The organism is Zobellia roscoffensis, assembly GCF_015330165.1.
Taxonomy (GTDB): Bacteria; Bacteroidota; Bacteroidia; order Flavobacteriales; family Flavobacteriaceae; genus Zobellia; species Zobellia roscoffensis.
Genome location: NZ_JADDXT010000002.1, coordinates 2,595,221 through 3,517,966, shown reverse-complemented (window position 1 = coordinate 3,517,966; position 922,746 = coordinate 2,595,221). Strand labels below are relative to the sequence as shown.

Genomic DNA, 922,746 nt, shown 5'->3' with positions numbered 1-922,746 from the left:
AAAAAAATATTATGAAAACAAATTTGAATTCAAAAAAGATGGCCGTGCTTATGGTCTCACTACTCACCTTAAGTGTGTCCTGTAGTGATGAGTTTTTGGAAATAGCCCCAACAGGCTCCTTAGCTGATGCCCAAGTTAGCACAAGCGAAGGTATTGATGGCCTTTTAATTGGTGCCTATTCCATGATTAATGGAAACCTAGGTGGTAATCGTGGCTCTACTCCTAATCACTGGCTTGTAGGGTCCGTACTTGGAGGGGATGCCAATAAAGGAACTGACCCAGGAGATGGAGCTTCGCTAGCCACTTTCCAGAGGTTCCAAGCAGATGCTACTTTTTCAGAAGTTAATGGTTTGTGGACTGCACGTTATGAAGGTGTCAGCAGATGTAACACGGTTTTAAGTACAGTTGCTAAAAGTAGTGAATCTCTCCCTGCGGAAAAAATAACCGAAATTAGTGCTCAAGCTAGAATGTTACGAGGTCATTTCTATTTTGACTTAAAGAAAAACTTCAATAACATTGTTGTTTTTGACGAAACCGTACTCCCTACTGATATTGTTTTAATAGCCAATGACGGAGATGCTTGGGCTATGATTGAATCTGATTTTCAATATGCCTATGACAACCTTCCAGAAACTACTGATGCAGGAAGAGTAAACAAATGGGCTGCAGCATCTTATATGGCTAAAGCAAAGCTGTATCAAAAGAAGTATGCTGAAGCCAAAACATGGTTTGATGATGTTATTGATAATGGTGTTGCATGGAATGGCGAAAAGTATGCTTTGCTAGATGATTATGCGAAGGTATTCAACGCAGCTTTTGACAATCATGTAGAAGCGATTATGGATGTTGAATCTTCAAATCAAACAGGTGATGTAAAAAACTCTAACTGGTTTGATGATTTAAATTACCCTTACCTTACAGGTAACGCAGGACCTGGTGATTGTTGTGGCTTTTTTCAGCCTAGCTTTGAATTAGCGAATTCGTTTAGAACTGGAGCTGATGGACTTCCTCTATTAGATAAGTCCTACAACGACCCCGCTAATGCAGTAAAAAATGATATGGATATTGCTTCTACGGAACCATTTACTCCAGATGCAGGCCCTCTTGACCCTAGAATTGACTTTTCAATTGGAAGAAGAGATATACCTTATTTAGGTTGGAGGCCTCACCCAGGTCAAGCATGGATAAGAGTGCAGGCCTATGGAGGGCCATATTCGCCTAAAAAGTTTGTATACTATGCTGATCAGGAAGGTACACTTACTGACGCTAGTTCATGGACACGTGGATACGCTACTATGAACTATCCAATTATACGCTTTGCAGATGTATTACTGATGGCTGCTGAAGCAGAAATAGAAGCAGGAACACTTGAAAAAGCAAGGACTTATGTAAATATGGTCCGTGCCAGAGCGGCCAAATCTGAATTCTGGATTAAAAATGAAGATGGTACCGATGCAGCCAACTATAATATTTCAGAATACTCAGCTGCTCAGTTTGCCAACAAAGAATCAGCCACAGAAGCAGTACGTTTTGAAAGAAAACTAGAGCTGTCGGGTGAAGGGCATCGTTTCTTTGACTTGGTAAGATGGGGAATTGCAGCAGAAGAAATCAATTACTATCTTGATTATGAAGTGCAATTTTTACAATCTGCCTACTCCGGAGCGAACTTTACTGCTGGCAAAGATGAATATAGAGCTATTCCTCAAACCCAACTTGATTTACAACCAGGCGTTTTATCTCAGAATCCTGGATACTAATAATTTAATGTTACACTTAGAAAGCTGCTCAATTGAGCAGCTTTCTTTGTTTATATCTTAACCTTCTCGCATATTTGTAGACCTGTATATCTCTAGAATCAAATGAAAATAAATACCATTTCCAAAATATTATATTCCTGTTCCATTGTTATACTCTTGCTTTTTACTAGTTGCAAAGAGCAATTACCTTCAACTAGGTTTGTAATTGTAAACCAAAAAGTTTCTAATCTCGTATTCAATAATCAACTTATTGAAAATGATTCTATTAATATAATGGATAATGAATTCGTATATAATGGTGCGGGAGTTGCTCTAGGAGATATAAACGGTGATGGGTTCGATGACATTTTTTTTGCAGGGAACCAAGTTGAAAATAAACTCTTTTTAAACCTAAAAGGTCTGAATTTTAAAGATATTACTGAGACCTCCCTTATAAAAAAAAGAGATTCGTTACAATGGTCTTCTGGTGTATCCATTATTGATATTAATGCGGATGGATTGATGGATATCTATGTTTGTAATACTTTTAGGAAAAAGGAAAACAGAAGAGAAAACTTGCTATATATTAATCAAGGCAATAATTCCCAAGGAATACCTAGCTTCAAGGAAATGGCCAAGGAATATGGTATTGCAGATAATACATACTCGTCGCATGCTCAATTTTTTGATTTTGATAACGATGGTGATCTAGATTTGTTTATTGGTGTGAACCGAATTGAGGGTATTGACCCTAGTGATTTTAGACCTATTGAAGATGATGGCTCTTCCATGAGTAAAGACCGTCTCTATGAAAACGTTTTTGACACTATACTTAATAAACAGAAGTTTGTAGATATTTCTGAAAAAGCGGGTATTAAATTCCATGGTTATAGCCATAGCACTTTAATCAACGATTTTAATAGTGATGGCTGGCCAGATATTTATGTTGCTAATGATTTCTTAAGTAGTGATTTAATTTATATTAACAACCAGAACGGTACTTTTACTAATGAGGCGCGTAAAATATTTAAACACTTCTCTCTATCTTCAATGGGCAGTGATGCGGCAGACATTAATAATAATGGAAACCTAGAATTGTTTACTACTGAAATGCTTCCATATTATAACAAAAGAAAAAAACTGTTTCAAGGTCCTAGTAATTATCAGAAAGAAATATTCATTAAAAAATACGATTACGAAAAACAGTATGCACGTAATACACTTCAAACACAACTAGGAACCAATCCAGAAACAGAATTGCCTGTATATGCGGAAATAGCTATGTTAACAGATACAAAAGAGACGGACTGGAGCTGGGCCCCACTTTTTGCTGATTATAATAATGATGGGCTACAAGACCTTTTTATTACAAATGGCTTTCCTAAAGACGTAACAGATAGAGATTTTGGGGATTTCAGGGCTAGTTCAAGTAGGTTACTATCCAAAGAGAAATTACTTGCGGCAATACCCGAAATAAAGATTCCCAACTTTATGTTCAACAATCAAGGTAATTTAAAATTTAAAGATAGTACTAAAGATTGGGGGTTAAATCTGCCCACCTACTCAACCGGTGCCGCTTACGGAGACCTTGATCAAGATGGAGATTTGGATTTAGTTGTAAATAATATTAATGATAATGCACTGTTATTGGAAAACAAATCCAATGAACATGAAAAACATCAGCACTACCTCCGAATAAAATTGAATGGAAAGGAAAATAACCCCAATGCTATTGGGTCGTATATCGAAATTTTTTCGGATACCTTACATCAGAAAAAGTCCCTATTATCTGGGCGAGGATACCTTTCTCAACCAGAGCTCACTTTCCATTTTGGATTGGGAAAGAAGAAAAGTATAGATAGCCTGTTAATCACTTGGCCAAATAGGGAGTGTCAAATGGTTAAAACTACCGCAATAGACTCTCTCTTAGAGATTACATATAGCGCTCAGGCAATTCAGACCTATTCTCCTAAAAAACCAGAATCAAATACAATTTTTCAAAATGTTACCCATAAATATAATCTAGAACATCTTTCTTTAGATCATGATTTTATTGATTTTAATTTTCAAAGCACCTTACCTCATAAATTTTCGCAATACGGCCCTTCTCTTTCTGTAGGCGATATAAATAATGATGGCTTAGAAGATATGTTTGTTGCCGCAAGCAGGAATTTTAAAGAAAAATGGTTTATTCAAAACCCTGACCAAACTTTTAATCAAATTGAAGTTGCCTATAAAAAATCCGATGAACTAGAGGAAGAAGATGCAGGAACTCTACTCTTTGATGCAGATAAAGATGGTGACTTGGATTTATTCATAGCTCGTGGTTGCGCACAATATCCTATTGGCCATAATTATTATCAAGATATTTTAATGATAAATGATGGAAATGGTCATTTTTCTAAATTAGAAAATGGCCTCCCAGAAATGAAAACAAATTCATCTACAGTTAAAGCCGCTGACTTTGACCATGATGGAGACTTAGATTTATTTATTGGAAGTAGAGTATTACCCTTTTCATACCCTATGTCCGATCGTTCTTACATTTTACGAAACGATAGTACTAAGGATAAAATCAAATTTACAGATGTAACTAAAACAATTAATCCAAATCTTGAATACCCTGGTTTGATTAGCGATGCCCTTTGGACCGATTTTAATGGTGACTCTTGGCCTGACCTTATTTTAGCTTCAGAATGGGCTCCCTTACGTTTTTTTAGAAATGAGAATGGTAAATTATTTGAAATAACAGCCAGCACAGGAATTCAAAAACATTTTGGCTGGTGGAATAGTCTAGCTGCTTCCGATTTGGATAATGATGGAGACATAGACTATATTGCTGGAAATGTTGGGAATAATATAAACTTCAAAGGTTCTAAAAAAGAACCTGTACGTATTTACGCAAAAGATTTAGATCAGAACGGCTCTATTGACCCACTAATTTCTTTTTATCTTAGAGATAGCATTGGCACAAGAAAAGAATATCTCTACCACCCTTGGCAAGATGTCACCAAACAATATGTGGGAATACGAAAGATTTTCAATTCATACGGTGCATTTGGAGAATCTACACTTCCTGAAATGTTTACGGATGGTCTTCTAGATGACGCTCAGGTAGACTCCTTAACTTATATGAAAAGCTCATGGATAGAGAACTTAGGAAATAATCAATTTAAAATACATCCATTACCTATCCAAGCGCAGTTTGCACCGGTCTACGGAATTCTGCCGTTGGATTTCAATACGGACAACCTAACTGATATTCTTCTAGTAGGTAACGATTATGGTATGGAAGTACAGCAAGGGCCTGCAGATGCTTTTATAGGAATCTTGCTTAAAAATAATGGCAATGGTCGTTTTGTTCCTGTCTCCTTAGACAATAGTGGTTTCTTTATACCTGGAGACGCAAAAGCACTGGTAAAGTTAAGAGGTGGTGCCGAAAAAACACTTATAACTGCCTCTCAAAACAATGACTCTTTAAAAGTATTTTCTAAATCTAAGATATCCAATACAAAAACCTTTACATTAAAACCAAATGAAGTGAAGGTTTATTTAGACTTATCTAACGGCAAAAAACAGATGCATGAATTCTACTGGGGAAGCACTTTTCAATCTCAGTCAGGAAGGTTTATTGACATAAACTCTGATTATAAAAAAATTCGTTTCTATAATAACAATGGTAATCTAACAAGGCAATTTCAGCCTTAAATTAATTTATAAGTAGATTTTCCAATATCAACATATCCCAAGGATTATCTTCATAAACCTGTGCCAATTTACTGGGCACAGCCGTGAAATTAAAAGTTGCACAACTTAAAGCTATATCTATGTCTCCGTCTTGATCAAAATCTCCTGAATCTATCAAAAACCATCGCCCAGAAAAATCACTTCCTAAAATTTTAGTTTCAAACCTAAACTTGTCCTGATCTACATTTTCCAAATAAACAAATGACATTTCTGGATGGTTTTTATAATCAGGAAAAGTTGAAATTAGACCAAAATCTATATCCCCATCTTGGTCAAAATCCGCACTAACAGAACGTGTGGCTCCATTTAAAGGAAAGAAAAAAATCTCTTCAAAATTATTAGCTCCATCATTCAAATGAATACGCATCCCATGGTATGGTTTTAATACTGGGGTTTTATCTGCATTGTCCCCATGAACAGTAATTATATCTTGATCTCCGTCGTTGTCGTAATCAACCATTTCAAACCAACTACTGCCATATACCGGACTAAAATGAATTACTTGTTCAGATTTAAAATTCAAACTATCAGTTTGATAGAGAATTGAAACCCCCTCATTTCCCTGAGCAGTCATAACAACAATATCACTTTTTCCATCCCCATTCATATCTCTTACAATTGTCCTTATAGTTCCAGGTTGCCCCAATAATATTTTCTTTTTAAAAATATTACTTGGTGACTTAGATATTAACGATAAGCTACCCGTTAAATTTCCATATTCGCAGACCAAAATTTCATCTATACCATCTTCGTCAAAATCATATACGCTAGTATGAACAGGCCTATGAAAATCAATTGGTAAAGATTGAACCGTATTATCGTTAATTTCAAATATTCTTCCATTAACAATTTCCGTAGGACTTAACGACCCAATAGATGTAACGTACTGTATGCTATCATTTTCAATAAAGCTAGAAATAGGCCCACTTCCATTAAGGAGTTTCTTTAAGCTTTTATCCTCTTTATCGTATTCAAATACCCGTCCTCTAGTGTCTGCAATGTTCAATTTATTTTTTACTGTGTCGAACTTTGCAAACATAATCGAACTACCATCTGAACTATCTACATCAACAGGTGAGAATTCAAAATTACTAAGTTCGGCCACCTGAATTTGATACTGGTTATTTTTCAAACTATCTGGAGCAACGGAAATTATATATTCATTAAGTAACTTCCAATCTTCTAGCGAAGTTTGAGGCTTCACACTATATATACCCGAATTTAGAATAGCATGTTGCTCTTGAAATGAAAAGCCACCGAGTAGATTATAGTCAGAAACACTAATACCCATTCTGGCTCCCATTTCTGGCAGTACTTGATCTCTCCATAAATTCTTTGGCAAATCTTTAATCCTTGGTAAAGCATGACAACTAGAACATTGGGTCACAAATAATTCACCCCCTTTTTTAGACATATTCTCTGAACAACTCACAAAGAATAATATCGGAATTATCAATTGTACAAAACCTTTCATTAAAATATCGCTAATAAAAAAGAGATTAAATTTTGAAACAAATAAAAACAGACAGGGTACTTTTTCCTAATTTAGACCTAATCAATCATTTACTCACTCCTGTCGTTCCTGTTCCATAAACCATTCATATAGCTCATCATCTTCATAAGCTTTAATCCAAGAATCGTGGCCAACGCCAGGATATTTGGTAAAACGAATGTCATGGCCCATACTTTTTAATTTAGAAACCATGGTTTCCGATTCTGAAATTGGAATGGATTGGTCTTCCTCGCCATGGAAAACCCAAATGGGCATTTTCTTATCTATCCAAGAAGCATAGGGCAAAGGTGTCATTCCACAAACAACGGCCATGGCAGCAAACTTTGTAGGGTACTGAACGGCCATTTCCCAAGCCGCCCCTCCTCCTCTACTGAGTCCGGTTAGATAAATTCTATTTTTGTCCACGCGATTGTTCGCTACTATAGTATCTAGTAATTGCATTACGGAACGTGTGTTCCACCACATTTTCTTTTGCGGATTCTGGGGCGCTAAAATCATGAAAGGAAACTTCTTCCCTCTTTTAATTAATTTAGGCGGTCCATTTCTTTTTACATATACCAAGCTATCTCCTGACTCTCCCCCGCCATGAAGGAATAACAGTAAAGGATACTCCTCTTCCGGCTTTTCATCATATCCTTCTGGGAAGTATAAATAATAGCTATAGTTCTCTTTTATGACTGTTTCTTGTTCAGCATCAACCAATTTATATTTTGATTGGGCAGCACAACTCTGTAACACAAAGCAGAGTAAAATGAAATATAATCTTTGCAGCATTTATAAATTCTTATCCGCAAATAGATATAACGGAATTCATCGGTTAAAATACGATATTAAAAAGAGCGCTAATAAGAAACGGATGCCTAAATAGGCATCCGTTTTTTAATTTAGTATTTAATTAACTTTTATCGATACAGGGTAAAGTGGCCGACATATCGAATATCTCGTTCATCGTTTTGATTTACAACATACCAATAGTCACCAGTTGGCAGTTCTTTACCTTCATAAAGACCGTCCCATTTACTTACATCGTCTAGTTCCGCAACTACCCTACCATAACGGTCATAGATAATAACTTCAATATCTGGGAAGAACTCACGGTTACCCGGTGCCCAGAAATCATTTTCATTATCACCGTTAGGCGTAAAGAAATTAGGTATTTCTAACATTCCAGTAAATTCAAACGGTATAACAGCAACTGCCACACAACCATTTTGGTCTACTACTCTAATTTCAACCTCACCACTCTCTGTGGTAGTATATATACCTTCACTACCGTAAGACTGTCCGTCAAAGAAGAACTCATAGCCTCCAAAACCGCCTTCTGCTGTTGCGGTAATCTCATTTGGACCGGTTTTTTCCGCTATCAACGTTAATGGATCATACCCTTCAATGGTAAACTCAACAAAGTTGGTACATCCGTTTTCATGATAAATGTAAACGGTATGGTCGCCTGCAGGTAAATCACCCCACGAACGCTCGGTTGTCGCCAATGCTGTAATAGCATCAGATGGATCAATAGGGTTCAATGCGAATAACAATTCCGGAATCAAACTCTCTTCTTGCATCTGAACCGAAGCCGTACTATTAGGGAATATACCTTCACAACCGTATTGAACTAGAGGTTCTGCTGTTAAATCTACGCCTATTTCTATAGGAATAAACACATTTGTACTACAGCCATTGGCATCTTGTACAAAAACAATATACCCTTCGCCTCCTATTAAGTTATCAAAGTATAGATTATCATTTCTTAAGAACACTTCTGTTCCATCAGAATTAGGACCAACTAAACGGGTCTCATAATACTCATCTAATGTTGTTGGGTCTACAAATGGCGTACCACCGGTTACCGTGATTTGTGCGGTACCATCTTCAAAACCGATACACGTTTCAGGCGTTGTACTGAAATCTGCTACTTCTAATTCTTCAGGTTCATTAACCGTAATTTCAAAAGTCTGCGGACAACCTTCTGCATCTTGTGCCAATACCGTATACGTAGGATTACTAGGCGTGTTAGCTGGTAAATCTGTAAATGTATATACCGTTGGGTTATCTGGATCACTAAAGAACTCACTTAAATTAGGCTCTATAGCAAACTGTACCAAACCTGCCGTAGCACTTGTAACCTCCATGGTAATGGTACCATCGCTTTCTCCATAACAGGTTGTTGGCGTACTTGATTCGACAATATTTACCGGTATGGCAGGGTCTATGGTAAACGGTAATGATACAACCCCACAATTTAGACGGCTTATTACCGAGATATAGTACGTACCTGGCTCCAAGTTTTCGAATGTTCCAAAATCTTGCATTGGTCGATTACCATAAGTAGGTTGTAATTCTGCAACAAACGCATCCTTTGAACCATCTGGATTGGATGGGTCTGGATCAGTATCATAAATACGGAATTCGTATATACCCGTACCTCCATTCGCAATTGCTTCTATTCTACCATCTACTTGATCAGAACAAGAAACATCAAATGTAGGCGAAGCTGGATCTAAAGTTAATGCCTCTGCATCAGTAATAGTAATACCATTGGTCTTAATAGCCAAACAAGAGCTTAAGCTACCTTGCTTACGAACCTCATAACGATATGCCTCATTAATATTCCCAGGTATTCCCGTTTCAACAGGCAAACCGTTGGAGTCTGTTCCACTTATATTTGACCAAACGATACTTGGATCTCCCGGTGGCACATATAATGGATGAGTATCAGGATAAATTCTACGGAATTCATATGATCCACCCTGGGGATTATTTACTCTAATCATCATAGTAGCAATATTACCACAAGCAGGAACTGAAGTTTGAATTAAGGCCGGATTAATTGGTGGTGGCGGAATTACCTGAATAGGTGCAGACACAACACCACAACCTAAAGTAGACGCTACTTCAACCGCGTACCATCCGCCAGGAATAACTCCTGATGTACCAGAGAACTCTGGATTAGTTTGATAACCTGTCTCAGTCACAATATCAGTATTATTATCACTTCCTAAATGCAACAATCTATATTGGTACCCCGCTCCTGGCACGCCACCAATTGCGCCTGGTGTTGAACTATCCGTTGGATCAACGGCTAATATAATGGCATCATTACCAGTCGGGCATTCCAATTCTCTGGTGATTATAGCCTCTACCTCTATTGCAGGCACAGCTTCCAATTCTATTTCCATAGAATCGGTACAGCCTTCAATATCCCTGACCGTAACACGGTAGTTTCCACTAGAAAGTCCTGTAAACGTATTGTTGTCTCCGTTTGCTGCGAAAGTAGCATATGAAGCATTGGAGTGTGGCGCAAAACCACTACCAACGGTAGCTTCATATTCCAACATATATTCATATGGAGAAGAATCCCATCCTCCTTGAGGCGTAGCTACAATTTCACCTAAATCATCACTACAACCAACACGACCAATTTCCTCTAAAGTAGCTATAACTAAAGCTTCGCTAGGCGTTGTTAAAGTAGTTGCATTACTGTATACATCACATCCCGCAACTGTCTTATTGCTCTCACGTATAACCACACGGTGGTTTCCTCCTTCTAACCCCGTAATTATAAAAGGATTTCCGTCTGTAGCTATATCAACAATTCCATTTGAGTTTCCGTTAACAGGAGTACCAAAAGCACCTCCAGTAAATCCTGGATCACTAGAATCGTATACCCAATATTCATATTCTCCTGTAAAGCCGCTTACGTCAATACTTAATTCACCCGTTGTAGTTCCAAAGCAACTTACAGCTTGTGATTCTGTAATTGTCACCGTTGGTAACACAGGTTCATCTACCACATAAGCAGCTATAGGATACGTACAACCTCCTATATCGTTTACTTGTAAATTGTACTCACCAGCAACCATAGGTAAATCAAATTCTACAAAACTACCGCTTGGTTGGGTCTGATCAGCTACTGGAGCTACAGAAAAACCTTGATCTTCAATAATAAAGTTGGTACTCCCCGTTACAGTTACACGAACTCGCTCCGGATTTTCACAATCCATTGGAGACACTTGAGTAATTGTCGCTGTTACATTATTAGGAGGGTCAATGACCACATCTGCACTAATATACTCACAACCATTACTATCAATTGCATAAACATTAAACGTTTGCGTTGTGCCATCATCAACAATCACAAAATCCATCGTATTGCTACTTGTTGTTTGGTAGCTATCCGTTGCGTTTATCTTAAATCCATAATCTGCGCCATTCCCTACTTCAACACCATCAACAGTTGCTGTAAGTATTGTGGTACTAAATCTGTTAGCACCAACTTCACATTGCAATGTACCAGCGGTAGCAGTTATGCTGAAAGCCGGTGGTTCGTTAATAACAACCTCTTCCCTATCATAGCAATTTCTATCCGTCACTACCTCTAGTACATAGGTGCCTGGAGTTAAATTTATAAAGGAACCTGAATTATTGGTTTGATTACGAGAACTAACGTCATAATCAGATGGCATGGAAGCTAAATTAGTATTGTACAAGTTGTATTCCTTAATACCATCTACATCCGTACCCGCTACAATCGAAGCAGAAATACTTCCATCATCTAAACCATTACAACTTACGTCCGTTGCTCCAGTATCAGCAATAACCGGAGTTGTTGGTGCTGATCTAATTATATCATCAACGGTAACCGTACAATTGGTACCTGAGCCATCAACAACCTGATTGTCTGTAACCTCAACCTGATAGTCTCCAGGGGGAATATCTGGGAAAATACCATCATTGTTGGAATCGGTGATATCAAGGGCTGGACCGGAAATCGGAGTACCCGTCAATCGATACGTAAAATCACCACTACCACCATCGGCCGTAATTGTTACAATACCATCGTCATTCTCACAATTCGGTTCTGTACTAAAGTTACCAGATGCAGAAAGTACTTGAAATACCTCTGCAATGCCATCTACACTACATCCATTTGCATCAATAATTTCGAAAGGATAGTTACCCACACTATTGACCGTAAAGGTCGCGATGGTGGGTGTGCCTGCAGACCCTGAGTTAGCCACGGTCTGACTTACACCATTTAAGGTAAACGTAGGCGTATCAAAATCTCCGGGCAAACTAAGTTCTATATTAAATCCAGTGGCAGCCGTAGTAACTACATCACATGCGTTGTTCACAACAGGTGGAGTCAATGGTAAGTCAGGGTTTAACTGTACAATTGCCGCCGATGTACTTGCTGGGCACCCCCCTGCATCCATAACCCAAATATCATAGGTAATACCACCTATAGAACCTGCCAATTCTTTGGTTGGTGAACTGTCAAATTCTGAAGTCGCTGGTGGAACACCAGGAGCTAACATACCTTGTTCCACAAAAGCAAACTCATAAGGTGCGGCTCCTCCATTTGCTCTCACCGTTATTTGACCTAAAGCATTACAATTTGCATTTTGATTATCAATAACATCAACTCGGGGTAAATTTAAAATAGCTTCTGCTTCATCTCCATATGAACAATCACCAGCATCTTCAACCGCTATGCCGTAACGACCTGCTGGAACAGATAAATCAGTAGCTAAAGTTGTCAACGGTGATCCTGTTACATCATACACAACTTCGCCTGTATCTAGATTAGTAATAACAACATCAAAAGGAGCAATTCCTGTGGTTATAGTATAGTTTACCCCTACGTCACCATTTCTACAGGTAGCGTTATCAACTGCAAGAACTACGTCTCCGCCAGGCCCTTCAGGTAAAGTTATAACCTCTTGATATTCACAATTCGTTGCTGTATCTCGAACTTCTACCGTATAAGAAGTTCCCCATAGTAGGTTATTAAAGCAATGTTCGTCTGGTGAGCCAGGTGCTTGATTTGGCGTTTCCCAAGGTAAAGCTGGATCTTCTAATAAACGAATCTCATAGCTTCCAGAAGTACCACCTGTAATATCAACACATACCGTTGTACCGCCAGGGGTACAAGTAGCAGGTGGCGTTGGATAGTCAGGAATTATATCCAAACTAGCCGAATCAATCGTAAAAGGCTCTATATCATTACAGCCTCTTGAGTCTAAGATAATTACTTGGTAATTTCCTGGAACAAGGCTTGAGTCGTTTATCGTTAGTGAAAAATCAGTATCTGCTACATCGTTTTGAGTGTAAATAGCGTTACCAAAATTATCCTCAATGACTACAGTATAGTTCTCTACTCCTACTGTTGGTAGGTCTATTATTACTCCACCAGACAAATCTCCTGTAGTACAAGTAGCATCAATTGGTGTTACCGTTGCGTCTGGTGCACCTATAGGATCTGTCACTACCGAAACTACAGTTACTGCCGTGACACAATTTCTTGAATCTTTCACAACATACTCATAATCTCCTGCCGCCAAACCTGAATAAACAGTCTGATCAGAGAAAGCATAATCAATAGCATCACCTGTTGCACTATTCGGATCCAATGGATTAGACTGTAACTCACCTACAGGTGCAAATACAACCTCAAACGGCGGTACGCCTGAAGACACTGTTGGTGTTATCTCAACAAAACCGCTATTGGCATCACCACAGCTAGGGCCTACTATTCTAGGTGTTGCGGCAATATTGGTAGGTTCTACAAAGGTTAAAGGTTCAGAGATATTACTACAACCATTATTGTCCGATACCTCAACCGTATAATCTCCAAATTGAGTAAAATCCATAGTATACGTAAACGTATTGGATGGAAGTTGATTTCCAGTATGAGCTGCAACCGCAACACCATCTCTAAATATGGTGTACGAGGTAGAGGTTAAATCAGAAATATCTCCACCAGAGACTGTAATTTGCATTTCTCCATCACCACCACAGTCAATTTCCCTGTTCAAATCTAAGCTTACCTGAATCTGTGGCGGTATTCTAATAGATACTGTAGAATCAGTACAGTTATTACCATCTACCACATCAATTGTGTAATTACCCGGAACTAATCCTGTAAAGGTATGTGTGCCGGCAGTACCAGGCGACACTAATGTTCCTCCATTAATACGATACTGATGTGTTGATATATCCGCAGTACCCGCAGTAGAAGTAACCGTTATTTCTCCGTCACTAGTAGGGGAATAACAATAATCTATTGCTCCCTCTGAAATTGTAGGTGCATCAACCCTTGTTAGCGTAAACGTTGTTGACTCCGAACATCCTTCGATATCGGTTACGGTTAAAGTATATGTTCCTTCTTCAGTTAAACCATTAAAATTACGTCCTGTTTTTGGGCCTTGTACGGTTCCACCAGGCCATTCCAATTCATAATTATATCCGCTGAAACCGCCAGTCGCTGTTCCTGTTACCCTTCCAATATTATTATTTTGGCAAGTCATGGCAGTCTCTGCTACAGTAATACCTAATGGTGTTGATGCTTCTTCTACATCAAAGGATATAGTTGATGTACAATTGGTTTCATTATCGGTTACTGTAATTTCATAGGTCCCAGCACCTAAGCCTGTAATAGGAATTTCTCGATCACTACTTGTACCACTTATAACTGATGTACCTGGCAATTGAACAACTGCATAGTTGTAATCTGTAGCAAAACCGTCTATTATAAATGCGCCATTACCATCGGTTGCACTAGGGCAAACACGTCTATCCCCACCAGATTTAACTTGAGCCCTAATAGAACTAAAGCCGCCTGTGGTGAAACTTGCTGTATGGGTACAACCACTATCATCTGTAATTTCAAATTGATAAGAGGTGTCTAAATCCAAACCAGGAAAAACGTTACTTGCTTGTGCTGGAGGTAGTGTCGTTGCAGGGTTAGATGAAATAATTTCATATTGTGTAACTGTATAAGTTGCAGGTAATACATTTACAGTGACCCTACTTGTTCCCGAAGCACAATCTAGATTGTCTTGAGCAAAAGTTATAGAGTCCGGAGGAGTTGGCTCCGTTACATCTATTGGTGTTAATGCTTGAAAACATCCCGCGTCATCTTTTACATAAGGTATATAATTTCCCGGTGTTAAACCCGTAAAAGTTGTTCCTGCCTGGTAGGTAACGTTATCTATACTGTACTCATATCCTGTACCCGAACCTCCACTTGCTGGTGTAAAATCAATGATACCACCTCCATTTACGCACGTATAATCTTGGGTTAAAGAAGCAGAACTGCTCAGTCCACCCGCCGAAGTAACGGTTACTGCAGGTAAAGATAAAATACAGGTAAAAGCACCTTGAGAATATTGAACTTCAACTATATTATAAGTGCCATCTGCAACAGGAATGGTAGAAGAACTAGTAAACGGATCACCCGCATTATTCGTTGCTCTAAATTCTAAATTAAAACCTTTTGGATCGGTAACGTTAAAGTCAACTTTTCCTCCACCATTGGTACACGTACCAACAATATCTGTTGCGGTAACATCTGGTGGATCTAACTCTGCTACATATTCAGACTTTTCGGCTGTACAGCCTTGATCATCGGTAATAAAAAAAGTGTAGGTACCAGGGCCGGTAACCGTATATGAACTTGTACCCGTGAAATTACCTCCAGAATCACCACCATCACTTACAGTATAGCTATAAGTACCCGAACCTCCTGATGGGGTTACATCTATATCTATACTAGATATGGTAGAACATCCAAAACTCATACCATTGGTATCTGTTGCTACTGTAATAGGGCTTAAACCCGTACCTACTGTAATTGGGTTACCACTAGTATCTGCATATTCTATAGGAGCTGCAATACCATTAGGAATGTCTTCTTTGCAATCATTGGTTTCTACCTTTACGGCATACGTACCTTCACTTACTGCTCCAAAAGTATAGGTATTACTAGAAATGGTAGAGGTAAACTCTATTTCCGCACCACTATCATCTAATAAGGTATATACATACGGACCAGGAACTTCAGGGTTAATAGAAACATCAATAGTACCTGTCTCTCCACTACAAACAGGGTTTGTAAAGGTTACGTCAATGTCAATATCTACTTGCTCAATTTCAATAGGGCCAATTAAATATTCACACACCTGCCCAGAAATATTCAATCTTGCTTTAACAGTATAGGTACCTGGGTCTAAATTTGAAAAAATAGAAGAAGATTGGTAAGGCCTTACAACCGTTCCACCTTCACTAAGGTTAAACTGATAACTATTAGGAAGACCCGTAATTTCTATTCTACCCGGATTATTACAAACAAAATCTTTTGATGAAACCCCGTATGATATGGTACTTTTCTTAACTTTAAAATAGTACCAAGTACCGCCATTAACTCGCACCCTATACTGAGCACCTGTAGATTGATTAACCGAACTTGCATCAAGTGTATAACTAGTTGGAGAACCTAAGCCAGTCCAACAACTTGGAGTTCCTGTAGAGCTAGGACAATCTTCATCAACATTAAATGGACAGCTTCCTGAAGGGTTAAGAACCTGCCACTCCCTACTACCACTAGTACTTAATGAAATAACTCTGTCATCAGAGTCACCACAAAGGTTAAATCGTGCAACCGTAGAACCATCAGCAGCACAACCTACTTCTTCATCGGCATTCTGAATAATGGTCGAAAACATAGGAGCAGCAGCGGCTTCTTTAGCCGTGCCACTTTTCAGAGCCTTAGTTGAAATGGTCTTTGCATTGTCGGCAGCTTCGCTTTTAACTGAAACCACCTCTTTAACGGCAGAGGCTACTTCAGCATAAATGTTGAAAGCCTTCTTGCCGGCTATAGCAGAAGTACAAACCACTGAAAAGGTCATTAACAGTAGCGCGTACAGAATACGCTGTGTTTTTTTTGGGAGCATAGGTTAAGTCATTTTAAAAAGAAAATGAGCGATTTGGGGTGCATCACTTTCTCTCTGGTAATTCTTTTAAACTTATAAATTCTCGTTATCTTTAACCATAACGGGATACCTTAATAATATCATTTAACGTCAAATTATGCGAAATAGTGTATTAACCATAGCTTTAGCCGCTATAACTCTTAGTTATTCTTGCGCACAAGACACTGAAAACAAAGTAGATACCCCAAAAAACACCCCATACACCGCTCAACTACTGATCGATGAACTGCAGACGCCTTGGGGTTTCGTGTTTTTAAACGAGAATGAGCTACTGATTACCGAAAAATCTGGAGAACTTATCCATTACAAAAACGAAAAAAAAACGAATGTAAAAAACGTTCCTGAAGTTTACGAAAGAGGCCAAGGTGGACTATTAGACATTGAATTACATCCAGATTATGAAAATACGGGTTGGATTTATATTTCTTATGCATCAGAAGAAGGGATAGAAAAAGGAGGACATACGGCCCTTATGCGATGTAAACTGAATGATAATACTCTGACTGACAAAGAAATACTTTATAAAGCATCACCAAATACAACCAAGGGCCAACATTTTGGTTCGCGTATTGAATTTGACAATGATGGTTACTTATATCTATCTATAGGCGAACGTGGTGCCCGAGATGAAAACCCCCAAGATATAACGCGTGATGGTGGTAAAATATATCGATTTTATGACGATGGAAGAATTCCAGAGGATAATCCTTTCGTAGGAAAAGAAGGTGCCAAACCTGCCATTTACAGTTACGGACACCGTAACCCTCAAGGCTTGATTAAACATCCTGAAACCGGTGAAATATGGGATAACGAGCATGGTCCAAAAGGTGGAGATGAAATAAATATTATTAAAGCAGGTGCCAATTACGGATGGCCTCTGGTTACTTATGGTGTAAATTATAGTGGTACTTCTATCACGGATAAAACCGAGATGGAAGGCATGACACAACCTATTCACTATTGGGTACCTAGTATAGCGCCAAGCGGCATGGCGTTCGTAACTACAGATAATTACGAAGGTTGGAAAGGAAGTATTTTAGTTGGTTCATTAAAATTCCAATATATGGAACGCCTAGAAATGGACGGCACCAAAGTTGTAAAACGAGAAAAATTATTGACGGATTTAGGTAGGGTACGCGATATCAAGCAAGGTCCAGATGGGTTAATCTATGTGGCCGTTGAAGGAAAGGGAATCTATAAGCTAGTTCCTAAATCATAAACAAAACACCATTTACCAGTTATTTAAAAATACCGTTGAAACAACAAAAATGAAAAATCGTTTTAGTTCCTTAGTTTTTTTGATTTTGATGGGGTACTTCGCACAAGCACAAGAACCTGAGTTAGCAGAAAGTATGCTACGAGGCAGTGAAATCTATGCCGATTTCTGTGTTACTTGTCATTTAGAAGAAGGTGAAGGTATAGCAAGCACCTTTCCTCCCTTGGCAAAATCCGATTATCTCGCTCAAAACCGACAGGCAAGTATTCATGGCGTAAAATACGGTCAGCAAGGACAAATGATTGTAAACGGAGTCACCTATAACAACATCATGCCTTCCATGGGGCTTGAAGATGAAGAAATAGCAGACGTCATGAACTACATAATGAATTCATGGGGGAATTCTTCAGACAAAATAGTAACACCTGAAGAGGTAGAAGCTATTAAGAAATAAGCCTATGCGCCAGCATCAATAGCCGCTTTTACAGACCCATGCTTTTTAAGTAATTTCTCTGCTTTATCATAATCAATACCCAAACCTTCAGAAACATAGCGTGCTCCCCTATCTACCAATTTGCTGTTGCTCAACTGCATATTGACCATCTTGTTGCCTTTTACCCTACCTATCTTTATCATTAAGGCTGTAGAAATCATGTTTAAGGCCAATTTCTGAGAGGTTCCACTTTTCATTCTTGTACTTCCTGTCAAGAATTCAGGACCTACATTTAATTCTATGGGAATATCTACAGCAACCGCCAGAGGGGCCCCTGGATTATTTGTTATTCCAGCTGTAAGAAGTCCATTTTTCTTTGCTTCGGCAATACCTCCCAAAACATAAGGGGTGGTTCCGGAAGCAGCAATACCAACTACCACATCAATATCTGTAATATTATGCTCCATCATATCTTTCCATGCTTGCACACCGTCATCCTCTGCATTTTCAACTGCTTTTCGTATGGCACCATCGCCACCGGCAATCAGACCAATGACCCTAGTGTGTGGCATACCAAATGTTGGTGGAATTTCAGACGCATCCAAAATTCCCAATCTGCCACTTGTACCAGCTCCAATATAAAATAAACGCCCCCCTTTTTCAAATCGTTCCGCTAGCCCATCTACCAATTTTGTAATCTGGGGAATGACTGCTGCAACGGCATCAGCCACCTTTTGATCTTCTTCGTTCATTTTTTGAAGAAGAGTTGTGGTATCCATCTGTTCTAAATGGTTGTGGTTAGATGGTGTTTCGGTTATTTTGGTATACTGCATACTATTTAAAGGATTCTAATATCGTGGTTTCTAAATGAGTTTAAAAGGTCGTTCTCTGGTTCTAACTCGGTTATTAAGGTATTAATTGCATTAATATCGCATGTTTTATAGCGATGCTGCGAATTGAGTTTTTCTGAGATAGACAAAAGTACCGTTTTTTTTGAGCATTTTATTACGGCTTTCTTTACTTGCACTATATCCCAATCAAATTCCGTTAATCCAAAATAAGAGTCGACATAACCTGTTCCAATAAAGCTATAATCCACTTTTATTTCCGCTAAATTGTGAATTGCATTGGCTCCAATTGCTGTCTGTGATTCACCTGAAACTTGCCCACCCACCATTATAACGGTCACGTTAGGTTTTGTAAGCAACTCCATAGCTACGGGTAGACTGTGTGTAAAACAAGTTACTTCTATATGTTCGGGTATCAACTGCGCCAACTCTAGACAGGTAGTTCCTCCATCAACAAAAATTACACTTCCATCTTTTATAAGGGCCAGAGCTTTCTCGGCTATTCTGATCTTATCCTTCTGCTTATATATATTACTGTTGCGTGTGCTATTAGTGGTAAAACCTAAAGATATGGCTCCGCCGTGTACACGCCGCAACTTTTTTTCGGCATCTAGTTCCTTAACATCTCGCCTAATCGTATCAATAGAAACATCTAAAGTATCGGCTATATCGGTCAAGAGAATCCTGTTATGCAGCTCCACTTCGTTTAGAATAGTCTGCTGCCGCTCTTCTTTTAGCATTATCGTTTAAATTAGATTCATCAGCAAAGATAGCAAAATATGAGAATTGCAGTTTTATTCTAGCCTAAAGTTAAATAATCATTAAAAATTGCAAAAAACAGCATCTTAAAAACGCAAAAAACAGCAAAATGGATTTCGTTTGCATATATTTGCCATATTGAAACAAACACAACGCACACAAAATAGCAGCTAACATGAAAACAATTCTAGAAAAAAACGGGGCCAATATTAGGTACAGACCTGTAGGTCAATTTGAAGAAACGCGTTTTGAGAAGATTCACAATGTAATTTTCTCAGACTCCAATCAAGCATCTATTAAGGTAGCTGAGGAGATTGCGGCTCTTATTAGAAAAAAGCAAGAGGCTAACAAAAATTGTGTTCTAGGTCTTGCTACTGGTTCCTCGCCTATTAAGGTTTATGAAGAACTTGTAAGAATGCATAATGAAGACAGTCTTAGCTTTCATAACGTAATCACCTTTAACTTAGACGAATACCTTCCTATGGAAAAGGATAATCGTCAGAGTTATTGGTATTTTATGCACGAGCACCTTTTTAATCATGTAAATATTGCCCCAGAAAACATTCATATTCCTGATGGTACAGTTTCAAGCGAAAAAGTAATTGACTACTGTATTGCTTATGATGATAAAATCAAGAAAAATGGCGGTCTAGACTTTCAGCTGCTAGGTATTGGTCGTACGGGTCACGTGGGATTCAATGAACCCGGGTCACATTACAACTCTGGCACACGTGTCATTACCCTAGACCATATTACAATTGTAGATGCCGCACCTGCCTTTTTGGGAATAGACAATGTGCCTAGAAAAGCCATAACTATGGGTATTGCAACGGTTATGAGTGCTAAGCGAATTGTTCTTTTAGGATGGGGTGAAAACAAAGCTAGTATTATTAAAAAAACAGTTGAAGGAGAGATTTCCCCTCAAGTTCCGGCTACGTATTTACAGAACCATAAAAACTGTACGTTTGTTTTGGATACCGGAGCGGGAAGCCAGTTAACACGAAACAAAACTCCTTGGTTAGTAGATGAATCTTTAGAATGGACAGAGAACTTAACCTCCAAAGCAATTGTTTGGCTTTGTAATGAAACGAACAAATCTATCCTAAGCCTAACAGATAAGGACTATAATGATAATGGCATGTCCGGCTTGCTTGCCATGGAAGATTCCTATGACCTGAACATTAAAATGTTCAATAAGCTACAACACACAATTACAGGTTGGCCCGGAGGAAAACCTAATGCCGATGATTCTAGCCGTCCCGAGCGTGCAGAACCTGCAAAAAAACGAGTAATTATATTTAGCCCTCACCCAGACGATGATGTCATTTCAATGGGTGGAACCTTTGATAGACTCATAGAACAAGGGCATGATGTTCATGTGGTGTATCAAACATCTGGTAACATTGCCGTTTCAGACACAGATGCTATGCGATATGCCGAAATATCAAAAAGAATAGCTCCTTCCGAAGCAGCACAAAGTATAATTGACACTATAAAAGAGAAGAAAGATAGTAGTTTTGACTCCTTGGAAGTGCGGAAATTAAAAGGTAATATAAGACGAGGGGAATCTTATGCAGCCGTTCGCTATTTAGGATTGGACGACTCAAATGTTCATTTTCTAGACCTGCCTTTCTACGAAACAGGAACCATCAAGAAAAACAACCTTTCAGAAGAAGATGTACAAATCATGATGAACATTATTTCCGAGATTAAACCGCAGCAAATTTTTGCCGCAGGCGACTTAGCGGACCCTCACGGAACGCATAAAGTATGTCTTGATGCTGTTTTTGAAGCTATGAGAAGACTAAAACCGGAGCCATTTATGGAAGATTGTTGGTTATGGCTTTACAGAGGTGCTTGGCACGAATGGGATGTAGATGAAATTGAAATGGCAGTGCCTATGAGTCCTAGTCAAGTTCTCAAAAAGCGATATGCCATTTTTTGTCACCAGTCGCAAAAAGACGGAGTTATGTTTCAAGGTGATGATTCTAGAGAGTTTTGGATGCGCGCCGAAGAAAGAAACAAGAATACTGCAGAAAGGTACCGTGCCCTTGGGCTTTCGCACTACGCCGCCATGGAAGCTTTTGTACGTTACAAGTTCTAAATAGTTTTATAAAAAAGGCCCGTTGTGCAGTACTAACGGGCCTTTCGCATTTCTAGAAAACAAAAATCATCCTTCCCAGAAATGTTAAAAAAATCTGGAACAAGAGTTGATTTCTACACAAGATACCCTTAAAAATAGTAGCTTTAAACCACTTTTGAATTTCAAGCTACACATTTAACTTCATGATAGAAAAAGACAAAGGAGCATGGGTTTGGGTACCCATTTTATATTTTACCCAAGGTCTACCCTACGTTTTGGTTGTAAGCGTATCCGTTATAATGTATAAACAACTAGGTGTCAGCAATGAAGACATAGGGTTATATACCAGTCTATTGTACCTGCCATGGGTTTTAAAACCATTATGGAGTCCTTTTGTTGACCTTAAAAGCACCAAACGGAAATGGTTTTTATCCATGCAGTTATTAATTGCAATAGCCCTGTTTGGGGTTGCACTTACTATTCCCACAAGTCTTTTTTTAACCACTACCCTGGCCTGCTTTTGGATGGCGGCTTTTGCCTCGGCTACCAATGATATTGCTTCGGATGGTTACTATATGCTAGGTTTGACCGAGAAGAAGCAATCATTTTTTGTGGGTATGCGTAGTACGTTCTATAGACTTGCTATGGTTACAGGCGAAGGACTAATTGTAGTGATGGCCGGATTCCTAGAGAATAAATATGGAGATAATTCAAAAGCTTGGAGTCTTACCATGACCGCAGCAGCCTTTCTTATGCTTATTTTAACGGTTTCAAACTTTTTTGCGGCTCCCAAGTACGAATCTTCAACAGACATTACAAAAGACACCCCAAAAGGCTTTTTTGAAGTATTCGCTTCTTTTTTCAAAAAACCCGGAATTGGCATTGCCTTAGCCTTTATTTTAACGTACCGTCTTGGAGAATCTCAACTAGTTAAAATGGCAGCTCCGTTTCTCCTAGACGCTCCTGACAAAGGTGGTTTAGGGTATTCCACTGAACAATTAGGAACCATTTTTGGCACCGCTGGCGTCATATTCCTTTCTATTGGAGGGATTCTTGGAGGTATTTTAATATCTCGTGATGGACTTAAAAAATGGATGTTACCTATGGTGATATCCTTAAACCTACCCAATGTACTCTACGCTGTTTTAGCCATGACCAAAACTACAAGCGTCTATGCCATTACAGGAACCGTAATACTTGAGAAATTTGGTTACGGATTTGGCTTCGCCGCCTTTTTAATGTACCTCATTTACATCTCCGAAGGGAAGTCCAAAACCTCTCACTACGCCATTGCAACCGGGTTTATGGCACTGGGGATGATGCTCCCGGGAATGATCAGTGGCTTTATGCAACAATGGTTAGGATACGGAGGGTTCTTTGTTTGGGTAGTTATTGCTGCACTACCCGCTCTATTTCTAGTGAAATTTATAAAATACCCCGCAGATTTCGGGAAAAAAGCTACCAAATTAGATGCCTAAGATAGTACCATATACCCAAGCCGAGCAAACATTAAGCTTAGCCGAAAAAGTAGGGCAACTCTTCATGCCTGCCGCGTTCATCAATGACACTGAAGAAGAAATTCAGCAATTGGAAAAACTGATCAAAGAACACCATATTGGCTCTTTGTGCTTTTTTCATAGTAGGGCCAGTGCGGCGACTAATTTTGAAGGAAAGAAAAAAGTGGTTTCCAACGAACAGAGCTTTGATACATTACAAAATCTAATGGCCCGTTATCAAAAAGCAGCTAAATATCCATTACTCATTGCGATTGATGCCGAATGGGGACTGGCCATGCGTATTGAAAAAACACCTCAATATCCGTATGCTATTACTTTGGGAGCACTCCCTGATGAACATGATGATTTGATTTATGAAGTGGGAAAAAATATTGCAAAAGATTGCAGAGCTGCCGGAATACACTGGAACCTTTCACCTTGTGTAGACATCAATAATAATCCAAATAACCCCGTTATTGGCTATCGTTCTTTTGGAGAGGACAAAGTAAAAGTCACTCAAAAAGCCATGGCCTACATCAATGGCACCCGATCTGAAGGTATATTAACAAGTATTAAGCACTTTCCCGGTCATGGAGATACGGCAACAGATTCACATTTGGGACTACCGTTAATAAACAAGACCAAAGAAGAGTTGACCAAAAATGAACTATATCCATTTCAGCAGCTTATTTTAGAAGAGGTAGATTCAGTTATGGCGGGACATTTATCCGTTCCTGCCCTAGCAAACGGAACGGATACACCTTCGAGCATATCAAAAGATATTATAAAAGGAGTTCTTAGAACGGAGATGGGATATAAGGGAGTGGTTATTTCCGATGCACTGAACATGCATGCGGTTTCAAAAAAATTTCCAACAAAAGGAGAGTTGGAATGGCTTGCTTTTGATGCTGGAAATGATGTGCTTTGTTTTGCTGAACATGTTAAAGAAGGAATAGATACCATCTTGAAAAATAGTTCCGAAACACAAATAGAAGAGAGTTTTAATCGTTTTTGGAGATTAAAAGAAAAAGCGATTGCTCCCACAAAAATTTCAAGTACCACTTTAACAAATCCTGATGTATTAAACACAGAAATAGCCCAGCAAAGTATTACGCTATACCAAGGAACAAATGAGGTAATCACCGAATTTAATACAGGAGGATTTACAGGTTTACAACTACCGTTGAATATTGAAAATCAGTTTTTTAACTCGATTCAGAAACACAAAAAATTCACCATAGCAGCAGATAAAACTCCTACTAAGGAAAGTGAAAAAAATATTCTTTTAGCGATTTTTCCGCCTCAAATAAAACCTACTAATAACTTCGGTTTTACTCAAGACGAACTGGCTTTCATCAATGAAATTATAGCTAAAAAAAATGTGATTCTTTACCTATTTGGAAATCCCTATGTGCTAAACCATATCAATGTAGAAAATGCTAAGGCGGTGGTTATCGCATATCAAAATTTAATATCGTTTCAAGAAGTCGCAGCAAATCATTTTTTAGGTAATTTAGAAGTACAAGGAAAACTACCCGTAACCATTTAAACTATGACAACATATAAAATTTTAGGGCTTATGTCCGGCACCTCGTTAGATGGGTTGGACCTGGCCTATTGCACTATTTGGCAGGAAGGGCATACCTGGCAATTTGGTATTAAAAAAACCAAAAGTGTTTCATACTCCGCTGAAATGCAAAGCCAATTAAAAGACGCCATTCTTTTGCCCGCAGACTCACTATTAAAACTAAATAATACATACGGCACCTGGCTAGGTGAGCAATGTAACTTATTTATTGAAGATAATGGGCTAGAGGTAGACTACATAGCTAGTCACGGTCATACAACGCACCACCAGCCAAAAAACGGACTTACCTATCAGATTGGTAGTGGGCAACATTTAGCCAATGCCAGCAAGCAAAAAGTAGTATCTGATTTTCGTACGAATGATGTTGCCCTGGGTGGTCAAGGAGCACCTCTTGTCCCCATTGGAGACCGACTGTTTTTCAGCAAATATGATTTCTGTTTAAATTTAGGAGGCATAAGTAATATCTCCTTTGAGCATAACGGGAGTCGGGTTGCGTATGACATTGGTCTCGCCAACATGATTTTAAATTACATTACCCGCAAAAACGACTTGGATTATGATGCGGGCGGAAATCTAGCAAAAAACGGCAAAATAAACACCGTAATGCTCCAAAAGCTAAATGCACTTGAGTTTTATAAGCTTCCTTTTCCAAAATCCATAGGATATGAATGGTTTATAGAAGAGGTTGTTCCCATAGTTGAAAGTACAGAAGACAGCATGGAAAACCTATTGTGTACGGGAGTACATCACATCTGTGAGCAAGTGGCCATTCAAATAAAAGCAAATAAGAAAAAAGCCGGAAGTACACTGTTCGTTACCGGCGGAGGTGCATTAAATGACTTTCTTATAGAAACACTTCAGCAAAAATTAGGTGATTCGGCAAAAGTGGTCGTCCCCTCAAAACAGTTGATCGAGTTCAAAGAAGCCTTAGTTTTTGCTTTGATGGGCGTTCTAAGAATAGAGAAAAAGACTAACGTTTTATGTTCTGTTACCGGAGCAAAAAGGGACTCTTCCAGTGGTGTTCTCTTTTTACCTAGCTAAAAACCCTCGCTTTATTTGAGTAAACTATCTCATGGCGAGACTATGAGGCATTAAAAGGAATACACTTTGAATTCGAGGCAAGCCTCGGAGAATTTAATCTCTATTATCGAGTAAAAATCATTATTTTCAACATCACAATCTAAATTCCTAAAAATGTCTGAAAAACAAGAACACGCATCTGCCTACTGGAAAGAAAATATAAAGTATCTATTTATTTTACTAGCCATTTGGTTTGCGGTTTCTTACGGTGCGGGCATCTTGTTCAAAGAATCTTTAAATGAAATAAAAATTGGCGGATTTGAACTAGGATTCTGGTTTGCTCAACAAGGTTCTATCTATGTTTTTGTCATCCTCATTTTTGTCTATGTACGGCTCATGAACAAATTGGATAAAAAATATGGCTTCAACGAATAAATAGCACCCAAAACCAACCCAATTATGACAGTTCAAACCTGGACGTATCTTTTAGTAGGAATCACATTCACCTTATATATAGGCATTGCCATTTGGTCTCGCGCCGGATCAACAAAAGATTTTTACGTTGCAGGTGGTGGTGTATCCCCTCTAGCCAATGGAATGGCTACAGCAGCAGATTGGATGTCCGCCGCGTCATTTATCTCTATGGCCGGCATTATTTCCTTTGCGGGTTATGATGGGTCCGTATATTTAATGGGGTGGACCGGTGGTTATGTACTGCTCGCCCTACTCCTAGCGCCTTATCTTAGAAAATTTGGGAAATTTACCGTACCCGATTTTATTGGTGACCGCTATTATTCAAAAACTGCAAGAATCGTTGCGGTTATCTGTGCCTTGATTGTTTCGTTTACCTACGTAGCCGGACAAATGCGTGGTGTTGGAGTTGTATTTTCTAGGTTTCTTGAAGTAGACATAAACACAGGAGTGATTATAGGAATGGTCATTGTACTGTTTTATGCTGTTTTGGGAGGAATGAAAGGTATTACCTATACTCAGGTAGCTCAATTTTGTGTTTTGATTTTCGCCTTTATGGTTCCGGCTATTTTTATATCCATTCAAATGACCGGAAACCCTATTCCTCAATTGGGCATGGGCTCTAAATTGAATGACGGCTCTGGTATGTTTTTATTAGACAAACTAAATGGTCTTTCCACCGAACTAGGTTTTGCTGCTTACACCGAAGGTAAAAAGTCTACCATAGATATTTTCATGATCACGTTGGCACTTATGGTAGGCACAGCAGGATTGCCACATGTAATTGTTCGTTTTTTTACCGTAAAACGTGTTAAAGATGCTCGAAAATCTGCCGGACTTGCTCTTTTACTAATTGCTATTCTTTATACCGCAGCACCTGCCGTTGCCGTATTTGCGCGTACCAATATGATTAACACGGTTAGCAATCAAGAATATATAAAAATGCCCGAATGGTTTAAAAATTGGGAGATCACGGGGCTTTTAAATTTTAACGATAAGAATGGAGACGGTAAAATTCAATATGTAGCCGATCAGACTAAAAATGAACTTATTGTTGACCCAGACATCATGGTTTTAGCCAATCCAGAGATTGCAGACCTTCCTGCCTGGGTTATAGCCCTTGTAGCTGCTGGTGGTTTGGCAGCTGCACTTTCTACTGCAGCCGGACTACTTTTAGTTATTTCGGCTTCCGTATCTCATGATTTAATCAAAAAAATATTCGTGCCAAATATTTCTGAAAAAGGTGAACTTTGGGCTGCAAGAGGAGCCGCTACTGTGGCTGTAATTATTGCTGGATATTTTGGTATCAACCCTCCTGGGTTTGTAGCAGCAGTGGTTGCCCTTGCTTTTGGTCTTGCTGCCGCTTCTTTCTTCCCTGCTATTATACTGGGTATTTTCTATAAAAAAATGAACAAAGAAGGAGCAATTGCAGGTATGGTCATTGGTATATCGCTTATGTTATTCTATATGCTGAAGTTCAAATTTGGAATTTTTGATGGTGGAAAAGAGGCCGTAGTCGGTTTAGAAAAAGATTGGTGGTTTGGCATATCGCCAGAAGGCTTTGGGAGCGTAGCTATGTTCGTGAATTTTATTGTCTCCATAGTCATTATGAAATTCACCCCAGAACCTCCAAATGAGGTTCAAGAGATTGTTGAAAATATACGCATCCCCAGTGGTGCAGGAGAAGCTACAAACCACTAAATTTTATGTAATTTTAAAATCCCGATACATTTTTTACCCATTAATTAAGAACAGCCATACTTAAGGGTTTCTGTATCTAATTCAATATCAATTAAAACAATTAAGGCAAAATGAGTAATTACCACATTAAACATCTAGAAGAATACTACCAAGTATATAGAAAATCCGTTAGAAATCCAGAGGCCTTTTGGGAAGAGATTGCGGAAGAACATTTTGTTTGGCGTAAAAAATGGGACAGTGTTTTAAGTTGGGATTTTACTAAGCCTGAAATTAAATGGTTTGAAGGAGCACAACTCAATATTACCGAGAATTGCATTGATAGACATTTGCCCACACGAGGAGAAAAGACAGCCTTGCTTTTTGAACCGAACGACCCTAATGAGGAAGCGCAACATATTACGTACAGAGACTTACATGAGAGAGTTTGTCGCATGGCAAACGTATTAAAAGACCATGGTGTTCAGAAAGGAGACCGAGTTTGTATTTACTTACCCATGATTCCCGAACTTGCTGTTTCCCTTTTGGCCTGTGCAAGAATTGGAGCCATTCATTCCGTTGTTTTTGCAGGGTTTTCATCCAATGCACTTTCCACGCGAATCAACGACTCCGATTGTAAAATAGTACTGACATCAGACGGTTCATATCGTGGTTCAAAAACAATTGACCTTAAAAGCATTGTAGACAAAGCTTTAGAAGATTGCCCTGGAGTTAAAGATGTATTAGTAGCTAAACGCATTAATAGCGACATACACATGGAAGAAGGACGTGATAAATGGCTTCAACCCCTTCTTGACGAAGCCTATGCCGATTGTGTTGCTGAAATTATGAATGCGGAAGACCCCTTATTCATTCTATACACCTCTGGGTCTACAGGTAAACCAAAAGGAATGGTGCACACTACAGCTGGTTACATGGTCTATTCTGCATATACCTTTAAAAATGTATTTCAATACAGAGAAGAAGATGTGTATTGGTGTACCGCGGATATTGGATGGATAACAGGACACTCGTATATTGTATATGGTCCGTTAGCTAATGGTGCTACTACCGTTATGTTTGAAGGTGTTCCCTCCTACCCTGATTACGGACGTTTTTGGGAAGTTGTAGAAAAACACAAGGTGAACCAATTTTACACGGCTCCGACCGCCATTAGAGCGTTAGCCAAAGAAAACCTTGAATTTATAGACAAACATGATCTTTCCTCATTAAAGGTATTAGGCTCCGTAGGTGAACCTATCAACGAAGAGGCATGGCACTGGTACAACAACAACGTTGGAAAAACCAATAGCCCAATTGTAGATACTTGGTGGCAAACCGAGACAGGCGGTATTATGATCACCCCTATTCCTTATGTTACACCCACTACGCCAACCTATGCCACTTTACCGTTTATTGGTATACAGCCCGCATTAATGGATGAAGAAGGGAAAGAAATAAAAGGCAATCAGGTATCCGGAAGGTTATGTATTAAATTCCCATGGCCTTCTATCGCGAGAACTATTTGGGGAAATCATGACAGGTACAGAGACACTTATTTTTCCGCCTATAAAGACATGTATTTTACAGGAGATGGTGCGTTACGCGACGCTGTTGGCTACTACAGAATCACAGGGCGAGTTGACGATGTTATTATTGTTTCGGGACACAACCTAGGAACTGCACCAATTGAAGATGCAATTAATGAACATCCAGCGGTAGCGGAAAGTGCTATTGTTGGCTTCCCTCATGATGTAAAAGGTAATGCATTATACGGTTATGTTATTCTGAAAGAATTTGGAGAAACAAGAGATCGTGATAATGTGCGTAGAGAAATTAATCAGCAAATTACAGAACATATTGGGCCAATTGCCAAGTTGGATAAAATTCAGTTCGTATCAGGTTTACCAAAAACCCGTAGCGGAAAGATTATGCGGCGTATTCTTAGAAAAATAGCATCCAATGACACTTCTAACCTAGGAGATACAAGTACACTATTGAATCCAGAAGTAGTTGAGGAAATCATTGAAAATGCACTTTAAATTGATAAAAAAGGGCAAAAGGAAATCGTGATTACTTCCTTTTGCCCGTTCTATTGTACTCTTCTATTTTTAAAGTCTACTGTGCTCAGCAGTAGCAAGCACCTTTCCTTTGGTTCCCATTAGTATTGCAATTAAAGAAAGTAACCCACAAACAGTTAAACCCGCAAACATGGGCCAAACCGTGTCTTGTACGTATCCACCTATATAATTTGCAATAGGCACAGAAAGAAGGGTTGAGATAAAACCATTTATAGCAGCTCCAATTCCTGCAATATGACCAATAGGTTCCATAGCAATAGACCTGAAATTTCCCCATAAAAAGCCCAAACATAAAAATTGCACGAACAAAAACGCAACTAAAACAGGTACACTTGGGTTTGGTTTTCCCCAGAACCACACCACATAGGATAAGGCTATAACACAAAATGCACTCATAGCAGTAAGAGCCAAACGTCGCATACCAAAACGAAGTACCAAAGTGCCATTTAAAAAAGTAGAAAGCCCAACAGAACAGGCTAATCCAGCAAATATATACGGGAAATTTTCTACCATACCATACTGGTCCTCAAACACATGCTGAGACGAACTTAAGTACACCAAAAAAGCACCCGTTACAAAGCCAGATGCAAATGTAAAGGCAACCGTTTCACGATATCTAAAAAATTCCTTAGAACCACTTACAAAGACGGACATTGAAAATGGTATTTTAAATTGAGGTTTTAAAGTTTCCGGTTGCCGCTTCCAAAACCAAATACTCACTATAAATCCAAAAAACAATTGGATGTAAAATATATATTCCCATCCAAAAGCATCCATAATCCATTTGCCAATAGCTGGAGCCACCACAGGAACCAAAATAAAGAAGGCTGTAACGAACGACATAATTTTCGCCATATAATCGCCTTTATAGGTATCCCTAATGATGGAAATAGCAATGGTACGCGGTGCTGAAAGACCAATACCTTGCAAAATACGGCCTACAATCATTATTTCTAAAGTAGGTGCCAATACACAAATTACACTTGCCACAGCAAAAAGAGCGAAACCAATATACACCACGGGCTTCCTGCCATAACTATCTGATAGCGGCCCAAAAAACAACTGTCCAACACCTAGGCCTAAAAAAATCATGGTTATTAACAGCTGATTTTTTATAGGGTCTAAACTGTTTATAGTTATCCCAATATGTGACAGAGCAGGCAATAACGCATCTATAGCCAAGGCCACAATAGACATAAGAGAAGCCATTAAGGCTATGAATTCAAAATTGGGTTTTACATTGTCATTTTGCATGGTGCAAAAGTACATATTCACATAAGAAAAGGCATTGTTAAAAGTTCCTTTTAGGTATACGTCTAATAATGCTTTACAAATATGTATTTTTGACAAAAAATTAAATAGCATGCTGATAATTGGAATAGCGGGAGGCACAGGTTGTGGCAAAACAACAGTTGTAAACCAAATTATAGACTCGCTACCAGAAGGTGAAGTTGGAGTTATTTCACAAGACTCGTATTACAATGACCTCTCCGAAATGCCTTTGGAGGAAAGAAGAAAAACTAATTTTGACCACCCAAAATCCATTGATTTTGATTTGCTTGAAGAACATTTGAAGTTATTAAAAGCTGGGCATTCTATTAAACAACCGGTCTATTCTTTTTTAGAATGCAACCGTACGGACAAAACCGTTCCCGTACACCCAACTAAAGTACTTATTGTAGAAGGTATTCTTATTCTGACCAATTCCTTGCTTCGAAAAATGATGGACATTAAAATATTTGTTCATGCGGATTCTGATGAAAGATTGATTAGAAGGTTAAAGAGAGACGTAAACGAAAGAGGCTGGAATCTAGATGAAACCCTAGACAAATACCAATCTAATATTAAACCTATGCATCTTCAGTTCATAGAACCCACTAAAGAATATGCAGATATTATCATTCCTAACAATAAATACAATACGGTTGCAGTTGATATTGTAAGAACAATCATCAACGAGAAACTTGTATAGTAAAATGGGATTCAAAGATTTAAAAAAGAAAAAATGGTTTAGCATACTTACCAATATGTACGTATTGGTGCTGACTGTATTTGTAATATGGATGTTATTTTTTGACACCAATTCCCTATTGATTCATTTAGAACTCAAAAAAGAAATCCAAAAACTAGAGAAACAACAAGAGTTCCTAAAGGATGAAATTGCTAACGACAAAAAGATTCTAAAGAAACTATCAGACCCTGAAGAGTTAGAAAAGTTTGCCAGAGAACAGTATTTCCTCAAAAAAAAGGATGAAGAAATTTACCTAATCGAGTATGAGGATAGCTTGAAAATCAAAGAAAAAAAGTGAAACGAGATGTGGTTTCACACAACCTATAATTAGATTGTTAATAAAAGAATAATCTTCAAACAAACATCATTCCACATATCCCTTCTTTTTAATTGTTAAAACCGCTCACTTTTTACGGAGCAAACAGAAAGTTTACATTATAATGTTTAAACAGCTGTTTTTCATTTATTTATGAAATAAATTCCATTAAAAATCCACATGAAAATCCATTTGATTTTCAAAGCTGAAATTAGTATTAACATACTATTTCCAATAGCAACTCTGGTCTTTAAAACTTTATATTCAATAAAAAGTAACGCTCAGTTAACGAACTTTAACGCAAAAGGCCACACTTATTCACTTTGTGTTAACAAAATGGTTTCAATAGCATTGTAAATAATCGTATTTTTACCCCCTAACTCAGACTGATAATGGGCAAGATTATTGCTATTGCGAATCAAAAGGGAGGAGTGGGTAAAACCACTACAACAGTTAATTTGGCAGCTTCTCTAGGTGTTCTAGAAAAGAAGGTATTGCTAATAGATGCAGACCCACAGGCTAATGCCACATCGGGTTTGGGCATTGATGTAGAAAGTGTTGAATATGGCACATATCAACTTCTTGAGCATACTAAAAGTGCCAAAGAAGCTATCATAAGTACGGACTCTCCTAACTTAGATCTAATTCCTGCACATATTGACCTGGTCGCCATTGAAATTGAATTGGTGGACAAAGACCAACGGGAATATATGATGAAGAAAGCAATATCTGACCTTAGGGACACCTATGATTATATTTTAATTGATTGTGCTCCTTCTTTGGGGCTACTTACTTTAAACGCCCTTACGGCCGCAGACTCTGTAATTATTCCTATTCAATGTGAATATTTTGCTTTGGAAGGCCTTGGAAAATTGTTGAATACAATTAAAAGTGTACAAAAAATACACAATGCCAATCTAGATATTGAAGGCATGTTATTGACTATGTACGATTCTCGTTTAAGACTTTCTAACCAAGTAGTAGAAGAAGTACGTAAGCATTTTGCAGATATGGTTTTTGATACTATAATTCAGCGTAACGTAAGGTTAAGCGAAGCTCCTAGTTACGGGGAAAGTATTATAAAATATGACGCAAGCAGCAAAGGCGCTTCCAATTACTTGAACCTGGCCCATGAAGTCGTCAAGAAAAACAAAGAGATAGCTTAATGGCGAAAGCAACAAAAAAACAAGCACTAGGCCGCGGACTCTCCGCTCTATTAAAAGACCCTGAAAACGATATTCAATCTGCTGCAGATAAGAATGCAGACAAAGTGGTGGGTAATATTGTAGAGCTGGATATTGAGTCTATTGAAATGAACCCTTTTCAGCCACGTTCAAATTTCAATGATGAAGCGCTTAAGGAATTGGCTACTTCAATTAGCCAGTTAGGTGTAATACAACCCATTACGGTCCGCAAATTAGATTTTAACAAATATCAACTGGTTTCTGGTGAACGAAGATGCCGTGCTTCAAAACTGGCAGGACTTACCACTATACCAGCATATATACGTATTGCCGATGATCAAGAATCATTGGAAATGGCCTTGGTTGAAAATATTCAACGCCAGGATTTAGATCCAATCGAAATAGCACTTTCTTACCAAAGGTTACTTGATGAAATTCAACTTACCCAAGAAAAATTAAGTGATCGTGTAGGCAAAAAACGCTCTACCATTACTAATTACTTACGTCTTTTACGCCTTGACCCAATTATCCAAACAGGTATTAGAGATGGCTTTTTGAGTATGGGGCACGGTCGCGCACTGGTTAATATTGAAAAGAAGAGTGACCAGATTGATCTTTACGAGAAAATTATAGGTCAGAATCTTTCTGTACGCGACACGGAACGTGCCGTAAAAGCCTATCATGAAGGTAGTTCTCCTGAAAAACCTGCAAAAAAGGCTCCAAAAACTCCTGAATTTGCAAAGGGAAATATTAAACCCTTTACTGACCATCTTTCGGTAAAAGTAGATATTTCAGCTACAGAAAAAGGGAATGGAAAAATAACTATTCCGTTTCATTCTCAGGAAGAGTTTAAACGAATCAAAAAATTAATTCTAGGTGAGTAAGTCACTCCTAACCCTTATTTTTATTGCCTTATTTACGTTAACCATCACTGCTCAAGAAGAAGTGACTAAAGACAAAGAGGTAGATTCTCTTCAGACCAGTTTGGCCGAGGAGGGAATTGTTGTAGTGGATACACTCAAAAAGAAAAAGGTTAGGATCAACCCGCTTGCCCCTAGCAAAGCAGCTTTTTATTCTGCTGTTTTTCCTGGTTTAGGTCAGATTTACAATAAACGGTATTGGAAAGTACCAATTGTTTATGGAGCCATAGGAGCTGCAGTTTATGGGTATACTTGGAACAATAATAATTATCAACGTGTACGTACAGCCTTTAAAAGAAGAAGGGCTGGGTTTACTGATGATGAATTTTATGCAAATCCAACCAATCCAAGCAACGTTCCTCTGTTAGGTTTAGACGATTTACAGAGTCAACAAGAACGCTTTCAAAATGATCGAGATTTATTGTTACTTGTATCCATTGCATTATACGCATTGAATATTGTAGATGCCAATGTAGATGCGCATTTAAAACAGTTCAATATTGATGACGATCTAAGTTTTGATATGGAGCCATTTCTAGATTTGGACCCCATAACCAACAACCCTAGTTACGGCATGGCCGTGATTATAAAATTCTAAATACAAACAACTGTTTTTAAGTGGATTAAAATCAGTTATCAAAATAATTACATACATTGAAAATAGCACTATTCGGATACGGTAAAATGGGTAAAATGATTGAGAAAATTGCCCTAAGTAGAAATCACACTATTGTAGCAAAAATTGATGTTGATACGGTTGATATTGATTTCTCAGAAATGGATGTCGCTATTGATTTCAGTATGCCAAGTGCCGCTTTTGGTAATCTTACCAAATGTTTTGAAAATGGCGTACCCGTCATCTCAGGAACTACCGGCTGGTTAGATAAGTACGATGAAGCCTCTGCCCTATGTAAGGAAAACAAAGGTGCTTTTATCTACGCCTCTAATTTTAGCTTAGGCGTAAATGTATTTTTTGAGCTTAATGAATATTTAGCCAAGATGATGAAGAATTTAGACCAATATAAGGTGTCTATGGAAGAAATTCATCACACCCAGAAGTTAGACGAACCCAGCGGTACGGCTATTACTTTAGCGGAAGGCATAATCAAAAACACGGATTATAAAGCTTGGAAACTTGAAAATGCGCCTGCGGGGGAAATTCCGATCGTATCAAAAAGAATTGGTACAACACCGGGCACGCATAGCATAGATTACAGTAGCGAGGTAGATTCCATAGAAATTAAGCATACCGCCCATAACAGGGAAGGTTTTGCTCTTGGCGCCGTTATAGCAGCCGAATGGATTGTAGGTAAAACCGGAATTTTCACCATGAAAGATGTGTTAAACCTTGGTTAACAGATATAATAATTGAACAAGAATTAGGCTTATTTGCAATAGAGTCATTAGATTTCAATGCTTTAAGAATTCAAACAAGAGCATTTTTACAATATAAAATACACAAATGGACGCAACACAGTGGTTACTTTTTATTCTGATTATTCAGATAATCCATTTTGCAGGAACCTGGAAACTTTACGTAAAAGCAGGTAGAAAAGCTTGGGAAGCAGCTATTCCTGTATACAATGCAATTGTTTTAATGCAAATTATCAATCGCCCAAAATGGTGGACGGTACTTTTATTCATTCCGATCATCAATCTATTGATGTTTCCTATTATTTGGATTGAGACCATTCGTAGTTTTGGACGCAATAGCACGGCTGACACTTGGTTGGTGATACTTACATTAGGTTTTTATATCTACTACGTAAACTACGCTTTGGATGTCAAATACATTGAAGACCGAAGTCTTCAGCCCCAAACCGCTACTGGTGAATGGGTAAGCTCCATTGCTTTTGCAGTTATTGCAGCAACGCTGGTGCACACGTATTTTATTCAACCATATGTAATACCTACCCCATCGTTAGAACGTACCCTCCGCGTTGGGGATTTGTTGTTTGTTAGTAAATTTCATTATGGGGCAAGAACACCAATGACTACCGTTGCAGCTCCAATGGTTCACGATACTTTACCTCTTGTTCACACAAAATCATATTTAACAAAACCTCAGCTTCCATATTTCAGGCTTCCAGGTTTTACCAAAGTAGACCGGAATGATATTGTTGTTTTTAGTTGGCCTGCAGATACGGTTCGCCAGTTTTTTAAAAAAGAAAAAGGCGTTATAAAACCAATTGACAAGAAATCTAATTACGTAAAACGTTGTGTGGGTATTCCAGGCGATTCATTAGCTGTTATTGATGGTTACGTATACATCAACGGAAAGCAATTACAACTGTCCGATAGAGCTAAACCTCAATATGATTATGCATTGTATTCTAACAAAGGAGTATCTTCTACTATATTAGAGAAAGTAGACGCTACAGGCTGGAACCGGAAGTACATCATTAACTCCTTGAACCAACAACAACTAAACAGCATTCAGAAATACGTAAAAGGCTACAGACAACGTAATGATGGTAAATTAGAAGTTTACACCAATGAAGGCGGTATCCCTATTTCAGTAGCCAGAAAGAATTCAATTTCTTTAGCAGAAGAAACAGGCCTTGAGCGTATTGCTCCGTTAACGGATGAAATGGTAGCGGAACTTAAAAAGGAAACTTCATTAGATTCTATTGTACGAATAGTAGAGAAAAAAGGAGTGCCAGGCGGAAATATATTCCCTCAAAGCCCTGACTACCCTTGGAATTATGACCAAATGGGCACCATTTATATTCCACAAAAAGGCGCTACAGTGCCTTTAAATTTAAAAGTTTTACCACTCTATAAAAAAATTATAAGAGAATACGAAGGCAACACTATCAGCGTATCTGGTAACCAAATAAAACTGAATGGAGAAGTAGCGGATTCATATACTTTTAAGCAAGATTACTATTGGATGATGGGAGATAACCGTGACCACTCCGAAGATAGCAGAGCTTGGGGCTACGTACCGGAAAACCATATTGTAGGTACACCTATATTTATCTGGCTAAGTGTTGATAATTTTAATGATGGTATCCTAAACTGGAGACCTAGATGGGACCGTATCTTTACAACTGTAAATGGCTCAGGAGAGCCGGTTTCCTATTTTAAATATTTTTTGATAGCCTTAGTTGTTTATTTTGTGGGAAGTTGGTTATGGGATAAAAAGAAAGCTAAAAAATAGTAGTTAGCTTATCATTTCCCTTTCTTAAATAAAATTATAGAATGATACCCTTTGAAAATGCTTTTGACCAAGTGTTGCAAAATACACTAGATCTTGGAGATGAAACGGTAACCCTTTTAAATAGTACCGGAAGAATTCTAAGTGAAGACATCAAAGCAGATCGGGATTTTCCACCTTTTAACCGTTCTACCAAAGACGGGATTGTCATAGCTTTTTCTGCTATTGAAAAAGGGATTTCCAGTTTTAAAATAGAAGGTGTCCTTAGTGCAGGTATGCCTCAAAAATCACTATCAACAGATATCAATTGCTTTGAAATCATGACTGGAGCCGTACTTCCTAAAAAAGCGGATACCATTATCATGTATGAACAAACCGAAATTCAAGACGGTTGTGCAACCATTACAAGTATTCCTAAGAAAGGACAGAATATTCATAGCCAAGGTACTGACGAGCAAAAAGGCGCGATTCTCTTAAAAAAAGGAACAGAAATCACAGCTGCCGTTATAGGCGTACTGGCTTCAGTCGGAAAAAAAGAGGTACTGGTAAAAAAGCTTCCTAAAATCTGTGTCGTCTCTACCGGAAACGAACTTGTAGAAATACACGAAACTCCGCTACCCCATCAGATTAGAAAATCCAATTCTCTTTCATTAGCAGCTGCACTGGAAAAAGTAAAAATAACACCTACACTCTTACATATAGCCGATGATAAAAATGCTATAGAAAAAGAGCTTGAAAAAGCTTTTTTAACACACGACATAATGATGCTAAGCGGCGGCGTATCTAAAGGAAAGTTTGATTTTATTCCCGGAGCCCTAACCAACCTTGAGATAAAAAAGATATTTCACCGTGTTGCCCAACGTCCTGGTAAACCTTTCTGGTTCGGTATTCAGAAGGAAAAGAAGAAAGTAGTATTCTCTTTTCCTGGAAATCCTGTTTCTACCTTTGCCAATTATCATGTTTACTTTTTACCCTGGTTAAAAAGATCGCTAGGCTTAAAAGTGGAAAAACAATCGGCTATTTTAGAAGAAACTATACAACCTCATCCTTCTTTAACCCTTTTCGTACAGGTTACCACGCAATGGAAAGACGGCAAACTCATTGCCAAAACCATCAAAGGTAATGGGTCGGGAGATTTGGTAAGCTTGGCTCTTGCCGATGGATTTATCCGAGTTCCTCAAGGAGGTGAAGAAATAGCTCAGAATACGGTTTTTGATTTTATTGCAGCCTCTTAATTGTTTGTTTCAAATTATTCCTATCTATATCTTAAAGTGGATATTTTTCGTGATACCCAACCATTAATTCTACAATCTTGCTATAACTTTTAATACCATCTTTCTGCTGATTTGCTTTTAAAAAGGTATTAAAGATAGATTTAAAAATAGGCTCAAAAGGATTTATGTACTCCATATTATGCTCATAAAGTTCTCGGTAATTCTCCTGCACTCCAAGATTAACCTTCGCATACAACTCATCAAATTTAGTCTTGTCCGAACGTCGTATAGCACTTAAACAATGACTTAGCGCATAGGCTGAAGCTGAATATTGAAAATAACGGTCCTTATTTTTTACGGTCACCAAATACCCAATAAAATTGGTTTCATTCTCTTTAGCATACCCTACTTGATGCCCGGCTTCGTGCCCACTTACCACAGGAAACCGAAATACTGGAGTTAGCGCATTTACCTGCGCTTCGTTCGTAAACGGATTTAAATACCCTCCAATACCCATATAACTAGATAATGCACTGAACATTGATTTTTTTAAACTTTGATGTTCATATTTTAAAAACGGCACCTCTCCCTCTAATTGCTGGTACCCTTGCATAGTTTTATCAAAAATTTCGCTGCCGGTATAGGGTATTTGCACTCTCTTTGTACTATCCGAGGTCAATTCAAATTGAAGTCTATTCGTTTTGATAATCAATTTTTCTGCTAAGTCTATCACCTCTTGTGTAGTAACACTATCCCGGATAGCAAAGTTTTTGGCAATTGGCTTTCTGTAATAATTCAATCCCCAAACCAGATTGAAGGTGAAATAAAATACGGAAAGGACAACCACTACATTTCGTAAAAACTGAAGAGGTCGTTTTTTAATTTTCAATCGGTTCACGTACACATACCTAATACCGAGAACAATGAGTAGTACGTAAATAATTTCACCAACCGAAAAAGGAACCCATCCAAAGAGAATTCTAAAAAACTGACTGATTACCGGGTAGATACCATTACTATAATATGTTTCTACAATTTCCGGGTTACCACCAAGCCAAGCCACTATTAGAATTTGTGGAAGTAAACTTAATGCAATACCATTTCTTAATTTGTTTTTCAATACGCAGTTTTTACTTGAAACAGGCCTACCCAATTAAATGATTTCTCAATTATATAAGGTTATAAAGCCAAAATTAACCAAATATCGTCCATACCAATTTTTGACTCCGTATTTTTGCAAAAATATAACATCACATGAACGAAGCTATAAGAGAATTACAACCCAAGGAGGTCTGGAATAAATTTGCAGATTTGAATGCCGTACCACGTCCGTCCAAAAAAGAGGAACGTGTTATAGAATTCATGTTAAACTTTGGGAAGTCACTCAATCTTGAAACTTTTAAAGACCATGTGGGCAATGTCATCATAAGAAAGCCCGCAAGTAAAGGTATGGAAGATAGAATTACCGTAACCTTACAGTCGCATTTAGATATGGTACATCAAAAAAACAATGACACTGTTTTTGATTTTGAGAACCAGGGGATTGAGATGTTCATACAAGAAGATTGGGTAAAGGCAAAAGGCACCACCCTTGGTGCGGATAATGGTATGGGAGTGGCGGCTATTATGGCCTTGCTACAAAGTTCTGAGATTACGCATCCGGCTATAGAGGCTCTTTTTACTATTGATGAAGAAACAGGTATGACCGGTGCTATGGGACTAGAAGGAGGCGTTCTTAAAGGCGATATCCTATTAAATCTGGATACCGAAGAAGATGACGAACTAGATATTGGTTGTGCCGGTGGTATAGATGTTACCGCCACCAGAAGTTACAATGAAAAAACAGTGCCTCGTGCAACTACAGCCTACTCAATTACAGTAAACGGATTGAAAGGAGGCCACAGTGGTATTGAGATACATAAAGGTCTTGGTAATGCGAACAAAATAATGAATAGGATTCTATACACGGTATCTAACTCATTTATGCTTCGTATTTCAGAAATAGATGGTGGAAGTCTAAGAAATGCCATACCAAGGGAGAGCATAGGTAAGATTGTAATTCTTAAAACTCAAAGTGAAGCATTTGAAAATACCATTAAAGAGCTAACACAGACCATTCAAAAAGAATTGAATGTTATTGAGCCTAACCTAAAAGTAACACTTGATGCGATAAAATTGCCTAAAGCGGTAATGGGTCTTGGTGCTCAAGAACGTTTACTACAAGGTATTTACGCTGCTCACAATGGAGTGTATGCAATGAGTGCAGCTATACCGGATTTGGTAGAAACTTCTAATAATGTAGCTAGAGTTTTAGTGAAAAATGGAAAAGCAAAAGTTGGATGCCTTACAAGGTCTTCTGTAGATTCTGCCAAAACGGATTTATCCAATGCCTTAAAGTCTACATTTGAACTGGCCCGTTTTGATGTTGAATTCAGTGGTACATACCCTGGCTGGACGCCTAATGCCAATTCTAAAATTCTTAAAGTGGCAGAAGAAAAATACATAGCTCTATTTGGAGAGAAACCAAAAGTAGCCGCTTGTCATGCAGGATTGGAATGTGGTATTTTAGGTCAAAATTACCCTGAGATGGATATGATTAGTTTTGGACCTACAATTCTGGGAGCACACTCGCCAGATGAACGTGTGAGTATTTCCTCCGTACAGAAATTCTGGAAATTCCTTCTCAACATCTTAGAGGATATTCCTAAAAAATAAGCACAAAAAAAAGGGTTTGCTATTATGGCAAACCCTTTTTTATATGATATAAGACTATACTTTTTGCAAGCTAGCTTGTTCTTCACTTTTTGGGTTTGGACCATATTGGTTATCGCCCTGCTCGCTATCCGTACAAGCTAAAATAAGGTTATAAATTGGTACAAGTAAGAACCATCCACTTTTACCAACATCATGCATTCTACGAACACCTACTGCAATACCAGGTATCAATACACCTAACGAGTATATAAGCGATAAAAATAGAAGAGCAGGTACATCTATTACTACGGCTACAATTTGTAAACCATAAGAAATTAAGATGTTGAACAAAAAGAACATCCAATATTCTTTTCTTCTGGCGCGGCCTTCAAACCCGGCATAGTTTTGCAATACTTTTAAGTACCAATTCATAGTTTAATATTTAGGGGTTAACTATTAATGAATGATATAAACGGACATCGTTACGTTGTATTATGAATTATTAGATGAACTGCACAAAATGAAGTAAAAACCCTGTAAATGCTTAAAATTAATCTGGTTAAGAGCATAAAAAAACCCGCAAATTGCGGGTTTTTAATCTTATTTCAATCCTATTTTTACTCAATAATAGAGATTAAATACTCCAAGGCCTGCCTCGAAATCTAAGTGTATTCCTTTTAAAACCTCGTGGATCTACCCACAAGGTAGTTTACTCGGCTTCACCAGTAATTTCAAGATCAAATACTAAATCTGCACTTGGCGGTATTGGACCTGTTCCTTGTGGTCCATATCCCAAATGCGAAGGAATAAAGATTCTCACCTTATCTCCAACTTTCATATTTAAAAGACCTTCTTTAAAACCAGCTATCAAACTAGCATCAGGACTATACTCCATTGGTATTGGCTCATAGCCTCCACCTTGTTTTCTTCGAGCATCAAATTTGTTATATTTTGTAGCGACATCTTCATAGTTACTATCGAACAAAGTTCCGTCCTCCAAAAAACCTGCATAGTATACAAGTACTTGGCTACCTACAGTAGGTTTTGCTCCTTCACCTTCTTTCAGTGTTAATATTTTCAATCCGCTTGGTAATTCCGTTGCCTCTTGTTTTTGAGTCTCAAGACCGGCTTTAAAGTCGGCTTTCATTTTCTCAAAGGCAGCAATCTTCGCTTCTTCTTCCGCAAAATAATCGCTCATAACCTGTACAGCATCAAACTTCTTAGCTGCTTTACCATTACGAACAATCTCTACGGTATTCATAATCACATCTACTACCGGTTTATCTTTGGTCATCGGGTCTTGAGAAACCTCGGTAGTGGCTATAGAATCAACTACATCCAAACCTTCAACTACATGACCGAAAACTGTGTGTCTACCATTTAAAAAAGGAGTCTCTTTATGTGTAATAAAAAATTGACTACCATTGGTTTTAGCACCTGAATTTGCCATAGACAAAATTCCCTTTTTATCATGCACCAAAGAATCATTAAACTCATCTTTAAACTTGTAGCCTGGGTTTCCACGTCCTGTACCAGTAGGATCCCCTCCCTGAATCATAAAGTCTTTAATAACTCTGTGAAAAATAAGTCCGTCAAAATACTTCTTTCCTTTTAAGCTATCCGTAACAAATGGGTTATCGCCTTCCGCTAGAGAAACAAAGTTAGCTACCGTAACGGGTGTCTTCTCATATTCCAATTTGATTATAATATCACCTTTACTGGTATGGATATCGGCAAAAACGCCATCACCCAATTCGGCATATTGACTTTTACAACTAGACAACAAAACCACTAGGGTCAATAAGTAATAGATTTTTTTCATCTTTAAATCCTTTGTTTTTATTTTACTTTTATTGTTTACTGGTAAGCACTATTCAATTAACTCTTTTTCTTTTTCGATTTTAAAAATAGATAATGTAACCTTAAACGGTACATTAATACCTATTTTATCATTATCCCCATGATATCCATATCCTAAAGATGAAGGAAACAGAAAAGTAGCTGTTTCTCCTTCTTTTAACATCTTTACACTATTTCTTAAACCCGGGAATAGATCTTGCTTATCCACTTTATAGGTTAGCGTACCTATATCATCCGTACTGTAAATAGTATCGTTCTTTAAGCTGATAATATTGTAGGTCATCACCACTAAATCATCTGGTTGAGGCGTATAATTTACCTCTTCATTCTTTACATCATAATAAAACCATGACCCACTGGCCGAATGGATATACTCATGCAAAGTATCATTAGCCATTACATCTTGCATTAGCTTTTCTTCTTTGGCTAAAAGTTCCTTACTGCGTTTAACAGATTGCTTAAAGAAACTGCCAGATTTAACTTCAACAGGTCTTCTAGCCTCAGGGCCTCCACAGCCAACAAGTGCAATTAAAAAAATAATACTTAAGATTCTCATGCCTGTAATTGATCTTTATGATTTTCTAAAAGTGATTCAAAATAAACAGCTGTTTCATTAAGGGACCTATCGCTTTTTCCACCTGCAGCATTATTATGTCCACCTCCCTCAAAATAGGTTCTAGCAAATTCGTTTACGTTGAAATCCCCTATAGACCTAAAAGAAATTTTTATAATACCTTCTTCTTTATTTTCTATAAAAATAACAGCAAAGATAATACCTTCAAGAGTAAGTCCATAATTCACAAAACCTTCCGTATCTCCTTTTTGATACTTATACGTATCTAGTTCATCTTGACTTAATGTAATATATGCCGTTCTATACATATCATGAATAACCATATTCTTAAGGGCACATCCTAAAAGGTGTAACCTTCCTGGGGTATTCGTATCATAAACACGGTGATGTATCTGGGTATTCTCCGCTCCCTTATCTATTAGACCAGCTATAATACGATGCGTTCTACCTGTAGTTGACCTGAATTTAAATGAACCTGTATCTGTCATAATCCCAGTGTATAGGCAATTTGCCATATCCACTGTTATTTTGTCCACATCACCCAAAAACTCAATGAAGTTATACACCATTTCACAAGTAGAACTCATAGAAACATCTGAATACATAACCTCTGCATAATCAGACGGGGCCTGATGATGATCTATCATAACAAAAGGAACCGTTAAGTCTTCCAAAACGGATTGCATCTGTCCTATCCTCCCCAAATGATTAAAATCTAACGTAAAAACCACCGTTGCCTCTGCTATTTTTTCCTTAGCTTGACTATTATGCTTCTCAAAATTCAGAATATTCTCATTACCTGGTATCCATTTTAAAAACTTAGGATAATCGTTTGGAGCTACAACAACAGCCTCCTGACCTCTATTAACAAGATAATGACACAGCGCCAATGTTGAGCCAATGGCATCACCATCTGGATTTTTATGCGGTACGATTACGATTTTTTGCGGTTGGGAAAGTAGTTGCTGAACCGCTTTTATAGACTCCAAATTCATGCGTGCAAAGATACAATTTAATAACGTAGTGTTTTAAGGCAAAGTCTTATTTTTGCGGTAAGATTTTAAAACTAACATATGTTGAATAAGTACATCGCCATCTGCTTATTGGGTCTTACCATTTCCTGTAAAACCCAAAAACAGCCTGAACTAACGGCAAAAACGACGGTTGTAACCACTTCCCCTAAAGCTGATTTTACACTGGCTTTCGGTTCTTGCAATAAGCAAGATGAAGTCAACTTACTTTGGGATGATATTCTTAAAACCAATCCTGATGTTTGGGTATGGGGAGGCGATAATATTTATGCGGATACCGATAATATGAGGCGATTACGCGCCATGTATGCCCAACAGAACGCTGTAAAAGGATACCAAAATCTTAAAGCCAAGGTGCCAGTAATAGGTACTTGGGACGACCATGATTATGGATTAAATGATGGCGGTGTTGATTTTGATAAAAAGAAGGAAAGTCAGCAAGAGTTTTTAGATTTTATGGATGTAGGCAAAAATGACCCGCGAAGAACTCAAGAAGGGGTTTATACAACACATACCTACAACACGCCACAAGGAAGTATAAAAATATTGGTATTGGACACCCGTTATTTTAGAACTGACCTTACTCTAGATACGGAAACAAAAAAACGTACCATTCCTAACGACTATGGTGTGGGTACTATTCTTGGCACAACGCAATGGAATTGGCTAACCGAAGAACTCAAAAATTCAACAGCGGATTTTAATATCCTGGTAAGCAGTATTCAAATATTATCTAATGAACATGGGTTTGAGACCTGGGGTAACTTCCCGCATGAAGTAGATAAACTAGAAAAACTAATTGTTGATTCTAAAGCAAAAGGTGTTATAATACTCTCTGGAGACCGTCATATCTCTGAGTTCTCTAAAACCGAAATAGCCGGAGTAGATTACCCTTTAGTAGATTTTACCAGCAGCGGCCTTACACATACTTATACAAAATTTAATGGCGAGCCTAATCCGTTTAGGGTGGGCGACGTTGTTTTTACTAAAAGTTTCGGACTAATTAAATTCAATTTTAAAACTAAAGAAGCGCAAATGCAAATGATTGGGAACGACTTAAAAGTGATGGGTGAACTACATCAAACCTATTAAAACTTGCCGATTGTTGAATAAAGCGTATTTTTGCAAAAAATTTTTACAATGACAACGAACAGAACATTTACGATGATTAAGCCGGATGCGGTTGAAAACGGTCACATTGGTGCCATTCTGGAAAAAATAACTTCCGCAGGTTTCAAAATCGTAGCCATGAAGTATACACAATTGAGCACAAGAGATGCACAAGAGTTCTACGCCGTTCACAGTGAGCGTCCGTTTTACGGAGAATTGGTAGAGTTTATGAGCCGTGGTCCTATTGTTGCTGCTATTTTAGAAAAAGACAATGCAGTTGAAGATTTTCGCGCATTGATCGGTGCAACAAACCCAGCTGAAGCAGCTGAAGGTACTATCAGAAAATTATTTGCTTCCAATATTGCTGAAAATGCGGTTCATGGATCAGATAGTGATGAAAACGCATCTATAGAAGGTTCTTTCCATTTTGCTGGAAGAGAAATTTTCTAAGACTATTATAACATTTTTTAAAGCCTTTAGTCTTGAAGTCTAAAGGCTTTTATCTTAATACCAGTTTTGCAACCAGCTCCTTCTCTAAGTCTTCATTGAGCATTCGTATAATTTTTGATTTGCCAAGACTCAGCTCTTCTCGTAACACGGAAGACGATAACGCTACAAAAAGTGTATCTCCTTTGAGCTCTATATCTGTTGTATAATTATTTACTCCATTCCCCATTAGATTACGCCACGCTTCCCGCGCATCTACTTTATCCATTCCTTTTTGAAGCCTATTCTCCTTTATGAATTCATTTAAGGCTTGGCTCATATTAAGGTTCTCATTTCTTCTCTTTGCCATTTTATTGAATTGAAATAGGTTCAAATCTTTTATAATCATACCGGATACCCTCTTCATTCTCTACTGAAAACGTGGTGTCATCTAGTTCTATAAGTTGTTCTGACCACTCACTGAGTTCTGTTTTATAGTCGATAGAAAAACTTTGCTCTTTTTTAGTAATAATGAATGCCTCAGCATCATCTGAAGTTTCATAGGTACCATCTAGTTTTGGTTGCATTTTTTTCCGAAAACCTTCTTCTCCTTCTATTGAAATGTAATCAACACTTGTATTTACGGTGTACTCTTTTACATTACCATCTGGTAAAGTCACCTTAGTAATTTCCCAATAGCCACTTAGCTTACTTAAATCTTCTTTTGAAATGCCCGAAGAACATCCAAAAAACACACCTATAAATCCTATTAAAATAAATTTATTCATCCTTTTCAAAAATCTATTCTTTATAATTTAAACAACTTATACGTTTGGTGTATCTGTTTTACAACCTCCTCCGTACGTTCTGCATGCGTATCACTAATAAAAATCTGTCCAAAATTTTCATTGTTCACCAAAGCTACAATATGTGACACCCGATGTTCATCTAATTTATCAAAAATATCATCTAGTAATAAAATTGGTGTTGTTTTAGATCGAGCTTTTATAAACTGAAACTGGGCAAATTTCAATGCAATCAAGAATGATTTTTGTTGCCCCTGACTCCCAAATTTCTTAATGGGATGCCCTGAAATCTCAAACCCTAAATCGTCTTTATGAACCCCAACCGATGTATACTGCAAGGCTCTATCTTTTTCAACGGCTTTTTCTAAAAGGTTCAACAAATTCTCATTGAGCAACTTACTGTCATAGCCTAAAGATACATTTTCTCGCCCGCCAGAAATAGCAATGTACTGTTCTTTAAAAATAGGAATGAAAGCTTCTAAAAAAGCAACTCGCTTATCAAAAATCTTGGTGCCATAATCACTCAATTGCTCATTGTAAACCGCAAGAGTATCTTTATTAAAGGTATGATTGGCTGCAAAATATTTTAAAAGTGAATTTCTTTGCGCTAACACCTTATTATACTTTATTAAGTCTTGGAGGTACCCTTTATCAGATTGAGAAATTACGCCATCTATAAATTTTCGTCTTGTATCACTACCCTCTATAATAAGGTCACGATCTGCCGGAGAAATTATAACCAAAGGCAACAAACCTATATGGTCGGATAAACGATCATATGCCTTACCATTACGTTTAATAATTTTTTTAGCCCCTCTTTTTAAACTACAGACCACCTTTTCGTCACGTTCATCTTTCTCGAACTCACCTTCAATGACAAAAAAGTCTTCCTCGTGCTTTATATTTTGAGTAGAAACGGGGTTAAAATAGCTCTTCCCAAAGGAAAGATGATATACCGCATCTAACACATTGGTCTTCCCTACTCCGTTCGGTCCCACCATACAATTGATTTTTTTATCGAGTTCTAAATCCTTCGAATCAAAATTTTTGTAGTTAATAAGGGATAATTTCTTTAAAAACATGCGCTATAATTCCAGTTTTGACGGTGCTTGGTTCACAAACCTCAAAAATAACGAATAAATACCTGTTCGGTTTTGGATAAAACCTTTATTTTTGCGCCACCAATAAAATTAGAAAATGGCAACATACAAGAAACGGGGATTTAAACCAAAAGATAAGGTTGAAGAACAAGAGTTTACAGAACAAGACAGCGCAACTGCGGAAGTCTTTAGTACGTTAGATGAAAGTGCCTCAAAAACCGAAGCTTGGGTAGCCAGCAACCAAAACTATATTCTAGGTATCATTGGCGTTATAGCCGTTGGTGTTCTTGGATATTTAGCATACGCTCAATTTGTAGAGAAGCCTAAAGAGGCGAACGCTGCAAACGAGATGTATTACCCACAACAATATTTTGACCAAGCCCTTAACAGCCCTACTGCAAAAGATTCTTTATACAATCTTGCTTTAAACGGTGCTGAAGGAAAATATGGTTTTCTTGATATTATAGAAGAATACAATGGCACAAAGGCGGCTAACCTAGCGAATTATTCTGCTGGTATGGCATTTTTGAACATGCAAAAATACCAAGAAGCTATTTCTCATCTTGAAAACTTCAGTTCAGAAGATGATATCCTTGGCGCTTTAGCTAAAGGCGGTCTTGGCGATGCTTTTATGCAATTAGGCCAGCCAGAAGATGCTTTAGGATACTATGATAAAGCTATTGCTCATAGTAGCAATAACTACACAGCTCCTAAGTTTTTATACAAAGCTGGTGTTACAGCTCTAGAATTGAACCAGAACGATAAGGCTCTATCTTATTTTCAAAAAATTAAAGAGGAGTATTCATCTTCTGATGAAGCACGTACTGTAGATGCTTTTATAGGAATGGCTAAAACCTCCAATTAATGGCTACGGCAAATAAAAATTTATCAATTTATGATAAGGCAAAAATCCCAAATGCGAAGAACCTTCGGTTTGGGATTGTTGTTTCTGAATGGAATACTGAAATTACGGAAGGTCTATACTCAGGAGCCATTGAAGCGCTTCTAGATTGTGGTGCATTAGAGTCCAATATTCTTCGTTGGGATGTACCTGGTAGTTTTGAATTAACTTTTGGCTGCAAAAAAATGGCAACTACACAAAATGTTGATGCTGTTATAGCCATTGGAAATGTTATTCAAGGGGAGACCAAGCATTTTGATTTTGTTTGTAGCGCTACAGCTCAAGGCATCAAAGACCTGAATGTACAATTAGATACACCCGTAATTTTTTGCGTATTGACAGATAATAACATAGAGCAATCAAGAGAACGTAGTGGCGGTAAACATGGTAACAAAGGTACCGAAGCTGCAATCGCTGCTATTCAAATGGCTATTTTAGGCAAATAATCACCTTAAAACTGCTTCCAAAATCTTGCTATGCAGGTAAGGTGTGCTTCAGAATGAACATGCCAAACACGTGCCTTCCCTCCTATTAAATAGAAATAATGCGCTTATCCAGTACAGAACCCCCTCATCTTGGTGTCTGTTAACAAATTTTGGCAGCGGTAGCACAGCATATTTTTCGATTTTAAGTAACTTTGACGTTCATGGGAATGCTAAGTAAATTTACACGCTTAAAGCGGAGCAAGAAGTTTGAATACAATCCTCGTTATTATGACGATAAGGGCAAAGGCAGTCCGTTTAAAATTGAACCAAAATTCGACCAATACAGAACTACGCTTAACCCTTCAAGAGGTCTGAAGAATAAGTTTGGTAGCGCCATGTCTGATGTAAAACGACAGGGCGATACCAATTTAAAAATACGAATGGCAATCATTTTAGCCATTTTAGTATTGATTGTGCTTTTTATCATAGACTTTGACCTCTCTATATTTTTACCAAAATAATGGCAGATATTATAAAACTTTTACCGGACCATGTTGCCAATCAAATTGCAGCTGGTGAAGTGGTACAACGTCCTGCCTCAGTAGTTAAGGAATTGCTTGAGAATGCCATAGATGCTGGTGCCAACACTATAAAACTAATTATTAAGGATGGAGGTAAGATTCTTATTCAGGTTGTAGATGATGGTCTGGGTATGAGCGCCACAGATGCCCGGTTGAGTTTTGAGCGTCACGCCACCTCTAAAATACAGAAGGCAGAAGACCTTTTTAATTTGAACACCAAAGGTTTTAGAGGTGAAGCTTTAGCTTCTATAGCGGCAATTGCCCATGTAGAAATGCAAACCAAACCCGAAAACGAAGAACTGGGCACCCATCTAAAAATAGAAGGTAGTAAAATCATATTTCAGGAAGCAAGTGTAACGCCAAAAGGAACTTCCATGGCGGTTAAAAACCTATTTTTTAATATTCCTGCAAGGCGTAATTTTCTAAAAAGTAATCAGGTTGAGCTTCGCCATATTACAGATGAATTTCATCGTGTAGCCTTAGCGCACCCAACCATAGCATTTCATTTCTACAATAACGGAAACGAGCTTTTTAACCTTCCTTCTGATAATTACCGAAAACGTATTGTCAATATTTTTGGAACCCGAACCAATCAAAAACTGGTTCCCGTAGAAGAAGAGACTCCAATAGTTAAAATAAGCGGCTTTATTACCAAGCCCGAATTTGCAAAGAAGAGTCGCGGTGAGCAGTTTTTCTTTATTAATAATAGGTTTATAAAAAGCCCCTATCTACATCATGCCGTAGTCGCAGCTTTTGAAGGGCTCATAAAATCAGATAGCTACCCTGGCTATTTCCTTTATCTGGAAGTGGACCCTGGTTCTATAGACATCAATATACACCCAACTAAAACCGAGGTGAAATTTGATGACGAGCATAGTTTGTACGCCATTTTAAGGTCTACGGTAAAGCACAGCTTAGGACAGTTTAACGTTGCCCCTGCTTTAGATTTTGAGCATGACCCAAATTTACAGACACCTTATGATTTTAAAAATAAGTCAGTCATACAACCCAAGGTTTCGGTAGATGCCGCGTTTAATCCTTTTCAGGAAGCTAAAAGCACACCTTCCACACCTCGTAATCCTGGCTATAAAAAACAGGAAACGAAAAGCTGGGAAAGTTTGTATGTTGGTTTGGAGTCAAAAATGGGCGCCGAAGATGATTTGGGCAGTATAAGCTTTGAATCTGACACAATTACAGGTTCTATTTTTGAAGGTGAAAAAGAAACTACGGAACCTGTTACGACTACTTTTCAAATTAGAAGAAAGTACATTGTTACAACTATAAAATCGGGCATGGTGGTTATAGACCAAAGCCGTGCTCACCAAAGAGTTCTTTATGAAAAATTCTTAAATAATAGCACTGTAAAACAAGCAGTTAGCCAACAATTACTATTCCCATTGCATCTCACATTTTCAAAGTCAGAAATTAATGCACTTCAGGAAATTGAAGATATTCTAGTTTCCATTGGTTTTATATTCGACAAGATTGAAGGAGAATCTATTACGGTAACCGGAGTACCTTTATTGGTGGCAGAAAGCGAAGTTGGCATGATATTAGACCAATTGATTTCTGATTACCAACAAGAACTAACGGACGAAAGTTTTTCTCATACAGATATCCTTTCTAAAACTTTAGCAAAAACATTGGCGGTCAAAACTGGAGAAACACTGGACAATGCTTCTCAAATTGCCCTTGTAAACGACTTGTTCGCTTGTAAGGAATCTATGGTGAGTCCGTTTAATAAACCGGTATACATCACCATTACCGAAAATGACATTGACAAAAAATTTATTTAGATGGGAAGATTGACCGACGCCATAAAGCACTTGCTCATAATAAACATTCTGTTTTTTGTGGCCACTTCTTTATATGGCGACCAAATGTACCAATGGTTTTCACTTTGGTTTCCAAAGAATGAAAATTTTGCATTTTACCAGATTGTAACCCATATGTTTATGCATGGTGGCTTTATGCATATAGCCTTTAACATGTATGCCTTATGGGCCTTTGGCACACCTCTTGAGCAAATTTGGGGTCGTAACAAATTTTTATTTTTCTATTTTTCAGCAGGTCTTGGCTCAGCATTAATTCATACCGGAGTAAATTACTTTTATTTTAACGAAGGTATGCAAGCACTCGTTAGCAGTGGTATGACCGAAAGTAACGTACTAGAAATTATATCTGCCGGTCAATACAGCCCAGATTGGTATAATATTGCTTCGAAAAGTACAATCGACAATTTTTTATCAGCATATAACACTCCTGCCGTAGGAGCATCAGGAGCAATTTATGGGGTTTTAGTTGCTTTTGGAATGATGTTCCCTAACAGCGAATTGTTCTTAATGTTCATTCCCGTTCCTGTAAAAGCAAAATATTTTATTCCTGTTTTAATAGGATTGGATTTATTTTCAGGAGTAACAGGATACAGTCTTTTTGGTCAAGGTATTGCGCATTTTGCCCATATTGGAGGCGCTCTTTTCGGCTTCTTGATGATGTGGTATTGGAAAAAAAATCAGTTTAACAATAACCGCTGGGATTAGTATGACAAACGGAGACTTAAAATATCAATATGCACGATTGAGCGTTTCTGAAAAGCTCATAGCCATTAACGTTCTTGTTTTTATCGTTATGGGTCTTATTACAGCGCTTATAAGCCCAAGCGTTGAAAATTGGTTCGCCCTACCCAAGGATTTTTTCGACTTTCTAATGCAACCTTGGTCTATTGTGACCTATTCGTTCTTGCACGGAGGTATTTTTCATATTCTCTGGAACATGTACGTACTCTACGTAGCAGGACGTATTTTACTCAACCTTTTTGATGGCAGACGATTCTTGAACATTTACTTTTTAGGAGTCATTCTAGGCGGACTTTTATTCCTTTTAAGCTACAATATTTTCCCCTCGCTTATTGGTGTTAATGCCTCGCTCATAGGAGCGTCGGCAGGAGTTATGGCCGTACTTATTTTTGTGTGCACCTATATTCCCAATCAAGAAGTACGTCTTTTTGTTTTTAACGTAAAACTTTGGCAAATAGGTCTTTTTGTGGTACTAATGGATTTAGTTCAAATTCCTATGGGCGGTAATGTTGGTGGGCGGATAGCCCATTTAGGAGGTGCACTTTTAGGCTATATGTATGCAAGACAATTATTCAATGGAAGGGATATAGGAGAAGGATTTTCAAACTTTATCGATGCCATAGCCAACCTTTTTAAAAAGAGCGAAAAGAAAGCGCCCATGAAAACGGTTTACAAAAACAAACAAGCTACGGCACGCAAACAAGCCAACCACGATAAAGAAACTCACCAGAAAAAAATTGACGCTATTTTAGATAAAATCAGCAAATCTGGATATGAAAGTCTTTCTAAAGCTGAAAAGGACTTTCTATTCAAGGCTGGCAAGGAAGACTAATACATGAGGGGACTTTCGTTTTTTAATAAAATTCTCTTTTTTATAAATATCATTGTCGCAGTTACACTTCTAGTTGCGTGCGCAGTACCCTACCTTTCTTTAGAAATTTTTCCTTTTCTTTCCATATTAAGCTTAGGTGTACCCGCTCTAGTTGTTGCCAACACTGTCTTTTTTCTATATTGGCTTTTAGGCCTTAAAAAGCAAACCTTTACCTCATTGTTTGTTCTAGTCTTTGGATATTTTATTCTGGGTACATTTATCAAGTTTTCTCCCAAAGCCGTTGATTTTAATGAGGATGAACTAAAAGTAATGACGTTTAATGTACGAGGTTTCAATAAGTACAATTTTTTAGATAACGATAGCATTCCCCAAGAAATAAAGAACTTGGTACGGCAGGAAAGTCCTGATATTATTTCCTTTCAAGAGGTGGGTTATGATATGGAGGAAAATTATTTAGATTATCCGTATCATCATCTAGAGCGTATATATTCTGGCGAAAAGGTACACATGGGTATCTTTTCAAAATATCCGATTGTTAAGGCAGAAATCATAAATTTTCCCAACAGCATCAATAACGGGTCTTATGTGGATATTCTTTATAAAGGCGATACACTACGCCTCTACAACTTACACATGCAATCCCTTGGCATTACTCCCGGAACCGGAGTTTTGCGCTCACAGTCCTCAGAGAGACTTTTGAGGCGTATGACCAGTAAATTTAAAAAACAACAGCAACAAGCCCAGATTATAGCCGAGCATAAGGCAAAAAGCCCATACAAAACTTTAGTTTGCGGCGATTTTAACAACACTCAATTTTCATCTGTATATCATACCATTAAGGGCGATATGCAAGATACTTTTATTGAAAAAGGTTCTGGCTACGGACGTACTTACAACTTCTTAAAAATTCCTATCCGTATTGATTTCATTTTGGCCGATGATAATTTTGAAGTAATGGCCCACAAGAATTATGACCAAAAATTATCGGACCATTTTCCGGTCATGGCCTCATTTCGACTGAAACATTAGCCAGCAATCGGTAATATCCGCCACAATATGAATCATTAAGGCCAACCCGTAAATTCTCGTTTTCTTAAAAAACAACAATCCAACATAAATGGCAATGGCCCAATAGCTATGTAAGGGATGAAAACCGACACTACAGCGGTCTGGAGCAAAAATAGGGGTAGCCAACAGATGGTCTACATCAATTAAAATACCAGCCAAAAGTATCACAATTGCTTTCACTCGATACTCTTTATAGAAATACCAACCAACAACTATGGGCACTATAAAATGTATACCGTAGTGAACCAGAAATCTAAACATCTAAAAAACTAAGTTTTTGATTTTTTAAATAACCCACTGCATTGGTTCCCTCGTTAAAAAGCACGTCTAGAATACTAGCATTGGGGACAAAGTCATTCCTGTCAGAAAAAACCTGAGTATATTCTTCCTGATTAAAGTTCAATTTGGTTTTTGCATCAACTAGAAAGCGACCATCAAAAAGATGTTCAGGTTTTGTTTCGTAAACCGTTGTTCTATCCTTTGGCATATCCATCTGAAGACAATCACAAATAGTTTCTATGGTCAGCAGGTTAAAATCCATCAGAAATTTATACTCCTTTTCATAAAGTGGTGCAATTTCATCCTCATAAAACTCAAAAAAAGGAGACGTTCTATACGCTGTTTGCATAGACCGCCAATGTTGACGTTGCCAATGATAGGCATTCTCCAATTTAACATCCCTATATTTTTGTTTGCCTTGCCCCTTGCCAATATGCTGAATAGGGATACTCAACATTTGTTTACCCAAATCATTACAGACATATGCTCTATTACGGTATGTTTGTTTCTGAAAATTATCTTGAACCTCCCAGCAAACGTCATGTTGAGCTATGGTAGAAAATGTGGCAACATCCGGAATATACGCTGGGCTTAAAAGAATCGTCAATGCTATTGTCTTTTTAAATCTGTTATTTTAAAATACCTGAGGAATATATTTCAGCAAAATACGAACCCCCACCACAAAAACCAATAGGGCCGTAACCCTTTTAATTCCTTTAGGCGTCAATCTTTTTAAACTAATCCGTATTCCCAATTGCCCTCCTACCAAAACGGAGACCACAAGCGCCAATGTTTCTTTCCAAGGTAACTCTAACATACCTCCTTGAACCAGTCCCGCTAGGCCCGAAATAGAATTCACCAATATAAAAAAACTAGCTAATGCGGCAATTTTAATCGATTTATCCCATTTAAGGTGATTTAAAATAGGTGCCAAAAAAATACCTCCTCCAATACCGACAAGTCCCGACAAAAGCCCTATTCCACCTCCTAAAACATAGGTCAAAAACTTAGGGTAATTGGCTGTCTTTTCAGAAGTTTCCCTCTTAGAAAAAGTCTGTGATGCCAAAAAAATGGCAGAAGTAACCAGTGAAAAGCCCAGTAAAAGAAAGAAAACATGCTCTTCTAACCGAAAAGAAGCACCAATGAATGCCAACGGAATACTGGTTAGCACAAAAGGCAAAAAATCTTTTAGTTTGGCGTGACCATTTTTAAAATATAGATACGTACTACCTGATACCACCACCAAATTACAAATTAAGGCAATAGATCTAATGGCAAAAAAACCTCCTAAGAAAAGTGTTAATAAAGCTAAATAACTAGATCCGCCACCAAATCCAACCGAAGAATACAAAGTAGCTACAATAAAAAAACCCACGCACAGGAGCACTAGGTTTTCAGTACTTAACAACATATTTAGAAATTTCGTTCATTCCTCCTTCAACATTGATCAAATTGGCATTAGCATAAACACCTTCCAAAAATTCAACGCCCTTACGACTCCTCACTCCTGACTGGCAAACCACATAAACCGGTACTTTAAATGAAATTTCATTGTGTCTTTCATTCAGTTCGGATAATGGAATATTCTTTGCAAACGACAAGTGGTTTCTCTCAAACTCCGTTGGCGTACGGACGTCTATAAGTTGCACCTCGTCTTTTTCAATAATCTTATGAAAAGTTTCCGAAGAAATAGAACTTACTGGTACTTCGCAATCAAAATCGTAACTATCTTGAAGTGTTTTTATATTCAAGTTATCTGGATTCACCGCAAAGCGGATTTTCTGAAAATTATTTGATAACCCATCACAAAGTAGCAATTTACCTGATAAGGTCTCCCCTATTCCCGTAATCATTTTCACCACCTCTAAAGCTTGAAAGTTACCAATGATTCCGGGTACAATACCCAAAACGCCATTTTCGTTGCAATTAGGCACCTCATCCGCTTTTGGCATCTCAGGAAAAAGACAACGATAGGTAGGTCCTCCTTCAAAATTAAAAACGCTAACTTGCCCCTCAAAACTATGCAATGCCCCATAAACAAAGGGCTTATTTAAAATCACACAGGCGTCGTTCACTAAATATCTTGTAGGGAAATTATCGGAAGCATCAACCACTAGGTCGTAATGGGCAATAATTTCGAGTGCATTTTCACGTGTTAAAAACGTTTCGTGGGCAATGATTTCCGTCTCCGAGTTCTGCTCTTTCAATTTTTGGACCGCAACCGCAACTTTTGGATTATCGACATCCTTTTCAGCATACAAAACCTGGCGGTGCAAGTTGGATAACGAAACCACATCATTATCTACAATACCCAAAGTTCCCACACCCATGGCGTTCAAATAGGTCAACACAGGAACTCCAAGTCCGCCGGCCCCAACAACCAAAACCTTGGCCGCTTGCAGCTTCAATTGGGCTTCCATCCCAAACTCTTTTAAAATGGTTTGTCGGTCGTAGCGTTCAGTGTTCATTCCACTGCTAATTTCACGATGGCTTCCTTATATTCCTCCTCTGAATTGGCATTTAGAAGTACATTAGGGTTATCAGGAAAAACCAATTTTACATCACTATTAATTAAATATTTTCTTGGACAAGTTCCATTACCACTTGCTAAGTAAGAAATGCTTTCTTCAAAAGCCTTAGGCTCCCAAATAGCACAAAGCGGCTCCGGTAACGGGTCTTCTTTTTGAGCAAAAGAAGTAGCTATTTTATTGGGGTCGCGTGCCGCAATCAACTCTTGTAATGCCAAGAGATCCATTAACGGAAGGTCACAAGCCAATACCAACCACGCAGCATCAGGATGCTGCAGGTGTGCGGACAAAAGCCCGTTGTACGGCCCTTTATAGGTATTCTCGTCTACCACAGTTTCCATATCATCCGAAAATTCACCCTGTTGTTCCGGCCTGATACTCATAAAAGTTTTTTCACAAACCCTACCCAACAAATTATATAGATAGTCACGCTGTGGCATTCCGTGATACGGTATCAGCCCTTTATCTTTTCCCATTCGGGTGCTTTTTCCACCAGCAAGCACCAAACCGTATATTTTAGGACCTATAATCATTCTTTCCTCCTGTTTTTTGTTTCAATTGAACATCAGTGATCTTAACATCATGAGAAAGTGCTTTGCACATATCGTAGATTGTTAATGCACTTACAGAAACCCCGGTTAAAGCCTCCATTTCAACCCCTGTTTTTTCCGTACATTTTACTGTACAGTTAATTTCTAAAGATTGCCCGCTTGGAACAATATCTATCTGAACTTTTGATAAGTTAATTTGATGACAAAGCGGAATTAACTCAGATGTTTTTTTGACCGCCTGAATACCTGCAATAACCGCTGTCTGGATTATGCTTCCCTTCTTTCCTAAAAAATCCTGTCCTGCCAGAGTATCAAAAACCTCTTTAGGGAATTCTACCCTACCTGAAGCCATGGCCATTCTAGCCGTTTCTTTTTTCTCGGATACGTCTACCATTGCCGCGTTACCCGAAGCATCAATATGTGAGAGTTTTTTTTCCATAAACCTATCCTCCTATTGAAGTCATTGAATTGGCGAAAACGCCTTTGTATTTCTCCTGTGCCTCAAAACCTGTTTTAGAACGGCTTCCTATCGCTTTTAAAATACTCTCCTTAATTTTTTCTTCCGAACCTTCACTTCTGAAAATATCACGAATATTCATACTAGGTTGGGCATAGAGACAAGTAATAACATCTCCCGTAGCAGAAACCCGTAAACGATTACAGGAACCACAAAACGTTCTACTAAATGAAGGAATTACACCAAAAGAACCTTTATAACCAGGTATTTTATAATTAATGGAGGTAGACGTTTTAGGGGACGGCAACTCATAATAATCAGGATGCGCCTCTTTTACATAACTTAATATACGCTTATAGTCCCACGCAATGCTTTCAAACTTCTTACTGCCTCCATTAAATGGCATTTCTTCCAAAAAGCGGACAGATACCTCATAGTGTTTGGTAAGTTCCAGCATAGGTAGAATATCTTCCGTATTCTGACCTTCCAATGCGATAAAATTGATACGCACATTAAAACCTTCGGTAATTAGCCTAATGATATTGTTATGTACTGTATCATACTGGTTACGACGGGTAATTTTCTCAAAAGTTTCCTTATTAATGGCATCCATACTCACATTGATGTTCTTAATACCCAACTCTTTGAGTTCATCAATATATGGCCCAATCAGCGTAGCATTTGTAGTAACGGAAATATCGTTCAATCCTTTCATTTGAGACAGATTGCGCATAAGCACCATCAAATCTTTACGAACAAAAGGTTCTCCTCCCGTAATACGTATTTTGTCCACACCCTGCGATACTAAAATTTCGCTTAAACGAGAGAGTTCCTCTATTTTAAAAAGCTTATCGTTTTTAGCAAAGTTTATTCCCTCTGCAGGCATACAATAATTACAACGTAGGTTGCAACGATCGGTAACCGCTAAGCGAACGTAATTAATAGTTCTATTGTGATTATCTATCAGCATATATTGTTCCTTCTCATTTCATTTTCGGTAACTGCAATGCGTTACATCTATTACTTTTAATATCAAAAGTATAAACTACCCGCCACTTACGGGAGGGATTACAGCAACTTCGTCTCCTCTATTTAAATCCATGCCATCTTCTGCATACTCACTATTTACCGCTATCGCTAAAGAAGAAAGCTTCCCGAAATCCGGAAAGCTATTTTTTAATTTCTGCTTCAACTCTAAAACAGATTTAGGCACTTCATCCCCCTCCTCAAAACGAAAGGATGACCTACCTACTATATCTTTGGCAATACCAAATAACAAGACCTCCATATTCAAATAAAATTTTGAAGATACAAGGTACTATAAAAAATAGGAAATCTTAAGGTTTTAAGATGACTTTTGCATTTCCCGGGACGGCATAAAACGCATCAGGTTTTGAGCCTTCATGAAGAGAACTATTTTCAAAAACAACGGTTTTTCTAGGCTCTTTTATTGTTTTTCCATCATTTACATGCCAAGTGATGGATTTAGGTAATTTAACCCCATCAACACCTTCCCAATCATTATAACGAATAAAGCTCAATTTGTCTGATTTTTCATCTGTTCCAAAGGTAAAGGTATATGCCAACCAAGCCATTTCGTGCGATTCTGAATCATAGTACAAATAATAATCATCTTTAGAGGAAGCCCCTACCCCATCATTATAGGATATATGAATTCCCGGGTAGTTTTTACCCTCATACTCCAGGTCTTCTGCAACTTCATATTTTATACCGGGATCTGCCAAAACAAAAGGCATGGCATAAAAATAAAACATAAGATTATGATACAGCGCCGCATTCCCTTTATAGGCTTTTTGCTCATCCAACAACCAAGCATCTTTACCGTTAAAACCTAATGTAACCGGAGGAATCTCAATTTTATCCTTTCTGCTATACAAGTCTACCGTATGCGTTTCGTTTCCGCTAGGCTTAACGATTTCAAAAGTTAAAGTACGTTTGCTCTTGAAGTTTTTAAGGCCTCCGTGAGCATCAAAAACTTCAATCAATGCCTCCGGATAATTATTTTCCTGTGCTCTCGTAATTTCAGTTTCCGCTTCAACCGGTTCAACATTATCTTTCTTAGTCGCCTCTTTACAGCTTAGTAAAGTTAGAATGACAAGTGTACTAACAATAATCTTCATGTCTTTATTTTTAGTTTTAGGGAAATAGGTCGCACAATTCCACTTTTATTTACATTTGCGGTATGCACAAAACTAAGCAAATCTCTAGCGTTCAAAATTCCCTGGTAAAGAAAATACTGCTTTTAAAGGAAAAGTCTAGAGAGCGAAAAAAATCGGGTTTATTTATTATTGAAGGCCACCGAGAAATACAACTAGCACTCAAAGGAGGTTATGAATTTGAAACGGTACTATTTCATCCGGAATTAATGAGCGAAGCGGAAACCTCCACACTTTTTGCGAACGGTTCATCCGCAGTAGATTTTATTGAAATAACAAAAGAAGTTTATCAAAAGCTCGCCTATAGACAAACTACGGAAGGTATTTTAGCCATTGTCAAAAGTCAATCTTCCCTATTGACCGACTTACAACTACCCAATAAAAATCCATTAATTCTCGTTGCCGAAGCTCCAGAAAAACCGGGAAACATAGGCGCTTTATTACGTACTGCAGATGCTGCAAATCTTGACGCCGTAATCATTGCCAATCCAAGAACAGACCTTTACAATCCTAATATTATACGTTCTAGTGTAGGTTGCGTTTTTACGAACAACATAGTCACAGGAAGCACTTCCGAAGTTATTGAGTTCCTCAAAAACAAAAATATCAATATTTATTGTGCAGCACTATCAGCATCCGAAAATTATGTTGAAACCAATTTTAAATCCGCATCGGCAATCGTTGTTGGCACCGAAGCAGACGGACTCTCCAAAGAGTGGCTCAATAGCTCAAAACAAAACGTTATCATTCCCATGCAAGGAGAGATAGATTCCATGAACGTATCGGTCTCGGCCGCTATTCTTATCTTTGAAGCAAAAAGGCAGCGGGATTTTAAATAGCCCCTGCAGTATTTTTTATCCAGACCAACCCCAATTCACCTAAAAACAAAAAGTAAATGAGCACATTGTTCTATATCATCATTACTATTCTCGTGCTACAGTTTATTCTAGAGACCGTTCTTGATCGCCTGAACGCCCAACGCTACAATGACCCTGTTCCAGAAGAACTAAACGATGTTTTTGACCAAGCTGAATACAAGAAATCTCAGGAGTACAAAAAGACCAATTACAATTTTGGACTTATAACTTCTAGCTTTTCATTTATATTGACTTTAGGTTTCCTGATTTTTGGAGGTTTTGAGTGGGTAGACCAAATGGTGCGCAGTGTTACTACAGAACCCATTCCCACGGCTCTAATGTTTTTTGGGATTATTATGATAGGAAACGATATTGTTACCGTTCCCTTATCTTACTACTCTACTTTTGTAATAGAGGAAAAATTTGGTTTTAATAAAACTACCAAAAGCACCTTCTTTTTGGACAAAATAAAAGGGTGGCTCATGATGGCCGTTGTTGGCGGAGCTATATTGTCTTTGATTATTTGGTTCTTTCAGTTGACAGGCTCATATTTTTGGATTTACGCTTGGGGGCTAGTAGCCGTATTCTCCATCTTCATGAACCTATTCTACAGTAAAATTATTGTTCCATTATTCAATAAGCAAACCCCATTAGAAGAGGGAAGTTTAAAAACCAAAATAGAGACTTTTGCTAAAAATGTTGGCTTTGAGCTTAACAACATATTTGTTATTGACGGCTCCAAACGATCCACAAAAGCCAATGCCTATTTCTCAGGGTTTGGCAAAGAAAAAAGAGTTACGCTATACGACACCCTAATCAACGATTTAGAGGAAGAGGAAATTGTTGCTGTTCTAGCTCATGAAGTAGGGCATTACAAGAAAAAACATATCATTTTTAACCTAATTGCCTCAGTAGTATTAACAGGTGTTACACTGTTTGTATTATCCTTATTTATTAACAATCCAGCTGTATCCGCAGCCATAGGAGTGTCCCAACCCAGTTTTCATGCGGCACTAATCGGTTTTGCAATTCTATATAGTCCTATTTCAGAAATCACCGGTTTGATTATGAACCATTTTTCAAGAAAATTTGAATATCAGGCAGATGATTATGCCAAAGACACCTATGCGGCGCTACCGTTAATCACCTCGCTCAAAAAACTATCAAAAAATAGCTTGAGCAATCTTACGCCTCATCCTGCATTTGTATTTATGCACTATTCCCACCCTACACTTCTTGACCGAATTCAGAATCTAAAGCGTTAAAACTGACATCGACATTTAAAATTATTACCACTTTAGTCAGAGGCTTAAAAGAGGAATAATTTTTGTTGTACGACTGCTAAGATTGTGCTATTTTTATTTGAATATGACGCAGGAAGCTATAGAAAAGGAAAACAAAGAGATTGCCAAGCAATATAAAGAATTGCTACGCATTAGCTATCAACATCTATCCGATGATGACAAAACGCTGATACGCTCTGCATTTGAGATTGCGGTAGACGCCCATAAAAACCAACGTAGAAAATCTGGTGAAGCCTACATTTTTCACCCCATAGCGGTAGCTAAAATTGTAGCTTCGGAAATTGGGTTAGATGCCACCTCCATTGCCTCTGCCCTACTTCACGATGTTGTAGAAGATACCGAGTATACTCTGGATGATATTGAGCGCATGTTTGGCGAAACCGTAGCCCGTATTGTTGATGGACTTACGAAAATAGCGCACCTTAAAAAGGACATGAGCACTTCGCAACAGGCGGAGAATTTTAGAAAAATGCTACTTACCTTGCATGATGACGTTAGGGTTATCATTATTAAGATTGCAGACAGGTACCATAATATGCTTACGATGGATGCCATGCCAGAGCATAAGCAAGTACAAATGGCTTCCGAAACGCTTTATATTTATGCTCCATTAGCACATCGTATAGGGCTTTACAATATAAAAACAGAGCTAGAAGACCTTAGTTTAAAATATACAGAACCTAATGTTTACAATGGCATTAAGGGTAAAATTGAAGAATCAAAAGAAGAACAGCAAGCTTATATTGATGCCTTTTCTGGTGTAATAGATAAATCTCTAAAAGAAGAGGGATTAAACTATTACATTAAAGGTCGGATGAAATCAATTTTTTCCATCCGAAAAAAGATGAATACGCAGAATGTGACTTTTGACGAAATCTATGACAAATTTGCCATTCGTATCATTTACAAATCTGACCGGCAGAATGAAAAATTCTTAGCTTGGAAGATTTACTCTATTGTAACGGATAACTTTACCCCTAACCCTGTACGACTTAGAGATTGGATATCATCTCCAAAATCTACGGGTTACGAAGCCTTACACATAACGGTTATGGGTCCCAAAGGTAGATGGGTAGAAGTACAAATACGTAGTGAACGTATGCATGAAATTGCAGAAAAAGGATACGCAGCTCACTTTAAATACAAACATGGAGACCAAAAAGAGCAAGGTATAGAAGTATGGCTCAATCGCTTACAAGAAGCACTTGAAAATGCCAATACCAATGCGGTAGATTTTGTTGAAGAATTTAAACTGAATTTATACGCCAAAGAAATTTTTGTTTTCACACCAAAAGGAGAGCTCAAATCTTTACCAAAAGGAGCCACACCGTTAGATTTTGCCTTTAACATACATACAGAAGTAGGTATGCGTACCCGTGGCTCTAAAGTAAATGGAAAGCTCGTACCTCTCAATACAACCCTGCACAGTGGTGATCAAGTAGAAATCATAACTTCTGACCAAGCAAAGCCAAATCAAAACTGGTTGGATTACGCCACAACGGCAAGGGCCAGAGCAAAAATAAAATCTTCGTTAAGAGAAGAGAAAAAATCGGTTGCGGAAGAAGGCAAAGAAATTTTACGTAGAAAATTAAAATCTCAGAAAGTTGCGCTTAATGAGGATTCCATCAATAAAATGGTGACCTTCTTTAAACTAAAGACCAGTCTGGACCTTTTTTACAGGGTAGGTATCGGGTCCATAGACAACCAAATGCTAAAGGAGTTTTCTTCGTCTTATTCTAATGCGTTTATCAGTTTCTTTAAAAATAAGATTCGAAGAAACCCTACCCCCTCAGATGTTCAAAAAGATGAGATTACAACCAAATATGATGTGCTTGTATTTGGTAAGGAAGAGGAGAAACTTGAGTATAAACTTTCTCAATGTTGCAACCCTATTCCTGGAGACCAAGTTTTTGGTTTTGTTAGTGTAAATGAAGGTATCAAGGTTCACAAGAAAAACTGTCCTAACGCTATACAACTACAATCTAACTATGCGTACCGAATTATTAGCGCTAAATGGATTGACTCCAGTCAGGAAGAATTCTTATCCGAAATTCGATTAACCGGAATAGACAACTTAGGTTTGGTAAGTGAGATTACTGAAGTCATATCTGATGATATGCACGTTAACATCAGAAATCTTAATTTTAGTACTGATGGCGGAACTTTTAAAGGCTCCATTACCGTAGTAGTCAAAAATAATGGCATTCTAAAAAAGCTGATGGTGAATCTCAAGAAAATTAACGGAATAGATAAAGTCTCAAGAATTTAGAATTGTAATTAAAATATAACCGTACCTTTGCGGATTGACGAATATAACCCTAGTTATGGCAGCCAACAAAAATCAAGAAATCGTAAAAAACGTTTTCACCACCTTTTTAGAAGAGAACGGGCATAGAAAAACACCCGAACGCTATGCCATACTTCAAGAAATTTATGACAGCGAGGAGCATTTTGACATTGAATCGCTGTACATAAACATGAAGAATAAAAACTACAGGGTAAGTCGCGCTACGCTCTACAATACCATTGAACTTTTATTAGAGTGTAAATTGGTTCGTAAACATCAATTTGGCAAGAACCAAGCACAATACGAGAAATCTTATTTTGATCGCCAACATGATCACGTTATCTTAACGGATACCGGTGAAGTTGTAGAATTTTGCGATCCTCGTATTCAATCAATTAAGAAAACCATTGAGGAAGTTTTTGATATAAAAATCAATACACACTCCCTTTACTTTTATGGTACTCGAAATAAAAAAGAAAACACGAACAGCTAACCAAAATTTTAGATGGCAGTAGATTTATTGTTAGGATTACAGTGGGGAGACGAAGGAAAAGGAAAAATCGTTGACGTACTTACTACAGATTACGACATTATCGCAAGATTCCAAGGAGGTCCAAACGCAGGACACACATTAGAGTTTGATGGTATTAAACACGTTTTACACACAATTCCTTCAGGCATTTTCCACAAAAACGCTTTAAATATTGTAGGTAACGGAGTAGTAATAGACCCGGTAATCTTCAAAAAAGAATTAGACGCATTAAAAAAATTCAATTTAGACATTAAGTCAAAATTGTTCATTTCAAGAAAAGCACACCTAATATTGCCAACGCACCGCTTATTGGATGCTGCTTCTGAAGCATCTAAAGGGAAAGCTAAAATTGGCTCTACCCTAAAGGGAATAGGTCCAACATACATGGACAAAACAGGTCGTAACGGTATGCGTATCGGAGATCTTGAATTGGCTGATTGGAAAGAAAAATACCGCAACTTGGCAAACAAGCACGAAGCCATGATTGCTTATTACAATGTTGACATTCAGTATGATTTGGCTGAATTAGAAAAAGATTTCTTTGAATCTATTGAAGAGTTGAAACAGTTAAGCTTTATTGATAGCGAAGAGTATCTTTACCAAGCACAAAAAAGTGGAAAGAAGATATTGGCAGAAGGCGCACAAGGTTCTTTATTAGATATTGATTTTGGAACGTATCCATTTGTAACTTCTAGTAACACTACTGCTGCAGGTGCCTGTACAGGTCTTGGGGTTGCCCCAAACCAAATAGGCGATGTAAAAGGTATCTTTAAAGCATACACTACAAGAGTGGGTAGTGGTCCTTTTCCAACAGAACTTTTTGATGAAGATGGAGAAACCATGGCTCGTATTGGTAATGAGTTTGGTGCTACTACCGGTCGCCCTAGAAGATGTGGTTGGTTAGACCTGGTTGCCTTAAAGTATGCAGTTATCATTAACGGTGTTACTGAATTAATGATGATGAAAGCCGATGTTTTAAGTGGATTTGATACTTTAAAAATCTGTACCGCTTACAATTATAAAGGCGATAAAATAGAACACCTTCCATTTAATATTGAAGCAGAAAACGTAACACCTATTTACTCAGAAATGAAAGGTTGGAAAGAAGACCTTACTAAAATGAGTAGCGCAGACCAGTTACCGCAATCACTTCAGGCTTACATTGATTTCTTGGAAAAAGAACTAGAAGTGCCTATTAAAATAGTTTCTGTAGGGCCTGACCGTACACAGACTATACACAGATAACCACAGGTTAAAAAGAACTTCGGAATATAAATTTCGATATGTAGTTTAGGATAGTGAGGAAAAATACAAATTTCAGTGCGGTTTGTAATCGTCCTAAATCTATCCTAAACTATATTGCTTCCTTTAAAAAAAACCTATTTTTGGTCAAAATTCAAATAGCATTGAATCTACTCCGTATTTTTTTGTTTTTCCTTGGCATGACTCTTATTGGCCATGCTCAAGAAGAAAAGACTTCCCCAAACGATACTACGCAGAGTAAACAGATTAACATTGTTTACGGGGCCAACTTTACTAAAAATGAAGAACAATTTCCCGGAGCTTCAATTTTTAGCAAGGATGATAAACAAGTGCAATTTGAACACCAAGGCGCAGATCTTTGGTGCGATATTGCCATTTACTACCAAAAAGAAAATAGGCTACGTGCTTTAGGGAATGTTCGTTTGCAGCAAGGTGATTCTATAGAAATGACCAGTGGTAAAATCAATTATGATGGAGAAACAAGGCTGGCCAAGGCTTTTGAAGACGTACTTTTAGAAACCGATCAGCAGAGTGGTAAAATGACGCTAAGAACAGACACTCTCTATTTTGATCGTGAAAAACAAGAATCATATTACAATAGTTCGGGTACCATCATAGACTCTACCAATACACTTACCAGCGAAATTGGTCGGTATTTTATGGAATTGGACAAGTATCAATTTCTAGACAGTGTTCATATAGATAATCCACAATACATACTAGACTCCCAGCAACTTGACTACTATACAACATCTAAGAACGCATATATGTACGGACCTTCAACTATTACTGGAGATGCCTATAAAATATATTGTGAACGTGGTTTCTACGATACTAAAGTTGAAAGCGGGTACGGCATAAAAAACACCCGTATTGACTACAACAATCGTATTATTGAAGGTGATAGTGTCTATTTCAATAAGGCTTCAGAATTTGCTTCTGCCACTAATAACATCACGGTTACAGATACCGTAAATAATGGAATTATCCGTGCTCATTATGCCGAAGTGTTTAAAGCGAAAGATTCTGTATTTGCAACTAAGCGAGCAGTTTCCATCAGCCTTGTAGAACAAGATTCACTATATATGCATGGTGATACTTTGATGATTACAGGAAAACCAGAAAACAGGGTATTACGCGCTTTTAAAAATGCTAAATTCTATAAAACCGATTTAAGTGGAAAATGTGATTCCATTCATACATCAGAAAAAACAGGAATTACCCAATTAATTCGCAACCCAGTACTTTGGAACGGAGATAACCAAATGACAGGTGATAGCATACATTTAATCTCTAATCTAGAAACAGAAAAGCTTGATTCGCTCAAAGTATTGGAAAATGCTTTTATTATTTCTTTGGATAGTATTAGCATGACGGGCTACAACCAAGCAAAAGGTAAAGACCTTTTTGGAAAATTCGTTGAAAATGAGTTAAAGTATATTGACCTAGTTAAAAATACTGAGGTTATTTATTATATGTACAATGATGATGAAGAGCTTATAGGCATTGATAAAACCATTTGCAGTAAAATAAATATTGTAATGGCTAATAATGATGTTGAAGACCTTTCTTTTTTTATTGAGCCAGATGGTGATATTTTTCCTGAAACAGAACTTCCTGTAGAAAGCAGGAAGCTAAAAGGATTCATATGGCGGGGCGATGAACGTATTGTCTCCAAAGAAGATATATTTGACGATGACGACAACAATATTGTACTACCCATCATTAGAGGTATAGAAAACCCCATTGATATTGACGCTGAGGAAGCAGAACGATCAGGAAATTCAAATGACCCTGTCAATAAGATTCCTCCTACCAATGATAATGCTTCCAAGCCTATACTAAGGCCTAAGCTTAAAAAAGTGACTTCAAGTCCTGTTCAATGAAACAAGATTTCTTAAAATATCAAGCGCAAACTTCACCACACCCGTTGGCATTAGAAGTTTCGCATGCCAAAGGCAGCTATATATATGATGCCAAAGGTAATGCCCATTTAGATTTTGTTGCAGGTGTCTCCGCTTGCAGCTTGGGACATTGTCACCCAAAAATAGTTGCGGCTATTCAAAAACAAACGGAAACCTATATGCATGTTATGGTATATGGAGAATACGTGCAAGAGCCAGCCGTTGCGTATACAAAACTTCTTGCCTCTCTTTTACCCAAATCCTTAGAAACCACTTACATGGTTAATAGCGGTACCGAAGCCGTAGAAGGCGCACTAAAACTCGCAAGAAGAGCTACAGGAAGAAGTCAACTACTAGCTGCTCGTCATGGGTATCACGGTAATACAATGGGTAGTTTAAGCGTAATGGGCTATGAAGAAAGAAAAAGTGCTTTTAGGCCCCTTTTACCCGATATAGGATTTATTAGTTTTAATAACGAAGCTGATTTAGACAAAATAACAAAGAAAACAGCTGGAGTCATTTTGGAAACCATTCAAGGTGGAGCAGGTTTTATTGAACCTAAAAATGACTATTTAAAAAAAGTTCGCCAACGTTGTAATGAAACTGGCACTTTACTGATTTTAGATGAAATTCAACCGGGTTTTGGGCGCACCGGAAAATTGTTCGCTTTTGAGCACTATGACTGTATTCCTGATATTTTAGTGACAGGAAAGGGCATGGCCTCTGGCCTACCGGTAGGTGCATTTACGGCCTCTAATAAATTGATGTCAACCTTGCAAGATAGTCCTAAACTAGGCCATATTACTACATTTGGTGGCAATCCTGTTATTGCAGCAGCCTGCCTTGCCACTTTAGAAGAAGTTACCCAGACACAACTCATTAACGAAACACTAAAAAAAGAGGCTCTTGTTAGAAAACTCCTCAAACACCGACTAATTAAGGAAATTAGGGGGAAAGGTCTCATGCTAGCTTTAATCCTAGAAAATGCCGAAATAGTAAATCACTTAATACTTACCTGTGCTAAGAAAGGGTTGATTTTATTTTGGTTACTTTTTGAACCAAAAGCTGTTCGGATTTCTCCGCCTTTAACCATTTCTACAGATGAAATTGAAAGCGGTTGTAGTATAATACTTGAAGTTTTAGAAGGTTACAAGCAATAACCTGTTAACTAATTTGTTAATAATATAGGTGTAATCAAGTTTAAAAGAGTACTTCAAAAGGTTACTTTTAATAACATAGTTTAACCAAAACGTTCCTATGGCGTTAGAATCCAACGAAAGGCCGAACAGGCCGATTGCCAAGTTTGAATCGATGCTTAAAACCGACGACATCTATTTCTTTGATGCCGAGGATTTTGAAGACATCATACATCATTATTTGAACAATGGTAAAATAGCGCTAGCGAAAAAAGCAATTAAAATTGGTCTACAGCAACATCCAGATTCCACGGAATTGAAGTTGTTGAATATTGAAGTGCTGGTTTTTGAAAACCAGTTAGATATTGCCGAGCAACATCTAGATGAGCTTCAGATATTAGATGCCACCAATGAGGAAATTTTTATTCAGCGGGCAAATATTTATTCAAAAAAAGACAATCACGAAGCGGCCGTAGCCCTGTTAAACCAAGCTTTGGATTTAGCGGAAAACAGCTTTGACATTCATTCTTTATTAGGAATGGAATATCTTTTTATGGACGATTTTAAATTGGCCAAAGAAAGTTTTATGCGTTGTGTTTCTTTTGATGAACACGACTATTCATCATTGTACAATGTTATTTATTGTTTTGAATTCTTAGAAGATCACGAAGGAGCCATTGTATATCTAAATGATTATCTAGAACGAAATCCGTATTGCGAAGTGGCATGGCACCAGCTGGGTAAGCAGTACATGTACAAGAAAATGCATACTGAAGCACTTGCCGCATACGATTTTGCCATTATATCAGATGACACCTTTATCGGGGCCTATTTTGAAAAAGGAAAAGTTCTTGAAAAAATGGGCAAATACAATGAAGCTATAGAGAATTATGAGGCTACCATAAAAATGGAAGACCCTACTTCTCACGCTTATTTGAGAATTGGCAAATGCCATGAAAAGCTACAGAATGACGATATGGCCAAGTATTACTACTACCATACCGTTCATGAAGACCCTTTATTGGATAAAGGATGGTTAGCAATTACCGATTTTTATTACCGTAGAGAAAATTACACAAAGGCACTTTACTACGTAAACAAAGCTCTTAATATAGACGGCGAAAACCCTTTGTACTGGAAAAAATGTGCGTATATAAATGCGGCACTTAAAAAGTATGATCAAGCCGACTTTGCCTTTAAACAGGCCGTAGACCTTGGTAATTATGAATTAAAGACTTGGCTTAATTGGGCAGATGTTGTCCTAAACAATGAAGATGCCACAAGTGCTTTACAAATTTTAGCACAAGGCCAGGAGTTTTATCCAGAAAATGCCGAACTTAAATACAAAACCGCTGGTTTTCATTTAGCCAACAATGATATTATAAACGGGCGTATTAGTTTAATGGATGCGCTAAAACTAGATTTACAAAAATTACCGCTTTTCTTTGAAGAGTTTCCGCAATACACCAAATCTGACTGGGTATTGAAGGCCGTAGAAAAAGCTGAAAAATCATCAAAATAAACAACTAATTAACAAGCCCTTATAATTTTATACTATAAAAATTATAAGGGCTTGTTCCATTTTTTCCTACGTTCAAATTTTAAAAGCTATTTTTGCTTTTCAACGAACGAACCACATGGAAAAAAGAAACTTTTTAGACTATACCTTTATTACCCTAAAAGGAATGGCTATGGGAGCCGCCGATGTTGTACCAGGAGTCTCAGGAGGAACAATCGCTTTTATTTCAGGAATTTACGAAGAGCTTATCACCTCAATTAACAATGTAGACCTTTCTCTCTTTAAAGAACTTAAAGAAAATGGGATAAAAGCTGCATGGACTAAACTGAACGGTAATTTTCTTATGGCCTTGTTTTTAGGCATAGGAATAAGTGTACTCTCTTTAGCTAAGTTAGTGAGTTGGCTGCTAGAAAATAAACCTATTCTAATATGGTCCTTCTTTTTTGGTCTGGTTATAGCAAGTATTCTGCTTGTAGGTAAAGAGGTTCAAAAATGGAATGCTAAAACTATAATCGCTTTAATTGTAGGTGCAGCCGTGGCATATTACATTACTATTTTGCCGCCTTCGGAAAGTGCAGATAGCCTACCCTATCTATTCCTATCAGGCGCATTAGCCATCTGCGCTATGATTCTTCCTGGAATTTCGGGAGCGTTTATTTTAGTTTTGCTAGGATCTTATAAAACTATAATAGATGCGGTACACAACCTTGACTTTAAGGTTATTGGTGCAGTAGGTGTTGGTGCTATTTTTGGCCTTTTGAGTTTTGCTAAACTTTTAAAGTGGATGTTCAATAACCAAAAAAATCTAACCTTGGCCATACTTACCGGTTTTATCGTGGGCTCCTTGAACAAAATATGGCCTTGGAAAAGAATATTGGAGACTAAGACCATAGGCAAAAAAGTTGTTACTTTAGACGAAAATGTGAGCCCTTTTAATTTTGAGGGAGACAGTCAAATAATAATTGCCTTGGCAGCAGCTTTAACTGGTTTTTTAGTGATTTTTATATTGGAAAGAACTGCTTCAAAAAAATAAGTCCCCTAGTTCATGTATAACACCAGAACATTTACTGACAAATTCTTTTTGGTCATAAAAGGTCTGTGCATGGGTGCTGCAAACAAAGTACCTGGTGTTTCAGGAGGTATAGTTGCGTTTGTTGGTGGATTTTATGAAGAATTTATCTACTCGCTTCAAAAAGTAAATGGCAAAGCTCTTAAACTTTTATTAAACGGAAGGTTCAAGAGTTTTTACAGGTATATAAACGGTACATTTCTATCGCTTCTTATTTTTGGAATGCTAGTAAGTTATTTCAGCGTTTCTAAATTGCTTGATTATTTCTTGGCCCAAAAAGAACTCTTTGTCTGGTCTGCTTTTTTTGGGATGATATTAGGTTCCATTTATTACATTTCAAAAGACTTTGAACACTGGAATAGAAAAACAATAACAGCGGGTATCATTGGGCTCATTGTAGGTATTTCTATAAGTTTCTTAAATCCGGCAAAAGAAAACGATAATCTATTTTTTATTTTCGCCTGTGGCATTATTAGTGTTTCCGGTATGACTTTACCTGGGCTTTCCGGTTCCTTTATTCTTATCCTTCTTGGCAACTATGTGCTGCTCTTGGTAGATTCTGTAAATGCCCTTTATGATACTTTTTCAGAAGTCCTTATAGGAGATTATAGTTTTGCAAGTAATCCCGAACGCTTGGACACTTTAACCATTCTAGCTGTTTTCACAGCAGGTTCTGCCACGGGTTTGGTAAGCCTTTCGCATGTATTGACCTATGTCCTGAAACACTTTAAACACATTACTACAGCTGTAATTATCGGTTTTATAACTGGTTCTTTAGGTGTAGTTTGGCCATGGAAACGTACTATTTTTAAAACGGATATATCTGGAGAATTGATTCTTGATAGTAATGGAAAACAAATCATTAGCAACTATGAACGTTTTTTTCCTGATTTAGGAAGCTCAGAGACTTGGTGGGCCTTCTTTTTTGTTCTAGTAGGTATTGCCATTTTATTAGTATTAGACTGGTATGGAAAGGTTAGAAAAGATGCTGAGCTAACAATGTAAATGGCTTTGCTTTTATCTCAAAAATAAAATATGAAAAAAGTAAGATTCGGATTAATAGGAAAAGATATTTCATATTCATTCTCCCGAGGGTATTTCACGGAGAAATTTTCTAATATGGGACTAGAGGACCATTCGTATGAAAACTTCGATTTTCAAGCTATTGAGGAAATTAAAGATGTTCTAAAAAACAACGACGATATCTATGGTATGAACGTTACCATACCTTACAAACAACAAGTAATGCCCTTTTTAGATGAACTTGATAAAGAAGCTGAAAAAATAGGGGCCGTGAACACCATCCAATTCACGGAAAACGGCTTAAAAGGCTTTAATACGGATGCTTACGGATTTAAGAATGCCATGATGCCTTTTCTAAAACCCCACCATGACAAGGCATTAATATTGGGTACTGGTGGCGCTTCAAAAGCCGTAGCTTATGTTTTAGGGGAGCTCGGTATTTCCTATACTTTCGTCTCTAGAAGTCCTGGAAATAATAAAATAAGCTATGATCAAGTTACTAAAAACGTATTAAAAGATCATACAATTTTAGTGAACTGTACCCCTCTTGGTACTCACCCAAATATTGAGGAACGACCTTCCCTACCCTACGAATTTCTTAGTGACCAACATTTTCTATTCGACCTTATCTACAATCCTGAAAAAACTGCCTTTTTAACAGCCGGTGAAGCTAAAGGAGCCCAAATCTGTAACGGTTTACGAATGTTGGAACTTCAAGCAGACCGTTCATGGCAGATTTGGCAAGAAAGTTAATCCGGTCTTCCTTCTTTCGTTTCACATCTAATCAACTTATTAAAAGACAGTTACAATTTCATTGGCTTTTACAAGGTCTGCGGAGAAATCCACATTTTTGCTGAAAGCTAAAATACCCCTATACCTTTTGTTGTTAGAGTGGTTGTTAGTATCTTACCCTTGCATTTTGCAAAATCAATATCTTAGAAATGATGGAAGATAAGGAACGGGAACTACAACATAACGTAGGGGAAGAAAACAAAGAAGAAATCATCGAAAATACGGAGAATTCCACTAGTACGGAGGTTTCTCAAACGGTGGCTACTCCTAAAAAAGAACTATCCGGAACACCCGAGGATGAAGGCTCTGACAACGAAGCACAAACTACGGTAACTCCCGAAATTGAGCAACCTTCTGCTTTCGAAAAAGAAACTCCGTCCGAATCTATTAAAGAAGAAACTACTACTGCTGCTCCTAAAAAAGAAGAGAAAACGGAGGAAAAAGAAGATGTTCTTGAAGAAATAGACGAGAACAATGCTGAAGATGCAGAAGATACGGACAATAAAGAACGCCATACTATTCCACTTTTGGATTACCATTCCATGTCTATGGAAAATTTGGTAGGTGAACTTCAAAAATTGGTTCGTAATGAAAAAGTGCAAGCCATAAAGAAACATGTAGATGGCATTAAATCTGAATTTGACCAAAAGTTTCAAGAGTTTATAGAGGGTAAAAAAGAAGATTTTATCGCTGGTGGCGGAAATGAAATAGATTTCAGGTACAATTCAGTTACTAAAAGACAGTTTAACGAGGTATATGGTGATTACCGTGAGAAACGCAATCAATACTATAAATCCCTTGAAAAAAATCTAAAAGAAAATTTAAGCAGACGCCTTGAGATCATTGAAGAACTAAAAGGTCTTGTCAATGTTGATGAGGACATGAACACCACTTACAAAGCGTTCAAGGAACTTCAGGAAAACTGGCGTAATGCGGGGCCCATACCAAGGACCGAGTACAACAATGTATGGCGTACCTACCAACATCACATTGAAATCTTTTATGATTTTCTACACCTGAACCGAGAGTTACGGGACCTTGATTTTAAACATAATTTAGAAGAAAAGGAGAAATTAGTGATACAGGCGGAAACCCTAGCCAAAGAGCCAGACCTTACTATTGCTTTTAGAGATTTACAGACCTTGCATAAAATCTGGAAAGAGGATATTGGTCCTGTAGGTCAAGAACATCGTGAGGAAATATGGGAGCGTTTTAGTAATGCCACAAAGGTTTTACACCAGAGAAGGCAAGACCATTACAAAGAGCTTGATGCACAATACGAGCAGAATCTGGTTAAAAAGAATGAAATAATAGCAACTATTGAGGCCATGTCCCAAAATGTTGCTACCAGCCACAAAGCGCTACAGCAACAAATAAAAAAACTGGAAGAACGTAGAAATGCTTTTTTTGAAGCAGGTAAAGTACCTAGAAACCAGAATGAAAAAACATGGGGTGCTTTCAAAACTGCCGTTCGTAATTTTAATAGGAGTAAGAATGCCTATTACAAGAATCTAAAAAAAGAACAACAGGATAATCTGGACAAAAAAAGAGCATTACTTGACCGTGCCGTTGCGTTAAAAGATAGCGAAGAGTATGACAGGGTTACCCCAGAAATGAAACGCATTCAGAATGAATGGAAGCAAATTGGTCATGTACCCAGGAAATACTCAGATAAGATATGGAAAGAGTTCAAAACTGCTTGCAACCATTATTTTGACCGTCTACATGCCCTAAAAAATGAAGGCCTTAAAGAAGAACAAGAAAACTTTGAAAAGAAAAATGCTTGTCTTGAAAAGTTATCTGCTTTTAAATTATCCGGCAAGCGCGAAGACGACCTTAAAACAATAAAAGCATTTATTGCGGAGTGGAAATCATACGGTAGAGTTCCTTTTAAGAAAAAGAACATTGACCAGAAGTTCAATAAAATTTTAGATGGCATTTTCAAGAAATTGGATATTGACCGTCAAGAGTCGGAATTGTTGAAATATGGAAATAAAATTCAGGAATTGGCAAATGCCGATAACGAACGAGCTATACAAAACGAGCGTAGTTTCATCCGTAAGAAAATAGAGGAAAGTAAAGGAGAGATTCGTCAATTAGAAACAAACCTTCAGTTCTTTTCCAACGCTTCAGAAGATAACCCTTTAGTTCGTGATGTAATTAAACGCGTAGACGCGCATAAAGAAACTTTAGAGACCTGGAAAGCGAAGTTAAAGAAACTCAACATCTTAAAAAATGATTTAAACAGGGCTAACGATGCTGAGGAAGAAGCGGCAAATAGCGAAGCCGGAGAAGAAGAGTAATTCCCTTATAAAAACACCCGCAGAAAACTAAACACATCATTTGAAAAAATGATAAGAACAACTCGCTCATTAGTAAAGTAAAATATATGAAAATTATAGGCATCGGAAAGAATTATGTTAACGATAAATCTGAAATAAGCGGACTAAAAAATGACACGCAGTTAATATTCACAAAGCCAGATTCATCTTTAGTTACAGATAATAAAGATGTTGTTTTTCCTTCCATAACCAACCAACTTATTTATGAAGTAGAATTGGTTGTGAAAATTGGTAAAAAAGGAAAAGACATTGCACTAGACGACGCAAACTCATATATATCCGAAATAGCTATTGGTATTGACTATACGGCAAAAGATGTTCTTACTGCGAGCAGAGAGAAAAAACAACCTTGGGCACTTGCCAAAGGGTTTGACGGAGCTTCTCCAATTTCTAATTTCAAACCTATTTCTGACTTTTCGGATTTAAACAATATCAACTTTGATTTAGTAATAAACGGAGAACAAAAACAGGTAGGAAATACAGATTTCATTATCTATAACTTTGCAGAAATCATAAGCTTTGTATCCACTTTTATGACCCTAAACCCTGGAGATATGATATTTACGGGTACACCTGCATCAGGAGCAGGACAAACTTTTAAAGGTGACCATCTACAAGCTTCAATTGAAGGTGAGTTATTGTTGGATTTTAAAATGATTTAAACCAGCCATAAAATTTCCTTTAAATAGGACTATCACCTCATGCCAAATAAGCCCGAAGCAAAATATACTATGAGGTAAATCAGTATATTAGCTAAGTATTTGGCCTGCTTTTCTCTGCAAACAAAAACGGAAGTACAAGGATATCATCACTTTAAAAAACACCAGTTATGAAGCATTACTTTATACTTTTAGTTATAGTACTATTTACAAGTTGTGGAACCAAAGAAAAGACAATCGCAGCTTTAATTGAAGTTGACCAAGCCACTATTGGCAAACACATTCAGAGTCTAGCTTCAGATGAGTTTCTAGGAAGAAAGCCATTTACAGAAGGGGAAGTAAAAACAGTGACTTATTTAAAAGATGAGTTCGAAAAACTAGGTCTGTCCCCTGGAAACGGAGATAGTTTTTTTCAAGAAGTTCCCATGGTAGAGATTACCGGAACTCCTACCGAAAAAATGGTAATTTCAGGAAAAGGTGGAAGCTTCAATTTAGATCTTCTAAAAGATTTTGTTGCTACAACCAATAAAGCCGTAACAAATGTGAGTCTTGATAATTCTGAGCTCGTTTTTGCTGGCTATGGCATTGTTGCTCCTGAGTATGACTGGAATGATTATGAAGGTATTGATTGGAAAGGTAAAACTGCTGTTGTCTTAATCAATGACCCAGGGTTTCAATCTGGGGATTCAACCTTGTTTAAAGGAAATGAAATGACTTACTATGGTCGTTGGACCTACAAATATGAAGAGGCAGCAAGACAAGGTGCAGATGGTCTTATTATTATTCATGATACGGAGCCCGCTTCTTATGGGTGGAATGTGATTGAATCTGGTTGGAGCGGAGCCAAATTAATTATTGAAAGTGATTTACCTCTTTTAGATGTTGAGTCTTGGATTAGTGGTGAGAGTGCCCAAAGCATATTTGATGCTTCAATTATGAAAGGTGAGGATTATAAAACCCTTGCTAGAAGTAAAGAGTTTAAGCCTATTTCTCTAGATTTAAACGTTTCTGTTGCAATTCAAAATAAGATTAAAAAAGATGTTTCTAAAAATGTAATTGCACTTATTCCCGGGACGGATAAAAAGAATGAAGTTATCATTTACTCCGCACATTGGGATCACTTCGGTATAGGCAAAGCTATAAACGGGGACTCCATCTATAATGGTGCCGTAGATAATGCTTCGGGTACCGCAGGTCTTTTGGCAATTGCCGAAGCTTTAAAAAATAGTAAGCCAACAAAACGTTCTATCGCATTTATAGCCGTAACTGGAGAAGAACAAGGCCTATTAGGCTCAGCTTATTATGCCGAAAATCCCATTTTTAACCCGAAGAAAACCGTGGCAAATATTAATATTGATGCGCTATCCAGCCCCGGAAAAATGAAAGACCTGACCATAACTGGTTTTGGACAGTCCGAAATGGATGAATATGCCGAAGCAGCCGCCTTAGAACAGGACCGTTATATTATTCCAGACCCGGATGCCGAAAAAGGATATTTCTTTAGATCGGACCATTTCAATTTTGCCAAGATTGGTATTCCCGCCCTATATGCCAGTGGTTCACATGAAGGTTTTGACATGAGTATTGAGGAGATAAAGAAAATGAAAGCGGACTATTTAACCCATATCTACCACCAACCTTCGGACGAGTACGATCCCGAAACCACGGAACTGAGCGGCGTTCAATTTGATCTGCAGTTATTTTATAATGTAGGATTGCGATTGGCCAATGAAGATTATTTCCCCAAATGGTACGATGGAAGCGAATTTAAAGCGGCCCGTAAATAGTATCAAAAAGAAGTCAACTAAAAATTAAAACACGGTTTAAGGTATACTTTCATATACATCTTAAACCGTGTTTTTTTAAATGAAATTTATGATTTTACATACGTAAACTCAATTGTAGCTTCTTCATTATCCGCATTCAAGTACGTATAAATAAGCGTAAGTGTAGTATCGTTTTCCAATACCAATTTAGCGCTTGTAGATTTTTTCAATTCAACTGTTTTCTCATCCGTTACCTCATATTCCACCAGACTCGTTTTTATAAAACTACAATCGGCATTGGTATCAAAATCCACCGTTTCGTTCCCTTTAGTAACGCTAGCAGCAAATTCAGCCGGCATTGGGTAGCTCACCCCAATATTATACTTTAATAGATCGCTTCTTCCAAACGTAGTTTTGTGTTGTAAAAATTCAAACACACTGTCTGACTGAAAGTCGATTGTATTCTTCATTAAACAAGGGTCCGTTGCTCCTGTCAATTCCCATTTTCCGAGCAATTTGGCAATCACAGCAGTTCCATCATAGGTGTTAGTATCGGCAGGAGTTTCCGTTTTTTCCTCTACTTCTACCTCATCCGTATTGGCCCCTTCCGGTTGATTCAAGGCTTCGTTATCGTTTCTTACAAAAATATCTAACCTTGTCTGTTCCGTACCACTGGCATCGGTAATTACTGAAGTTACCTTAAGCGTATCGTCTATAAGTTCAATTTCCGAAGAAGAATCAAAAAAAGTAACCTTGTTAAGTCCTTCTATCATGTACGTCCCTTCCTGTGTGTTTGTAGAAATACTAGAACCCGCAGCGCTGTTAGTTCCTGTTTTGTATACCAGGCTATAGGTATCATCATCATTAAAATTGGCTCGGGAATCCTTTAAAACTTCAAATTCTGAACTGGCAATAATTTCATTGTTAATGCTACTGCTTATCAATACCCACTCCCCTAGTAAATTGGTCTTGGTTTCCGTAACATACTCCGCAACCGCTTCTTTTTCAGTTTCGGTGCTAGAATCATCGTCACTACAATTGATCATCAGTAAGGAAAACATAATGACCGTAAGCATTGAAACTCCTAATCTAAGTTTTGAATTTTTCATAAATTACTATAATTGAATTGTTTTGGTTTTACAGTTGCAAAAGTGGATTCGCTCTTTGCCGCCATCCCCATTTTTATCTATTTTTTTGGATTGAAAGTGGCCAAAGTCTATACCAAAACTAGCCTATATGAACCATTTTTTATTGAGCTACTTTTGATGTAAAATCATAAGAATCTAAAAATCAGCATGAAGCTTATAGAAAATTAATAGAATATTAACGTAGTCTATTCTATGCTACTTTATTTTATGACATGAAATAAGGTTTCGACACGCTTACTTGGAGAGAGGATAAACCAGAAAATTTATAGAACAAAACACGAAGCGGCTGCCATAAAATAGATTAAATGGTCTGGATACGCTTGAACAAGAATTCTTTCTGGGATTTACTCAATGGAATAACCTTTCTATTGATAACTAAATGGTCATCTGCAATTGTATTAAGCTTAGAGATGTTCACTATAAACGATCGGTGTACGCGAACAAAATTGGCTTTCGGCAGTCGTCCTTGCATTATTTTCAGGGTTTGGCTCAATACAAAACGTTTCGTTTTGGTCACCACAGTGCAGTAATTCCGGTTCGCTTCAATATAAAGCATATCATCTAGCAGCAGTTTTTCCATTTTACCATTATAGCGAATAAATACGCGATCCTCAAGAACTTCTAGATCAGGTAGCGATGCTGTTTGGACATTCTCCTTCACTAGCTGGTCAGCTACCAATTCTATAGTCCGCTCTAGATTTAATTTATTGAAGGGCTTTGTTATAAAGGCCTTGGGTTTGGTTTTCTTTGCCGCAGAAAATGTGGCTTCATCTGTATTGGCCGTAAGATAGATAACGGGAATATCTCTATGCTTATGAATTTCCATTGCCGTTTGAATACCGTTCAAAGCTCCTTTTAAATTAATATCGAGCAATAAAATATCAGGTGCATTCTCTTTGGTTTGCAATAAGGCTTCCTCTCCCCTTGTTACGATGCCAGTAACTTCATATCCCAAACTCTCTAATTGCAATGAGATATTGGCAGCTATAATCATGTCATCTTCCACTATAAGTATTCGGGTCTTGTTCTTCATATTCACGCCGCTTTGCCAGGTTCAAATTGAATGGATACTGTTGTTCCCTGATTTATTTTAAGTATCATTTTGCCATCCAATTGTTTTGTAAGCAACTCTACCAATTGTGTACCGAAGCCTGTGCCTTGGGTATTTGTGTCTAGTTGTTTCCCTATACCGTTATCCATAACCTCTAACTTTAGTTTCCCTTTTTCTTCTACCAGGCTTATTCTAATCTTCCCCTTTCTTCCTTTTGGAAAAGCATATTTTAGTGAATTCGTAAACAGTTCGTTTACTATAAGTCCAATGGGAATAGCCAAATCAACATCTAACTCAAGATTTTGCATTTCTACCTTTAAATGCACTTGTTCATTAGCGGCAAAAGCATCAATAATATATTCGCCCAACTGTTCAAAATAGCTTTTCATTTCAACCGCAGCCAAATTCTTTCCTATATACAATTTTTGATGAATCATACCCATACTCTGAACCCTATGTTGGCTTTCCTGAATAGTAGAAAGCATATAGACATCATCTATTCGAGCAGCTTGAAGCGATAATAAACTAGATACAATTTCCAAGTTGTTCTTAACCCTATGATGTATCTCCTTTAGTAAAAATTCCTTCTCCTTATTTTGCTTTTCGAGCATTTTGTTTGCCTTTAATTTATTCTGAATTGCCTTGTAGGAAATTAACAGAAGTAAAAGTAACAGTCCGGCAATAACAATAATCAGGTTTTGTGTGGTACGCTGTTTTGAAATGAGGGCTTCTTGTGAGCGAATCTTTACCTCTTTACCGGCTACGTCAAATTCTGTTCTTAACAATGATGTTCTATTGTCTGCCTCGGCCGTAAAAACAGCAGCCTTATATGCATCGTACTTAGCAAGTGCGGTATAAGCTTCTTTATATTGATGGTTTCCCGCATGGGCCTTGCCCAAAGCCTCATACGCCTGACTCAAAAAGAATGCATCGCCAAAATCATCTGTAGCTATGGTAATGGATTTTTCAAGACAGTCAATGGCAGAGGTATACTTCCCCTGCAGGTTCTTCACATTACCAATGGAGAGCCAACTTCGCATTGTTAGAAAATTATTATCCAGCAACTCCGCATATTTCAAGGCATTGGAACCAGCTTCTTCAGCTTTTTCAAATTCGTTGAGATAAGCATATGTATCCAACATAACCATATAGGCATCGCTCAGGTTATTGTAAAAACCATAACGCTCGCCAATAGCAATAGAATGCCGAAGGTAGTTTAAGGCCTCTTCATGCCTGCCCAATGACAAGTAGTTACTTCCAACGACAAAAAGTGTAAAATCATAATCTAAATCATTAATACGGCGCTCTTCATATAGCAACAACGATTTGAGTCCGTATTCTAGACCCGTTTCAAACTTTGACTGTTTCCAAAAGAGATTACTTAAATCGCTATATGCCATTGCAATTGCCCGATTATCGTTCAATTTTTCACCTAACCGCAAAGCTTCAAGGGCATAGTCTGCGGCTTTACCTAGTTTCCCCCTACGCTCGTATACATACCCTAATTGGGTATTTAAATGCGCTAAATCCTTTTCCATAACCTTACACTTTGCACTTTCCAGCACTTTTTCGGCTTGGTCAAGCTTTTCCTTTCGGAGTAAAATTGCGGCTTCGGTTATCTGAAAACGGCCTTCCCACAGCGTGTCATTACTTGTTTTGGTCAATGCCAAGCCTGTTTTAGTAAACTCCATCGCTTTGGTCAAGTTTCTAGTGTGCCAATAATAAGCAAGATCATTAAGGATGGAAAACTTAACGGAATCCGGTTTGGCCAAAGGGAAAGATTCTTCTAAAATATCTAGGTAAGAAGCACCAAAATTATCCGTTTCTACAAATATTTTTTTATAGGATTTGCCATCGTACAACTCCGTAATTTGAGCAAAGAGCGGGGTGCAATTCAGGATAAAAAAAGAAAACAAAAAAACGGAGTAGAATATTTTTTTTTCCATGGTTGGTTGCGTTTCTCACCAGGGGAAAAAAATGAGGATGTTTAAATATACAACAATCCTACAATATTTACTTCGGTAAAAATATTTGGCTATTCGGACAGTAATTAGAGTACTTCGTCCTTTTTCACAAACCTTGCGTATTAGAAATCAATAGCTTCATTCAAAATTATATGCAAAGTTCCTCCGGCTAAATTAATAACCTTCATATGTAGGGTAGCTATGAAAGCTTTAGGACTTTTATTCTCATTTCTTATCACTATACCGCTGTCTTGCAAAGACAATGGCGGCACTCATGGTCCTACCGCACAAGAGCAACAACTCACTGCTAATTTCAAAAACTTCATAGAAATAGCATGGAACGAAAAAAGCATGGATACGCTAAAATCCACCATTGCAAATAATTATACCTGTAATCACAACGGTATCCGAATAGCCAATAACCAAAGTGAAATGCAGGCCTTTATGACCCTCTATTTTACAGGCTTTCCGGATGCCAAAATCATCACTGAAACCATTACGATCAAGGATAGACAACTATTCACCCAATGGACATTCACCGGCACAAATACCGGAACATTTAGTGAAATACCTGCTACGGGCAAAAAAATTAAAATAAACGGCTACGCTACTATCCTATTTAATAACCAGGGTAAAATAGCACAAGAAGACATCTATTATAATGAGCTGGAGTTTCTTCAGCAGTTAGGCTACACCTTAAATCAACCTATACTTGAATGACAACTAAAATTATACCCAATAAACACTAAACCACATTACTAATCAAACCTTTATAAAAATGAAAAAAACAATTGTAATTCTCGTAATGATGACTTCGCTCATCACACTGGCCCAAAAGAAAAATGGAACCGTTTATTCTGAACACCCATCTATTGATGTCCTTGCCAGTTTTACAGAGGCCTTTGCCAGTGGAGACACTATTAAATTAGCCAGTTTATTGACCGATGATTTTAAATCCTATAATGGGGTATCTACAGATTCTAAGATAAAAGGAACTGAAAAAGCTCGCTATTTAAAAAACTCTTACCGTTGGTTCGATGAGCTTGAATACTTCTCTATAACCAATTTTCCTGGTGCCTACCCTGATGCTATTGAGTATAAAAAAGACAACGAAAATGATGAAATATGGGTGCAAACTTGGGAACTGATAAAAGGAGTTCATAAAAAAACCGGGGTGAAATTTACTTCACCCATTCATGGTCTATACCTACTCACAAAAGACCTCAAAATAAAAACAGAAATCATCTATATGAACGAAGGTATTTTTGAGGAAATGTATCAAAGTTTATCAGATCGTACCAATGGTACCATCTACAACCACCATGATAATATCAATACCGTCCGAAAGGCTGTGTATGCCTTTGAAAATGGGGATTTGGACAAGGCTATCGACTATTATAGTGAAGATGCCAGGTTCTTCAATATCAACGATGACTTGAACGCTCCAATCACGAGAGATGCCGTAAAGGCAGTACGTCAGGAATTTTTGGACAATTTTGAAATAAAAAGTATTGATATGATCGGTTACCCAGACTATCTGGAATATGAAATGGACAATGGCCGATCGGTGCTATCTTGGTGGAAATTTCACTTAATCAGAAAGTCGGATAAAAAAGAAATAGAGCTTGCCATGCACATTAACGATGATTTTGATGAAGAAGGAAAAATCATATCAGAAATAATTTATTTCAACCGCACTTTATTAGAAAACTAACACTGTTGAGTTTATTACAAACCACTGTAAACACAGAAACGTTGTGTCTCGTCATTAATGGTTTGAATTAGCTACATACCAAAACTGACCGACTTTAGAAAGGCCCGGAATTCATTTCTGGGTCTTTTTTTATACCGAAAAAGTCCGATTTCCAAATAATTGATAACATCTGATTTTAGGATGGAAGTTGAGTTAAAAGCTTATAACTTAAGTTGAAAACAAAGTAAATCAGCCAGATATAGGCGTGCTGGGTTGTGTAAAAGTATAGCCCAAATTTAATATTGACTTTTATGCTTGTTCACAGAGTCTGTGTATCTTTAAGTTTATACAACCTATTAACTGTTTTAGCCACACTACAATTAAACTGGAAGGTTCGATAAAATAAAAACTATAAAAAATGGCGGAATTTTGGGAAGAAAATTTCAGCGAAAAACAAGAAATGTGGGGCCTTGAACCGGCAAAATCTGCTGAATTGACCAAAAATCTCTTTGTTGAGAAAAATTTAAGGAATATACTTATTCCGGGTATTGGATACGGCCGTAATGCAAAAGTTTTTAGAGAAAATAGGATTGAGGTTACGGGAATTGAAATCTCTAAAACCGCTATTGATTTAGCCCAAAAACATTATGGGACCGAAATGACCTTTTATCACGGTTCCGTTACCGAAATGCCATTTGACAATAAAAAATATGACGGAATTTTTTGTTACGCACTTATACACCTATTTGATAAAAACGAAAGAACAAAATTAATACATAACTGCTATAACCAACTGGCTGATAATGGCCAAATGGTTTTTACCGCAATAACAAAAGGTGCCCCTAATTTTGGTAAAGGAAAGCGAATTGAAAAAGACCGATACGAGTTTCACAAAGGGGTGAAAATATTCTATTATGACAAAGAATCAATTGCATCTGAATTTGGTGATTATGGCCTCTATGAAATTGTTGAAGTAGATGAAAACCAGCCCATGTTTTTAATTAAATGCAGCAAAAAATAGGTTAATTATTGGACACTATCACATTAATTGAACCTAGTTACTTTTTTAAAATAGTAAAGTAAAAGGTACTTCCTAAGCCTTCTTGGCTTTCCACCCATATCTTACCATTATAGTGCTCCACAATTTTCTTTACGATAGACAAGCCTATTCCTGAGGAGGAACTGGTACTTTCTAATTTTGTAAATACCTTAAATATCCTTTCAAAATAACCTGGATTGATTCCAATTCCATTATCCTTTACAAAAAACTCATAAAACTTATTGTTTTCAGTAACCCCAATTTCAATAACTCCTTGCTCTTTATCGCTATACTTTATACTATTGGTAATTAAGTTTTGAAAGACCTTCTCAAACATCCAGGCACTGCCAATCAGTTTTGGTATATTTTCTTGTACAGAAATTTTTATGTTATCGGGTACCGTGATGGTTTTTAGAGCCTCATCTATCAATCCGTTAATATCAATTTGCCTGTCATCAGACTCTAATTTATCAATTGTTGAATAATCTAAAATACCTTTAATAATTTGATCCATTTTCTCCACATTAAAGAGAACTTTATGTAATGGCTCAAATGAATCTTCGGTCAGCGCCTCTTTATTATCATCTATAAACCAACTAATTAAGGTGTTTATATTTACTAACGGGGCCTTTAAATCATGGGAAACGGCATGAGCGTACTCATTTAACTGCTCATTCTGAAGTGATAAACTTTTTAGCAATTCTTCTTTTTTCCGTTCTTGTTCTTTAATAAGTTCTTCGTGCTCTTTTCTTTGGATAACATTTACCAGCATATTTGCGAACACAAAAAGAATCTCCTTCTCATTTTCGGAAAACTTGTTAATTTTTCTAACCGAATCAAAACCAATAAACCCAATTAATTCATTGTTTTTAATCTTGGGTATGGCAATTAGACTTTTAATGCCTTGAGGCTCTAAAATTCCACGCACACTATTTTCCCCATCATCAGGTAACTGGCTTACATCTTCTATATACAAGGCTTCACCTTTTTTATGGGCGTCCAGCCATTGGGTAAGAAACTCAATAGGAATATTTTGCAAATTATCAATCTCCGCCTCTATTCCTGTATTACACCATTCATAGGTATTAGAAGTAGTCTGATTGACCAAGTCATAAGAAAAAATATAGCTTCTATCCGCTTCTACAAATTGACCAATTTGTTTTAAGGATTTGTTTAGAACTTCATCTATATTTGATAAATCCGTATTAATATATGTGGTAGAAATACTGATTAATAACTCTTGAAAACGTAATTGGCGCTCTATAATTTTATCTTTCTCAACCTGTCCAAAATCATCTGTATTTCTATCAATTAGATTCTTTTCGCCCATAACAATTTTGCTTTTTCCTTAAAGTTGATTTACCTAAGATTCTTTTAGTTTTCTGTTATCCTATAGTGAAACGTTGCTATCAAACACTTTATTGGAGATTTACATGTATTTTTATAATATTTAGTAGTAAGGTTACGGACTATCTTGAAAGATATAATCCTACATAATACCTGAATATTATTCTTACAAGCAATATAAGATATAAAGTTATCAAAATTCATAAATCATAAAAAATAAAAGCCTAAAAATGAACAGTGTAACAACTACAAAACCGAATTAAAACATTCTACTACCTACAATGGGTCTTCTAAACCATATTTCTTTACTCTTTGTGGTATCTTGCACCTTTATCTAATGCTGTTACCATCGCTTGCACAACTTTCCATATTGTACCCGAACAGACCACGCCTATACGACTACAAGAGTACGGGGTGGGTATTTTTGATTCCGTACCAACAAAATCCGCATGGAAAAAAGTCTTAAATAAAAATCTTGTTACGGTAGACGATACCATTGCCAGCACAGCAACTTTTATAAAGGGCGGGGAAACCATTTCTCTCTTGAAACCACTAGAACCGAAAACTCGAAAAAAACTGATTTTTGAGCTCAAAGTTATTTTTGAAGATGAACATCTGGCAATAATTCACAAACCTGCTGGTATTCTAGTAAGCGGTAACAGTTTCAAAACTATTACTAATGCACTACCTCAAAATCTTAAACCTAGTAGCGTTGCAGATGCTACAAAACCACAACCGGTACATCGGCTAGACTATGCAACAACCGGACTTCTATTAACCGGAAAAACGGGTAGCAGCATTCGTAAACTTAATCAGCTTTTTGAGGATAAAAAAGTACAAAAGGTCTATTATGCGGTAACTATTGGAGTAATGTCCCTTTCGGGAAAAATCACCTCTAAAATAGATGATAAAATCTCAGAGAGCCATTACGAAGTTATCCGTTCCGTTTCTTCGGAAAAATATGGCACCCTTAATTTAGTGAAGTTAGACCCCAAAACCGGAAGACGTCATCAGTTACGTAAACATTTGTCTAGTAGTGGAAACCCTATATTGGGTGATAAAGACTATGGTAAGGAAGGTTTTATCTTAATGAAAAAAGGCCTTTATCTTCATGCATATTCATTAGAATTTATTCATCCTTTGACAAAAGAACATCTATTGATTACCGATGAATTACCTGAAAGGTTTACCAAGATTTTTGGCGAAATTAAATAGAAAATAATGCCGACTATTCTGCGAAAACCGCCCAGTCTTTAAAAACAGGTTCATACCCTTGTTTCTTTATCATTTCTTTAATTTCTGCTGTAGAGCGTTCATCAGAAATCTCAAACTGCTCTAAAGATTCCGGTTCTGCAGTATACCCGCCAGGATTGGTTTTAGACTCAGCGCTTATTGACGTGATTCCCAATTTAATGATATTGTTCCGGAATGTTTCACTTTCCCGTGTAGACATGGAGAGTTCTACATCTTCATCTAAAAGACGATAAGCACAAATCAGCTGAACCAAATCAGCATCCGTCATTTCTACTTTTGGTTGTACATCACCTTGATGTGGTCTTAATCTAGGAAACGAAATGCTATACTTTGTTTTCCAATAGGTCTTTTGCAAGTACTTTAAATGTAAAGCTGTGTAAAAACTGTCCACTCGCCAATCTTCCAATCCGAACAAAGCTCCTAAACCTATTTTATGAATTCCGGCTTTTCCTAATCGGTCCGGGGTATCTAATCGGTATTGAAAATTAGATTTTTTACCTTTCGGGTGATGCACTTTATAAGTCGCTTCGTGATACGTTTCTTGATATACCAAAACAGCGTAAAGTCCTGCCTCGGCCAACTCTTCATATTCCTCCTGATCCATCGGTTGCACCTCCATGCTAATATTGGAGAAATGCTCTTTTATCAACTCAATGGCATGTTTGATATACGCCACACCTACTTTTCTATTGGCTTCACCGGTAACCAATAAAATATGGTCGTATCCTAATTTTTTGATGTGTTCCACCTCTTTTAAAATCTCCGCATCGCTCAAAGTTTTACGTGGAATTTTATTGGTCATACTAAATCCGCAATAGGTACAAATGTTCTGACATTCGTTGGATAGATACATGGGCAGATACATCTGGATGGTATTCCCAAAACGCTTCTTGGTCAGCTCATGGCTGCGTTGCGCCATTTCTTCTAGGAAAGGTTTTGCTGCGGGAGAAATCAATGTTTTAAAATCATCCAAAGAAATACGGTCCTTTTTTAAAACCGATATGACATCAGCCTCCGTCACGGCATAAATTTCCCGCTCTAGCGTATTCCAATCGTATGTATCAAATGTTTCTCTAAAGGACATACTGTGCTAGTTTAAAAATGAAGTCAACGGACTACTCGCTTCTGCCACTTCTTTAATCGGTGCTAATTTTGCTCGGTATGCCACTCGCCCTGCTTTAACTGCCATTTTAAAAGCAATTGCCATTTCAACCGGGTTTTGAGCTACGGCAATTGCAGTATTTACCAAAACTGCATCGGCTCCCAATTCCATGGCATAAGCTGCGTGCGACGGCGCTCCAATACCTGCATCAACTATGACAGGTACATTACTCTGTTCAATAATTATTTTGAGAAAATCATCGGTTTTCAATCCCTTGTTACTACCAATAGGCGCTCCCAAAGGCATAACGCACTGCACACCCACATCTTCTAATCGTTTACATAAAACTGGGTCTGCATGAATATAAGGCATCACTACAAAACCTAATTTCACCAACTCTTCGGCTGCTTTTAGGGTTTCGATAGGGTCTGGTAACAAATATCTTGGATCAGGATGAATTTCTAATTTCATCCAATTCGTTTCTAAAGCCTCACGTGCCAATTGTGCCGCAAAAACAGCTTCTTTAGCTGTTCGTACTCCAGATGTATTGGGTAATAAGTTGATATGTTCCGCATTTAAGCTTTGTAGCATATCATCTGACTTGTTCTCTACCTCTACCCTTTTAAGCGCAACGGTAACCAATTCACTTTCCGAAGCCAAGATAGCTTCTCGCATTTTTTGTGAACTAGAGAACTTGCCCGTACCCGTAAATAGTCTTGAAGTAAAGGTTTTATCCGCTATTTGAAGTGCATCTGCCATATCTAAAAGTTTGTTTCTCTATTCCACAACTGTTCGTTGGTAGAAGGTGCTTTTAAAAGTTTATGAAAAGCATTTATTCTATTAAAATCTTTAGTGATTTCACCTGATGCTGCAATTCCGTAAACTCCGGTTTTTAAAATATCAGGAACATCATTTAAAGTAATTCCACCAATGGCGATAATGGGCATATCACTTTTCAATTCTTCTACAATACTTTGATAACCGATAAGTGGAATAATGGGACTCAAATTTTCCTTTGTTGTCGTAAAACGGAAAGGCCCCAAACCAATATAATTAACACCCTTTTTCACCAAAGCCATGCAATCGTCTAGCGTATTTGCCGTACCTCCGATTATATAGTAATCACCAAGATGTTTTCGAGCAACCGAAGGGTCAGCATCGGTTTTACCAAGATGCACTCCGTCAGCCTTTACTTCTTTTGCGATTTGATAATGATCATTGATAATCAATCGTGTCTGAAAATGTGCCGTTATTTCACGGGCTTTTTCTGCAGTTTTAAGTACCACACTTTTCTTTACGTTCTTTAAACGTAATTGCACGAGTTCAGCACCCGAAGTACAGGCTTTCTGAATATTTTCCAGATGCTCTTCAGGTGTCTTTCCTTGAGATATGTAATGTAGTTTAGGTATATTCATCTTCACTTATTTCTATAAAATTCTTGCATCGCCCTAAAATCTTCAATAGGCGTCTTACTGTTCCAGATTCCTCCTAAAACGCCCACTCCTTGAAATCCTAACTTTTGGATTTCAGACAAGTTGTTTTTGGTTACCCCACCCATACCGATTATTTTTTTATCGATATGATTTACATCAAAGCCCCTACCTTCATATCCTTTTTTTGAGATGGATGAAAAAACAGGACTCAACAAATGATAATCAAATTCAAAATCACAAGCTTCTAACTCTTCTGGTTCATGAAAAGAAGAGCTAATGGTTTTTCCATACATACTAAGGTTTAAAAAATATTGACCTGGATTATCAATATTATCTCGCCTTTTCTGTTCCTGAAAATGAATCCCCTTTAACTTAAAGGTATTTACCAGTTCATGATGATCATGCACCACTATCTTATTATGATATTTCTCTTCTATTAAATGCAAATAGTCACAATATTGTTGCTGATCTTTATTAGGTTTTCTTAAATGATAATATTCCAACCCTTCTTCAAACAAGCGATTAAGTATGTCTATTTCATTTGATATATCTTCTTCTGGTGCAATCAATATAATCATACTATAAAACTATGAACTACAAATATACTTCTGATCCTTTATCCTTGAATTCTTGCGATTTTTCATCCATCCCTTTTTGAATGACTTCGTTATCTACAATATCATTTGCAGCAGCAAAATCACGAACCTCCTGAGATATTTTCATCGAACAGAATTTTGGTCCGCACATAGAGCAGAAATGTGCAATCTTAGCACCATCTGCAGGTAAGGTTTCATCATGATATTCTCGTGCCAGTTCCGGATCTAGACCTAGGTTGAACTGGTCCTCCCAGCGGAATTCGAATCGGGCTTTGCTCAAAGCATTGTCTCGATGCTGCGCACCAGGATGCCCTTTTGCCAAATCTGCGGCATGGGCAGCTAATTTATATGTTACAACACCTGTACGCACATCATCTTTATTTGGCAAACCTAAGTGCTCTTTTGGAGTTACATAACACAACATGGCACAACCGAACCAACCGATCATAGCCGCTCCGATACCTGAAGTAATGTGATCATAACCTGGCGCAATATCTGTAGTCAAAGGACCTAAAGTGTAAAATGGCGCTTCATCACAAACCTCAATTTGCTTTTCCATATTCTCTTTGATCATATGCATAGGAACATGTCCAGGTCCTTCTATAAAACATTGAACCTCATGCTTTCTAGCAATTTGCGTCAATTCACCCAAAGTTTCCAATTCAGCAAACTGAGCTTCGTCGTTCGCATCGGCAACGGAACCAGGTCTAAGCCCATCACCCAATGAAAATGCCACATCGTATTGTTTTAGAATCTCGCATATATCTTCAAAATGGGTGTACAAGAAGCTTTCTTTATGATGTGCCAAACACCATTTAGCCATGATAGAACCGCCGCGGGAAACAATACCTGTTACCCTTTTTGCGGTCATTGGTACATAACGTAACAAAACCCCTGCGTGAATAGTGAAATAGTCTACACCTTGTTCTGCTTGTTCAATTAAAGTATCCCTAAAAATCTCCCACGTAAGGTCTTCTGCAACCCCATTAACCTTTTCCAATGCTTGGTAGATAGGTACGGTACCCACGGGAACCGGTGAATTACGAATAATCCATTCTCGTGTTTCGTGAATGTTTTGTCCAGTTGACAAATCCATGATATTATCAGCTCCCCAACGGCAAGCCCAAACAGCCTTTTCTACTTCTTCCTCTATTGAAGACGTAGTAGCCGAGTTGCCAATATTCGCATTAATTTTTACTAAGAAATTACGACCCAATATCATAGGTTCCGCCTCTGGATGATTGATATTGGATGGAATTACCGCGCGTCCACGAGCCACTTCCTCACGGACAAATTCTGGTGTAATTTTATCTGGAATAGCAGCACCAAAATGCTCTCCTTTGTGCTGCTTTGTAATCTCTATCATTTCATCTATGCGCTGATTTTCACGAATGGCGATGTATTCCATTTCAGGGGTAATTATACCCTGCTTGGCATAGTGTAGTTGTGTTACATTCTTTCCTTTTTTAGCACGTAATGGCTTTTTCAGAAGTGAAAAACGCATATGATCTAGGCTACTATCATTTAAGCGTTCATTACAATACTTAGAAGAAAAAGTATCTAGTTGCTCTACATCAGCTCTGTCTAAAACCCATGACTCTCGGATTCTCTCAATTCCTTTGTGTACGTTGATTTCCTTCTCTGGATCCGTGTAAGGCCCCGATGTGTCATATACCGTAACGGACTCGTTGGATGTTAACTTACCCGTTAAAGAATCTTTTGTATCGCTTAAAGCAATTTCACGCATAGCCACTTTAAGCTCTGGGTGAATTTTTCCGCTTACATAGATTTTTTTTGAATTTGGAAATGGCTGTCTTGTAATTTGACCTTCTTTTGGGGCTGTGTCTTTGCTTTTCATTTTTCTGTGGCTAAGAGTTTCAAGCTGGTTGCTAGTTACTCGTTTATATAGTTTTCTAAATTCAATTGTTTTTCGCTTTGCGCTATAACTGTATTACAATCATCCGCCTTGAGCGGCCTGAATAACCAACACTTGATCCTGGTCTTTCAATTCTTGGGTTTGCCAATTATTTTTGGAGACGACTTGTTCGTTTATAGCCACCGCAACACCATTTAATGAAGAATCAATTTGTTGCAAAAATTGATGAATGGTCGTTTTTGGATTGACTTCTAACCGTTTTTGGTTCATGTGAATCGTTATCATACAGAATAGTTTTATGCTGTAACGATAGAGGCCCGTATGTCTTTGAAAAGAAAGTGCTCCGTGAGAAAACCTCGGACACTTTATTGAAAAGTGTTGTAAACATCTATTTCAAAATGTTTTTCAACTTTTCCCTTCGTCGGTACTAACCGCATCAGGTTCAAAGGGTATGTCTCAGTCCCAAAAAATAGGAACACCCCTAAAGTTTACATTTACAAATGTATAGAATGAAGATTAAAAAAAAGAATTTAGTTGCACCAAATTAGTTAAAACAAAAAAAAGGGAAGAAGCAATGCTCCTCCCCTTTTCTATTTATATTATTTATAAAGTTCCTATTTCACGACAATGAACTCCGAACGCCTGTTCATCTGATGTTGCTCCTTGGTACATGGCACCCCGTTGCTACAATCGTTCGTTAGCTGTGTCTCACCAAAACCTTCATAAGAGATACGGCCTTCATCTATGCCTTGTTCCACCAAGTAAGCTGCCGTGGACTTCGCCCTGTTGGCAGACAAGCGTAGGTTATAGTTATCGTTCGCACGGGAATCCGTGTGGGAACCTACCTCTATCTTCACGTTCGGATATTCTTTAAGATACGCCAGTACCTTGTTCAGACTGATGCGCGCATCCTCTCTGATGAAGTACTTGTCGAAATCAAAGTATATCGGTTCGATGTTCAAATACTTCGCTAGGTCCGTCCCGATAGGTGCCGATTTGTCCGTCTGTGCCAGTACCACTTCTATACCCGTGGCATCCTTGGCGTTTACCGTGGCGAATATCTTGTCGCCCTCGTCGTAATCCGTTTTCGTGGCCACCACTTTGTAGTTGCCGTCCGTACAGTCGCCTTCCATAGCGAACGCGCCGTTGGCGTCCGTCCGGGATTCCGATATAAGATTGTCTTTGCTATCATAGACCTTGACGGCCGCATCTACCAAAAATGCTCCGGTCTTCTCATCTTTGACCACTCCCGCAATATTGGTATGACAGCTAAAGTCTAAAGGTTCGGTCTCGATTAAGCTGTAAATATCGTCATTACCTTGCCCGCCTTTACGATTAGAGGCAAAAAAGCCTTTCTTGGTCTCCTCGTTTATGATATATGAAAAATCGTCCTCCTCACCGTTCAAGGGTCTACCTACGTTAATGACTTTGCCACTATCGTTCTTTAGATCTGTAGCGAATACATCAAGACCGCCCAAACCGGGATGTCCGTCCGAAGAAAAATATAGAATATCTGAATCCGTCACGAAGGGAAAAGTTTCCCTAGCCTCCGTATTAATCTGTGGCCCTAGGTTCTGTGGCGCTCCGAAAGTACCATCTTTATTAATTTCTACTGAAAAAATATCCGACTCCCCTGCCGTTCCCAACATATCCGAGGCAAAATATAGTTTAGTCTCGTCTTTGTTTAAGGTAGGATGTGCTACCGAATAGTTATCTCCATTAAAGGGTAGCTCTATAATGTTCTTCCATTCATTATCTACTAAATTAGCACTGAATATTTTTAATCTGCTTATTCCTTCCTCATCCCTAGAAAATTTTCCGTTCACGGAATTGTTACGTGTAAAGTACATGGTCTGTCCATCTTTAGTAAAGGCCGTAGAGGATTCATGGGTTTTTCTGTTCAACTTCCTATCCAATTTATCAAGTTCCGTGAAGTTTCCTTCTCCGTCGCCTGTTGCCTTGTATAGGTTCAAGAACGCGCCGTTGTTCCATCTGTGGATGTTCTTTGATATCAACCCACTATCCCTAGCAGTAGAAAAAACCAAATCTTTTCCATAAAAAGAAGGTGCAAAATCCGATACCTTTGAATTTAGTCCAAGGTTCTTTAATTTATATCTACCCGAACGTTCCTCAATCTGTTCCAGATAATCTTGATTATCACTAAACGCCAATGCCCGCTGATCGTTGGACTGAGCCTTTCTGAATTTGTTCATCCAACTATCTGATGCTTCATACTTTTCTAATGATTTTAGCGTCTGCGCGTAGCGGTACATATACTCCGGATCAACATCTGTAACGCCCAACTGAAAGAGTTGTCCGTACCAATTGGCCGCTTCCTTATAGTTCGCATTCAGGTAATTTGCATTACCAAGGTTCTTGAAAATTTCTTCTTCAGTGTACCCGTCCTTAACTAAATCTTCATAAGAACTGATTGCCGAGGCGTACGAATAATTCGTAAACTTGGTCTCCGCCTTTTTTATCTTTTTCTCCTGCGCTTGAGAGACCATTGTCATTACGGCCAGACCATAAAAAATATATTTTGCTTTTGTCATATCTTATATATTAAAAGAATCTTGGTGTAATTACTCGTTTGTACCTGTTCAAGAACTCATATCTGAGAAAAATCTCAAAAGAGCCATCATTGAACCTTGTAGCTCCTAGATCTGTAATTTCTCTATCATAAGCCAAGCCAACCATAAACTGATCACTTAACTGAAACCCGAAAAGGGCACTCACAGCAGCATCCCAACGGTAAGCAGCTCCTAAAGAAAACTTATCGTTCAATAGAAAGTTCGCGCTTAGATCTATTTGTAAGGGCGCTCCCTTTACCGCCTTTATCAGGCCCGCTGGCTTGAACTTCAACCTATCGTTCACATCAAACACATAACCTGTTATAAAATAGAAGTTCATACGTTCCTCCGCTAGAAGCGATGTACTATTAACATCCGAACCATCAAAATGTTCTGTTTGTAAAAAATTGGGAACCGACAAACCTGCATAAAAATGATTTGTATGATAGTAAACCCCAGCCCCAATGTTAGGTGAAAATTTATTATCAATATTAGGAAGGTTACTCTCTGCCCCATAATTTCTCAATTTTGAAAAATCGACGTTCAAAAGGTGCCCTCCCGCTTTTAGTCCGAAAGAAATTTTGCCTTCTCGCGAGGTCTTTATAGTATATGAAAAAGCGGCATCTATATATGTATCCTGATTGGTACCGTTACCTATCTCATCATTTACCACGGACAAACCCAAACCTACTTTGTCCGAAACAGGGGTGTGAAAATTTAAGGTCTGTGTGGTAGGTGCGCCATCTAGACCGACCCATTGAGACCGGTGCAACGCAGTAACACTGAATACGCCCCTTGAACCCGCATACGCAGGATTCACGGATATAGTATTGTACATATACTGTGTGTATTGCGCATCTTGCTGAGAAAAGACCATTGCCATGCCCGAAAAGACAAGTAAGAATGTTAAAAATAATTTTTTCATGGTTGTTTATTTATTGGAAAATACTTTATCTGTTGATATATAAATAGCCTGCCTTGTTTAGGTTATCTCCTTTGTTCTCATATTTGATTACATAGAAGTATACACCAACCGGTAGTTTCGAATCTGTTTGAATAGTAACTCTTCCGTTAGAAACTCCTCTAAAGGTGTTCGTAACATTATCGTAACCGTCCATTTCATAAACTATGATACCCCATCGGTTATAAATCTGAACCGTGTTATTAGGGTAAGACTCAATATTATCTATTAAGAACTCATCGTTTGTACCGTCTCCATCTGGAGTAATGACTTCGTTGATAACAGAGATTCCTGTCTCAACCAATTCCGGATCACAACCAGCTTCTAACGTAGGTACACCATTCAATGAATCACAAGGATTAAGAGGGTCCGTTCCGTCTTCTATTTCCTGTCCGTCCAAGATAGTATCACCATCCGTATCCGCAACATCCGGATCGGTACCTATGGCCTCTTCTTGAGAAGTTGTCAAACCATCTTCATCACAATCAGATATAAGATAATCCCCTCCTTGTTGTAAGGTAATACTATTTTTTTTGTAATCACAAGGATCTTCAGGATTGGTATCATCTTCTAGCTCCTGACTATTTATTACACCATCGCCATCACAATCTGCAATAAGGTAGTCACCTCTGAATTCTAAAGTAACGTTCTCTATTACATAATCACATGGGTCGTTCTTATCCGTGCCGTCTGCTTCCTCCTGAGTGTCAAGGACTCCGTCTCCATCGCTATCCCCTATTTCCCTGAAGTTCACTTCGGGAGTTGTAGCGTCATCATCATTATCCGTACCATCAGCACCAGTATCCAAATCATTGTTTACATCCAAACCTGGAGTATCATCAAAGCCATCATCCAACCCATCAGAATCAGAATCAACACCTGTAAAGGTACCTTGGCCCGCTTCATCAATATCCAGAACACCGTCATCTTCAGAATCAAGGTCCAAGTAATCCGGAGTTCCGTCTCCGTCGGTATCTTCTGGAACCAATCCAACTGGATAGTTCGTATCCAACCCTTGTTCATCAAAAGCATCGGCAGGAACAACATACGCCAAGGTAGGCTGTGCTTCTACGTTATCTGGAATACCATCGTCATCCGCATCAATATCCAAGTAGTTGGCTTCACCTCTACCATCTGTATTTGGAGGAACCGTTCCTTCTGAACTGTCCGCTTGACCATCAGTATTCGCATCTGCAAAACCAGTATCGTTATCATCGATAACACCGTCATTGTTTGTGTCAAGTGCACCATTACCTGATTCCACTACATCTGTAATACCATCATTATCGGCATCAATATCAAAGTGGTTAGGAATTCCGTCACCATCAAAATCGAACGCTGGCTCTGTTGTTCCGTTGACATCTCCGATTGCAGGGTTGTTTGGATCATCATCAGAATGGTTAGGAACACCATCATTGTCATCATCTGCACTTGGGTCGATTCCGTTGGCTTCATCCAAATCCGAAATGCCATCGTTATCATCATCAAGATCGAATGTATCAGGAATACCATCACGATCAAAGTCTAGAATATCCCTAAAATCTACTTGCGTTAAATCAGCATCATCTTCGTTATCCGTGCCAATAGCACCTGTATCCAAATCATTGTTTACATCTAAACCAGGAGTATCATCATAGGCATCGTTAAGACCATCTCCATCAGCATCGGCTAAAGGATCAGTCATTGTACCTTGACCCGCTTCCAGAGCATCAGAAACACCATCTGCATCTGAATCCGAATCGATATAATCAGGAGTACCATCCATATCTGTATCTACTGGCTCTATGCCACTTGGATAATTGGTATCCAATCCGGCTGCATCAAAAGCATCTGCTGGAGCTATGTAAGCATCTGTTGGTTGTGCTTCTACGTTGTCCGGAATACCGTCATCATCCGCATCAATATCCAAGAAGTTAGCTTCACCTGTACCATCTGTATTTGGTGGCGTTGTTCCTTCCGAGCTATCGGCTTGACCGTTATCGTCCGCATCGGCAAAGCCGGTATCATTACTGTCGATTACACCGTCATTGTTCGTATCAAGGTCGTGGTTACCAGCTTCCACTACATCTACGATACCATCATTATCTGCATCAATATCAAAGTGGTTCGGGATTCCGTCACCGTCAAAATCAAACGCTGGTTCCGTTGTTCCGTTTACATCTCCGATTGCAGGATCGTTTGGATCATCATCCGAATGGTTAGGAACACCATCGTTATCATCATCCGCACTTGGGTCGATTCCATTGGCCTCATCTACATCTGAGATACCATCGTTATCATCATCCAAATCTACCGTATCTGGAATACCATCTTGATCAGTATCTAGCATTGACCTAAAGTCAACTTCAGTAACATCTGCATCATCTTCGTTATCCGTAGCGATTGCTCCTGTAACTAAGTCGTTGTTTACAATAATACCAGGGGTATCATCAAAAGCATCGTTAAGACCATCTGCATCAGCATCGGCTAAAGGATCTACAAGAGTACCTTGACCAGCTTCCAACATATCTGAAATACCATCTGCATCTGAGTCTGTATCGATATAATCGGGAATACCATCCATATCCGTATCTTCTGGCTCAATTCCACCTGGATAATTGGTATCCAACCCTGTTAAGTCAAAAGCATCTGCTGGTACGGTATACGCATCAGTAGGTTGTGCTTCTACATTATCTGGAATACCATCATCATCAGCATCTATATCCAAGAAGTTAGCTTCACCTGAACCATCTGTATTTGGTGGAACTGTTCCTTCTGAACTATCTGCTTGACCGTTACCGGTCGCATCGGCAAATCCGTCATCATTACTATCAATAACACCGTCATTGTTTGTATCAAGATCTCCGTTACCAGCTTCCACTACATCTACGATACCATCATTATCGGCATCAATATCAAAGTGGTTAGGGATTCCGTCACCGTCAAAATCGAATGCTGGTTCCGTTGTTCCGTTTACATCACCAACCAATGGATCGTTTGGATCGTCATCGGAATGGTTTGGAACACCATCATTGTCATCATCCGCACTTGGATCGATTCCGTTGGCCTCATCTAAATCTGAGATACCATCGTTATCGTCATCCAAATCTACCGTATCTGGAATACCATCTTGGTCATGATCAAGTACAGATCTAAAATCTACTTCAGCCATATCTGTATCATCTACATTATCTGTATCAGTAGCACCTGCATCTAAATCATTGTTTACATCATTACCCGGTGTATCATCATAAGCATCGTTCAATCCGTCTCCATCAGCATCCGCTAAAGGATCTACTAAAGTACCTTGACCAGCTTCTAACATATCCGATATACCATCATCCTCGGAATCCAAGTCTAAATAATCCGGAGTTAAATCACCATCTGTATCTTCAGGAACTAAGCCTGTTGGATAGTTGGTATCTACACCGTCTCTGTTGAAAGCATCCGCAGGAACTATATAACCTGTTGTAGGTTGTGCTTCTACATTATCTGGAATACCATCATCATCTGCATCAATATCCAAGAAGTTTGGATTACCTGCAGTGTCTGTATTTGGTAACGGTAATGGGTCTGCTGCTGTATCGTCATCTAGACCATCATCATTAGCATCTGTAAAGCCATCAACACGACCGTCATTATCCGTATCGGTTCCACCTGCTTCTACAATATCAAGAATACCATCATTGTCAGAATCAAGGTCGAATGGATTTGGTATGCCATCACCATCAAAATCGCATGATTGCGTTAAAGAAATACCGTCAATTCCAAAATCGTTTCCGATACCACCGCCAGTATTATTATCAATAGCGAAAGTCATACTTGTATCCGTAGCCGTGAAGACCAAAGAAACTTCTTTCCACTCTCCATCGTTAGGAATATCTCCTGAATCAAACTGATCCATAACAGTACCTCCACTATTCAGCACTATCATTGAAACATTTGGTGCTATAGGCGTGTTACCTAAGAATACTTCCGTACCGTTATCTGCATATCCAGGGTTGAACAAGTTGATAATTGCCGTTTTAAACTCATAAGTTTCTCCTACCGTTAAACCTGTTATAGTTTGTTCGTAGAAACGACCTGCCGTACCATCTGCATTGAACAATGCAAAATATCCTAATTCTCCCGGAGCATCTGTGGTGTAGTCTTCTATATCTAACCAGAAGTTAGGAATAGGCTCACCTGCAACATACGAAAGACCCATTGAGTTCGTAACCAATGCATAGCTACCATCTGCTGGTCTTGGCTCACCATTAGTATATGTTGTCATAATACTGGCAGGCATTGGTTTGGTATACGTATTATAATTATCCGGGTTACCAGCGCCATTTCCAGCACCGTTATAATAGGTATCGGCAGCAATATCCCCTACTCCAAAGTCACCATCAGGAATCAATGATACACTTCCCATACCGCTACACTCTTCTACATCTGGAATACCATCATTATCATCATCCAAATCAACAATATCCATAATACCATCTTGGTCGCGATCTAGTATAGATCTAAAATCAACCTCAGCAGTATCTAAATCATCTTCGTTATCCGTTGTAATCGCACCTGTGTCCAAATCATTGTTCACATCGTTACCCGGAGTATCATCAAAGGCATCGTTCAACCCATCTCCATCAGCATCAGCTAAAGGATTTGTAATTGCACCTTGACCGGCTTCCACTACATCCGTAGTACCATCACCGTCAGAATCTAAATCTATATAATCAGGAACTAAATCGCCATCCGTATCTTCCGGTCTGAGACCATTAGGGTAATTTGTATCTACGCCATCTCTACTGAAAGCATCTGCTGGTTCGATATACCCATCTGTTGGTTGTGCTTCTACATTATCTGGAATACCATCATCATCTGCATCTATATCCAAGAAATCTGCATTGCCCGTTGTATCTGTAGTTAAAGGAATAGTACCTTCTGAATTATCTGCTTGACCATCATTATTGGCATCTAGAAAACCAGCATCAACACTATCGATAACACCGTCATTATTCGTATCTAAAGCATCATTACCAGCTTCGTATACATCAAAGATTCCGTCATTATCCGCATCGATATCAAAATGGTTTGGAACACCGTCACCGTCAAAATCGAATGCTGGCTCTACAATTCCGTTCACGTCACCAACTAGTGGATCAGCAGGATCGTCATCTAAGTAGTTTACAATACCATCGCCATCATCATCGGCACTTGGATCAACTCCGTTGGACTCATCTAAATCCGAAATACCATCATTGTCATCATCTAAATCAACGATATCCATAATACCATCTTGGTCACGATCTAATATAGATCTGAAATCAACCTCAGCAGTATCTAGATCATCTTCGTTATCCGTAGTGATTGCACCTGTATCCAAATCATTGTTTACATCTGTACCCGGTGTATCATCAAAGGCATCGTTCAATCCGTCATTATCAGCATCGGCTAAAGGATCAGTCATAGTTCCTTGACCAGCTTCAATAATATCTGGCGTACCATCATCGTCAGAATCAGGATCCAAGTAATCAGGAATTAAATCACCGTCTGTATCTTCTGGTGTAATACCATTTGGATATTGGGTATCTAAACCTTCAGCGTCAAAAGCATCATCTGGCTCAACATAAGCAGCAGTTGTTTGTGCTTCTACATTATCTGGAATACCATCATCATCTGCATCTATATCAATATAGTTTGCACCACCTGTAGTATCAGTATTTAATGGGGCCGTACCTTCTGTAGCATCGGCTTGACCATTATCATTTGCATCTAAGAATACATCATCAGTACTGTCAATAGCTCCATCATTATTGGTATCTAAAGCACCCGTACCATTTTCAACTACATCTAGAATACCATCATTATCGGCATCTATATCTAAGTGGTTAGGATTGGCATCACCATCAAAATTATCTATTGGTAAAGCTGTACCAGGACCATCTGTAGCCGTAGGCGTTGTATTATCATCTGTATCTACGATATCTGAAAGTCCGTCACCATCTGCATCAGCAATAGTTCCTGTTCCGATAACACCATCGTTATCCGGGTCAGAACCACCTGCTTCCGTTACATCTGGAATACCATCATTATCAGAATCTGTATCTATTCTATCATCAAATCCGTCACCATCAGTATCAGGATTCTCTAAAGGCGTACCAGGAGTTGTTGCATCCGCAGGATCTACACTATCAGCCAAACCGTCACGGTCTGTATCTGTAGCGAATGTGTCTATAACACCATCGTTATCCGTATCTGGACCACCAGCTTCAGTTACATCTGGAATACCATCGTTATCAGAATCTAAATCTATTCTATCTTCAATACTATCACCATCAGAATCTTCATCTGGTAAAGGAGTCGCTGAAATTTCATCTGCAAGACCATCATTATTAGTATCGACCATAGAAGTTGGGTCACCTGCAATTGGGTAGTCTATATGACCGTCACCATCAACATCGGTTCCACCAGCTTCTATTGAATCTGGAATACCATCGTTATCAGAATCTAAGTCAATACTATCTGGAATACCGTCTCCGTCTGTATCGCCTGTTTCATCAACATCTAAGATTCCGTCATTATCATCATCAATATCCACGGTATCCATAATACCATCGTTGTCAGAATCTAAAATTGACCTAAAATCAACCTCTGCTGTGTCTAAATCATCTACATTATCCGTAGCGATTGCACCAGTATCCAAATCATTGTTTGCATCATATGCAGGGGTAGTATCATCAAAAGCATCATTTAAGCCATCTCCATCAGCATCAGCTAAAGGATCTGTTATTGTTCCTTGACCTGCTTCCTCTACATCACTAACACCATCGGCATCAGAATCTGCATCTAAGTAATCTGGAATTAAATCACCATCTGTATCTTCTGGAGTTAATCCAACAGGATAACTTGTATCTAATCCGTTAGCAGCTTCAGCATCTGCAGGCGGAATATACCCAGCAGTTGTTTGTGCTTCTACATTATCTGGAATTCCATCATCATCTGCATCTATATCTAAGTAATCTGGACCACCTGTGGTATCTGAGTTAGGAATTGGAAGCGGAGAAGCAGCTGTAGCATCATCCCAACCGTCTGTTGTAGCGGTATCATCAAAACCATCTACTATACCATCTCCATTAACATCAAGACCACCAGCTTCTGTAGTATCTGTAATACCATCATTATCTGAATCTATGTCTAAGTGATTAGGCACGCTATCTCCGTCAAAATTATCAATTGGTAAAGGTGTACCTGGGCCATCGTCTAGCGTACCTGTCGTATTATCATTTGGATCGACGATATCTGAAAGTCCGTCACCGTCATCATCTGCAATTGGACCAGTACCGATTCTTCCATCGTTATCCGGGTCAGAACCACCAGCTTCAATTACATCTGGAATACCATCGTTATCAGAATCTAAATCCAATCTATCATCTAAGCCATCGTTATCCGTATCTGGATTTGGAATTGGCGTACCAGGACTAGCAGGACCAACTGGATCTACACTATCGGCAAGTCCGTCATTGTCGGTATCGGTCATGAAGGTGTCTATGATACCGTCACCGTCACCATCCATACCACCAGCTTCTGTTACATCTGGAATACCATCGTTATCAGAATCTAAATCTAATCGGTCTAAAATTCCATCGTTATCAGAATCTTCATCTGGTAAAGGCGTCGCATCTACACTATCGGCAACACCGTTACCATCAGCATCAACAAAACTATCTACAGCACCATCACCATCCACATCTTCGCCACCGGCTTCTAGAGTATCTGTAATACCATCATTGTCTGCATCTAGGTCTAAGTAATCTGGATTACCGTCTCCATCTGTATCAATTGGGTCTATACCATTGGTATCTGTACCAACCGCAGGAATACCGGTTAATGGGTCTATAGCACCTGGTGCATTAAAGCCACTAGTAGTTTGTGCTTCAACCGTATCTAAAATACCGTCATTATCACTATCTAAATCGTAAGCATTAATTATTCCGTCGCCATCAAAATCTCCACTGTCATCCGTAGTGCCGTCTCCATCCGTATCAAAAACATTTGAAGTGGAATTTACTTGTACACAACCATTTTGTGGTGTACAGGGCGTACTACCTTCTGGTCCGTCTGTAGTATCGTTATCTATTACATCTGCAAGACCATCATTATCTACATCGGTAAGAATATCTATAACACCATCTCCATCCGCATCTATATTACCAGAACCGGTCTCAACAAGGTCAGTAATACCATCGTTATCAGAATCTAGGTCTAACTGATTTGGAACACCGTCTCCATCAGTATCAAAATTGATACATACACCATTGGCATTTAATCCACCGCACGTTGGGAAATCTGTATCATAGTAATTTGGAGAACCATCGCCGTCTAAATCATCATCTGGATCAGGTAAGCCCATTGTTGCACAATCCCATCCGTTTACACCATCAAAATTGGCTGCACAGAAATCAGGATCTTCGTAATCTAAAGTTCCGTCACCATCTGCATCTCCATTATAAACTTCAATAACATCAGGGATACCATCATTATCATCATCTAAATCTAAAGGCGCACCTGAAGCAACAGAAACCTCAACCAAGATAGCTTCACATTGACAGTTGGTGCTAGAAGGTAAAAACTCTACTATATAATTAGTACCGGTACAAGCGGCACCAGAAGTAATAAACACAATTTCATCTGTAATTGTAGATGTACTTGGGATTGCTTCGGCTACCGTACCTGTAGCTATAGCGACACCGTCAATATCACCATTTACATCTGCACAGTATACACTATACGCATAACCGGCGTCCGCATCTACAAGAGCCGTATTTTCAATATCCAGAGATAAATGATATTCGTAATTATTACTAGTATCTACCGAAAAGAAACTATCATTAGCCGTACCAACCAAAATTGGTTTTTCTAAAGGCATAATCTCATAGGATGAACCTGTAGCTACTTGAAAATCCGCACAGTTAGTAGTAGAACAAGTTATACCGCTTACCGTAACATAGTTTACTATCTGAACTTCTGCCGAATCATCACAAATACCCTCACTGGTAGTTATGAAATCAAAGTCGAAATTTATTGTAGACCCAGCAGTTACACCGGCCGGATATTGTAATATAAGTTCTTCATGGTCTCCTACAGTTGCTACACTTACAAATGAAGCACCGTCTGCACTTGTAAAAGATAATGGTACGTATTCAATGCCTGACCTTAAGGTTACTTTTCCAAAATCAGAACTCCCCGTTGTACCACCTGTTATTGTAGTTACTACACTGATTTCATCAGTAATACCACAACCTTGAATTGGTGCTCCAAAACCAGGTAGGTTAATATTACTTATGGCATTATAAGGAGCTACAGCTCCTAGTGCCTGTATAGAATTTGAAACAACTCTTGAACCGTTACCAGCGGCGAGATCACCACATGGTTCTTCCCCATAAACTTTAAAAGTAAATTCGGAATTTGAAATAAAATCACACTCCAATTGAATTTCAAGATCAACATGCGCCGTTCTTTCATCTATTGAATTTTCCGCTGGATTACCCGCAATACCATTTAAGGCAAGAATACCGGTATGTTCCAATAAATTTACTTTGGCAATACCATTTTCTATAGTAACCGTTACCGATTGAGTATCAGCAGGATCAAGTGAACCCTTGGGGTAAGTAACATCTGTACTAACAATAGTTATACCACCGTCCCCACCAGGAATAGCAAACTGCAACGACGGATTTATTAAATCCCCTAATTGTGCGCTAATGACATCAACCCCTATATTAAAAGGCGTACACAAAGCTTGTGCCGCGCTAGGCTGGTTAGTAATGGCCACTTGAACCTGTGAACCTTTAGGTTCTAAAGTTATAGAAGTAGAGTTCTGGTAACAAGTTGCACCAATTGCCTGGAAATCCGAAACGGTGACACTAGTATCGGGGTACCCAGGATAACCCGAACAATCCCATCCATGTTCCACTAAGACAGTTTGATCTTGACAGTCATCAAAGTCTGCCTTAAACCTTAAAGATTTTGTAGCACCCGAAGCAACAGTACCAGCTTCAATCCAAGTTTTATCTCCTGATTGATAATAATTAACTGGTGTTTCAACACCGGCAGCAACAGAAAATGCGCCTGTTATATTAATACCTACTGGTGAAGTAACCTGTAACCAATTATAGTCTACATCTTCTGGACTGGTATTACTAATGTTAGTATCAAAATCTACTGTATATGCATCTCCATTGACCGTTGGCAATGGCGATTGAATTTGAAACGTAGGTTGTGTGTAACTAAATGTATTCGTATAAGTATAACTTGAAGGTACTGGGGTTGCATAAGCAAAATCGTCATAATTAACCGTAAAATCATACTGCGCAACCGCAGGTGATTCACAAGTACCCATAAATTCTACATATAGTCGAGGAATTACTAGAGCACCTTGATCCCTATTCTTAAAGTTAGGACCAGGGGTAATAATTATTTGATCACCACTTTCTGTCGCTATGAATTCTCCTGTAGTGGTAGAATATGCACCTTGAAACTGTATAGAGGTTATATTTCCTGTAAATCTTGCTCCTTCAGGAATATCTACTACAGTTGATGTCCATAACGTCAAAGGTCTGTATTCATCAGCATGCATATCAGCCGGTGCCATATTTTTTACCATATTATATATGATCCCATTGGAAGGCGTACATCCATTAGTAGCATGAGATAAGTTTGCACCATAAATTCTAGGTCTAGAATAATATGCTCTATCTCCCCAGGTATCACACCCTACTCTATTAGGTGCAGTGTTTGCTGGGTAATCAGTAAAAGCAAAGAATTCACCTCTTAAATTGGTAAGTTCAAAATAGGCTATATCTTGAAAATCTTTACTGAACTCAAAAGTCAATTCAAGTTCTATAATATCCCTATCTGTAGCATCGCCTTCGAATAAATAAGCAGCGTTTATCAAATCTTTCTCATCACTCAAATCGAAACTTAGCATATGCTCTGTAGTGCCGTTGGTTGTTAAAACCGGTGCATTTGTAATTGCACGTGAATCTGAAGTTCCAGCACTATTATCATTGATGGTAATCTTAGTATCTATCAATGTAATGATATCCGAACCGCCAGCAGCTAAACTAGCTGTATCATATGTTAAATCGAAATAAAGGTTATCCAAAGAAATATTGTTAATAGAAGCCGTTGTAGTGATTTTCATTTGATCGCCAGCTAGGTATTTTTTAATACCATCTGTATTATCATCTAAAACAACTTTAGTGGTCATAGTATCATCTGTCCAACCAGCAGTAAGTCTTCTCGCTTTAAAGCCTTCAATTGCAGGACCTACACAACCACCAGGGCAATGTGTGTATATATTTACTGTACCACAATGAATATCTTGAGACCAACAGACACCAGCACCGCTTGTTGCCGTGTAATTAGTTGTATACGGTATAGACTGAACACCATTTGGACCACATGTAAAGGTCATCGGAAAATCTACCCATTCTTTAAATTTTCCTGCATACATGTCTGTTGTTGAATACGTTACTTCGTTCCCACTTTGAGTAAAACCAGCCGGTAATGGTGTTTGCAACGCCATACCTGTAGGTACTGTAAGTGTTATACTCCATACTGAAGAGGCATCATTAGAAAACATAGCCGTACCGTCTATAGTAGGTAAACCTGCTCCACCCGCATAGAATGCCGGGGCGATACTCACAACAAAATCTTCATTATTTACGATATCTGTTGGTGCTTCAACTTCTGTAACATCTTGGTAATCTCTAATAATATTGAAATACCCAATATCGATACGTTCTGGAATCCGGTCGCTCTTACATTGATCCTTAAAATAGGTATCTATATAGTTATGTTCCCAACCCAAATAATCCAATCTACTTACACCACAATCATCTTTTGGTGTTAATGTGAAGTCAAAAGATAGTTCTATAGCATCCCCTGGCGCCAAATCATCGTAATATCCGTCATTATCCAAATCATCAAAACCTCCTGGTCCATCAGGATCAGAATTGAAAAAATCTGGCGGTATTGTATTCGTTGTCGTAGTTACATAAGTATCACTTGCTAAATTATTAGGTGTGAAAGTAGGGTTTGTTCCAAATCTAAAATTTGAAAATTGTCGAGTTTCAAAGCGCTCATAGCCCCATAAAGGATTAGAATCTGCTGTTGAAACTGGAGTTGCATTTGCACCTCTACCAATATTAATACCTAAGTCCAAAGCCATAGAACCTACAGCAGTATTTGTGTTTTCTATTCTAATAGTATAGGTTACTGCACCACATAAATCTGGTGTGGTAGAACCTACTTTTGAAATTGCTATATCTGGTACATTGGCACCAAAATTTAAAGAACCCGTTTGTGGTTCGGCAGCCTGGCAAGTTTCGCCAGCATTACAACCCCAATAGGCATTATGGACAATAGCAGTATCTACACAATCATCTACTCTAAATTCTTCTTGAAATACAATAACCTCACCATTATCAAAGCAATTATCATTATTGCCGACAACTCCTGCAAAAGGAGCTGCGTTTAAATCAATTAAATAGGTTAAAACCTGCCCATTAATTGATGCAGGGGTTAACTCCGTACCTGCATAAGATAATGTATACTCATCATCTACATCTACTCCCAAATCAACATAGTAGGTAAATGTTTCCGTACATCCGTTACCACCTTGGGCGAGTGTAATATTCCTAGTATATGATTCACCAACGTTGGCATTAACCGTTGTAATTGAAGAAATATTTAATGATGCTGCCAATAAGGAATAAGAAGATACAGTCTCGATGGTATCCGAATCCGAATTAGCACCACCAGCATCTTGAAAGTTAATCGTATGAGCATCTTTAAACAGCCCGCCAGAATTTAAGAATTGTACCGCATCACAGTTCGCACTACGTTCAAAAGTGAAAGTTACCTCATCACCATTTAGCCAATTGGCATCACTCGGACGCTGAATCGTAAAAATAGGGTCCGAAGGCGTTCCACCTTCAGTAAGAACATAATCACTAGAACCTAATTGAGCAGTTATTACAGCAGTGTTTGCTACATACTCTACACCAGCAGGAAGATCAAATGTTATACTAAAATCATGACAATCTGGATTTTTACCTCTTATAAAAACCTCTTCTAAGGAATTATTAGCACCTCCGCATGTAGCTAGTGGTTCTGGGTTTAATGTAACTGTGTATCGATTACTATCTATTTGAGCATTTATACAAGTAGCATAGAATAATATAAGAAACAGAGTAAGCAGAAGGGTTTTAAGTGAAGAATACATAATGTCTGGTGGTTAGTTCAACGTAGATTACTATTAAAGTAAGTAAAATACTACATAAATATAGTTAATGTTATCAAATATATTATTAGGGATAATGAAATTCGAGTAATTGTTGTCTACTCAGGCAGGATTGTATGTAAAACTTCGACTTTTGTATATAAGACATCATCCATTTTATGCATTTCGTCGACAAACCCCCTGAAAACAATAAACATGAACCTATCCAAATTTAAAAACGAGAATACTAAACTCTAACGTTGTAGTAAATCGATAAAAATATCTGTAGCTAAACCCTAAAAATACGTCACTATTTTACAGTTTTAAAATCGGGGAGCAAGTGTAGTTATCAGGCTCAGCCCTGTATGTGCATTTTTAAAAATTGTAGGAAATTTTGATATTGTTAGCTCGTCATTTGCCCTACTCATTTTAAATTAATTCTATACATTTGAAACCTTTAATTAGTTTGAACTCCTTCACTACTCATGAACTCAACTTATAATAGCGTACTTACTATCGCCGGAAGTGACTCAGGAGGCTGCGCAGGTATCCAAGCGGATATAAAAAGTATAAGTGCCAATGGTGCTTTTGCCGCCTCGGTCATTACAGCTACTACCGCACAAAACACACAAGGCGTTTTTGATATTCACCCTATTCCTGTATCACATATTCGTAAGCAATTAATAGCCGTTCTTGAGGATATTGATTTTGGAGCAATAAAAATTGGTATGCTCCACTCTGCTGAGGTCATTGAAACCGTAAAAAAAACACTAAAAGAATATTCTGTAAAGAATATTGTTTTAGACCCTGTAATGATAGCTACTTCTGGAGATAGACTTTTGAATAAAACCGCAGTGGCCAGCCTTAAGTCCTTTCTCAGTGATGCTCGCCTTATTACACCTAATATTCCCGAAGCTGAGATTTTAATTGATAAAAAAATAGATTCTGAGAAGCTTGGTGAGGCCGCACAAGAAATTGGTGAAACATTTAAAACATCAGTTTTACTAAAAGGAGGTCATTTAGAGGATTCCGAACAAATGACCGATACCCTATTTTTATATGACACCCAGCAAGTTATTTTTATTCATAACCCACGCATAAAAACAAAAAATACGCATGGTACGGGTTGTACACTGTCTTCCGCTATCGCCGCACAATTAAGTTTAGAACTCACCTTAGAAGAAGCAGTAATTAATGCTTGCTCTTATTTAAATGAAGCCATTACACAGGGTAAAGACAAAACCTTGGGTAAAGGCAACGGTCCGGTACAGCATTTTCCTAAATAAAAAAATGTTAAAATTTCCACTACATATCGATAAATACCGATATTTGTATCTATGGATGTAAAAGAGGCAGTTGAAATTAGTAAATGTTTATCTAATCAGACTCGAATGCAGATAATGGAATGGCTGAGAGAACCTGAAAATAATTTTCCTCCTCATATTAGTATAGACCATTTTAACGATGGAGTATGTGCTACATACATCCATGAGAAATCTAGACTATCGCAATCTACGATTTCAAACTACTTGACCAATATGGAAAAATGCGGATTATTGGTCATGACACGACACGGAAAATGGTCCTATTTTAAAAGAAATGAAGCTTTAATTACTGAATTTGCAAAGTATTTATTATAAAAATTTAACCTAACAAATCGACATATATAGATATTACTATTTAAGATGAAACTCCTTATTGATATTTTTGGATGGGTGGGCTCGGGGCTCATTATCCTGGCCTACGCCATCACAATGATGGAAAACAAAAAGTATTTAGGCTACAGTAAGTACTTAAACCTGCTTGGTGGATTATTAATCGCGACAAATTGTTATTACTACAGCGCCATTCCCCCATTTGTATCTAATATGTTGTGGAGTATTATTGCTACCCTAACTATTTACAAAACTAGAAGAAAAGGACCAAAACAGAACAATAGAAAACGGTTGACCTAAAATAAAAAAACTATGAAAATCTTAATCATTGGAGGACACGGAACTATAGGAACAAAAGTAGCTGCTCATTTTTCTCAAGAAAATGAAGTACTAATTGCAGGGAGAACAACTGGTGATTTTCTTGTGGATATTAAAGACAGTTCCTCTATATCTAAAATGTTTGAGCAAGCAGGGCTATTTGATGCTATAATATGTATTGCCGGTGAAGCCAAGTGGGATAATTTTGATGACCTTACTGAAGACGATTTTCATATAGGACTGAACAGTAAATTAATGGGTCAGGTCAACTTGGTTGGCATAGGCCAAAAGTTTCTTGCACCACAAGGTTCTATAACCCTTTCCACAGGTATTTTGGCAGATGACCCCGTGGCCATGACCACTAGTGCCGCGATGGTAAACGGAGCTATCCATAGCTTTGTACAAGCTGTAGCATTAGAAATAGAAAACGGTGTAAGGGTAAATGCCGTTTCTTCCGGTATGGTAGAAGATGCCTATGAAAAATATAAGGATTATTTCCCAGGGCACAACCCTATTCCCATGAAAAAAGTGATTAACGGATACGTTCGTAGTGTGAACGGAAAAGGCCATGGCGAGGTCATACGTATCTACAATTAAAACCGTTCTTTTTACAGAATTTTCATCATTTGGTCAGTACTGAGGCATAATTATGCCGAAATTGGTCTAGAATGAACATATGTGGTAGTTTAAAAAATGTTCGTTGCCTATCAACGGACATTAATTTAAGAATTTGGCCCCTGTGTTACTATACTAAACCAAATGAAAATCAAAATCACTTCAATTATAACATTGGCGCTCTTTTTAAGTGCCCTGTTATCTCTTTCTGCTCAGGAATCAAAAGTAGAATGGGCCAACCCATTTCCAAAAGGGGAACTTGGTACCAGTTACACCATCACTCCAAATGAGCTGACCGATAATCAGAAATTATTTGAAATTAAAAAGAATAAAATAGAGGTCCTCTATACTTGGAAAGGAGACGAAGCTCCTTTTGGCATGATTACCACTAATAAAGAATACAGTCATTTTAATCTAGAACTTGAATATAAGTGGGGAGAACGCAAATTTGCTCCTCGCCTGGAAGCCAAACGGGATGCTGGTATCGTTTTTCATATTAAAGGAGAAAAAGTAGTCTGGCCCACGTGTCTAGAATGTCAAATTCAGGAAGGTGACACGGGTGACCTATGGGTCATAAAAGGCCCAAAAGTGAGCTGGTTTCAAAAAGATGGTTCTGAAAAATTACTGGATTCTAGTGGCAAAAAAACATATATAGAAGGCGACAAATACGGCAATCATGAAGTTGATGGCTGGAACAAAGTTCGCGTAGAAGTAAGAGGTTCAAAAAGTGCCAAGTTCTTTGAAAACGGCCAACTGGTAAACGAACTGAAAGACTTCTTAAATGCCGATGATACTCCTTTAGAAAAAGGGAACATTGCCTTACAGGCAGAAGGCTCTGAAATTATCTACAGGAATATTAAAATTCAAGAATTAAAATAAAAACAAGCATACTCTATTTAAATGAAAAACAAGATTGCCCTTCTTTTACTATTGGGCCTTATGGCTGTAACCAACGCTCAAGAAAAATTTGAGCCAGAATGGGAAAACCTCAAACAACATAAAGCAACCCCTGAATGGTTTGCAGATGCCAAGTTAGGCGTATATTTTCACTGGGGCGTATACAATGTTCCTGCTAATGGAAATGAATGGTACGGGCGTTTTATGTATGAAAGTGATCGTCAAAAAAGTTGGGGCAAAGATGTCTATGACTACCATACCAAAACTTACGGAAGAGATGTAGATTATCACGATTTTATCCCGCAATGGAAAGCAGAAAAATTTTCTGCGGAGCGTTGGGTTGATATGTTCGAGAATATGGGTGCTAAATTCATTGGAACCATTGCTGAACACCATGACGGATTTTCGCTTTGGGAAAGTGACGTAAATCCGTGGAACTCCTTTGATAAAGGCCCTAAAATTGATGTAGTTAAACAAATTGGTGACGAAGTAAAAAAGCGCAATTTAAAATTCATGACCACTTTTCACCATGGTTTTCACATGCATTTTTATCCCAAAAAAGAAAACAGTTTTCTGCGCCCCGTAAGCATGCATGCAGTAACCTATGCTAACCCGGAAGTTCCTCAAGAAGATGAGTACCGTATTCTTTACGGAAATACCACTTATAAGGAAGAATGTGATATCTGGCTAGGAAAATTGAATGAAGTAATCAACTCCTATTCTCCGGATTATATTTGGATGGATTTTGCCCAAGGGTATATTCAAGAGGATTACCGCAAACAATTTCTGGCCAACTATTTCAACAAAGCAAAAGAGCAGAATAAAGAGGTAGTGGTTAACACCAAAGGGTCATTTTTTCCAACGGATTTAGCTGTTGTAAATTTAGAAAGAGCTACGGTTATAGATATCGCCCCAGAAGTCTGGGTAACCGATTTTCAGTTGGGTAGTTCTTGGGGTTATAACAAAGATAAACGTACTGCTTTAGACCCTAAAAAAGCCATTCGGATTTTGGCCGAAGTAGTGAGTAAAAACGGCGTAATGATTTTAGCTGCAGCTCCCATGGCAAAAGGTATTATTCCAGAAGAACAAGCTATAGCTATGGAAGGGATCGGCGCTTGGTTAAAATTATATGGCGAAGCAATTTATTATACACGTCCTTTTGTAGCATATGGTCAAGGACCAACGGAAATGAAGCGTAACCCTGAGGATGAATGGAATGCTTACGGCGCTATAAAAGCCGGCTTATACGACTTAAATTCAAAAGATATTCGGTATACCAAAAACAACAAAACGGTGTACGCTATACAATTAGGTTGGCCAGGAGAAAACAAACAAACGGTACTAACAGCTTTTGCCAACAAAGCCAAGGATATGAACGTTAAATCTGTTTCTGTTTTAGGAAGTAAACAAAAAATAAAATGGGAGAAAACAGAAGAAGGTCTTACGGTTACTTCTCCAAGAAAAATGCCTGCTGAAGCTGAAGCTGCTCTGGTTTACAAAATCACTTTAAAATAATTAGAACTTATATAATGAAGAACACTAAACTTTTATTCACTTTTGCGTTAGGTTTCCTAACGGCCCTACCCAGTGTAGCACAAGAAAAAAAGCCAAATATTATCGTTGTCCTAACGGATGACCAAGGTTGGGCAGATGTTGGCTTTAACGGAGCAACGGATATTCCCACCCCAAATTTGGACAAATTAGCCTCCCAAGGGGTGATTTTCGATAACGGGTATGTTTCACATCCGTACTGCAGTCCTTCACGTGCGGGACTTTTAACCGGTCGTTATCAGGCTCGTTTTGGTCACGATTGTAATATGCCATACAAGGCGGAAAATGATGATACGGTTGGGACTCCACTTTCTGAAAAAATGATTCCTGAAGCCTTAAAAGAACGTGGATATCGCACAAGCGCTATTGGAAAATGGCACTTGGGCGATCATTCTAGCCTTCATCCTACTCAACAAGGTTTTGACCATTGGTTCGGTTTTGCCGGTGGTGGAATGAACTATTGGGGCGTACCCGATGGTCCTATTAAAACCATTGTTAGAAATGGTAAACCGGTTCCTCAAAATGAATTACGGTACCTAACCGATGATTTCACAAATGAGGCCATCGATTTTATTACCAAGAAAGATGATAAACCATTTTTCATGTACTTGGCATACAACGCACCACACGCTCCTGACCATGCTACCCAACAATATTTAGAAAACACAAAACATATTGAATATGGTGGGCGCAGTATCTATGCCGCCATGGTAAATGCTGTTGATGCAAACGTAGGTAGAATAGACTCTACACTAGTTGCAAATGGTATGAAAGAAAACACAATTTTAGTATTTTTAAGTGATAACGGAGGACGTACGGAACATGCTGACAACCGACCGTACAGAGGGCACAAAGGCATGTTGTTTGAAGGTGGAATAAAAGTTCCCTTTTTTATCACTTGGCCAGAGAAATTGAAAGCGGGTCAACATTATGAGAAACCTATTAGCTCATTGGACCTTTTCCCAACTTTTCTAGAAGCCGCTGGCGGTGATGTTACAAAAGAAACACAATTAGACGGCACCACTCTCCTACCCTATATTTTAGATGGAAAAACCGGCACTCCCCATGAAAAATTGTTCTGGCGTTCCGTTGGCGGATTTGAGTATGCCGTTAGAATAGGTGATTACAAACTTTATAAGAGTTCATACAAGAACAAAACGTTGCTTTTCAATCTAAAAAGCGACCCTTGGGAACGAACGGATATAGCAGATAAGCATCCTGAAAAAATTGCTGAACTAGAAAAAGCATACACGGCTTGGGATGCTAAAAACCTAGTTCCTGGTTGGTTAGACCCGCACCGTGAAAATGTTCTTAAAGAAGAAAAAGCTTTACAGGGCATGCGCAAAAAAGCCCAAGGTCCAACAGGAAAATAAGAAGAGAATTATAATTTAGGAAATATAATATGAAACAGGACTTTCAATTAAAATTGGTGAAAAATTTGGTCATTATGCTCTGCATTTACGCCGCAGCAACCGTATCCGGTTGGGCACAAGAGCAGCCAAATTTCATCTTTATATTAACGGATGACCAGCAGTACGGCCTCATGGGCTGTACGGGCAATACCATTGTAAAAACGCCAAACCTAGATAAATTGGCTAGTGATGGGGTTTTGTTCACCAATGCCCATATAACTACTGCTATTTGCACACCAAGTAGAGCCAGTATTCTAACAAGTCAGTTTGAGAGAAAACACGGTATAAACTTTAATTCCGGCACCAGTATGTCCAAAGAAGGTTGGAACAATACCTATCCTATGGTTATGCGTGAAAATGGGTATTACACCGGTTGGGTAGGGAAAAACCATGTTCCTGTTGGAGAGGGTGGTTATGATAGCGGACTCATGGAAAAGAGCTTTGATTACTGGTACGCAGGCCATGGTCATCTGGGCTTCTATCCAAAAGACCGTCACAGTATTTTTAAAGATGCTAAAAACGACACCCAAGTAGAAGTGGTTGGTGAAGGAATTCAAGATTTTTTATCCAATGAGCAGAAATTAGGTGGGGCCATAAAATTCATAGACAACAGACCTACGGATAAGCCTTTTATGCTTTCCGTATGTTTTAACCTTCCTCACGGAGCGGGAACAGGTTCTATGCAAATGCGTGATTCTGACGATGAGATTTACAAAACGCTTTATCGCGACCAGAATATTCCGTTACCAGAAAATTATGTCGCTAGAAAAGATATAAAAGCACCAAAATTACCTGCAGAAATACATCACGCGGAAGATCGTCAGGTGGGTTATGATTATGTAGATACGCCAGAAGGTTTTAGAGAGCGTTACATAAGGCAAATGGAAGCTATGACAGGTATTGACCGTCTACTAGGAGAGCTTAGACAAACTTTGAAGGACCAAAAAATAGACAAGAATACCGTTATTGTTTTTACTTCTGACCACGGACTTTTCATGGGCCAGTTCGGACTTGGTGGAAAGGCTTTGTGTTACGAAGAAACTACGCATGTACCTATGATAATCTTTAATCCAAACACAAAGAAATCAAAAAGGGGGAAAACTTCTGATGCTTTGGTACAAAGTATAGATATTGCACCAACCATGATGACTATGGCAGGCGTGGCTATTCCAGATACGTACCAAGGTAAAAACCTAACGCACCTTTTAGCCGGAGAGGAAGAAGAAGTTCGCCCTTTTCTATATACCGAGAATTTATGGTCTACCCAGTTTGGTAACCCTAGATGCGAGTCTGTTCAAGACCACGAATGGAAATACATTCGGTATTATAAGAACGAGAATTTTTCGGCCTTAAAAAAGATAGCGACAGCTAAAGCCATGGGTATAAATACCAGTGCAATGCTTTATAAGGTTCACGATCCGGACATTGCCGTATATCGTGATTATGCAGACGGACCTTTAAACGGTGAACCAGCGGTTTATGAAGAATTGTTCAACCTGAAAAAAGACCCAAAAGAAACCACTAATTTAGCTTCTGATGCTTCTAACAAGAGTAAATTAGAAGAGTTGAGAAAAGTCTGGAAAACAGAAATCACCAATGCTAGAGGTACCGGATTTCCTAAAGTTCTTAGGTATACTTCGGATAGCGAAGGAGAGCGCGGTGTTATAATAGAACCGAAATAATAACTCATTGTAAAAAATTACCATCAGTTTAAAAAATCATAAAATCATGAAAGGAATTAAAGGAATAAAAGGTTCTTTTTTACTGATTTGTTTTTGTGTATTTGCACAAACAAATGCTCAAAAGCATGCAGGTGTAACCAGTAAAGACTGGGGGACCGCAAATGGTAGAAACGTAATTTTATACACTTTGGTAAATGCGAATGGCATGGTAGTAAAACTCACCAATTTTGGAGGTACTATTACCTCTATTATGGTACCTGACAAAAATGGTGTATTTGAGGATGTAGTACTCGGTTTTGACACTTTAGAACAGTACACTGCGGAGCACCCTTGCTTTGGAGCTACCATAGGAAGGGTTGCTAACCGTATTAGAAACGGTAAATTTACGATTGATGGAACTACCTACGAACTCTCAAAAAATAGCGATGTACACTGTCTACACGGTGGTAACGAATTTGACCGTGTGGTCTGGGATTCAAAAATTGTAGCTAACAAACTGGGGCCTTCTATTAGATTGCAACATATCTCAGCAGATAATACCATGGGGTTTCCTGGTAATTTAGAGAGTTACGTCACGTATACTCTGACTGATGACAATGCTATTGAAGTGCATTATGAAGCCACAACGGATAAAGCTACGCATGTGAATATGACCCAGCACAGCTATTTTAACCTTAATGGCATGAAAGACAAAATCTATGACCATATCCTAAAAATAGATGCTGACAAATACACTGAAATCGATGAAGAAATTATTCCTACAGGAAAATTAGGTACTGTAAAAGGCACAGATTGGGATTTAACCACTCCAACTCCAATAGGCAATAACATTCACAAGCTGAACTTTAACGGGTATCATTACAATTATATTTTTAATAAACCTGTTGGGGAATTAAAAGAAGTAATAGAAGTAGTAGAACTTAAATCGGGTCGGACAATGACTATTTCAACTACGCAACCAGGGGTTCAATTTTATTCCGGCAATGCCATAGGAGATGCCTTAACAGGGAAAAACAATATAAAATATGCCAACCATATGGCATTTTGTTTGGAGACTCAACATTTCCCGGATACTCCCAATCACGAGAACTTCCCTTCTACGCTATTGCTTCCTGGTGAAAAGTACGATGAAACTGCTATTTTTCATTTTGGGGTAACTGAATGAGCATTGATTATTCAATAGTGGGAAAAACTAAAAATATGAGATAATTATAATAGCTAAGGTTATAAATGTTAGTCCCATAGTTAGTATAGTTTATTCAATTTTAGGTCGCATACTGAGTGCATACATGCGCAAATTCCTTTTTTTATCCATTCATTGGCTGTGCTATTCATTCAATTCTATTAAAGATTAAATTGTACACTATACCAGACAGATTTATTAAGGACAGATGTTCTCGATAACAATTCTCATTAAAATAAAAAACCGCTTCAATTTTACCAAGTTGAAGCGGTTTTACCTAAACAATCAAAACACTACTAACAGTCTTAATTAAGGCCGATTATCATCTACTTGAATTGTATAATCGTCATAATAAACATCACTTATTCCTGCTGGTACAGGTTGAATACGTACCGTTCCGTTAGAGGTTGCTGCGGCTATAAAAGTAAATTCTACCAATTGCCATGTACCCAACTCATCATCTACATCGTTCCATTGATCATTAACTTGCTGATCGCCAAAATAATGTTTTGCGAACGCGGTATTTGTAGTGCTGCCCAAATACCTTTTGAACTTTACCCTATAAACCACCCCAGCTTCAAAGGCAAAAGTTCCGCTGGTTACCGTGTTGGGTTTATTACCATCGGGAGCCGACAAACGCAAAACATTTCCAGAAGGCACTACTCCTGAAACTACATCAGGTGTTGGTGCAGCAACAATTTCAGCAGCTCCGGTTCCATTAGAACCCGTATTCATCCAATCTGTATCTATTGCATTTTCGAACATACCAACCTCACCTAAAATATTATCTTCATTTGCCACAACCGCATCTGGACCAAAATCTACAAGCTCGCCGGCACCAACAGAAACAATATCCCCTGGACCTGCATATGAAATCGTAATCTCATCATCTCTGTATAGTTCTTCTCCAAGCATTATTCTTAAGGTAGACGCATCAACAGCATCAGCTTCAACCGAACTCACTATTGCATCAACACCGTTTACCATGGCCGAAAAGCCCATTGTAGCATCTGCAGAAGCCGTTATGGATGCAGGATCCAACTCTTGATCAAAAGACACCAAAATAGCATCGTCTTCCGTTACTTTTTGAATTGTACCTACCCTATTGACCGGAATAGGTACATATACCTCAACAGGCACGCTGCTAAAAGCTTCAAGTACACGTTCATCTACGGACTGTAATGTAGAACTACCACCATCATAAGATACAGTAACCGTATTGGTCGCATCCGTACCTTCCAATTGGGTATCCAACGTTAGTACAAGTACATCCAAATTATCAGGGTTTTGAGCTACTGATGCAACTGACCTAGCCACACCATTAACCTCTACCATAAAGTTGGTAGATACATCTTCCGTTAGCGCTATCAATTTTGAGCTTAAAGGAATTTCAATGGTATTGTCCGCCAATTCAAACACATCTCCCGATTGTTCCAAGGCTTCGTCCAAAGCGGTAATATTAAATACTACGGGAATATCATACCTCTCTTCGTCTGCTTGGACGGTTTCGGTTCTATCTCTCTTGGAAATCAGACGACCTTCAAACTTCCCAATTCGCTTATTGAAATTAAGCGTATCAATCGTTTTTTCCTCGTTAACATTTATGATGTTTTCCTCATCCTCTTCATTTTCTTCAATCGTATGAATTGTCCATACCGTAGTGGTTGGTCTAGAGGTATTGTTGGACCGACTTAAATCTTCAAAAATCAGTTCATCACCAAACTTTACATCGATTACTTCCTGAGTTTTAAAGTCGATTTTATTCCCTCCTAAAGTCCTAATCTCCATATCTGCCACAATAGTATCATAGACATCAACCATAATAGTATAATCTAAAACCCAAGCCGCACCTTTTTGTACGGTTCTTAACGTGTCAAAGATTGATGAGTTAGTTTCAACATCCCACCCAGTAGGTAAAACAAACTCCGTATACTCCTCATATTCATTATGCAGTTTTATGGGAGTAAGTGAATCGCCTTTGGTAAACAGTACATGTACCGTTCGTTCATCTGATACCATACCTGCACCTTCAATTATGCTCGACTCAAAACTATCTGCTTTAGTAGGTAGAGGTCCCTTTAGAAAAAATGTTCCTTCCGGTATGGTCCACTCATGTTTAGTGGTACCATTGGACAGGTCCATAAAGGACCCATAATTGTTTATATCTAAATCCTTAACAACCGCTGTACCCCATGTTGTTGTAAATGCGGCATCTACAAAGGTATTTGGTGCTATGTACTCGTCATCATCTTCACAGCCAACTATAATCAGCAGTAAAAAAAGAAACCTAATACTATATTTTATATCTCTCATTTTCTTTTGTTTAGATTTGATTTATTGAACAAACTCGTCCCAATTAAGGTTAGAATCAATTTCACTTTGTGGCATTGGCAAGTATGCATGTAAGTTTTCATTAAACTTCTGCGCTCCCACAACAGCATCTTGAACTTCTGGAGGTTGATTAAAGACTTTTTTACCCTCATAAGTGGTAGGCTCTTCTCCCGAAACAGTTAAAAAACACTTAAATCTAGTACCATGTTTACCATTAAGGTTTTTCTCATAATGCCAGTAATCGTACTTTATTGAAGCTAAATGTTCCAGTTGCTCTTTAAACTTTCCCCAACGTCTTAAATCTGTAGCACGGTCTCCTTCTAAAGACAACTCTAAAGGTCTTTCCGTAAAACGTAAATGCTCCATCAAGTTCTGGACAGTAACTGGCTGTTGCCCGTTGGAAGAATCAAAATCTATGTCATCCATGTAAGTAGTTTCCAAGTTATTGAACTCCGCCCCAGCTTCGGAAGCCTTTCCTAGCAAAACTAAGTGTGAACGCTTTCTAACCCTGTTGATATACTTTAATCCTTCGGGTAGATTTCCCGATTCTAGCATACATTCCGCATACATTAAGTACACATCCGCCAAACGAATGACCGGAATGTTTATTCCAGAACGGTTATTCATCAATGTAGACCTATCTTCTCCTGCACCACCACCTATAGTGTTCCAATGCAAGAATTTCTTGAACATATTAACACGGTTCCTAGCAAAAGGAGCAACCCCCGTTGCATTACCGTACTCACCGTTTATTGCACCATACATTGGCGAATCCGGGTCATCTACTTGCCCCATACAATCCCCCATTCTTTTGCTGTACAAACGCATACGGTCTTCAGTACCTATAATTTCCCCGTTTTCATTATATACATCTGCTCCCACATTAATATTTGCAGGGTCTGCAGGATCAATCTTATCTGCTCGGTACTTCATGGCCAACCATGAACTTGGTTGAATATTAGCGTTAAAAACAATATAGGTAATGTTTTGAGCCAATGACTCTTCACCCGTAGTTTCAAGATTAACATTGGTGGTATAATTAATTTCAAAAATAGATTCCGAGTTAAACTCCGCTATTCCCGTTACCGTAGTTGCAATATCTTCTGCTAATGCATAATTATAATTCTCTATTACATTTTTAAAGTAACCTTCGGCATTTTGAAAATCATTCTCTGCCAAGTAACTTTTACCCATTAATGCTTCACATGCTCCCGCAGTAATACGTCCTAAATTATTGCTGCCATAAGACTCCCAATCTGCATATGTAGTTGGCAAATTGTCCATCCCATATTGTAAATCATCACGGTAAAAAGCTTGCACGGCTTCAGAAGAAGACAATGCCTTCTGAAATTCCTCAAAATCTTTTGGAACCGAACTTACCAATGGCACATTACCTTCATTAAAGCTGGCGTTCAATACATAATAGAAATACCCTCTTAAAGCTCTTGCTTGTGCATATACCCGTAACCCTTCTTCCTCAGCTGCCTCTGTGGTATAATCTACAGCCAAGCGCTCATAATTTTCTATGACTTGGTTGGCTCTAAACACACCTAAGTAAAGTGCATTCCATTTGTTCTCTACGTACTTGGTATTTGCCGTAAAATCCTGAAAATACATCTCATCTGGTCTAGTTGCCTGTCTGTAACCACTTGGTACCGCTAAATCTGTACGTACAGATTCATTTTGAATACCCAATACATCATTATTTTTTAATGCGCTATAGACCGAGTTCAACCCTTGATTAAGTTGTGAATTATTCTTCCAGAAACTTTTAGTGGTCAAGGAATTTGGATTTGTCTGATCCAAAAAATCATCGCTACATGCCTGAGAAACTAATACTAGCATGCACAACGCCATAGCTCTCCTACAGAGGCTATTCGCTGTTCTCATTTTTATTTTATGTGTTTTTTTCATCTTTCGTTGTGTTAGAATTGTAATTGTAGGCCCACTTTATATTGTGATGTTACAGGATATGTACCTTGGTCAATACCTCTACTACTAAACCCATTGTTACCTACCTCTGGATCAAAACCTGAATAGTTGGTAATGGTTAATAAATTTTGAGCTTGAACATAAATCCTAAGCTTTCCTATCTTCATTTTATCCGTAAGTTTTGACGGTAACGAATACCCTAGGCTAATATTCCTGAGTCTAATAAAAGAACCATCTTCCAGGAAATAATCCGAAGCATCTCTATACGAATTAGTATTGGGAGAACCATCATAATATGGAATATCCGATAGTGGATTAACAACCGTCCATGAGTAATAAATATCTGCATGGGTACCCGATTGGTAGGCATATGCCTTACTACCGTTCATTACTTCTGCTCCTTGAGAACCGTACCAGTTCATAGAAAAATCCACTCCTTTATAATTGGCTCCAAAATTGAAGCCCATATTAAAGTCTTCTGAACCACTACCCTTGTATACTTTATCATCCTGATCAATCTTACCATCACCGGCATCTGGAACACCATCATCATCTGTATCTACGGTAAGTTGGTCTACATATCTTAATTGTCCCAAAGAAGCTGCAGGATCAATTTCTTTGTAAGCTTCAAGTTCCTCTTCTGTTTTGATAATTCCATCCGTCTCACGCAAGAAAAAGGCAGCCGCCTCATAACCTTCTCGTATTACACTTACCAATTCTCTAGGACCTCTTTGCGAGATATAACTGTTATCTAAGAATATAACAGGATTATTAGGACTTGTTTTGGTTACCAAGTTCACGTTTTTTGCATAGGTTAAACCCATGTTCCAATTGAATCCTTTTTTACCGTAGTGATTGAATTTAAGAGCCATTTCATGACCGGTATTTCTCATATCACCAATATTTAGGATACTACTTCTGTTTGATCCAAAAACACCTGTCGAAGGAGGGTTTACAACTCCGAATAACAAATCTTTCTTTTCACTTACGTACACATCATTAGAGAAAGTAAGCTTGCCGTTAAAGAAGGCTAGATCAACCCCTAGGTTTCGCTCTTTGGAAGTTTCCCATTTTACATTTTCGTTCGCATACCTTTCTTGGGTTGTTCCCAAGGCCGGTGTTTCTGTGGTAGAGTTTAAACTGGGGTCTACATCGGCACTTCCAAATACATAATCTTGCCCTAGATCAACAACTGCCTGGTTACTATAAGAAGCAAATCTATCATTACCTGTAGTTCCGTAACCCACTCTAATTTTAAATGAATTGACGGTTTCTTTAATAGGCTCCCAAAAAGCTTCATCGGAAACATTCCAACCTAAAGAGGCACTAGGAAACCAACCCCATCTGTTTTGTGGGCTAAATTGAGATGAACCATCTCTTCTTATGCTCCCACTAAAAATGTACTTCCCATCATAGTTGTATTGAATTCTACCAAGATAACCGATAAGGGTTCGCGTATAATCCCTTCCATCCGATGTAATCAAATCACCTGTGGTATAACCATCAAAAACCGTAACCGCCGCATCTGCATTATCTCTCTTCTCTGCTCTGAAATATTCATTTTCAGTCTTCTCTAAGGAATTTACCAATAATACGTTTAGGTCATGCTTTCCAAATCGCTTATGGTAGTTCATCATGCCTTCAAACGTCAATTTATTATTGTCCGTAACTGAGGTCTGAATCAAAGAAATATCCCATGGGTTTGGTGGTATCAAATCTCCAGCGGTATTATAAACATCTAATCTTGGTATGATACGCACGCCTTTGTCATGGGAAAAGTTGGCACCTCCCCTAGCCGTAAATTTTAAGGATGGCGTTGCATCAAAATCAATTTGGATATTGGCACCGTTACTGGTACCATCTCTCACCTCTTTGGTATTCAAGTTTCTAGCTACACCTCCCAGGTTTCTAATAGGTCCTATTCCACCTGGCTCGTCAACATCATCTTCTGTAACATCTGTAAGCTCCGTTTGTCCTAATTCTATATCTGGTTGAAAAGGCTTGTATTCCAATATTTTATTGAAAACTCCGTAATTTGGCAGTGTTTTCTCATCTCTTTTAAAGGTTAGTCCTGTCGCTATTTTCCAATTTCCTTTTGTAAACTGTGTGTTGGACCTAATATTAAATCGACTATAATCCGAATTGATCATAATACCTGACTGATCATAAAAACTGGCGTTGAAGTTATACGTCAACCCATCTTTACCACCTGATACATTAATAGAATGGTTTTGAATAGGTGCCAAATCATTCAGAATTAAATCTTCTAGTGACGTATCATTCGTGAACCAAGATCTATTTCTGTGAATTTCCGCATTTACACCACCTTGCACTTTACCGCTGGACTGCGCTCCACGTAGCATATCCATATACGTAAGTTGGTACGAAGACATAAGCGGCGTTCCCGATGTAATATCCTGCACCCCATACTCAGAGTTTACGCGAATATCCATCTTACCAACTTTACCTTGTTTGGTAGTAATTAGGATTACACCGCCAGCACCACGTGTACCATAAATAGAAGCAGAAGCGGCATCTTTCAATACATCTATAGATTCAATTTCACTGATGCTTAATTGTGGATCACTATTATAAGGAATACCATCAACCACATAAAGTGGACCATTTTGCCCGTCTAAAAGGGAACTGAAACCACGAATAAGAATGTTAGCCTCCTCGCCTGGTTGCCCAGAACTGGCGGTAATATTTACACCCGCAATCTGGCCCTGCAATGCAGTACCAATATCTGACGTGGTGGTCTTGGCCAATTCTTCAGATTTTACTTGCACTACAGCACCCGTAAGTTCCTTTTTGCGCTGGGTACCATACCCTACTACAATAACCTCATCTAGTTCAGAGGCATCTTCCTCCAAACTAATATTTAAACTTGTTTTACCTTTAATGGCAATTTCTTTGGTTGCAAAACCAATGTAACTAAAGATAAGTACATCTGTAGACTTGGCATTAATTGTATACAGACCGTCAAAATCCGTAACGGCACCCGTTTGTGTTCCTTTCACTACCACGCTTACTCCTGGTAATGGCGCGCCGTCCGCAGAGACCGTTCCCGAAACGGAAAGCTCCTGCGCACTAGCAAAACCAAAGCACAGCCCCAACATGAGCGTCATGAGCTTCAGCCTAGATTTTCTGATTAATAGCAGTTTGTTTTTCATACATTCTCGTTGTTAAAGTTTAGTTAAACAAATGTTCGTTTTTTATTTCAATCAGGTAATGACATATGATTTGATCCTTAGGCCAAATGATTAATAAGGAAAACTGGATGTGCCGTATATGGTTAACCAACAAGTTTTTAAGAAGGAGGCATTTCAATAAAAAAAGATGCAATCCAATATCTGGTAGTGAGGCATACATGTAAGTTGACAGAAAAGCTAAGCTAAACAAACGTTAATATTATGTTAGCAAAGGCATGCGGGCCGTATGACCCATAAAATGACATTGTAAAAAGAAGAGCTATTCTTATTTTAAAAAGTACAAAAAACGCGAGTTTATACTAACCCCCCTCTAACAGGGCTTTATCAATTCAAAAACACACCTTATTAATCATATGTTTTATTATCAAAACCATTTACTCTGCTTCAAATCTTAGTTTTATCTTACATTGTTATCTTAAATGAGCTAGACTATTTCAGTATACGCTTTATATAGAATAAATGTAACCCCCAAACCAAATCGCAATCACTAATTCATTTTACTTAATGATCGTAGTACCAAAAAAAATAAAATCAATTTATTTCTTCTCTCTCATATGCTTGGGTATTCTAACCAATGTATTTGGGCAAAATCAAATTTCGTTTCAACATATCTCTACAAAAGATGGTCTATCACAAAGTGATGTAAATACTATTTATCAGGACAAATTAGGGTTCATGTGGTTTGGAACCCATGATGGAATCAACAAATATGACGGTTATGAATTCACGGTATACAATCTTGATGATAATGATCCTGACAGTATAAGTAGCAACCTTATTTTTGACATTGCAGCAGATGACGAAGGCAATCTGTGGATTGGAACCACCGGAAACGGACTAAACTTTTTTAATGTAACTACAGGTAAATTTACCCAATACATACACGATAAAGATGATCCAACAACCATTTCAAGTAATCATATTACCAAGGTATTTATTGATAGTAAGAAAAGGCTATGGGTAGGAAATAAAAATGGTCTTGACAGATTAGATCTTAATACTATATCTGAGGGAATTGAATTTGAACATTTCAACTCTGAAATTAGTTCTCCTATTCCTAAATATGACGGTTCTTTTATAAGTTCTATATATGAAGATAAAAAAGGCGGGCTTTATGTGGGAGGTAAAGCCGGACTCTATAAACTAAGGAAAGATGGTAAGGGCAAAGACTTTTTTGCCAATGTTACCGAAGAAATAGGCTTACCCAAAACAACTATTAGAAGTATTGCCGAAGATGCAACAGGGCGTCTTTTTATTGCCACTAGTAGAGGGCTTTATTATCAAACTTTAGGGGCAGAAACAGGTTTTGAACAGTTTCATAAAGGTACATTTGGCAATATTCTTCTTGATAAGGACAATCATATTTGGGCAGGATCAGATCGTGGTCTTTTCTACTTTGAAAATTTTACGGATAACAAACCACCGGTATTTTTAAGGCAGTTCCAGTATGATTCAAAAGACCCTTCAAGTTTAAGTAAAAACATTGTAAGGTCTTTGTTTATGGATGATACGGGTATCATCTGGATAGGGACAAATGGAGGTGGTATAAATATATTTGACCCAAAAAGAAAACAGTTTAAAAACGTTAGAAATACTTCTGACCCAAATAGTTTGAGCTATGACAAAATCAGGTCTATTTATGAAGACAGTAATAGTACATTATGGATCGGCACCGAAGGTGGCGGGCTAAATATGCTCACAAAAGACAATGACAATGGCTCATACAAACACTTTGAACATTTTAACTCGCTTTCAAAGATTTTTGCCATAGAAGAAACTAAGATTGGAAAAAAACCAATTTTAATGATTGGTACCGAAGGGTTTCCCGGACTCTACTTTTTAGATATCTCTAATCCAAAAAAGATTACAGAAGCCACCTTAACAAAAACAGATTTAAACAATGGCGTTTTCAGCCTTTTGTCGGACTCAAATGAAAATTTGTGGGTGGGCACCTATAATACCGGTATACACCGCTGGATAAAAACCGATACTGTAGGTCATTTTAAAAAACAATCTTTTGGTCATTACCCCGGAAAAACGAATTCCGTTTCCAGTAATATTATCAGAAACATACTGGAAGACCACAATGGAAACATATGGTTGGCTACCGGTGACGGACTTTGTGTACTTACCTCCAAGGAGAAGTATAAGAAAAGACCAAAATTCAAGGTGTACAAACATGACCCTACTAATCCAAAATCCATTAGTCACAATTATATTCTTTCATTGTACGAAAGCCTATCCGGGGTCATATGGGCAGGAACATTTGGTGGTGGCTTAAATAAATACATACCTGGCACAGATGAAAATCCAGCAACTTTTGAGCACTACTCCACATTAAATGGCTTACCTAACAATGTTATAAAAGGTATTCTTGAAGATAGTAATCAAAACCTTTGGTTATCAACTAACAAAGGGCTTTCCAGTTTTGACCCTGAAAAGGAAATATTCAAAAACTACAATTCAAGTGACGGTCTACAAGACAATGAATTCCAAGAGCTTGCCTGTCTAAAAAGAGCAGATGGAGAAATGTTGTTTGGAGGTATCAATGGTTTCAATGCTTTCTATCCAGATGAAATTCAAGAAAACAAATATCCGGCTAAAACTGTAATCACAGATTTGCTAATTTCTAATAAATCCGTTGAAATAGGTGAGGAAATAAATGGCAAAGTTGTTTTAGAAAAGAACATCAGCAAAAGCAAGAAAATTGAATTAAAGTACGGTAACAACAACTTTTCTTTTGAATTTGCGGCACTACACTACGCTGCACCTGCTAAAAATCAATATGCCTACAAACTAGAAGGTTTTGATACCGATTGGACAGAGACAACCTCCAAGAAAAGATATGCCACTTATACCAATTTAAAACCCGGCGACTATGTTTTTAAAGTAAAGGCAAGCAATAATGATGGCATATGGAATTCGAAACCTACTACCTTGAACATACATATTATTCCGCCATGGTACCTTACCTATATTGCATACGTTTGCTATGGTTTGTTGTTTTTAGGGCTACTATGGTTGTTCTGGAGGTATACTTTTATTAGAACTTCGGAAAAGCACCAATTGGAACTGGAATCTGTTGAACGTGAAAGGTCTGAAGAATTACAGCGCATGAAATTGGAGTTTTTTACCAATATTTCACATGAATTCAGAACACCTTTAACCCTCATAAAAGGGCCTCTAGAATATGTGCAAAAAAATGTATCTACTCTTGATCAGAAATCGCTTAAAGAGCAATTAGGGTTAATGCAAAAAAATACCAATTATTTATTGCGCTTAGTGACCCAGCTATTAGATTTCAGAAAGATTACCCAAGGAAAGATGAGGCTCGTTATGAGAAATAGCGATATAACAGCGTTTATACGTGAAGTTGCTGAACCCTTCCAATTTATGGCGCACAAACAGTCAATTAATTTTGAAGTTGATTCCTCTACGGACTCTATAATAACTTGGTTTGACCATGAAGCCTTAGAAAAAATAATGAACAACCTGCTTTCCAACGCTTTCAAATTCACCGAAGCCGGTGGTCATATCAAAGTAAAAATATCAGAAGATATTGTTGACGGAAAGAGCGAAGTGGTCATTAAAGTAAAAGATTCGGGAATTGGCATGCCGAAAGCAAAAATGTCTAAAATATTTGAACGTTTCAATTCGGCTAAAGAAGGCGAAAAGAACCATAAAATAAACCCTGAAGGCATTGGTATTGGGCTTTCGTTTACCAAAAACCTGGTAGAGCTCCACCAGGGGCGTATTCAAGTTTTTAGTAAACCGGACAAGGGTACCAAGTTCATAGTGCGTTTACCACAAGACAAAGAAGCATACACCAATATAGATGAAATTAGTTGTAAGGACGTTTCAGATAATGATTTTCTAGTGCGTTCTTCTGAAACAGAGTCATTTGCTATTGGTCTAAATGACGACCTCATTGATGAAGGCATGTCCAAAACAAGACCTAAACTACCTGTTTTATTAGTGGTAGATGATAATCCAGATATTCGTACATTCATAAGTAAAATTTTAGGGAACACCTATACTATTTACCAAGCTGAAAACGGTAAGAAAGGGCTAGAAATAGCTAAAAAGGTTATACCCAACATTGTTATTTGTGATATAGTAATGCCTATAATGGATGGTATTGAGTTTTCCCGCAACTTAAAGAGTCAGCCAGAAACAAGCCATATTCCCATAATAATTCTAACTGCAAAATCTTCTCAAGAAATTGAGTTAAAAAGCCTTGAATTGGGTGTTGATGAATATTTACGAAAGCCTTTTGATTTTGAACTTTTAAAACTTAAGCTTTCAAATATAATTAAGCGAAGAGAGCACCTAAGAAAACGTTTCAATCGAAAAATCACAGTTCAGCCCAGCGAAATTGCAGTGACCTCTATGGACGAAAAATTCCTGAGCCAAGCCATAGAAATCGTTGAGAAACATATGATGAACACCGATTTTAATGTAGAAATGCTCGTAAAAGAAATGGGGCTTAGCCGAAGTACACTTTACCTAAAATTTAAAGAACTTACAGGTCTGTCCTCAAGTGAGTTTATTAGGAGTATTCGTCTAAAACGAGCAGTGCAGTTCTTTAATAAAAGTAATTATTCCGTAAAAGAAATCATGTACAAAACAGGTTTTAGCACAGCTTCTTACTTCTCTAAATGCTTTAAAAAACAATTTGGGATGGTACCTAGCGAATACGTAAAACAAATTAGCAAGAAGAAAGAATCTGCTGACTCCTAAAAAAATGTTGAAAGGTTCAATGAACACTATTCTGTTAATACACCATTTTTTATGTACACGAGATCAATAAGTATCCAAAATACACTTTAAGTCATGATTTAGTATATTTACAATGACATTATTCACCACAAATAATTTAACTCCAAAAATTAATCCTTTGAAAAATTTAACGCTTGCCCTTATTACGGTATTGCTATTCTCTTGCAAGGCCGAAAAGAAAGAAATACCGCTTTCTAAACCCAATGTAGTTTTCATTTTTGCCGATGATATGACCTACTCGGCCATAAATGCCCTGGGAAACAAAGAAATTAAAACTCCTAATCTAGATAAGTTGGTTCATAACGGAACCACTTTTACACATGCCTTTAACATGGGAGGATGGAACGGTGCTATTTGTGCGGCTTCCCGTGCCATGATTATTTCTGGTCGTAAGCTATGGGAAGTAAATGAATTTCGTGAAAACTGGAGTAATGGTAAAGAGTTTGACAAAACTTGGGGTAAACTCATGGAAGGTGCCGGATACGACACTTATATGACCGGAAAATGGCATGTTGATGCCAAAGCCCAGAATGTTTTTCAAAACGTGGTTCATACACGACCTGGAATGCCTGGTGATGCATGGGCAAAAGAGCTAACTGGCTCTAAATTCTCAAAATTGAAAGAAAACGGACTTAAACCTGCTGATATTATGCCTATTGGCTATAACAGGCCGCAGAACGAAAATGACACTACGTGGACGCCAACCAATATGAAGCACGGTGGATTCTGGCAAGGTGGCAAACACTGGAGCGAAGTTTTAAGAGACGATGCCCTTGGGTTTATAGACCAAACCAAAACAAGTAAAAACCCTTTCTTTATGTACCTAGCTTTTAATGCTCCCCATGACCCAAGGCAGGCGCCAAAAGAGTTTGTAGATATGTATTCTTTAGATGATATAACCATTCCTGAAAGCTTCCTTCCCCTCTACCCTTACAAAGATGGCATGGGCAACGGACCTAGTCTTAGAGATGAGGCACTGGCGCCCTTTCCTAGAACAGAATTTGCCGTTAAAGTACATACCAAAGAATACTATGCCCTTATAACTCACTTAGATTTCCAGATTGGAAAAATTATAGAGGGATTGGAAAAAACAGGCAAGATGGATAATACCTATATCATCTTCACGGCCGATCACGGTTTAGCGGTTGGGAAACATGGTCTAATTGGGAAACAAAGTCAATTTGACCATAGTATACGGGCTCCTTGGATGATTGTGGGACCAAAAATCCCTAAAGACAAAAAAATTGATGCCGACATCTATCTACAAGATGCCATGGCCACAAGTTTAGAATTAGCTGACATCAAGAAACCTGAATATGTCTTTTTTAATAGCGTCTTAGACCTTGTAAACGGTGATAGGAAAGAAAGCCACTATGATGTTATCTACAACGGTTATATAGATTTACAACGTATGATTCGTAAGGATGGTTATAAGTTGATTCTATATCCAAAAATGGATGTAGTTTTACTTTATGATTTGAAAGCAGATCCAAAAGAAATGAATGATTTAGCTGCAAACCCAGAATACCAGGAAAAAGTAGATACTATGTTCGCAGAGTTGATGAAACTCCAAAAAGATATGGAAGACACTCTAGATATTAGCAGCGTACTCAAAAACTACAGAGCAAAGAAATAAAATACCTTTACTGAGTACACCTACTAAAACAGCCCTGTTCATATTCATATAAACAGGGCTGTTTCTTTGCTTAGAATGCAAGGAAGAAAGTCTCCGACCATACCCTAACTTAAGGCATGAACATAAAAAAAGTGCACCAACTATGAACGATTGATGCACTTAAACTAACACAAAAAAACAATCTTATATAGAGCTTTACATTAAATTGAAATCTCTAACACATGGGCATACTCACCGGATTTTTTACCTAATTTCTTAATCGATAGTGCTTCTTCTGTCTGCTCAAAATCTATTTTAGCATCACTACCCAATAATTTCACGGCTTTGATATCCAATCCTTCGGCATAGGCATTTGCACTTCCTAAAGACTCTATATCAATCTTACCATTCTTTGGCCAAGCCAACATAATGGCGTACAGCTTATCCCCTTTTTGGGTAAACCTGATATCTTGTCCGGTAAACTCCTTGTTTTTTCCTTCGGAATGGTGTCCCTTTTTAACCTCTGTAGGGCCTTCTCCAAAAGTTTTCCAATATCTTGTATCGTATATAGCATCTCCATTTGTAGCAAGCCAATCTCCTATTTGCAATAGAATCTCTTTTTGGTCATCAGGAATAGTTCCATCGGCTTTTGGGCCTACGTTTAGTAGTAAATTTCCGTTTTTAGAGACGATATCTACTAAATCATCAATCAGTTGATTGGCAGTTTTAGAATCCCAGTTGGTAACATGAGACCAAGAATTCTTACCTATAGAAGTATCCGTTTGCCAAGGCAATTTTCTAATACCTGGAAGTTTTCCTCTTTCAAGATCATATATCACAGTTCCTTCAGGAAATGCCTCATGACCAAAATTCTTATCATTTATTAAAACCTCTTTACCCCATTCACGACCTTTGTTATAGTAGTATGCTGCCAATTTTGGTCTTAAGTCCGCAAAATCTTCAATATCTACATAGAAATCGAAATAAAGAATGTCTGGCTGATACGTGTCTACCAAATCAATAGTTCGCTTCCACCATCGTTCTTTAAATTCCTCCGAAACAGGCTGCGTTAAATCCTTTCCTTTACTGGAATACAAATCGGCATACTCAGGATCAACAGTGTCAAACTTATCCTTTTTATTATAAAAAGACCAGTTAAAAGCAAAGTGAGAAGAAGCTCCCATTTTTAGGCCCTGAGCCTTACCTTCCTTAAAAAGTTCGCCCAATACATCTCTCTTTGGACCCATATCAAATGAATTCCAACGCGTGGTATTTGATTTGTACATCGCAAAACCATCATGGTGATCCGCTACAGGAACTACATATTTAGCTCCAGATTTTTTAAATAGGTCAATCCATTCCTTAGCATCAAATTTTTCAGCCTTGAACATGGGTATAAAATCTTTGTATCCAAATTCCTTTTGGTCCCCCCAAGTCTTTTTGTGGTGGGTATAGGTTGCATTTGGTCCCTTCTTTCCCTTCTTTAAAGTAGCTGAAAAGGTTGCAGTATCCATATACATCTGGCGAGGATACCATTCCGAACCAAAAGCAGGCACTGAATATGCGCCCCAGTGAATAAATATTCCGAATTTATCGTCACTAAACCATTTAGGGTCTTTATAGTTTTTTTTGATAGATTCCCAATTAGGCTGAAAGACCTTAGTCGTATCGGCAGCACTTAATTGTGCTGTATCTTTTTGATTTTTCTTATCTGAACTGCCGCAAGAAGCTATACAGATAATGGCGACTGAGAGTGCCGCTAAATGTTTAAAATTCATAGTGTGGTTGTTATTGACGATACCATTTTATTTCGCCCTATTAGAAGTTGCTAAATTCTAATTTTATGCCCGATCTGCGAGCCACGAATGTGCTAAAGGTTATAACAAATGAACATTTACTCGTGCTTTTTCAAGCAACCTACATGCTGCTATTGGTTTATGACAAACCTAAAAACTAGACAATACATTGACAAACCTTAATCTCTCATAAATCTCAATGTTTACTCTGTGACGCCCTAAATTTTAGATTCACTTATTCAAGCTTCTCTAAAAAAACCATCTGTTCTATTCTTTCAACCGTTCGTGGTCTTTTGCCAGAAAATTATTTTAGACTTTCACCACTATAATTATTAACGCAAATATGATGTTGAGAAAAAGCTTTCTATTTATCCTTTTACTACAATTCAGTTTTTCTTTTGCACAACTGAATTCTGAAGCTACACATGGTGATGTATCCTTTAATAGCGGTTGGCTCTTTCAAAAGGGCGACCCTTCTGGAGCTGAAAAATCTACTTTTAAAGATGCAACTTGGCACAAACTGAATTTACCGCACGATTGGGCCATTGAAGGTCCTTTTGATAAAAAATACAACGCTCGTACAGGTGGTTTACCGGTACACGGAACTGCTTGGTACCGTAAACATTTTACCATAGATAAAAAATATACAGAACAACAAATAGCTGTATTGTTTGATGGTGTCATGAACAATAGTCGTGTGTACATAAATGGCGAGTACATTGGCGAACGTCCTTTTGGTTATATGGGTTTTGAACTGGATTTAACACCATTCATTAAATTTGGAGAGGATAACGTAATTGCTGTTAGGGTTGCTCCAGAAGATTTAGCTTCCAGGTGGTACTCTGGTGCTGGTATCTATAGAAATACCTATCTAAAAATAAATAACCCTGTCCACATTCCGCTTTGGGGAACCTATATTACAACACCCGAGGTATCAGATGAAAAGGCTACCGTAAAAATTGAGACTACCGTAAAAAATTCTCTAGAAAAGGAAGCTAAAATTACTCTGGAAACAAAAATAATTGATGGACTTAATAACATAGTAGCCTCTATCAGTCAAGAAGTTAAACTAGAAAAAACAGCAGATAAAATTGTTATAGATGAATTAGTGGTGAATAACCCTAATCGTTGGGGCATTGAAAACCCATATTTATATGATGTTGTCACCCAAGTGAAAAAAGGGAACATAGTTATAGATGAGTACAAAAGTACTTTAGGAATTAGAAGTATTTCTTTCGATGCTAAAAAAGGTTTTCTACTGAATGAAAAACCGGTAGAATTTAATGGTGTATGTATGCACCATGACCTCGGACCTTTAGGAGGGGCTGTAAATTACAGGGCTACCGAACGCCAAATGCAGATTATGCAAAGTATGGGCGTGAATGCCTTGCGTACAAGTCATAACCCACCATCGCCCGAAATGCTTCAAATCTGTGATAAATTAGGTATTGTAGTATTGGACGAAGCTTTTGATGAATGGAAAATACCAAAGGTCATAAATGGGTATAACAAGTTTTTTGACGAATGGCATGAGCGCGATTTAAGGGATATGATAAAAAGAGACCGTAACCATCCTTCCGTTATCATGTGGAGTATCGGAAACGAAATCATAGAGCAACGCGAAAAAGACGGCTGGAAAGTGGCCAAAATGCTGAATGACATCTGCCACGATGAAGATCATACTAGACCCACCACTGCCGGGTTTAACAACTACGGTGGTGCTTTTAAAAACAAGCTGGCCTATCAGATAGATATTGTCGGTTTAAATTATAAGCCTTTTGACTATGCCGCAACGGTTAAAGAAAATCCAGATATGATTCTTTATGGTTCCGAGACCTCATCGCAAACCAGTAGCCGTGGTACCTACGCTCTACCTATTACACATGACCATAAGAAGGAAACCTTAGAAGTTTCTAGTTATGATGTTACTGTTGGCCCACCATGGGCATATCCTCCTGATGTTGAGTTTGATGTGCAGGCAGAAAACCCTACATTTTTAGGTGAATTCATGTGGACGGGCTTCGATTATCTTGGTGAACCCACCCCTTACGGTGGTCGCGATAATTCTACGGATGGATATTGGAATGCTGACTGGCCAGTACACGCCTCTTATTTTGCTCCAGTAGATTTATGTGGCTTTCCAAAAGATAGATACTACCTCTACCAAAGTCAATGGACTACAGAACCTATGGTTCACGTATTGCCACATTGGAACTGGGAAGGAAAAGAAGGTGAAGAAATTCCAGTTTATGCCTATACGAATTGCGATGAAGTAGAATTGATCGTGAACGGAAAGTCATTGGGCAAAAAAGTAAAAGGAGTTGATACTACAGATATCCCAGCGGAATTTCGTGGATTTGAAAAAGGAATGTATACTTCAAAATACAGGTTGAGTTGGAATGTTCCTTACCAACCGGGAAGCTTAAAAGTAATTGGTTATAAAGATGGAAAAGCAGTTGCTGAAAAAGTTATTAAAACAGCTAAAAAAGCATCAAAAATACGCTTAACAGCAGACCGTACGGAAATAACCGCAGACGGAAAAGACCTTTCTTTTATTGAAGTCGATATAACAGATGAGGAAGGAAACCTTATTCCTAATGCTGATAACCAAGTACAATTCACCATAAAAGGAGCAGGAAGTCTTGCCGCTGTAGGTAATGGAAACCCAGCTTCTTTAGAGTCGTTTCAAGATACTAAGATCAAAGCATTTAACGGAAAATGTTTACTCGTATTGAAATCTACCGAGGCTGCCGGAAACATCAAAATTTCCGCTACTTCTAACGGATTAAAAACCCATACAATAACCATTAGTTCAAAATAAAACTTAAATGAAAATCAAAATCCTAATCCCTTTTATAATCGGCTTACTTTTTCATTTACAGTCATATGCCACAGACTTTAACGTGTTAGATTACGGCGCAAAGGCCGATGGCACCACCATAGACACCAAAGCGGTTCAGAAAGCCATTGATGCCTGTACAAAAAACGGCGGAGGAAAGGTGATTATTCCCTCAGGAAAAACGGTTGTAATCGGCACTATCTACCTTAAGGATTTTGTTACCCTTCATATTGAGAATGGAGCAACGCTTCTTGGGAGTCCTAATTATGAGGATTATGCCACGGACACCCATAAGAATATGTACAAAAACGAACCTCACATGGACCGTTGCTTGATTTTTGCCAAAGACGCACGTTCCATCGCCATTGAAGGGTATGGAACTATAGACGGAAATGGACACAAAGAAAACTTCACCAAGAAAAAAGGAGGCAGACCAATGATGATTCGGTTTGTAAACGTGAAAGACATCCACCTTAATGATATTACCCTAATCAATCCTGCGGCATGGACCTCAGCTTGGCTCTACTGTGATAATATTTCGGTGAGCGGAATCAACATCATAAGTCGCGTAAACAATAACGGAGACGGGCTGGATTTTGATGGATGTACAAACGTGCGGGTGAACAATAGTAATTTTGATAATAGTGATGATAGTATTTGTCTGCAAGCTTCAAGACCGGACAAACCTTGTAAGAATATCACAGTCAGCAATTGCCATTTCAGCACCAAATGGGGCGGAATGCGCATAGGACTCCTATCTCGCGGAAATATAGAATCGGTTACCGTTACGAACTGTACTTTTAAGGACATACAGGATTCGGGACTTAAGATTCAACAATGCGAAGGGGGCGAAATGAAAAATATGGTCTTCAGTAATTTGGTGATGGAAAACGTACCACGCCCAATTTTCATGACTTTCGCCAAACAAATTGCATCGGTAGATACGCCTGAGGGTCAATTTGAGCCACTAAAAAGCATGCACAACTTTAGCTTTAGCAATATTGTGGTAGACAATTCCAACCTTGATAAAAACTCTGCTTTCTTTTTAACCGGTTTTCCAGAGCATCAAATTGAAGATATCACTATTAAGGATGTTCAATTTGTAGTTTCTGGTGGAGGTTCTGCTGCAGATGCACAAAAAACGAACATCAAAGAATACACCCAAGAAGTACTTAATGGCTGGTGGCCAGAATTCAGTTTAGTGGGTACCCTACCCGCTTCTGGACTTTATGCTCGGCATATAGATGGTTTGGTGGTTGAAAATTTCAGCATAAAGACGGTAAACGAAGATAAAAGAGCCCCAATTGTTCTAAAAAACGTTACAAATAGCGAAATAAATAGAGTTTTCCTAAACAAAAAAATCATCTCAAAGAACCAAATCCTGAGCAACTAAAATGAAAATCAAACTACGTTATACAAGCCTCCTAATTACCTTTATTCTATTGGTAAGCTGTAATTCAAAGTCAGACAGTTACAACGTTGTCGATCATGGTGCCATAGGCGATGGCAAGACAATAAATACCAAAAGCATTCAGAAGGCCATAGATGCCTGTAATCTTGCTGGTGGTGGCACTGTTACTATTGAAGACGGCGATTACATTTCAGGTACACTTCTCCTAAAAGACAATGTAACCCTACATATAGCTAAAGATGCAAAATTGATTGGAAGTTCAAATCCGTTGGATTACCAGAGTATAGATACTTTTGAAGATGCTACTGGGCAACAACGTGGCAATTGCCTTATTGGTGCAAAAAATGCCACAAATATTGCCGTAACCGGTAAGGGAACTATTGATGGAAACGGAGAAGCTTTTCTATCCAAAAATATAAAGGTGAAAATTAAGGAGCTGAACATTACAGAAACCGAAGGTTTTGGCACAAACAGGCCTTTTCTTTTACGATTTGTAAATTCTTCTCAAATTAAAGTACAAGATGTTCATTTACGCCAACCAGCTGCATGGACCTGCCATTTTTATCAATCCAATACTATTTTGGTGGACAACGTTTCCATTTACAGCCACGCCCATAAGAATAACGATGGCATTGATTTAGATTCCAGTTACGACGCTGTTATTAAAAATTGCGATATCAATACGGGCGATGATGCTATCTGCATTAAAACTACGAGTCCAAAACCCACCTATAACGTAAAAGTTAGCGATTGTAAGCTCAGAAGCGATTGGGGTTCTATCAAGTTCGGAACCGAGTCTATGGGAGATATGTACAACATAGACATTAAAAACTGCCAAATTTATGATACCAAAGGTGGCGGAATAAAAATCTTAAGTGTAGATGGTGCCAACATTCACGATGTGACTATAGACGGCATCCAAATGGACAGAGTAGATATGCCTATTTTCATTCGTCTTGGAGAACGCCTACGCACCTACCGCGATGCCGAAAAACAAAAAGTAGGTTCTATTACCAATGTAGTCATCAGAAATGTTAAAGGTAATGCCCGGGTTTTGGATAGCTCAAGGGTAAAACCACCATCTGGAATATTAATTACGGGAACTCCAGACCATAAAGTTGGTAAAATAACTTTAGAAAATATTGAATTGGAACTACCGGGCGGAGGCACGGCAGAACATTCAATGGCCAAGGTTGAAGAAGATATTACCAGATATCCTGAGTTCAGCTTTTTTAATGTGCTTCCTGCCTACGGGATGTATGGTAGGCATGTAGATAGCCTTCAAACAAATAATATCGTGTTTTCCTTAAACAGTGTGGATGAAAGAGAAGCCCAAGTTTTTGTTGACACAAATACAATTCAATCTGAGTAACCTTATGAATTACAAAAATCGATTTTCACTTTGCATTTTAGTTGTTTTTAGTACGCTATTGGTACTTCCTGTTAGCGCTCAAAAACGTAAAGCGAAAAAGAAGGACCAGCCCAATGTACTCGTAATCTATACGGATGACCATCGCTTTTCAGGTGTACATGCTTTGGGTAACATGCAAGTAAAAACACCAAATATGGATGCCTTGATTGCCGATGGAGTTTCATTTTCCAACGGTTATCTAATGGGTGCTTTTTCTGGTGCTACCTGCGTTCCCAGTAGAGCTATGTTGTTAACCGGAAGAAACGTATTTGAATTACAAGGTCAGGGGCACACTATTCCGCCCGAGCATACAACCATAGGAGAAGCCTTTCAGGCCCAAAGCTACAACACCCATATTGTTGGAAAATGGCATCAAGATAACGCTTCCTTAGCCCGCTCTTTTGATTCAGGAGATCGTATAATGTCCAGAGGTATTTACTTGGTCGATCACTTTCGTATGCCTTCTTGGGACTGGAAAAAAGATGGTGATTACAAAAAAGAAGAAGGATACCTACTAGTTTATGATACCGATGGAAAAGTGGTCCGTAGACCGGTAACCAAAGAGGATAAAAGAGGCCCTACTGGCACAGAAAAAAACGGTCCACATACCTCTGAAATCTATGCAGAAAGTGCTTCCGAGTTTATTATGGATTATAAAAAGAAAGATCCCTTCTTCATGTATTTGGCATTTCACGCGCCTCATGATCCAAGACAGGCACCACAGAAATACAAAGACATGTACCCAATTGAGGATATCATCCTCTCCCCTTCCTATCTTGAACAACACCCTTTTGATAATGGGCATATGTTTTTAAGAGACGAAGAATTGGCCGTGTGGCCCAGAACGCCCGATGTAGCGAAAGAACAACTTTCCGATTACTATGCGATTATTACGCATCTAGATGACCAAATAGGTAAAGTCATTGCGTCATTGAAAGAAAGCGGTGCCTATGAAAATACGTTAATTGTTTTTGCTGGTGATAGTGGTCTGGCTGTTGGAAACCACGGCTTAATGGGAAAACAGAATATTTATGATGAAGATGGAGTTCATATTCCCCTTGTCTTTTCGGGGAACCTTATAAAGGACAAAGGCAGTAAAAGAGAGGCCTTCGCTTACAATTTTGATATTTTCCCAACCATTTTAGATTTCATTGGGGCAGATGCACCAAGTTCAGTAACGGGAACAAGCTTGCTTCCCGTCATCAACAAAGAAAAATCTATTGTCCGTGATTACACTTATCACGCGTACAAACAATTTCAAAGAGCCTACAGAAAAGGTGATTATAAATTAATTGAATATGTACGTGCCAAGGATTATACTAAAAAGGATGGTGAAACCACAAGAGGCTCACGGGTTACCCAACTGTTCAATATTAAAAATGACCCTTGGGAGGTATATGACCTTTCCTTTTTTCCAAAATATGCAGAACAGGTGAAAACCATGCAAAAGGAAATGAAAGAGAAAGCCAAGGAATTAGGAGATACCAAAGCAAACATTGAAGGAGAGAATTTTGGTTTTTGGGAGTTTTATTGAATCCTGAAATTTAGACAAGTTGAAAATCTATTTGAACCAGACACATGAAAAACATAAACTATAAAATTGTATTTACCTTTCTTGGGTGCCTTCTCATTTCCACGCTAAGCAGGGCCCAAGAAAAGCCAAATATTATTCTCTTATATGCCGATGATATCAGTGCCCGTGAACTGCCCATTTACGGCTCTACGGTTTGGAGCCCTCCAAAGGGAGGTAATACCTCAAATATGCAATACCGTGCAGAAACACCGATATTGAACGAACTTGCTGAAGAAGGTTGTTATATTAAAACAGCCTGGGCAGCTACGGTTTGCGGACCAAGTAGGGCTATGATGATGACAGGCAGGTATGCGCATTTACACAAATGGTGGCATAATAAAGACAAAGGTAAAGCTCCCAACGGCAAAGGCGTTTGGAACTTATATGACAGTTCACCACATTCCATCGCCAATGTGGCCAAAGCAGGTGGCTATGCTACATTTTGGGCCGGAAAAACACAAATGGAGATTGAAGGATTTCAGTTTGATGAAGGATGTTTTACTCCTGGTGAAGGCTCTTACAATACAGCTATCCACACCACAGATTTTAGACTTGAAACCCGAAAAGTAGATGGACAAAAGAAAATCTTTAATGCAGATACGAATAAGGAAATCTATAAGAAAAGCTACGTGCAATCTGGTTGGTACTGGAAACCACATGTACAGCTCATGAACCATCCTGGAACCAACAAAAAATTAGTTTGGTGGCCAAATACAAAAGAAGCCGAGAACGATTTTGGGCTAAACACTTTTGGTCCTGATGTAGAATTGGATTACATCTTTGAGTTCATGGAAAGGAAACAAAAAGAAAAGGAACCTTTCTTTATATACCATACCAGTCACTTAGGTCACGACGCATGGGATTTTCTCAATCCCAATTCCGGAAACAAATGGCCAGGCACTCCAAAAATTAGTTGGGATGGTAATAAATATACTCGTGTTACACCCAATGTTACGGGAGATAATGGCGTATATGACACACACGAAACTGTAACAGAAAGTGGTATTCATAACCACGTTAATTATCTAGATTATCAGGTTTGGCAGTACATGAACAAACTTAAAGAGCTAGGTATTGAGAACAACACCATTTTCATTTTCTGTGCGGACAATGGTACTAGTGGTTACGGAAAATCAAGTCCCGTTTCTCAGAAAGGAACCCATGTTCCACTTATAATCTATGCTCCCAGTATGAACCTAACCAAAAAAGGAATGCAAGATGTGCTCGCAAATATGTCGGATATGCTTCCTACCATTGCTGATGTTGCCCATGTAGAAATACCTGATAGCTATGAAATCAATGGTGAAAGTTTAATCCCTTTTTTAACTACGGATAAAACAACTCATCGGGAGTGGATTTACGGCTATCATAAAGAAACCCAAATTATAAGGGGGAACCTCGTCCTTAAAGATGGAAACAATGTTTGGTATGATGTGAGCGAAACTCCTTATGACCTTATTAGCTTTCCTAAAATAAAGGATTGGAGCCAAGTTTCTGTAGCACATAGAAAAGAACGCGATAAGCTATTAAAAACTATTCCTACTTTTAATCTTCATGAAACCCAACATGATGCTCCTACAAATGGTATAGTAAAAATTAACCCACTTAAAAAAATAAAATAAGCGGTTGAGACTAAACTATTGAAAGATGAAAACCATTTTAAAATCATTTATTTTAAGCTCTGCTATATGTTTAACAATTAGTGTACAGGCGCAGAAAAAGGTATCAAAATCTACCTCAAAAACTCCGTCTCCGAAAGACAAAATATGCTTTGCCTTATATACCGTTCATGAGAATACCTTAAAACTTACCGCTCAGTTCTATCCTATAAAGGATTATGAACCATTTTCCGCAGAGCTACAGATTAAAGAGAATAATGAATGGAAGACCGTTCAAGAATCACGGATTAACTATCCTGGCTACACAGCTCTTTTCCGAATAGATGACTGGGACGACACCCTAAAGAAAGAATACCGGGTGGCGTATAATAAAAAATCGTTTTATACAGGCACCATTCAACAGAATCCTGTGAACAAGGAAGAAGTAATTATGGCAGCCTTTTCCTGTTGGTCCATTTACAAAAGACATGGCGGTCAAGGCCCAGCAGACGACATCATAAATAATTTAAACAAATTAAAACCGGATGTGCTTTTCTTTGCGGGAGACCAAGTGTATGACCATAGTCAGCATTACAGCTATTGGTTAAAATTCGGGGAGGTTTTTGGAGATATCATCAGGAATACGCCAACTATTACCATTCCCGATGACCACGATATAGGTCAAGGTAATTTTTGGGGCGATGGCGGAATAAAATCCGAAAACAGAGACGGTACAAAGGGCGGGTATTATATGCCTGTTTCGTATATACAGGAAGTAGAGCGAGCTCAGACCAGCCACCTACCGGACCCCTATGACCCTACTCCTATTGAACAGGGCATAGGTGTCTATTATACCGATTTAAAATGGGGCGGAATCAGTTTTGCAATCATAGAAGACAGAAAATTTAAATCGGGGCCGGACCGCGTATTGAAGAAAAGAGGTTTTACAGATACACGCGAAATGAACGTGCCCGAGGCCACTTTACTTGGTGAACGCCAACTGGACTTTCTAGAAGATTGGACCACAGATTGGGAAAATGCGGAAATGAAAGCGGTACTCTCCCAAACCATTTTTGCCAGTGTTTCCACCCATTCCCCTACCCTCCAAAAAAGACAACGCTATAGTGTAGATTCCAACGGCTGGCCGCAATCGGGAAGAAACAAAGCACTCGGTATCATTAGAAAAAGTTTTTCCTGTATGATTGCGGGAGACCAACATCTAGGTTCTGTGGTTCATCATGGAATTGAAGATTGGAACAATGCCGGCTATTCATTTGCAGTACCTGCTTCATCTAACTTTTGGTTACGTTATTGGAAACCTGAAAAACCCGGAAAAAACAGAAAACCCGGTTCAGCGGATTATACAGGTGAATATTTGGACGGATTTAAAAATAAAATTACAGTTCATGCCATTGCCAACCCTACCCATGAAGACAATACTCCCACAGAAAATCTATTGAACGGAAGAGCTTCAGGCTATGGCATTATTCGTTTTAACAAACCTAAAAGGGAAATCACTTACGAATGCTGGCCAAGAAATACGGATATGTTCGCAGACGAAGCAAAACCGTATACCGATTGGCCGATCACTTTTAAACAAACGGATAATTTTAAGATTAAAAATGGTTATGAATTACCCGGTTTAAAGATTTCAAAACCCAATCAAGTAGTCACCGTAAAGGACTTTTATACAGGTGAAGTAATAACCTCTCTCCGAATAAAAGGTGTTGAATATAAACCTAAGGTACTCCAACAAGGTGCTTACACCATTGAAGTTGGGGAAGGAGAAAAACTTCAGCGCTTTTATGAAGTTGAAGCGCAAAAGAAAAATAACAAGAAAATAAGCGTGAGCATCTAACTTTTGCTCTCCAAAAAATAATAACCTAAACGAAATAAAATGATTTTTAAACACGCCATTATATTTTTTGCATTTGTAAGCGGTAGCCTATTTGCTCAAGAAATACCTAATACCAATGAAGAAACTCGCCAGGGACCCCCAAAACCGCCTATGGGCAAGCGATGGGTTTTAAATCCTGACTTTTCAGATGAATTTAACGGAACAGAATTGGACACTATCAAATGGTATGACCACCACCCCACTTGGATTGGACGTCCACCGGGACTTTTTATGGCATCACAGGTTTCCGTGGGTGATGGTTTTCTGAAAATGACAAGTAAAAAACTTGAGAAGGATACCATAGTTCATGCCTACGGTAGAGATATAACTTTTAACGTTGGAGGGGCCGCCGTGGTTTCGAAAAAATCGACTCAATTTGGTTATTACGAATGTCGGGTTAAAGCTGCCGCTACAACCATGTCCACAACATTTTGGTTCTCGAGCAGCAACAATTTTAAAGGACCGAACGATTGTGACAAATACGGTTTAGAGTGGGATATTCATGAATCTATTGGGCGTGAAGGGGATTTTAATGGAAGTTACTTTGCCAGTGGAATGCACTCCAATTCACATTTCTGGTATACGGACTGCGATGGCGAAAAACATGATTACCGAGCCCCACAAGTAAAGTTTGAAGATAGTAAACTTACCTCCGAAGATTTTAATATATATGGAGGTTGGTGGCAAAACGAAAATACGGCCAGCTACTACTATAACAATCGGGCACCCAAACACCAAAAGTTTTATGACAAGGTAAAAGATAAGCCTTTTGACCAACCTATGTATATGCGTTTAGTGAGTGAAACCTATCCTTTTCCATGGATAGAAATTCCTACTACCGAAGAATTAAACGACCCAAGCAGAAATACGGTGTACTACGATTGGGTCAGAGCCTACAAGTTAGTAGATGCCAATGATAAAAATCCCGAAGAAAATACCACACCAAAACTCTACACCGAAAATGTTGTTTTTCAAAGTGCGGTGATTTCACAGAAAAAATCCAATGCAATCCAAGTCCCTCTCGCTTATAAAGCAAATCAAGACCGAGAAATACACTTAAAATTATTTGATGATGAAGGTGAAAAAATTGCCGATTCAAAGTTTATCGCTTACGCGGGATACGCCAACATCACATCTGTTATTAAAACCGAAATTGATTTATCTGTGAATACACCATACAAAGTATCAGCTGTAATTCGCCCTACAAATGGTGACAACAAAAGTACCTTAGATGAGAGTACGCTGTACATCAATTTTACCGAATAAAAAGTTTTAGATTTTTTTTAAACCAGAAACAACAGCATGAGCCCAAAAAGCATCGTTCATAATATAGTTCCTTTAGCCCTTTTTCTAATGGTAATGGCTGCAAGCGGGCAAACAGCACAAGAAAACAAAGCTTTTTTCAAACGTTTAAAGACTGAAAAAGTAGCTTCTGATTCTACCGTAGTTTGGAAACAATTTGGCCCTGGAATGAGCGGCAACAATAAATGCGCTTTTTGGCATCCTACAGACCCCAATGCCCTTTATATCAGCCCTAATATGGGGAATTCGTACGTCTCTTTTGACAAAGGTAAAACGTATAATACTATGTTAGATGAAGATGCTTCGGGATATAAGCAAGGGGAACGAGGGCCCATGCAACTTTTTAGTATTGATTTCTCTCACCAAAATCCAGATTTCGGCTTTTCTAGTGACGACAAAAACAAGGGTATTTTCATTACCCATGACCGTGGGGAATCTTGGCAAAATCTAAACCACCCTATTTTTGACGGCAAATACGTTTCCTGTGTTACCGTAGACCCCAAAGACGATAATATTTGGTATGCCGGCGGGGGCGAAATGAGACATTTAGGCAGAATGTTGTTTCCCAACACTAAACCCCATGGCTCTAAAGAGCATGAGCCAAGTTTGAACAAACTTTGGAAAAGTATGGACAAGGGTAAAAACTGGGTACTACTAAACAAAGGACTGCATCCAAAAACCCAATTTGAAACATTAATTGTAGACCCAAAAGATTCTAATACCATCTACGCCAGTACAAATTATGGTTTTTACAAAAGCACGAATGGAGGGAAAAATTGGTCCCAAAAAACAAAAGGATTTGATTACGATGTAATGCGCGCTATGACACATCATTACAACAAAAAAACAGATGTTCTTACGCTCTACGTTATCAGCAATCCTATGTGGAAAGCAGTTGGCAATACACTGACAGATGATAAAGGCGGTATTTTCAAAAGTACGGATCGTGGCGAAAGTTGGGAGAAATTAAAAGGCAATTTGCCTTTAGACATGAGACAGTTTCAGAAAAACGCTGATATCAAAAAGAGCTACATGCACTGTGCTGCGTATGTTTTTGATATGAAAGACAATGATTTCAGGAAAGAGTTCTCTGAAATGCCTTCTGCTATTACCATTCGCTTCAATACTATTGCGGTAGACCCTAATGATCCAGATAATATTTACCTCAACAATGAATACTCTAACGCGTCGCGGAACAATTTTAAACCCGGTCAAATATGGCGTAGTAAAGACGGTGGCAAAAATTGGCATATCGCCTTGCGAAATGGAAAAGCATGGAAAACGGGTTCCAAAGATTATAAGTATTGGGAAGAAAGGGGCAATCCTATGGAAACCAACATATCACTTCGCTATTTAAAAGATTGGGTAGATAGGGATTTCTACGAACGAAAAGGCTCCAATTTTGTAAGATGGAATGCAGATGGTAGTGCACTTCATACCCAAATGGCGAAAATATCCCTTATGAGCTACGACAAAGGCGAAACTTGGGTAGATATTGATGATGAGTACACCACTCCCGGTACGGAAAGTTATGTAGGTGCCGGAAATAGCAATCTACCGGGTCATGGTTTTTACCAACACCCTAACATAAAGAACAAGGTATTCTGTATGGCCGGAGAAAACAGTTTGTGGATAACTAACGAAGAAGGGTCTCAGGTTCGTTTCGGAGCTCAAGGTGCAGAATCCCATAATTTTCTGGACCATGAAACATCACTCAGTTGGTATGCCATACATCCAAAAGATACCTTGGTTCATTATGCTCTGTTCTTTAGACAGGCTGCAAAAGGTAAATTGTTAAAATCCGTTGATAATGGAAAAACATGGAAAGAACACGGTATTGCCATTCCTAAATGGGAGATAAAGGCGCATAGTGGAGACCAAAGCGTACATCAAAATCACCTTATAATAGACCCTAAAAATCCGGATAATATGTATTTTGTGGTTCCTAAAAATTCTATTGATATGGAATGGGTGGGCAATTCCGTAACCGGATTTGGGGTTCATAAAAGCCATGATGGCGGCAAAACCTGGCAAGAAGCCAATACAGGTCTGCCCGATTCACGAGATGCCACCAAAATAGCTTTCGACCCTCAAGACCCCAACATCCTTTACGCCACCATACAGAATAAAAACGGAGGTCTTTTTAAATCCTTTAATAATGGTACTTCCTGGGTAAAGGTTACATCTTCCGAGAACATATCGGGCAATCAAGGTATAAATGACATTCATTTTTCCAGAGACGGAAAAGCCTATATTACCGCCGGAACCAAAAGAGGAAAAACAAATGACGGAGGGGTTTGGGTGAGCGATGATAACCTACGTACCTGGAAACGTATTTTTGATTACCCTTGGACCAACCGTATTGAAACGGCGTATTACAACCCCAACACAATTCTTGTATCCACTTTGAGTAACGTCTCCATAGACTCAAAAAATGCCGGCACTTATCTTTCACAAGACGGTGGCACAACTTGGACTAAAATCAACAAAGGAAACGGGCAGAGTGACCGTATTAATGATATTGCCATAGACAACTATAATCCCGGTAAATTTTATACCTCTACCCGAGGAAGCGGATGGTATGTTACACAACACCCAAAACCCAACAAACCCATTAAACTATAAATACGGAGTAACAACCAGCACAATATTACAGGGGCATATTGAACACCCCTTTGAACGAAAGAACAACCTTATGAAACGAATTATTTTTACACTATTGACCCTGAGCGGCTTTTTTACTTCCTACAGTCAGGAGAAAGCATTCCCTTTTGAACTCCCTGAAGAAAAACCGGATAGACCCTTAAGTGCCGCATTAAACCGTAATTATGATAACTATTTAGGCCCTCGTCAGGAAAGCAATGAGTTGTACACCCAGTTTAAATATACAGAGCTTAAAGGCTTTGATTATAATGGGAACGATGGTACTATAACCCGGCGTGACCCTTCCAAAGTAATTTTTGAAAATGGCCAATATTATATATGGTACACTCACCGTGAAACCCCTGTAGCTCCAGTAGGCATTCCAAGGGTTGAAGAATCTAATGATACTATTCCCTCTGCAGATTGGGATTTAGCCGATATTTTCTACGCAACATCAAAAGACGGATTTACTTGGGAAGAGCAAGGTGTTGCGGTTCCTAGGCCTCCAAAACCACAAGTAGGTTGGCGTTCGGTTACCACGACCGATATTTTAAAGTGGAAAGGGAAATACTATTTGTACTACCAAGCTTTTTCCGAAGCACCCGGAAAAAGTGGCGGAGACAATTGTCCCGTTGCCGTTTCTTATGCCGATTCTCCAAACGGTCCCTGGACACCTTTTAAGAAAGAAGTAATACCTAACGGCGCACCTGGTTCTTGGGACCAGTTTTCAATTCATGACCCCTACCCTATAGTGCACAACGGTAAGATATACCTATACTACAAATCAGATTTTGGTAAAGTTAACGGTAAGAACAATGTACGTATGCACGGTCTTGCCATTGCAGATGATCCGTTAGGTCCGTTTACAAAACATCCTTTGAACCCTATAATGAATTCAGGTCATGAGACTACTTTATTTCCTTTCAAAAAAGGGGTTGCTGCTTTTGCCATTAGAGATGGTAATGAGGCCAATACCATACAATATGCCGAAGATTGGGTGAATTTTGAAATCGCTTCTATGGTAGAAATGATGCCAGATGCCGGAGGACCTTTCGTTGCCGATGCTTTTACAGATACCAAAGACGGCCGTGGTATTACTTGGGGAATTTCACATTTTGCCAACCCTACGCGCGACTGGAAAAAAAACCATGTGGTATTAGTCCGTTTTGATTGTGACCTGAGCTTAGATGTTGATGATCAACAAATGAAACGCCACCATAACACTCCTAAGTTCGAGTATTTGTTAGAGCATGGTCTGAATGCTAAACAACGAGAACGTGTAAATAATGAAACAAAACAATTAAATGAAAACTAGCATATCTATATTCCTTTCAATTTTTCTTTCTTATATGGGAACCTATGCTCAAGAAAAGCCATTAATTCCACAACAAGCCAATGAATATGTACGAATCTACAAGCCTGATGGCGATTATTTTTTCGCCCCTGACACGCCTAACCTAAAAGAAGGCAAATGGTATGATGAATGGGTACCGAACGACCATACTTTTGTAAAGGGCGATGATGGCAAGTGGCATATCTTTGGAATAACCCACCCATTGGTAGAAACAAAACCGCTCAATAAAGGCATACACGAGGGCGAGCATGGTTCTTTTCATGCCGTATCAGAAGCAACGGATTTTAAAGAAACAGTAAAGGAGCATCACTATAATGATCTCCCAAAAATATTAACTCCAAAAGACCGGCCGGGAGAAATAGCTGCGAACCACGCACCTTATATTGTTAGAAAAGACGGACTCTTTCAGATGGTTTACGGCCATAGCCCAATGCGCTTGGCTGTTTCCGATAATCTATATGATTGGGAACCAAAAGGAGAACTCTTCTCTGACCCAGATGGTGCCCGTGACCCTAATTTACTACTATACAAAGGCACATATTATCTGACGTATTGTTCTATAAAAAGTGTTCGGATGGTAACCTCTAAAGATTTGGTTAACTGGAGCGAACCTAAAATCATTCTTAAGACGAACAAATTTGATCCTGAATCGCCCACCCTACTATTCCACAACAATACCTTTTACCTCTTTGTTTGCGCATGGAAAGGTGGCTGGGATGGCAAAGATATAAAAGGTGCTTATACCCATAAAGCCCATGTCTACAACTCCAATGACCTAAATGATTTTGGCGCGGACCAAGAAAAAGAAGTTGCGGTTTTAAATGCTCATGCCCCAGAGATTTTTCAAGGCGAAGATGGACAATGGTATATCTCTAGTGTAGAGTGGCCGTACCGAGGGGTTAGTATAGATAAATTGAAGTGGATGGAAGCAAAGTAATCTATCGATTTAATTGAAGATAAAATGAAAAAATATCTGAGAACTTTTTATATTTTTTGCTGTGTACTTTTGGTTCCAACCATAGCTATCTCACAGTCCAAAACTTTTAAAAATCCAAAGGCTAATACTAAAATTATAGGTCAGCAATGGGAGGTCATAGATTTAGTTTTTTCCGCAAAAACCAAATCTAAATCACCTTTTGACATCAAAGCCACCGCACACGTTACGGGTAAAAAAGAATCACAACAAATACCACTGTTCTATAATGGAAATGATACTTGGGTCTTACGCTATTCTAGCGCTAATACGGAAGAACAATCGTTTGTTATCTCATCAGAGTTAAAAGCTCTGGATGGAAAAAGGGGAAAGATTACGATCACTAAAAATCAAAAAACAGACCGTCACGGGGGAATTGTTCTCAATGAAAACAATCCACAGCATCTATTTTATGAAGATGGTTCGCACTATTTCAATTTAGCTTTTGAATGCGATTGGTTGTTTGCTTTAGATTATGGACAGGATGATATCAACAAGACAAAACATCTGTTATCGCTCTTAAACGAGTATCGCTTCAATCAAGTAGTAATGAATGTGTATTCTTATGACGTTTCTTGGCCAAAAGACAAACGCCTTGCCGAACATCCTGAACATGAATATGGCGGTCGTGAAGATATTTTCCCTTTTCTAGGTTCGAATTCTAATCCAGATTTTAGTTCTTTAAACATTAACTTTTTTAAACATTTTGACAAGGTTATTTCTGAAATGCATAATCAGGAAATCGTTAGTCACCTTATGATTTATGTTTGGAACAAACTCGTTTCATGGCCAGAAATGGAATCTGAAGCGGACAACAGATATTACAATTATGTCATTAAGCGATACCAGGCATTCCCGAATATAATTTGGGATGTTTCAAAAGAAGCGCTTCACAAAACTAGGGCGACTGCCGGCTATATTTCGGAACGTATTGAACGAACTAGAAAGTTAGATTCTTATGGTAGATTGGTCTCCGTTCACGATTATGGATTCTGTAGAAACCATGCGGATGAAGTAGATTTTATTTCGATGCAAAACTGGCAGCATACCCTATACCAAAATATGCTAAATGCTAGAAACGACTTCCCCAACAAACCTATTTTTAATATTGAACACGGGGGTTACGAAGCTTCTCCTTATGTAGTTTTCCCTGGAGCATATACGGATGCGGAAGTTTGTTTACGAAGAAATTATATGTGTCTTTTTGCCGGTGGGTATACTACCTATTATTGGCAAGGTGCTTCATGGAATGCACTTATCCATAATCCATTTGAACAACCCAAAGATTTCCAAAAACCTCACTTTGAGTATTTCACCCATATGCGTAAACTTTTTGACAGTGCTCCGTTTGAGAACTTTGAAGCCAATTCTCGTTACAATGGTAGCGGTTATAATTTGACCAACAAAAAAGACGGTATTATACTGCTATACACGCCAAAAGAAAATCATTATACCTCGGCCAAAGTCCAGGTTTCAAGAGAATTTAACTTTGAAAATGCCACTCAACAGTGGTTCAACACACTTACAGGAGAGTTCACTCTCGAAGAAAAATACGAAATGAAAGAGCTTGGTTTTTGGGATTATCGGCCATGGCGTTATGAAGCGGATGCCGTTCTTATCATTCGGAATTTAAAACCAAAAAACAAATGAAAAACCTAACTAAGATCAACCGGCTTAAACTACCAATATTCCTGATTTTCTTTGTGATGACCACAATAAATTATGCTCAAAATTCGAGCCATAAAAATGAAATACCGGCTGTGCCGTATGCAGCAGATTGGTCGTCTTTACAAAAACACAATACGCCAGATTGGCTTTATGGATTGAAATTAGGGATTTACTGTCATTGGGGGCCGCAAACTGTACAAGTAGCTTCCAAAAACACCCAAATGACCATCCTTGAAGCAATTGATAAATGGAAAGGAGAAAAATTCGATGCCAAAAAATGGGTCGATTTGATGCAAGATGCAGGCGCCCAGTTCGGCGGGCCCGTAGCATGGCACGGTAGCGGGGTCGTAAATTGGGATAGTAATATAACAGATTGGAATTCAGCAAAAAAAGGACCAAAAGTAGATATATACGGAAGCTTGGCAAAAGAACTACGTAAACGAAATATGCCCTTGATATCCTCTTTCCACACGGGTGATTTTTGGAGCCGTATGTGGGGTCAACTATCCAAAGAAGACTCAACTTACCTCAACCCCTATGAAGACAATTCAAAGTACGCTAGTGCCAATGAAGGCCGATTGGCGGAGGTTATTTTCAAAGCTTGGTTTGACCGCATTTCTGAAGCTATAGATACGTACGAACCAGATATGATCTGGTTCGATACCGGCTTTGGGGGAACCGTAAAAGGCGAATTAAAAAAGTACACAGATCGAGGCCGACTTTTACCGGCCGGGGATAACGAATTGATCAGTGTACCGGAAAGCTATCAACAAAAATTAATCAGTGATTATTTCAACAAGGGACTTGAATTAGGCAAAGAAGTAGAAGTCTTTTATAAAACCCATGATATTCCACCAGGAATAGGAATTCGCGATATAGAAGATGGGAACCTGCAGGGGATGCAATATGACCCATGGATGGCAGATATCAATATGCAACGCCACTTTGAGTGGCCCAGTCCTTGGTTCTATAATCCTGCAAACAAGGTAAAAGAGGCCGGCACATTGATTGATATGCTCATTGACATGACCAGCAAAAATGGTAGAATGCTTTTAAATGTGCCTCCCAAGGCCGATGGTAGCTTTGCCGATGAAACTAAAAAGGAACTTTATGCCATGGGGCAATGGCTAAAAATTAATGGAGAAGCCATTTATAACACCATGCCATGGATATTTTACGGAGAAGGCCCCACGGAAGTAACCAATCCCGGCCATCACGGACAAGGTAAAAACCATGGGGAATTGATACCAAAATACACTTCGGAAGATATTCGGTTTACCCAAAACGGAAAAAACTTGTACGCCATATGTATGGAATGGCCAGGGGAACAAATTACCATTAGAACATTAGGCAGTAAGGGAAAGCTCTATCCTGGAGACATTCAAAGTATTTCAATGTTGGGAAGTAAAGACCGTGTCAGATGGGAACAAAAACCCGAAGGTCTCGTTGTTCAATTTCCAAAAGAAAAACCGTGCGATTTCGCTTATGTTTTAAAAATCGAGCGCCGTTAAAATTTCTCTATTAAGTCATATAACAATACTGTAGTTACTCAGAAAATGATACATCTAAATTACCATCTAAAAAAAGAAAAACTAGCAATTACATTTAAGTTATATTCTATTATTTTCTTTATTTTTTGGAATCTGGGTGTGTCGGCCCAAACCGTTCTTCTTGGGGATAACGCCCCCTACCCTAATGTAAACGACGGTAACTTTAATTTGACAAATGCCGGTTCTTGGCGTCTTGGGTTTCAGTCTCCTTTCTGGACGCCCTCTAACCAACCTCAAAAAGAAGGACATTCCATGGGCTTGGTACAAGGAAAGTATTTTAGTTCTTTCGACTATGCTTATATCGATTCAAAACCATTAAACACCAGCTCGAATTACCGAAACTTAAAGGAAGGTGATGTATTGAATTGGAGTATGGGTGCCGATCTAGAATATATCAGCAACGGTACGGTTTCATTGCATCTCTTCTTTGGTGAACAAGAGCGACTTTTAGTCGAAAAAGTAAAGCTCATTGGTTCAGACAAAACGGTTGAACACTTCTCAGGAAATTATACCATAACAAAAGAAGATGCCCTAGCGGGCGCCCCAAGTGTACGAGTTTCATTTTACTCAAGTGAAGACGTTAAGGTTTATCTGGATTATGTAAACCTGAGCCTGCAAACTCCCGAGAAAAGAGGTCCTACGCTGTCAGGAAAAACCGTTGAAAAAGGTATTCAATTGGATTGGAAAGATGATAAAGCGAATTCAGACACTCAATTTTCAATCTACCGAAGTAAGGGAGAAAATGGAGCGTATCAAAAACTCACGACTACCCAAAATTTTAGTTTTACCGACACTAACCTCATCAACGGTATTGCTTATAATTACGTAGTTACTCGCCTTGATACTTCTGAGTCTACAGGCTCTAACAAAGTATATCTCAAGAAAATTGATAATGCATCACCTGCTCCTCCAACCGCCCTAAAAATTGAAGCCCTTAATACTGAAATTAAGTTGGAGTGGAACAAAAGTGTTGATATTGACGTGGCCAACTATTCAATCTATAGAAGTGATGCAGAAGGCAAGAATCTAAGACAAATAGCACATGACATAAATGACACTGAATATATAGACTTTACACCAAAAAAGGACGTAACTAATTCATATATAGTTTTCGCTCACGATTATTCCGGCAATAAGAGTAGGGCCTCAAAAATGATAAAAGCCAAGGTAAGAACCGTTTTGGGAACTTCTTTTAGCGACCTAATTCTTCCGATGCCCATTCATAATAAACTTAGGTCAGACCTATGGGGTACGGATGCTGTTTTACCGCGTGATGCAGATAACGGAATTGAAGACCCAGAATGGAGCTATTGGGGAGGAAGACCCGTTAAAGGCATGGACAACAAATACCATATGTTGGTAACTAGGTGGCCAGCAAACGCAACCAAAGGTCATTGGGAGTGGCCCAATTCAACAGTAGCGCATGTGGTCTCTGAAGCTCCAACGGGACCCTATAAAGTGAAAGAAGAAACAGCATATGACTTTCACAATGGGCTGGGCCATAATCCCGATATAATTTTATTGAACGACGGTACATATATGCTCTACTCCCTCGTGGACTGGGAAGCTACCTTGTTCACCTCTAAAACCATGAACGGCCCATGGAAGCGTCTAGGGATTATGACGGTAGATTGGAAAAGCACCAATGAAGATGAAAAACTATCATATCGGTATTATCGTAACCTATCAGGAGTTCAGTTAGAAGATGGTCGATTTCTATTTGTGACAAAGGCCGGAGAGATGATGCGCAGTGAAACAGCCGATCCTCTGGGGCCGTATACCGTTCTAACCGATCAGATTAGATACAACCAAATTATTCCAGAAAAATATAGAAACTCCAATTACGAAGACCCGGTTCTTTGGAAGGATGAAGTACAGTATCATATGATGATTAACGCATTCTGGGACTATCGTGCAATTTACCTACGTTCACCTGATGGCATCCATTGGAAATTCAACCCCGGTACGGCTTACACACCAGACAATACTTCCTATGAAGATGGTTCTAGAACCCATTGGTACAAATTAGAGCGGCCCCATGTATTACAGGACCAGTATGGAAGAGCTACACATCTTTCATTGGCTGTTATAGATGTACCAAAAGCAGACGATTTAGCGCGAGATAAGCACAGCTCAAAAAACATCATTGTTCCCCTTACCGTACACAAGCGCATTCAGCTCTTGAACAAACAGAAGATAGGCCCATCAACAAAGAAGATAAGGGTCTTGATACATTCAGAAGCGGATTTTGACGCCCAAAACGATATCGACCTTGCCTCTTTACGATTCGGCGCTTCAGAGGAAGTCGATTTTGGAAGAGGATCAAAAGTAACCAAGACCAAGAAAAAAGGTAAAGACCTGATTATTGAATTTAACGGCAGGGGAAACGGATTGACCGAAAACAATTTTGCAGGAAAACTACTTGGAAAAACAAAGGAAGGTAAGCTGATTATAGCCTTTTCGAAACTTTCATCAAACAACGATTAAGTTTTATAAACTTTTAAAAAAAATGCACTCATTTGGTTTGTATGAATGATACCCACTGGAAAGGAAAAGCACTGAAGAGTCTAAGTAAGTTGATATGAAATAATCAAAGATTAATGTAAAAAAATAAATTCATGAGATTAAATAAAATGATTTTTTGCTTTGCTATAGTGCTTACTTTTTGCCAATGCCAACAGCTAAAAAACCAAAAAACGGATAAGGAAAATTGGCAAGTTCTTTTCAATGGAGAAAATTTGGACGGATGGGTCGTTAAGTTTAACCATCATGAATTAGGAGATAATTACGCAAATACTTTTAGAGTGGTTGACAGTGTAATCCAAGTAAATTATGATGGCTATACTGAATTTGGGGAACGCTTTGGACATTTGTTTTATCATAAACCATTTTCAGCTTATCATCTTAAATTTGAATATCGTTTTACAGAACAGTGGATGGACGAGGCTCCTATACATGCCTACCGTAACAGTGGTATTATGTTTCATTCACAAGACCCAAAAATCATTTTAAAAGATCAGAAATGGCCGGTAGCTGTAGAGTTTCAATTTTTAGCTGAAGAAACAGAGGGCGAACCAAGGTCTACTGGAAATTCATGCAGCCCGGGAACACACATTCATAAAGATGGTGAATTACTTAAGCAGCATGTTGTAGAATCCAGCTCCAAAACTTACAAATGGAATCAATGGGTGAAGGGTGAGTTAATTGTAGATAAGCAATCTAATATAACGCATATCGTGGAAGGAGATACTGTTTTGCAATACTCAAACCCTATCATTGGAGGTCGTGCTATAGTAGGCTCCAATCCAGATATGCTAGTAGATGGCACAGCAATATCAAGCGGCTTTATTGGTCTACAGGCCGAAGGCCAAGGAGTAGAATTTAAGTCCATTAAGATTAAGACATTGGATTAAAAATCATAAGAAAAGGAAATTAATTACACCATAAATAGAGAAAAAAAAGCATGATGACTTTTTTTAATAAACAGACAACATTAGTAATTCTTCTACTATTGATAAGTGGATGCTTTGCAAAAGCAGCTGCCCAGCAAAAACCGAACATCCTTTTTTGTATTGCTGATGATCAATCTTTTGCACATACTTCCACTCAAGGTGCGGCAGAGTTAAACACACCTAATTTTGACCGTGTTGCCAAGAGTGGGGTTATATTCAATAATGCCTATACAAACGTATCTTCTTGCGCTCCATCAAGAGCTTCCATTTTAACCGGGCGTAATATTTGGGACCTTGAAGAAGGCGGACTATTGTTTGGAGGATTGCCTAAAAAGTATACCACTTTTTCAACACTATTATCCCAAAATGGATATACCACAGGGTATTCTGGTAAAGGGTATATGCCGGCCAATCAAAAAGACCCCTACCAGACACGACCATTAGCTCCAGAGTTCAACGATATTAAAATGGATGCCCCAAAAAAGATGTCCAATAAAGATTATGCAGAAAACTTCAATACCTTTCTTTCTAGTAAAAAAGAGGACAAACCTTTCTTTTTTTGGTTCGGGTCACATGAAGCCCACCGAGGATACGATGCTGGAAGCGGCGCCAGGGCTGGCAAAGATATTTCAAAAATAGAAGTACCCGGTTTTTTACCCGATAATGAATTAATACGCAATGACATTGCCGATTATTACAGTGAAATAGAGTGGTTCGATTCACACTTAGGGCGGATGATCAACGCCTTGGAAGATGCCGGAGAGTTAGAGAACACTATCATAATTGTAACGGCAGATAATGGAATGCCTTTTCCCCGTGCAAAAGGCACATGCTATGATTATGGCACGCATATGCCTTTAGCTATATGTTGGGGCAATAAAATTAAAGGGGGCAACCGCGTAGATGATTTTATAAGCTTCACTGATTTTGTTCCCACTTTACTAGAAGCCGTTGATATTGCTACTCCCGAAGATGTTACGGGAAATAGTTTTTTAGACGTTTTGCTGTCCAATAAAAGTGGACAAATAGACCCTAAAAGAGATCGGGTATTTACGGCTTTGGAACGCCACACCTATTGCCGTCCCGGTGGAGCTCCCTATCCCATAAGAACCATTCGCAAAGGCGATTGGTTGTATATGATAAACTTTGAATCTGACAGATGGCCTTCCGGTAATCCTGATTTTGCCTCTCCGCACCAAGGTTTTTACGGAGATATAGATGCCGGGCCTTCCCGTGAATATTTAATTAAAAATAAAGATCAAGACTCTGTGAAATTTTATGCAGACCTATCACTTAAAAAACGTCCTGAAGTAGAGCTGTACAATGTAAAGGAAGACCCTTATCAACTACATAACCTCGCTTATGACGATACTTATGCAAGCCTGTGCGTCGAATTAAAAACAGACTTATTTGCCTATTTAAAAAGGACAAACGACCCAAGAATGCAAGGAAAATCGCCTTGGGATAATTATCCCTATTTCTTTGAAGGTTTTGAAAAGGAACATTTGAAACCTGTTGAGCAAAGACAATAAACAACTTTTAAAGAAAAATTTATGTTAGACCAATTTGACTTAAAAAATGAGAGGCAACTTTTGGCCGTTGTACAAATAGCAACGTTTCCAAATAGCAAGTGCATCATCACTTGGGGGATTGTTTTTCTACAATTAATTGCCATTTCTCAAACCATTTATGCTCAGGTCCAACCAACTCAATCATCTCAAAATTGGCATATGCCGGATTTATCCAACGTGCCACTCAAAAGCGATTCTCAAAGTGATTACACAGAGATTAAGGATAGTATTCCTATCAGAGGAACAGAATACCTAATACGTGTTCCTAATAACTGGAACGGAACACTTCTTAACGATTTGGATTATAGAAAGTCCGCAGATTCATCTAGAAACTTGTTATTACTTAAACAAGGGTATGCCTTGTCCGGAACTGCCCGTAGGCCAGAAAGACTTGACAATTACGACCCTGCCCATGAGATTCATGATCTTATATCGGTTTTGGATATTTTTGAATCCATCTTTGGAAAACCCAAGCAGGTCATACAATTAGGGTGTTCCGGTGGGGGTACTGTTACATTGGCTATGGCGGAAATACATCCAGACCGGATAGATGGCGCTATTGCCGGATGTGCCTCTACCAGTCCGTGGATGGCCAATACACATTTGGATGGATTGTTTGTTTTAAAAGCACTTATTGCCCCGGACCTTCCCATCGTAAACCTTCCACTTACTGAACCTGAAATATCTATTATTGGCACTAAGTGGCAAAAGGCTATAAAAAATGCCCAAAAGACACCTGAAGGCCGTGCCCGTATTGCGCTTGCAATAACTATTGGGCAGTGGCCCGCTTGGGGTGGTCCGGGAAAAGCACCGATTCCAGAACCAGATGCCAACAATGCAAATGACTTGCAAGAAAGTATGTATCAAAGTCTCTTGAAACTACTTCCTTCAAAACAAACTTTTGGCACCAGTATGCTAGAGCAATCTGCTCCCGGTCAACTACGATGGAATACCGGAGTAGATTATCAAGTTTCATTCTCAAATGGCGACACATTGTATAAAGCAGCTGTTCAAAAATTATATAAAGAAGCGAAAATTGACCTTAAAAAGGAATTAAAAAAAATCAATTCGTTTGAGCGTGTTAAGGCCAACCCTAAAGCCGTAAAATGGTGGAGTGCTCCTGGTCGTACTCATTTAGGAAAACCTAAAGTTCCCCTTTTGAGAATAAATACTAGCGGAGATGCCTTGGTGTACCCAACTATGGGCCAAGGTTATAAGGAATTAGTAAAGGAAAACGGCTACTCGGACTTTTTCCGCATGGCATATGTCAACAGATGGGGACATTGCAGTTTTAGTTTATCTGAATGGCTATCCGCTATTGAAATTATGGTACAACGGATAGAAAATGGTGTATGGCCTAAAACCGATTCGGATACTCTGAACAAATTGGCCAATTCCCTATACTCTAATAGTGAGGCACGCTTCTATAACCATAGAGAAGTAAAGGCCTATAACCGTATCTGGACACCCACTGTACAAGATTACTTAGGACAATAAAAATAATAACACAACAACCCCAAAAACTATTAAAAATATAGCACTTATGAATCCATCTACATTGATAAACAAAATATGCTTCCTAATTTTATTTGCAGGACTTGGCAGTTTGCTGAGTGCTCAGGAACAACCAAATGTTGTAATCGTAATGGCCGATGATATCGGTCTTGGCGATATCGGTTTTTATCACAAAGAAAGAACGGGTAAAGCACCCGTGGTTCCCACACCTAATATAGATGAACTCATAGCAAATGGTATGCGATTTTCCGATGCCCACTCCCCTGCTTCTTTATGTGCTCCTACCCGATATTCAATGATGACCGGTAATTATCCGTATAGAAATACTAATAGCCCTTGGGGTGTTTGGTCTCCGTTAACCAATGACGGTATTGATGATGACTCCACTACCCTATCCCGGATTGCAAAAAAGGCAGGATATAACACGTCATTTTTTGGCAAATGGGGATTGGGCGGTGTTTGGAACGGTGCTCCAGAAGATTATTCAAAAACAGAGGGAGGTGCTCAAAAATTCGACTTTGATTACTCTATAGAACTACCTCAAGGCATTCAAAACAAACCTTATGTCTATTATGAAAATGGCACGTGGATGAAACTCAAAACTGATTCGGAATTAGTTCATATTCCTTTTGAACAAACCGAATATGACGAAGGAAACAGAAATCGCGGAAGAGATGGTATAGGCGATTCTAATTGGAACCCTTCCTTAGCTGGGCCAATTTTAGCAAACAAAGCTGTAAACTATATTGAACAGCAAGGCAAAAACAGTGCTAAAAATCCATTTTTTATGTACTACTGCAGCCAGGCTGTTCATGTGCCCCATAGTCCATCAGAAAGTTTAGACGGAAAAAAAATAAAAGGTTCTACTCCTGGAAATCATGGGGATATGATTGCCGAACTAGATGCCCAAGTGGGTATGATGATAAAAGCTCTTAAAAAAACCGGGGCGTATAAAAATACCCTTTTTGTATTTACTTCTGATAATGGAGGCCTTAATCATGACAAAGCGTTAAAAGACGCAGGGCATGATTCCAGTAATGGGCTTTCTGGCAAAAAAGCTTCAATCTATGAAGGTGGGCATCGTGTTCCTTTTATCGCCGTTTGGCCGGAAAAAATTGCTAAAAACTCAGAATCCCATGTTCCTATTGTAGGTCAGGATATGGTTTCCACCTTATCAGCAATTGTAAACGTTCCGATTGATGATAGTAAAGTGTTAGATTCCGCTAATCTTCTTCCCATCTTTCAACAAAAATCCACAGAACCGCTGCACAAATACCTCATGCACAGGTCCCAAGATGTTAAGGGTCCTTTTCATGCCATTCGTGAAGGTAATTTTAAACTGATCATGATAGCGGATAGTAAGAAAAACCTAAAAGGACTAAAAGCAATTGAACTGTATGATTTAAAGGACAATGTACAAGAGAAGAAAAATAAAAATCTAATTAATGAGCCCGGGCAAGCAGAGCGTATACAAAAAATGCAAGAGACCTATCTGGATTTAAACACCAATGGAGGAACTACACTTTTTTAAAAGCTAATTAATGGGCTTTAATCCAGCTTAAAATATTCTTATACGTATCAGAACCACTTACCAAAATAAAACAACGATTATGAAAAAAACAGTCTTCATTTTAATGACCATTTTGTTTTCTCTGCCCTCTTGTTTACAAGCTCAGGAAAAGAATTATGAACCAGCTTGGAACTCCTTAAGAAACCACCACGCCCCAGAATGGCTGGTTGACGCTAAATTTGGAATATACTGCCACTGGGGAATTCAGACTATCAGTTATGAAAAAGGAAAAGAAGATTGGACGGATGAACAATTGCTCAAACAATTTAAAGGCGAAAATTTTAATGCGGATGAATGGGCTAAACTGTTTGAAACCGCTGGTGCCAAATTTGGTGGGGTCATCGGTTGGCATGGTAGTGATTTAAAACACTGGAACAGCGATATCTCAGATTACAACACGGCTAAAGTTGGACCTAAAATAGATATCGTTGGCGAAGTTTTTAAAGCTGTCCGCAAACGAAATATGAAAACCTTGGTTTCCTATCATTCTATTGAAGGTGATGAATGGATTGATTTTGCCAAAGAAGGAGTAGATAAGTATGATCCCGATATTTTTTGGGTGGATGCCAGTTTTGGTGGTACCAAAGGCTCTCACAATAAAAAAGTGACTCGCAAAAGCAAGTTTATTGGTGAAGGAACTTTACCATCTCCCGTATTTGAAGATAAATATCAAAGGGAGTTTATTTCTTACTTTTTCAATAAGTCTTTAAAGCGAAAAAAAGAAGTTGAATTTGTTTATAAATCCAATGACATTCCACCTTCCGTAGGCATGCGAGATTTAGAAAATGGTATTCTTACCGAAACCGCTTATGACGTTTGGATGACCGATATGGATATGACCGTGCCACCAGATTTTCCAACACATGGTTGGTTTTATAGAGAAGGTATTCCTTTACGTTCCACCAATGAATTGGTAGATATGTTAATGGATGTTATTAGTAAAAATGGAATCCTTTTATTAAACATCCCTCCAAAGTCTGATGGTACTTTTCCTGCCGAAGTAGTCAAAAACCTAACACAGATGGGCAAATGGTTAGAAAAGAACGGTGAAGCTGTTTATAACACAGCTCCTTGGTTTATTTATGGTGAAGGCCCTACTGATATTGATGAAGGTAACTATACGTACCATCACAACAATCATTTTGCACAAGTTCAATACACAAAAGAAGACATCCGGTTTACTGTAAACGGAAATAATCTTTATGCCTCTTGCTTGGGTAAACCTGATGGTGACCTTTTGATTAAATCCTTAAATTCAAGTTTTAAACTTCGTGAAAGTGATATTCAAAAAATCGTTCATTTGGGTACGGGTAAACCTGTTCAATTTGACCATAATGAAAACGGACTTCTTTTAAAATTGAATGGCGTTATGCTTGAGGAATCGGCCAACGTTTTTAAAATAACACTTAACTAAAGTTGTTCATGAGAATCATTCGTACCACTTTATTAGCACTGCTCTGTTGTTTGCAAGTCACCGCCCAAACACCTGAAACATCATCAAAACAATATGGCCAACTATTGCAAGATTTTGTTGATATGCGCTTTGGTATGTTCATATGTTACAACATCATGTCTTACGGGGCAAGTTGGGGCGAAGAAAACTATGATATTTCTACTTTCAATCCAAAGAACCTGAATACGGACCAGTGGGCAGATGCTGCCGTTTCAGCGAAAATGAAATTTGGCCTGCTGACGACAAAACACCACGAGGGCTTTTGTTTATGGGATAGTGAGGTTACCGATTATGATGTTGCTTCTACTCCATACAAAAAGGACATCGTAAAGCAATATGTTGAGTCTTTCAGGAAAAAAGGACTGAAAGTAGGCCTCTATTATTCCATTTGGGACAGCACACATAGTATCGATAAAGATAAAATCGGACCTCCGGAAATGGACTTTATAAAAACCCAGATTACCGAACTGCTGACCAACTATGGTAAAATAGATTATTTAGTTATAGATGGCTGGTTTTGGCGGATGGGCCATCATGAAGTACCCTTCACTGAAATTCGTGAATTGATTAGAAAGATACAGCCCGATTGTTTATTGACGGACCATACCCATTTACAGGCCCCTTATCAATTGGATATTCCTTATTTTGAAGGTCCCTTTGGAGCTTTTCCCGATGAGAACAACCAAATGGCTTCGGCATTAGGGCATTGCAACTTTAAAGGAAACGGATGGTTCTGGGGTCCTGAAACCCCAAACGGTATGTTAAAAGAAGAAAGTGCCGAAAAGCTAGTTTCAAAATTGGAAACGCTAGAAAGCAGGTATTGTAATTTTATGCTTAATTGCATGCCCAACAGAGAGGGTCTTTTAGATTCTGCGTTTATCTCGCTTTTAAGCGACATTGGTAAAAAATGGTCTCCCAATGAATCCAGAATAGACCTCCCATCAAAAAAACATCTCATTTTCTCGGCGCCTATTGTAACGGCCACTGCATCCAGTGGCAAGGCTTCCCATTTAATAGATGCTACCCAATACAAAACCGATTTTAAACACTGGGTTTCCGATGCTTCTTCAATTCAGACCCTAACTTTTGATTTGGGCCGTCCCAAAAATATAAACATCATCACCTTAGTGCCCAACCACAAGAGCAAACCAGCTCCGGAAACGGCCCTTTCGGAAGGAAATATTTTAGAATGCAAGACCTACATCAGCAATGATAATAAAGAATTCCTGCTGGTATCTACGGATTCATGGCCAACGAATTCAAAATATAGAAGCATTGATTTTAAGGCCTCCAAAGCCCGATATATCAAAATTGAAATTTTAAAATGGAACGGTATAAATGCCATTATTGCCGAAGTAGAAATCGGAAATTCCACTCATCAAATGAATTAAAAATCATCAAAAAGCACATATGATATAGGCATATGATCATTTGTAACAATTTCAATAAGGTGCTATGATTATTTTTACGAAAAATCACTCTTACAAAATAACACTACAGTTTAACCAAAAACGAACAACAAACAAACGCCAAAAAACCGAATATGAACCAATTATTTTACCAGTTAACAAATCGTTCTACAATACAAAAAAGTCTCTTCTTTACTTCTGCCCTTGTACTATTCACTCTTGGCAGTTGTAAAAAAGAAAAACCGGTTTACGCAGATGTTATTTACTCTAAACCTACACTAGTAAAAGACCCGCCGGTCACTTTTATGTCGCCCGAGGAAAGTATGAAAACTATGCACCTGCCTGAAGGCTATAGAATGGAGCTGGTTGCCAGTGAACCCATGATCAATGAACCCGTAACTATTGCATGGGCTCCCGATGGCAAACTGTATGTTGCCGAAATGCTGACCTATATGCAAGATATAGATGGTACGGACGAAAATGAACCGTGGAGCCGAGTTTCTGTGCTTGAGGATTTGGACGGAGACGGCAAAATGGATAAGAGTACTGTTTTTGTTGATAGTTTGATTCTGCCGAGAATTCTACTTCCGTTAGACGACAGGGTGATCATTGGCGAGACATACAACCGCAGCCTTTACACGTACAGGGATACGGACGGCGACAATGTTGCCGATGAAAAGAAGCTCATCCTAGAAAATAATAAACGTGATAATGCAAACCTAGAGCACCAATCCGCCACAATGATTTGGGGGCTGGATAATTACCTTTATCAATCCAATGGCTCTTTGCGCTATAGATTTACAAAGGGTGAAATGGAGGTTGATACCTTAATGGACGCACCTTCGGGTCAATGGGGCATGACGCAAGACGAAGTAGGTCAGATTTATTATTCCAGCGCAGGTGGCGAAACCCCTGCATTGGGCTATCAACAACATCCCTATTATGGCAATCTAGAAATGGAAGGCAAATGGGAAGAAGGTTTTGAAAAAGTGTGGCCCATAATTGGAACACCAGATGTGCAGGGCGGTCTCCATAGGCTTCGAGAAGACGGTACACTCAACCATTTTACGGCAAGTTGTGGGCAGTCGGTATTTTTAGGCGATAAATTGCCCATGTATGGCGACCTTTTCATTCCCGAACCAGTTGGGCGCTTGATTCGTAGAGCGAAAGTGAACCTAGTGAACGGAAAAAAAGTACTTTCCAATCCGTATGGTGAAACAGAGTTTCTGGCATCCACAGATACCAACTTTAGACCAGTTGACACTCAAACCGGCCCTGACGGTTGTTTGTACGTTGTAGACATGTACCGCGGAATTATTCAAGAGGGCAACTGGGTTAGAAAAGGTAGTTTTCTTCGCCCTGTGGTAGAACGAAAAGGATTTGACAAGAATATTGGAAAAGGTAGAATTTACAGAATAGTTCATGAAGAAATTGCACCTGCCAAACAGGAAAACCTCTTGAACAAATCAAATGCCCAATTATTGGATTATCTGCATCACCCTAACGGTTGGTACCGTCTTACCGCTCAAAAACTTTTGGTACTCAAGGAAGACAAATCCATAGTCCCGGATTTAAAAGATATTGTAACTGGCGGTGACCCTTTTATGGGTTCAATGCTAGGTGATACGGATTATGCATTGGGTAGACTACATGCTATCTGGGCTTTAGATGGTCTTGATGCCATTGACAAATCTCTTATTCTATCAGCTCTGCAAGATGATGATGCCCGGGTACGTATGGCAGCGCTTCGGGTAGCCGAACCTTTGCTAAAATCCGGTAATCAAGAAGTTATTGAAGCGGTCCAGACGTTAAAAAATGATACAAACCCAGAAGTTTTGCAACAACTGTTGCTTTCTCTACGGTCTGCAAAAGACAAAGCAGGAAACGAAACCATTGCCCAGGTCATTTCCTCAAATCCATCAAACGAAGCTATTGCGGTCATTGGGGAAGAGAGTCTAAAAGAAGTACCTCTAGAAATAGAGCAAATCAAGAAGAAACACGTGCTTCAGAATACTCATACCCGCAGCAGAATTGTAAAGGGATACACGCATTTTAAAAATTTATGTGCGTCCTGTCATGGTAAAAATGGTAATGGTATTGAAGGCATGGCTCCTTCATTGATCGGTTCTCCCAGGGTGACCGCCAAAAAATGGGATATTCCCGTGAAAATTCTTCTAAATGGCCTTACGGGACCTGTTGACGGCAAAGAGTACTCTGGTGTTATGGCGGGCATGAAACAACAGGACGATGAATACATTGCTAGCGTCGTCACCTACATAAGAATGCACCTAAACAACGAAAGTGGCGTTCCTGCTTGGAAGGTTGGTAATGTGAGAAGAAGTATAAAAGACCGTGAAGACTATTGGACGATAGAAGAACTGGAAAACGAAAAATAAATTCAATAAAATTATAGTTAATGCGTACTTTACAAGTAGTAAAAACAATGCTTTTTATACTGCTATTTCATCTAGCAGCTCATGCACAACAAAAAACTTTACCAGAAGGCTTTGAAAAAACAGATCGTTCCAAACTAAATATCAACCAAGGATGGAAATTCCATTTGGGTGATCCAGATGCTGATTTTTTTAAATTGGATACGGATGATTCCAAGTGGGAAACAGTTAACGTGCCTCACGGATTGGAACTTACTACTATGGACCTCAACGGGGTTCAAGATGATAAATACCAAGATACTTTTATGCGAAAAGTAGGGTGGTACCGAAAACAAATTGAGGTTTCGGACAACTCCCAAAGCAAAGTGTTTCTTGAATTTGAAGGCGTTCACCAAGTAACGGATGTATGGGTAAATGGCAAACACATAGGTCAGCATGCCGTTGGTGGGTACACCCCTTTCCATTTTGATATTACCGATTTTGTAAATCGAGGTGCAAAAAATTTAGTTACCGTTTTAGCCGATAACCGCAAGCGCGAAGACGTGCCACCGGACCCAGGCCCTATGGACTATATTAAGTTCGCCGGTCTGTATCGTGATGTGTATTTGGTTGAAACCAATCCGTTACATATCACCTTTAATTGGGAAGCTGAAAACGCAGGCCAATACATTACCACCCCCACCGTAGATCCGGTGAATATGAATGCAACGATTAATATTAAAACTACGGTTCGGAACGAAAATAATCAACCTAAAATAACTACGGTTATAAATAGGGTTGTTGATGATAAAGGTTTGGTCGTTTTAAAATTGGAGCAGACAAAAACCATTGCTTCCGGTGCAGATGTTCAATTTAATGTAATAGGAAGTATTGAAGACAACTTGAAGCTTTGGTCTATAGATGAACCTAACCAATACCGTGTAAATACTTTGGTTTTAGAAGCCGATAAAGTAGTAGATCAGATAGAGGTAAAAACCGGATTCCGTAAGATTGAAATGAACAATCATGACGGTATTGTTCTCAACGGAAAACCTCTAAAACTTATTGGAACCAATTTACACCAGCACTATGGTTTTATTGGGGATGCCATGCCCAATTCACTGCATTACAAAGATATTCTTCAATTAAAAAAATTGGGAATGAACGTCATTCGTACGGCACATTATCCGCATGACAATTCGTTGTTGGAAGCCTGTGACGAGTTAGGAATGCTGGTGTATGAAGAAGCCCCTACGTGGATGTCAATAGGTAACGAAGCTTGGTTCGATAATTTTGAAAAGTCCGCCAGAGCAATGGTGCGCAACCACAGAAACCATACGTCCATTTTTATTTGGGGGGCTGGTATAAACCATAGAGGTTATGTTCCAAGGGCTCATAATGTTATCAAACAGGAAGATCCAGTTAGGTATACCGCATCACAAAGTAGTAGATGGACAGGCTGGCAGACTTCCGGCTTGACCGATATTTATGGTCAAATGGTGTACGGCCCTTATTATTGGAGCGGAGATGAGCCTATGGTTGCCATGGAAGGCCGTCGCGGTCCGGAAGCCGTTAATGAATACATGAACGACCCGATGAAACTGGGACTTATTTCGTGGACGGCCCATGCCTACTATACTTTTCACCCTACTAAAACACCTAAAAATAGAAGTAGAGGTGGTTTCATGACGGCTTTTCGCTATCCTAGACCTGAGGAAAACTTGGCTTGGTACCCAGCTGAACTAACGGATTACCCCTACTTACATATTGCGTCCGATTGGAATGAAGACACAAAAGAAGTGGTGATTTTTAGTAATTCGGAAAAAGTACAGCTCAAAGTAAACGGTAAAACAATTGCCGAGGAACATCCTTCGCGAGCGGATAAGTACAAATATTTAAAACACGCACCATTTGTATTTTCCATTTCAAAATATGAAAAAGGAACACTGACCGCCAACGGATTGTTAGATGGTAAAATTGTCGTTTCCAAAACTACAAAAACTCCGGAAGAAGCTTATAGAATCATCCTAGAGCCAGATATGGAAGGACGTAAGTTCGTTGCCGATGGTTCTGATATTCTGGTGGCATATGCCAAAATAGTGGACAAAAATGGCATCTTGCTTGGTGATGCAGATGTAGCTGTAGAATTCTCAGTAAAGGGTGATGCCGAAATAATTGGAGACAAGGAAGGTATTGGCTCCAACCCTATGCAAACGGAATATGGAGTAGCTCCTGTTTTGATTCGTGCAGGAAACTCTCCTGGGCAGATAACCATCACAGCAAAGGCAAAGGGACTTAAATCAGTAACTGAAACAGTTACCACCGAAAAAGCGAATTTTGACATGATTGCTTCTACTGCCGAACCTATTCATGATTTTGAGAGCATTCGGGTAGATTTAGGTGGAGAAGAACAATTGGTGCAGTTTGATTGGATTCCGTGGAATGGAAAAGATAATGCTGCCTCTACCAAACAATTTGAAGAACTTGGTGGTTTTTCCGCTACTGTTCAAAGTAATGGCGATGCCAGCTCTACACGCTGGTTGGGCGAAATCAACGTCATAGGTAAATATGGCTTTGCCCATGGCGAAGGGGTTTTAGGGGTTTCAAAAGAGGGGCTGACCTTAAGATTTTCTGGTTTGAAAAAAGGAAAATATAAATTGAATACGGTTCATCATGCACCAAGAACCAATACAGATAGTATGGACCCCAATCAAGAAAAAATGGCTACTTATAGAATTTACAAAATTCCGTATACCAAAGAGCTAGATGTGACTATTTCAGATGCCAATGGAACCTCTACCCTATCGAACGTTACCGTTACCGAGGGCGAGACCATGCAAACTTCGCCGTTTCAACCCACCGAGATATATTTTGAATCCGATGGAAAAAATAACATTCAATTCATTTTTAAAGGAACAGACCAAAAAGCAGTTTGGCTTAACAGTTTTGTGCTAAGTGAGTGGCATTAGATAATCTAATTTCATCCATTAAGAAATCCTCGGAGCATGACTTCGGGGATTTTTTTATATCTATTTATTTGTGCTTTACTATATAAATTGAAAATCTCCATTATATCAAATCTTCATATTTACCCTACAAATAATATTAACATCACTTATTTCACGCTAGATTATTAGATTAAAAATAATTTTATATATTTACCAAAACCATACTAGACCATACTAGTTTTATTTTCACTATTTCTATTCCATGCCACTTATGAAAAAGTTACTGATTGTTACCCTACTCCTCTTTAGTTCAATTTCTTTGTTCGCTCAAGACGTACTCGTTGAAGCCGAAAGCTTTGATAATCCGGGTGGTTGGCTTGTAGACCCACAATTCGTTGAGCAAATGGGTTCTCCTTATCTGAATGCACATGGTATGGGAAAACCGGTAAAAAATGCTTCTACAAAAGTTAATTTCAATAAATCCGGTTCGTACCATATTTGGGTGCGCACTATGAACTGGGTTCCAGGTGAATGGGAAGCTCCTGGAAAATTTCAGTTAAAAGTGAACGAGGCCGTATTAGATACGGTATTGGGTACACGTTCCGGTTGGGGCTGGCAATATGCAGGCGAAACAAAAATCAATAAGAAAAACGAAACACATATAGAGTTAGTTGACCTTACAGGTTTTAACGGCCGCTGTGATGCCGTTTATTTTTCTACCAACAAAACAACACCTCCATCATCTCCAAAAAAGTTAGCGGCTTGGCGTCAAGAACTAGCTGCGGAACCAAATGCACCAGAGGAATTAAAAACCTATGATTTAGTGGTTGTAGGCGGAGGATTGGCAGGCTGCGCTGCAGCAATAGCCGGTGCAGAACAAGGTTTAAAGGTGGCATTGATTCATGATCGCCCAGTTTTAGGGGGTAACGCCAGTGAAGAGATACGTGTTCATACCGAAGGTATTTATGGCAATTTTGAGCGTATCCTTAAAAAAATAGACACCAAGCACTACCCTAACGGTTCGGCAGAATCTAAACTGGACCAGCAAAAAAGGGACGAAAATGTTAAGAGCTATGATAATATAGATTTATTCCTAAACTGGCGTGCTTATGATGCTATTTCGGAAGAAAACAGTGTAAAATATGTAGATGCCAGACAAACGTTTACAGGGGAAAGAAAACGGTTTACAGCGACCTATTTTGTAGACTCTACAGGTGATGGCTGGATAGGTTTTTGGGCTGGTGCGGAATTCTCATATGGACGTGAAAGCGTAGATACCTACGGAGAATATTGGGAAGAGCACGGTGAATTATGGAGTCCAAAAGAAGCGGATAATGCCGTTATGGGTTCTTCAGTTCTTTGGGGATCTAAAGACACGGATAGTCCGCAGAGTTTTCCAGAGGTACCTTGGGCCATGCCGGTATCAAAGGATTATGCAGAAGTTAATGGCGAATGGCAATGGGAGTTCAGTAGAAACGACCTGAGCCAAATTGACGATGCCGAAGAAATACGCGACCACATGCTACGTGCCATTTATGGTTCATTTTCCAATGCCAAAAAAGACGAGGTAAACAAGAACCGAAAATTGGAGTGGGTTTCGTACTTGGTTGGAAAACGGGAATCGAGAAGATTGGTAGGAGACCATATTTTTACCTTTAACGATGCTAAAGAAGGACGTAAATTTCCCGATGGCGTCGTTATCGAGAAAAGAGCGGTAGACGTTCATTACCAAACGGTATTAGAGGACGAGAAAAATCCAGATTTCATTTCGGAAGCTTTATTTTATAGAGGTCCGCAATATTACATTCCGTACAGAAGCCTGTATTCTAAAAACATTAGCAACCTTTTTATGGCCGGTCGTAATTTCAGCTGCTCCCACGCGGGACTCGGTGGGCCACGTGTTATGCTTACTACCGGGCAAATGGGTGCTGCCGTTGGTTATGCGGCTTCCCTTTGTAAAAAATACGAGGTTATGCCACGTGAAATTTACACAGGTTATTTACAGGAATATCTAGATTTAATAGAAGAACAGAAATACGAAAAGATTCCTACGTCTAAAAAATGAGAAGACTTGCATTAGGCATCCTTTTACTTCTAACCCATCTTTGTGAAGCTCAGTTTGGGTCGGCTGTTGCTTTTCCTAATAGTTCGAAAAAAACAGTTTTAGATAAAAGTCCGGAGTTTTTTGTATTGAATTGGAAACAAGGCACTATTCTAAATAGATCAGAAACCCCAATGGAAATTATTGTGGATTCCGTAGGTGCTCAAAAAGTAAATATTTTCCGAGATAATTCGGATGCACCAGTGCTGTATTCCTCAAATATTATTACGCCAGTTTGTGCCGATGGCGATTGTAGACTGATGCATATTACTTTGTATTGGACGCTTTTGGGCGATTACGCCGGTTTTGACCGATCTAGCGAAGAACCGTTGACCAAACATGACCATGACGAATTTTTGTTCTCGGACTACTGGAAGCTGCATGAACTGCTGAAAGACCACAATTCCATTTTAAAAAGAAGGGCTATAGATGAGCTGGTCACAAAACCGAAGCCTTCAACAATAGAAGGCGTAGATGCTTTGTCCGGTGCCACTATAAAAGAGGTAAAAGAATCTGTTGTTTCCGGTGCCCTTTACTCCTGTTATGTAGCCTGGCACCTGGTGCATGGTGATATTAAAGACCAAATAAAAGCATTTACCGTTGCACAACAGACCGAGCAAATGTGGATTCGTATGTTGAATAGTGAGCATACCAATTATCAAATGTACGCTCTTGAAAATCTGACCAAAAATCAATATGACACCAATTTTTCAAGAATATCAACGCTTTTTAAATCGGGTATTCCACTGGTGCGCTCGTATATCATCAAAAATTTAGCGGACTCCTTTTCCAAAGAACCGAACAAAATGCAACCCTTTTGGGATGCTTTACCCTATATTGATATTAACACTCGAAGCCTGTTATTGCAACATATAGATACTGCATCGGAAGCTACGGTGACCTCCATTTCCGGACAGTTAAGTGTACTCACTAAAAATCAGATACGAGATTTTTTATCACACTTAGAAAATGAAACGAAAATTTCTTCCGAAATTCTCAAGAATCTACGTGCCTTTGCCGACTCTAGCAAAGAGAAGAATTCTTATCTTGTAGTTCAATTTTTAGAGGATAATAGCTAATCTGCCGTTTAAAATCTACTCCTTATGATTTCCTTCATTATTTCTGTTCTTGTACTTATACTGGGTTATTATACCTATGGCAAACTGGTAGAACGTATTTTCGGAATCGACACGGAAAAGGAAACCCCTGCAATTCGTTTACGGGATGATATTGATTTTATGCCCCTACCCGCTTGGCGAATATTTCTTATCCAATTTTTAAATATTGCCGGACTAGGGCCCATCTTTGGTGCTATTGCGGGAGCCATGTTCGGACCTGCAGCTTTTCTGTGGATTGTCCTGGGAAGTATCTTTGCCGGAGCCGTTCATGATTACTTTTCCGGTATGCTCTCCGTTCGGCATGATGGACTGAGTATTAGCGAAATAGTGGGCATCTATCTGGGGCCTCAGATGAAACATATTATGCGTTTTTTCACGGTGATATTATTAATTTTTGTGGGGACCGTTTTCCTAATGGGACCGGCAAAAATTATAGATGGCATGACCGGAAACATGTGGAATCTTTGGATTTGGGTAGGTATAATTTTAGCATATTACATTCTATCCACCCTACTCCCAATAGACAAAATGATAGGAAAATTGTATCCTATTTTTGGGATTGCCATGCTATTAATGGCATTGGGGTTGGTCATTGCCCTCTTTTTTGGAGATTATCACATTCCGGAATTGGTACCGGCAAATTTAGTGAATATGACGTCTGACCCGGAAGCTACACCACTCTTTCCCATTCTTTTCGTGACGATTGCCTGTGGTGCTATTTCAGGTTTTCATGCTACGCAATCTCCTTTAATGGCCCGATGTATGCAAAATGAAAAGTTAGGGCGAAAAATTTTCTTTGGAACCATGATTACCGAAGGTGTTGTAGCTCTAATATGGGCCGCTGCAGCCATGACGTTTTTTGGTAATGTGGGAGGTCTTAACGATGCCATGTTGGCCAATGGGAATAACGCAGCATGGGCTGCGAATGAAATATCGTTGAACATGCTCGGTAAAATAGGAGGTGTTTTAGCATTATTGGGAATTGTTGCTGCCCCAATTACATCAGGAGATACCGCATTTCGTTCGGCACGATTAATTTTGTCCGATATTTTTAAGACCGACCAAAAGAAAATAAAAAACCGACTTTATATCAGCATTCCTTTGTTTATAGTCGCTTTTGCACTTACCCAGATGGATTTTGGAATAATCTGGAGGTATTTCGCCTGGAGTAATCAAACCCTAGCAACAGTAGTTCTATGGACGATTACCGCATATCTTATTTATGAAAACAAATTGTATTGGATAACTCTCCTTCCAGCAATTTTCATGACTATGGTATGCTCTACATACATTCTCATAGCACCAGAAGGCTTTGAATTAGAAAATAACGTGGCCTATATAGGGGGAGCCATTCTTACTATATTGATTTCGTTGCTATTTTGGTATTATGCTGTACAGCGAAAGAAGGTTTTTGTACAGGTGATGTAATTGATATTTTAGAGCGAATTTCTTAGAATCAATTTGGTTTCATTGCTTTTATGTTCTCGTCTGCCTTCCAAAATCATTTTGGCAGCCTCCTCTCCCATTTTCTTAAAATCGGTACTGATTACTGATATACCTCCGGCTAAAATCTCTTTAGTACTGGTATCATTGTAACTAATTAGCCCAATCTCTATACCCAGTTCCCATTCAGATTTACGAGCCAATTTTATAATCTCCACCATATCTCTATCATAAGCATCAATAGTGATGTAAAGCGTTCCTTTTTCAAAGTAGTCCGGAGAAAAGTTATAATACACCTCGCTCTTAAAATTGTATTGCGCACTAAATCGTTCAAAACCTTTTTGAACAAAATCGCCGTGTGGCGCATTTTTACGATTGAAAAGTACCAACCTATCGTATTTATTGACTAAATCAATATTTTCCTTTAGTAGATTAAGAATGTCATTCTCAAAATCTTGAAAAACCATACCACAACCATCATTGACATTAGGCTCATATTTATCCAGAATAATCAATTTTTCAGGTGGTATTTTATTGAGCACTTTCTGTACCGATTTTGAATCCTCTATGTATGTTGTAACTACAAAATGTGTGTAATTTTTGAGATTATCTAAAATCAGAGACGCAAAAAGTTCAATGTTTTGGTGATGAAAATATAAGCGGACCTTTACATTTTCACCTAAGCTTGAAATAAGTGAATTATATAAATCTTCCTTAAAGGGTGTAAACTTATCCAACAAGAAAAACACCTTAAACTCCGTTTCTACAGAAAGGTCGTTCACAAAATAACCAATCTTGTCCACTGCCCTAACAATTCCCTTTTCGCTTAGGTAGTTTAATGCTTTAAAAACTGTTTCACGACTAAAGTTAAAATGAGCGGAGAGCTTGTTTACTGATGGTAACCTTTCATCAAGAACTAATTGCTTTTGTTCAATTTGCGAAGTAATACTATCTGCAAGCAGAAGATATTTAGGCTTCTTTGAGTTCTTTTCAATACTAAGTTTTACCATTTATTCTTTCTTAACCATTTGGGACGAACGCAAAAATACTAAAACCAAATTTACCTGCTTTACAGTTGTAATCAAGTAGCCGATTTATAAAAATAAATCTAGACACTTAAAATTATAATTGATTTTACAGATTCTAATTTAGGTAAAATCAGCTTAAAAGTATTGTGTTCAAATATTTCAGGAAAGAAAAATCCTATGAAACACCACGATATTTAAGGGAATACCAATTGTTACCCCCTCAAATTCAACATTTAGCAAAAAATATTTGGCAAATATGTAATAATGTTATTTATTTGTTAAACAGACTAGACCAGACTAGACTTGTAATTTGGAACAGTCAAACCTTAAATAACTCACTATTCACCTCTCAACTTAAACTAGAGCTTATGAAAAAAGCAGTCTTATTTTTTCTTTTATCGATATTCGCGCTTTGCGAAGTATCGGCACAAATTACGGTATCAGGTACCGTAAGCGACGAACAGGGTATTCCCATACCAGCTGCCAACATTGTTGAAAAAGGAACAACCAATGGAGTTGTAGCAGATTTTGATGGAAATTTTAGTATTGAAATTCCAGAAGGGGCTACCTTAATCTTCAGTTCTATTGGTTACGGAACTGTTGAAAAGGCCGTAAACGGTCAAACCTCATTAAATGTTACCATGGCTGAAGAGGCATCGCAACTAGATGAAGTAGTTGTGGTTGGGTACGGAACCCAAAAAGCAGTTAATTTAACTGGATCTGTAGAAACCGTTAAAGCGGAGGAAATAGCAAAGCAACCAGTTGCTCAAGCTTCACAGGCATTAGCAGGGCTAGTTCCTGGTCTTACCGCAACACAATCCAGTGGCCAGCCAGGCTCAGATGGTGCGGCCATACGTATTCGTGGGGTAGGTACTTTAGGCAGCGGAGCCAAAAATAACCCACTTATTTTGGTTGACGGTATCCCTGATGACATTAATAGCTTAGACCCTAGTGATATTGAATCTATTTCCGTACTTAAAGATGCTTCGGCTTCAGCTATATATGGCTCTCGTGCGGCAAACGGTGTAATTCTTATTACTACAAAAAGGGGTAAGGAAGGGAAAATATCAACCTCTTACAATACTTACGTTGGGGTACAGAGCATTGCTCAAAATCTACAATTCGCAGATGCGTTAGGGTATATGGAAGCATTTAACTCTGCTGAGCCTGGTGCATTTTCTGACGACGTACTTAACCAATACCGTTCGGGTAACGGAGTAGGTTCAGAGGCCTTACCAGATACGGATTGGGTTGGTCTTCTATTCAATTCAGCTGCTATTCAGCAATACCATAGTCTTTCTGTACGTGGTGGTTCTGAAAAATTGAAAGTAGCCAGCTCTATATCGTTCACCGATCAAGACGGTAACATTCCAAACTTTAAATTTCAAAGATATAATGGCAGGTTTAATCTAGATTATGCACTTAGCAAAAAATTAGACTTAGCATTTGACCTTAACTTCAGAAGAGAAGTTAAAAGTCAGCCCGCACGTTTAAATAATCTTACTCGTTCGGCATATCGTCTACAGCCACTCTTTGTAGCTTTTAATGATGATGGTACCTATGGTTCCGGTTTTGGTGGTAGCAACCCCGTTGCACTAGCTAATTCTACTGCGAAAGATGAAACCGTTTCAAATTACTTTAGAGCCTTGGCCAAAGTAACTTATAGACCGTTCAACAATTTCTCTATTGCCGCAACGTATGCACCACAATTTTTTGATAGAGACCAAGATGATTTTAGAGCACGATACACCTATTACGAAGGTTCGGGTGGACCAGCGCAAAGTACTGTAGGCGGTGGAATTTCTGAAAGCTCGCTCTTCAAGGAAACATTTACCACATTCCAAGACAACTTTAATGCGGTTGCTAACTGGGGAAAAGAATTTGGCGATCACAATGTTTCGGTTTTAGGAGGCTATGAATTTCTTAAATTCAATTCGGAAATATGGTCCGCTAGTAGAAGAGGGTTTGTTCTAGACGAATTTAGAGGTCTAGATAATGGTTTACCAGATACGCAACTAAACTCTGGTAATTCAACCTTAAACGGATTAGAGTCTTTATTCGGAAGAATAAATTACACTTACAAAAACAAATATCTTTTTGAAGCAAATGTTAGAAAAGATGCTTCTTCGCGCTTTGCCGAAGGCTATCGTTCTGCAACCTTTCCATCTTTTTCCGTTGGTTGGGTAGTATCCGAAGAGAAGTTTCTTCAGGATAATGAAACCATCAACTTTCTAAAATTTAGAGCCTCTTGGGGACAATTAGGAAACCAGTTCATTTTTGCCGCCAACAGAACCGATAATAACGGAGATGTTATTCAAGGTTCAGATGGTTCAGCCGTGGCTCAAGAGGTAAACTTCCCTTATACTTCCCTTTTTGGTCTTGGTAATGCCAATGCTGTTATTGGCGGTACTCCAGTAGTAGGTGGAGCCCAGTCAGTTTTAGCCAATTCACAATTACAATGGGAAACCGGCGAAACCCAGAATGTTGCTATGGATGCTAAATTTTTTAACAGTAAGCTATCTTTCACTGGAGAATATTACGTGCGTAAAACAAAAGATATTCTTTTAGGGGTTACTATACCAACATCAGTAGGTTTGGAAGCTCCAGTTCAGAATGCTGGTGAAGTTTGGAACACAGGATACGATTTTAGTATTGGTTGGAACGATATGATCGGTGAAGATTTCCGTTACGGAATCAACCTTAACTACTCTGGTTTTGACAACGAAATCAAAGACTTGGGCGGTCTAGACCAGTTACCTCCAGGTAACACAATTAATCGCGTTGGTGAAGAAATTGGTTCTATCTACGGTCTAAAAGTAGATGGACTTTATCAAGAAAGCGATTTTGATGTAGATGGTAATCTTAATAGTTCATTACCATCACCAGGGTTTGGAGCAATCCAAGCGGGTGATTTAAAATATGCTGATATCTCTGGTCCTGATGGAGTACCAGACGGAGCAATAACAAATGACGACCGTACCATTATTGGTAGTGACATTACTACTCAAAATTGGGGACTAGAGCTTTTCTCTGCCTATAAAGGTTTTGACCTTTCAGTATCATTACTCGGAGCTGGAGGACGTGATGTGGTATTGCAAGGTGATGCTGGTTGGGCCTTTTTTAACGCTGGTAAAATTCAGGAATGGCAAACGGATTACTGGACTCCTACTAATACAGGTGCAGCATATCCGCGTTTAACTCCAGGAAGTTCACACTCTAACTGGCGTGTGAATGAAACTTGGATGCATGATGCCTCTTATGTAAGACTAAGAAATATAACTCTTGGCTATAAGATACCTAGAGATGTATTGGATAAATTCAGTATTTCAGCTGCACGTATCTACTTGTCCGGGCAAAACTTAGCTACTTGGGATAACATGCCTGAAGGTATAGACCCTTTGACCCCACAATTTTCTAGTGGTGCTTTTTACCCTGTTACCAAAGTTTTCACAATGGGCCTTAACGTAACATTCTAATCGTATAATTTCTTTACAATGAAAAACATAAAATATATCATCTTAATAAGTCTTAGCCTGCTGGTATTTCCTGCCTGTGAAGACAACGTATTGAACTTAGAAGACCCTGGGAGCCCAACGGATGCCACTTTCTTCAGAACGGAAGCACAATTGGAAGTTGCTCTTACAGGAGTTTATGAATCCTTGAATTACGTAAGTAGCGTTCCTTTCCCTCAGTTACTAGATCACACCACTGATTACGCGTATAATAGAGGTAATGTTGGTGGAACCGTAGCGGTAACAACTGGAGGTATTACTTCCACCGAAAGTATCGTAAACGGTTTTTGGAATAGCTTTTATACCGGTATTCAAAGAGCGAACAACTTATTGACCAATATGCCCAAGGCCGAGGAAGCTTCTGATCCAGGCCGTTATGAGCAAATAAAAGCCGAGGCACTGTTCTTAAGAGCTATGTTTTACAGTTACCTGACCGAACTTTACGGTGATGTTCCTTTTAGAACCGAAGTAACTTCCTTGGAAGAGTTGGAGATTGTATCCAGAACGCCTAAAGCTGAAATCGTTGCAAGTATTATTGCTGACTTGGAAGAGGCTGCTAGTATTTTACCTCCTACACAATCGGCAAATGAACGTGGGCGAGCTTCTGCTAATGCCGCTAATGCTCTGATTTCTCGTATTGCATTGTATAATGAAGATTATGTATTGGCTGAAAGCGCCGCTCTCAAAGTGATAAATTCTCCCGAAACTCCAAGTTTGTTTCCCGATTATGAAGCTTTATTTACGGATGCTGGTGTAGGTTCATCAGAAGTATTATTAGATTTATCATACATCAATGGAACAAAGACTCATGGTCTATCTCAAAGACAAGGTAGTAGATTTGGTGGTTGGTGCCAATTGGTTCCTGCTCAACAAATAGTTGATAGTTATGAAACCATAAACGGATTACCTATTGATGAGGATCCAGCATTTGATCCCGCAAATCCGTTCGAAAATCGCGATCCACGTTTGGCTGCTACTATTGCTTTACCAAACAACATATGGACAGGGCATATAATTCAGCAACACAGTGATAGTATAGCAACATGGCGTATTGAAGATGGCGCTAAAGTTGAACGTGTTTTCAATCCTAATGCGGCCAACCCTGCAGGCAGAAAAATAATTGACCCTGTAGATGGCACGGAATATGTAACCGGAGGCGCAAATCGTTTTACTGCATTTACCGGATATTTCTGGAAAAAATTCTCAGATGCACCTAGATTATTGGGGTCATTAACAGGAGGTCCTAGTCCTTTACAGTCTGAGCAGACCATTTATTTAATGAGATATGCCGAAGTACTTCTAAATTATGCCGAAGCTAAAATTGAAGCTGGTACCGTAGACGCTAGTGTTCTAAATGCATTGAACGATGTACGTGAACGTGCTTATAACAATAGTGGTTTCGCTTTTCCTGCAGTTACTACAACGGATCAAGCAGAGTTGAGAAAAATTATTAGAAGAGAGCGTAAAGTAGAGTTCGCAGATGAAGGACTTCGCCTGTTTGATATTAGAAGATGGGGTGTTGCCGAAAAGGTTATGAATACTACTGTTTTTGGTGGTCCTGCCAATGGCTTTAGTAAAATAGGAAGTTTAAATTATGTTCCTAATATTGATGATGACGGCTACATAGATTACACTGGCGCGCCTTCTCAACCAAGAGTTGAAATGGGCAACTTAGATTACAGAGAGTTGGAAGAAAGAACCTTTGACGCCGGAAAACACTATTTATGGCCTATACCACAGGCAGAAATTGACGCTACGGAAAATGTAGTAACTCAAAACCCCGGGTATTAAAAATGTTTGTTAGTTTTTGTTAGTTTTTTCAAATAGGGGGTGCTAGTTTACCCCCTATTTCTAAATTACAGAAAATTAGAGTTAATAGTATATTCATCATAAGAATGGGCACAATAGACATTACGGTTATACTGATTTTTACTTTGCTTGTCTTCGTATGCGGACTTAGCTTTTCAAAGTCGGGTAGAAATATGAAATCATTCTTTGCAGCGGGTGGAGCACTACCCTGGTGGATGAGTGGCCTTTCTCTCTTTATGAGTTTCTTTTCTGCAGGTACCTTTGTAGTATGGGGTTCCATAGCATATTCCAGTGGTTGGGTTGCCATTACCATTCAAACTACAATGTGCATTGCCGGTGTTCTAATCGGTTTTTTCATTGCTCCTAAATGGCAAAAAACAAAAGCGCTTACCGCGGCCGAATTTATAACGGACCGATTAGGGTACAGCACTCAAAAAATTTACACCTATTTATTTTTGTTGATATCCATCTTTACCACGGGTGCTTTTTTATATCCCGTAGCTAAAATTGTTGAAGTATCAACAGGTTTCCCTATAAGTACCAGTATTATCGTACTGGGTATATTAATTTTAATCTATACCGCAGTTGGTGGTCTTTGGGCAGTAATTGTTACAGATGTTCTTCAATTTGTGGTACTTACTGCAGCCGTTTTAATAGTTGTTCCGCTTTCGCTGGATAAAATTGGCGGTATCGAGAATTTTGTATCACAGGCTCCTGAGAATTTTTTCAATTTGGTAAATGAAGAATATACTTGGGGTTTTATGGTTGCCTTCGGGTTATACAATCTTTTCTTTATTGCCGGTAATTGGGCTTATGTACAACGCTATACCAGTGTTGCCACTCCAAAAGATGCAAAAAAAGTAGGATGGCTTTTTGGCGGACTCTATCTCGTTAGTCCGTTAATCTGGATGTTACCTCCTATGATCTATAGAGTTCTTAATCCTGAATTGGGTGGTTTGGCAGATGAAGGTGCCTATCTTTTAATGTGTAAAGAAGTGCTTCCTGTTGGAATGTTGGGGCTAATGTTAGGCGGAATGATTTTCGCTACATCAAGCTCTGTAAATACCACTCTAAATATCTCCGCTGGTGTATTGGCCAATGACGTTTACAAACATTTTAGACCTAACGCGGATGGAGACAAATTGGTAAAAGTAGGTAGGACAGCTACTATATTACTCGGTGTACTAACCATACTCATTGCACTATTGGTTCCTTATATGGGTGGTATCGTGGAGGTAGTTATGAGCTTAGCGGCTATAACTGGTGGAGCTATGTTTTTACCACCTATGTGGGCTTTGTTCAGTAAATATCAAACTGGCAAGAGTGCTTTAATTGTTACAGTTATCACTTTAGTTATCAATGCCTTTTTTAAATTTTTATCTCCTACTCTTCTCAACTTTTCATTTGATAGAGCCGAAGAAATGGGGTTTGGCATGGGTATTCCCGTAGTGCTATTAGCAGCATTTGAGGTATACGCGCGTTCCCAACAAAAGGCCACTTTAGAATACGACAACTATCAACTTAAAGTAGCTGAAAAAGTTTCCGAGACGGAGGAAGAAGCTGCTGCCGGAAATAAAAAAGGTACACGGGTTATAGGTATTGGCGTAGCACTAACCGGCCTAATGATTTTAATATTATCCTTTATTGCCAAAACCGGGGCACTCTTAGTGGGAGGCATGGGAACGTTGGTCTTATTACTTGGGGGCTATATCGTCTTTAAAACCATTAATAAGAATTAAGATCAAACAGTTCTCACTTATAACGTTTCAAAAAACACCAAGTCTAAATACTAAAGTACAAATTGCATTATATGATTTCAGAAGCCTATAGTTCCAAAAAAAGAATCACGAAAACCGTACCACTACAAAGTGACCTTGTTGTAGTTGGAGGTGGTCTTTCAGGTGTCTGCGCCGCAATTACGGCAGCCCGTTCGGGCCTAAAAGTTACACTCCTACAAGATCGTCCGGTACTTGGTGGTAATGCCTCTTCTGAAGTTCGTCTTTGGAGTTTGGGTGCAACCTCACACATGGGTAATAATAACCGTTGGAGCCGTGAAGGCGGATTGATCAATGAAATTCTTTTAGAGAACCTTAAAAGAAATAAAGAAGGGAATCCGCTAATTTTTGACACCGTACTGCTCGAAAAAGTATACGAAGAAAAAAATATAACCCTACTCCTTAATACAGCTGTTTATGATGTTGAAAAAGGAGACGATAATAAAGTTAAAACAGCAACTGCTTTTTGCAGTCAGAATTCCACGACATACGTAGCTAGTGCCCCTCTTTTCTGTGATGCTTCGGGTGATGGAATTATTGCTTTTATGTCCGGAGCGTCGTTCCGGATGGGTGCGGAAACCAAAGAAGAATTTGATGAAGGCTTTGCTCCTAATATTAAAGATTACGGTAATCTTTTAGGGCACTCTCTTTACTTTTACACTAAAGACGTGGGAAAGCCTATTTCTTATACAGCACCATCTTTTGCCATAAAAAATGCAGAAGAACTTCCGCGTATTAAAAACTTTCAATTGGGAGATCACGGTTGTAAGCTTTGGTGGGTAGAACACGGTGGACGCTTAGATACGATACATCAATCAGAAGACATAAAATTTGAACTTTGGAAAGTAGTTTATGGCATTTGGGATTACGTAAAGAATAGTGGTAAATATCCCGAAGCCGCAAACCTTACCTTAGAATGGGTCGGGACTATTCCCGGCAAACGGGAAAGCCGACGTTTTGAAGGTGACTTCATGCTTACCCAAAAAGATATTGTTGAGCAACGCGATTATTATGATGCGGTTTCTTTTGGCGGTTGGGCTATGGATTTACATCCTGCAGACGGTATTTACAGCAAACACAATTCATGTACGCAATGGCATGGTAAAGGGGTGTATTCCATTCCATATCGTTGTTATTATTCTAAAAACATAGATAATCTTTTTCTTGCAGGCAGAATCATAAGCGCAAGTCATGTCGCCTTTGGCTCTTCCCGCGTTATGCTTACCTGTGCTCACGGAGCGCAAGCAGTAGGTGAAGCAGCTGTTATTTGTAAAGAGGAAGGTTTATTACCCCGAGATATTGCGTCCAAAGGAAACATAGGAAAACTACAACTGGCCCTTAACAGAAACGGACAAAGTATTCCAAGGCTATCACTTCAAGATATAGATGACTTGGCGGTTAAAGCAAATATTGAAGCTAGTTCTACTTTAGCATTTTCCGGTTTTGCAGCGACAGACGATTGGCAAATACTAAAGTTCGGGTTGGCTCAAATGGTGCCTCTTAAAGCGAACGAAACGTATAGTTTTGAATTTGTAGTAGATGCTTTGGAAGCTACTAATTTAGAGCTTCAACTTAAAAGCAGTTCGGCATGTACCCATTTTACGCCAGACGTAATTATTGATAAAAAGGAAATCGATTTACAGAAAGGGAAACAAAAAATCACTTTTACAACTACTAAAACACAGGCGCAAGACCACTACTCGTTCTTCTGTCTAATGAAAAATGAGAAGGTAAAAGTTCGTCTTTCGGATGAGCGTATAACGGGATTGATGACCGTTGAGAACAAAGTAAACAAAGCGGTATCCAATTTTGGAAGACAAGACCCACCTGCAGAAATAAACGTTGACAGCTTTGAATTTTGGACTCCAGAAAGACGCCCAAAAGGCAAAAACATAGCCCTCAAAATGTCAACTCCCATACCTATTTTTAAAGTCGATAATCTTAAAAACGGAGAAGTTAGGCCCAATTCAAACGGAAGTACCAATGCTTGGGTAGCCAACATTGCCGATAAAACCCCAACGCTTGATTTGAAATGGCATGATAAAGTCGGCATTAAAACCATAAAACTCTTTTTTGATTGCGATTATGACCATGCTTTAGAAACTACGCTTATGGGACATCCAGAAGATATAATTCCTTTTGTGGTTGCCGATTACAAAATAAAAGATAGTTCTGGAAATATTATCAAAGAAGTAACAGGTAATTATCAAGCTATAAACACTATTGAGCTGGATCAGGCTATTTCAACAGACAAGCTAACGTTTGAGTTCGTCAAAAAAGAAGAGCATATACCTGTTTCTGTTTTTAAAATATCAGTTTATAACCAAACCCTATAAAATGATTAAGAACGTAATTGGACTTTCTATATTTCTTATTCTGGGCACTACACAAGTAGTAGCCCAGAAAGAAGATAGTACCCAATTACCTGATATCAGCTCTTTTCATCAAGACCTTTTTGTTCCTGAAATAACGGAAGGAACACCTGTAGCCGGTAAACGACTTAGACAAACTTTGGCTTCGTACCTAAACACAGATGTCTATCACTTAGTCTACCTGCCTACGAATTATAAAGAAGGCAAAAAATATCCAGTTATTGTAGAATATCCGGGTAACGGGCCATATACAAGTGCTTCTGGAGATGTTTCAACAGGCCAAGTAGACGGTTGTAATTTGGGATATGGTCTTAGCGAAGGCAAAGGTTTTATATGGATAAGTATGCCTTTTATAAGTGCTGATGGCAACGAAAACCAAAAATGGTGGTGGGGAGATATAGAAGCAACCAAAAGGTACTGCATAGACACGGTTAAAGAAGTCTGTACTAAATTTGGGGGTGATACTTCCAACATTATTTTAGTTGGATTCTCAAGAGGAGCCATCGCTGTAAATTATATAGGGCTTCATGATGATGAAATCTCCCATCTTTGGAAGGCCTTTATCGTTAATTCACATTATGACGGTTTAAAAACATGGGACTACCCAAATTCCGATAAAACATCGGCCCTTGAACGATTAAAGCGCCTGAACGGAAGACCTCAATTTATTTGCTCCGAAGGCCATGGAACGGCAAAAAGTAAAAATTACCTGGACCAATCAGGTATTCAAGGAAACTTTACTTTTATGAACATCCCAGTTAGAAATCATACCAATACTTGGACTTTATATGATTTAAAAGAACGAGAAAATATTAGAACATGGCTAGCGGAAACAATCAAAAAAAACTAAGAAAACATCAGTATAAAATGAAAAACGTATTCTACAGATCCACTTTGCTTTTTGGTTTCTTGTTCGTGATTTTCTCCTGTAAGACTAGCTCAGGAGATGATAAGCTAAATCAAACCTTAAATTATGGCACTACTAAAGTGTCTTTGTTTACGGCTACGAACGGTCAGTTAGCATTTCAAATTACCAGAAATCAAAAAATAGTTCTAGACACTTCCCTCCTGGGCCTTAAAGTAAATGACAAACATTTAGGGAAGAACGTGGAAATAGCACTTCTGGAGCAAAAAGAAATACAGGTACAATATCCGCTTAACGGAATTAAAAGTGAAGCCTCCTATACAGGAGATTTACACACTTACAAAGTTTCAGAAGCCGATGGAACCGACTGGAAATTAGAATTTCGACTTTCCAATGAAGGTGTGGCCTACCGTTATGTAGTTTCTGGCCAAGGCACACAGCACGTTCAGGGCGAAGAAAGCAGTTTTAAAATACCGAGCCAAACCAAAGTTTGGTACTTTGAGCGCGATAGCGACTGGAAATTAAAATCCCACGCTGGTGAATGGCTTTCTGCCGATATTTCCCAAATGCCTAGGGTTTCACAAATGGGTCCTATTCAAGGCTTGACCCTTACTTGCGAACTCCCACAAGGAGGTTATGCATTATTGGCCGAAGCTGCACTTTATAATTATAGCGGTATGCGTTTGGAAGCTGTTGGTAACAACACCTTTAAGGCCAATTTTGAAGAAGGTGATACCGGTTTTGATGTTTCGGGCAATGTAACCACACCATGGCGCTGTATTTTATTGGCAGACACTTTAAACGATTTGGCCAACAATACCATGGTAGCATCGTTAAACCCTGCTCCCGACCCCAAGTTATTTACGGACACCGACTGGATTAAACCCGGAAAATCCGTTTGGCACTGGTGGTCCGGGAAATATGTGGATTATAGAGAAGAGCATGATATGGTAGATGATGCCGTAGAACTGAACTTTTTATATAATATGGTTGATGATGGTTGGGAAAGGTGGCCTGACAAATGGACTAAGGTGACGGAACTATCCAACTACGCCAAGGAAAAAGGAATCGGCATTTTTGTATGGAAGCATTCCAAGGAAATCAATTTTCCTGAAGATGATTATGCCATCATGGGCCAATTTCTAGATAGCGTAAAACAGACCGGCGCCGTTGGGGTAAAAGTCGATTTTATGAACGGCCAGAGCAAAAGTATCATATCTTTTGATGAAGCATTATTAAGAAAAGCAGCGGAAAGACAATTGATGGTCAATTTTCATGGTTGCCAACAAAGCTCCGGAGAATATCGCACCTACCCGAACGAGGTTACGCGTGAAGGCATACGAGGTTTAGAGGTAAACCATATGAAAGAAGGTCCTTTAACCGCTTCTCACAATGCTGCATTGCCGTTTACGAGATACGTAACCGGTCATGGCGACTATACACCGCTTGGGTTTACCGAGCCAGGAGAAACTACTTGGGCGCATCAATTAGCTACTTTGGTAACTTTTTATTCTCCTTTTAATTGTATTGCAGAAAACACCCAATTCCTTTTAAAAACCAAAAGTATTCAGCCCGCTTTGGATTTTATTAAGACCATACCTTCTGTCTGGGATGAAACCTTTGTATTACCTCAAAGTAAAATTGGAGAATTGGCAGCTATTGCTAGACGCACGGACAATGATTGGTATTTAGGCGTTCTACGAAGTGGAGCTGCCCAAGAAATGATTATCGATTGTAGTTTTTTAGGCGATGGCGAGTACACCGCGGAAATCTTTACTGACGATACCGAAGCCGAACGCATTAATTTAGAAGGTCTCAATAAAGAAACCAACCTACGCCAATGGAATACGGCGGTACCCTTTAAAAAACGTACCGAAACAATTTCCAAAGATAAAACGATAATTATTCACCTTGCCGAACACGGTGGTGCTACCATTAAGTTTATCAAAAAATAAAGAGTATCCATGAAAAATTTTGCTTCTATAGCGCTTTTTACAATCGTTTTTCTAGGCTCATGTTCAACCAAAAAAACGGAAACGGCTCAAGAAAACGAAACCTTATCCCTTAACGGGGAATGGCACTTTTTAGCTTCTAGCAAAGAAAGTGAAGAGCAAATTTTGGCCACAGATTACACAAAGTGGGATACCCTTACCGTTCCCGGAAATTGGGATGTTGAAAACAGATACGCCCATTTTAAGGGCAAAGGGTATTACCAACGTAATTTCACCATTCCTGAAAACTGGCAAAAAAAACAGATTCGCATAAAGTTTGATGCCGTTTACGAAACCTCTAAAGTTTGGTTGAACGGAAAATTATTGGGAGAACATGAAGGCGGCTACACTCCTTTTGAATTCAATATTACTGACCAAATACAGCCCAGAAAACCAAATACACTTTTGGTAATGGCCGACAATACGTTTAGACGAGGTGCTTGGTGGGCCTGGGGCGGTATAAGTCGTGATGTATCCTTACTAGCAAATAACGATGTTCGTTTGGTTTGGCAACATATTTCCGCTGTGCCAAATTTTGATAAGGGTCTGGTAGACTTTACCATTTCTTATACAATAGAAAACAATTCTGCTGAGACTCAAAATCTTACTATCAACGCTCAAGTTATTGGGCCTGACAATAAATCATGGCAACCTAAAACTCTTGAAACGATTGTTGCACCAAACGAGACCACCGAAAAAGTCTTGACTTTTCAAAAGGAATTGAAGGATGTAGAATTATGGCATTTTGACCGTCCTAACCTTTACACATTAAACAGTACTATTGCTTCTAATTCCCAAGGGCTGGATTCGGTTTCCGATAAATTTGGCATACGGAAAATGGAGGCTATTGGAGAAGAATTATACCTCAATAACGAAGCTGTACGCTTAAATGGTTTTAATCGTGTACACGACCATCGTCTATATGGAAATACCGAACCCTTGGAACTCATTCAAAACGATATTTTAGACATTAAAGCCCTAGGCGGAAACTTCTCTAGGATTATGCACGCGCCTGCATCCAAGAATCTTTTACAGTTTTGCGACAGTATTGGCTATATGCTCATTGAAGAAATTCCGGTTTGGGGCCGTGGCGCTCCAAATGCTATCCCAGATAACCCAAGAACAAAAAAATGGTTGAAAGAAATGATTACTCGCGATTTTAACCACGCCAGTGTGGTTGGTTGGAGTATGGGTAACGAAATTGGCAACCCTGACGGCGAATGGCAAGATATGACCATGACACCCGGTCAGTACGAATATGTGAATGATATGGTAGACCATGTGGCAACTCTAGACTCCACACGTTTAAAAACTGTGGTGAGTTTCACATCTCACCTCCCTCTAGCAAAACGCGGAAATGAACCCTACGAAAAACTAGATTTTCTATGTATGAATTCTTATGGGGAGACTTATGAAAAAGTGGGTAGAGCTCATGCAAAATTTCCGGGAAAACCCATTTTCATTTCAGAGATGGGTGACAAGCAGATAGGTCTTACTCCTGATGCGGAGTTTAGTGATAGGCTCATTGACCAACTGAATAAGTTGAGAACACTGCCATATGTAGTAGGTTCTTCATTATGGACGTATAATGATTATCGCAGCGATTATAAAGCTACTCCTCCTTCTGAAAATAGAGCTTGGGGCGTGGTTGATGTATGGCGCAATAAGAAAAAGGCGTACAAGCAAATTCAGGATATTTATGCACCCGTTCAAAGTTTAGATGCTACCATGGACAAAAATGGAATAACAATCACTTTGCGTCCTAGAAACAAACAAGATATTCCCGCTTATATTATGGAGGGGTATGCGCTAGTGTACGAACTTTTTAACGACCAAGACCAATCGATCAGTAAAAAACGGATTGAGCTACCAATCATAAAACCTGGAGATGATGCGCTGAAACTCAACTTGAAAAATGAATACAACGCCACTCGGATTGACATTGGCCTATGGTCGCTCATGCAAATAGAAGTTAAAACAGCTTCATCTGAAGAACTAAAAAAACTACCCGTAGAAACATCTAACTCTCCTATTATAGAGTTTTTGGGTAGAACAAATGAAAGTGTTGGCATAGGATACACCGTGAGTGAAAAAGATTCCATTTTTACTTTTAAATATGGTAACAGCAAAGAAAATCTTACAAAAGAAACAACCTCCAATTTAAAAGGAGCCATCAAAATTAAATGGCCCGCAACCGAGCCTTTTTTCGTGAAATTAAAATCTGATGTTACAGATTGGTCTACGACAAAACAACTCCAGGAATAGCGTAAAAATTCAAAACTAGAACCTTTGCATATGAAACTCATTAAAACCTTTTGTTTAGCAGTACTCCTAATTCCGTTCTACTCTATGGCGCAGAGTACCACTTCGGACCGCCCCAACATTGTTTGGATCATGTTAGAAGATTGGGGTCTTGACTTAGGCTGCTACGATACTCCGGGAATAGAAACGCCCGTGACGGACAAATTAGCTTCAGAAGGCATACGCTATACTAACGCTTTTTGCACCTCGCCCGTATGTTCAACTTCTCGTTCGGCAATGCTTACAGGCTACCACCAAAATTACATTGGCGCCCAACAGCATAGAACGGCCAAAGAAGACAAAAAACCTTTACCTTACGATATTGAACCGATGCCGGTTCTATTAAAAGAAGCTGGGTATTTCACTGCTTTAATGATCTATAACAAAACTGACGCCAATTTTAGTGGCGATTTAGGGTTTATGGGTAAGGATTGGAAAGAACGTAAAAAAGGGCAACCTTTTTTCGCTCAGATAACATTAGGAGGAACCCACAGAGCTTGGAACAGAGACCCTAAAAACCCTATTGACCCTGCTAAAGTAGAGCTTCCACCCTACTATGCAGATACACCTTTTGCCAGACGGGATTGGGCCAATGGTCTAGAACAAATGCAAGTCTGCGATCGCGAAATAGGAGATATCCTAAAACGATTAGACAAAGAAGGTCTCACCGAAAACACATTAATTTTTCTAATTGGAGATAACGGCCGATGTCATATCCGTGGAAAACAATTTTTATATGACCCGGGTCTTCAAGTGCCATTGATTATAAAATGGCCTGGCAAAGTTGCACCTGCTCAAGTAAATACAGATATGGTCCAGACTATTGATATTACCGCTACTATTCTAGACGTTGCAGGAGCCAAACCAAAACATGAGTTACAAGGGAAAAACCTCTTTGAAGAAGAATCCAAGAACCGAGAATACATTTTTGCTGCAAGAGGTAGAATGGGCGGAACACATGATGCCATGCGTACCATTCGCTCCAACAAATATAAATTAATCCATAATTTAATGCCAGAGCGTGCATGGTTGCAATACAGCGGTTATAAAGAGGATATGTACCCTATGTTGGCCGAGATGAACATCATGTATATGGAAGGAAAACTTAATGAAGACCAAGCCAAATTCTTTGCTCCAACAAAGCCTGAGTTTGAGCTTTTCGATATTGAAAAAGACCCTTACGAATTGAATAATCTTGCCAACGACTTACACTACGGAGACGTTAAAGATAAACTTTTGGAAGAATTATATGTTTGGAGAAAATCTATAAAAGACGAAGGTGTTTCCCAAGAATTTAGGGAAGGCGGACTCTCCTCTAAATATCCCACCCGAACATTGGAAGAATGGAAAGAACGCTACGAAGCATGGAAACCATGGGTATTTCGCGAAACTAAATCAAAAGTGAAACATCCGTTCATTAAGAAAAACTATTAGAAGTTTATGAATTTAAAGTATTTGGCATTCTGTATACTCTCTCTTGTCTTTGGAATTTGTTATACCCAAACGGAAAAAGGGAACTCCTCTGGTGAGGAACAACTTTTGCTTAGTGGTAATTGGAAATTTCATACCATTTATGGTGAAGGTTCAAATTATATTGATATTTCTGAAACACCGGAAGATATTGTAATAGATAATACCAATACCGAACGGGTAGAGATACTAGGCGATTGGCTAACGAAGACAGAGGGAGACCGCGGGTCTGGTTTCTATGGGACCAATTATTTACAACGAAATTTTAAAGCGGGTGAGTCTGACCAAAATTATGTCCGTTATCGTCCCGAATTGCCCGAATCAGGGTTCTACGAAGCTTTTGTTCGCTTTCCTTTCGCATCACATTTAACGGCAGAAGTGAACGTAAACCATGTCAATGGGATTACGGCTTCTTATTTTAACCAAAGAAATCGCTGCGACCAATGGCTCAGTTTAGGTATTTTCAGCTTTGACAAAACCTTAGATAGCTATATTGAAGTAACCGCAATTACGGGTAATTCTGTGGTGGCGGATGCCGTGATGTTCAGACCTGTATCCAAAGAAAAAATGGAGACATCGGTTGCGGAAAAGGCAAACATTTTTCAATCGGATTTTGATGATTCTAACTGGAATGACTTGAGCGTTCCAGGACATTGGGGTATGCTTAATGAATTTTCCAATTATACAGGAAAAGGGTGGTACCGCAAAGATTTCAATCTTCCGCAAAACTGGAAAGCGAACTCCAAAGAAAGCGTACGACTTAAATTTGATGCCGTCTATCACATTGCTAAAGTTTTTTTAAACGGAGAACTGGTAGGCAATCATCAAGGTGGTTTTACCCCCTTTGAATTTGATGTGACGGATAAACTAAATTTTAGCGGGCACAATGTCTTGGCCGTAGAAGTGGACAATAGCGCATTAGTTGGTGCTACATGGAATTGGGGTGGAATTATCCGAGATGTTCATCTGGTCAAAAACAATGATGTTCGCCTCAGTTATCAATATGTTCATGCAGACCCAGACCTGAAAAAGGGTACGGCGAACTTGAAACTCAAAATCCGAGTTAAAAATTTATCGGCACAAAAGAGAACCGTATTGTTATCCGCACAAATTGATGAAGCTTCCACTCCCGTTAATTTACAGCACATGGTCTCCATACCTCCTAACAGTACGCAAGAGGTACAACTGGCCACTACATTACCTGCGCATGATGTGCGACTTTGGCATTTTGACACTCCTCACCTGTATCATATTACCACATCCATAACCGAAGAAGACCATATTCTAGATACAAGAAAAGACCGGTTCGGTATCCGAAAAATAGAATTGTCGGATTCTCAATTAATTCTAAATGGAGAACCCGTTCGTTTAGCTGGTTTTAACCGAGTGAGCGACCACAGATATTGGGGGTCTTCTGAACCACAATATTTAATAAATAAAGATGTGGACCTTATGAAAAATGCTGGTGCCAATTTTATGCGAATCATGCACGGCACACAGAATAAAAAGTTGATTGAACGCTGTGATGAAAAAGGTATTTTAATCTTTGAGGAAGTCAATGTGCGTGAACTTACCAATCCTGAGTTTACACCTCCGCACTACCCTTTGGCCAAACAGTGGTTGAAAGAGATGATTGAAAGGGATATTAACCACCCCAGTATTATTGGGTGGAGTGTTGGCAACGAACTTAAAGACCATTTTGATTATGCTAAATTAACGATAGACTATGTCAAAAATGAACTGGACCCTTATCGTTTGGTTACCTGCGTGAGTAATAGCGGGTGGCGAGATACGGCAACTCCCCAGAACGACCCCAATACGCTAGTGGATATTATTATGCACAATTTGTATCCGTTTCAAGGCAAGCCAGATGAAGTATTTAGAACCCTACGTTCTAAATGGCCCAACAAACCTGTATTCATCTCAGAATATGGAATAAAACCTATGGCCACTACTTCTTTGGATGGTGATATTCCTGAAATATCGGAGTGGAACAACAGCTTACGAGGCAAGAATCCTTTTGTAATCGGAGCATCCTTATGGACATTCAACGACTACCGAAGTGGCTACGCAGCAACCTCTCCAGAGGAAAACCGAGTTTGGGGACTTGTAAACACATGGCGCCAAAAGCGAAAATTATACAATCGAATAGAAAACGAACATAGCCCTATTCAACAAATTGAAGTATCAGATTTAGATGCAAGAAAAGGAAATGCAAAGATATCAATTACTCCTAAAAACTCAGGAGACTACCCTAGCTATACTTTAAAAAATCACCGTTTGTTATGGTCTGTCCATGATTCAAAAGGAGACACACTGGCCCAAAATAGTATAGAAATGCCGGTATTAAAACCGGGAGCTGGTCCAACAGAAAATAATATTAACTGGAAACCCTACTTAAGTGACATATCTAGTTTAAACATCAACCTACTTTCACCTAATGGTTATAAACGGTTTCATAAAAGTGTTACCATTACGGTTCCTGAACAGCCATCTATTTCTCAAATAGAGTCCGGAAATACATCGGTTCGGATTCATTTTAATCCTGTTTTTGGTGCGGACACTTATCATGTCATCCATCAAAATACCAATGGTGAACTGGTAAAATCCGAAAAGACTACAACTAATTTCCTAGAAATTGAAAACTTAAAAAACGGAAAGGAATATATTTTTCAACTTATTGCTACAAATGAGAAAGGGATAAGTAAACCTTCCGAAACACGAACCGGAAGCCCCAGTGGTAAAGAGCTTCCACCTGTAATTTGGGATGCTTTTATAGTTGGTGATAAGCTTGTAGTTGGTTATTCTGGTAAGACAGATGACACGAGTTATGTGGTACGATATGGTACGCGTTCAAATTATCTTCCTTTCAAGAATGCGACCAGAACACGAGGTATGACGGTAATTGATTTTGAAGGTGACGACCCACATTTTGTTAGCATCATGAAAAAAACCAAAAAAGGAGAAAGCGAATGGTCTAAACCCAGGTATGTATACACATTGAGAAATATTAATAGAAAACAACTCTGAAAATTCAAATTAACTGTAAAACAAATAGCGAGTTAAGAGCTTCTTTTTCATAACTCGGTTCAACAAAAAGAATACAATTATGAAAAAACTGAATATAATCGCGGCCTTAGCAACTGCCTGCTTGTTCTTTTCTTGCAAAAGCGAAAAAAAATCGAGTTCAGAAAATACTATGCCAAATAATGAAGTGTCCGCTACCAAGGCAGTTCCTGACTACAAAATAGAATTCGGAAAAGTTTCACCTGAGTCCATATTCAGGAATGACAGTCTCAGTATTTGGGGCGGTTCCATGGTAAAAGGCGAAGACGGTCTTTACCATATGTTCTATTCCAGATGGCCAAAAAATATTGGTTGGGAATGGGTAAACTATTCCGAAATTGCTCATGCAGTATCAGAATCGCCCTTTGGTCCGTTTGAACACAAAGACGTTACCCTACCGGACCGTGGTGCAGAATTTTGGGATGGTTCTACGACCCATAACCCAACTGTTCATAAATTTAATGGTAAATTCTATCTGTATTACATGGGCAATACTGGAGACAAAAAAATTGTTAGTGTTCCCGGAAAACCAAAAATAAATTGGGTACACCGTAACAATCAACGTATTGGTGTTGCCGTTGCCGACTCCCCTAACGGACCTTGGAAACGTTTTGACAAACCCGTTTTAGATGTTTCCTCTAATGACGATGCTTATGACGCTCTAATGACCTCAAACCCATCCGTTTGTCAAATGCCCGATGGAAAAATATTAATGGTCTATAAGGCTGTTGGTAAAAAGGACCCATTACCAGGCGGTGGTCCTGTAGTACATATGGTAGCTATTGCAGATTCGCCCACAGGTCCCTTCAAAAAATATCCTGACCCTGTCTTTACATTCGAAGGTGAACGTTTCCCTGCGGAAGACCCTTATATCTGGTACCAAGATAGTAAATTTAGAGCCATTGTAAAACGTATAAAACACGAAGGTAAAACTCGTGAATTCTCTTTGGTACATTATGATTCTGAAGATGGTATTAAGTGGAAAAAGGCCAAGCACTTTGAAATCTCTAAGCGCATCATAACCTGGGAAAATGGTCGTGAACAACAATTTACCCATCTAGAACGGCCTCAAGTTTTCAGAGAAAATGGAGAACCGGTTGCACTACTATGCGCTGCCGATACTCTTGATGCCAATGGGGTTCGCGAATCGTTCAATATTCAGATTCCTTTAAAAATCGAAAAAACAAATAACTAAACACTTACAAACTACAAACTCATTTTCAAACTCTAAAACACATATTATGCAGCTCAAACCTCTGTACAAACACTATTTTTTGAGTTTTTTACTGGCGGGGTCTTTCATTGCCTGTTCAGATTCTAAATCAGTGAAAACTTCCGCCGCTTCCGAAGAAACCGCTTCAAAGGAACATCAAGTATTTCCACATAAACTACCTGCGGAAAAACCCAATTTTCCTCTCAGTGCCTCGGCCGAGCGCATGTTCGATTATCCAGCTCCACGTGTACAGGACAACGAGCTGTATTCGCTCTTTAAATACACCGAATTAAAAGGATTTGATTATAATGGTGGAGATGGAACCGTATCGCGTCGTGACCCTTCAAGACCCATTTTGGTAGATGGCAAATACTACATGTACTACACCAAAAGGGACACAAAAGTGCCACCTATTGGTTGGAACCGCGCTAAAGAGGCTACAGATAAAATTCCTTCTACGGATTGGGACCTTTGCGATATTTGGTATGCTACCAGCGAAGACGGAACCACATGGAAAGAAGAAGGTATCGCTATTAAAAGACCTGAAAAACCAAATCCCGGTTGGCGCTCGGTTGCTACTCCCGATATTTTAATTTGGAAAGGAAAATACTACCTCTACTACCAAGCATTTGACGAACCTAGCGGTTTAAGAGGCGACTGGTGTCCGGTATCCGTATCCTATGCAGATTCACCTGCAGGGCCATGGACACATGGTGGAGATGCCGTGATACCATTCGGAGAAAAAGGGGAATGGGACCAAGATGCCACCCATGACCCACAGCCCATTGTTTACAACGGTAAAATTTACCTCTACTACAAAGCCGCCTATAACAAGTGGACGGATATCAGGGACAAGTATGCCGTGGGCCACGGATTGGCCATTGCCGAAGATCCACTTGGGCCGTTTGAAAAACACCCCCTAAACCCTGTAATGACTTCGGGTCATGAAACCACCTATTTTCCCTTTAAGGATGGCATTGCCAATATCACCATAAAAGATGGGAATGAAAGGGAAACGGTACAATACTCCAAAGACGGGGTCAATTTTGAAATTGCTTCGGTTATTTCTTTACCTCCAATTGCCGGCGGGCCTTATGCACCGGATATGTTTACAGATAGTGGAAACGGGCGAGGTTTCACCTGGGGAATGTCTCATTTTATCAATGCCGGGGAGCCCAAAAAACAATATTCCATTATCGCCAGGTTTGATTGTGACCTTAGTCTGGACCACGATATTCAGGAATACAAAAAAACCGGGGTTTGGCATAAGCCCGAGGTATATTTTGCCCAAGCACCCAATAAGAGCGGTCATCCAGAAAGACGATAAAACGCTTGATTATAACAGTCTAACATGCAGTTGTTAAACCGTGGTAAATACGTAATAATTATCTTAAATTTAGCAAGGGACTATTTTAAAGGACAGGGCTTCATTAGACGCTTCATTCCTTTAGAATAGTCTCTGTTAAAGAACACAAACTACCAAACCACCGTTTACATGTACAACAAATTTATTTTTCTCGCTTTTGCCGCTTTAATTTCTTTTAATTTTTCCATTGCCCAAAATCAAAATAAAGAACGCCCCAACGTTGTTCTTGTTTTTATTGATGATGAAGGTTACGGAGATATAGGTGTATATGGAGCCACCGGTTTTGAAACACCTAATATAGACCAACTGGCCGCCAAAGGAACACGTTTTACTAATTATTACTCCGCACAGCCTGTATGCAGTGCTTCAAGAGCGGGAATACTAACAGGGTGTTATCCCAATAGAATCGGGTTTTCCGGTGCACTATTTCCACGACATGAAATCGGCTTGAACAAAGATGAACTTACTATTGCAGAAATGTTCAAAGAACAGAATTATAAAACGGCTTGTTTTGGAAAATGGCACTTGGGATGGCAGAAAGAGTTTTTACCGTTACAACATGGTTTTGATGAGTTTGTTGGCCTACCCTACTCTAACGATATGTGGCCTCACGACAGTGCTACGGGAGAACATCTTTCTGCTGAGAAAAATAGAGCTAAGTTTCCTGATCTACCAATTATAGAAGGTAACAAAGCTATAGCATATGTCAAAAGTTTAAAAGACCAAGATAAATTAACCACCCTTTACACAGAAAAAGCGGTAGATTTTATAGACCGGAACGCCAGCGAACCCTTTTTCCTTTATGTGCCGCATACCATGGCCCATATACCCTTGGGAGTTTCGGACAAATTTAGAGGCAAGAGCGAACAAGGTCTTTATGGAGATGTAATGATGGAAATTGATTGGTCTGTTGGAGAAATAGATAAAGCCTTAAAACGAAATGGTGTTGCGGATAACACTATTTTTATTTTTACAACAGACAACGGGCCATGGTTAAATTTTGGTAACCACGCAGGTTCTTCGGGCGGATTAAGAGAAGGAAAAACCACAAGCTGGGAAGGCGGGCAACGGGTACCTTTTATCATTCGGTGGCCTGGAAATACTCCAGAAGGGACTGTTTCTAATAAATTGGCCTGTGCTGTTGATTTGCTTCCCACTTTTGCGGCGATAACCAACGGAAAACTATCGAACAATAAAATAGACGGCGTAGATATATCATCTCTTTGGAAAGGACAATTTTCAGAAACGCCTCGTAACACCATATTATATTATTACGGAAAGAACAACCTAAACGGAGTTAGAAAAGGCAATTGGAAACTCGTGCTTCCCCATACCTATAGCAGCTATAACACAGAAAGTGGCAACGATGGACATGGCGGAAAGAGAATAAAGACTGTTGTAGAACAGCCAGAACTTTACAATATGATGCGTGATCCAGGAGAACGGTATAATGTAATCGCCTATCACCCGGAAAAAGTAAAAGAACTGATGGTTGTTGTAGAAAAAGCTCGCAAAGAATTGGGCGACTTAAATGTTAATATTGAATATGGAACCGAAAATAGGAAGATAGGCAAATTGTAAAGAACACCTTGCTACTCTTTACCTTGTAAAATTAATAAATACCACTATATGAAACTGAATAAACTGATTTGTTTAGCAGCATACCTGCTACCCTTACTCACCATTGCTCAAGAAAAGAAACCTAATATTGTCTGGATTTTTTCTGATGATCATTCTTACCAAACTATTGGAGCTTATGGTGGCAGACTACAAAGCTTAAACCCAACTCCCAATATAGATAAACTGGCCGCAGAAGGAATGCGTTTTGATAAGGCCTATGTTGAAAACTCAATCTGCGCACCAAGTAGAGCTACCCTATTAACAGGTAAAATGAGCCACCTTCATAAGAAACTGGACAATACCAAGAAAACAATCTTTGACCATGACCAGCAACAGTTTCAAAAAATACTACGTACCAACGGTTACCAAACGGCTATGATCGGGAAAATTCATCTTCCCGGAAAAATGCAAGGTTTTGATTATTGGGAAGTACTCCCCGGACAAGGAAAATATTATAATCCTGATTTTATAACCGAGGAAGGCGATACAAACTACAAGGGCGAATATGTAACCGATGTAATTACGGACCGTGCCCTAAACTGGTTAGAAAACGAACGTGATCAGGACAAACCGTTTATGATGATGGTTCACCATAAGGCCCCACACCGCAACTGGGATCCGGCAGAGCGCTATATGAGCAAATATGAAGATGTAGAAATTCCTGAGCCGGACAATTTTTTTGACGATTATGTCACACGCACTACAGCTGCCCACAAACAAGAAATGGATATTGCCACAAGCATGAACACCCATATTGATTTAAAGGCCGAAGGTAACCGCTACGCGAACGACCCAAGGTATAAGGGACGTTTTGCAAAGTTTGCCCAAGATAATTTAAAAGGTGAAGCGCTTGTTAAATGGAAATACCAGACCTACATGAAAGATTATTTACGTTGTATCTGGTCTGTTGATGAAAGTGTAGGACAGATAATGAAATCGCTTAAAGAGCAAGGGTTGGATGAAAATACTATAGTAATCTACTCTTCTGACCAAGGTTTTTACATGGGTGAACATGGTTGGTTCGATAAGCGTTTTATGTATGAAGAATCGTTTCGTACACCGCTTATTGTAAAATGGCCCGGCACCGTTAAACCGGGAAGCGTAAATACCGATTTGGTACAGAACATAGACTTTGCCGAAACCTTTCTTGACCTTGCCGATGCTCCTATTCCAGATGATATGCAGGGTAAAAGTGTCGTACCCCTTTTGAAAGGGAAAGCACCTAAAAACTGGCGCAAATCTATGTACTATCACTATTATGAATATCCTGGAGCACATGCAGTTCGCCGCCATGAAGGTGTCGCCAATAAGCGTTATAAGCTTATCCGTTTTTACGGAGAAGATGTTCCAAACGGTGAGGAATGGGAATTTTATGATTTGGAAAAAGACCCTTCGGAAATGAATAACATATACAACTCATCTGCCATGACAAACCAAATTTCGGAAATGAAAAAAGAGCTCGGTAAACTAAGAGTTCAATACGCGGTAAACGAGTAAAAGTTCCTAATATAAGTAATTAAAGACTGATGAAAAGAATACTGTTCGCTGCCTTATTATGTACCTCTACCTATTGTACCGCACAAGAAACGACCTCTGATTCAAAAAAGTATGAACCTTATGTCAACCAATTGGGTTATAATTTAGGGGAGTCCAAACGTTTTGTATGTTATGGTGCTGAAAATGATACACCCTTCCATATTATAAATACCACTACATCCAAAGTGGTGTTTGAAGGAAAAATGCTGAATAATGAAGGATGGTTTTCAGAATTTGAGCCAAAAGAAGCTCAAGACGAATTTGTAATTAAAGTTGATGGGCACGGCAGTTCGGTACCATTTTTAGTAGCCGACCACCTTATGGAAACGGCATCCTCAAAACTAGCTTATGATTTTTTTGTTGATGCACGGGGGTTTGATGATTTGAGCACCTACGATATGGCTGCCGTATACGGTGGTGGCCCAACGCGTGATGGTGGGGCTTACGGATTAGAGACTATTTTTGAAATTCTACAATATGCTAGTAACCCAGCGCTTTTTGACAACTGGAAATCTGAATTGGGCGATAAAAAAGTAGCCGACCTCATTGAACTGATTCTTTGGCATGCTGAATTTGCGTACAAGTATGTAGATTATAACGGTCCCGTAAAAAAACGCCATGGTACTTTAGGCTACCAAGGACAACCCAGAATGACCTATGATTATTGGAATACTTTAGATCAACTGGCAGCAGTTTGCGCTGCGTACCATTCTTTTCTAAAACCGTATCTAGACGAAGAAACCTATCAGAAATACCGAAAAGTCTGCTTGGACAACTGGGAGGCCTATGACCGCCATAAAGTAGTTCGGTTCTGGACCTATAGTACCAAATGGGTAGATGAAGGCTTTCAGGAATTTAATGAAATGGGCAATGCTTACGGGCAATCGGTTTTTCGAAATCTCTTTATGTACGAATCCGAAAGACATGAAAAAGATGGCTCTCCGGAGAAGTACTTAAAATGGGCACAATCAGGTGCTTCAGACATCATAAAGAACTGGGACTTTAACAACCCAAGACACATGTGGTGGATAAGAAATGCCGAACATATCACTCCACAAGCCCTAGCATATTTTCTTCTTTTAGCTCCAGAAAAAGCACCTGAAGGAACAAAAGAAAAACTAGAAGGCTGGGCCCTTCATATAAAACAAAAGAGCAATAATTTTTGGAAATACCGTAAGCATAGTGAAACAGAATGGGCGCATTCAAAAACTAAAGAATTAGGAGGGGCTCCTGCTCTTGGCGGTTCTATGTTCGCTATAGCCCATCTTTTGAATGACCCTGATCTTAGGGCGTTGGGTTGGGCTCAGACGGATTTTGTTTTTGGAGTTAATCCCGTAGGCACGCACCTTAGCAATAAAAGCGATGCACGTGTAAAAATTGGCGGGTACTGGAAAGGTGTTGAAAAAGGCTGGCCACAATCCCACCCACATGGTTATGGAGAATTAGGTAGCGTTAGGGGTACATTAGATGGTTCTCCATTAGACAGTCAATTCCCGATTGCTGAAAAAATTGATGCCATTGAAGGAAAAAATGAAGGTCGGGTTTTTGGCAAAAATGCCTACGCAACAGAGGGTTGGGGAGTTTCTAACCGCGGCTGGCAAGCCACCTTAACCTTTTCTACATTAGGTAGCCACAACCTTAAAGTTTTTGATGGAGATTTTAAAGATGAAATCTCATCTGTAAAATCTGGTCAAAACATTACCGTGCAACTAAATGCCGCTTTAAATATTGATAGAAATGCCATAGATAAAGGTTGGGTGATGTTGCAATCTGGTCAGAAAAGTGAAAAAATCCCGCTTGCGGAAACTGGTATAAACACAGGAGTATTTACTTCTAAATTCAAAATACCAAAAAATTTGGACGTAAACTATTTAGAGCTATCTTACGGTTTCTTAGGTTTTGAAAAGAAACTTAAGTTAGACGTTCAACACTAAATTAACCTCAGTTTTAACATGAAACATTTTTCCAATTATCTGGTATTTTTTATTCTCGTAATAGTATTGGTATCATGCAAGAACGAACCTAAAAAAATGGTTATGAAAGATGTTGAACAGAAGATTGAAAATTCAAATTTAAAACTACTGGTCGGTACACATGCAAGTGGAGATGAACAAGGTATTTATCAATTAGACTTTAATTCTGAGACAGGAGAACTAGCCAACTCAGAACACTTGGTAAAAGAAGACAATTCCGGTTACCTCTATCTTTCAAAAGATGGCAAAAGAGTGTACTCTTCAAACGGAACAAAACCGGGAAGTGTGTCTGCATTTGAGTGGGATAATGAGGGAGTTAAATTGAGTAAAGTATCTAATTTTTCTAGTGAAGGTGATGGTGCCTGCTATATAGAACTAAGTCCAGATGAAAACCTTCTTGCCGCTGCCAATTATGGTTCTGGTGGCATTGTAATGTACAAAGTAGATGCACACGGAAAGGTAATTGGTGAGCCGGATGCCAAGCAACACGTTGGTACAGGCCCACATAAAAATCAAAAATCGGCCCATGCGCACTGTGTGAAATTCAGTAAAGCAGGAGATTTTCTTTATGCTGTTGATTTAGGAATAGATAAAATATTAGCCTACCCCATTGGTAGTGATGGTAAGTTAGGAAAAGAACATACAGCCTTGCAATTAGACCCAGGCGATGGTCCCCGTCATTTAATTTTTCACCCTACAAAAAACAGAGTTTTTATTATTAATGAATTGTATAGCTCCGTAGTATCTGCCAATGTAGATACTAAAACAGGAATATTTACTAGAATTGACAAGAAAAGTACATTACCCGAAGACTACAATGGAAATAATGCCTGTGCCGATATTCATTTAAGCAATGACGGTAAGTTCCTGTACGCCAGCAACAGAGGCCATAACAGCATTGCTACCTTTTCCGTATCAGATGAAGGACAGTTAAATTTGTTGGGGACGGAGTCCGTTCAAGGCGATTGGCCAAGGAACTTCACATTATCACCAGATAATAAATTTCTACTTGTTGCGAATAGAAAAACGGGGAACATTACCGTATTCAACAGAGATGAAACTTCTGGAATGCTATCCTATACAGGAAATGAGGTAAAATTGCCCCAACCTGTGTGTTTAAAATTTAGATAGCTCGCTCCCTTATTGGACTTCTAAAGTGTAAAAAAATTGCCATGAATCTACAGTGCCAATAAGAGAGCTCGGAATTAGCTATCTTCAAAACTATATGCTATCTATATCTATGTATTTATGTTCTTGTTCTACAAGTTCTATGAGCATACATTGCTCACCAGCAGGAAAATCCCAAATTAAAGTATCGCCTTTCGCATAACCAATAACAGCTGCCCCCATTGGCGTTAAGATGGATATTTTACTACTATTAACATCACTCTCAGTGGGAAGCACTAATTTGAACTTCTTTTTCCATCCATTTTCTGAAGTAATGCTAATGGTAGAATTAAACCGAATTACATCTTCGGGCATATCTGCCTCGTCATGTATTTGAGCCGATTCTAACTCACCCACCAACTTCTCTACTGATTTACGCAAAGTTTTATCCTTGTAATAGCCCGAAAGATTCATGAACCTTTTCAACAAAACATATTCTTTCTTTTCTATAACCAAGCCACCGTATTTCATTTTACTTGTATTTATGGAAAAATTCCTCTTTGTACATACGTTTCTTCAAGTCTTTCAATAGCTATTATAAACGCAGCAGTTCTCATATCAATCTCTCGTTTAACAGAAGTCTCCATTACCTTAGTGAAAGATTCTCTAAGCTTTTTCTCCAACTTTTCTAAAACTTCGTCTAGCTGCCAAATTTCACCATTACGGTTCTGAAGCCATTCAAAATAACTTCCTATTACCCCTCCGGAATTGCACAGAATATCCGGTAAAATAGTAACTCCTCTTTTTAACAAAATTGCTTCTGCTTCAACATCTGTTGGTCCATTTGCACCTTCTGCAATTAAATATGCTTTTATCTTGGAAGCATTAGCTGCCGTAATTACATTACCCAAAGCAGCTGGAATACATATATCACAATCCAATCCAAAAAAACCAGAACTGTCTAACGTTTCTGCTCCGGCAAAGCCCATGATACTGCCCTTATTTGCTTTAGTATAAGCGAGTAAATCATCTACAGAAATACCTTCTTCATTTATGATACTACCATAAGCATCTTGAACAGCAACCATTGATGCGCCTTCTTTCTCTAGAAAATAAGCAGCCCAAAACCCCACATTACCAAAACCTTGAACAATGAAGCGTTTATCTTTTAAGTTTATATTCTTGTGTTCTGCCCAAAATTTAATATTTAAAAAAACACCATAACCAGTTGCCCTGTCGCGACCTTGAGAACCGCCAGCGCCAATTGGCTTACCTGTTACTACGTGCATATTGGTAGACCTTTCTGCAGGAGATTTGGTAGACATATACGTATCTAAAATCCATGCCATGGTCTGCGGATTGGTATTTACATCTGGAGCGGGAATATCTAACTCAGGACCAATATTATCGCCCAAGGCATAGGTGAACCTTCTGGTAATACGTTGCAGTTCCTCATCGGAGTATTTGGTGGGATCAAGTTGTATTCCACCTTTAGCACCTCCATAAGGCAAACCTGCCAGAGAAGTTTTCCAAGTCATCCACATGGCCAAAGCTCTTGCAGCATCTATATCTACTGTTGGATGATAGCGTAAACCACCTTTGTATGGCCCAAGTGAATTGTTGTGCTGTACTCTATAGCCCGTAAATATTTCAACCTCACCATCATCCATTCTCACAGGAAAATGAACAACCAATTCATTATTGGTAACTTCTAGTATCTTTCTGATATTAGAGTTTAAACCAATGATGTCCGCGGCATTATCAAATTGTCGCATGACGTTTGAGAGCATACCTTGCTTTACAGCTTTTTTCTGCTCAGGAGTTTTTACAATCATAGATTTACACTTAAAATAAGACCTTTGTGGTCTTTCGTTTTTTAATTATGCATTTTGATACTTGTTTTTTTTGTGCCAAAAATGCATTCGCCATTCGCCGATCATCAAAAAGATGAACATACTCACTACATGAGCTAATAGTGTTTTTATTTGTTGTAATTACACAATGCGCAACGTACCTACATGTACTGCAAATACTTCTGTTAAACCCATTCATTTTACAATTTGATTGAAAATTTTATGTATAAAATCTACCCGATATTCCTGAGAATTCAACAAAAAAACTCAGGTGCGGACAATCGGGTAGATATAAATAACCAACTATCAAACTAATTCATTAGCAACTCACCTGAAGCCAGTGCATTGCTTATATCTGCGGCAACAACGGTGTGGGTTCGAAAAAACCGACTCCCATCCTTACGCTTTATTTTTATCTCGGTGGAACCGTTTTTCTTGTTTTCTACAGAGGTTACAACTACATTATTACCTTGCAAAGCTTTGTAATTTGCCAAACCCCCTCTTTTTATAATAAAATTGGCTCTTGGGAATTTTATATGTTTATAATTCATAGTTACGGGTGCACCTATCTCCAGGACATCTCCTACTTCTACGTTATTCGCGTTGATCTTAGTTTCATCCTGAGCATATAAAAAACTCCCTGAAAGCATTAAGGCTAATACAAATTTCTTCATCATCTATTCTATTTTAAATTAAACATATTACACTTCTACTCTATCTGCTTCTACACCGCCTACCTTTCTTATTCTTAAAGAAATACTATCTGCAGGAGGCCCATAATTTATGACGTCATCTTCTGAGCGGCCTATTACAGATGCACCCATGGTGCTAGTAACCGATATTTTTTGATTCGGAGAATCTTCATCCTGTAACGAAACCAATTGAAAAGTATAATCAACATTAGATATGCTAGAAACCGTTACTGTAGAGTTAATTCTGACAATATCATTTGGCATATCTTCTGAACTTAAGACCAATGCCGTTTCCAAATTTTTATCTAACATTTCAAGCGCATCTTGATGTGTATAGTCTACTAGGTACAAATTAGAATTTAGGTACTTTTTTAATACCGTATAATCATTCTTTTCTATAACTAGACTCCCATACTTCATCTCATTCACTTTTCAATTAAGCCACCTATTACGGATGACTTCATCAAAGAGCAAAACGTATGCCTACTGGAAGAAAAAAAATATCAAACAACCACAACAAACTGATTATCAGATATAAAAAATAAATTTAATTTAATTGGAAAGAAATGAACTGAGGAAAATTTACCCGTTTGAGTAAATTACCCCCATTTAATTATTTTAATTTTTCGCGTAAGGTTTTACGGTCTATTTGAAGAATTTCTGCCGCTTTTGTTTTGTTCCCTTGCGTGTGAAGAAGCACGCGCTGTACATATTCCTTTTCCATTTCCCGTAATGGCTTATAATCTCCCTCTGGGAAATCTATTTGGAATTTTAAGGCTTCGGGGAAATCTTTAACTCCTATGGTGCCATCACACATAATTACGGCTCGTTGCACCACATTTTCCAATTCCCTAATATTACCTGGCCAGTTATATCTTTTTAGTACCTCTATAGCATCTGGGGAAATCTTTAACAACCTGTCTTTATACTCTACTCCATATTTCAACAAAAACTTATCTACTAATAGTGGAATATCTGTTTTACGTTTTCGCAGAGGAGGCACGTCTATTTCTACTACCGTAAGTCTATAATAGAGGTCTTCTCTAAATCTTTTCTCCTGAATATCATTCTGTAAATCTGCATTTGTAGCTGCTATAATTCGTATATCTACTTTTTCACTTTTTCTGGCGCCAACCTTTGTAATTTCCTTTTCCTGTAAGGCCCGTAATAATTTGGTCTGTACGGTTAAGGGTGCTGTTCCTATTTCATCTAAGAAAAGGGTACCGCCTTGAGCGGCTTGAAAAAAACCGGTTCGGTTATCGTTTGCTCCCGTAAATGCCCCTTTTACATAACCAAACAATTCAGATTCGAGCAAATTTTCAGGAATTGCCCCGCAATTAACCGCTATAAAAGGTGCTCGAGAAAACTTTCCTGAATAATGTATGGCACGCGCCACAAGTTCCTTTCCTGTTCCGCTTTCACCTTGTATCAATACGGTGGCCTTATTATCCTTTACTCTATCTATTACATCCGTTATCTCTTGAAAAGCTGCGGACTCCCCTATCATTTCACTATGAAGTGTCCTATTCCCATTAGTCTTTTTAGGCCGTATGTTTTTGCGGCTCTCGCCATGCGCAAAAGCTTTTTCAACCGCCAGTCTAAGTTCTTCTTTTGTAAAAGGTTTGGTTAAATAGTCTATTGCGCCAGATTTAATTACTTCTAAGGCCCCATCAACAGATGGGTAACCGGTAATAACCAGTTTTGGGATTTCAGGATAATGCTCATCCGAGAATTTTAACAACTGTAAGCCATCTACCTCGGGCATTTGAATGTCCGTTATCAACAAATCAATAAAAGTATCTTTCAATATATACAACGCTTCTTTTACCGAAACAGCCTTGTACGTATGGTAATTCATTGATTGAAGATGACGCTGTAAAAGCTCCAAAATATTAATATCATCATCTACCAGTAAAATATTCTCTCTTTTAAGCATACTTACAATTTAGGAAAATCTAGAACGAAAACCGTTCCTTTTGGTTTGTTGGGTTTATGTTGAATCGTGCCTTTATGACTACTAATTATACCGTGAACAACACTTAGACCTAGTCCAGAACCTTCTCCCAAAGGTTTGGTAGTAAAAAACGGTTCAAAAATCTTATCCTCAATCTTTGGGTCTATCCCATCACCTTCATCAGAAATACAAATTTGAATTTTCTTACCTTTTTCTATGATAGATACTCCAACGGTTCCTTTAACCGGAGAATAATAAATGGCATTCATAACCAAATTAAAAAGTACTTGTGTAAACTGAACTTTATCTGCCCGCAACCAAATATCATCTGATTCAAACTTTTTGGTAAGCTTTATATTTTTGGCACGTAATGAAGGTGTCAATAGTTTTAATGTACTTTCTATAATAGGGTTAAGCTCTACCGGTTGCATTTCCTGTGGCATCTCGCATGCAAAGAACATTAGCTTTTTTACTATCTCACGGCTAAATATGGCATTCTCAACAATTTTATCAAGGTCACGTATGGCACCTGAATCATCTACTCTTTCTTTTAGTAGTTCCGTAAAACCTAAAATATTAGCTAATGGTGTGTTGAGCTCGTGTGCGATGCCCGCTGTAATTTCACCTAAAATATGAAGCCTGTCCGTACGTTCCATTTGACGCTTTACTTTGGCTTCACTCTCCCGTATTTGTTTCCTTTCCAACAGGTTACCAATAGCTATGGTAACATTATTTAGAAGGTCTTTTTCCTCTTCTAAAAAATCTGCATAAAAATATCTGTCCTCTGGATATCCTACTTTAATAGTACCACTTACCTGATTAAAAACTTTAATATCGGAATGCATTAAAGTCATAGTATCACTAAAACCTTCTGTTTCAATAGTAAATTTGTCCAAACTTAAATGTACTTGGGTAACTTGATCAAACTGCCACGCATTTTTAAGACAATATACAATGGCCTCTAAGGAATTTTCCAGTTGATCAAAGTCGGAATTTGCAATTATGGAAGTTACCTCATACAGACAGGTCAACTCCTTTATACGCTCTTTTAATTTGTCTTTAACAGTAGTCATACACAAAAATAGTTCTTATTACAAAGATCATATTTAAAGTGGACTTCAAACAAATTATTTGAGATTCTTACAGTTTACACGCTAGAACTCCGAGAACATAAAACAGAAAAAGTTGAGATTTAAAAATGTTATCAACCTCAACTTCTAATTTTATTGGTACTTATATACTATTTAATTTTCAAGAGTGAAATCCGGTAGTTTTATAAGCTCACCTCCTTTTAATGCCGATTCATGTGCCAAAATACCAACACAAGTAATATTTGCCGATTGCCTTGCATTTGGGTAGGGTGCTTTTTTCTCTATTAGGGCATTTACAAATTCATGCACCAAATGTGGATGTGAGCCTCCATGGCCCGCTCCCTGTGTAAAACTAAGGTGTTGATGTTCTTCGGAATCATAAACCCCTTGGGTGGTGAAATGCTGAATTTCTTTTGGTAACAATTTTGCGAAATCAGGACTTTCTATCTCCTCAGGAATTTCCGGTTCCGGTTTTTTTGCGGTGTGCACTACTAGGGGTTCACCTTCAATAAGTGGCCATTCTACGGATTTTTTAGAACCGTACACTTCAAAACTTTCCCTGTACTGACGTGCTACATCAAAAAGTGAACGGTATACCTGAGCACTCAAATCCGAGTTTCTAAATTTGATATGAGTGGTTTCCACGGCAAAAGGTGAGCTGTAATGGGGTATCAAATCCTCACGAATAGTACCAGAACCAAAACAGGACACATATTCTGCCTCGGCCCTATTTAAGGCTAAAACCGGACCAACGCAGTGAGTAGCGTAGTGCATAGGCGGAAGCCCCGGCCAGTAGTTGGGCCAACCATCCATATCTTGCTGGTGACTAGCTTTTAGAAATTGAATTTTACCTAGTTCACCACTTTCATATAACTCTTTCATGAATAAAAACTCCCTGGCATATACCACGGTTTCCATCATCATATAGGTTAGACCGCTTTCTTCCGTTAAACGAACTATTTGCTCACACTCCTCTAAAGTTGTAGCCATAGGTACAGTACATGCCACATGTTTACCCGCTTTTAAAGCCTGAATAGATTGCCTGCCGTGATCAGGTATGGGTGTGTTGATATGAACCGCATCTATATCCGGGTCCTTCAGTAGTTCTTCATACGAAGTAAAGCGTTTTTCAATTCCAAAAGTATCTGCAAGCTGAATTAACTTTTCTTCGTTACGCTGACATACCGCTACCAAATTTGCATACGGATGCTTTTTATAAATAGGAATGAACTCAGCTCCAAAACCAAGCCCGACAATGGCTATATTTAATTTTTCTCTACTCATAGTTCTCTTTTATTATGCGAATGTTTTCTTCAAAAAATCGATGCCTTTAACAGCAAACTGGTCTTGGCTATCTGCCAAATTTTTCCAGATACAAACGGCACCTGCCAGTTCCTTAATTTCCGGCGTAAAGCTTTCAATCACCAGTGCCCCTTTATAATTTATGTCATCAAGGCCCTTCTTAAAATCGCCCCACGCTGTAAGCCCCGTTCCGGGAATGCCCCGATGATTTTCCGATACCTGTACGTGAATTAATTTATCTCCTACTAAGTTAATGGCTTCCCTAATATTCTTCTCCTCAATAGTCATGTGAAACCCATCAAGTAAAACCTTTGCATTTGATTGATTAATATCATTGACCAACCGCATTACATCTTTTGCCGTATTGACCAAATCCGACTCAAAACGATTTAAGGGCTCCAAAGCAATGGATAGACCATAATCCTCCGCCATTTTACACACCTTACCTAAATTGTTTACTGCACGGTTCCATTCTATTTTGCGCTGTTCTTCAGAAACCATGCGTGCTTTCCCCACCGCCGAATACATTGGCCCTGCAAAAAAATTGGTTCCTAAAACTGCACACAGCTCAAAACAATTGGCTATATAATTGAAACTGTTGCTATGCAAAGCGGCATCGTCTGCAGTAAAATCTTTTGTTGGACCGAACGCACCGCAGACAGTAGCACAAAGGCCATTATCGTCCAAAGCTTTTTTAACTAGCTTACCATCTATCCTTGCAGGGTCTTCCACTGGTATTTCGACCGTATCAAAACCCATTTCTTTTATCTTTGGAAACAGGGAAATAGAATCTGAGGTAAAGGGTGATTGCCATAACCAAGTACTTACCCCAAAAGATATAGTATTACTCATTTATCCGTTGTTAGAGATAATTAATTAGCTACAACCTTCATTACACCTTTCATTATGCGCCAGTGCCCCGGAAACGTACAAATAAACGGATATTCCCCTGGCTCAATGGGTGCTGTAAATTTTAAGGTTACCGTTTGCTCTGGATCAACCAATGCTGTGGCAAAAAGAACCTCATCCATTTCAGGAACATAATTTTGTTTAGCTCCATTAGGGTCCGCTGCCAGTTTATCTGAAGCCTCACCTACCTTATCCATCGTTCCTTGTTTTACAATGACCAAATTGTGCTGCATAAAGTCTACATTCTCCAGAATTAATTCTACAGGTTCGCCCGCTGGCACAACAAATTCTGAGAGATCGTATTTCATTTCGTTCTTAACCGTACGCATTCTAATTACAAGTCGCTCATCAACATCATCGTTTTTTTCTTCATCATCAATTTTATGCATATGGGCTTTGGCAAAAACTTCGGCAATGCTGGATTTAGAAAAAAGGTCATCTGTCTTCTGTAAAAGGTTTTTTTCCACTTCATATTTCCAATCTCCGGCCAATGCTATTTTCTCGTTTCCTAAGGCTAAAAACATTAGATTTTCCTTACCATATATTCCACCACCTCCACCAGTGTCCTCTACACGAATGGCAATGTGGTTTTCTCCTTTCTTTAAAATCCCTGAAGCTATATTATATACACGTTCATCCGCATAGCTCTGCTCGGTCCCTCCAATCTTAACGCCGTTTATATAGACAACATCAGAGTCATCAATCGGCCCCATGGAAATGGTTGCTTTACGATTTAAAAGCTCTTCTGAAATGGCAACCGATTTGCGGAACCAAATGATTCCGTCCATATCCAGCCCGGCATCTTCTATATATTGAGGTAATTTCATTGTTTTCCAATGACTATCTTCATGGTTCATTTTATGCCTGTCTCCACTTTCGTCTTTTTCGGTTGTAATACTAGTATCAACTTTAATATGCTGCATAAACCCCTTTCTATGCGAACTAACTGCAGCATACACAGCCTGGGACAGCCATGGGTCTTCCACAATTTCCTTTTCAGTACTCATTTCGTAAAGTAGGTTCCCCACCTGTAATGAAGGGGGGCGCTCCGTAAAATAAAGCAAGGCAGCCAAACGAACTTTTGGGTCTTTATCGAATAACAGTTTTCCGTTTAATATGGCCTCATCGGTTTTATCCGTTTTCGGTAATATTTGTATAGCTGCTTTGCGCACCGCTGCAGAAGGGTGATACAATGAATTGGTTACCACCTCATATATTTCAGGGTCTGTTTCAATAGCTCCCAACCCTTCTAAAGTCCATAAAGTGTGTAGCACGGACGGATTCATACCCATTTCATCAACTTCGGTATTAGAAATTAATTTGGCTAACTTTTTCAATACAGTTGCATCGCCACTTTCAACCAACAAGCGTTGGGCGGTCATACGCCAGAACAAATTACTATGAGAAAGTGTATTTATCAATTCCTCAGGTTTTTCTTTATGTAAAACTATCCTTTCATTTGATTTGCTGGCCTTGGAAACAACTCTATAAATACGTCCTCTAGATTTATCCCTAAGAGGATTTTCATACGCATTTCCCTTTCCGTTAACTGCATTATAGCCACCTCGGTCTACGTTTGGCGTAGGATTATGTTGAATGATAAAATTATACCAATCCAACACCCATACGGCACCGTCCGGACCTACTTTAGCTTCAACTGGTGATACCCACTCATCCGAACTAGCAAAAAGATTACCTCCATCCGTTTCTTTATACCCTGCTCCTGTTTCATTAATTTTTGCCATATGAACAATACCTCCAGTGGGTTCACAAACAAAAGCAACTTTATTAAAATAAGCACTAGGAAACTCTCTAGCGGTGTAAAAGTGGTGACCTGCAGCAGCAGTGAATCCACCAAAAACATCTACTTGCCTAATATTTCCTGTTATCGGTTGCATATCATAATGCCCGTCTATTTTTAAACTTCCATTTATAGGTATACCCTCTACGCCCTTTAAATTTTTGTCCGGAATACCTAAATAAACACTGTGTGTATTATTTGCTGTAGAGGCAAAAAGTGAATTATCTTCGGTTATGCCCAATCCCCATGTATTATTACTGGTTCTCGTTAAGAAATCGAAGGTTTTCTTTTTGGGGTCAAAATGATACATTCCTTGAGAAAACTGCTCATCTTTACCAAAAATACGTCCCGAAAACCCGGAATAACCAACTACCCCATAAATAGTATTATCAATTCCGTTCTGAAGGTTAGAAGGTCCTGCATGAGTATCAAAAACTCCCCACCCATCTATAAGGGTCTCTTTAATATCAGCTTTATCATCACCATCCGTATCCTTCAAAAATAAGAATTGGGGCGCTTGGGCAACTATAATTCCGCCATCATAGAATACGAAACTTGTGGGTATATTAAGTTTATCAGCAAAAACGGTTACCTTATCCGCACGACCATCACCATTAGTATCTTCTAATATTTTAATCTTATCGTCACCTACCCCTTTGTCATCACGAACCGTATTTGGATAATCTACGGTTTCTATAACCCACAGTCTACCTTTTTCATCCCAATTTGCGGCAATAGGGTTTATTATATCCGGTTCAGCAGCAAATAACTGCAACTCAAAACCGGCTGGTACTTGAATTAGTTTTGCCGACTCATCAGGTGCTAACGGCAACTGATATTTTAAAGGAGGATTCCGTTTCTCATAATTGGGTATATTCGGCCTTTCTTCATATTTCAATTGAGGCATATCCTTAACAAAAACTTCCCAATTTTGTTTTACATTATCGTTTACCGACCAGAGAATCCCCTCTTTAATCAAGTTAAGAAACTCCAGATTCTCCCACGTCCGCTCATCATGCCCTAGGGCGGTGTAGAAAACTTTTCCCTTTCCGTATTTTTTTACCCAGGTATAGGGTTCACGATAGTTACCTTCAACACGCTCCATCAGTACCGTAATATCATCTGCTATCTTATCATGTACATAGGTCTCGTCCCAAGTCTTGAATTCCTTGACATTTCGCATAGCGGCATGTGTACTATCGATTATTTCTGCCGTGAAAGTTCCAGTTTCATGCGTTGCGAATTGAGCTCCGACCAAATCAATATATTTCTCTGAATTCTTAAAACAAAAACTGGCCGAATGAATGGGAATGAACCCATTGCCTTGTTCTACAAAATTGAGCAATGCTTTTTCCTGTTCACTATTGATCTCTTCGTGATTAGCATATATGATTAGCCCATCATATAGGTCTAGGTTTTCAGAATTTATATCCGATAGGCTCTCTGAATAAGTAATATTTATTCCTTCCTTGGCTAAAGCTGAAGCCAAAATTGGCATATAGGCCCTAGAATTATGGTGCTCTAAATCGTGGCCCAAAAACAATAGTTCCATTCTCCGCGGACGATTGTCCAAAGCCTTGTTTTCTCTTGTTTCCCCTTTACAGGACAGGAATAAGACACCCATTACCAAAAAGCTAAAAAACACCTTCTTTATATTTCCCATAATCATGTATTCTTGATACACCCCAATTTTATAACTATTTCAAAGACGGTATAGACTTTCTAATATCAGGTTTTGACTCTTTTATATCATCATATATTATTATATGTATTTTTAAAGATAAATTAGTATCGTTCTGTCAAAACATATTGAAAAAATCATTTATGAAAACCGCCCTCAGAAAATCGCCTATCCCCAAGACTCACGCATTTGTGGTGCAAAAGTTAAAACAACCCATTTTTGACCCTAATTGGCATTTTCACCCTGAATACCAATTATTTATGGTATTAAATGGAAAAGGGACTCGGTTTATTGGTGACCATGTAGAACAATTTCAAGAAGGAGATATCACCTTCACCGGACCAAATCTGCCCCATTTATGGAAAAGTGACATGGACCAACCAGACCAAAAAATAAAAGCGGAGGGCATTGTAGTTTACTTTGATCATGATTTTATAAGTGCGCCATTGTTACACAAAGAAGAATACATTAGATTAAGGCAACTATTTAAAAAAAGCTTACGCGGATTTAAAGTAGTGGGAGCAACAGCAAAATCACTTCGAAAAAAAATAGCCGATCTACCCACTTTAGAAGGGTTCGATTCTGTATTGGGCCTATTACAAATTCTAAATATTCTAGCTAAGACCGAAGACCTTAACCTACTTGCAAGTTCTGGCTATACAAATACTTTGCGAGAAGGAGATACGGAACGTATGAACCGGGTATACGCTCATGTAATGAAGCATTTTAAACGAAAACTACCCATATCTGAAATGGCGCAATTGACCAATATGACACCTACCTCGTTCAGTAGGTATTTTAAAACACATGCAAATAAAACATTTTCTGAATTTGTAAGTGAAATAAGAATAGGGCATGCCTGCAAATTACTTATAGATAAAAAGATGAATCCTTCGCAGGCCTGTTACCAGAGTGGGTTTAGAACATTATCAAACTTTAATAGACAATTTAAAATAGCTACGAGCATTACCCCAAGTGCCTATAAACAGAGGTATAGGATGAATTAATATATCAATTCTATACCGTAACCCCTGTTACCTCTTTGCAAAAATCATGAAACTACCATGACTACTACAATTGTACTTCCTAATGAAGCTATCCTCACAAATAACGCAGATTTGTCTCTTCAAAAATTACAGAATCACTTATACTTATAGGTAAATTATGACTATATTGAAGGTTTATTCCTATAAATTATATAGATTTTGGAAAGAATCTCTAAAAAATCGAAGTCAAAAATACCATACCACGAAATATTTATTGAACAGGCCCCTTCCGCAATTGCTATGTTCGATAGGGATATGTGTTATTTAGCTACATCTAACCGTTGGGTAGAAGACTATGGCCTACAGAGCATGGAACTTGTTGGTATTTGTCATTATGATATATTCCCAGAAATAGGCGAAGATTCAAAACAGCTTCATAAAGAATGTATTGATAAGGCTATTGATGTATTTGATGAAATTCCTTTTAAATTTAAAGATGGTACCGTAAAATGGCTTTCTTTTAATATTCATCCTTGGTATATTTCCAAAGGTAAAGTTGGAGGCCTTTTCATTCATACTGTAGACATTACTCCTAACAAGGAAGATGAATTAAAAAAGGTTAGAACTGAAGATATTTTTTCAAAAACAAAACAAATTGCCAAAATAGGCACTTGGGAAGTAAACCTTGCTACGAACAAAGTCTTTTGGAGCAAAATGACGCGAAAAATTCATGAGGTCGAGGAAAGCTACAAGCCTAACCTAGAGGACGGCATCAACTTTTACGAGGAAAAACATAGCCGACAAAAACTACAGAGCTGCGTACAAGACGCTATTGAAAAAGGTACTTCATTTGATCTTGAACTTGAATTCTTTACGGCAAAACAAAATCATAGATGGGTTCGTGTTATTGGAAAACCTGAGATGAGTGACGATGGATATAGTAGCCGCATATTTGGAATTATGCAGGATATTAGCGATGCTAAATCATCAAAATTTGAACTAGACCAAGCCCACGCCCAATTAAGAGCCATATATAACTCAGAATCTACTGCCATTTTTTCTACTGATAGTACTGGAACCATAAATCATTTTAACAAAGGTGCAGAAATACTTTTAGGGTATTCCGCATCAGAAATGGAAGGTAAACAAAACCCCATGGGGTTTCTTCTTATAGATGAAGTAAATAAATTTAGAAGAGATCTTGCCCTTTTATACGGAAAAAATCCCGAGAATTTTAGTCATTATAAAAACTTAACCAATGAAGATGTTAATGACACCAGGGAATGGACCTATGTTCGTAAAGACGGCTCCACACTATCTGTTATGGGTACGGTCTCTGCCGTTAAAAATAAGTTAGGAAATAACATTGGCTATATTGCTGTATCAACAGATATTTCTGAAATAAAGCAATATCAAAATGAACTTCTGGCTAAAAACCAACTACTGACATTCGCTGAACAAATGACCATGATGGGGCATTGGCAGTGGAGTTTATCAGATAACACCTGTAAGTGGTCCAAAAGTCTGTATACTATTGCTGAAATGGACGAAGATATAGATCCGTTATTCAGCACGTTTTTCAACATGGTACACCCAGAAGATCAACCACTAATCTCGGAACGCGTTTCAGATGCATTGCGTGACAAGGAATTTGATAGCTGTACCGTACGTTTAATCACTACTACAGGAAAAGTGCGTTCTGTTCATATAGCTGGCGTTGTTATTACCAATACCAAAGGCGAACCTGTAGAGCTAATTGGAACCACGCAAGACGTCACAGATATTAAAATGGCCGAAAAGAAATTTAGAGGTCTTTTAGAATCTGCTCCGGACGCCATGGTTATCATAAATGAAGAAGGTACTATTCAACTTATAAACAAACAGACAGAAACCTTATTTAAATACACTCCTGATGAAGTAATAAAGGAATCTGTAGAAACTCTTATCCCCAATATATTACCTTCTATAAAAGCTGCCAAGTTTTCTAACCATACAAGACAAATTGGTATCATAGATAAACTTTTTGCTGTTAGAAAAAATGGTCAAAAAATAGCCGTGCAAATAAGTATGGCCCCTGTGCAATGGGAAGAAGGACTAATCATATCTCTTGCCATACGTGATATTACAAAACAAAGGTCTGCAGAAAGAAAAATTTTAAAGGCAAAAGAAAATCTTGAAACCCTAGCGCACAAACTAACAAACCAGAATAGGCAGCTTGCAGATTTTACACATATAACTTCGCATAATTTGCGTTCTCCGGTAAGTAATCTTAACTCACTCTTAGATATCTATAGAACAACAGACGATGAGTTGCTCCGGGCAAGTTTGTTCGAAAAATTTGAAACCGTAATAAATCATCTCACCTTAACACTAAATACATTAGTTGAAGCGTTAAAAACAAAGAATCCACATTCTGAGGAAGATATTAAAGAAATTCAATTTGAAAAAGTATTGAGTAAAACCAAAGATGTTTTAGCTGGTGAAATATTGAAAACAGGGGCTATCATTAAGGCTGATTTCTCTAAATGCTCAAAAATTGAGTATCACAAAATATATTTGGATAGCATTTTTTTAAACCTGGTTAGTAATGCTATAAAATACAAATCTAAAAATCGCAAACCAGTAATAGAAATAGAATCTATCATTCAAGATGGTAAAATAATGTTAGAATTTAAGGACAATGGTTTAGGCATAGATTTAGAGCAACACGGCCATAAATTGTTTGGATTAAATAAAGTTTTCCATAGACATCCAGATGCCAAAGGTGTTGGTTTGTTTCTAACCAAATCTCAAATAGAGGCTATGGACGGAACCATTTACGCAACCAGTAAAGTAAATGTAGGTACTACGTTTACAATAAATTTTAATTGACCCAATGAAAAACATTCCTAAAATATGTATTATAGATGATGATTACATCTATCGTTATACAGTTGTAAAAAAAATGGAAACCATGCATTTACCTGTTAAAACGTTGGCTTTTGAGGATGGTGAAATGGCCTTAGACTTTATATTAAAGAATCTTAATATTGATTCTGAATTACCTGATGTTATCTTTCTAGATGTTGATATGCCTATTATGGATGGCTTTCAATTTATAAAAGAGTTCTCAAAAATTGAAAATCAATTAAATAAGAAAATACGTATTTATATGATATCCTCTTCTTTGGACCCCGTAGATATTGAAAGAGCTGAACGAACACACTTTATTGCAGACTACTTTGTAAAGCCCATAAAAACAGAACAAATAGAATCTGTTTTTCTAAATCTCTAATTTACAGGTTTTAACATTTTAAAACCACCCCTTATTAAACTCAAATAGCAGCTGTTGGTTACTTCCAATAGCTCCGTCGTGGTAAACGTAGAACTAACGAACGTCTATTCCGCTTCATCTATCTATTCTTATCAATATAATTTTATAAGAATGCCTAGTGAAAATTCTACCTCTTATCCTCTCCTCTTTTCTCTTGCTTATTTATTTAATTTCTACACTAAAGCTAAGTTATAATTAGCATACACTTAATTATTGCGCAATTTTCACAAGAAAACCTTAAAAATGGTAAAATAGTGCAATAGCCAGTTAAATTTCGCAAATACACCCCTTCGTTTTTATGGTTCTTTTGTAGAAATAAATTAAATCTTATCAATATCGCATACGCCATAAACAAATATGACTCACTCATTTAATACTTTAAAAACCAAAAAATAACCGACCAAAAAAGGAGAGTGCGCTAACACTCCCCTATAGAAATTCATGCAATGCATGAAGTAAAGTAATACCCCATTGACACTGGGGCATGTTTAACTCTAACTAATTCAAATTTATGAAAATTAAATGGTTTACTGATGCGGGTTGCCCAGGCAGCTCCATCAAAAGATTACTCGTACTAAAGTTCGTGATAATCTTAGCTGTAGCGACTCCAATTCAATCACATGCATTTACGACAGATAAGGAATCGTCTTTAAAAAATGACCTTGAAACCCAACCCGTTCAACGCACCGTAACAGGTACCGTATCGGACGCAATGGGACCACTTGCTGGTGTTACTATTCTTGTTAAAGGAACTACCAATGGTACTTCCACAGACTTTGATGGTAATTATAGTATTGAAGTAGATGATAATCAAACTACACTTGTCTACTCCTATATAGGATATTCATCAAAGGAAATTCAAGTAGGGAGTCAAACGGAGATTAATGTAACCTTAGAAGAGGATGCAGCAAAACTAGATGAAGTAGTTGTTCTGGGGTATACTACCCGTAAAAAAGGGGAACTTACAGGGTCTGTAAGTACCGTTAGTTCTGAGCAAATTGAAAAAGCAGGTAATAAAGATTTAGCAAAATCACTTGCCGGTACAGTTCCCGGTCTAATTATATCAGATAGAGGTGGTGTTCCTGGATCTACAAATGATGATGATTTAACTCTCCTTATTAGAGGTAAATCTACTTTAGGTAACAATTCGCCTTTAATATTGATTGATGGAATCACAGCCAGTACATTTTCTCATCTGGCTCCACAGGATATAGAGTCCTTAACCGTACTAAAGGATGGTGCCGCTGCTATTTATGGAGCTAGAGCTGCTAACGGAGTTATTTTAATTACCACAAAAAGAGGTAAGTCCGGAAAGCCAAAAATTGTATTGAGTTCTTCTTATAATGTATCCCGGTTTTCAGTCGCTCCAACCTTAATGTCTTCTGAGCAGTATGCTACTTATAACAATGAAATTGCAGAACGCAACGGAACACCGTTACCGTATACTCAAGAACAGATTAATGGATATGCAGCAGGAAACGATCCAATAAACTTTCCTGATACGGATTGGGCCGATCTTACTTTTGCCAAATCGTCACCTGAGTCTCGTAATTCCGTTTCTATTTCTGGGGGTAGTGATAACGTGAAGTATTTTGTAAGCGGAGATTTTATTAGCCAAACCGGTATGTACAAATCTGGCGATTTAAATTTCAAACAAAAGCAAGTACGTTCTAATATTGACATTAATCTTACCAATAATTTTAAAATTGGTGTAGACCTTTCCGGTAGGTTTGGAGATAGGAATGAACCTGGAGCTAGTGTTGGCGAAATTTATAGTCGTATCAACACAAACGAGCCCACAGAAGTAGGTATTTATCCAAACGGATTACCTGGTTGGGGTGGCGAAAATGGGGCAAACCCTTATGTTATGTCCTCCCAACAGTCTGGTTTTTCAAAACAAACGGATAACGAATTGCGCGGTAGGTTTTCTTATGACTGGAACCTAGATAACACCATACCCGGATTAAGTTTAAAAGGTTTTGCCGGTGTTAGAAGAATGAATAATGATGTAAAAGCTTGGTACACTCCCTGGACGGTTTATACGTATCAAGAAAGCACCAATGACTATACACCATCTCAAGGTTTTGCACAAGGGCAAGGTTCTCAACGCACACTACGTGAGAGTTTCTGGAAATTTGATGAATTGCTTTTAAATTCCACACTTCACTACTCAAAAACTTTAGGTGACAATCATTCCATAAGCAGTTTTGTAGGTGTTGAGCAGGCTACTTCCAATCAACGTTCTTTTTGGGCTGAAAGAAGAGGTTTTCCAACTTCGGAACACAGTGAACTTTTTGCGGGAAGCGATGAGGGTCAACAATCTTACGGAGAATCACAGGAATGGGCTCGTGTTAATTATTTTGGCTCTTTTTCATATGACTTTAAGAAGAAATACTTTTTGGACCTTACCGTACGTCATGATGGTTCCAGCAACTTTGGTCCCGGAAAAAGGTTTGGTACATTCCCGGGCATAGCAGCATCATGGGCACTTCACCAAGAATCATTTTTAGAAAATATAGACTGGCTTAATGCTTTAAAAATTAGAGCTTCATGGGCTAAAATGGGTAATGACCGTATAGCTCCTTTCCAGTATTTAACGCGTTACAATTACGGTGGTCCTACCAATAATGCACAACCTAATTATTCCATTTTTGGTACTCCAGGCGTAAGTTATAACGGCTATACCAGTGATAATGTTCCCAATGAAAATATTACCTGGGAAACAGCCTACATGAAAAATATTGGATTGAATTTTACATTGTTCGACAATAAACTGTCTGGTGACATCAACTACTTCTATCAAAACAGGGAAGACATTTTGGTTACCCGTGCCGCAGCCATCCCAGATGCCGCCGGTATTACCCTACCCGCAGAAAACATAGGAAAGGTAGATAACTTTGGATGGGAAGTAGAACTAGGATGGAGAGATAAAATTGGTGAAAACTTTGGTTACAATCTTGGTGCTAATTTTACTCAAGCTAAAAACGAAGTTGTATTCTTAGCTGAAGCTGCAGATGTTCCTGAATGGAGAAAAAGAGAAGGGCATTCTTTAGACTCGTACATTACTTACCCTACTGCCGGCATCTTTAAGGACCAAGCGCAAGTAGATGCAACGGAAGTAAAACTAGACGGTACCGTTCCCGGGGAACCTATTTATCTAGATACGGATGGTAATGGTGAAATAAATGCGAATGATAGAGTTAGAGCCTATTCATCCAATGTGCCAGAAATTCAGTTTGGTTTCTTTGGCGGTTTTAATTATAAAGATTTTGACTTTAGCTTCCTTTTTCAAGGACAAGCCGAAGCAGAAATGCTGATATTCTTTGAACGTCCAGGGGCACGTCCAGATTTTCTTTTTGACCAAAGATGGACACCTCAAAATCAAAACGCAAGATATCCAAGAGCATATGCAACAGGAGATAAATTCAGCACAAATCAAAGTGGTAACTCCGCAAATTTTGAAGGTGCGGACCTATGGCTTCATGATGCTTCATTTGTTCGCTTAAAGCAATTGGAAATGGGCTATACCTTCCATAAGGAGGATATTAAGTTTGGTGACCTAAAAATATTCGTAAGAGGCTATAACATGTTGACCTTGTTCTCTGATGTAGCTGATTTAGGTTTAGATCCAGAGGCTAATGGCTACTATGATTTTAGAGAGAGTACCTACCCATCATTACAGACCTATACTTTAGGGCTTAACTTAAGTTTCTAATCTGTCATGAAGTATAACCAAGCTCTATTGAGTTCTAGGCGTAAATGAACGATAACAAAAAATAAAAACTGAAATGAAATATATTAATATAAAGCAATTTGGGGTCTTGATTGCCCTTTTTGCGACAATAGGTTGTGAAGATGTATTGGATACAGAAGCTTCGGATGCTTTTACTGAAGACATTATTTACAGTGAACCTGATCAGGTAGAAAGATTGGTTTACCCGGTTTACAACAGTACAGAAAGTTGGGGTTTGAACAAAGCTCAATGGTGGTCCAGAAGATTTAATATTGAAGTGGGTTCTTTTGAAGCAAAGTTCAACTTTAATGATTTAGATCAACTTAGATTAAGAGCAGGTTGGTCCCCAAGTAATGTTGGGGTTCTAGCTGAAAAATGGAGTACCTATTGGGATTATATCCGTCTTGCCAACGAGTTTTTAGATCGCATAGATGATAGTGAAGCTATGAAAACGGCTCCGGACGAAGTCGCTATTCTTAAGGCCGAAATGAAATTCCTTCGTGCCAATATCTACAGTAAGCTAATTAAATATTATGGAGGCGTACCTATATTAGAAAATGCTTTAGGGTTGGATGCTGATTTTGCTTTAGTGAGAAACAGTTATGAAGAATGTGTAGATTTTGTTGTTAAAGAACTAGATGAAGCTGCCGCTATTCTTCCCGAAACCCGTCCGGACAATGAATTTGGACGTGCTACAAAATTAGCAGCATTGTCAGTAAAATCGCGAACTTTGCTCTATGCCGCCAGCACATTGCATGATCCCGCAACTGAGCCAAGTGGACCTTTGTATGATTATACGAAAGCTAGCAAATGGCAAGATGCTTCAGATGCCGCCAAAGAGATTATAGATTTAGTTGGCGCACGAGACCTTATTGCTGTTGCCGATGTGAAGGAATATCAAGATTTATTTTTATCTCCTAATCAAGATATCTTATTTGCTAGAGCTTATAGTGCATTGTATTATGATTTTGGTACGGATGCAAATTCTTTATGGAACCAGACCCAAGCCCCAAGTGGCTTTGGAAGTTGGGCTTTATCCTCTCCTACTCACAATTTTGCGCTATTATTCAATATGGCTGATGGAAGCAGTACCTCAGATGGTAGTTATGACCCCGCCAATCCAAATGCTAATCGTGAAATGCGTTTTTATGCCGATTTATTTTACCAAGGTTCTGAATTTAGGGGGAGACAGGTTGATTATGCCCTAGCTGACAACCCAAGTGAAGCTACACCACACGGGTTAGATTCACCTGAAGGATTAGGAAATACTGCGCATTCCTCAAAAACAGGATATAACATTAGAAAGTTTCAAGATGAAAGTGTTGGCTTAACGGAGGTCTCTCCAAACCGCCCGTTTATTTTGTATCGCTTAGCTGAGATTTATTTGAATTATGCAGAGGCTCAGTATGAACTGGGGCAAGAAGGAACTGCACGTGAGTTTGCAAGTAAAGTAGCTACGAGAGGTTTACAACCTGCAATTACTGCCTCTGGTACAGATTTACTTGAAGCTATTAAAAGAGAAAGAAGAGTAGAGTTGGCTTTTGAAGGACACAATTTCTTTGACGAGAGAAGATGGATGAACGAAGCCCATTTAGGTTTTGACGTAAAAGGTCTTTCTTGGAAAAAAGCCACAGATGGTACTTTATCAAATGAAGAATACACTGTAGTTGAAAGACCATGGTTCGAAAGACAATATTATCTACCCATACCACAGTCTGAAGTTGAAAAAGCACCTTCAATGGTTCAGAATGTGGGATACTAAAGCCATTGGTGAAATAATGAATAGTACATACTGAGTTGTTTGTTGAGTTAGTTTGTAACCAGAGGGTCTTTTAGGCTCTCTGGTTTTTTATTCCCTATCCAGTAGGTAATAAAAAACAAAAAAGGAACAACCATTTTAACTGTTGTTCCTTTTACCTACTCCAAACTCAAAATCTATCTTACAATTACTTGGTTCTTTTTTGCAAGGGCGTAGCATTCACCTTCCTCATGTACACATAAAAAGCGCCAAAACGAACATCATCCTCTCCAATAAAATCCGCATACAGTCGTTTACGACCTTTTACCAAATACGTTTTAAAAGTTGCGTTATCCGCTTTCATATCTACAGGCATATCTAAATGCAATGCATCTATATCTATACTTGCTTGTTTAATAGGAAGTACTACCCCTTCAGGCTGGGCAACATACCATTTTTCACGCTTGCCTAATTGGGGAACTGTAGCATCAAAACCTAGATTAGATTCTTTAGGCCATCTTCTCAATTCAACTTCATAATAACCATCTTGCTGAACATCGATCATATAAAACCCTTCTGCAAAAGCAGGCTTCTTACCGGAATTAGGGTCTCGTATATAAGCTTGGTTCCAGGCCAGAGGATCATCACTATGTAAATCATGCACCGTAATCGTGGTTTCCTTAATACCCGGCTCCCCCACTTTGTATGCCTCGAAACGAGAAAAATCACGAGAAATATATGCCCACCAATTTTCATAGGCATCACGCATTTCCGCAACCTTTTCTATATTCTTTTTGGCAATATCCTTTTCTTGACCCGGGTCTTTTTTAATGTTGTATAATTCTTTGCCGTCTATAAGTCTCCAATCATCATCCATAACTGCGCTCATACGCCATTTTACCGGTTGCTGTAAACGATTATTATCTACCACGGTATAACGATGTGGTAACTTTTCTGTTTCATTTTTTAATATAGGAGCAAGGCTCGTACCATCATATCCCGGGCTTGGTACTTTTCCTAAATCACATAAATCTATTAGAGTTGGTAGGATATCAAAATTCATGGCCAATTGGTCTATAGAGCGACCTCCTGAAAGCTGGCCATCTTTCCATCTCATAAAGAAAGGTACGCGGTGGCCTCCTTCGTATTGCGACCCTTTATGTCCGCGCATACCCGCATTAAAACCTTGTACTTTACCCTTAGCTTCTCTATGACCGGTAGAGGTTCCATTATCCGTCATAAAAATTAAGATGGTATTGTCTTTCAAGCCTAAATGATCTAGCTTTTTATCCAAAAGCGCCATGTTATCATCTATATTGGTAATCATACCATAATAGGCCTTTTGGTCCTCGTTGATAGCGTTTTCATTTTTATACATCTCATAGTACTTCTCAGGTACATTTAAAGGACCATGTGGTGCATTCAAAGAAATATAAACAAAGAAAGGATTGTCTTTTTTTCTTTCCATGAAGGCCATGGCTTCAGAGAAAAAGACATCCGTACAATACCCATCAAATTTCTCTGGGGTTCCATTTCGCCAGTAGGTATCGTCAAAATAATCATTCTGCCAATAATCTGGAGTCTGACCTACACCTCCACCACCGTGTACAACGGTTTCCGAAAATCCTCTATCCTCAGGCCTATATGGGTAAGCGTCTCCTAAATGCCATTTGCCGTACATTCCGGTAGCGTATCCATTTTCCACGAAAATTTCTGGCATCAATACAAACTTTTCGCGGAGAAAATTTCCACCACTAATCGTATGCCACACCCCTGCCCGGTTACCGTCCGCACCGGTCAGTAATCCTGAGCGACTTGGAGCACAGGTAGTACCACTATGAAAATTGGTAAAATGCACACCCTCATTGTACATTTTGTCCATTGACGGTGTTTTTATGACCTTATTTCCATGAGCAGCTATGTCTCCATACCCTTGATCATCCGTTAAAATTATAATGACGTTTGGCTTGGCATCACTTTGAGCTACAGCTATAGTGCTCAAAAGAGCACAGCCCAGTATCCATGCATATGATACCTTTTTTAGTATTCCCATTTTCTACTTTTTATGAATGTTTTTATTTTTTCTATCCTCCGCTTCTTGCTTTAGTAGTTGCTCATAATTGAGCGTGCGATACTGTTTCTTTAAACTCTCTGGTGCTTTTCGGTCAAATAAGACGGCGTACTTGGCATAGTCATTGGCTTTCATTCCGTCTTTCACCATGCTTTTATAGCGTGCGTCATAAAGTTTTCGCATCTTCGTTAGCGTTGTTTTATATGCACCATCTTGTGCTAGATTATGCATTTCAAGTTTATCTTTTGAAATATGAAATAGCTCTTCCGTTGGCTGCATACGGTCATCCGTATATTGCCAATAGATGTATTTATAATCTTCCGTAACTACGGTTAAAGCCTGAATTTCATCATTACCCCACATGTTGGTCAATGCAATATGGTCCCGCTTAATACCTTTTTCTTTCTCTACCAAAGGCACTAAATTTTCTCCATCCATATTTTTAGGAATAGCAATACCTGCATAGGTTAGAATAGTTGGGGCCATATCTATATTGGCTGTTACCATCTTACGCTGTACGCCTCTTTGACTTTCCGGTGTGCGTGGATCGTAGATAATAAATGGAGACCGAGAAGCTTCCTCATAAGGAAGTACTTTGCCGCCAAGGTTATGAGCTCCACAGCTATACCCATTATCACTTGTGAAAATGATAATGGTATTTTTATCAACCCCCTGTTCTGCCAATGATTTACGAATCATACCAATGGCATAATCAACCCCATGAATAAGCTGGTTATATTTTCGTATCGCTTCTTGATACGACTCCTCGGACGCTCTCCAAAAATCGTACGAATTATATTGCCTACCCGATTTTGCCTGTGGTGCCAAGTGCGTTGCATTTTCGACACCGTAGTTATCCGGTTTTTTATAGGTCTGTCCCTCATACACCTCATCAAAGAAAGGGTCTGGTGTAAAAGGTAAATGAGGTGCCTTAAAACTGATAGACATACAGAAAGGTTTTCCTGAACTTTTTGCTTCTTTTATAAAATCTCCAGCCCAAGCACCATATGCCCTGGTACTATGTGGGTACTCTTTTGCATACTCTTTTATAGTTGGATTTTTAGCCGTCTCATAAATGGTTTGTCCAGGTCCTCCACCCCATTTATCAAAATAGCCTACTGGTAATCCATCTTCAATTTTTTCCGTTTCTGTCTCTTCTAAAACAAATCCTACCTTACCTGCAAAACCCGTAAAATAGCCAGCGTCTTTTAACAATACCGGATACGAATTTTCAAACTTATCTACGGCAAGATCACCGTGCATAAAGTTACATCCTGTCTTATATTCATACATACCCGTCAAAATGTTGGCCCTACTGGCCATACAGATAGAAGTGGTGTTATAATGATTAAGAAAAAGAACCCCATCTTTAGCCAGTTGATCCATATTTGGCGTTTTCACCTGGTCGTTTCCATAACAACCTGTTGCCACACTGGTCTGGTCATCGGAAAGCAGAAATATGATATTTGGCCTTTCATCATTTTGCCCCAAGGCACTTTTACTAACCACAAACAAGACCAGAAACATTAAAAGAAACGTACCTCTATTTTTCATACTTAGACTAATTTTAGACTTATGCTCTTTGCATAAGTTATATTCAATAAAAACCTCTCGCTATTTTAAAGATTTAAATGCACTACGCACCTGCCGTAGCAAGTGCGAAGCACATAAAAATAAGTATACCATTAATATCCAGGATTCTGAACTAGGACACCCTGTGACAAATCTATTTGCGATAAAGGTATAGGCATGATTTCGTGTAACCCTTTTTTGAAACCCAATGGTCCCAATAAAGCCTCTGCCCTATCCGTTCTAATTAAATCATGATAACGGAAACCTTCACCTGCCAATTCTACTCTTCGTTCGTGATAAATAGCCTCTAACAATGCTTGTCCGCTTAAATTGCCATCTAAATCCGGAACCACAGAAGCATCATTTTCGCCTCTTGCTCTCTGCCTTACCATATTCACATAGCTAATTGCCGTTGTGGGGTCTGTATCATAAACAGCTTCGGCATACATTAAATACGCATCAGACAAACGAATGATTCTAATATTATTACCGCTATTCCCAGTTCCACCCACTGAAGGTTTTGGGTTTTCACTAAACGGAGCTATCGAATATTTTTTAATGTACCATTCTGTACCATATCCTCCAGGAACATTATAAAAAGAGGCATCAAATCTAGGGTCGTTAGCTTCAAACTCATTTCTTAAGTCCTCTTTTATCTGAGAAAAGCCAACACCACCCTTTGTACGAGCACCGATCATCCGCGGTATTAAAGTACCTAATTTATCAGCATTAGAAGAAAAATTCACTTCAAAAACAGAACCTGAATTCCACTCTCCAGAAGGCTCAAAAATTGTAGTATAATCTGCCAAAACATAAGATTGTTCAAACAACTGTTCTCCGTACGTCTTAACTACATCCATTTTATTCTGATATAAAGCTACACGCATCATTAGCCCAAGAGCTGCACCTTTGTCTGCATGACCCAAATAATCAGCTCCTTTATCAAACCTAGAAGGCAAAGTAGCGATTGCTTTTTTTAAATCTTCTTCAATAAAAGCATAAGTTTCCGTTACTGAAGCCCTTGCTACATTATATTCTCCCGGCTCTAACGGTGAATCTATTAAAGATACACCACCAAACGTATTTGCTAAATCAAAATAGTAATAGGCACGTAAAAAATATGCTTCCGCAATAATACCTGCTTTTCTTTCTTCATCTTCAAATTCTATCCCAGGTACATTGGCAAGAACCAAATTGGCATAAAGTACCCCTTTATAATTTACTTGCCATAACTTTTCTACTGCCGAATTAGAAGTTGTTAAACTGTAAATTTCCTTTTCATAGAGATGCGGACCATCATTTACCCTTGCCCCTCCTTTTAAAAGGTCATCAGTACCCACGTCACCAAAAACCAAATCATTAGCATTGGCTGCTCCAAAATTTTCACGAGCATACATTTCGCGCATTGGAGCATAGGCTGCAGTTAAGGCTTGTTCTGCATCTACCGGAGTCTTATAAAAATTCTCAATCGTGGGTTCACCTGAAGGTTCTACCTCTAGATAATCTTTACTACAAGAGGTCATTGCAAAGATCAAGGCTACGGAACAAAATTTCAATCCGTTTTTAATCATTCTATATCGTATCATAATTAATGTCTTTTTTAAAATTTAATGTTCAAGCCCAAAGTGAATGTTCTTGCGGAAGGATATAGTCCATTATCAATACCAATATCTAAAGGACTAGTTCCATTATCAGAAGTATCCACACCCACTTCCGGGTCCATACCTTCGTAATTAGTAAAAGTCAGTACATTCTGTGCCGCTAAATAAATACGAAGACTAGAAATTGGCGTTTTATCCAACATATCTTGAGGCAAAGAATACCCCAACTGTACATTTTTCAATCTTAGATATGAACCATCTTTTACATACCTGCTAGAAGATTTTGGCATGTTTACACCGTTATTGGCAAAAGTTACTCTTGGTAGCGTATTGGACGTTCCTTCGCCCGTCCAACGATTTAGCATATTGGTAGACATATTGGTTCCTAAATCTGCCTCTAACCAGTAAATAGTGTGATTTAAGATATCGTTACCCTGACTCCCTTGAAAGAACATTGAAAAATCGAACTGCTTGTAGTTCATATCCAAATTCATCCCGTAGGTGTAATCAGGAAACGGTGAGCCAATATACTTTCTATCATCATCATTGATAATTCCGTCGTCATTAAGGTCTCTATATTTTACATCCCCAGGTTGTGTCTTTGGAAGTATTGCACTGTTATCTACCTCTTCTTGATTCTGGAAAATACCTATCATTTCATATCCGTAAAAAGAAGCTATAGGATGACCCGCTTCTGTACGGCTATAGTCTTTTGACCGATTACTACCAATTAGAATTCCATCATCTGCCAATGAAATAACCTTGTTCTTCACAAATGAAATATTACCACCTACGTTGAATGAAAAATCACCGAAGCTCTTTCCGTAATTTGCGGTAAGTTCAAAACCCTTATTCTCAATATCCCCTGCATTACCGTAAGGACTTGTTTTATATCCGGCTGTATTTAAAACAGGAATAGCTAAAAGTAAATCTGTAGTATTCTTAATGAAATAGTCTGCTGTAAGAGTTAGTGAATTATTAAAAAGACCTAAGTCAATACCCACATTTTTGGTTACCGTAGTTTCCCATTTTAAATCTTGATTTCCTGGTCTTAAAGGAGCTGCTCCAACCGTTGTAGTCTGGTCTGCCCCATAGATATAATTGGTGTTCAGGTTAAGCGTGTTGAACGTAGCAGAATTGGGTATATTCTGATTACCGGTTTGCCCCCAACCTGCACGAAACTTCAGCTGGTTTAAAAATCCAATATTATAAAAGTGCTCATTGTGAACATTCCACCCTACAGCAACCGATGGAAATTTACCCCAACGTTCGTTTTCCCCAAAACGCGAAGACCCATCAAATCTATAGGTAGCCGTTATCAGGTAGCGCTCATCATAGTTATAGTTTAATCTACCAAAGAACGATAACAGTTTAGATTCTGATATACCTCCGTTGTTGGTAGATGTTGATACGTTACCCGAACCTAAAGTAGGATTAGCAACACTAGATGGAATTTCACTACGTTCTGCCTGTACATTATTAGAATTTAAGTTTTGAATCTCCTGCCCCAGTAACGCATTGAAATTATGCTTCTCTTTAAAAACCTTAAGGTAATTTAAAGTATTAGAAAGTACCATTACTCTATTTTCGGACCTACTTAAAGTATATTTACTAACAGGACTATTATAGGTTGGCCCAACAAAATATTCAGGCACGTAGTTATCATTTTTCACATTTGTGATTTCAAGTCCGTAGTTAGACTTGAACTTTAAACCCTTGGCTAAATCCAACTCTACAAATAAGTTCCCAAAGAAACTCTCTTTCTTGCGATTTCTATTACCATATTCAATAAGTCCTAATGAGTTGATAGCACTAGAATACCCGGGAATACCCAAACTACCATCTGGAGCATAAATTGGAGAAACTGGATCTGTAACGTACCCTACAAAAGCAGCACGTTGCCATGGGTTACCCCCTACCTCAGGAACTGATGTTCTATCTGAGTTAGAGTATTGAATGTTATGACCTACTTTAACTTTTTTTGCTACTTGATACGTGTTGTTCACTCTAAAGTTATGACGGCTATATCCTGACTCTTTAAGGATACCATCTTGAGAAATGTAACCGTAAGAGATATAATACGTAGATTTCTCACTACCACCAGACACAGATAATTGGTGATCTTGAATAAAACCTGAACGGTATGCGGCGTCTTTCCAATTGTACGTAGGCAATGATCCTGGATTAGCCAATTCTGGATCTAGTGCAGCTCCATCATTTGTATTGGCCTCATTAACTAATGTAGCCCATTGCGGACCGGTTAAAACATCTAAATTATCTATTCGGTTTTGTACCCCTGTATATACGTTATAGGATACTGTAGTTTTTCTTTTAGAACCTTTCTTGGTTTCTATAAGAATAACCCCGTTCGCCCCTCTGGAACCATAAATTGCAGTGGCCGAAGCATCTTTTAAAACATCTATGGATGCTGCATCTGCCATATTGAAATTAGCAATATCATTAATAGGCACTCCATCAATAACATATAACGGGTCTGAATTATTAACTGTTCCCGTACCTCTAATTCTTACGGTTGGGCTAGCGCCAGGAGCTCCTGATGTACCCGATACAGTGACACCTGCAGCCCTACCCTGTATGGCCTGGTCTAACGAAACCGTTGTTGTTTTTTGAATATCATCTGTACTAATAGATGAGATGGACCCCGTTACATCTTTCTTCTTTTGTACACCGTACCCGACTACCACAACTTCTTCCAAAGCCTCAGCGTCTTCTTCCATGAGTACAGAAAGGTCTGCATTTGTAGTTGTCACTTCTTGCGACTTATAACCAATGTACGAAAAGACTAAAGTAGCTCCGTTAGGAACGTCTTGAAGTACAAAATTACCATCAAAATCAGTAGTTGTACCTTTTGATGATTCCTTTAAATATACGTTGACACCCGGTAATGGTCCTTGGGTATCGGATACGGTCCCTTTTACTGTTTGTGCCTGTGCAAACGCACCAAAAAAGCATACCATTAAAAGGCACCAAAATTGACGGGAAAAACTAATGTTCTTCACAATAAATTTAGTGATTTTCATAAGAGTTGTTGTTTGTTTATTTTTTTGACCCGACCAAATTGACAATATTACTCTTGAGAAAATGCAACAATTGTTTTTATCCATAGAACAATTTGCTAATCTGTTAATTTTTATTAAAATACAGGCATTTATAGAGGAATGACCATGAAGATTTTTTGAGGTAAAGAGCCGTAATTTTATCTTTTTATGAAAATCTACCAGAGAAACCTCTCTTCAGAAAGTTACTCGGCAATATCATTTGGAAACAAAAAAGAGCTTTAACCAAAATGGTCAAAGCTCTTTTACTATTGAATTAGGAATAACGTCTTTATTCGCCTTCTATGATAGGTAAACCAATAACATCTGGCGATGGTATATCCAAAGGTCTAAGAAAGGGGTTTCGCAAAGCAGGCATTTCATTTCTAAAGTTAATGTATGCTTCAAAAATAGTTTGCATTACTACTGGGTTCTCTTTACTTACGTTTGTAGTTTCGGCTATATCATTTTCTAAATCGAATAAATAATGTTTGTTGTCTTCCACTAAAAATTTCCATTTACCCATACGCGCAGCACCCATTCTATTGGCATACCAGAATAACGTCTCGTGAGGGTCATCGTTATAATTACCCCTTAAAAATGGTAATAGATTCTGCCCATCTAGTGTAGTTTGTTTAGGTATTTTTACATCTGCCGCTGCACACAGAGTAGGATATAAATCTAATGTACTTACTGCCTTTTTGAATTCTACATTCTGTTCTAATTGCGCTGGCCAGCTTATAATATATGGGACACGTATACCAGCTTCCCACATATTACCCTTAAAACCTGAAAGCGGACCTCTTTGCCCCAATAAATGATATGGAGTATCTTCTGGCCACCAACTAGGCAATGAAAGATGGATAGGATTAGCTGGACCGTTGTCACTTACGAACACAACAATGGTATTGTCCCGTAATTTTTCCTTCTCTAAATAATCTAAAATACGCCCCACATTATCATCAATAGCCAATACCATAGCTGCGTACAACTTCATTGGTTCTGATTTGATATGACTTACCCTTGGCAAATCTGATTTCTTTGCCTGAAGTGGTGTATGTGGTGCATTAAACGCCAAATAAAAGAAAAAAGGGTCTTCTTTGTGTTCTTCTATGAACTCAATACATTGCCGTCCGCATCGATCAGTTAAGTATTCTTCTCCCGCTCTCTCAGGGCCCCATAACGTAGGTGTCCAACCTCCTTTTGGTTTTGAATTTTCACCGGGTTTATCATCTACTCCAAAGTACTTCCCATTAGGTTCAGGAAAATAATTAGATCCGGATGAGGTAAGGGAGTAATTATAATTGAACGTAGTTTTAGGGTAGCCCTGAAGGTTTATTTTTCCCGCCATAGCAGTTACATAACCCGCATCAGAAAAAGCCTGATTTATAAATTTGTGGTTGCTGGGAATTATCTCTTCCTCTTGGCGATGTTTCATTTTCCAAGTGTCATGGTTCCATTGCACCCCAAACCGCTGCTGATAGGCTCCCGATAGAAGCCCATGTCTACTTGGCGAACACACGGGTGCGGATACATACCCATCTGTAAAACGGACTCCCTCTTTTACCAAGCGGTCTATGTTAGGGGTTTGAAAAAGGTCATTTCCGTAAGACGATAAATCTCCATATCCTAAATCATCCACATTGATTAAGATAACATTAGGCCGCTGGATCTTCTCCGTTGACTTTTTCTTTTTCTGTGCTATTCCTACCGTTCCCGTTATTAGCAAAAACAACAGAAGAAAAGTGGCTAATTTCTGGCCATGAGCAACTTGTGTATACTCCATCTTAAAAATGTTTTATCCGTACTGAAATCATCTAGTGTACCTGCGTATTCAAAAATTCAAGCCGACGAGTAACTTCTGACTTCTCTGTTCTAAAATCAGGGTTGATTTTATTCTCTTCTATAGAAAATTTATACCCATAATTGCTAGAATTCAGAAGTACTATAGAATTTAAAATTAATAATGCTTCCGTTTCATACTGTGCAGTGTACAGGGCTTCAAGCATAGCAGGTGCAGGATTTGCCGCTTTGGTCAATCCTAAAAATTCAGCTGCTTTTACCCTATTAATACCTTCTTTATCATTTTTAGCAATTTCCTTAATAACCGGCGTCAACGCATTTACCTTGTCGCCAAAACTGCTACACACAATTAATGCCCAGTAGCGCTGCCATGGGTCCGTAGACCGTAGCTGTTTTTTTAATTCCGTCTGGGCTATTGCTGTGTCTTGCAACATTAAATTGGCGGTTTTTATATAGTTTTTAATATCCTTTTTATGAGCTCTTCCAAATTCTACAGGGTTATCAAAAGCATTTTGCACTAAATAAAACTCAGGATAAAAAGAAAGGTCTGGCATTCCTGAAACCCATTCGTTCAAAAGACCACGCATCTCTTTAAGAGTGGTTCCAAAATTGGAATCATTTGCCAAGTTTATAGTTTCGTATGGGTCATTTTCTACATCAAATAGCATTTCTGGAGCACGTGATTTGAAGAATGCCGATTGCAGCTCGTTCAGCTTCCCGTCTTCGTACATTTCTTTCCACTCCCTATAGGCAGCTTGTTGGTAACGATAGTTGTTCATTAACCCATCAAAATTATACGGGTTATAACTTCTTATGTATTTGTACTTCCCTTTGCGAACAGAACGCACCATATCATACTTTTCATCAAAACGGTCTGCGTAACCATAAGCCACGTTTTCTTTATCTAATTTTTTGACATCTACACCATTTCCAAAAACGGGTTTACCATCTATCTGCCCGGGTACTTGCACACCTGCTAAATTCAATACGGTTGGTGCCAAATCTATAAAACTCACAAAACGGTCTGTCTGACTTCCTATTTTTAAGTCAATTATATCTTTATAATTCTCAGGAATCCTAACAACCATAGGTACATGAAGTCCAGTTTCATACAAATACCCCTTACTACCAGGGAGTACTCCACCGTGATCACCGTAATAAAAAATAAATGTATTTTCCAATTGACCATCAGCTTCAAGAGCTTTAACTACTTCACCTAACTGGTTATCCATTTCAACCATTTTATCACGATAACGGGCATTTGTATAGCGAAAAAGTTCTGTGTCCGGGTGATTAGGCTGAACTGTATATTCATCAATATTTGCTGTAGTAGGTGCATCCTTCATATCACTTTCGGGAAAGTGAAGTCGAGATTCATGCGTAGTTCCTATATTATGCACATAGAAAAAAGGTTGATCTTGTTGACGGTTTTTCCAAGTGCCTTTTGAAGAAGATTCATTCCAAACCTTATCACTTTTTTCAAAATTATAATCTTCTTTACTATTGTTTACGGTGTAATACCCAGCATCACGCAAATATGCCGGAAACATACGCAAGGAGTCTGGCATAGGCACTAATTCTGTACGTCTGTGAAATTGTGCTCCCGTGCGTGGCGCATAACAACCGGAGATAATAGTTGATCGCGCTACACTACAAACCGGAGCATTAGAAAATACCCGATTAAATTGAACACCGTGTTTTGCCAGAGCCTCTATATTGGGCGTTTCAATTCCGTTTTTATCAAATAATTTTAGATAATGCTTTGAGTTATCCTCTGAAACAATCCAAACAATGTTAGGTGGTTTTTGATTTGTTTGCTCTTGCCCTTTGCACGCCACGTTGATTATTAAAACTAAGGCGGGTAGTATATACTTAATTTTCATTTCTTAATGTATCAATGTTTGGTTATGAATACAGATTGGTACTATTCTTCAAAAATGTCATTTATCTTTCTAATAGCCTGAAACTATCTGCCTTAATTGTAGAACAAAAGTCTTTTGTATAGAATTAGTTATGTTTTATAAGCCACATTTTAAAAATAATGCATGTGTAATTAATAAAAAGTTCTTTTGATGAAAATAACAATCAGATTTGACTACAGACTCCTTGTATAGTGGAACAAATGTTTAAAAGAATAAAACTTTTGATTTAAAACGGCAAAAACCAGTCAAAAATAATGCCTTCAATTAATTTTATTTGTTTCTTATAACTTCAATTCTTTTTCATAGTCTGTCTTGTCTATAAAATTTTAGATTATGTTTAAATCTATATCCACTTAAAACAAATAATTATTCGTACCAAACGTACATTCTCAAAATCCATGTTGCTTTCCAACGATATCTCACTAACCATAGGTCGTATATCGGCTATTGAAAGTTACGGACAAACCAATTTCAACCAAATTGGCCTTACTATATTGACCCTATTCTTCTCTTTGTTTGCTACTTCCCAAACAGAGACCTATTTTCAACATTTAGATAGTAATGACGGACTTTCACAAAATGACGTTCTTACTATTCACCAAGATACTTATGGCTACATTTGGATAGGTACCGATGATGGTCTAAACCGTTATGATGGACGTAACTTTAAAAAGTTCAAACCTTCTCCTAAAAACCCGTATTCTTTAAGTGGCAATTTAATAAGTACCATAGCGGAAGACTCTTTGGGCAACCTTTGGATTGGCACCTCTGGCTACGGCATTAATTTTTACAAAAGAAATACTGGTAAATTCTACTCCTTTATGACGGGGGAAACCAATACTAGCGGACTTGGTTCTGATTTTATAAAAGAGATAATTGTTGACTCCAAAAACAGGCTATGGATTAGGACCGATAAAAGCTTACAGGTCGCACAGAATGCATCTGATTTTGAAAATCTTAGCTTTAATTCCGTTTTTACTGAAAATCATCATATCCTTAAAGTAAAACCCACTGCATTGCTTGAAGATCAAGAAGGTGCCCTGTGGATCGGCACTCCTTCTGGAATTTTTAAAACTGACTCAAAAGACAATGGTGAGATTCCACAGTTCATGCAAGTATATAGAGACACAAATATGATACGGGCCATTACTCAAAGTCCATCTGGTCAAATTGTATTTGCTACCTCTAGTAGTACTTATTCCAGTATAGAGTCAAAAAATGGTCATGATTTACAATTCAAGAAAATAGGTGATCAATCCTTTATAAAAATGGTTGTTGACTCCAAAAATAGGCTTTGGGGCGGAACCAAAAACGGATTGGACAAATACCTCATAAAAGCAGACACTCTACTATTTAAAAAGCATCACGATAACAGTTTTGAAAATAAAGCAAGCCTGAGCTCCAACTACGTCCGGTCTTTACTCATAGATAAAACCGGGGTACTTTGGGTTGGAACTTTTGGAACAGGTATTAATAAATTAGACCTAAACGGCAAGCAGTTTAACCATTACTTGGGAGATTTACGTTCAGGAACATTAGGGCATAACATTGTAAAATCTATTTATGAAGACAGTAATGGCACGCTATGGTTTGGTTCTAGAGGTGGGTTAAGTATGCTGTTAAAAAGCGAAAGTGATAGTACTTTTACCCATTTTAGACAAATAAAGGAAATTAACTCTGCCTTTTTCATGAATGAAATTCAAATAGGTAGTCAAAAAATATTAGAGCTAGGTAACTCTGGTTCTCAAGGTGTCTACCAAATAGATATTACTACTCCTTCTGAAAATCCAAAAATAAAATTCAGTAATAAAACTGAATCTACGGTTTTTACTATGTGCACAGACAGGTTTGGGCAAGTTTGGTATGGCACTTATACCAAAGGCCTCTTTCGTGCAAAAGAAGCACCATATGAAACATTGGAAAATTTTGATAGTACTTATAATTTTTCAAGCAAAATCATCCGAAACATAATTGAAGACAGTAAGGGCAATCTTTGGGTAGGAACAGGAAAGGGTCTAAATAAACTCCCCGCAGATCAACTACAAGACGAAAATCCACAATTTAAATATTACTCCGTAATTGAAAATGACTCAACTAGCATAAGTAATAATTACATCCTACCTATTTTTGAAAGTTCAAAAGGTACCATCTGGATTGGAACATTGGGAGGCGGACTAAACAAACTCATTAATGATGAGACCACTGGTAAAGAATATTTTAAATCTTATACTGAAGCAGATGGCTTACCCAACAACGTAATAAAAAGTATTGAAGAGGATAATGAGGGTAATCTCTGGATATCAACCAACAATGGCATTTCAAAATTTAACCCTTTAAATGAAACGTTTAAAAATTATGATGTTGAAGACGGTCTACAGAGCAATGAATTTGAAGAATTAACCTCCTTAAAAAAATCTGATGGCGAACTTATTTTTGGTGGTGTAAACGGTTTTAATGCCTTTTACCCAAGGACTATAAAGCAAAACACCATTCCTCCAGAGATTCATATAGACCGTTTTTTATTGAATAACAAATTAGTGTCTCCCAACAAAAAAACAGACGGTAAAGAAATTTTAGACCATACTATTTTAACTTCAAATAAAATAAACCTTAACTATAACGAGAATAATATTTCATTGGGGTTCTCCGCGCTTCATTTTTCATCACCTAATAAAAACGAATATCAGTATCGGTTAAAAGGTTTTCAGGACGATTGGATAGAAGCTCCAAGTAATAGAAATTTGGTTACATACACCAATTTAGAACCAGGCACTTACAGCTTTGAAGTAAAAGCGGCCAATAGCGATGGATTTTGGAACTTAAAACCAGACGTGTTACAAATAATTATTGCTCCTCCTTTCTGGAAAACAACTTGGGCGTATGCCCTCTATACGTTCCTCGCCATTTTGCTCCTCTACGCTTTTGGTAAATTTACTTTGATTAGAATTGAGGAGAAACATCAACTTACGATGAACCACCTTACCAAACAAAAAGCAGATGAACTCAATAAAATGAAAATGGAGTTTTTTACCAATGTTTCACACGAGTTCAGAACCCCACTTTCCTTGATAAACGGACCTTTACAGTTCTTAGAAAAGAACAATGATATTATAGAGTCTAAAGAACGCTTAAACCAATATAGGCTCATGCAGAAGAACTCTTCTTTACTGTTACGCCTTGTAAACCAATTGCTAGATTTTCAGAAAATTGAACAAAAGAAAATGGTTCTTGAGGTGGGATATTTCAATATTCTGAAGAACATAAATGAGATTAAAGAATCTTTTGATTTCCTAGCCACTAACCGATCTATTCATTTTTCCTTTATTTCTGACCAAGACGAACTAATTACCTGGTTTAGCCCAGATGCATTAGAAAAAGTCATGAACAACTTACTTTCCAATGCCTTTAAATTCACACCAGATGGCGGTGAAATATCTATTGTATTAAGCAACGTATCCAAAGACATTGATAATCAAAAAGAAGAGTTTATTAAAATTGAAGTCAGAGATAATGGCAACGGTATTTCATCCTCAAGTCTAGAAAAAATATTTGACCGATTCTTTAATGACGACAGTGCCGAAAATAGAAACACCTATGGTATGGGCATTGGTCTTGCCCTAACTAAAAGTCTCGTGCAACGCCATCATGGGGAAATCATAGTAGAAAAAGGAACCAGAAAAGGAGCCAATTTTATTTTCTTCTTTCCAAAGAAATTTGATTTTTACAAAGACGATAAAATTATTGGGGCTGAATCTACAAAGGCAATGGTACACCCTAATTTAGACCACCTAAAAGAAGTGAATTTTGAAACGAAAGAAGGTGATGAGATGACTTCAGCTAATGAAAAACCCCTTCTTTTAGTAGTTGAAGATAATGCTGACCTGAGAACCTTCATTAAAAGCGGACTTTATAAAAAATATGAAATACTTGAAGCCGAAAATGGTCAACAAGGACTTGAGATATTAAAAGCACAAACACCTAATATTATCATTAGCGATATCATGATGCCTACTATGGATGGAATATCTTTCGCTAGAGAGATAAAAAAACAAGTAGAATACAATCATATTCCCATTGTTTTTCTAACTGCCAAAACGGACGACGACAGTCAACTGGAGGGTCTTAAAATAGGTGTTGACGATTACCTCACTAAACCTTTCAACTTGGAGCACTTAGAAGTGAAATTGAATAACATTATGAAGTACCGCAAAGACTTAAGAAGCTATATGCAGCGGGAAGTTTCACTTTCTCCTAGTGAAATTGAAGTTACTTCTCCTGATCAGGAATTTTTGAATCAGGTTATTGAACTGTTGGAAATGAATATTATGGATGCCGAGTTCAATGCAGAATCACTTACAGCTGCCCTTGCCATGAGCCGTAGTGCCGTTTACAATAAATTTAAAGAGTTTACCGGTCTTTCTACTGGCGAATTTATTAGACGTTTTAGATTAAAAAGAGCGAAGCAGTTATTGGAAACTACAGATCTTACTGTTAAAGAGATTCTCTATATGTCAGGTTTTAATACAGCCTCCTATTTTACCAAATGCTTCAAAAAAGTCTATGGAGAATTACCAAAAGAATACCAAGCATCAAGAAGGCAAGAGGTCAAACCTACAAACGAATCAATATCGTAGTTTTACAAATCCCATCCATCTTAATATCAATAGAAAAAATAAAATTCAGATTTAGTAAGCCTACTCATATAAACTGAGTTTATTCTTAAGCTTTATCATTTCTTCATTAGTTTGTTCTATCCGTTCCAAAAGCCGTGTAACGACCTCTACACCTTCAAGGTTTATATTTAAATCTGTGTGCAATCTCAGCATTTTTTCAGTCTTTGGAAGTTCTTCCAATGGTATATACAAACTATCACTACGTTCAATAATGCTAACAAGGCCATATTCGTTCAATTGAGTTATAACCGCTGTGGAAATACTATGGCCATTACAAAATTCGGTTATCGACACATATTCTTGTTGTTGCATAATCTTAGTTTTTAAGGGATGCTAATTGTGTGAATAGTACTTTCTCTTTATCAGATAAATTGGTAGGGGTTTGAATGTTATAAGTGATATAAAGGTCTCCGAACTGGCCTTCCTTTTTATAAATAGGAAATCCTTTACCTTTTAATTTCACCTTGGTGCCACTTTGGGTTTCTGGTTTAATTTTAAGTTTTGCTTTTCCATCAAAAGTATCAACTGTAATTTCACCCCCTAAAATTGCAGTATACAAATCAACGTCAACATCCTTATACAAGTTGTTTCCGTCTCTTTTAAATGACGTATTATTATCAATAATAAACTTTAAAAACAGGTCGCCTTTGGGGCCATTATTTCGACCCGGCCCACCATGACCTGGTATTTTTATGGTCTGTCCATTTTCGATTCCTGCCGGTATGGTAAGTCTAATATTCTTGCCATTAACAGTTAAGGTTTGTTTTTGGGTTGTAAAGGCATCACGAAGGTTTAAGCGCAACTGGGCATTGAGGTCTTGCCCTCTAAACCTAGTCTGCTGCCCACCTCTTTGCGAAAAACCACCTCCGCCACCAAACATAGATTCAAAGAAATCGGAAAAATCGCCACCTCCAAAATCTTGACCGTACTGCTGGCCACCACCTCGTGAACCGTGTTGCGCTTTTGCTTTCTCGAACTGTTCCGCATGCATCCAGTCTTTTCCATACTGGTCGTATTTTTTTCGGTTTTCAACATTACCTAAAACCTCATTGGCTTCATTTATCTCTTTAAATTTTTTCTCGGCCGCACTATCATTAGGATTTACATCTGGATGATACTTTCGTGCCATTTTCCTATATGCCTTTTTAATATCCTTTTCAGTAGCACTTTTAGTTACGCCTAATACTTTGTAATAATCTATATAATCCATCTTAAGCTCTATTTAAAGAATGACGCTAATTACACTATGAAATTAACCAAAAATCACCTCGAGGTCAACCCCTTAAAAGAATGTTTTTGATCCAAAAAAAAGATAAATAGGAATGAATGATAAAAGTCAGGTAAAAGGACCTTAAGTACAAAAAAACCATAGGTTCATAGTTTAAATTATGAGGGAACTACCTATGGTTAATTACAAAATTTAAAAAAAAACTTCTGATTACAGCTTTCTATACAATGCAACGCAAGAGTTGAAAATACCTATTGCTTTAAAGGTTTATAGATTCTTATCCAATCTACTTTAAATGTATTATTTTCTATATTAGAAAGCTCATTATCCGTAGGCGTACGCGTTTCAGACTGAAGTCCAGATGCTGGGGATGATCTCCACGTTTGATCTTCCGTATTGATAATGATATCCATTTCTTTACTGAGGCCTGTACGGGTATCTACTTCTGTATTTCCGGGGTCTGTTGTATTGGTAAAGTGTTTTGGGTCTATGATATCTTTTCCAGAAACGGTGCGCACTAATACTCCGTCTATATAATATTCTAAGTACCACGGGTTTTTCCAATACACGCCGTACGTATGAAAGTCTTGATTCCATACTGTGCCATCCTCAAACCAAGTTCCCGCATCTTTGGGTTGATAGTCCTGAAAAGGTTCCCTGATGAATACATGGTGACTAATGTGTATCTTTTTAGAAAAATAGGATTGTTCCTTTTGTGCACTTTCTGAATAATCCGCCCCGTAGGCCTCTAGAATATCTATTTCTTGAGTATCATCCGGGCTCAAAAGCCAAACGTCCGAGGCTAAAGTAGAGTTCATAACTTTTGCCCTTGCTTCTATATAAACAGGGTAAACTACCCTGGTCTTTGATGTAATACACCCCATGTTAATTTTATTGGAACTGGGTTTTCTTGTTGCCCACATCTGTAAATGACCATTTGCAACATAAGAAAGCTCCCTTTTCCATTCTGTTAGTCCGGGGCCCGCCCACCCATTATGATAAAAGTCATCCCATTTATCAAAAAATTCATCTCCCTTATTATCGCCTGGAGCATTGTACTCAAAGTCATCGGAGATTTCTTGAAATTCCCAAATCATACCAACACCGGCATCTGCAGGCACGGGAATATCTTTCCAGTCCACTACTTCTTTGACCACTTCTTCTGCGGCTTCAGACTCTATTTCCTGTTCTTCTTTTTTTTCGCCATCAACGGGCAACTCTGCTGAATTGTCAAATTTTGAACTAGTGCCACAACTATACAACAAGGCACAACATAAGAACAACTTAAGGTGGTTTAAGTACATGTTTTTAATGTTTCGTATTTATAAATGAATATTAAAATATGAATTGTATAAAAAGGGAGAATCTTTCAATTCTCCCTTTAACTCAAGCAAACAACTGTGTGGGGTTACGGTCGTACTTCTTTCTCTAGTATTGTGAAATTATCATAGTATACAGTCATATCAGTAGTTTTTTCTGCATTAGGTAAAATTCTCAGATAGAATTGTGATAAAGGTGTAGTACTTTGATAATCTACGGTATGCGTTTTCCATTCTCCTACTGGATGAGCAAAATTATTCCAAAATTGGAAACCCCAATTTTGCAATAAAAATAGACCTGTGCTTGATGTGCCATCTGCGCCTACAGCTCCTGGAGCAATATACATATCATAGGAAACGACATACGTTTTCTCGGCCTCAAAAATAATAGGATTTTCAAATGTTGCACCAGCCTCGGCATTATCTTGACCTGCAGCAATTTGTAACTTTAAACTATATGCCCCGGTTGCAGCTTGCTCCGTGGAGTATTCCGCAATTCCTTTATTACTCCAGAAAGGTACCCAACTATCTGCTCCTGTTTCTAATCCTGCAATAGCTTCAGGAATAAGATTTACGGTACTCATTAGTACAGGCTCATCTGTAAATGGTAATGCTTCCCTAGTATCCGTAGATTCTATAGTTCCACCTGCGTATGAAACTGTAATTACATCTGGCCTATAAATTGGAGCCGCTAATTTAATATCAAGCTTTGTGGCATCATTTACATTTACTCCTACAGAAGCTATTTCAAAAGCTTCACCATTTACCATGACCGTAAAGAACTCTTCTTGGCCACCAAAGGTTGTAAACTCTCCATTGTAAGGCACTTGAATAGTCTCATCTTCCTGTTCCCTTATATCTCCTGTTAATTCAAAAGGTTTAGAAGATGGTATAACTCTTATAGGGGCATTAACAACATAATTGGCAAAATCTCCCGGGATGTTCTGACCCGAACGGGAAAGGTTCATAGATGCTCTAAAACTACCCAATTTGTTGAAAGCTATATTGGCTGGAGAATCACCACTACTACTTACAATAGGATTTTCAGTAACTTCTTCTCCGGGTTTTAAAGCCTTAACTATATTCCATGAACGCCCAGTTGGCTCACCAATAGTAGATAAATCCGTAAATTCTAAAGTATTTCCAGCTTCAATATAAATAGTATCATTTGCTTCATGGTTTACCGTTACCTCTCCATTTCTTACTTTTATTACAGGTACCAATTTCGGATATACTTTAACCATGAATGTAGTATCAATGACATAGAGGTCTCCTTTTTTGACCGCCGCCATTTCATAATCTTCGCCTGCCCGATTTCCTTTAAAAGTCACCATTTCATTAAAAGTATTATACAGCCTAACTTTTTTCATTCCTGAGCTCTGAAAAAGTACATGCACCGTTTTCTCAAAAGAAGAAGTAACTCTCGGTTCAATAATAAATTGATCTAATATAGAATCTGTTCTATCAATTGGTCCTTCAAGAAAGACATCTGTACTCTCTATTTTCCATGAATGAGACTCCTCACCTTGAGAAAGATCCGTGAAAGACAAATAATCGTCTAAATTAATCTGAAGATCATCTGCTGTACCCTTGCTCGTATAAAACCCTACGTCCGAAAAAGGAAAAGGAGCCTCATATTCATTATCGTCACACCCTACGAACAGGATGGCCAAGACGGCTAATATTCTTATTGCGTTTTTCATTTTATACTTTTTAAATTTCTTGTTTTTGCATTTTATTTGTGAACTTTAATCAGAATTATACATTAATTACCCAACTGCGGGTTAGATATAATTTCTGTATTAGGCAAAGGCCAATAGGCATGCAATGCTGGATTATAGTTCGCCGCTGCTTCTTGAAATTCATTCCAATTCTCATCAATATCTGGGTCTCCAGCAGGAAGTTCTTTTACTATTGAAGCCCATCTGGTTACTTTTTCACCCTTTTCATCTAATAGTTCATAATGATCAGCAGTATATCTCTTTTGAGCAAGCTCTTGAAAGCGTTGTGCTTTTACGCCCCACCTTCTAAGGTCAATATTACGGTTACCATCTCCTTCTGCCGAAAGCTCCAATGGCAACTCTGTATACATTAAATGTTCCATTAACGTTTGTTCATCGTACATCTTATTGTCATGGTCATTGGCCGGAAATTCACCCGTACCGTTCAGGCCTAACAACTGAACACCCGATCTTCTTCGTACTCTATTAATGTAGACCAAAGCTTCGTCTACATTACCTAATTTTATTTGGCATTCTGCATACTGCAGATAAATTTCAGCCAAACGAATTAAACGCTCGTTCACACCTGATCTAACTTTTCCTGGAGATAATTCTTCTTCTGATCGTGTAATGTCCCAATTGGTGTGTTTTCTCCAAAAAGCAGTCATACGAACATTAAAGTTTGAAGCCTGCCCAGTTTCATCTCTTAAGTAGTATCCCATATCCTTATCATCAACTAAGGCTACGGACCATGATGTTCTTAGACTGAATTTTCTAAAACTTTCATTACCCTCTTCATCTATAATCTTGTTTCTTGAATCAGAAAAATCTAAGGGCTCATTTCTATATTTTAAAATCAACCAGTTAGCAACTACTGCTCCAAACCATGTACCAGCTCCACCAGTGAATTGTCTAACGTATGCTGTATTTGCAACGTCTCTACCATCCCAAGGACCTAATTCATTTTTAAATTCTAAAGAATAACCTACTTCTAGAATAGATTCTTCATTGAACTCGTCCATGGTGGTGAAATTACTCCCGATGTTCGGGGTTAAAGAATATCCAAAATTATCTATCAAACTTTTAAAAAGCACAGAGGCTCCTTCATAATCACCTTCATATAAGAAGGACTGTCCCAAGACTGCAATAGCAGCACCTGCCGTTACTCTCCCTTGGTCATTACCTTCCCATTTTATAGGTAAATTATCTGCGGCGAATAATAAATCTTCTATATAAAAATTCTTAACATCTTCAGCAGATGATACCGATTGATAAAACTCACTTTCTTCTATAGGTACAAAATCATAAATGGGCACTGCACCCCCATTATAAGAATTGTAAAGATTAAAATACATGTACCCCCTTAAGAACCGCGCTTGTGCTAGAATAATCAGCCCATCTTCTTTCTCTTTTTCCGTGGTGTAGGTTTCTTCTAAAGCAGCTGCTGCTTCAATAACTTGATTAGCTCTAAAAATTGCAGTGTAGTTTGCGCTCCACTTATTATTAGGCACAGAAGATGCATCATTAAAAACCTGTAAGTAATACTCATTTGTATTATTAGGGCGTTGGTATCCACTGGACCATGCTAAATCCGTTCTTGCAAGTTCGCCTACTAAATTTATTGTATTGGCATTGGCAAAACCTTTGTACGTAGCAATAAGCCCTTGCTCTAAATCTTTATTATCCTTCCAAAAAGTTTCTGTAGAAATTTGATTTGGATTGGTCTGTTCCAGAAAATCATCTGAACAGCCCAAAATTGCCAACATAGGTGCCAGTATAAAAAGTAGCCGTTTTGTTATCGTTGTTTTCATAACTCTTATTTTTTCATTTTTTTTATCGGAATTGTTCATCTTCATTTTAAATTTCATTAAAATTCAATTTGAAGTCCGGTTCGTATCTGTGAACTTACCGGATACGTACCCTGATCAATACCACGGGTACTAAGACCGTTGTTACCAACTTCTGGATCATAACCATCATACTTGGTTATGGTAAGTGGATTTTGAGCTGCCACATAAATTCTAAATTTTGTGACCCCCAATTTTTCTGTATAATCTCTTGGAACCGTATACCCTAAGGAAATATTACGTAACCTTACGAAAGTGCCATCGTCCAACCAATAATCCGTCTGTCCTCTATAATTGTTATGGGTTGCATTTCTGTTTACGGGAATGTCTGACGTGTTGTTTTGTGGTGTCCATTGGTATACCAAGTCTTGGTGGTTACCCACCTTATAAGCCAAGGCTTTATTACCGTTAATGATTTCAGCACCGAAGGATCCGTACCATTGCATAGAGAAATCAAGTGCTTTGTAATAGGCGGAAAAGTTGAAACCCATTTCAAAATCGGGAGTACCACTACCCATGTACTGACGGTCTCCAATATCTATAGTTCCATTTTTATCAAAATCAACATACTTTAAATCGCCAATTTTCGCATCAGGAACAATGGCTTGGTACGTAACCAACTCTTCCTCTGTTTTTATGGTTCCATCTGTCTTTACAAGAAAGAAAGCTCCACCTTCATAGCCTTCTGCTAAGGCCGAAACATAATCGTTGTCATTATCATGCCCAGAAATACTACTATCATCAAAATATATAATTTTGTTACTACCGCTCATTTTGGTAATAATGTTATCATTTCGAGTATAGGTGAAACCGGCGTTCCACGATAATTTACCTGAGTGGCGATAGTTCATTGCAAACTCTACCCCCTTATTGGTCATATCACCTACATTTAAAACTACTTCTGCGTTATTCCCACCCCCAGCAGTTGGAGGTAATAAAACAGGAAATAACATATCTTCTTTCTTGGTTTCGTATATATCTCCCGAAAGTGTCAACTTATTATCGAAGAAGCCCATATCAAAACCGGCATTCAAGGATACCGAAGTTTCCCAACGTACTTTTGGATTTGCAAAACCTGTCTGGCTAGCTCCTAAAAGCAAGGTTTGATTAGTTCCCGTCCCCAACACGTAATCATTATCCAATGTAATAGTTGGCGTGTATGAATAATCAGCAATACCTTGGTTACCGGTAGTTCCCCTACTTGCTCTTAACTTAAATGAAGAAACCGTATTCTTTAATGGGTCCCAGAAGTTTTCGTCAGATACATTCCATCCTGCGGAAACAGAAGGAAACACCCCCCAAGGCTCTTCTTTAAAACGAGAAGACCCATCTCTTCTAACCGCTCCGCTTAACAAATATTTTCCTTTGTAATTGTATTGCAGTCGTGCCAACATACCAATTAACGTGCTCTCGCGATTTTGAGTCCATTGATTGTTTCCTGATCCCACATTTGGATCTGATGTTGCCCCATTTAACACCGTTACATCATTAGAAGCCAAATCACTTTTCTCCGCAAAAAATTCTGAATAATTATACTTTTCCGAAGAATATACCCCTGTGAAATTGATATTGTGATCACCAAAGCTTTTCTGATAATTCAATATATTCTCCCAAGTAAACTTCTTGGCAAGAGAACTTAGGTTCCTAACTTTTGAACGTTGTGAAGTTACTTCGGTTCCATCATCCCTGTATGCCGTAAATTTAGGGTTGATTGTAATTCTAGTTCCATTATCATAACTCGTTGCTATTCTTGAAGTAAATTTCAAGTTATTGGTAAAACTGTAGGTCAGACTTAAATTTCCATCAAAATAATTGTTCTCTTGGTTATCCTCTTGTAAAAACCTATATCCCAAGTAAGATATATTGGTGGCTCCATTACCTCCTGCCCCTGCATTGTCTAAAATACTAGAACCAGGATCTATATTTGGACTGTAAGAAGTATATTTTATAGCGTCTCTCAATAAGCCCCATGGTGCATGCTCTCTATTTTCTACTCTAAAAGACAGACCTGTTGTTATATTCCATTTTCCTTTTACAAATTGCGTATTAGCCCTAACATTAAAACGATCATAACCAGAATTAATAATGACACCTTCTTGGTCAAAATAGTTACCCGTTACGTTATAGGTAAGGCCATCTTTACCACCTGAGAGCGTTAGGCTATGGTTTTGAACAGGCGCCATATCATTTTGAATAACGTTTACCAAATCTGTATTATTGGTAAGGAAATGTGGACTTTGCTCAATAGTTGTCCAAGTGTTACCATAGCTACTATTGTTCAACGCTGCACCCTGTAAAAACTGAACGTATAATTTATCCTCAACATTAAGTAGTGGCGTTGCCGAAGTAATATGTTGCAAACCATAATAACTATCTATAGCTATTTTCATCTGGCCTTCTTTACCTTTCTTGGTAGTAATTAAAATTACACCTGCGGCACCTCTAGTACCATAGATAGCAGCCGAAGCCCCATCTTTTAAAACATCTATGGTTTCTATTTCATTGATACTCAATTTTGGGTCGCCATCAAAAGGAATCCCGTCTACTACATAAAGAGGTCTATTAGCTCCATTAATAGAAGTAAGTCCACGAATCATTACATTCGCTTCCGCTCCCGGAGCCCCAGAACTTGAGGTTACGTTTACACCCGCAATCTGCCCCTGTAACGCGGCACCAATATCTGATGTTGCTGTTTTTAATAATTCTTCTGATTTCACCTGAGCTACCGCTCCTGTCAACTCCTTCTTTTTTTGTGCCCCATATCCTATGACCACTACTTCTTCTAATGCAGATACATCTTCTTGCATTATAACGTTAACGGTTTGCTTACCGCTAACCGCTATTTCCCGTTCCTTAAAACCAATATAACTGAATACTAAAATTGCATTAGATTCTGCGTTTATGGTGTACAGACCGTCAAAATCTGTAACTGTTCCGTTGTTGGTTCCTTTGACCACGACACTTACTCCTGGTAACGGCGCATCATCGGCCGATACCGTTCCACTTACTGTTTGAGATTGTGCTGCCACTGTACTAAGACAAAAGACCATGAACAACCCCAAGTGGAAAGCGTGGGATTTAAAATGAAAAATGTGTTTGAAATTCATATAATTTTCTTGTTAAATATTAAAATGACCTAATGAAAACAGCTAGTAGGACAAACCTTATTTAATACGATAGTCTTTACTTTTTTCCTACCATTAATTTCTTGCTTCATTAAATCTTAGACCTAAAATTCTACTCCTCTCGATTGGAGGCTTACACCTCCGAACTGATGAATTGATTTTTATAAAAGTTTTTTATCTGTTCAAAAGGAAATGAACACTAGGTCTTCATTGTTTTTTTTAGAAATACATCTTGAGAAATACCTTATAAGAAATAGGTGGTGCATTCTTGAGGGGCGAGTGAATTTTTCTTTTCATAAAATGAGTTGGTTTAAAATGAGTAAAGTTTGTTTATTAGATTACCAATTAAGTGTGCTATAAATTTCCATATACACTGTAATTGGTGTCCAAAATAGAGATATTGTTAATTTACTCCTAAAAAAGGCGCTTGACAAAAACTTGACAAAATCAAAATAATTGTCAACTTGACACCTTTAACCCCCTATACATATTGATTATATTAAAAGACGAAAGAAATTACAACACTACAACAAGCATCATTTTTGAAATGTTAAAATTTTATGAGTTCACCGCCTTAAAAAGCCAGATTTAGACTCCTGAAACCTAACGAACATGGTATAAAGTCCTTTTTTACGCAATCAAATGCAACGTCTACAATAACTTGAAATAATCGTATTGAAATAGAAATATGCATCTCTAATTTGAGTATAACAAATGGTTTTTCGCGGAACAAATGGTTTTTTACTCCGTGAATAGATTAATCTCTAACCTGATTTAGTGTAGCTTAGGTTTTAGTCTATCAAAAACACAATTAGAGAAAAATGTTCATAATATTCTATTCAAAGACTGTTTACTTCTATACTTAAAAATTGATTTTAAATACAAAAGCATGTTCGCCAACCGGTGTTTTTGGTAAACTTATGTGTAGACCATTTAATTTTCTTACGAACTCTAATTTTTGTGAAGTTCCAAGTAGTTCAATAGACTTAATTTTCTTTTGAAGTAATTTATTTTCCTTGCCCAAGGTTTTAATAACTGTTTCTCCAGACTTTGGCCAATCTAACTGTATGGCGTACAAAGTTTCTCCTTTTTTCGTAAACCTGATGTCCTCTGCCGTATTATCAGAGTTTTTACGTTCACTTAAATGTCCTTCAACTACCTTTGCCGGCCCTTCTCCATATACCTCCCATGGCCGTGTACCATAAATAGCCTCGCCGTTTTGATCTAGCCACTTCCCTATTTCTAAAAGACGGTCTTGCACCTCTTGCGGTATTTCTCCGTTAGCCTTAGGTGTAATATTCAATAACAAGCAACCATTTTTGCTAACAACATCTACTAAAAAATCTATAATACGATTGGCGCTTTTATAGTCAGGATTGCTAATATCGCTCCAGGCTTTCCAATCAATAGAATCATCCGTAAGCCATGGAAAATCTTTCATTTCGCTCATTCTAGCTCGCTCCACATCTAAAACCGCGGTGCCTTTTACAAAATCATAGAATTTATAAGTAGCCACTACTTCTTGATTGTTCTTTACACCATGGTTATAGTAATAGGAAAGAAACTCTTTTCTATAAGCTTCATCAATAACATCCATCTTATTATCAAACCAGACTAAATCCGGATTATAATTATCTATTACCTCCTTTAACCTAGCCAACCAATCTTCATTAAATTTTTTATCACCCACTGGGTAATAACGGTCGGAACCTTCATCAATTTCTTTGGTGCTCAATGGATACTGAAAATCTCCTTTCTTTAATTTTGGCCCATATAAATCTGCATATTGTGGATCCGCCGCATCAGTAGATTCATCCCATGTAGGAAACCATCCAAAAAGCCATTGACGGTGATATGTGGCTATAAATTTCATGTCCCGCTTTCTTATTTCTTTTGCCAATTCCCCCATTATATCCCGTTTGGGCCCCATATTTTTAGCATTCCAACGGGTGAGTTTACTATCCCACATGGCAAAACCATCTGCATGTTCGGACACTGGTCCTGCAAATTTTGCTCCGGCTTTTTCAAATAGGTCTGCCCATTCTGTTGCATCAAATTTTTCAGCCTTGAACATGGGAATAAAATCTTTGTACCCAAACTCGTTTAAGGGGCCATAGGTTTGTGTATGGTGCTCATAAAAACGTTTTCCTTGTTTATATTCCGGATTATCTGGCGAAGTATACATCCAATGAGAATACCATTCATTTTCATAGGCGGGAACGGAATAAGGCCCCCAGTGGCAATAAATACCAAATTTTGCATCACGAAACCATTCGGGTGTTTTATGGTTTTTTAAGGATTGCCAATCTGCTTCATAACTTCTCTCTTGAGCAGTACCTACACTTACTATCATCCAAACAAATACCAAAAACAACGTTCTCATAATTCTGAAATTTTCATCAACAATTAATACCTCCTAATAGAAGGTTCTCAACTTCTAAAATTAAAATTTATCGGGTATTTTTAATACAACAAATGTCTTCATTACGCAGTGTTGAGTTTATGTAAAGTTCAATTTAACGGTGAAAACTGGCCTTATTCAACATTTCTTATCCAATTATAAATGAATTATGCATCAAATAAACATTTTAAGATTATTCCTACTATCTACTATTCTTAAGCCTTCCAAGGCAGTATTTTATATGGCTTTATAATTCTAAATGTTGCCTTTTCAATAAACTTCATACAAGATAGGATACCTAGATTATTTTGATAAATAGAAGAAATTGGTTACACTTGGTGTCACCCTATCTTTCTATTTTAAATAGAATATGATTTTAAAACAAAGTTTCATTTATTATTGTGGTAAAAAATTTGGGTAGAATATTTAAAACAAAAAGGCTAATGCATCATTACTTCCTCATCGGTTTTCTGATATTTCTTGGGATTAAACTCCATTCCCAAGATTCTTCCATTCCTTTAAATATTCCTATTACAAACACAGACACGCTTACCGCCCAGCATAACGGCTACAATATAGATTCCTTAAAATTGGCGGTTTCAAAAAACCTAATCAAAGGCGATACATTAAAATCTGCATGGACGCTCTTGAGACTTATGGATGCCTATAGCCACAAGGCTCAATATGCTAAGGCCTATGAAACCGTATGGTCTGCCCTTACATTAGTTGACAATTCTGAAAATATGCTAATGAAATCTCACATTTACCGAAGATTAGGAGCCATGTACAGTTACAACAAAAGAAAAAAGGAAGCTCTTAAATATCTACAGTTGTCTCTTGATATCATGAAGCAACTAATAGAAAAAGGCAGGATGCCTAAAGCTTCATTAGCCCATAATTATTATACTTTTAGCTATACCTATAGAGGCTTAGATGATCCTGAACTAGCAAAAAAATATCTGGACAGCGCCCTTATTTATTATGGAGACGTGCCGGACAAAATTGCCCTGCCATTTATAAAGTTTGAAGAAGCTTATGTGCTAAGGGAAGAGAAAAAATATGACGAGGCCATGCAGACCCTCCAAGAAATAGAACCATGGTTCCAACAAAACTCACCATCTTATTTAGTACTTGTGTATGCGTATTGGGCCGTTATTCACCAGAAGCAAGGTAATATAGACAAGACGATTGAATATTATAAAAAGGCAATCTCAATTTCTGACAAATACCAGAGCCATATAGATTTTACTCCGTTCATCTACGAGAAAATGGCGGAAAACTATAATTTAAAAGAAGATTATGAAGAAGCGTTCCGATACTTGAACAAGGCCAGAACCTTAAATGCAAAGTTTTTTGATGGAAGAAGCCAAGATAACGTTTCCCTTATGGAAATTAAAAATGAATACCGGCTAGAAAAACAACGGCAACAGGAGGTTATTCGTCAGCAGCACTTGGAAAAATTGGAGCAACAAGATAAAATCTTATTACTACAACGCATTATTTTGGGTACTTCGCTCATATTTGTAATTATTATTGGTTTTGTTTATGTAAAACACATTCGTTCCAAACACAGAGTTGAAAAACGATTAATGCAAAAAAACAAAGCTCTGGAAATGGAGCAAGCACACCAACTACTGGAAACCAAAAATAAAGAATTGGCTGCTTCCACCCTACAATTAGTTGAAAAAGACGAGTTTTTAAAAAAGCTGAAAACAGAATTACGAGGAGAGAATGGAAATATAAAAGTTTCTGAAATTAATAGGGTATTGAAGTCTATTTCTGTGGGCAGTGCTAACAATTGGGAAGAGTTTAAATTACGGTTTACGGACGTAAATAAGCATTTCTATGAAAAACTAAATACCACCTACCCTAACCTAAGCCAAACCGATCAAAAAATTTGTGCTTTGATCAAGTTAAATCTTAGCAGTAAGGATATGGCTCGCCTTTTGGGCATTTCAACAAAATCCGTACATACTACACGACACCGTCTGCGTAAAAAAATGGGGTTACAGCGCAGCGATAATCTAGAAGAGTTAATTGCCTCATTATAAACCATTCCGTAAGTCTTAAGATACTTTAAACAAGGGTATTTCCTTCTTTCCCTAATTAAAACAAAATTTTACCCTATCTCGTTAAAAATAGCCGTTCTGAATGGCTATTTTTGCGCTTTCTTATTATTCAACCTAAAGTAGACAATCATATGAATCTTAAAATCTCTTTGTGGATTTTAATAGGGCTGCAATTTGTTATTTCTGACCTCAACGCACAAGGTCTTACGCGAGAAGAAATGCGAGATACCATGCAACGTATTCCATCGTTCACTATTCACAAGGACAATTATTTTATAACGGGCGTTCCCACGAACAACCCTATAAATAGTTCTACTGCAAATGCTAAGTACCAAATTAGCTTTAAGCAAATAATTACCCGTTCTATTTTACCTTGGGAAACCTATCTGTATTTAACCTACAGTCAAAAGGCTTTTTGGGATATTTATAAAGATTCATATCCTTTTAGGGAAATTAACTTTAACCCAACCATTGGTGTGGGTAAAGCTTTTTATGGTTCAGATGATAGGGTTAATGGCATGGCTACCCTTGTTTTTGAACACGAATCTAATGGACGAGACAGTATTTATTCTAGAAGCTGGAACCGTCTTAGCCTACAGTATTCTACTCTAGTGGGAAAGAAAACCATGTTGCATGTAAAAGGATGGTTGCCCTTTGGCTATAAAGAAGGAAATCCTAATTTATTGGATTATGTGGGACTAGGGGAAGTAAGTGTATCGCATGATTTTATTCCCGATGAACTCATATTGGAGGTCAAAGTAAGAAAAGGTCTGAACTTTGATACAAGAGGATCAATCCAAACCCGTTTGAGTTACCGCCCTTTCAAACATAACTCCAACCAATATATTATGTTTGAATGGTTTGCCGGTCATGCCGAAAACCTAATCGATTACGAACAGTATTCAAGTATGGTTCGTATTGGGTATGTAATTAAAAGTAATGAATTTGGCTTCTTGAAAGCGAAAAAATAAAAGCTGTAGCCCCATCTTTTAAAACATAAAAAAAGCCCCATTTAGGGACTTTATAACCTTAATAGTTGATAATGATTATCTAACATCTTCCAATGTTTTAATGGTTTTTAAATCTGTCATTAACCACTCTCTCTGCTTTCTAATTACTTCTGCTGCTTTAATTGGCAAATGTGTGTCTGCCAAAACTTCATTATACTCTTCTATTGCGGCTTTGTCACCACGTATGGCTTCTTCCAACATAGCTTCATCGTTGTCTCCCGAGAAGAAAGTCTTTACATCCATCCAAGCTCTGTGCATAGCTCCTGTTGCGCTCCCGTCAATATCATCTCTGGTTTTAAGGGCCGGCGCCGCTGCTTTCAATTCAACAAGAAAATTTCTTCTTTCTATGGATTTATTCTGAAAATAACTCTTAAGACCTATTCCTTCAGCATTTTCCGTCGCTTTATCATATCCTTTAATTGCATCTTCGTTTTTCTGAATTATATCGTTCAGACTATCTTCAATTTCTTTTATATCGCTATTCATATCATTTTTATTTTGCGGTAACTTTAATGCCTACCGTTTAGCATATATTCAAATTTAACGGGAAACTCTTTTCTAGATCGATCCCAAAAAATTTCATTTGAACGTTTTTAAAACTTACCTATTTCAGACTACTCTTCTACTATTACCTAGCCGAACTATACAGATATAATCTTCATTTGCCAATTTACATTCGCCCAAACGCTGCATCTCTGCCTCAGTTGCTATATATTGAAAAAAATCATTGTTACGCAAAATACCTATCTTACTCAAATCGTTAATGTTCGAAAAAAGTGTTTCACCTGTAATTTTGTCTTTGACCGTGTACTTATAGTTATAATTTTGCATAACTTAAAAATTTAATTAAAAACTAACCTGAACTTACACAGGCTCTCTCATTGCTCTTTTTAATATACAGACTGTCATGCCCCATTGAAAAGGACACCCTGCCTATTGTATAAAAAGAAATACCAAATTTCAGTTGTACTTTCGGTTTGAAGTCGCAAAAGCGTGAATATCCATATAATTGGAAATCCTACAAAACTTCTGAAATTTCTTATGAAATTATTTAATCTTATCTAGTTAATTGGACATTTTTAATAGAAAAATGAGCGCTATCAATTACAAAAAAGCTACTTCCATGAAAATGGAAGTAGCTTTTATCATAGTAATCTGTATTTTTTATGAACGGGTAACGTCTTCCATTAGAAAATCTTCAATAGGGCGGTCATGTTGCTTGTGTAGTACGGAAATATCTCCAGTGGTTTCAAAAACTACTGCTTTTACCTCAGAAAGCTCCGTTATGTTAGCCTCCCGCAATTTGGCCTGTAAATCCGATTTTGTAACTCTTCCCTTGCGTAGGTTATTTTCTAAAATAATTTCCCCGTCCATGAGTAGTAAAGGTGTATTGTCCATTACTTTTTTAACCATATCATGGCGTCTTACATAAGCTGCACCCATTTGTAAAAGATAAATTGTGATAATGCCAATGATACCATCATATAAACTCACCGTTTTGGATAGTACCGTTGTTGCAATAATAGACCCAACTGCCACGGTCATGGCAAAATCAAAACTAGACATTTTTGAGAAACTCCGTTTACCACAAATACGTGTCATTAGTATTACGGTAATATAGATACCCAAAGCTGTAATAATGATGGCACCAAAGGCATCCCAGGAAAATTTAAACCACCCACTCATAACATGTTTCTACTTTATCTATATTGTTCTTAAATACATTTTGCTTAAAAACAAAAGGTTAATTTAAATCACAGTTAATCATCCAGTTTATGCCATAGCGGTCTGTAAAACGACCAAAAAGGGCATTCCATTCCCGTTCTCTGAGTTCATGATGCACACGGCCACCTGCAGAAAGTTTATCATATAAATCTTGTGCCTCTTTTTTATCATTAAGATCTACACTTAAATGTATTTTAGTTCCTTCCGTTAGCGGTGTGTCCGGTGCAGCATCATAGGCCATAAAATTCACACCTTTACCTTTAAGCTCGGCATGCTGAAGTCTATCCCTATATGCTGAAGGAACATCTATTTTCTTATCGGCATAGGTCTGTCTGTTCTTTATTTCTGCACCAAGTACATCGGAATAGAAGTTAAGTGCTTCTTGACAATTACCATCAAATGCTAAATATGCTTGTGTTTTCATTTTACGATTCTTTTAAGTTCAATAGCAAGTTACAATCAGATAAGCAGCACTATTGATTTCATCACATTTAACCTTGACACAAATGATCAGTTTGATTAAAAAATGATTTTGACAGTCCATTCAAGCCGTTTTGAAGATGATAACGAATAAAAAAAAGGGCATCCGCTAAAAAGCAAATACCCTAGGAATCAAAAAAGCGTCTTTAAATTTTAACCTCCTATAATCTCTCCTCCATTAATATGCATGACTTGCCCTGTCATATAACTACTGTCCTCGGATGCCAAGTAAACGTATGCTGGTGCAACTTCTGAGGGTTGACCACATCTACCAAGAGGAGTATCTTCTCCAAAATCTTCAATATCATCCATAGTAGCGGGAATTAACGGTGTCCATATGGGACCGGGGGCTACTCCGTTTACCAAAATATTCTTCTCTGCTAGTTGCGAAGACAAAGCCCTTGTAAACGAGGTAATTGCCCCTTTGGTGCTTGAATAATCTACTAATACTTTATTACCTCTGTAGCTCGTTATGGACGTTGTATTAATGATTCGCGAACCTTTCTTTAAGTGAGGATATACTTGTTGGGTAAGGTATATCATGGCAACAATATTGGTGTCAAAAGTTTCTTTTAAATGGTCTAATGAAATCTCACTAAAATCTTCTTGGGTATATTGAGTGGCTGCATTATTTACCAAAATGTCTATGCCGCCATACGTATCTACAACTTTCTTAACCAAGTCATTACTAAAATCATGATTTCTAAGGTCTCCAGAAAAGGTCAAACATTTTACCCCTTCCTCCTCTACCATCTTTTTTGTGGTTTCCGCATCTTCGTTTTCGTTTAGGTACGTAATGGCAATATGGGCTCCTTCTCGTGCGTAATGAACTGCAACGGCACGACCAATACCACTATCTCCACCCGTAATCAATGCTATTTTTCCTTTTAATTTATCACTCCCTCTGTAACTAGATTTTATAGTTTCAGGTTTAGTTATCATGTTCGCTTCAAGGCCCGGTCTACCCAAGTCCTCTTTTCCTTTTTCAATCGTTGCTGTATCTGACATAATTTATCTTTTAAGATTAATTTTTATGATTGCTTATTAAAGATTCTCACTTCCTTATAACATGAAAATTCCTTCAAAAACTAAGTCGAATTTAATTATGAGATTCCACAAGAAATAGCTCAGTTACAATAAAAATTGATTCAAATACTTTTCGTTTTTCCGCTTATCACCTGATATACAATATTTATCATTTGCACTAACAATCATTTTTTTACAGCTCAAGTCTTCAGATTCCCATGAATAATTTTATGTATTGTAGAATCTTAATCAACACTATGGAATGCCTTGAACAACTTCTTAAAGTATATGTAATAAGTGAAATTCGCTATGTAGAAAGCGCTTTAAAAGAGAAAAATCCAATGATGCGTATGCTCATGGAACAATGTGCCATTGAGCGTTCAAACTTTTTGCTGGATATATGGCACGTAGCTATAAAAGAATCGGATGAAATTGAATTTTCAGAATTGTACGCGTGGCACAATCAACTGTACGGTAGAAACTACCTTAACATGATGGTCGGCACCAGTCTAAATATTGACTTGTTAGATAGAAAAGCTCTAGAAATTTGTCATGTTATGATACAATTGGATCTCCACCAAAAGTTAAACTGCCTATTAATAGAACAGGCTACAAAAATAGAAGCAAGTATTCTGGCCAAAGCTCATTTCAGGACAATGGATTAATGTTAAAAATTACTCCCCAACAATTTTCAATTAAATGCACTAAAAAAATGGAATCCAAAAAAACATCCAAAAAACTAACTACAAGCAAAGACGAACAACTTGAGAAGTTTTCTGTAGACTACACCGGTAAACCGTTAACTACCAGACAAGGATTAAAAGTCAATGACACCAACAACTCTTTAAAAGCAGGTGCACGAGGCGCTACGTTACTTGAGGATTTCATGTTGCGTGAAAAAATTCACAATTTTGACCACGAAAGAATCCCAGAGCGTATCGTTCATGCCAGAGGAAGTGGAGCTCACGGTTATTTTGAACTTTACGATAGCATTGAAGAATACTCAAAAGCAGGTATTTTTACGGATACATCTAGAAAAACACCAGTGTTTGTTCGCTTTTCTACAGTGGCAGGGTCTAAAGGTTCTACGGATTTAGCGCGAGATGTTCGTGGCTTTGCCGTAAAATTTTACACAGATGAAGGTACATGGGATCTAGTGGGAAACAACATGCCTATCTTCTTTATTCAAGATGCGATGAAATTTCCAGATTTGATTCACTCGGTAAAGCCAGAACCTCATCAAGAAATTCCGCAAGCAGCATCTGCTCATGACACATTTTATGATTTTGTATCGTTAACTCCAGAAACGCTTCACAACCAAATATGGTTAATGAGTGACCGTGCCATACCACGTAGCTTTCGTATGATGGAAGGGTTTAGTATCCACACTTTCCGTTTGATCAATAAAGAAGGAAAAGCCCATTTCGTAAAATTCCACTGGAAACCTAAACTGGGTGTACATTCCGTAACATGGGATGAAGCCGTAAAAATTAGCGGAGCGGATTCTGATTTTCATAGGAGAGATTTATGGGATGCCATTGAAGCGGGGCAGTACCCGGAATGGGAACTGGGACTTCAAATTGTACCTGAAGAAGACGAGCATAAATATGACTTTGACCTTCTTGATCCTACAAAACTGATTCCCGAAGAGATGGTGCCTGTAAAAGTCGTGGGTAAAATGGTTCTGAACAGAAACCCTGAAAATTTCTTCGCAGAAACGGAACAGGTTGCCTTTATGCCCGGAAGTATCGTACCTGGTATAGATTTTACGAATGATCCTTTGTTACAAGGCAGGCTGTTCTCATACCGAGACACCCAACTTTCAAGACTGGGCTCTCATAATTTTCATCAAATTCCAATAAATAGACCTGTGGCCGAAGCACAGAACAATCAGCGTGACGGTCATATGCAAACCGAGATACCAAAGGGCAGAACGGCATATTTTCCTAATTCAATCAGTGGAGGATGCCCATACCTTTCTACGGTTGCCGAGGGCGGTTTTGAGTCGTATCAAGAGCGAATAGACGCTAAAAAAATTAGGGCTCGTAGTGAGAGTTTTAATGATCATTTCTCTCAGCCAGCACTATTCTATAGAAGTCTTGCCGATTGGGAAAAAGAACATGTTGCCGGAGCCTATACCTTTGAATTGGGCAAATGCGAATTCAAGCATATAAAAGAACGTATGCTCTACCTCATTGACCAGATTGATTCTGATTTGGCTAAAAAGGTAGCTACAAACTTGGGTATTGAAGTTCCTTCTTCGGTTGATATGCCATTAAACCAAGCTATAGGAGCGGATGCGAATGTGGAAGAACAACAACCAGGCGAGAAAAAAATATATCTGGACGAGTCCCCAAAATTGAGTCAGGCCAACACTAATTTTAACTCCATCGCCACGCGACAAATAGCTGTTCTTGTTGCGGATGGATTCCATATGGGTATTTTCAAGAAAGTGAAAGAAGAACTTGAAAAAGAAGGCGCTATGGTAAAATTGGTTGCTGCACATGGAGGAACGGTGAAATGTGATAAGGATAAGGACCATAAAGTAGATGCAGCTATAGCAACTACGGAAAGTGTCCTTTTTGATGCGGTCTACATTCCTGGAGGAAAAAAATCTATTGAAACCCTAATGGCACAGGCCAAATTTACCAAATTCGTTAACGAAGCCTATAAACATTGTAAGGCCATTGCTGTAGATGGAGAAGCAGAAGAGTTTTTAAAAAGTACAGCGGTTATGGATATTTCAGATGACGACGCTCTATTTGTGAACGGTAAGCCAGAAGCTTTTATCAAAGCAATAGCGCAGCACCGTAACTGGAAAAGAAGAGAGAAAGCGGAGAATATACCCGCTTAATTATAAAACTTAAACGATACTATTATGAGCAATGAATATGCAAAACATGAGTCGAATTATATTAAAGAATATGAAAAACTAGGATATACAGACTCCTACCGCTTTGTTGACGGAAAACTAAAGAGCACCAAGACGAATAAAGCCTTTGAGGCTAGCGATATTACCATAGTCAAAGAACATAGATATGAAGGTATGAGCAACCCTTCGGACATGTCTTTACTCTACGTGATGGAAACAAGTGACGGTAGCAAAGGAACATTGTTGGCCGGTTACGGCCCAAGTGCCAATGCAGACCTGTATGAGTTTTTAGAAAACGTTCCAGAAGAGCAGGTAAAAGATAAAGATTTACTTCCCCCGAATGCAGTATAATTTTTGAGTTATACTACTAAAAAACCAGAAGCTAAGCTTCTGGTTTTTTTTATGATTTTTAAATAGTTAATCTAATTTTGAAAACTGAAATGTTTTTATTTCAATGGAAGCTTCATCCAGTTTCTGGTTGAAATGCTTTTCATTTTTAAATTTAAGTTCCTTTAATACACGAGTATCTACGGATAAACTAAAATGGTTTTCCCTAAAGGGCCAAGGTTTTACCGTAAAAGTGTTGTCCTTTGCCTTGTGAATAAAGTACCGTTCGTCATGAATCGATTTATTTATTTCCAGCTTTCTGCCTAAAGTTGGTGTTTCATCCTGACACAGAATAAGCGAGAGTCTATCTGAAAAAAGCATAATTTTGTAGAGTTCCTCTGTTCCCGTTACATTAACACCGTGCAATGCAATAGCATTTTTACGATAACGTCTTAGTTCCGTCAAAAACACCTTAAAGTCGCCGATTTCTTCTAGTTTATCCGAGTATAAAAATTCAAGATGGTAGATAAGCAACATAGCCGACCAGCTAGATTTTTTCAAGACTTTTTGAAAAACGGATTTAGCATGAATCAACATCTTTTCCAGGGGCACTTTGTGAGTTACAAAATCCATCGCCATGCCAAAATCAGAAATATTGTTTTTAGTTTCATTGGTCAATTGCTCATCATCGTGCTCAATGATAGCGGTGAGTGTCTCCATCCAATGATTTTGATACGGACGGTTCTTTAGTTGATTCGCAATTTTAGCCGAAAGTAAGCCGTGCGCAGGATGCGATATAACCTCCATACCCTTTTCTAAAAAATTGATAATCATATGGTTTAAATGTTAAGTCTTTTAAAATCCTATTAAAATTAAAGGGCTGTAAGCAATTCAGTTGATTTTAAAATAATTAGGATTAATGCAATCGCTTAAAGCGTATTTAGATTCTGTAATTGGGGTAAAATTTAGAGCAATTACGTTCCTTGCAAAACCATCACCTCTTTAAATTTGATGAAAATTAAGATTTATGAGGTCTCCCAAAATATCAAAAAAGAGAAAAGTGATTAGAAAAATCGCTAAAGAAAATACATTGAATTTACGAGCCAAGAAGCTAAGTAGACAAATTCGAGAATTAAAGAGAACGTTTGAAAACAATTTTGAACAGTACCCCTCGGAAAAATTTGAGATGGTACGTGATTTTAATATCAAATTAGTTCGTGCTAAATCTAGTTTAAAACGTATTTCAAAAATAATCGTGAAGAATAGAAGACACGCCCGTCAGATGTTGATTCGTGTTGCTAAAGAAATTCAAACATTAAAAGATACTAGTAAACAACTTTCTAAATCCTAAAAGAGTAGTACTCCTCTTTTAGGATTTTATACATGCATAGGCACACTTATCAAAGGTAATTTCAATAGAAAAAACTCTAAGACAGAAGCACTTATGAAAATGGTTTAGATATTAATGCAAACCGTGTGCGGACACAAAAACAGTTGTTTTTGTTTCTAAATACTAGATTTATCCCTATATTTGACATGCAAATATTTCAACCCCAATAAATTATATTTAGAGGAAATTGAGGTTGACTACTACACTATAAACTAATTTATTGAAAACGATTAAAGATATTGCCGAAGAAGCCAAGGTTTCAACAGGCACGGTAGACAGGGTTATTCACAAGCGCCCTGGAGTATCTCCAAAGACCAGGGAAAAAGTTCAGAAATTACTTGATAAGTATGATTTTGAAAGGAACATACTTGCGAGCACTTTAGCTTTTAAAAAGAAATATAGGATTGCCACTCTTATACCTTCTGTCGTTTCTAAAAATCAGTTTTGGTACGGCCCACATTTAGGCATGAAATCTGCCGCAAAGGAGATTCAAAAATATGGCGTAGAGACACATCGTTTTTTCTTTGATCAATATAATTTAAAATCCTACAAACAGGCCCTTGATAAAATTCTTGCCTTAAAGCCAAACGGCATTGTCTTTGCTCCATTCTTTTACAACACCTCATTAGCTTTTGTAGATAAATTAAAAGAAGAGGAAATTCCTTGTGTGTTCATAAATATTGATTTAGACACCCCTAATAAACTTACGTATATAGGTCAAAATGCACTTCAAAGCGGAAATTTATGTGGTAAGATGATGAACCTTATAACCAAACCTGAAGAACCTATTGCTATACTAACTTCTCAAAAAAATGTGGGTAGGCATTTGGCTATTGAAACCAGAATAAAAGGTTTTCTTAATTACTTTTCCGATAACGTAAAGGATAAGCAAATTAAAAAAATAATCATTGATGACTTTGACACGGATATGATTGAAAAAGCACTTTCTAAAGAATTGAAAAGCGATAAACAAATTGCCGGTATATTCGTTCCCTCCAGTGCTATTTTTATGATTGCAAATTTTCTTGAAAGTAGAGGTTTAAATAATATACGTACTATTGGCTACGATACTCATTTAGATAATCTTGAATATATTAGAAAAGGAAGTATTGACTTTGCCATAGACCAAAACCCTTTTGAACAAGGTTATATGGGACTAAAAATACTCACTGAGTATTTATTATTGAATAAAACACCAAAACCTAAGTACAGCTCCGCCATTAATATGGTCACGAAAGAAAATGTAGACTATTTTGACGTAGCTGATACTATTGAATACGCCGTATAGATTAACCTATTGCGTTGCATTTTACGCACAGACCAACCATGAAAAAACTACTTCTATTAACGCTGTTCTGTGTAGTTTGCATAGGCAATGCCCAGCACTCGGTTGCCAGGCAATGGAATGAGGTTTTACTGGATGCCATTAGAGTAGATTATGCTAGGCCAACGGTGCATGCGCGTAATCTATACCACAGTTCCGTGGTCATGTATGATGCCTGGGCTTTATTTGATAGCTCTGCCCAATCCGTTTTTTTAGGTCAAACCTATGGCGGTTATGAGTGTACGTACAACGGAATTCTACAACCCGATAATGTTGATGCCGCTCGACGAGAAATCATTAGCTATGCTTTGTTCAGGTTGTTAACACATCGATTTTCTACTTCTCCAGGAGCCTTTACCACTTTAAAAAACATAGAAGATCTATTCTTGTCTTTTGGATACGATCCAGAATTTACATCTACAGATTACAGTAGTGGCTCATACGCCGCACTAGGAAATTATTTAGGCAATGAAATGATTGCTTTTGGCAGACAGGATGGTTCCAATGAAGATTTTGAATATGGAAACCAGCTTTACAACCCTACTAATCCTGCTTTGGTTCTTGCCGAATATCAAGATATAACGGATATAGACCCAAATCACTGGCAGCCCTTATCTTTTGACCTCTTTATAGATCAATCCGGAAATTCCGTTCCTGTTTCCATACCCGACTTTCTAGGGCCAGAATGGGGTGCCGTGGTGCCTTTTGCCCTAGAGGAAGCTGACCTGCAAATAAAGAATAATGGTTTTGACTCACACCTTTATTTTGAAACTGAAGATCCACCACAAATAGAGGATTCAAGAGCAGATGGCATTAATGATCCTTACAAATGGAACTTCACATTGGTAGCTGCATGGTCTGCGCATTTAGACCCGGAAGACGATACTGAAATAGACATCTCTCCAGCAAGTTTAGGAAATGTAGATATTGACACCTACCCTACTACGTTTGAGAAGTTCCAAAATTTCTATAATCTTATGGAGGGCGGAGATACTAGTCAGGGTTGGGACCTCAACCCTTATACAGACCAACCTTACGAACCTCAACTGGTAAAACGCTCCGATTATACACGGGTTCTAGCTGAATTCTGGGCAGATGGTCCCGATTCGGAAACACCACCAGGACATTGGTTCACTATTTTAAACTATGTAAGCGACCATCCTATGGTTTCTAAAAAATTCAAAGGAGAAGGTGCAACCATGACAAATATGGAATGGGATGTAAAATGCTATTTAGCCCTTGGTGGAGCCATGCACGATTCTGCCATTGCTACATGGGCCATAAAAGGTTATTATGACTATGTAAGACCTATCTCGGCCATTAGATATATGTGCGGTAAAGGACAAAGTAGCGATTCTTCGTTACCTAGTTTTGACCCACACGGCATTCCGTTAATCCCGGGGTTAATTGAACTTATTGAAGAAGGTGATGCACTTGCTGGTGCGATGGGCGAGTCCGTAGGAGAAGTTAAGATTAAAGCATGGCGCGGACCAGACTTCATAAACGACCCAGAAACCGATGTTGCCGGTGTTGGATGGATTTTAGGAACCCACTGGTGGCCTTACCAGAGAGGAACTTTTGTTACACCTCCGTTTGCCGGATATGTTTCCGGACATTCCACTTTTTCCAGAGCTGCAGCAGAAGTTATGACGTTATTAACAGGAGATGCTTTTTTTCCCGGAGGCATGGGAACTTTTGATATTACTGCCAACGAATTTCTAGTTTTTGAAAATGGCCCATCCGAAGACATTACGTTGCAATGGGCAACCTATAGAGATGCATCTGATCAAACCAGCCTATCAAGAATTTGGGGTGGCATTCACCCTCCCATAGATGATATACCAGGACGTATAATAGGTGATGAAATTGGCAAACAAGCATTCACTAAAGCGGAAAGTCTTTTTGGTGACCCCATATCTTCCCAACAAACCAATGACAATTCGGTGCTTTACCCTATTCCATTTCAACAAGAAATGAATCTAGTAACAGACCTACAGGGTTCATGTACAGTTCAAATCTATAGTATAAACGGAGAACTAACCCATACAGAAACCGTTGATCTAAACGAAAAATCGAAAATAGATACTTCAGCAATTTCCTCTGGGGTTTATATTTTGGTTATCAAAAATGCGGAAGGAACTACAGTTCACCGTCAAAAGGTAATTAGACGATAGTTCTTCTCCTATTCACCAAATTAAATACTATAAAAAAGGTCCGCATGACATTGTCATACGGACCAATTAACTAACAAAAAAACAAAATGTATTTAGCTTGCCCTTTACTGGGTATAGCACTTATAATTTAGGCTCCCAACCTTGGGCATATTCCCGTTTCCAATTGGCCATAGCCTTTTCATTATTCAAGATTTTACCGGTAGCCTGATCAATCTTTAAGGTTTCTCCTGCATCCTGAGCCATATTGCCCAAGTGGCACAACATAGTTGAAATACTAGCGTCTTGTATATCCGAATGAAGTGATTTATCCGTTCTTATCGCATCAAAGAAGTTCCCTACATGATTTACATCTAACTGCCCCTGCCCCATGGTATTGGTTGTTGCACTGGCCGCTCCTTCTTTTTCTTCCTTTAAAAGGTTTCCGTCTAAATCAAACAACTTATAAAAGTTTCGGTCTAACTGAATAATACCTTTACTACCGTAAATGGTAGCACCACGACCGGGTTGGCTAGGTAATATTTTTCCGCGGCTATGCCCCGTCCATGTAATGAATTTATCATCTTTATATTTATACGTAACCTGCTGGTTATCTACAAACTCCCAGTCGTCATCATATGCATATTTACCACCAAAAGAAGTTACACTTTCCGGCAGGTCCACACCCAATGCCCAACGGCATATATCAATTTCATGCGTACCATTATTATGTACCTCTCCTGTACCCCAAGTTTTGAACCAATGCCAATTGTAAGGGTGCACATTATCTCTATACTTCTCCCGTGGTGCTGGCCCTTGCCACATATCCCAGTCTAATGTACCCGGAACGGCAATTTCAGTGCCTTTGCCAATGGACCCACGATTATTACTGTAGTACGCCTCTCCTTTGTACACCTCACCTATAACTCCGTCCCTAATATCTTTTACCCCCATTATAGAGGTCTGTGCCGAACGTTGTTGGTTACCCATCTGTACTTTTTTACCGTACTTCTTATGCGCTGCAACCAGCAAATCGTTCTCATAAGGGTTGTGGCTACACGGTTTTTCTACATATACATGTTTTCCTGCCTGCAAAGCCATAATAGCCATAGGTGCATGCCAATGTTCTGGCGTAGCAATGAAAACAGCATCCACATCTTTATCTTCTAGAACTTTTCTAAAATCCTTTTCGTTCTTTGGTATGTAACCAATATTTTCTTGACACCATAAATTGTGCTCCTCTAAAATAGTATCATCTACATCACAACTATAAATGATTTTAGCATTTTGCTGCTCATGAATAGCCATTACATGTGCCTTAGCTCTACTACGAACACCAATAATAGCACAGTTTATATGATCATTTGCACCCAAAATATTAGCATGCGCCATAGAAGGTAAAATAAGACCGCTAAACGATAGAGCCATTGAACCTGTTGCTGTTTTCTTTATGAAATTTCTTCTACTCGTCATTACTTATCTTCTTTTGGTGTTTTTATCTGAATGTTTTTGAAGCTAACTCTATCTCCGTGGTCCTGTAATAAAATCTGACCTCTCTCTAGCTCTCCAAAACTTGGCCATTTGGCATATTTACTTTCGGAAACTAATTTTTTGTAGTCATCGCTCTTACGTTCATACTCCAATACTTTAGCTCCGTTCAAATAATGCTCTACATGATTTCCTTTAGAAACAATGTGTGCTGTGTTCCATTCGCCAATTGCTTTGATTGGTTTTTTAGGGTCTGCTTTGATTAAATCATAAAGTGAAGAAACGGTACGGCTACCTTCGTGATTACCTTTTTTAGCATCTGGGTGTTTGGCATCATCCAAAATTTGATATTCTAAACCAATTGAAGACCCTTCTCCTTTATTAATTTCTGTGTCTACATAGTACTTAATTCCACTATTTGCACCTTCCGTTAATTTAAAATCTAACTTCAGTTCAAAATCACTATAGTTTTCTGTGGTAACGATATCGCCCCCTGCAGCAGATTCTGCTCCACCAGAAGACAAAACCGTAAGAATACCATCCTTTATTTCCCAACCTTTATCTGGGAAACTTTCCAACTTGGCACCTTTCCAACCTTCTGTAGTAGCTCCATCCCAAAGTAATTCCCAACCTTGGTCCTTTTCATTTCTCGTTAACTGATTAGCCATATTAATTGCTGGCAACGGGCTCTTCTGAGAATATTTTGGTAAATCGTCTGTTATAATTTTAATATTCTTCCAAACAATTTCGGTTCCTGGTGTTTTATCTTTTCCTATTGAATGTACCTGCAAACCAATAAAACCACTGTCTGTTTGAGTATCTATTAAATGTGATGCCGGCAATCCATTAATCCAGGTTTTTAGTGTGTCGCCAATAGCTTCTATACGATAATGATTCCAATCGTTTTGCTTGAAAGCTTCTTTGGCTTTTGTGTTATCATCAGCAAGAGGGTGCAACCAACCTCTACGTGCCTCATCATAAATACCGGCACTCCACGCACGGTCAGATGGGTCTATTTCTACTTGGTAACCATGAATTCTTCCGTTCATGTAATATGGAAAACTATTGCTACGAATCTGAATACCGGAATTCATGGACGGATCCACCTTATAATCTAATTCCAAGATAAAATCACCATACATTTTATCTGATGTCATAAAAGAATTAGGCGTATTGCTAACCGTTGTTCCCACAATGGTATTATCCCTAACTTCATAAATGGCCTCTCCTCCTTTTTGAGTCCAGCCCGTTAAAGTTTCTCCGTCAAAAAGTTCGGTCCAGGGTAAGGTTTCCTTTTTCTGAGCCTCACAGCCTATAAAAAGACTTGATGCCATTAACAACAGTGCACTATTATATCCAAAGGTCTTTAGTTTGTTCAGTTTTAAGTACTTCATTTTAATAATTTAAATTGTTTTGATATTGATGATTTTAGAAAAATGCGTGACTTATTTAGCCAAACACATTTCTTATATTCCTGCCTAACTCTAAACGAGTTCCATTGTAATTTCTCTATTAGTACCAATAAATCGTGTGTATAAAGTCAAAATTAGCTGGATATTCATTTTTACAGTTAGATAAACTTTTACGAATGTAATTTTCTGTCCCCAAATAACCTAGTAAAAACCCAAAAATGTGTGCGCACACAAATTATAATCGTGTCCGAACACGGTTAAAATTATGAGATTATGAAAAAAATAAGAGTACCTATTGCCAAAAACGTACTCTAATATGAGGCTAAACAGAACCTTTTATAATGCTCCATAGACTTACGAAAATCTATTATTCTTAAATCTTGCGTTACCATTTGAGTTAACATCTATTCCAATCCGAGCCTTCGCTTAAATACCAGTGCTGTAATTTAGCTGTAAGATCAATTTAGGAGTATTTAAATAGGAAGCTAAACTCCAAATGAGCCTTTTTCAACGTATATGAAAGAAATACTTTCAAAATTCAACAAAATGTAAACACACTATTTGTTAGACAAATGAAAGTGTCCATACTATATCACGACCAAAAAAAACATAAAACTTTGATATGACCCTAGACCTTTTTTTAGCAGATGACGATAATGAAGACCGTGAATTGTTTGTTGAAGCGCTTAGTGAGATTGATATCCCAACCAACGTAACTGAATTTGATAATGGTGTAGACTTAATGGATAACCTGTTCTCAAAAACAGAATTGCCCGATGCTATTTTTCTAGATTTAAATATGCCGCTCATGAACGGTTTTGAATGTTTAACAGACATCAGGAACTTTGCCCGTTTTGACGGTATTAAGGTCATTGTCTACTCTACCTCCTATCGTCAAAGAGAAGTAAACCAATTGCAAACAGATGGTGCCAACCAATACATCCAGAAACCATCCTCTTTTGAAGACCTTAAAATAATGCTCACGAAAAGTTTAAAATCTATGGTTCAAAAAGAGGACAAAGAAATAAGCCCAAGTGAGTTTGTAATTCTGGTCTAACTCCTTTAAATGAACAGTTATTTAGGTATTTTAGCTTAACCGAAACACTTTTTGTAGTACCTCAAAAACTCGATTTTTTTTGAATCAGGATTTCAATTTATAGCGATAATCAAGACTATAACTGCCCTGTATTTTTGTATCAGAATTAAAGTTTAATCTAAAAAACTAGAGATATGAAAATGACAAAATCAATTTTAGTAACAGTTATGCTACTTTTCTCCTTAGGAATGTATGCCCAAGATCAAGATGATCAGCGGGTCATAGCAGATGCCGAAAAGGCAAAAACTAAATTACAAAAGACAAATTACGGTCTTGATCAGTTCTTTGAGAACGCTTCAGGTTATGTGGTTTTTCCAAATGTTGGTGAAGGCGGACTCATTGTAGGTGGTGCATCTGGTAATGGTGTCCTTTACGAAAAAGGAAAAGCCATGGGTATGGCAGATTTAAAGAAATTAGATGTTGGACTGCAAGCAGGTGGACAATCATCTACCGAAATTATATTCTTTGAAACCGAAGAGGCTTTAAATGAATTTAAGCAAGGAGATTTTGAACTTTCAGCAGAAGCTACTGCTGTAGCCCTAGAAAAAGGGGTTGCTGCCAAGGCCAATTATGATGACGGTGTAGTTGTGTTTGCCAAACCTAAAAAAGGACTAATGGCAGACCTATCTGTAGGTGGTCAAAAGTTTAAGTATACAGACATGGAGCTTATTGAGAAGAAATAACACGTAATTTCCTCCGAATTAAAGCCGGTCCTAGACCGGTTTTTTTTATACCCCAAACACGCACTACTTAATCGTTAACTCAAAAAAATAAACCAGAAAACCTCTTTTTGGAGCGTTGAACACCATAAAACAATCACGAATTATGAAATATCTCATATATACTCTAATAATAGTATTGATTATTGGATGGATTTTAGGATTTTTGATCTTTAAGGTTTTAGGAGGTCTCATTCACCTGTTATTGGTGGTGGCAGTACTCTTACTAATCTATAATTGGTTTACCGTACAAAAGAACAAACACTAACTAAAAGTACTTTTTCCTATGGCCTCTGGATTTTTTGCGTTACTAGATGATATTGCCGCCCTTATGGATGATGTGGCCGCTATGAGTAAAATTACCGCTAAGAAAACGGCTGGTATTCTGGGCGATGATTTGGCCGTGAATGCAGAAAAAGCTTCTGGCTTTATGTCTGATCGGGAGATTCCTGTGCTTTGGGCCATCTCCAAAGGCTCCATGATCAACAAACTCATTATACTGCCCGTCGCCTTTCTGCTCAGTTACCTATTGCCCTCCGCTATTATTGTAGCCTTGGTCTTAGGCGGACTCTATTTAGCGTATGAAGGTGCCGAAAAAATATACGAAGTTTTTGTACCCCACCATGATGCCACACACCAAACACTGAACACAGAAATGACCGAAGCAGATATTCTTGCTTTGGAAAAAGAACGTGTTAAGGCCGCTATTGTAACGGACTTTATTCTCTCCGTAGAAATTATAATCATTGCTTTGGGTGCCGTTGCAGATGAACCGCTTTCTATACAAATACCTGTGGTTTCGTTAATTGCCTTAATTGCTACCGTTGGTGTGTACGGTATAGTTGCCATGATCGTTAGGATGGATGAATTTGGTCTTAAACTCATTAACCTTAATGAGCAGGAGAATAGTTTTTCTGATTACGTTGGTAGATTCTTGGTAGGCGCACTACCGTGGGTCATTAAGAGTCTTTCCGTTATTGGTACCATTGCATTGTTGTTGGTTGCCGGCGGAATATTTGTTCATAACATTCATTTCTTCCATGACTTTTTACACCAACTTCCGGATATCGTAAAAGAATTTTTAGTGGGGCTTGGTGTTGGTTTTGTGGTTTTATTGGTCGTTAAATTAGTGATGAAAATTGTAAGTCTATTTAAAAAGAAAAAATAGGTTTACTACATCAAAACGTGTGGGATTCTATGTCATACCGGTATCATTTGTCTGCTTTTTGTATGACATCCATTTCCTGTTGAAAAAAGGTACTCAGACGGTGACACCCGTAACGTGGTGCAATGGCATCATCACCCATAAAGGTTAGGAAAAACTCTATTGGCCCGTAGGTTTTTGAACTGGTAAAAGTTCGGAAACACCATAGGACGAACTTTCGAATGGCATGCGGAAACCGGACAATGTTTATAGGTTTTCCATTCGCCAGCAAGGCCATTTGCGCCACTTCATTATGTGTTAAAATATCCGGACCGCCAATACCTATCTCCGTCTTTACAGACCCAATGGCATCAATACAGGCCGCTGCCAAATCTTGTCCATGAATGGGGTTGAACTTCTGCTCACCACTTCCGAATAAATATACCCTCCCTTTTTTCGCCATATCCAAAAAATCTTTCATATCGGAAAAAAAGCCGTTGGGCCTGACAACCGTAAAGTCCAAACCGGATTGAAGCAACTCATCTACAAAAGCCTCTTTGGCTTCTACCATTTTTAAATTGCGGTGCAACCTACCGTTCAGCACGGAAACATAAATAAATTTCCTAACTCCTGCCCTTTTGGCTTCATCCAAAAGATTTTTATTGGCTTGGTAATCTACCTGCATGTAGGTAAGACCATCTTTCTGTCTGGTAATACCCACGGTAGAGATTACTGTATTTACCCCTTTAAACAATCCTTTTAAGCTTTCTGCTTGAGTGACTTCCACCTGAAATATAGTACTGTGCTCAGATTTTAAATGAGCTGTCTTTTCCAGATTCCTCACGAGTATCTTAGTCTCAATTTTACGGATTTGTAATTCCTTAGCAATATAGCCCCCCAAATAGCCTGTAGCGCCTGCCAGTAATACGGAAGTATTTGTTGTATTTGTATTCATTTTTAATATTTTGTGTTCGCTTCTCTTTTATTGAAATAAAAGGCCCTCTCCCAATCGGACCAAAGTGGACCAATAGTTACCACGGCGAAACGCCTTTGTTTGAAATTGAGTCAAAGTTTTCGTATCCAAAGGGTGTCCCTTTATAAAAACCGCTTCGGGAGTTTCTAGGGTCTCCAGGTTTTCAAGTGGATTATCCTTAACCAGAATCATGTTCGCCAATTTCCCATTTTCCAACGTACCGGTTTCCGCTAGCTCCTTGTAGACTTTTGAAGGATTTACCGTTGCCGTGCGCAAGGCCTCATAGTTACTTAAACCGGCATCTATGTAAAAACCCAATTCCTCATGAATTCCAAAACCGGGTATGGCATACGATATACCGGAATCAGTACCCGCTATCAAGGTGACGCCTGCGTCGTTCATTTGTTTTACAATCTGCAAATGATGTTGGTGCTGTTTTTTAATACGATTACCAACTTCAGGTTCGTACAACTTGGTACTTGTCCACCGGTTATAATCATCCTTTGCTCCAAATTCCAAAAAAGCGGGATTCATATAGCCTATACCATGTTGTTTAAGCAATAGGGAATCTTTTTTTATGATTTCAACTATTTTATGAAAGACCGTTAACGTTGGTGTATGTGCCATTTTGTTCAACACATAGGCATCAATAGTAGATTGTAGCAAAATACTATCCTGTTTAAAGTCTAGAACTTGTTGAACAATATCCTCGGTATGTTCCAAGCTTTTTATGGGTTTTGAAAAGTGATAATCGTAAGGCACTTCAAAACTGGGGTGTGAGGCCAACGTAATGTGCTGGGCCGTGGCTTCATCCTTTATTGCATCAAAAATAGCTTGCGGCAAGCCCGCATAGGTCTTAATATAATCATAGCCTTGCTCCTTATAACGGACTACCAAACTTCTGGCGTCCTGCGCATCCTTTACCTGTTTCTTATCAATTCCACCATCGTCAGGACCCGTAAGTTTTGGGCTAGCAGTGAAAAATAGAGGGGCATAGATATCATTGTTACTTATCCGTTCTTTCATTCTTAAATGAAAAGGCATGCCCCACATATTCCGCACCGTAGTAACTCCTTTGGAAAGATAAAGCCCTAACTCATAATCATCCCAAATATGAACGTGCATATCGGCCAGTCCGGGAGTTACAAAGCGCCCCTTACCATCAATTCTTTTATATGGCCCCCCATCAATAGTGGGGGCTATTTCCATAATCTCACCATTTTTTACTAAAATTCGTTGTCCGTACAATACCGTATCTGCGGTCATGGGAACAATATTTACATTGGTTAGTACAAAACTGTTGTTTGTGTCCCTAATCCTCAGGTATGAGGTGTGTCTACTATCCAACCATAAAATCAAAACTATTGCAATTGCCACGAGCAGTATAAGCCCTCCCATGACCGTACCTATTCTTCTTAACCACTTTTTGACTACCATTTTGCTAGTATTTAAATTAGATGGATTTAACCGCTACTTAATTGGCCTCTATAAATTGGTCCACAGCCTTCTCTACCCGAGATATTACGCTATTATATTTCTCATAATTTCCACTAAAGGAAGCATCCATATTGGATAGAAAAAGATAACCCGAATTACCGTTTTCCGCAATTTCCAAATGGGTAGAGATACCAAAACTATTACCTCCATGCATTACTTTTCCATCCTTTCTGTACCAAAATAATCCGTGGTTCTCAGCAAAATCCGCAGGTACGATTCCGGCTTGTAATTGGGGAGCAAACAGGAGATTGTACATCTCCGTGGAAAACAATTGGGTAGATTGTCCTTTTATACCGTTGGCCATATCCAAAAGGTATTTGCCCATGTCCCTGTTGGTACTATACAGCCCCCCTTCTGGGTAGGAATCATTGCTGTAAAAGGGAAACGGAGTTTGCGTATCTAAATAGCGTACGGCCATTAGGTCCGTATCTATATCTGAAATGGCGTACGAAGAAGCATTCATTTGCAAAGGCTCCAGGACTTGGGTCATTACATACTCATCAAATGATTCTTGGGTTACGCTTTCAATAATAAAACCCATAAGACCTGTAGCTAAATTGGAATAGGACCATGTTGTTCCGGGGGCCGTGTTCGCAAAATTATTTAAACTGTACATAGCACCATCCTCTAGAAAATATTCAGCTAAAAATTCATCCAAATCAAAAGCTTCCCGTTGTTCAATTCCAATTTCGTTCATCAATAAACTTGCCCCTGGTGTACTAGTATTTTCTCCCTCTAAAATGTAATAATTGTTGGCCAAGTATACTTCTGGGGCGTCTAACAATCCCGAAGTATGTGTTACCAAATCCCGTATTCTAATAGGAATGTTCGGTTGTTTTGGATTGATAATGGTAACGGGAAGTAAGGTGCTAATATCCGTCTCCAGGGTAAAGTAACCTTGCTCAATGGCCTTGGCAACGGCCGCTCCTACAAAAGTTTTACTCACAGAGGCAATAGAGTTTACGGTCTCATTGGTATAGGGTACTTTATTTTCAACGTCCGCATAACCAAACGCTTCTTGGTACTTAAGTTTCCCGTCCTTTACAATGCTGATAGCAAAACCGGGGAGGTTAGGGTCTTGGGCAAGTTCTTCCAAATAGGTGGTTAAATTAGCCGGGGTCATTGCCTTTACCGGTTCTAAAGCAGGGCTATTGTCATCACTGGAACATGAAGTCAGGAAAAAAAATAGAATAACTAATAGGAATCCGATGAATCTTGAAATTGTTGTCATAATTATTTTTTTAAAGTTGTTAGATATTTTGTTCGATACAAATTTGCGAGGTATACCAAAGCTGGTCGTTCGTATTTATCATTTGGTACGTGTTGAAAAAGTTCTGGATTTCACGCCTTTAAAAAGTAAGTACAGACAGAGCCAAAACTCACCCAAGTCCGCAGAAAGGGTCAACATCCCGGAAATCGAAAGATTTTCTACTGGCATAATAAAATACAGCGCCACATCTGCCCAGTAGCCAAAACAGCCCACCATTAGCAATACGCCAATAAAGCGAGGAAAAAGCCCCGACCTAAGAACCAGATAGCCCAAAGGCCATAACCATAAACCAAAGAAGATTTGTGCTATATGGTACCCTTTACTGTGCATATCCAAATAGAAAAGTACCGTAGAGGACATTTGTACATCTCCGTAATTCATATGTTCCAAAAGAAGAAGTGGGGCATAGTGATTGAGCATATTGGTGCACATAATAGCAACCGCCACTGTTACTCCTAGCACCATAACATAGGAGGCCCATTCATGGACCTCCCTTAAGAAGCGATACAGGACCAAAGGCAACATAAAGTAGGATAGTTGCATGAAAAGGTCACTTAAAAAACCTAGTCGGAACAACAGCGGATGCTCCCTAATATTTTGGACCGTAGCAGTACCATCTGTAAAATCGATTAATGTAGTGCGAACATATTTTTCGGCAAAAATGCCAAATATGATAACCAAGAGGTAGAGCAGTCCCGCACCTCTTGCCGTTTTTTGTATGGATTGCATGATGAATAAACTCTGGTGTAATTAGTATTGTTCCAATTGGTGTTGGTCTACGTCTTGCCATAACACCATATCCCTTTTTTTGGCCCTTATCATGGGGGTGCTCTTCCACTTTTTGGCCAATAGTAGATTCATGTTAAAGTAGTGGTTGTACATATCCGAGCCGTTTCCCATATCTACCATACCATAGTGATAGCGTAGGTCCAGTAGCAATCTTGATTTCTTCAATTGAAATTCGTAACCTAAACCAAATTGAACTCCGGCGTCCCAACGGCTATAGGTGCCGTTACCTGAACCAAAGTTCATTTTGGTCTTTTGGCCTATCATACTATCGTTTGCTTCGGTTTTAATCCTTCCCCCAATATTGTAGCTCACCACCGGTCCGGCGTTGGCATAGAAATTACAGAAATGCACACGTGCCAAAACGGGAAGGTCCAGGGCATTCATCCTAATTCGGGTCTCTTGTTCCGTTAGGGGGTTTTTGTTCTCCAAACGCACTCCCTTCATTACAAAGTACAACTCGGGAACCAAGGAGAAATACTCCGTTACCCCCATCTGAAAGGAAGCGCCCGCTTGCAGCCCCCAATACCCCTTTTTAAAATCTTTAAGTTCACTATTGCGATCCCCAAAATTCATGGTCGTGGGCGTGTAGTTAATAACCACGTCCAAATAGGTTTCCTGTGCCCTACCCATGAGTACAACTAAGAATAGGGCAATACCTAAAAATACTTGCTTTTTCATCTTTTAATGGTTTTGAGATTAATGAGCCATAAAGATGAAAATGGGGTACGTGCAAAACGCCCGTACTTATGAATCGGAACTACTTCTATGAGATTTGGAACTTTTCGGGGTGTAGTCTAGCGCTGGGAATTCACCCACTGTTTTGGGGTCATTCCCGTTTCCTTTTTAAAAAAGGTATTAAAGACCGTTTTGGAATTGAACCCACTATCATACGCAAGTCCTAGCAGGGTAATATGACTGTTTGCTGGGTGCAAGGCTATATCTTTAAAATGCTCCACACGGTGAGAGTTGATGAAGTCATTAAAGTTTTGCCCTAGTTTTTCATTCAATAACCATGAAAGTTTGTTGGGGTGTAAGTTGATTTCCCCTGCAAGGTTCCGAAGTGAAATATCCGCTTTTAGAAAGGGCATTTCTTCCGTCATATAATTTTTTAATTGGGTCATAAAGGTATCGGCATCCGTAGGACTTAAAAGATGGATAACCGTTTTTTCCGGTTCCTTTCTTTCATTGGCATTGGATAAAGCAAATATTTTGCCCAAGGCATTTTTAAAGCGCTCCTCTGAATGCAAAGGCTTTAGCAAAGGGTCTACTTTTAGCAAGGTCATTAATGGTTCTTTTCGCGAAATACCTTCATCAATTAAATCCAGTGCCTTTTCATACTGGTGGATTTTGGTGTACACAAAAATCAAAAAGAAGCGTACCCGTTCCTTACTATCGGTTTTTATAAGCTGCGTGAGTTCACTTAATTCGGTACGGCACTCCTCCTCTACCCCTTTGGCACTTAAGGCCAAGGTTCTCATAATACGCCTTTCGGTTTGAGCGCCTTCCATATCAGGAATGGTTTTGGCAACCTCTAAAATAGTATTCGGACGGTTTTGGTCCAATAAAGCCAGCGCATAAATACCGTAGCCTACCAAAAATTTGGGATTGAGCTCAAAACATTTTTTAAAATAGGTCCGTACCTTCTCATGGTCCCTTTTTATATAACTATTGTACCCCATAAAATAATTGTTTAAATCGTACAAGGGGTCTAGTTTATATGCTTCTTTAATATGGTGGTCCGCCTGTGTAAGGTTACCTTCTAGAATAAGGGTAATGAACAGTTTTTGGTGGGCATCTGCATAATTAGGTTTTAAGGCAATGGCTTTTTTAAGATAGGCTACTGCATTTTTAAAATCCCAATCGCGGTTAAGCACGTGCCACCCCAAAGAATGATACACTTCGGGAAACTCCATATTTAACTGTTGTGCTTTTTCCAAATACTTCTCCCCAATTTCAAAAGCCTCCTTTACCGGCATTAAACCTCCTGCTGCCATACTGTTATATGCATAATGCATGTGCACATATCCCAAGGCGAAATTAGGATACTGTTCTGTTATCTTTTTAAGGAGGTTTATTCCTTTTCTAATATCATCCTTATTGAAACCACCTACCAAAGATTTTGCCCTAAGGTATTGCCCATAGGCTTCCGGTGAAATATTGGGGTGGTCCACCAAAGAATCCTGCACCTCTAAATGCCCAAAATTCTCGCGTATCTTATCGGCAATTAAAAGGCTTATCTCGTCTTGAAGCGCAAAAATATCAGTAAGGTTACGGTCAAAATTTTCGCACCAAATATGAAAACCGTTATCCGTTCGTATGAGCTGTGCCGTAATCCTTACCCGTTCCTTAATGCAACGTACACTGCCCTCCAACAGGGTTTCCACTCCTAGTTCGTTTCCAATATGGCGGGCATCCAAGGGTTTGTTCTTATAGAAAAAAGAAGAAGTACGTGCGGTTACTTTTAGCCCTTCAATCTTGGTAAGAGCATTTATGATTTCTTCGGTAATGCCATCTGAAAAATATTCGTTCTCCTTGTCCCCAATGGTAAGAAACGGAAGCACGGCAATGGACTTGTTATTGAAAGAGGTATGCACGGTCGGTTATGTTTGTTTTCATCTTCGGGGGAAAAAACATGTCTAAAATACCAAAATTTGCCCATACTGAGAGTATCTTATGAAATTTAGAACCTCTGAATGAATATCGGAACTTTGTGGCTCCATAACTGCCCTAACTTGTAATCTATTAGCATTGCCAAATAAAAAAATTGCCTGTGAGTGTGATTTTTTTCAAAGTGATGCGAATAATATAGTAAACAATCATAAAACGAAACCATCATGAAACATGTAGTATCCAAAAGCACAAAACCCATTTTTTGTAGTAGCTATTTACTTATGAATGCGGAAAGCACAAGACAATCATTTAAGAACCAAGATGCAGACGACTAAAAAAGAGCGATTCATAGGTTTAATAGATGAGCACAAAAAAATCATCTATAAAATTGTGAACTCGTATTGTGCCAACCCGGCGGACCGAAAAGACCTTGAACAAGAAATTATTATTCAATTGTGGGACGCCTTTGACCAATACAATCCGGAATTTAAATATAGCACCTGGATGTATCGCATTGCACTGAACACGGCCATCTCCTACTATAGAAAAGAGAAGAAATGGCACACTAAAACGGACTCTTTTGACAACGCCACTATTTTTCATCTTAGGACAGAAGAAACGGAGCACCGGGAGCAAATGAACAAAAAGGTTGAAATGTTACAGCATTTTATTCAATCGTTGAATGAGCTGAACAAAGCCTTAATGCTGCTATACCTAGAAGAGAAAAGCCATAGTGAAATTGCCGAAATACTAGGGATTAGCAAAACAAACGTAGCGACAAAAATAGGTCGCATAAAACTTAAATTAAAAAACGAATTTTTAAAAAATCTGAATTATGAAACCGAATGAACTCAATGAAATCCTATCTGCTTACGACGCAAAACTAGACCGTATATTAAGCTTGAATAGCGCCTCAATTCAAAAAATAAACTTGCAAAAAACAAAGAAAAAGACCCAAACCGTATTAATTTTTAGAAGCATAGAAGTAGTCTCATTTTCTGCCCTGTTACTGTTTTTAGGCTCGTACATTGCAAACCATTGGTCCAGCACTCATTTGGCCGTTAGCGGTGGTATTCTTTTTGTATTTACCCTTATAGCCCTTATTGGCAGTATAGGCCAAGTAACGCTTTTAAATCAAATAGATTACTCAAAACCTGTTGTTGAGATTCGGAAAAAAATAGAAAGGGTCAATACTCATGTGCTCTTGTTCGTAAAGCTACTTTTTCTTTCGGGGCCGGTCTGGTGGGCGTATTCCCTAGTGGCTATTGATGTTTTTCTAGATACGGACCTCTATGTACATTTAGACCCGGACTTTGTACAGCGGTATCTTATTATTAACGGAGTATTGATTTTTCCTTTACTATGGTTTTTGAACAAACTAAGTTTTAAAAACCTACACCTAAAATGGGTGAGAACCATCATCTCTTGGGTTACAGGAACCAAAACGCAACAGGCCCTAACATCATTAAAACAAATTGAGGAATTTGAGAACTAGACACGGGCAATCGTCACCAGTTCTACGGTTTCTTCTTTACCCCGTAATTGGGTCGTGCCCAAAGCCGTAGTTACAAAGTCGTTTTTTAGGTTTAGTTGGCTGACCAGCTCTTGAGAAATAATAAAATCTACCTGGTAACTATTGCACAACCCTTGAATACGAGCTGTAGTATTAAGCACATCTCCGGTAAAAATAATCTCTTTTTTGAGTGCCCCAATTTCTCCGGTAGTTACCTTTCCATAATGCAGACCTGCTTTAAAAGTGGGAGCCACTCCAAATTTAGTTTGGTAGGCTTTCGCTTTTTTTGCTAGGCTGTCTTTCATGGCAAAAAAGCAGTTGATGCAATGGTTGTTCTTTATTCCGTTTTCGTAGGTCCAAGAAATTACAATCTCATCGCCAATGTATTGGTAGACCTCTCCGTAGTTATTTATAATGGCATCCGAGAAATCCGAATAGTAGGTTTTAAGCAATTCAAAATAAGAAATGTGTCCCAGATTTTCTGCTATGGTGGTTGAAGATTTCATATCCAAAAACATAAAAATGCGTTTTTCCTCCACCGGAATATGGTATTTTCCGGTGAAAAAATTGGTCAGAACACCATAACCAAGGTTCTCACTGATCTCCGAATAGAAGAGCGAAAGGAACAAGCTGAACCCCAAAGTAACCAAGGTGCTTATAAAATCCATTCCCGTAAGCCATTCGGTAAACTTTTCCCAAACCTTTGCATCCAATGGGGAAACGTCCAACTCAATACTGGCCGCAATAGGATAGAGCACTATCATTACCCCCAGAAAAAAGAGGATATAGAATCCCATTTTAGAAGCAATTTCCTTGGCCAAACTCCGATTGCTAAAAACATTTTCCAACCAGAAAATTTCTATAAACCCCACCAACAAACCCAATAATAGTACAGAAATACTGGCAAACACAAACACCTCCAAAGTAAGGTGAATGGTACCATTGGGGTTAGATGTCTGACTACCGCTTGCTACTTCTTGGGTAAACAGAATTATCCAGCCCACAAGGAGCCAAATGACACCAAAAGGAATGATGCGGCTAATATTCCGTCTTGTTTTAGGAGATAGGCCCGTTTTCATGGCAGGTACGTTAGATCATAAGTCTCAACTACTAAAGTAAAGTTCTTTTTTTAAAACTATATAAACCTACTACTTAGAAAGATAAAAACCTGGTTTGCATCTTCTTTTAAATTCCTACCACCCCAATGCGGTGGTGGTGAGCCACTTTTAACACCTCTCTTCGCAACCATTTTATCTATTTTACATCTACCTATTGAACCTATAATCTAAATATTGAAATGAGAAAAAACCTTGTGTATGTATTGACCGCTGTTCTTTGCAACGGATTGTTTTTAGCCTGTGATTCTACGGATAATAGTATTGACTGCCCTGAGGATTTTACCGGCGCTTTGGCCACAAATGAAGAAAAACTACCTGGTGATTGGGTGCTGACCGCTATGACGGCCGATACCGAAGTAGACCTGACCGATGACCAAACGGACAACCCCTCCACAGACCTTTTTGCACAGTACGAAGATTGCCAAAAGGATGCCCGGTATTCCTTTGGCGCCAACCGTACCTATCTATATCTACAAAGCCAAAATGCCGAAAATTGCGATAACGAGGTTACCCTTGGCGGTACCTGGCAACTTACGGAAGACCTATTGTCTTTAACCGGCTCTTGTAACGTGAGCAATATTCCGTTGAACTTTAAAGATGATGCTACCGCTTTCTCTTTTACGGAAACTTTTAATATTGCGGATGCCGAAGGTAAAACCATACAGGCCAACGTAACCTTTACCTATACGCTTACCGAGTTATAACCGGTTATATTGCTATATGCGCCTCCTAATCTCTGGTAAGGAGGCCCATTTTTGCCGCTTTGGAGCCTAATGGGTTCTAAAGCGGCATTTTTTGTTTAACCAACTTTATAAATACCTACACAACATAGAGTTAGAAACGAAAAACCTCTTTTTTAAATTAACCTCCCACCAACCTTTTACCGATTAATTTTAGCATTTTAACGAATAGTGTATTTCTTACACGCTACTTACGGTTTTCTGTAATGGTGTTATGATTAGTATTGCGATATTTAGTGGATTAATTAGAATAACGCAGTTAGTTGTCTTATAACTCGCAAATCAAAATATACAGCAACTACTTGATTTATAAAATTGTAAGCACACATTTTAAAATAAACATTAACCAAACAAGAACTAACCAAGCATGAACGGATTTTTAGGATTTTTAACACTTGCGCTTTTTATCGCTCTAATCGTAGGACTTATTAAACCCTCAATAATTTTAAGATGGTCAAAAAAACCAACAAGACTTAAAGTTATCGGATTTTGGTTCATTGGATTTATTGGGTTGGGAGTTATAGCAATTGCAACCGCAAATAAAGAAGAAATGGCGAAATCCAATATCGAATCCGCAAATAAATATATTAAGGAGGGCAAGTATGAAAATGCCATATCCGACCTTAAAAATATAGAAGAAGACAATCCACTATATCAAGAAGCACAAGAACTTCTTCAAAAAACGGATAGTTTAAGTAAACTAACAGAAGAAGAAAAACTACTCGCTGAACAAGCGGAATTGGCAAAAGCGAAAGAAGAAGAAAAACTAAAACAAAAGGAACAACTTGAACGGGAATTGAAAGCTGTGAACAATGGAGTAGATTTTTCAAACTATCGTGAAACAATTGAATCATTGCAAATAGAATTAGTCTTGTTTAGCACTTGGGGTAACATAATAAATGATGGAGAGAAATCAGAAGACCCCGAAATTCAAAAACTTGCCAAACAGTTAAAACCAAAAGTTGTAAAAATGCAAGTCAAGGAATTTCCAATCTTAAGAAAAGAATATGCTAAAATAGTTGCTAAAAAAATGTGGGAAAATGATATTGAAGTTTCGACGAGTAGTAGAGGGAATAGACACATAAACTTTTCAGGTGGAGTTTTTGCTGCAAATAAAAACAAGCAGGAGTTTCAAGAGCAAGTAAATGAAGTTTTGACAATGTTCAGATTTAACCAATCGAGATACAGATGGTACAAAGGAGAAGATGAATATACCTCTTACACAATGTACGAGGGAAAGGATTCTGAATTAATGATTTTTGACAAATAGTACGAAAAAAAACGTGTGCTAACATTGGTAACCGTTGCACAACTCCTTTTATAAAGTTAATTGATGATATTAAGATGGTTCTAGAAAACAAATTACTCACAACCAAGTTGTTATAATTTTAACAAACTAAAAAACTAGGTTTTTTAATTAATTTTATGGTTGTGCAACAGCCACAATGTATAAAAATAATTGCTCAATTTTGAGCTTAACCAATGGTAGTTGCAAACTTACTACAACTGATTTTTCTACGGAAAACCCTCGAGAGTAAAACCATAACTATTCTTATAACGGACCGTTGGCATTCATTTCAAAAAATAAGCTAGTTGAAAAAAGTTCTCATTTCTATTTCGATAATTTTTCTTTTCGGTATTTTTATTTACATCATAAAAACGTATGTATCCATACCAAGTGGAGTTCAATTGAAAATAGACGAAATTACAACCGGATATGAAGGCACTATTTCTGAGAAGTTCTCGGTTCGGAATACAAAACCAACTCATTTGAAAATAAAAACGGCAACAGGATTTATCGAAATTTCTCCTTATCAAAAAATAGTAGATTCAGCCCAAATTGGAGATAGCTTAATAAAGCCTGAATATCAAAATTTTGTGTACTTAAAGAAAGGTAATGGACAAGTTCATAAAATATTTTACACAAAGTTGTCTTTGGAAACAAGGAATCACAAATCATTTCCAAAAGAGTGGAAAGAAAAATGGATGGAATCAAGTGAGTGGGACCAATAAATCCCCGCTAGCGCTCGTTTGTAACGAGTGTTCCACATGAGTATACAAGTAGAACCTAATCTGCGTTAGGCTAGTAGCTCAACCCAAAAACACCCAGTTACATTAGCACAATGAATACTTCATTTACGCTATCTTTGTTTTTCATAACTAATCTGTCCCTAATTGAAAACTCAACCGCTACCTACCCACTTTTACAATGTATTATTGATAGTTTTTCTAATAGTCTACAACCCTATTTTTGCACAGGAGAATTTAGAAAACAACAAGATTGTAACCACTGTATTCAAAGCCTTTAAAAAGAACAACGAAAAGAAAATTTTAAAATGCCTGCCTACCAAAAAAGATATTGAACACCTTGTTCCGCTAATTAAGGAAGCACAACCGCAAGAAACCATTCCTGCAACAGATTCCGTATTAGCTAATTTTAAAGTGGAGCTAATTAAAAATTTTAGACAATTAATTAAAAAAGGAAATTCTTTTGGTGTGGAATGGGAAAATATAGCTTTAACGGGAGTCCGTTATAATGTTAATCCATACCGGAACGTACTTGTTGAGCGAGGAGATATTACGCTAGAATGTTCTAGTGGTTCTATAGAATTTCTTTTAATCATAAAAAAGTCCATGAATATCCGTGGAAATTGGAGAATAATGAATGAAATTTAATCTACTGTAAACTCCCCTGTTGGCGCAAGCGGCACGCTAGTCACACCCCGCTAGCGCTCCTTTGTAACGCGTGCTCTACAACGTTTTTGCAAGTACCAATAAGGCCTTTGATGGATAAGAATAGGTTAATGATCAGTGCAGATAAAGCTTTTTACAAGTATATTCAGCCTTATAACGAGAACTTAGATTGTGCGCCAAATAAAAACGGGGTCAGAACAGACTTAAGATGAATAAACCCCTCCTCATTAGTATTTTAATTTCCTACTTGCTAGGTTTACCTATTGGTCTTCTTACCATCGTGGGAACGCTCTGGACACCTATTTTATTTACCGGAGAAGGGCTATTATCAATTGCAATTATAGCCGGGTATGGATGGCCGACGTTAGGATTGGCCCTATCGTTCTTGGTAGCTTTAGGAATTGGAGCAAAAGTAGCATACGACCATTTGGGTCATGGAAAATCATTACTATTCAGTTCGTTTGTCTATTCTACGGTAGTAAATTTCATTATCTGGGCAACATTCTGTCTGGTACTTCTATTCACGGTAGAAGATAGTTTCCTTTTGTTGTTTCCCGCCATACTTGCATTATTGTTTTGTACAATTGTAACTACTTTTACTATAGGCTTACTCATTACCTATCTTATAGAACGAACGGTAGCTAAGCTCAACTAGCCGCCCCGCTAGCGCAAGCGTCACGCTTGTGCCCACAAGAGTAACGAACAACATTGTATAGGATCTCTTTAATTATCCCCAACCCTATAATCTTAATTTTATGTAGTGGGGTAAAAAACATCAATCTAACCAGAATATGTAACTAACCTAGGTTGAAATGGTTTGTTTACCTTTATAAGGTTGTTGAATCTTTAAATTTGACAAATTCCCTAAATAAAATAATTAGTAAACTACCTCGGGGCAAGCCCGCGAGGCATTAAAAAGAATATACCTAGATTTCGAGGCAAGCCTCGGAGCATTAAATCTCGATTATCGAGTAAAATTTAAAAATTGGGCTTGTGTATTATCCAAAAAATTAGTGTCTTTTTACACGCTACTTTTCATATACGAGACATTGTAACCCATTAGTTCAAAACATAATATAATGACTGAAAATCGAAATAATTCAATAGAAATTAACAAAGAAGAGTTTCGGAAAATCGGACATCAATTAATAGATGATATTTCTGACTTCCTTTCTAACATTGATAAAAAACCTGTTACTGTAAAAGAAAGTCCAAGTCAATTGCAAAATATATTGGGACGCACTTCCTTACCAGAAATGGGAATACCCGCAACCGAACTGATTTCTAGAACAACGGACTTATTACTTAACCATTCATTACTTAATGGGCACCCTAAATTCTTGGGCTATATTACTTCATCTGCAGCACCAATAGGAGCCTTGGCCGATTTATTAGCGGCCTCTATAAATCCAAATGTTGGAGCGCATATTTTAAGCCCTATGGCTACTGAAATTGAGAAACAAACCATTCAATGGTTAGCTGAATTCATTGGTGTTTCACCTAACTACGGAGGAATTTTGGTAAGCGGAGGAAATATGGCAAATTTTACGGCATTTTTAGCAGCTAGAACAGCTAAAGCACCAAAAAACATAAAAGAAGAAGGCCTTTCAGACACATCTCACAAGCTAACTGTTTATTGTTCAAAAACCACACATACGTGGATAGACAAAGCAGCAATCTTATTTGGTTTAGGTACAAAATCCATTCGCTGGATTCAAACTGATTCTTCAAATAGAATGAACAATAAAGTACTAGCAGAAACAATTGAAGAAGATGTAAAAAATGGTTTTAAGCCAATTATGGTTATAGGTACTGCTGGTGATGTTAGTACTGGAGTCGTTGATGATTTAAAAGGTATTTCAACTATTTGTAAAGATTATGATGTATGGTTTCACATAGACGGAGCTTATGGCGTTCCAGCTGCGGTTATTCCAAAATACAAAGACCTATTTAACGGACTTTCAGAAGCTGATTCTATTGCCCTTGACCCACATAAGTGGCTATATAGTCCACTTGAAGCCGGTTGTACGCTGGTTAAAAATCCTCAACACTTAATAGATACCTATAGTTCACATCCGGAATACTATAATTTTAGCAAAGATGAAAACGAAATTGCTCAAAATTTTTATGAATATGGACTTCAAAACTCACGTGGCTTTAGAGCTTTAAAGGTTTGGTTATCATTACAACAAATAGGTCGAAGTGGTTATGAAAAGCTAATTAGCGAAGATATTGAACTCTCAAAATTATTATTTGAATTAGCTAAAAAAAATACTGAATTAGAAGCTGTTTCTCAAAATTTAAGTATTACTACATTTAGATATATTCCATACGATTGCAATGCAAGTAACGATTATCTAAATAAACTAAATGAAGAATTATTAAACGAATTACAAACTGGTGGAGAGTTGTTTTTATCAAATGCCATAGTAAATAAAATGTATTGTTTAAGAGCTTGTGTTGTTAATTTCAGGACTTCAAAAAAAGACATTGAAGAAATTATTGAAATACTAGTTAGAGAAGGAAGAAAGACACATTCGAAATTACAAGAACCAAAAGTGAGTTAATAACATGTTACAGTCCAGTAGACGGGTTACGACCTAAAAGCCGCCACTATGCCTCTCACACCACTAAACGTACGGGTCTTGTACTTAGCGGTTGAGTAAACTACCTCGGGGCAAGCCCGCGAGGCATTAAAAAGAATACACCTTGATTTCGAGGCAAGCCTAGGAGCATTTAATCTTGATTATCGAGTAATGATGCAGTTTTAATATTTGACTAAACTTATATAACCTCCGCTAGCGCAAGCGTAACGCTTGTGCACACAAGAATAACCAGCAACATTTTATAAGGTCTCTTTATTATCCCCTACCTTATAATTTTATGTAGTGGGATAAAAACATAAATCTAACCAGAATATATAACTAACCTAGGTTGAAATGGTTTGTTTACTTTTTTAAGGTTCTTGAATCTTTAAATTTGACGCCTTTCCAATAAAAAAGATAAATAGTAAAATTTAAAAATCTGGCTTGTACTCAATCCGAAAATAATTTGCTAATTTCCACGCTACAAGCCACATACAAAACCGTTATAAAAAATCCAACCAACCATGAAAAATATAATATTTGCAATCTTTATTTTCACATCAATGCTATGTAATGCTCAAAACTACTCGTTTGTTCCAGATAGTTTGCGACTAATTTCATATGAGGAATTAATGAAAAATCCACCATCGAATGTGGAATCGGTGTATTATGAAAATGGAACACTCACTACATTAGAAGAGGTTATTCCATTAGTCATGCAGAAAAAATTGACACCTCAGATGTTTATTGATAAAGACGGAAATCATAAGATACTTGTAGTTGTTAAAGCTGAAGTAAAAACAGAGAATACAACCATAGTCTATGAAGGCATCCCAGAAACATTAAAGAAATTAGGATATTCGTTTGGAAACTCAAAAAGCGATACAATACTATTAATTTCTCAAGGAGGCCCTTTCCCTAGATTGTTTACGGATGAAGTCAAAGCTATTTTTAAGGATAATGGAGGAATTGATGAGAACAAATACTTCATCATAAACAGTCATCAAGCCCAGACTATAGAACCTCAAATGATGTTAGAGAAAGAAATTTCGTTTGAACAAGCCAAAATGGTGGGCATAAAAACCTCAGAAATGTTAAATGAGCTTGTTAGTTATTTTAAGTCTGAAAATAAAAAGGTATTTGTTGTAGGTATTTCGTACGGTTGTTTTGCAGGGCAAGACTTTATTTCCAAGTTTGGAAATATTGCAGACGGATATCTACTGATGGCAGGTAGATTAGATATAAATGAAGAAGTTTGGAGGGCATATTCCGAAGGAATTGACGCTGGTTTCAAAGAAGATGCCATTAGTCCAAAGGTAGAACAAAAAGGTGAGGATTTAATGTATATTAATTCACACAAGATTGCTGCTGCCTATGGGTATAAGCGCTATTCCGAATTGCTAAAAAATACAGACCTATCCAATCTGATTTATTATCATGCCTTAAAGGATTTGAATGTAGGGAAACTAACTGCAAATGAAATTGAATTTCTTAATACCAAAGGTGCTAAAGTTATTGGATTTGATGATGTTCACACAGCGTGGAGAAAAAATTTGAAGGAAGCTTTGGAATTGTTATTAGCAAAATAACTATAATAAATGTTACCCCCCGATGGCGCAAGCGTCACGCTGGTGCACATGCGAGTAAACTCGCAACACAAATCAAAAAGGGAGATTGAAGCTGAGCAGAAAAATGATTTTTGCGTATGTACAGGTGAAAAAATTAGGTTCAACCCAAAACAATCACTGTGCAGGAAAGCATATAGAACTCGGCAATACACTTTGGCCTAAACCGTTATTGTATCTAAAATTAACTCTTGCAAAAACTAAAAGATAAAGGAGGCCTAATTATTTTTATACTCATTTGTAGTGCTGTACTCATTGGTTCATATAATAAATGTCAAAATAATATATCCTTAAAAGCCAATAAGGAAATGACAATCGGTAGAGTGACCGGGTTTAAGCATGGTTCTAGAAATGAACGTATTCAATACCAATTTTACGTGAATAGCAAGCTTTATAGAACAAGTGACTTATACAGACCTCGCTTACAACATAAACGAAATACAAAACCTAGAAAAAAACAGTTCTATTATGTTGAATATGATGCAACCGACCCAAGTAATTCCAAAATATTAATACAACAACAAAAATCTATTGGACCAAACGCTTTATTCCAAGACGGGATTGATATAAAGGCTAATGTAGACAAGATTAGTGCAATATCTGACTCTTATGTAGATTTATACATTAGCTATGCCTACCTCAAAAACAAGTATAAATTCAGAACTAGAATTCATAAGGACAGTTTACCCTGTGGAACGATAGATAACTGTGAACAAGGAGAGGTTGATTTGACAATATCTAAGTACTTTCCAGATGCAAACAACCTTTATTTTAAGAGTTATGATAGAATGGCAATGAAGAAAGCTAAAGAGGAGAGAAGATAAGGCTATTAAACTAGCATAGCATAAAGGTGCAATTGCTTTAAAAAATAAAAATTGAGAATATTCACTAAAAATAGATTTTATATCAGGCTATACGTAAATCTAATTGATATCAACGATTTGACTAATAAACAATCTATTTCAGAAAAATCCGAAACGAAATTTAACAATCAACGCCTTCTGATTGCAGACTTTAATAAAGCTGAACATTTTATAAGTAATGTATTTAAAAAACATGGTTTTTCTTCTAAAAATTCCATCGGGATCATACAACAAATGGAAATGGCAGAAGGCGGACTTTCGGATGTAGAAAAAAGGGTTTTACTTGAACTGTTCTCGAAAATTGGAATAAGAGAGATATACGTTGACGAAAGTTTATCCGATTTAACCGAAAAACAATTGTTGAACTATAAAAAATAGTTTCGCTTAACTTGAATTGAAATAAAATTCAATGCATTTCAATTAGATGATATTCTCCCTGCTTTTTCAACATACCATTTAAGTGTTGTTTTATGGTTTGCATAGGTTCTGAATCAACCACAAAATCCGTAGAAAATATGAGGAATAATTTATTGTGTTGTTGTACCCAAATCCAACTAATGAATTTAGAGTGTATTTCTCGTTCCCTATAATTTTGTAGGCTCTACAAACAAGATTTAGCGGTGTTCTCATCTTTAAAAAACCCTTCTTCTACCTTAATCTGAGATAATATTATTCTTGGCTTTCAGAAATGCTATGTCCAAACACCGCTGATTTAAAAATAGGGAGAAGGTTTCTCTTATGGATTAGCATTAACTTTTCTTTATATAAAAAGACTCTTTAATTTATCTATTTTTATAATACACGATTTTAATCTTTTTATTATGGGAAAAGATATTAAACCACCAACTTCTTTCTGGCTCATATCCATTTTTGCTATTTTGTGGAATATAATTGAAATTTACTTTAGTGCTTACGAAATTGATTTTCTGCAAGAGCATCTAACTACCGAAGAATTCGAGAAAATGCAGTCAGCTCCTTTTTGGTATATTGTTATATTTTTAATTGCTTTATTCTCTGAGATGCTGGGTAGTTTTATGCTATTTATGAGAAAAAAAATTGCTTCTACGTTTTTTGCAATCGCATTAATCACTTTGCTCTTTATAGAATTTTATTGGCTATTCGTTTTTGACATTAAAAAAACCTCTATTGTATTTTATGCTATTATTCCTATTGTAGTCATTGCGATAGCTACATTTCTTTATGTCTATAGTAAAAGAGCCATTAAAAAAGGCTGGCTACAATAGACTAGATTAATTGAATTTATCCTAGATAAGAAAGAGTTTTATAAGGTCTGTTTTCAAGTAGTGGAATTACAGAAATATACGTAGCCAAAAGTTTATCCGATTTAACTGAAAAGCAATTGTTTGAGCACAAAATATAGTTCCGTAAAACTTAAAATAAAATTTAATCCATTTCTATTAGATTATATTCCCCCTGCTTTTTCAACATACCAATTAAGTGTTGTTTTATGGTTTGCATAGGTTTAGAATCCACCACAAAGTCCGTAGAAAATATGAGGAATAATTTATTCTTTTGCTGTACCCATATCCAACTAATGAATTTAAAATGTATTTCTCGTTTCCTATAATTTTGTAGACTCTGAAAACAAGAATTAGCGGTGTTCTCATCTTTAAAGAACCATTCTTCCACCTTAATATTTCCCTTTGGATTTTCTTCGTTTTTGGTTAAAAAAGAAACGTTTAATCGGGTTGCCTTTGTAAAATCACTATTATCAAAATCTTGGGCTAAGGTTCCCGCAAATCTTTTGGCTTTGTAATTGTTTAATCTTCGTGTTACATATTCTTCATCCGCTACAGCTTCAGCATCTTTGTACAAACTGCTTAAGCTTTCATTAAGCAGTGTTAATTGTTCTACAGCGTCTGTCTGAACGCTATCAAATAGCACATTGAACACCTTAATGGGTGTTTCTGAAACACTATCACTTTGTACAGCTAATTGCTCAGGAATCAATTTGTTTTTGTTGTTAGCGCTCTTACAACTACAAAACGTGAGAATGCTAAATAAAGTAATATATATCTGTTTCATCTTTACACAAGTATTAAAGGAGGGCGTGTGGCGCTTTCATACTCAGCCGTCAACAATTGACTATTGCTTATCTGAGTTAAGCTATTCTGTCCTGTCAGATTCTTAATTGTATCATTAAATCGGTCCCATTCACCACCACCACAAATTTCTATGCACCCAATTGAACCATAACCACCGGAAATAGGATTACTGGGGCCTTGATGAATAAAAAACCCATCATATACTCTCCATGCATCATCGTCCATTGTACTTATATAATCCCATGTTAGGTTATGTGTTTGAGCGTCGGCTAATCCCACAATACTAGGTCCTTCTGTAGTTGTCCTATGCACTCCAAAACGTATAGCTTCAAAATCTTCGATTACCGAATTATTTCCCGAGGTCTTACCCTCAATGCTAACACGGTATAGCGGGACTCTATATAAAATAGAAGGTCTGTTTGGTCTATAAGGATAACTTGTTATGTGTGCATTTCCTAATGTTAGATTGGTAACTCGAACGGTAACGGCTCTCATGTTTATATAGTTTAAAAAGTCCTTGAATTCTAAGCTTGCTTGCAATAGTGGAGCAAATACCTGAATAGCGGTTAGTCTTGACCAATATACTTATTTCAGTTTACTAAAATGTGTTTAGAAGACTAAAAGAGGTAGATTTCGTATCATATATACAAAATTAATTTAAACTGTTTTAAAGAAAAGAGCTACTTATTTGGAGATTAAAATTCTGATATTACATTTAATTTTGCTATTAACGTTCTATCAATTATCATCTTATTGGCACATTAGTGGTTTTACTTTGAATAGACAGAAGTCAAATAAAACAATTGCCTAGTCCTTACACCCTGCTAGCTACATTAAACACAGCTAATACAGGCTTGTCCAAGATGTTGTATATTATCCAAAAAGTTAACGCTTATTTGTTGATGCTACTTTTCACAAGCCAGACGTTTTAAGTAATTTTAGAACATGAACCCAAAAGAAAATCTAAAAAAGCTGAACCTTAAACTCCCTGAGGTATCAACGCCAGGAGGAAGCTACGTTTCGGTCAACATTCGAGAAAACATAGCCTATATAGCAATTCAATTTCCTATACACAATGAAGAATACCTGTATCAAGGAAGGCTCGGAAATGAGATTACCACAGAACAGGGATATAAGGCAATGGAATTGTGTGCCTTAAATGTCTTGGCACAAGTAGACCATAAAATCGGTTTTGATAAAATTGTTGGCCTGAACCATATGGATGCCTATTTTCAGGCTGGTGAGCATTGGGACGACTCGCCCATTGTAGTAAATGGAGCATCGGATTTATTTGTAAACGTATTGGAAGAAAAAGGCAAGCATTCCAGGGCTATTTTCGGCGTAGAACGATTACCGAGGAATTTTAGTGTAGGATTAACCGCTACGTTTACCATACTTACGGAGTGAAATTGTTCGTAATAACAACCTTAAATGGCCCTAGCATTGCGCCAATACCTATACTAGATATTACATTTACACCTATTGCGGGATAGGGTAATTATCGTCCATATATTCTCCTATTGACCCTCCTAGGCTATTAGTAATGGATATTCCTGTAACGTTTAAACCCTCTGATGGTATTGTAATCATATGGGTACCAGATAAATAAACCTCTCCATTACTCGGCATAACGAAATTCCCTAAATCCATATCGCTTTCTGGATTTCCTGGTGTCGTATTCCATCTAGTACCTAAGGTTAACAGTACAAATCCATCAGGAGCAGGAGCTGTACGGACCTGTAAAGAAGCGTCTCCTTTACCTGTAGCGTCATTAGTACTAATTTCTATAGTAACAGTAGACCCGGCAGGTGCCGTATAAATACCTGTTGTTCGGCTAAAAGCAATTGGGGTTTCTATTGATATGCTAATCGTCATTGAATCACTTCCCCCATTACCATCGTTAACCGTCAGTTCTACATCATAATCACCGGTATTTGCATAGGTATGAGATGGATTCATTTGATTTGAAGTATTGCCATCACCAAAATTCCATGAATAGGTTAACGTGTCTCCGTTAGGGTCCGAAGAGCCGTTCCCTGCAAATAATACCACAGAATTAGGCGCAGCACTACTAGGGCCCGAAGCTACCGCATCCGGATCAATATTCATTACGGTTATCGTTAGGGTTGCACTTACTTCAGGGTTATTTCCATCATTTACCGTGTAAGTGATTTCATCCTCGCCGGAAAAACCATTGTTAGGAGTATAACTGATGATTGTTCCGGAGATGGTGGCATTACCGTTCGTAGGGCCAGTTCCTATACCCATCGCAAGGTTGTCATTTTCAGGATCATTGATTTCACCGGACAGTTCAATGGCATTGTTGCTAGAGTTACCATTTACCGTAACCGTAAAATCATTGGCCCTAGGCGGTTCGTTCGGCACCGCATTGACTTGTATGGTTAGCGTTCCGCTTACTGCAGGGTTGCTTCCGTCATTGACCGTGTAGTTGATTATGTCATTACCGGAAAAACCGTTGTTTGGGGTATAGCTGATAATCGTTCCGGAGATGGTTGCATTGCCATTAAAAGGTCCGCTTCCTATGCCCACGGTAAGATTGTCATTTTCAGGATCGTTGATTTCACCGGACAGTTCAATAGCATTATTACTGGAGTTAGCATCTACCGTAACCGTAAAATCGTTGGCCGTAGGTGGTTCGTTTACCGCCGCATTTACCTGTATGGTTAGCGTTCCGCTTACTGCAGGGTTGTTTCCATCATTGACCGTATAGATGATTTCGTCCTCGCCGGAAAAACCGTTGTTTGGGGTATAGCTGATAATCGTTCCGGAGATGGTTGCATTGCCATTAAAAGGTCCGCTTCCTATGCCCACGGTAAGATTGTCATTTTCAGGATCGTTGATTTCACCGGACAGTTCAATAGCATTATTACTGGAGTTAGCATCTACCGTAACCGTAAAATCGTTGGCCGTAGGTGGTTCGTTTACCGCCGCATTTACCTGTATGGTTAGCGTTCCGCTTACTGCAGGGTTGTTTCCATCATTGACCGTATAGATGATTTCGTCCTCGCCGGAAAAACCGTTGTTTGGGGTATAGCTGATAATCGTTCCGGAGATGGTTGCATTGCCATTAAAAGGTCCGCTTCCTATGCCCACGGTAAGATTGTCATTTTCAGGATCGTTGATTTCACCGGACAGTTCAATAGCATTATTACTGGAGTTAGCATCTACCGTAACCGTAAAATCGTTGGCCGTAGGTGGTTCGTTTACCGCCGCATTTACCTGTATGGTTAGCGTTCCGCTTACTGCAGGGTTGTTTCCGTCATTGACCGTATAGATGATTTCATCATCACCGGAAAAACCATTGTTTGGCGTATAAGTGATAACCGTTCCTGAGATAGTTGCAGTACCGTTGGCAGGGCCTGACCCTATGCCTACGGTAAGATTATCGTTTTCTGGGTCGTTGATTTCGCCGGAAAGTTCAATGGCATTATTGCTCGAGTTACCAGCCACCGTAGATGTAAAGTCGTTGGCCGTAGGCGCTTGGTTCGCCACCGCAGTAACTGCTATGGTCAGCGTTCCGCTCACTGCAGGGTTGTTTCCGTCATTGACCGTATAAATGATTTCATCGTCACCGGAAAAACCGTTGTTTGGCGTATAAGTGATAACCGTTCCTGAGATAGTTGCAGTACCGTTGGCAGGGCCTGACCCTATGCCTACGGTAAGATTATCGTTTTCTGGGTCGTTGATTTCGCCGGAAAGTTCAATGGCATTATTGCTCGAGTTACCAGCCACCGTAGATGTAAAGTCGTTGGCCGTAGGCGCTTGGTTCGCCACCGCAGTAACTGCTATGGTCAGCGTTCCGCTCACTGCAGGGTTGTTTCCGTCATTGACCGTATAAATGATTTCATCGTCACCGGAAAAACCGTTGTTTGGCGTATAAGTGATAACCGTTCCTGAGATAGTTGCAGTACCGTTGGCAGGGCCTGACCCTATGCCTACGGTAAGATTATCGTTTTCTGGGTCGTTGATTTCGCCGGAAAGTTCAATGGCATTATTGCTCGAGTTACCAGCCACCGTAGATGTAAAGTCGTTGGCCGTAGGCGCTTGGTTCGCCACCGCAGTAACTGCTATGGTCAGCGTTCCGCTCACTGCAGGGTTGTTTCCGTCATTGACCGTATAAATGATTTCATCGTCACCGGAAAAACCGTTGTCCGGAGTATAAGTGATAACCGTTCCTGAAATAGTTGCAGTACCGTTGGCAGGGCCTGTTCCTATGCCTACGGTAAGATTATCGTTTTCTGGGTCGCCAATATGCGGTTCCATATCTATACCATTGTTAACGGAATTTGTAAGAACGTTAACCGTAACGTCATTAGCTGTAGGTGATTGGTTTGCGACCGTAGTGACGGTAACCGTATATACGTTAGTCATACTACCCTCCGTAACCGTATACACAATAGGATTGCTAAAATCCTGTTCCACTCCGGACATGGGGTTCACGGATTCACCAATAAACTCTATGGTAGGAACCAATGCCGTGACATCTGTGCCAGCTGGCAATTCTACCATAATTTCCGTGTCCGTTATCACCCCTTCTACCCCATTAATACTAAACGAAGTTATTTCTGTAGTACTAGCTTGCTCAGTGACCGTTACTGTCCATTCTTTTTCATCACCGTTGGCTGCTGTGACCGAATAGACCACCGGGTTTGTAAAATCTTGCTGTTCTTCAGCTCCCGGTAAAACTGTAGCCCCCTCTGAAATAGTTAATACTGATGGAGTAGTATTCCGTTCACTTCCTTCCAGAACAGTTATAGATACGGTATGGTTCTCAGGGTCGATTTGTGTCGTACCAATCTGTTCAGGTAGAGAAAAAGTTAGAATGTTATTCTCTCCGGATGAGAGTTCCTCCACCACTTCAAGGATTACCTCTGTTGTAATCACCTGTCCGTTACCGTCCTGAAGATCAAACGTAAGAACCACCCTGCCCAATTCATTTGCTACGAAGTTATATCGAAAAGTACCAGGAACAATTTGAACATACGCATCAGTTTCCAGTCCCGTGCCGTCTTCCTTAGTCCATTCCCCTGAACCCAGGGTAATATTATAATTACGATCGTACGAAGTATATTCTGCTCCTTCATCACCAAGAGTCACCGTAATAATTGTAGCCCCTCCCACAAGAAGTTCCTTATCAGCAGCGGTGGCCGTCCATGTTACAGGCACATTTGCAAAAGTGTATATTAACTCAAGTTCCTCGGTAAAACCATATGAATCTTCTGCTTGAAAGAGAATCTTATGCTCTCCGGCTTCTGAACCTATATAATTCAAGTTGCGGGACAACCCATCAAAAGGATGCATTTCTCCCGGTACTAAGGGTTCTCCGTTATCATCCTCAAAAAAACCTTTCCCTTCCTCTACCGTATACTTAAAGTTATAGGTAATTCCTTCTAAAATTTCCTCTGGAGATACTATTAGTACCGTTGGAAGAGATTCGTTAACATACCCTTCCTCCGTATGATTTCCCAAAAGATCAAACTCTACTTCAGTTACAAGATTAACCTCCTTCGTACACGCGATAAGGACGGCCAACATCATAAAAAAATATACCGAATATTTATAGCTCTTGCTCATATCGTTTTGGGACTCAAATATCTAAATAAACATTTACTTACTAGCTCTTGCTCAAAATTTTACATCGTTAGTTAGGTCTAAATACCGAAAACATAAAGGTCAAGCAATTAACTTTTGAGAGAAAGCACTGCACCTTTAGTATTAAAGACAATTAAACTCAAATATAGAAGAGATAATTAAAACAGAAAAATTATAGCATTATTGCCATAGAATGCGTTTTTTGGTGCAAAGGGCACCAGTGATTTAATTCAAGTTTATTTTACACAAATCAACTTGAATTTAAACGGCTCCGAGAATTCATTGCCATCAGAGCAGAAACCATTCATAACTTATTTTAAATTATGAATGAGCTAGAAATACCTCAATTAACATCTATATCTAAATGATTAAAATGAAATAAGGCTTTAATCAGTTTATTTACAAAAACTAAAGCTTAGTCAGAATTAGAAAGATATGGGTATCGCTTAATTTCATGAGTTCATCTAACAATTTCTGCAAACTCAATTGGTTTTTTACTACCACCTTTAAATGAATATTTTAGCCTCCCGCTACCCTATTGACAAGTAAATTGAAGTTCAATTGGTTTTCTGGGTTCAAAATCTATATCGTCTCTATAGTCAATCAACTCAAAATTATGCTCTGGCCAAACAATGTTGGTGGGGTTACAGGAGTTGTAAACAATACAGTCTACTATTTTATTCGCACCCGTACCTTCGGCAGTGCCAAAAGCTGCAAATATTAATGAGTTAGAGGTAGGTACTCCCCTATTCTGTCCCAAATCACCACATATAATTTGCTTGGCACGTATTCTGGTAAAAGTTACGTTTTTGGAACCTTCTACAGAAGAAACCACACCATTGCCCATTTCTAGAAAATCTACATCTTCAACCCATCCGCCAAAGCCACCACGGGCACCTTCCGTATTCTGGTCTTCAAATAATACACCTACACCCGTAGGGCTATTGTTACCTACGATCAAACCTTTTTTAATTTGTTGTCCGGCACTTTTATAGATACTAATGTTATCTTCCGTCCATGCGATATTCCGGTCATTTATTACCGAAAAATTCTCTAACAATCCGCCTATACATTTATCATATTGTACAAATTGCCCTCTAGGATATGGACCTCTCATATTATGCCCTTCAATATAGGTCAATATAGAATCATCGCACTGGTTTAAGCTAATACCCGTAGAACCATCTGTAACTTTTACATTGGTAATCACTAGATTTTGAGATTGAATACCTTCTATACAATTTCTTGTAGCATCCGGTAAAGGACCGCTAGACGGGGCATTGGTATAGGTAATGGAACAATTATCTATGGTTAGATTCTCGGCATTTGCGAATTTAATGCCGGTATAGGCACCTGTATACTCAATAATACAGTTGGTTATGACTACGCCAGAAAAGTTATTTATTTCGATTCCATGCTGATTAGAAGTTTTAATATATAGATTTTCTATGCGTTGGTTGTTAGCGCTAACTATAATAGGACCTGATTCCTGAAGATTAGATTTGCAAATATTTCCGCTTAGAGACGGTACTATGGTATACGTTACTGTGGTGCCGTTTTCTGAAGTTACCGTATAGGTAATCTCACTACTAAAATCTTGAACAGTATTGGATTCCGGACTCACTGTTGCTTCCGAAGATAAGGTAATGGTAGGTGTCAATTCCTGGATGGCAACGCTATAGGGGTTCAGTTCTACATGAATTGTTTTGTTATCCTTATCCAATGTGCCCATGATATCCGTAACAAGACCTTCATTATCTGCGGAACTAAATCTAAACTCCGTTATTTCGGGGTCGATACTTACCACCGGTGTTTCCGGAGTATCTTCTGGGGACTCTTCCGGACTAGCCTCTGGTGTTACATCAGGAGGTGTATTTGCAGTGTTAGGCTCACTAAATGCATCGGTATCCGATGAACAAGAGCCTAGTTGCAATGCTAGAAATGCCAATACCAGTAATACTGTAGTATTGAAGTATGAAAATTTACGCATAGTTCTAGCCATAATGGGTGTTTAATTCATTAATACATAACTAAATAGATTCGCATTACATTTGAAAAACCTACTCCCTTTGGATAACTATTTTTTAGGCTGATTGTTGTTCTTAAAGAGGAAACATTTTACTGCAAATAGGTCTAATTACTCTTTTTAATTGAAGTACGCTATACTTTGGCTTAATTCGTGTGGGGCAGTAAACTACCTCTAGGCAAGCCCACGAGACATTAAAAAGTATACCCTTTGATTTCGAGGCAGGCCTCGGATTATTTAAACTCGATTATCGAGTAAAAATCAATACTTTAAATCTCGTAGATCAATTAAACTTTAAACCAGAACACTAATGAAAAAATTCTACTTTAAATTCTTATTCGTTTTAGTATTACCGCTCTCCATGAATGCTCAAAGCCTAGATACACTGGTGGATGTAGGAGGTTACAAAATGCATTTCAATATTATAAAAGGAGAAGGGACCCCCATTCTCTTTGAAGCTGGTGGAGGTAATGATGCTTCCGTTTGGGAACCCATTTTAGAAAAAATTCATGACGTTACCGGTACAACACTAATTACCTATGACCGGTCAGGATTTGGAACAAGTGAATTAAATCCGAAGTTAAAAAACGATGCCGATTATGGAATAGAAAATGGAATTAAAGAATTAGAAATAGGTCTTTCTAAATTAGGATACGACAAGGATATTATTTTAGTTTCCCACTCCTACGGCGGACTCTACAATCTACTGTACACCCGTAAACATCCTAAAAAGGTGAAATCCATTGTTTTAATAGATGCCACGCCCATTGATTTCTGGAATGACGAATTATTGGCCATGAGAGATATGAATGTGGATATAAGTACTATTCCAAAGGGTACCGGTGATTATTATATGAATGCTAATTATAATGAAACGATGCGTTCTATAAAAGGTATGCAGTTCCCAAAACATACGCCTATTACCAGCATTTTTCCAGAAAACTCATTTCCGTATTTTCCTGAGGTGCTTTCAACTAGATGGAAAAAACTACAGGACGAGCTAGCCGAAAAAAACAAAAATGTAACTCCGATTATTGCCAAAGGCAGTGGTCATGCCGTTTTTGAAGATAATCCTGCGTTAATCATCAATACCATTATAAAAGCTTACTCAGAAACGTTAGCTAAAGACCAGCAAAATGTGGTGTTAGAAAAGGCGCTGAACAATGCTATAACATTAGCTATTGAAACTAGAGTACATAGCCGTTCAGAACATGATTTGAATACATTAGGGTATTCATTTATGCAAACCGAAGAACTTGATAAGGCTTTAGAAGTTTTTAAAGTGACTACTATTTTGTTTCCAGAAAGTGCTAATGCATATGATAGTTATGGCGAAGCTTTATTAGCGGCTGACAAGAAAACAGAAGCCATTGAAATGTACAAGAAATCTATTGAATTAAACCCTGAGAATGAACATGGAAAAGAGGTGCTACTTCAATTGAAACAAGAATAACAACATTGCAGTACTTTCTATACTCAACCGTTTTACACGCAATCCATAAATAAACATTTAGTAAGATATATCATACACTTATGTAATCACATTTCTATATATTTTACGATATTTGGTTCGTTAATTTTTCAGATCCTTTTCTTAGCCACAGTAAATGAAAACTAAAAGCAGTTTCCCTCTTAAACTTACGCAACGGCGAAACATTGCCATTTTAAATAGTTTTCAGATGGATGCCGAAAGACTCATTGTAGTTACGAAGAGAATTTTTCAAGAATATAATTTTAGAACAGAAGAACAAACCAATAGTGTACATTTTATTTACCCAGTTGGGTTCACTACCCACTCGGGAGATAATGAACTAGCAGGCATGAGAACTTTACGGAAAGGTACTATTGAACTCATTGAGCTGCCTAGCCATACCATTGAAATTAAAAGTAGTATCAACCTAAAACACCTTGCTATTATAGCTACTGGTATAGGTCTCGTATTTTGTTTCGTGGGATATTATATTTCGGAAAGCGGTTGGCACATTAAACTTATAGTTTTCAGCCTAATTCTAATAGCAATGATTCTAGTAATAGGTAGAAAATCCATCAAAAATAGAGTTGCACGCATCCTAAAAGAAATAGTGGAAGGTGCATCTAAATCAACTTAAGAACATTTCAATGAAAAAAGTAATTCTAAGCCTATTTCTCATTCTATCCATAGTATCTTGCGATGATTGTAATACTGCTTGTGTCACAAGCCCGCCAGTCTTTTATTTTGAAATTATAGACAAGGCTTCCGGTGAAAATTTATTTACCAATGGTACTTATAGTAAAACTGACATCAGCGTAACAAACCTTGAAGACCAGAGCCAAGTTGAATTCGCCTTTGAGGAGGAGGATGACCTAAACATCATTTATATACATACAGGCTGGGAACCGGGAAGTGTTGCTTATAATCTTAAAATTGGTTCAGAATCCATTTTTAATTTATTTGCAACCCTTGAAACAAGAGAAAACGACTGTTGTACTACTACAGTTACTTCGGACTTTAGTATTGAAAACGCTGAGTACGAACAAGATAAAAATACCGGCAACTATAAAATTTTAGTAGAATAGAAATTCTTTTTTTGTATTTAAAAGTTTTACATTAACTTAGTAGGACGCCCCTTAAACTACTAGCATACAGTAGTATTTATTATCTTATTACCCTCTAATCTTAAACCTAAATACCATGGAACTACTATTAAAAGGGAACACCTACACTGACTTTTTTTTCATGCTTTTTGGATTAATTGGTGCTACGCTATACTTTGTAAAAGGTAGCTACACCCAAGGAAGCATTTTGGCGGTTATAGGACTAATATATCTGGTGAAAATTTTAGAGCGTTTATTTAAAAAAAGCTGAAAATCTTTTTTAATGAAACAAAACCGATTCCGAAATGGCTTTTTTGTCAAATGTTGGTCCATTCCATTCTAGACTAAATTGTGGTTTTCCTTTTTTGCCGTTTCTATAATACAGCTCAATGGGGTGTAATCCCGCCTTTAGCCTGTATTGTCCGCTCATTTTAGAATTTTTTATATACCCATAATCCGCATCAATAACGGTAGATTCGTGAATACGTAGCACCCCTCCAGCATTGGCATTTAGGTAAAAGGTGTAAGTTCCATCTGCAGGTACTTTTATGTAACCTTCAAAATATAATACCTTATTATTTTCCGAAACTTGGATTTCCGGGGATATTTGCATGGACACCCCAATTTTGGCCGGTGTTAGTGCCATTACGGAAGGAACCCAACGGAAATTACCCTCATAGGATTTCCATATTACTCCCTTTTTTAATCCGGTTGTCGCTACGCCAGGAATCAATGCTTGGTCATAAGGTCTAACTGCACTAGGATTGGGCATACGCTGCTGCAAGACACTCGCTTTCATTTCTTCTTGAAGTGTTACAAAATTAGCGGATCCCGCTAGGTTATCGGATTGGTCCATATCCTCAATTACATTGTAAATTTCAAAATCATCGTTCTCAGACTCTATATCATATCGAACACCCACATAATCACCTTTACGAATCATCTGCATCTGGTTTCTACGACGGTCTCGCAAATCGGCACTAAAATTATCATAACCGGGTGTTTTTCCATTCTGAAAATATTCAACATAAATAGAACTAGGCGCTTGATTTCCTTTTCCCGTTAAAGAAGGCAACAGAGAGGTTCCATCAGAGACTGCTGGAGCAGGATAACCAGCCACTTCGGAAAAGGTAGGCATCCAATCGTAAGATATGCTAGGGCTAGAAATAACTGTTCCCGGAGTAATAGCTTTAGGCCATCTTGCTATAGTAGGCATGCGTAAACCACCCTCCCAACAATCTCTCTTAATCCCGGTAAAAGGTCCGTAACTCTTAAAAAAGGTAGGCACAATAGGTTGGTTATCCAAATAGGATTCTACCGATGGTCCATTATCAGAAGTAAATATCACCAAGGTATTATCATCAATTTTAAGGTCTTTTAAAAGTTTAAGAATATCTCCTACGGCGAAATCTATCCTACGAGTGTCCGTAGCATACCTTTTGTAGACATCCGTCCACGGAACAGGTTTTTTACTGTTTTCGGGAACGTAGGTGGCATTGGCATAATCCGGGTGAATCCAAGAATCCACTTTACCACTGGCCGTATTTATCATTCTACCGGGCTCCCCAAGCCACTGTAGACCACCGTTAAGTCCGCCCCCTTTAGGATAGGCTTGTGTTGGCAGTTCCAAAACGGCATGCGGGGTATCATAGGCCAGATACATGAAAAATGGCTTATTTCTTTCCTCTCCCTTTTTATGGTCTACTATCCATTTTTTAGCGGCAGCGGTCCATAGATCGGCAGTATAGCATTTGTCCAGGTCGGGAGTAATATTGGTTCGGTTTTCATAAACTTCTTTGGTACCACGGTAAATACCTTCTTTTGGGTAATGCTCATGCCCATCACCATGTCTCATATACCCCAAGTAATAGTCAAATCCCTGATTTAAGGGATGTGAAGGCCAATTTGGGGCCTTTCCCTTCCCCTGCAATCCCCATTTTCCAATGGCTGCCGTTTTATAGTCTGCCTCTTGTAAAATAGACCCTAGGGTGTGGTTGTAAGCCAAGGCTTTATCAAACTGATTATCCCTAATATTGACATGCCCTTGACTTTGCCCCAATAATAACGATGCTCTGGATGGAGCACAAACGGGCGCAGCAGAATAATGCTGCGGCATTAGCGCCCCTTCATTTGCCATACGGTCTAAATTGGGGGTAAATTCCTGTGGTACACGCTTTCCTTCTTGAATTAATCTTTGATTTTGAAAAAGAACCCCTAAATCTCCAAAACCCAAATCGTCTGTTAGAATAAAAATTATATTCGGTTTTTGATACGTATCCGAAGTGGTTTGAGCGTTTAAACCCCAACTTATAAGAATCATTAAAATTGTAATAGTGTTGATGGATCGTAGTTTGTTGAAATGCGCCATATATAATGCTTGTTACTCTTTTTAAATTCTATTTTTATCGGAAAACAAAAGTGGTTACCGATTTTTCACTTACCGTAAATTTTCCGTCCTTCGGTTTTTCCAAAATCTTACTTTCTAAATTTTGCCCAATGTCGGTTATATAGCTACTTACCTTCTCGTATGGTTGAACATCTAGCTGCAATTTTAAATTTACAGCCGTATTCTTTTGGTTCACGGCCACTACCACCATGCTGTTATCCTTATTTTTATAAGCCGAAATCAATACCCCATTTTGTAATGTTTCCGTGGAAGTATCGTTTTTATAGATTGCAGAAATTCTTAAAGCTCCAGGACGAATGAAACGGGAGTAATTACCAAAGGCCCAGAGCAGTTTTGAATCATAAATGACGCCATCTTCCATATGCTTATCATGATAGATCAAGCCATCCTTAAAATCATACGGACTCATAGCTAACCACCAGTGCCAAACGCTTGCATTGGCAATAGTTAGATCAGCATGGATAACACGTGCCACGTACAAAGCAGTTTGCATACCCAAACCACTGCCCTTTCCCTTAATCTCCTCGTTGTTTTCTAAAATGCAATATTCGCTCATCTCATATTCCAAGTACGGATATTTCAATAGCTTCTCGGCTATACGTTCCCTCTCCCTTTTAAGCTTTTCTATAGGCCAGGTAGTAAAATAACTATGTGCCGCCACTTTAGGTGCTAGACTATTCAAACCTCCCAAATAATCAGGGCCTGATACATTAAAAAAAGTTTCGATCTGATTGCTCCTGTTATTGTGCTTCTTCTTTGTTCCGGTGAGGTAATCAATAGCGCCCGCCTCGGTAACTTCTAGTTGAGCAGGAATATTTTCAACTCGAAAAACGGAATCGATTACCCTAGCGGCCGAAGCCAACTCATTATTGTTCCAAGGAGAACCTTCTTGGCCGCCTTTCCATTCCCATTGCGGTTCGTTAAACGGACTTATATAATCAAAATCTACTCCTACACTATCCTTAAAATGATGAAATACATTTACAAGAAAATTAGCATAGGCACCATAATTCTCGGTTGACAGATTCGCTGATAAACCATCCTCCGAATGTCCCTTCCCATTTTTAGTAAGCTGAATGGGCGGGCTGTTCACAAAAGCTATAAATTGGTTGACTCCCCTATCTTTGGCTGCCTTTAAAAACCATTGCTGTCCGGCTTGTTTTTGCCAGTTGTACGTGCCATTGTTACGTAAAAAACCTTCCGTTCTTCGCCATGGGTCCTTTATACCACTGCTATCTCCTTGAGCCTCACTTCCCGCTCCAATATTAAAGCGCCAAGCAGATAGTCCTATTCCTTTTGGAGAACCTTGGGCATTGGTCTCCATGCTGAACAACCAGTCTGCCATTTGGTTTCTTTTCTCATCTGGCCACAAACCTGTAAATTGGGCCGCCCATGCATCCGAAGCCGCAAAATTATGTAGAGTTTGATGTTCTATATCCTTATTGATATAAACCTCTATACTAGAATTCTGCGCCATTACCTTACAGCAAATGCCAAATACAAATACTGTCAAAAGTAACTTCTTTATGTTCTTCACGATTTTATTCTTTTATTCTATCTACTTCTTTGCTTTAGGGGAGACTTTTAGAACACTTCCGGCATTGGTAAAATGACCGTTTTTTAAATCACCTTCACAGGCCATCAAGAGTTGGTTTTTCAGTTCTTGTAGTTTCTGTGGATATTCTTCGGACAAATCATTAGCTTCCTTAAAATCATCGGGCAGATAAAACAGTTCAAAAACTTCCTTCTTCAAATCTGTTCTGATTTTCCAGCCTTTCCGGGTAATCAGGGTTGGACCGGTATAGGAAGAGTACACTACAAACTCATGTTCCTTTTCCGAATTTTGACCTAACAGTTCATCATAAAAAGACAATCCATCTGTACGCACCAATCCTGAAAAACCCGTAATTTCTGCCACGGTTGCTAGAAAATCATAATTAGCAACTAACTGGTGCGAAGTTCCTCCTGCGTTTATTTTAGCAGGCCACTTAACAATTAACGGCACTTGAATTCCGCCTTGGAGATTACTCCGCTTCATACCGGCACGCCCTCCATTGCCATCAAATATATCTCCGGACAAATGGCTGTAATATTTATGCTTTACATCATCAAAACGTTTGCCTGTTCTATTATTAGAATATGGTTTTTCTACACGCCCTTCCTGCGCATAATAAATTTCATGTCCGTTGTCTGCCGTAAATATGATCAGCGTCTTGTCATCAATTTCAAGTTCTTTCAACTTTTGCATAATCTGCCCTACATTGTCATCTAAGATCTTTACCATAGAAGCATACTCTTTTTCAACGGACGTTAACCTATGGTCATTAACAAAATCCGGATGTATTTTAGGAATAGCTACAGGACCATGCGGTAATTGGGTGGGGAAGTACAAAAAGAAAGGTTGCTCTTTATTTACATTTATAAAATTTAGGGCCTTGTTCATGAACAAATCTTGGGAGTATTGTTCCTTCCCTTCCCTATTTTTCCTTTCCTTAAAGTTTTTGGGTGTTTCCGGTTCACCGGACTTACCACAATTAGCAAGAGTATTGCCTTCTATAGGTACCAATTTCCCATCTTCAAATAGAAACGGAGGGTAAAATCCATGCGCACGAACGTGATCTAAATAACCGTAATAATAGTCCCAACCGTGTCTTTTCATTTGATAATCGGTCGTAGAAAAACCCCACTCCAGCTTTCCTATTTGTGCCGTCTTATACCCTGCTTCTTGAGCTACCTGCCCCAAAAAAACTTGACTCTCCGGTATTGGCGTCAACGCACTATTCACCAGTTTCTCTATTTGGTCTTGAGTATATTCTCCCGTACTTAACCTTTTATACAGCGCGCCCGGTGTAATCTCAAAACCTCGTTCATGACTATCGTGAAGACCAGTAATCAAAGATGCACGGGCCGGAGCACATAGCATGTTGGAATAGGCATTGGTAAACCGTAGCCCCTCTTTTGCCAGTTGATCAATATAGGGCGTCTTTATAATTTTTTGTCCTTCATGACCTAATAACCCAATCCCTAGATCATCTGCATATATGAGAATAATGTTGGGTTTTTGAACGGTAGCAACACTACTTTTATATTCCTGCGCAAAACCGCAAAACAATCCTAGCAGTATAACCAAAACGGTTATATATCTTTTCTGAATATTTGCATTATACATCATGCGCTAAAATTCATTAATGGGATTATATTAGATTGTGTCCAAGCTATTTTCTATTTGTTCTACAACAGGTACGGAAAGCAGCCTATAGCCCTCTTTTGTATAATGCACATTGCCAGGGCCAGCAGTATGTTTCTGATGAATCTTTTTTGAAATCCGGTTAAGCGAATTTACGGGGATACCGTGTTTTACCATAACCTCAATAGCCACCTCATTGTATATTTTATCTGACTCTACAAAGCGCCCCACTTCACCCTTGGGCACATAACTGATGGTAGCAAAAATGAGTTGGGCCCCGGTCTTTTTTAAGCGAACAACTAGCTTTTCTAAATTTGCGGCATATTCCTCCGGAGTAAAGGTAACTGTGCCTTTTATCTTATCTCTGTTCCCTACTTCTTTTGAGTCTGGATGGCGATAACATAAATCCCACAAGCCCCAATTAAAATGAATCACATTCCATTGTGTATCTCCCAACCACTCTTCTAATTTTTCAAGTCCCGTACCCGTGTGCTGAGCATTTCCTTCGTTATGGAATACATTGGCCCTATCCTTCAAAGCCGTTTTCACATATGGTGTATAGCCTATAGAAATAGAATCACCTATAATGAGAACGTTAGGTTTGGTGTCCTGTTCAAAACCTACTAAAATTCCGCATAATGCGATAATCAGAAGCAATTGTTTTTTCATTCGTACGCATATTTAATAAATTTATAGGAAGCAGGGTTATCTATTTTGAACCTTGCTAAACCATCTTCCTTTATATATACCGATTTAGATTCTCCACCTTCCAAATTTGTGAACATTACGTTTTTGTTTTTTAAAAACCGTAATTTCAATTCCGTTTCAGAATCATTATTTTCTAACTCTCTAAACAATAATAAATAACCTGATTTTCTATTCTCTTTGTACCACTGAAAACCTGACCAACTTTTATTATTAGGCTCATTACCAATAGAAAACACATAGCTATCGTACATCTCCTTTCTATGTTTTTTATAAACCTTTAATAGTGCTTTTATTTCTTCCCTACTGTTTTGCTCGTAGTTTTGAGTTTCTTGAAAAAACAAAGGAGTCCCTACTAAACCGATAGCTACAGCATAAGGGTCGGTATGCAAATACGCATCGCTGACCTTTTTATTGGTCATACCGGTATTTTGAATAGAAGTTTGAAACTTATTGATATTTGTATAGCTGGTTAAATGCCAAATATCCCGTAAAACCAAATGTGGAATGTAAACCACATTTTCAGGCTTATCCGGTTTGCGGTTTTCTAAATAAACACTGCCGTACTCTTTGGCCCAAAAATATCCAAAACGTGGTGCATTCTCTGTTAAATCCCAATTAACACGAACTTGCTGGTTGGTATACAGAATAAACTTTCTAATTTTACCCATGAGCTTTTCCATATTCTCATGCGTACCCAAACTTGCAAAATCTAATTTATAAGTGACAAAATTGGCCTGGTCATAACTGTTTTTTAAAGCTTCATAGGTAACTGGCATTGCCGCTGCCCACAGTCCAAGCTTCACTCCCGTTTCTTTTGATTTGTTTACAACGTTCTGCCATCCTTTTGGATACCAATCTTTGCGTAAACCCCAATCTTTATTCTGCCAACCGTCATCAATTTGTTGTATATCGATACCTAAATCTGCCTGAGATTCTAGCTCTAGCAATATATTCTCTTCTTGGGAAGCCGTTTTGCCCCTACCAGAACCCCACGTATTTGCCTGTATATAAATGTCCCTATCTTCATCTATAGGGTAACGAATACGATCAAACTTTTTAAGAGCCAGCTCACTCCCATATTCACCACCCGAATAAGCAATGCTCCATGATGGCCAACACCATTTATATTCTTCACTATTCAATTCCGAAGAAAACAGTGATGTTCCTGTATTCTCAATACCATTTTCACCAATGACAAACTCACCTGTATCTACCCCATATTGATTGACGCATTTGTGTGATTCTTTAACCACTATAATACCAGAGCCTTCTTCATCTACTCGCACCATATTGCTCCATTGAACTTTTTGCGTTTCCTCTACCCGGGAGGTCTCTATCTTTATCAATGGCGTTTCCGTTTTATTACGGTGTTGCGTATCATTATAATATCCTATATGGGTCGTAGTTTTATTTTTGTTTGAAACCGGTAAAAAATCGACGCGGCCTGTAGCTACCATTTTTTCTGCTTGAATAGCTTCTCCACAATCAATGTACCCTATTAAAGAATACCCGTTAGGTGCTTCGGTTCTCAACTCTTCCAAGCGATTTACCATATTAGAAGAAATTTTCACTTTACGATTACCCTTTTCATAAATGAACACCTCGCTTACTTGAGCACGTTTGCCTTTTACTTTATCAAAAAAAACACGAAAAGTACCGTCATGTAGAATAGTTGAAGGTAAGTCTATTTGCCTAGCCTCATAGCGCCGCTTCTCATTTTTATAATCCGGCAATTTTGCCTCCTTAATTACTTTTTCATTAATTTCACCATCAACACTAGTTACCCTAACATTCTGTACAAGCCCTTCTCCTTTAAAATCCCACCAAGTAAAACCAAGTTTATATTGCTTTTCCGGGTCTAGCCCTTTTACATGGTACTGTACCGAATTTTCATTTTGCGCAGTTGTTGCTATATATCTTTCAGCAGTCTCACCTGAGAAATAATCAAAATTTGAAGTACCATTTACTAAATCATAGCTGAAATTATTTTTAGGTCTCAAATCCGATTCATCCATATATTTTTTCGCATCACCTTTAATAAAAAGTTGGGTACGAATGCCAGGTGCATCAGGGTACGCCCAAATAACATATTTAACCGAGCTCTCTATTTTAGGGTATTTGAACTCGGCAACTATCTCAATATGTTCAGAAGTAAATTTCTTATCATCAGACCTTTTGGCCGTCAAGGAAATTAAATTTCCTCTTGTATCGCCATTAATTAAGCCGTAGTATGCCCAATCACATTTTACACCAACTGATGGTGCGGAGTACGTTTCATCTGTATCTATATTTTTAAACGCTGTTGTTATAAAACCACTTTTTGTTAATTGCCAAGTACGTTCTACGTTGCCCGTAGAAACTATTAACCGATTTTCTATAGAGCGTACATTTGCTTTTTTTAAACTGAAATCTAGCGATGGTAGAAATCCTTGCGCTTTATCTTGGCATGACGCGAAGTGACTACAAAACAAAAAGATGAAAAAGTAATTCAATGGGAATTTCATAATACTTTGATTTCAGGAAAATACGTGTTTGTGTAAACTAAAATAGTACCATCATAAAGAGGCCCAAAAAGATGGACCTCTTTCAACAAAATTAACTAACTCTCAATCACAATATTATTTAACGTTCAGATAGGTTTCTTGACTAAAAGTAAACACCTCTGATGGCGTTCGAGCTTCTTTAAACAAAGCCTTCATCTCTTCAATTACTTCCGGATATTTTTCTGCCAAATTATTTTTTTCGGAAACATCCTCACTTATATCATACAGTTGAATAGGTATACCGGAACCTTTAAAAACATCATACTTTACTGCCTTCCAATTCCCCTTACGAATGGCCTGTCTACCTCCTTTTTCATGAAATTCCCAATACAGGTATTCATGATTTTTCTGTTGATCGTTGTTTCCTAAAAGGGTGGGTAAAAACGAAATTCCGTCTAAGCCTTCGGGAGCTTCAATACCTGCTATGTCCGAAAAAGTAGGAAACACATCCCAAAAAGCCGATACTAACTCCGTTGTACTTCCCGGCTTGATTTTACCTGGCCATGAAGCAATCATAGGAACTCTAATTCCTCCTTCATAAAGGTCTCTTTTCGTTCCGCGAAACGGTCCATTACTATCAAAATAATCCGGATCAGCACCACCTTCTGTATGCGGACCATTATCTGAAGTAAAAACAACAATGGTATTATCCGCTATACCCAACTTTTCTAACTTGGCCACAATTTCACCAACTTGGGCATCTAATAGATGAACCATAGAAACAAATGCTGCATGGGGTTGTTCCTGTGAGCGATAAGGCCCTTGATTAAACTCTGGACCGTCATCTACACCTTCATAAGGGGTTTCCGGCGGAAACTCACCTCTGTACCTTTTCATGATTTTTTCAGGAGCCGCCAATTCTGCATGCGGTATAATGGAGGCCACATACAAAAAGAAAGGATTGTCTTTATTCAGCTCTATAAACTCTAATGTTTTTTCATGAATCAACCCCGGCGCATAGGTTCCGTTATTTCCTCCCGTATTATCCTTAAGAACCAAAGAATCTTTATTGGCCCATAGGTGACCTGGATAGTAATTGTGCCCCAACCGTTGACAGTTATACCCAAAAAATGTATCAAAACCTTGGTTTAAGGGATCTCCTTCAGATCCCGGAAACCCTAAGCCCCATTTACCAAAAGCCCCTGTAGAATATCCTGCTTTTTTCACGGCTTCTGCCATAGTAAAGGTATTGTCCGGTAAAGGATATTGGCCTTCTGGCATGATTTCCTTATTTCCCCTAACAACGGTATGACCGGTGTGCATACCCGTTAATAAAGCCGACCTAGAAGGTGCACATACCGTACTACCGGAATAATGCTGGGTAAACAGCATACCGTCTTTTGCTAGCTTATCTATATTGGGAGTTCTGAATTTTTGTTGGCCATAGGCACTCAAATCTCCATACCCAAGATCATCTGCCAAAATGTAGACAATATTAGGTCTGGCATTAGCTGTTTCAGTAGTATGCTCACTTGCTTCAGTGCAATTTTTTTCCTTGTTTTTACACGAGAAAACCAAAGTGCCCAGCAAAATAAAATAAAGAAGTTGTTTCATATTCTAAACTTAGTAAGTACCACAGCACATGAGATTATACGCTGTGGCAGTTATACTTATCCTTTTAATTATCGGTACCCATTATTTGTAGGATCTGATTCCAATAGGTTTGGATTAAGTTCCAACTGATTCTGAGGAACCGGAAGTAGCACATGGTACGGCTGAATGTTAGCCGCTGGGTTGTTCCACGGTCTGTGTTGAACGGTCTGTACCGTTTCTAACAATATACCCCAACGTATAAGATCCATTCGGCGATGGCCTTCTGCACTTAACTCAAACTTACGTTCATCATACATAGCCTCCCTGAATTCTTCTTTGGACAAACCGCTCCATGGTTGGTCTGGCTCAAAAGCTCTTTCCCTAACCTTATTCACATAAAAATATGCAGTCCCAGGACCATTCAACTCGTTTTCTGCCTCAGCTGCCATTAAATACACATCAGCCAAACGAAAAACAATGTAATTTTCTGGGTGATTTCCACGTAGGGAATTCTCTTGATCTAAATTCCAATTTTTTCGGAAGTAAGGGAATGCTAGTTTCCATCCTAAATACTCAGTTACAATAGTTGCATCATATCTTAGATCACCATCTTGCCAGTTTTCTTGTAAAGCAAACTCTGGTAGTGGTACTGACCAACCGTAACCGGTCATATCTTCAGCTTGATCACGTAACAAACCTTGAAATATGTTTACTTTACTTCCCGAGACCCCATTTACAATAGTGTCATTATTTCTTCCTGCAGGTTCATCTCTAATACGTGGGTTATAATCATCTGTTCTTGTTGTGGCCAAGTTTCCGTCATAATCCGCTTCAAAATCTATTACAAAAATATATTCTTCATTATATTGATTGCTAGGATCAGACTGATTAAAAACATCGGCATAATTATCTAATAACCGGTGCGCTCCACCATCTATTACAACATCACACTCCGCTTTTGCCAAAGCCCATTCCTCATCAAAAAGATGGTATTTTGCCTTTAAAGTTGCAGCGGCCCATTTACTAGCTCTACCTAAATCATTACCTGAGTACGAGCCAGGTAATAAAGCAAATGCCCTTGCTAAATCTTCCTTCATAGCACTTCTTATCTCTGCTTTTGAAGTTCTTCCTAACACAGATCTTTCTAATACTGGTAACTGCTCCGTATAAAAAGGTACGTCTCCCCATAAATTGGTAAGGTGGTAATAAGCCAAAGCCCTTAGAAAAAGTAACTCCCCTAACCTACTGCTCTTAGCATCATCGGACAAGTTCTCGTTCCCTTCAATATTAGAAATAAATTCGGTTGTGTTATTTACCACGCGATACAACTGTATCCAAGTACCGTTACCATCTGCCGTCCCTTCTTGAATCAGGTAGTTATGGATAGCCCCGTTAACATCCCTATTAGCTGCCTGAATGTCCGCTCCGCTCGTGTAATAATTATCTAACCCGCGTTGCCTGTACACATTATTATCATGAAATAACCTGTATACACCATTAACAGCCAATTCTGCTTCTTTGTCATTTGTAAAAAAGGCATCTGGTGTAATTTGATCTCTTAAATCCTCTTCCAAGAAATCATTGCATGAACTTAAAACAAGAAAGCCCACAAGTAATATCAAAAATTTACTCATTATTTTAGTTTTCATATCCTTATTTTTAAAATTCTACTTTTATACCTAATGTTATTGATTTCGCATACGGATATTGACCAGATGCAAAACCTTGGGAAACAGAGTTAAGACCGCTTCCATCGCTAAAATTATTTACCTCAGGATCACCCAAAGTAAAATCTGTAAAAAGTAAAAGATTTGTTCCAGTAACATAAAAGTTCAATGAGCTGAACACATCACTAAGCCCACCTGATTCTAAAGGCACATTGTAATTTAATGATAGGGTTTTTAACCTTAGGTAAGAACCATCTTCAATATTTAAACTACTATTAGGATTAAACAAGCTGTTAGATGGCCCCGCTCTTGGAATGTCTGAAGTTTCATTTACACCAGCTATCCAACGATCTAGTACTATAGGGTCTACATTCTGATCGCCCCTACCAAAATACGCCGTTTGTGTTCTTATGTTGAAGATTTCCGAACCATAACTTCCGTGGAAAAAGATATCTAACGTAAGGTCTTTGTATGTAAATGTATTTCTAAAACCACCATAAAAATCTGGGATAGGGCTACCTAACACTACAGAATCCTCATCGTTAATATTGGAATCACCATTAACATCTTCGTATCTAGGGCCACCAATAAACGATCGTCCTTCTCTACCATCTGCTATAATCTCATCTGCAGTCTTATAGGTTCCCAAATATTTTGCTCCTACAAAAGTTGGTAGTGATTCACCAACGATTAATCTAGCAGAATTACCTCCTTGATTTCCCGTGGATTGTAAAGTAATATACTCTTGACCATCTAACTCCAATATCTCACTATTGTTAGAGGATATACTTAGATTGGATTCCCATTGGAAATTATCATTCTCTACGTTAACCGTATTTAAACCAAATTCAAAACCACTGTTCCGTACAGAACCTAAATTTTGCAATTGAGTTGTAGAGTTCGCTCCTACTTGCCCAGACAATGCCACTGCTAATAATAAATCTTCTGTAGTCTTTCTATAATAATCAGCCTCAAAAGTTATTCTATTATTAAGGAAACCTAATTCAATACCTAAATCTAGTTGTTTTGTGGTTTCCCAGCTTAAACCGCTACTTGGTACATCACCAACTGCCACACCATTTATTAAAGAACCATTAAAGACCGTTGTGGTGTTATTGTATGTTGCTAAAGAATTATATGCTTTAACCCCTTGCTCTCCAACAATACCGTAACTACCTCTAAGCTTAAAACGGTCTATAACATTGGAATCTGCCATAAAGTTTTCCTCATCTACATTCCAAGCAGCACCTATTGAAGGGAAAAAAGCATATTTATTACCCGTTTCAAATACCGAAGAGCCATCATACCTACCCACCAACGTAAGCAAGTATTTACTTTTATAACCATAGTTAACTCTACCTAAAAATGAACTTAAGGTACGTTGACTATAACCCGACCCTACTACTGCAGTTGAAGCATCACCTAAAGCCAGATTATTAAAAAGTACTACATCATTAGGAAATTGATCAGCTTCGGAACGGGTACTCTCGTTATTATCCTTTTGCCAAGTAAAACCACCTAGTACTTTTATAGAATGATCATCTAAATCTAAATTATAGTTAAGCGTATTTTCATTCAAGATACTCTTCGTAAAGGTGGTGTTAATTCTACCAAAGCCTCCATTAACACGCTCAGGAAGAATACCTGGTAAATAATTGTTCTCCTTTTTATAATTTAACTGAGCACCAAAAGTAGATTTAAAAGAAAGATTTTTAGCTATTTCGTATTCTACATATGCATTGGTTATAACTTGGGTAACTAAATCATGATCTACACGTAATTGTATATCTGCTTCTGGGTTTCGTTCCAATCCTGCACTAATGGGGTTTTCGAACGAAAAGCTTCCGTCTTCCAAATAAACCGGACGTATGGGTAGTACTTGAGAGACAATACCACCATAATCGACTTTGTTATTTTCTATCTTGTAGTGCGTAATATTAGCTCTAATACCTGTCTTAAACCTATCGGAAACTCTAACATCAAGATTGGTTCTGAAGTTTACTCTTTCTAAACCAGAGCCTCTAAGAACCCCTTTTTGATTGAAATAATTTCCAGAGATAAAATAATTGGCGTTTTCAGAATTCCCTGTTACAGATACATCCGTATTTGAAATAGAGCCCGGTTGCTCTACTAAATCCAACCAATCTGTGGTAGTCGTAGTTTCTGGATTTAAAACCAATGGTAACGTGCTATCCGTAAGTCCAAAACCATCTGGCCCCGGTGTAAACTGATACGATTCATTTTTATAGTTCACAAAATCTTGTCCCCCAAGAATGTCTATACGGTTTGCCGTTCCTTGCATACTTTGGTAATGGTTAATAGCTACTACCGGTTTCCCTGGCGCCATACCTTTACCATTTTTAGTAGTAATTAAAATTACCCCAGACGCACCCCTTGTACCATATATAGAAAGGGCTGTTGCATCTTTTAATATTTCAATGGATGCAATATCGTTTACGTTTATTGTATTAAGGTTAAAACCTGTTCCCGCAATGAAACCGTCAATAACATATAACGGGTCATTATTTCCGTTGATAGAACTATTACCCCTAATACGAATAGTAGAACCAGAACCTGGTGTACCGTTATTTGAAGTAACCTCTACCCCAGTAGCACGCCCTTGCAACGCTTGATCTACTCTAGCTACAGGTTGGTTTTCTAGAACATCTGATTTAACAGAAGATACAGAAGACACTAAATCTTTTTTGGTAGATGTACCATACCCAATTACGACCACTTCGTCCAACAATGCTACGTCTTCTTGCAGCACGGTGTTTATAGTAGTTTCGTTCCCTACTTGAACGCTTTTGGTTACAAACCCTAAATAACTAAATTCTAAAGTAGCACCTTCAGATGCTTCAATAGAATAGTTTCCGTCAAAATCGGCTACGGTGCCTACCGTAGTTCCTTTTACTAAAACATTCACACCCGGTAGCGGTTGGCCAGACTCATCCGTAATAGTTCCTGTCAAATTTTGTTGTGCCTGTAGAGACACCATACTACCAAATAGCAGTAGCAATAACAATCTTTTTAATTTCATAGTGGTTTAATGTTAGTTACAATTAGTAGCCTTAAGTTGAGTTGTTGAAGGCCTATGGTAAATATATTGCAGGGTTTGATCGTGAATGTCTCATAATGGTACACTTATGTTGCATATTGCCATTTTGTGGGCTTTAAGAGATCTTTTTGCAACATATATACCCTATATTTAGTACATCTTTTAACCTTCTTTTAACTTGTTGATATTGGAATAAGCATATTGGCCCTTAGAAAAAAACTATAAAACCCTATTTGGACCTTAGTAACCCTACCAACCAATACTCTTTATGAAACAAATTCTCCCCCTTTTCCTTTTTGTTTGTTGTTGGGTTACCGGTAACGCCCAAAACGTTCCGGCCTATTTTCATGCGTTACACATAGACGATAGTCGTTTTAATAAAAAGACGAACGTGGTATATGAGGATCACCTAGGGTATTTATGGTTGGGGACGGATAGTGGCCTATACAGGTATGACGGCCACTCTCTAGTGGAAAACCAATATGATGTTTTTGATGAAACCTCTATTCCAAATAACAGCATCAATTCCATTATAGAAGATAGCTACGGGAATTTATGGATCGGAAGTGAGAGCTATTTAATATGGTACAATAGAAAAAACAATAGTTTTAAAGGATTTTACAAGAACAATACTACCGTTATCTTAGGGAAATCAAAAGATGGTACGATCTGGGCAAATTTGCGAAATACCGGCATTGTCAAAATCACACCTAAGGACGCGCTTCCCGAGATTAAGTTCCAGACGCAGCTCAACTATAAGCAAAAGGATAGTATTTGGACCGGTAGCAAGGCAATAAACGACCATAGTGAAGATATTTTTGGTAGAAATTGGTTCGCTACGCCCAAAGGAATACTGGCATTGAACAAGGAGGAGCAACTTATAAATACAGAGTTTTCTAGAAATACGTCTTATCTGATACCCGCTGAAAACAATACCTTTTTGGCAACTACCGATGAAGGCATGTTCCTATTAGAATACAGAAAAGAGGAATTTGAGCTCAAGATTTTGGGGAAAATTGGTGGTTTCATAGAAACTCCAGAGCCAATGGAGTTTACTTCTATCTCAAGAGACCAAGAATCCGGTATAATATGGGTGAGTACTCAATCCGGACTTTACAAGGGGCAAAAAGTGGCTAATTCCTACGTTTTCAATTATGTGGAAGAAGAGCAACAAACGAATAAAAATCCTTACGAAAACAGAATCAATTCATCCATTATAGATAAGTACAATAACTTATGGATTACTACCAACAAGGGTATTAAGAAACATATTGATAGAAATTCAATTTTCTCATACACAACCCTTGGCAAAAACTTGAACAACCGCTTCACCCAAGACTTATTAATGTTCGGAAACAACCAATTATTGGTAACGTTAGACAGAGACGGGCTATATAGTTTTGATGTAAATAACGATACCAAGAAATTATTAACGCCCGCCAATCAAAATTACAGCGTTATTAAGAAAGATTTTTCTCAAAAGGAAATACTCTATGGCACTGGAAATCATCTATTGCTTTCCACAAATTATAGTACCGACAACAAAAATGTACAATTTGACACCTTAAAAAAATATCACTACAACGTACGCGATGTCATTGCCCTAAACCCAACTGAAATCTGGGTAGGACTTTGGGGAGGAGGTATACACATCATTAATCCGGACGATTCAATAAACACTTTTAAAAAGAAAGCGGTTTCTACCCTTTTTGGAAAAAATGTTTCGGTCATGCATTTAGATCGAAATCACAATTTATGGATCGGAACACGTGGTGATGGTTTATTTAAGATAAATCTAATTGAAGAGGAAATAGATATATTTAATCCTTCTGTAGAGAATGGTCTTAGTTCAAATGCCATTTTATGCCTACTTGAGGACGAACAGGGCAATATGTGGATAGGCTCCAGAGGTGGCGGCCTAAATTTTTACAACACCAAAGATCACACCATTACCAGCTATGGTAAAACCGAAGGTTTGGTATCTACAACCGTTGCGAGTATTGCTAAAGATAAATCCCAGAACTTATGGTTGAGTACAAGAGACGGTATTTCTAGGTTTGACGTTAAAGAAAAAAAGTTCGTGAATTTTGGAATTGAAGATGGTGTAACCGAGAGTCATTTTATATTCAATTCATCTGCTGTTGCTGAAACTGGAGAAATTTATTTTGGTTGTCCAGAAGGTTTTTTTACGGTCAGCCCAAAAAATTATAAAAAGGAATTATTGGTACCCAATACTATTATTACCAACTATACCATATTTGGAGACTTCAACAAATCTAACACCGTAAACAAGAAAAGCCATTCAAAAAAGTTTCTAAACACCACAGATAGCCTAAGATTGGAGCATAACAGAAACAACATTGCATTTGAATTTTCTACCTTAGATTTTACTGCTCCAAACAAAAACCAGTTTGCATATATGCTGGAGGGAATAAATGATTTTTGGCATTATACCAAGGCCTCTAACCGTAACGCCAACTACAATGATCTGCCCCCAGGAGATTACACATTTAAAGTAAAAAGTTCTAATAGTGATGGGGTATGGAACAGCAATCCTGCAATATTTAATTTTACCATTAAACCGCCCTATTGGAAAAGTAATTTAGCCTATATTATTTATTTTCTTCTTTTAATCATCTCTATTTACACCACTTGGCTAGTCATAAAAAGATGGTACAAACTAAAGAAAAAGCTGGTTGCAGAAACGGTAAGTAGAGAAAAAGACAACGAGATGAACCGAATGAAAATGGTGTTCTTTACAGATATTTCTCATGAACTTCGTACGCCATTGGCCTTAATCCTTGGTACTATAGAAAAAGTGGTAAAAGACAAAAAATTTACGTTAAGCCCCATTACCTCCCAAAGAATCTATAATAACACGCTTAGAATGCACCGGCTGATCAATCAGTTAATGGATATTAGAAAGTTTGATGAGGGTAAATTAAAATTACATATCTCCAAAAATAACATTGTCAAGGATATAGAAATAATTAAAAATGCCTTTAACGATTTTGCCAAGATTTACAAAATAGACTATCAATTTAAAACCCAAGAGAATGAAATCATAGGTTGGTATGATGTAGATATTCTTGAGAAAATTCTATTCAATCTCCTCTCCAATGCCTTTAAATACACCCCAAAGAAAGGTGTAATCAAAGTCTCACTTGAGCGGGTATCCGTTATGGAGAAACGCAATTTCAGAAAGAAAATAGGTGCGGGAGAATATATAAAATGTAGCGTTAGGGACAATGGTATTGGAATTCCAAAAAAAGATATAGACCAAATTTTTGATCGCTACTATCAAGCTACAAAAAAATATAGCAACCAAATACCAGGAACCGGCATCGGAATGGAATTGGTACAAAAATTAACGGAGCGCCACTACGGCACCATAACTGTAGAAAGCGAAGAAAATGTGTTTACAGAATTCACGTTTTATCTGCCTATAAACAAAAACAGATATCATAAAAAAGAGCGTATCAACAGCGGTACGCCACTCACCAAAAACTTTATAAAAAATTCAGAATTTCAGGTCATTGAAGAAGTTTCCAAGCAAATAGAAACACAACCAAAAGAAACTATAGATACTAAACCCATGGTCTTACTTGTGGAAGATAATGACGATTTACGTTCAATGGTAAAAGATGAACTGAAACAAGATTTTAATATTATTGAAGCTAGCAATGGTCAGGAAGGATACGCTACGTGTTTGACGAAAAAACCAGATTTAATCTTATGCGATATTCTCATGCCCATAGAAGATGGTATTTCTATGTTAGGAAGGCTAAAAAATAATCCTGACACCATGACCATACCTATCTTTATGCTCACCGCTAAAAACTCTGAAGAGTCAAAAATAGAATGCCTTAGTTTGGGTGCAGATGACTATATAGAAAAGCCTTTTAGTCTTGAATTTGTACGGTGGAAAGTAAAAAATACGTTTAGCTCACGCGAAGGCCTTAAGGATAAATACAGTAAAATAATAACTCCTGAACCATCAGAACTAAAAGTCGATTCCAATGACATAAAATTTATACGAAAGCTCATAGAAGTAATTGAAAAATTTATAGATGACAGCTCTCTAAACGTAGAATTTTTGGCGTCGGAGGTAGGTATGAGTCGAGCTAACCTATATCGTAAACTACAAGCAATCAATAATGATACACCTGTTAATTTCATTAAACAGATTCGTCTAAAACGCGCCGCACAGTTATTGAAAAACAATAAAATGTACATCTCCGAAGTAGCCTATATGACCGGTTTCAATAATCAGAAATACTTTAGCAAATGCTTCAGCAAAGCATACGGAGTAAGTCCTACAGAATATAGCAAACAAAATTTTGAGGAGACAAAAAAGAGTATTTAAGTATAGAGACGTCAAATACTACGCTTTATTCGGAAAACTGAACATTTGTATACCTTAATTAGATTCTAGAACCCCTTGTCCACCAAAAGGAGATGTATATTTACGGCTTTGATTCACTAAAAACACGATGAAAATAGAATGTAACACCGTGGGCTTAATCCAAGATAAAAAGATGATTATCCGTACTATCAAATTTCTGTTCATAGCCTTTCTTTCCATAGGCACATTACAATGTAAACCAGCTGAAACAGAACTCCAAGATGATAAAAAACCGAATATAGTTCTTATTAATATAGATGATCTTGGATATAAAGATCTTGGTTTTATGGGAAGTAAATATTATGAAACCCCTAACTTAGATGCTTTGGCAAATGAAGGTATGGTATTTTATAATGCCTATGCAGGCGCAGCTAATTGTGCTCCAAGTAGAGCCTGTCTCATTTCTGGCCTCAATACTCCTAGACACGGAATCTATACGGTAAGCCCATCTGATCGTGGAGATATAAAAACACGAAAGTTAATTCCTATAAAAAACACCGCCCATTTAAGCGATACTATTTATACCCTGCCAGAAATGCTAAAATCCGCAGGTTATGTAACCGGTAGTTTTGGCAAATGGCATGTAGGCGAAAACCCTTTAAATCAAGGAATTGACATTAATATAGGCGGAAGTTCAAAAGGTAATCCTGGCAAAGAAGGTTATTTTTCTCCATATAAAATTGACCATATTTCAAATGGAAAAAAAGGAGAATACTTAACCGATAGACTCACCAATGAAGGCATTGAATATATCAAGAAATATAAAGACACAACTTTCTTTCTTTATATGCCCTATTACACAGTGCATACCCCAATTATGGGAAAAGAAGAGTTCGTTGCTAAATTTGAATCGAAAAAAGGGCAAAACGGACAAAACAAACCCGATTACGCGGCAATGGTATATGCCATGGACCAGAATGTAGGCAGGCTTCTAAATGCCATAGAACAAAATGGTCTGGAAGAAAATACTCTTGTGATTTTCACTTCCGATAATGGTGGTATAAGAGCCATTTCAGAACAGAATCCTTTACGAGCGGGAAAAGGTTCTTATTATGAAGGTGGCATTCGTGTTCCTTTGGTTATAAAATGGCCTGGAAAAATCAAACCTAATTCCACATCTACCGCAACAGTTAGCAATTTAGATTTTTACCCTACCCTACAGCATATTACCAATCCCACAAAAAAAGCCAATTTACTTGATGGTATAAATCTTGAAGCCATTTTATACGGAGAACAGCCAGTTACACGAAATCTCTATTTTCACTTCCCGATCTATCTTCAAAAATATGACCTACTAAAAGACCAAGGCAGAGATCCTCTCTTTAGAACTCGGCCAGGATCGGTTATTATTTCGGGGGAATGGAAACTACATGAATATTTTGAGGACGGTGAGCTCGAACTCTATAACCTAAACACGGATATTGGCGAAAAAAACAATCTGGCACAATATAACCTAGCTAGGACTAAACAACTATATGAAGAATTAAGTAAATGGCGCATACGAACAAACGCACCAATACCTACTTCGTCAAATGAGGCATATGACCCTACTGCGAACCAGTAATACTTCACCTATAAAAAACTAAAGACTACACCTTTTTTATAGATTCTAAAAGCCTTAAAGCTTGGCTCCATAAGCCAAATCTCCTGCATCTCCAATACCGGGTATAATGTATCCTCTGGTATTCAATTCCGGGTCTATGGCAGAAATCCATAAATGTGTGCTTTTAGGAAATACCTTTTGCACATGGTCTATACCGGCTTGCGCCCCAATCACGGAAACAATATGTATTTGTGAAGGTTTGCCATGCTTTTTTAGTGCCTTGAGCACATTTTCCAATGTTCTGCCCGTAGCCAGCATGGGATCTGCGAGTACTAAGATTTTACCTTCTAAAGACGGGGCAGCAAAATAGTTTACGATTACCTCAAACGCATCTTCATCTCCCTCATGATGTCGGTAAGCGGAAATAAAAGCATTCTCCGCATCATCAAAATAATTCAGCATGCCTTGGTGCAACGGTAGTCCTGCTCTTAATATGGAACACAAAACCAATTGGTCCGTTGGCAATTGTAATTCTTTGGTCCCCAGAGGTGTGGTTACCTTGCTTTTTTCAAATTGCAAAGACTTGCTCATCTCATAACTCAGCACCTCTCCTATTCGCTCAATATTACGCCGAAAACGCATGGTATCTTTTTGGATGGCGACGTCTCTAATTTCAGCAATAAATTTATTCATGAGCGAATTGGTATCGCCAAGATTATGGATGGTCATAGCAAGTGTAGTGTTTGAGTTAGATCTTCTGTTTCCAACAAAGGTATCTTACTTTTTTAATAATCTCAAGAAGTAGCGTCAAATCCTAATAGAAGAATAAAAGGAAGTAAAAAAGGGCATTGCATAAGCAACACCCTTTTTCCAACCATCTAATTAATACTTGATAAAACCCCTTTATTGATTCCCCAAATCAAGTTCGGTGGTATTTAACAAACAAAAATGATTTTATTATTTACTATAAAATTCTATACTCCATAAACCGCGTACTTCATTCTCACCGTAACCGGTAGCCATATCTTGTGGATACAATTTATTAAGCGCAACCATAGTCTCGGGCAATACTTGCTCATTAGGTGTACCATGACATTGTAAACAAAGGCCATTGGTAATAATGGGAGAAAAAAACGCTACTTCTTCATCTTTAATCTCCACCACTGGTTTCACTTCATTCCCCCCAGCCAATGTTTCTTTAAAAGCTGCTATATATTTTAACTCTTTGGCACTTGCCTTGTTATTAGGGTTTCTTGTTCTATCCGATACCCTCTTAATAACTGCATTCTTCATTGACGAAACACTATCCGTAATATGAATTGCCTCCAAATTACAAAAACCAATAGCACCAACAGTTCCCTTTTCTTGAATGGCTTTTGTTAAACTACCGCCTAAAGCGGCCTTTGCATCACTAGCGTAAGACATCCCAATTTTTGAAAAGACCTCACTTAAATCGGGGTAGTCAGAACAATTACAATCCTCCATACCATTCGTATGACCCAACTTAAAATGCTCGTCAAAACCTTCCGGTCGTTCCAATTCGTTATTATATATATAATCGGCAATCTGCGTTAACGACTCATCACGACTTGGCAAATACGGCATAGGTCCAAATTCTCCATGTACCACGGGCATCTTAGTTTCCGTTTCGGGATCATTTATCCATTTAATTAACGCCTCGGTAAATTCTTTTTGAGATACCGTAGAATCTATGTAATGTCTTTTAATAGCCTCCATAGGAGGTGCTATTCTATCGGCCATATTGGTTTTAGGGTCATGACATAAATAACACTCCCGTTCTAAAATAACTTGACCCGCATGAACTTTTGAAACATTTGTATTTTGTTTTACTTCTACATCATCAGAAGATACAGTTGTTGCTTTCTTGTTTTCTTTGCAACTGGCAAAGAAAATGAACATACTAAATAAAACAGAATACCTTTTCATAACATCACTTATTAGAAATAGAATTCAATTAAGAATTAGACTTTACTACTTGAACGATATCCTTTTTAGGCAACGCCCCAGACTGCCTCCATACTTGCTTGCCGTTCTTGAACAATAGCATTGTAGGCACACCGCGTACATTGTACTTGCTTGCCAAAGGTTGGTTCTTATCTACATCAATCTTTACAATTTTTATATTCTCGCCCAATTCGTCCTTCACCTCCTTTAAGATGGGAGCCAACATTTTACAGGGCCCACACCAGTCTGCAAAGAAATCTACCAATACAGGTGTATCCGACTCTATAATTTTATTAAAACTGCTTTTCATTTCTCTTTTTTAAAGGTTATAAAATTACTTAAAGTAAATCTGCCATAAACTGACTTTTATCATGTACCACAAAATTTGTGTCACTTACTTTTATGGTCGTGATCTGATCACGGCAAAATCGTATTACAATAGTCGGTTTTATACCGTTGTTCTTACTGAGCCAAATAATCCCTAAACTTCATAAAACCATGAAAAAACTGGCCATACTAATCCTCTTACTTTCTTTAGGATGTTCTTCAACTAGTCTAGTCGAAAATTGGAAAAATCCTGATATTGTTTTGTTTAACGCTCAGAAAGTACTTGTAGTAGGCATGACCCAAAATAAAATGGCTAGGGAAAGTTTTGAGGCTAAATTGCAAAAGGAATTCTCCAAAAGAAATGTGGAGGCCATGCAAAGCCTTGATATTTTTGATGTTTCTTTTACCGACAGTCGCAAAACAGAAAGAGAACTAGACGCTGTAGAGCAAAGCCTTTTGGACAAAGATTTTGACGCTATTCTTTTGACGAAAATTACCGGTTCTGAAAACCGAGAGAGCTTTCTACAAGCCATTTCAAAATTGGACAATTACAAGGGGCGTTTTAATAACGATTATTTAGAAAATCAAGATATTTTTTATGATGACACCTATTACGACCAATTTAACATATATCACGCCCAGACTACCCTCTACTGTATTTGCGAAGGTAAAGACCGCTCTATGATTTGGCGGGGAAGTATAGATATCTCTGACCCTAAAAATATTGAAAAAGCTATAGATGACTATATACAGCTAGTTGTTGGTGCCATGGAAGAGCAAGATTTAATTTTTAGAAAGGATAACTAGCAACCTTTAGAACTTTGGGCAATGCCCCACCCCATTATTTTTGATTGCTGAAACGGATTCTATTGGTTACTTTTAACTACACTAACCAAGTGGCCATCTTTGTAATTGATAAACCCATGGAAGATCTAAAGTTGAAAATTAATCCTGACGTAGCATCGGTCTTCAATACCTACCCAGATTCTGTACGCCCACAAATGTTGGCATTACGCAAATTGGTTCTAGAAACCGCACAGGAAATTGAGGGCATCAACCAACTGGAAGAAACCCTAAAATGGGGCGAACCCAGTTATCTAACAAAAATAGGCAGCACCCTTCGCATGGATTGGAAAGCCAAGTCTCCTGACCAATATGCACTCTATTTTAAATGTACTAGCAGACTGGTAGAAACCTTTAAGATTGTTTTTAAAAATACCTTTCAATTCGAAGGAAAAAGGGCTATCGTTTTTAAATTAGATAGTAAACTACCCAAAGAAGAACTCGTTTACTGCATTAAAGCGGCTTTGACCTACCATAAAGTAAAACACTTACCTACACTGGGCATTTAACGAACCTATGGAAAAACAGGAAACAGAACATTTTTGCCCATCCGATCCCCAAGAATGGCGGGCATGGCTAGAAACGAACCATGTACAAAAAGATTCCGTTTGGCTTATCATCCATAAAAAAAAATCGGCTTGCCCTAATTTATCCTGGAGCGAAGCTGTTGATCATGCCCTTTGTTTTGGCTGGATAGACAGTATAAAAAAAACCATAGATTCAGAAAAGTACAAACAGTATTTTGGTAAACGCAAAGCTAAAAGTAATTGGTCAAGAATAAATAAGGAGAAAGTAGTATATCTTACGGAACAAAACTTAATGACCAAAGCAGGTCTTCAAAGTATTACCATAGCCAAAACCAACGGTTCTTGGTCAATTTTAGACCATATAGAAGCCCTTATAATACCCGAAGATTTGGCTGTAGCATTGGAAGAAAGAGAAGGTTCTAATGCGTATTTCGAAGGTTTAAGCAAGTCTGCTAAAAAAATTCTACTCCATTGGGTGGTAAGTGCAAAAAGACCAGAAACACGAGAAAAAAGAATTCTAGAAATCGCCGAAAACGCTAGTAAGGACCAAAAGCCCAAGCCATTTAGGTAAACTACCTCCGGTAAGCCCATAAGGTATTAAAAGATATACACTTTGATTTAGAGGCAAGCCTGGGAGCATTTAATCTCAATCATTGAGTAAACGAAAAAACCTTACTTTTAGAACAAGCGCATTTGCTCTCATAATCAACACACCCCATTATGAAATTACCTATTTTTCTACTGATACTTTTGTTGAATTTAAGTACCCTATCTGCACAAGAAATACTTCAAAAAAACAGAGTTATTATATTAACTGATATTGAAGCAGACCCGGACGATACGCAATCTCTGGTACGCTTACTTTTATATTCTAATGAAATTGATATAGAGGGTATTGTAGCGACTACTTCCTGTTGGTTAAAAAATTCCATTCATCCGGAATCCATACAAAAAGTACTCAAGGCTTATGGAGAAGTACAACCCAACTTAAAGAATCATCATTCAGAATTTCCCGAGGTTGACAAGCTGACTTCATTGGTAAAAAACGGTCTACCTGTTTATGGAATGCTTGGCGTTGGCGAAGGCAAAGATTCTGAAGGGTCTAATTGGATTATCAAAGCTCTTGAAAAAAAGGATGAACGTCCGTTATGGATATCTGTTTGGGGAGGTTCCAATACCTTGGCACAAGCCTTATTCAAAATAAAAAACACAAAAACCAAAGAAGAGCAAAAGCGGCTTATTTCCAAGTTAAGGGTATACACTATTTCTGACCAGGATGATAGTGGTATCTGGATTAGAGATCAATTTCCTCACCTCTTTTATATTGTAAGTCCTGGGGACGATTATGGCAACGCTACTTGGAACGGTATTATGACCGTTGTTGACAACATAGACAATTCTGAAATTAGTAACTCTTGGATTTCGGAAAACATCCAACAAGCACACGGCCCGCTTGGTGCGCTATATCCTGATGTTGCTTGGGGAATTGAAGGAGACACACCCGCTTTCTTATCTCTAATTCCAAATGGACTAAACTCTCCTGAACACCCTAATTGGGGTGGTTGGGGTGGTAGATATGAATTCAAAAGGCCCACTTTTTCCGGTCGGAAGAAAGGAAATTCCGGCGTACCATTTGAAGTTGAAACTAGAAAAATCTGGACGAATTCCGAAGATAGTTATACGCCTTATCTAGCCAATGAATATGGAAGAACCGTAAAATTGGATTCCACTTCTTTTAGCGGTGATAAAGTATCTCTTTGGCGTTGGAGAGATGATTTTCAAAACGATTTTGCAGCACGGATGGATTGGTGCACCCTACCTTTTACGGAAGCAAACCACGCTCCTATTATCCTCCTAAAGCACCAACAGCAAATGAACGTTACATCCGGAGAAAGTATTACCTTGGATGCTTTTGACAGCTATGACCCAGATGGAGACAACCTAAGTTTCCTTTGGTTTGATTATCCTGAAGCCGGAACCTATAAAAAATCAATTGAAATAGGAGGAACAGAAAATGCACATTTAGTTACTTTTTCAGCTCCGAGGGTGGAAAAGGAAGCCACTATACATATTATTCTTAAAGTGACAGATAAGGGTACACCCGCCTTATCAAGCTACAAAAGAGTTATTATAACCGTTAAACCTAGAGGCTAATAGCTCACCTATTTTTCAATCAAATGCTTTGGGAAATCTTCTATCCGTTCACAGCAAATTTGCTCCATAACCTGTTGTAATTCGGTTTTAAGTAATGATATAGTGTGGTTTCCGCCATTGTTGCCCAAGGCACTTACACCGTACATAAATGAACGTCCCATAAATGTAAATTTGGCCCCACTGGCTAATGTACGGGCTATATCAGGTCCCGAACGTATTCCGCTATCCATCATAACCGTAAGCTGGTCTCCATATTTTTCGGCAATTCGGCACAAAGGTCTTATTGTAGATTCACCCGCATCCAGTTGTCTTCCGCCGTGGTTGGAAACAATGACACCATCTATTCCTAACCGTATAGCCTTTTCTGCATCGGCCTCATTAGCTACACCTTTTAAAACCAATTTTCCCTTCCACATATCCCTAATAGGTTTGATTTTTTCTTCATTCAATCGACCCGAAAAGGTTTGGTCCATAAACTTGCCCAATTGTTTTAAATCCAATCCTTTGGGCATATAGGGTTTTAAGGTTTCAAAATTAGGTTGTCCGTGAATAAGGGTTTTCATGGCCCATTCCGGTTTACCCATAATCTGAAGTATATTTTTTACGGACATTTTTGGCGGCATAGCCAATCCATTTCTAATATCTCTTGGCCGAAATCCAAAAGTAGGAACATCACAAAGGATAACCAGAACTGGACATTCTGCAACCGCGGCCCTTTTTATAATGTCATCTCGCAACGAATTCTCTGTTGGGTGGTACAATTGAAACCAAGCATTACCTTCAGTTATTTCAGAAATACGCTCTATACTGCTTGTACTTACCGTACTCAGTACAAATGGAACGTTATGTTCAAACGCTGCTTTTGCTAAAATTTCTGGTGCATTAGGCCACATAAGACCTTGTAAACCCACAGGTGCTATGCCAAAAGGAGCATCATACGTGTGACCAAAAAGTTCGGTTTTCATTTCTGATTTGGTATGCTTACTAAGGTAATATGGCAAAAGCTCCACATCACGAATTTCTGAGGTATTCTTATGCAGATTAACATCTTCATTGCATCCTCCATCCAAATATTCAAAAGCGAATTTTGGAATCTTTTGCATTGCCTTATTTCGCAAATCATCTATGGAAGGATATCTAGAATCCCAGCCTTGTGTAGGTTTTTTTCCCATTGTAACAAACTATATTGCAAAGGCTCCTCTTTATACTTAGGTGCCGTTCAAATTTTAAATCAAACTGAATTCTATTCTAAACCATACTTTTTATAGGCCCTATAACCGTAAAAAGCCACTACAAAAAAGCAGAGCATGGGAAGGACAAACGAGAAATTTACTTCTGGAACGCCAAGTATCATAACATCATTATATCCCGTTCCCCCAATATCCAAAATCAAACCTTGTAACATAGGCATAAAAGCACCGCCCACAATAGCCATTACCAAAAATGCAGAAGCAGATTTGGCATCATCTCCTAAGCCCGTTAAGGCTATTCCGTAAATGGTAGGGAACATCAAGGACATACAAAAGGAAACCATAACCAAAGAATACAAACCTACTTCTCCTTGTATAAAAATAGTACCGGCACAAAAACCAATTGCCATGATGGACAAAATCATCAACAATTTTCCTGAATTTATGAACTTCATTAGATACGTACACAAAAACCGACTTATCAGAAAAATCACCAATGCGGCATACGCATAGTTTACCGCATCTCTATTGTTAATACCAATATTTTCGGCATATTGGTAAATATACGTCCAGCACATAATCTGTGCACCTACATAAAACATTTGGGTGAGCATGCCACCCACAAAACGTTCCTTTTTAAATATTCGTTTAATAGACTCCCTTAAGCCTACTTGATTCTCTTTCTTGCCTTCGGGCATTTTTACCATGGCAATGACCACGAACATAAAAATCACGAAGAGTCCTAATCCTACATAAGGATTTCTAATCACCATTAAATCCGATGTCTTTACGGCCGCCTTTGCAGATTCTGACAAGGTCTCATAAATATAGGAGCCGTCCTCCGTAACATCATCCGATTGCAGTGCGCCCAGAATAAAAAACTGTGCTACAAACAAGCCAGAAAGTGCTCCCAAAGGATTAAAAGCCTGTGCCAAATTTAAACGTAAGGTTGCAGTTTCCTCCGCTCCCATTGCTAAAATATAAGGATTGGCGGTAGTCTCCAAAAACGCTAGACCAAACGTCAATACGTACAATGCCAAAAGAAAGAACAAGTAATTTTCCATGGCCGCCGCAGGATAAAACATAAGCGCGCCCACCGCATACAATGCAAGCCCCACCAAAATACCCACTTTATAACTGAATTTCTTCACGACATAAGCTGCGGGCAATGCCATGGTAAAATAGCCTCCGTAAAAGGCCGCTTGAACCCAAGAAGCCTGAGTATTGTTCAACTCTAAGATTCGTTTAAATGCCGCCACCATAGGATTGGTGATATCATTGGCAAATCCCCAAAGAGCGAATAAAGAGGTTATAAGTATAAACGGAAAAAGGATATTTTTAGCTACTACGGGTATTTTCTGTTCGTCTTTCATATTATATTTAAGCTGTTATTGCCCTATCTAAATGCGTGTATCCGCCATCTACAAAAACCAATTGTCCCGTAGTATGGCTTGATAGTTCTGACAATAGAAAAACAACCGTATTAGCTATTTCAGCTGATGTCGTCATGCGATTCCCCAAAGGAATTTTATCCGTAATCGCTTTTAATTTTTTCTCCGGTTCCGGAAATGTATTGATCCATCTTTCGTACAATGGCGTATAACATTCCGCCACTATTACAGCATTCACCCTGATCTCATAAGGTAAAAGTTCCGCAGCCCATTCTCTGGTGAGTGCATTTCTTCCTCCATTGGAAGCCGCATACCCGGATGTTCCTCCTTGACCCGTAAACGAAGTTTTAGAACCAATATTCACAATTGCTCCTTTGTTCTTTTTAAGCTCGGGAAGCGCATATTGGGCCATGAGATAATAATGAACCAAACTCTTGTGCAAAGAAGCCATAAAGTCTTCATAATTGCCATTTTCTAAACCAACACCATCATTTACTCCGGCATTGTTTACCAAACCATCAATTCTTCCAAACCTTGAGATTACCTGCTCTATAGCGGCTTTACATTGTTCCGGATCTGTTAACTCTGCAAAGGCAAAACCCACTTGACCACCGGTTTTTTCAATCTCTTTGGCCACCCCAATAATATTCGGTTTGTTTCTACCTATTATATAAGGAATTGCTCCCTCTTTGGATAGAATCTGACTTATAGCCAGACCAATTCCCTTTGAACCGCCGGTTACAATAATGACTTTGTCCTTTAAGTTTAGATCCATATATTCTCTATTTATTGATATGCTTTTATGTTTTGTTTAGAAGTTCCCAACCCTTCAATACCAAGCTCTACAACATCTCCTGCCTTTAGGTATTTAGGCGGATTGAAACCCAAACCGACACCAGAAGGTGTTCCCGTTGAAATAATATCGCCTGGCAATAAAGTCATAAACTGACTAATGTAACTTACTACTTCTTGTATGTTGAAAATAAAATCTGAAGTATTGCTGTCTTGAATCTTTTCTCCATTTAATTTTAACCATAGATCCAAATTATTTGGATCTTTAATTTCATCTGCAGAGGCAATAAAAGGTCCTATAGGCGCAAAAGTATCGCATCCTTTTCCCTTGCACCATTGGCCTTCTTTTTCTATCTGAAAAGCACGCTCACTATAATCGTTATGCAAGACATAACCGGCTACATGGTCTAACGCATCTTTTTCTTCTACATAAGAGGCCTTCTTACCAATAACAACGGCAAGCTCTACTTCCCAATCCGATTTTTCACTGTTCTTTGGAATGATAACATCGTCATTTGGTCCTACAATAGCAGAAGTAGCTTTAAAGAAAAGTACGGGCTCTTTTGGAATAGCCATACCACTTTCCGCTGCATGCTTGGCATAGTTTAAGCCTACGCATACAATTTTTGAAGGGCGTACCAATGGTGAACCTAAACGCACAGCATCAGAAACCACCGGACAATTTCTTTCGTTCTTTTCTAACCAATCGCTCAATTCTTGTATGCCATTAGTTCCAAAAAACGCTTCATTATAATCTGCCGTTACAAATTCCGAAACATCTAATCGTGTACCATTATCTAATTGTACTCCTGGCTTTTCTTCGCCTATACTCCCAAATCTTATTAATTTCATCTGTGTTATATATTTTAATACGTCAGTATATTTTATTTTAAAACCTTGTTTATGCTAGGAACCGTTTAAGGTAACAAATCCACCATCTATGGGGAAATTTGTTCCCGTAATAAATGAGGCTTCTTCGGAACAAAGGTATACCGCCAAATTAGCGACTTCTTCCGGTTTTCCCATTCGGCCGATTGGCTGCGTTTTTGATAACTTTTCAAAAATCTCTTTCTCTCTACCCGGGTAATTTTTATTGATAAATCCGTCTACGAAAGGCGTATGCACTCTGCCAGGAGAAATACAATTACATCTAATACCATCTTTTAAATAATCTTTGGCTACGGAATAGGTCATAGTTAATACCGCACCCTTGGTCATGGAATAGGCGAATCTATCATTGATTCCTACTGATGATGCTATAGACGCCATATTTATAATTATGCCTCCTGTCTCTTTTAATGATCCAATACTAGCGTGCATACAGTTATAAACTCCCTTGATGTTAACATCATACAAGCTGTCTAAATCTTCTTCTTGACAAACTTCCAAATTGCCTATATGAGCAATACCGGCATTATTTATTAGAATATCGATTGGATTTTTTGCTGTTATGGCTTCAAATGCCGCACGAACCTCTTTCTGCACAGCTACATTGCAACTATAAGTAAAAGCACTGCCTCCTTCATTTTTAATTTGGGTAACCGTATCCCTAGCATTTTCTTTGTTCAATTCTAAAATATGAACTGTTGCTCCCTGCTCAGCAAGTGCCAAGCAAATGGCTTTACCAATACCACTACCGCCACCGGTAACCACAGCTAATTTATCCTTTAAATTAAATTTCATAGGTATTTTATATTGTTGCACTTAATTCTTTTTTCCAATAACTCCCGTTCGGAAAGCTGTATTCCGCTAACGATTCAGGTTTCATAGTTATACTGTATCCAGCCATACTTGGCGGCATATATGCCCCTTCCTTAATAACTACCGGATCAAAAAAGTGTTCGTGTAAATGATCTACAAATTCAATAATACGATTTTCTAAAGAACCGCTTATGGCAATATAGTCGATCATTGATAAATGTTGTACATATTCACAAAGTCCAACTCCACCGGCATGCGGACAAACCGGTATATTAAATTTTGAAGCCATAAATAAAATGGCCAATATTTCATTGACGCCCCCTACCCTACAACTATCTATCTGGCAGATTTCTATGGCATTGGCCTGCATCAACTGTTTGAACATTACCCTGTTCTGGCAGTGTTCTCCCGTAGCTACTTTAATTGGCGCTACCGCCTTGGCTATCTTGGCATGACCTAAAATATCATCCGGACTTGTGGGTTCTTCGATCCAATACGGATTGAATTTTTTCAACTCAGCCATATTCTCAATGGCTTCATCTACATCCCATTTCTGATTGGCATCCATCATCAACCGAAGATCATCTCCAATTTCTTCACGAATAATTGCCGCACGGCGCATATCATCTTGCAAATCCGAACCTACCTTTATTTTCATATGATCAAATCCGGCTTCTTTTGCTTCTCTACAGAGCCTACGCATCTTATCATCTGAATACCCCAACCAACCAGCCGAAGTAGTATAAGCAGGATAACCAGACTCTTTTAAACGTGTAATCCGTTCTTGTTTTGTTCCTTCTTTATCCTTCAACATGGCCAATGCCTCTTGTGGCGTGACCGCATCTGTTATATAGGTAAAATCAACACAGCTCACCAATTCTTCTGGCGTCATATCGGCCAACAACTTCCATAAAGGTTTGCCTTCTGCTTTAGCATACAGATCCCAAACCGCATTAACCACAGCACCTGTTGCCAAATGAATAACTCCTTTTTCAGGACCTAACCAACGTAACTGACTATCTCCTGTAATCATTTTCCAAAAAGCACCCATATCGGCAGTAAAGCTTTCCAACGTTTTTCCAACCACTAACGGGGCTAAGGATTGGATCGCTGCGGCACATAATTCATTACCCCTACCAATTGTAAATGTTAATCCGTGACCTTCTAGTCCACTATCGGAATCGGTCTTTAATATTACATACGCCGCAGAATAATCCGGGTCTGGATTCATTGCATCCGAACCATCTAAGGACTTACTCGTTGGAAAACGGACATCTTTAATTTCAACATCCGTAATTGTTATTTTCTTTGACATAAATTCTATATTAACAGTACAAAATTAAAACTTCAACTTTTTCAAAACCACCAGATAATACACCTAAAATGATACTTTTTTTGCCCTAAGACATTCACTCCTCACTTCTAAACCAATAATCTATCAAAAAACCAAAAGAAATTCACTATTCCTCCCATAAACCAAAAACGTCCCAGTCCAATCAAAGTTGAACAGAAACATTTTTAGATTTACGTAGTAACGGGAATACGTTTTATAACTTTTCTATATACACATAATAGGCAGGGTGTAGCCTTTTGTCTTTGTCGATTAATTGCGCTTCCATATCATATTTACCTGCAGAAACCTTAGCGGTAAAAGACACTTCTTTTTGGCCTTTTTCAATTTTAGCGGTCTTTTCCAAATCGGCAACATAAATATAGGCCTCTTCAAAATCGGATTTTGTACTTGCCGGCATAGCTCTTTCTAACTCTACCCTCTGTTTTTCTGCTGGAAAAGTTTCGTTTATGGCCAAACCACTTTCCCGTGGAAAACGGCATAAGCTAATTTTATAATCACCATCCTCAACAAACTCAATTTTCCAATTTCCTGTAGCTTGTGAGGCATTTGTTGCTCCGTATTGATGCCACATATGCCCGAATTTACCCGTCATCATATCATGTGATGAAATACGGCTAGGATTTTCTTCGGGAGAACCTACTTTAATATAAGCGTAACGCTCGTTAACGTTTTCATCCATGATGGACTGCCACCATTTTTCATAACCCACAGCTAACCTTTCCGCTACCTCAGGATGTTTGTCAAATACATTCGTAGTCTGGCTGCGATCTATATTCATATCATAAAGCTCCGTCCCGTTTACCAAACGCCAGTTATCGTCCATAACAGAGTACTTTCTATATTTCACCAAATTCTGTAAGCGCTGGGTATCCATATATAAAATTCTATTTGGCCATTCCTCGGCTTCCTCATAAAGCAAAGGTTTTAGACTTTTTCCGTCCAATGGCTTCACCGGATTAAAATCAAAACCTAGAAGATCAACGAACGTAGGCAACAGGTCATAATGAGCTACCAATTTATCTATATCCTTACCTCCTGAAAGTTCCCCATTTGGCCAACGGATTAGCAAAGGAACACGGTGACCACCTTCGTACTCACTACCTTTACCTCCTCTTAAACCTGCATCAAAAACTTTATTTCCACCAGCGGTACCATTATCCGTTGTAAAAATTAGAATGGTGTTATCTGCAATATCCAAAGCAGCTAACTTATCTTCCAAAAGCTTAAAATTGTCGTCTATATTGGTAATCATTCCGTAGAACCGTTGGAATTTTTCCTCCAACCCGTCTACGCCTTTATACATATCCATATACTCTTTTGGCACGTTCAAAGGACCGTGAGGAGCATTGGTCGCGATATAACAAAAGAAAGGTTTATCCTTGTTGGTTTCTATGAAGTCCAATGCTTCCGAAAAGAAAACATCGGTACAGTAGCCTTCGTATTTTTCGGTTTTTCCATTATGCCAATACGTATCATCAAAATAATCATTGTTCCAATAATCAGGACCTTGGGTAATTCCCCCACCTCCATGACGGACAACTTCATGAAAACCTCTGTCTTCCGGACGGTACGGATAATTATCCCCTAAATGCCATTTACCGAACATGCCATTTGTATATCCGTTCTGCGCAAATATCTGTGGTAGTATTACCTCATCCTCAAAAAGTAGGGAACGCCCAGTTATGGTATGAAAAACGTTTAGCCGATTGGTATGTCTACCACTCATAATCGCGCCTCTACTAGGCGCACAGGTAGTAGAAACATGATAATTGTTAAACCGTACGGCGTCTTTATAGAAGGTATCAATATTTGGGGTTTTGATATAGGGATTTCCGTAACTCCCCAAATCCCCCATACCTTGATCATCCGTAATCACCACAATTACATTTGGTTTTTCTTTGGATTTACTTTGTGCCTGCATTACTGCAGATGACGTACAAGCCAAAATCATGAAAACGGAAAGGCTCTTCGCTAAGAAGCTTTGCTTATTTTGGTGCCCGAGCTTTTTACTGCTTTTAAATAAATTATGTTTCATTTTTATTCCCAGAGTTTAGTATTGTCTGTATTTAAAATATGATGAGCTTTAAAAAGCTATCGTGTCATTAATATCCTGCATTCTGAACAAGATTCTCATTGTTACGAAGCTCATCTGTAGGTATTGGAAACAATAGTTCACGTTCCGTCAATGTTGGGCCATATGCAAATTGATGACCTACGAAATCTTCAAAAGTTCCCGTGGTAACATTAAATCCTTTTTTAAGCCTAACCATATCAAACCAAGTGACATTCTCATAACTAAGCTCGTGCCATTTTTCCTTCCAAATAGCTTCACGAAACTGGTCTTTGCTTAGTCCGGCCAAATCAGGAAGCTCTGCTCTAGTTCTAATTCCGTTTACCGCATTATAAGCTTCTGCTGTAGGACCTGACACCTCATTTGACGCCTCAGCATAAATTAATAAGACTTCAGCATAGCGAATCAAATCCCAATTTAAATCACTACTTGCCGTATCAAGATTAGCAACAATATCAAAATGCTTATAGAGGAAGTATCCACCTAGAACAATAGTTTCATCCCTATCGAATTTTGACGTATACATGGTATAGTAAAATTCCTTTTCTGCTATCCTTTTATCTCCTTCATCATATGAATTTATAAAATCCAGATTGGCATAAATAGCACCTGTCTGTTCCGAATAAGCAGAAATATTCATGTTATACGGTATTACCAATGGCTGCCAATCAGAAGGGTCTACAAAAGCTTCATATTGAACCATAAAAATATTCTCGCCTGTATTGTTTTGCTCAGGGTCATGTAAATCTGCATACGTAGAAAATAAGCTGTATTCTGCCGAATCAATAACTTCCTTGGCTTTGTCCGCTGCTTTTTGATAGTACTCACTACCCAATTGTAGAGGGTTACCAGCCATAGTTAAATACACACTAGATAGCAACGATTTAACTGCACCCAAAGTTACTTTTCCAGTACCATCATTAAACGGTAAACCAGATGCCTCTGCAGTAGTTAAATCTTCTACGATTACCGTATAAATATTCTCTACTGTTTCTTGGGATGAATACAAGTTTTCCGAACTTAAATCAATTGGGTCAGTAATTAAAGGAACGCTGCCAAAAATCCTAACAAGATTATAATAGTAATAGGCTCTTAAAAACCGAGCTTCTCCCAATAGTTGATTTTTTTGGCCTTCATCCATAGTAATATCCGGAATGTTTGCAATAGCCAAGTTCGCATTGGCTATACCTTTATAGCTGCTATCCCAGTACGATTTACCATACGCATTGTCTGACGTATTCGTTAAATTCCGAATGATATTGCTATTATCTGCCTGACCTAAATCACTATCTGCTAAACCTGTAGCAAATTCTAACATTAGCCAAGGACTACCTCCGTATGACCCTCCACGCACGTCCCTTAAATTGGAATAGATGGAATATACCGCAGATTCTGCATGTTCCGCAGTTTTAAAATAACTGTCTGCAGTAATGTTAGATGGATCGGTTTCTTCAAGAAAATCCGAACAGCCCGCTCCTATGATTAGCGAGAATCCCACCAAGACTACTTGAATTCTGGTTTTAATTATATTTTTCATATTTGTCATTTTTTGTTTAGAAAGTTGCGTTCAACCCAATCATAAATACTCTAGGCTTTGGATATTGATCAAAGTTTACCTCTCCTTGTCCAAATGTGGTATCACTAGTTTGCACCTCTGGATCATAACCTTCATATTTTGTGCTCACAAAGAAATTTTGCGCAGACGTATATATCTTTAACCTGCTTAGCTTTAGTTTTTCAGAAATATCCGGTGAGAAATTGTATCCCAACAATAAGTTTCTACCTCTAATAAACGACCCATCTTGAATCATGTGAGAGGTGTCTAAATTATCATAACCTGCAGATACAGGTCTCCACTGTGCAATTTCCGTATCCTGGTTTTCAGGCGTCCAGGCATCCAATACGGTAGCAAGACTGTTTGCAATACCTTGGCGATTTTCTTGCGGACGGGTAGTGATGTACATGATATCATTACCATACTGAAACTGTAAATCCACCAATAATTCAAAATTCTTGTAGCGGAAGGTGTTTATTAAGCTTCCGTAACCATCAGGAATACCTTTTCCAATAATGGTTCTATCTGCCTGATTGATAACCCCATCATCATTTCTATCCTCAATCTTAACATCTCCTGGTAATCTGAAATATGTTGCCGCTTCATCCGCTTCATCGGTTCCCCATGTTCCCAGATTAACAAGGCCAAAGAATGAACCTACAGCCTCTCCCTCTCGAATGATTGTTCTACTAGAAAAAATATCACTTCCTCCAGAAAGCGCGACTACCTCATTTTTATTCATTGCAATGTTGAAATCCGTGTCCCAAGAAAAATTATCGGTGGCAATATTCCTGGTACTTAAAGAAAATTCAATACCCTTATTTTCCATACTTCCAATATTCCGAAATACCGAGGCATAACCACTACTGGTGGGCACTGGTGAGTTCAGTAGCATATCTTCGGTCAGTTTACGGTAGATATCCGCCTCAAAGGAAATTCTTCCATCAAATAGACCAACTTCAATTCCTGCATCTACTTGGTTTGTTTTTTCCCATTTTAAATCAGGATTTGCCAAACGATCTATACCAATACCATTAACAACCGAGTTATTAACCACATAAGCATAGTTTCCTAAACCTGGTAATGCTCCGTATGCAGGTATTTCCGAGTTACCCGTAACACCGTAACTAGCTCTTAATTTAAGATTGGATATTGTTTTAGATTCTTTCAAGAAATTCTCTTCGGAAACTTTCCAAGCCAAGGCCGCTGAAGGAAAGAAAGCGTATCTATTGGTATCTCCAAATTTGGATGATCCATCTACACGACCTGTAACAGTCAATAAGTATTTATTTTGAAGTCCGTAATTGATCCGTCCGAAATAAGAATTCAGGCCATAAGCAAAAGCACTTGACGTTGGATTGCCAACCACTGATCCTGCTCCTAAATTATCGAAGCTAAAAAAGTCATCCGAGAAATTCTCCGCTCGGGCACTAAATGCCGTATTATTTATATGTTGCCATGATATCCCCAACAAACCAGTTATGGAATGGGTATCAGCAATCTCTTTGTTATAGGTCAGGTAATTTTCAAATTGCCATGAAGTATACTCATTTGCCGATCTTTCTGCGTAACCGTTTGTATTCGTTCCAATAAAACTTAGTTCACGGCCAGCATATTCATCCGTTTTTTGCTCTACGTTATTTACACCTATGGAAGTTCTAAAATCCAGTCCCTTTGCCAAGGTAATATTGGCGAATATGTTTCCTAGTATGGTATTAGTTCGCAAAAACTTTTTGTACTCTTCACCTACCCGTACTGGATTTGGACCTCCTTCCATTCCTGGATAATCCGCATTACTAGCCCAACTACCATCTGGATATTTTACTGGAACAATTGGAATATTTTCAATCATATTTCTACCTACCCACGAGGCGTGAATGACTCTTTCTTTTTGATTATTATAACTAAGACTACCGCCTACTTTCATCCAATCCCTAATATTGGAATCAAAAACAAAACGACCAGAATATCTCTTTAACCATGAATCTTTCATGATGCCTTCTTCGTCCATATAACCAAGAAACGCACCATAACTACCTTTCTCATTTCCTCCTGTAAACGACAGTTGGTGGTTCTGTGTGAAGGCCGCCCGGGTTACCTCATCTTGCCAGTCCGTATCATAAAGCGGATTGCCGTTGGCATCAAAAAGTTTTGGATCATTTCTTTTTAAAGCAGGGTCTGTATACTTGCCATTGGCAAAGCCCACTGCATCATATTTTTCTGCATTCTGATAGGCGACCTCTTCTATCATCAAAAATTGTTCGGAATTCAGTACGTCTACTTTTCGGGAAAGGTTTCCTAAACTGTAATAGCTATCATAGCTTATTTTCCCTCCTGATTTATTTCCTCTTTTCGTAGAAACCAGAATAACACCATTAGCACCCCTAGAACCATATATTGCCGTTGCCGAAGCATCTTTTAAAACTTCAATTGAAGCAATATCATTAGGGTTGATGTAATCTATTGGAGAACTATTATTGCCCAATCCCGATGAGACCAATATAATTCCATCTACTACATACAATGGATCATTAGAAAGACTAACCGAAGAATTTCCTCTAATTCTGATATTAGATTTTCCTCCCGGTCTACCTGAATTAATAGATACGCTTACACCAGGCATTTTACCTGATAAGGATTGGGTAAGGGAAGCGGCGGGACGCTCTTGCAACTCGGCTGCAGAGACAGAACCAACGGCACCTGTTAGGTCACTTTTCTTTTGGCTACCATAACCAATTACAACCACCTCATCTAAACTTGCAGCATCCTCCTCCATGGTTACATCTATACTACTAGATGCGCCAACCGCTAGCGACTGAGTTTTCATACCAATGTACGAAAAGACCAATACATCTCCCGAACTTGCAGCAATCGTATATTTCCCATCAAAGTCAGTTTGTGTACCTGTTGTTGTGCCATCTATTAGAACATTCACACCTGCAAGTGGTATCCCTGCATTATCCAATACAGCACCGGTAATTTGCTGTTGAACATCTTCAAAATCAAGTTCTGAAGTTATGGGAGCGCTGCTCGCCTGAACTTCAGAAATTAATGCTGGTAAAAGGAATGCACAAAAGCATACCTTAAGAATCTCCTTTGGGATAATGCCAAAGGGGTAAATTTTGGTTGTCCGTTTTTTCATTTTCTAGTAATTAAGTTAGTACGATGGGTTGGCGACTGCGAATTAAGTATATCGCAATAATGGTGTCTTAAAAAATTAATATATCATATCAAAAAACTATATATTATCATTTTAATAAAATGACACAGCCAAAACTAAGAATGTAAAAAAGCTCTCACCACTAAAAAAAATACCAGATTAGATACTTTTTTTGCATAAACTGTATTACTTGCAGCTTTTTAATACGGTTTTCACTACTCTTTAATTTGATGAAATTCAATATTTTAAATACTTAATCCCATAAATACCTGAAAATTTCACTTCCATATTTTGTAGGTTCTGATACATCATTATTATAAAAAAAGCTCCACGTATGGAGCTCTCTTATTCGTATGAAATTGTACAAGGATTCAATTCACTTTCTCTTGTAATTATTCATTTGTGGAACCTATTGAATTTCTTTCTTCTGAAAATGAATTAGCAGGTGGACTTTTTGGTAGTGATTTTTCGAATGTTTTGAACTTATCCATTAGTTCTTTCTTCTTTTCTGGATTTTCTACCGACACATCTTTCTGCTCTGCCCAGTCAGAAGAAATATCATATAATTCCGCTCTTCCTAGTTCTTCATTTGCTAACAACTTCCAATTCCCTTCTTGTACACCTGCACTTGGCCAAAAATCAGGTCGATCATTCGGAAAGCGCCAATCCCAAAAAATCGGCTTTTGTCTTTCAAAAGGTTTTCCCATAATAGCCGATACTATACTTACCCCATCAGGTTCATAATTTTCAGGATAGGTTGTATTCGCTAATTCTAAAAATGTGGGTAGCAAATCTACCGTAGCCAATTCTGTAGTTCTATCAACCACACCAGATGGAGTTTTACCAGGCCAGCGCACTAGAAACGGTATACGCACACCGCCTGCGAATAAAGAACGCTTACGACCTTTGAGTCCCCCTGTTTCTCCTACAGAATAATAAGTTCCCATACCAGGGCCTGTAGAATTATCATCGGTAGTTTTAATTTTTCCGGTTATTTCAGGTCCATTATCCGAAGAAAAAACTACCAATGTATTTTCATCTAAACCTAAATTTTGCAAGGTTTTAAATAACTCACCAATGCGGGCATCATACTCCGCTATCACCGCTGCGTAAACCTGTTGTTGTTCCTTTAAATGAGCAAATTGCTGCATGTACTTTTCTTTGGGATAATGCGGGGTATGTGTAGCATGAATCCAAGCATTCACAAAAAACGGTTTGTCTTTGTTCCGTTTTACAAAATCAATCGTTTTATATAGGGTTGAGTCTGCTTGCATTTGATGCAGGTTACTCGGTAAATTAAACGCACCGTACTCATCATAACCATAATCCAACGGACTAGGTGCATCTTTAATATGGGTATTTGAAAGATGCCATTTTCCAAAATGAGCGGTGGCATACCCTGATTCTTTTAGCATTTTTGGAAGTAAGGGTGCTTCAGGGTTTAACCAATCCGGCATGCCTCTTTTTATATGTGATTCCACAGATGCAAAGTGACCGTGTACACTCTGCCTTGCCGGAAATTGCCCTGTCATTACGGCAACTCTACTTGGTGAACAAACGGGATTCACCACAGAGAAGTTTTGAAAGTCCATGCCCTCTGCGGCCATTTTATCAAGGTTTGGGGTTTCACAAAAGGTACTACCATGAATACCTAAATCACCATACCCCCAATCATCGGCAAAAATGAATATGATATTGGGCCGGGTGTCTTCATCAACCGCTATCTCTTTTTTACCTTCTTTTTTATCACCACACGAAAGAATTATCAAAGCGCTAAAAAGCAAGAGTTTTATTCCTATTTTCATTTCTTGGTTTTATTTAGTTTAGTAATTGTCATATTCATCCAATTTTGAGTTATGACTTTATCCAATCAGGCATATCCCAACCTTCTTTCACATAAGATTGAGGTGTACCTGGCGTAGTCCTGCCCTCTTCAATAATTTTGGCGATTTTCTGAGTAAGTCTTTTTACTACGTCCGGATTATCAAAATAAAGATTTGTTGTTTCTCCTGGGTCTTTTTCCATATTGTATAATTCGTATAGGGCTTCACCTTCTTTTGGTTCAATAATTTTAGGTTCTAAAGAACCTCCAGAACCCCGAAACATATTTAGTTTCCATTTCCCTTCTCTAATTGCAAAACGACCCGAAACGGAATGATGAATTACAGCTCCTCTTACCGTTTTATCATAACTATCCCCTTTTAGTATTGGCAATAAACTATAACTATCCTCACCTGCATTATCCGGAAGCTCTACCCCAACAATATCGGCAATGGTAGCCAAGTAATCCGTCTGGCAAACGGGCACATCAGATTTTGTTCCTGCCTGTACGCCGTTGGGCCAGCGCATAAGAAAAGGAACCCGATGGCCACCTTCATAAATATCTCGTTTGCCTCCTTTAAAATTGAGACTACTATAGTGTCCATATTTTTCCCGCTGATAAACGTAGTTGGTCTCCGCTCCGTTATCCGATGAAAAAATTACTAGGGTATTCTCTTCAATTCCGTTCGATTTTAGTGCTTTAAGAACTTGTCCTATTCTATGATCGGTTTCTTCCATAAAATCGCCATAATTTCCGCAGTTACTCTTCCCTTGAAAATCAGGATGCGTACAATGCGGTAAATGTGGACTGGTCAATGGCAGGTATAAAAAGAACGGTTTACCTGCTTTGGCCTCCGTTGCAGATTCGCTAATATAATCCACAGCTTTATCAGCAAATGTCTTTAAGACCAACTCATCGTTAAATGAGGGTGCGACTTCTACCCAGCCACTTGTGCCTTCTTTACGCTCACTTATATAGGGTGGTGTCATTCTATACCCTTTCGGGTCAATACTATCACTAAATGCACGTGGTCTTTTATCCGCTTTCTTTTTAGTCCATAATACAGGAGGATCTAACACCTTGTCATTTTCCAAATACGTTAAAATGCCATAATTCATAGATGCCGGAATACCAAAATAATAATCAAATCCCTTCTCTATTGGACCATCTGTAAAGGGCTTTGACCAGTCACGGTCTTTCCCTAAGCTTCCTTCAAATTCCATTTGTAGATGCCACTTTCCTATCATGGCCGTTTTATAACCATTTTCTTGAAGTAAAGAAGCAATGGTCATCCTATCCTTTTCGATTAAACAAGGTCCATCAGCTCTTAGAACTCCTTCTTTTAAAGAGGTCCGCCAACTATAGCGCCCTGTTAGCAAAGAGTATCTAGATGGTGTACATACCGCATCACTGCTATGCCCATCTGTAAAAATGATGCCTTCATTGGCCAATTTATCCATATTTGGCGTGTTGAATTTAGCATCGGGATTAAGTGCGCCAACATCTCCATAACCTTGGTCATCTGTATAAATGACAATTATATTGGGTTTCTGGATGTTTTGAGCACCTAGGGTCATTGAAAACAACAATAATAAAGTTCCAAGAGTTTTATGTTTCAATATTTTCATAATCAGTTTCTTTATTAGCTTTTTGACCTTTTCCTTATACACCATCCATCCCATTTTTAGACATGAGGCACGGAGAGGTTTTTTTTAAAGTATTACTCCATGCTTCCTTCTGGTGTCAACCGTATTTCTTTTAGACTTGCGTTGTTCTTTTTACCATCTATCAAAGAAATAGTTATGGTATGCTTTCCGGGTTTATTAAACTTTATAAGTCCCATTTCATAATAATTATATACCACTGATGAATTTTGCTGATTCTGAACCACAACTCCCTCATCTGAAGTTATATTCCAAACCAAACGGCCTTCTCCTGCATAGTTTAATTCAGTTTGATAATAACCAGGGTCTTTCACCTCTATTTCCCAAGTCACATTACTTCCTTCCTTCCAATCTTGGGCCTGTTCAATATGCTTCCATTCCCCAAATTTCTCCATCCATCTTTTCTCTGTAATGGCGCAACCCTCTGCTTTTGCAAAATCTACTGGTAATACTGTGGAAAAAACCGGGTCAATACTATTGGATACAACTACCTCTGGGCTTCCCTCTATTTCTAGTTCTATAACAGATATTAATTTTTCGTTTCGTCTTGCCGGTAATGAAATAGCTACCCAACCATCTTGGGTTGTAGTTTCCAATTTTTGACCTTTTCCGTCCACTAATAAATCAGCAGACTTAATCGTATTCTTTAACCCTGGAAGCCATAGTTTACCATCTAACGGCCATTTGTAAACACAAAGGTTCAATTTGCCATCAGCCGCTATGGTTGCATCACCCCAAGGTAGTGCATGACCCCATGGTGAAGACCCAGTTTTATATACTACCTGAGGATACTTGCTAATCCATTCCCCTGATGCTCTCAGCGATTCTTGGGCCTCAAAGGGAATTGTTCCATCTGGTGCCGGCCCCACATTTAGCATATAGGTCCCGCCACGGGCCACAGTAGAAATAATACTTTTTAAAATCCGTTTTGGGCTTTTCCAATTTTGGTCGTACCAAGCGTACCCCCAAGAATCGTTCGTTACGTCAACAGTTTCCCAAAGTCCACCAATATTTTTTATGGGAATGTTCATGTCCCCTAAAGACTTATAATCGCCTAAACCATGACCGGCCCTTCCTGAAATCATAGCATTAGGTTGATGCTTGCGAACAACCTCAACCAATTCTTCCACATATTTTTTCTCCATATTACCGGGCGTATCGAACCACACCATGGCGATATCACCATAGTGGGTTACAATTTCTTTGACCTGCGGAAGACACTTTTCCTTGAAGTAATAATCAAAACCAACTTCTTTTCCTTTCTCGTTTACCTTTGGTCCTCCATTGCCTCCAGGAAATGTCCAATCTTGATTGTGCGAATAATAAAAGCCAAAACCAAGACCCAGTTCCTTACATGCTTTTGATAGTTCCTTCATAGGATCCCTAGCAAAAGGCGTGGCCTTTACAATATTAAAATCGTTGCTTTTGGAATTGTACATCGCAAAGCCATCATGGTGTTTACTGGTAACTACAATATATTTCATTCCGGCATCTTTGGCCAGTTGAGCAATGGCCATAGCATCAAAATTTACGGGATCAAAGGTTTTAGCCTCAGCCATATACTCACCCACAGGAATATTCGCACGTCTGGGGTTCATTATCCATTCGCTAATACCATAATACGTACTGCCTTTCCATGTATTGGCAATCTTTGAATAAATCCCCCAGTGAATGAACATAGCGTAATTACCATCATTAAATAATTTTGTTCTAGAGTCCGGTGCATTGGCTCCCAATGAATTTTGATGCCCCCACATCTCATCCATATTTTCTCCTTTTTCTTTCTTTTGGCTGAATACAGAACCACTTTGAAAGAGGAACATCGCAAATAATATCAATACTGTATTTACCTTGGTATGCTTAAGTTTCATTGGTTTGGACTTTAAATTGAATTCGATTAATTATAACACCTATTGCTGACAAGTTTACGGACGATTACCATCCACTATTCTCATGGGTGAACTATACATTCTACCTTCTGAATTGATAATATTTATGAAATAAGCAACTGCTTCGTCAGGCAGCTTTGCTGAAATTGTTTTACTAGTATCAGATACTTCAGCAGTGGTTTCGACCCACTGGTAACTGTCCTTTCCCCAATCACCGGTATCTGTGGTATAATACAAATACCCTTTATCTACTTTTCCTTGATATTGATACAACAATTTCTTGTTTTTGTTTTGGATGAGTTTTGGTAATTCAGGTGCAGTACCATTGTTTGTTATATACTCTGCAAACGAGTAAATTGACTCCGATGCCCATCCTGCTTGATGACCATGTTTCATATTATGCCCAATGGATAGATATTTTTCGTTAGGAGAAGCTTCATAGGTTTTAGTAAAGCTGTTCATGGTAAAATGAAAATCGTTGGTGCCATTTACAAAAAGTGTTGGTTGTTTTTGAAGCGGCACATATAAAGATGGCTCCCAAGTATTCAAATAAAACGTTTGTTGCGCTTTACTTAATTGGCCTAGCAGATTACTATAATTAGGAGTTTCCTGTAAATAACCACAACCGTAAACCGGTACAGCAAATGCATACCGATTATCTACACCTGTTATGACATTAGTTAGAATACCTCCCCAAGAAATGCCTGTAATCCCAATGTTATTTTCGTCTACATTTGGTAGGCTCTTCAATAAGCTTGTAGCTAGCATCACATCTGCAAGTGCGTGAAAAAACCATTGATCTTCCAATTTTTCTACAATTACATCCCCAAAAAAGCCTTGTCGCTTGGGTCCGGAATACTCAAAGGTCTGATACTCCTTTTTCTCATTCTCTCCGGTAATTTTATCTCCAGGAATTTGGCCTTCCAAGGCTATTGCCATTGCAATGTATCCCCTGTTGGTCCATTCTTTGACCCAATCAACAAATGCGGTACCTCCACCTCCATGCACTAAGACTATTGCAGGGACTTTATCTTTTTTAGCCAGGTTTTCGGGTACTCCGTACCAACTAAACACTTGTGTTGGTTTTCCTTTATAAGGTAGACCTTCATAAAAAATTCCATTTATATTATCTTCTGATTTTTCAGCATCAAACTCACTAGTAAAATTGTACTTCGGGGTTTCTAACACACCACTTTCGATTAAAGTAGTTTTAACCCAGAAAGGACCTTCAGTAGTATTTTCTAATAGGATTGTTTGCTTTTCAATTGTAGAAGTTTTGCTTTGTCCATTCAAAAATATAGCGCCCGTAATAAGCAAAGCGCCTGTTAAAAAGCCTTTTGCACCAGATTGGAAATATTTGAATTGACCTACCCGCATTTTAAAATTTTGAAAAAGAATTTGTTTCGTACCGCTACTATTCCGAAGACTATTTACAGTAATCGATTTAAAGTAAAATCAACTTGGATAAAGATTATAAATGAGAAATACTCAATTAAACAAACTGAACTATTAAAATTACCTAAATAATTAGAGTGATTATTATCAATATTTCAATGTGGTTAAAACTAATAATCTATCGTGTGGTCAACTACCAAAAAAAATACTATTTCTAATACTTTTTTTGCGCAAAAAGGTATTTTTAGTCGTTTGAAGAATGATATTTCAAATAAGCAGAAGGTGCCAAACCATGAATAATTTTAAACTGCCTATTAAAATTGGAGATGTTATTAAATCCAGACAAATAGGCTATAGAAGTAATACTTTCTTTATTCTCCAAAAGTAGCCTACATGCATAACCTACTTTTATTTCATTAAGGTATCTGGTAAATGATTTTTTATGGGTCTTCTTAAAAAATCTACTAAATGCCGATTTGTTCATACCGGTCATTTTGGCCACATCACTGGCACTAATCCCATCATTAAAATTTTCAAATACATAGGCGTAAATTTTATCCATACGCAGATTATCCGTCTTTTGAAAAGCATTTACGAAGCTAGTGGTTGACAGCAACTGGTAATTTTCATGCTGTGCCAACTTTGATAAAACCTCAATAGTTTTAAACACACGCGTGGTGGGATCATAGTCTATAAGCTTCATAATTTCAGCTACCAACTCATCATTTAAAGAACTGAACTTAACACCCCTATTGGCTCTAGCTAGTAGGCCGGCCACTTCTTTCATTTCAGGTATATCAAAAAATCCTTTTCCTAAAAAATCTCTAGTAAAATGTATGGCGAAAGCTTCTGCCTCCAATGAGCTATCCGGTTGAAAATAAATTTCATCGTTCAACCACATGTGTGGTACATTTTTTCCAATGAGCACAACTTCGCCTTCTTGAAACTTTTCAATACTATCGCCTATAAAACGTGTTCCAGAACTTTTTAGAATAACCACCAATTCAATCTCTGGGTGATAATGCCATACCCTTAAGAAATTTGGGTACAGATTATGGTTGACCGAAAATGATCGATCAGAAACAGATGTTCTATTCAATAGATGAAGTTTCATGTACCGCTATTTAATTCATAATTCTAGATTTTATTTTACTTGATTCCAAAGTCTATAAGGATCATCATGTGATTCCATTTCTGCTAATAACAAGGCTTCCATTTCTGCCAATTTATTGGCGTACCGTGGATTATCTGCTAGGTTCGTTTCCGTCTCACCTTCTTTTTGATGTTCTTTTAGATATTCATTTGGATTTTCGGCTAGGTTAAAAAGTTGAGTTTCGCGAACCGCTCCATCCATCATATCGTACTTAATCAATTTCCAATCGCCTTTTTTCACTGAGCGCATACCTGGTTTTGTTCCTCCGGAATACACTCCGTACATCACATCACGGACAGACTCTTTTTCACCTTCTAAAATTGGTTTAAAACTAGCGCCCTCTACTGTTTCAGGAACTTCTATACCTGCTAAATCACAAAGTGTAGGTAAAATATCCAACAGATAAATATTCCCATTTACCCGTGTTCCTGTGTTTATACCAGGGCCTTTTATGATAAAAGGCACACGCCACGTATGCTCATATAAATTTTGTTTCCCCATAAGACCATGTCTACCAATGGACATACCATGATCAGAGGTATAGATGATATAGGTATTTTCCAATTCTCCCATAGCATCTAATTTTTTCAATACTTTACCCAACTGAATATCTATATTTTCAGAACAGGCATATTCCCGGCCAAGCTCATTGCGAACTGTTCTTTCATCCCTATTTTTCCAAACACCACTTACACGTTCTTCGTCCCGTAGTTCTGGGTGTCCATGAAAAAATGGATGTGCATTTAGGTAATTATCCTGAAGTTTTGGCTGTTTGATATATGCCAAGGGGAGACTGTTCTTATCCGTATGATTGGTTGCTCCATATTTCTCCAATAACTCCGGTGTTCCGTCTCTCGTATCATGAGGATGTGAAAAGCCAAAGTAAATAAGAAATGGGTCGGTTACGGACTTGTCTTCTCTGTCATTTAAATAGCTCAAAACTTGTTTTGAGTGCCAGGCGCTCCCCGTTTCTTCAGTGCCTCCTCTTTTAGTTGCATCGTTGACTACAGTAAACTGTTCGTTAGCCGCAGGATATGAATTCCCTTGTTTACAGGTTCTCATAGTCTTATAGCCAGCCCGATTAAAAACAGCTCCCATAGTCTGCTTTTCCAAACCTACAGGCTCTTCAGGATTTTTAAAATCTCCTTTTGAAGGCAGATGCCAAACGCTTCGCCCGCTCATTATCATATGTCTAGATGGTGTACAAACGGCCCCTGACCAAGACCCCATATGTCTTGCATTCTCAAAAACCATCCCCTCAGACGCTAATTTTGAAATTACAGGGGTTTCCAATATCGATTTCGGGTCATACACCTGCAAGTCGAATGGAGATTGGTCATCCACCAATACGAACAAAAAGTTTGGTCGTTTTTTAGTCTCCTTGTTTTTCTCTTGGCCAAAGGCCGAAAAAGAAAGTGATAAGGCAAGATATACCAATGTGAAACCCCTGTAATCTATTTTCATTTTAGTGCCTTTAAAGTTTGGTTATGTTTTGTTATCTGCCCATCCAGCCACCATCTACTAGCATCACGGTACCCGTCATGTAATTTGATGCTGGGGAAGCCAAGAATACAATTGGCCCTTTAAAATCTTCTGGTTCGCCCCATCTTCCGGCCGGAATTCGCCCTAAAATGGATGTACTACGGTCTTTATCATTGCGTAAAGCTTCCGTATTATCCGTAGAAATATAGCCTGGAGCAATGGCATTTACCTGTACTCCTTTCCCGGCCCATTCATTTGACAACGCCATAGTTAACTGACCTATCGCTCCTTTTGAAGCGGCATATCCCGGAACGGTAATACCTCCTTGGAACGTCAATAATGAAGCGGTGAAAATGATTTTTCCGTTCCCTCTTTTCACCATTTCTTTTCCTATTTCCCTAGAAAGTATGAATTGTGCATTTTGGTTTACTTCAATTACCTTATCCCAATACTCATCACTATGTTCGGTTGCCGGTTGTCTTAAAATAGTACCAGCATTGTTCACCAAAATATCAATAGTAGGGTTTTCTGATTTTACCTTTTCAAGAAACGCATAGAGTGCTTTTCTATCACTAAAATCGCACTGATAGGCTTTAAAGCTTTTCCCCAACTCGGTTATGCGATTTTCAATTTTTGAACCTGAAAGCTCCAATGAAGCGGAAACCCCAATAATATCCGCTCCGGCTTCCGCCAAAGCTTCCGCCATGGCAAAACCGATTCCACGTTTACACCCTGTTACCAAAGCTGTTTTTCCTTTTAAACTGAATTTATCCAATATCATAATTTGTTCTAACTATCGTTTTTAAAAAATTTAAAGTACCCCTTGTAAAGGTTCTCCATCCATATCCGTAAAAGCTTTATTTTCACCAGCCATTCCCCAGATAAACCTATAGTTACTTGTACCCGAACCTGAATGGATAGACCATGGTGGAGAAACTACCGCTTCAAAATTTTTCATGGCGATATGACGTGTTTCTTGGGGTTGCCCCATGTAATGCATCACAATATTATCCCCAGGAATATCAAAATAAAAATAGACTTCCATTCTACGTTCATGGGTGTGCGGTGGAAAGGTATTCCAAACGCTTCCTTTTTTCAATTCGGTATACCCCATTACCAACTGGCAGCTCTGAATTCCGTCTTCATGAATGTACTGATATAATGTTCTTTCGTTACTGGTTTCTACAGCACCTAACTCTACTATATTAGCATCTGAACGGGTTGCTTTTTTGGTTGGATACTCTTTGTGTGCAGGAGCGGAATTCAAATAAAATTGCGCCGCCTCGGAATTGTCCGAACTCGCAAAACTTACCTCTTTTGAACCTTTCCCCACATATAGAGCCTCTAAATTTCCCAATTCAAAAACTTCACCGTCTACGGTAACTGTCCCTTTACCTCCAACATTGATAACGCCCAATTCTCTTCTCTGCAAAAAATAATCGGCTTTCAGTTCATCATAACTTTCCAGTTGAAGGTCTTTGGATTTAGGAAAAGCTGTTCCATATATAAAACGATCATAATGCGTATATACCATGGTTATAGCATCTTCACCCATAAGGTCCGAGCTGTGAAATTCTTTTCGTATTCTTTGTGTGTCGTATAATTTGGCATCATCCGGATGCACAGCGTACTTAACTTCCATTTTCTGATTTTTTTGATTTAATTATTTTGTTATTATTTTTTGTAACTCTTCTAATGTCTTCCCTTTTGTTTCCGGCATCATGAAAATGACGAACAACAGCTGCAGTACCATCATACCGCTGAAAAAGAAAAACACAATCCCAGGGTTTGATAAACTACCCAAAGCAATAGGCATGATGAGGGTTATCAATGCAGCGAGCACCCAATGGGTAGAGGTACCGAAAGACTGCCCTTGAGCCCGTAATTTTGTGGGGAATATCTCGGATATAAATACCCAGATTACCGCCCCCTGCCCAATGGCATGCGAGGCAATGAACATGAAAAGGAAAATTGGCACCATCATTCCTTCCCAGTCTAACATAAAGGCCAAACCGACCATAGTTAAGGAAATAATATATCCAATAGAACCGATGTACATTAATACTTTACGCCCTACTTTGTCTATTAAATAAAGTCCCAATAAAGTAAATACCAAATTTGTAACGCCTATACCAATACTACTCAGCAAAGCCGAATTTTCTCCCAAACCTGCAGAACTGAAGATCCGAGGTGCGTAGTATAGAAAGGCGTTAATACCGGATAATTGATTGAAAAAGGCAATCAAAAAGGCCAGCATTAAAGGGAATTTATATTTTTTAACGAACAATGCGGATTTCTCGGTTTGTTCAGCTTTCAACTCATCAATGACCGATTCATCCAACTCGGTACCCGTGAGGTCCAGTTGTATCCTCTTTGCTCCCTCCAAATCATTTTTCTTCTCCAGCAACCATCTAGGGCTTTTAGGAACCCCCAACATAGCCAAAGTGTAAATTAATGCCGGTAGCGCTTCAATACCGATCATCCAACGCCAAGGTTCCGAGCCAAAATCCTTCAACAAGAAGTTAGAGATAAATGCAATCAGAATTCCGAAAACGATGTTGAACTGATACAATGCCACCAATCTACCACGGCTTTTGGCCGGTGCTATTTCAGAAACATACGTTGGGGCGGCAACTGTTGATGCCCCTACTCCAAGACCTCCAAGAAAACGAAAGAAAGAAAACAGATACGGATCATTGGCCAAGCCTGAACCCAATGCTGATATAAAGTAGAGTATACCTATCCATAAAAGGGTATTTTTTCTTCCTATTTTATCACAGGGAATGTAGGCAAAAATAGCACCTAAAACCGTTCCCCAAAGTGCCATAGACATAATAAACGTGCCATGAAAAAGGTCCGAAGTACCCCATAAAGTCTGTAATTGTTGGTCTGCTCCCGAAATTACGACAGTATCAAAACCGAATAAGAATCCCGCTAGGGCCACTACAAAAGATGTAAAAAGCAACTTAGTTTTCATAGCGCTTTATTTAGATTTTTTAACTGAAACAGACAATGGACTAGACAAAACCTGAGACTGTTGTTTAAGTATATTTTCCCAGTCTTCTAAAGAACTAACCTGTCCACTTTTATCCCAAGCGAAACCTGCATAATACGTCAGTTTTTCTTGAGGTTTGGTGACAATAAGCAAGTTGCTCTGGTCCATAACGTCTGATTTATAAGCCATAGCCTCCTCTATCACTTTAGGATCGAGAACAATTCCTTCTCCTACTTTTGTGCTATCAATAGTTTCCCAATGACGGAACCGCCCCTCTTCTTTGTTTATAGCGGCATCACCTTCATTTTTGTGCAGCGTAATACCCACCGTGTAATTAGGAACCTCTTTTTCAGAAGAAAGGGATATATCGAATTTTGAAAAATTAGAACCTAAATCAAGGGTAATGCGCTTGGTTTCCTTCACTCCATATGCACTCCACGGGGCATAGTCCAGCTCAAAAACCGTTCGCAAAGGCCCGTCAGCCAATGTTCTAGAAGCCGTAAAATTGTTGGAAACCAAAAGGCTGTCGTTTTCCCAAATACCGATACCACCGGTACCACGGCTTCCGCCCACATGGTACGGGTCATACCCCTCACCGCGATCTTTATGGTAAGCGCCAGGATTGGCTTCGTGCGCCTTGTACCATTTGTTAATAATAGCTTTATCTGTTCGTTTTAACCACAAATCTATACCACTAGAAAGTGTGCTGCCCGGAACGCCGGCCAAAGCTTCTTTTTCTCCTGTAGGACCGTACGTTCTAAAAGCTACTTTATCATTTTCCCACGTATAATCATCCGTTCTTTCCGGTACGAGACGAGAATAAGCAATGACGTCACTCTCTTCTGCTGCTTTTGTACTGTCTATAAGTATCAAGAACTCAGAACTACCATTAGCGGCAACCTCAGCTTGAAAAAGCAATTCGTCATTTGAACCGTCTTGATCGTTATCCATCCACTGCATACGTAGGTACTCTTGGGTTCCAACTTCTTGAACTCGAAGGTGTTTCTCTTCATTATTTTCAAGAACTCCGGATAAATCTTCAATGTGCACGCCCACGATTTCATTTCTAGGAAAATCAAGGTTATTTTTAACTGCCACAGAAACTGTTTCACTCTTGGCTACAGGTTCGCAAGCCACTATCAAACAGAGTGCAGATAGCTGGGCGAGTTTTAAAGGAATAGATAGGTTGCTTTTCATGAGTTACGTTTTAGTGTTTCTATGCTAATTTTTATTCAAGGCTATAGACCTTAAAATTATCTATGGTCATGTGATTGTTAACTGTTCTAATACCGAAATATCCTGAGGAATATGCATTTGCATCATTATACTCTATAATTAATTCCCCGTCTCGGTAGTACTGAATGATTCCGTTGTAGGCTATAATTTTTATCTGGGTCAACGTATTCGCCTCTATAAGATATTTCTCTTTTGACAAATCATATTTTGGCAACAACGGCCGTTCACCATCTCCACTATACCTACGGAAGCGGGTTTTGGTATTATCGTGGCCACCAACCCCCATATAGTACAATCTAAGATGGTCATAGTTTGAAAATTTGCCCCCACGTTCTGCAGAATTAGCAAAAAGATTATCCGGATTCTCTAAATCTTTTGCCATCCAAAAGCAGTTTAGATCTGATACACGATCCTGTGGTCCACCTTCATCTATTACGTAAGCATCGTAGGTTATCATAAGTGGGCCTTGCAATTCTTTCATGAGCCAGACCGTACAACCGGCAATATCCGTAATTTCCATCTTTCCATCTTTTAGGCCTACTGTGCCTCCCGGCATTTGCTCTACCTTCCAGTTTTCCATCCCCAATTCAAAAGAATCCAAATACACTAAACTTGCATTTGCTGTATATGTATCATTAATTTTAACCTGTTCTTCCTGTGCAATTACCGCGCTTGAAATTACCCATACCATTAGTAAGGTAGCTACTAATTTGTTTTTAATTCTTTGCTTCATTTTTTTTTTATGTGATCTTGATATTTTTCTGCTTTGCCAATTATAGCCCCGTAAATTAAGTTAAATCTATGGCCCAAAGTAGAAAAATCAATTTCAATTCACTCAATTTTTTTTGACTAACAAAATAGGCATCTAGAGTTTCATTTGTATCTAATGTAAACCACATCTGTCCTATAATTATGCTGTTCTATTTTTGACTCCTTTAAACTTTATTGTCTTTTTAATTGATAAAAACTGTACTCATCTATTAGAAAACACAAATGCCTTGTTACCCATTTTGGCTAACATTTTATCCTTTAATTGTTTGACAACCTCTGGGTTTCCCTTTGAAATATTGAGTTGCTCCCCTTCAGGTGTTCGGTGATCATATAATTCAACGTCGCCACTCTTATGCTGTACAAACCGGTATTGATCAGTTCTAATTGTTGTTGCATGAGATTTAAAGGCAACTGCATCATGCCCTTCTGCATCGGCATTTTCTACAATAGCTTTTAAAGATGTGCCTTGTGCAAAATCAGGAATTTGCAAGGTGGTCATTTCACATAAGGTAGGAAATACATCTACCGATTCTACTATGGCATCCGTCATCTGCCCTTTATTACCCATACTTGGGTCATATATAATTAAGGGTGATTTCAGCGACTCTTCAAATAGACTGTGCTTTCCCCAAATGGCATGTTCGCCCAAATGCCAACCGTGGTCTCCCCAAAGTACAATAATCGTATTTTTATCGGCACCGGTTTCTTTTAGTTTCTTCATTATATCTCCTACATGTTTATCAGCATAGCTCACACAAGCAGCATAATACTTTTTAAGTTTCAATGCGAAATCTTTATCCTCACGAGGGTCTTTATCCCAACGGTTATAGCTCATAAATTCTCCCGAGCCATGCCAAGTGGTAATTCCCTCTGGCTTTTCAGGGTGTAAGGCTGGAGGAATATCCGCATTCTCATAGCGGTCTAAATAGCGCTTTGGAACCCCAAATGGCAAGTGTGGTTTTATGAGTCCGATCGCTAAAAAGAAAGGTTTGTCACCTTTAGCCAATTCCTCTAACTGTCTCACACCTTCTTCGGCAATATGCCCATCGGGATAACTTTTATCGTTTGCATCAACTGTCTCTAGTACATCTCTATCAGTAGATGTGCGCACCTTTCCAAAAGATAATCCGTGCATGGCGCCTTTTGGGTTTTCCCATTCCGCAACGGGCATTAGATGTTTATCCCAAGCGTTGGGCATTTCGGGAATGTTCTCGTCATCCCAATTCTCACCACCTCTTCCTCCCGGGTGATGTGATACCTTCCCTACAGAAACCGTAGTGTACCCATTGTTTCGAAACCACTCTGGCATACTAGCAGCTATACTTGCACTCTTATCTTGAGTTGCTTCCGCTCTTTTGAATAATGATTGATTGTATTCCCCTCTATATTCCAACCCATATTGTCCGGTCAAAAAAGCATAACGTGAAGGCCCACAACTAGGAGAATTTACATAATGACGACTAAACCCACGCCCTACAGATGCTAGGCTATCAATATTTGGAGAATGAACATAATTTGCCCCGAACGAATTGAGTTCTGGTCTAAGGTCATCTACGCAAATAATAAGTACGTTTTTTTGCTGGGCAATTATAACATTGCCAACCATACACATTAAAGTAAAAAACGTAATTATTTCTTTTCGCATTGAGCTGTTAGTTTAGATTTTAATAGGAACGCTATTTTTTATTTTGAAACAGAATGATAATGCCTACCAGAAATCGTTATCCTTTTCGGCTTTCATTTCTTTATAGATATCTATATATTCTTGATCCAACTCTGGAGAATCTTTATATTTCTTTCTAAGCTCTACTAATTTCTGTTTTAGTTCTGTTACTATTTCCGAATAGTCAGGGTCATCATATACATTATTCAATTCTTGTGGATCTTTTAGTCTGTCATATAATTCCCATTCATCAACATCATAATAGAAATGTGCCAGCTTATATTCTTTGGTTACGATACCATAGTGACGTTTTACCATATGTACACTCGGGTACTCGTAATAATGATAGTACACCGCATCTCTATTCCATTTTTCATCTTTACCTTTTAATAGCGGCATTAGGCTTTCCCCTTGCATATCACTAGGGACTTCTATACCTGCGGCTTCTAAAAATGTTGGCGCGAAATCTAAGTTCTGTACCATTTCATTTTCTACGGAACCCGGTTTAATGGTATTTGGCCATTTTACAATTAGAGGTGTTTTGAACGATTCATCATAAATAAACCGCTTATCGAACCAACCATGTTCGCCCAAATAAAACCCTTGATCAGAAGTATATACTACTATGGTATTTTCGGCCAAACCGCTTTCTTCCAAATAATCTAGAACCCTACCTACATTATCATCTACAGAGGAAATACATGCTAGATAATCTTGCATATAGCGTTGGTATTTCCAACGCATTTTTTCTTCATCGGTCATTGAAGGCCAATTCTTTTCAAAATCGGCATTTATTTCATCTAAAACCTCATCATACTTTGCTTTCTGTTCACTATTAGCGCGACCAAAGGGGCCATAAAACCCGTTTTCGAATTCCTCTACTTTTGGCGTTACCTTATCTCCCATTTTCGCCACCAGTTCAGGTCTAATTTTACTATCGTGACTGTACATCATATGGGTCAACAAATTCATCTCCGCAGTCTTTGCAGCCGTTCCGCGATTTTTATAATCATCGAACAGCGTCTCTGGTTCTGGAAACTCTTTCTTCGTGAATTCCTTGAACTTTTCGGGACTAGGCCACCAAGGTCTGTGCGGTGCTTTATGTAGGTACATCATCATAAAAGGCTTTTCTTCTTCTCGTTCTTCTTTAAGCCAATTTAAAGTCACATCGGTTATAATATCCGTAACATAACCGGTAATGGTAGTATCTCCTTTGGATGTATTAAAATCTGGATTGATGTAAAACCCTTGTCCTGGCAGAATCATAAAATCATCTACACCTTTAGGATTGTTACCAAAATGAAGTTTACCGAACATAGCAGTCTGATAGCCATTCTTTTGAAATATCTGCGGAAAGGTAACTTGCGTCGTGTCAAACGGCATGAGGTTATCTATCTTTCCGTTAATATGCGTGTGTTTACCGGTTAAAATAGTAGCTCTTGAAGGTGCGCAAATAGAATTGGTGACACTAGCATTCGTAAATAACATACCTTCTTTTGCCAACCGGTCTATATTGGGGGTCTGTACCAATTTACTGCCATACGCACTAATTGCCTGGTACGCATGATCATCTGACATGATAAACAATATATTGGGCTTTTTAGATTTTGATGTTTTTTCAACAGGCCGTGTTTCTTTACAACCCACAAAAATCAAAACACCAACTACTGCTGCGAAATATACTCGTATTCTCATTTTTTTAGTTTCAAATATGTTCATTCCCTCTCTATTTATTCTGTACGCTCCCAAATGTGACTTTCTTCTAAAAGAGCTTTATACTCTGTTTTAAGCAAAGCCTTCATTTTATTGAAAACCATAGGATTATCGACAACCAGATTAGCAGACTCTTTGTTATCCTCCTTTAAATTATATAGCTCAAAATCTGCCAATTCACTGCTTTTAATCAGCTCTTCATTCCCTTTGTAGATATTGTTTAAATTCGGAAGATACTCTCCGTCTTTTTTTAATCTTGCCAATATTTTATAATCTCCGTGGCGCATAGCCACTTGGTGTTCGTTCAAAGCATTATAAAAACCCCAAATCAGTGGTTTCTTTCTTGTAAACTGTCCGTCTCTAATCAGAGAAGCAAAGGACTCTCCGTCAATTTTAGTATCAGGCAGCTTGGCTCCTGTTAATTCGCAAAGTGTAGGTAGAATGTCTAAAGCGGAGACGACAGCATTAGTAGTACCATTATAGGTTTCCTTCCCCATCCACTTTACAATTCCGGGCACACGAAAACCGGCTTCGGTGGTCCAAAGTTTTCGACCTTTTAGTCCACCTGTTCTTCCAAAGGTTCTTTTAGCACCGGGATAACGGGCTAAAGTTTCAGGGCCATTATCCGAAGTAAAGATGACGAGGGTATTATCAGCCTTTCCATTTTCCTCTAGGTATTTTAACAATCGGCCTACCGCTTTGTCAACATTGGCAACATTGGCAAAGAATTGGGCCTCTGCTTCATTGTTCGCATATGGTAAATATTCCGCTACCAAATCTTCCGGAGAAGCAATAGGTTCGTGCGGTTCGTGAAAAGTTACTTGTAGATAAAATGGATTATCATCTGCTTTCTTGTCTAACCAACTCATAGCTTCATCCACTACAATCTGACAACTAAACCCTTCTATAGGGCCAGCTTTTTCTCCATTTCTTACGAAGTTTTTAGGGTTTTCATGACTAGGTGATGCGTTGTTATGTGTAGCGAACCAATAATCAAAACCAAAATAATCAGGCTGCGGTTGCGCGGGATTATTAAAAAGTGAACTACAGTGCCATTTACCAACCAATGCCGTTGAATAACCCACCGTTTTTAACCGCTCGGGTATGGTTTTTTCTCCTTTTTGTAAATGCACCAAATGACGTAAATCTTCGCTGTTTTTAGGGCCTGGTATAAAATCATAAACACCTGCTTTATTGGGGCTCCTTCCTGTCAACAATCCCACCCTTGATGGTGAACATACTGGTGCAGCTGAATAGAAATCGGTCATTTTAATACCGGTCTCCGCCAACTTATCAATATTGGGTGTCTTTATAGTTCTATGTCCGTATGAAGACAAGTCTCCATATCCCAAATCATCACATAAGAAAACTACAATATTGGGTTGACCCGATTCTTGCTTGCTCTGGGCTTCAACAGATATAACGCATATTAGTAGTACTATAAAAGAAATAAAACGAAAGGTAATTTTACTCAAAATTTATAAAGTTATAATTCAATTGCAATGTAATTCTAGTGATAGAAATAGGATGTAAATTATATACCCTATACTATAACTCATGATTCATTTGTCCATAAACAGTAGGATACATGAGGGTATACCAAACTTAGTAAGCTATGTTCGCGTATAAAACTAACCTTTTATCTTTGCTCAACTGTCATGTACTCTCATGGTTCAGGCAATAAAAGTATTGCTCTAAGTAATTAACACCTGTAAAAACTTGGACCATCAATCAATGCCAGGTAATTTTTGCCTTCCTTGCCTCCGTATCTACCCATACACTTGCATGTTCGAATTCACGGGTAAACTCCCACCCTTCTGGGTTTACACGTTTAAAAGAACCTTTAGGTGCTCCTAGTGGTTTTTGTAATGCGGGGTAATCTACCAGGTTACCATCTTCCAGATTCCAACCCCAATTCCATTGAAAATACGAATTTGGCTGAGCGCCAATAAGAAAGCAAGCTTGGTGAAATTCTAATTGATTATGAGACCTTTGTTCTATACCAATTGTTTTTGTGGCTCCAAGGGTAATATCATTTTTCCCTTTTCCTTTGGCACCGAAACGATAAATTGAAATTTTCCCAGCCTTGGCAACACGTTCCATAACGCCCCATTCTTTCAGTAGATTTTCCTTATTCGTAACAGAGGCATTATAATGCTCAAACATAAAGGCATCACAATATGGAAAAACCTCTTTTGTAGTGGCCGCATTGTTGCCTACCAATATTTTATCCGGTCCCATTTGTTCTCTAAGAGCTGCCATCATTTTACCTTTGGCTTCAGCTAATGCAGTTAAATCATCCACAGGATAATTTGCATTCACGTCCACATTCATACGGTCAATGAAAATACCATCTGCACCTGAAATTTTAATACCTTCAACAGCCGATTGCACCCACCATTCACGAAACTCCGGATTCATAGCATCAAAATAGTATGAAAATCCTATACTATTTGATTTTTCCAATAGTTTCCCCGTTTTTGGGTTGATAAATAAGAATTTGGCTAATTCTTTATCCTTTACAATCCCCTCAGGAGTAAGGTTCTTATTAAACCTGGTAAAAGGCCATGCCACGTAAGAATTATAATAGTAAAGAACCTTGGTATCCGGTTTTATTTTATGAAATGCTTCTACTTCATGTTTGGTGCCTAACACAGCATCACCTAGCGCATGAAACGCATGTGATTTCTCCATACAGATAAAATCGGTTCTATCTGAAATAAACTTGACTTCTTCAGGTTCTAAAACACGGTCAATATCACCAAAATGATAGTACATTGGGGTCGTTTCCCAGCTAAATTTTGGAAAATAGGACTGCGCATTAAAGCTAGAACCATCACTAGTAAGTAATGGTGGTTGTTGCTGTCCGTAAGCACAAAAACCTACTGCAATCAAACAGAAAATTGTGCTAAATGTTTTTATTGATCGAATTTTGAATAGTATGTTATTTTTCATCTTTATTATTTTATTCTATTACAATTTTTCGCAATGTTCCGGCATCAAATTTCTTCTCTAAATTTTTATACCTAATGGTAACCTGCACTTCGTTATTTAAAAGCAGCTCTCCTTGTTTTAATTCCAATACTACATTCCCGATTTCAGAAGCCAAAACAGTATAGTCATTAGCCGAAACCTCTTTTCCGTTTCCTATAAAAACTACCCAATCTCCATTCTTTTCATTCCCAACTAAAGTATAGCTAGCATCACTGGACATTTCTTTATAGTTTGCTTTTTGATGATTAGCTGATGAAAACACAAAATCTTCACGACCAGATTTATGTAGTATATTCAACCCCACAAATTCGGTATTCCCGTTTTCATCTTTAAAGCCTGAAATCTTTTCTATGCTTTTTCCTTCGGCGGAAGTAAAAGGTTCATATACCGATACAAATGGATGCTCCCATGCCTCGCCATGTTGACGTGCCGCAAAGGTTAAATAGGGTTGCTTATCAACTTTGTAGGGAATACCATGATTGCCTCTGAATGCTTTATTGGGTGGTGATTTTATGGAGAATACCTCACGCCCCTCTGTACCCTTCATCCATAAATTCATAAAAACATCATCCTCACCTTCGGGCATGTCTATTTTCCATTCGGCTTGGTAATCTTCTTCTAGTTTTACTGATTTTTTATCCCACATATAATCCAAGGCATAAAGGTGCCCACCTGCAAAAGCCATTTCTTCACTTTCGGTTAACTTCAGCGGATTTCCAATAGCATCCATCATCTGCATACTTTGTCCTAAATTATGGTAGTAATAGTCATGAAATTTATCACCTTTGCGCTGTTTTTTAGAGCGAAAAACATCAATATAATATCCGGTAGTTTCGCCTGTTTTAACAATACTTACCAACCTACTTTGATCACTTTGGGTTTCCGGTTCTAAAAAGTAAACATCTGAATAGGTGATATCTTCGTAAAAACCGTCTTTCTGCTCCGATTTTGGGTATTCTCCCAAAACATCAAAGCCGTGATAGCTCAACATTTCGGTATATGAGGAAGCTCCATCTACCATTACCGTGTTATGAGCAGGAAACTGAGAATAGTATTCTAAATAAATAGGTTGCAAATAGTTAGCTCCCTTACCCGGGTCCGCACCTTGAACAAAGCCTTTTCCATAGAGTTCCATATTGATGCCATTAGCATGCATATGGTTTCCTAACGAGCCATTTAAAGAGGCCATCATTCCATTGGTACCGGTTCCCATACGCTGTACATGCCAGCTAACACTTGGTGCATTAAAGGTTTGAGTGATATAATCTTTTATGTCGTGCTGCTTATATTTTGGATTTAAAACCAACGGCTTGGTAGCAAAAAAAGAAGAGATACTTTTGTCTTTTCTACCGCTATTTTTACCTGATTGCTCAGTATCTTTTGCAAACAAGCGATACAATCCCGTAAAATCTTCTTCTAACGCATCGTCCCCATTTTTCTGGGCAATTCTAATCATATCCCCTATTGCCTCGGTACTTATAGGTCCGTAGTACGAATCTCCAAATGCCACGATCTGATTGTTGGGAAACAAATATTGCGGCATCATTTTTACCGCTTTGCCCATCACCGGAGTGTACGGTAGAATATTATGGTCAAAAGTACTGTCAAAATCCCTTATGAAATGGGTAAGACTGCTGGTTACCCCTAAAGAATAACTGGGACATTCGTTCCACACTCCATTACTTTCGTCATAACCATAATCTATAAATTTTGATAACGACCATTGCCTTGCCGAAGTAACATTCAATATATAATCAATGTAATATTCGCGTCCTTTTTTATCCTCATAATTTTTGTTGTCTTGCAGCACCATTGCAGCTTTTAAAATGATGTTGGCTTGATGCAGATTCCAATTGTTCTGCGGTACTCCGTTTTTAATGACCTGATCTGTCCATCTTTTAATGGTCTTATCATACATAGCAATATTTTCTAGATGGTTGGCTTCTATATAGCCATGTAAAAAATCATACAAAATGGATACCTCTCTCAACGCTCTTTCATGTATCACTTGAAAATGTGTGAAACCAACAAGTGTTTGTATATGACCGTTCAGCAAGTCGATAGGTTCACTACGATACGACATGCCTTCCATATAGGTGTGGAAAATATCATAGGAAAACTTGGCAAAATTTTCGTCATTCTCTAACCAATATAGAAAGGCAGCATCTCTAGCCAAACCAATAATATCTTCGTTAATAGAAACAATTATATTACCGGTTTCGGATTGTTCCGCCCATTCAAAAGGATGCCCTTCTTTTGTTTTATTCGGTAAATACAAACCTCTAGGATCATCCATATACGGTTGTATATCTTCTAACTTAGGTTTACCATAAGATGTAGCAGAATTACGCGAACCCGTAAATCGAACCGTCGGAACCGGAGCTTCACCGTCTGCATGAGAATAATCTACCCCATTAACATACACGTTGGCAGACTTGGTTTTCCAATACATCTGTAAACGAGATACTATCCATTCAGTGTCGGATATATGACGCTCTACGTGTTCGTCAACTTCATCATGTAAACCTGCTAAAACATCTCTGGCCCACGCTTCTTTTTTGATGGTTTTCTGAAGGTCCTTCTTTTCAGCATTAGTAATGTATAGCCGTGGATATCCTTGTTCTAAATTTTCTGGAAGCGGAATAGCTTTGTTGTTTTGCGCAAAAATATAATGACCAATACATACAAAAATCAGTACTGCTAGTTTCTTCATAATGCTCTTTGAATTCTATTTGTTCGGTTCTTTTTTTGAACTCTACCTGCGTGTTCGAACAAGTTTTGTAGTGTTGATATTCAGTATTCGATTTGACACTCGTTACTTTTTCACCTCCAAAACCTCACCCTTACTTTCAATTTCAGGGTTTTCAGTACCTGGGTACAGGAGTACTTTGGTCTTTGTTTGGTTCTCTAATTTAATAGCAGTAGCATGCATTGTAGCCTTTTTATTAAAGTTGCCGTAACCTTCCCAGACCGACAATTTAATGGCCATTTTTTCCGGAATAAAATTGGGGTCGGAAGTTTTTATAATTACGTTATGTCCGGTACCGTTAATTTTGGCTAAAAGGTCATTTGCCATTCCACCCCTACTATCTAGAATATTCATTTCCACATAAGCATTTTTGGCATTGGTATAGGGAATGCAAAAGGCTTCTGCATACTTGGCATCGGCACTACAATTAATCACGGTATCTGCATTTCCTACGTTAAAACCCGTTGCCACGCAATCTCTAACCACACAGTTTATAATTTTATCGCCAGAGGTACTTAACCCTGTACAAATTCCTCTTCGCATTTGTGTTACGGTACAGTTTTTAACCGTTGTATTTATGGTTTTGTGACCATTATACTCAGGATACATTCGAATACCGTCCTCACTTAGAGAAATAATTTCACCGGGTAAAATTTTAGCATCATCACCTATCATAGTTCCTTCTACATAGCCTCCTTTACCCGCGTAAAAATCTTTATCAAAGGCATAGCCAGAAGTCTCTGCAAGTATTGCATCCGTGGTTCTCAACAATCCATCTACATGGCAGTCTTCTATTAAAGTATTTTCTGACCCCTGTAAAAAAATGGCATGGCCCATGGCCCGCATATGGACTTTACAGCCTATTAATTTTGCGTTTTTTGCAGGATATCCGACCCGTATCCCGTTCATTTTACGAACACCAGTATTACCACCTATGCCATATAAATATCCGTAGCCCCAAGGGGTTGAACCTGTAGTACGAACTTCAATATCTTTTAGTGTTACGTCTTCTCCAACAACATTAAAAATTTTGTTTTTGCTCTGTAAACCAGGGGTATCTCCATAAGTTTCAATGTATAAGCCTTCAAGTGTTACATCATTTCCAGATACTTCGATAGCACAGTACATACTGTTACCGTCATCGCTTTTGGTTAAATCTGCACGACTAAAAAGTTTGGTGTCGACCATAAAGCGTACTCCAGAAAGGTCAAAATGGGTATTATTACCAGTGAATCTTATAAACCTGATACTTTCGGCATTGTCTATTTGATAGTTTCCGGCAGTAAGTTTAACCTTTACATCATCTTTGTTTAAATAAGTCTTGAATTCTGAAAGTGTATGTACTTCTATTACTTTTTCTTGATTTTGATACGCGTAGGTATTAGACGGTGCCAATACCATACAGGCCAAGACCAACGGAAGAAATACTTTACTTAGTTTCATTTGACTATTATTTAGTATTATTTTTCTTAAGCCTACTATTTTACAATTCTAATTTAACAACACTGACAGTAGCGTCAGGTGCTAATATAGGTACCTCTAACAGCAATTCTCTTGATGTAGCGGTTGCTTGTAATTCAGAATCAGGCGCTGTTAACAAGGTTGCTTTTTTAACCTTGATATCTTTATTCAGCTTTAACAATCCACTTTCTGGCCAATCAAAAACATGTGCGTAAATAACATTTCCCTTTTTAGTGTAGCGCCCCCATTTTGGTTTTTCATAAGGACTAGCAGAAGCGCCATAAACAGCTTCCCCATTCTTTTTGGTCCATTCTCCCATAGCATTTAATCTTCTAATGCTTTCTGAAGGAAATCTTCCAAAACCATCAGGCCCAATATTCAATAAAAAGTTACCTCCCTTAGATACTATATCGACTAATTTTTGAATTAAATCTTCACTACTTTTCCAATTGTTATCAGATGGTTTATACCCCCAAGAACCATTCATGGTCATACATGCTTCCCAAGCAGAATCGATACCAGTATCTGGAATTTCTTGCTCAGGAGTACCAAAATCTCCTGCAAAATTTCCTTCCATATCCATACCTTCCATTCCATTTCTACCTTTATCCACTCTATTATTTACAATAGTATTAGGTTGAATATCGCGAATAAAACTGTAAAGTTCTTTACCCATTTCGGTAGTATAATCTGAAATCCAATCGCCATCAAACCAAACTACTCCTATATCACCATAATTGGTTAATAGTTCTTTTACTTGAGGCTTCATGTAGTTTTTAAAGTACTTTGGGAATTTTGGATTTACCACGGATGGATCATCATGTTGTGCGATGTTGTAATTTGGATACAAATTTCCCTGTGCCTGTGGATGGTGCCAATCTACAATAGAATAGTAAACACAAAATTTGATATCCTGTTTCTTACAAGCTTCCGCAAGTTCTTTAATAACATCTCGTTTAAAAGGGGAAGTATCCATCACATCGTAATCAGATACTTTTGAATCCCATAGACTAAAGCCTTCATGGTGCTTAGAAGTAATCACGATATACTTCATACCTGCATCTTTGGCCATTTTCACCCAAGCATCTGCATCAAACATTACCGGATTAAACATTTGTGGAAATTTTTCGTAATCCTCAACCGTATAGTCTAATTTATCCATGGCCCATTCAGCGCCTCCACCGGCAATTTTTGTTCCTCGTTCTCCGCCTATGATTGAGTAAGCACCCCAATGAATAAACATGCCGAATTTAGCATCGCGCCACCATTCCATACGTTCGTCATCGGATAGTTTTTTTACCTCTTTTTCCTGAGAAAATCCTCTTCCCATGGTCAACATTGCTATACATACAAACAAAGTCGTTGTTTTTATTATTTTCATCTTCGTAAATTTTAAATTATTTGGTTCTTATTGTTAGTGTCTGTTCGGTTTGGTTACGCATAACCGTTATATCCATTGTCTCTTGTTGTTTAAACTCAGAAGTAATCTTAAAAAATTCTCTTACCCCTTTTACTTTTTTTCCGTTTGCGAAAAGAATCACATCTCCTTTTTTTATCCCGTTGTTCTGCACGGCCGGACTTTGGTTCCAAATGCTAAGTACAATTACTCCTTCGGTTGTTTTTAATCCGTATGCCGATTGTTCTTCTTGGGAATCAACACTTTTTAAGCCGTTTCTCAACCACATCACTACGGGCGATGTGTTCTCTTCATTGCCAAGAGGATTTTTCAATTCCGGAACTTCTGGTGTTTTCGCTATTTCTTTGAGACCAGGCGTTTGCACACCGAATTTATCCATCGGAAAGTTTTCAAAGCCAATTTTAGATGCTAAATCATCTGCCATTACCGTAAAGTCTAGATTTACAGGGTCTTTAAATTTGGGATTCCCGTATATACTGTGAAGGTCTCTATTATAAATTTGTGATTTTAACATGGTAACCTCGTTAGGAAACAAGTTATAATCCAACTCTTTGCCCCACCCATCTAATCGCACATCTTGGTAGGCATCACCAACAATATTATGTTTAAAAACGTCTTCACTATTCGCAAACCAAACGTGAGGATGTAAAGAATTGTTGACCATAATATTATTCTCCGCAACCCTATGAAAACCCTCTCTCAGTTTTAGTCCGTTGTTCAACAATAAGTTTTTGTAAATGTGATAGTTAGAAGACCCATCATCTAAATCAATATCCCAACCGTGATCACATCTAAAACGATTATTACGGATGACGGTGGTATGCACGGCATCCCATTTCCACATATTTGGGTTTGCGTCCGTTAAACTATCCATTACGCCTCTTTTGGGATGCCAGAACCTATCTCTTCCCCATGAATTGAAAGACCCATGATCACTGGTCTCCAGAACTGTATTGAACACGTCATTGTATTCTAAAATATGTCCGCCCCAAGTACCATCACCAATATTTATACCCGCTCTAGGCACATCATAAATGCTATTATGCCGAACGGTAATATCCATAGCCATGGAAATTTGAACGCCAGCCGTTTGCTTTTCTATTCTACCTATTCTGTAAATTAAGTTATCCTCTACCAAGGATTCTCTTGGGTACAGCTCGTTTTTTGGCCCCGCTATGGTATCCATTTCCGTTACTGCCACAAATTCAGAATAGTTAAAAGAAGGAGACCGCACCGCAGAAGGGTCACCTATAAAGGATATGGCACTTGCACCAGAATCATGAATGTGATTTCCGATAATTTCCAAATTTTTATTGTACTTACTCGCCAAAATTACATTGCCACCAAGGTTTGTGAATTCGTTATTGGTCACCTTGCAATTTTCCGTTCCTTCAAAGAAAACGGCTCCGCCTCGGTATATCATCCAATCGCTTCTTAAAAGAGGCTCGTATTCGTCCATAAAAGTACGTTGGGTGTTTTCGAACTTCAACCCTTCTATGGTTACATTTCTTACCGGATTATCTACTGTTCCCGTAATTTGAATTAGATTTTTCAAAACAGAAACCTCAAGTTTAGCTACATTCAAATCCGTACCGTCTAAAGGCCAATAATAGAGCCTGTTTTCCTCCGTATCTAAATACCATTCTCCTGGGCTATCTAGTTCCTCAAAGACATTCTCTACCATGCGGAATTCTTTGTGCGGCTCGGACGCCCTATTGTTTTGATGACCACCATCAAAAATTGGATTTCCATCGGTATCAAGACCTACAATACGAAAATGGAAACCACCCCATCTACCACCATGTAAGGCGTGAAAATAAGTTCCAATCGGGTTTTTCCATGATGCCACACGTTCTTTGGACAACGCATCTTCGGCAAAGCCTTGCCAATACTGCGCGGCTTCATCGTAATCGGGGTATCGCGCTAAAATCTGTGGTTTGCCGTTAACCACAAATTGGTCAAAACCTGAGGCTCGGTCCACATCGGCTACATAAATGTTGTCTTCATATTTCCTCCAATCTAAATGTATGGGTACAGCTCCTTTTAAAGTAACTTCCGACGCACCCGAACCCTTGATGGTCAAATTACTCAACGAGGCGGGTATGGTAATGGGTTTAGTCAAATAATAAGTTCCTGGAAGAATGTTGATAATTACATGAGCTTCCGGACTATCTTTTTTTAATTCCGATACTTTTTGAATTGCTTCTTCTACGGTCTTGAAAATGAGCTTATTTGCCTTTTCATTTTCTGAAGCCATAGAAACATAAATCTCTATGGGCTTCTCTTCCGAAGTACACGAAAAAAGGAGCGCCATAAAGCCGACCAAAAAAAGTATTTTATTTAATTTTTGCATTTTATTCGGTCTTTTTAATACGTAATTAAAACCTTGTCATACCCCTTGGACAGTTTAAACACGACTTGATTTGGGTTGTTTCTGTTGGTTGTTCCTTTTCTGCTTGCAATGAGTTTACCGTCTTCGTAAAACTGTATTTCAGATTGGCTTCCCTCCTTTGGTAGGGGCATATTAATGGTTACAGGATTGTCATTACTTACGGCATACCCATTCGTAGTTTTTTCAAGTGAGAACGAAAATGGTTTACCCGATGAAACGATATCCCATCCATGCGATTCAAATTTCTCCATTCCCGATAAAAACATGAATTTTATATCGGCCGCATTATTAGTCAACCGTAATATAGATAGTAGTCCTTTTTGATAGAAACCTTCTTTAGCTGCAATATCACTTTCCGAGGCATTTAAAACTGTCCGATCTAAAGTGACTTTATCACTTAGCGAAACATCAATAATCTGTGTGTTAGGATACTCCTTTAAAGATGAAAAAGACACATTTGCTATGGGATTAGCTTTCCCTTCCATAAAAGGATTAAATATTACCGCAAACGGATTTTCCCAAGCTGCTTCCTCTCTTTTTAAAATTAATGTAGGTACGGGTTTTTCAAGAATTTCTTTGGGAGCAGTACCTTCAGTAAGGGCATTAGATTTTGGTGAATTGACTTTATATATAGTTTGGTCTTCGTTTCCTTTTACCCATAATTTCATGAAATTATCGGCCTTTTCACTGCTTTTTAACGTAAAAACAGCCTGAATATCACCAGAATTGACCACTTTGCTTTTATCCGTAAAATAATCATAGCCTTTTAAATCTCCCTTTTGAGAAGATAAATCATCGGTTGAAACCGTACTTAAAAGATTATTTTTTGCATCAAAAATGTCTAATGATTGCCCTACGTTATGATAGATATATTCGTGCTTCTGCTTCCCTTCTTTTTGTTTTTTAGAACGAAATACATCCAATACATAAGGTTTTGATGAACTGGACTTAATAATAGCGGTAAAACGCTGCTGATCCGAAACGGTCTTTGGTTCTACAAAAGATACTTTAGAAAAGGTTACTTTATCAAAAGAAGGTCTTTCACCAGATTTTGGAAATACATTTTCGAGCGCAAAAGGAAAATAAGTCCGCATTGCCGCATAATCCGATTTACCGTCTACGACTACCGTATTATGTGCTGGAAACCGTGAATAAAACTCCGTATGGTCTGGGTGCCAGTAACTAGAACCACGACCCATATCTGTACCTAACACATAATTGTTTGCATATAGTTCTAATGAAATACCATTGGCATGGGCATGATTGCCAAAAGAACCCACTGTGGATGCCATTACTGCATTTTCAGCTTCTCCCATTCGTTGGTTAATCATACTCACATTAGGCGCATAAAAAGTTGGGGATATGAGGTCGTCCGTATTTATATCTTCCGCAGAAGTGCTATCAATCAAATTATCTGTATAGAAAAACAACTCAAAGAAATCTTTTGCTTTTCGGTCGTAAGAACCATCATTTACCATTTGGGACAAAAGCCCTGATATCAATTTCTCCTTGTCTTTTTGACCGTACTTTTTATAGTTTGAAACTAAAAGCTCAAAATTTTCTGGAGGTAACATTTTATGATGAGAATCTCCAAAACCAACCATATAACCACTTGGAAACAAATACTGAAAAGAAGCCAAAGCTGCCTTTTCTACCATAGGATAATTAGCAAACTCATTGGCATTTGTAGCATGATCCAATAAAGTGAAGATTCGTAAAAAGGTAGTAATTACATGTACGGAATATGAGGCGCACTCTGGCCACATGGCATTTTCTTGGTCATAAACCAGTAAACTCTCTTTAATAGCAATTTGTCTATCCGTAGAAATATTGAATGTGTGATTCAAGAAATATTCTTGCCCTTTTCCATTTTTGTAATTTTCATTTTCCTCAAGAACGAGACCTATATAGGTAAGAAATCTAGCTTGGAATAAGTTCCAGTTATTATCAGGAATTCCCTTATTGATTATTTGGTCTCCCCATTTCTGAAATACGGCTACCGAAGTGTCTAGTTTCTTATTATTCGCCTTAAAATAATTAAAGAGAAAATCGTAGGTAGTAACCAACGAAACTACAATGCCTTCGTGAATAACTTCAAAGGTGGCGAGGCCAGAAATATTGTCTTGTGCCGATTTTTCCAAATCTATAGGAGCATCCCTATAATACATTCCCTCCATATAGGTAAAGAAAACGGGGGCAGCAAAATCTGCATACTTTTGTTCACCAGTAAACCAATACAAAAAAGCAGCATCTGAAACCAATTCCATGATCTGCTCATTGATCTTATCAATTGCAAAACCTGATTTGGAAGGATGTACCCATTCCATTTTCCTTGTTTGTTTATGCTTTAAATATAAGCCGCGAGGATCATCAGAATAAGGTTGTACATCCTCTAACTTGGGACGCACATAATCCGTTGCCCAATCTCTTGTACCTGAATACCTAACCGTAGCCACAGGAGCTTTTCCTTCTGAATGCGAAAACTCCCCTCCCTTTAGAAAAACCTTAGTGTGTTTGGTGTTCCAATTCATTTGAAGTCTGGAGACCAACCATTCTGGGTCATTTTCCCAATAGGTAATATACTTTTCTAAACGCTCCTTCTTTTTACTAACAAGTTCCTTTTTCCATTCAACATTTTCTATCGACTTTACAAAAACTTCCTTTTCTTGGTCAGTGACGTAAATTCTTGGGTGTTGAATGGCTTGGCTTAAGCCAATGAAGGCCTGCACCAGTAAAAGCAATAATAACAGGCTTTGTTTTTGGTAAAAAGTATAACTCGCAAAAAATATCCACTTAAACCTCATACTACATCACAGGATTGCTTATTGATTCTATTTAGATAGTCGGCTTCCCTTTTATATACCCCAAAGACGCCAAAAATATATCAGCCTCATGTGTGGTTTTTCTATAAAACTCTCCGTCGCTTCTATCCCTATTAAAAAAACCGTGAGTTTGATTTTGATAAAGAAAAACTTCACATCTATTTCCTGTCTTTTCCATTTCAGCTTTATACTTTTCCATGGTCGCTACAGGTATCAACGCGTCTTTAGTTCCTAGAAAAATTATAGTTGGTGAGGTGCCCTTTTTTATATTATGCATTGGGGAGATTTCCATATGACGGCCGTTCATTCTCTTATATTCGAAACCATCAGGACCATTGTCAATTACTGGATTGTAAAGCACCAAGACATTAGGTTTTGCACTTACAGAAAGGTCGTCTGTAGATTCATCCAAACCGTCCAATGTTGCAGCTGCAGCAGCCAAATGTCCGCCAGCAGAACCTCCTGAAGCTACAATTTTATTAGGGTCAATTTGAAATTTATCTGCATTACCCCTTACAAACCTCATGGCAGATTTTGCATCGCTTACCGCTTCAAAAGGTGTTGTTTGATGTCTAGATTTAACCCGGTAATCTACCAAAACACCAATCATACCCCTTGATGCAAAATATTTTGCCTGATCTTCAAATTGTTTTGTAGTGCCACCGTTCCACCCTCCACCAAAAAAGAAAACTATAGCGGGGTAAGCTTTCTTCTCCTTCACTTTTTCCGGGTATACAAATTGCATTTTTAAAGTATCGCCATCAATAATTTTATATATGATTTCATCAGGAGTCAATGCAGTAGTAGTATTTTCATTTTGACTACTAACTATACTCACAACCAATAGCATCAAAACAGGCAATATTTTAATCTTAAAATTCTTCATCGTAAATAATTTTTGATTCACAGTTTTGATAAATTTAATAATCCTAACCGCAACAGCTATCTATTCCGACGCTTCAAGTTTCTTTAATCTCAATAAAGCTTCCATATAGTAATAATCCGCATAGACTATAGGCATGTCTATTTCTGAATTACGTGGATGATGACCTGTAGAATGCAAAAGAAGTGCCTGATTGGTATCTCCGCTTAAATAAGCATCGGTTGATAGTATTTCTATTAATTTTTTGGCGGCATTAAAATATTTTTCCTTCTGCGCCTCTTCTTCTACTAATTCTGAAAGCTCTAACATTCCGCAAGCAGCAACTGCCGCTGCCGAAGCATCCTTGGGCGATTCTGGAATTTTGGGATCATCAAAATCCCAATACGGAATACCGTCTTCCGGTAAACGCTCTATAAAGTGATCCGTAAGTTGTATTGAAGTTTTCAAAAAATCTTTATTCCCGGTTTCTCTGTAAGCTACGGCAAAACCATATATACCCCATGTCTGCCCCCTGGCCCACATAGAATCATCTGCATAACCTTGGTGTGTAACCCCTTTTAAAAATTCGCCGGTCTCATCATCAAAAGAACCCAAATGAAACATGGAAGCATCTTCTCTAACCAAATAATCCATAGTAACCTGTGCATGACTTTCTGATAAATCGTACAAATTTTGACTGCCGCCATTCTTTGCCGCCCAGAAAAGCAACTCTAAATTCATCATATTATCTACGATGGTATTATGCTTGTATTCGTCTTTCTTTATAGGCCAAGATAAAATACTCCCCACATTAGGATTGTATAGCGTAGCCAACGTATCGGCGGCAGCTAACAAAACCTTTTTATACTCTTCATTGCCTGTTAATCTGTACCCATTTCCATAACTACAGTATAACATAAAGCCAATATCATGATTTTCTGCAGAGCTATAAGCTATAGGCTTTAATGCCTCTGTAGATTTCATAGCACTTTCCTTTAGTTCCGAATCATTGGATTGCTCGTAGGCATACCATAATACACCAGGCCAAAAACCGCTGCACCAATCACGCACCCCTACCATTTCCCAATTGGTTTGCCCTTTTGGAATGTTTCTGGGAAACTGATCAACATTATTAACCGTTTGTTGAACTTCCTTTATTTTTTCTACATTTTGATCAAGAACCTTTTCCGCAGAAAATGGTTGTACTTCCTTTTTTTGGGAAGCACATGACATTATTAAAACCGAAAGAAATAAAATTAACTGTAGCCTTACTCTCATCTGAAGTATTTTTCGATACCCTAAGGAATCATTAAAGTTGATTGATTATTTAAAATTGAAAACGAAAAAATTTTTCCTAAAAGCGTGAAATTGGTGTAATACACTTTCACAGTTTAAGCCTGGTTTTCGTCCTTTACAATTTTACCTAGAATGATGATAAAGACTCATAAATTATGATTCATAAGCTATAAAATAATAGCCTTTTGTTGGTATAATATGTAGTATTTGCATGCTAAGCTGAAATACTCATGTACATTTTGGAGTTTTTAAGAATCTTCAATTTTTGAACGTTAGGCACTTTTTTGCTGGTATGATTTTATTCCTGTTTTTCATTGAACGAATTTTATTCTCCTCCTATTTCTCTTTTTAAAATTCTATTCAAATTTTAGTTTATATGCTAAAAGACAAGCGTATTTACAGTACTTATGAGCTACTGAAGACAAGCTCTAATTTTAAACCTCCTGTTTCTTATTTATTTTTCTGGCTAAAAACCATATAAGATAATCCTTTAAAAATCCTGTCTTTTTTTGTTTCATCGTTCTTTCCAACAATTTCAAATTTTCAACCCTATTTTTTATGAATACCCCAATTTATGGTTATTGAAACTGATAATGAACAATAGTTTATCATCAATGAATGATAATTTATCGGTTCTGGCTTCTATTCTCTTTAACATTGGCTTAACAATTTAATCGGCTCATGTGTAGCTCATATGAATCGGAAAATTAATTCAACAAAAACTATTAAATAACACTTTTATGACCACTGAAAAAAACTATCGATCCAACTTGAAGTATGTGGCCGGTCTTTTAGGAATCTTAACATTTCTTATTAGCGGCACATGTACTAAACTATATGCCGCTACAGGCAGTAATAGTATTCCGGACATTACAGATGTTCAAGACACGACCATTAGCGGTACTGTAATAGGTGCAGAAGACGGCTTACCAATCCCTGGGGCCAACGTAATCGTAAAAGGAACCAACACCGGTACCACGGCTGATTTTGACGGGAATTACTCTATCAACGTTCCTTCTACCGATAGTATACTCGTATTCTCTTCCATTGGGTTTGCTTCTCAAGAAATTACCGTTGGTAACAATTCCACAATCAATGTTTCACTAGTTACTGATGTTGCTGCTCTAGATGAAGTAGTCGTTGTTGGTTATGGTACTGCTAAGAAAGAAACTTTAACCGGCTCCGTTGAACAGGTAAAAGCAGAAGCTTTTGAAGATATAGCAACCGGTAGTCCTGCATTGGCTCTCCAAGGTAGAACACCTGGATTAGTCGTAACTAGAGGGTCGTCTAGACCTGGAAACGAAGATATAAACTTCTTGATTAGGGGTTCTTCTTCTGTTAATGGAATAGACCCATTAATTGTTATTGATGGTGTACCCTCCATCAATTCAACCTCGTTTAACGAAATGAACCCGAACGACATAGAAAGTATAAGTGTTCTAAAAGGTGGATCAGCTTCTGTCTATGGTTCTCGTGCCGCAGGAGGTGTAATCTTAGTTACTACCAAAAAAGGTAGAGGGGACGTTAAAGTAGAATTAAGTACGATTACCCGTCTTGGTACAATTGGAATTCGGCCACCAACACCAACTATGACAGAATATGGCAATATTTATTTAGCTGCTGTTGATTCTGATGCAGCTGCTGGTAAAAGTCCAAACTATTTCTTTTGGAACAATCGTGAAACTTTAGGAAGAATAGCTGCAGGAGAAGAAGGATATTATGATTTACCTATTAACGGAAGAGTTTGGTTAGCCGAAGGAAACAGATTTGATGACCTCTTTGGAAACTCATATTCTAACCAACATAATATTAGCGTATCCGGAGGTACTGAGATAAGCAACTTCCGTATTTCCGCTGGTTATGACGAAAACGTTGGTGGATTAAAAGTTGCCGATGATTCTTCAGACAGATTTAATTTTAATCTGAACTATAATGTTGACGTTACCGACAGGTTAAAGTTGAACACCAATATAAGCTATTTTCACAGACATGTTTCAGGGCCTACAGGAGGTTTAGCAAGAGATGCAGCTGCATACGATGCTCCTTTATTTCCTGCTTATAATGATCAAGGTCAATATTATTCTGTCTTTGGAGGTGTAGATATAGCAGGACAGAGAAATGCCGTAGCACAGGTTATAGACGGTGGACGCCAAAATTTTATAGATGAACAAATGAAAATTTTTGCGCAAGCCACGTATAAAATAACAGATCATTTAAATGTGACTGGTTCTTACGCATTTAACAGGCAGCAAAGTGAAGATCAAGAATACGCATTATCAGTTCCTTTGTATAGTTGGCAAGGCGATTTTGCTACTAATATAACGGCCCCTAGTAATACATACATCGAAGAAGAAACAAGCAACATAACTTATAAAAACTACAAATCCACTTTAAACTATAATAATAGCTTTGGAGACCATAATGTAACCGGCTTACTGGCAATAGAAGCTGAAAGAAATGAAAATAACGGACTTAGAGCTAAAAGAGCAGGGTTTGTAGATTATGGTGTTTATGATTTAAACCTTGGTGCAACAGATCAAAATATTGAAACAGAAGGTGGCGGAAACACATGGGGGTCTTTCGGTTACATTGGTCGTTTAACTTATGATTACAAGCAAAAATATTTGTTGGAAGTACAAGGTAGAAGAGATGGATCTTCAAGATTCGCAGATGGCTATAAATGGTCTAACTACTTTAGTGCATCTGGTGGTTGGGTGATAAGTTCAGAAAACTTTTTAAAGGATAGCAACACCATTAACTTCTTAAAACTACGTGGAGGTTATGGTGAATTAGGTAGTACTTCCGGGTTCGATAATTTTGGTTATCTATCAACTGTCAATTTTGGCAATACGGTTTTCGGCCAAACCAATGCAGGTCAACAGGTAACTTCTAGAGCTAGTAGTTTGTTTAGTGATACTACCACATGGGAACGAATTATTACAAAAGAAGTTGGTCTAGATTTTAGATTATTCAACAACCACGTTTTCGGTTCTTTTGATTATTACCAAAAAGACAATGAAGATATGCTTATTAGCCTTGTATACCCTGATATTCTTGGTACTACCGCTCCACTTACAAATTCTGGTTCTTTAGAGACAAAAGGATGGGAAGCCCAATTGGGATGGAACGGTAATGTGGGTGATTTAGAAATTAGCGTAAGTGCGAATATGAGCGACTCTAAAAACGAAATTACATCATATGAAGGTGCAGACTCTTTTGTTCCGGGATTGAATTTAATTGATTCAAGCGATAATAACGATGATTTAGTTGTTGAAGGTAGACCAATTAACTCTTTTTACTTATATGAGACTGATGGCTTTTTTGCAAATCAGGCAGAAGTTGATCAGTACTACGCAACTTATTCCGGAGGAATATTGGCCGATCAGGGATCAGCTGCAGAATTAGTTCCTGGTGACACCAGAATTGTAGACACCAATGAAGATGGGGTTATTGATACGGATGATGTTACCTTCCAAGGTGATTCTTCACCTCATTATGTATACGGTTTCAATTTAAATTTGAAATATAAAAACTGGGATTTTAGTTCATTTTTTCAAGGTGCACTACAACAATATATTGTTAGAACCGGATATTTTTCTGCTCCTTTTCAAGCAGTTTGGCAAAACCAATCTGCATCGTGGTTAGGAAAAACATGGACCCAAGAAAACCCTAATTCTGAATTTCCTAGACTATCTACACAACGTGGTGCCGCAGGGTGGAATTATGTAAACAATGATTTCATGAGACAGAACAATAAATATGTTAGGTTAAAATCTTTGATTGTAGGGTACAATTTTAAAGACCTTAAAATAGCCAACAGACCTATTGATAACTTGCGTATCTACTTCTCTGGCAATGATTTATTTGAATTCACCAAAGTAAAAGACGGGTATGACCCAGAATCTATAGCTGGGGCAAATAATAATACCTATCCATTTATGCGTACATGGGCGTTAGGCGTAAAAGTATCCTTGTAATCAACATATAAAAAACAGACAGATGAAAAATTTACTATATATAATTTTACCATGCGCAATGGTACTCTTCACCTCTTGTGAGGACGAATTTATAGACTTAACACCACCAGCTTCTATAACAGATGATGTTTACTATTCCGAGGCCGAGCATTTTTTAACCGGATCCAATAGATTTTATCCATACTTGTTAACATGGAGGGATGACCAAGGCATATTCTCAGATCACGGTTCGGACTTAGTCGGTTATTTTGAAGATGGTGGTATGCAGGATTATGGAAGAGGCCAAACTCTACCTCCTGTAGATGATGAATATTATACAGATACCTATGAATACATTAGGGATATGAACCTTCTATTGGAACGAGCTGAAAGTTATGAGGGAGGGGAAAGTATTGCCGAATATGTTGCAGCCACCAAATTTCATAGAGCTTGGCAGTACTTCTTTTTGGTACAACGCTATGGTGGTGTAACTCTTGTGACCGAACCTTTAGGTATTGATTCTGAAGAATTAGATGCCCCTCGTAACAGTAGATACGAAGTTGTTACTCAAATTATAAGTGATTTAGACGATGCTATTGCCGGATTGCCAAATGAGTTAATTATTGGCTCTGAAGACAAAGGAAAAATTAGTAAAGAGGCCGCTATGGCTTTTAAGGCGGAAGTATTATTACATGAAGCCACTTGGATGAAATATGTGGGAACTACCACTGATGGTGATGGCACCAGTAGCGGAGCAGGAAGTGCTGGTTTTGATAACGCCAATATTACCCCTTATTTGCAGGAGGTTGTTACACTTACCCAATCGGTAATGAATTCAGGAGCTTTTGAATTATGGGATTACAACTCCAGTTTAGATAATTTGAGTTCGAATTTCCTATTTAACTTAGAAGATTCTGGTTCTAACCCGGCCGGATTGGACAAGTCTACAAATAAAGAGTTTATTCTCTATGGTAAATATGATTTCACATATAGGCAAGCAGGTGACCTTGTAAGTCACGTTTATGAAGGTAGATTAAAGCCTAGTAGAAAAATGATGGATTTATTCTTAGCTACGGACGGATTACCTATAACCGATTCTCCATTGTTTGAAGGCTATGCAAATACGCCCGATGAATTTCAAAACAGAGATTATAGAATGAGGGCCTATTTCACCTACCACAGAAACCTTGGTGAAATTCCACAAAACGGAGACGTACTTTTAAGTGGAACAAACAACTACGGTTACTTCAATTCTAAATTCATGAGTTGGAATTGGGGCACTGAAAATGCTTATAGAGTAACAAAAACCGAAGCCTATGACATGCCATTTATACGTTTAGCAGAAGTATATTTAATGTATGCCGAAGCCTTATATGAGTTAAATGGCACTCTTACCGATGCTGAAATGGACGAGTCTATAAATTTGGTAAAAGCCAGAGCGGGCTTACCACCTATCAGCAATGCCTTTTTATCTGCTAATGGTATGGATATTGAAACTGAAATCAGAAGAGAGCGAGCTATTGAACTATATGCGGAAAGTGCTTCTAGATATACAGACCTAAAAAGATGGGGAATTGCAGAAGAAGAATTAGGTGAGGCTATATATGGAGCTGTAATTGAAGGAACAGTATATGAAGGTAATGATGACCTCTACTCTCCAAGCTCTTATAATTTTGCACCTGAAACCACAACCACAGGAGTTGGAGAAAGGTTATGTATTGTAATACAGCCGGAGTCAACACGTAATTTTGATAGAGATAATTACTTGTTTCCTTTGCCAACTACGCAAACAAGTTTGAACTCTAGTTTATTACAAAATCCTGGGTACTAGAAAAATCGTTTATTTAGTTTTGAGTTAGTTGAGCTGAAAAGCAGTTGTATTTATACAGCTGCTTTTTTTATTTCTATTCGGTTTCTTGTTGCTCCGTAAATTCTGTTGGTGTTACATCAAAAAGCTCCCGGAATGTTTTACTGAAGTATGCGGTAGAATTGAAACCGGTCATATACGAAATCTCCTTTATAGAATATTGATTCTCCTTTAAAAGTTCAGAAGCCTTACGCAATCGTACGGTACGCATAAAATGACTGGGATTATTGCCCGTTAATGAGTTAATTTTTCGGTATAGCTGAGACCTTCCAATGCCTAATTCTTTAAGAAGGTCTTCTTGCTTAAAGTCCATATCACCCACATTGTCCAGAATAGTTTTTGTTACCTTATCCAAAAACACTTCATCCATAGTATTGGTAGTAACTTCACTTGCAGGAAAGATACCTCCTATCTCTGAAAATCGTTTTCGTAGTCTTTTCTTTGTTTCCAACAAATTATTGATTCTAGCGATCAAAACCCGAGTAACAAAAGGTTTTGACAAATACCCATCTGCTCCACTATGATACCCTTCTATTCTATCATCATCCAGACTTTTTGCCGTTAAGAGTAATACTGGAATATGACAGGTTTCAAATTCACTCTTTATGCCTTTACAAAGTTCAAAACCATCCATTATGGGCATCATTACATCACTAATAATAATATCCGGCAGATGTTTTTTAGCCATCTTCAACCCTTTCTCCCCGTTGGCAGCCTGTTTAACTTGATAGAATTCCCTTAAGTCGTTTACTAAATGCGTACGCAACTCCTTATTATCTTCTACTATAAGCACTTTTGGACGATTCTCGTCTCCGACCTGCTCTTGAAAATCCTTCTTTGTTACTAATTCATTAGTAGTAAGCATTTCATATTCAACGGCTTTCATAGAGTTAATACGGAATTCATTCTTTATATTCTCTGTGCTGGTAGCCTCTTTATCTAAGTTTAATGGCAACCTTACTATAAACTTACTGCCTTTTTTAGATTGACTTTCCACCCCAATATCGCCACCGTGCATTTCAGCTAAAGCCTTACTAAAGTTCAACCCGATACCGGTTCCCGTTTTTGACGGATCTAGGTTATAGAATCTAGAAAAAATATTCTTCAACTGTATCTTATCTAGCCCTCTACCGCTATCCTTAACTACAATTTCTACATAATCACCCATTTTCTCCTTATAGAAGAAAACAGATTCATATGTTTTTACTTTTTGGGTAACCTCATTTATGGATACCACTATGGTTCCTTCCGATGGCGTAAATTTTATGGCATTGGATATAAGATTGGTGATGATTTTTTCAACTTTGTCCAAATCAAAATGAGCAAATAGTACTTCTGAATCCGATGTGAACGTATAATTCAATTCTTTTTGGTCTGCTAAATCTTTAAACAACGTAAAGATATCTTCAGAAAACTTAACAATATTGCCTTTTTCTAAATGTAAAGGCATCATGCCGACATCCATTTTTCTATAATCCAACAATTGATTTACCAAATGTAATAATCGTCTGGCACTACGTTGAATAGTCTGTGCCGAGCTCATCATAGGACTAGACTCATTAATACTGGAAAGTATCTTATCTACCGGATTCAAAATTAGGGTTAAAGGGGTTCTGAACTCATGTGAAACATTCACGAAAAATTGCAGTTTCATCTGATCTAACTCGTGCTTCTGATCTTCTCTTACTTTTTGTGTGTAATAATACATTATAGCCCACAACAATAAACCACCGGCAATGGCATAGACAAGATACATCCACCAGGTTTTCCAAAATGGAGGCAAAATCTCAATATTCAACTTAGCAGAACCGGCATTGGCCCACTTACCGTCAACGGATGCTTTTACTTCAAATATGTAGTCTCCCGGCTCTAAATTGGAATGGTTTACAACTCTGTTGCTTCCAATATTTACAAAATCATCATCCAACCCGTGCATTTTATATGCGTATTGTACTTGCTCCGGGTTTTCAAAATAAAGCGATACAAATTCTACCGAAATATAATTTTCATCATACTTTAATTGCAGATTTTCCAAAGAATCTAAAGCATTATGTATTAAGACGCGCCCGTTTATGGAATCGCCTTTTACAACGGCTTTATTATTTAGTTTAAAATTGGTGATGAGTGGTTTTAATTTTACCTCTGCAGGGAATTTTATATGCTCCGGATGAAATATATTGAACCCATTAAGCCCACCTGCAATAATTCTACCATCCTTGGTCTTATCTATGGATTTGGTCTGAAACTCGGTACCTTGTAGTCCGTCATGCGCATTAAAATTTCTAATCTCGTCCTTTTCAGGATCAAGAAAGGACAATCCACTTTTTGTGGTAATCCAAAAATTATGATTGTCATCCTCCTCAAGCCCCACCACCAGGTTATTGGGCAGCCCATCTAACGAGGAATATGACTTTATTGGCTTTAACTCTTTATTGAGTACAAAAATCCCAGAATCTGTACCCAACCAAATATTATCTTTGTAATCTTGTGTTATATAATTTATTCTATTTCCCTCTATTCCTTCTTCATTTACTCTTTTAAAGTTTATTTCTTCCGGAGCGAACGTTTCAAGCTTATCTAACTCAACTATATTGAGCCCCAGTGTAGTTCCTATGAGCAAACGCTTCTTAGTGTCTACATATAAATACAGAATAATATTGCTGGTAAGACCTATATCCTTTAAAGTAGTATTTCTGTAACTGGTAAATACTCCTGTTTTAGGGTCTAGAAGATTTAAGCCTTCGGTACGTAGACCTATCCATATTCTTTTTTCAAAATCTTCGAGTCCGGCCCAAACGGAATTTTGTCCTATTGATTTTAGGTTGAATACATCATTCTCATATCGCTCAAAAATCTCCGTATCAGGGTCAAAACTATTGAGCCCTCCGTCTAACGTACAAATCCATATTTTTCCATCAGAAGACTCAAACGTATATAAAATTTTATTGGACGAGAGTGATTTTTCGTTTCCAGGAACACTACTGTAGTGCTTGTACGATTCATTTTTTTCATCAAACAAATCTAATCCGCCATTATACGCTCCCAACCAAATTCGCCCTTTTGCATCTTCTAGCACGGATTGTATTATTTTCTCACTAAGTCCTTTTTCATTGTTCGGCTGGTAATAATAGTGACCAAAAGAATATTTAGAAGGATCTAACTTACTCACCCCTTTATCATAACTACCAATCCATAAAATGCCGCTACGGTCCTCATAAATTATAGAGGGTTTATCATTGGCCAAGGAAAAAGGATCAAAAAGGTTATTAACGATTTGTCTTGTTATTTGATCCGTTTTCTTATCGTATAAAAATATACCTTCACCATCCGTAGACAACCATAAAATACCCGTATCATCTTGGTAGATGTTACTGACCGGAATATGGGAATTCGCCAAAGAAAAGTGGCTGAATTCATTTTTATCTCTCTTCCAAATAATCATATTGGACAGGTCGTTACCTATCAAAAAATCGCCCTCGTCATCTATAAATACCCTCTTAGGAATATGGTTAAGTTCATAGGGTCTTTCACTTTGGATAAGTACCCTGTCAAAATCGTCTTTAGAACGATCGTACCGGTTGAGATGTTGACCATCGGTAGTAATCCATAATTCATTATTGGCAGCGGTAAGAATGTTGTTTACCTGATTATTGTCTAAAGAACGATTGTTTGAAGTGTCATTTAGGTAATAAGAAATTTTAAGGTTCTGCAAATAATCGGATTCCGCTAAATTAATTTTTATAGCTCCGTTTTGTGTTGCTACCCATATTGCATTCCCCGTTAGGTCATAGACCACATCGTTAATTATTTTTCTAGGACTGCTGGATAATGACAAAGGACCGTAAAGATCTATAAGCGTAAATTTATTGGTCTGCCTATCATAAACGTTTAAGCCGTTATTCGTCCCTACCCATATTCTACCAAATTTATCTTCGGTAATGGTGTTGACCCTATTGTTACTAATAGATGTAGGATCATTTAAAACCGACCTGAAGATTTCAAATTCATAGCCGTTATACCTATTGAGTCCGTCTATGGTTCCAAACCATAAAAAACCCTCTTTATCTTGAAATATTTCTGAGCAGGTACTGCTTGATAAGCCTTCCGGTGTCTCAAAATTTTCGAATTTCAAAGTGTTAAACTGAGCACTCAGTGTTGTTGAGAGAAGGAGAAAAAAAAAGTAAAGATGCTTGGTTGTAACCATATATGGGTTGACTTTTAAATGACAGATATCATTTACCGACAAAATCTACGAAAAGATGCACTAATACAATAAAAAAACCGATACTAATTTATCTTCATAACTACATTTTCCTAAAATTTGACGAATAGAAAGGCTTAACCCCATGCTCCTCTCTATTTTCTTTTCAACTAAAAAAATTAAAACACAGAACCAGTCTTAGCTTTTCCGTATTTTTTGATTTTAAAAGTAGACCATTGAGTTATATACTTAATTGAATTCTGAACAGTCCCACAAGAAAATTTCAAAACCCAATTGTTCAATACTAAAAATGGAAACTCAAAAAAATAGATCTGTGTTTTAACCCTTTAATGAAAGAATACTAATTACCTAGTAAACTACCTTGGAGCAAGCCCACGATGCATAAAAGGGAATACATTTTGGTTTCGAGGCAAGCCTCGGACCATTTAATCTCGATTATCGAGTAAATAAACCAATCACTGTTACCATGCTAAAAACTCTAAAAAAAATCGTCAGGTACACAATCATTTCAATTGTTTCGATCATAGTGTTCTTGATTATTGGCATCACTATTTTTGTGAATACAAGTCCACAAATGGGTCAACGCCCATTAGGAGATGATTTGGACCGTATACAAAACTCTAAGAACTATAATGAAGATGTATTTGTTAATCAAACAGAAACAAGTCCTGGCAATCCTTGGGAAGCAATGCAGGAAATGCCAGATATGTTATTTGATGATACTAAGAACCCACATAAGCCATTGCCTGTTGCCTTCCTAAAAGAATCTCTACAAGCTACGGACAGTCTAACGCACATTACATGGTTCGGACATTCGGCTTTTCTCTTAGAATTACAGGGCAAACGAATTCTTATTGACCCTATGTTAGGTGATATCGCCTCTCCCCTTCCTTTTGGCACCAAACGTTTCGCCTATCAAAAACCGATTCCTCTTGATCAATTAAAAAATATTGATGTAGTTATTGTATCACACGACCATTATGATCATTTAGATTATCCGACCATTAAAAAAATAAAAGACGATGTAAAACATTTTATCGTTCCATTGGGGGTTGGCTCACACCTTAAATCATGGGATATTTCGGCTAAAAAAATCACCGAATTAGATTGGTGGCAAGACACAAGTTTAGACGGTATTCAATATACCGCAGCACCTTCTCGCCATTTTTCAGGACGTGGACTTACTGACCGCAATGCCACCCAATGGGCCAGTTGGATCATAAAATCAAATACTGACAATATCTACTTTAGTGGCGACGGTGGTTATGGGCCTCATTTTAAGGAAATAGGTAAAAAGCTAGGTCCTTTTGATTTTGCTATGATGGAATGCGGGCAATATAATGAAGCTTGGAGCAATATTCATATGATGCCTGAAGAAACTGTACAAGCCGGGTTGGATGTAAACGCCAAAATTGCCATGCCCATCCATTGGGGTGCGTTTAGATTAGCTCCGCATGGATGGACAGACCCCGTAGTCCGTTTTACAAAAACAGCCATTGAAAAACAATTACCCTTTCTCCTACCTGAAATTGGAGAGCGTTTTCAACTAGGTGAAGACTACCCTAAAAAGGAATGGTGGCTAGAGCTTTAAACTAAAAAACCTCGTAAATCATATGATTTACGAAATTTTGATTTGTAGGGGCGGTAGAGTTACGACTCCCTATTGAACCAACTATACACCTATTAGTCAAAGACTTGAAAACAATCTGTTATCCAATTTGTTGACAGTATTATAAAATGTACTACACTTTATATATTATTGTCTAAACTAAAAAGTTGTATTCTTTATATTTTTAAAAGTGGTTTCCTATTTTTAATAATAGTTATAAATAAAGTGTCCGAACTACTTTAATTCTTTTTCGATTGATTATTGAAGATATTTTAGAATATCTGATAAAATACTTATATCAGCAATTTGAACTTTATACGCTATGGAGATACGTATAACTCCCTCAAATATGTTCAATTAAAATAAACTGGCTCTGTCGGAAAACTGTTTAGTTTAAATAGAATCCCTATCTATAAAATGAAATGGGTTTTTTACTTTCCCTTTTTTCTTATCCATAATCATGCGGGCCGCTGTTTCACCCATCACTTGAAAATCTGTAGAAATGCATGTAATTCCCAACAGTTGTTTTAAAGGGGTATCATTATAGGATATAACACCAATATCATCCCCTAATTCAAATTCTTGATTACGAATCTGATTGACAAGATTTACCAAATCAGACTCGCTTATGGTTATAAACAGATCGCCTTTTTTCAAAATCATATCATCATAGATTTCGTCTAGAACTTCAAAATCTATATTATACTCGCTGCAAAACTTCCTGAATCCATGTAAAATTCGCTTGGGATAAGGATAAACCGATTCTTCCGGGTACGTAATGATCAGTTTTTCGTATTTTGATATTTTACCAAAACCTTCCTTAAGTGCATTATAAATATCATTCTCAAAATCCTGATAAGTCTCAATATAATTACCCTTTATTTCAGACACAGGGTTGTCCATTATAATCAATTTCTCCTTTGGAATTTGATCAATAGCCTTAATTACTTCAGGGGTGTAACTGGTATGTTTTAATTTTTCGGTTTTAAAATGAGGCATGATTACATAGTAATCGTATGCGTTTCTATTTTTTTCCAGAAGGTTAAGGAAAAGTTCTTCTTCACAATGGTAAATGAAAAGATTGGTGTGTGCCGTTCCTCCAATACTATCTATAAAAGAATTATAAATCCGCATCTTATACGAACTCAATTTATTGATAAGAAAAAGTATATTAACTTTTGAAATTAATTTGGTTCGTGCTATGTAATACCCCTTACCTCTTATAGAAATAATAACTTTTCGCTCCCTTAGAATACTATAAGCTTTTTCTACCGTATCACGTGATAAAAGATACTCTTCACTAAACCTATTTATAGACGGAATTTTATCATCCATCTTTAGATTTCCAGCAGAGATATTATAGATAATCGAGTCCACAATCTGTCTATATTTGGGTACTCTTGAGCTCTCGTTTATTTTAATAAAATTAAATATATTCATCAGCTGAAGTCTTTATTTTTTCAATTTTAATGGCCATATAATATCACAATAGTAAAGATGTAATTTGGTAATTTACCCAAAATACACATATTTATTTTTTACCTAGACGGTACAGTACAGGACACAAAGCTTTATTTGATAATCTACATTTGTCAATAAACGTAATAACCCTTCAAATGAAAAATACAGCACAACAATTTAAGTATGTAGACCATCTTTGGGATGAAAAAAAAGCAGCAGCTTTAGGTGATGACCAAGTAGCTCTTTTTCTTTATCGCTCAAATATTCTTGGAGCAGATTTAAGAATCACCAATTATGGTGGTGGCAATACGAGTTGTAAGACCATTGAAAAAGACCCATTGACCAATGATGATGTAGAGGTAATGTGGATTAAGGGTTCCGGTGGGGATATTGGTACATTGACTAAAGCTGGAATAGCGGGTCTTTATACCGAAAGATTAAGAAATTTAAAGAATGTTTACGGTGGTTTAGAAGACGAAGACCGCATGGTTGGTCTATTTAACCATTGTATTTATGATTTAGACAGTAAAGCACCCTCTATAGACACTCCCTTACATGGTTTGCTTCCGTTCAAACACATAGATCACCTACACCCTGATGCATTAATTGCAGTTGCCGCAGCAAAGGACAGTGAAAAAGTAACCAAAGAAATTTGGGGTGATACTATGGGCTGGGTGCCTTGGCAACGACCAGGTTTTGATTTAGGACTTCAACTGGAAAAATGCCTGAACGATAACCCTGGAATTCGCGGAATTGTTTTGGGCAGTCACGGACTCTTTACCTGGGGAGACACTTCTCATGAATGTTATATGAACAGTTTGGAAGTTATTGAAATGGCTTCAGAGTATATAGAAAAAAAGATTGCGGAAAACGGAAGTGTATTTGGTGGCCAAAAAATAGAAAGTCTTGCAAAAGAGGAGCGTTTGGAAAAAGCAGCTCAACTTATGCCTATGTTAAGAGGATTATGTTCTTCTGAAAATAGAATGATAGGTCATTTTAATGATAGTGATGTTGTTCTTGAGTACATTAATAGTAATGATTTAGAACGTTTGGCACCTATGGGCACATCTTGTCCTGATCACTTTTTGAGAACTAAAATTCAGCCTTTAGTATTAAAATTAGATGCTAAAGAAGACCTTTCTGATACGGAGGCTGTTCTTGCCAAATTACGACCTGATTTTGAACAGTACAGAAAGGAATATCAATCCTATTATGACAACCATAAACGTGATAATAGCCCTGGCGTTAGAGATGCCAGTCCGGTTATAATTATCTACCCAGGTGTAGGTATGTTCAGCTTTGCAAAAAATAAGCAGACTACTCGTGTTGCCAATGAATTTTACGTAAATGCCATTAACGTAATGCGTGGTGCAGAAGCTATTACGGAATACACATCATTACCAAGACAAGAAGCTTTTGATATTGAATATTGGTTGCTGGAAGAAGCAAAGTTACAGCGAATGCCAAAAGAAAAACCTTTATCCCGCAAAGTAGCTTTGGTTACTGGTGCAGGTGGCGGTATAGGTAAAGCTATTGCAGATAAGTTGGCCGAAGAAGGTGCCAATGTTGTATTGACGGATATTGTTGAAGATAGATTAAAAGAAGGTGTTGCTACTTACGCTAGAGATATTGCAAGCTATGCTGTTTGTGATGTAACAAAAAGCGAATCAGTTGCAGATGCCTATAAAAAGGCTTGTTTGGAATTTGGTGGTGTAGACATTGTTGTTCATAGTGCCGGTCTTGCCATTTCCAAACCTTTAGAAGATACTACGGAGAAAGATTGGGATATTCTTCAAAACGTCCTTGTAAAAGGTCAATTTGAGCTAGCCAAACAAGCGGTAGCGGTTATGCGTAAACAAAGCCTAGGTGGTGACGTTATTAGTATTGCTAGTAAAAATGGTTTGGTTTCAGGTCCAAATAATGTAGCCTATGGAACAGCTAAAGCTGCCCAACAACATATGGCTCGTTTATTAGCCGCAGAGTTAGGTGGTGATAAAATACGTGTGAATACCGTTAATCCTGATGGGGTTATTGTTGGTAGTAAAATATGGGAAGGAGATTGGGCCGAAGGACGTGCAAAAGCATACGGAATTACAGTTGAAGAGCTTCCCGCACATTACGCCAAACGCAACCTATTGAACGAAATTATTTATCCGAAAGATATTGCCGATGGGGTCTTTGCCTGTGTTGGTGTATTGAATAAGACTACAGGAAATATTATTAATGTAGATGGCGGTATGGCCAATGCATTTGTACGATAGTTTATTTGAGTTTTGTTTCACTTCCATGAATTACTTGGTTCATGGAAGTGTTTTTTCAATATTAAATATTATCTCGAAGTAAATAAAAATGAATTTACTACCATTAATTTGAGTACAAATTCCAGCTATACTAACAAGAGCTAATATAAAGAATTAATTTAGTGTCACTGGAGATTAAAAAGCTAATTCCTATAATCTGTACCACAAATATGATACCATGAAAATGAAAGTAACGGCCGTATTTGATATTGGAAGAACGAATAAAAAGTTCTTTCTATTTGATGATAACTTCCAAGAAGTACATCGTGAATACGCTCGTTTTGATGAAATTGAGGATGAAGATGGTTACCCAACGGAAAATCTTGAAGCCTTGGAAAAATGGGCAAAAGAAGTGTTTGATAAAATGCTTGACTCTTCTAAATATGAGATTGAATCCCTAAACTTTTCATGTTACGGAGCTAGTCTGGTTCATATTGGTCAAGACGGAAAACCACTTACCCCTCTGTACAATTATATGAAACCTATAAAAGAAGATGTTTCTGATTCTTTTTATAAAGCTTATGGCCCAGAAAAAAAACTATCAAGAATAACAGGTTCTCCAAAAATGGGAATGCTAAATACAGGAATGCAGTTATATTGGTTGAAAAATTCGCAACCAGAAATTTTTAAAAAGATAAAATATTCACTGCACCTGCCCCAATACTTGAGTTACCTATTTACAGACATTCCTGTGAGTGAATATACCAGTATAGGCTGTCATACCTTACTTTGGGATTTTCAAAAAAAAGAATATCACCAATGGGTTTATAAAGAAGGAATAGATAAAAAGCTACCTCCTATTGAGCCCTCAGGAAAAACAAATTTGATTCACTATAAAGGACATAAAATTAAAATGGGCGTAGGAATCCATGATAGCTCTTCTGCTCTAATTCCCTACATACGCAGTATTACCAAACCTTTTTTATTGGTTTCTACCGGGACGTGGAGTATATCAATCAACCCATTCAACGAAGGAATACTTACCCCAGATGATATCAAAAACAACTCGCTCTTCAACATGAGAATAGATGGAAGCCCCGTAAAAGTTTCCACCTTATTTTTGGGCAATGAATACAAGCTTCAAGTAAAGGTTTTATCGGAGCATTTTAATGTACCCCATGATGCCCATAGAAAAGTAAAATTCAACAAAGACCTCTTTTTTAAAATCAATAGAGATTTTGTACATATGTTCAAATGGCACACTATACCTTCTGAAAACATGCCAGACCAAACTTCAATACCTTATGATAATTTTGATAAGGCCTACCATCAATTACTGTTAGAATTAGTTTTACTTCAAGAGAAAAGTATAAAAATTGCCATTGGAAACTCTAAAATAAAACAACTTTATATAGATGGTGGTTTTAGCGACAACGAAGTATATATTAAACTGCTTTCCCAGTTTTTGAATACTATGAAACTTAGAACTACAAATTCTTCTCTAGGTTCAGCCTTAGGTGCTGCAATCATTATTTCAGACAAAGTTTTGGAATCCAAATTTCTCAAAACGAATTATGCTGTAAAAAAGCACTCACCATTTATTAAAAAGTAACTATGGCGATGAATTTTAATTTAAATTACCTATCCGTAGATGATTTACGCAAAAAAGCGAAATCAAGGATACGAAAATTTGCTTTTGAATATCTAGATGGTGGTTGCAATGAAGACATAAGCCTTTCCAGAAACACGGCAGTAATACGAAAAATACAACTGCAGCCATGATACCTTAGTAATTATGACACAAGCTCCATAAAAATAAAAGTAATGGGCATTCAGTTTAACACTCCTTTTGGGATTGCGCCAGTTAGACTGCAAGACCTAATGTAGCCCAACACACCTGCTATTCTAGCGAAAGCCACATACAACCATAACATTCTTTTATACTTAAAGCACAGTTCAAACAAGTAATAAACCAATTACGCTACGAACGTGTTGAAGACTTACCAAAACACCTTATTTCCAAACAAACACCCCTATTATGAACAAAAATAAACACTAGTAAGACCTAATTGGAAAAAAAGTAGGTGGAGAGTTTAAAAGATAACCGGTACCCGAATTAAAACTAAAAGGCTGGAAAAGCTTTTTTAAGAATGTACGCTGGTGAATACGCTGTAGAAAAGAAATTCATAATTAGCCCCTTATTTTTAACCGCCGGGGTCAGTGCTTTTGACCTTATGATGGGTTTATTGACGGGAAATCTTCTTGCTGTTCTAAGTTGGAGATTCCTCGCCGCAAAAATAGCAGTTGAAAATAAACTAGCCTAATACCCTCAATTTAAAGAATTAGTGGTAGGATATGACCTCGCTACTTACCCTAAAGGGTTCTCTACAGAAGATTCATTATTACATGCTACAACCATAAGAGTGAATAAACGTACCTACGCAAGTTTTACTGATTTTTTTCATCATTCATTTTTTTTATGGATTAAGTCAAAAAAAATAAGGTTAAAGAAGGTTTACTAATGTGTTTGCCTTCTCTTTATTGAAGAATTTAAATTTGAAAAATCTAATTGCTACAGATTTAAAACGTTACACAGACTCATAATAAGTGTGGTTTTTTGGACAAGCTTTTTTTTATAAAACAATCTTTTAAATTTATTTCAAAACCTTACGAAAGGAACTATATAATAGTAACTGGGCTCCTAACGACATACCCGAATCTGATTCATCCAAAAAACAACATGGTTCATCGAAAATTCTCCAAGCCTATCATAATCCATCTGACAACGCGATGGTACCCGCATAATTTTGCTAAAGAAAAGCACCTCAAAATCTAAAAATCCAATAATGAAAAAAATAGTTTTCTGTATTTTAAGTATGACCACTTTTGTACTCTCTGCCCAGCAAGAGCATACCATAAGTGGGTACGTCAAAGAGTCTTCCAACGGGGAAGCCCTCTTCGGGGTAAATATTATCGTTGACGGCGATAAGGGCACCACGACCAATGACTATGGTTTTTTCTCTATTAGTTTAATAGAAGGAACTCATAACGTAGTAGTCAGCTACCTAGGTTTTGAAACCATGCAACAAGAGGTAGTTCTTGATGCCGATAAGAAATTGAGTTTTCAAATGGTAGAAGAATCCAATACTCTAGATGAAGTCGTTGTGACCACTTCAAAAACTACTCGGGATATCAAGTCTACCGAAATGAGCGTAGCCACCCTCAAGACTGCTACAATAAAAAAACTACCAACGGGTCTAGGTGAGGTAGACGTGCTGAAATCGATACAATTACTCCCTGGGGTATCCAGCGTGAGTGAAGGTTCATCAGGTTTCAATGTTCGTGGCGGTTCATCTGACCAGAACCTTGTGCTTCTCGATGATGCCACCATCTTTAATGCCTCCCACCTTTTGGGTTTCTTTTCAGTATTCAATGCCGATGCGGTAAAGGATGTCAAGTTGTATAAAGGGGGTATTCCCGCAACCTTTGGAGGCCGTTTATCCTCTGTATTGGATATCAAACAACGCGAGGGAAATCTGAAAGAGTTTGAAGGCGAATTAGGGATCGGTCTTATTTCAAGTAGGGCCCTAATCCAAGGGCCAATAGGAAAGGGCAACAAAGAAGAGGGAAAAGGAAGTTATCTTTTGGCCGGAAGACGGTCTTATATAGACGTCTTTGCACCCTTAATAGATGATTTCAAGGATACAAAACTCTTCTTTTACGATCTGAATCTAAAAGTGAACTATAACCTGAACGAGAACAATCGGTTGTATCTATCAGGATACTTTGGACAAGATCAATTTGCCATAAAGAACATATTCGGTAATACCTACGGCAATGGTTCAGCTACTCTACGTTATACCAGTGTTCTGAATGACAAACTGTTTTTTCAGAGTTCATTGATCTATAGCGACTATAACTATGAAGTTGATGTATTGACCTCCGGTTCAGAGTTCAGATGGGCATCAAGTATCGTAAATTGGAACCTAAAGCCACGGCTTAACTGGTACATCAGTTCTGGTAATACCTTAAAGGCAGGTGTAGATTTTACTTACTATAATTTTAACCCCGGCGAAATCTCATCAATCAATAATTCTACCACAACTCCACAGGAATTTCAGGAAAAATACGCTCTAGAAACCGCACCCTATGTGGATTTCGAGCAGAAAATTTCCGATAAGTTGAGTCTACAATATGGCCTTAGATGGTCTTATTTTCAAAGGCTTGGAAATGAAACGGTACCGACATACCTAAACGGGGCTCCCCTAACCTTTAATACCACTTTAGACCTTTTTTATGAAAACGCCGTGGCCAGCGAAACAAACTATGCGAAGGGCGACATTATCGAAAGCTTTAATAATTTTGAGCCAAGGGCTTCTGCGCGTTTCCTTTGGAATGAGAACACGTCATTAAAAGCGAGCTACAATAGAAACTACCAGTATCTTCATCTGATGTCGAATTCCACATCGGCCACCCCTCTTGATATTTGGGCGCCAAGTGGTCCTTATCTAAAACCCCAATACTCTGATCAGTTCGCCCTAGGCTATTTTAGGACTCTGAAGGACAACAATTATGATTTTAGTGTAGAGGCCTATTATAAAGACCTTAGTGATGTGACCGATTTTGTAGACGGAGCGGACTTATTATTCCAAGAACAAATAGAGACTCAAGTGGTACAAGGTGATGGGCGCGCTTACGGTATGGAATTCCAATTAAACAAAAACTCGGGTAAATTAACAGGATGGCTCAGTTACACCCTAGCACGTACGGAACGTAAAATACAGGGTATAAATAATAATAAATTCTATCCAGCCAATAACGATCAACTTCATGAAGTGAGCCTAGTAGGTCTCTATAAGTTAAATGACCGTTGGGATTTCGGGGCAAATTTTGTTTATGGTTCGGGCAAGCCCGTGACTTACCCTACTGGAAAATTTGAACAGAACGGCCTAATTGTAGCAGACTATGAAGGCAGAAATGGAAATCGACTTCCAGCGTTCCATAGACTAGATCTATCGGCTACCCTAAATCCCAAAGAAGGAAGAAACGGTACATGGATATTCAGTCTGGCCAACGTGTATAATAGACAGAATGCCGCTACTATATTCTTTCGGGAACGTGTAGACGAGATTAACAATATTGACATCCCAACTGGACAAACCGAAGCCAGTAAGTTTTCTTTTTTAGGAATTGTTCCTTCGGTTACCTACCAATTCAAATTTTAACAAAAAAAAAAGAATATGAAAACAATAGTAAAAACAGTACTACATATTGCCTGTCTTTGTATTGGCATCCTTGTCCTTTCCTGTGAGACCGATGTTACCAATGATATCGACTTGGTCGAGTCCACTCCCAAATTAGTCATCGATGGAGGTCTGGAGCGTAACACTACGAGTCCATTGACAACACAGCAGTTTCGGTTGACCACAACAAATGACTTTCTGTCCAAAGATCCTAACCCGATAGTCTCTAACGCCGTGGTCTCAGTTACGGATGGTACAACCACTTGGACATTTGAACATACTGGTGACGGTCTCTATTCTAACGATGAGCTAGTACCAGAACTTGGAAATAGGTATACAGTAAACATTCAATGGAACGGGGAAACCTATGAAGGGTCGGATATGTTGAACGAGACACCACAATTTGAACGCTTTTTTACGGATTTTCAGGAAGAGACCATTTTTTCCCCTGAAGGGTACATCTTGAAGTTTGACACTACAGATCCTGTAGGTATCGAAAATTTTTATTACACCCGATTGTTCCGTAATGGAGAATTCGTCATCATACCCGACCCTGGTAATAGTCAGGTATTGATTACCTCCGATGATTTTTTTGATGGACAAAAACGTATCGGAATTGAAATCAACGGGGAAATTGCCCTAGCAATTGGGGACGTCGTCACAGGGCAACAACTGGCCATTTCAGAAGGATATTTTAATTATCTTTATGAACTGTTCACACAAACAGGAAACACGAGTATCTCTTTCGGGGGCAACCCACCACCCGCTACTATACGAAGTAATGTCATCAACCTGACCACACCAAGTAACCGTTCTGTTGGATATTTTTACACCGTTGATGTGACCGAGGATACGTTGACGGTAATAGATGAACAATAAAAACAAATCCGATTTGAAAAGAAATAGGTTCTTATTGTATCTACTGATAGCTTTTTTGGTTACCGTATTGGATTTCCTTGGTGAAATAAACAATGAAAACAGTATACTCGAACAAGAGTTATTCTTTGCGACGCTAACATTACCCTCCGTGATAGGGGTAACCTACCTGCTATATTTTTTAAGGAAATGGACTTTGAATTCAAGGTTCTATAAAAGTATCCAAGGTAAAGGGGTTTTATACCAAAGATTGTTTTGGGGCGTGGCTATTACAACCATGGCCCTTGTCCTTACCTTCTTTACAAGATATTTATCTATAGTGATACTTCCCGAATTTGATAGTGGGGTTTTCTTTGATTTTCTGTTTTTGGGTATATTCATCGGGATATTTTTTGTAGGTCTGTTTGTGCACGCATTAGAATCGTTTTCTGAATTGCAAAAAGAAAATCAGCAAGTTCAGATACGCATAAAGGATATTGAAAACGAAAAATTAATCGCTAAATTTCTTAATCTCAAGAACCAGTTGAACCCACATTTTTTGTTCAATAGTTTCAATAGTCTAAGTGGGCTCATTTCTATGAACCCTAAAAAAGCCGATTACTTTTTGAGCGAGTTATCCAAAGTATACCGCTATACCCTTGATCAATCAGATGAACTTGTAGTGCCACTCTCAAAAGAACTTGAACTGATACGCTCTTATATTGCCTTACAACAAATTCGTTTTGGTAAAAGTTTGGTCATAGATTATAACGTTGCCGCATCCGACCTAAAAAAAATGGTACCCCCTATGACGCTAGAGCTATTAGTAGAGAACGCCATAAAACATAATATCGTGGAAAAGGAACGCCCCTTAGAGGTTTCTGTTTATACAAAGGACAACTATGTAATTGTTTCCAATAATTACCAGCCCAGAAACGATTCCAACCAATATGGGGATTCAACTGGAAAAGGACTCTATAATTTAATAAATCAATATGACATAATCCATACTGAAAAACCTAAATTCGAAGTTCGGAACGGTAAGTACACAGCCATTGTCCCCTTAATAGAAGCGACCTAATGATAAAGGCAATCATCATAGAAGACGAGGAAATCGCAGCCATCCGGCTCCAGAACATGATTCAGGAAGTCGATGGTTCAATCGTAATTCAAAAAATAATACAATCCGTCAAACAGGCCATTGCTTATTTATCTTCCAATACTCCTGATCTTATTTTTTTAGACATCCATCTTTCCGATAGCAATTCGTTTGAAATATTCAGTCAGCTAGATGTTCATATACCTATTATTTTTACCACCGCCTACTCCGAATATGCCTTAAAGGCCTTCCAACAAAATAGTATAGACTATTTGTTGAAACCGGTGTCAATGGAATCACTTCAGCAAGCGATTAAAAAGTTCAAAAAATATGGTGCTTCGCAGGTTCCTGACTACAAGGCTATTTTTTCTGGGGAACACCATTATAAAAAACGATTTTTGGTAAAAATGAGCAATGCTTTACAAAGCATCAATGTATCGGACATCGCTTATTTCTACTCGGAGGATAAGATGACGTTTGCAAAACTCAAAAATGGAAAATACATTCCTTTGGACGATACGCTGAATACACTTGAAAACCAACTTGACCCAAACTACTTTTTCCGTATCAATCGAAAGTACTTGACGGGTATCGATTCCATTACGAGAATGTATTATGCCTCTAAGTCTAAAATTCAGATCGATCTAGATCCTGCGCCCGTAGAATTCAATGTATTCGTTTCTATCGAAAAAATCGGCAAGTTTAAAAAATGGCTATCTCTATAAATCTCTTAGGAGTTGGGTTTTAATTTAAGGGAATCTGACATTCTTAAAAACCTTGATTCATCGTAAAAATTCCAGACTCATCTTTTTTTACAAGTATTTGAAACACATGCTCACTAGGTTTGACCAAGTTTAATAAAATACTTTACGATTATGAATGCAGCAGCACCACTCTTAAAGAAGGTACAGGAATACGTCAGCAATCTTTTTACCTACCATCTTTCGAAAAAATATTGTTTCCACAATTTGGAGCATACTAAAAATATCGTTCTGGCAGTGGGAATTATTTCAGATTTTTTGGAGTTGGATAACAACGATAAACAGGTGTTACAATTGGCAGCATGGTTTCACTGCACAGGGTATCTGAGCAGACCGATGGACAATGAACCTATAGCGGTGCTCATAGCTGAGAATTACTTAAGAACAAACAAGTTTTCGCCCAATACTATACATAAGGTCAGGGGCTGTATTTTGGCTACTAGAAAAGATTCAAGTCCTAAAAATCATTTGGAAGCGGTTATCAAAGATGCGGATATGTTCCACATTTCCCAGGACAATTACTGGACACAAAATTGGTTGCTCCGCGATGAGCTTAACTTGACCTGTGAATTACAGTTCAACGATGCGCAATGGTATAAAACCCATTTAGACTTCTTGAAAATTTTTTTGTTCCGAACAGCCTATGGAGAAAAGTTCTTAGAACAATCCAGGAACAACTTAATCTACGAAAACGAAACCATACTAAAGTCTATCTCTGGTAATGAAAAGGGATCGCTTAGTCCTATTCCCTCCCACCTATCTTCAATGGGAACAAGAGAAGTTTTTGTTCTAGAAAGTGGATGTAGGATAGCTATTTAAAAAATTCGCTCTATTAAGAACTATGGAATTGACCGATGCCAAATTACAGGAAACAACTATTGATGTGAAGGCGTTAAGACATCTATGGGCAGAAGAAAAAGACAAACAGCACATCGTATCGATTGTGGATTCGGGTGGATATGGAATCCTCGGAGGCTATTAAAGTACCGTTTTAGAAGCAATAAACGATCTGCCTGCAGGTCTATTATAAATTGACTGAAAGAAAGAAATAAAAAATGAAGAATGAAGAATGATATTATTACTTTTTGGATAACTACAGGAATTATTTTTTTGTTGTTCGGAGTTGTAACAGCACTTACCGCCAATATGGATATAGCTAAACAGAGTATAACTGCCTTAGGCTATCCAGAATACTTCGGTACGATGCTCAACGCATTTAAAATTATCGGGGCCTTGGTCTTGATTATACCCCGGATTCCACCTAAGGTGAAAGAATGGACATATGCCGGGTTCGGGATTGATTTTATCTCTGCCTTTATAAGCATGTGGGCTGTCGAGGGCGTTTGTCCCCATCTATTTTTTCCATTGGTAATGCTTGCCATCTTGGTGGCTTCCTATGTATTCTACCATAGAACTTATGCACTTGTAGAATAAAATAAACGAGCATAATCAAAACAAGCTGAGCATGCAAAACAATGATATCACCTATGCGAACGAACTAGGGGAACTATTGGGTCCTTTTCTAAGAATTATAAGGGCTACTGGTTTTTTTGAAGCCTATGTTTTTATGCCATTAATGACGGTCTTATCCATTTATCTTTTTATCGAACTTAGACATAAATTAAAGTCGAATGGAACATTTGATAGGGGATTCCCAAAAAAATACAGACTGACATTTCTTGGCCTTTATTACGTTCTTTGCTTTATGGCCACTAATGTTACGGCAGTAGCATTCAAAACCTTAATTATAGAAGAAATGGACTATGAAACCACACCCTGGTTTCTCCCTTTAGTAGGACCATTACATTTCTATATTTTGAGTGTGGTAGCAGTCTATTTGTGGCTTATACGCCGAAACCTAAATAAATTGACGGATTGTCTATTGTGCATCTACCTTCAAATAGGTTTACTAGGAGGGTACTATATTGGCGTTAACCGTTTGATGAACGAACCATTCGAATTTACTGATGTAACCACAGGAGTAAGTGGAATATTCTTTCTGCTGTGGTTCGGGATATTGAACACCGATATTATAGTTCGCTTTTTTAGGAAAAGTACAGAGGAGGTACCTTTTATTAAAAAAAAAAGTCAATCAGTAGATATTTAAACCTAGCCTATATCTAGGTTACCCGTAAAATTTGTTTGTTGCCTTACAATAATTAGTCAACTAGTTTAAAGCTTAAGCGAATTCCTTTGAAAAACGTTATAACATATGTCTGAATCTTCCCAAAAGTTAAAAAAATGAGGCTTTTACCTTAACTGCAGGAAAGTCCCCTATTAAGTTCAAACCCAGTTCCACAAGAACCTAAATATTAAAACTTTTTATTCGTAGACCTCACTGAAACTTAACATAGAAATAGGACACGTAAGATATGAAATCCGTACTCATTTTGAGACATTTTCATAGTGTTTTAAAAAACAAAAAACCTCGTAAATCATATGATTTACGAGGTTTTACTTTGTCGGGGTGGCAGGCTTAAAAACCTGAACACAAACCCTTTTAAACCAGTATTTTATATGTCAATTTAAAAAAAGGACACCAATTAAGACATCAACGAGAGCTTCCTAAGCTTTCTATAAAACAAATCTAATGAAATGATTTTAAATAACATTAATCCGGAAATCACTAGGGTTATTGTTTTTTCAAAATTCAACAAAGAAGCCTTAACATGTAATAATCAATTACGTATACTTAATTTTTTATAGGATACAGTATTTATATGTTAATTCACGCGATACATATTTATCTTCGGAATTAGAGGCTACTCTTCCAAGAGCAATCAAAAATTACAATGTGTCCCTACGTACAAAATGAATTAAATCTTCAACCATATTTTTACTCCCACAAAATAGGGCTTCACGTTGATGCAATGCAGTTGGCTTAACATCTAAAATTCGTTCATATCCCGTAGTTGCAACACCATTCGCCTGTTCAGTCAGAAACGCTATCGGGTTACATTCATAAGTCAACCGTAACTTGCCATTTTGTCTTGGGCCGATCCTAGGGTACATATAAATACCTCCTTTTATCAAATTTCTATGAAAATCAGAAACCAATGAACCTATATACCGTGAAGAGTAAGGTCTGTTTTCTTCTTCTCGTTGGCAATACTTTATATAGTCCTTAACCCCCTGAGCAAAATGTACATAATTACCTTCATTAACGGAATAGATTCTTCCATTTTCTGGAAACTGCAGATTTGGGTGGGAGAGATAAAAAGTTCCTAATGCCGGGTTTAAGGTAAAGCCGTTAACACCACGCCCTGTACTATACACCAAAATTGTAGACGTACCGTACATAACATATCCGGCAGCAACTTGCTTGTTTCCTGGCTGTAAAAAATCCTTCAATTCTACTGGTTTGCCTATAGGCGAGGTTCTTCTATATATAGAAAATATAGTTCCTACCGATGCATTGACGTCAATATTTGAAGAGCCGTCCAGAGGGTCAATAAGAATGACATATTGATTACTATTTTTTCCGTCATGACTATTTACGGCTATAAAATCTTCTTCTTCTTCCGATGCTATACCACATACAATACCTCTTTGAATAAGAGTTTGTATAAATTTTACGTTAGCGTAAACATCTAGTTTCTGTTGATTTTCCCCTTGTACATTCGTATTTCCCGCGTCACCAAGAATATCTACCAACCCCGCCTTGTTCACTTCGTGATTCGTGATTTTAGCAGCCAAACGTATGGCATTAATTAGTTTTGATAATTCACCGGTAGAATAAGGAAAAGCCGATTGATTGTCAAAAATAAACTCCCCTAGAGTCATTTTTTGATTGGTCATTTTATATATTTTTATATTTTAAGGCAATGGATAACAGTACTCAAGTAAGAAAAGTACCATACTTAAATTGAATGTAAATGATTCAATAATTCGCTCGTAAATTGTTCTTGTATTGGTCCGATTTCCTTTTTACCATACAAATCATGCCATTCTTTGGAATCATTTTGAAGATTATAAAATTCTCCCGTGATAATGTCCTCCATTTTATAATCGGCAGCCTCCTTTTTTCGATGGAATACAAGTATCAGTTTATATTGGCTCGTCCTCCACATAAATGCAGCTTCACCCTTACGTTCATGAAGTGCTGAAAAGCTTGCTTTTCTTGGCCTATTTTTTAAAAGGTTTTTTCCAGGTAATTTTTTCTCCATATCTATTTCTGCCAAATCCAAGAGAGTGGGTAAAATATCTATGTTTTCTGTAGGCTGACGGTTTACTTTACCTCCCTTAAATGACTCCGGCAAGGCCGTTCCTGTCATTATCAACGGAACTCGAACACTTGATTCGTATAAGTTATATTTATTGAACCTATAGTAACGCTCACCCAACATTTCTCCATGATCAGAAGTATATATAATAATAGCATTATCTAAAATTCCTTTTTCTTTCAAAGCATCCAACGTACGCCCCATCATATCATCGATCCACGTTACATTGGCATAATACCGCATTGTCATTGACTTCCAATCTTCCTCAGGAGCGTTTTTCCAGTAATTTTCATACATTTCTCTCCTGTTTACACCTTCCGAATGTGGTGAATAATCTTTATTCCATTTTGGTTGCTCCGAATAAGAAATGTTATCTGCATTATATAAATCTTCATAGCCTTTAGGCACATTATGTCCTGCATGCGGTTTCATATATGAGAGATAAAAAAATAGCGGACGCTCATCTTCTCTCTTTTTTATATACTTTATAGCCTGCTTTGTTACCCAACCATCACGATGATCTTCTTCTGGAAGTTCACTGGTAAAACCTAAATAACCCAAGTTGTTTTCCTCACCGGCACCCATTGATTTCGTTTCCTCATTATATCTTTGCTTGGCTTCAGGGTTCAAGTCTTGCATACTAATAGCTCCGTCTTCAGCTATTTCCGATACATACCTCGTTTCAAATCCCCTAGTCCCTGTTTTATACCTACCCCAGTGGGTTTTTCCAAAACCAGCCGTTTCGTATCCGGCATCTTTAAAATATTGGGCCATTGTCTTTCCTGGTAAACTATCGTCACTAACACCGCCCCCTGTATTTCGGTAAACACCTGTCTGATTTGGATAAAGTCCGAACATTATTGAATTGCGGCTTGGCACACACATTGGTGCCTGGCAAACAGCCTGATTGTAATAAGTGCCACTAGCTGCAAGACTATCCAGCGTAGGTGTATGTACTTGCTCGTTTATCATGCCCAGAGCATCGTACTTATGTTGGTCATCCATGATGAATATGATATTCGGACGCTTTTTAATTACTTCATTTTTTACTTTTTTTTCATTATTCCCGCAGGAAACTATCATTACCAAAACTCCCACGCCCAGCAACACCTCTTTAGTGAGTAACATAAATTATTAAGTATTATCGATTAAAATATAGTTCATACCATAACCCAACAGACTACTCCATGTGGAATAAATGTTTTAAATCAGTAGACACTGGGCTACTATCTTCATTGGTTTCCATAAGGTTGGCCATATAGCTCCACCATTTTTTGCAAATCTCAGTATTGGCTATCTCATTCCATTGTTCTTCTGATTCTATTTCAGCGTAACCAAACAGGAAACAGGTATTGTTATCTAAAAAAATATTATAATTATGAACCCCATGGCCCTTAAGTACTTCTTTTAATTCCGGCCAAATTGGGTTGTGCCTTTTGGTATATTCCTCAATTTTATCTTCATATACCTTCATTTTAAATGCTTTTCTGATCATTTTACTATTGTATTACGTTCAGCCCCTCAGGAGCATCGATTTCTGTTTTAACTTTACCATCCTCACCAATTGTATGACTCACTTTTAATACACCATACTTGGTAGGAAAACTACCTCTAACCCATTTAAGGTTGCCCAGGTTTGGTGAAATTTTTACTTTATTACCTCCATCCATTACATTCACTCCTAGAACGTGTTGGCTTAACCAAGCAGTAGGTCCACTAGCCCATCCGTGACACAAGCTATGCCGGTAACCTACGTAACAATACTCACCAAAATCACCATGAATATCACTATTGCTCTCAGGTATCAGCTTATCTATTGGGCCGCTATTAGTAATATCTAGTATATCAAAATCTTCCCAAAAAGTGGTTGCGCCTAAATCCAACATACCACCCCAATACTTACGTATTACGCTAAGTGCACTATTATAATCCCCCGCTTTTGCCATGGCTTCAAGTATATAATATCCATAGAAGGTAGACATACGTTGTACACCATCTTTAGTGAGCACCTTGCTGTTTTGTTTCTTGGCATCTTTTAAATTGGCAAGTACCATTAAGGCCGCTGCCTGCTTAGTGTTGTTATCCTTTGGTTTGTGTTTTTTAAACCTATCGGCTATCTTTTTATATTTTTTTTGCAGTTCAGGTTTGGCTAAAACAGACATCATATCGGCACCTGCTTGAAAAGTCATTATCATCATCGCCTGGAGTCCTGCATGTATAGCCTCTGGCTTTTCACTAGTGGGCCAATCTAAAAATCTGTTTCCATTTAAAGTTTCTTTGTTATCCTTATCTATGAATGTGCTCAATTGATCCAGTAAACCAATCATATAAGGTTCTTGTTCTTTTAAGTAAGAAAGATTTCCATGGTAATCATATAAGTTTTTATGAATAAGTAGCCACCACATAGAGTAAGAGCTAATACCGTTCATCCATTGCGGCAATGGATGTTGGTCACGTGCCAGATCTAAACTCTTACTTACTATTTCATGATTACCAAAAACAGTATTGATGGTCATTACTTCAGGGTGCATATCTCCTACCCAGACCAAACGGTCCCGTTTAATACCATCCCATAAATAATTTTGCATATTTAGATGTACCGTATAAGCGCCTGTAAGCCAAATTTCATTTAAACGTTCATCATCACTTTCAAAACTTCCTAAATAAGGTATATTACGATAAACAAAAGCAGCTTCTATAGATTTTATGGGGACATCTTCTCCTGAATCCACAACATCTAGCCGTAGGAACCGATAACCGGTTTCACCTACTTCTACACTGCCTAACCACGGAACTTCAATTATAAAATCACGCAATGAATGTTCATTAGTGGCGTTCTGTCGCCCTCCAATTTCGGACATCGCCTCCCCAACAGATTCTCCAAAACGAAGGCGTAATTTAAGGGGTGTTTTACTTTTACGTATTCCCATAGAGATTTTAACCCCACCGTGAATCTCTTTTCCAAAATCCAGTAATATTCCTGGTTTCTCATTCTCTGTACTTACAAAACGAAAAAGGTTTTTATCATTTACCGCAACCTGACCATTTCCTTTTTCAAGCAGTCTTTCTGAATTTAGAATTGATTCTCCTGAATCATCAGATTGCCAAACAATACGCTGCGGTGTAAGGTACGTCTTAACCATTTCCGAGGTGCTTGCTACTTTTACATACTCAGGGCCAAATACAGGTGGCAACTGGGCATACGTAAAATTTACAAAAGGTAGTAGACATAAAATTAAGTGGAGTTTTTTCATTTTTAGAGAGTGAATTGAAATAAAATAAGATTGTAAAAAACTGAATATTGTCAAAAATAAACCTTGAAAAAGGGTTATCTATCCTGCACAGTACTGCTATCTTAGGCTTATTGTGGCAACCTATTCAAACTTCTCATTTAACTTGTTGATTTCTGAGCATAATTCATCTAAATTCTCGATGACCAAATAACTAAGACCTCCGTTTAATCAGCGCTATATATGTACTTTCATAACCTAGCGCTACTGCTATTCCATCAAGAAAATTTATTATAATCGGTGTATGAACTCCCATTCCCTAATTGGTGTCGTCAAACGAAAGGCATCAGTGTTCCGACCTTATCTCCATTATCCACTTCAAAAACCATCTTCTAAATATTCTACATCCAAGTTTGACATTGAAGGATTGATGATTGGAACTCTGCCGAAATAGATGTAGAGATTTTTCAGTGCGGATATTGGATACACTGTTGAAAGTTCTTGACTTGACGGAATATTTTCACCGCATATTTCATCTGTACGATTACACGTAAGTCAAACCATTCCAAAATATACGCCTTTCACTAATCATTAACTTATTTATAAAAGTTCTCTTTTTTAGAGATATATTGAAAATTACTTTATCTATAATTTAGTACTACCTTACATATTTATTACGAAGGATTTTCGGCATAGCTGATGGAATATACATTTCGCCAGACCCCTTATCGCCCTGCGGTTTGTAATGGGGACTAGTGCCTGTGCTTTCTGGTTCATAATTAGAATTATCACTCTCAGATTTCCACCAATTCAACCAATCTTTTTCAAGTTCTATGACCTTATTTTCATTGTATTGTGCCAGATCATTTGTTTCCAAAGGATCCATTTTAACATCATACAATTCCCAACCGCTACCATCTACTTCTACCAAACTCCATTTATCGGTACGAATGGCCCGATTGTCCATAAACTGAAAGTACATAGGTGATTTTCTGTCCCAACTTTCCCCTTTTAATAAAGGGAGGAAAGATTCTCCAGCAAAGTCATCCGTGTTTTTCTTAAACGCATTTACTTCTGATTTTGAGGCTACTTCTAGAATGGTAGGCATAATATCCACTACATGTAAATTTTGGTTTGATAAAACTCCAGTTTTTTTGATGCCTTTTGGCCACCAAGCAACCGCACCCGTTTTTACGCCACCTCCATGTTGACTGATTTTGTACAACCTTCTCGGGCTGACGCCGGCATAGGCCCAACCTGTTCCTGGCTGGTAATTAGAACCTATTTCACCTGGTAATAAGCCTCTATTAAGAAAAACACTATCCATTACAGAAAATGAATCCGTACCATTATCGCTCAAGAAAATAACTAAGGTATTATTATCTTTTCCGGTAGATTTTAAAGCCTTCATTAACCTTCCAATTCCAGCATCCATTCGTTCTACCATTGCGGCATATACGGACATCCTTAAATCTTCTAGGTCTTTTTGCTCTGGAGAAAGGGAATCCCAATGCGGTAAGTTTAAAGGATAGGCAGGCAAAGGCGTTTCTTGTTCTATTAACCCCATACTTTTCTGTTTTTCAATTCGCTCTTCTCGAATCGCTTGCCAACCTTTTAAATAAGAGCCTCTGTATTTAAGGATGTCTTCTTTGGGTGCTTGTAAAGGATTATGTGGAGATTGATAACTCAAATATAAAAAGAAAGGCTCCTCTGTATCAGGACTCTCGGAACTTATAAAATCGATTGCTCGTTTACTGAAAGCATCTGTACTATAAAAACCGTTATCAAAGTCATCATATTTTTCATGGTTCAAACGATAATCTGGACTTCCCTCAAAATAACTAGAATATCCGCCTAAAAATCCAAAAAAATAATCAAAACCTTTGTTGTTTGGCTCGTCGTTTAAATGCCATTTACCAACCAATCCTGTTCGGTAGCCTTCCCCCTTCAGTGCTTGGGCCAAATTTGTACCCGCTTCTATTCCATAACCCACTTTTGGCCACCATTGACCTGTAAGCATTGAACTTCTTGAAATTACACACATTCCTGCATTATGCATATTCGGTAAGCGAAGACCTGATTTTGCCATCTTATCCAATGTAGGAGTTGCGATTTCTCCACCGTAGCATCCCAAGTCACTATACCCTAAATCATCGGCGACTATTAAAATAACGTTGGGTCGTTCTTGTTCTATCTCTATATTGTCTTTGCATCCCACTAAAAACACAGCAATATAGAACACTGTAAGAATAAATTTTCTCGAATCTACTTTTGTAAACAAAATATATAGGGAATTCAACTTAAAAATGTACATCTATAATTATATTTTGGTTTCTTCAACAAACTTTGAAAACAAATTTATAAACCGTGTTTCCCGTGCGCCTTTATTTGAATTGTAACAGGAATTTTTTACTGGCAATATGTTCGCTCAATATTCTCTTTATATAACTCATTACTTTTTAAACAACACACCCTTTAAATCAAGCTTTTCTAAAGCCAAATTGGATTATGCCTTTTAGTATATTCTTCTATTCTACCTGAATATAGTTTCATTTTAAATGCTTTTTGAATCATTTTATTTTGTAATATTTTTTGATTTTATAAAAGTATTACCTGCATTGCATTTAAGTATCCTGCACAATACTGCAAAGAAAACAACACCTAATTAATCAATAGAAATGTACGGTATAGTACAGGATACTTTTAGACCGAAATCCTATTATTATTGTCAAACATCTTACAACACCAACTACAAAAAAGTGTACCATGAAAACTTTGCTCACAGTATTATTTATTACTTTAACACATACTGGTTATATTCATGCTCAAGACACAAAATTAAATCTCCTTTCTATAGTTGAACCTAAAGTAGAGTATCACAAAAACCCTACAGGTCTTGATGTAATACATCCTAGATTTAGTTGGATTTTAAAGGGAGAGGGTCGAAATAGGTCTCAATCTGCATATCAAATTATTGTTGCTTCTTCCATAGACAAACTGACAAAAAATGAAGCGGATACTTGGGATAGCGGAAAAGTAAATTCTAACGACACCAATCAAATAGAATATGATGGAGTTCCCTTAAAATCAGATTCTAAATATTACTGGAAAGTAAAGATATGGGATGAATCAAGAATTGCTTCAAAATGGAGCGCACCTGCCTATTGGACGATGGGACTCTTAAATTTTTCAAACTGGAAAGGGCTTTTTATTGGCCACGACGTAGGTTATGACAAAACCGATAAATATGATAGTCTGTATTTACCACCTGCTAGATATCTAAGAAAGTCTTTTACTATAAATAAAAAAATAAAAAAAGCAACAGTCTACTCTACCGCTCTAGGACTTTACGAACTAAGATTAAACGGTAACAAGGTGGGAGATGATTATTTTTTACCAGGATGGACGGATTATAATAAAAGGCTATACTATCAAACTTTTGATATTACGGACAGACTTCAAGAAGGCGAGAACGTAGTTGGGGCGGTTATTGCGGATGGATGGTACGCTGGTTATATTGGATATGCTCTTTTGGTACGCTTGGATAAGGTTAGGGAATTCTACGGGGTCAACCCTTCTTTCATGGGACAAATACATATTGAATACGAAGATGGCTCAACCAAAATCATAGCTTCGGATCGTTCTTGGAAATCAAATGAAGGAGCTATTCGTGAAGCGGATATTATAATGGGAGAGACTTACGATGCTCGATTAGAACATTCAGGTTGGGACACTCCAAATTATGATGATAGCGGATGGAAAAATCCAAAAATATACACCTACCCCAATGGAAAATTAGAAGCCCATCCAGGTACGAAAGTTAAAAATGTTGAGCAATTAACACCTATTGAAATTACGGAACCCGGCCCAGGAACCTATGTTTTTAATCTCGGAAAAAATATTGCCGGGATTGCCGAACTCAAAGTGAAAGGTCCAAAAGGAACAAAGGTCAAATTGCGTTTCGGAGAAATTTTAAAGAGCGATGGCCATATTCAGACCGAAAACCTGAGAAAGGCAAGGGCTACCGACACTTATATTCTCAAAGGTGAGGGTCTAGAAACTTGGCAACCAAAATTCACCTATCATGGCTTTCAGTATGTGGAAGTAACAGGATACCCCGGAAAGCCTACTTTAGACGCCATTACAGGGCTAGTCTTAAGCTCTATTGAAACTGGTGCTAGTACCTTCAGTTCATCCAATGCAATGAACAATACCCTGTTCAAAAATATAAACACTACACAAAGTGCCAATTTTTTTGAGATTCCTACGGATTGTCCACAAAGGGATGAACGTCTAGGATGGACGGGAGATGCGCAAATCTATATGCGTTCCGCCACCTACAATTCAGATGTGGCCGCTTTTATGACCAAGTTTTTGGTAGACCTTGATGATGCACAACGTTGGTACGGAGCATATCCGAATTTTGCTCCTTTCCCTTATTCAAGACCCAATCAATATGCACCCGCTTGGATGGACGTTGGTATTATTATTCCGTATAACATGTACAAAGTCTATAATGACACCCGTGCCCTAGATTTTATGTATGAAGGTATGCAAAAGTTCATGGCGTTCCAAGAAGACGCTAGCACAGATTATTTACGGCCAGGCGGAGGCAACAATTGGGGAGATTGGCTTGCCGTTAACGAAGAAACGAGCCATGATTTCATAGGTACTTCATTTTATGGATACGATGCCAAACTAATGGCCGAAATGGCAGAAGCACTGGGCAAAACCGAAGATGCCGTCAAATACAGAAATCTATTTGAAAATATTAAAAAGACCTTTGCTAAAAAATATATATTAGCCGACGGACGTACTACGGAAGATACCCAAACTACATATGCCCTAGCCTTGTATTTTGATTTATACCCGGACAATCTAGCAAAAAAAGGAGCAGCTAGGCTAGCAGAAAAAATAGAAAAAAACGGATATAAATTTTCTACGGGTTTTTTAGGTACCAAACATGTTATGCTGGCCTTGTCGAAATACGGCTATAATGACATCTCCTACAAAGTGTTCCAACAGACCGAGTACCCCAGCTGGGGTTATTCCGTTGAAAATGGAAGCACATCTATATGGGAACGCTGGAACAGCTATACCAAAGACGATGCAGAAAATTCGGACCTGAATGCCAAAATGAACTCCTTTAGCCATTACGCTTTCGGTTCGGTTGCAGAATGGATGTTTCAACATGCCGTAGGAATCGATACCGAAGATTCTGGATATCGGAATATTATTATAAAACCCGCCATAACCAAAGAAATGGATTTCATAGAGGGTAGCTATAAAAGTATTAACGGTACCATAGCATCTGCTTGGAACTGGAAAGGTAACAGGGTTCTAATGAACATAAAAATACCAGTTAATACGAAAGCTAAAGTTCATATTCCAACATCGGTACTGTCCGATATAAAAGAAGGGAATAAAAGTCTCTCTAAAAATAAATCCGTTAAAATATTAAACTCAAACGAAAAAGAAACTATCATAGAGGTCGGTTCCGGGACCTATACATTTAGTTCAAAAATTAAATTGCATGAACAAAACTAATGTAACCAAAACAGGAATTGCAGAGGTTTAATTAAGATAATTATGATTTTTTATCTTTTCTTACCTCTGTTGGATTTAATCTCATCTTTTGTTTGAAAACCCTAGAAAAATAATGTTCCGAATGAAAACCGCATTCAAAAGCCACTTCAGAAATAGATAAATCAGTTTCCTGAATAATACGGGCAGCATTTCTGAGCCGCAGCATTAAGAGGTATTGATTTGGTGGTGTGTCAAAAATCTCCTTGAACGATTTTCTAAACCAGCTATAGCTTACTTTAAATTTATCACAAAGAAGTTCAAAATCAATATTTTGATTCCACTGCCTGTGAATTTCATTCTGCATTTCGTGAATAGTTTGCTTTTTATGCGAAAGACCATTATTGTTTTTCAAAACGGAAGCATATGCAATTCCTAGCAAATTTATAAGGTGAAAAGAAGACATTTTCTTCAATAAGGCATTATCCGTTTCTATAGTCTCTATGAGATTTGAGAAAGTTTCCAAAAACTCAGGAATAAAAAAAACATCTATTATAGGGTTCTCTGGGCTAAAACATTTTTGTTCGAGTAGATATTTTGCATATTCCCCTGTAAAACCAACCCAATACTCTTCCCATCCTGTACTAATTTTGGGCCGGAACCTATGCCATACCTCTGGAAACAAAAGAAATACAGTACCTGCACCTATTTGTTGAGGAGGAAGTCCATTGGCTTCAAAAATTCCCTCACCCTTAGTAATGTATATAATCTGATACTCTTTTAAATACCTTCCTTTATTCCAATCAAAATAATATCCTTCAGGATGATCTACTTCAGGATAATGCACATTTGGAGGGTGTACATTATGGCCTAAATTCAATATTTGGACTCCAAAATTCTCAGAAGTTGCCTCTAATTTATGGGTTAGGTATTTTTTGAAAATTCTCATATCAAATAGTACAAAAGATAACCAGTTTGTGTATGGATATTATAAAATATATAATCTTATTTTGACAAATACCCCAATTACAACCACAATATATTACATAATACACAAAACATAATGATTCAATACTAAAAAAAAATAAATTTTATGATACAAACACATAATAATTAAGCAGTAGCAGGTGTAGAACAAATGCATCAAAAAATAAAAACTATCCAACCAATAAATGATCAACCTATGAAAACAAAAAAGTCGCATTTAAAAATTTTGCTGCTGCTAACACTCTTCACCTGTATCTGCTCCTTTGGACAAAAGCAAATAAATGGTGTAGTAAGTTCTTCAGATGGCACTCCCCTGCCTGGCGCCAATATTGTTGAAAAAGGCACAACCAACGGAGTTACCGCTGATTTTGATGGAAATTTCACAATAAACGTTTCTAACGACAGCTCAGTTTTGTCTGTGTCCTATATTGGATTTTCTACAAAAGAAATTGCCGTAAACGATAAAAGTACCCTAAACCTTGTTCTGGAAGAAAATGCTGCAGGACTAGAAGAAGTGGTCGTAGTTGGCTATGGTACAAAACGAAAAAGAGACATTGTTTCGGCTGTTTCCGTGGTTGACCTTAAAGAAGTAAAAGACGTCCCTGCAACAGATGCTTCCCGGTTGCTCTTGGGGCAAGCTCCAGGTGTTATTGTAGGGCAAACTTCAGGCCGACCAGGCCAAGAACTTAATATTGTAATTAGGGGATTAAGTTCTTTAGGAGCAGACAGTAAACCTCTGTATGTGATAGATGGTTTTCCCGTAGGAACATCTACTGGCCTTAGTATTGACCCTGCCGATATTGAATCCATGACTGTCCTAAAAGATGCCGCTTCTACAGCCATTTACGGTGCAAGAGGGTCTAACGGCGTTATTCTAATCAATACCAAACAGGGTAAAGAGGGGCGAACAAGTGTAACTTTAGACGTAGTCTCCGGCCTACAACAAGTACCCGATTCACGGAGGGAAAAAATGTTGAATGCACAAGAATTCGGTCAGTTTCAGAAAGAAAGCTGGATAGACAAATATATACTAAATGAAGAACGCGAACCTTTAGAGAGTGAAATACCGTTAAGAATTAGAACGCCCGAACAATATACGACATCTACAGACTGGTTTGATGAAATAGTCAATGATGCCGCACTATTCAAAAAGTATAATTTAACCATTACTTCTGGTAGTGAAAAAACGAAATCAGTCATCTCAATGGGGTATTTGGACCAAGAAGGAGTTATAATTAAAACCAATTTTGAGCGCTTTAACGTAAGAGCAAACGTAAATACCAAAATTACCGACAAAATTACGGTTGGTTTAAACGTTACCGGCTCAAGAACCAACGAACGGTTTATTGATGACGGCAGTAGAAACCTTGTAGTAGGAAGAGCCTTATGGGCTGATCCTCGAGAGCCAGTTTACAACCCTGACGGAAGTTTTAATGACTATATAGGAGGTTATGGCGGCGAAGGAGACCTAATTTTCGGATCTCCCAATCCTGTTCAGCTATTACATGAAGAAAAAAATACAAGACATATAAACAGGCTTCTTTCAAATGCTTTTATTGAATTCGATTTTCTTAAAAACTTTAAATTTAAGTCTCTAGTAAACACCTCGTTAATTGGCTCTAGAGAAAATAGCTTTAGACCTTCTACCCTAGCTGCTAATGGTTTTAATAGTCCACCACCAAGAGATGCCATATTAAGTGAAACCTACACCGAAGAAGTAAATTGGTCAACAGATCAGTTACTCAGTTATTCAAAAGTCATACAAGATAATCATGCTTTAGATATACTTTTAGGCTATACTGCTCAAGAAGCCACACTAAGAAACATTGATGGAGATGGCCAAAAATTTCCTGATGACCAAGTTCAATTTCTTCAAAACGCCGAAGTTTTTAGTGTTGAATCAGGCGAAAGTAGTTGGAGTCTACTTGCCTATTTTGCTCGTTTGAACTATGCTTATAAAGACAAATATTTGGTATCGGCCACTTATCGTCGTGAAGGAAGTTCCAGATTTGGATCTGATAACAGATGGGGTAATTTTCCTTCAGTTTCATTAGGATGGCGAGTTTCAGATGAATATTTTTTAAAAGAAACTGATTGGTTAAACGATTTAAAACTTCGAGCAAGCTTTGGTGTAACGGGCAATAATAATATAGGTAACTACCGTAGTCTTTCCACATTAGCCTCTGAAAATTATATATTGGGAAATTCCTTCCAACCTGGAAAAGTACTAAACTCATTGGCCAACCCACAATTGGGATGGGAAGAATCCAATCAATACAATTATGGCCTAGACCTAACAATTTTTAATAATCTGGTTTTTACCGCCGAGTACTATAAGAAAACTACTAAAAACATGTTACTTCCGGTGAACATTCCTGTTATCTCCGGATTTGAAACCACATTTACCAACATTGGCAAAGTCCAGAATACGGGTTTAGAATTCGCTCTTGGTTATCGAAAGCAAATTACCGATAACTTAAGATTGAGAGGTAATTTTAATATTTCGTTTAACGACAATAAGGTTTTAGAAATAAACGGAGACAATGATGAAATAAGAAATGGTGGGTTTTACGGTACTACCAACGTATCTCAGGTGGGTCGCCCCATTGGAATGTTGCACGGTTTCAAAAATTTGGGGGTATTCCAAACAGAAGAACAAATTAATTCCTCTCCCACTCAAGACGGGGCCATTCCCGGTTCATTCATATATTTTGATGCAAATGGTGATGGAGAAATCTCATATGACACTACGGATTGGGTAGAAATAGGAAATCCCCATCCTGAGTACGTATGGTCATTTACTCTAGGCGCAGACTATAAAGCTTTTGACTTTAACGCAGTTTTAACCGGATCGGAAAACTATGATGTTTATAGAAATATAGAATCTACTACACTTAACCTTGATGGAGTTTTTAATGTTGATGTGCGAGCCAAAGAGCGTTTTCGTTCTACCCAAAATCCTGGAAACGGGATAGTACCTACAAGTAATTTCTGGAAATGGGAACGTGAATCCAATTCCTTTTACGTTCATGATGCCAGCCATATTTGGGTTAGGAGTGTTTCCCTTGGGTACACACTACCTATAAATGAAGATGCCCTGTTGAGCAATGCCAGAATCTATATCAATGCAGATAATCTTTATCTATTTTCAGATTTCCCAGGTGGTAACCCTCAAGTGAGTACGGCAGGAGGAATAAACCCGGGAAGAGACGATTCTGCCTATCCCGTTCCTAGAACTATTACCCTAGGAGCAACATTATCATTTTAACATCACCTAAATAAATATACCCATGAAATTTCCAACAAAACTTATAGGGACTCTACTGGCTTTGTCCATATGCGCTTGTAGTAATGAATTTCTTGACAAACAAAACCCTACGCAACTTGGGGAAGAAACATTCTATAATACTGAGGTACAGGTCCACCAGGCAGTAATAGGTATTTACAGCCAACTACAGGGCGTGATAGCCGACCAATGGTTGTTTCAAGAATTCATCACAGACAATACAACGGTTCACTTCAACGAAGGAAATAGAGGAAACGGACCTAATATCGAATCAATCGAATATTGGCAATACAATTCCAACACAGGTAAAATATATGACGTTTACAGACGTATTTATAATTCTTTGGGAAATATTAATACCGTATTGTCCAAACTTTCGGAAACCGAGATTGAAGCAAGTGCAAAATCAAGGTTTGAAGCAGAGGCGAGGTTTTTTAGAGCTTATTACTATTTCCTTCTTTCTCAGTATTTTGGGAATACCATAATTGTAGAAGAGTCTATTCAAGACCCCTCCGAAGCTTTTGAATATTCACGTTCCCCAATCTCTGAAATCTATGCTTTGATAGAAAGTGATTTGGCCTTCTCTATAGCAGCCCTTCCAAAAGAAGTGTCCGCTTCAGAATCTGGCCGGCTATGTAAAGGTGCCGCACTTACGTTGCAAGCTAAGGTTTCTTTAACCCAACAAGATTATGTAAAAGCACAGACTGCTTTAGAAGAAGTAATGGATTTAGGCATTTATTCATTATTACCCAATTATGCCGACATATTTGATCCGAACAACAAAAATCACCAAGAATCCATATTTGAGGTGCAATTTCAGGGAGATAATGACTTAGGGGAATCTAGTGGATTTATCTATAATTTTTACCCATTATTTTCGCAAGGTGCTGTTACTGGTTTTCCAGGTGTTGACGGCAATGGATGGAATATTCCCACTCTTGATTTGATCAACTCTTATGAAGAGGGCGACTTGCGCAAAGACGCATCCTTAAGCGAAGGTTACACAAACAATGAAGGTGTATTTGTAGCTATTCCGTTCATTGAAAAATTTCATCATACCCACTCTGTTCAAGGTCGCCCAGACGACAATTGGCCGGTGTTTCGCTATGCCGATGTAATATTGATGTTGGCCGAAGCAATAAATGAAACGTCAGGTCCGACCAACGAATCTTTAGGCTATTTGAACCAAGTTCGTGAAAGGGCAGGATTAGACCCCGTTAGTGGGCTTTCTCAAGACCAGCTCAAGGACGCCCTACGTCATGAACGACGAATTGAACTGGCCTTTGAAAACCATCGTTGGTTTGATTTGAAACGCACGTTTACCCCCTCCGAATTAGTGACGTTCTTAAATGCCCATGGTGAAAATGAACGAGCTAACCCCACTACCTCAAGAGGCCAAATCGGATTTTCTCCAGGAGACTATAAGTTTGAAGCCCACGAAATTTTATTTCCATTACCGGAAAGGGAATTGTTGGTCAACCCAAATTTAAAACAGAACGAAGGTTATTAAGACAATAATAAATAACATCTTTTCAGTCTTCCTTATTTCAGTACCTTATTGTATCAAAAAAAAACGCGGAACATACATATGCAGCCTAAACAATAATAAGCAAGTCAACTATGGAAGATTTTAATTGGATACTTCAACTATTAGGAAGATTGCACCCTTTATTGGTGCATTTTCCTATTGGGTTATTGGTAGTCGCATTTCTTTTTGAAATGTCAACTGTGGGAGGAAAAAGAAAAGGACTTCGCACAGGAACCTACTGGATGATTTATGTGGGAGCCCTATTCTCTATTTTTTCAGCTTTTTTCGGTTGGATTTTACGAACACAAGAGGACTACAGTGGAGATTTAGTAGACAATCATCAATATACGGGTGTTGCTACTGCAATCTTGGCAAGTATCACTATTCTGATATTAAGGGCTACCTTAAAAGGGAGAATTTCTGATTTTCGTCTCTACAGGACTTCGCTTACATTGACCATTGTTGTGCTGACCATAGCCGGTCATTTAGGGGCGAACCTTACGCATGGAGAAGATTATCTTACCAGTATTTTACCAGGGAACAATGAAGGTTATGACAATACCAAGGGTCTAGCATTGCTGGCCGATTTAAAAGAATCCGATTCTTTAACCATAGAACAACTTGACAAATTAAATTTAGAAGTCAGGTCTATTTTAGCCCATAACTGTTACCAATGTCATAATGCGAACAAACAAAAAGGAAATCTGGTATTGGATAGTAAAGAAGGTATTTTTGCGGGCGGAGATTCAGGGAAAGTCATTGAAGATGGAAATCCTTTAAAAAGTGAACTGTACCGACGAATTTCACTTTCCCCGAATGATGATGAAGTTATGCCAAAAAAGGGTAAGGTTCTCAAGGACAATGAAATTTCATTGATAAAATTATGGATTAAAAATGGGGCTCACTGGTCAGATCAGACGCTAAAAGTTTTTCCCGAAGCAGAATTATCCCTTAAAATGCCAAAATTACCTGAGTCGAGCGAAATTAATCCCGTTGACAAATTAATAGACTCCTACTTTAATGATCACCACATAGTATGGCCCCAAGTTGTAGATGACAGAACCTTTGTACGACGTGCACATTTAGATATAATTGGATTACTTCCAACTCCAAAAACAGTTGCCGAATTTATCCAGGACACAAATTCAAACAAAAGAGAAGCTCTAATTGATACCTTATTAAACAATTCTCACAACTACACCCAACATTGGTTGAGTTTCTGGAACGATCTTTTGCGAAACGATTACAGTGGAACCGGATTTATAACAGGAGGAAGAAAACAAATTACCGATTGGTTGTATACCTCGTTGTTAAACAATAAGAGCTATGACCAAATGGTAAAAGAACTCGTTAACCCTACACAGGTCTCCGAGGGATTTATAAAAGGAATTCAATGGAGAGGTGTAGTCAATGCCAGCCAACGAACAGAAATGCAGGCTGCCCAAAATATTGGTCAATCCTTACTGGGAGTCAATGTAAAATGTGCTTCATGTCATAATAGCTTTGTAAGCAACCTTACCCTTGAACAGTCTTATGGTTTTGCTTCAATTTTTGCAGACTCTGTCCTCGAGTTGAACCGTTGTGACAAACCCATTGGAAAAATGGCTTCGGTAAATTTCCTTTATCCGGAATTAGGTAGCGTTGAAGCAGAAAGCGTTAAAGAAAGGTTGTTTAAGCTTTCCGAAGTAATGGTGAAACCAGAGAACGGGAGACTGTACCGCACGATAACCAATAGGTTTTGGGAACAGTTAATGGGCAGGGGTATTATAGAACCCTTAGACGAAATGGATAATGAACCATGGGATGCCAATTTACTAGATTGGTTAGCATCTGATTTTATAGACTCGAATTACAACCTTAAGCATCTTATCAAACAAATCATGATGTCAAAGGCATACCAGCTGTCAACGGTCAATTACAAAAATAGTGATGACATCAAATCAGCATATCAATTTAAAGGGCCTATACTCAAACGCATGAGTGCCGAACAGTTTTCCGATGCAGTTAGCCAACTCATAAAACCAGTATACACCTCGGTAGCCTATAATCCTGAAGGCAATGAACTACCTTCCTCCCGCATTTGGCATAAAGAAATGAAGTTTGACAGGGTCGTTCTTCCCGAACCGGGGAAAAGGTATTTCAGAAAAGAATTTACACTACCCCATACATCTATAGAAAGTGCAACAGTCTTAATCTCAGTAGACCACTCTTATACCCTTTATATAAATGATTCGAAATTGGCTCAAGGTTCAGATTGGGCACAAGTAGATAAACTAAGTATTCAAAAAACTTTAAAAAGCGGAAAGAATACAATTGCTATTGAAGGCATCAACGAGGGTAAGATTGCAAACCCTGCTGGAATACTCTTCTCCCTAAAGATTGTTTACACCAATGGTGACGAGACCATCATCAATTCTGATAATACCTGGAAAAGCACCTCCGATAAACCAGAAAAAAATTGGACCAGTTCCGATTATAACGATAGTAAGTGGGAAGCTGTACGTAATTACGGAGATTCAAATTGGGGCAATTTAATAGATTTCACATTTAAGAAGCGTAACGGTAAATTCGCCAGGGCAAGCCTTGTCGAACAACACCCGTTCATGAAAGCCCTTGGCAGACCTAGCAGGGAAAACGTTACTACCTCAAGAGACGAACAAGCCACACTATTGCAAGCTTTAGAACTCACCAATGGGGAGTTTTTCAACAACGTCTTGGGAGAAGGTGCAAAAATTTGGCTTGAAAAATACAACAAAGACAGTAGCATAATCGTGAATGAACTCTATTTACACGCCATGGGCAGAAAACCAACCGATCAAGAATTCGGAATAATGGTTTCTGCATTGGGTAACGACCCCAGCAAAGAAAAATTACAGGACTTGTTTTGGTCTACACTGATTTTACCGGAATTCCAATTCATAAATTAAATTGATTATGGATAAACAAAATGCACGTAGGGATTTTATTAAAAAAATGACAGCTGCAAGCTTGGCCGCATCGGCCACATCTATACCTTTAGCAAGCTTTTTAAGTTCTTGTACAAACCAGGTTCCTAAAATTACCTCTACTGCAGACACCGTTATTTTACTATGGATGGCAGGAGGTATGGCCCATACCGAAACTTTTGATCCCAAGACATACGTACCATATAACAAGGGTGTTGAAAGTAAAAGGATACTCAGTACTTTTCCTAAAATACCAACAGCAGTTGACGGGCTGGATTTTTCAGAAGGACTTGAATCTATTGCAGAAGTAATGGATAAAGGCGCAATTATTCGATCCTATAAATCAGCTGATCTTGGTCATATTTTACATACACGACATCAATACCATTGGCACACTTGTTATGAACCTCCACAATCTGTACAGGCCCCACATATAGGTGCGTGGATAGCAAAGGAATTAGGCCCCGTAAATCCCGTCATCCCTCCTTTCATTTCTATGGGACAACGCTTTACGATGGGAGAGGCCGAAGAGTTGAAAGCTTTTCATTCAGCTGGTTTTTTAGGAAGTGAATTTGGTCCATTTCTAATACCAGACCCTTCAACTGGGTTAGATAGCGTTAGACCTCCACAAGGTATGTCCTTAAAAAGATTTGAGGCTCGTTATAAACTTTATAAAGAGTTAGCCAACAAAAGCAGCATCATGGAAGATGGTAGCGATTATCAACGTGAATCACTAATGCGTTCTATGGAGTCTTCCTATCGTTTACTGAACTCTCCAGAAGCAAAAGTATTTGACCTTTCAGAAGAACCAAAAGAAGTTTACGATACCTACAACACGGGCAGATTTGGTTTGGGATGCCTCTTAGCGAAAAGGCTGGCTATGAATGGGGGTAGGTTTATTAGTGTCTCTACTGAGTATGAACCTTTTCTAGGGTGGGATACGCACGAAAATGGCCATACACGTACAGAAAAAATGAAAAAATTAGTGGATAGGCCAATTGCGCAATTGATAAAAGACCTAGATGAAAGTGGCCACTTAGACCGAACCCTCATTATTTTGGCAAGTGAATTTAGTCGTGATGCAATTATGGAAGGTAGACCTGGAGAACAAGTACAGGATCAAGTAAAGCAACCTGATATAATCGAAGATGAAAAGTTTTATGGCATGCACAGGCATTTTACGGACGGGAGCTCTATACTTATGTGGGGCGGTGGAATTGAAAAAGGGCTAGTGTACGGAAAAACAGCAGATGAAAGACCATGTTCCTCTATAGAAAACCCTGTGGTAATAGATCAAGTACACCAATCTATATATCACTCTTTAGGCATGCACCCGGAAACACACTACACTATAGAAGGCAGACCATTTTATACCACACCTGACGGACATGGTAAACCAATTTTAGATTTGTTCGGCAATCCAATTAATAAAAAATCCTAAAATATGAGTTGAGTTGGTTTTTTTGAGGCATGGGCCCAATGGCCCATGTTTCTTTTAGCACTTAAACCATATCAACCAGAAAATATTCAAATAGAGTCAGCAAAATAAATCTCTAAGGTACCTCTAACACCAATTCGCTTATTTCATGAAAAAAACAAAAACAAATCGAAGGACTTTTTTGAGCAAGACAGCCAAAGCTACCGCAGGTATTCTTGTCGTTCCTCATTTCTACATCAACCCGTCTAAACCTAAACTAACCGAAACAGTTATAGGTCATGGTGATTTCCGATACAAAGTACATAAAGAGTGGGGCAATCTAGACCCAAGCAAAACCCCGGTAAATAATTGTCACGAAATGGTTATGGATTCTAAGAACCGTTTAATTATGGTTGGGGACGACACACACAATAATGTATTGGTTTATGATAAGTCCGGAAAATTACTAGACTCATGGGGTATACGCTACAAGGGAGGACACGGTCTTTCCTTATGGAACGACGGTGAAGAAGATTTTCTTTTTATTTGCGACACCGATGGATCTATGGCAAAAACTAACTTAGACGGTAGAGAGTTAATGTTGTTAGGCCATCCCTCCGAATATGGAGCCTATAAAAAAGAGGATCCTTTTAAACCAACCGAAACCGCAATTGGCCCTAATGGTGATATTTATATTGCAGATGGCTACGGATCCCAGTATATACTACAATTTACCAAAGACGGAGAATTCATTCGTAAAATAGGAAATGGTCGTGGCACCGACAAAGACCAATTCCAAACCGCTCATGGTATTTGTATCGATTACAGGAATAAACACTCCCCCACCCTACTTATTACTTCACGCGCGAGCAATTCTTTTAAACGATTTACTCTAGACGGTAATTATTTAGAGGAAATTAATCTTCCCGGTGCTTTCGTTTGTCGTCCTGTTATACACCATCAAAACCTATATGCGGGGGTATGCTGGTCTTCAAAAATTGATTTTATTGAGGGAAACATGGATACGCACCCTACACGGACCAATCCTAATTCTGGTTTTGTCACCATTTTAGATATAAACAATAAGGTTGTTTCAAATCCTGGTGGCACGGCTCCCAACTATAACAATGGAAAATTACAAAGAATGATGCAGCAAGAGCCTGTTTTTTATCACTGTCACGATGTCTGTATCGACAATGATGACAATCTATATGTGTGCCAATGGAATGCCAATAACGCCTATCCCATAAAATTGGAAAGGGTTTGATTTTTTAAAAATAACATCATTATAAGGCTTGAATGAAGCTTATTCTAAATGAATTAAATTAAACAAAGAATAAAATTAAAAGCTTATTCAATTCGATCAAAACCAAACATTTATGACTCCAGAATTAAAGATAGGCCTCTTCGCAATCGGGTTGGATACCTATTGGGATCAGTTTAATGGTCTTAAAGAACGCCTAGAAAAATATAATTCAATCGTAGAAAATCAACTAAAAAAATCAGGCCACGACATTATCAACTTTGGACTTATAGATAATAGCTCTAGCGCCTTTGAGGCCGGCATTAAATTTAAGCAAGAAAGTGTAGACCTTATTTTTCTATATATAAGCACTTACGCTTTATCCTCTACTGTTTTACCAGTGGTACAAAAGGCAAAAGTACCTGTAATCATATTAAACCTAACCCCGGTCGATGCCATTGATTATAACGCTTTCAACCAGTTGAAGACCAGAAAAGATATGACCGGTGAATGGTTAGCGTATTGCTCTTCGTGTCCCGCTCCGGAAATCGCAAATGTTTTTAAAAGAGTAGGTATTCAATTTCACGAAGTTGTCGGTATTTTAGAAAATGACGATAAAACCTGGAATGAAGTCCAAGAGTGGGTAGATGCCGCATTCGTATCACACTCCATATCCAACAACAAATTAGGATGCATGGGCCATTACTACAGTGGTATGTTAGACATCTATACCGATTTAACTACTCAATATTCCGTATTTGGGGGACATATAGAACTTATTGAAGTAGATGAACTATCAGCATTGCGCCATAATGTATCGAGCAAATCCATCGAAGATAAAATACAAACCTTTTACGAGGCTTTCGATATTCAACGCGATTGTTTAGAAAGTGAAATAAGAAGGGCCGCGAGAACATCAGTTGCATTAGATACATTGGTCAATAAATACAATTTGGGTTCTATGGCCTACTACTATAAAGGCATCGAAGGTTCCGATAATTACGATACGCTCAGCTCTATCATTCTAGGAACTTCCCTACTTACAGGAAATGGTATTCCTGTAGCCGGCGAATATGAAATTAAGAATGCACAAGCCATGAAAATTATGGATTGTTTTGGTGCAGGCGGTTCTTTTACTGAATATTACGCATTGGATTTTAAGGAAGATGTGGTTCTTATGGGACACGACGGTCCTGGACATATTGCCATTGCCCAAGGTAAGACCAGGGTAAAGCCTCTTGAGGTCTACCACGGAAAAGTAGGTCAAGGGCTCTCTATAGAAATGACAGTCAAAAATGGTCCGATAACACTCCTTTCCGTTGTTGAGGATGGCAAAGGAAGTCTTTTGTTCTTAATTGCCGAAGGAGAATCGGTGGCCGGGCCTATATTGGAGATAGGAAATACCAATAGCCGCTATAAATTTTCTATTGGTGCCCGAAATTTTGTGCAACAATGGAACAGCCATGGACCAGCGCACCATTGTGCCGTGGGTGTGGGACATATCGCATCGAAAATAAAAAAACTCGCCTTACTTTTAAATATTGAGTGTATTAAAATTTGCTGAGGACAAACACTAATAAATCGTAAAACATGCAAACAGTATTAGGAGTATTTTTTCATCTAATCGGAGGGGTGGCGGCAGGAAGTTTTTACATGCCATATAAAAAAGTGGAGCGTTGGAATTGGGAAACCTATTGGCTTGTGGGCGGACTCTTTTCTTGGCTTATAATACCCCCTATCACGGCGTGGTTGACCCTGCCCGGTTTCTGGGAGTTAATTTGGAATATGCCCCCAGCTACATTGGGGTATATCATTTTGTTTGGATTGTTGTGGGGTATTGGCGGATTGACCTATGGCCTTGGTATTCGTTATTTGGGACTATCACTGGGAAATACCGTAATACTCGGTTTTTCCGCCGTATTTGGTGCCCTTGTCCCAACAATTTATTACGACTTTTTCCCTATAGAAGGAAAGACCACTTTTAACGAACTAATTTCCTCTACATGGGGGCAAGTCATTTTATTGGGCATTTTAATTTGTTTACTAGGAATTGCTATCTGCGGAAAAGCGGGTATGATGAAGGAAAAACAGTTACCCCAAAAAGAGCAATCAAAGACCAATAACGAGTTTAACTTATTCAAAGGGTTGGCTATTGGTCTATGCTCGGGAATTTTAAGTTCTTGTTTTAATTTTGGTATCGAGGCCGGTCAGTCTTTGTCCGAATCGGCCGTTGCGGCCGGTATGAATCCGTTATTTCAGAACAACGCCACCTTTGTGGTACTGTTATGGGGTGGCCTTACCTTAAATCTAATTTGGTGCATCTCACTTAATATTAGAAATAAAAGCTTTGGCGATTATTCAGACTTAAAAAAACCCTTGCGAAAAAACTATTTGTTATGCGCTCTGGCCGGAACAACCTGGTTCCTGCAATTCTTCTTCTATGGCATGGGCGAAAGTAAATTGGGAAATGGAGCTACAGGATGGGTGCTGCATATGTCTTGTATTATATTGGTAGGTAATATTTGGGGTATTGTACTAAAAGAATGGAAGGAGACGGGAAGTAGGGCAAAAATCACGGTAGGCACAGGCATTTTTGTGATTCTAATTTCCGTTGCCCTACTGGGCTATGGAAACTATTTACGTACCATTTGAAGTAGACTCAAATCAAACTAAAAAACAAGCTATAAAAGCAGTAATTCCCTACCAACAACAAGTCAATATTTATAGAAAAATCTTAGAATAAAATAGTGATTACAATGAATACCATTATTTCCAGAATACAACCATTAACCGTAGTATGCTTTATGTTGTATGCTACTTTCTTTTTCGGTCAACAAAACAATAAGAAATTATCTCTAAAAGAAGATTTTAAAAATCCGCCTTCTACATCCGCCCCTGGAGTCTATTGGTATTTTATGGATGGGAACCTCTCTCGTGAAGAAATGACGAAAGACCTCGAATCAATGAAAGAAGCTGGCATAAGTAACCTGATATTTCTTGAAGTCGGAATCGGAGTGCCCCGCGGCCCTGTAGATTTCATGAGTACCGAATGGCAAGACCTCTATGCACATGCGGTTAGGGAGGCCGAAAGATTAGGGATTAAAATTTTGTTAGGTGCAGGACCAGGATGGTGCGGCAGCGGTGGTCCTTGGGTCACACCAGAGGAGTCTATGAAACATTTGGTGTATAGCGAAACAGAAGTTAAAGGAAACAAAAAAATAAAAGTAAAGCTTCCTATACCCGAACAGAGAAGTACGCAATGGCACAACCTGAAAGACCCATATTACGAGGATTTTGCAGTTTATGCGATTCCCAACTCCGTAAAACCAACGATTAAGGATATAAACGAAAAAGCGCTTTATGAACGTGACCCTTATTCTTCAAAACCAAATGTAAAACCCTTCCTGCCAGACCCTATCGGTGGTTCAAATTTAGATGGTGGTAAAATCCTGGATCATGCCGATGTTATCAATATAACCTCGTTTATGGAACCGAACGGGAAGCTTGTCTGGAAAGCTCCTAAAGGAGATTGGACCATTATCCGTATGGGAAAGAGAGTAACGGGAGCAAGCACCCGTCCTTCTCCTGAACCTGTCATTGGTCTCGAAAGTAATAAAATGGATTCTGTTGCCTTTAAAAATCATCTGGCAAACTATACGGATATATTACTAGAAAAAACAGCTCCTAGAAAAGAAGATTCCGGTTGGACAGGTTTTCACATGGATAGTTGGGAAAGTGGGGCCCAAAATTGGACCGAAGGCATTGTTGAAGAGTTTATAAAACGTAGAGGCTACGACCCTGAACCCTATTTTCTAACCTATACCGGACGAACGGTAAAAAGTACGGAGATTACGGAACGATTCTTATGGGATTTACGTCAAACCTGTAAGGAACTGGTTTTGGAAAACCATGTTGAATTTGCCAAGAAATATGCGCATAGAAACGGTTTGGAATTAACCATTGAACCCTATGATATGAACCCGGCAGGTGACTTAGACCTAGGTGCCATTGCCGATGTTATCATGGCTGAATTTTGGAGCAAACGTTTCGGGTACGTCACTTGGTACGCAGTTTTAGAAGCCACTTCCATTTCTCATATAACCGGACGACCTATAGTAGGAGCAGAAGTATTCACCTCTAGCAACAAACAGGCTTGGCAAGAATACCCTTGGTCTATGAAGGACCAAAGTGATTGGGCTTTGGCTTTAGGTGTCAATCGCTTTATCTATCATACTTTTGCCCACAAGCCATTAGGTGATGAATACCGTCCAGGAATGACAATGGGACAATACGGTGTACACTGGGACAGAGGCCAGACCTGGTGGCCGATGGTACAGGCTTACCATAAGTACATTAATCGTTCTTCGCATATGATGCAACAAGGTCAGGCGGTTTCGGACATTCTATATCTCACACCAGAAGGTGCTCCAATGGTCTTTACCCCCCCTACTGATGCCCTAGAAGAAAATGGGGCCATTCCGGACAAGAAAGGATATGGTTTTGACGGCTGTTCTCCAAAAATGTTGATGGATAAAGCCTTAGTGGAGAATGGAAAAATAGTCTTTCCCGATGCCTCTTCCTATGAAATTATGGTCTTGCCCAACTTTCAATCAATGACACCGGCCTTACTCAAAAAAATTACTTCCTTGGTTGAACAGGGTGCAAAAATAATTGGTACTCCCCCAATAAAATCACCAAGTCTCACCAATTACCCAGAGAGCGACGATGAAGTAAAATTGATGGCACAAAATCTTTGGGGATCCATGCAAATACCTAACGAAAGACAAGACCGTAAGTTCGGGGAAGGAATGGTCTATTGGGGCGGAAATCTAACTGACCTTAATGCCGATGAGCTATATCCTAGCTACCTGAATACTACTGAACTTCTAGGGCAGATGAATATAACAGAAGATTTCTCATCTTCCAATGACCATATTCGATTTGGTCATCGCAAAACGGACGACCAAGACATCTACTTTGTTGCTAACCGAAAGGATGTTTTCCAAACTACCAAATGTTCATTTCGTGCAGAGGGGACTCCTGAACTTTGGATACCTACCACAGGTGAGACACGAATGATAACAGATTATTCAATAGAAAATGGTTTGACCATAATTCCTATGGAATTCTTTCCTTATGAGAGCTTCTTTATAACGTTCTCCAAAAATAGCAATGGCAAGAAAATTACCACCAGTAATGCTGGTAATTTTGAAAAATTAACCAACCTCATGACTTTGGAAGGTTCTTGGCAAGTTGCCTTTGACACCAAATATGGAGGACCTGAGAACATTGTATTTAATGAGCTTCAAGATTGGACATCCCATGAGAATAGGGGCATAAAGTATTATTCTGGCATTGCCACCTATAAAAAGACCTTTGAGATGGAAGGAATTGATGATAAAAAATATTTTATAGACCTCGGAAAGGTTAACGATATTGCACGAGTCAAGCTCAATGGCAAAGACTTAGGTGTTGTTTGGTGCGCCCCATGGAGAATTGAGGTTTCCAGTTCCTTACGAGAAGGTGCCAACGAATTGGAGATTGAAGTCGGCAACCGTTGGATTAACCGTTTATTGGGAGACCAGCAAGCACCAGATGCCAATGTGCGTAAGGTAAAATTCAATAACGGATTACTGGGGGAGAAAGAATTTACTACTGGCAGATATACATTTACCACAGAAGCCGCAATGCGTTCTTTTAAATTCAAGGAACCATTATCGTCTGGCCTGTTAGGACCCGTACAACTTATTAAAAATTAAAAACTTAGTAATGAATATTACGATTTTGTTATTATCTATTGTTATTTTTTTCCCACCAACCTTGCGTTCACAGGAAAAGAATAAGACAAAAAAACCAAACGTAGTTTACATTTTAACTGACCAATGGAGGGCTTCCGCTCTTGGTTACGCAGGAAACCCAGATGTAAAAACACCAAACCTAGATAAGTTCTCCAAAAAGGCTGTCAATTTTACCAATGCAGTATCTATTGCCCCAGTTTGTACCCCACATAGAGCCGCTTTGATGACCGGTCGACGGGTATGTTTCTAAACGATCTTCATTTACCCGAAGAAGAAATCTGCATGGCAGAGATTTTCAAAACTGCAGGCTATGATACAGGATACCTAGGAAAATGGCATTTAGACGGTCATGGAAGGTTGAATAACGTGGCCCCGGAAAGACGACAGGGTTTTGATTATTGGAAGGCCTTGGAGTGTTCCCACAATTATACCAAGATGCCCTATTACGAAAACCTAGATGCGCAGATGAAATACTGGGATGGCTTTTCTCCATTTGCCATTGCAGATGAGGCAAACAATTATATGGCAGAGCAGACTAAAAAAGACAATCCCCTTCTTTTATTTGTCTCTATAGCAACCCCACATTTCCCCCATAACAATGCCCCTCAAAAATATAAAGATTTATACCCCAAACCTGAATTAACGCTTGCACCCAACGTACCTGAAGAATGGAAAAACGCAGCCCTAAAAGAATTACAGGGTTATTATGCCCAATGCACAGTTTCTGACGAGGCCATTGGTAGTATTCTTAATAAAATTAAAGAATTGGATATATGGGAAAACACCATTATAGTCTTCTCGGCCGACCATGGTGAAATGATGGGATCCCATGGAGCTAGGCCTTTTGCCAAACAATTGGCATGGGATGAGTCTATTAAAGTTCCATTTTTGGTCAGTTATCCTTCTATTGGTAAAAATAGGGGAGCTATTATAAATGCCCCGATAAATACCCCCGATATTCTTCCTTCTCTTTTAGGCCTATCTGAAATTGATATACCATCAACTATTGAAGGACAAAATCTTTCATCCTTAATAAAGTCCCCAAACCCTGAGATTGATCGAACCGCCTTGGTTATGAGCGTCTGTCCTATTGCTGATGAATACATTTATCAAGAGTATAGGGCTATCCGAACAAAGCAATATACCTATGCTCGCACACTGGATAATGCCACAATGCTTTTTGATAATATTCAAGACCCATACCAAATGAATAACCTCATTAACAATGATAATTTTCAAAATCTTCATATAGAATTGGATGCTAAACTCAAAAAAAACCTTCAAGAAATAGGTGATGAAACTTTTAAGCATAGGGACTATTATTTAAAAAAATGGAATTTAAAACTGAGTGATAGGAATCATGCAATTGATTATTTCGGTTTTGAAGAGGGCAAAGGAGTCGTTCAAACACCTAGACTTACCCATAACTGAGAAATATTTTCATCACTTTTTTGGGAACAACATGGTTTAAAAAATTGCCTTTACAAACCTATTCTTGTCCTTCCTACAAATGGTAAAGACGTAAAAGGAAAAACCTACAGGGCCCGTTGATTTAACAGCTCCTGTATGTTTTTTGTTTTACACCCTCATGGCCAACCATGCAGTACAGTACAGGATACACTTTATTAGGTTATTATGTATACTTGATATGTCATTGAAACAAAATTCAATCCTTTGACTCATTGTTACAATTTTATTCCATAGACGATAAAATTTTGAACCCTATAGAATAGCAGCGACTTTATCGTTTTTTTTTTACACGGCATCGATTAAAAAATATGCTAGTTCAACTCAAACAATGGTATTATTAAAGATGATGGCAAAACCCACAACCAAGTTTTAGGCTAACTCATTTAATTATCAATTTGGACCTAGATAACTTCTTAACGGAAATACAGAACAAAAACCACTTTGTCTTTAAAAGGTTATTTGATGATATGTACCATGATTTGGTTACGTATGCAAATGGTTATTTGTTTGATATGGCTTCCAGTGAAGATGTAGTACAAGAAATTTTTGTGCGACTTTGGGAGAAATCAAATAAGATTGTCCTTAAAACAAACCTAAAAGCCTATTTGTACGCTATGGTGCGAAATAAATGTTTGAATAGGTTAAAAAAATTAAAAATTACCGATAATTCTAATATTTTAGACAGACAAATTTCGTTTGCATTTGATCAAGAACCAGATTGGTTCACTGAACAAGAAAAGGAAATTCGGAATCAACAAGCTTTATGTATCATAGAGAATTTACCTCTGAGAATGCGTTCTATCGTTGAACTACGTTTTAGAGACAATTATCGCTATAAAGAAATAGCCGAGGAATTAAATGTTTCCATAAATACTGTAAAGACCCAATTAAAAAGGGCCAAGGCCAAATTAGGTGAACTTACCGCCTCTATAACAGTTCTATTATTATTTCTTTAGAAAAACTTCTTTAAAACATCATATCCATATATATATCTGTAGTATAATTTAATTTTTTGCATTTTTTTGTCACCCATTTTGAGAATTTGATTGTCTTACAAGTATAAGCAATCAAACATCAATGGATTTCAAACTCATAATAAAGAAAATTAACAACACCCTAACCGCAGAGGAAAGTAAAATTTTCGAAGCGTGGCACAATGAATCCGAAGTTCATCGAAACTACTTTGATAGGGTCAAAAATAATTATTCAAAAGGAGCTGATATAGTCGATGTTAAAAAAGGATGGACCAATGTTTCTGCCAAGATAAAAGAAAAGCGTTATTCTTCTTATAAATATGCAGCTGCCATCGTCTTACTTTTTTCAACCATCCTTACTTGGTATTGGAATACCGAAAATATCCGAACAACGCCTCCCATAAAATCAACCGTAATCCATAAAAAACAGGATCATATTGGTTCGGATAAAGCCACACTTACCTTAGAAGACGGATCAGAAGTACTTTTAGAGAGAGGGAAAAGTTTTGAAACTAACAAAGCGTCAAGTAATGGGGAACAGTTAGTCTACAATAAAAATAGATCTCCAGAGAAAATCACAGGTAAAAATACACTTACTATCCCTAGAGGAGGCCAATTTTTCCTAATTCTTAACGATGGAACCAAAGTATGGGTCAACTCTGGAACACAAATAAAATATCCTGTAGCCTTTGCCGCTAACAAACCCAGAGAAATAGAATTGGTACATGGCGAAGCCTATTTTGATGTGTCCCCGAGTACAGAACACAATGGTTCTCACTTTATCATAAAAACCGAAGGCCAGAAAATAGAAGTTTTGGGCACGGAGTTCAACATTAAGGCCTATGATGACGATGACCATATATCCACAACTTTAGTAGAAGGCAAGGTCTTGGTTAAAAACGGACATGATTCAAAGAACCTTACTCCCGGCCATCAATCAAAAATCGACCGTAGCACAAATAAACTAGTCGTTTCTGCGGTAGATGTATACAATGAAATATCATGGAAAGATGGACTTTTCAGCTTCAAGAACCAATCGTTAGAAGATATTATGAAAGTGCTTTCTCGCTGGTATGACGTTGATGTAGCCTTTGAAAATAAAAGTATTAAAAAGTTGACCTTCAATGGCATCTTTAGAAAAAACCTAAAACTGGACCAAATATTAAAAATCATTCAGAACACCAACGAAGTTAATTACGAAATAAAAGGAAAAACCATCACTATGAAGTAAATCTTAAAAAAGGGAATGGAGTCTAGATCTGGAAAATTTAAATCTCCACCCCCAGTATCATTAATTAAAAAATTAACTAACATTCAAATTTATGAAAACTAAACCAAATGGGACTCCCCTTGGCTATGTCAAGTCATCCCTACTTTTAACTATGAAAATTTTCATCTTTTTCTTTTCGGTCCTTTCATTCGGGTTTACCGCAGAAAAAGGATTTTCACAAAACAAAAAGATTACGTTTACCGAAGATGCTAAGCTTTCCATCGAAGAAGTGCTCGAGGTTGTTAAAAAGCAGACAGATTACAATTTTATATATCGATCAAACTTATTCGTCGGTAGTCCGTTGGTCCAAGTTAAAAAAGGTACTGTCAAAGTTGGAGATTTGCTTAAGAGGTGTGCTACCTTAACTGACCTTGAGTTCAAATTTGACGATAGCGGATCTATCCTCTTACAGAGAAAAATAAAAGCTGTCCCTAACAAAATAATGCAACTGTCCATTACCGGTACTGTAATAGACAAAGGTGGCATGCCCTTACCAGGTGCTAACATTGTGGAAAAAGGCACTACTAATGGCGTTACAGCAGATTTTGACGGAAAATTTTCTATTACAACATCTAATAAAGATGCCGTTCTTGTGGTCTCCTATATAGGATTCGCCACAAAAGAAATCTCCATTAACGGTCAAACAAATGTTGTAATAACTCTAGAAGAGAGTGCTGCAGGTTTGGAGGAAGTTGTGGTGGTAGGGTATGGTTCGCAAAGTAAAAAAAAGATTACCTCTGCCGTCTCCGAAGTTGATATGGGCGGTGTACAAGACATGCCTAACTCTACTTCAGGACAAGTTCTGCAAGGTAGGGTTTCCGGGGTTACGATTAGTGAAAGCAATGGTTCTCCAGGGGCATCACCCAGTATTAGGGTACGTGGTATTAGCTCTATTAATGCGGGGATAGAACCCTTGGTGGTTATAGATGGCTTTCCGGTAGGCAATGGTATACCTCAGAGTCTTAACCCAAACGATATTGAAAAAATCACGGTTCTCAAAGATGCCGCATCCACCTCTATTTATGGAGCAAGGGGAACTAACGGTGTGGTTTTAATACAAACGCTAAAGGCTAAAGAAACAAGAAGTGAATTTTCCTATAGTGGGTCTAGCGGATTTCAGTCCGTACCTAACAATTGGCGCCCTCAAACACTGAATGCGCAAGATTATGCGCAATACAATATAGAACGAATTCAGGAGATTAATGAAAGAAGCGGAAACAACAGTCCAGTTCCTCAAATCTATCTGGATGCGCTTAACAACTCTCAAAATAGTGGTACCGATTGGCAAGATTTACTAATGCGCAGCGCCCTTTTTCAAGACCACAATCTTACATTTAGAGGAGGTAACAACAAATTTAAAGGCGTAGTTTCTGCCGGGTATTTGAACCAAGAAGGTGTTTTACTCAATACTGATTTTTCTAGGTTATCACTAAGGGCAAATGCTGATGCGACCATTAATGATTGGTTAAAGGCAGGAACCAATATGTTCGTTTCCTACTCTAACAATAATTCAATTCCGGAAAACGGGTCTCGCGGGGTTCTAATGAAGGCCATTACAGCAAGCCCATTACAGTCTCCATATGACGAAACAGGGGAACTGAAACCCTATATACCCGCAGATTCACCAGGCTACTTTGCCTATGCAAATCCGATATTCCAAGCGGAGTCCCTTACTAATAATAGGGTAGAAAGAGATATAAACGCGAGTTTCAACCTAGATATGCAAATTCTTCCAGGCTTGCATTACAAGCCTCAAATTTATGGAAGATTGTTAACCCGAGAAGTTAACACATTCACCCCAAGTAGTATTGGTAGACATGCCATTGGTAATGCTTCCAATCTGGCTCCAGGAGCACCCCCTTTTGTAAATTCAGGTGCAAATCAAAAGAGTGACATTACCAATTGGGGCATTGACAATCTTTTGTCTTATGATGTTACTATTCAAAACCATTCACTCAGTGCCTTATTAGGCTACACTGCCCAAAAACAAACTGGCGAACTCTCGACTATCAACGCCACCGGTTTCCCTAGTGATGTAACCCTAAATTACTTAGAGGCGGCCGAAGTATCAGCGGCAATTACTGATTTCACCAATTGGTCGTTAGCAGCTTATTTTGCTCGTTTCAGCTACGACTACAAATCAAAATACTTAGCGGAAATTAATTTTAGAAGAGAGGGGTCGTCTAGGTTTGGGAATAATAATAAATACGGTAATTTCCCTTCCGCATCGGTAGGTTGGAGAATCTCCGAAGAACAGTTCTTTCCCCAAGAATTTCTAATGAACGAGCTTAAATTAAGAGCAAGCTACGGGATAACAGGTAACTCCGCCATTGGCGATTTTGACCGATTTGGCACCATCATTTCCACTCCAAACCTAAATAATCTTGACAACAATTTCAATTACGTATTGAACGATAATATACAAGTTGGTAAATCATTGACCTCACTAGGATCGAACAATCTAAAATGGGAAACTAGCAAACAATTAGACTTGGGGCTTTCTATGGGCTTCTTTAATGATGCCATTACCTTAAATGCCAGTTATTTTGAAAAAACTACCGAAGATATGCTCTTCAACTTGTCAATACCAAAAGCATCAGGTTTTTCTTCAACTAGAACCAATATTGGAGAGATGGTAAACAAAGGGGTTGACCTTGAGTTGGGGGGACGAGTAAATAGTGGTGATTTTTCCTGGAGTAGCAATTTGAACTTATCATTCATTAAAAATGAAGTTACCTATCTTCCTGAAGAAATCTCTCAGATTATATCTACATGGAATATCACCCAAGTAGGATTACCAGTAGGCTCTTTAAGAGGATATGTTATTGATGGAATTTTTAATACCCAAGAACAATTAGACGACCCCAATCTACACGGATGGCCAGGGGCCAAACAGTTAGGAGCCTATATTTATCGGGATGTAGATGGAGATGGGGTTATTAGTGGTCTTGACAGGGACCATATTGGAAATCCACACCCCAAAACAATTTTAGGCTTTAATAATGTTTTCAACTATAAAAATTTCTCTTTATCCATATTGGCCACAGGTGCTTTTGGTTATGAAATTATTCCACAACTGAACGAAGTTCTTTATAATGAAAAAGGACGTTGGAACGTAAGTTCTGAATTCTTGAACAGGTGGCGATCTACGGAAGACCCTGGTAACGGGTTAATACCCGCTATACACTATCCAGGGCAACACGCCGCATCTAACCTTTGGCTAGAGAAGGGTGACCATTTATGGATTAAAAATGTGAGTATGGGCTATCAAATACCCGATTCTATTTTAGAAAATGTATTCATCAAAAGTCTCCGATTTAATTTCAGTGTTCAGAATTTAGCAAAATTCACCAGTTATTCTGGCTGGAACCCACAAGTGAGCAACTTTGGTAACAACCCACAAAGACTAGGGGTTGATGACTTTTCCTATCCAATAAACCGAACCTACACCCTAGGTGTCAACATTAACTTCTAAAACATTTGAGATGAAAAAATATAATTTGATTAAATCGACATATATCTTATACGTTGCTACTATTTTATTTTTTACTGGTTGTAGCGATGAGTTTTTGGAGGTTACTCCCAATCATTATTTAACCGAAGGTAACTTCTATCAAACTGAAGAGGACTTTAATCAAGCTGTTCTTGGAGTGTATGGAAGTTTGCAAGATTATGTATTGACAGCGCATTTTCTTGAAGAAGGCCGATCGGACAATACAACATACGACAATCTTTTAGATCAAGGTTCTTTGGGCGGAGGTAGACAATATGGCTTTTTGGATCAATTTAAAATGACCTCGGATGCTGGACCTATTGCAGATGCTTGGAATAATATATATAGTGCTATCAAAGACTGTAACGTTACATTAGATAATTTAAGCAAAGCGGATATAGACCCTACTTTGGCAAAAAGGTCAGAAGCGGAACTTCGTTTTTTTAGAGCTTTCTATCACTTTGTAGCTGTGAGATATTGGGGCGATATACCCCTGCTTATAGCCCCAATAAATTCTGCCGAGGAAGCTTTTGCCCTACAAAGAAACCCCGCCTCGGAAGTATACGACGCAATTATTGAAGACGCTGAATTTGCAATTTCCAATCTACCGCTAAATTATTCGGGCAATGATATTGGTAGGATAACACAAGGGGCGGCTAGAATGCTTTTAGCCAAAGTGCTATTGACTAGTAAAGATTATTCCGGCACGGTCCAACAACTTAATACAATCATTTCATCAAATCAATACGCACTCCTCACGGATTACGCAGCAATTTTTGATCCTGCCAATAAAAATCATAATGAATCTATTTTTGAAATTCAATTTAAAGAAGGTGCTGAAGGCGAATCCAGTAATTTTATATATCAATTCGCTCCCGTAGGATCAAGAGGGGTAGTCTTTTTAGGACCTGAAAGTGGACCTGGAAGAAATATTCCTACTACCGATATGATAGAAGCCTATGAGCCTAATGATTTAAGAAAAGATATATCAGTAGCTTACTTTGATAGAAATCCGAGTCCATTGTATTATATTAACAAATACAACCATGATACGGACCCAGATTTTTCGCGCACACCCAACAATTGGCCATTGTACCGCTATGCCGACGTACTTTTAATGTTGGCAGAAGCTATAAACGAACAAAGTTACCAGACAGGCGCTCCATTTAACTTACTGAATATGGTAAGAACCCGAGCAGGGTTGACAGAATTAACCTCTACGGACGTACCGGACCAAGAATCATTTAGAAACGCAATAGCCCAAGAGAGAAGAGTTGAACTTGCATTTGAAAACCATCGTTGGTTTGACCTGTTGAGAACCGATGAGGCTATTGAGACTATTACAGCTTTTGGAATCAAGGAAAAAGCCAATCCTACTTTGACTCCTCCAGACTTTATAGCATATGGTCCTGAATCTTTTGCCATAACCCAAGAAAAATTATTGTACCCCATCCCTAACAACGAGTTAGACTTAAATCCTAATCTTACACAAAATCCAGGCTATTAATTCTTGAAGGAAAATTTAAATTTTCATTTGGGTGGAACATACAAGTAACAATATAAAGCAAAAAACAAAATGAAAAATGCAACACTGCTAACATCAATAATATTAGCAATAATTTGTTTAACTTCTTGCAAAGAAGTTAAACAAGTTTCAAAGGAAAAAACAACAGAAAAACTTCCCAATATAGTTTTTATTTTATCCGATGATCAGGCTTGGACCGACTACGGATTCATGGGACATAAATTCATTAAAACTCCCAACCTAGATAAGCTTGCAGCTGAAAGTAGGACTTTTACCCGTGGCTACGTACCCACATCCTTATGCTCACCATCACTTGCATCCATTATAACCGGGGTTTATCCAAGAGACCATATGGTGTTAGGCAATGACAGGGTCTTACCTGACAATGTTGTCGAGAACAATAGAGCCTGGGACATGCCTTGGAGATCTGAAAACTATGAACACGTTATCCGAAACTTTAAAAAGCTGGAAACCTTACCAAAAATACTGAAGGACAAAGGTTATCTATCATTTCAAACCGGAAAATGGTGGATAGGTAACTATGCCAATGGGGGGTTTGATTATGGTATGACCCATGGGGATCCTAATCGGGGGGGCAGACATGGCGACTATGGACTTGAAATAGGGCGAAAAGGCATGGACACTCTATATAGTTATATTGACTTGGCCCTGGAAAAAAAGAAACCTTTTTTTGCTTGGTACGCTCCATTTCTACCTCATTCACCACACAATCCACCAGAGAGTCTGTTACAAAAGTATCGTAAGAGTGCGCCATCTGAGTATGTTGCCAAATACTGGGCTATGTGCGAATGGTTCGATAATACCTGTGGAGACTTAATGAACTATATTGACGAAAAAGGGGAAACGGAAAATACATTGTTTGTTTACGTTTGTGACAATGGATGGGTACAAAATGAGAACGATGCCAACTACAACCCAATTTCTAAACAAGCACCATACGATTACGGTCTGAGAACCCCGATTATGTTCAAATGGAAAGGGAAAATCATGCCCTTCCATGACGACCGTTCATTAGTTAGCAGTTTAGATATGGTTCCCACGGTTTTGGCTTTATTGGGTATTGAACGCCCTAATGCCCTTGACGGCATAAACGTTTTAGATAAAAATGAACTTGAAAACCGAGAAGCCATTTTTGGAGAGATATACAATCATGATTTTAATACCGTAGAAGAAAGTCTAAAGTATAAAATGGTAATGACAGATCCTTACAAGCTAATCGTACCCAATTCCAAAAATAGACCTAACGAACAAGTGCAATTGTTCAATATTTATGAAGACCCATTAGAGCAGACAGATATAGCCAACAAAAAACCTTCCGTAGTTAAAGCCTTAAAGAAAAAAATAGAAGAATCTTGGAAAAAATGAATACCAATTTTATGAAAAAAATATGCTATTCTATTTTTGCAGCAGTTTTAATTGCCTTTAGTTCCTGCAGCGAAAACAAGAAGGATACTTCTGCAAAGTCTGAAAACACCAGTCCCCCAAATGTACTAGTAATCCTAACAGACCAATGGCGAGCTCAAGCCACGAGCTATGCTGGAGACCCGAATGTAAACACTCCTAATCTAGATGAACTGGCCAAGACAAGTGTAAACTTCAAAAATGCAGTATCCGGTATGCCGGTATGTTCCCCCTTTAGGGCTTCACTTTTAACCGGGCAACGCCCATTGACCCATGGGGTCTTTATGAACGATGTACAATTAGACACCAATGCGGTAACCATTGCCAAAGTATTTAACAAAGAAGGTTATGATACCGGTTATATTGGTAAATGGCATTTAGATGGTCGCGGGAGGCTACAAAATGTTGCTCCCGGTAAAAGAAGACAAGGATTCAAATTTTGGAAGGGTAATGAATGCACCCATAATTACAATAAATCTGTGTACTACGATAATGATGACCCCGATAGAAAAATTTGGGACGGTTATGATACTTTTGAACAGACCGATACCGCCATTGACTATCTTAAAGAAAAAAAATCTTCGAATAGTCCTTTTATGATGATTCTTTCTTACGGCACGCCCCATGCGCCATACCATACGGCACCGGAGAAATATAGAAATCGGTTTGATCCGGATAAAATTCAATTACGGAAAAATGTCCCTGATAGTCTCAACGCACGGGCTAAAAAAGATCTAGCTGGCTACTATGCCCATATCGCCGCAATTGACGATATGATCGGAAAGCTGATCAGTAACCTGAAAAACACTGGTAAATATGAAAACACTATTATTGTTTTCACCTCAGATCATGGTGATTTACTAGGCTCTCATGGGGCATATAAAAAGCAACAACCCTATGAAGAATCGGCCCGAGTCCCAATGCTATTCCATATTCCCCAAAACCTAAGAATTTCAATAGGAGAGCGAGCTGCATTGATGAATTCCGAAGACATTATGCCTACCCTTTTAGGGCTTTGTGACATTTCAATTCCAACTACTGTAGAAGGAATAAACTACAGACCTTATTTGGAAGGGAAGGAACAGGTAGGTGACGCCACATTACTTACATGCGTACAACCTTTTGGACAATGGAACAAGGTACAGCATGGCGCTAGGGAATATAGAGCTATAAAGACCCAACGATACACATATGCTAGGGGCTTAACAGGACCATGGCTCCTTTTTGACAATAAAATAGACCCTTATCAACTGAATAACCTTGTGGGCAATGAAGGGTATACTTCTGTGCAAGATGACATGGAGAAATTGTTGTATCAAAGATTAGAAGAAACGGGAGATGAATTTCTTCCCGGGCTGGCATATATTAAAAAATGGGGGTATTCTATTGATGAAACAGGCACGGTCCCCTATACACATTAAATCGCAATAATCCCTTCTATCAAACTAAGGACAGCTCGAAAGAGCTGCCTTTTATTCTTAGAAAAACGTTCCAATATATAGGGATGACAGGATAGCACAGGATGCAAATTCCCCAAAACCCCACTAAAATTGTTCTCGCATTCGTGCTCCTTTTCTTTTTAAAAATTGAAGCATCACATCCGGTGTTTTTGAATAAAATTACAAAGTCAATCCTATGAAAACAATCAAATTACTACTCGTCACTTTTTTTACTATTCACTTCTGCAGTGCCCAAAAAGTAAATCCCAAAGAAGTAAAAGACATAATGAAAAAGGTGGCTGACTGGCAAATGGATCACATCAATGACAGTTATAGCAATAAAAAACCTCACCACCCTCTACATTGGACAAACGGAGCGCTGTATGTTGGAATGGCCAAATGGGCAGAAATGGCCGACGATGATACCTACTACAATTGGTTGAAGGGAATTGGCAATCAAAATAAATGGCAACTACACGAACGAAAATATCACGCAGATGACCATACTGTTGGCCGAATGTACGCTGCATTATATAGAAAATACAACCAAAAAGAAATGTTGGACCCTACTATAGAACAATTTAACTTTCTTATGCACCATCCCGCTAATACCAAATTGAATTGGGCCACCCCCTACCACCAAGATCGTTGGAACTGGTGCGATGCTCTTTTTATGTCCCCACCTGTTTGGGCCGATTTGTATAATATAACCGGAGAACAAAAATATTTGGATTTCATGTTTGAAGAATACAAAGCTACTACTGAATTCTTGTTTGATGAGGAGGAGCACTTGTATTATAGAGATGAAAGATTTAAAGACAAATTAGACAATGGGACTAAAGTATTTTGGGGACGAGGTAATGGTTGGGTCTACGCTGGCCTAGCCGATATTTTATCGAATTTAAAACCTAAAACCAAGGAATATGAATACTTCTTGGATATATATAAAAAAATGTCCGCAAAACTTCTTGAATTACAGACTCCAAAAGGACATTGGGCAATGAGCTTATTGGGCCAAGAATTCTATCCAACACCAGAGACCAGCGGTTCATCCTTTTTTGTTTATGGCCTAACCTGGGGTATTAATAACGGAATATTAAAAAGTAACGATTATAAAAAAGCCGCAATCAAAGGATGGAACGCCATGACAAGTTACGTTAATGATAATGGTATGCTGGGCTATGTTCAACCCATTGGTGCCGCTCCTGGCAATGCTAGTCCGGATAAGACGGAGGTATACGGTACTGGGGCCTTTTTAAGTGCAGGCTCCGAAATTTATAAAATGACCACTGATAAGTAGAAAAGGTAACCAAAAAATCAGGTCAAATGAAACGAAAAGATTTTTTACAACTCTCTAGCCTAGGCACCGCTGGTCTTACCCTATCTATGGGGCCATGGTTAAATTCATGTTCCGATAAGGTTACCAAAGAACATTCTTTAGAGTTTAAAAAACTCGTTTACGATCTTTTAAAAGATTGGTGCGATGGACTTATCCAAACACAAATTATTAATACGGACGACCCCAAAGTACATGGTATGTTCAAATGTCCAGCATGTAACAAGGTCCACGGACGAATGATGGATGCCGTTTATCCTTTACTGGCTATGGCAAAGTATACAGGCGAACAAAAATATCTCAATTCAGGTATTGCCGTGATGGAGTGGGCCGAAAATGTAACATTGCCTAGTGGAGCGTGGTCCAACGATCTTAACCCAAAATCCTGGAACGGTATCACGGTGTTTGGAGCCATTTCTTTGGCAGAAGCTTTACAATACCACGGAGATTTGCTTGACGAAGAACGACGTGCAAGATGGGTGGATAGATTGGCGAGAGCTGCAGATTTTGTTTACAGGAAATTCCCAACTATGGATGTGACCAACGTAAATTACGGGGCCACTACCATTTATGCTCTCAACCTTATCGGTAAGATGCTCAATAAGCCGGAATACCTATCTCGTAGCAAAGAACTGGCGGAAGCTATAAAAACCTATTTCACAAAACCTAATAATTTTTTATATGGTGAAATAAAACCAAGTGCACATAAGCTAAGTGCCAAAGGATTAAAAGGCATAGACTTAGGCTATAACGTGGAGGAATCGTTGAACAATATTGTACTATATGCCGTTCATGAAAACGACACCGAACTTCTTGAGCTTTTGGATAAATCCCTAAGTACCCATTTAGAATTTATGTTACCCGATGGGGGTTGGGACAATGGTTGGGGAACACGAATGTTTAAATGGACGTATTGGGGCAGCCGCACTTGTGATGGTAGTCAACCTGCATTGGCACTTATGGCCAATCGTAATCCCGCCTTGGGCACGGCCGCAGTAAAATATACCGAATTATTGAGACGCTGTACCCACAACGGATTGTTACATGGTGGTATTCATTATACTTCATACGGTATAAAACCTTGTATACACCATACCTTTGCACATACTAAACCATTGGCACATTTATTGGATAATTGGCACGAACTACCTAAAATAAACACTGCCACTCCCCTACCTAGAAGTACTGCCGATGGTATAAAACACTATAAGGAAATAGACACAAGTCTTTTTTCCCGTGGCAATTGGAGAGGAACCGTAACTGCCTATGACGCCATCTACAAAGATGGGTATTACCGTCAGGCTACCGGAGGGGCTTTGTCATTATTGTATCATACCAAAGTAGGGCTTTTGTTAGCTGCAAGTATGGCTAAATATAAGTTGGTAGAGCCATTAAACCAACAACCCAACCCAGGAGAAGATTTTCCGTTTACACCAAGGATAGAAACCATGCATAATGATAAATGGAACTCTAATATATTTGATCGTGCCGCAACTATTTCGTCCAAAGACACCAATGGACAGATTCTAATAAATACGCAGTGCCAATTAAAAAATGAATACAACCAAGCTGTTGAAAGCACTGCTTCGGACTTTGATTTAACCTATGAATGTTCAGAAAGTTCGCTACGAATTATAGCTAAAACCAATCAAAAAGTTATTTCTAAAACCGCTTTTGTACTACCTATTATTTCTCCTTCCGGCGAGACGGTTGCCCAACATAGTACAAATGAGATTACCGTACAAAAACCGGAAGGTTTGGTTAAAATCACTTCAAATGTTCCCCTCACCATAAAAGAAACGCCTAAAGAACGAATCTTTAATATGGTCCCTGGCGCGGAAGCTGTACCTATAATAGCCTATTTTGACATAGAATCAGAGGTAGAACTAACAATTGAAATTATCTAAAGGCCCTATAAAATTCACCTTATGAAAAATGGAGCATTTTTCGTCTTTGCCCTAAGTTTATTGTGTTTATCCGCCTGTAAGGAGGAAGAAAAAACAGAAAAAATTGTAAAACCAGATCATCCCAACGTTTTGTTCATTGCTGTAGATGATTTAAATAATATGCTTGGAGTACTCGATAAGTTCTCTGGCACCAAAACCCCCAATATTGATCGTTTGGCCTCTAGAGGGGTAATTTTTTCAGACGCACACTGCCAAGCCCCCTTATGCGGTCCTTCAAGAGCTTCATTAATGACAGGCCTACGCCCATCAACAACCGGTATTTATGGCATGATATCCGATGAAAAGATACGTTCGGAAAACAATTCCGCAACACAGGATATTATAATGCTTCCCGAATACTTTAAGAAAAACGGCTATCATACCATGGGTATTGGCAAGTTGTTCCATACGCATGCTCCTAATGGAGTTTTTGATGAATCTGGAGGGAGGGAGAAAGGTTTTGGACCTTATCCAGAGAAACGATTTGTATGGGATGGTTTCGGTTCCTCGGACCGCAAGAAATACGGAAGAACAAGTACGGACTGGGGTGCTTTTCCCGAAGCAGACTCTTTGATGCCCGACCACCAATCCGTGAATTGGGTCAACGAGCGACTAAAGAAAACCTACGACCGTCCTTTTTTTATGGGAATAGGTTTTTTACGGGTTCATGTTCCTCTTTATGTGCCTCAAAAATGGTTTGATCTCCATCCGTTGGATAGTATAAAAACTAGACCTTATCGGGCAGATGATTTAAACGATGTTCCTCCCGTAGCATTAAAAATAAACGATTTACCAATGATGCCCTCTACAGATTGGGCCATTAAAAGTGGGGAATGGCCAAAAATCATTCAGGCATATTTGGCTTGTATCAGCTATGTGGATTACGAAATTGGAAGACTGTTAGATACGCTTGATGAAAGTGGACACGCCAATAATACCGTTATTGTTCTTTGGTCCGATCATGGCTACCGCTTAGGAGAAAAAAGTACCTTTGCCAAGCACGCCCTTTGGAATGCAGCTACCGAAACTCCCTTATTATTTGTGGCACCCGATTTACCAAAAGGGAAAGTAATAGATAAACCCGCAGAGCTATTGTCTATTTACCCTACTCTTTTGGAGCTGTGCGGACTACCAGCCTATGAAAGAAACGAGGGTAAAAGTCTTGTTCCCTTGATGAACGACAACGATCTAGACCCTCAATTTGCAATAACAACTTTTGGAATGAACAATCATGCCGTCAAGTCCAAACAGTTTAGATACATTCGCTACGAAGATGGAACGGAAGAATTATATGATCATAAAAATGACCCGAATGAGTTTATTAATCTAGCTAACAACCCTGACTATCAAAACACTACAACTCTTTTAAAAAAGAAAATACCCACTAACAATACCATTTGGGACAATAATTCATCCTATACTTTTCAACCCTATTTTGTTGAACAAAAGGCAAGAACAAATGGCAGTGATGCAACAGATGTAAAAGTAATTGGGGCTCCGCGGTAATGTAGTGCTTTCAAATATAAAATAGCTCAATTAGAATAACCATTATGCAAATTTTCCTGGATAATGAAGAGTAATTCAACGAGGTTTTTTTATATTAATACCTCGGGTCATCCTATGTAACTTTTACACTAAGCCACACGACCTAATGCCATTAGAGGTAATAATTTGTTTCATTCATATAAAAAATACATGAAACCCTTTTGGTTTTATAGGCACCTAATCAAAAAACCAAATTATGGGATGCCTAACCGGAAGGTTGCGTATAACCTCGGAATGCAAAGGGTATTCGGGCAATTTTAAATACGTGTCTATATATTCCTGTTTATCAAACGCCATTGCCGTGAACAAAAGTGATGGATGACGCACTGGCCATTCATTCCAAATATAAATATCCTGTTCGAAAGGCCATTTTGATTTGTCGGCTATAAAGGGATAAATAAATTCTATTCCCTGTTTCAATGATTTGCCATTTGGAGTGCTGTATTCAAAAAGATTATCATCTTGAGTAGAAAGTATTTGAGCTAACGTGCAAAAAGCATCAATATTAAAAAGTGAATACCCAAATGGTTTAGTTCGGACAAGTTCCAGTGGAAAACTGCCATTTTTAGCCATTTGCTCCGGTAACAGTATTTCTTTGAATCGATTGGTACAGAGCTCTATAATTCTTTCGTTTTCGGTTAATGTTGCCAAAGAGGCCGCAGTAACGGCCCAGCAGGTACCATGGTTATTCTTCCAGTTCATTTCTGAAATTCCATATTCATGTTCGGTCATCCATTTTAAAAATCTTCCAAACCAGTTTTTTAGTTTTTTTGCCTGATTATCCGGTATAGCTCCTTTTTTAGAGAGAACTTTAATGCTCTGTGCGACCTCAACAAAATGATACGCATCAATTAACCCAATGCCCCTACCGGTAACCTTACCGTATATCGCCTGAGCGTAAAGCATGTGTGGATTCATCATGGTATCATCCTCAACAAACCAAGCATTTAGGTGTTCCAAGGCCTTATCGACGTAAACTTTTTCTTCTGTAAGCAACCAAGCGGATGTTAGCGTACCCACTATTTCACTCAATCGTATCATAGCCAAACGATGAGCCACAAAATTATCCGGATTTGTCTGTCCGTCTTTTTGGATATAGGGTCCTTCTGGACTATTGGGATCGGGCCACCAATAATCCCCTTCAGAATAAAAATCATGTACGCTTCCGGCACTTCGCTTACAAAACGCATCGGTAACGGTAACCGGTACCGAAGTCAAAAAAGCTTTGGCTCTGGCCACTTCCATATGTCCAATGGACCTTATAACGTTTTCCTCAACCGAATTGGAAGTATTAATTGTAATGCTGCCAAGATGTAATAGACCACATAACATAGTAATCAGTATGAAAAAAACCTTTTTCATCATAATAATTTTCTTCGCTGCAAAGATTTTATTCGTTTTCCTTGTTATTCCTTATAAAGAAACAACATAACCCAACGTTCAGTAAATGTTACCAATTACAATTATAGACTAAGCTCCCAACCCTTAGCATATTCCCTTCCCCATAAAGCCAATGCTTTACGATCTAGCATTCTACCCGTTTTCGGGTCTATATCAAAACCGTTTCCAATTCTATAAGCTACATTACCAAAATGAACCAATGCCATGCTTTTTGAGGCATCATCTATAGGTGCTTGTAAAGTTTCCTTACCTCTAATGGCGTTGAAAAAATTACCTACATGTATGGTGCTCATTCCTCCACCGCCACCAAGCTCTAATCCACCTTCCTTGGTTTTGGCCTTGACCGTTTCTACTAAGTTCCCCTCACGATCATACAACTTATATAAATCACGGTTTACATACACACTGCCTTCGCTACCGTAAATAATAGTACCACGTCCACCGCCATAGGTTCCATATCCGTTTCTACTCTTTCCGTCCCATTTAATAGTGGTATTGTTATCGAACTTAAATGTAGCCTCCATGGTATCGTACATCTCCCAACCATCATCAACAAAGGAAGATTTAATGCCATCTGCCTCCACATGATTTGGAAAATCTACTTGTAGGGCCCAACGTGCTACATCTAGCTCGTGTGTACCGTTATTTCCCAATTCTGCGGTACCGTAATTCCATCCATACCAGTGCCAATTGTAATTCCATGTCTCCGAAGTATAATCACGGCGAACAGCAGGACCTTGAAACAATTCCCAGTCTAGCCCTGTAGGTACTGGAGCAGCTTTTTGATGCGGCACCTCTCCCCGTTTACTACTAAAGAAGGCAACTGCCTTGTATGGCTTACCTATTACGCCATCATGAATTTGCTTGATAATATCTATACTATGCTGAGCAGAACGTTGTTGGTTACCCATCTGCACCACTCTATCATATTTTTTCTGCGCAGCAACGAGCAGTTCGTTTTCGGCCATGTTATGACTACAAGGCTTTTCAACATATACATGTTTTCCTTCTTTTAATGCCATTATGGAACCCGGAGCATGCCAGTGATCAGGGGTTAGATTAAATAGTGCATCTACCTTTTTATCTTCAAGCACCTTTCTTATATCATTTTCCAGTTTTGGAGTATACCCCAAACGAGGAGTCATTTCTTTTGCGGCTTTTACACGCTGGCTCTCCATAACATCACAAAGGTAAACTAGCTCCACATTATTACTCTTTAATTCTACCGGAGCATATATGGCACCAACCCGACGGCCCAAACCAGCAATGGCTACTTGGATTCTATCATTGGCCCCCATAACTTTTCTATAACTCTTAGCGGATAAGCTGGAACTTCCTAGTATAGCACCCGTAGTTCCCAAGGCCGTTTTCTGAATAAAACTTCTTCTAGATGTTTTCATTATTACAATTCTTTGATTTTTATATTCTTATAATATACTTCGTCCCCGTGGTCCTGTAGTAGAATATTGCCCGTTGTGGCCTCACCAAAATTAGGCCAATCCTTATACTTACTGGTCGCCACCAAATCTTTCCATTCTTGGCCGCTCCTGTTGTACCTAACAACTAGAATACCGTTAAGGTAGTGCTCTACATTGTCACCTTTTACCACAATACGCGCTCGGTTCCATTCATATTTATTCACCCTTTTTTTAGTAGACTCATCAGGATTAAAATTATGGGCATTTGCAGGAATCAAATCATAGAGTGAAGCTAACGTTCGATTGCCATTTTTACCTTTCTTTGCATCTGGATGTAGCTCATCGTCCAAAATTTGGTATTCACATCCAATTGACGAACCCTTACCTTTATTCAAGTCTGTATCTACAAAATATTTAATACCACTATTGGCCCCTTTGGTAATCTTAAAATCTACCTCCATCTCAAAATTACCATATTTTTTAACGGTTACAATATCTCCGCCGTTTTCAGATTCCGCACCCCCAGCATCAGCAACTATTAATTCTCCGTTAGCTATAGACCATCCTTCGGATGGAAACCGAGAAAGCTTGGCCCCACGCCAACCATTAGTTGTTTTGCCATCCCAAAGCAACTGCCAACCTTCTGATTTTTCCCTTTCTGTCAGCTTATTTTTTAGATAGCTATTTTGAACAATTTTCTTTTCTGTCTTCGTTCTGTGCTGGTCTAAATTAGTAGTGCAAATTTGAATATTCTTAAATTTTACCTGACGTCCGTTCAATCTTTCCGGGCAAGAATGCACTTGTAAACCAATAAAACCAGATGCATCCATATCATCAATTACATCAGCTGTTTGAACACCATTAACCCATACCCTCAAATTATTTCCAATGGCTTCGATACGACAAGTATTCCATGAATTTAATTTAAAAGCATCTTTTGCCTCAGGATTTCTTTCCAAATTATATATCCAACCTCTACGTGCTTCATCAAAAATGCCTCCCGTCCATTTCCTAGGTGACGGGTCCATCTCCATTTGATATCCATGCACTCTACCGTCTCTATATTCGGGATTACTTTGCGCCCTGAACATAACACCGGAATTCGTTTCTTCTCCTAAATATGTATCAAAAGTGAGTATAAAGTCGTTATAAGACTCTTTAGTACACAAAAATGTATTTGGGGTTCCTGAAGTATAAGTACCTACTATGACACCATCCTCTACGGTAAATGGAGCGGTACCATTCTTTATTTCCCATCCTTCAAGATTCTTTCCATTGAACAATGGGACAAAATCACTTGCCATCGGCGAAAAGGAAAACAAACTAATGGTTAGAAACAATAAGCTTATAACAAAATTTTTCATAGTTTTTTTAATCTTATATAGTTTATATCTTTCTGTTTCTTTCTTAAAATGAATTTATTTTTAGCTGAATGGTATGCTTTCCGGGCGAAAGTCTAATCGACTCAAAAGCGGATGGTACTTTTTCACCATTGTGGATAAAATCTTTTCCTTCTAAATTGTTTAATGAAAATTCAGCCACCATGTTTCCTGGTATTTCAATTTCATAAGTTTGAAGTCTGGGACCATTATGTGTATATGTTCCTTTAATTGTTCCTCGTACCGTAGGTACTTCAATAGTGCTTGATTTCAACTTGCTCATTTGAGGTTTAATAGTAGCAATTGCAAATCCCGGCGTTTTAGGCTTTATACCCCATAGTCCCCTTGGGATAACATTTGCAGGGACGGCACCCCAAGCGTGGTTCCAGTCCAAATTATTTTTGTATTTATTATCCCATGACTCTAGAGTTATGGTAGATCCAATACGAATCATGTTGTACCAACTTCTATCGCTGGTATCGGTCAATAATTGCAGGGCATAATCCTCTTCTCCAGCATTATATAATCCATCCATCAAGAATTGAGAGCCATAAACACTACACGCCATGCCTCGAGATTTTACATAATTCACAACAGATTCATAATTCTCTTCTGGAACCAAACCAAAGGCCAAGGGCATCATGTTGGCATGCAATGACGCATGGTCTGTACCAATACCATCTACATAAACACCTCTTTCTTTATCGAACATTTGCTCGTTAACCGCTTTTTTTGCCTTGGCAGCCCGTAATTCAAAATCCATCACTTCTTGGGTCTTGCCAAGAATGCGGGCAAACTCTACCATGATTTTCATATTCTCATAGAAGAATGAATTGATTACCGTACTATAGGGCCTAAATACAAAACCATCAAGTTCGCCGGGGGTGGTACTACCATTAAAATTTGGCGGTGGCCAATCTACAATATCCGTTAGGGGCTTCTTGTAACCATCACTAAAACCTAGCTTTCGCATAAAGTCACGGTCCACCTTCGTAGAAGTTATCAAACCATCTTCATTCGATAGTTCGTAAAGTGTTTTGTGTTTTAAGGCTTCGTAATAACGTTCTATCAATTCAGTATTGCCGGTGTACATATAGTCGGCATAAATCAATAAAGCTACATGTTGTTGCCATTCCGTAGGCCATGTCGGGTTCTTCATGAAATACTCAATAGTCCGCCTTCCGATGGCAAACTCCCTATCCGTCGTATAATGGCTTAACTGATTTAGATATGCATCGGCCTCGTAGGGAATACGTTCGCGGTCTCCGTCAACATATAGTCCATTAAAGGTAGTTGCCTTAATGGAGTACTTGCACAGGTCCCAAACTTGATTCAAAATATCATCATTACTTTTAAAACTACTCGCTTCCTCATCCCAATAGGTATGGAAGGCAAGCTGTTCAACATCATCTGCCGAAATAGACTCTTGAGCACCCTCAATTTCTGCATATCTGAAGGGTACAAGCGGTGGAAATCCATCTGGCAGGGGAATTGCTTTATTAGGTCTTGTATTTCTTTCGTTTGTTTGAACTTGTATTTGATACTTTGTTTGACCTGGTTTTACATTAACCTCTATCTCTTGATAACGAATGTTACTCTTTTTCGGAGGGGTTCTGTTCACATTACCTTTATCATCGACCATTTCCCCAACTCTAACCGTTAAGGTGTGTGGTGTTTTGGCCGTGTAGTTAAAATCCATGGTGGCAAAAGCAGCTTTTCCGAAGTCGATAAAATAAAAATCTCCTTTGTTTTCAAATTTTACGGGTTTGATTTTGCTTGTAACGAACTTGTTTTCAGTCGAAATGATGTAACTGTCACTTTTTCCTGTAGTAAATTTTTGTACTTCGGAATACTCTACCAAACGGTTTTCTTCTTCCCAGATACGAACCTTCCAATAGTAGGTTTTCCCTATTTCTAAAGGATTACCTCCATATATTACATTTGTTGATGCCGATGAGCGTACTTGCCCACTATCCCAGATGTCGCCATTATTGTTGTCGATATTTCCTTTATCCGAAGCTACCAAAATTTGATAGGCAGATTGAAACTTTGAACCTAATGGAACGGTCCATCCGAATTCGGGTTCCAAATCAAAAACTTCAACTTCGGTTTCCGGAGAGCGAATCAACTCAACGGTCAAATCCGTTGGCGCTGCTCTATTGGCATCACTATTTTTAGTAATCAAGACATCCGTAGACTTCCTGAACGCATCCATTTTTTCAGCATAAGCTGGGTCTTTTGCAAGATTATTGATTTCCTTAGGGTCTTTTTTAAGGTCATAAAGTTCCTCTATGGATTTATCGTTGACATATCTAAAATACTTCCAATCTTTTGTACGAACTCCTTCACTGGGAGGAATGCTCTCAAACTCCCAAATATGCTCAATAAGCACAGTATCGCGTTCAAGGTTCTTTGTCTGTTTTGCAACTATCGGCATTAAACTTTTACCATGCCATGCTTTTGGCTGTCCAACTCCAGCAAGGTCTAAAATAGTAGAAGGCACATCTATATTTAAAGCTAAGGCCTCACTATCTTTCTGTTTTTTCACCCTTGGATCAAAGACTATTAGGGGTACCCGAACGGAATTATCATATAACAACCATTTACCAGCTAACTGTCGCTCTCCTAAAAAATAACCATTATCACCCATTAAAATAATAACCGTGTTTTCTGCAAGACCTTTTTTTTCTAGTTCCAAACGGATTTTGGCAATTTCACGATCTATTCCTGAGATCATTCTATAATACCCTTTTACACTATGCTGGTATTTTTCAGGGGTATCATACCTCCAGGTCCATCGTAAACGGTTAAAGCCTTCACGTACAAATTTAGGTTGGGCTTCAAAGTATTTATCGTCACTTAAATCTGCTTCGGGCATATTCATATTCTGAAGTAAAGCATCTGACTCTCCTTGCCAGAAGTACTGGTCCTGCGCGGGATCGTGTGCGTGAGGCGCGCTAAAACTCAAAGAAAGACAAAAGGGTTTATCCGTTTTTACATCTGCAATAAAATCTATTGCTTTTTGACCCGTATATCGTGTTAAATGAACCGTATCCTTACCTAACGTTTTATAATAATAACCACGCTTGTCTTTATATTCATTATTTCGATCATAAGACTCATATTGATCAAATTGGTTTTCTAGATTATCATAGCGGACTCCGTATTTACCATAAAAACCGGTGAAATATCCATTCTCTTTTAAAATGGAAGAATAAGATTCTGCCATATAAGACTCTCTTATATTCCCAGTTTGAAAATTGAAATTATGTGTACGTTCATAAAGCCCAGTTAAAATACTAGCCCTGCTCGCTGCACAAATTGGTGTGGTCACCATAGCGTTCTTAAAATAGGTGCCTTCTTTGGCCAACTTATCCATTTCTGGGGTAGATATAAGTTTATTCCCAGCATAACCCAAAGCATCAAAACGCTGATCATCTGTTAGAATAAAAATGATATTAGGTTTTTTGGCGTTCTGTTCGTTTTTGGTCATTTGTGCCTTTGCTGAAAGAAGACACATGCAAAGTAAAATTGCAGCAAAAATTCTTGTTCTCATAAAATTAGATGTTTACCCAACTCAAAGAAATAAATGTTTTGAACAGGGATAGGTAATGAAAAAAATCTTCATCAAACTTATGTGTTATAGTATCATTACCCATCCTGTGCTGTCCTGAGGATGGGCGAATTTAATGATTTTATGTACTACCTATTAGCTATACCTAATCTGCTAAGTCTTTAAGTACCGATAGAATTTCGGACACCCCCATTCTTTCCGTATAATTGGCTTCTACATGAGCGGTTACAATGACTTGATCGGTATTGATAATAAAGGTGGCCGGAACCGGAAGTGTTTTTGAACCATTACCATTTAGAAGTGCTAAATCGCGACGCGCATGATAATCTTTACCTGGATCAAACTGAAGGTTATACGCCTTAATGATTTTTTGATTTGCATCACTTAGCACTTCAAAATCTAAATTGTTTTTTTCCTTTGCGGTTAGTGCCATGTCCGGGTTTTGTGGACTTATTGCTATAACAGAAGCTCCTAAAGATTTAATCTCAGATAATTTACTTTGTACCTCCCTCAAGTCTAAATTACATATAGGACACCATTCGCCACGATAAAATTTAATAATTACTACGCCGGATTGTAACTTTACATATAGCGAAACATCATTTCCTAATGCATTCGGTAAAATGAAATCCGGAGCTTTATCGCCTTCAGCTAAACCTTCTACATGTCCTGCATTTGAAATCACTAATTTTTAAAAATCTTGTAGATTACCCATATTTATTAATTTACAATCTATTTTTAGTATATTCTGCTGCAAATATGCATATAGTTTGAGGGCTTAAGACATTTTAGTCTTGGTTCCTATTGAAACATAATATTCCTAGTTGAACAAGGATTTTCTGATACCAAGTTCCAAACCGCGCAATTCCGCCAAACCTCTTAATCGGCCAATTCCAGAATATCCCGGGTTAGTTTTCTTCCTAAGATCATCTAGCATTTTGTGTCCATGGTCAGGGCGCATGGGCATGCGAAAATCTTTTCTTCCGTTAGTTTGCCGCTTTACCTGTTCGTTAACGAGTGCCTTCATTACACCGTACATATCTACATCCCCTTCTAAATGGTTAGCTTCATGAAAATTACCATGGGAATCACGTTGCGTACTCCTTAAATGTATAAAATGAATACGATTGCCCAACCGTTCAACCATACCCGGTAAATCGTTATCCTTTCTAACACCAAAAGAACCCGTGCAGAAGGTAAGTCCATTATTAGGACTATCTACAGCATCGTATAATTCTACAATATCTTTCTCCGTACTCACCACCCTTGGGAGACCCAATATTTCAAATGGAGGATCATCTGGATGTATACACATTAGAACCCCAGCTTTCTCAGCTACTGGAATAATATGCCCTAGAAACTCAAACAAATGCTGTTTTAATTTTTCTGGACCTATTGCGTCATAGGTAGATAAGATTGAATTAAACTCTTCCAAAGAATATCCTTCTTCAGCTCCGGGCAGTCCAGCTATAATATTGTTGGATAACTTGTGCTTTCCTTCATCCGTTAGACTTTCAAAGTATTTTTTCGCTTCTTCTATTTCCTTCTGTTCGTACGTACTTTCCGCTCCTGGCCTCTTAAGTAAAAACAGTTCAAACGCAGCAAATGCGGCCGCTTCAAACCGCAATGCGGTAGAATTATCCTCTACTTCAAAATCTAGATTGGTACGTGTCCAATCCAAAACAGGCATAAAATTATAACAGACAATATCAATACCGCACTCTCCTAAATTCATGAGAGTCTCCTTATAGTTCTCAATATAAGTCATGTAACCATCTGCTTGCGTTTTGATGCTCTCATGAATAGGCACACTCTCAACTACTGACCAAGATAATCCTGCCTCTTCTATTTCTTTCTTTCTCTTTTCTATTTCTAGAATAGACCAGATTTGACCATTTGGAACGTGATGTAAAGCCGAAACTATTCCTGTCGCACCTGCTTGTCGTATATCGGCCAGTGCAACGGGATCTTCGGGTCCGTACCAGCGCCATGTTTGTTCTAAATTTATGCTCATTTTATTTTTTTTTCGATTTATTTAAACACCACTAAATGCACTAAAACCTCCATCGATTGGCACAACAACTCCCGTTACAAATGAAGCTTGATTTCCGCATAACCAAAGTGTAGGTCCAATAAGGTCTCCCGGTTCGCCAAAACGCCCCATAGGTGTTTGACCTATAATAGTATTCCCTCTGGATGTCAAAGAACCATTAGTCTCAGTAAGTAAGGTTCTATTCTGATCAGTAAGAAAAAAACCAGGGGCCAAAGCGTTTACACGAATGCCAATCTTTGAAAAATGGACTGCTAACCATTGTGTAAAATTAGATACAGCAGCCTTTGCACCGCTATATGCCGGAATCTTGGTTAATGGCGTAAATGCATTCATGGATGAAATATTTAGAATATTACACTCATCCCTTCCAACCATATCCTTGGCAAAAACCTGAGTTGGTAAGAGCGTACCTATAAAATTTAGGTTAAAGGTAAACTGTATACCATCTACATCTAAATCAAAAAAAGTTTTGAACCCCTCTACAGTGTTATTAAGATCTTCCGCTCTAAAATAGGGTTCACTAGTAGTTCCTAAAGGATGATTTCCGCCTGCCCCATTAATTAATATGTCGCAAGGTCCCAGTTCTTGGTTGACCACTGCTTTGGCCCCATCTAACGACTGTTCTTCCAAAACATTTGCCTGTACCCCAATGGCCACACCTCCCTCAGCTTTGATTTCCTCAGCAACCCTATCGGCAGCCTCTCTATTTAGGTCCAATACGGCAACTTTACATTCCTTTTTAGCAAATGCTTTGGCAAGGCTACTGCACAAAACACCTCCTGCACCTGTTAAAACCACAACTTTATTTTTCATAGAATAGTTCTTAAAATTCCTGGATTTATTTAATTAATTGTTTGTTCAAACAAAGTTAGCCGCAGAAAAAAACATATCTATCCTGTACTATCCTTTGGCACATGCCCTATTCAAATTTAAAGGTGCTTCAACCTTATATTTCTATACTCAACCTTCATAGGTGGACCTACATGAACCTGAACTCCTAAATGTCCTTTTAACTTTCTATTTATAGTATCTTCATCAATTACATCACTCATTAATACACCATTAACGTAATGCTGAAGACGGTTTCCTTTTATAACCAGATGTACTTCATTCCAATCTTCACTTTTAATTTTAGCCTTTAGTGAATCTGATTCTCCCAAGGAATCTATTACTTCCCTACTCTGCCAGCAATTCTTCTTTACATTGCCCCGTAAAGAACCGGCAACATCCGGATTATCTTGGGTCTGTATTTTTACCTTCTCCCCACGGTATGCTAAAGTGGCCCTTTTTTTCTCCTCGTAGTTCTGACCCGTATATCTGATTTTTCCGTCAATATCAGCTTGATATCCTTTAAGAGCATTAGGAATGGAATCTATTAAATCACTTCTATAATTAATTCCGCTATTTCCTGATTCGGTTATTTTAAACTCTAGTTTTAATTCAAAATCACCCGGTTGACCTTCTTGCCAGATAATAAAAGTATTTCTCTTCAAAAGAGTCTCGGGGGTTACCTCACCCACTAGATTTCCATTTTCAACACGCCAGTAATTGACGTCCCCTTTCCAACCGGTTAAAGTTTTCCCATCAAATATGCTTACAAAGTCATCACCTTTTTGTGGCATTTCATTTGAAACCTCAGTCACCGCTTCCTGTTTCTTTTCTTTACAGGATTGAAAGCAAAACACTAACGACAATACCAGAAATCCATTGGTTAGAAATTTGAATATTTCACAACTATTTTTACACATTATTCTTATATATTTTAATTGATTACTAGAATTCTACCTATTATTCCAAATGACCCTAAGCCAAATAAAAGAGTCATTCTACCTCTATGATTAAAGGCCATGAATTACCATGACCTTTAATTACTTTTATATTAAACCTTTTAACAATTCCATTAAAAATTAGGATTCAGAGAGGACTCCGAAGCAGGAAGTGCATATCGTTCAGAAATATTGGTAAAAACATTTCCTCTTGGTTCTACTCCTGCAGGATAGTAATAATCAATAGGGTTCGCCTTTATCTTATTGCCGTGGGCCGTAATCACGTCTATGGCACGGCCTGTTCTTACCAAATCAAACCATCTTTTGTTTTCAAAGGCAAGTTCCACCCTTCTCTCTTTAAAGATGGCTTCACCTAAATCCCCTGCAGGGTCACCTAAACCTGCTCGGGTACGAACTTGATTTAGGTAAGGAAGAGCTTCTCCATCTTTTCCCTGTTCTTCCAAAGCTTCTGCTAAAAATAGTAACACTTCTGAATACCTGTATACCGGCCAGTTCATTCCATGGTTATTATGCAGTGCATGTGGCTCCACATATTTTTTAATAATAGGGTAAACACCATCTTCCCAAAAACTTTCACTAATGTCAACGTACATAATTGAAGCGTCTTCCCTTAAGTCACCTTCTTCATAAGCCTCAATTATATCTGGAGTTGGAATATTATTTCCCTCACCATTCACTGGTTGCGGATTTGATGTCCCAGTTATAGCTCCAACTTCTTCGGCAGTGATAGGCCTCGGTAGGAAGTTATATAAAAAACTACCATTTAAACCTTCTGCACCTTCCCTGTATTGAATTTCAAAAACAGATTCCATGTTGTTCTTGTTTTCACTATTTCCGGAGAAAGCATCTTCGTAATTCGGCATTAGCATATATTCATTACTGGCTACAACCGCTTTTAGTAAAGTTTCTGCCTCGCTCCATTGCTCACGTACCATATAAACATTGGCCAAGAGTGTTTGCGCCGCTCCCAAAGTAACCCTTCCCGGTTCTTGTTCCGATTTAAGGGGCAATAAAGCAGTAGCTTGTTTAGCATCTTCAATAATTTGCACATAAAGATCATCTTCGCCAGAAAGAGGTAAAGCGGCTCCTTCACGATCCAATACAGGCTCTAAGTGCATAGGAACACTGCCGAACAACTGTGTTAAATCAAAATAGGAATATGCTCTTAAAAAAAGTGCTTGACCTTTAAGGTTGGCCTTAGCCGTTTCATCAAACTCGGCATCGTCAATAGTTGTAAGAATTTGATTTGTACGCGCTATAACCTGATAATATTCCCGATATATCTCTTCTACCCATCTATTGGCAGTAATTCCTCCATCACTTGGTATGGAGTGGTCCGCTATATCCTCTTGGTTCTCCGTTGCCCCAAATGCCGTATTACGGGCAAAATAAGTGTTGTCCGAATGCATCTCGGCCAAATACGGCTTTGCCTGGTTATTAATCAAGCGCAAGGGCACGTAGGCACCGTTCACTGCTTGCGTAAAATCCGTTTCCGTTTTAAAGAAAGTAGGTACACTCAGTGAATCTTCAGGAAATATAGTTAGCTCATCATCGCAGCTACCGACCAAAAAAGCCAGTGATACTACGATACAATAAAATATCTTTTTCATTTTTTCAGTTTTAAAATTTGTCGAAAGTGAAATATGTTCTGACATCGTAGTTTATGATTTAAAAGTTTAAATTTAAACCAACACTAAATATTCTTGGAACGGGGTATCCAGAGATATCTACCCCTGAGGCAAGGTTGCCACCGTCTCCATCTCCATCGTTCTGAACACTTATTTCAGGATTTGGCCCACCCCAATATTTAGTAAAAATGTGCACATTTTGAATAGATCCATATATTCTAGCAGACTTGAAGTATTTCTCTAAGCCTGGTAAGGTATATCCTAAAGTGATATTTCTAATATTAAAATAAGAAGCGTCTGCTACAAAACGATCGTTAATCCAATCCCTCTCTATACCGGTAACGTTACCACCACCTACCGTAGTACCATAAAAACCATCCCCAGGATTCTCAACAGATCTAAAACGGTTTTCTACATCTGCTAAGAGATTAAAAACACCATCTAAATTTGTTGTACTGTACAAATGTCTCACCAATAACTGATTGCCTTGTGATCCGGTGCCTACTACTGAAAAATCGAAATTACCGTATTTGATAGTATTCGTAATCCCATAGGTGAAATCCGGAAAAGGACTTCCTGTAATGGCACGATCATCCTCATCTCCTCCATTCGTTATAATACCATCACCATTAATATCCACGAGTTTTATACTACCCACCGTTGAACGACCCGGAACCTGTGGTGAATTATCCAAATCTTCTTGGTTTAAATATACGCCATCAGAAACATGACCATAAAATTGACCAAAAGGTTCTCCTACTTTAGTTATATGCCATCCTCCAGGACCGTAAACCCTATCAATACCATCTGCCAATGCTTCTACCCTATTTCTATTAAATGAAATATTGGCATTAGTAGTCCATTTAAATTTACCAGTGGTATTCACTGTATTTAAAGCAAACTCATGACCCCAAAAACGTATCTCACCAATATTATCACTGAAATTTGAAAAACCAGATTCTCTGGCCACTTGAACATTGTATAATAAGTTTGTGGTATTCTTGGTATAGTAATCATAAACGAAAGAAACTCTGTCATTAAACAGACTCAAATCCAGTCCGGCATCAAATTGCTTAGTAGTTTCCCAGCCCAAATTTGAATTGGAAAGCGAGTTTACCGCAGAGCCCGGTGCAAAAGTATCACCAAAAACCGCATTTACTGTATTATCTATTAAAGCATATTGTGTGTAGTTACCAATATTGTTATTTCCCGTAACGCCATAACTACCTCTTAATTTAAGCAACGATATGGTTTCTGAATTTTCTAAGAAAGGCTCATCCGAGGCAATCCAACCGGCAGATACCGAAGGAAAAGTACCCCAACGGTTCTCCGATCCAAACCTTGAAGAACCATCACTACGAATAGAACCTGTCAACAGATATTTTCCTTTATAATTATATGTAAGCCTGGATAAAAAGGAAACCAAACTCCACTCTCTTACTTGATCATACGTTCCATTTCTATTAATATTAGTTGCCCCTTGGATTGTTGGCAAGCGATCATCTGCAAAATCAGATGCTTGAACCCTACTACGGTCTTGACGGTATTTTTGATAGGTAAAACCTCCTAAGACAGAAAACGTATGGTCACCAATACTTTTATCGTACGTAACCGTATTTTCGTTCAACCAAGAAAAAGTATTTCGGTCATCCCAAATGGCCTCATTATTGGTCGGTACGGGTCTGTTTATTGAATAGGTAGCATTAGTTGGACTGAAGAATTCATATTGCTCATTATATAATTCGGCATTCAAACTGGTCTTAATAGCAAGACCTTCAATAGGCTTATATTCAAGAAAAGCATTTGACAAAAGATTTACACTTTTTGTTTCATCTTTGATACGTTCGGCAGAATTCAACCAGTTGGCGTAAGAGAAAATATTTCCTGTATCAGCTGGAAATCTATTGAATTCCGTTCGTGTACCATCCGGATTGTAAATGGGCATGATCGGCCATGTATGCAATGCATTGAATAAAAGGCCCGTACCTCTAGTACCATCTGTTCTTGGCACATTGTCTATGATGTGATTTGGAGCAACATTCACCCCTATACGAACTTTATCGTTTAACTTATACTCCAAATTTGCACGTAACGAATAACGTTTGTAATCCGAACCTAATACCACTCCTTCTTGATCAAAGAAACCTAGAACCACCGAAGTTTTTAGTTTTTCTTTGTTAGAAGTTATGCTCAGGTTATAATTGGTCATAGGCGCAGTTCTTAAAAGAGCGTCGTACCAATCGTTGGTTTGGCCTTCGTACTGCGAAGGGTTTTGAAAAATCTCTGGAACCGGACTCCCTTGATCTTCATAATATTCCTTTTTAAACTGAGCGAACTGAACGGCATCCATCATATCTATTCTTCCACGCTGTGGAACACTCTGCATGCTAGTTGTCATATTTAAGCTTACACTAGTTTCACCAGGCCTTCCATTTTTTGTAGTAATCAACACCACACCATTTGCGGCTCTGGAGCCATAAAGTGATGTAGAAGCAGCATCTTTTAGCACCGTAATATCCTGAATCTCATCTGGGTTTATAGTATTGATACCACCGGAAATAGGAAAACCATCTACTACATATAATGGGTCACTTCCACCAGAAACAGATAGTTGCCCTCTTATCCGAACAGACATTCCCTGCCCCGGTTTACCAGTAGCCTGATTAATTTGAACCCCTGGTAATCTACCCTGTATTTTCTGAGTAACCTGAGAAACAGGAATATCCGCAAGTTCATTGGCTTGAATTGTAGACACCGCACCAGTTACTTGGCGCTTAATCTGGGTACCGTACCCAACCACCACAACTTCATCTAGAAGAGCAGCGTCTTCAGTCATGGACACATCAATCTGGCTTTTACCACTAACTGGAATCTCTTGTGTAGTAAAACCTAAGTAAGTAAACACCAAAACACTATTGGCATCTGGAGCCACAATACTGTAGTTCCCGTCAAAATCCGTTACGGAACCTGTAGTGGTTCCTTTAACGATTACATTTACCCCGGGTAGTGGTTGCGAATCGTCTGCCGAAACCACAGTTCCTGATATGGTAACACTTTGCGCCTGCATCGTAAAACCACATAGCAGAATCATAATCATTAGAAATCCCTGAGGATTTCCTCTTAACCTTTTTTTCATAATTTTGAATTATTTAGTTGAGTTATATATTATCCTTAAAATATTGAGCGATATTTTAAGGTATCTTCAAATGTATATGAGTGATTCTTATAACTCATCCTGTACCGTGCTGTGGTGTCCTGTACTGTCCTGCTTAAGCATTTAAACCTATCCTGATTTTTCTCAGCTGTAGATTCTAAAAACTTGGAGATATTGGTAGGTTTAACCATATTTGTTTAGACCCAACTTATTACTACACTCCTAAAACTTGCCTGATAATAAATACCTAATTAAAATGATGGCCTAATTCTATGATCTAAACGGTTTGAAGTAAGTTTTGTGAGTTGGGTATACTGATATCTTTGCCATTCCAAACCCCAAGGTATCGGAATTTAAGTAGTAGTAGTAGTAGTAGTAGTAATACTAGTAGTAGTAGCCCAGTTTTTAACTTTAGTGCAACCACATTTAACGGCGATAAGGAATGTGCAAAAATTGAAATACCTAATGCCAAAACTGGGTTATGAAGACGGCTTAAATTAAAATTTATGCCCGTAAAAAGCCTTAAAAATATTGACATTACAACATATCCGAAAATCTCTTAACATCCCCTCTTACTTTATTAAGATTGTGTTGGTTACGATTTTGTTTGAGATAGTTGTAGATTATATTGAGTTCCTATCAATAAAATGAAAAGGGTTCTTGACCTTACCCTTTTTCTTGTCCATAATCATACGGGCCGCGGTTTCTCCCATGGCCTTGAAATCCGTGGAGATACAGGTAATTCCCAACAGTTGCTTCAAGGGCGTATCATTATAGGAGATTACGCCTATTTCATTACCGAGGTCGAATTCTTGGTTACGTATCTGGTTCACCAAGCTCACCAAGTCGGACTCGCTTATAGTAATAAACAAATCGCCTTTTTTTAATATCATATCATCATAGATTTCGTTAAGCACCTCGAAATCAATATTGTGCTCCCCGCAAAACTTGCGGAACCCATGCAGGATTCTTTTCGGATACGGATAGACCGATTCCTCAGGATAGGTAATGATAAGCTTCTCATATTTGGAAATTTTACCCAACCCTTCCTTCAACGCATTGTATATATCGTTTTCAAAGTCTTGGTAAATCTCTATATGCTCCCCCTGTATTCCAGACAAGAGGTTGTCCATTATGATTAATTTCTCCTTGGGAATCTGGTCGATCGCCTTAATTGCTTCCATGGTTTGACTAGCATGCTTCAGCTTATCGGTCTTAAAATGCGGCATGATTACATAATAATCGTAAGCATTGCGGTTCTTTTCCAAAAGATTCAGGAAAAGTTCCTCCTCGCAATGGTAGATGAAAAGATTTGTATGGGCGGTTCCCCCGATACGCTCTATAAAAGAATTATAGATCCGCATCTTATACGAACTCAATTTATTGATAAGAAAAAGAATATTGACCTTTGATATCAGCTTGGTCCGGGCTATGTAGTAACCCTTGCCCTTTATGGAGATGATAACCTTACGTTCCCTTAAAATACTATACGCTTTTTCTACCGTATCTCTTGATAAAAGGTACTCTTCACTAAACCTATTTATAGACGGAATCTTGTCGTCCATCTTTAGATTTCCAGAAGAAATATTATAGATGATTGAGTCCACAATCTGCCTGTACTTGGGCACCCTGGAGTTTTCGTCTATCTTAATAAAATTGAATATGTCCATCGGTTAAAATCTTTTTGTTTACTAAGCACAAAATAGTAACAATACCACAATAGTAAAGAGGTAATTTTATAATACCTAAAAATGCGCATATTTATTTTTTGGGGGTGAAACGGTACAGTACAGGACGGATAGCTTTCCCCCATCCTATATTTTTGTCTACAAACGTAATAACCCTTCAAATGAAAAATACAGCACAACAATTTAAGTACGTAGACCATCTTTGGGATGAAAAGAAAGCCGCTGCACTGGGCGATGACCAAGTAGCCCTTTTTCTTTATCGCTCAAATATCCTTGGGGCGGATCTAAGGATCACCAACTATGGTGGCGGAAATACGAGTTGTAAGACCATTGAAAAAGACCCGTTGACCGGTGATGATGTGGAAGTAATGTGGATCAAGGGTTCCGGTGGCGATATCGGTACATTGACCAAAGCTGGAATAGCAGGTCTGTATACGGAAAGGTTAAGAAACCTAAAGAACGTCTACGGCGGGCTGGAAGATGAGGACCGCATGGTCGGCCTCTTTAACCATTGCATCTATGACCTGGACAGCAAGGCCCCTTCCATAGACACGCCATTGCACGGATTGCTCCCCTTTAAACATATAGACCATTTGCACCCGGATGCCTTAATAGCCGTAGCCGCGGCAAAGGACAGTGAAAAAGTGACTAAAGAGATCTGGGGAGATACCATGGGGTGGGTACCTTGGCAACGGCCCGGTTTTGACCTAGGCCTTCAACTGGAAAAATGTTTGAACGACAACCCCGGTATACGCGGGATCGTTCTGGGCAGCCACGGACTTTTTACTTGGGGGGACACCTCCCACGAATGTTATATGAACAGTCTTGAGGTCATTGAAATGGCCTCGGAATATATTGAGAACAAAATAAAGGCCAACGGAAGTGTTTTCGGGGGGCAAAAGATAGAGAGCCTTCCCAAAGAGGAGCGTCTGGAAAAGGCCGCCCAGCTTATGCCAATGCTTAGAGGCCTTTGTTCTTCCGAAAACAGGATGATCGGACATTTTAACGATAGTGATGTCGTTCTAGAGTACATAAACAGTAACGACCTGGAGCGCCTGGCACCTATGGGCACCTCATGTCCCGACCACTTTTTAAGGACTAAAATTCAACCTTTGGTATTGAAATTGGATGCCAAGGAAGACCTTTCGGATACGGAGGCCGTACTGGCTAAATTACATCCCGATTTTGAACAGTACAGAAAAGAATATCAATCCTATTATGACAACCATAAACGGAACAATAGCCCTGCCGTAAGAGATGCCAGCCCGGTTATTATTATCTACCCAGGTGTAGGTATGTTCAGCTTTGCAAAAAACAAGCAGACCACTCGTGTTGCCAACGAGTTTTACGTGAACGCAATTAACGTAATGCGCGGTGCAGAAGCCATTACGGAGTATACCTCGTTACCAAGACAGGAGGCTTTTGATATTGAATACTGGTTATTGGAGGAGGCCAAACTGCAGCGTATGCCAAAAGAAAAACCATTATCCCGTAAAGTAGCCTTGGTTACCGGTGCGGGCGGAGGGATCGGCAAGGCCATTGCGGACAAGCTGGCCGAGGAAGGTGCCAATGTAGTATTAACGGACATTGCCGAAGATAGGTTGGAAGAAGCGGTCTCCACCTATGCAAGGGACATTGCCAGCTATGCGGTCTGCGATGTAACGAAAAGTGAATCCATTGCCGAGGCCTATAAAAAAGCCTGTTTAGCGTTCGGAGGAGTGGATATCGTAGTACATAGTGCAGGCCTGGCCATTTCAAAGCCGCTGGAAGAGACCACCGAAAAAGATTGGGATATCCTACAGAACGTACTGGTAAAAGGGCAGTTCGAACTTGCCAAGCAAGCCGTGGCCGTTATGCGCAAACAGAGCTTGGGCGGGGACTTTATTAGCATAGCCAGCAAGAACGGTCTGGTATCGGGACCGAACAATGTAGCTTACGGCACCTCCAAGGCCGCACAACAGCATATGGCGCGTTTATTGGCCGCAGAGCTGGGCGGTGATAAAATACGGGTCAATACCGTAAACCCGGACGGGGTGATCGTGGGCAGTAAGATATGGGAAGGCGATTGGGCCGAAGGTCGCGCCAAGGCATACGGGATTACAGTTGAAGAGCTTCCTGCTCATTACGCCAAACGTAACCTTTTAAATGAAATTATTTATCCTAACGATATTGCAAACGGTGTGTTCGCATGCGTAGGAATACTGGACAAGACCACAGGAAATATTATCAATGTAGACGGCGGTATGGCCAATGCATTTGTAAGATAAGTTGTTTTGAGTTAGTTTGTTTTTATTTCCATGGGCTGCATAGCCCATGGAAATATTCTTCCAAAATTAAAGACTTTATGAAAATAGATAAAAATCAACTCGGGGATATCAACCAAAAAGAAATCACCGAACATAATGAGCGTTTCGACTTTTTAGGATGTACTCTTTCAAAAAAAGGTAAAGATGTTAACGCTATTATCAAAAAACTTCAAGACTTTCAAGTAGCAATACCTAGTTGGGCCTTGGGGGCAGGTGGCACAAGATTCGGACGTTTTGGATTTCAAGGAGAGCCATCAAATCTGGAACTGAAAATTGATGATGTTGGATTGATCCACTCGCTAACACAAACTGCGGGTGCCATATCATTGCATATTCCATGGGATGTTCCAACGGACTACAATGCCATCAAAGATATAGCAAACTCTCACGGTATTTTATTTGACGCAGTCAACTCAAACACTTTTCAAGATCAAAAGAACGTTAAGGAAAGTTATAAGTTCGGTTCTTTGAGCAACACAAGTAAAGCCGCTCGCGAACAGGCCGTTGCACATAATATTGAAGTAATAAAAATTGGAGATAAACTTGGTTCCAAAAGTTTAACGGTTTGGTTAGCAGACGGTTCAAATTTTCCTGGACAAACCAATTTTCAATCCGCATTACAAAATACAGAAGACAGCCTTAAGGACATCTACAAAACCCTTCCTGAGAACTGGAAAATGTTCATAGAATATAAACCTTACGAGCCCAATTTTTACAGTACGGTAATTCAAGATTGGGGAACTTCATTCATGCTGGCCAATGCATGTGGTAATAAAGCATATACCTTGGTAGATTTAGGGCATCATTTACCCAACACCAATATTGAACAAATAGTTTCCACTTTAATGCTAAAGGGAAAACTGGGTGGTTTTCATTTTAATGATAGTAAATATGGCGATGATGATCTTACCGTTGGAAGTGTTAAACCTTATGCCCTGTTCTTGATTTTCAATGCGTTGGTGTATGGAATGGAAAATAACCCTCAGAATCCATACCCGGCCTGGATGATAGATGCCAGCCATAATATAAAAGATCCATTGGAGGATTTGATTCAATCATTAGAGGCCATACAAGAAGCACATGCAAAAGCATTGCTTGTAGACCAAAAATTGTTAACCGAAGCTCAGTTGAATCATGATGTGGTTAAATGTCAGGAGATTCTACAAGATGCCTATCGGACAGATGTCAGACCACTACTAGAAAAAGCAAGATTAAACAGTGGTGGAGCTTTAAGCCCTATAAACACTTATCGGTCTCTAAAAGTAAGAGAGAATTTAATCAAAGAAAGAGGTGCTAACTCCGTTGCATCTGGACTATAATTACAACACGATGAAAACTAAAGTTACGGCTGTATTTGATATTGGGAAGACGAATAAAAAATTCTTCCTTTTTGATGAGGATTTCCAAGAGGTGCATCGGGAGTATATTAGTTTTGAAGAAATTCAGGACGAGGACGGGTACCCTTCAGAAAATCTTGCAGCATTAGAAGAATGGGCAAAAGAGGTATTTGATAAAATGCTCAACTCTGTAGAATATGAAATCGAAGCCTTAAACTTTTCGTGTTACGGTGCCAGCTGGATACATATTGATGAAAAAGGAACACCACTTACACCTCTTTATAATTATATGAAGCCTTTAAAAGAGGATATTTATGAGGCTTTTTATAAAGCTTATGGTCCAGAAAATGAATTATCAAGAATAACTGGCTCCCCAAAATTAGGTATGTTAAATACCGGTATGCATCTATACTGGTTAAAAAATGCGCAGCCAGAAACTTTTAAAAAAATAAAATACTCCCTTCATTTGCCTCAATACTTGAGTTACCTATTTACCGGAGTACCAGTTAGCGAGTATACCAGCATTGGTTGTCATACCTTGCTTTGGGACTTTGAGAAAAAAGACTATCATAATTGGGTCTATACAGAGGGTATTGATAAAAAATTACCTCCTCTTGCATCCTCAAGACAATCAACTATTATAAATTATAAGGGTAAAAAAATTAAAATGGGTATTGGTATCCATGATAGCTCCTCTGCCCTATTACCTTATATCCGTAGTATTTCTAAACCCTTTATCTTGGTTTCAACAGGAACATGGAGTATTTCTATCAACCCTTTCAATACGGGAATGCTTACTCTAGAAGATATTGAAAATGATTCGCTTTTTAACATGAGAATAGATGGGAGTCCTGTAAAAGTATCCCGGTTATTTTTGGGTAATGAATATAAGCTTCAAGTTAAAGCATTGGCCGACCATTTTAATGTTTCGGATGATTCCCACAGAAACGTAAAATTTGACCAAGAAACTTTTTTCGAAATCAATAAAGATTTCGTTCATATGTTCAAGTGGTTTACTATGTTTTCAGAAGACATGCCGGCAGAGACCTCAATATCCTATGATAAATTTGAGCATGCCTATCACCAATTAATTCTGGAATTGGTCTTGCTCCAAGAAAAAAGTATTAGGGCCGCTATGGGAAACTCCAAGATACAGCAACTTTACGTAGATGGAGGTTTTAGTGACAACGAAGTATATATTCATTTGCTTTCGGAGTATATGGGCAATATGAAACTAAGTACCACAGATTCTTCTTTAGGCTCTGCTCTTGGTGCAGCTATCGTTATTTCCGATGTGGTTTTAGAACCTACCTTTTTAGATAAAAATTATGCTGTAAAAAAGCATGTATCATCCATTTTAAACAACTAGAATTATGGGTTTCAATTCAGATTATCCCTCGGTAGATGATTTAAGGATAAAAGCCAAGGGTCGTATACCCAAATTCGCTTTTGAATATTTAGATGGCGGTTGTAATGAAGATGTAAGCCTCACCAGAAATACTGAAGAAATTCGAAAAATACAACTGCAACCAAGGTACCTGAGAAATTATGGTACCAGCTCTATAAAAACAAAGGTAATGGGCATGGAGTTCGATGCCCCTTTTGGTATTGCGCCTGTGGGTCTACAAGGACTGATGTGGCCTAACACACCGGCTATTTTAGCAGAAGCGGCCTTTAACCATAATATTCCATTTATACTCAGTACGGTTACCACTATGGATATTGAAAAGGCAAGCGAACTCACTGAAGGCAATGCTTGGTTTCAATTATATAATCCCGTAGACAATGCCATACGGGACAATATTTTAGATCGTGCAGAAGCAGCTGGTTGTCCTGTACTCGTTCTTTTATGTGATGTACCTACATTTGGTTACCGCCCGCGGGATTTTAGAAACGGATTGGCATTACCTCCAAAAATGACCCTTGCCAATATTCTTCAAATTTTTGGAAAGCCAAACTGGGCATTTAACACTTTAAAATATGGTCAACCCACATTTGAAACCCTAAGACCATATACTCCCGAAGGGCTCGATTTAAAACAACTGGGAGCATTTATGGATAAAACCTTTTCTGGCAGATTGAACGAAGAAAAAATAAAACCTATCCGTGATAAATGGAAAGGTAAGCTAGTGCTAAAAGGTGTTGCCTCGGAGCAAGACACCCAAGATGCCATTCGCATGGGATTTGATGGTATTATTGTTTCCAATCATGGAGGACGACAGTTAGATGCAGCTCAATCAACCATAAATTCTTTAACCGAAATTGCAGCAAAATATAGCGACCAGATAGAAATAATGATGGATAGCGGCTTGCGTTCTGGCCCGGACATTGCACGCGCCATGGCAAGTGGTGCCAAATTTACTTTTATGGGGCGTTCTTTTGTCTATGGCTGTGGAGCCCTTGGAAACAAAGGCGGCGACCATACAATATCAATGTTAAAAACGCAATTTAAACAGGTCATGGACCAGCTATGCTGTGAACGTGTAGAGGATTTGCCTAAACACCTAATTAAATAAAACCGACACCACTATGAGCCAAAACCATCACGAGGAAGAACTGATCGAGGAAATAGCAGGAGGAGAATTCGAAAGGGAACCCGTACCCACATCCAAATTAAAAGACTGGAAAAGCTTTTTGGGAATGTATGCAGGAGAACATGCTGCAGGTACCGAATTTATGATCGGCCCGCTGTTCTTGACTGCAGGTGTTAGCGCCTTCGACCTCATCGTGGGGCTGCTGATAGGCAATCTACTGGCCGTACTGAGTTGGAGGTTCCTTACCGCGAAAATTGCCGTGGAAAATAGGCTGACCCTCTATTATCAATTCGAAAAAATATGCGGCAAAAAACTGGTTATAGGCTACAACCTTGCCAACGGTATCCTATTCTGCTTCCTAGCAGGAGCCATGATAACCGTTTCGGCTACGGCTGTGGGTATTCCTTTTGATATGGAAATGCCCAAACTGACCGATACCACACCCAATGGTGCTACATGGGTCATTATTGTTGTCCTTATTGGGGCCGTAATCTCCCTGATAGCTTCAAAAGGATACGATACCGTATCGAAGGCCGCCAACTACATGTCGCCCATAATTGTACTGGCCTTCTTGGCATCGGGCATAGTTGCCTTGGACCAATTGGGTGTTAAGAGCTTTGCAGATTTCTGGAATATTTGGGGTGAAGGATCGGAACCCTTCCCCGGACAGTTGAAATACACATTCTGGCACGTAGTCATTTGGTCTTGGTTCGCCAATGCCGCCATGCATGTGGGCATGTCCGACCTCTCCGTATTTAGATTTGCAAAAAATGCCAATGCAGGATGGACCACCGCCGCGGGTATGTATGTGGGCCATTACATGGCATGGATTGCCGCTGCACTGCTGTATGCCGTTTACTTAAAATCGCCCGAAGCACAGGCATTCCTATCCAACGGAGAGGCGCCACCAGTGGCCCCGGGACCTTTAGCCAACAACGCCATAGGAATATTCGGTATTATAGCGGTTGTTCTCGCGGGATGGACCACCGCCAACCCCACCATATACCGAGCAGGGCTTGCCTTCCAAGCCATCCTGCCCAAATTGTCTACTTTTTGGGTAACGATCATTGCCGGGACCATTGCCACCATTGCCGGACTATTCCCTGCTTTCGCAATGAAACTTTTAGGTTTTGTAGCCCTATACGGCTTTATACTCGCACCCTTTGGCGCCGTTATTGTTTTCGAACACTTCTTCCATAAGCAGGCGGGAATAGTAAAAAACTACGCGGAAATCGCTAATATCAGATTCAATAAATCCGTATTCTTGGCATGGGCCATAAGCTTTGGATTATTTTACTTTATTTCAATTCAATTTGATGTTTTCCTTTCGTTTGTAACCCTGCCTGCGTGGCTACTCTGCGGGCTACTCTTTTTACTTTTTAGCAGGAAGTTTCAGAAGACAAGTCTTTAAATATACCCAGATTGCATTCTACTATACAATTTCAAAAAAAAAGCAGCTACAATAAACCATGTAGCTGCTTTTTTGTCTTTCTCAACTATTTTAATAATTCCCTTGTAAAGCGTGAAATACCTCTGTTTATAATGGCATAACAATACTGTTCTCTGGTTCAATCCATCTAATTTGGAGTACAGGTAATCAAAAAAGGCAATCAAAGTCTACATAACCATTCAACAGGTACCAACTATATTTCCACTTTCTACCTTCTACATATTGGTTTATAGCTTACTCATATCTTAAGGGTTTTACGCCATTGCTCTTTCCTAGTAATCTCAATGAATAAACTAAGGTATGCATTCGTTCAGAAAAGGAGTAAAAACGTACAAACCCACTGAATTTCAGCACAGTGCAGGTAAGTTAGCTCGCTATATTAACATAATATTGTCTTGTTGTTAACAAAAGATTAAGAACCCTATTTAACCCTTAGAGCAATCAAATCAACTAACCATTAATTGCTAAAAAAACCACCAATCAATTAAATTCAAAAAAAGGAAAGAAATGAAAAAACCGAATTTAAAAATAACGAAATGGTTCTTAACACTGTTTCTAATGAACATTGCTAGCTTCTACGCTATTGCACAACAAACTACTGTAACAGGAACAATTACTGACATACAAGGCATGCCCATACCGGGAGCCAATATTGTCCAAAAAGGAACCACCAACGGTGTTGTATCTGATTTTGACGGTAATTATACTATTAACCTTAATGAAGGGTCCGATATTTTAGTATTTACCTATATAGGATATAGTAGTACAGAAGAAACAGTTGGAAACAAAACTATAGTAAACGTAACCTTGAACGAAGATACCCAAGCCTTGGAAGAAGTTGTGGTTATTGGATATGGGACCACCACCAAATCTGATTTAACAGGTTCTGTTGCGTCGGTAAGTGCAGAGGAAATAACTCAAACACCTTCTTCAAGGGTTGACCAAGTTTTACAAGGTAGAGCTGCCGGTGTTCAAGTTACTCAAACTAGTGGTGCGCCAGGCGCAGGCACCGTAATTAGGGTTCGTGGAGGAAATTCAATTACGGGAAGTAACGAGCCTCTTTGGGTAATAGATGGTATTGTAGTAGGAACCAATTTTAACCTCAACAATATTAATGCAAATGACATTAAATCCATAGAAATTCTAAAAGATGCATCTTCTATAGCTATTTACGGTTCTAGAGGTGCAAACGGTGTTGTTTTAGTCTCTACTAAAAATGGTCGTGGTGCAGGAACTGGTAAACCTGAAGTTAGCGTTAACATATTTACAAGTATGCAAATGCTACCTGAACTACCTGACTTTTTATCTCAAGAAGAACAGATTGCTTTTACCAACGAACATGCAGAGTTCAGATCAGCTGCAGCTCCTTTTCCTGATGCCCCATCTACTTACCCTAACAATGATTGGATCGATTTAACAACTGGACCAGCCCCAATTTACAATGCGGATGTATCAATTGCAGGAGCATCAGAAAATGTAAACTACTATAACTCTTTAAACTACTTTAATCAAGAAGGTATTGTAAACACCTCTGGAATAGAAAAGTTTATTTTCAGATCCAATTTAGACTTAAATCTAAGCAACAATTTGAAAGCTGGTTTTCGTATTAATTACTCCAGAATAAAAGTAGACAATGGTCTTACCTCTTTTGGTGGTAATGCCTTCGGAACATTACGTACGCAACCCGCATTTAATGATGATGGCACCTTTAATGGGTTCAATGATGTTATTGGTTCGCCTTTCAGCAACCCACTTGCAAATTTTGAATTGAATACAAACGAGACCTTTACTAATAATCTATTGGCTACCGCATATTTAGAATATAATCCAGCTCCGGCTTGGACAATTCGTTCTACATTTAGTCCAGAATTTAACAATATCAAGCAAAATAGGTTTAATTCTAGCCAATTACCAGGTAATCTTGCCATAGGGGTAACTGACGGTGGAACTGCTAGTGTACGAACTGTAGCAAGTACAGGCTGGAATAATGAAAACACCATACAGTATAGACCCGATATAGGCGAAAATAACGGACTTACAATACTGGGTGGTGCCTCTTTTCAAAAAGTAGAAACTGAGACGGCGGAAGCAGAAGCAGCGGGTATTACCAGTGATGCAACCGGTTTTAATAATTTGGGTAATTCCGATCCCATTAGAGCTATTGTGACCAGTGGTTATAGCGGATTTCAAATTGCTTCTTTTTTCGGAAGAATCAACTACGATTATAAAGATAAATACCTATTAACCTTGGTAGGAAGAACAGATGGTAGTTCAGTTTTCGCAGAAGGCAATAAATATGAGTTCTATCCTTCTGTGGCAGCAGCCTGGAAAATTAGTGAAGAGTCATTTATGCAAAATCATAACTTATTTTCCGATTTGAAATTAAGAGCCAGTTGGGGTCGTTCTGGTAATCAAGCGATTGGACCGTATAGAACATTAGGGGTTCTCACCGAAGCGAATACTACACTTAATGGTTCTGAGGTACCAGGATTAACATTGGGTAGACCTTCAAACCCGAACCTACAATGGGAAACCACTACCTCACTAGATATTGCTTTAGAGGCATCATTATTCGGCGGCAGACTCTTTACAGAATTCAACTATTATCAAAAAGAGACCAACGACTTACTTTTAGACGTAACCATACCCAGACAAACTGGCTTTACAAGTCAATTGCAAAATACTGGGGCTCTTGAAAACAAAGGTTGGGAACTGTTGATAAATTCTACCAACATTTCCAATGACAACTTCAACTGGAATACCACCTTGACATTGGCAGCTAATAAGAATGAAATATTAGACCTTGGAGGTCAAGAATTCATAGATGTTGTTGTAGACCCTATTATAGGTTCGGGTAACACGCGACTAATTGTTGGCGAATCAGTTCCTGTTTATACGGGATTAAATTATCTCGGTACTTGGAAGAGTCAAGAAGAAATTGATGCGTCGGGCAGAACAGACCCACAAGTTGTAGGAGGTCCTCGATTCGAGGATATCAATGGAGATGGTATTGCTTCAACTGAAGACAATGTTATTTTGGGTAGTCCGTTACCTGATTTAATCTTTGGTTTCGAGAACTCATTTTCATATAAGAATTTAGATTTTTCCTTTTTCTTTCAAGGTACAACAGGCAATGAGGTATATAATTTAAGAATGCGAAATCACTATTTTAATAGAGGCGAAACAGTAAAATTTGGAGATTTACGTGACCGTTGGACTGTTGACAATCCAACCTCTGATATTCCTAGAGCAGGCGGCGACTCGGTAACAAATACACCAAGTAACTCAGAGTATGTTGAAGATGGGTCCCATATTCGTCTTAAAACGGTACGATTAGCTTACAATTTTCCAACCGAAACGATATTTAAGGGAGTAAAAAACGCGACTCTATACGTATCAGGAAGTAACCTATGGTTATCCTCTAATACTAGATTGATTGAGCCTGAGGCCAGCAACTTTGGTAGAAGTGGATTGGGCAATATAGCACAAGGATATTTAGATGGACAATACCCTAATCCACGAGTGATAACACTTGGTCTTAACGTAACTTTTTAAAAAAATTAAATATGAAAACAAAGAATATTCTTATATACATCTTCGTGGCATTCTCCTTATTTAGTTGTGAGAAGTTTTTAGAAGAAGAACCAAGGGCGATTGTTGCTCCAGAAACGTTTTTTGCATCTGAAAATGATGCAAGACAAGCTATTCAAGGCACCTATGCTATTTTAAAGAACAATTCTATTTATGGCCAAGTAGGTCTTGATCATTTTTATGACAATGGCGCTGATATTATAGAGCCTAACCGTTCTGCAAATTTTGTTGAGCCCATTGGAAATTACTCTATGAATGAATCTTTAGCAGATGTCTCCGTTCAAAAAATGAGTGTATCAGACACATGGAAAGACCTTTATCGAATTATATTTAATACGAACATTATCATTGACAGAGTTACAGGTAATGAAGCTATACTTGAGGAAGCGCGAACAGAAATTATTGCGGAAGCTACTTTTTTACGAGCGTTGTGTTATTGGCACATTACCAATCTGTGGGGTGATGCACCCTATTATACAGAGGTACTACAATTAGAAGAAGTCAGTCAGTTGGGAAGAACAGATAAAGCTACTATACTTAGTGGTGTTTTATCCGATTTACAACTTGCGCAATCAATTTTACCATCTTCCTATCCTGACGATCAAAGAGGTCGCGCTACCAAATGGGCAGCTGCTATTATTGAAGCTAAAATATATATGAAACAACAAAACTGGCAAGCAGGATTGGACAAGTGTTTGGAGATTATTAATCAATCTCCCCATACCTTACTACCCATTTATGCAGAAGTTTTTGACCCATTAAATGAATACAATGCAGAAATCATTTGGTCTTTAGATTTCGCAAAGGACATTGAAGGTATCTTTGATCCCGCGTTTCCAGGCCAGAATTTTGCCGGGAATAACAGTTGGAGGCCAGCCATGTTCAACCCGCGTTTAAGGGATGAACCTAAGAACACTGACGAAAGAGGTGCCCTAGGAGATGCACTTGCAGCAAATGGACAAGCATTCAACGGAACCGGTTTACAAGTAGCCTCAAAAGATTTTGCTGAAAAATTCCCATTAAATGACTTAAGAAGGGAAGTAAATATTGTAGATAATTATTTGGGGTTCGAATTAAATTTTCCTTACATGGCTAAATTCTGGAATCTTGACTTAGAAACCTCTCCACGTTTCAACCACTCTGATAATCGAATGGTTTTTCGATTGGCTGATGTGTATTTGATGGCTGCCGAATGTGAAAATGAGCTTAACGGCCCGGCAAATGCCTATCAGTACATTCATGCGGTTAGAGAGCGTGCTTATGCTGCCCAAGCCGAATGGGAGCTAGTGGGGCTTAGTCAACAAGAATTTAGGGAAGCCATATACGACGAACGTAAATGGGAGTTAGCCGGTGAGGCACACAGACGGTACGATTTGATAAGATGGGGAATTCTATTGGATGTGGTTCAAAATCTAGAATATCGTTTCTGGGAACCCAATGTAAATATCAAACCTTATCATGTGTTGTTGCCTATTCCCTTACAAGAATTGGAACAAAACCCAATTTTGTTAGAGTCTGACCCTACAAATAATGGATATCGCTAAAACATGAGCGATGTTTTTTTAATCGATTATTTTTTTGAGTTGTTTTGAGTGAGTTGGTAAAGAGGGACAAATAAATTTTGTCCCTCTTTTTTATATACTCTTCTACCAAAAATCACCCACTCCAGAACTCGTTACAATATTTAATATCCATCTGGTAGTGATATAAGAGATTTTCAATTCAATTCCAAAGGAAAAATAGCCTATATGTATTATGAACATAACATGGAGATCAAAAGCTACTTTCCGTTATAAACTATTGGGAGCGTTCCTATCCTACCATTCCATTTCGCGTCATCCACCAATCAAACTTTGTCAACCGCATTGCTCAAAAACTGGATAACCCATTTATCTCTACTGTTTTTCTAAAATTCTCTATCTCCAACTATATTAATCAAAACTCTATACTAAATTTTCAATAAACCAGAGTATTGTTTTCACATCTCACTAAAGGGTGAAAAATAATCCTATTAAGGGGTAAAAACATACAAAACAACTGAATTTCAGTACAGTGCAGGTAAGTATTTTTAAATCTAATAAGTATTATTGGTCAAACGAATTTAATGGAAAAGGATACAATTTCTAAAAAGGTACCCTAGACCTGAAAAGGAAAAAGAGAATATCCCTTCCCTATTCAATTCATATAAATACTCAACAAAAACTAAATTCTAACGAGATGAAAAGAAATTATCACGAACATTTTCAACGCATGTTGGCATTATGCATCATGTTCTTGTTCAGTTGTTATGCAATTGCACAGCAAACAACTGTCTCCGGAACTATAATGGCAACAGATGGGATGCCGGTTCCAGGCGTAAATATTGTACAGAAAGGAACAACCAACGGCGTTGTTTCTGATTTTGACGGCAACTATACTATTAATCTTTCCTCAGGCGGCCGAACACTGGTTTTCTCCTATATCGGTTATAAGACTGTAGAAAGACCAGTAAAAAACCAATCGGTAATTGACGTTACCCTTGAAGAGGACTCTCAAAATCTAGATGAGGTAGTAGTTATTGGGTATGCAGCCGTGTCACGAGAGAAAGTATTGGGGGCATTGACCTCGGTTAAATCCGAAGAAATTGCAGAGGTTACCCCTACAAATGCCTTTGAAGGAGTACAAGGTAGATTGGCAGGAGTTCAAATTGCTACAAATGGTGGGCCCGGTGCAGGTTTTGACATAAGGGTGAGAGGTACATCTACATTTAGCGCAGGAGGTACAGGCCCGTTGTACGTTGTTGATGGTCAGCAATTGGACAATATCGATAATATTGACCCAAACGATATAGCTTCTTTAGAAGTGTTAAAAGATGGGGCCACTACAGCAATTTATGGTACTAGGGGAGCCAACGGGGTAGTATTGATTACCACCAAGTCCGGAAAATCCGGGGAGGTAGATATTGACGTAAATGTGGTTACCGGTATCAACTCATTGAACGGTGCAATACCCGTAGCCAATACAAGACAGCGTTTGTTTTATGAAGATGTGCGAAGAACTCCTGCCCAACAGCAAAACCCTACCGGAACCCAGCGAGACTCCCTTAGCCTGAGGCTGCGTAACTCTTACGACCTACAGGACTTGATTACAAGGGCCGGGTTTAGAAACCAGATAAATGTTGCCCTAAGCGCGGGTAGTGACAAGTTAAAAGCGTATTGGAATAGCGGTTTTCTAAATGAAGAAGGTATCGTTATCAATAGCAAATTTAGGCGAATTAATACCCGTTTTAAGTTAGATTTTACACCAAGCCAAAACTTTTCATTAAGTTCTAGTTTTAATGCGTCTTTTGAAGAATTAAGTGGCTTAAGCGAAAATCAAGTTTTTCAACAATTGGTGGAACGGATTGCCTATTACCCAATCTTTGAGCCTAATGGAGACTTTACACCCGAATTTGGTGGTAGGCAAAACCCGGTTGCGGAAGCTCAACTAAGACAGTTAAAATTAAGGACATGGCGGGGGCAAAGTTTTACCTCGCTTCAATATAAATTTACTCCATCATTTTCTTTCAAATCCACGCTAGGTTTGAATTTTAGATTACGAAAAAACAATGATTTTCAACCATTACTTGTTCTTAATCCTAACAATTCCAACCCCTTGGCCAGCTACAGGGACAGAATGGATTATGATATTCAACAAGAGAATTTTGTCAACTACGTCAATAATTTTGGCAAACATAGCGTATCAGCCTTTGCAGGAATGCAAATTCTTAAACGAAGTGAAGAAAATTTTGGAATATCGAACGCTCAATTTGTCTCTGAAGACATACAAACCTTTAATAATGTGGACCCAAATGGTTTAGGTATCAATGGTGACCAAACGTTCAATACGAGAAGTAATTTGTTTTCACTCTTCGGCGGATTCAATTATGACTTTGACAATAGATATTTAATAAGTGCTACCCTAAGACGTGATGGGTCTTCACGCTTTGGTGACAATAAGGAATTTGGTTATTTCCCATCTGGCTCAATAGGTTGGCGCATTAGCAACGAACCTTTTTTAAAGGGTAACGGAACGGTAAACAACCTTTTGCTACGAGCCAGTTATGGTGAAACAGGTAATGACCGTATTGGTGATTACGAGTTTACCTCCGCCCTTGCACCGGGTGCCGTATATGATGGTATAAGCGGTGTGGCCCCTACTCGGCTGGGAAATCCCGAATTGAGTTGGGAAAGTACAATCCAAACAAATGTGGGTTTTGATTTAGGTATGTTCCAAAACCGTTTGAGAATCAATCTTGATGCCTATAGAAAAGACACAGAAGATCTTTTGGCAAATGTTCCATTACCGGAAGAGTCTGGTTTTAGCGGAATTCGCCAAAATGTAGGTGCCGTTCGCAATCAAGGTATTGAACTTAATTTAGGTGGAACCATCCTGCAATCTAAAAACTTTAGTTGGAACAGTAACTTTAATATTAGTTATCAAGAAAACGAAGTCACCAAACTTGCGGGAGGAACTCCATTTCAATCCGGTGACTACCTTATCGAAGAGGGGCAGCCAATCGGTAATATTTACGGTTATAAAAACCTGGGGGTATATCAATATGATGAATCCAATGCTTTTACCGATGATGGAGTTCAGTTGACTCCTAATTTTGATGCCAATGGAGCATTTACGAACTACACTCTAAACGGTCAAGAATTTACAGGTGATTTCAATCAAATTGAGAACGATGGGCGTGTTGCCGAGGGCGGCGATATCATCTGGGACGATGTCGATGGTGACTTCGTGATCACGAATGAAGATCGGCAAATTATCGGTAACGGTCTTCCAAAATACTTTGGTGGTTTTTCCAATGATTTTGCGTACAAGGATATCAGCCTAAGTTTTCTTTTTGATTTTACATTGGGCAACGATACATGGAGGCGATGGGACGAATTAAGAAATGACCTGAATTCTGGGGGAGAAACCCCAGGGCCGGATCGTATTGAAAATGCTTGGTTGAATCCAGGTGATGTTACGGTTTATCCAAGGTTGACCAGGGTGCCACAAAATAGAGATAGGCCCAATAGTTTCTTTGTTACGGATGGCGGCTTCATCAAGCTCCGATTTATACGTTTGGGATATGATTTGCCAAAATCAATTTTAGACGAATTGGGCTTCTTGAAAAAATGTTCTTTTTATATCTCAGCTAACAACTTATTAACATGGACCAATTATCCAGGTTTTAATCCTGAATTAGGTACTCGTGGTAACCCGCTTCAACCTGGTGTGGACAACTTAAGGTTTCCTAACGATCGCGAGGTAATTTTAGGTCTTAATCTTAAATTTTAAACTAAAAAAGGATGAAAACTAAAAATATAAAAAACTATATAGTGATAGTACTGCCCACTCTGATGGTTTTGATAAGCACCCTGTCATGTGAGGAATTGGTAGATGAATCACCAATAAGCGAAATTGCTCCGGATAATTTCTTCAGGAACAATAATGACGCACAGGCAGCCATTATTGGAATGTACGATGCCATGCAACCTGCTTTTAGGCTTAATCATTACTACTGGGGTGAATTTAGAGGTGACAGTTACATCAATGGCAATGATGGCGCCAATGCCAATAATATTGAGCTGACCACAAACGATGTGACCTCAGGAAATGCCGGTGTTCTTAGGTGGGACGATTTTTATGTGTTGGTAAACAGGGCCAACTTGGCCATCGCCAACATTCCACAAATCAGCGGTTTTGACGCGAACCTTTTGGGAGAGGCACAAGCGATGAGAGCCTATGCTTATTTTCAAGCTATACGGGTTTGGGGAGCCGCACCTTTGTTTACAGAGCCAGTATTGGAAGCTAGCCCAGACCTTCAACGCCCCAGAACCGATGCAACGACCATTCTAAACGAGGTTGTCTTACCGGATATGTTGGCTGCCGAAGAAAACATGAACTTAATGACCAACCCCTATCGGTTCTCATTAAGCAGTATATGGGCTTTCCAGGCAGAAGTTTATGGCTTTTTAGGTGAAGATGAATTAGCGAGGGAAGCACTGCTTAAAGTAGTGAACAGCAACGAGTTCAGCCTGGTAACTTCTGCAAGGGACTGGCAGAACCTTTTTCTTAATGATAATATAGACCCTTTTGACCCTAATTCTTCTAGCTCGGGTCCGTTAAAAATGCAACAAGGGCCTGAATTGATTATGTCAATAGGATTTAGTCTAAATGAAGACCCAGGAACCGGTAACAGAAACAGAGCAGGTATTTTCAATCTGTTTTTTGCCGGTATCCCCTCTTATACATTATCCCCGGCCTTGGAGAATAAGTGGCGTGCCAAATTCCCTATCGATTCCTTGGAATGGGTTACTAAGTACCCGGATACAGATCCTGTCTTGACTACCACAAATGCAGATGGTGAAGAAGAGTTCGTATATGGTGATTATCGGTATTACTTATCCCGGGAGGGAGGGACCAATATAGAATTAAAAGGACTTGGTAACGCTAGGCTCGCCAAGTATAACAAAGTAAATTTTAACCAGTCATTTGATGATAGCGATATGGTACTATACCGGTACGCCAATATAATTTTGTATCTGGCCGAGCTAGAAAACCGACTTGGCAACGATACTAGAGCATTGGAACTGATCAATGAATTTAGAACGGCCAGACAATTACCATTGGTAGATGCCGTGGAATTTGGGGCTACTTTGGAGGAGCGCGAACTATTCATTCTAGATGAGCGCCATTTAGAACTTATTGGTGAGGCCCAAAGATGGTGGGACCTTAGAAGGACCAATAGAGCAATGGAAATACTGAATCCGATATTGGATACCCTTACTGGCGGTGCGCCATTAACAGAGGAAAGGTTACTATTTCCGATTTTTGATGAACATATTATTGAAAACCCTCTACTGGAACAAACCCCAGGGTACTAATTCATAATCAAAAAACTTATTTAAAATGAATATACTAAAGAATATAAAGATTTTGCTCTTAGCCGGCCTTATGGTCTTTTTACATGGCTGTGATTTAGACCTGCAGGAACGATTTGTATTTGAGCCAGATGTAGATCTTACCGATCCTTTTGACAACCTTACGGCATGGGAATTTTTCACCTCAGACCGAGTGAATGGCGATTTCAATGAAGATGGGGAACTTATTGGTGATAATTATGATTATTTGGCGGCAGCTATTGAGGCCGCTGATATGATCGATGAATACAATTCCACCAACAGTGACAGAACCTATCTAATGCTGAATAACAACGCATTTACTGGAGGAGGGAATGTTATAGAATTAATAACAGGCTCAGAAGAAATTGCTGAGGGCGAAACCCCTGCAGAGGTAATGACCAGAGCGGACATGAATGTGTTAAGATTGATTTTACAATACCATATCATTACCACTTACATTACACAGAATGACCCCCTATTTGTATATGATGTTAATTATGAATTTCAAACTCTAATTCCGGGAGAAGCTGGAAAAATAGTATTGAGGCGTGATAATCAGTTAAGAATTGATGTAAACACCAACCCTGCCCCACTTCCCAGTACGGCCACGGGCGGTGGAAACAATGAACGTTTGCGCAACTACAATTATGTTTTTAAAAATGGCATAGGACATAGTTTGAACGATCCGGTCAGAAACCAACCTTATCCACCTTCCAACAACTAAGCACTACCCATTAATTAGGTTGTACATGTAGTAATCCTCTGGTTTAAAACAACCTTATTCCAGAGGATATTTACCCTTAATACTCCCATTATACTGTCTAAAAATAAGAAGTCGCCTCTAAGTTATCCTTATTCAAAATTTTAGTGATGCAACGCACGGCTTTCACAACCCTAAACATTAAAACACCCAACATAAATAAAATCAAATGTATTCACCTAAGTATATAAGTATAGGTAATTGAAACAAAAGCCCGAAGACCAAACCAAAAGAACAGATTCCAATGAAAACAAGTATAAAAGCTTCGATTGTTTTACTCTTTTTTATTCTACCACACCTAAATTTTTGGGCTCAACAACAAATAGATCTACACGATGAGAAACCCAATGTCATTTTCATTTTGACGGACGACCAACGTTTTGATGCTTTGGGTTATACTGGGAATAAACTTATATCTACCCCAGAAATGGATAAGTTGGCCAAAGAAGGTACTTTTTTTTCTCAAGCCGCGGTAACAACCCCGATTTGTGCAGCAAGTAGGGCAAGTATCCTTACCGGTCTTTACGAACGTTCACACAATTACAATTTTAGCACAAAGAAAATCCGTGACGCATATATGCAAACCTCCTACCCTAAAATTTTAAAAAATAATGGATATTATACCGCATTTTATGGAAAATATGGAGTGCGCTATAATGGGTTGGATGAACAATTTAATGAATTTGAATCTTATGACCGTAATGCTAAATATCCGGATAAACGCGGTTACTACTACAAAACCTTAGGTAAGGATACGGTTCATTTAACAAGATATACAGGGCAGAAAGCCCTAGACTTTATAAACTCAAAAAATAGCTTGCGCCCCTTCTGTCTATCCTTAAGTTTTAGTGCTCCCCATGCTCACGACTCGGCAGAAGATCAATATTTCTGGCAGGAAGAATCAGATAAATTACTTCAGAATAAAAACGTTCCGTCCGCAAAACTAAAGGATGATCAATATTTTAATGCTCAACCCAACTTTGTAAAATCAGGTTTTAATAGGTTGCGTTGGAGCTGGCGATACAATACTCCGCAAAAGTACCAACATAGCGTTAAAGGCTATTACCGTATGATTTCGGGCATTGACAGGGAAATTACCAAAATCCGAAAAGCACTCAAAAAAAAGGGACTCCACAAGAATACGGTTATTATTGTAATGGGTGACAACGGATATTTCTTGGGAGAGCGTCAACTTGCGGGCAAATGGCTACTTTACGACAATTCTATTCGGGTTCCCTTAATTATATACGATCCTAGAATCAAAAAACAGAAAGATAGCGAAGAGCCTGCCCTTAATATAGATATAGCCCCTACAATTTTAAGTCTTGCCGGAATAACACCACCTAAAGAATACCATGGAAATAGTTTAATGCCCATTATCAAAAACCCAAATAACAAATTAGAGCGAGACACTATTTTATTTGAACATCTTTGGGAATTTGAACATATACCACCCAGTGAAGGCGTACGAACCAAAGAATGGAAGTACATCAGATATATTAATGATATGTCACTAGAAGAACTCTATAACCTCAATAGTGACCCACAAGAAATAAACAACTTGGCCAAAGCTCCTCAATACCGTTCTATTTTGGAGAAGCTCAGAAAAAAATGCAATGCTCTGATCCATGAGAAAACAGACCCTTATTTTGATGGTCCCAAATCACTCCAGGTCGTAATTCAAAAAGCTCCCCAAGGTATTCCAGAATTTCATTGGCAACCGGCAAACAAAAACTTCCAGCAAACTTCGTATCAAATATTATTGGCTTCATCAAAAGAAAACATCAATGACAACATTGGAGATTTATGGAACAGTGGGCAAGTCAATGAAGAGAAACACTATGTCCCAAAAAATGGTAGAATCTATCTAAAGGACGGGGGAACATACTTTTGGAAAGTTCGCATTTGGGATAACAAAAATAGGTTCTCCAAATATTCAGAATATCAAACCATTCAACTTAACAATTCCAAATAAAGACGTTGCTATCGGCATAAACATCTAGCTTTTGCAGGATAGTGCAAGATACATTTTACCAGACAATAACGTATTTTACCGCCGAAAATGAAAAATAAATTCCAAAATAAGTCAAATAAACACATGTTTGGACTATTGGTACTGCTCTTAACCTCAATTAATACAATATCCCAAATGCAAACACGGGCTTAGAGATAATTCTGGCGGACAAGTTATTACACGAAGTTTTGTAATCAACACTAATGACCATAAAGAGAAGGTTTTTTTTTGATTCTGACGATTATAGAACAATGCTGCGGATGGGCACCAACGCTAAGGTCAATCATTTGGAGTTGCACAATTTAAGCTCTTTTACCGGTAGAGCTTAGACCAAGAGTGCTTAATAAAATAGTCAAATCAACCGGAACAACTCAAATTTCCAAAAAATGAAAGGCAAAACAAAAATTACCGCTTTACTCCTCATTGTTCTAACCATGGGACTAACGTCCTTTAGCATACAGAAAGTCCAAATACACCAATTGGTAACGGAGTATAAAACCAATCCTATTGGTATTGATGTCCTAAAACCCAGATTAAGCTGGCAATTAGACTCCAACAAAAAAAATGTAAGCCAGACTGGTTACGAAATTCGTGTAGCAGATTCAAAAAATGATTTACAAGGAGGAAAAAACCTCATTTGGACATCTGGAAAAATAGAAAGCCAGCAATCCGTTAATATTGTTTATGAAGGCCCAGAACTTAAATCTATGCAGCGCGTATATTGGCAAGTACGGGTGTGGGACAACAAAAACAGAGCTTCGGTGTGGAGTACTCCCGCCTATTGGGAAATGGGTATTTTGGACAAAGCCCTATGGACTGCATCTTATATTGCTATGGATGATATTACTACCGAAAAGAAATCGCATCCGTCACAGTATTTTAGAACGGAATTCCAAACAAATAAAACCATCGCTTCGGCTAAGGTACAAGCCACTTCTTTAGGAGTGTATGAACTTTACCTGAACGGAAAAAAAGTAGGCAACGATCATTTTACTCCAGGTTATACAACATATAACAAAAGGTTGCAGTACCAGACCTACGATGTTACCAATATGCTGAAAGACAAAAATGCAATTGGTGCAATTGTAGGCGATGGTTGGTATAGAGGAAACATAGGCTGGAAAGGCGATTATGCCTTTTACGGAAACCAACTGGCCCTGCTAATACAATTGCATATAAACTATACCGATGGAAGTAGTGAAACTATAGTAAGTAATGGTGATTGGAAAGCATCTTACGGCCCTATACTTGAATCTGATATGTATAATGGTGAAAAATACGATGCCCGACTAGAGATGGACGGTTGGAATCAAAACGGATTTGATGATAGTAATTGGAAAAAAGTGGAAATTCTAGACCATTCCAAAGATATTCTGGTAGCGCCACAAGGACCTCCGGTAAGAGCAACTGAAGAAATAAAACCCAAAAAGCTCATTACCACCCCCAAAGGAGAGGTGGTATTGGATTTAGGACAGAACATAGTGGGCTGGGCCAGAATGAAGGTACAAGGCCCAAAAGGTTACAAGGTTACCCTTAAGTTTGCGGAAGTCCTTGATAAAGATGGTAATTTCTACACCACAAACCTACGCGCTGCTGAGGCAACGGATAGTTATATTTTAAAAGGTGAAGGAGAAGAGGTTTTTGAACCCCATTTTACCTCCCATGGTTTTAGATATATTCAGGTCATAAATTATCCGGGAAGCTTAAATCCTGATGCTATTACAGGAGTTGTAATTCATTCGGATATATCGCCTACCGGAAGCTTTACCACTTCAGACCCAATGATCAATCAATTACAGAGTAATATTCAATGGGGACAACGAGACAACTTTTTAGATATTCCTACGGACTGTCCACAGCGCGATGAACGAGCGGGCTGGACAGGTGATGCTCAAGTTTTTAGCATGACTGCTGCTTTTAATTTTGACGTAGCTACATTTTATACAAAATGGTTAAAAGATTTAGCCTTGGACCAGCACGATAACGGATCCGTGACCAACGTAGTGCCTGACATTTTAACGGGAGGAGAAGGTGTTAGTGCCAAAGGTGGCGCCACAGGCTGGGCAGATGCTGCGGTAATTATTCCGTGGACGGTATACCAGTCCTATGGGGACAAACGTATTTTAAAAGAGCAGTATGATAGTATGAAAGGTTGGGTAGATTTTATGGCTCTGAAATCAGGTGAGGACTATTTATGGAACGACCCCAAGCATTGGCATTGGGGAGACTGGTTAGCCTATAATGCGGACAAACCCGATTACAATGGATCTGTTACCGAAAAAGATTTAATTGCTACCGCATACGCCTATTATTCTACGTCTCTCTTTAGCAAAATAGCCGCCGTATTGGGGAAAACGGAAGACATTGAAAAATATGCCGAGCAAGCCAAAAGCATAAAAAAAGCTTTTGTTCAAGAGTATGTTACCCCAAACGGGCGTTTGGTCTCCCATACGCAAACGGCTTATGCAATGGCCCTTTCCTTTGATCTGATTCCTGAAAATTTAAAAGAAAAATCCGCTGAATACTTCGCTCAGGACGTGAAAAAATTCGGGCATTTGACTACAGGTTTTTTAGGGACACCCCTACTCTGTACAACCCTTTCCAAAATAGGTCGCGATGATTTGGCCTTTATGTTGCTCAACAGAAAAGAATTTCCGTCCTGGCTTTATCCAATAACCATGGGAGCCACAACTATTTGGGAACGATGGGACACGCAAAAACCCGATGGGACTATTATTGAGGGTATGAACAGTTTTAATCACTATTCGTACGGTGCCATTGGAGAATGGCTTTACACCTATGTAGGAGGATTGAGAATAGACCCTAAAAAACCAGGTTATAAACACATCATATTTGACCCTCACCCAGGTGGAGGGTTGACAGCTGCAAAGGCTGAATTCATATCCCTTTATGGAAAAATAAAATCTGACTGGGAGATAAAAGATAGCGAATTTCATTATGAAGTAACCATACCCGCTAATACTACCGCATCTGTAACGTTATCGGGAGCTACACTAGAAAACATTAAGCTAAACAGCGCTAAGTTAAAAGCCGAAATGCAAAAAAACTTAAAGCAAACGCAGCAAGGTGTACAGCTTGAACTGGGTTCAGGAACTTACCGCTTTTCGTATCCTCAACCGGCTAAATAAAATCACCCATTACTATTTGGGGAGAACACCAAAGCCCAGCTTTAAAAGCTGGGCTTTGGTGTTCTAGGATAAATGCGACAATAAGTTGGTACTAAAAAATGTAATTGACCAAGAAATGGAGCATAAAGAAAGCTACAAAGACCAAGCTCTGCCTCCCGATACTTCCTGTAAATCTATACATCCTTTTTGTGCGCCCGGAATAGGGTCATAGGCCATGACCTCTTCCCCAATAATTTTACTAACTTTAAAAGCTTCTATTCCCCTAATTCGTAATGAATTCAAAACAAAAAAATTAACCGCATCATCGGATGGTAGTTGAGCTCCCTCCTTTTTGGAGGCAGCTACCTCCATATTCCATTTCTTTTTATTCTCGGCATCAGCCTTAAAATAATGGGCTACCCTTTTTTCTATATCACCTTCCGTTAAATCACTTGAGACGTTCTTTCCTGATTTTTCAAGGGTTGTAGACGAATACTGCTCTACACCTGCTTTAAAAGCTGTTTTTTCTTTTTCCGTAGATATAACATCTAGATAGCCATCTATAAATTGGGCCAAGTTCAAATCTGTTGCTCCAGGCACATCTGAAGTCTTAGGTATCATTACCTCTAAGGTCTTTGAAACAATATCAGCTTCATCGGGCGAAAAAAATACAGGGTTCCATGAAACCTTTTTTTCTTCGGTACAACTTTGAATAAGTGTGACTACAGCAGATGACATAGTTAAGGCGCCTAGCGATAATCCAATGTTCTTAAGTGCTTTTCTTCTTTGCAAAACGACTGTTTAAAGGTTCATTTTCTTTAATTCCTCTACAGCATGATTGGCTGCTCTTGCCGTTAGAGCCATGTATGTTAGTGAAGGATTTTGACATCCTGCAGAGGTCATACAAGCTCCATCGGTAACATATACATTAGGCACTTCATGCAACTGGTTGTATTTATTTAAAACCGAAGTTTTTGGGTCTTTGCCCATTCTAGCTGTACCCATTTCATGGATACCACCACCCATGTACGATTTCCTCAAGTTGGCCCTAACATCTTTAAATCCTGAATTCTCAAGCATTTCTTGAGCCTGTTCAATCCAGTCTTTTTTCATCCGTTTTTCGTTGTCTTTGAACTCGGCATCAAAAACAATAGTAGGTAAGCCGTAGTCATCAAGCTTATCATAATTTAAGGACATATGGTTTTCATGATACGGCAATACTTCTCCAAAACCGCCCAAGTTAATTCGCCAACCTCCAGGTTCCAGCATAGCTGCTTTCAATTCTTCTCCGTAGGCATACTCTGGAATAATAGTACTATAATCATTACGTCCGGCACTACCTTGGTACCCGTAACCCCGTATAAAATCTACTTTTTTAGAGGTGGAATTTACATTTCTAAACCTTGGTATATAGAATCCGTTAGGTCTCCGGCCCTTATAATATTTATCATCATAGCCATCTATTTTTCCGCTTGCACCACCGCCTAATTGATGATCCATAATATTATGGCCCAATTCACCACTGGCGTTGCCCATACCGTTTGGAAAAACATCTGACTTTGATTGCATTAAAATTGCTGTAGAAGCCATGGACGAAGCACACAAGAAGACAATCTTGGAATTAAACTCTATAGTTTCCTTAGTTTTAGCATCTACAATTCTAACTCCTGTAGCTCTTTTTGTGTTCTTATCGTACAAAACCTCGGAAACGATTGAATCTGGTCGTAGCGTCATATTCCCCGTAGCTTCCGCCATAGGTAAAGTTGATGAATTGGAGCTAAAATAACCACCGTACGGACACCCACGTTTGCACCGGTTTCTATATTGACAGGTTCCTCTACCCGCTCCCGGTTTTGAGCCTTCCGTTATATGCGCAACCCTGCCTATGGTAAGTACACGATCATCATATTTTTCAGAAATACCATTCTTTAAATGCTCTTCCACGCAATTGAGCTCCATAGGTTTTAAAAACACGCTGTCCGGTAAATGGGGCAAACCTAGGGCTTCACCACTGATACCTACATGTTTTTCTACGTGCTCATACCACGGTTTTATATCTTTATATCGAATAGGCCAATCTACACCAATACCGTCTTTGGCATTGGCTTCGAAATCCAAATCTGACCACCGGTACGTTTGTTTACCCCATATAAGGGAACGGCCACCAACCTGTGTACCACGAATCCAATCAAATCTTTTTGTTTCATCATAATCATATTTTGAATCGTCATTGAAAAAATGACGTGTGGTTTCATCAAACCCCCAACGTGATTGTTTTGGGTATTTTTCCTTTATTTTAGCCGGGGTCTCACCTCCATTTGGTAAGTCCCACGGATCAAGATTCATAGTGGGATAATCCACTACATGTTGTACCATCCTTCCACGCTCCAGAACTAAAGTTTTCAATCCGTTCTCGCAAAGTTCTTTCGCTGCCCATCCTCCGCTGACTCCGGTACCGACGACAATAGCATCAAAATTTTCAGTATCTAGCTTAACTGACATTTATCTCTTATTTAATTATTATCAAACCACAGTAGAGTATAGCTCACCACAACAATTAGTATATCTTACTTAAAACGCTTCTAAAATTAGGTATTGTAAGACGTAGGAGTGTCCTGCTCTGTACTGCCAAGGTCTTAATTAGACCAGTAAAAAAAGAAACAACCTTATTTTTCGACCGCTTTACTCGGTATAAAGCCTATTCTATAAGTTTGAGAAATTACTTTATCATTTTCACGAATTTCGAAAGGTTTCTGATAGATAGACCAAAAATTGGGGATTTTGCCATCGGACCCCACTATTTTATACCCAATAGAAGCTCCATCAGTATGGCTGCTGATGGATACCTCTCCGTTTAAAATACTAATTTGAGGTTCTACCGTAACGGGCTGGGTCTTGGAACCGTTCCACAGCTTTGCAATCAGTTCTTTTTCCGGCTGGTTGGGCACGTCCCCTATTTCCTTAAGCCACCGGTCCATCTCGGTACGCAATTCCTTCAATTTTTCTTGGTACTGAGGGTTTTCGGCAAGATTGTTCAACTCGTAGGGATCAACAGCGCAATCGAATAACTCTTCTTTGGGTTTGCTTTTCCTAAACCATTGCGATTGCGCTTCGTTTAACTTTCCTTCATCACGTAAGCGCAACAGTTCTTGCATGGCCGGAATTTTTTCCCTGTATGCTACCGGCAAGTAATACTCCTGTTCGGGCCTGTAATTTCTAATGTATTTGAATCGAGAGTCGCGAACGGCACGGATAGCATCGGTAAACCCGTCAAAACGGTCGGCCGCGGCATGTATGTATTCACGTTCACTCACCGATTCATACTTACCTAAAAAAGCCTGTCCCTGCATATAACTGGGAGGTTCTACCCCGATCAATGAAAGTAATGTGGGTGCAAAATCTACAAAACTAAGTAATTCATCATTTCTAATTCCAGCAAGTTGTTTATTTGGAAATCTTACGATAAGGGGCGTATTTAATCCGGAATCATAAATCAATCTTTTCTCCCTCGGCAAGGGGCCACCATGATCACCGTAAAAGAAGATGATGGTGTTCTCTAACAGGCCATCTTCTTCAAGTTGTTTCAATACAGCTCCAACTTGTTTGTCCATTTCAGCTATGTTATTGTACAGTTTCCACATATCACGGCGGACTTTTGGAGTATCGGGCAAATACGGGGGAATATCAAATTTAGTATCCTTAGGTAGATGTACTGGCGTTTCTCCCTCCGTCATTCTATTTTTAGCATGTGAAGCCCCAAAATTTTCCCATTTATAACTTCGGTCGCCCAAATGGTAGTTTCTGGTTTCAATTTCCCTAAAACCATAAGGTTCAAAGAGACCCGATTCATGGGTCTCGGTAAAATTCACAATCGAAAAGAAAGGTTGATTTTCGGCTTTATTACGCCAATGGGCATACTCACTACTTTCGTCCCAACCGGTTTTGGGAGCTTGGAATTGGTAATCCTCTTTGTAATTATTAGTGCAGTAATACCCTTCCATGCGTAGAAGTTCACTCACCATACGCGCTTCATGTGGAGGAACGGCACCATATTTAGGCAAGCCGGTGACCTCGGTATACGAGGTGGTACGCATGTGATTGGCGCCAATGCCTGAAGGATACATACCCATAATAATGGCAGCGCGGCTTGGGGCGCAAACCCCAGAGGTAGAAAACATATTCGGATAAACAACCCCCTCAGCTGCCAAGCGACTTAAATTTGGGGTTACAATAGTGGAATCACCAAAAGCCGGTATGTATGGCCCCATGTCTTCGGTTACCAACCACAGAATATTGGGGCGAGTTGGTAAATCTTTCTTCACAGCAGTGTCCAACACCTTATTTATATCTTTTCGTTTTGTATGACACCCTCCTATAATAAGAATGACCAATAACAATAGTGCGGCAACTGGACTCAAAAGTAGTTTTTCAATTTTCATACGAATTATTTTGGTCTATTCTATTGATAATTTAAAATTTTGTTCGTCATTTTCTTCAATATTCCAGTTTATGAATAAAGAGACAGAACCTGACAAGCTGTTATTAATAAATTCCGGTTTAGCATCGGGTCCAAACTCTGTTGGTTTTTTCCATTTAGAACCTACTGCAGATATAACATTAAAAAAGTAAAAGCCCTCTTTTTGTGGATACTTCCATGAAGCCATTTTTGAATTAAAGCCATTTATCGGGTTCAATACACCAAGAATTAAGTCACTATTATTTTTAAAGCCTACAGAAACATTATTTTCCATGTAAAATATGGCCCATTTCCACGGAGCAAAACAACCTTCAAATTCAGGTTGATTGTATACTTCACCGGGAATGTTAATTAATTTATCTACTGCGTGAACATCATAAATACCACCTTCAACACGGTTTTTCCAAATTCTAGCCGGTCCTTCTCCCAACCAGCGTTTACTTTTTACGGCTTTGGGGTTTACTTCCATACCTATACCAGCATATTCGTAAAATCCATATTCTGGAGAATACTCATAATCGAGTTTTATTTCCCCAGAAGGCATTATGGTCCATTCTAATTGATCAAAACCATTTGTATTTTTAGCTTCAATTATAAAATTGCCCTGTACTTGTTTAACTGAAGCTTTTACCTCTACCGTTGAAGCTTCTATTTCGCTTATTGAATCTGTTCTTTTTGTTGTAATTAACGGAAAATTTTTAATACTGGTTGATTTGCCTTCTACCGCTATTGTTTTAAGTACACCTTTATTTTTATCAAATACTAAAGTAGTTGTGCCAATATAAAATTGAAATGGATTAGTTTGATCTTGAATAATTTTATTTCCCTTAGAAACCTGAAAATAAACGGTTTCTTGCTCTAGTATTAGCCGTTTCTCATAGACCATTACATTTTTATTATCAAAAACCTCTATTGCTAATGCATCGAATTTTGGAAGGTTTTGTGGTAGGGCTAATTTTAATAAACCGGTAGTATTCGGTAAAACATTAGGTGAGGTTGCCTTACCTGTTGCAACAGTTCTAAAGCCTGAAGTTGATGTATTGGGAGTTTCAAAAGCTATAAGTTTCCAATTGATCCGACATTCATTTAAATTCACAAAATCAAACTTATTTTGAATTGTTAATTCGCCTTTAAAATTCGATTTAATTTTTTCTTCTTTAATAATAACCGGTGACCATATTTCCCTAACAGCATAATAACTGCCATCTTTTTCAGAATTAGGACCTACAATGCCATCTGGTGCATTATTACCTTGGTTAAATGGTTGATTGTTCATATCTGTTCTTCTCAGACCTTCATCAAAAAGTGCCCATATCATTAAGCCCCCACCAACTTTAGATTTTTCGATAGCGTCCCAATAGGTTTTTAAATTTGCTCCGCCGCCGCCATCATATAATGCATGCAATGTTTCATTTGGTAATACAATATGATTTTCTTCAAATAATCGTTTTGATAGCATATCATAAGACGGATAAAAATTTGTTTTAACTATATCAAAATCAGGAGAATAATTTTTATAAATATCCCCTGTTTTAGTTTCATTTTTTAAAGGTCTTCGTTTTTGAATATCCCATTTAAAAAAATCTTTATCGAACTCTGGATTATGTGCTAAATGGTTTCCGTTGCCCCAAAGAATAACAGATGGGTGGTTGACATCTCTAACTACCAATTCTTTCACCAATTTACTTCCTGTTTCATTTGGGTGTGGATGTCGCCAACCAGGTAATTCATCCATAGCCATTAAGCCTAAAGAATCGCACAAATCTAGAAATTCTGCATCTGGGGGATAATGACAAATACGTACCGTATTAAAATTCATCTCTTGCATTAGCTTAACATTGTGCAGCATGTCTTGCTTTGTTAGCGTACGGCCTGTTTCTGGTCTAAAACTATGCATGTTGGCACCTTTTAATAGAATCCTTTTTCCATTGAGGTAAAAGCCATCATGGTCCCTAACTTCAAATGTTCTAAAACCAAATTTTTGTTTATACGTATGTAATATTTGATTTTTAGATGTTATTGAAACTTCAACACTATAAAGATTTGGGTATTCATGAGACCACAATTCAATATTTTTAAAATTAGCCGTTAATCGTGTTTTGTTCTTGAGTAATTCTTTTGAAAAAGATTTCCCAATTTTTTGATGACTAGCATCAAAAAATTGAGCTTCGACCATTAATTTACTCATAAACCCGTCTGTAAAAACATCCATTTGAAAATCGCCGTTCATTTGTGCGTCTATGGCAACTCTTTCAATATAATTTTGGGGTACTTCTTCTATAAAAACTGGTCTAAAAATGCCACCAAAAAGCCAATAGTCCGCAATACGTTCAGCTTTTACAACTTGTGGGTGTTTAGCTGGTTTTAATACTTCAACTTCTAATAGATTAGCACCGTTTTTAAGAAAGTCAGTTATTTCATATTTAAACTCTGTAAAGCCGCCAATATGAGTATCGCCTACTTTTTTTCCATTTAAGGTTACAGTAGTTTCTGTCATAGAACCTTGAAAAACTATAAAATACCTTTTATGTGTGGATGTTGAAAATTTGAAGTTATGACGGTAAAAACCAATTTCAGGATTTGTTTCATAATCCTCATGATCTTTACCATAAGTATAATAGCCAAAACCTTTAGTTTCCCAATTAGAGGGTACTGGTATGGTCGTCCAGTAACCACTATTTCTACCTGTAGACATTTTAAAATCCCAGTCTATCGCTGTATCAGCGTAAGTGCCTGATAGATATGTTTTGGTTTGGGCTTTAATTTCCTTTCCTAGGAAAAAGGTAGTCAATAATAGTAGAAGTATATTTTTTTTTATTGTAAGTATCATCCTTTAATATTTGAGATTACTTTTGCGGTCGTTTACAGAACCTTATCTCCTATGAGCAACATTTTTCTTATATCTGATCTTAGCTCTTTTCGACTACAACATTTTGCTATCTGGGCGTGCTTGACCAATATTGGTTGATATCTAAATGCTTTATTATTTAGTTTATATTGAAAGGTCTTGCGCTCGTTAGACATCTATATATAGTGAACAGACGTTTTTCAATCGTTTCTCATCCAGTACTAAACCAAAACCGGGTACCGGGTCTAAGACATAGAACCCGTTAGATTGTTTTTTTGTTGGTGATTGAAGAATGCAATCTAGGTATGGTTTTGAATCTTCTTTTTTTTCTATTGCCTCTACCCATTCGGAGCCTGAACCTATGGCTACTTGTTGCCATGCTGAACACGCCGGGCCAACTAAACTGTCATCTCCAATCATAATTTTACCTCCAAAGTCTTTAATTTTTTTTGCCAAAACTGCAGTTTGTTTAAAGCTGCCCATTGTTGATGGATGTAAGTTGAAAATACGACCCATGCCAGGGGATATGGTTTTGATGCCTTTCCAAGAAGGTCTCAATGGCTTGTCTGGTATTAACGATAGATTACCTACCATTTTCTGAAGCTGCACCCATTGATGGGTCTTTAAATTGGCTGGGTCTTCAATTGCATCTAAACCATATGCAGTAAAAAGTTTTAAGGTATCTGCCAATTCTTCTAACGAATCCCAATCTTTATATCCGCCGTTTACATCCGAAATAACTTGGGCATTATCACCTATTACTTTTCGTATAGTTTTCAACAGTTTTAGATCTAGCTTCTTATCTCCGTACATTTTGAATTTTAGATGGTGAGCCAAATTTTCTTCTAGACTTTTTTCCGCTTCTTTTCTGACTTCTTCTTCATTTTTATAAAGTATGCAATACAGACCAGGTACGGCAGCCCTATAGGGTAAATTCAGCAATTCTATTGCCGGTTTCCCTTGTATTTTACCACTTATATCTAGCAGAGCCACGTCTATAAACTCCATTTCCTTTAAGCTTGTCCCACTTTCTGGTAGCTGCTGAAATTCCAATAATTTCTGAGCGTTCTCTATAGATAGGCCCTTATATTGTTTTACATAGTTTACCCAATTTATTGGGTTTATATCAGGAGTATTGCGAGAAGCCGGTATTTCTGACCAACCGTAATAATCACCGGCAGAAACCTTCATAAATAAATGCTGGCGATTGTACCATGTGCCAAAAGAGAAATACCTGGGAATATTTATATCATACTTATACAATTCAATTTTTGTAATCTTTTCGTTCAAATACTCCGCTTTATTGATACTACCTAAAGCGGATAGTAATGGATATGTTGTTCCTATAGCACCAAGCGCCGAAATCCCTTTCAAAAAATGTCTTCTATTTGTCTTCATATTTTTGGGTTTTCATACCAAATAATTCCTAATCCTTCATTATTTACTCCTGCATTTTCTTCACAAGTAAGTACATCCAAATCGCCATCGCCGTCCAAATCTATTAGCTCTATTCTGTCATATTTTATACCATCTAAACCACTTATGTTATGCCATTCCCAATTTCTTTCTGTTGGACTCTCTTTGAAGGACAGCCAATAAACGCCAGATTGGCCCTCTTGTTCAAAAGTATTTGAAGTGTGTACAATGTCTAGTTTTCCATCCATATCAATATCTCCAGCTTTTACGGCCTTTGCTCTACCTGTTGTTTCGGAAATTTCTATATTGAACGTCCTCCAATTTAAACCGGTATCATCTAACCTTTTCATAAATACAATTTTTTGGTTGGTATATTCTGTTGCTATAGCATCTTCTAATCCATCTCCATCTATATCTGCCATATCCATAAACATCACTCTTGTATCTTTTGCTCCAATGAAATGATTTTTCCAAAATTTCTTTTGTTTTCTTTTTATTCCTGGATTTTCTAACCAACGTACACCATTTGTTTTTCCTTTATTTCTATCGGAAACCACAATGTCCAAATCACCATCACCATCCATATCTCTTGGTATGACAGACATTACCCAAGTAGCATTGCTTATAGGATAGTATTTCCATTTACCTATATTTCTTGGATTCTTTGGTGCTTGAAACCAACCTATTTGTGCATTTTTATTTTTTGAGCCTACTATAATATCTAATCCATTCGTATCATCTATTTGCATGGGAACGGCAAACATCCACTGTGTAATATTTTCTGAAGAAGGAATAACCTCTGATTTCCATTTATTAGTGTCTAAATAATCTACCTTATTAGAAGGTGCCCAATTGATGTATACTTTTTGATGTTTCCACTCTGTACTACTAATCACATCTACGGCACCATCATTATCAAGATCTGCAAAAACAGCATCTTCTACATGTGATGTTTTACCAACAGTAACGGAAGACCATTTTTCTTTAGCTTTTTCGTGACTTGGGTTTATATATACTTTTGTATACCCACCTTCTTCCCATCCTGTGGTAATATCTAATAAGCCATCATTATTTACATCCATTAACCTAACGCCATCGGCTCCGCTAAGGGAATTGTCAATTATATGTCGCTGCCAATGCGTGCTTTTACCAATATAAAAATTAAAATTATCCGCTAGAGATAATGATGCCTGTGCAAAGGCACCACTACCGAGAATTGAAAAAAAGAATATAAGGGAGGTTTTCATCTCACTATTAATATGATATCCAAAATGTTGCACTAACAGGTTTTAATAATAATCTACATTTAGTAAAGTCCTGATCTTTAATCTTTAAGTGGGATGCTTCTTTAAGGTGCTGAATAGTTCCATCATGTGGACTTGCCTGGTATAAATCTAGTTTTCCTCTAAGGACCACCTCAGTTTCTATAGTTTCATCGCTAGAATTAGAAAAGAAGTAGATATCCTTACCATCCTTAACTTTATGTATGTAATTGAACTTTCCAATATTTGTAGATAGTTTTGGGTTTGGCAAAAATTCAACATCTGTAAGCAAACGAGTCTTTATTGCTTCGTACAAATTAGAGCTGTTAGGGTTGGGAATATGGATAGCTTGTCCTGCTGCTGCATTCGTATGAATTTGTGTCCCATAAAATAAGCTGTCTTCTGGATTCACCTTAAATATTTCAACTACTAAATCCCTAACTTTTATATCCTGACCTATTTCAGATGACTTAAAAGGTAGTTGGCCTGTGGAAATTACCAAACCGCCCTGGTCATAATATTCCTTTATTTTCATCAAAGTTTTTACTGAGATAATCTTACAACCTGTAAGTATAAGGGCATCGTACTTTTGATTGTTTTCCTGATTGTTCAAGCGTATTGATCCTTGCTTTATCTCATATTTATCATCCAAAAAATATTCTGGATGGATAAATGTAAAATCTTGTCGAATGTCATTTGTCAATAGACCACTAATTTCTTGGTAGTTGGTTTCTGGCGATACGTAGAAACCTTGTCGTGGATTGTCCGGCGCTTCAAAACGATACCAACCGGCTAATTCTGCAAATGGATATAACACTCCAATATTTGCGACACGTTTACCTCCTTGTAATAACATACAAGACCTTCCTACAAAATTGGAATAAGCCGATAAGGCAGGTGCCAGCTTTTTACTATCAGGAGAAACCAAAGGTGAAATATAAACCTCGTTAGGGTTATACCACATTCCATGGGGCACTACAAAATTTACTCCTCGCGAGAAAAGGTCCATTGCAGAGCGATATAACATTAACGAATCAAAAGTCTTCTCTTTATATGCACCATAGATTTCTGTAGAAACAACTGGCTTGTCATAATAATCTGCAGCTGAACTTATGAGCTTATGGCCGTTTTGACCAAATTGATACTCAATAATTGCGTCTGTTAGGGGAATTTCGGTATGACGGAAAAACTTAAAGATATCTCCGTTCATATCTATTGGAGTAGGATCATAGTTTCCTGGAGGATGCCCTGTATCCTTTAGCCCGTTTTCTTTAGCCCATTCCCCAACCAGTTTAGGAAACCCTTCTGCCAGTAATTCTGCACGGGTATTGAAAAAAGCATGTCGTACAGCTTCAGTTTCAGGGCCAATATTATACCATAAGGCTGGATACCAAGGTTTTGGGTCAAAACCATTTAATTCCTTAAATTTTTCATTGAAAAGTCCCGTCCATGTTCTTGGGTGCTTCCAAAAACCCACATCGTCAAAAAATGTCATTTTTATGGTTGTTCCAAAATAGGCCTCAAAATTATCTTTAAATACGTCATAAGTCATACGGATCATTTCTCTTACCGCAGTGGTATCCATATAATCCACTACAGGAAATGCTTTATGGTAACTATCCTTGACCATAGTGAAGAACATGATTCTCCACGACCCCTTGGGTGCCTGCCATTTTAGCTCTTTATTTTTTACATAAGCACTTAGCTCAAAACGTTGTAATGTTTCCTGGTTCATTGCTACAACGGAAAGCAACTTACCCTCTGGTATGCTATCCGTAAAGTCATAGGGGCCATTTACCAACTTTTCTACTTTATCCAAACGCTTCATGGTATGTTGAGGAAAAAGTCTGCCTATTTTTCCGCCGGCCATTCCGCTTGGAAAATCGTTATCGTCATATAAAACTACCTCCATATCCAATTCTTCGGCTGTATCCAAAACATCCTGAAATCGTTCTAGGTATTGAGGCGTAAGAAATTTAGGCATTGTACCGGATTTTCCATTTTTTTTGGAGGCAAGAGGCAGTACACTAATGCCACTAAAACCAGCAGTTTCTTTCGCCTCTTTCATTTGTTCTCTTATTCCTTGTGTAGTAAGCTCTCCGTTAATGTGCCAAAAAGGCATTGGTTTGTAGGCTCCTGGAGGAACTTTAAAATCCTGCACAAATTTTTTGGAAAGGGCAGAGTTGACCGGCGAACAAGAACTATATAAAAAGCCAAAGGATAATGCCAGGATTAACATATAATGTTCCCTACAAAATTTAATCATGTGTATAATATATTACAACCTTAAGAAGCCTCGCTCTTCCTGATTTGACTTTAATTCTTTAGAACCCAATTTCAACAAATTTCCTTCTCCAATGTAAAGCATGGTATCCGTTTCGTTTTCCCTAATCGTTTTACGGACAATACCAAATCTTCCTTTGAAATAAAGGCCTAAAGCTTCATTCCTATAAATGGCATTGTTCCTATCTTGAGATATGATAATATCGGATACAAGGGAATCTTTGACTTTGGAGGTTACAATAGCACCTATAATCTTATTTCCATCCCATAAAGGTTCTACTTTTTCAACACTTGCTTTTTTCTGAGCAGACGGTTCAAATATGGCAATATAGGGCCTATCCCACGCTTCACCTTGTTGCCTAACCGCCAGTACCTGGGTCTTTTTGTGAATATATCCATTTTTTGCTTCCCGGGTTGGAGGCGCCAATGCTTTGGTATATTCCCTAGAAACTCCCTCTGGAACCAATAAATGCATGTAGGTGTCGTCAAATTCAATATCGAATCTAACCTTTATTCCTTTTTTAGTAGCCCGGGTGGATTGCGTGTCCTCAAAATAACGCCAGCCAGGAGATTTTACTACATCGCCAATATCATTTTGATAGCGGTCCGTTTTCTCAAGCGTCAATGCACGATTATCTGATGTGAAAATTTGGGTTTTATCACCAATATTATGATAGACATAATCATGGAATTTGTTTTCACCATTGGATTTTGAGCGAAACATATCAAAATAATAACCTGTAGTTGCGCTGGTTCTAATGGTACTTAATGTACGTTCTTGTATAGCATTGTTGACGGTATCATCCAAGAATTGAGTGGCAAAATTGAATTCTTCGGATATTCTTTCTTCCAAATGTTTGGGTTCGGCAGCAACATTTATTGTTTTATTCTGCCAAACATGGGCCTTACCTTTCCATGATCCCTCATCCAAACCATGTGAGGTGCCGTTTACAATTACCGTATTGTTACCAGCATATAATCTAAAATAGTGTTCGTGAAGAGGTATTTTTCGTTCTTGAACTGAGGGTGGTAGACCTGCATTGGGCGCCATTATATAGCCCGCTCCGTACAATTCCATACTTATTCCCGTAAGGTGACTATGAACGTAGTGGGCTCCTCCTACAATACCACATAATCCATACATTTCATTATTTTCCTTAACATAATTCCGTTGAAGAGCTATACCCGCATGGTTTACAATAACGGTGGCTTTATCCAAGTTAACCGACTCTTTAATTTTTTTGGGTATAGACTGCCCCCAAAATAGCTCCAACAAATTAAAATTATCAAAGATACTACCCGTAGATAGATTTGGTCTATGACCACCATTGCCCTCATAAGAATTTTTAAGCGCTAATTCCGCTTTATTCTGCAATGTCTCATATCCTTTTCTTGAAGCAAGGTCCAACGTGTATCTATACAAGTCCCCTGTAAAGTCATTGTACCGTTTTGAATCTCCGTATCTAACAAATGTCCTGTTGGGGTGCCGTAAATAATCGAATAGAAAGTTTCCTTCAAGAACATGTTTATAATTTGCCGTTACGTTCATTTCCGGTTTTACACGATCTACAATATTCAACACCATCGTAATAATGGGCATAAAACTGTAGCTAAGTGATTCCGGCCAAATTCCTTGCCCCGAGAACATAGGCAAGATGGTATTCTTGAACGAGTTTTGATGCGCTGTACCCTTCTCCCAAAAAAATTTAAACAGACGCTCACGTTCTATATCATTTTCAATACATAAAATTCCAAAGAGTGCACCAGGTGCGGTAAGTATAGGATGGTTGGAAACTCTCTTACCATGTACATCCGGCTTTCCATATTCTTGTAGAACATTGCCTACCATATTGGCAATTGCCTTTTGTGCTTTTGTATTATTAAAAGCAACCAAGTGACCCTTGTTTTTATCAAAGACCTTTACATTTTTTTGCTTTAAATAATTGTAGATAAAATCGTAGGCTACGGCAAATGGGGCATATGTAGTTCTTGGATCAAAAAAAGCATACCCGCATATAGTAGTGGTTTCGGGCGTTTTAATAGACAAAACATCTGTGTATACGGCTAAAATATCAGCTGCAAACTGTGCATATTTTTCATCTTGTGTTATGAAATATAGCGCTCCCGCATTAGCCGCTAGAGACAATACCTCGTTATGTGCAGCTGCTATTGGGCCGGCTTCTCTTTCTTTGTTCTCATGGTCATGACCCGCAAACGCGGGTATTCTATTTAAAATAATTAACGGATGGGTCTGATGAACTTCCAAAGCCCCATCTACATGTTCATGCAATTGAGAGACGACACTTTCTGCCCAATCGTATTTTTCAATTTTTTCTAAAACAAGGGCTCTTTCCTGTTGTGTGGTATAAATTATGGGATGGTCCAATGACTGCCCCTTAACCGTAATTGCGGTTAATAAGAGAACTATGGAAATCCCTTTAAGAAATAGTTGATTTATCAAATAATGTCCTGTAAGAGATTCTATACTAGATTTTCCCATGCGCCATATTAAGTTTATTCTAAAAATTTTTGATTTTAATTCTTATCTATGAAATCCAACAAAAGTGCTTTTACGTCTTTTACAGTTCCCAACTCCAGTCCTCCGCTCGTTGCTCCTGTTATCCAGTACAAAACCATACCTGCATCCGAACAATCCCATTTTCCCTTTTGAAACTTAACAACATCATCAACTTCGGCAATTTTCCCCTGAAGCCAGATTTGTTGCAGTCTAGAATCCGGATGGTTTTTGGCCCAATCCCATTCTGGGAATACTACTTTTAAATGGGTGTTTTGATCCGGAATACGAACTTCTTCCACTCCAAAATCCAATATTTGCTGCCATGTGTAAAAGTCGCCCGCATTATCATTAGCTGGATGATGCGTTACTACTTTTACATATTTATGTTTTGATTTTTCCGATGCATCTAGGGCCATTCCAATAATATCGGGCTCCCCGGCCTCTATAATCCAAAGCGGGTCCTTTTCGGTAGAAGCGTCAATTGCAATTTTTAAATCGTTCACCGTAATTTCTTTTTGCCAACTAGCATCTAAAAAAGTCAAGCCCGAAAAACCGCCCCACCTTCTTGCCGTAACATCGCACGCACTCTGCATTAATGCATGTCGCTCTTTTTCCGCTCGCTCAGAAATTCGGTCACCCCTAACCAAATCGCAACTATGGGAATAATGAACAAGTCTATCATCTAGACCCGTTGCCCTTAACAATGCTAAAGAAACAGCCGTTCCCCCTAAATCATCAGGGTCGGGGGAATTACCATCTGCAACAATTGCGATACGCCCAACTGGTGGTTGTATTTTTGGTAATACTTTTATCTCGTTCATTTTAGTTTGTCCCACTAAGGCTTCACACAAAACCATAGAGATTAAAAGCAGCGAAAGAACAGTATTTCTTTTCATCTTAATATAGATTCAATAGATGACCTTAGGACAGTGCTGTAGGCCGGTATAACTCAAAAATAACTTTCAAATGAAATGTTCGCATCCTGTACTGTCCCGATGTTACCAATTCTAAATCCAATTTAATCCTTCTCGCAAAAATAATTTTGCTAATTCTTTCTTTTCATTAATTTTGGAAACCAACTTTGCTTGCTTACTAAAAAGCGCCTACTTCGTATCAAATATATTTTCGGATTCCTTTTGGTTTGCACACAAAGCTTTATTTCCCCGTAAGACTTACATCATTTTTTTCATAATACTTATTTCATATTTAAATAGTGTCAAGAAAATAAAACTCACAAATGTCAATACTAAATCGTAATCGATTTATTGTTTTTTTCTTCCTCTTAACGGAATGTCTCTTTGCGCAAGAAAATGATTTTCATTTTCACCACTTATCCGTAAAAAATGGGCTTTCCAACAATTCGGTAATAGCTATTGAACAAGATAGATTAGGACAAATGTGGTTTGGTACAAGAAATGGTCTTAACAGATATAACGGCACCAATATTGATGTTTTTAAACACATTCCAGAAGACTCAACTAGTTTAAGCAATAGTGATATTCTCTCTATTAATGAAGATAGTGACGGATACATTTGGGTAGGAACTTATAATGGACTTAACCGGTACGACCCCGTTAAAAATACTTTTAAGAGCTTCTATAAAAGAAACGGTCCCGATGGTTTATGTAACGCTGTAGTTATTTGCAGTAAGGAAATGAGCAATGGAGAAATTTGGTTCGGTACAGCAAACGGAATATCAATCTTTAACAAATCTAAAAACAACTTTACCCATATACTGTACAAAGAAGGTGATGCCAATGGCCTGCCAGGCGAGAACATACAACGTATTTTTGTTGATCAAAGCAAGCAGACTTGGATAGCAAGTACAAAAGGTTTAGCCAGATTGGAGAGCAGAGATAATGATAGATTTACCTTTAAACAGTTTAACTACAATGAGGGGGCTGAAAACCTATTCATTCAAGATATAAACCAAATAAATTCTACCACCTTAGGCATAGCAACCAAATATAACGGCTATTTGCTGTTTAACGCTGAAAATGAAAATTTTCTTTTGCCAAACGAACAGATTATTCCTCTCTCTGCGGATGTACGTGCTGTTCAGTCTTCCGATGATGGATCCGTTTGGCTAGGAACTTCTCATGGAGTAAGGGTTATAGGTCCAGAAAAAAAGATATGGGATTTAAAAAGTGACAATAAGGCAAAAACCTCATTAAGTCAAAATTTTATTAAATCTGCTTTTAAGGATAAAAATGGAACCATCTGGTTGGGCACATATAGTGGTGGTGTTAATATATGGACCGAGTCTAATGAAAACTTTGTGAATTTCGTTAACTATGATATAGATAACAATATTGTTACCTCAATTGTTTCGGATGACCGTTCAAACTTATACTTTGGCACGGAAGGAGGAGATATTACCATCCTAAATCCAAAAAACAAAAAACTTGAGACTCTTAACTTATCTGATGCTAAAGAACTTAGACCTAACAGCATTCAAACCTTATATCTTTCCAAAAAAAACAAACTATGGGCGGGGGTTTTAAATTATGGTATTCTCGTGTATGATGTCCAAGCAAAAAAAATGTTGGAAGGTGTCATATCCAATGAACTTAAAGACTATCTCAAGAATACAGGTGTATACGTAATAAAAGAGGGAAAAGACCAAGTATACTGGATAGGTACGTTTGGCAAAGGACTGGTCAGGTATGATCTAAAAACCAAGAAATTTAGAACCTATGGAAAATGGACAAAAACAGGACCGGTACTCTCGTCAAACATAATAAAGACCCTATGTATAGATAGTATGGGTAGGATATGGGCTGGCGGTTTGGGAGGCTTAAACCTAATTACATTTAAAGACGAGGAAGAAAACCAGTATGAAGTATCTCAATTCTTTAGAAGTACACTTTACGGAAATGATATTAAGACGGTGATCGAAGATAGTAAGCAACAAATTTATGTTGGCACAAAAACCGAAGGTTTATTTAAGTTTAACGGTTTAGATTTTGAACAAATACCATTAAATAAACAAAACTCCGTTTATTCAGTATTCACTATTATTGAAAATGCCAAAGATGAATTTTGGCTTAGTACTGATAAAGGAATAGTTAAATACAATACTAGTTCCAAAGAGTCTGTAGTTTATGACCAACGATATTCATTAAATAGCAATGAGTTTAGCCCAAACGCAGGTTTGCGGTTAAATGATGAAAAAATCTATTTTGGAGGTAGCGAAGGGGTTACATTTTTTAATCCTAAAAAACTAATTACCAATACCTATGCTCCAAAAATTATCCTCTCGGATTTGCAAATAAAGAACAAATCCATACCCGTAAATGACGAACGAAAAATATTAACGAGCACCATAACCTATTCCGATGAAATTACCCTGAATCATCAGAACTCTCATTTTTCCATTAATTATTCCATGCCAAGTTATATAAGCCCCAATAACAATAGTTATGCCTACAGGCTGGTTGGTTTAGATGACACATGGACATTCACAAAAAATACTGAAGCTTTTTATACACTTCAAAAACCAGGAGATTACCTATTTGAGGTAAAAGGGGCAAATAATGATGGTATTTGGAATGAAAGCGCAACACAATTAAAAATCACCATTAAACCTGCCCCATGGAAAAGCAATTGGGCATTTGCCCTCTATGGTCTTGTAATTGCCACTGGCTTTTTCTGTATATACCTCATAATAAAATCTCGGACCCAACTAAAACAAAATTTACAATGGGAGCAATTGGAAAACAAGAGAAAAGAAGAAAGCCATCAGGCCAAACTACAGTTTTTTACAAATATATCCCATGACTTTAGAACTCCTCTAACCTTAATTTTAGGTCCGTTACAACAAATACTTACAGATTATAACGGCAGTAGCCTAATGTATAAAAAATTATTGGTCATAGAAAGTAGTGCCAATCACTTGCTTCAACTGATCAATAGGTTAATGGACTTCAGAAAACTGGAGGATCACCAATCTAAATTACAGGCTGCCGAGGGAAACATCATTAAATTTTTAAGGGAGATATATTTATCCTTTACAGAATATGCAAAAGATAATGAGTATACCTATACCTTCGAGAGTTCCGACGAAGAAATTTTAGTCTATTATGATAGGACTAAATTAGAACAAGTATTTTACAACCTTATTTCCAATGCATTTAAGTATACTCCAAACGGTGGCAAAATTGGTATTTATGTTTACAAAGACCATGAAAACATTTTTATAGATGTAAAAGATACAGGAATTGGCATTCCCCATCCCTACTTAAAGCAGATTTTCAATAGGTTTTTTGAAGTTCCAGAAGAAGGAAAAAGTGCAAAACATGACTATAAAAAAGGAACAGGTATAGGACTTGCCATAGCCAAAAATACAGTAGAGCTACATCATGGATATATAGAAGCCCTTAACGACAAAGTAAAAGGGGCTATTTTTAAAGTAAGCCTACCGTTGGGCAAGGAGCATCTTTCAGATGAAGAGATTATTCCTAATTTTAAATTTAGTGATGATGTAGCACAATACACCTCTCAATTATCCGATGGGGACAGGAAATTGGTTTTTGAGGATTCAATTGACAATCTTCGCACCAACAACGAGCTACCTCTAATTCTAATTGTTGAGGACAATGACCAATTACGTTCATTTTTTAAAAATTTCCTTGGCAAAGAATATGCAATTAAAGAGGCTAAAAATGGAAAAGAAGGGTTGAAAAAAGCACTAAAATTTAGTCCTGATTTGGTTATAAGCGATGTAATGATGCCTAAAATGTTCGGAACAGAATTATGCCTGCAACTTAAGCAAAATATTAAAACAAGCCACATACCCGTAATCTTGCTTACAGCACGTACCTCCTTAATATATAAATTTGAAGGTCTGGAAAGTGGTGCTGATGACTACATTAGTAAACCATTTAACATTAAGGAGTTTAAATTAAGAATACGAAACCTACTGGAGTCTTCTAGGCGTTTGAGAGAAAAATTCTCAAATGAAACCCATCTTTTGGCCAGTGAACTTACGGTAACTTCCTTAGATGAAAAATTACTGGAAAAAGCCATGAATATTGTTGAATCCAACATTTCAAACTCTGAATTTGATGTTGCTGTATTCGCTAAAGAGTTAGGAGTGAGTCGTACTATGTTATTCTCCAAAATAAAGGCATGGACTAATTTTTCCCCAAAAGAATTCATTAATGAAATAAGGTTAAAACGGGCCGCCCTATACTTTGAAAAAAGTAAAATGAATATTTCCGAAGTAAGTTATGAAGTAGGGTTTCGAGACCCAAAGTATTTCAGTAAATGTTTTCGAAAAAAATACGGGGAAACCCCTTCTGCATACATCAAAAAATTTTCTTGACATCAAATAAAGTGACCTCGTATTATTATATGTACTAAAAAACTTGTCTTCTTGATTGTTCGTTAGTTCGTAGAATCAAAACAGAAAAAAACCGTAATTTTTATTATATTTCCTGTAACAAAAAATACTCTTTGTACCAGTACAAGATAGAATTACAATGTTCATCTCTCTACTTCTTGCCCCAAAGATGTTTATATTCTGGTTCTCCATTACTCATTAGCGATTTATGAATATGCCTAGTTATAGGCATCCAGATTGGCCCTTCGTCCCAAAGAGGTTTCATTAATTCTGTTTCCCATTTTAAATATTCCTGCTCAATTTGGCTTTTTTCGGTTGGTAAAACTCTTGTTAAATCAAAGGTTTCCCCTAAATCATTCTTTAAGTCATACATAACACTACCAAAATCTTTTAAAGCTATCAACTTTTTATTTCCCATTCTAACAGCACTCTCATCTAGCTTTCTCCAAAATAACTTCTCATGAGGTGGTCCAGACTTAGCTTTTTCAAATAAGGTAAAAGATTCACTCCATCCAAAATAAGCTCATCATCAACCTCTATATTAGCAGCCTTAACTGCTGTACTAAATATATCCAAAGAAGATGTTAAGCCGTCTAAAGAATTACCAGAAGGTAATTGACCCGGCCAACTTACTACTAACGGCACACGATGACCTCCTTCAAACTTATTTCCCTTCCAACCTTTTAAAGGACCGGTACTGCTTTGATTGTTATGCGCCCCCCCGTTATCACTTAAGAAGAAAATTAAAGTGTTTTCCACAACTCCCTTATTTTTTAAAGCCTGTACGACCTTAACTATATTTTCATCTAAAGACCATGTCATTGCGGCCAATGCTTGTCTTGGATGCCCCTTAAACTTTGCTAAATCTTCTTCTTTTGCTTCCATCGGGGTATGTACCGCATTGAAAGACAAATACATAAAAAATGGTTTATTGCTTTTTTTATTAATAAAATTAACTGCTATGTCTCCCAAGTCATCGGTCATGTAACCCTTTAGTTTTACGCGCTTACCGTTATGTTGTAACATATCTATTTGAGAAGGGTTTTCAATTGGAAAATAAGAACGACTACCTCCAATAAAACCGTAAACTCTTGAAACCCTCTTTGATTGGGATGATCTGAAGGTTCTTCGCCTAAATGCCATTTTCCTAAAGCATAAGTATTATATCCTTTATTCTTAAAAGCATCGGCCATGGTTTCTACATCGTTCGAAAGTCCTATACCTCCAGTTCCGTTGGCTTCGAATCCAAATCGTTGTTGGTATTTTCCCGTTAACAAACCTGCCCTTGATGGGGCACAGACAGTTGCGCTTACATGCGCATCTGTAAAAATAGTACCACTGAAGGCTAGTTTATCTATTTCTGGGGTAGACAAATCTTAACTGCCCATAAAACCAAAATCAACATAGCCTGCATCATCTATTAAAATGATAACAATATTCGGTCGTTCAAATTTGTTTTCGACATTTGATTGGGAATACCCTAATAAGATAAAACCGATTATAGCCCCAAAGTAAAGGTCAATTTAATTTTCATAAATATCTTCCGCTTCGAAATTTTTATCATTTTGATAAAGTATTAATTTTTCTAAAACATTGGCCTCAATTGTTTCAGAGGGGTTAAAAGAGGTACTTGCCATATACTCCATCAAACTATGCCTTAATTGCCTTGCTGCCGGTCTGTTTTCTAAATCATTTGTAATATCAACTGCAGAGAACAATAAACGACCTGTACCCACTTTTGCTTCAAAAACATTGGTTAGGTGGTGATTGGTCACAAAATTATCGATAACCCTGACTAAAGGTGTCACTTGTAACGAATCGACAATAATCGATTTAGAATTGATACATAGATCCCACCACTGCCAATCGGTATGTGAGCTTGTAGGAAAGTTATCGAAGGCTGCATTTTTTTCATCTAACAACAACCCCATTGTAGCAGGTTGATTCGGAAAATGTACCGGACTCCAAAAAACAGGAACGAAGCGTCCCTCTATGCCTTTTAAGGTTTCATAATCAGGATTACACAACACCTTTTTACCTTTTTGCAATGCGGCCTGTGCCTCTTTTATAGTTTTTGCAAAGACGATAGTATCATAGTCTGTTCTTACTTTTTTAGGGTATACCCAAATAGACCAACTATTCTTGTATTTAGAGTCTCTTAAAGATACCGTTACGGTTATTTTTTTTGCCTCTTTAACACTAATAAGATATTCGATAGTCCCTAAACTTAGATTGTTGCCAATATTCAAATCAATGTCGGGCAGAACTCCTTTTTTTAATACATTCCCTTCTTCATCAGAAATACTCCAATCTAATGATCGCCCCTGTAACCGTTCATAAAAATTGGCTACCTCAACATCTGCCATAAATACCTCTCCGTCTTCATACACTGCTTTTTCATACCTGATCAACGGCACCAACTCACTATTAAACTGCCTAAACTCTTCTGGGGATATAATACCTTTAGACTCCCAAAAAGCATTTAATAAACCAACCAAAGCCGTACCCTGCCCCGGAAAATCTTGTAGTTGCAATAATTGAAACCCATCAAAACTAGGTGTCTTCAAGGCTCTTTCTATTTCTTCTTTATACAATATAGCCGCCAATTTCCCCGAGGCCTGCGTAAAGTCTTCCGCTAGATCAATTAATTTTTTGTTTTCAAGATCATTTTTAACGGCCATAAAGTTCAATGGTTTCAAAACCCCGGTATATTTGGGAATCTCACTTAAATCAGGGTATACCGAATATTGGCCTATCTCATGCGAAATTAACGGTACTTGTATGTGATCGCTATTTTCTGAATAATCGGCATTAAAATGGGGTGCCTTATCATTAAAGATTCCCTGTCCCCTTATCCAACCCTTATCCGTCCATTGTGCTATAAAAAACTCATCTTCTACCTCTGGCCTTGTACCGGTAGGCTTTTGAAAGGAAAAAGAAGTTGTGGCATACAAATGGCGATTATCTTTCTTTCTTAAGTCTGCGGTCATTTCATTAAGAACACCTATATCACCCTGTAATTCATTCCCCATTGCCATAAAAACAAAGGAAGGATGGTTGCCATAATCCCTAATAATTTTATCCGCTTCTTGTTGTAAGAACTCCGTTGTTTTTTCATCTTCCCCAACCCTTAAACTCCAATGTGGCAGTTCTACCTGATAATAAAACCCGGCTTCATCGGCAGCTTCAAAGGCAGCTTTTGGTGGACACCAAGAATGAAAACGTAAATGGTTTAACCCATAATTCTTGGCTTGTCCAATTAATTTTGCCCATTCCTCTTTTTGCATCGGTGGATGCCCTGTTAACGGGAATATAACACATTCCAGATTTCCTCTTAGAAAAATCCGTTTCCCGTTCAGTGTCAAGTTTCCATTGTTATTGTTTATGTTTTTATAGCCAAACCTTTTTTCAAGGCTATGTTCGCCGGCGTTGAGCTTAATATAATAGAGCACAGGATTAAACTCGTCCCAGAATTCCATTTGCTCCGGTCTTTCAACCATAAAACTTACGGTACCGTTCTCTACATGCTGTTCATCTACATCGCCCTTTGAAATCATATTTCTTTGTAGATCATAAATTTCATACCCCAATTGCTTCGGAACATCGGCTCCGTTACTTTCAAAAGTTACCCGCAAAGCATCTTTTTCTACCTTTGGATATACCTGTAGATTACTGGGAGCGCCCTTATCGGAAACTTTTAAGACAATATCGCCCAAAATACCGTTCCACTTTATTTGGGTATGGTTGGTGTAGGCATGGGCCATTTCTCTATTTCTTTTATCCGGATACATAGATCCTTCTACATTCACCAACGGAAATTTATTGGAATTATCTACACTTATGGTCACAGTATGTTCTCCGGGAGGCATAAAATCGGTCAAGTCATATTCATGACTACCTATTAAGCTATTCGCAGTACCAACCTTTTTACCATCTACGAACACATTAGATTCCCACATAATACGTTCGAGACGTAATGCAATCTCTTTACCTTTCCAAGATGCGGGGACCGTTACTTTCTTTTGATACCACGCTTTTCCAGTATAATAATACTTTCTGGCCAAATTGGACATTACATAGTTATTAATGGCCGGTTGCATGGTATTGGGCTCCCCTATGCCGGCATCGTCCAAAGTTCCGGGCAGCTCTATTTCAGAACCCGTAAGAATGGTATTGGGCCAGTTTTCGGTTTCCCCGATATTTAGGGAATCAAGTTTAACCGTCCATTTACCTGCCAAAGAAATCTGATTTTCGGTTTTTGTTCCGCATTGAAACAGAACAACGCTTAAAAGCACCATCAAAAAGTAGTTCAAGAATACCCTCATATCTATTTTTTTAAACTATCGTTGGCCATATTAAAATGAATGAAGGCCGGTAAATTGTACAAGTTATCTCGAAGTACGTTTTTTAACATTTCTATACTTTCCTCAATTTTTTCTAATCCCAAGTTACCCAAGCCTATCAAATATCGACAATGTATGCTGTTACGAACATTTAAATCCTCTTCCCAAATCAATAGATCCGGTAATGAAATGGCAAAATAGTCCATCTTAACCTTATCGTTCATATGCTCTTGTCCATAAGACACCAATTTATCAAAACGAAGATTTGCCTCATCTTCCTTTTTCAACTTCAACAATGCCAAACCTTGATAGAAAATTTTATCGGGTTGTTGGTCGTTATAGAACATGGCCGGACTAGGGTCTGAAAGTCCTTTTGAGGCAATTTCCCAGTTTTCAACGGCTTTCCCCATTTCACCCAATCCTTCGTGGGCGCAGCCCAACCAATAAAATATATCGTTCTCTTGAGTTCCGTAAAGCTTGCCTTCGCCCAGATTTTCGGGGTACGTTTGCGCCTCGTTTAAAAGAGAGATCGCTTTTTGGTATTCCCCTTTCTTTATATACGTTTTGGCCAACTCTACCTTAGCGGTAACATATTGCGAGGGCACCTTACCTTCACCCCCTTCCCACGGATGAAACTGTCTTTTCTCTATAAGGTCTAAAGCCTTTTTAAAATCTCCTTTAAAATTATATAGGGTTATCCGTTCTAGATAGATATCATCTCGAGACACGGTAAGATCCATATGCTTTTCCAACAAACTTAAACGGGCATCTACGTCTACATTGAGCTTTTTATACAATTGGTCCAATTCCATCAACAAACGTGCATCGGCATTGTCAAGATCAAAAGCTTTTTCTAGATGGGTTCTTGCCAATTGAGCCTCGTTCTTTTTATTATAGTACAACAAAGCCAAGTTTCTGTGGCAAATTGCATTCGTATCTTCCCATTTTGCCGATTCTTCCCAACACTCCAATGCATCTTCGTACTGTTTGGACGCATACCAAAAATTACCTAGATAATAATAGGCCCTTGCATCTTTCGGGTTCTGCTTAATGGCACATTTCAATGCCGCTACCTCTTCTAATCTATTGGGAAAACAATACTCCATAGGCAGCTCACCCCCCATTTTAAAATGATCTTTTGCCTTGTTCAATTCTCCCTTTTTAAGATAATAGTCCCCTAAAAAATAATGGACCATTGGGTAGGTTGCCAACTGCTTCTCTTCCAAAATGTTCAAAAGTGATATCGCTTCGTTGAATTGGCCCGCTTGCGCATAATCTATAGAAAACTCTATAAAACTATGTTGGTTCGCCCTCGTAATTTCCAACAAGAAATCGAGATCGCTGGATGCGCCCGAAATCAGGTATTTCTCATAGATAGCCCCAAAATTAAAAGCATCTATTGCCAAAGAATCATCTATTAGTTGAACAGCTTCCCCTATGCGGCCCAGCTTTCTTAAAAGCATAATTTTAAGATGACGTGCTTTGTGGTTATGCCAGTTTTTAACAAGTGATTTATCTACAAGCTCTAACGATTTTTCCAAGTTACCGTTAGCACAATCTATTTGGGCACAGTTAAAATAACCGGCGTCTTGCCAAGCGGCATTCCAACAAGATTTAAAAAAGGCATCGTAAGCCTCATTTTTTCTTTCTAAATGTAATAAAGCCAATCCTTTGTTAAAAAAAGGCTCTCCATCGTAAGGGTTGGGGTTTCGCTCTATCAATGTATCTATAGCCTGCTCAAAGTATTTTAAAGCTTTTTCATATTTCGCCCTTTTTAGACACCAAAGACCCATAGCGTTGTTGCAACGTACATCTCTAGGGTCGCGCGACAAACCTTCTAAATAATAAGCAGTTGGATCATAGGTAGCATGGCGGTACTGTTCTAGATGCAAACCGCGCAGGTACAGTTGTTCTACACTTTTTATCTCCTTCGGCTGTTTGGCCGCTTTTGCTGCTTCGGGCACTTCGTTTTCTTTAAGTCTGCTTGGCGACCACGATACTAATACCTTACCATCAGCATCGGTTACGGTAGCTGTAAGATCTTTATAGCCAACACCATCTGTAGATAAGAGTTCTTCAAATCCGTTTGCCGGATTTAGGTCTTTTACCGATTCGAACAATACCTTTTCGTTAGAACTAAGGCTTATTTTCGAATTTGGATAATGCGATGTTACGTACACCTTTAACCGGACCTCATCACCTTCCTTCTCTAAATTCAACAATGCTTCTTTGGTGGCATTTTTTACCACCCCCACATTGTAGTACGGCATAAAATACTGCTTAAAGCTTTTTTCTTCATAGGGGTGCATCCAAGAAAAATCCGGTTGGTTATCGGTATACACCCCACACATTAATTCTATGTAAGGGCCATCGTTATCGGTAAGGTTTCTGTCCCACGCCTTGCCAAAATCACAATTACCCCAGGTCCATTGTTTTTTTCCAGGAGAAATATGATGATCGGCCACATGTAACAATCCGCCTTTGGTATCATTCTCATATCCGCCCACAAAATCATATTCAGAAGTTATGGCCATATATGAAGTGGGTACGGGAATATTCTTATATCTAGATATATCGGTACCTGGGGAATAGTCTACCTTATAATATTCGCCTTTGGCAATAGGAAACTCGGACACATCTCTTTTACCATGGTCGAATACGGCATTTACATCTGGTGGAAAAACAGATTGATAATGATCGTTAACGGCCACTGCTGGATTTGCCCACCATAAAAAAGTCTGTGCCACTGGGGTTCTATTGTAGAGCTGTCCCTTAATTTCCAGATATGCCTTATCTGGATATAAAGTAAAACCGGCCATGCCCTTGGTTCTAAACATACGTTCAACTTCACTCACCCAAACAGTAACACTACCATCTTTATTTTCTTCAATATAAAAATCGGTAGGATCGTAAGTACTGGGCCTATGGTGCTGTGGCCAATTAAATTCGATTCCACCCGAAATCCATGGTCCGGTAAGTCCGACCAAAGCAGGTTTAATAACATGATTATAATAAACAAAGTGACGCTCCCTGATCTTATCATAGGCCATTTGAACCCTACCACCCAATGCAGGTAGAACCATTATTTTTATAAAATCGTTTTCAATATAAATGACATCCCATTCCTTGTCTATCTTTTCGTCACTAATTTTTTCGATTACAGGATGGGGGTATACCACCCCACTACTTGCCTGATAAACCCTCTTGTCCAAAAAAACAGGATATTTTTCTGGTTTACCAACTTCGTAAGTAGGTATTACTACTTTATCTTTCCAAGCCTTTACTGTACTCATTTCAAATTTCATTTAGTCCGATGTCGAGCATCAGATCATTTAAACATATTCCTTAATATTTCATCAAATTCTTGATGTCCTCCGGTTGTAGCTCTACCTTGGGATCAAACCTGTTGCCGGCCATGTATTTTTTTAAGCTGTAAAGCATTTGACGCGCTTCAGGTCTTTTTTCTAAATTGGAATGCAGATCAACCCCAGAAACCAATAGTTTGCCCTTACCTACTTTTACTTCGAAAATCAAGGCCGTTCTACGGTTCTCGAACCAATCGTCGATTACACGAACAATGGGGTTTAAATCGGGAGTAAAATCATCAAGAACAATGGCGTTCGAATGGCTCATGGCATCCCACCATTGCCAATTACTATGATATTCCGTTGGAAATTCGGCCAAGGCAGGATGTTCAGGATCCGTAAGAATGCCCAAGGTGTGCGGTTTTTGACCTCTGGTCCATGAGGTGTTCCAAAAAATACTCGAAAAACCTACACCAATATCGCCGCCTTTATCAGCAGCAATATCCCCTTTATTGATATTGAGCAATACCTTGCCCCCATTTTTTAAATAATTGATCGTTGCCGCATCAAATTTTTGAACCACCCTAATATCATCTTCTGTATCTATAGGACTGTTTTTAGAAGGGTAAACCCACACATCCCAACTATTTTTATGATTCGCCACATACACGGTAAGCGTTAATTTTTTCGGCGTATCGATGGCGTTCAAATCAACCGAGATCTCACCTAGGTCATATCCATTTCCAATAGGTATATTGGTCTTGTTGAATTCGCCTTTGGCCAATGTATGCCCATCTTTGTCTACAAGATCCCAAGTAGGAGTAACGGCATTTAGTGGTTTTTCACCATAATGGGCAACTTCTACCTTTGCCGTAAAGTCTTCGTCGTTCAAGAACACACGTTTTGCCATTCTTGCAAGAGGAACCGTTTCTGAGTTGAATTCTCGGAAATCTTCTGCAGTCACATACCCCTTTTCTTCCCAAAAAGCATCTAAAATACCGACCAATGCGGTACCCTGACCAGGAAAATCATGTAGGTCCAACAACTGAAAACCTGCCATATCCTTAGTTCGCAACGCAGCCTCGATATCAGCCTTATAACAGAGCACCTGTAACTTACCAGAAGCCATCAACAAACTATCCGCAAGATGACCAAGATGATTATCCTCTAAGGTTTCTTTAAATATTTCAAAATTTTTCGGTTCTAAAACACCGGTATATTTTGACATTTCCTTAAAATTGGGATACGCGCACCATTGCCCCATTTCATGACTAACATAAGGCATTGGGGTTTCTTGGATCAGTTTATCGTAATCGAACTCTGTTTGTGGTGGTTCGGCATTGATAATACTGTTCAATTCTTGGGCCCAACCCTGTATGCGAGGCCCTTTATGATTGTAATAATCCAAATTATCCAACAAAGGCCATCCGGCTCCACTGGTATACAACTTTCTATTGTCCAGGTTTTTAAAATGCTCTACAAACTTTTTAAGATATTCCTCATGGTCTTTACCTGACGGTTCATTTCCGTAGGCCATCATCACAAAGGATGGATGATTACCAAAGGTGTTCAATATATCTTCGGCTTCTTTATAAATCCATTCATCAACAGGGTCGCCATCTCCTATATGAGCCCAAGCGGAAGCTTCTACTTGTATATAAACTCCCATTTCATCCGCAGCCCGAAAAGCCGCTTCGGGTGGACAATACGAATGAAAACGCATGTGGTTAAGACCGTATGATCTAATAATTTTAAAAATTCGTTTCCATTCATCCACATCGGTAGACGGGTATCCTGTTAAAGGGAAGATGGAACACTCCAATGTTCCCCGTAGATAAACCGGGCTTCCATTAATGGCAAAGTGTTTGCCATCAACTTTAAAATCGCGCATTCCAAAGGTCACATCTTTCTTACTTGTGCCCAATTCGGACTCCAATTGCAATTTCATGGTGTATAGATTAGGGGCGAACTCATCCCAGAGCAAAGGATCGTTCCCCATGGGGTAATCGATTTCAAAATCACCTTCCCCCTCTATTTCCATTTCTTTCTCTAACGGTGGCAAACTATTTGTACCGTTAGATTCTATTGCCTGCAATATAATTTTACCCTTCTGTGGCTTTCCCGAAGAGTTGACCACCTTACCTTTTACCGTAACCTTCTTATCCTTTACATCGGGAAATAGTTTTACATTTTGAAAAACAACAGGTGGTGTCGCCGTTAATTTAATATCACCGACAATACCGTTCCAGTTGGTCTGGGTGTTGTCAGAAATACTATGTGCATCTACGCCAGGGTTTATATCCTTCACCCTATTATCTATTCTTATGGTAATCGTATGATTCCCGGGAGTAAGGTATTTAGCCAAATTATAATCATGTGGGGTGCCTAAGCTATTTTGCATTCCAACCTCTTGGTCATCTACCCAGACGGTAGTTTCCCAATGCGGCCTTTCCAATCCTAGGTTTATATGTTGGTTTTGCCATGATTTAGGTAAAACCACTTTTTTTTGATACCACGCCGCACCCGTATATACTTTTTTGGGGCTCAACCAAAACGAAACCTTAACATTACCTGGCTCACGATATTTAGCATATTTTGGGTCTTTATACCAAAGACTATCGTTCCACATACTTCCGGTCCAATGTGTATTGACGGTTATATCATCTCCCTTACCATTTTCTGCCATTGAACCCGGTAATTGAACTGTGTCGTCCAAAGTTTTCAAAAACCACTGTTCCTTAACCCCTTGATCCAACGAATCTATCTTAAATTGCCACTCGCCGGACAGGTCCATTTCCTTTGAATCCTCTTTTTGGCAAGAACACAAAGCAAACAATACCATTAATAGTATTAATACCTTACTTTTCATAAAACTGTATTATTAGTTGTAATCTTTTCTGAAAAAATCGAATATGGCATCCGCTACAACCTTATGACCTTTTTCATTTATATGGTTACTTTGGGCCATGTAGGTTTTTATATCCTCTTTTTCGGCTATTTTCTGAAACAGCCGATAACTATCCACCAGACCTATTTCATGTTTTTTTGCCAAGTCCCTTATTTGTCGACTGTGCTTGGACAGTTCCGATTTGGGGGACAGAATATCTTCCTTTACATCGGGTGTGGGCGTAATTAGAATCACCTTTGTACCGTATGCCTTTGCTTTAACAATCATTTTTTCCCAAGCTATTTTGGCTCTTTCTAAGCCAATATTCCGATCGTTCAATGCATAATCTATGAACAATACATCCGGTCTGTGAACCAATACATCTTCTTTAAATCTTTTCTCTCCTTGTTCAGAATGCTCCCCACCAATTGATGTAGTAATACTATTGACCACAGCATGAGTATAAATTTGCTTGACTTCCTTAAGTGTCTTATAAGGGTATGACTCTAGCGTATGTACTTTTGGTGTCTTGAAATAGCCAGATGGCACAGAATGCCCATGAAAAACAAGGTTAACAGTCTTATTGTCAGGCCAAGTTTTCTTTAATTCGGATTTTACGGAATCAAGGTAATTACAAGCATCATCTTTTTCCTGGGCAAAAACACCATGGGCCAACAAAAGCATAATAATCAGAACATTGTATTTATATTTCATTTCTCTTCCGTTAGTTCAAATTCAATCTCTTCTAAACTTTTCCCTTTTGTTTCTGGCAACTTTTTCTTCACAAAAATGAAACCTGCCAAACATATTAGGCTATATGTCCAAAAGGTACCGTAAGACCCTAATGCATTGTTCATAATAGGAAAAGTAAACACTAGGATAAAAGAAGCTATCCATAATGAAAAAGTTGCAATGGACATCGCCACCCCCCTTAACCTATTTGGGAAAATTTCTGAAAGTACCACCCAAGTTATAGGTGCCAAAGACATGGCATAAATAGCTATAGCCGTTATTACCAGTACCAAAACCGGCCAACCACTAAATTCGAGATAGTAGGCACCACCCAATAAAGCATATATAATAGCCAACCCTGCAGCACCAAAGAGCATTAATTTTCTTCGGCCCCAGCTATCTACCGTACGCATGGCCATAAAAGTGAAAATCAGATTTACGCTACCCGTTATAACTATATTAAAAAGCATGTCTCCTACACTATACCCCGCCGCAGAAAATATTTCTTCGGCATAATTAAAAATGATATTAATACCACACCACTGCTGAAAAACGGCTAGTACAATGCCTATAATCAATATAGGCAATACTCTTTTACTCTTTAATTCCGAAATATCGATTTTCTTTCCTTCATCACTTTTAAGCGTAGACTTCATGTTTTTAACTTCATGAAGCGCATAAATGTCCCCACCTATCTTGGTTAAAACCTTTTTAGCCGTTTCGAGTCTTCCTGTCTTAGCTAGAAACCTTGGGCTTTTCGGAACTAGGAACATTAAAAAGAAGAATAACAACGCAGGTATAAGTTCTACCCAGAACATATAGCGCCATCCCGTCTGCCCGTTCCATGATGTATGAATATCCGGATCGCTAAAATTGGCAGGTATGGCTTCAGCAATTCCCCAGTTAGCAATTTGAGCAACCAAAATTCCTAGTACCAGGGTTAACTGATTTATAGCAACGAACCTACCCCTATATTTGGCTGGAGCCACTTCCGCAATGTACATTGGCGATAGTGTTGAGGCCAAACCAATACCCAAGCCGCCTATAACCCGATAGATAATAAAAATGGTGAAATTATCTGCATAACCTGTACCAAACGCAGATAAAGAAAATAGTGCAGCCGCCAATATCAGGCTGTTTTTACGTCCCCATTTATCTCCTAAAAACCCTGAAAGTACTGCTCCTAATATACAACCAACCAAAGCGCTGCTCATAGCCCAACCTTGTAATGTTGGAATATCAGAAATGTCAAAATAAAGTTCATAAAAAGGTTTTGCCCCTCCGATGACCACCCAGTCATAACCGAACAAAAATCCGCCCATAGCCGAGACCATTGCCAAAAAAAGTAAATAGGTAAAATTGAATTTGGATTCACTCATAACATTATAGCATAATTTTATGGGGCTTTCTAAGCCTCAATCTTTTGTTGTCTTACTATCGAACCAATTATTTTGTGGGTCAAAATCTTTAGATAGTATTTTCTTTCTCTGCTTTTCTAAATTGGGAAGCATCTGGTTTTTACGTGTTTCGTATAATTCAATTGCCTTGGTGTTATCGTAATTAGAATTAGGCACAGGTACGGCCGCACCAGTTTCCTCTAAATTATTTTCCAATTCTTTCTTTAGTAGCCGGGCCACTTCCATATTCTGGGCTTTTACATTTTCCTTTTCTCCAACATCATGTTTTAGATTATAAAGTTCATCATGACCATCTTCATAGTAGTGAATAAGTTTCCAATCCCCCTTTCTAATCATACTAACAGGTTCACCTCCTTGATTGCCATAATGTGGATAATGCCAAAACAACGTTCTTTCATCTAAAGATTTTCCTTCAAACAATGGAACAAGACTCACCCCATCCAAATATTGATTTTTAGGTTTATCAACACCGGAAAACTCTAATAGGGTGGGATAAAAATCTATACCTGATACAGGGTACTCTATAATACTAGGGGCATTTTTATACATTGGTGCTTTAATCAAATAAGGTTCTCTTATACCACCTTCCCATTGATAACCTTTGCCTCCTCTTAATGGGAAATTACTGGTAGAAAAAGCATCGCCGCTGGCAACACCTCCGTTATCCGAAGTAAATACAATTATCGTATTATCATCCAAACCAAGTTCCTTTAACCGATTTAAAACAACGCCTACAGCATCATCCATAGATTCTACTAACCCAGCATATATTGGATTGTCCTGTACATTTCGGATAGGTAGAATGCGTTCCATATCGTAACCCGAATCTTTAATACCTTTCTGTTCTGCCTTATTTCTATATTTCTCCCATTTTGCTTCAGTTGTTTCTATAGGACCATGCACGGCGTAAAAAGACAAAAAAGCAAAAAACGGCTGATCTTTGTTCTCCGTAATAAAGTCTGCTGTTTCTAGAGCCAAACGTTTGGTTAAATTTTCACCATTATATTTATAATCAAGTTTGGGATTGTTCCAAGGGGCATAATAGCCTCCTTTAGGGCTACCTACTTCCCATCCCCCTTTATTAATTTCAAAACCGTTGTTTTCTGGAGAATATGGTTCATCGCCCAAATGCCATTTTCCAGCAAAGAAAGTTCTATACCCACTAGCCTTGAACGCTTCGGCAATTGTAATGTCCTCTTCTTTTAGTGCATGCTCATAGACTGGCGGAAGGACCTTAGTATTATAATATTCACCCCATTTTTCACCTGTAGCCGCTCCTATCCAATCTGTTACGCCATGGCGAGCGGTATATTGCCCAGTCATTAAACTAGCCCTAGAAGGGCTACATACCTGTGCAGCAGCATAGCCTTGAGTAAAATGTACCCCTTCCCTAGCTATAGCATCTATATATGGGGTTTCATAGTAGTCACTACCTGCATAACTTAAGTCATGCGCCCCTAAATCGTCCGCTAGTATAAAAACAATATTAGGTTTATTAGAATTTGGAGCCTTTGGCTTATCTTCATTTTGTTTACAACCGTAAACTAAGGATGCTATTACAAAAAGATAATTTAATGAATGTAATTTTCTCAAAATAAAAAGTTTTTAAAATGATAGCAACTTCTTAAAAGAAGGTTTTGATATATCGTTAATTATTACTTGCTTAAAATATTCGATAATTCATTCTGCATTCTCTGTAATACGTCCGGATACTCATCCGCTATGTTCTCTTCTTCAAAGGGATCAACATCCAAATTATACAATTGGGGTTCTGTACTAAAACCAGGATCTACAAACTTTTTAGCAATCCACTGGGGTATTTGTGCATTTTCCTTAGGTTTGATATACTTATAACTACCCATTCGCAAACCAAAAGTATATGCCTCTTCCAAAAGGTAATCTCTTCCTTTGTTTTTAATGCCCAACCAAGCTTCCAAATGGTTTTCACTATCCATAGCATCATCTTTTTTTAGGTTCTGGCCAACCAAAGAAGCCAAGGAAGCGTATAAATCTACCTGAGATAATAAAGCATTACTTGTACCTGGACGTATTTCTGATGGCCATGAGACAATGGTTGGCATGCGTGTACCTGCCTCATAAACCGAATACTTTGCTCCTTTATATTTACCTCCCGGTTTATGCTCCCCAACTAGTTCCCTGGCATAATCCAAGTAACCATCATCTAATATTGGACCATTGTCACTTGTAAATATGATCATGGTATTGTTATCCAGGTTCACTTCTTTCAGCTTTTGCATTATAGCTCCTACGCACCAATCCATTTGCGCTATAACATCTCCTCTAGGGCCCATTTTACTTGCCTCTACAAATTTAATATTGGCAATTCTAGGCTGATGAATATCATGAAGAGAGAAGAAAAGGAAAAATGGATTTTTACTATTTTTATCTATAAATTCATTTGCCTTTTTCGTTAAATTAAATGGTATCTCCTCATCTATCCATAAAGCACTTTCTCCTCCATTCATATAACCAATACGACTTATTCCATTGGTAATCGACCCTAAATGTTGTAAATCCGTGTGCTGTTTTAAAAGCTCCGGATGTTCGGTTCCAATGGGGTACCCATCCAGTTTTGAAGTATAACTAACAGTTATTGGGTCTTGGAGATCAAGTCCCACAACTTTTTGATTTTCCATATATACCGTAGGTATACGATCTCCTGTTGCGGGTATAAGAAAACTATAATCAAAACCTACTTCTTTAGGGCCTGGTTTTACTTCATCGTTCCAATTTGCTTTTCCGTCCCCCAGTCCTAAATGCCATTTACCTACCACCCCGGTAGTGTAGCCGGCATCTTTTAACATGTCCGGCAGCGTACGTTTATCAACATCTATAATCAGAGGGGCATCCCCATTTACTATCGCTGCATTATTCCTAAAAGCATATTCACCGGTTAACAATGAATATCTGGAAGGCGTACAGGTAGCCGCAGTAGAATGTGCGTCGGTAAAATTTAGACCGTTTGCCGCCAACCTATCTACATTTGGGGTTTCTACGCCGATTGCCCCGTTTACACCTATATCACCGTAGCCTAGGTCATCCACATAAATAAGCACAATATTTGGTTTTGCTTTCTGAGAATACACGCCTAGTGTTGATATAAGAAAAACGAAAAAACATAGTAGATTTTTGAAAAAAGTGTTTTTAACAATCATGTTGAATTTGCATTTCGGACAATTTAATCGCTTGCCCTTATTTATATACTTTATATAATAATGAGGTTAAGTAGATACAGTTAAGAACTGGTAGTAATTTAAAATTACTACCAGTATGCAATAAGTCTACTAACTAAACATCACTACAAAACAATTAATATCAACTTAATAACCAGGGTTTTGAACCAAATTTGGATTTTCCGCCAATCTTTCCTGACTAAATGGAAGATAATACCTTTCCTCTCCAAATTGTCTTATATCACCTTCCGCATTTTTTAGCGTTATACTATACATGTCCGTATCAAGATTATATCTGAATACCAAGCCTTTTGTACGAACATTACCTAGAACTTCCGTAGCAATACGCCAGCGGATTAAATCCCAAAAACGATGCTCTTCAAAAGCCAACTCCACTTGACGCTCCTGCCTAATAAAATCTTCCGTAATTTCTGACCTAAGTGGCATTCCTGCACGTTCCCTGACCATATTGACCATGGTCAAAGCTTCACCAGAGTTTCCCATATAATAGGCCGCTTCGGCCAAATTCAATAAAGTTTCCGCATACCTAAATACATAGAAATCTTGACCAGAATTTTCTGATTGCGTAGCTATATTTGTTGGATCTAACCTTTTTCTAAGTAAGAGCGCCGTATTTCTAACATTTCTTGCCGCCGCTGTAGCCGGTATTTCCTCTCCATTTGGTTTGGTAAGTATTGTACCCGTACCGTTTACAACCTCTCCATTTACTAAACTACTACTGTGAAAATATATTTTTTGGCCTTTCCAAGTAGTCTCAGGGTAAAATACACTCGCTACAAATCTAGGGTCTCTATTCCCGAAAAAGTCGGTTACATCCCATTCATTTTCCAATGTTAAATCATCTCTGGAAATACTGCTCCCGGTTCGACCATCTATAAAATCAAAATTTTCTACAAAATCATACAAAACCGGAAAGTTAGAGTTCCATTCCAAACCAAGTCCATCAGGATTTGCCAACCAGTCCAAAGAATGCCCTTTTATAAAAGGCTCAAAACGTTCAGCAAAAATTATCTCATTATTACCTGTACCTTCATTCAGAAAAATAGAAGCAAAATTTGCCGCTTTGTCATCACCCTCATCAATTAGTTGGAATAATTGAGAATCTATAACCTCCTTAGAAGCATCGTAACTTTTCTTATAGTAATCTTGGGCACTAACCGATGGGACACCCACAATACCGTTAATTTGCTCTTCCCCAAAATTTGCTATACTCGCGGCATAAAGCATGGCCCTACTTTGCAACATAAGTGCAGTAAAGCGATCCACCCTACCGTTGGCCCCCGTTTTAACTTCGGATAAATCCGGAAGTATTTCTGCCAATTCATTGTATATAAAATCATATATCTCTTTTTCTGTTGCCCTACTCGGAAAAAGAACCTCATCAGAATCATCTTGATCCTGTACGGTAGTAATAAGCGGCACACCTCCATAACGTTTTACCATTTCAAAATATTCATACGCCCGAAGAAACCTGACCTCTGCCATAGTAGTCCTAATAAAATCTTCTTCTAACGAAACGCTATTTGGCAGGTCACGCAAAAGAATATTCATGTTTCTTATATTAAAATACGGCCAGCGGTCAAGATTACCTGGACCGGTAACCTCTGTATATTGTCTTGAATATGATAAATTAGGATATTGCCAATTAGCAAAATTAATATGTTCCGCTCCTGCTGCAGCAAACAGACCTATACCAACATTGCCAAACCCACCAATTTCTTGAAAGTTCATGTTTAGATATAAATCTGCAACATACGAATTTGTAAGTCCTTCATCCTCGAAGACCGTATTTTCCGAAATAAAATCCGGCTCTTTATCCAATTGATCGTCACACCCTAAACAAAAGAGTACAAGTACAAAATATAAACTTTTTCGTAACATAATTTTTTAGTTTTGAGGTTGATAGATTATAAGCCAATACGGACTCCAAAAGTGAATGTTCTTAAGATTGGCAGAGTTAACCCAGTTGCACTAGAAGCTTCTTCCGGGTCTATTATGTCTTTATAAATACCTAACTTAGAAAACGTTAACAAGTTATCGCCCGCAACATAGAATTCTAAGTTTTCAAACTTTATTAAATCCAATACTTCAGCCGGTAATTTGTAGCTTATATTAGCATTTTTAAGTCTTAGATAGGTTCCATCTTTATACCAAAAGTCTGATGATGCCCCATTCCAAATGCGAGCCCCATTTCTCTCAAAAGCCGGTAGCTGCGCATTGGGGTTGGCCCCTACTCCTGGGTTAGAAGGGTCTTGCCTCCAACTATATTTTTCATGAAGGGTATATGGTACAGTTTCATTATTAAATGGATTTCTTGCTCCCGCGGTTATCAATACATTAAATTTAGAAGCACCTTGCCACAACATGCCTAAAGAAAAATTCTTATAGGAAAAATTAGAGTTCAAGGAAAAAAGCATTTCAGGTATATTTCCGAAACCTATTTCGTATTGATCATCCCTATTCAAAATATTATCTCCATTTCTATCAATATATCTTATGTCTCCAGGCTTGGGAGATCCATTTAAATCCTCAATAGTAAACTGATTCAAGTATTCATCTACTTCTTGCTGAGTGTTGAATAAACCGTCCGTTTGATATCCAAATGTTGTGTTAACATACCGTCCAGATCGTTTATCCAACCTTACCTGCGTAGGGTTCGCAAAGTCTATATTTTCTTGATAATCTCCATAACGTTCACGCGCCAACGTAAAAGTACCGGCAATATTTACTCCAAAATCTTCCCAATTATTTCTGTACCCCACTAAGGCTTCAAAACCACGATTATTTCTTGTATCTAAGTTCGTTGCAGGTAAGTTTGCGCCAAAAGTTGTTGGCAAACCTTCTATTGGCAACCTCAACAAGCCTTCACGAAGACGGTAAAAAGCATCTATATTTGCATAAAGTTTACCTCCGAACAAACTTAGATCCAAACCAATATTATACATTGTTGTTTCCTCCCATGTAACTAATTGATTGGCTATACCCTCTGTTCTAATAGTGGGCGTAGGAGTGTTTTCATCCAAGTAATACACTTGACCTGTTTCTGAAAACCCTGTTAAAAACTCAAAAGCCGTATTTCCGATATTACTATCTATACCGGTCTCGCTATAAGACAACCTTAATTTTAGTTCCTTTATAGTTTCGCTATTCTGCAAGAAATTTTCCTTGGCAATATTCCACCCAAGTGATAGGGACGGAAAGTATCCCCATCGCACATCCGGACCAAATTTTGAACTTCCGTCCGCTCTAAACGTACCTTCCAACAAATATTTGCCGTCGTAAGAATAATTAAGTCTACCTGCAACACTTTGCCTAGTATAACTTAACGGCACACCCAATCCACCTGTAGTGGTAAGGTTATCATCTCCTGCACTTACCTGTGGAACATCAGAGGACAGAAGATCCCTTCTCAAGACAGTCAACCGTTCATAAAGATTATCTTCTTTTTCTGCGAATGCGAGTGCCCCAATCGTATGCTTAGAAATATCTTTACTATAGTTTAGATAAGCACGGGACAGTATTCTTCTTTTAGGATCATCATTAAAATTGGCTCCACCAATATATTTATAAAAGTCATTTACAGAAATTGTAGCCTCTTTTGTATACCCATCATTATCAGCAGAAACTGCACTAGGATCAAAAGACCACACATCATAAGGCTGTCGTAATCTATCCTGCGTTATTAAACGAAACCTAATGTTGTTTTTGACCCCAATACTTAACCCTGGAACAAAAGGGAAATTATATTTAATATCCAAAGCCGCAGCTAAAGTTTCTAGATCGGTCCTTTCATAACCTGCAAATTTCTGCTGTGTTCTAGCTACTGGAGACCTTTGTGAAAACCCTGAATATGGTGCTCTATCCGGATCAGGCAAAAACGGATTATACAGAGGTTGTGCCGTTCTAAGGTCATTCCAAACATCGTTTAAACCTATTGCCGCATAATCCCTTGATTCATCTATATAGGAACTATTGAAACTTAAACTTAAATCAGGAGTAAGATTGGCATTTATATTATTGGTTATACTAATTTTCTTGTAATCATAGTCTCCATTAAATATACTTGTTTGATTTTGCAACCCTAGTGACGTGTAATATTGTACATTTTCCGAACCACCCGAGGCACTCAAGTTATGTTGAGCTATTTGAGCCCCCCCATTTCTTAGCAAAGCATCTACCCAACTATAACTTTTTTGTTCACCTGACCTTATCTCGGCCAATTTCTCCTCAGTAAACAAGCTACCATAATCTATGACCGCCTCAGGGGTTTCGGGATTATATTGAGCATTAAAAATGGCATCCCTACCTAAACTAACAAACCCCTCTGCGCCAGATATTTCAGGAAAAGTTAACCGGTTCTGTGTTCCGTACCAGCCATGATAGTTGATTTTGGTTTTTCCAGATTTACCGCTTTTTGTCGTTACCAAAATCACCCCATTACCGGCTCTTGCTCCATAAATTGCCGCAGACGCATCTTTCAAAATTGATATCGTCTCTATATCATTAGGGTCCAACCTATCCAAATAAGACTCTACACCATCAACTATAACCAGAGGGTCACCAAACCCCCTAATACTGAAAGCGGCATTATCCTGACCGGGCAACCCCGGATTTTGATTAGTAATCAACCCTGCCGCTTGACCGATCAACAAATTTTTCACATTTGTTGCTGGAACTTGGGTAATATTATCCACCTTTACACTGGAAATAGAACCTGTAACGCTCTCTTTTTTCTGTACACCATAGGCCACAACTACTACTTCATCCAAGAATGCCGCATCGCTCAGTAATGTAACTGTAACATTTTCGGCACTATCCAAAGTTACGGTAGCTGTTTTCATTCCAATATAAGAAATTTCAAGAATGTCACCTACGGTCGCTTCTATTGAAAAATTACCGTCAAAATCCGCTACCACGCCACGTGTGGTACCTTTTACCAACACATTTGCACCCGATAATGGAACACCATCTTCATCTACAACCGTACCTTTTACAATGGACTGCTCTATACTTTCCAACATCTTTGTAGTATAAATTGTTGAATTTCCACTATAGGCTCCGCACACAAACGTATTCAATAAAAACACTCCGAGCAGAGGATAACCCCTACCAAGTGCTTTCCAAAATTCAATTGGAAATATGCGTTTTAAGTTTTTCATAGATTTTGGTTTTATGGTTACATTATATACTTCGGTATTAAAACCCATCTCCAACTACCTTATTCAATCAAAAAAATCCAAACCATGGACTATTACACTAAAAAAAGCAAATTAAAATAAAGTGACACAAGTACACTTATTTTTAAAATAAGTTCAAACAATTTGATTATTTATTAAGTTTTTAATAAATTGAAGTTATCATTTTGCTAAATTATCTAAATTTGAATAATCAAAAATGGAGATTTTATGCAAAAACATGGACTTTTAAATATTATGACGATAGGATTTTATAAAAACAACAAAGTGATAGAAAATAGAAGTATTGTACCAATAAAACCAGTTTCATTTTCCATTTGCGAAGATTTAGATTCATCTTTCTTAATTGAATCAATTTTAAAACCAGACCAATCCATGTACCTTATACTAAAAAACAATGCTAAATTCTAATGGAAAAATCTAAGATTAAAGAGGGTTTTTTAGGGCAAAAAATGATTGTTCTTCCCGATTCAATAAGAAAAGAACTCCATACCATTTGTGAATCTTTTTATATAACGGACATAGGTTTCTACCCTAACGCCCAACATCATTACAGGTCTAGAAAAAAAGGAATTAAGGAGTATATCTTCATATATTGTATTGAGGGTAAGGGCAATTTAAAAGTAGATGGTCAGCTTATTCGTGTACTCCCAAATACATATCATGTTATCCATAGAAACACTCCACATGAGTACAACTCAGACAAAAATGACCCCTGGAGTATCTATTGGATGCATTTTGGCGGGAACTTAACAGACAATCTTTACAAGCGCTATATGGAACACCGAAGCAACAATGGCAGTATTGCTTTTGAACGTTCCAAAATAAACTTGTTCAATGAAATATTCCATATGTACAAGAGTGAATACACGGTCCCGAAACTAGAGTATGCCAATATATTAGGATTAAACTTTATTAGCTCCTTTGTATATACCTCTAAAGGAATAGCTACGGAGTCTACCTCTCATACGAATATGATAAATTCCGTAATTGATTTTTTAATGTCCAACTTAGACAAGACATTTAAGTCCAATGAAATTGCCAAACAATTTAATTGTTCACCTTCTTACCTTTTTAACTTATTTAAAAAAAGAACTGGCTATTCCTTGATTCATTTTTTCAATCTGAAGAAAATACAAAAGGCTTGTGAATATTTAAAATATACAGATTTGAGCATTAAAGAAATCAGTTATAAGGTAGGCATACAAGACCCTCTTTATTTTTCTAGGACCTTTAAAAAAAATTTTGGTGTTTCACCCAAAGAGTACAGAAAAACACAACAAGAATTCTAAGCTCAGAATTTCCTCCTTAATCGGCCAGAACATAACAAAGTTTTTAACCTTTATTTTATTGATTAGACAAAACAAACGGGATATTTCTATAGTTTTGTCATTTCTAAATTAAAAAATCCATGTTTTAACAAAAATCGTCCATTTACCTAAGCTAAATATATTCATAATATTGTGTTAAGATTTTTATGCGAATTATTAATTTTCAAAAAATCCTTAACTAAAAATCAATTAACAATACTATGAAGCTAACATTCTCAACAAATCAACTCAAACTATTAGCTTTAGGAATTTCTCTATTATGGGGTAGCCTAACACTAACTGCACAAACAACTATTAATGGCACGGTAACCGATGGGGAAACTAATTCTCCTTTACCAGGAGTCAATGTCATTGCGGGAACCCAAGGGGTCATAACTGATTTTGATGGTAATTATGAATTATCTGTACCAAGCGAAATTACCTCGTTAGAATTCTCATCATTGGGCTTTGCTACACAAAGCGTTGCAATTGATGGCCGCACCACGATTAATGTGACAATGGATCCTGAAAGCCAAGCACTTGACGAAGTAGTCATAGTGGGGTACGGTACTGTAAAAAAGAGCGACTTAACAGGGTCTGTATCCTCCATTGACGGAGACGCTTTTAAGGAATTGCCAGTTACGTCAGTGGACCAAGCCATACAGGCAAGAGCTCCCGGGGTTCAAGTAACCCAAACATCTGCAGCTCCAGGCGGTGGTGTTTCAGTTCGTATTAGAGGTTCAAATTCAATTAACAGCGGTAGCGAACCGTTATATGTTGTTGACGGATTTCCAATATATCCGGACAATAGCGCCTATAGTGCTGGTGGTGCTAGACAGGCCACCAATATTCTTGCCTCTATAAATCCAAACGATATAGAATCTATTGAAGTCCTCAAAGATGCTTCTGCCACCTCCATCTATGGGTCAAGAGGGTCCAATGGTGTTGTATTGATTACTACCAAAAGAGGTAAGGCGGGAAAGGCAAAAATCAGTTATGATGGGTCATACTCAACCCAAACCATTACCAATCCGATAAACGTATTGACCGGTTCAGAGTTTGCCACCTATTTGAACACGTTGGAAACTAGCCAAGGCGGTGCACCTATTTACTCGCAAGATCAGGTAAGTGCTTTTGGCAAAGGAACAAACTGGTTAGACGAAGTAACAAGGGTAGGTTCTGTTCAAAATCATCAACTTACATTTTCAGGTGGAAATAAAGAAAATAGATATGCGATAACAGGAAATTATCATGACAATAAGGGTATAATTAAAATGACAGATTTCCAGAGATACGGTATTCGACTAAACGTTGATAATTCTGTTTTTAACAACTTTCTTAATGTAAGTTCTAGCTGGTCTTACAATAGAACGGTCTCTAATAATGCTCCTACGGATCAAGGAGGACCTGGAGGTATTATTATTACTGCATTGGGTCTGGATCCAACGGTACCGGTATTTAATGAAGATGGCACCTATGCTTTAGCATCTTACGATGGTAGATTTTCAATAAATCCTCTACAAGAGCTTGAATTTGCAACCGATAAGGATATCACCAATAGAGTTTTGGGAAATACCACATTTACCTTTAACCTAACAGAACACTTAAAAGCCAAAACAAGTATAGGAGCTGATATCTTAAACATAAATAGAACAAGTTTTTTTCCATCTGTAAACACTAGAATAGGTAGGGACAATGCTGGCGAATTAACGCTGGCCAACAGAAATTCCGGGAATATCTTAAACGAAAACTTACTTACCTACAACAACCAATTTGGAAAACATTTTGTAGATGCCGTTGCAGGTTACACCTACCAAAAAGAAGTGAATAATTTCTTCAGCAGCACCACACGCGGTATTACAGCTGCCTCTGTAGACCAAGCCACTTTACAAGGAGGACCAGATATCATAACCCCAACTTCCAACAGAAGAGAGTGGTTATTAGAATCTGTTTTAGGTAGAATCAATTATAATTTTGACAGTAGATATTTGGCAACGGTTACGTTTAGAAGAGATGGTTCTTCAAGATTTGGAACTGAGAACAAGTGGGCAAATTTTCCTTCCGTAGCTTTAGGGTGGAATTTATCAAATGAAAATTTCTTTGCTGATAAAGGAATTTCAGAGGTAATGAACAACTTTAAACTTAGAGCAAGTTGGGGATTAACTGGTAACTCGGAAATACCAGTTTACAATTCTTTGGCAAACCTTAGCGAATTTAATTATGTAGTTAACGGTAGTTTGGTTTTGGGTCTTGCTGACGACAGATTAAGCAACGCCGATTTGAAATGGGAGTCAACAACAATGAGAAACATTGGTATTGACGCTTCTTTCTTTAATAGCCGTATGAACTTAACATTAGATTATTTTAGCAATAGAACTGAAGACCTATTACTGTTTGTTTCAATACCAAGTAGCCTTGGATTCCAATCTATCCTTAAAAACTCGGGATCACTAGAAAATACCGGATTTGAAATTGGATTGGATGGTTATATCGTAAATGGAGAAGATTTTAAATGGAATGTTGCAGGTAACCTTTCAATTCTTAAAAACGAGCTTACAGATTTGGGTGATAGTACTCCTTTCTTCTCTGGCTCCACAAGTGGCCATCTTGGTGTAGAAGGTAGCTGGGTAGAAGCCGGCAACCCAATAGGTGTTTGGAGAGGATATGATTATGTGGGTATTTTTCAATCAGAAGATGAAATAGCCAACAACCCTTCAAGATCAGGAGACAAACCGGGTTACCCACAATATAGGGACGTAAACGGTGATGGTGAAATTACTCCAGATGACTATGTGATTATAGGTGACCCAAATCCTGATTTCACTTGGGGATTGAATTCAACATTTACCTATAAGAATTTTGATATGGGATTATTTTTCAGAGGTTCACAAGGATTTGATGTAAGAAACTTGCAAGCTTCCGAACTAGGAGATGGTGTTCAGAAAATAAATCAAATAAGCACAATTCTTACAGATTCTTGGACACCAACCAATACCGGTGCTTCAAGACCTGTGATAGATGGCAACAGAGACTTTGCCAATTCTTACAGAGATTCAGATTACTTTATTGAAGACGGATCCTTCATTAGACTTCAAAATATATCGTTAGGGTATACACTTCCACAATTTAACGATCTCATATCAAAAGCAAGAATTTATGTAAGTGGTCAAAATTTATTCACAATTACAGATTATACTGGCTTTGACCCAGAAGTGAACAATAGAGGTCAGAACAACTTAAATAGAGGAGATGACTATGACGCTTACCCACGATCAAGAACTTTGACTTTGGGAGTAAATCTAGAATTTTAATATAAAAAACACCAAATATGAAAAAGCACAAAAATGCAATTCCATGGAGTTTTATCCTACTCCTGACCATTGCTATAAATTTAATAGGCTGTACGGATTTAGAGGAGAATCCCGACTTTACAACACAAGAAAATTTCTTTGCAACTGCTGAACAACTAGAATTAGGAGTAAACGCCGTCTATGATGGTATCGGGTACGGCCAAGACTGGACCAATCACTATTACAACAGATTTGTATTTGAATGTTTGGCAGGGTATCAGGTAGGCTGGGAAAAAGGGCCCCTAAATTATCAAAACGGGAATGTATCCCCGGATGACGAGTATATAGAAGCGTATTGGAGAATTTCCTACGAAAACATAAACCGGGCCAATGCCGTTATTCAGAAAGCGGACGAGCTAAAAGAAGAGGGTGTTCCCAATATTGCCCTAGTGGATAGAGTAAAGGCCGAAGCTCAATTTTTAAGAGCGTTTTACTACTTCAATTTGGTACGATATTTTGATAATATTCCAGTAACAACAACAAGGACCGAAAGTGACCAGGATTTGCCTTCTAACGAAAATGGAAAAAGAGTGGCTTTGGATTTAATACAATCAGATTTGACCATGGCAGCAAACATTTTACCTGAGTCCCATGATTCAGAAAACCTAGGACGTGCTACGAAATGGGCCGCTCTAGCCTTGCTGGTCAAGGCGTACTTACAGGATGAAAAATGGGAACAAGCCCTAACAACATCCGAAACAGTTATTAATGAGAGTGGCCTTACTTTGTTTGATAATTTTGCCGATACTTTCTCTGCTGCTAGGGAAAATTCCGGCCCAAGAATATTTGAAGCACAAGTTTCAGCCGGAGCCAACGCAGGTGAAAACCAAAATTATCATCAACATTTTATTCCTGGAGATTTGCCTAACGACCTTGGAGGTGTTGGATGGCACTGGCTAAATTCAACTCAAGCGTTCCGTGAAAAATATGACCCGACCGACAAAAGAATTTCGGGTACTTTTATTGAAGAATATCCAACCACCAGAGTCGGACCAAATACAGCAGGCGAAAGACCTGTTGTTAAATGGAGTGCAGATGCGTCATACAATCTGAGCCGTTTTGGCGGAATGGTAGCCGCCGATGCAGACCCAAATAACCCGGATGAGCTTATTTTCTCTAACGGATGGTCTGCAAAATATACAGAAATGGGTATCGACAACGCCAATTTAACAGAAAAAAACATTGTTTATTTAAGATTGGCAGACATATTACTAGGACACTCAGAGGCTGCTAACGAAAGTGGTATTGGAGACCCTTACTTTGGCATAAACGAAGTAAGACGAAGAGCAGGATTGGCTCCATTGTCGGGATTGAACAAAGAAACTTTAAGGGATGCGATAGTAAAAGAACGGGTTCTTGAATTTGCTATGGAGTGCGAAGTCTATCCTGAATTAAAAAGGAAAAGTGCGTTTGGAGGCTCTCCTGACTATCTTGGAGATTATATTCAGGAATTTATTGACACTTACGGTGTAGACAGAACATTATCCGCCAAAGATTATGTACTACCTCTTCCACTTAATGAGGTTTTGGGCAACCCTAACGTAACCCAAAATCCGCAGTACCAGTAAAAAGTTTGTGTTAGTTTAATTATTACGTTTTGAAACCTGTCTTTTACAGACAGGTTTCTATTTTTTATTAAATTATACAATATACCTGTATAAAGTTTTTATTTATGAAAACAGCCGTCCCAACCTATATACTTTTCCTTTCCGCAATTCTAGTGGCATTCTCTTCATGCACGGATAAAACATTAGACCAGAAAAACAACGAAACAACATCTCCCTTATTTGAGCAAGCCACTATAAAAAGAACCAATATTAACTTTTCAAATGAAATTAGAGAAAATGATAAATTTAATATGGTAGACTATTTTTATGTCTATAACGGAGGGGGAGTTTCAATTGGCGATTTAAACAATGATGGGCTTCCGGATATATTTTTTTCAGGTAATATGGTTAGCGATGCCTTATACATGAACCTTGATAGTCTTAAATTCAAAGACGTTACCAAAAGCTTAGGCAACTATAGTGATGGATGGTCTACAGGAACCACAATGGTAGATATTAACCATGACGGACTTCTTGATATATATGTATGTCGTTCTGGTAATTTTGAAGAAAATAAGCGCAAAAACCTTCTATTTATAAATCAAGGTAATTCTTCTTTTAAAGAACAAGCACATACCTACGGTTTAGCGGATAGTAGTTATAGCACCCAAGCCGTTTTTTGGGATTACGACAAAGATGGCGATCTTGATATGTATCTTTTAAACCATACCAATACAGTAAGAGATCCCAATAGTATCAGACCCTTGTTGTCCAATGGCGAAGGCCCTGCTAATGACCGACTTTATAGAAATGACGAAGATAAAGGCAATGGTATAAAATTTACTGAGGTAAGCAAGCAAGCCGGTATTTTATTGGACGGTTTTGGTTTGGGCGTAAGCATTGCCGATTTAAATGACGATGGATGGGAAGACATCTTTGTAACCAATGATTTTTTAGCGAACGATTACATCTATATAAATCAACAAGACGGTACTTTTAAAGAAATGGCAAAATCTTATTTAAAACACGTAAGCCATTTTAGCATGGGAAATGATATCGCAGATTTTAATAATGATGGCCTTTTAGACCTTGTAACGGTAGATATGCGCCCAGAAGATAATTTTCATGAAAAAAAAATGTCAGGCGCCCTTAATTTTGATCTGTTCCAAAAAACATTATCGTTTAATTACTTACCACAATACATGCGAAACACTTTACAAATCAATAGAGGTAAGAGTGCTACCAACAAAACTCAATATTCAGAAATTGGTCAACTCTCCGGGGTTGATGCAACAGATTGGAGCTGGGGACCCTTGTTTGCGGATTTTGACAATGATGGACTAAAAGATTTATTTATAACTAACGGCTACTTAAGGGATATCACTGACCTAGACTTCATTAACTATACCAGTACATTGGCCAATAGTAAAATGCACGATAGCCTAGATCACATTCTAAAAGAAAAAGCTAAAGAAAGACCGTCAATTCAAATTCCAAATTACGCTTTTAAAAATTCAGGCGGATTTACTTTTGAAAATGTCACTAAAAATTGGGGTTTTGACCGCCCATCACTTTCAAATGGTGCTGCCTATTCCGATTTGGATAACGACGGTGATCTTGATTTGGTCATTAATAATATTAATGATTTAGCCACAGTATACGAAAACCGATCAAACTCTATTAGTGAAAATTATTACCTAGCTATAAATCTCATAGGAGACAGCTTAAATTTGGACGGTCTAGGAACAGAAGTTCGTATATATCAAGCAAGTGGAAGTCAATTAAAAAGGCAATCGGTAACGAGAGGGTATCAATCCTCCGTAGATAAAACTGTGCACTTTGGGTTAGGAACCGATCCAAAAATCGATAGTATTTTAGTTGCCTGGCCAAACGGTAAAATCAATAAAATCCTAAATCCTAAAACCAATCAAAAATTAACAATTTCCATGAACTCTGGTAGTGCCATAATAAAACTGCCCTCCACAGAAAATAAGAAGATTTTTAAAGATAATACCAATAATCTAAAACTAGCTCTATCACATGACGAAACCATTTATTATGACTTTAACAGAACCTATTTACTTCCTCATAAATTATCCGAACAAGGACCTGGCTTGGCTGTTGGCGACATAAACAATGATGGTTTTGAAGACTTTTTCATGGGAGGTGGCTACAATCATAGTGGGCGTTTATTCTTTGGTTCGAAAAGCGGTACTTTCAGTAATAAATTACTTACACCTAATGAAAAAGAAAAGTACGAAGAAGACACCGGCGTCCTTTTATTCGATTATGATAACGACAACGACCTTGATTTATATATAACCAGTGGCAGTAATGAGTTTCATGAAAACTCAAAATACTACCAAGATCGTTTATATGAAAACGACGGTCAAGGAAATTTTAAACTTACGGAGGGGGTCTTACCAACACTGTTGAGCAGTACTTCTTGTGTTAGAGCTGCAGATTTTGATAAAGATGGAGATTTAGACCTTTTTGTAGGTAGTAGACTTACTCCTTTAAAATATCCCCTACCCTCCAAAAGTTATTTATTAGTTAATGAAGGGGGGAAATTTATTGATGCTACTAACAAATTAGCTCCCGCCTTAAGAAAACCTGGTATGGTTACCGACGCCATTTGGACAGATTATGATTCGGATGGTGATTTTGACTTAATTGTGGTGGGTGAATTCATGTCCATTGAATTTTATGAAAACCATAATGGAACTTTCAGTAACAGTTCTCTAAAGACTGGACTTACCCATACTGCCGGTTGGTGGAACAGTATTAACGGTGGAGATTTTGACAATGACGGCGATATAGACTATATACTGGGTAATCTTGGACTAAATTCAAAATACAAAGCCACTTCAGAAGAACCGTTGTCCATCTACGCCTCAGACTATGATAAAAATGGCACTATAGACCCAATTATAACAACATTTAATAATGGCAAAGAATATCCTGTTCACTCACGAGACGATATTATAAAACAAATTCCGCCATTAAAGAAAAAATTTCCTGACTACGCTAGTTATGCGCAAGCAACAATAAACGAAGTTTTAACACCTCAAGAAAAAAGCAGTTCTTATAGTGCCAAAGTATTTGAATTTGCATCTTCTATTTTAATAAATAATGGCAACGGAAAGTTCGACTTAAAACCTTTACCAGAATGGGCACAAATTGCACCAGTTCATGGAATACTAATTTCAGATTTTGATGCAGATGGCAATCTAGATGTTCTACTTTCCGGTAACGATCACGGTACCGAAGTAGGAATTGGAAGATACGACGCCTCCAAAGGAACATATTTAAAAGGTACAGGAAAAGGGAATTTTATTTCTTCGCTATTTTCAGATTCAGGACTATTAATTGATGGAAACGCGCGCGGGGCGGCGGCCATAACTATCAATAACAAACAAGGGTATATATTCGGGTCAAATAACGGTAATTTGAAATCTTATTTGTTATCCGACCAAGTTAATTCTAACGAAACACTAACCATACCCGAAAAAAGTGTAATGGCTAAAATTGTTTTAGATGATGGTAAAATAAGAATGCATGAACTCTACAATGGCTCAAGTTACCTTTCTCAATCCACAAAAAGCATTCAACTTTCCGGAAGAGAAAAATCGGTGATTTTTTCAGATAGCAAAGCACGAAAAACCGGTATTTACAATAAACCATAAAATACGCTAACAACTTATTTTACAAAATATTAAAGTCCATATCCTATCATTAAAAATCCATGTATTTGCGCAATTATTTTATTAATATTAAACTGATTACAGACGAACATGGAATTAAAATTTTTAGAAGAATGAATCCTTCATTATCAATGGAAAAATTTTCTAACTTAATAATGTATTTTATTGTGAAATACTGGTGCAAAAAACTAATGACCTTTCTGGTTTTCTGCTCCCTATGGTCATGCAATCAATCCTCCGAAAAAATTGATTTTAGTTCTCAAGTAAAGCCCATTTTAAATAATAACTGTATCACTTGTCATGGTGGGGTTAAAAAAAGTGGCAATTTCAGCTTACTTTTTAAGGAAGAGGCGTTTGCGGTAACGGAATCCGGCAAACCGGCAATAATTCCTGGAGATGCAAAAAACAGTTCATTTATTCAAAGATTGCATGAAGAAGACCCTGAATTGAGAATGCCTTATGAAAAACCGAAACTAACGGACGAAGAAATAGAACTGTTGACGAAATGGGTTGACCAAGGAGCCGAATGGGGGCAACACTGGGCATATACTTTACCCGAAAAGGTTGAATTGCCATCAATCACCGAAGAAGCTGGATTAATATCATCTGAAACCAACGATTTCCTACAAAACAATATTGACCGTTTTATACTGAATAGATTAAAAAATGAAGAACTATCCCCTAATGGACCCGCTTCAAAAAACATACTTATCAGAAGACTTTCTTTTGACTTAACAGGATTGCCTCCAAGTGCCAAACTGTATGAAGATTTTACTAATGGCAAACTATCTTATGAAGAAACAGTAGATCAATTAATGGCCCAATCTACATATGGTGAAAAATGGGCCAGTTGGTGGTTAGATTTGGCAAGATATGCAGATACAAAGGGGTATGAGAAAGATCAGGGCCGTAATATGTGGCGTTATAGGGACTGGGTTATAAAATCCCTGAATGAAGATATGCCCTATGATCAATTTACTACTGAGCAATTGGCAGGAGATTTGCTACCAAACCCGTCTGTAGATCAGCTAATTGCCACAGCTTTTCATAGAAATACAATGAATAATGACGAGGGAGGCACAGACGATGAAGAATTTCGCGTAGCCTCTGTTTTGGACCGTGTAAACACCACCTTCTCAGTATGGCAAAGTACCACTATGGAATGTGTACAATGCCATAGTCATACTTATGATCCTTTTAAACAAAAGGAATATTATAAGGCAATGGCATTTTTTAACAATACCAAAGATGAAGACACACCAGATGAAAGCCCCACTCTTCGTTTTTATGATGAGAAACAAATTAAACTAAAAAACGAGATTATATCGTGGATAGAAAAATATGGTTCTGAACAAGATCGAAAAAAGTACAGTGATTTCTTGACTTTTTTAGAACCTAAATATTTAGCTCACAACGCCACAAACTTTGTCAATGGAGAACTTGCGGACACTAAATATTTGGCACTTTGGGACGATGGGTCCTGTGTACTCAAAAATGTAAGTCCCCATGGTGCAACATCTATGTACCTTAATCACAAAGCCTTTATGGATGGTACCATTATGACCATTAGAAAAAATAACGCTGATGGAGAAATCCTGGCACAGTTCAAAATGAACAAGACGGACGGCTACCACATTAAAAAAATAACGTTCAAGCCTATAAATGAAACTGTAGACCTTTATTTTGAAGCCAATAATGATGCGATTGGAAAACAGGTTTCTACTAGTTTTATTACCTGGTTAGCTTTTCTAAATGACATACCAGGTTCTTCCGAGAATGGCTATGCACAAATCAACCGGTCATTTTTAGAATTATTAAATAATAAGACCCAAGACCTACCTATTATGATAGAGAACCCTAAAGAGATGCAAAGGGTTACACAGGTCTTTGATAGAGGAAATTGGTTAGCCTTATCGGATACAGTTAATCCTGGTACTCCAAAAATTTTAAATGAATATAATGAAGAATGGCCGGCAAATAGGCTAGGACTTTCTAAGTGGTTAGTAAGCAAAGAAAACCCCTTAACCTCCCGCACCCTTGTCAATAGGGTTTGGCATCAAATTTTTGGCAGAGGTATTGTATCTTCGCTTGAAGATATGGGTACCCAGTCTTCCCCACCAAGCCACCCCGCTCTTTTAGACTGGCTCTCACTTAGGTTCATGAACGAACAAAACTGGAGCATAAAAACTCTAATTAAGGAAATTGTAATGTCTGGCACATATAGACAGAGTTCCATTATTTCCCCAGAACTATATCAAAAAGATCCTCAGAACGAACTTTACGCTCGTGGTCCAAGAATACGTTTAACTGCTGAGCAAATAAGAGACCAAGCCTTGGCCGTCTCAGGCTTATTAAGCAGTAAGATGTATGGCCCTGGTGTCATGCCTCCACAACCCGATGGTGTATGGCAATCTGTTTATAGTAATGCTGCCTGGAAAGTAAGCCAAGGAGAAGACAAATATAGAAGAGCTATATATACATACCTAAAACGTACCAGCCCCTACCCTTCTTTTATCACATTCGATGCCGGCAGTAGAGAAGTTTGTACTATTAGACGTACTGTGACGAACACTCCACTGCAAGCATTGGTAACTTTAAACGATCCGGTTTACCTAGAGGCGGCATACGCTTTTGCAAAAATTATGGATACCCACGATATAGAGAAAGGCATTTCAGCAGGATTTAAAAAAGCGACACTATCAGAAATTGATCAAGAAGAGTTAAAAACCCTAAGGAATCTATACGAACAGGCAACGATAGAGTTCAAGGCGGGTAAACACCAAGAGCAGTTTCTAGGACTAGAGAAAAAACCCAGCACAAAACTAGCGGCTTTGACTATTGTTGCAAATGCTATAATGAACTTGGATGAATTTTTAACCAAAGCATAAAAGCTAAGGAAAATACCCATTACAATGAAAACAGATATTAATAGACTCTTAGCGGAAAAGCAAAAAATAGACCTAGAAATAAATACCCGTAGACATTTCATAAAAAAATGTGCTACCGGTATGGGTGGTTTAGCGTTAAGTTCCATTTTTATGGGATGTGACCCTTTAGGAAGTAATAAACCAAAGGCAGGACTACAATCAGGATTTACTGAACGTGACTTAAACCCTCTTGCTACTTTACCTCCTCCTTTTTCCCCAAAGGTTAAAAATGTTATCTATTTACACATGGCCGGGGCCCCATCGCAACTAGAAATGTTCGATTATAAGCCCGAATTAGCAAAACTGAACAACCAAGAATGCCCACAATCGCTTCTTGAAGGAAAGAAATTTGCCTTTATCCGCGGTACCCCAAAGTTATTGGGGCCACAAGCCTCGTTTAAACAAGAAGGAGAAGCGGGTAACTGGGTATCGGATAATCTGCCACATTTTAAAAAAGTTGTGGATGAGGTGGCATTTTTGAAGGCTGTTCATACCGATCAATTCAATCATGGTCCGGCCCAATTGTTTATGCATACCGGTAGTGCAAGATTGGGAAGACCAAGTATTGGTTCTTGGGTTACCTATGGCCTTGGTTCGGACAACCAAAACCTTCCCGGTTTTGTAGTACTTACTTCTGGCGGGAAAGCCCCTAGTGCCGGAAAAAGTGTTTGGGGAAGTGGTTTTTTACCATCTGTATACCAAGGTGTACAGTGCCGCTCAAAAGGAGACCCTGTACTTTATATAGAAGACCCAGATGGTATTTCTAGAGATTTAAAAAAGAACACCATTAAAGCGATTAACGAGATTAATAAAAAGGAATACACCAAATATGCCGACCCAGAGATTTTGGCCCGTATTAACCAATATGAAATGGCGTATAGAATGCAAATTGCAGTACCAGAGGTAATGAACATTAACAATGAACCGGACCACATTAAGGAAATGTACGGTGTAGAACCTGGTAAAGAATCATTTGCTAACAATTGTCTTTTGGCAAGAAAATTAGTTGAAGACGGCGTGCGCTTTGTACAGCTATTTGACTGGGGGTGGGATTCTCATGGTACTGGAGCGGATACTGCGGTAGATTTGGGATTAAAAAATAAGTGTCGAGAAATAGATAGACCAATGAGTGCCTTGTTACTAGACTTGAAACAAAGAGGACTCTTAGAAGATACTTTAGTAGTTTGGGGCGGTGAATTTGGCAGAACCCCTATGCAAGAAAACAGAGAAGGCAAAGAGATGGGCTTTAAAGGGCGCGATCACCATGGTGATGCGTTTACCATGTGGATGGCCGGCGGAGGCATTAAAAAAGGGGCGACACACGGCCAAACGGATGCAATTGGTTTTTCCGGAATAGAGGGTCGTGTATCGGTACATGATGTGCACGCCACAATTTTACATCTTCTTGGTTTTGACCATGAACAATTTACGTTTGATTTTCAGGGCAGGCCTTTTCGTTTAACCGATGTTGAAGGGAATGTAATACGCGAAATACTAGCCTAGCATTTAGATACACCAAATTACAACTTATGCATTTACTACTACGCCTACTTTTTCTAACCCTGCTGGTTTTCACTAGCGATACTTTCGGTCAAACCGTTCATTTTTTTCAAACAGATTGGGGGCGAACTATTTCTTGGGATGCTTTTTGTAAAAAGACGGCAGACGCCGGATATGACGGTATTGAAATATGGTTTCCCGGCAACCCGAAAAATCAAGAAGAACTTAAAATCGCTCTAAAAAAATACAATCTTAAAGTTGGGTTTATAAATGGCACCAACAAATCAATATCTTTTAAAGAAAGCCTTAAAAGCTTCACCAACCATTTAAAGACGCTCACCAGCTGGTCTCCAGCTTACATTAACTCCCATACAGGAAGTGATTTTTACAGCTTTGAACAGAACAAGGCCTTTATAGATGCTGCCAATAAAATTTCGAAAAACACCAATATCCCAATCTATCATGAAACCCATAGAGGTAGGTTTAGTTTTAATCTACCGGATACAAAAATCTACCTGGAAAAGATACCGGAACTTAAACTCAACCTGGACATAAGTCATTGGATGGTTGTACACGAATCTTTATTAGAACAACAAAATAACGAGCTTGAGTACATATTGAAGCGCACGCAACATCTTCATGCACGAGTTGGACATGCAGAAGGACCACAAGTAAACGACCCTGAAGCACCTGAATGGAAAAAGGCCGTGAACAGACACCTTGATATCTGGGAAAAAATTATTCGCGAACATTGGAAAACGAACAAAACTTTTACTATTACCACAGAATTTGGACCTGCGGGCTATATGCCAACCTTACCCTACACCCAAGTTCCTGTAGCCGACCAATGTAAAGCAAATCTTTATATGATGGCAACCATTAAAAAACGAATGAATATTGAATAGCCCATTACTACTATGGATGTTATAAAACAACTTTTAGGAAGACTCCACCCTCTAATCGTCCACCTGCCAATTGGTTTTATCATTGCCGGGCTTCTATTACAATTCTTGGACAGAAAAAAGAAAGAGTCTACGCAAGTGATCTCAACCCTTTATTTATGGGGCGGATATTTTGCCGTCATAGCATGTATTACAGGCTATTTACAGTATTTGGGGGAAGGGTATGCATTTGACTCCATTAAGATACATTTGTGGTCAGGTATAGCCACTACCCTTTTTACCTTTATACTATGGGCAAGGCTAAAAGCATTTTCGTTCGTTTTTTTTCTTACTAGAATACCAGTTCTAGTATTATCAGGATTAATTTTCATATTGCTTTCATTTACCGGACATCAGGGTGGAAACATTACCCATGGCGAAGAATATTTGGTGGAACCGTTGCCAAACTCTATAAAATCCGCTTTGGGCTATGAAATTTTTGAGGCAAAAGAAATTACACTAAAAGATGAAACCTGGGAATCGGCCATTTTGTATTCAGATATAATCGAACCTATATTGAACAATAATTGTGTAAGCTGTCACAACCCCAAAAAAGCAAAAGGTGATTTATTATTACACACGGAGGAAGGTATTTTAACCAGCGGGGAAAACAGCCCCATAATTCTCGCCAATCACCCTGACAAAAGTGATTTATTCATCCGTATGGAACTCCCAAAAACAGATGATAAACACATGCCTCCAGATGGAAAAAAACAACCTTCTAAAGAAGAGATAAAATTAGTAGGTATTTGGATAGAAAAAGGACTTCCGTTCAACAAGACCATTGGCGAACTGAAACTACCCAAGTCACTTTTTCAATCCTTTTTTCCAAGAAGTGAAACAACAGACTATCCAGCAATTGATATTCCATTACCCTCCTTAGATAGCATCAAAAATATAAAGAACATGGGTATTCATATTGAACCCATTAGTGAAAAAACAAACTTTCTAAAAGTATCCGCCCTTAATATGCCAAGCTTTAAAAATGCTGATTTTGGACCGCTCAACTCCATAGCTCCCCAAATAGCCATACTAGACCTTGGCGGAACGCAAATAACAGATGGAATTTTTAATGACCTTACCAAATTACCTAATCTTACCGTCTTAAAACTAGACAACACTATGATTACAGGTAAATCTATAGAAAACTTAAAAATACTAAAGCACCTTAAAACCATTAACCTATCTAATTCCGATTTTAAGGAAGCCAACCTACCCCTCTTAAAAGGTTTTGAAAATCTAGAGCGGATATTTTTATTCATGCCAAACGTCAACAAAACAGGAGTTGAAACCATCAACGAAGGCAGTACGATTATTGAATATGGCAATTACAGCTTACCAATAATTAAATCGGATAGTATTGTATACTAATTATTCTATTTTAAAATAACCTTGAATAGCCAATCGACTAGAGAAACAATAAGTTATAGCAGAACATATTGTATACGGACTTATTTATTAGAGGCTTTCAGTCCTGCAGAGGTCTCAAAAACCCTGCGTTACAAATTATAAAATTTAATTATTAAGATTTGATAACAAACACTTTAATTCATGTAATTATAGTTTGTTTAAAACGACTGTTCGCATGGAAGCTGGTTTTACAAAAAAAAAATACATTTTACTGTTTTACAATAGTTGAGATATCCATAAATATTTAATTTTGATTTTTTTTAATGAGGCGATTTGAAATTCGGCTTCCGGATAATACCTCAATATAGTTTTTATAAAAAATTGCACATTGCACTCGAATCCATCAAATAGAACAAGAAACGGGAACCCTAAAGTTGAGGGCGTATTCTTGGAAAGCTTAAAAAACCAATGGATGTTAAATACATAAGAATTCGTTGTAGAAATGAAGCCTCTTCTGAGGTAGGAATAACAGTTTTTACTTTCATTTTACTTAGAATTACCCCTCTAAATCTATTCTCAGAACTGGCTGATGAGGGAAGATTTCTTAGGCAACCGTAGGGGTTAAAAGAAAAATTGCGTCGGTGCTCATAGGAAATTTGAAGCGAGAAAACCTTTTGAAAAATAAATTATTAAAATTCGTAGTCAAACAATCATGCTTATAATAGTTGAGAAAATTTATTGATACTTAAAATGAAAAATAAAACATACAAAAAACTGAACATTTGGTATCGAAAGTTTCAAATTAGTAAATCACCTCAAATGAATCTTGTTTGGGGATTCTTCTTATATACGTTAATTGGCTTTCTATTATTATCAATCCCTTTATTCCATAATAGAAGTATCTCTTTTTTAGATAATTTATTTATTGCAACTTCTGCTATTTCAACAACAGGACTTGTTACTGTCAGCATTTTTAATTCCTATAACATTTTCGGTCAGTTTATTATAATGGCACTAATTCAAGTTGGAGGTATCGGATATATGACATTGACAACTTACTATTTGATATTTACCACAAGGAAAATCACTCATTGGCATAGTAAAATTATTGGAACAGAATTTACATTGCCAAATTCTATTCAGATAAGAGACTTTGTAAAAAGCGTTATTATTTTCACCTTGGTTATGGAAACTATTGGAGCTATTCTCTTTTACATTGCATTTATAGATTCTGGAATGGGAAGCTTAAAAGCTATATGGTTTTCAATATTTCATAGTATTTCTACATTCTGCACAGCAGGTTTCGGATTGTTTAATAATGGTTTTGAAAGTTATAGAGACAATACTTTTATAAATACTATTATATCCGTACTAGCTATTGCTGGTTCTTTAGGTTTCATTGTCATAACAGATTTATTGTATCGCATTCGAGGTAAATCAAAACAAATTTCATTTACTACAAAAACCATTTTATATGGATTTATATTATTGCTTTCCATAGGTACTTTACTCCTCTACACCATAGAATACGCATCTGTTCTTGGTTCGAGCAGTTCCCTTATGACATCTTTCTTTCACACAATGTCAGCTATGACAACAGTTGGTTTTAACACAGTACCTATAGGTAAGATATCATTACCTATATTGTTGCTTATAACTTTTCTCATGTACATTGGTGCTTCTCCTTCTGGAACAGCTGGTGGAATGAAAATTACTACGTTGACTGCTATGATTGCCATACTAAAAAGTAGATTACTAGGACAGAAAAAAATTACATTTTTGAACCGACTAATTCCTTTTGAAAGAATTTATGTAGCAACTTCTATATTTATGCTATATACGAGTTTAATATTTCTGTTTTCTTTTTTGCTATCCCTTAGTGAGAATTTTTCTTTTGAGAAAATATTATTTGAAGTTGCTTCTGCTCTTGGCACTGTTGGACTAAGCACAGGAATTACCGGTGAATTATCGAACATGGGGAAAATTCTGATAATTATACTAATGTTTATTGGCCGAGTAGGAGTATTAACCTTTGGGTTCGCCCTATTACGACAAAAAATTAAAGATTCTAATGGAACCATACAAGATGACTTAGCGGTATAATTACCTAAAAAAATAAAAACGCCCACCTTCGCCAAATATTTAGTGCTACTCCAAAAGCATTTTTGAAAGTAATTATTTAACACATCTCAGAAACAGAACTCAACCTGTAAAATTAACCTAATCCCATATTTAGGTATCGGTCATAACCAAAAATATCCAAGCTATGTTCATTTATTTTAATGTACATGTTAGGTCAGAAGTGCCCCAACTGGCTATGCGGTCTAAAACTGGATATTCGCCTCTCCAAATATCGAATTTTCACTGTAAAAGAACGAATCGTTGAAACTTATTATGAAAGAGCAAAAGGTAGGCTTCAGAGGACTTGAGAAGTCAAGTTCAATATTATTCTCATAGGCCTTTTAATTCAATACTTTCCTGACAAACTCATTGTCATTACGCACGTTGACACGTTTTAGCTGCACTGGGTTCCGAAAGGTAACACTTTCCATCACGTGTACTACATCACTTCCTTTGAACGAGATTAAAGCATGGATAACCAATGATTTACGACTATAGCTATCCACTACAGAGCCCCTATAGCGGCTCCCGTTATACAACTGGCCCAAGACAAAATCCATGTTTCAACTTTCATTCAGTCTAGAGGTGTTTCCCTTTGTGGGTTGTCCATAAAACCTTTCCACCTTAAAAAGGATATGGATGTGCCAAAACCCATGATGTACCCCCTCAATAGCATTCTAATTCATTCTCACGCGTAATAGTTCATCGCTGCGCCCTTTGTCTTGTAATAAAATGTTTTATGAAGCAATACAAGCTGGCAGCAACGATTATATTTGGTGTACTCCATCCTAAGTTTATCGACCATCCCAGGTTTTCGGGACGACTCAGAACTTTTTTCAACACGTCCAGAAGAAACTATAAATCCTCTTCTTCCTGTTAAATTCGGAAACTACCATACTTCTTCTTCCAACTGTAATAAATGGCCACGAGAATGCCAATCTTACGGTATACTTCTTGAACATCAACAACCGTAACCACCTGTTTATTAGAAAATACGACTTGCAATTCCGTATACTTTAATCGTCTCATAGGCAAATAGTTGTTTAAAATTAAACATTTATTCGCCCGGTTTTCGCTAGTCTTAAACTGTCCGGTTTAACGGGAGGAGGTCACTTATGAAACAATCAAAATAGTAAGAAATATACATTATGTTAAAAGGTTTAATCAATACCTCAAACCATATCTTACCCGACTCATAATACATTGTACTTATATGTCCGTTCAGCACATCACCCTGCACTCCGTAAAACTACATTTCGGGTAATAAGCTTCACTACAGTTATCATGGACCCGCCCCTTGTCTTTGGGCTCCCTACTCCCCTCTTCCTTCCCACTACGCTGGAAGGCAACACCTCGTTCCTAAGCAAAAAGACATGGATCAAGTCCGCTCCTGACCGGAAAGTCCAAAATTCTGTTTTCTTAACAAAATTCCCAGTGCATCCTTCTTGAGTCCTTACTTGGGAATTCTTAAAAACAGCATTTCCGACAAGCACATTTTAAGGGGTTTATAATGGAGGGAGCCTGTCTTGTTTTTCGGGACGGCGAAAAACAGGTATGCCATAAGCCATTCTAATACGGTCCCATCCCCTCCTTTCGCTTAACTGCCGGTACGCTCAAATCACAAATGGTCCCGAAAGAATGGCTAATGCCCTAATGGAACTTGTCAAGACTATACAAGTTTCAGGGTACAGATCGGGTATCTACCTCCTTGAAAACCCGTCGGTTTTACTACGTTGCAGACACTCCCGATTTGTTCCCTGAAAGTCTGGACAAAACCCACTCCCTCCATTGTGCGGTGCACAGAAGAAAGCAAACAAACACCCCTTAAAATTGAATTCAGCTGAAACCAAAAAGGGAAATATGAACCATTTAAATCTTCTATTATGAGTACTATCAGAAATCACGTACAGTTGATCGGAAACGTCGGGCAAGAACCGACCATTACCAACCTTGAAAGCGGCAAAAAGGTCGCCCGCTTTTCACTCGCCACAAATGTCCATTATAAAGATGCCAAGGGCGATAAAAAAACGGACACCGATTGGCACACCATTGTGTCTTGGGGCAAGACCGCCGAAATCATAGAAAAATATGTCCAGAAAGGCAAAGAGGTCGGGGTGGCAGGCAAACTGAAGACCCGTACCTATACCACGGACGATGGCAACCAACGTTATGTTACCGAAGTGGTAGCGGATGAAATCCTTCTATTGGGAAATAGGTAAACTACAAATCAGAGGGAATCCTAGAATGCTAGGGTTCCCTCACTATTCACGACTTAAAAACATCTTAGCATATGAAAACACAGGTCAATGAAATACAGGTAAGCTATCATGAAAATACAGGCATTTTTGAAGCAATACCCATGAAAAGCTCCCAAGATGTGGCAAAATTGCTATATGAAAACTGGGATACCGACACCATAGGATTAAGGGAAACCTTCAAAGTACTCTTGTTAAACCATTCCAATAAGGTGAAAGGAATCTATCCCTTGTCGGTCGGCGGGATTACGGGGACCATGGTCGACCTACGGATATTGTTCGCCCTGATACTCAAAACATTGTCCACGACCGTCATTTTGGCCCACAACCACCCGTCGGGAAAACTAAGGCCCAGTGAAGCGGACAAAGCCGTGACCCTTAAAATCTCCAAAGCGGCACGCCTTTTTGATATCACGATTTTGGACCATTTGATTATCGCACCCAACGGAGGGTATTACAGCTTTAAGGACAACGGACTGCTATGATATCGTTCGTAAATAAGAAACGTAACGTGGCAAATGCTACCAAAACGGCCCTTTTATTATGAAGGGCTTTTTCTATGTTCAATGCCCTATTTTACATATCTTTAGGGCGTTAGGCACATGTAGTGCTCTAACGGTCATCACCTCATTTTGATTTGACTTTCCTCGATGACCGTATCCAAAAAAACAAAATATAGAAGGCAACTGACCTTGGTCAGCTTGTTCGAACGTTCGGGTCCCTGCGGAACGAAAAGGAGAAGCAAGAGGGTAACACGCTACGCGATGTTACACAATTTAACTCCTTGATAACCAGTTGTTTAAAGTATAAATTATTTAAGTTAAAAGGTACCCTTACAGTAAATGGGAGCGGAACCCCCATAAACAGGCAAAACTTTACAGTAAAAGATGAAGGATTCCTACCAAAAATATCATTTTTCGGCCATCAGCATCAAAAAGGAAGTGGCCCGGCGATTTCGGGCCTTTTCCAAATTGGTATCCGACTCCCATACCCACACCCTGGAAGCCATTATGAACTTTTTCGAGCGCAACGACCTTTCGCCCAATGATGACCTAGGTATAAAGAACAACAGGACCAACAAGCGCATCAATGCCCTTATTGCCATCCTTAAAAATATCGAGAAGCACCAGACCTTGCCTACCAAAACAATGCTCGATACCTTATTCCACGAAATCGCTAATCAGGAAGACCAAGAAGGAAAGGAAGAAAATTTTGTTTTTGAAACTTCAGAACCGTTCTCCAGGGATACCGAAATGGAACACTACCGGAATCGATACGAGGAAATACAGCAACATCTGGGCAACTACAAAAACCGGATGCAGGAGCTCTTGGAAAGAATGACCTACGTAAAGGGAACCTTCGGCAGGGGCTATTATAAACTGAATATGGACGAAAACGAGTTTGAACGATTAAAAAATGAACTGTAATGTATATCACGATCACCGCCCAGAAAACTGACGGAAACTACGCCCAGAGCGCAGTCGACTTCGTCAACTACCTTGAAAAGGAAAACGTAGGAAAAAACACGGACGACCTAGAACACTTTTTTGACCAGTACGAAGAGGGAATATTGAGGCAAGAGGTAATAAGCGCCATAGATGGGAACACCGCCAAACTTAAAAAGTCCGAACCTAAGTTCTATTCCATTACCCTAAATCCCAGCGAAAGGGAACTGAAGACCATACAAAGTTCGCAAGAAGCGCTAAAGCGATACATCAGGGAGGTAATGAAGGCCTATGCGTCATCGTTCAACAGGGAAATCAACGGCAGGCCCGTGACCATAGATGATATCAAATATTACGCTAAGATCGAGCACCAACGTACATTTAAGGGCAGTGATAAACAGATTATCGAAAACCAACCCTATGCTACCCAAATACTTCAATTAAAACAAGAAATACGACGTATCGAGCATGGGGAACTGCGCGGGAACATCTCGAAACTACAACAGCGGATCGAGCAATTGGAACAGGAAGCACCACACCAAATCAACGGTATTCGCATCGTGCGGGGCACGTCAAAGCCGGGACCACAGAGCCATATCCATATCATCGTCAGCCGAAAGGATGCCTCCAATCGCTACAGTCTTTCTCCAGGAAGCAAATACAGGGCTTCCGAGGTTCTGATGAACGGCAAGAAGGTGAAACGAGGTTTTGATAGGGACGCTTTTTATAAAAGCGCGGAAAAGACCTTCGATAAAATGTTCGGTCACAAACGAAACTATGTAGAAACCTACCGGGCAAGAAAAACCTTTCTAAAAAATCCGAAGCTGTATTTTTCTACGATTACAAAACTTCCCACCAATGAGAGGACCTTGGCGTTTCAGCTGTTGCAAAGATCCGGGGTCGATACGGCTCTGTTGACTATCCCCACCAACAAGCTGCAACTGGCCATGAAGGCGATACATATTTTGAAAAAGGGCGTTGGCAAGGCTATTGAATCCGCCTCCATTGGGATATGAACTGGCACGTTGAACATATTGTTCTTTACCTACTGGCACCTATACTCTTTACCGCAACGGTACTTTATGCCATACTCAGTAGGGAAACGAACGCCCGGACCGACAAGAAATATAGGGTTCGGTTTAAATTGAGGTACGGAACCTTCAAGGTGGTTAATATCCGAAGGGGGGCCTCCATCATCGGTTCTGCAGGGAGCGGCAAGACCCAAAGCGTAGTCTATAATTTTTTACAACATTTCAGTGCCTACGGGTTTTGCGGGGTCATCCATGACTACAAGAACTTTGATCTCTCCGAAATCGCCTATCCCCTGTTCAAGGAAGCGGGCATACGCTTCTATAAGATAGCCATTGGGGACATCCATTATAGGGTCAATCCGATCGCTCCCAAATATTTGCCCAATGAGGAAAGTGTAAACGAAGTGTCCCGGGTACTCATAGAAAACCTATTGGAACAGGACCTGTCACAGAACAAAGGCAGTAATAAATTTTTCTCGGATGCGGTAGAAGGGCTTTTAAGCGGGATGATATGGAAAATATAAACTGCCTACCCGGAGTATTGCACGCTTCCACATATCATCGCATTTTTCCAGTCCGCATCGACAAAAAAATTGGTAGCCTTCCTCAAATCCGACCTTACCGCCCGCAGTATGGCCAGTGCCTTTCTCAATGGTATAGAATCGGAAAAGCAGACCGCAGGGGTAAAAAGTACCCTGGCCAACGCCTTTAAAAAAATCAGTTCCCAAAAAATGTTCTTTGTACTTTCCAAGGACGAAGTACCCCTGGACATCAACAACCCCGACCACCCGGCCATTATATCGTTGGTCAACGACCCAAAATACGATTCGGCCTACTCCCCTATTATCGCCATGGTAATGCATACCATAATAAAACAGATGAGTGTTCATGGCGGGAAGCCTTCCTTTCTTTTAATGGAAGAGGCCCCTACCCTGAAACTTCCCAATATGCACCGGATTCCGGCCACATTGCGTAGCTATGAGATTTGTACCATCTATGTCATGCAGGACAAGGTGCAGAATGATCTGTTGTACGGTGAAAGGGCCAGCAAGGCGATATTGAGCAACCTCTCCTATCAGTTCTTTGGAAAGGTAAACGACCCGGACACCGCTAAATACTACGAACGTTTTTTCGAGATTATAAAAAAACCGACACACAGCATTAGCAAAAGTAGCGGGCTGAGTCTGGAAAGTAGGATTACCAAAGGGGAAAAAGAAGTAGCGAAACGTAGGGCGGATACGTTCTTTCGTTTAAAACAAGGGGAGTTTATTGCTTTTGCAGATGGTAAAGATAGTAAGCTGCGGTTTGCTCTTCAGAAAATAGTACGGACCAGGCCCAGAAAAAGAATCGTCCATACCGCTGCAGAAATAAAGCTCGTGTATGAAAGGTGCTACCTGGAAATTAGAAGGCTACTCTGAACGCTCTTTTAAGGGTAATGCAAACACCACCCTACCGATTCGTACTTCCCTCTGTCGAACCACTAACAAGCCTAAAAAATAGCAGGAAGATAGAATTTGTTATGAAGCCTTCGCTTTATTTATTGATTAGATAATTTTTGAAATTCCTTTTACTAAAATCAAGGATTTTCAAATTTAATTTTCTCTATCAAATCCTTAAAATATGCTGGGCTCCAAATCCGTAAAACATCATCATTTGGAATAAAACGAACAATATCTTCTTTAATACTGCTAAAAGAAACGGACGAAATCTTGGCTTCCAATAACTCGATAATCTGTTCATTGGAAATACCTTTATCTTCCCAATCGTTTGTGTCTATTGCCCTGGTCAGAAAATGATTTACATCCAACGGGATTCCTTTTTTGATATACCATTCCAAGTCGTACCAATCTCTACCTTTGACCCTATTTTTCCACTTTCTAAAAAGCAGTGCATGCATTTTACCTGCAAACAAACTTGATTTGGTAAAACATTTCACATAAAAAGAAAATGGACGGAGCAATAACTTTTCTTCGGTGCTGAAATGAACCGGAGGTTGTCGATCAACTTCTATTTTTATTTTCAAGGTCTTGTTAGAACGTACACCGGTTTCTTGGATGATGTCGACCAGTTCTATTTCTTGCCATATAGTTTCAGCTTTGAGAAAAGCAGAATCAATAGCGGTTTGTTTCGTTTTTTTCTTTTCCTTGATACTAACGCTCAGTCCTAATGACTGAAATTCATCCAATATGGCTCCGAAATACGGCTCGATTGAAAAGTTTAGATCAGGTTCGAGTAAGGAAAAGTCCAAATCTTCCGAATAGCGATCCAATCCATAAAAAATCCGGAGCGCCGTTCCTCCATAAAAAGCAGCCTTCTCAAAAAAGTCGGTTCTTGATAAACCCGCTAAAGTTATTTCCTGCATTATTTCTCGTAATGCAGCTAATATCTCTTCCTCATTCTTAGGATTATACTCGGCTATCCACTCTTTTATCATAATTCTATCAACGTTTTGATAAGCATTTTTAAACTACTTTTTTTAGGTGCATTTTTAATCCATAGTTCTATAACTTTCGTATCCAATGTTTTTAATTGCTCACTATCCATACGAAGATCCTCCATTAAAAACTCACGGGTTTGTTTAATGCTCCTAAGATAAATTTTGGAGGTAAGTACAATTTTATCACATAAAGCTTTTTCAGGTGAGGCAACCAATACGGTTTGCTTAGGTGAATAGGCTATGCTCTTTATTCCATACGAATAATAAGGAGTCTTTAATTGTCGGTAACTGTATCGTCCAACAGGAGTTTTATACAACTTCGATGTTTTTAGGGTCACTGAACTGACCTCATAAGCTCTTTCCGGTATCATGTTCCAATAGGATAATGCAGACTCTAATGACACATAACTTGGACCTCTAAGGTGGTTCGCTATTAGAAAGGGTTCAGGTGTCGGTAAATCCATTCTAGGTCCCGTTATATACAGTCCCCTTCTAAGTGAAATAAGAGCTTTGCTTTTAAGTAGCTCACTGATCTTATCATTTGGACGCTTATAATCACCGAGTAATCCTAAGATCAAATGTCTAGATATAGGAGCCTCGGCATATTTCTTGACCATCTTTCTGAAATCCATATCGTAACTATTTCGTATAATAATCGGTTAATTTCCGATTAACCAATGTAAATATATGCAAAAAATAAATCATATAATCGGATTAAATCCGATTATATGGCTAAATTATCGCATTTCACTATGATGTAATAAGGTTCTGAGGAATACTATTAAGGGTGACCTAAGTAATTGAATATAGAATTAATAGTGATGAAAGGTTAGTATTAGACCCCAACCATTTGAAAAAACTCGCTTAACTTTAAATTTCTAGCTTCACAGATTTTGTTTAGAGTTTCAACAGGAATTCTATATCTACTCTTACTCTTTATTTTTCTAACAGTACTTACCTCAATGTAGCAAAGTCCCGTATAACAAGAAAAGACGAATACATCCCTAACCAGGCACATACTTTTGTTGGGCAAGTGGATCGTTGCCATTGCGTCAAGCTCGAACTGCTCTAGGTATGGACAGTCGAACTCTTCGAACCTAAGTTCGTACAGCGCAAATGGATGTGCCTTGATCCAACCATGTTTAAAGGCCACGGTCATAAATTTTTGTAAGCGTTCCATATGCTTCATTATTCCATTGTTGTTCAAGGCCTAGGACTTCTGCAAGGGACGGCAAGTGCGGAGATAGTGTTCAAATTTGACAATAAACGAATAATTGATTTGGGCAAGGTACACATCATCGGACTTAAATTGCTCTTTAATGAAGCGGAAGAGATACTTTTCGGTGGCACTATAGTTCTTGATGGTACCCGCTGCCAATTTTTTGAACTCGTTCTCCTTATGGTATCCTATTAGGTCTCTGCACGTCAAGACCGCCTTGTCCTTTCCTAAATAACGTTCCTTGACCGCTAATGCCATAATCACCCTCCCTTCGTCCCTAAGCTCCCTATAGGACCTTTTGATTCCGGAGTTTATATTATCCAGTATATCGTTGATGTACCTTGCGTTCTTTGTCCTGATCCTGGCACGGCAGGTTTTGGAGCACCAGTGCTTATCCAAAATGGTTTCCTTTGTACTTATATCGATCGCTCTACTGTCTATCCAGATGCGGGTATATATGGGAAAGGTCCCATCCTTCCTGATCGAGGTTCTTTTCAACCAAAATGTACGTTCAATGTGTGTGAAGTTGTCATCACTTTCGTTTTTAATTAAAAAATCAGTTAAACGAAAGCCAAATCGCCTCGAAAGTCAAATACGGGCATATGCATAAATTTAGGAAATTATTTCCTAAAAAAATAGGACACTAATGAATATGCCCACAAACGGGCATAAAAAAAACCAGTAAAAATGTATTTTACTGGTTTTCATTCATTTACATATTAAAAAATTAATTTTAATACACTATTTGTCGGGGTGGCAGGATTCGAACCTGCGACCTCCGCGTCCCAAACGCGGCGCGATAACCGGGCTACGCTACACCCCGATACTATGGTTATCTTCTTTATTCAATATTTTGAGAAATATTTTCTGCCCTCGCAATTTGCTTTGACAGCCATTGCGGAGAGACAGGGATTCGAACCCTGGGTAAGTGTTTCCACCTACGACGATTTAGCAAACCGCTCCTTTCGGCCACTCAGGCACCTCTCCAATAATCTCTTCAAAGAACTCCATTTTAGCACGTCTCCGTGGCTAAAATTGCGGTTGCAAATGTATGTCTTAGAATTCAAGTTCGCAACTATTTTTCGCGTTTTTTTCAAGAAGTTTAAAACTATTTTAAATCGGCATATAAAAAAGAGAATTTCATCTCCTTTTAAGTGTTCGTACTTCTTTACTATTCAGGATATTCCACTCGCAAGTGATAAATATTTATCAATTTCTGTTTAAAAATCTTTTTTATTGCTTCTATCTCTTTAAACGTAATATTTGCATTTAAAAACTGCCCAGCACTCATTTGTCCCGCCACAATCTTATCCACAAATTCTTCTATAATACTAGATGTTGGATTTTTTAAACTTTTAGATGCTGCTTCTACAGAATCTGCCATCATAAGTATAGCTGTCTCTTTTGAAAAGGGTATGGGCCCTGGGTATCTAAAATCACTTTCATCAACCTCTTCCTCCAACTCTTGTTGCTTTTTGAAAAAATAATAAACGAAAGTTGTACCATGGTGGCATCTAATAAAATCAATTACACGATCTGGTAATTTATTTTTTCTAGCTAGTTCAATTCCATCAATCACGTGGTTAATAATAATCCTTCCGCTGTCTTTGGGGGATAATTCATCATGCGGATTCACATTGGTTATCTGGTTCTCCGTAAAATAAGTTGGATGGTTCATTTTGCCTATATCATGGTACAAAGCCCCTACTCTAACCAACATAGCGTTAGCTCCAATTTCATTAGCTGCGGCTTCGGCCAGGTTCGCAACCTGTAAAGAATGATGAAAGGTACCAGGTGCCTTGTTAGATAGTTCCTTTAACAGCTTAGAGTTCGTATCGGACAACTCTAATAAAGAAACGTCCGAAACCAGACCAAAGACTTTTTCATACACATATATTAATGGTTGTACGAACAGGGTTATCATTCCATTTAAAAAGAACAATCCTAATGTAAACCACTGTATGTTATCTAAATTACCTTCATGTATAATATGAAACGCCAAATAGCCAACAACATATATCAGCGTAATTTGCCCTACGGAGATAAAAAGATTCGCCCTCTTATATAATTCCGAGACCGTCAATATGGTAACAATACCTACTATTATCTGTAAAAAGATATATTCAAAACTATTGGGCACTACAAAACCCAATATAAGTACAGTAAGTACATGTACAAAAAGTCCTAATCTAGCATCAAAAAATGTTTTAAGCACTAAGGGTAAAATGCATATTGGCACAACAAAAACAAAGGCTTCGTCATATTTTACCACCATAGTGGTAACGAATACCATAAATAGGATATTGAAGAAAATGAACGTAACCTTAGTGTTGTTCTCAAAAGTATCCTTCCTATATTTTTTAAGGAAAAGAAAAAGCATCATAAGTACTAATGCCACCAGAATGGTATACCCGAATAATATAAAATAGTAGTTATTAGCGGTCCATAATTCCGACTCATATTCTGTTTTAAGAGAATTTAAAATATTCAGGTTTTCGGCCTCAACTACCTCTCCCTTAGCAATTATTAACTTGCCTTCATCTACCGTGCCCCTAGTATGGGATATACCCGAGAGGGCATCGTTTAACGCTTTCTCCGACAAGTTCTTGTCATATGTAATATTAGGTTTTACAATATCTAGAAATAGGTCTTGGAATTCTTGAGCGTAGATGGCCAAGTCTTTTTTCTGCAATATTTGTTGCAATACCGATCTTAAATTTTGAATCTGAATAAGGCTATGTATAGATACACTCTCCGCTTGATTATCCTTTACAAGATATATCTCTTCTTTTCCCGCTCTTTTGCCCGTCTTAGCTAAAACTCCATTCTTATACAATTGTTTAAGAATGTCCTTTCCTGAAGAATCAAGAGCCTCTAGTGCGCTTGCGCTAAACCTTTCTCCTGTAAAAACTGTGGTGAATTTCTGGTCATATTCCTCGCTGACCACATCTTTTACGGAAGAATCAAACCTAAAATAATCTATTTGATTATTGAGCAGCTCTGTCTTTTCCTTAGCAATATCATCACTACTTTTCTGAATGGAAAAATCAAAAGGAGCATATAAGTTTTCATACTGCCATGGCTTTCCTTTTTGAAACTCATATTTAAACTTTCCTCCTTGCGGAAAGAACAAAACAATACAAACAACCGATACCAAGTATAGAAAATACTTAAATAGAAGCGATTGGTTTTTAAAAAGTTTATCCAAAAAATTGCTCATGGGCCAGGTATCTGAGTCAAAAATAGAAAATTATAAACTTCCGAGGGGCTTTTATGAAAACTAGGAAATGTATTGCCCATTAATTTCTTAGTTTTGTCATAAGAGAAATTCTTGCTTTAATATGAAAAATGTAGTAATCGTATCTGCCACCAGAACTCCTATAGGAAGCTTTATGGGAGCCTTATCCTCTGTTCCGGCACCTAAACTGGGAGCCACAGCCATAAAAGCGGCACTTGACAAAGTAAATCTTGACCCAAATCTAGTTGAAGAAGTTCTAATGGGTAACGTTGTACAAGCAGGAACCGGACAGGCACCAGCTAGACAAGCTGCAATTTTTGCAGGCATACCAGACAGCGTTCCATGTACTACAATAAATAAAGTTTGTGCCTCTGGTATGAAAGCGGTTATGCAAGCCGCCCAAGCTATAGCATTGGGCGATATTTCAATTGCCGTTGCAGGTGGAATGGAAAACATGAGCCTTATTCCGCATTATGTTCATATGAGAAATGGTCAAAAATTTGGCCCAACCACCTTAGAGGACGGGATGCAAAAAGACGGATTAGTGGACGTCTACGACCAACAAGCCATGGGGGTTTGTGCAGACGCTTGTGCAACTGAATACAAGTTCTCTAGAGAAGACCAGGATAATTTTGCAATACAATCTTACAACCGATCTGCGAAAGCATGGGAAGAGGGGAAATTTAATAATGAGGTAACACCGGTTGAAGTACCTCAGCGGCGCGGAGAACCCATTATTGTTTCCGAAGATGAGGAATTCAAAAATGTAAAAATGGATAAAATTCCGGCGTTGCGACCAGCATTTTCTAAAGATGGTACCGTTACCGCAGCAAACGCTTCTACGATTAATGATGGTGCCGCTGCATTGGTATTAATGAGTGCGGACAAAGCAAAAGAACTAGGAATTAAGCCTTTAGCAACTATAAGAAGTTATGCAGATGCCGCGCAAGAACCTAAATGGTTTACTACGGCCCCTGCAAAAGCACTTCCAAAAGCAATTGCCAAGGCCGGCCTCTCAATAGACGATATAGACTTCTTTGAATTTAACGAAGCCTTTTCTGTAGTCGGTTTGGCCAATATGAAAATATTAGGACTTACAGATACCAATGTAAACGTAAATGGCGGTGCCGTATCCCTAGGACACCCGCTTGGCTGTTCAGGAGCACGTATCCTTATTACGCTCCTCAACGTTTTAGAACAGAATAATGCAAAAATAGGGGCTGCCGCAATATGTAATGGCGGAGGTGGCGCTTCTGCAATAATTGTAGAACGATAAAGAATACCTTCACTCAACCAAACATATGCAATACGGAATTTGTCCCCTAAGTATAGTTTCCGTTCGTGTAAATGCCGATGAAACGTCCGAAATGGTCTCACAATTGGTATATGGCGAACATTTTAAAGTCCTGGACCGCAGAAAGGCATGGAGCCGCATACGCATTGCTTTTGACAAATTTGAAGGCTGGGTAAGTAATCACCAAATGATTCTGATTTCGGAGGAAGCTTATAAAAATATTGAGTCTTCGGATAAAGTAGGCTATACATCTGATCTTATTTCTTTTGTTGAAACAGAAAATTCAGTACTCTTACCCGTAATCCTAGGCTCCTCTACCAGCAACTGTGCGGTACTTTCCCACTCATTTGATGGTAAGTGTAACGGCCATAAAAAAGACAAGTCACAGCTTATACAGACCGCTTTATTATATCTTAATGCCCCTTATTTATGGGGAGGCAAGACGCCTTTTGGAATTGATGCCGCTGGCTTTACCCAAATGGTCTACAAGATAAACGGATACCGATTGCTTAGAAAAGCAGCAGAACAATCTACCCAAGGGTATGCATTAAGCTTTATTGAAGAAACCGAAGCCGGAGATCTTGCTTTTTTTGATAATAATGAAGGGGAAATATACCATGTTGGCATTATCATGGAGAACAACTACATCATTCATGTAGATGGAAAAGTACGTATTGACCGCATTGACCATACCGGAATCTTTAATAACGAAACAGGGAGCTACACCCACAAACTAAGAGTCATTAAACAGATTGCCTAACATCTATAATTGATAACAACTTACACCATAAAAAAAATCCCCTTGGAAATTTCCAAGGGGATTTTTTATTACTTGTTTTGGCTGTAAATTACTCGCCTAGCATCTTTTTAATTCTCATAAAGTTCTCATTGTCGCCCATTGCGCCATAGATGTTCTTTAATTGAGTTAAGATACCCTGGTTATCAGGATTCATCTTTAAAGCATCTTCCAATACTGTAGCTCCTTGATTAAAAAGATCATCTTTTTTCTCTTTCAACTCATCGTAACGAGCGATGTCTTTCTTAGAATTACCCAAAGAGTTCATTTCATCAATAAGACCGTTACCTTCGTTCACGTAAGTTGTAGAAAGGTTTAACTGCGCATTGGTATACCCAGGATTGATTTCCAAAGCTTTCTTATAAGATGCTCTAGCTTCTTCTAAGTTACCCTGCTCCATATTGATTACACCAATATTATAATGCAAATCTGGATTATCTGGCGCAACAGATGCAGCCTCTGCCATTAAAACTTTAAACTGATCTTTATCTCCCATTTTGTAATACAAATTGGCTTCATTCAAGATAAGATTAACATCGTTTGGATCGTTAGCTCTTGCCGCTTTATACGCTTCTAAAGCTTTATCATCCTGACCTAATTGAGTATATATTAAAGCAGTATTCTTAACGATTTCCGCTGTTTTAGAAGGAGATCTTTCATCTTTAGGGTCTTTGTAAGTTCCAGACTTTACCATCAAATCTCTTTGAGTTTTATCCATCTCTTCTTCCTGACCAGTCTCAACGTTAGTAGCTTTATAAACAACACCACTACCATCGTAACCAATTTCTTGAAGCTCGTTATAGTACGTCAATGCTTCCTCATAGTGACCACCGTTTACGGCGCTACTTGCAGCATAGTAAAGGTAAGATGTATCCTTAGGGCTAATTTTATAGCTGGTATACAACTTTTCAGCAGCTTCCTTAAACTTCTTGTTACCGTTATCCTCTACAGCAGAGTTCACCAAATCGGCACTTAAAGCGGCCATATGTTGTTTGGTTTCATCGCTATATTTAGACTTACCACTGGCATCCTCTACTTCAATAACTTTTTGAAAAGCATCTGCCGCTTTTTTAAACGCGCTAGCATCACCTTTCTTTGCTAAATCAGCATAGGCCTTACCACTAACAAAGAAGTATTGCGACTGTAACTTAGCATCGGCTCCTGAGATAGAACCCGAAACCGCCTCTAAAGAGCTGCTAGCAGATGCCGCATCTCCGGCTTTCAAAGCCTTTTCGGCTGCTTTTATCTCGTTCTTCTGTGCGAATCCTGCCATGCAAAAACAAAGGCTCGCAACTATTAAAAATCTACGTTTCATTTTCAATTTAATTAAATATTAGCGTTATAATTATAGTTCAAATTTATTCTTCTTCGGTTGCTTCTGGCGTATCATTATCAAGAGCCGTGCCATCTTCCTCAGGTTTCACGTCTATATCCAATACATCAGCTTCGGTCAATTCATCCTCATCCTTCATAACCTTTGCTACTGCAGCAATCGAATCGTTTCCTTTTAGGTTTATTAAACGAACCCCTTGCGTGGCTCTTCCCATAACCCTTAAATCCTCCACACTCATACGGATAGCAATACCGGATTTATTAATGATCATTAGATCATCTGAATCGGAAACATTCTTAAGCGCTACAAGACCTCCTGTTTTTTCTGTTATAGAAATCGTTTTAACTCCTTTACCGCCTCTGTTCGTTATACGGTAATCATCAATATCAGAACGTTTACCATATCCGTTTTCAGAAACTACAAGAAGGTTATCTTCCATATCATGAACAGATACCATACCTATTACCTCATCATTATCATCTGCCAAAGTAATGCCACGAACACCAGAAGCATTTCTACCCATTGGGCGCGTTTTGCTCTCTTCAAAGCGTATGGCCTTACCAGACTTCAAACCTAAGAAAATTTGGCTTGTACCTGTAGTCAATTTTGCTTCCAATAACTCATCTCCCTCACGAATACCAATGGCATTAATTCCATTTTGCCTTGGTCTTGAGTATTGTTCTAAGCTTGTTTTCTTAACCACACCTTTCTTGGTGGCCATAATAACATAATGACTGTTTACATACTCCTCATCCTTAAGATCCTGAGTACAAATAAACGCCTTAACGTTATCATCTTGCTCTATATTGATAAGGTTTTGAATAGCCCTACCTTTTGAAGTTCTACTACCTTCTGGAATTTCGTAAACACGCATCCAAAAACATTTCCCTTTTTGAGTAAAGAACAACATATATTGGTGGTTGGTACCAACGAATAAGTATTCTAAGAAATCTTCATTTCGAGTTGAAGATGCTTTTTGACCAACTCCTCCTCTGTTTTGAGTCTTATATTCAGAAACTGGAGTTCTCTTAATATATCCTGCGTGCGAAATGGTAATCACCACTTGCTCATCAGGAATCATATCTTCAATACTTAAATCGCCTCCGGCCATATTGATTTCAGAACGACGCTCATCACCATACTTTTCCTTTATCTCTAAAAGTTCTTCGGTAATAATCTCCATTCTTCGCTCTTTTCTAGCCAAGATATCCTTAAGGTCCGCAATAGTTAAAAGAATTTCATCATACTCTGCACGAAGCTTATCTTGTTCTAGTCCGGTCAACTGACGTAATCTCATTTCAACTATCGCCTTCGCCTGAATTTCAGTCAACTTAAAGCGCTCCATTAGGTTTGCCCTAGCTTCATCTGCATTAGACGATGCTCTAATAATAGCAATTACTTCGTCAATATTATCGGAAGCAATAATTAAACCTTCTAAAATATGGGCACGAGCCTCTGCTTTCTTAAGTTCAAATTCAGTACGCCTTACCACTACTTCGTGACGGTGTTCTACGAAGTAATGAATCATCTCTTTAACGTTCAACAACTGAGGGCGACCGTTTACCAACGCAATGTTGTTTACACTAAAAGAATTCTGTAATGCAGTATATTTATATAAAGTATTAAGAACGATATTTGGTATAGCATCTCGTTTTAAAATATAAACGATTCGCATTCCTTTTCTATCCGATTCGTCCCGAATACTAGATATACCTTCAATTTTCTTTTCATTGACAAGGTCGGCAGTTTTCTTAATCATGTCCGCCTTGTTCACTTGATAAGGTATCTCAGTAACAACTATACATTCCCTACCTTGTACTTCTTCAATAATAGCTTTAGCCCTTATTTTGACTCTACCTCTACCGGTATGAAAAGCTTCTTTAACGCCATCATACCCATAAATAGTACCGCCTGTTGGAAAATCAGGAGCCTTTATATGGGTCATGATCTCATCGATCTCAATATCGTTATTTTCAATATAAGCTACAGTACCATTAATAACTTCAGTTAAATTGTGCGGTGGCATGTTCGTTGCCATACCTACAGCAATACCGGAAGCACCATTAACCAACAAAGCCGGCACACGGGTAGGAAGAACGGTTGGCTCCTGTAAGGAATCATCAAAATTTAATTGATGATCAACTGTATCCTTATCTATATCAGCCAACATGTCATCGGCAATCTTACGCATTCTGGCCTCCGTATAACGCATAGCCGCTGGGCTATCTCCATCTACAGACCCAAAGTTACCCTGCCCATCTACAAGCATGTAACGCAAACTCCACTCTTGTGCCATTCGCACCATAGCATCATATACAGATGTATCACCATGCGGGTGGAACTTACCTAGAACCTCACCCACGATACGCGCAGATTTCTTATGAGAGCTGCTGGAACGAACTCCCAACTCATACATCCCGTACAACACCCTTCGGTGAACCGGTTTTAGACCATCCCTGACATCAGGTAAAGCACGTGACACAATGACTGACATCGAATAATCGATGTAAGCAGATTTCATTTCCTCTTCAATGTTAATCGGAATCAATTTTTCTCCTTCTGCCATTTTTAAATCCTAGAATTATTTTAGTTAAAAAACATGCCAATATACACAAAATGATAGCCTTTATAGCACATACCACCTTCTTTATTAAACAATTTATCAACACTTTTTCAAGACTAAAACTTCCCTCTACTTTTACCCGATAGGTTTTAACCCCATTCCTTTTTCATTATTTAGGCCAACTTTATCTAATATTAGGTACACTATTTGCGTTAGATTGGTATAGTTTTACTAATTTTATAGATGAAAGGATAAATTTATGGATGATAATTTTTCACCGAGAGTAAAAGACGTAATTGCTTATAGTAAGGAAGAGGCGCTACGGTTAGGCCATGATTTCATTGGTACCGAGCATCTAATGTTGGGGCTTTTACGAGATGGTAACGGCAAAGCAATTAGTATTCTTGACGCTATGGAGGTCGATTTAGATCATCTAAGGCGAAAGGTTGAAATTCTTAGCCCATCAAACCCGAACCCGAACACATTACAAAAAGATAAAAAGAACCTGCATTTGACGAGGCAGGCGGAGCGTGCTCTAAAAACCACCTTTTTAGAAGCCAAGCTTTTCCAGAGTTCTTCGATCAATACTGCGCACTTACTATTATGCATTTTGAGAAACGAAAATGACCCCACCACAAAACTACTGCACAAACTAAAAGTAGATTATGATGGTGTTAAGGAACAATTTAAATTTATGATTACAAGCGATGATGATATTGTAGACTCACCAACTTCTGAATCTTTTCCTAGTGACAATGACGATAGCGAGGGTAAAGAAGGTAGTTTTGGTACTACAGCCGGACAAAAAGGCAATAAAAAATCAAAAACTCCTGTGCTGGACAACTTTGGGCGTGATTTGACGCTTATGGCGGAAGAGAACAAACTTGACCCCGTTGTTGGTAGAGAAAAGGAAATAGAACGTGTATCTCAAATTCTAAGTAGAAGAAAGAAAAACAATCCTTTATTAATAGGTGAACCTGGTGTTGGTAAAAGTGCAATTGCCGAAGGTCTGGCATTGCGTATCATCAATAAAAAGGTATCACGCATTCTATATAACAAGAGAGTCGTAACGCTAGACTTAGCTTCTTTGGTAGCAGGCACAAAGTATCGTGGCCAGTTTGAAGAACGTATGAAAGCGGTAATGAACGAACTTGAAAAGAATGATGATGTTATTCTTTTTATTGATGAGATTCATACTATTGTAGGTGCCGGTGGCGCTACAGGTAGTTTAGATGCCTCAAATATGTTCAAACCTGCTTTAGCAAGGGGCGAAATTCAATGTATTGGAGCAACAACACTAGATGAGTACCGTCAATATATAGAAAAAGATGGCGCTTTAGAAAGACGTTTTCAAAAGGTAATTGTAGAACCTACAACAGTTGAAGAGACTATTGAGATTCTTCATAACATCAAAGGAAAATACGAAGATCACCACAATGTAAATTATACAGACGAGGCAATAGTTGCCTGTGTGAAGTTAACGAACCGTTATATGACGGACCGTTTCTTACCAGACAAAGCTATTGATGCGCTTGATGAAGCTGGTTCTCGTGTTCATATTGTTAATATGGATGTTCCAAAACAAATTCTGGAGCTAGAAAAACAGCTTGAAGACGTTCGTGAATTAAAGAACAGTGTAGTCAAAAAACAGAAATACGAAGAAGCCGCTAAATTGCGTGATGATGAAAAGCGCCTAGAAAAAGACCTAAGCACAGCACAAGAAAAGTGGGAAGAAGATAGTAAACTGCACAAAGAAACGGTTAGCGAAGACAATGTTGCAGATGTTGTTTCTATGATGAGCGGTATTCCCGTAAATAGAATAGCACAAACCGAAAGTAATAAACTAGCAGAATTACCTAACCTTATAAAATCTAATGTAATTGGTCAAGATGATGCCGTTGCTAAAGTTGCAAAGGCTATTCAAAGAAACCGAGCGGGATTAAAAGACCCTAACAAGCCTATTGGTTCGTTCATTTTCCTAGGCCAGACCGGTGTTGGTAAAACACAATTGGCAAAGGTACTTGCAAAAGAGCTTTTTGACTCAGAAGATGCGTTGATCCGTATTGACATGAGTGAATACATGGAAAAATTCGCTATTTCCAGATTAGTGGGAGCACCTCCGGGATATGTTGGTTACGAAGAAGGCGGCCAATTAACCGAAAAAGTGAGACGCAAACCTTACTCTGTTATTCTATTAGATGAGGTTGAAAAAGCGCATCCAGATGTATTTAATATGCTATTGCAGGTTTTAGATGATGGGTTCCTTACGGATAGCTTAGGGCGAAAAATAGACTTTAGAAACTCAATTATTATCATGACCTCTAATATTGGTGCTCGTAAATTGAAAGATTTCGGTCAAGGTATTGGTTTTGGAACTTCAGCAATGAAGTCTCAAGAAGATAGTCACCAGAAGAGTGTTATTGAAGGGGCGCTTAAAAAAGCGTTTGCTCCAGAATTTCTAAATAGAATAGATGATGTTATTGTCTTTAATGCTTTAGAGAGAGAAGACATTCACAAAATCATAGATATTGAACTTCGTAAACTGTTCGCCAGAATTAAAGATATTGGTTACGATTTAAGTCTAACAGACAAAGCAAAAGACTATATTGCTGACAAAGGTTTTGACAAGCAATATGGTGCTAGACCTTTAAAAAGAGCTATTCAGAAATATATTGAAGATGCTTTAGCCGAAGAAATAGTAAATTCTAAGCTTGAAGAAGGAGACACCATAATGATGGATTTAGACGAAAAGAAAGAAGAACTTACTATTGACATCAAAAAAGCAGAAAAATCTTCTAATACATAAACTTAACGTAAGAATTGTTTGCAAAGGGAGTCAATTAAATTGACTCCCTTTTTTCTTATGTAAAAGTTTCAAAGTAAGAAACAAAACACAATTAGTTTCAAGCAATAGCACTATAAACGATATTTTCGCTTTTAATCTATTATTTTTCACAATAGTTTACGATACATCTACATTCGTCTCAGGACATTATAATATATTTAAAATGAAAGTGAGACGACCAAAAAAGACCGTTATAGTCAGGGAGTATCAATTAGATGTTGGAAAAATACAGGTTTATGAAAACTATATGGTTTCACTGTTCGATGAAGGAGCAACACTTACATTAGAAAGAGTTTACCAAATTATAGGGATTTCAGAGATTCATTTTAGGGATAAAAACTTTGGCTACATTAGCCTTAGAAAAAATTCCTATGCCGTAGACCCTACTATATACACTTACTTAAGACAACTAGACAACCTGAAAGCCTTAGCTATTGTTTCCGTTAAGGAAATAGATATGCACAACTTTAAAATTGAAAAACTGTTCTACAAAAAACCTATGAAATTCTTCATTGAGTTTGATAATGCAGTAGCTTGGATCAAGAGACGTGTAAAAGTAAAATAAAACTATATAATTCTACCAAAAATAAAACCTCAAGACCTATAATCTTGAGGTTTTTAAATTTTACAACCTTTTTATTATTGTAGATTAATAATTATTCTTGTGGTCTCTCGTTTTCATTTGCTTCCGGTCTATTTTCCGGCTGAGCGAATAAATCAATAAAAGCAGCGCCAATATTCGCTACAACATCAGTTGCGGTAAGCGCCTGGTACCCTGTTTTTTCAACTGCAATATCTCCTGCCCTACCATGCAAATACACTCCAAAAACTGCTGCATTTAATGGATTGTATCCCTGAGCTATCAATCCTGTTATCATTCCGGTAAGCACATCGCCTGTGCCTCCCGTTCCCATACCGGGGTTCCCTGTGGTGTTCACATATCCTTTATTATCATACACAGTAATAGTATGCGAACCTTTTATTACCAGGATACAATCGTACTGTTTTGAAAATTTCTTGGCTGTATCCAACTTGTCAAAATCATCTTTCCACTTTCCTATCAGCCTTTCCAATTCTTTAGGGTGTGGTGTTAACACACTCTGAGCCGGAATCTTTTCCAACAAATCTTTATTTTCAGAAAGTAGATTAAGGGCATCGGCATCTATGACCAATGGTTTTTTGTTTTCACCTAAAAACTCTTCCAGCGCTTTAACCGTGGCTTTATCTTTCCCTAATCCAACTCCAACACCTATAACCGTTGGGTCAATATCAAATTCTATTTTAGTAATATGGTTCTCATCCACATCAGTCAAAACCATAGCTTCAGGAAAATTGGTTTGAAGCGGAATATAACCGCATTTAGGCACATACGCGGTAACCAGCCCGCTCCCCGATTGTAGACAGGCTTTTGAAGCCAAATGAACGGCTCCTATTTTTCCATAACTTCCTCCTATAATTAAACCATGCCCATGCGTACCCTTGTGGGAGAACTTCTCTCTAGGAATATAAACAGGAAGCATTTCATTTTTACCAATTAACTCATAGTCTGTTTCTGTATTTGTAAGATACTCTGGGTCAAGACTAATATCTAAAACTTCCCATTGTTCGGTAAAAATTCCGGTTTCCGGCAAGAAAAAAACCAACTTGGGAACTTGAAAACTTAGGGTGTGATTCGCTTTCACGACCGCTTTTTCGTCTTCTGGCACCCTATCCGTAAATAATCCCGATGGTATATCCACCGAAAGCACAAAAGCTTCCGACTTTTGAATATGCTCAAACAGATGTACAACCCATGCATCTGGAGTACGGTTGAGTCCAATTCCAAAAATAGCGTCAACTATAATATCATCGCGGCCAATTTCCGGTAAAACCGAGTTTTCCTCCAAAAATTCCGGCCATATCTTTCTGTCTTTAAGACGATCTAAATTTACCAAAAAGTCATCTGACCTTTTCTTACTATAGTTAACGACATATACAGCAATATTATATCCATGATCTTGTAAGTGCCTAGCCAAAGCTATCCCGTCACCACCATTATTACCAATACCACAGAATAAGTGAATTTTTACCGGCGCCCCTTGAATTCTGTAATGCAACCAGTTGAAGAGTTGCACGGCCGCACCCTCCATTAATTGATCACTAGAAATATTATTCTTTTTAATCGTTGCTTTATCAGCTTCGTAAATTTGCTTTGCAGAGAAAATCTTCATGTAGAATAGTATAGAGTTATCTGGTTATTAAGTACGTACCTAGTTGCCAATTATTAGTTCTGCATAAATAAGACAGCTGCTAAACCCTAAAATCATTGTGAAAATCTCACAAAAATTTTAATAATGTAAGTAATTAACATTCTAGCTCAATAACTAACAACAAAAATTTGATTAAGAATCCAAAAGTACTACATTTGATGCTTTCATTCTTACTATGTATAAGCATATCGCAAACATAACAACTGAATTTTTCTTCACGACCAATGGTTCAATCAACACATTTGGCACCATCACCCCATTGGGGTAGGCAAAAACATATCAGTTCGTTAACGCGTTATTTCGCATCCAATCTATTTTTAAGAGTTAATTTCATCTAACATGAAAGTTTTAAAATTCGGCGGCACTTCTGTTGCCAACGCCTCTAACATTGCATTAGTAAAAAATATAGTATCAAATGCCAATACGGATAAGACCATAGTAGTCGTATCTGCATTTGGTGGCATTACGGACCTTCTGTTAAATGCTGCACACTTGGCCGCTCAACAAAGTGAAGGCTACAAATCCATTTTACAGGAGATTGAGAAAAGACATTTGGATACGACCAAAGAATTAATCAATGTAAACGCACAGAGCAAAGTACTCAGCAAGGTAAAAAGTGAACTGAATACCTTAGAAACCTTAGTAGAAGGGGCATTTTTAATAGGAGAAACCACTCCCAAGCTTTCCGATAAAATCGTGAGCTATGGGGAGCTTTTATCTTCCTACATTATTAGTGAATATTTTGCCCAAGACGGACTAAACGCTGGTTATGTTGATAGTAGGGAACTTATAAAGACAAACAATATTAACGGAAAGGCCATGGTCAATTTTGATTTGACCAACGCTAATTGCGAGACATTTTTCAGCAAAGACAATCACGAAGTTGTGGTTATGGGTGGCTTTATCGCCTCTTCCGAAAATGGAAACTCTACTACCTTAGGTCGTGGTGGTTCCGACTATACCGCGGCAATTGTTGCCGCAGCTGTAAATGCAGAGTTTTTAGAAATTTGGACCGATGTTAGTGGTATGTATACTGCCAACCCTAAACTAGTAAGACAGGCTAAGGCTATTCCACATATATCATATGAAGAAGCAATGGAACTTTCGCACTTTGGTGCTAAAGTTTTATATCCACCAACGATTCAACCCGTTTTGGCAAAAGGTATCTCCATCCTTATAAAAAACACATTCGAGCCTGGTAATTCGGGAACCCTTATTACGAAGAATAAAAACGAAAAAGGCAAGACCGTACGTGGTATAAGTCACGTTGAAAATATAGCTCTTTTATCTTTGGAAGGCCCTGGAATGGTAGGTATACCGGGAACTTCAAAACGGTTTTTTGAAGTACTTTCCCAAGCCGATATTAGTGTAGTTTTAATTACCCAAGCTTCTTCCGAACACTCTATCTGCGTAGGTATTTCCGCAGATGATATTGATAGGGCTACAGAAGTGGTCAACACCGCTTTTGAATATGAAATCGAAAGAGGTAAAATTAAACCGGTAATAGCCGAGAAAGATTTAGCCATCATCGCTCTTGTAGGGGACAATATGAAAAGTCACCAAGGTTTGAGCGGCAAAATGTTCAGTACTTTAGGTAAAAACAACGTCAATTTACGTGTAATTGCACAGGGAGCTTCTGAGCGAAATATTTCGGCTGTCATCAAAAAAGAAGATGTCAAGAAGGCCCTAAATGCATTGCATGAAGAGTTCTTTGAGGAAAACATAAAACAACTGAACCTATTTGTAATGGGTGTTGGTAACGTGGGATCCAAATTTTTGAAGCAGGTGTACCAACAGAAGAAATTCTTAAAAGAAAATCTTAAGCTGAATATACGGGTGGTTGGAATGTCCAATTCCCGTACGATGGTATTCAATGAAACCGGAATTCCACTTAAAGATTGGGAGGCCGAATTAGCCGCTGGTGAAAAAGCGGATAAAGCAGCCTTCATGAAAAAGGTAAATGAGTTGAATTACCGCAATAGTATTTTTGTTGATAATACCGCAAGCGCAGAGGTTTCTCAAACATACAACACCTATTTAGGCAATAGCATTTCGGTGGTTACTTGTAATAAAATTGCGTGCTCATCGGCTTTTGAGAATTATCAGGAATTAAAATCGTTGGCGAGGACCTACAACGCTCCGTTTTTGTTCGAAACCAACGTGGGTGCAGGATTACCAATTATTGATACCTTAAAGCATTTGATTGCTTCTGGTGATAAAATCCTAAAAATTCAAGCGGTACTTTCTGGAAGTCTGAACTTTGTATTCAACAATTTTAATGATAAAACTACTTTTCATGATATTGTAAAACAAGCACAGGAAGAAGGTTACACGGAACCCGACCCAAAAATAGATTTGAGCGGTGTTGATGTTATGCGGAAAATATTAATTCTTGCTAGAGAGAGTGGGAATCAATTAGAAATTACCGATATCGAAAATAAATCGTTCTTGCCACAAGAAAGCCTTGATACTGATAACAACGATGACTTTTTTGCTTCGTTGATAAAGTATGAGGATGATTTTCAAGCCATGTACAAAGAAGCTCACGATGCGGATAGCAAGCTAAAATATGTGGCTCAGTTCGAAGACGGAAAAGCTAGTGTAGGACTACAGGCTATACCAAAAGGACACGATTTCTATAACTTGGAAGGAAGTGACAATATCGTTTTATTTTACACGGAGCGCTACCCGAACCAACCGATGATTATTAAGGGTGCCGGTGCCGGTGCCGATGTTACGGCATCCGGTATTTTTGCCGATATCATCAGAATTGGAAATTTCTAGTCATGGAAGAAATCAAAGTTTTTTGCCCAGCCACAATAGCCAATGTTTCATGTGGATTTGATGTTTTAGGTGTCGCTCTTGATAACGTAGGCGACACAATGGTTATTCGTAAAACCCAAGAAAAAGGCATACGAATCACCAAACTTGAAGGTCAAGATTTACCTATGGAAACGCTTCAAAACGTTGCAGGCGTAGCAGGTTTGGCATTATTGGAAAAAAGTGATTACGAAGGTGGGTTTGAAATAGAAATCTATAAAAAAATAAAAGCCGGCAGCGGTATTGGAAGCAGTGCAGCCAGTTCCACAGGTGCCGTTTGGGCCATGAACGAACTGCTAGGGAAGCCTTTTTCAACGCTTGAACTCGTTCAATTTTCTATGGAAGGTGAACGATTGGCGAGTGGTGTAGCCCATGCCGATAATGTAGCTCCTGCCCTATTTGGCGGTTTTACGTTGGTACGCAGTTACAGCCCATTGGATATTGTCCCCATTCATACACCTAGTAATCTGTATGCAACGGTAATCCATCCGCAGATAGAAGTTAAGACGTCGGATTCGAGAAAAATACTAAAAACCAATATTACTTTGGCGGACGGCATCAAACAATGGGGTAATGTAGGCGGACTCATAGCCGGACTATATACCGAAGATTACGACCTCATCGGACGCTCTTTAGAAGACCATATTGTTGAACCCATCCGTTCGATTCTTATACCTGGTTTTGACCAAGTCAAAAGTGAGGCGCTAAAGGCCGGTGCTTTAGGTAGCGGCATTTCAGGGTCGGGTCCCTCTATTTTTGCATTCAGCAAAGGCATAGATACCGCAAATAAAGTTGCTCAGGCAATGAAAGAAGTGTACAAGAACATTGGAATAGATTATGATGTTCATGTTTCTAAAATTAATAGTCAAGGAATTAAGACCATATAGTAATGAATTTTTACAGTCTGAATAAAAAAGCTCCTGAAGTTTCATTTAAGGATGCCGTAATAAAAGGAATTGCACCTGATAAAGGGCTTTATTTTCCTGAGAAAATAGAGCCTTTGCCAAAGCGTTTCTTTGAACAAATTGAAGATTTAACGGATCATGAGATTGCCTTTAATGCAATTCATCAATTTGTATCCAAGGAAATACCAAATGAAAGGCTTCGAGAAATCATTGCCAAAGTACTTGACTTTGATTTTCCTGTTGTAGAAATCGAAGAAAACGTTTCTACCTTAGAACTTTTTCATGGGCCAACTATGGCTTTTAAAGATGTAGGTGCCCGTTTTATGGCCAACTGTCTGGGTTACTTCTCTGAAGGAGAAAAGCAAGATGTGACCGTGCTAGTAGCTACTTCTGGTGATACCGGAGGTGCCGTTGCCAATGGCTTTTTAGGTGTGGAAGGAGTACGTGTTGTTATTTTATATCCTGACGGAAAAGTTAGTGACATTCAAGAACGACAATTGACCACATTAGGGCAAAATATAACCGCTCTTAGAGTTGATGGTACTTTTGATGATTGTCAGAAAATGGTAAAGACCGCATTTTTAGATGAAACGCTTCTAGAAAAGATGCAATTGACCTCTGCAAACTCTATTAATGTGGCACGTTGGCTGCCACAATTATTCTACTTCCTTTTTGCTTATAAACAAGCGAAATCACAAGGAAAGGAAATTGTCTTTTCTATACCAAGCGGAAACTTCGGAAACGTTTGTGCCGGAATGGTTGCGCAACGTCTAGGTATGCCTGTAAAGCATTTTATAGCTTCTACCAACGTAAACGATACCGTACCCGAGTTCATGAAGACTGAGGAGTACAAGCCAAAACCATCTACTGCAACAATATCAAATGCTATGGATGTAGGTGACCCAAGTAACTTTATTCGCATTAGACATTTATACCAAGACAATTTTGAGGCACTAAAAGAAAACCTTTCTTCGTATTCCTTTTCAGATGCCGAGACTAAAGAGACCATGAAGAAAATATACGGTGAAAGCGGATATGTTGCGGACCCGCATGGTGCCGTAGGCTATTTAGGTCTCAAAAAGTATCAAGAGTCGCATCCTGATGTTTATGGTATTTTCTTAGAAACCGCGCATCCTGTAAAATTCTTGGACGTTGTAGAAGAAACTATTGGACAAACGGTTACTATCCCTGGGCAGATTAAGAAAGTGATGGATAAAGAGAAGAAATCCATATCAATAAAAAAATACGAAGAACTAAAACAATATCTGTTGAACAGATAAGATTTAAAAAGCCCCTAAAGAAGTTTCTTTAGGGGCTTTTTTTATTAGTTTAAAGTTGGAAGTTCAAACTTGTCCAACGGACTCGGTTGCTTCATTACTTTTTCAATTTCTTCTGCCTTTCTAGGCGCCATAGCGGAAAGATTCACGGGGCCATTTTTTGTAATAAGAATATCATCTTCTATACGTACGGCAATTCCCCACCACTTTTCATCGCAATCACTGCCTTCTGGAATATAAATTCCAGGTTCAACGGTAATTACCGTATTCTCTTGAAATGGTTGATACGTGCCCTTATCATGAACATCTAATCCTAAATAATGTGAAGTTCCATGCGGAAAATAGATACGTGCATCTTCTTCTTTAGTTATGATTCCTAATTTCATTAAACCTGCGGTAACTACTTTACTGGCCGCTTCTCCTGGCGCCTGAAACGGTGCTCCAAGGGTACTTGCCTTAATCCCGGCTTCCTGCGCATCGTAAACAATGTCGTATATCTGTTTCTGTTCCTTTGAAAATTTTCCATTAGCAGGTATCGTTCTCGTAACATCCGCCGTGTAACCGTGGTATTCCGCACCTAAATCCATCAACACCAAATCATTCCCTACTTCTGGTTTGTTGTTTTCAATATAATGCAAAATACACCCGTTATGACCACCTCCCACTATGGACGGATAACCCTCATATTCTGCACCGTACTTTTTATATACATATTCGTGTACTCCTTGAATCTCGGTCTCTGACATATTTGGGTGCATGGCTTTCATTACTTCAACTTGGCCCACTGCCGAAATTTCAATTGCCCTTTTTAACAAGACCATTTCTTCCGCCAATTTGGTTTCCCGTAATGAAGCTAAAATTTCATTCAACATGGAAGAGTTTAAATTATTGGCATCTAGCTTTAGACTTACCTTCTCCTTTATTTCACTTCTTAATTTATCATCTTCGGCATTTACAAAACCACTTATAAGTTCATCTTCCTGAAGTTTTTCATCCCTGTTAAGGTATCTCCCTAAAATTTGCGCCACATTGGCGCTATTCTCGACATCCGTAGATGTAATCATAGAATAGAACCTGTCTTTAGAACTATCAAAATCAGCAGGGTAATCAACTTTCGTTTTAAAGGTTTGAATCAAATTATACAAATCCGCTTCATCACTTGAATCCCGATAATCGTTTTCGAAATCAAAAAACAATACTTTGTCAAATTCCTGAAAGTTCACTGGAATATCCTCAAAAGCACTTCCGTTAAAAGCTGTCTTAAAACCGAGTTTACTTTTTACTCCTTCAATTCCTAATCTTTTTCCGTTCCATTGCTCCGCCTTAGGGTTTCTTTCTTGCACATATATTAACTCGTTACCTTCAACCCCCTTTGTGGTCTGGTCTTCAGAAAAAATAAGCAGTACTGCATTGGGCTCATTGTAACCGGTCAGATAATAAAAGTTAGGGTCTTGATGGTACACATAGTCCACATCATTAGCTCGGTTTCTAACCGCATTTGCAAATATCACGGCCACACTATTTGCCGGCATCATTTTTCTAACTTCATCTCTTCTGCCTTTGTGAAAATCTGCCGAAAGAAAATCGGATGGTTGATCTTGCGCTATAATTGTTAAAGGTGCCAATAACAACGCTACTATGAAATAAAGTAATCTTATCATGGTATTTATTTTTAGAAAGTTGATTATAGTATTAGGTAATTTACAAAGATTGGGTAAAACATAACAAACCGCAATTATACAATAGTTAAATATTTCAATAGCTTTGTAATCCTAAAAATAGAAGTGCAATGAAAAATACTGCGTTAACCCAGACCCATGAAGCCTTAGGTGCAAAGATAGTACCTTTTGCAGGCTATAATATGCCTGTTTCTTATGAAGGTGTCAATGTAGAACACGAGACTGTACGTAAAGGCGTAGGTGTTTTTGATGTTTCTCATATGGGGGAGTTTTTAATCGAAGGGCCAAATGCTTTAGATTTAATTCAAAAAGTATCTTCTAACGATGCTTCAAAACTTACTATTGGCAAGGCTCAGTACAGTTGCCTACCCAATGAGACAGATGGAATTGTGGATGACCTTATCATATATCGCGTGAAGGAAGAAACTTATCTTTTGGTAGTTAACGCATCAAACATTGATAAGGACTGGAATCATATTTCAAAGTACAATGAGGAAATAGGTGCTTCTATGCGCAATATTTCAGACGCATTCTCTCTTTTGGCCATTCAAGGCCCGAAAGCTATTGAAGCTATGCAATCGTTGACGTCGGTAGATTTAGCAAGTATTAAATTCTACAATTTTGTTGTTGCAGATTTTGCAGGTATTGAAAATGTTATCATATCGGCAACTGGATATACCGGTTCTGGTGGATTTGAAATCTATTGCAAAAACACTGAAGTGTTACAAGTTTGGGACAAGGTTTTTGAAGCTGGTGCGGATTACGGTATAAAACCTATTGGTCTTGCCGCTAGAGACACACTACGCCTTGAAATGGGGTATTGTCTTTACGGAAACGATATAGATGATAGTACTTCTCCTTTTGAGGCGGGTTTAGGTTGGATTACCAAATTCACCAAGAAATTCGTTAACAGCGAAGAGTTAGCCAAGATAAAAGCGCACACTCCAGAACGTAAACTTATAGGTTTTGAACTAGATGAAAGAGGTATACCTAGACAAGGGTATGATATTGTAGACGGACAAGGAAATAAAATAGGGGTTGTTACTTCGGGTACTATGTCTCCATCTTTAGGAAAAGGAATTGGTTTAGGCTATGTGCCACAAGTTTTCGCTGAATCTGGCTCTAAAATAAACATTCAAGTACGCAAAAAAGCGATACCTGCAACTGTTGTTAAGCCCCCGTTTTACAAGGCATGATAGATTATCAATCCATAATAGATACAATTGTAACTCATTCTAAAGAAGCAACCAACAGAGGCATCGTAGCTTCTTATATACCAGAACTAGCTAATGTAAGTTCTCAGAAATTCGGTATTTATATTCTTGATGCTAACAAGAAGAGTTATAGTTCTGGAGAGGCGTTGGAGGGTTTCTCTATTCAAAGTATTTCTAAAGTACTTACACTTGCCTTTTCTTTTGGTTTAGTAGGCGATGAATTGTGGAAAAGAGTAGATGTTGAGCCTTCTGGTGACCCGTTTAATCACTTATCGCTTTTAGAACAAGAAAATGGCATTCCCAGAAACCCTTTTATAAATGCAGGGGCCATAGTTATTGCAGATATACTGGTATCTAGATTAAAAAAACCTAAAGAAGAATTTCTAAGTTTTATACAAGAGCTAACAAATGATTCTTCCATTCGTTATAATGAAAAGGTTGCATTGTCGGAAAAAAGAACGGGGTATAAAAATTACGCAGCAGCAAGTTTATTGAAATCCTACGGAAATCTACATAACGATGTTGAATCTGTTCTTGACTTTTATTTCTATCAATGCTCATTAGAGATGAACTGCCAACAGCTCACCAGTGCATTTTATATCTTCATGAACCATGGTAAATGCCAAAGAGGAAAAATATACCTTACCACAAATCAGGTAAAGCGTATAAATGCGTTAATGTTAACGTGTGGCTTTTACGATGAAGCAGGTGAGTTCGCTTTTGAAGTAGGGTTACCCGGTAAAAGTGGTGTAGGCGGTGGTATCGTAGCTTTACTTCCCAACACGTATTGTGTTGCTACTTGGTCCCCTGGTTTGAATGCCAAAGGAAATTCTAAATTAGGTATGGCCGCCCTCGAAGAACTAACTACCAAAACAGGACACTCAATTTTTTAAGGATTGGAGATAAAAAAAATTTTAATACTTGGCGGAAGCGGCTTTTTAGGTAACGCTATTTATAAGGAACTATACCCTTATTTTAATACGTTTGGCACCTATAATTCTGCAAGAAGGTCGTTTGATAAAAATCAGCAATTCTTAAAGTATGATATGGAAGAGGATGACATATATAGCATCCTCGAAAATCTAAAGCCGCAAATTATTATCTCTGCAGTTCGAGGCAATTTTGCCGCTCAAATTACAGCACACCAACATATTGTAGAATATCTAAAGGCTAATGATTGTCGTTTATACTTTATTTCTTCGGCCAATGTTTTTGACGCCTATAGAAAATACCCATCTTACGAGCATGACAAAACCCTTTCCGAAAGTGTGTATGGAAGGTTCAAGATAAAAATAGAGAACATGTTGCTAAGGTTGCCCCAAAAGAAAATGGGTATACTACGCGTGCCTATGGTTTTTGGTAATAGCTCTCCACGAATAAAGGATATAAAAAAATACATCTGGGACAATGAACCTGTTGAAGTTTTTCCGAATCTAGTTTTGAACGTTACCAATGATGATAAGCTAACTCAACAAATTCATTACCTCATCAATAGAAATAAAACTGGAATTTTCCATTTAGGCAGTAAAGACCTTGTACATCACGAAGATTTTATAAAAGAAGTAGTTGATCGCATTGGCGAGTTCACACCTATCTACAAACGGGTATTTACAACAAATGAAGAGCGCTATCTTGCTGTACTTCCTAAAGACAATAAATTACCTAAAAATTTACAGTACGGTTATCAAGATATTATTGATCATCACGTAATGCGATAGCATTAAAAACAATCGCTTTCCAGACCTTTAAGAGATTTGATTTATGTAATTTGATGATTATTATAATTATGTTAAAACCTTAATCTGAATACTATGAAAAAACTATCGGAACAAGAAATCGAAAGTAAACTTGCGAAACTTAGTGGTTGGGAATATGTAGATGGTGCTATTGAAACCTCTTTTGAATTTAAAGATTTTAAAGATGCTTTTTCCGTCATGACACGAATTGCCTTTGAATGTGAGGCTCAAGGGCATCATCCTGATTGGAGCAATGTTTACAACTCCCTAAACATTAGACTTAACACTCATGATGCCGAGGGTATAACCGAAAAAGATTTTAATCTCGCCCACAGCATTGAAAAGATAATTGAAAGCGAATAAAGGCCTCTAAAATTCTCACGAATCGGATGTCTTTTGAGTTGATACAGTTCAGTTACTTGCAACCGTTACCATTTTTATTAAATTTGCTACCTTCAACAAATATTTAGTTACAAATTATGGGAAGAGCTTTTGAATTTAGAAAAGCACGTAAAATGAAGCGATGGTCAGCAATGTCCAAAGCTTTTACGCGTATAGGCAAGGACATTGTAATGGCAGTAAAAGAGGGTGGACCAGACCCAGATTCTAATGCCAAATTAAGAGCGGTTATACAGAATGCCAAATCTGTTAACATGCCTAAGGACAATGTAGAACGTGCTATTAAAAGAGCTTCTGACAAAAGTCTTGGTGATTATAAAGAAGTGCTTTTTGAAGGTTACGCACCGCATGGCATTGCTATATTGGTTGAAACCGCAACGGATAATAATACAAGAACCGTTGCCAATGTTCGTAGTTACTTTAATAAATGCGATGGTAGTTTAGGAACATCTGGTTCGGTAGAATTTATGTTTGACCATACCTGTAATTTCAGAATTCCAGCGGAAGGTATTGACCCTGAAGAACTAGAATTGGAACTTATAGATTTTGGTGCAGAAGAGGTTTTTGTTGATGATGATGGAATCTTGATTTACGCCCCTTTTGAAAGCTTTGGAGCTATTCAAAAAGAATTGGAAAACAGAGAGATTGAAATTCTATCTTCCGGATTTGAGCGTATTCCACAAGTAACCAAACAACTTACGGAAGAAGAAGCTGCCGACGTTGAGAAGCTTTTAGAAAAAATTGAAGAAGATGATGATGTACAAAACGTATATCACACCATGCAAGAGTAGTGTAACTCTTTGTTTATAAAGCAAAAAAGCGACCAGAAATGGTCGCTTTTTTATACTTATCATTTGTTTTAGTCTTACTTACTTGAGTAGAAGTAAAGTGAAGAAGCAGAAGCTAAACTATTGTTCACTGAAGGTGCAATATCTCCGCCAGCGTTTGCATTTGAGAAAGCCAATACACGACCACCTCCATTAGCTGCTTCAGCTATAAAGACCATTTTTGAATCAGCATCGTACTCAGCTGCTACCGGATTCCCCAAAAAGGTACTTGCACCAGCAACTCTAATTTGGTTATTGGCTACCACCATAGTTTCTCCATTTGCTACAGCGCCAAATTTGGAATCAAAATCCGAAATAATATGAAACGCTCCATCAGAATCAGATGCGGCATCTCCAACATCTGTAAGAATCATTGTTCCATTATCATAAGCTAAACCATGCGTACGCACGATTCCTTCTATAGCAATACGTTTTGATGCGCTAATTGCTGTAGTAGTCGTATTTGTAGCTACAAAGTCAGTATAAACAGCTAACTCGTTTGTCTTATCGACTACCGCATATAAATCATCGCCCACTATTTCAATTCCCCAAAGGGCAAAATCCGTAGTAACTACGTTCCTCAAACTAATTTCTCCGTTACTTCTAGTATAGATAAATAATCTTCCATCTGGTGTGTCTGCATTACCATCTACATCGGCATTATCGGCAACTACAATGTAATCGTCGTCAACAGCAATATCTCTTGGACTTTCTAAATCCGCAGAGCTAGAAATAGAGGCTGTAATTGTAGCATCTACCAAAAAAGTAGAAACATCCGCAAATGCGTTCAATTGATTAGAAGACCTTGACGCTTGAATGATTTCATCTGTATCATCATCATAATAAATACCTTCCGCAGCAGTAGAAGTTGTAGTCAAAGTACTCACCTCTCCACTGGTCATATCATAGACCGTAACGTTTCCGTTACTATTGTTGGAAGCGAATAATTGCACTTGTTGTTCATCTTGCTGGTCCATTTCAACTGTATCGTCATCACTATCACATGAAACCATTAAGAAAGAACCTATTGTGATTGCTAAACCGAGTTGTATTGCATTTTTTTTCATCTGTTCGTTTTTATATTTAACTATACCTACGAGGAATGAACAAGATGGTTTTAAAAAAAATGTTAAAAGTTGAAGACTGAATATAACATAATAACTACCAGATAATTAAAACGAAAAAACTATCTGGAGACTTTACCTTCTACCCCTTTAAAAAATTCTTGATAGACTGCAAAATCGGCCTCTTTATCTGCGGTAGTAAATAATGGTTCTGAAATTTTGACTTGCTTTTTCCCAAAGTCAAAAGCGACTAAAACAATAGGTACCTGAGCTCCTTTGGCTATATAGTAAAAACCCGTTTTCCATTTATCAACTTTCTTCCGGGTGCCTTCAGGAGCAATTGTTAATCTAAATTTCTCCCGCTTTTGAAAAACCTTTACCGTGGCCGAAACCATATCATTATTCTTGCTACGATCTATAGGCTCACCTCCTAAACGTCTAAAAATATAACCGAAAGGAAATGTAAAAAGGCTTTTCTTACCTACAAAGTTGATTTGCTCATCCCATACTTTTCGGATAAGCAATCCAAGAAAAAAATCAACATAACTGGTGTGAGGCACCACAGCAATGACGAATTTATTTAAATGGCTCGGGAATTCACCCACCATTTTCCAGCCCATCACCTTGAAATATATAAAACTTGCCAGTTTTTGCATAGGAGAATTACTTTAAAGTTGGAATAAGGTAAACACCTTACAGTACCTGTAAAATCAGCACTTCACTTACCAAAATGGGTAAATCTATATTTTTCTATAGATGGACTCTAATTTCTCTGGAGTAATAGTATCTCTCCAATTCTTACCTAAAGCATTTTCCCATAGTGGAACCATGTTCATAGCAACTTTAATCATTGTATCAAACTCCGCTTCACTTAATTGAGAGCAAATTCCCGTAGGCAACTCAATACCATGTTTATCTTTCATTTTATTAAAAAGTGCTACACCTTCTGGATAAAACTCTTCAAGATGTTGAAAAACCAGGCAATTACCAATACCATGCTTAACCCCCAACAGATAACCAAGACCGTAACTCATAGCATGCGCCACACCTACTTGAGAATAGGCAATACTCATACCTCCATGCCAAGATGCCATCATTAATTTATCTCTAGATTCTTCTTCCGATAAATCACCTAAATACACCTCTTTACATAAGTCTAGTGCTTTCTCACCATAACTTTGGCTAAAAGCATTCAAATATGTACCTGTTAACGATTCAATACAGTGAATATAACAATCCATACCGGTATAAAACCATTGCTCTTTTGAAACCCCTTTTGTTAAATCTGGGTCTAAAAGAACCTGGCCGAACGTGGTATAATCTGAATTGATTCCCAACTTTTTCTCCGGCCCCAATAAAACGGTAGTTCTAGAAACTTCAGCCCCTGTTCCACTTATGGTTGGTATACCTACGTGAAAAATTGATGGCTTTTGAACTAAATCCCACCCTTGGTATTCCGAAGAGCTACCATTATTGGTCAATAAAATAGCAACTGCTTTTGCTAGGTCTAGTAAAGTACCACCTCCAATACCAACTATACCAGAAGGTAAATCTTGATATTCATTTTTAATTTTATCCACTAAGGCATCAACTTGAACCGTTTTGGGTTCTTCTTCCGCCGAAATAAAAATAATTTGATCATTGAAGATTAAAGGAATTCTTTTAGCCAATTCCGTATTTTCAAAAACATCATCAACCAAAAAAATGAAAGGTGCTTCAGAATGCTTCCGCTTGGGCATTAAAACATCTCCCAACTGATCAAAACTTCCCTTGCCAAAAACCACTCTAGGTACCATCGGAAAGTTCTTAAATTCCGTTTTCTGACCTACAGCTACCTGTTTTACTTGCATATCTTTCTTTACCTCCATATCCTATTTCAAATACTCTAATATATCTGATAATTTATTTATTTTCAGATAATTATAATCCCCATCATTAATCTTCACTTGTTCATGTTCCCACGTTGTATGAAACGGAACATGAACGGCTTGTGCCCCAATTTCAATTAATGGCAAAACATCAGATTTCAATGAATTTCCTATCATCAAAAACTCCTTCACATCAATTTCTAGATGATCCAGCAAATGTTGATAATTCTCTTCTTTCTTATCACTTAAAACCTCCACATGATGAAAAAATTCTGAAAGCCCTGACTTCTCAAGTTTTCGTTCTTGATCTAAAAGGTCGCCTTTAGTCAAAACTATTAAGCGATAATTACCGCTTAATTTACGTAAAACTTTTCTTACGCCATCTAATAATTCTACTGGTTGCCGTAACATTTCTTTACCAAGATCTAAAATACTTTCAATAGTCTGCTGTGAAACCTGATTATTAGACAGCTCTAAAGCAGATTCTACCATAGAGAGCATAAAACCTTTTACACCGTAACCATACAGCTCAAGGTTTTTAATTTCCATTTTGAATAATTCTTGGTCAATTTTATTTTTAGTCTCGTACCCTTCTAGAAGTTCACTAAATTTTTCCTCTGCTTCTCTAAAATAGGTCTCATTAACCCACAAAGTATCATCGGCATCAAAGCCAATAACTTTAATTTTACTATAATCTACCTCCATGCTTGTTGCGCTCTTTTCAAATCTTCCGGGGTATCAATCTCAATTCCAGAAATGGTAGTTTCTACCATTTTAATTTTTTTACCATACTCTAAATAGCGAATGGCCTCAATCTTCTCTATTGCCTCTAACGGCGACATAGGCAGTTGCTGAAAAGCCATTAAAGCACTTTTCCTAAAGGCATATATGCCTTTGTGCTTATAATAAACACTTTCTATTTCTTTATTTCTAGGATAAGGAATTGGTGAACGGGAAAAGTACAGCGCAAAATTACGGTTATCTACAATGACTTTAACCGTATTAGGGTTACTTATTTCTTCTTCATCCGTAATTCTAACCATTAAAGAAGCTAGGTCTATTTCTTTCTCTGGATCCTTTTTAAATACCTCTAAGACGCTCGCTAAGCTCTCTCTATCCGTAAAAGGTTCATCACCTTGAACGTTTACGATAATATCTACGTCCATATCAGTAACCGCCTCTGCAATTCGGTCACTTCCGCAGTCATGCTCTTTTTGACTCATTAAAGCCTGTCCTCCTGCATTAGTTATGGTATCAAAAATGACTTCACTATCCGTTACTACATATACTTCATCAAACAATTTGGTGTTAATCGCTGCTTCATAGGTACGTAGAATTACGGGCTTCCCAGAAAGGTCTTGCATTAATTTTGCAGGAAATCTAGATGCCGCATAACGGGCCGGTATCATGGCTATTATTTTCACTCTGTATTGATTATCGTTAACTATTCTTTTTTTTTACGGATGAAAACGGCATTCAAAAACTGAACTATTAAGCTGATTCATTCCGTTTTGGTCTTAATTTTCGGTAAATACGAAAAATAACAACCAATATAATTATAACTAAAACTACTGCAAGAATCGGTGCAAATATAGAAGCTGTTGTTACAACTACCGCCGTACCTGTCTCTACAGTTGATACTAGTGGATTTGCAAGTCCACCAGTTGTAGCCGTTGACGCCAACCTACTGGTTGCTCCTGCCCCTTTAATGGCCGTTGCCGTTCCTCCGCCCGCTATAATTGCCAAAGACCAAGTGACTACAGGGTCCAAATCCGCAACCGTGGACACCATTACTGCGGTACCTGCTATTGCCGCCAAAGGCACTGCAAAGCTATCCAAAACATTATCTATCCAAGGTATGAAATATGCGAAAATTTCTACAAAAGTAGCGGCGCCTAATGTAACCAAAGCAGCCAAACTACCTATCCATTGCCAACTTTCATTCAATTCCCATACACCTGTGTAAGAGGCAAGACTCAATGCAAAGAGAGGCAAGAATACACGAAAACCCACCGAAGCGGCCAAACCTATACCCAAAAAAATACTGGTAATAGTTTCTAATGTCATGATAGTATTGAATTATTTTCTGGCGAGTGTGAGATTGAAATGGAAAACTTCTTAAACGAAAAAAACCGATTCTATCCCACACTTTTCATGGTCGCAATTTAGCCTATTCCGAACCAACAAAAAAATCATCCTTAAAACCAATGAGATACAGTTGTTTTTTTGCCCTGGTAACAGCAGTGTACAACCAACGCAGGTACTCTCTATCCACTCCGTTAGGCAAATACGGCTGTTCTACAAAAACCGTGTTCCATTGTCCCCCTTGAGATTTATGACACGTAATAGCGTATGAAAATTTTACTTGCAAAGCGTTAAAATACTTGTTGTTCTTCACGCCCAGAAACTTCTTGTATTTGGAAGATTCATCAACAAAATCCTTCATTACCTCCTGATAAAGTCGGTTTCCTTCTTCATATGGAAGTGAGGGTGTTTCAGCCTTTATGGTATCCAATAACAACACTGTTTCAAAGGGTTTTTGGTTAGGATAATCTACCATTTGTACTTTTACCTCAGCAAACCTAAAACCGTACAATTCTTTAATTGCAAACAACTCAAGCACCTCTATAATATCACCATTTGCAATAAAACCGGCCTCTGTATTCGGAGATAACCAAAAATAATTATTCTTGACTACCATCATATAATCTCCTACGGAAATCTCGTTTTCTAAAAACAAAATCCGACTACGGATATTCTCATTATAGAGGTTTGCCCTTTTATTTGACCTTACTATAAAAGCAGTTTCTTCTTTTCCGTTTTCAGAATAACTCGTGTCTATTGCCTCTTGTATTTCATATCCATCAACAAGCCTTATAATATCTTTAAAATTTCTCAGGAGAAACTTAAATTCATCTACAAAACTACTTTGTAATTGCTCCCGCAGTAAAGTTGCATTAACCAATATACCAGAGTCTTCGGCCTGACGAACTACTTCGTCCAATTCTAGCCGTACCACCTCCTTATCATAATTCAGGGCTAATTTATCTGGATCTAATGCGGGACTCAAATTCAAATGTACAGGTGGCAACTGAGCGGTATCACCAATTAAAATCAGTTTACAATTATGACCACCATACACAAACTGAATTAAATCATCTAAAAGAGACCCGTTACCAAAGAGCTTAGAATCTGTTGGTGCATCTGGTATCATAGATGCTTCATCAACGATAAAAATTGTATTTCTATGCTTATTAGGTGCCAAAACAAACTGAATACCTCCCCCACCTTGCTTTTTAGGAAAGTAAATCTTTCTATGAATAGTAAAAGATTGCGTATTCGCATAGTTAGACATCACCTTTGCTGCTCTCCCCGTAGGAGCCATCAAAACAGCTTTCATTCTAGTCTTCCACAAACTACTTACCAACGTTCCAACCAAAGTTGTTTTACCTGTACCGGCAAAACCTTTTAACAAGAACACATCGTCCTTTCTGTCAGAAAGTATATACGTTGCTAGTTTCTGTAATGCTAGCGCTTGCTTAAGCGTAGGCTCGTGTGGAAATTTCTCCTTTAAAATTTTATAAAAAGATGCATCGTTCAACGTTGTCATAGGTATCAAAGATAAACAGGATTTTTAGGCGAAAAACTTTTGCGATTGAAAAAAAATTGTAGATTTGTGACAACCACTAAAATATAATTAACACTAGAGAAATGAAGACCATAATTCAAATTGTACTGTGGGTTGCTTGTGTAGGTTTGGCATACCTTATATATCAATCAGTTACAGGCCCTATCCAATTCAACGAAGTTAAAGAACAACGTTTCGGGCAAGTTATTGCTAAATTGAAAGATATTAGAAATGCTCAAGAGGCCTATAAAACGGTCAACAGAAGATATGCTAAAGATTTCAACAGTTTGATTAAGTTTATCGATACTGCAGAGTACACTATTACTCAGCAAAGAGATTCATCTTATATGGAGTTCGATAAAACATACCAAATTGATTTATTGAAAGAAGTAAAAATCATAGATACCTTAGGTACTGTTTCTGTAAAAGATTCACTTTTCAAGAATGATAATCGCTACAAAACCCTTATGGAGGTGCCTTTCGCCAAGAATGGCGAGAAGTTTGAAATGAAGTCTGATGTTCTTACTAAAGGAAATTACAAGGCTCCCGTTTTTGAAGCTAAAGTTGATAAGTCAGTTGTTTTATACGATCAGCAACCTACTCTTTTAAAGAAAGAAAAAGCAGAGATTGGCGTTGAAGAAGTAAACGGAGCATTTGTTAAAGTTGGTTCTTTAAGTGAAGTTAGTACTGCCGGAAACTGGCCTCCTATATATGACAAAAAAAGTGACAATAAATAATACTGGGGAACCAGTGGAAAATTTTAAAAAACTGTCCATTCAAGTTAGCTTGAATGGACTTTCTTTTTGTGTTTTTGACACAATAGCCAATAGTATTTTAGAAGTTGAAAAAGTGGTTTTTGCAAAAGAACTCACTCCTTATGAAATATTAAAACGCTTAAAACTTCTTTTTTCTTCACATAAAATAGAGCAAGAGCAGTATTCTGAAATTGTAGTAGTACACAGAAACAACTTATTTGGTCTTGTTCCCAAAACCCTGTTCAACGAAGACGAACTAGCCAATTACCTTAAGTTCAATACTAAAATATTAGCTAACGATCACTTAGCTTTTGATGAACTTGAAAGTTTTGAAATCAACAATGTTTATGTCCCTTTTGTAAACATCAATAACTACATCTACGACCTTTTTGGTGAGTTTACCTTTAAGCATAACGGCACTGTTATGGTAGAAGCATTAATGAACGGTCAAACTATCAGTAAAAATGCCGTGTGCTATATACACACTTCTCAGCGCCAAATGGACGTGACTATTATTGCATCAAAAAAACTGTTACTCTTCAATAGTTTTAATTTTGTCACTAAAGAAGATTTTCTCTACTATCTCCTTTTTACCTTGGAACAGTTAGAACTTGATGCGGAATCAGTTTCTATTAAATTGTTTGGTGATATTGAAAAAGATGATGATATCTATGATTTATGCTACAACTATGTAAAGGATGTTTCTATGTTTTATCCGTCCTTTACAGAACACCCTGGCATAGACAAACCAGAGGACACTATTGATTTCACCGTAATAAATGCTTTTTAATGCGCATCATATCAGGTATACATAAAGGAAAACGACTAACGGCTCCTAAAAAATTACCAGTTCGCCCAACAACCGACATGGCCAAAGAAGCCCTGTTCAATATCCTCAATAATCGCTATTATTTTGATGAGCTTATTGTACTTGATCTATTTGCCGGAACGGGCAACATCAGTTACGAGTTTGCCTCTAGAGGAACGGAACAAATTAGCGCAGTTGATGCGGATTATGGGTGTGTAAAATTCATTACCGAAACTTCGGAAGCTCTTGATATGGGTATTGTAGCCTTTAAAAGTGATGTCTTTACCTATCTTGAAAAATCAAAAGAAAAAGCAACCATCATATTTGCAGATCCACCATACGATTTGCCATTAGAATCTTTTGAAAAAATACCTGAAATGGTATTTAAAAATGGGCTATTACATAACAACGGTGCAGTCATAATTGAACACGCCAGTCATATGGACTTATCTCACGTCCATAATTTTTCTGAAAAACGAAAATACGGCAGTAGTGTTTTTAGTTTTTTTGAGGCTCCAAACCAAGACTAACAATTACCAAAAAAAATTAAGCAGGCCATAAGCCGGATTCTGTTGAGTCCCTAAAGACCTCCCTATCATTTATCTAGTACTAACATTACTATTAGTCTCAAACCGCCTACCCTTCGGCTCGGGCGTGCAGCCCTCAAGCACCGATTTACATGACGTTTCACCGCATAGAGTTTACCTGGTTTCACTACAGCATTACCTGTACATACTTTCTGCTGCACTTGTCCTTTCCGTAAAACGGACGACGGGCGTTACCCGCTATGCTGCACTATGGTGTCCGGACTTTCCTCTCCCGTTTTCACGGCAGCGATAAGGCGGCCTGCTTAACGTGCTAAATTAGTACAATTGTTGATAAATAAAGACTTTATCCCATCGAAATAAAAGGCACTTATCATTCCTTATTTTATATTTGTAGTATTGAGTTAAAGTAAATTCTAAACCGCAAGTTTTTTTGGAACCCTTTATTGTATCGGCACGTAAGTACAGACCTCAAACATTTAGAGATGTTGTGGGGCAGCAGGCCATTACCAATACCCTGACTAACGCCATTGAACACAATCACTTGGCGCAGGCTCTTTTGTTCTGTGGTCCACGTGGGGTTGGCAAGACTACATGCGCCAGAATCTTAGCCAAACAGATTAATTCTGATGGTACCGAAAAAGAAGGTGAAGACTTTGCTTTTAATATTTTTGAGCTCGATGCCGCTTCAAACAACTCTGTAGATGATATTCGTAACCTTATTGACCAGGTACGCATACCACCCCAAGTTGGTAAATACAAAGTATATATTATAGATGAGGTGCACATGCTCTCACAATCGGCCTTCAACGCTTTTCTAAAAACGTTGGAAGAACCACCAAAGCATGCCATTTTTATATTGGCCACCACGGAAAAACACAAAATCATACCTACGATACTTTCTCGTTGTCAAATATTTGATTTTAAGCGAATTACAGTTAAAGACGCTGCTGAATATTTGAAATATATTGCTGAAAATCAAGGTATTGTCGCTGATGATGACGCTTTGCATATTATAGCTCAAAAGGCTGATGGAGCTATGAGAGACGCCCTTTCTATTTTTGACAGGGTTGTTAGTTTTTCCGGAAAGGAACTAACTAGAAAAGCAGTTACGGAGAATCTTAATGTTCTTGATTATGATACCTATTTCTCGGCAACAGATTTAATCCTTGAGCATAACATTCCGCAGTTACTCCTTTTGTTCAATAAAACCTTATCACTTGGTTTTGACGGTCATCACTTTATAAGTGGTTTAGCTTCTCATTTTAGGGATTTAATGGTCTGTCAACATCAAGATACCATTAACTTACTAGAAGTTGGTGATGTAGCCAAGCAGAATTACCTGGAGCAGTCAAAAAAGACCGGTATGCAGTTTTTACTTCAAGCTTTAAACATAGCCAATGACTGCGATTTAAAGTATAAAACCAGTAAAAACCAACGGCTGCTGGTAGAACTTACCTTAATGAAATTAGCTTCAATTGGATTTGAGGCAGAAAAAAAAAATTCTGAATCTGACGTCCTAGACGGTTCCACTATCGATTTTATAGCACCTGCTTCCTTTTTTAAGGGAAATAGTAACCCCGAAAAAGCTCCGGCACAAACTGCCACAACCGCTAATCAGGAGCAACCAAAAACCACTACCCCTGAAACAACTGCTACAGTTGAAAAACAGGAAAATCAACAGTACCAAGAAGAAGTAGCCACAAATGCACCTAGCACCAGAGCTGTTGCTGAACCTAGGATAGAAGAAACCAACACTCCTCAACCCGAAGCCTCACCAGCAAAAAAAATAAATATAGGCGGAGGAAAACGAATATCCGGACTTTCTATTTCTAGTTTAAAAGCAAAAAAAGAACACGAGCTTAGTCGCAAAGACGATACTATTGACGAAAGTAAACTCCCGAAAGAACCTTTCACCGAAGAGGCAATGCAAAAACATTGGGCCGATTTTGTTCATAAAATCGATTTAGACGGAAGAAAAATTTTAGCATCCAACCTCAATGTAGATATACCTAAGTTAATTCAAGAAAAAACTATTTGGATTGAATTACCTAACGGTACCATGAAAAAGGAAATTGAGCGTGAGCAATATGATTTGATGGAGCATCTAAGAAGCAACCTCAACAACTACTTTATTGAGCTTAAAATTACCGTAAACGAAAAAATAGCTAAAAAATTCGCATTTACTCCTGAGGAAAAATACGAAAAACTAAGGGAGAAAAACCCGGCTATAGACCTTCTCAGACAAACTTTCGACCTAGACCTTTAATGCTGCACACGCTTATCAAAACGGATTCTAAGCGCATACATAAGCATTACTATTGCTATAATTAGCAAACCACAGGCTTCCCTTCCGCGTTCTATATTTTCTATCTCACCTTCACCTATTGTAAATCCTTCAAATTGAACGGGCCACTGTTTGAAAGCCCCTATAATAGACAATAAACAGAAGAAAATAGCGACTTTAAAACTCAAACGATTTACCACGAACAGAATTGAAACCAAAGCCGCCAAGCCGTAGATTACATACCAGATCGTGGCGTCCGGGTCGTTATACTGTACAAGAGCTCCCCAAGCAAAAAGAATTGCAAATACAACACCCGTTATTTTGAAGAAAATTTTCATACTTACTCCGTTATATGGTCCTTTAGAATTGCATATACGTCTGTAGCCTCCACATCATCATTAAAATTTGCATTGACTTGATTGGTTATTAGGATAGGAAAATCCGCTTTATCTTCCGGTATCCTCCCGTGTGAACCTTTAACCAAAGTTGCATCCAAAGGAATGATGTTCATTACCGTTCTGAATCCCATTTTTTTCTTCAACAACATAGCTACAACCTTGGCCATCACTAATTTATCCTTAGGATCCGTCAACATCTCTACGGGATCATAGCCCGGTTTTTTATGAATATCTACCATACGCGCATAATCTGGCGCCTTAGCATCATCCAACCAGAAATAATAGGTAAACCAAGAATCAGCATCGGCAACCACAACAAGGTCTCCGCTTCTTTCATGACTCAGATTCGCTTTTTGCAGTTCATCGCCCGTCAATACTTTTTCCACGCCAGAAATGGATTCTAACAAAGCCTTTACCTCTAGCTTTACGGAAGGGTCATTTAAATAAATATGTGCAATTTGATGATCGGCAACTGCAAAAGCCTTACTCTGACCAGCGTCCAAAAGTTCCAATCCACGCTCTTCTCGTATAGCTATATAACCTTTAGAGCGCAAGATTCTGTTTAAATGTATAGGGTTGTTTACATCCGTTATACCATACTCGGAAAGCAAAACAATTTGTGCATTACGCTCCTGGAAATGCTTTACCAACTGCTCCACTACCTTATCAATCTCTTTAAGGTCTTTTTTAATCTTGTCAAAATCCAATCCATGACGTTGCAAGTTATAATCCAAATGAGGAAGGTATACCAATGATAAAGTGGGATTATGCATCTCGTCTGTCCGAATAGCTGCATCAGCAATCCATTTACTCGATTTTATAGAGGTTTTAGGACCCCAAAACTGAAACAATGGAAAAGTACCCAATTCATCCTGCAACGTATCTCTCAACTCAGGAGGATATGAATACACATCCGGTATTTTTCTGCCATCGGCCAAATAATTAGGTCTGGGCGTTAAACTATAATCTACGGAAGAATACATATTATACCACCAAAAATGGTTCGCCACAGTAAAATGTTCATCTTCTTTTTTAAGTTCGTCCCAAAGTTTATCGGACTGAACTAATTTATTAGACTGCCGCCAGAATTTCACCTCACACTCATCTTTAAAGTACCAACCGTTCCCAACAATACCATGCTCCTCAGGAGTTTTCCCTGTTAAATAGGTGGACTGTGCAGAACAGGTTACTGCAGGCAAAACAGGACTTATATAAGCCGATTTTCCTTTTTTTAGAAAGGATTCTATAAATGGGGTATGCTCCCCAATAAGACGCTGGGTCAAGCCCACCACATTAATCACTAGCGTTTTCTTCATCTTCTAAAACTTTTCTACAAACCAATCAATCTCCCTAATAATAGACTCGGAAAGGTCTTTTTTTAGAGCAGATGGGAGAACGTCCCAAGTATAGGTCTCAATCTCCAAATGTTCAGAAACAGGGTGTTCTTTTAAATATTTTATCACTTTTAAAATATGGTCTTGTGTTGAATCTAACGCTCCAAAACGTTCTAAAAATATAGGCACATGAAAATGTGCCCGTAACTCTTCAAACTCTTTTTTATGCTCAAGAACAATAGGCAAGTCATTATAGGTTTTCACCTTGCCATCTACCTTTTTAGTAACTTGATGTAAATAGGTAGGCTCATCAAAAAGTGCCAAAGCTTTCCATATTTCCTCATTACCAGATGGATTTGAAAGAATTTTTAAAGCGGCACTTACTTGAATTTTACCTATTGCAATTCCTGCTTTTTCAAATTTTTTAAAAGTCTCCGTTGGCTCCTCATAAGCCAATGAAAAATGGCAGATATCATAACAAACCGTAAGATAACGGTAAATTAATTTCTTCGCATCTTCTACATCCAAACCTAATGCATCACCTATCACGGTCTCACCAATAGGCAATAAATAATCAGTGAAAAATTGAAGAACCTCATCGCTATTTTCCAACATACCGTCCGGTTCTGGCTCAATATCGAGATGTAGATATTTTCCTGTTTCCTTTTCTATTTTATGTAGATGAATAGCGACTTCGACCATACTTTTAGCACCCGTTTCAAAAGCCGATTTTGTTGCCTCTTCCGTAGCGTGCCAATATTTATAACTTACAGGAGAGGTAGAAATTCCACCTGTATTACCTTCCGGAAGCAAAGATGCCAATTGATCAAACATTCGTTTCGTATAAATCAATCGCTCTGGGGTGGTCCAATCTGGTGCATGCACATCATCTTTTACACGTTCGTTATGAAAATTACCATAGGGAAAACCGTTCATGGTAAAGACATATACCTGATTCTCACTTAACCATTGCTGAAATTCATCTAAATTTCCATTCAAGACAAGTTCTTCACTCGCTTTATTAGACAATCGTAAACCCAACCCAAAAGGGGCATTAGGAGATACTTTTTGCTTAATCTGCGGAACATGATTCTTAAGACTATCAAAAGTGGTCTTCCAATCAAATCCTGGGTGGATATTGGTACAATACGTAAGTTGAAAATTTTTATCTATGCGCAAGCTACTCTACTTTAAGTTTTGAAATTTCGTTTACCAAGTTCAATGCATTTTTCATCGTTCCTCTATCAATTTCGTGAACGTCATGTTTTACTCCAATATCTGAAATAAGAGTTATCGTAAGCTCCCCTCCTAAATGCTCTCGAAATTCTTCTATTCCGTTTAGTAATTCAGTTACTTCCTTCTCTGAGGCAAAAGGAAAACTCAAATCAAAACCTATATTCTGAAAAACACATACCACACGATTTAAATCGGTCTCACTTATCAAACCGATTAAATGCGCATAGGCAACATCTAGAACAATTCCTTTTGCCACCGCTTCACCATGACGCAGTGCATAATTGGTCATGTATTCTAATTTATGGGCAGCCCAATGTCCAAAATCCAAAGGTCTGGAAGAACCACTTTCAAACGGGTCTCCGCCCTGTGCTATGTGATGCATATGCATTTCGGCACACCTATAGATGGTGTACTGCATAGCTTCAATATTTCTATCTTTTAATAAATGAGCGTTTTTCTCTAGATACTCAAAAAAGACATCATCTTTAATCAGAGCTACTTTTAGAGCCTCCGAAATACCGGAAATCCAATCCCGCTGTTCTAAAGTCTTCAGAAAATCGGTATCATTGATAATAGCAAATGGAGGGGCGAAAGTTCCAATAAAATTCTTCTTCCCAAAAGCATTCACACTATTCTTAACCCCTACCGCAGAATCATCTTGAGATAATACCGTTGTTGGTATGCGTATCAATTTAACACCTCTATGGGCAATTGCCGCGGCATAACCTGCCATATCAATAACCGCACCGCCGCCAATTACGACTACAAAAGAATGCCGGCAAATAGCGTATTCACTAACCCCCTTTAGAATAGCCTCAACCTGACTCTCATCATTCTTACAGGCCTCACCACCTTGTACCACCATACTTTTTGTATGTACCAAATTCTCCTGATACTGCAAACAATAGGTTTTAATGTTTTTTATTAACTCCGGATGAGCTTCGGCCACACCATCATCAATCACAAAGAGTAACTTTACACGCTCATTTTTATAAGCTTTGATAACATCCCTGAACAAGGTGTTTTTTACACCGAACAAGTTTTCGGTAAAGTGGAGGCCATACTGATATGAAACCTCAAATTTCTGTTCTATTGTTTTAAACATCGAATTTGTTTTGAACGCCAATACAATTGGCCTTAAGTAACGGCAAATAGTTTTGATAAGCCTTTAGAAACCGGCAACAATGCCAATATTATCAATCCATACCACCAATCTGAAAAGACAACAGCGATAGACGAATCCAATAATATAAGCGATATAACTCCTGCCATAACCGCTTTTTTAATATTCTCAGGAGAGTTTACGGAATGGGCTTTGACCAAAGGCCTAAAGACCGTGAACGCAAACACTACTAGAAACAATAACGAAAATATTAAGGCATCCGTATATAAAATAGCTATTGATGCTACGGCCAAAATTACCATGCCATAAAGGACACCTGCCAATACAATATGGTTTTTGTTTTCGCCATGCACCTCCCCCCTACTAATCAGCGTGATAGCAAAGATATAGACGATAGGAATAATAGCCATAAACCAGTAATTGAAATCTCCTAATATGGACATTCCAAGCAAGAGATTTATACCTCTGCACAGCCCCATACTCAATGGACCAAAAAAATCATATTTTTTAGCAATCCCATCATACAAAAGTATAGCCAAAGCGAGAGCAACTGCTACAACACCCGAAATATTGGACACCAAAAAGGCCAACAACACCCCTATAACCAATGCAACCGAACCATACAGAGTTGCAGCGGTTAGCGACACAACCCCACTAGGTATAGGCCGTTCCGGTCGTTCTACTTGATCTAACTTAAAATCAAAAACATCATTAAGAATAACCCCGCCGGCATATAAAAAAACGGACGAAAACACTAGGTACAGTATATGCGTAAACATTTCCGAACCTAAAAAGCCTAATGTAACACCAGCCACAAAAACACCACCAATGGCTACACCAGCCAAAATATCGGCTGCTGCAGTCGGTAAGTTAGCAGGTCTTGCCAATCGCGCATATCCAAGAAATGTGGAATTCATTATGTAATCTGATCAGAATCTATCCTTGGCTCTTGCCCTCTTAACACGCTGTTATCATTAAAAAGTTGAGCTTGATTCACTCCTTTAGGTTTCAGCCAGTGCTCCTCTTTCATTTTACCGTTAGAACCAAAAATGTCCAATGCATTTTGGTAACAGGTTTTTACAACGTCTTCTTTTGCAATACCTCTTTTCAGCATAAGATTTGCTGTTTTTGGTACGGCCAAAGGGTCACTAACACCCCAATCCGCAGAACTATCTACAATAATATTAGTGCTTCCGAATTTACGTACCACCTCAACCATACGTTCATTACCCATTTTTGTTTTTGGGTAGATGGTAAATGCAGCAATAAAACCTTTGTCCAAAACCTCTTTTACGGTTTCTTCGTTATTGTGGTCAATAACTACCTTTGCAGGGTCTAGGCCATGTTCCAGACAAACTTCCATACTTTTAAGCGTACCCGCCTTTTTATCACGATGTGGTGTGTGTACCTGAACCACCATATCCAATTCCTTGGCCATTTCCAGCTGCATACGGAAGTATTTATCCTCTGCCGGAGTTTGATCATCATAACCTATCTCACCTATGGCCACCACATTCTGTTTGTGCAGGTATAGAGGTAAAAGCTCAATAACCTGTTCCGCTAAAGCCTCATTATTTGCTTCTTTGGAATTTAAACCGATGGTACAATAATGCTGAATACCAAACTGACTAGCTCTAAACGGCTCCCAACCTACTAAACTGCTGTAATAATCTTGAAAAGAACCTACCTGAGTCCTTGGCTGTCCCATCCAAAAAGAAGGCTCTATTACCGCAACAACTCCGGCCGCGGCCATCGCTTCATAATCGTCCGTAGTTCTAGATGACATGTGTACATGCGGATCTATTATCATCATTTTATCTTCCATATTAAGCTTTTATATTTTTCCAGGTAATTTCTTTATTCGTTACTTGAGCCTTTAAATTGGGGTGTTGGGCCAATAACTCTTTGGCTTTTGGCTCTTTAGAATTATAACAACACATTGCCGCTACTTTATTTTCAACAAGATTATCACTTGCGAACAAGCGCTCCATATCTTTCAACAAGGTTTCATCTAAAAATGCTGCCACAGGCCGCCAAAACAAAGGCTCTATTTCCCGGGACGCCGCCCACCTTTCATGTGCGTAATCAGATATAATTCGTGTTAAATCCTTATTCGCTCGCTCATCAATACTTAAAATAGCAGATAGGTCCAACTGCATAAAAGCAGCTTTAAGGAACATTTGGTTCCATTGCTGATCATTAAAGTATTTTGCAGGATACGGATTCTGCATGCTTATAGCCTCAAATATGGTAGAAATATTTGTTCGCAAAGCCTCAACTGCAGTCTGCTTATAATTTTCAGCATCGGGTAACAGAATCAGAAATTTTAAGAAGGTTTCTAGTTCTCCAATATCTGCTACTTGAATAAGATTGGCCACTTTGGGAACGAAGAAATTTCCATCTGCCTTCAACACCTTCAATAAAAGATAAATACGGGCTATTTGAAGTGTTGTAGCATTCTGTTTACGTAAATACTCAGTTACTTCATCCGTATCCGAACTTAAATTCAGAATAGTGTCTGAATCTATTTTACTAGCCAACAGGCTATAGGTCATGTACAGATCTTTTGTAGAACTTGAACTAATTATTTGCTCTAGTTTTGAATGCAACCATGAATTTGTATCAGGGTCTAAATTACTGCTCAACAAAGACTGAAGTTCTTGGTCTAATTTGGTTAATTCCATATTCTGTTATTCGGGTTTCTTAACAAGTGGTAACAACCCTGTTTTCTTTCGCCTTTCGGTATTATAAAAAACAACTATCTACAAAACTAATTATTCTTTGGGTAAACATGATATTTAAGATGCTAAATTCAAGTTATAGTTTACAAAGATTCTTGCTAATTTTACGAAAAATTGAATTATGCTAGGTTTAAAGTTGCCAACTGACCCAAGATGGGTAAATATTGTTGAGAAAAATATAGATGAAATTTTGACCGATCATGCGTATTGTGAGCAAAAAGCAGCAAGCACGGCCATATCTTTAATTATTAGTTTTCCGGAATACACGGAGTTGGTGGAAGAAATGATAGCACTTTCCCGAGAGGAAATGGCCCATTTTAAAATGGTCCATGACCGAATTACAGCAAGAGGCCAAAGCTTAGGACGTGACCGAAAAGATGAGTATGTTCTTCAATTAATAAAGTTCTTTCCAAAAGGTGGAAGCCGTACTACCCAATTGGTACATCGTCTTTTGTATGCCGCATTAATTGAAGCCAGAAGTTGTGAACGCTTTAGACTTCTCTCCGAAGAACTTGAAGATAAGGAACTTGCAGATTTCTACCATAAACTTATGGTGAGTGAAGCAGGACATTATACCATGTTCTTAAAGTTTGCTAGACAATATGGTGACCGCGCAGAAGTGGATAAAAAATGGCAGTCCCTATTAGATTTTGAAGCCGAAATAATGAAAAACTTAGGCAGCAAAGAAAGTATTCACGGATAAAATTTCAAGTTTTAGGTAAAATCAAATAATACCTAAAACTTGAAACATAAATTATTCCTTATTCCTTATTCCGTAGTAGGAATATCAGAACCTAATTTATCTAGATAATAATCATACGTAGCAAATTGTGAGCGCAATTTAGGCTTATTATTTATGCGATATGCATTATCCTGTTCTTCATTGAAAACTCTTGCCTTAACATTATCATTCCAAGAGATTTCAAACGTATCTATTAATTCCTCTCTTACATCCTCATCATAAATAGGGCAACCCACCTCTACTCTATTTTCAAGATTACGGGTCATAAAATCTGCAGATGAAATAAACACGCGTGTGTCTCCTGCGTTACAGAAAATAAACATACGTGGATGTTCCAAGAATTTATCTACAATGCTAATCGCTTCAATGTTTTCGCTCATTCCTTCAACACCCGGAATTAAACAGCAAATACCTCGGACAATCAATTGTATTTTAACCCCTGCATTACTGGCCTCATACAATTTATCTATCATCTTGTAAGAGGTGAAGCTATTCATCTTAATTTTGATAAAAGCTTCTTTACCCGCTTTGGCATTTAAAATTTCCTTATCTATCAGCTTTATAAAGAAAGACTTGGTATAATGAGGAGATACAATTAAATGCTTGTATTTATTGATTTTATAGGTAGTCTCAAAAAAGTCAAACACTTTGTTCAACTCCTTTAATATAGGCTCTTTAGCCGTAAACAAGGTGTAATCTGTGTAAATTCTGGCGGTAGACTCATTAAAGTTACCGGTACTAATAAAGCCATAGCGCTTCATAACGCCATTCTCCTCGCGATCGATCATACATATTTTACTATGCACTTTTAAACCAGGTACGCCAAAAATAAGTTTTACACCTTCCGCCTGAAGTTCTTCGGCATATCTAATATTCGCCTGTTCATCAAAACGGGCACGAAGCTCTATTTGTAAAGTTACCTGTTTTCCGTTCTTTACAGCATTAGAAAGACATGCTGCTACTTGTGAATCATTAGCCAAACGATAGACGGTTATTTTAATCGCTTTTACTTTAGGATCAAGAGCTGCTTCTCTTAAAAACTTTAATATATAAGAAAACGTGTGATAGGGCGTATATTGCAAGAAATCTTTCTCTGCTATTTGTTCCAATAAACTCCCCTCAAGGCTTAGCCCTTTTACCGGTAATGGAGCTATCTTGTCATACATTAAATCTTCCCTTCCCAAACTAGGGAAGCCCATATAATCTCTTTTATTGTGATATCTACCTCCTGGTATGACGCTGTCTGCGTCTTCAATACCCATCTTTTCCTTTAAAAAATCCAGTGTGTCCGTTTCTATATTTTTATCATACACAAAACGAACTGGATCACTAATTTTTCTATGCTCTACACTAGAGTATATTTTCTCGATAAAACTCTTACTTAAATCATTATCGATATCAAGTTCGGCATCACGAGTAATCTTAATCATATGTGAGGATATGGACTTGTAATCGAACATAGGGAAAACACTATCCATACAATAGCGAATAATATCATCTAAAATAATGACATAATTTTTATTCCCCTCCTTTGGTAAAACCACAAAACGATCAATACCTTTAGGAATCTCAATTAACGCATAGCGCTTCTCTTTTTTCTCATATGTACTCTTGGTACGATCATCACTCTTCAAGACCATCTTAACTGCCAAATAAGCTGCAGTATCCTTAAGCATTGGAAACTCCGCCAAATCATTTAATATAATAGTCATGAGTTGCGGGCTCACTTTTTGTATGAAATACTTTTTAGCAAATTCACCTTGTTTTTCAGAAAGTTCTGTTTCGTTTAACAAGTAGACATCTTGAGCCTCAAGTTCATTTTCAATATTCTTAAGAATCTCAACACTCTTACGTTGTTGCTCTATTACAAACTTGGTTATCTCTTCGAGCAAATCTTTGGCTTTCTCACCACCAAGTACACTTTTACCTGATTTTCCTGCTTCAAAAATTCGTTTTACCGTAGCATAACGAACCTTAAAAAATTCGTCCAAATTATTTGAAAAAATACCTAAAAAACGAAGGCGCTCAATTAATGGTACATTTTCATCTTCACACTCTTGAAGTACTCTTTCATTAAAACGTAGCCAACTTATTTCTCTATTTATGTACTTCGGTTTTGTCTTTATCATTTATCTTAAGTCTTTCGGGAAAATTGTTTGTTTTGTGGTTCCTTTCTCAACTAAACTCCAGCTATCTACATCAAAAACAAGATGCACCAACCCACTGGTGGAAACGTTGTCAATATAAGTATTTCCCAAAGAATTGGCAACATGCGTAAAAGCATGATTATGACCAAAAATCATTACCGTATCCAAGGAATCATCAAGTGTTGCTATAAAATCAAAAACCGATTCCCCTGAAAAATCGTAGAGGTTGTTCGTTAAATGAACAGATGTTAACGGAACCTGTAATTGTCGTACAAAAATCATACAGGTATGAAGCGCCCTATTTGCAGTACTTGAGAAAACAGCATCTATTCTGTTCCCTTTTGATTTGAATTTGTCCGAGACTAAAAGCGCATCATTAATTCCTCTTTCTTGCAAAGGTCTATCTCGGTCGCTCACCGAATAATCCCAAGAAGATTTACCATGCCTGACCATTATCAACGTTTTCATTTAACCAAGATTTAAAGTTTTAAAAATATTCAAAAAAGCCCTATTGGCACTAAGAGAATGAACTATGGAGCCAAACGCTCCATTTTCCAATCTAAATTATCTATTAAGGAATATCTGATACGATCATGCAACCGGTTTGGTCTACCCTGCCAAAACTCAATAGACTGCGGTTTCACAATATAACCACCCCAATTCTTTGGTCGTAGAATTTCTTTGTTTTCAAATTCCTTTTCAAGAGACTTGAGCTTATCTTCTAGCACTTCTCTAGAAAATATCACGGAACTTTGTTCAGAAACAATAGCACCAAGCTTACTTCCATCAGGACGAGATTCAAAATAACCATCCGACAAATTCTCGGCAATTTTTTCAGCCTTGCCTTTTATAATAATTTGCCTTTCCAAATTAGGCCAAAAGAAAGATACACATACATTGGGATTGGCAGCAATAGCCCTACCTTTTTCACTATGGTAATTTGTGTAAAAGATGAATCCTTCATGAGTAAACTTTTTTAACAATACTACCCTACTTTTAGGAAAACCATCTAACCCAATGGTGGAAACCGTCATTGCATTAGGCTCTTCAACCCCATCAGAAGCTTCGGTTTCATAGAACCACTTCTGAAATAACTCCATTGGGTTGTCTGAAATAGCACCTTCTAGAAGGGCACTTTTTTCGTATGATTTTCGGTAATCTCCTAAATCTTTTTGCATAGTCTTCTTGCTAAAATCCTTTTAACCAAAGTTCAGCAAAAGAATGGTAATGTAAAAGCTGTAAAGGGACTAAAAATCAAAAAACTTACCGTCATCCGCAAGCTCTACATTTGGAAAGACCTCTAAAGCCTCTTCCTTAAAAAGATCTATAGATTTATAACGTGTAGAATAATGACCCAAGATAAGTTGTCCTACATTGGCCGCCTTAGCAATTGCTGCTGCTTCCTTAGCTGTGGAGTGCTTTGTTCTTACTGCTAAATGAACCTCAGATTCTAAGAAGGTAGACTCATGATACAAGGCCGTAGCATTTGTTATTTGTTCTACTATATCTGGTTTGTAAGCCGTATCACTACAATAGGCATAGCTTTTTGGAGTTGGAGGGTCAAAACTTAAATCTGCATTAGGAATTACCGTACCGTTATCCAAAACCACATCTCTCCCATTCTTAATATTTTGAAAATAGGCTTTATCAACCTTATGTTTTGCTACTGCTTCTACATTCAGCTTACGTTCGCCCAGTTTTTCCTTAAACAGAAAACCGTTTGTATATATTCTATGGTTTAAGCGAATGGTCTCTACGGTAATTTTATCGTCTTCAAAAATAACCTCAGGCCCTTTATTGGTCAGTTCATGAAAATACAATTGATAGTTGGTCCATGAATCACCAAGCTTCAACAAAAGGGTTATTGCCTCTTTAATTCCTTTGGGGCCGTAAATATGTAATTCTTTTTCCCTACCCAATAATCTAAAAGTAGATACCAAACCTGACAAACCAAAAAAATGATCACCATGTAAATGGGATATAAAAATATGATTGATACGTGAAAACTTAATTTTATGCTTTCGAAGCTGTACTTGTGTACCCTCACCACAATCAATTAAAAACATATGATTCTTGACTTCCAATACCTGAGAAGTAGGATTGGTAAGCGTTCTTGGTGTTGCTGCATAGCAACCTAAAATATGCAATTTCATGTTTCTAATTCTTAGGAGAATAGTTTAGCGCTTCTTCAACTGTAAACTGCCCTTTAAAACTAAAAGCATAAGGCGACTCGCCATGCTCATTAATATATTTTAGTCTTTCCTTTGCTTCTTCAGGAGTTGGCTCATGCCCTTCTTTTGTATACCAGAGACACATATGCATGTCAGACATGTTATGAAACCACTCTTTCTTTCTCATCATCACCCCAGCATGCTGCGAGGCATAAGTAAAATTGAACAACGCCTCTTTAGACTCCCAAACAGACATGTTAATAATTAAAAAATCATCTTCAAAAACACGTAATGCGGTAGCATTATTTTCATCACCTTTTAACCTCCAAACAAACCCCGTACTTTTATCTGCTATGGCATTTATACGGTCTAAATCTTTGACAAAATCCGCCATTACAGGACTGTCTATAGGGGCTAACATTTTAGCAATGTTTACTTGAGATAGGTGGTGGTTACTCATATTTCTAAATCACGTTCTATTTCTTCCATTTCTATAACATCCTGAGCCTCTTGAATTGTGGGTACAACCATTATGGCATCTGGCACCTCATCATAAGAAACCTTATTGGTCACCAAAACAAACGACTTCTTAGATTTTTTATGCAAGTCGGATATTTGCAAAAACTCAAGAACATCATCTGCCTTTAGCTTTGAAAAGGAAAAAAGGTTTACGACAATATTGTCATTTTTTATTTTTGGATAAGCGTCATTCAAGTTTTTCAAGAAAATAGAAAGCGTCGCATTTTCTTGAGAAACGATAGTTGTAGAACCGTCTGAATCAAAAATCATACTTTTATTATTTTATTTTTGAAGCTAGTAAATAAATTACTGCCATACGAATGGCTACGCCATTTTCTACTTGATTTAATATAATAGACTGCTTTGAATCTGCTACATCGCTCGTAATTTCAACCCCTCGGTTAATGGGTCCGGGATGCATAATTACAATCTCTTTGTCCAAACTATTTAGCAACTTTTTATTGACTCCAAATTGCTGGGTATACTCCCGTGTTGTGGGGAAGTAGCTAATATCCAGTCTTTCATTCTGAATACGTAACATATTAGCTACATCGCACCAGTTCAACGCCTTTCTTAGATCGGTCTCCACTTCTACCCCCAATGATTCTATATGTTTAGGTAATAAAGTCTTTGGTCCACAAACTTTTACATTCGCTCCCTGTAATTTTAAAGCAAAAATGTTCGATAACGCTACACGGGAATGCAAAATATCACCCACAATTACCACATTTTTACCAGCTACATCCCCCAACTTTTCCCTAATAGAATAGGAATCCAACAATGCTTGTGTAGGATGCTCATGAGCTCCATCTCCTGCATTAACAATTGATGCATTAACATGTTTGGACAAAAATATTCCCGCGCCAGGGTTAGGATGGCGCATGACCACCATATCTACCTTCATGGAAAGGATATTGTTAACCGTATCTATTAAGGTCTCTCCTTTTTTTACTGAAGATTGGGCTGCAGAAAAATTAATGACATCTGCGGATAGCCTCTTTTCTGCAAGTTCAAACGATAATTTAGTTCGCGTACTATTTTCAAAGAAGATATTGGCAATTGTAATATCACGCAAGGAAGGAACCTTTTTGATAGAACGATTGATAACTTCCTTAAAATGATCGGCGGTTTCGAAAATGAGCTGAATGTCATTCTCATTTAAATATTTGATCCCTAATAAGTGTTTTACACTCAGTTCCGCCATTGTTATTTATTTATCAAATATATCACGTCTTCACCATCGTTCTCTTTCCAAAGAACCTTGACTTTTTCATTGTTGATTGCATCTACCTGCCTACCTCTGTAATTGGGTTGAATAGGTAGATGTCTACTAAACCGTCTGTCTATAAGCGTCAGCAACTCTATTTCGGAAGGCCTTCCAAAAGATTGTATTGCCGTTAGTGCCGATCGTATACTACGGCCCGTATAGAGCACATCATCTACAAGCACTACTTTTTTATCCTCTATTAAAAAGTCTATTTTAGTTTTGGTCGCTTCCAGAGTTTTATCTCCCCTTCTAAAATCGTCTCGGTAAAAGGTAATGTCTAGAAAACCTAATTTAATTTCTTTTACACCATATTCCTCTTTCAAGATTTTTGTCAACCTATCAGCTACAAAAGTACCTCTTGGCTGAATGCCAATAAGAACGGTATCTTTAAAATCCAGGTGATTTTCGAGGAGTTGACATGCCAAACGGTGAAGTATGATGTTTATTTCCTTTTCAGAAAGAAGTACCTTTTGACTCATACTGCTTTAGTGGTTTAGCTTCACAAAAATAGGGAATTCTACTTAGAAAAAAAGCGCCATCCTAAATGTATATGGTTTTCTTGGGAAGTAATAAAAATTTCATAGGATCAGTGTACTCGCTAAATCGGTCAGTTACAATAAACAACAGGAGCAAACGTTTTTACTTTTCACAAAACTCAAATCTAAAATGGTGAAAAGAATTCAATTATTGAGTGTCTTATTTATTTTAATAATGACATCCTGCTCAGACTCTGAAGAAGCCGTAACGCTATCCTCTGAAAAACAAATTACCAGCTTTGAAATCTCCGGACTTACCACTGAAATACAGGGAACCAACATTCTTATTCACGTTCCTCCTTCTGCTGATTTATCCAGTTCCCTAAGTCCACGGATAGAAGTTTCTACCAAAGCTAATTTCAGCCTTCCTTTTGGCACTATAAATCTAGAAGAACCTGAAAAAATAACAGTTACAGCAGAAGATGGTTCTAGCGTAGAATACACCATAACACCGGTATTCGCAAAAGGAATACAAGAAATCAATGTAATATACACCCAAGAATTAGATGGCGAAACTAAAACAGGGAAGTATGTAGGGAAAATCGATGAAGAGAATAAAACCGTAATCTTTGAAGTTTCAAAAGAATATTTGCTACAAGAAAACGTAATTGTCCAAATTGAAATTATTACAATAGGTGAAGTTGTAACCGAACCGAAGCAAAGTGATTTTATAGACCTTTCCCTTGAATCAATTTCAACTATAATAGATGAGACTAATACTGTTTATACCGTGAGATTTTTAAACATAGGTAAAACTTTAGGACAATTCTATTTAGATATGACAGGGTTTAAAACTGGAGGATCACCATCAAGGCAAGCTCCTGAATCCGATAGAGAAGGCCTACCAACCGGTAATTTAATATACTACACCTTAGAGAACCAAGACTTGAGCAATATAAGTGTAAGTACAAGTTTTTTTCCGATGGGTGCTACTATTAGCCCCAGTATAGATGAATCTATAGATTTCACAAACGATGTAACCTTCACAGTTACATCTGAATCAGGAGCAACCGATGAGTTTACTGTACGTGTTGTAAAAAAGAAAATATTCTTTAGTGGAGAAATTCTTGGAAACTCATCAACCATAGATAACGATGCTTTTAATCGCTACTTTTCTAACAGCAAAATAAGTAAGCTCTACTTAGTAAATTACGATACCAATCGCAGAATTGCTTGTAATATCAATTCAGATAACTTTGAACCAGGTGTTTCTACATATATAACATATCAGATAACTGACGAAGTTGAAGATGGAGAAAGATTCGTTCTTGAAGTAGAATTAGAAAATGGAGAGGTGGTGACCACCAACGAAAGAGTTGTTATTAATAAAAAATAACATTCATAATCAGATTGTAAACCAAAAAAAATCCTCATAACCAAAAGGCTATGGGGATTTTTAAGTTTATAATAGATGATTAGACTTAACCCTTACCTTCCATTTTATCTTTCAACGCTTGCAACGCTTCGTTAGCATCACCTAATGTAGGTTTAGCCTCGTCTGCAGATGCAGCAGCTTTCTTCTGTGCTGCTTTAACGTTACGCTGCTCTTCCTCACGGAAAATAGCAGTGTGACTTGCAACAACACGTTTGAAATCTTTATTGAATTCAATGATCTTAAATTCGGCTTCGTCTCCTTTACCTAATTTCTTACCATCTTCTTTCTCTAAATGACGTTGCGGAATGAAAGCAGTGATATCTTCGTTAAAGTCTATTGTGGCACCTTTATCAACGATATCGGTAATAGTAGCTTTATGAACGGTATCTACAGCAAATTCAGCTTCATACTTATCCCAAGGATTCTCAGTAGTCTGTTTGTGACCTAAGCTAAGCTTACGACCTTCAACATCCAACTCTAACACTTCAACTTCCATTTTGTCTCCTACGGAAACAAACTCAGATGGGTGCTTGATTTTCTTAGTCCAAGAAAGATCAGAGATATAGATAAGACCATCAATACCTTCTTCCATCTCAACAAAGACACCGAAGTTGGTAAAGTTTCTTACGATACCTGAATGCTTAGAAGCAACTGGGTATTTAGTAGTAATATCTGTCCATGGGTCTGGAGTCAATTGCTTGATACCAAGAGACATTTTACGATCTTCACGATCCAATGTCAACACAACAGCTTCTACTTCATCACCAACTTTCACGAAATCCTGAGCTGAACGCAAGTGCGTAGACCAAGACATTTCAGAAACGTGGATCAACCCTTCAACACCTTCAACAACTTCGATAAATGCACCGTAATCAGCGATTACAACTACCTTACCTTTTACTTTGTCTCCAATTTTGATTTCGTCGCTCAAAGCATCCCAAGGATGTTTCTCCAATTGCTTCATACCCAACTGGATTCTAGATTTGTTTTCATCAAAATCAAGTATAACAACGTTGATTTTCTGATCCAATTCTACAACCTCGTTCGGATGGTTGATACGGCTCCAAGAAAGATCCGTAATGTGTACTAAACCATCAACACCACCAAGATCAACAAACACACCGTAAGAAGTAATGTTTTTCACAACACCTTCTAACACCTGTCCTTTTTCTAATTGGCTGATGATTTCTTTTTTCTGCTCTTCGATATCTGCTTCGATCAACGCTTTGTGAGATACTACAACGTTTTTGAATTCATGGTTAATTTTAACCACTTTGAATTCCATTGTTTTACCAACATACTGATCGTAATCACGAATAGGCTTCACATCAATTTGAGAACCTGGCAAGAAAGCTTCGATGCCAAAAACATCTACAATCATACCACCTTTAGTTCTACACTTAACGAAACCACTAACAATTTCTTCTTTATCATGGGCCGCATTTACACGATCCCAAGCCATAATGGTTCTAGCCTTTCTGTGAGAAAGAACCAATTGACCACTCTTATCTTCACGGATATCAATAAGAACTTCAACCTTATCACCTACTTTTAAGTTAGGGTTGTAACGGAATTCGTTCAAAGAAATAACACCTTCAGATTTAGCATTGATGTCTATGATCGCCTCACGGTCGGTCAAATAAACTACCTTACCTTCTACTACCTCTTCATCGGCAGTATCTACGAAATTTTCAGCTACTAATTTTTCGAATTCCTCTAATTTAGAGTCATCTACTCTTTCAATACCTTCTTCGTACTTCTCCCAATTAAAGTTTTCCAAAAATTCTTTTGGATCTTGCTTAGGAGCTTGTTCTTTTACTTCTTGTTTTACCTCGGCAGCAGTTTCTTCTACCTGAGCTGTTGTTTTTTCTTCAGCCATTGCTGATCTTAAATTTGTATTCTACGATGTTACAAGAGTTAAACAATGACCGTAGAAGTAGTTATATGTAAAAATTTATCTTTCCTTTTCGCTCTTGATGAATTTGTAAAAAAGGAGTGCAAAAATACATCTTTTTTGCCAGTTTTCCAACCTTCTTACAATTGCAATCTTTTTAATCCCTTTTTTTACTCCATTTTATACGTAACACAGTGGTTTTATCGTTATCTTGGGGTCAAGAATATTAACCATTAAAAAGTATAAGTATGAGCGTTAAAGCAAAATATCAAGAAGTTTTAAATCTTGGTGAACAATTGGGTATAAAAAACGGAGACGTTTCCGAAGAAAACGGTGTGCTAAAAATTAAAGGTGAAGCCGGAACCCCATATGAAAAAAACTTGCTTTGGGATAAAATTAAGCAGTTAGGTGGCGAAAGCCCTTCTGACGTTAAAGCGAATATTACCGTTACAGATTCTTCAATCTATCATAGACACACCGTGAAAAGTGGCGAGTCCCTTAGCAAGATTGCCAAAGAATATTATGGTGACCCTATGAAATACAAGCAAATTTTTGCTGCTAACACTGGAATATTAAGTAACCCAGATGTCATTCAGCCGGATCAGGTTTTGGTTATTCCAAATTTATAAGGAATTCTAGATTCAGATAGAAATAAAAAACCTGCAAGATTAAAATCTTGCAGGTTTTTATTTATTTATGTGTCCCGTCCTGAAATAGTGCTGCTTTATATAACTAACTTATCTAATCTAGGACGCTATACTTAATAGTAATTTACTAAGGTGGTTACAATTATCATGAATAAACATTAACAATGCGGGAAGAAAATTTTAAAGACAGACCCCTCACCTAACTTACTTTCTGCCTCAATTTTACCATTCATCATATCCATTTGATACTTTGCTAGATAAAGGCCCATTCCTCTTGAATCTTGATCATTACCAAGAGATGAACCTATTTGAAATAGTTTTTCCCCCTTTTTCTCTAAATCCATACCAATACCATTATCTTCAATAAACAACACTGTATATTCTTTTGTTATTTCTGTAGAAATAGATATGACTAAAGGTTTATTTAGTTTTCTGAATTTTATTGCATTGGAAATACAATTGGTCATTAAATTCTCTAAAAACATAGGATATGCCTTGATTTTCTGAGAATCAGAAATTTCATTGAATATTTTAGTTTTAGATTCTTTGAGCTCACCCGATAAATTTTGTTCTGCCTTAAAAATAAAGTCATTGATAATTAAACGTTCTTTTTTGGTTTTCACTTCTTTACGAATACCTACCATTTCTCTAAGATTATTGATATTTGCAGACAAATTTTCTGTGCTATATTTTAAAACTTCCAAAGCTTGTGATTTTTCACTCTCATTAGTGATATTTCCGAAGTAATCAAGCATTAGACCATAATTAATAGCTTGCCCTTTAAGATTATGGCAGATGACATGTGTAAAATTTACTAATTTCTCAACACGTAAATCATTGTTTTGGATGGCTTTTTTTAAGTTAGAAGTTTCAGAAAGTTGCCCCGTAATATCATCGAATAAACATAAAAATTGAGTTTTGTCATTAAGCAATCTTGCTTTTAAACCAAACGTCTTTCTTTTCCCATTTGTGTCTAAAATAGATAATTTAGTACTACATAAATCCGTTTTATTAGATGCAGGGCCTGATGAACCTATTTTCAGAATGCTTTTTTGCAAGGTTTTGAGATTTTTTTTAATTGCTAAACGTAGACTCTCAATGCCAATTGCCTCATTAAGTTCCACGTTGGTATCTAAAATATCTCCAGTTGAGAACTCAATTACAGCCATAGCACCAGGAGCATTGATAAAACAAGATGCCAAATGCTCCGTTTCTAAGTCCTTCAACTCAATTATGTTTTCTAAATCTCTGCTTAATATTTGAACGGTCCCAACAATTCTTTTACATTTTCCGTTTTTAAATTTAGGCCGCCCTATAGTCTTTACAACATTGCTATTGCCTCCTAGAACAATAGGAAGGCTTACCTCCCAAGGTCTGCCCTTTTCAATAGCGTTGTAAAGTGAATTTTTAATAATATCTTCAGTGTCTTTTTGACCACAAAAACCTATTAGATTTTTAATAGATATTTTAGAATCTTCCTTTATTTTAAATATTTTCTTGGTTATATCAGATAAAGTAAGCTGTTCATTTTCTACATCATATTCCCAACTTCCAATTTTTGCTATTTCACCTTTTTCAGTTAACCGTTTTTTTGCTTTTAAAAGATTAAATTCTAGCTCTTTAATTATAGTAATGTCTTCCACGGATAACATTACACCTACAACGTTTAATGAACTATTTTTCCAAGCACTAAGATGCCAAACTATCTTCTTTATACTACCATCTAAGAGATTAATTTCATCACGTACCTGAATTTCTTTTAAACCTTCAACAGCAATATTTAATTGAACTTGCATATCTTCCGAAATATTTGGAAAAATCTCAAAAATCGATTTACCAATTATCTCTGAATCTTGAAAAAAGAGTTTTCGTTTCCACTGATCAGATACACCTACCAAATTAAAATCCTTATCTAACAAAGCTGTAATTGACGGTAATTGCTTTAACCAAAAATAGTTATCAATTTGCGGATTTGAATCGGATAAAGTAGATTTTGAAATGGCCATGAGTAGGTTTTTAAATTACATATGTAGTAAATTTCAACGTAATATTGTAGCTAAAAACTATTTTGTTGCCTAGGTTCCAAATCCTGTTGTGAAAAATCTTTTTTTTGTGGTTTGCTAAATTTTAATTGACCGTTCATCGGTTTTTTTTTCAATAATATTTTCTATTACTTTTAAAATCGACTCTTTTGTTAATGGCTTAAGCAGCACATGTTCTATGAGTGGAATCGCATCTGCCCTTTCTTTATCTGCCGGACTAAGCGAGGTGGAAAGTAGAATAATCGTTGTTTTTATTTTAGAGTCATTTTTTAGCTTACTAAATTTATCCAAAAACACCCAAGCGTTCATAACAGGCATATTAATATCAACCAAAATAAGCTCAGGTTGCTCAATCCCTTCTTGACTTAAATATTTTAATGCATTCGTTCCACTTCTAAATTCCAGGACTAAGTCGGCAACATTGGATTTTTCAATTATTTTCTTATGAAAAAAATTAGTGGATAAATTATCGTCTAACAATAAAATTGATTTTAACTTCTTGTCCATAGGGGTAAGGTTTAGTTAATTAGTATAATTTTTTAAGTGTAAAACAAAATTCCGTGCCTGATTTAGAACTTTTATCTATCCATATTTCTCCTTGATGCAATTCAACTATTTTCTTACACTGTGCAAGTCCAATACCAGTACCCGCATAACTATCATCATTATTTAAGCGCTGAAAAATATTGAATACCCGTTCTTGATCGCTTTTAGAAATACCTATACCGTTGTCTCTTATCGTAAACTTCCAATACACATCTAAATCTTCTGCTGCTATATCTATTTGGGGAGAATGACCTTTTCTTTTAAATTTAATGGCATTTGATACAAGGTTTAAGAAAAGTGAATACAATTCAGTTCTATATCCATTTATTTTAGGAAGATTATTACACGTAATTCTAGCTTCGGTTTCTGTAATTCGCTTCTTTAAGTCTATTTTTAAGTCTTTTATAAAAGTATTGCAATCTACCAGGCTCATTTCCGGGTTTTTTCCAATTTTTGAATAGCTTAAAACACTTTTAACTAAACTTCTCATTCTAGCCGAAGCCTCAATTATAAATTGAATATAACTTTGAGCGTTATCATCAAGTTCGGACACATACTCTTCGTCCAAGAGACCTACAAAAGATGTAATTGTATTGAGCGGTTCCTGTAAATCATGACTTGCAACATAGGCGAATTGCTCTAATTCTCTATTACTGCGGTACAATTCTAATTCAATAGTCTTTAACGGTGTTATATCTACATGGCTCCCAACAATCCTTATAGGTTTTATTTCATCATCCCATTCAATGATTTTAGCATTACAATGAACCCATACAATGCTACCATTTTTGTGGTAAAAACGGGCTTGGTAGATAAATGGTTTTTCTCCTTTAGAAGCTTTATGTTCAATAAACAAATTTTGAACAAAACCTAGATCATCCGGGTGTATTATTTTCTTCCATGATTCTGTAGTATTTGCTATCTCATGGTCTTTATACCCAAACATAGCCTTGTAACTAGGACTAAGGTACTCAGTACCTTCTTGAATTTTAGCATCCCAAAAACCAGCCGTAGTCCCTTCCAATAATTGTTCAAACGCCCTGTTTTTATCTTGATATTTCTTTTCCGCCAATGCTAAGTCAGATACATCTCTAAAAGAACAAATAGAATATAATTCTTCTCCATTTTCATTATACAACATTTGCGCATTTGCACTTATATTAATTTCAGTTCCATCCTTTTTAGTAAATTTCCGTATTGCATTGGTTAATTTACCCGTTTCTTTAAACTGTTTAAACCTTTCCTTGCCATCTACCTGTTCATCTTTGGAATACAAGTCCATAAAGGACAAACCTATTAATTCTGACGCATCTTCATACCCTAAATCCTTAACCATTCGCAGATTACAATTTAGTAAAATTCCCTTTCGGTCAAATGACGCGAACATGTCCGGGGCATTATCATAGAGTAGTTTAAATTCTTCTCTACTCTTTTTAATCAAAGCTTCTGATTTCTTTAATTCATCAATATCAACAAAACTCAAAACAGCACCATTGATCCTATTATCATTGTTAAAATAAGGAGTAATGCGTTTTAAAAACCACTTACCATTATGCGACTGAAGCTCTCTAGACAACATCTTACCCGTATTCAGAACTTGTTGAACCCTTTCAAGCGTACCTGAACCCGTTCCAAAACTATTTGCAAAATGACTTATTGGCCTACCAATATCTGTAGGACGTAGATTAAAATGATCACTTACTGAAGGGGTAAACTTTCTAATAAGCATATCAGTATCTAGAAAGACAGTACCTATGTCAGTACTTTTAAAAAGATTATCCATATCACTGTTCATTGATGTGAGATCCTCATTCTTCTGCTGTACTTCTGCATTTACCGTATGTAACTCCTCGTTAACACTCTGTAACTCTTCATTGGTACTTTGTAATTCCTCGTTGGCCGCCAAAAGTTCCTCGTTAGTTGCCTGTAATTCTTCATTACTAGTCTCTACCTGTTCAACAACGTTATTTAAACTTTCACGAGATTCCCTTAACTCCCCTTCTAGCTGAACAATTCGCATTTCAGTGGCTTCAGCATGACTGGTATAAGTAACCAATTTAGCAGTACCTAACTGCTCTTTATTAGGAATAAAAAGCAGTAAACATCCTTTTGAACGATTAATGTTGTTCATCTCAAAAGGGTTCACCAAAAGATCAAAGGGTATACCTTTCACCCTTCCTCTTGGGGTGATTGACTTATGTAATACTTTTTCGTTTTTATCAAAAGCTTTTCGAACGGCCGCTGCCAATGAAATAGAAACACTAGGAGGCAACATTTTAAGAAGATTGATACTAAAACCTCTTTCAGGTAAATCTACGAACTTTCTGAACTCTCCTATAGCGTGTAAAATATTATAGGTTTCGTCAATATATACGCCTGCTAAACCTAATTCTTCCGCAACAGTATCGTTCATTACATCAGCCATTTTGATCTCGGTACGCGATTTACTACTTGCCAAATTATTAAAAGAAGCTATTTTTTGAGCATCGGGATAATTCAATGGTTCCAGTCCTCTAGCCTTAGCACGCTTTATATTTTCATAAATTTTACACTTACGGTCAATCTCATTTAAAACACTAGAATAGTCTCCTAGAGATTCACTACTACCTAAAACTAAAATTCCTTTTAGGTTAAGTGAATAATGTAGTAAACCTATTATTTTTCGTTGTGCAGGCAGCTGCATGTAAATAAGTAAATTTCGACATAAAGTAAGGTCCATCTTATTAAAAGGCGGATCCTTTAGTATATTATGCTGACTAAAATCACCATTTTTCTTAGACTATCACTAACCTGATAATCATCACCTCTTTGTACAAAAAACTTTCTTAATCGAAGTGGGGAAACATTAGCTACAATACTTTCCGGATATATTCCCTTACTCCCAATATCAAGGTGATTGGCAGCTAAATCAGTAGCGAAAATTTTTATTTGAATTTTTTTATCCTGCCTTTTTACCTCCTCAGAGATTAACATTGCAATACTATAGGCTTCTTCTCCTGAACTGGAACCAACACACCAAACTTTAAATACTTCGTTTTCCTTTTTTTCTGCCACCAATTGAGTAATGATACGAGACTCTAGTTTTTCCCACATGTATAAATCGCGAAAAAAATTGGTTACCCCTATCAGAAACTCACGTGCTAAAATGTCAGATTCAACTCTATTATCTCTAATAAATTCTAAATACTCTCTTTGGTTATGTAATTTATTAACGCTAATTCTACGTGCAATACGACGTACCAATGTAGGACGTTTGTATTGTTCAAAATCTATAGTTGTTTCCTTTCTTAATACTTTAAGAATATTTAGAATTGTATCTTCATCTTCTTCTATTTGCTCAACTGAATCATGACTTGTTGTAGGGTGCTCTATATAATTCAACAGCTCCCCTGCCATTGATTCCACGGGTAAAGTGTAATCCACAAGCCCAGTATTTATAGCACTTCTTGGCATGCCATCAAACTTTGCCTGTTCTGGGTCCTGAACCATAACCATACCCCCGAATTCTTTGATTTCTCGGGCGCCACTTGTTCCATCACTACCAGTACCACTAAGTACTAAACAAATCGATTTTTCTTTATATTCTTGCGCAATAGACCTAAAGAAGATATCTATTGGCAGATTTAAATCATGCCCTTTGGGTTTATTTACTAGGTGTAACTTACCCTGAATAACGGTCATGTTTTTTTTAGGCGGAATCAAGTATACACTACCTTTTTCAATAACCATGTTATTTTTAACCTCTTGAATTGGTAAAATGGTATTCTTAGCAAGTAACTCAGCCATTAAGGACTTATAATCAGGACTCAAATGTTGAACAATAACAAAGCTATGCTGACAATCATGAGGTACATGATTAAAAAACTCTTTTAATGCCTCTAACCCCCCTGCACTTGCACCTATAGCAATAACTCTGCTTTCATAATCCTGCTGCTCAATTTCACTATCAACCACTTCGGCTGTTTTGACCTTACTCATTTGGGGAAGTTTATAACTAAATTAATATGTGCATACTGCCTACTCTTCCTTTAATTAAGACATACTCTTTTTTAAGTAAGACCAAATTTTATAAAAATCATGACATACTTATCATTTGTTTGAAAAAAGTAATACTAAAGTTAGGAAAAATATTACAAATAATATGAAGGAAAAATATAAAATAATTGAATACTACAGATAACATCTGTTATGAAAGCATATACTATTGATTCATATAAGATTACATATAATGCTCCTCTAATAAATTGATGGTAATATCTATAATTAGGCCAAAAGCTATTTTAAGGTAATGCCAGTAAACTTTATAAATAGAAAAATAGGCGAGCTTTAAAAGCACCCTAGTTCTGCGAAATTTTCAAAAGTTATTACTTTATAACTACCTATTAAGTAAGGGATTGAAAATCTAAAATGTTGAAGTAGTAAGTAAGTTGTATTTGATTACCATAGGTAACCTGCAATCAGAAATAAACCACTATTAACAATAGTGGTTTATTTTACCTTTTCAATACAGCGATCTGCAATGCTCAACAGCCTTTCAAACTGCTCTTTAAGCCCCATATCACTATTATCAAACTCAATTGAATCTGGGGCCTTTCTAAGTGGAGAAAACTCACGGTGCGAATCTATAAAATCACGGTTTTGCACATTTTCTAGAACATCTTCATAAGAGACTTCTTCTCCCCTATCTAACAACTCTTTATATCTTCTTGTTGCTCTTGCTTTTGGAGAAGCGGTCATAAATACTTTAAGCTCGGCATCAGGAAAAACTACTGTACCAATATCTCTACCGTCCATAACAATACCCTTTTCTTTACCCATTGCCTTTTGCATCTCGACTAGCTTGTAGCGCACCTGCTCAATTTCTGCAACTCTACTTACACGTTTAGACACTTCCATTGTCCGTATCTCTTTCTCTACATTCTCATCATTCAGATACATTTCGGAAAAACCAAGCTCGGCATTGGGCACAAAACGCAATTTAATCTTAGGCAAAACTTTGACCAAATCTTCTAACCTTTCTTCTCCGTTTCCAATAAAATTATTACGCATAGCAAACAATGTTATAGCACGGTACATAGCACCTGTGTCTACATAAACATAGCCCAACTCTTTGGCCAATTGTTTGGCCAAAGTACTTTTTCCCGTTGAGGAAAATCCATCTATCGCAATTGTAATCTTAGACATTAGAGTTTTTTAGCGTTCTTAACTTTTTGCCCCGTAATGGCTATATCTACCACCTCGTGCATGTCTGTAACATAATGAAATTTAAGACCCTTAAGATACTCTTTTTTTATCTCTAAGATATCTCTTTCATTGTCTTTGCAAAGAATTAATTCTTTAATCCGAGCTCTTTTGGCCGCAAGAATTTTTTCTTTAATTCCACCAACCGGCAATACTTTACCTCTTAGCGTTATTTCACCTGTCATTGCTAAACTCTTCTTCACTTTCTTTTGGGTGAATAAAGAAACTAATGACGTTAACATGGTAATACCCGCACTAGGTCCGTCTTTAGGAGTAGCACCTTCAGGCACGTGTATATGAACGTTATATTTATCAAATACTTCAGGATTTATATCAAATCGTTCTGCATTAGACTTAATATACTCCATGGCAATAGTAGCTGATTCTTTCATTACTTTACCAAGGTTTCCTGTAATATTCAATGAACCTTTTCCTTTGGACAAAATAGATTCTATAAAAAGAATATCACCACCAACGCTTGTCCATGCAAGCCCCGTAACAACTCCAGCAACATCGTTATTCTCGTATTTATCCCTTTCTAACCTTGCAGGTCCTAAAACCTTTTCTACCACCTCATTCGTAACCTTAACAATGTACTCTTCTTCGGTTGCAATATTCTTTGCCGCATAACGCACCATTTTTGCTATCTGCTTTTCTAGAGAGCGTACTCCGGATTCACGGGTGTAGCCTTCAACGATTTTCTCTAATTGAGGTTTTCCAATTGTCAAATCTTTTGAGGTAAGACCATGCTCCTTTAATTGCTTGGGCAACAAGTGTCGTTTCGCAATCTCTACTTTCTCTTCAATAGTATAGCCCGTAACATTAATGATTTCCATACGATCACGAAGCGCTGGCTGAATTGTACTTAGATTATTGGCCGTTGCAATAAACATCACCTTAGAAAGGTCATACCCCATCTCTAAGAAATTATCATAAAATTCACTGTTCTGCTCAGGGTCTAAAACTTCCAGCATCGCAGAAGAAGGATCTCCTTGGCTACTACTAGATAATTTATCTATTTCATCAAGGATGAAAACAGGATTTGATTTTCCTGCCTTTTTAAGACTTTGAACGATTCTACCCGGCATAGCACCTATATAGGTTTTTCGATGCCCACGTATTTCTGCTTCATCTCTTAAACCTCCTAAAGAAATTCTCACATATTCTCTTCCTAGCGCCTCAGCAACAGATTTTCCCAAAGAAGTTTTACCAACTCCCGGAGGTCCATAAAGACATAAAATAGGCGATTTCATATCGTTTCTTAACTTCAGGACTGCCAAATACTCAATAATACGGCGCTTCACATCCTCAAGTCCGTAATGGTCTCTATCTAGAATTTTTTGAGCGCGTTTTAAATCAAACTTATCTTTTGAAAATTCGTTCCATGGCAAATCTAGAAAAAGGTCTAAATAATTTCTCTGGATGGAATACTCCGCCACTTGCGGATTCATACGCTGCATTTTAGCCAATTCCTTGTCAAAATGTTCTTTTACCTTGTCATCCCATTTTTTCTTTTTAGCCTTCTTGCGCATTTCAAAAATCTCATCATCATGAGAAACGCCACCCAATTCCTCCTGAATGGTTTTCATTTGCTGATGCAAGAAATATTCGCGCTGCTGTTGGTCCATATCATTACGAACCTTGGACTGTATATCATTCTTTAACTCCAGTTTCTGAAGCTCTAGATTCATATGCTTTAAAGTAGCAAGGGCACGTTCTTGTAGATTGTTAATCTCTAACAACTCTTGCTTCTCAGTAACCCCAAGGTTAAGATTAGATGAAACAAAATTGATTAAGAACGAGTTGCTCTGAATATTCTTAATTGCAAAGGAAGCCTCACTTGGTATATTCGGGTTATCACGTATAATTTTTAGCGCCAAGTCTTTTATCGACTCAATAATCGCCAAAAATTCTGGTTCTGCTTGATCCGGCCTTTGCTCGTTTGTATCTCTAACGGTCGCGGTCATGTAAGGTTCTTCCGTAAGCATTTCTGCTACCTCAAAACGCTTCTTACCCTGAAGAATTACTGTTGTATTTCCATCAGGCATTTTTAATACACGTAAAATACGCGCAACAGTACCTAGTACATTTATATCATTTACCGTTGGGTTTTCGGTTTCTTTGTCTTTTTGAGAAACAACACCAATTACTTTAGACCCATTATTTGCATCTTTTATTAAATTGATGGACGAATCTCTACCGGCTGTAATCGGAATTACCACGCCAGGAAACAAAACGGTATTACGTAAAGGAAGTATTGGTAGTGTCTCAGGCAGGGCCTCGTTATTCATTTCCTCCTCATCTTCTGCGGTCAAAAGAGGTATAAGCTCAGCATCCTCATCGATGGACTGTAGCGACATATTGTCAAAATTCGTGAATTTAGAATCTCCCATAGTATCAATTGCGGTCATTCTGTCATTTTAATGACAAAACCCTTAGTTATCTATTAACATCATATTCATCTAAAGTGCTAGTATCAGTACAGCATACAAGTGTAGCACCTTTTCTATCGGTGCTGTATTGGCAATTCTTATGCCACACCACATTCCTATCTTTAAAAAGTTACTCAACCTCTAGAATCATAAATTTTCTTCTTTGAAATTAATGATTCTCATTAATCAAAATAAACCGCCAATAAAACAATAGAGCCCCTAAAAAGGGGCTCTATTGTTTTATAATTTAGTTTTAAATCACTTTTTTAAAAACTGTTTTGTGTGTGTTTTTCCATTTCTCAACGTTACATTCAATTGATATACTCCTTTTACAAGTCTTGAAACATCGAATGATTGCATGTTATAACCCGTATTTAGTTCTTTGTTTTTTAAGTTCAAGACGAGCCTACCCTCCATGTCATATATCAAGATTTTAGAAACCATCTCCATCGAAACACCCATAATCTTTAATTTAGATGACACTGGGTTCGGAGCCAAAACAATACCATCTTCATTCCCATAATCCGGTAAAATGTTGGAAGAATCTATATAAGCTTTTAAAGAAGTAGTGTTTGCTTGCAATTTACATGACATAACTTCTACTTCAGATAAATGAAGTATTCCATTACCCGATAACTGTATACGAATATACCTGCCTTCTACTATCACCTTTAAAGTTTCCTTGAGGCTAGCACTTCCCTCAAAATAATATTGAAAAACAGTCTCATCTTCTATTAAAGACTCTAAAGTAGCGTCAGATTCATATTGCGTCTTGGATATTAAAATATAAAAATTATTTAAGCGATCCTCCAAACCACTTGCACGATTATAAATACGTAATTCTTCAATTTCCCTTTCAACCCCTAAATCTAATTGCCACCAAGGATTACTCTCATTTGTTGTATGTTGAAGATCTCCAGACCATGGAGATATTCCTTGAGTATTTCCATCAATAGCAGCTGAAGCATGTCCATTACCATACGTACTAGATTGTATAGCTCTTCCGTTTATAGCTATATTAGATATAGCACACCCAGAATCGCTTAAAAGATTGACCTCTACCTCTATAGTTTTTGACCGAAAACACCCCTCACCACTATTGTGTGAATAAGTTATTGAATACACTCCAGGACCGACAGAAGGGTCAAAAATACCATCTGTAGTTGCTCCTGACCAGGTACCACCGTCAATACTAGCTACTAAAGTTTGTATCTCATCTGTATTTGCAAAAGGTCCTATATTTTCTATAACTATTTCTGGATTATCAGCACATTGCGAAGTATCCAATATACAGCCCATTACCTCTACTTCTGACATATGTAAAATTCCAAAAGAAGAAAGTTGAATACGCAAATACTGCCCTTCTGCATCAAATTTTAAATTTTCCTGAAGACCCGCTTCATCATTAAAATAGTACTCATAAATAGAATCATCTTGCCTTAATGACTCCAGTGTAACTTCAGGCGTGAAAGGTATGTTTGATACAAAAACATAAAAATTATTTAATCTACCTTCAAGTCCATTTGTACGATTATAAATACGCAATTCTTCTATAACCGCATTAACTCCCAAATCTAGTTCCCACCAAGGATTATTCTCATTCAGGGTATGTTGAAGGCTACCGGACCAAGGAGAAGTACCTTCCGTATTACCATCTATAGCAACTGAAGCTACTCCATTACCGTATGTACTAGACTGAGTAGCCAAGCCATTAAGGGCTATATTTGACAGTACGCATCCTCTACTCCCTAATGTATTCACCCTAATATCCGCCGTTTCAGTTTGTATACACCCCTTTCCATTATCGTAAGTATAGGTAACTGAATAAATACCTTCACCAACACTTGGGTCAAAAGTCCCATCTGTGCTCATCCCTGACCAAGTTCCGCCAGCAGGCATTGCTTTAAGGGTTTGGATTCCATCCGTATCCAAGTACGGTCCACTTGCTATGATATTTGGAGGGTCTATACCCGTACAAGAACTGTTAACCATTATATCTCGGGTATATGATTGAACACAACCATTCCCATTATCAGAAGTATAGGTAACTGAATACTTACCAGGACCTTTACTTGGGTCAAATGTTCCATCAGTACTTGCTCCGGACCAAACTCCTCCTAAAGGGGTTGCCTCCAGTGTTTGAATTGAATCATAAGCTATAAAAGGACCTGAAGGAAGTATAATTGGAGGAAGAACACCTTCACATTTTGAACTACCCAAAAAGCACCCCTGTACCTCAACTTCTACTAAATTTAGAATTCCACTATTCGATAGTTGAATGCGAATATATCTGCCGTCTGTATTTAAAGAGATTACCTCTTTCAAACCAGCTTCTCCTTCAAAATAGTATTCTTCTATATTTCCATTACTCTTTAGACTTTCTAATGTCGCTCTTGAAGAGAATGGCCTTTTTGACACAAAAACGTAGAAATTATTCAGTCTGGATTCTAATCCACCTCCTCTATTAAAAATTTTAATTTCTTCAATTATATAATCCGACCCCAAATCTAACTCCCACCATGCTGAATCTTCATTTGCTGTATGCTGAACATTTGGCACCCATGGAGAATTCCCTGCCGTTATTCCATCAATAGCTACAAGTGCTTTACCATTTCCATATGTACTAGATTGAACTGCTGTTCCTCCCAATGCTACGTTAGAAAAAGTACATCCGCCATCTACCACAATATTAGTTCTTGCAGTAAATGCCCCATCATCAGTTGTAGCTGTTATCATAGCAGTTCCTGTAGATATAGCTGTAACTTGACCATTTAAGTTTACAGTTGCAACAGATGGATTATTGGTTGACCATGTAACCAGAGTATTCTCCGCATTTCCGGGCACTACTGTTGCTATAAGTTCTTGCTCATCACCAATATCTAGTTCAACAGCTTCTTCTGACAGCACCACTCCTGAAGTTAGAACTATAGGCATACCAACCAAAACTGACTCTGCTACTGAAGGAACTCCATCAACATTTAAAGCAAACAACATGTAATAGCCAGGAGGTAAAATATTTCTATCAGGAATATTTAAAGTATAATTTCCATCACCACTAAAACTGACAGGTATTCTTCTCTGCTCATTATTTGTACTATGGGTAGAAGATGACATTCTAATTAGGCTAAACTTTGCTATTCCTTCACTTCCCGAAACTTGAATTACACTATTATAATCTGCAGATTCTGGAGCATCTATTGTGGGCCTATCTGCTAAATCACCATTAGCATCAAATAAATAAGGAGGAGTGAATATCTCTGCGTCCAAGTGATTCGAGCAACTATTACATAATCCTCCACCTCCAACAAACACCCTTCCGTCAGCTTGCAAAATTGCAACACTATGATAGGTACGTGGCACATGCATACCGGCTAAGGTTCTCCAACCGTTTGTTTCAGGATTAAAGATTTCAGCATCTAATCTTGCACCATCATCGGTAAAAACCCGGGCCGTACTAAGCCCACCAGTAACCAAAACTTCTCCATTGGGTAGTACCACACTATTTTGCATGGTTCTACTAAAAGACAAATTATTTATGGTTGGTGTAACCGTAACATTATTCTCGTCATTAATATCTATTACAAAAGAGTTATCTTTTGCAGCATCCCCACTTGCATAAGAGGTAGCCCCTCCTGTTTTTAGTAATTTTCCTACGTCAAACATTACCGTATTCCCTTTCATAGAATAGGTGTCATTCAATCTTTTTCCTGCATCTGTAAAGGACCCTTCGCCATTTACATCGATCCAATGCATGTCTTCACCAGGGCCTGCATGAAAAATTTTCCCATTTGGCGCTGCCCACAACCAAGAGTGGTTATCTGCTCTGTATACCCCTTCTTTTTCAAAAGCTAGATCGTTTGAATTAAATAAAATATCGCTCTTCAAACCTGGTAAAATTTTCCAGCCTCTTTCCTCTCTCCATAACTCTGCGATTTTTTCTCCGTTCGGAGCCAACCCTCCACTCCATGACCCCCCAATTACCATTGCGGAACCATCTGACAAAGTTACCGCTCCATGATAACCTCTTCCTATATTCATATTGTCCATAGGTATCCATGTATCCGTAGTAAAATCATATAAAGTGGCTTTAGGGTTCGAAGAGCCTCCCGTTACCAATATCTGTCCGTTTCCTAAATTATTTACACCTGGACAAAACATATCATGGTTAGTTGTCGTTACTTTTTCTCCCATGGGCATTCCATTCTCTCCCGCAAATGGGTCAAATATTTCAGTATAAGTAAAGCCGTCGGCGCCACCAAAATAATCTTTATATTTTGAGGACCATGCCACTAATTTCCCATCAGGAAGATTAGCAACTGCTACTGGAACTATTCCAAAAGGTATGGGCTCGCTCCACTTACCTATTTCATTCAAAGGCCTTTTTACAGTAATTGCCACATTAAATATAAATCCTCCGTCATTAGTCGTAGCCGTTACTTTGGCTATACCTGCAGTTAATGCCGTCACCATCCCCAAAGAATCCACCGAAACAACTGAAGGGGAATCCGTGGACCAGCTTATTCCTTTATCATCTGCGTCTTCTGGAAATATGGTTGCCGTTAACATCGCATCAAATCCTTCCACTATTTCTAAACTGTCAGGAACGATTTCTATTCCCGTTACCCGTATTGGGGCTCTTAAAACTTCTACAAAAGCACTGGAAGTGAACCCGCCATCATCCGTAGTTACAGTGACCAAGGCCGTTCCCACGGTAAGTGCCGTCACCATCCCCAAAGAATCCACCGAAACAACTGAAGGGGAATCCGTGGACCAGATTATTCCTTTATCATCTGCGTCTTCTGGAAATATGGTTGCCGTTAACATCGCATCAAATCCTTCCACTATTTCTAAACTGTCAGGAACGATTTCTATTCCCGTTACCCGTATTGGGGCTCTTAAAACTTCTACAAAAGCACTGGAAGTGAACCCGCCATCATCCGTAGTTACAGTGACCAAGGCCGTTCCCACGGTAAGTGCCGTCACCATCCCCAAAGAATCCACCGAAACAACTGAAGGGGAATCCGTGGACCAGATTACACCTTTTTCATCCGCATCTTCTGGAAATATGGTTGCCGTTAACATCGCATCAAATCCTTCCACTATTTCTAAACTGTCAGGAACGATTTCTATTCCCGTTACCCGTATTGGGGCTCTTAAAACTTCTACAAAAGCACTGGAAGTGAACCCGCCATCATCCGTAGTTACAGTGACCAAGGCCGTTCCCACGGTAAGTGCCGTCACCATCCCCAAAGAATCCACCGAAACAACTGAAGGGGAATCCGTGGACCAGATTATTCCTTTATCATCTGCGTCTTCTGGAAATATGGTTGCCGTTAACGTCGCATCAAATCCTTCCACTATTTTTAAACTGTCAGGAACAATTGCTATTCCTGTAACCTGTATAGGTGCGCTCTGAACTTCAATATAAGAACTAGAAGCAAATCCTCCATCATCTGTGGTTGCCGTAATCAAGGCCGTTCCCACGGTAAGTGCCGTCACCATCCCCAAAGAATCCACCGAAACAACTGAAGGGGAATCCGTGGACCAGATTATTCCTTTATCATCTGCGTCTTCTGGAAATATGGTTGCCGTTAACATCGCATCAAATCCTTCCACTATTTCTAAACTGTCAGGAACGATTTCTATTCCCGATACCCGTATTGGGGCTCTTAAAACTTCTACAAAAGCACTGGAAGTGAACCCGCCATCATCCGTAGTTACAGTGACCAAGGCCGTTCCCACGGTAAGTGCCGTGAGCGTTCCCAAGGAATCCACCGTAACGATAGATGGGGAATCCGTGGACCAGATTACACCTTTTTCATCCGCATCTTCTGGAAATATGGTTGCCGTTAACGTCGCATCAAATCCTTCCACTATTTTTAAACTGTCAGGAACGATTTCTATTCCTGTAACCTGTATAGGTGCGCTCTGAACTTCAATATAAGAACTAGAAGCAAATCCTCCATCATCTGTGGTTGCCGTAATCAAGGCCGTTCCCACGGTAAGTGCCGTCACCATCCCCAAAGAATCCACCGAAACAACTGAAGGGGAATCCGTGGACCAGCTTATTCCTTTATCATCTGCGTCTTCTGGAAATATGGATGCCGTTAACATCGCATCAAAACCTTCCACTATTTCTAAACTATCAGGAACAATTGCTATTCCTGTAACTGATACTTGACTATAAACGTTAATACTAGAATTTAATACAAGTAAGAAAAAGAAGATTTTACTTGACAAAAACAGATACACTCTATTAATCATCTTATTTTGGTTGGTTGGGTATGGTTTAACATTGATGAACTAATCCCTGTATTCTTAGCTTTTGTTTGAAAAGGTCTTTAATTTAAATTCGATAAATACATAAATAAACTACATACTTAACAACGTTATAAAAACGTCTTTAAAACTTGCAAAAAATATTGGAGGGGGAAGCTGAACAAAACTAAACTATGTAAAAAGACTGCTATTTCAGTTATCGTTTAAGGGCTTTTAAATTCGATGAAAAGCTAGTGTGTATATTTTTTCTCTTCCCAACTGTAACAATCCATAACTTACATCATCTATAAAGAAACCATTCACTTTTTGAGCCAAGAAAGAGAACATATTGATGCATTATTACAATTGTGTCTAGACGGAAAGCAAAGTGCCCAGCTAGAAGTTTACAATCGGTATTACAAAGCCATGTACAACACGGCCGTACGGATTGTAAAAACGAGGGACGAAGCCGAAGACGTTATGCAAGAATCGTTTCTTAACGCGTTCACGAAACTTCATACGTTTAAAGGCGAGGTTGCATTTGGTTCTTGGTTGAAACGCATTGTAATAAATAACAGTATCTATCATTACAGAAAGCAGCAGAAAAAAAACGAAGTTGCTTTGGAAGATGTACTGTACAAGGTCGAAGATAATGAAATAGGTGTTGCCGATTCTCATGCGTTTACAGAACCGAAGGCTCAAAAAGTGATGGAAACCATGAAGCAATTAAAAGACAATTATAGAATTTCTTTGACCTTACATCTTATTGAAGGGTACGATTATGAAGAGATATGTGAGATTATGAATATTAGTTACTCAAATTGTAGAACTACTATTTCTAGGGCAAAAGAAAGCCTACGAAATAAACTAAAGGTAGCGTAAGATGCAAAAAGATAATATAGACGACCTATTCCAAAAATTAGAAGATTCTTTTGACCTTGAATCCCCCGCTCACGGTCATCAACAACGATTTTTAGAGCGGCTGAATGCTCAACAGGAAGTTAAAACTTTAAGCACTAAAAATAGAACTTGGTGGAAGCCTTTATCCGTAGCAGCTTCAATTGCCATTCTATGCACAATTACTTTTAGCATTTACAATTCCCAACCCTCTTTAGAGGAACAGGTTGCAGAAATCTCACCGGAAGTATCACGTACCGAATTTTATTTTGCCAACCTTATTGAGAAGCAGGTTAATGAACTTAAAAACGAGAGTACGCCTGAAACTAAAAAGATTGTTGACGATACCATGGTGCAGCTTAAAAAGTTGGAAACCAATTATACCAAATTGGAACAAGACCTTATCAATGGAGGAAATAGCAAACTTATTTTAAGCGCTATGATAACCAATTTTCAAACTCGTATTGACCTTTTACAAGATGTTCTCAATACTATTGAATCTATAAAAAACTTAAAAAATTACGATAATGCAAAAACTACTATATAACCCTTTCACGGTTCTTTTATTTATGCTTCCCATAGTCTTATCTGCAAACGATGGGTTACCAAAAGGCAGATATACTAAAGAGAAGACTATTAAAAAAGAGTTCCAGGTAAATAGTGATGCGCTCTTAGATGTGCAAAATAGCTACGGAAACCTGAACATCATTTCTTGGAATGAGAACCGTATCCTAATTGAGGTTCACATTACTACCAATAGTAATAATGAGGAAAAAGCTCAGGACAAACTAGATGAAATTACGGTAGATTTTGATGCTAGCAAAAGTTCAGTATCCGCTAGAACTGTTTTCAATGCGAATAAAAGCAAATGGGGCTGGAATTGGGGCAGCAGTAACAATGTAAATATGCAAATCAACTATACAATTAAACTGCCCGTAAAGAGCAATATTGATCTAGACAATGATTACGGCAGTATTAGTATTGACCGTGTAGACGGACATGCTAAAATAAGTTGTGATTATGGAAGGTTAGACATAGGAGAACTCAGAGGCCGCAACAACCAATTAAGTTTTGATTACACAACAAAATCAACGATTTCATATATTAAGAGTGGTAAAATTTCAGCGGATTATTCTGGTTTTGAAATTGAAAAAGCCGGAAACCTTATCATTAGTGCAGATTATACCAACAGCGCTGTAGAAGAGATGGAAAATTTACAATACTCTAGTGACTATGGTAAAATTGAGATTGGCGAAGTTGAAAACATACAGGGCGATGGAAACTATATTACCGTACGACTGGGAACTGTTCATGGCAACGTAGACATAAATGCCGACTATGGCTCTCTAAAAATAGAAAACATGGCCGGTGATGCAGGAAACATGCAATTGAAAACTGACTACACAGGTATAAAAATTGGGTATTCACCAGATTACCATTTTAATTTTGAAATCAATACTTCGTATTCGGGAGTGAGCGGTAAAGACGATTTTGAAATCAACATAAGTCAAGAAAAGAATACAAGTACTTATTACAAAGGCTTTCATGGTTCAGCAAATAGCGGGAATTCAGTTTCCATTTCTAGCGACTATGGAGGTGTGTCATTTTATAAAAATTAAATCATCATCAAAATCAATTAAAACAATCAGTCATGAAAAATTTTATCGTATTAAGTTTAGTATTAGTAACCTGTTCTTGTTCCGCGCAATGGGGAAAGTCCATTAGAGGAAATGGAAATGTAGTAAGTTTAGAACGTAATGTTGAAGATTACGAAGCCATTGCGGTATCTGGTTGGCTTGATATTGATTTAGTTAGCGGTAGTGAAGGTGAATTGACCATAAAGGGCGAAGAAAATCTCTTGGAGTATATTATTACCGAAGTAGAAAATGGAAAATTGGTCATCAAAGTACAAAAAGGGGTGAACTTAAAACCTTCTTTACGTAATAATAGCATACTTATTAAAGTACCCGTAGAAAGCATAGATGCACTTAGCCTATCTGGTTCTGGTGATATTGTGGGGCGTACTACGCTAAAAACTCCTCGTTTAAAAACCTCAATGTCCGGTTCAGGAGATATTACTTTAGATGTTGATACGGATACGATGGTAGCTACCATGTCTGGATCAGGCGATATGAACCTCAGCGGAAACACCCGTGATTTTGAAGCTACCATTTCAGGTTCGGGAGATATTAAAGCTTACGATTTAATTGCCGATAATGTGGAAGCTACAGTTTCCGGTTCGGCCGATATTAAGGTTACAGCAAACGAAAAATTAAAAGCTAGGGTATCAGGATCAGGAGACATTAACTACCGTGGCAATCCTAAAAAGGTGGACACAAAAACATCGGGTTCAGGAGACGTCTCAAGTTATTAATACATCAAAAAGCGAATACTATAGTCATCAAATTAAGCCTCTTTTATAGGGGCTATTTTATTGACTCGCGTCAAAAGGAACATTCCTATCAAAAAAAACAGCCCCAAGAAAATAATTGAATATCTGATGCTGCCGGTTATCTGTGCAATGTACCCGTAACTTAACATTCCAATTACGATTCCTATTTTTTCAGAGACATCATAAAAACTAAAATAAGATGTGGTATCAACTGCATCCTCAGGTAAAAGTTTAGAATACGTAGAGCGTGATAACGACTGTATACCTCCCATTACAAGACCAACTGCCGCAGCAGTGACGTAAAACTCCATAGGTGTTGTAATGGTATAAGCAAAAATACAGATGAAAATCCAAATTAGGTTTAAAACTATTAACGTATTAATGTTTCCAAATCTCATTGAACAACGTGAAGTCACAAACGCACCTAAGACCGCTACTATCTGAATCAACAAAATACTTACTATTAGTCCCGTAGTTGAATCTGTTGTACCCCAATCTAGCTCTTCTATTCCAAAATAGGTAGCAATTAGCATAATAGTCTGTACGGCCATACTATAGACAAAAAACGCTCCCAAGTATCGTTTCAATGGTATGTTGAGCTTAATTTTTGACCAAATCAGCTTCAACTCTTTAAACCCATTAAATAGAATATCTTTAGTAAACGCTTCTTTTTTGTTGCCCTTTGGTAAGTGATAATAGCTATATTGACTAAAACCAATCCACCATAGTCCGGTTAGCACAAAAGAAAGTCGGGTTGGGGTAGATTCGTCTTCAAAACCAAACGAATCGAACTTTAAAATCATAGCCAAACAAATAATCAAAAGAATTACGCTACCTATGTACCCTAAAGAATACCCTTTGGCACTAATAGCATCTTGTTGTTCCGGAAAGGCTATATCTGGCAAATACGAATTATAAAAAACTAGGCTAGACCAAAAACCTATCAGCGCCGTAAAGTAACACAGTAATCCAAACCAAAGAAAATCCATACTAAACCAATAGAGGCCAATACAGGACATAGCTCCTAAATAACAAAAGAACTTCATGAAGATTTTCTTATTCCCTACATAATCTGCTATTCCGCTTAAAAATGGACTTAGAAAAGACACTACCAAAAATGCCGCTGCCGTTACATAACTAATTAAAGTGTCATTATTAAAATCGACACCCAAGAAGTGAACGGTATCGTCCAAAACTTTACCATTTTCATCTTTCACTAAGGTAAGTGCACCATAAAAAATAGGAAAAATGGCAGATGAGATTACAAGGTTGTAAACTGAATTGGCCCAATCATAGAATGCCCAAGCATTCAGGAGTTTTTTACTTCCTTTTGGAAGGTTGGTTTCTGACATAATGGTATAAAAAAACCGTTCTTTTTAAGAACGGTTTTAAATATACAATAATTGTAAGATCTATTGAAAGCTGGTTACTCCAAACTTCTTAGCTTCTGCTCTCGCCGCTGGTGCCCATTCCGTTAAGTTATTGATTCTTGTATCGTTAGAAGGGTGCGTACTCATAAATTCTGGTGGCGCTTCTCCCCCACTATTTGCTTTCATACGTTTCCACAATTCTGCAGCTTCCGTAGGGTCATAACCTGCTATTGCCATAATCTGTAAACCAATACGATCGGCCTCGGTTTCATGACTTCTACTAAATGGCAACATGACTCCTACTTGAGAACCTACACCATAGGCCTGATTGAACATCTCTCTTTTCTGTGGATCCTGAATAGCAACATTACCGGCTACAGCTCCTAACTGCTGCAGAGTTCCTGCACTCATACGTTGCGCCCCGTGATCTGCCAAAGCATGTGCCACCTCATGACCCATAACAACTGCAACACCTCTTTCTCCTGCACAAATAGGCAAAATACCTGTATAAAAGACAATTTTACCACCTGGCATACACCATGCGTTTACTGTTTTGTCATCTACTAGGTTGTATTCCCATTTGTAATCCTTAAGATATCCGGCATAGCCATTAGCATTTAACCACTTTTCTGCAGCAGAAGAAATACGCTGTCCTACCTTAATAATCATTCTTGCGTCTACTGTATTCTCAACTACTTTGTTTTCTGTTAAGAATTGATCATACTGTGCAAATGCAGTTGGAAAAACTTGACTATTTGGATAAAAATTTAATACTTTTTTGCCTGTAAACGGATTTGTTTTACACGCAGCTACACCCAAGAATAGGGCTAAAACTAAAATTATCTTTTTCATTACGGTTATGTTTAGACCTGTAAAATACGAAAAAAGTTATTCGGCAGTAATGCGCAATTGAGTAAAATCTTTGCTTACATGCACCGTGTTATCTCCATTTGGCATGATATCCTTTATAGCTACCTTCTCATTATCTACCTGCACTTTTCCTATTTTAAAAGGAAGACCGTGCAATTTAATTTTGAAAGTTTCATAGCTCGTTATAAAAGCACCATCTTTAAATTGTTGTATTTTCAGTTCACCCTTTTTACCTAAAAGTTTAAAGTTTCTTAAACTGTATTTCCCGTTTTCGTAAGCATACCCATCTTCGGCATCCTCATAAACGGTAGAGTTTTCTGCTCCTTCGGTAAAATAAACATCCAATATCAACTCCTTAATCTCCAACTCACCCACATACTGCTGCACAGGGTATTTTGGAATAATAGCACCTGCCTTTATAAACAATGGAATCTTATCAATATCTGCAACTACCCATTTTTCTTTTCCGCCTTCTACAATTTCATCATTCCAATAATTATACCAATCACCTCTAGGAATATACATTCTACGCCCTTTAGCATTTGGTTCTTGTATTGGACATACTAAAATCTGTTCTCCAAAAATGAATTCATCTGTTCTAAAATGTGTTTGTGTATCTTCTTGATCATAACAAACTATAGGTAATAACATAGGTGTCCCCTCCTTAGAATACCTCCAAAACATGGTATAGAGATAAGGCAATAACTCGTAACGTAGTTCTATAAACTTCCTAACGATATCTGTAACTTCTTTTCCAAAAGACCAAGGTTCTTGCGCACCATGATCTCCACTTGAATGCACCCTGCAAAAAGGATGAAAAATACCCAATTGAATCCATCTTGCAAAAAGCTCACCGTTAGGCTGTTCTGCAAAACCTCCAATATCAGAACCAACAAAAGAATAACCGCTCATACACATACGTTGCATTTGAACATTGGCTATCCATAAATGCTCCCAAGTAGCAACATTATCTCCTGTCCAGGTTGAAGCAAAACGTTGTGTACCTGCATAAGCAGCTCTTGTTATTACTAACGGTCTTTTAGGATATACATATCTTTTTACACCTTCATAAGTTGCCCTTACCATTTGCATACCATAAATGTTATGCGCTTTTCTGTGGCTACTAGGGTGACCGTCATAATCATGACGTGTATCTAACGGAGCCGTTTTAGTAGGTACTTCCATTACCGCTGGTTCATTCATATCGTTCCAAACGGCATGTACACCTATCTCGGCCATGAACTCCTTATAAAGTTCCGCCCACCACTCACGTACTTCTGGATTGGTAAAATCAGGGAAGTTACATTCTCCTGGCCATACTTTTCCTTTCATTCTTGGACCATCTGCTCGTTTACAGAAGTAATCATTTTCTACTGCTTCTTGATAAATCCAATAATCTTTATCTACCTTAATACCTGGATCGATCATGACTACGGTCTTAAAGCCGTCTTCAAACAATTCGTCAATCATGCGTTTAGGCTCTGGAAATCTCTTTTTATCCCATGTAAAACATCTAAAACCATCCATATAATCAATATCCAAATAAATGGCATCACATGGTATTTTTAGGTCTCGGAACTGCTTAGCTATTTCCTTTACATTACTTTCTGGGAAATAACTCCATTTTGACTGATGATACCCCAATGCCCATAATGGTGGTAATTCTGGGGCTCCGGTCAAATTGGTGTAGGCTCTAACTACTTTGTGCATTTCTGGCCCGTAGAAGAAATAATAGTTCATTTCTCCACCATCTCCCCAAAAACTAGTGGTAGAACGACGTTCATGTGCAAAATCAAAATGGGTTCTAAAACTATTATCAAAGAAAACACCATAGGCTTGACCACTGTGCAAACCAATATAAAAAGGAATTGCCTTATAAAGCGGGTCTTGGTCTTTGCCGTAAGCGTATTGATCGGTTACCCAGTTGTTTACCCTTTTTCCTTTAAGGTTACTGTGGGTGGCTTTATCTCCCATACCGTAAAAACTTTCGGTATTTTGGGTGATTTTACTCATTTTTACGGTATTACCACCGTGCTCATAGTTTTCTTCCCAATGAAAACCAAGTTCGTCTTCCATTATGATATTACCGTTTAAATCGGATATCTGGGTGCGTAATGTTTTTTTATCAACTAAGACCTGCAGTTTTGAGGTCTCTATTATGTATTCCGTTTTTGTTTCTAAACAGTCTAAGTGACTATATCCCCTACTTGCATTAGGGTCAATAGCATATGAAAAATCTGGCTGAAATGCATGTTCAGTGGCATAACGGAACCGTATGGTTCTATCTTGAATTACGGTGACTTCTAAAATTACACCGTTATCGGTAGTAAAATAAAACTTATCCTTATCCCTTACATAATCTACAATATGATTGGGGTATAAGTTTCCTTTATATTCTAGTTCTGTATTGGTTATCATTTGTTTGATATTTAAAGACTTGCAAAAAAAAGACTTTAAACATTAAAAACGAAATGATTTGACAACATTTACCAACTATTATGATTATACCACACTAACCTACTGAAAAATAACAATACTTAAAGGCGGAATCGTTAATTCTACCGATTGTTCGCGACCATGCCAAGCTTTTTTCTTGATACTCGAAACTTTCGGATCCGTACCGGAACCTCCATATTTTTTATCATCACTATTTAAGATGATTTTCATCTTACCAGAACTCTTAGGAATACCTACTTTATATTTTTCTCTTGGGACCGGAGTGAAGTTACATGCAATAAATATATCATCTTCTGTATCATGACCTCTTCTTATATACGTTAATACAGAATTTTCATGGTCTCCATAATCTATCCACTGAAAACCATCAGGGCTAAACTGCTTTTGAAATAAAGCCGGAAATTTTTTATAAATGGCATTTAAGTCTTTTATAAGCTCTTGTACACCACTATGCACATCATACTCTGTAAGATGCCAATCTAAACTTTGTTGAAAATTCCATTCACTAGTCTGTCCAAATTCACCTCCCATGAAAATAAGATTAGTACCAGGGTGCGTAAACATATAACCAAACATCAACCGAAGGTTGGCAAAACGCTGCCACTCATCGCCTGGCATGCGGTATACCAATGATTGCTTACCGTACACCACCTCATCATGAGAAAATGGTAACATAAAGTTCTCTGTAAAGGCATAAGTAGCACTAAACGTAAGGTCGTTCTGGTGGTGTTTTCTATAGACGGCTTCTTTTTTGAAGTACTCTAAGGTATCATGCATCCAACCCATCATCCACTTCATTCCAAAGCCTAAGCCCCCATACATCACTGGTTTTGAAACTCCCGAAAACGCAGTAGATTCTTCTGCTATAGTCTGCACATCCGGAAAGCTTCCATATACTGCTTCGTTAAACTCTCTAATAAAAGATAGAGCTTCAAGGTTTTCATTATTTCCGTACATGTTTGCTTCCCACTCCCCTTCTTCTCTAGAATAATCTAGGTAAAGCATTGAAGCAACCGCATCTACACGTAACGCATCTGCGTGATATTGATCCAACCAGAAAATAGCATTGCTAATTAAGAAGGCACGGACCTCATTTCTTCCGTAGTTAAAAATTAAGCTCTTCCAATCTGGATGATACCCTCTTCTTCTATCTGGATGTTCGTAAAGGTGAGATCCATCAAAAAAGCCTAGACCATGTGCGTCTTCCGGAAAATGAGAAGGAACCCAATCCAAGATAACGCCTATCTCTGCTTGGTGCAATGCATCTACCAATAATTTAAAGCCTTCAGGATCTCCAAATCTTGACGTTGGCGCAAAATACCCCGTAAGTTGGTACCCCCATGAAGGATCATAAGGATACTCCATTATGGGCATAAACTCTATATGTGTAAAGCCCATCTCCTTTACATAAGCTACCAAATCCTTAGCTAATTGCTCATATGTAAGGAAATTTCCATCTTTATCTCGCTTCCAAGAACCTAAATGCACTTCGTAGACAGAAAAAGGTGCGTCTAAAGCATTTTTTGCTTTTCGCGTTTCCATCCATTTTTTATCCTCCCATTTATAATCTGCCTTCCAAATAATAGAAGCAGTTTTTGGCGGATGCTCACAATACCTTGCAAATGGATCAGCCTTTTCGGTTACGGCTCCGTGATTATTAGAATAGATCTTATACTTATAAATTTCACCTACCCCAACTTCTGGAATAAAGCCTTCCCATATACCGCTACCATCCCATCTAACATTAAGCATGTGTTGGCTATCGTTCCATTCATTAAAGTTACCGATTACCGATACTGCCCGAGCAGACGGCGCCCAAACGGCAAAATAGGTTCCCTTTATTCCATTCAATTCCATTGGGTGAGAACCTAGCTTTTCATATAATCTAAAATGTTTTCCTGATTTAAAAAGGTCAATATCAAATTCGGAGAAAAGACTAAAAACGGTTACTTGTGGCATAGTGTTCGATTAGTTAGGTGATGCTGACAAATCTAAGGAACTTTATAAAAAAGCTTACATATTTGTTAATTAACTTTAGATCAGCATTTCAATGTTACAAATAAAAGATACGAATAATTCAAAAATGGAACGCTTTTTGAAAAAAGAATCTTAAATATGTTTAGAAATTTCAATTATAAAATCAATATTATGAAGAGGACACTTCTTTTACTCGGTACGCTTTTTACAATTCTTTTTATTTCGTGTGATGGTTCTGATGGACGCGACGGTCAACCTGGACAGGATGGCGCAGACGGCATACAAGGCCAAGTTTTTGAAGTAGAAGACGTAGACTTTACTTATATAGCAGAAAATAATTTATATGAAACCATATTAAATTTTGAAGATTTCACCAGTTTTCCCGTAGAAGCTAACGATGCTGTTTTGGTTTATCAATATGATAGAACAGTTGAATTTAATGACGACGTAGTGAACGATGTTTGGAATTTGATACCTCAAACCTTTTTTTATGATGAAGGAACCGTTCAGTTTGTTCCAGGTCATACTACCAGAGATGTAGAGATTCTTATTACTGGTAACTTTGACCTTTCAAACTTAAGCCCAGATATTACCCAAGGGCAGATATTTAGATTTGTAATCCTACCAGGGGTTTCTGCTGCTGCAAAAATGGATAAAAGCAATATTTCAGCTGTTATGAATAGTATTGGAGTTACCGAAGCTGATGTTAAAAAAGTATCTCTTAAATAATATAATCCTCTTAAAAATAAAATAAGCACCCTACTCCTATTTGAGTGGGGTGTTCGTTTTTAAGTCGAAATTAAAACCGTTTCTTAAAAGTATCGTAAATACAGTTAAATTTGAAAGGAGTCCACTTCTCCTCCGTCTAATACAGAACTGAAAAATTAAAAAAGCTATGTACAAAAATATACTTATTGCCATTGGATTTGCCCTTGTAGGCTGCCAAGGAAATTCTCAAAAAAAGAAAATAGCACAAGAAACAACCGAGAAGAAAGAAACGAACTTTAGTGTTGTAAAAACCGAAGCTGAATGGCAAAAGGAACTTACTCCTGAAGAGTTTTATGTACTTCGTAAAGCGGCCACAGAAAACCCTTTTACATCTGACCTATTGGACAACAAAAAAGAAGGTACCTATGTCTGTGCTGCTTGTGGTACAGGACTTTTTAAAAGTAACACCAAATTTAAGTCCGGTACGGGATGGCCAAGTTTCTATGAAGAAATAAAGGGAAATGTAGCCTATGATGTTGATTATAAAATTGGCTACAAAAGAACCGAAGAACACTGCGCTACTTGCGGAGGGCATTTAGGTCATGTTTTTGAAGATGGCCCCGAGCCTACAGGACTAAGACATTGCATAAATGGGGTGGCTTTAGATTTTGTAGCGGCGGAATAGTGCGATTAAGGCGGTAATTCAATAATTTTATATTCGTAATTATATCACGAATATGGAATACCCTAATTCATTTATTAAAAGTGTACTTTTTGAATTTGACCGTTATAAAACCATGGGCAATAAAACTTTCCTTCAGCTCAATGAAAGTGATATACACTGGAAACTGAGCGAAAGCGACAATTCTATTGCTTTAATTGTAAAGCACATGTCTGGTAATATGCTAAGCCGGTGGACGAATTTCTTAACTGAAGACGGAGAAAAATTATGGCGTAATCGTGAAAACGAATTTGTACAACCCTACCAGTCCAAAGAAGAAATGCTAATTGCATGGGAAGCCGGTTGGCAATGTTTATTTAATGCATTAAATTCTGTATCTCCAGAGAATTTCAACACCATAATAAAAATAAGAAACGAAGAGCACTCTATTGTCCAAGCTGTACACAGACAGTTAGCACATTATAGTAGCCATGTAGGGCAAATTGTATTATTAGGAAAGATGATTAAAGCAGACAAATGGACGTCTCTTTCCATTCCAAAAGGCGAGTCTGAACGCTTTAATAAAGACCTCTTTAAGAGGTAATTTGTTACTAATACCACAAAATTTTAGTTTTAAGCAACACTCAACTTGCCTTTTTAGCTTCAGACTTCAATTTTGGTATTAATCTTTGCATTTGGTTTTGTACTTTTGCAGCTGCTTAGCTACGGCGGGCATTTTAATTTACAACAGCAAAAAAAATAAAAAATATGAGCAATTTCGATGTTATTGTTTTGGGTAGCGGGCCCGGAGGATATGTTACCGCTATTAGAGCCTCACAATTGGGCTTTAAAACGGCCATAATCGAGAAAGAAAATTTAGGCGGTGTATGTTTAAATTGGGGGTGTATACCTACCAAGGCACTTTTGAAATCGGCTCAGGTTTTTGAATATCTGAAGCATGCCGGTGACTATGGTCTTTCTGCTGAAAATGTAGACAAAGATTTTGATGCCGTAGTAAAAAGAAGCCGTAGTGTTGCCGATGGTATGAGCAAAGGTGTTCAGTTTTTGATGAAAAAGAACAAAATTGAAGTTCTTAATGGATATGGTACGCTACAAGCAGGAAAAAAGGTTTCTGTTAAGGATGCCGATGGTAAAGAAACTGAATACAGTGCTGATCACATTATCATTGCCACTGGAGCACGTAGTCGTGAATTACCTAGTTTACCACAAGACGGTAAAAAAATTATTGGATACCGTGAAGCTATGACCTTAAAGGAACAACCAAAGAAAATGGTTGTTGTGGGTAGTGGTGCTATTGGTATTGAATTTGCTTATTTCTATAACGCTATGGGTACGGAAGTAACCGTAGTTGAGTACTTGCCTAGCATTGTACCGGTAGAGGACGAAGATATCTCCAAACAACTAGAGCGCAGCTTAAAGAAAGTAGGTATAAAAATCAAAACTTCTGCAGAGGTTACTTCTGTTGACACTTCTGGTGAAGGCGTTAAAGCAACTGTAAAAACTGCTAAAGGCGAAGAGATTCTAGAAGCAGATATTGTACTTTCTGCCGTTGGTATCAAAACCAATATTGAAAATATAGGTCTTGAAAATGTTGGTATTTCTACTGACAGAGATAAAATATTAGTAAACAGTTACTACCAGACCAACATACCGGGTTACTATGCTATTGGTGATGTAACTCCTGGTCAAGCTTTAGCACACGTTGCTTCTGCCGAAGGTATTCTTTGTGTTGAAAAAATAGCAGACATGCATGTTGAGCCTTTAGATTACGGCAACATTCCTGGATGTACGTACTGTACGCCTGAGATTGCATCTGTAGGTCTTACCGAAAAACAAGCCAAAGAAAAAGGATTGGATATCAAAGTTGGTAAATTTCCTTTCTCCGCTAGTGGTAAAGCAAAAGCTGCTGGCACTCCAGATGGTTTTGTTAAAGTTATTTTTGATGCCAAATATGGCGAATGGTTAGGTTGCCATATGATCGGAGCCGGTGTTACGGATATGATTGCCGAAGCCGTTGTTGCTAGAAAACTAGAAACTACAGGTCATGAAATCTTAAAAGCGGTTCACCCTCACCCAACCATGAGTGAAGCTGTTATGGAAGCTGTAGCAGCTGCTTATGATGAAGTGATACACTTGTAATAATTAAAATTAGATTAAATTATATATGGGCCTATAAGATTGTTATCAAAACACATCTCATAGGCCCATTACTTTATCTTAAAACGAACACATTAAAATCCATTCCGTATGCTAAGTCTTTTTCGGGTTACTGCAATTTTAGAAGGTATTTCTTATTTGGCCCTATTTGCCGTTACTATGCCGTTAAAATATTTAGCAGATTTACCCATGCCCAATAAGTATGTTGGGTACGCGCATGGCGTGCTTTTTATTGCTTATATCATATTAGCCGTTGTTCTTTGGATGGAACAAAAATGGAATATTAAAAAAGCATTCTTTATACTCATTGCATCTCTTTTGCCTTTTGCCACTTTTTATGTGGAAAAGAAATACTTAACAAAAGAAGCTACTCTAGCTTAAAACCTTCTATAACTAAATTATCTGAAATGTCTAGCCGATAAAAAGGTATAGACAAAACCCATAGTAACCGTAGACCAAGTACTATCATTTATGGTAATACCGGTATATGAAAAGTTAAGTTCGGATTTTGGACCTACTTGGAATCCTATTTGAGGGCGGTAGTAAAGTCCACCATCATTTCCTTCGTTTAAACCAAAGGCATTTCCTATATCTCCACCAATAGAAAAAGTTTTTGACGGCCAAAGCCTAACAGAGGCAGCAAGGGGTAAAAACTGAACACTTGGGTAGTCAACGGTAACATTCTGTCCCGTAAAAGTTTCGGCAAAACCGTGAATTATACCAGCTTTTATTCCTAGGTCAAAAGCTTTATTGGGAGCCCACATATAGCCCACATCTGCACCTATAACAACACTAACATAATCATTATACTCTCCAAGAGGCATACCGGCATGTGCGCCAATTTTAAATCCCTCTTGGGCAAATAGTGAAATACATGTAAAGGTCAGAGTCAAAAATAAACAAAATGATTTGGTCATGGCAATTAAAATTTGGTTTGTGCTGGTTGTTTGGTAAAACTAAAGGCTAAACGAAATTCATTGCCTTTTTGTTGTAGCTACAAATCAAAAATCGATGTGCGACAGGTAAGCTAACACCCTTAAAACCATTTTTTAAACCCGAATACCCACTTATACCTAGGTTTTAACTACTTCAAAAAACTCTGAATTGCCAAATCGTAACTCTGAAGACCAAAACCTAGAATCACACCTTTTGCCACAGGAGAAATATAGGATACATGCCTAAACTCTTCGCGTTTGTGTGTATTTGAAATATGAACTTCAATGACCGGTGTCGTTACTGCTTTTATAGCATCGCCAATACCCACAGAAGTATGGGTGTAGGCCGCTGCATTTAAAACAATACCATCATACGAAAAACCTACTTCTTGTATTTTACCTATAAGCTCGCCTTCTATATTAGACTGATAATATTCCAATTGAACATCTTTGAACTTAAACTGCAAATCAGCAAAATAATCTTCAAAAGTTTTGTTTCCGTAGACTTCGGGCTCACGCTTTCCTAATAGATTAAGATTAGGACCATTGATTATGATTAATTTCATGTTTCAAAAATAAACTTTTTACGGCGATATTAGATGCTACCAACAAAAAACGACCGCACTGGGCGGCCGTTTCATTCTATATTTTATTCTATCCTTACAAGAAGTACACCGCACCTACGGATACAGCTCCATTACGTGCGTTGGTGATATCCAAAACCTTGGAAAGGCCAACGCCTATTCGTAACTGAAAGTAGAAGTTTTCATCCATACGGTAACCACCTCCCAGATTAACCCCCAAATCAATTGACTTTGTATCCTGAAATTGCAAGTCTTCTTCCCAGTTATCTGCCAAAAGAAATCCTATTTGAGGCCCCAACTCTACAGCAAACTCATCTGTTATATGATATTTCCCCATAACAGGTAGTTGAATGTAAGCCAAATTTACATTAGACGGCCCCAAATCTGCACCTTGCAATGCAAATATTAATTCGGGTTGCACATAAAAATTTTCCATAACAGGTATTTCTACAATACCTCCAAAATAGGCACCCACTTTGGCCGAAACACCATCAAAATCATTTCCAAGCCAAGTAGTAAAGTTAAGCCCTGCTTTGCCTCCAAATTTAATATCACTAGTATTAAATCCACTTGAAGGGCCAGTGCCCTGTATCACGGTTTGTGCAATACTACTTTGAACTCCAAAAAAAACAAACGCTATAATAGCGCAAAACTTAATTTTCATGATTACAGTTGTTTTTACGAATCCTACTTTAATTTGTCATAACTCACTATTTTAACAATACACACAGGCTTTAAGGAGGAGGAAACAACAAACAAAATTAGACTTGATTCATAGTTATATCATAATCAAAGATAGAAAACTTTACTTAGCGTCAATTCTTTAGCTGAAATTTCACTTAAAATCTTCATCATCCTATTATAATTGAATTGCCACAATCCTAGCAATGGTTAACTTTACATTATGAATTGGAACCAAGCGCTTCAAGACTACGGGCATTATTTAAGAATAGAACGAGGACTATCGGACAATTCTATTAAAAATTATAGTTGGGATATTACCAAACTCATAGACTTTCTTAGCAACAATGCATTAAACGACACCCCTAAACAAATACAAAAAGAAACCCTTCAGCAATTTATTTATGAAGTGGCAAAGACCATGAATCCAAGGTCTCAAGCACGCATTATATCAGGGCTGAAAAGTTTTTTCAATTATCTAGTATTTGAAGATTACAGGGAAGATAACCCTATGGATTTAATAGAATCCCCCAAAATAGGGCGAAAACTACCGGACACCTTATCCGAAGATGAAATTAACGACATAATTGGTGCCATAGACCTTTCAAAAGCTGAAGGTGAACGTAACCGAGCCATGTTGGAAACGCTTTATGGATGTGGACTTCGGGTTTCAGAACTAGTAGCTTTAAAAATTTCCGATTTATTTTTTGAAGAAGATTTTATAAAGGTAACCGGTAAAGGAGATAAACAGCGCTTTGTACCCATTAGTGAGGTAAATAAAAAATACATTACCATTTACCGTAAAGAAATACGGGTACACCAAGATGTTAAAAAAGGTTTTGAGGATATCCTGTTCTTAAACCGCCGAGGTCGACAATTGACCAGGGCAATGATTTTTACGATTATAAAAAGACTCGCCGTAGAAATAGACTTAAAAAAGAGTATTAGTCCGCACACCTTTAGACATTCTTTTGCAACGCACTTATTACAGAATGGAGCAGACCTAAGAGCAATTCAGCAAATGTTGGGTCATGAAAGTATTACAACTACCGAAGTGTATATTCATGTAGATCGCACGCACCTTACGGAGGTCATGAACAAGTTTCACCCAAGAAAATAGAGAAATTAAAATTTTATTTTACTCTTTACAGAGAATAGGCTTGGCATTCCATAAGTGCCTATGTTGGATGTATTGAAATTCAAGTCGTGATTAACTTCCATCATAACATTTTTGTTAATGTCATAACCAACGCCGTTGGTCATTATATAGCGCGGTTTGGCTGCATCAAATCCATGTTTATCCAATTCTCGCTCCATTGCAACCCCGTTTACGAAGTATAGTTTATCACTAAAATATTTTTTTAGTTTAAGTTCTACACGTTGTACATCAAACGTTCTATAAGTGTCATAAAAATTCTGAAGTTCTACCGCAAATTTTTCATCCAACTTATAGCCCAATGTAAATTGTGAATGCATTTCATTATCCATAAAAACAGGATAAGAAAAGGCTTCTATTGAGAGTTTGGAAGTTTCAACTTGTGGATCAAACGCACTTGACTTTTGAGGGTTTTGAGCCCTTCCTACAATCATACAGAGAAAAATAAATAGGATTCTAACTAGGGTAATCATAGTTTGGATTTACTTCCCTAAATATAAGTATAGCCACTGAGCCTAAGGTCTGATTTTGAAAAGTTTAACCTTTTAAAAAAATATAAGTGAAAAGGGCGAGGGTTACCTCTACGCGTCTAAAACGTAAATTTGCTTAAAACACTAAACATACTAGATTTTCCCGGGGCCTTATTTTTATTTTTGTTGATGTTCAGGTCATATCTGGTTTCCATCATCATATTCGTTTTTACTTCGTAACCCACACCATTTGTTAACATAAATTGAGGTTTGGGTGCTTTTTGACCATATTTTTCCAATACATTTTCCATGGCCACCCCGCTAAACAAATACAGCTTGTTATTTGTGTAATATTTCAACTCCAATTCTGCACGGTGTAAATCATGAGCCCTATAGGTATCATAATAATTTTGAAGTTCCATCGTAAAATTATCATCAAACTGGTAACCCATGGTAGCTTGTGTATGTATTTCGTTATCCATAAAAACAGGATAAGCAAAACCACTAGTATAGAATTTAGAGTCTTTAGCTAATCGATATTGCCCTAGATTGAGGTCAGGAACCGAGTTTTGAGCTTTTCCCATTGCCACACAAAGAAGAAAAAATATGATTCGTACCAGCGTAATCATAGTTATGATTTGTTTTGATAAATATAAGCATCACTCAAAATTATGTAGGTTATTTCTGATAAATTTAACTCTTTAATTAAACATCAAACTGCAACTCTAAGCTCACCAAAACTATTGTCCAAAGAAATTTATGAACCGAAAACGTTGTAGTTTCAACCCATATACCTTAACCGCTCTTTCTTTCATTTACTAATTCTATCTTTAAAACTAAATAGTTGAATATGAGCAATAGTTCCGAGCGAAAATGGTGGAAAGAAGGTGTTGTCTACCAGATATATCCAAGAAGTTTTCAAGACACTACAGGCAATGGAGTGGGCGATTTACAAGGAATAATCAAAAGACTGGACTACATACAAAGTCTGGGGGTAGACATTATTTGGCTTAACCCTGTTTATACCTCTCCAAATGACGATAACGGATACGATATTTCTAACTACAGAGATATTATGGCAGAGTTTGGTACCATGGCAGATATAGATGAGCTTATGGCAGAAATGAAGAAAAGGAACCTTCGTTTGGTAATGGACCTTGTGGTAAACCATAGTAGTGATGAACACCAATGGTTTATAGAATCTAGAAAATCTAGAGACAATCCTTATAGAGATTATTACCACTGGTGGCCCGCGGAAAAAGGTACACCTCCAAAACGTTTTAGCTATTTTGATATAGACAGTAATGCATGGAAATATGATAAGCCTACAGATGCCTACTATTTGCACTACTACTCTGGCAAGCAACCCGATCTAAAATGGGAAAACCCTAAAGTGCGCCAGGAGGTATATGACCTTATGACCTTTTGGTTCGATAAGGGTATAGACGGATTCCGTATGGACGTTATTTCTTCCATATCCAAAGACATTGACTATCCTGAGCTTCCCGTGAGGTATAATGGGGATTTCATCACCTATTACGCAGAAGGCCCGAATTTGCATGATTATTTACGAGAAATGAATCGAAAAGTTCTGAGTAAATATGATGTAATGACTGTTGGCGAAGCTCCCGGTGTTAGTAAAGACCAGGCTTTGAATTTTGTTGATGAAGACCGAAACGAACTAAATATGTTCTTTCATTTTGACCTTATGGGATTGGACAGAGAGCCTGGCGAAACTTTCAAAATGAGCCAGGAACCATGGAAACTGACGGAATTCAAAAAAATATTCTCTGACTGGGATGATACTTTTTCCCAAAAAGGGTGGGGAAGCCTGTATCTAAACAATCACGATTTTCCACGAAGTGTAAGCCGCTGGGGTAATGACTCTAAGGCCCATTGGAAAAACTCGGCAACTTTATTGCAGACCTTTTTACTTTCTATGCGGGGCACCCCATATTTTCTCTATGGTGAAGAAATAGGTATGACCAATATAAAGTTTGATAGTATTACAGATTACCAAGATATCAATACCCTAACACGTTATAAAAGCATCAAAAAAGCAGGTGGCGATTTAGAAGCTTTTATAAATGATGAAAAAAAAGCCGGAAGGGACAATGCCAGAACTCCAATGCAATGGAACACGGATATTAATTCAGGCTTTTCAGAAGAAAAATCATGGCTTAAAGTAAACGAAAATTTTAAGGAAGGAATTAACGTTGCCCAACAAGAAGCGGAAACGGATTCCGTTCTCAACTACTTTAGAAAAATGGTACAAGTACGTAAAGACTCTCTTGGACTCGTATATGGTTCATATCGTCTACTATTAAAGGACAACGAGAAGGTTTACGCCTATTTACGTACATGGGAAGAAGAGCGCTTTTTAGTGCTGTTAAACTTCTCCACGGAATTAAGTTTAGTAGACCTAGATGAAGTGCAGTTTAACCAAGCACAACTAGTTATTTCAAACGATACTGCTGAAAGTCACAAAACAGACCACAGTTTTGAACTTAACCCGTATCAAGCGGTAATTTATAAAGTCTTCTGATTGTCTTTAAATAAAGAATAATCGCGTTGGTAGGGACGTATGATCAATCGTGCCTCCCTATCAAAACGCACGTAATTATACACCCAATTTACGAATACCACTACTCTATTTCTGAAACCTATTAAAAAGAAGAGATGAACGAACATCCAAACAAACCAGGCAAAAACACCTTGAAATCTATAATTTTTTAAATCTACTACGGCCTTATTTCTGCCTACTGTGGCCATAGTTCCTTTGTCCTTATACACAAACGGTTTCATGGTTTCTTTACGCACCAATCGCAACAAATTATCACCTAAATTACGCCCTTGCTGAATAGCAGGTTGCGCCATCATTGGATGACCACGCGGCGTATCTTCGGTCTGTATACATGCAATATCACCAATAGCAAAAATAGCATCTTGACCCAAAACTTGATTAAATTCATTTACTTTAAGGCGGTTACCCGGAACTAAAAACTCTTCAGCATCCAAACCACCAATAGGCACACCTTTTACACCAGCGGCCCAGACTAGGGTTGCTGCCTCAAAGACAAGCTCTGTCTTGGTGCTTGCCGTTTTGCCATCATAGCTAACAACACGTGTGTTTTTCCAAATATTTACACCTAGACTCTCTAGAAAATCTTCGGCTTTTTTAGACGCATTATCACTCATTCCCTTTAAAATCTGATCACCAGACTGAATTAAATTAATTTGTGCCCTGCGCGTATCTAAATCTGGATAATCCTTGGGAAGTATCCCTTTTTTAATTTCCGCTAAAGCACCTGCCAACTCCACACCAGTAGGTCCTCCACCAACAATAACAAAGTTCATTAGGGCATCACGCTCATGAAGGTCATCCGTTAACAGAGCTTGTTCAAAATTTTCAAGAATAAGACTTCTAAGGTTCAAGGATTGCGGTATACTTTTCATGGCCATACCATTGGCCTCTATCTCTGTATTACCAAAAAAGTTGGTTGTAGAACCTGCTGCAATTACCAAATAATCATACCCTAATTTACCAATATTGGTGGTAACTGTTTTTGATTGAGGTTCTACATTTTGTACTTCTGCCAAACGAAAGAAAAAATTGTTGTAATCCTGTAATATCTTTCTAATAGGGTATGCTATAGAATCTGGCTCAAGGCCACCTGTAGAAACCTGATACAATAGTGGCTGAAACGTATGGTAATTGTTCTTATCCAGAAGTACTACTTGCACTTCTTTTTTACTCAATTTTTTCGCTAAAGCTACCCCTCCAAAACCACCTCCAACAATTACAATTCTTGGTAAGCTAGATTTTGGTAAGTTAAGTGCATCTGTATCTGACATGGACTAAAAAATATGGGCAAAATTAAACATTCATTGTGTACCCCAACCGATAAACTATAGGTTTTATTATATTTAAGCCATTCAAAATGTAAGAAAATTCATTGTTTTGTGAATTTTACCTGTATTTTAAAGTGTAAGACACTTATAAAGCAAAAGCAATTCAAGACATTTCTTCGATTTATAAAATTATAATCTACTGAAAATCAATATAATTAAAATATATCAGCTCATAATTTCATATTTATTCTCAACTCATTTAAAATATGTCTGTAACAATTAATCCTTTTGGGCTACTTATAGTCTAACAACCTACCACCTGCGTGAATAACGAACTGGAACATCAATTTGTGACGGAACTTGAGAACAATCAAAACATTGTTCACAAGGTCTGTACATTGTATACCAATGATAGAGATTCGCACAACGACCTGTTTCAAGAAATTACAATTCAGCTCTGGAAAGCGTACCCAAAATTTAGGGGCGAATCTAAGTTTAGCACGTGGATGTACCGAGTAGCACTGAATACAGCAATTACACTGTATAGAAAATCTAAGCGACGTGTTCAGACACAAGATTATGAGTCGGTAATTTTTAAAATAAAAGCCGACGAATATGATGTTACGCAAGAAGAGCAGTTAAAACTCATGTACAAGGCCGTAAAACAATTGGGCGATATAGATAAAGCCCTTGTGTTTTTATACCTAGAAGATAAAGATTACAGAGAAATTAGTGAAACACTGGGTATTACCGAAGTAAATGCACGTGTGAAGATGAACAGGATCAAAACAAAATTAAGAACCATATTGAATCCTTAAGGAGCTGAGATGATGGATGAACTGGAACTTTTAAAGAAAGATTGGCAAAAGAAGGGAGATCAACTTCCTAAATTGACCTATACGGATATACATAAAATGACATGGAAAAAATCATCATCCATAGTCAAATGGATTTTGATAATCAGCATTTTAGAAATAGCACTACCTAACCTTTTGTACTTAATACCTTCCTTTAGAAAAAGTATGAGTATCTACGAAAATACTATTGTAGATCAATACTTTTTAGGTATGACCGTCATTTACTATCTGGTGGTATTTTATTTTGTGTATCTATTTTACAAGCGATACAAAGAAATTTCAGTATTGGATAGTGCCAAAAGTCTAATGCGAAAAATCATTAGGACGAGAAGAACTGTTAAATATTATGTCATATTTTCATTATCCACCATTCTGGTATTCATAGCCATAGTCATTATAGGTATTTACCTAAATGATAGTTTTATGGACAATTTTACGGAAATGGCCGGCGATGAAAAAGGTGTTTCGCCAGAAAAGTTAAAAACAACGTTAATGGTATCTATGGCCATTCTAGGTGTAGTTATGATAGCATTCTTTGGTGGTATTTACTTCCTGCTCTATGGTCTGCTTTTACGTAAACTAAAGAAAAACTATAAAGAGCTAAAGAAATTAGAAGTCTAGATTTTATGTCTATTGCGGTACCTACGAAGTTCGTTTTCCTCTTCGTAAGCCAATAAGTCTTTTTTAGAAATTACCTTTAAGAAAGATGGGTGCTGTTCAATAGCGTATTCAAGTTTTTCAATAATAGACTCAAAAGATTCATTCTCATAATCTATATCCAAAGGTTCTTTAATTACGATAGATTGAAGAATACCTTTTTTCTTGATACGGAGTCCTTTTTTATCAAACGAACGTCTAAAACCATCAATAACTACGGGAACTACAACAGGTTTATATTTTTTAATAATATGTGCAGTACCCTTTCTTAGTGGTTTCCACGGTGTAGTAGTTCCTTGGGGAAAAGTAATTACCCAACCATCATTAACAGCTTTTCCAATACTAGAAATATCACTCATTTTTACTTGCCGGTTGACATCTTTTCCTTCTGCACGCCAAGTTCGTTCTACACTTACAGAGCCTGCGTAAGCAAATATTTTGGTCAAGAGACTCTTTTTCATAGTCTCTGCAGCAGCAACATAATACATGTTCAACTTAGGATTCCATATATAACCTACATTCTTAATGTTATTGTCACGCCCTTTTAGACTTGCATTGAACACATGAAACATAGCAACCACATCTGCAAAATAAGTTTGGTGATTACTAACAAAAAGTACTTTCCTCTCCGGTAGTGACCGGATAATGTCTGACCCTTCTATTTCTAGACTATTAAAGCGCTTGTACCTAGAATGTGTAACTATCCCAATAAGGCGGATAAGCCACTTTTTTAGAAACAAGATATGTCCGAACGGATTTTCCTTAAATATACTCATAGGCGGTAAAAATACGAATTTACCCCTATAAAACCTGTCGTAACAAGGTCTTGATTTCACTTAGCATCATTCCTGTAGCTCCCCAAACCGTATAACCATTTAATTTAAAGGCAGGTACGGGAACATTTGATGCGTAGGAAGTAGTCATTTCTTCTATAAAAATGTTGCCATCATCCATAAAATCTACTAATGGAACCTCTACCAATTCCTCTACTTCAGTTTCTTGCAGTAAAAAAGGTTGCGGATTGGTATAAAGTCCCATAAAAGGATACACATTAAAATTACTAGGAGGAATGTAAATTTCAGTTAGTGATTTTACAACTTCTATTTCCTTGGGTTTTACCCCAACTTCTTCGTAAGTCTCCCGTAGCGCAGTGGCCATCATATTGGTATCATCAACCTCCACCTGTCCTCCTGGGAAACCTATTTGATTGGAGTGAACGTCTTTAGGATGGCTCTTTCGTAAAATGAGTAAAAGCCGAGTTAAATTTGCCTCATCCGGATAAAAAAGTGCCATAACTGCGGCCTTCTTCGTAATTTGAGGTTTTTCACGAGCCATTTTGAGCTCTTCTAACCTAAACTGAGGTGCCATTTTTAAATGTGAAGCCTCTCCCGGTAACGGCAGATTCTTTATTTTTGGGATTCGAATAGAGAAATCATCAAAATTCATGACAATCAGAAATTCTTTTATAGTAACAATATTACCACTTATTTTTCTTGCTGCTTGCGGCGAAAGTCCTAAAGAAAAGCAAAAATCTATTGTACAAGAGGAAGTCAAAAAGGATTCTGTTCAGATAGATTCTTCTGAAATAAAAAAAGAAGAAAAAGAAAAATTTGTACTGACCGAAGAAAATGCCATCGACTTTTTCTTTGAATATCAAAAAGACTTAAAAGCAGATAAAGTAAAGATTACCACACGATTTGGGAGTTTTACGGTTCAGCTTTTTGACAACGTACCTTACCACAAAGCCAATTTTATCTATTTAACCCGAAAAGGCTATTTTAATGAGACCCAGTTTCACCGTGTGGTAAAGAATTTCATAATTCAGGGCGGTAATTCAGATGACAGAAAAACAGGTAGGAAACGAAGTGAAATAGGCCGTTACCTATTACCTCCTGACACACGTAAAGGTCACAAACATCACAGAGGCGTTATATCAATGCCCAGTAGTGAAATTGATAATCCGCATATGCTGGCATCACCATATGAGTTTTTTATTGTAGTGACCAAACCAGGATCTTATCATCTAGATGGTGAGTTTACACCTTTTGGAAAGGTAATAGAAGGTATGGACGTAGTAGATAAAATAAACAGTGTAAAAATAGGTGAAGGCGATTGGCCATCGCAGAACATCTACATTCAAAAAGCAGAAGTCATTGAATAAAAAACCTTTTAAGCGTCTATTTTCTTGTAAATATTGGGTAAAGCTATATTAAATTTCACAGCCAACAAACGGGTTACAATAATGATTAAGATGGCCGCTATATAAGCGTAAGCACCGTCTATGGGCAATAGTATCAATATAAAATAACTTGTTCCGCCCAAAATACATGCCGTAGCGTAAACTTCCTTTGTTCTGAATATTACCGGAATCTCATTACATAACATATCCCTTATAACACCTCCAAAACAAGCCGTAATAGTTCCCAAGGCAATACACATTACCGGTAATAGATCTACCGTCAATCCTTTTTCTATTCCCAACATGGTAAAAAGGCCAATACCAATGGTATCAAACAAAAACAACGTTCTCCTTAAATGTTTTAAATGTCTTGCAAAAATCACCGAAAAGACAACAGCACCAGCAATTACAGTTATATAGATAGGCTCACGCATCCACAATACGGGCGTGTTACCTATAAGCATATCTCGCAGCGTTCCACCTCCCACTGCTGTAACGAATGAAATAATAAAAATACCGAACAGGTCCAATTTTTTGTCCATTGCCACCAAGACCCCAGAAATAGCAAATGCTATCGTACCTAGAATATCAATTAAAAAATAAAACATGTTGAAAGGTTAATTTTGGGTTTAAAAAAAATCTACGCAGACTCTTAAAGTTTCAGAAACAGATATCTAGATGACTTAAAGTTCTTGGGTGTAGTAGCTATAATCCTTAATTATCCTATCTACAAAATCAATAGGCGCCATATCCGTAGTTATACTGGTAACTTTTTTAATTTGATCGCTCAAAGATACAATTACATTGTGATTTCCATTGCGTTTTGCAGCATCATAAAATTCTTTTATGGTCTGCATTTCACGATCCTTAAAAATAGTTACTTGTGAAAATTGAGGTTTATAATCTTGTGGCAAATCACGCAGTAACGTATCTTTTAGAGAAACATGTTTTTTTTCGCTAATTACGGTCGTTCCCGCAGCTATATCACCCACTCTTTGACCGTTACCTCTAATCAAAATTGTTAGCACGGCTACGCCACCTGTGGTAAGAACAACATCTATGATTCGTAAAATCCACCGTACAAAATAGCTAGAAAAACCAGGTTTTGAGCCATCTAGTTTCACTACGCGTATTTTCATTACAGTTTTACCTACAGTTTGCCCATCCATAAAGGTTTCCAAAAGCACATAGTATAAAAAAGCAGGTAAACTCGCCACCATATAAAGCGCCCACATATCGCCAAACTCTATGTCTAAAGAAAGTAACAATATTACCATTAGAATAGTGTAGGCTAAAATGATAAAACTATCCATTAGATAAGCTAACATACGATCTCCAAGATGAGCCGTATGCTGATTAATGGTTATATTTTGGGCTGTTTCTATTTGAAATTGTTCCATAGTTTCGTTTCTTTGGTATAAACCAAAAGTTAATGCGCGAAGCCGCCTTTGTAAAGCAAAATAAAGACAAATGGGCTACTTTTGAAAATGCCCTGACCAACAAAACGGCTTTGACCCCTGATAAATTGTCCGATCTCTATATTGAAATTACGGACCATTTAAGCTACGCCAAAACCTTTTACGCGGGCAGCAATACAGAGTTCTACCTAAATACCTTGGCCTCACAGGCACACCAAAAAATATACAAGACCAAACGGGAACCTAAAAACCGCATTCTAGAATTCTGGAAAACGGAATTTCCTACAATGTTCTTTCACCACCAACGCGAACTTTTAATTGCCTTTTTGGTCTTCTTCTTTTTTAGCTTAGTAGGTGCATTTTCATCTGCTAACGAAGGTACGTTTGTTCGTTCTATTTTAGGCGATGGCTATGTAAATATGACCTTAGAGAATATTGAAAAAGGAGACCCAATGGCTGTTTATAAGCAAATGGGAGAGTTTAATATGTTTTTGGGTATCACCATTAACAACATTAGGGTTGCATTAATGGCATTTGCCTACGGTATCTTATTAGGAATAGGAACGTTATTTGTAATGATGCAAAATGGAATTATGCTAGGCAGTTTCCAATATTTCTTCTACGAAAAAGGGTTACTTTGGGAATCCGTTCGTACCATTTGGATACACGGTACCATAGAAATATCGGTTATTATTATTGCCGGTTGCGCAGGACTTGTTCTTGCCAACGGCATTTTATTTCCTGGTACGTATACCCGACTTGAATCTTTTAAAAGAGGTGTTCAAAACGGACTAAAAATTATGCTGAGTACCGTTCCTTTTTTCATAATTGCCGGTTTTTTAGAAGGCTTTGTAACCCGCCATACTGAAATGCCAGATGCATTGGCTATTCTGATAATTACGGGTTCTTTGGCACTAATTCTATTTTACTACGTTATATATCCTAATCGACTAAACAAAAGACCTACACCATGAAGCAATTTATTGAGTTTAAAAAACAACGAGAGATGAGCCAGATTTTATCTGATACTTTCGGCTTCTTACGCAATGAATTTAAATCATTTTTTGGCGTGTTTTTTAAGATCATTGCCCCGTATTTGGTAGTTATGCTAATTAGTTATGGGTTTTACATGCTCCAGGTAGGCGATTTAATGAGTCTTAGTTTAGGAGGTTCGGGATCACTTATAAACGGCATGGCCGTTTTTATGATTGCACTTGTTTTTATAATTGCCACGGTAACCACATATGTTTTGGCGCAAGCCACTACTCTTTTCTATATTAAATCTTATATAAAAAATAATGGAACTATTGATTTTTCCGAAATCAAAGAAAATGTGTATGGTTCATTCTGGAAGTTCATTGGACTTGGTTTTTTAGTAGCTATCTGTGTTGGTTTTGGTTTTCTTTTCTGTCTTATCCCTGGTATATATTTGTATGTACCACTCGTCCTATCATTCAGTATTTTGGCTTTTGATGGCAAAGGGGTATCAGATGCTTTTAGTGATAGTTTTACTTTGGTAAAAGACTACTGGTGGGTAACCTTCGCTTCCCTTTTTGTAGTGGGCATTATTGTAATGGTGACCAGTTATGCATTTGCCTTACCAGCCACTATCTACACTTATGCTAAAATGGGAATACTTTCTGGCGAAATAGACGCCGAGAATTTCACTACAGCAGACCCAATTTCCATCATTTTAGGTATTATTAGCACACTTGCCCAATTTCTATTAAATATCATTTCTGTGGTTGCAAGTGTTCTGATTTACTTTGATTTGAATGAAAAAAAGAACTTTACAGGTACTTTTGAGCGCATAAAAAATCTAGGAGGAGACACCGAAGAATAAATATGCGGAAACTGCATTTTCTTTTACTACTTATTTTGTGTTGTGTTGGAATTACTTCTGCTCAACAAGATTCTTTGAGAATTGTATATGATACTGTGCCGCTTCAGGTGAAAACCATTAGCGAAGATGAACTGAACAAATTTTATGAAGATGATGCGTTTCAGTATGAAATTACAGAGGCCGAACGCACCTGGTGGGACGATTTTAAGAGTTGGCTCGCCAATATAATGCTCCGTCTTTTTGAAGGTATTTTTGGGGTTGATGAAGCTTCAGGTATTCTTGCTCTGGTGATTCGTATTTTTCCCTATATACTCTTGGGAATACTGATTTATATTCTCATTCGATTTTTTCTAAATATTAATGCCAGCTCGTTAAAACAAACTCAAAACAATACAGCTTTAGTTTCTTTATCCGAAGAAGAACATATTATTAAGAATGAAAATATTCATGACCTCATTAAACAAGCTCTTACCAAAAACGATTTTCGTTTAGCCGTACGTTATTCGTATTTGCATGTACTGAAATTAATGAGCGAGAAGGAATTGATTACTTGGAAACCGCAAAAAACCAATGACGATTATTTGCAAGAGATTTCAAAAACTAACCTCCAAAAACCATTTACAACAATCACTCGTTTATACGACTTTACTTGGTATGGCGATTTTCATATTTCTGAAGTAGAATATCAGAAAGCCAGGAAAGCTTTTTTATCCATAGAAAAAATAATTAACTCAAATGGATAAAAAGGGACTCCAATATATAATCATAGCCGTCGCTACCGTTGCGTTATTAATGGCGATGCAATACAACAGTCCTAAAGAAATAAACTGGACCAACTCCTATGTAGCCAAACACAAAATTCCTTACGGCACTTTTGTACTGAACGACGTAATGGATTATCTTTTTGAGAATAAAACACAACAAGTACATATACCTCCATTTGAATTTCTCAAAGCAAACGAAGATGCTTCTGGCACTTATTTTTTTGTAAATAACAACGTGAATTTTGGCGAATCAGAATTACATTCTCTTTTAGATTGGGTAGATAAAGGAAATACACTCTTCATTGCTTCTGAAAATTACGAAGAGCAACTTTTAGACACCCTTAAGCTAAATACTGCCACTCTTTTTAGCGGACTGAAAAATATACGTTCGCACAAACACAGATTGGTCAACCCGCAATTAGCATCTAAAGATGGTTACTTTTTTAACAAGGAAGACTATGTCACCTACTTCCAAGAGTTTAAAACGGATGCTATGACCATCTTGGGAACGGTAACCAATATAAATAAGACCAATACGGAAATAGAAAAAGAGCAAGTTAACAACGTAGTCAAAACTTCATTCGGCAAAGGAGAAATCATTTTAAGTACTTTTCCGAAAGCCTTTACCAACTATTTTATTTTAAAGGACAACAACAAACAGTACACGGCAGGCCTCCTATCTTATCTGGATGACTCTCAGACGATTTACATGGACAACCATCATAAAAGCGGCAAAGCTGTTTATACCTCGCCTATGTACGTCTTTTTAAATACAAAAGAATTTAAATGGGCGTACTATTTAGCTCTGATAGGGGTAGTGATTTACGTGTTTTTTGAAGGAAAACGGAAGCAGCGTGCCATACCTATCATAACTCCGCTTAAAAATCAAACACTGGCGTTTACCCGTACTATAGCTGACATGTATTTTGAAAAAGGTGAACGCAAGCAAATTACTGAACATAAGATTGCCCACTTTCTAGAATACATACGTTCACGATTTTATTTAAATACATTAAAAAAAGATGATGAGTTCTTCGGAAACCTTGCTTTACGAAGTAACCATAGCAAAGAAGAAGTTAAAACACTTTTTTCGTTAATAGAACAACTGGAAGCAAAAGATATTTTGACCGATACGGAGCTACAAAAGCTCAATACGGCAATAGAAAAATTTAAAAAGAAATCACATGGAAAATAATGAGATTCAAAATGAAGACCTCAACTTCAACAATCGTATTCCGTTAGAAGATTTAAAGAACGCCGTTAAGGATATAAAAAGAGAACTTTCTAAAGTTATTATTGGTCAAGAAAACTTTATTGAACTGCTTATTGTTTCCCTTTTAGTAGATGGGCATGTGCTTATTGAAGGCGTACCGGGCATTGCAAAAACAGTTACAGCAAAACTTTTTGCCCAAACCCTAAAGACGGATTTTAGTCGAATTCAATTCACTCCTGACCTTATGCCTAGCGATATTCTAGGAACCTCTATTTTCAATGTAAAAACGTCTGAGTTTGAGTATAAGAAAGGCCCCATTTTCTCAAACATTGTTTTAATTGATGAAATAAACAGAGCACCGGCAAAAACCCAAGCGGCCATGTTCGAAACCATGGAAGAACGTCAAGTCACCATGGATGGAACCACCTATAAAATGAAAGCGCCGTTTATGGTTTTGGCCACCCAGAACCCAATTGAACAAGAGGGCACTTACGCCCTGCCCGAAGCCCAGTTAGACCGGTTTCTATTCAAGATAAAGGTAGATTATCCTTCGGTAGAGGAAGAAATATTAATTATAAAAACGCATCACGAACGCAAAGGTGCCATAGCTAAAGAACTAATTAACGGCGTGCTAACCCCTGAACAATTAGTGAAGTATAAAGCCAATATTCAGGACGTGATAGTAGAAGAAAAGATAATAAAATATATTGCTGAGATTATTTCAAAAACAAGAAACCATCCGCATCTATATTTGGGAGGTTCACCAAGAGCTTCTATTGCCACCTTAAATGCGTCAAAAGCCTACGCAGCAATAAGCGGAAGAGATTTTGTAACCCCAGAAGACATTAAAAAAACACTTGTACCCATTCTTAACCACCGGGTAATTCTAACCCCGGAACGTGAGATGGAAGGCATGACCACAGAAAGTGTAATTCAAATGATAACAGAGTCGGTTGAAATACCGAGATAAGTATGCAGTTTCTAAAATCGTTCTACATACACAATGTTTTTTTTAGGTATATAGCTATACTTTCGGCCAGCTTTATCCTTAGCTACTGGATACCTGTACTCTACCCTATCGCTTGGCTTCTGAGTCTACTCTTAATTGCCCTGTTTTTGTTTGACACCTACCTTTTGTACGCAGCTAACAAAGGAATAATCGCTTCTAGAATTCTTCCTAAGAAATTGTCTAATAGCGACCTTAATCCTATTCTAATAAAGTTTGAAAGCCATTACGCATTTATAACACAAGTAGCGATTATAGATGAGCTTCCCGTTCAATTCCAAAAACGCGATTTTGAGCATAAAGCCAGTTTGTCAAAAGGCGATAAAAAAGAATTTAGTTATACCGTAAGGCCTATTGATCGCGGAGAATATGTTTTTGGTAATTTAATCGTTTTTGCATCATCGCCTTTAAAAATAGTAAAACGGAAATTTGTTTTTCAAAAAGACCAAATGGTACCGGTTTATCCTAGTATCATCCAAATGCAGCAATATGACTTTCTAGCCATAAATAACCGACTTACAGAAGTTGGATTAAAAAAAATACGCAGGATTGGGCACACTCAAGAATTTGAGCAGATAAAGGAATACGTACAAGGGGACGATTTTAGAACCGTTAATTGGAAAGCAACGGCCAAACAGAACCAATTGATGGTCAATCAATACCAAGATGAACGCTCGCAACCCATTTATTCCATTATTGATACTGGGCGAGTAATGAAAATGCCTTTCAATGAATTAAAATTGCTCGATTACGCAGTAAACTCTGCTTTGGCTTTTTCAAATGTTGCTTTAAAGCGAAATGATAAAACCGGAATGATTTCATTTTCAAAAAAAATAGAGTCGTTCGTGCCTGCCGTTCAAAAAATAACGCATTTAAATACCATTTTAGAAAAACTCTACAACATCAATACCGAATTTACTGATGCCGATTTCGGGATGCTTTACGCACATATAAAACGAAAGGTTAACCAAAGAAGTTTATTACTACTTTACACCAACTTTGAGCATATTTCAGCTTTAAAAAGGCAGCTTCCATTTTTGAGTGCTATTTCTAAAAAACATGTACTAGTTGTCATCTTCTTTGAAAACACAGAATTAGATACTTTGATTTCGAAAGATGCTGAAGATTTACAAACTATCTACCATAAGACCATCGCCGAAAAATTTACGTTAGAAAAGCGTCTGATGCAAAAAGAACTACAGAAATATGGCATTCAAACCATCTTGACGAAGCCAGAAAACCTCACCATGAATACCATCAATAAGTACCTAGAAATCAAAGCACGAGGACTTCTATAGTCACAATTGTTATCCATAAAAAATAAATCCAAAAAAAGTTTTCAACAAGTTATCACCAATGTTTTTGTTGATAACTTATAATTGGGTTCTCTAGTGATTCGCAACCCTAAATATTTCAAGCCTTCATCGATAAAAAGTTATTTTGATAACCCCTATTTATCGCTCACCTGCCGTTCAAACGTTCAAAAATATCGTCATAATTCTGTAAATTGCAGTCCCCTCGAGGTATTTAAAAATACCTCTCTAGAATAATCTAATAACGAACCAAACCTACCGGAACAGGAATGAAAAGTACGTCTCCTATTACTTCGAAATCGTCCACGTCTTTTTTGGATTTTCTTAAACCTGAACGAAAGTTTAAATTTAGACTTGTAGATTTTAAGGACAAAGATTACAAAACAGATTTACTTTTAAGTCAGACCAAATGTAATTTAGAAATAGTACCTAAGGGGATAATGGTCATAGGCAACTTTGATAATCACGATAGTATAATTCCTGTTTTAAAAGATGAAATAGAGTCTATTAGCCTTGTTCGTGGTAAGGAAACAATTGATACTTTTTATTTATCTCCCATGCATGTTTTAATGAAATTAGGTATACCTAACCGCATATCTAGCTTTTTTAAGGTCTACCCTTCCGAATATAAAATATCTGAAACTCAGATTACTATAAAATGTAAGGACTACCAACTAAAATTAATCACCCACGGCAATAATTTTGAAACCCTTTTACACTCCTTTAAGAGATCTGGATATTCAAAAGAGTTAGACCTTCTACGTAAACCCACTTTGAGTCTCTTAAACTATAGTGTCTATTAAATTTTATTTTAACCTAACAACAACTTCTAGTCACCATTACTACGGCTAATTAAAATTTAGTCCTAGACGTTCGGTAAATTTGATTATAGTTAACTACATTTAAAAGTTACCAGACTAATAGACTGTCAAACTTTTATAATGAGATTAAAAACCATATTTTTCTTTGTTACCTCTTTCTGTGTTTTCGCTACAGGGCAAGCACAAGAACTGCACGAATTGGCCCAAACTTTTCTAAATAGTCTAGATAGTAATCTCCTAGAAAAAGCGCAATTCAAACTCAATGATGACGAACGCTACAATTTTAACTATGTACCCATAGAGCGTAAAGGGCCTAGTTTTAATGATTTTAGCCCTCATCAAAAAGAAGCCGCCACCAATTTATTAAAAGCTTCATTAAGCCAAGATGGTTTTAACAAAGCATCTGAAATCATGGCGCTGGAAAACGTGCTAATTGTTCTAGAAAATAATGAAAAGAAAATGCCAGACGGCACTCCCATGCGAGATGCCCTGAACTACCATTTTACTATTTTTGGAAAACCAGCCAAAGGAGAATTTTGGGGTTGGCGGTTTGAAGGTCATCATGTATCCTTAAATTTTGTTGCTTCAGAAGGAACCCTAGTGTCTAGTACACCAACTTTTATGGGCTCCAATCCTGGTATAGTTCCCAGCGGCAAATTAGAAGGGAAACAGGTCCTTAAAAAAGAGACCGAAATAGGTTTTGAACTCCTCTACTCCCTTTCAAAAGAACAATTAACCCATGCCTTATTTTCTGATAAAGCTCCTTTTGAAATATTCACTCGTAACAATAGAACCGCAACTAACTTAGAACCCAAAGGAATTCTATTTTCCGACTTATCTGAAGAACAAAAAATTATTTTTCAAAAACTCCTAAACCTCTACTTAGACAATTACGAAGCTAAATTCTCCGAAGCTCTGAAGACCAAAATAGAGCAAGCAGATATAAACAAGCTCTCCTTTGCTTGGGCAGGGAGTTTAAAGCCTGGAAAAGGTCATTATTATCGCATTCAGGGGCCAACCCTTCTAATTGAATATGACAACACTCAAAACAACGCAAACCACGTACACACCGTAGTACGTGATTTAACCAATGATTTTGGAGAGGATATTTTAAAACAACATTACGACCACAGTCATTAATCAATTTGGATGAAAAACTCAAAACCCGAAGTCTGGCTCCGTGGCCCTCTTCCCAACATTCCTTTACTATTGCAACCTGCAGCACATGCTCTGTTGCAATCTTCGGAAGAAGTAGAACGTTACTTGTTGAATTTCCCAAAAGACCAATTATGGACAAAAATTGCAGGCCACGCTTCTGTAGGCTTCCATTTACAGCATATTACAGGTGTTCTTGATCGTATGATTACCTATGCCAAATCTGAGCCATTATCTGATTTACAATTTGATTATCTTTCTAAAGAAGGCCAACTTAATGATGGTATTACTACAACAGAGCTGGTAAAGGCATTTCAACACAAAGTAGAAGAGGCTTTATCTTTTTTCAAAACCCTTGACGAGGACACTTTAAAAGAAACCCGAACGGTAGGTAGGAAAAAACTACCGTCTACAACTTTAGGCCTTCTATTTCATGCAGCAGAACATAGTCAACGTCATGTAGGGCAATTATTAGTAACCATAAGCATCCTTACCCTTTCAAAAGATTAGACCATTTAAACCCTTTATTTATCTCATCAATAATAAATGCTTTAAGGTTCTTGAATTTTAAATAACATGCTAACTTTATATTGTTATAAAATTTACACTATGAAATCTAACTACGCAAAAATATACTCCGGAAATCGTTTTACAGCCCAACGAATAGAGGAAAAACTACTTGAAATAGGTATTGTCACGATTATGAAAGATGAATCCGAATCTGCCCGCTTAGCTGGTTTTGCTGCTAATATTAACGGTGAGCTTGAGGTTCACGTTCAAAAAGAAGAGGAAGAAAAGGCTATGATTATTGTAAGGGCAATATCTGCCCAACAAAAAGATTAGCAAGCATTGCCGTTCTGTATTCATTATTCCCTATTTTTATCGGCTGTATACCAATGAATATATAACAACAATGACAATCAATACCAAACTCGTTCAGTTTTTAACATTCTCACTCGTTTTTTCCCTTTTACTCTCTTGCGAATCAAAGCCTAAAAAACCAAAGGAAACTCCATTGGTTATAACTGAGGATTCACTTACGGAAGTAAGTAGAGCTAAAGAAATTCGCGAAAGCATAAGTCCAAAAGTCGCAGACGGACTAGAACTTACCCTCTGGGCTTCAGATTCCTTGGCACCTGACCCTATTGCCATGCAAATAGATGATAAAGGCAGGGTTTACCTTACACGTACCAATCGTCAGAAAAACTCGGAATTTGATATCCGCGGGCATCAAGATTGGATGACACCTTCAATTTCTCTTCAATCCGTAGAAGACCGCCGGGAATTTTTACATGAAACCTTTGCTCCGGAAAAGAGTGAAGAAAACGAATGGTTCCCTGACCTTAACGAAGATGGCAGCCATGATTGGAAAGACCTTACCGTAGAAAAAGATGAAATCTGGATGTTGGAAGACAGTAATAATAATGGTATTGCAGATAAATCTACCCGAATTCTTGAAGATTTTAATGACGAAATCACAGATGTTGCTGGTGCACTTTTAGTTCGTGAGAATGATGTATTTGTTGGCGTAGGCCCAGATATGTGGCGAATGACCGATACAAACGATGATTTAATTCTTGACGAAAAAACATCACTTGCACATGGTTTTTCCGTGCATATTGGTTTTGCAGCTCACGGAATGTCCGGTGCTATTGAAGGCCCTGATGGTAAGATATACTGGGGAATTGGAGATATTGGTGCTAACCTTACCACAGTAGATGGTCAGAATTTAAAGTATCCTAACCAAGGTGTTATTGTGCGTTCTAACCCTGACGGAAGTAGTTTTGAGGTATTTGCAAGAGGATTACGTAACACTCATGAATTTGTTTTTGATGCCTACGGTAATATTATTTCTTCTGATAACGATGGTGACCATGCTGGAGAAAGTGAAAGACTTGTGCACTTAGTAGATGGTTCCGATTCCGGATGGCGTTCCAACTGGCAGTATGGCAAATACACAGACCCAAAGAACAACGGATACAAGGTGTGGATGGATGAAAAATTGTTCACTCCACGTTGGGAGGGCCAGGCTGCCTATATTGTTCCTCCTATTAAAAATTTCCATAACGGACCAACGGGTATGACCTATAACCCAGGTACTGCTTTGGGTAAAGATTGGCTGAACAAATTCTTTTTAGTGGAATTTGTGGGTAACCCTGACCGTTCCAATATCTGGTCTTTTGACCTTACTCCCAAAGGGGCCTCTTTCGATTTAAAAACCGACACCAGTATTTTGAGTGGTGTTCTGCCAACGGGTATTCAATTTGGACCTGATGGAGCCATGTACCTTGCAGATTGGATTACGGGTTGGGGAACAAAGAACTACGGTCGTGTTTGGAAGTTAGATGTCAGCGATTCTAAAAACGACCTTGAAAAAGAGCGTCAGGAAACAAAACGCCTAATGACTTTGAACTATAAAAAGCAGTCCACGGAGGAATTGGTAAAATTACTTTCCTATGGCGACATGCGAATTAGAAAAAAAGCACAATTTCAGCTGGTTAAAAATGGTTCCAAAGGATATAAGGCTTTAAAAGAAGTATCCGCAAATAACGAAAGTCAGTTTGCTCGAATCCATGCCATTTGGGGTATTGGTCAGGTTGCCGATAAAGAAGCATCCAAAGCAGAACCCCTAGTTGCTCTATTAGCCGATAGCGACGCCGAGATAATTTCCCAGGCTGCTAAGGTTTTAGGCGATGTAAAATATACCGAAGCAGGTTCAAAATTGATTCCGCTTTTAAAGCATGACAATGCAAGAGTTAAGTTTTTTGCCGCCCAAGCATTGGGTAGATTTAAGATCGAAGTTGCGGTTCAGCCGTTATTGGACATGATTGTAGCGAACAATGATGAAGATGTTTATTTAAGACATGCCGCTGTATTGGCCCTGTCTCGAATTGGCAATACCGAGTCTATAACTACATTGGCCCACAACCCAAACAGAAGTCTTAGAATTGCCGCAGTGCTGGTTTTACGTAGACTTCAAGACCCTGCCGTTGCCGAATTCTTAAATGATGAGGATGAATATATTGTTACGGAAGCCGCAAGGGCCATTAATGATGATTGGTCTATTGAAGCCGCTTTACCTGCATTGGCCAATATGCTTACCGTAGAAAAATTTAACTCAGAGCCATTACTTCGTCGTGCTATAAATGCAGCGTTACGAGTTGGCGGAGATAAAGAATTGGAAAACCTTATTGCATTCGCAAAGGACAAAAATAGGTCTAACATACTACGGGGCGAAGCTCTTGCCACTATTGGTACTTGGGCAGAACCTTCCGTACTGGATCGTGTTGATGGGCGTTTTAGAGGGGAAATCAAAAGAGACCCAAATGTAGTTAAACAAAAAATAGAGAAAGACATTCCAAGTTTCATTGAAGATACGGATACGGATATCCTTATTGGTATTTCTAACACACTGGCCAATTTAGGAATAGACTCTCATAATGATGCGCTTTTTGCTGTAATGAAAAAACATAAGTCGGCTAAAGTCCGTTCTGAAATGCTGAAAGCCCTGGGGACGCTTAATTTTGATAAGATTGAAACTGCCATGCAGTATGGTATGAAAGATGGCGATAAAGATGTTCGTACTACGGCCATAAGTCTTATGCCTAAAATGGATATTTCAAAAGAGAATCTGCCGGGCATTGTTACTCCAATCTTCAAGAAAGGTTCGGTTCGTGAGCAACAACAGTTATTGAGTGTTTTAGGTGAATTGCCAATCGAAAAAAGTGGAGAGTTACTGGGAAGCTTAATTAAACAAGCTACTGCAGGCCGCTTGAATCAAAGTGTTATTCTAGATTTAATCGAAGCGGTTGAATCGACGGAAAATAAAGATTTAATAGCGCAACTTAAACCACTTAAAGAAAACGGAAACTCCGTAGAGGCTTTTAAAGAAACCTTAGTAGGCGGAAATTTCAGAGATGGTCGTAATGTATTCAATAAAAACCCAACGGCACAATGTACCCGGTGCCATGCGATTGGTAGCGCCGGTGGTGATGTAGGACCTTCTTTAGAGAACATAGGTAACATTCTTAGCCGCGAACAAATTCTAGAAGCGCTTATTGAGCCTAGCGCACGCTTAGCTCCTGGTTATGGAAGTGTTGTTCTTACTTTAAAAGATGGCTCTAAAGTAAGCGGTATACTAGAAGCTGAAACAGATGAGGAGATAACCCTAAAAACGGGAGAAGCAGAACCTTTGGACATTCATATTTCAAGAATAGAAAAACGCGAAAATATGCCTTCGGCTATGCCTCCAATGGGCCGTATGATATCCAAAAGAGAATTACGGAACTTAATAGAGTATCTTGCGAGTCTTAAAGAAGGTTAATAAATATCAACAAAAAATCCCTCCAAACGGAGGGATTTTTTTACTTTATAGCAGGTGGAAATTACAAAGAAGCAACTGCTTTTTTAGCCATTTCAAACTCGGCCATCATATCATTTATAATAGTTTCTGCAGGTTTTATTTCATGAATAAGTGACGCTACTTGACCAATTTCTAACTCACCTTCTTCCATATCACCTTCAAAAATCCCTTTTTTAGCACGTGCTCTTCCTAAAAGAGAAATCAATTCTTCTTTGGTAGCTCCATTGGCATACGCCTGCTGAACATCTTTATAGAATTTATTCTTTATGAGCCGCACTGGCGCCAGTTCTTTTAATGTAAGTTGGGTATCTCCTTCACCTACTTCTATTACTTTTTGTTTAAATAATAGATGAGACGATGCTTCATCACTAGCCACAAAACGACTGCCCACTTGTACTCCATCAGCACCTAAAATCATTGTAGCGAGCATTGTAGTACCAGTAGCAATTCCGCCTGCGGCAATTATGGGAATGTCTATTTTTTCTTTTACTGCAGGTATTAAAGTTAGCGTAGTGGTTTCGTCCCTTCCGTTATGACCTCCAGCTTCAAAACCTTCGGCTACAATAGCATCTACTCCAGCCTCCTGGGATTTTAAAGCAAACTTTAAACTACTGACCACGTGAACTACGGTAATCCCTTTTTCTTGCAAATAAGAAGTCCATGTTTTTGGGTTTCCAGCGGAGGTAAACACAATTTTAACCCCAAGGTCAATAATGATTTCCATGAGCTTGTCCAAATCAGGATAAAGCATAGGAACGTTTACTCCAAAAGGTTTATCCGTGGCCTGTTGACACTTTTGAATATGCTCGCGCAAAACCTGCGGATACATACTACCGGCACCTATTAGCCCCAAACCTCCTGCATTGGATACGGCGGAAGCCAGACGCCAGCCACTGGTCCATATCATACCCGCTTGTATAATTGGGTATTTTATTCCAAAGAGTTCTGTAATTCTATTTTGCATTGGTTTATATATTCATAACATAAACTATCCGCTACGAAATTACACCGGAGCCAATAAGCTCGTCACCTATGTACCAAGCCGCAAACTGGCCTTCCATAATCGCAGATTGTTTTTCTTCAAAATCTACATACAAACCACCTTCTACTTTATATATAGTAGCTTTTTCCAGCGGTTGGCGATATCTAATACGCGCCATTACCTCCAACGTTTCATCTTCTTTTAAAGCTAAATCGGTTCGTACCCAATGTAGTTCCGCATCCGTAATGAACAATGTTCTACGGTACAAACCGGGATGTAATTTACCCTGACCGGTGTAAATTACATTCTCATTTACATCAGTTTCAATAACGAACAATGGCTCTTTTGTTCCTCCTACATCCAGTCCTTTTCGTTGTCCTTTAGTAAAATAATGCGCTCCTTGGTGGTCACCCACAACTTTTCCATCTTCAACTTGATATACAGGCTTCTCTGAATAAAAAGATAACTCTTCTTGTTTGCTCTCAAATTGAGGTAATTCTCTTTGATATTGAGAAACATCAGAAGGCACCTCAACAATTACACCCTTTTTAGGTTTTAATTTTTGCTGAAGAAATTCAGGCAAACGTACTTTTCCAATAAAGCAAAGTCCCTGAGAATCCTTTTTATCGGCAGTAATTAAATTATTATCTGCAGCAATCTGCCGTACTTCAGGCTTATTTAAATGACCTATGGGAAATAGAGTTTTTGATAATTGCTCCTGTGAAAGCTGACAAAGAAAATAGGATTGGTCTTTGTTGCCATCCACACCTGCCAAAAGCTGATAGGTTTCCGTGCCGTCATCATTCTTGATAGTCCCTTTTCGACAATAGTGTCCTGTAGCTACGTAATCCGCTCCCAATTGCAGGGCTATATCCATAAAGACATCAAACTTGATCTCACGATTACAAAGCACGTCCGGATTAGGAGTTCTGCCCTTCTCATACTCGGCGAACATGTAATCTACGATCCGTTCTTTATATTGGACACTTAAATCTACGGTCTGAAACGGAATACCCAGTTTTTCAGCAACAATTAAAGCATCATTACTATCCTCTAACCACGGGCATTCTTCTGAAATAGTTACCGAGTCATCATGCCAATTCTTCATAAACAAGCCGATTACCTCATATCCTTGTTCTTTTAAAAGGTATGCGGTTACACTTGAATCCACTCCTCCTGAGAGGCCTACAACTACTTTTTTCATTATTCTAATTATTGCATACAAAAATACGAAAACTTGGTCAAGACTTTTCTATCTACCTTACATATGAAATGCATACATCATTATCACCTAAGTTAGCATACAAAAAAGAGCTCTTGACAACTCTCTTTTTTTTTAAGCTTGGTTAATCCGCATCTTTACAATCCCAAATCTTACCAAACCAAACTAACTAAATGCGAAAAACCCTGACAGACGTCAGGGTTTTTTTATTTTTAATAAGCTCTATTTTCTATAGATTCTTATTTTTTTCCTGTTTTCTTCTGCTCTTCAGCTTGCTCCATCATCTCGCGCATCTTCTTCTGGAATTTATTTTCCTTCTTGGGTTTTTTCTTATTCTCTTGTATCTGAGCATGAATCTTTTTATCATCAAGAATAAAATTCTTAATAACCAACATGATACCAATGGTAATCATATTCGATACAAAATAGTACAAACTCAATCCACTTGCATAGTTGTTGAAGAAAAACAACATCATAAGTGGCATTAAATACATGATAAATTTCATGTTAGGCATACCTGGCTGCTGAGGCATATTTTGCCCAGTAGTCATGGTCATATAAAAGAATATTGCAATAGATGCCAATATTGGAAACAGACTAACATGATCTCCGTAAAACGGAATATGAAATGGTAAGTTCGCTACCACATCATATGACGATAAATCATCTGCCCATAAAAATGACTTCTGACGTAAAGCGAAAGAAGTTGGAAAAAACATAAACAAGGCATAGAAAATAGGCATTTGCAACAAAGCAGGTACACAACCACTCATGGGGCTCACACCAGCTTTACCATAAAGCTTCATGGTTTCCTGCTGTTTTTTCATAGCATTATCCTTATACTTCTCTCCTAATTCTGCAATTTCGGGCTTTAACACCTTCATTTTTGCTTGAGACAAATATGACTTGTACGTTACAGGAGACATTGCTAATCTAACCAATACCGTCATTGCTACAATAGCCACACCAAATGGCAAGAAAGAGCTCAAAAAGGAATAGAAAGGTGTAAACAAATAACGGTTTAACCAACCAAAAATACCCCAGCCAAAAGGAATTGAATCATCAAGACCTAACTCTTTGTACTGGTTCAACACCTTTACATCTGTAGGCCCATAATACCAATGCATGTTCTGTGCTAATTCTCCTCCTGTTAATTCTAAAGGTATTTTCGCTCCAAATAATTTGGTGAATTTTGTATCCTTACTCTCTTCTTCAACAAGATTCTTAGAAGTAAGGTCCGCTGTTTTAAAGTTGTTTTTTCCAGCAAGAATAGAACTAAAGAAATGCTGTCTATAGGACAACCACTTTACATCTTCTTCTGCTTCTTCGTCATCACTAGTAAGTGATAGATAGCTTATCTTACCTTCATCGTGATTATAGGTAAGCTCTGTATATTTATTCTCGTATTCTACACTTTTATTATGTCGGATACCTTTTAAGTTCCATTCTAAATCTACTGGTCTAGTACCATCTATTATACCATTAAGACCTTGAGAACGAATAGTAAAATCTACAAGATAATTATCTTCCTTCATCTCATAACGGTACTCCAAAAAATTATTTGGGCCCGCTTTGGCTTTCATAGAAAGCACTGTATTACCATTACTTTCTGTTATAGATGGCTCAAAATAAAGGTCCTTGGTATTCAACACTCTATTATCCGAAGTAGTAAAATTTAAACCAAAAGAAGCATTACCATCATGTATCAGGTACACAGGTATAGAATCATAGGTATGATATTGCTTCATACGCGCCTCTACAATTTGCCCACCTTTATTACTTATGTCTAAAGAAAGAAGTTTATTCTCTAATTTGGTAATTTTGTCAGAGGGTTGTGTATATCCAAAAGCACCTATTTTACCTTGATAGTTAGCAACGGCCATAGAATCTTGAAGGTTAATTTCTGGAGACTGCGCTACATTTTCAGACGGCAAGGCTTCATTATTTTCCTCTTTTACAACCTGTTCTTGTTGTGCCTTTTCAGCAGCTAGCTCCTCTGGAGTAGGCTTATTCTGATAAAACATAAATATCAATATTCCGAAAATCAGCACAAAACCGATTATAGAATTTATATCTACTTTCTTTTCTTCCATCTAAATAATTGTTAGTAGACCGATTCCTTTTTAATCAAATCGGCCATGTACAAGGGTTTGATTCAGTCAATTAGCAAATATATGCCCAATTGACCAGATTATGCCAGAATGGCATTAGTTTATTGCTTTTTATGTTTTAATGCTGCCTTTACAAAGCCTATAAATAAGGGATGCGGACTAACCACCGTACTTTTGTATTCCGGGTGATATTGCACTCCTATAAACCAAGGATGCTCCGGTATTTCTACAATTTCTACTAGACCTGTTTCCTTATTTATTCCCGTTGCTTTTAAGCCTTGCTCTTCTAGTTGGTTTTTAAAGTCACTGTTAAACTCATAACGGTGACGGTGTCTTTCAGAAATATTATTAGCTCCTTTATAAACGTCCTTCACCAAACTACCTTCTATTAACTCACAGTCCCAAGCGCCCAAGCGCATAGTACCTCCTTTATTAGTGATAGTTTTTTGCTCTTCCATAAGGTTTATAACAGGATATGGCGTTTTTTCGTCCATTTCGGTTGAATTGGCGTCAGCAAGCCCCAGTACGTTCCGAGCATATTCAATTACCGCCATTTGCATGCCCAAACAAATACCCAAGAACGGAATATTGTTTTCACGTGCGTATTGTACGGCCTGTATTTTTCCTTCAATACCCCTTTCACCAAAACCAGGAGCAACGAGTATACCGTCTAAATCACTAAGTTTTTTCTCCAGACTTTTGCCCAGTAAATGTTCTGAGTGAATAGACTTAATATTTACACGAACTTCATTAACCGCTCCTGCATGGATGAAAGCCTCCAAGATAGATTTATAAGAATCTTGAAGCTCAACATACTTACCAATTAAGCCAATGTTTATCTCATTCTGAGGATTCTTGTGTTGATCAAGAAAGTCTTTCCATTGATCCAAATCAGGTTTTACAGTATCGGCCAAAGCCAATTTTTTAAGTACCACTGTATCCAAACCTTCTTCTTGCATTAACAACGGAACGTCATAAATGGTAGAAGCATCAATAGATTGTATAACTGCCTCACGCTTCACATTACAGAAAAGCGCTAATTTTTCTTTTATCTCATCGGAAATCTCATGCTCTGTTCTACAAACCAAAACATCTGCCTTGATACCGCTTTCCATTAACGTTTTAACGGAATGTTGTGTTGGTTTAGTTTTCAATTCCCCTGCGGCAGAAAGATAGGGCACCAATGTTAAATGAATGACGATACCATTATTATCTCCAAGCTCCCAAAGCAACTGCCTAACAGACTCTATATAAGGTAAAGACTCGATATCACCTACAGTCCCCCCTATTTCGGTAATTACAATATCATATTCACCACTATTGCCCAACAATTGAACACGACGCTTAATTTCATTTGTAATATGAGGTACAACTTGCACAGTCTTCCCCAGAAACTCTCCACGGCGTTCTTTTTCAATAACACTCTGGTAAATACGCCCAGTAGTTACATTGTTGGCCTGAGAGGTACGTACGTTCAAGAAACGTTCATAATGCCCTAGGTCCAAATCGGTCTCGGCCCCATCATCGGTTACATAGCATTCGCCATGTTCATAGGGGTTTAACGTACCTGGATCTACGTTGATATACGGGTCTAATTTTTGAATCGTTGTCTTATAGCCACGTGCCTGTAGCAATTTGGCGAGCGATGCGGCTATAATACCTTTCCCTAGAGAAGAAGTAACACCTCCCGTAACGAAAATATACTTTGTCTGCGACATATTGGTGTTCTTTGTTACGGGGCACAAAGATATAAATTGCCTAGTGAAATCATAGGTATTACTTGGGAAAATCTTTTTGAATCTTATGAATTAACGGCTCTAGTCCATTAATCTTAATTTCTAACATGGATTTAAGTAGAATTCCTAATTTTCCGTCAGGAAACCCTTTCTGTTGATACCAAATTAAATACGCTTCCGGAAGGTTTACCAAGTATCGTCCTTTAAATTTCCCAAATGGCATCCTATAATGTGCCAATTCTATCAATTTTTCTTTATCCGGAGCTATATTCATTTTTAAATCTAAATATTTTATCTTTATTTTCGCCTAATAGCCAAAATTATGAAACGAAGAAAATTTATTGGTACATCTGCCGCCGCATCGGTTGGATTGGTGGCCTGCAAAACTACGAATGCCATGGCACCTTCTACTACAGAAAGCGTAAAATTAAAAGAAAATATTCACCATAGTGTTTGCCGCTGGTGTTATAAGGATATTCCTATGGAAGATTTCCTGAAAAGCCTAAACGAACTCGGTATTAAGGCAATGGACCTTACGGGCCCAGAAGATTGGCCTTTGATGAAAAAATATGGTATTCACGCCTCTATGTGCTGGGGCGCTGGTTTTGGTATTGAAAAAGGCTTCAACGACCTTTCCCTGCACGAAGAACTAATAGCAGATTATTCGCAACATATTCCTAAAGTTGCCGAAGCTGGCTACACCAACCTTATATGTTTTAGTGGAAACCGAAATGGTATGGATGACGCTGTAGGATTAAAAAACTGTGCAGAAGGACTTAAAAAACTAATGCCCATTGCAGAGAAGCATGGTGTGGTTCTTCAAATGGAACTGCTAAACTCCAAAGTAAACCACCCAGATTATATGTGCGATACTAGTGCATGGGGCGTTGAACTTTGCAAGGCCATAGGTTCTGAGAATTTTAAATTGTTATATGACATTTACCATATGCAAATTATGGAAGGTGACATTATCCGTAATATTCAAGATTACAACCAATATTTTGGGCACTACCATACCGGAGGAAATCCTGGGAGAAATGAAATAAACGATACGCAGGAACTTTTTTACCCTGCTATAATGAAAGCAATTCTAGCAACCGGTTTTGAGGGCTACGTTGCACAAGAGTTTATACCTACATGGGATGATCAAATTGCAGCTTTAAAAGAAGGCGTTACCATTTGCGATATATAAAATACCAACCTCCCTTCGGGGAGGTTTTTTTATCCCATTAGTTTTTTCAAAAAGTCTTCTTTTCTGCGTACGGCAATTTCTATATGTGAACCATCATTCATAAGTGCGTACCCTCCTTTCCCTTTTACATATTTATCTACACATGTAAGGTTTATTAAATGCGATTGATGTGCTCTATAAAAATGGTGTTTTTCCAAAAGGGATTCAAAATATTTTAATGTTTTTGCAACCGTAAGTTTACTATCGCTCTTTAAATATAAATGGGTGTAATTTACATCTGATTGACACCTAACAATATCATTTATTGCAATCATAGAAAGCCCATCAACCGTGGGAACTGCAATTTTCTGGAAGTCACTCGCTTTTTGACCTTCTAAGTTATGGAATAGAACTTCCATTTTTTTTGATATTTCCTGTAACGAAATTTTCTTTGTTAACTTTTCAAGTGCTGTATATACATCTTCTTCCGCAATAGGCTTCAACAAATAATCCAAAGCTGAAAACTTAAAGGCTTCCAGCGCATAATTATCATAACCCGTCGTAAAAATGACCTCAAAATTAATATCAGGCACCGCATGAAGCAATTCAAACCCTGTTCTATCATGTAATTGCACATCCAAAAAAACCACTTGAGGACTATACTTTTTTATAGCAGCTAGACCTTCTTCATAAGAAGAGGCCACATTAAGCACCTGAACGGTATCAAAAGCTTTTAACAAAAGAAGTAATCTGTCTTGGCAATGTTTTTCGTCGTCTACAATGATTGCTTTTAACATAAAATCATTAAAATTGAAGTTCTAAAGGTAATTTCAGCTCAACACGTAGTCCTTCTTCCCTATCGAACATTTGAATGCTTCCGTTTTCCTTTTTCAACTGATTAATAATATCAAGCCTGTTCTTGGTTATTTTTAGTCCCATTGAAGTTTTCCCCTTTTGAGCAGCACCATTTCCTTTTCGCCCTACCCCATCATCATCTACAGTACAGACCAAAAACTGATTTTCAATTTTTACCGAAACATCTATATGCCCAAGGGTTTCTTTTGGCGATATACCATGCCAAATACTATTTTCTATAAATGGCTGCAAAATTAAGGGGGGCACCATGGTGTTTTCTATATCAATGTTTTCATCAATATTAAAAGAATGCACAAATTTATCTTTTAATCGTAACGCTTCAATTTGCATATATAGCCCCGTAAGCTCAAGATCTTCTTCCAACGGAATCCATTTTTTCTCCGAACTTTCTAAAATAGCTCTAATCAACTTAGAAAATTTCACTAGAAAAATGTTCGCAGTCTCCAAATCATTCTTCGCCATATAATCACTAATGGAGTTCATGGCGTTGAATATAAAATGTGGGTTCATCTGCGAGCGTAGTGCCTTCAATTCCGTTTCTGCAACCCTGGTCTTAAACTCAGAAATTTTCTTTTCGGATATTACTTTTTCCCGTTTCTTATACAGTTGAAAAGCAACGACCAAAAAAGCTACAATTAACAACCCTCCCGCCAAAAGAGCCGTAATCATTAGGTTCTGACGCTCCACCTCTGCTTTTGAAGCCTCCTGCTTTCTTTCATAAGCAGATTGAAGTTCAGATTTTTCCTTTTCGTATTCGTATTCGGCCTCTAATAATGCTATCTCCTCCTTCTTTTCCGCGGAAGCAAAACTATCACGCAACACCACAGCGTCTGTTTTATTCTTATAGGCGCTCTTATAATTGCCCATTTTATTCTGCAAGACAGCCAACTGATCAAGAGCATTGAACTGTAGATTTATACTTCCTGCCTCTTTAGCATATTGATAAGAAGTTTGATAATTTTCTTCAGCTAGCTTTAACTTTTTCTGCTTTCCTAAGGCGTAACAATCTGCTAAATGCTGATGTACAATAGCTAAGTTATTGGCATTTTTTAGCTTCTCATAAATCTCTTGGGTCTGCTTAAAATAAGGTATAGCCTCCTCATATTGCCCCATTTCCGTATAAGCAATCCCCGTGTTGGTCAAGGCACTGGCCATTCCCCTTTCATTGCTATTCCGCTCCATTATGTCATAAGCCTGCCTATAACTCTCAATAGCTTTATCGGATTTTCCCGTTTCATTATAAACTCTACCCAGATTGGTAAGAGCATTCGCCACTCCTTCCTGGAAATCATTCTGTTGAAAAAAACCAAGGGCTTGCTTCTGATAGTTTTCCGACTCAACAAACTTCCCTAATCTGGCATACAACAACCCTATATTACTAAGGATGGATGCATACTGCTTATCACCTGTTAAGTCTAGATCCTCATAAATTCGCTTAGCATCAAGATAGCTCTTAATGGCTTCAGGATACTGAGAAAGATACATATAGTTGATACCAATACTATTCAACATTTTAGCCATTAGAAAACTATCCTTAGCTTGCTCAAAGACCTCGTATGCTTTGCGATTATTATCGTTAGCGCGGGCATAGTCAGATTCATTAAAATAAACCAACCCCTTGTTATAAATTAGTCTGGCAGCACCTATCCGATCATTATTCTCCTGCCGTATCCTCATTGCCTTATCATACGAATCCAAAGCCAAGGAATCTTCTCCTAATGCACTATAGTTATGACCTTGATACGCATAACTAGTAGCAACACTTTTCTCAATTTTAAGCTTCAAACCAAGGTTTACCGCATCTTTAGACAGTTCTATTCCCTTTTTAGGGTCAATAGAATAATAGGTATAAATCAATTCATTTAAAATGTTTAGCCTAACGGAATCTTGTTTTGGAGTTTTTTCTAGGAGAGAATTTAAACTATCTATTTTAGCATGCTGGGCTCTTAAACCAAATACAGACAATAAGAGCAATAGGGAAAGTACTTTTATTCTGTTAGAAGGCATAGATACAAGTAGTATATAGAACTCCAAATTTAACAGTTTCAAGGAAAGAACACTATTCTACTCAAAAAAATATTGTTATAAATAGTTCTTTTTGAGCTTTGTATGTAAAAAAAATAACTGATTACGATTACTCCACAAAAACCTACACATCCTCTAACAAGACTCACGGTTAATAAATGCAAATGGGAAGCTAGCTTGCTTATTCCTAATTTCATAGCACCAAACCAAGCAACCAATTGTTTATGACTCAGAAAAACTACTCCCTCAAAGCCCTTGTTATCCTTATTATTATTCCTCTGTCTTTTTTAACAGGGTGTGACAGTCATCCTATAAATGAATTAGCCGAGGACCTTGCGGACCAAGTTGAAGAAATTGAGGAATTAGACGACGAACCTGAAGATGAAGAAGAGCAACAACAGGAGCAAGAAGAAGAAGAAGAAGAAGAAGAAGAAGAAGAAACCGTATACACCGGTTCCATGACCGCTACAGCTAACGGAAAAGAATTTCAATCATCTGAATATTCAGAACAATTCAACGGCATGCCGGCAGCCATTACAAAAACTGATGGAATATATATGGTATACATTTCAGGTTATGACATAAGCTTGGGCCTAGCTAATACTAAAGCTGTTGTTTTATGGGCCGTAGGAGAAGATTTTTCCACACTAAAGGTTGGCAAAACATGGGATTCCCCTCTGGTAGATTTTCTTCATGAAGGAGTAATTGCCAATTATTACGAAGCTGAAGTGACCGATGATGATGATGATGACAACCCCAACCTTGAAGAAGTAGATAATATATATCTAAAAATTACCGCAATTAATTTCGAAAATCAAAAATTTTCCGGTGAGTTCAGTTTTGCAGGAAAAACTGAAGACGGTACCTCCATTACCGTAACCGACGGCCAATTTACCGACTACACTTTTGAATATAACGAACAGTAACAACTACTTTATAATCCATTTAACCCACCAAGACCCATGAAAAAATCTCTATTTTATTTCGGAGCTTTCCTTTTAACCCTATCTACTTTTATTAACTGCTCCGTAAAAGATGTTGTAGATGACCTTAGCGACACACAAAAAGCACTGGATTGCGCCAACTTAATGGTAGAAATAGATAAAAAATGGAACGAGGAAGACCGCAATTGCAGCGAAATTAAATCTGATGTAGCGAAGATTCTAGACACTTGCAATGATTTTATAGATGCGGAACAAAAAGCACAACTGCAATTCTATGCAGACAATTGCAGCACAGATAATTAATTCAACAGACCAAACTTAACCTTAAAAATGTTCTGCAGATGAACACCTTCAGAATGAGTCTCAACCACTACCGCACTAACCTACTTTTGCTAGGCTTAAACTTACACCTACCTGTTAGCAACAAAGCTACCAACAAGAAAATCGAGAAAAACGACCAAAGTATATCTGGAGAGATTGTATTGTCCGGTAAAGAAACCACAAATCTAGGGACTTCTTTAAAAATAGGTAATTTAGCCATAGGCCGTTCCAACCACAGAGTAAAGGGCAAAACAATAATACTTACTGATAGCCATACAAAAATAAACGAGAATGGCCCTATACCTAATGACCTCCAAAACAACTTTATAATCATTGGCTTAGATATAGAAGGACCCACCAGACATAACACTAGCAGGTCTTTAACTATGAATATCACCGTAGATGGTATTGAGTACAAACATACCTGCACTCCCCCCGACTTTAGCACCTATAAAAATTACAGCTCTGATTTTGAGATTGATTTTGACAAAAAAGAGATTGTGTTTACCGAAACAAATATTACCAATACTGTAACCGACGCTGTTCTAACCATGAATGGAACCATAACCTGGAAATAGTCTTCAAGACCAACAAACATTTTTTTGTTTGTACAGCATACAACAGAATTTAACAACCCTGAACGTTATAAAATGAAATCATCAAAAATCATATCAGCAATACTAATTGCCTTTTTTCTATGCTTCACCACTTCATGTTCTGAGGACAACACCCCTATTGATCAAGAACAAGAACAGGAAGAACAGGAAGAACAAATTGAAGAAATAGAGGAGGAAACAGAAGAAACAGAAGAAGAAAATGATGATGATGATGATGATGATGATGATGATGATGAAGAAGAAACAAGCGATAGTTTTGGCACCATAAAATTATCCGGAGACGAAACTTCCGATGTGGGCACTACATTAGTTGTAGGTCATCTTAAGGCAGGCTTAACCCAGCTAACGGGTAACGAACGTACGGTTATCATAACCGATGAGAACACCCCCATTTCTGAAGAAGAGGGGCCAGAACCAAATGATGTTGGTAATAATTTTATAATTGTAGGCCTAGATTTAGGTGACAAGGCAACCCAAGATGCAGAAAGAGGTCTCTCCATAAATATTTCAGTAGATGGCACCGACTACAAATATGCCTGCGCTATACCCATTGTTTCTGGTTTTATTAATTGCGGAGAGGATTTTCATATCGATTTTGAAAAAAAGGAGATTATATTTTCAGAAACCAAGGTCATTAATACAAAAACGGAGTCCGTTTTAACCATGGATGGAACAATAACTTGGAAATAACCTAAAATATAAAGTCCTCATCAGAACTTAAACCTTAAAATCAGAAAAAATGAAAACAACAAAAGCACTATTCGCACTTATTTTTGTCTTCCTCTTAAACGCAAACCATCTGCTTGCACAAGATAGCAATGGGCAACCAGAGACCACCAAAGAAAAAAGTTCAATTAAAGAGGTCGATAAAATAAACCAAGCTTCAGGGGAGATTAACGAGACATCGGCAAATACTGCCGAAGCTGTTAAAGGTACAGTCTCCAATACTAAGGAAACCTTAAAAGAACTTGGTTCACTTTTTGGTTCAGGAAAGGAAAAAGCTGCTAAAGGGGTAATCAACATTGGTATACAGCCCATCACTTACGACGACCCTAATTTAAACGCCCTTTACGAACAAATCACAGAAATACGAGGAGTTAAAAATCCTAATAAAAATTTTAGGGACAACAGTGTAACGATTACCGCTGAATACAAAGACGGTGCAGATGCTCTTTGGCAAAATGTAACTACTGAAGTACGGGCTGCCTTTAAAATGGTACAGATGGGAAATGATATGATTGTAGTACAGCCCGCTGACTAGAAGTAACTTAAAATCAAATAATATAAAAAAGTAGTTAAAATGTTAAAATAATTAAGATATTTACCCAATCAAATGAGAGCAAAATTTTTATACTAAATAATTTAACCATTAAAGATTTTTAAATTTCAATTACATGAAAATGAAAAAAACGATTATTTATCTAGCCCTTACTTTTCTAACGGTTTCTTTTGCCAATGCACAAGAATTTGAACAAGGTACTAATGTAATTAATGCCGGTATTGGACTTGGCGGTTATTATGGAGGATACAGCACCTCTACCGCGAGCCCTGTATTTAGCGCCAGCTACGAAAGAGGCGTTTGGAATGTTCCTGGTCCAGGCGTAGTGAGCTTAGGAGGTTATATTGGATACAAACGTTTTACTTATGATTATGCCTTTGCAAATGCAGATTACAGCTGGTCATATACCACAATAGGAGTTCGCGGCGCATACCACTATACCGGTTTGGATATAGACAACCTTGATGTGTATGGTGGAGCCATGCTTTCTATGAGAATTTTAGGAGGAGATGAATTTGGAGATATAAGCAGCAGACCAGGCGCTACAGCTTTTGTGGGGGGCCGTTGGTACTTTACAGATAGCATTGCCGGTTTTGCGGAAGCAGGCTATGGCGTTGCTTTCTTAACACTGGGAGCTTCTTTCAGATTCTAGAATAACGGATACTATTAAAAAAAAGCCTTCTCAAGATTTAATCTTGAGAAGGCTTTTCTTCTTTAAGAGCTGCTTCAATTTGTTTGTTCCAAAGCAATTGCTTGTGTAAATCCCTAGAAAAGTTTGTTTCCCTATCGTATTTATTTTGAAAATCACTCAGCTCTTTCAAAACTGTCTTGTAAATAGCTCTGACCTCCGCTTTTGCATTCATTGTAAATTGAGCTTTAGCTAATCGTTCTCGCATTTTCCGGGCATAGAGCTCAGATATATCAAAGTGTAATTGTTCGTGGCTTAGAATAACCGAATTGCACAACTCTGGTCTATACCATGATTTGTTCGGATAAAACTCGCTCTGCACCACAAAATCCAAATACAATTGACCTTCCTTTTTAAAAGACGTAAAAGAATAACTTATACCACTGGCGGTAGTTGCCGCGGCCCATTCCGTCTTAAAATAGCTTCCTTTAAAATCTGACCATTGTAGTTTTCTATCCGCATTCCAAAGTATCACTTCTTCCTCTTGAGAAGAAACCACACTACAAACACACAGACATAACGCCCAAAGACCGTATTTTAAAGCTCCCAATTAAACGTAATTACCTTTTCTATATCTGGATGCAAACTATAATGCACAGGGCAAGTCATAGCCGTATGCTCTAAAATTTTTCTGTTCTTATCAGAAATGTTAGATGGTAAAACTAGCTTCGCTTCAATTTTAGAGATTCGTCTAGGTCCAGCCGCCATATGTTTCTTGATTTCTACAGTAGAACCTTTTAAATTCACATCAAGTCCTTTTGCTTTGATTCCCATCATGGTAATCATGCAACTCCCTAATCCGGTAGCTACGGTATCCGTTGGAGAAAAAGCTTGCCCAAGACCATTATTATCTACAGGTGCATCCGTAATAAAAGTATCACCAGAGCGCATATGCTCGCAAGTGGTTCGTAAATCTCCGTTGTAGGTTACTTTTGATGTCATACTAAAATTGGGTTTGGAATTAATCGTTCTATTCGTAAGCCCTAAGTTAGTACTACCTCGTTCAAAAACGAAATTAATTTACAAAATTACTCAGCCTGCTTTATACGAAGGTCTTCAAACTTAAGAATGTATGACGACTGATTGAAATACCCTGAAGCACCCACCTTTTCATAATCAAACTTGTTACCTGAGTATTCCGTCTCACCAATTATCTTAGAAGCCTCTATTAGATTATTCTTATAAGCCAACTTCAACAAGAGGTCATAGGTTATATCAAAACCACGAACAGCGTACCTATCTGGCGTGCTTCCAAAACGTTTTTCATAGCGCTTAGTAAATGAATCATTAGACCCCATTTTATACACTGATGGATATGTAAAATGAAGGTTAGACAAATGAGCATTACTAATCACTTCATTATCAAAAGCACTATTCTTGTTAGTCGTAAACATGCGTACTTTTATGTCTTCGGTATTCATTGAATTCAAAATAGAAGTTACACTAGACACCAATTTAAAATTATCTGTCTCTACAAACACCCAATTATCTCCCTCTTCCGAGAGAAGCTCGGTTAACTTCTTAATATCAATTCCAATATTTTTCTCCTCCTGAGCTACCTGCAAAGTATCAGATTCTGGAAAACCAGCCATTAACTGCGCCTGAACCGCTTTATTCTTATCATCTGCAATGATGATAACATGCTGGTCTACCATTTTACCCTGTACATAGCCAATCATCCGATCACGAAGTACCTCATCCGAAGTATAGGAAAAGAATACATTAGATAGGCTTAAATCGCTCTTAGCTGGAATAGGCGCCACCAAAGGTACATTCTTACCACTAGCCCTTACTGCCGTTTCTTTCAAGGACGGCATATCTAATGGGCCCACAATAGCACTATAACTTAAAAGGTTTTCTTGCTGTAAAATCTCTTTTGTTCTGGCAAGATTCAATTGGTTATCAAAAGTCTTAACATCTACAGATACACCAAGGTCCGCAATAGAATCTATAGCTACTAAAGCTCCTGAATAAAGTCCTAAACTATATTTTAAGCTGTTTCTTTTATCAATAATAGTGGCAACACGCTCCTTATCACTTAAATCTAACTTATCTAACCTGAAAGGCAAAAGAAACATCAATTTTGGTCTGTTCCCTACATTGATACTATCTAAAAGGTTGATTTTATCCAAAACCAATGAATTGCGAACTTCAAAATTACCCTCTTGTTCTTTTGGTAATTTTAAAATCATACCCGCTTTTAACCCTTGAGCCAAATCAGGATTTAATGTTAATAGCTCTTTATAAGTAATTCCAAACTTACGGGTAAGAGAGAATTCTGTCTGTTTTGGTTTTACCTCATAGAAATTAAAATTCTCCGTATTAATTTCACCACTATCAGCCTTAGCTTGAGGAATGCGTATTACCATACCTTCTTTAAGTCCGCCTCTTTCTGTAATCTCCGGATTCAAACGAACAATTTCATCTGACTTCACACCAAATTTCTGTTCCAATTGAAAGAAATTCATTTTTGGAGGAACCGTATATGACGTGTACAACTGTGTTTCTTGATTTTCAACCGTACTCCCTGCTATTTTTGGCAACCTCAATTCTTGCCCTACTGCCAAATAATCATTTGACCCAGAAAGTTCAGGATTTAAAACAACCATACTATCTACAGTAATGCCATATTTATAAGCAATACTCCATCTAGTTTCTTTGGGAGCTACTTGATAAGTTTCAAAATCGTTTTCATCAATAACTATTTCCTCTTCCGGTTTTACTCTACGGTATTTTGGAATCTTCAAAGTCATCTTTTTCTTCAACTGTGAAGAGTACAAATCTGGATTGTACTTTTTAATAGCCTCCTCCGTAATGTGAAATCGCTTTGCTATACTATATAAAGTCTCCTTCTTTTTAACACGATATGATGTAAAGCCAATAGGCTCTTCCTGCTCTTCATCAACCCCATTTTTAACAGCGGCAGCCACTGTAGTACTTTCTACATTTCTAGTCGATTCTGACGCAACTGCTTTAGCTTTACTATCTTTTGGTATAACCAATATAGTATTCACTCTCAAGTCATCACCTCTTCTTACTTCCTTATTTAGTTTAAGAATGGTCTGAGCATCTACCCGGTACTGTTTTGCTATGCTTTCTAAGGTCTCACCCTTCTTAACAGCATGGGTTGTAAACTTCTGAGCAGACACTTTACACGCTACTAAAACAAACAGTATAAATGTTAGACTAACTTTAAAAAATTGATTCATATTTATTCCCATTCAATGGTTGCCGGTGGTTTTGAGCTTATATCGTAAACAACTCTGTTTACACCTGGCACTTTGTTGATAATATCGTTTGATGTCTTTTGTAAGAACTCGTATGGTAAATTCACCCAGTCAGCAGTCATCCCGTCCGTACTTTCTACGGCTCGCAAAGCTACGCATTTTTCATAAGTGCGCTCATCACCCATAACCCCTACACTATTTACGGGTAAAAGCATGGCTCCGGCCTGCCAAACCTTATCATAAAGACCCCAATCACGTAAGCCTTGTATGAAAATATGATCTACCTCCTGTAGTATAGACACCTTTTCTGGCGTAATGTCACCCAAAATACGAATTGCTAGTCCAGGCCCTGGAAATGGGTGTCTCCCTAATCGCTCATCACCAATGGCCATGCTCTTACCCACACGGCGAACTTCATCCTTAAATAACATTCTCAATGGCTCAACTACTTTCAGCTTCATATAATCAGGTAAACCACCTACATTATGATGACTCTTTATTGTTGCCGATGGACCGCCCGTTGCAGAAACAGACTCAATTACATCTGGATATATAGTTCCTTGTGCCAGCCACTTAACATCTTTTACAAGATGGGCTTCGTCATCAAAAACATCTATAAATACCTTTCCAATAATCTTACGTTTCTTTTCAGGATCACTTTCCCCAGCAAGAGCATCCAAAAAGCGTGCCGAAGCATCAACACCTTTTACATTAAGCCCCATATGCTCATATTGATCTAGAACGTCTTGAAACTCATTCTTTCTAAGAAGACCATTGTTAACAAAGATACAGTAGAGGTTCTTTCCTATAGCCTTATGAAGCAGTACAGCTGCAACTGTGGAATCCACTCCCCCAGACAAACCTAGCACCACTTTATCATCTCCGATCTTCTGTTTCAACTCAGCGACCGTCAAATCTACAAACGCATCTGGCGTCCAAGTTTGCGCAACATCTGCAATGTTTACCAAGAAGTTTTGGAGTATTTTTTTACCATCTTTAGAGTGATAAACCTCTGGATGAAATTGAATAGCATAAGTACTCTCGTCTTCAATTTTATACGCAGCGTGTTTAACATCGTTTGTGCTAGCCAAAACAACACCTTTCTCAGGCAGTTTTTGAATGGTATCACTATGACTCATCCATACTTGACTTCCTTCTGAAACACCTTCAAAAAAAGCTTCCTCTGGTTTTATGTATGATAAATTTGCACGACCATATTCTCTTGTGTTCGATGGAGCAACATTACCTCCACCAAAGTGAGCTAGGTATTGGGCACCATAACAAACAGCTAATAAGGGCTTCTTACCTCTTATTTGCGACAGATCAGGATGCGGTGCATCATCTGCCCGCACCGAAAACGGAGAACCTGATAGAATCACCGCTTTATAGGACGATAAATCGTCTGGAAGCTTGTTATATGGCTTTATTTCACAATAAATATTGAGTTCTCTAACCCTTCTAGCGATGAGCTGTGTATACTGAGAACCGAAGTCTAGGATAAGGACGTTGTTTTGCATGGCCAAAAATAGCAAATTCCGTTCGCTCAAAAAGACTCTTTACCCATATTTATAATCTGTTTTTTAACAATCGTTAAAAACAACAGAAATAAGACAGTAGAGGACAGGCTAAAACACATCATCAATTCCTACAAACAAGCTAGAATATCATCCCGTTATGAAAACTTTAACCTCAACATTTATCAATCCAAAAAACTCACGTAGCTCACTTTTGAGTGATTTTTTTCGAGAATTAACCAAGGAAATCACACCAAAACACTCATTTTTACCCAAATTCACTAAATATAAATAATAACTTCATATAAAAAATAATAAAACTCTGGTTTTAAATGTTTTAAATAAATTCCTACAAAATGTTAAATTATGTTAATTTTAATAAAATACAGCTCATTTACCCTCTTAAATCTGGATTTTAAATTTTTATCTTTCAAAAATCGAATCACTATTAGGTGTCTTTCTTTGTCTCATTTTTATTTATCTTTTCGTTAACAGCCTCCTCTAATGATTATGACTTTCTTGCGTAAGAATTTACTGCTTCATCAACATTTCATCAGTGTATAAAAGCAGTGATTACATCAATCAAAAAACGAACATATCTTGAAAAAAACTATCTACTGTACCTCATTTTTTCTTGTATTATTTCATCAAGGTCAAGCAAAAATGAGCAGACCTACTTGCAAGCCCAAAAGTGGAATTCACAAAAATATTGGACCACTTTTAATTTTTAAAAGCAATCACCAAACTCTCAATCAAGCCGAAAAAAAATATACCATTAGTGGGTACATTACTGAAAGTGGAAGCGGAGAACATCTCTTGGGAGTTTCCATTTATGTACCCGAATTAAAATTAGGCACCACAACAAATGACTATGGATTTTTCTCTTTAACTCTTCCCGAAGGAAATCACGAAATCATTATTTCATACATTGGTTTTGGAAGTGAAAGGCGACAAGTAAATTTAATGGAAGACAAAATTTTATCGATTGCATTAAAACCTTCTTCTGAGAATCTTGATGAAGTAGTTGTTACTGCAGATGAAAGAATAAGGGAGAGCAAGGTTACCCAAATGAGTACCGTTCAAATAAAACCTGCAGACATTCAAGACATACCCGCCTTGTTAGGCGAAAAGGATGTTCTTAAAACTTTGCAACTCATGCCAGGTATTCAAGGCGGCTCAGAAGGTAGTTCCGGTTTCTTTGTTCGTGGTGGCACACCGGACCAAAACCTAATTATCTTAGATGATGCCGTTGTTTACAACTCCAACCACCTTTTTGGCTTTTTCTCGGTCTTTAATGGTGATGCCATTAAATCTGTAGAAGCGTTCAAAGGTGGTTTTCCCGCTAGATTTGGCGGACGGTTATCCTCCGTTATTAAATTGGATATGAAAGATGGTAATAAAGAAAAGCTATCTGGCAAAGTCAACATAGGTCTTATATCCTCTTCTGCCCTACTTGAAGGCCCTATCAATAAAGGAAAAACCTCTTTTATAGCCAGTGGACGCCGTACCTATGCAGATATTATGGCACGTCCCTTTATAGAAAGTAAGAAAGGAAATAGAACAGGGTATTATTTCACAGATTTCAACTTTAAGATTCACCATATATTCAGCCCCAAAGACAAATTGTTCTGGAGTAATTACTTTGGGCAAGATAAGTTCTATGACAACAGTGTTTATAATGATGGCGATAAAGATAAATCTAGACTGCAATGGGGAAACATCACCTCTACCCTTCGTTGGAATCACCAATTTAACAACAAGCTTTTCTCTAACACTTCACTTATTTTCAGCAACTATAAATTTAAGCTGTTAATAGAAGAAGATTTTGAAGACCAACAATACCTCTTCAAAAGCAGCTCAGGCATTAATGATTACACATTAAAGACTGATTTTGATTATTACCCCAACAGCAAGCATACTATTAGATTTGGCGCCAATGCAACCCGACATAACTTTACACCGCAGCGCTTGTTACTCAAAGACGAATTTAACTCAGACATAGATAAAGAACAAGAACTGAATTCTTTTGAAGGGGCTGTATATGTAGAAGATGATTGGAAACTTACCGACAAGTTAAGTTTATCACCTGGTATTAGGCTCAGCTATTTCAATTACAAAGACAAACATTACATTAACCCAGAACCGAGGTTAGCACTATCTTATAACATGAAGCCAGACCTTGCGTTTAAGGCCTCTTATTCTCGTATGAACCAATACATTCATCTCTTATCTAGCTCGGGTATTGGTTTGCCTACAGATTTATGGGTATCATCTACTGATAATATAAAACCACAGACCTCCCAACAGCTTGCTATTGGTGTTGCCAAAGATTTCTTTGACAAAGACTATTCCGTAACTCTTGAAGGCTATTACAAGACCTTAGATGATGTTATTGCTTATAAAGAAGGAGCCTCTTTCTTAGCTATTGATGACTTTGAAACCGGCAAGAATACTAATTGGGAAGAAAATATTACTTCGGGACAAGGCTGGGCCTATGGCGCAGAAATACTTTTTAGAAAGCAGACCGGCCCCTTAACCGGTTGGCTCGGCTATACATTATCATGGTCTGAACGTCAGTTTGATGAATTAAACCTAGGTAATAAATTTTATGACCGTTATGATCGTAGGCACGATATATCATTAGTAGGAATTTATAAGCCAAATGAAAAAATAACCCTATCAGGTACTTGGGTACTATCAACAGGTAACAACTACACCTTGCCCAACCAGCAGCGTATAGCCAATGCTGTAGATTTCCCCATTTTCAACAATGACATGTATAGCAGCTTCACTGGTACGGAAGATTTTACCACCCAACGCAATAATTTTCGCGGAGAAACAAGCCATAGGTTAGATTTAGGAATCCAATTTCATAAAAAGAAAAAGAAGAATAGGGAACGTATTTGGGGAGTGTTACTTTACAATTCTTACGCAAGAAGAAACCCTTTTATATACACTATTGAAGATAAAAATTATGACTCTTATGCCCCAAAACCGATTGAAAAGGAATTGATACGAACATCTGTACTTATGCTGATACCATCTATTAATTACACTTTTAAGTTTTAAACCATGTATAAATATATTCAGATAAGTTTATTGTTCGTTTTACTGTGTAGTGCCTGTCAAGACCCCGTAGATGCCGATGAGTTACTTAATGTAGAAGGTAGTACCTATATACTTGGTTATCTATCACCATCGGACACTTTGCTCAGTATACACGTATCCAATACCATACCAGCTGTAGGCTCTCCACTGGACAATTACAGTAATGAAACAAATAAAGAGAGATTAACAATAAAAGATGCAGAAGTCATTATAAGTGATGAGCAAAATAATGAAATTAACCTCATATATAACTCGGAAAAAAGAAACTATCAAGCCAATGCATCAGAGTTTGATATTGTTGAAGGCAGCACTTATTTTCTGAGGGTTTCTGCCAATAATAGCAACTTTACCTCAAGTTGTACCATCCCGAAAAAAATAAACTCGATTACCGAGAAAATAACTCTAGAATTTGAAAATGAGTACTCAAGACAATACATATTAGACATTGCTTTTCAAGATATTATTGGTAAAAACAATTTCTACCTAATTGGTGGCAAGATAGAAACAGAAGAGCAAGGACAATTATATGAATGGCCATTGGATTTTGAACTGAATAGCTTTTTGACCGATGCTATTGGAGATGGAGAAACTTTGAGGCAAAATTCATCTTTTGGATTTGGTTATACAGAAGAAGTCGTTACTGCTAGAGTAACACTACAAGTAACAAATGTTGAAGAAATTCTTTATTTAAACCGTCGTGCTACTTTTTTAAATGATTATAATGACGGAAACCCGTTTGTTGAGTACAGTATTGCATCTAACAACATTGAAGGCGAAAATGTTGTGGGTGTTTTTGCTGGTTATCAGCTTACTGAAAAGGTAATTGAATATGAGTTGAAACAAGAGGCACCCTATTAAAAAGTAAAAGTCCGGGATACCAAACCCGGACTTTTCATCAAAATCAAAAAAACCAACCTAAACACATGAAACGGTTTAATTAAAAATCGTTTTCATAGCATTTTTACTAATAACACTCTACTTGCCAAATACCCTACCCGCTTTTAAAAGTTTTTTCTACTTTTATTCAAAAGCATTTACATGACTTCTATTTTTTGGGATGAAACACTAGCCGAAATAAGAAAAGGAATTACCGAGAGAGGCCACCCATTTAGGTTTTTCACCCTAGCTTCTACAGGGCAGTCAGGAGTACCAAGCCAACGTACTGTGGTCTTTAGACACTTTAATGATAATTTAAACTTAGTGTTTTATACGGATGAACGCTCACCAAAAGTTTCTCAAATTCAGAAAAATAACAAGGTTAGTCTATTATTCTATCACCCAGAAAAGCTTTTGCAGATTACCATTGAAGGAAAAGCCTCAGAAATTACGGACCCACAGGTATTAAAAGAGTATTGGAGCCATGTACCTGATGGCAATAAGAAAGACTACACCACTCATATTGCTCCAGGAACAACTATGAACGCCCCAGATGAAATTGAATACCTTAATGACAGGAACCACTTCTGTGCCATACAAATTGAGCCTACTCGTATTGAATACCTTAAAATAAAACAGCCCAACCACGTTAGGGTGCTTTTTTCTAAAACCAATAAATCTTGGCAAGGAGAATTTTTAACACCTTAATTAAGGTATGCGGCTTTACATTTTTACAATCGTAAACTCTTGCTGTAAGGGTTGTAACGTATCAAGAAGCATTGGAACCAAGTTCTCCCCTAACTCCAAATAAAGTTCAGAGAAATTTACATTGCGCTCTTGCAATGATTTATTAGGAAAAAGTTGGTTCTGAATTTCCGTCATGCGCAGTACATGATCTTTCAGCTTACGTTTTTGAGCTTGCAATAATCTTTTTTCTAGATGGTCAAGACCTTTTTTTTGTTTTACTTCTTGTGCCTTCACTGCGCCTAAAAAGGAAGCATCTGTTTGTTCTGCCAACTCATACATGCTTTTAAACTGCTCTTCAAGAACTTGCTTTTGAGCAGAAAAATTGACATCTATATTAGATATTTCTCTAATCTTTTTATTGATAAAACTACTTTGTTTTAAAAAGAGGTCATCAACAGAAAGATTCATTTTAGCTAACTTTTCCGTTTGTTTTTCGGTGATGACCAAAGCCGAATTTCTAAGTAATAAAACAGGAAAAGGTACTTGCATAGCCTCGAACATGGCTTTCAACTCCAACCAATAAGCTATTTCGCCACCTCCACCTATATAACATAGATTAGGTAAGATAACTTCTTGATACAACGGTCTTGCAATTACGTTGGGGGAAAATCGTTCGGGATATTCCTTCAATTCCTTCTGAAGTTCTTCTTTGGTAAAATGAATTTCGGTATCGTTTATAAAATAGGTGTCGTCCTGCCCTACGATTCGCTCTCGAAGACCATCTTTTAAATAAAAATAGTTGATTTCACGCGGATTGACCTGCACATTATACTTTTGCTCAAGTTCGTCAAACTTCGTTACTGTCTCAGAAACCTTTTTGTATGCTAGTTGGTCAAAAATATCTTTCTCGGCATAAGGGACTAAAAGACTTTTTAAACTCTTATCATCACCATCTACAATCACCAAGCCTTCTGAACCAAAAAGCTCATTTGCCAAATATCGGGTAGCATCGGCTAAATTATCATGCTCTAAATATGATTTTTCAAACAGTTGCTTTAACGCAATGGCATTTGTACTATTTCCTATTTGATTTGAAAAAGCTTCAAAAATTTCATCAAGTCCTTTCGTATCTATATGCCCCACCGCACCAGATGCAACTTTGTTCCATTTTAACTTTTTTCCACGGAAATTAAAATAGTTGATCTCCTCAAAATCATGGTCTTCCGTGGCCATCCAATATACCGGTACAAAATTATATTTTGGATACGCTTTTTTGAGTTCTTTGGTCAGGTTTATAGTAGAAACTATTTTATATAAAAAATATAATGGCCCAGTAAATAGATTCAGTTGATGCCCTGTAACAATAGTAAAAGTGATAGGTTCTTTAAGTTTCTTAAGGTGTGTTTGGGTTTCATTACTAACCTCAAACCCCTTGTATTGCAATTGCAATGCATCATAAAGAATTTCTCTATTTTCATCAGGAAAACTGGTAGCCTTTTCAGCTATTTGCGCTTCAAAATTCTTAAGGTCCGGAAACCTATTATAAAAGTTCTGCACTTGCGGTTCTTCGGCAAGATAATCGCAAATAAATTCTGAAAAATAGCCGGTTTTGTAAAAGGGTAAACAATCAATTTCCATAAGGGTGTAAATATAAAACTCTTCGTCTATGCGACTTCCTAAAAATACGTTAATTACTTCAACCTAATTTTCGTACCGGTAAAGGAAAATCCAATCCTTTATTAAGTAATAATCAGTAGCTTTGGAAGTAGCCCAAGGAAATACCTTACATATGAAGTTATTAGCATCTTTTTTTGCTCTTTGCATTTGCCTATCCATTTCAGCACAAGAATTAAAATCGCCTTCTGAATTTCTTGGTTACGACCTTGGCACTCAATTTACCCGTCACCACCGCGTAATAGATTATTATACACATCTTTCAGAATCGGCATCAGAAAACGTTCAACTAGAATATTACGGGCAAACTAACGAAGGTAGACCATTGGCCCTAGCGTATATTTCTTCGGCTGAAAACATAAAAAAACTTGAAAAGATTCGCTTAGAACATCTAAAAAATACAGATGGTGAAGGCAGCCCTACCATTGCAATTGTTTGGATGAGCTATAATGTACATGGTAATGAAAGTGTGAGTACCGAAGCCTCTATGAAGACAGTTTATGAACTTCTAACCGAACAAACCGATTATCTTAAAAATACGGTTGTAATTATAGACCCTTGCGTAAATCCTGATGGACGTGAGCGCTACGTAAACTGGTACTATCAATATAAAAACGCACCAAATACAGTAGACCCGAACAGTAAAGAACACCATGAACCATGGTTAAACGGAAGACCTAACCATTATATGTTCGATTTAAACAGAGATTGGGCATGGCTAACACAAGTTGAAAGTCAACAACGAATTAAAAAATATAACAAATGGTTGCCGCACGTACATGTAGATTTTCATGAGCAAGGTGTAGATAACCCATATTATTTTGCACCTGCAGCAGAACCTTTTCACGAAGTTATCACAGATTTTCAAAGAGACTTTCAAACCACGGTTGGTAAAAACCATGCAAAGTATTTTGATGCCAACGGTTGGTTCTATTTTACAAAAGAAGTTTTTGATTTACTCTATCCCAGCTATGGCGACACCTACCCTACCTATAATGGTAGTATTGGCATGACCTACGAACAAGGCGGTAGTGGTAATGCCGGTTTAGGCGTTATTACCAGTATTGGCGATACCCTTACTTTACAGGACAGAATTCTACACCACCACACCACAGGGCTCTCTACCCTTGAGGTTTCGTCACAAAATGCAGTAAAGTTAAACGAAGAGTTCAAAAAATTCTATCGTCCTAAAAACTATAAATACAAAAGCTATGTCTTAAACGGCAATAGCAATAAGTTAAATGCTTTGACCCAATTATTAAAAGCACATGAAATTGAGTATGGGTGGGCAACTGCCAAAACTGCCAAGGGCTTTAATTACAATACTGGAAAAAATGGCCAGATGAAAACCACTGACCATAGTTTAGTCATAGATACTGACCAGAAAAAAGGAACACTGGTAAAAGTACTATTTGAACCCAGTACTAAACTTACAGATTCTTTAACTTATGATATTACCGCTTGGTCCCTACCCTACGCATACGGACTTGATGCTATTGCTTCGGAAACAAAAGTTAATGCTAATTTAGATTCAGGAAAAATAATTCAGGCTACTTCTAAACCTAGTGATTATACTACAAATGCCTATGCCTTTATTACTGAATGGAAAAGCTTTAGCGATGCCCAATTTTTGGCGGACCTTCTTAAAAAGAACATTAAAACTAGGCATGCAAAGAAACCATTTGTCCTAGATGGAATTTCATATGATCACGGTACACTTATAATTACAAAAGCAGATAATAAAAATACACCCGATTTCTTAAATACCCTTTCCACTATAGCTTCTAAACACAAACAGGTTTTAAACTCTACCAACACCGGTTTTGTTGAAGATGGAAAAGATTTTGGCTCTCACTCCGTGCAACCAATAGAGCAGGTAAAAATTGCTTTGCTCTCGGGCAAACCCACTTCTACCTTAAATTTTGGTGAAATCTGGCATTTCTTTGAACAGCAATTAGAGTACCCTCTTACTATATTGGACTCCGATTATTTCAAAAACATCGACCTTTCTAAATATGACATACTTATTCTACCAGATGGTAATTATAATAAATTTCTCAATGAGAGCAGAATGAGAGAACTCAAAGATTGGCTTAATGAAGGAGGAAAATTAATATCTCTGGGTGGTGCCTTAAAAACACTTTCTAAAGAAGATAAGTTTCAATTAAAAACGAAAAAAAGCGACACGGATAGTACCGCTATTGTTCCTATTTACGACCACAACCAACGTGACCAAATTAGAAATGAAATTACGGGTGCTATTTTCAAGACCAAAGTAGACCGCACACACCCATTGGCATATGGATACGATGATTCGTATTTTAGTTTAAAATTAGGTGGCACCGCTTACAACTATCTTGAAACAGGAACTGTGGCATATCTAGATATAGATAGTACTATTCCTGCATCAGGATTTGCAGGTAGCGACGCCCAAGCTAAGATTGGTGAAACCTTGGTTTTTGGTGTTGAAAAATATGGGAAAGGTCAATTGGTTTATTTTGTTGACAACCCTTTGTTCAGAGGTTTCTGGGAAAATGGAAAACTCTTCTTTGCCAACGCCCTTTTTATGGTCAACTAATAGCTCATAAATAGTATCCTTACCTAAAACCGCTTCCCAGTTTTTTTTGAATGAAGTCAGCCTCGTCCCACTGGTAATGGTTTACCTTTGCACTTCATAAGGCATAACGTTCAAATGAAAAACTTTAAAAAACAGTTCGGAGCAAAATTAACGGATTCCGACATTACACTTTACAGCCAATCCAACAATTGGAAAAAAGGCAAGTTTCTTAATCTTGAAGAAACTACCATGTCTATTAACTTTTGGGAGATTCCTAAACTCCTGTACAAGCAATTTACAGATAAGGAAAAAAGAGAACCTGCAAAGCCTTTACCTGTAGTTCCTTTTGATAAGGCAGCTTTTTTATCAGATGATATTGAATTCAAATACATCTGGTACGGACACTCGGTTGTATTAATGCGTATGGGCGGTAGAACCATTTTGATAGACCCTATGCTAGGCCCCAATGCATCGCCAATAGCACCTTTCAAAACCAAACGCTTTTCGGAGAACACATTAAATTTAATCGATGATTTTCCTGAGATAGACCTTATGCTAATTAGCCATGACCATTATGACCATCTTGATTATGACAGCATCGAAAAATTAAAAAGCAAAACAAAAGAATACTTTGTGGCTTTGGGAGTAAAACGCCACTTGGTCGGTTGGGGAATAGACCCTGAATTAATTACCGAATTTGACTGGTGGAATGATGCTACCTATTCGGACATAAAAATTACCTTCACCCCCAGTAGGCATTTCTCTGGTCGTGGCCTAACCGATAGGGCAAAATCACTTTGGGGAGGGTGGACCTTCAAAACACAAAACCATAATATCTGGTTTAGTGGAGATGGTGGTTATGGGAAACACTTCAAAGAAATTGGAGAGAAATTAGGGCCATTTGATTTTGGCTTTATGGAAGATGGCCAGTATAACGAGAAATGGCATCAAATACATATGTATCCTGAAGAAAGCGTTCAAGCCGCAATAGATGCCAAGGCTAAAAAAGCTATGCCGGTACATTGGGCCGGTTTTGCATTGGCACAACACGATTGGAGGGAACCTGCGGAAAATTTCAAAATTGCCGCTCAAGAAAAAGGGTTGGACGTTGCTTTTCCCAAATTGGGAGAATTATGTTCGCTTAAGGATGATAATGATACGTCTTGGTGGTAATTTAAAATTTAACCTATAGAATTGCGTAGTATCCATAAAAACAAACTGCCAGGCCTATAAAGCCAACACCTATCATAAACAAGGTAAAAACCTGTTGTAGTTTTCTATTTTCATTAATAATAAGCCCCAAAACACCAAATAAAATACTAATCTGAAGAAATAGGATACCAATATCTATTTGTGTAACCAAACTTCTGGTTTTAAGACCAATATCCTCCCAAGCCCGTAGACCTACTATTTTACCCATTTCACCATTTAAATCTTGAGACCATGCGGAACGTGCTATATTATTGGATCCTAATAAAATTTCAGTCTTTTCTTCCTCATACTTGCGGATAAGGTCATCGGTCACATCTATTCTAAAATCTAACTGCTCTAGCTTATCTTCTGCCACTAATCCTGTACCACGTAACGATTCTAAATAATCTCGCTGATTTTCTTTTAATATTTGTTTAATACTTTTTGCATTGTACCAACTAGAATAACTTACATGCTTGTAATTAGCTCTTGCTATCTTTTCTTCTAAGTTGCTGTTAACCACTTTCATTACAGCCAACATTGCCACAAGTATTATAATTATTACCCCTCCTCTATTCTCTATTTTACTATTTTTAGACATTGCTTTGTATTAAAGACTTACTTGGTTTTGGTCAAGACTAATTTTTCAAAAAAATTAGCCTCATACATTATACGTAAAAAACCGTATTAAAGTTGGCATGGAGTCCCTAACATAAGCTCTTTTCGATAAACGGTCTGGTATATAAGAAAATAGGCAATCAAATTATTTGATTGCCCACAAATAAAAAAATATATTCCTACGACAATGTATTTGGAAACTTTTTATACTGACAGATTAGAATTAAGAGCTACATCACAAGACGATGCCGATTTTATATATCAACTACTAAACTCACCTAATTGGCTTGACTATATTGGTGATAGAAAAATATACAGTAAGGCACATGCTGAAGCCTACATTAACACTAAAATAATACCTCAATTCAAAAGACTAGGTTTTGGCAACTATACAATTATCCGTAAATCAGATAGGGCTAAAATTGGTTCTTGCGGCCTATATGATAGAGAAGGATTATCTAACATTGATATAGGTTACGCTCTGCTACCGGAATATGCAAAAAAAGGGTATGCGTTTGAAGCTGCACTCAAGTTAAAAGAAATGGCATTCTCCACATTTCAACTAGAAAAATTATGTGCTATTACCTCAAAGGACAACATTTCTTCCCAAAAACTACTATCCAAATTGGGTCTTGAATCCAAAGAAACGATCACCTTACCGGGTGACACTATTGAATTAATGCTCTATACTATCAATAAAACAAACTCCTAAGTTTTTAAATTTCAGCTTATAAACCTAAAAGTCATTTGAAAGAAAACATCCTGTTAAACCTTTACTAACTAGAATATTCTTTCATTAATTGACCTTAGATTTGCCCTCCAAAATAAAATCCAGTTTACAGACAGTATCAACGAGCAGCAATAGCATTAATACTTCGTATCAAAAAAAACACTTTGTTTAAATGAAACTTCTCATAATCTCATTATTTCTAACTCTTGCATCCACATGTAATAGACAGCCGTTAAAACTTCAAGTTATCAATACTCAATTATTACAAGACGTTCCTAGTGCTTCTGGCATTACAAAATCTGGTGATAGTTTTTATGTAGTAGGCGACGACTCCCCGTACCTATTTGAAGTAAAGGGTGACGGAGAAATATTAAATAAGACAGCAATTTATTCCACCGCATTATTAGAGGGAAACCGACTTGACAAAGTTAAAAAACCAGATTTTGAAGCTTTGGAAACTATAAACAACAATGAAATACTTGCCTTTGGATCAGGAGCAAAATCGCCAGAACGAGATATTTTTTTACATATTTACACCAAAGATAGTGTGAGCATAAAAACCTATCAAATTACTGAATTCTATGATAACTTAAGAAAACATAGTATTCTTAAAGACGCGCATTTAAATATTGAAGGTGTAGCTCTATATCATAAAAATATTTACCTTTTTAATCGAGGAAAAAATGTGATTTTCAATTTTGTTTATTCCGATTTACTTGATTTTCTAGAAAACAGGAAACCTTTTCCTGCATTTACGACCATGGCTTATGAATTGCCAAAGATAGATGGGTATCAATCCGGATTTTCAGGTGCCACTATTCTAGAAGATGAGAATTTGGTAATCTTTACCGCTTCGGTAGAAAAAACGGGTACAGCCTATAACGATGGAGAAATAGCAGGGAGTTTCATTGGAGTAATCCCAATAGTTAACGGTACTTTTTCAAAACAATATAGGGTGGCCCCTATTCCCAATTCAGATGAACCCCTAAAAGTAGAATCGGTGACAGTAGCCAACAAAATAGCTCACAACAAGTTTGAAGTTGCTTTAGTTACGGATGATGATAAGGGAAATTCACTACGGCTAAACTGTTTGCTGAAATTATAGCGGGAAAAACAGTCTCCTTCCAGCTAAAAACCAAAATTCAACTTACTCATAACCAATCAACTAATCTCCAAATCTACAGTTAATTGGTTATTAAATTCGTTAAGTCAAATATTAATCGTAATATTGCAATGTACTAAACAAGCAAAAAAATGGGACTTGCCAAAACCGAAATATTTTCAGACGTTCAAAACGAAATTGCACTATATGCAAAAGTCTTTGGGCACCCGGCAAGAGTTTCTATTTTACAGCATCTGTTTAAAATAGATACATGCGTTTGCGGAGATTTGGTTAATGAAATAGGTCTAGCACAGCCTACAATTTCTCAACATTTAAAAGAACTTAAAAATTTAGGACTTATACAGGGTACGGTCGAAGGCACCAGTGTTTGTTATTGTATTCATAAGGAAAATTGGACTAAAATGAAAAACGTAATGTTTGAGTTCTTGGATCAAGATATATCCAAATCCGATTGTTGCTAAAAAAATTTGAAATTATTTATCGTAAAATTACAATTAATATATAGTTATGAAATTATCACAGATTAAATCAGAGCTTTCAAAATTAGACAAAATAGCATTTCAATTACCTAACGGAGAGTTAGTACCTAACCATTTTCATGTAACGGAGGTGGGTAAAATCACCAAGAACTTTATTGATTGTGGTGGTACGGTTAGAAATGAAGAGGTTGTAAACTTTCAACTTTGGAATGCAGATGACTACGACCATAGATTACACCCAGAGAAATTAGTCCATATTATAGAGCTTTCTGAAAAAATCTTAGGTATTGGCGATTTGGAAATTGAAGTGGAATACCAAGGAGACACTATCGGTAAATTTGGATTGGATTTTGACGGAACCAACTTTCTGTTAACTACCAAACAAACAGATTGTTTGGCCAAAGACAACTGTGGTATTCCTGCCGAGAAGCCAAAATTACAATTTTCGAGTTTAAGCCAAGGAAGTTCATGTGACCCAAAAAGTGGTTGTTGTTAAAAACATAGATTATGATACCTAAAACAGTACAAATGCGCACTTTTGAAAAGATTGAGAACACTATTACTTCTCTGCAAACCGACTCTATATCTGCGGAGCGACAAGAAACATTGCAGCCCTTAATTGACTTTATTCAAGAAAAGGTGACAGCAAATGAGGAAATTAGACTAAATTTTATTTGCACCCATAACTCACGTAGAAGTCACCTTTCACAAGTTTGGGCCCAGGCAATGGCATATCACTTTAATATAAAGAACGTTTTCTGTTATTCTGGAGGAACGGAAGCTACGGCATTATTCCCCATGGCTGCGGAAACGCTTAAGAATACCGGTTTTGAAGTTGTTAAACGTTCTGAAGACAAAAACCCGGTTTACAGTATTAAATATGCTGAGAACGAACATCCGGTTATTTGTTTTTCTAAAACGTTGGATGATGATTTTAATCCAAAATCAGGTTTTGCTGCAATTATGACCTGTAGCCAGGCAGATGGCGGTTGTCCTTTTATTGCTGGAGCGGAAAAACGTATTCCTATTACTTTTGAAGACCCAAAAGCTTTTGACAACACACCGCAACAAGCAGAAAAATACAATGAGCGAAGTATTCAAATTGCTACAGAGCTATATTTTGTTTTCTCTAAAATAAACTCATAGAAAATGCCCAAAAAGTTAAGTTTTTTAGATAGTTACCTAACCCTATGGATATTTATAGCCATGATACTGGGGGTTGCCATTGGCAATTTTGCACCCCAGTTGCCGGAACTTATAAATTCCGCAAGTAGTGGAACTACGAACATACCTATAGCCATAGGTCTAATTTTGATGATGTACCCGCCACTGGCCAAAGTGAACTATGCATTGCTGCCCAAAGTTTTCAAAAACGTAAAGATTCTATCCATTTCGTTAGTGCTCAATTGGGTTATTGGTCCTGTACTCATGTTTTTATTGGCCATTACGTTTCTACAAGATTACCCTGAATATATGGTGGGTCTAATTTTAATTGGGCTTGCTCGTTGTATTGCCATGGTCTTGGTTTGGAATGACCTTGCAGAAGGCAGTAGTGAATACGGCGCAGGTCTTGTAGCTTTAAATAGCATTTTTCAGGTCTTTGCCTATAGCTTTTACGCCTATATCTTTATAACCGTATTACCTCCATACTTTGGCTTTGAAGGTGCAATTGTAGATATTTCCATTGCTACTATTGCTGAAAGTGTAGCCATCTATTTAGGTTTACCCTTTCTATTGGGAATTTTAAGTAGGGTGATATTGGTAAGGTTAAAGGGCGAAGAATGGTACACCCAAAAGTTCATTCCCACTATTTCTCCAATGACACTGATTGCGCTATTATTTACCATTGTGGTCATGTTTTCATTAAAAGGAGAAATGATTGTTGAAATCCCTATGGATGTTCTGATTATTGCCGTACCGTTACTTATCTATTTTGCCTTGATGTTCCTAATTGGCTTCTTTGTTACAAAAGCTACCGGTTCAGAGTATGATAAAACTACCTCAGTAGCATTTACTGCTGCCGGAAATAATTTTGAACTTGCTATTGCCGTAGCTATTGCGGTCTTTGGGCTGAATTCTGGGCAAGCTTTTGCCGGGGTCATAGGACCACTAGTAGAAGTTCCTGCTTTAATTTTACTTGTTCGGGTTTCCTTTTGGTTGAAGAAAAAGTATTATAAAAAGGAAGAAAAATTCGCTTAACAGTTTATTTAAGAATACCATCATTATCAGCGTCAACCGTGTTTTACGCCCTGATATTGATGGTATTTTTTTTATTTCCGCTTAAAATGGTATTTATTCGCTTAAACCATAAACTCCATCTTCGTTTTGATTGATTACCTTACCTAGAAACGATATCTTGCACAGATATTTTTTAAGGACGCAAAAGGAATGAATCTCACTATTGAAAATATTGTCTTAATTGGCTCTTTACTGTTGTTCATTAGCATAGTCGTAGGTAAGACATCCTATAAATTTGGGGTTCCTACACTTTTACTTTTCCTTGGAATAGGCATGTTGGCCGGTTCTGAAGGCATTGGTGGTATTTTATTTGATGACCCAAAAATGGCCCAATTCATTGGTGTGGTCTCCCTTAATTTCATATTGTTCTCCGGCGGATTAGATACGAGTTGGCCTGCCGTAAAACCTATTCTTAAAGAAGGTATTCTGCTTTCTACTCTTGGTGTTTTGCTCACAGCAGTCTCATTGGGTGTTTTCGTCCATTTCGTAACCGACTTTACAATTTATGAAAGTCTATTATTGGGTTCCATTGTTTCTTCAACAGATGCCGCTGCCGTATTCTCCATTTTAAGAGGAAAAAGCTTGGCTCTTAAAACCAATCTTAGACCCACCCTAGAATTAGAAAGCGGTAGTAATGACCCTATGGCCTATGTACTCACCATTGCTTTTCTTTCTTTAGTCGTGAACCAAGACCAGGGAATAACATCTATTATACCTCTCTTTTTACAACAAATGATACTGGGTGGAGCAGCAGGTTTTGGTTTTGGTAAATTAAGTAAATTGGTTATTAATAAGATTAAACTAGATTTTGAAGGACTTTACCCTGTACTGGTAATTACTTTAATGTTCATTACCTTTTCTGCAACAGATTTTATTGGGGGTAACGGCTTCCTTGCCATCTATATCTGTGCCGTTTATTTGGGTAACCAAGATTTGATTCATAAAAAGACCATCTTTAGAATGTTTGATGGTTTAGCTTGGTTAATGCAAATTGTACTCTTCCTAACACTAGGACTTTTGGTTTTCCCTAGTCACGTAATACCATACATGGGTATTGGTCTACTTATTTCCTTATTCTTGATTTTTGTGGCACGCCCTATTGGAGTGTTTATTAGTCTCATGTGGTTTAAGATGAAACTGCGCAGACGGTTCTATATTTCTTGGGTTGGCCTTCGTGGGGCTTCGCCTATTGTGTTTGCCACCTATCCCCTATTGGCCGGTATTGACAAAGCCAACATTATCTTTAACATCGTTTTCTTCATCTCCGTTTCTTCTGTTCTTATACAAGGTACTACGTTGACCATAGTGGCCAAATGGCTAAATGTGGGGCTACCCGAAAAAGCAAAACGTATTTATGAAAATGAAAAGTTTCTTGCCGAAATACCCAAAGCTGTAATGAAAGAGGTTGTTATTACACCTAAGTGTTTTGCGGTAAATAAAAAAATTGTTGACCTAAGTTTTCCTAAGAATGCTATTATTGCGATGATCAAGCGTAAAGACGTTTACATTACGCCTAATGGGTCTACAATTATTGAAGCTGGTGATACTTTGGTTGTTCTTTCGGACAATGAAGAAGGACTTAACGAGGTTCAAGAATGTCTAAATCAATAACATAATTTTAGCACTTACAATTCAATATAATTCTACCTTTGCCCTATGAATTCGGTTAGAAAGATATTTAGCTTATTCTTGCTTACAGCAATTTATTGCTGTGCCGTTGGCATGGGCATAAATCCTGACCAAAATCTTACTATAGAAAGCCATGAGCATTCGCAGAAAGAATCAGTTTCTGCGGTAACAGCTAAATTATACTGTCATACTTCCGAGTCAGAAACTTTGATAGACAGCCCTTCTAGCAACACTTCAAATCAGTTTGAAGGCTCAGACAAGCTTTGGGGAACACAAAAAACTAGCGAGCGTACCTTTGAAAGTAAACTGGCGCAGTACACTCGTTTTTCGCAAAATCTTCTTATTTCTAAGCGAAGAACAGATATTATATTCCCCTTTCATTATTTCTGGTAAATTCATTTTTAAGTAAATAGCGTCAAATCTCGTATTTGGCACCTACCATTGGGCTTGCAAAAATGCATTGCCCCATTTATCAATTTAAAAACTTAAAAAATGGATTTAGATTTAGGCACAACCCTTATTGGGGCCGTATCAGTAGTAATATGTGTAGCCCCTTTTGTACTGGTTACCAGAAGCGTTAAGAAAAAAGAAAAAGCAATGCTCCGCTCGTTGAGTAATTTTGCAGACCAAGACAATTGCAAGATACATGAACATGAATATGTTGGCGATTTTATAATAGGAATGGACACCAATAAAAAAGCTGTTTTTTTCTATAAAGAAGAAAAAGGCGCTACAGAAAAATTATCCGTTAATCTAAAAGATGTAAAAAACTGCAAGGTTTCTAAAATAGGTAAATCCGTTCGTAAAAACGGAAAAGTAGAACAGACTGTTGAGCGAATTGAGCTCATCTTCAATACGAGTCCATCGGCCAGTAAGGATGTCGTTTTTGAACTTTTTAACTATCAAAATAACTTGCAATTAAATGGAGAGTTACAAACGGCAGAAAAATGGGCCAACAAGGTAAACGCTATTGTTTAAACAGAAGTCCACAAATCAAAATCCCCATAGCACGCTGTGGGGGTTTTTCTTTTCCTAGAACAGGACTTTATTTAAGTGAAACGGTCATGATATAATCATCAGCGGTCAAATAGAGTACTTTCTCATCTTTTCCAAAAGCACAATTGGCCGTTTTCTCACCTGTATTAATTCGCGCCAATGCTTTTCCTGTTTCATTGAATACCCAAACTCCACCAGGACCTGTGGCGAACAAATATCCTTTACTGTGCATTTTCATACCATCTGGCAAACCTTGCTGACCATCTTGTCCTATTAAGTTGGTTACATCATTAAACAACTTTTTATTATCTGCAGTGCCTGCATCGAAAATATCATATTGGTACCATACGGCATGTTCAGGATTGGAAACCGCTACGTACAATTTAGAACCATCATTACTAAGCGCCACACCATTAGGTCTAGACAATTTATCTACCAAAACCACCTCTCCTGAGGTCTTTAAACAGTATACACCTTGGTAATCCAACTCCTTGTTTGAATCTTCCATTTGTTTAGGAAGCCCGTACGGAGGGTCTGTGAAGTACAGATTACCATCGGCATCAAAAACCCCATCATTAGGGCTATTGAATCGTTTTCCTTTGAATGAATCCGCAAGAGCAACATACTCCGCTTTAGGTGCACCTAAATCAGCTGTCATTTGTGCTACTCGTCTTTCTCCATGCTGCATCAAAATTAATTTTCCTTCCGGACTTAATAACAATCCATTAGAACCGGGCTCCGCTCCGTAACCACTTTTCCCCAAATAGCCTGACGGTTTTAAGTATTCACTTGTATTCCCCAAAGCATCAATCTTAAAAACGATATTATTTGGTATATCCGAAAATAAAAGGTAATCACCATCAGCAATCCACAATGGACCTTCCGTCCAAGTAAAGCCACTTCCTATAACTTTAATTTCAGCATCGGTATCAATAAGTTGTAATGCTTCATCATCTAGGATTTCGACAGTAAATTGATGTTTTTTTTCTTGCGAAGCTATCGGAGAATATAGACCCACCAACACTATGAAAATTAAAAACTTACGCATAACCATTTTATTTAGGAGATAGTGTGGATTAAAATTCAACTCATAATTTTTGAAATACAAAATATCAACGTCATGGCAGATGTGCCCAAAATTAGAGTCCCCACAGTTTGTATCTGGTTTCCTTGTTTGACGTCCATGCCCGTTAATTGCGTGAACACCCAAAAGAAACTATCATTGGCATGAGACACTACTGTAGAACCCGCCCCAATAGCCAAAACAGTCATGGTCTTCATAAAGGTTTCATCCAGACCAAGAGCCGGCATCATAGGAGCCACAATAGAAGCCGTGGTTATCAACGCCACTGTAGAGGAACCTTGCGTAGTCTTTAAACAAGCCGCCAATAAAAATGGAAAAAACAGACCAATGGACATTCCTGAAAAGCTTTCAGTAATCAGGTCTGCAAAGCCTGAATTCTGAAGCATAGCCCCAAAAATACCTCCAGCGCCAGTAATTAAAATAATGGGTGCCGCAATACGTAACGAATCACCCAACCAGCCTGTTGCTGAATATACTTGCTCATCCAACTTCTCAGGCAAAAGCAAGGACAATATAACACCGATCAAAAGTGCTATTACAGGCGTACCTAAAAAAGCAACGACAGGATACATAGGTAACCTAGTCATATGGAGTTCTGGGTAATCAAATACCGATTTTAAAACGATTAAAATGATGGGTACTATAATACACAATAAAGAAAGTGACAATTTTGGCCGATGTACTACATCTGGAGCAACTTCCATACGAATTGGCACATCTACCTTGGATGCTATTTTGGTTGCAAAAATATAGCAACTAACCAGTGACAATGAACTTATAATTAATCCCCATAAAATTACACTACCCAATTCGGCATTTAGAATCCCAGCCGCGGCAATAGGCCCTGGGGTTGGTGGTACCATTACATGTGTAGCCGTAAGGCCTAAAGCCAAAGCTGCGGTCGTACCTGCATAAGACACCTTTGCTTTTTCTGAAAGTGCCTTGTTCAACGAATTCATGATAATAAAAGCACTATCTGCGAAAACGGGAATGGAAAGCAAATACCCTGTTAGCATCATTGCCAAGTGAATTGATTTTTCACCTATAAGATTGATCATACGTGTAGCAATCACCATAGCCCCACCTGATTTTTCCAGAACGGTACCTATGGCGACTCCAAAGAAAATAATCAGGCCAATTTTCCCCATTATACTTCCGAAGCCATTGTTGACCGAATCAATTATAGCCTCTACGCTCATTCCTGTTATGAATCCATAACCGATAGCCGCCAATAGCAGCACAAAAAATGGATGAATCTTCCAACGAACAATACCCAAAATAATAAATGTAAGGGCACAGACCAGAGCAATAATATAAAGCATAATCAGTTGGTTTAAGTTCTCTGAATTTATGAACTAAATCGTTCAAAAACTGCTATTTAGATAGATTTTTTACCATTCGGCAAAACTACCGTCTTCATTTCTCCACACCGGATTTGCCCAATTATGTCCAATTTTCTGACCTTCCCTTAATTTTTCTTCATTGATTTCCACTCCTAATCCCGGCTTCTTAAGAAGTTCTACATAGCCATCTTTTACGTCAAAAACTTCTGGGTTATCCATATAGTCCAACAAATCAAAACCTTTGTTGTAGTGTATTCCCAAGCTACTTTCTTGAATTACTGCATTGATGGAATTAAAATCTACATGTAAACATGAAGCAAGAGCAACTGGACCCAAGGGGCAGTGAGGCGCCAAAGCAACATCATAAGCTTCTGCCATTGCAGCTATTCTACGTACTTCTGATATTCCGCCAGCGTGACTTAAATCTGGCTGAATAATATCTACCGTACCTCTATGTAAGAGTTCTTTAAAATCCCAACGAGAAAACATTCGTTCACCAGTAGCAATAGGCACACTGGTGTATGGATAAATATGGTCAAAAGCCTCTTTGTTCTCGCTCAACACGGGTTCTTCAATGAACATTGGGCTGTATGGTGCCAGTTCATCAATCAAACGTTTGACCATACCTTTGTGTATTCTTCCGTGAAAATCCAAACCAATATCCAAAGTATCTCCAAACTCTTCCCGAAGCAAGCGAATATTATCTGCTACAGTTTTTATTTTCTGCAAAGAATCTATCCAGGCAAAAGCTCCTGTGGCATTCATTTTTACCGCCTTGTACCCTTGCTCTACTTTTTCGCGGGCTTGCTCAAGAACTACTTCAGGATTATCACCACCAATCCAACAGTACATTTTCATTTTCTTACGAACGGCGCCACCTAAAAGGTCATAAACGGGTACACCAAGATGTTTTCCTTTAATATCCCAAAGCGCTTGGTCTATACCAGAAATGGCACTCATAAGAATTGGCCCTCCACGGTAAAACCCTCCTCCGTAAAGGGTTTGCCAGATATCTTCAATATCGCTGGCCGATCGGCCAATAATGTATTGCGATAACTCCTGAACACAAGCTTCAACTGTAGCAGCCTTACCTTCTACAACTGGTTCTCCCCAACCAATAATTCCGCTTTTGGTGGTTATTTTTAGAAAAAGCCAACGTGGTGGCACTTTAAAGAGTTCTATTTTTTCAATTCGCAGGTCGTCCATACTATTCTACTATAGTTCTAAGGTTGATTAATAAAACAATCTAAGCTTAATGTAGTTAGATTGATTTCCCTAAAGTAGTGAATAATTTTGAAGTGTAATTAATACGTTTAAAAAACACTCCCAAATAGATGTCTGATTGACATAAAAAAACCAGCCTCATATGAGACTGGTTCTAAATCTTTATAGAAAAACTCTTTTAAAAAACTAAAATTCTATGCAGGTTCTCCATATAAATCAAAATCTGCAGCTTCTGTTATCTTTATATTTACGAATTCGCCTTGCTTTAAGTAAAACTTTGCAGCGTCTATTAAAACTTCATTATCAACGTCTGGAGAATCAAATTCCGTACGGCCCACAAAATAATTTCCTTCCTTACGATCTATGATACAACGGAAAGTTTGTCCTATTTTTTGCTGATTAAGTTCCCATGAAATCTGAGATTGAAGTTCCATAATCTCATTGGCTCTTTCTTGTTTTACATCCTCTGGCACATTATCTTCCAAAGTATATGCATGGGTATTTTCTTCATGACTATAAGTAAAGCAACCCAAACGCTCAAAACGCATATCTGCAACCCAATTTTTCAACGTCTGAAAATCTTCTTCCGTCTCTCCGGGATATCCGACTATTAAAGTAGTACGAATAGTCATTTCCGGCACTGCAGCCCTAAATTCCTTCAACAACTTTGTTGTTTTAGCCTGTGTTGTACCACGACGCATACTTTTTAGAATAGCATCAGAAATATGTTGAAGCGGAATGTCTAAATAATTACAGACTTTAGGCTCCTCCTTCATAACATCAAGCACATCCAAAGGAAAACCTGTTGGAAAAGCGTAATGCAACCTAATCCATTCAATACCTTCTACCTTTACCAAAGCCTGCAATAGCTCGGCCAAGTTTCTCTTTTTGTACAAATCAAGACCGTAATAGGTCAAATCTTGGGCAATAAGAATTAGTTCTTTCACCCCTTTTGCCGCTAGTTTTTCTGCCTCTGTAACCAAGTCTTCTATAGGTGTACTGCGGTGCTTGCCCCTCATAATAGGAATAGCACAAAAAGAGCAAGGTCTATCACAACCTTCTGCAATCTTTAAATAAGCGTAATTTTTTGGTGTGGTGGTCAAACGCTCACCAATAAGCTCATGCTTGTAGTCTGCACCAAGAGCTTTCAACAAATTTGGCAATTCACTAGTACCAAAATACTCATCTACATTGGGAATTTCCTTTTGTAAATCGGGCTTGTAACGTTCACTCAGACATCCAGTTACAAATACTTTATCTACCTGACCAGCTTCCTTTTTCTGAACGTACTCTAAAATAGTATTTACACTTTCTTCTTTTGCATTTGCGATAAATCCGCAGGTATTGATTACAACAACATTACCTTCCTCTTCATGTACCACCTCTTTGTCATTGGCACACAACTGCCCCATAAGTACTTCGGAGTCATACACGTTTTTTGAGCATCCCAAAGTAACTACATTAATCTTATTCTGCTTCTGCGTTTTTGTTCTCATAACTAGAAATTGAGCGCAAAAATACAACAAGATGAACGAACAGCTTCCTTTTGGCACGATTTCTTGATGAATTACGTTAAACTTTATAAGTGATTGATGTTCAATAAAAAATTTAAGTTGTGAAATATTCAAGTTCCGTCATACTAAGTATCCTTCTATTAGTCCTTGGTAGCTGTTCAAAGGATACTACCAAAATTGAGCCCGAGGCCGAAACTGAAGTAGAAATTGAACCACAGGGAGTATTTTTTCCTGAAGTTGGAAGTGCCTCTTGGGAAACTGTTACCCCAAAGCAACTAAATTGGAATGAAGAAAACCTACCCGATTTATACGATTACCTAGAAACTAAAAACACCAAAGGGTTTATTATTCTAAAGAACGGAAGAATTGTAGTGGAAAAGTATTTTAATGGTCATTCTAAAAATGACGAATGGCTTTGGTATTCTGCAGGAAAAACATTGGTTTCCACTACCGTTGGCATTGCACAAGACGAAGGTTTTTTATCTATAAGCGATACATCTTCCGACTATTTAGATAGTAATTGGTCTTCGTTAACTACGGAAAAGCAAGATTTAATAACGGTTAAGCACCACCTTAGCATGAGTACTGGGTTAAAAGATTATGTGGGGCAAACTTTAAAATGGATTTGCACACAACCCTCTTGTTTTGATTATGAAGCCGATGCTGGTGAGCGATGGGCATACCACCAAGGTGCTTTTACACTCTTAAAAGATGTTGTAACAAACGCCACTAAAACAGATTTTACCAATTATTTCTATGCTAAAATTAGGGATAAAATAGGTATGAGCGGTGCTTGGAACAAGCAAACCTTATTAACCTTGTACACCAGCGATACCCGAAGTATGGCTCGTTGGGGACTGTTAATTGAAAACGAAGGAGTTTGGGATACTGAAACCATTCTTAGCAAGACCTATTTTAATGAAATGACCAATACTTCTCAAGATATTAATAAATCTTACGGTTATTTATGGTGGTTAAATGGCAAAGAGAGTTACATGAGTACTACTTCACAAACCGTAGCATCAAGTTCCCTCGTACCAAACGCACCTGCTGATATGTTTGCTGCTCTGGGTGCTGACGACCAGAAAATATATATTGTCCCAAGCAAGGATTTAGTTGTAGTTCGTTGCGGTGATAGTGCGGGAGAAACCCAATTGGGTCCCTCTAGTTTTGACAACGAACTATGGGAAAAATTGAATAGCGTTATAAACTAAATATGATTACACGTTAAAAAACGAATCTACAAACTCATATTTATTGAACACCTGTAAGTCTTCAATACCCTCTCCCACTCCAATGTACTTAACTGGAATCTGAAACTGATCGGATATACCAATGACAACCCCGCCTTTTGCAGTACCATCTAATTTGGTAACTGCCAATGAAGTTACTTCCGTAGCCTTGGTAAATTGTTTGGCTTGTTCAAAAGCATTTTGTCCTGTAGAACCATCTAATACCAACATGACATCATGAGGTGTTTGGTCTACCACTTTTTGCATGACACGTTTCACCTTAGTTAACTCATTCATTAAGTTCACCTTATTATGAAGACGGCCGGCTGTATCTATGATAACAACATCTGCATCTTGTTTAACGGCTGAACTCAATGTATCAAAAGCTACCGAAGCGGGATCACTACCCATCTTTTGTTTTATAATGGGTACATCTACCCTATCTGCCCAAACCTGTAATTGATCAATAGCTGCAGCTCTAAAAGTATCCGCTGCGCCCAAAACTACTTTTAACCCTTGCTTTTTAAATTGATAGGCCAATTTACCAATGGTAGTAGTCTTGCCTACACCATTAACGCCCACTACCATAATTACATATGGCTTCTTATCCTTTGGTATTGAAAACTCTGTTTGATTACCAAGATTGGTTTCAGAAAGTAACCCAGAAATCTCCTCGCGCAAAATGGCATTGAGTTCTTCTGTTCCCATGTATTTATCCGCAGAAACACGGGCTTCTATTCTATCTATTATTTTTAACGTTGTGGTTACCCCTACATCAGAAGAAACAAGAACCTCCTCCAGGTTATCCAATACATCATCATCTACTTTAGATTTACCCGCAACAGCTTTACTTAGCTTAGAGAAGAAAGAAGTTTTAGATTTCTCCAAGCCCTTATCAAGGCTTTCCTTTTTCTTTGAAGAAAATATTTTCTTGAATAAACTCATGTGTTCTTTGTATTAATAAGCTCAAAGATAATAAAGTAAGGTGGAAGTTTTCACTTTAAATAGTACTACCACTAGCTCAAAGATATCAGTTCTTGATTGATACTTCTTCAACTTGGATCATAAGCAACAAAAAAAGCCCCTTCTATACGAAGAGGCTTTATAATACTTTAAAAGTATCTTACTTTTTAGACAACCAATCGTTAACCGCTTCTGGGGTCATAACTGACTCAACAAAAGTGTATGAACCACTTTTTGGTGACTTTACCATTTTAATGGCTTTTGTCAATCTTTTTGAACTTGTCTGTAAACTTGCTACCGTCTTCTTTGCCATGACTAATATGCTTTTATGTTCTCGCTAAAACGAAAACTTATTTAATCTCCTTATGGATTGTCATCCTCTTCAAAATAGGATTGAACTTTTTAATCTCCATTCTTTCGGGAGTGTTCTTTTTGTTCTTGGTAGTAATGTACCGTGAAGTACCTGGCTGTCCCGACTCTTTGTGCTCGGTACATTCCAATATTACTTGTATTCTATTTCCTTTCTTTGCCATCGTATTCTAAGCTTATTTTACCAATCCTTCTGCCTTCGCATCTTTCAATACAGCAGAAATACCCTTTTTGTTGATAATTTTCAACGCCTTTGCAGAAACCTTTAAGGTTACCCAACGGTCTTCTTCGGGAATATAAAAACGTTTTTTAGAAAGATTAACATTGAACCTTCTCTTGGTCTTATTGATAGAAAACGATACGTTGTTACCGAACATCGCTCTCTTTCCCGTAATTTCACAAACTTTTGACATCGCGCTGATTTTTCTTTAAACAGGGTGCAAATTTATATCATTTTTATGGATAGACAAAACAATATTTCAGATTTTTGAAATTTCTTTTTGCAACAGCTCTAAAGCCTTGTTTACGGACTTCTCTACAATGCGCTCTCTATGGTTGCCCATATTGAATTCTTGAGCATACACGCCTGTAGGAGATGCAATTGCTATAAACACCGTACCTACCTGAGCATCAGAGTCACCCTTCGTAGGCCCGGCATTTCCTGTAGTCGCAATAGCATAATCTGTTTGAAATATTTTTTTTACATTTTCCGCCATTTCTGTCGCCACCTCCGCACTTACGACTGAATGTTTTTCTACAACATCACTAGACACCTTAAGCACATTTATCTTTGCTTCCGTAGCATAACTGACCACGCTACCTTTAAAATACGCCGAAGCGCCCGGTAATGCCGTTAATTGTTCCGCAATCTTTCCTCCGGTAAAACTCTCTGCCGTAGATAACGTCAATCCTTTTTCCGTACATAGCTTAGCAACCACCTGCTCCAAAGTCTCTTCGTCTTCAGTGCCATACATGATGTCGCCTATCAGCGGGTATAATTTTTGAATTTCTGAGTCTACTACGTCTTCGAGCTCTTGTTTATCTGGCCCTCTAGCAGTTAACCTTAGCCTTACTTTACCTAAATTGGGCAAATATGCCAACCTAATGTAAGCCGGTAAATTATTCTCCCAATCTTCAATTTTATCAGCAATAGCACTTTCCCCTAGACCATAGGTAACCACAGTTTTATGTAAGATAAATGGGCGCTTAAACTCCGAAATGATTTTAGGAATAACCTTATCCGTTATTAAATTTTGCATTTCAAATGGCACTCCAGGTAGCGAAACAAAGGCTACACCACCTTCCTGTATCCACATGCCCGGTGCAGTACCAAAGGCATTATGTAAAACCGTAGCTTTAGAAGGAACCAAAGCCTGTTTTCTGTTGATATCCGATATTGGCGTGTTGGTAATATACTTTTTAAAAAGCTCCTCTACATGCACCAAAACACTTGCATCCTCTACTAAAATGTCATTAAAAAACTCGCACAAAGTATGCTTTGTAATATCATCTTTTGTAGGACCAAGGCCTCCGGTTATGATAACCACCTGAACTCTCTTTTTAGCGTCTTCCAACGCCTGAAGTATATGCTGCTTATCATCCTGAATTGAAGTAATCTGATATACAGAAACTCCAATCTTATTAAGTTCTTTGGAAATGAAGACGGAATTGGTATCAACAATCTGACCTATTAAAATCTCGTCACCAATAGTAATAATTTCGGCAAGCATCAGATATTAAAATCTTTTTTAAGCTCCGATACCACTTGGTCTATATCTTTTTTTAACATTGGAAAAACTACCTGTATCTCGGACATATTGGCTTCCGCCTTTCCCAGAGTCTCTATTTGCAGGGCGGCAGCACGAGTTTGCTCCATACCCAACAAATCAACATTTGGTTTAATTTTATGAGCTAATTTATAAACCTGGTCATGGTTTTGCTCATTTAGCGCAACTTCAAGGAGTTCCAAATCCTGAGGCACTTCTTCTAAAAATACTGAAATAACCGAGTTGATGAAATCCTCATCACCTTCTGCCATCTCATTGATTTTATCAAGATTGTAAATCATTATTTTACTTTTAAGTGAAAATTTTCACGCCCCCCCAGAACACCTGAAAGGTAATCATTTGCTTCAATTCTACCAACACCGGCTGGTGTTCCTGTAAAAATTACATCGCCTTTTTTTAACATAAAAAATTGAGAGACATAGGAAACAAGCTCATCTATCTTCCACAACATGAGACTAGTATTGCCCTTTTGTACTTCATTATCATTCTTCAATAAAGAGAAATCAATATTATTTAAATCTTCAAAATTTGTTTTTGGAAGCCACTCCCCAATAACCGCCGCTCCATCAAAACCTTTTGCCTTTTCCCAAGGCAAACCCTTCTCTTTAAGCTTTGATTGCAGGTCTCTAGCTGTAAAATCTATACCCAAGCTAATTTCATCATAATAATTGTGGGCAAATTTTTCACTAATATGTTTCCCTACTTTTTTAATCTTCACCAGCACCTCTACCTCATAATGCACATCATTAGAAAATTCAGGGATATAGAAATCTTGTTCTTTTGGCAATATTGCAGAATCTGGCTTAATAAAGACCACGGGTTCGTCTGGTCTTTCATTGGACAACTCCTCTATATGCTCAGTATAATTTCTACCGATACAAATAATTTTCATAGAAACCGTTTTAAAGTTTTCTAACCTAGCTTGTTGTTCAGCTGACTCAACTTCACTTGGGTCAACACCTTTTTTGTATACAGGGGAAAATCGGCATTAAGAATCCACCCGAAGTAGCCGGGTTCTTTTTCTAGTACGTCTAGTACCTTTCTACCTTTATGCTTGCCAAATGCAAAAACTTCAACACCATCTTCATCATATCCCAAAAAGCCTGCAAAATCAGCAAATTGGCGATGTGTAGAGAATTCCGCTAATTTTTTTACGTTGTTTTCTAGCTCAGGATACTTATCCAACTGAGACAATAACACCTCATAAGTAGCAAGTGTATCTACCTCAGCACTGTGGGCATCCGTAAGATCTTTATCGCAATAAAATTTGTATGCCGCTACTAAAGTGCGCTTTTCCATTTTATGGAATATGGTCTGCACATCTATAGAAACCATACTTTTCATATCAAAGTCTAGCTCAGCTCGCAACATTTCTTCGGCCAACAAAGGAATATCAAAACGGTCAGAATTAAATCCGCCCAAATCACAATCCTTTATCATAGCATAAACAGTCCTAGAAAGGTCTTTAAAGGTTGGTTCATTGGCTACTTTTTCATTTGAAATACCATGAATAGCAACCACCTCTTCAGGTATTTCCATCTCTGGATTTACCAACCAAGTCTTACTTTCCTTATTCCCGTTAGGGTATACTTTTAAAACAGATATTTCTACAATTCGGTCTTTAGCAACATTAGTTCCCGTAGTTTCCAAATCAAAAAAACAAATGGGACGCGTGAGATTAAGTTCCATGTTTTTTGCAATTTTTTTTAACAAAGATAATCTTTAACAGGTTTCAAGAAAGTATATCCATACTTTTCTTAAGAAAGAAAATACCGTTAAAGCCTAGTATTTATAACATTATTAAAAGCAGAACCGAAAGTGTAACTAAGACCCACGCTAAGGTTAGTCTCATAATCAGTAGCAATTTGCTTTTGCTGTAGCAGTACATCTTCTAAAGAAGCATCTCCCCCTGGTAAGTTTATTTGATCACGAATCAACTCAAACCTACCCGAAAACCGAGCTGCAAGCCCCTTTAAAAGACGTACAGAAAAACTACCGTTCAATTGAATTCTATTCTTGGCAAAATCATTTAAAAAGGTAGAACCCAATAAACGCGCGTACACATTTCCCCATGGCTGACGGTACCTTACTTGCACATCTAAAGAATGACTAAAAATACCTTCCGTCTCCTTAAGATAAATAGTTGGCTCTATATAATCATTATGAAAATAACCGATTTTATAAGCGAATACAATCTCTCTACGCAACACTTCCTTGTAAGGGTAAATATTATATTCAATAGCCGGCCTTGCGTAATATCTAAAGTCTAAATTTGTAAATGTGTTATGTTGGGCACCACCAAAAACACCCGCAGACCAATGATCTGATAAACTAGCCACAATACTGGCATCAGCAGAATACCTAAAACGTTCACTGGTAAAAGTTTCTTCATCTCTAACAAACTCTTTATTTGCCTGATTGAGCTCCACATCTGTACGGATTCTTATTTTTTCCGTCACATGATCACTTTGAAAACCTAATTCGTATTCAAATTCTTTTCTGCTTGACTCCCTTTTTAATTTAGCCTCACCGTACACTTCAAAAATCCAATTGTTCCATGGGTCTCTAAAATCAACCTCTAGAATCTCGCCCAATCCTTCTTTATTAACCGTATACGTAATATTTTCTGCCAAATCTGATTCTAAAACATACTGAAGCAGTCCTGACTGTACTTTTTTCAGAAGCCCTTTCCGTACCTCATCATCTGTCATACTAGCCGTACTGTCATACGTAAGCTTACCGAGTATATCTTTGTAGTCATCTACCCCCTCAAATTCTAGCATATAGGTACGCCCGCCACTACCATTGGCTATATCATAAATAAAAAGTTTTATGTTGGATTGAGCCTGATCACGAACGTGATTTACATAGTTTATTTCCTGTCGCAAATAATTTTTTTCGCAGTTACAGTCTATATATAAATGTAAGGGGGCTTTTGCCTCCTGGTCATTACTTGGCTCTTGAGCAAAATTTATTAGAGGAACTATAAATATTACAAAACACAGTAAGTTAAGAACTCTGTGCTTAAAAATTTCTGATTTTCTATGTGGCATTATGGGTTTGGTAGGCCTGATGGTTATTAACTCTGGCATGAAAGTAAGATTATTAATCTTCCAACATACAAAGCGTAACAAAAAACCGAAAATATTTACAGATTACAAAAAAACACCTTTTTTTATAACGAATACCACAACAAAAGTAGACTAGCCTAACCCCTTAGACTTCTCTGTTTACATCCCAAGCCTCTAAATAATCTGCTACAGCTTTTGCGAACATACTACCCAAAGCACCATTTACAACTCTATGGTCATAACTATGTGAAAGATACATTTTACTTCGTATTCCAATAAAATCACCCTCTTCAGTTTCTATAACCGATGGAATTTTACGAATTGCACCCAACGCCAATATTCCAACTTGCGGCTGGTTAATGATCGGTGTGCCAAAAACACTACCAAAAGTACCTACATTGGTTACCGTATATGTACCATCTTGAACTTCATCTGGCTTTAATTTATTATCTCTAGCCCTAGATGCCAAGTCATTTATTACTTTGGCCATACCCACCAAATTTAATTGGTCTGCATTCTTAATCACAGGAACGATAAGGTTTCCGTCCGGCAAAGCGGCGGCCATTCCTATATTAATATTTTTCTTTTTGATGACCGTATCACCTACCAGTGAAATATTCATTAAAGGATATTTCTTTAATGCCTTTGCTACGGCCTCCATAAAGATGGGAGTAAAAGTCAACTTCTCACCTTCTCTTTTTTCAAAAGCGTTTTTTACTTTGTTTCTCCAAGTAACAATCTTAGTAACATCTACTTCAATAAAACTCTGAACATGTGCAGAAGTAGAAACACTATCTACCATGTGCTTTGCAATCAATTTGCCCATTCTGGACATTTGAATTACTTCGCCATCCGCACCCTCTTTTGCTCCTATACCGTTCGCAGAAGACTTAATTTCTAAAGTTTTTGCACTAGCCGACGGAGATTCTTTCACTTCTGGCGCTACAGTTTTTGCTACTGGCTGCACCACCTCCTTGCCTTTCCCACTTTCTAAATAAGCAAGAATATCATTTTTGGTCACACGGCCATCATTACCAGTACCATCAATAGTATCTAGCTCTGCTACAGAAACACCTTCCTGTTTAGCAATATTCTTCACCAAAGGAGAATAAAAACGCTCCGAAGAAGATGATTTTTGAGCTTGATGAACCGGTGCAGCAACGGACTCTTTAGCAATATTTACAGTTTCCTCTACCATAGCCGCAGATTCCTCTGCTCCATTGGAAGCCTCAACCGGAGCACTTTTTACCGGAGGTTTTACAGCTTCTAAGGATTGTTCCGTTTCAATAATAGCAACGGTATCACCTACTTTGATTACATCGTCTACATCAAAAAGTTTCTCCACCAAAACTCCTTCTACTTCACTAGGAACCTCTGAATCTACTTTATCAGTAGCTATTTCAAAAATAGGTTCATCCAACTCAATAGTATCACCAACTTCTTTTAACCAAGTGGTCAACGTTGCTTCTGCAACACTCTCTCCCATTCTCGGCAATTTCAGTTCAAACTTTGACATATTCTTATTTTAGACTGCTTTTACTTTAATTTTGTCGCAAAAATACCAAAAAAAACACCTATCAGTTACACTTATCATATTTTTAATTCGCTTTCAACGAACCTTCAAACGGAATTCGGTTTAAGATACTCCGCCCTAGCGTAACCTCATCGGCATATTCTAATTCATCGCCAACCGCTATTCCTCTGGCAATGGTAGAGGTATTTATATCTAGACCGTTCAATTGTTTATAAATATAAAAATTGGTCGTATCCCCCTCCATAGTAGAGCTCAATGCAAAAATAAACTCTTTTACCTCTCCTTTTTTAGCCTTATCCACCAAAGAACTAATAGTCAAGTCTTGAGGGCCTATACCTTCCATTGGAGATATTTTTCCTCCTAAAACGTGATATAATCCTTTATATTGGCTTGTGTTTTCAATAGCCATTACATCACGAATATCCTCAACAACACAAACCAAACTCCTATCTCGCTTAGAATTGGCACAAATCTCACATAATGCCACATCTGAAATATTGTGACAGTTCTCGCAAAATTTTATCTCGCTACGTAAGTTTAGCAAGGCACCGGAAAGCCTTTCTGTTTGCTCTTTAGACTGCTTTAACAAATGAAGTACCAAACGAAGTGCCGTACGTTTACCTATTCCTGGCAATTGCGACATTTCGTAAACGGCATTCTCTAGAAGCTTAGATGAAAAATCCATAAGCACAAAATTACGTACTATTTTTACTTTTTGTACTTTGGTTTGAAATTTTATTACATGACCGCCACCCATATCCTTATCTTAATAGGTGCTTATTTCCTCGTGCTTTTACTGATATCTTATTTTACAGGAAAAAATGACTCCAATGTTGATTTTTTTAAAGCAGGAAAATCATCGCCTTGGTATTTGGTAGCCTTTGGTATGGTAGGCGCCTCACTTTCAGGGGTCACGTTCATATCCGTTCCCGGCTGGGTAGAAGCTTCTGAATTTAGCTATATGCAAGTGGTCTTTGGCTATTTGACAGGATATTTTGTTATTGCCTTTATTTTATTACCCATCTATTACCAGCAGAATGTTACCTCTATTTATGAGTACTTAAAAAAACGTTTTGGTGCAGTAAGTTACAAAGTAGGCGCCGTATCTTTCTTTATCTCTAGGGTTCTGGGGGCCGCTTTCAGACTTTTTTTAGTGGCTATTGTTCTGCAACAATTTGTTTTTGATGAATTGGATGTACCTTTTGAAGTTACCGTTATCCTTTCTATTTTATTAATATGGATCTATACTTTTAGAGGAGGCATCAAAACCATTGTTTGGACAGATACGCTTCAAACTGCCTTTATGCTTCTATCCGTTGGGTTAAGCATTTACTTTATCAACCAAAAATTAGACTGGAGTTTTTCCGAATTCTTAGTATCCGAAGAACTAAAACAATACAACCAAATACTATTTACCGATAGTTTTTTTGATAAGAACCATTTTCTAAAATCCTTTTTAGGCGGTATGTTCATTACCATTTGCATGACTGGTCTTGATCAAGATATGATGCAAAAGAACCTAACTTGTAAATCTTTAAAGGACGCACAGAAGAATATGATTTCTTTCAGTGTAGTTTTGGTGGTCGTGAATTTTGTCTTCCTATTGCTCGGAGCGCTATTATTTATTTATGCCGCTAAGTTTAATATTGCTACTCCATTAATGGACGGCCAACCCAAACCAGACCTTCTATTCCCTGAAATAGCTTTGAACAGCGGATTGGGAATGGTAGTTGCCATTACTTTTATGCTAGGTCTAATTGCAGCTGCATATAGTAGCGCAGATAGCGCCCTTACTTCTTTGACCACTTCTTTTTGCGTAGACTTTCTAAATATTGATGAGAAAGCCGAAGCTGATCAAAATAAAATTCGGAAAACAACACATATAGGCATGAGCTTACTTTTAATTGTAACCGTAATTCTTTTTAAATATATCTTAGACCGCAATGTTATAGATGGTCTATTAACAGTTGCCACTTATACCTACGGACCTTTATTAGGGCTATTCACCTTTGGCATATTCACTAAACATTCTGTAAAAGATAAATACGTATGGTTAGTAGCTTTACTATCCGTTGTTTGCATTATTGGCTTTGCCAATCTTCCTGCAGAATACTTAGGTGGTTATAAAATTGGATATGAATTACTACCTTTGAACGGGCTGTTAACCTTTATGGGGCTATATGCTATTCGCAATAAAAACACCACTAAAATAACAGATTAAAAAGAAACCTCTTAAATGTTAAAGTTTTATACGAAAAATCGGACATGTGTTTCAACGATTTTTTAATATTGACCTGTTGCTAACAAAACCAAAGTACAGGCAACAAGCACCTCAATCCCTTCTTCTTCAAGTATTTTATAGAAATCGGGGTTTTCTGTTCCAGGATTAAAAATAACCCGTTTCGGCCTCAGTTGTAAGATTTTGTCGATATATTCAGGCTGACGGGCGGGTCCTATGTACAAAGTAATAGTATGAATGTTTTGAAATTCATTTAAATTGGTCTTTATTTGTAATTCTCTTATTTTACCCTCGCGTAAGCCGAATGCTTCAGTTTCAATGTTATGGTCCAAAAGTCGATTAACGGCCAGATTACTATAACGATTCGTTTTAAGGGAGACTCCGAAGACTAACGTAGTTTTCATATGTTAAATATGATGTTAAAGTTCATAAAAGGTGTAACTTTTGAAGAAAATAACCGTCTATTGTAGAAGTCGGTTTTTAAAAAGGAACCTTTCAAAAATATTGGTCGGTGATAAAGCTATATGTTTATAGTTAATGGTTAGTGTTTAGTATAGCAGAATCAACGACAGAAACCCCGATGGAAACATCGGGGTTTTGTGTACTATATACTTACCATTTTATTATGGCACTACCCCAAGTAAAACCACTACCAAAAGCAGCTAGGACTACTAAATCTCCTTCTTTTATTTTTCCACTCTCCCAAGCTTCGGTAAGAGCAATAGGAATAGAAGCCGCAGTAGTATTACCGTATTTCATTATATTATTAAATACCTGATCATCTCCCAAACCAAACTTCTTTTGTATAAACTGAGAAATACGCAAGTTAGCTTGATGCGGCACTAACATATTAATATCTTCTGGCGTCAGGTTATTGGTTTTTAGACCTTCCATGATCACTTCACTAAACCGCACTACTGCATTTTTAAATACAAACTGCCCGTTCATATAAGGAAAGTAAGATTCATCTTCTGAGTCATTATCTTCAATAATATCCGTAACCCAACGCTTACCCATTCCTGGAGCGATTAGAGATAATTCTTCGGCATGCTGACCTTCACTATGTAAATGGGTAGAAAGTACGCCTTTTGAAGTATCCTCTTCCCTACTCAATACAGCTGCTCCTGCACCATCTCCAAAAATAACAGATACAGACCTACCTCTAGTTGTCATATCCAACCCATGAGAATGTAGCTCGGAACCAATAACAAGAATATTTTTGTACATACCTGTTTTGATGTACTGATCCGCTACACTAAGCGCATAAATAAAACCGGAACATTGATTTCTTACATCTAAAGCACCCACAGTTTTTATTCCTAAATCTCTCTGCACCAAGACGCCTGGTCCAGGAAAATAGTAATCTGGACTAAGAGTTGCAAAAACAATAAAATCAATATCATCTTTATCTATACCTGCCCTTTCAATAGCTATTTTTGCAGCTTTAACACCCATAGTCGTGGTAGTGTCACCACCTTTGACCACGTGTCTTCTTTCTTTGATACCTGTTCGTTCTTGGATCCACGCATCGTTGGTATCCATTACCTTGGCCAAATCATCATTGGTGACTACGTTTTCGGGCACAAAGTATCCTAGCCCCATTATTTTTGAATTATACATAGAAGGTTTTTTAAATTTTAAAAGCTTAAAGCCTTAAACCATACTGCAAAGTAACCCGTAAATTTCGAAGTTAAGCAAAATTAATTGGATGAATTTTAACCTAATTATGCTCAAGAAAGGTATTGCTTGTAGCTATTCACCTCAATTTTGGCTTTAAGATCATGTAGTAAGTTGTACAGACCAAAGAAAGTCCTATTCATGTACAAGAAGTGTTTTGACCCTCTATTGCCGTTCATTTTTCGTATTTGGCTGTCTTTGGAGTAGCGCTCACTCAAATCTGCTATTTTCTCCCAAAATTCATTAGACCCAAAATCAAAATGAGTTTCATGAAAAGGGGAAGTGAAAAGCGTTAACATCTCTTTAAAAAGTGCTTTAAAGAATTTTAATTCTTCGGGAGAGTCTGTTGTTGTTAGAATTTCTAACTCATAGAGTTTCTCCATAAAAACAGCGTCATTCTCTATATTTTGTTTTTGGGCCAATTCAAAATAAGGTACATAGAATTCACTAGGCACTTCTTTTATACATCCAAAATCTATTGCAATTAAAGAGAAGTCCTTACTTACTAAAAAATTGCCCGGATGTGGATCTGCGTGCACCTTTCTAAGACCATGAATCTGAAACATATAAAAGTCCCAAAGCGTCTGCCCTAATTTATCACCAAGTTCTTGTTCAAAATCCTTACTTGTAAATTCACTTAAATGCTGACCGTACATCCAGTCCATGGTAATGATACGCTCGCTTGATAATTCTTTGTAATATTTGGGAAACTCAAGATCCTTAATAACCGAACAACTTTCAGTAATGTCTATACTTTGCAGTATTTCCAAAAAATAATTGGTTTCCTCAATAAGCTTACTTTCAACTTCTTTAAAATATTTATCGGAATCTTTGCCTTGCAGGTTAAACATTCTAATAGCAATAGGTTTTACCAACGCCAAGTCACTAGATATACTTTGGGCCACACCGGGGTACTGAATTTTAACCGCCAATTCCTTACCGTCTTTGGTAGCCTTGTGTACCTGACCAATACTGGCAGCATTAATACTATCTTTCTCAAAAGTGTCGAACAATTCTTCCGGGTACTTTCCTAAATACTTTTTAAATGTTTTACGAACCAATGGTGCGGAAAGTGGTGGAACAGAAAACTGTGACAACGAAAACCTATCTACATAAGCCCTTGGTAACAGATTCTTTTCCATACTAAGCATCTGGGCCACTTTTAACGCGCTGCCTTTAAGATCTTTTAGTCCATCATAAATATCCTCTGCATTATTTTCATTCAGTTCCTCCTTATCCAATTCAGGGTTCACCAGCTTTTTACCAAAATACTTTACATAATTACCGCCAATTTTCACACCGGTCTTTACCAATTTACCGGCTCTTTCTATTTTTCCTGTTGGTATACTATCTAATGTTTTCATAGCGCTTACTTTTAGGAGAGTGATTACGTTAATCTTTAATTACGCAAATGTTTCTTTGTAGAGAAATTTCCCGAAATCCAGTATATTTTCAAGCGGTGTATTATCAAAAATATCAAATACCGTGTTAATGGATTTTTCAATGGCCATATCGGTTTTTTCAAACCCTGCAGAACTATCTTCCATCCAAAACTTGAGAACGAATAAAAACTGTAACCAAGCTCCTTCCGAGAAGACTTTAGGATTGTACTTGGTAATTTTCAGGTTCTTGTCTGCATTTGCATCGTTTATAAGCCCTACTGCATAAGTTTTAATGTGTTGACGAAGTCCTTTTAACTGTCCTAAATTTTTAAGCGGACTGTCATTCTGCTTTAATGAGAATAATACGTAGCTACGATTTAAGGTAAGCAGCTCAAAAAAAGTATAGAAAAAAGTGAGCATTTTCTCTTTGTTCGTAAAACCTTCATACTCCTTATTTTTTAGAAGAAGGGTTTCTGTATTTGAGTAAAATTTATTCCAAATCTCTTTTTGCAAAATTTCTACCGACCCATAAAAGGAGTAAAAATCGACCTCAGAAATCTTATTCTCTTTACAAAATTTATATATGGATTTAGGAACGCTCTCGTGCTCCAGAACATACTCCATGTACATAGTAATAATACTATCTTCAGAAACCTTGTTTGTTTTTGTTTTTGCTACCATCCTAAACAATTTTATATAGTAAAATTACGGTTAAAGAGCTGCTTTTACTGTTAACGGCATACCAATTTTTAGAAAAAGAAAAACGTGCTTTCGCATGAAAGCACGTTTTAAACAACCTAACCAATAAATGATTATAAACGTGATGTTGATCGAAAATTTTCCCTTTCACAGCAATCTTAATCACATCTGTTACAAATATACAAAATGTTTAACATATTTAAAAATAAATTAAACAAAAATATTTTAAGCCTACAATTACGTCAGATAAAGGTGTCAGTTTGTCACAGTCTTCGCATATGGTATTTTTTTTGACAAATACGCCACAGGTAAACTACCCTATTCTGTTAGTATATAATAGAATGAAAACTAGTATTAAACAAAGTTCAAGCGCTGGCAAGAACATTTATAAAATTTATAATTTATGGCTACAGGTAAAATCAATGTTTCAGTAGAGAACATATTTCCGCTGATTAAGAAATTTTTGTACAGTGACCACGAGATCTTTTTAAGGGAGCTCATATCCAACGCAACAGATGCTACTTTAAAGTTAAAGCATCTTACTTCTATAGGTGAAGCTAAAGTAGACTACGGCAGTCCTAGAATAGAAGTAAAAATTGATAAAGAAGGAAAAAAAATACATGTTATTGACCAAGGTATCGGTATGACCGAGGACGAGGTTAAAAAATACATTAACGAACTTGCCTTCTCAGGAGCTGAAGAATTCTTGAACAAATATGAGGATGGCGCTAAAGAATCTGGAATTATAGGTCATTTTGGTCTTGGTTTCTATTCGGCATTTATGGTTGCTGACAAAGTGCAGATTAGCACTAGAAGCTTTAAAGAAGATGCTGAACCTGTATTATGGAGCTGTGATGGTTCGCCTAATTTTACACTAGAGCCGGGAGACAAACAAGACCGTGGTACAGAGATCATTCTTCATATTGCCGATGACTCTACCGAATTTTTAGAAGAAAACCGTATTACCGAGCTTCTAAATAAGTACAATAAGTTTATGCCTATTCCGATTAAATTTGGAATGAAAACCGAAACTTTACCAAAGCCTGAAGATGCTAAGGAAGAAGACCCTGCACCTACACAAGAAGTTGATAATATCATCAACAATCCTAACCCAGCTTGGACTAAACAACCGGCTGATCTAGAGGACCAGGATTATAAAAATTTCTACCGTGAGCTGTATCCTATGCAGTTTGAGGAGCCTTTGTTCCACATTCACTTAAATGTAGACTATCCGTTTAACCTTACAGGTATACTTTACTTTCCAAAGCTAACAAACGATCTTAACGTTCAGAAAGACCGTATTCAGTTATACCAAAACCAAGTTTTTGTTACAGACAACGTAGAAGGTATTGTACCGGAATTCTTGACCATGTTACGTGGGGTTATTGATTCTCCGGATATTCCCTTGAATGTTTCTAGATCATACCTTCAGGCAGATGGAGCTGTAAAGAAAATTTCTTCATACATCTCTAGAAAGGTTGCAGACAAATTGAGTTCCCTCTTCAAAAACAGTAGAGAAGAATTTGAACAAAAGTGGAACGATATTAAAATCGTTATTGAATACGGAATGCTTAGCGAAGATAAATTCTTTGATAAAGCTGATAAATTTGCGCTCTACCCTACTGTAGATGGTAAATATTTTACTTTTGAAGAACTTCAAGAAAAAACTAAAGAAACGCAAACAGATAAGGATGATAAGTTAGTTGTTCTTTATGCTTCTGATAAGGTTTCTCAGCACAGTTATATTGAAGCTGCAAAAGCTAAAGGTTACGAAGTTCTTTTGATGGATTCTCCAATCATTGGTCACTTAATGCAGAAATTAGAAACCTCTAAAGAGAAAGTTTCTTTTGCTCGTGTAGATGCTGATCATTTAGATAACCTTATTAAAAAGGAAGACACACAAATCTCTAAATTATCAGATGAGGAAAAGGAAACCCTTAAAAAGAACCTAGAAGAGGTCATTGAAGATAAGAGTTATACTATTCAACTAGAAGCGATGGACAGTGATGCTTCTCCTTTTATCATTACAGAGCCTGAGTTTATGCGTCGTATGAAAGAGATGCAACAAACCGGCGGCGGTGGTGGTATGTTCGGTATGGGTGCTATGCCAGATATGTACAACCTTATCGTGAACACAAATTCTGAATTGGTAGGTGAAATATTAAACACTAAAACCGCTAAGAAACGTGAAAGGTTAATCAGCCAATCTATTGACTTGGCACGTCTTTCAAAAGGATTGTTGAAAGGTGAGGAATTAACAAACTTCATTAAACGTAGCTACGATATGGTGAAGTAGTTTTAACAAACTCATTTACAAAAACGCCCAATTGCTAAGTTTAGCAACTGGGCGTTTTTTTCTTGTTAAAATTCATATCTTCCCAAAAATTTATGTAGGATATGGATTATACCAGTTATCTATTGAAAAAGTGGTTAGATAGGCTTCAACAAGTGTTTACTACAAACAGTCTCCATGTCTTTTGGGTAGTACAACTTATTTCTTAAATATCTAATGAATCATCCAAAATCAACTTTACTCTAAATTAAGAAATGAAAGATAACAACGTATGCCTAGTTTCCATCCATATCTCAATCCTTTTCAACGTTATATTCTTGTTAAAATCTGAACAGTTTATGTCGAAATACAACAAAATAAGCATCTAATTTGTACTATTTTACTTTCATTAATGAATAATGTTAAAGAACTTTGATAAAGAAATTATTTACATAAAATATAAGTAGAGCATCTTACTAACTCTAAGTAATTGCTCCTTTTACTTAAAACAAAGTGTATTTTGTATGGTAGTTACAGAACTTAACCCAAAAGGTCAATTTGAAAATTGGGATAAAAATAAACTTAAGGAAGTCCATGAGCAGAAATTTAGTAATGAGGTTGGTGACGTCCTTTTTGAAAACGATGACCTGATTTTAAGTGAAATCGTTCTAAAACCAAAAGAGCGATTACCTTTTAGGTATCACCGTTATGATTGTAGCTGTACTAGTATTACTGATGGCCTCTTAATTACAAGAAACATTAACGGACAGATAGGATTACTGCGTATAGAAAAAAGTAAGTGCTTTTATTGGAAACACAAGAAAGATGATATGATACATGACCTGGAGAACATTGGAGAAAATACCGTCATAATTAAGCTTTTAGAATTAAAACAATAACGGCCCTTTATACACGAATGTAAAAGGACCGTTTTTTATGTATCAAAACTGTTAACTACCAATATATAGGTCCTTTACCCAAGTATTTTTCTGCAATAGGCTGGTAATAATCCCTTACATCTTCCAAATCATATATTTTCTGACTTTTAGTATAAAGATCGTATTTATTAAAATCTTTAATCAGCTCCAAATATTCTTTATCTCCTTCATTTAGTAGTTCTTTATAGCTTCCTCCCGTATGCCAAGGATAGAAAGAATGGTATCTGATCATAACCATTGCCTCCTTTGGTAAAGCATTTTCTTTATGGTTTGCAAGTACCTGATATAAGTATTCATCATGGCCCCAAGCCAATTCAAGATTATCCATACCGCATCCTTTCTCATAAATTCCGGTAGGCGTATTGTAACGGGCATCCGCCATATCCGGATTTAACTGATTAAATTCTGGGTACACGCAAGTATTTGGGAACTCACAACCAACCACAAATACATCACCAACAGTTCCCCATTGTTCATCTTGACTTGTTCCATCTTGATCACTGCCCCATAGGAACATTATTTTTCCCAAATCGTGAATTAGGCCTGTTAGCTGCATCCAATCTGGCCGATTGTCCTCTCTGATGGCTTCAGCACTCTGTATTAGATGTTGTACGTTGGGTAGATCCAAATCTGGATCACTTACATCTATCAGCTTATTTAAGTGCCCCATAGCTTCCCATAAATCCATAGGTTTGTCATAGGTCAGATACTTTTTCTTCATGCGCTTAACATAGTCTACCGTTTGCTTTTTTCGCATTTTTCTATAATGCTCCTTAACGGCCGCTGACACATCTACAGCCTCATAATCCCTGAACGTTTTTTCCATCTTTAACAATTATAATATTGAACAACTTACAGCAACTATTTTACTTTGTCTTCTGGAGTAATATTAACTTAGACATTCCCTAAAACAAGGTACAAAATAATTGTAAACACTACCAGAAAGAGACTAAAGGGCTTTGCATACCTCCACGGTTTAAGGTTCAAAACACCAGCATCTTTCATTATAAACCTTTCCTCTTTTTTGGCAAAGGCCGAAACCAGATGCATAATCAATATATTAAGTACAAATTCTATTCCCCATATATGTATAAAATGAAGGTTCACTTCAATTAAATAGTACATTATTACGTAGAATAGTAATCCAAACATAAGCCCTGCTTTTGCACCAGTAGCGCTCACCCTAGGAAATAGGAAACCCGCAATAATAACACTAGCAATCGGAATAAAGAATATACCGTTTAACTGTTGTAACAATTGATAAAGGCCATCTGGGGCATTCGCCACAAAAGGCGCTATACCTATGGCCAGAATAGCTAAGATGGCAGAGGTACTTTTACCTATTACCACCAGCTTCTTCTCATTAGCATCCTTTTGAATATACTTTTTAAAAATATCCAAACTAAAAACGGTGGCTGCACTATTCAAAGCACTATTGAACGTACTTAAAATGGCACCCATCATTACGGCTACAAAAAAACCGGTAAGCCAAAGTGGTAACACTTTTTTGACTAAAAGCGGATATACATTATCTGGATTGTCATAAAGACTTTCTCCAAAATAATAAAAGCCGATAAGGCCTGGCAACACAATTACCAAAGGCACTAATATTTTAAGCAAACCTGTAAACAGAAGACCCTTTTGTGCTTCTTTTAAATTGACCGCACCCAATACACGTTGAATAATGGATTGATGCATAGTCCAGAAATAAATCTGATTGACCATAAGACCAGTAAACAAAACTTCAAAAGGTAAAATTGCGGAACGGGCTCCCTCGCCTACCCCAGACTCATTACTAACCACATTAAATTTTTCTGGGCTATGATTGAATACGGTACTCATTCCTTCGAATAAATTCCCTTCTCCAATACTTAATAATGCTAAAGTAGGCACTAACAGACCAGCTACTAAAAGTCCGAACCCGTTAATAGTATCTGTATAAGCCACCATTTTTAATCCTCCAAAAATGGCATAAATAGCGCCAATAGTGCCCACGATTAGAATCGTTACCCATATGCCTTCGCTTTTGGTGACATTCAACAATTCTGAGATATCAAAAATAGCTTCTATATTCAGCGCTCCGGTATACAAAACAATAGGCAATAATGTAGCTACAAACGATATAATCAAGAGCATAGCTACGAACGTGCGTGTGAGTCCGTCAAATCGTTTTTCCAAAAATTCGGGAATGGTAGTTAATCCCATTTTCAAATAACGTGGGGCAAAATATAGTGCAGCAATAACCAAGGCTAATGCAGATGTTACCTCCCAAGCAACAATTATAGCTCCATTTCTGTATGATGAACCATTCATACCCACCAAATGCTCCGTAGAAATATTGGTCAAAAGCAGTGAACCTGCTATGACAATTCCTGTTAAGGACCTACCTCCTAAAAAATAACCGTCTTTGGTATTTAGTTTATCGCGCCTAAGCTTATATGTAGCATAAAAAGCAACAAATCCAGTAAAAAGTAAAAATGTTAATAACGCCATATTCAACCATGTAAATAAGGAATGCAGAAAAAATTATCCCTCATAAATATCAAATTAACAGAAATAAAATGAATAAACTAGCGTATTTTTAAATTTTTCGTGTGCGCAAACGAAATTTTAAGACAAAATACACCACCACTACTAAAATATGGGGTTGGTATTATGCAGTACAATTACAAATAGGTCCTTTTCCTTAGCATAAAAATATTATCTCAACCAATATTGGTAACCCTACCATCATTGAATGAAACGACTAAAAATACCAGAAATCCAGTATTTTATAATTTGTAGTGGGTTTGTACTTTAGCAACGAACCACAAACAAACTTTAAAATGAAATATTCAAAACTAGTGACATTGTTTTTTATAGGAATGTTCTACTCCGCAAATGCCCAGAATGCGTCAGACGAGATTTTCATGACCAACGGAGAAACTATAGCGGTTAAGGTCATAAGAGTTGAACCCAATACAATTACTTATACTTACTTAGGAGAGGATTTGGAAAACGTTGTTGAAAAAGAAGCGATTTCCAAAATTATTTTTAAAAGTGGTCGCGAACAACTCTTCTCACAGGTAAGTGCCGGGAGCCAATCCATAAGCTCCAACTTTGAGTATCCTGCAATGAAAGGAAATGAGGGAGCTATTCTACCTTTTGAATTTGTATTTGACGGCGCCGAAGCTCCCGAAGAAGGGTTTGAAGCTCAAGAGTATTACTACCATAATCTTATGCGCAGACCCGAGAGAAACACGATTACATACCAAGATGTAGATATTACTCTAAAAAGATTGCGCGAAGCGGGCATTACTAAAGCTAATGATTTACGAAACTATGAAATGACTGAAATTGCCAAAATTGTTGGTGCAGGTATTTTGGTAACAGGCAAAATTACGGTGGATTACCGTAGTACAAAATCATCTTCATCGGGCTCCTCTACTACAAGAGTGGACACCAAGAAGAAAAAGGTAAAAACATATTCATCAGATTACAGTACATCTATGGATGAATTTGACACTAAAGTCCTTTTTAAGATATATGATAAAAACGGAAATAAAATTGTAGATGTTAACCGTGTTCCTTTTATGGCTACAACGCGCGATAATTATGTTACCGCTTTGAATTACTTAATGAAACGCACCCCATATTACCAGAAGTAGTAAACTAGAATAGGTAACCTATCATTGTACTATTCTTTTTTAAACCGTAATTATCATTCGTTAATTACCGCTGGTTTGTCTATTTTTAATTCATGAAAGTTATCTCAACCAATATTGGCAGCCCTACCACCATTACTTGGAACGGCAAAGACGAACAGACCGGCATATTTAAATACCCGGTAGATGAACCTATCCGTTTAGGTAAAGTAGATGTGGCCAAAGACACCGTTATTGACCGAGTACACCATGCTGGTGTTGACAAAGCTTGTTATCTGTTTTCCGAAAACCATTATGATTATTGGAAAAACTTATATCCAAATCTAGATTGGAACTGGGGTATGTTTGGAGAAAACCTCACCATTAGTGGCCTGGATGAATCTAAAGTTCGCATAGGAGATATGTACAAACTAGGAACCGCATTGGTTCAAGTATCTCAACCTAGAGAACCTTGTTATAAATTAGGAATCCGTTTTGAAGACCAGAGTATTTTAAAACAATACATAGATTATGGGTTTCCAGGCACTTACGTGCGAATACTAGAAGAAGGAAAAGTAAAAAAAGGCGATGAATTGGTGTTAATAGAGCAATCTAAAAATGCGCTTACGGTAAAAGATTTTTATCACCTACTATATATGCGCTCCAAAGATTCTAAACTACTGCAACTGGCTTTATCCAACACCGCACTACCCGAATACAAACGTGAGCGTTTAAAAAAATATCTACCAAAACCATGAATTATTCGTGGCATCTATACGTAATGGGTATAATTTACGTAATGGCAGGTATCATGCATTTTATTAAGCCTAAGGCCTATATGAGGATTATGCCTCAATATTTACCCAATCATAAGCTATTGGTACTACTTAGTGGTCTAGCGGAAATTGTTTTAGGAGTTGGCGTTTGTTTTTCACCCACAAAAAACTATGCTATTTATGGTCTTATACTCATGTTAGCCGTTTTCCTGTTAGTGCATTTTTATATGCTTTCAAGTATAAAGGCTTCTGCAGGTTTTCCTAAATGGTTGTTACTTTTGAGACTACCTTTGCAATTTGTCCTAATATATTGGGCCTATTCTTATTTATGAGAATAAAAAAAGCCCCTAACGCTCTCAACAACATTAGGGGCAATTAACTCAACTCAACTTAAACTATCTTAGTTTACCGAAACCTCTTTGTAATAAGTTTCCTTACTATCTCTTACTACAACGGTGTACTCACCTTCGTAAGCTTTGGTAAAATCAAATGCTTTCTCAATAACCATTTGGTTTTCTCTTTTTTCCGAGAAGACCAATCTGTTACTGCTATCAAAAACCTTTATTTCAACATCTTTGCTGTCAAGGTTCAAAAGGTTTAAGAAAACCATTTCTCCTTTAATTCTAAAGACCGGTTTACTGTTTTCTTTTTTATCAATTACCTCTACATCACTTCCTTTTACACTAATTGTGTAAGAAACTGAACTTAACTCATCTTCAGATTTAAAGAAGTACAAACCATCTTTAAGGTTAGAAAGATCAAATTTCTTGGCATAGTCAGCCTTTTCAACAGTTTCAAAGAATATAACATTTTGCTCTTCGTCCATGAACTTGATAGTTGTTCTTCCCGCATGGGCATCTAGTTCGTAAACAAAGCTTTTTACATTTTCATTTGGTACAACACTTAGTTTGGGCTCGCTGGCAAAGCCAACAGTTGTTGTCAATAACAAAGCGATCATTGCGGCGGTTCTTACTACTTTTTTCATATCGTTTTTGTTTAGTAGCCTGCTGTTACACAGGGTAGGTTAATATTACAGTACAAACATACTGCCGTTATCTTGTCCTCACTACTCCACAATTCGCCAATAAATGTGCTATTTTACCATCGCTCATATACCAAAATGCCCTTTAGGGTAATATTGAATATATTTTGGTTAATTTTGCAAAGAAATCAAGAAATAGCCTTGTTTAATTTTGTACTATGAGTAAACCCCCACTAATAAATCAGAAGCCCGCTTTTGAGTCTATAGAACCAAGTTTTGGGCATTCTTATACGTATCAAAGATTTGATGCGAGTAAGAACAATAAGAATACGGTATGGCATTATCACCCTGAAATAGAACTAGTACACGTAAACGGTGGATCGGGAAAAAGACAGATTGGTAGTCATGTATCATACTACTCCAAAGGAGACCTTATATTAATAGGTAGTAATTTACCACATTGCGGACTCACCAATGCCCTTACCGGTAATGAAAGTGAAACGGTTATTCAAATGAAGTTGGATTTCTTAGGAAATGATTTTTTTAATATTCCTGAGATGAAAAAAATCCAGTCCCTTTTTGAAATGGCCAAAGGCGGTATTGCCTTTTCTGGTAAGACCAAAAGAAAGATAGGTGAGAAAATGCAGATTCTGGAATACCAGACCCATTTTCAACGTTTACTATCTATATTGAATATTTTAAACGAACTGGGTAATTCCAAAGAATTTAAAATTCTTAATGCCGAAGGATTCTCTATGGAAACCGAAGTAAAGGACAACGACCGTATTAACGTAGTCTTCAATCACGTTAAAAACAATTTTAAAGAAGAGATTACTTTAGATGAGATAAGTAATATGGTTAGTATGACGGTTCCTTCTTTCTGTCGTTACTTTAAAAAGATTACCAATAAGACTTTTGTTCAGTTTGTTAACGAGTATCGCTTGGTACATGCGTCCAAGCTTTTGGCGGAACAACCATTAAGTATAACGGAGGTTTGTTTTGAAAGCGGATTTAATAATTTTTCTCACTTTAATAAACAGTTCAAGAACTTTACCGGGCAAAACCCATCTGAATATAGAAACGAATTGAAAACGGTACTTAAATAATGGAGAGTCTGTTTTCAGACAAAGTAAATTTAAACTTGCCAGATAGCAATATCATCTATTATCCAAATTTTATAGATCAGGAAGAGGCTGATGGTTATTTTAATGTACTGCGAAAAGAAACGCCCTGGCAACAAGATGATATTACCGTATTCGGTAAAACCTATGCGCAACCCAGACTTACCGCATTATATGGAAATAATAACAGACCCTACTCCTATTCAAAGCTGGTAATGACGCCTCATCTGTTTACGGCAAAACTTTTGAACATTAAGAATAAAGTTGAAACTATAGCAGGTGTAGAATTCACTACTTGTTTGCTTAACCTATATAGAAATGGACAAGATAGCAACGGCTGGCATTCCGATAATGAGAAAGAATTAGGTGAAAATCCTATTATTGCTTCTGTTACTTTAGGACAAGAACGTTTCTTTCACCTCAAACATAAAAGCGATAAAAACTTGAAACAGAAAATACTTTTGAAGCACGGTAGTCTTTTACTCATGAAAGGAACTACTCAGAAACACTGGTTGCATCAAGTTCCAAAAACGGCTAAAGTTATTGATGAGCGTATCAATCTAACGTTTAGAATTATTGCATAAAAAAATCGACCATTAAAAATGGCCGATTTTTTTTACCCTTTATATATGAGACGTTTGCTGCCTTTAGCCACCGGGTTCCGACTAATGTCCTCACAAACATCTACTTGAATATAACCGGAAATTAGATGACTAGGTATTATGATTCGTTAAACACCCTTATTTTTTTGATAAAGGGTAAAGCAGCCTAAAAAAGCTCATTCAATACCTTGGCCAAACGCAACCCACCTTTCTGTAACTGATTTTCAACGGTACTCCACCACTCATAGCTGTAGCGGTAATATAACTTCTCACCCACTTCTACGGAATCATACAACTTATTTGCAATTTCTTGAGACTCTTCAACCCAATCATAAATATTTCCTTGTTGAATAGTTTGTACCTGCTCTTTTGAAACTTCCGGTAAGTTAGATGCCAATTCAGTATAGCTCATACCATAATCGTCAATCATATTAGAGTCCCACACCCTATGTAAATTTGTTCCTTGATTGAACCATTGCAACTGAATATCGTTCCCTCCTTTGTCCTCAAAGCGGCCAACGTGCATGGGCTGATGCAGGTCTCCTATTAAATGAACCAGCATTTTAAGGTAGAAAACCTTGTCTTCTTTTTTACTGTTCTCGTCCTTTATAATTTCAATACACTTATTGATACCTGTTATTAGGTCTCCATGCTCACTGGGTTCAATATCAGCGTAATCTTTACCTTTAGGAATATTCACATAATGCCACGCACTGAATTCTTTATAAGTCCTGTCGGCTTTTATCTCATCTGCAAACGTAGATACATGGGCAAGGCTCTCTCCGTTCAAGAGTTTTTTTAGGGCCTTCTTTGCTTTTTTAGAAAGATGGTGCTGCGCAACTTCGCCCACTGTTCGGTGTCCGGTTTTAGACCATTCACCATCATTTGCGTTAGAAAGCGTTGTTATTAAGAACAGAAAGAATACTATTTTTCGCATGAAATAAATTTAGCGGCAAAAGTAAAAAAATGAAGTTTAATCTATTGTTAAGAAACTCAACGGTTTCGTTTTTTAATTTGATATTGCACCCATAAAATTCATCAGTTTGATTTTAAAAAAAATAAAGTCTCCATTTTTAAAATATGCCGCCCTAGCTGCACTTTCGCTAGTCCTATTTTTCTTTGTATTTCTAATCAGTATTTATTGGGGAGCTTGGGGTAAAATACCTGACAAAGAAGAACTATCTGATTTTCAGTATCAAAGAGCCTCAGAAGTCTATACAGCCGATAGTGTTCTTATTGGTAAGTTTTATTTATATGATCGGCAACCCATTGCATTTGAGGCTATACCTGAACATGTTTTAAACGCTTTAGTAGCTATTGAGGACGAACGTTTTTATGATCACGAAGGTATTGACTACCAAAGTTTGGGACGTGTTGCCGTAAAGACGGTATTGATGCAAGACCAATCAGCTGGTGGTGGTAGTACGCTAACACAACAGCTTACTAAAAACTTATATCCCCGAAGAGATAGAAAAAAGGCCAACATTGTGGTCGATAAAGTTAAGGAGATGTTCATTGCTTCGCGACTGGAAGACCTTTACACCAAAGATGAAATTCTTACCCATTACCTGAATACAGTTTCTTTTGGCGATAATACTTTTGGAATTGAAAGTGCCTCCCTCAAATTTTTCAATAAACAAACAAGAGATTTAACAGTAGAACAAAGTGCCGTTTTGGTCGGTATGTTAAAGGCCACCTATGGCTACAATCCTCGTATATTTCCAGAAAGGAGCCTTACCCGAAGAAACTTGGTACTTTTGGCCATGGCCAACAATGATTACATTTTAGCGGAACAAAAAGATAGTCTTACGGATATTCCCTTAAAATTAGATTATCGAGATTTTGATAATAATGCCGGATTAGCGCCTTACTTTAGAGAGGAAGTTAGAAAGCAACTGCTAAAGTGGAATGATAAACAGAAGGAAGAAGGAAACGAGTATAACATTTACACATCAGGATTAAAAGTATACACTACGCTTGATTACAATATGCAATACTGGGCGGAAGATGCTATGCAAGACCATATGAAGTCGCTTCAAAGTAGTTTTGAAAAGAGCTATGGTAAGAACGCTCCTTGGCTTACCAATAAAAAGCTGATTGAAAAAGTAGTCAAAAATTCAGAGGTCTATAAAAAACTGAAAAAGCAGGGTCTGGAGCACCAGCAAATCATAGATTCCCTTAGCGTAAAAAAAGAGATGACCTTAACCGATTGGGATGGAGAAAAAACCATTCAGGGCAGTTCTTTGGATAGTATTACCCATTACATGAAGATGTTGAATACCGGTTCTTTAGGAATTGACCCAAAAACCGGTGCCGTAAAAACATGGATAGGAGGAGTCGATTTTGAACACTTTAAATACGATCACGTTGCTCAGAGCAAACGCCAAGTGGGTTCTACCTTTAAACCTATAGTCTATACTACAGCCCTAGAAACAGGTACTTTGCCGTGTACCTATTTTTCTGCGGAAGAAGTGGAATATGAAAATTTAAAAGGATGGACACCTAGTAACTCTGGTAAAAAAGATGAAACGTACCTCAACTATTCTATGGAAGAGGCATTAAGTCATTCCGTAAATACGGTAGCGGTAAAAGTTCTGGAAAAAGCAGGAATTCAAAATGTCATAACCATGGCAAAGAACATGGGCATATTTTCCAAACTACCAGAGCAACCCTCTTTAGCCTTGGGTACAGGTGAAATTTACTTAAATGAGCTAGCGGGTGCCTATGCCGGTTATGTAAATAACGGTAAAGCAGTTTTACCCTACCTCATCGAAAAAATAACAGATAGAAAAGACTCCGTTTTAACCAAATTTGAACCAAAAAGAGCCAAAACCACCGCTTTTTCTGAAGAAACAAGGCAAATTATGGTAGAAATGATGAAAGGTACTATTAACAGAGGTACCGCTTCTAGAATACGAACCTCCTACAAATTGAATAATGACATTGCCGGAAAAACAGGAACTACACAGAATAACAAAGATGCTTGGTTCGTAGCTATCATGCCAAAACTGGTTCACGTTACATGGGTGGGATTGGATAATCATGAAATCGGATTTAGAAGTACTAGTTTGGGACAAGGGGCAAATGCTGCCCTTCCTATTTTTGCCAAGTGGATGCAAGAAATGAATAAACACCCGTCATATAATGAAATTACCAAAGCACAGTTCACGCCACCAAATCCCGCAACTTTGGAAATGTTGGATTGCGAGCCTGTAAAACGTGACGGCTTCTTTAAACGTTTGTTTAAAAATCCCGAAAAAAAGAAAACCAAGGAATTTAGAAAGAGAAACTAGACCAACCATTACAAATTTTAAAATCTAAAAAATTGAATTATAAAATACTCTGCTCAGACCTAGATGGAACGCTATTAACCTCCAAAAGTGATGTTTCTGAACATACTATATCCGAAATTAAACGCATAAAATCTCAAGTGAAAATCATTCTGGTATCTGCCCGTATGCCAAGTGCTATGACATATATTCAAAAAGACCTTGAGGTTGAAGACCAACCTATTATTTGTTATAATGGGGCATTGGTTCTCAATGGCAACCAAGAACTCTCTTCTGTGCATATTCATACAGAACACCTGCAACAAATCTATGAATTGGCAGAAGCTAATAACACCCAACTTGGTTTATACTATAACAATGAATGGTATGTAGAATCGGACTCTGAACGTGTTCAAAAAGAAATTAAGTACACAAAATCTTCTCCCGTTTTTAGGCCAACTCCAGAAACACTTTCAGATTGGTCTGCCCGTGAAATTGGGGCTCACAAAATAATGCTCATGAGCACTAAAGATGATGCAGATGCCCTTTATCCTATTCTTGAAAAAAAATTAGGTGAGTATCTTAATCTATATCGTTCTAATGATACTTTAATAGAAATCGCTCCTAAATCGGTTTCAAAATTATCGGCTATTGAATCGTTATTACAAGAAGGTGAATCGCTTGAGCATGTTATCTCTTTCGGCGATAATTATAATGATATTGATATGCTACAAAATAGTGGTTGTGGTGTAGCCGTAGGCAATGCTAGAGAAGAAGTTAAGGCCGTTGCTAATGCGGTAACCCTGCCCAACACTGAGAATGGCGTGGCACACTATATTAAAAAGCATCTGGTAATTTGATTATATTTGAGGAAACGTACCCAAAAATCATATGACCAAACCGCTTTTACCCGCTCCGCTAATTACTGATGACACTGTTGTTTTTGGACTTTTAGCACTCTGCCTAGGCTTCATTTTTTATGGCTCCTCTAAAAAAACAGGGTTTTGGAGTAAATTCTACGGTATTGTTCCTGGGGTGCTTATGTGTTATTTATTACCAGGTATTCTTGCCTCCACAGGTATTGTAGCCGAAAAATGGGAAACCCTAAGCGAAACAGGTGAAATCATAACCCACACGTCTAGTCTGTATTATGTAGCCAGCAGGTATTTGCTACCTGCAGCTTTAGTACTCATGACGTTGAGCATCGATTTAAAAGCGATTATGAACTTGGGTTCAAAAGCCTTGATTATGTTCCTAACGGGAAGTGCGGGAATTATAATAGGCGGACCTATTGCTATTTTAATCGTTTCTATTTTTTCTCCTGATACCGTGGGCGGTAATGATTTTGATGCTATTTGGAGGGGATTATCTACCATTGCCGGTAGTTGGATCGGTGGAGGTGCCAACCAGGCTGCCATGTATGAAATCTTTAAATATAATCCTGAAAAATACGGTGCCATGGTATTGGTAGACATTGTTGTTGCCAATATCTGGATGGCAATTATTCTCTTAGGCGTGGGCCGAACCAAACAAATTGACAAATGGCTCAAGGCTGATACCTCGGCTATTGAAACCCTAAAAGTAAAAGTGACCGCATTTGCTGAAAAAATAACCCGAGTACCGACGCTAAAGGATTATATGATGATGCTCTGTTTTGCTTTTGCGGCAACGGGTATTGCGCATTTCTTCGGTAATCATATGAGTACCGTACTGACCAATTCATTTGAAAGTGTAAGCGACCAGAAAAGCTTTTTGTCTTTCTTAGGCTCTAGTTTCTTTTGGATGGTGGTTATTGCCACAGCTGCCGGTATAGCTTTATCATTTACCAAAGCAAAAAATTATGAAGGTGCCGGAGCCAGTAAAATTGGTGGTATGTTCATTTACCTTTTGGTTGCGACCATAGGAATGAAAATGGACTTAGGAAAAGTTCTTGAAAACCCAGGGTTGATTGCCATTGGCTTTATATGGATTTCCATTCATGCGGGACTATTGATTCTTGTAGCCAAACTGATTAAAGCTCCTTTTTTCTTTCTAGCGGTTGGTAGCCAAGCCAATGTGGGTGGTGCCGCTTCTGCCCCAGTAGTGGCTGCGGAATTTCATCCGTCATTGACTTCCGTGGGGGTGCTTTTGGCTGTTTTTGGTTATGTAGTGGGTACTGGTGGTGCACTGTTGTGTGCTTATTTGATGGAGGTAGCTTCGGCACTTTAAATTTCAGGATTACTTTTTTTAGCAAATTATATTTATCCCCAACTCAACTTACTGCGTTCTGCCCAGTATGCCTTTGAATTTACTTTTTCCGCTCTAAGTTGTTCTAGTTCTTCTTTATTTAAGGTAAAGTTATTTGCTTTTAAATTTTGTTCTAATTGCATGATATCTGCTGCACCGCTCAACACATAATCCGGTTGAAGTCCATCTATAACAAAACGAAGCGCAATGGCATCCATACCAACTTGGTGACGTTCTGCTAGCGCTTGTAATTTTATATACAAAGATTGATATTGTGGATACTTTGTATTGGGAAATACCCGACCATTGGCCAGCGCTTCTTTAATTATGAGTTTCTTTCCCTGCAATTGTACCTCTCGTAACACCGGCAAAGTAGCTTGTTCCAATATATTGAACGTAACCTGAAAACTATCAAAAACTACTTCCCTGTTTATTCTAATTTGCAACGCGTTTTCTATGACCTCATTTTGATTTGGTCCGCTTGTAGAAATACCTATTTTGAGTCCGGTTGTTCTTTTTATTTCCAAGAGCTTTTCCAAAACAGGCTTATTTTGAAGCACACCGCTCTCAAAAGTCGCGGAATGAATTTGATAATACTCCAAAGCGGGAAGTAAGTATTGCGATACTTCCCATTGTTCCGTAAGCTTCGCTAGAGAATGCTCTTTTACTTCGTGAGCTCCCTCATACCCCAGTTGCCAGTTGGCAACATAGGTATAGCCCCATTTGGTTCCCAAAACTACATCTGTGTGATTACGGCTCTCGTTCCAGTCTTTTAGAAATGCTTCACCCTTACCGTAAGAAGGTGCAGTATCAAAATAGCGCACCCCTTTTTCGTAGGCCGCATCAAGTACTTTAAAAGCATTGGCTCTAAAAGCAACTTCTGATTTATCTCTATCCGAGCTATCGATATTTATATATTCTGGCCGGCCCAAAGCGGCCATACCCAGCCCTATTTGGGTTTTGGAATTATTTTTGATCATAGAATCTATTTTACGAGCTGCAGGACAACATAGAACATCCTACTTTGTTTCTGGCCCAATCTGGTCGTTTGGCAAACCACTTCTGATGTTGGGGTTGTTCGTCATAGGGCTTTTTCAAAAGATTGAATAATTCATCAATTAGAGTATAATCCCCTTCATCTGCAGCATCAATCGCCAATTGCGCCATATAGTTACGCAATACGTATTTTGGGTTTACGGCATTCATTTTTTCCTTTCGTTCAGCATCAGTGAGACTTTCTTTATCCAAACGAGTTTGATAGGTATTAAACCAAAGCAACCATTTATCCAATACTTCACCTTTCACCTCCTCAGGAATATAGAACGCATCTTCAACCACGTTTATATAGGAGTCCGCATTCTCAACTTCTTTTTTAAACTCGGCTAGATTTCTAAAGAATAGTGTCATATCGGTTTCGGTTAGTTGTAAATTTTCTTCTAAGTCATCTAACAACTTTTGGTCATTGACATCCTCAGAAAATAGTCCGATTTTAGATTTCATCATCTCCTGGTACTTCTCCTCAAATTCCGTTTTGAAACCTTCTAAAACATTTTCTAATGGTTCTGCCTCTCCAATTAAAGGGTACAGCGCATTTGCCAATTGGTACAGGTTCCACAGCCCAATATTAGGTTGATTCCCATACCTGTATCTGCTGTGTTGCCGGTCCGTTGTATTTGGCGTCCATCCATGGTTATACCCCTCTAGCCAACCGTAAGGGCCATAGTCTATGGTCAAACCAAGAATGGATAAATTATCCGTATTCATTACCCCGTGTACAAAACCTACCCGTTGCCAATGCACCAACATTTCTAAAGTAGCATCTGCCACAGCCTGAAAAAACTGAACATACGTTTCTTTAGATGGTTCGCCCAGCTCCGGAAAAAAATGGTTGATTGTATAATCTACCAGCGTTCGCATAGTTTTAATGTCTTCCCGCGCAGCAAAAATTTGATAATTCCCAAAACGGAGAAAAGAGGGCGCAACGCGACAAACAATAGCACCTTTCTCATAAGCAGGATTACCATTATAAAGTACATCGCGTAGTACTTGGTCTCCAGATAATGCCAAGGACAAGGCTCGTGTTGTGGGAACACCCAAATGAAACATAGCCTCACTACACAAATATTCCCGAATGGATGAACGCAAAACCGCAAGTCCATCCGCTGTTCTAGAGTACGGCGTTTCACCGGCGCCTTTTAATTGTAGAGCCCAGTGTTTTCCGTTATGTTCTATTTCTGTAAGGTTAATGGCCCTGCCATCTCCCAATTGCCCAGCCCAATTACCAAATTGGTGTCCACCATAGCACATGGCATAAGGAGTGGTTCCTTCTAACACCTGATTACCTGTAAAGATTTTTAGAAATTCCTCGCTCTGAACGTCCTCTTCGGAAAGGCCTAATTCTTTTGCCATTTCCGGAGATATATGAATCATACTAGGGTTGGGGGTCTGCTTTGGTGCGGCATAGGAAAAACAAGCTTTTTCTACCTGCCTTCTACTATTCTCCAAAATTGGGTCCGCTGGTAATTCTTTATTAAAAGTCTCTTGTATATTGAATTTCATCTGTTTACCATTTTTCATTTTCTCCCCCTCAACAAACAGCTAAAAGGTCTACTTCTTAAATGTTGCCACCTTGTTACCCTGCCCTACCAAAACCAAATCCGTAGAGGACAGAAAAAGACCTGTTTCGACGACTCCAGGAATTTGAATAAGAAGCGTATTTAATTCTTTTAAATCATCCTTTTGAAAAATATCAACGTCAAGAATGTAATTGTTCTCATCCGTTTTATACACCTCATCGTTTTTCATTCGCAACTTAGGCTGCAAATCTAAATGTTCCAACTCCGCAATAATGGTCTGGGTTGCAAAAGGAATAGTTTCTATGGGAAGTTGAAATTTTCCTAAACGTTCTACTTCCTTACCCGAGTCTGCTATAATTATATTGAACCTTGAGTTATGTGCCAATATTTTCTCCCGAAGCAATGCTCCTCCTCCACCTTTTATTAACTGTAGCTGTGGGTCGAATTCATCCGCTCCATCAATGTTGATATCCATGGTTCCCGCCTCATCCAACGAAAGCAAGGAAATTCCTGCTTGTTTTGCCAGTCTGGCCGTAGCATCTGATGACGGTACACCCTTCATAATGAGTCCACCTGCTACTCTCTTCCCCAACTCTGCAATCATAAAAGCCGCGGTAGACCCAGAACCTAGACCAACTAGCATTCCATTCTTTACATATTCCGCAGACGCGATTGCCGCAATCCATTTTTCATTTTCAGCACTCATATATTAACTTTTATTAAAGTTCAATAATCGAAAAGATATTAAATTATTTACAGAAATAGGGTTCTTATTGGTCGTAATCCGAGCTGTTTTCTTTCCTCCTACGCTACAAAAATACAGTACCATTTGATAACCTCTCATAGATTTCAAAAATAGCTTCTAAAGGAAACCAAAAAAAATATAGATATTTGCGCCACCAAAAACTAAACATGAAAAACATAATTCTTTTAAGTGCTGTTTCTCTTCTGTTGTTTTCTTGTGGAGGAAACACCAAAAATACGATGACGGTTACCGGAAATGTAAAGGGACTCAAGAAAGGCACTCTTTACCTTCAACACGTACCTGATTCCGTTTTAACCACTATAGATTCTTTGCAAATAGAAGGCGATGGTAATTTTAGCTTTACTACAGAACTTGAAAGTCCAGAGATTTTCTACCTCTACTTAAATAAAAAAGATGCTAACGATGTAAACGATCGTATTACCTTTTTTGGTGAGCCCGGTACTGTGACCATCAATACATCTTGGAATACGTTTGATACGAATGCTAAAATAACAGGTTCTGAAAGTCAGGAAAGACTAGAGGAATATAGAAAAACAATGTCTCGGTTTAATATGAAAACCTTAGAAATTGTTCAAACGGCAAATGACCCAAATAACGTTCTGGATTCGTTACAATTAGATTCTGTTCAAAGGTTGAGTGATCGTAATATGCAAAGAGGTTATGCCTTTTCTTTAAACTACGCATTAAACCACAAGAACTCATATATAGCGCCTTATATAGCACTTAATGAAGTACCCGATGCAAATGTAAAATATCTGGATTCCATTTACAACGTACTCTCGCCAGAGGTATCCGAATCTAAATACGGAAAGCAACTAAAAACGTATTTAGAGAGTATTAAAAAGTAAAAAAGCCCGCAATTGCGGGCTTTTCATTTAGTTCTTAAAAGGCTTAATTTAATTTATTCACCTTTTCAACAAGACCTGTAGCCTTTGTTTCTAATTCTTGACGAACTGCTGTTAAGTGTTTCTTTCTATTTTCAACACCTCTTTGGTTCACTTTCTGAATTAAGTCATCAAAAGTCTCGATAGCTTCATCAATAACTTTAGCTCCTTCTTTAGACTCTTGGTCAGCATTAGCAGCTTCTACAATATATACTGCTTCAATGATGTCTCCTAAGACATTATTAATGTCCTTCTTTAATTCTTTTACACTTGCCATTATCAATAAATTTTATGCAAAAATAAGCTATTTATAATCAATTTGAACAGAAAATATCTGAAGCGAAACGCTAAAAGGACGTTAAATAGTCACCTCTAAAAGTTTTGCTCCTTCTGTTGTTATTTTTATAGTGTTAGATTGAGCAGGTAAAAGCGTAGTCTCTCCTTTTTGAATTACTACCGAACCGTTTTCATTTGCAATAGTGGCCGAACCACCCACACACATAAAAATAGTGAACGAATCACGTTCTGTAACATCTTGCGTTAAACCTGAGTTCAAGTCTAAAAAATCGGTTTTAAAATACGGACAATCTACCATATCGTTCACGGTATTCTTGTCGTTGCTATACTTCACCTTAAAATCGTCTTTCTTAGTGTAATCTATTGCATCTAAAGCTTGTTCTGTGTGCAACTCTCTAAGGTTTCCGTTTTTGTCTTTTCTGTTGAAATCAAAAACACGATAGGTAACATCCGATGTTTGTTGAATTTCCGCCAAAAGAACACCTGCACCTATGGCGTGAATTTTCCCGGTATTAATAAAAAAGGTATCCCCTTCTTTCACTTTCTCGTAGTTTAAAAGGTCTAGAAGCGTATCATTCTCCATACTTTCGGCATACTCTTCTTTACTTACGTCTTTATTGAAACCAACTATTAAGCTAGCATCATCATCCGCATCCATAACATACCACATTTCTGTTTTTCCGAAAGAATTATGGCGTTTTTTAGCCAATTCATCATTAGGATGCAACTGGATAGATAAGTCTTGTTTAGCGTCAATAAATTTGATGAGAATAGGAAAGTCTGTTCCAAATCTTTCATAAACACTTTTACCCAATACAGTTTCTGGGTCTTTTTCTATAAGTTCCTGCAATGAAGCACCGGCAAGGTCTCCATTAGCAACTACGGAAATATCTCCTGGAACGGTAGAAAGCTCCCAACTTTCACCTGTAATATCGTTTTCAATTGGTTTACCCAAAACATCTTTGAGTTTGGTTCCGCCCCAAAGGCGCTCTTTTAAAATAGGATTAAATTTTAAGGGATGCATAGCGTTTGTTTATAGTTATTTATTTTTCGGTTTAACCGGAATAGGTAACAAAATTTCGGGGGGTTTCATAAAGTACAACCTCAAGCTCATGATCTTCATTAATATGAGGTCTCAATTTATTCCAAATTACTATAGATATGTTCTCTGCGGTTGGGTTAACATCTTTAAATTCTGGAACTTCAACATTTAAGTTTTTGTGATCTAAGGCGTCTTCTACTTTTTCTTCTATTAGGTCTTTTAAAACCTTCATGTCCATTACAAAACCAGTCTCTGGGTCTATTTTACCCGTAACACTCACTACTAACTCATAGTTGTGACCGTGATAATTAGGATTGTTACACTTGCCAAAAACCTGAGAATTCTTAGCATCGCTCCACTCTTTACGATTTAAACGGTGAGCGGCATTAAAATGGGCCTTTCTACTAACCTTTACTTTCATCTTTTGTTGAATTTTGACCTATGTGATCATAAAACTTTTCAAAAATAATCTTGAACCAAGCCGTATAGGTATCCGGATTCTTGGCGATGTCTTTTTTAACATCCTCAGGTTTCATCCATTTCCAATCTGCTACCTCATCTGGGTTTATTTGGGGTTCACCAATATAACTGCCCATCATTACATGATCAAATTCATGTTCCGTAAGACCATTATCAAAAGGGGCTTTATAAATAAATGAGAAAAGTTCTTTGAGTTCCGTTACAAAACCCATCTCTTCTTGCAACCTTCTTTTACCTGCTTCTATATTACTTTCGCCTTCACGTTGGTGACTACAACAGGTGTTGGTCCATAGTTGGGGAGAATGATATTTATGGGACGCTCTCTGCTGCAACATGGTCTCGCCCTTATCATTCATTACAAAAACGGAAAATGCCCTATGGAGCACAGCTTTCTCATGTGCTTCCATTTTTGGCATTGTACCTATTTGATTATTTTCTTGGTCTACCAAGATTACTTGTTCTTCTTTCAATACTACTATTTTTCTTTAGGGGAATTAAAGACTTGCTTCAATAGCAAAAATAACATCTTTAAACTAGTATATTGTGAACAGGGTGATAAATTATGGAAAGTTGTTTTATTGCGACAACAATTGCTTCTTTAGAATCGGTTCTAAAAGAATCGAGGAGATTTTAAGTTGCCTTTGGTGCTAATGAAATCATACCTTAAGATAGCCTCAAAAGACCCTGAATTGTAAACTGCTTTTCCTAATTCAGTAACTTCACGATCATATGCAAGACCGATTAAGAATTTTTTGGATATATTGAAACCTACCATACCACTTACCGCGGCATCCCAACGATATGCAGCCCCAAGAATAAACTTTTCACTAAACATAAAATTTGCCGAAATATCTACCTGTAGTGGCGCACCCGTTACCAATTTAGTAAGCAATGTGGGTTTAAATTTTGTATTATCATTTAAATCCCAAACATAGCCTGTTATAAGGTAAAAATTCATCTGTTCTTTGGCTGTGGAAGGTGTTGGACCATCTTTAAAATGAACGGTCTGTAATATACGTGGTACCGAAAGACCTACATAAAACCTTTCATCATGGTAATACACTCCGGCACCCACGTTAGGCGAAAATTTGTTCTCTATATCATTCTGTAAACTTGTATCCGTAGTAAATTGATTCAGCTCCGAAAAACGAACATCCAATAGATGGGCACTCCCCTTTAAACCGAAACTCAATCTACCTTCTGAAGAGGTATAAACAGTATATGAAAAATCTATATCTATGTAAGTTTCTGAAGTAGGTCCAATTTTATCATTCACAATAGATGCGCCCAAACCAACACCTCTATACCCAATGGGAGAATGTATATTAAAAGTCTGCGTTGTAGGTGCTCCATCAAGTCCAACCCATTGCGAACGATGCAAAAGAGCGGTACTGATATGACCTCGCGAACCTGCGTACGCGGGATTTACACTTACGGTATTATACATATACTGGGTATACTGAGAATCTTGTTGTGCAATGGTATTTTGAACGGTTGCCATACATAATAGGGCAAGCATTACACCAAGTTTACGAGCGGTTTTTCTGAGATTTGGGATCATCGTTACTGCTATCTGTTAATATATATGTATCCTGAAAGAGTTTGTTGTTCTCCTTTAGCATCTTTGTAATCTAAAATATAAAAGTAGGTTCCTACTGGTAACTTTCTATCTGCATCAACTGTAACCCTACCTTGAGAGGTTCCATCAAATACATTTCCTTCCGTATTATAAGCTTGTGTATTGTAGACCAGAACACCCCATCTATTATAGATTCTAATTGAGTTATCCGGATAGTTTTCCAAACCTGTAATCGTAAGCACATCATGAGCTCCATCATTATTAGGTGTTACTACATTGAACACTTCAATAGGATCTTCCTCTACATTAGGCTCCAGGTATTCAGGAATACCATTACCATCTATATCGTCATTGGCATAATTACCATCAATATTGGTATCTTCATCTTTACTCTGTATACCGTCATCATCATCATCCGTATCTCTGTAATCAGATTCGCCATCACCATCTGTGTTTGGTAAATCATTATACGGATCGTTAATTTCATCATTGACATCTAAATCAATAGCCGTTTCACCTTCATAGCCATCATCAAGACCATCTCGATCTTTATCAGAACCTATTAAAGTAACGTCAGGAATACCATCTCTGTTGTGATCATGTGCTTCTATACGATCTGGTATATTATCATTATCACTATCATCGTCAACATAATCCGGTAAATCATCTCCGTCTGTATCTTCTGGAATAATACCCAACAATCCGTTGTTTTCATAGGCATCATCTACACCATTACCGTTCAAGTCTAATCCACTTGGAGCAATGTAATCGATCGTAGTTTGAGCTTCTACATTATCAGGAATACCATCATCATCACTATCAATATCTAGATAATCAGGGATACCGTCATTGTCCGTATCCGTTGGATGTGTAGACGGGTCATTATCAGCATCTAGATTCAAGTCTTCAAAACTATCTAAGATTCCATCGTCATCCGTATCCAAATCAGTAGCATCAGACACTAAAATAGTTACCGTAGCTGTATCACAATTACCCGCTGTATCACAAACTGTATACGTAAACGAATCGCTACCATCAAAATTTTCGTTGGGTATATAGGTCACCGTATCATCTGATATATCATTAGGCGTTCCTCCATTATCTAGAGTGATTGTTCCATTACTAGGGTTGGTTGTTGTTAAGGTTCCTATGGATGGTATATCGTTATCATTCCCTAAAATATCTAATAAAATAGGGGTATCCTCAGTTGTTGCTACACTATCATCAATAGTATCTAAAATTGGAAGCACATCTACCGTAACCGTAGCCGTACTACAATCTCCAAAAATGTTGCAAACTGTATAGGTGAATGTATCCTGACCGTTATAGTCCGGGTCTGGAATATAGGTTACAATATCATCTGTAGGGTCATTTGGTGTTCCATTATTATCAATTGTAACCGAACCATTTGTTGGGTCAGTCGCAGTAAGTGTGCCTTCAGTAGGAAGTTCGCTGTCATTATCATAAATATCTACAATAACCGAACTATCTTCATCAACAGTAATTAAATCATCAACAAGAATAGCCGATTCATCAATACATACCACAGTGAAGCTTGGTAAATTTTTGGAATTGCCCGCTTTTGTAATGGTTGCTATATAACGTTCTACATTTTGTGTGGCAATTACCATTGGTGCACTTTGATCACCTGGTAAAGGAGGGTTCCAACTGACCGATGCTCCCGCTGAAAGATTATTCGTATTATCACTAATATCTAGAGTCACCTCATTGTATGGAGAATTACAGTTGGTTACTATAAAATAACTTGTTGCATTCTTACCACATAAAGTGCCGTCATAAGTAGCGAAATAAATCCCCTGATCAGTAACTTCTAAAAAAGAATCCGTACTCAAAATCGTGCTTGTATCTTGCGCCTCGTACCATCTGAAATTGGTTCTGGTCTCTTCTGCAGTATCATCCGGTGCCCTCAATAAATACTGAGCGTTGGATATGGCAAGCCCCAGAATGGTAAAAACCAAACTGAGGACAAGTTTTTTATATGTAGATTTTGCTTTCAAATCGATTGGTTATCGTTTAGATTATTTTACTACAAAAACTACATTGATCAATGAGTTATAACTTGCTGGTTGGGCAATGACATCATAGGTCATTACTCCCGAAGCATTAACGGATACATTGTCAAAAACGGCCGTATCGTAAAAAGTCACATAGTAATACAACTCCGTGTTAGCATACGTTGGAATAGCCGCTGGTGCAGCGTTACTAGCTACCATTGGAGAACCAAATTGTGCTACGTATTGAGCGTGTAAGTCTATAGTTCTTCCTGTTCCATTTGTTGAAGCATCAACCTCAATAGACGGTGGATAGAAAATTCTAGCTGCCTTAGATGTAATTGGAGCTATAGCTTGAATTACCTCTTGAACGTTCGTTTCTTCCGTATATCCCTGCGCCGCACTTTTACCGGCGTCATCAACATCGATTGCTGTTCTAAGCGGAACCTCATCGTCATATTGATCATCGGTTCCCAAAGAGGATAATGGAACATTTCTAGAGCCACCACCATCTGTTAACCGTAAATTATTACCAACAACTGCAAAGCCGGTATTATATTCATTTGCGGGATCCGAGTCCGCATCGTTTACATTTAAAGTAATAGCATTACCGCCAGATATTGCCACATGACCTGCATTACCGTTAGTTGATAATGTTTGATCATCTGTTGCAGGGTCACCTGCTGGGCCGACCGGACCTTGAATACCTTGTGGACCTTGGGCACCATCGGTACCGTTTGCTCCATCTGCCCCATCATTTCCATCAGTTCCTGCTGGGCCTTGCGGACCTGTTTCACCCTGGATTCCCTGTGGACCTTGGGCACCATCAGTACCGTTCGTTCCGTCAGCACCATCATTTCCATCGGCCCCTGCTGGACCAACCGGACCTGTTTCTCCTTGGATTCCCTGTGGACCTTGGGCACCATCAGTACCGTTCGTTCCGTCAGCACCATCATTTCCATCGGCCCCTGCTGGACCAACCGGACCTGTTTCTCCTTGGATTCCCTGTGGGCCTTGCGCTCCATCAGTACCGTTCGTTCCGTCTATTCCATTTGTTCCATCAGCGCCATCATTTCCATCGGCACCTGCTGGGCCAACCGGACCTTGTGGACCTGTTTCACCTTGAATTCCCTGTGGACCTTGGGCTCCATCGGCTCCATTCGTTCCATCTATTCCATTTGTTCCATCAGCTCCATCAGTACCATCGGCTCCTGCCGGGCCAACCGGACCTTGTGGACCTGTTTCACCCTGGATTCCCTGTGGACCTTGGGCACCATCAGTACCGTTCGTTCCGTCAGCACCATCATTTCCATCGGCTCCTGCTGGACCTTGTGGACCTGTTTCTCCTTGGATACCTTGTGGGCCTTGCGCTCCATCAGTACCGTTCGTTCCATCTATTCCATTTGTTCCGTCAGCACCATCGGCTCCTGCTGGACCCTGTGGACCTGTTTCTCCTTGGATACCTTGTGGACCTTGCGCTCCATCAGTACCGTTCGTTCCATCTATTCCATTTGTTCCGTCAGCACCATCGGCTCCTGCTGGACCCTGTGGACCTGTTTCTCCTTGGATACCTTGTGGACCTTGCGCTCCATCGGCACCGTTCGTTCCGTCTATTCCATTTGTTCCATCAGCGCCATCATTTCCATCGGCTCCTGCCGGGCCAACCGGACCTTGTGCTCCTGTTTCACCTTGAATTCCCTGTGGACCTTGGGCTCCATCGGCACCGTTCGTTCCGTCAGCGCCATCATTTCCATCGACTCCTGCTGGACCTTGTGGACCTGTTTCGCCTTGGATTCCCTGTGGGCCTTGCGCTCCATCAGTACCGTTCGTTCCGTCTATTCCATTTGTTCCATCAGCGCCATCATTTCCATCGGCTCCTGCCGGGCCAACCGGACCTGTTTCACCCTGGATTCCCTGTGGACCTTGGGCACCATCAGTACCGTTCGTTCCGTCAGCACCATCATTTCCATCGGCTCCTGCTGGACCTTGTGGACCTGTTTCTCCTTGGATACCTTGTGGGCCTTGCGCTCCATCAGTACCGTTCGTTCCATCTATTCCATTTGTTCCGTCAGCACCATCGGCTCCTGCTGGACCCTGTGGACCTGTTTCTCCTTGGATACCTTGTGGACCTTGCGCTCCATCGGCACCGTTCGTTCCGTCTATTCCATTTGTTCCGTCAGCGCCATCATTTCCATCGGCACCTGCCGGGCCAACCGGACCTTGTGCTCCTGTTTCACCTTGAATTCCCTGTGGACCTTGGGCTCCATCGGCACCGTTCGTTCCGTCAGCGCCATCATTTCCATCGGCTCCTGCTGGGCCTTGCGGACCTGTTTCGCCCTGGATACCCTGTGGACCTTGGGCACCATCGGCACCGTTCGTTCCGTCTATTCCATTTGTTCCGTCAGTACCATCGGCTCCTGCCGGGCCTTGTGGACCTGTTTCTCCTTGGATACCTTGTGGGCCTTGCGCTCCATCAGTACCGTTCGTTCCATCTATTCCATTTGTTCCGTCAGCACCATCATTTCCATCAGCACCATCGGCTCCTGCTGGACCCTGTGGACCTGTTTCTCCTTGGATACCTTGTGGACCTTGCGCTCCATCGGCACCGTTCGTTCCGTCTATTCCATTTGTTCCGTCAGCACCATCGGCGCCATCGGCTCCTGCTGGACCTTGGGCACCATCAGTACCGTTCGTTCCGTCAGCGCCATCATTTCCATCGGCTCCTGCTGGACCAACCGGACCTGTTTCTCCTTGAATACCTTGTGGACCAGTCTCACCCTGGATTCCCTGTGGGCCTTGAGCACCATCGGCACCGTTTGTTCCATCTATTCCATTTGTTCCGTCAGCTCCATCATTACCGTCCGCTCCTGCCGTACCAGTAGTTCCTGCCGGACCTTGTGGACCTGCTGGGCCTTGTGGGCCTGTATCAGGATCAATCCAAGAATATATACCCGTACCATCAGTTGAAAGTACTTGTCCGTTGTTACCACCTGAAGGCAATTCTATTTCGTTTGTAGGATCTGCATCAGCATCCCTTATATCAATTGTAGTATTTGTACCATCATTTATTTGTATTTCTACGGATTGGTTTGGTACAACTATAGCACTCGTAAGATTTTGATCATCACTACTTGCAGGGAAATTTACGGCTAAATTATAATCATCTCCAGATGGGGTTACCGTTATAGAACCATCTGTTGAAGTAATAGTCTGAATTTCATTGGTCGGATCTGGATCTGCATCAGGACTGGCGTTTCCACCTACTTGTTGCCATGCAGTACCATCATAAACATATAATTGTCCTGTTAACGTATCTACATACGTTTCTCCAGTGTTTGTTCCTGTAGTTCCTGTTGCAGCTGGTGTACCGGCATCTACAAACGTAAGTTCATTTGTAATATCTCCATCCACTTCCGTTCCTGTAATTACATAAGGTGTAGCAGATGTTCCGTTTCCGGTAACTGTATTTATTCCTCCTCCATTCACAATTGTTTCAGAACCATCGGCAACAGCTACCGATAAATCGTAGTTGTTTCCAGAAGGAGTTAAGGTTACCGAACCGTCTGCTGAGGCTAACGTTTGAATCTCATTGGTTGCATCCGAATCCGCATCTTGAATGTTGATAGTAATCGAACCACCTCGCTCTAAATCAATATCTACTGTTTCGTTGGCAGTACCGACTGCACTTGTTATTTGTTGGTCATCACTAGCGTTATTGGCCAAATCTTCTAAAGCTTCTTGAACCGTAGTTTCGTTTACAGTATCTCCGTCTACATCGATTGGTGTATTTAAAGCTACCTCAGTGGCATCTTGAATCTCATTGGTTGCATCCGAATCCGCATCTTGAATATTTATCGTTGTAGAACCGCCTCGCTCTAAATCGATGTCAACTGTTTCGTTTGCTGTTCCTACAGCGCTTGTTATCTGCTGGTCGTCACTGGCATTGTTGGCCAGATCCTCCAAAGCTTCTTGAACTGTAGTCTCATTTACGGTATCGCCATCTACATCAATTGGAGTGTTCAATGCTACCTCTGTGGCATCTTGAATCTCGTTCGTTGCATCTGAATCCGCATCTTGAATGTTGATAGTAGTCGAACCGCCGCGCTCTAAATCGATATCTACAGTTTCGTTTGCTGTTCCTACAGCACTCGTTATTTGTTGGTCGTCACTGGCATTGTTGGCCAAATCCTCCAAAGCTTCTTGAACTGTAGTTTCATTAACCGTATCTCCGTCTACATCAAATGGAGTTGCCAAATCTACTTCCGCAGCATCTTGAATTTCATTGGTTGCATCTGAATCCGCATCTTGAATGTTTATTGTTGTAGAACCACCGCGCTCTAAATCGATATCCACTGTTTCGTTTGCTGTTCCTACAGCGCTTGTTATCTGCTGGTCGTCACTGGCATTGTTGGCCAGATCCTCCAAAGCTTCTTGAACTGTAGTCTCATTTACGGTATCTCCGTCTACATCGATTGGAGTGTTCAATGCTACCTCTGTGGCATCTTGAATCTCGTTTGTTGCATCCGAATCCGCATCTTGAATATTTATTGTAGTCGAACCACCTCGCTCTAAATCGATGTCAACCGTTTCGTTTGCTGTTCCTACAGCACTTGTAATTTGTTGGTCGTCACTGGCATTGTTAGCCAAATCTTCTAAAGCTTCCTGTACGTTGGTCTCGTTTACACTATCTCCATCAACATCAAAGGGAGTATTCAAAGCTACTTCTGTGGCATCTTGCTCATCTAAATCCACACTGCTAATTTGATAAGGGCTTCCTGCCGAACCATCTCCTGTTACCGTAATATTGGCATTGCCCGATTCGACCGCTGTTTCTGTACCATCGGCAGCTGCTACGGAAAGGTTGTAATCGTTCCCCGTTTGCGTCAAGGTTACGGAACCGTCCGTTGAAGTTAAACTCTGAATTTCGTTATTCGGGTCGCCATCCAAATCCGGAGTTGCATTGCCTCCCACCGCATTCCATGTGGTACCATCATAAACATATAATTGTCCAGCAACCTCATCTACATACGTTACCCCACTATTGCTTGGTGTAACCGTTGGAGAGCCATTACCTAATAATGTAAGCTCATTTGTTGGGTCGGCATCGTCATCATCCAAAGAAGGAACATCCACCGTTAAATTAGGGTATGTACCACCTACAACAACATTTCCACTACCACCATCCGTAATAGTTACCGTTTGGTCTGGGGCAGCATTCACCACTTCAAAGTTCTGTCCCGATTGGTTTACCGTAATTCCTGTTCCTTGCGAAACTGTCTGGTTTTCGTTAGTTGGGTCGGCATCCGCATCCTGAATATTTATCGTTGTAGAACCGCCTCGTTCTAAATCGATATCTACTGTTTCGTTTGGCGTTACTACAGCACTCGATATTTGTTGATCGTCACTAGCGTTATTGGCCAAATCCTCTAAAGCTTCTTGAACTGTAGTTTCATTCACTGTATCTCCGTCTACATCAAATGGAGTTGCCAAATCTACTTCTGCAGCATCTTGAATCTCGTTCGTTGCATCGGAATCCGCATCTTGAATATTTATTGTAGTCGAACCACCTCGCTCTAAATCGATGTCCACTGTTTCGTTTGCTGTTCCGACTGCACTTGTTATTTGTTGATCGTCACTGGCATTGTTGGCCAGATCCTCCAAAGCTTCTTGAACTGTAGTCTCATTTACGGTATCGCCATCTACATCGATTGGAGTTGCCAAATCTACTTCCGCAGCATCTTGAATCTCGTTCGTTGCATCGGAATCCGCATCTTGAATGTTGATAGTAGTCGAACCACCTCGCTCTAAATCGATGTCCACTGTTTCGTTTGCTGTTCCGACTGCACTTGTTATTTGTTGATCGTCACTAGCGTTATTGGCCAAATCCTCCAAAGCTTCTTGAACTGTAGTTTCATTCACCGTATCGCCATCTACATCGATTGGAGTTGCCAAATCTACTTCCGCAGCATCTTGAATCTCGTTCGTTGCATCGGAATCCGCATCTTGAATATTTATTGTAGTCGAACCACCTCGCTCTAAATCGATATCAACCGTTTCGTTTGCTGTTCCTACAGCACTCGTTATTTGCTGGTCGTCACTGGCATTGTTAGCCAAATCTTCTAAAGCTTCCTGTACGTTGGTCTCGTTTACACTATCTCCATCTACATCAAAAGGCGTATTCAAAGCTACTTCTGTTGCATCCTGAATTTCATTTGTTGCATCTGAATCCGCATCATCAACATTTAAATTAATAGCATTTCCTTCAGAAATACTAACATTACCAGGATTTCCATTGGTACTCAACGTTTGGTCGTCACTAGCGTTATTGGCCAAATCCTCCAAAGCTTCTTGAACTGTAGTTTCATTTACCGTATCTCCGTCTACATCAAAAGGAACGTTCAAAGCAACTTCCGTAGCATCTTGAATCTCGTTCGTTGCATCGGAATCCGCATCTTGAATATTTATCGTTGTTGAGCCACCTCGCTCTAAATCGATATCCACTGTTTCGTTCGGTGTTCCGACCGCACTACTTACTTGTTGGTTATCACTGGCATTGTTTGCTAAATCTTCCAATGCTTCTTGAACGTTAGTTTCGTTAACTGTATCCCCATCAACGTCAAAAGGCGTATTTAAAGCTACTTCTGTTGCATCCTGAATCTCATTGTTCGGGTCACCATCCAAATCAGGACTGGCGTTACCTCCTACTTGGTTCCAGTTCGTACCATCAAAAACATATAATTGTCCGGCAACATCATCAACATACGTTACCCCTGCATTTGAAGGTGTTATTGTTGGTGCTCCACTATCAATTAAAGTAAGTTCGTTTGTTTCATCTTCGTCTGGATCGGTAGAATTAACTGTATAGTTTCCATTTCCGTCATCAGTTACGGAAATGGCCCCTGTTCCTGCAATAACCGTTTCTACAAGCGATGATAAATCTACATTTGCAGAACTACCTCTTTCTATATCTATTTGAAGTTGATTTGTTCCGCTTAAAGTGGCACCTGTCAAATTCTGATTGTCACTAGCATTAGCTGCTAAATCAATAATAGCCTCTTCCACTGTAGTTTCATCTACACTATCACCATCAACATCTAATGGATTCGCTAAATTGACTTCCGTTGCTTCTTGATCATCCGTACCATCAAAACTAGTTGAAGTACCATTTTCCGAGGCATAGGTATAAGTAACATTGTCAGCTGTAGACAATGTTGTAATGGTTTCGTCAATTTCTGTAACGCTTCCATCCGCCTCTGTTACCGTGGCAATCAGGTTACCCGCAATTACATCCGTGATGGCGATTCCGTTCGTGTTGATATCCACATCCGTGCCATCACCATTGGTGAAACGGTAAAGTCCGCCTCCCAAATCCGTAATGTCCGATTTGGAAACTGTTACACTTGTTCCGGCCTCATCCACCAAAGTGATGTTACCGTCGTTATTATCTTCTATTCGTACGATACTCTCCTGGATGGAAACCGTTGTGCCGTCCTCTTTTTCGTAAACACCTATTTCATTTCCTGAATTACTCGTCCCAGTAATATCGGTAATGGTTTCGTCAATTTCTGTAACGCTTCCATCCGCCTCTGTTACCGTGGCAATCAGGTTACCCGCAATTACATCCGTGATGGCGATTCCGTTCGTGTTGATATCCACATCCGTGCCATCACCATTGGTGAAACGGTAAAGTCCGCCTCCCAAATCCGTAATGTCCGATTTGGAAACCGTGACGCTTGTTCCGGCCTCATCCACCAAAGTGATGTTACCGTCGTTATTATCTTCTATTCGTACGATACTCTCCTGAATGGAAACCGTTGTGCCGTCTTCCTTTTGGTATACACCGATTTCATTTCCTGAATTACTCGTTCCAGTAATATCGGTAATGGTCTCATTAATATCAGTAGTAGACCCGTCTGCTTCAGTAACAGTTGCAATACGGTTGCCTAATACTGTATTACTAATTGCCATTCCATTAGTATCAATTGTGACATCTGTACCGTCTCCATTTGTAAATTGGTATACACCACCTCCCAAATCTGTAACATCTGACTTAGCTACTGTAACCGTTGCCCCGGATTCATTCGTAAGCGTTATATTCCCATCACCAGCATCACTAATATTTGTAATAGTTTCATTAATTGTGACTAAATCACCGTTCTCATTTTCATAAACTCCAATAGCATTTCCTGTAGCCGCCGTTGCCGTTAAGGTAGTAATGGTCTCTACCGGCAGAATGACTGATGCCGTACCTCCATTTTCAAGAGTAAGAGTAAGTTCTCCGCTTAAACCATCAAAAGTAAAGTTTTGAAGTTGCTGATCATCGGAAGAGGTCAGCTCCCAAGTATCACCATCCCAAAAATAGATAGTCCCAGTATCTGTATTTACGTAAATATCACCGATATCAGCTCCCGCCGGTGTAGATAATCCTGGAGCAGTAACATCGGTACCGCTAAGCACCTCACAGTTACATTGGTCCTCTAAATTGACCGTAGTCTGTGCAAATGCTAATCCGGAGATTAGGAAAACTAAGATTATACTTATTTTTTTCATGACCATTACTTTACTTAAAACCGTATTGTTCAAAATCTTTATAATTACCGTGCGAACTAACCTTAGACGCAGTGTACTATTTATTCCAAAAAAATATATCTGAATTCCGCCCCTGGACATTGCACTTTAGAAGTGCATTTAGGTATGGTGAAGAGGATGATCCAACATCCTAAATGCCATTTGGTTTTTGAAAATAAAACCTATGTCAAAATTTGGTTAAGTTATTCAGTTTTTTGGGTTGTGTTGAACCAATCCTATTGAGAATGATCCAATTACACTTTACAAAATTAACCTTAGTGTTAGCAATTGAAAATAATTGTTGTATAAGTGTTAATTCTTATTGTATACGTACGAATAAATGAGGGCTAGGTTTATTTTTTTCTCGTGCTGATCGTCGATAAGTCCAATTATATCGCTGATTTACAAAGCATCTAAAAACGGAGATTTGACAAAACAGAGCCATTTAACCCTAGAAAAAAGAGTTGATTTGAAACATACAAAAACATTAAAATTTCACTCTAAAACAAGCTTGAAAATCAGAAGAAAAAAAATCAATCTTTTTTAACTCTATGAGTTATTCTTCTATTAGTAATTACCGTTTTAATCCGAACAAAAAGCAATGCAGGATTGGAAGAAATTGCGGCACAAGAAGTCGCAGAATTAGATGCTAAAACCCTATAAGAAAACCCTTCTTTTTGCTTATCAACATTTATAACTGTCAAGGTTGAAGTTTGGGCTCCAGAATGGGCTGCATCATTTACTATATTATTATAACTGACCCCATCAACACTGACTTGCCACTGGTAGGTATCTGCATTTGTTACATTTGAAGTAAATGTAGCATCATCACCTGCAAACACGGTCTGATTGGTAGGTTGCACCGTGTACGTTACTACTGAAACTGTGTTTATTACATAATCGCCCAAGCTTACGGGACATGCATTGTTGCCCCAATTTACCCATAAAGGATACGTACCTCCGGGAAGATCTGAAAATGTATAACTTCCTATATTATCGGATGCATTGGTATAATTTGCCCCATCATCTATACTAAACTTAATACCCGTTCTATTTGGGTGATCAGGGAAAGTAAAAGTGATTGAACCATTATCTAAACCACAGGTAGCATCTGTAGTATCTATCGTTACTGTTGGGTTAGAATATACAATTACGTTTACATTATCTGAACCACTACAGTCATTAGCATCTGTTACAGTTACCGTATACGTTACTGTTGAGTTCGCACTCGGGTCTCCTGCCGGACTTACCGTTATTGTTGGTGTAGTTTCTCCTGTACTCCAGACATAAGTATAGTCGGAGCCACTACCGCCAGATGCTGATGCCGATAATGTTGCGGAGCCTCCATCACACATGGTTTGGTTTGCACCCGCATTTGCTAAAGGAGGTGTATTTTCTGTAACGGTTACAGCTGTTCTTGTTCCACTCACACAACCTGTTGAGGTATTTCTAGCCTCTGCATAATAGGTTCCTGCCGTTGAGGGTTGATACGTTAAACTGTTATTTTGCAATAAGTTTCCACCTGATGCGGCATCGTACCAATCAATAGTTTGAGTTCCCCCATTTGTACTTGCCGATATTTCTGGAACCGTATCTCCTTGACAATATGCTTCATTCCCATCATTTGTTGGGGGGTCTACAACCGGACAAACGCAATTTGGTGCCGTTACCGGTATATCTCGGCTACAATTACCTTGGGTAGCGGTCACCACTACATCTGTACCATCTGGCACATCTGCAATTCTCCAAACATTACCGGAAACATTTGTTACCGTACCATCAGTAGCCGTTACTGTGCCACCACTTACCGTTACTTCAAAAGTATATGTTGTGGGCTGAAACAATCTAAAATTACAACTTGGCGAACTAGTTACCGTAATGCTTGGTGTAGGCTCTACTGTAACCCTAACTGTATCCGAACCTGTACAGCCATTACTATCTGTTACCGTTACCGTATAGTCTACGTTTACATTTCCGCTTGTACTTCCCGCGGGAGAAACTGTTATAGTTGGGGTGGTCTCACCGGTACTCCATTGATACGTATAACCACTTCCACTACCTCCTGAAGCTGTGGCCGTAAGTGTAGCCGATTCTCCATCACATATAGTTTGATCCGTTCCTGCATCTGCAGAAGGTACCCTAACCCTTAATCTTGCCTGATCAGATATACTATTATCACATACATAAGATGAATTGGAAACTATTACACGATACCTCTTATCATGATCAGAAAGCGTTGGATTTGTAATCGTTAACTCATCTGTATCTGTTCCGCTATGAATTCCAGCATCTGATAAGTCTGTCCATGAACCACTAATTAATTGTTGCCATTGATATGTATTTCCATTGGTATCTACCACCGTAAACGTAGTTGAACCTCCTGGACAAGCATCCGCAGTTCTTGGGTGTGTTGTTATTGTTGGTGCGGAACCTGTTTGTAAAAAATCATAATTCCCATCTGTATCTTCATCTGCAGGTGTAGCATATGACGCCCCTACTACAGAACCATCTGAATTTACAGTTGGGCTACCTGAGCCATACATTCCGTTATTATCTCCATCGGCAGTAACATCTGCATAGGCTTCATTCGCATCATTACAACCGTCACCATCACTATCATCATCTAAATGATTAGGATTTGCATCGCCATCTAAATTTCCAGTTCTACAAGCTGTAATACCAAAAGCTACATCATCAAAAATAGAATATGTTTCCGAAGAGTCATTTATTTGGCCGTATACATAAAACCGAAATGAATATTGCGTATTTGCCGTTAAATATACGGGCGCAGTGTCTAAATGCTGAAAACTGGCATAAGACGAACCATTGTCCGTATGCAATACATCTGTAGATAAAGTGTGCCAAACATTGGACCCGGTTATGGTATATGCCGTTGCCGAATAATAAGAATCTCCCTGGTTTGGTAAATACCAGCCAGAACGGATATTATTTAATTGCATTGATGCCACTTCTGCATTTGTTGTAAATGTGACCTCTATATAATCTCCATTTTGAATAGCCTCTCCCTTTGTATTAGATGTAAAAGGTTCTATTCTAATATTACTACCTGATACTGTAAATTTTGAACCGTTCAATACCATTGTTTCAGTATCACTTAAAACCCAATCATTAATTTTCGAATCATAATTAGTATCCATTTCTAAATTTCCAGAAGGATTGTTTAAGGTCCATGCAAATTCATTTGTGACACTATCAATAGATTCATCACAGTCCGACACACCATCATTGTCATCATCTACATCGCATCCGTCAGGGACACCATCATTATCACTATCTATAGCATCATCAAAAAACGGACATTTATCATTTGCGTTATTTACACCATCACCATCATCATCACACAACTCTGAGGTAACCGTATAATCAGCAGCACTTCCTTTTCCTTGCCCTCCACTAACTGCGGTTGGCACACCATTGGAATCAACAGCTCCTGCAATACTTCCATCTCCGTTTAAATCAGAAAAATTCAAACCTGCCGTACCCTCTAAAGCATCAAAACAGCCATCGCCATCACTGTCTAAATCGTAAATACCTTCAATACCATCACCATCTAAATCCCCACAGCCAGTATCTAGTATTACATTATCCACATATAACAGGTCATGGTTATTTACTGGTGAAGACCCATCAAAACTTAATGTAACAGTAGTTGTAGTTGGTGTAAAAGAGAAGCTTCTGGAAGACATGTTCAATGTTTCATTTCCATTTTGAGCATTACCTCCATTAGTAACCGCTATTTGAGTGGAAGTTTCTGTAAAATAAACAACTCCATCTATCCTTACTTCAAGTGTTGATTCTCCTGAGTGATCTGCAAAAGACCCAACATCAAAGATTATAGTATTTAAACTATTAGGAGATACATTAATTGTTTGATAAAAAGTAGCCGTACCTGCACCGTTCCATTGCGCATAGTATGCACGATTGGCATTCTTATTCCAACTTTGTCCAGAACCGGTCCACCCCACACTGAATATCCAATCTGTAAAGTCTCCATTTTCAACAAGTGACGATGAGTTTATGCATTCATCGGTATCTAAAATACCATCGTTATCATTATCTAAATCACAAACATCATTAATACCATCTCCATCTGTATCTATACCTGTTGGATCGGTGCAAGGCTCCAAAATACGTACGGTGGCAGAATCACTCTTACCTAAGGAAGGACAAAGAGAATCTGTTGAGTCTGTAATCGTATAGTCAAAAGTAGTTTCTCCAGGAAAAGGGGTTGCCCCGCTATAGGTATAAGTTACAAGTCCGTTTTCCGCATCATCAATATCTACGGAACCTACAGATGGTTGCATAATACTTTCTATTGAAAAGTTATCTCCATCTGCATCAGAATCGTTCGTGAATAATTGTATCTGTACGGAAACAGAATTGCCATAAGCAACCTGAACCTCATCATCTTCTGCAATTGGCGCATTAGGGTTTTCTATTGCCTCTGCATCTGTAGTGGTGAGCGTGTAATGATTTGTGCCTGCAATAGTACTTGGCTGTGCAATGGCGGTAGCTATTAATCTTGAAGTGCCTGTTCCGCTAGAAGAGTCGTAAAAATTAGGGTAATGAACTTCTATAATATAGGTTTCATTTTCACCTAACGGTAATCCAAAATGTACTTCTTCTGGTTGTTGCGTACCATGACCATATACACCGTTTACCTGTCTTAATCCACTAATTATATTTCCAGAACAGTCTCTAATCAATACATTTGTACCAATAGCTACCCTACCTAAAAATCCACCAGTATTACCATTGGCTCCCCTATCTTCGGTAACATCTATCAATAAGTGATTATTTCTATTCGCTGCCGGCAAGTTATTTATATAAAGTTGGTTTGCGCTGTTATTTATATTGATATAGATATCCAAATCACCATCATCATCAACATCAACCATAGTTGTACCTTCACCATCTCTACCCGAATTAAATTGCTGAGAATCCAAAGAAAAATTCATTGCAGAGCCACTACCTATAACTCCTGGTGCGGGTGTAGGACTGTTTAGTTGATTTATATACAGGTAACTTCTGCTATTACCAACAAGAATAATGTCAATATCGCCATCATTATCAATATCACCACCGGCCAAAGCGTCTATACGTGCACCAGAACTACCATTATTTATATTGCCGGGTTGTGGCAAACCTGGAAAAGAACCTGCTCCTAAAGCAGTAAAAACACCACCTCCATCATTTCTATGAATTTGTGTTAGACCATTTTCTGTCCATACAGCATCTAGATCACCATCATTATCCAAATCCCAGAGGCCGTTACCTCCTTTATTACTGTTCTCTGCTTGGCCTAAATCCGCTCCATTAGAAAAAGTCCCCCCTTGATTCAGGAAAAAATCGTTTTCATCGCGCTTACGCATAAAAATATCTACCCAACCATCATCATTAACATCGGCAGCGGTACCATAATCCCCATCTGTAGCAAATTGGTTTAAACCAAACTGAGTAACCCCACTACCATTTCCGGTTGTAATATGCGTGAATAAGGCATTTGCCGCTGGGTTAACTACCGTATGATTTGTATGGTTTATGAAATTGTTTCGTAAAATTTCAATACCCATGTTATGGTTATCGAAGAAAATATCTAAATCCCCATCTCCTTCAAAATCAAAAAAACCAGTTCCTTCTGAGTTAACTCCCGGTATATTGATAGTAGCTCCTGTTCTACCTATAGTAATAGGGGCCGTCCCGCCTGCACCATTACCAAAAGTTCCGTTCGTATTTTGAATAAAAATCTGTATAGCATGCCTAGCATTGGAATTACCAGAGGAATTGATCATAAAGTCCGGTCGACCGTCATTATTTATATCTCCCCAAGCAGCCTGCCTCTCTGCCCAGTCACCCAGCATACCAGGCACTAATGAAGGTTGTACATTGGTAAACGTATTGTTACCATTGTTACGCATTAAAAAACTCTTTACATTGGCACTGTTATTATTCTCTAGGACAAGAACATCTAAATCACCATCCTTGTCATAATCTGCCCAAGCATGACCGCCATCTTTACGCTGACCTAAATCTAACCCATAAGAAGCTGCACTTTCCGTAAAAGTGGTTTGGGCAAACGAAATGGTACTGACAAGAAAAATTAGTACATAAATACATTTGTACAATTTCATTTCTTTCATCCTTAATGGTCGGTTGGTTAAAGGCGCTTTATTCTATCTAGTAAAATCAAAACAAACCACCCTTTTATACAAAATTAGGAAGAGAAGGGTCTTACGGAAATAATTGTTGTATACACCTGAAAAACAATGGCAAACACCTTGTTTTTTGAGGTAACAAACTACAACGTTTTAGTTAGGCTTAACTCTATATGTAATTCTACGGTTAGTAATAACGGTATAAGCCTTAACCACACTTAAAGGAGAAAATTCCGAAGTGGAGTTGGCCAATGTAGCCGTAGTGGTTACCGTATTACCTAAACCGATACCCGAGGGAAGTGGAATACTGAACTTAAACTTGTTGATATTATCCGTATTAGTATCATCATCAGTATATGCCGTTACCCTTGTTTCCGTATCGGAAGCAGAACCTTCTACCATGGTATTAAGGTATCGTTGTCCCTCACCATAGTCGTATGTCATTCCTAACCTATTATCCCCTACAGCGGCGGTACCTTCGTTTATATCGGTTGCAAAAAGCTCTATTGTAGCTCCTGGTCTTGACCAGCCTTCTACAACTAGGTTTGTTCCTGAAACATACGCTCCCGTAATTATAGGAAAGTTTAAAGCCCCGTTTGGACCATTGTCCGCATCGCCAGAGTCATTAATGGTTACGCCATCACCTAGTCCGTTTGACACATCAATGTCGATACCTAAGGCCGGACTGGCTGTTCCGTTATTATAAATAGAATTTCTAGAAACTAGATTTCCTGAGGTATTACCTCCACTTAAAACAACACCTGCCCCGCCATTAGAAGCTATACTATTGTTTGTTATTGACGAATTGCTTCCGTCCAAGCGAATACCTGCATTAGCAATATCGCCTGTACAGTTACCTCCATCCTGACCTGAGTTGGTAATGGTATTCTCGGTAATTGTCAAGGAACCGCTTATTCCTTCTGCATCAATGCCCAAAGAAGCCGCCCTATCAATTAAATTTTGTTGAATTATAATGCCTGACCCACCACTAATTTTGATATTATCGAAACAAGCACCGTTCCCATTTTCTGTAATATGGTTATTTTGGATGATCGTTGATGTACCTCCGCTTATCAAAACACCTGCATCTGTATTTCTCGCAATATAATTACCGTCTACTATAGATTCACCACCAGTAACTTCCACTCCGTAATCTATATTACCTTGTGCATCACCTAAAGCATTTACACCCAAAAGATTATTTAAAATGGTAGCTGAGCCACCCTGAACTCTTATTCCTGCATTATTATTGGCCCTAACCGAAATACTACGTGTTACCACATTGATGCCATTTAATTGAAGGACATCGCCCCCTGGCCTATACAGTTCAATTTCAGGTCTATCAAAATTTGGCAAACTAGTGTTTGAAATCCCAACTCCCGTACCACCCGAACCTACACTTCCTGCGTTGGTATTACCAGAATATGCTGTTTGTGTGCGTCCATCAATAACCGAATTTACACCTGTGACTACAGGAAAAATATCTGAATTTGACATTGTGATAGTAAAGTAACCGTTAGCAAAATTAGCATCGGCAGTTCTACCTAATGGGTCTCCGGTGGAAGGTATCATAAAAATAGAAGTGTCCTCACCTGCTGCAGGATCGAATATACCATTAGCTTCAATATCCAAACCGACTTCACCAATGTCATTAGAATTCTTAATAAATTGTGAGAATGAGCCTTGACCAGCTTCGTTTGTGTTCACTACTGTATTAAAGTTGAACCCGAAATTGATACCTACTACTCCATTTCCTGCCACTTCTACGTTTGATCTACTTTGTGCATTATTAATAACGCCTAAAGACACATCTTGAAAAGCAGTTGGATTAGCTCCTCCTACTTCGTCCGTAATATCTACTATACCACCACCTGAAGCCGTTTCTGTCCTATAAGTCTGAACCGGGTAACATGCCGAACAGTTAGCCCCACTATCTCTGGTAGACCGTACGGTTGAACTCACTACTTTTATAAAATAATCGCCATCTGCCATACCTCCAAATGAGTAATTCCCATTTGCCTCCGTATTTTTTCTTTGGATGAAAGTGCCCGAGGAATCAAAAAGTTCAACGATTGCACCTGAGATTCCTACCCCTCCTGAAGCTACTTGATCTCTACCTGGACCTCCTGGGTAGTTAACATCCTCAAAAACACGACCTGCAATTAAGTTTGACGGAACTTTCAAAACTACCGCTGCAGAAATCACAAAATCCTGACCTACATCAACGTTTGCTGTAACCTCACTATCCGCAGGTTCTATGAATGATGAAATATCATACGTATCTAAATCCACACCGTATGTACTCGCATTGTTATATACAGGACCAACAGTATTGTCATAAATTGTGGAGTTATATGAATTGTTACCTGTTTGACCTCCATCGCCTGTAAGCACAAAATTCTGGTTTCTTTGATTGGTAATAGACAACTCCTCAGGATTGGTAGAACCTGAACTAGATCCGTTCAGATCAGGATCACCCTCCCATGATAAAAATGAAGCTTTGGCACCTGTTCCCGATATGGCATAAAATGAATCCAACGTAAAAGAGTTCCCGTCATTACTAAGTCCATCAAAACCTTGATACAAATTAATATTTACGGCCGGCAAAGAACGATCTTCATAAAAAACCATTAATGCCCAACCCCCTAGAACTGTACTTGTAGTACAATATTCTCCTGTATTATTAATTGTAAGGTCACTAAAATCAAAGACGTTATTGGATAAATCTGATACTCCTTGTACTATAGTAGTGACATCACTTACATACCCAAAAAAGTTTCTGTTGCCTAAAGATGTCTGATATAAAAAATTAGCAGAAACGCTTTGACCTTCAAAAGTTACATCTGCATCACGTACCGTACTTGAATGCGACCAGTAAAGGTATGCTCTTTCAACAGAAGCCGTTGCCGGAACAGGAGAAACCAAACTATTGGATGATGATGTGGTAACCGCACAGGGACTAGCACCATTAGGGCTTGTACGTAGCGTTCCCCCAGTAGTTGAATAATCATAATACCCATCAAATTCTTGAAATAAGGTTAATGGGTCATTTGCCAAGATTTGAGAATTTATGGTTCCTTTACCTGAATCGTTATAATTTACAACGGCATACTGTGCAGTTGCTCCAGTAAAAACAATATCAAAATCTTCTGCAAATTCTGGCACCCCGTCATTAGCTATAGGTACCGATATGGTCTGAACATTATTTAATTCACCTGTAAATGTTAATGTACCGGATGATGCGGTATAATCACTTCCCGCTAATGCTAATCCGTCTACGGTCTGAAAATCTACCGTAAAAGGTGCTTCAACAAAACCAAATAAGAATACATTTCTTCCATGGGCCGCTCTCGTAGATCTCACGGTAAAAACTGCATTACCCACATCTTCATCTATTGTAATATCTTCAATTATAATAATGGGACCGTCAGCAAAACAATTAATTTCTGCCTCCCAACCTGCTCCGGTATTACTTCCGTTAGAAACGAACCTAAACGTTAAACAACCAGACGCTGCTGACGAATTTATAGAAGTTGGGACATTAGCACTATCATATTGCCCGATTAAGGTAGCACCCGTTGAATTGCCATCGTATATATATAAAATATCTCCAGAAACAATTTCAAAACTTGTAAAATTGATATTTAAGTACGTGTCTGCCGTATCTGGACATATCGTATAGGTTACATCTTGGTTGTTGGAATAGTTAGAAAGTCCACCTGGATCAAAGAAAGTATCACTACACGTAGTAGCACTACCTCCATCCGTCATTATTAGGGCGTCATCATCAATTATAGTTCCTGTAGCGGTGTCACTAATATCTACTTGAGGGTCTGATGCCAGTGTAAACTCTAAAGTGAAATTTTCAGGATTCTCTATAGTTGCATCATTTAAAATAGGGACAGTTACAGTTTCCGTATCCCCTGCCGTACCATTAAAGTTTAGGATACCAGATGTTGAGGTATAATCACTGCCATCTAAAGCAGATCCATTTACCGTTTGATAATTTACCGTGAAAGGAGTTGTAGCATTTGTACCCGTATGCCTAACAGTAAAAATAGCATTACCCCCATCTTCATCTATCGTTACATCATCTACTTCTATTACAGGTATGGGAGCTGGAAAGGTTGCGCTTATTTGAAAATTATCTATAAGTGCATAATCATTGTTATTCCAATTAAATCCAGATTTTGCAAATCTAACTGTAGTTGTTGCTGAAATAAACCCAGAAATATCTTGACTAAACGTTCCTGAATTATTATTTCCTGAAATTGTACCTACTGAAGAGTAAGTAGCTCCCCCATTGTTCGAAACTTGAATATCCAAAGCCCTACCCCCAGTAAGACTAATAGATTGCCATGTAAAGCTTAAAACAGCTGTTGCTGCTCCATTCAAATTAGCAGACCTCCGTATAGTTTCGCCGTAAATCCAATACAGTTCTAATCGGTTGCTACTTATTCTAATATATTGACTTGCAGGACCATTATTTGAATCCCCTGTTTCTATCCAATTGGTAGAAAAGTTAGAACTACCATTGTTGTTGGAATAGGATACACTGCTAAAATTGTCACGATAGGTTTCCTGAGCGACCAACTGTAAAGAACACAGCATCACCAAAAGAACATAAAAAAACTTGGTATGGTTAAACAACATTTTTAGCAACTCAATATAGCTTTGAATATTTGCCGACCGAATAGATCGAACGCATGAATGAGCAAATATATCTGTACTTAAGCTACTTAAGAAAAATTTGTTGTGAAGACCTCAATTGTAGGCGTAACGGATTGTTTTTGCAATGTTAAGGCATTTCAAAGCATGCTGAATTACCTTTAAAATATATAGGTAATCGATTAAATACCCATCTATTTTTAATGTATATCAAACAACAAATGCAGCTACTTTAAAGTAGCTGCATTTGTTATTCTATGTTATATAAGTATTTAATTATTCAAGAATGATGAACTCTGACCGTCTGTTCAACTCATGATCTTTATCCGAGCATTTAACACCGTTGGCACATTGGTTGATTAATTTTGTTTCACCAAAACCTTCACTATCCAATCTCTCTTTTGCGATTCCTTTTTTAACCATATAGTTTACAGTAGATTCAGCCCTTTTTTGAGAAAGCCATAAGTTATAAGAATCTTTACCTCTACTATCTGTATGAGAATTTACTTTGATTCTTAAACTAGGATATTTTTCCATAGCGGCAATTACTTTCTCTACCTCTATTTCAGAATCTTTACGAATATTATACTTATTAAAATCGAAATATATCGTACTCAATTGAAGTAGTTTGGCCAAATCATCTCCAAAACCTGCGGTAACAGAATCTCTTTCTAAGTAGAAATCAATTGTCTTTGGCTCTCCGTCAGATTTACCTAAGTATTCCTCTGATGGGATATAACCTTCTGTCATAGCTCTTACAAAATTACCTTGGGTACAATCTACCAATATATTGTACCTACCTTCGGCATCTGTAATGGCAGACATGATTTCGTCATTATTTTCATTGATAACCTTAACAGACGCCCCAATTAAAGGCTCATTGGATATCTTATCTCGCACCACACCCGAAATAGCCTGTTCACAGTCTATAAGTAAAGGTTTGGTTTCTAAGAAGGTATAAATATCATCTGCACCTTGGCCTTCTGAACGGTTAGAGGCAAAATACCCTCCTCTTGTTTCCTCATTAAAGATGAATGTAAAATCGTCCATACGCCCATTAACAGGCTCCCCTACATTCATTACATTTCCATCTAATCTACCGTTAGCTACTTTGGTTCCGAAAATATCCAAACCACCGAGACCGGGATGCCCATCAGAAGAAAAATATAGAACATCTTCACTGGTTATGAAAGGAAATGTTTCTCGTGCTTCCGTATTGATAACCGAACCTAAATTTTCAGGCGTTCCGTAAGTTCCGTCTTCGTTTATGGAAACCCTAAAAATATCGGATTCACCTAAAGTACCTGGCATATCTGACGCAAAATACAACGTCTTTTCATCATGACTTAAAGCTGGGTGAGCTACTGAATACTCATTACTATTGAATGGTAACTCCTCAATATCAGACCAGACACCTTCTACCATTTTAGCTTTGAATACTTTAAGACGAATTACTCCGTTTTCGTCTTTTACATACTTACCTGCCTTAAAGTTATTTCGAGTAAAATATAATATATCACCCGCCTGATTTACTGTAGAAGTAGATTCGTGTAATCTTGTATTGACGTGATCACCAAACTTAATAACCGTTCCTTTAGAAACGCTATCTGCATTTACCTTATAAAGATCTAAAAAGTCTTTTGAGTTCCAAGTATGACGGTAGCGGGCAAAGTTACCGGTATCCCTATCAGAAGAAAAGATAAGACCCTCTTTATAAAAAGAAGGTGCAAACTCTGAATATGGAGAGTTATATTGAAAAGGAGATACATTATATCTTCCTGAATTTCTTTTAATATCGTTTAAATAATCTTGCTCATCTTTATAAGCTGTAGCTCTAGCATCATCTGAAGTAGCTTCTACAAACTTGGCCATAGCCTCTTTTGAAGCACCATAATCCTCTAAAGTTTTTAAGGTCTGAGCATATCTAAAATAATATTCAGGACCAATTTCATCTGGATACTCATCTACCAGCCTCTTATATGTTTTTGCCGCATCTTCGTAATCTGCATTAAAATAGTAAGAATTACCTAATTTCTTAAGTAAATCTGCCGATGCATAACCACGGTCCAAAACCTTTTTATAAATGTCTATAGCTGGACTGAAAGAATACTCGTCGTATTTTTCATTGGCTTTGGTTATAAGCTTTTCTTGAGCAAAACCACTGACGCCCATAACAAAGACCAAAACAAATAGAATGTGTATTTTTTTTATCATAAGGCAAGGGTTTAGAAGAAACGGGGAGACACTAGTTTTTCAAATGATTTCACCAATTCCCATCTTAGAAAAATTTCAAACGATCCGCTATTGAACTGAGTACTACCAAAATCTGTAGTTTCTTTATCATAGGCCAACCCTAACATAATTTGGTCCGATATCTGAAACCCAGCTAACGCACTTACAGCGGCATCCCATCTGTAGGCAGCACCAAAAGAAAATTTCTCTGCAAAGAGAAAATTAGCCGATACATCTACCTGAAGCGGTGCACCGCCAACAACCTTTGTTAAAAGTGCTGGCTTGAACTTGAAATTATCATTCAAATCAAATACGTAACCCGTAATCAAATAGAAATTTACCCGGTCCTTTGCCAAAAAGTCTATCTGATTAGCATCATTATCCCCCGTGTCAAAATGTTCTACCTCCAATAAGTTTGGTGCGGATAAACCTGCATAAAATTTATTGGTATGATAATACATACCCAAACCTACATTAGGAGAAAATCGGTTTTCAATATTATCCGTACCTACCGCTTCTTCAAAACCGGGTCTTTGTCTTAATTGTTCAAAATCTAAATTCAGGATATTACCTCCTAATTTTAATCCAAACGATAATTTTGCTTTTAGAGAAACATCTATTGAATACGAAATCAATCCATCAATATACGTTTCCTGAACAGTACCTTCTCCAATTTTATCATTGACTACAGATAACCCGTACCCCACTTTACTATTTCTAATAGGGGAATGTAAGTTAATGGTAAAAGTTTCTGGTGAACCGTCTAAACCTACCCATTGAGACCTATATAGGCCCGCTATACTAAGCTGCCCCCTAGAGCCTGCATAGGCAGGGTTCACGCTCATAGTATTAAACATATACTGTGTGTATTGGGCATCTTGTTGGGCGGAAGCCGTTTGACAATAAACCAATACCAAAAATAAGGCGGCTAGTAGTTTGTTTTTTATAATCATACCTACTTTATAGATTACTTGCTAATGTAAATATAACCACTATCAGTTATATTCTCTTTGTTAACAGTGGTGTACTCAAAGATATAAAAATACACACCCGCTGGTAAATAATCTTGTCCGGCTATTGTAGACCGTCCTTTTGATCTACCATCAAAAACATTGTTTTGATTGTTGTAATCTTCGCCTTCATACACAGCCACTCCCCATCTGTTGAAAATCTTAAGGCTATTATCTAGAGCCTTGTCTACATTTTCAATCCACAAGAATTCATTTTTACCGTCACCATTTGGTGTTACCATTTGCATTACCACGATATCTGTTTTTTCCTCCGGGTCAAGGTATGAAGGTGTACCATCACCGTCAAGGTCATCATCAGTAGGGTCACCATTATTATTCCCGTCTTCATCTGGTGTATCGATTCCATCACCGTCATCATCTAAATCACGGTAATTTACATCTTCCGTACCATCTGTATCCGGCAAATCGTTTGCAGGATCGTCTATTTCATCATTTACATCAAAACCGTCATTAACATCAGTTCCTTCGTAACCATCATCTAAACCATCTCCATCTGTATCTGTTCCTGTAAAGGACTGATCAGGAGCACCATCGTAGTTAAAATCGTTACCTTCATTATTATCGAATACCAAATCGTTATCACTATCTAAATCTATATAATCCTGTTCATCAGTCCCATCTGTGTTAACTGGAGTTAATCCATCTGGGTAAGCTGAATTTAGACCATCATTAGCTTCATAAGTTGCTTCATCATCCTCATTAGGTGCAATATAACCATCTGTAGTCTGAGCCTCAACATTGTCAGGAATACCATCATCATCAGAATCAATATCTAAATGATTAGGTCTACCATCACCATCAGAATCTAATGGGTTTGTTAATGGGTTATTATCTCCATCAGTATTCGGGTCTTCTACTGTATCAAGTATACCGTCATTATCATCATCCAAATCTACTCTGTCCGGAACCCCATCTCCATCAGTATCGCGATCATTTCCATCAGGATTGGAGTCTGGGTCTAAATAATCTGGCGTACCATCCTCATCTGTATCATCATTAGTTGGGTCGCCATCTCCGTCAGCATCTTCGTCTGGAGTATTATAACCGTCACCATCATCATCTAAATCTCGGTAATTTACATCTTCAGTACCATCTGTGTCCGGCAAATCATTAGCTGGATCATCAATCTCATCATTTACATCAAAACCGTCATTAATGTCACTACCCTCGTAACCATCGTCTAAACCATCTCCGTCTGTATCAATACCTGTGTAGGTTTGATCAGGAATTCCATCAAAGTTGAAGTCATTGCCTTCATTATTATCAGGTACTGTATCATTATCACTATCTAAATCAATGTAGTCTTCTGTGTCCTCTCCGTCTGTATTAACCGGTGTTAATCCATCTGGGTAAGCACTGTTTAAACCATCATTAGCTTCGTAAGTTGCTTCGTCATCCTCATTAGGAGCAATGTACCCCTCTGTGGTTTGAGCCTCTACATTATCTGGAATACCATCATCATCTGAGTCAATATCCAAATGATTTGGAATACCATCTCCATCCGTATCCAAGGGATCGGTTAATGGGTTATCATCACCATCTGTATTTGGGTCTTCTACCGTATCTAGAATACCATCATTATCATCATCTAAATCTGTTGCATCTGGAACACCATCACCATCCGTATCCGTAGTAGTATCTTCATCAAACTCAAGGTAATCTGGTGTTCCGTCTCCATCTGAATCATCATTAGTAGGATCACCATCTTCATTAGCATCTTCATCTGGGGTGTTTATACCATCGCCATCATCATCCAAATCACGATAATTTACATCTTCAGTACCATCTGTATCAGGTAAGTCATTGGCTGGATCATCAATTTCATCATTAACATCATAACCATCATTAACATCACTACCTTCATAACCGTCATCTAGGCCATCTCCATCTGTATCCATTCCTGTATAGGTCTGATCTGGAATACCGTCAAAATTGAAATCGTTACCTTCATTATTATCAGGCACATCATCATTATCACTGTCTGCGTCAAGGTAGTCTTCGACATCGCTATCATCTGTATTCACAGGAGTTAATCCGTCTGGATAAGCAGAATTTAAACCGTCATTTGAAATATATGTAGCTTCATCATCCTCATTAGGTGCAATATAGCCTTCAGTAGTCTGAGCCTCAACATTATCTGGAATACCGTCATTATCAGAATCAATATCTAAATGATTTGGAATACCATCTTCATCTAAATCATACGGATCTGTAAGAGGGTCGTCATCACTATCAAGATTTGGATCTTCATCCATATCTAAAATACCATCATTATCATCATCTAAATCTATAGCATCAGGAACACCATCATTATCAGTATCAACTTCTATGCATTTAATTGGTAAAATACTTAAATGTATTCCGTTAACTGGCGCATCAGAAGTTGTATAAAACTGAACTTCATCTACAAAATCCTGAGACTCCCAATTAAAACGACTTGAAGAATTTACATTTTGGTCGGTTATATTTTCAACGAAATAATCATTTCCATTGTTACCAGAAACAACACCAGCAGGTAAATTGCTTGTCTTAAGAATATACATAACGTCATCAAGAGCAATAATACCGTCTCTATGATTTGCATCTACTCTAACAGAATGTGCGGCAAGAATTTTAACAGGAACTGTACCTGAGAAGGAAAAAGTAGTAGGTAGACCGTTATTTACTTCAAAAGACCCGCCAGAACTCTTAGTGTTAGCTCCGGTAACAGATACCAAAACACTACCCGCAGGAAGACCCCATTTTGAACTTAAATCTACATTTTCAGCAGAAAGGCTACCATCGGTAACTCCATCAGCAAAACCAAAATCATCACCGAAAATTTCAATAGTAGCTAATTCCATACAGTCATCAGTATTGGGCATATTAGCTTCTGCTTCGCTGACATTTTCAACTTTCACATCATCTTTGTCACTAAGCATATCTATGCTACTTTCATTAGCATACAATGAAGAACCTAAACCAAAAACGGCTAAGGCAAAAGTATAAGTCACGGTTTTAATCGCAACGTTCTTAAAATTAAGTAGAGTAATTTTTTCCATAAATGTTTAGCTTTCATTAAACTAATCACCATGGCGTGTAGGTAAAAATGTATATCGTAAGAAGTTGGGATACTTCAATTCTAGGTGCAAGATATATTTAATATTTCGTTAACCAAATTGTTTTGAAAGTATAAATTATGAATTATCCTCCAAAGACATATTTATTCGGTAAAGGGCTGAAAACAATGCCTTTTACGTCTTTTTAAAACTGCTAGAATTAGACATAGAATTTAGTAAAAACTAATAAAATCGATATTTTCTGCAGTTCATCGGTTTATATAAAACCCTAACCTTTTCCCTAAACCCAGTAGGTTATTAGCTCAGTTTTTACTAAACTTAAATCAGGCAGTAACTATAATTTAACGTATTTTTGCACAAATTTTCTTCATGAGTTTTAAAGATGAGATTCAACGGCGTAGAACCTTCGGAATAATATCACACCCAGATGCAGGTAAGACCACATTAACAGAGAAACTTCTGTTATTTGGCGGAGCTATTCAGGAAGCTGGAGCCGTAAAAAACAATAAAATAAAAAAAACGGCGACCAGTGACTTTATGGAAATAGAGCGCCAAAGAGGTATTTCTGTGGCTACCTCGGTACTTGCGTTTATATATAAGGATAAAAAAATAAATATTCTTGATACTCCTGGTCACAAAGATTTTGCTGAAGATACGTTTAGAACACTCACCGCAGTAGACAGCGTTATTGTAGTGGTTGACGTTGCCAAAGGTGTGGAAGAGCAAACCGTAAAACTGGTAGAAGTATGCCGCATGCGTAGCATACCTATGATTGTTTTTATAAACAAGCTGGATAGGGAAGGACGCGATGCTTTTGACCTTCTTGATGATTTGGAGCAAAAACTGGGCCTTGCCGTTACTCCTTTGAGTTTTCCAATTGGTATGGGATACGATTTTAAAGGAATCTATAATATATACGAGAAAAATATCAACCTTTTTAGTGGAGATAGTAAAAAAAATATTGAAGAAACGATTGCTTTTGATTCTATTGAGAGTCCGGAGTTAGAGCAAATTATTGGCAACAGTGCTGCTGAAGAACTGCGTGACAATCTAGAATTGGTAAGAGGTGTATATCCGGACTTTGATAAGAAAAGCTACTTAGCAGGTACACAACAACCTGTATTTTTTGGTTCTGCCCTGAACAATTTTGGCGTTCGTGAGTTATTAGATTGTTTTATTGAAATTGCCCCGTCTCCACGTCCTAAAAAAGCTGAAGAAAGACTTGTAGATGCCGGTGAAAAAGAAATGTCCGGTTTTGTATTTAAAATTCATGCCAATATGGACCCCAAGCATCGTGATCGATTGGCATTCATAAAAATTGTTTCCGGAACGTTTGAACGAAACAAACCCTATCTACATGTTAGGAATGGCAAAAAGTTAAAGTTTTCTAGTCCGAATGCTTTTTTTGCCGAGAAGAAAGAGATTGTAGACATATCATACCCAGGAGATATTGTAGGGCTTCATGATACCGGTAATTTTAAAATCGGAGATACGCTTACGGAAGGTGAGGAACTACATTACAAAGGCATACCTAGCTTTTCTCCTGAGCATTTTAGATACATTAACAATGCTGACCCCATGAAGTCCAAGCAACTTTACAAAGGAATTGACCAGTTAATGGATGAAGGCGTAGCCCAGTTATTTACCCTTGAGATGAATGGAAGAAAGGTAATTGGAACTGTTGGAGCACTTCAATTTGAAGTTATTCAATACCGTCTAGAGCATGAGTACGGAGCCAAATGCACTTATGAAAACTTTCCTGTATTTAAAGCCTGTTGGGTAGAACCGTCTGATCCTAAAAACGATGAGTTTAAAGAATTTAAAAGGGTGAAGCAGAAGTTTTTAGCAAAGGATAAGCGAAATCAATTAGTCTTTCTTGCCGATTCGCAATTCTCATTACAAATGACCCAGCAAAAATACCCAAGTGTAAAACTTCATTTTGTTTCTGAGTTTAATTGAAAACCAGAAAGTAGGTTAAATAAAAAATGCCTTTTGCAAAAGCAAAAGGCATTTTTTATTTTAAGCCTCTCCAGTAGGGCCAAAATTCATAGGTATTGGTGGTTGCTCATAGTCCTTTATGGTACCATGTGCAGCTTCAAAACGCTTTACATTATCGTTCAAAGCCTTTAAAAACTTTTTGGCATGCTGCGGCGTAAGAACTATTCTACTCTTCACCTTAGCCTTTGGCGCTCCTGGCATCATGCTAATAAAATCAACTACAAATTCTGAAACAGAATGGTTGATAATAGCTAAATTAGAATAAATACCTTCCGCTGTCTTTTCATCCAACTCTATGTTAATCTGGTTCTGCTTTTGTTCTTTTTCGCTCATATATAGAAAAAAATAAACCCTCAATAAAAATTATTGAGGGTTTGAATTATTTGAGTTTAAAATTTCAAGGCTTCTTTACGCGCCATAATTTCATCATACTCTTCTTTAGAGCCTACAATGATGTTACCATAGTCTCTCATACCTGTTCCTGCCGGTATTTTATGTCCAACAATAACATTCTCCTTCAAGCCTTCTAATGTATCTACTTTACCACTTACAGCAGCTTCGTTCAATACTTTAGTAGTCTCTTGGAAAGATGCCGCAGATATAAACGATTTAGTCTGTAAAGACGCACGTGTAATACCTTGTAGTATAGGTGTAGCCGTAGCCGCAACTGCATCTTCAGCCGTCACAAGATTCTTATCAGAACGCTTTAGGACAGAATTCTCATCTCTCAATTCACGAGCAGTAATAATCTGACCTGCCTTAAGATTTTCAGAATCACCTACTTCTACAACAACTTTCTTTCCGAAGATTTCATCATTTTCTCTAATGAAATCATCTTTATGAATCAATTGATTCTCTAAGAAGATAGTATTTCCTGGATCCTGAATACGAACCTTACGCATCATCTGTCTTACAACTACTTCAAAATGCTTATCATTAATCTTCACACCTTGTAAACGGTATACTTCTTGAACTTCGTTCACTAAGTATTGCTGAACAGCAGATGGGCCTTTAATTTTAAGAATATCTTCAGGAGTTATAGAACCATCTGATAATGGCATACCTGCACGAACATAATCATTTTCCTGAACCAAAATCTGATTAGAAAGCTTCACCAAGTATTTCTTGATTTCACCTAATTTAGATTCTATAATGATTTCACGGTTACCTCTTTTGATTTTCCCAAAAGAAACAACACCATCTATCTCAGAAACAACTGCTGGGTTAGAAGGGTTACGAGCTTCAAAAAGTTCAGTTACTCTTGGAAGACCACCTGTAATATCTCCTGCCTTAGCAGATTTACGTGGAATTTTCACAAGTGTTTTACCCTCTTTAATCTTTTCACCATCATCTACCATGATGTGTGATCCAACAGGAAGGTTATATGAACGTAATGTTTCACCCTTACTATCTTGAATCAAAAGAGTTGGTATCAACTTTTTGTTACGAGATTCTGAAATCACTTTCTCTTGGAAACCGGTCTGCTCATCAATTTCAACTTGATAAGTAACACCTTGCTCTATATTTTCGTAAGCAATTTTTCCTGGAAATTCAGAAACAATTACACCGTTATATGGATCCCAAGAACAAATAACATCTTCTTTAGCTATTGTTGCTCCATTTTCAATGAATAACTGAGAACCATAAGGTATGTTATTAGTACTTAATGTTATACCAGTTTTCTTATCTATAACCTTAATTTCAGACGTTCTAGAAATTACGATTGTTGCCGGTTTACCTTCTTTATCTATAGCTACAACAGTTCTTAAATCTTCAATTTCCGCTACACCGCTAAATTTAGCGATCAACTTATTATCTTCAGAAATGTTACCTGCAATACCACCCACGTGGAAAGTACGCAATGTAAGCTGAGTACCTGGTTCACCTATTGATTGTGCCGCAACAACACCAACAGCTTCACCTCTTTGCACCATTTTATTAGTAGAAAGGTTTCTACCGTAACATTGAGCACAAATTCCTTTAGGAGCTTCACATGTTAATGCTGAACGTACTTCAACCTTCTCTACAGGAGATTCTTCAATTCGTTTAGCATCAATCTCCATTATTTCCTGACCTGCAGAAAGTAATTGCTCTTCAGTCAACGGATCAAATACATCATGTAAAGAAACTCTACCCAATATACGTGCCCCTAGAGACTCAACAACTTCTTCATTCTTTTTCAATGCAGAAACTTCTACACCTCTTAAGGTCTCACAATCTGTAATGTTAATGATAACATCCTGAGAAACATCTACCAAACGACGTGTTAAGTACCCTGCATCTGCCGTTTTAAGGGCAGTATCTGCAAGACCTTTACGAGCACCGTGAGTAGAAATAAAATACTCAAGGATAGAAAGACCTTCTTTAAAGTTCGATAAAATCGGGTTTTCAATAATCTCACCACCACCGGCAGTAGATTTTTTAGGCTTAGCCATCAAACCACGCATACCTGTTAACTGGCGAATCTGTTCTTTAGAACCCCTTGCACCAGAATCAAGCATCATATATACCGAGTTGAATCCTTGCTGATCCTCACGAATACGTTTCATTGCCAATTCTGTCAATTCAGCATTCGTAGAAGTCCAAACATCAATAACCTGATTGTAACGTTCATTATTGGTAATAAGCCCCATGTTATAGTTGCTCATAATACCATCTACCTGACCATTAGCATCAGCAATCATTTCATGCTTCTCTGGCGGGATAATAATATCACCTAAGCTAAAGGATAATCCACCTTTGAAGGCAAAATCATATCCCATAGTCTTAATTCTATCTAGGAAATCAGCTGTAGCCGGAATACTAGTAACCGCTAAAATATCACCAATGATATTTCTTAAAGCTTTCTTATTTAGAACTTGGTTAATATAACCAGCTTCTACAGGTACGTTATTATTGAACAATACACGACCCACGGTAGTAGGAATAATTTGGTTTACCAAATCACCTTCTTCGTTAAAGTCTTTTGCGCGTACTTTAATACCCGCATTCAAATCAACCTGTCCTTCATTGAACGCTATCTCAACCTCTTCGGCAGAGTAAAAAGTCAATCCTTCACCTTTAACAGGCACTTCAGGTGTCGACTTACGTTCTTTGGTCATATAATACAGACCCAGAACCATATCCTGTGATGGTACCGTAATAGGCGAACCATTCGCAGGGTTTAATATATTTTGTGAAGCCAACATCAATAATTGCGCTTCCAAAATAGCCTCAGGACCTAATGGTAAGTGAACAGCCATCTGATCTCCATCAAAATCCGCGTTAAAGGCGGTACACGCCAACGGGTGAAGACGAATTGCTTTACCTTCAATCAATTTCGGTTGGAATGCTTGAATACCTAAACGGTGTAACGTTGGGGCACGGTTCAATAGAACTGGGTGACCTTTCAATACATTCTCTAAAATATCCCAAACTACAGGCTCTTTTTTGTCTATAATCTTCTTAGCGGACTTTACTGTCTTAACAATACCTCTTTCTATCAGTTTTCTGATAACGAAAGGCTTGTATAATTCAGCAGCCATATCTTTTGGAAGACCACATTCGTATAAGTTCAATTCCGGTCCAACAACAATTACCGAACGTGCAGAATAATCAACACGCTTACCAAGTAAGTTTTGACGGAAACGACCTTGCTTACCTTTTAATGAATCTGAAAGTGATTTTAAAGGTCTGTTAGATTCAGTTTTAACAGCTGAAGCCTTTCTAGTGTTATCGAAAAGAGAATCTACCGCTTCTTGAAGCATACGTTTCTCATTTCTAAGAATTACCTCAGGAGCTTTTATCTCTACCAACCTTTTTAAACGGTTGTTACGGATAATCACCCTTCTATACAGATCATTTAAATCTGAAGTAGCGAAACGACCACCATCTAGCGGTACCAATGGACGTAATTCTGGCGGAATTACCGGAATTACCTTCATGATCATCCATTCAGGTCTGTTTTCTCTATTTTCTTGAGATTCACGAAGCGCCTCAACAACTTGAAGTCTTTTTAACGCTTCTGTTTTTCTTTGCTTAGAAGTCTCTGTATTTGCTTTGTGACGCAATTGGTATGAAAGCTCTTTTAAGTCTATACGAGCTAAAAGGTCTATAAGACATTCAGCACCCATTTTAGCTATAAACTTATTAGGGTCTGAATCTTCTAAATATTGATTTTCAATTGGAATAGATTCCAAAATAGTTAAGTACTCCTCTTCGGTCAAGAAATCCATTTTGTTGATTTCTTCACCCTCAGGACCTTTAGCTATACCTGGTTGAATTACTACGTAACGTTCGTAGTAAATAATCATATCCAATTTCTTGGAAGGCAAACCTAAAAGGTATCCTATTTTGTTAGGCAACGAACGGAAGTACCAGATGTGAGCTACAGGAACTACCAAGTTAATGTGCCCTACCCTATCTCTACGTACTTTCTTTTCAGTAACCTCTACACCACAACGATCACAAACAATACCACGGTAGCGAATTCTTTTATACTTACCACAAGCACATTCATAATCCTTTACAGGACCGAATATACGCTCGCAAAAAAGACCGTCACGCTCTGGCTTGTGCGTTCTATAGTTAATAGTTTCAGGCTTAAGAACTTCCCCTCTTGACTCCGCCAAAATTGCTTCTGGAGAGGCCAATCCGATAGAAATTTTATCAAACCTTTTTACTGGATTATTATCTTTTATTCTAGCCATAATCTAATGGTGATACTAATTAAAATGTGTGTTCTTCAATCGCTACAATCGGATTCTATTCTTCCAAACGGATATCTAAGCCCAAACCTTTAAGTTCGTGCATCAATACGTTGAAAGATTCCGGTAAACCGGGTTCTGGCATGGTCTCGCCCTTAACTATTGACTCATAGGTCTTAGCTCTACCAATAACATCATCCGACTTAACGGTTAATATTTCACGTAAAGTTGCCGAAGCACCATATGCCTCTAGAGCCCAAACTTCCATCTCTCCAAAACGCTGACCACCAAACTGTGCTTTACCACCTAATGGCTGCTGTGTAATAAGAGAGTACGGTCCTATAGAACGTGCGTGCATCTTATCATCTACCATGTGCCCAAGTTTCAGCATATAGATTACACCAACTGTTGCCGGCTGATCAAAACGCTTACCTGTTCCACCATCATGAAGGTAGGTATGACCAAATCTTGGAATACCAGCTTCATCTGTATACTCGTTAATTTGCTCCAAAGAAGCTCCATCAAAAATAGGTGTCGCATATTTCTTGCCTAACTTAAGACCGGCCCAACCTAATACGGTTTCGTAAATCTGACCAATGTTCATACGAGAAGGTACACCCAATGGATTCAATACAATATCAACTGGAGTTCCATCTGCCAAGAAAGGCATATCTTCCTGACGAACGATACGAGAAACAATACCTTTGTTACCGTGACGACCCGCCATTTTATCACCTACTTTAAGCTTACGCTTTTTAGCCACATAAACTTTAGCCAATTTCATAATACCAGCTGGCAATTCATCACCAACAGAAATTGTAAACTTATCTCTTCTCAAGTTTCCTTGAAGATCATTTAGCTTAATCTTATAGTTGTGTAGTAAATCTGCAACAGATTCGTTCGTATCCTTATCCATTGTCCAGCTACCACCTACCAAGTGAGCAAAGTCATCAACAGAGTTTAACATTTTAAGCGTGTATTTCTTACCTTTTGGTAATACTTCTTCACCTAAATCGTTCAATACACCTTGAGACGTCTTACCGTTTATTAGACTAAAAAGTTTCTCAATCAAGATGTCTTTCAACTCTTGAAACTTCACTTCATATTCTAACTCTAACTTGTTAAGCTCTTCTTTATCTTCAGAACGCTTACGCTTATCTTTTACCGAACGAGAAAATAATTTTTTATCGATAACAACACCACGTAATGATGGAGACGCTTTTAAAGACGCATCTTTTACATCACCTGCTTTATCACCAAAAATAGCTCTAAGTAATTTTTCTTCAGGAGTTGGATCAGACTCACCTTTTGGCGTAATCTTACCAATCAAGATATCACCAGGCTTCACTTCAGCACCGATACGAATCATACCGTTTTCATCCAAGTCTTTAGTAGCCTCTTCCGAAACGTTAGGAATATCATGAGTTAATTCCTCAGCACCTAATTTAGTATCTCTAACCTCTAAAGAGTATTCATCTACATGAATTGACGTAAAGATATCTTCACGAACTACTTTTTCAGAAATAACGATTGCATCCTCAAAGTTATACCCTTTCCATGGCATAAATGCCACGGTAAGGTTACGACCTAATGCCAATTCCCCTTTTTCTGTAGCATATCCTTCACAAAGAACCTGACCTTTCTTAACTTTATCACCTCTTCTTACAATTGGTTTTAAGTTAATGCTTGTACCTTGGTTTGTTTTTCTAAACTTAACCAAGTTATATGATTTTGAATCTTCTTCAAAACTAACCAAACGCTCAGCATCAGTACGATCATACTTAACCGTAATCATCTTTGCATCTACGTACTCAACAGTACCATCACCTTCTGCATTTATAAGTACTCTTGAATCTGAAGCAACTTGACGCTCAAGACCGGTACCCACAATAGGAGATTGTGGTCTTAACAATGGCACAGCTTGGCGCATCATGTTAGACCCCATCAAAGCACGGTTGGCATCATCATGTTCCAAGAAAGGAATAAGTGATGCTGAAATAGACGCTATCTGGTTTGGCGCAACATCCGTATAGTTGATTTCACTTGGATCTACAACTGGGAAATCACCTTCTTCACGTGCAATAACCTTCTCAGTATCTATCTGTCCATCTTCTTTCAATGGAATGTTTGCCTGAGCAATTTTCATTCCTTCTTCTTCCTCTGCACTTAGGTAAACGAATTCTTCCGTATTCACCTTGGCATTGTCAACCTTACGATATGGAGTTTCCAAGAAGCCCATTGGGTTTACTTTAGAAAATACCGCCAATGAAGATATCAAACCAATGTTTGGACCCTCAGGAGTTTCAATCGGACAAAGTCTACCGTAGTGTGTATAGTGTACATCACGAACCTCAAAACCAGCACGCTCTCTTGAAAGACCACCTGGTCCTAATGCAGATAACCTACGTTTGTGCGTAATTTCTGCTAATGGATTGGTTTGATCCATAAACTGAGACAACTGATTCGTACCAAAGAAAGAATTAATCACAGAAGACAAAGTCTTGGCGTTAATCAAATCTATCGGAGTAAACACTTCGTTATCACGAACGTTCATACGTTCACGAATAGTTCTTGCCATACGAGCAAGACCTACACCAAACTGAGATGACAATTGTTCACCAACAGTACGAACACGACGGTTAGAAAGGTGATCAATATCATCAATCTCTGCTTTAGAGTTGATAAGTTCGATCAAATATTTAATAATAGTTATGATATCTTCTTTAGTCAAGACTTGCTTGTCCATTCCAATATCCAACTGTAATTTTTTATTCATTCTATAACGACCAACTTCACCTAAGTTGTAACGTTGATCAGAAAAGAATAATTTATCAATAATACCACGTGCAGTCTCCTCATCGGGCGGCTCAGCGTTACGTAATTGACGATAGATATGCTCAACAGCTTCTTTTTCAGAGTTTGTTGGATCCTTCTGTAATGTATTATGAATTATAGAATAATCTGATTGTGCATTACTCTCCTTATGAAGAAGAATTGTCTTTACATCAGTATCCAATATTTCAGCAATATGATCTTTTTCTAAAACAGTATCACGATCAATTACTATTTCATTTCTTTCAATAGAAACAACCTCGCCAGTATCTTCATCAACAAAATCTTCATGCCAAGTGTTCAAAACCCTAGCGGCCAATTTACGTCCTAATACTTTTTTAAGACCTGCGTTTGAAACTTTAACCTCTTCAGAAAGGTCAAAAATTTCAAGAATATCTTTATCTCTTTCAAAACCAATAGCTCTAAAAAGAGTAGTTACAGGCAACTTCTTTTTACGATCAATGTATGCATACATTACACCGTTAATATCTGTTGCAAATTCTATCCACGAACCTTTAAACGGTATTACTCTGGCAGAATATAATTTGGTGCCGTTAGCATGAAATGACTGACCGAAGAAAACACCTGGAGAACGGTGTAACTGAGACACTACAACCCTTTCTGCCCCGTTGATAACAAATGTACCACTTGGCGTCATGTAAGGTATAGTACCCAAATACACATCTTGCACGATAGTTTCAAAATCTTCGTGCTCAGGATCGGTACAGTATAATTTTAATCGTGCCTTTAACGGAACACTATAAGTAAGACCACGCTCTATACATTCTTGGATAGAATATCTTGGCGGGTCTATGAAGTAATCTAAAAATTCAAGTACGAACTGGTTTCTGGTGTCCGTAATAGGGAAGTTTTCCATGAAGGTATTGTATAAACCTTCATTGCCTCTTTCATCAGATTTTGTTTCTAGCTGAAAAAAGTCTTGAAACGATTTTATCTGAATGTCCAAGAAATCCGGATACTCCGGTGTGTTCTTAGCGGATGCAAAATTTATTCTCTCAGTCTGTTGTGTGAACATCTATGGACAGTATTTTGAACGTGAATACTAAATTGGGGTCGTATACTTCATCATATACGTGGGTCTTACTTGTATAAAAAGGCTTAGGTCTAGCTCCGCCAGAAGCGAAGAAAGACCTAAACCAAATTTTTATGGTTGCTGATACTATTTAAGCTCAACTTCCGCTCCTGCTTCTTCCAAAGATTTTTTAATTCCTTCAGCTTCGTCTTTAGAAACACCTTCTTTTACTGCTTTAGGTGCGCTATCTACGATGTCTTTAGCATCTTTCAATCCAAGACCAGTCAATTCTTTAACCAATTTAACAACCGCTAGTTTAGAACCACCTGCTGCTTTTAAGATTACGTCAAATTCTGACTTTTCTTCAGCGGCTTCACCTGCTTCACCACCACCACCGGCAGCAACAGCTACTGCAGCAGCTGCAGGCTCAATACCATATTCATCCTTTAATATATCAGCCAACTCATTTACCTCTTTAACGGTCAAGTTAACCAACTGTTCTGCGAAATCTTTTAAATCTGCCATTTTTACTATCGTTTAATAAATTTTTAAAATATACTTAGTTACTAGTGCGTTCTTATCTTTCTGATAATGTCTTAAGGATACCTGCCAGTTTACCACCACCAGATTTAAGCCCAGAAATAACATTTTTAGCAGGAGATTGTAACAATCCAATAACCTCACCAATCATTTCTTCTTTAGACTTGATGCTTACAAGCGCATCCAAATTCTCATCACCAATATATACTGATTCCTCAACAAAGGCTCCTTTCAACAAAGGCTTATCAGATTTTTTTCTGAAATTTTTTATAAGTTTTGCCGGAACATTACCTACTTCAGAAAACATCAACGAAGTATTGCCTTTAAGCACTCCGGGAAGTTCACCGAATTCTTTTTCAGAAGCTTCCATTGCTTTTGCAAGCAATGTATTTTTGACTACAGCCAATTTAACGTCTGCTTTAAAACAAGCTCTCCTCAAATCTGAGGTTTGCACCGCATTTAAGCCCGATATATCAGCTAAATAAATAGTTGAATTCTCTGCCAACTGTGAAGTCAAATCCTGTATTACGATTGCTTTTTCTTCTCTTGTCATACTGTAAATTTTGAACTACCCAGTTCGATTAAACTGTTTTTGGATCCAACTGAACACTTGGGCTCATTGTGCTTGACATGAAGATACTTTTCATATAAACACCTTTCGCAGCAGCAGGCTTCATTTTTACTAAGGTTTCCAATAATTCCCTAGCGTTTTCTTCCAATTTGTCAGAAGAGAAAGAAGCTTTCCCTACAGCAGCATGAACGATACCTGTTTTATCTACTTTAAAGTCGATTTTACCAGCTTTTACATCAGTCACCGCTTTAGCGACATCCATAGTAACTGTTCCTGTTTTTGGATTAGGCATAAGACCTCTTGGCCCTAATACTCTACCTAAAGGGCCTAATTTACCCATAACACTTGGCATAGTGATGATAACATCAACATCTGTCCAACCGCCTTTGATTTTATCCAAATACTCATCTAATCCAACAAAGTCAGCACCGGCTTCAGTAGCCTCTGCCTCTTTATCTGGTGTTACCAAGGCCAAAACCTTAACATCTTTACCTGTACCATGAGGAAGTGTTACAACCCCTCGTACCATTTGGTTTGCTTTTCTTGGATCTACACCCAAACGCACTGCCAAATCTACAGATGCATCAAATTTTGTATTGGTAATTTCTTTTACCAAAGCAGCACCTTCACCAACAGAATAAAGTTTATCCTTATCTATCTTGGCGTGGGCCTCTTTTTGTTTCTTAGTTAATTTTGCCATTTCAAATTGCTTTATAAGATTTTAGAAAGGTCGCTTACCTGCAACTTTAAGACCCATAGACCTAGCTGTACCGGCTATCATGCTCATTGCAGATTCTACCGTAAACGCATTAAGGTCTACCATTTTGTCCTCGGCAATTGTTTTAACTTGATCCCAAGTAACATTACCAGATTTTACACGATTAGGCTCACCTGATCCTTTTTTAATCTTAGCCGCTTCCAATAGCTGAACTGCCGCTGGTGGTGTTTTAACAAGGAAGTCAAAAGACTTATCCTTATATACGGTGATAACAACAGGTAAAACTTTACCCTGTTTGTCCTGTGTACGAGCATTGAACTGCTTACAGAACTCCATGATGTTAACACCGGCAGCACCTAAGGCGGGTCCAACCGGTGGCGACGGATTCGCTGCACCTCCCCTAACTTGTAGTTTAACTACTTTACCTATTTCTTTTGCCATTGTTTAAAATTAAATTTAAGCCGTATCAATTTGGAAGCAACACAACTTTAAATATGTAACACTTAACTTATACTTTCTCTACTTGCATATAACTTAGCTCTAACGGCGTTTTTCTTCCGAAAATCTTAACCATTACTTCTAGTTTACGCTTCTCTTCGTTGATTTTCTCAACAGTACCATTAAAACCATTAAACGGACCATCAATAACCTTTACCGTTTCACCATGAGTGAAAGGTATAGCCACTGTATCCGTATTAACAGCCAATTCATCAACCTTCCCTAACATTCTATTCACCTCGGACTTCCTCAAAGGAACAGGATCACCTCCTTTAACCTCCCCAAGAAAACCAATAACATTGGTAATAGAACGCACAATGTGAATCATCTCACCACCAAGGTTAGCCTTAATCATTATATAACCTGGAAAATAAACTCTTTCCTTGTTAACCTTTTTTCCATTTCGTATTTGAATCACCTTCTCCGTAGGAACAAGGATATCTTCTAAATAATCAGAAAAACCATGGCGCTCTACCTCACTCTCAATATAGCCTTTGATTTTATTCTCTTGCCCACTGACAGCTCTCACTACATACCATTTCTTTTCCAATACTTCTGACATAGCGAACGACTAGTTTAAGATGTTATCGAAATACAAACGAACCAATTTGCTGAATGCACTATCTACACCCCAAGTCGCCAAAGCGAACAAAATAGAAAACACCGCAACCACCACCATAAGGTTAGACGACTCGGCTCTTGAAGGCAAGGTAACATTGTTACGAAGCTCCTCTATAGATTCTTTTATATACGTTAACATAATGATTCTTACTTAAATTCGCACGGGAGGAGAGACTCGAACTCCCGACACCTGGTTTTGGAGACCAGTGCTCTACCAACTGAGCTACACCCGTTTATAATTGCATTTAAAGGTGTCCCACTAAAGCAGAACACCCTTAATTACATTATTCCTATATAATAATAAATTAATCTATAATCTTAGTAACCTGACCGGCACCTACAGTTCTACCACCTTCACGGATAGCGAAACGTAGACCTACACTTAATGCAATAGGCTGAATAAGCTCTACTGTAATTGTAAGGTTATCACCAGGCATTACCATCTCAACTCCAGAAGGAAGCGCGATGTTACCAGTTACATCTGTAGTTCTTACATAGAACTGAGGACGATAGTTATTATGGAATGGCGTGTGACGACCACCTTCTTCTTTCTTAAGAACATAAACCTCAGCCTCAAATTTAGCATGTGGCTTAACAGAACCTGGCTTACAGATTACCATTCCACGGCTAATTTGAGATTTTTCAACACCTCTTAACAAGATACCTACGTTATCACCAGCCTCACCTCTATCTAATATCTTACGGAACATTTCAACCCCAGTAATAGTAGAGTTCAACTTCTCTGCACCCATACCAATAATCTCAACAGGATCACCAGTGTTAGCAATACCAGTTTCTATACGACCAGTTGCAACAGTACCACGACCAGTAATAGTGAATACATCTTCAACAGGCATTAAGAAATCCTTATCAACATCTCTTTTAGGAAGCTCGATCCACTCATCAACAGCAGCCATCAATTCCATTACCGTGTCAACCCACTTTTGCTCACCGTTCAATGCACCTAATGCAGAACCAGCGATTACAGGTCCATTATCACCATCATACTCATAAAAAGAAAGCAATTCTCTTACTTCCATTTCAACAAGCTCAATCAACTCCTCATCATCAACCATATCCACTTTATTCATGAATACAACGATTCTTGGAATACCAACCTGACGACCTAATAAGATGTGCTCACGTGTTTGTGGCATAGGACCATCTGTAGCAGCAACAACTAAAATTGCACCATCCATCTGAGCAGCACCAGTAACCATGTTCTTTACATAATCCGCGTGACCAGGACAGTCAACGTGAGCGTAGTGACGGTTAGCTGTTTGGTACTCAACGTGCGATGTGTTGATAGTAATACCTCTTTCTTTCTCTTCAGGAGCGTTATCAATTGAAGCGAAATCTCTCTTTTCAGAAAGTCCTGCATTTGCCAAAACAGTTGTAATAGCAGCAGTTAATGTAGTTTTACCGTGATCTACGTGTCCAATAGTACCTATATTCAAGTGCGGTTTGGAACGATCAAAAGTTTCCTTTGCCATTTTTAATGAATTTTAATCTTAGTTATATATTAGTGTACAAATAATGCCTTAATTGAGCCAACGACGGGAATTGAACCCGTGACCTCTTCCTTACCAAGGAAACGCTCTACCCCTGAGCTACGTCGGCTTATTAGGTTCAAGGTTCAAGGTTCAACGTTGCAGATTCAAAACCACACACATTACCTTGGCTTATTAGAGCGGGAGACCGGGTTCGAACCGGCGACATTCAGCTTGGAAGGCTGACGCTCTACCAACTGAGCTACTCCCGCAATTATAAAAATTCAATATTTCAACACCTAAAAAAATTAGGCTTTTAAAAAAAGTGGGGAGAGCAGGATTCGAACCTGCGAAGACGTAGTCAGCAGATTTACAGTCTGCCCTCGTTGGCCGCTTGAGTATCTCCCCAATCCAATTTTTAAAGAACTTTTAGAGCCGATGGAGGGACTCGAACCCACGACCTGCTGATTACAAATCAGCTGCTCTAGCCAGCTGAGCTACATCGGCTTTTCTACACCGTTTCTGGCATAAAAAAGTCCGCTATTTCTAACGGACTGCAAATGTATACGTTTTTTTGTTTATTCAAAACAAAATTTGAAAAAAATTTATCATGCTTGAACACGAGATTTTTCCTTATGTTTTATTAGCTTCCTTTCCAAGGAGTTACAAGCGGAGTCAACTGCCTCCTCAAATTTCTTACATTGCTTTTTTACCATGAATTTATCTCCAGGTATATTCAATTTGATTTCTACTATTTTATTTTCCTTTGAACTTGTATTCTCGACTTTCAAATACACGTCTGCGCTAATTACCTTATCATAGAAGGTTTCGAGCTTATCTAATCTACTCTGTAAGAAGTCTATAAGCGATCTATCCGCGTTAAAATTGACTGATTGCGCATTTACTTTCATAGGTTATAGTTTTTATGTTAAACAATGTGATTTAAAAAAGCCAGTTACTTTTTTCCCCTAGGGTGTGCACTAGCATGTACCTTTTTTAATTCCGCTATACTATTGTGTGTGTATACTTGTGTGGATGCTAAACTTGCATGACCCAGCAATTCTTTTACAGAATTCATATCTGCTCCTTTATTCAACAGATGGGTCGCAAAAGTATGTCTTAAGATATGGGGACTCTTTTTAACCTTAGACGACACCTCACTAAAATACTTATTTATTAATCGATAAACAAGGTTTTCATATAGTTTATTGCCTGACTTCAATAAAAAAACATGCGTTTCATCGGTTATCTCCACAAGCGCCTCTCTTTCCTTCAGATACACTCTCAAAAGCAGTTCAACAGAAGACAACAAAGGCACCATACGCTCTTTGCTACGCTTTCCTAAAACTTTCAAAAGATGTTGTGAAAAACTAACATCTGCCATCTTTAGATTTATAAGCTCTGCCCTACGGATACCAGTGGTGTAAAACAATTCAATAATGAGCCGATCCCTAACTCCTTCAAAATCATCCGCAAACTCAATTTGAGATAACACCTCTTCCATTTCCATTTCCGAAAAAGGGACTTCAATTTTTTTTGATGTTTTCAAGGCTTTATGCTTCGCTAATGGATTCACCTTTATAGCCCCAATATTTTGAAGAAATTTATAATACGCCTTTAAAGATGCCATCTTTCTATTAACCGATCGATTGGATACTCCAGAATCTACTAAGCTCACAACCCAACTTCTAACAAAGCTGTACGCTACGGCATCAATATTTTTACAGTCATAATTCTGCTCACAAAACTGACCAAACGTTTCTAAATCTCTTTTATATGCCGTTACCGTATGAACAGAATAGTTCTTCTCCAAAGCTAAATACGATATAAAAGAATCTAATGACATATTACGAAGTTAACAAATTGATAGCAACAGCAGATTTAACAACGCTAAGAGAAAAAAGAGATTGCAATAGTTGAACGAAAATATTGAAACAAAAAAAATCCCATCATGAATGATGGGATTTTCCTATTTGTACACTATACAAAGTCTATTAGATATTAAATTTCTTCTTTATCTCTTAAACCTTGAATGTATTCTGCTTTCTGTATCTGCGCTCTGCGCTCAACGGAAGGTTTTGTGAATTGTTGACGCTTACGCAATCTGCGCATCGTACCCGTTTTATCGAATTTACGCTTGAAACGTTTCAAAGCCCGATCGATGTTTTCTCCTTCTTTTACTGGTATAATTAACATTGGCTACAACCTCCTTTCTTTATGATTAAGGCGGCAAATATATAAACTAATTTACAATTGAGCACTACGTATCTCTAAATATACTTCAAAACAATACATTAAAAACACCGCAGCCCCTTAGTATATAGACCTCCTACCCTTTTGGCATTCTGTATTCTTTTTTATCGATAACGATTTTTGCAATGATTTCTTTTAGTATTTCCGAAGTTCCTCCACCTATTGGACCCAAACGACTATCCCTGAACATACGTGCCATAGGGTAATCCTCTATATACCCGTACCCACCCAAGAATTGCAAACAATCGTAAGCAACTTTATCTGCCATTTCAGTAGACTTCAATTTTGAAATAGTAGCTTCCCGAACAACATATTCGCCTTTATCCATCTTATAAACTACCCCATAATTGTATTGCTTGCATATTTCCATATCTGCATGAAGATCAACAAACTTATGGCGCAGGGCCTGGTATTGATTTATAGACTTACCGAACGTTTCCCGCTCAGACATATATTGCAATGCATACTCTAAAGCATATTCCGCCCTAGCATGGGCGTTTATTCCCATCACCAAACGTTCTAAGGCAAAAGCTTCCATTATAAAAGAAAAGCCTCTTCCCTCTTCTCCCATTAAATTACCCACAGGAACCTTTACGTTATCAAAAGCAAGTTCTGCCGTATCCGATGCTCTCCAACCTAATTTATTCAATTTACTAGCGGAGACACCTTCACTTTTTAAATCGACTATAATAATGCTTATACCCTTGTTTCCTGCAGATGGGTCCGTCTTTGCCGCCAGAATACAATAGTCTCCGTATACCCCATTGGTAATAAATGTCTTGGACCCATTAATAATATAGTTATCACCTTCCTTTACAGCCGTAGTTCGTATACCAGCTACATCACTACCACCAAATGGCTCCGTTACCCCTAAGCAACCTATTTTCTCTCCATTTACACTTGGAGTCAAATACGCCTTTTTCTGTTCGTCATTTGCATTCTTGTTCAAATGCGTCATTGCCAAATAGGCATGTGCCCACATTGCTGCTGCAAAACCACCAGAATTCACTCTCTGAAGTTCTTCCAGGAAGATAACAGTATAAAATAGATCCAGTCCCAACCCTCCATAGGTTTCAGGAGTAGCAAGACCAAAATACCCCATCTCACCAAATTTTTCCCAGATGAAAGGTTCTATAGTTCCTGACGCTTCCCATTTATCAATATGAGGAACGACTTCTTTCTTTAAAAAATCCCGGAGACTCTCTCTAAATAATTGATGTTCTTCCGTAAAGTACATGCTTTGCATTGCCATTAAATTTATAGGGCCAAATATAACTTAATTCTATCAATCTTCTCTATTGGGAAATCTTCTATTTTTGACAATTCATCAAAAGAAAGTATACTTCCGTTAGCATTTCTGTAATTTACTATACTTTCAGAGACCTGTTTTTGAAGATATACTAATTTTGATAGTTTTTTAGCCGATGCTGTATTTATGTTTATTTTTTCGATACTAGGTGTTTTTAGCACTTGAAACCTCTTTAAAGTGCGCTCTACAACTTCTGGCTCCAACCCATATACATCATACAACTGTTCATTAACCAAAAATCCTCCCAATCTGTCTCTAAATTTTACAATTCTGGCCGAAAGCTTTTCGCCAATACCATTAATTTCCCGAAGCTCTTCTATCGTGGCCGAATTTAAATCGGAAACCGTTTGCTTCACTTCTCTCTGATTACTAGAGCTTACTTCTTGTTTTATATTGAATGTTTTATAAGACGAAGTTGACTTTGCCTTACCCTGCGTCCATTCTGGAAATTTAAAATAGGGCGAAATTAACTGAAGTAACGAATCTGAAATCTTGGTAACTTTTTGAAAGTCCTCAGCGCTATTGGCAAACTTCCCCTCTTTTCTAAAATTATGCAGTCTATCTATCTCTTCTAGCGACATTCCTAAAGTATACCCCTTATAGTCCGTTATATAATTGGGATTAAAGGGATAAATTTTAATAGCGTCTTTCTCTAGAGCTTTAGCCTTAAGACTATCTATTTGAAGCTGAAGTTGTTTATCCTCAAGAAAATCAACTTTACCATCAGAAGAATTTGATGAGCTTAGGACGAAATACGCTACCTGAAGCACAACTATAATAAACAGCAAATAAAAAATCCCACTCCGTTCTTGCCTATTGAACCTGAAGTGGGATTTAAAGTTTTTCATCCGCGAAATAACTAGATAAACTATTCCTTAGCGGTTATTTGTTTTTTAAAAAGCTCGTTAGCTTTTAGTTTTCTCCAGTACGTTGTTAAATCACTTTTAACTTCACCAGACATTATATAGAGCCCTATGATATTTGGAAAGGACATGGCCAGAATCATCATATCGGAGAAATCAAGTACCGCACCTAAACTTACGGAAGCACCAATTACTACAAATACCAAGAAAAGCATCTTATATATCATCTCTGATTTTTTACTCTTACCAAAAAGGTAAGTCCAAGCGCGCATACCGTAGTAAGACCATGAAATCATTGTAGAGAAGGCAAAAAGAAATACTGCTAAAGCCAATACATATGGGAACCATGAAATCTGACTACCAAAAGCATCAGACGTTAGCTGTGCTCCTGCCATACCTTCAACCTCATGCATACCCGTAAAAATGAGTACAAGGGCTGTAAGCGTACAAACCACTACGGTATCTAGAAATGGCTCAAGAAGAGCTACAAAACCTTCAGATGGAGGATGATTGGTTTTCGCGGTACTATGCGCTATTGCTGCAGACCCGACACCTGCTTCATTTGAGAAGGCAGCCCGTTGAAATCCAATAACCAAGACACCAATTATACCTCCTTTAAGAGCAGAAGGACTAAACGCACCATCAAATATGGCCGTAAATGCAGGTCCAATATTCTGAATGTTCATAATAATCACAGCCAACGCTGCAACAATATATATGGAAGCCATAATAGGCACAACCCTACCGGTAACCTTAGCAATACTATTAATTCCACCAATAATTACAACCCCTACAAGAATAGCCGTAACCACACCAAACCAAAAGCCGTGACCGACTAATGCCGGAAACTGACCCGCTAATTGCTCAAAAGATTGGTTGGCTTGAAACATATTACCACCACCAAAAGAAGCTCCAATGGCCAAAACAGCAAATAAACCAGCTAGGACCTTACCGAAACCTTTCATGTTACGCTTCTCCAGTCCGTATCTCAAATAGTTCATTGGACCTCCAAAAACTCTTCCATCAGGCAATATATCTCTATATTTTACACCCAAGGTGCATTCTACGAACTTGGAAGACATTCCTAACAAACCACAGACAATCATCCAAAAGGTAGCTCCTGCACCACCCAAGGACACCGCTACGGCCACACCGGCTATATTACCTAGACCAACCGTACCTGAAACTGCAGTAGCCAACGCCTGAAAGTGAGTAACCTGACCAGGTGCATCCGGGTCATCATATTTACCTTTAGCAAGGTCTATAGAATGTCTGAAACCTTTAATATTTATAAAGCCCATTCTAATAGTAAAGAACGTCGCTCCCAAAACCAACCATATTACAATAAAGGAAATACCGTTAGTAATAGGGTCTCCATTAGGGTGTGTCATCACCAAAGGCTCATCATACTTGATTTCCGCTAAGTAATGTGCTCCTTGCTCAATAACATGTTTTGCATTTTCGGAATTGTAAATTACTTTTCCTTCTGCTACCAAGTACTTTAACTCACCCGTAGCGGTTGCAGTAACCGTAAGATCTTTCTCATCATTGCTAGATATAACTGCAATATTTTCTCCTTTTTTAACTTTAGCTCCTTCTGGTTTAAGCCACTTTTTAAGTACAAATCTATTTTGAATATCGTTTGTCCATCCCGGGGTGCCTATCAACTTAACATCCGCATAAACAACAGGGTCATAAATACCTATAGCTGCAAATGGATCCCAGAAAAGTATAGAACCTAGTGTGCTTACCGCAGGAGTCATCGTACCATTAAAGACTTCAGCAATGGCACTAGTCTCTACTTCAAATACTTTTGTTTCAGAATTACCCGCAGCATCTGTAACCAAAACATTATAAGGAACACCTTCTACCAAACCACTAGCCCTTGAAGAAGACAAAGCAGTTTCTTGATTACTCCATTTATAAATATATGGAGGTGTTCCCCCTGTTACATCTACCTCTATTACACCATCATTAATTTGTGAAGATGGATTGTAAACTTTGCCTTTTACAACAAGCTCTTGAGAAAAGGCTACTACACCAAGTAGTAGGAAAAACAATAAGGTAAATTTCTTCATATGTATTTTTGTGGGTTCAGTGCTATATCAAGGTTTTTAACACAATTTCGGCAATATCTTAAAAAATAGTAACACAATCAAATAATAATGTTCAATTAACGTAGGTAGAACTAACCTATAGAGAACATTTCATTCAGTTTTCGTATTTGCTCAGGTCTGCCTAAAACAATTACTTTGCTTTTGGGCTGCAACTGCAAATCTGCTTCTGGATTAATAATATAGTTTCCGCTAGGTTCAATGTAACCAATTATAGTACAACCGGTTCGCTTACGCAAATCTAAATCTCGCAAGGAATTACATTCTACCTGACCTTTAAAATCTTCTATTGCAACTTCCTCTAAATTTGTTGTATGCTCGCCTTCTACCCCTAGCTTATCCATAAAAGTAATAAGGTCTGGCATCACAATTAACGAAGCCATATGGTCTCCCCCAATTTTGTCCGGCATGATGACTTTGTTAGCACCCGCTAAAAGCAATTTTTTCTGAGAAGTTACCAAAGACGCCCTTGTAACTATAAACAAATCTTTATTCAATTGCCTTGCGGACAACACTACAAACAAGTTAGCTGCATCATCCGGAAGTGCCGTTATTAAATATTGCGCACGATCAAGACCGGCAGCAAGTAGAATTTCATCTTCATTAGCATCGCCTTCAACAAATAAAAGCTCTTCATCATACTTTTCTATTACCTCTTTATCTCTCTCTATAACAACAAAAGGTTTCTTATAAGCTTTTAAACGTTCTACCGCCTGCATACCGTTTCTACCAAAACCACAAACAATAACATGACCAGAAAGATTATCAATTTTATTTTTCACTTTTTTCTTTTTTAATTCTTGTAGTGAATTTCTACTTAAAATATATTCTGTAATGACCGAAATAGAAAATGCTAAAATAAAAACACTAAGTATGATGAGTATTACAGTAAATATTTTCTCTTGAGTATCCATAGGCCCCACTTCCGAAAAACCTACTGTCGTCACGGTAATAATGGTCATATAAAGCGCATCTACCCAAGTAAGATCAGATAAAAAACGATACCCAAAAACACCAATCAACAATACACTAAGCATTAAAGTTAGTGCTATGTATATTCTAGATTGAAAGAATTGCATCAATTTCATAAATCAAAAACAGAAGTACGCTTGGTATACACCAAGTCTTTAATACCTAACCAAAAAGCTAAAAATAAATAGAGCGCAAAACCAAAACCCAAAGTCACGAATGTTAGATAAATGAAAGACGTACGAACAACCCTAGCCCGTATACCTAACCTTTCAGCTATTCTTCGACATACCTCAAAACCACGTTTCTGAAAATAATAAAGTAACTTATAAAAGATATTCATAGTAATATTTGAAACTAATAGTAAAGCTAATTAAGGCGTTTATTTAAAATCTTCAAAGCCAAATTTAACCATTTCAGCGTAATAAATTAGTACCTACAGCACATTGTAGGCATTTGTTTTGAGTACAATAACTATTATACAATTGCAACAAAGCTTGACTTTCTTGTGCATTGCCAGCAGAAAGGCCATGAGTTTTAAAATTACCGACAACCGTATTTTCTTCTTTCTTTATATTTGATATGATATTGATTATGTTTTCATTAACGTCTTTACCTTGATATTTGGCATAACAAAATTGTAGCGGTAGAATTGCGTTTACAATCAGTAAATCAATAAATTTTGGCGTCAGCCTTTTAATACTCTTTTTTGATTTCTTTCCGAACGTATAGTGATCATTCCAATACGGACTAGCAGAAACTTCAAACAACGCATACATTTCTTCTAAACTTGTTGCCGAAACTACTTTTTGAAACAACGAGAAATGTGAACCATATAAATTAGCCAATTGAGATAGCCGGATAGTAGGGAAGTTGGGCGGTCTAAGCTTGAAGAATTGTGGTTTTAAAACACCTTCATCTTTTAAATCATATTTTTTCTTCTGATACTCATACTCTTTTTTTAATTGAATATAATATTCGTCTAAAACCTCATCGTCTTCCAGTAAATGGGTCATACCAAACAACAGGCTCTCTGTCTGAAATACATTCTCTTGCTGCTTTCTAAAAACTGAAAATTCAAGAGCAGCGCCCAAACTTAGAAAAGACGCCCCATTTATTTTGAGTCCAAAAGTCTTTAAGAGTGAGGTAAAAAGAACCTGCTCCCAATTATTATTCGTTTTTTCAAGTAGTTCCAGTACAAATTCAGCTTTGACCTCTAATCGTTCAAAATATAATCGCTCTAGCCAGTTCTTAACCAGAAAATCGTCAACTTCTTTAAGGTCTTTTTCGCAATTAACAAAACGAACATCTTTCTTATCAAACAACTTTTGGTAAGATTGCAACAACTGCAATGGAATGTACTTGCGTAATTCTAATGTGGGTATGGCGCTATTATCTTTTCTAAAAACTTCAACATCATCCTCCCAAACCACATGTAATATTACATTATTATAGTTATCGTCTTCCTCATGATAATGCGCGTACCAATCCGAAGATTTTAAATGTATCTCTACATTACCCGCCCAAACCTGACCGTCAATATCTATTTTAGCATTAAAGAAATCAGGACCCGCCAAATGATTGTGAGCACCAAAATCCAAAAGCAGCAAACGTTCTCCTAGGGTCGTTACTAAGTTTGTAAGTTGTAGCTTCTTATACTTCCAAATAAAATGAAGAAGGTCTTCTCGCATAGGAAATGGTTTGTTTTGCAATGTACAATTTAGACACAAAAAACGTAAAAACTAAAAAATCTCTACTGGACACCTATAATAGATACCCAGTAGAGACTTCATTTCTCTGGTATTAGAACTCCCACTAAAAAAAGTAAAAAATACAACTACTCCCCTTCTACAGCTCCGTCCCAATTCATGAAACCACCTTCAAGGTTGTACGTATTCTCAAAACCTACACTGTTCATAATGGCACAGGCCTGACCACTGCGGTTACCGCTACGGCAATACACATAATAATTCTTGCTTTTATCAAGCTTCTCTATCTCGTTCAAGAAATCTTGTCCAAGGTAAAAATCTATATTTGTAGAATTAGGAATATATCCCTCCTCTACTTCTTCTGGAGTCCTAACATCCAGAATCAGCGCATTATCATCTTTTTCTAGTTGCTCTTCCCAATCTTCTTGTGATAAATTCATAACGTTCTTTTTTTTCGCTACCGCGAATATCAATTAAAATCCAAAATTACGGATTTTGATTCAAAGGCATTTCCTAAATATTTAACAAAAATTTACCGATCCAATATTTTACCACATCAAACATTCAATATACATTTGTATATACAATAGTTGTAGAGACATGAATGTTGAAGATATTTTAAAGACCGATAAAGAGATTCCTTTAAAAAGCCGAACGCTAATTCACTTTTTATTGGTGAACAATAGGGTAAACGAAGCCTTAAATACTGCTTTAAAACCTCATGGCGTATCCTTACAACAGTTTAATGTGCTACGCATATTAAGAGGACAGAACGAAAAACCAGCAAGTTTAGCAACGCTTAACGAACGAATGGTAACCAAAATGAGCAATACTACCCGTTTGGTAGATAAACTATTATTAAAAGAATATGTAGAAAGAAGGGTTTGCCCTTCGAACCGGCGGAAGGTAGAAATACGTATAACAAAAGAGGGACTATCTATTTTGAAAAAAATGGATATCTCTATGTCCGAAGCCGAAGATAGATTGCTTCAAAATCTATCTGATCAAGAAATGGAACAACTGAACGTGTTGTTCAATAAATTTGAATAAAAACACTAATATCAATTAATTTTTAAACATCAATTATGAAAAAAGGAGTATTTAGTTTAGCACTTGCCATGGTATTTGGCGTAGCAACAGCAACTGAACCAGTAGCTGAAGAGAAAAAAGAAGTAAAAACAGAAACAAGTAGTATTACCTGGAAGGCTTATAAAGTAACTGGATCTCATTACGGAAATGTCAACTTAAAATCAGGTACTTTAGTTTTTGAAGGTGATAAATTAACAGGGGGAGAGTTTGAAGCCGACATGACTACGTTGGTAGCAACTGACGTTGAGGGAGAATCTAAAGGAAAATTAGAAGGCCATTTAAAATCTGACGATTTCTTTGGTACCGAAAAGCACACTGCCGCTAAATTGGTTTTTACTAAAGTTGAGGCTACTGGTAAAAATTCTTATGAAGTAACGGGTGACCTTACCATTAAAGATATTACCAAACCTGTAACTTTTGACGTATCTGTGTATGGTAGCAAAGCTACTGCTACAGTAAAAGTAGATAGAACAGCTTATGACATTAAATATGGTTCCGGTAGTTTCTTTGACAATTTAGGCGATAAAGCCATTTATGACGAGTTTGACCTAGTGGTCGACCTAGAATTCTAAATAGGTACAACTATAAAATTTAAGCCCTGCATTTCACACGATTGCAGGGTTTTGTTTTTTTCAAACAAATGGGTTTGTGGTTTTAAAAATGATTTCTATATTTGAGCCAATGAACAGAAATAACACAAATACTTGGTGGTGGAACAACTCTCGACAGATATCGTGAGCTAAGCATCATTGTAGTAAAACTATATAAAGGCTTGTCATCACGACAAGCCTTTTGCATTTGAATACTATCAACATGAAGTACAAATTAAAATCATTCCACAAAAAAATCCTGGCCGATACCATTACGCCGGTAAGCGTTTATCTAAAAATTAGAGACCGCTTCCCCAATAGTATCTTGCTTGAAAGTAGCGACTATCACGCTAACGACAATAGTTTTTCGTATATCTGTTGCAACCCTATTGCATCAATAAAAATAGAGAATGAAACCATTATTGAGCGTTTTCCTGATCAGACTTCGCAAGAAACGGAAATAAACGAAGGTACAGACGTTGTAAAAGTCTTGCATGACTTCAGTAAAAAGTTTGAAGCCGACGAAAGCGATTTCAAATTCATCAACAACGGTATTTTTGGTTACATGGCCTATGATGCCGTTCGTTATTATGAAGATGTGGAAATCAGTAAAAAAGACAACTCAATCACTATACCTGATATTTACTATGCAGTCTACCAAAACATCATTGCGATAGACCATCATAAGAATGAAGCCTATATTTTTGCGCATTGTTATAACACTGATGAAAACACATCTGAAATAGCACATATCTTGAATGTACGCACATTTGCTTCATATAATTTCTCTTTGGATGGAGACGCTACTTCCAATCTGGAAGATGAAGAGTATAGAGAACACGTTCGATTAGCTAAAAAACACTGTCAACGTGGTGATGTTTTTCAGCTGGTTTTATCTCGTAGATTTTCTCAAGGATTCAAAGGAGATGAATTCAATGTTTACCGAGCACTTCGTTCTATAAACCCTTCACCTTACTTATTTTATTTTGATTATGGCGATTTTAAGATTTTTGGAAGTTCTCCGGAAGCTCAACTTATCGTTAAAGAAGGTAAAGCAGAAATTCACCCTATCGCCGGAACCTTTAAACGTACCGGAAACGATGAACAAGATGCCATTCTTGCCAAACAACTTAAAGAAGACGACAAGGAAAATAGCGAACATGTAATGTTGGTAGATTTAGCTCGTAACGATTTAAGCCGAAACGGTAGTTTGGTAGAGGTAACCAATTATAGAGAAGTACAGTTCTTTTCCCACGTTATTCATCTGGTATCAAAAGTTGTAGGGCAAAAGAAAAAAGATACGCCTACCATGAAAGTAGTTGCGGACACTTTTCCAGCAGGAACGTTAAGCGGCGCACCAAAACATATGGCCATGCAGCTTATTGAGAAGTATGAAAAAACCAGTAGAGGATACTACGGTGGCGCCATCGGCTTTATGGATTTTGACGGTAATTTCAACCATGCCATTATGATCCGTACGTTCTTGAGCAAAAACCACCAGTTAAATTACCAAGCGGGCGCAGGTCTTGTTGCCGCATCAAACCCCGAAGACGAATTGCAAGAAACCTATAACAAATTGGGCGCACTGACCAAAGCTTTGAAAATTGCTGAAACCATATAACCATGAAGAAGATTTTAGTAATAGACAACTACGATAGTTTTACCTATAACTTGGTTCATTATTTAGAGGACTTAGATTGTCAGGTTATAGTAAAACGTAACGACCAATTGACTTTGGAAGAAGTTGATGCTTTTGATAAAATAGTGCTTTCACCTGGACCAGGAATTCCGGACGAAGCAGGACTTTTAAAGGAAATTATTGCCAAATATGCACCTACCAAGAGTATTTTTGGGGTGTGCTTGGGCCAACAGGCCATAGGTGAAGTTTTTGGTGGTTCAATAATTAATTTAGACGAAGTATACCACGGTATCGCTACTGAAATAACGATTACCAAAGACGACCCTAATTTTGAAGGCCTTCCCAAAAAGATAAATGTGGGACGCTACCATTCATGGGTAGTGGACCCAAATTTACCGGAAAGCCTAGAAGCTACCTCAGTTGATGAAAACGGTCAAATTATGTCGCTTCGCCATAAGGTCTATGATGTTTCCGCAGTGCAATTCCACCCTGAGTCGGTTTTGACTCCTGAAGGTAAAAAGATTCTTTCTAACTGGTTGAAAAACTAAATTTGGAAGTCTAAAAAACATATCAAAACGTTTACATAGCAGTAAGAACAGTACCATGAAAGAAATCTTAAATAAACTCATTAATCACGATATTCTTGAGAAGCAGGAAGCAAAACAAGTGTTGGTAAATATTGCCAAAGGAGATTACAATACAAGCCAGATTGCAGCCTTCTTAACTGTTTATATGATGCGTAGTATCGCCATAGAAGAGCTGGAAGGTTTCAGAGATGCCCTTTTAGAATTGTGTTTGGCCGTAGACCTTTCCGACTACAACCCAATTGATTTATGTGGAACCGGTGGTGACGGAAAAGACACTTTTAACATCTCTACCTTGGCTTCATTTATTACCGCAGGTGCGGGAGTGCACGTAACCAAACATGGTAATTATGGGGTTTCTTCAAAATGTGGAAGTAGTAATGTAATGGAGTTCTTGGGAATCAAATTCAGTAACGAAGCTGACTTCCTAAAGAAATCTATTGATGAAGCTGGAATTTGCGTTTTGCACGCTCCTTTATTTCACCCAGCCATGAAAAATGTAGGCCCTATTCGGAGGGAATTAGCGGTGAAGACCTTTTTCAACATGTTGGGGCCAATGGTAAACCCCGCTTTCCCAAAGAACCAAATGGTAGGTGTTTTTAATTTGGAACTTGCTAGAATGTATGGGTACCTATATCAAAATACCGATAAGAAATTTACTGTTCTTCACGCTTTAGATGGTTATGACGAAATATCATTGACCGGAAATACAAAAACCATTTCCAACACTAGCGAAAGCATGTTAAAGCCCGAAGATTTTGGAGTTCAAAAAATAAAGCAATCTCAAATTGTTGGGGGCGATTCCATTGAAGATTCTGCTCAGATATTTATGAATGTTTTGCAAGGTCGTGGTACAGAAGCTCAGAATAATGTGGTTTGCGCTAATGCAGGAATTGCTATTGCAACGGTTAAAAATTTGAGTCCAAAAGAAGGTTTTGAAAAAGCTAAAGAATCATTATTGGCAGGTAAAGGGCTAAATGCGTTGAGAAAGTTGCAAGAGTTAAGTAAAAATTAAAAGTGGCATCCAAGATGCGAATAAAAACACATGAATATTCTAGATAAAATAGTAGCGGACAAACACAAAGAAGTGGGCTTAAAGAAGTCCATTATTCCTATTTCACAATTAGAAAAATCGGTATTGTTCTCCCGCCAAACTGTTTCGTTGAGCAATGCACTGCGCAATAGTGATAGTGGTATCATTGCCGAGCATAAACGTCGTTCCCCTTCAAAATCTGAAATCAACCAAAGTTTAAATGTGCAAGATGTAGCTAGAGGCTATGAGGATGCCGGCGTTTGCGGGATGTCCGTTTTAACGGATGGAAAATATTTTGGTGGTTCTTTAGATGATTTATTACTAGCTCGTGCGGCAGTTCAAATGCCATTGTTGCGAAAAGAATTTATAATTAACGAGTATCAAATTTTAGAGGCCAGAGCGCACGGCGCAGATGTTATTCTTTTGATAGCCGCTATTCTATCCAAAGAAGAAATAAAAACATTTTCGGAGCTCGCAAAAAGCCTTGGTTTAGACGTATTGTTAGAAGTACACAACGAAGCCGAACTACATAAAAGCATCATGCCCAGTCTAGATATGTTGGGTGTAAACAACCGAAACTTAAAGACTTTTGAGGTTAGTTTAGAAACAAGCAAATCGCTTTCATCACTTATTCCCGATGAGTTTGTTAAAGTTTCAGAAAGTGGAATCAGTTCCGTAGAGGCCATTAAGGATTTAAAACCTTACGGTTATAAAGGTTTTTTGATTGGAGAAAATTTCATGAAAACGGATAACCCTGGCGAGAATGCCAAGAAATTCATAAAACAATTGTCGTAATTGCGACCCAACAGCAATGGCTAAAATGGACTATAACTATTCTACCAAAAAAGAGCGGCCTTCTACCGTGGAAACGGCACCCTTGAAATTGAAGGTCTGTGGTATGAAAAAAAATACATCCGAAATTGCCGGTTTAAAACCCGATTATTTAGGTTTTATTTTTTGGGATAAATCAAAACGTCATTTTTCAGGGCCTATGGCAGCTGTGCCTCATACCATAAAAAAAGTGGGTGTATTTGTTGACGCGGCTATTCAAACGGTATTGGAACGAATTGAAGATTATAACCTTTTGTTGGTGCAATTGCATGGTAAAGAAACCCCTGAATATTGTGCCGAGCTTAAAAAAAGAGTAAATCAAATACAGATTATAAAAGTACTCTCTATCAAAAATGATTTTGATTTTGAGGCTCTATTGCCTTACGAATCTGTTTGTGATTTCTATCTTTTTGATACCAAAGGAAAACTACCAGGAGGAAACGGTTATGCTTTTGACTGGGGTGTTCTAAAAGAGTACCCGTCTACCAAACCTTATTTCTTAAGTGGGGGCATTGGTTTAGATGAAGTAGACTCATTAAAAGAATTCATGACGCGGCCGGAAGCCAAATACTGTCACGCCATAGATGTAAACAGTAAGTTTGAAATAGAACCTGGGCTAAAGGATGTTAAGAAAGTAAAAGAATTTAAGAGCGCACTAAGTATCAAGTAAAAATACGAATGACTATGAAAACGTATCAAGCGGACGAAAAAGGATATTACGGGGAGTTTGGAGGGGCATTTATTCCTGAAATGCTCTACCCCAATACGGAAGAACTTAGACAGAACTATATTCGCATCATGGAAGAACCTTCTTTTAAAGAAGAGTTTGACCAATTACTTAAAGATTATGTGGGGCGCCCTACTCCACTTTATTTTGCGGATAGACTTTCAAAAAAATATAATACCAAAATTTATCTAAAGCGAGAAGACCTTTGTCATACAGGAGCCCACAAGGTAAATAACACTATCGGGCAGATTCTTATGGCCAAGAAATTGGGCAAAAACAGAATCATTGCTGAAACTGGCGCCGGCCAACATGGTGTGGCAACTGCAACGGTCTGTGCACTTATGGGCATTGAATGCATCGTGTACATGGGCGAAATAGATATTGCCAGACAGGCACCTAACGTAGCACGTATGAAAATGCTAGGAGCAGAAGTTAGACCCGCACTTTCAGGTAGCCGAACATTAAAAGATGCTACCAATGAGGCTATTCGTGATTGGATTAATAACCCGGTAGACACCCACTACATCATTGGTAGTGTTGTTGGGCCACACCCTTACCCGGATATGGTGGCACGATTTCAATCTATTATTTCTGAAGAAATTAAATGGCAGCTAAAAGAAAAAGAAGGTCGTGAAAATCCCGATTACGTGGTTGCTTGTGTTGGTGGAGGAAGTAACGCCGCCGGAGCTTATTACCATTATTTAGACAATCCTGATGTAGGTATTATTGCAGTTGAAGCTGCAGGAAAAGGAATTGACACCGGTGAAAGTGCCGCAACATCTGCTTTGGGAAAAGTGGGCATCATTCACGGAAGCAAAACCTTATTGATGCAGACCAATGACGGACAGATTACGGAACCGTATTCTATTTCTGCAGGGTTGGATTACCCCGGAGTTGGACCTATGCATGCCAATTTGTTTGCATCCGGTCGTGGAGAATTTATATCGATTACAGATGAGGACGCCATGAATGCTGGATTGCTTTTATGTAAGACAGAAGGTATTATTCCCGCTATTGAATCTTCACATGCACTTGCAATTCTTGAGTGCCGAAAATTCAAACCTGAAGATATTGTGGTCATCAACCTATCGGGTCGTGGTGACAAAGACCTCAACAACTATATTGAATATTTTAATCTATAAAATACATGGGGAAGTTTAATGAATATGATAACGTATTTTCTTGACTAACTTACTCCATCCTATTTAAAAAGGAAAAACAGATTTGAAACTATGGCGAATAGAATCAACAATAAATTAAACGAAGACGAGAAACTCCTTTCGATCTACTTTACCGCAGGATATCCAAAATTGGGTGATACGGTCGAAATCATACAAAATCTAGAGAAAAACGGTATTGATATGATTGAAATAGGGCTTCCTTTCAGCGACCCTTTGGCTGATGGCCCAACGATTCAACAAAGCTCCACAGCGGCTCTTAAAAACGGTATGACCACCGAAATTCTTTTTGATCAACTGAAAGATATTCGGAAGTCGGTTTCCATTCCACTTATCATCATGGGCTATTTTAACCCGATGCTTCAATATGGCGTTGAAGCCTTCTGTAAAAAATGCCAGGAAATAGGTATAGACGGACTCATCATTCCCGACTTACCCGTTGATGTATATCATGACGAGTACCAAGAAACGTTTGAAAAATATGGACTCATCAATGTCTTTTTGATAACGCCACAGACTTCCGAAGAGCGTATTCGTTTTATCGATTCAGTTTCCAACGGGTTTATTTATATGGTAAGTTCCGCCAGTGTTACGGGATCTCAATCCGGTTTTGGCGATGAACAGCAAGCCTATTTTCAACGTATTGCAGATATGAACCTAGAAAACCCTCAAATCGTAGGTTTTGGCATCAGTAATTCAGAAACTTTTGAGCAGGCTACCAAATCTGCCAAGGGAGCTATAATTGGCTCGGCATTTATTAAACATTTGAACGGTCATGGTGTTGACGGAATTTCAACCTTCACAAAAACTATTCGGTAAACTTACATAACGCAATATCACATTTCCTATTACTATAAATCCCTATACTGAAAATGCGTAAATCACGTTCTCAATAAAGTACACCGCCTTAAAGGCTATTTTCTCTGTACTAATTTGTTTACGTCATGAAACGATACCTATCTGTTATTTTCTTTTTTATAACCTATTGCACAACTGCGCAAGAGTTTAAAATTGTTGATGGTAAAGACCGTTCTCCCATTTCTTTTGCTACCATATCCTTTGGTGATGGGCTAGGCACGTTTGCTGATGAAGAAGGATCTTTTACTTTTTCTTCGAAGAAATATCCTGATATAGACACACTTTTTATTTCAGGGCTTGGTTACAAAGAAAAAGCACTGCTAATACCTCTTGAAGATAACCCTACAGCAACTATCGTTAAGCTAGACCCAGAAGTTTCACAGCTCGGTGAGGTCATAGTCTCAGCTCCTAAAGAGGGAAAATTCAAATTTCGCAAACAAAAAGCACAAACCCATAACGATATTTTTGCTTGCTGGCTACCTACCGTAGAAAGTGAAATCGCCGTACTATTTACCCGATATGAAAACAAAGCGTCACAAATATCAAAACTGTATCTGCCCGTAAATGCGGAGTCTGAATACAAATTTAAAGGAAAAGGAAAGTTTGCTACCATTTTTAGGGCACAGTTCTATGAAAATAACAAGGGCACTCCGGGTTCAGCAATCCCATATGAAAGTGTAATTTTTGCTATGGATGAAAAAGCGGATAAGGTTTTTGAACTGGACTTATTATCCAAATCGATTTTCATACCTGAATCAGGTATTTTTATTTCAATTCAGGTTTTAGGCTATGCTGGCCTTGATGGAAAGTTAATTGAGACCAAAAAATATAGAGAGATAAAAACCTCCCGAGGTATTCAAAAAATATCTACTTCTTTCAGACCGTTATTACCCTTTATAAAAGGCGAAGCCAATCAGAGAACTTTTGTTAGACGCATCTTTTTTAATGATAAAAAATGGCAAGTCTTTGACCAGAATTACAATCCAAATTCAAAACTATTACAAACCGGACATAGAAATTATGGGATGGGTGCGGAGTTCAAGGTTTTCGAAAGCAATTAATTTAACAACCTCTAACAAAGCTTTACAAATGCTTTAACCCTATTTCTCTAATCATTTAATTAAGTTATGGTTGAACTTAAAAATTAAAAAACATGGGAATGATAGATGATAAGAGAAAATTTAAAAGAAAAGTAGAACAGAGCAACCCTACAAACCCGACCGGTAATACAAGTGTAGATACTAACAAGTTTGATATTGAAAAAGACACCATTAAAGGTCAGCAAAATAAGCAGTAGGATTAATTACCTATAAAGTAAAATAGCCCGTACGTTAAACGTACGGGCTATTTTTTGTTATGCAGAGTTCCTACTGGCATTAATATTACCATAAAGGGAACGAGTAACGATTTTTTCATACTCGTCTTTAAAGTCACTTCCCTTACCTATTTTTTGTAAGGCAAACTGCTGTATCACCAACAACGGAAGAACAATGTTCTCACGTATCTTAATAGACTCACGAGAAACCGCTTCATTTTCCATCAAAATTTTACTTCCTGATATTAGAAGCAACATTTTCTTTGACAACATATATTCCTCATGAAGGATATTCCAGAAGGCACCGTATTCCTCATCTTGCTTCATATATGAGGTTAACTCAAAGTAACACTTAGAAAGAGACATCATACTATTGCTCATCAAAGCTTTAAAGAAAGGTACTTCTTTATACAACTTCTTAAGTTCAGACAACCTGCCTTCGTTCTTAATAGTTTGAATTGCGGTACCTAAACCAAAATAACCAGGTACGTTTTGCTTCAATTGGCTCCAAGAACCTACAAAAGAGATAGCTCTTAAATCAGTCAACTCCAGCTTTTTCTTGTTCCCTCTTTTACCTGGTCTACTACCAATATTCGCTTTTTGGTAGTATTTTAAAGTACTTCTATTTTCTAGGTATGAAATAAACTTATCATGTTGCTTGAGCGCATCATACTTTTCAAAGCTCAACTCAGAAAGTTGCTCTATTAGTTTTCTATGATCTTTAGAAATTACATTCTCTTTACCAAAAAGGTTATTTGAAAGACCAGCAGTCAATAATTGCTCACTGTTATGAATAAACTGCTCTTTAGTACCATATGTACTTGTAATGGTCTGCCCCTGTATAGTTAATTGAATTTCATGATTGGCAATACTCTTAGTTTGTGCCGCGTAGAAACGATGTGTTTTTCCACCACCACGTGCCGGTGGTCCACCACGACCGTCAAAGAAAATAGCATTGAAACCATTTTTATCACAAACCTTGGAAAGTGTTTCTTTGGTCTTGAAAATAGCCCAGTTGGCTTTCAGATACCCACCATCTTTTGTACCATCGGAAAAACCGAGCATTATGGTCTGGTTATTATTTCTTCTTTCCAAATGCGCTTTATACTCAGGCAAGTTAAAAAGTGTCTGCATTGTGTTTTCAGCACCATCCATACCGTTCATGGTTTCGAACAAAGGCACGATATCAAAACTGATATCTTCTTTCTTCCAACCACACCATCTAAATAATCCAAAAACGAACAATACTGAAAAGATATCTTCAGAATTACTGATTATATAGCGGTTACAACCTTCTTCGCCATTAGCATCTTGAATACCTTTTAGCTGCTTTATATTGGTTATAGTATCTTTTACGATATCCTCGGAAAAGTCATTAGCATCTACCGTCAAATCCTTATTGATTAAAAGGTCTACCAAAGCCTCTTCCGAAAGCTCATTGATATCTTCTTTAATCAACTTGTTTTGTTTCAATATACTCTCAATCGCTAAAACGTGTTTGCTGTGATCTTGCCTCACATCTAAAGTCGCAAAGTGAGTTTTGAATATTTTTACCTTATCGATAAAATTCTCCAGTTCTTTCAAATATAGACTGTGATATTTAGTCACCAATAATTCTCTAGTATCTAAAAGTGGTTGTAAAATATCTGCATAACCCACCTTTTTATTCGAATCGAACATAGCTGCATACAAGTTACCTCTAAGCTTCTGCAAAGGCTCTTGTAAATCTTTGAAGGTCAGTTTTTGTTGAATGATTTTTAAATCATTGTAATAACACTTCATTAAGGTAACCCGAAGCTCGTCAGACACATCTTTGGTGATATCTGCAGTAACAAAAGGGTTACCATCACGGTCACCACCAGGCCAAAAGCCCAACTTCATTATATTATGATTCTCAAAATCTGCTTTATTAATGTTCTCTTTGATATAGGCATACAAATCACCTACAGCATTGTAATACACGTGACGCAAGAAGTAAATGATATTTTTTGCTTCGTCTAAAGGTGTCGGTTTTTTTGAATTGATCAAAGACGTTAACCCTAACTGCTGCAAAGCGATATCAATATCGTCGATTTTATCCTCTAAAATCAACGAACGTAATTTTTCTATAATATCTAAAACTGCAGGTGTATAGAACTGAGTGGGGTGAGCTGTCATTACCAAACGGGCACTGAACGTAGAGAGTTTCTTGGACACTTTGTCCCAACTCTTGTTTTTATCCACTAGTTCAAAATAATCTTTTATAGATAACGAACGCGTGTGCTCTTGCAACTTAGGAAAAGCAGCATCTTCTACACTATCATACAAAACCACCTGTCTTTCTACGTACTGAATGATTCTGAACATGAAATCGATTTGGTCCTTTTCAGATTCAATATGTGCATAATTTTCAAAAAATGCCTCCAAAATCTCTTGCGGATTCAACCCTGAACTTAAGCCCTTCTGACATTGATCAAGTAACAAAGGTATAAGCATACCAACGTTCTCAATATTCCGATAAGGTAAATTTAAGAAGAGGCTATTGTAGACATTGAACTTATTATTGACCGATTTTTTAAACTCAACCAATCTTTCTGAATGCGGCATAGGCAATATTAAAATTTAAGCAATTATATATCAATTTCAATCTGTAAATATCGGCAATAATCCATGACTATTACTACTCTAATACATCATATAACAAAAATATCACACTACACCACAAAAACAACAGTCTTGACAACAATAATTATCTCGAAACGGCATAACTATATACATTTACCATGTAATTAATACCGATTTAAATTTTTTCATTTTCATATAGTGTTCTCGTAAAAGAGTCTTATCGAAACCGATAGGACTCTTTTTAGTTTATAGCTATTCCATTATTATTTTTTACGAAGGATATATATCTTAGGAAAGAAAAAAACCTTGGTATTGAACAACCCGGAAATCCATGGTATTAAAACTTGGGTCTGCTGCTTTCATTTCTTTATAGGAAGTCAAACTGCCAATTGCTCGATTTGCAGCACCCGACGGCGCCGTTAAACTAACCGTACGAACAATACGTTTTGATTTTGGCAACTGAAGTTCGTATACTCTAGGAACTTGGTCCGTAACAGTCTTTAATTGAAGACCTGCTATTTTCAACTGTTTTCTAAAAAAATATTCCGGACCGTTTTTACTGTTACCACCCATAAAAAGAACGGTACTTATATTGGGGTAACGTTCTAAATAATGCACCAAGTCTCTTAACTGCACATTCTGCATCCCTAAATCAGAGGCATCTACTTTATCACGTGCAGCACTTTCAACAATGTCACAGACTCCTATTTTATGAGACAACAAAAAATTCTTTCGTTGGTCAATCGCAAAATGAGTGTTTTCATAAACTAAATCTAAATCAAAAATACGATTAAGAATAGGCCAGAGCATACCATTTCTGCTTCCATAGCAAAAATCTACATCATCTACCTTTAACTCACCCGTAGTAAACCTTGGAGGAGGAAGTGTACCAACAATCAGCTTCTCAGTGTCTTCAAAAATAAAAGGCTCGTATGGGTGTGTATGTAAAAACATCGGCACAAAAGTAGCCTTATTTTAGGGTTAGCACCAAATCCTCTGAATTTACCAATGAACCACCTTGTAACTGAATCTTAGCCACTGTACCTTCTTCGGTAGCGGTTACCGTAGTTTCCATTTTCATGGCCTCTATTACAAAAAGCGGTTGGTTTCTTTTTACCTCTTGACCGGTTTTCACTAGTACACTAGAAAGCAAACCTTGCAATGGTGCACCTATTTGTTTTGGGTCGGTAGAATCTGCTTTTGTATTTTCTTGTTTATCAACTTTTACAGAAGTATCCTTAATTAAAACATTCCTAAGTTGACCGTTAATTTTGAAGAATATACTAACGTTTCCTGCTTCATCAGGTTCGCCTTTTATCATCAGCGAGATAAGAACATTTTTTCCTCCTTCTAGCTCAACCATTATCTCCTCGCCTACTTCCATTCCATAAAAGAAGTTTTTGGTAGGAATATTGACCAGGTTACCGTACTTCACATGGTTGTTGTATGCATCAGTAAATACTTTTGGATATAGTTTATAAGACAGGAAATCTGTCATCTCTAGATCTCTTCCCATTCCTTTTTTGAACTTTCTTTTGAAGGATTTAAACTCCTTATCAAAATCTATGGGTTCCAGATGTGCGTTTGGCCTATTCGTATAAGGTTTCTCATCTTTAAGAACAATCTTCTGGAGTTTCTTTGGGAACCCACCAACTGGCTGCCCCAAATCTCCCCTAAAAAAGCTTTTTACGGATTCTGGAAATGAAATATCTTGGCCTTTCTCCATCACATCAGCAACCGTTAGGTTGTTGCTAATCATATACTGGGCCATATCTCCAACCACTTTGGAGCTTGGTGTAACCTTTACAATGTCTCCAAACATTTGGTTAACCTCAGCATACATTTTAGTAACCTCAGTAAATTTGGTTTCAAGACCTAAAGCAATAGCCTGACCCTTTAAATTAGAATATTGACCACCAGGAATTTCATGGTGGTACACATCTCCCGTACCAGATTTTAATCCGGACTCAAAAGTGTAATAATAGTTTCTGACGGACTCCCAGTAATCTGAATACTCCGCTAACTTATCTGTATTCATTTCATTCTCCCTTTCGTTAAAACGGAGCATCTCAACCACAGAATTAAAATTAGGCTGAGATGTCAGTCCTGAAAGACCACCTAAAGCTACATCTACAACATCTACCCCAGCCTCAATTGCTTTTAAATAGGTTGCCGTCTGTACTGAAGAAGTATCGTGCGTATGTAGATGAATAGGAATATTTATCTCTGACTTCAAAGCTGAAATCAGTTCAAAAGCGGCATTCGGTTTTAAAAGGCCTGCCATGTCTTTTACGCCCAAAATATGAGCTCCAGCATTCTCTATATCCTTGGCGAGTTGTATGTAGTACTTAAGGTCGTATTTTGTTTTAGACGGATTTAAAATATCACCAGTATAACAAATAGAACCCTCAGCAAGACCACCAGTTCTTTTACGTACATGTTCAATGCATGGAGCAAGGGATTTCATCCAATTTAGGGAATCAAAAATCCTAAAAACATCTACACCAGTGTTCCAAGATTCTTCAACAAATTTCTCAATTAGGTTATCAGGATAAGCTGTATATCCCACGCCATTAGAACCACGTATTAGCATCTGAAGCAATACATTGGGCATTGCCTTTCTTAAAAGTGCCAAACGCTCCCATGGGTTTTCATGTAAAAACCTCAGACAAACATCAAAAGTAGCACCGCCCCAAACTTCCATAGAAAAAATCTCGGGATGGTTTTTAGCATAACCTTCCGCCACTTTCATCATATCTTCTGTTCGCATACGGGTTGCCAACAAACTTTGGTGAGCGTCACGCATGGTGGTATCCGTAAAATGAATTTTCTTCTCTGCTTTTAACCATTGAGAGAATTTCTCCGGTCCCATTTCCGTGAGTAAATCTTTGGTTCCTTTTGGGAAACCTTCCGCTTTGGAAAATGATGGTACTTTTGGTTTTGTGAACTTACGGTTAGGGTCGTAATTCTTAACATCAGGATTACCGTTCACTATGGTTTCCCCTATAAATGTAATAAGCTTATTAGCTCTGTTTCTGGGCTCTACAAACTCAAAAAGTTTGGGTTCGTTTTTAATAAAGTTAACAGTAACCTTCCCTTCACGAAAAGTTTCGTGCTTTAGAATATTATCCAGAAAGGCCATGTTAGTGTTCACTCCCCGAATACGGAACTCTGCCAAAGCACGACGCATCTTTCTACAGCAACCGTCTAACGTACGGCTGCGAGCAGAAACCTTTACCAACATAGAATCAAAGAAAGGTGATATAACAACACCTTGGTAGATACTACCCGCATCTAACCGAATACCAAAACCAGAGGCGCTTCTATAGGTCGTAACCACACCATAATCAGGCTTAAAATCATTAGATGGGTCTTCTGTAGTAATTCTACACTGCAGCGCAATACCGGTTACTTGAACCGATTCTTGATTAGGGATTTTTATTTGGGTATCCGAAAGCTTATATCCCCCAGCAATAAAGAGCTGAGCTTTAATCAAATCGATATTAGTAATCATTTCGGTAACCGTATGTTCTACCTGAACACGCGGGTTTACTTCAATAAAATAAATACTACCGTCATCATCTACCAGAAATTCTACTGTACCAATATTATTGTAATTAACCGCTTTACAAATATTGATGGCATATTGGTAGAGACTATCTTTTGTCTCTTGCGGAAGCCCTATAGACGGGGCAAATTCTATAACTTTTTGATACCTTCTTTGTACCGAACAATCACGTTCGTACAAGTGTACCATGTTACCATGCGTATCGGCAACTATTTGTACTTCTATATGTTTGGGGTTTTCAACAAATTTTTCCAAGAAAACAGTATCATCTCCAAAAGCATTCAATGATTCCCTTTTAGCCTCTGGGAAGCCTTTCTCAAGTTCTTCTTGGGTTCGAATAACGCGCATTCCACGACCACCACCACCAGAAGCAGCTTTTAACATTAACGGATAACCAATACGGTTGGCTTCTGAAATTGCTGTTTTTATATTTTTTAGGTCTTTATCACTACTTTGAATAATAGGAATATTATTAGCAACCGCTACTTCTTTAGCGGTAATCTTATCTCCCAATGCTTTTAAGACTGAAACTTTGGGTCCTACGAAAACAATTCCATTATCCTCACATTTTTGAGCAAAATTGGCATTTTCAGAGAGGAATCCGTAACCAGGGTGAATGGCATTAACATTATTTTCTTTAGCCACTTTAATAATGGCATCAATATCTAAATAAGGTTTTAAAGGCTCATTGTCCTCTCCTATCTGGTAGGATTCATCGGCTTTATAACGATGCAAAGAATACCGGTCTTCATACGTATAAATACCAACAGTACGTACTCCGATCTCAACACAGGCCCTGAAAATTCGTATAGCAATCTCTCCTCTATTCGCTACTAATACCTTTTCTATTTTCATTTGTGTGTTGTTTAAATTTGTTTAAAAAAAAACCGATTCAAACAAACTTAACTTTTTTGGCTTAGGATAACAATATGATATCCTTATAAATTCTGGAAATTTTGTGATGTTTCTATAGTGAAATAAAGTGCTTTTTAGACACTTCATTTGACATTCTAAACCTAAAACCTTATATTAAAATAAAGAACAATTCATATGGGAAGAGGAGATAAAAAATCTAGAAGAGGAAAAATAGCAAATCGGTCTTTTGGGGCAAGGCGACCAAGAAAAATCAAGAAACGCCCTACCGTAGAAGAGAAAATAGATATTAAAAAGAAAAAGTAACTGTTGTTATATGTAAAGCGGCTAGTTCTTACACTGGATTTTAGAGGGTATTTTGATAGCAGTTGAAACTACTGTTTTACTTATGACCAAATATTTTGGTCCATCCAATCCCTATTTGATATCCAGATTGAGCTTTATCACTAACTAAGGGCAAAAAACCGTAAAGTCCAAGACTATTGGTGCTACTAATCTTATATTTTGGAGAAAAAGATAGGCCATAGTTAAAAAAAGTTTCATTATTAGAAAAATCCCTTTCAAAGCCTATTCGTTCATTAACCAAAGTTCCTTTAGTTCTTGCAAAACTTAAACCAACAGGTACTTCTACATTTACCTGTATCCTATTAAAATTAAGAGAGTATCCAAAATTTGCCGTTGGTATTAAACGCATATCTACATCGTTTTTTAAATATGCATCAGGCTCGGATTCTCCTTTAAAATCAAAATATACAACCATGGAAAACCCTAAAGTAAAATGATTTTTATTTTGGGAAAGTGGTATAGTATATTTACCGTAAGCGCCGTAATATAATGCTTCATCACCAGCTGCGAGCACCCCTATCTCTATTGAATTAGTATTTGCTTCCTGCGCCCATACAGCTGACCCAATAAAAAGAAATAAAATAACTACTGCTCCTTTAATTGATAAATACATAGTCCAATCCCTTTTTAAATATTTCACTTGTAGAACCACTATGTCCACTTTTTTCTATTAATTCACTCCGATGCTTAAAATTTGGATAATTTCTAGAATTGAGCCTTTGATTCATTTCTGCAAAGGACGCCAGCATAACCCCACCTTCTAAGGTGCCCATACCGTTGTAGAATTTTACCTCCAAATCTTTATGTGTGTTGGCATAGGATTCCTCAAATTCGAATATAACCCCAGCATCATACCAATATGATGTACCGCTTGATATGAATTTATTGAAAGGGTTTGAAGCTCTTTCTTGAGCCATTACATATTGTGTAAATAGTCCACCAAAGGAATGGCCAATTAATGTTTTGTTATTGGATGGATCTATACTGTACCTAGATTCTAATTCCGGTATTACTTCATTCTTAATAAATTGATAGAATTTTTCAGCACCACCAGAACCGTGGGCATAAACAGTAGGGGTATAATCCCTATTTCTTTGCTTGTTATTACCAACAGCTACTAAAATACAAGGAGGTATACTTTCCTTTTGTACTTTATCCGAAATAATCCCTGCAATTGTATTAAACCTTGTGTCTCCGTCCAAAGCAATAATCAATTGATGTTTTGAATTGGCATTATAATTTTCAGGAAGAAAGACATACACAGGGTAACTGTCATTTATTACAGAAGAGGTTACAACAAATTGTTCTTTTTTACCGATGACATCAAAACTATCATCATCATTAGAGCAGCTAAACAGTAAACTAGAGAGTAAAAGAATTGTTGCAAGTTTCATAGCCTTAGACTTTGCTTCAAAAGTCCAAAATCTTTAAAACTTAAAACTTATTCCAAATCAAGAAATTACCCTTTTAAGCGTTTTTTAAGTATGCTTTTTTCACCCTGCTATAGGTTTCTGCTGTCATACCTAAATAATTGGCAATTAATTTTTGAGGCACCTCTTCTAAAAATCTTTTAGATTTAGAAATTGTACTCAAAAAAAGTTCGTATTTTTTGTAGGCATTCTTATGCTGCAGTATTAAAGATCTCTTTTCCCGCTCTAGGTGAACTTGTTCAAATAGTTTCGTATAAATAAAGGAAAATGGGTGGCTTTGTAATAGAAGTTTGTCTATGTCCTCTTTTTCAAAATAGATAATTTCAGAATCAGTTAATGCTTCTTGTATTTGATTGGAAGGTGAGTTTTCCATATAACTTGTAAAATTATTGAAACTCATACCTGTCAGAGAAAAATCTATTGTAAACAGATTATCTTCAATAATGGTGTATTGATGGATAAACCCTTTTAAAACTAAACTGGTCTTGGTCTCCACCTGCCCTATATCCAACAGAAACTCTCCCTTTTTTATTTTTTTCTTTCGTATAACCTTAGCCAAAGGCTCAAAATCATTTTCAGTTAATGGATATACCTGATTGAAAAAATCAAACAGAATATTCTCTTCAACAGAAAAGTGCTCTTTCATAAGGTTAATTTTACTAACTACCTGATAAAAACGGGTTCGTTTTCTTTTACGGTATGCGCTTCACTGTACTCATACTCGTCATAATTGAACCCTTTTAGCTCATCTAGCGTATTTACATCTTTATCTATAATATAGCGCACCATGGAGCCACGGGCCTTTTTAGCATAAAAACTAATGATCTTTAACTTATCATTTTTCCAATCTTTAAAGACGGGACTAATTACAGGCACTTTTAAAGCTTTGGTGTCTATTGCACTAAAATATTCATTACTAGCTAAGTTGATGAAAAGTTCATCATCCTGCATTTCGGAATTCAACTCGTCCGTTAAGGTTTTTTTCCAGAACTCATACAGGTTCTTTTTTCTACCTACTTTTAATTGCGTACCCATCTCCAGGCGATACGGTTGCATTAAATCCAACGGTCTTAAAAAGCCATAAAGGCCAGAAAGAATACGTAAGCTTTCCTGTAGTTTTTCCATTTTTTGAGAAGGCATGGTATACGCATCCAACCCTTGGTACACATCCCCATTAAAAGCGTAAACGGCAGGGCGTGCATTTTTAAGTGTGAAAGGCACTTCAAAATCTTGGTTTCTTTGATAATTTAACTGCGCCAAATTATCTGAAATACCCATAAGCTCGGATAAAGCTTTAGGGTTTTTCTTGGCCAAAATTTTATTTAGTTTTAAAGCCTCTTCTAAAAATTGAGGTTGTGTTTCTTTATATTTAGGGTATTCCTTATCAAAATCCAAAGATTTTGCCGGTGAGATAACAATCTTCATACTAGTGTCTATTTTGAAAAACTTCAGGTAAAAATACTGATGATTATCAATATAACCTATGGCATAAGAAAAGAGTTATTGATATGAGTATCAATGTTATTTATAACTTAGTTACTGTGCTGTGAATAATGTCGCCATTTTTCAATACAGTCTAACATGTCCTGTGGAATTTCAGAATCAAAACGCATCATTTCTCCGGTTACAGGGTGCACAAAACCCAACGTTTTTGCATGTAGAGCCTGCCGGGGCAATACCTTAAAAGCATTATCTACAAACTGTTTATACTTGGTAAATGTTGTTCCCTTTAAAATTTTATCACCACCATAACGCTCATCATTAAAAAGTGTATGGCCAATATATTTCATGTGAACCCTGATCTGGTGGGTACGACCGGTCTCTAATTTGCAGGAAACCAAAGTTACATAACCCAATCGCTCCATAACGGAATAATGCGTAACCGCTTCCTTACCTTCATCTCCTTCAGGAAAGACATGCATCTGCAAACGGTTTTTGGGATTTCTTGCTACATTTCCTTCTATAGTACCCTCATCATCTTGTACATTCCCCCAAACTAGAGCAACATATTCCCGTTCAGAAGTTTTATCAAAGAATTGTTTGGCAAGGTGTGTCATGGCCGCCTCTGTTTTGGCCACTACCAAAAGTCCTGAAGTGTCTTTATCAATACGATGCACAAGACCAGGACGTTCATTACTGTTTGCCGGTAAATCCTTAACATGGTGCAAAAGTGCATTAATAAGGGTCCCAGAATAGTTTCCGTGACCAGGATGCACCACCATACCTGCAGGCTTATTGACTACCAACAGCACATCATCCTCATAAACAACATCTATGGGTATATCTTCCGGAACCAATAGAAACTCATGGGGAGGGTGCTCAAACAATACCTTTACCTCATCGTTAGGCTTTACCTTATAGTTCTGTTTTACAATAGTGCCGTTTACCCAAATATGCCCATTCTTAGCAGATTGCTGAATTTTATTTCGGGTAGCGTATTCTATAAAGTTCATTAAGAATTTATCCACTCTTAATGGCACTTGCCCCTTTGAAGCTATAACACGATGATGTTCAAAAAGCTCATCATCGTTCAATTCTTGATTTTCCGGTGTTTGCATGTACTATTCTGAATCTGCTTGAACCTTTGCTTGCTCGGTTATGGAACCATTACCGCAAACCAACTCAATTTTAGAAGTTTTAGGTAACTTATCACCCGGCTTCACTTGTTTTCCTTTATACTTTATATAATAGACCATATCTTTTCCTAATTGGTCTATATAAGTAACGCGTTGCACATCTAAACCTACAGCACGTAGCATAGAGGCCGCATTACGTTGTGTAACCTGTATAATATTAGGAACGGAAACTTTCTTATAGCCAGACGGATTGACCGTAAAATAAATTTTTCGGTTTTCCTTAACCTTGTTGCCGGCAGGTGGATTTTGTTCTATGATAGAAAATCTAGGGTAATCCGGATTAAAATTGGCAGAATCCAAGACCTCATACCTTAATTTAGCCTCTTCTACAGATTTACGCATTTCCGGCACGGACATTTTAGCAAAGTCGGGCACTTCAACAAACTCACCATGGTTCGTGGTTGAACTTAACCAACGTAACATAAAAAATACCAAGAGTATCAGAACCAAAATGGCTAGACCTATTTGGATAAAAAATACCTTACTTTTTAAAAAATTGAAAAAATTACGCATTGGGTTCCTTTTAACGCAACAAATATAGTGAACTCGTGTTGCTTTTTTTGTTTAATTTCGGTTTCGTTTTATAGAGTAAATTTTAAACGGTTGTATGAAGAAGAATATTGCCATAATTATGGGTGGTTATAGTAGCGAATATAAAATTTCGCTTACCAGTGGAAATGTAGTGCACAAATACCTCAACAAAGAAAAATTCAATACGTACCGCATCCATATTTTTAAAGATAAATGGGTCTATGTTGATGAAGACAATGAAGAATACCCAATCAATAAAAATGATTTTTCAGTAAACCTTGAAAAAGAAACGTTACGTTTTGACTGTATTTTTAATGCTATTCATGGTTCACCTGGAGAAGATGGCCTAATGCAAGCCTATTTTGAACTGATAGGTATTCCACAGACCTCTTGTGATTATTACCAATCTGCCCTTACATTTAATAAACGGGACCTTTTAAGTGTATTAAAACCTTACGGAATACATGCTGCCCCATCCTATTACTTAAATTTAGGAGACACCATAGACGAAGAAGCCATTATTGAAAAAGTAGGACTACCTTGTTTTGTAAAGGCTAATAAAGCCGGAAGTAGCTTTGGAATTTCTAAAGTTCACGAAAAAGAAAACTTAAAAGCCGCTATAGATAATGCATACAAAGAAGACGATGAGATTATAATTGAAGCTTTTTTAGATGGCACAGAGGTTTCAGTTGGTGTAATAACTTATAGAGGAGAAATAAAAGTCTTGCCCATTACCGAAATTGTTTCTGAAAACGACTTTTTTGATTACGAAGCAAAATATGAGGGTAAGTCCCAAGAAATTACACCTGCACGTATTTCAACAATACAACAAAAAAAGGTTGAGGAAATTGCAAAACGTGCGTATGAAGTATTAAAAATGAAAGGCTACTCCAGAAGTGAATTTATTTTTATAGGTGATGAACCCTATATGTTAGAAATGAATACCACTCCCGGACTCACCACAGAAAGTATCTTGCCTCAACAAGCGGAAAAGGAAGGTATTTCTCTAGAAGAATTGTTCACTAGTGCCGTAGATGAAGCTCTAAATAAAAAAGGGTAACTTTATAAGAATGGGTAAATTAACCCTATAATTCCAATACACTTATGAGACGTGCAATATTTCCAGGTTCTTTTGACCCACTTACCTTAGGTCACTCGGATATTATACAAAGAGGAGTTACCTTATTTGATGAAATTATAATTGCCATTGGTGTAAATGCCGATAAAAAATATATGTTTTCATTGGAACAACGCATGAAGTTTATTGTAGACGCTTTTAAAGATGAACCTAAAATTAAAGTTCATACCTATGAAGGCCTAACCGTAGACTTCTGTAAAAAAGTTGATGCTGATTTTATTTTGAGAGGACTACGAAATCCTGGTGATTTTGAATTTGAAAAAGCTATAGCACACACCAACAGAAAGTTATCTGAAATAGAAACTGTATTTTTATTAACATCTTCAGGAAAATCTTACATTAGTTCTTCAATTGTACGAGATGTAATCAGAAACGGAGGTGACTACACGAGCCTTGTGCCTGATACTGTCCGTACATTTTAAGTTTTACCACCTAATCTTCTAATATCACATTTAAAAGTGTTAATTCTTAAATATAATTTGTAATTTGTAGGTAAATACAACATAAATAGCTTTTATTTTACCTATACAACCCTTTTTTCGTGCAACACAACGAGTTTGATGCTATTCACAACAAAGGTTTAGATATAACACAAAATGCAGCTACTTTAGTCAGAAATTACAACATAGCCTTGAACGGAACCAAAACCACATTAAACAACCCCTTAGTAAAACAGCTGCCAACAGCTACTGTTTTCACGAACAAAAAGTTCGAGGTTGTTTATGCTTCCGACAAGTTCTTTGCAGATTTTGATTTTGATTCAAACGATACGTTAGGCAGACCTATAAACGAGTTATTCACAACACTTAGTGAAGACTGGGAAAATACACTTTACCACTGTCTTTCAGACAAGACTCATGATACCAATGTAAATTACAGTTTAAATAGTGCCACTGATTCTAAATGGTACAAGTGGGCGTGCACCGCTTGGCAAAATGATCAAAATAATCCCATTGGTCTGATCATACAATTTGAAGACATTACAGAAAAGAAGTTAAAGAAAGAGCAAGTAGACACTCTTCAATCTCTTCTTGATGCCATGTGTGAGATAAGCGAAATAGGGGTTTGGGATTACAACATCCAAGATGACAAGCTTATATGTTGCGATATCATTCGAAAAATATATAATGTTGGAGCGGATCACCAATTCTCTTTTGACGGCGCCCTATCTTCTTATAAGGACGGTCACAGTAGAAATACAATTTCAATGTTAGTTCATGAAAGCATGAACAAGGGTAAAACCTGGAGCGAAAAGTTACAGTTAAGAACCTCTAATGGCAAGAATATTTGGGTACAGGCGTCAGGTATGCCCACATATTCAGATGGTAAAATTGTTGGCATCAAAGGGACCCTACAGAACATAGAAAAACAAGTTCAGTCAGAGACAAAGACCAGAGAAAACGAGCTATTACTGCGTACTTTAATTGATAATTTACCTCTAAATGTATTTATAAAAGATACAGAATCAAGAAAAATTCTGGTAAACAAATCCGAGTGTGATTACATGGGTGTAGATAGTGCTGATGAGTTATTAGGAAAAAGCGACTTTGAGCTATTCAACAAAGATATTGCACTAATTTCTAGGTCAGAAGACCTACAAGTTATGGAAACTCTTATCCCTATTTTAGGTAGGGAGACTATAAACGAAACTAAAGACGGTAGAATTGCTACTTTTCTAACATCTAAAATTCCTTTGAAAGGAAATAACGGAAAAGCACAAGGTCTGGTTGGTATCAGTATGGACATTACTGACCTTAAACAAAAAGAACAAGAACTACGCGATTTAATCAATGTTACCTCGCATCAGAATAAAAAATTAGTGAATTTTGCGCATATTGTTTCTCACAACCTGCGCTCTCACACCGCTAATTTCTCTATGTTATTAGATTTTCTTGCCAACGAAAAAAACGAGAACGAGAAGTCCAACATCATTAAAATGCTTACCCAAGCTTCTGATAATTTGCTTGAAACCTTAGAGAACCTAAATGAAGTCGTTGCAATCAATACAAATATTAATCTTGAGAAAAAACCTGTTAGATTAAACCAACGTATTGTTTCTGTAAAACGAAACCTAAAAGCATTTTTAGTAAACAATAATGCTAAAATAGTAAACGCTATTTCAGAACATACGACTATTAAGGTTATACCTGCATATATTGACAGTATCTTAATGAATTTCATTACTAATGCTGTTAAATATAGACATCCAGACAGACCTCCATTAATTACTTTGAGCACTATAAGCGAAAATGGTTATGTAGTGTTATCTATTGAGGATAACGGTTTGGGTATTGATCTTAAAAAATACGGAAACAAACTATTTGGCATGTACAAAACCTTTCACGATCATAGTGACGCCAGAGGCATAGGTCTTTACATAACTAAAAACCAAATAGAGGCAATGAACGGCAAAGTAACTGTTGCCAGTAAGGTAGGCCTAGGCACTACTTTCAAAATATATTTTAATGAACAAAATTGAAAGTATTTGTATTATTGATGATGACCCTATTACAGTTTTTGGCATTCAAAAGATGTTAAGCCTTGTGGTTGATTGTAATGATATTTGTGTATACCGCAATGGCAAACTGGCTATTGAAGGGATTAAGCAGAGGATTGAAGAAAATAAAAAAGTCCCTCAGGTAATTTTTTTAGATATAAACATGCCAATTATGGACGGCTGGCAGTTTCTAGATGAGTTCATCACTTTTGATCTAACCGAAAAAGTACGAGTAAACATTATTACTTCTTCAATAGACACCTTCGATTTACAAAACTGGGAAGAGTTCAAGAAAAAAACGTGCCATACCATTACCTTTAACAACAAACCAATTCGCAAAGAACACGTTGCCGAGATTACCAAAATTGCATAGTATAAGCTTACTTGTTTTTGCTTATTTTTGATATATGCAACGACTATCTATCACCTACAGCCCCTTCTCATGTATTGTTCTTCTTGCAGTCTTGCTCATTTTTTTTTCATGTGAAACGGAACAACAAGACAATATTGAGGACTACAGAACCCATTTTGAACTTAGTAACGGCACCGAAACCGCAACATACCTAGAAACAATAGATTTCTACATTAGGCTAGCTAAAGAGTTTCCTGAAATTAATATGCAAACCATTGGTGAAACAGATAGTGGCTACCCACTACATATAATTACTTATAATCCAGATGGCGATTTTAATTTTCAAAAAATAGGAGATAACAAGACTATTTTGTTTATCAATAACGGGATTCATCCTGGTGAGAGTGATGGTATTGATGCTACCATGTTGTTATATAAAGATTTTGCCACTGGCAAATTAACCCCTCCAAAAAACACCGTATTGGTAACCATTCCCATTTATAATATTGGCGGAGCTTTGAACAGAAACAGCACCACAAGAGCCAACCAAAACGGCCCTGTATCATACGGTTTTAGAGGAAACACTTTAAATTATGACCTTAACCGTGATTTTATTAAGGGAGACACTAAAAATGCTCGCACCTTTTTTGAAATTTTTCACATGGTCAATCCTGACATTTTTATTGACAATCATGTAAGTAACGGAGCGGATTACCAATATACATTAACACATCTCTTTACGCAACACAATAAATTAGGCGGAGAATTAGGTGATTATGTAAACAATAAAATGATGCCCTCTTTAGAGAAATCATTACAAGAGGCAAAATGGGACATTACACCATACGTCAACGTCTTCAACCAAGTGCCTGAAAAAGGATTTTCCCAATTCATGGATTACCCCAGATACTCCACAGGATATACTACCTTATGGAATACTTTTGGTATGATGGTAGAAACACATATGCTCAAACCTTATAAGCAGAGAGTAGAAGGCACCTACCAGCTCATGACAAAAATGATTGATTTTGCGGAGGCAAATTCTAAAGAAATAGAACAATTAAGGGCACAAGCAAAACATAGACATAAAGATTGGACCCACTACCCTACCAAATGGCAGGTAGATACTACAAAAACAACAATTTTAGATTTTAAGGGATACGAAGGCGACACACTTACCAGTGCAGTAACAGGGCTCACGAGATTAAAATATGACAGAACCCGACCGTTTAATAAAAAAACACCATATCAAAATTTCTATACACCTATAGATTCCGTTGAAATTCCTAATGCCTATATACTTAAAAAGGGTTGGCGCAAAGTAATTTCTCTTTTAGAAGTCAACAAAATAAATTACAAGACATTCCAAAAAGATACAATGCTCACTGTACAGTCGTACAAAATAGATAGCTACAAAACAGTAGATAAACCGTATGAAGGCCACTACCCACACTACGACACAGAAGTAAGAAACTCAACAAAAAAAATGAAATTTCAACAGGGAGATATTTTAATTCCTACCGACCAAAAAGGTGTTCGGTATATCATAGAAACTCTAGAGCCGGAAACTAAAGACTCTTTCTTTAACTGGAATTTTTTCGATTCGATTTTGCAACAAAAAGAAGGGTTTTCTCCATATGTATTTGAAGATGAAGCCGCCAGGTTATTAGAGGAAAACCAAGTTTTGAAAGATAGTTTTCTATCCAAAAAAAGCAATGATTCCCTTTTTAACGGCAACTGGTACGTACAGCTAGACTGGATTTTTAAACACTCTGACCATTACGAAGATGCTCACATGCAATACCCTGTCTATAGAATTATGAAAGAGTAGAAGTTATGCTCCAAAAAGTATTTTTATGTTGTTATATGAGTTTTGGAGTGCTTCTTGAATTTTTTTAGGACCTTTCCATTTTACCTTCATTATCCCCTCTTTCTTTTCAGGTTTCAGTTTGCCTGTATAACTGGTTCGCATTGCGTACCAATGCACCTCTTTTAAAGTATACACACCGTTGTTACTGAAAATATGATAGGTGGTTCTTAAAAAATTCTCTATTCTAAGATCTTTCACTCCAGTTTCCTCCATAACCTCCCTTACGGCACAGACTTCAATAGATTCTCCCTTATCTAATTTTCCTTTTGGCAAATCCCATTTATCGTTTCTATAAATAAATAGCACCTCGCCAATATCATTGGTAACCACTCCACCAGCAGCAACCACTAGAGGAATTCTATGTGTAAACTTCTTAAGAATATCTTCATGATTAGGGTGATAGATATAGGCTTCAGTCAGTTTTTTCTTTCTTAATGCCTTTATGGCTTCTTGAATAGAAGCTTCGTTTAGCAAAAAATATTCACCGCCTCCAGTTTCTGAGAGCTTATTTGTTAAGATCAAAGGCAATTCGTTCACAAAAACTTTATACATTTGCGTCATGGTTTTAGACAAAAATACCGCCAAGAAAACGGCCGAACTTCTACTGCAAATTAATGCAATTAAGTTGAAACCGGAAAATCCTTTCGTATGGGCTTCCGGATGGAAATCTCCAATATATTGTGATAACAGAATAATACTCTCCTACCCTGTCATTAGAAACTTCGTTAGAGAAGAAATGGCAAAGCAAGTAGAGGCCCTTTATGGCAAGCCCGATATTATTGCCGGAGTAGCCACAGGAGCTATTGGAATTGGCGCTTTGGTCGCTGATTTTCTAGGACTCCCGTTTATTTACGTACGCCCGGAACCCAAGGCACACGGGAGAAAGAATCAGATTGAAGGCCAATTAGAAACCAACCAGACCGTAGTAGTTATTGAAGATTTGATCAGTACGGGAAAAAGTAGTCTGAATGCTGTAGAGGCTTTAAAAGAGTCCGGTGCCAATGTAAAAGGTATGTTAGCCATTTTTACTTATGGTTTTGATGTTGCACAAAGTAATTTTGAAGAAAAAAATGTTTCTTTAAATACACTTAGTGATTACGACCATTTGATCGAGCAAGCCTCAGACACTCATTTTATAAAAGAAGAGCAGTTAAATACCTTATTAGAATGGAGAAAAAACCCTTCTAAATGGGAACAATAATAGTAATATGCACATAGAGACACCACAAAAAGATATTGCAAAAGGAGATAAAGAAGTTTTTGAGTTCTTAACAGACCTGAAGAATTTTGAAAAATTAATGCCAGAAAACATTGATAAATTTGAAGTGATCAATGAAGATCGTTTTCTTTTTGCCCTTAAAGGTATGCCGCAAATTGTATTGCAACGACAAACACAGACACCTAACAGCCAAATTATTTTAGGTGCAGCTAGTGACAAACTGCCTTTTACACTTACTGCAGATATTCTTGCTGTGAGCGATACAGAAAGTAAAGTTTCATTAAGTTTTGAAGGTCAGTTCAACGCTATGATGGCAATGATGGTTAAACACCCAATAACGAATTTCATGAGTACGTTATCAGAAAACTTAACGAAGATTTAATTAGTAGAGCAATTTTACCTCTTTAATATCAAATTCTTTTAGCACGTTATCTTCCATGGCTATTTGTAGTTTTCCCTTTGGCGAAACTCCACGAATAAAGCCCATGAACAGCTCATTTTTTTTATTCTCAAAAGTAGAGGGTTTGTCTTTTCTAAAAAGTACCTGCTCGTAAGTCTGCCATAAACTTTCTTTGCTACTCGTATTCAACTCTAAAAAAACAGATTTTAGACTTTCCACTAATTCGTGTAACAATTCATCCAAATCAAAATTATAACCCAAAATCAATTTTAATGACGACGCATTTTCAAGCGTTCCAAAAAAGGTTTGGTTCACGTTTAACCCTATTCCTATAATTGCAGTATTAATTAAAGTTCCCGACAACATATTTTCAATAAGAATTCCACAAATTTTTGACGTACCTGACAGAATGTCGTTGGGCCATTTTATTGTTAAATCTGGTACTTGGTACGCTTTTAATGTATTATAAACAGCCAGCGACACACAAATATTTAGTAGAAAATAATCATTGGCCCGCAAGGCCAAATCTTGCCTTAACACACTAAATGTAAGGTTTTTACCAGTATCAGACTCCCATTTAGCCCCCATTTGCCCCTTTCCACTACGCTGTTCTTTAGCAGAAACCACTGTAAAATCAGCCTGCTTAACATCAGACAACAAACGCTTTAAATATGCGTTTGTAGAGTCCGTGGCATCAAGTTTGATTATATTCATGCTAGGCTCATTTTGAAGATATTGTATCTATTATAAAAAACTAGGTCTAAAAGAACAAAAAAATAATAACTTTGTAGAAACTAAAATTTTTGAATGCAAAAAAGCAAAGCCAGTGCAGATGAACTAATTGCATTGATATTACAGGGGATAGAAGAAGTTAAGGGACAAGATATAAATCTACTTGACCTTAGAGATATAGAAAATACAGTTTGTGACTACTTTATAATTTGCAATGGTACTTCAAATACGCACGTAAACGCAATAGTAGGTTCAATTCGTAAAATCGTTAGCAAATCCATACAAGACAAACCTTGGCATGTAGAAGGTGAAGATAACGCCGAGTGGGTATTAATGGATTATGTTAATGTTGTTGTACACGTTTTTCAAAGACAAATTAGAGAATATTATGATATTGAAGGACTTTGGGGAGATGCCAAAGTAACCACAATAGAAAGTAGTAGCAGTTTGAATCAGTAAAAAATAATAATGGCTAAAGATAATAATACAAATACCAAGAAACCGAAGTTCAGCTCATGGTGGATTTATGGATTGATTGCAATACTTTTAATAGCTTTTCAATTTATAGGTAGTGGCAACTTGGCCAGCACCAGAAAGACAACAACTTCGGAGTTGCAGGAATACCTTAGAAATGGTGATGTCAAAGAGATAATGATTATTACGAATACGCGCCAGGCAAAAGTTTTCCTTACGGAAGAAGCCATGGCTAAAGATGTTCATAAAGATGTTGCAGAAAAGCCTTTTCTTCCTTCAACCGGTGCTGTACCTCAATATGTATTGGATTACGGTGATTTGCAGAACTTTGAGAATGAGATAAAAAACATCAAAAAAGAAAATAATCTAGATACTATTGTCGATTATGATACGGACAATAACTATCTAATGGATCTTCTATTAGGCATACTACCTTTTGTCTTAATCATTGGTATTTGGATTTATTTGATGCGTAGAATGTCTGGCGGCGGCGGCGGCGGTGCTGGAGGTCAAATCTTTAATATTGGTAAATCTAAAGCCAAGCTTTTTGACGAAAAGACAGACACAAGAACTTCCTTTAAAGATGTTGCAGGTCTTGAAGGCGCGAAAGAAGAAGTTGAAGAAATAGTAGAGTTTCTTAGAAACCCGGACAAGTATACTTCCCTAGGTGGTAAAATACCAAAAGGAGCCCTTCTAGTAGGGCCTCCGGGAACAGGTAAGACACTTTTGGCAAAAGCCGTTGCTGGTGAAGCCAAAGTACCTTTCTTCTCGTTGTCAGGCTCTGATTTCGTAGAGATGTTTGTTGGTGTAGGTGCATCTAGAGTGCGCGACCTTTTTAAACAAGCAAAAGATAAATCTCCTGCCATTATATTTATTGATGAAATAGATGCTATTGGTAGAGCACGTGGTAAAAATAATTTTACAGGTTCTAATGATGAACGCGAAAACACCTTAAATCAGTTATTAACTGAAATGGATGGTTTTGGAACGAATACGAACGTTATTGTTCTAGCCGCAACCAACCGTGCAGATGTACTGGACAAAGCTTTGATGCGTGCAGGTCGTTTTGACAGACAGATATATGTAGACCTACCAGATATTAGAGAAAGAGAAGAAATTTTTGAAGTTCACTTAAGACCTATTAAAACTTCAGAAGCTTTAGATCTAGACTTTTTAGCCAGACAAACACCTGGATTCTCAGGTGCAGACATTGCAAACGTCTGTAATGAAGCTGCATTAATTGCTGCTAGAAAAGAGAAAAAAGCGGTTTCAAAACAAGATTTCTTAGATGCTGTCGATAGAATTGTTGGGGGGTTAGAGAAAAAGAATAAAATTATCACTCCTGGTGAGAAAGAAACTATTGCTTATCACGAAGCAGGTCACGCTACCACAAGCTGGATGCTTGAGCATGCCGCTCCACTAGTAAAGGTTACAATTGTACCAAGAGGTCAATCATTAGGTGCCGCTTGGTATTTGCCAGAAGAACGTCTTATTGTACGTCCGGAGCAGATGTTAGATGAAATGTGTGCTACTATGGGCGGTAGAGCTGCTGAAAAAGTAATTTTCAACAAAATATCTACCGGAGCATTAAGTGACTTGGAAAAAGTAACCAAGCAAGCTAGAGCTATGGTAACCATTTATGGTCTTAATGAAGAAATAGGAAACATTACCTACTATGATTCTTCAGGGCAAGATTCATATGGTTTCTCTAAGCCCTATAGCGAGGATACTGCAAAGAAGATTGACGAAGAAATATCTAAAATTATTGAAGAACAGTACCAGAGAGCCATTCAGGTATTGACCGATAATAAAGATAAACTTACTATCCTTGCAGAAAGATTATTAGAAAAAGAAGTCATCTTTAAAGAAGATTTAGAGAAGATTTTTGGCAAAAGATCTTTTGGCGAAGAATTCGATAAAAAAGGCCAAGAAAAAATTTCTAATAGTTCAATATCCTCAGAGGATGCGTTAACTGAAGAAGGAGAAGAAAATAAATAAGAATATTTAACGTTTTCTTTAACTAGAGAGAACGCATATTGAGTTTTACAAGAGCAAATGGGGCTATTTGACAAATTATTCGGTGGCGGCAAGCAAAAGAAGGTTTCCAAAGAAACAGCGGAAACTAGAGGTGCACATATGCCTGATCTGAACATTCCTGTAGATGAGAAATTTACCATACATTTTAAACAAAATGGTGGTAAATTTCTTTACTGCGATTCATTTTCCGAGATTTCTCAGGCGGTAAAAAACATCGTTAATGAGAATAGCTGGCAGGAACACCCGTTCTATGTCATAAACCCAAAACTCAAAGAAAAGTTTTCCAAAGAAAATATTAGCTTCACCAACATAAGTAAAGAAAGTGAAGTGTTCTTTACCACTTGTGAACATTTAATAGCTCAAAATGGCTCTATATTAGTTTGTTCTAATCAATTAATGGACAAAAAGCTAAACGAATTACCATATAACGTAATCGTATTTGCTACCACTAGCCAATTGGTTGAATCCATAGGGGAAGGTTTAAAAACCATTAAAAAGAAATATGGCCATAATATTCCCGCAAACATCACAACATTAAAACACTTTCAGGCCAACGAAGGAAATTCAGATGATTTTCTAACTTACGGAAGCAGTTCTAAAAACCTGTATCTCTTACTTCTGGAAGACCTATAATAACATGAGGGAAGTTTTAAGACGTTCGCTTACAGGAGCTGTTTACATCTTTTTATTGTTGTCCGCAGTTTTTTTAAGCTCAGACGCTTTCGATTTTTTATTTATGATTTTTGGGCTTGCCTGTCTAAACGAATACAAAAAGCTTGTTGATTTAAAAGGACTTCATATTTATGGCGCCTATTTAATTCTATGGTGGGCATTCATCTACTTTGTAAGTGATATGATTCTGGTCTATGCCCTATTGGGTTGTACCTTGGTCGTTAATTCCATGTTACTTTTTTACCTTTTCTCAAAACGGACAAGACTTTTCAATACCGTTCAAAAATTTCTTATTGGTTTATTCTATGTAGGCGGTGGTTGCATCTTCCTTACAATGATTCCATATACCAATAATGACTTTGCCAAGTTTTTAATTATAGGTATTTTTATCTTAATTTGGGTAAATGATTCGTTTGCTTACATAGTAGGTCGTAGCTTTGGGCGCACCAAGTTGTTTCCTGCGGTATCACCTAAGAAAACGATTGAAGGTGCTCTAGGCGGATTAGTTTTTGCTGTTGGATCAGCTTATTTTATGGCTAAATATGAACCTATTTTAAACCCCATGCAATGGGTAGTATTAGCCGTAGTTATAGTAATAGCTGGGAACCTAGGGGATTTAATCGAGTCAAAATTTAAAAGAACGGCGGGCGTAAAAGATAGTGGTGCTATTTTACCTGGCCATGGCGGCATGTTAGATCGCTTAGATAGTTTAATATTTGCTGCACCGTTTGCGTACTTAACCTTAAAAATATTCGCCCATGTTTCATAGAGAGGGTCAAAAAATTATTCTGATCACCTTTTTTATTGTTGCTGTAATCATACTTGGTTCTCAATACGCTATTGATATTCCTTGGCTTCGCATAGGAATTCAATTAATTGCCGTTGTATTTTTAATCTTAATACTACAGTTCTTCAGAAACCCAACCCGTAGAGCCGCAAAAAACTTTGATGAAATTTTAGCTCCCGTAGACGGAAAAGTAGTTGTTATTGAAGAGGTTGAAGAAACTGAATATTTCAAAGAAAAACGCATACAAGTTTCTATTTTCATGTCACCAACCAACGTTCATGTTACACGTTACCCGGCTAGTGGAAGTGTAAAATACTCAAAATATCACCCTGGAAAGTATTTGGTAGCTTGGCACCCTAAATCCAGTACAGAGAACGAAAGAACAACTGTTGTGATACGTACACCAAAATTTGGTGACATTCTCTACAGACAAATCGCTGGTGCTTTGGCTAGACGTATAGTTAACTACGCAGAAGAAGGTGATAATGTTCAGCAAGGTGAGGACGCTGGTTTTATCAAATTTGGCTCTAGAGTTGATTTATTCTTGCCCCTGGATTGTGCTATTACCGTTAAATTAAATCAGAAAGTAATCGGTGCTGAAACTTGTGTTGCCGCTGTTCTAAAGAAGAATGAAGAAGGAGAAATTACATACTGATTTTGACAAGGCGGTAGAGTTTATGAACAACTTTACCAAACCACTGCCGGCCGATCTACTATTGAAGCTTTATGCCTATTACAAGATAGCTAACAAAAACTATAGCAATCCTGGTAGCAGCACCCCTTTAATCAATGCTTTTAAAGCTAACGCCCTTATTCAAGCAAAGAATATAAAGCGAGATGATGCTATGAGGGCTTATATTAAACTTGTTAAGAACGAGGTGCGTAAAAAAAGCTAATCCATTATTTTTGTTACTCGTATAAATCGTTAGTATCTGCTTTACAGAGTTCGTATATAAAATCACCCATTTTTAGGGTCACATCTTTAAAAAATCGCTCACCCTTTTCTTTTGTTGCTTTATGAGGATTGCCCACGCCGGTATCCTTACTAATTTCTGACCATTTTCTTTCGGCCCAAGCCCAACCTTCCGAAAAGGATTTAATTTTATACTTCTTAGAAGCCCCATCACCCCATTTTTCCCTGGGCAATACCAAATCTGGTTGTAAATGAAGCATCAGGCTAGTTTCCATCTCATCTGCATGATCTCCTTTTTCTTCAAAATACAAGCCTTTGTCCAAAACCCCCGGAAAGAAACAAAAGCTAATAAACATCTTAGGGAACTTATAGCCCAGCTCACGTACTAAAGGTTTAAAGTTATTGCCGCCATGACCATTAAATATCAATAATTTATACACGCCTTGTCTATTAAGAACCTCTACTATGTCAGTCAAAATAGCAAGCTGTGTACTAGGATTTAAATTTATATCAAGATATATATCAGATTGGCCTGTATTAACTCCAAATGGCAGCGTAGGCAACACGATAGGTTTCCCTCCTCTTTCCCATGCCACACGCGCAGCCTCTGCCGTCATATAATCGGCCTGAATATTATCGGTTGCATAGGGTAAATGATAGTTATGGGCCTCAGTAGCTCCCCATGGCAATATGGCTAAATCAAATTTCTCGTCCTTTAAGGCTTTCCAATTGGTCTCTGCTAAAATATAAGGTCTCATAAAATAACTGTTATCTAAAAAATAATATGCTCTTTTTAATTAAGCATTAGCTAGAGCTAAGGTATCAAAATGCAATCAAACCATTGTTTTTCTATTGTGAACGGCAGATTCAAAATAGGTAAAATAAAAACCGAAAAATATAGTAATCATAAAATAGATAGCAACAAGCCAACTTCCGAAAGTAATGTAGCTATTCATACCGAACCAATCACCCATAATAGAAATCAACACCAATCCTACTATACCCCTGAAAAGTTCAATATAAACGGCATATGGTTTTCGGTCCATTAAAGTAGTGTACCCATAAATACCGACAAAAACTATAAAACCGAATACTAAAAGTCCGCTCACTCCAATCTCGGTATAGTTAAAAAACATGAACCATAAAAATAGTGTTGTGGCAATGAGTTGAAAAATAGCGTATACTTTTAAAGCTATGGATGGCTGGGTGTCGTATCGCGTAAAGCCATAGACATCTTCAATAATTTCGATAGGATATTTTGTTTTAACGTCCTCTGGCCTCCAACCCGTGGGCATAAACCATATACGCAATTTATCTAAATAGCTCTTAGTGCGCCGCGCATCTTGCATCAATCGCCAAAGGTGTTGAAAATTAATAGGAACAGGATTCCATGTAGAAGCTGGTTTTAATACGCCATACTGGGGAGGTACGTCCTCCAACTCTTCTTGAAACGTACCAAACCAACGATCCCAGACACAAAGAATCTGTCCCAAATTCTTATCTATATATTCAGGATTTATTGCGTGATGAACCCTATGTTGTGATGGCGTAACAATAATATACTCTGCCCAACCCATTTTACCTATGTGCTGTGTGTGGTACCAAAATTGCGCAAATAAATGAATTGGAGCTAGTATGGCTATTATCTCGTTAGGCACCCCAAAGAAAGCAGCCGGAATCAATAGTAAGGGAAAATAACCAATTAAATTAGAAATAGACTGGCGCAACGCACATGCAAGATTAAACTCTTCGCTGCTGTGATGAATAACATGTTGATTCCAGAAAAAGTTTACCTTATGATTTAGCCTGTGGTTCCAATATCCTGCAAAATCTATGACTACAAAGGCCACAATCCATAGAAGCCAAGTACTCTCTAATGTAAACACGGCCAAATTCTCCAATAAAATAGGATAGGTCACCAAGATAAAACCCAAACCCAAAGTATCTTTGATGATATTGGTAAAACCTGCGCTGATACTTGAAACCGAATCCAGCACTTTATGCTTCTGATCTTTCACAAAATAGCCATATCCTATTTCTATGGCCAAAAGCACCACAAAAAATGGAATTGCATACAAAAGCGCCTGAGCATAACTTTCCACTTTGGGAGTTTTAAATTTTGATTTAGTATTGATATTTCTCTATAAATAGAGACGAACAGTTTTTGAATTGAGCCGAATCTAATTAAAAGGACCAACCATTATATGAGCTCGAAAAGTTCCGGGATCCATTAACCAAGGCATTCCCTTTTCATGTGGTTTTGACGGTAAACCGGTAGACTCAACAGTAGCAAAGGGTGTATAAATAACATAACGATATTGACCATTTCCCAACTCACCTGTTTTCTTGTCATACGCCTCGTCACTTCCGTAATAAATATAGAGCATACTGGGAACGATAGGCATTTGCCATTTACCCGCTGCAACCTCAGCGCCCTGTATCTCTCTTTTCTCCTTAGTATTTTTTCCTTCCAACGTAAGTTCCCTTCCTCGCTTCATAAAAGGCTCTAACGACTTTGAATAACAAGCCACACTTATTCCCTCTTTTGACGGATCATCTGCAATACAAACAAGATTATTAAAACCTTCCCTGAGAACCATCAAGCTTCCCGAGCTATCATAACCATAGACCATTGCAGCATCTTTATCTGCTTCCGGAGCTGGCAAAACGGCTGTTTTTATTTGAATTTCTGGAGAAAGAATCTCCACCTTAGTTTCTTGAGAAGTCATAAAAAAGACTGAGAAAAAGGCAATACAAAATAGGATGTTTTTCATAATATGCTGGTTTACATAAATATAAAGCGAAAAATTAATTTTTACACCAAAAGCAGCAAAATTTATGAGGGAAGTCTAAAAAGAAGGACCCCGAAGCCATAAAGTGGGGGAACACGTAGGATTATGACAAATGGGGCCTCCAATGACTTAAGCAGATTAGACAATCCTCAAAAAATAAGTATCCAAGTAAGACTATGGAGCTATTATAATCTAATTTTTCATGTCGTTACACTGATAAGACATTACAATATACGTTTATAAATGAATATAGGTTCATTTATAAACGTTAAAATTTTATGATTTTATGGCATCCCAACACACACGAAAAGATTGCTCCATCAAACTATCCGTTAACTCAATTTTATCCTTGACCAATTGTCTCGAAAAAGTATTGGCGTATCCATATAACAATGAAATCATCAAACGGTTATCAATATTTTTTACAATTAGCTCTTCTTTACCTTTATTCAACATCGTTTTTAAATAGCTTAAAAACTGTTCATCAAGTTCATTTGTTTCTTCCGATACATAAGATGAATACCGGAATTGATGCATAAAAACCACCTCTGAGCTATTGGAAACACGGAATTTTAGTACGTTAGACCATATAACCCAAAACTGTTTTTTCAACGGAAGATGCTGCACAGAAGGTAATAATGAAAGTGTACCGCGAACTAACAAATGCTTGTACAGCTCATTTAATAGTTTTTCTTTACTATCAAAATATATATACAAAGTTCCGGAAGCCAATTGAGCCTTTTCGGCAATAGATGACATGGTAAGTTTATTTAACCCAACTTCAGAAGTCAACTCAACAGTCGCTTCAAAAATTGTACTAATCTTAGTGTCATCTTTAACTCTCACCTGACTAATATAGCAATTAAAGTGAATATAGATTCATTTATTACGATGCAATTTTAGTTGAAACATCTGTACAGAAGGCTGAATATAGCTGTTCTAACCGGTTCCGCTAATCTAGCGTTACTGGTGAAAAAGTTGCTTGGAACTATTTCATACCCCCCCAAAAAAAAACGGCCGGATACTCTAGAAATAGAATAACCGGCCGCAATTATTATACTAACAAAAAGTTTACCCCAAACTGGCTAAACTTTTTTCTAAGGTTTCAATTTTAGCCTCGGCATCTGCTTGTTTTTGACGCTCTATAGTTATAACCTTTTCTGGGGCATTGTTTACAAAACGCTCATTAGAGAGTTTCTTCTGAACGGATTTTAAAAAGCCTTTGGTGTACTTCAACTCCTCTTCAATCTTTTTGATTTCCGCTTCAACATCTATTGCTCCGCTTATCGGCACAAAGTATTCGTTGCTTTTTACACGAAAGGACAAAGCGCTATCAACCGTAGCATCAACATATGAAATTTCAGAGACATTGGTCAGTTTTTCTATAACCACATCCCAAGTTTTGGCCAATTTACCTTCATTTAGAACCATAAGCTCTAAACTTTCTTTCATTGGTATATTCTTTTCTTTACGAATATTCCGAACACCGGAAACCACTTCCGCAGCTATATCAAAGCTTTCTACAAGAGCCTCGTCCACCTTTTCCAATTGAGGCCATTTTGCTACTACCAAAGCCTCTTCCGGAGTACGCTCTGTTATGTGTTGCCATACCTCCTCAGTTAAGAACGGCATAAACGGATGTAACAATTTTAGATTTTGCTCGAATAAATCAATCACCGCTTCATATGTAGTTCTATCTATTGGCTTTTGATAATCTGGTTTTATAATCTCCAATAACCAGGAACTATAATCATCCCAAACCAATTTATAAATAGCCATTAAGGCATCCGAAATGCGATATTTACTAAAATGGTCCTCAATCTCAACTAAGGTTTTATTGAATTTGGCCTTATACCATTCAATTCCTAATTTAGACGCTTCAGGTTGTGGCAAATCTGCTATTTCCCATCCTTTCAACAAACGGAAACCATTCCATATTTTATTGGCAAAGTTCTTTCCTTGCTGGCATAAATCTTCATCGAACATTAAATCGTTACCGGCGGCAGAACTTAATAAAAGCCCAACTCGAACACCATCTGCCCCATAATCTTCAATTAATTTGAGGGCATCCGGGGAATTCCCAAGAGATTTGGACATTTTTCTACGCTGCTTATCCCGTACTAACCCCGTAAAATATACATTCTGAAAAGGACGCTCATCCCGATATTCATAACCGGAAATAATCATTCTAGCCACCCAGAAGAAAATAATGTCCGGACCTGTTACTAAATCATTGGTAGGATAATAGTAATTTATCTCTTTATTATCCGGCTCTAAAATACCGTTAAAGACACTTATAGGCCACAACCAAGATGAAAACCAAGTATCCAGGGCATCCTCGTCTTGTTTAAGGTCCGCTTCTGTCAAATTGGCATTGCCTGACTTTTCTTGAGCTAATTTCAAGGCTTCACCTTTGGTTTCTGCTACTACAAAATCTTCTTGTCCATCACCAAAATAGAAGGCAGGAATCTGTTGCCCCCACCACAATTGCCGCGAAATATTCCAGTCGCGAATATTTTCCATCCAATGGCGATAGGTGTTCTCAAACTTTTTAGGAAAGAATTTTACTTCTTCGGTTTCAAGTACAGATTTAATGGCAGGCTTAACCAAGTCTTCCATTTTTAAGAACCATTGATCACTTAATCTTGGCTCAATAACAGCTTTTGTTCTTTCTGAAGTTCCTACTTTATTAACATAGTTCTCCTTTTTTACCAAAAAGCCTTTTTCCTCAAGCTCCTTTGTTATTTCTTTTCGAACTACAAAACGGTCTTTTCCTTCGTAATGCAATCCAAAAGAATTTAGCGTAGCATTAGCATTGAAAATATCTATAGTTTCAAGATTATGCTTTTCACCCAAAGCTTTATCATTAATATCATGAGCTGGAGTTATTTTTAAACAACCTGTTCCAAACTCAATATCTACATACTCATCTTCAATAATTGGTATAACCCTACCGGAAATAGGTACAACTACCTTTTTTCCACGTAAATGACTGTATCGTTCATCATTAGGATTGATGCAAATTGCAGTATCACCAAGAATAGTTTCAGGTCTTGTTGTAGCAATAGTTACGCGTTCATCAGAACCTTCAATAGGATATGATAAATAATACAAAAGACCTTGTTTTTCCTCATAAACGACCTCTTCATCAGACAGTGTGGTCTGCGCTTCAGGGTCCCAATTTACCATACGGTGCCCTCTGTATATCAATCCTTTATTAAATAAGTCAACAAAAACTTTAATGACCGATTTATACATATCGTCATCCATGGTGAATTTGGTACGTTCCCAATCACACGAAGCGCCCAATTTTTTGAGCTGACCAAGAATAACCCCACCATATTCATCTGTCCAATCCCAAGCGTGCTTTAGAAACTCTTCTCGGCTTAAATCAGCTTTATCTATGCCTTCGGATTTTAATTTTGCCACAACTTTGGCCTCCGTAGCAATAGATGCATGGTCCATTCCTGGTACCCAGCACGCATTTTTGCCCATTAAACGAGCCCTTCTCGTTAATACATCCTGAATAGTAACGTTCAGCATATGCCCCATATGAAGCACTCCGGTTACATTTGGAGGAGGAATTACAATTGTATAAGGCTCTCTTTCATCTGGAGTAGATGAAAAATAATCATGCTCCATCCAGTAATCATACCAATGGTTTTCAGCTTTTAAGGCGTCATATTTAGAAGGAATATCCATATTTTTGGAACGGTTTTTGTCTAAGGAATGTCGGTCACTACAATAAAGACCGAAATAAGAAGTTACATTATTAATAAATAACGGCAATTTTGCCTAATTTCAAATACGAAACAAAAATAAGTAACGTTAACAGATAACAAAAGAATTTTGGAGGTTCATCTGAAAAGATTTATTTTTGAGATTCCCTAAATTTAATAAAATGAAAAAAATAGTACTCGTATTATTTGTTGGTCTTATGGGGTTAACCCTTACCGCACAGGATAAGGCCGCTAAAATTGAATTCAAATCTGAAACTGTTGATTACGGTGAAATTCAAAAAGGAGCCGATGGCGTTCGTATTTTTGAATTTACAAATACTGGCCAAGCGCCATTAATTATTAGCAAAGTAAGCTCTAGTTGTGGTTGTACCATACCTAAAAAACCTGAAGATCCAATTTTACCAGGTAAAACAGGTGAGATTTCTGTAAAATATGATACTAACCGTGTAGGTCCAATCAGAAAGGCCATTACAGTGATTTCTAATGCAGACACGCCTACAAAGGTTCTTAAAATTAAAGGTGAAGTAAAAGCCTCAGAAGGCAAATAAACTCACTGCATACAACTTATAAAAAAGACCTGATTAGAATCAGGTCTTTTTTTATTTAAGCATATTTTTGAGCACAAAGGTGAAGAGCAAATCAGAATTATAGCGCTCAATAAGGAGTTTAATGCGTTTACCCTCCTTTTCATTAATCATCTCTAAAATATCTTGAAGCTTATACTTGTGAATCTTTTTTCCGTTCACTGCTAATATTACATCACCTTCTTTTAAACCTGCTTCATGCGCAGGGCTACCTGCTCTAATGGCTGAAACAATTATTTCAGGAGCAACACTTAATCTCGTCTGATTTTCAAAAAGTAACTGCACATTACCAAAATCTCGCTTACCACTGTAAACTACACCTTGACTGTCAGAAAGGCTTTCTGCTATATACCGGATGCCATCATGTTGCAAATCCAATCCAGATAAATTGTACTTAAACGGTTTATTAAAATTAGAATTCTTCCTAAGGGTAATACGACTTCTTTGATAATCAAAAACTACATTAAAGCGTTTTAATACACATCCTCCAATACTACCATTACGACTCACCAGATTTGTAAGTTCTCGAAAAGAATCTTTATCAGGAAAGGCTGCCTTAGCATCATTTAACAGAAAACGACCTATACGTAGACCGTCAACTTTCGTTCGTTTTCCATAAATATTTCCGTTGAGACCTTTCCCAAGAAAATCATCATAATGTTTATCGGGCACATTAATAGAATCATTCTCAAAAAGCCAAAGCGCATCGCTACTTCCTGTATCCAACAATAATCTTACCGGAAGCTCTTTCCCGTCTTTCAAATAAAGCCCGGTATTCAAATATGCTTTTTTAGCCCTAATAGCTAATGGTAAGACTTCGTTGTTCTTATTTTTTTTATACACATAACTTTCTGGATCTCTAAAACGGATATTCTTTTTGATATAATTGACATCCACCACAAAATCCCTAAAAATATCATACCCCATAATACCATGAACAGGAATCCCCAACGAAGTTGAAAAATTGATGCTTTTGTCCATGACAACAAATAGTTTTTGGTCTTGGTTCTCTATATTTTTCAATCGAAATTGATTCCCCTTTGAAACCAAGGCTTTAATAGGAACGTTTTCTCCAAATCCCTTTATAGTAACCTCTGAAACATTATTGATTTGTACCGAATCCGTTTCGGAAATATTGAACAATATAGGTGTGCTTACACCAGAATCTAATATAAAAGATAGTTCTGTGCCATTGACTTCAATAGGCACTATCATAAGATTATTTATAAATTGAAATTTCACTTTTTCGAACTTTTGCCCTTTGGGCAAACTAAAACCTTGCGCTATTACCGAAGAAGAAAGCAACATGAGAAAGAATATGATATGTAGACGTAGAGAGTTCAACTTTTTTCATATTTCCTTTTATAATTTACGATTTTTTCAGACACATACCTTGTTTTTTAACAAAAGACCAATAAACGATTTCCCATGACGTATGGTTTTCTCGATTGGTTTCCTCATTTTTGCAGCAAAATTGCACACATATGCCATTAGTATCTCAAAAAGGGCTTTCCATGCCCGAATCGCCAATTAGAAAACTAGTTCCTTACGCAGAAGAAGCTAAGAAGAAAGGCGTTAAAGTAATTCATCTTAATATTGGTCAGCCAGATATAAAGACTCCACAAGTAGCGCTAGATGCAGTAAAAAACAACACCTTAGACGTTATTGCCTATAGCCGTACTGAAGGTTCAGAAGAATACCGTGAAAAGCTTGCTGCCTATTACGCCAAGAATGATATTCACGTAACTGCAGAAGATATAATAGTGACCACAGGTGGCTCCGAAGCTTTAGCTTTCACCATGGGCAGTATCGCGGATAATGGCGATGAAATAATCATTCCCGAGCCTTTTTATGCCAATTACAACGGATTTGCTACCGCTACAGGGGTAAAGGTTGTTCCGGTAATATCCAATATCGATTCTAATTTTGCCCTTCCAGCCATTGAAGAGTTCGAAAAACTGATTACACCTAAAACAAAGGCTATTCTTATTTGTAATCCGGGAAATCCTACGGGATACTTATATACCCGTGAGGAAATAAAGAAACTAGCGGCCATCGTTAAAAAACATGATCTGTTCTTAATTGCGGATGAAGTATACCGTGAGTTCACTTATGACGGAAAAGAGCACTACTCTATTTTACAGGAAGAAGGGTTGGAAGAACATGCCATTATCGTAGACTCCGTTAGCAAAAGATATAGCATGTGTGGGGCTCGAATAGGTTGTTTGGTTACCAAGAACCAAGACATTATTAAAACAGCCATAAAATTTGCACAAGCAAGATTATCGCCACCAACGTATGCTCAAATAGCCAGTGAGGCCGCTTTGGAAACACCACAAAGTTATTTTGATGATGTTAAAGAAGAGTATGTAGGCCGTAGAAACCTTCTAATTGAAGAATTGGAGAAAATTGAAGGCATTAAAATAGGCAAGCCTCAAGGTGCTTTCTATTGTATTGCAGAACTACCTATAACAGATGCAGATGATTTTGCACAATGGCTGTTAGAAGATTTTAGATTGAATAACGAAACCGTAATGGTAGCTCCTGCTGCAGGCTTTTATGCCTCGGAAGGGTATGGAAAGAACCAAATTAGAATTGCTTATGTCCTAGACAAAGACAATTTAAAGAGAGCTGTTAATATACTAAAGGAGGCGCTAAAAAGTTATATAGCGTAATGGAGGTTAGAAAAGACATATCCCTTAAATCCTACAACACTTTTGGAATTAATGCCAAGGCTCGTTTCTTTATAGAAATTAATAGTTTACAAGACTTAAAGGAAGCACTTCAACTAGATGAATATCCTAATAAATTTATTCTAAGCGGAGGAAGTAACATATTAATCACCAATGACATTGATGCATTGGTAATACACATTAATCTTAAAGGAAAGGAAGTCCTTGAAGAAAATGACACCCACGTCCTATTAAAAGTTATGGCCGGCGAAAATTGGCACCAAATGGTGTTATGGACGCTAGACCAAAATTATGGTGGATTAGAAAATATGTCTCTTATTCCTGGTAACACTGGTACGGCCCCAATTCAAAACATTGGCGCTTACGGTGTTGAACTAAAGGATAATTTTGTTTCTTGCGAAGCAATGCATATTGAAACTCAAACCCTAAAGACTTTTTCAAAAGAAGACTGTCAGTTTGGCTATCGTGATTCTTTTTTTAAGAACGAAGGAAAAGGAAAATACGTTATTACATCGGTAACGTTTGAATTAAGCAAGAGCAACCATAAGAAGAACACCTCTTATGGTGCCATTGATACTGAACTAGAAAAGATGGGCATTTCAGACCCAACTATAAAAGATATTTCAAATGCTGTAATAGCAATTAGGCAAAGTAAATTGCCTGACCCCGCAGTTTTGGGCAATAGCGGGAGTTTTTTCAAAAATCCGATAATCAGCCTGGAAGATTACACCCGGTTCATTACACTCCATCCTGAAGCTCCATCCTATAAAATTACGGATGAAAGCTATAAAATACCAGCAGGTTGGCTCATTGAGCAATGTGGTTTTAAAGGTAAAAGATTCGGTGACGCCGGTATTCATAAAAATCAGGCGTTGGTTCTTGTCAACCATGGTGAAGCTACGGGTCTAGAAATATTAGATTTAGCCTATAGAATAATTAAGGAAGTAGATAAGAAGTTCGGTATTAATATATCACCGGAAGTAAACATCATAAAATAAATAACCCCCAAAGAAAAATCTTGGGGGCTATACCAAACCAAACTAACCAAAAATTAAATGTGCAGTTACCAAGTGCACATTTATATTATTAATATTTTTGAAAACGCCTATATAAAAATCATTTTATAAATTAGCGTTTAAACATATACGGTACTATCGATTGAATTGGATGCCCAAACATCCATTTTTTTTGCACCGGGCACTAAAATATGAGTACACTACTTGAAAAACACATTGTAGAACTGCTTCAAGAAAGAGATGAAAAAGCCATTTCACTTTTGTATGAGCATTATGGAGACACACTTTTGGGAGTTGCCAACAAGGTAGTTCGAAATGAAGAATTAGCACAAGATGTCTTACAAGAGAGTTTTATTAAAATTTGGAAAAAATCTGATTCCTACGATTCATCTAAAGCTAAACTTTTTACGTGGTTATTTCGTATAACACGTAATACAGCAATAGATAAATTAAGAAGCGTTAATACAAAAAGCGATAAGGAAATCCAAATTGATGTTTCTGACGTATATAACTTAGGCGTCAACAGTACAAGACCAGAGTTTATGGACGTCCGTGAAAATTTAGATAAGATAGAGACCAAATACCAAATTGTGTTAGATGCCTTATTTTTTGAGGGTATGACGCAACAGGAAGCGAGCGATGAGCTTAATATTCCGCTGGGAACTATCAAATCTAGATTAAAAATCGGGCTCAGGGAACTCAAGAAAATTTACGGCCCTACATTACTGTTGGTGTTATCATTAAACCTGATATCCTAATACCATGAAAGAAAAAATAAAATTATTCCTAGATTCCGATTTATTGGAAAGCTATCTTTTAGGTACTACTACAACTGAGGAAGCATTACAAGTAGAGCGCTATTTGTCTATGTACCCAGAAGTTCGTGAAACCTACGAAGAGTTGCAAGACAATTTAGAAACGTATGCAAAATTGTATGCCGTTAAAGCTCCAGAAGCACTTAAAGAAAGAATTCTTAACAGTATTAATAAAGAATCTAACTTTAAGAGAAATTTTTACCGCATGGCAGTTGCTGCCAGTTTGGCTATATTGGTTTCTGTAGGTGCCTCATATTTTTTCTGGGACAAAAATCAAAGTCTTCAAGAAGAAAATTCTATCGTTAATAATAAAATTGACGATTTAGAAGAAACCATGCGTGCACAATTAGAAGATGTTAGAAACCAATTTATAGTTCTTCAAAATCCTGAAACAAAAAAGTATACTGTAAAAGGAAACAAGAAAGCACAAGAGCTTAAAGCTGTTGCCTACATAAATCCGGTAAAGAGACTTTCTTATATTAATGTAAGTAAGCTTCCGCATTTACCAAAAGACCAATGTTACCAAATGTGGACAGAGGTAAATGGCGAAATGGTGAACCTAGGCATCATCAAAGAAGCTAGCAGTCAGGAAAAATTATTGGCATTACCTTATGCAGATGACGCCGTTAGTTATATTACTATAGAACCACAAGGAGGCAACCAAAGCCCTACCGTAGAAAATATAGTAGCGAACATTGCATACTAAGCAATTGTTTATTTAAGATATCATTAAGGCCCCGAAACTTCCGTTTCGGGGCTTAATTTTATATCTTTGCCTCAAAATAATTTTTATGAAACTCATTTTATTGACCATCGGGTTATTAGCATTGGGGTTTGCAGGAATAGCTATTAAAATATGGGCTAAAAAAGATGGAAAATTTGCTGGCACCTGTGCTAGCCAAAGTCCATTTTTAAACCAAAGTGGCGAAGCATGTGGTATGTGCGGTAAATTACCAAGCGAACAAGATTGCAGAAACGAAGCATAACATAAATCTTCAAAACTCAATTTAAAATTCTCATTTTCAAACTATCTTCTTTTGGCAAAAGCCGATGACAACATCCAAATTACTATACAAAAAGCCCTTGCGGGCAGCCAAATAGCCTACAGCACACTTTTAGATACTTTTTGGAACGGAGTTTACGGTTTTCAACTAAAACGTACCGAGAACGAAAACGATGCAGAAGACATTACTGTTCAGACCTTCTCAAAGGCCTTTGACAAACTAAGCACATATAATAAAGACTACGAATTCAAAACTTGGCTAATTACCATCTCAAAGAACATTCATGTTGATCTGATTCGTAAACGCAAAAAAAGCCTTGAAACCAGCGGAAACCAAGATGCGGTAAAAAAAGTTCTTGATGATGCTCCATCTGCCGAGGACCAGTTGATTAGAGAACAGAACCTGGCCAGTCTTTTAATGCATATAAAAAAGCTAAAACCGCACTACCAGGAAGTCATCAACCTTCGTTATTTCAAAGAATTAAGCTATGCAGATATAGCAAAGGAACTTAACGAACCCATTAACAATGTAAAAGTAAAGCTGTTAAGAGCTAAAAAACTTTTGGCAGAAGTTATTCGTAAAAAGTAATTTTCCCAATATACCTCCAACCCATTTAACCCTGAAAAAAATATTACTTTCAGCTTAAAACAGCTATAATTTTAATTTCCAAAGAATTACAGTTCAAGCAAAAGCAAAAACAGCCCAATAACAGCGGTGCTGCACAGCTAAATTGTATATTTGTATAAAATTGCATCAATTATGAGCACAGATACTATAGGCAACGTTATCCCTCCAAAGGGAAAGCCAAAATGGCTTAGAGTTAAACTTCCTACAGGCAAAAAATATACTCAACTTAGAGGATTGGTAGATAAATATGACCTTCACACTATTTGTACCTCGGGTAGTTGCCCTAATATGGGCGAATGCTGGGGAGAAGGTACTGCTACATTTATGATTTTAGGTAATGTATGTACCCGTTCTTGTGGTTTTTGTGGTGTTCAGACCGGCAGACCCGATACGGTAGATTGGGCCGAACCTGAAAAAGTGGCTCGTTCCATTAAAATTATGGGCATTAAACATGCTGTTATTACTTCAGTAGATAGAGACGACTTAAAGGATATGGGGTCTATTATTTGGGCAGAGACCGTAAAGGCTATTCGTAGAATGAACCCAACTACCACACTTGAAACTCTTATTCCTGATTTTCAAGGCATAGAAAGGCATTTAGACCGTATTATAGAAGTAGGTCCCGAGGTTGTTTCCCATAACATGGAAACCGTTAAAAGACTTACTCGTGAAGTACGGATACAAGCAAAATATGAGCGTAGCCTTGAGGCGCTCCGTTATTTACGTGCTAATGGCGTAAACCGTACCAAATCTGGAATCATGCTTGGTTTAGGTGAGTTAGAAGAAGAAGTTATTGAAACCATGCGGGATTTACGAGATGCCAATGTTGATGTTGTTACCATAGGTCAATACCTTCAACCTTCCAAAAAACACTTGCCCGTAAAAGAATTTATTCTTCCGGAGCAATTTAAAAGGTATGAAGAAATAGGTCTAGAAATGGGCTTTAGACATGTAGAAAGTGGTGCTTTGGTACGATCTTCCTATAAAGCGCACAAGCACATTCACTAAAATTGACAAATACAATTTTACCCAACAATGAAAAATAGCTTTGGATAATTTTATCCCTTTGCTCCAAATTTCCCTATGAAGAAGATCAATATAGGCATTAACGGATTTGGCCGAATAGGTCGAACACTCTTTAGGCTTTTAGATGCTCACCCCAACCTAAACGTAGTTGCCATAAATGATTTGGCAGATGCCCGAACACTATCACATTTATTGAAATATGATAGTATTCATGGGGTTTTCGATCATCAAGTTACATATAAAGACAATACCATTGTTGTTAATGACAAGAACATAACCCTAACCAACCATAAAACACCAATTGATATAAAGTGGTCTGATCATGATGTAGATATTGTTGTGGAATGTTCCGGTAAATTCAAAACAAAAGAAAGCCTAGAACCTCATTTGGTAAACGGTGCCAAAAAAGTGATTTTATCTGCACCTCCCATAGATGATGACATAAAAATGATTGTCATGGGTATTAACGAAACTTCGTTAAATGCAAATGATAATATTATTTCAAACGCATCTTGTACCACAAACAATGCGGCTCCTATGATTAAGGTAATTGATGAGCTATGCGGTGTTGAACAGGCTTACATTACCACTATACATTCATACACCTCTGATCAGAGCTTACATGACCAACCGCATCATGATTTAAGGAGAGCTCGGGCAGCATCGCAGTCAATTGTACCTACTACTACAGGTGCAGCAAAAGCACTTACCAAAATTTTTCCCCATCTGGCCGATGTAATTGGAGGTTGCGGAATTCGCGTTCCTGTACCCAATGGATCCTTAACAGATATAACCTTTAATGTTAAAAGCGAAACATCTATAGACCAAATAAACACTATTTTCAAAGAAAAATCCGATAAAGAGCTAAAAAACATACTTTTATATACAGAAGACCCTATAGTATCTATAGACATAAACAATAGTTATTACTCTTGTACGTTTGACTCTATGATGACTTCGGTTATCGGTAAAATGGTGAAGATAATCGGTTGGTATGATAACGAAACCGGTTATAGCAGCAGACTAATTGACCTTATTTTAGTTTTGACACGAAATAATTACGTTTGAATCTTGATTTTCTACATATCGACTTAAAAAAGATACTATCGATTTTCGTATTGATTTGGGTTACCCAAAACGGAATGGCCCAAGACACTCTTGCAGTTGAAAATAATGACGTACGTATTTATTTTGAAGAAGCACGAGCATATCGTAATAGAGACCAAACAGATTTAGCTCTTGAGGCTTTGGAAAAAGCGTCAAAAGTAGCGGAGGAAAATGAAGACGTAAAAGCACTCATAGACTGCTATCACAAATTTGCCCTAGTCTATCTTAAACTTAAAAAGGAAGAAACCACCTATTTTTATTGGGACAGAGCCAAGGCACTCTTAAAGGACATAGAATATCCTTATGGTAACGCTATGCAGAAGTATATTGAGGCTATTCTACTTTTTCATGACGATAAAAATTTTCAGGCTATTTTCATGCTTAATGAAGCCAAACAGCTAAATAACGATCGTAATTTCTTCAATAATATCTTACTTGCAGAAGGCAATATATTCTTAAAATTAGAAAAGTTTGAAAGTGCTGCAAAAAATTTCAACTCCCTAATAATCAATACGGATATTTACGAAAGTGATTACCTGGCCACTAGAGCACAACTGGGCTTAGCTCAACTAAATCTAAATACTGAAAAATTAAAGGAAAGTGCTGAAAATGGTGAAAATGCACTTAAACTGGCTAAAAAGAATAAGTTTTTTAAAGAAATCTGGGAAGCCAATGAAATGTTGACTACAGTATACGAAAGACTAGGAGAATACGATAAATCATTAACCAACAACCGAAACCTATTACATATTCGCGACTCGCTCTTCAATATTGCTAAAATGAAGACCGAAGCTAAAACTGCAGAAAAAATTCAGTTCGATTTTATGAGCGATGAAATAAAGCGCCAAGAACAAAAAATTGAAGAACTGAACGAATCAAAGAACAAATCTGATATTACGGCCATACTTACCTCTGCCCTATTGACGATTATTACACTTTTGGCTGTTTCTTTATTTAGGAACAATCAAATCAAGCTAAAGACAAATGATTTGTTGCAGACCAAAAACAACGAATTAAAAGCTGCTAGAGATGCTGCGGTAACCGCCATGGAAGCTAAGACTAATTTCTTATCTACCGTTAGCCATGAACTTAGAACACCGCTTTACGCCGTTACAGGGCTTACGCACTTACTGTTAGAAGAGAACCCTAGCAAAGGGCAAAAAGAACACTTAAAAGCCTTGAAATTCTCTGGAGACTACCTATTGAATTTCATTAATGACATTCTACAGATTAACAAAATTGATGCGGACAAACTAGAACCGCTTAATGTAGAGTTCAACTTGAAAAAAGTACTTCAAGAAGTTATAGACTCCCTTAAGCAAAGTGCACAAAGTAACAAAACCACTTTAACCTTGGATTACGATAAGAATATTCCTTATCACTTAATGAGCGACCCACTAAAACTCTCTCAGATTTTCTTGAATTTGGTAGGTAACGCCTTAAAATTCACAAAAGGAGGCGAAGTGAAGGTTATTGCCAAAGTCATAAAAAAAGTTGATGATGATGTTACACTTTATTTTGAGGTAAAAGATAACGGTATAGGGATTGCTAAAGAACAACAACAGAACATATTTGATGGTTTTGAACAGGGCTCTATACAAATAAACCGAGAGTATGGTGGCACTGGACTTGGGCTTACTATTGTAAAAAGTTTACTTGGGCTGTTTGAGAGCAATATAGAATTAGAAAGTGCCTTAGGTGTGGGAAGTTCATTTTTCTTTGAACTAGAAATGAAAGGCAAGGATAGCCTTGTTGATGACATTCCGTTTGAAGTAACTCCGCAAGACTTCAACTTTAAAGACCTGAACATTTTAATTGTTGAAGACAACAAAATAAACCAGGTTATCACCAAAAAAATGCTGACCAAAAAAGAGATCACGAGCGACATTGCCAATAATGGCGGTGAAGCAATTGATATGGCTCGTGAGAACTATTACGATGCTATTTTAATGGATATTCATATGCCAGGCATTGGTGGAGAAGAAGCCACAATTGAAATTCGTAAATTTGATATTGTCACTCCTATAATTGCACTTACGGCTATTTCTTTGGACGATAGTTTAGAGAGTTTCTATGCCGCAGGTTGTAATGACGTAATTACCAAACCTTTTAAACCTGAGGTGTTCTATCAAAAAATAGGTGAGAATATTTTTAATAAGAAAGAACTTAAGAATACTACTTCATAAATTCTTCTAGCGTTCGCTTTAAGACCGTTTCTCCATCATCAAAAAACCGATGCTGTACTGGAATAAAATAAAGGTTATCGACCTTATTCTTAAGGCGTACAAAATCTTTTTCTGTAGTTAGAATACATTTCTTTTGTCTCAGTTGGGTTAATTCCGTCTCGCTGAAATCGTGGTGGTCCTTAAATTTTAGATGTTCAAATTTTAATCTTTCCGATTTTAAATATTCCACCAATGGCTTAGGATTAGCAATACCCGTCACAAGCGTAACTTCTTTCAATTTTAACTCCTCCAATGATGTTGAACTATCAATTGTCCTTAAAGTATCATCATAAGCCAAGTAAGAGAACAATACTTGTTGGTGAGACTCTGGTTTCAACTTTATAGTTATGGCTTTCTTTGCTTGATCACTTAAGTCTTTCGGGCATTTGGTTACAACAATAACCTGCGCCCTACCCGCTTCCTTCTTACTATCCCTTAAGTTCCCTGTTGGCAGATACCAATCATAAACATACAGGTCACCAAAAGAAGTTAAGAGAATAGAAAAGTCGCATTTCACTTTTCTATGTTGATAGGCATCATCCAATAAAATGACTTCTGGTTTTACCTGATCTTCAAGAATTGTTATTCCGTTTCTTCTGTCCGCATCTACTGCCAATGTAATATCCGGAAACTTAGAAAAAATCTGGAAAGGTTCATCACCCAGAGAATCTACTGTAGCATTTTCGTCTGCTAGAACAAAACCTTTTGATTTTCTGCGATAGCCTCTACTCAGTACCGCTACTTTAGAAGTCTCCTTTAACATAGCCACCAATAACTCTACCATTGGTGTTTTACCAGTACCACCGGCACTTAAATTACCTATACATATTGTAGGCGTTTTAAAGCTTTTGGAACTTAAAACTCCCTTATCATAGAAGTAATTCCTAATGTAAACCACCAAAGCGTAAACCAATGAAACGGGAAATAATATTTTTCTAAGTACTTGCACAAAGGCGAAATTATAATATTTTATCTTTAGACCTCATAAAAATACGTATGACCGTAAAAGAAGTTACAGATATAATCGAAGATTTAGCCCCCCTACCCTATGCCGAAAGTTTTGACAATGTGGGCTTATTGGTAGGTAGTGCCAATGTAGAAGTTTCTGGAGTACTTGTGACCTTAGACACTTTAGAGAATGTTGTTGACGAAGCTATTGAGCTAAATTGCAACCTCATTGTTAGCTTTCATCCTATTATTTTTGGAGGTTTAAAAAAATTGACCGGAAAATCTTATGTAGAACGCGTGGTCATAAAGGCTATAAAAAATGATATTGCCATTTATAGTATGCATACTGCTTTAGATAATGTACCACAAGGCGTAAATGCTAAAATCTGCGAAGTTCTTGGGATAAAAAATCCACAAATATTGGTTCCCCAGAAAGAAACAATCAAAAAGTTAACTACATACGTACCTGTAAAGGATGCTGAAACCCTTAGGGAAGCACTTTTTAACGCTGGAGCGGGAAATATTGGCAATTATAGCAATTGCAGCTTTAGCACCAAAGGAACAGGTAGCTATAAGGCTGAAGAAAATGCAAATCCTACAATAGGGGAAATCGGAAAAACACATTTTGAGGAAGAGGCTCAATTAAATGTCTCTTTTTCAAAAATTCACCAGGCAAGAGTTATGAAAGCTCTTTTTACCTCTCACCCCTATGAAGAGGTAGCTTATGAGGTCATTACTTTAGAAAACACCAATCAAAATATTGGTATGGGTATGATTGGAGACCTTCCAAAACCGGTAAATGACATCTCTTTTTTAAGAGATGTAAAACAAAAAATGGGTGCAGAAGGCATACGTCATTCTCAATTATTAGGTGAAAAGGTTCAAAAAGTAGCTGTTTTAGGAGGTAGCGGTGCTTTTGCCATTGAAGCTGCAAAAGCTTCAGGAGCTGATATTTTGGTCACAGCAGACATAAAATACCACGATTTTTATAAAGCAGAAGGCAAAATGATAATTGCAGATATCGGACACTATGAAAGCGAGCAGTTTACAAAAAACCTTTTAGTTGACTATCTTACAAAAAAAATCCCTAATTTTGCAATCCGTTTATCGGAAAGTAAAACCAATCCCATCAAGTATTTATAAAATATATGGCAAAAAAATCAGAAGCAACGGTAGAGGAAAAGTTAAGGGCATTGTACGACTTGCAATTGATTGATTCAAGAGTAGATGAAATACGTAATGTACGAGGCGAACTTCCTTTAGAAGTAGAAGATTTAGAAGATGACGTTCTTGGTCTTAAAACAAGGTTGGACAAGTTGAAAACAGATGTTGAGACTATCAATTTTGAGATTGGTGCAAAAAAGAATCTTATAGATGAGGCCAAAGCACTCATTAAGAAATATACAGAACAACAAAAAAATGTTCGGAACAGTAGAGAGTTCAACTCTATTAGCAAAGAACTTGAATTTCAAGAACTAGAAATTCAATTGGCTGATAAGAACATTAAAGAGTTTAAAGCTCAAATAGAGCAGAAGAAATCTGTTGTTTCCGATACAAAAGAGCGTTTGTCTGAACGTGAGTCGCATTTGAAGCATAAGAAAAGTGAACTTGATGCTATTTTGGCCGAGACCGAAAAAGAAGAAAAAGCACTTATTGAGCAGTCTGAAAAATACCAAAACGAGATAGAGGAGCGCTTAGTTAAGGCTTATACTCGTATCCGTAATAATGTAAAAAATGGTTTGGCAGTAGTGCCAATTGAAAGAGGTGCATCAGGTGGTTCTTTCTTTACTATTCCTCCACAGGTACAGGTTGAAATTGCTTCTCGTAAAAAAATTATTACTGATGAACACAGTGGTAGAATTTTAGTTGATCCAGTTCTAGCTGAAGAAGAACAAGAAAAAATGGGTAAGATGTTTACTAAAATGTAACAACCTTTTACCAAATAAATTAAAGCCATCTATTATTAAGTAGGTGGCTTTTTTTGTTGCTAAACTTTTATTTTAACGACGTACGCTATAGCATCATAGAAATTACAGAAGCCCCAATATTTTGTTCTCAACTTCTTTACTATCCCATTTTTCTTCAATATTTGGTATTTGCATCACCTCTTGCATCACCTTTTCCTGCTCATCACCAAGAGCAAGTGCTTCCGAATAAGATCTATTAGAAAAAGTAACCCTAGAATACGCAGGAATCCACTTGTCTGGATGCAAACCAGCAAAATGCTTTTCGATTTTTTTCTGTAATAGAAACTTTGGGTCTGCCGTCTTACTGCTCATCTCAACAAAATTCCGATAGCTTAATTCTGCAATAGCATCTGCATTGGGTTTGCGCTCTTCTTGATATTCGTTAAAAACAGCTTCCCAATCATCGCCATACTTGTTAATCTTTTGTTTCAGAATAAAAATATCTTCAAAACCAGCATTCATACCCTGTCCATAAAAAGGCACTATGGCATGAGCAGAATCACCTACAAGAGCCACTTTATCCCAATAGGTCCAAGGATAGCATTTCATGGTCACCATAGCACTTGTTGGATTTTTGAAGAAATCCTCCGTTAGGTTCTCAATCTCCTTTCTCACGTTAGGAAAATAGGTTTTAAAGAAAGATTTAGCCTGTCCTTTGGTTTTAAGACTATCAAAAGACACCTCTCCCTCAAACGGCATAAACAAAGTACACGTAAAACTGCCATCTATATTAGGCATGGCAATCAACATAAATTTACCTCTAGGCCAAATATGAAACGAGTTTTTATCTAATTTATGAGTGCCATCTTCATTGGCCGGGATTGAAAGCTCCTTATATCCTACATCTATAAAATCTTGTGAATAATCAAATCGGCTACGACGTTGCATTTTGTGCCGTACACGGGAAAAGGCACCATCACAACCAAAAATTATATCGTAATTGTATTCTTTCCACTCGTCTTTCTCGGTCTCTCCAGTATACAAAGTAGCTTCAGGCAGGTCCACGTCCCAGACCTTCTCGTTAAAACGAAACTCCACACCGGCCTCTTCCGCTAGATTTATCATTTTTTTATTCAGTACGCCTCTGGAAATAGACCATATAGCCTCTCCCTCTTTCCCGTACTTTTGAAAATATATAGGTTTGTCTATTACGTGCATAGCACGTTTATCCAAAGGAATAGCAATTTTCTTAATTTCTTCTTCTATACCAACTTCGGCCAAAGACTGCCAACCTCTATTACTCATTGCCAGGTTTATAGAACGACCAGAGAATTTTATATTCCTAATATCCGGTCTTCTATCAAAAACAGTAATGGTATGGCCCATTTTTTTGAGATAAATGGCCAATAATGAGCCGACAAGGCCTGAACCAATAATGGCTATGTTTTTGGAGGTTTGTTTCATATTAATTTAAGATGATGAGAAAAACGTAAATGTACTAAATTCTAAAAACAGTCTCTAAACACGCACTAATTGTCCACATAAACATCCTACTTTGTTATTCATATGAACTTTCCAAACTGTCGGGTTTAAAAAATTAAAACCGTCGTTTCTTTAGTTTTGAATTTACTGTTTTTTTAACAAAAGTAGAACACCCTCTAAGGTTATTACCCTGTAAATACAATAAAAATCCCGAGATAGCGTATATCTATATCCAAAAAAAAGTCCTTCATAATTCTTAATTACGAAGGACTTTCTTCTTTTTCTAAAATAGAAATTACTATTCTAAAATACCATCTACGATGCCGTATGCAATCGATTCTTCGGCATTCATCCAATAATCTCTATCAAAATCTTTCAATACTTTTTCATAATCTTGACCACAATTATCTGCCAAAATACGGGCACTCAATTCTTTGGTCTTGATTATTTCTTTGGCTTGAATTTCAATATTTGAAGCTTGTCCTCGCGCTCCACCACTAGGTTGGTGAATCATAACCTGTGCATGCGGCTGAATAAACCTTCTACCTTTTTTTCCTACAGAAAGTAAAATAGAACCCATAGAAGCAGCAAGGCCCGTACAGATTGTAGAAACAGGGCTTTTTAGCGATTTTATGATATCATACATAGCAAAACCAGAAGTAACATAACCACCTGGACTATTAATGTATAATTGTATTTCTTTATTATTCTGCATATCTAAATACAATAAACGATCTATAACGTGCTTAGCAGAATCATCATCTACCATGCCCCATAAGAAGACTTTTCTTTCTTCTAACAATTTTTCGTCTATCGCTTCTTGAACTTTTCCTTTTTTAGCACTCATTTCCTATTGTTTATACATACCAAAATTAAACAATTTATTTGTACCAAAATAGTCCATACCTAATATCACTACAATTACCTTTTATCGCTTTTTCTTACAGCCTGTCTTTAGCTCTCCAATTTAACTTATCGACATAAATAAACCACTCGTCTATTGAAACTTACTGCTGGCGAAAAAACAACCCGTTCATCGTTTACCCTACTCAACAACAAGAGTTTAAACGAACTTTGCTAAGAACAAACAAAACGTATGCTATAAAATTACAGCACTTTTTTATCCCAAATAACCTAGTTGCTACAAATTGAACTTGACCTTAATTACACCATTACAAACTTTACAGGTAAAGACCGTATTGTAGCTTCTGATTATATGTCGATCAATGAGGATTGTTAGACAAACCTATAATTATGAAGAAACTTATACCTAACAAAAAACTAATAAGAGCTCTAGGGCTTCTTATGCTTACATTGGCATTTAATACCGCCAATGCGCAACTTCAGAAAGGATTTACTCCTAGATACTCAGAAACAATAACTGGTGATTTCACCATGGTTGCCAACAATGTACTTTCTAGACATGCCACAAACCCCTATAACGGAAACGGCAGTAATCATGATTTTTCAGACAACGTTTTTGTTGATATAGATAGTGACCCTACTACTTTTAATTCCAGTAGCGCCAATTTATCCAATCCATCACCAGGCAGTTCATGTTTAACCATAGAACGTGTTTTTCTCTATTGGGCAGCAGCGGATAAAGAATATGAAGTTGATGGTTCCGGAACTCCTATTGCCGGAAATGGCGGAACTGAACCTTCTTGGAATTTTGATGATGTAAAACTAATGTTGCCCGGGTCTAGCACATACGAGGCAACGCTTACAGCTGATGATGTAATTTACCGTGGTAGAGATGATCATTTTGTAAACGACCCTTATATCTGCGTTAAAGATATTACCAGTTTGGTGCAAGGAGTAAACGACCCTTTTGGCACCTATCAAGTAGCAAACGTAAAAGCTACGGAAGGACAATTGCTCTCTCACGGTGGTGGAAGAACAGGTACTTCCGGTGGATGGCAAATAGTCTTTGTATGGCAAAGTCCACTTATGCCGCAAAAACACATCACGCTTTTTGACGGTTATGCCCATATTACAAGAGATGAGAATAATTTTGACGTTACTTTTGATGGTTTTCAAACCGTACCGAATGGCGATGTAAAAGCTAATATGGTTATTGGTTCTTTTGAAGGCGATAGAGGTATTCCTCGTGACCAACTGTTAATGTTAGATACTTCTAACTCATGGGAGCCGTTGAGCACCCCAATGAGGCCAGAAAATAATTTCTTCAATAGTTCTATTACCACTAATGGTTCCAATTATTTAGATCGTACACCTGCAAGTTCAAACACCTTGGGCTATGATGCCAGCTTGTTTAATTTGGATAATAGTGGAAACTCATTAATTACAAATAATCAAACCTCAACTACCCTACGGATGACGTCTGACCAAGAGTCTTACGGATTATATTTGTTAGGATTAGCGGTTGAAGTATATGAACCATCATTGAATTCTTTGGATTTGTACGCTACCGCTTCGGACGAGAGTCCACGTACAGGAGAAACCATTCAAATTTATTTAGATGTCGCCAATACCGGAAACGATAATATAAGAGACTTAACTTTTTCGACCACCATACCTGAAGAAATGGATTTCATAAGTGTAGAACCACTACCCAATGAAATCACTTATAATTTTAATGCTACTACCAGAGAACTGACTTTTGAAGTAGCAGATGGATATACAGATGTTACGAGTGCACCATACACTATCCAATATGCCGTACGAATTAAGGATGACGCTTATTTCTCTAGTATTCCAGCATGTACTTTTAATTCAGATTCCCAAACTTTGGCGACGTATATGGGCGAAATAAATATGACCCAACAGACCTCTAACAGTTCATTTACGTTTGATGAATGTGGCGTTGGTAATGGAGACCCGACCTCAATAGTAATTAGCATTACAGATGTACAGGCTCCTGTGTTTGCAGAAAACCTCCCGGGTGATATTACAGTGCCTTGTAACGGCGTTCCTGACGCGGCTATTTTAACTGCTATTGATTATTGTGACCCAGACCCTTCAACCACTTTTACAGAAACGGCTACCAATGACCGAAACTGTGAAACAGGGTATGAAATAATAAGAACATGGACAGCAACCGATAATGCCAATAATACTTTTACCCATACACAAATCATTACCGTTATATCTGATGAATGTATCATGGATGAAGAAGCACCAACGTTCATAGAAGAGCTTCCAGAAGACATCATCGTAGATTGTGATTCCATTCCTGAAGCAGCAGTATTAACCGCTACGGATAATTGTGATATGGACCCTGAGGTAACTTTTAGCGAAACCGCATCAAATGACAGAGACTGTACTACTGGTTATGAAATAACAAGAACATGGATTGCTGTTGATAATAATAGGAACGAAACTGTTCATACACAAATAATCATTGTAGAAGCAGATTTACCCTGTGACATAGAAAATCTGGTAGTTTCTAAAACCCTAACAGCCAATGGAGATGGCATTAACGATATTTTTGAAATTTCCGGATTGGAAGGATGTGATTATACTTACCACCTAAAAGTTTTTAACCGTTGGGGCAATATAGTCTATGAGAATAGCGATTACACTAATGACTGGAGTGGAATTGCTCCTAAAAACTCTTTAGGTAATTCGGGCATGCTTTCATCAGGCACCTATTACTATATCATCGGGTTTGGAAATAATGAAATTAAACCTGTTAACGGATACATTTATATTGGCTCTAACTAAAAAGGCAACCATGACAGCACTTAGAAATCACCTAGTAATTTTGGCGATATGCTGTGCCTTTTTCTCAAATGCACAACAGCTACCACAGTTTACACAATACATTTATAATACTATGTCTATAAACCCTGCTTATGCAGGCAGCAGACAAACATTAAATGCTACCGCTTTGCACAGGAACCAATGGGCCGGTATAGAAGGGAACCCAACAACAAGTACACTATCCGTTCATACGCCCATACGCTTTAGCAATGTAGGAGTTGGTCTATCCTATATAAATGACCAATTGGGGTTTGAGAAAACAAATTACATTTATGCAGACATCTCATATACCGTTCCTTTAAGTAGAAATGTAAACATGGCTTTAGGATTAAAAGGTGGTGTTACCAACTACAAATTAGAAACTCCAGATGAGAGTGACCCCTTCTTTTTTGATGGTTTTTCTAAATGGAATCCAAATATGGGAGCTGGTATTTACATAAGTTCTAACAAATGGTATTTTGGCGCTTCTACCCCTCGTATTCTAAATACCGATTTAAATAATGGCGAATTCGTAGCATTGGAACGTAACAGTTATTACGCCATTGGTGGTTATGTGTTTGATATTGGTAAAACCACAAAATTCAAGCCTACGGCAATTATGAAGTATACCAATGGAGCACCCGCTACATATGACGTGACTGCTAACTTTCTCTTTTATGAAAAATTTTGGATTGGAGCTTCATATCGCTTTAATGATTCGGATAGTTTTGGGGTGTTAATGGATTATGCCATATCGGACTCCTTTAGAATTGGATATGCTTATGACCTACCTACCTCAACTTTCAGACCCTACTCAGGTGGTACACATGAGATCATCCTCATTTATGAATTATTCAATAGAGGGTTAAAAGCTATGAAATCTCCTCGTTATTTTTAGAAAGTAGCACTCATTTTTCAAGAAATCTTATGTAATGCCTTTCTCTGCAATTCGTGCTTTGAACAAAACCATCTATCTTTGGGAAAAATTCTAGCTATGGCAAAGTACTTTTCCACATGTATTCTTTTTACAATTCTTTTTATCAGCTGTAAAGAGACCAAGAAAACGGAGGCACCTCAACCCGAAAAAGAGCTGACTATCCTAGAAAAAATCGCCTATGCCAACGGGTATGAAAATTGGAATAAAGTTGAGGAGCTAAAATTCACTTTTAATGTAGATAGAGATACATCTCATTTTGAGCGTACTTGGGTTTGGCATCCAAAAAAGAACCAAGTAACTGCTATAAGCGCAGATGAAGTTCTAACGTACAACAGAAGCGATATGGACAGTACGGCTTACAAAACCAACGGTGGGTTCATAAACGACAAATATTGGCTCATAGCCCCTATCAATATTTTATGGGATAAAAACGGAAGTACCAACGAACTTACCCCAAATGCGGAGGCTCCTATTAGCAAAACACCAATGCAAAAATTAACGGTCATTTACAAGCAAGAAGGCGGCTATACCCCTGGTGATGCCTATGACTTTTATTTTGGAGATGATTATCTAGTCAAAGAATGGGTCTTTAGAAAAGGGAATCAAGAAGAACCGTCAATGACTACCACCTGGGAAGATTATACCGAATCAGGCGGACTTAAAATTGCCAAAATGCATCAAAATGAAGATGGAAGTTTTAAACTTTATTTTACCAATATTGAAGTAAAAACAAACTAATTACGAAGCTTTTCTACTGTTTCGCTTCAGCTTAAATGTAGCCGCCAAAACCAAAAGGGCACAAGCAAATAATACAAAAAAACAGGTTTTTAGCGAAAAACCATCTGCTATAAATCCTAGGATTGGAGGGGCTACTAAAAAGCCGGCGTAACCCGTGCCCGCTATAAACGATACACTCTGCGAAGAATCCACTCCTTTTACTTTTCCACCAATTCTAAATACTTCTGGCACCATTACGGAAAAACCGAGTCCGCTTAAAGCAAAACCAGAAATAGCCATATAGGTTTCGGTGCTCAATACCATAACATACCCAATTAACACCAATACGGCTGCAAAGGTTACCATTTTTACTGAACCTATTTTTTCACTAATACCATCACCCAAAAACCGCCCCAAAGTCATGGTAACTTGAAATCCCAAAAACCCGGCTCCCCACAATACTTCTGGTGCCAAACTTATCTCTTTTAAGTAAAGTCCGCTCCAATCTACGATAGCCCCTTCGCTTCCCATGGCAACAAATGAAATAAGTCCCAAAAACAACATCGGTTTAAAAAGCTTTAAGCTAAACGCTTCTTTTTCTTCCACTGCGGCAACCACTTTTTTATACTTTCCATGGAAAATAAAATTAACACCCAAAACCAGTACAACTGCAATTAACATATGTAAAGGCGGATTACTAAGCGGGCCTATGAGAAAGCTTCCTAGCCCAGCCAATACACCTCCCAAACTAAAAAATCCGTGAGCAGCACTCATAAAACTTTTCTTGTCTTCTTTTTCTAGTTCAGTCACCAATGTATTCATGGAAATATCCGTAAAACCATTGGAGGCCCCAAGTAAGAACAATGCTGCCATTAACGTATAATAACTAGGTGCCAACAAGGGTAAAAGAGCCGCTATACTACTAAGAATAACTCCATACCAAGTAGCACGCCCTACCCCTATTCTATTAATAATAGAAGAAGCCAATGGAAATACCGTAAATACACCAAGCGAAAGAAAAAATATAGCTAGACCTAATTGCGATTTATCTATCTGAAGTTGTTCTTTAACTGCTGGAATATAAATAGCCCAAGTACCAAAAAGGATATTTATACTGGCAAAGACCCAAGCCGCTCCAAAATAACGGGAATTGGTCAGAATGAGACGTAACGATTTCATACTACATGTTTCATACGAAGGTAATTTAAATACCTCTGTCCGAAAATGAAAAAAGACCACCTTTTTAAGATGGTCTTCCTTAATTTGTAATGAGCGATACTCAGCCCTATTTTAACCCCAGATCGGTGTTTAATTACAATTTTCAATGTAGTTCCAGCGGGTATAATCCCGTTGATACAAACGGCCATAGTACAGCACATAATCTCCTACACTATAACTTTTGCTTGATGAATAATTAGGAGCTGTATCACATAAATTCTCAGGTTCCGGGTCAGGGTTACCACCTCCACCATTTGCAGAAGGATAGGCCGCATTAGTTCCTTGAATATCCAATGAAGACAAACGGGCTTGCCGCTGCGGTAATATATTTCCACTAAGATCAGTAATAGTAGGCTGTCCATTTTTACTGAAGGTATAACTGCCGTACATCATAATAGAATTGACATCAAAAGAGCCTGTTAAGAACGTTGCGGAACTACTCTTATAAAACTGGTCTTGTGCATTAGATTGTATATTCTCGGTTCTGATGATAATATGATTATCTCTATCTGACCTGTTCTGCTCATGAATATATCCCAAGGTATGACCCAATTCATGAATAATAACTACTGCAGTAGCTCGGGTTCCTAATTGAATATAGCCACGGGAATTATACATACCCAAAGTAGCCACTCCAGAATTACTATTTGAACCAGAAGAAGATATAGTTACATAGTTAGATTGATTGGTACGTTCCTTAAAAGTAACATTGGTTTTATTGGACCATTCGTCAAAAGACTTTTGTAGTTCACTACGAACGCTAGAACTTAAACCATCAATTACGTAGTAAACGGTATTGTCTGTCCATTTTCTAACGCCACCACCCAAAGCTAAGGCTGACAGCTCTTCACCTGGAACGGGATTTGGATTATAGGAATCTGCAGAATCTGAAAGTTGGTCTTCAAATAAGCGTGTATCTGTACCGGCAAGACTATAGGTTCCATCTGCTTCTAATTTCACCTGAACCGCATCACCCATAAAATATTTAGTGACAAATTCTGTACCTTGATCTGCCGGAACTTCCGTTTGGGGGACTACGGAAGTTTCGGCTTCAAGTTCAGTAGTATCATTGGAGCAGGAGACAATTACCAATGTACAAACTGCCATTAAAAGCATAAGTGAAGTAGGGAATTTCTTGTTTTTCATTTTTTAAATTTAGTGTTCAATTAAGTTTTGGGGCTAAAACTTACTCTTTATGTACGGGATTGACCATCAAAATAGTCGACGAATGGTCTATATTATCGACGAAATACACTAACTAAAAAAGTTGAAAATTGACAAATCTCTCCCCATCCCAATAGAATTGGGGGAAAAGTATAAATTGAAAGAAATAGGATTTATATTGTTTTAATACCCTCTTTTAAGATTTGACCAAACCGATACATATCTTCATAAGAGCAGTAAAAAGGTGCTGGTGCCAAACGAATCACATTTGGTTCACGCCAATCTGTGATAACTCCATTTTCCATTAAATAATCAAAAAGTGGCTTTCCTTGTCCGTGAAGAAAAACGGATAACTGCGTACCCCTGTCCTCAGGCGTAATGATTTCAAAAGTAGTGCCCTCCATTTCTGCATCTATTTCATGGAGAACAAACTCTAGATACGCAACTATAAGATCTCTTTTTGCTATCAAAGCATCCATACCCACTTCTTCAAACATTTCCAACGAAGCCAAATAAGGGGCAACGGACAGTACCGGTGGATTGCTTAACTGCCAAGCATCTGCATTCTCCATGGGTTCAAATTCTGGTTTCATTAAAAACCGTGTTTCCTTTTTAGTTCCCCACCAACCTTCAAACCTGGAAATATCTTTCTGATTCAAATAGCGCTCATGAATAAAAATCCCAGAAGCATTTCCAGGCCCACTATTCATGTATTTATAACTACACCAAGCAGCAAAATCTGCGCCCCAGTCGTGCAATTTCAATTCTATATTACCTGCACCATGGGCCAAATCCCAACCTACATTGGCACCAACAGCCTTACCTGCTTTGGTAATGGTTTTCATGTCAAAAACCTGACCATTATAATAGTTTACTCCCCCTATGAGTACCAAGGCCAATTCATCTCCTATTTCGTTTATTTTTTCTAAAACATCTTCGGTACGCCAGAAGTTTTCACCTTCTCTTTTTTTCACCTCTACCAAAGCATCATCAGGATTTAGGCCATGATGTCTCACTTGACTTTGCAGCATATACTGATCAGATGGAAATGCTTTCTCTTCACAAAGAATTTTATAACGTTTGGCCGTAGGCCTATAAAAAGTAACCATCAAAAGATGAAGGTTCACTGTAAGCGTATTCATTACGGATACTTCCTCCGTCTTTGCTCCTACTACTTTGGCCAAGGGAGCCGCTAATTGCTCGTGATAATCCCACCACGGTTTATCCGAGTGAAAATGACCTTCTACCGCAAGATCCTTCCAATCGGTCATAACCTCATCCACAAACTTTTGAGTTCGTTTGGGTTGTAATCCAAGAGAGTTCCCTGTAAAATAAATAACCTGCTTACCATTTACTTTCGGAAAGTAAAATTCATCGCGATAGCTTCGCAATTTATCTTCAGAATCCAGTTTTTGGGCAAACTCTAAGGTGTTCTCGAATTTCATAAAGGTCTTTTTTTCAAAAATACAATTTCGGTAGGGATATTAAAGCTATTGCTCCGCTACTTTAAATCAACAATTCGCATCTCAATAATGTGCTTCTTAAAACCTGCTTTTTCATAGGCTTTAATAGCTCCATGGTTTTCATCATAAACGGTAAGGCGTATTTCCGTAATACCCTTGGAGACGGACCAATCCTTTAAAGTATTTACGATCCTCTTATTAAGCCCCTTTCCCCTAAAATCCGGATGCGTATACATAAACCCCAAATAACTATAATTTTCATGATTCAGGTAGGGTTTGGCAGGTCTAATTTTGGCATAGCCAGATGCTACTAAACACCCATCAGATTCAACAACAACAACCTCGGCTGTATCACTTTTTATCAGCTCCCCCAAATCATAGTAACTAATTGGATCTGGCTTAAGCGTTGGGTCATACGGTCGCTCAAAAGCGATGATACCTTGCTCAAATTCTTGCAATGTATCTAAATCGTCTAATAACGCTCTCCTGGTTATAAATTCACTCATAGTTTCAAAGGGTCTATTCTACTATTACGAAGTTCTAAAATACTATATATTTGCACAAATTATAGGTCATGCATTTCTTATCTGCGGATTTAGAGGATTACATTCAAAACCATTCTGAAAACGAGCCCCAACTACTCCAAGAACTCACCAGGGAAACACATCTTAAGGTTGTCCGTCCACGGATGCTTACAGGACATTTTCAAGGAAGAGTACTGAGTGTTTTATCAAAAATAATCTATCCAAAAAACATACTTGAAATAGGTACCTACACAGGGTATTCTGCTCTTTGTCTAGCCGAAGGCATGCAAAAAAATGGACAATTACATACCATAGATATTAACGAAGAACTTCAGGACATTCAAGAACGTTATTTTTCGCGTAGCCCCTACAAGGACCAAATTTTTCAGTATGTAGGCGATGCAAAAAAAATCATACCTCAATTGGAACGTACTTTTGACCTTGTTTTTATTGATGCCGAAAAAAAAGACTATCCTGATTACTTTGAACTGGTCATGAAAAAAACCCATCCAGGCAGTGTTATACTCTCGGATAATGTATTGTGGTCAGGAAAAGTTGTAGAACCTTTAGACCGAAAAGATAAGGTAACGCCAATTCTTTTAGACTTCAACAAAAAATTAAAAGAGGATCCACGGGTAGAAACGGTATTACTACCTATCAGGGACGGCTTAACCCTAAGTAGGGTGCTATAAGTCTTACGTAGAGGTTATAAAAAAACAATGCAGAAAGCACGCCAACGGTAGAACCTACAATAATATCCGTGGGAAAATGTACGCCCACAAAAATACGGCTAGACACAAAAAGTAATGGCCAGATATAGAACAACCAACACCACTTAAAGCGGTTTCTCAAAAATAACACAACAATAGTAGTTGCCGAAAACGAACTAGATGAATGCCCTGAAAAGAAACTATAACTAGAAGATGGCTTTAGAATACGAATAAGCGTATTCATGGTCTCATCATTATTGGGGCGCAACCTTGCTACCACTTCTTTGGTTAAATCGGTAAGGGTAGTGACAAAAAATATCATCCCAACGATAGTGAGAATCACATATATGGCTTCCCTTTTGGGATATTTGATAAAAATCAAAACAAAAAACAAAACAAAAAGAGGAATCCAAGTAGAAAAGTGCGTTACAACAATCCAAAACTGGTCGTAATCTTCAACACCTAAATTATTCAGATAGATAAAGGTTTCCCTATCCCATTCTAGAATACGGTCTAGCAAATCTAACTTCTTTTGATAGTTCCGGTAACATCATCAACGCTCTTCTTAACGCTGCTCACTCCCTTCTTAAGGTCATCACCTATTCCTGAAGTAAGATTATCCTTAACATCATCAATATCCTTTTTAATGTCCGTGATAAAGCTGGTATCAACACCCTGCTTATCAGCGCTTTTCTGAATTTCTTGTTTAATATCTTCCGTAGCGTCTTTTAGTTGACGCATGCCCTTGCCCAGCCCTTTGGCTATGCCGGGAATCTTATCGGCACCGAAAACCATTACCACAATGAACATGATAAAGAAAATTTCGCCTCCGCTAATGAATAAAAAGTGTAATGAATACATATTCACAAATATAATGAAGTTTAAATAGAAAATCCTGTCAGGTAAAGAAAACCTAACAGGACTTTTTGTGATATTAACACTATTTTATTTGCCTTTAACAGCATTTTCCTTCATCCTTTCAAAATCAGATTTCTCTTCTTTCTTAGGCCATGAGTTATTAGATGTATCTATATCTGCCGTTTCTGCTTTTGGATCAACAACAATACCGGTAAGTTCTGTCTGTGAAGATATAACTACACTCACTTCTTTATCGCTCTTTCTCCAAATTTCAGGTGGGTACGTAACATTCTTGGTAGTACCGTCCGCATAAGTGTATTCTACAATTATAGGCATAGGTATACCTCCTGGCTTATCATACGTAACTTGATAAAAATATTTAGGCTCTTTAACAGCTGCTCTTTCATCTGCCGTTAAGTTATCCATCATAAATTCTTTAAGTGACTGTGAGTTTTCAGATGGTTTTTTACCTTTTAAGTTGTTATCCAATTCTTCACTACCTTCTTCAGCCATATATACCAACGGTGGCAAATCTGCCTCCGTAATACCACGAGCCGCCATATATGCCTGCATTTTGTCTGTAGGCTTATCCGTTACGTAATATTTTTTGATGTCTTTTACTCCTATATCAACAAAATCCGTAGTGTAGAACCAACCTCTCCAGTACCAATCTAAATCTACTGCAGAAGCATCTTCCATAGTTCTAAAGAAATCTTCTGGCGTTGGGTGTTTGAACATCCACCGGTGCGAATACGTTTTAAAAGCATGATCAAAAAGTTCTCTACCCATTACGGTCTCACGAAGTATATTTAATGCGGTAGCAGGCTTTCCGTAGGCATTAGGCCCCAACTGATAGACATTTTCCGGATTAGACATAATTGGCGCAAGTGTACTTTGGTCACCTGCCATGTAAGGAACAACCTTAGAAGGATCTCCCCTTCTTGATGGATATTTATCGTTTGGTGCTATAGCTTCCGGATATTTCTCCCCAAATTCTTGTTCTGCCATATACTGCATAAAAGTATCAAGACCTTCATCCATCCAGCCCCATTGGCGCTCATCGGAATTAACGATCATTGGAAAATAGTTATGGCCCACCTCATGAATAATAACACTGATCATTCCGTATTTTACACGATCGGAATACGTTCCATCCTCATTAGGGCGACCATAGTTCCAACAAATCATTGGGTATTCCATACCTTGTTGCTTGGCATGAACCGAGATTGCTTTAGGATAAGGATAATCAAACGTATGTGATGAATATGATCTTAACGTATGCGCTACGGCTTTTGTAGAATACTCTTCCCACAATGGGTTACCTTCTTTTGGGTAAAGCGAAACCGCCATAACATCTTTGCTACCCACTTTTACAGCCTGCATATCCCAAATAAACTTTCTCGAAGTTGCAAAACCGTAATCTCTTACGTTCTCTGCTCTAAACTTCCAGGTTTTCTTCTTTTCAGAAAAGCCTTTCTCTGCTTCTTCGGCCTCTTCTTGGGTTACAATCAATACAGGCTTGTCATAAGACTTTTTGGCTTTTTCGTAACGCTTCATCATTTCTTTGGAAAAAACGTCTTTTCTATTCTGAAGTGTTCCCGTAGCATCTAAAATATGATCCGCCGGTACCGTAATATTTACATCATAATCACCAAAAGTAAGGGCAAACTCACCGCTTCCCCAAAACTGATGGTTCTGCCAACCCTCTACGTCACTATACACTGCCATTCTTGGAAAGAACTGCGCAATAACATAAGAACGATTACCATCTTTTTCAAAATATTCGTAACCAGAACGGGCTCTATTAATAGTGTGATTAGGAATATTGTAATCCCACTTTATTGAAAATGATACCTGCTCTTTACTCTTTAAAGGTTGGGGAATATCTATACGCATCATAGTCTGGTTGATGGTATATTTTAAAGGCTTTCCGTTTGCATCTTTTACGTAGGCTATATTGAAACCACCGTTAAAAGGCTCGGTCATATATTTTTGGGCAAAAGCACCTGCCTGTTCTGCCATTGGCACACCACCACCATCGCGCAAAGGCGACTTTGATGTTTTGGCACGTACGTTCTGATCCAATTGCAACCAAAGATATTCTAGATTATCCGGAGAGTTATTGGTGTAAGTAATGGTTTCTGTACCGTAGATTTTTGCATTTTTATCATCAAGCTCAATATCCATTTTATAGTCTGCTTGCTGCTGATAATAATCAGGCCCAGGAGTTCCTGAAGCTGAACGATAATTGTTAGGAGTTGCAAACTCTTCGTATAACTGTTTGAATTTGCTTTGATTATAGTGACCAGGTTCCTTGTCCGCATTAATACCTTCTTGTGCCATTAAAATGTTGGCAAATACAAAAAGTAACGAAGCAAAACAATACTTTAATTTGTTCATATATCTGTGTGGTTTTAATCCGTGAAAATTATAATATTTTAAGGAATAGTTACCTAAATGTTATAATTTTAACATTCCTTTAGTACGCGATTTTACCAAAACGAAGCTCTTTTTATCATTTCCGAATTTTAAGTGCACAATATTTTGCTGATCCTCAAAAAGGTCTGTAAGAATTTCGTTCTCTATTTGGATAGATTTCAGGGTAGACAACTCAATATTTGGTACTTCAACATAAAAAATAAGTACATCTGCATCATATTTCCTACCAATATAGGAGTATGACGCAGTGCTTCCGTTTACTTCCACCACAAATTTTGACCTCAGATATTTCTCTAAATATTCATCTGCCAAAGGGGATTCATTGTCCGTATTCAACTTCGCTTTTATATCATACCGCTCTAACAACAATTTATCCAAATCATCTATAAAAACACGGGAGGTAATCTGCAATGCCTTGTCCTTTTCCGAATAATTAACGTTCGTTACGCTAACGTAAAACTTGTGTGCGGCGGAGAATGCCATTAAAGGAAGTACCAATACTACCAAGAACTTTTTAAAAGACTTCATAATCTCATTTTCTATTGCAAAAATAGGCAAATGTTATGCCAAAAAGGTATCAATCTAAGGTGTTGTTTTTTCTGTAGACCGCACTTTTCCGCTCCATGAACGCCCAAATTTTTAAATGGTCATGGGTATCTACAACCTCCTGAAAAGTAGCATCTACCTCACAGAAATACATAAACTCATCAATTTTGTCCAAGGGAATTTTTAGCTCGGATGTAAAAAGAGAATCCGCATAGAACTCACGGACCCGCTCCGTTCTAGCGTACGTATTATTCCGTTTTACGCGAGCTTTCAACATTTTTTTTCGTCCTGTAATCATATTGATCAAAGGATCAAAGCTCATATACGGGTTTGCCGTTGCAGCCTGAAATTCGCGTTCGGCTTTACTTATGGGCTTGACATATGCATTTGGCAACCCTAAAGTTGAAGCCGTAACAACGGCTTCGGTTTTTAAGGTGTTTAAATCACTTGCTATGTTACCCGAAAGGCTATACGGCATTACTATAACTTCATCCAGCTCCGTCAAAGCTTCTTCTAAAGGAACCATTAAAAGCTTGCTTTCAAGAATACTTAAAGAAATTACAACCTCTTTGCGCTTATACTGAACGGCGGAAAACACCAAAGTATCATTCAGCTTTACGGTAATATTAAAAAACCCATCAATATCTGTAATCGTAGCCTTTTTTGTAGTGGTATTTAACACATGAGTGGCGGCAACATCTCCATCTTCACTATAAACACGACCTTCAATTTCTGTCGATAAAAAATTCTGGGCACACAATGATGCCAGAGGTAGGAAAAAAAATAGATAAAGAAGTTTATTTCTCTTCATTCATTTGTTCTCGGTACGCTTTGCTTTTGTTTACAAGAAAATCAATCAACTCAAATTCGTTTTTCTTTAAAAGCAACGCGTATTCAGGTTCATGGGTATCTATATATTGTAAAAAATCGTCTATTGAGGCCTGAGACAATTTAAGATCTGTAACAAAAAACTCATCATCATATACCTGCCTTAGCACCTGGCTCATTTTCATACGTGGGCGCTTGTCCGCATCTTCCGATTTTGCCGTTTTAGCCAATGCCTTAAAAATGTTTACAAAGTTAAGTCCATCTTTCATTCCTCTATCAGATTGGCTCAAAGCTATATTTTCCACTTCCGAGGAGCGATCAATATCATACTCGATCTTTTTAAATTCTTCATTCTGTAACTGTATAAACTTCTCCTCGTTCTCCGGGCTAACTACCACCTCATCTAATTCGGTTACTTTTTCATTTACCTCAACAACCAAACGGCCGTTCTTAATAATGGCCTCAGTGACTTTTACTACTTCTAATTGATAGTTTACCGCAGTAAATGCCAATTCATCACCCGCTTTGGCCATAATTGCAAACTGCCCCTTTTCATCAGATATTACGGCATTCTCCGTAGTTATATTAATAACATTCTCGTTAGGCACACTTATATTTCTGTATAGTACCGTACCTCGCAACAATAAGCGATCATCATCTTGAGCAGTTACGGATAAGAAAGCAAAAAGTATACATAATACAGTAGGGATAATCTTCATCTGGTTGTTTTATAAGTAGTCTTGAAAAAAGACACGGTTTTTTTATACTAAATTTTAAGGCAACTTTATAAGCAGTACTTTCGTACCATATAAAGCTGTAGCTCTTTTTAATTAAGTGGATAAAGAAAATACAAGTTTTGGTCTTAAAAAAAACATGGTGGCTAAACTTTTGTTAATTCGTAATAGAACTAAAATCAATGACATAACTACCTCATTACTAAGACCCGTAATCCTTTTAGCTAGACTAATCTGTAGTTTGTCTTGTTAAATTAGATTAATACTAAGATAATTTTATTTTTGTTGACCCTAATACCTTAAATCGCAATAGTATGCAAAAGCGCATCTCGATACCGTTATTTTTTATCGGTTTTTTCCTCATCAGTTTTGCTCAAGCACAAGTAAAAATAGGTGACAACCCCCAGGTCATTGATCCTGCCTCTATTCTAGAACTAGAAAGTTCAGATAAGGTATTGGTCATTACTAGGGTAGATTCATTACAAATGACCACTATTGTACCCAACCGTGGTGCCTTGGTCTATAACACTACCGCCGATTGTGTGTACTATTTTGATGGCACTGCATGGATCAGTATGTGCGATGGTGTTGGCGGTGGCGCTCTCACGGCTACCCCTATTGTAAATTCTGAAAGTACCATTGTAATTACGCCAACAGAAGGCGGCAACAATTTTGAGATAGCCCCTAATAGTATTACCAGTGACCAAATTTTGAATGGTGGTATTAACGGAGTGGACATACAAAATGGATCTATTGGTAGAGGAAAATTAGCGCCTAATGCCGTAGATAAAGCTAGAATTGCTCAAAATGCAGTTGGCCCGTATGCCATTGACCGCGATAGTCTTCCTTTAAGTTTTTTTAATAATGATGCCGGTTTCATTACCGGTGCCAATGTGGTTAGTGGTGATGCAGATAATTCTATTACCATTTCTACTACCGATGGAGGTGCTTTCTTTGATGCCACTTCTTTAGAAGATAATATTGCAGCAAATGCAGCTGATATAGCGGCTAGCGATAATAGTAATATTAACGAATTACAGGATATTAATTTTGACCCAGTATCCAATCAACTCTCATTAACTGGCCGTCCAGGTTTTGTTACTATCCCCAGAGCAGATGGGTCAGATACAAATATTACTGCAGGAAACAATGTTTCTATCACAGGAACGGGTACAGCCACTAATGCCTATGTTATTAATGCGGATGATGAAGTTGATGGTAGTGTTACGAATGAACTTATAACTGGCGTTCTTTTGAATGCCGCTAACGAATTGGTTATTACAGAAGCAGGAACCAATACTACGGTAGACTTAAGTTCTTTGGCCGGTGGTACTGGAACCGCTGATGGTGTTATCTCAAATGTAGTATATAACGCAGCTGACAATAACCTTACTTTTACAGGTACTGACGGAGGCTTTAACGGTACAATCAATCTGGATGATTTAGATGGTGGTGGTACAGGAACTAACCAAAATGCAGCACAAGTACCCGTTGCAGCAACAGCTGTAAACTATACCGCTGCAACTGCAGATGTAGAAGCGCATTTAGCAGGGATAGATGCTGCCTTGGCAGGTGGTAGTACAGACAACCAAACAGCTGCAGAAGTCCCCTTCACAGCAACAGGAAATACGGTTAGTACCAATGTTCAAGATGCCTTGGTTGAGATTCAAACTGAAGTAGATGGCATTAGTGCCGGTGGTGAAGTAAACACTTCTTCTAGCCAAGGTGTAGGAGGTGTAGCTATTGCTCTACCTAAAGCTGGAGTAAATTTACCTTTCAAAAGTATAAATGCTGCTGATACAGGTTTTCTATCCGTAACGGATGACACGGCAAATAATGAAGTTGACATAGCTATTAAACCGGCTGTTGCATTAGCTACTCCTGCTGATCAAATGTTGATTACTGATAAAGATACTGATTTAGTAACTTGGGTTCCTGTTCCTGATGGAGCTACAGTTGTTGTAGATACTGATGCGGAAGACGGACTTTCCGATTACGACGCTAGTAACGGTTACGACATAAATGTAGATGATGCTACCATTGAAATTCACACGGACGACAATTTAAGAATCAAACCTGCAGAACCTTTAGCTACACCTGCAGACCAAATGCTAATTACCAACAGTACTACTAATGAAGTTGAGTGGGCTCCTTTTGCCCCACACACCGGGGAACCAAATTCACTGTTTTTCGCGGATGCAAGTGGAAAACCAATTGATACCTATGCCACTACGACTGATAGAGACAATGGCGCTCTGTTTTGGGATCCTACAAAAAGAATAAGTTCAGGTGCTTTATTTATCGGCCTAAAAAAAGGAGCCGGTGCTGACCCTGATAGCCCAGTAGGAGACAATGCCAAGGTAGTAATTGCTGAACGTGTTTCTGGTGCTACTAATTTTGCCTACCCTCTTCAGATTCAAAATGAAAATGGGTTGAATTCTGGTGGAGCCGGTGCTGGAATATTATTTGCCGTTGATCGTGGCGGCTCACATGGTAAAGGGGCTTTAGCCTACGAAAGACTAGGAGCATGGGGTGTAGGCGATTTTCATTTTCTACAAAATACTGCAGCCACTACTGATATCCCTACCCTAGCGGACAAAGCTTTCACCGTAAAAAACAATGGAGACATCGTCCTTTACAACGGTATTGAAATTGCCGGAGATCGCGGAGATGCCAATCAGGTATTGACCTCTAATGGAACTGGAGCCGTTTCTTGGGAAGATGCAGGTGAACTTTCCATTACGGATGCTGATACAGATGACGCTTTGGTAGTCCAGACTGATGGTAAGGGTTATAATATTGGTGTTGATGATACTACGATTGAAATTATTACAGATGCTTTACAAGTTAAAGACGAAAGTATAGACTCTGATAAAATTAAAAATAGTAGCATTGCTCTAGTTGACCTTAGCCCAATGGGAGCAACGGCCAATGGAGAAATATTAAAATGGGACCAAGATAATTTAACGTGGACCATAGGAACTGATAATGGTGGATCTACAACTTATACAGGAGGAGCTGGTCTTACACTTACAGGAACTAGCTTTACAGTTGACAATTTACAAGGAGAAGTAACTGGACCAACTTCTGCTACTGTTATTGCTGATGATGTAATTGGAACCGATGAATTAGCCATAGATGCTGTTATCGAAGAAAACATAATTGCAAATGCTGTTACATCAGCTAAAATAGCACCTAATACAATTGCCTTAGATGACCTTAGTCCAATGGGTGCAACTACAACCGGTCAAATCCTAAAGTGGAATCAGGCTACAACACAATGGACCATAGGAACTGATAATGGTGGATCTACAACTTATACAGGAGGAGCTGGTCTTACACTTACAGGAACTAGCTTTGCAGTTGACAATTTAGCAGGAGAAGTAACTGGACCAACTTCTGCTACCATAATAGCTACCAATGCTATTACAGCAGATAAAATAGCTACGGGAGCGGTAAATACAGATGAGATTGCAGCAGGAGCTGTGGTTACCAATAGTATTGCCAACGACAATGTTACTCCTGATAAAATTTCACAAGGAACAGACGGTCAAATATTAACAACAAATGGCACTGCTGTTGCTTGGGCTGATGCCAAAAATATTGCAGAATCGGACTTAACTCAAACTGCAGATCGAACGTACGATTTAGATGGTAATAAACTAAATTTTACAGGATCTGGCAGCGTTGGGATTGGGATATTCGGAGGAACTGAACCTGTCCAATCAACTGATAAATTAGATGTAAACGGTCAAACGAGATCAAGAGGTGGCTTCGCAGCTAGTCCTGGTTCTGCTAACCTACCTAGTTACGGGTTCTATACTAATGGGGATAATGGAACGGGGATGTTCAGAGCGGCCAATCTTCAACTCGGTTTTTCGACTGATGGTAATGAAGCTTTAAGAATTGACGCATTACAAAATGTAGGTATTGGAACTACTAACCCTTCTGAAAAACTTCATGTAGCTGGTAATATTCTTGCAGATGGTAATTTAATTACTTCTGGAGATGTAATCTATGACGGAGCATTGGTTGATAATATCCCCGATTACGTTTTCCAAAAGTACTTCTTAGGTAACTCAGAATTAAAAGACACCTACAACTTTACAAACCTTGTAGAAGTAGAAGCTTTTATAAAAGAAAATCATCACCTACCAGGTGTTACCTCTGCCGTGGAAGCGAAAGAAAAGGGACAATGGAACCTGAGTGCTTCTAACTTGCAAAACCTAGAAAAAATAGAAGAACTTTTCCTTCACACCATAGAACAGGAAAAGGAAATCAAAAAACTAAAAGCGGAAAAAGAAGCCATGACCAACGAGTTAAAGTCCATGAAAAATGATATAGAAGAAATTAAAGCACTTCTAAACCAATAAAAACGGGCACAACTGAGTTTAATCTTGTACAGAACATGAAGAAACATCTTTACATAGCAGCTCTTATTTTGGCAACGGGCGTACAAGCACAAGAGGCGTTGTACAATACCGGCAACCTGCGTATTCACGAAGGTGGTGTTATGGGCCTCCATACCAATTTGGTAAATGATGGTAGTTTTGATGAGAATCTAGGCTTGGTCGGTTTTTATGGAGACAACCTCCGTACCATTAGCGGTAGCTTACCCGCTACTTTGTATGATGTGGAATTCGTAACGGGTGGAGGTACGGTTTTACAGAACGCATTAAACGTATTGAACAATGCCAATTTCGTTAGCGGAGATATCATTACAGACCGCGTACAACCTAACATTACCCTTAATTTTTTAACAGATGCCTTCCCTAATGGCCAGAATGATATTAGTAAGGTAGATGGGTATGTAAGCGTAAATAATCAGCAAAACTTTATTTTCCCAGTAGGAGATTTTCAGTATTTACGTCCCTTAATACTAAACTCGGAAGGCGTTAATGCCGTAGCAAGATGTGCCTACTATATAGAAGACCCAAATAGTCCAAGTATACTTCCGGGTGCGTTCAACACCAATAATAAAGACGTAGAAATTGGCGACATTAGTACCGTAGAGTTTTGGCATTTAGAAGGTTCCGTATCTTCTGCAATTCAACTCTCTTGGAACGAACGTAGTAATATGGGTCTTTTGACCAATGATGTTAACGAAATTGTTATAGTAGGTTATAGCAAAACCTCAAACCGATGGGAAAGCCTTGGTGGACCTGCTCCTGCTGGAAATCTGAATCAAGGTGTGGTAGCTTCTGGTTCTTTTGTTCCAGATGACTATGAGGTACTCACTTTTGCTGCAATGGGCGAACCTAGAGATTATCTGGACCTAGAAAATTATTTTGTTTCCCCTAACGGAGATGGTATAAATGACTTTCTTGAAATCCCGGAATTGGCACTTTCACCAAATAACTTCATGCAAATTTATAACCGAGAGGGACTCAAAGTATTCGAAAAAGCAAATTACACCAATGAGTTCAACGGACTTTCAACACAAAATAACTTTGTTGTAACAAGAGGCGATGGACTTCCATCGGGCGTATATTTTTACATTGTTACACTAGACGACTTAGACCTTGAATTTCAAGGGTTTTTATATTTGGCGAACGATTAATTCTTAAAAAGAGGCCTTAGAGCCTCTTTTTTTATGCCGTTCATCGATGTTTTACGTCGTATTACTTACGATACAGAATTTACTTACAACTTATTTCCCTTAAGACACTACACTTTCCCCTGGCTACACAACAAATACTGTGCAGTTCATCGATCAAGCCGTAATTTTAAATAAAAATTGAAAATTCCAAGTATACGGATTCGGTTCGTTTTTGAGATATAACAAACTCTATTATTCCTAAACTAACCTTCACACTCACAGTTCTTTAAAACAAACCTATTAAAGAATAAGGGTTTTCAATTGTACAGCATCAGATGTATCCAAACCCGTTTTTTGAATATTAAATCAAAATATCCACAGGGGTTGAATTCAATCATAATGTTGAAAAAATTGCTAAATAAATTATACCAAAGATGAAAAACGTTCCCCTCGTTGTTCTACTCTTTTTAACTCAGTTAGCCATCTCACAAGTTAAAATTGGCGACAACATTAATCAAATAGACGCTGCTTCCCTTATGGAATTGGAAAGCGCTTCAAGGGTACTGGTAGTTACACGGGTAAACAATGCCCAAATGAACACCATTACCCCATTGAACGGCGCACTAGTCTTCAATACAGATGAAAACTGCCTTTTTCAGTATACTAACAATTTATGGTCTAGCCTTTGCGTAAATGTTGCGGCTGGTGAAACCGTTACTGCCTTATTAGAAAATAATGACGGTACCGTAACCTATACAAATGAAGCTGGCAATCCCGTTATCATCTCAAAAGCAAATTTAATAGATAACCTAGATGGCAGCTTTACCTTTAATAATGGTAGCGGCCCGCTTAATTTTACGGGTACGGATGACCAAAACCTTGAGAATGCTAATTTAGACGAGACTACTTCTATTTTAACAGTTGAAATTGAAAATGGAAACAATACTACAGCAGACCTTTCCGCATTGGAAGAATCCGCAGATATCACAGCCGTCCAAAACGATGTGGACCAAAACGAGTCCGACGCGGACACCGCTATTACTGCTGTGCAAGATGACGTGGACCAAAACGAAGCTGATGCCGATGCAGCCATACTTGCAGAACGTAACAGAGCAATCGCTGCAGAAACTGCTATTCAAAACGATGTAGACCAAAACGAGTCCGACGCGGACAACGCAATTGCTACAGTTCAAAATGACGTGGACCAAAACGAAGCTGATGCTGACGCATCGATTCTTGCAGAACGCAACAGAGCAATCGCTGCCGAAACTGCTATTCAAAACGATGTTGACCAAAACGAGTCCGACGCGGACAACGCTATTATTGCAGTTCAAAATGACGTGGACCAAAACGAAGCTGATGCCGATGCGGCAATCGCCTTAAAGGAAGATTCCGCAAACAAATCCGATGATGTAACTCTTGCAGATGCAACGGACACTAAATTCCCAACCGAACTTGCCGTTAAAACTTATGTGGACGGAAGAATTGCCGCTACTGCGGATGACGATATTACAGGTGCCTCAATCAATGCTTCGAGTGTATTGAAAATTGATGAAGGGACTTCTTCCGTAACGGTGGACCTTTCAGCTCTTGAAGAATCTGCCGATATCACTGCCCTCCAAAACGATGTGGACCAAAACGAGTCCGACGCGGACAGCGCAATTACTGCAGTTCAAACTGACGTGGACCAAAACGAAGCCGACGCTGACGCAGCCATACTCGCAGAACGTAACAGAGCAATCGCTGCCGAAACTGCTATTCAAAACGATGTAGACCAAAACGAGACCGACGCGGACACCGCTATTGCTGCAGTTCAAACTGACGTGGACCAAAATGAAGCCGATGCCGATGCAGCCATACTTGCAGAACGTAACAGAGCAATCGCTGCCGAAACTGCTATTCAAAACGATGTAGACCAAAACGAGACCGACGCGGACAACGCAATTGCTGCAGTTCAAAACGATGTTGACCAAAACGAAGCTGATGCCGATGCGGCAATACTTGCCGTACAAAACGATGTCGACCAAAATGAGACCGACGCGGACAACGCAATTGCTGCAATTCAAACTGACGTGAACCAAAACGAAGCTGATGCTGATGCGGCAATTGCTCTCAAAGAAGATGCTGCAAATAAATCCACTGACGTTACCCTTGCAGATGCAACGGATACCAAATTCCCAACCGAACTTGCTGTCAAAACCTATGTAGACGGACAAATCACCGCCACCGCGGATGACGATATTACAGGAGCTTCAATCAATGCTTCGAGTGTTCTGAAAATCGATGAAGGTACTTCTTCCGTAACGGTGGACCTTTCAGCTCTAGAGGAATCAGCCGCTATTACTGCTGTGCAAGATGACGTAGACCAAAACGAAGCCGACGCTGATGCAGCCATACTCGCAGAACGTAACAGAGCAATCGCTGCCGAAACTGCTATTCAAAATGATGTAGACCAAAACGAGTCCGACGCGGACAGCGCTATTATTGCAGTTCAAAATGACGTGGACCAAAATGAAGCTGATGCAGACGCAGCAATACTTGCCGTACAAAACGATGTCGACCAAAATGAGACCGACGCCGACGCAACCATACTAACGGAACGTAACAGAGCAATCGCCGCCGAAACTGCTATTCAAAACGATGTGGACCAAAACGAAGCTGATGCTGATGCGGCAATCGCTTTAAAGGAAGATTCCGCAAACAAATCCACTGACGTTACTCTTGCAGATGCAACAGACACCAAATTCCCAACCGAACTCGCTGTCAAAACCTATGTGGACGGACAAATCACCGCCACCGCGGATGATGATATTACCGCAGCTTCAATCAATGCTTCGAGTGTATTGAAAATTGATGAAGGTACTTCTTCCGTAACCGTAGACCTTTCCGCTTTAGAAGAATCTGCCGATATCACTGCCGTACAAAACGATGTAGACCAAAACGAGTCCGACGCGGACAGCGCTATTGCTGCAGTTCAAACTGACGTGGACCAAAACGAAGCTGATGCCGATGCGGCAATTGCTCTCAAAGAAGATGCTGCAAATAAATCAACCGATGTCACCCTTGCAGATGCAACGGACACTAAATTCCCAACCGAACTTGCTGTAAAGACCTATGTAGACGGACAAATCACCGCCACCGCAGATGATGATATTACCGCCGCTTCAATCAATGCTTCGAGTGTCTTGAAAATCGACGAAGGTGCGACTTCAGTAACGGTGGACCTTTCCGCTCTGGAAGAATCTGCCGCTATTACTGCTGTGCAAGATGACGTTGACCAAAACGAAGCTGATGCAGACGCAGCAATACTTGCCGTACAAAACGATGTCGACCAAAATGAGACCGACGCCGACGCAGCCATACTAACGGAACGTAACAGAGCAATCGCCGCCGAAACTGCTATTCAAAACGATGTGGACCAAAATGAAGCTGATGCCGATGCGGCAATCGCCTTAAAGGAAGATTCCGCAAACAAATCAACCGATGTCACCCTTGCAGATGCAACGGACACTAAATTCCCAACCGAACTTGCCGTAAAGACCTATGTAGACGGACAAATCACCGCCACCGCCGATGATGATATCACCGCCGCTTCAATCAACGCTTCGAGTGTATTGAAAATTGATGAAGGGACTTCTTCCGTAACGGTGGACCTTTCAGCTCTTGAGGAATCAGCCGATATCACTGCCGTTCAAAACGATGTAGACCAGAATGAAGCTGATGCAGACGCAGCAATACTTGCCGTACAAAACGATGTCGACCAAAATGAGACCGACGCCGACGCAGCCATACTAACGGAACGTAACAGAGCAATCGCCGCCGAAACTGCTATTCAAAATGATGTAGACCAAAACGAGTCCGACGCGGACAGCGCTATTATTGCAGTTCAAAATGACGTGGACCAAAATGAGACCGACGCGGACAACGCAATTGCTGCAGTTCAAACTGACGTGGACCAAAACGAAGCTGATGCTGATGCGGCAATTGCTCTCAAAGAAGATGCTGCAAATAAATCCACTGATGTTACCCTTGCAGATGCAACGGATACCAAATTCCCAACAGAACTCGCAGTCAAAACTTATGTAGACGGACAAATTACGGCAACCGCCGATGATGATATTACCGCAGCTTCAATCAACGCTTCGAGTGTATTGAAAATTGATGAAGGGACTTCTTCCGTAACGGTGGACCTTTCAGCTCTTGAGGAATCAGCCGCTATTACTGCTGTGCAAGATGACGTTGACCAAAACGAAGCCGATGCTGATGCAGCCATACTCGCAGAACGTAACAGAGCAATCGCTGCCGAAACTGCTATTCAAAATGATGTAGACCAAAACGAGTCCGATGCCGATGCGGCAATCGCCTTAAAGGAAGATTCCGCAAACAAATCAACCGATGTCACCCTTGCAGATGCAACGGACACTAAATTCCCAACCGAACTCGCTGTCAAAACCTATGTAGACGGACAAATCACCGCCACCGCGGATGATGATATTACCGCAGCTTCAATCAATGCTTCGAGTGTCCTGAAAATCGATGAAGGTGCGACTTCAGTAACGGTGGACCTTTCCGCTCTAGAAGAATCTGCCGATATCACTGCTGTGCAAGATGACGTTGACCAAAACGAAGCCGACGCTGATGCAGCGATATTAGCTGTACAGAACGATGTAAACCAAAATGAAGCTGATGCCGATGCGGCAATCGCCTTAAAGGAAGATTCCGCAAACAAATCAACCGATGTCACCCTTGCAGATGCAACGGACACTAAATTCCCAACCGAACTCGCAGTCAAAACTTATGTAGACGGACAAATCACCGCCACCGCGGATGATGATATTACCGCAGCTTCAATCAACGCTTCGAGTGTCCTGAAAATCGATGAAGGAACTTCTTCTGTGACGGTGGACCTTTCAGCTCTTGAGGAATCAGCCGCTATTACTGCTGTGCAAGATGACGTTGACCAAAACGAAGCCGATGCCGATGCAGCCATACTTGCAGAACGTAACAGAGCCATCGCAGCAGAAACTGCTATTCAAAACGATGTGGACCAAAACGAGTCCGACGCGGACAACGCAATTGCTGCAGTTCAAACTGACGTGGACCAAAACGAAGCTGATGCCGATGCGGCAATCGCCTTAAAGGAAGATTCCGCAAACAAATCCACTGACGTTACCCTTGCTGATGCAACGGATACCAAATTCCCAACCGAACTTGCCGTCAAGACCTATGTAGACGGACAAATCACCGCCACCGCCGATGATGATATTACCGCCGCTTCAATCAATGCTTCGAGTGTATTGAAAATCGTTGAAGGGACTTCTTCCGTAACGGTGGACCTTTCAGCTCTTGAGGAATCAGCCGCTATTACTGCTGTGCAAGATGACGTTGACCAAAACGAAGCCGACGCTGACGCAGCCATACTCGCAGAACGTAACAGAGCAATCGCTGCCGAAACTGCTATTCAAAACGATGTGGACCAAAACGAAGCTGATGCCGATGCGGCAATCGCCTTAAAGGAAGATTCCGCAAACAAATCCACTGACGTTACTCTTGCAGATGCAACAGACACCAAATTCCCAACCGAACTCGCTGTCAAAACCTATGTAGACGGACAAATCACCGCCACCGCGGATGACGATATTACCGCAGCTTCAATCAACGCTTCGAGTGTATTGAAAATCGATGAAGGGACTTCTTCCGTAACGGTGGACCTTTCAGCTCTTGAGGAATCAGCCGCTATTACTGCTGTGCAAGATGACGTAGACCAAAACGAAGCCGATGCCGATGCAGCGATAGCCGTTAATACTGCAGCCATAACTGCACACAATTCTGCCGACAACGATTTGAGCGAAACGAACGAAATTCAAACTTTATCCGTTTCAGGAAATGATTTAAGTATATCCGGGACCGGAGGAAATACGGTTACTTTACCCTCTATATCCGGCACAGAAGGATCTGTATTTTTTTCGGATGCAAGTGGAAACCCTACTGAAAATAATTCGCAACTATTTTGGGATGATACAGAGAATCGTTTGGGTGTGGGTACTGCAACTCCTGAAAATAAATTGGATGTTTCCGGCGCAATTCGATCCAGAGGAATACTCAATTCCGATGGTACAGTTGGAGAACCCTCATACAGATTTTCTGATGATACAAACACGGGCATGTATAGTCCTGCAGCAGATGAAATAGGACTAACGGTAGGTGGTATAGAAGCTATCAACATTGATGAGACATCAAACAAAACTACAGTTACCATAAATGAAACCCTTGATGTAGACGGACAAATTTTAGATGAAAACGATTCTGCAGGAACCGCTGGACAAGTTTTATCCGCAACCGCAACAGGCACGGAATGGGTAGACCCTCCTTCTTCAACAGGAAACGCCAGTATTAGCGCCGATGACGGGAATAGCATTACCGCAGGTTCAGACTCCGGTGTTTTTTATGCCAGCCCTATCAAAGCCTTCGGAAAGGTTTCAGCTTTAGGGGTTATTGTAAAATCTACCCCCAATATTATCGTATCCAAATTGGCTGGATTAGGTCATTATCTTGTTACCTTACCTATAGGTATCACCTTAGATTCGGATTACATCATTCAACTATCTCAACCTGGAAGAGGTGGTGCTGGTAACGATGACCCAGGTATATCCTACAGCAACCAAACCATCAGAACTTTTGAAGTAATCATAGGCGATAATGATAACGGAGGTACTGACCGCGCAAGATTTGATTCCGAATTTATGTTTACCGTTTTAGATTTATAATAGTATGGGAAATTATCACATCAGTTTAAGAACCTTAAAACAAATTTTCACAGCACCTATTTTGCAATGGGTTTTAGGTACTCAAACTTTGTATCCCATAATTCCACCCTCCTACTCTCAACATTTCCATCACTTAAATACTACCTGCAGATGAAAAAATTAATTTTAACGACACTGGCAATTACTACACTTGCCACTACCAGTACCATAGCACAAGTAGATGGGAATTATTTAATGGGCCTTACAAATGCAACAACACTAGAAATGAATGCAGGTATAAACCCAGTTGTTGGCTCACTTCTATATAATACAGATGAAGAGAAAATGTACCTGAACACAGCTTCAGGATTTAAGAAAATACCTTCTATAGACACGAATTCAATAGATTTTTGGGGCGCTACCGGAAATACCGGGTCAAATGCTACTACGCACTTTCTTGGCACAACGGACCTTCAAGATTTTATAATTAAAACTGATAATAGCGAAAGGGTAAGGATATCGTCTACAGGAAATATTGGTATAAACAACACTACTCCCAGTGCTCAATTAGATATTGAAAGTACAAGTGTTCCCTTACGAATACAGCCTAGCACCTCTACTCCAACGGGAACTGAAAATGGGCAAATTTTTATGGGAGACGACGGCATACTCTATGCATATGATGCTACTAGAGTTAAATGGTTGAGCGTTGACCGTACCATGATCGGGTGGGGTATGAATAGTGCAACCACCACAAATGTATACTTAAGGCAGTTTAATGGTGCCGACTCAGAAAATACCGGCTGGCGCATGCTTAGAAACGGTACAATAACCGGGATTTCCGCACAAACCAATGTGGCCGGTACCTGGACTTTGGAAATTAGGAAAAATGATGGAGTTGTTCCGATTACGGCGCTGGTTATTACCGCTGCCGATGGTAACCAAGATGCAACCATAAATGTTGACTTTAATGAAGGTGAATTTTTACAGGCCTATTGCAATGGAATTGCCGTAGAGTACCCAGAAACACTAATTGAAATAGCTTGGAGAAAGTAAGTCCTAAAATTATGAATAAATACGGTATTATTCTTGGTAGCTTGATTGCAAGCATGTCCAGTCCTCAAATGATGGCTCAAGACTCATTTCATAATTATGGGAACATAAAAATGCATGAAAGTGCACAAATAGGTTTCTACCAAGATTTAATTAATGACGGTTCTTTTGACGACAACAAAGGGCTTGCCGGATTTTATAACGAAGACGTCGCTTTTATTAGCGGTGCCTTTAGACCTGTCTTTGAAGATTTAGAAATTGTAGTAGACAATGACCTTGTTCTAGAAGTTGGTATTGGCATTACCAATAATAGTAATTTTATTTCGGGAGATTTAGTTACTCCTAGGTATTTAGTAGATACGAATATTGAATATATTACAAATTCCTTTTACAATGGCGATACCGATTTTACCAAAGTAGATGGATATTCAGCCATAAAAAACAAAAAAGAGTTTCTTTTTCCTATTGGTCATTTTGATAAATTAAGACCTTTAAAATTAGCTTCAGAGCAAATTAATGAAAATGCGAAGTCAGCTTACTTCTATGAAGACCCCAATAGTCCGTCTACCTTTGGCACCTCATTTTATACCGAAGACAGAACAGATATATTGATTGCCATCAGTAATCATGAGTTTTGGGACCTAGACACAAAAACACCATCCAAAGTTACACTAGGATGGGATACCGAAAGTAACTTACCTAGTTTCTTAGACGCCATAGAAAACTTACGAGTAGTAGGTTGGCATTCGGAAAGAAATATCTGGGAAGATTTAGGCAATACTGGTTTGGACGGAGACTTTGATCAAGGAGAAATAACTTCGGACGTATTTACACCGGACGATTATACCGTAATTTCTTTTGGCGGAAGCCTTAGTATGCAAAGCGTAGACCTAGGAAATTATCTATTGACTCCAAATGGTGACGGAAATGCCGATTTTTTTGTTTTAAAAGCGGTTTCTATTTCACCTAACAACAAACTTACCATTTTCAACAGATGGGGTAGAGCCGTCTATGAAGCCACTAACTACAACAACACTTTTGAAGGTACTGCCAACGTAAACGGTGTTTATAATACAGCAAAAAAACTACCTGCAGGTGTATATTTTTATATTATCGATTTGAAGGATATTGGTCTTAAGCATCAAGGTTTTTTGTATATCAATCAAAAATAATCAATTAAATTCAGGACTAAGTTCTGAAGCATTCATATCACTTTAAAAAGTAAACTACTTCCTGACAAGCGTCGGAGCCTATAATCTCAATTATTGAGGCAAACCAAACTCCAATGGAAATCCTTCCGTTGATTTCAATTGGAGTTCTCTTTTTTCCCTCCCTTCCACTACACTATTAGTGAACCTATTCTATTTCGCGCTATACCTAAAGCCTTCATGAACCCACTCTGGCACGGTATTGTATCTATACATTGAGCTCCCCCTAATCACCCATTCTTATACTATACGCAACAGAGACAATTCTTTCTTATTGGTATATGGCAGTATATGACTAAGGTTGTTATTCTATGTATTCTACCCACAATTAATTAACACTACCTAATCTAAATAGAAAGGAGCTCCCAAGATAAACTTGAGAGCCTCTTTATAAAATAACTATACCCTTTATCTGTTAATATACAGGTACCCGGATAAGGTTTGATTGTTATCACCTGCTACGTAATCAATAATATAGAAATACACGCCTACTGGCAGCTCATCGTTAGCTCTAATAGTTATCCTACCTATAGACATCCCTGTAAATACGTTAGTCTCATTATCATAACCATCTACCTCATAAACTTTTATGCCCCATCGGTTAAATATCTTAACCTTATTTTGCGGGTAACTCTCTATATTTTCAATAAGGAACCTACCATCATTAAGCTCTGGCGTTACCAAGTCATTCTCAACCGAAATGCCACATACCACAGTTGCTGGTGGAGTACCACCCTTAGAGCTACATGCATTTAACGGATCCGTACCATCTGCAACTTCCTGACCATCTAAAATTGTATCTTCATCGGTATCAGCAACATTTGGATCAGTACCTCTTATTCCTTCTTCTTCGTTCGTTAGTCCATCTTCATCACAATCTGAACTGTCCAAAGGCGTACCATCAATTGAGTCACAATCATCCAACGGATCAGTAGCATCCAATACTTCTTGACCATCATTAATGCCGTCACCATCAGAATCAGGATTATTAGGATCCGTCCCTAAGCCATCCTCTTCGTCATTGGTAAGTCCATCATTATCAAGGTCATTGTCTACATTATCAATAGCATATGATTTATTTTCATTTACCGTAGTGCTGTTTCCTGCGCTATCAGAAGTTGTAAGACTCACTTCCATTGAAGTGTCATTATCTGCTACTAAATCACTTCCAGGAACATCAATACTAAAGTTGCCCAAATCATCTACTGTACCTGTGTAAGTATTTCCGTTTACAATTAAAGTTACAGTATCCCCTTCATTGAAATCTCCAATCAATGTTCCCGTTATTGGAATATCAGCACCTGCTTCAATGGTATTTATGCTATTATCATCTGTAACATCATTAATAGTCAACGTTACTATTGGCTCCTCTTCATCTACAACATATACTTTAGTCTCTGTAATAGTAGTACTGTTTCCTGCAGTATCCGTAGTGGTTACACTTCCGTCTACTGTGGTATCTGTATCGGCAGCCAATTTGCTTCCTGGTACATCGATACTGTATGCTCCTAATGCATCAACAGTACCTGTATAATCGGTACCGTCTACGGTTAAAGTAACGGTGTCTCCGTCATTGAAATCTCCACTTACTGTTCCCGTTACGGCAACATCGGCACCAGCTTCTGCTGCGTTTAGGATGTTGTCCGCTGTAATATCATCTATTTCTAAGACAGGAACTGGCAATGTTGTATCTACTGAATATAATTGTGTATCCGTAGCACTTGCTGAATTCCCTGCAGTATCGGTTGTCGTTACACTAGCGTCTACTGTGGTATCCGCATCGGCAGCCAATTTGCTTCCTGGTACATCGATACTGTATGCTCCTAAAGCGTCTACAGTTCCTGTATAATCTGTACCATCAACCGTTAAGGTAACGGTATCTCCGTCATTGAAATCTCCACTTACTGTTCCCGTTACGGCAACATCGGCACCAGCTTCTGCTGCGTTTAGGATATTGTCTGCCGTGATATCGTCGATATCCAAGACTGGAACTGGCAATGTAGGGTCATATTGAATATCACGAGTTGCCTGAGTTGCAGGATTACCTCCAAGGTCGCTTACATCTGCAGTTATAGTTTCCGTAGGGTCTAAGGCTTGTATATCTACTACAGGCACATCTAGCGTCCAAGTATTTCCTGAAACAGTAGCTGTATAGGTTTCTCCATTTAAGGTTACCGTTACTACTTGTCCATCTTCCACATTAGTGGTAGTACCCGAAATAGTCACCGGACTATCGTCTTCTGTTGCGTTGATGATATCATCCACAGCAACTGTATTGATTACGATTGCAGGAGCGGTAGTATTCACAGAGTACACTTGTGTATCCGTTGCTGTTCCTGAATTCCCAGCAGTATCCGTAGTGGTTACACTACCGTCTACTGTGGTATCTACATCGGCAGCTAACTTGCTACCTGGTACATCGATACTATATGCACCCAGTGCATCAACAGTTCCGGTATAATTTGTACCATCTACTGTTAAGGTAACGGTATCTCCGTCATTGAAATCTCCACTTACTGTTCCCGTTACGGCAACATCGGCACCAGCTTCTGCTGCGTTTAATATGTTATCCGCTGTGATGTCATCTATTTCTAGAACTGGTACTGGCAATGTAGCATCATATTGAATATCACGAGTTGCCTGAGTTGCAGGGTTGCCTCCAAGGTCGCTTACATCTGCAGTGATAGTTTCAGTAGGATCCAATGCTTGTATATCTACTACAGGCACATCTAGCGTCCAGGTATTTCCTGAAACAGTAGCTGTATAGGTTTCTCCATTTAAGGTTACCGTTACCACTTGTCCATCTTCAACATTAGTGGTAGTACCCGAAATAGTGACCGGACTATCGTCTTCCGTTGCGTTGATGATATCATCCACAGCAACTGTATTGATTACGATTGCAGGAGCGGTAGTATTCACAGAGTACACTTGTGTATCCGTAGCACTTGCTGAGTTACCAGCGGTATCGGTTGTCGATACACTTCCGTCAACTGTGGTATCTGTATCGGCAGCCAACTTGCTTCCTGGTACATCGATACTATAATCTCCAGCTGCATCAACAGTACCTGTATAATCGGTACCGTCTACGGTTAAAGTAACGGTGTCTCCGTCATTGAAGTCACCCGAAACAGTTCCCGTTACGGCAACATCGGCACCAGCTTCTGCTGCGTTTAATATGTTATCCGCTGTGATGTCATCTATCTCTAGAACTGGTACTGGCAATGTGGTATCTACTGAATACACTTGTGTATCCGTAGCACTTGCTGAGTTACCAGCGGTATCGGTTGTCGATACACTTCCGTCAACTGTAGTATCTGCATCGGCAGCTAACTTGCTTCCTGGTACATCGATACTGTATGCTCCTAAAGCATCTACAGTTCCTGTATAATCTGTACCATCTACTGTTAAAGTAACGGTGTCACCAGTATTGAAATCACCCGAAACAGTACCCGTTAAGGCAACATCGGCACCAGCTTCTGTTGCGTTTAGGATATTATCTGCTGTGATATCGTCTATCTCTAGAACTGGTACTGGTAATGTTGTATCTACTGAATACAGTTGTGTATCCGTTGCTGTTCCTGTATTACCTGCAGTATCCGTAGTGGTTACACTACCATCTACAGTGGTATCCGCATCGGCAGCCAATTTGCTTCCTGGCACATCAATACTATATGCTCCTAAAGCATCAACAGTTCCTGTATAATCGGTACCGTCTACTGTTAAGGTAACGGTATCTCCGTCATTGAAGTCACCCGAAACAGTTCCCGTTACGGCAACATCGGCACCAGCTTCTGCTGCGTTCAGGATGTTGTCTGCTGTGATGTCATCTATTTCTAGAACTGGCACTGGCAATGTAGCATCGTATTGAATATCACGAGTTGCCTGAGTTGCAGGATTACCTCCAAGGTCGCTTACATCTGCAGTGATAGTTTCCGTAGGGTCTAAAGCTTGTATATCTACTACAGGCACATCTAGCGTCCAGGTATTTCCTGTAACAGTAGCTGTATAGGTTTCTCCATTTAAGGTTACCGTTACCGTCTGTCCATCTTCTACATTGGTTGTTGTACCGGAAATAGTTACCGGACTATCGTCTTCCGTTGCATTGACAATATCATCCACAGCTACTACATTAATTGCAATAGTCGGAGCAGCAGTATCTACTGAATACAGTTGTGTATCCGTTGCTGTTCCTGTATTACCTGCAGTATCCGTAGTGGTTACACTACCATCAACAGTAGTATCTGCATCGGCAGCCAGTTTGCTTCCTGGTACATCGATACTGTATGCACCCAGTGCATCAACAGTTCCTGTATAATTTGTACCATCTACTATTAAGGTCACCGTATCGCCGTCATTGAAATCTCCACTTACTGTTCCCGTTACGGCAACATCGGCACCAGCTTCTGCTGCGTTTAGGATATTGTCTGCTGTGATATCATCTATTTCTAGAACTGGTACTGGCAATGTCGTATCTACTGAATACAGTTGTGTATCCGTAGCACTTGCTGAGTTACCAGCGGTATCGGTTGTGGTTACACTACCATCTACCGTAGTATCTGCATCGGCAGCTAACTTGCTTCCTGGTACATCAATACTGTATGCTCCTAAAGCGTCTACAGTTCCGGTATAATCTGTACCATCAACCGTTAAGGTCACCGTATCGCCATCATTGAAATCTCCACTTACTGTTCCCGTTACGGCAACATCGGCACCAGCTTCTGCTGCGTTAAGAATGTTATCTACTGTGATATCGTCTATTTCTAAGACTGGAATAGGAGCAGTGGTGTCTACTGAATATAATTGTGTATCCGTAGCACTTGCTGAGTTACCAGCGGTATCGGTTGTCGTTACACTACCATCTACCGTAGTATCCGTATCGGCAGCCAATTTGCTTCCCGGTACATCGATACTATAATCTCCAGCTGCATCGATAGTACCTGTATAATCGGTACCGTCTACTGTTAAGGTAACGGTATCTCCGTCATTGAAATCTCCACTTACTGTTCCCGTTACGGCAACATCAGCACCAGCTTCTGCTGCGTTTAATATGTTATCCGCTGTGATGTCATCTATTTCTAGAACTGGTACTGGCAATGTTGTATCTACTGAATACAGTTGTGTATCCGTTGCTGTTCCTGTATTACCTGCAGTATCCGTAGTGGTTACACTACCATCTACAGTGGTATCTGCATCGGCAGCTAACTTGCTACCCGGTACATCGATACTGTATGCACCCAGTGCATCAACAGTTCCTGTATAATTTGTGCCATCTACTATTAAGGTCACCGTATCGCCATCATTGAAATCTCCACTTACTGTTCCCGTTACGGCAACATCGGCACCAGCTTCTGCTGCGTTAAGAATGTTATCTGCTGTGATATCGTCTATTTCTAGAACTGGAACTGGCAATGTAGCATCGTATTGAATATCACGAGTTGCCTGAGTTGCAGGATTACCTCCAAGGTCACTTACATCCGCAGTGATAGTTTCCGTAGGGTCTAAAGCTTGCGCTTCCAACGCTGTTATATCGAAAGTCCAAACACCAGCAGTTACTACAGGAGAATAGGTAGTTCCGTTTATGACTACGGTTGCAATTTGTCCATCTTCTACATTGGTAGTAGTACCAGAAATAGTCACTGGACTATCATCTTCTGTGGCGTTGATAATATCATCACCAGCAACTACATTTACTGCAATAGTTGGAGCAGCAGTATCTACTGAATACAGTTGTGTATCCGTTGCACTTGCAGAGTTACCAGCGGTATCGGTTGTCGATACACTTCCGTCAACTGTGGTATCTGTATCGGCAGCCAGTTTGCTTCCTGGTACATCAATACTGTATGCTCCCAATGCATCAACAGTTCCTGTATAATCTGTACCGTCTACTATTAAAGTAACGGTATCTCCGTCATTGAAGTTACCAGAAACAGTTCCTGTCACGGCAACATCGGCACCAGCTTCTGCCGCATTTAGGATATTGTCTACTGTGATATCATCAATTTCTAAAACTGGTACTGGCAATGTAGTATCTACTGAATATAATTGTGTATCCGTAGCACTTGCTGAATTTCCAGCGGTATCCGTAGTGGTTACACTTCCGTCAACTGTGGTATCTGTATCGGCAGCTAACTTGCTTCCTGGTACATCGATACTGTATGCTCCTAAAGCATCAACAGTTCCCGTATAATCAGTACCATCTACCGTTAAAGTAACGGTATCTCCGTCATTGAAATCTCCACTTACCGTTCCCATTACGGCAACATCGGCACCAGCTTCCGCTGCATTTAGGATGTTGTCTGCTGTGATATCGTCTATTTCCAAGACTGGTACTGGCAATGTAGTATCTACTGAATATAATTGTGTATCCGTAGCACTTGCTGAATTCCCTGCGGTATCGGTTGTCGTAACACTACCATCTACCGTAGTATCTGCATCGGCAGCCAGTTTGCTTCCTGGGACATCGATACTGTATGCACCCAGTGCATCAACAGTTCCTGTATAATTTGTGCCATCTACTATTAAGGTCACCGTATCGACGTCATTGAAATCTCCACTTACTGTTCCCGTTACGGCAACATCGGCACCAGCTTCTGCTGCGTTAAGGATATTGTCCGCTGTGATATCGTCTATTTCCAAGACTGGTACTGGCAATGTCGTATCTACTGAATACAATTGCGTATCCGTAGCACTTGCAGAATTCCCTGCTGCATCCGTAGTGGTTACACTACCATCAACAGTTGTATCTGCATCGGCAGCCAGTTTGCTTCCTGGTACATCGATACTGTATGCTCCTAATGCATCAACAGTACCTGTATAATCGGTACTACCGTCTACGGTTAAAGTAACGGTGTCTCCGTCATCGAAATCTCCACTTACTGTTCCCGTTACGGCAACATCGGCACCAGCTTCTGCTGCGTTAAGGATATTGTCCGCTGTGATATCGTCTATTTCCAAGACTGGTACTGGCAATGTAGCATCGTATTGAATATCACGAGTTGCCTGAGTTGCTGGATTACCTCCAAGGTCGCTTACATCTGCAGTGATAGTTTCCGTAGGATCCAATGCTTGTATATCTACTACAGGCACATCTAGCGTCCAGGTATTTCCAGAAACAGTAGCTGTATAGGTTTCTCCATTTAAGGTTACCGTTACTACTTGTCCATCTTCTACATTAGTTGTTGTACCACTTATTGTCACCGGACTATCGTCTTCTGTTGCGTTGATAATATCATCCACAGCAACTGTATTGATTACGATTGCAGGAGCGGTAGTATTAACAGAGTACACTTGTGTATCCGTTGCTGTTCCTGAATTCCCAGCAGTATCCGTAGTGGTTACACTACCATCAACAGTTGTATCTGTATCGGCAGCTAACTTGCTTCCTGGTACATCGATACTGTATGCTCCTAAAGCATCAACAGTTCCTGTATAATCAGTACCATCTACTGTTAAAGTAACGGTGTCTCCGTCATTGAAGTCACCAGAAACAGTTCCCGTTACGGCAACATCGGCACCGGCTTCCGTTGTGTTTAGGATATTGTCCGCTGTGATGTCATCTATCTCTAGAACAGGTACTGGCAATGTCGTATCTACCGAATACAGTTGTGTATCCGTAGCACTTGCAGAATTCCCTGCTGCATCCGTAGTGGTTACACTACCATCTACCGTAGTATCTGCATCGGCAGCCAGTTTGCTTCCCGGCACATCGATACTGTATGCTCCCAGTGCATCAACAGTACCTGTATAATCGGTACCGTCTACGGTTAAAGTAACGGTGTCTCCGTCATTGAAGTCACCAGATACGGTTCCCGTTACGGCAACATCGGCACTAGCTTCCGCTGCATTTAGGATGTTGTCTGCTGTGATATCGTCTATTTCCAAGACTGGTACTGGCAATGTAGTATCTACTGAATATAATTGTGTATCCGTAGCACTTGCTGAATTCCCTGCGGTATCGGTTGTAGTTACACTACCATCTACCGTAGTATCTGCATCGGCAGCCAGTTTGCTTCCTGGGACATCGATACTGTATGCACCCAGTGCATCAACAGTACCTGTGTAATTTGTGCCATCTACTGTTAAAGTAACGGTGTCTCCGTCATTGAAATCTCCACTTACTGTTCCCGTTACGGCAACATCTGCACCAGCTTCTGCTGCGTTTAATATGTTATCTGCTGTGATGTCATCTATCTCTAGAACTGGTACTGGCAATGTCGTATCTACTGAATACAATTGCGTATCTATTGCACTTACTGAGTTACCAGCGGTATCGGTTGTGGTTACACTTCCGTCAACTGTGGTATCTGCATCGGCAGCTAACTTGCTTCCAGGTACATCGATACTGTATGCTCCTAAAGCATCTACAGTTCCTGTATAATCTGTACCGTCTACCGTTAAAGTAACGGTGTCTCCGTCATTGAAGTCACCCGAAACAGTTCCCGTTACGGCAACATCGGCACCTGCTTCTGCTGCGTTAAGAATGTTATCTGCTGTGATATCGTCTATTGCTAGAACTGGTACAGGTACTGTCGTATCTACTGAATACAGTTGTGTATCCGTTGCTGTTCCTGTATTACCTGCAGTATCCGTAGTGGTTACACTACCATCTACAGTGGTATCTGCATCGGCAGCCAGTTTGCTTCCTGGTACATCGATACTATAATCTCCAGCTGCATCTACAGTTCCTGTATAATCTGTACCATCTACTGTTAAGGTCACCGTATCGCCGTCATTGAAATCTCCACTTACTGTTCCCGTTACGGCAACATCGGCACCAGCTTCTGCTGCGTTTAATATGTTATCTGCTGTGATGTCATCTATCTCTAAGACTGGTACTGGTAGCGTAGTGATATGTTGAATATCTCTAGTGGCTTGCACAGCATCTGTTCCAAAATCACTCGCTACATCTGCAGTAATGGTTTCCGTAGGGTCCAATGCTTGTATATCTACTACAGGCACATCTAGTGTCCATGTATTTCCTGTAACAGTAGCTGTATAGGTTTCTCCATTTAAGGTTACGGTTACTACTTGTCCATCTTCTACATTAGTTGTTGTACCAGAAATGGTCACTGGACTATCATCTTCAGTTGCATTGATAATATCATCCACAGCCACTACATTGATTGCAATAGTTGGAGTTGCAACTACGGTAACATTTACAGTAGCGGTATCCGAATCATTATTTGCATCCGTAATCGTATAGGTAAAAGAATCTGCTCCGCTATAAACAGCAGCAGGTGTATATAAGACTGTATCATCTGTTGGATTTAATGGCGTACCATTATTATCTATTGAGACCGTACCTCCATTAGTAGTTGTAGTACTTGGAAGTATAATTGCTCCGGAATTAGGACCATCACCACCAAAAGTATCAGGACCATTACCATTATTAGCCAATACGTCAATACTATTATTACTTGTATCCTGAGCGATTGAAACCTCATCATCTTGTGCAGTTGGCAGACTATTCACTCCAACATTTACCGTTACCGTGGCTATATCACAATTTGTAGGGTTTGTCGCATCACATATTTGATAGTCTACAGTATAAGAACCTGGATCAGTGTTATTTGCAACATCTACAGAACCATCTCCATTAACTGTTAAAGGTCCATTGGTTACTGGAGTAATAGTTACACTTGCAGGGTTAAGTACTGCGCCATTTAATTCATCATTGTCAAATACATTCACTACATCAGTAGCTCCAAAAAACCCTTCTACAGCTGTTATACCCGCAGAATCATCTATTGCATCAACGTTATTTATTACCGTTAAAGTAGCTTGTGCTTCTTCTGGACAGGTATTGTTAGCACTACTAACTAAAACCTTATAGATATTCCCATCCATAATAAGGGTAACATCCGAAATAATTAAACTGAAATTAGTTGCCCCCGATATGTTCGAAAAAGTAGATCCAGAATTTGTACTTACCTGCCATTGGTAGGTTGGACTAGCATTCACATCATACGTTGGTGTTCCCGAATTATACGCTGAGGCATCTAAAGCAGAAGCTGTTACAGTAAATGTAGCATCGTCACCAACTCGTTCTTCTTGATCTGTTGGCGCCGTATCAATACTGCTTTCCGATGCCGTTGTTACTCCGTTCGTAGTACCCGTATATGCTGTTGCTGCACCTGATACTTGTCCGTTTGCATCGTATCCCGAACCATCTACTTCTCCATCATTATCATCATCTAAATGCCCTGCTTCGACAGCATCATTACAACCGTCGTTATCGCTATCCGTATCTAACGAATTAGGAATCCCATCCCCATCTGTATCTGGACAATTAATAACAGGTGTAAAGGCAAAACCTTCTCTATTATAATTTGTACCACCATTTATACTTGAATCTGCATAAAACGAAACTGTTGTTGGAAAAGTTATTACACTGGACATATCAACCTCAACACTCCACTCTGTATCTCTCAGAGAATAAGAAGTACCATTATTAATTTCAATAATATCACCTGAAAATAAAACATCTCCAGTAACTCGACCTGTAACTTCATCTAAAGGATCATTTAAGATAGCTGAACCACCTCCACTCCAAGTAAGAGTAATTTCTTTTTTAGCATTTTGAGTTCCTGCCGTTACACCTTCTGCTCCATTGCCTAAAATAACAGATTCTAATGCTCCCGAAGTTGGTGCATCTAAAATAAGATCTACTGTTGTAATGGCATCAGTTGTTCCTTGATCCCATCTTATTTGTATACCTGAAGTTGATGAAAGTACACTTGAGGCATACTCAGGATTTATAGTAAACCCTAATATATTATTACCATTTGCCTCATAAAAACCAGTGATGTGAGTTGAATTATTACCTGAATCTACTGACCCTACAACGGATGGACATTCCTCTGAATCCAAAATACCATCATTGTCATTATCCAGATCACAGAAATCACCAATTGCATCACCATCACTATCTACATATAAAGGGTGAGATGGGCTACACTCACTACACTCACTAGCTTGTTGCGTATTATCTAACGTTGTTCCAATGGTTTGGGGAGCACCTCCAGGAACACCATTGCCATCAACAGCTGCGATTAATCTAAATGCACCATCTACATCTGCATAAGTATAGGTTCCGCCACCTTCCAAGGCATCTGGACAACCATCCTTATCAGAATCTAAATCCCATTGATTTTGAATACCATCGTTATCACAATCGTAATAGGTATACGTAAAAGCAGTTGCGGTATTTCCAGAACCACAAATTTCTTGGTCTACAACATCTGGAATAGACATTAAAGTTCCGTCATTAAGTTCTACTAGAATTTCCGTAAACGAAATATCGTGACCTGTACAGAAATCATAGTTAGCTAAATTATCTCCATCTTTTAAAGTATAGTTTACATCAATATTAACAGGACCTTGGTCATTTACCGATACATACGTTGGAACAATACTAGAAGGTGCAGTTGTAGCATATTTAAAACTGAATTTTGCAATATCCGAAGCATCAAAACCAACTAAATCATCAATTTCAAAACTAACGGTTGCCGTTAATGTTTGCCCAACAGACAATGGCTCAAAAGCACCTATATCAAAATCAGTTCCATTATAATCCGTATTCAATGTTAAGTCCTTGGCACAAGAAAGATCTGTTTGTTCATCTACATCTAAAATACCATCATTATCATCATCGTCATCACAAACATCTGGGTATGCATCACCATCGCTATTGGCATTATCGTTAAATCCGTTACATACATCATTGGTATTATTTACACCATCATTATCATCATCACATTCACCACCTGTAACGCTAGCATTTTTTGAACTTACATCGTTTTGTGAGGTTCCAGCAGGAATTCCGTTTGCATCAACCGCCGCAGTAAGTTTACCGTTTGTATCAACATCAGCTAGCGTATAGCCTCCATCACCTTCAAGAGCATCAAAACAACCATCATTATCACTATCATTATCTAAATGGTCAGGAGTACCGTCATTATCCGTATCAATTAACACACAACCTTCAAAAATAAAATCTATTCCATCTCCTGAAGTAAAATCGACAGCTCCAGAACTATTATATTGAACAACATTAAACGTATATGTACTTAGAACACCATTCACTCTAATAGTACCCGAAGCCTCTCCATCTGCACAATCAGCCGCGCCTTGTCCATTATCGCTACCTAAACCGGCTTTTCTTATAGTTGTTCCATTATTAACAATTTCAAATCCTTGGAATGAACTTAATACATTTGCAGTATTACCCCCTTGAAGCGTCCATTCTGAAGTATTAATATCGTTTCCATTAGTACCCCCTACACCTGCCCAATGCATTTTAGGATTATCCACATTTACTGGATTATCAGCGGCATCTAAATATTCTACAATAAAATTAGTATTTAAAACTGCCGGTTGTGAAGGTTGAAAACCTACTAATATTTGAAGTCCATCATCACCTGGTAATGGTCCATAATCTGAAGTAAAATTAGCACACGTATTATCAAATGCGCCGTTTTGTGGAAAACCTGCAGCATTCCAATAAGCACCTAAATTTTCCATGGTTACACGAACCTTCAAATCCGCTGAGACAGAAGATTCCCAGACACCGTTTCCTAAGTCTGTCCACACTCCGGTTTTTCCGCAATCACCAATTTCATCCGTATCCAAAATACCATCATTATCATCATCAACATCACAAAAATCTCCAATAGTATCATTATCACTATCAACATAAGAAGGGTTTGTTGGGTGACATTCACTACATTCTGCAGCTTGCTGTGACTTATCTTGAGAAGTGCCTACTGTCTGGGAACTTCCACCAGGAACTCCTGTTCCGTCTACTGCAGCTGTTAGGGTATAATTTTCATCAATATCGTTGTAATTATAACTTGCACCACCTTCTATTGCATCTGGGCAACCATCATTATCACTATCTAAATCTAAATAGTTAGGTATACCGTCATCATCATCATCAATCTGCTTACATGCAAAAACAATCATCTCAATTCCATCTGCTGTACCTGTTGTAGTTGATGCGGACGGAAAAGTAAGCGTAAAAGTGCTGACCGTTCCCTGAATTTCCATACTACCCGCGGCAGTACCATCTATATCGTTCTGTGTAGATTCCGGGCTATATCCATTTGCATTAATACCCGCTGTTGATCCCGCGCCCCCATCACTGGCTGTTGTAGAAGTTGCTGAAAAATCATCAGTACCTGTCAATTCAATCCATGTTAATCCGTTTTGCAATGTAATTTCAGCGGAATTTTGAACATTATCCGCCGAACCTCCAATTCTATCAAAATGAATAATGGGATTTGTTACTTGAACCGGATTTCCCGAACTATCCTCAAAACTAACAGTTACACTTTCATCAAATAAAAAGTCGCATTGAATGGATGGATCTCCAGCCAAATTTTCTGACCAAAATCCTGCACCTGCTGGGTTAAACCCTCCTAGGGCAAAGCCATTCGATGCTGCGGTTGTCATACGTATAATGACACCATCTCCATAATCATAAGTTACATTGTTACTAAAACCACCCCAAGTACCCGATTGATTTGGCGTACAAACACCTTCATCCGTATCTAAAATACCATCATTATCATTATCCAAATCATCTGCATTGACAATACCATCGCCATCTAAATCTTCTGGTGTTCCCCCTCCAATAGTCCATGGCGAGAACTCATTAATACCGTTAACCATAACTTGGTTATTGGCAAAATCAGATGAACTAGCGCCTTTCGGCTCCCATTTATTTACTGTAGTATCGTACCTGTAGGAAGAAAGGTTGTTCTCTCCACTACTAGGCACTTCGGCATCGGCATATGTAAATGTTAGGTTTGCCGTTCCACTTTCTGTTTTATCTAGCTGCCAAAATCGGTTGACCGCACTGCCTACAAGACTCGTATCTGTCGTATCTAGTATATTTGTTACATTTTCTGGTTGAGAAGGATACGGAGTCATATCCAACCCCGTAGGATATGTAGAAACCGTAATTTCTCCTAAATCACCTGTGGCCCTTTCTACCGTTAACGGAATACGTTCTCCTGCAGCAGTTCCAAAAGGAACTGTGTAAGCTCCACCTGTAGGTGACGTTTGCCATAAAACTTTACTTTGGTTAAGAACGTCTTCACTTATAATATACCCTTCATTAGTAATTAATGCACCTATTAATGAATTTGTTATTTGTAAGGTGTTTGAATTTAAGTCTAGACCTGAATTATTAAGATCTATAACCCCTAAGTTAGTTCCTGAAACCGAACCTCCTACAATGGTATTTACTTCTAGAGTAGCTTCATCAACCTCTAATGTAAGATTATAAAAAAGGGTAGTTGTAGTTCCCCCAATAGTTGTTACATCCGTTGTTTTGGTTAAGATTACCATACCCTCGGAGTCTTGGGTGAAAATTTGACTTGTACTATTATTGTTCAACCAGTTGCCGTCTACACTTATTGCGGATTCATTCTTCACCTCGGCGTCTCCCGAAACTCGAAAATCTCCATTTAGTACACGAACAGTTGCTCCCGGGGTTATTGAAATATTGGCTCCTGAGATATTCAATCCATCTTGAGCGTTAATGCTCATGGAACAGAAAAGAATCAGGAAACCTATTAGGTAGAAATTTTTCATGGGCTTGGTTATTTTGTAGAAGATTGCTGTAAGAGGAAGGGATATTTTATCTCATTTCTGCCATGAGCAGGCCAAAGCCTACCTGAACCCCTATTGCACTGTTGGAAGTACCTACAATCCTAAGTTGAACATCTTGTTTAGCAGCGGCATCAATTTCAACCCACGGGGTGGTAATAAGTCCGTTTGCAGAAATTGAAACACCTGGACCAAATGACGCCCCATTTAAATAGGCCCATGTAGTTCCATTATCTACAGAATATTGAAGGGCAATGTCCAACTGTGCACCCAGGGTTACAGTGAATCCTGTAACGTTCGCCACCACTCGCATTTCCGTTACATCTGACAAATCCAGTTGAAAACGATAAATGTCAACTCCCAATAATTCAACTGGGGATACATTACCTATGTTTAGCCAACCCGTAGGAACTATACCAGATAAAATTGTTACTGCCGATGTAGCCACACGGTTATACAGCTCAAAGGCCGTACCCTGAATGAACATCATACTATTATTCAAATCAGTATTATAGACCATAAGACCGTCTGGTGGGTTAACCAGTGCATTCATTTCTCCCGTGGTCATCCTGGGCATTAAGAGACCACCCGTGGTAGATTGAATATCCAATGCCGCTGCCGGATCGGGGGTTAAGGTGTTTATACCCACAGATTGGGCATTGGAATAATATGCTAGAATTAAAAGAAAAAGGAACGTTACACCATTTTTTTTGGTCAACTTAAATTCAGGTACAAATACGGTTATTGGCTTCATGGCTTTTAATATTTACTAGTTAGGTGCTGTTCTTAATTGTGAAAGGGAAACTTAATATAAGTATAAATCTTACTAAATGTAAGATTAATACTATATAAATAATATTAAAAACAAAAGTATATCTAAATAGTTTTAAAAGAATATATTGTTGTGAAATACAGGAAAAGGTGTTGTGAAACGTTGCTTTATAGGTTTCATAATTAATATTAAAATATTATAAATCAGCAATTTGAAATGAACTCTAAAAAAATAATTGCAATCATTATAGAGGATAAAAATTTATGAAATTAAGCTTTCAAAATAAGTAAGAATTTAAATCTAATATGTAATTTACATTTGTAAGAATATTTTAACCTTCATTCATTCGTATAACTATAAATTACCACTTATTTTTGTGCCATCATTTTTTCAAAATGATGTGAGATTCCCTAAAAAAATTGATCTCAAAGACGCATAATGAAACATTTATTACTTGTTTTAGCTGTTACCATGTTATTAAAGCCCCTGTGGCCTCTAATGAACTATGCAGTAAACTATAGTTATATTGTTACCAACTTATGTGAAAACAGAGACCGCCCCATGCTTCATTGTGATGGTAAATGTTTTTTAGCTAAACAGCTTGCGAAAGAATCTAGCGAGAAACAGAAAAACCCTTTTGAAAGTGAGCTTTTAAAATTAAAATTACCCATTGTTAATTGGTTTGAATCTTACCAACCCTATACGGTTGTTTTTGATTCTATTTCTCCCAATTTTAAAAGGCACATTACCTTAATACCGTATGTACTGGTTTCCGAAACCGGACAACCACCCGAAATCGCTTAACAACACCTTTTTAAGTCACACTATTGATTCCTAAAACCCTTGAAAACATTCGTTACAGTCTGTTATTTTGGTTCTCTTGTGGTTCTGTGACACCTATCTAAATTATTTTAATAAATAGACCGTAAGAAGTGGTAGCATTACCAATCAAGCGCTACAAATGATTCTTAGTAAAAAGAATATTTTCTTTTACTAAAATATCCGCTCTCTTATTCTTTAAACATAAAAACTGATGCTATTTTTCACCATACTAAGGAGGTTACGATCTCCTTTTTCCCTGTCATTTAAAATAACCTTAACCCTGTTTTTCATTTGTTCTTCTTTCCTTGAAGCCTATTCCGCAAATGAAGTTGCAATCTCAACTGTTATTCAACAAAGTGTAATTAACGGTACAATTACGGATGCGAGCGGAACACCGCTACCTGGAGCAAACATTGTAGAAAAAGGAACAAACAATGGAACACTTTCTGACTTTGACGGCAATTTTTCACTTCAAGTTCCTTCAGATGCAGTTTTGGTAGTATCCTATTTGGGTTTTATAACTCAAGAAGTAGCCATTAACAACCATGCTACCCTTACCATTCAAATGAAAGAAGATGCAACCGGACTAGACGAAGTTGTTGTTACGGCCTACGGCACGTCAAACAAAAGAAGTTTTACCGGATCTGCTAAAAAAGTTGCTGCAGAGACTCTTACAAGAAGTTCTACCGCAAGTTTTGAGACGGCATTACAGGGTAATGTTTCTGGAGTAAATATTTATACATCGGGTCAGCCTGGCGGTGCTTCAACAGTACAAATTAGAGGTGTTGGCTCCATAAACGGACTTACAGAACCTTTATACGTTCTAGATGGAGTTGTTATTAATACTGATAAAACCCTTAGGGCCAACGGTTCCGGAGCAACGGCTTACAATCCATTATCTACGATCAACTCACAAGACATTGCCAATATTACAGTTTTAAAAGATGCTGCTGCAGCTTCGCTTTACGGTTCTAGAGCTGCAAACGGAGTAGTTATTATTACCACAAAAAAAGGTAGAAACGGAGATACGGAAATTACTTTTGGCATAGAATTAGGCACAAGCAGCAACCTCACAGAAGAAAAGAATGTCAATAATAATCAGTTCAAAAGTCTTTGGCAAGAAGGGCAGTTGAACCAGTATATTCAGAATAATGAAAATGCTGAATTCACAAGAGTTTATAGTGATGATGCTCTTTACGCTTCCTATAAAAACCAGGCTCAAAGCGACTACGAAAGTATTTACGGTACCACCGATGCAAATTCTGATTGGTTGGATGCCATTTACCAACCAGGCACACTCAAAAAGTATAATCTATCTGCTCGCGGTGGAAGTGAAAAAACCTCGTTCTATATTTCTGGCGACTATTTTGACCAGGATGGAACCATCATTACTACTGGTTTAAAAAGATACTCCGGAAGAGTAAACCTAGAAAACCAAGCAAAAGATTGGTTACGCATAGGCATCAACCTGTCTGTAGCAAAAACAGAAAGAAATGCAGGAAATTATGATTCTGGATATGCTGGAGGATTGAATCCACTTTACATGGCTAGAGTACTTCCTCCGGCTGCAGCTATATACGACCCTAACGGTTACGAAGGTATTGCGGACCTACCCAATGACATTGAAAAAAATGCCAACCCGGTTGGGGTACTTGAAGTAGGTAAATATTTGAATACCGAATTTCGCACGAGAGGTGATATTTTTGCCGCTATTGACCTCACCAAAGATTTTCAATTTAAAACAACCTTTGGTGTAGACCATCAATCTAATGCCGAAACTTTTTATGATAATAAGGAGTTTGGTGCTGGCGGTGGCGTTTGGAACGGTGTTCTTTATGTGGTAAAAAGTGAAATTCTGCAATACACTACTTCAAACTTACTCACCTATAACAAGCAGGCTAACAAACATGGTTTTGGAGCACTTTTAGGTCTAGAATTACAAGAATCGGAAATGAGTTCTATAAATAATTCTGGTTACGACGTTCTAGATAGCGACTTACTTTCATCTAGTTCTATTGGTACGCTTTGGTCATGGAACGGTTACAGTGAAAACTACTCGCTTTTATCTTACTTTTCACAGTTCAACTACAATTTTGACCAGAAATATTACTTAGCTGCCAGCTACAGAAGAGACGGTTCCTCTAGGTTTGGAGAAGATTCTAGATGGGGAGATTTTTGGTCCGTTTCCGGTGGATGGATTGCTACTGAAGAAAAGTTTATAAATCTTGACGGTCTGGATTATTTTAAATTAAGAGGAAGCTACGGAACCAACGGAAACCTTCCTCCTGAATATTATGCTTCATTGGCATTCTTTGATACTAGCGGCAAAGGTTACGCAGGTTCTTCAGGACTGTCATACGGTCAATTAGCAAACCCAGAGCTTTCATGGGAGTTGAGTTATAACTTCAATATTGGTTTTGACGCCGTTCTTTTCAATAAGTTGAATATGACTGTGGAATATTTCTCAAAAAACACCAAAGACTTGTTATTGAACATTCCGGTTTCTGGTACCACTGGCTTTAGTGACCAATTACAGAATTTTGGTGAAATGACCAATAAAGGCTGGGAACTTGAGCTAGGTTACACGCCTATTAAAACCGATGTATTTTCATGGAATTCCCGTGTAAACCTTACGCTTCTGGACAACGAAATCACAAAACTTAAAAGCGATTTGGTACCCAGCTATAGCTCTCAATATGGTCAAGACCCAACCATTATTAAAGTAGGAGAAAGTCTGAATTCTTTTTACTTAAGAGACTATGCGGGTGTTGACAAGACCAATGGTAGCGCTCAATATTATGTTCTTGAGAATGGCATTAGGACTGGTGCAATTACTACCAATGCAGAAGAAGCAGGTTTTGGCATCTTCGGAAAAGCCCTTCAGGATATTCAAGGTGGTTTTCACAACCAGTTTGCCTACAAAGATTTCAGTCTTGATTTTCTGTTCACATTCGGTATTGGAGGTGAAGCGTACGACCGTACTGCATTTAAAAGAGATGACGACGGTTTCGCTCCACAATTCACAAATACTGTGGCTTCATTAAACCCTTGGAATCCTAATAACACAGATTCAAACGTACCTATCAGAATAAATGGAAACTCCAGTTTCTCTAACGATGTTTCTACAAGACATTTGTATAGCGGAGACTATTTAAAATTGAGAAATCTTAAACTGAGTTTTAATCTACCTGAGCTGAAGTTTATTAAAAGTGGAACACTCTACGTTCAGGGCGATAATTTATTTCTTGCCACTGAGCTAGATGATTACGACCCTGAAGCGGTTTCTAATGGTGTTAACTTTTTTCAAGTACCAACAGCCACAAGTATTTTACTAGGGTTACAAATAAAACTATAATCAGATGAAAAGTATACAATATATAAAAACAGGCCTTTTGGTAGTCGTACTTGCCTTTCAACAAAGTTGCAACGAAGATGTGCTTACCCAGACACCAGACCATGTTATTTCAGAGTCTTTAGTAATTAACTCCGTAGATAAGCTACAGGATTTGCTCACCGGATCCTACAGCGAAATTTCAGATGGTTCTTATTTGGGAAGGACCCTCTATAAAAGAGCTGCTGTAAAAGGCACTGATTTCAGGTTCGTAAAAACAACTTTTAACCCAAGAGACTATGAACAAACAGAATACCGCTATGAAGAAAGCAGCAATAACAATGGTGGTGCCGAATCTATGTGGTTGCAATGTTTCAAAGCCATTGGCAACTTGAATCTTATTCTAGATAACATAGAAACCGCCGAAGGTAACGATAGCGAAAGACAACAGATTAAAGCACAAGCTTTGGCACTGAGGGGTATGATTTATTTTGACCTTACCCGAACATTTGCTTACCCGTGGATACAGGAAGGAGCAAGTGCTCAAGGCGTACCGTTAAACCTATCTTCTACCGAAATAATTACGGAGCGAAGTTCTTTGGGCGAAACATACAATCAGATTATTTCTGACCTAAATAGCGCTTTAGACATTATTGAAGAAAATACTTGGGCACAAGGCAGTACCAAATACATTACCAAAACAGGTATTAACGCTTTGTTAGCACGTATTTATTTGTACCAACAAGACTGGGAGAGCGCCCTCACCTACTGTAAAGAGGTCCTTAGTGTAAAAAATGAAGTGGATTTAATGGGTATTGACACCTATATTTTTGATGATTATACAACGGAATCTCTTTTTGAATTGAGTATTACGACGGACAATTCTGTTGGTAGTAACGGTCTTGGTGCGCAATTTGATTTTAGAGAGGGCGGTCAAGGAGATGTGATAGCTACTCAGACTTTTGTTGACCTCATGCAAGCATACGAAGGCGACCCTCGTACCTCCTTACTTCTTGAGGATAAAGAAGGTACCAATGCTGCTTTTGTAAAATACATTAACCGAAGTGGTGATGGCGGGTTAAGTATTCATAACATCCCTATCATACGTCTTTCTGAAATTTACCTTACCGCAGCAGAAGCATGTGCCAATGGTGCAACCGGTGGCGATGCTCGGGCCTTGGTCTATCTAAATACTTTAATTAGCAAGCGTACAACCAATTTAGAAGCTAGCCAAGCAACAGAAAATGGCAATGCACTAAAAGAGCGAATTGCCGAAGAAAGAAGACGCGAACTTGCTTTGGAAGGCCATGCCATTTATGATTACATCAGAACAGGAAAGGACATTAACAGACCTGAATCTGACCATGTAAATACAGGTGTAAATGTAAACAACCTAAACGTTGCGGCCACATCTGCAAAAACTATTTATCCTATTCCTGCAAGCGAAATAGAAGCATCAGGTATGCAACAAACAAAAGGCTACTAAACACTAACCCTTTATTACCTTTTGTAAAATAGCGGAGCAATGCTCCGCTATTTTTTTTTACATAAACCCTATGTACCCTAGCTAAAAATCTTCTAGATTAATAAATGCTGTTTTTATGGTAGAAGTATCTTCAACAACATCTGTCCATGCAAAGTAAACTTTATCCTTAACCAAAGTCATTTGTGGAAAGCCTGTTTTTCTAGATGCACCAAGACTTGCAACCACTATTTCTTTTGAGAATTTTCCTGACTTGTTCACCTTCACAACTTTTACCTGAGCTTCTTTATCAATAGTTTCCATCCAACTTACAATAACATTTTCTCTATCAAGCAAAATAAGGTCTACCCTACCCATGGCATTGGTTTCGCTAATAAGAATAGGCGCTTCAAACTTCTCTCCTCCATCCGAAGAAAAAACCAGTTTTACTTTAGGCTCATTATTCACAGCCGTAAACCAAGCTACGGCCAAATCATTATTAATAGCATCTGCTTTGGGTCCGTTTACCGGGCAGCCTTTTATCTCCCATCCATCATTAAAAATAAATTTAGGCTCCGTCCATTTGCCATTCACTAACCTGGTAATGACAATGTCCCTAATTTCAGCATCGGTCCTATCGCGATATAAAACTACTGGGCCGTTATCCGTAATCGCAGCCGTAGTTTGGCAACAACTACAGGTCTTATCATCCAAAAGCATATCATTACTAACCGCACCATCAGCAGCTACCTCTGCTGCACGAATATTCATTTCACCTTCGTGCCCATGACCTCCGCCACCTGTATTTCTCCCATCTAACCATGTAATAAAAAAAGAATCTTCTTTAAACGGCAGCATGGTTACAAAGCCATGCTCGGTTTTGGTATCGTCAGTATGTAGTGGCAAATTCGTACGCCAAGTAGCATCATCTGATTTCAGATTCATTTCTATATCATAAGAAAAGGTTTCTTTGGATGATTTTTTAAGGATATGGGTTAACAGGTTTCCATTATTTTCTGAGATTGTTGGAAAATCGGCCCAATTAATAAACCAATCAGAACCTTCAAGAATAGTTTCTGGTTTTTGCCATTGTCCATCTGATAAACGTGCATATTTCAATTCTGCCAAGGAATCATTTATTTCATGCACCCATGATAACAATGCACCATCATCAGTACTAAAAAGACTGGGCAAAGAACTGCCTGTTTCAACTGGCGATTCAAGCTGATTTACAACCTCTTTTTCAACTTCAGGTGCTGCAATTTCTTTCTTTTTTGGGACTTCATTACAAGCCAAGAATAGCGTGATGGCACTTACAAGAACCGCGCACTTAATAACTTTCATTACTGTATTTCTTTTAGTTTTTTAATTATTTCTGGTGAATCCCAATCCGTAGCACCTATAATTTCATCAACCTTTTTACCAGACTCATTGTAAATAAAAGTGGTGGGTAACGCATGAATATTCAATTGAACAAGCGCACCGTTGTATCTTATGAACCTAAATTCAAAAGGCTCCGTTTCTTTAAACCCCTCAATTTTTTTAAACGACTCATCCGAAGCTAAAAGAATGACATAACCTTCTTTTTCTAAAATATTCTTGGCCTTCACTAAGCTGGGCATTTCTTCAATACACGGCCTACACCATGTTGCCCAAAAATTCAGGAGAATGCGTTTTCCCTTAAAACTAGATAAAGCAATTGCTTTTCCGTCCAAATCTTGATAAAGGGTTTCTTCTGTTGCTAGGGCAGGAACACCATTTTTCGTTTCTATATCTACTGTACCCTTTTTAGTTACTTCTTGGCATGACATAAGAAGTAGCAAATAGATTACAAAAAGTCTTGATTTCCTTTCCATTTTTTAATAGCGCAAAGCGAATTACAAATGTACCAAAAGCCGGTAATTTAAAGGATGATGCCCCTCTAAAAACCAATCCGAGTACATTAAAATTTTAAGCTATTTTTCAGTAACTAAGCAATTAATCACACAATAAAGACACCTTCAAACGTTATCAATACAACCACAATCTATTCTTGGCACCAAATTTGGGTATCTTTGTTTAGATTGTTAACACGATTAACTTCAATATTTGTATAATGGAACGACGAGCATTCATAAAAAAAAGCGGAATTGCAGGCCTTACTTTGGCGGCTTTACCCAACTTGGCATTTTCTAAAGATTTTGAATATGGCATCCTAGAGTTAATGGGTAAAACAGACATTAAGCTTTACGGAAAAGGCATTAACTTAAGAAAAGAAGCGCACGACGCCTTTATTGAAATGAAGAAAGCAGCGTATAGTGATGGTATCGATCTAAAAGTGGTTTCTAGTTATCGCAGTTTTGAAAGACAACGCTCTATTTGGGAACGCAAGTACCTAAAATATACGGACGATAATAATATGGACCCCCTAGCAGCTATTGATAAAATTATTGAATACTCTACCATACCAGGAACTAGCCGCCACCACTGGGGTACGGATATAGATATTGTAGATGGTAACCGAAATGTAAAAGGAGATATGCTCGTGCCTTCTAAATTTGCCGAGGGTGAACCTTATGCAGATTTTAAGAAATGGATGGATGAAAATGCCAAGGATTTTGACTTTCATTTGGTATACACCGATGTACCTGGTCGCCGAGGGTTTAAATATGAACCATGGCACTTTAGCTATGCCCCTATTTCTGTACCGATGTTAACCGAATTCCGAAGAAAAAACATCATGCAATTATTAAAAGATGAAGATTTTTACGGTAGCGAACATTTTACCGAAGGTTTTCTAACCAACTATATTCAAGACAATATCTTGGATATCAACACACAACTTCTATAGGTCTTTCGTATATTGAGCTGCTAAATAACACTATACCATGCGAGGAGGAAGTTGGAAAATACGAATATTCATTGGCTTGGCCATTGTAGCATTTGCCTTTATTAAACGCTGTAGTAGCAAAGAAGAAAACCCCTATACGGGAAGAGTACAGACCATTAATATGAGTGCCGATCAAGAAATTGCTATCGGGCTTCAGAGTGCCCCGGAAATTGCTCAACAATATGGCGGTTTGTATCCAGATGAAAAACTACAAACCTACGTGGATCAAATAGGCAACAAACTGGTTCAGAACAGTATTGCCAAAGAAACCCCGTATCAATATGATTTTCACCTATTGGCAGATGACCAGACTATTAATGCTTTTGCCTTACCTGGCGGCCCGGTTTTTATTACCTATGCCCTATTCAGACAACTTAACGAAGCCCAATTGGCAGGTGTACTTGGTCATGAAATTGGTCATGTAATAGGCAGACATTCTGCAGAACGCATTGCCGAAGGCGAGTTTTGGCAAACTGTATCTACCGGAGCTTCGGTAGGAGCTGATGCAGGTGGTCTAGTTGGAGGAATTGGGCAAAACACCCTTCTAAAAAATGGTCGTGGAGATGAATTAGAGAGTGATGATTTAGGAGTCCTTTTCATGATAAACTCTGGCTACCAACCCGAAGAAATGATAAAGGTAATGGAGATTTTAAAAGCTGCAGCCGGTCCAAACCGAGCGCCCGAGTTCCAGAGTACACACCCAGACCCAGAAAATAGAATTGAAAAAATACAGGAGTCTATAGAGAAATACCGTAATCAATAAAACTTTTTAAAACATTAAAAAAGGTGTTCAAAACGATACAAATACGCTTTGAACACCCTTTTTGTTTTATTTTACAAATGGCATGAACGGTTGTTAAATTCGTTGAAATGCAGAGACTTGTGTCTTAATTTGTCTATCTTTACACCTCCCAAATACTACCGCTGCTAGAGCAGTATTTTAACCATTATAGCTTTTACATTAATTGATGTCCATAGACAAGACATCTAAAATAAAACTATATGGAGACACTATCGCATTTTAAAAATTTATACACCGAAGCATTCGAGAACTGCAAGCCCACAGTAGTAGTACTACTTCTAAAGGCCTATTCGGTATTTTGTGGATTAATGTTGTTTATAGCTATTTACGCGTTTGTAGACAGAGCCATAAACGGATTTGATTTTTAGTCCACTCCGCGTTTACCACTCTTTTACGAGACACTATATGAAAAAAAAAGCCCGGCCATAAGTTTATGGTCGGGCTTCTTGTTTTTCATAGCAACTGGGCTAATTAAAATTATTAGCTTCCCATCGCTGTTTCTATAACCCTAAGGGCATCAGAAGCATTGGATAGTTCTGCATATTTTTTAATAGTATACCCTTTATCACTTTTTATTTTTAGGTTTGCACCGTTATCTATCAATAGTTCTAGAATCTCTGCTTTATTATATCTGGCAGCAAAAATAGCCGGTGTCATACCTAAAGATTTTTTGTTGACGTCTTCGCCAAGCTCTATTAGTTTCTTTACAGTATCAAAATCTCCTTGCATTATTGCTTTACAAAAAGAAGTTACCTCTACGGTATCTAACATTTCAAATGTTGGAGCATCCGTAGTTGTAGTTGCGTCATTGGCCATTACGGCTGAAGTTCCGACCAAACAGGCCATTGCGAAGGTTAAAAACGTTTTTCTCATGATGAATGATTTAAATTGATGAATATTAATTGATTGTATAAAGATAGACTGGTTTTTTGCGATATTGTTACATCGCCAAGATCATAATAACACAATTTTAACAAATACGTATTTTGATAACACCCACTTAAACAACTGATAATCAATCAATAAAATGAAATACAGAAAGTTTAAAAAAAATTGCTTAATACCTCATTCTATTTACATCGAATTAAAAAAATTCCGCTCGAAACAATAAAAATGTGGCATCTCTAACAAAGCCAAAATCACATTAAAAAAGCAGCACTATAATTGGCTTTTCCTCTTAGATCACAGTACTTTTGAAAATCTAATTTATCAAAGCCATGAACAAAAAAGTAATACTTATGATTCTTGATGGTTGGGGCAAGTCTCCCGATCCAAAGGTCTCCGCAATAGATAATGCCAACACGCCATTTGTTGACTCTCTTTATACAAATTACCCTAACTCAAACCTTCTTACGGACGGTATGAATGTTGGCCTTCCCGAAGGTCAAATGGGCAATAGTGAAGTAGGCCATATGAACTTAGGTGCCGGCCGTATCGTGTACCAAGATTTAGCTAAAATTAATTTAGCGGTAAAAGAAAATACGCTTAAAGATGAAAAGGCTCTGCGCAAGGCTTTCACATATGCTAAAGAAAACAACAAACCTGTGCATTTTTTAGGCTTGGTGAGTAATGGTGGGGTTCATAGCCACATCAACCACATTAAAGGTCTTATTGAAGCTGGAAATGATTCTGGTGTACAGAATATGTATGTTCATGCTTTTACAGATGGTAGAGATGTTGACCCAAAAAGTGGAAAAGGCTTCTTAACCGATCTTAGTGATTTTGCTTCTGATAAAAACACCCAATTAGCTTCTGTAATAGGTAGATATTTTGCCATGGACCGTGACAAGCGTTGGGAACGAGTGAAAAAAGCGTACGATGTAATGGTAAATGCCGAAGGCGAAAAAACTACCGACATCGGTGCTAAAATGCAAGCGAATTATGACAATGGCGTTACCGATGAATTTATTGAACCTATCGTAATGACAGATGACAGCGGAAATCCTGTTGCTAAAATCTCCGAAGACGATGTTGTTATTTTCTTCAACTTCAGAACGGACCGTGGCCGTGAACTTACCGAAGTATTGAGTCAAACCGATATGCATGAACAAAACATGCACAAACTAAAACTTTACTACGTAACGCTTACCAACTATGATGCCTCTTACAATGGTGTTCATGTGGTTTATGACAAAGCAAACATAGAGGACACGCTTGGTGAAGTCTTAGAAAGAGCCCATAAAAAGCAGATTCGTATTGCGGAAACTGAAAAATATCCTCACGTAACTTTTTTCTTTAATGGCGGTCGTGAAGAGCCTTTTGATGGAGAACAACGTCTTTTGTGCCCTTCTCCAAAAGTGGCTACTTACGATTTACAACCAGAAATGAGTGCTTATGAAATTAGAGATGCCATTATTCCCGAGTTACAAAAAGGAGAGGTAGATTTTGTTTGTTTAAACTTCGCCAACCCGGACATGGTGGGTCATACCGGCGTTATGGAAGCGGCAATTAAAGCCTGTGAAGTAGTTGACGAGTGTGCAAAAGCTGTAGTAACCGCTGGACTAGATAACGGGTATACTTCCATTGTAATTGCCGATCACGGTAACTGTGACACTATGGTTAATCCTGATGGTAGTCCAAATACAGCTCATACAACTAACCCTGTTCCATTAATTTTAGTGGACAAGGACATTAAAGCAATTAAAGATGGTGTTTTAGGTGATATAGCCCCAACTATTTTAAAATTATTGGGCGTACCACAACCAGAATTAATGACAAGAGAAGCTCTTGTATAAAAATTAACATCAAATATTTTACCTTTGCCGCTATGATTAAATTAAAAACACCCGAAGAAATAGAACTAATGCGCGAAAGCGCCTTGGTGGTATCAAAAACTTTGGGCATGCTGGCATCGGAAATAAAACCAGGTGTCACCGCCCTATATCTTGATAAATTAGCTGAAGATTTTATTAGGGAACAGGGCGCTGAACCAGGTTTCTTAGGAATGTACGACTTTCCCAATACTTTGAACATGAGCCCTAACGCTCAAGTAGTTCACGGTATTCCAAACGCAGAACCACTGAAAGAAGGTGATATTATTTCGGTAGATTGTGGTGCCTTAAAGAATGGTTATTACGGTGACCACGCCTATACTTTCCCTGTTGGGGAAGTTGCACCTGAGACTGCAAAACTTCTAAAGGTTACCAAAGAATCTTTATACTTAGGAATTGAGCAGTTCAAAACGGGAAACCGTGTTGGTGATGTTGCTTTTGCCGTTCAAAATTACTGTGAGAACCATGGGTACGGTGTTGTGCGCGAGTTAGTAGGACATGGGCTAGGAAAATCATTGCATGAAGGTCCAGAAATGCCCAACTACGGTAAACGTGGTCGTGGTAAACAATTTAAAGAAGGACTTGTAGTTGCCATTGAACCTATGATTAACATGGGCACTAGGCGCATAAAACAGCTTAAAGATGGCTGGACTATATTGACAGCAGATGGACAACCAAGTGCGCACTTTGAGCACAACGTGGCCATTGTAAACGGTAAACCTGAATTGCTATCTACATATCAGTACATTTACAAAGCCTTGGGCATTGAAAGTGATGAAGAAGACAATTTTCGTCAGACGAAATTGGCTCTTTAAACTTAGGTCTACAGAGTTAATTTGTGCTAATTGATGTAATACGTGTCTAAAATTTTTAAGTTTATTCTGAATGCCGTTCCTAGGCCTTTACTCATTAGATTAAGCTATCTAGTGCGCCCTTTATTGGGCATATGGATGCGTGGAAATCGCTATGAAGACCCTATTGATGGAAAGAAATTTAAGAGCTTTCTTCCGTACGGGTATGAAAACCCTCGGGAAAATATCCTCTCACCTTTTACACTTTCATTAGAGAGACATCGTTTGCTATGGCTTTATTTAAAGAATGAGACCAATTTCTTTACCGAGAAGTTAAAAGCGCTCCACTTTGCGCCAGAGCAGGCTTTTTACAAAAGATTTAGAAAACTAAAGAATCTAGAGTATATAACTACCGACCTTTTATCTCCATTGGCAGATGTAAAGGCTGATATTTGCAATTTGCCTTTTGAGGATAATTCTTTTGATGTTATTTTCTGCAACCATGTTCTTGAACATATTCCGGATGACACTAAAGCGATGCAAGAATTATATCGAGTACTTAAAAAAGGTGGATGGGCCATATTACAGATTCCGCAAGACCTAGAACGTAAAACTACTTTTGAAGACGATTCTATCACCGATAAAAAAGAACGTGCTAAAATATTCGGGCAATATGACCACGTTCGCATTTACGGTTGGGACTATTTTGATAAATTGAGAAGCATCGGTTTTATAGTAGATGAAGTAGATTATACGGCCACATTATCTCCTGAAGATATAGACAGATATAGACTTGCTAAAGGAGAAATCATTCCCTTTGTAAAAAAACCACTTTAATCCTTCGCTATCAACGCTTCAAAACCAGGAGTCATATACTCTTGAATCTCTCCCTTTTCATCAACAAATATAATGTAAGCCTCTAGCTCTTGTTCCGTTCTTAACAATTTTAGAACGAGGTCTAACTCCATCGCCATAAAGGAAGTGGCGTATGCATCTGCTTTCGCACAATTATCGGCTAGAACCGTAGCTGCTAGTGTATTGGCATTCTTCGTAAAACCCGTGGTGGGGTCAATAGTATGTACAAACTTTTTTCCGGTAACAGGATCTTCTCTAAAATGCCTATAATTACCCGATGAAGCCAATGCCTTATCCTGCAAGCGGATTGTTGCTTTAAGTTTTCTGGCATTTTCTACCGTTGGATCATCTATACCAACAATCCATGGTTTTTGCTTCAATTGGTTTTGTCCTTTTGCAACCAGCTCCCCTCCTACTTCCAACAAATAATTATCAACTCTATAAGCATCCATCAACTTTGCTAGTCTATCTATAGAATATCCTTTAGCAATAGCATTAAAATCAAAATAGATATTAGGGTTTGACTTTTTAATGGTATTTGCATCTGTCAACTTCACCTTATCAAAACCAACATACTGCAACAAGCTATCCACACGTGTACTATCCATCTGTATTTGCTTCTCAGGCCCAAAACCCCACGCATTGACCAATGCCCCCACTGTAGGGTCAAAATAACCATTAGTAGCCTTATGCACGTCTTGAGACAGCTTAAATACTTCTTGAAACATTGCATCGACCACTAAAGTAGAATCTCCTTTATTTATTTTAGAAATATCGGACGCCGGAATATAAGTAGACAACGAGTGATTGATAGCATCAAAGACAGAATCAATTTGCTTTTGAAGATCCAACTCTTCATGAGATAAATAGATAAGATTATAAGAGGTTCCCAAAGCTCCGCCAGAAGCTTCATTTCTAACTAAATTAGAAGGGTTTCCTCCACAGGAAAGCAAATACAAAGCGCCAAGAAAAACTATAATTCTATTCATCTTTTATTTCGATTAAACCAATATAATCAACCACGTAAGCCTCGTTTAAATATACCGGCAACTCTGAATTTTCGGCATTAGAAAGTCCCACTCCTGCGTAATACGTTTTAGCCTCATGCTTATCCGCGTGATCTTTCATCTTTTTCATAAGTACCTGATCGTATATATTTGGGTTTTCCGGATGCGGAACATATCTCACGACGACAAAGTGTAACACCTTATCTTTCAAACATACAAACTGCGGGTTTCTTTTGGGTTCACTATTTACCCCCATAAATTCAAAACCTTCAGATTCAAGCTCGCGCCCAACAATATTCATTGCCAAGTTATGCAGTTCCCTTTCAGATAATGGTTTGCCCATAACGTTAAAAATTAGGTCAAAAAAAACCGATGCGTAAACATCGGTTTTTTATTTATTCGATTTGCTAAGGAGCAGTATAAAACACAAACCCCTTCGCTACTTAAAATCGTATTACCCACCGAAATCATCAAAACGGATGTGCTCATCTGGAATACCAAAGTCTTCACCCATTTTTTGCACAGCTTTGTTCATCAATGGAGGTCCACAGAAATAAAGCTCAATATCTTCTGGAGAATCATGCTTGCTTAAATAGTTATCAATAACACAGTTATGGATAAAACCTACAAAACCGTCACCTGGAGCGTCTATATCTTCTTTAACTTTCCAATTGTCCTCTTCCATTGGCTCAGAAAGTGCCAAGTAGAATTTAAAATTAGGGAAGTTTCTTTCCAATTCTCTAAAGTGCTCCAAATAGAAAAGTTCTCTTTTAGACCGACCACCGTACCAATATGTAACTTTTCTATTCGTCTTTAAGGTTTTGAACAAGTGGTATAAGTGCGAACGCATTGGCGCCATACCTGCACCACCACCTACATAAAGCATTTCAGAATCCGACTCATTGATGAAGAATTCACCGTAAGGACCTGAAATAGTAACATCATCACCAGGTTTCAAGTTGAAGATATAAGATGAAGCAACACCAGGGTTAACATCCATCCAACCATTCTTAGCACGATCCCATGGTGGAGTCGCAATACGAACGTTCAACATAATCTCTCTACCTTCTGCTGGGTAAGAAGCCATAGAATAAGCTCTTTCCACAGTCTCTGGGTTTTTCATTACCAAAGGCCAAAGATTGAATTTGTCCCACTCTGCTTGAAACTTATCTGGAGTTTCATGCTCTTCCGGGTGGGCAGTAATATCAATATCAGAATATTTAATTTCACATTCTGGAATTTCAATTTGAATATAACCACCAGCTTTATAGCCCATGTCCTCAGGAATCTCAACTACAAATTCCTTTATAAAAGAAGCTACGTTATAATTACGCACTACCTTGGCTGGCCATTTTTTAATACCGAATACCTCTTCAGGAATGGTAATATCCATATCCTGCTTTACTTTCACCTGACAGGCCAAACGAGCACCTGCATTCAATTCTCTTTTGGAGAAATGAGGTGTTTCAGTTGGAAGCGCTTCACCTCCACCGGAAAGTACATGACATTCGCACTGAATACAAGTACCACCGCCACCACATGCTGACGGTAAAAATACTTTTTGGTTACCCAAGGTTGAAAGTAACGAACTTCCAGAGCCTACTTCTATTTTCTTTTCTCCGTTTATGGTAATGGTAACCGGCCCGGATGGAGACAGTTTTTCTTTGGTGAACAATAAAAGGGCCACCAAGACCATCAATAGTATCATAAAGGCGACAACGGTGATTAAAATCGTTCCTCCAGTACTTGTAGCTAATAGCATATCTATTTGTTTATGGCGTCGTTATAAGAGACATCTTTACTGTCAATCTCTTCTTTAATTTCTTTCTTCTCAATTACTTTCTCAGCTGTTGTTTCTTCAACTGGTGCAGGTGCTTCTTCACCACCTCCAGTTAACATACCTCCAAAACTCTGAAAACCGATACCCATTAAACCAGTAATGATAAAAGTAATACCCAAGCCTCTTAATGGAGCAGGTACGTTTGAATATCTAATTTTCTCACGAATAGCGGCAATGGCCAAAATAGCCAAGAACCACCCGATACCGGAGCTGACCCCATAATTAAGTGCCAGACCCAAAGTTTGAATATCTCTAGCTTGCATAAACAGAGAACCACCCAAAATAGCGCAGTTTACCGCAATCAATGGCAAGAAAATACCCAATGAGTTATATAAAGAAGGAGAAAACTTTTCCACTACAATTTCTACCAGCTGAACCATTGTTGCAATGGTTGCTATAAAGAGAATAAACGAAAGAAAGCTTAAGTTGTAATCTGCATATTCAGGACCTAACCATACTAACGCACCATCTCTTAATAGATACTGATCTAACAACCAGTTCAACGGCACGGTAACTGCAAGTACAAAGATTACTGCTGCCCCTAAACCTACGGCAGTAGCTACTTTTTTGGAAACCGCTAGGTAAGAACACATCCCCAAGAACACGGCAAATACCATGTTATCTATAAAGATGGATTTAAAAAATAATTCTATATGCTCTAACATAATTCTATCTTTTTACCTTAATTAATTATCTTCTACCAGTGCAGGATTCCTTGAGCGCTGTACCCATATGATAATACCCACAACAATAAGCGCAGCCGGCGGAATAATCATAAATCCGTTGTTTTCATAACCTGTTGCGTATAATCCTGTTTTTGCAATCGGATCACCCAAAACTTTATAGCCTAAAAGTGTTCCTGAACCCAGAAGCTCTCTGAAAAAACCTACGATTATTAATATAACACCATAACCAAGCGAATTGCCTATCCCATCTAAAAAGGATCTCCAAGGTCCATTTGCTAAGGCGAAGGCTTCAAAACGACCCATAATTATACAATTGGTAATAATCAAACCAACAAATACGGATAAGGTTTTACTTAGTTCGTAAGCAAAAGCCTTAAGCACTTGATCCACTACAATAACCAAAGTAGCAACAACAATTAGCTGAACAATAATCCTAATTTTTGAAGGAATGATATTTCTCATTAATGAGATTACCACGTTACCCGCACCTAAAACGAACATTACAGCAATAGCCATAACAATTGAAGCTTTTAGTTCTGCAGTAATTGCCAAAGCGGAACAAATACCCAATACCTGAATGGTAATTGGGTTATTATCCGCTAACGGATCC

General features: G+C 38.1%; 659 protein-coding genes, 7 tRNA genes, 1 other RNA gene, 3 pseudogenes and 1 riboswitch (1 of these 671 running past the window's edge). Of the genes and pseudogenes, 333 read left to right on the top strand and 337 right to left on the bottom strand.

Features of this window, described 5'->3' with window-relative positions:
- The first annotated feature begins 11 nt into the window (after positions 1–11).
- Both IWC72_RS14240 and IWC72_RS14235 read left to right on the top strand, forming a co-directional pair.
- Positions 12–1,757: a RagB/SusD family nutrient uptake outer membrane protein gene (locus IWC72_RS14240; protein ID WP_194530218.1), complete on the top strand. Its 1,746-nt coding sequence runs from the start codon at positions 12–14 to the stop codon at positions 1,755–1,757.
- A gap of 102 nt (positions 1,758–1,859) precedes the next feature.
- Positions 1,860–5,444, top strand: a complete 3,585-nt coding sequence (locus IWC72_RS14235; protein ID WP_194530217.1) for a VCBS repeat-containing protein — start codon at positions 1,860–1,862, stop codon at positions 5,442–5,444.
- 1 nt (position 5,445) lies between these two features.
- Here IWC72_RS14235 and IWC72_RS14230 read toward each other — a convergent pair whose 3' ends face one another.
- From IWC72_RS14230 to IWC72_RS14220, 3 genes are all read right to left on the bottom strand, one after another.
- Positions 5,446–6,825, bottom strand: a complete 1,380-nt coding sequence (locus IWC72_RS14230; RefSeq protein WP_194530216.1) for an FG-GAP repeat domain-containing protein — start codon at positions 6,823–6,825, stop codon at positions 5,446–5,448.
- Between the two features lie 225 nt (positions 6,826–7,050).
- The gene (locus tag IWC72_RS14225) at positions 7,051–7,770 is read right to left on the bottom strand and encodes a carboxylesterase family protein (RefSeq protein WP_194530215.1); all 720 of its coding nucleotides are present in this window, start codon (positions 7,768–7,770) and stop codon (positions 7,051–7,053) included.
- 128 nt (positions 7,771–7,898) lie between these two features.
- Positions 7,899–16,730 (bottom strand): T9SS type B sorting domain-containing protein, encoded by an 8,832-nt coding sequence (locus tag IWC72_RS14220; RefSeq protein WP_194530214.1) that lies wholly within the window; start codon positions 16,728–16,730, stop codon positions 7,899–7,901.
- Between the two features lie 136 nt (positions 16,731–16,866).
- Here IWC72_RS14220 and IWC72_RS14215 point away from each other — a divergent pair, with 136 nt between their 5' ends.
- Both IWC72_RS14215 and IWC72_RS14210 read left to right on the top strand, forming a co-directional pair.
- Entirely contained in the window at positions 16,867–17,988 is a 1,122-nt protein-coding gene (locus IWC72_RS14215; protein WP_194526820.1) for a PQQ-dependent sugar dehydrogenase, read from the top strand.
- A gap of 49 nt (positions 17,989–18,037) precedes the next feature.
- The gene (locus IWC72_RS14210) at positions 18,038–18,439 is read left to right on the top strand and encodes a c-type cytochrome (RefSeq protein WP_226968049.1); all 402 of its coding nucleotides are present in this window, start codon (positions 18,038–18,040) and stop codon (positions 18,437–18,439) included.
- 2 nt (positions 18,440–18,441) lie between these two features.
- Here the strand turns inward: IWC72_RS14210 and IWC72_RS14205 are convergent, their stop codons facing one another.
- Together IWC72_RS14205 and IWC72_RS14200 are read right to left on the bottom strand one after the other, a co-directional pair.
- The gene (locus tag IWC72_RS14205; protein ID WP_194526819.1) at positions 18,442–19,251 is read right to left on the bottom strand and encodes an N-acetylmuramic acid 6-phosphate etherase; all 810 of its coding nucleotides are present in this window, start codon (positions 19,249–19,251) and stop codon (positions 18,442–18,444) included.
- A 5-nt stretch (positions 19,252–19,256) separates the two neighbouring features.
- Complete coding sequence (locus tag IWC72_RS14200) at positions 19,257–20,006, bottom strand: DeoR/GlpR family DNA-binding transcription regulator (protein WP_194526818.1); 750 nt, start codon at positions 20,004–20,006, stop codon at positions 19,257–19,259.
- Positions 20,007–20,200: 194 nt separating this feature from the next.
- On the opposite strand from IWC72_RS14200, the gene nagB reads away from it, so the two are divergent.
- The 7 genes from nagB (at position 20,201) to acs (ending at position 30,402) form a co-directional block, all read left to right on the top strand.
- Complete coding sequence (nagB, locus tag IWC72_RS14195; protein WP_194530213.1) at positions 20,201–22,129, top strand: glucosamine-6-phosphate deaminase; 1,929 nt, start codon at positions 20,201–20,203, stop codon at positions 22,127–22,129.
- A gap of 182 nt (positions 22,130–22,311) precedes the next feature.
- Complete coding sequence (locus tag IWC72_RS14190) at positions 22,312–23,586, top strand: MFS transporter (RefSeq protein ID WP_194530212.1); 1,275 nt, start codon at positions 22,312–22,314, stop codon at positions 23,584–23,586.
- On the top strand, positions 23,579–25,153 hold the full coding sequence (locus IWC72_RS14185; protein WP_194530211.1) for a glycoside hydrolase family 3 protein: 1,575 nt from the start codon (positions 23,579–23,581) through the stop codon (positions 25,151–25,153). The genes IWC72_RS14190 and IWC72_RS14185 overlap by 8 nt, the downstream gene beginning before the upstream one ends.
- 3 nt (positions 25,154–25,156) lie before the next feature.
- Positions 25,157–26,233, top strand: a complete 1,077-nt coding sequence (locus IWC72_RS14180; RefSeq protein WP_194530210.1) for an anhydro-N-acetylmuramic acid kinase — start codon at positions 25,157–25,159, stop codon at positions 26,231–26,233.
- Between the two features lie 153 nt (positions 26,234–26,386).
- Complete coding sequence (locus IWC72_RS14175; RefSeq protein WP_194530209.1) at positions 26,387–26,647, top strand: DUF4212 domain-containing protein; 261 nt, start codon at positions 26,387–26,389, stop codon at positions 26,645–26,647.
- Between the two features lie 24 nt (positions 26,648–26,671).
- Positions 26,672–28,384, top strand: a complete 1,713-nt coding sequence (locus IWC72_RS14170; RefSeq protein WP_194530208.1) for a sodium:solute symporter family protein — start codon at positions 26,672–26,674, stop codon at positions 28,382–28,384.
- Positions 28,385–28,494: 110 nt separating this feature from the next.
- A complete protein-coding gene (acs, locus tag IWC72_RS14165; protein WP_194530207.1) occupies positions 28,495–30,402 on the top strand; it encodes an acetate--CoA ligase in 1,908 nt (635 codons plus the stop codon).
- A gap of 69 nt (positions 30,403–30,471) precedes the next feature.
- On the opposite strand, the gene IWC72_RS14160 is transcribed toward acs, so the two are convergent.
- On the bottom strand, positions 30,472–31,695 hold the full coding sequence (locus IWC72_RS14160; RefSeq protein WP_194526810.1) for a multidrug effflux MFS transporter: 1,224 nt from the start codon (positions 31,693–31,695) through the stop codon (positions 30,472–30,474).
- Between the two features lie 109 nt (positions 31,696–31,804).
- Between IWC72_RS14160 and udk the strand changes: the two genes are divergently transcribed.
- The 8 genes from udk (at position 31,805) to IWC72_RS14120 (ending at position 39,267) form a co-directional block, all read left to right on the top strand.
- On the top strand, positions 31,805–32,413 hold the full coding sequence (gene udk, locus IWC72_RS14155) for a uridine kinase (RefSeq protein WP_194530206.1): 609 nt from the start codon (positions 31,805–31,807) through the stop codon (positions 32,411–32,413).
- A 4-nt stretch (positions 32,414–32,417) separates the two neighbouring features.
- A complete protein-coding gene (locus IWC72_RS14150; protein ID WP_194526808.1) occupies positions 32,418–32,750 on the top strand; it encodes an FtsB family cell division protein in 333 nt (110 codons plus the stop codon).
- Positions 32,751–33,160: 410 nt separating this feature from the next.
- Complete coding sequence (locus tag IWC72_RS14145; protein WP_194526807.1) at positions 33,161–33,934, top strand: ParA family protein; 774 nt, start codon at positions 33,161–33,163, stop codon at positions 33,932–33,934.
- Entirely contained in the window at positions 33,934–34,836 is a 903-nt protein-coding gene (locus IWC72_RS14140; RefSeq protein WP_194530205.1) for a ParB/RepB/Spo0J family partition protein, read from the top strand. The genes IWC72_RS14145 and IWC72_RS14140 overlap by 1 nt, the downstream gene beginning before the upstream one ends.
- A complete protein-coding gene (locus tag IWC72_RS14135; protein WP_194530204.1) occupies positions 34,829–35,470 on the top strand; it encodes a DUF5683 domain-containing protein in 642 nt (213 codons plus the stop codon). Before IWC72_RS14140 ends, IWC72_RS14135 begins: the two co-directional genes overlap by 8 nt.
- 56 nt (positions 35,471–35,526) lie before the next feature.
- Positions 35,527–36,228, top strand: coding sequence for a 4-hydroxy-tetrahydrodipicolinate reductase (gene dapB / locus IWC72_RS14130; protein WP_194530203.1), 702 nt, complete (start codon positions 35,527–35,529; stop codon positions 36,226–36,228).
- Between the two features lie 106 nt (positions 36,229–36,334).
- On the top strand, positions 36,335–38,035 hold the full coding sequence (gene lepB, locus IWC72_RS14125) for a signal peptidase I (RefSeq protein ID WP_194526804.1): 1,701 nt from the start codon (positions 36,335–36,337) through the stop codon (positions 38,033–38,035).
- A 41-nt stretch (positions 38,036–38,076) separates the two neighbouring features.
- Positions 38,077–39,267, top strand: a complete 1,191-nt coding sequence (locus tag IWC72_RS14120; protein WP_194530202.1) for a molybdopterin molybdotransferase MoeA — start codon at positions 38,077–38,079, stop codon at positions 39,265–39,267.
- A 31-nt stretch (positions 39,268–39,298) separates the two neighbouring features.
- Here the strand turns inward: IWC72_RS14120 and IWC72_RS14115 are convergent, their stop codons facing one another.
- Positions 39,299–40,366 (bottom strand): DUF3810 domain-containing protein, encoded by a 1,068-nt coding sequence (locus tag IWC72_RS14115; protein ID WP_194530201.1) that lies wholly within the window; start codon positions 40,364–40,366, stop codon positions 39,299–39,301.
- A gap of 134 nt (positions 40,367–40,500) precedes the next feature.
- On the opposite strand from IWC72_RS14115, the gene IWC72_RS14110 reads away from it, so the two are divergent.
- Entirely contained in the window at positions 40,501–41,961 is a 1,461-nt protein-coding gene (locus IWC72_RS14110; RefSeq protein ID WP_194526801.1) for an aminoacyl-histidine dipeptidase, read from the top strand.
- A 54-nt stretch (positions 41,962–42,015) separates the two neighbouring features.
- On the opposite strand, the gene IWC72_RS14105 is transcribed toward IWC72_RS14110, so the two are convergent.
- From IWC72_RS14105 to IWC72_RS14090, 4 genes are all read right to left on the bottom strand, one after another.
- The gene (locus IWC72_RS14105; protein WP_194526800.1) at positions 42,016–42,372 is read right to left on the bottom strand and encodes a DUF805 domain-containing protein; all 357 of its coding nucleotides are present in this window, start codon (positions 42,370–42,372) and stop codon (positions 42,016–42,018) included.
- A 277-nt stretch (positions 42,373–42,649) separates the two neighbouring features.
- On the bottom strand, positions 42,650–43,762 hold the full coding sequence (locus tag IWC72_RS14100; protein WP_194526799.1) for a peptidylprolyl isomerase: 1,113 nt from the start codon (positions 43,760–43,762) through the stop codon (positions 42,650–42,652).
- Between the two features lie 48 nt (positions 43,763–43,810).
- Positions 43,811–44,356: a gliding motility-associated peptidyl-prolyl isomerase GldI gene (gene gldI / locus IWC72_RS14095; RefSeq protein ID WP_194530200.1), complete on the bottom strand. Its 546-nt coding sequence runs from the start codon at positions 44,354–44,356 to the stop codon at positions 43,811–43,813.
- Positions 44,353–45,369: a DHH family phosphoesterase gene (locus IWC72_RS14090; protein WP_194530199.1), complete on the bottom strand. Its 1,017-nt coding sequence runs from the start codon at positions 45,367–45,369 to the stop codon at positions 44,353–44,355. The genes gldI and IWC72_RS14090 overlap by 4 nt, the downstream gene beginning before the upstream one ends.
- A 78-nt stretch (positions 45,370–45,447) precedes the next feature.
- On the opposite strand from IWC72_RS14090, the gene IWC72_RS14085 reads away from it, so the two are divergent.
- Entirely contained in the window at positions 45,448–46,497 is a 1,050-nt protein-coding gene (locus tag IWC72_RS14085) for an alkaline phosphatase D family protein (protein WP_194526796.1), read from the top strand.
- A gap of 48 nt (positions 46,498–46,545) precedes the next feature.
- On the top strand, positions 46,546–46,965 hold the full coding sequence (locus IWC72_RS14080; protein ID WP_194530198.1) for a nucleoside-diphosphate kinase: 420 nt from the start codon (positions 46,546–46,548) through the stop codon (positions 46,963–46,965).
- Positions 46,966–47,014: 49 nt separating this feature from the next.
- On the opposite strand, the gene IWC72_RS14075 is transcribed toward IWC72_RS14080, so the two are convergent.
- The 3 genes from IWC72_RS14075 to recF are packed head-to-tail and all read right to left on the bottom strand — an operon-like array spanning position 47,015 to position 48,829.
- Complete coding sequence (locus IWC72_RS14075) at positions 47,015–47,311, bottom strand: DUF721 domain-containing protein (RefSeq protein ID WP_194530197.1); 297 nt, start codon at positions 47,309–47,311, stop codon at positions 47,015–47,017.
- Position 47,312: 1 nt separating this feature from the next.
- A complete protein-coding gene (locus IWC72_RS14070) occupies positions 47,313–47,729 on the bottom strand; it encodes a hypothetical protein (protein ID WP_194530196.1) in 417 nt (138 codons plus the stop codon).
- A 20-nt stretch (positions 47,730–47,749) separates the two neighbouring features.
- Positions 47,750–48,829, bottom strand: coding sequence for a DNA replication/repair protein RecF (gene recF, locus IWC72_RS14065; protein WP_194530195.1), 1,080 nt, complete (start codon positions 48,827–48,829; stop codon positions 47,750–47,752).
- Between the two features lie 115 nt (positions 48,830–48,944).
- Here recF and IWC72_RS14060 point away from each other — a divergent pair, with 115 nt between their 5' ends.
- The 7 genes from IWC72_RS14060 to IWC72_RS14030 all read left to right on the top strand — a co-directional run bounded on the left by IWC72_RS14060 (position 48,945) and on the right by IWC72_RS14030 (position 55,191).
- Entirely contained in the window at positions 48,945–49,712 is a 768-nt protein-coding gene (locus IWC72_RS14060) for a tetratricopeptide repeat protein (RefSeq protein ID WP_194526791.1), read from the top strand.
- Complete coding sequence (ribH, locus tag IWC72_RS14055; protein ID WP_194526790.1) at positions 49,712–50,194, top strand: 6,7-dimethyl-8-ribityllumazine synthase; 483 nt, start codon at positions 49,712–49,714, stop codon at positions 50,192–50,194. The genes IWC72_RS14060 and ribH overlap by 1 nt, the downstream gene beginning before the upstream one ends.
- A 200-nt stretch (positions 50,195–50,394) precedes the next feature.
- Positions 50,395–50,694, top strand: a complete 300-nt coding sequence (locus IWC72_RS14050) for a riboflavin synthase subunit beta (RefSeq protein WP_194526789.1) — start codon at positions 50,395–50,397, stop codon at positions 50,692–50,694.
- Entirely contained in the window at positions 50,694–52,550 is a 1,857-nt protein-coding gene (gene mutL / locus IWC72_RS14045) for a DNA mismatch repair endonuclease MutL (protein ID WP_194530194.1), read from the top strand. The genes IWC72_RS14050 and mutL overlap by 1 nt, the downstream gene beginning before the upstream one ends.
- Positions 52,551–53,294 carry a rhomboid family intramembrane serine protease gene (locus tag IWC72_RS14040; RefSeq protein ID WP_194530193.1) on the top strand — a complete coding sequence of 248 codons (744 nt, stop codon included), beginning with the start codon at positions 52,551–52,553 and terminating at the stop codon, positions 53,292–53,294.
- A gap of 1 nt (position 53,295) precedes the next feature.
- On the top strand, positions 53,296–54,162 hold the full coding sequence (locus IWC72_RS14035; RefSeq protein WP_194526786.1) for a rhomboid family protein: 867 nt from the start codon (positions 53,296–53,298) through the stop codon (positions 54,160–54,162).
- A 216-nt stretch (positions 54,163–54,378) separates the two neighbouring features.
- Positions 54,379–55,191, top strand: coding sequence for an endonuclease/exonuclease/phosphatase family protein (locus IWC72_RS14030; protein ID WP_226979575.1), 813 nt, complete (start codon positions 54,379–54,381; stop codon positions 55,189–55,191).
- Here the strand turns inward: IWC72_RS14030 and IWC72_RS14025 are convergent.
- The 9 genes from IWC72_RS14025 to IWC72_RS13985 form a co-directional block, all read right to left on the bottom strand.
- A complete protein-coding gene (locus IWC72_RS14025) occupies positions 55,171–55,491 on the bottom strand; it encodes a DUF6122 family protein (protein ID WP_194530192.1) in 321 nt (106 codons plus the stop codon). The genes IWC72_RS14030 and IWC72_RS14025 overlap by 21 nt on opposite strands.
- Entirely contained in the window at positions 55,484–56,116 is a 633-nt protein-coding gene (locus tag IWC72_RS14020; RefSeq protein WP_194530191.1) for a WbqC family protein, read from the bottom strand. Before IWC72_RS14020 ends, IWC72_RS14025 begins: the two co-directional genes overlap by 8 nt.
- 27 nt (positions 56,117–56,143) lie before the next feature.
- On the bottom strand, positions 56,144–56,920 hold the full coding sequence (locus IWC72_RS14015) for a sulfite exporter TauE/SafE family protein (protein WP_194530190.1): 777 nt from the start codon (positions 56,918–56,920) through the stop codon (positions 56,144–56,146).
- Positions 56,904–57,977, bottom strand: coding sequence for a HesA/MoeB/ThiF family protein (gene moeB / locus IWC72_RS14010; RefSeq protein WP_194530189.1), 1,074 nt, complete (start codon positions 57,975–57,977; stop codon positions 56,904–56,906). The genes IWC72_RS14015 and moeB overlap by 17 nt, the downstream gene beginning before the upstream one ends.
- Positions 57,974–58,570, bottom strand: coding sequence for an NTP transferase domain-containing protein (locus IWC72_RS14005; RefSeq protein WP_194530188.1), 597 nt, complete (start codon positions 58,568–58,570; stop codon positions 57,974–57,976). The genes moeB and IWC72_RS14005 overlap by 4 nt, the downstream gene beginning before the upstream one ends.
- Positions 58,554–59,027, bottom strand: a complete 474-nt coding sequence (gene moaC, locus IWC72_RS14000) for a cyclic pyranopterin monophosphate synthase MoaC (protein ID WP_194530187.1) — start codon at positions 59,025–59,027, stop codon at positions 58,554–58,556. The genes IWC72_RS14005 and moaC overlap by 17 nt, the downstream gene beginning before the upstream one ends.
- Positions 59,028–59,031: 4 nt before the next feature.
- Positions 59,032–60,015 (bottom strand): GTP 3',8-cyclase MoaA, encoded by a 984-nt coding sequence (gene moaA, locus IWC72_RS13995; protein WP_194530186.1) that lies wholly within the window; start codon positions 60,013–60,015, stop codon positions 59,032–59,034.
- A 75-nt stretch (positions 60,016–60,090) separates the two neighbouring features.
- Positions 60,091–60,333 (bottom strand): MoaD/ThiS family protein, encoded by a 243-nt coding sequence (locus tag IWC72_RS13990; RefSeq protein ID WP_194526777.1) that lies wholly within the window; start codon positions 60,331–60,333, stop codon positions 60,091–60,093.
- A gap of 49 nt (positions 60,334–60,382) precedes the next feature.
- Positions 60,383–61,186 (bottom strand): DUF6503 family protein, encoded by an 804-nt coding sequence (locus tag IWC72_RS13985; protein WP_194530185.1) that lies wholly within the window; start codon positions 61,184–61,186, stop codon positions 60,383–60,385.
- Between the two features lie 62 nt (positions 61,187–61,248).
- Here IWC72_RS13985 and IWC72_RS13980 point away from each other — a divergent pair, with 62 nt between their 5' ends.
- The 14 genes from IWC72_RS13980 to IWC72_RS13915 all read left to right on the top strand — a co-directional run bounded on the left by IWC72_RS13980 (position 61,249) and on the right by IWC72_RS13915 (position 79,696).
- Positions 61,249–62,061: a TrmH family RNA methyltransferase gene (locus tag IWC72_RS13980; protein WP_194530184.1), complete on the top strand. Its 813-nt coding sequence runs from the start codon at positions 61,249–61,251 to the stop codon at positions 62,059–62,061.
- Positions 62,062–62,117: 56 nt separating this feature from the next.
- Positions 62,118–63,344 carry a M48 family metallopeptidase gene (locus tag IWC72_RS13975; RefSeq protein ID WP_194530183.1) on the top strand — a complete coding sequence of 409 codons (1,227 nt, stop codon included), beginning with the start codon at positions 62,118–62,120 and terminating at the stop codon, positions 63,342–63,344.
- A 103-nt stretch (positions 63,345–63,447) separates the two neighbouring features.
- Entirely contained in the window at positions 63,448–65,652 is a 2,205-nt protein-coding gene (locus IWC72_RS13970) for a RelA/SpoT family protein (RefSeq protein WP_194530182.1), read from the top strand.
- Between the two features lie 55 nt (positions 65,653–65,707).
- A complete protein-coding gene (locus IWC72_RS13965; protein ID WP_194526772.1) occupies positions 65,708–66,163 on the top strand; it encodes a Fur family transcriptional regulator in 456 nt (151 codons plus the stop codon).
- A 12-nt stretch (positions 66,164–66,175) separates the two neighbouring features.
- Entirely contained in the window at positions 66,176–67,447 is a 1,272-nt protein-coding gene (locus IWC72_RS13960; RefSeq protein WP_194526771.1) for an adenylosuccinate synthase, read from the top strand.
- Positions 67,448–67,644: 197 nt separating this feature from the next.
- The gene (locus IWC72_RS13955; protein ID WP_194531167.1) at positions 67,645–69,351 is read left to right on the top strand and encodes an OstA-like protein; all 1,707 of its coding nucleotides are present in this window, start codon (positions 67,645–67,647) and stop codon (positions 69,349–69,351) included.
- Complete coding sequence (locus IWC72_RS13950; RefSeq protein WP_194530181.1) at positions 69,348–70,529, top strand: aspartate aminotransferase family protein; 1,182 nt, start codon at positions 69,348–69,350, stop codon at positions 70,527–70,529. Before IWC72_RS13955 ends, IWC72_RS13950 begins: the two co-directional genes overlap by 4 nt.
- A 97-nt stretch (positions 70,530–70,626) precedes the next feature.
- Positions 70,627–72,027: a tetratricopeptide repeat protein gene (locus IWC72_RS13945; protein WP_194526769.1), complete on the top strand. Its 1,401-nt coding sequence runs from the start codon at positions 70,627–70,629 to the stop codon at positions 72,025–72,027.
- Between the two features lie 115 nt (positions 72,028–72,142).
- Positions 72,143–73,057 carry a DUF368 domain-containing protein gene (locus tag IWC72_RS13940; protein WP_194526768.1) on the top strand — a complete coding sequence of 305 codons (915 nt, stop codon included), beginning with the start codon at positions 72,143–72,145 and terminating at the stop codon, positions 73,055–73,057.
- Positions 73,058–73,069: 12 nt separating this feature from the next.
- Complete coding sequence (locus IWC72_RS13935) at positions 73,070–74,098, top strand: DUF368 domain-containing protein (RefSeq protein WP_194530180.1); 1,029 nt, start codon at positions 73,070–73,072, stop codon at positions 74,096–74,098.
- 30 nt (positions 74,099–74,128) lie between these two features.
- Positions 74,129–74,869, top strand: coding sequence for a shikimate dehydrogenase family protein (locus IWC72_RS13930; protein ID WP_194530179.1), 741 nt, complete (start codon positions 74,129–74,131; stop codon positions 74,867–74,869).
- A gap of 191 nt (positions 74,870–75,060) precedes the next feature.
- Complete coding sequence (locus tag IWC72_RS13925) at positions 75,061–77,211, top strand: DUF349 domain-containing protein (RefSeq protein ID WP_394370105.1); 2,151 nt, start codon at positions 75,061–75,063, stop codon at positions 77,209–77,211.
- An 86-nt stretch (positions 77,212–77,297) separates the two neighbouring features.
- A complete protein-coding gene (locus IWC72_RS13920; protein WP_194530177.1) occupies positions 77,298–77,912 on the top strand; it encodes a fumarylacetoacetate hydrolase family protein in 615 nt (204 codons plus the stop codon).
- Between the two features lie 167 nt (positions 77,913–78,079).
- A complete protein-coding gene (locus IWC72_RS13915; RefSeq protein ID WP_194530176.1) occupies positions 78,080–79,696 on the top strand; it encodes a M28 family metallopeptidase in 1,617 nt (538 codons plus the stop codon).
- 86 nt (positions 79,697–79,782) lie between these two features.
- Here IWC72_RS13915 and IWC72_RS13910 read toward each other — a convergent pair whose 3' ends face one another.
- From IWC72_RS13910 to IWC72_RS13900, 3 genes are all read right to left on the bottom strand, one after another.
- Positions 79,783–80,784, bottom strand: a complete 1,002-nt coding sequence (locus IWC72_RS13910) for a hypothetical protein (RefSeq protein WP_194530175.1) — start codon at positions 80,782–80,784, stop codon at positions 79,783–79,785.
- A gap of 340 nt (positions 80,785–81,124) precedes the next feature.
- Positions 81,125–81,856: a response regulator gene (locus IWC72_RS13905; RefSeq protein WP_194530174.1), complete on the bottom strand. Its 732-nt coding sequence runs from the start codon at positions 81,854–81,856 to the stop codon at positions 81,125–81,127.
- 2 nt (positions 81,857–81,858) lie between these two features.
- Positions 81,859–83,820 carry a histidine kinase dimerization/phosphoacceptor domain -containing protein gene (locus IWC72_RS13900; RefSeq protein WP_194530173.1) on the bottom strand — a complete coding sequence of 654 codons (1,962 nt, stop codon included), beginning with the start codon at positions 83,818–83,820 and terminating at the stop codon, positions 81,859–81,861.
- Between the two features lie 219 nt (positions 83,821–84,039).
- Between IWC72_RS13900 and IWC72_RS13895 the strand changes: the two genes are divergently transcribed.
- The 3 genes from IWC72_RS13895 to IWC72_RS13885 all read left to right on the top strand — a co-directional run bounded on the left by IWC72_RS13895 (position 84,040) and on the right by IWC72_RS13885 (position 86,552).
- Positions 84,040–84,558, top strand: a complete 519-nt coding sequence (locus IWC72_RS13895; protein ID WP_194526760.1) for an ester cyclase — start codon at positions 84,040–84,042, stop codon at positions 84,556–84,558.
- A 58-nt stretch (positions 84,559–84,616) separates the two neighbouring features.
- Positions 84,617–85,552, top strand: coding sequence for a nuclear transport factor 2-like protein (locus tag IWC72_RS13890; RefSeq protein WP_194526759.1), 936 nt, complete (start codon positions 84,617–84,619; stop codon positions 85,550–85,552).
- Between the two features lie 397 nt (positions 85,553–85,949).
- Positions 85,950–86,552 carry a class I SAM-dependent methyltransferase gene (locus tag IWC72_RS13885; RefSeq protein ID WP_194530172.1) on the top strand — a complete coding sequence of 201 codons (603 nt, stop codon included), beginning with the start codon at positions 85,950–85,952 and terminating at the stop codon, positions 86,550–86,552.
- A 37-nt stretch (positions 86,553–86,589) separates the two neighbouring features.
- Here the strand turns inward: IWC72_RS13885 and IWC72_RS13880 are convergent, their stop codons facing one another.
- Positions 86,590–87,900: a sensor histidine kinase gene (locus IWC72_RS13880; protein ID WP_194530171.1), complete on the bottom strand. Its 1,311-nt coding sequence runs from the start codon at positions 87,898–87,900 to the stop codon at positions 86,590–86,592.
- A gap of 329 nt (positions 87,901–88,229) precedes the next feature.
- Between IWC72_RS13880 and IWC72_RS13875 the strand changes: the two genes are divergently transcribed.
- The gene (locus IWC72_RS13875) at positions 88,230–89,132 is read left to right on the top strand and encodes an RluA family pseudouridine synthase (protein ID WP_226979574.1); all 903 of its coding nucleotides are present in this window, start codon (positions 88,230–88,232) and stop codon (positions 89,130–89,132) included.
- A gap of 13 nt (positions 89,133–89,145) precedes the next feature.
- Here IWC72_RS13875 and thiH read toward each other — a convergent pair whose 3' ends face one another.
- The 9 genes from thiH to IWC72_RS13830 all read right to left on the bottom strand — a co-directional run bounded on the left by thiH (position 89,146) and on the right by IWC72_RS13830 (position 110,964).
- Entirely contained in the window at positions 89,146–90,255 is a 1,110-nt protein-coding gene (thiH, locus tag IWC72_RS13870) for a 2-iminoacetate synthase ThiH (protein ID WP_194530170.1), read from the bottom strand.
- 6 nt (positions 90,256–90,261) lie between these two features.
- On the bottom strand, positions 90,262–91,032 hold the full coding sequence (locus IWC72_RS13865; RefSeq protein ID WP_194530169.1) for a thiazole synthase: 771 nt from the start codon (positions 91,030–91,032) through the stop codon (positions 90,262–90,264).
- 2 nt (positions 91,033–91,034) lie between these two features.
- Positions 91,035–91,688: a thiamine phosphate synthase gene (gene thiE / locus IWC72_RS13860; RefSeq protein WP_194530168.1), complete on the bottom strand. Its 654-nt coding sequence runs from the start codon at positions 91,686–91,688 to the stop codon at positions 91,035–91,037.
- A gap of 2 nt (positions 91,689–91,690) precedes the next feature.
- Entirely contained in the window at positions 91,691–92,284 is a 594-nt protein-coding gene (locus tag IWC72_RS13855; RefSeq protein WP_194530167.1) for a thiamine phosphate synthase, read from the bottom strand.
- Positions 92,285–92,300: 16 nt separating this feature from the next.
- A complete protein-coding gene (thiC, locus tag IWC72_RS13850) occupies positions 92,301–94,160 on the bottom strand; it encodes a phosphomethylpyrimidine synthase ThiC (protein ID WP_194530166.1) in 1,860 nt (619 codons plus the stop codon).
- Positions 94,161–94,259: 99 nt separating this feature from the next.
- Positions 94,260–94,463, bottom strand: a complete 204-nt coding sequence (gene thiS, locus IWC72_RS13845; RefSeq protein ID WP_194526751.1) for a sulfur carrier protein ThiS — start codon at positions 94,461–94,463, stop codon at positions 94,260–94,262.
- 111 nt (positions 94,464–94,574) lie between these two features.
- Positions 94,575–94,671: riboswitch (TPP riboswitch) on the bottom strand.
- Positions 94,672–94,792: 121 nt separating this feature from the next.
- Positions 94,793–96,730, bottom strand: coding sequence for an OmpA family protein (locus tag IWC72_RS13840; RefSeq protein ID WP_194530165.1), 1,938 nt, complete (start codon positions 96,728–96,730; stop codon positions 94,793–94,795).
- A gap of 10 nt (positions 96,731–96,740) precedes the next feature.
- The gene (locus IWC72_RS13835) at positions 96,741–97,673 is read right to left on the bottom strand and encodes a PorP/SprF family type IX secretion system membrane protein (RefSeq protein WP_194530164.1); all 933 of its coding nucleotides are present in this window, start codon (positions 97,671–97,673) and stop codon (positions 96,741–96,743) included.
- Between the two features lie 25 nt (positions 97,674–97,698).
- Positions 97,699–110,964, bottom strand: a complete 13,266-nt coding sequence (locus tag IWC72_RS13830) for a T9SS type B sorting domain-containing protein (RefSeq protein ID WP_194530163.1) — start codon at positions 110,962–110,964, stop codon at positions 97,699–97,701.
- 482 nt (positions 110,965–111,446) lie between these two features.
- On the opposite strand from IWC72_RS13830, the gene thiD reads away from it, so the two are divergent.
- The 9 genes from thiD (at position 111,447) to IWC72_RS13785 (ending at position 120,256) form a co-directional block, all read left to right on the top strand.
- Complete coding sequence (gene thiD / locus IWC72_RS13825; RefSeq protein WP_194530162.1) at positions 111,447–112,247, top strand: bifunctional hydroxymethylpyrimidine kinase/phosphomethylpyrimidine kinase; 801 nt, start codon at positions 111,447–111,449, stop codon at positions 112,245–112,247.
- 105 nt (positions 112,248–112,352) lie between these two features.
- Positions 112,353–112,601 (top strand): ArsR/SmtB family transcription factor, encoded by a 249-nt coding sequence (locus tag IWC72_RS13820; RefSeq protein WP_394370097.1) that lies wholly within the window; start codon positions 112,353–112,355, stop codon positions 112,599–112,601.
- A 45-nt stretch (positions 112,602–112,646) separates the two neighbouring features.
- Complete coding sequence (locus tag IWC72_RS13815; protein WP_194530160.1) at positions 112,647–112,916, top strand: CBU_0592 family membrane protein; 270 nt, start codon at positions 112,647–112,649, stop codon at positions 112,914–112,916.
- A 12-nt stretch (positions 112,917–112,928) separates the two neighbouring features.
- A complete protein-coding gene (locus tag IWC72_RS13810) occupies positions 112,929–113,531 on the top strand; it encodes a short chain dehydrogenase (RefSeq protein WP_194530159.1) in 603 nt (200 codons plus the stop codon).
- Positions 113,532–113,693: 162 nt separating this feature from the next.
- Positions 113,694–114,428 (top strand): 3-keto-disaccharide hydrolase, encoded by a 735-nt coding sequence (locus tag IWC72_RS13805; RefSeq protein WP_194526743.1) that lies wholly within the window; start codon positions 113,694–113,696, stop codon positions 114,426–114,428.
- A gap of 21 nt (positions 114,429–114,449) precedes the next feature.
- A complete protein-coding gene (locus IWC72_RS13800; RefSeq protein WP_194530158.1) occupies positions 114,450–115,961 on the top strand; it encodes an alpha-L-fucosidase in 1,512 nt (503 codons plus the stop codon).
- A 14-nt stretch (positions 115,962–115,975) separates the two neighbouring features.
- A complete protein-coding gene (locus tag IWC72_RS13795; RefSeq protein ID WP_194530157.1) occupies positions 115,976–117,370 on the top strand; it encodes a sulfatase-like hydrolase/transferase in 1,395 nt (464 codons plus the stop codon).
- Positions 117,371–117,444: 74 nt separating this feature from the next.
- Complete coding sequence (locus tag IWC72_RS13790) at positions 117,445–119,091, top strand: sulfatase-like hydrolase/transferase (protein ID WP_194531165.1); 1,647 nt, start codon at positions 117,445–117,447, stop codon at positions 119,089–119,091.
- A 46-nt stretch (positions 119,092–119,137) separates the two neighbouring features.
- Positions 119,138–120,256, top strand: a complete 1,119-nt coding sequence (locus IWC72_RS13785; RefSeq protein WP_194530156.1) for an aldose epimerase family protein — start codon at positions 119,138–119,140, stop codon at positions 120,254–120,256.
- A 327-nt stretch (positions 120,257–120,583) separates the two neighbouring features.
- Here IWC72_RS13785 and IWC72_RS13780 read toward each other — a convergent pair whose 3' ends face one another.
- The 3 genes from IWC72_RS13780 to IWC72_RS13770 are packed head-to-tail and all read right to left on the bottom strand — an operon-like array spanning position 120,584 to position 127,710.
- A complete protein-coding gene (locus IWC72_RS13780) occupies positions 120,584–122,587 on the bottom strand; it encodes a hypothetical protein (protein WP_194530155.1) in 2,004 nt (667 codons plus the stop codon).
- Between the two features lie 21 nt (positions 122,588–122,608).
- On the bottom strand, positions 122,609–124,519 hold the full coding sequence (locus tag IWC72_RS13775; RefSeq protein ID WP_194530154.1) for a RagB/SusD family nutrient uptake outer membrane protein: 1,911 nt from the start codon (positions 124,517–124,519) through the stop codon (positions 122,609–122,611).
- An 11-nt stretch (positions 124,520–124,530) separates the two neighbouring features.
- Entirely contained in the window at positions 124,531–127,710 is a 3,180-nt protein-coding gene (locus IWC72_RS13770; RefSeq protein ID WP_194530153.1) for a SusC/RagA family TonB-linked outer membrane protein, read from the bottom strand.
- Positions 127,711–128,253: 543 nt separating this feature from the next.
- Between IWC72_RS13770 and IWC72_RS13765 the strand changes: the two genes are divergently transcribed.
- A complete protein-coding gene (locus tag IWC72_RS13765; protein ID WP_194530152.1) occupies positions 128,254–132,489 on the top strand; it encodes a two-component regulator propeller domain-containing protein in 4,236 nt (1,411 codons plus the stop codon).
- A gap of 157 nt (positions 132,490–132,646) precedes the next feature.
- A complete protein-coding gene (locus IWC72_RS13760; RefSeq protein WP_226979573.1) occupies positions 132,647–134,164 on the top strand; it encodes a sulfatase-like hydrolase/transferase in 1,518 nt (505 codons plus the stop codon).
- A 200-nt stretch (positions 134,165–134,364) separates the two neighbouring features.
- Here IWC72_RS13760 and IWC72_RS13755 read toward each other — a convergent pair whose 3' ends face one another.
- Positions 134,365–135,921, bottom strand: a complete 1,557-nt coding sequence (locus tag IWC72_RS13755) for an alpha-L-fucosidase (protein WP_194530150.1) — start codon at positions 135,919–135,921, stop codon at positions 134,365–134,367.
- 361 nt (positions 135,922–136,282) lie between these two features.
- Here IWC72_RS13755 and galB point away from each other — a divergent pair, with 361 nt between their 5' ends.
- The 24 genes from galB to IWC72_RS13635 all read left to right on the top strand — a co-directional run bounded on the left by galB (position 136,283) and on the right by IWC72_RS13635 (position 177,095).
- Positions 136,283–138,760 carry a beta-galactosidase GalB gene (gene galB / locus IWC72_RS13750; protein WP_226979572.1) on the top strand — a complete coding sequence of 826 codons (2,478 nt, stop codon included), beginning with the start codon at positions 136,283–136,285 and terminating at the stop codon, positions 138,758–138,760.
- 7 nt (positions 138,761–138,767) lie between these two features.
- On the top strand, positions 138,768–140,171 hold the full coding sequence (locus IWC72_RS13745) for a glycoside hydrolase family 28 protein (RefSeq protein ID WP_194530149.1): 1,404 nt from the start codon (positions 138,768–138,770) through the stop codon (positions 140,169–140,171).
- Between the two features lies 1 nt (position 140,172).
- A complete protein-coding gene (locus tag IWC72_RS13740; RefSeq protein ID WP_194530148.1) occupies positions 140,173–141,561 on the top strand; it encodes a glycoside hydrolase family 28 protein in 1,389 nt (462 codons plus the stop codon).
- Positions 141,562–141,565: 4 nt separating this feature from the next.
- Positions 141,566–143,134, top strand: coding sequence for a sulfatase-like hydrolase/transferase (locus IWC72_RS13735; RefSeq protein WP_194530147.1), 1,569 nt, complete (start codon positions 141,566–141,568; stop codon positions 143,132–143,134).
- A gap of 44 nt (positions 143,135–143,178) precedes the next feature.
- Complete coding sequence (locus tag IWC72_RS13730; protein WP_194530146.1) at positions 143,179–144,795, top strand: sulfatase-like hydrolase/transferase; 1,617 nt, start codon at positions 143,179–143,181, stop codon at positions 144,793–144,795.
- Between the two features lie 25 nt (positions 144,796–144,820).
- On the top strand, positions 144,821–146,629 hold the full coding sequence (locus IWC72_RS13725) for an alkaline phosphatase D family protein (protein ID WP_194530145.1): 1,809 nt from the start codon (positions 144,821–144,823) through the stop codon (positions 146,627–146,629).
- A 39-nt stretch (positions 146,630–146,668) separates the two neighbouring features.
- Positions 146,669–147,934 carry a LamG domain-containing protein gene (locus tag IWC72_RS13720; RefSeq protein ID WP_194530144.1) on the top strand — a complete coding sequence of 422 codons (1,266 nt, stop codon included), beginning with the start codon at positions 146,669–146,671 and terminating at the stop codon, positions 147,932–147,934.
- Positions 147,935–147,970: 36 nt separating this feature from the next.
- Complete coding sequence (locus IWC72_RS13715) at positions 147,971–150,595, top strand: VPS10 domain-containing protein (protein ID WP_194530143.1); 2,625 nt, start codon at positions 147,971–147,973, stop codon at positions 150,593–150,595.
- 70 nt (positions 150,596–150,665) lie between these two features.
- The gene (locus IWC72_RS13710; protein ID WP_194530142.1) at positions 150,666–151,928 is read left to right on the top strand and encodes a glycoside hydrolase family 117 protein; all 1,263 of its coding nucleotides are present in this window, start codon (positions 150,666–150,668) and stop codon (positions 151,926–151,928) included.
- Positions 151,918–152,904, top strand: a complete 987-nt coding sequence (locus IWC72_RS13705; RefSeq protein ID WP_194530141.1) for a family 43 glycosylhydrolase — start codon at positions 151,918–151,920, stop codon at positions 152,902–152,904. Before IWC72_RS13710 ends, IWC72_RS13705 begins: the two co-directional genes overlap by 11 nt.
- Positions 152,905–152,928: 24 nt before the next feature.
- Positions 152,929–154,590 (top strand): apiosidase-like domain-containing protein, encoded by a 1,662-nt coding sequence (locus IWC72_RS13700; protein WP_194530140.1) that lies wholly within the window; start codon positions 152,929–152,931, stop codon positions 154,588–154,590.
- Positions 154,587–156,119: an alpha-L-fucosidase gene (locus tag IWC72_RS13695; RefSeq protein WP_194530139.1), complete on the top strand. Its 1,533-nt coding sequence runs from the start codon at positions 154,587–154,589 to the stop codon at positions 156,117–156,119. The genes IWC72_RS13700 and IWC72_RS13695 overlap by 4 nt, the downstream gene beginning before the upstream one ends.
- A gap of 45 nt (positions 156,120–156,164) precedes the next feature.
- Positions 156,165–158,645 (top strand): hypothetical protein, encoded by a 2,481-nt coding sequence (locus IWC72_RS13690; RefSeq protein ID WP_194530138.1) that lies wholly within the window; start codon positions 156,165–156,167, stop codon positions 158,643–158,645.
- 131 nt (positions 158,646–158,776) lie between these two features.
- Positions 158,777–159,571 carry a 3-keto-disaccharide hydrolase gene (locus tag IWC72_RS13685; RefSeq protein WP_226979571.1) on the top strand — a complete coding sequence of 265 codons (795 nt, stop codon included), beginning with the start codon at positions 158,777–158,779 and terminating at the stop codon, positions 159,569–159,571.
- A gap of 50 nt (positions 159,572–159,621) precedes the next feature.
- Positions 159,622–161,142: a sulfatase family protein gene (locus tag IWC72_RS13680; protein WP_194530137.1), complete on the top strand. Its 1,521-nt coding sequence runs from the start codon at positions 159,622–159,624 to the stop codon at positions 161,140–161,142.
- Between the two features lie 21 nt (positions 161,143–161,163).
- Entirely contained in the window at positions 161,164–162,678 is a 1,515-nt protein-coding gene (locus IWC72_RS13675; RefSeq protein WP_194530136.1) for an alpha/beta fold hydrolase, read from the top strand.
- A 46-nt stretch (positions 162,679–162,724) separates the two neighbouring features.
- Positions 162,725–164,227, top strand: coding sequence for a sulfatase family protein (locus tag IWC72_RS13670; RefSeq protein ID WP_194530135.1), 1,503 nt, complete (start codon positions 162,725–162,727; stop codon positions 164,225–164,227).
- Positions 164,228–164,306: 79 nt separating this feature from the next.
- The gene (locus IWC72_RS13665) at positions 164,307–165,680 is read left to right on the top strand and encodes an alpha-L-fucosidase (RefSeq protein ID WP_194530134.1); all 1,374 of its coding nucleotides are present in this window, start codon (positions 164,307–164,309) and stop codon (positions 165,678–165,680) included.
- Positions 165,681–165,688: 8 nt separating this feature from the next.
- Positions 165,689–167,110 carry an alpha-L-fucosidase gene (locus IWC72_RS13660; RefSeq protein ID WP_194530133.1) on the top strand — a complete coding sequence of 474 codons (1,422 nt, stop codon included), beginning with the start codon at positions 165,689–165,691 and terminating at the stop codon, positions 167,108–167,110.
- A gap of 152 nt (positions 167,111–167,262) precedes the next feature.
- On the top strand, positions 167,263–169,524 hold the full coding sequence (locus IWC72_RS13655) for a DUF7133 domain-containing protein (RefSeq protein ID WP_194530132.1): 2,262 nt from the start codon (positions 167,263–167,265) through the stop codon (positions 169,522–169,524).
- A 20-nt stretch (positions 169,525–169,544) separates the two neighbouring features.
- Positions 169,545–172,469, top strand: a complete 2,925-nt coding sequence (locus IWC72_RS13650) for a glycoside hydrolase family 2 protein (RefSeq protein ID WP_226979570.1) — start codon at positions 169,545–169,547, stop codon at positions 172,467–172,469.
- Between the two features lie 250 nt (positions 172,470–172,719).
- Positions 172,720–174,513, top strand: coding sequence for an FAD-dependent oxidoreductase (locus IWC72_RS13645; protein WP_194530131.1), 1,794 nt, complete (start codon positions 172,720–172,722; stop codon positions 174,511–174,513).
- Positions 174,510–175,628 carry a hypothetical protein gene (locus tag IWC72_RS13640; protein WP_194530130.1) on the top strand — a complete coding sequence of 373 codons (1,119 nt, stop codon included), beginning with the start codon at positions 174,510–174,512 and terminating at the stop codon, positions 175,626–175,628. Before IWC72_RS13645 ends, IWC72_RS13640 begins: the two co-directional genes overlap by 4 nt.
- A gap of 24 nt (positions 175,629–175,652) precedes the next feature.
- Positions 175,653–177,095, top strand: coding sequence for a carbon starvation CstA family protein (locus IWC72_RS13635; protein ID WP_194530129.1), 1,443 nt, complete (start codon positions 175,653–175,655; stop codon positions 177,093–177,095).
- 8 nt (positions 177,096–177,103) lie between these two features.
- On the opposite strand, the gene IWC72_RS13630 is transcribed toward IWC72_RS13635, so the two are convergent.
- Positions 177,104–178,120: a GntR family transcriptional regulator gene (locus tag IWC72_RS13630; protein ID WP_194526713.1), complete on the bottom strand. Its 1,017-nt coding sequence runs from the start codon at positions 178,118–178,120 to the stop codon at positions 177,104–177,106.
- A gap of 386 nt (positions 178,121–178,506) precedes the next feature.
- Between IWC72_RS13630 and IWC72_RS13625 the strand changes: the two genes are divergently transcribed.
- From IWC72_RS13625 to IWC72_RS13555, 15 genes are all read left to right on the top strand, one after another.
- Positions 178,507–181,614: a SusC/RagA family TonB-linked outer membrane protein gene (locus tag IWC72_RS13625; protein WP_194530128.1), complete on the top strand. Its 3,108-nt coding sequence runs from the start codon at positions 178,507–178,509 to the stop codon at positions 181,612–181,614.
- Positions 181,615–181,632: 18 nt separating this feature from the next.
- A complete protein-coding gene (locus IWC72_RS13620; RefSeq protein ID WP_194530127.1) occupies positions 181,633–183,441 on the top strand; it encodes a RagB/SusD family nutrient uptake outer membrane protein in 1,809 nt (602 codons plus the stop codon).
- A 191-nt stretch (positions 183,442–183,632) separates the two neighbouring features.
- A complete protein-coding gene (locus tag IWC72_RS13615) occupies positions 183,633–185,198 on the top strand; it encodes a sodium:solute symporter family protein (protein ID WP_226968041.1) in 1,566 nt (521 codons plus the stop codon).
- Positions 185,199–185,269: 71 nt separating this feature from the next.
- Positions 185,270–187,570 (top strand): FAD-dependent oxidoreductase, encoded by a 2,301-nt coding sequence (locus tag IWC72_RS13610; protein ID WP_194530125.1) that lies wholly within the window; start codon positions 185,270–185,272, stop codon positions 187,568–187,570.
- A gap of 1 nt (position 187,571) precedes the next feature.
- Positions 187,572–188,456: an alpha/beta hydrolase family protein gene (locus tag IWC72_RS13605; protein ID WP_194530124.1), complete on the top strand. Its 885-nt coding sequence runs from the start codon at positions 187,572–187,574 to the stop codon at positions 188,454–188,456.
- Between the two features lie 17 nt (positions 188,457–188,473).
- Positions 188,474–190,426 (top strand): glycoside hydrolase family 97 protein, encoded by a 1,953-nt coding sequence (locus IWC72_RS13600; protein WP_194530123.1) that lies wholly within the window; start codon positions 188,474–188,476, stop codon positions 190,424–190,426.
- A gap of 9 nt (positions 190,427–190,435) precedes the next feature.
- A complete protein-coding gene (locus IWC72_RS13595) occupies positions 190,436–192,727 on the top strand; it encodes a glycoside hydrolase family 2 protein (protein WP_194530122.1) in 2,292 nt (763 codons plus the stop codon).
- A gap of 30 nt (positions 192,728–192,757) precedes the next feature.
- Complete coding sequence (locus tag IWC72_RS13590) at positions 192,758–194,197, top strand: sulfatase family protein (protein WP_226979569.1); 1,440 nt, start codon at positions 192,758–192,760, stop codon at positions 194,195–194,197.
- Positions 194,198–194,203: 6 nt separating this feature from the next.
- A complete protein-coding gene (locus IWC72_RS13585) occupies positions 194,204–197,263 on the top strand; it encodes a glycoside hydrolase family 2 TIM barrel-domain containing protein (RefSeq protein ID WP_194530121.1) in 3,060 nt (1,019 codons plus the stop codon).
- Positions 197,264–197,342: 79 nt separating this feature from the next.
- Positions 197,343–198,494: a glycoside hydrolase family protein gene (locus IWC72_RS13580; protein ID WP_194530120.1), complete on the top strand. Its 1,152-nt coding sequence runs from the start codon at positions 197,343–197,345 to the stop codon at positions 198,492–198,494.
- A gap of 46 nt (positions 198,495–198,540) precedes the next feature.
- Positions 198,541–199,839, top strand: coding sequence for a glycoside hydrolase family 117 protein (locus IWC72_RS13575; protein WP_194530119.1), 1,299 nt, complete (start codon positions 198,541–198,543; stop codon positions 199,837–199,839).
- A 168-nt stretch (positions 199,840–200,007) separates the two neighbouring features.
- Entirely contained in the window at positions 200,008–201,459 is a 1,452-nt protein-coding gene (locus IWC72_RS13570; RefSeq protein WP_194530118.1) for a sulfatase family protein, read from the top strand.
- A 48-nt stretch (positions 201,460–201,507) separates the two neighbouring features.
- Complete coding sequence (locus IWC72_RS13565) at positions 201,508–202,995, top strand: sulfatase family protein (protein WP_194530117.1); 1,488 nt, start codon at positions 201,508–201,510, stop codon at positions 202,993–202,995.
- A gap of 29 nt (positions 202,996–203,024) precedes the next feature.
- On the top strand, positions 203,025–204,968 hold the full coding sequence (locus IWC72_RS13560) for a cellulase N-terminal Ig-like domain-containing protein (RefSeq protein ID WP_194530116.1): 1,944 nt from the start codon (positions 203,025–203,027) through the stop codon (positions 204,966–204,968).
- Positions 204,969–205,070: 102 nt separating this feature from the next.
- Complete coding sequence (locus IWC72_RS13555) at positions 205,071–206,138, top strand: lactonase family protein (protein ID WP_194530115.1); 1,068 nt, start codon at positions 205,071–205,073, stop codon at positions 206,136–206,138.
- A gap of 90 nt (positions 206,139–206,228) precedes the next feature.
- On the opposite strand, the gene IWC72_RS13550 is transcribed toward IWC72_RS13555, so the two are convergent.
- The 9 genes from IWC72_RS13550 to IWC72_RS13510 form a co-directional block, all read right to left on the bottom strand.
- Complete coding sequence (locus IWC72_RS13550) at positions 206,229–206,645, bottom strand: GreA/GreB family elongation factor (protein WP_194530114.1); 417 nt, start codon at positions 206,643–206,645, stop codon at positions 206,229–206,231.
- An 11-nt stretch (positions 206,646–206,656) separates the two neighbouring features.
- Positions 206,657–207,949 (bottom strand): Glu/Leu/Phe/Val family dehydrogenase, encoded by a 1,293-nt coding sequence (locus IWC72_RS13545; RefSeq protein WP_194530113.1) that lies wholly within the window; start codon positions 207,947–207,949, stop codon positions 206,657–206,659.
- A gap of 329 nt (positions 207,950–208,278) precedes the next feature.
- The gene (locus IWC72_RS13540) at positions 208,279–208,644 is read right to left on the bottom strand and encodes a hypothetical protein (RefSeq protein ID WP_226979568.1); all 366 of its coding nucleotides are present in this window, start codon (positions 208,642–208,644) and stop codon (positions 208,279–208,281) included.
- A gap of 24 nt (positions 208,645–208,668) precedes the next feature.
- Complete coding sequence (locus IWC72_RS13535) at positions 208,669–209,079, bottom strand: GreA/GreB family elongation factor (protein WP_194526696.1); 411 nt, start codon at positions 209,077–209,079, stop codon at positions 208,669–208,671.
- A gap of 193 nt (positions 209,080–209,272) precedes the next feature.
- On the bottom strand, positions 209,273–210,595 hold the full coding sequence (locus IWC72_RS13530) for a sigma-54-dependent transcriptional regulator (RefSeq protein WP_194530112.1): 1,323 nt from the start codon (positions 210,593–210,595) through the stop codon (positions 209,273–209,275).
- Positions 210,596–210,597: 2 nt separating this feature from the next.
- Positions 210,598–211,686 carry a sensor histidine kinase gene (locus IWC72_RS13525; protein ID WP_194530111.1) on the bottom strand — a complete coding sequence of 363 codons (1,089 nt, stop codon included), beginning with the start codon at positions 211,684–211,686 and terminating at the stop codon, positions 210,598–210,600.
- A 171-nt stretch (positions 211,687–211,857) separates the two neighbouring features.
- Positions 211,858–212,988: a Gfo/Idh/MocA family oxidoreductase gene (locus IWC72_RS13520; RefSeq protein WP_194530110.1), complete on the bottom strand. Its 1,131-nt coding sequence runs from the start codon at positions 212,986–212,988 to the stop codon at positions 211,858–211,860.
- A 12-nt stretch (positions 212,989–213,000) separates the two neighbouring features.
- Positions 213,001–213,858, bottom strand: coding sequence for a sugar phosphate isomerase/epimerase family protein (locus IWC72_RS13515; RefSeq protein WP_194530109.1), 858 nt, complete (start codon positions 213,856–213,858; stop codon positions 213,001–213,003).
- A gap of 20 nt (positions 213,859–213,878) precedes the next feature.
- On the bottom strand, positions 213,879–217,379 hold the full coding sequence (locus IWC72_RS13510; RefSeq protein ID WP_226979567.1) for a PVC-type heme-binding CxxCH protein: 3,501 nt from the start codon (positions 217,377–217,379) through the stop codon (positions 213,879–213,881).
- 161 nt (positions 217,380–217,540) lie between these two features.
- On the opposite strand from IWC72_RS13510, the gene IWC72_RS13505 reads away from it, so the two are divergent.
- From IWC72_RS13505 to IWC72_RS13485, 5 genes are all read left to right on the top strand, one after another.
- Positions 217,541–218,404, top strand: a complete 864-nt coding sequence (locus IWC72_RS13505; protein ID WP_194530107.1) for an AraC family transcriptional regulator — start codon at positions 217,541–217,543, stop codon at positions 218,402–218,404.
- A gap of 198 nt (positions 218,405–218,602) precedes the next feature.
- Positions 218,603–221,254 (top strand): PAS domain S-box protein, encoded by a 2,652-nt coding sequence (locus IWC72_RS13500; RefSeq protein ID WP_194530106.1) that lies wholly within the window; start codon positions 218,603–218,605, stop codon positions 221,252–221,254.
- A gap of 4 nt (positions 221,255–221,258) precedes the next feature.
- Positions 221,259–221,657, top strand: a complete 399-nt coding sequence (locus tag IWC72_RS13495) for a response regulator (RefSeq protein WP_194526688.1) — start codon at positions 221,259–221,261, stop codon at positions 221,655–221,657.
- Between the two features lie 550 nt (positions 221,658–222,207).
- Positions 222,208–225,411, top strand: a complete 3,204-nt coding sequence (locus IWC72_RS13490; RefSeq protein ID WP_194530105.1) for a SusC/RagA family TonB-linked outer membrane protein — start codon at positions 222,208–222,210, stop codon at positions 225,409–225,411.
- Between the two features lie 73 nt (positions 225,412–225,484).
- Positions 225,485–227,191: a RagB/SusD family nutrient uptake outer membrane protein gene (locus tag IWC72_RS13485; RefSeq protein ID WP_194530104.1), complete on the top strand. Its 1,707-nt coding sequence runs from the start codon at positions 225,485–225,487 to the stop codon at positions 227,189–227,191.
- 184 nt (positions 227,192–227,375) lie between these two features.
- On the opposite strand, the gene IWC72_RS13480 is transcribed toward IWC72_RS13485, so the two are convergent.
- The 6 genes from IWC72_RS13480 to IWC72_RS13455 all read right to left on the bottom strand — a co-directional run bounded on the left by IWC72_RS13480 (position 227,376) and on the right by IWC72_RS13455 (position 239,153).
- A complete protein-coding gene (locus IWC72_RS13480) occupies positions 227,376–229,220 on the bottom strand; it encodes an arylsulfatase (RefSeq protein ID WP_194530103.1) in 1,845 nt (614 codons plus the stop codon).
- 3 nt (positions 229,221–229,223) lie between these two features.
- Positions 229,224–230,792 carry a sulfatase family protein gene (locus tag IWC72_RS13475; protein WP_226979566.1) on the bottom strand — a complete coding sequence of 523 codons (1,569 nt, stop codon included), beginning with the start codon at positions 230,790–230,792 and terminating at the stop codon, positions 229,224–229,226.
- Positions 230,793–230,923: 131 nt separating this feature from the next.
- Positions 230,924–232,396, bottom strand: a complete 1,473-nt coding sequence (locus IWC72_RS13470) for a RagB/SusD family nutrient uptake outer membrane protein (protein ID WP_194530102.1) — start codon at positions 232,394–232,396, stop codon at positions 230,924–230,926.
- Between the two features lie 14 nt (positions 232,397–232,410).
- The gene (locus IWC72_RS13465) at positions 232,411–235,452 is read right to left on the bottom strand and encodes a SusC/RagA family TonB-linked outer membrane protein (RefSeq protein ID WP_226979565.1); all 3,042 of its coding nucleotides are present in this window, start codon (positions 235,450–235,452) and stop codon (positions 232,411–232,413) included.
- Positions 235,453–235,759: 307 nt separating this feature from the next.
- Positions 235,760–237,253, bottom strand: a complete 1,494-nt coding sequence (locus IWC72_RS13460; RefSeq protein WP_194530100.1) for a sulfatase-like hydrolase/transferase — start codon at positions 237,251–237,253, stop codon at positions 235,760–235,762.
- Positions 237,254–237,284: 31 nt separating this feature from the next.
- Complete coding sequence (locus tag IWC72_RS13455) at positions 237,285–239,153, bottom strand: sulfatase family protein (RefSeq protein WP_194530099.1); 1,869 nt, start codon at positions 239,151–239,153, stop codon at positions 237,285–237,287.
- A 437-nt stretch (positions 239,154–239,590) separates the two neighbouring features.
- Between IWC72_RS13455 and IWC72_RS13450 the strand changes: the two genes are divergently transcribed.
- Complete coding sequence (locus IWC72_RS13450; protein ID WP_194530098.1) at positions 239,591–243,826, top strand: hybrid sensor histidine kinase/response regulator transcription factor; 4,236 nt, start codon at positions 239,591–239,593, stop codon at positions 243,824–243,826.
- 60 nt (positions 243,827–243,886) lie between these two features.
- Here IWC72_RS13450 and IWC72_RS13445 read toward each other — a convergent pair whose 3' ends face one another.
- The 7 genes from IWC72_RS13445 to IWC72_RS13415 form a co-directional block, all read right to left on the bottom strand.
- Positions 243,887–244,177, bottom strand: a complete 291-nt coding sequence (locus IWC72_RS13445; protein ID WP_194526679.1) for a chaperone modulator CbpM — start codon at positions 244,175–244,177, stop codon at positions 243,887–243,889.
- 4 nt (positions 244,178–244,181) lie between these two features.
- The gene (locus tag IWC72_RS13440; RefSeq protein WP_194526678.1) at positions 244,182–245,075 is read right to left on the bottom strand and encodes a DnaJ C-terminal domain-containing protein; all 894 of its coding nucleotides are present in this window, start codon (positions 245,073–245,075) and stop codon (positions 244,182–244,184) included.
- A 269-nt stretch (positions 245,076–245,344) separates the two neighbouring features.
- A complete protein-coding gene (locus tag IWC72_RS13435) occupies positions 245,345–246,397 on the bottom strand; it encodes a family 16 glycosylhydrolase (protein WP_194526677.1) in 1,053 nt (350 codons plus the stop codon).
- A 104-nt stretch (positions 246,398–246,501) separates the two neighbouring features.
- Entirely contained in the window at positions 246,502–248,115 is a 1,614-nt protein-coding gene (locus tag IWC72_RS13430; RefSeq protein ID WP_194530097.1) for a hypothetical protein, read from the bottom strand.
- A gap of 62 nt (positions 248,116–248,177) precedes the next feature.
- Positions 248,178–249,944, bottom strand: coding sequence for a RagB/SusD family nutrient uptake outer membrane protein (locus IWC72_RS13425; RefSeq protein ID WP_194526675.1), 1,767 nt, complete (start codon positions 249,942–249,944; stop codon positions 248,178–248,180).
- A gap of 56 nt (positions 249,945–250,000) precedes the next feature.
- Complete coding sequence (locus tag IWC72_RS13420) at positions 250,001–253,087, bottom strand: SusC/RagA family TonB-linked outer membrane protein (RefSeq protein ID WP_194530096.1); 3,087 nt, start codon at positions 253,085–253,087, stop codon at positions 250,001–250,003.
- An 880-nt stretch (positions 253,088–253,967) separates the two neighbouring features.
- Positions 253,968–255,488 (bottom strand): alpha-L-fucosidase, encoded by a 1,521-nt coding sequence (locus IWC72_RS13415; protein WP_226979564.1) that lies wholly within the window; start codon positions 255,486–255,488, stop codon positions 253,968–253,970.
- Between the two features lie 461 nt (positions 255,489–255,949).
- Between IWC72_RS13415 and IWC72_RS13410 the strand changes: the two genes are divergently transcribed.
- Together IWC72_RS13410 and IWC72_RS13405 are read left to right on the top strand one after the other, a co-directional pair.
- Positions 255,950–257,557: a tetratricopeptide repeat protein gene (locus IWC72_RS13410; protein WP_194530095.1), complete on the top strand. Its 1,608-nt coding sequence runs from the start codon at positions 255,950–255,952 to the stop codon at positions 257,555–257,557.
- Between the two features lie 149 nt (positions 257,558–257,706).
- Positions 257,707–258,546 (top strand): phospholipase A, encoded by an 840-nt coding sequence (locus tag IWC72_RS13405; protein WP_194526672.1) that lies wholly within the window; start codon positions 257,707–257,709, stop codon positions 258,544–258,546.
- 75 nt (positions 258,547–258,621) lie between these two features.
- Here IWC72_RS13405 and IWC72_RS13400 read toward each other — a convergent pair whose 3' ends face one another.
- The 5 genes from IWC72_RS13400 to IWC72_RS13380 form a co-directional block, all read right to left on the bottom strand.
- Complete coding sequence (locus tag IWC72_RS13400; protein ID WP_194526671.1) at positions 258,622–259,071, bottom strand: ferritin-like domain-containing protein; 450 nt, start codon at positions 259,069–259,071, stop codon at positions 258,622–258,624.
- Positions 259,072–259,194: 123 nt separating this feature from the next.
- A complete protein-coding gene (locus IWC72_RS13395) occupies positions 259,195–259,416 on the bottom strand; it encodes a hypothetical protein (protein WP_194530094.1) in 222 nt (73 codons plus the stop codon).
- Positions 259,417–259,749: 333 nt separating this feature from the next.
- Entirely contained in the window at positions 259,750–260,271 is a 522-nt protein-coding gene (locus IWC72_RS13390) for a DUF421 domain-containing protein (protein ID WP_194526669.1), read from the bottom strand.
- Positions 260,272–260,329: 58 nt separating this feature from the next.
- Positions 260,330–260,734, bottom strand: coding sequence for a VOC family protein (locus IWC72_RS13385; protein ID WP_194526668.1), 405 nt, complete (start codon positions 260,732–260,734; stop codon positions 260,330–260,332).
- A gap of 209 nt (positions 260,735–260,943) precedes the next feature.
- Positions 260,944–261,798, bottom strand: coding sequence for an SDR family oxidoreductase (locus IWC72_RS13380; RefSeq protein WP_194530093.1), 855 nt, complete (start codon positions 261,796–261,798; stop codon positions 260,944–260,946).
- Positions 261,799–262,073: 275 nt separating this feature from the next.
- Between IWC72_RS13380 and IWC72_RS13375 the strand changes: the two genes are divergently transcribed.
- Genes IWC72_RS13375 through IWC72_RS13365 form a run of 3 tightly spaced genes read left to right on the top strand, consistent with a single transcriptional unit; the run spans position 262,074 to position 265,039 of the window.
- Positions 262,074–262,481 carry a hypothetical protein gene (locus IWC72_RS13375; RefSeq protein WP_194526667.1) on the top strand — a complete coding sequence of 136 codons (408 nt, stop codon included), beginning with the start codon at positions 262,074–262,076 and terminating at the stop codon, positions 262,479–262,481.
- Between the two features lie 47 nt (positions 262,482–262,528).
- Positions 262,529–264,670, top strand: a complete 2,142-nt coding sequence (locus IWC72_RS13370; protein WP_194530092.1) for a catalase — start codon at positions 262,529–262,531, stop codon at positions 264,668–264,670.
- Positions 264,671–264,694: 24 nt separating this feature from the next.
- The gene (locus IWC72_RS13365) at positions 264,695–265,039 is read left to right on the top strand and encodes a hypothetical protein (protein WP_194526665.1); all 345 of its coding nucleotides are present in this window, start codon (positions 264,695–264,697) and stop codon (positions 265,037–265,039) included.
- A gap of 66 nt (positions 265,040–265,105) precedes the next feature.
- Here the strand turns inward: IWC72_RS13365 and IWC72_RS13360 are convergent, their stop codons facing one another.
- Complete coding sequence (locus tag IWC72_RS13360; RefSeq protein ID WP_194530091.1) at positions 265,106–265,849, bottom strand: DUF3891 family protein; 744 nt, start codon at positions 265,847–265,849, stop codon at positions 265,106–265,108.
- A gap of 226 nt (positions 265,850–266,075) precedes the next feature.
- Here IWC72_RS13360 and IWC72_RS13355 point away from each other — a divergent pair, with 226 nt between their 5' ends.
- From IWC72_RS13355 to IWC72_RS13345, 3 genes are all read left to right on the top strand, one after another.
- Entirely contained in the window at positions 266,076–266,366 is a 291-nt protein-coding gene (locus IWC72_RS13355) for a hypothetical protein (protein WP_194526663.1), read from the top strand.
- Between the two features lie 259 nt (positions 266,367–266,625).
- On the top strand, positions 266,626–267,693 hold the full coding sequence (locus IWC72_RS13350; protein WP_194530090.1) for a LacI family DNA-binding transcriptional regulator: 1,068 nt from the start codon (positions 266,626–266,628) through the stop codon (positions 267,691–267,693).
- 38 nt (positions 267,694–267,731) lie between these two features.
- The gene (locus tag IWC72_RS13345) at positions 267,732–269,903 is read left to right on the top strand and encodes a T9SS type A sorting domain-containing protein (RefSeq protein WP_194530089.1); all 2,172 of its coding nucleotides are present in this window, start codon (positions 267,732–267,734) and stop codon (positions 269,901–269,903) included.
- A 120-nt stretch (positions 269,904–270,023) separates the two neighbouring features.
- Here the strand turns inward: IWC72_RS13345 and IWC72_RS13340 are convergent, their stop codons facing one another.
- Entirely contained in the window at positions 270,024–271,352 is a 1,329-nt protein-coding gene (locus IWC72_RS13340; protein WP_194526660.1) for a Gfo/Idh/MocA family protein, read from the bottom strand.
- Complete coding sequence (locus tag IWC72_RS13335) at positions 271,352–272,761, bottom strand: 3-keto-disaccharide hydrolase (RefSeq protein WP_194530088.1); 1,410 nt, start codon at positions 272,759–272,761, stop codon at positions 271,352–271,354. The genes IWC72_RS13340 and IWC72_RS13335 overlap by 1 nt, the downstream gene beginning before the upstream one ends.
- A 640-nt stretch (positions 272,762–273,401) precedes the next feature.
- Here IWC72_RS13335 and IWC72_RS13330 point away from each other — a divergent pair.
- The 4 genes from IWC72_RS13330 to IWC72_RS13315 all read left to right on the top strand — a co-directional run bounded on the left by IWC72_RS13330 (position 273,402) and on the right by IWC72_RS13315 (position 275,762).
- Positions 273,402–273,836 (top strand): response regulator, encoded by a 435-nt coding sequence (locus tag IWC72_RS13330; protein WP_194526656.1) that lies wholly within the window; start codon positions 273,402–273,404, stop codon positions 273,834–273,836.
- A gap of 173 nt (positions 273,837–274,009) precedes the next feature.
- The gene (locus IWC72_RS13325; RefSeq protein WP_194530087.1) at positions 274,010–274,558 is read left to right on the top strand and encodes a lipid-binding SYLF domain-containing protein; all 549 of its coding nucleotides are present in this window, start codon (positions 274,010–274,012) and stop codon (positions 274,556–274,558) included.
- Between the two features lie 142 nt (positions 274,559–274,700).
- Positions 274,701–274,862, top strand: a complete 162-nt coding sequence (locus tag IWC72_RS13320) for a lmo0937 family membrane protein (protein WP_194526654.1) — start codon at positions 274,701–274,703, stop codon at positions 274,860–274,862.
- 18 nt (positions 274,863–274,880) lie between these two features.
- Positions 274,881–275,762, top strand: coding sequence for a DUF808 domain-containing protein (locus tag IWC72_RS13315; protein WP_194526653.1), 882 nt, complete (start codon positions 274,881–274,883; stop codon positions 275,760–275,762).
- A 43-nt stretch (positions 275,763–275,805) separates the two neighbouring features.
- Here IWC72_RS13315 and IWC72_RS13310 read toward each other — a convergent pair whose 3' ends face one another.
- The 6 genes from IWC72_RS13310 to IWC72_RS20430 all read right to left on the bottom strand — a co-directional run bounded on the left by IWC72_RS13310 (position 275,806) and on the right by IWC72_RS20430 (position 282,861).
- Positions 275,806–276,693, bottom strand: coding sequence for an SDR family oxidoreductase (locus IWC72_RS13310; protein WP_194530086.1), 888 nt, complete (start codon positions 276,691–276,693; stop codon positions 275,806–275,808).
- 27 nt (positions 276,694–276,720) lie between these two features.
- On the bottom strand, positions 276,721–278,148 hold the full coding sequence (locus IWC72_RS13305; RefSeq protein WP_194530085.1) for an amidohydrolase family protein: 1,428 nt from the start codon (positions 278,146–278,148) through the stop codon (positions 276,721–276,723).
- A 37-nt stretch (positions 278,149–278,185) separates the two neighbouring features.
- The gene (locus tag IWC72_RS13300) at positions 278,186–279,439 is read right to left on the bottom strand and encodes a serine hydrolase domain-containing protein (RefSeq protein ID WP_194530084.1); all 1,254 of its coding nucleotides are present in this window, start codon (positions 279,437–279,439) and stop codon (positions 278,186–278,188) included.
- 78 nt (positions 279,440–279,517) lie between these two features.
- The gene (locus IWC72_RS13295) at positions 279,518–280,207 is read right to left on the bottom strand and encodes a DUF4386 domain-containing protein (RefSeq protein ID WP_194530083.1); all 690 of its coding nucleotides are present in this window, start codon (positions 280,205–280,207) and stop codon (positions 279,518–279,520) included.
- A gap of 21 nt (positions 280,208–280,228) precedes the next feature.
- Positions 280,229–280,945: a porin family protein gene (locus IWC72_RS13290; RefSeq protein ID WP_194530082.1), complete on the bottom strand. Its 717-nt coding sequence runs from the start codon at positions 280,943–280,945 to the stop codon at positions 280,229–280,231.
- 116 nt (positions 280,946–281,061) lie between these two features.
- Complete coding sequence (locus IWC72_RS20430; RefSeq protein ID WP_194530081.1) at positions 281,062–282,861, bottom strand: helix-turn-helix domain-containing protein; 1,800 nt, start codon at positions 282,859–282,861, stop codon at positions 281,062–281,064.
- A gap of 337 nt (positions 282,862–283,198) precedes the next feature.
- Between IWC72_RS20430 and IWC72_RS13280 the strand changes: the two genes are divergently transcribed.
- Positions 283,199–283,726 carry an RNA polymerase sigma factor gene (locus tag IWC72_RS13280; protein ID WP_194531157.1) on the top strand — a complete coding sequence of 176 codons (528 nt, stop codon included), beginning with the start codon at positions 283,199–283,201 and terminating at the stop codon, positions 283,724–283,726.
- A complete protein-coding gene (locus tag IWC72_RS13275; protein ID WP_194530080.1) occupies positions 283,713–284,372 on the top strand; it encodes a hypothetical protein in 660 nt (219 codons plus the stop codon). The genes IWC72_RS13280 and IWC72_RS13275 overlap by 14 nt, the downstream gene beginning before the upstream one ends.
- Here IWC72_RS13275 and IWC72_RS13270 read toward each other — a convergent pair.
- Entirely contained in the window at positions 284,369–285,469 is a 1,101-nt protein-coding gene (locus tag IWC72_RS13270; RefSeq protein ID WP_194530079.1) for an adenylate/guanylate cyclase domain-containing protein, read from the bottom strand. The two genes, IWC72_RS13275 and IWC72_RS13270, sit on opposite strands and share 4 nt — an antisense overlap.
- Positions 285,470–285,687: 218 nt before the next feature.
- On the opposite strand from IWC72_RS13270, the gene IWC72_RS13265 reads away from it, so the two are divergent.
- The 10 genes from IWC72_RS13265 to IWC72_RS13220 all read left to right on the top strand — a co-directional run bounded on the left by IWC72_RS13265 (position 285,688) and on the right by IWC72_RS13220 (position 295,259).
- Positions 285,688–286,212, top strand: a complete 525-nt coding sequence (locus IWC72_RS13265; protein ID WP_194530078.1) for a DUF5004 domain-containing protein — start codon at positions 285,688–285,690, stop codon at positions 286,210–286,212.
- A gap of 403 nt (positions 286,213–286,615) precedes the next feature.
- Positions 286,616–287,518, top strand: a complete 903-nt coding sequence (locus tag IWC72_RS13260; RefSeq protein ID WP_194530077.1) for a DUF1761 domain-containing protein — start codon at positions 286,616–286,618, stop codon at positions 287,516–287,518.
- Positions 287,519–287,841: 323 nt separating this feature from the next.
- Positions 287,842–288,261 (top strand): hypothetical protein, encoded by a 420-nt coding sequence (locus tag IWC72_RS13255; RefSeq protein WP_194530076.1) that lies wholly within the window; start codon positions 287,842–287,844, stop codon positions 288,259–288,261.
- Between the two features lie 162 nt (positions 288,262–288,423).
- Complete coding sequence (locus IWC72_RS13250; protein WP_194530075.1) at positions 288,424–288,924, top strand: hypothetical protein; 501 nt, start codon at positions 288,424–288,426, stop codon at positions 288,922–288,924.
- A gap of 226 nt (positions 288,925–289,150) precedes the next feature.
- On the top strand, positions 289,151–289,597 hold the full coding sequence (locus tag IWC72_RS13245; RefSeq protein ID WP_194526636.1) for a hypothetical protein: 447 nt from the start codon (positions 289,151–289,153) through the stop codon (positions 289,595–289,597).
- Between the two features lie 424 nt (positions 289,598–290,021).
- On the top strand, positions 290,022–291,509 hold the full coding sequence (locus tag IWC72_RS13240; protein WP_194530074.1) for a pyridoxal phosphate-dependent decarboxylase family protein: 1,488 nt from the start codon (positions 290,022–290,024) through the stop codon (positions 291,507–291,509).
- Positions 291,510–292,051: 542 nt separating this feature from the next.
- Entirely contained in the window at positions 292,052–293,116 is a 1,065-nt protein-coding gene (locus tag IWC72_RS13235; protein ID WP_194530073.1) for a hypothetical protein, read from the top strand.
- 227 nt (positions 293,117–293,343) lie between these two features.
- Complete coding sequence (locus tag IWC72_RS13230; protein ID WP_194530072.1) at positions 293,344–293,976, top strand: hypothetical protein; 633 nt, start codon at positions 293,344–293,346, stop codon at positions 293,974–293,976.
- 51 nt (positions 293,977–294,027) lie between these two features.
- Positions 294,028–294,393, top strand: a complete 366-nt coding sequence (locus IWC72_RS13225) for a hypothetical protein (protein WP_194530071.1) — start codon at positions 294,028–294,030, stop codon at positions 294,391–294,393.
- 443 nt (positions 294,394–294,836) lie between these two features.
- On the top strand, positions 294,837–295,259 hold the full coding sequence (locus tag IWC72_RS13220; protein WP_194526634.1) for a hypothetical protein: 423 nt from the start codon (positions 294,837–294,839) through the stop codon (positions 295,257–295,259).
- A 160-nt stretch (positions 295,260–295,419) separates the two neighbouring features.
- Here IWC72_RS13220 and IWC72_RS13215 read toward each other — a convergent pair whose 3' ends face one another.
- A complete protein-coding gene (locus IWC72_RS13215) occupies positions 295,420–296,061 on the bottom strand; it encodes a hypothetical protein (RefSeq protein ID WP_194530070.1) in 642 nt (213 codons plus the stop codon).
- A gap of 2 nt (positions 296,062–296,063) precedes the next feature.
- On the bottom strand, positions 296,064–296,576 hold the full coding sequence (locus IWC72_RS13210; RefSeq protein WP_194530069.1) for a hypothetical protein: 513 nt from the start codon (positions 296,574–296,576) through the stop codon (positions 296,064–296,066).
- A gap of 450 nt (positions 296,577–297,026) precedes the next feature.
- Between IWC72_RS13210 and IWC72_RS13205 the strand changes: the two genes are divergently transcribed.
- Positions 297,027–297,488 carry a RidA family protein gene (locus IWC72_RS13205; protein ID WP_194530068.1) on the top strand — a complete coding sequence of 154 codons (462 nt, stop codon included), beginning with the start codon at positions 297,027–297,029 and terminating at the stop codon, positions 297,486–297,488.
- Positions 297,489–297,560: 72 nt separating this feature from the next.
- On the opposite strand, the gene IWC72_RS13200 is transcribed toward IWC72_RS13205, so the two are convergent.
- Positions 297,561–301,676 (bottom strand): Ig-like domain-containing protein, encoded by a 4,116-nt coding sequence (locus IWC72_RS13200; protein WP_194530067.1) that lies wholly within the window; start codon positions 301,674–301,676, stop codon positions 297,561–297,563.
- Between the two features lie 553 nt (positions 301,677–302,229).
- Positions 302,230–303,696 carry a DUF5018 domain-containing protein gene (locus IWC72_RS13195; protein ID WP_194530066.1) on the bottom strand — a complete coding sequence of 489 codons (1,467 nt, stop codon included), beginning with the start codon at positions 303,694–303,696 and terminating at the stop codon, positions 302,230–302,232.
- Positions 303,697–304,030: 334 nt separating this feature from the next.
- Here IWC72_RS13195 and IWC72_RS13190 point away from each other — a divergent pair, with 334 nt between their 5' ends.
- From IWC72_RS13190 to IWC72_RS13175, 4 genes are all read left to right on the top strand, one after another.
- Positions 304,031–305,173: an alpha/beta fold hydrolase gene (locus IWC72_RS13190; RefSeq protein ID WP_194530065.1), complete on the top strand. Its 1,143-nt coding sequence runs from the start codon at positions 304,031–304,033 to the stop codon at positions 305,171–305,173.
- 154 nt (positions 305,174–305,327) lie between these two features.
- Entirely contained in the window at positions 305,328–305,828 is a 501-nt protein-coding gene (locus tag IWC72_RS13185) for a hypothetical protein (protein WP_194530064.1), read from the top strand.
- A gap of 10 nt (positions 305,829–305,838) precedes the next feature.
- Complete coding sequence (locus tag IWC72_RS13180) at positions 305,839–306,276, top strand: hypothetical protein (RefSeq protein WP_194526628.1); 438 nt, start codon at positions 305,839–305,841, stop codon at positions 306,274–306,276.
- A 115-nt stretch (positions 306,277–306,391) separates the two neighbouring features.
- Positions 306,392–306,565, top strand: a complete 174-nt coding sequence (locus IWC72_RS13175; protein WP_194526627.1) for a hypothetical protein — start codon at positions 306,392–306,394, stop codon at positions 306,563–306,565.
- 9 nt (positions 306,566–306,574) lie between these two features.
- Here the strand turns inward: IWC72_RS13175 and IWC72_RS13170 are convergent, their stop codons facing one another.
- The 8 genes from IWC72_RS13170 to IWC72_RS13135 all read right to left on the bottom strand — a co-directional run bounded on the left by IWC72_RS13170 (position 306,575) and on the right by IWC72_RS13135 (position 321,379).
- Positions 306,575–308,662 carry a sulfatase-like hydrolase/transferase gene (locus tag IWC72_RS13170; RefSeq protein WP_194530063.1) on the bottom strand — a complete coding sequence of 696 codons (2,088 nt, stop codon included), beginning with the start codon at positions 308,660–308,662 and terminating at the stop codon, positions 306,575–306,577.
- Positions 308,663–308,696: 34 nt separating this feature from the next.
- Positions 308,697–310,238 carry a glycoside hydrolase family 30 protein gene (locus IWC72_RS13165; RefSeq protein ID WP_194530062.1) on the bottom strand — a complete coding sequence of 514 codons (1,542 nt, stop codon included), beginning with the start codon at positions 310,236–310,238 and terminating at the stop codon, positions 308,697–308,699.
- Positions 310,239–310,259: 21 nt separating this feature from the next.
- A complete protein-coding gene (locus IWC72_RS13160) occupies positions 310,260–311,873 on the bottom strand; it encodes an arylsulfatase (protein ID WP_226968034.1) in 1,614 nt (537 codons plus the stop codon).
- A gap of 27 nt (positions 311,874–311,900) precedes the next feature.
- Positions 311,901–312,557: an SGNH/GDSL hydrolase family protein gene (locus IWC72_RS13155; protein ID WP_226968033.1), complete on the bottom strand. Its 657-nt coding sequence runs from the start codon at positions 312,555–312,557 to the stop codon at positions 311,901–311,903.
- Positions 312,554–315,100, bottom strand: coding sequence for an alpha-amylase family protein (locus IWC72_RS13150; RefSeq protein ID WP_194530061.1), 2,547 nt, complete (start codon positions 315,098–315,100; stop codon positions 312,554–312,556). Before IWC72_RS13150 ends, IWC72_RS13155 begins: the two co-directional genes overlap by 4 nt.
- 114 nt (positions 315,101–315,214) lie before the next feature.
- A complete protein-coding gene (locus IWC72_RS13145; RefSeq protein ID WP_194530060.1) occupies positions 315,215–316,693 on the bottom strand; it encodes an arylsulfatase in 1,479 nt (492 codons plus the stop codon).
- Between the two features lie 68 nt (positions 316,694–316,761).
- Entirely contained in the window at positions 316,762–318,321 is a 1,560-nt protein-coding gene (locus IWC72_RS13140) for a RagB/SusD family nutrient uptake outer membrane protein (protein ID WP_194530059.1), read from the bottom strand.
- Positions 318,322–318,331: 10 nt separating this feature from the next.
- Positions 318,332–321,379: a SusC/RagA family TonB-linked outer membrane protein gene (locus IWC72_RS13135; protein ID WP_194530058.1), complete on the bottom strand. Its 3,048-nt coding sequence runs from the start codon at positions 321,377–321,379 to the stop codon at positions 318,332–318,334.
- Between the two features lie 286 nt (positions 321,380–321,665).
- On the opposite strand from IWC72_RS13135, the gene IWC72_RS13130 reads away from it, so the two are divergent.
- Positions 321,666–325,763: a hybrid sensor histidine kinase/response regulator transcription factor gene (locus tag IWC72_RS13130; protein ID WP_194530057.1), complete on the top strand. Its 4,098-nt coding sequence runs from the start codon at positions 321,666–321,668 to the stop codon at positions 325,761–325,763.
- Positions 325,764–325,890: 127 nt separating this feature from the next.
- A complete protein-coding gene (locus tag IWC72_RS13125) occupies positions 325,891–327,366 on the top strand; it encodes a sulfatase (RefSeq protein WP_226979563.1) in 1,476 nt (491 codons plus the stop codon).
- Positions 327,367–327,420: 54 nt separating this feature from the next.
- On the opposite strand, the gene upp is transcribed toward IWC72_RS13125, so the two are convergent.
- From upp to trxA, 3 genes are all read right to left on the bottom strand, one after another.
- A complete protein-coding gene (gene upp, locus IWC72_RS13120; RefSeq protein ID WP_194526619.1) occupies positions 327,421–328,074 on the bottom strand; it encodes a uracil phosphoribosyltransferase in 654 nt (217 codons plus the stop codon).
- A 228-nt stretch (positions 328,075–328,302) separates the two neighbouring features.
- Positions 328,303–329,292, bottom strand: coding sequence for a Tll0287-like domain-containing protein (locus IWC72_RS13115; protein WP_194530056.1), 990 nt, complete (start codon positions 329,290–329,292; stop codon positions 328,303–328,305).
- Positions 329,293–329,320: 28 nt separating this feature from the next.
- Entirely contained in the window at positions 329,321–329,620 is a 300-nt protein-coding gene (gene trxA / locus IWC72_RS13110; protein ID WP_194530055.1) for a thioredoxin, read from the bottom strand.
- A gap of 188 nt (positions 329,621–329,808) precedes the next feature.
- Here trxA and IWC72_RS13105 point away from each other — a divergent pair, with 188 nt between their 5' ends.
- From IWC72_RS13105 to IWC72_RS13090, 4 genes are all read left to right on the top strand, one after another.
- Positions 329,809–330,444: a hypothetical protein gene (locus IWC72_RS13105; protein WP_194530054.1), complete on the top strand. Its 636-nt coding sequence runs from the start codon at positions 329,809–329,811 to the stop codon at positions 330,442–330,444.
- Between the two features lie 116 nt (positions 330,445–330,560).
- On the top strand, positions 330,561–330,989 hold the full coding sequence (locus IWC72_RS13100; protein ID WP_194526615.1) for a DUF1801 domain-containing protein: 429 nt from the start codon (positions 330,561–330,563) through the stop codon (positions 330,987–330,989).
- Positions 330,990–330,996: 7 nt separating this feature from the next.
- Positions 330,997–331,578 (top strand): YdeI/OmpD-associated family protein, encoded by a 582-nt coding sequence (locus tag IWC72_RS13095; protein WP_194530053.1) that lies wholly within the window; start codon positions 330,997–330,999, stop codon positions 331,576–331,578.
- 149 nt (positions 331,579–331,727) lie between these two features.
- A complete protein-coding gene (locus IWC72_RS13090; protein WP_194530052.1) occupies positions 331,728–333,161 on the top strand; it encodes a DUF1593 domain-containing protein in 1,434 nt (477 codons plus the stop codon).
- Positions 333,162–333,169: 8 nt separating this feature from the next.
- On the opposite strand, the gene IWC72_RS13085 is transcribed toward IWC72_RS13090, so the two are convergent.
- The 31 genes from IWC72_RS13085 to IWC72_RS12935 form a co-directional block, all read right to left on the bottom strand.
- Positions 333,170–334,333, bottom strand: a complete 1,164-nt coding sequence (locus tag IWC72_RS13085) for an alpha-hydroxy acid oxidase (RefSeq protein ID WP_194530051.1) — start codon at positions 334,331–334,333, stop codon at positions 333,170–333,172.
- A 71-nt stretch (positions 334,334–334,404) separates the two neighbouring features.
- On the bottom strand, positions 334,405–335,724 hold the full coding sequence (gene fucP, locus IWC72_RS13080; protein ID WP_194530050.1) for an L-fucose:H+ symporter permease: 1,320 nt from the start codon (positions 335,722–335,724) through the stop codon (positions 334,405–334,407).
- Between the two features lie 7 nt (positions 335,725–335,731).
- Positions 335,732–336,517 carry an L-fucose dehydrogenase gene (locus tag IWC72_RS13075; protein WP_194526610.1) on the bottom strand — a complete coding sequence of 262 codons (786 nt, stop codon included), beginning with the start codon at positions 336,515–336,517 and terminating at the stop codon, positions 335,732–335,734.
- An 11-nt stretch (positions 336,518–336,528) separates the two neighbouring features.
- The gene (locus tag IWC72_RS13070; protein ID WP_194530049.1) at positions 336,529–337,386 is read right to left on the bottom strand and encodes a fumarylacetoacetate hydrolase family protein; all 858 of its coding nucleotides are present in this window, start codon (positions 337,384–337,386) and stop codon (positions 336,529–336,531) included.
- A gap of 54 nt (positions 337,387–337,440) precedes the next feature.
- The gene (locus IWC72_RS13065) at positions 337,441–338,217 is read right to left on the bottom strand and encodes an SDR family NAD(P)-dependent oxidoreductase (RefSeq protein WP_194530048.1); all 777 of its coding nucleotides are present in this window, start codon (positions 338,215–338,217) and stop codon (positions 337,441–337,443) included.
- A 7-nt stretch (positions 338,218–338,224) separates the two neighbouring features.
- Positions 338,225–339,550 carry an L-fuconate dehydratase gene (locus IWC72_RS13060; RefSeq protein ID WP_194526607.1) on the bottom strand — a complete coding sequence of 442 codons (1,326 nt, stop codon included), beginning with the start codon at positions 339,548–339,550 and terminating at the stop codon, positions 338,225–338,227.
- A gap of 232 nt (positions 339,551–339,782) precedes the next feature.
- Positions 339,783–341,624 (bottom strand): arylsulfatase, encoded by a 1,842-nt coding sequence (locus IWC72_RS13055; protein WP_226979562.1) that lies wholly within the window; start codon positions 341,622–341,624, stop codon positions 339,783–339,785.
- Between the two features lie 67 nt (positions 341,625–341,691).
- A complete protein-coding gene (locus tag IWC72_RS13050) occupies positions 341,692–343,197 on the bottom strand; it encodes a RagB/SusD family nutrient uptake outer membrane protein (RefSeq protein ID WP_194530047.1) in 1,506 nt (501 codons plus the stop codon).
- Between the two features lie 16 nt (positions 343,198–343,213).
- Entirely contained in the window at positions 343,214–346,357 is a 3,144-nt protein-coding gene (locus tag IWC72_RS13045; RefSeq protein ID WP_194530046.1) for a SusC/RagA family TonB-linked outer membrane protein, read from the bottom strand.
- A 410-nt stretch (positions 346,358–346,767) separates the two neighbouring features.
- Entirely contained in the window at positions 346,768–348,180 is a 1,413-nt protein-coding gene (locus IWC72_RS13040) for a sulfatase-like hydrolase/transferase (RefSeq protein WP_194530045.1), read from the bottom strand.
- Between the two features lie 49 nt (positions 348,181–348,229).
- Positions 348,230–349,825, bottom strand: coding sequence for a sulfatase family protein (locus IWC72_RS13035; protein WP_194530044.1), 1,596 nt, complete (start codon positions 349,823–349,825; stop codon positions 348,230–348,232).
- A 92-nt stretch (positions 349,826–349,917) separates the two neighbouring features.
- Complete coding sequence (locus IWC72_RS13030) at positions 349,918–351,732, bottom strand: alpha-L-fucosidase (protein WP_194530043.1); 1,815 nt, start codon at positions 351,730–351,732, stop codon at positions 349,918–349,920.
- A gap of 54 nt (positions 351,733–351,786) precedes the next feature.
- A complete protein-coding gene (locus IWC72_RS13025; protein WP_194530042.1) occupies positions 351,787–353,127 on the bottom strand; it encodes an alpha/beta hydrolase family protein in 1,341 nt (446 codons plus the stop codon).
- A 262-nt stretch (positions 353,128–353,389) separates the two neighbouring features.
- The gene (locus tag IWC72_RS13020) at positions 353,390–354,259 is read right to left on the bottom strand and encodes an AraC family transcriptional regulator (RefSeq protein ID WP_194530041.1); all 870 of its coding nucleotides are present in this window, start codon (positions 354,257–354,259) and stop codon (positions 353,390–353,392) included.
- A 30-nt stretch (positions 354,260–354,289) separates the two neighbouring features.
- Positions 354,290–355,762 (bottom strand): sulfatase-like hydrolase/transferase, encoded by a 1,473-nt coding sequence (locus IWC72_RS13015; protein ID WP_194530040.1) that lies wholly within the window; start codon positions 355,760–355,762, stop codon positions 354,290–354,292.
- 31 nt (positions 355,763–355,793) lie between these two features.
- Complete coding sequence (locus tag IWC72_RS13010) at positions 355,794–356,558, bottom strand: SDR family NAD(P)-dependent oxidoreductase (protein WP_194531154.1); 765 nt, start codon at positions 356,556–356,558, stop codon at positions 355,794–355,796.
- 33 nt (positions 356,559–356,591) lie between these two features.
- Complete coding sequence (gene kduI / locus IWC72_RS13005) at positions 356,592–357,422, bottom strand: 5-dehydro-4-deoxy-D-glucuronate isomerase (protein ID WP_194530039.1); 831 nt, start codon at positions 357,420–357,422, stop codon at positions 356,592–356,594.
- Between the two features lie 21 nt (positions 357,423–357,443).
- Complete coding sequence (locus IWC72_RS13000; protein ID WP_194530038.1) at positions 357,444–358,757, bottom strand: sugar porter family MFS transporter; 1,314 nt, start codon at positions 358,755–358,757, stop codon at positions 357,444–357,446.
- A gap of 6 nt (positions 358,758–358,763) precedes the next feature.
- Complete coding sequence (locus tag IWC72_RS12995; protein ID WP_194530037.1) at positions 358,764–359,972, bottom strand: DUF4861 family protein; 1,209 nt, start codon at positions 359,970–359,972, stop codon at positions 358,764–358,766.
- 31 nt (positions 359,973–360,003) lie between these two features.
- Positions 360,004–360,744, bottom strand: coding sequence for a DUF6250 domain-containing protein (locus IWC72_RS12990; RefSeq protein ID WP_194530036.1), 741 nt, complete (start codon positions 360,742–360,744; stop codon positions 360,004–360,006).
- A 240-nt stretch (positions 360,745–360,984) separates the two neighbouring features.
- Positions 360,985–362,427, bottom strand: a complete 1,443-nt coding sequence (locus tag IWC72_RS12985; RefSeq protein ID WP_194530035.1) for a sulfatase — start codon at positions 362,425–362,427, stop codon at positions 360,985–360,987.
- 63 nt (positions 362,428–362,490) lie between these two features.
- Positions 362,491–364,140, bottom strand: a complete 1,650-nt coding sequence (locus IWC72_RS12980) for a sulfatase family protein (RefSeq protein WP_194530034.1) — start codon at positions 364,138–364,140, stop codon at positions 362,491–362,493.
- Between the two features lie 35 nt (positions 364,141–364,175).
- Positions 364,176–365,633: a sulfatase family protein gene (locus IWC72_RS12975; protein WP_194530033.1), complete on the bottom strand. Its 1,458-nt coding sequence runs from the start codon at positions 365,631–365,633 to the stop codon at positions 364,176–364,178.
- A gap of 256 nt (positions 365,634–365,889) precedes the next feature.
- The gene (locus IWC72_RS12970; RefSeq protein ID WP_194530032.1) at positions 365,890–367,113 is read right to left on the bottom strand and encodes a putative glycoside hydrolase; all 1,224 of its coding nucleotides are present in this window, start codon (positions 367,111–367,113) and stop codon (positions 365,890–365,892) included.
- Positions 367,114–367,123: 10 nt separating this feature from the next.
- On the bottom strand, positions 367,124–369,865 hold the full coding sequence (locus IWC72_RS12965) for a hypothetical protein (RefSeq protein WP_226979560.1): 2,742 nt from the start codon (positions 369,863–369,865) through the stop codon (positions 367,124–367,126).
- A 102-nt stretch (positions 369,866–369,967) separates the two neighbouring features.
- Positions 369,968–371,344: a hypothetical protein gene (locus tag IWC72_RS12960; protein ID WP_194530031.1), complete on the bottom strand. Its 1,377-nt coding sequence runs from the start codon at positions 371,342–371,344 to the stop codon at positions 369,968–369,970.
- A 40-nt stretch (positions 371,345–371,384) separates the two neighbouring features.
- A complete protein-coding gene (locus tag IWC72_RS12955; RefSeq protein ID WP_194530030.1) occupies positions 371,385–372,743 on the bottom strand; it encodes an alpha-L-fucosidase in 1,359 nt (452 codons plus the stop codon).
- Positions 372,744–372,759: 16 nt separating this feature from the next.
- Positions 372,760–375,132 carry a PDZ domain-containing protein gene (locus IWC72_RS12950; RefSeq protein WP_194530029.1) on the bottom strand — a complete coding sequence of 791 codons (2,373 nt, stop codon included), beginning with the start codon at positions 375,130–375,132 and terminating at the stop codon, positions 372,760–372,762.
- 14 nt (positions 375,133–375,146) lie between these two features.
- Positions 375,147–377,975, bottom strand: a complete 2,829-nt coding sequence (locus IWC72_RS12945) for a heparinase II/III domain-containing protein (protein ID WP_194530028.1) — start codon at positions 377,973–377,975, stop codon at positions 375,147–375,149.
- Positions 377,976–378,006: 31 nt separating this feature from the next.
- Positions 378,007–378,879: an alpha/beta hydrolase gene (locus IWC72_RS12940; RefSeq protein WP_226979559.1), complete on the bottom strand. Its 873-nt coding sequence runs from the start codon at positions 378,877–378,879 to the stop codon at positions 378,007–378,009.
- A gap of 60 nt (positions 378,880–378,939) precedes the next feature.
- Complete coding sequence (locus IWC72_RS12935) at positions 378,940–380,133, bottom strand: glycoside hydrolase family 88 protein (protein WP_194530027.1); 1,194 nt, start codon at positions 380,131–380,133, stop codon at positions 378,940–378,942.
- Positions 380,134–380,891: 758 nt separating this feature from the next.
- Here IWC72_RS12935 and IWC72_RS12930 point away from each other — a divergent pair.
- Both IWC72_RS12930 and IWC72_RS12925 read left to right on the top strand, forming a co-directional pair.
- Positions 380,892–384,128 carry a SusC/RagA family TonB-linked outer membrane protein gene (locus IWC72_RS12930; RefSeq protein ID WP_194530026.1) on the top strand — a complete coding sequence of 1,079 codons (3,237 nt, stop codon included), beginning with the start codon at positions 380,892–380,894 and terminating at the stop codon, positions 384,126–384,128.
- A 22-nt stretch (positions 384,129–384,150) separates the two neighbouring features.
- Positions 384,151–385,938, top strand: coding sequence for a RagB/SusD family nutrient uptake outer membrane protein (locus IWC72_RS12925; RefSeq protein WP_194530025.1), 1,788 nt, complete (start codon positions 384,151–384,153; stop codon positions 385,936–385,938).
- Between the two features lie 73 nt (positions 385,939–386,011).
- On the opposite strand, the gene IWC72_RS12920 is transcribed toward IWC72_RS12925, so the two are convergent.
- A complete protein-coding gene (locus IWC72_RS12920) occupies positions 386,012–390,106 on the bottom strand; it encodes a hybrid sensor histidine kinase/response regulator transcription factor (protein ID WP_226979558.1) in 4,095 nt (1,364 codons plus the stop codon).
- A gap of 556 nt (positions 390,107–390,662) precedes the next feature.
- Here IWC72_RS12920 and IWC72_RS12915 point away from each other — a divergent pair.
- Positions 390,663–391,787, top strand: a complete 1,125-nt coding sequence (locus tag IWC72_RS12915) for an MBL fold metallo-hydrolase (protein WP_194530024.1) — start codon at positions 390,663–390,665, stop codon at positions 391,785–391,787.
- Positions 391,788–392,198: 411 nt separating this feature from the next.
- Here IWC72_RS12915 and IWC72_RS12910 read toward each other — a convergent pair whose 3' ends face one another.
- Complete coding sequence (locus tag IWC72_RS12910) at positions 392,199–393,245, bottom strand: GntR family transcriptional regulator (protein WP_194530023.1); 1,047 nt, start codon at positions 393,243–393,245, stop codon at positions 392,199–392,201.
- A 176-nt stretch (positions 393,246–393,421) separates the two neighbouring features.
- Here IWC72_RS12910 and IWC72_RS12905 point away from each other — a divergent pair, with 176 nt between their 5' ends.
- The 10 genes from IWC72_RS12905 (at position 393,422) to IWC72_RS12860 (ending at position 405,571) form a co-directional block, all read left to right on the top strand.
- The gene (locus IWC72_RS12905; protein ID WP_194530022.1) at positions 393,422–395,527 is read left to right on the top strand and encodes a bifunctional aldolase/short-chain dehydrogenase; all 2,106 of its coding nucleotides are present in this window, start codon (positions 393,422–393,424) and stop codon (positions 395,525–395,527) included.
- A gap of 217 nt (positions 395,528–395,744) precedes the next feature.
- Complete coding sequence (locus IWC72_RS12900) at positions 395,745–397,118, top strand: FGGY-family carbohydrate kinase (RefSeq protein WP_194530021.1); 1,374 nt, start codon at positions 395,745–395,747, stop codon at positions 397,116–397,118.
- Positions 397,119–397,120: 2 nt separating this feature from the next.
- Positions 397,121–397,288 (top strand): hypothetical protein, encoded by a 168-nt coding sequence (locus IWC72_RS12895; protein ID WP_194526580.1) that lies wholly within the window; start codon positions 397,121–397,123, stop codon positions 397,286–397,288.
- Between the two features lie 1,064 nt (positions 397,289–398,352).
- Positions 398,353–400,731, top strand: a complete 2,379-nt coding sequence (locus tag IWC72_RS12890) for a TonB-dependent receptor (protein WP_194530020.1) — start codon at positions 398,353–398,355, stop codon at positions 400,729–400,731.
- A 15-nt stretch (positions 400,732–400,746) separates the two neighbouring features.
- Positions 400,747–401,628 carry a DUF4249 domain-containing protein gene (locus IWC72_RS12885; protein WP_194530019.1) on the top strand — a complete coding sequence of 294 codons (882 nt, stop codon included), beginning with the start codon at positions 400,747–400,749 and terminating at the stop codon, positions 401,626–401,628.
- A gap of 13 nt (positions 401,629–401,641) precedes the next feature.
- The gene (locus IWC72_RS12880; RefSeq protein ID WP_194530018.1) at positions 401,642–402,685 is read left to right on the top strand and encodes a sensor histidine kinase; all 1,044 of its coding nucleotides are present in this window, start codon (positions 401,642–401,644) and stop codon (positions 402,683–402,685) included.
- The gene (locus tag IWC72_RS12875) at positions 402,685–403,428 is read left to right on the top strand and encodes a LytR/AlgR family response regulator transcription factor (protein ID WP_194530017.1); all 744 of its coding nucleotides are present in this window, start codon (positions 402,685–402,687) and stop codon (positions 403,426–403,428) included. The genes IWC72_RS12880 and IWC72_RS12875 overlap by 1 nt, the downstream gene beginning before the upstream one ends.
- 150 nt (positions 403,429–403,578) lie before the next feature.
- Entirely contained in the window at positions 403,579–404,283 is a 705-nt protein-coding gene (locus IWC72_RS12870) for an HD domain-containing protein (RefSeq protein ID WP_194530016.1), read from the top strand.
- Between the two features lie 243 nt (positions 404,284–404,526).
- Positions 404,527–404,898, top strand: coding sequence for a DoxX family protein (locus IWC72_RS12865; RefSeq protein ID WP_194526574.1), 372 nt, complete (start codon positions 404,527–404,529; stop codon positions 404,896–404,898).
- 31 nt (positions 404,899–404,929) lie between these two features.
- Entirely contained in the window at positions 404,930–405,571 is a 642-nt protein-coding gene (locus IWC72_RS12860) for a hypothetical protein (RefSeq protein WP_194530015.1), read from the top strand.
- Positions 405,572–406,251: 680 nt separating this feature from the next.
- Here IWC72_RS12860 and fbp read toward each other — a convergent pair.
- The 5 genes from fbp to IWC72_RS12835 all read right to left on the bottom strand — a co-directional run bounded on the left by fbp (position 406,252) and on the right by IWC72_RS12835 (position 413,231).
- Positions 406,252–407,262 carry a class 1 fructose-bisphosphatase gene (gene fbp, locus IWC72_RS12855; protein ID WP_194526572.1) on the bottom strand — a complete coding sequence of 337 codons (1,011 nt, stop codon included), beginning with the start codon at positions 407,260–407,262 and terminating at the stop codon, positions 406,252–406,254.
- 62 nt (positions 407,263–407,324) lie between these two features.
- A complete protein-coding gene (locus tag IWC72_RS12850) occupies positions 407,325–408,815 on the bottom strand; it encodes a sulfatase family protein (protein ID WP_194526571.1) in 1,491 nt (496 codons plus the stop codon).
- A gap of 52 nt (positions 408,816–408,867) precedes the next feature.
- The gene (gene rhaM / locus IWC72_RS12845; RefSeq protein ID WP_194526570.1) at positions 408,868–409,182 is read right to left on the bottom strand and encodes an L-rhamnose mutarotase; all 315 of its coding nucleotides are present in this window, start codon (positions 409,180–409,182) and stop codon (positions 408,868–408,870) included.
- Between the two features lie 4 nt (positions 409,183–409,186).
- The gene (locus IWC72_RS12840) at positions 409,187–410,941 is read right to left on the bottom strand and encodes an alpha-L-rhamnosidase-related protein (protein WP_194526569.1); all 1,755 of its coding nucleotides are present in this window, start codon (positions 410,939–410,941) and stop codon (positions 409,187–409,189) included.
- Positions 410,942–411,575: 634 nt separating this feature from the next.
- A complete protein-coding gene (locus IWC72_RS12835; protein ID WP_194530014.1) occupies positions 411,576–413,231 on the bottom strand; it encodes an arylsulfatase in 1,656 nt (551 codons plus the stop codon).
- Positions 413,232–413,683: 452 nt separating this feature from the next.
- On the opposite strand from IWC72_RS12835, the gene IWC72_RS12830 reads away from it, so the two are divergent.
- Positions 413,684–416,464 carry an alpha-L-rhamnosidase gene (locus IWC72_RS12830; protein ID WP_194530013.1) on the top strand — a complete coding sequence of 927 codons (2,781 nt, stop codon included), beginning with the start codon at positions 413,684–413,686 and terminating at the stop codon, positions 416,462–416,464.
- 40 nt (positions 416,465–416,504) lie between these two features.
- Here IWC72_RS12830 and IWC72_RS12825 read toward each other — a convergent pair whose 3' ends face one another.
- Positions 416,505–417,389: an AraC family transcriptional regulator gene (locus IWC72_RS12825; RefSeq protein WP_194526565.1), complete on the bottom strand. Its 885-nt coding sequence runs from the start codon at positions 417,387–417,389 to the stop codon at positions 416,505–416,507.
- 234 nt (positions 417,390–417,623) lie between these two features.
- Between IWC72_RS12825 and IWC72_RS12820 the strand changes: the two genes are divergently transcribed.
- The 19 genes from IWC72_RS12820 to IWC72_RS12730 all read left to right on the top strand — a co-directional run bounded on the left by IWC72_RS12820 (position 417,624) and on the right by IWC72_RS12730 (position 450,025).
- On the top strand, positions 417,624–420,695 hold the full coding sequence (locus IWC72_RS12820) for a SusC/RagA family TonB-linked outer membrane protein (protein ID WP_194530012.1): 3,072 nt from the start codon (positions 417,624–417,626) through the stop codon (positions 420,693–420,695).
- A gap of 22 nt (positions 420,696–420,717) precedes the next feature.
- Complete coding sequence (locus IWC72_RS12815) at positions 420,718–422,223, top strand: RagB/SusD family nutrient uptake outer membrane protein (protein ID WP_194526563.1); 1,506 nt, start codon at positions 420,718–420,720, stop codon at positions 422,221–422,223.
- Positions 422,224–422,333: 110 nt separating this feature from the next.
- Complete coding sequence (locus tag IWC72_RS12810) at positions 422,334–425,168, top strand: DUF1549 domain-containing protein (RefSeq protein ID WP_194526562.1); 2,835 nt, start codon at positions 422,334–422,336, stop codon at positions 425,166–425,168.
- Between the two features lie 7 nt (positions 425,169–425,175).
- A complete protein-coding gene (locus IWC72_RS12805) occupies positions 425,176–426,627 on the top strand; it encodes a DUF1501 domain-containing protein (RefSeq protein ID WP_194526561.1) in 1,452 nt (483 codons plus the stop codon).
- 178 nt (positions 426,628–426,805) lie between these two features.
- The gene (locus IWC72_RS12800) at positions 426,806–427,870 is read left to right on the top strand and encodes a 6-bladed beta-propeller (RefSeq protein WP_226979557.1); all 1,065 of its coding nucleotides are present in this window, start codon (positions 426,806–426,808) and stop codon (positions 427,868–427,870) included.
- A 112-nt stretch (positions 427,871–427,982) separates the two neighbouring features.
- Positions 427,983–429,410 (top strand): arabinose isomerase, encoded by a 1,428-nt coding sequence (locus IWC72_RS12795; protein WP_194526559.1) that lies wholly within the window; start codon positions 427,983–427,985, stop codon positions 429,408–429,410.
- 26 nt (positions 429,411–429,436) lie between these two features.
- On the top strand, positions 429,437–430,498 hold the full coding sequence (gene rhaT / locus IWC72_RS12790) for an L-rhamnose/proton symporter RhaT (protein ID WP_194526558.1): 1,062 nt from the start codon (positions 429,437–429,439) through the stop codon (positions 430,496–430,498).
- A 104-nt stretch (positions 430,499–430,602) separates the two neighbouring features.
- Positions 430,603–433,605, top strand: a complete 3,003-nt coding sequence (locus IWC72_RS12785) for a glycosyl hydrolase (protein WP_194526557.1) — start codon at positions 430,603–430,605, stop codon at positions 433,603–433,605.
- 10 nt (positions 433,606–433,615) lie between these two features.
- Positions 433,616–433,894, top strand: a complete 279-nt coding sequence (locus tag IWC72_RS20395) for a sulfatase-like hydrolase/transferase (RefSeq protein WP_194526556.1) — start codon at positions 433,616–433,618, stop codon at positions 433,892–433,894.
- Positions 433,885–435,075: a sulfatase family protein gene (locus IWC72_RS12775; RefSeq protein WP_262893481.1), complete on the top strand. Its 1,191-nt coding sequence runs from the start codon at positions 433,885–433,887 to the stop codon at positions 435,073–435,075. Before IWC72_RS20395 ends, IWC72_RS12775 begins: the two co-directional genes overlap by 10 nt.
- Before the next feature lie 434 nt (positions 435,076–435,509).
- Positions 435,510–436,070, top strand: a complete 561-nt coding sequence (locus tag IWC72_RS12770) for an RNA polymerase sigma factor (protein ID WP_194526554.1) — start codon at positions 435,510–435,512, stop codon at positions 436,068–436,070.
- Positions 436,071–436,191: 121 nt separating this feature from the next.
- Positions 436,192–437,319 (top strand): FecR family protein, encoded by a 1,128-nt coding sequence (locus tag IWC72_RS12765; RefSeq protein ID WP_194526553.1) that lies wholly within the window; start codon positions 436,192–436,194, stop codon positions 437,317–437,319.
- 91 nt (positions 437,320–437,410) lie between these two features.
- Positions 437,411–440,833, top strand: a complete 3,423-nt coding sequence (locus tag IWC72_RS12760) for a SusC/RagA family TonB-linked outer membrane protein (protein WP_194530011.1) — start codon at positions 437,411–437,413, stop codon at positions 440,831–440,833.
- A 10-nt stretch (positions 440,834–440,843) separates the two neighbouring features.
- Positions 440,844–442,358, top strand: coding sequence for a RagB/SusD family nutrient uptake outer membrane protein (locus tag IWC72_RS12755; protein WP_194526551.1), 1,515 nt, complete (start codon positions 440,844–440,846; stop codon positions 442,356–442,358).
- 69 nt (positions 442,359–442,427) lie between these two features.
- Complete coding sequence (locus IWC72_RS12750) at positions 442,428–443,762, top strand: sulfatase-like hydrolase/transferase (protein ID WP_194526550.1); 1,335 nt, start codon at positions 442,428–442,430, stop codon at positions 443,760–443,762.
- An 11-nt stretch (positions 443,763–443,773) separates the two neighbouring features.
- Entirely contained in the window at positions 443,774–445,219 is a 1,446-nt protein-coding gene (locus tag IWC72_RS12745) for a sulfatase family protein (protein ID WP_194526549.1), read from the top strand.
- 214 nt (positions 445,220–445,433) lie between these two features.
- Positions 445,434–446,537 carry a glycoside hydrolase family 88/105 protein gene (locus tag IWC72_RS12740; protein WP_194530010.1) on the top strand — a complete coding sequence of 368 codons (1,104 nt, stop codon included), beginning with the start codon at positions 445,434–445,436 and terminating at the stop codon, positions 446,535–446,537.
- Positions 446,538–446,563: 26 nt separating this feature from the next.
- The gene (locus IWC72_RS12735; protein WP_194530009.1) at positions 446,564–448,480 is read left to right on the top strand and encodes a hypothetical protein; all 1,917 of its coding nucleotides are present in this window, start codon (positions 446,564–446,566) and stop codon (positions 448,478–448,480) included.
- Between the two features lie 21 nt (positions 448,481–448,501).
- Positions 448,502–450,025, top strand: coding sequence for a sulfatase (locus tag IWC72_RS12730; protein WP_194530008.1), 1,524 nt, complete (start codon positions 448,502–448,504; stop codon positions 450,023–450,025).
- Positions 450,026–450,241: 216 nt separating this feature from the next.
- Here the strand turns inward: IWC72_RS12730 and IWC72_RS12725 are convergent, their stop codons facing one another.
- From IWC72_RS12725 to IWC72_RS12675, 11 genes are all read right to left on the bottom strand, one after another.
- Entirely contained in the window at positions 450,242–451,429 is a 1,188-nt protein-coding gene (locus tag IWC72_RS12725) for an alginate lyase family protein (RefSeq protein WP_226979556.1), read from the bottom strand.
- A gap of 98 nt (positions 451,430–451,527) precedes the next feature.
- A complete protein-coding gene (locus tag IWC72_RS12720) occupies positions 451,528–452,865 on the bottom strand; it encodes a Gfo/Idh/MocA family protein (protein WP_194526545.1) in 1,338 nt (445 codons plus the stop codon).
- Between the two features lie 2 nt (positions 452,866–452,867).
- On the bottom strand, positions 452,868–454,247 hold the full coding sequence (locus tag IWC72_RS12715; RefSeq protein ID WP_194526544.1) for a 3-keto-disaccharide hydrolase: 1,380 nt from the start codon (positions 454,245–454,247) through the stop codon (positions 452,868–452,870).
- A gap of 43 nt (positions 454,248–454,290) precedes the next feature.
- Positions 454,291–457,818 (bottom strand): sulfatase-like hydrolase/transferase, encoded by a 3,528-nt coding sequence (locus IWC72_RS12710; RefSeq protein WP_194530007.1) that lies wholly within the window; start codon positions 457,816–457,818, stop codon positions 454,291–454,293.
- A 163-nt stretch (positions 457,819–457,981) separates the two neighbouring features.
- Positions 457,982–458,521, bottom strand: a complete 540-nt coding sequence (locus IWC72_RS12705; protein WP_194530006.1) for a peroxiredoxin-like family protein — start codon at positions 458,519–458,521, stop codon at positions 457,982–457,984.
- A 135-nt stretch (positions 458,522–458,656) separates the two neighbouring features.
- Positions 458,657–459,850 carry a mannonate dehydratase gene (uxuA, locus tag IWC72_RS12700; RefSeq protein ID WP_226968023.1) on the bottom strand — a complete coding sequence of 398 codons (1,194 nt, stop codon included), beginning with the start codon at positions 459,848–459,850 and terminating at the stop codon, positions 458,657–458,659.
- Positions 459,851–459,871: 21 nt separating this feature from the next.
- A complete protein-coding gene (locus IWC72_RS12695; protein WP_194530005.1) occupies positions 459,872–460,702 on the bottom strand; it encodes an SDR family oxidoreductase in 831 nt (276 codons plus the stop codon).
- A 116-nt stretch (positions 460,703–460,818) separates the two neighbouring features.
- Positions 460,819–461,637 carry a 3-keto-disaccharide hydrolase gene (locus tag IWC72_RS12690; protein ID WP_226979555.1) on the bottom strand — a complete coding sequence of 273 codons (819 nt, stop codon included), beginning with the start codon at positions 461,635–461,637 and terminating at the stop codon, positions 460,819–460,821.
- Between the two features lie 152 nt (positions 461,638–461,789).
- Positions 461,790–463,286: a RagB/SusD family nutrient uptake outer membrane protein gene (locus tag IWC72_RS12685; protein ID WP_194526540.1), complete on the bottom strand. Its 1,497-nt coding sequence runs from the start codon at positions 463,284–463,286 to the stop codon at positions 461,790–461,792.
- 58 nt (positions 463,287–463,344) lie between these two features.
- Positions 463,345–466,440 (bottom strand): SusC/RagA family TonB-linked outer membrane protein, encoded by a 3,096-nt coding sequence (locus tag IWC72_RS12680; RefSeq protein WP_194526539.1) that lies wholly within the window; start codon positions 466,438–466,440, stop codon positions 463,345–463,347.
- 641 nt (positions 466,441–467,081) lie between these two features.
- Complete coding sequence (locus IWC72_RS12675; RefSeq protein WP_194526538.1) at positions 467,082–468,128, bottom strand: GntR family transcriptional regulator; 1,047 nt, start codon at positions 468,126–468,128, stop codon at positions 467,082–467,084.
- 179 nt (positions 468,129–468,307) lie between these two features.
- Between IWC72_RS12675 and IWC72_RS12670 the strand changes: the two genes are divergently transcribed.
- The 12 genes from IWC72_RS12670 to IWC72_RS12615 all read left to right on the top strand — a co-directional run bounded on the left by IWC72_RS12670 (position 468,308) and on the right by IWC72_RS12615 (position 492,204).
- On the top strand, positions 468,308–470,413 hold the full coding sequence (locus tag IWC72_RS12670; RefSeq protein ID WP_194526537.1) for a bifunctional aldolase/short-chain dehydrogenase: 2,106 nt from the start codon (positions 468,308–468,310) through the stop codon (positions 470,411–470,413).
- Between the two features lie 77 nt (positions 470,414–470,490).
- The gene (locus IWC72_RS12665; protein WP_194530004.1) at positions 470,491–471,771 is read left to right on the top strand and encodes a sugar isomerase; all 1,281 of its coding nucleotides are present in this window, start codon (positions 470,491–470,493) and stop codon (positions 471,769–471,771) included.
- A gap of 10 nt (positions 471,772–471,781) precedes the next feature.
- Positions 471,782–473,158 carry an FGGY-family carbohydrate kinase gene (locus tag IWC72_RS12660; RefSeq protein ID WP_194526535.1) on the top strand — a complete coding sequence of 459 codons (1,377 nt, stop codon included), beginning with the start codon at positions 471,782–471,784 and terminating at the stop codon, positions 473,156–473,158.
- 4 nt (positions 473,159–473,162) lie between these two features.
- On the top strand, positions 473,163–474,305 hold the full coding sequence (locus IWC72_RS12655; RefSeq protein ID WP_194526534.1) for an alpha-hydroxy acid oxidase: 1,143 nt from the start codon (positions 473,163–473,165) through the stop codon (positions 474,303–474,305).
- 13 nt (positions 474,306–474,318) lie between these two features.
- Complete coding sequence (locus IWC72_RS12650) at positions 474,319–475,734, top strand: purine-cytosine permease family protein (RefSeq protein ID WP_194526533.1); 1,416 nt, start codon at positions 474,319–474,321, stop codon at positions 475,732–475,734.
- 546 nt (positions 475,735–476,280) lie between these two features.
- Entirely contained in the window at positions 476,281–479,328 is a 3,048-nt protein-coding gene (locus tag IWC72_RS12645; RefSeq protein ID WP_226979554.1) for a SusC/RagA family TonB-linked outer membrane protein, read from the top strand.
- Positions 479,329–479,339: 11 nt separating this feature from the next.
- Positions 479,340–480,908 (top strand): RagB/SusD family nutrient uptake outer membrane protein, encoded by a 1,569-nt coding sequence (locus IWC72_RS12640; RefSeq protein WP_194530003.1) that lies wholly within the window; start codon positions 479,340–479,342, stop codon positions 480,906–480,908.
- Between the two features lie 673 nt (positions 480,909–481,581).
- On the top strand, positions 481,582–484,674 hold the full coding sequence (locus IWC72_RS12635) for a SusC/RagA family TonB-linked outer membrane protein (protein ID WP_194526530.1): 3,093 nt from the start codon (positions 481,582–481,584) through the stop codon (positions 484,672–484,674).
- An 11-nt stretch (positions 484,675–484,685) separates the two neighbouring features.
- Positions 484,686–486,263, top strand: a complete 1,578-nt coding sequence (locus IWC72_RS12630) for a RagB/SusD family nutrient uptake outer membrane protein (protein WP_194530002.1) — start codon at positions 484,686–484,688, stop codon at positions 486,261–486,263.
- 25 nt (positions 486,264–486,288) lie between these two features.
- On the top strand, positions 486,289–487,005 hold the full coding sequence (locus IWC72_RS12625; protein ID WP_194530001.1) for a hypothetical protein: 717 nt from the start codon (positions 486,289–486,291) through the stop codon (positions 487,003–487,005).
- A 280-nt stretch (positions 487,006–487,285) separates the two neighbouring features.
- Positions 487,286–489,016 (top strand): sulfatase family protein, encoded by a 1,731-nt coding sequence (locus tag IWC72_RS12620; RefSeq protein WP_194530000.1) that lies wholly within the window; start codon positions 487,286–487,288, stop codon positions 489,014–489,016.
- A 425-nt stretch (positions 489,017–489,441) separates the two neighbouring features.
- Complete coding sequence (locus tag IWC72_RS12615; protein WP_226979553.1) at positions 489,442–492,204, top strand: glycoside hydrolase family 78 protein; 2,763 nt, start codon at positions 489,442–489,444, stop codon at positions 492,202–492,204.
- A 132-nt stretch (positions 492,205–492,336) separates the two neighbouring features.
- Here IWC72_RS12615 and IWC72_RS12610 read toward each other — a convergent pair whose 3' ends face one another.
- From IWC72_RS12610 to IWC72_RS12570, 9 genes are all read right to left on the bottom strand, one after another.
- Positions 492,337–492,975: a gluconate 2-dehydrogenase subunit 3 family protein gene (locus tag IWC72_RS12610; protein ID WP_194529999.1), complete on the bottom strand. Its 639-nt coding sequence runs from the start codon at positions 492,973–492,975 to the stop codon at positions 492,337–492,339.
- A 9-nt stretch (positions 492,976–492,984) separates the two neighbouring features.
- Positions 492,985–494,685 (bottom strand): GMC oxidoreductase, encoded by a 1,701-nt coding sequence (locus IWC72_RS12605; protein WP_194529998.1) that lies wholly within the window; start codon positions 494,683–494,685, stop codon positions 492,985–492,987.
- A gap of 164 nt (positions 494,686–494,849) precedes the next feature.
- Positions 494,850–496,622 carry a sulfatase family protein gene (locus tag IWC72_RS12600; RefSeq protein ID WP_194529997.1) on the bottom strand — a complete coding sequence of 591 codons (1,773 nt, stop codon included), beginning with the start codon at positions 496,620–496,622 and terminating at the stop codon, positions 494,850–494,852.
- 15 nt (positions 496,623–496,637) lie between these two features.
- On the bottom strand, positions 496,638–499,490 hold the full coding sequence (locus tag IWC72_RS12595) for a glycoside hydrolase family 2 protein (protein ID WP_194529996.1): 2,853 nt from the start codon (positions 499,488–499,490) through the stop codon (positions 496,638–496,640).
- Between the two features lie 186 nt (positions 499,491–499,676).
- Positions 499,677–500,906 carry a mandelate racemase/muconate lactonizing enzyme family protein gene (locus IWC72_RS12590; RefSeq protein ID WP_194529995.1) on the bottom strand — a complete coding sequence of 410 codons (1,230 nt, stop codon included), beginning with the start codon at positions 500,904–500,906 and terminating at the stop codon, positions 499,677–499,679.
- Positions 500,903–502,171 carry an FG-GAP repeat domain-containing protein gene (locus IWC72_RS12585; RefSeq protein ID WP_194529994.1) on the bottom strand — a complete coding sequence of 423 codons (1,269 nt, stop codon included), beginning with the start codon at positions 502,169–502,171 and terminating at the stop codon, positions 500,903–500,905. The genes IWC72_RS12590 and IWC72_RS12585 overlap by 4 nt, the downstream gene beginning before the upstream one ends.
- Positions 502,172–502,178: 7 nt before the next feature.
- Entirely contained in the window at positions 502,179–504,347 is a 2,169-nt protein-coding gene (locus IWC72_RS12580) for a glycosyl hydrolase (protein WP_194526519.1), read from the bottom strand.
- A 117-nt stretch (positions 504,348–504,464) separates the two neighbouring features.
- Positions 504,465–506,969 (bottom strand): hypothetical protein, encoded by a 2,505-nt coding sequence (locus IWC72_RS12575; RefSeq protein WP_194529992.1) that lies wholly within the window; start codon positions 506,967–506,969, stop codon positions 504,465–504,467.
- A 35-nt stretch (positions 506,970–507,004) separates the two neighbouring features.
- On the bottom strand, positions 507,005–507,883 hold the full coding sequence (locus IWC72_RS12570; protein ID WP_226968020.1) for a hypothetical protein: 879 nt from the start codon (positions 507,881–507,883) through the stop codon (positions 507,005–507,007).
- Between the two features lie 341 nt (positions 507,884–508,224).
- On the opposite strand from IWC72_RS12570, the gene IWC72_RS12565 reads away from it, so the two are divergent.
- Complete coding sequence (locus tag IWC72_RS12565) at positions 508,225–512,313, top strand: hybrid sensor histidine kinase/response regulator transcription factor (protein WP_194529991.1); 4,089 nt, start codon at positions 508,225–508,227, stop codon at positions 512,311–512,313.
- A 169-nt stretch (positions 512,314–512,482) separates the two neighbouring features.
- Here the strand turns inward: IWC72_RS12565 and IWC72_RS12560 are convergent, their stop codons facing one another.
- The 12 genes from IWC72_RS12560 to IWC72_RS12505 all read right to left on the bottom strand — a co-directional run bounded on the left by IWC72_RS12560 (position 512,483) and on the right by IWC72_RS12505 (position 533,390).
- Entirely contained in the window at positions 512,483–512,749 is a 267-nt protein-coding gene (locus tag IWC72_RS12560; protein WP_194529990.1) for a hypothetical protein, read from the bottom strand.
- Positions 512,750–512,766: 17 nt separating this feature from the next.
- On the bottom strand, positions 512,767–513,357 hold the full coding sequence (locus tag IWC72_RS20390; RefSeq protein ID WP_194529989.1) for a sulfatase-like hydrolase/transferase: 591 nt from the start codon (positions 513,355–513,357) through the stop codon (positions 512,767–512,769).
- 2 nt (positions 513,358–513,359) lie between these two features.
- A complete protein-coding gene (locus IWC72_RS20385) occupies positions 513,360–513,704 on the bottom strand; it encodes a sulfatase-like hydrolase/transferase (protein ID WP_194529988.1) in 345 nt (114 codons plus the stop codon).
- A gap of 150 nt (positions 513,705–513,854) precedes the next feature.
- Positions 513,855–516,656 (bottom strand): sugar-binding domain-containing protein, encoded by a 2,802-nt coding sequence (locus tag IWC72_RS12545; RefSeq protein WP_194529987.1) that lies wholly within the window; start codon positions 516,654–516,656, stop codon positions 513,855–513,857.
- Between the two features lie 2 nt (positions 516,657–516,658).
- Positions 516,659–519,967 carry a DUF5107 domain-containing protein gene (locus IWC72_RS12540; RefSeq protein ID WP_194529986.1) on the bottom strand — a complete coding sequence of 1,103 codons (3,309 nt, stop codon included), beginning with the start codon at positions 519,965–519,967 and terminating at the stop codon, positions 516,659–516,661.
- Positions 519,968–520,019: 52 nt separating this feature from the next.
- Complete coding sequence (locus IWC72_RS12535) at positions 520,020–522,848, bottom strand: sugar-binding domain-containing protein (RefSeq protein ID WP_194529985.1); 2,829 nt, start codon at positions 522,846–522,848, stop codon at positions 520,020–520,022.
- Positions 522,849–522,860: 12 nt separating this feature from the next.
- Positions 522,861–523,580, bottom strand: a complete 720-nt coding sequence (locus tag IWC72_RS12530; protein ID WP_194529984.1) for an SGNH/GDSL hydrolase family protein — start codon at positions 523,578–523,580, stop codon at positions 522,861–522,863.
- Entirely contained in the window at positions 523,577–524,977 is a 1,401-nt protein-coding gene (locus IWC72_RS12525; RefSeq protein ID WP_194529983.1) for a sugar porter family MFS transporter, read from the bottom strand. The genes IWC72_RS12530 and IWC72_RS12525 overlap by 4 nt, the downstream gene beginning before the upstream one ends.
- A 36-nt stretch (positions 524,978–525,013) precedes the next feature.
- Positions 525,014–526,609 carry a sulfatase gene (locus IWC72_RS12520; RefSeq protein WP_194529982.1) on the bottom strand — a complete coding sequence of 532 codons (1,596 nt, stop codon included), beginning with the start codon at positions 526,607–526,609 and terminating at the stop codon, positions 525,014–525,016.
- A gap of 62 nt (positions 526,610–526,671) precedes the next feature.
- The gene (locus IWC72_RS12515) at positions 526,672–528,123 is read right to left on the bottom strand and encodes a sulfatase family protein (protein WP_317171409.1); all 1,452 of its coding nucleotides are present in this window, start codon (positions 528,121–528,123) and stop codon (positions 526,672–526,674) included.
- Between the two features lie 234 nt (positions 528,124–528,357).
- Positions 528,358–530,112, bottom strand: a complete 1,755-nt coding sequence (locus IWC72_RS12510; RefSeq protein ID WP_194529980.1) for a RagB/SusD family nutrient uptake outer membrane protein — start codon at positions 530,110–530,112, stop codon at positions 528,358–528,360.
- A gap of 26 nt (positions 530,113–530,138) precedes the next feature.
- Positions 530,139–533,390, bottom strand: a complete 3,252-nt coding sequence (locus IWC72_RS12505; protein ID WP_194529979.1) for a SusC/RagA family TonB-linked outer membrane protein — start codon at positions 533,388–533,390, stop codon at positions 530,139–530,141.
- A 246-nt stretch (positions 533,391–533,636) separates the two neighbouring features.
- On the opposite strand from IWC72_RS12505, the gene IWC72_RS20315 reads away from it, so the two are divergent.
- The 10 genes from IWC72_RS20315 to IWC72_RS12460 all read left to right on the top strand — a co-directional run bounded on the left by IWC72_RS20315 (position 533,637) and on the right by IWC72_RS12460 (position 552,158).
- Positions 533,637–533,837, top strand: coding sequence for a hypothetical protein (locus tag IWC72_RS20315; RefSeq protein WP_226979552.1), 201 nt, complete (start codon positions 533,637–533,639; stop codon positions 533,835–533,837).
- Positions 533,837–534,718 (top strand): AraC family transcriptional regulator, encoded by an 882-nt coding sequence (locus tag IWC72_RS12500; protein ID WP_194529978.1) that lies wholly within the window; start codon positions 533,837–533,839, stop codon positions 534,716–534,718. The genes IWC72_RS20315 and IWC72_RS12500 overlap by 1 nt, the downstream gene beginning before the upstream one ends.
- A gap of 239 nt (positions 534,719–534,957) precedes the next feature.
- Positions 534,958–538,047 (top strand): SusC/RagA family TonB-linked outer membrane protein, encoded by a 3,090-nt coding sequence (locus tag IWC72_RS12495; RefSeq protein WP_194529977.1) that lies wholly within the window; start codon positions 534,958–534,960, stop codon positions 538,045–538,047.
- 17 nt (positions 538,048–538,064) lie between these two features.
- A complete protein-coding gene (locus IWC72_RS12490; protein ID WP_194529976.1) occupies positions 538,065–539,654 on the top strand; it encodes a RagB/SusD family nutrient uptake outer membrane protein in 1,590 nt (529 codons plus the stop codon).
- A gap of 104 nt (positions 539,655–539,758) precedes the next feature.
- Positions 539,759–543,319 (top strand): VCBS repeat-containing protein, encoded by a 3,561-nt coding sequence (locus IWC72_RS12485; RefSeq protein ID WP_194529975.1) that lies wholly within the window; start codon positions 539,759–539,761, stop codon positions 543,317–543,319.
- A 65-nt stretch (positions 543,320–543,384) separates the two neighbouring features.
- Positions 543,385–546,225 (top strand): PSD1 and planctomycete cytochrome C domain-containing protein, encoded by a 2,841-nt coding sequence (locus tag IWC72_RS12480; protein ID WP_226979551.1) that lies wholly within the window; start codon positions 543,385–543,387, stop codon positions 546,223–546,225.
- Between the two features lie 24 nt (positions 546,226–546,249).
- A complete protein-coding gene (locus IWC72_RS12475) occupies positions 546,250–547,767 on the top strand; it encodes a DUF1501 domain-containing protein (protein ID WP_194529974.1) in 1,518 nt (505 codons plus the stop codon).
- Positions 547,768–547,793: 26 nt separating this feature from the next.
- Positions 547,794–548,669: a sugar phosphate isomerase/epimerase family protein gene (locus IWC72_RS12470; protein WP_194529973.1), complete on the top strand. Its 876-nt coding sequence runs from the start codon at positions 547,794–547,796 to the stop codon at positions 548,667–548,669.
- Between the two features lie 12 nt (positions 548,670–548,681).
- Positions 548,682–550,076, top strand: a complete 1,395-nt coding sequence (locus IWC72_RS12465) for a c-type cytochrome domain-containing protein (protein WP_194529972.1) — start codon at positions 548,682–548,684, stop codon at positions 550,074–550,076.
- A 729-nt stretch (positions 550,077–550,805) separates the two neighbouring features.
- Complete coding sequence (locus IWC72_RS12460) at positions 550,806–552,158, top strand: TrkH family potassium uptake protein (protein WP_194529971.1); 1,353 nt, start codon at positions 550,806–550,808, stop codon at positions 552,156–552,158.
- Positions 552,159–552,517: 359 nt separating this feature from the next.
- Here the strand turns inward: IWC72_RS12460 and IWC72_RS12455 are convergent, their stop codons facing one another.
- Positions 552,518–552,736: a hypothetical protein gene (locus IWC72_RS12455; RefSeq protein ID WP_194529970.1), complete on the bottom strand. Its 219-nt coding sequence runs from the start codon at positions 552,734–552,736 to the stop codon at positions 552,518–552,520.
- A 316-nt stretch (positions 552,737–553,052) separates the two neighbouring features.
- Complete coding sequence (locus tag IWC72_RS12450; protein WP_194529969.1) at positions 553,053–553,205, bottom strand: hypothetical protein; 153 nt, start codon at positions 553,203–553,205, stop codon at positions 553,053–553,055.
- A gap of 854 nt (positions 553,206–554,059) precedes the next feature.
- Here IWC72_RS12450 and IWC72_RS12445 point away from each other — a divergent pair.
- The 5 genes and pseudogenes from IWC72_RS12445 to IWC72_RS12425 all read left to right on the top strand — a co-directional run bounded on the left by IWC72_RS12445 (position 554,060) and on the right by IWC72_RS12425 (position 558,325).
- On the top strand, positions 554,060–554,395 hold the full coding sequence (locus tag IWC72_RS12445) for a single-stranded DNA-binding protein (RefSeq protein WP_194529968.1): 336 nt from the start codon (positions 554,060–554,062) through the stop codon (positions 554,393–554,395).
- A 71-nt stretch (positions 554,396–554,466) separates the two neighbouring features.
- A complete protein-coding gene (locus IWC72_RS12440) occupies positions 554,467–554,916 on the top strand; it encodes a JAB domain-containing protein (RefSeq protein WP_038231861.1) in 450 nt (149 codons plus the stop codon).
- A gap of 456 nt (positions 554,917–555,372) precedes the next feature.
- A complete protein-coding gene (locus tag IWC72_RS12435) occupies positions 555,373–555,858 on the top strand; it encodes a BfmA/BtgA family mobilization protein (protein WP_317171408.1) in 486 nt (161 codons plus the stop codon).
- Complete coding sequence (gene mobB, locus IWC72_RS12430; protein ID WP_194529967.1) at positions 555,858–556,892, top strand: MobB family relaxase; 1,035 nt, start codon at positions 555,858–555,860, stop codon at positions 556,890–556,892. Before IWC72_RS12435 ends, mobB begins: the two co-directional genes overlap by 1 nt.
- Positions 556,889–558,325 (top strand): annotated as a pseudogene (locus IWC72_RS12425) (TraM recognition domain-containing protein). The gene mobB and the pseudogene IWC72_RS12425 overlap by 4 nt, the downstream one beginning before the upstream one ends.
- Before the next feature lie 158 nt (positions 558,326–558,483).
- On the opposite strand, the gene IWC72_RS12420 reads toward IWC72_RS12425, so the two are convergent.
- The 6 genes and pseudogenes from IWC72_RS12420 to IWC72_RS12390 form a co-directional block, all read right to left on the bottom strand.
- Positions 558,484–559,341: a nucleotidyl transferase AbiEii/AbiGii toxin family protein gene (locus IWC72_RS12420; protein ID WP_194529966.1), complete on the bottom strand. Its 858-nt coding sequence runs from the start codon at positions 559,339–559,341 to the stop codon at positions 558,484–558,486.
- Positions 559,338–559,976: a type IV toxin-antitoxin system AbiEi family antitoxin domain-containing protein gene (locus IWC72_RS12415; RefSeq protein WP_194529965.1), complete on the bottom strand. Its 639-nt coding sequence runs from the start codon at positions 559,974–559,976 to the stop codon at positions 559,338–559,340. Before IWC72_RS12415 ends, IWC72_RS12420 begins: the two co-directional genes overlap by 4 nt.
- Positions 559,977–560,179: 203 nt before the next feature.
- Positions 560,180–561,061, bottom strand: a pseudogene (locus IWC72_RS20425) (site-specific integrase).
- A gap of 250 nt (positions 561,062–561,311) precedes the next feature.
- Positions 561,312–561,386, bottom strand: a tRNA-Pro gene (locus tag IWC72_RS12400).
- Positions 561,387–561,461: 75 nt separating this feature from the next.
- A tRNA-Ser gene (locus tag IWC72_RS12395) sits at positions 561,462–561,550 on the bottom strand.
- A 184-nt stretch (positions 561,551–561,734) separates the two neighbouring features.
- Positions 561,735–563,783 (bottom strand): HD family phosphohydrolase, encoded by a 2,049-nt coding sequence (locus IWC72_RS12390; RefSeq protein WP_194529962.1) that lies wholly within the window; start codon positions 563,781–563,783, stop codon positions 561,735–561,737.
- A gap of 121 nt (positions 563,784–563,904) precedes the next feature.
- Between IWC72_RS12390 and IWC72_RS12385 the strand changes: the two genes are divergently transcribed.
- The gene (locus IWC72_RS12385; protein WP_194529961.1) at positions 563,905–565,077 is read left to right on the top strand and encodes an acetyl-CoA C-acyltransferase; all 1,173 of its coding nucleotides are present in this window, start codon (positions 563,905–563,907) and stop codon (positions 565,075–565,077) included.
- Between the two features lie 25 nt (positions 565,078–565,102).
- Positions 565,103–565,855: a C40 family peptidase gene (locus IWC72_RS12380; RefSeq protein ID WP_194529960.1), complete on the top strand. Its 753-nt coding sequence runs from the start codon at positions 565,103–565,105 to the stop codon at positions 565,853–565,855.
- 88 nt (positions 565,856–565,943) lie between these two features.
- Here the strand turns inward: IWC72_RS12380 and IWC72_RS12375 are convergent, their stop codons facing one another.
- Positions 565,944–567,206 carry a tetratricopeptide repeat protein gene (locus IWC72_RS12375; protein WP_194529959.1) on the bottom strand — a complete coding sequence of 421 codons (1,263 nt, stop codon included), beginning with the start codon at positions 567,204–567,206 and terminating at the stop codon, positions 565,944–565,946.
- Between the two features lie 43 nt (positions 567,207–567,249).
- On the bottom strand, positions 567,250–569,790 hold the full coding sequence (gene gyrA / locus IWC72_RS12370; protein ID WP_194529958.1) for a DNA gyrase subunit A: 2,541 nt from the start codon (positions 569,788–569,790) through the stop codon (positions 567,250–567,252).
- A gap of 256 nt (positions 569,791–570,046) precedes the next feature.
- On the opposite strand from gyrA, the gene IWC72_RS12365 reads away from it, so the two are divergent.
- Both IWC72_RS12365 and IWC72_RS12360 read left to right on the top strand, forming a co-directional pair.
- Complete coding sequence (locus IWC72_RS12365; RefSeq protein WP_194526504.1) at positions 570,047–572,593, top strand: ATP-dependent Clp protease ATP-binding subunit; 2,547 nt, start codon at positions 570,047–570,049, stop codon at positions 572,591–572,593.
- 202 nt (positions 572,594–572,795) lie between these two features.
- Positions 572,796–573,197, top strand: coding sequence for an STAS/SEC14 domain-containing protein (locus tag IWC72_RS12360; protein ID WP_194526503.1), 402 nt, complete (start codon positions 572,796–572,798; stop codon positions 573,195–573,197).
- A 91-nt stretch (positions 573,198–573,288) separates the two neighbouring features.
- Here the strand turns inward: IWC72_RS12360 and IWC72_RS12355 are convergent, their stop codons facing one another.
- Positions 573,289–574,842 (bottom strand): NAD(P)H-hydrate dehydratase, encoded by a 1,554-nt coding sequence (locus tag IWC72_RS12355; protein ID WP_194529957.1) that lies wholly within the window; start codon positions 574,840–574,842, stop codon positions 573,289–573,291.
- A gap of 378 nt (positions 574,843–575,220) precedes the next feature.
- On the opposite strand from IWC72_RS12355, the gene thrA reads away from it, so the two are divergent.
- From thrA to thrC, 3 genes are read left to right on the top strand one after another with little or no spacing between them, the layout of a single operon-like run.
- Positions 575,221–577,665: a bifunctional aspartate kinase/homoserine dehydrogenase I gene (gene thrA / locus IWC72_RS12350; RefSeq protein WP_194529956.1), complete on the top strand. Its 2,445-nt coding sequence runs from the start codon at positions 575,221–575,223 to the stop codon at positions 577,663–577,665.
- Positions 577,666–577,667: 2 nt separating this feature from the next.
- Positions 577,668–578,588: a homoserine kinase gene (locus tag IWC72_RS12345; RefSeq protein ID WP_194529955.1), complete on the top strand. Its 921-nt coding sequence runs from the start codon at positions 577,668–577,670 to the stop codon at positions 578,586–578,588.
- A gap of 2 nt (positions 578,589–578,590) precedes the next feature.
- A complete protein-coding gene (gene thrC / locus IWC72_RS12340) occupies positions 578,591–579,886 on the top strand; it encodes a threonine synthase (protein ID WP_194529954.1) in 1,296 nt (431 codons plus the stop codon).
- Between the two features lie 44 nt (positions 579,887–579,930).
- Here the strand turns inward: thrC and IWC72_RS12335 are convergent, their stop codons facing one another.
- Complete coding sequence (locus IWC72_RS12335; protein ID WP_194529953.1) at positions 579,931–581,544, bottom strand: aminopeptidase P family protein; 1,614 nt, start codon at positions 581,542–581,544, stop codon at positions 579,931–579,933.
- 128 nt (positions 581,545–581,672) lie between these two features.
- Between IWC72_RS12335 and gcvT the strand changes: the two genes are divergently transcribed.
- The 5 genes from gcvT to IWC72_RS12310 all read left to right on the top strand — a co-directional run bounded on the left by gcvT (position 581,673) and on the right by IWC72_RS12310 (position 585,702).
- Positions 581,673–582,758, top strand: coding sequence for a glycine cleavage system aminomethyltransferase GcvT (gene gcvT / locus IWC72_RS12330; protein ID WP_194529952.1), 1,086 nt, complete (start codon positions 581,673–581,675; stop codon positions 582,756–582,758).
- Positions 582,755–583,669 (top strand): glutaminase, encoded by a 915-nt coding sequence (locus IWC72_RS12325; RefSeq protein WP_194529951.1) that lies wholly within the window; start codon positions 582,755–582,757, stop codon positions 583,667–583,669. The genes gcvT and IWC72_RS12325 overlap by 4 nt, the downstream gene beginning before the upstream one ends.
- Positions 583,670–583,672: 3 nt before the next feature.
- Positions 583,673–584,494 carry a sugar nucleotide-binding protein gene (locus IWC72_RS12320; RefSeq protein ID WP_194529950.1) on the top strand — a complete coding sequence of 274 codons (822 nt, stop codon included), beginning with the start codon at positions 583,673–583,675 and terminating at the stop codon, positions 584,492–584,494.
- A gap of 93 nt (positions 584,495–584,587) precedes the next feature.
- Positions 584,588–584,875: a 4a-hydroxytetrahydrobiopterin dehydratase gene (locus IWC72_RS12315; protein ID WP_194529949.1), complete on the top strand. Its 288-nt coding sequence runs from the start codon at positions 584,588–584,590 to the stop codon at positions 584,873–584,875.
- Between the two features lie 116 nt (positions 584,876–584,991).
- Entirely contained in the window at positions 584,992–585,702 is a 711-nt protein-coding gene (locus tag IWC72_RS12310) for a YebC/PmpR family DNA-binding transcriptional regulator (RefSeq protein ID WP_194526493.1), read from the top strand.
- Positions 585,703–585,776: 74 nt separating this feature from the next.
- Here the strand turns inward: IWC72_RS12310 and IWC72_RS12305 are convergent, their stop codons facing one another.
- The 7 genes from IWC72_RS12305 to IWC72_RS12275 all read right to left on the bottom strand — a co-directional run bounded on the left by IWC72_RS12305 (position 585,777) and on the right by IWC72_RS12275 (position 592,280).
- On the bottom strand, positions 585,777–586,805 hold the full coding sequence (locus IWC72_RS12305; protein WP_194529948.1) for a YncE family protein: 1,029 nt from the start codon (positions 586,803–586,805) through the stop codon (positions 585,777–585,779).
- A 119-nt stretch (positions 586,806–586,924) separates the two neighbouring features.
- Positions 586,925–587,458 (bottom strand): 1-acyl-sn-glycerol-3-phosphate acyltransferase, encoded by a 534-nt coding sequence (locus IWC72_RS12300; protein ID WP_194529947.1) that lies wholly within the window; start codon positions 587,456–587,458, stop codon positions 586,925–586,927.
- Positions 587,459–587,542: 84 nt separating this feature from the next.
- A complete protein-coding gene (locus IWC72_RS12295) occupies positions 587,543–588,670 on the bottom strand; it encodes an iron-containing alcohol dehydrogenase family protein (protein ID WP_194529946.1) in 1,128 nt (375 codons plus the stop codon).
- Positions 588,671–588,673: 3 nt separating this feature from the next.
- Positions 588,674–589,375: an HAD family hydrolase gene (locus IWC72_RS12290; RefSeq protein WP_194529945.1), complete on the bottom strand. Its 702-nt coding sequence runs from the start codon at positions 589,373–589,375 to the stop codon at positions 588,674–588,676.
- The gene (gene kdsB, locus IWC72_RS12285; RefSeq protein WP_194531145.1) at positions 589,366–590,079 is read right to left on the bottom strand and encodes a 3-deoxy-manno-octulosonate cytidylyltransferase; all 714 of its coding nucleotides are present in this window, start codon (positions 590,077–590,079) and stop codon (positions 589,366–589,368) included. The genes IWC72_RS12290 and kdsB overlap by 10 nt, the downstream gene beginning before the upstream one ends.
- Before the next feature lie 82 nt (positions 590,080–590,161).
- Complete coding sequence (locus tag IWC72_RS12280; RefSeq protein WP_194529944.1) at positions 590,162–590,737, bottom strand: DUF4126 domain-containing protein; 576 nt, start codon at positions 590,735–590,737, stop codon at positions 590,162–590,164.
- A 103-nt stretch (positions 590,738–590,840) separates the two neighbouring features.
- Positions 590,841–592,280, bottom strand: coding sequence for an ATP-dependent DNA helicase (locus IWC72_RS12275; RefSeq protein ID WP_194529943.1), 1,440 nt, complete (start codon positions 592,278–592,280; stop codon positions 590,841–590,843).
- Positions 592,281–592,381: 101 nt separating this feature from the next.
- Between IWC72_RS12275 and IWC72_RS12270 the strand changes: the two genes are divergently transcribed.
- The 3 genes from IWC72_RS12270 to IWC72_RS12260 are packed head-to-tail and all read left to right on the top strand — an operon-like array spanning position 592,382 to position 594,391.
- Positions 592,382–593,035 (top strand): hypothetical protein, encoded by a 654-nt coding sequence (locus IWC72_RS12270; RefSeq protein WP_194526485.1) that lies wholly within the window; start codon positions 592,382–592,384, stop codon positions 593,033–593,035.
- Between the two features lie 13 nt (positions 593,036–593,048).
- The gene (locus tag IWC72_RS12265) at positions 593,049–593,843 is read left to right on the top strand and encodes a DUF3822 family protein (protein WP_317171407.1); all 795 of its coding nucleotides are present in this window, start codon (positions 593,049–593,051) and stop codon (positions 593,841–593,843) included.
- Complete coding sequence (locus tag IWC72_RS12260; RefSeq protein WP_194526483.1) at positions 593,843–594,391, top strand: RsmD family RNA methyltransferase; 549 nt, start codon at positions 593,843–593,845, stop codon at positions 594,389–594,391. The genes IWC72_RS12265 and IWC72_RS12260 overlap by 1 nt, the downstream gene beginning before the upstream one ends.
- A 13-nt stretch (positions 594,392–594,404) precedes the next feature.
- On the opposite strand, the gene rnpB is transcribed toward IWC72_RS12260, so the two are convergent.
- An RNA gene (gene rnpB / locus IWC72_RS12255) (RNase P RNA component class A) lies at positions 594,405–594,714 on the bottom strand.
- A 125-nt stretch (positions 594,715–594,839) separates the two neighbouring features.
- Here rnpB and IWC72_RS12250 point away from each other — a divergent pair.
- The gene (locus IWC72_RS12250; protein WP_194529942.1) at positions 594,840–596,675 is read left to right on the top strand and encodes a DNA polymerase III subunit gamma/tau; all 1,836 of its coding nucleotides are present in this window, start codon (positions 594,840–594,842) and stop codon (positions 596,673–596,675) included.
- Here the strand turns inward: IWC72_RS12250 and IWC72_RS12245 are convergent.
- Genes IWC72_RS12245 through IWC72_RS12215 form a run of 7 tightly spaced genes read right to left on the bottom strand, consistent with a single transcriptional unit; the run spans position 596,672 to position 603,468 of the window.
- The gene (locus tag IWC72_RS12245; RefSeq protein ID WP_194526481.1) at positions 596,672–597,031 is read right to left on the bottom strand and encodes a transmembrane 220 family protein; all 360 of its coding nucleotides are present in this window, start codon (positions 597,029–597,031) and stop codon (positions 596,672–596,674) included. The genes IWC72_RS12250 and IWC72_RS12245 overlap by 4 nt on opposite strands.
- A gap of 2 nt (positions 597,032–597,033) precedes the next feature.
- Positions 597,034–598,407 (bottom strand): alkaline phosphatase family protein, encoded by a 1,374-nt coding sequence (locus IWC72_RS12240; RefSeq protein ID WP_194529941.1) that lies wholly within the window; start codon positions 598,405–598,407, stop codon positions 597,034–597,036.
- 3 nt (positions 598,408–598,410) lie between these two features.
- Entirely contained in the window at positions 598,411–599,604 is a 1,194-nt protein-coding gene (gene eboE / locus IWC72_RS12235; RefSeq protein WP_194529940.1) for a metabolite traffic protein EboE, read from the bottom strand.
- Position 599,605: 1 nt separating this feature from the next.
- Positions 599,606–600,766, bottom strand: coding sequence for a 3-dehydroquinate synthase (locus tag IWC72_RS12230; RefSeq protein ID WP_194529939.1), 1,161 nt, complete (start codon positions 600,764–600,766; stop codon positions 599,606–599,608).
- 32 nt (positions 600,767–600,798) lie between these two features.
- Positions 600,799–601,701 carry a UbiA-like protein EboC gene (eboC, locus tag IWC72_RS12225; RefSeq protein ID WP_194526477.1) on the bottom strand — a complete coding sequence of 301 codons (903 nt, stop codon included), beginning with the start codon at positions 601,699–601,701 and terminating at the stop codon, positions 600,799–600,801.
- Positions 601,701–602,609 (bottom strand): TatD family hydrolase, encoded by a 909-nt coding sequence (locus IWC72_RS12220; protein ID WP_194526476.1) that lies wholly within the window; start codon positions 602,607–602,609, stop codon positions 601,701–601,703. The genes eboC and IWC72_RS12220 overlap by 1 nt, the downstream gene beginning before the upstream one ends.
- Position 602,610: 1 nt before the next feature.
- Entirely contained in the window at positions 602,611–603,468 is an 858-nt protein-coding gene (locus tag IWC72_RS12215) for an EboA domain-containing protein (protein WP_194529938.1), read from the bottom strand.
- 178 nt (positions 603,469–603,646) lie between these two features.
- On the opposite strand from IWC72_RS12215, the gene miaE reads away from it, so the two are divergent.
- Positions 603,647–604,228, top strand: coding sequence for a tRNA-(ms[2]io[6]A)-hydroxylase (gene miaE, locus IWC72_RS12210; RefSeq protein ID WP_194529937.1), 582 nt, complete (start codon positions 603,647–603,649; stop codon positions 604,226–604,228).
- Positions 604,229–604,293: 65 nt separating this feature from the next.
- Here the strand turns inward: miaE and ppk1 are convergent, their stop codons facing one another.
- From ppk1 to pyrR, 8 genes are all read right to left on the bottom strand, one after another.
- Positions 604,294–606,396 (bottom strand): polyphosphate kinase 1, encoded by a 2,103-nt coding sequence (gene ppk1, locus IWC72_RS12205; RefSeq protein WP_194529936.1) that lies wholly within the window; start codon positions 606,394–606,396, stop codon positions 604,294–604,296.
- Positions 606,397–606,882 (bottom strand): SixA phosphatase family protein, encoded by a 486-nt coding sequence (locus IWC72_RS12200; RefSeq protein WP_194526472.1) that lies wholly within the window; start codon positions 606,880–606,882, stop codon positions 606,397–606,399.
- Positions 606,883–606,944: 62 nt separating this feature from the next.
- Positions 606,945–607,592 (bottom strand): pyridoxamine 5'-phosphate oxidase, encoded by a 648-nt coding sequence (gene pdxH, locus IWC72_RS12195; RefSeq protein WP_194526471.1) that lies wholly within the window; start codon positions 607,590–607,592, stop codon positions 606,945–606,947.
- Positions 607,593–607,661: 69 nt separating this feature from the next.
- Entirely contained in the window at positions 607,662–608,567 is a 906-nt protein-coding gene (locus tag IWC72_RS12190) for a ribonuclease Z (protein ID WP_194529935.1), read from the bottom strand.
- A 4-nt stretch (positions 608,568–608,571) separates the two neighbouring features.
- Positions 608,572–609,045, bottom strand: a complete 474-nt coding sequence (locus IWC72_RS12185) for a DUF3291 domain-containing protein (RefSeq protein WP_194526469.1) — start codon at positions 609,043–609,045, stop codon at positions 608,572–608,574.
- Positions 609,042–609,374: a ribonuclease Z gene (locus tag IWC72_RS12180; RefSeq protein ID WP_194526468.1), complete on the bottom strand. Its 333-nt coding sequence runs from the start codon at positions 609,372–609,374 to the stop codon at positions 609,042–609,044. The genes IWC72_RS12185 and IWC72_RS12180 overlap by 4 nt, the downstream gene beginning before the upstream one ends.
- 7 nt (positions 609,375–609,381) lie before the next feature.
- Positions 609,382–610,308, bottom strand: coding sequence for an aspartate carbamoyltransferase catalytic subunit (locus IWC72_RS12175; RefSeq protein ID WP_194526467.1), 927 nt, complete (start codon positions 610,306–610,308; stop codon positions 609,382–609,384).
- Between the two features lie 2 nt (positions 610,309–610,310).
- Positions 610,311–610,850, bottom strand: coding sequence for a bifunctional pyr operon transcriptional regulator/uracil phosphoribosyltransferase PyrR (gene pyrR / locus IWC72_RS12170; RefSeq protein ID WP_194526466.1), 540 nt, complete (start codon positions 610,848–610,850; stop codon positions 610,311–610,313).
- Between the two features lie 187 nt (positions 610,851–611,037).
- Between pyrR and IWC72_RS12165 the strand changes: the two genes are divergently transcribed.
- Positions 611,038–612,243: a hypothetical protein gene (locus IWC72_RS12165; RefSeq protein WP_194529934.1), complete on the top strand. Its 1,206-nt coding sequence runs from the start codon at positions 611,038–611,040 to the stop codon at positions 612,241–612,243.
- An 85-nt stretch (positions 612,244–612,328) separates the two neighbouring features.
- Here IWC72_RS12165 and rpsA read toward each other — a convergent pair whose 3' ends face one another.
- Positions 612,329–614,161, bottom strand: coding sequence for a 30S ribosomal protein S1 (gene rpsA / locus IWC72_RS12160; protein WP_194526464.1), 1,833 nt, complete (start codon positions 614,159–614,161; stop codon positions 612,329–612,331).
- Between the two features lie 263 nt (positions 614,162–614,424).
- On the opposite strand from rpsA, the gene IWC72_RS12155 reads away from it, so the two are divergent.
- Positions 614,425–614,805, top strand: a complete 381-nt coding sequence (locus IWC72_RS12155) for a LysM peptidoglycan-binding domain-containing protein (protein ID WP_194526463.1) — start codon at positions 614,425–614,427, stop codon at positions 614,803–614,805.
- A 176-nt stretch (positions 614,806–614,981) separates the two neighbouring features.
- Here the strand turns inward: IWC72_RS12155 and IWC72_RS12150 are convergent, their stop codons facing one another.
- The 7 genes and pseudogenes from IWC72_RS12150 to IWC72_RS12120 form a co-directional block, all read right to left on the bottom strand.
- On the bottom strand, positions 614,982–616,829 hold the full coding sequence (locus IWC72_RS12150) for a PAS domain-containing sensor histidine kinase (protein ID WP_194529933.1): 1,848 nt from the start codon (positions 616,827–616,829) through the stop codon (positions 614,982–614,984).
- A gap of 114 nt (positions 616,830–616,943) precedes the next feature.
- A complete protein-coding gene (locus tag IWC72_RS12145) occupies positions 616,944–617,372 on the bottom strand; it encodes a response regulator (protein WP_194526461.1) in 429 nt (142 codons plus the stop codon).
- 19 nt (positions 617,373–617,391) lie between these two features.
- On the bottom strand, positions 617,392–619,686 hold the full coding sequence (locus tag IWC72_RS20465) for a PAS domain S-box protein (protein ID WP_394370104.1): 2,295 nt from the start codon (positions 619,684–619,686) through the stop codon (positions 617,392–617,394).
- Positions 619,687–620,037: 351 nt separating this feature from the next.
- Positions 620,038–621,389, bottom strand: a pseudogene (locus IWC72_RS20460) (chemotaxis protein CheB); the annotation flags it as partial.
- A gap of 510 nt (positions 621,390–621,899) precedes the next feature.
- Positions 621,900–622,595 (bottom strand): (d)CMP kinase, encoded by a 696-nt coding sequence (gene cmk / locus IWC72_RS12130; protein ID WP_194529930.1) that lies wholly within the window; start codon positions 622,593–622,595, stop codon positions 621,900–621,902.
- Positions 622,595–625,045 (bottom strand): endopeptidase La, encoded by a 2,451-nt coding sequence (gene lon / locus IWC72_RS12125; RefSeq protein WP_194531144.1) that lies wholly within the window; start codon positions 625,043–625,045, stop codon positions 622,595–622,597. The genes cmk and lon overlap by 1 nt, the downstream gene beginning before the upstream one ends.
- 297 nt (positions 625,046–625,342) lie before the next feature.
- A complete protein-coding gene (locus IWC72_RS12120) occupies positions 625,343–631,348 on the bottom strand; it encodes an Ig-like domain-containing protein (protein ID WP_194529929.1) in 6,006 nt (2,001 codons plus the stop codon).
- Positions 631,349–631,669: 321 nt separating this feature from the next.
- Between IWC72_RS12120 and IWC72_RS12115 the strand changes: the two genes are divergently transcribed.
- From IWC72_RS12115 to IWC72_RS12100, 4 genes are read left to right on the top strand one after another with little or no spacing between them, the layout of a single operon-like run.
- The gene (locus tag IWC72_RS12115; protein ID WP_194529928.1) at positions 631,670–632,224 is read left to right on the top strand and encodes an RNA polymerase sigma factor; all 555 of its coding nucleotides are present in this window, start codon (positions 631,670–631,672) and stop codon (positions 632,222–632,224) included.
- Position 632,225: 1 nt separating this feature from the next.
- Complete coding sequence (locus IWC72_RS12110; RefSeq protein WP_194529927.1) at positions 632,226–632,786, top strand: hypothetical protein; 561 nt, start codon at positions 632,226–632,228, stop codon at positions 632,784–632,786.
- A complete protein-coding gene (locus IWC72_RS12105; protein WP_194529926.1) occupies positions 632,767–633,858 on the top strand; it encodes a hypothetical protein in 1,092 nt (363 codons plus the stop codon). Before IWC72_RS12110 ends, IWC72_RS12105 begins: the two co-directional genes overlap by 20 nt.
- A 32-nt stretch (positions 633,859–633,890) precedes the next feature.
- Positions 633,891–634,613, top strand: coding sequence for a head GIN domain-containing protein (locus tag IWC72_RS12100; protein WP_194529925.1), 723 nt, complete (start codon positions 633,891–633,893; stop codon positions 634,611–634,613).
- A 32-nt stretch (positions 634,614–634,645) separates the two neighbouring features.
- Here the strand turns inward: IWC72_RS12100 and IWC72_RS12095 are convergent, their stop codons facing one another.
- The 4 genes from IWC72_RS12095 to glgB all read right to left on the bottom strand — a co-directional run bounded on the left by IWC72_RS12095 (position 634,646) and on the right by glgB (position 641,287).
- Positions 634,646–635,983 carry an MFS transporter gene (locus IWC72_RS12095; RefSeq protein WP_194529924.1) on the bottom strand — a complete coding sequence of 446 codons (1,338 nt, stop codon included), beginning with the start codon at positions 635,981–635,983 and terminating at the stop codon, positions 634,646–634,648.
- Between the two features lie 60 nt (positions 635,984–636,043).
- A complete protein-coding gene (locus IWC72_RS12090) occupies positions 636,044–636,853 on the bottom strand; it encodes a M48 family metallopeptidase (RefSeq protein WP_194529923.1) in 810 nt (269 codons plus the stop codon).
- Between the two features lie 36 nt (positions 636,854–636,889).
- Positions 636,890–639,289: a glycoside hydrolase family 31 protein gene (locus IWC72_RS12085; protein ID WP_194526452.1), complete on the bottom strand. Its 2,400-nt coding sequence runs from the start codon at positions 639,287–639,289 to the stop codon at positions 636,890–636,892.
- 99 nt (positions 639,290–639,388) lie between these two features.
- On the bottom strand, positions 639,389–641,287 hold the full coding sequence (gene glgB / locus IWC72_RS12080) for a 1,4-alpha-glucan branching protein GlgB (RefSeq protein WP_194526451.1): 1,899 nt from the start codon (positions 641,285–641,287) through the stop codon (positions 639,389–639,391).
- 189 nt (positions 641,288–641,476) lie between these two features.
- On the opposite strand from glgB, the gene IWC72_RS12075 reads away from it, so the two are divergent.
- From IWC72_RS12075 to IWC72_RS12055, 5 genes are all read left to right on the top strand, one after another.
- Entirely contained in the window at positions 641,477–642,034 is a 558-nt protein-coding gene (locus tag IWC72_RS12075) for a collagen-like protein (protein WP_194526450.1), read from the top strand.
- Between the two features lie 166 nt (positions 642,035–642,200).
- On the top strand, positions 642,201–642,698 hold the full coding sequence (msrB, locus tag IWC72_RS12070) for a peptide-methionine (R)-S-oxide reductase MsrB (protein ID WP_194529922.1): 498 nt from the start codon (positions 642,201–642,203) through the stop codon (positions 642,696–642,698).
- A 52-nt stretch (positions 642,699–642,750) separates the two neighbouring features.
- On the top strand, positions 642,751–643,278 hold the full coding sequence (locus IWC72_RS12065) for a DUF1572 family protein (protein WP_194529921.1): 528 nt from the start codon (positions 642,751–642,753) through the stop codon (positions 643,276–643,278).
- A gap of 164 nt (positions 643,279–643,442) precedes the next feature.
- Positions 643,443–644,834 carry a dihydrolipoyl dehydrogenase gene (gene lpdA / locus IWC72_RS12060; RefSeq protein ID WP_194529920.1) on the top strand — a complete coding sequence of 464 codons (1,392 nt, stop codon included), beginning with the start codon at positions 643,443–643,445 and terminating at the stop codon, positions 644,832–644,834.
- A gap of 108 nt (positions 644,835–644,942) precedes the next feature.
- Complete coding sequence (locus IWC72_RS12055) at positions 644,943–645,233, top strand: DUF3817 domain-containing protein (RefSeq protein WP_194526446.1); 291 nt, start codon at positions 644,943–644,945, stop codon at positions 645,231–645,233.
- 17 nt (positions 645,234–645,250) lie between these two features.
- Here the strand turns inward: IWC72_RS12055 and IWC72_RS12050 are convergent, their stop codons facing one another.
- The 3 genes from IWC72_RS12050 to IWC72_RS12040 form a co-directional block, all read right to left on the bottom strand.
- Positions 645,251–645,769, bottom strand: a complete 519-nt coding sequence (locus tag IWC72_RS12050) for an outer membrane beta-barrel protein (protein ID WP_194526445.1) — start codon at positions 645,767–645,769, stop codon at positions 645,251–645,253.
- Between the two features lie 167 nt (positions 645,770–645,936).
- A complete protein-coding gene (aroQ, locus tag IWC72_RS12045) occupies positions 645,937–646,353 on the bottom strand; it encodes a type II 3-dehydroquinate dehydratase (RefSeq protein ID WP_194526444.1) in 417 nt (138 codons plus the stop codon).
- Positions 646,354–646,447: 94 nt separating this feature from the next.
- Positions 646,448–647,035: a porin family protein gene (locus tag IWC72_RS12040; RefSeq protein WP_194529919.1), complete on the bottom strand. Its 588-nt coding sequence runs from the start codon at positions 647,033–647,035 to the stop codon at positions 646,448–646,450.
- A gap of 240 nt (positions 647,036–647,275) precedes the next feature.
- On the opposite strand from IWC72_RS12040, the gene xerD reads away from it, so the two are divergent.
- On the top strand, positions 647,276–648,172 hold the full coding sequence (xerD, locus tag IWC72_RS12035; protein ID WP_194529918.1) for a site-specific tyrosine recombinase XerD: 897 nt from the start codon (positions 647,276–647,278) through the stop codon (positions 648,170–648,172).
- A 5-nt stretch (positions 648,173–648,177) separates the two neighbouring features.
- On the opposite strand, the gene IWC72_RS12030 is transcribed toward xerD, so the two are convergent.
- Both IWC72_RS12030 and IWC72_RS12025 read right to left on the bottom strand, forming a co-directional pair.
- On the bottom strand, positions 648,178–648,681 hold the full coding sequence (locus tag IWC72_RS12030) for a hypothetical protein (protein ID WP_194529917.1): 504 nt from the start codon (positions 648,679–648,681) through the stop codon (positions 648,178–648,180).
- Between the two features lie 116 nt (positions 648,682–648,797).
- Positions 648,798–649,307 (bottom strand): hypothetical protein, encoded by a 510-nt coding sequence (locus tag IWC72_RS12025; protein ID WP_194529916.1) that lies wholly within the window; start codon positions 649,305–649,307, stop codon positions 648,798–648,800.
- 221 nt (positions 649,308–649,528) lie between these two features.
- Between IWC72_RS12025 and IWC72_RS12020 the strand changes: the two genes are divergently transcribed.
- Positions 649,529–651,223: a glycoside hydrolase family 13 protein gene (locus tag IWC72_RS12020; protein ID WP_194529915.1), complete on the top strand. Its 1,695-nt coding sequence runs from the start codon at positions 649,529–649,531 to the stop codon at positions 651,221–651,223.
- Here IWC72_RS12020 and IWC72_RS12015 read toward each other — a convergent pair.
- On the bottom strand, positions 651,208–652,533 hold the full coding sequence (locus IWC72_RS12015) for an NAD(P)/FAD-dependent oxidoreductase (protein ID WP_194529914.1): 1,326 nt from the start codon (positions 652,531–652,533) through the stop codon (positions 651,208–651,210). The genes IWC72_RS12020 and IWC72_RS12015 overlap by 16 nt on opposite strands.
- 320 nt (positions 652,534–652,853) lie before the next feature.
- On the opposite strand from IWC72_RS12015, the gene IWC72_RS12010 reads away from it, so the two are divergent.
- Together IWC72_RS12010 and IWC72_RS12005 are read left to right on the top strand one after the other, a co-directional pair.
- Positions 652,854–653,348 carry an RNA polymerase sigma factor gene (locus IWC72_RS12010; protein WP_194526437.1) on the top strand — a complete coding sequence of 165 codons (495 nt, stop codon included), beginning with the start codon at positions 652,854–652,856 and terminating at the stop codon, positions 653,346–653,348.
- A gap of 9 nt (positions 653,349–653,357) precedes the next feature.
- A complete protein-coding gene (locus IWC72_RS12005; protein ID WP_194526436.1) occupies positions 653,358–654,008 on the top strand; it encodes a hypothetical protein in 651 nt (216 codons plus the stop codon).
- Here IWC72_RS12005 and IWC72_RS12000 read toward each other — a convergent pair.
- Together IWC72_RS12000 and IWC72_RS11995 are read right to left on the bottom strand one after the other, a co-directional pair.
- Complete coding sequence (locus IWC72_RS12000; protein WP_194529913.1) at positions 654,005–654,820, bottom strand: lysophospholipid acyltransferase family protein; 816 nt, start codon at positions 654,818–654,820, stop codon at positions 654,005–654,007. The two genes, IWC72_RS12005 and IWC72_RS12000, sit on opposite strands and share 4 nt — an antisense overlap.
- A 25-nt stretch (positions 654,821–654,845) precedes the next feature.
- The gene (locus IWC72_RS11995; protein WP_194529912.1) at positions 654,846–655,490 is read right to left on the bottom strand and encodes an NUDIX hydrolase; all 645 of its coding nucleotides are present in this window, start codon (positions 655,488–655,490) and stop codon (positions 654,846–654,848) included.
- On the opposite strand from IWC72_RS11995, the gene IWC72_RS11990 reads away from it, so the two are divergent.
- On the top strand, positions 655,489–656,205 hold the full coding sequence (locus IWC72_RS11990; RefSeq protein WP_194526433.1) for a peptidylprolyl isomerase: 717 nt from the start codon (positions 655,489–655,491) through the stop codon (positions 656,203–656,205). The genes IWC72_RS11995 and IWC72_RS11990 overlap by 2 nt on opposite strands.
- 8 nt (positions 656,206–656,213) lie before the next feature.
- Here the strand turns inward: IWC72_RS11990 and IWC72_RS11985 are convergent, their stop codons facing one another.
- Positions 656,214–656,831, bottom strand: coding sequence for a trimeric intracellular cation channel family protein (locus tag IWC72_RS11985; RefSeq protein ID WP_194526432.1), 618 nt, complete (start codon positions 656,829–656,831; stop codon positions 656,214–656,216).
- 75 nt (positions 656,832–656,906) lie between these two features.
- Positions 656,907–657,623: an RDD family protein gene (locus tag IWC72_RS11980; RefSeq protein ID WP_194529911.1), complete on the bottom strand. Its 717-nt coding sequence runs from the start codon at positions 657,621–657,623 to the stop codon at positions 656,907–656,909.
- A 32-nt stretch (positions 657,624–657,655) separates the two neighbouring features.
- Between IWC72_RS11980 and IWC72_RS11975 the strand changes: the two genes are divergently transcribed.
- The 11 genes from IWC72_RS11975 to IWC72_RS11925 all read left to right on the top strand — a co-directional run bounded on the left by IWC72_RS11975 (position 657,656) and on the right by IWC72_RS11925 (position 670,080).
- Positions 657,656–658,615, top strand: coding sequence for a stage II sporulation protein M (locus IWC72_RS11975; RefSeq protein WP_194529910.1), 960 nt, complete (start codon positions 657,656–657,658; stop codon positions 658,613–658,615).
- On the top strand, positions 658,612–659,484 hold the full coding sequence (locus IWC72_RS11970; protein ID WP_194529909.1) for a hypothetical protein: 873 nt from the start codon (positions 658,612–658,614) through the stop codon (positions 659,482–659,484). The genes IWC72_RS11975 and IWC72_RS11970 overlap by 4 nt, the downstream gene beginning before the upstream one ends.
- Before the next feature lie 74 nt (positions 659,485–659,558).
- On the top strand, positions 659,559–660,227 hold the full coding sequence (locus IWC72_RS11965; protein ID WP_226979549.1) for a DUF4129 domain-containing protein: 669 nt from the start codon (positions 659,559–659,561) through the stop codon (positions 660,225–660,227).
- Positions 660,220–661,443, top strand: a complete 1,224-nt coding sequence (locus IWC72_RS11960; protein WP_194529907.1) for a DUF4350 domain-containing protein — start codon at positions 660,220–660,222, stop codon at positions 661,441–661,443. The genes IWC72_RS11965 and IWC72_RS11960 overlap by 8 nt, the downstream gene beginning before the upstream one ends.
- Positions 661,433–662,431, top strand: a complete 999-nt coding sequence (locus IWC72_RS11955) for an AAA family ATPase (RefSeq protein ID WP_194529906.1) — start codon at positions 661,433–661,435, stop codon at positions 662,429–662,431. Before IWC72_RS11960 ends, IWC72_RS11955 begins: the two co-directional genes overlap by 11 nt.
- A gap of 2 nt (positions 662,432–662,433) precedes the next feature.
- Positions 662,434–663,765, top strand: coding sequence for a DUF58 domain-containing protein (locus IWC72_RS11950; RefSeq protein WP_194529905.1), 1,332 nt, complete (start codon positions 662,434–662,436; stop codon positions 663,763–663,765).
- A 284-nt stretch (positions 663,766–664,049) separates the two neighbouring features.
- A complete protein-coding gene (locus tag IWC72_RS11945) occupies positions 664,050–664,583 on the top strand; it encodes a hypothetical protein (protein WP_194529904.1) in 534 nt (177 codons plus the stop codon).
- A 138-nt stretch (positions 664,584–664,721) separates the two neighbouring features.
- On the top strand, positions 664,722–665,741 hold the full coding sequence (locus tag IWC72_RS11940; RefSeq protein WP_194529903.1) for a DUF3500 domain-containing protein: 1,020 nt from the start codon (positions 664,722–664,724) through the stop codon (positions 665,739–665,741).
- Between the two features lie 9 nt (positions 665,742–665,750).
- Positions 665,751–666,266 carry a DinB family protein gene (locus IWC72_RS11935; RefSeq protein ID WP_194529902.1) on the top strand — a complete coding sequence of 172 codons (516 nt, stop codon included), beginning with the start codon at positions 665,751–665,753 and terminating at the stop codon, positions 666,264–666,266.
- Positions 666,267–666,365: 99 nt separating this feature from the next.
- Complete coding sequence (locus tag IWC72_RS11930; protein WP_194529901.1) at positions 666,366–666,599, top strand: putative signal transducing protein; 234 nt, start codon at positions 666,366–666,368, stop codon at positions 666,597–666,599.
- Positions 666,600–666,669: 70 nt separating this feature from the next.
- Positions 666,670–670,080 (top strand): HEAT repeat domain-containing protein, encoded by a 3,411-nt coding sequence (locus tag IWC72_RS11925; protein ID WP_194529900.1) that lies wholly within the window; start codon positions 666,670–666,672, stop codon positions 670,078–670,080.
- Between the two features lie 61 nt (positions 670,081–670,141).
- Here the strand turns inward: IWC72_RS11925 and IWC72_RS11920 are convergent, their stop codons facing one another.
- The 5 genes from IWC72_RS11920 to IWC72_RS11900 form a co-directional block, all read right to left on the bottom strand.
- Positions 670,142–671,083 (bottom strand): NAD(P)H-dependent flavin oxidoreductase, encoded by a 942-nt coding sequence (locus IWC72_RS11920; protein ID WP_194529899.1) that lies wholly within the window; start codon positions 671,081–671,083, stop codon positions 670,142–670,144.
- Between the two features lie 31 nt (positions 671,084–671,114).
- Positions 671,115–672,305, bottom strand: a complete 1,191-nt coding sequence (mnmA, locus tag IWC72_RS11915) for a tRNA 2-thiouridine(34) synthase MnmA (protein WP_194529898.1) — start codon at positions 672,303–672,305, stop codon at positions 671,115–671,117.
- Between the two features lie 257 nt (positions 672,306–672,562).
- On the bottom strand, positions 672,563–674,416 hold the full coding sequence (yidC, locus tag IWC72_RS11910) for a membrane protein insertase YidC (RefSeq protein WP_194529897.1): 1,854 nt from the start codon (positions 674,414–674,416) through the stop codon (positions 672,563–672,565).
- A 119-nt stretch (positions 674,417–674,535) separates the two neighbouring features.
- On the bottom strand, positions 674,536–676,152 hold the full coding sequence (locus IWC72_RS11905; protein ID WP_194529896.1) for a CTP synthase: 1,617 nt from the start codon (positions 676,150–676,152) through the stop codon (positions 674,536–674,538).
- 58 nt (positions 676,153–676,210) lie between these two features.
- The gene (locus IWC72_RS11900) at positions 676,211–676,444 is read right to left on the bottom strand and encodes a DUF3820 family protein (RefSeq protein ID WP_194529895.1); all 234 of its coding nucleotides are present in this window, start codon (positions 676,442–676,444) and stop codon (positions 676,211–676,213) included.
- A gap of 48 nt (positions 676,445–676,492) precedes the next feature.
- Here IWC72_RS11900 and IWC72_RS11895 point away from each other — a divergent pair, with 48 nt between their 5' ends.
- Positions 676,493–677,362, top strand: coding sequence for a hydroxypyruvate isomerase family protein (locus tag IWC72_RS11895; RefSeq protein ID WP_194526413.1), 870 nt, complete (start codon positions 676,493–676,495; stop codon positions 677,360–677,362).
- Between the two features lie 29 nt (positions 677,363–677,391).
- Here the strand turns inward: IWC72_RS11895 and IWC72_RS11890 are convergent, their stop codons facing one another.
- The gene (locus tag IWC72_RS11890) at positions 677,392–678,138 is read right to left on the bottom strand and encodes a LytR/AlgR family response regulator transcription factor (RefSeq protein ID WP_194526412.1); all 747 of its coding nucleotides are present in this window, start codon (positions 678,136–678,138) and stop codon (positions 677,392–677,394) included.
- A gap of 7 nt (positions 678,139–678,145) precedes the next feature.
- Complete coding sequence (locus IWC72_RS11885; protein ID WP_194529894.1) at positions 678,146–680,224, bottom strand: tetratricopeptide repeat-containing sensor histidine kinase; 2,079 nt, start codon at positions 680,222–680,224, stop codon at positions 678,146–678,148.
- Positions 680,225–680,466: 242 nt separating this feature from the next.
- On the opposite strand from IWC72_RS11885, the gene IWC72_RS11880 reads away from it, so the two are divergent.
- From IWC72_RS11880 to IWC72_RS11855, 6 genes are all read left to right on the top strand, one after another.
- Positions 680,467–681,168, top strand: a complete 702-nt coding sequence (locus IWC72_RS11880; protein WP_194529893.1) for a hypothetical protein — start codon at positions 680,467–680,469, stop codon at positions 681,166–681,168.
- Positions 681,169–681,204: 36 nt separating this feature from the next.
- Positions 681,205–681,489, top strand: a complete 285-nt coding sequence (locus IWC72_RS11875) for a hypothetical protein (RefSeq protein WP_194526409.1) — start codon at positions 681,205–681,207, stop codon at positions 681,487–681,489.
- 38 nt (positions 681,490–681,527) lie between these two features.
- Positions 681,528–682,085, top strand: coding sequence for a hypothetical protein (locus IWC72_RS11870; protein ID WP_194529892.1), 558 nt, complete (start codon positions 681,528–681,530; stop codon positions 682,083–682,085).
- Positions 682,086–682,157: 72 nt separating this feature from the next.
- Positions 682,158–682,814, top strand: a complete 657-nt coding sequence (locus tag IWC72_RS11865) for a hypothetical protein (RefSeq protein ID WP_194529891.1) — start codon at positions 682,158–682,160, stop codon at positions 682,812–682,814.
- Between the two features lie 49 nt (positions 682,815–682,863).
- The gene (locus tag IWC72_RS11860; protein WP_194529890.1) at positions 682,864–683,385 is read left to right on the top strand and encodes a hypothetical protein; all 522 of its coding nucleotides are present in this window, start codon (positions 682,864–682,866) and stop codon (positions 683,383–683,385) included.
- A gap of 133 nt (positions 683,386–683,518) precedes the next feature.
- Entirely contained in the window at positions 683,519–684,055 is a 537-nt protein-coding gene (locus tag IWC72_RS11855) for a hypothetical protein (protein ID WP_194529889.1), read from the top strand.
- Between the two features lie 37 nt (positions 684,056–684,092).
- On the opposite strand, the gene IWC72_RS11850 is transcribed toward IWC72_RS11855, so the two are convergent.
- The 4 genes from IWC72_RS11850 to guaA all read right to left on the bottom strand — a co-directional run bounded on the left by IWC72_RS11850 (position 684,093) and on the right by guaA (position 688,835).
- Entirely contained in the window at positions 684,093–684,641 is a 549-nt protein-coding gene (locus IWC72_RS11850) for a DUF922 domain-containing protein (protein ID WP_226979548.1), read from the bottom strand.
- Positions 684,629–685,033: an OsmC family protein gene (locus tag IWC72_RS11845; protein WP_194526404.1), complete on the bottom strand. Its 405-nt coding sequence runs from the start codon at positions 685,031–685,033 to the stop codon at positions 684,629–684,631. Before IWC72_RS11845 ends, IWC72_RS11850 begins: the two co-directional genes overlap by 13 nt.
- Before the next feature lie 86 nt (positions 685,034–685,119).
- A complete protein-coding gene (locus IWC72_RS11840) occupies positions 685,120–687,300 on the bottom strand; it encodes a LysM peptidoglycan-binding domain-containing protein (protein WP_226968016.1) in 2,181 nt (726 codons plus the stop codon).
- Between the two features lie 2 nt (positions 687,301–687,302).
- Positions 687,303–688,835: a glutamine-hydrolyzing GMP synthase gene (guaA, locus tag IWC72_RS11835; RefSeq protein WP_194526402.1), complete on the bottom strand. Its 1,533-nt coding sequence runs from the start codon at positions 688,833–688,835 to the stop codon at positions 687,303–687,305.
- A gap of 660 nt (positions 688,836–689,495) precedes the next feature.
- Here guaA and IWC72_RS11830 point away from each other — a divergent pair.
- The 3 genes from IWC72_RS11830 to IWC72_RS11820 all read left to right on the top strand — a co-directional run bounded on the left by IWC72_RS11830 (position 689,496) and on the right by IWC72_RS11820 (position 693,524).
- On the top strand, positions 689,496–691,901 hold the full coding sequence (locus IWC72_RS11830; protein WP_194529888.1) for a TonB-dependent receptor: 2,406 nt from the start codon (positions 689,496–689,498) through the stop codon (positions 691,899–691,901).
- A gap of 3 nt (positions 691,902–691,904) precedes the next feature.
- Entirely contained in the window at positions 691,905–692,798 is an 894-nt protein-coding gene (locus IWC72_RS11825) for a DUF4249 family protein (protein ID WP_194529887.1), read from the top strand.
- Between the two features lie 180 nt (positions 692,799–692,978).
- A complete protein-coding gene (locus IWC72_RS11820) occupies positions 692,979–693,524 on the top strand; it encodes a pyridoxamine 5'-phosphate oxidase family protein (protein WP_194529886.1) in 546 nt (181 codons plus the stop codon).
- A gap of 15 nt (positions 693,525–693,539) precedes the next feature.
- Here IWC72_RS11820 and bshC read toward each other — a convergent pair whose 3' ends face one another.
- Positions 693,540–695,141 (bottom strand): bacillithiol biosynthesis cysteine-adding enzyme BshC, encoded by a 1,602-nt coding sequence (bshC, locus tag IWC72_RS11815; protein WP_194529885.1) that lies wholly within the window; start codon positions 695,139–695,141, stop codon positions 693,540–693,542.
- A gap of 151 nt (positions 695,142–695,292) precedes the next feature.
- Here bshC and IWC72_RS11810 point away from each other — a divergent pair, with 151 nt between their 5' ends.
- Positions 695,293–697,755, top strand: coding sequence for a M14 metallopeptidase family protein (locus IWC72_RS11810; RefSeq protein ID WP_194529884.1), 2,463 nt, complete (start codon positions 695,293–695,295; stop codon positions 697,753–697,755).
- 114 nt (positions 697,756–697,869) lie between these two features.
- Positions 697,870–698,907 carry an MBL fold metallo-hydrolase gene (locus IWC72_RS11805; protein WP_194529883.1) on the top strand — a complete coding sequence of 346 codons (1,038 nt, stop codon included), beginning with the start codon at positions 697,870–697,872 and terminating at the stop codon, positions 698,905–698,907.
- Positions 698,908–698,920: 13 nt separating this feature from the next.
- Here IWC72_RS11805 and IWC72_RS11800 read toward each other — a convergent pair whose 3' ends face one another.
- Positions 698,921–699,526 carry a DUF4337 family protein gene (locus IWC72_RS11800; RefSeq protein WP_194529882.1) on the bottom strand — a complete coding sequence of 202 codons (606 nt, stop codon included), beginning with the start codon at positions 699,524–699,526 and terminating at the stop codon, positions 698,921–698,923.
- A gap of 204 nt (positions 699,527–699,730) precedes the next feature.
- Here IWC72_RS11800 and IWC72_RS11795 point away from each other — a divergent pair, with 204 nt between their 5' ends.
- From IWC72_RS11795 to IWC72_RS11755, 9 genes are all read left to right on the top strand, one after another.
- Positions 699,731–700,255: a GNAT family N-acetyltransferase gene (locus IWC72_RS11795; protein ID WP_194529881.1), complete on the top strand. Its 525-nt coding sequence runs from the start codon at positions 699,731–699,733 to the stop codon at positions 700,253–700,255.
- Between the two features lie 190 nt (positions 700,256–700,445).
- A complete protein-coding gene (locus IWC72_RS11790; protein WP_194529880.1) occupies positions 700,446–701,378 on the top strand; it encodes a DUF6929 family protein in 933 nt (310 codons plus the stop codon).
- A gap of 149 nt (positions 701,379–701,527) precedes the next feature.
- Positions 701,528–701,857 (top strand): ArsR/SmtB family transcription factor, encoded by a 330-nt coding sequence (locus IWC72_RS11785; RefSeq protein ID WP_194526392.1) that lies wholly within the window; start codon positions 701,528–701,530, stop codon positions 701,855–701,857.
- A gap of 46 nt (positions 701,858–701,903) precedes the next feature.
- Positions 701,904–702,371: a DUF6428 family protein gene (locus IWC72_RS11780; RefSeq protein ID WP_194529879.1), complete on the top strand. Its 468-nt coding sequence runs from the start codon at positions 701,904–701,906 to the stop codon at positions 702,369–702,371.
- Between the two features lie 11 nt (positions 702,372–702,382).
- The gene (locus IWC72_RS11775) at positions 702,383–703,021 is read left to right on the top strand and encodes an arsenate-mycothiol transferase ArsC (protein ID WP_194529878.1); all 639 of its coding nucleotides are present in this window, start codon (positions 702,383–702,385) and stop codon (positions 703,019–703,021) included.
- Positions 703,022–703,024: 3 nt separating this feature from the next.
- Complete coding sequence (arsB, locus tag IWC72_RS11770; protein WP_194529877.1) at positions 703,025–704,074, top strand: ACR3 family arsenite efflux transporter; 1,050 nt, start codon at positions 703,025–703,027, stop codon at positions 704,072–704,074.
- 189 nt (positions 704,075–704,263) lie between these two features.
- Positions 704,264–705,724: a potassium/proton antiporter gene (locus IWC72_RS11765; RefSeq protein WP_194526388.1), complete on the top strand. Its 1,461-nt coding sequence runs from the start codon at positions 704,264–704,266 to the stop codon at positions 705,722–705,724.
- 45 nt (positions 705,725–705,769) lie between these two features.
- Complete coding sequence (locus IWC72_RS11760) at positions 705,770–706,135, top strand: hypothetical protein (RefSeq protein WP_194529876.1); 366 nt, start codon at positions 705,770–705,772, stop codon at positions 706,133–706,135.
- 99 nt (positions 706,136–706,234) lie between these two features.
- Positions 706,235–706,720: a hypothetical protein gene (locus IWC72_RS11755; protein ID WP_194529875.1), complete on the top strand. Its 486-nt coding sequence runs from the start codon at positions 706,235–706,237 to the stop codon at positions 706,718–706,720.
- A gap of 67 nt (positions 706,721–706,787) precedes the next feature.
- On the opposite strand, the gene IWC72_RS11750 is transcribed toward IWC72_RS11755, so the two are convergent.
- From IWC72_RS11750 to rimO, 4 genes are all read right to left on the bottom strand, one after another.
- Entirely contained in the window at positions 706,788–707,786 is a 999-nt protein-coding gene (locus IWC72_RS11750; RefSeq protein ID WP_226979547.1) for an SMP-30/gluconolactonase/LRE family protein, read from the bottom strand.
- Positions 707,787–707,821: 35 nt separating this feature from the next.
- Positions 707,822–709,144: a GntP family permease gene (locus IWC72_RS11745; RefSeq protein WP_194529874.1), complete on the bottom strand. Its 1,323-nt coding sequence runs from the start codon at positions 709,142–709,144 to the stop codon at positions 707,822–707,824.
- Between the two features lie 69 nt (positions 709,145–709,213).
- A complete protein-coding gene (gene dgoD, locus IWC72_RS11740; protein WP_194529873.1) occupies positions 709,214–710,371 on the bottom strand; it encodes a galactonate dehydratase in 1,158 nt (385 codons plus the stop codon).
- 212 nt (positions 710,372–710,583) lie between these two features.
- Positions 710,584–711,885 (bottom strand): 30S ribosomal protein S12 methylthiotransferase RimO, encoded by a 1,302-nt coding sequence (gene rimO / locus IWC72_RS11735; protein WP_194529872.1) that lies wholly within the window; start codon positions 711,883–711,885, stop codon positions 710,584–710,586.
- A gap of 119 nt (positions 711,886–712,004) precedes the next feature.
- Here rimO and IWC72_RS11730 point away from each other — a divergent pair, with 119 nt between their 5' ends.
- Positions 712,005–713,117, top strand: coding sequence for a serine hydrolase domain-containing protein (locus IWC72_RS11730; RefSeq protein WP_194529871.1), 1,113 nt, complete (start codon positions 712,005–712,007; stop codon positions 713,115–713,117).
- Positions 713,118–713,123: 6 nt separating this feature from the next.
- Here IWC72_RS11730 and ftsY read toward each other — a convergent pair whose 3' ends face one another.
- The 11 genes from ftsY to recR form a co-directional block, all read right to left on the bottom strand.
- Positions 713,124–714,080: a signal recognition particle-docking protein FtsY gene (ftsY, locus tag IWC72_RS11725; protein ID WP_194529870.1), complete on the bottom strand. Its 957-nt coding sequence runs from the start codon at positions 714,078–714,080 to the stop codon at positions 713,124–713,126.
- Between the two features lie 178 nt (positions 714,081–714,258).
- Positions 714,259–714,411 carry a DUF4295 domain-containing protein gene (locus IWC72_RS11720; protein ID WP_081889186.1) on the bottom strand — a complete coding sequence of 51 codons (153 nt, stop codon included), beginning with the start codon at positions 714,409–714,411 and terminating at the stop codon, positions 714,259–714,261.
- Between the two features lie 37 nt (positions 714,412–714,448).
- Positions 714,449–714,631 carry a 50S ribosomal protein L33 gene (rpmG, locus tag IWC72_RS11715; RefSeq protein ID WP_038234759.1) on the bottom strand — a complete coding sequence of 61 codons (183 nt, stop codon included), beginning with the start codon at positions 714,629–714,631 and terminating at the stop codon, positions 714,449–714,451.
- 12 nt (positions 714,632–714,643) lie between these two features.
- Entirely contained in the window at positions 714,644–714,880 is a 237-nt protein-coding gene (rpmB, locus tag IWC72_RS11710) for a 50S ribosomal protein L28 (RefSeq protein ID WP_155597461.1), read from the bottom strand.
- A 66-nt stretch (positions 714,881–714,946) separates the two neighbouring features.
- Positions 714,947–716,197 (bottom strand): competence/damage-inducible protein A, encoded by a 1,251-nt coding sequence (locus IWC72_RS11705; protein WP_194529869.1) that lies wholly within the window; start codon positions 716,195–716,197, stop codon positions 714,947–714,949.
- Positions 716,197–716,535: an Hpt domain-containing protein gene (locus tag IWC72_RS11700; protein WP_194526378.1), complete on the bottom strand. Its 339-nt coding sequence runs from the start codon at positions 716,533–716,535 to the stop codon at positions 716,197–716,199. The genes IWC72_RS11705 and IWC72_RS11700 overlap by 1 nt, the downstream gene beginning before the upstream one ends.
- Complete coding sequence (locus IWC72_RS11695; protein ID WP_194529868.1) at positions 716,535–717,146, bottom strand: fumarylacetoacetate hydrolase family protein; 612 nt, start codon at positions 717,144–717,146, stop codon at positions 716,535–716,537. The genes IWC72_RS11700 and IWC72_RS11695 overlap by 1 nt, the downstream gene beginning before the upstream one ends.
- A 20-nt stretch (positions 717,147–717,166) precedes the next feature.
- Positions 717,167–717,943 (bottom strand): 3'-5' exonuclease, encoded by a 777-nt coding sequence (locus tag IWC72_RS11690; protein WP_194529867.1) that lies wholly within the window; start codon positions 717,941–717,943, stop codon positions 717,167–717,169.
- A gap of 86 nt (positions 717,944–718,029) precedes the next feature.
- Positions 718,030–719,142: a hypothetical protein gene (locus IWC72_RS11685; RefSeq protein ID WP_194529866.1), complete on the bottom strand. Its 1,113-nt coding sequence runs from the start codon at positions 719,140–719,142 to the stop codon at positions 718,030–718,032.
- A gap of 328 nt (positions 719,143–719,470) precedes the next feature.
- The gene (locus IWC72_RS11680) at positions 719,471–720,841 is read right to left on the bottom strand and encodes a dihydrolipoamide acetyltransferase family protein (protein WP_194529865.1); all 1,371 of its coding nucleotides are present in this window, start codon (positions 720,839–720,841) and stop codon (positions 719,471–719,473) included.
- Between the two features lie 82 nt (positions 720,842–720,923).
- The gene (recR, locus tag IWC72_RS11675) at positions 720,924–721,544 is read right to left on the bottom strand and encodes a recombination mediator RecR (RefSeq protein ID WP_194529864.1); all 621 of its coding nucleotides are present in this window, start codon (positions 721,542–721,544) and stop codon (positions 720,924–720,926) included.
- A 57-nt stretch (positions 721,545–721,601) separates the two neighbouring features.
- Here recR and IWC72_RS11670 point away from each other — a divergent pair, with 57 nt between their 5' ends.
- Complete coding sequence (locus IWC72_RS11670; protein ID WP_194526372.1) at positions 721,602–723,080, top strand: sodium:solute symporter; 1,479 nt, start codon at positions 721,602–721,604, stop codon at positions 723,078–723,080.
- A gap of 62 nt (positions 723,081–723,142) precedes the next feature.
- Here the strand turns inward: IWC72_RS11670 and IWC72_RS11665 are convergent, their stop codons facing one another.
- The 4 genes from IWC72_RS11665 to IWC72_RS11650 form a co-directional block, all read right to left on the bottom strand.
- Positions 723,143–723,502, bottom strand: a complete 360-nt coding sequence (locus tag IWC72_RS11665; RefSeq protein ID WP_194526371.1) for a CoA-binding protein — start codon at positions 723,500–723,502, stop codon at positions 723,143–723,145.
- 208 nt (positions 723,503–723,710) lie between these two features.
- Positions 723,711–724,718, bottom strand: a complete 1,008-nt coding sequence (locus IWC72_RS11660; RefSeq protein WP_194529863.1) for a 3-oxoacyl-ACP synthase III family protein — start codon at positions 724,716–724,718, stop codon at positions 723,711–723,713.
- A gap of 110 nt (positions 724,719–724,828) precedes the next feature.
- The gene (locus IWC72_RS11655) at positions 724,829–726,139 is read right to left on the bottom strand and encodes an ABC1 kinase family protein (protein WP_194529862.1); all 1,311 of its coding nucleotides are present in this window, start codon (positions 726,137–726,139) and stop codon (positions 724,829–724,831) included.
- A gap of 39 nt (positions 726,140–726,178) precedes the next feature.
- Positions 726,179–726,838, bottom strand: a complete 660-nt coding sequence (locus IWC72_RS11650; RefSeq protein WP_194526368.1) for a TetR family transcriptional regulator C-terminal domain-containing protein — start codon at positions 726,836–726,838, stop codon at positions 726,179–726,181.
- A gap of 421 nt (positions 726,839–727,259) precedes the next feature.
- Here IWC72_RS11650 and htpG point away from each other — a divergent pair, with 421 nt between their 5' ends.
- Both htpG and IWC72_RS11640 read left to right on the top strand, forming a co-directional pair.
- Positions 727,260–729,152 carry a molecular chaperone HtpG gene (htpG, locus tag IWC72_RS11645; RefSeq protein WP_194526367.1) on the top strand — a complete coding sequence of 631 codons (1,893 nt, stop codon included), beginning with the start codon at positions 727,260–727,262 and terminating at the stop codon, positions 729,150–729,152.
- A 500-nt stretch (positions 729,153–729,652) separates the two neighbouring features.
- On the top strand, positions 729,653–730,027 hold the full coding sequence (locus IWC72_RS11640; RefSeq protein ID WP_194526366.1) for a hypothetical protein: 375 nt from the start codon (positions 729,653–729,655) through the stop codon (positions 730,025–730,027).
- 55 nt (positions 730,028–730,082) lie between these two features.
- Here IWC72_RS11640 and IWC72_RS11635 read toward each other — a convergent pair whose 3' ends face one another.
- Positions 730,083–730,892: an inositol oxygenase family protein gene (locus IWC72_RS11635; protein ID WP_194526365.1), complete on the bottom strand. Its 810-nt coding sequence runs from the start codon at positions 730,890–730,892 to the stop codon at positions 730,083–730,085.
- A 68-nt stretch (positions 730,893–730,960) separates the two neighbouring features.
- Entirely contained in the window at positions 730,961–732,559 is a 1,599-nt protein-coding gene (locus IWC72_RS11630; protein WP_194526364.1) for a solute:sodium symporter family transporter, read from the bottom strand.
- 332 nt (positions 732,560–732,891) lie between these two features.
- On the opposite strand from IWC72_RS11630, the gene IWC72_RS11625 reads away from it, so the two are divergent.
- The 3 genes from IWC72_RS11625 to IWC72_RS11615 all read left to right on the top strand — a co-directional run bounded on the left by IWC72_RS11625 (position 732,892) and on the right by IWC72_RS11615 (position 734,797).
- Positions 732,892–733,713 (top strand): hypothetical protein, encoded by an 822-nt coding sequence (locus IWC72_RS11625; protein WP_194529861.1) that lies wholly within the window; start codon positions 732,892–732,894, stop codon positions 733,711–733,713.
- 92 nt (positions 733,714–733,805) lie between these two features.
- Positions 733,806–734,447, top strand: a complete 642-nt coding sequence (locus IWC72_RS11620) for an MOSC domain-containing protein (RefSeq protein WP_194529860.1) — start codon at positions 733,806–733,808, stop codon at positions 734,445–734,447.
- Positions 734,444–734,797 carry a DoxX family protein gene (locus IWC72_RS11615; RefSeq protein ID WP_194526361.1) on the top strand — a complete coding sequence of 118 codons (354 nt, stop codon included), beginning with the start codon at positions 734,444–734,446 and terminating at the stop codon, positions 734,795–734,797. The genes IWC72_RS11620 and IWC72_RS11615 overlap by 4 nt, the downstream gene beginning before the upstream one ends.
- Before the next feature lie 68 nt (positions 734,798–734,865).
- Here IWC72_RS11615 and IWC72_RS11610 read toward each other — a convergent pair whose 3' ends face one another.
- Positions 734,866–735,450, bottom strand: a complete 585-nt coding sequence (locus tag IWC72_RS11610) for a hypothetical protein (protein ID WP_194529859.1) — start codon at positions 735,448–735,450, stop codon at positions 734,866–734,868.
- 215 nt (positions 735,451–735,665) lie between these two features.
- On the opposite strand from IWC72_RS11610, the gene IWC72_RS11605 reads away from it, so the two are divergent.
- Both IWC72_RS11605 and IWC72_RS11600 read left to right on the top strand, forming a co-directional pair.
- Positions 735,666–736,553 (top strand): AraC family transcriptional regulator, encoded by an 888-nt coding sequence (locus IWC72_RS11605; RefSeq protein WP_194526359.1) that lies wholly within the window; start codon positions 735,666–735,668, stop codon positions 736,551–736,553.
- Positions 736,553–737,152 carry an alpha-ketoglutarate-dependent dioxygenase AlkB family protein gene (locus IWC72_RS11600; protein WP_194529858.1) on the top strand — a complete coding sequence of 200 codons (600 nt, stop codon included), beginning with the start codon at positions 736,553–736,555 and terminating at the stop codon, positions 737,150–737,152. The genes IWC72_RS11605 and IWC72_RS11600 overlap by 1 nt, the downstream gene beginning before the upstream one ends.
- A 184-nt stretch (positions 737,153–737,336) precedes the next feature.
- Here IWC72_RS11600 and IWC72_RS11595 read toward each other — a convergent pair whose 3' ends face one another.
- The gene (locus tag IWC72_RS11595) at positions 737,337–738,107 is read right to left on the bottom strand and encodes a S1/P1 nuclease (RefSeq protein ID WP_194526357.1); all 771 of its coding nucleotides are present in this window, start codon (positions 738,105–738,107) and stop codon (positions 737,337–737,339) included.
- A gap of 106 nt (positions 738,108–738,213) precedes the next feature.
- On the opposite strand from IWC72_RS11595, the gene IWC72_RS11590 reads away from it, so the two are divergent.
- The 3 genes from IWC72_RS11590 to IWC72_RS11580 are packed head-to-tail and all read left to right on the top strand — an operon-like array spanning position 738,214 to position 742,647.
- Entirely contained in the window at positions 738,214–740,463 is a 2,250-nt protein-coding gene (locus tag IWC72_RS11590) for a transglycosylase domain-containing protein (RefSeq protein ID WP_194529857.1), read from the top strand.
- Between the two features lie 32 nt (positions 740,464–740,495).
- Positions 740,496–741,299: a Cof-type HAD-IIB family hydrolase gene (locus IWC72_RS11585; protein WP_194529856.1), complete on the top strand. Its 804-nt coding sequence runs from the start codon at positions 740,496–740,498 to the stop codon at positions 741,297–741,299.
- Positions 741,300–741,330: 31 nt separating this feature from the next.
- Positions 741,331–742,647 (top strand): DUF819 family protein, encoded by a 1,317-nt coding sequence (locus tag IWC72_RS11580; protein WP_194529855.1) that lies wholly within the window; start codon positions 741,331–741,333, stop codon positions 742,645–742,647.
- 32 nt (positions 742,648–742,679) lie between these two features.
- Here IWC72_RS11580 and IWC72_RS11575 read toward each other — a convergent pair whose 3' ends face one another.
- The 3 genes from IWC72_RS11575 to rpiA are packed head-to-tail and all read right to left on the bottom strand — an operon-like array spanning position 742,680 to position 745,947.
- Positions 742,680–743,645 (bottom strand): aldo/keto reductase, encoded by a 966-nt coding sequence (locus IWC72_RS11575; RefSeq protein ID WP_194529854.1) that lies wholly within the window; start codon positions 743,643–743,645, stop codon positions 742,680–742,682.
- A 10-nt stretch (positions 743,646–743,655) separates the two neighbouring features.
- Positions 743,656–745,224: a protein adenylyltransferase SelO gene (locus IWC72_RS11570; protein ID WP_194526349.1), complete on the bottom strand. Its 1,569-nt coding sequence runs from the start codon at positions 745,222–745,224 to the stop codon at positions 743,656–743,658.
- 48 nt (positions 745,225–745,272) lie between these two features.
- Entirely contained in the window at positions 745,273–745,947 is a 675-nt protein-coding gene (rpiA, locus tag IWC72_RS11565; RefSeq protein ID WP_194526348.1) for a ribose-5-phosphate isomerase RpiA, read from the bottom strand.
- 206 nt (positions 745,948–746,153) lie between these two features.
- On the opposite strand from rpiA, the gene IWC72_RS11560 reads away from it, so the two are divergent.
- Positions 746,154–746,855 (top strand): DUF4369 domain-containing protein, encoded by a 702-nt coding sequence (locus IWC72_RS11560; protein ID WP_194529853.1) that lies wholly within the window; start codon positions 746,154–746,156, stop codon positions 746,853–746,855.
- Between the two features lie 43 nt (positions 746,856–746,898).
- On the opposite strand, the gene IWC72_RS11555 is transcribed toward IWC72_RS11560, so the two are convergent.
- The 12 genes from IWC72_RS11555 to IWC72_RS11500 all read right to left on the bottom strand — a co-directional run bounded on the left by IWC72_RS11555 (position 746,899) and on the right by IWC72_RS11500 (position 778,017).
- Positions 746,899–747,168 (bottom strand): hypothetical protein, encoded by a 270-nt coding sequence (locus IWC72_RS11555; RefSeq protein ID WP_194526346.1) that lies wholly within the window; start codon positions 747,166–747,168, stop codon positions 746,899–746,901.
- An 81-nt stretch (positions 747,169–747,249) separates the two neighbouring features.
- The gene (locus IWC72_RS11550; RefSeq protein ID WP_194529852.1) at positions 747,250–748,212 is read right to left on the bottom strand and encodes a type I phosphomannose isomerase catalytic subunit; all 963 of its coding nucleotides are present in this window, start codon (positions 748,210–748,212) and stop codon (positions 747,250–747,252) included.
- A 31-nt stretch (positions 748,213–748,243) separates the two neighbouring features.
- Entirely contained in the window at positions 748,244–748,651 is a 408-nt protein-coding gene (locus IWC72_RS11545) for a 6-pyruvoyl trahydropterin synthase family protein (RefSeq protein WP_194526344.1), read from the bottom strand.
- A complete protein-coding gene (idi, locus tag IWC72_RS11540) occupies positions 748,635–749,180 on the bottom strand; it encodes an isopentenyl-diphosphate Delta-isomerase (protein WP_194526343.1) in 546 nt (181 codons plus the stop codon). The genes IWC72_RS11545 and idi overlap by 17 nt, the downstream gene beginning before the upstream one ends.
- A 140-nt stretch (positions 749,181–749,320) precedes the next feature.
- Positions 749,321–750,271 carry a PorP/SprF family type IX secretion system membrane protein gene (locus IWC72_RS11535; protein ID WP_262893480.1) on the bottom strand — a complete coding sequence of 317 codons (951 nt, stop codon included), beginning with the start codon at positions 750,269–750,271 and terminating at the stop codon, positions 749,321–749,323.
- Between the two features lie 8 nt (positions 750,272–750,279).
- Positions 750,280–752,307 (bottom strand): Ig-like domain-containing protein, encoded by a 2,028-nt coding sequence (locus IWC72_RS11530; RefSeq protein ID WP_194529851.1) that lies wholly within the window; start codon positions 752,305–752,307, stop codon positions 750,280–750,282.
- Between the two features lie 21 nt (positions 752,308–752,328).
- Complete coding sequence (locus tag IWC72_RS11525) at positions 752,329–760,851, bottom strand: hypothetical protein (RefSeq protein ID WP_194529850.1); 8,523 nt, start codon at positions 760,849–760,851, stop codon at positions 752,329–752,331.
- Between the two features lie 551 nt (positions 760,852–761,402).
- Entirely contained in the window at positions 761,403–767,021 is a 5,619-nt protein-coding gene (locus tag IWC72_RS11520) for an Ig-like domain-containing protein (protein WP_194529849.1), read from the bottom strand.
- 177 nt (positions 767,022–767,198) lie between these two features.
- Positions 767,199–771,698: a beta strand repeat-containing protein gene (locus tag IWC72_RS11515; protein ID WP_194529848.1), complete on the bottom strand. Its 4,500-nt coding sequence runs from the start codon at positions 771,696–771,698 to the stop codon at positions 767,199–767,201.
- A 291-nt stretch (positions 771,699–771,989) separates the two neighbouring features.
- Complete coding sequence (locus IWC72_RS11510) at positions 771,990–773,927, bottom strand: OmpA family protein (protein ID WP_194529847.1); 1,938 nt, start codon at positions 773,925–773,927, stop codon at positions 771,990–771,992.
- A gap of 11 nt (positions 773,928–773,938) precedes the next feature.
- On the bottom strand, positions 773,939–774,898 hold the full coding sequence (locus tag IWC72_RS11505) for a PorP/SprF family type IX secretion system membrane protein (RefSeq protein ID WP_194526337.1): 960 nt from the start codon (positions 774,896–774,898) through the stop codon (positions 773,939–773,941).
- A gap of 14 nt (positions 774,899–774,912) precedes the next feature.
- Complete coding sequence (locus IWC72_RS11500) at positions 774,913–778,017, bottom strand: T9SS type B sorting domain-containing protein (protein ID WP_194529846.1); 3,105 nt, start codon at positions 778,015–778,017, stop codon at positions 774,913–774,915.
- 387 nt (positions 778,018–778,404) lie between these two features.
- Here IWC72_RS11500 and IWC72_RS11495 point away from each other — a divergent pair, with 387 nt between their 5' ends.
- A complete protein-coding gene (locus tag IWC72_RS11495; protein WP_194526335.1) occupies positions 778,405–779,994 on the top strand; it encodes a peptide chain release factor 3 in 1,590 nt (529 codons plus the stop codon).
- A 60-nt stretch (positions 779,995–780,054) separates the two neighbouring features.
- On the opposite strand, the gene IWC72_RS11490 is transcribed toward IWC72_RS11495, so the two are convergent.
- The 25 genes from IWC72_RS11490 to IWC72_RS11375 form a co-directional block, all read right to left on the bottom strand.
- Entirely contained in the window at positions 780,055–780,366 is a 312-nt protein-coding gene (locus IWC72_RS11490) for a DUF3467 domain-containing protein (RefSeq protein ID WP_038234848.1), read from the bottom strand.
- A 56-nt stretch (positions 780,367–780,422) separates the two neighbouring features.
- Positions 780,423–784,721 (bottom strand): DNA-directed RNA polymerase subunit beta', encoded by a 4,299-nt coding sequence (gene rpoC, locus IWC72_RS11485; protein WP_194526334.1) that lies wholly within the window; start codon positions 784,719–784,721, stop codon positions 780,423–780,425.
- A gap of 55 nt (positions 784,722–784,776) precedes the next feature.
- On the bottom strand, positions 784,777–788,586 hold the full coding sequence (gene rpoB / locus IWC72_RS11480; RefSeq protein WP_194526333.1) for a DNA-directed RNA polymerase subunit beta: 3,810 nt from the start codon (positions 788,584–788,586) through the stop codon (positions 784,777–784,779).
- Between the two features lie 144 nt (positions 788,587–788,730).
- Positions 788,731–789,108, bottom strand: a complete 378-nt coding sequence (rplL, locus tag IWC72_RS11475) for a 50S ribosomal protein L7/L12 (protein ID WP_194526332.1) — start codon at positions 789,106–789,108, stop codon at positions 788,731–788,733.
- Positions 789,109–789,160: 52 nt separating this feature from the next.
- A complete protein-coding gene (gene rplJ / locus IWC72_RS11470; RefSeq protein ID WP_194526331.1) occupies positions 789,161–789,676 on the bottom strand; it encodes a 50S ribosomal protein L10 in 516 nt (171 codons plus the stop codon).
- 28 nt (positions 789,677–789,704) lie between these two features.
- Positions 789,705–790,394 carry a 50S ribosomal protein L1 gene (gene rplA / locus IWC72_RS11465; protein ID WP_194526330.1) on the bottom strand — a complete coding sequence of 230 codons (690 nt, stop codon included), beginning with the start codon at positions 790,392–790,394 and terminating at the stop codon, positions 789,705–789,707.
- Positions 790,395–790,415: 21 nt separating this feature from the next.
- On the bottom strand, positions 790,416–790,853 hold the full coding sequence (gene rplK, locus IWC72_RS11460; protein ID WP_155601241.1) for a 50S ribosomal protein L11: 438 nt from the start codon (positions 790,851–790,853) through the stop codon (positions 790,416–790,418).
- A 67-nt stretch (positions 790,854–790,920) separates the two neighbouring features.
- Positions 790,921–791,472, bottom strand: a complete 552-nt coding sequence (gene nusG, locus IWC72_RS11455) for a transcription termination/antitermination protein NusG (RefSeq protein WP_194529845.1) — start codon at positions 791,470–791,472, stop codon at positions 790,921–790,923.
- A gap of 9 nt (positions 791,473–791,481) precedes the next feature.
- Positions 791,482–791,670 carry a preprotein translocase subunit SecE gene (secE, locus tag IWC72_RS11450; RefSeq protein ID WP_194526328.1) on the bottom strand — a complete coding sequence of 63 codons (189 nt, stop codon included), beginning with the start codon at positions 791,668–791,670 and terminating at the stop codon, positions 791,482–791,484.
- A 21-nt stretch (positions 791,671–791,691) separates the two neighbouring features.
- Positions 791,692–791,764 (bottom strand) — tRNA-Trp (locus IWC72_RS11445).
- A gap of 72 nt (positions 791,765–791,836) precedes the next feature.
- Positions 791,837–793,024: an elongation factor Tu gene (gene tuf / locus IWC72_RS11440; protein WP_194529844.1), complete on the bottom strand. Its 1,188-nt coding sequence runs from the start codon at positions 793,022–793,024 to the stop codon at positions 791,837–791,839.
- A gap of 55 nt (positions 793,025–793,079) precedes the next feature.
- Positions 793,080–793,151 (bottom strand) — tRNA-Thr (locus IWC72_RS11435).
- A 69-nt stretch (positions 793,152–793,220) separates the two neighbouring features.
- Positions 793,221–793,293: transfer RNA gene (locus IWC72_RS11430), tRNA-Gly, on the bottom strand.
- Between the two features lie 54 nt (positions 793,294–793,347).
- A tRNA-Tyr gene (locus IWC72_RS11425) sits at positions 793,348–793,429 on the bottom strand.
- 25 nt (positions 793,430–793,454) lie between these two features.
- A tRNA-Thr gene (locus IWC72_RS11420) sits at positions 793,455–793,528 on the bottom strand.
- 101 nt (positions 793,529–793,629) lie between these two features.
- The gene (gene hpf / locus IWC72_RS11415; protein WP_194526326.1) at positions 793,630–793,932 is read right to left on the bottom strand and encodes a ribosome hibernation-promoting factor, HPF/YfiA family; all 303 of its coding nucleotides are present in this window, start codon (positions 793,930–793,932) and stop codon (positions 793,630–793,632) included.
- 44 nt (positions 793,933–793,976) lie between these two features.
- On the bottom strand, positions 793,977–794,867 hold the full coding sequence (locus IWC72_RS11410) for a tyrosine-type recombinase/integrase (RefSeq protein ID WP_194529843.1): 891 nt from the start codon (positions 794,865–794,867) through the stop codon (positions 793,977–793,979).
- A 155-nt stretch (positions 794,868–795,022) separates the two neighbouring features.
- Positions 795,023–795,217 carry a 30S ribosomal protein S21 gene (rpsU, locus tag IWC72_RS11405; protein ID WP_038234876.1) on the bottom strand — a complete coding sequence of 65 codons (195 nt, stop codon included), beginning with the start codon at positions 795,215–795,217 and terminating at the stop codon, positions 795,023–795,025.
- Positions 795,218–795,350: 133 nt separating this feature from the next.
- A complete protein-coding gene (locus IWC72_RS11400) occupies positions 795,351–796,520 on the bottom strand; it encodes an acyl-CoA dehydrogenase family protein (protein WP_194529842.1) in 1,170 nt (389 codons plus the stop codon).
- A gap of 11 nt (positions 796,521–796,531) precedes the next feature.
- On the bottom strand, positions 796,532–797,431 hold the full coding sequence (locus IWC72_RS11395; RefSeq protein WP_194529841.1) for a ComEA family DNA-binding protein: 900 nt from the start codon (positions 797,429–797,431) through the stop codon (positions 796,532–796,534).
- Between the two features lie 20 nt (positions 797,432–797,451).
- Complete coding sequence (locus tag IWC72_RS11390) at positions 797,452–799,524, bottom strand: amino acid carrier protein (RefSeq protein WP_194526322.1); 2,073 nt, start codon at positions 799,522–799,524, stop codon at positions 797,452–797,454.
- Positions 799,525–799,634: 110 nt separating this feature from the next.
- Positions 799,635–800,597 (bottom strand): potassium channel family protein, encoded by a 963-nt coding sequence (locus IWC72_RS11385; RefSeq protein ID WP_394370063.1) that lies wholly within the window; start codon positions 800,595–800,597, stop codon positions 799,635–799,637.
- Positions 800,598–800,644: 47 nt separating this feature from the next.
- Complete coding sequence (locus tag IWC72_RS20290; RefSeq protein WP_226968015.1) at positions 800,645–800,872, bottom strand: PspC domain-containing protein; 228 nt, start codon at positions 800,870–800,872, stop codon at positions 800,645–800,647.
- A gap of 73 nt (positions 800,873–800,945) precedes the next feature.
- The gene (locus IWC72_RS11380) at positions 800,946–802,220 is read right to left on the bottom strand and encodes a DUF2851 family protein (RefSeq protein ID WP_194529840.1); all 1,275 of its coding nucleotides are present in this window, start codon (positions 802,218–802,220) and stop codon (positions 800,946–800,948) included.
- A 146-nt stretch (positions 802,221–802,366) separates the two neighbouring features.
- Positions 802,367–802,678, bottom strand: a complete 312-nt coding sequence (locus tag IWC72_RS11375) for a rhodanese-like domain-containing protein (protein ID WP_194526320.1) — start codon at positions 802,676–802,678, stop codon at positions 802,367–802,369.
- A gap of 160 nt (positions 802,679–802,838) precedes the next feature.
- On the opposite strand from IWC72_RS11375, the gene IWC72_RS11370 reads away from it, so the two are divergent.
- From IWC72_RS11370 to IWC72_RS11320, 11 genes are all read left to right on the top strand, one after another.
- Positions 802,839–803,288, top strand: a complete 450-nt coding sequence (locus IWC72_RS11370) for a MarR family winged helix-turn-helix transcriptional regulator (RefSeq protein WP_194529839.1) — start codon at positions 802,839–802,841, stop codon at positions 803,286–803,288.
- A gap of 35 nt (positions 803,289–803,323) precedes the next feature.
- Entirely contained in the window at positions 803,324–803,899 is a 576-nt protein-coding gene (locus tag IWC72_RS11365; RefSeq protein WP_194526318.1) for a YceI family protein, read from the top strand.
- 241 nt (positions 803,900–804,140) lie between these two features.
- Positions 804,141–805,538, top strand: a complete 1,398-nt coding sequence (locus tag IWC72_RS11360; RefSeq protein ID WP_194529838.1) for an anthranilate synthase component I family protein — start codon at positions 804,141–804,143, stop codon at positions 805,536–805,538.
- 2 nt (positions 805,539–805,540) lie between these two features.
- Positions 805,541–806,104: an anthranilate synthase component II gene (locus tag IWC72_RS11355; protein ID WP_194529837.1), complete on the top strand. Its 564-nt coding sequence runs from the start codon at positions 805,541–805,543 to the stop codon at positions 806,102–806,104.
- A gap of 55 nt (positions 806,105–806,159) precedes the next feature.
- The gene (trpD, locus tag IWC72_RS11350; RefSeq protein WP_194526315.1) at positions 806,160–807,155 is read left to right on the top strand and encodes an anthranilate phosphoribosyltransferase; all 996 of its coding nucleotides are present in this window, start codon (positions 806,160–806,162) and stop codon (positions 807,153–807,155) included.
- Positions 807,156–807,185: 30 nt separating this feature from the next.
- The gene (gene trpC, locus IWC72_RS11345; protein WP_194526314.1) at positions 807,186–807,968 is read left to right on the top strand and encodes an indole-3-glycerol phosphate synthase TrpC; all 783 of its coding nucleotides are present in this window, start codon (positions 807,186–807,188) and stop codon (positions 807,966–807,968) included.
- A gap of 103 nt (positions 807,969–808,071) precedes the next feature.
- Complete coding sequence (locus IWC72_RS11340; RefSeq protein ID WP_226979546.1) at positions 808,072–808,674, top strand: phosphoribosylanthranilate isomerase; 603 nt, start codon at positions 808,072–808,074, stop codon at positions 808,672–808,674.
- Positions 808,675–808,688: 14 nt separating this feature from the next.
- Positions 808,689–809,873 carry a tryptophan synthase subunit beta gene (gene trpB, locus IWC72_RS11335; protein ID WP_194529836.1) on the top strand — a complete coding sequence of 395 codons (1,185 nt, stop codon included), beginning with the start codon at positions 808,689–808,691 and terminating at the stop codon, positions 809,871–809,873.
- Between the two features lie 90 nt (positions 809,874–809,963).
- Entirely contained in the window at positions 809,964–810,728 is a 765-nt protein-coding gene (gene trpA / locus IWC72_RS11330; RefSeq protein ID WP_194529835.1) for a tryptophan synthase subunit alpha, read from the top strand.
- A 125-nt stretch (positions 810,729–810,853) separates the two neighbouring features.
- Positions 810,854–811,828, top strand: a complete 975-nt coding sequence (locus IWC72_RS11325; protein ID WP_194529834.1) for a carboxypeptidase-like regulatory domain-containing protein — start codon at positions 810,854–810,856, stop codon at positions 811,826–811,828.
- Between the two features lie 98 nt (positions 811,829–811,926).
- A complete protein-coding gene (locus IWC72_RS11320; protein WP_226979740.1) occupies positions 811,927–812,064 on the top strand; it encodes a hypothetical protein in 138 nt (45 codons plus the stop codon).
- 57 nt (positions 812,065–812,121) lie between these two features.
- Here IWC72_RS11320 and IWC72_RS11315 read toward each other — a convergent pair whose 3' ends face one another.
- The 3 genes from IWC72_RS11315 to IWC72_RS11305 form a co-directional block, all read right to left on the bottom strand.
- Positions 812,122–814,668, bottom strand: coding sequence for a phosphoenolpyruvate carboxylase (locus tag IWC72_RS11315; RefSeq protein WP_194529833.1), 2,547 nt, complete (start codon positions 814,666–814,668; stop codon positions 812,122–812,124).
- A gap of 306 nt (positions 814,669–814,974) precedes the next feature.
- Positions 814,975–815,640, bottom strand: coding sequence for a uracil-DNA glycosylase family protein (locus IWC72_RS11310; protein ID WP_194529832.1), 666 nt, complete (start codon positions 815,638–815,640; stop codon positions 814,975–814,977).
- A 16-nt stretch (positions 815,641–815,656) separates the two neighbouring features.
- Entirely contained in the window at positions 815,657–819,109 is a 3,453-nt protein-coding gene (locus IWC72_RS11305) for a pyruvate carboxylase (protein WP_194529831.1), read from the bottom strand.
- A 195-nt stretch (positions 819,110–819,304) separates the two neighbouring features.
- On the opposite strand from IWC72_RS11305, the gene IWC72_RS11300 reads away from it, so the two are divergent.
- Positions 819,305–819,433 (top strand): 30S ribosomal protein THX, encoded by a 129-nt coding sequence (locus IWC72_RS11300; protein ID WP_194526306.1) that lies wholly within the window; start codon positions 819,305–819,307, stop codon positions 819,431–819,433.
- 76 nt (positions 819,434–819,509) lie between these two features.
- Here the strand turns inward: IWC72_RS11300 and IWC72_RS11295 are convergent, their stop codons facing one another.
- The 6 genes from IWC72_RS11295 to IWC72_RS11270 form a co-directional block, all read right to left on the bottom strand.
- Positions 819,510–820,085 (bottom strand): hypothetical protein, encoded by a 576-nt coding sequence (locus IWC72_RS11295; protein WP_194529830.1) that lies wholly within the window; start codon positions 820,083–820,085, stop codon positions 819,510–819,512.
- Positions 820,069–820,866: an alpha/beta hydrolase gene (locus IWC72_RS11290; RefSeq protein ID WP_194529829.1), complete on the bottom strand. Its 798-nt coding sequence runs from the start codon at positions 820,864–820,866 to the stop codon at positions 820,069–820,071. The genes IWC72_RS11295 and IWC72_RS11290 overlap by 17 nt, the downstream gene beginning before the upstream one ends.
- A gap of 73 nt (positions 820,867–820,939) precedes the next feature.
- A complete protein-coding gene (locus IWC72_RS11285) occupies positions 820,940–821,548 on the bottom strand; it encodes a Crp/Fnr family transcriptional regulator (RefSeq protein ID WP_194526303.1) in 609 nt (202 codons plus the stop codon).
- A gap of 17 nt (positions 821,549–821,565) precedes the next feature.
- Entirely contained in the window at positions 821,566–822,327 is a 762-nt protein-coding gene (yaaA, locus tag IWC72_RS11280) for a peroxide stress protein YaaA (protein ID WP_194526302.1), read from the bottom strand.
- 107 nt (positions 822,328–822,434) lie between these two features.
- A complete protein-coding gene (locus IWC72_RS11275; RefSeq protein WP_194526301.1) occupies positions 822,435–823,460 on the bottom strand; it encodes an RluA family pseudouridine synthase in 1,026 nt (341 codons plus the stop codon).
- Positions 823,461–823,463: 3 nt separating this feature from the next.
- Positions 823,464–824,051, bottom strand: coding sequence for a PASTA domain-containing protein (locus IWC72_RS11270; protein ID WP_194526300.1), 588 nt, complete (start codon positions 824,049–824,051; stop codon positions 823,464–823,466).
- Between the two features lie 94 nt (positions 824,052–824,145).
- On the opposite strand from IWC72_RS11270, the gene IWC72_RS11265 reads away from it, so the two are divergent.
- The 5 genes from IWC72_RS11265 (at position 824,146) to IWC72_RS11245 (ending at position 829,887) form a co-directional block, all read left to right on the top strand.
- On the top strand, positions 824,146–825,129 hold the full coding sequence (locus tag IWC72_RS11265) for a D-alanine--D-alanine ligase (RefSeq protein ID WP_194529828.1): 984 nt from the start codon (positions 824,146–824,148) through the stop codon (positions 825,127–825,129).
- A gap of 44 nt (positions 825,130–825,173) precedes the next feature.
- The gene (gene coaD, locus IWC72_RS11260) at positions 825,174–825,629 is read left to right on the top strand and encodes a pantetheine-phosphate adenylyltransferase (protein WP_194529827.1); all 456 of its coding nucleotides are present in this window, start codon (positions 825,174–825,176) and stop codon (positions 825,627–825,629) included.
- Positions 825,630–825,748: 119 nt separating this feature from the next.
- On the top strand, positions 825,749–827,686 hold the full coding sequence (locus IWC72_RS11255) for a PAS domain-containing sensor histidine kinase (RefSeq protein WP_317171406.1): 1,938 nt from the start codon (positions 825,749–825,751) through the stop codon (positions 827,684–827,686).
- Positions 827,673–828,077, top strand: a complete 405-nt coding sequence (locus tag IWC72_RS11250) for a response regulator (RefSeq protein WP_194526297.1) — start codon at positions 827,673–827,675, stop codon at positions 828,075–828,077. Before IWC72_RS11255 ends, IWC72_RS11250 begins: the two co-directional genes overlap by 14 nt.
- Positions 828,078–828,111: 34 nt before the next feature.
- Entirely contained in the window at positions 828,112–829,887 is a 1,776-nt protein-coding gene (locus tag IWC72_RS11245; RefSeq protein ID WP_226968013.1) for a M14 family metallopeptidase, read from the top strand.
- A gap of 3 nt (positions 829,888–829,890) precedes the next feature.
- Here the strand turns inward: IWC72_RS11245 and IWC72_RS11240 are convergent, their stop codons facing one another.
- A complete protein-coding gene (locus IWC72_RS11240) occupies positions 829,891–830,478 on the bottom strand; it encodes an NUDIX hydrolase (RefSeq protein WP_194526296.1) in 588 nt (195 codons plus the stop codon).
- A gap of 7 nt (positions 830,479–830,485) precedes the next feature.
- On the opposite strand from IWC72_RS11240, the gene pyrE reads away from it, so the two are divergent.
- Both pyrE and IWC72_RS11230 read left to right on the top strand, forming a co-directional pair.
- The gene (pyrE, locus tag IWC72_RS11235) at positions 830,486–831,127 is read left to right on the top strand and encodes an orotate phosphoribosyltransferase (protein WP_194526295.1); all 642 of its coding nucleotides are present in this window, start codon (positions 830,486–830,488) and stop codon (positions 831,125–831,127) included.
- A gap of 7 nt (positions 831,128–831,134) precedes the next feature.
- Positions 831,135–831,527 carry an SRPBCC family protein gene (locus IWC72_RS11230; protein WP_194526294.1) on the top strand — a complete coding sequence of 131 codons (393 nt, stop codon included), beginning with the start codon at positions 831,135–831,137 and terminating at the stop codon, positions 831,525–831,527.
- On the opposite strand, the gene IWC72_RS11225 is transcribed toward IWC72_RS11230, so the two are convergent.
- Positions 831,528–832,259, bottom strand: coding sequence for a biotin--[acetyl-CoA-carboxylase] ligase (locus IWC72_RS11225; RefSeq protein ID WP_194526293.1), 732 nt, complete (start codon positions 832,257–832,259; stop codon positions 831,528–831,530).
- Between the two features lie 93 nt (positions 832,260–832,352).
- Between IWC72_RS11225 and rsfS the strand changes: the two genes are divergently transcribed.
- Genes rsfS through IWC72_RS11195 form a run of 6 tightly spaced genes read left to right on the top strand, consistent with a single transcriptional unit; the run spans position 832,353 to position 837,143 of the window.
- Positions 832,353–832,736: a ribosome silencing factor gene (rsfS, locus tag IWC72_RS11220; RefSeq protein WP_194526292.1), complete on the top strand. Its 384-nt coding sequence runs from the start codon at positions 832,353–832,355 to the stop codon at positions 832,734–832,736.
- A 9-nt stretch (positions 832,737–832,745) separates the two neighbouring features.
- Positions 832,746–834,749: an ATP-dependent zinc metalloprotease FtsH gene (gene ftsH, locus IWC72_RS11215; protein ID WP_194526291.1), complete on the top strand. Its 2,004-nt coding sequence runs from the start codon at positions 832,746–832,748 to the stop codon at positions 834,747–834,749.
- A gap of 57 nt (positions 834,750–834,806) precedes the next feature.
- Positions 834,807–835,421: an LUD domain-containing protein gene (locus IWC72_RS11210; protein ID WP_194526290.1), complete on the top strand. Its 615-nt coding sequence runs from the start codon at positions 834,807–834,809 to the stop codon at positions 835,419–835,421.
- Between the two features lie 4 nt (positions 835,422–835,425).
- The gene (locus IWC72_RS11205) at positions 835,426–836,229 is read left to right on the top strand and encodes a phosphatidate cytidylyltransferase (protein ID WP_194526289.1); all 804 of its coding nucleotides are present in this window, start codon (positions 835,426–835,428) and stop codon (positions 836,227–836,229) included.
- Entirely contained in the window at positions 836,219–836,902 is a 684-nt protein-coding gene (locus IWC72_RS11200; protein WP_194526288.1) for a phosphatidylserine decarboxylase family protein, read from the top strand. The genes IWC72_RS11205 and IWC72_RS11200 overlap by 11 nt, the downstream gene beginning before the upstream one ends.
- Positions 836,877–837,143, top strand: coding sequence for an acyl-CoA-binding protein (locus tag IWC72_RS11195; protein WP_194529826.1), 267 nt, complete (start codon positions 836,877–836,879; stop codon positions 837,141–837,143). The genes IWC72_RS11200 and IWC72_RS11195 overlap by 26 nt, the downstream gene beginning before the upstream one ends.
- A 13-nt stretch (positions 837,144–837,156) precedes the next feature.
- Here IWC72_RS11195 and IWC72_RS11190 read toward each other — a convergent pair whose 3' ends face one another.
- From IWC72_RS11190 to IWC72_RS11170, 5 genes are all read right to left on the bottom strand, one after another.
- A complete protein-coding gene (locus tag IWC72_RS11190; RefSeq protein WP_194529825.1) occupies positions 837,157–837,918 on the bottom strand; it encodes a creatininase family protein in 762 nt (253 codons plus the stop codon).
- A gap of 75 nt (positions 837,919–837,993) precedes the next feature.
- Entirely contained in the window at positions 837,994–839,262 is a 1,269-nt protein-coding gene (locus tag IWC72_RS11185) for a sterol desaturase family protein (RefSeq protein WP_194529824.1), read from the bottom strand.
- A gap of 78 nt (positions 839,263–839,340) precedes the next feature.
- Complete coding sequence (locus IWC72_RS11180; protein WP_194529823.1) at positions 839,341–839,934, bottom strand: hypothetical protein; 594 nt, start codon at positions 839,932–839,934, stop codon at positions 839,341–839,343.
- Positions 839,935–840,228: 294 nt separating this feature from the next.
- The gene (locus IWC72_RS20420; RefSeq protein WP_194529822.1) at positions 840,229–840,798 is read right to left on the bottom strand and encodes a TetR/AcrR family transcriptional regulator; all 570 of its coding nucleotides are present in this window, start codon (positions 840,796–840,798) and stop codon (positions 840,229–840,231) included.
- A 225-nt stretch (positions 840,799–841,023) separates the two neighbouring features.
- On the bottom strand, positions 841,024–843,654 hold the full coding sequence (locus IWC72_RS11170) for a valine--tRNA ligase (RefSeq protein WP_194529821.1): 2,631 nt from the start codon (positions 843,652–843,654) through the stop codon (positions 841,024–841,026).
- Positions 843,655–843,853: 199 nt separating this feature from the next.
- Here IWC72_RS11170 and IWC72_RS11165 point away from each other — a divergent pair, with 199 nt between their 5' ends.
- Positions 843,854–844,240: a DUF1573 domain-containing protein gene (locus IWC72_RS11165; protein WP_194526281.1), complete on the top strand. Its 387-nt coding sequence runs from the start codon at positions 843,854–843,856 to the stop codon at positions 844,238–844,240.
- Between the two features lie 51 nt (positions 844,241–844,291).
- Here IWC72_RS11165 and IWC72_RS11160 read toward each other — a convergent pair whose 3' ends face one another.
- On the bottom strand, positions 844,292–845,491 hold the full coding sequence (locus IWC72_RS11160) for a PDZ domain-containing protein (RefSeq protein ID WP_226979545.1): 1,200 nt from the start codon (positions 845,489–845,491) through the stop codon (positions 844,292–844,294).
- A gap of 269 nt (positions 845,492–845,760) precedes the next feature.
- Here IWC72_RS11160 and IWC72_RS11155 point away from each other — a divergent pair, with 269 nt between their 5' ends.
- The 9 genes from IWC72_RS11155 to IWC72_RS11115 all read left to right on the top strand — a co-directional run bounded on the left by IWC72_RS11155 (position 845,761) and on the right by IWC72_RS11115 (position 854,750).
- Positions 845,761–846,951, top strand: coding sequence for a pyridoxal phosphate-dependent aminotransferase (locus IWC72_RS11155; protein ID WP_194529820.1), 1,191 nt, complete (start codon positions 845,761–845,763; stop codon positions 846,949–846,951).
- On the top strand, positions 846,951–847,967 hold the full coding sequence (gene murB / locus IWC72_RS11150; protein ID WP_194529819.1) for a UDP-N-acetylmuramate dehydrogenase: 1,017 nt from the start codon (positions 846,951–846,953) through the stop codon (positions 847,965–847,967). Before IWC72_RS11155 ends, murB begins: the two co-directional genes overlap by 1 nt.
- 209 nt (positions 847,968–848,176) lie before the next feature.
- Positions 848,177–848,743 carry an RNA polymerase sigma factor gene (locus IWC72_RS11145; RefSeq protein WP_194526277.1) on the top strand — a complete coding sequence of 189 codons (567 nt, stop codon included), beginning with the start codon at positions 848,177–848,179 and terminating at the stop codon, positions 848,741–848,743.
- 4 nt (positions 848,744–848,747) lie between these two features.
- Entirely contained in the window at positions 848,748–849,506 is a 759-nt protein-coding gene (locus IWC72_RS11140) for an anti-sigma factor (protein ID WP_194529818.1), read from the top strand.
- An 85-nt stretch (positions 849,507–849,591) separates the two neighbouring features.
- Positions 849,592–849,786: a membrane or secreted protein gene (locus IWC72_RS11135; protein ID WP_194526275.1), complete on the top strand. Its 195-nt coding sequence runs from the start codon at positions 849,592–849,594 to the stop codon at positions 849,784–849,786.
- Positions 849,787–849,837: 51 nt separating this feature from the next.
- A complete protein-coding gene (locus IWC72_RS11130; protein WP_194526274.1) occupies positions 849,838–850,392 on the top strand; it encodes an RNA polymerase sigma factor in 555 nt (184 codons plus the stop codon).
- A gap of 171 nt (positions 850,393–850,563) precedes the next feature.
- Positions 850,564–851,439: a lipoyl synthase gene (lipA, locus tag IWC72_RS11125; protein WP_194529817.1), complete on the top strand. Its 876-nt coding sequence runs from the start codon at positions 850,564–850,566 to the stop codon at positions 851,437–851,439.
- Positions 851,440–851,514: 75 nt separating this feature from the next.
- Positions 851,515–852,525, top strand: coding sequence for a type I glyceraldehyde-3-phosphate dehydrogenase (gene gap / locus IWC72_RS11120; RefSeq protein ID WP_194529816.1), 1,011 nt, complete (start codon positions 851,515–851,517; stop codon positions 852,523–852,525).
- Positions 852,526–852,599: 74 nt separating this feature from the next.
- Complete coding sequence (locus IWC72_RS11115) at positions 852,600–854,750, top strand: tetratricopeptide repeat-containing hybrid sensor histidine kinase/response regulator (protein ID WP_194529815.1); 2,151 nt, start codon at positions 852,600–852,602, stop codon at positions 854,748–854,750.
- Here the strand turns inward: IWC72_RS11115 and lpxK are convergent.
- Positions 854,740–855,738: a tetraacyldisaccharide 4'-kinase gene (lpxK, locus tag IWC72_RS11110; RefSeq protein WP_194529814.1), complete on the bottom strand. Its 999-nt coding sequence runs from the start codon at positions 855,736–855,738 to the stop codon at positions 854,740–854,742. The two genes, IWC72_RS11115 and lpxK, sit on opposite strands and share 11 nt — an antisense overlap.
- A gap of 47 nt (positions 855,739–855,785) precedes the next feature.
- On the opposite strand from lpxK, the gene IWC72_RS11105 reads away from it, so the two are divergent.
- Positions 855,786–856,880: a Nif3-like dinuclear metal center hexameric protein gene (locus IWC72_RS11105; RefSeq protein WP_194529813.1), complete on the top strand. Its 1,095-nt coding sequence runs from the start codon at positions 855,786–855,788 to the stop codon at positions 856,878–856,880.
- Positions 856,881–856,885: 5 nt separating this feature from the next.
- Positions 856,886–857,665, top strand: a complete 780-nt coding sequence (locus IWC72_RS11100; protein ID WP_194529812.1) for a zinc ribbon domain-containing protein — start codon at positions 856,886–856,888, stop codon at positions 857,663–857,665.
- Positions 857,666–857,767: 102 nt separating this feature from the next.
- Here IWC72_RS11100 and IWC72_RS11095 read toward each other — a convergent pair whose 3' ends face one another.
- Both IWC72_RS11095 and IWC72_RS11090 read right to left on the bottom strand, forming a co-directional pair.
- Entirely contained in the window at positions 857,768–859,108 is a 1,341-nt protein-coding gene (locus IWC72_RS11095) for an FAD-dependent oxidoreductase (RefSeq protein WP_194529811.1), read from the bottom strand.
- 316 nt (positions 859,109–859,424) lie between these two features.
- The gene (locus tag IWC72_RS11090) at positions 859,425–859,973 is read right to left on the bottom strand and encodes a ClpP family protease (RefSeq protein WP_194526267.1); all 549 of its coding nucleotides are present in this window, start codon (positions 859,971–859,973) and stop codon (positions 859,425–859,427) included.
- 407 nt (positions 859,974–860,380) lie between these two features.
- Between IWC72_RS11090 and IWC72_RS11085 the strand changes: the two genes are divergently transcribed.
- The 3 genes from IWC72_RS11085 to IWC72_RS11075 all read left to right on the top strand — a co-directional run bounded on the left by IWC72_RS11085 (position 860,381) and on the right by IWC72_RS11075 (position 864,506).
- Complete coding sequence (locus tag IWC72_RS11085) at positions 860,381–862,813, top strand: gliding motility-associated C-terminal domain-containing protein (protein ID WP_194529810.1); 2,433 nt, start codon at positions 860,381–860,383, stop codon at positions 862,811–862,813.
- A 10-nt stretch (positions 862,814–862,823) separates the two neighbouring features.
- Entirely contained in the window at positions 862,824–863,729 is a 906-nt protein-coding gene (locus tag IWC72_RS11080; protein WP_194526265.1) for a PorP/SprF family type IX secretion system membrane protein, read from the top strand.
- 96 nt (positions 863,730–863,825) lie between these two features.
- Entirely contained in the window at positions 863,826–864,506 is a 681-nt protein-coding gene (locus IWC72_RS11075) for a hypothetical protein (protein WP_194529809.1), read from the top strand.
- Here IWC72_RS11075 and IWC72_RS11070 read toward each other — a convergent pair whose 3' ends face one another.
- The 4 genes from IWC72_RS11070 to IWC72_RS11055 all read right to left on the bottom strand — a co-directional run bounded on the left by IWC72_RS11070 (position 864,507) and on the right by IWC72_RS11055 (position 868,836).
- On the bottom strand, positions 864,507–865,664 hold the full coding sequence (locus IWC72_RS11070) for an MFS transporter (protein WP_194526263.1): 1,158 nt from the start codon (positions 865,662–865,664) through the stop codon (positions 864,507–864,509).
- A gap of 129 nt (positions 865,665–865,793) precedes the next feature.
- Positions 865,794–866,849, bottom strand: coding sequence for a M12 family metallopeptidase (locus IWC72_RS11065; protein ID WP_194529808.1), 1,056 nt, complete (start codon positions 866,847–866,849; stop codon positions 865,794–865,796).
- Positions 866,850–867,040: 191 nt separating this feature from the next.
- Entirely contained in the window at positions 867,041–868,312 is a 1,272-nt protein-coding gene (gene kynU, locus IWC72_RS11060; RefSeq protein ID WP_194529807.1) for a kynureninase, read from the bottom strand.
- Positions 868,313–868,368: 56 nt separating this feature from the next.
- Entirely contained in the window at positions 868,369–868,836 is a 468-nt protein-coding gene (locus IWC72_RS11055; RefSeq protein WP_194529806.1) for a GNAT family N-acetyltransferase, read from the bottom strand.
- 68 nt (positions 868,837–868,904) lie between these two features.
- Between IWC72_RS11055 and IWC72_RS11050 the strand changes: the two genes are divergently transcribed.
- Complete coding sequence (locus IWC72_RS11050) at positions 868,905–869,546, top strand: O-methyltransferase (RefSeq protein ID WP_194529805.1); 642 nt, start codon at positions 868,905–868,907, stop codon at positions 869,544–869,546.
- Here IWC72_RS11050 and IWC72_RS11045 read toward each other — a convergent pair.
- From IWC72_RS11045 to IWC72_RS11020, 6 genes are all read right to left on the bottom strand, one after another.
- Positions 869,512–870,084, bottom strand: coding sequence for a phosphatase PAP2 family protein (locus IWC72_RS11045; RefSeq protein WP_194529804.1), 573 nt, complete (start codon positions 870,082–870,084; stop codon positions 869,512–869,514). The genes IWC72_RS11050 and IWC72_RS11045 overlap by 35 nt on opposite strands.
- A 2-nt stretch (positions 870,085–870,086) precedes the next feature.
- Positions 870,087–870,425 carry a Sec-independent protein translocase subunit TatA/TatB gene (locus tag IWC72_RS11040; protein ID WP_194526257.1) on the bottom strand — a complete coding sequence of 113 codons (339 nt, stop codon included), beginning with the start codon at positions 870,423–870,425 and terminating at the stop codon, positions 870,087–870,089.
- 84 nt (positions 870,426–870,509) lie between these two features.
- Entirely contained in the window at positions 870,510–872,822 is a 2,313-nt protein-coding gene (locus IWC72_RS11035; RefSeq protein WP_194526256.1) for a M1 family metallopeptidase, read from the bottom strand.
- A 60-nt stretch (positions 872,823–872,882) separates the two neighbouring features.
- Positions 872,883–873,389 (bottom strand): DUF6702 family protein, encoded by a 507-nt coding sequence (locus IWC72_RS11030; protein ID WP_194529803.1) that lies wholly within the window; start codon positions 873,387–873,389, stop codon positions 872,883–872,885.
- Between the two features lie 49 nt (positions 873,390–873,438).
- Positions 873,439–874,218: a carboxypeptidase-like regulatory domain-containing protein gene (locus IWC72_RS11025; RefSeq protein WP_194529802.1), complete on the bottom strand. Its 780-nt coding sequence runs from the start codon at positions 874,216–874,218 to the stop codon at positions 873,439–873,441.
- Positions 874,205–874,954 (bottom strand): hypothetical protein, encoded by a 750-nt coding sequence (locus IWC72_RS11020; RefSeq protein ID WP_194526253.1) that lies wholly within the window; start codon positions 874,952–874,954, stop codon positions 874,205–874,207. Before IWC72_RS11020 ends, IWC72_RS11025 begins: the two co-directional genes overlap by 14 nt.
- Before the next feature lie 329 nt (positions 874,955–875,283).
- On the opposite strand from IWC72_RS11020, the gene IWC72_RS11015 reads away from it, so the two are divergent.
- The 5 genes from IWC72_RS11015 (at position 875,284) to IWC72_RS10995 (ending at position 889,479) form a co-directional block, all read left to right on the top strand.
- Positions 875,284–879,342, top strand: coding sequence for a beta strand repeat-containing protein (locus IWC72_RS11015; protein ID WP_194529801.1), 4,059 nt, complete (start codon positions 875,284–875,286; stop codon positions 879,340–879,342).
- Between the two features lie 35 nt (positions 879,343–879,377).
- Positions 879,378–880,529, top strand: a complete 1,152-nt coding sequence (locus IWC72_RS11010) for a gliding motility-associated C-terminal domain-containing protein (protein WP_194529800.1) — start codon at positions 879,378–879,380, stop codon at positions 880,527–880,529.
- A gap of 413 nt (positions 880,530–880,942) precedes the next feature.
- Complete coding sequence (locus IWC72_RS11005) at positions 880,943–887,275, top strand: midas domain-containing protein (RefSeq protein ID WP_194529799.1); 6,333 nt, start codon at positions 880,943–880,945, stop codon at positions 887,273–887,275.
- Between the two features lie 150 nt (positions 887,276–887,425).
- Complete coding sequence (locus IWC72_RS11000) at positions 887,426–888,310, top strand: hypothetical protein (RefSeq protein ID WP_194529798.1); 885 nt, start codon at positions 887,426–887,428, stop codon at positions 888,308–888,310.
- Complete coding sequence (locus tag IWC72_RS10995; RefSeq protein ID WP_226979544.1) at positions 888,298–889,479, top strand: gliding motility-associated C-terminal domain-containing protein; 1,182 nt, start codon at positions 888,298–888,300, stop codon at positions 889,477–889,479. Before IWC72_RS11000 ends, IWC72_RS10995 begins: the two co-directional genes overlap by 13 nt.
- A gap of 444 nt (positions 889,480–889,923) precedes the next feature.
- Here IWC72_RS10995 and IWC72_RS10990 read toward each other — a convergent pair whose 3' ends face one another.
- Both IWC72_RS10990 and IWC72_RS10985 read right to left on the bottom strand, forming a co-directional pair.
- Positions 889,924–904,113, bottom strand: coding sequence for an Ig-like domain-containing protein (locus IWC72_RS10990; RefSeq protein ID WP_194529797.1), 14,190 nt, complete (start codon positions 904,111–904,113; stop codon positions 889,924–889,926).
- Positions 904,114–904,159: 46 nt separating this feature from the next.
- A complete protein-coding gene (locus tag IWC72_RS10985; protein WP_194526246.1) occupies positions 904,160–904,882 on the bottom strand; it encodes a hypothetical protein in 723 nt (240 codons plus the stop codon).
- Between the two features lie 456 nt (positions 904,883–905,338).
- Between IWC72_RS10985 and IWC72_RS10980 the strand changes: the two genes are divergently transcribed.
- The 3 genes from IWC72_RS10980 to IWC72_RS10970 all read left to right on the top strand — a co-directional run bounded on the left by IWC72_RS10980 (position 905,339) and on the right by IWC72_RS10970 (position 910,539).
- On the top strand, positions 905,339–905,704 hold the full coding sequence (locus IWC72_RS10980) for a hypothetical protein (protein WP_194526245.1): 366 nt from the start codon (positions 905,339–905,341) through the stop codon (positions 905,702–905,704).
- Positions 905,705–905,933: 229 nt separating this feature from the next.
- Complete coding sequence (locus tag IWC72_RS10975) at positions 905,934–909,077, top strand: SusC/RagA family TonB-linked outer membrane protein (RefSeq protein WP_194529796.1); 3,144 nt, start codon at positions 905,934–905,936, stop codon at positions 909,075–909,077.
- A 4-nt stretch (positions 909,078–909,081) separates the two neighbouring features.
- Positions 909,082–910,539, top strand: a complete 1,458-nt coding sequence (locus tag IWC72_RS10970) for a RagB/SusD family nutrient uptake outer membrane protein (RefSeq protein ID WP_194529795.1) — start codon at positions 909,082–909,084, stop codon at positions 910,537–910,539.
- Between the two features lie 81 nt (positions 910,540–910,620).
- Here IWC72_RS10970 and IWC72_RS10965 read toward each other — a convergent pair whose 3' ends face one another.
- Both IWC72_RS10965 and IWC72_RS10960 read right to left on the bottom strand, forming a co-directional pair.
- Positions 910,621–911,859 carry a hypothetical protein gene (locus IWC72_RS10965; protein ID WP_194529794.1) on the bottom strand — a complete coding sequence of 413 codons (1,239 nt, stop codon included), beginning with the start codon at positions 911,857–911,859 and terminating at the stop codon, positions 910,621–910,623.
- Positions 911,859–912,371 carry a TlpA family protein disulfide reductase gene (locus IWC72_RS10960; protein ID WP_226979543.1) on the bottom strand — a complete coding sequence of 171 codons (513 nt, stop codon included), beginning with the start codon at positions 912,369–912,371 and terminating at the stop codon, positions 911,859–911,861. The genes IWC72_RS10965 and IWC72_RS10960 overlap by 1 nt, the downstream gene beginning before the upstream one ends.
- 239 nt (positions 912,372–912,610) lie before the next feature.
- Between IWC72_RS10960 and IWC72_RS10955 the strand changes: the two genes are divergently transcribed.
- From IWC72_RS10955 to IWC72_RS10945, 3 genes are all read left to right on the top strand, one after another.
- Positions 912,611–913,345: a M15 family metallopeptidase gene (locus IWC72_RS10955; protein WP_194526241.1), complete on the top strand. Its 735-nt coding sequence runs from the start codon at positions 912,611–912,613 to the stop codon at positions 913,343–913,345.
- 37 nt (positions 913,346–913,382) lie between these two features.
- Positions 913,383–914,147, top strand: coding sequence for a M48 family metalloprotease (locus IWC72_RS10950; RefSeq protein ID WP_194526240.1), 765 nt, complete (start codon positions 913,383–913,385; stop codon positions 914,145–914,147).
- A 239-nt stretch (positions 914,148–914,386) separates the two neighbouring features.
- Positions 914,387–914,554, top strand: coding sequence for a DUF6747 family protein (locus tag IWC72_RS10945; protein WP_194526239.1), 168 nt, complete (start codon positions 914,387–914,389; stop codon positions 914,552–914,554).
- A 112-nt stretch (positions 914,555–914,666) separates the two neighbouring features.
- Here the strand turns inward: IWC72_RS10945 and IWC72_RS10940 are convergent, their stop codons facing one another.
- Entirely contained in the window at positions 914,667–915,059 is a 393-nt protein-coding gene (locus IWC72_RS10940; RefSeq protein WP_194526238.1) for an ankyrin repeat domain-containing protein, read from the bottom strand.
- Between the two features lie 344 nt (positions 915,060–915,403).
- Between IWC72_RS10940 and gpmI the strand changes: the two genes are divergently transcribed.
- From gpmI to IWC72_RS10925, 3 genes are read left to right on the top strand one after another with little or no spacing between them, the layout of a single operon-like run.
- Positions 915,404–916,921 (top strand): 2,3-bisphosphoglycerate-independent phosphoglycerate mutase, encoded by a 1,518-nt coding sequence (gene gpmI, locus IWC72_RS10935; RefSeq protein ID WP_194529793.1) that lies wholly within the window; start codon positions 915,404–915,406, stop codon positions 916,919–916,921.
- 32 nt (positions 916,922–916,953) lie between these two features.
- Complete coding sequence (map, locus tag IWC72_RS10930) at positions 916,954–917,772, top strand: type I methionyl aminopeptidase (RefSeq protein WP_194529792.1); 819 nt, start codon at positions 916,954–916,956, stop codon at positions 917,770–917,772.
- A 42-nt stretch (positions 917,773–917,814) separates the two neighbouring features.
- Positions 917,815–918,585, top strand: a complete 771-nt coding sequence (locus tag IWC72_RS10925; protein WP_194529791.1) for a class I SAM-dependent methyltransferase — start codon at positions 917,815–917,817, stop codon at positions 918,583–918,585.
- On the opposite strand, the gene IWC72_RS10920 is transcribed toward IWC72_RS10925, so the two are convergent.
- The 5 genes from IWC72_RS10920 to IWC72_RS10900 form a co-directional block, all read right to left on the bottom strand.
- Positions 918,582–919,592, bottom strand: coding sequence for an FAD:protein FMN transferase (locus tag IWC72_RS10920; protein WP_194526234.1), 1,011 nt, complete (start codon positions 919,590–919,592; stop codon positions 918,582–918,584). The genes IWC72_RS10925 and IWC72_RS10920 overlap by 4 nt on opposite strands.
- The gene (locus IWC72_RS10915) at positions 919,585–919,953 is read right to left on the bottom strand and encodes a Na(+)-translocating NADH-quinone reductase subunit F (RefSeq protein ID WP_194529790.1); all 369 of its coding nucleotides are present in this window, start codon (positions 919,951–919,953) and stop codon (positions 919,585–919,587) included. Before IWC72_RS10915 ends, IWC72_RS10920 begins: the two co-directional genes overlap by 8 nt.
- A 111-nt stretch (positions 919,954–920,064) precedes the next feature.
- Complete coding sequence (nqrF, locus tag IWC72_RS10910) at positions 920,065–921,372, bottom strand: NADH:ubiquinone reductase (Na(+)-transporting) subunit F (RefSeq protein WP_194526232.1); 1,308 nt, start codon at positions 921,370–921,372, stop codon at positions 920,065–920,067.
- 2 nt (positions 921,373–921,374) lie between these two features.
- Positions 921,375–922,115: an NADH:ubiquinone reductase (Na(+)-transporting) subunit E gene (gene nqrE, locus IWC72_RS10905; RefSeq protein WP_194526231.1), complete on the bottom strand. Its 741-nt coding sequence runs from the start codon at positions 922,113–922,115 to the stop codon at positions 921,375–921,377.
- A 21-nt stretch (positions 922,116–922,136) separates the two neighbouring features.
- Positions 922,137–922,746, bottom strand: the 3' portion of a protein-coding gene (locus tag IWC72_RS10900) for an NADH:ubiquinone reductase (Na(+)-transporting) subunit D (RefSeq protein WP_194526230.1). The gene runs 38 nt beyond the window's last position; only the last 610 of its 648 coding nucleotides appear in the window; the start codon falls outside the window, past its right edge; the stop codon is at positions 922,137–922,139.

Excerpts from the sequence above, each read along its gene's own strand:
- IWC72_RS14240 (WP_194530218.1), top strand. The coding sequence starts at position 12 with ATGAAAACAAATTTGAATTCAAAAAAGATGGCCGTGCTTATGGTCTCA.
- IWC72_RS14235 (WP_194530217.1), top strand. The coding sequence starts at position 1,860 with ATGAAAATAAATACCATTTCCAAAATATTATATTCCTGTTCCATTGTT.
- IWC72_RS14225 (WP_194530215.1), bottom strand. The coding sequence starts at position 7,770 with ATGCTGCAAAGATTATATTTCATTTTACTCTGCTTTGTGTTACAGAGT.
- IWC72_RS14220 (WP_194530214.1), bottom strand. The coding sequence starts at position 16,730 with ATGCTCCCAAAAAAAACACAGCGTATTCTGTACGCGCTACTGTTAATG.
- IWC72_RS14215 (WP_194526820.1), top strand. The coding sequence starts at position 16,867 with ATGCGAAATAGTGTATTAACCATAGCTTTAGCCGCTATAACTCTTAGT.
- IWC72_RS14210 (WP_226968049.1), top strand. The coding sequence starts at position 18,038 with ATGAAAAATCGTTTTAGTTCCTTAGTTTTTTTGATTTTGATGGGGTAC.
- IWC72_RS14205 (WP_194526819.1), bottom strand. The coding sequence starts at position 19,251 with ATGCAGTATACCAAAATAACCGAAACACCATCTAACCACAACCATTTA.
- IWC72_RS14200 (WP_194526818.1), bottom strand. The coding sequence starts at position 20,006 with ATGCTAAAAGAAGAGCGGCAGCAGACTATTCTAAACGAAGTGGAGCTG.
- nagB (WP_194530213.1), top strand. The coding sequence starts at position 20,201 with ATGAAAACAATTCTAGAAAAAAACGGGGCCAATATTAGGTACAGACCT.
- IWC72_RS14190 (WP_194530212.1), top strand. The coding sequence starts at position 22,312 with ATGATAGAAAAAGACAAAGGAGCATGGGTTTGGGTACCCATTTTATAT.
- IWC72_RS14185 (WP_194530211.1), top strand. The coding sequence starts at position 23,579 with ATGCCTAAGATAGTACCATATACCCAAGCCGAGCAAACATTAAGCTTA.
- IWC72_RS14180 (WP_194530210.1), top strand. The coding sequence starts at position 25,157 with ATGACAACATATAAAATTTTAGGGCTTATGTCCGGCACCTCGTTAGAT.
- IWC72_RS14175 (WP_194530209.1), top strand. The coding sequence starts at position 26,387 with ATGTCTGAAAAACAAGAACACGCATCTGCCTACTGGAAAGAAAATATA.
- IWC72_RS14170 (WP_194530208.1), top strand. The coding sequence starts at position 26,672 with ATGACAGTTCAAACCTGGACGTATCTTTTAGTAGGAATCACATTCACC.
- acs (WP_194530207.1), top strand. The coding sequence starts at position 28,495 with ATGAGTAATTACCACATTAAACATCTAGAAGAATACTACCAAGTATAT.
- IWC72_RS14160 (WP_194526810.1), bottom strand. The coding sequence starts at position 31,695 with ATGCAAAATGACAATGTAAAACCCAATTTTGAATTCATAGCCTTAATG.
- udk (WP_194530206.1), top strand. The coding sequence starts at position 31,805 with ATGCTGATAATTGGAATAGCGGGAGGCACAGGTTGTGGCAAAACAACA.
- IWC72_RS14150 (WP_194526808.1), top strand. The coding sequence starts at position 32,418 with ATGGGATTCAAAGATTTAAAAAAGAAAAAATGGTTTAGCATACTTACC.
- IWC72_RS14145 (WP_194526807.1), top strand. The coding sequence starts at position 33,161 with ATGGGCAAGATTATTGCTATTGCGAATCAAAAGGGAGGAGTGGGTAAA.
- IWC72_RS14140 (WP_194530205.1), top strand. The coding sequence starts at position 33,934 with ATGGCGAAAGCAACAAAAAAACAAGCACTAGGCCGCGGACTCTCCGCT.
- lepB (WP_194526804.1), top strand. The coding sequence starts at position 36,335 with ATGGACGCAACACAGTGGTTACTTTTTATTCTGATTATTCAGATAATC.
- IWC72_RS14120 (WP_194530202.1), top strand. The coding sequence starts at position 38,077 with ATGATACCCTTTGAAAATGCTTTTGACCAAGTGTTGCAAAATACACTA.
- IWC72_RS14110 (WP_194526801.1), top strand. The coding sequence starts at position 40,501 with ATGAACGAAGCTATAAGAGAATTACAACCCAAGGAGGTCTGGAATAAA.
- IWC72_RS14105 (WP_194526800.1), bottom strand. The coding sequence starts at position 42,372 with ATGAATTGGTACTTAAAAGTATTGCAAAACTATGCCGGGTTTGAAGGC.
- IWC72_RS14100 (WP_194526799.1), bottom strand. The coding sequence starts at position 43,762 with ATGAAAAAAATCTATTACTTATTGACCCTAGTGGTTTTGTTGTCTAGT.
- gldI (WP_194530200.1), bottom strand. The coding sequence starts at position 44,356 with ATGAGAATCTTAAGTATTATTTTTTTAATTGCACTTGTTGGCTGTGGA.
- IWC72_RS14090 (WP_194530199.1), bottom strand. The coding sequence starts at position 45,369 with ATGAATTTGGAGTCTATAAAAGCGGTTCAGCAACTACTTTCCCAACCG.
- IWC72_RS14085 (WP_194526796.1), top strand. The coding sequence starts at position 45,448 with ATGTTGAATAAGTACATCGCCATCTGCTTATTGGGTCTTACCATTTCC.
- IWC72_RS14080 (WP_194530198.1), top strand. The coding sequence starts at position 46,546 with ATGACAACGAACAGAACATTTACGATGATTAAGCCGGATGCGGTTGAA.
- IWC72_RS14075 (WP_194530197.1), bottom strand. The coding sequence starts at position 47,311 with ATGGCAAAGAGAAGAAATGAGAACCTTAATATGAGCCAAGCCTTAAAT.
- IWC72_RS14070 (WP_194530196.1), bottom strand. The coding sequence starts at position 47,729 with ATGAATAAATTTATTTTAATAGGATTTATAGGTGTGTTTTTTGGATGT.
- recF (WP_194530195.1), bottom strand. The coding sequence starts at position 48,829 with ATGTTTTTAAAGAAATTATCCCTTATTAACTACAAAAATTTTGATTCG.
- IWC72_RS14060 (WP_194526791.1), top strand. The coding sequence starts at position 48,945 with ATGGCAACATACAAGAAACGGGGATTTAAACCAAAAGATAAGGTTGAA.
- ribH (WP_194526790.1), top strand. The coding sequence starts at position 49,712 with ATGGCTACGGCAAATAAAAATTTATCAATTTATGATAAGGCAAAAATC.
- IWC72_RS14050 (WP_194526789.1), top strand. The coding sequence starts at position 50,395 with ATGGGAATGCTAAGTAAATTTACACGCTTAAAGCGGAGCAAGAAGTTT.
- mutL (WP_194530194.1), top strand. The coding sequence starts at position 50,694 with ATGGCAGATATTATAAAACTTTTACCGGACCATGTTGCCAATCAAATT.
- IWC72_RS14040 (WP_194530193.1), top strand. The coding sequence starts at position 52,551 with ATGGGAAGATTGACCGACGCCATAAAGCACTTGCTCATAATAAACATT.
- IWC72_RS14035 (WP_194526786.1), top strand. The coding sequence starts at position 53,296 with ATGACAAACGGAGACTTAAAATATCAATATGCACGATTGAGCGTTTCT.
- IWC72_RS14025 (WP_194530192.1), bottom strand. The coding sequence starts at position 55,491 with ATGTTTAGATTTCTGGTTCACTACGGTATACATTTTATAGTGCCCATA.
- IWC72_RS14015 (WP_194530190.1), bottom strand. The coding sequence starts at position 56,920 with ATGTTGTTAAGTACTGAAAACCTAGTGCTCCTGTGCGTGGGTTTTTTT.
- moeB (WP_194530189.1), bottom strand. The coding sequence starts at position 57,977 with ATGAACACTGAACGCTACGACCGACAAACCATTTTAAAAGAGTTTGGG.
- IWC72_RS14005 (WP_194530188.1), bottom strand. The coding sequence starts at position 58,570 with ATGATTATAGGTCCTAAAATATACGGTTTGGTGCTTGCTGGTGGAAAA.
- moaC (WP_194530187.1), bottom strand. The coding sequence starts at position 59,027 with ATGGAAAAAAAACTCTCACATATTGATGCTTCGGGTAACGCGGCAATG.
- moaA (WP_194530186.1), bottom strand. The coding sequence starts at position 60,015 with ATGCTGATAGATAATCACAATAGAACTATTAATTACGTTCGCTTAGCG.
- IWC72_RS13990 (WP_194526777.1), bottom strand. The coding sequence starts at position 60,333 with ATGGAGGTCTTGTTATTTGGTATTGCCAAAGATATAGTAGGTAGGTCA.
- IWC72_RS13985 (WP_194530185.1), bottom strand. The coding sequence starts at position 61,186 with ATGAAGATTATTGTTAGTACACTTGTCATTCTAACTTTACTAAGCTGT.
- IWC72_RS13980 (WP_194530184.1), top strand. The coding sequence starts at position 61,249 with ATGCACAAAACTAAGCAAATCTCTAGCGTTCAAAATTCCCTGGTAAAG.
- IWC72_RS13975 (WP_194530183.1), top strand. The coding sequence starts at position 62,118 with ATGAGCACATTGTTCTATATCATCATTACTATTCTCGTGCTACAGTTT.
- IWC72_RS13970 (WP_194530182.1), top strand. The coding sequence starts at position 63,448 with ATGACGCAGGAAGCTATAGAAAAGGAAAACAAAGAGATTGCCAAGCAA.
- IWC72_RS13965 (WP_194526772.1), top strand. The coding sequence starts at position 65,708 with ATGGCAGCCAACAAAAATCAAGAAATCGTAAAAAACGTTTTCACCACC.
- IWC72_RS13960 (WP_194526771.1), top strand. The coding sequence starts at position 66,176 with ATGGCAGTAGATTTATTGTTAGGATTACAGTGGGGAGACGAAGGAAAA.
- IWC72_RS13955 (WP_194531167.1), top strand. The coding sequence starts at position 67,645 with ATGACTCTTATTGGCCATGCTCAAGAAGAAAAGACTTCCCCAAACGAT.
- IWC72_RS13950 (WP_194530181.1), top strand. The coding sequence starts at position 69,348 with ATGAAACAAGATTTCTTAAAATATCAAGCGCAAACTTCACCACACCCG.
- IWC72_RS13945 (WP_194526769.1), top strand. The coding sequence starts at position 70,627 with ATGGCGTTAGAATCCAACGAAAGGCCGAACAGGCCGATTGCCAAGTTT.
- IWC72_RS13940 (WP_194526768.1), top strand. The coding sequence starts at position 72,143 with ATGGAAAAAAGAAACTTTTTAGACTATACCTTTATTACCCTAAAAGGA.
- IWC72_RS13935 (WP_194530180.1), top strand. The coding sequence starts at position 73,070 with ATGTATAACACCAGAACATTTACTGACAAATTCTTTTTGGTCATAAAA.
- IWC72_RS13930 (WP_194530179.1), top strand. The coding sequence starts at position 74,129 with ATGAAAAAAGTAAGATTCGGATTAATAGGAAAAGATATTTCATATTCA.
- IWC72_RS13925 (WP_394370105.1), top strand. The coding sequence starts at position 75,061 with ATGGAAGATAAGGAACGGGAACTACAACATAACGTAGGGGAAGAAAAC.
- IWC72_RS13920 (WP_194530177.1), top strand. The coding sequence starts at position 77,298 with ATGAAAATTATAGGCATCGGAAAGAATTATGTTAACGATAAATCTGAA.
- IWC72_RS13915 (WP_194530176.1), top strand. The coding sequence starts at position 78,080 with ATGAAGCATTACTTTATACTTTTAGTTATAGTACTATTTACAAGTTGT.
- IWC72_RS13910 (WP_194530175.1), bottom strand. The coding sequence starts at position 80,784 with ATGAAAAATTCAAAACTTAGATTAGGAGTTTCAATGCTTACGGTCATT.
- IWC72_RS13905 (WP_194530174.1), bottom strand. The coding sequence starts at position 81,856 with ATGAAGAACAAGACCCGAATACTTATAGTGGAAGATGACATGATTATA.
- IWC72_RS13900 (WP_194530173.1), bottom strand. The coding sequence starts at position 83,820 with ATGGAAAAAAAAATATTCTACTCCGTTTTTTTGTTTTCTTTTTTTATC.
- IWC72_RS13895 (WP_194526760.1), top strand. The coding sequence starts at position 84,040 with ATGAAAGCTTTAGGACTTTTATTCTCATTTCTTATCACTATACCGCTG.
- IWC72_RS13890 (WP_194526759.1), top strand. The coding sequence starts at position 84,617 with ATGAAAAAAACAATTGTAATTCTCGTAATGATGACTTCGCTCATCACA.
- IWC72_RS13885 (WP_194530172.1), top strand. The coding sequence starts at position 85,950 with ATGGCGGAATTTTGGGAAGAAAATTTCAGCGAAAAACAAGAAATGTGG.
- IWC72_RS13880 (WP_194530171.1), bottom strand. The coding sequence starts at position 87,900 with ATGGGCGAAAAGAATCTAATTGATAGAAATACAGATGATTTTGGACAG.
- thiH (WP_194530170.1), bottom strand. The coding sequence starts at position 90,255 with ATGTCCTTTAGAGAAACATTTGATACATACGATTGGAATACGCTAGAG.
- IWC72_RS13865 (WP_194530169.1), bottom strand. The coding sequence starts at position 91,032 with ATGGCAGATGCACTTCAAATAGCGGATAAAACCTTTACTTCAAGACTA.
- thiE (WP_194530168.1), bottom strand. The coding sequence starts at position 91,688 with ATGAATATACCTAAACTACATTACATATCTCAAGGAAAGACACCTGAA.
- IWC72_RS13855 (WP_194530167.1), bottom strand. The coding sequence starts at position 92,284 with ATGATTATATTGATTGCACCAGAAGAAGATATATCAAATGAAATAGAC.
- thiC (WP_194530166.1), bottom strand. The coding sequence starts at position 94,160 with ATGAAAAGCAAAGACACAGCCCCAAAAGAAGGTCAAATTACAAGACAG.
- thiS (WP_194526751.1), bottom strand. The coding sequence starts at position 94,463 with ATGATAACGATTCACATGAACCAAAAACGGTTAGAAGTCAATCCAAAA.
- IWC72_RS13840 (WP_194530165.1), bottom strand. The coding sequence starts at position 96,730 with ATGACAAAAGCAAAATATATTTTTTATGGTCTGGCCGTAATGACAATG.
- IWC72_RS13835 (WP_194530164.1), bottom strand. The coding sequence starts at position 97,673 with ATGAAAAAATTATTTTTAACATTCTTACTTGTCTTTTCGGGCATGGCA.
- IWC72_RS13830 (WP_194530163.1), bottom strand. The coding sequence starts at position 110,964 with ATGTATTCTTCACTTAAAACCCTTCTGCTTACTCTGTTTCTTATATTA.
- thiD (WP_194530162.1), top strand. The coding sequence starts at position 111,447 with ATGAACTCAACTTATAATAGCGTACTTACTATCGCCGGAAGTGACTCA.
- IWC72_RS13820 (WP_394370097.1), top strand. The coding sequence starts at position 112,353 with ATGCAGATAATGGAATGGCTGAGAGAACCTGAAAATAATTTTCCTCCT.
- IWC72_RS13815 (WP_194530160.1), top strand. The coding sequence starts at position 112,647 with ATGAAACTCCTTATTGATATTTTTGGATGGGTGGGCTCGGGGCTCATT.
- IWC72_RS13810 (WP_194530159.1), top strand. The coding sequence starts at position 112,929 with ATGAAAATCTTAATCATTGGAGGACACGGAACTATAGGAACAAAAGTA.
- IWC72_RS13805 (WP_194526743.1), top strand. The coding sequence starts at position 113,694 with ATGAAAATCAAAATCACTTCAATTATAACATTGGCGCTCTTTTTAAGT.
- IWC72_RS13800 (WP_194530158.1), top strand. The coding sequence starts at position 114,450 with ATGAAAAACAAGATTGCCCTTCTTTTACTATTGGGCCTTATGGCTGTA.
- IWC72_RS13795 (WP_194530157.1), top strand. The coding sequence starts at position 115,976 with ATGAAGAACACTAAACTTTTATTCACTTTTGCGTTAGGTTTCCTAACG.
- IWC72_RS13790 (WP_194531165.1), top strand. The coding sequence starts at position 117,445 with ATGCTCTGCATTTACGCCGCAGCAACCGTATCCGGTTGGGCACAAGAG.
- IWC72_RS13785 (WP_194530156.1), top strand. The coding sequence starts at position 119,138 with ATGAAAGGAATTAAAGGAATAAAAGGTTCTTTTTTACTGATTTGTTTT.
- IWC72_RS13780 (WP_194530155.1), bottom strand. The coding sequence starts at position 122,587 with ATGAGAGATATAAAATATAGTATTAGGTTTCTTTTTTTACTGCTGATT.
- IWC72_RS13775 (WP_194530154.1), bottom strand. The coding sequence starts at position 124,519 with ATGAAAAAAACACATAAAATAAAAATGAGAACAGCGAATAGCCTCTGT.
- IWC72_RS13770 (WP_194530153.1), bottom strand. The coding sequence starts at position 127,710 with ATGAAAAACAAACTGCTATTAATCAGAAAATCTAGGCTGAAGCTCATG.
- IWC72_RS13765 (WP_194530152.1), top strand. The coding sequence starts at position 128,254 with ATGATCGTAGTACCAAAAAAAATAAAATCAATTTATTTCTTCTCTCTC.
- IWC72_RS13755 (WP_194530150.1), bottom strand. The coding sequence starts at position 135,921 with ATGAATTTTAAACATTTAGCGGCACTCTCAGTCGCCATTATCTGTATA.
- galB (WP_226979572.1), top strand. The coding sequence starts at position 136,283 with ATGATGTTGAGAAAAAGCTTTCTATTTATCCTTTTACTACAATTCAGT.
- IWC72_RS13745 (WP_194530149.1), top strand. The coding sequence starts at position 138,768 with ATGAAAATCAAAATCCTAATCCCTTTTATAATCGGCTTACTTTTTCAT.
- IWC72_RS13740 (WP_194530148.1), top strand. The coding sequence starts at position 140,173 with ATGAAAATCAAACTACGTTATACAAGCCTCCTAATTACCTTTATTCTA.
- IWC72_RS13735 (WP_194530147.1), top strand. The coding sequence starts at position 141,566 with ATGAATTACAAAAATCGATTTTCACTTTGCATTTTAGTTGTTTTTAGT.
- IWC72_RS13730 (WP_194530146.1), top strand. The coding sequence starts at position 143,179 with ATGAAAAACATAAACTATAAAATTGTATTTACCTTTCTTGGGTGCCTT.
- IWC72_RS13725 (WP_194530145.1), top strand. The coding sequence starts at position 144,821 with ATGAAAACCATTTTAAAATCATTTATTTTAAGCTCTGCTATATGTTTA.
- IWC72_RS13720 (WP_194530144.1), top strand. The coding sequence starts at position 146,669 with ATGATTTTTAAACACGCCATTATATTTTTTGCATTTGTAAGCGGTAGC.
- IWC72_RS13715 (WP_194530143.1), top strand. The coding sequence starts at position 147,971 with ATGAGCCCAAAAAGCATCGTTCATAATATAGTTCCTTTAGCCCTTTTT.
- IWC72_RS13710 (WP_194530142.1), top strand. The coding sequence starts at position 150,666 with ATGAAACGAATTATTTTTACACTATTGACCCTGAGCGGCTTTTTTACT.
- IWC72_RS13705 (WP_194530141.1), top strand. The coding sequence starts at position 151,918 with ATGAAAACTAGCATATCTATATTCCTTTCAATTTTTCTTTCTTATATG.
- IWC72_RS13700 (WP_194530140.1), top strand. The coding sequence starts at position 152,929 with ATGAAAAAATATCTGAGAACTTTTTATATTTTTTGCTGTGTACTTTTG.
- IWC72_RS13695 (WP_194530139.1), top strand. The coding sequence starts at position 154,587 with ATGAAAAACCTAACTAAGATCAACCGGCTTAAACTACCAATATTCCTG.
- IWC72_RS13690 (WP_194530138.1), top strand. The coding sequence starts at position 156,165 with ATGATACATCTAAATTACCATCTAAAAAAAGAAAAACTAGCAATTACA.
- IWC72_RS13685 (WP_226979571.1), top strand. The coding sequence starts at position 158,777 with ATGAGATTAAATAAAATGATTTTTTGCTTTGCTATAGTGCTTACTTTT.
- IWC72_RS13680 (WP_194530137.1), top strand. The coding sequence starts at position 159,622 with ATGATGACTTTTTTTAATAAACAGACAACATTAGTAATTCTTCTACTA.
- IWC72_RS13675 (WP_194530136.1), top strand. The coding sequence starts at position 161,164 with ATGTTAGACCAATTTGACTTAAAAAATGAGAGGCAACTTTTGGCCGTT.
- IWC72_RS13670 (WP_194530135.1), top strand. The coding sequence starts at position 162,725 with ATGAATCCATCTACATTGATAAACAAAATATGCTTCCTAATTTTATTT.
- IWC72_RS13665 (WP_194530134.1), top strand. The coding sequence starts at position 164,307 with ATGAAAAAAACAGTCTTCATTTTAATGACCATTTTGTTTTCTCTGCCC.
- IWC72_RS13660 (WP_194530133.1), top strand. The coding sequence starts at position 165,689 with ATGAGAATCATTCGTACCACTTTATTAGCACTGCTCTGTTGTTTGCAA.
- IWC72_RS13655 (WP_194530132.1), top strand. The coding sequence starts at position 167,263 with ATGAACCAATTATTTTACCAGTTAACAAATCGTTCTACAATACAAAAA.
- IWC72_RS13650 (WP_226979570.1), top strand. The coding sequence starts at position 169,545 with ATGCGTACTTTACAAGTAGTAAAAACAATGCTTTTTATACTGCTATTT.
- IWC72_RS13645 (WP_194530131.1), top strand. The coding sequence starts at position 172,720 with ATGAAAAAGTTACTGATTGTTACCCTACTCCTCTTTAGTTCAATTTCT.
- IWC72_RS13640 (WP_194530130.1), top strand. The coding sequence starts at position 174,510 with ATGAGAAGACTTGCATTAGGCATCCTTTTACTTCTAACCCATCTTTGT.
- IWC72_RS13635 (WP_194530129.1), top strand. The coding sequence starts at position 175,653 with ATGATTTCCTTCATTATTTCTGTTCTTGTACTTATACTGGGTTATTAT.
- IWC72_RS13630 (WP_194526713.1), bottom strand. The coding sequence starts at position 178,120 with ATGGTAAAACTTAGTATTGAAAAGAACTCAAAGAAGCCTAAATATCTT.
- IWC72_RS13625 (WP_194530128.1), top strand. The coding sequence starts at position 178,507 with ATGAAAAAAGCAGTCTTATTTTTTCTTTTATCGATATTCGCGCTTTGC.
- IWC72_RS13620 (WP_194530127.1), top strand. The coding sequence starts at position 181,633 with ATGAAAAACATAAAATATATCATCTTAATAAGTCTTAGCCTGCTGGTA.
- IWC72_RS13615 (WP_226968041.1), top strand. The coding sequence starts at position 183,633 with ATGAAATCATTCTTTGCAGCGGGTGGAGCACTACCCTGGTGGATGAGT.
- IWC72_RS13610 (WP_194530125.1), top strand. The coding sequence starts at position 185,270 with ATGATTTCAGAAGCCTATAGTTCCAAAAAAAGAATCACGAAAACCGTA.
- IWC72_RS13605 (WP_194530124.1), top strand. The coding sequence starts at position 187,572 with ATGATTAAGAACGTAATTGGACTTTCTATATTTCTTATTCTGGGCACT.
- IWC72_RS13600 (WP_194530123.1), top strand. The coding sequence starts at position 188,474 with ATGAAAAACGTATTCTACAGATCCACTTTGCTTTTTGGTTTCTTGTTC.
- IWC72_RS13595 (WP_194530122.1), top strand. The coding sequence starts at position 190,436 with ATGAAAAATTTTGCTTCTATAGCGCTTTTTACAATCGTTTTTCTAGGC.
- IWC72_RS13590 (WP_226979569.1), top strand. The coding sequence starts at position 192,758 with ATGAAACTCATTAAAACCTTTTGTTTAGCAGTACTCCTAATTCCGTTC.
- IWC72_RS13585 (WP_194530121.1), top strand. The coding sequence starts at position 194,204 with ATGAATTTAAAGTATTTGGCATTCTGTATACTCTCTCTTGTCTTTGGA.
- IWC72_RS13580 (WP_194530120.1), top strand. The coding sequence starts at position 197,343 with ATGAAAAAACTGAATATAATCGCGGCCTTAGCAACTGCCTGCTTGTTC.
- IWC72_RS13575 (WP_194530119.1), top strand. The coding sequence starts at position 198,541 with ATGCAGCTCAAACCTCTGTACAAACACTATTTTTTGAGTTTTTTACTG.
- IWC72_RS13570 (WP_194530118.1), top strand. The coding sequence starts at position 200,008 with ATGTACAACAAATTTATTTTTCTCGCTTTTGCCGCTTTAATTTCTTTT.
- IWC72_RS13565 (WP_194530117.1), top strand. The coding sequence starts at position 201,508 with ATGAAACTGAATAAACTGATTTGTTTAGCAGCATACCTGCTACCCTTA.
- IWC72_RS13560 (WP_194530116.1), top strand. The coding sequence starts at position 203,025 with ATGAAAAGAATACTGTTCGCTGCCTTATTATGTACCTCTACCTATTGT.
- IWC72_RS13555 (WP_194530115.1), top strand. The coding sequence starts at position 205,071 with ATGAAAGATGTTGAACAGAAGATTGAAAATTCAAATTTAAAACTACTG.
- IWC72_RS13550 (WP_194530114.1), bottom strand. The coding sequence starts at position 206,645 with ATGAAATACGGTGGCTTGGTTATAGAAAAGAAAGAATATGTTTTGTTG.
- IWC72_RS13545 (WP_194530113.1), bottom strand. The coding sequence starts at position 207,949 with ATGATTGTAAAAACTCCTGAGCAGAAAAAAGCTGTAAAGCAAGGTATG.
- IWC72_RS13540 (WP_226979568.1), bottom strand. The coding sequence starts at position 208,644 with ATGATGAAGAAATTTGTATTAGCCTTAATGCTTTCAGGGAGTTTTTTA.
- IWC72_RS13535 (WP_194526696.1), bottom strand. The coding sequence starts at position 209,079 with ATGAAGTATGGGAGTCTAGTTATAGAAAAGAATGATTATACGGTATTA.
- IWC72_RS13530 (WP_194530112.1), bottom strand. The coding sequence starts at position 210,595 with ATGCTTAAAAGAGAGAATATTTTACTGGTAGATGATGATATTAATATT.
- IWC72_RS13525 (WP_194530111.1), bottom strand. The coding sequence starts at position 211,686 with ATGACTACTGTTAAAGACAAATTAAAAGAGCGTATAAAGGAGTTGACC.
- IWC72_RS13520 (WP_194530110.1), bottom strand. The coding sequence starts at position 212,988 with ATGAGTAGAGAAAAATTAAATATAGCCATTGTCGGGCTTGGTTTTGGA.
- IWC72_RS13515 (WP_194530109.1), bottom strand. The coding sequence starts at position 213,858 with ATGAGTAATACTATATCTTTTGGGGTAAGTACTTGGTTATGGCAATCA.
- IWC72_RS13510 (WP_226979567.1), bottom strand. The coding sequence starts at position 217,379 with ATGGGAAATATAAAGAAGGTGTTTTTTAGCTTTTTGGTAATGGGTGTC.
- IWC72_RS13505 (WP_194530107.1), top strand. The coding sequence starts at position 217,541 with ATGAAAACCGCCCTCAGAAAATCGCCTATCCCCAAGACTCACGCATTT.
- IWC72_RS13495 (WP_194526688.1), top strand. The coding sequence starts at position 221,259 with ATGAAAAACATTCCTAAAATATGTATTATAGATGATGATTACATCTAT.
- IWC72_RS13490 (WP_194530105.1), top strand. The coding sequence starts at position 222,208 with ATGAAAATTAAATGGTTTACTGATGCGGGTTGCCCAGGCAGCTCCATC.
- IWC72_RS13485 (WP_194530104.1), top strand. The coding sequence starts at position 225,485 with ATGAAATATATTAATATAAAGCAATTTGGGGTCTTGATTGCCCTTTTT.
- IWC72_RS13480 (WP_194530103.1), bottom strand. The coding sequence starts at position 229,220 with ATGGGAATACTAAAAAAGGTATCATATGCATGGATACTGGGCTGTGCT.
- IWC72_RS13475 (WP_226979566.1), bottom strand. The coding sequence starts at position 230,792 with ATGAAAAATAGAGGTACGTTTCTTTTAATGTTTCTGGTCTTGTTTGTG.
- IWC72_RS13470 (WP_194530102.1), bottom strand. The coding sequence starts at position 232,396 with ATGATACGATATAGAATGATTAAAAACGGATTGAAATTTTGTTCCGTA.
- IWC72_RS13465 (WP_226979565.1), bottom strand. The coding sequence starts at position 235,452 with ATGAAAATCACTAAATTTATTGTGAAGAACATTAGTTTTTCCCGTCAA.
- IWC72_RS13460 (WP_194530100.1), bottom strand. The coding sequence starts at position 237,253 with ATGGAGTATACACAAGTTGCTCATGGCCAGAAATTAGCCACTTTTCTT.
- IWC72_RS13455 (WP_194530099.1), bottom strand. The coding sequence starts at position 239,153 with ATGAAAATTAAGTATATACTACCCGCCTTAGTTTTAATAATCAACGTG.
- IWC72_RS13450 (WP_194530098.1), top strand. The coding sequence starts at position 239,591 with ATGTTGCTTTCCAACGATATCTCACTAACCATAGGTCGTATATCGGCT.
- IWC72_RS13445 (WP_194526679.1), bottom strand. The coding sequence starts at position 244,177 with ATGCAACAACAAGAATATGTGTCGATAACCGAATTTTGTAATGGCCAT.
- IWC72_RS13440 (WP_194526678.1), bottom strand. The coding sequence starts at position 245,075 with ATGGATTATATAGATTATTACAAAGTATTAGGCGTAACTAAAAGTGCT.
- IWC72_RS13435 (WP_194526677.1), bottom strand. The coding sequence starts at position 246,397 with ATGTACTTAAACCACCTTAAGTTGTTCTTATGTTGTGCCTTGTTGTAT.
- IWC72_RS13430 (WP_194530097.1), bottom strand. The coding sequence starts at position 248,115 with ATGAAAAACGCAATAAGAATATTAGCCGTCTTGGCCATCCTGTTCGTA.
- IWC72_RS13425 (WP_194526675.1), bottom strand. The coding sequence starts at position 249,944 with ATGAAAACAACGATAACAAAACGGCTACTTTTTATACTGGCACCTATG.
- IWC72_RS13420 (WP_194530096.1), bottom strand. The coding sequence starts at position 253,087 with ATGAATTTCAAACACATTTTTCATTTTAAATCCCACGCTTTCCACTTG.
- IWC72_RS13415 (WP_226979564.1), bottom strand. The coding sequence starts at position 255,488 with ATGAGAACGTTGTTTTTGGTATTTGTTTGGATGATAGTAAGTGTAGGT.
- IWC72_RS13410 (WP_194530095.1), top strand. The coding sequence starts at position 255,950 with ATGCATCATTACTTCCTCATCGGTTTTCTGATATTTCTTGGGATTAAA.
- IWC72_RS13405 (WP_194526672.1), top strand. The coding sequence starts at position 257,707 with ATGAATCTTAAAATCTCTTTGTGGATTTTAATAGGGCTGCAATTTGTT.
- IWC72_RS13400 (WP_194526671.1), bottom strand. The coding sequence starts at position 259,071 with ATGAATAGCGATATAAAAGAAATTGAAGATAGTCTGAACGATATAATT.
- IWC72_RS13395 (WP_194530094.1), bottom strand. The coding sequence starts at position 259,416 with ATGCAAAATTATAACTATAAGTACACGGTCAAAGACAAAATTACAGGT.
- IWC72_RS13390 (WP_194526669.1), bottom strand. The coding sequence starts at position 260,271 with ATGAGTGGGTGGTTTAAATTTTCCTGGGATGCCTTTGGTGCCATCATT.
- IWC72_RS13385 (WP_194526668.1), bottom strand. The coding sequence starts at position 260,734 with ATGAAAACACAAGCATATTTAGCATTTGATGGTAATTGTCAAGAAGCA.
- IWC72_RS13380 (WP_194530093.1), bottom strand. The coding sequence starts at position 261,798 with ATGTCAGATACAGCAACGATTGAAAAAGGAAAAGAGGACTTGGGTAGA.
- IWC72_RS13375 (WP_194526667.1), top strand. The coding sequence starts at position 262,074 with ATGGAATGCCTTGAACAACTTCTTAAAGTATATGTAATAAGTGAAATT.
- IWC72_RS13370 (WP_194530092.1), top strand. The coding sequence starts at position 262,529 with ATGGAATCCAAAAAAACATCCAAAAAACTAACTACAAGCAAAGACGAA.
- IWC72_RS13365 (WP_194526665.1), top strand. The coding sequence starts at position 264,695 with ATGAGCAATGAATATGCAAAACATGAGTCGAATTATATTAAAGAATAT.
- IWC72_RS13360 (WP_194530091.1), bottom strand. The coding sequence starts at position 265,849 with ATGATTATCAATTTTTTAGAAAAGGGTATGGAGGTTATATCGCATCCT.
- IWC72_RS13345 (WP_194530089.1), top strand. The coding sequence starts at position 267,732 with ATGAAAAAACTACTTCTATTAACGCTGTTCTGTGTAGTTTGCATAGGC.
- IWC72_RS13340 (WP_194526660.1), bottom strand. The coding sequence starts at position 271,352 with ATGACGAGTAGAAGAAATTTCATAAAGAAAACAGCAACAGGTTCAATG.
- IWC72_RS13335 (WP_194530088.1), bottom strand. The coding sequence starts at position 272,761 with ATGAAGTACTTAAAACTGAACAAACTAAAGACCTTTGGATATAATAGT.
- IWC72_RS13330 (WP_194526656.1), top strand. The coding sequence starts at position 273,402 with ATGACCCTAGACCTTTTTTTAGCAGATGACGATAATGAAGACCGTGAA.
- IWC72_RS13325 (WP_194530087.1), top strand. The coding sequence starts at position 274,010 with ATGAAAATGACAAAATCAATTTTAGTAACAGTTATGCTACTTTTCTCC.
- IWC72_RS13320 (WP_194526654.1), top strand. The coding sequence starts at position 274,701 with ATGAAATATCTCATATATACTCTAATAATAGTATTGATTATTGGATGG.
- IWC72_RS13315 (WP_194526653.1), top strand. The coding sequence starts at position 274,881 with ATGGCCTCTGGATTTTTTGCGTTACTAGATGATATTGCCGCCCTTATG.
- IWC72_RS13310 (WP_194530086.1), bottom strand. The coding sequence starts at position 276,693 with ATGAATACAAATACAACAAATACTTCCGTATTACTGGCAGGCGCTACA.
- IWC72_RS13305 (WP_194530085.1), bottom strand. The coding sequence starts at position 278,148 with ATGGTAGTCAAAAAGTGGTTAAGAAGAATAGGTACGGTCATGGGAGGG.
- IWC72_RS13300 (WP_194530084.1), bottom strand. The coding sequence starts at position 279,439 with ATGACAACAATTTCAAGATTCATCGGATTCCTATTAGTTATTCTATTT.
- IWC72_RS13295 (WP_194530083.1), bottom strand. The coding sequence starts at position 280,207 with ATGCAATCCATACAAAAAACGGCAAGAGGTGCGGGACTGCTCTACCTC.
- IWC72_RS13290 (WP_194530082.1), bottom strand. The coding sequence starts at position 280,945 with ATGAAAAAGCAAGTATTTTTAGGTATTGCCCTATTCTTAGTTGTACTC.
- IWC72_RS13280 (WP_194531157.1), top strand. The coding sequence starts at position 283,199 with ATGCAGACGACTAAAAAAGAGCGATTCATAGGTTTAATAGATGAGCAC.
- IWC72_RS13275 (WP_194530080.1), top strand. The coding sequence starts at position 283,713 with ATGAAACCGAATGAACTCAATGAAATCCTATCTGCTTACGACGCAAAA.
- IWC72_RS13270 (WP_194530079.1), bottom strand. The coding sequence starts at position 285,469 with ATGAAAACGGGCCTATCTCCTAAAACAAGACGGAATATTAGCCGCATC.
- IWC72_RS13265 (WP_194530078.1), top strand. The coding sequence starts at position 285,688 with ATGAGAAAAAACCTTGTGTATGTATTGACCGCTGTTCTTTGCAACGGA.
- IWC72_RS13260 (WP_194530077.1), top strand. The coding sequence starts at position 286,616 with ATGAACGGATTTTTAGGATTTTTAACACTTGCGCTTTTTATCGCTCTA.
- IWC72_RS13245 (WP_194526636.1), top strand. The coding sequence starts at position 289,151 with ATGAATAAACCCCTCCTCATTAGTATTTTAATTTCCTACTTGCTAGGT.
- IWC72_RS13240 (WP_194530074.1), top strand. The coding sequence starts at position 290,022 with ATGACTGAAAATCGAAATAATTCAATAGAAATTAACAAAGAAGAGTTT.
- IWC72_RS13235 (WP_194530073.1), top strand. The coding sequence starts at position 292,052 with ATGAAAAATATAATATTTGCAATCTTTATTTTCACATCAATGCTATGT.
- IWC72_RS13220 (WP_194526634.1), top strand. The coding sequence starts at position 294,837 with ATGGGAAAAGATATTAAACCACCAACTTCTTTCTGGCTCATATCCATT.
- IWC72_RS13215 (WP_194530070.1), bottom strand. The coding sequence starts at position 296,061 with ATGAAACAGATATATATTACTTTATTTAGCATTCTCACGTTTTGTAGT.
- IWC72_RS13210 (WP_194530069.1), bottom strand. The coding sequence starts at position 296,576 with ATGAGAGCCGTTACCGTTCGAGTTACCAATCTAACATTAGGAAATGCA.
- IWC72_RS13205 (WP_194530068.1), top strand. The coding sequence starts at position 297,027 with ATGAACCCAAAAGAAAATCTAAAAAAGCTGAACCTTAAACTCCCTGAG.
- IWC72_RS13200 (WP_194530067.1), bottom strand. The coding sequence starts at position 301,676 with ATGAGCAAGAGCTATAAATATTCGGTATATTTTTTTATGATGTTGGCC.
- IWC72_RS13195 (WP_194530066.1), bottom strand. The coding sequence starts at position 303,696 with ATGGCTAGAACTATGCGTAAATTTTCATACTTCAATACTACAGTATTA.
- IWC72_RS13190 (WP_194530065.1), top strand. The coding sequence starts at position 304,031 with ATGAAAAAATTCTACTTTAAATTCTTATTCGTTTTAGTATTACCGCTC.
- IWC72_RS13185 (WP_194530064.1), top strand. The coding sequence starts at position 305,328 with ATGAAAACTAAAAGCAGTTTCCCTCTTAAACTTACGCAACGGCGAAAC.
- IWC72_RS13180 (WP_194526628.1), top strand. The coding sequence starts at position 305,839 with ATGAAAAAAGTAATTCTAAGCCTATTTCTCATTCTATCCATAGTATCT.
- IWC72_RS13175 (WP_194526627.1), top strand. The coding sequence starts at position 306,392 with ATGGAACTACTATTAAAAGGGAACACCTACACTGACTTTTTTTTCATG.
- IWC72_RS13170 (WP_194530063.1), bottom strand. The coding sequence starts at position 308,662 with ATGGCGCATTTCAACAAACTACGATCCATCAACACTATTACAATTTTA.
- IWC72_RS13160 (WP_226968034.1), bottom strand. The coding sequence starts at position 311,873 with ATGATGTATAATGCAAATATTCAGAAAAGATATATAACCGTTTTGGTT.
- IWC72_RS13155 (WP_226968033.1), bottom strand. The coding sequence starts at position 312,557 with ATGAAAAAACAATTGCTTCTGATTATCGCATTATGCGGAATTTTAGTA.
- IWC72_RS13150 (WP_194530061.1), bottom strand. The coding sequence starts at position 315,100 with ATGAAATTCCCATTGAATTACTTTTTCATCTTTTTGTTTTGTAGTCAC.
- IWC72_RS13145 (WP_194530060.1), bottom strand. The coding sequence starts at position 316,693 with ATGAAACAACTTCTTTATTTTATTTTGCTGGGCACTTTGGTTTTCTCG.
- IWC72_RS13140 (WP_194530059.1), bottom strand. The coding sequence starts at position 318,321 with ATGAAAACTAAAATAATGAGTAAATTTTTGATATTACTTGTGGGCTTT.
- IWC72_RS13135 (WP_194530058.1), bottom strand. The coding sequence starts at position 321,379 with ATGAAATTAAAAAGATTGTTATTGCTACTGCTATTTGGTAGTATGGTG.
- IWC72_RS13130 (WP_194530057.1), top strand. The coding sequence starts at position 321,666 with ATGAAACAAATTCTCCCCCTTTTCCTTTTTGTTTGTTGTTGGGTTACC.
- IWC72_RS13125 (WP_226979563.1), top strand. The coding sequence starts at position 325,891 with ATGAAAATAGAATGTAACACCGTGGGCTTAATCCAAGATAAAAAGATG.
- upp (WP_194526619.1), bottom strand. The coding sequence starts at position 328,074 with ATGACCATCCATAATCTTGGCGATACCAATTCGCTCATGAATAAATTT.
- IWC72_RS13115 (WP_194530056.1), bottom strand. The coding sequence starts at position 329,292 with ATGAAAAGGTATTCTGTTTTATTTAGTATGTTCATTTTCTTTGCCAGT.
- trxA (WP_194530055.1), bottom strand. The coding sequence starts at position 329,620 with ATGAAAAGCAGTTTTAATAAAATTATAGAGTCGGATACACCTGTATTG.
- IWC72_RS13105 (WP_194530054.1), top strand. The coding sequence starts at position 329,809 with ATGAAAAAACTGGCCATACTAATCCTCTTACTTTCTTTAGGATGTTCT.
- IWC72_RS13100 (WP_194526615.1), top strand. The coding sequence starts at position 330,561 with ATGGAAGATCTAAAGTTGAAAATTAATCCTGACGTAGCATCGGTCTTC.
- IWC72_RS13095 (WP_194530053.1), top strand. The coding sequence starts at position 330,997 with ATGGAAAAACAGGAAACAGAACATTTTTGCCCATCCGATCCCCAAGAA.
- IWC72_RS13090 (WP_194530052.1), top strand. The coding sequence starts at position 331,728 with ATGAAATTACCTATTTTTCTACTGATACTTTTGTTGAATTTAAGTACC.
- IWC72_RS13085 (WP_194530051.1), bottom strand. The coding sequence starts at position 334,333 with ATGGGAAAAAAACCTACACAAGGCTGGGATTCTAGATATCCTTCCATA.
- fucP (WP_194530050.1), bottom strand. The coding sequence starts at position 335,724 with ATGAAAGACGAACAGAAAATACCCGTAGTAGCTAAAAATATCCTTTTT.
- IWC72_RS13075 (WP_194526610.1), bottom strand. The coding sequence starts at position 336,517 with ATGGATCTAAACTTAAAGGACAAAGTCATTATTGTAACCGGCGGTTCA.
- IWC72_RS13070 (WP_194530049.1), bottom strand. The coding sequence starts at position 337,386 with ATGAAATTAATAAGATTTGGGAGTATAGGCGAAGAAAAGCCAGGAGTA.
- IWC72_RS13065 (WP_194530048.1), bottom strand. The coding sequence starts at position 338,217 with ATGAAATTTAATTTAAAGGATAAATTAGCTGTGGTTACCGGTGGCGGT.
- IWC72_RS13060 (WP_194526607.1), bottom strand. The coding sequence starts at position 339,550 with ATGTCAAAGAAAATAACAATTACGGATGTTGAAATTAAAGATGTCCGT.
- IWC72_RS13055 (WP_226979562.1), bottom strand. The coding sequence starts at position 341,624 with ATGAAACATAATTTATTTAAAAGCAGTAAAAAGCTCGGGCACCAAAAT.
- IWC72_RS13050 (WP_194530047.1), bottom strand. The coding sequence starts at position 343,197 with ATGAAAAATATAATTAAAACCAGAATTCAAGTAGTCTTGGTGGGATTC.
- IWC72_RS13045 (WP_194530046.1), bottom strand. The coding sequence starts at position 346,357 with ATGAAAAAACGGACAACCAAAATTTACCCCTTTGGCATTATCCCAAAG.
- IWC72_RS13040 (WP_194530045.1), bottom strand. The coding sequence starts at position 348,180 with ATGAAAATAGGAATAAAACTCTTGCTTTTTAGCGCTTTGATAATTCTT.
- IWC72_RS13035 (WP_194530044.1), bottom strand. The coding sequence starts at position 349,825 with ATGAAAATATTGAAACATAAAACTCTTGGAACTTTATTATTGTTGTTT.
- IWC72_RS13030 (WP_194530043.1), bottom strand. The coding sequence starts at position 351,732 with ATGAAACTTAAGCATACCAAGGTAAATACAGTATTGATATTATTTGCG.
- IWC72_RS13025 (WP_194530042.1), bottom strand. The coding sequence starts at position 353,127 with ATGCGGGTAGGTCAATTCAAATATTTCCAATCTGGTGCAAAAGGCTTT.
- IWC72_RS13020 (WP_194530041.1), bottom strand. The coding sequence starts at position 354,259 with ATGAAACTTCATCTATTGAATAGAACATCTGTTTCTGATCGATCATTT.
- IWC72_RS13015 (WP_194530040.1), bottom strand. The coding sequence starts at position 355,762 with ATGAAAATAGATTACAGGGGTTTCACATTGGTATATCTTGCCTTATCA.
- kduI (WP_194530039.1), bottom strand. The coding sequence starts at position 357,422 with ATGGAAGTTAAGTACGCTGTGCATCCGGATGATGCCAAATTATACGAC.
- IWC72_RS13000 (WP_194530038.1), bottom strand. The coding sequence starts at position 358,757 with ATGAAAACTAAGTTGCTTTTTACATCTTTTGTAGTGGCCCTAGCGGGA.
- IWC72_RS12995 (WP_194530037.1), bottom strand. The coding sequence starts at position 359,972 with ATGAAAAGCAACCTATCTATTCCTTTAAAACTCGCCCAGCTATCTGCA.
- IWC72_RS12990 (WP_194530036.1), bottom strand. The coding sequence starts at position 360,744 with ATGAAGCAAAGAATTAAAAACAAATTAGTAGCTACCTTACTAATGGTA.
- IWC72_RS12985 (WP_194530035.1), bottom strand. The coding sequence starts at position 362,427 with ATGCGAAAAGAAATAATTACGTTTTTTACTTTAATGTGTATGGTTGGC.
- IWC72_RS12980 (WP_194530034.1), bottom strand. The coding sequence starts at position 364,140 with ATGAGAATACGAGTATATTTCGCAGCAGTAGTTGGTGTTTTGATTTTT.
- IWC72_RS12970 (WP_194530032.1), bottom strand. The coding sequence starts at position 367,113 with ATGAAAAATAACATACTATTCAAAATTCGATCAATAAAAACATTTAGC.
- IWC72_RS12965 (WP_226979560.1), bottom strand. The coding sequence starts at position 369,865 with ATGAAGAAACTAGCAGTACTGATTTTTGTATGTATTGGTCATTATATT.
- IWC72_RS12960 (WP_194530031.1), bottom strand. The coding sequence starts at position 371,344 with ATGAAACTAAGTAAAGTATTTCTTCCGTTGGTCTTGGCCTGTATGGTA.
- IWC72_RS12955 (WP_194530030.1), bottom strand. The coding sequence starts at position 372,743 with ATGAAAATAATAAAAACAACGACTTTGTTTGTATGTATAGCAATGTTG.
- IWC72_RS12950 (WP_194530029.1), bottom strand. The coding sequence starts at position 375,132 with ATGCAAAAATTAAATAAAATACTTTTTTTGGTCGGCTTTATGGCGCTC.
- IWC72_RS12945 (WP_194530028.1), bottom strand. The coding sequence starts at position 377,975 with ATGAGGTTTAAGTGGATATTTTTTGCGAGTTATACTTTTTACCAAAAA.
- IWC72_RS12940 (WP_226979559.1), bottom strand. The coding sequence starts at position 378,879 with ATGAAGAATTTTAAGATTAAAATATTGCCTGTTTTGATGCTATTGGTT.
- IWC72_RS12935 (WP_194530027.1), bottom strand. The coding sequence starts at position 380,133 with ATGAGAGTAAGGCTACAGTTAATTTTATTTCTTTCGGTTTTAATAATG.
- IWC72_RS12930 (WP_194530026.1), top strand. The coding sequence starts at position 380,892 with ATGACCACTGAAAAAAACTATCGATCCAACTTGAAGTATGTGGCCGGT.
- IWC72_RS12925 (WP_194530025.1), top strand. The coding sequence starts at position 384,151 with ATGAAAAATTTACTATATATAATTTTACCATGCGCAATGGTACTCTTC.
- IWC72_RS12915 (WP_194530024.1), top strand. The coding sequence starts at position 390,663 with ATGCTAAAAACTCTAAAAAAAATCGTCAGGTACACAATCATTTCAATT.
- IWC72_RS12910 (WP_194530023.1), bottom strand. The coding sequence starts at position 393,245 with ATGAATATATTTAATTTTATTAAAATAAACGAGAGCTCAAGAGTACCC.
- IWC72_RS12905 (WP_194530022.1), top strand. The coding sequence starts at position 393,422 with ATGAAAAATACAGCACAACAATTTAAGTATGTAGACCATCTTTGGGAT.
- IWC72_RS12900 (WP_194530021.1), top strand. The coding sequence starts at position 395,745 with ATGAAAATGAAAGTAACGGCCGTATTTGATATTGGAAGAACGAATAAA.
- IWC72_RS12895 (WP_194526580.1), top strand. The coding sequence starts at position 397,121 with ATGGCGATGAATTTTAATTTAAATTACCTATCCGTAGATGATTTACGC.
- IWC72_RS12890 (WP_194530020.1), top strand. The coding sequence starts at position 398,353 with ATGAAAAAAATAGTTTTCTGTATTTTAAGTATGACCACTTTTGTACTC.
- IWC72_RS12885 (WP_194530019.1), top strand. The coding sequence starts at position 400,747 with ATGAAAACAATAGTAAAAACAGTACTACATATTGCCTGTCTTTGTATT.
- IWC72_RS12875 (WP_194530017.1), top strand. The coding sequence starts at position 402,685 with ATGATAAAGGCAATCATCATAGAAGACGAGGAAATCGCAGCCATCCGG.
- IWC72_RS12870 (WP_194530016.1), top strand. The coding sequence starts at position 403,579 with ATGAATGCAGCAGCACCACTCTTAAAGAAGGTACAGGAATACGTCAGC.
- IWC72_RS12865 (WP_194526574.1), top strand. The coding sequence starts at position 404,527 with ATGAAGAATGATATTATTACTTTTTGGATAACTACAGGAATTATTTTT.
- IWC72_RS12860 (WP_194530015.1), top strand. The coding sequence starts at position 404,930 with ATGCAAAACAATGATATCACCTATGCGAACGAACTAGGGGAACTATTG.
- fbp (WP_194526572.1), bottom strand. The coding sequence starts at position 407,262 with ATGACCAATCAAAAAATGACTCTAGGGGAGTTTATTTTTGACAATCAA.
- IWC72_RS12850 (WP_194526571.1), bottom strand. The coding sequence starts at position 408,815 with ATGTTACTCACTAAAGAGGTGTTGCTGGGCGTGGGAGTTTTGGTAATG.
- rhaM (WP_194526570.1), bottom strand. The coding sequence starts at position 409,182 with ATGATCAGAAAAGCATTTAAAATGAAGGTATATGAAGATAAAATTGAG.
- IWC72_RS12840 (WP_194526569.1), bottom strand. The coding sequence starts at position 410,941 with ATGAAAAAACTCCACTTAATTTTATGTCTACTACCTTTTGTAAATTTT.
- IWC72_RS12835 (WP_194530014.1), bottom strand. The coding sequence starts at position 413,231 with ATGTACATTTTTAAGTTGAATTCCCTATATATTTTGTTTACAAAAGTA.
- IWC72_RS12830 (WP_194530013.1), top strand. The coding sequence starts at position 413,684 with ATGAAAACTTTGCTCACAGTATTATTTATTACTTTAACACATACTGGT.
- IWC72_RS12825 (WP_194526565.1), bottom strand. The coding sequence starts at position 417,389 with ATGAGAATTTTCAAAAAATACCTAACCCATAAATTAGAGGCAACTTCT.
- IWC72_RS12820 (WP_194530012.1), top strand. The coding sequence starts at position 417,624 with ATGAAAACAAAAAAGTCGCATTTAAAAATTTTGCTGCTGCTAACACTC.
- IWC72_RS12815 (WP_194526563.1), top strand. The coding sequence starts at position 420,718 with ATGAAATTTCCAACAAAACTTATAGGGACTCTACTGGCTTTGTCCATA.
- IWC72_RS12810 (WP_194526562.1), top strand. The coding sequence starts at position 422,334 with ATGGAAGATTTTAATTGGATACTTCAACTATTAGGAAGATTGCACCCT.
- IWC72_RS12805 (WP_194526561.1), top strand. The coding sequence starts at position 425,176 with ATGGATAAACAAAATGCACGTAGGGATTTTATTAAAAAAATGACAGCT.
- IWC72_RS12795 (WP_194526559.1), top strand. The coding sequence starts at position 427,983 with ATGACTCCAGAATTAAAGATAGGCCTCTTCGCAATCGGGTTGGATACC.
- rhaT (WP_194526558.1), top strand. The coding sequence starts at position 429,437 with ATGCAAACAGTATTAGGAGTATTTTTTCATCTAATCGGAGGGGTGGCG.
- IWC72_RS12785 (WP_194526557.1), top strand. The coding sequence starts at position 430,603 with ATGAATACCATTATTTCCAGAATACAACCATTAACCGTAGTATGCTTT.
- IWC72_RS20395 (WP_194526556.1), top strand. The coding sequence starts at position 433,616 with ATGAATATTACGATTTTGTTATTATCTATTGTTATTTTTTTCCCACCA.
- IWC72_RS12775 (WP_262893481.1), top strand. The coding sequence starts at position 433,885 with ATGTTTCTAAACGATCTTCATTTACCCGAAGAAGAAATCTGCATGGCA.
- IWC72_RS12765 (WP_194526553.1), top strand. The coding sequence starts at position 436,192 with ATGGATTTCAAACTCATAATAAAGAAAATTAACAACACCCTAACCGCA.
- IWC72_RS12760 (WP_194530011.1), top strand. The coding sequence starts at position 437,411 with ATGAAAACTAAACCAAATGGGACTCCCCTTGGCTATGTCAAGTCATCC.
- IWC72_RS12755 (WP_194526551.1), top strand. The coding sequence starts at position 440,844 with ATGAAAAAATATAATTTGATTAAATCGACATATATCTTATACGTTGCT.
- IWC72_RS12750 (WP_194526550.1), top strand. The coding sequence starts at position 442,428 with ATGAAAAATGCAACACTGCTAACATCAATAATATTAGCAATAATTTGT.
- IWC72_RS12745 (WP_194526549.1), top strand. The coding sequence starts at position 443,774 with ATGAAAAAAATATGCTATTCTATTTTTGCAGCAGTTTTAATTGCCTTT.
- IWC72_RS12740 (WP_194530010.1), top strand. The coding sequence starts at position 445,434 with ATGAAAACAATCAAATTACTACTCGTCACTTTTTTTACTATTCACTTC.
- IWC72_RS12735 (WP_194530009.1), top strand. The coding sequence starts at position 446,564 with ATGAAACGAAAAGATTTTTTACAACTCTCTAGCCTAGGCACCGCTGGT.
- IWC72_RS12730 (WP_194530008.1), top strand. The coding sequence starts at position 448,502 with ATGAAAAATGGAGCATTTTTCGTCTTTGCCCTAAGTTTATTGTGTTTA.
- IWC72_RS12725 (WP_226979556.1), bottom strand. The coding sequence starts at position 451,429 with ATGATGAAAAAGGTTTTTTTCATACTGATTACTATGTTATGTGGTCTA.
- IWC72_RS12720 (WP_194526545.1), bottom strand. The coding sequence starts at position 452,865 with ATGAAAACATCTAGAAGAAGTTTTATTCAGAAAACGGCCTTGGGAACT.
- IWC72_RS12715 (WP_194526544.1), bottom strand. The coding sequence starts at position 454,247 with ATGAAAAATTTTGTTATAAGCTTATTGTTTCTAACCATTAGTTTGTTT.
- IWC72_RS12710 (WP_194530007.1), bottom strand. The coding sequence starts at position 457,818 with ATGAGAACAAGAATTTTTGCTGCAATTTTACTTTGCATGTGTCTTCTT.
- uxuA (WP_226968023.1), bottom strand. The coding sequence starts at position 459,850 with ATGAGCATAAATTTAGAACAAACATGGCGCTGGTACGGACCCGAAGAT.
- IWC72_RS12695 (WP_194530005.1), bottom strand. The coding sequence starts at position 460,702 with ATGAAAAATAAAGTTGTGGTTTTAACAGGTGCAGGAGGTGTTTTGTGC.
- IWC72_RS12690 (WP_226979555.1), bottom strand. The coding sequence starts at position 461,637 with ATGTGTAAAAATAGTTGTGAAATATTCAAATTTCTAACCAATGGATTT.
- IWC72_RS12685 (WP_194526540.1), bottom strand. The coding sequence starts at position 463,286 with ATGAAAAAGATATTTTATTGTATCGTAGTATCACTGGCTTTTTTGGTC.
- IWC72_RS12680 (WP_194526539.1), bottom strand. The coding sequence starts at position 466,440 with ATGAAAAAAAGGTTAAGAGGAAATCCTCAGGGATTTCTAATGATTATG.
- IWC72_RS12675 (WP_194526538.1), bottom strand. The coding sequence starts at position 468,128 with ATGGACATATTCAATTTTATTAAGATAGACGAAAACTCCAGGGTGCCC.
- IWC72_RS12670 (WP_194526537.1), top strand. The coding sequence starts at position 468,308 with ATGAAAAATACAGCACAACAATTTAAGTACGTAGACCATCTTTGGGAT.
- IWC72_RS12665 (WP_194530004.1), top strand. The coding sequence starts at position 470,491 with ATGAAAATAGATAAAAATCAACTCGGGGATATCAACCAAAAAGAAATC.
- IWC72_RS12660 (WP_194526535.1), top strand. The coding sequence starts at position 471,782 with ATGAAAACTAAAGTTACGGCTGTATTTGATATTGGGAAGACGAATAAA.
- IWC72_RS12655 (WP_194526534.1), top strand. The coding sequence starts at position 473,163 with ATGGGTTTCAATTCAGATTATCCCTCGGTAGATGATTTAAGGATAAAA.
- IWC72_RS12650 (WP_194526533.1), top strand. The coding sequence starts at position 474,319 with ATGAGCCAAAACCATCACGAGGAAGAACTGATCGAGGAAATAGCAGGA.
- IWC72_RS12645 (WP_226979554.1), top strand. The coding sequence starts at position 476,281 with ATGAAAAAACCGAATTTAAAAATAACGAAATGGTTCTTAACACTGTTT.
- IWC72_RS12640 (WP_194530003.1), top strand. The coding sequence starts at position 479,340 with ATGAAAACAAAGAATATTCTTATATACATCTTCGTGGCATTCTCCTTA.
- IWC72_RS12635 (WP_194526530.1), top strand. The coding sequence starts at position 481,582 with ATGAAAAGAAATTATCACGAACATTTTCAACGCATGTTGGCATTATGC.
- IWC72_RS12630 (WP_194530002.1), top strand. The coding sequence starts at position 484,686 with ATGAAAACTAAAAATATAAAAAACTATATAGTGATAGTACTGCCCACT.
- IWC72_RS12625 (WP_194530001.1), top strand. The coding sequence starts at position 486,289 with ATGAATATACTAAAGAATATAAAGATTTTGCTCTTAGCCGGCCTTATG.
- IWC72_RS12620 (WP_194530000.1), top strand. The coding sequence starts at position 487,286 with ATGAAAACAAGTATAAAAGCTTCGATTGTTTTACTCTTTTTTATTCTA.
- IWC72_RS12615 (WP_226979553.1), top strand. The coding sequence starts at position 489,442 with ATGAAAGGCAAAACAAAAATTACCGCTTTACTCCTCATTGTTCTAACC.
- IWC72_RS12605 (WP_194529998.1), bottom strand. The coding sequence starts at position 494,685 with ATGTCAGTTAAGCTAGATACTGAAAATTTTGATGCTATTGTCGTCGGT.
- IWC72_RS12600 (WP_194529997.1), bottom strand. The coding sequence starts at position 496,622 with ATGAAAATTGAAAAACTACTTTTGAGTCCAGTTGCCGCACTATTGTTA.
- IWC72_RS12595 (WP_194529996.1), bottom strand. The coding sequence starts at position 499,490 with ATGATACTTACAATAAAAAAAAATATACTTCTACTATTATTGACTACC.
- IWC72_RS12590 (WP_194529995.1), bottom strand. The coding sequence starts at position 500,906 with ATGAAGACAAATAGAAGACATTTTTTGAAAGGGATTTCGGCGCTTGGT.
- IWC72_RS12585 (WP_194529994.1), bottom strand. The coding sequence starts at position 502,171 with ATGAAAACCTCCCTTATATTCTTTTTTTCAATTCTCGGTAGTGGTGCC.
- IWC72_RS12575 (WP_194529992.1), bottom strand. The coding sequence starts at position 506,969 with ATGGGAAAATCTAGTATAGAATCTCTTACAGGACATTATTTGATAAAT.
- IWC72_RS12570 (WP_226968020.1), bottom strand. The coding sequence starts at position 507,883 with ATGAAAAGAAATACTGTTCTTTCGCTGCTTTTAATCTCTATGGTTTTG.
- IWC72_RS12565 (WP_194529991.1), top strand. The coding sequence starts at position 508,225 with ATGTCAATACTAAATCGTAATCGATTTATTGTTTTTTTCTTCCTCTTA.
- IWC72_RS12560 (WP_194529990.1), bottom strand. The coding sequence starts at position 512,749 with ATGGGAAATAAAAAGTTGATAGCTTTAAAAGATTTTGGTAGTGTTATG.
- IWC72_RS20390 (WP_194529989.1), bottom strand. The coding sequence starts at position 513,357 with ATGTTACAACATAACGGTAAGCGCGTAAAACTAAAGGGTTACATGACC.
- IWC72_RS12545 (WP_194529987.1), bottom strand. The coding sequence starts at position 516,656 with ATGAGGGTATTCTTGAACTACTTTTTGATGGTGCTTTTAAGCGTTGTT.
- IWC72_RS12540 (WP_194529986.1), bottom strand. The coding sequence starts at position 519,967 with ATGAGTACAGTAAAGGCTTGGAAAGATAAAGTAGTAATACCTACTTAC.
- IWC72_RS12535 (WP_194529985.1), bottom strand. The coding sequence starts at position 522,848 with ATGAAAAGTAAGGTATTAATACTATTAATGGTATTGTTTGCTTTGTGT.
- IWC72_RS12530 (WP_194529984.1), bottom strand. The coding sequence starts at position 523,580 with ATGAAATATAAATACAATGTTCTGATTATTATGCTTTTGTTGGCCCAT.
- IWC72_RS12525 (WP_194529983.1), bottom strand. The coding sequence starts at position 524,977 with ATGAGTGAATCCAAATTCAATTTTACCTATTTACTTTTTTTGGCAATG.
- IWC72_RS12510 (WP_194529980.1), bottom strand. The coding sequence starts at position 530,112 with ATGTTACGAAAAAGTTTATATTTTGTACTTGTACTCTTTTGTTTAGGG.
- IWC72_RS12505 (WP_194529979.1), bottom strand. The coding sequence starts at position 533,390 with ATGAAAAACTTAAAACGCATATTTCCAATTGAATTTTGGAAAGCACTT.
- IWC72_RS20315 (WP_226979552.1), top strand. The coding sequence starts at position 533,637 with ATGCAAAAACATGGACTTTTAAATATTATGACGATAGGATTTTATAAA.
- IWC72_RS12500 (WP_194529978.1), top strand. The coding sequence starts at position 533,837 with ATGGAAAAATCTAAGATTAAAGAGGGTTTTTTAGGGCAAAAAATGATT.
- IWC72_RS12495 (WP_194529977.1), top strand. The coding sequence starts at position 534,958 with ATGAAGCTAACATTCTCAACAAATCAACTCAAACTATTAGCTTTAGGA.
- IWC72_RS12490 (WP_194529976.1), top strand. The coding sequence starts at position 538,065 with ATGAAAAAGCACAAAAATGCAATTCCATGGAGTTTTATCCTACTCCTG.
- IWC72_RS12485 (WP_194529975.1), top strand. The coding sequence starts at position 539,759 with ATGAAAACAGCCGTCCCAACCTATATACTTTTCCTTTCCGCAATTCTA.
- IWC72_RS12475 (WP_194529974.1), top strand. The coding sequence starts at position 546,250 with ATGAAAACAGATATTAATAGACTCTTAGCGGAAAAGCAAAAAATAGAC.
- IWC72_RS12470 (WP_194529973.1), top strand. The coding sequence starts at position 547,794 with ATGCATTTACTACTACGCCTACTTTTTCTAACCCTGCTGGTTTTCACT.
- IWC72_RS12465 (WP_194529972.1), top strand. The coding sequence starts at position 548,682 with ATGGATGTTATAAAACAACTTTTAGGAAGACTCCACCCTCTAATCGTC.
- IWC72_RS12460 (WP_194529971.1), top strand. The coding sequence starts at position 550,806 with ATGAAAAATAAAACATACAAAAAACTGAACATTTGGTATCGAAAGTTT.
- IWC72_RS12455 (WP_194529970.1), bottom strand. The coding sequence starts at position 552,736 with ATGGATTTTGTCTTGGGCCAGTTGTATAACGGGAGCCGCTATAGGGGC.
- IWC72_RS12450 (WP_194529969.1), bottom strand. The coding sequence starts at position 553,205 with ATGAGACGATTAAAGTATACGGAATTGCAAGTCGTATTTTCTAATAAA.
- IWC72_RS12445 (WP_194529968.1), top strand. The coding sequence starts at position 554,060 with ATGAGTACTATCAGAAATCACGTACAGTTGATCGGAAACGTCGGGCAA.
- IWC72_RS12440 (WP_038231861.1), top strand. The coding sequence starts at position 554,467 with ATGAAAACACAGGTCAATGAAATACAGGTAAGCTATCATGAAAATACA.
- mobB (WP_194529967.1), top strand. The coding sequence starts at position 555,858 with ATGTATATCACGATCACCGCCCAGAAAACTGACGGAAACTACGCCCAG.
- IWC72_RS12420 (WP_194529966.1), bottom strand. The coding sequence starts at position 559,341 with ATGATAAAAGAGTGGATAGCCGAGTATAATCCTAAGAATGAGGAAGAG.
- IWC72_RS12415 (WP_194529965.1), bottom strand. The coding sequence starts at position 559,976 with ATGGATTTCAGAAAGATGGTCAAGAAATATGCCGAGGCTCCTATATCT.
- IWC72_RS12390 (WP_194529962.1), bottom strand. The coding sequence starts at position 563,783 with ATGAGCAATTTTTTGGATAAACTTTTTAAAAACCAATCGCTTCTATTT.
- IWC72_RS12385 (WP_194529961.1), top strand. The coding sequence starts at position 563,905 with ATGAAAAATGTAGTAATCGTATCTGCCACCAGAACTCCTATAGGAAGC.
- IWC72_RS12380 (WP_194529960.1), top strand. The coding sequence starts at position 565,103 with ATGCAATACGGAATTTGTCCCCTAAGTATAGTTTCCGTTCGTGTAAAT.
- IWC72_RS12375 (WP_194529959.1), bottom strand. The coding sequence starts at position 567,206 with ATGAAACGTAGATTTTTAATAGTTGCGAGCCTTTGTTTTTGCATGGCA.
- gyrA (WP_194529958.1), bottom strand. The coding sequence starts at position 569,790 with ATGGCAGAAGGAGAAAAATTGATTCCGATTAACATTGAAGAGGAAATG.
- IWC72_RS12365 (WP_194526504.1), top strand. The coding sequence starts at position 570,047 with ATGGATGATAATTTTTCACCGAGAGTAAAAGACGTAATTGCTTATAGT.
- IWC72_RS12360 (WP_194526503.1), top strand. The coding sequence starts at position 572,796 with ATGAAAGTGAGACGACCAAAAAAGACCGTTATAGTCAGGGAGTATCAA.
- IWC72_RS12355 (WP_194529957.1), bottom strand. The coding sequence starts at position 574,842 with ATGAAGATTTTCTCTGCAAAGCAAATTTACGAAGCTGATAAAGCAACG.
- thrA (WP_194529956.1), top strand. The coding sequence starts at position 575,221 with ATGAAAGTTTTAAAATTCGGCGGCACTTCTGTTGCCAACGCCTCTAAC.
- IWC72_RS12345 (WP_194529955.1), top strand. The coding sequence starts at position 577,668 with ATGGAAGAAATCAAAGTTTTTTGCCCAGCCACAATAGCCAATGTTTCA.
- thrC (WP_194529954.1), top strand. The coding sequence starts at position 578,591 with ATGAATTTTTACAGTCTGAATAAAAAAGCTCCTGAAGTTTCATTTAAG.
- IWC72_RS12335 (WP_194529953.1), bottom strand. The coding sequence starts at position 581,544 with ATGATAAGATTACTTTATTTCATAGTAGCGTTGTTATTGGCACCTTTA.
- gcvT (WP_194529952.1), top strand. The coding sequence starts at position 581,673 with ATGAAAAATACTGCGTTAACCCAGACCCATGAAGCCTTAGGTGCAAAG.
- IWC72_RS12325 (WP_194529951.1), top strand. The coding sequence starts at position 582,755 with ATGATAGATTATCAATCCATAATAGATACAATTGTAACTCATTCTAAA.
- IWC72_RS12315 (WP_194529949.1), top strand. The coding sequence starts at position 584,588 with ATGAAAAAACTATCGGAACAAGAAATCGAAAGTAAACTTGCGAAACTT.
- IWC72_RS12310 (WP_194526493.1), top strand. The coding sequence starts at position 584,992 with ATGGGAAGAGCTTTTGAATTTAGAAAAGCACGTAAAATGAAGCGATGG.
- IWC72_RS12305 (WP_194529948.1), bottom strand. The coding sequence starts at position 586,805 with ATGAAAAAAAATGCAATACAACTCGGTTTAGCAATCACAATAGGTTCT.
- IWC72_RS12300 (WP_194529947.1), bottom strand. The coding sequence starts at position 587,458 with ATGCAAAAACTGGCAAGTTTTATATATTTCAAGGTGATGGGCTGGAAA.
- IWC72_RS12295 (WP_194529946.1), bottom strand. The coding sequence starts at position 588,670 with ATGGAGGTAAAGAAAGATATGCAAGTAAAACAGGTAGCTGTAGGTCAG.
- IWC72_RS12290 (WP_194529945.1), bottom strand. The coding sequence starts at position 589,375 with ATGGAGGTAGATTATAGTAAAATTAAAGTTATTGGCTTTGATGCCGAT.
- kdsB (WP_194531145.1), bottom strand. The coding sequence starts at position 590,079 with ATGATACCGGCCCGTTATGCGGCATCTAGATTTCCTGCAAAATTAATG.
- IWC72_RS12280 (WP_194529944.1), bottom strand. The coding sequence starts at position 590,737 with ATGACATTAGAAACTATTACCAGTATTTTTTTGGGTATAGGTTTGGCC.
- IWC72_RS12275 (WP_194529943.1), bottom strand. The coding sequence starts at position 592,280 with ATGACAACGTTGAACGATGCATCTTTTTATAAAATTTTAAAGGAGAAA.
- IWC72_RS12270 (WP_194526485.1), top strand. The coding sequence starts at position 592,382 with ATGAAGACCATAATTCAAATTGTACTGTGGGTTGCTTGTGTAGGTTTG.
- IWC72_RS12260 (WP_194526483.1), top strand. The coding sequence starts at position 593,843 with ATGCGCATCATATCAGGTATACATAAAGGAAAACGACTAACGGCTCCT.
- IWC72_RS12245 (WP_194526481.1), bottom strand. The coding sequence starts at position 597,031 with ATGAAAATTTTCTTCAAAATAACGGGTGTTGTATTTGCAATTCTTTTT.
- IWC72_RS12240 (WP_194529941.1), bottom strand. The coding sequence starts at position 598,407 with ATGAAGAAAACGCTAGTGATTAATGTGGTGGGCTTGACCCAGCGTCTT.
- IWC72_RS12230 (WP_194529939.1), bottom strand. The coding sequence starts at position 600,766 with ATGTTTAAAACAATAGAACAGAAATTTGAGGTTTCATATCAGTATGGC.
- eboC (WP_194526477.1), bottom strand. The coding sequence starts at position 601,701 with ATGAATTCCACATTTCTTGGATATGCGCGATTGGCAAGACCTGCTAAC.
- IWC72_RS12220 (WP_194526476.1), bottom strand. The coding sequence starts at position 602,609 with ATGGAAGATAAAATGATGATAATAGATCCGCATGTACACATGTCATCT.
- IWC72_RS12215 (WP_194529938.1), bottom strand. The coding sequence starts at position 603,468 with ATGGAATTAACCAAATTAGACCAAGAACTTCAGTCTTTGTTGAGCAGT.
- miaE (WP_194529937.1), top strand. The coding sequence starts at position 603,647 with ATGCTAGGTTTAAAGTTGCCAACTGACCCAAGATGGGTAAATATTGTT.
- ppk1 (WP_194529936.1), bottom strand. The coding sequence starts at position 606,396 with ATGATAAAGACAAAACCGAAGTACATAAATAGAGAAATAAGTTGGCTA.
- IWC72_RS12200 (WP_194526472.1), bottom strand. The coding sequence starts at position 606,882 with ATGAAAACGTTGATAATGGTCAGGCATGGTAAATCTTCTTGGGATTAT.
- pdxH (WP_194526471.1), bottom strand. The coding sequence starts at position 607,592 with ATGCAAAAAGATTTAGGAGATTACCGAAAATCATACGAAAAAAGTGCC.
- IWC72_RS12190 (WP_194529935.1), bottom strand. The coding sequence starts at position 608,567 with ATGAAATTGCATATTTTAGGTTGCTATGCAGCAACACCAAGAACGCTT.
- IWC72_RS12185 (WP_194526469.1), bottom strand. The coding sequence starts at position 609,045 with ATGAGTAACCACCACCTATCTCAAGTAAACATTGCTAAAATGTTAGCC.
- IWC72_RS12180 (WP_194526468.1), bottom strand. The coding sequence starts at position 609,374 with ATGATTTTTGATTCAGACGGTTCTACAACTATCGTTTCTCAAGAAAAT.
- IWC72_RS12175 (WP_194526467.1), bottom strand. The coding sequence starts at position 610,308 with ATGGCGGAACTGAGTGTAAAACACTTATTAGGGATCAAATATTTAAAT.
- pyrR (WP_194526466.1), bottom strand. The coding sequence starts at position 610,850 with ATGAGTCAAAAGGTACTTCTTTCTGAAAAGGAAATAAACATCATACTT.
- IWC72_RS12165 (WP_194529934.1), top strand. The coding sequence starts at position 611,038 with ATGGTGAAAAGAATTCAATTATTGAGTGTCTTATTTATTTTAATAATG.
- rpsA (WP_194526464.1), bottom strand. The coding sequence starts at position 614,161 with ATGGCTGAAGAAAAAACAACAGCTCAGGTAGAAGAAACTGCTGCCGAG.
- IWC72_RS12155 (WP_194526463.1), top strand. The coding sequence starts at position 614,425 with ATGAGCGTTAAAGCAAAATATCAAGAAGTTTTAAATCTTGGTGAACAA.
- IWC72_RS12150 (WP_194529933.1), bottom strand. The coding sequence starts at position 616,829 with ATGGCCATTTCAAAATCTACTTTATCCGATTCAAATCCGCAAATTGAT.
- IWC72_RS12145 (WP_194526461.1), bottom strand. The coding sequence starts at position 617,372 with ATGGACAAGAAGTTAAAATCAATTTTATTGTTAGACGATAATTTATCC.
- IWC72_RS20465 (WP_394370104.1), bottom strand. The coding sequence starts at position 619,686 with ATGTTGCCTCCTAGTGTTTCTATTTCATTGGCAGCGGCCGTTCGAAAA.
- cmk (WP_194529930.1), bottom strand. The coding sequence starts at position 622,595 with ATGTCTAAGATTACAATTGCGATAGATGGATTTTCCTCAACGGGAAAA.
- lon (WP_194531144.1), bottom strand. The coding sequence starts at position 625,045 with ATGGGAGATTCTAAATTCACGAATTTTGACAATATGTCGCTACAGTCC.
- IWC72_RS12120 (WP_194529929.1), bottom strand. The coding sequence starts at position 631,348 with ATGATTAATAGAGTGTATCTGTTTTTGTCAAGTAAAATCTTCTTTTTC.
- IWC72_RS12110 (WP_194529927.1), top strand. The coding sequence starts at position 632,226 with ATGCAAAAAGATAATATAGACGACCTATTCCAAAAATTAGAAGATTCT.
- IWC72_RS12105 (WP_194529926.1), top strand. The coding sequence starts at position 632,767 with ATGCAAAAACTACTATATAACCCTTTCACGGTTCTTTTATTTATGCTT.
- IWC72_RS12100 (WP_194529925.1), top strand. The coding sequence starts at position 633,891 with ATGAAAAATTTTATCGTATTAAGTTTAGTATTAGTAACCTGTTCTTGT.
- IWC72_RS12095 (WP_194529924.1), bottom strand. The coding sequence starts at position 635,983 with ATGTCAGAAACCAACCTTCCAAAAGGAAGTAAAAAACTCCTGAATGCT.
- IWC72_RS12090 (WP_194529923.1), bottom strand. The coding sequence starts at position 636,853 with ATGAAAAAGATAATTTTAGTTTTAGCCCTATTCTTGGGTGTAGCTGCG.
- IWC72_RS12085 (WP_194526452.1), bottom strand. The coding sequence starts at position 639,289 with ATGATAACCAATACAGAACTAGAATATAAAGGAAACTTATACCCCAAT.
- glgB (WP_194526451.1), bottom strand. The coding sequence starts at position 641,287 with ATGCCACAAGTAACCGTTTTTAGTCTTTTCTCCGAATTTGATATTGAC.
- IWC72_RS12075 (WP_194526450.1), top strand. The coding sequence starts at position 641,477 with ATGAAGAGGACACTTCTTTTACTCGGTACGCTTTTTACAATTCTTTTT.
- msrB (WP_194529922.1), top strand. The coding sequence starts at position 642,201 with ATGTACAAAAATATACTTATTGCCATTGGATTTGCCCTTGTAGGCTGC.
- IWC72_RS12065 (WP_194529921.1), top strand. The coding sequence starts at position 642,751 with ATGGAATACCCTAATTCATTTATTAAAAGTGTACTTTTTGAATTTGAC.
- lpdA (WP_194529920.1), top strand. The coding sequence starts at position 643,443 with ATGAGCAATTTCGATGTTATTGTTTTGGGTAGCGGGCCCGGAGGATAT.
- IWC72_RS12055 (WP_194526446.1), top strand. The coding sequence starts at position 644,943 with ATGCTAAGTCTTTTTCGGGTTACTGCAATTTTAGAAGGTATTTCTTAT.
- IWC72_RS12050 (WP_194526445.1), bottom strand. The coding sequence starts at position 645,769 with ATGACCAAATCATTTTGTTTATTTTTGACTCTGACCTTTACATGTATT.
- aroQ (WP_194526444.1), bottom strand. The coding sequence starts at position 646,353 with ATGAAATTAATCATAATCAATGGTCCTAATCTTAATCTATTAGGAAAG.
- IWC72_RS12040 (WP_194529919.1), bottom strand. The coding sequence starts at position 647,035 with ATGAAAATTAAGTTTTGCGCTATTATAGCGTTTGTTTTTTTTGGAGTT.
- xerD (WP_194529918.1), top strand. The coding sequence starts at position 647,276 with ATGAATTGGAACCAAGCGCTTCAAGACTACGGGCATTATTTAAGAATA.
- IWC72_RS12030 (WP_194529917.1), bottom strand. The coding sequence starts at position 648,681 with ATGATTACCCTAGTTAGAATCCTATTTATTTTTCTCTGTATGATTGTA.
- IWC72_RS12025 (WP_194529916.1), bottom strand. The coding sequence starts at position 649,307 with ATGATTACGCTGGTACGAATCATATTTTTTCTTCTTTGTGTGGCAATG.
- IWC72_RS12020 (WP_194529915.1), top strand. The coding sequence starts at position 649,529 with ATGAGCAATAGTTCCGAGCGAAAATGGTGGAAAGAAGGTGTTGTCTAC.
- IWC72_RS12015 (WP_194529914.1), bottom strand. The coding sequence starts at position 652,533 with ATGTCAGATACAGATGCACTTAACTTACCAAAATCTAGCTTACCAAGA.
- IWC72_RS12005 (WP_194526436.1), top strand. The coding sequence starts at position 653,358 with ATGATGGATGAACTGGAACTTTTAAAGAAAGATTGGCAAAAGAAGGGA.
- IWC72_RS12000 (WP_194529913.1), bottom strand. The coding sequence starts at position 654,820 with ATGAGTATATTTAAGGAAAATCCGTTCGGACATATCTTGTTTCTAAAA.
- IWC72_RS11990 (WP_194526433.1), top strand. The coding sequence starts at position 655,489 with ATGACAATCAGAAATTCTTTTATAGTAACAATATTACCACTTATTTTT.
- IWC72_RS11995 (WP_194529912.1), bottom strand. The coding sequence starts at position 655,490 with ATGAATTTTGATGATTTCTCTATTCGAATCCCAAAAATAAAGAATCTG.
- IWC72_RS11985 (WP_194526432.1), bottom strand. The coding sequence starts at position 656,831 with ATGTTTTATTTTTTAATTGATATTCTAGGTACGATAGCATTTGCTATT.
- IWC72_RS11980 (WP_194529911.1), bottom strand. The coding sequence starts at position 657,623 with ATGGAACAATTTCAAATAGAAACAGCCCAAAATATAACCATTAATCAG.
- IWC72_RS11975 (WP_194529910.1), top strand. The coding sequence starts at position 657,656 with ATGCGCGAAGCCGCCTTTGTAAAGCAAAATAAAGACAAATGGGCTACT.
- IWC72_RS11970 (WP_194529909.1), top strand. The coding sequence starts at position 658,612 with ATGAAGCAATTTATTGAGTTTAAAAAACAACGAGAGATGAGCCAGATT.
- IWC72_RS11960 (WP_194529907.1), top strand. The coding sequence starts at position 660,220 with ATGGATAAAAAGGGACTCCAATATATAATCATAGCCGTCGCTACCGTT.
- IWC72_RS11955 (WP_194529906.1), top strand. The coding sequence starts at position 661,433 with ATGGAAAATAATGAGATTCAAAATGAAGACCTCAACTTCAACAATCGT.
- IWC72_RS11950 (WP_194529905.1), top strand. The coding sequence starts at position 662,434 with ATGCAGTTTCTAAAATCGTTCTACATACACAATGTTTTTTTTAGGTAT.
- IWC72_RS11945 (WP_194529904.1), top strand. The coding sequence starts at position 664,050 with ATGAAAAGTACGTCTCCTATTACTTCGAAATCGTCCACGTCTTTTTTG.
- IWC72_RS11940 (WP_194529903.1), top strand. The coding sequence starts at position 664,722 with ATGAGATTAAAAACCATATTTTTCTTTGTTACCTCTTTCTGTGTTTTC.
- IWC72_RS11935 (WP_194529902.1), top strand. The coding sequence starts at position 665,751 with ATGAAAAACTCAAAACCCGAAGTCTGGCTCCGTGGCCCTCTTCCCAAC.
- IWC72_RS11930 (WP_194529901.1), top strand. The coding sequence starts at position 666,366 with ATGAAATCTAACTACGCAAAAATATACTCCGGAAATCGTTTTACAGCC.
- IWC72_RS11925 (WP_194529900.1), top strand. The coding sequence starts at position 666,670 with ATGACAATCAATACCAAACTCGTTCAGTTTTTAACATTCTCACTCGTT.
- IWC72_RS11920 (WP_194529899.1), bottom strand. The coding sequence starts at position 671,083 with ATGCAAAATAGAATTACAGAACTCTTTGGAATAAAATACCCAATTATA.
- mnmA (WP_194529898.1), bottom strand. The coding sequence starts at position 672,305 with ATGAAAAAAGTAGTTGTAGGCCTCTCAGGAGGAGTGGATTCAAGTGTA.
- yidC (WP_194529897.1), bottom strand. The coding sequence starts at position 674,416 with ATGGAAGAAAAGAAAGTAGATATAAATTCTATAATCGGTTTTGTGCTG.
- IWC72_RS11905 (WP_194529896.1), bottom strand. The coding sequence starts at position 676,152 with ATGTCGCAGACAAAGTATATTTTCGTTACGGGAGGTGTTACTTCTTCT.
- IWC72_RS11900 (WP_194529895.1), bottom strand. The coding sequence starts at position 676,444 with ATGAATATAGCTCCGGATAAAGAAAAATTGATAGAATTGGCACATTAT.
- IWC72_RS11895 (WP_194526413.1), top strand. The coding sequence starts at position 676,493 with ATGAAACGAAGAAAATTTATTGGTACATCTGCCGCCGCATCGGTTGGA.
- IWC72_RS11890 (WP_194526412.1), bottom strand. The coding sequence starts at position 678,138 with ATGTTAAAAGCAATCATTGTAGACGACGAAAAACATTGCCAAGACAGA.
- IWC72_RS11885 (WP_194529894.1), bottom strand. The coding sequence starts at position 680,224 with ATGCCTTCTAACAGAATAAAAGTACTTTCCCTATTGCTCTTATTGTCT.
- IWC72_RS11880 (WP_194529893.1), top strand. The coding sequence starts at position 680,467 with ATGACTCAGAAAAACTACTCCCTCAAAGCCCTTGTTATCCTTATTATT.
- IWC72_RS11875 (WP_194526409.1), top strand. The coding sequence starts at position 681,205 with ATGAAAAAATCTCTATTTTATTTCGGAGCTTTCCTTTTAACCCTATCT.
- IWC72_RS11870 (WP_194529892.1), top strand. The coding sequence starts at position 681,528 with ATGAACACCTTCAGAATGAGTCTCAACCACTACCGCACTAACCTACTT.
- IWC72_RS11865 (WP_194529891.1), top strand. The coding sequence starts at position 682,158 with ATGAAATCATCAAAAATCATATCAGCAATACTAATTGCCTTTTTTCTA.
- IWC72_RS11860 (WP_194529890.1), top strand. The coding sequence starts at position 682,864 with ATGAAAACAACAAAAGCACTATTCGCACTTATTTTTGTCTTCCTCTTA.
- IWC72_RS11855 (WP_194529889.1), top strand. The coding sequence starts at position 683,519 with ATGAAAATGAAAAAAACGATTATTTATCTAGCCCTTACTTTTCTAACG.
- IWC72_RS11845 (WP_194526404.1), bottom strand. The coding sequence starts at position 685,033 with ATGACATCAAAAGTAACCTACAACGGAGATTTACGAACCACTTGCGAG.
- IWC72_RS11840 (WP_226968016.1), bottom strand. The coding sequence starts at position 687,300 with ATGAATCAATTTTTTAAAGTTAGTCTAACATTTATACTGTTTGTTTTA.
- guaA (WP_194526402.1), bottom strand. The coding sequence starts at position 688,835 with ATGCAAAACAACGTCCTTATCCTAGACTTCGGTTCTCAGTATACACAG.
- IWC72_RS11830 (WP_194529888.1), top strand. The coding sequence starts at position 689,496 with ATGAGCAGACCTACTTGCAAGCCCAAAAGTGGAATTCACAAAAATATT.
- IWC72_RS11825 (WP_194529887.1), top strand. The coding sequence starts at position 691,905 with ATGTATAAATATATTCAGATAAGTTTATTGTTCGTTTTACTGTGTAGT.
- IWC72_RS11820 (WP_194529886.1), top strand. The coding sequence starts at position 692,979 with ATGACTTCTATTTTTTGGGATGAAACACTAGCCGAAATAAGAAAAGGA.
- bshC (WP_194529885.1), bottom strand. The coding sequence starts at position 695,141 with ATGGAAATTGATTGTTTACCCTTTTACAAAACCGGCTATTTTTCAGAA.
- IWC72_RS11810 (WP_194529884.1), top strand. The coding sequence starts at position 695,293 with ATGAAGTTATTAGCATCTTTTTTTGCTCTTTGCATTTGCCTATCCATT.
- IWC72_RS11805 (WP_194529883.1), top strand. The coding sequence starts at position 697,870 with ATGAAAAACTTTAAAAAACAGTTCGGAGCAAAATTAACGGATTCCGAC.
- IWC72_RS11800 (WP_194529882.1), bottom strand. The coding sequence starts at position 699,526 with ATGTCTAAAAATAGTAAAATAGAGAATAGAGGAGGGGTAATAATTATA.
- IWC72_RS11795 (WP_194529881.1), top strand. The coding sequence starts at position 699,731 with ATGTATTTGGAAACTTTTTATACTGACAGATTAGAATTAAGAGCTACA.
- IWC72_RS11790 (WP_194529880.1), top strand. The coding sequence starts at position 700,446 with ATGAAACTTCTCATAATCTCATTATTTCTAACTCTTGCATCCACATGT.
- IWC72_RS11785 (WP_194526392.1), top strand. The coding sequence starts at position 701,528 with ATGGGACTTGCCAAAACCGAAATATTTTCAGACGTTCAAAACGAAATT.
- IWC72_RS11780 (WP_194529879.1), top strand. The coding sequence starts at position 701,904 with ATGAAATTATCACAGATTAAATCAGAGCTTTCAAAATTAGACAAAATA.
- IWC72_RS11775 (WP_194529878.1), top strand. The coding sequence starts at position 702,383 with ATGATACCTAAAACAGTACAAATGCGCACTTTTGAAAAGATTGAGAAC.
- arsB (WP_194529877.1), top strand. The coding sequence starts at position 703,025 with ATGCCCAAAAAGTTAAGTTTTTTAGATAGTTACCTAACCCTATGGATA.
- IWC72_RS11765 (WP_194526388.1), top strand. The coding sequence starts at position 704,264 with ATGAATCTCACTATTGAAAATATTGTCTTAATTGGCTCTTTACTGTTG.
- IWC72_RS11760 (WP_194529876.1), top strand. The coding sequence starts at position 705,770 with ATGAATTCGGTTAGAAAGATATTTAGCTTATTCTTGCTTACAGCAATT.
- IWC72_RS11755 (WP_194529875.1), top strand. The coding sequence starts at position 706,235 with ATGGATTTAGATTTAGGCACAACCCTTATTGGGGCCGTATCAGTAGTA.
- IWC72_RS11750 (WP_226979547.1), bottom strand. The coding sequence starts at position 707,786 with ATGCGTAAGTTTTTAATTTTCATAGTGTTGGTGGGTCTATATTCTCCG.
- IWC72_RS11745 (WP_194529874.1), bottom strand. The coding sequence starts at position 709,144 with ATGCTTTATATTATTGCTCTGGTCTGTGCCCTTACATTTATTATTTTG.
- dgoD (WP_194529873.1), bottom strand. The coding sequence starts at position 710,371 with ATGGACGACCTGCGAATTGAAAAAATAGAACTCTTTAAAGTGCCACCA.
- rimO (WP_194529872.1), bottom strand. The coding sequence starts at position 711,885 with ATGAGAACAAAAACGCAGAAGCAGAATAAGATTAATGTAGTTACTTTG.
- ftsY (WP_194529870.1), bottom strand. The coding sequence starts at position 714,080 with ATGAGTTTATTCAAGAAAATATTTTCTTCAAAGAAAAAGGAAAGCCTT.
- IWC72_RS11720 (WP_081889186.1), bottom strand. The coding sequence starts at position 714,411 with ATGGCAAAGAAGACGGTAGCAAGTTTACAGACAAGTTCAAAAAGATTG.
- rpmG (WP_038234759.1), bottom strand. The coding sequence starts at position 714,631 with ATGGCAAAGAAAGGAAATAGAATACAAGTAATATTGGAATGTACCGAG.
- rpmB (WP_155597461.1), bottom strand. The coding sequence starts at position 714,880 with ATGTCAAAAGTTTGTGAAATTACGGGAAAGAGAGCGATGTTCGGTAAC.
- IWC72_RS11705 (WP_194529869.1), bottom strand. The coding sequence starts at position 716,197 with ATGCTTGCCGAAATTATTACTATTGGTGACGAGATTTTAATAGGTCAG.
- IWC72_RS11700 (WP_194526378.1), bottom strand. The coding sequence starts at position 716,535 with ATGATTTACAATCTTGATAAAATCAATGAGATGGCAGAAGGTGATGAG.
- IWC72_RS11695 (WP_194529868.1), bottom strand. The coding sequence starts at position 717,146 with ATGAAAATTATTTGTATCGGTAGAAATTATACTGAGCATATAGAGGAG.
- IWC72_RS11690 (WP_194529867.1), bottom strand. The coding sequence starts at position 717,943 with ATGGAACTTAATCTCACGCGTCCCATTTGTTTTTTTGATTTGGAAACT.
- IWC72_RS11680 (WP_194529865.1), bottom strand. The coding sequence starts at position 720,841 with ATGTCAAAGTTTGAACTGAAATTGCCGAGAATGGGAGAGAGTGTTGCA.
- recR (WP_194529864.1), bottom strand. The coding sequence starts at position 721,544 with ATGGATTTTTCATCTAAGCTTCTAGAGAATGCCGTTTACGAAATGTCG.
- IWC72_RS11670 (WP_194526372.1), top strand. The coding sequence starts at position 721,602 with ATGACCGCCACCCATATCCTTATCTTAATAGGTGCTTATTTCCTCGTG.
- IWC72_RS11665 (WP_194526371.1), bottom strand. The coding sequence starts at position 723,502 with ATGAAAACTACGTTAGTCTTCGGAGTCTCCCTTAAAACGAATCGTTAT.
- IWC72_RS11660 (WP_194529863.1), bottom strand. The coding sequence starts at position 724,718 with ATGTATAATTCAAAAATAATGGGGCTAGGATACTTTGTGCCCGAAAAC.
- IWC72_RS11655 (WP_194529862.1), bottom strand. The coding sequence starts at position 726,139 with ATGAAAACATTAGATAGTATACCAACAGGAAAAATAGAAAGAGCCGGT.
- IWC72_RS11650 (WP_194526368.1), bottom strand. The coding sequence starts at position 726,838 with ATGGTAGCAAAAACAAAAACAAACAAGGTTTCTGAAGATAGTATTATT.
- htpG (WP_194526367.1), top strand. The coding sequence starts at position 727,260 with ATGGCTACAGGTAAAATCAATGTTTCAGTAGAGAACATATTTCCGCTG.
- IWC72_RS11640 (WP_194526366.1), top strand. The coding sequence starts at position 729,653 with ATGGTAGTTACAGAACTTAACCCAAAAGGTCAATTTGAAAATTGGGAT.
- IWC72_RS11635 (WP_194526365.1), bottom strand. The coding sequence starts at position 730,892 with ATGGAAAAAACGTTCAGGGATTATGAGGCTGTAGATGTGTCAGCGGCC.
- IWC72_RS11630 (WP_194526364.1), bottom strand. The coding sequence starts at position 732,559 with ATGGCGTTATTAACATTTTTACTTTTTACTGGATTTGTTGCTTTTTAT.
- IWC72_RS11625 (WP_194529861.1), top strand. The coding sequence starts at position 732,892 with ATGAAATATTCAAAACTAGTGACATTGTTTTTTATAGGAATGTTCTAC.
- IWC72_RS11620 (WP_194529860.1), top strand. The coding sequence starts at position 733,806 with ATGAAAGTTATCTCAACCAATATTGGCAGCCCTACCACCATTACTTGG.
- IWC72_RS11615 (WP_194526361.1), top strand. The coding sequence starts at position 734,444 with ATGAATTATTCGTGGCATCTATACGTAATGGGTATAATTTACGTAATG.
- IWC72_RS11610 (WP_194529859.1), bottom strand. The coding sequence starts at position 735,450 with ATGAAAAAAGTAGTAAGAACCGCCGCAATGATCGCTTTGTTATTGACA.
- IWC72_RS11605 (WP_194526359.1), top strand. The coding sequence starts at position 735,666 with ATGAGTAAACCCCCACTAATAAATCAGAAGCCCGCTTTTGAGTCTATA.
- IWC72_RS11600 (WP_194529858.1), top strand. The coding sequence starts at position 736,553 with ATGGAGAGTCTGTTTTCAGACAAAGTAAATTTAAACTTGCCAGATAGC.
- IWC72_RS11595 (WP_194526357.1), bottom strand. The coding sequence starts at position 738,107 with ATGCGAAAAATAGTATTCTTTCTGTTCTTAATAACAACGCTTTCTAAC.
- IWC72_RS11580 (WP_194529855.1), top strand. The coding sequence starts at position 741,331 with ATGACCAAACCGCTTTTACCCGCTCCGCTAATTACTGATGACACTGTT.
- IWC72_RS11575 (WP_194529854.1), bottom strand. The coding sequence starts at position 743,645 with ATGATCAAAAATAATTCCAAAACCCAAATAGGGCTGGGTATGGCCGCT.
- IWC72_RS11570 (WP_194526349.1), bottom strand. The coding sequence starts at position 745,224 with ATGAAATTCAATATACAAGAGACTTTTAATAAAGAATTACCAGCGGAC.
- rpiA (WP_194526348.1), bottom strand. The coding sequence starts at position 745,947 with ATGAGTGCTGAAAATGAAAAATGGATTGCGGCAATCGCGTCTGCGGAA.
- IWC72_RS11560 (WP_194529853.1), top strand. The coding sequence starts at position 746,154 with ATGAAAAACATAATTCTTTTAAGTGCTGTTTCTCTTCTGTTGTTTTCT.
- IWC72_RS11555 (WP_194526346.1), bottom strand. The coding sequence starts at position 747,168 with ATGGCAAGTGTAAAAGAATTAAAGAAGGACATTAATAATGTCTTAGGA.
- IWC72_RS11550 (WP_194529852.1), bottom strand. The coding sequence starts at position 748,212 with ATGCATCCCTTAAAATTTAATCCTATTTTAAAAGAGCGCCTTTGGGGC.
- IWC72_RS11545 (WP_194526344.1), bottom strand. The coding sequence starts at position 748,651 with ATGAAAGTAAAGGTTAGTAGAAAGGCCCATTTTAATGCCGCTCACCGT.
- IWC72_RS11535 (WP_262893480.1), bottom strand. The coding sequence starts at position 750,271 with ATGATCCCAAATCTCAGAAAAACCGCTCGTAAACTTGGTGTAATGCTT.
- IWC72_RS11525 (WP_194529850.1), bottom strand. The coding sequence starts at position 760,851 with ATGAAAAAAATAAGTATAATCTTAGTTTTCCTAATCTCCGGATTAGCA.
- IWC72_RS11520 (WP_194529849.1), bottom strand. The coding sequence starts at position 767,021 with ATGAAATTGTACAAATGTATTTATGTACTAATTTTTCTTGTCAGTACC.
- IWC72_RS11515 (WP_194529848.1), bottom strand. The coding sequence starts at position 771,698 with ATGTTGTTTAACCATACCAAGTTTTTTTATGTTCTTTTGGTGATGCTG.
- IWC72_RS11510 (WP_194529847.1), bottom strand. The coding sequence starts at position 773,927 with ATGATAAAAAAAATACACATTCTATTTGTTTTGGTCTTTGTTATGGGC.
- IWC72_RS11505 (WP_194526337.1), bottom strand. The coding sequence starts at position 774,898 with ATGATTATAAAAAACAAACTACTAGCCGCCTTATTTTTGGTATTGGTT.
- IWC72_RS11500 (WP_194529846.1), bottom strand. The coding sequence starts at position 778,017 with ATGGAAAAAATTACTCTACTTAATTTTAAGAACGTTGCGATTAAAACC.
- IWC72_RS11495 (WP_194526335.1), top strand. The coding sequence starts at position 778,405 with ATGAGTTTTAAAGATGAGATTCAACGGCGTAGAACCTTCGGAATAATA.
- IWC72_RS11490 (WP_038234848.1), bottom strand. The coding sequence starts at position 780,366 with ATGAGCGAAAAAGAACAAAAGCAGAACCAGATTAACATAGAGTTGGAT.
- rpoC (WP_194526334.1), bottom strand. The coding sequence starts at position 784,721 with ATGGCTAGAATAAAAGATAATAATCCAGTAAAAAGGTTTGATAAAATT.
- rpoB (WP_194526333.1), bottom strand. The coding sequence starts at position 788,586 with ATGTTCACACAACAGACTGAGAGAATAAATTTTGCATCCGCTAAGAAC.
- rplL (WP_194526332.1), bottom strand. The coding sequence starts at position 789,108 with ATGGCAGATTTAAAAGATTTCGCAGAACAGTTGGTTAACTTGACCGTT.
- rplJ (WP_194526331.1), bottom strand. The coding sequence starts at position 789,676 with ATGACAAGAGAAGAAAAAGCAATCGTAATACAGGATTTGACTTCACAG.
- rplA (WP_194526330.1), bottom strand. The coding sequence starts at position 790,394 with ATGGCAAAATTAACTAAGAAACAAAAAGAGGCCCACGCCAAGATAGAT.
- rplK (WP_155601241.1), bottom strand. The coding sequence starts at position 790,853 with ATGGCAAAAGAAATAGGTAAAGTAGTTAAACTACAAGTTAGGGGAGGT.
- nusG (WP_194529845.1), bottom strand. The coding sequence starts at position 791,472 with ATGTCAGAAGTATTGGAAAAGAAATGGTATGTAGTGAGAGCTGTCAGT.
- secE (WP_194526328.1), bottom strand. The coding sequence starts at position 791,670 with ATGTTAACGTATATAAAAGAATCTATAGAGGAGCTTCGTAACAATGTT.
- tuf (WP_194529844.1), bottom strand. The coding sequence starts at position 793,024 with ATGGCAAAGGAAACTTTTGATCGTTCCAAACCGCACTTGAATATAGGT.
- hpf (WP_194526326.1), bottom strand. The coding sequence starts at position 793,932 with ATGAAAGTAAATGCGCAATCAGTCAATTTTAACGCGGATAGATCGCTT.
- IWC72_RS11410 (WP_194529843.1), bottom strand. The coding sequence starts at position 794,867 with ATGTCATTAGATTCTTTTATATCGTATTTAGCTTTGGAGAAGAACTAT.
- rpsU (WP_038234876.1), bottom strand. The coding sequence starts at position 795,217 with ATGTTAATTATACCAGTAAAAGAAGGAGAAAACATCGATCGGGCTTTG.
- IWC72_RS11400 (WP_194529842.1), bottom strand. The coding sequence starts at position 796,520 with ATGCAAAGCATGTACTTTACGGAAGAACATCAATTATTTAGAGAGAGT.
- IWC72_RS11395 (WP_194529841.1), bottom strand. The coding sequence starts at position 797,431 with ATGAAAAACTTTAAATCCCACTTCAGGTTCAATAGGCAAGAACGGAGT.
- IWC72_RS11390 (WP_194526322.1), bottom strand. The coding sequence starts at position 799,524 with ATGAAGAAATTTACCTTATTGTTTTTCCTACTACTTGGTGTAGTAGCC.
- IWC72_RS11385 (WP_394370063.1), bottom strand. The coding sequence starts at position 800,597 with ATGCTTAGTGTATTGTTGATTGGTGTTTTTGGGTATCGTTTTTTATCT.
- IWC72_RS20290 (WP_226968015.1), bottom strand. The coding sequence starts at position 800,872 with ATGAATATCTTTTATAAGTTACTTTATTATTTTCAGAAACGTGGTTTT.
- IWC72_RS11380 (WP_194529840.1), bottom strand. The coding sequence starts at position 802,220 with ATGCGAGAAGACCTTCTTCATTTTATTTGGAAGTATAAGAAGCTACAA.
- IWC72_RS11375 (WP_194526320.1), bottom strand. The coding sequence starts at position 802,678 with ATGAATTTATCACAAGAAGATTGGGAAGAGCAACTAGAAAAAGATGAT.
- IWC72_RS11370 (WP_194529839.1), top strand. The coding sequence starts at position 802,839 with ATGAATGTTGAAGATATTTTAAAGACCGATAAAGAGATTCCTTTAAAA.
- IWC72_RS11365 (WP_194526318.1), top strand. The coding sequence starts at position 803,324 with ATGAAAAAAGGAGTATTTAGTTTAGCACTTGCCATGGTATTTGGCGTA.
- IWC72_RS11360 (WP_194529838.1), top strand. The coding sequence starts at position 804,141 with ATGAAGTACAAATTAAAATCATTCCACAAAAAAATCCTGGCCGATACC.
- IWC72_RS11355 (WP_194529837.1), top strand. The coding sequence starts at position 805,541 with ATGAAGAAGATTTTAGTAATAGACAACTACGATAGTTTTACCTATAAC.
- trpD (WP_194526315.1), top strand. The coding sequence starts at position 806,160 with ATGAAAGAAATCTTAAATAAACTCATTAATCACGATATTCTTGAGAAG.
- trpC (WP_194526314.1), top strand. The coding sequence starts at position 807,186 with ATGAATATTCTAGATAAAATAGTAGCGGACAAACACAAAGAAGTGGGC.
- IWC72_RS11340 (WP_226979546.1), top strand. The coding sequence starts at position 808,072 with ATGAAAAAAAATACATCCGAAATTGCCGGTTTAAAACCCGATTATTTA.
- trpB (WP_194529836.1), top strand. The coding sequence starts at position 808,689 with ATGAAAACGTATCAAGCGGACGAAAAAGGATATTACGGGGAGTTTGGA.
- trpA (WP_194529835.1), top strand. The coding sequence starts at position 809,964 with ATGGCGAATAGAATCAACAATAAATTAAACGAAGACGAGAAACTCCTT.
- IWC72_RS11325 (WP_194529834.1), top strand. The coding sequence starts at position 810,854 with ATGAAACGATACCTATCTGTTATTTTCTTTTTTATAACCTATTGCACA.
- IWC72_RS11320 (WP_226979740.1), top strand. The coding sequence starts at position 811,927 with ATGATAGATGATAAGAGAAAATTTAAAAGAAAAGTAGAACAGAGCAAC.
- IWC72_RS11315 (WP_194529833.1), bottom strand. The coding sequence starts at position 814,668 with ATGCCGCATTCAGAAAGATTGGTTGAGTTTAAAAAATCGGTCAATAAT.
- IWC72_RS11310 (WP_194529832.1), bottom strand. The coding sequence starts at position 815,640 with ATGTTTTTACATACACACCCATACGAGCCTTTTATTTTTGAAGACACT.
- IWC72_RS11305 (WP_194529831.1), bottom strand. The coding sequence starts at position 819,109 with ATGAAAATAGAAAAGGTATTAGTAGCGAATAGAGGAGAGATTGCTATA.
- IWC72_RS11300 (WP_194526306.1), top strand. The coding sequence starts at position 819,305 with ATGGGAAGAGGAGATAAAAAATCTAGAAGAGGAAAAATAGCAAATCGG.
- IWC72_RS11295 (WP_194529830.1), bottom strand. The coding sequence starts at position 820,085 with ATGTATTTATCAATTAAAGGAGCAGTAGTTATTTTATTTCTTTTTATT.
- IWC72_RS11290 (WP_194529829.1), bottom strand. The coding sequence starts at position 820,866 with ATGAAACTTGCAACAATTCTTTTACTCTCTAGTTTACTGTTTAGCTGC.
- IWC72_RS11285 (WP_194526303.1), bottom strand. The coding sequence starts at position 821,548 with ATGAAAGAGCACTTTTCTGTTGAAGAGAATATTCTGTTTGATTTTTTC.
- yaaA (WP_194526302.1), bottom strand. The coding sequence starts at position 822,327 with ATGAAGATTGTTATCTCACCGGCAAAATCTTTGGATTTTGATAAGGAA.
- IWC72_RS11275 (WP_194526301.1), bottom strand. The coding sequence starts at position 823,460 with ATGCAAACACCGGAAAATCAAGAATTGAACGATGATGAGCTTTTTGAA.
- IWC72_RS11270 (WP_194526300.1), bottom strand. The coding sequence starts at position 824,051 with ATGCGTAATTTTTTCAATTTTTTAAAAAGTAAGGTATTTTTTATCCAA.
- IWC72_RS11265 (WP_194529828.1), top strand. The coding sequence starts at position 824,146 with ATGAAGAAGAATATTGCCATAATTATGGGTGGTTATAGTAGCGAATAT.
- coaD (WP_194529827.1), top strand. The coding sequence starts at position 825,174 with ATGAGACGTGCAATATTTCCAGGTTCTTTTGACCCACTTACCTTAGGT.
- IWC72_RS11250 (WP_194526297.1), top strand. The coding sequence starts at position 827,673 with ATGAACAAAATTGAAAGTATTTGTATTATTGATGATGACCCTATTACA.
- IWC72_RS11245 (WP_226968013.1), top strand. The coding sequence starts at position 828,112 with ATGCAACGACTATCTATCACCTACAGCCCCTTCTCATGTATTGTTCTT.
- IWC72_RS11240 (WP_194526296.1), bottom strand. The coding sequence starts at position 830,478 with ATGTATAAAGTTTTTGTGAACGAATTGCCTTTGATCTTAACAAATAAG.
- pyrE (WP_194526295.1), top strand. The coding sequence starts at position 830,486 with ATGGTTTTAGACAAAAATACCGCCAAGAAAACGGCCGAACTTCTACTG.
- IWC72_RS11230 (WP_194526294.1), top strand. The coding sequence starts at position 831,135 with ATGCACATAGAGACACCACAAAAAGATATTGCAAAAGGAGATAAAGAA.
- IWC72_RS11225 (WP_194526293.1), bottom strand. The coding sequence starts at position 832,259 with ATGAATATAATCAAACTTGATGCCACGGACTCTACAAACGCATATTTA.
- rsfS (WP_194526292.1), top strand. The coding sequence starts at position 832,353 with ATGCAAAAAAGCAAAGCCAGTGCAGATGAACTAATTGCATTGATATTA.
- ftsH (WP_194526291.1), top strand. The coding sequence starts at position 832,746 with ATGGCTAAAGATAATAATACAAATACCAAGAAACCGAAGTTCAGCTCA.
- IWC72_RS11210 (WP_194526290.1), top strand. The coding sequence starts at position 834,807 with ATGGGGCTATTTGACAAATTATTCGGTGGCGGCAAGCAAAAGAAGGTT.
- IWC72_RS11205 (WP_194526289.1), top strand. The coding sequence starts at position 835,426 with ATGAGGGAAGTTTTAAGACGTTCGCTTACAGGAGCTGTTTACATCTTT.
- IWC72_RS11200 (WP_194526288.1), top strand. The coding sequence starts at position 836,219 with ATGTTTCATAGAGAGGGTCAAAAAATTATTCTGATCACCTTTTTTATT.
- IWC72_RS11195 (WP_194529826.1), top strand. The coding sequence starts at position 836,877 with ATGAAGAAGGAGAAATTACATACTGATTTTGACAAGGCGGTAGAGTTT.
- IWC72_RS11190 (WP_194529825.1), bottom strand. The coding sequence starts at position 837,918 with ATGAGACCTTATATTTTAGCAGAGACCAATTGGAAAGCCTTAAAGGAC.
- IWC72_RS11180 (WP_194529823.1), bottom strand. The coding sequence starts at position 839,934 with ATGAAAAACATCCTATTTTGTATTGCCTTTTTCTCAGTCTTTTTTATG.
- IWC72_RS11170 (WP_194529821.1), bottom strand. The coding sequence starts at position 843,654 with ATGGATATTCCTTCTAAATATGACGCCTTAAAAGCTGAAAACCATTGG.
- IWC72_RS11165 (WP_194526281.1), top strand. The coding sequence starts at position 843,854 with ATGAAAAAAATAGTACTCGTATTATTTGTTGGTCTTATGGGGTTAACC.
- IWC72_RS11160 (WP_226979545.1), bottom strand. The coding sequence starts at position 845,491 with ATGATAGTGCCTATTGAAGTCAATGGCACAGAACTATCTTTTATATTA.
- IWC72_RS11155 (WP_194529820.1), top strand. The coding sequence starts at position 845,761 with ATGCCATTAGTATCTCAAAAAGGGCTTTCCATGCCCGAATCGCCAATT.
- murB (WP_194529819.1), top strand. The coding sequence starts at position 846,951 with ATGGAGGTTAGAAAAGACATATCCCTTAAATCCTACAACACTTTTGGA.
- IWC72_RS11145 (WP_194526277.1), top strand. The coding sequence starts at position 848,177 with ATGAGTACACTACTTGAAAAACACATTGTAGAACTGCTTCAAGAAAGA.
- IWC72_RS11140 (WP_194529818.1), top strand. The coding sequence starts at position 848,748 with ATGAAAGAAAAAATAAAATTATTCCTAGATTCCGATTTATTGGAAAGC.
- IWC72_RS11135 (WP_194526275.1), top strand. The coding sequence starts at position 849,592 with ATGAAACTCATTTTATTGACCATCGGGTTATTAGCATTGGGGTTTGCA.
- lipA (WP_194529817.1), top strand. The coding sequence starts at position 850,564 with ATGAGCACAGATACTATAGGCAACGTTATCCCTCCAAAGGGAAAGCCA.
- gap (WP_194529816.1), top strand. The coding sequence starts at position 851,515 with ATGAAGAAGATCAATATAGGCATTAACGGATTTGGCCGAATAGGTCGA.
- IWC72_RS11115 (WP_194529815.1), top strand. The coding sequence starts at position 852,600 with ATGGCCCAAGACACTCTTGCAGTTGAAAATAATGACGTACGTATTTAT.
- IWC72_RS11105 (WP_194529813.1), top strand. The coding sequence starts at position 855,786 with ATGACCGTAAAAGAAGTTACAGATATAATCGAAGATTTAGCCCCCCTA.
- IWC72_RS11100 (WP_194529812.1), top strand. The coding sequence starts at position 856,886 with ATGGCAAAAAAATCAGAAGCAACGGTAGAGGAAAAGTTAAGGGCATTG.
- IWC72_RS11095 (WP_194529811.1), bottom strand. The coding sequence starts at position 859,108 with ATGAAACAAACCTCCAAAAACATAGCCATTATTGGTTCAGGCCTTGTC.
- IWC72_RS11090 (WP_194526267.1), bottom strand. The coding sequence starts at position 859,973 with ATGAGTGCTAAAAAAGGAAAAGTTCAAGAAGCGATAGACGAAAAATTG.
- IWC72_RS11085 (WP_194529810.1), top strand. The coding sequence starts at position 860,381 with ATGAAGAAACTTATACCTAACAAAAAACTAATAAGAGCTCTAGGGCTT.
- IWC72_RS11080 (WP_194526265.1), top strand. The coding sequence starts at position 862,824 with ATGACAGCACTTAGAAATCACCTAGTAATTTTGGCGATATGCTGTGCC.
- IWC72_RS11075 (WP_194529809.1), top strand. The coding sequence starts at position 863,826 with ATGGCAAAGTACTTTTCCACATGTATTCTTTTTACAATTCTTTTTATC.
- IWC72_RS11070 (WP_194526263.1), bottom strand. The coding sequence starts at position 865,664 with ATGAAATCGTTACGTCTCATTCTGACCAATTCCCGTTATTTTGGAGCG.
- IWC72_RS11065 (WP_194529808.1), bottom strand. The coding sequence starts at position 866,849 with ATGAAAAACAAGAAATTCCCTACTTCACTTATGCTTTTAATGGCAGTT.
- kynU (WP_194529807.1), bottom strand. The coding sequence starts at position 868,312 with ATGAAATTCGAGAACACCTTAGAGTTTGCCCAAAAACTGGATTCTGAA.
- IWC72_RS11055 (WP_194529806.1), bottom strand. The coding sequence starts at position 868,836 with ATGAGTGAATTTATAACCAGGAGAGCGTTATTAGACGATTTAGATACA.
- IWC72_RS11050 (WP_194529805.1), top strand. The coding sequence starts at position 868,905 with ATGCATTTCTTATCTGCGGATTTAGAGGATTACATTCAAAACCATTCT.
- IWC72_RS11040 (WP_194526257.1), bottom strand. The coding sequence starts at position 870,425 with ATGTATTCATTACACTTTTTATTCATTAGCGGAGGCGAAATTTTCTTT.
- IWC72_RS11035 (WP_194526256.1), bottom strand. The coding sequence starts at position 872,822 with ATGAACAAATTAAAGTATTGTTTTGCTTCGTTACTTTTTGTATTTGCC.
- IWC72_RS11030 (WP_194529803.1), bottom strand. The coding sequence starts at position 873,389 with ATGAAGTCTTTTAAAAAGTTCTTGGTAGTATTGGTACTTCCTTTAATG.
- IWC72_RS11025 (WP_194529802.1), bottom strand. The coding sequence starts at position 874,218 with ATGAAGAGAAATAAACTTCTTTATCTATTTTTTTTCCTACCTCTGGCA.
- IWC72_RS11020 (WP_194526253.1), bottom strand. The coding sequence starts at position 874,954 with ATGAAGATTATCCCTACTGTATTATGTATACTTTTTGCTTTCTTATCC.
- IWC72_RS11015 (WP_194529801.1), top strand. The coding sequence starts at position 875,284 with ATGCAAAAGCGCATCTCGATACCGTTATTTTTTATCGGTTTTTTCCTC.
- IWC72_RS11010 (WP_194529800.1), top strand. The coding sequence starts at position 879,378 with ATGAAGAAACATCTTTACATAGCAGCTCTTATTTTGGCAACGGGCGTA.
- IWC72_RS11005 (WP_194529799.1), top strand. The coding sequence starts at position 880,943 with ATGAAAAACGTTCCCCTCGTTGTTCTACTCTTTTTAACTCAGTTAGCC.
- IWC72_RS11000 (WP_194529798.1), top strand. The coding sequence starts at position 887,426 with ATGAAAAAATTAATTTTAACGACACTGGCAATTACTACACTTGCCACT.
- IWC72_RS10990 (WP_194529797.1), bottom strand. The coding sequence starts at position 904,113 with ATGAAAAATTTCTACCTAATAGGTTTCCTGATTCTTTTCTGTTCCATG.
- IWC72_RS10985 (WP_194526246.1), bottom strand. The coding sequence starts at position 904,882 with ATGAAGCCAATAACCGTATTTGTACCTGAATTTAAGTTGACCAAAAAA.
- IWC72_RS10980 (WP_194526245.1), top strand. The coding sequence starts at position 905,339 with ATGAAACATTTATTACTTGTTTTAGCTGTTACCATGTTATTAAAGCCC.
- IWC72_RS10975 (WP_194529796.1), top strand. The coding sequence starts at position 905,934 with ATGCTATTTTTCACCATACTAAGGAGGTTACGATCTCCTTTTTCCCTG.
- IWC72_RS10970 (WP_194529795.1), top strand. The coding sequence starts at position 909,082 with ATGAAAAGTATACAATATATAAAAACAGGCCTTTTGGTAGTCGTACTT.
- IWC72_RS10965 (WP_194529794.1), bottom strand. The coding sequence starts at position 911,859 with ATGAAAGTTATTAAGTGCGCGGTTCTTGTAAGTGCCATCACGCTATTC.
- IWC72_RS10960 (WP_226979543.1), bottom strand. The coding sequence starts at position 912,371 with ATGGAAAGGAAATCAAGACTTTTTGTAATCTATTTGCTACTTCTTATG.
- IWC72_RS10955 (WP_194526241.1), top strand. The coding sequence starts at position 912,611 with ATGGAACGACGAGCATTCATAAAAAAAAGCGGAATTGCAGGCCTTACT.
- IWC72_RS10950 (WP_194526240.1), top strand. The coding sequence starts at position 913,383 with ATGCGAGGAGGAAGTTGGAAAATACGAATATTCATTGGCTTGGCCATT.
- IWC72_RS10945 (WP_194526239.1), top strand. The coding sequence starts at position 914,387 with ATGGAGACACTATCGCATTTTAAAAATTTATACACCGAAGCATTCGAG.
- IWC72_RS10940 (WP_194526238.1), bottom strand. The coding sequence starts at position 915,059 with ATGAGAAAAACGTTTTTAACCTTCGCAATGGCCTGTTTGGTCGGAACT.
- gpmI (WP_194529793.1), top strand. The coding sequence starts at position 915,404 with ATGAACAAAAAAGTAATACTTATGATTCTTGATGGTTGGGGCAAGTCT.
- map (WP_194529792.1), top strand. The coding sequence starts at position 916,954 with ATGATTAAATTAAAAACACCCGAAGAAATAGAACTAATGCGCGAAAGC.
- IWC72_RS10920 (WP_194526234.1), bottom strand. The coding sequence starts at position 919,592 with ATGAATAGAATTATAGTTTTTCTTGGCGCTTTGTATTTGCTTTCCTGT.
- IWC72_RS10915 (WP_194529790.1), bottom strand. The coding sequence starts at position 919,953 with ATGGGCAAACCATTATCTGAAAGGGAACTGCATAACTTGGCAATGAAT.
- nqrF (WP_194526232.1), bottom strand. The coding sequence starts at position 921,372 with ATGCTATTAGCTACAAGTACTGGAGGAACGATTTTAATCACCGTTGTC.
- nqrE (WP_194526231.1), bottom strand. The coding sequence starts at position 922,115 with ATGTTAGAGCATATAGAATTATTTTTTAAATCCATCTTTATAGATAAC.